899 protein-coding genes, 18 tRNA genes, 3 rRNA genes, 9 pseudogenes and 1 CRISPR repeat array (2 of these 930 only partly in view) are annotated in these 904,867 nt (G+C 65.7%); of the genes and pseudogenes, 408 read left to right on the plus strand and 521 right to left on the minus strand.

From position 1 onward, the window contains the following. The 3 genes from VA613_RS06850 to VA613_RS06860 all read right to left on the minus strand — a co-directional run. A protein-coding gene (locus tag VA613_RS06850) for an EAL domain-containing protein (protein WP_324781117.1) crosses the window boundary here: on the minus strand, nt 1–2,589 show its 5' portion. 660 nt of this gene lie to the left of the window's left edge; the window shows 2,589 of its 3,249 coding nt (coding positions 1–2,589); the start codon lies at nt 2,587–2,589; the stop codon falls past the left edge of the window. A gap of 67 nt (nt 2,590–2,656) precedes the next feature. Further along, nucleotides 2,657–6,064, minus strand: coding sequence for a PAS domain-containing protein (locus tag VA613_RS06855; RefSeq protein WP_324781118.1), 3,408 nt, complete (start codon nt 6,062–6,064; stop codon nt 2,657–2,659). A gap of 28 nt (nt 6,065–6,092) precedes the next feature. Then, nucleotides 6,093–6,674: a response regulator gene (locus VA613_RS06860; protein ID WP_324781119.1), complete on the minus strand. Its 582-nt coding sequence runs from the start codon at nt 6,672–6,674 to the stop codon at nt 6,093–6,095. A gap of 248 nt (nt 6,675–6,922) precedes the next feature. Between VA613_RS06860 and VA613_RS06865 the strand changes: the two genes are divergently transcribed. Then, nucleotides 6,923–8,617 carry a methyl-accepting chemotaxis protein gene (locus VA613_RS06865; protein ID WP_324781120.1) on the plus strand — a complete coding sequence of 565 codons (1,695 nt, stop codon included), beginning with the start codon at nt 6,923–6,925 and terminating at the stop codon, nt 8,615–8,617. A 162-nt stretch (nt 8,618–8,779) separates the two neighbouring features. After that, nucleotides 8,780–10,738, plus strand: a complete 1,959-nt coding sequence (locus tag VA613_RS06870; protein ID WP_324781121.1) for a PAS domain S-box protein — start codon at nt 8,780–8,782, stop codon at nt 10,736–10,738. A gap of 214 nt (nt 10,739–10,952) precedes the next feature. Here the strand turns inward: VA613_RS06870 and VA613_RS06875 are convergent, their stop codons facing one another. Continuing rightward, complete coding sequence (locus VA613_RS06875; protein WP_324781122.1) at nt 10,953–11,819, minus strand: metal-dependent hydrolase; 867 nt, start codon at nt 11,817–11,819, stop codon at nt 10,953–10,955. 383 nt (nt 11,820–12,202) lie between these two features. Between VA613_RS06875 and dsrA the strand changes: the two genes are divergently transcribed. Both dsrA and VA613_RS06885 read left to right on the plus strand, forming a co-directional pair. Beyond that, nucleotides 12,203–13,507, plus strand: a complete 1,305-nt coding sequence (gene dsrA / locus VA613_RS06880) for a dissimilatory-type sulfite reductase subunit alpha (RefSeq protein WP_324781123.1) — start codon at nt 12,203–12,205, stop codon at nt 13,505–13,507. A 108-nt stretch (nt 13,508–13,615) separates the two neighbouring features. Beyond that, entirely contained in the window at nt 13,616–14,191 is a 576-nt protein-coding gene (locus VA613_RS06885; RefSeq protein ID WP_324781124.1) for a type I restriction enzyme subunit R domain-containing protein, read from the plus strand. Between the two features lie 786 nt (nt 14,192–14,977). Here VA613_RS06885 and VA613_RS06890 read toward each other — a convergent pair. Genes VA613_RS06890 through VA613_RS06905 form a run of 4 tightly spaced genes read right to left on the minus strand, consistent with a single transcriptional unit; the run spans nt 14,978 to nt 22,098 of the window. Beyond that, complete coding sequence (locus VA613_RS06890) at nt 14,978–18,169, minus strand: type I restriction endonuclease subunit R (protein WP_324781125.1); 3,192 nt, start codon at nt 18,167–18,169, stop codon at nt 14,978–14,980. Continuing rightward, a complete protein-coding gene (locus VA613_RS06895; RefSeq protein WP_324781126.1) occupies nt 18,166–19,113 on the minus strand; it encodes a DUF4268 domain-containing protein in 948 nt (315 codons plus the stop codon). The genes VA613_RS06890 and VA613_RS06895 overlap by 4 nt, the downstream gene beginning before the upstream one ends. Then, complete coding sequence (locus VA613_RS06900; protein ID WP_324781127.1) at nt 19,110–20,522, minus strand: restriction endonuclease subunit S; 1,413 nt, start codon at nt 20,520–20,522, stop codon at nt 19,110–19,112. The genes VA613_RS06895 and VA613_RS06900 overlap by 4 nt, the downstream gene beginning before the upstream one ends. Continuing rightward, the gene (locus VA613_RS06905; RefSeq protein ID WP_324781128.1) at nt 20,512–22,098 is read right to left on the minus strand and encodes a class I SAM-dependent DNA methyltransferase; all 1,587 of its coding nucleotides are present in this window, start codon (nt 22,096–22,098) and stop codon (nt 20,512–20,514) included. The genes VA613_RS06900 and VA613_RS06905 overlap by 11 nt, the downstream gene beginning before the upstream one ends. Before the next feature lie 346 nt (nt 22,099–22,444). Between VA613_RS06905 and VA613_RS06910 the strand changes: the two genes are divergently transcribed. From VA613_RS06910 to VA613_RS14955, 9 genes are all read left to right on the plus strand, one after another. Further along, complete coding sequence (locus VA613_RS06910) at nt 22,445–23,095, plus strand: PDDEXK family nuclease (protein ID WP_324781129.1); 651 nt, start codon at nt 22,445–22,447, stop codon at nt 23,093–23,095. After that, nucleotides 23,083–23,757 carry a hypothetical protein gene (locus tag VA613_RS06915; RefSeq protein ID WP_324781130.1) on the plus strand — a complete coding sequence of 225 codons (675 nt, stop codon included), beginning with the start codon at nt 23,083–23,085 and terminating at the stop codon, nt 23,755–23,757. Before VA613_RS06910 ends, VA613_RS06915 begins: the two co-directional genes overlap by 13 nt. Further along, the gene (locus VA613_RS06920; RefSeq protein ID WP_324781131.1) at nt 23,717–25,057 is read left to right on the plus strand and encodes a Mu transposase C-terminal domain-containing protein; all 1,341 of its coding nucleotides are present in this window, start codon (nt 23,717–23,719) and stop codon (nt 25,055–25,057) included. Before VA613_RS06915 ends, VA613_RS06920 begins: the two co-directional genes overlap by 41 nt. Before the next feature lies 1 nt (nt 25,058). Next, the gene (locus VA613_RS06925) at nt 25,059–26,069 is read left to right on the plus strand and encodes a TniB family NTP-binding protein (protein WP_324781132.1); all 1,011 of its coding nucleotides are present in this window, start codon (nt 25,059–25,061) and stop codon (nt 26,067–26,069) included. Between the two features lies 1 nt (nt 26,070). Further along, nucleotides 26,071–27,588: a TniQ family protein gene (locus VA613_RS06930; RefSeq protein WP_324781133.1), complete on the plus strand. Its 1,518-nt coding sequence runs from the start codon at nt 26,071–26,073 to the stop codon at nt 27,586–27,588. Then, complete coding sequence (locus VA613_RS06935) at nt 27,585–28,478, plus strand: plasmid mobilization protein (protein ID WP_324781134.1); 894 nt, start codon at nt 27,585–27,587, stop codon at nt 28,476–28,478. The genes VA613_RS06930 and VA613_RS06935 overlap by 4 nt, the downstream gene beginning before the upstream one ends. Nucleotides 28,479–28,550: 72 nt before the next feature. Then, nucleotides 28,551–29,000 carry a hypothetical protein gene (locus tag VA613_RS06940; protein WP_324781135.1) on the plus strand — a complete coding sequence of 150 codons (450 nt, stop codon included), beginning with the start codon at nt 28,551–28,553 and terminating at the stop codon, nt 28,998–29,000. 129 nt (nt 29,001–29,129) lie between these two features. Further along, a complete protein-coding gene (locus tag VA613_RS06945) occupies nt 29,130–29,897 on the plus strand; it encodes a metallophosphoesterase (RefSeq protein ID WP_324781136.1) in 768 nt (255 codons plus the stop codon). A gap of 211 nt (nt 29,898–30,108) precedes the next feature. Next, complete coding sequence (locus tag VA613_RS14955) at nt 30,109–30,819, plus strand: dsDNA nuclease domain-containing protein (RefSeq protein ID WP_407702882.1); 711 nt, start codon at nt 30,109–30,111, stop codon at nt 30,817–30,819. On the opposite strand, the pseudogene VA613_RS06950 reads toward VA613_RS14955, so the two are convergent. Further along, a pseudogene (locus VA613_RS06950) lies at nt 30,793–31,380 on the minus strand (nucleotidyl transferase AbiEii/AbiGii toxin family protein); the annotation flags it as partial. The gene VA613_RS14955 and the pseudogene VA613_RS06950 overlap by 27 nt on opposite strands. After that, nucleotides 31,373–32,131: a type IV toxin-antitoxin system AbiEi family antitoxin domain-containing protein gene (locus VA613_RS06955; protein ID WP_324781137.1), complete on the minus strand. Its 759-nt coding sequence runs from the start codon at nt 32,129–32,131 to the stop codon at nt 31,373–31,375. The pseudogene VA613_RS06950 and the gene VA613_RS06955, both read right to left, overlap by 8 nt. Nucleotides 32,132–32,366: 235 nt before the next feature. On the opposite strand from VA613_RS06955, the gene VA613_RS06960 reads away from it, so the two are divergent. Then, nucleotides 32,367–33,221 carry an arsenite methyltransferase gene (locus VA613_RS06960; protein ID WP_324781227.1) on the plus strand — a complete coding sequence of 285 codons (855 nt, stop codon included), beginning with the start codon at nt 32,367–32,369 and terminating at the stop codon, nt 33,219–33,221. A gap of 54 nt (nt 33,222–33,275) precedes the next feature. Beyond that, nucleotides 33,276–33,767 carry a DUF2703 domain-containing protein gene (locus VA613_RS06965; RefSeq protein WP_324781138.1) on the plus strand — a complete coding sequence of 164 codons (492 nt, stop codon included), beginning with the start codon at nt 33,276–33,278 and terminating at the stop codon, nt 33,765–33,767. Nucleotides 33,768–34,456: 689 nt separating this feature from the next. Here VA613_RS06965 and VA613_RS06970 read toward each other — a convergent pair. Genes VA613_RS06970 through VA613_RS06990 form a run of 5 tightly spaced genes read right to left on the minus strand, consistent with a single transcriptional unit; the run spans nt 34,457 to nt 38,376 of the window. Then, a complete protein-coding gene (locus VA613_RS06970; RefSeq protein ID WP_324781139.1) occupies nt 34,457–35,761 on the minus strand; it encodes a sensor histidine kinase in 1,305 nt (434 codons plus the stop codon). Next, the gene (locus tag VA613_RS06975) at nt 35,758–36,420 is read right to left on the minus strand and encodes a response regulator transcription factor (RefSeq protein WP_324781140.1); all 663 of its coding nucleotides are present in this window, start codon (nt 36,418–36,420) and stop codon (nt 35,758–35,760) included. The genes VA613_RS06970 and VA613_RS06975 overlap by 4 nt, the downstream gene beginning before the upstream one ends. A gap of 28 nt (nt 36,421–36,448) precedes the next feature. Then, entirely contained in the window at nt 36,449–37,207 is a 759-nt protein-coding gene (locus tag VA613_RS06980; RefSeq protein ID WP_324781141.1) for a COG4705 family protein, read from the minus strand. Continuing rightward, entirely contained in the window at nt 37,204–37,989 is a 786-nt protein-coding gene (locus tag VA613_RS06985) for a COG4705 family protein (protein ID WP_324781142.1), read from the minus strand. Before VA613_RS06985 ends, VA613_RS06980 begins: the two co-directional genes overlap by 4 nt. Before the next feature lie 51 nt (nt 37,990–38,040). Then, nucleotides 38,041–38,376: a PepSY domain-containing protein gene (locus VA613_RS06990; RefSeq protein ID WP_324781143.1), complete on the minus strand. Its 336-nt coding sequence runs from the start codon at nt 38,374–38,376 to the stop codon at nt 38,041–38,043. Between the two features lie 428 nt (nt 38,377–38,804). Here VA613_RS06990 and VA613_RS06995 point away from each other — a divergent pair, with 428 nt between their 5' ends. The 6 genes from VA613_RS06995 (at nt 38,805) to VA613_RS07020 (ending at nt 44,301) form a co-directional block, all read left to right on the plus strand. Next, complete coding sequence (locus VA613_RS06995) at nt 38,805–39,044, plus strand: hypothetical protein (protein WP_324781144.1); 240 nt, start codon at nt 38,805–38,807, stop codon at nt 39,042–39,044. A gap of 82 nt (nt 39,045–39,126) precedes the next feature. Next, complete coding sequence (locus tag VA613_RS07000) at nt 39,127–40,041, plus strand: ABC transporter ATP-binding protein (protein ID WP_324781145.1); 915 nt, start codon at nt 39,127–39,129, stop codon at nt 40,039–40,041. After that, nucleotides 40,038–40,790, plus strand: a complete 753-nt coding sequence (locus VA613_RS07005) for an ABC transporter permease (RefSeq protein WP_324781146.1) — start codon at nt 40,038–40,040, stop codon at nt 40,788–40,790. Before VA613_RS07000 ends, VA613_RS07005 begins: the two co-directional genes overlap by 4 nt. Nucleotides 40,791–40,799: 9 nt before the next feature. After that, nucleotides 40,800–41,360, plus strand: a complete 561-nt coding sequence (locus VA613_RS07010) for a COG1361 family protein (protein WP_324781147.1) — start codon at nt 40,800–40,802, stop codon at nt 41,358–41,360. Between the two features lie 97 nt (nt 41,361–41,457). After that, a complete protein-coding gene (locus VA613_RS07015; RefSeq protein WP_324781148.1) occupies nt 41,458–42,054 on the plus strand; it encodes an undecaprenyl-diphosphatase in 597 nt (198 codons plus the stop codon). Nucleotides 42,055–42,264: 210 nt separating this feature from the next. Next, complete coding sequence (locus VA613_RS07020) at nt 42,265–44,301, plus strand: bifunctional DedA family/phosphatase PAP2 family protein (protein ID WP_324781149.1); 2,037 nt, start codon at nt 42,265–42,267, stop codon at nt 44,299–44,301. A gap of 270 nt (nt 44,302–44,571) precedes the next feature. Here the strand turns inward: VA613_RS07020 and VA613_RS07025 are convergent, their stop codons facing one another. The 3 genes from VA613_RS07025 to VA613_RS07035 all read right to left on the minus strand — a co-directional run bounded on the left by VA613_RS07025 (nt 44,572) and on the right by VA613_RS07035 (nt 48,251). Further along, on the minus strand, nt 44,572–45,558 hold the full coding sequence (locus VA613_RS07025) for a CBASS cGAMP-activated phospholipase (protein ID WP_324781150.1): 987 nt from the start codon (nt 45,556–45,558) through the stop codon (nt 44,572–44,574). 12 nt (nt 45,559–45,570) lie between these two features. Continuing rightward, nucleotides 45,571–47,091, minus strand: a complete 1,521-nt coding sequence (locus tag VA613_RS07030) for a nucleotidyltransferase (protein ID WP_324781151.1) — start codon at nt 47,089–47,091, stop codon at nt 45,571–45,573. A 1,025-nt stretch (nt 47,092–48,116) separates the two neighbouring features. Next, on the minus strand, nt 48,117–48,251 hold the full coding sequence (locus VA613_RS07035) for a type I restriction enzyme endonuclease domain-containing protein (protein WP_324781152.1): 135 nt from the start codon (nt 48,249–48,251) through the stop codon (nt 48,117–48,119). Between the two features lie 342 nt (nt 48,252–48,593). Between VA613_RS07035 and VA613_RS07040 the strand changes: the two genes are divergently transcribed. Then, nucleotides 48,594–48,932, plus strand: coding sequence for a BON domain-containing protein (locus VA613_RS07040; protein WP_324781153.1), 339 nt, complete (start codon nt 48,594–48,596; stop codon nt 48,930–48,932). Between the two features lie 62 nt (nt 48,933–48,994). Then, complete coding sequence (locus VA613_RS07045; RefSeq protein ID WP_324781154.1) at nt 48,995–49,399, plus strand: hypothetical protein; 405 nt, start codon at nt 48,995–48,997, stop codon at nt 49,397–49,399. A gap of 156 nt (nt 49,400–49,555) precedes the next feature. Here the strand turns inward: VA613_RS07045 and VA613_RS07050 are convergent, their stop codons facing one another. The 3 genes from VA613_RS07050 to VA613_RS07060 form a co-directional block, all read right to left on the minus strand. Continuing rightward, a complete protein-coding gene (locus VA613_RS07050) occupies nt 49,556–49,990 on the minus strand; it encodes a YfeK family protein (RefSeq protein ID WP_324781155.1) in 435 nt (144 codons plus the stop codon). Then, nucleotides 49,987–51,702: a phospholipase D family protein gene (locus VA613_RS07055; protein ID WP_324781156.1), complete on the minus strand. Its 1,716-nt coding sequence runs from the start codon at nt 51,700–51,702 to the stop codon at nt 49,987–49,989. The genes VA613_RS07050 and VA613_RS07055 overlap by 4 nt, the downstream gene beginning before the upstream one ends. 92 nt (nt 51,703–51,794) lie before the next feature. Further along, on the minus strand, nt 51,795–52,010 hold the full coding sequence (locus tag VA613_RS07060) for a CsbD family protein (protein ID WP_324781157.1): 216 nt from the start codon (nt 52,008–52,010) through the stop codon (nt 51,795–51,797). Between the two features lie 523 nt (nt 52,011–52,533). On the opposite strand from VA613_RS07060, the gene VA613_RS07065 reads away from it, so the two are divergent. From VA613_RS07065 to VA613_RS07075, 3 genes are all read left to right on the plus strand, one after another. After that, entirely contained in the window at nt 52,534–52,692 is a 159-nt protein-coding gene (locus VA613_RS07065; RefSeq protein ID WP_324781158.1) for a DUF1328 family protein, read from the plus strand. A 94-nt stretch (nt 52,693–52,786) separates the two neighbouring features. Next, entirely contained in the window at nt 52,787–53,425 is a 639-nt protein-coding gene (locus tag VA613_RS07070) for a response regulator transcription factor (RefSeq protein WP_324781159.1), read from the plus strand. Nucleotides 53,426–53,493: 68 nt separating this feature from the next. Beyond that, entirely contained in the window at nt 53,494–53,916 is a 423-nt protein-coding gene (locus tag VA613_RS07075) for a response regulator (protein WP_324781160.1), read from the plus strand. Between the two features lies 1 nt (nt 53,917). On the opposite strand, the gene VA613_RS07080 is transcribed toward VA613_RS07075, so the two are convergent. Further along, complete coding sequence (locus tag VA613_RS07080) at nt 53,918–55,303, minus strand: CHASE3 domain-containing protein (protein WP_324781161.1); 1,386 nt, start codon at nt 55,301–55,303, stop codon at nt 53,918–53,920. A gap of 337 nt (nt 55,304–55,640) precedes the next feature. Between VA613_RS07080 and VA613_RS07085 the strand changes: the two genes are divergently transcribed. Further along, nucleotides 55,641–56,216 (plus strand): ferritin-like domain-containing protein, encoded by a 576-nt coding sequence (locus tag VA613_RS07085; protein WP_324781162.1) that lies wholly within the window; start codon nt 55,641–55,643, stop codon nt 56,214–56,216. A gap of 196 nt (nt 56,217–56,412) precedes the next feature. Here VA613_RS07085 and VA613_RS07090 read toward each other — a convergent pair whose 3' ends face one another. Both VA613_RS07090 and VA613_RS07095 read right to left on the minus strand, forming a co-directional pair. Then, nucleotides 56,413–57,057 carry a DUF1109 domain-containing protein gene (locus VA613_RS07090; protein WP_324781163.1) on the minus strand — a complete coding sequence of 215 codons (645 nt, stop codon included), beginning with the start codon at nt 57,055–57,057 and terminating at the stop codon, nt 56,413–56,415. Next, nucleotides 57,054–57,617, minus strand: coding sequence for a sigma-70 family RNA polymerase sigma factor (locus tag VA613_RS07095; protein ID WP_324781164.1), 564 nt, complete (start codon nt 57,615–57,617; stop codon nt 57,054–57,056). Before VA613_RS07095 ends, VA613_RS07090 begins: the two co-directional genes overlap by 4 nt. A 181-nt stretch (nt 57,618–57,798) precedes the next feature. Between VA613_RS07095 and VA613_RS07100 the strand changes: the two genes are divergently transcribed. From VA613_RS07100 to VA613_RS07120, 5 genes are all read left to right on the plus strand, one after another. Then, complete coding sequence (locus tag VA613_RS07100) at nt 57,799–58,467, plus strand: cytochrome b/b6 domain-containing protein (RefSeq protein WP_324781165.1); 669 nt, start codon at nt 57,799–57,801, stop codon at nt 58,465–58,467. Between the two features lie 10 nt (nt 58,468–58,477). Continuing rightward, nucleotides 58,478–59,245, plus strand: a complete 768-nt coding sequence (locus tag VA613_RS07105) for a molybdopterin-dependent oxidoreductase (RefSeq protein ID WP_324781166.1) — start codon at nt 58,478–58,480, stop codon at nt 59,243–59,245. Between the two features lie 76 nt (nt 59,246–59,321). Continuing rightward, complete coding sequence (locus tag VA613_RS07110) at nt 59,322–59,573, plus strand: pentapeptide MXKDX repeat protein (RefSeq protein ID WP_324781167.1); 252 nt, start codon at nt 59,322–59,324, stop codon at nt 59,571–59,573. 93 nt (nt 59,574–59,666) lie between these two features. After that, nucleotides 59,667–60,344, plus strand: a complete 678-nt coding sequence (gene msrA / locus VA613_RS07115; RefSeq protein WP_324781168.1) for a peptide-methionine (S)-S-oxide reductase MsrA — start codon at nt 59,667–59,669, stop codon at nt 60,342–60,344. A 265-nt stretch (nt 60,345–60,609) separates the two neighbouring features. Further along, on the plus strand, nt 60,610–61,788 hold the full coding sequence (locus tag VA613_RS07120; protein WP_324781169.1) for an MFS transporter: 1,179 nt from the start codon (nt 60,610–60,612) through the stop codon (nt 61,786–61,788). Between the two features lie 261 nt (nt 61,789–62,049). Here VA613_RS07120 and VA613_RS14960 read toward each other — a convergent pair. Continuing rightward, nucleotides 62,050–62,658 (minus strand): annotated as a pseudogene (locus VA613_RS14960) (phospholipase D-like domain-containing protein); the annotation flags it as partial. A 68-nt stretch (nt 62,659–62,726) separates the two neighbouring features. Beyond that, a complete protein-coding gene (locus VA613_RS07130; RefSeq protein ID WP_324781157.1) occupies nt 62,727–62,942 on the minus strand; it encodes a CsbD family protein in 216 nt (71 codons plus the stop codon). Nucleotides 62,943–63,465: 523 nt separating this feature from the next. On the opposite strand from VA613_RS07130, the gene VA613_RS07135 reads away from it, so the two are divergent. The 3 genes from VA613_RS07135 to VA613_RS07145 all read left to right on the plus strand — a co-directional run bounded on the left by VA613_RS07135 (nt 63,466) and on the right by VA613_RS07145 (nt 64,848). Continuing rightward, entirely contained in the window at nt 63,466–63,624 is a 159-nt protein-coding gene (locus VA613_RS07135) for a DUF1328 family protein (RefSeq protein ID WP_324781158.1), read from the plus strand. 94 nt (nt 63,625–63,718) lie between these two features. Next, complete coding sequence (locus VA613_RS07140) at nt 63,719–64,357, plus strand: response regulator transcription factor (RefSeq protein WP_324781159.1); 639 nt, start codon at nt 63,719–63,721, stop codon at nt 64,355–64,357. A gap of 68 nt (nt 64,358–64,425) precedes the next feature. Beyond that, on the plus strand, nt 64,426–64,848 hold the full coding sequence (locus tag VA613_RS07145; protein WP_324781160.1) for a response regulator: 423 nt from the start codon (nt 64,426–64,428) through the stop codon (nt 64,846–64,848). A gap of 1 nt (nt 64,849) precedes the next feature. On the opposite strand, the gene VA613_RS07150 is transcribed toward VA613_RS07145, so the two are convergent. Further along, a complete protein-coding gene (locus VA613_RS07150) occupies nt 64,850–66,235 on the minus strand; it encodes a CHASE3 domain-containing protein (RefSeq protein ID WP_324781161.1) in 1,386 nt (461 codons plus the stop codon). Nucleotides 66,236–66,572: 337 nt separating this feature from the next. Here VA613_RS07150 and VA613_RS07155 point away from each other — a divergent pair, with 337 nt between their 5' ends. Next, on the plus strand, nt 66,573–67,148 hold the full coding sequence (locus tag VA613_RS07155; protein WP_324781162.1) for a ferritin-like domain-containing protein: 576 nt from the start codon (nt 66,573–66,575) through the stop codon (nt 67,146–67,148). A gap of 196 nt (nt 67,149–67,344) precedes the next feature. Here the strand turns inward: VA613_RS07155 and VA613_RS07160 are convergent, their stop codons facing one another. Both VA613_RS07160 and VA613_RS07165 read right to left on the minus strand, forming a co-directional pair. Then, nucleotides 67,345–67,989 (minus strand): DUF1109 domain-containing protein, encoded by a 645-nt coding sequence (locus tag VA613_RS07160; protein WP_324781163.1) that lies wholly within the window; start codon nt 67,987–67,989, stop codon nt 67,345–67,347. Beyond that, the gene (locus VA613_RS07165) at nt 67,986–68,549 is read right to left on the minus strand and encodes a sigma-70 family RNA polymerase sigma factor (protein ID WP_324781164.1); all 564 of its coding nucleotides are present in this window, start codon (nt 68,547–68,549) and stop codon (nt 67,986–67,988) included. The genes VA613_RS07160 and VA613_RS07165 overlap by 4 nt, the downstream gene beginning before the upstream one ends. Before the next feature lie 181 nt (nt 68,550–68,730). On the opposite strand from VA613_RS07165, the gene VA613_RS07170 reads away from it, so the two are divergent. The 6 genes from VA613_RS07170 to VA613_RS07195 all read left to right on the plus strand — a co-directional run bounded on the left by VA613_RS07170 (nt 68,731) and on the right by VA613_RS07195 (nt 74,496). Then, the gene (locus VA613_RS07170; RefSeq protein ID WP_324781165.1) at nt 68,731–69,399 is read left to right on the plus strand and encodes a cytochrome b/b6 domain-containing protein; all 669 of its coding nucleotides are present in this window, start codon (nt 68,731–68,733) and stop codon (nt 69,397–69,399) included. Nucleotides 69,400–69,409: 10 nt separating this feature from the next. Then, nucleotides 69,410–70,177 (plus strand): molybdopterin-dependent oxidoreductase, encoded by a 768-nt coding sequence (locus VA613_RS07175; RefSeq protein WP_324781166.1) that lies wholly within the window; start codon nt 69,410–69,412, stop codon nt 70,175–70,177. A 76-nt stretch (nt 70,178–70,253) separates the two neighbouring features. Next, nucleotides 70,254–70,505 (plus strand): pentapeptide MXKDX repeat protein, encoded by a 252-nt coding sequence (locus tag VA613_RS07180; protein WP_324781167.1) that lies wholly within the window; start codon nt 70,254–70,256, stop codon nt 70,503–70,505. Nucleotides 70,506–70,598: 93 nt separating this feature from the next. Further along, complete coding sequence (gene msrA / locus VA613_RS07185; protein WP_324781168.1) at nt 70,599–71,276, plus strand: peptide-methionine (S)-S-oxide reductase MsrA; 678 nt, start codon at nt 70,599–70,601, stop codon at nt 71,274–71,276. 265 nt (nt 71,277–71,541) lie between these two features. Next, on the plus strand, nt 71,542–72,720 hold the full coding sequence (locus VA613_RS07190; protein ID WP_324781169.1) for an MFS transporter: 1,179 nt from the start codon (nt 71,542–71,544) through the stop codon (nt 72,718–72,720). A 654-nt stretch (nt 72,721–73,374) separates the two neighbouring features. Beyond that, entirely contained in the window at nt 73,375–74,496 is a 1,122-nt protein-coding gene (locus tag VA613_RS07195) for a PEP-CTERM sorting domain-containing protein (protein ID WP_324781171.1), read from the plus strand. A 175-nt stretch (nt 74,497–74,671) separates the two neighbouring features. Here the strand turns inward: VA613_RS07195 and VA613_RS07200 are convergent, their stop codons facing one another. Next, entirely contained in the window at nt 74,672–75,955 is a 1,284-nt protein-coding gene (locus VA613_RS07200; protein ID WP_324781172.1) for a sigma-54 interaction domain-containing protein, read from the minus strand. A gap of 174 nt (nt 75,956–76,129) precedes the next feature. On the opposite strand from VA613_RS07200, the gene cydP reads away from it, so the two are divergent. The 5 genes from cydP to VA613_RS07225 are packed head-to-tail and all read left to right on the plus strand — an operon-like array spanning nt 76,130 to nt 79,535. After that, nucleotides 76,130–76,345 carry a cytochrome oxidase putative small subunit CydP gene (cydP, locus tag VA613_RS07205; RefSeq protein ID WP_324781173.1) on the plus strand — a complete coding sequence of 72 codons (216 nt, stop codon included), beginning with the start codon at nt 76,130–76,132 and terminating at the stop codon, nt 76,343–76,345. After that, a complete protein-coding gene (locus VA613_RS07210) occupies nt 76,335–77,927 on the plus strand; it encodes a cytochrome ubiquinol oxidase subunit I (RefSeq protein ID WP_324781174.1) in 1,593 nt (530 codons plus the stop codon). Before cydP ends, VA613_RS07210 begins: the two co-directional genes overlap by 11 nt. Before the next feature lie 9 nt (nt 77,928–77,936). Next, nucleotides 77,937–79,073, plus strand: a complete 1,137-nt coding sequence (cydB, locus tag VA613_RS07215; protein ID WP_324781175.1) for a cytochrome d ubiquinol oxidase subunit II — start codon at nt 77,937–77,939, stop codon at nt 79,071–79,073. A gap of 11 nt (nt 79,074–79,084) precedes the next feature. Further along, the gene (gene cydX / locus VA613_RS07220; protein WP_324781176.1) at nt 79,085–79,222 is read left to right on the plus strand and encodes a cytochrome bd-I oxidase subunit CydX; all 138 of its coding nucleotides are present in this window, start codon (nt 79,085–79,087) and stop codon (nt 79,220–79,222) included. Between the two features lie 19 nt (nt 79,223–79,241). Further along, the gene (locus tag VA613_RS07225) at nt 79,242–79,535 is read left to right on the plus strand and encodes a cyd operon YbgE family protein (protein ID WP_324781177.1); all 294 of its coding nucleotides are present in this window, start codon (nt 79,242–79,244) and stop codon (nt 79,533–79,535) included. A gap of 71 nt (nt 79,536–79,606) precedes the next feature. Here the strand turns inward: VA613_RS07225 and VA613_RS07230 are convergent, their stop codons facing one another. The 14 genes and pseudogenes from VA613_RS07230 to lexA all read right to left on the minus strand — a co-directional run bounded on the left by VA613_RS07230 (nt 79,607) and on the right by lexA (nt 94,087). Continuing rightward, the gene (locus tag VA613_RS07230) at nt 79,607–81,718 is read right to left on the minus strand and encodes an ATP-dependent helicase (RefSeq protein WP_324781178.1); all 2,112 of its coding nucleotides are present in this window, start codon (nt 81,716–81,718) and stop codon (nt 79,607–79,609) included. 43 nt (nt 81,719–81,761) lie between these two features. Next, entirely contained in the window at nt 81,762–82,415 is a 654-nt protein-coding gene (locus tag VA613_RS07235) for an SOS response-associated peptidase (protein ID WP_324781179.1), read from the minus strand. Nucleotides 82,416–82,479: 64 nt separating this feature from the next. Further along, complete coding sequence (locus tag VA613_RS07240; protein ID WP_324781180.1) at nt 82,480–83,031, minus strand: pyridoxamine 5'-phosphate oxidase family protein; 552 nt, start codon at nt 83,029–83,031, stop codon at nt 82,480–82,482. Between the two features lie 45 nt (nt 83,032–83,076). Beyond that, the gene (locus tag VA613_RS07245) at nt 83,077–83,661 is read right to left on the minus strand and encodes a TMEM175 family protein (RefSeq protein ID WP_324781181.1); all 585 of its coding nucleotides are present in this window, start codon (nt 83,659–83,661) and stop codon (nt 83,077–83,079) included. Between the two features lie 81 nt (nt 83,662–83,742). Then, entirely contained in the window at nt 83,743–84,246 is a 504-nt protein-coding gene (locus VA613_RS07250; RefSeq protein ID WP_324781182.1) for a DUF2059 domain-containing protein, read from the minus strand. Nucleotides 84,247–84,420: 174 nt separating this feature from the next. Continuing rightward, nucleotides 84,421–85,593: a L,D-transpeptidase family protein gene (locus VA613_RS07255; RefSeq protein WP_324781183.1), complete on the minus strand. Its 1,173-nt coding sequence runs from the start codon at nt 85,591–85,593 to the stop codon at nt 84,421–84,423. Nucleotides 85,594–85,763: 170 nt separating this feature from the next. Then, a complete protein-coding gene (locus VA613_RS14965) occupies nt 85,764–86,594 on the minus strand; it encodes a helix-hairpin-helix domain-containing protein (RefSeq protein ID WP_407702883.1) in 831 nt (276 codons plus the stop codon). A 196-nt stretch (nt 86,595–86,790) separates the two neighbouring features. Continuing rightward, nucleotides 86,791–87,021 (minus strand): annotated as a pseudogene (locus tag VA613_RS14970) (hypothetical protein); the annotation flags it as partial. After that, nucleotides 87,003–89,351 (minus strand): annotated as a pseudogene (locus VA613_RS07260) (error-prone DNA polymerase); the annotation flags it as partial. The pseudogenes VA613_RS14970 and VA613_RS07260, both read right to left, overlap by 19 nt. 95 nt (nt 89,352–89,446) lie before the next feature. Then, entirely contained in the window at nt 89,447–89,875 is a 429-nt protein-coding gene (locus tag VA613_RS07265; RefSeq protein WP_324781185.1) for an endonuclease domain-containing protein, read from the minus strand. Nucleotides 89,876–90,165: 290 nt separating this feature from the next. Then, nucleotides 90,166–91,569, minus strand: a complete 1,404-nt coding sequence (locus tag VA613_RS07270) for a Y-family DNA polymerase (RefSeq protein WP_324781186.1) — start codon at nt 91,567–91,569, stop codon at nt 90,166–90,168. 200 nt (nt 91,570–91,769) lie between these two features. Further along, nucleotides 91,770–92,447, minus strand: a complete 678-nt coding sequence (imuA, locus tag VA613_RS07275) for a translesion DNA synthesis-associated protein ImuA (RefSeq protein WP_324781187.1) — start codon at nt 92,445–92,447, stop codon at nt 91,770–91,772. Between the two features lie 25 nt (nt 92,448–92,472). Beyond that, nucleotides 92,473–93,444 carry a virulence protein RhuM/Fic/DOC family protein gene (locus VA613_RS07280; protein WP_324781188.1) on the minus strand — a complete coding sequence of 324 codons (972 nt, stop codon included), beginning with the start codon at nt 93,442–93,444 and terminating at the stop codon, nt 92,473–92,475. Nucleotides 93,445–93,484: 40 nt separating this feature from the next. Next, a complete protein-coding gene (gene lexA / locus VA613_RS07285; protein WP_324781189.1) occupies nt 93,485–94,087 on the minus strand; it encodes a transcriptional repressor LexA in 603 nt (200 codons plus the stop codon). A 122-nt stretch (nt 94,088–94,209) separates the two neighbouring features. On the opposite strand from lexA, the gene VA613_RS07290 reads away from it, so the two are divergent. Continuing rightward, the gene (locus VA613_RS07290; RefSeq protein ID WP_324781190.1) at nt 94,210–94,464 is read left to right on the plus strand and encodes a hypothetical protein; all 255 of its coding nucleotides are present in this window, start codon (nt 94,210–94,212) and stop codon (nt 94,462–94,464) included. Between the two features lie 17 nt (nt 94,465–94,481). Here the strand turns inward: VA613_RS07290 and VA613_RS07295 are convergent, their stop codons facing one another. Continuing rightward, nucleotides 94,482–94,745: a cytochrome c gene (locus VA613_RS07295; protein WP_324781191.1), complete on the minus strand. Its 264-nt coding sequence runs from the start codon at nt 94,743–94,745 to the stop codon at nt 94,482–94,484. Between the two features lie 1,119 nt (nt 94,746–95,864). Between VA613_RS07295 and VA613_RS07300 the strand changes: the two genes are divergently transcribed. Beyond that, a complete protein-coding gene (locus VA613_RS07300) occupies nt 95,865–97,526 on the plus strand; it encodes a hypothetical protein (protein WP_324781192.1) in 1,662 nt (553 codons plus the stop codon). A 518-nt stretch (nt 97,527–98,044) separates the two neighbouring features. On the opposite strand, the gene VA613_RS07305 is transcribed toward VA613_RS07300, so the two are convergent. The 5 genes from VA613_RS07305 to sohB all read right to left on the minus strand — a co-directional run bounded on the left by VA613_RS07305 (nt 98,045) and on the right by sohB (nt 104,449). Then, complete coding sequence (locus VA613_RS07305; RefSeq protein WP_324781193.1) at nt 98,045–98,773, minus strand: hypothetical protein; 729 nt, start codon at nt 98,771–98,773, stop codon at nt 98,045–98,047. Between the two features lie 9 nt (nt 98,774–98,782). After that, complete coding sequence (locus tag VA613_RS07310; RefSeq protein WP_324781194.1) at nt 98,783–99,619, minus strand: restriction endonuclease; 837 nt, start codon at nt 99,617–99,619, stop codon at nt 98,783–98,785. A 44-nt stretch (nt 99,620–99,663) separates the two neighbouring features. After that, the gene (locus tag VA613_RS07315; RefSeq protein WP_324781195.1) at nt 99,664–100,281 is read right to left on the minus strand and encodes a hypothetical protein; all 618 of its coding nucleotides are present in this window, start codon (nt 100,279–100,281) and stop codon (nt 99,664–99,666) included. Next, nucleotides 100,278–103,376, minus strand: coding sequence for a type ISP restriction/modification enzyme (locus VA613_RS07320; RefSeq protein ID WP_324781196.1), 3,099 nt, complete (start codon nt 103,374–103,376; stop codon nt 100,278–100,280). Before VA613_RS07320 ends, VA613_RS07315 begins: the two co-directional genes overlap by 4 nt. Before the next feature lie 71 nt (nt 103,377–103,447). Beyond that, nucleotides 103,448–104,449, minus strand: coding sequence for a protease SohB (gene sohB, locus VA613_RS07325; protein WP_324778447.1), 1,002 nt, complete (start codon nt 104,447–104,449; stop codon nt 103,448–103,450). Between the two features lie 147 nt (nt 104,450–104,596). Between sohB and VA613_RS07330 the strand changes: the two genes are divergently transcribed. The 5 genes from VA613_RS07330 to VA613_RS07350 all read left to right on the plus strand — a co-directional run bounded on the left by VA613_RS07330 (nt 104,597) and on the right by VA613_RS07350 (nt 109,379). Continuing rightward, the gene (locus tag VA613_RS07330; RefSeq protein ID WP_324778448.1) at nt 104,597–105,055 is read left to right on the plus strand and encodes a (2Fe-2S)-binding protein; all 459 of its coding nucleotides are present in this window, start codon (nt 104,597–104,599) and stop codon (nt 105,053–105,055) included. A gap of 10 nt (nt 105,056–105,065) precedes the next feature. After that, on the plus strand, nt 105,066–107,267 hold the full coding sequence (locus tag VA613_RS07335; protein WP_324778449.1) for a xanthine dehydrogenase family protein molybdopterin-binding subunit: 2,202 nt from the start codon (nt 105,066–105,068) through the stop codon (nt 107,265–107,267). A gap of 2 nt (nt 107,268–107,269) precedes the next feature. Continuing rightward, nucleotides 107,270–108,274: an XdhC family protein gene (locus tag VA613_RS07340; RefSeq protein WP_324778450.1), complete on the plus strand. Its 1,005-nt coding sequence runs from the start codon at nt 107,270–107,272 to the stop codon at nt 108,272–108,274. Between the two features lie 2 nt (nt 108,275–108,276). Beyond that, nucleotides 108,277–108,888, plus strand: coding sequence for a nucleotidyltransferase family protein (locus VA613_RS07345; RefSeq protein WP_324778451.1), 612 nt, complete (start codon nt 108,277–108,279; stop codon nt 108,886–108,888). Nucleotides 108,889–109,040: 152 nt separating this feature from the next. Continuing rightward, nucleotides 109,041–109,379 carry an Lpp/OprI family alanine-zipper lipoprotein gene (locus VA613_RS07350; RefSeq protein WP_324778452.1) on the plus strand — a complete coding sequence of 113 codons (339 nt, stop codon included), beginning with the start codon at nt 109,041–109,043 and terminating at the stop codon, nt 109,377–109,379. 98 nt (nt 109,380–109,477) lie between these two features. On the opposite strand, the gene VA613_RS07355 is transcribed toward VA613_RS07350, so the two are convergent. Beyond that, nucleotides 109,478–110,044: a L,D-transpeptidase family protein gene (locus VA613_RS07355; RefSeq protein ID WP_324778453.1), complete on the minus strand. Its 567-nt coding sequence runs from the start codon at nt 110,042–110,044 to the stop codon at nt 109,478–109,480. Between the two features lie 9 nt (nt 110,045–110,053). Between VA613_RS07355 and VA613_RS07360 the strand changes: the two genes are divergently transcribed. From VA613_RS07360 to VA613_RS07395, 8 genes are all read left to right on the plus strand, one after another. Next, nucleotides 110,054–111,169 (plus strand): L,D-transpeptidase family protein, encoded by a 1,116-nt coding sequence (locus tag VA613_RS07360; RefSeq protein ID WP_324778454.1) that lies wholly within the window; start codon nt 110,054–110,056, stop codon nt 111,167–111,169. Nucleotides 111,170–111,285: 116 nt separating this feature from the next. Beyond that, a complete protein-coding gene (locus VA613_RS07365) occupies nt 111,286–111,507 on the plus strand; it encodes a hypothetical protein (RefSeq protein WP_324778455.1) in 222 nt (73 codons plus the stop codon). A 56-nt stretch (nt 111,508–111,563) separates the two neighbouring features. Continuing rightward, nucleotides 111,564–111,767 (plus strand): hypothetical protein, encoded by a 204-nt coding sequence (locus tag VA613_RS07370; RefSeq protein WP_324778456.1) that lies wholly within the window; start codon nt 111,564–111,566, stop codon nt 111,765–111,767. A gap of 16 nt (nt 111,768–111,783) precedes the next feature. Continuing rightward, nucleotides 111,784–112,338 carry a lipocalin family protein gene (locus VA613_RS07375; RefSeq protein ID WP_324778457.1) on the plus strand — a complete coding sequence of 185 codons (555 nt, stop codon included), beginning with the start codon at nt 111,784–111,786 and terminating at the stop codon, nt 112,336–112,338. A 13-nt stretch (nt 112,339–112,351) separates the two neighbouring features. After that, on the plus strand, nt 112,352–112,867 hold the full coding sequence (locus VA613_RS07380; RefSeq protein WP_324778458.1) for an O-acetyl-ADP-ribose deacetylase: 516 nt from the start codon (nt 112,352–112,354) through the stop codon (nt 112,865–112,867). Between the two features lie 42 nt (nt 112,868–112,909). After that, on the plus strand, nt 112,910–113,983 hold the full coding sequence (locus VA613_RS07385) for an FUSC family protein (RefSeq protein WP_324778459.1): 1,074 nt from the start codon (nt 112,910–112,912) through the stop codon (nt 113,981–113,983). An 11-nt stretch (nt 113,984–113,994) separates the two neighbouring features. After that, nucleotides 113,995–114,621, plus strand: a complete 627-nt coding sequence (locus tag VA613_RS07390) for an esterase/lipase family protein (protein WP_324778460.1) — start codon at nt 113,995–113,997, stop codon at nt 114,619–114,621. 98 nt (nt 114,622–114,719) lie between these two features. Further along, entirely contained in the window at nt 114,720–115,064 is a 345-nt protein-coding gene (locus VA613_RS07395) for a hypothetical protein (protein ID WP_324778461.1), read from the plus strand. Nucleotides 115,065–115,074: 10 nt separating this feature from the next. Here VA613_RS07395 and VA613_RS07400 read toward each other — a convergent pair whose 3' ends face one another. The 18 genes from VA613_RS07400 to VA613_RS07485 all read right to left on the minus strand — a co-directional run bounded on the left by VA613_RS07400 (nt 115,075) and on the right by VA613_RS07485 (nt 134,678). Further along, nucleotides 115,075–115,728 carry a sensor histidine kinase gene (locus VA613_RS07400; protein WP_324778462.1) on the minus strand — a complete coding sequence of 218 codons (654 nt, stop codon included), beginning with the start codon at nt 115,726–115,728 and terminating at the stop codon, nt 115,075–115,077. Beyond that, a complete protein-coding gene (locus tag VA613_RS07405; RefSeq protein WP_324778463.1) occupies nt 115,725–117,389 on the minus strand; it encodes a response regulator in 1,665 nt (554 codons plus the stop codon). Before VA613_RS07405 ends, VA613_RS07400 begins: the two co-directional genes overlap by 4 nt. 136 nt (nt 117,390–117,525) lie before the next feature. Further along, a complete protein-coding gene (locus VA613_RS07410) occupies nt 117,526–118,335 on the minus strand; it encodes an ABC transporter ATP-binding protein (protein WP_324778464.1) in 810 nt (269 codons plus the stop codon). Further along, a complete protein-coding gene (sucB, locus tag VA613_RS07415; protein WP_324778465.1) occupies nt 118,328–119,455 on the minus strand; it encodes a dihydrolipoyllysine-residue succinyltransferase in 1,128 nt (375 codons plus the stop codon). The genes VA613_RS07410 and sucB overlap by 8 nt, the downstream gene beginning before the upstream one ends. Continuing rightward, complete coding sequence (locus VA613_RS07420) at nt 119,445–122,141, minus strand: 2-oxoglutarate dehydrogenase E1 component (RefSeq protein WP_324778466.1); 2,697 nt, start codon at nt 122,139–122,141, stop codon at nt 119,445–119,447. The genes sucB and VA613_RS07420 overlap by 11 nt, the downstream gene beginning before the upstream one ends. Before the next feature lie 21 nt (nt 122,142–122,162). Next, a complete protein-coding gene (gltA, locus tag VA613_RS07425) occupies nt 122,163–123,458 on the minus strand; it encodes a citrate synthase (RefSeq protein ID WP_324778467.1) in 1,296 nt (431 codons plus the stop codon). Then, nucleotides 123,455–123,826, minus strand: coding sequence for an FAD assembly factor SdhE (locus VA613_RS07430; protein WP_324778468.1), 372 nt, complete (start codon nt 123,824–123,826; stop codon nt 123,455–123,457). The genes gltA and VA613_RS07430 overlap by 4 nt, the downstream gene beginning before the upstream one ends. Next, a complete protein-coding gene (locus tag VA613_RS07435) occupies nt 123,750–124,445 on the minus strand; it encodes a succinate dehydrogenase iron-sulfur subunit (RefSeq protein WP_324778469.1) in 696 nt (231 codons plus the stop codon). Before VA613_RS07435 ends, VA613_RS07430 begins: the two co-directional genes overlap by 77 nt. Next, complete coding sequence (sdhA, locus tag VA613_RS07440; protein ID WP_324778470.1) at nt 124,445–126,214, minus strand: succinate dehydrogenase flavoprotein subunit; 1,770 nt, start codon at nt 126,212–126,214, stop codon at nt 124,445–124,447. The genes VA613_RS07435 and sdhA overlap by 1 nt, the downstream gene beginning before the upstream one ends. A gap of 43 nt (nt 126,215–126,257) precedes the next feature. Continuing rightward, nucleotides 126,258–127,103, minus strand: coding sequence for an alpha/beta hydrolase (locus tag VA613_RS07445; protein WP_324778471.1), 846 nt, complete (start codon nt 127,101–127,103; stop codon nt 126,258–126,260). A gap of 34 nt (nt 127,104–127,137) precedes the next feature. Further along, the gene (gene sdhD / locus VA613_RS07450) at nt 127,138–127,476 is read right to left on the minus strand and encodes a succinate dehydrogenase, hydrophobic membrane anchor protein (RefSeq protein WP_324778472.1); all 339 of its coding nucleotides are present in this window, start codon (nt 127,474–127,476) and stop codon (nt 127,138–127,140) included. Then, nucleotides 127,473–127,853, minus strand: a complete 381-nt coding sequence (sdhC, locus tag VA613_RS07455; protein WP_324778473.1) for a succinate dehydrogenase, cytochrome b556 subunit — start codon at nt 127,851–127,853, stop codon at nt 127,473–127,475. The genes sdhD and sdhC overlap by 4 nt, the downstream gene beginning before the upstream one ends. Nucleotides 127,854–127,872: 19 nt before the next feature. Further along, nucleotides 127,873–129,117 (minus strand): malic enzyme-like NAD(P)-binding protein, encoded by a 1,245-nt coding sequence (locus VA613_RS07460; RefSeq protein WP_324778474.1) that lies wholly within the window; start codon nt 129,115–129,117, stop codon nt 127,873–127,875. Nucleotides 129,118–129,195: 78 nt separating this feature from the next. Continuing rightward, nucleotides 129,196–129,906 (minus strand): RNA polymerase sigma factor FliA, encoded by a 711-nt coding sequence (locus tag VA613_RS07465; protein ID WP_324778475.1) that lies wholly within the window; start codon nt 129,904–129,906, stop codon nt 129,196–129,198. 24 nt (nt 129,907–129,930) lie between these two features. Beyond that, on the minus strand, nt 129,931–130,569 hold the full coding sequence (locus tag VA613_RS07470) for a P-loop NTPase family protein (protein ID WP_324778476.1): 639 nt from the start codon (nt 130,567–130,569) through the stop codon (nt 129,931–129,933). Next, nucleotides 130,562–131,698, minus strand: coding sequence for a flagellar biosynthesis protein FlhF (gene flhF / locus VA613_RS07475; protein ID WP_324778477.1), 1,137 nt, complete (start codon nt 131,696–131,698; stop codon nt 130,562–130,564). Before flhF ends, VA613_RS07470 begins: the two co-directional genes overlap by 8 nt. After that, complete coding sequence (gene flhA / locus VA613_RS07480; RefSeq protein WP_324781228.1) at nt 131,695–133,752, minus strand: flagellar biosynthesis protein FlhA; 2,058 nt, start codon at nt 133,750–133,752, stop codon at nt 131,695–131,697. The genes flhF and flhA overlap by 4 nt, the downstream gene beginning before the upstream one ends. 20 nt (nt 133,753–133,772) lie before the next feature. Next, nucleotides 133,773–134,678 (minus strand): EscU/YscU/HrcU family type III secretion system export apparatus switch protein, encoded by a 906-nt coding sequence (locus tag VA613_RS07485; protein ID WP_324778478.1) that lies wholly within the window; start codon nt 134,676–134,678, stop codon nt 133,773–133,775. A gap of 191 nt (nt 134,679–134,869) precedes the next feature. Between VA613_RS07485 and VA613_RS07490 the strand changes: the two genes are divergently transcribed. Further along, on the plus strand, nt 134,870–135,463 hold the full coding sequence (locus tag VA613_RS07490; protein WP_324778479.1) for an outer membrane beta-barrel protein: 594 nt from the start codon (nt 134,870–134,872) through the stop codon (nt 135,461–135,463). A gap of 66 nt (nt 135,464–135,529) precedes the next feature. Here VA613_RS07490 and iscX read toward each other — a convergent pair whose 3' ends face one another. From iscX to VA613_RS07545, 11 genes are all read right to left on the minus strand, one after another. Beyond that, nucleotides 135,530–135,724, minus strand: coding sequence for a Fe-S cluster assembly protein IscX (iscX, locus tag VA613_RS07495; protein ID WP_456129300.1), 195 nt, complete (start codon nt 135,722–135,724; stop codon nt 135,530–135,532). Nucleotide 135,725: 1 nt separating this feature from the next. Beyond that, complete coding sequence (gene fdx / locus VA613_RS07500) at nt 135,726–136,064, minus strand: ISC system 2Fe-2S type ferredoxin (RefSeq protein WP_324778480.1); 339 nt, start codon at nt 136,062–136,064, stop codon at nt 135,726–135,728. A gap of 5 nt (nt 136,065–136,069) precedes the next feature. Continuing rightward, complete coding sequence (locus VA613_RS07505; RefSeq protein WP_324778481.1) at nt 136,070–136,852, minus strand: DUF3050 domain-containing protein; 783 nt, start codon at nt 136,850–136,852, stop codon at nt 136,070–136,072. A gap of 16 nt (nt 136,853–136,868) precedes the next feature. Further along, nucleotides 136,869–138,731: a Fe-S protein assembly chaperone HscA gene (gene hscA / locus VA613_RS07510; RefSeq protein WP_324778482.1), complete on the minus strand. Its 1,863-nt coding sequence runs from the start codon at nt 138,729–138,731 to the stop codon at nt 136,869–136,871. 3 nt (nt 138,732–138,734) lie between these two features. Continuing rightward, nucleotides 138,735–139,262 (minus strand): Fe-S protein assembly co-chaperone HscB, encoded by a 528-nt coding sequence (gene hscB / locus VA613_RS07515; RefSeq protein ID WP_324778483.1) that lies wholly within the window; start codon nt 139,260–139,262, stop codon nt 138,735–138,737. Between the two features lie 115 nt (nt 139,263–139,377). Further along, the gene (gene iscA, locus VA613_RS07520; RefSeq protein WP_324778484.1) at nt 139,378–139,701 is read right to left on the minus strand and encodes an iron-sulfur cluster assembly protein IscA; all 324 of its coding nucleotides are present in this window, start codon (nt 139,699–139,701) and stop codon (nt 139,378–139,380) included. 3 nt (nt 139,702–139,704) lie between these two features. Continuing rightward, nucleotides 139,705–140,091: a Fe-S cluster assembly scaffold IscU gene (gene iscU, locus VA613_RS07525; RefSeq protein ID WP_324778485.1), complete on the minus strand. Its 387-nt coding sequence runs from the start codon at nt 140,089–140,091 to the stop codon at nt 139,705–139,707. 21 nt (nt 140,092–140,112) lie between these two features. Beyond that, nucleotides 140,113–141,321: an IscS subfamily cysteine desulfurase gene (locus VA613_RS07530; RefSeq protein ID WP_324778486.1), complete on the minus strand. Its 1,209-nt coding sequence runs from the start codon at nt 141,319–141,321 to the stop codon at nt 140,113–140,115. Between the two features lie 22 nt (nt 141,322–141,343). Then, a complete protein-coding gene (iscR, locus tag VA613_RS07535) occupies nt 141,344–141,805 on the minus strand; it encodes a Fe-S cluster assembly transcriptional regulator IscR (RefSeq protein WP_324778487.1) in 462 nt (153 codons plus the stop codon). A 76-nt stretch (nt 141,806–141,881) separates the two neighbouring features. After that, nucleotides 141,882–142,640, minus strand: a complete 759-nt coding sequence (cysE, locus tag VA613_RS07540) for a serine O-acetyltransferase (RefSeq protein ID WP_324778488.1) — start codon at nt 142,638–142,640, stop codon at nt 141,882–141,884. Nucleotides 142,641–142,678: 38 nt separating this feature from the next. Next, nucleotides 142,679–143,443: an RNA methyltransferase gene (locus tag VA613_RS07545; RefSeq protein ID WP_324778489.1), complete on the minus strand. Its 765-nt coding sequence runs from the start codon at nt 143,441–143,443 to the stop codon at nt 142,679–142,681. A gap of 44 nt (nt 143,444–143,487) precedes the next feature. On the opposite strand from VA613_RS07545, the gene VA613_RS07550 reads away from it, so the two are divergent. Genes VA613_RS07550 through VA613_RS07560 form a run of 3 tightly spaced genes read left to right on the plus strand, consistent with a single transcriptional unit; the run spans nt 143,488 to nt 147,138 of the window. Further along, nucleotides 143,488–144,294, plus strand: coding sequence for an inositol monophosphatase family protein (locus tag VA613_RS07550; RefSeq protein WP_324778490.1), 807 nt, complete (start codon nt 143,488–143,490; stop codon nt 144,292–144,294). 19 nt (nt 144,295–144,313) lie between these two features. Then, a complete protein-coding gene (mutS, locus tag VA613_RS07555; RefSeq protein WP_324778491.1) occupies nt 144,314–146,872 on the plus strand; it encodes a DNA mismatch repair protein MutS in 2,559 nt (852 codons plus the stop codon). Then, the gene (locus VA613_RS07560) at nt 146,869–147,138 is read left to right on the plus strand and encodes an AF1514 family protein (RefSeq protein WP_324778492.1); all 270 of its coding nucleotides are present in this window, start codon (nt 146,869–146,871) and stop codon (nt 147,136–147,138) included. Before mutS ends, VA613_RS07560 begins: the two co-directional genes overlap by 4 nt. On the opposite strand, the gene VA613_RS07565 is transcribed toward VA613_RS07560, so the two are convergent. The 27 genes from VA613_RS07565 to VA613_RS07695 form a co-directional block, all read right to left on the minus strand. After that, a complete protein-coding gene (locus VA613_RS07565; RefSeq protein ID WP_324778493.1) occupies nt 147,135–147,356 on the minus strand; it encodes an RNA-binding S4 domain-containing protein in 222 nt (73 codons plus the stop codon). The genes VA613_RS07560 and VA613_RS07565 overlap by 4 nt on opposite strands. Before the next feature lie 5 nt (nt 147,357–147,361). Then, the gene (locus VA613_RS07570) at nt 147,362–147,664 is read right to left on the minus strand and encodes a DUF2818 family protein (protein WP_324778494.1); all 303 of its coding nucleotides are present in this window, start codon (nt 147,662–147,664) and stop codon (nt 147,362–147,364) included. Nucleotides 147,665–147,733: 69 nt separating this feature from the next. Further along, nucleotides 147,734–149,179 (minus strand): NADH-quinone oxidoreductase subunit NuoN, encoded by a 1,446-nt coding sequence (gene nuoN, locus VA613_RS07575; RefSeq protein WP_324778495.1) that lies wholly within the window; start codon nt 149,177–149,179, stop codon nt 147,734–147,736. A gap of 9 nt (nt 149,180–149,188) precedes the next feature. Further along, nucleotides 149,189–150,673, minus strand: a complete 1,485-nt coding sequence (locus tag VA613_RS07580; RefSeq protein WP_324778496.1) for an NADH-quinone oxidoreductase subunit M — start codon at nt 150,671–150,673, stop codon at nt 149,189–149,191. Between the two features lie 10 nt (nt 150,674–150,683). Continuing rightward, a complete protein-coding gene (nuoL, locus tag VA613_RS07585) occupies nt 150,684–152,675 on the minus strand; it encodes an NADH-quinone oxidoreductase subunit L (RefSeq protein ID WP_324778497.1) in 1,992 nt (663 codons plus the stop codon). Between the two features lie 3 nt (nt 152,676–152,678). After that, nucleotides 152,679–152,984 (minus strand): NADH-quinone oxidoreductase subunit NuoK, encoded by a 306-nt coding sequence (gene nuoK / locus VA613_RS07590; protein WP_324778498.1) that lies wholly within the window; start codon nt 152,982–152,984, stop codon nt 152,679–152,681. Next, on the minus strand, nt 152,981–153,619 hold the full coding sequence (locus VA613_RS07595; protein WP_324778499.1) for an NADH-quinone oxidoreductase subunit J: 639 nt from the start codon (nt 153,617–153,619) through the stop codon (nt 152,981–152,983). The genes nuoK and VA613_RS07595 overlap by 4 nt, the downstream gene beginning before the upstream one ends. Before the next feature lie 154 nt (nt 153,620–153,773). After that, the gene (gene nuoI / locus VA613_RS07600) at nt 153,774–154,262 is read right to left on the minus strand and encodes an NADH-quinone oxidoreductase subunit NuoI (RefSeq protein WP_324778500.1); all 489 of its coding nucleotides are present in this window, start codon (nt 154,260–154,262) and stop codon (nt 153,774–153,776) included. 7 nt (nt 154,263–154,269) lie between these two features. Then, on the minus strand, nt 154,270–155,271 hold the full coding sequence (gene nuoH / locus VA613_RS07605; protein ID WP_324778501.1) for an NADH-quinone oxidoreductase subunit NuoH: 1,002 nt from the start codon (nt 155,269–155,271) through the stop codon (nt 154,270–154,272). A gap of 14 nt (nt 155,272–155,285) precedes the next feature. Further along, on the minus strand, nt 155,286–157,640 hold the full coding sequence (gene nuoG / locus VA613_RS07610) for an NADH-quinone oxidoreductase subunit NuoG (protein ID WP_324778502.1): 2,355 nt from the start codon (nt 157,638–157,640) through the stop codon (nt 155,286–155,288). A 4-nt stretch (nt 157,641–157,644) separates the two neighbouring features. Further along, nucleotides 157,645–158,925 (minus strand): NADH-quinone oxidoreductase subunit NuoF, encoded by a 1,281-nt coding sequence (gene nuoF, locus VA613_RS07615; RefSeq protein ID WP_324778503.1) that lies wholly within the window; start codon nt 158,923–158,925, stop codon nt 157,645–157,647. After that, nucleotides 158,922–159,395 (minus strand): NADH-quinone oxidoreductase subunit NuoE, encoded by a 474-nt coding sequence (gene nuoE / locus VA613_RS07620; protein WP_324778504.1) that lies wholly within the window; start codon nt 159,393–159,395, stop codon nt 158,922–158,924. The genes nuoF and nuoE overlap by 4 nt, the downstream gene beginning before the upstream one ends. After that, nucleotides 159,395–160,648, minus strand: coding sequence for an NADH-quinone oxidoreductase subunit D (locus VA613_RS07625; RefSeq protein WP_324778505.1), 1,254 nt, complete (start codon nt 160,646–160,648; stop codon nt 159,395–159,397). Before VA613_RS07625 ends, nuoE begins: the two co-directional genes overlap by 1 nt. Beyond that, entirely contained in the window at nt 160,648–161,247 is a 600-nt protein-coding gene (locus VA613_RS07630; protein WP_324778506.1) for an NADH-quinone oxidoreductase subunit C, read from the minus strand. Before VA613_RS07630 ends, VA613_RS07625 begins: the two co-directional genes overlap by 1 nt. A 6-nt stretch (nt 161,248–161,253) precedes the next feature. After that, entirely contained in the window at nt 161,254–161,730 is a 477-nt protein-coding gene (locus tag VA613_RS07635) for a NuoB/complex I 20 kDa subunit family protein (protein ID WP_324778507.1), read from the minus strand. Nucleotides 161,731–161,734: 4 nt separating this feature from the next. Continuing rightward, the gene (locus VA613_RS07640) at nt 161,735–162,091 is read right to left on the minus strand and encodes an NADH-quinone oxidoreductase subunit A (protein ID WP_324778508.1); all 357 of its coding nucleotides are present in this window, start codon (nt 162,089–162,091) and stop codon (nt 161,735–161,737) included. A 155-nt stretch (nt 162,092–162,246) separates the two neighbouring features. Then, nucleotides 162,247–162,331, minus strand: a tRNA-Leu gene (locus tag VA613_RS07645). 33 nt (nt 162,332–162,364) lie between these two features. Beyond that, complete coding sequence (gene secG / locus VA613_RS07650) at nt 162,365–162,715, minus strand: preprotein translocase subunit SecG (protein WP_324778509.1); 351 nt, start codon at nt 162,713–162,715, stop codon at nt 162,365–162,367. Between the two features lie 24 nt (nt 162,716–162,739). After that, nucleotides 162,740–163,486 carry a triose-phosphate isomerase gene (gene tpiA, locus VA613_RS07655; RefSeq protein ID WP_324778510.1) on the minus strand — a complete coding sequence of 249 codons (747 nt, stop codon included), beginning with the start codon at nt 163,484–163,486 and terminating at the stop codon, nt 162,740–162,742. A gap of 64 nt (nt 163,487–163,550) precedes the next feature. Next, nucleotides 163,551–164,333 carry a phosphate ABC transporter ATP-binding protein PstB gene (gene pstB, locus VA613_RS07660; RefSeq protein WP_324778511.1) on the minus strand — a complete coding sequence of 261 codons (783 nt, stop codon included), beginning with the start codon at nt 164,331–164,333 and terminating at the stop codon, nt 163,551–163,553. 18 nt (nt 164,334–164,351) lie between these two features. Further along, entirely contained in the window at nt 164,352–165,197 is an 846-nt protein-coding gene (gene pstA / locus VA613_RS07665; protein ID WP_324778512.1) for a phosphate ABC transporter permease PstA, read from the minus strand. A 5-nt stretch (nt 165,198–165,202) separates the two neighbouring features. After that, a complete protein-coding gene (gene pstC / locus VA613_RS07670) occupies nt 165,203–166,180 on the minus strand; it encodes a phosphate ABC transporter permease subunit PstC (RefSeq protein ID WP_324778513.1) in 978 nt (325 codons plus the stop codon). Between the two features lie 125 nt (nt 166,181–166,305). Beyond that, nucleotides 166,306–167,325 carry a phosphate ABC transporter substrate-binding protein PstS gene (pstS, locus tag VA613_RS07675; protein ID WP_324778514.1) on the minus strand — a complete coding sequence of 340 codons (1,020 nt, stop codon included), beginning with the start codon at nt 167,323–167,325 and terminating at the stop codon, nt 166,306–166,308. A gap of 89 nt (nt 167,326–167,414) precedes the next feature. Further along, nucleotides 167,415–168,779 carry a phosphoglucosamine mutase gene (glmM, locus tag VA613_RS07680; RefSeq protein WP_324778515.1) on the minus strand — a complete coding sequence of 455 codons (1,365 nt, stop codon included), beginning with the start codon at nt 168,777–168,779 and terminating at the stop codon, nt 167,415–167,417. Further along, nucleotides 168,769–169,608, minus strand: a complete 840-nt coding sequence (folP, locus tag VA613_RS07685) for a dihydropteroate synthase (protein WP_324778516.1) — start codon at nt 169,606–169,608, stop codon at nt 168,769–168,771. The genes glmM and folP overlap by 11 nt, the downstream gene beginning before the upstream one ends. Before the next feature lie 55 nt (nt 169,609–169,663). Then, nucleotides 169,664–171,556, minus strand: coding sequence for an ATP-dependent zinc metalloprotease FtsH (gene ftsH / locus VA613_RS07690; protein WP_324778517.1), 1,893 nt, complete (start codon nt 171,554–171,556; stop codon nt 169,664–169,666). 66 nt (nt 171,557–171,622) lie between these two features. Continuing rightward, nucleotides 171,623–172,291, minus strand: a complete 669-nt coding sequence (locus VA613_RS07695; protein ID WP_324778518.1) for an RlmE family RNA methyltransferase — start codon at nt 172,289–172,291, stop codon at nt 171,623–171,625. A gap of 40 nt (nt 172,292–172,331) precedes the next feature. Here VA613_RS07695 and VA613_RS07700 point away from each other — a divergent pair, with 40 nt between their 5' ends. Then, nucleotides 172,332–172,628 carry a YhbY family RNA-binding protein gene (locus VA613_RS07700; protein WP_324778519.1) on the plus strand — a complete coding sequence of 99 codons (297 nt, stop codon included), beginning with the start codon at nt 172,332–172,334 and terminating at the stop codon, nt 172,626–172,628. Between the two features lie 17 nt (nt 172,629–172,645). On the opposite strand, the gene VA613_RS07705 is transcribed toward VA613_RS07700, so the two are convergent. The 7 genes from VA613_RS07705 to bamE all read right to left on the minus strand — a co-directional run bounded on the left by VA613_RS07705 (nt 172,646) and on the right by bamE (nt 180,346). Then, nucleotides 172,646–173,104: a DUF4149 domain-containing protein gene (locus VA613_RS07705; RefSeq protein WP_324778520.1), complete on the minus strand. Its 459-nt coding sequence runs from the start codon at nt 173,102–173,104 to the stop codon at nt 172,646–172,648. Between the two features lies 1 nt (nt 173,105). Then, nucleotides 173,106–173,582 carry a transcription elongation factor GreA gene (gene greA, locus VA613_RS07710; protein WP_324778521.1) on the minus strand — a complete coding sequence of 159 codons (477 nt, stop codon included), beginning with the start codon at nt 173,580–173,582 and terminating at the stop codon, nt 173,106–173,108. A 17-nt stretch (nt 173,583–173,599) separates the two neighbouring features. After that, complete coding sequence (carB, locus tag VA613_RS07715; RefSeq protein WP_324778522.1) at nt 173,600–176,806, minus strand: carbamoyl-phosphate synthase large subunit; 3,207 nt, start codon at nt 176,804–176,806, stop codon at nt 173,600–173,602. A 2-nt stretch (nt 176,807–176,808) separates the two neighbouring features. After that, entirely contained in the window at nt 176,809–177,948 is a 1,140-nt protein-coding gene (carA, locus tag VA613_RS07720; RefSeq protein ID WP_324778523.1) for a glutamine-hydrolyzing carbamoyl-phosphate synthase small subunit, read from the minus strand. Nucleotides 177,949–178,079: 131 nt separating this feature from the next. Then, a complete protein-coding gene (locus VA613_RS07725; RefSeq protein WP_324778524.1) occupies nt 178,080–178,334 on the minus strand; it encodes a glutaredoxin domain-containing protein in 255 nt (84 codons plus the stop codon). Between the two features lie 27 nt (nt 178,335–178,361). After that, nucleotides 178,362–179,165 carry a 4-hydroxy-tetrahydrodipicolinate reductase gene (gene dapB / locus VA613_RS07730; protein ID WP_324778525.1) on the minus strand — a complete coding sequence of 268 codons (804 nt, stop codon included), beginning with the start codon at nt 179,163–179,165 and terminating at the stop codon, nt 178,362–178,364. Then, nucleotides 179,162–180,346, minus strand: coding sequence for an outer membrane protein assembly factor BamE domain-containing protein (gene bamE, locus VA613_RS07735; protein ID WP_324778526.1), 1,185 nt, complete (start codon nt 180,344–180,346; stop codon nt 179,162–179,164). The genes dapB and bamE overlap by 4 nt, the downstream gene beginning before the upstream one ends. A 79-nt stretch (nt 180,347–180,425) precedes the next feature. On the opposite strand from bamE, the gene fur reads away from it, so the two are divergent. Beyond that, a complete protein-coding gene (gene fur / locus VA613_RS07740; RefSeq protein WP_324778527.1) occupies nt 180,426–180,875 on the plus strand; it encodes a ferric iron uptake transcriptional regulator in 450 nt (149 codons plus the stop codon). Here the strand turns inward: fur and VA613_RS07745 are convergent. From VA613_RS07745 to VA613_RS07765, 5 genes are read right to left on the minus strand one after another with little or no spacing between them, the layout of a single operon-like run. Then, the gene (locus tag VA613_RS07745; protein ID WP_324778528.1) at nt 180,863–181,726 is read right to left on the minus strand and encodes a cobalamin-binding protein; all 864 of its coding nucleotides are present in this window, start codon (nt 181,724–181,726) and stop codon (nt 180,863–180,865) included. The genes fur and VA613_RS07745 overlap by 13 nt on opposite strands. Next, on the minus strand, nt 181,723–182,316 hold the full coding sequence (locus VA613_RS07750) for a histidine phosphatase family protein (RefSeq protein WP_324778529.1): 594 nt from the start codon (nt 182,314–182,316) through the stop codon (nt 181,723–181,725). Before VA613_RS07750 ends, VA613_RS07745 begins: the two co-directional genes overlap by 4 nt. Continuing rightward, nucleotides 182,313–183,434 (minus strand): glutamate 5-kinase, encoded by a 1,122-nt coding sequence (proB, locus tag VA613_RS07755; protein ID WP_324778530.1) that lies wholly within the window; start codon nt 183,432–183,434, stop codon nt 182,313–182,315. The genes VA613_RS07750 and proB overlap by 4 nt, the downstream gene beginning before the upstream one ends. Then, a complete protein-coding gene (locus VA613_RS07760; RefSeq protein WP_324778531.1) occupies nt 183,434–183,931 on the minus strand; it encodes a CNP1-like family protein in 498 nt (165 codons plus the stop codon). Before VA613_RS07760 ends, proB begins: the two co-directional genes overlap by 1 nt. Nucleotides 183,932–183,990: 59 nt before the next feature. Then, nucleotides 183,991–184,578 carry an NAD(P)H-dependent oxidoreductase gene (locus VA613_RS07765; protein ID WP_324778532.1) on the minus strand — a complete coding sequence of 196 codons (588 nt, stop codon included), beginning with the start codon at nt 184,576–184,578 and terminating at the stop codon, nt 183,991–183,993. A 108-nt stretch (nt 184,579–184,686) separates the two neighbouring features. Here VA613_RS07765 and VA613_RS07770 point away from each other — a divergent pair, with 108 nt between their 5' ends. Then, nucleotides 184,687–185,586: a cation diffusion facilitator family transporter gene (locus VA613_RS07770; protein WP_324778533.1), complete on the plus strand. Its 900-nt coding sequence runs from the start codon at nt 184,687–184,689 to the stop codon at nt 185,584–185,586. Between the two features lie 10 nt (nt 185,587–185,596). On the opposite strand, the gene VA613_RS07775 is transcribed toward VA613_RS07770, so the two are convergent. From VA613_RS07775 to VA613_RS07805, 7 genes are all read right to left on the minus strand, one after another. Further along, nucleotides 185,597–185,971: a DUF2784 domain-containing protein gene (locus VA613_RS07775; protein WP_324778534.1), complete on the minus strand. Its 375-nt coding sequence runs from the start codon at nt 185,969–185,971 to the stop codon at nt 185,597–185,599. Next, nucleotides 185,968–188,538: a cation-translocating P-type ATPase gene (locus VA613_RS07780; protein WP_324778535.1), complete on the minus strand. Its 2,571-nt coding sequence runs from the start codon at nt 188,536–188,538 to the stop codon at nt 185,968–185,970. Before VA613_RS07780 ends, VA613_RS07775 begins: the two co-directional genes overlap by 4 nt. A 63-nt stretch (nt 188,539–188,601) precedes the next feature. After that, nucleotides 188,602–189,459, minus strand: coding sequence for a pirin family protein (locus VA613_RS07785; protein ID WP_324778536.1), 858 nt, complete (start codon nt 189,457–189,459; stop codon nt 188,602–188,604). A 57-nt stretch (nt 189,460–189,516) separates the two neighbouring features. Continuing rightward, entirely contained in the window at nt 189,517–190,722 is a 1,206-nt protein-coding gene (locus tag VA613_RS07790) for a cyclopropane-fatty-acyl-phospholipid synthase family protein (protein ID WP_324778537.1), read from the minus strand. Nucleotides 190,723–190,797: 75 nt separating this feature from the next. Next, entirely contained in the window at nt 190,798–191,382 is a 585-nt protein-coding gene (locus VA613_RS07795; protein ID WP_324778538.1) for a DUF3501 family protein, read from the minus strand. Nucleotides 191,383–191,405: 23 nt separating this feature from the next. Continuing rightward, nucleotides 191,406–192,737, minus strand: coding sequence for a heterodisulfide reductase-related iron-sulfur binding cluster (locus VA613_RS07800; protein ID WP_324778539.1), 1,332 nt, complete (start codon nt 192,735–192,737; stop codon nt 191,406–191,408). A gap of 78 nt (nt 192,738–192,815) precedes the next feature. Beyond that, nucleotides 192,816–193,235 (minus strand): rubrerythrin family protein, encoded by a 420-nt coding sequence (locus tag VA613_RS07805; protein ID WP_324778540.1) that lies wholly within the window; start codon nt 193,233–193,235, stop codon nt 192,816–192,818. Nucleotides 193,236–193,441: 206 nt separating this feature from the next. Between VA613_RS07805 and msrB the strand changes: the two genes are divergently transcribed. The 3 genes from msrB to VA613_RS07820 all read left to right on the plus strand — a co-directional run bounded on the left by msrB (nt 193,442) and on the right by VA613_RS07820 (nt 195,570). Then, a complete protein-coding gene (gene msrB, locus VA613_RS07810) occupies nt 193,442–193,843 on the plus strand; it encodes a peptide-methionine (R)-S-oxide reductase MsrB (RefSeq protein WP_324778541.1) in 402 nt (133 codons plus the stop codon). 3 nt (nt 193,844–193,846) lie between these two features. After that, nucleotides 193,847–194,551 (plus strand): ferredoxin--NADP reductase, encoded by a 705-nt coding sequence (locus tag VA613_RS07815; protein WP_324778542.1) that lies wholly within the window; start codon nt 193,847–193,849, stop codon nt 194,549–194,551. A gap of 80 nt (nt 194,552–194,631) precedes the next feature. Further along, complete coding sequence (locus VA613_RS07820) at nt 194,632–195,570, plus strand: MBL fold metallo-hydrolase (protein ID WP_324778543.1); 939 nt, start codon at nt 194,632–194,634, stop codon at nt 195,568–195,570. A gap of 34 nt (nt 195,571–195,604) precedes the next feature. On the opposite strand, the gene VA613_RS07825 is transcribed toward VA613_RS07820, so the two are convergent. From VA613_RS07825 to VA613_RS07910, 18 genes are all read right to left on the minus strand, one after another. After that, on the minus strand, nt 195,605–195,949 hold the full coding sequence (locus VA613_RS07825; RefSeq protein WP_324778544.1) for a DUF3301 domain-containing protein: 345 nt from the start codon (nt 195,947–195,949) through the stop codon (nt 195,605–195,607). Then, complete coding sequence (locus VA613_RS07830) at nt 195,946–197,340, minus strand: DEAD/DEAH box helicase (RefSeq protein ID WP_324778545.1); 1,395 nt, start codon at nt 197,338–197,340, stop codon at nt 195,946–195,948. Before VA613_RS07830 ends, VA613_RS07825 begins: the two co-directional genes overlap by 4 nt. Nucleotides 197,341–197,352: 12 nt before the next feature. Further along, nucleotides 197,353–198,111 (minus strand): MBL fold metallo-hydrolase, encoded by a 759-nt coding sequence (locus tag VA613_RS07835; RefSeq protein ID WP_324778546.1) that lies wholly within the window; start codon nt 198,109–198,111, stop codon nt 197,353–197,355. A gap of 16 nt (nt 198,112–198,127) precedes the next feature. Continuing rightward, entirely contained in the window at nt 198,128–199,228 is a 1,101-nt protein-coding gene (bamC, locus tag VA613_RS07840; RefSeq protein ID WP_324778547.1) for an outer membrane protein assembly factor BamC, read from the minus strand. A 53-nt stretch (nt 199,229–199,281) separates the two neighbouring features. Next, a complete protein-coding gene (dapA, locus tag VA613_RS07845; RefSeq protein ID WP_324778548.1) occupies nt 199,282–200,172 on the minus strand; it encodes a 4-hydroxy-tetrahydrodipicolinate synthase in 891 nt (296 codons plus the stop codon). A gap of 114 nt (nt 200,173–200,286) precedes the next feature. Next, entirely contained in the window at nt 200,287–201,681 is a 1,395-nt protein-coding gene (zwf, locus tag VA613_RS07850) for a glucose-6-phosphate dehydrogenase (protein WP_324778549.1), read from the minus strand. A 52-nt stretch (nt 201,682–201,733) separates the two neighbouring features. After that, nucleotides 201,734–202,477 carry a flagellar biosynthetic protein FliR gene (locus VA613_RS07855; RefSeq protein ID WP_324778550.1) on the minus strand — a complete coding sequence of 248 codons (744 nt, stop codon included), beginning with the start codon at nt 202,475–202,477 and terminating at the stop codon, nt 201,734–201,736. Between the two features lie 7 nt (nt 202,478–202,484). Beyond that, the gene (gene fliQ / locus VA613_RS07860) at nt 202,485–202,739 is read right to left on the minus strand and encodes a flagellar biosynthesis protein FliQ (protein WP_324778551.1); all 255 of its coding nucleotides are present in this window, start codon (nt 202,737–202,739) and stop codon (nt 202,485–202,487) included. Nucleotides 202,740–202,830: 91 nt separating this feature from the next. Beyond that, entirely contained in the window at nt 202,831–203,559 is a 729-nt protein-coding gene (gene fliP, locus VA613_RS07865) for a flagellar type III secretion system pore protein FliP (protein WP_324778552.1), read from the minus strand. Continuing rightward, entirely contained in the window at nt 203,556–203,891 is a 336-nt protein-coding gene (gene fliO, locus VA613_RS07870; RefSeq protein ID WP_324778553.1) for a flagellar biosynthetic protein FliO, read from the minus strand. Before fliO ends, fliP begins: the two co-directional genes overlap by 4 nt. Then, nucleotides 203,884–204,339 carry a hypothetical protein gene (locus VA613_RS07875; RefSeq protein WP_324778554.1) on the minus strand — a complete coding sequence of 152 codons (456 nt, stop codon included), beginning with the start codon at nt 204,337–204,339 and terminating at the stop codon, nt 203,884–203,886. The genes fliO and VA613_RS07875 overlap by 8 nt, the downstream gene beginning before the upstream one ends. Beyond that, nucleotides 204,339–204,785 (minus strand): flagellar export protein FliJ, encoded by a 447-nt coding sequence (locus VA613_RS07880; RefSeq protein WP_324778555.1) that lies wholly within the window; start codon nt 204,783–204,785, stop codon nt 204,339–204,341. Before VA613_RS07880 ends, VA613_RS07875 begins: the two co-directional genes overlap by 1 nt. Further along, nucleotides 204,782–206,176, minus strand: coding sequence for a flagellar protein export ATPase FliI (gene fliI, locus VA613_RS07885; RefSeq protein WP_324781230.1), 1,395 nt, complete (start codon nt 206,174–206,176; stop codon nt 204,782–204,784). The genes VA613_RS07880 and fliI overlap by 4 nt, the downstream gene beginning before the upstream one ends. Further along, on the minus strand, nt 206,176–206,787 hold the full coding sequence (locus VA613_RS07890; RefSeq protein WP_324778556.1) for a flagellar assembly protein FliH: 612 nt from the start codon (nt 206,785–206,787) through the stop codon (nt 206,176–206,178). Before VA613_RS07890 ends, fliI begins: the two co-directional genes overlap by 1 nt. Then, a complete protein-coding gene (locus VA613_RS07895; RefSeq protein WP_324778557.1) occupies nt 206,784–207,752 on the minus strand; it encodes a FliG C-terminal domain-containing protein in 969 nt (322 codons plus the stop codon). The genes VA613_RS07890 and VA613_RS07895 overlap by 4 nt, the downstream gene beginning before the upstream one ends. After that, the gene (gene fliF / locus VA613_RS07900) at nt 207,749–209,080 is read right to left on the minus strand and encodes a flagellar basal-body MS-ring/collar protein FliF (protein ID WP_324778558.1); all 1,332 of its coding nucleotides are present in this window, start codon (nt 209,078–209,080) and stop codon (nt 207,749–207,751) included. The genes VA613_RS07895 and fliF overlap by 4 nt, the downstream gene beginning before the upstream one ends. A 128-nt stretch (nt 209,081–209,208) precedes the next feature. Next, complete coding sequence (locus tag VA613_RS07905; protein WP_324778559.1) at nt 209,209–209,661, minus strand: SixA phosphatase family protein; 453 nt, start codon at nt 209,659–209,661, stop codon at nt 209,209–209,211. 40 nt (nt 209,662–209,701) lie between these two features. Then, on the minus strand, nt 209,702–211,237 hold the full coding sequence (locus VA613_RS07910) for a CYTH and CHAD domain-containing protein (RefSeq protein ID WP_324778560.1): 1,536 nt from the start codon (nt 211,235–211,237) through the stop codon (nt 209,702–209,704). Between the two features lie 66 nt (nt 211,238–211,303). Between VA613_RS07910 and ppk1 the strand changes: the two genes are divergently transcribed. Continuing rightward, on the plus strand, nt 211,304–213,373 hold the full coding sequence (ppk1, locus tag VA613_RS07915; RefSeq protein WP_324778561.1) for a polyphosphate kinase 1: 2,070 nt from the start codon (nt 211,304–211,306) through the stop codon (nt 213,371–213,373). 45 nt (nt 213,374–213,418) lie between these two features. Here ppk1 and VA613_RS07920 read toward each other — a convergent pair whose 3' ends face one another. Next, nucleotides 213,419–214,378 (minus strand): hypothetical protein, encoded by a 960-nt coding sequence (locus VA613_RS07920; protein WP_324778562.1) that lies wholly within the window; start codon nt 214,376–214,378, stop codon nt 213,419–213,421. A 134-nt stretch (nt 214,379–214,512) separates the two neighbouring features. On the opposite strand from VA613_RS07920, the gene VA613_RS07925 reads away from it, so the two are divergent. From VA613_RS07925 to VA613_RS07970, 10 genes are all read left to right on the plus strand, one after another. Next, a complete protein-coding gene (locus VA613_RS07925; protein WP_324778563.1) occupies nt 214,513–215,412 on the plus strand; it encodes a UDP-2,3-diacylglucosamine diphosphatase in 900 nt (299 codons plus the stop codon). Next, complete coding sequence (locus VA613_RS07930; RefSeq protein ID WP_324778564.1) at nt 215,409–216,434, plus strand: glycosyltransferase family 4 protein; 1,026 nt, start codon at nt 215,409–215,411, stop codon at nt 216,432–216,434. Before VA613_RS07925 ends, VA613_RS07930 begins: the two co-directional genes overlap by 4 nt. 88 nt (nt 216,435–216,522) lie before the next feature. Beyond that, nucleotides 216,523–218,421: a molecular chaperone HtpG gene (gene htpG / locus VA613_RS07935; protein ID WP_324778565.1), complete on the plus strand. Its 1,899-nt coding sequence runs from the start codon at nt 216,523–216,525 to the stop codon at nt 218,419–218,421. Between the two features lie 275 nt (nt 218,422–218,696). After that, nucleotides 218,697–219,332, plus strand: coding sequence for a hypothetical protein (locus tag VA613_RS07940; protein WP_324778566.1), 636 nt, complete (start codon nt 218,697–218,699; stop codon nt 219,330–219,332). A 59-nt stretch (nt 219,333–219,391) separates the two neighbouring features. Further along, entirely contained in the window at nt 219,392–220,651 is a 1,260-nt protein-coding gene (locus VA613_RS07945; protein ID WP_324778567.1) for a hypothetical protein, read from the plus strand. 140 nt (nt 220,652–220,791) lie between these two features. Beyond that, the gene (locus VA613_RS07950; protein WP_324778568.1) at nt 220,792–221,388 is read left to right on the plus strand and encodes a hypothetical protein; all 597 of its coding nucleotides are present in this window, start codon (nt 220,792–220,794) and stop codon (nt 221,386–221,388) included. A 188-nt stretch (nt 221,389–221,576) separates the two neighbouring features. Beyond that, on the plus strand, nt 221,577–222,323 hold the full coding sequence (locus VA613_RS07955; RefSeq protein WP_324778569.1) for an SAM-dependent methyltransferase: 747 nt from the start codon (nt 221,577–221,579) through the stop codon (nt 222,321–222,323). 417 nt (nt 222,324–222,740) lie between these two features. Then, nucleotides 222,741–223,631 carry a TauD/TfdA family dioxygenase gene (locus VA613_RS07960; RefSeq protein ID WP_324778570.1) on the plus strand — a complete coding sequence of 297 codons (891 nt, stop codon included), beginning with the start codon at nt 222,741–222,743 and terminating at the stop codon, nt 223,629–223,631. A 145-nt stretch (nt 223,632–223,776) separates the two neighbouring features. Continuing rightward, entirely contained in the window at nt 223,777–224,325 is a 549-nt protein-coding gene (locus VA613_RS07965) for a cytochrome b (RefSeq protein WP_324778571.1), read from the plus strand. A gap of 132 nt (nt 224,326–224,457) precedes the next feature. Continuing rightward, a complete protein-coding gene (locus VA613_RS07970) occupies nt 224,458–224,838 on the plus strand; it encodes a hypothetical protein (RefSeq protein ID WP_324778572.1) in 381 nt (126 codons plus the stop codon). A 20-nt stretch (nt 224,839–224,858) separates the two neighbouring features. On the opposite strand, the gene VA613_RS07975 is transcribed toward VA613_RS07970, so the two are convergent. Next, nucleotides 224,859–225,056: a hypothetical protein gene (locus VA613_RS07975; protein ID WP_324778573.1), complete on the minus strand. Its 198-nt coding sequence runs from the start codon at nt 225,054–225,056 to the stop codon at nt 224,859–224,861. 227 nt (nt 225,057–225,283) lie between these two features. Here VA613_RS07975 and VA613_RS07980 point away from each other — a divergent pair, with 227 nt between their 5' ends. From VA613_RS07980 to VA613_RS08000, 5 genes are all read left to right on the plus strand, one after another. Continuing rightward, nucleotides 225,284–225,787 carry a DNA-deoxyinosine glycosylase gene (locus tag VA613_RS07980; RefSeq protein ID WP_324778574.1) on the plus strand — a complete coding sequence of 168 codons (504 nt, stop codon included), beginning with the start codon at nt 225,284–225,286 and terminating at the stop codon, nt 225,785–225,787. 134 nt (nt 225,788–225,921) lie between these two features. Next, nucleotides 225,922–227,058 carry a GGDEF domain-containing protein gene (locus VA613_RS07985; protein WP_324778575.1) on the plus strand — a complete coding sequence of 379 codons (1,137 nt, stop codon included), beginning with the start codon at nt 225,922–225,924 and terminating at the stop codon, nt 227,056–227,058. Between the two features lie 66 nt (nt 227,059–227,124). After that, the gene (locus VA613_RS07990) at nt 227,125–227,775 is read left to right on the plus strand and encodes a class I SAM-dependent methyltransferase (protein WP_324778576.1); all 651 of its coding nucleotides are present in this window, start codon (nt 227,125–227,127) and stop codon (nt 227,773–227,775) included. 121 nt (nt 227,776–227,896) lie between these two features. After that, nucleotides 227,897–228,967 carry a GGDEF domain-containing protein gene (locus VA613_RS07995; protein ID WP_324778577.1) on the plus strand — a complete coding sequence of 357 codons (1,071 nt, stop codon included), beginning with the start codon at nt 227,897–227,899 and terminating at the stop codon, nt 228,965–228,967. A gap of 110 nt (nt 228,968–229,077) precedes the next feature. Beyond that, complete coding sequence (locus tag VA613_RS08000) at nt 229,078–229,494, plus strand: hypothetical protein (RefSeq protein WP_324778578.1); 417 nt, start codon at nt 229,078–229,080, stop codon at nt 229,492–229,494. 46 nt (nt 229,495–229,540) lie between these two features. Here the strand turns inward: VA613_RS08000 and VA613_RS08005 are convergent, their stop codons facing one another. After that, nucleotides 229,541–232,009: an EAL domain-containing protein gene (locus VA613_RS08005; protein WP_324778579.1), complete on the minus strand. Its 2,469-nt coding sequence runs from the start codon at nt 232,007–232,009 to the stop codon at nt 229,541–229,543. Further along, nucleotides 232,006–232,392, minus strand: a complete 387-nt coding sequence (locus VA613_RS08010; protein ID WP_324778580.1) for a hypothetical protein — start codon at nt 232,390–232,392, stop codon at nt 232,006–232,008. Before VA613_RS08010 ends, VA613_RS08005 begins: the two co-directional genes overlap by 4 nt. A gap of 224 nt (nt 232,393–232,616) precedes the next feature. Here VA613_RS08010 and VA613_RS08015 point away from each other — a divergent pair, with 224 nt between their 5' ends. Further along, nucleotides 232,617–232,892, plus strand: coding sequence for a cupin domain-containing protein (locus VA613_RS08015; protein ID WP_324778581.1), 276 nt, complete (start codon nt 232,617–232,619; stop codon nt 232,890–232,892). A gap of 25 nt (nt 232,893–232,917) precedes the next feature. Next, complete coding sequence (locus VA613_RS08020) at nt 232,918–233,709, plus strand: glutathione S-transferase family protein (protein WP_324778582.1); 792 nt, start codon at nt 232,918–232,920, stop codon at nt 233,707–233,709. Nucleotides 233,710–233,724: 15 nt separating this feature from the next. On the opposite strand, the gene rtcA is transcribed toward VA613_RS08020, so the two are convergent. The 6 genes from rtcA to VA613_RS08050 form a co-directional block, all read right to left on the minus strand. Next, on the minus strand, nt 233,725–234,765 hold the full coding sequence (gene rtcA / locus VA613_RS08025; protein ID WP_324778583.1) for an RNA 3'-terminal phosphate cyclase: 1,041 nt from the start codon (nt 234,763–234,765) through the stop codon (nt 233,725–233,727). An 86-nt stretch (nt 234,766–234,851) separates the two neighbouring features. Next, nucleotides 234,852–236,024, minus strand: coding sequence for a cyclopropane fatty acyl phospholipid synthase (gene cfa / locus VA613_RS08030; protein ID WP_324778584.1), 1,173 nt, complete (start codon nt 236,022–236,024; stop codon nt 234,852–234,854). A gap of 206 nt (nt 236,025–236,230) precedes the next feature. Next, nucleotides 236,231–237,715, minus strand: coding sequence for an exopolyphosphatase (gene ppx, locus VA613_RS08035; RefSeq protein ID WP_324778585.1), 1,485 nt, complete (start codon nt 237,713–237,715; stop codon nt 236,231–236,233). Next, the gene (locus VA613_RS08040) at nt 237,712–238,950 is read right to left on the minus strand and encodes a nucleoside recognition domain-containing protein (RefSeq protein WP_324778586.1); all 1,239 of its coding nucleotides are present in this window, start codon (nt 238,948–238,950) and stop codon (nt 237,712–237,714) included. Before VA613_RS08040 ends, ppx begins: the two co-directional genes overlap by 4 nt. A gap of 6 nt (nt 238,951–238,956) precedes the next feature. Continuing rightward, nucleotides 238,957–239,874 carry a CobD/CbiB family protein gene (locus tag VA613_RS08045; protein WP_324778587.1) on the minus strand — a complete coding sequence of 306 codons (918 nt, stop codon included), beginning with the start codon at nt 239,872–239,874 and terminating at the stop codon, nt 238,957–238,959. Beyond that, nucleotides 239,874–240,401, minus strand: coding sequence for a hypothetical protein (locus VA613_RS08050; RefSeq protein WP_324778588.1), 528 nt, complete (start codon nt 240,399–240,401; stop codon nt 239,874–239,876). The genes VA613_RS08045 and VA613_RS08050 overlap by 1 nt, the downstream gene beginning before the upstream one ends. Nucleotides 240,402–240,623: 222 nt before the next feature. On the opposite strand from VA613_RS08050, the gene VA613_RS08055 reads away from it, so the two are divergent. The 3 genes from VA613_RS08055 (at nt 240,624) to VA613_RS08065 (ending at nt 246,854) form a co-directional block, all read left to right on the plus strand. Next, entirely contained in the window at nt 240,624–244,232 is a 3,609-nt protein-coding gene (locus tag VA613_RS08055; RefSeq protein WP_324778589.1) for a bifunctional diguanylate cyclase/phosphodiesterase, read from the plus strand. Then, entirely contained in the window at nt 244,229–245,176 is a 948-nt protein-coding gene (locus VA613_RS08060) for an MBL fold metallo-hydrolase (RefSeq protein WP_324778590.1), read from the plus strand. Before VA613_RS08055 ends, VA613_RS08060 begins: the two co-directional genes overlap by 4 nt. Nucleotides 245,177–245,249: 73 nt before the next feature. Continuing rightward, nucleotides 245,250–246,854, plus strand: coding sequence for a GGDEF domain-containing protein (locus VA613_RS08065; RefSeq protein ID WP_324778591.1), 1,605 nt, complete (start codon nt 245,250–245,252; stop codon nt 246,852–246,854). Nucleotides 246,855–246,875: 21 nt separating this feature from the next. On the opposite strand, the gene VA613_RS08070 is transcribed toward VA613_RS08065, so the two are convergent. The 4 genes from VA613_RS08070 to VA613_RS08085 all read right to left on the minus strand — a co-directional run bounded on the left by VA613_RS08070 (nt 246,876) and on the right by VA613_RS08085 (nt 248,838). Continuing rightward, nucleotides 246,876–247,625 carry a sulfite exporter TauE/SafE family protein gene (locus VA613_RS08070; RefSeq protein ID WP_324778592.1) on the minus strand — a complete coding sequence of 250 codons (750 nt, stop codon included), beginning with the start codon at nt 247,623–247,625 and terminating at the stop codon, nt 246,876–246,878. Nucleotides 247,626–247,633: 8 nt separating this feature from the next. Next, entirely contained in the window at nt 247,634–247,945 is a 312-nt protein-coding gene (locus VA613_RS08075; RefSeq protein WP_324778593.1) for a DUF190 domain-containing protein, read from the minus strand. Beyond that, on the minus strand, nt 247,942–248,316 hold the full coding sequence (crcB, locus tag VA613_RS08080; RefSeq protein ID WP_324778594.1) for a fluoride efflux transporter CrcB: 375 nt from the start codon (nt 248,314–248,316) through the stop codon (nt 247,942–247,944). Before crcB ends, VA613_RS08075 begins: the two co-directional genes overlap by 4 nt. A gap of 63 nt (nt 248,317–248,379) precedes the next feature. Next, complete coding sequence (locus tag VA613_RS08085) at nt 248,380–248,838, minus strand: DUF302 domain-containing protein (RefSeq protein ID WP_324778595.1); 459 nt, start codon at nt 248,836–248,838, stop codon at nt 248,380–248,382. A gap of 79 nt (nt 248,839–248,917) precedes the next feature. Here VA613_RS08085 and VA613_RS08090 point away from each other — a divergent pair, with 79 nt between their 5' ends. Beyond that, nucleotides 248,918–249,274: a winged helix-turn-helix domain-containing protein gene (locus VA613_RS08090; protein WP_324778596.1), complete on the plus strand. Its 357-nt coding sequence runs from the start codon at nt 248,918–248,920 to the stop codon at nt 249,272–249,274. Here VA613_RS08090 and VA613_RS08095 read toward each other — a convergent pair. Both VA613_RS08095 and VA613_RS08100 read right to left on the minus strand, forming a co-directional pair. Then, complete coding sequence (locus VA613_RS08095) at nt 249,271–250,635, minus strand: sigma-54-dependent transcriptional regulator (protein ID WP_324778597.1); 1,365 nt, start codon at nt 250,633–250,635, stop codon at nt 249,271–249,273. The genes VA613_RS08090 and VA613_RS08095 overlap by 4 nt on opposite strands. After that, nucleotides 250,632–252,143, minus strand: a complete 1,512-nt coding sequence (locus VA613_RS08100; protein ID WP_324778598.1) for a sensor histidine kinase — start codon at nt 252,141–252,143, stop codon at nt 250,632–250,634. Before VA613_RS08100 ends, VA613_RS08095 begins: the two co-directional genes overlap by 4 nt. A gap of 277 nt (nt 252,144–252,420) precedes the next feature. Here VA613_RS08100 and VA613_RS08105 point away from each other — a divergent pair, with 277 nt between their 5' ends. Further along, nucleotides 252,421–252,606, plus strand: a complete 186-nt coding sequence (locus tag VA613_RS08105) for a hypothetical protein (protein WP_324778599.1) — start codon at nt 252,421–252,423, stop codon at nt 252,604–252,606. 45 nt (nt 252,607–252,651) lie between these two features. Further along, nucleotides 252,652–253,398 (plus strand): DUF599 domain-containing protein, encoded by a 747-nt coding sequence (locus tag VA613_RS08110; protein ID WP_324778600.1) that lies wholly within the window; start codon nt 252,652–252,654, stop codon nt 253,396–253,398. A gap of 56 nt (nt 253,399–253,454) precedes the next feature. On the opposite strand, the gene VA613_RS08115 is transcribed toward VA613_RS08110, so the two are convergent. From VA613_RS08115 to mobB, 7 genes are all read right to left on the minus strand, one after another. Further along, the gene (locus tag VA613_RS08115; RefSeq protein ID WP_407702832.1) at nt 253,455–255,428 is read right to left on the minus strand and encodes a peptidase U32 family protein; all 1,974 of its coding nucleotides are present in this window, start codon (nt 255,426–255,428) and stop codon (nt 253,455–253,457) included. A 10-nt stretch (nt 255,429–255,438) separates the two neighbouring features. Next, nucleotides 255,439–256,038: a YceI family protein gene (locus tag VA613_RS08120; protein WP_324778602.1), complete on the minus strand. Its 600-nt coding sequence runs from the start codon at nt 256,036–256,038 to the stop codon at nt 255,439–255,441. 423 nt (nt 256,039–256,461) lie between these two features. Further along, nucleotides 256,462–256,998 carry a cytochrome b gene (locus VA613_RS08125; RefSeq protein ID WP_324778603.1) on the minus strand — a complete coding sequence of 179 codons (537 nt, stop codon included), beginning with the start codon at nt 256,996–256,998 and terminating at the stop codon, nt 256,462–256,464. Nucleotides 256,999–257,143: 145 nt separating this feature from the next. After that, on the minus strand, nt 257,144–257,599 hold the full coding sequence (moaE, locus tag VA613_RS08130; protein WP_324778604.1) for a molybdopterin synthase catalytic subunit MoaE: 456 nt from the start codon (nt 257,597–257,599) through the stop codon (nt 257,144–257,146). 4 nt (nt 257,600–257,603) lie between these two features. Beyond that, nucleotides 257,604–257,855: a molybdopterin converting factor subunit 1 gene (gene moaD / locus VA613_RS08135; RefSeq protein ID WP_324778605.1), complete on the minus strand. Its 252-nt coding sequence runs from the start codon at nt 257,853–257,855 to the stop codon at nt 257,604–257,606. Then, entirely contained in the window at nt 257,852–259,045 is a 1,194-nt protein-coding gene (locus VA613_RS08140; protein WP_324778606.1) for a molybdopterin molybdotransferase MoeA, read from the minus strand. The genes moaD and VA613_RS08140 overlap by 4 nt, the downstream gene beginning before the upstream one ends. After that, nucleotides 259,020–259,520, minus strand: a complete 501-nt coding sequence (mobB, locus tag VA613_RS08145; protein ID WP_324778607.1) for a molybdopterin-guanine dinucleotide biosynthesis protein B — start codon at nt 259,518–259,520, stop codon at nt 259,020–259,022. Before mobB ends, VA613_RS08140 begins: the two co-directional genes overlap by 26 nt. Before the next feature lie 71 nt (nt 259,521–259,591). Between mobB and moaA the strand changes: the two genes are divergently transcribed. Continuing rightward, a complete protein-coding gene (moaA, locus tag VA613_RS08150; RefSeq protein ID WP_324778608.1) occupies nt 259,592–260,593 on the plus strand; it encodes a GTP 3',8-cyclase MoaA in 1,002 nt (333 codons plus the stop codon). 4 nt (nt 260,594–260,597) lie between these two features. On the opposite strand, the gene senA is transcribed toward moaA, so the two are convergent. Continuing rightward, nucleotides 260,598–261,752: a selenoneine synthase SenA gene (gene senA / locus VA613_RS08155; protein WP_324778609.1), complete on the minus strand. Its 1,155-nt coding sequence runs from the start codon at nt 261,750–261,752 to the stop codon at nt 260,598–260,600. 63 nt (nt 261,753–261,815) lie between these two features. Here senA and selD point away from each other — a divergent pair, with 63 nt between their 5' ends. After that, nucleotides 261,816–262,889: a selenide, water dikinase SelD gene (selD, locus tag VA613_RS08160; RefSeq protein ID WP_324778610.1), complete on the plus strand. Its 1,074-nt coding sequence runs from the start codon at nt 261,816–261,818 to the stop codon at nt 262,887–262,889. Continuing rightward, nucleotides 262,890–263,831 (plus strand): L-histidine N(alpha)-methyltransferase, encoded by a 942-nt coding sequence (gene egtD / locus VA613_RS08165; protein ID WP_324778611.1) that lies wholly within the window; start codon nt 262,890–262,892, stop codon nt 263,829–263,831. On the opposite strand, the gene VA613_RS08170 is transcribed toward egtD, so the two are convergent. Next, entirely contained in the window at nt 263,828–265,198 is a 1,371-nt protein-coding gene (locus VA613_RS08170; RefSeq protein WP_324778612.1) for an HD-GYP domain-containing protein, read from the minus strand. The two genes, egtD and VA613_RS08170, sit on opposite strands and share 4 nt — an antisense overlap. 161 nt (nt 265,199–265,359) lie before the next feature. Here VA613_RS08170 and VA613_RS08175 point away from each other — a divergent pair, with 161 nt between their 5' ends. The 5 genes and pseudogenes from VA613_RS08175 (at nt 265,360) to VA613_RS08195 (ending at nt 268,881) form a co-directional block, all read left to right on the plus strand. Beyond that, on the plus strand, nt 265,360–266,826 hold the full coding sequence (locus tag VA613_RS08175) for a protein adenylyltransferase SelO (RefSeq protein ID WP_324778613.1): 1,467 nt from the start codon (nt 265,360–265,362) through the stop codon (nt 266,824–266,826). Further along, entirely contained in the window at nt 266,823–267,545 is a 723-nt protein-coding gene (locus tag VA613_RS08180) for a hypothetical protein (RefSeq protein WP_324778614.1), read from the plus strand. The genes VA613_RS08175 and VA613_RS08180 overlap by 4 nt, the downstream gene beginning before the upstream one ends. Before the next feature lie 2 nt (nt 267,546–267,547). Continuing rightward, nucleotides 267,548–267,646: pseudogene (locus VA613_RS08185) on the plus strand (transcriptional regulator domain-containing protein); the annotation flags it as partial. A gap of 180 nt (nt 267,647–267,826) precedes the next feature. Further along, a complete protein-coding gene (locus VA613_RS08190) occupies nt 267,827–268,231 on the plus strand; it encodes a hypothetical protein (RefSeq protein ID WP_324781265.1) in 405 nt (134 codons plus the stop codon). A gap of 101 nt (nt 268,232–268,332) precedes the next feature. Beyond that, nucleotides 268,333–268,881: a hypothetical protein gene (locus tag VA613_RS08195; protein ID WP_324778615.1), complete on the plus strand. Its 549-nt coding sequence runs from the start codon at nt 268,333–268,335 to the stop codon at nt 268,879–268,881. Nucleotides 268,882–268,985: 104 nt separating this feature from the next. Here VA613_RS08195 and VA613_RS08200 read toward each other — a convergent pair whose 3' ends face one another. The 15 genes from VA613_RS08200 to VA613_RS08270 all read right to left on the minus strand — a co-directional run bounded on the left by VA613_RS08200 (nt 268,986) and on the right by VA613_RS08270 (nt 281,700). After that, a complete protein-coding gene (locus tag VA613_RS08200; RefSeq protein WP_324778616.1) occupies nt 268,986–269,570 on the minus strand; it encodes a superoxide dismutase in 585 nt (194 codons plus the stop codon). Between the two features lie 133 nt (nt 269,571–269,703). Further along, a tRNA-Pro gene (locus tag VA613_RS08205) sits at nt 269,704–269,780 on the minus strand. 81 nt (nt 269,781–269,861) lie between these two features. Next, nucleotides 269,862–270,239 (minus strand): MerR family transcriptional regulator, encoded by a 378-nt coding sequence (locus VA613_RS08210; protein WP_324778617.1) that lies wholly within the window; start codon nt 270,237–270,239, stop codon nt 269,862–269,864. Next, nucleotides 270,217–270,528, minus strand: coding sequence for an integration host factor subunit alpha (locus VA613_RS08215; RefSeq protein WP_324778618.1), 312 nt, complete (start codon nt 270,526–270,528; stop codon nt 270,217–270,219). Before VA613_RS08215 ends, VA613_RS08210 begins: the two co-directional genes overlap by 23 nt. Nucleotides 270,529–270,593: 65 nt before the next feature. Next, on the minus strand, nt 270,594–272,939 hold the full coding sequence (gene pheT, locus VA613_RS08220) for a phenylalanine--tRNA ligase subunit beta (RefSeq protein WP_324778619.1): 2,346 nt from the start codon (nt 272,937–272,939) through the stop codon (nt 270,594–270,596). Between the two features lie 16 nt (nt 272,940–272,955). After that, nucleotides 272,956–273,975: a phenylalanine--tRNA ligase subunit alpha gene (gene pheS / locus VA613_RS08225; RefSeq protein WP_324778620.1), complete on the minus strand. Its 1,020-nt coding sequence runs from the start codon at nt 273,973–273,975 to the stop codon at nt 272,956–272,958. A 159-nt stretch (nt 273,976–274,134) separates the two neighbouring features. Beyond that, nucleotides 274,135–274,494 carry a 50S ribosomal protein L20 gene (gene rplT / locus VA613_RS08230; RefSeq protein WP_324778621.1) on the minus strand — a complete coding sequence of 120 codons (360 nt, stop codon included), beginning with the start codon at nt 274,492–274,494 and terminating at the stop codon, nt 274,135–274,137. Nucleotides 274,495–274,506: 12 nt separating this feature from the next. After that, the gene (gene rpmI / locus VA613_RS08235) at nt 274,507–274,704 is read right to left on the minus strand and encodes a 50S ribosomal protein L35 (protein ID WP_011311521.1); all 198 of its coding nucleotides are present in this window, start codon (nt 274,702–274,704) and stop codon (nt 274,507–274,509) included. Nucleotides 274,705–274,829: 125 nt separating this feature from the next. Continuing rightward, nucleotides 274,830–275,405 carry a translation initiation factor IF-3 gene (gene infC / locus VA613_RS08240; protein WP_456129301.1) on the minus strand — a complete coding sequence of 192 codons (576 nt, stop codon included), beginning with the start codon at nt 275,403–275,405 and terminating at the stop codon, nt 274,830–274,832. A gap of 52 nt (nt 275,406–275,457) precedes the next feature. Next, nucleotides 275,458–277,371 carry a threonine--tRNA ligase gene (gene thrS, locus VA613_RS08245; RefSeq protein WP_324778622.1) on the minus strand — a complete coding sequence of 638 codons (1,914 nt, stop codon included), beginning with the start codon at nt 277,369–277,371 and terminating at the stop codon, nt 275,458–275,460. Nucleotides 277,372–277,550: 179 nt separating this feature from the next. Next, a tRNA-Val gene (locus VA613_RS08250) sits at nt 277,551–277,627 on the minus strand. An 85-nt stretch (nt 277,628–277,712) separates the two neighbouring features. Further along, nucleotides 277,713–278,270: an RNA 2',3'-cyclic phosphodiesterase gene (gene thpR, locus VA613_RS08255; RefSeq protein WP_324778623.1), complete on the minus strand. Its 558-nt coding sequence runs from the start codon at nt 278,268–278,270 to the stop codon at nt 277,713–277,715. Continuing rightward, nucleotides 278,263–278,745 (minus strand): 2-C-methyl-D-erythritol 2,4-cyclodiphosphate synthase, encoded by a 483-nt coding sequence (ispF, locus tag VA613_RS08260; protein ID WP_324778624.1) that lies wholly within the window; start codon nt 278,743–278,745, stop codon nt 278,263–278,265. Before ispF ends, thpR begins: the two co-directional genes overlap by 8 nt. Beyond that, complete coding sequence (ispD, locus tag VA613_RS08265; protein WP_324778625.1) at nt 278,738–279,430, minus strand: 2-C-methyl-D-erythritol 4-phosphate cytidylyltransferase; 693 nt, start codon at nt 279,428–279,430, stop codon at nt 278,738–278,740. Before ispD ends, ispF begins: the two co-directional genes overlap by 8 nt. After that, a complete protein-coding gene (locus VA613_RS08270; RefSeq protein WP_324778626.1) occupies nt 279,427–281,700 on the minus strand; it encodes a DNA translocase FtsK in 2,274 nt (757 codons plus the stop codon). Before VA613_RS08270 ends, ispD begins: the two co-directional genes overlap by 4 nt. 189 nt (nt 281,701–281,889) lie before the next feature. On the opposite strand from VA613_RS08270, the gene trxB reads away from it, so the two are divergent. From trxB to VA613_RS08285, 3 genes are read left to right on the plus strand one after another with little or no spacing between them, the layout of a single operon-like run. Further along, nucleotides 281,890–282,849 carry a thioredoxin-disulfide reductase gene (gene trxB / locus VA613_RS08275; protein WP_324778627.1) on the plus strand — a complete coding sequence of 320 codons (960 nt, stop codon included), beginning with the start codon at nt 281,890–281,892 and terminating at the stop codon, nt 282,847–282,849. 8 nt (nt 282,850–282,857) lie between these two features. Beyond that, nucleotides 282,858–283,517, plus strand: a complete 660-nt coding sequence (locus tag VA613_RS08280) for a Smr/MutS family protein (RefSeq protein ID WP_324778628.1) — start codon at nt 282,858–282,860, stop codon at nt 283,515–283,517. A 20-nt stretch (nt 283,518–283,537) separates the two neighbouring features. After that, nucleotides 283,538–283,993, plus strand: a complete 456-nt coding sequence (locus VA613_RS08285; RefSeq protein WP_324778629.1) for a peroxiredoxin — start codon at nt 283,538–283,540, stop codon at nt 283,991–283,993. 269 nt (nt 283,994–284,262) lie between these two features. On the opposite strand, the gene VA613_RS08290 is transcribed toward VA613_RS08285, so the two are convergent. Next, nucleotides 284,263–286,230 (minus strand): ATP-dependent DNA helicase, encoded by a 1,968-nt coding sequence (locus tag VA613_RS08290; protein WP_324778630.1) that lies wholly within the window; start codon nt 286,228–286,230, stop codon nt 284,263–284,265. 119 nt (nt 286,231–286,349) lie between these two features. On the opposite strand from VA613_RS08290, the gene VA613_RS08295 reads away from it, so the two are divergent. Both VA613_RS08295 and VA613_RS08300 read left to right on the plus strand, forming a co-directional pair. Further along, on the plus strand, nt 286,350–287,201 hold the full coding sequence (locus tag VA613_RS08295; protein ID WP_324778631.1) for an alpha/beta hydrolase: 852 nt from the start codon (nt 286,350–286,352) through the stop codon (nt 287,199–287,201). After that, nucleotides 287,198–289,468, plus strand: a complete 2,271-nt coding sequence (locus VA613_RS08300; RefSeq protein WP_324778632.1) for a putative bifunctional diguanylate cyclase/phosphodiesterase — start codon at nt 287,198–287,200, stop codon at nt 289,466–289,468. The genes VA613_RS08295 and VA613_RS08300 overlap by 4 nt, the downstream gene beginning before the upstream one ends. 7 nt (nt 289,469–289,475) lie before the next feature. On the opposite strand, the gene VA613_RS08305 is transcribed toward VA613_RS08300, so the two are convergent. Continuing rightward, a complete protein-coding gene (locus tag VA613_RS08305) occupies nt 289,476–291,155 on the minus strand; it encodes an ABC1 kinase family protein (protein ID WP_324778633.1) in 1,680 nt (559 codons plus the stop codon). An 82-nt stretch (nt 291,156–291,237) separates the two neighbouring features. After that, a complete protein-coding gene (locus VA613_RS08310; protein WP_324778634.1) occupies nt 291,238–291,924 on the minus strand; it encodes a DUF6781 family protein in 687 nt (228 codons plus the stop codon). A gap of 77 nt (nt 291,925–292,001) precedes the next feature. On the opposite strand from VA613_RS08310, the gene VA613_RS08315 reads away from it, so the two are divergent. From VA613_RS08315 to VA613_RS08330, 4 genes are all read left to right on the plus strand, one after another. After that, nucleotides 292,002–292,487: a C40 family peptidase gene (locus tag VA613_RS08315; protein WP_324778635.1), complete on the plus strand. Its 486-nt coding sequence runs from the start codon at nt 292,002–292,004 to the stop codon at nt 292,485–292,487. A gap of 75 nt (nt 292,488–292,562) precedes the next feature. Beyond that, nucleotides 292,563–295,103 carry an ATP-binding protein gene (locus tag VA613_RS08320; RefSeq protein WP_324778636.1) on the plus strand — a complete coding sequence of 847 codons (2,541 nt, stop codon included), beginning with the start codon at nt 292,563–292,565 and terminating at the stop codon, nt 295,101–295,103. 49 nt (nt 295,104–295,152) lie between these two features. Further along, the gene (locus VA613_RS08325) at nt 295,153–295,857 is read left to right on the plus strand and encodes a DUF302 domain-containing protein (RefSeq protein ID WP_324778637.1); all 705 of its coding nucleotides are present in this window, start codon (nt 295,153–295,155) and stop codon (nt 295,855–295,857) included. A 50-nt stretch (nt 295,858–295,907) separates the two neighbouring features. Continuing rightward, nucleotides 295,908–297,008 carry a hypothetical protein gene (locus VA613_RS08330; protein ID WP_324778638.1) on the plus strand — a complete coding sequence of 367 codons (1,101 nt, stop codon included), beginning with the start codon at nt 295,908–295,910 and terminating at the stop codon, nt 297,006–297,008. Here VA613_RS08330 and VA613_RS08335 read toward each other — a convergent pair. From VA613_RS08335 to VA613_RS08350, 4 genes are read right to left on the minus strand one after another with little or no spacing between them, the layout of a single operon-like run. Next, complete coding sequence (locus VA613_RS08335; RefSeq protein ID WP_324778639.1) at nt 296,998–297,762, minus strand: 3',5'-cyclic-nucleotide phosphodiesterase; 765 nt, start codon at nt 297,760–297,762, stop codon at nt 296,998–297,000. The genes VA613_RS08330 and VA613_RS08335 overlap by 11 nt on opposite strands. 1 nt (nt 297,763) lies before the next feature. After that, on the minus strand, nt 297,764–299,980 hold the full coding sequence (locus VA613_RS08340; protein ID WP_324778640.1) for a CHASE2 domain-containing protein: 2,217 nt from the start codon (nt 299,978–299,980) through the stop codon (nt 297,764–297,766). Next, entirely contained in the window at nt 299,977–300,891 is a 915-nt protein-coding gene (locus tag VA613_RS08345; RefSeq protein ID WP_324778641.1) for a M48 family metallopeptidase, read from the minus strand. The genes VA613_RS08340 and VA613_RS08345 overlap by 4 nt, the downstream gene beginning before the upstream one ends. Beyond that, the gene (locus tag VA613_RS08350; RefSeq protein ID WP_324778642.1) at nt 300,888–301,418 is read right to left on the minus strand and encodes an SH3 domain-containing protein; all 531 of its coding nucleotides are present in this window, start codon (nt 301,416–301,418) and stop codon (nt 300,888–300,890) included. The genes VA613_RS08345 and VA613_RS08350 overlap by 4 nt, the downstream gene beginning before the upstream one ends. Before the next feature lie 99 nt (nt 301,419–301,517). On the opposite strand from VA613_RS08350, the gene VA613_RS08355 reads away from it, so the two are divergent. The 5 genes from VA613_RS08355 to VA613_RS08375 all read left to right on the plus strand — a co-directional run bounded on the left by VA613_RS08355 (nt 301,518) and on the right by VA613_RS08375 (nt 304,999). Next, nucleotides 301,518–302,312, plus strand: a complete 795-nt coding sequence (locus tag VA613_RS08355; protein WP_324778643.1) for an MlaE family ABC transporter permease — start codon at nt 301,518–301,520, stop codon at nt 302,310–302,312. Between the two features lie 26 nt (nt 302,313–302,338). Further along, a complete protein-coding gene (locus VA613_RS08360) occupies nt 302,339–302,746 on the plus strand; it encodes a P-loop NTPase family protein (RefSeq protein ID WP_324778644.1) in 408 nt (135 codons plus the stop codon). Then, entirely contained in the window at nt 302,743–303,669 is a 927-nt protein-coding gene (locus VA613_RS08365) for an MlaD family protein (RefSeq protein ID WP_324778645.1), read from the plus strand. Before VA613_RS08360 ends, VA613_RS08365 begins: the two co-directional genes overlap by 4 nt. After that, the gene (locus tag VA613_RS08370) at nt 303,666–304,337 is read left to right on the plus strand and encodes a hypothetical protein (RefSeq protein WP_324778646.1); all 672 of its coding nucleotides are present in this window, start codon (nt 303,666–303,668) and stop codon (nt 304,335–304,337) included. The genes VA613_RS08365 and VA613_RS08370 overlap by 4 nt, the downstream gene beginning before the upstream one ends. 152 nt (nt 304,338–304,489) lie before the next feature. Beyond that, nucleotides 304,490–304,999, plus strand: a complete 510-nt coding sequence (locus VA613_RS08375) for an SCP2 sterol-binding domain-containing protein (protein WP_324778647.1) — start codon at nt 304,490–304,492, stop codon at nt 304,997–304,999. A 67-nt stretch (nt 305,000–305,066) separates the two neighbouring features. Here VA613_RS08375 and VA613_RS08380 read toward each other — a convergent pair whose 3' ends face one another. Beyond that, a complete protein-coding gene (locus VA613_RS08380) occupies nt 305,067–305,552 on the minus strand; it encodes an FKBP-type peptidyl-prolyl cis-trans isomerase (RefSeq protein WP_324778648.1) in 486 nt (161 codons plus the stop codon). 108 nt (nt 305,553–305,660) lie between these two features. On the opposite strand from VA613_RS08380, the gene pgi (VA613_RS08385) reads away from it, so the two are divergent. After that, the gene (gene pgi, locus VA613_RS08385) at nt 305,661–307,313 is read left to right on the plus strand and encodes a glucose-6-phosphate isomerase (protein WP_324778649.1); all 1,653 of its coding nucleotides are present in this window, start codon (nt 305,661–305,663) and stop codon (nt 307,311–307,313) included. Here the strand turns inward: pgi (VA613_RS08385) and VA613_RS08390 are convergent. Continuing rightward, nucleotides 307,303–308,745, minus strand: a complete 1,443-nt coding sequence (locus tag VA613_RS08390; protein WP_324778650.1) for a DUF4139 domain-containing protein — start codon at nt 308,743–308,745, stop codon at nt 307,303–307,305. The two genes, pgi (VA613_RS08385) and VA613_RS08390, sit on opposite strands and share 11 nt — an antisense overlap. A gap of 102 nt (nt 308,746–308,847) precedes the next feature. On the opposite strand from VA613_RS08390, the gene VA613_RS08395 reads away from it, so the two are divergent. The 9 genes from VA613_RS08395 (at nt 308,848) to VA613_RS08435 (ending at nt 316,025) form a co-directional block, all read left to right on the plus strand. Beyond that, on the plus strand, nt 308,848–310,140 hold the full coding sequence (locus VA613_RS08395) for an EAL and HDOD domain-containing protein (RefSeq protein WP_324778651.1): 1,293 nt from the start codon (nt 308,848–308,850) through the stop codon (nt 310,138–310,140). A 35-nt stretch (nt 310,141–310,175) separates the two neighbouring features. Continuing rightward, the gene (locus VA613_RS08400; RefSeq protein ID WP_324778652.1) at nt 310,176–310,952 is read left to right on the plus strand and encodes a 3'-5' exonuclease; all 777 of its coding nucleotides are present in this window, start codon (nt 310,176–310,178) and stop codon (nt 310,950–310,952) included. Then, nucleotides 310,949–312,247, plus strand: a complete 1,299-nt coding sequence (rlmD, locus tag VA613_RS08405) for a 23S rRNA (uracil(1939)-C(5))-methyltransferase RlmD (protein ID WP_324778653.1) — start codon at nt 310,949–310,951, stop codon at nt 312,245–312,247. Before VA613_RS08400 ends, rlmD begins: the two co-directional genes overlap by 4 nt. Nucleotides 312,248–312,299: 52 nt before the next feature. Further along, on the plus strand, nt 312,300–313,529 hold the full coding sequence (locus tag VA613_RS08410; RefSeq protein WP_324778654.1) for an aspartate kinase: 1,230 nt from the start codon (nt 312,300–312,302) through the stop codon (nt 313,527–313,529). A gap of 54 nt (nt 313,530–313,583) precedes the next feature. Continuing rightward, a tRNA-Ser gene (locus tag VA613_RS08415) sits at nt 313,584–313,677 on the plus strand. A gap of 69 nt (nt 313,678–313,746) precedes the next feature. Further along, nucleotides 313,747–313,823: transfer RNA gene (locus tag VA613_RS08420), tRNA-Arg, on the plus strand. Between the two features lie 202 nt (nt 313,824–314,025). Beyond that, nucleotides 314,026–314,769, plus strand: coding sequence for a hypothetical protein (locus VA613_RS08425; protein WP_324778656.1), 744 nt, complete (start codon nt 314,026–314,028; stop codon nt 314,767–314,769). A 276-nt stretch (nt 314,770–315,045) separates the two neighbouring features. Continuing rightward, nucleotides 315,046–315,390: a DUF4156 domain-containing protein gene (locus VA613_RS08430; protein WP_324778658.1), complete on the plus strand. Its 345-nt coding sequence runs from the start codon at nt 315,046–315,048 to the stop codon at nt 315,388–315,390. A gap of 83 nt (nt 315,391–315,473) precedes the next feature. After that, a complete protein-coding gene (locus tag VA613_RS08435) occupies nt 315,474–316,025 on the plus strand; it encodes a thermonuclease family protein (RefSeq protein ID WP_324778659.1) in 552 nt (183 codons plus the stop codon). Between the two features lie 54 nt (nt 316,026–316,079). On the opposite strand, the gene VA613_RS08440 is transcribed toward VA613_RS08435, so the two are convergent. Beyond that, nucleotides 316,080–316,631 (minus strand): metallophosphoesterase family protein, encoded by a 552-nt coding sequence (locus tag VA613_RS08440; protein WP_324778660.1) that lies wholly within the window; start codon nt 316,629–316,631, stop codon nt 316,080–316,082. 131 nt (nt 316,632–316,762) lie between these two features. Further along, nucleotides 316,763–317,311, minus strand: coding sequence for an inorganic diphosphatase (ppa, locus tag VA613_RS08445; RefSeq protein WP_324778661.1), 549 nt, complete (start codon nt 317,309–317,311; stop codon nt 316,763–316,765). Nucleotides 317,312–317,432: 121 nt separating this feature from the next. On the opposite strand from ppa, the gene mfd reads away from it, so the two are divergent. The 4 genes from mfd to VA613_RS08465 all read left to right on the plus strand — a co-directional run bounded on the left by mfd (nt 317,433) and on the right by VA613_RS08465 (nt 322,414). Further along, complete coding sequence (gene mfd / locus VA613_RS08450) at nt 317,433–320,855, plus strand: transcription-repair coupling factor (RefSeq protein ID WP_324778662.1); 3,423 nt, start codon at nt 317,433–317,435, stop codon at nt 320,853–320,855. A gap of 9 nt (nt 320,856–320,864) precedes the next feature. Then, nucleotides 320,865–321,701: a phosphoserine phosphatase SerB gene (serB, locus tag VA613_RS08455; RefSeq protein WP_324778663.1), complete on the plus strand. Its 837-nt coding sequence runs from the start codon at nt 320,865–320,867 to the stop codon at nt 321,699–321,701. 96 nt (nt 321,702–321,797) lie between these two features. After that, nucleotides 321,798–322,106, plus strand: coding sequence for a flagellar biosynthesis anti-sigma factor FlgM (gene flgM / locus VA613_RS08460; RefSeq protein WP_324778664.1), 309 nt, complete (start codon nt 321,798–321,800; stop codon nt 322,104–322,106). 98 nt (nt 322,107–322,204) lie between these two features. After that, on the plus strand, nt 322,205–322,414 hold the full coding sequence (locus tag VA613_RS08465; protein WP_324778665.1) for a heavy-metal-associated domain-containing protein: 210 nt from the start codon (nt 322,205–322,207) through the stop codon (nt 322,412–322,414). A 10-nt stretch (nt 322,415–322,424) separates the two neighbouring features. Here the strand turns inward: VA613_RS08465 and VA613_RS08470 are convergent, their stop codons facing one another. The 5 genes from VA613_RS08470 to VA613_RS08490 are packed head-to-tail and all read right to left on the minus strand — an operon-like array spanning nt 322,425 to nt 327,357. Further along, the gene (locus tag VA613_RS08470; RefSeq protein WP_324778666.1) at nt 322,425–324,518 is read right to left on the minus strand and encodes an EAL domain-containing protein; all 2,094 of its coding nucleotides are present in this window, start codon (nt 324,516–324,518) and stop codon (nt 322,425–322,427) included. Beyond that, entirely contained in the window at nt 324,518–325,420 is a 903-nt protein-coding gene (locus tag VA613_RS08475) for an ABC transporter substrate-binding protein (RefSeq protein ID WP_324778667.1), read from the minus strand. The genes VA613_RS08470 and VA613_RS08475 overlap by 1 nt, the downstream gene beginning before the upstream one ends. A 50-nt stretch (nt 325,421–325,470) precedes the next feature. Next, nucleotides 325,471–326,175, minus strand: coding sequence for a DNA polymerase III subunit epsilon (gene dnaQ / locus VA613_RS08480; protein WP_324778668.1), 705 nt, complete (start codon nt 326,173–326,175; stop codon nt 325,471–325,473). Between the two features lie 8 nt (nt 326,176–326,183). Next, nucleotides 326,184–326,630, minus strand: coding sequence for a ribonuclease HI (rnhA, locus tag VA613_RS08485; RefSeq protein WP_324778669.1), 447 nt, complete (start codon nt 326,628–326,630; stop codon nt 326,184–326,186). Then, entirely contained in the window at nt 326,620–327,357 is a 738-nt protein-coding gene (locus tag VA613_RS08490) for a class I SAM-dependent methyltransferase (RefSeq protein ID WP_324778670.1), read from the minus strand. The genes rnhA and VA613_RS08490 overlap by 11 nt, the downstream gene beginning before the upstream one ends. Nucleotides 327,358–327,387: 30 nt before the next feature. Here VA613_RS08490 and gloB point away from each other — a divergent pair, with 30 nt between their 5' ends. Both gloB and VA613_RS08500 read left to right on the plus strand, forming a co-directional pair. After that, entirely contained in the window at nt 327,388–328,158 is a 771-nt protein-coding gene (gloB, locus tag VA613_RS08495) for a hydroxyacylglutathione hydrolase (RefSeq protein ID WP_324778671.1), read from the plus strand. 54 nt (nt 328,159–328,212) lie between these two features. Continuing rightward, on the plus strand, nt 328,213–329,784 hold the full coding sequence (locus VA613_RS08500; RefSeq protein WP_324778672.1) for a lytic transglycosylase: 1,572 nt from the start codon (nt 328,213–328,215) through the stop codon (nt 329,782–329,784). Between the two features lie 12 nt (nt 329,785–329,796). Here VA613_RS08500 and VA613_RS08505 read toward each other — a convergent pair whose 3' ends face one another. The 5 genes from VA613_RS08505 to VA613_RS08525 are packed head-to-tail and all read right to left on the minus strand — an operon-like array spanning nt 329,797 to nt 336,524. Next, the gene (locus VA613_RS08505; RefSeq protein ID WP_324778673.1) at nt 329,797–329,994 is read right to left on the minus strand and encodes a hypothetical protein; all 198 of its coding nucleotides are present in this window, start codon (nt 329,992–329,994) and stop codon (nt 329,797–329,799) included. A gap of 23 nt (nt 329,995–330,017) precedes the next feature. After that, a complete protein-coding gene (locus tag VA613_RS08510) occupies nt 330,018–331,982 on the minus strand; it encodes an ABC transporter ATP-binding protein (protein ID WP_324778674.1) in 1,965 nt (654 codons plus the stop codon). Continuing rightward, nucleotides 331,979–333,385 carry an ABC transporter permease gene (locus tag VA613_RS08515; protein WP_324778675.1) on the minus strand — a complete coding sequence of 469 codons (1,407 nt, stop codon included), beginning with the start codon at nt 333,383–333,385 and terminating at the stop codon, nt 331,979–331,981. Before VA613_RS08515 ends, VA613_RS08510 begins: the two co-directional genes overlap by 4 nt. Continuing rightward, entirely contained in the window at nt 333,382–334,359 is a 978-nt protein-coding gene (locus tag VA613_RS08520) for an ABC transporter permease (protein WP_324778676.1), read from the minus strand. Before VA613_RS08520 ends, VA613_RS08515 begins: the two co-directional genes overlap by 4 nt. Further along, nucleotides 334,359–336,524 (minus strand): ABC transporter substrate-binding protein, encoded by a 2,166-nt coding sequence (locus tag VA613_RS08525; protein ID WP_324778677.1) that lies wholly within the window; start codon nt 336,522–336,524, stop codon nt 334,359–334,361. Before VA613_RS08525 ends, VA613_RS08520 begins: the two co-directional genes overlap by 1 nt. A 74-nt stretch (nt 336,525–336,598) precedes the next feature. Between VA613_RS08525 and fabI the strand changes: the two genes are divergently transcribed. Further along, entirely contained in the window at nt 336,599–337,381 is a 783-nt protein-coding gene (gene fabI / locus VA613_RS08530) for an enoyl-ACP reductase FabI (RefSeq protein WP_324778678.1), read from the plus strand. Between the two features lie 63 nt (nt 337,382–337,444). On the opposite strand, the gene VA613_RS08535 is transcribed toward fabI, so the two are convergent. The 9 genes from VA613_RS08535 to VA613_RS08575 all read right to left on the minus strand — a co-directional run bounded on the left by VA613_RS08535 (nt 337,445) and on the right by VA613_RS08575 (nt 346,087). Next, nucleotides 337,445–339,337 (minus strand): SurA N-terminal domain-containing protein, encoded by a 1,893-nt coding sequence (locus tag VA613_RS08535; RefSeq protein WP_324778679.1) that lies wholly within the window; start codon nt 339,335–339,337, stop codon nt 337,445–337,447. Nucleotides 339,338–339,489: 152 nt separating this feature from the next. Continuing rightward, a tRNA-Asp gene (locus tag VA613_RS08540) sits at nt 339,490–339,566 on the minus strand. Nucleotides 339,567–339,619: 53 nt separating this feature from the next. Then, nucleotides 339,620–339,695, minus strand: a tRNA-Val gene (locus tag VA613_RS08545). 62 nt (nt 339,696–339,757) lie between these two features. Continuing rightward, the gene (locus VA613_RS08550) at nt 339,758–340,030 is read right to left on the minus strand and encodes an HU family DNA-binding protein (RefSeq protein ID WP_296641944.1); all 273 of its coding nucleotides are present in this window, start codon (nt 340,028–340,030) and stop codon (nt 339,758–339,760) included. Between the two features lie 148 nt (nt 340,031–340,178). Further along, complete coding sequence (gene lon, locus VA613_RS08555; RefSeq protein ID WP_324778680.1) at nt 340,179–342,593, minus strand: endopeptidase La; 2,415 nt, start codon at nt 342,591–342,593, stop codon at nt 340,179–340,181. A gap of 116 nt (nt 342,594–342,709) precedes the next feature. Continuing rightward, nucleotides 342,710–343,984, minus strand: a complete 1,275-nt coding sequence (clpX, locus tag VA613_RS08560) for an ATP-dependent Clp protease ATP-binding subunit ClpX (protein WP_324778681.1) — start codon at nt 343,982–343,984, stop codon at nt 342,710–342,712. Nucleotides 343,985–344,007: 23 nt separating this feature from the next. Then, a complete protein-coding gene (gene clpP / locus VA613_RS08565) occupies nt 344,008–344,646 on the minus strand; it encodes an ATP-dependent Clp endopeptidase proteolytic subunit ClpP (RefSeq protein WP_324778682.1) in 639 nt (212 codons plus the stop codon). Then, entirely contained in the window at nt 344,646–345,944 is a 1,299-nt protein-coding gene (tig, locus tag VA613_RS08570; protein WP_324778683.1) for a trigger factor, read from the minus strand. The genes clpP and tig overlap by 1 nt, the downstream gene beginning before the upstream one ends. A gap of 58 nt (nt 345,945–346,002) precedes the next feature. Further along, nucleotides 346,003–346,087 (minus strand) — tRNA-Leu (locus tag VA613_RS08575). A 109-nt stretch (nt 346,088–346,196) separates the two neighbouring features. On the opposite strand from VA613_RS08575, the gene hpnC reads away from it, so the two are divergent. From hpnC to VA613_RS08600, 5 genes are read left to right on the plus strand one after another with little or no spacing between them, the layout of a single operon-like run. Further along, the gene (gene hpnC / locus VA613_RS08580; protein WP_324778684.1) at nt 346,197–347,009 is read left to right on the plus strand and encodes a squalene synthase HpnC; all 813 of its coding nucleotides are present in this window, start codon (nt 346,197–346,199) and stop codon (nt 347,007–347,009) included. A 1-nt stretch (nt 347,010) separates the two neighbouring features. Further along, nucleotides 347,011–347,856 (plus strand): presqualene diphosphate synthase HpnD, encoded by an 846-nt coding sequence (hpnD, locus tag VA613_RS08585; RefSeq protein WP_324778685.1) that lies wholly within the window; start codon nt 347,011–347,013, stop codon nt 347,854–347,856. Next, a complete protein-coding gene (gene hpnE, locus VA613_RS08590; protein ID WP_324778686.1) occupies nt 347,853–349,121 on the plus strand; it encodes a hydroxysqualene dehydroxylase HpnE in 1,269 nt (422 codons plus the stop codon). The genes hpnD and hpnE overlap by 4 nt, the downstream gene beginning before the upstream one ends. Further along, complete coding sequence (locus tag VA613_RS08595) at nt 349,118–349,861, plus strand: SDR family NAD(P)-dependent oxidoreductase (RefSeq protein ID WP_324778687.1); 744 nt, start codon at nt 349,118–349,120, stop codon at nt 349,859–349,861. The genes hpnE and VA613_RS08595 overlap by 4 nt, the downstream gene beginning before the upstream one ends. A gap of 13 nt (nt 349,862–349,874) precedes the next feature. Further along, entirely contained in the window at nt 349,875–351,122 is a 1,248-nt protein-coding gene (locus VA613_RS08600) for a serine/threonine-protein kinase (RefSeq protein WP_324778688.1), read from the plus strand. A gap of 6 nt (nt 351,123–351,128) precedes the next feature. Here VA613_RS08600 and VA613_RS08605 read toward each other — a convergent pair whose 3' ends face one another. From VA613_RS08605 to hisD, 13 genes are all read right to left on the minus strand, one after another. Next, nucleotides 351,129–352,331: an ammonium transporter gene (locus tag VA613_RS08605; protein ID WP_324778689.1), complete on the minus strand. Its 1,203-nt coding sequence runs from the start codon at nt 352,329–352,331 to the stop codon at nt 351,129–351,131. Between the two features lie 149 nt (nt 352,332–352,480). Then, nucleotides 352,481–353,305, minus strand: coding sequence for a twin-arginine translocase subunit TatC (gene tatC, locus VA613_RS08610; protein WP_324778690.1), 825 nt, complete (start codon nt 353,303–353,305; stop codon nt 352,481–352,483). Next, nucleotides 353,302–353,790, minus strand: a complete 489-nt coding sequence (tatB, locus tag VA613_RS08615) for a Sec-independent protein translocase protein TatB (RefSeq protein WP_324778691.1) — start codon at nt 353,788–353,790, stop codon at nt 353,302–353,304. The genes tatC and tatB overlap by 4 nt, the downstream gene beginning before the upstream one ends. A 79-nt stretch (nt 353,791–353,869) precedes the next feature. Beyond that, on the minus strand, nt 353,870–354,082 hold the full coding sequence (gene tatA, locus VA613_RS08620; protein ID WP_324778692.1) for a Sec-independent protein translocase subunit TatA: 213 nt from the start codon (nt 354,080–354,082) through the stop codon (nt 353,870–353,872). 18 nt (nt 354,083–354,100) lie between these two features. Beyond that, the gene (locus VA613_RS08625; protein ID WP_324778693.1) at nt 354,101–354,439 is read right to left on the minus strand and encodes a histidine triad nucleotide-binding protein; all 339 of its coding nucleotides are present in this window, start codon (nt 354,437–354,439) and stop codon (nt 354,101–354,103) included. Further along, on the minus strand, nt 354,432–354,749 hold the full coding sequence (locus VA613_RS08630) for a phosphoribosyl-ATP diphosphatase (RefSeq protein ID WP_324778694.1): 318 nt from the start codon (nt 354,747–354,749) through the stop codon (nt 354,432–354,434). Before VA613_RS08630 ends, VA613_RS08625 begins: the two co-directional genes overlap by 8 nt. Beyond that, a complete protein-coding gene (hisI, locus tag VA613_RS08635) occupies nt 354,746–355,129 on the minus strand; it encodes a phosphoribosyl-AMP cyclohydrolase (RefSeq protein WP_324778695.1) in 384 nt (127 codons plus the stop codon). Before hisI ends, VA613_RS08630 begins: the two co-directional genes overlap by 4 nt. Next, complete coding sequence (gene hisF / locus VA613_RS08640; RefSeq protein ID WP_324778696.1) at nt 355,126–355,881, minus strand: imidazole glycerol phosphate synthase subunit HisF; 756 nt, start codon at nt 355,879–355,881, stop codon at nt 355,126–355,128. The genes hisI and hisF overlap by 4 nt, the downstream gene beginning before the upstream one ends. Before the next feature lie 18 nt (nt 355,882–355,899). After that, the gene (gene hisA / locus VA613_RS08645) at nt 355,900–356,655 is read right to left on the minus strand and encodes a 1-(5-phosphoribosyl)-5-[(5-phosphoribosylamino)methylideneamino]imidazole-4-carboxamide isomerase (RefSeq protein WP_324778697.1); all 756 of its coding nucleotides are present in this window, start codon (nt 356,653–356,655) and stop codon (nt 355,900–355,902) included. 18 nt (nt 356,656–356,673) lie between these two features. Further along, entirely contained in the window at nt 356,674–357,360 is a 687-nt protein-coding gene (gene hisH / locus VA613_RS08650; RefSeq protein ID WP_324778698.1) for an imidazole glycerol phosphate synthase subunit HisH, read from the minus strand. A gap of 28 nt (nt 357,361–357,388) precedes the next feature. Next, the gene (hisB, locus tag VA613_RS08655) at nt 357,389–357,976 is read right to left on the minus strand and encodes an imidazoleglycerol-phosphate dehydratase HisB (RefSeq protein ID WP_324778699.1); all 588 of its coding nucleotides are present in this window, start codon (nt 357,974–357,976) and stop codon (nt 357,389–357,391) included. 50 nt (nt 357,977–358,026) lie between these two features. After that, on the minus strand, nt 358,027–359,085 hold the full coding sequence (gene hisC, locus VA613_RS08660; RefSeq protein ID WP_324778700.1) for a histidinol-phosphate transaminase: 1,059 nt from the start codon (nt 359,083–359,085) through the stop codon (nt 358,027–358,029). Between the two features lie 10 nt (nt 359,086–359,095). Beyond that, nucleotides 359,096–360,400 carry a histidinol dehydrogenase gene (hisD, locus tag VA613_RS08665; RefSeq protein WP_324778701.1) on the minus strand — a complete coding sequence of 435 codons (1,305 nt, stop codon included), beginning with the start codon at nt 360,398–360,400 and terminating at the stop codon, nt 359,096–359,098. Nucleotides 360,401–360,552: 152 nt separating this feature from the next. Between hisD and VA613_RS08670 the strand changes: the two genes are divergently transcribed. Together VA613_RS08670 and VA613_RS08675 are read left to right on the plus strand one after the other, a co-directional pair. Beyond that, nucleotides 360,553–360,963 (plus strand): Fur family transcriptional regulator, encoded by a 411-nt coding sequence (locus VA613_RS08670; RefSeq protein ID WP_324778702.1) that lies wholly within the window; start codon nt 360,553–360,555, stop codon nt 360,961–360,963. Between the two features lie 16 nt (nt 360,964–360,979). Next, nucleotides 360,980–361,288, plus strand: coding sequence for a putative signal transducing protein (locus VA613_RS08675; protein WP_324778703.1), 309 nt, complete (start codon nt 360,980–360,982; stop codon nt 361,286–361,288). A gap of 12 nt (nt 361,289–361,300) precedes the next feature. Here VA613_RS08675 and VA613_RS08680 read toward each other — a convergent pair whose 3' ends face one another. Both VA613_RS08680 and VA613_RS08685 read right to left on the minus strand, forming a co-directional pair. Then, entirely contained in the window at nt 361,301–361,669 is a 369-nt protein-coding gene (locus tag VA613_RS08680) for a hypothetical protein (RefSeq protein ID WP_324778704.1), read from the minus strand. Further along, nucleotides 361,669–362,613, minus strand: a complete 945-nt coding sequence (locus VA613_RS08685) for a LysR family transcriptional regulator (protein ID WP_324778705.1) — start codon at nt 362,611–362,613, stop codon at nt 361,669–361,671. The genes VA613_RS08680 and VA613_RS08685 overlap by 1 nt, the downstream gene beginning before the upstream one ends. A gap of 159 nt (nt 362,614–362,772) precedes the next feature. Between VA613_RS08685 and lplT the strand changes: the two genes are divergently transcribed. Beyond that, nucleotides 362,773–363,990 (plus strand): lysophospholipid transporter LplT, encoded by a 1,218-nt coding sequence (lplT, locus tag VA613_RS08690; RefSeq protein WP_324778706.1) that lies wholly within the window; start codon nt 362,773–362,775, stop codon nt 363,988–363,990. Between the two features lie 6 nt (nt 363,991–363,996). On the opposite strand, the gene VA613_RS08695 is transcribed toward lplT, so the two are convergent. From VA613_RS08695 to VA613_RS08755, 13 genes are all read right to left on the minus strand, one after another. Next, entirely contained in the window at nt 363,997–366,240 is a 2,244-nt protein-coding gene (locus VA613_RS08695; protein ID WP_324778707.1) for a putative bifunctional diguanylate cyclase/phosphodiesterase, read from the minus strand. After that, the gene (locus VA613_RS08700; protein ID WP_324778708.1) at nt 366,237–367,100 is read right to left on the minus strand and encodes an alpha/beta hydrolase; all 864 of its coding nucleotides are present in this window, start codon (nt 367,098–367,100) and stop codon (nt 366,237–366,239) included. Before VA613_RS08700 ends, VA613_RS08695 begins: the two co-directional genes overlap by 4 nt. Nucleotides 367,101–367,212: 112 nt before the next feature. Beyond that, nucleotides 367,213–368,142 (minus strand): SPFH domain-containing protein, encoded by a 930-nt coding sequence (locus VA613_RS08705; protein WP_324778709.1) that lies wholly within the window; start codon nt 368,140–368,142, stop codon nt 367,213–367,215. Then, nucleotides 368,143–368,574, minus strand: a complete 432-nt coding sequence (locus tag VA613_RS08710) for an NfeD family protein (RefSeq protein WP_324778710.1) — start codon at nt 368,572–368,574, stop codon at nt 368,143–368,145. It abuts the gene before it with no gap. A gap of 1 nt (nt 368,575) precedes the next feature. Next, nucleotides 368,576–369,082 (minus strand): TPM domain-containing protein, encoded by a 507-nt coding sequence (locus VA613_RS08715; protein ID WP_324778711.1) that lies wholly within the window; start codon nt 369,080–369,082, stop codon nt 368,576–368,578. After that, complete coding sequence (locus VA613_RS08720; protein ID WP_324778712.1) at nt 369,076–369,927, minus strand: TPM domain-containing protein; 852 nt, start codon at nt 369,925–369,927, stop codon at nt 369,076–369,078. Before VA613_RS08720 ends, VA613_RS08715 begins: the two co-directional genes overlap by 7 nt. Nucleotides 369,928–369,933: 6 nt before the next feature. Then, nucleotides 369,934–370,551 carry a LemA family protein gene (locus VA613_RS08725; RefSeq protein WP_324778713.1) on the minus strand — a complete coding sequence of 206 codons (618 nt, stop codon included), beginning with the start codon at nt 370,549–370,551 and terminating at the stop codon, nt 369,934–369,936. Nucleotides 370,552–370,612: 61 nt separating this feature from the next. Further along, complete coding sequence (locus VA613_RS08730) at nt 370,613–371,095, minus strand: metallophosphoesterase family protein (RefSeq protein WP_324778714.1); 483 nt, start codon at nt 371,093–371,095, stop codon at nt 370,613–370,615. A 10-nt stretch (nt 371,096–371,105) separates the two neighbouring features. Further along, the gene (locus VA613_RS08735) at nt 371,106–372,161 is read right to left on the minus strand and encodes a class I SAM-dependent methyltransferase (protein ID WP_324778715.1); all 1,056 of its coding nucleotides are present in this window, start codon (nt 372,159–372,161) and stop codon (nt 371,106–371,108) included. A 15-nt stretch (nt 372,162–372,176) separates the two neighbouring features. Further along, nucleotides 372,177–372,839: a uracil-DNA glycosylase gene (locus VA613_RS08740; protein WP_324778716.1), complete on the minus strand. Its 663-nt coding sequence runs from the start codon at nt 372,837–372,839 to the stop codon at nt 372,177–372,179. Then, on the minus strand, nt 372,833–373,300 hold the full coding sequence (gene rimI, locus VA613_RS08745; RefSeq protein WP_324778717.1) for a ribosomal protein S18-alanine N-acetyltransferase: 468 nt from the start codon (nt 373,298–373,300) through the stop codon (nt 372,833–372,835). Before rimI ends, VA613_RS08740 begins: the two co-directional genes overlap by 7 nt. Further along, on the minus strand, nt 373,297–373,986 hold the full coding sequence (gene tsaB / locus VA613_RS08750) for a tRNA (adenosine(37)-N6)-threonylcarbamoyltransferase complex dimerization subunit type 1 TsaB (RefSeq protein WP_324778718.1): 690 nt from the start codon (nt 373,984–373,986) through the stop codon (nt 373,297–373,299). Before tsaB ends, rimI begins: the two co-directional genes overlap by 4 nt. Before the next feature lie 66 nt (nt 373,987–374,052). After that, a complete protein-coding gene (locus tag VA613_RS08755; protein WP_324778719.1) occupies nt 374,053–374,451 on the minus strand; it encodes an HIRAN domain-containing protein in 399 nt (132 codons plus the stop codon). Between the two features lie 175 nt (nt 374,452–374,626). Between VA613_RS08755 and VA613_RS08760 the strand changes: the two genes are divergently transcribed. The 6 genes from VA613_RS08760 (at nt 374,627) to VA613_RS08785 (ending at nt 381,108) form a co-directional block, all read left to right on the plus strand. Further along, nucleotides 374,627–376,027, plus strand: a complete 1,401-nt coding sequence (locus VA613_RS08760) for a PhoH family protein (protein ID WP_324778720.1) — start codon at nt 374,627–374,629, stop codon at nt 376,025–376,027. 25 nt (nt 376,028–376,052) lie between these two features. Beyond that, nucleotides 376,053–376,814 (plus strand): DUF4197 domain-containing protein, encoded by a 762-nt coding sequence (locus tag VA613_RS08765; protein ID WP_324778721.1) that lies wholly within the window; start codon nt 376,053–376,055, stop codon nt 376,812–376,814. Next, nucleotides 376,811–377,329, plus strand: coding sequence for a hypothetical protein (locus tag VA613_RS08770; RefSeq protein ID WP_324778722.1), 519 nt, complete (start codon nt 376,811–376,813; stop codon nt 377,327–377,329). Before VA613_RS08765 ends, VA613_RS08770 begins: the two co-directional genes overlap by 4 nt. A gap of 166 nt (nt 377,330–377,495) precedes the next feature. Beyond that, nucleotides 377,496–378,608, plus strand: coding sequence for a YeeE/YedE family protein (locus VA613_RS08775; RefSeq protein ID WP_324778723.1), 1,113 nt, complete (start codon nt 377,496–377,498; stop codon nt 378,606–378,608). A 6-nt stretch (nt 378,609–378,614) separates the two neighbouring features. Continuing rightward, entirely contained in the window at nt 378,615–378,854 is a 240-nt protein-coding gene (locus VA613_RS08780; RefSeq protein ID WP_324778724.1) for a sulfurtransferase TusA family protein, read from the plus strand. 16 nt (nt 378,855–378,870) lie between these two features. Next, a complete protein-coding gene (locus VA613_RS08785) occupies nt 378,871–381,108 on the plus strand; it encodes a putative bifunctional diguanylate cyclase/phosphodiesterase (protein WP_324778725.1) in 2,238 nt (745 codons plus the stop codon). Here VA613_RS08785 and VA613_RS08790 read toward each other — a convergent pair. From VA613_RS08790 to VA613_RS08800, 3 genes are all read right to left on the minus strand, one after another. Next, a complete protein-coding gene (locus VA613_RS08790) occupies nt 381,092–382,621 on the minus strand; it encodes a class I SAM-dependent methyltransferase (protein WP_324778726.1) in 1,530 nt (509 codons plus the stop codon). The two genes, VA613_RS08785 and VA613_RS08790, sit on opposite strands and share 17 nt — an antisense overlap. Before the next feature lie 215 nt (nt 382,622–382,836). Further along, nucleotides 382,837–384,273, minus strand: a complete 1,437-nt coding sequence (locus VA613_RS08795; RefSeq protein WP_324778727.1) for a DEAD/DEAH box helicase — start codon at nt 384,271–384,273, stop codon at nt 382,837–382,839. A gap of 143 nt (nt 384,274–384,416) precedes the next feature. Then, nucleotides 384,417–384,491, minus strand: a tRNA-Val gene (locus tag VA613_RS08800). Nucleotides 384,492–384,603: 112 nt separating this feature from the next. Between VA613_RS08800 and gltX the strand changes: the two genes are divergently transcribed. Together gltX and VA613_RS08810 are read left to right on the plus strand one after the other, a co-directional pair. Continuing rightward, a complete protein-coding gene (gene gltX / locus VA613_RS08805) occupies nt 384,604–385,992 on the plus strand; it encodes a glutamate--tRNA ligase (protein ID WP_324778728.1) in 1,389 nt (462 codons plus the stop codon). A gap of 47 nt (nt 385,993–386,039) precedes the next feature. Next, nucleotides 386,040–386,115, plus strand: a tRNA-Thr gene (locus VA613_RS08810). Between the two features lie 37 nt (nt 386,116–386,152). On the opposite strand, the gene VA613_RS08815 is transcribed toward VA613_RS08810, so the two are convergent. The 16 genes from VA613_RS08815 to VA613_RS08890 form a co-directional block, all read right to left on the minus strand. Beyond that, the gene (locus VA613_RS08815) at nt 386,153–390,013 is read right to left on the minus strand and encodes a DUF1631 family protein (protein WP_324778729.1); all 3,861 of its coding nucleotides are present in this window, start codon (nt 390,011–390,013) and stop codon (nt 386,153–386,155) included. 135 nt (nt 390,014–390,148) lie between these two features. Then, on the minus strand, nt 390,149–391,045 hold the full coding sequence (locus VA613_RS08820; RefSeq protein ID WP_324778730.1) for a universal stress protein: 897 nt from the start codon (nt 391,043–391,045) through the stop codon (nt 390,149–390,151). A gap of 75 nt (nt 391,046–391,120) precedes the next feature. Beyond that, nucleotides 391,121–392,221: an ACR3 family arsenite efflux transporter gene (gene arsB / locus VA613_RS08825; protein ID WP_324778731.1), complete on the minus strand. Its 1,101-nt coding sequence runs from the start codon at nt 392,219–392,221 to the stop codon at nt 391,121–391,123. Nucleotides 392,222–392,258: 37 nt separating this feature from the next. Further along, nucleotides 392,259–392,684 carry an arsenate reductase ArsC gene (locus tag VA613_RS08830; protein WP_324778732.1) on the minus strand — a complete coding sequence of 142 codons (426 nt, stop codon included), beginning with the start codon at nt 392,682–392,684 and terminating at the stop codon, nt 392,259–392,261. Nucleotides 392,685–392,714: 30 nt separating this feature from the next. Next, nucleotides 392,715–393,182, minus strand: a complete 468-nt coding sequence (locus VA613_RS08835; RefSeq protein ID WP_324778733.1) for an ArsI/CadI family heavy metal resistance metalloenzyme — start codon at nt 393,180–393,182, stop codon at nt 392,715–392,717. Beyond that, nucleotides 393,179–393,517, minus strand: coding sequence for an ArsR/SmtB family transcription factor (locus VA613_RS08840; RefSeq protein ID WP_324778734.1), 339 nt, complete (start codon nt 393,515–393,517; stop codon nt 393,179–393,181). Before VA613_RS08840 ends, VA613_RS08835 begins: the two co-directional genes overlap by 4 nt. Before the next feature lie 92 nt (nt 393,518–393,609). Next, the gene (locus tag VA613_RS08845; protein ID WP_324778735.1) at nt 393,610–395,259 is read right to left on the minus strand and encodes an NAD(P)/FAD-dependent oxidoreductase; all 1,650 of its coding nucleotides are present in this window, start codon (nt 395,257–395,259) and stop codon (nt 393,610–393,612) included. Continuing rightward, nucleotides 395,243–396,508, minus strand: a complete 1,266-nt coding sequence (locus VA613_RS08850; protein ID WP_324778736.1) for a TIGR03862 family flavoprotein — start codon at nt 396,506–396,508, stop codon at nt 395,243–395,245. The genes VA613_RS08845 and VA613_RS08850 overlap by 17 nt, the downstream gene beginning before the upstream one ends. Nucleotides 396,509–396,642: 134 nt before the next feature. Continuing rightward, nucleotides 396,643–397,308, minus strand: coding sequence for a hypothetical protein (locus tag VA613_RS08855; protein ID WP_296653333.1), 666 nt, complete (start codon nt 397,306–397,308; stop codon nt 396,643–396,645). Further along, nucleotides 397,305–400,268: an HsdM family class I SAM-dependent methyltransferase gene (locus VA613_RS08860; protein ID WP_296653335.1), complete on the minus strand. Its 2,964-nt coding sequence runs from the start codon at nt 400,266–400,268 to the stop codon at nt 397,305–397,307. The genes VA613_RS08855 and VA613_RS08860 overlap by 4 nt, the downstream gene beginning before the upstream one ends. Further along, on the minus strand, nt 400,265–400,738 hold the full coding sequence (locus VA613_RS08865) for a MerR family transcriptional regulator (RefSeq protein WP_296653336.1): 474 nt from the start codon (nt 400,736–400,738) through the stop codon (nt 400,265–400,267). Before VA613_RS08865 ends, VA613_RS08860 begins: the two co-directional genes overlap by 4 nt. Nucleotides 400,739–401,064: 326 nt before the next feature. After that, a complete protein-coding gene (locus VA613_RS08870; protein ID WP_296653339.1) occupies nt 401,065–404,574 on the minus strand; it encodes a DEAD/DEAH box helicase in 3,510 nt (1,169 codons plus the stop codon). Further along, complete coding sequence (locus tag VA613_RS08875; RefSeq protein WP_296653341.1) at nt 404,558–405,337, minus strand: Hachiman antiphage defense system protein HamA; 780 nt, start codon at nt 405,335–405,337, stop codon at nt 404,558–404,560. Before VA613_RS08875 ends, VA613_RS08870 begins: the two co-directional genes overlap by 17 nt. Before the next feature lie 120 nt (nt 405,338–405,457). Continuing rightward, nucleotides 405,458–406,354 carry an antitoxin gene (locus VA613_RS08880; RefSeq protein ID WP_296653343.1) on the minus strand — a complete coding sequence of 299 codons (897 nt, stop codon included), beginning with the start codon at nt 406,352–406,354 and terminating at the stop codon, nt 405,458–405,460. After that, on the minus strand, nt 406,354–407,433 hold the full coding sequence (locus VA613_RS08885) for a type IV toxin-antitoxin system AbiEi family antitoxin (protein ID WP_296653347.1): 1,080 nt from the start codon (nt 407,431–407,433) through the stop codon (nt 406,354–406,356). Before VA613_RS08885 ends, VA613_RS08880 begins: the two co-directional genes overlap by 1 nt. 163 nt (nt 407,434–407,596) lie before the next feature. Then, complete coding sequence (locus VA613_RS08890; protein ID WP_296653350.1) at nt 407,597–408,007, minus strand: C40 family peptidase; 411 nt, start codon at nt 408,005–408,007, stop codon at nt 407,597–407,599. Between VA613_RS08890 and VA613_RS08895 the strand changes: the two genes are divergently transcribed. The 3 genes from VA613_RS08895 to VA613_RS08905 all read left to right on the plus strand — a co-directional run bounded on the left by VA613_RS08895 (nt 407,984) and on the right by VA613_RS08905 (nt 411,084). After that, nucleotides 407,984–408,412, plus strand: coding sequence for a helix-turn-helix domain-containing protein (locus VA613_RS08895; protein WP_296653352.1), 429 nt, complete (start codon nt 407,984–407,986; stop codon nt 408,410–408,412). The two genes, VA613_RS08890 and VA613_RS08895, sit on opposite strands and share 24 nt — an antisense overlap. Nucleotides 408,413–408,441: 29 nt before the next feature. After that, nucleotides 408,442–409,737: a hypothetical protein gene (locus VA613_RS08900; RefSeq protein WP_296653356.1), complete on the plus strand. Its 1,296-nt coding sequence runs from the start codon at nt 408,442–408,444 to the stop codon at nt 409,735–409,737. A gap of 69 nt (nt 409,738–409,806) precedes the next feature. Beyond that, entirely contained in the window at nt 409,807–411,084 is a 1,278-nt protein-coding gene (locus VA613_RS08905; RefSeq protein WP_296653359.1) for a hypothetical protein, read from the plus strand. 49 nt (nt 411,085–411,133) lie between these two features. On the opposite strand, the gene VA613_RS08910 is transcribed toward VA613_RS08905, so the two are convergent. From VA613_RS08910 to VA613_RS08920, 3 genes are read right to left on the minus strand one after another with little or no spacing between them, the layout of a single operon-like run. Continuing rightward, complete coding sequence (locus tag VA613_RS08910; protein ID WP_296653361.1) at nt 411,134–411,382, minus strand: hypothetical protein; 249 nt, start codon at nt 411,380–411,382, stop codon at nt 411,134–411,136. A 19-nt stretch (nt 411,383–411,401) separates the two neighbouring features. Further along, nucleotides 411,402–412,613 (minus strand): XRE family transcriptional regulator, encoded by a 1,212-nt coding sequence (locus VA613_RS08915; RefSeq protein WP_296653364.1) that lies wholly within the window; start codon nt 412,611–412,613, stop codon nt 411,402–411,404. After that, nucleotides 412,610–413,260 carry a hypothetical protein gene (locus VA613_RS08920; RefSeq protein WP_296653369.1) on the minus strand — a complete coding sequence of 217 codons (651 nt, stop codon included), beginning with the start codon at nt 413,258–413,260 and terminating at the stop codon, nt 412,610–412,612. Before VA613_RS08920 ends, VA613_RS08915 begins: the two co-directional genes overlap by 4 nt. A 355-nt stretch (nt 413,261–413,615) precedes the next feature. On the opposite strand from VA613_RS08920, the gene VA613_RS08925 reads away from it, so the two are divergent. The 22 genes from VA613_RS08925 to VA613_RS09030 all read left to right on the plus strand — a co-directional run bounded on the left by VA613_RS08925 (nt 413,616) and on the right by VA613_RS09030 (nt 433,336). After that, nucleotides 413,616–413,978: a JAB domain-containing protein gene (locus VA613_RS08925; protein WP_324778737.1), complete on the plus strand. Its 363-nt coding sequence runs from the start codon at nt 413,616–413,618 to the stop codon at nt 413,976–413,978. A gap of 193 nt (nt 413,979–414,171) precedes the next feature. Continuing rightward, nucleotides 414,172–415,425, plus strand: a complete 1,254-nt coding sequence (locus VA613_RS08930; protein ID WP_324781232.1) for a tyrosine-type recombinase/integrase — start codon at nt 414,172–414,174, stop codon at nt 415,423–415,425. 2 nt (nt 415,426–415,427) lie between these two features. Further along, nucleotides 415,428–416,792 (plus strand): PDDEXK nuclease domain-containing protein, encoded by a 1,365-nt coding sequence (locus VA613_RS08935; RefSeq protein WP_324778738.1) that lies wholly within the window; start codon nt 415,428–415,430, stop codon nt 416,790–416,792. A 232-nt stretch (nt 416,793–417,024) separates the two neighbouring features. Beyond that, nucleotides 417,025–417,231, plus strand: coding sequence for a hypothetical protein (locus VA613_RS08940; RefSeq protein WP_324778739.1), 207 nt, complete (start codon nt 417,025–417,027; stop codon nt 417,229–417,231). 215 nt (nt 417,232–417,446) lie between these two features. Then, on the plus strand, nt 417,447–418,403 hold the full coding sequence (locus VA613_RS08945; RefSeq protein ID WP_324778740.1) for an ArdC family protein: 957 nt from the start codon (nt 417,447–417,449) through the stop codon (nt 418,401–418,403). Next, nucleotides 418,400–418,771, plus strand: a complete 372-nt coding sequence (locus tag VA613_RS08950) for a DUF2958 domain-containing protein (protein WP_324778741.1) — start codon at nt 418,400–418,402, stop codon at nt 418,769–418,771. The genes VA613_RS08945 and VA613_RS08950 overlap by 4 nt, the downstream gene beginning before the upstream one ends. Then, nucleotides 418,768–419,550: a hypothetical protein gene (locus VA613_RS08955; RefSeq protein ID WP_324778742.1), complete on the plus strand. Its 783-nt coding sequence runs from the start codon at nt 418,768–418,770 to the stop codon at nt 419,548–419,550. Before VA613_RS08950 ends, VA613_RS08955 begins: the two co-directional genes overlap by 4 nt. Before the next feature lie 185 nt (nt 419,551–419,735). Further along, nucleotides 419,736–421,871 carry a ParB/RepB/Spo0J family partition protein gene (locus VA613_RS08960; protein ID WP_324778743.1) on the plus strand — a complete coding sequence of 712 codons (2,136 nt, stop codon included), beginning with the start codon at nt 419,736–419,738 and terminating at the stop codon, nt 421,869–421,871. Between the two features lie 99 nt (nt 421,872–421,970). After that, nucleotides 421,971–422,450: a DUF6878 family protein gene (locus VA613_RS08965; RefSeq protein ID WP_324778744.1), complete on the plus strand. Its 480-nt coding sequence runs from the start codon at nt 421,971–421,973 to the stop codon at nt 422,448–422,450. Nucleotides 422,451–422,460: 10 nt separating this feature from the next. Continuing rightward, on the plus strand, nt 422,461–422,874 hold the full coding sequence (locus VA613_RS08970) for a DUF6915 family protein (protein ID WP_407702836.1): 414 nt from the start codon (nt 422,461–422,463) through the stop codon (nt 422,872–422,874). Between the two features lie 10 nt (nt 422,875–422,884). Then, entirely contained in the window at nt 422,885–423,112 is a 228-nt protein-coding gene (locus VA613_RS08975) for a hypothetical protein (RefSeq protein ID WP_324778746.1), read from the plus strand. Nucleotides 423,113–423,182: 70 nt separating this feature from the next. Further along, a complete protein-coding gene (locus tag VA613_RS08980) occupies nt 423,183–423,581 on the plus strand; it encodes a hypothetical protein (protein WP_324778747.1) in 399 nt (132 codons plus the stop codon). Nucleotides 423,582–423,649: 68 nt separating this feature from the next. Further along, entirely contained in the window at nt 423,650–424,204 is a 555-nt protein-coding gene (locus tag VA613_RS08985; protein ID WP_324778748.1) for a hypothetical protein, read from the plus strand. 87 nt (nt 424,205–424,291) lie between these two features. Next, nucleotides 424,292–424,663 carry a hypothetical protein gene (locus VA613_RS08990; protein ID WP_324778749.1) on the plus strand — a complete coding sequence of 124 codons (372 nt, stop codon included), beginning with the start codon at nt 424,292–424,294 and terminating at the stop codon, nt 424,661–424,663. Next, nucleotides 424,656–425,129, plus strand: a complete 474-nt coding sequence (locus VA613_RS08995) for a hypothetical protein (protein WP_324778750.1) — start codon at nt 424,656–424,658, stop codon at nt 425,127–425,129. The genes VA613_RS08990 and VA613_RS08995 overlap by 8 nt, the downstream gene beginning before the upstream one ends. Further along, entirely contained in the window at nt 425,126–425,398 is a 273-nt protein-coding gene (locus VA613_RS09000) for a hypothetical protein (RefSeq protein ID WP_324778751.1), read from the plus strand. The genes VA613_RS08995 and VA613_RS09000 overlap by 4 nt, the downstream gene beginning before the upstream one ends. A gap of 68 nt (nt 425,399–425,466) precedes the next feature. After that, on the plus strand, nt 425,467–425,892 hold the full coding sequence (locus tag VA613_RS09005; RefSeq protein WP_324778752.1) for a hypothetical protein: 426 nt from the start codon (nt 425,467–425,469) through the stop codon (nt 425,890–425,892). Further along, nucleotides 425,889–426,131 carry a DUF6117 family protein gene (locus tag VA613_RS09010; protein ID WP_324778753.1) on the plus strand — a complete coding sequence of 81 codons (243 nt, stop codon included), beginning with the start codon at nt 425,889–425,891 and terminating at the stop codon, nt 426,129–426,131. The genes VA613_RS09005 and VA613_RS09010 overlap by 4 nt, the downstream gene beginning before the upstream one ends. Nucleotides 426,132–426,276: 145 nt before the next feature. Next, nucleotides 426,277–426,585 (plus strand): DUF4326 domain-containing protein, encoded by a 309-nt coding sequence (locus VA613_RS09015; protein ID WP_324778754.1) that lies wholly within the window; start codon nt 426,277–426,279, stop codon nt 426,583–426,585. A 170-nt stretch (nt 426,586–426,755) separates the two neighbouring features. Beyond that, complete coding sequence (locus VA613_RS09020) at nt 426,756–431,021, plus strand: strawberry notch-like NTP hydrolase domain-containing protein (protein WP_324778755.1); 4,266 nt, start codon at nt 426,756–426,758, stop codon at nt 431,019–431,021. Next, nucleotides 431,021–432,085, plus strand: a complete 1,065-nt coding sequence (locus tag VA613_RS09025; protein WP_324781233.1) for a DUF7146 domain-containing protein — start codon at nt 431,021–431,023, stop codon at nt 432,083–432,085. Before VA613_RS09020 ends, VA613_RS09025 begins: the two co-directional genes overlap by 1 nt. A gap of 279 nt (nt 432,086–432,364) precedes the next feature. Beyond that, entirely contained in the window at nt 432,365–433,336 is a 972-nt protein-coding gene (locus VA613_RS09030; protein WP_324778756.1) for a DUF2493 domain-containing protein, read from the plus strand. A gap of 24 nt (nt 433,337–433,360) precedes the next feature. Here VA613_RS09030 and VA613_RS09035 read toward each other — a convergent pair whose 3' ends face one another. After that, nucleotides 433,361–434,059: a DUF4336 domain-containing protein gene (locus VA613_RS09035; RefSeq protein ID WP_324778757.1), complete on the minus strand. Its 699-nt coding sequence runs from the start codon at nt 434,057–434,059 to the stop codon at nt 433,361–433,363. Between the two features lie 343 nt (nt 434,060–434,402). On the opposite strand from VA613_RS09035, the gene VA613_RS09040 reads away from it, so the two are divergent. Both VA613_RS09040 and VA613_RS09045 read left to right on the plus strand, forming a co-directional pair. Continuing rightward, the gene (locus VA613_RS09040) at nt 434,403–434,885 is read left to right on the plus strand and encodes a hypothetical protein (RefSeq protein ID WP_324778758.1); all 483 of its coding nucleotides are present in this window, start codon (nt 434,403–434,405) and stop codon (nt 434,883–434,885) included. Nucleotides 434,886–435,435: 550 nt separating this feature from the next. Further along, nucleotides 435,436–435,756, plus strand: coding sequence for a DUF736 domain-containing protein (locus VA613_RS09045; protein ID WP_324778759.1), 321 nt, complete (start codon nt 435,436–435,438; stop codon nt 435,754–435,756). Between the two features lie 262 nt (nt 435,757–436,018). Here VA613_RS09045 and VA613_RS09050 read toward each other — a convergent pair whose 3' ends face one another. From VA613_RS09050 to VA613_RS15010, 3 genes are all read right to left on the minus strand, one after another. Further along, nucleotides 436,019–437,266 carry an MFS transporter gene (locus tag VA613_RS09050; RefSeq protein ID WP_324778760.1) on the minus strand — a complete coding sequence of 416 codons (1,248 nt, stop codon included), beginning with the start codon at nt 437,264–437,266 and terminating at the stop codon, nt 436,019–436,021. Nucleotides 437,267–437,288: 22 nt separating this feature from the next. Next, nucleotides 437,289–437,624: a Chromate resistance protein ChrB gene (locus tag VA613_RS09055; protein WP_324778761.1), complete on the minus strand. Its 336-nt coding sequence runs from the start codon at nt 437,622–437,624 to the stop codon at nt 437,289–437,291. A 190-nt stretch (nt 437,625–437,814) separates the two neighbouring features. Beyond that, nucleotides 437,815–438,045, minus strand: coding sequence for a hypothetical protein (locus VA613_RS15010; protein WP_324778762.1), 231 nt, complete (start codon nt 438,043–438,045; stop codon nt 437,815–437,817). 102 nt (nt 438,046–438,147) lie between these two features. Here VA613_RS15010 and VA613_RS14980 point away from each other — a divergent pair, with 102 nt between their 5' ends. From VA613_RS14980 to VA613_RS09180, 25 genes are all read left to right on the plus strand, one after another. Then, nucleotides 438,148–438,426, plus strand: coding sequence for a DNA -binding domain-containing protein (locus VA613_RS14980; protein ID WP_407702838.1), 279 nt, complete (start codon nt 438,148–438,150; stop codon nt 438,424–438,426). Between the two features lie 118 nt (nt 438,427–438,544). Further along, nucleotides 438,545–438,850 carry a transcriptional regulator domain-containing protein gene (locus tag VA613_RS14985; protein WP_349259174.1) on the plus strand — a complete coding sequence of 102 codons (306 nt, stop codon included), beginning with the start codon at nt 438,545–438,547 and terminating at the stop codon, nt 438,848–438,850. After that, nucleotides 438,807–439,316 (plus strand): DUF2285 domain-containing protein, encoded by a 510-nt coding sequence (locus VA613_RS09070; RefSeq protein WP_324778764.1) that lies wholly within the window; start codon nt 438,807–438,809, stop codon nt 439,314–439,316. Before VA613_RS14985 ends, VA613_RS09070 begins: the two co-directional genes overlap by 44 nt. 132 nt (nt 439,317–439,448) lie before the next feature. Beyond that, nucleotides 439,449–439,733 carry a helix-turn-helix transcriptional regulator gene (locus VA613_RS09075; RefSeq protein WP_324778765.1) on the plus strand — a complete coding sequence of 95 codons (285 nt, stop codon included), beginning with the start codon at nt 439,449–439,451 and terminating at the stop codon, nt 439,731–439,733. Further along, on the plus strand, nt 439,705–440,796 hold the full coding sequence (locus VA613_RS09080) for a replication initiator protein A (RefSeq protein ID WP_456129302.1): 1,092 nt from the start codon (nt 439,705–439,707) through the stop codon (nt 440,794–440,796). Before VA613_RS09075 ends, VA613_RS09080 begins: the two co-directional genes overlap by 29 nt. Then, nucleotides 440,793–441,431 carry a ParA family partition ATPase gene (gene parA, locus VA613_RS09085; RefSeq protein WP_324778766.1) on the plus strand — a complete coding sequence of 213 codons (639 nt, stop codon included), beginning with the start codon at nt 440,793–440,795 and terminating at the stop codon, nt 441,429–441,431. Before VA613_RS09080 ends, parA (VA613_RS09085) begins: the two co-directional genes overlap by 4 nt. Beyond that, nucleotides 441,428–441,682, plus strand: coding sequence for a chromosome partitioning protein ParB (locus tag VA613_RS09090; protein WP_324778767.1), 255 nt, complete (start codon nt 441,428–441,430; stop codon nt 441,680–441,682). The genes parA (VA613_RS09085) and VA613_RS09090 overlap by 4 nt, the downstream gene beginning before the upstream one ends. Further along, nucleotides 441,679–442,188: a DUF2840 domain-containing protein gene (locus VA613_RS09095; protein WP_324778768.1), complete on the plus strand. Its 510-nt coding sequence runs from the start codon at nt 441,679–441,681 to the stop codon at nt 442,186–442,188. The genes VA613_RS09090 and VA613_RS09095 overlap by 4 nt, the downstream gene beginning before the upstream one ends. Further along, on the plus strand, nt 442,185–442,697 hold the full coding sequence (locus VA613_RS09100) for a S26 family signal peptidase (protein ID WP_324778769.1): 513 nt from the start codon (nt 442,185–442,187) through the stop codon (nt 442,695–442,697). The genes VA613_RS09095 and VA613_RS09100 overlap by 4 nt, the downstream gene beginning before the upstream one ends. A 211-nt stretch (nt 442,698–442,908) precedes the next feature. After that, the gene (locus VA613_RS09105; RefSeq protein ID WP_324778770.1) at nt 442,909–443,526 is read left to right on the plus strand and encodes a lytic transglycosylase domain-containing protein; all 618 of its coding nucleotides are present in this window, start codon (nt 442,909–442,911) and stop codon (nt 443,524–443,526) included. Continuing rightward, nucleotides 443,523–443,777: a hypothetical protein gene (locus VA613_RS09110; protein WP_324778771.1), complete on the plus strand. Its 255-nt coding sequence runs from the start codon at nt 443,523–443,525 to the stop codon at nt 443,775–443,777. Before VA613_RS09105 ends, VA613_RS09110 begins: the two co-directional genes overlap by 4 nt. Then, nucleotides 443,774–445,525 carry a relaxase/mobilization nuclease domain-containing protein gene (locus VA613_RS09115; protein ID WP_324778772.1) on the plus strand — a complete coding sequence of 584 codons (1,752 nt, stop codon included), beginning with the start codon at nt 443,774–443,776 and terminating at the stop codon, nt 445,523–445,525. Before VA613_RS09110 ends, VA613_RS09115 begins: the two co-directional genes overlap by 4 nt. Nucleotides 445,526–445,634: 109 nt before the next feature. Next, complete coding sequence (locus tag VA613_RS09120) at nt 445,635–447,617, plus strand: conjugal transfer protein TraG (protein WP_324778773.1); 1,983 nt, start codon at nt 445,635–445,637, stop codon at nt 447,615–447,617. Between the two features lie 2 nt (nt 447,618–447,619). Further along, nucleotides 447,620–448,057, plus strand: coding sequence for a ribbon-helix-helix domain-containing protein (locus VA613_RS09125; protein WP_324778774.1), 438 nt, complete (start codon nt 447,620–447,622; stop codon nt 448,055–448,057). A gap of 139 nt (nt 448,058–448,196) precedes the next feature. Next, nucleotides 448,197–449,162 carry a P-type conjugative transfer ATPase TrbB gene (trbB, locus tag VA613_RS09130; protein ID WP_456129303.1) on the plus strand — a complete coding sequence of 322 codons (966 nt, stop codon included), beginning with the start codon at nt 448,197–448,199 and terminating at the stop codon, nt 449,160–449,162. Further along, nucleotides 449,162–449,485: a TrbC/VirB2 family protein gene (locus VA613_RS09135; RefSeq protein ID WP_324778775.1), complete on the plus strand. Its 324-nt coding sequence runs from the start codon at nt 449,162–449,164 to the stop codon at nt 449,483–449,485. Before trbB (VA613_RS09130) ends, VA613_RS09135 begins: the two co-directional genes overlap by 1 nt. Continuing rightward, entirely contained in the window at nt 449,485–449,754 is a 270-nt protein-coding gene (locus tag VA613_RS09140; RefSeq protein ID WP_324778776.1) for a VirB3 family type IV secretion system protein, read from the plus strand. Before VA613_RS09135 ends, VA613_RS09140 begins: the two co-directional genes overlap by 1 nt. A gap of 10 nt (nt 449,755–449,764) precedes the next feature. Then, nucleotides 449,765–452,197, plus strand: a complete 2,433-nt coding sequence (gene trbE, locus VA613_RS09145) for a conjugal transfer protein TrbE (protein ID WP_324778777.1) — start codon at nt 449,765–449,767, stop codon at nt 452,195–452,197. Further along, the gene (gene trbJ, locus VA613_RS09150; protein WP_324778778.1) at nt 452,194–452,940 is read left to right on the plus strand and encodes a P-type conjugative transfer protein TrbJ; all 747 of its coding nucleotides are present in this window, start codon (nt 452,194–452,196) and stop codon (nt 452,938–452,940) included. Before trbE (VA613_RS09145) ends, trbJ (VA613_RS09150) begins: the two co-directional genes overlap by 4 nt. Next, nucleotides 452,940–453,248: a putative entry exclusion protein TrbK-alt gene (gene trbK-alt / locus VA613_RS09155; protein ID WP_324778779.1), complete on the plus strand. Its 309-nt coding sequence runs from the start codon at nt 452,940–452,942 to the stop codon at nt 453,246–453,248. Before trbJ (VA613_RS09150) ends, trbK-alt begins: the two co-directional genes overlap by 1 nt. A 5-nt stretch (nt 453,249–453,253) precedes the next feature. After that, nucleotides 453,254–454,519, plus strand: a complete 1,266-nt coding sequence (gene trbL, locus VA613_RS09160; RefSeq protein ID WP_324778780.1) for a P-type conjugative transfer protein TrbL — start codon at nt 453,254–453,256, stop codon at nt 454,517–454,519. Nucleotides 454,520–454,522: 3 nt separating this feature from the next. Further along, nucleotides 454,523–455,203, plus strand: coding sequence for a conjugal transfer protein TrbF (gene trbF / locus VA613_RS09165; RefSeq protein WP_324778781.1), 681 nt, complete (start codon nt 454,523–454,525; stop codon nt 455,201–455,203). Then, entirely contained in the window at nt 455,203–456,192 is a 990-nt protein-coding gene (trbG, locus tag VA613_RS09170) for a P-type conjugative transfer protein TrbG (protein WP_324778782.1), read from the plus strand. The genes trbF (VA613_RS09165) and trbG (VA613_RS09170) overlap by 1 nt, the downstream gene beginning before the upstream one ends. After that, nucleotides 456,189–457,361: a TrbI/VirB10 family protein gene (locus VA613_RS09175; protein WP_324778783.1), complete on the plus strand. Its 1,173-nt coding sequence runs from the start codon at nt 456,189–456,191 to the stop codon at nt 457,359–457,361. The genes trbG (VA613_RS09170) and VA613_RS09175 overlap by 4 nt, the downstream gene beginning before the upstream one ends. 9 nt (nt 457,362–457,370) lie before the next feature. Then, complete coding sequence (locus VA613_RS09180; protein WP_324778784.1) at nt 457,371–457,604, plus strand: DUF2274 domain-containing protein; 234 nt, start codon at nt 457,371–457,373, stop codon at nt 457,602–457,604. Here VA613_RS09180 and VA613_RS09185 read toward each other — a convergent pair. The 4 genes from VA613_RS09185 to VA613_RS09200 all read right to left on the minus strand — a co-directional run bounded on the left by VA613_RS09185 (nt 457,572) and on the right by VA613_RS09200 (nt 463,537). Continuing rightward, nucleotides 457,572–458,474: a LysR family transcriptional regulator gene (locus VA613_RS09185; RefSeq protein WP_324778785.1), complete on the minus strand. Its 903-nt coding sequence runs from the start codon at nt 458,472–458,474 to the stop codon at nt 457,572–457,574. The two genes, VA613_RS09180 and VA613_RS09185, sit on opposite strands and share 33 nt — an antisense overlap. A gap of 247 nt (nt 458,475–458,721) precedes the next feature. After that, on the minus strand, nt 458,722–461,859 hold the full coding sequence (locus VA613_RS09190; RefSeq protein WP_324778786.1) for an efflux RND transporter permease subunit: 3,138 nt from the start codon (nt 461,857–461,859) through the stop codon (nt 458,722–458,724). Next, complete coding sequence (locus tag VA613_RS09195) at nt 461,856–463,091, minus strand: efflux RND transporter periplasmic adaptor subunit (RefSeq protein WP_324778787.1); 1,236 nt, start codon at nt 463,089–463,091, stop codon at nt 461,856–461,858. Before VA613_RS09195 ends, VA613_RS09190 begins: the two co-directional genes overlap by 4 nt. A 14-nt stretch (nt 463,092–463,105) precedes the next feature. After that, entirely contained in the window at nt 463,106–463,537 is a 432-nt protein-coding gene (locus VA613_RS09200; protein ID WP_324778788.1) for a cupin domain-containing protein, read from the minus strand. 444 nt (nt 463,538–463,981) lie between these two features. Here VA613_RS09200 and VA613_RS09205 point away from each other — a divergent pair, with 444 nt between their 5' ends. Further along, complete coding sequence (locus VA613_RS09205; protein WP_324778789.1) at nt 463,982–464,968, plus strand: LysR substrate-binding domain-containing protein; 987 nt, start codon at nt 463,982–463,984, stop codon at nt 464,966–464,968. 169 nt (nt 464,969–465,137) lie between these two features. Here the strand turns inward: VA613_RS09205 and VA613_RS09210 are convergent, their stop codons facing one another. Then, the gene (locus VA613_RS09210; RefSeq protein WP_324778790.1) at nt 465,138–465,437 is read right to left on the minus strand and encodes a hypothetical protein; all 300 of its coding nucleotides are present in this window, start codon (nt 465,435–465,437) and stop codon (nt 465,138–465,140) included. Between the two features lie 405 nt (nt 465,438–465,842). On the opposite strand from VA613_RS09210, the gene VA613_RS09215 reads away from it, so the two are divergent. Beyond that, the gene (locus tag VA613_RS09215; RefSeq protein WP_324778791.1) at nt 465,843–466,073 is read left to right on the plus strand and encodes a helix-turn-helix domain-containing protein; all 231 of its coding nucleotides are present in this window, start codon (nt 465,843–465,845) and stop codon (nt 466,071–466,073) included. A 157-nt stretch (nt 466,074–466,230) separates the two neighbouring features. Here the strand turns inward: VA613_RS09215 and VA613_RS09220 are convergent, their stop codons facing one another. Genes VA613_RS09220 through VA613_RS09240 form a run of 5 tightly spaced genes read right to left on the minus strand, consistent with a single transcriptional unit; the run spans nt 466,231 to nt 469,778 of the window. After that, nucleotides 466,231–466,743, minus strand: coding sequence for a hypothetical protein (locus tag VA613_RS09220; RefSeq protein WP_324778792.1), 513 nt, complete (start codon nt 466,741–466,743; stop codon nt 466,231–466,233). 47 nt (nt 466,744–466,790) lie between these two features. After that, nucleotides 466,791–467,435, minus strand: a complete 645-nt coding sequence (locus VA613_RS09225) for a hypothetical protein (RefSeq protein WP_324778793.1) — start codon at nt 467,433–467,435, stop codon at nt 466,791–466,793. Nucleotides 467,436–467,478: 43 nt separating this feature from the next. Next, nucleotides 467,479–468,891, minus strand: coding sequence for an exonuclease domain-containing protein (locus tag VA613_RS09230; RefSeq protein ID WP_324778794.1), 1,413 nt, complete (start codon nt 468,889–468,891; stop codon nt 467,479–467,481). Between the two features lie 15 nt (nt 468,892–468,906). Continuing rightward, a complete protein-coding gene (locus VA613_RS09235) occupies nt 468,907–469,428 on the minus strand; it encodes an ImmA/IrrE family metallo-endopeptidase (RefSeq protein ID WP_324778795.1) in 522 nt (173 codons plus the stop codon). Next, nucleotides 469,425–469,778: a helix-turn-helix domain-containing protein gene (locus VA613_RS09240; protein WP_324778796.1), complete on the minus strand. Its 354-nt coding sequence runs from the start codon at nt 469,776–469,778 to the stop codon at nt 469,425–469,427. Before VA613_RS09240 ends, VA613_RS09235 begins: the two co-directional genes overlap by 4 nt. 159 nt (nt 469,779–469,937) lie before the next feature. On the opposite strand from VA613_RS09240, the gene VA613_RS09245 reads away from it, so the two are divergent. From VA613_RS09245 to VA613_RS09285, 9 genes are all read left to right on the plus strand, one after another. Continuing rightward, nucleotides 469,938–470,861, plus strand: a complete 924-nt coding sequence (locus VA613_RS09245) for an AAA family ATPase (RefSeq protein ID WP_324778797.1) — start codon at nt 469,938–469,940, stop codon at nt 470,859–470,861. Continuing rightward, on the plus strand, nt 470,858–471,334 hold the full coding sequence (locus VA613_RS09250) for a hypothetical protein (protein WP_324778798.1): 477 nt from the start codon (nt 470,858–470,860) through the stop codon (nt 471,332–471,334). Before VA613_RS09245 ends, VA613_RS09250 begins: the two co-directional genes overlap by 4 nt. Then, the gene (locus VA613_RS09255) at nt 471,331–471,831 is read left to right on the plus strand and encodes a hypothetical protein (protein WP_009338224.1); all 501 of its coding nucleotides are present in this window, start codon (nt 471,331–471,333) and stop codon (nt 471,829–471,831) included. Before VA613_RS09250 ends, VA613_RS09255 begins: the two co-directional genes overlap by 4 nt. Beyond that, nucleotides 471,831–472,727, plus strand: coding sequence for a CBASS oligonucleotide cyclase (locus tag VA613_RS09260; protein ID WP_324778799.1), 897 nt, complete (start codon nt 471,831–471,833; stop codon nt 472,725–472,727). Before VA613_RS09255 ends, VA613_RS09260 begins: the two co-directional genes overlap by 1 nt. A 32-nt stretch (nt 472,728–472,759) precedes the next feature. Next, nucleotides 472,760–473,485 carry a CBASS effector endonuclease NucC gene (gene nucC, locus VA613_RS09265; RefSeq protein WP_324778800.1) on the plus strand — a complete coding sequence of 242 codons (726 nt, stop codon included), beginning with the start codon at nt 472,760–472,762 and terminating at the stop codon, nt 473,483–473,485. A gap of 54 nt (nt 473,486–473,539) precedes the next feature. Next, entirely contained in the window at nt 473,540–474,598 is a 1,059-nt protein-coding gene (locus VA613_RS09270; RefSeq protein WP_324778801.1) for a hypothetical protein, read from the plus strand. Between the two features lie 459 nt (nt 474,599–475,057). Beyond that, nucleotides 475,058–475,786, plus strand: coding sequence for a type IV toxin-antitoxin system AbiEi family antitoxin domain-containing protein (locus tag VA613_RS09275; protein ID WP_324778802.1), 729 nt, complete (start codon nt 475,058–475,060; stop codon nt 475,784–475,786). After that, nucleotides 475,783–477,240, plus strand: coding sequence for a nucleotidyl transferase AbiEii/AbiGii toxin family protein (locus tag VA613_RS09280; protein ID WP_324778803.1), 1,458 nt, complete (start codon nt 475,783–475,785; stop codon nt 477,238–477,240). The genes VA613_RS09275 and VA613_RS09280 overlap by 4 nt, the downstream gene beginning before the upstream one ends. A gap of 40 nt (nt 477,241–477,280) precedes the next feature. Continuing rightward, nucleotides 477,281–480,703: a DEAD/DEAH box helicase gene (locus VA613_RS09285; RefSeq protein ID WP_324778804.1), complete on the plus strand. Its 3,423-nt coding sequence runs from the start codon at nt 477,281–477,283 to the stop codon at nt 480,701–480,703. Nucleotides 480,704–480,811: 108 nt separating this feature from the next. Here the strand turns inward: VA613_RS09285 and VA613_RS09290 are convergent, their stop codons facing one another. After that, nucleotides 480,812–481,318, minus strand: coding sequence for a hypothetical protein (locus VA613_RS09290; protein WP_324778805.1), 507 nt, complete (start codon nt 481,316–481,318; stop codon nt 480,812–480,814). 5 nt (nt 481,319–481,323) lie between these two features. Beyond that, nucleotides 481,324–482,274 (minus strand): toll/interleukin-1 receptor domain-containing protein, encoded by a 951-nt coding sequence (locus tag VA613_RS09295; protein WP_324778806.1) that lies wholly within the window; start codon nt 482,272–482,274, stop codon nt 481,324–481,326. A gap of 594 nt (nt 482,275–482,868) precedes the next feature. On the opposite strand from VA613_RS09295, the pseudogene VA613_RS09300 reads away from it, so the two are divergent. The 4 genes and pseudogenes from VA613_RS09300 to VA613_RS09315 form a co-directional block, all read left to right on the plus strand. Further along, a pseudogene (locus VA613_RS09300) lies at nt 482,869–483,027 on the plus strand (JAB domain-containing protein); the annotation flags it as partial. Between the two features lie 567 nt (nt 483,028–483,594). After that, complete coding sequence (locus tag VA613_RS09305; protein WP_296653374.1) at nt 483,595–484,422, plus strand: DUF932 domain-containing protein; 828 nt, start codon at nt 483,595–483,597, stop codon at nt 484,420–484,422. Nucleotides 484,423–485,161: 739 nt separating this feature from the next. Beyond that, the gene (locus VA613_RS09310; protein WP_296767730.1) at nt 485,162–485,467 is read left to right on the plus strand and encodes a DUF736 domain-containing protein; all 306 of its coding nucleotides are present in this window, start codon (nt 485,162–485,164) and stop codon (nt 485,465–485,467) included. Nucleotides 485,468–485,985: 518 nt separating this feature from the next. Beyond that, the gene (locus VA613_RS09315; protein WP_296767732.1) at nt 485,986–486,333 is read left to right on the plus strand and encodes a DUF2958 domain-containing protein; all 348 of its coding nucleotides are present in this window, start codon (nt 485,986–485,988) and stop codon (nt 486,331–486,333) included. A 42-nt stretch (nt 486,334–486,375) separates the two neighbouring features. On the opposite strand, the gene VA613_RS09320 is transcribed toward VA613_RS09315, so the two are convergent. Next, the gene (locus tag VA613_RS09320; RefSeq protein WP_296661606.1) at nt 486,376–486,663 is read right to left on the minus strand and encodes a helix-turn-helix domain-containing protein; all 288 of its coding nucleotides are present in this window, start codon (nt 486,661–486,663) and stop codon (nt 486,376–486,378) included. Between the two features lie 303 nt (nt 486,664–486,966). Here VA613_RS09320 and VA613_RS09325 point away from each other — a divergent pair, with 303 nt between their 5' ends. The 9 genes from VA613_RS09325 to VA613_RS09365 all read left to right on the plus strand — a co-directional run bounded on the left by VA613_RS09325 (nt 486,967) and on the right by VA613_RS09365 (nt 494,037). Beyond that, complete coding sequence (locus tag VA613_RS09325) at nt 486,967–487,314, plus strand: DUF2958 domain-containing protein (RefSeq protein ID WP_296767733.1); 348 nt, start codon at nt 486,967–486,969, stop codon at nt 487,312–487,314. Between the two features lie 212 nt (nt 487,315–487,526). Continuing rightward, the gene (locus VA613_RS09330; RefSeq protein WP_296767735.1) at nt 487,527–488,300 is read left to right on the plus strand and encodes a DUF2285 domain-containing protein; all 774 of its coding nucleotides are present in this window, start codon (nt 487,527–487,529) and stop codon (nt 488,298–488,300) included. 107 nt (nt 488,301–488,407) lie between these two features. Further along, entirely contained in the window at nt 488,408–488,707 is a 300-nt protein-coding gene (locus VA613_RS09335; protein WP_296661603.1) for a helix-turn-helix domain-containing protein, read from the plus strand. A gap of 21 nt (nt 488,708–488,728) precedes the next feature. Further along, on the plus strand, nt 488,729–489,622 hold the full coding sequence (locus VA613_RS09340; protein WP_296661602.1) for a replication initiator protein A: 894 nt from the start codon (nt 488,729–488,731) through the stop codon (nt 489,620–489,622). Nucleotides 489,623–489,827: 205 nt separating this feature from the next. After that, a complete protein-coding gene (parA, locus tag VA613_RS09345; RefSeq protein WP_296661601.1) occupies nt 489,828–490,466 on the plus strand; it encodes a ParA family partition ATPase in 639 nt (212 codons plus the stop codon). Then, on the plus strand, nt 490,463–490,708 hold the full coding sequence (locus VA613_RS09350; RefSeq protein ID WP_296661600.1) for a chromosome partitioning protein ParB: 246 nt from the start codon (nt 490,463–490,465) through the stop codon (nt 490,706–490,708). The genes parA (VA613_RS09345) and VA613_RS09350 overlap by 4 nt, the downstream gene beginning before the upstream one ends. Beyond that, complete coding sequence (locus tag VA613_RS09355; protein WP_296661599.1) at nt 490,705–491,238, plus strand: DUF2840 domain-containing protein; 534 nt, start codon at nt 490,705–490,707, stop codon at nt 491,236–491,238. Before VA613_RS09350 ends, VA613_RS09355 begins: the two co-directional genes overlap by 4 nt. Next, nucleotides 491,235–491,759 carry a S26 family signal peptidase gene (locus VA613_RS09360; protein WP_296661598.1) on the plus strand — a complete coding sequence of 175 codons (525 nt, stop codon included), beginning with the start codon at nt 491,235–491,237 and terminating at the stop codon, nt 491,757–491,759. The genes VA613_RS09355 and VA613_RS09360 overlap by 4 nt, the downstream gene beginning before the upstream one ends. Before the next feature lie 319 nt (nt 491,760–492,078). After that, nucleotides 492,079–494,037: a relaxase/mobilization nuclease and DUF3363 domain-containing protein gene (locus tag VA613_RS09365; RefSeq protein ID WP_296661597.1), complete on the plus strand. Its 1,959-nt coding sequence runs from the start codon at nt 492,079–492,081 to the stop codon at nt 494,035–494,037. A gap of 5 nt (nt 494,038–494,042) precedes the next feature. On the opposite strand, the gene VA613_RS09370 is transcribed toward VA613_RS09365, so the two are convergent. After that, on the minus strand, nt 494,043–494,270 hold the full coding sequence (locus VA613_RS09370) for a hypothetical protein (RefSeq protein WP_296661596.1): 228 nt from the start codon (nt 494,268–494,270) through the stop codon (nt 494,043–494,045). Nucleotides 494,271–494,347: 77 nt separating this feature from the next. On the opposite strand from VA613_RS09370, the pseudogene VA613_RS14990 reads away from it, so the two are divergent. Beyond that, nucleotides 494,348–494,497, plus strand: a pseudogene (locus VA613_RS14990) (IS3 family transposase); the annotation flags it as partial. Between the two features lie 34 nt (nt 494,498–494,531). Here VA613_RS14990 and VA613_RS09375 read toward each other — a convergent pair. Continuing rightward, nucleotides 494,532–495,947 (minus strand): aminotransferase-like domain-containing protein, encoded by a 1,416-nt coding sequence (locus VA613_RS09375; RefSeq protein WP_296661595.1) that lies wholly within the window; start codon nt 495,945–495,947, stop codon nt 494,532–494,534. A gap of 181 nt (nt 495,948–496,128) precedes the next feature. On the opposite strand from VA613_RS09375, the gene VA613_RS09380 reads away from it, so the two are divergent. The 22 genes from VA613_RS09380 to VA613_RS09485 all read left to right on the plus strand — a co-directional run bounded on the left by VA613_RS09380 (nt 496,129) and on the right by VA613_RS09485 (nt 521,416). Next, entirely contained in the window at nt 496,129–497,064 is a 936-nt protein-coding gene (locus tag VA613_RS09380; protein WP_296661594.1) for a phytanoyl-CoA dioxygenase family protein, read from the plus strand. A 179-nt stretch (nt 497,065–497,243) separates the two neighbouring features. Then, nucleotides 497,244–498,251, plus strand: a complete 1,008-nt coding sequence (locus tag VA613_RS09385) for an SGNH/GDSL hydrolase family protein (RefSeq protein ID WP_296661593.1) — start codon at nt 497,244–497,246, stop codon at nt 498,249–498,251. A 168-nt stretch (nt 498,252–498,419) separates the two neighbouring features. After that, nucleotides 498,420–499,901: an MFS transporter gene (locus VA613_RS09390; RefSeq protein WP_296661592.1), complete on the plus strand. Its 1,482-nt coding sequence runs from the start codon at nt 498,420–498,422 to the stop codon at nt 499,899–499,901. 36 nt (nt 499,902–499,937) lie between these two features. Beyond that, the gene (locus VA613_RS09395; RefSeq protein ID WP_296661591.1) at nt 499,938–502,067 is read left to right on the plus strand and encodes an iron-containing redox enzyme family protein; all 2,130 of its coding nucleotides are present in this window, start codon (nt 499,938–499,940) and stop codon (nt 502,065–502,067) included. Continuing rightward, the gene (locus tag VA613_RS09400) at nt 502,060–503,880 is read left to right on the plus strand and encodes a carbamoyltransferase family protein (RefSeq protein WP_296661590.1); all 1,821 of its coding nucleotides are present in this window, start codon (nt 502,060–502,062) and stop codon (nt 503,878–503,880) included. Before VA613_RS09395 ends, VA613_RS09400 begins: the two co-directional genes overlap by 8 nt. Before the next feature lie 294 nt (nt 503,881–504,174). Then, a complete protein-coding gene (locus VA613_RS09405; protein ID WP_296661589.1) occupies nt 504,175–505,857 on the plus strand; it encodes a tannase/feruloyl esterase family alpha/beta hydrolase in 1,683 nt (560 codons plus the stop codon). Nucleotides 505,858–505,978: 121 nt separating this feature from the next. Beyond that, a complete protein-coding gene (gene ilvA, locus VA613_RS09410) occupies nt 505,979–507,499 on the plus strand; it encodes a threonine ammonia-lyase, biosynthetic (protein ID WP_296767737.1) in 1,521 nt (506 codons plus the stop codon). 265 nt (nt 507,500–507,764) lie between these two features. Next, a complete protein-coding gene (locus VA613_RS09415) occupies nt 507,765–508,670 on the plus strand; it encodes a LysR family transcriptional regulator (RefSeq protein ID WP_296661587.1) in 906 nt (301 codons plus the stop codon). A gap of 41 nt (nt 508,671–508,711) precedes the next feature. Next, nucleotides 508,712–508,954, plus strand: coding sequence for an EexN family lipoprotein (locus tag VA613_RS09420; RefSeq protein ID WP_296661586.1), 243 nt, complete (start codon nt 508,712–508,714; stop codon nt 508,952–508,954). Nucleotides 508,955–509,244: 290 nt separating this feature from the next. Further along, the gene (locus VA613_RS09425) at nt 509,245–511,236 is read left to right on the plus strand and encodes a conjugal transfer protein TraG (RefSeq protein WP_296767738.1); all 1,992 of its coding nucleotides are present in this window, start codon (nt 509,245–509,247) and stop codon (nt 511,234–511,236) included. Continuing rightward, nucleotides 511,233–511,721 (plus strand): CopG family transcriptional regulator, encoded by a 489-nt coding sequence (locus VA613_RS09430; protein WP_296767740.1) that lies wholly within the window; start codon nt 511,233–511,235, stop codon nt 511,719–511,721. The genes VA613_RS09425 and VA613_RS09430 overlap by 4 nt, the downstream gene beginning before the upstream one ends. Beyond that, nucleotides 511,718–512,734, plus strand: coding sequence for a P-type conjugative transfer ATPase TrbB (gene trbB, locus VA613_RS09435; protein ID WP_324778807.1), 1,017 nt, complete (start codon nt 511,718–511,720; stop codon nt 512,732–512,734). Before VA613_RS09430 ends, trbB (VA613_RS09435) begins: the two co-directional genes overlap by 4 nt. Further along, on the plus strand, nt 512,731–513,063 hold the full coding sequence (locus tag VA613_RS09440; RefSeq protein ID WP_296767741.1) for a TrbC/VirB2 family protein: 333 nt from the start codon (nt 512,731–512,733) through the stop codon (nt 513,061–513,063). Before trbB (VA613_RS09435) ends, VA613_RS09440 begins: the two co-directional genes overlap by 4 nt. An 11-nt stretch (nt 513,064–513,074) precedes the next feature. After that, nucleotides 513,075–513,359, plus strand: coding sequence for a VirB3 family type IV secretion system protein (locus tag VA613_RS09445; protein ID WP_296657476.1), 285 nt, complete (start codon nt 513,075–513,077; stop codon nt 513,357–513,359). A 10-nt stretch (nt 513,360–513,369) separates the two neighbouring features. Next, the gene (gene trbE, locus VA613_RS09450) at nt 513,370–515,808 is read left to right on the plus strand and encodes a conjugal transfer protein TrbE (RefSeq protein ID WP_296657465.1); all 2,439 of its coding nucleotides are present in this window, start codon (nt 513,370–513,372) and stop codon (nt 515,806–515,808) included. Continuing rightward, nucleotides 515,805–516,533: a P-type conjugative transfer protein TrbJ gene (gene trbJ, locus VA613_RS09455; RefSeq protein ID WP_324778808.1), complete on the plus strand. Its 729-nt coding sequence runs from the start codon at nt 515,805–515,807 to the stop codon at nt 516,531–516,533. The genes trbE (VA613_RS09450) and trbJ (VA613_RS09455) overlap by 4 nt, the downstream gene beginning before the upstream one ends. Nucleotides 516,534–516,542: 9 nt before the next feature. Further along, a complete protein-coding gene (locus tag VA613_RS09460) occupies nt 516,543–516,806 on the plus strand; it encodes an EexN family lipoprotein (RefSeq protein ID WP_296657458.1) in 264 nt (87 codons plus the stop codon). 3 nt (nt 516,807–516,809) lie between these two features. Continuing rightward, nucleotides 516,810–518,171, plus strand: a complete 1,362-nt coding sequence (gene trbL, locus VA613_RS09465) for a P-type conjugative transfer protein TrbL (protein WP_296657455.1) — start codon at nt 516,810–516,812, stop codon at nt 518,169–518,171. A gap of 26 nt (nt 518,172–518,197) precedes the next feature. Then, nucleotides 518,198–518,905 carry a conjugal transfer protein TrbF gene (trbF, locus tag VA613_RS09470; protein ID WP_296657449.1) on the plus strand — a complete coding sequence of 236 codons (708 nt, stop codon included), beginning with the start codon at nt 518,198–518,200 and terminating at the stop codon, nt 518,903–518,905. After that, a complete protein-coding gene (gene trbG / locus VA613_RS09475) occupies nt 518,902–519,915 on the plus strand; it encodes a P-type conjugative transfer protein TrbG (RefSeq protein WP_296657446.1) in 1,014 nt (337 codons plus the stop codon). Before trbF (VA613_RS09470) ends, trbG (VA613_RS09475) begins: the two co-directional genes overlap by 4 nt. 2 nt (nt 519,916–519,917) lie before the next feature. Beyond that, nucleotides 519,918–521,192 carry a TrbI/VirB10 family protein gene (locus VA613_RS09480; protein ID WP_296657442.1) on the plus strand — a complete coding sequence of 425 codons (1,275 nt, stop codon included), beginning with the start codon at nt 519,918–519,920 and terminating at the stop codon, nt 521,190–521,192. Continuing rightward, nucleotides 521,189–521,416 (plus strand): DUF2274 domain-containing protein, encoded by a 228-nt coding sequence (locus tag VA613_RS09485; RefSeq protein WP_296657440.1) that lies wholly within the window; start codon nt 521,189–521,191, stop codon nt 521,414–521,416. The genes VA613_RS09480 and VA613_RS09485 overlap by 4 nt, the downstream gene beginning before the upstream one ends. Nucleotides 521,417–521,774: 358 nt before the next feature. Here VA613_RS09485 and VA613_RS09490 read toward each other — a convergent pair whose 3' ends face one another. The 11 genes from VA613_RS09490 to VA613_RS09540 form a co-directional block, all read right to left on the minus strand. Continuing rightward, nucleotides 521,775–522,257, minus strand: a complete 483-nt coding sequence (locus VA613_RS09490) for a YHS domain-containing protein (RefSeq protein ID WP_296657435.1) — start codon at nt 522,255–522,257, stop codon at nt 521,775–521,777. Then, nucleotides 522,241–524,370: a copper-translocating P-type ATPase gene (locus tag VA613_RS09495; RefSeq protein ID WP_296657433.1), complete on the minus strand. Its 2,130-nt coding sequence runs from the start codon at nt 524,368–524,370 to the stop codon at nt 522,241–522,243. The genes VA613_RS09490 and VA613_RS09495 overlap by 17 nt, the downstream gene beginning before the upstream one ends. A gap of 53 nt (nt 524,371–524,423) precedes the next feature. Then, nucleotides 524,424–524,813, minus strand: a complete 390-nt coding sequence (locus VA613_RS09500; RefSeq protein ID WP_324778809.1) for a hypothetical protein — start codon at nt 524,811–524,813, stop codon at nt 524,424–524,426. 95 nt (nt 524,814–524,908) lie between these two features. Continuing rightward, nucleotides 524,909–525,595 carry a Spy/CpxP family protein refolding chaperone gene (locus VA613_RS09505; protein WP_324778810.1) on the minus strand — a complete coding sequence of 229 codons (687 nt, stop codon included), beginning with the start codon at nt 525,593–525,595 and terminating at the stop codon, nt 524,909–524,911. A 17-nt stretch (nt 525,596–525,612) separates the two neighbouring features. Further along, nucleotides 525,613–525,852, minus strand: a complete 240-nt coding sequence (locus tag VA613_RS09510) for an SHOCT domain-containing protein (RefSeq protein ID WP_296657422.1) — start codon at nt 525,850–525,852, stop codon at nt 525,613–525,615. A gap of 97 nt (nt 525,853–525,949) precedes the next feature. Then, the gene (locus tag VA613_RS09515; RefSeq protein ID WP_296657420.1) at nt 525,950–526,687 is read right to left on the minus strand and encodes a Spy/CpxP family protein refolding chaperone; all 738 of its coding nucleotides are present in this window, start codon (nt 526,685–526,687) and stop codon (nt 525,950–525,952) included. 81 nt (nt 526,688–526,768) lie between these two features. Next, a complete protein-coding gene (locus VA613_RS09520; protein WP_296657417.1) occupies nt 526,769–527,752 on the minus strand; it encodes a YncE family protein in 984 nt (327 codons plus the stop codon). After that, nucleotides 527,749–528,120: a c-type cytochrome gene (locus VA613_RS09525; protein WP_324778811.1), complete on the minus strand. Its 372-nt coding sequence runs from the start codon at nt 528,118–528,120 to the stop codon at nt 527,749–527,751. The genes VA613_RS09520 and VA613_RS09525 overlap by 4 nt, the downstream gene beginning before the upstream one ends. A gap of 27 nt (nt 528,121–528,147) precedes the next feature. After that, a complete protein-coding gene (locus VA613_RS09530; protein WP_296657411.1) occupies nt 528,148–528,375 on the minus strand; it encodes a thioredoxin domain-containing protein in 228 nt (75 codons plus the stop codon). Nucleotides 528,376–528,438: 63 nt separating this feature from the next. Continuing rightward, the gene (locus tag VA613_RS09535) at nt 528,439–528,885 is read right to left on the minus strand and encodes a hypothetical protein (protein ID WP_296657409.1); all 447 of its coding nucleotides are present in this window, start codon (nt 528,883–528,885) and stop codon (nt 528,439–528,441) included. 28 nt (nt 528,886–528,913) lie between these two features. Continuing rightward, the gene (locus VA613_RS09540; protein ID WP_324778812.1) at nt 528,914–529,354 is read right to left on the minus strand and encodes a DUF411 domain-containing protein; all 441 of its coding nucleotides are present in this window, start codon (nt 529,352–529,354) and stop codon (nt 528,914–528,916) included. A gap of 285 nt (nt 529,355–529,639) precedes the next feature. Here VA613_RS09540 and VA613_RS09545 point away from each other — a divergent pair, with 285 nt between their 5' ends. The 4 genes from VA613_RS09545 to VA613_RS09560 all read left to right on the plus strand — a co-directional run bounded on the left by VA613_RS09545 (nt 529,640) and on the right by VA613_RS09560 (nt 535,910). Then, a complete protein-coding gene (locus VA613_RS09545) occupies nt 529,640–529,879 on the plus strand; it encodes a hypothetical protein (protein WP_296657407.1) in 240 nt (79 codons plus the stop codon). A gap of 117 nt (nt 529,880–529,996) precedes the next feature. Beyond that, nucleotides 529,997–531,286 carry a TolC family protein gene (locus tag VA613_RS09550; protein WP_296657404.1) on the plus strand — a complete coding sequence of 430 codons (1,290 nt, stop codon included), beginning with the start codon at nt 529,997–529,999 and terminating at the stop codon, nt 531,284–531,286. Continuing rightward, nucleotides 531,283–532,773, plus strand: a complete 1,491-nt coding sequence (locus VA613_RS09555) for an efflux RND transporter periplasmic adaptor subunit (protein ID WP_296657400.1) — start codon at nt 531,283–531,285, stop codon at nt 532,771–532,773. The genes VA613_RS09550 and VA613_RS09555 overlap by 4 nt, the downstream gene beginning before the upstream one ends. Then, nucleotides 532,770–535,910 (plus strand): efflux RND transporter permease subunit, encoded by a 3,141-nt coding sequence (locus tag VA613_RS09560; RefSeq protein WP_296657397.1) that lies wholly within the window; start codon nt 532,770–532,772, stop codon nt 535,908–535,910. Before VA613_RS09555 ends, VA613_RS09560 begins: the two co-directional genes overlap by 4 nt. Nucleotides 535,911–536,192: 282 nt before the next feature. On the opposite strand, the gene VA613_RS09565 is transcribed toward VA613_RS09560, so the two are convergent. From VA613_RS09565 to VA613_RS09580, 4 genes are all read right to left on the minus strand, one after another. After that, nucleotides 536,193–536,834: a c-type cytochrome gene (locus tag VA613_RS09565; RefSeq protein WP_296657396.1), complete on the minus strand. Its 642-nt coding sequence runs from the start codon at nt 536,832–536,834 to the stop codon at nt 536,193–536,195. A gap of 243 nt (nt 536,835–537,077) precedes the next feature. Next, nucleotides 537,078–537,440: a copper-binding protein gene (locus VA613_RS09570; protein WP_296657393.1), complete on the minus strand. Its 363-nt coding sequence runs from the start codon at nt 537,438–537,440 to the stop codon at nt 537,078–537,080. A 149-nt stretch (nt 537,441–537,589) separates the two neighbouring features. After that, on the minus strand, nt 537,590–538,597 hold the full coding sequence (locus tag VA613_RS09575; RefSeq protein WP_296817779.1) for a copper resistance protein B: 1,008 nt from the start codon (nt 538,595–538,597) through the stop codon (nt 537,590–537,592). A gap of 30 nt (nt 538,598–538,627) precedes the next feature. Further along, complete coding sequence (locus tag VA613_RS09580; RefSeq protein WP_296657387.1) at nt 538,628–540,313, minus strand: copper resistance system multicopper oxidase; 1,686 nt, start codon at nt 540,311–540,313, stop codon at nt 538,628–538,630. A 169-nt stretch (nt 540,314–540,482) separates the two neighbouring features. Here VA613_RS09580 and VA613_RS09585 point away from each other — a divergent pair, with 169 nt between their 5' ends. Next, the gene (locus VA613_RS09585) at nt 540,483–541,175 is read left to right on the plus strand and encodes a heavy metal response regulator transcription factor (protein ID WP_296657384.1); all 693 of its coding nucleotides are present in this window, start codon (nt 540,483–540,485) and stop codon (nt 541,173–541,175) included. Further along, nucleotides 541,172–542,557, plus strand: coding sequence for a heavy metal sensor histidine kinase (locus VA613_RS09590; RefSeq protein ID WP_296657382.1), 1,386 nt, complete (start codon nt 541,172–541,174; stop codon nt 542,555–542,557). The genes VA613_RS09585 and VA613_RS09590 overlap by 4 nt, the downstream gene beginning before the upstream one ends. 652 nt (nt 542,558–543,209) lie before the next feature. Here the strand turns inward: VA613_RS09590 and VA613_RS09595 are convergent. Then, a complete protein-coding gene (locus tag VA613_RS09595) occupies nt 543,210–544,058 on the minus strand; it encodes an undecaprenyl-diphosphate phosphatase (protein WP_324778813.1) in 849 nt (282 codons plus the stop codon). Nucleotides 544,059–544,273: 215 nt separating this feature from the next. Between VA613_RS09595 and VA613_RS09600 the strand changes: the two genes are divergently transcribed. The 11 genes from VA613_RS09600 to VA613_RS09650 all read left to right on the plus strand — a co-directional run bounded on the left by VA613_RS09600 (nt 544,274) and on the right by VA613_RS09650 (nt 555,342). Next, the gene (locus tag VA613_RS09600) at nt 544,274–544,675 is read left to right on the plus strand and encodes an ArsR/SmtB family transcription factor (RefSeq protein ID WP_296657377.1); all 402 of its coding nucleotides are present in this window, start codon (nt 544,274–544,276) and stop codon (nt 544,673–544,675) included. Between the two features lie 44 nt (nt 544,676–544,719). After that, nucleotides 544,720–546,591 (plus strand): heavy metal translocating P-type ATPase, encoded by a 1,872-nt coding sequence (locus VA613_RS09605; RefSeq protein WP_296657375.1) that lies wholly within the window; start codon nt 544,720–544,722, stop codon nt 546,589–546,591. A gap of 33 nt (nt 546,592–546,624) precedes the next feature. Continuing rightward, nucleotides 546,625–547,020 (plus strand): DUF302 domain-containing protein, encoded by a 396-nt coding sequence (locus VA613_RS09610; RefSeq protein ID WP_296768661.1) that lies wholly within the window; start codon nt 546,625–546,627, stop codon nt 547,018–547,020. A 13-nt stretch (nt 547,021–547,033) separates the two neighbouring features. Next, nucleotides 547,034–547,708: a hypothetical protein gene (locus tag VA613_RS09615; RefSeq protein ID WP_296844414.1), complete on the plus strand. Its 675-nt coding sequence runs from the start codon at nt 547,034–547,036 to the stop codon at nt 547,706–547,708. 36 nt (nt 547,709–547,744) lie between these two features. After that, on the plus strand, nt 547,745–547,987 hold the full coding sequence (locus tag VA613_RS09620) for an SHOCT domain-containing protein (protein ID WP_296768656.1): 243 nt from the start codon (nt 547,745–547,747) through the stop codon (nt 547,985–547,987). Nucleotides 547,988–548,042: 55 nt separating this feature from the next. Then, nucleotides 548,043–548,666, plus strand: a complete 624-nt coding sequence (locus VA613_RS09625; protein ID WP_296768654.1) for a Spy/CpxP family protein refolding chaperone — start codon at nt 548,043–548,045, stop codon at nt 548,664–548,666. 169 nt (nt 548,667–548,835) lie between these two features. Further along, the gene (locus tag VA613_RS09630) at nt 548,836–549,195 is read left to right on the plus strand and encodes a hypothetical protein (RefSeq protein WP_296768651.1); all 360 of its coding nucleotides are present in this window, start codon (nt 548,836–548,838) and stop codon (nt 549,193–549,195) included. A gap of 82 nt (nt 549,196–549,277) precedes the next feature. After that, nucleotides 549,278–550,588 (plus strand): TolC family protein, encoded by a 1,311-nt coding sequence (locus VA613_RS09635; protein ID WP_296657353.1) that lies wholly within the window; start codon nt 549,278–549,280, stop codon nt 550,586–550,588. A 32-nt stretch (nt 550,589–550,620) separates the two neighbouring features. After that, the gene (locus VA613_RS09640; RefSeq protein ID WP_296657350.1) at nt 550,621–551,850 is read left to right on the plus strand and encodes an efflux RND transporter periplasmic adaptor subunit; all 1,230 of its coding nucleotides are present in this window, start codon (nt 550,621–550,623) and stop codon (nt 551,848–551,850) included. Between the two features lie 10 nt (nt 551,851–551,860). Continuing rightward, nucleotides 551,861–554,947: an efflux RND transporter permease subunit gene (locus VA613_RS09645; RefSeq protein WP_296657348.1), complete on the plus strand. Its 3,087-nt coding sequence runs from the start codon at nt 551,861–551,863 to the stop codon at nt 554,945–554,947. Between the two features lie 56 nt (nt 554,948–555,003). Further along, nucleotides 555,004–555,342 carry a P-II family nitrogen regulator gene (locus tag VA613_RS09650; protein WP_296657343.1) on the plus strand — a complete coding sequence of 113 codons (339 nt, stop codon included), beginning with the start codon at nt 555,004–555,006 and terminating at the stop codon, nt 555,340–555,342. 80 nt (nt 555,343–555,422) lie between these two features. On the opposite strand, the gene VA613_RS15015 is transcribed toward VA613_RS09650, so the two are convergent. Continuing rightward, nucleotides 555,423–555,797, minus strand: a complete 375-nt coding sequence (locus VA613_RS15015) for a hypothetical protein (RefSeq protein ID WP_296768649.1) — start codon at nt 555,795–555,797, stop codon at nt 555,423–555,425. Here VA613_RS15015 and VA613_RS09660 point away from each other — a divergent pair. Then, nucleotides 555,796–558,129: a heavy metal translocating P-type ATPase gene (locus tag VA613_RS09660; protein WP_296657336.1), complete on the plus strand. Its 2,334-nt coding sequence runs from the start codon at nt 555,796–555,798 to the stop codon at nt 558,127–558,129. The genes VA613_RS15015 and VA613_RS09660 overlap by 2 nt on opposite strands. Nucleotides 558,130–558,150: 21 nt before the next feature. On the opposite strand, the gene VA613_RS09665 is transcribed toward VA613_RS09660, so the two are convergent. From VA613_RS09665 to VA613_RS15000, 9 genes are all read right to left on the minus strand, one after another. Next, complete coding sequence (locus VA613_RS09665; protein WP_296657332.1) at nt 558,151–559,554, minus strand: 4Fe-4S binding protein; 1,404 nt, start codon at nt 559,552–559,554, stop codon at nt 558,151–558,153. Then, nucleotides 559,551–560,366 carry an FTR1 family iron permease gene (locus VA613_RS09670; RefSeq protein WP_296657330.1) on the minus strand — a complete coding sequence of 272 codons (816 nt, stop codon included), beginning with the start codon at nt 560,364–560,366 and terminating at the stop codon, nt 559,551–559,553. The genes VA613_RS09665 and VA613_RS09670 overlap by 4 nt, the downstream gene beginning before the upstream one ends. Nucleotides 560,367–560,378: 12 nt before the next feature. Continuing rightward, nucleotides 560,379–560,738, minus strand: a complete 360-nt coding sequence (locus VA613_RS09675) for a cupredoxin domain-containing protein (RefSeq protein WP_296657328.1) — start codon at nt 560,736–560,738, stop codon at nt 560,379–560,381. A gap of 18 nt (nt 560,739–560,756) precedes the next feature. After that, a complete protein-coding gene (locus tag VA613_RS09680; RefSeq protein WP_296657325.1) occupies nt 560,757–562,298 on the minus strand; it encodes a carbohydrate porin in 1,542 nt (513 codons plus the stop codon). Nucleotides 562,299–562,318: 20 nt separating this feature from the next. Continuing rightward, a complete protein-coding gene (locus VA613_RS09685; protein ID WP_296657321.1) occupies nt 562,319–562,864 on the minus strand; it encodes an iron transporter in 546 nt (181 codons plus the stop codon). Between the two features lie 80 nt (nt 562,865–562,944). Then, entirely contained in the window at nt 562,945–563,199 is a 255-nt protein-coding gene (gene hemP / locus VA613_RS09690; RefSeq protein WP_324778814.1) for a hemin uptake protein HemP, read from the minus strand. A gap of 196 nt (nt 563,200–563,395) precedes the next feature. Beyond that, on the minus strand, nt 563,396–563,659 hold the full coding sequence (locus VA613_RS09695) for a hypothetical protein (RefSeq protein WP_296657319.1): 264 nt from the start codon (nt 563,657–563,659) through the stop codon (nt 563,396–563,398). Nucleotides 563,660–563,676: 17 nt separating this feature from the next. Then, nucleotides 563,677–564,033, minus strand: a complete 357-nt coding sequence (locus VA613_RS09700) for a helix-turn-helix transcriptional regulator (protein ID WP_324778815.1) — start codon at nt 564,031–564,033, stop codon at nt 563,677–563,679. A 102-nt stretch (nt 564,034–564,135) separates the two neighbouring features. Beyond that, entirely contained in the window at nt 564,136–564,315 is a 180-nt protein-coding gene (locus VA613_RS15000; RefSeq protein WP_363154076.1) for an ATP-binding protein, read from the minus strand. A gap of 211 nt (nt 564,316–564,526) precedes the next feature. Between VA613_RS15000 and VA613_RS09705 the strand changes: the two genes are divergently transcribed. After that, on the plus strand, nt 564,527–564,898 hold the full coding sequence (locus tag VA613_RS09705) for a helix-turn-helix transcriptional regulator (protein ID WP_296657316.1): 372 nt from the start codon (nt 564,527–564,529) through the stop codon (nt 564,896–564,898). On the opposite strand, the gene VA613_RS09710 is transcribed toward VA613_RS09705, so the two are convergent. The 3 genes from VA613_RS09710 to guaB all read right to left on the minus strand — a co-directional run bounded on the left by VA613_RS09710 (nt 564,876) and on the right by guaB (nt 569,564). Then, the gene (locus VA613_RS09710) at nt 564,876–566,132 is read right to left on the minus strand and encodes a tyrosine-type recombinase/integrase (protein ID WP_296651350.1); all 1,257 of its coding nucleotides are present in this window, start codon (nt 566,130–566,132) and stop codon (nt 564,876–564,878) included. The genes VA613_RS09705 and VA613_RS09710 overlap by 23 nt on opposite strands. A 296-nt stretch (nt 566,133–566,428) precedes the next feature. Next, the gene (guaA, locus tag VA613_RS09715; RefSeq protein ID WP_324778816.1) at nt 566,429–567,991 is read right to left on the minus strand and encodes a glutamine-hydrolyzing GMP synthase; all 1,563 of its coding nucleotides are present in this window, start codon (nt 567,989–567,991) and stop codon (nt 566,429–566,431) included. A gap of 112 nt (nt 567,992–568,103) precedes the next feature. Further along, nucleotides 568,104–569,564: an IMP dehydrogenase gene (gene guaB / locus VA613_RS09720; RefSeq protein WP_324778817.1), complete on the minus strand. Its 1,461-nt coding sequence runs from the start codon at nt 569,562–569,564 to the stop codon at nt 568,104–568,106. A gap of 243 nt (nt 569,565–569,807) precedes the next feature. On the opposite strand from guaB, the gene VA613_RS09725 reads away from it, so the two are divergent. Continuing rightward, on the plus strand, nt 569,808–570,146 hold the full coding sequence (locus tag VA613_RS09725) for a hypothetical protein (protein ID WP_324778818.1): 339 nt from the start codon (nt 569,808–569,810) through the stop codon (nt 570,144–570,146). Between the two features lie 58 nt (nt 570,147–570,204). After that, the gene (locus VA613_RS09730; protein ID WP_324778819.1) at nt 570,205–570,627 is read left to right on the plus strand and encodes a DUF4124 domain-containing protein; all 423 of its coding nucleotides are present in this window, start codon (nt 570,205–570,207) and stop codon (nt 570,625–570,627) included. A gap of 39 nt (nt 570,628–570,666) precedes the next feature. On the opposite strand, the gene VA613_RS09735 is transcribed toward VA613_RS09730, so the two are convergent. Beyond that, the gene (locus tag VA613_RS09735) at nt 570,667–571,017 is read right to left on the minus strand and encodes an RnfH family protein (protein ID WP_324778820.1); all 351 of its coding nucleotides are present in this window, start codon (nt 571,015–571,017) and stop codon (nt 570,667–570,669) included. Next, a complete protein-coding gene (locus VA613_RS09740) occupies nt 571,014–571,448 on the minus strand; it encodes a type II toxin-antitoxin system RatA family toxin (protein ID WP_324778821.1) in 435 nt (144 codons plus the stop codon). The genes VA613_RS09735 and VA613_RS09740 overlap by 4 nt, the downstream gene beginning before the upstream one ends. 50 nt (nt 571,449–571,498) lie before the next feature. Between VA613_RS09740 and smpB the strand changes: the two genes are divergently transcribed. From smpB to mnmH, 3 genes are all read left to right on the plus strand, one after another. Then, a complete protein-coding gene (smpB, locus tag VA613_RS09745) occupies nt 571,499–571,942 on the plus strand; it encodes an SsrA-binding protein SmpB (protein ID WP_324778822.1) in 444 nt (147 codons plus the stop codon). A gap of 126 nt (nt 571,943–572,068) precedes the next feature. Beyond that, nucleotides 572,069–572,242: a hypothetical protein gene (locus VA613_RS09750; protein WP_324778823.1), complete on the plus strand. Its 174-nt coding sequence runs from the start codon at nt 572,069–572,071 to the stop codon at nt 572,240–572,242. Between the two features lie 156 nt (nt 572,243–572,398). Beyond that, nucleotides 572,399–573,436, plus strand: coding sequence for a tRNA 2-selenouridine(34) synthase MnmH (gene mnmH / locus VA613_RS09755; protein WP_324778824.1), 1,038 nt, complete (start codon nt 572,399–572,401; stop codon nt 573,434–573,436). Here mnmH and VA613_RS09760 read toward each other — a convergent pair. Genes VA613_RS09760 through VA613_RS09790 form a run of 7 tightly spaced genes read right to left on the minus strand, consistent with a single transcriptional unit; the run spans nt 573,433 to nt 581,637 of the window. Beyond that, complete coding sequence (locus VA613_RS09760; RefSeq protein WP_324778825.1) at nt 573,433–573,840, minus strand: hypothetical protein; 408 nt, start codon at nt 573,838–573,840, stop codon at nt 573,433–573,435. The two genes, mnmH and VA613_RS09760, sit on opposite strands and share 4 nt — an antisense overlap. Nucleotides 573,841–573,842: 2 nt before the next feature. Continuing rightward, nucleotides 573,843–574,721 carry a Dyp-type peroxidase gene (locus VA613_RS09765; RefSeq protein WP_324778826.1) on the minus strand — a complete coding sequence of 293 codons (879 nt, stop codon included), beginning with the start codon at nt 574,719–574,721 and terminating at the stop codon, nt 573,843–573,845. Nucleotides 574,722–574,766: 45 nt separating this feature from the next. Continuing rightward, nucleotides 574,767–576,908: a RelA/SpoT family protein gene (locus VA613_RS09770; protein ID WP_324778827.1), complete on the minus strand. Its 2,142-nt coding sequence runs from the start codon at nt 576,906–576,908 to the stop codon at nt 574,767–574,769. Next, nucleotides 576,901–579,243: a DNA internalization-related competence protein ComEC/Rec2 gene (locus VA613_RS09775; protein WP_324778828.1), complete on the minus strand. Its 2,343-nt coding sequence runs from the start codon at nt 579,241–579,243 to the stop codon at nt 576,901–576,903. The genes VA613_RS09770 and VA613_RS09775 overlap by 8 nt, the downstream gene beginning before the upstream one ends. A 12-nt stretch (nt 579,244–579,255) precedes the next feature. After that, entirely contained in the window at nt 579,256–579,936 is a 681-nt protein-coding gene (gene lolD, locus VA613_RS09780) for a lipoprotein-releasing ABC transporter ATP-binding protein LolD (protein WP_324778829.1), read from the minus strand. Then, nucleotides 579,929–581,173: a lipoprotein-releasing ABC transporter permease subunit gene (locus VA613_RS09785; RefSeq protein WP_324778830.1), complete on the minus strand. Its 1,245-nt coding sequence runs from the start codon at nt 581,171–581,173 to the stop codon at nt 579,929–579,931. Before VA613_RS09785 ends, lolD begins: the two co-directional genes overlap by 8 nt. Nucleotides 581,174–581,217: 44 nt before the next feature. Continuing rightward, nucleotides 581,218–581,637: a secondary thiamine-phosphate synthase enzyme YjbQ gene (locus VA613_RS09790; RefSeq protein ID WP_324778831.1), complete on the minus strand. Its 420-nt coding sequence runs from the start codon at nt 581,635–581,637 to the stop codon at nt 581,218–581,220. Between the two features lie 32 nt (nt 581,638–581,669). On the opposite strand from VA613_RS09790, the gene VA613_RS09795 reads away from it, so the two are divergent. Then, nucleotides 581,670–582,668 carry a hypothetical protein gene (locus VA613_RS09795; RefSeq protein ID WP_324778832.1) on the plus strand — a complete coding sequence of 333 codons (999 nt, stop codon included), beginning with the start codon at nt 581,670–581,672 and terminating at the stop codon, nt 582,666–582,668. A 13-nt stretch (nt 582,669–582,681) separates the two neighbouring features. On the opposite strand, the gene rimO is transcribed toward VA613_RS09795, so the two are convergent. After that, on the minus strand, nt 582,682–584,013 hold the full coding sequence (gene rimO, locus VA613_RS09800; protein ID WP_324778833.1) for a 30S ribosomal protein S12 methylthiotransferase RimO: 1,332 nt from the start codon (nt 584,011–584,013) through the stop codon (nt 582,682–582,684). Nucleotides 584,014–584,040: 27 nt separating this feature from the next. On the opposite strand from rimO, the gene VA613_RS09805 reads away from it, so the two are divergent. After that, nucleotides 584,041–584,259, plus strand: coding sequence for a hypothetical protein (locus VA613_RS09805; RefSeq protein ID WP_324778834.1), 219 nt, complete (start codon nt 584,041–584,043; stop codon nt 584,257–584,259). Here the strand turns inward: VA613_RS09805 and VA613_RS09810 are convergent. From VA613_RS09810 to VA613_RS09845, 8 genes are all read right to left on the minus strand, one after another. Then, nucleotides 584,197–584,973: a ZIP family metal transporter gene (locus tag VA613_RS09810; protein ID WP_324778835.1), complete on the minus strand. Its 777-nt coding sequence runs from the start codon at nt 584,971–584,973 to the stop codon at nt 584,197–584,199. The genes VA613_RS09805 and VA613_RS09810 overlap by 63 nt on opposite strands. A 202-nt stretch (nt 584,974–585,175) precedes the next feature. Then, nucleotides 585,176–585,448: a ComEA family DNA-binding protein gene (locus tag VA613_RS09815; protein WP_324778836.1), complete on the minus strand. Its 273-nt coding sequence runs from the start codon at nt 585,446–585,448 to the stop codon at nt 585,176–585,178. 292 nt (nt 585,449–585,740) lie between these two features. Then, nucleotides 585,741–585,854: ribosomal RNA gene (rrf, locus tag VA613_RS09820) — 5S ribosomal RNA — on the minus strand. 147 nt (nt 585,855–586,001) lie between these two features. Continuing rightward, nucleotides 586,002–588,995 (minus strand): 23S ribosomal RNA (locus VA613_RS09825). A gap of 320 nt (nt 588,996–589,315) precedes the next feature. After that, nucleotides 589,316–589,391, minus strand: a tRNA-Ala gene (locus VA613_RS09830). 131 nt (nt 589,392–589,522) lie between these two features. Next, nucleotides 589,523–589,599, minus strand: a tRNA-Ile gene (locus VA613_RS09835). A 48-nt stretch (nt 589,600–589,647) separates the two neighbouring features. Continuing rightward, a 16S ribosomal RNA gene (locus VA613_RS09840) occupies nt 589,648–591,182 on the minus strand. The 16S, 23S and 5S rRNA genes sit together here with 3 tRNA genes alongside, the layout of an rRNA operon. 244 nt (nt 591,183–591,426) lie before the next feature. Next, nucleotides 591,427–591,503 (minus strand) — tRNA-Met (locus VA613_RS09845). Between the two features lie 284 nt (nt 591,504–591,787). Between VA613_RS09845 and VA613_RS09850 the strand changes: the two genes are divergently transcribed. The 4 genes from VA613_RS09850 (at nt 591,788) to VA613_RS09865 (ending at nt 594,854) form a co-directional block, all read left to right on the plus strand. Beyond that, nucleotides 591,788–592,975, plus strand: a complete 1,188-nt coding sequence (locus VA613_RS09850) for an iron-containing alcohol dehydrogenase (protein ID WP_324778837.1) — start codon at nt 591,788–591,790, stop codon at nt 592,973–592,975. A gap of 67 nt (nt 592,976–593,042) precedes the next feature. Next, nucleotides 593,043–593,615, plus strand: coding sequence for a LemA family protein (locus VA613_RS09855; RefSeq protein WP_324778838.1), 573 nt, complete (start codon nt 593,043–593,045; stop codon nt 593,613–593,615). Then, on the plus strand, nt 593,615–594,523 hold the full coding sequence (locus tag VA613_RS09860) for a hypothetical protein (RefSeq protein ID WP_324778839.1): 909 nt from the start codon (nt 593,615–593,617) through the stop codon (nt 594,521–594,523). The genes VA613_RS09855 and VA613_RS09860 overlap by 1 nt, the downstream gene beginning before the upstream one ends. Nucleotides 594,524–594,578: 55 nt before the next feature. After that, nucleotides 594,579–594,854 (plus strand): hypothetical protein, encoded by a 276-nt coding sequence (locus VA613_RS09865; protein ID WP_324778840.1) that lies wholly within the window; start codon nt 594,579–594,581, stop codon nt 594,852–594,854. Nucleotides 594,855–594,863: 9 nt separating this feature from the next. On the opposite strand, the gene VA613_RS09870 is transcribed toward VA613_RS09865, so the two are convergent. Together VA613_RS09870 and VA613_RS09875 are read right to left on the minus strand one after the other, a co-directional pair. Further along, entirely contained in the window at nt 594,864–595,268 is a 405-nt protein-coding gene (locus tag VA613_RS09870; RefSeq protein WP_324778841.1) for a hypothetical protein, read from the minus strand. A 12-nt stretch (nt 595,269–595,280) separates the two neighbouring features. Beyond that, nucleotides 595,281–596,741, minus strand: coding sequence for a 2Fe-2S iron-sulfur cluster-binding protein (locus VA613_RS09875; RefSeq protein WP_324778842.1), 1,461 nt, complete (start codon nt 596,739–596,741; stop codon nt 595,281–595,283). A 103-nt stretch (nt 596,742–596,844) separates the two neighbouring features. Between VA613_RS09875 and recJ the strand changes: the two genes are divergently transcribed. Together recJ and VA613_RS09885 are read left to right on the plus strand one after the other, a co-directional pair. Continuing rightward, a complete protein-coding gene (gene recJ / locus VA613_RS09880) occupies nt 596,845–598,545 on the plus strand; it encodes a single-stranded-DNA-specific exonuclease RecJ (RefSeq protein WP_324778843.1) in 1,701 nt (566 codons plus the stop codon). A 66-nt stretch (nt 598,546–598,611) separates the two neighbouring features. Further along, entirely contained in the window at nt 598,612–599,205 is a 594-nt protein-coding gene (locus VA613_RS09885) for a rhomboid family intramembrane serine protease (protein WP_324778844.1), read from the plus strand. Between the two features lie 112 nt (nt 599,206–599,317). Here VA613_RS09885 and galE read toward each other — a convergent pair whose 3' ends face one another. From galE to VA613_RS10040, 31 genes and pseudogenes are all read right to left on the minus strand, one after another. Beyond that, nucleotides 599,318–600,328, minus strand: coding sequence for a UDP-glucose 4-epimerase GalE (galE, locus tag VA613_RS09890; protein ID WP_324778845.1), 1,011 nt, complete (start codon nt 600,326–600,328; stop codon nt 599,318–599,320). Between the two features lie 19 nt (nt 600,329–600,347). Beyond that, the gene (rfbD, locus tag VA613_RS09895) at nt 600,348–601,244 is read right to left on the minus strand and encodes a dTDP-4-dehydrorhamnose reductase (protein ID WP_324778846.1); all 897 of its coding nucleotides are present in this window, start codon (nt 601,242–601,244) and stop codon (nt 600,348–600,350) included. Beyond that, entirely contained in the window at nt 601,241–601,783 is a 543-nt protein-coding gene (rfbC, locus tag VA613_RS09900) for a dTDP-4-dehydrorhamnose 3,5-epimerase (RefSeq protein ID WP_324778847.1), read from the minus strand. Before rfbC ends, rfbD begins: the two co-directional genes overlap by 4 nt. A gap of 65 nt (nt 601,784–601,848) precedes the next feature. After that, nucleotides 601,849–602,766, minus strand: coding sequence for a glucose-1-phosphate thymidylyltransferase RfbA (rfbA, locus tag VA613_RS09905; RefSeq protein WP_324778848.1), 918 nt, complete (start codon nt 602,764–602,766; stop codon nt 601,849–601,851). Between the two features lie 2 nt (nt 602,767–602,768). Then, nucleotides 602,769–603,131: a four helix bundle protein gene (locus VA613_RS09910; RefSeq protein WP_324778849.1), complete on the minus strand. Its 363-nt coding sequence runs from the start codon at nt 603,129–603,131 to the stop codon at nt 602,769–602,771. Further along, nucleotides 603,121–604,200: a dTDP-glucose 4,6-dehydratase gene (rfbB, locus tag VA613_RS09915; RefSeq protein ID WP_324778850.1), complete on the minus strand. Its 1,080-nt coding sequence runs from the start codon at nt 604,198–604,200 to the stop codon at nt 603,121–603,123. The genes VA613_RS09910 and rfbB overlap by 11 nt, the downstream gene beginning before the upstream one ends. A 56-nt stretch (nt 604,201–604,256) precedes the next feature. After that, nucleotides 604,257–605,237 carry a GDP-L-fucose synthase family protein gene (locus VA613_RS09920; protein WP_324778851.1) on the minus strand — a complete coding sequence of 327 codons (981 nt, stop codon included), beginning with the start codon at nt 605,235–605,237 and terminating at the stop codon, nt 604,257–604,259. 80 nt (nt 605,238–605,317) lie between these two features. Continuing rightward, on the minus strand, nt 605,318–606,442 hold the full coding sequence (gene gmd / locus VA613_RS09925; RefSeq protein WP_324778853.1) for a GDP-mannose 4,6-dehydratase: 1,125 nt from the start codon (nt 606,440–606,442) through the stop codon (nt 605,318–605,320). A 93-nt stretch (nt 606,443–606,535) separates the two neighbouring features. After that, complete coding sequence (locus tag VA613_RS09930) at nt 606,536–607,636, minus strand: DUF1972 domain-containing protein (protein ID WP_324778854.1); 1,101 nt, start codon at nt 607,634–607,636, stop codon at nt 606,536–606,538. After that, a complete protein-coding gene (locus VA613_RS09935) occupies nt 607,633–608,634 on the minus strand; it encodes a sulfotransferase family protein (RefSeq protein WP_324778855.1) in 1,002 nt (333 codons plus the stop codon). The genes VA613_RS09930 and VA613_RS09935 overlap by 4 nt, the downstream gene beginning before the upstream one ends. After that, nucleotides 608,635–609,270 carry a serine acetyltransferase gene (locus tag VA613_RS09940; protein ID WP_324778856.1) on the minus strand — a complete coding sequence of 212 codons (636 nt, stop codon included), beginning with the start codon at nt 609,268–609,270 and terminating at the stop codon, nt 608,635–608,637. Then, the gene (locus tag VA613_RS09945; RefSeq protein WP_324778857.1) at nt 609,245–610,522 is read right to left on the minus strand and encodes a glycosyltransferase family 4 protein; all 1,278 of its coding nucleotides are present in this window, start codon (nt 610,520–610,522) and stop codon (nt 609,245–609,247) included. Before VA613_RS09945 ends, VA613_RS09940 begins: the two co-directional genes overlap by 26 nt. 13 nt (nt 610,523–610,535) lie before the next feature. Beyond that, a complete protein-coding gene (locus VA613_RS09950; RefSeq protein ID WP_324778858.1) occupies nt 610,536–611,495 on the minus strand; it encodes a beta-1,6-N-acetylglucosaminyltransferase in 960 nt (319 codons plus the stop codon). Nucleotides 611,496–611,517: 22 nt separating this feature from the next. Beyond that, entirely contained in the window at nt 611,518–613,050 is a 1,533-nt protein-coding gene (locus VA613_RS09955; RefSeq protein WP_324778859.1) for a lipopolysaccharide biosynthesis protein, read from the minus strand. Beyond that, a complete protein-coding gene (locus VA613_RS09960) occupies nt 613,047–614,210 on the minus strand; it encodes a glycosyltransferase family 4 protein (RefSeq protein ID WP_324778860.1) in 1,164 nt (387 codons plus the stop codon). Before VA613_RS09960 ends, VA613_RS09955 begins: the two co-directional genes overlap by 4 nt. A gap of 67 nt (nt 614,211–614,277) precedes the next feature. Then, nucleotides 614,278–615,759, minus strand: coding sequence for a hypothetical protein (locus tag VA613_RS09965; protein WP_324778861.1), 1,482 nt, complete (start codon nt 615,757–615,759; stop codon nt 614,278–614,280). An 85-nt stretch (nt 615,760–615,844) separates the two neighbouring features. Beyond that, nucleotides 615,845–617,341 (minus strand): hypothetical protein, encoded by a 1,497-nt coding sequence (locus tag VA613_RS09970; RefSeq protein ID WP_324778862.1) that lies wholly within the window; start codon nt 617,339–617,341, stop codon nt 615,845–615,847. Nucleotides 617,342–617,472: 131 nt separating this feature from the next. Further along, nucleotides 617,473–618,168 (minus strand): exosortase-associated protein EpsI, B-type, encoded by a 696-nt coding sequence (gene epsI / locus VA613_RS09975; RefSeq protein ID WP_324778863.1) that lies wholly within the window; start codon nt 618,166–618,168, stop codon nt 617,473–617,475. A 24-nt stretch (nt 618,169–618,192) separates the two neighbouring features. After that, on the minus strand, nt 618,193–619,092 hold the full coding sequence (xrtB, locus tag VA613_RS09980; RefSeq protein WP_324778864.1) for an exosortase B: 900 nt from the start codon (nt 619,090–619,092) through the stop codon (nt 618,193–618,195). A 4-nt stretch (nt 619,093–619,096) separates the two neighbouring features. Continuing rightward, on the minus strand, nt 619,097–619,987 hold the full coding sequence (gene epsG / locus VA613_RS09985; protein ID WP_324778866.1) for a chain length determinant protein tyrosine kinase EpsG: 891 nt from the start codon (nt 619,985–619,987) through the stop codon (nt 619,097–619,099). A gap of 43 nt (nt 619,988–620,030) precedes the next feature. Beyond that, on the minus strand, nt 620,031–621,419 hold the full coding sequence (epsF, locus tag VA613_RS09990) for a chain length determinant protein EpsF (RefSeq protein ID WP_324778867.1): 1,389 nt from the start codon (nt 621,417–621,419) through the stop codon (nt 620,031–620,033). Between the two features lie 10 nt (nt 621,420–621,429). After that, the gene (epsE, locus tag VA613_RS09995) at nt 621,430–622,224 is read right to left on the minus strand and encodes a polysaccharide export protein EpsE (RefSeq protein ID WP_324778868.1); all 795 of its coding nucleotides are present in this window, start codon (nt 622,222–622,224) and stop codon (nt 621,430–621,432) included. A 271-nt stretch (nt 622,225–622,495) separates the two neighbouring features. Next, nucleotides 622,496–623,752 carry an XrtB/PEP-CTERM-associated polysaccharide biosynthesis outer membrane protein EpsL gene (gene epsL, locus VA613_RS10000; protein WP_324778869.1) on the minus strand — a complete coding sequence of 419 codons (1,257 nt, stop codon included), beginning with the start codon at nt 623,750–623,752 and terminating at the stop codon, nt 622,496–622,498. Further along, nucleotides 623,749–624,408, minus strand: a complete 660-nt coding sequence (locus VA613_RS10005; RefSeq protein ID WP_324778870.1) for a CAAX prenyl protease-related protein — start codon at nt 624,406–624,408, stop codon at nt 623,749–623,751. The genes epsL and VA613_RS10005 overlap by 4 nt, the downstream gene beginning before the upstream one ends. Nucleotides 624,409–624,524: 116 nt before the next feature. Beyond that, entirely contained in the window at nt 624,525–625,493 is a 969-nt protein-coding gene (locus VA613_RS10010; RefSeq protein ID WP_324778871.1) for an EpsD family peptidyl-prolyl cis-trans isomerase, read from the minus strand. 295 nt (nt 625,494–625,788) lie between these two features. Beyond that, a complete protein-coding gene (locus VA613_RS10015) occupies nt 625,789–627,804 on the minus strand; it encodes an outer membrane protein transport protein (RefSeq protein WP_324778872.1) in 2,016 nt (671 codons plus the stop codon). A gap of 408 nt (nt 627,805–628,212) precedes the next feature. Continuing rightward, nucleotides 628,213–628,914: a PEP-CTERM sorting domain-containing protein gene (locus tag VA613_RS10020; RefSeq protein ID WP_324778873.1), complete on the minus strand. Its 702-nt coding sequence runs from the start codon at nt 628,912–628,914 to the stop codon at nt 628,213–628,215. A 905-nt stretch (nt 628,915–629,819) separates the two neighbouring features. Continuing rightward, a pseudogene (locus tag VA613_RS10025) lies at nt 629,820–630,179 on the minus strand (sugar transferase); the annotation flags it as partial. A gap of 268 nt (nt 630,180–630,447) precedes the next feature. Next, nucleotides 630,448–631,830 (minus strand): undecaprenyl-phosphate glucose phosphotransferase, encoded by a 1,383-nt coding sequence (locus VA613_RS10030; protein ID WP_324778874.1) that lies wholly within the window; start codon nt 631,828–631,830, stop codon nt 630,448–630,450. A 237-nt stretch (nt 631,831–632,067) separates the two neighbouring features. Then, nucleotides 632,068–632,757 (minus strand): PEP-CTERM sorting domain-containing protein, encoded by a 690-nt coding sequence (locus VA613_RS10035; protein ID WP_324778875.1) that lies wholly within the window; start codon nt 632,755–632,757, stop codon nt 632,068–632,070. Between the two features lie 67 nt (nt 632,758–632,824). Continuing rightward, the gene (locus tag VA613_RS10040; RefSeq protein WP_324778876.1) at nt 632,825–633,538 is read right to left on the minus strand and encodes a PEP-CTERM sorting domain-containing protein; all 714 of its coding nucleotides are present in this window, start codon (nt 633,536–633,538) and stop codon (nt 632,825–632,827) included. 253 nt (nt 633,539–633,791) lie between these two features. Here VA613_RS10040 and VA613_RS10045 point away from each other — a divergent pair, with 253 nt between their 5' ends. The 4 genes from VA613_RS10045 (at nt 633,792) to VA613_RS10060 (ending at nt 638,121) form a co-directional block, all read left to right on the plus strand. Beyond that, nucleotides 633,792–634,019, plus strand: a complete 228-nt coding sequence (locus VA613_RS10045; protein WP_324778877.1) for a PP0621 family protein — start codon at nt 633,792–633,794, stop codon at nt 634,017–634,019. Then, nucleotides 634,016–635,596 (plus strand): two-component system sensor histidine kinase NtrB, encoded by a 1,581-nt coding sequence (locus tag VA613_RS10050; protein ID WP_324778878.1) that lies wholly within the window; start codon nt 634,016–634,018, stop codon nt 635,594–635,596. Before VA613_RS10045 ends, VA613_RS10050 begins: the two co-directional genes overlap by 4 nt. Continuing rightward, nucleotides 635,596–636,912, plus strand: a complete 1,317-nt coding sequence (locus VA613_RS10055; protein ID WP_324778879.1) for a sigma-54-dependent transcriptional regulator — start codon at nt 635,596–635,598, stop codon at nt 636,910–636,912. The genes VA613_RS10050 and VA613_RS10055 overlap by 1 nt, the downstream gene beginning before the upstream one ends. 312 nt (nt 636,913–637,224) lie before the next feature. Beyond that, a complete protein-coding gene (locus tag VA613_RS10060) occupies nt 637,225–638,121 on the plus strand; it encodes a PEP-CTERM sorting domain-containing protein (RefSeq protein WP_324778880.1) in 897 nt (298 codons plus the stop codon). A 68-nt stretch (nt 638,122–638,189) separates the two neighbouring features. Here VA613_RS10060 and VA613_RS10065 read toward each other — a convergent pair. The 6 genes from VA613_RS10065 to petA form a co-directional block, all read right to left on the minus strand. Further along, nucleotides 638,190–638,265 (minus strand) — tRNA-Thr (locus VA613_RS10065). Between the two features lie 42 nt (nt 638,266–638,307). Continuing rightward, nucleotides 638,308–638,709: a ClpXP protease specificity-enhancing factor gene (locus tag VA613_RS10070; RefSeq protein ID WP_324778881.1), complete on the minus strand. Its 402-nt coding sequence runs from the start codon at nt 638,707–638,709 to the stop codon at nt 638,308–638,310. 13 nt (nt 638,710–638,722) lie between these two features. Continuing rightward, nucleotides 638,723–639,322, minus strand: a complete 600-nt coding sequence (locus tag VA613_RS10075; protein ID WP_324778882.1) for a glutathione S-transferase N-terminal domain-containing protein — start codon at nt 639,320–639,322, stop codon at nt 638,723–638,725. Between the two features lie 101 nt (nt 639,323–639,423). Further along, the gene (locus tag VA613_RS10080; RefSeq protein ID WP_324778883.1) at nt 639,424–640,149 is read right to left on the minus strand and encodes a cytochrome c1; all 726 of its coding nucleotides are present in this window, start codon (nt 640,147–640,149) and stop codon (nt 639,424–639,426) included. A gap of 2 nt (nt 640,150–640,151) precedes the next feature. Continuing rightward, entirely contained in the window at nt 640,152–641,384 is a 1,233-nt protein-coding gene (locus tag VA613_RS10085; RefSeq protein ID WP_324778884.1) for a cytochrome b, read from the minus strand. A gap of 3 nt (nt 641,385–641,387) precedes the next feature. Next, nucleotides 641,388–641,993, minus strand: coding sequence for a ubiquinol-cytochrome c reductase iron-sulfur subunit (gene petA / locus VA613_RS10090; RefSeq protein WP_324778885.1), 606 nt, complete (start codon nt 641,991–641,993; stop codon nt 641,388–641,390). A gap of 154 nt (nt 641,994–642,147) precedes the next feature. On the opposite strand from petA, the gene VA613_RS10095 reads away from it, so the two are divergent. Further along, nucleotides 642,148–643,332: a Do family serine endopeptidase gene (locus tag VA613_RS10095; RefSeq protein ID WP_324778886.1), complete on the plus strand. Its 1,185-nt coding sequence runs from the start codon at nt 642,148–642,150 to the stop codon at nt 643,330–643,332. A gap of 67 nt (nt 643,333–643,399) precedes the next feature. Here the strand turns inward: VA613_RS10095 and VA613_RS10100 are convergent, their stop codons facing one another. Both VA613_RS10100 and VA613_RS10105 read right to left on the minus strand, forming a co-directional pair. Further along, nucleotides 643,400–644,131: a hypothetical protein gene (locus VA613_RS10100; RefSeq protein ID WP_324778887.1), complete on the minus strand. Its 732-nt coding sequence runs from the start codon at nt 644,129–644,131 to the stop codon at nt 643,400–643,402. Continuing rightward, nucleotides 644,128–644,679, minus strand: coding sequence for an RNA polymerase sigma factor (locus VA613_RS10105; protein ID WP_324778888.1), 552 nt, complete (start codon nt 644,677–644,679; stop codon nt 644,128–644,130). The genes VA613_RS10100 and VA613_RS10105 overlap by 4 nt, the downstream gene beginning before the upstream one ends. A 136-nt stretch (nt 644,680–644,815) precedes the next feature. Between VA613_RS10105 and VA613_RS10110 the strand changes: the two genes are divergently transcribed. From VA613_RS10110 to VA613_RS10125, 4 genes are all read left to right on the plus strand, one after another. Further along, nucleotides 644,816–645,274 carry a DsrE family protein gene (locus VA613_RS10110; RefSeq protein WP_324778889.1) on the plus strand — a complete coding sequence of 153 codons (459 nt, stop codon included), beginning with the start codon at nt 644,816–644,818 and terminating at the stop codon, nt 645,272–645,274. Between the two features lie 148 nt (nt 645,275–645,422). Beyond that, entirely contained in the window at nt 645,423–645,869 is a 447-nt protein-coding gene (locus tag VA613_RS10115; protein ID WP_324778890.1) for a DsrE family protein, read from the plus strand. A gap of 62 nt (nt 645,870–645,931) precedes the next feature. Next, nucleotides 645,932–647,290 carry a porin gene (locus VA613_RS10120; protein WP_324778891.1) on the plus strand — a complete coding sequence of 453 codons (1,359 nt, stop codon included), beginning with the start codon at nt 645,932–645,934 and terminating at the stop codon, nt 647,288–647,290. Nucleotides 647,291–647,519: 229 nt separating this feature from the next. Further along, nucleotides 647,520–647,939: a PEGA domain-containing protein gene (locus VA613_RS10125; RefSeq protein ID WP_324778892.1), complete on the plus strand. Its 420-nt coding sequence runs from the start codon at nt 647,520–647,522 to the stop codon at nt 647,937–647,939. Nucleotides 647,940–648,030: 91 nt separating this feature from the next. Here the strand turns inward: VA613_RS10125 and orn are convergent, their stop codons facing one another. Next, complete coding sequence (orn, locus tag VA613_RS10130; RefSeq protein WP_324778893.1) at nt 648,031–648,579, minus strand: oligoribonuclease; 549 nt, start codon at nt 648,577–648,579, stop codon at nt 648,031–648,033. A gap of 112 nt (nt 648,580–648,691) precedes the next feature. Here orn and VA613_RS10135 point away from each other — a divergent pair, with 112 nt between their 5' ends. The 5 genes from VA613_RS10135 to VA613_RS10155 all read left to right on the plus strand — a co-directional run bounded on the left by VA613_RS10135 (nt 648,692) and on the right by VA613_RS10155 (nt 651,280). Next, nucleotides 648,692–649,000 (plus strand): cytochrome c, encoded by a 309-nt coding sequence (locus VA613_RS10135; RefSeq protein WP_324778894.1) that lies wholly within the window; start codon nt 648,692–648,694, stop codon nt 648,998–649,000. Nucleotides 649,001–649,010: 10 nt separating this feature from the next. Beyond that, nucleotides 649,011–649,352 carry a 4a-hydroxytetrahydrobiopterin dehydratase gene (locus VA613_RS10140; protein WP_324778895.1) on the plus strand — a complete coding sequence of 114 codons (342 nt, stop codon included), beginning with the start codon at nt 649,011–649,013 and terminating at the stop codon, nt 649,350–649,352. Nucleotides 649,353–649,490: 138 nt separating this feature from the next. Beyond that, entirely contained in the window at nt 649,491–649,865 is a 375-nt protein-coding gene (locus VA613_RS10145; protein ID WP_324778896.1) for a CZB domain-containing protein, read from the plus strand. A gap of 101 nt (nt 649,866–649,966) precedes the next feature. Then, a complete protein-coding gene (gene rsgA / locus VA613_RS10150) occupies nt 649,967–650,740 on the plus strand; it encodes a ribosome small subunit-dependent GTPase A (protein ID WP_324778897.1) in 774 nt (257 codons plus the stop codon). A 30-nt stretch (nt 650,741–650,770) separates the two neighbouring features. Then, on the plus strand, nt 650,771–651,280 hold the full coding sequence (locus VA613_RS10155) for a DsrE family protein (RefSeq protein WP_324778898.1): 510 nt from the start codon (nt 650,771–650,773) through the stop codon (nt 651,278–651,280). Between the two features lie 112 nt (nt 651,281–651,392). Here the strand turns inward: VA613_RS10155 and VA613_RS10160 are convergent, their stop codons facing one another. The 10 genes from VA613_RS10160 to VA613_RS10205 all read right to left on the minus strand — a co-directional run bounded on the left by VA613_RS10160 (nt 651,393) and on the right by VA613_RS10205 (nt 658,168). Next, nucleotides 651,393–651,827, minus strand: coding sequence for a CBS domain-containing protein (locus tag VA613_RS10160; protein ID WP_324778899.1), 435 nt, complete (start codon nt 651,825–651,827; stop codon nt 651,393–651,395). A 69-nt stretch (nt 651,828–651,896) separates the two neighbouring features. Then, on the minus strand, nt 651,897–652,442 hold the full coding sequence (locus VA613_RS10165) for a DJ-1 family glyoxalase III (protein ID WP_324778900.1): 546 nt from the start codon (nt 652,440–652,442) through the stop codon (nt 651,897–651,899). A 43-nt stretch (nt 652,443–652,485) separates the two neighbouring features. Beyond that, nucleotides 652,486–652,971: a YajQ family cyclic di-GMP-binding protein gene (locus VA613_RS10170; RefSeq protein ID WP_324778901.1), complete on the minus strand. Its 486-nt coding sequence runs from the start codon at nt 652,969–652,971 to the stop codon at nt 652,486–652,488. 127 nt (nt 652,972–653,098) lie between these two features. After that, complete coding sequence (locus tag VA613_RS10175; protein ID WP_324778902.1) at nt 653,099–653,671, minus strand: hypothetical protein; 573 nt, start codon at nt 653,669–653,671, stop codon at nt 653,099–653,101. Between the two features lie 12 nt (nt 653,672–653,683). Beyond that, nucleotides 653,684–653,998 carry a pyrimidine/purine nucleoside phosphorylase gene (gene ppnP / locus VA613_RS10180; RefSeq protein WP_324778903.1) on the minus strand — a complete coding sequence of 105 codons (315 nt, stop codon included), beginning with the start codon at nt 653,996–653,998 and terminating at the stop codon, nt 653,684–653,686. 2 nt (nt 653,999–654,000) lie between these two features. Next, complete coding sequence (locus tag VA613_RS10185) at nt 654,001–655,230, minus strand: argininosuccinate synthase (RefSeq protein WP_324778904.1); 1,230 nt, start codon at nt 655,228–655,230, stop codon at nt 654,001–654,003. A 12-nt stretch (nt 655,231–655,242) separates the two neighbouring features. After that, complete coding sequence (locus VA613_RS10190) at nt 655,243–655,482, minus strand: DUF2283 domain-containing protein (protein WP_324778905.1); 240 nt, start codon at nt 655,480–655,482, stop codon at nt 655,243–655,245. Beyond that, on the minus strand, nt 655,479–656,396 hold the full coding sequence (argF, locus tag VA613_RS10195) for an ornithine carbamoyltransferase (protein ID WP_324778906.1): 918 nt from the start codon (nt 656,394–656,396) through the stop codon (nt 655,479–655,481). The genes VA613_RS10190 and argF overlap by 4 nt, the downstream gene beginning before the upstream one ends. Further along, nucleotides 656,396–657,577, minus strand: coding sequence for an acetylornithine transaminase (locus tag VA613_RS10200; RefSeq protein ID WP_324778907.1), 1,182 nt, complete (start codon nt 657,575–657,577; stop codon nt 656,396–656,398). Before VA613_RS10200 ends, argF begins: the two co-directional genes overlap by 1 nt. A gap of 87 nt (nt 657,578–657,664) precedes the next feature. Beyond that, nucleotides 657,665–658,168: a urate hydroxylase PuuD gene (locus VA613_RS10205; RefSeq protein ID WP_324778908.1), complete on the minus strand. Its 504-nt coding sequence runs from the start codon at nt 658,166–658,168 to the stop codon at nt 657,665–657,667. 266 nt (nt 658,169–658,434) lie between these two features. On the opposite strand from VA613_RS10205, the gene VA613_RS10210 reads away from it, so the two are divergent. Then, nucleotides 658,435–658,716, plus strand: coding sequence for a DUF3579 domain-containing protein (locus VA613_RS10210; RefSeq protein ID WP_324778909.1), 282 nt, complete (start codon nt 658,435–658,437; stop codon nt 658,714–658,716). A gap of 85 nt (nt 658,717–658,801) precedes the next feature. On the opposite strand, the gene rpsT is transcribed toward VA613_RS10210, so the two are convergent. Then, a complete protein-coding gene (rpsT, locus tag VA613_RS10215) occupies nt 658,802–659,065 on the minus strand; it encodes a 30S ribosomal protein S20 (RefSeq protein WP_324778910.1) in 264 nt (87 codons plus the stop codon). Between the two features lie 193 nt (nt 659,066–659,258). Here rpsT and murJ point away from each other — a divergent pair, with 193 nt between their 5' ends. From murJ to VA613_RS10250, 7 genes are all read left to right on the plus strand, one after another. Beyond that, nucleotides 659,259–660,797: a murein biosynthesis integral membrane protein MurJ gene (gene murJ, locus VA613_RS10220; RefSeq protein ID WP_324778911.1), complete on the plus strand. Its 1,539-nt coding sequence runs from the start codon at nt 659,259–659,261 to the stop codon at nt 660,795–660,797. 58 nt (nt 660,798–660,855) lie between these two features. Then, nucleotides 660,856–661,788: a bifunctional riboflavin kinase/FAD synthetase gene (locus VA613_RS10225; RefSeq protein WP_324778912.1), complete on the plus strand. Its 933-nt coding sequence runs from the start codon at nt 660,856–660,858 to the stop codon at nt 661,786–661,788. Beyond that, the gene (gene ileS / locus VA613_RS10230; protein WP_324778913.1) at nt 661,781–664,639 is read left to right on the plus strand and encodes an isoleucine--tRNA ligase; all 2,859 of its coding nucleotides are present in this window, start codon (nt 661,781–661,783) and stop codon (nt 664,637–664,639) included. Before VA613_RS10225 ends, ileS begins: the two co-directional genes overlap by 8 nt. Then, nucleotides 664,632–665,120 carry a signal peptidase II gene (lspA, locus tag VA613_RS10235; protein WP_407702840.1) on the plus strand — a complete coding sequence of 163 codons (489 nt, stop codon included), beginning with the start codon at nt 664,632–664,634 and terminating at the stop codon, nt 665,118–665,120. The genes ileS and lspA overlap by 8 nt, the downstream gene beginning before the upstream one ends. Further along, nucleotides 665,117–665,599 carry an FKBP-type peptidyl-prolyl cis-trans isomerase gene (locus VA613_RS10240; protein ID WP_324778914.1) on the plus strand — a complete coding sequence of 161 codons (483 nt, stop codon included), beginning with the start codon at nt 665,117–665,119 and terminating at the stop codon, nt 665,597–665,599. The genes lspA and VA613_RS10240 overlap by 4 nt, the downstream gene beginning before the upstream one ends. Nucleotides 665,600–665,632: 33 nt before the next feature. Further along, a complete protein-coding gene (ispH, locus tag VA613_RS10245) occupies nt 665,633–666,559 on the plus strand; it encodes a 4-hydroxy-3-methylbut-2-enyl diphosphate reductase (RefSeq protein ID WP_324778915.1) in 927 nt (308 codons plus the stop codon). A gap of 246 nt (nt 666,560–666,805) precedes the next feature. Continuing rightward, on the plus strand, nt 666,806–666,976 hold the full coding sequence (locus VA613_RS10250) for a PEP-CTERM sorting domain-containing protein (RefSeq protein WP_324778916.1): 171 nt from the start codon (nt 666,806–666,808) through the stop codon (nt 666,974–666,976). A gap of 38 nt (nt 666,977–667,014) precedes the next feature. Here VA613_RS10250 and VA613_RS10255 read toward each other — a convergent pair whose 3' ends face one another. The 8 genes from VA613_RS10255 to VA613_RS10290 form a co-directional block, all read right to left on the minus strand. After that, nucleotides 667,015–667,446, minus strand: a complete 432-nt coding sequence (locus tag VA613_RS10255; protein WP_324778917.1) for a type IV pilin protein — start codon at nt 667,444–667,446, stop codon at nt 667,015–667,017. A gap of 16 nt (nt 667,447–667,462) precedes the next feature. After that, nucleotides 667,463–667,801, minus strand: a complete 339-nt coding sequence (locus tag VA613_RS10260; protein WP_324778918.1) for a hypothetical protein — start codon at nt 667,799–667,801, stop codon at nt 667,463–667,465. Between the two features lie 9 nt (nt 667,802–667,810). Beyond that, the gene (locus VA613_RS10265) at nt 667,811–671,206 is read right to left on the minus strand and encodes a pilus assembly protein (protein WP_324778919.1); all 3,396 of its coding nucleotides are present in this window, start codon (nt 671,204–671,206) and stop codon (nt 667,811–667,813) included. Between the two features lie 16 nt (nt 671,207–671,222). Next, a complete protein-coding gene (locus tag VA613_RS10270; RefSeq protein ID WP_324778920.1) occupies nt 671,223–671,804 on the minus strand; it encodes a pilus assembly PilX family protein in 582 nt (193 codons plus the stop codon). 3 nt (nt 671,805–671,807) lie between these two features. Beyond that, nucleotides 671,808–672,797: a PilW family protein gene (locus VA613_RS10275; protein WP_324778921.1), complete on the minus strand. Its 990-nt coding sequence runs from the start codon at nt 672,795–672,797 to the stop codon at nt 671,808–671,810. Further along, nucleotides 672,794–673,249 carry a type IV pilus modification protein PilV gene (pilV, locus tag VA613_RS10280; protein ID WP_324778922.1) on the minus strand — a complete coding sequence of 152 codons (456 nt, stop codon included), beginning with the start codon at nt 673,247–673,249 and terminating at the stop codon, nt 672,794–672,796. Before pilV ends, VA613_RS10275 begins: the two co-directional genes overlap by 4 nt. Nucleotides 673,250–673,257: 8 nt before the next feature. After that, entirely contained in the window at nt 673,258–673,767 is a 510-nt protein-coding gene (locus VA613_RS10285; protein WP_324778923.1) for a GspH/FimT family pseudopilin, read from the minus strand. Between the two features lie 176 nt (nt 673,768–673,943). Then, nucleotides 673,944–674,468, minus strand: a complete 525-nt coding sequence (locus VA613_RS10290) for a GspH/FimT family pseudopilin (RefSeq protein WP_324778924.1) — start codon at nt 674,466–674,468, stop codon at nt 673,944–673,946. An 89-nt stretch (nt 674,469–674,557) separates the two neighbouring features. Between VA613_RS10290 and thiO the strand changes: the two genes are divergently transcribed. The 3 genes from thiO to VA613_RS10305 all read left to right on the plus strand — a co-directional run bounded on the left by thiO (nt 674,558) and on the right by VA613_RS10305 (nt 677,840). Further along, nucleotides 674,558–675,661, plus strand: a complete 1,104-nt coding sequence (gene thiO, locus VA613_RS10295) for a glycine oxidase ThiO (RefSeq protein ID WP_324778925.1) — start codon at nt 674,558–674,560, stop codon at nt 675,659–675,661. Nucleotides 675,662–675,798: 137 nt separating this feature from the next. Beyond that, nucleotides 675,799–676,728 (plus strand): mitochondrial fission ELM1 family protein, encoded by a 930-nt coding sequence (locus VA613_RS10300; protein WP_324778926.1) that lies wholly within the window; start codon nt 675,799–675,801, stop codon nt 676,726–676,728. Next, nucleotides 676,698–677,840 (plus strand): glycosyltransferase family 4 protein, encoded by a 1,143-nt coding sequence (locus tag VA613_RS10305; protein WP_324778927.1) that lies wholly within the window; start codon nt 676,698–676,700, stop codon nt 677,838–677,840. Before VA613_RS10300 ends, VA613_RS10305 begins: the two co-directional genes overlap by 31 nt. Nucleotides 677,841–677,843: 3 nt before the next feature. Here VA613_RS10305 and VA613_RS10310 read toward each other — a convergent pair whose 3' ends face one another. The 17 genes from VA613_RS10310 to gmd (VA613_RS10390) form a co-directional block, all read right to left on the minus strand. Beyond that, the gene (locus tag VA613_RS10310) at nt 677,844–678,908 is read right to left on the minus strand and encodes a glycosyltransferase family 10 domain-containing protein (RefSeq protein ID WP_324778928.1); all 1,065 of its coding nucleotides are present in this window, start codon (nt 678,906–678,908) and stop codon (nt 677,844–677,846) included. An 8-nt stretch (nt 678,909–678,916) separates the two neighbouring features. Continuing rightward, nucleotides 678,917–679,993, minus strand: coding sequence for a glycosyltransferase family 9 protein (locus VA613_RS10315; RefSeq protein WP_324778929.1), 1,077 nt, complete (start codon nt 679,991–679,993; stop codon nt 678,917–678,919). Nucleotides 679,994–680,131: 138 nt separating this feature from the next. Next, the gene (locus VA613_RS10320; protein ID WP_324778930.1) at nt 680,132–681,979 is read right to left on the minus strand and encodes a polysaccharide biosynthesis protein; all 1,848 of its coding nucleotides are present in this window, start codon (nt 681,977–681,979) and stop codon (nt 680,132–680,134) included. Next, on the minus strand, nt 681,969–682,928 hold the full coding sequence (locus tag VA613_RS10325; protein ID WP_324778931.1) for an MraY family glycosyltransferase: 960 nt from the start codon (nt 682,926–682,928) through the stop codon (nt 681,969–681,971). Before VA613_RS10325 ends, VA613_RS10320 begins: the two co-directional genes overlap by 11 nt. Then, the gene (locus VA613_RS10330; RefSeq protein WP_407702841.1) at nt 682,925–683,848 is read right to left on the minus strand and encodes a UDP-glucose 4-epimerase family protein; all 924 of its coding nucleotides are present in this window, start codon (nt 683,846–683,848) and stop codon (nt 682,925–682,927) included. Before VA613_RS10330 ends, VA613_RS10325 begins: the two co-directional genes overlap by 4 nt. Beyond that, nucleotides 683,845–684,594: a glycosyltransferase family 2 protein gene (locus VA613_RS10335; RefSeq protein WP_324778933.1), complete on the minus strand. Its 750-nt coding sequence runs from the start codon at nt 684,592–684,594 to the stop codon at nt 683,845–683,847. Before VA613_RS10335 ends, VA613_RS10330 begins: the two co-directional genes overlap by 4 nt. Further along, on the minus strand, nt 684,591–685,397 hold the full coding sequence (locus VA613_RS10340; protein WP_324778934.1) for a glycosyltransferase family 2 protein: 807 nt from the start codon (nt 685,395–685,397) through the stop codon (nt 684,591–684,593). Before VA613_RS10340 ends, VA613_RS10335 begins: the two co-directional genes overlap by 4 nt. Next, nucleotides 685,394–686,122 (minus strand): FkbM family methyltransferase, encoded by a 729-nt coding sequence (locus tag VA613_RS10345; protein ID WP_324778935.1) that lies wholly within the window; start codon nt 686,120–686,122, stop codon nt 685,394–685,396. The genes VA613_RS10340 and VA613_RS10345 overlap by 4 nt, the downstream gene beginning before the upstream one ends. 25 nt (nt 686,123–686,147) lie before the next feature. Beyond that, entirely contained in the window at nt 686,148–687,119 is a 972-nt protein-coding gene (locus tag VA613_RS10350; RefSeq protein ID WP_324778936.1) for a GDP-mannose 4,6-dehydratase, read from the minus strand. Between the two features lie 12 nt (nt 687,120–687,131). Beyond that, a complete protein-coding gene (locus VA613_RS10355) occupies nt 687,132–688,253 on the minus strand; it encodes a glycosyltransferase family 4 protein (RefSeq protein WP_324778937.1) in 1,122 nt (373 codons plus the stop codon). Between the two features lie 20 nt (nt 688,254–688,273). Then, a complete protein-coding gene (locus tag VA613_RS10360; protein ID WP_324781237.1) occupies nt 688,274–689,071 on the minus strand; it encodes a class I SAM-dependent methyltransferase in 798 nt (265 codons plus the stop codon). Between the two features lie 20 nt (nt 689,072–689,091). After that, a complete protein-coding gene (locus VA613_RS10365) occupies nt 689,092–690,009 on the minus strand; it encodes a glycosyltransferase family 2 protein (RefSeq protein WP_324778938.1) in 918 nt (305 codons plus the stop codon). After that, entirely contained in the window at nt 690,002–690,940 is a 939-nt protein-coding gene (locus tag VA613_RS10370) for a UDP-glucuronic acid decarboxylase family protein (RefSeq protein WP_324778939.1), read from the minus strand. Before VA613_RS10370 ends, VA613_RS10365 begins: the two co-directional genes overlap by 8 nt. A gap of 133 nt (nt 690,941–691,073) precedes the next feature. Continuing rightward, on the minus strand, nt 691,074–692,318 hold the full coding sequence (locus VA613_RS10375; protein WP_324778940.1) for a protoporphyrinogen/coproporphyrinogen oxidase: 1,245 nt from the start codon (nt 692,316–692,318) through the stop codon (nt 691,074–691,076). Then, nucleotides 692,315–693,238: a hypothetical protein gene (locus tag VA613_RS10380; RefSeq protein ID WP_324778941.1), complete on the minus strand. Its 924-nt coding sequence runs from the start codon at nt 693,236–693,238 to the stop codon at nt 692,315–692,317. Before VA613_RS10380 ends, VA613_RS10375 begins: the two co-directional genes overlap by 4 nt. Then, the gene (locus tag VA613_RS10385; RefSeq protein ID WP_324778942.1) at nt 693,214–694,563 is read right to left on the minus strand and encodes a flippase; all 1,350 of its coding nucleotides are present in this window, start codon (nt 694,561–694,563) and stop codon (nt 693,214–693,216) included. Before VA613_RS10385 ends, VA613_RS10380 begins: the two co-directional genes overlap by 25 nt. 272 nt (nt 694,564–694,835) lie before the next feature. Then, nucleotides 694,836–695,954, minus strand: coding sequence for a GDP-mannose 4,6-dehydratase (gmd, locus tag VA613_RS10390; RefSeq protein WP_324778943.1), 1,119 nt, complete (start codon nt 695,952–695,954; stop codon nt 694,836–694,838). A 335-nt stretch (nt 695,955–696,289) separates the two neighbouring features. On the opposite strand from gmd (VA613_RS10390), the gene VA613_RS10395 reads away from it, so the two are divergent. Genes VA613_RS10395 through VA613_RS10410 form a run of 4 tightly spaced genes read left to right on the plus strand, consistent with a single transcriptional unit; the run spans nt 696,290 to nt 700,342 of the window. Beyond that, the gene (locus VA613_RS10395; protein ID WP_324781238.1) at nt 696,290–697,321 is read left to right on the plus strand and encodes a class I SAM-dependent methyltransferase; all 1,032 of its coding nucleotides are present in this window, start codon (nt 696,290–696,292) and stop codon (nt 697,319–697,321) included. Then, nucleotides 697,297–698,223: a glycosyltransferase family protein gene (locus VA613_RS10400; protein WP_324778944.1), complete on the plus strand. Its 927-nt coding sequence runs from the start codon at nt 697,297–697,299 to the stop codon at nt 698,221–698,223. The genes VA613_RS10395 and VA613_RS10400 overlap by 25 nt, the downstream gene beginning before the upstream one ends. Continuing rightward, on the plus strand, nt 698,160–699,197 hold the full coding sequence (locus VA613_RS10405; protein ID WP_324778945.1) for a CgeB family protein: 1,038 nt from the start codon (nt 698,160–698,162) through the stop codon (nt 699,195–699,197). Before VA613_RS10400 ends, VA613_RS10405 begins: the two co-directional genes overlap by 64 nt. Further along, entirely contained in the window at nt 699,194–700,342 is a 1,149-nt protein-coding gene (locus VA613_RS10410) for an O-antigen ligase family protein (RefSeq protein WP_324778946.1), read from the plus strand. The genes VA613_RS10405 and VA613_RS10410 overlap by 4 nt, the downstream gene beginning before the upstream one ends. A 6-nt stretch (nt 700,343–700,348) precedes the next feature. Here the strand turns inward: VA613_RS10410 and asnB are convergent, their stop codons facing one another. The 14 genes from asnB to cysS form a co-directional block, all read right to left on the minus strand. Further along, nucleotides 700,349–702,163: an asparagine synthase (glutamine-hydrolyzing) gene (gene asnB, locus VA613_RS10415; RefSeq protein ID WP_324778947.1), complete on the minus strand. Its 1,815-nt coding sequence runs from the start codon at nt 702,161–702,163 to the stop codon at nt 700,349–700,351. A 49-nt stretch (nt 702,164–702,212) separates the two neighbouring features. Then, nucleotides 702,213–702,866, minus strand: coding sequence for an ATP phosphoribosyltransferase (hisG, locus tag VA613_RS10420; protein WP_324778948.1), 654 nt, complete (start codon nt 702,864–702,866; stop codon nt 702,213–702,215). 183 nt (nt 702,867–703,049) lie between these two features. Beyond that, nucleotides 703,050–704,303, minus strand: coding sequence for a UDP-N-acetylglucosamine 1-carboxyvinyltransferase (gene murA / locus VA613_RS10425; protein WP_324778949.1), 1,254 nt, complete (start codon nt 704,301–704,303; stop codon nt 703,050–703,052). Between the two features lie 6 nt (nt 704,304–704,309). Next, nucleotides 704,310–704,546, minus strand: coding sequence for a BolA family protein (locus tag VA613_RS10430; RefSeq protein ID WP_324778950.1), 237 nt, complete (start codon nt 704,544–704,546; stop codon nt 704,310–704,312). Nucleotides 704,547–704,595: 49 nt separating this feature from the next. Next, complete coding sequence (locus tag VA613_RS10435; protein WP_324778951.1) at nt 704,596–705,351, minus strand: ABC transporter permease; 756 nt, start codon at nt 705,349–705,351, stop codon at nt 704,596–704,598. Continuing rightward, a complete protein-coding gene (locus tag VA613_RS10440; protein ID WP_324778952.1) occupies nt 705,348–706,256 on the minus strand; it encodes an ABC transporter ATP-binding protein in 909 nt (302 codons plus the stop codon). The genes VA613_RS10435 and VA613_RS10440 overlap by 4 nt, the downstream gene beginning before the upstream one ends. Beyond that, on the minus strand, nt 706,253–706,531 hold the full coding sequence (locus VA613_RS10445; RefSeq protein WP_324778953.1) for an STAS domain-containing protein: 279 nt from the start codon (nt 706,529–706,531) through the stop codon (nt 706,253–706,255). Before VA613_RS10445 ends, VA613_RS10440 begins: the two co-directional genes overlap by 4 nt. Further along, nucleotides 706,528–707,160, minus strand: coding sequence for an MlaC/ttg2D family ABC transporter substrate-binding protein (locus VA613_RS10450; RefSeq protein WP_324778954.1), 633 nt, complete (start codon nt 707,158–707,160; stop codon nt 706,528–706,530). Before VA613_RS10450 ends, VA613_RS10445 begins: the two co-directional genes overlap by 4 nt. 65 nt (nt 707,161–707,225) lie before the next feature. Beyond that, a complete protein-coding gene (locus VA613_RS10455) occupies nt 707,226–708,587 on the minus strand; it encodes a TolC family protein (RefSeq protein WP_324778955.1) in 1,362 nt (453 codons plus the stop codon). Further along, entirely contained in the window at nt 708,584–709,051 is a 468-nt protein-coding gene (gene mlaD, locus VA613_RS10460; RefSeq protein ID WP_324778956.1) for an outer membrane lipid asymmetry maintenance protein MlaD, read from the minus strand. The genes VA613_RS10455 and mlaD overlap by 4 nt, the downstream gene beginning before the upstream one ends. 3 nt (nt 709,052–709,054) lie before the next feature. Next, nucleotides 709,055–709,843: a lipid asymmetry maintenance ABC transporter permease subunit MlaE gene (mlaE, locus tag VA613_RS10465; protein WP_324778957.1), complete on the minus strand. Its 789-nt coding sequence runs from the start codon at nt 709,841–709,843 to the stop codon at nt 709,055–709,057. Beyond that, entirely contained in the window at nt 709,836–710,648 is an 813-nt protein-coding gene (locus tag VA613_RS10470) for an ABC transporter ATP-binding protein (RefSeq protein ID WP_324778958.1), read from the minus strand. The genes mlaE and VA613_RS10470 overlap by 8 nt, the downstream gene beginning before the upstream one ends. Before the next feature lie 135 nt (nt 710,649–710,783). Next, nucleotides 710,784–711,239: a DUF72 domain-containing protein gene (locus VA613_RS10475; protein WP_324778959.1), complete on the minus strand. Its 456-nt coding sequence runs from the start codon at nt 711,237–711,239 to the stop codon at nt 710,784–710,786. Between the two features lie 15 nt (nt 711,240–711,254). Beyond that, nucleotides 711,255–712,622 carry a cysteine--tRNA ligase gene (gene cysS, locus VA613_RS10480; protein ID WP_324778960.1) on the minus strand — a complete coding sequence of 456 codons (1,368 nt, stop codon included), beginning with the start codon at nt 712,620–712,622 and terminating at the stop codon, nt 711,255–711,257. A gap of 115 nt (nt 712,623–712,737) precedes the next feature. Here cysS and VA613_RS10485 point away from each other — a divergent pair, with 115 nt between their 5' ends. From VA613_RS10485 to VA613_RS10495, 3 genes are read left to right on the plus strand one after another with little or no spacing between them, the layout of a single operon-like run. Further along, complete coding sequence (locus VA613_RS10485) at nt 712,738–713,271, plus strand: tetratricopeptide repeat protein (RefSeq protein WP_324778961.1); 534 nt, start codon at nt 712,738–712,740, stop codon at nt 713,269–713,271. Between the two features lie 49 nt (nt 713,272–713,320). After that, nucleotides 713,321–713,812: a peptidylprolyl isomerase gene (locus tag VA613_RS10490; RefSeq protein WP_324778962.1), complete on the plus strand. Its 492-nt coding sequence runs from the start codon at nt 713,321–713,323 to the stop codon at nt 713,810–713,812. Nucleotides 713,813–713,816: 4 nt separating this feature from the next. Then, the gene (locus VA613_RS10495) at nt 713,817–714,566 is read left to right on the plus strand and encodes a UDP-2,3-diacylglucosamine diphosphatase (RefSeq protein ID WP_324778963.1); all 750 of its coding nucleotides are present in this window, start codon (nt 713,817–713,819) and stop codon (nt 714,564–714,566) included. Here VA613_RS10495 and VA613_RS10500 read toward each other — a convergent pair. From VA613_RS10500 to VA613_RS10600, 21 genes are all read right to left on the minus strand, one after another. Continuing rightward, entirely contained in the window at nt 714,561–715,229 is a 669-nt protein-coding gene (locus VA613_RS10500) for a hypothetical protein (protein ID WP_324778964.1), read from the minus strand. The two genes, VA613_RS10495 and VA613_RS10500, sit on opposite strands and share 6 nt — an antisense overlap. After that, nucleotides 715,226–716,398, minus strand: coding sequence for an O-succinylhomoserine sulfhydrylase (locus VA613_RS10505; protein WP_324778965.1), 1,173 nt, complete (start codon nt 716,396–716,398; stop codon nt 715,226–715,228). Before VA613_RS10505 ends, VA613_RS10500 begins: the two co-directional genes overlap by 4 nt. 141 nt (nt 716,399–716,539) lie before the next feature. After that, on the minus strand, nt 716,540–718,060 hold the full coding sequence (gene purF / locus VA613_RS10510) for an amidophosphoribosyltransferase (protein ID WP_324778966.1): 1,521 nt from the start codon (nt 718,058–718,060) through the stop codon (nt 716,540–716,542). A gap of 21 nt (nt 718,061–718,081) precedes the next feature. Continuing rightward, nucleotides 718,082–718,573 carry a CvpA family protein gene (locus VA613_RS10515; RefSeq protein ID WP_324778967.1) on the minus strand — a complete coding sequence of 164 codons (492 nt, stop codon included), beginning with the start codon at nt 718,571–718,573 and terminating at the stop codon, nt 718,082–718,084. Then, entirely contained in the window at nt 718,570–719,256 is a 687-nt protein-coding gene (locus tag VA613_RS10520; RefSeq protein WP_324778968.1) for an SPOR domain-containing protein, read from the minus strand. The genes VA613_RS10515 and VA613_RS10520 overlap by 4 nt, the downstream gene beginning before the upstream one ends. Then, nucleotides 719,237–720,511, minus strand: coding sequence for a bifunctional tetrahydrofolate synthase/dihydrofolate synthase (folC, locus tag VA613_RS10525; protein ID WP_324778969.1), 1,275 nt, complete (start codon nt 720,509–720,511; stop codon nt 719,237–719,239). The genes VA613_RS10520 and folC overlap by 20 nt, the downstream gene beginning before the upstream one ends. Before the next feature lie 76 nt (nt 720,512–720,587). After that, a complete protein-coding gene (gene accD / locus VA613_RS10530; protein ID WP_324778970.1) occupies nt 720,588–721,454 on the minus strand; it encodes an acetyl-CoA carboxylase, carboxyltransferase subunit beta in 867 nt (288 codons plus the stop codon). Nucleotides 721,455–721,533: 79 nt separating this feature from the next. Continuing rightward, nucleotides 721,534–722,340 (minus strand): tryptophan synthase subunit alpha, encoded by an 807-nt coding sequence (gene trpA / locus VA613_RS10535; protein WP_324778971.1) that lies wholly within the window; start codon nt 722,338–722,340, stop codon nt 721,534–721,536. A 31-nt stretch (nt 722,341–722,371) separates the two neighbouring features. After that, entirely contained in the window at nt 722,372–723,571 is a 1,200-nt protein-coding gene (trpB, locus tag VA613_RS10540) for a tryptophan synthase subunit beta (protein ID WP_324778972.1), read from the minus strand. Then, nucleotides 723,568–724,185, minus strand: a complete 618-nt coding sequence (locus VA613_RS10545; protein WP_324778973.1) for a phosphoribosylanthranilate isomerase — start codon at nt 724,183–724,185, stop codon at nt 723,568–723,570. Before VA613_RS10545 ends, trpB begins: the two co-directional genes overlap by 4 nt. After that, nucleotides 724,182–724,964: a tRNA pseudouridine(38-40) synthase TruA gene (gene truA / locus VA613_RS10550; RefSeq protein ID WP_324781239.1), complete on the minus strand. Its 783-nt coding sequence runs from the start codon at nt 724,962–724,964 to the stop codon at nt 724,182–724,184. Before truA ends, VA613_RS10545 begins: the two co-directional genes overlap by 4 nt. Next, nucleotides 724,961–725,473 carry a hypothetical protein gene (locus tag VA613_RS10555; protein ID WP_324778974.1) on the minus strand — a complete coding sequence of 171 codons (513 nt, stop codon included), beginning with the start codon at nt 725,471–725,473 and terminating at the stop codon, nt 724,961–724,963. Before VA613_RS10555 ends, truA begins: the two co-directional genes overlap by 4 nt. 100 nt (nt 725,474–725,573) lie before the next feature. Continuing rightward, nucleotides 725,574–728,006, minus strand: coding sequence for a FimV/HubP family polar landmark protein (locus tag VA613_RS10560; RefSeq protein WP_324778975.1), 2,433 nt, complete (start codon nt 728,004–728,006; stop codon nt 725,574–725,576). 131 nt (nt 728,007–728,137) lie between these two features. Continuing rightward, on the minus strand, nt 728,138–729,250 hold the full coding sequence (gene asd, locus VA613_RS10565) for an aspartate-semialdehyde dehydrogenase (RefSeq protein WP_324778976.1): 1,113 nt from the start codon (nt 729,248–729,250) through the stop codon (nt 728,138–728,140). A 136-nt stretch (nt 729,251–729,386) separates the two neighbouring features. Continuing rightward, nucleotides 729,387–730,463: a 3-isopropylmalate dehydrogenase gene (gene leuB, locus VA613_RS10570; protein ID WP_324778977.1), complete on the minus strand. Its 1,077-nt coding sequence runs from the start codon at nt 730,461–730,463 to the stop codon at nt 729,387–729,389. Between the two features lie 74 nt (nt 730,464–730,537). Next, on the minus strand, nt 730,538–731,176 hold the full coding sequence (gene leuD, locus VA613_RS10575) for a 3-isopropylmalate dehydratase small subunit (RefSeq protein WP_324778978.1): 639 nt from the start codon (nt 731,174–731,176) through the stop codon (nt 730,538–730,540). A 13-nt stretch (nt 731,177–731,189) separates the two neighbouring features. After that, nucleotides 731,190–731,504: a hypothetical protein gene (locus VA613_RS10580; RefSeq protein ID WP_324778979.1), complete on the minus strand. Its 315-nt coding sequence runs from the start codon at nt 731,502–731,504 to the stop codon at nt 731,190–731,192. 11 nt (nt 731,505–731,515) lie between these two features. Beyond that, on the minus strand, nt 731,516–732,919 hold the full coding sequence (gene leuC / locus VA613_RS10585) for a 3-isopropylmalate dehydratase large subunit (RefSeq protein WP_324778980.1): 1,404 nt from the start codon (nt 732,917–732,919) through the stop codon (nt 731,516–731,518). 35 nt (nt 732,920–732,954) lie between these two features. Continuing rightward, a complete protein-coding gene (locus VA613_RS10590) occupies nt 732,955–734,118 on the minus strand; it encodes an MFS transporter (RefSeq protein ID WP_324778981.1) in 1,164 nt (387 codons plus the stop codon). 122 nt (nt 734,119–734,240) lie between these two features. Continuing rightward, nucleotides 734,241–734,441 (minus strand): dodecin family protein, encoded by a 201-nt coding sequence (locus tag VA613_RS10595; RefSeq protein WP_324778982.1) that lies wholly within the window; start codon nt 734,439–734,441, stop codon nt 734,241–734,243. Nucleotides 734,442–734,527: 86 nt separating this feature from the next. Further along, nucleotides 734,528–735,064 (minus strand): flavin reductase family protein, encoded by a 537-nt coding sequence (locus VA613_RS10600; protein ID WP_324778983.1) that lies wholly within the window; start codon nt 735,062–735,064, stop codon nt 734,528–734,530. A gap of 181 nt (nt 735,065–735,245) precedes the next feature. On the opposite strand from VA613_RS10600, the gene VA613_RS10605 reads away from it, so the two are divergent. The 5 genes from VA613_RS10605 to VA613_RS10625 all read left to right on the plus strand — a co-directional run bounded on the left by VA613_RS10605 (nt 735,246) and on the right by VA613_RS10625 (nt 738,868). Further along, nucleotides 735,246–735,503: a hypothetical protein gene (locus VA613_RS10605; protein ID WP_324778984.1), complete on the plus strand. Its 258-nt coding sequence runs from the start codon at nt 735,246–735,248 to the stop codon at nt 735,501–735,503. Nucleotides 735,504–735,662: 159 nt separating this feature from the next. Then, on the plus strand, nt 735,663–736,034 hold the full coding sequence (locus tag VA613_RS10610) for a TusE/DsrC/DsvC family sulfur relay protein (protein ID WP_324778985.1): 372 nt from the start codon (nt 735,663–735,665) through the stop codon (nt 736,032–736,034). 184 nt (nt 736,035–736,218) lie between these two features. Beyond that, on the plus strand, nt 736,219–737,133 hold the full coding sequence (locus VA613_RS10615) for a hypothetical protein (protein ID WP_324778986.1): 915 nt from the start codon (nt 736,219–736,221) through the stop codon (nt 737,131–737,133). Between the two features lie 152 nt (nt 737,134–737,285). Further along, nucleotides 737,286–738,035, plus strand: coding sequence for a GGDEF domain-containing protein (locus VA613_RS10620; RefSeq protein ID WP_324778987.1), 750 nt, complete (start codon nt 737,286–737,288; stop codon nt 738,033–738,035). After that, the gene (locus VA613_RS10625; RefSeq protein WP_324778988.1) at nt 738,032–738,868 is read left to right on the plus strand and encodes a MinD/ParA family protein; all 837 of its coding nucleotides are present in this window, start codon (nt 738,032–738,034) and stop codon (nt 738,866–738,868) included. Before VA613_RS10620 ends, VA613_RS10625 begins: the two co-directional genes overlap by 4 nt. A 12-nt stretch (nt 738,869–738,880) precedes the next feature. Here the strand turns inward: VA613_RS10625 and VA613_RS10630 are convergent, their stop codons facing one another. The 6 genes from VA613_RS10630 to VA613_RS10655 form a co-directional block, all read right to left on the minus strand. Then, entirely contained in the window at nt 738,881–739,708 is an 828-nt protein-coding gene (locus tag VA613_RS10630) for an HDOD domain-containing protein (RefSeq protein WP_407702842.1), read from the minus strand. Nucleotides 739,709–739,867: 159 nt separating this feature from the next. Then, nucleotides 739,868–740,122 (minus strand): hypothetical protein, encoded by a 255-nt coding sequence (locus tag VA613_RS10635; RefSeq protein WP_324778990.1) that lies wholly within the window; start codon nt 740,120–740,122, stop codon nt 739,868–739,870. A gap of 52 nt (nt 740,123–740,174) precedes the next feature. Further along, on the minus strand, nt 740,175–741,512 hold the full coding sequence (locus tag VA613_RS10640; RefSeq protein WP_324778991.1) for a chloride channel protein: 1,338 nt from the start codon (nt 741,510–741,512) through the stop codon (nt 740,175–740,177). Between the two features lie 71 nt (nt 741,513–741,583). Further along, nucleotides 741,584–742,519, minus strand: a complete 936-nt coding sequence (locus VA613_RS10645; protein WP_324778992.1) for a PDC sensor domain-containing protein — start codon at nt 742,517–742,519, stop codon at nt 741,584–741,586. Between the two features lie 88 nt (nt 742,520–742,607). After that, nucleotides 742,608–745,178, minus strand: coding sequence for a cyanophycin synthetase (gene cphA, locus VA613_RS10650; RefSeq protein ID WP_324778993.1), 2,571 nt, complete (start codon nt 745,176–745,178; stop codon nt 742,608–742,610). A 57-nt stretch (nt 745,179–745,235) separates the two neighbouring features. Next, nucleotides 745,236–747,422: a cyanophycin synthetase gene (locus tag VA613_RS10655; protein WP_324778994.1), complete on the minus strand. Its 2,187-nt coding sequence runs from the start codon at nt 747,420–747,422 to the stop codon at nt 745,236–745,238. 271 nt (nt 747,423–747,693) lie between these two features. Here VA613_RS10655 and VA613_RS10660 point away from each other — a divergent pair, with 271 nt between their 5' ends. Genes VA613_RS10660 through VA613_RS10670 form a run of 3 tightly spaced genes read left to right on the plus strand, consistent with a single transcriptional unit; the run spans nt 747,694 to nt 751,812 of the window. Continuing rightward, nucleotides 747,694–749,994 carry a cyanophycin metabolism-associated ABC transporter gene (locus VA613_RS10660; RefSeq protein ID WP_324778995.1) on the plus strand — a complete coding sequence of 767 codons (2,301 nt, stop codon included), beginning with the start codon at nt 747,694–747,696 and terminating at the stop codon, nt 749,992–749,994. Beyond that, nucleotides 749,991–750,452: a cyanophycin metabolism-associated DUF1854 family protein gene (locus VA613_RS10665; RefSeq protein WP_324778996.1), complete on the plus strand. Its 462-nt coding sequence runs from the start codon at nt 749,991–749,993 to the stop codon at nt 750,450–750,452. Before VA613_RS10660 ends, VA613_RS10665 begins: the two co-directional genes overlap by 4 nt. Nucleotides 750,453–750,468: 16 nt before the next feature. After that, on the plus strand, nt 750,469–751,812 hold the full coding sequence (locus VA613_RS10670) for a hypothetical protein (protein WP_324778997.1): 1,344 nt from the start codon (nt 750,469–750,471) through the stop codon (nt 751,810–751,812). Between the two features lie 27 nt (nt 751,813–751,839). Here the strand turns inward: VA613_RS10670 and VA613_RS10675 are convergent, their stop codons facing one another. Beyond that, on the minus strand, nt 751,840–752,301 hold the full coding sequence (locus VA613_RS10675; RefSeq protein WP_324778998.1) for a DUF3465 domain-containing protein: 462 nt from the start codon (nt 752,299–752,301) through the stop codon (nt 751,840–751,842). A gap of 12 nt (nt 752,302–752,313) precedes the next feature. On the opposite strand from VA613_RS10675, the gene VA613_RS10680 reads away from it, so the two are divergent. Both VA613_RS10680 and VA613_RS10685 read left to right on the plus strand, forming a co-directional pair. Next, nucleotides 752,314–752,643 carry a hypothetical protein gene (locus tag VA613_RS10680; RefSeq protein ID WP_324778999.1) on the plus strand — a complete coding sequence of 110 codons (330 nt, stop codon included), beginning with the start codon at nt 752,314–752,316 and terminating at the stop codon, nt 752,641–752,643. After that, on the plus strand, nt 752,640–752,969 hold the full coding sequence (locus VA613_RS10685) for a hypothetical protein (protein WP_324779000.1): 330 nt from the start codon (nt 752,640–752,642) through the stop codon (nt 752,967–752,969). The genes VA613_RS10680 and VA613_RS10685 overlap by 4 nt, the downstream gene beginning before the upstream one ends. Before the next feature lie 4 nt (nt 752,970–752,973). Here the strand turns inward: VA613_RS10685 and VA613_RS10690 are convergent, their stop codons facing one another. The 4 genes from VA613_RS10690 to VA613_RS10705 all read right to left on the minus strand — a co-directional run bounded on the left by VA613_RS10690 (nt 752,974) and on the right by VA613_RS10705 (nt 756,860). Continuing rightward, nucleotides 752,974–753,675, minus strand: coding sequence for a DUF2238 domain-containing protein (locus VA613_RS10690; protein WP_324779001.1), 702 nt, complete (start codon nt 753,673–753,675; stop codon nt 752,974–752,976). Between the two features lie 14 nt (nt 753,676–753,689). Then, a complete protein-coding gene (locus VA613_RS10695; RefSeq protein ID WP_324779002.1) occupies nt 753,690–755,558 on the minus strand; it encodes a DUF3857 domain-containing transglutaminase family protein in 1,869 nt (622 codons plus the stop codon). A gap of 150 nt (nt 755,559–755,708) precedes the next feature. Continuing rightward, nucleotides 755,709–756,233, minus strand: a complete 525-nt coding sequence (locus VA613_RS10700; protein WP_324779003.1) for a DsrE family protein — start codon at nt 756,231–756,233, stop codon at nt 755,709–755,711. A gap of 120 nt (nt 756,234–756,353) precedes the next feature. Beyond that, entirely contained in the window at nt 756,354–756,860 is a 507-nt protein-coding gene (locus VA613_RS10705; protein WP_324779004.1) for a Spy/CpxP family protein refolding chaperone, read from the minus strand. A 226-nt stretch (nt 756,861–757,086) separates the two neighbouring features. Between VA613_RS10705 and VA613_RS10710 the strand changes: the two genes are divergently transcribed. Further along, entirely contained in the window at nt 757,087–757,380 is a 294-nt protein-coding gene (locus VA613_RS10710) for a hypothetical protein (protein WP_324779005.1), read from the plus strand. A 13-nt stretch (nt 757,381–757,393) separates the two neighbouring features. Here VA613_RS10710 and VA613_RS10715 read toward each other — a convergent pair whose 3' ends face one another. Then, nucleotides 757,394–758,326: a flagellar brake protein gene (locus tag VA613_RS10715; protein WP_324779006.1), complete on the minus strand. Its 933-nt coding sequence runs from the start codon at nt 758,324–758,326 to the stop codon at nt 757,394–757,396. A gap of 143 nt (nt 758,327–758,469) precedes the next feature. After that, entirely contained in the window at nt 758,470–759,507 is a 1,038-nt protein-coding gene (locus VA613_RS10720; protein WP_324779007.1) for an aldo/keto reductase, read from the minus strand. A 165-nt stretch (nt 759,508–759,672) separates the two neighbouring features. Between VA613_RS10720 and VA613_RS10725 the strand changes: the two genes are divergently transcribed. Further along, nucleotides 759,673–760,899 carry an EAL and HDOD domain-containing protein gene (locus VA613_RS10725; protein WP_324779008.1) on the plus strand — a complete coding sequence of 409 codons (1,227 nt, stop codon included), beginning with the start codon at nt 759,673–759,675 and terminating at the stop codon, nt 760,897–760,899. Between the two features lie 93 nt (nt 760,900–760,992). Continuing rightward, a pseudogene (locus tag VA613_RS10730) lies at nt 760,993–761,328 on the plus strand (nitroreductase family protein); the annotation flags it as partial. Here the strand turns inward: VA613_RS10730 and VA613_RS10735 are convergent. Beyond that, nucleotides 761,270–761,935, minus strand: a complete 666-nt coding sequence (locus VA613_RS10735) for a ferredoxin reductase domain-containing protein (protein ID WP_324779009.1) — start codon at nt 761,933–761,935, stop codon at nt 761,270–761,272. The pseudogene VA613_RS10730 and the gene VA613_RS10735 sit on opposite strands and share 59 nt — an antisense overlap. 195 nt (nt 761,936–762,130) lie before the next feature. Here VA613_RS10735 and VA613_RS10740 point away from each other — a divergent pair, with 195 nt between their 5' ends. Beyond that, nucleotides 762,131–764,491: a Tex family protein gene (locus VA613_RS10740; RefSeq protein ID WP_324779010.1), complete on the plus strand. Its 2,361-nt coding sequence runs from the start codon at nt 762,131–762,133 to the stop codon at nt 764,489–764,491. Between the two features lie 64 nt (nt 764,492–764,555). Here the strand turns inward: VA613_RS10740 and VA613_RS10745 are convergent, their stop codons facing one another. Continuing rightward, a complete protein-coding gene (locus tag VA613_RS10745) occupies nt 764,556–764,807 on the minus strand; it encodes a GlsB/YeaQ/YmgE family stress response membrane protein (protein WP_324779011.1) in 252 nt (83 codons plus the stop codon). Then, on the minus strand, nt 764,804–764,938 hold the full coding sequence (locus VA613_RS10750) for a hypothetical protein (protein ID WP_324779012.1): 135 nt from the start codon (nt 764,936–764,938) through the stop codon (nt 764,804–764,806). Before VA613_RS10750 ends, VA613_RS10745 begins: the two co-directional genes overlap by 4 nt. A gap of 210 nt (nt 764,939–765,148) precedes the next feature. Here VA613_RS10750 and VA613_RS10755 point away from each other — a divergent pair, with 210 nt between their 5' ends. Next, nucleotides 765,149–766,009 (plus strand): secretin N-terminal domain-containing protein, encoded by an 861-nt coding sequence (locus VA613_RS10755; protein ID WP_324779013.1) that lies wholly within the window; start codon nt 765,149–765,151, stop codon nt 766,007–766,009. A 75-nt stretch (nt 766,010–766,084) separates the two neighbouring features. Here VA613_RS10755 and VA613_RS10760 read toward each other — a convergent pair whose 3' ends face one another. The 4 genes from VA613_RS10760 to VA613_RS10775 form a co-directional block, all read right to left on the minus strand. Continuing rightward, entirely contained in the window at nt 766,085–767,122 is a 1,038-nt protein-coding gene (locus VA613_RS10760) for an RNA methyltransferase (protein WP_324779014.1), read from the minus strand. Between the two features lie 82 nt (nt 767,123–767,204). After that, the gene (locus tag VA613_RS10765) at nt 767,205–767,498 is read right to left on the minus strand and encodes a type II toxin-antitoxin system RelE/ParE family toxin (RefSeq protein ID WP_324779015.1); all 294 of its coding nucleotides are present in this window, start codon (nt 767,496–767,498) and stop codon (nt 767,205–767,207) included. A 4-nt stretch (nt 767,499–767,502) separates the two neighbouring features. After that, nucleotides 767,503–767,781 (minus strand): CopG family ribbon-helix-helix protein, encoded by a 279-nt coding sequence (locus VA613_RS10770; protein WP_324779016.1) that lies wholly within the window; start codon nt 767,779–767,781, stop codon nt 767,503–767,505. 93 nt (nt 767,782–767,874) lie between these two features. Next, complete coding sequence (locus VA613_RS10775; RefSeq protein WP_324779017.1) at nt 767,875–768,783, minus strand: GGDEF domain-containing protein; 909 nt, start codon at nt 768,781–768,783, stop codon at nt 767,875–767,877. 318 nt (nt 768,784–769,101) lie between these two features. Here VA613_RS10775 and VA613_RS10780 point away from each other — a divergent pair, with 318 nt between their 5' ends. Further along, nucleotides 769,102–769,308 carry a cold-shock protein gene (locus VA613_RS10780; protein WP_324779018.1) on the plus strand — a complete coding sequence of 69 codons (207 nt, stop codon included), beginning with the start codon at nt 769,102–769,104 and terminating at the stop codon, nt 769,306–769,308. Between the two features lie 139 nt (nt 769,309–769,447). Beyond that, the gene (gene infA, locus VA613_RS10785) at nt 769,448–769,711 is read left to right on the plus strand and encodes a translation initiation factor IF-1 (protein WP_324779019.1); all 264 of its coding nucleotides are present in this window, start codon (nt 769,448–769,450) and stop codon (nt 769,709–769,711) included. A gap of 60 nt (nt 769,712–769,771) precedes the next feature. On the opposite strand, the gene VA613_RS10790 is transcribed toward infA, so the two are convergent. Continuing rightward, nucleotides 769,772–770,671 (minus strand): NYN domain-containing protein, encoded by a 900-nt coding sequence (locus VA613_RS10790; protein WP_324779020.1) that lies wholly within the window; start codon nt 770,669–770,671, stop codon nt 769,772–769,774. A gap of 147 nt (nt 770,672–770,818) precedes the next feature. On the opposite strand from VA613_RS10790, the gene VA613_RS10795 reads away from it, so the two are divergent. Next, the gene (locus tag VA613_RS10795) at nt 770,819–771,187 is read left to right on the plus strand and encodes a hypothetical protein (RefSeq protein WP_324779021.1); all 369 of its coding nucleotides are present in this window, start codon (nt 770,819–770,821) and stop codon (nt 771,185–771,187) included. Nucleotides 771,188–771,279: 92 nt separating this feature from the next. On the opposite strand, the gene VA613_RS10800 is transcribed toward VA613_RS10795, so the two are convergent. Next, a complete protein-coding gene (locus tag VA613_RS10800; RefSeq protein ID WP_324779022.1) occupies nt 771,280–771,792 on the minus strand; it encodes a hypothetical protein in 513 nt (170 codons plus the stop codon). A 450-nt stretch (nt 771,793–772,242) separates the two neighbouring features. Between VA613_RS10800 and VA613_RS10805 the strand changes: the two genes are divergently transcribed. The 5 genes from VA613_RS10805 to VA613_RS10825 all read left to right on the plus strand — a co-directional run bounded on the left by VA613_RS10805 (nt 772,243) and on the right by VA613_RS10825 (nt 774,794). After that, on the plus strand, nt 772,243–772,599 hold the full coding sequence (locus VA613_RS10805; RefSeq protein ID WP_324779023.1) for a hypothetical protein: 357 nt from the start codon (nt 772,243–772,245) through the stop codon (nt 772,597–772,599). A gap of 103 nt (nt 772,600–772,702) precedes the next feature. Next, nucleotides 772,703–773,047 carry a hypothetical protein gene (locus tag VA613_RS10810; RefSeq protein WP_324779024.1) on the plus strand — a complete coding sequence of 115 codons (345 nt, stop codon included), beginning with the start codon at nt 772,703–772,705 and terminating at the stop codon, nt 773,045–773,047. A 3-nt stretch (nt 773,048–773,050) separates the two neighbouring features. After that, nucleotides 773,051–773,461: a hypothetical protein gene (locus VA613_RS10815; RefSeq protein ID WP_324779025.1), complete on the plus strand. Its 411-nt coding sequence runs from the start codon at nt 773,051–773,053 to the stop codon at nt 773,459–773,461. Between the two features lie 153 nt (nt 773,462–773,614). After that, nucleotides 773,615–774,526, plus strand: coding sequence for a DMT family transporter (locus VA613_RS10820; protein ID WP_324779026.1), 912 nt, complete (start codon nt 773,615–773,617; stop codon nt 774,524–774,526). A gap of 22 nt (nt 774,527–774,548) precedes the next feature. Continuing rightward, on the plus strand, nt 774,549–774,794 hold the full coding sequence (locus VA613_RS10825; RefSeq protein ID WP_324779027.1) for a DUF3820 family protein: 246 nt from the start codon (nt 774,549–774,551) through the stop codon (nt 774,792–774,794). On the opposite strand, the gene VA613_RS10830 is transcribed toward VA613_RS10825, so the two are convergent. Next, on the minus strand, nt 774,748–775,254 hold the full coding sequence (locus VA613_RS10830; protein WP_324779028.1) for a DUF2339 domain-containing protein: 507 nt from the start codon (nt 775,252–775,254) through the stop codon (nt 774,748–774,750). The genes VA613_RS10825 and VA613_RS10830 overlap by 47 nt on opposite strands. Before the next feature lie 266 nt (nt 775,255–775,520). On the opposite strand from VA613_RS10830, the gene VA613_RS10835 reads away from it, so the two are divergent. The 3 genes from VA613_RS10835 (at nt 775,521) to VA613_RS10845 (ending at nt 777,921) form a co-directional block, all read left to right on the plus strand. After that, a complete protein-coding gene (locus tag VA613_RS10835) occupies nt 775,521–776,012 on the plus strand; it encodes a hypothetical protein (RefSeq protein WP_324779029.1) in 492 nt (163 codons plus the stop codon). Nucleotides 776,013–776,063: 51 nt separating this feature from the next. Then, a complete protein-coding gene (locus VA613_RS10840) occupies nt 776,064–777,251 on the plus strand; it encodes a thioredoxin fold domain-containing protein (protein ID WP_324779030.1) in 1,188 nt (395 codons plus the stop codon). Between the two features lie 148 nt (nt 777,252–777,399). After that, a complete protein-coding gene (locus VA613_RS10845) occupies nt 777,400–777,921 on the plus strand; it encodes a lysozyme inhibitor LprI family protein (RefSeq protein WP_324779031.1) in 522 nt (173 codons plus the stop codon). 69 nt (nt 777,922–777,990) lie between these two features. Here VA613_RS10845 and VA613_RS10850 read toward each other — a convergent pair whose 3' ends face one another. Both VA613_RS10850 and VA613_RS10855 read right to left on the minus strand, forming a co-directional pair. Then, nucleotides 777,991–778,347, minus strand: coding sequence for a nuclear transport factor 2 family protein (locus VA613_RS10850; protein ID WP_324779032.1), 357 nt, complete (start codon nt 778,345–778,347; stop codon nt 777,991–777,993). 38 nt (nt 778,348–778,385) lie between these two features. Beyond that, a complete protein-coding gene (locus tag VA613_RS10855; RefSeq protein WP_324779033.1) occupies nt 778,386–779,147 on the minus strand; it encodes a methyltransferase family protein in 762 nt (253 codons plus the stop codon). Between the two features lie 114 nt (nt 779,148–779,261). Here VA613_RS10855 and VA613_RS10860 point away from each other — a divergent pair, with 114 nt between their 5' ends. After that, the gene (locus tag VA613_RS10860) at nt 779,262–779,966 is read left to right on the plus strand and encodes a winged helix-turn-helix transcriptional regulator (protein ID WP_324779034.1); all 705 of its coding nucleotides are present in this window, start codon (nt 779,262–779,264) and stop codon (nt 779,964–779,966) included. 11 nt (nt 779,967–779,977) lie between these two features. Then, a complete protein-coding gene (locus VA613_RS10865) occupies nt 779,978–780,346 on the plus strand; it encodes a YciI family protein (RefSeq protein ID WP_324779035.1) in 369 nt (122 codons plus the stop codon). Nucleotides 780,347–780,415: 69 nt separating this feature from the next. Here VA613_RS10865 and VA613_RS10870 read toward each other — a convergent pair whose 3' ends face one another. From VA613_RS10870 to VA613_RS10895, 6 genes are all read right to left on the minus strand, one after another. Next, nucleotides 780,416–781,060 (minus strand): cupin domain-containing protein, encoded by a 645-nt coding sequence (locus VA613_RS10870; RefSeq protein ID WP_324779036.1) that lies wholly within the window; start codon nt 781,058–781,060, stop codon nt 780,416–780,418. Between the two features lie 58 nt (nt 781,061–781,118). Beyond that, the gene (locus VA613_RS10875) at nt 781,119–781,790 is read right to left on the minus strand and encodes a hypothetical protein (protein WP_324779037.1); all 672 of its coding nucleotides are present in this window, start codon (nt 781,788–781,790) and stop codon (nt 781,119–781,121) included. Between the two features lie 174 nt (nt 781,791–781,964). Beyond that, entirely contained in the window at nt 781,965–782,675 is a 711-nt protein-coding gene (locus VA613_RS10880) for an NYN domain-containing protein (RefSeq protein ID WP_324779038.1), read from the minus strand. Between the two features lie 225 nt (nt 782,676–782,900). Beyond that, nucleotides 782,901–783,368, minus strand: coding sequence for a hypothetical protein (locus VA613_RS10885; protein WP_324779039.1), 468 nt, complete (start codon nt 783,366–783,368; stop codon nt 782,901–782,903). Between the two features lie 112 nt (nt 783,369–783,480). Then, nucleotides 783,481–784,620, minus strand: coding sequence for a ribonucleotide-diphosphate reductase subunit beta (locus tag VA613_RS10890; RefSeq protein ID WP_324779040.1), 1,140 nt, complete (start codon nt 784,618–784,620; stop codon nt 783,481–783,483). A gap of 532 nt (nt 784,621–785,152) precedes the next feature. Then, on the minus strand, nt 785,153–788,056 hold the full coding sequence (locus VA613_RS10895) for a ribonucleoside-diphosphate reductase subunit alpha (RefSeq protein WP_324779041.1): 2,904 nt from the start codon (nt 788,054–788,056) through the stop codon (nt 785,153–785,155). 489 nt (nt 788,057–788,545) lie between these two features. Here VA613_RS10895 and purU point away from each other — a divergent pair, with 489 nt between their 5' ends. From purU to VA613_RS10910, 3 genes are all read left to right on the plus strand, one after another. Beyond that, nucleotides 788,546–789,400 (plus strand): formyltetrahydrofolate deformylase, encoded by an 855-nt coding sequence (purU, locus tag VA613_RS10900; RefSeq protein WP_324779042.1) that lies wholly within the window; start codon nt 788,546–788,548, stop codon nt 789,398–789,400. Between the two features lie 74 nt (nt 789,401–789,474). Continuing rightward, on the plus strand, nt 789,475–790,065 hold the full coding sequence (gene wrbA / locus VA613_RS10905) for an NAD(P)H:quinone oxidoreductase (protein ID WP_324779043.1): 591 nt from the start codon (nt 789,475–789,477) through the stop codon (nt 790,063–790,065). Then, complete coding sequence (locus VA613_RS10910) at nt 790,062–790,406, plus strand: DUF2069 domain-containing protein (RefSeq protein ID WP_324779044.1); 345 nt, start codon at nt 790,062–790,064, stop codon at nt 790,404–790,406. The genes wrbA and VA613_RS10910 overlap by 4 nt, the downstream gene beginning before the upstream one ends. 12 nt (nt 790,407–790,418) lie before the next feature. Here VA613_RS10910 and VA613_RS10915 read toward each other — a convergent pair whose 3' ends face one another. The 10 genes from VA613_RS10915 to VA613_RS10960 all read right to left on the minus strand — a co-directional run bounded on the left by VA613_RS10915 (nt 790,419) and on the right by VA613_RS10960 (nt 799,484). After that, nucleotides 790,419–791,348 carry a DMT family transporter gene (locus VA613_RS10915; RefSeq protein ID WP_324779045.1) on the minus strand — a complete coding sequence of 310 codons (930 nt, stop codon included), beginning with the start codon at nt 791,346–791,348 and terminating at the stop codon, nt 790,419–790,421. Between the two features lie 285 nt (nt 791,349–791,633). Further along, nucleotides 791,634–793,169, minus strand: coding sequence for a 2-isopropylmalate synthase (locus VA613_RS10920; RefSeq protein ID WP_324779046.1), 1,536 nt, complete (start codon nt 793,167–793,169; stop codon nt 791,634–791,636). A 216-nt stretch (nt 793,170–793,385) separates the two neighbouring features. Continuing rightward, nucleotides 793,386–794,180: a CDP-diacylglycerol--serine O-phosphatidyltransferase gene (pssA, locus tag VA613_RS10925; RefSeq protein ID WP_324779047.1), complete on the minus strand. Its 795-nt coding sequence runs from the start codon at nt 794,178–794,180 to the stop codon at nt 793,386–793,388. A gap of 27 nt (nt 794,181–794,207) precedes the next feature. Continuing rightward, complete coding sequence (locus tag VA613_RS10930) at nt 794,208–794,834, minus strand: phosphatidylserine decarboxylase (RefSeq protein WP_324779048.1); 627 nt, start codon at nt 794,832–794,834, stop codon at nt 794,208–794,210. 81 nt (nt 794,835–794,915) lie between these two features. Continuing rightward, nucleotides 794,916–795,932, minus strand: coding sequence for a ketol-acid reductoisomerase (gene ilvC / locus VA613_RS10935; RefSeq protein ID WP_324779049.1), 1,017 nt, complete (start codon nt 795,930–795,932; stop codon nt 794,916–794,918). A gap of 20 nt (nt 795,933–795,952) precedes the next feature. Continuing rightward, complete coding sequence (gene ilvN, locus VA613_RS10940; protein ID WP_324779050.1) at nt 795,953–796,459, minus strand: acetolactate synthase small subunit; 507 nt, start codon at nt 796,457–796,459, stop codon at nt 795,953–795,955. Further along, nucleotides 796,459–798,171 carry an acetolactate synthase 3 catalytic subunit gene (locus tag VA613_RS10945; RefSeq protein WP_324779051.1) on the minus strand — a complete coding sequence of 571 codons (1,713 nt, stop codon included), beginning with the start codon at nt 798,169–798,171 and terminating at the stop codon, nt 796,459–796,461. The genes ilvN and VA613_RS10945 overlap by 1 nt, the downstream gene beginning before the upstream one ends. Before the next feature lie 189 nt (nt 798,172–798,360). Continuing rightward, nucleotides 798,361–798,696: a DUF2173 family protein gene (locus tag VA613_RS10950; protein ID WP_324779052.1), complete on the minus strand. Its 336-nt coding sequence runs from the start codon at nt 798,694–798,696 to the stop codon at nt 798,361–798,363. Between the two features lie 9 nt (nt 798,697–798,705). Continuing rightward, entirely contained in the window at nt 798,706–799,044 is a 339-nt protein-coding gene (locus VA613_RS10955) for a DUF2173 family protein (RefSeq protein ID WP_324779053.1), read from the minus strand. Between the two features lie 35 nt (nt 799,045–799,079). Continuing rightward, nucleotides 799,080–799,484, minus strand: a complete 405-nt coding sequence (locus VA613_RS10960) for a DUF2173 family protein (protein ID WP_324779054.1) — start codon at nt 799,482–799,484, stop codon at nt 799,080–799,082. An 84-nt stretch (nt 799,485–799,568) separates the two neighbouring features. Here VA613_RS10960 and VA613_RS10965 point away from each other — a divergent pair, with 84 nt between their 5' ends. The 7 genes from VA613_RS10965 (at nt 799,569) to VA613_RS10995 (ending at nt 802,798) form a co-directional block, all read left to right on the plus strand. Next, the gene (locus VA613_RS10965; protein WP_324779055.1) at nt 799,569–800,006 is read left to right on the plus strand and encodes an RDD family protein; all 438 of its coding nucleotides are present in this window, start codon (nt 799,569–799,571) and stop codon (nt 800,004–800,006) included. Nucleotides 800,007–800,009: 3 nt separating this feature from the next. Next, nucleotides 800,010–800,435 (plus strand): DUF6231 family protein, encoded by a 426-nt coding sequence (locus tag VA613_RS10970; protein ID WP_324779056.1) that lies wholly within the window; start codon nt 800,010–800,012, stop codon nt 800,433–800,435. A 91-nt stretch (nt 800,436–800,526) separates the two neighbouring features. Further along, nucleotides 800,527–800,946: an SseB family protein gene (locus VA613_RS10975; RefSeq protein ID WP_324779057.1), complete on the plus strand. Its 420-nt coding sequence runs from the start codon at nt 800,527–800,529 to the stop codon at nt 800,944–800,946. Nucleotides 800,947–800,961: 15 nt separating this feature from the next. After that, the gene (locus VA613_RS10980) at nt 800,962–802,344 is read left to right on the plus strand and encodes an FAD-binding oxidoreductase (RefSeq protein WP_324779058.1); all 1,383 of its coding nucleotides are present in this window, start codon (nt 800,962–800,964) and stop codon (nt 802,342–802,344) included. Between the two features lie 58 nt (nt 802,345–802,402). Next, nucleotides 802,403–802,478: transfer RNA gene (locus VA613_RS10985), tRNA-Ala, on the plus strand. A 16-nt stretch (nt 802,479–802,494) separates the two neighbouring features. Further along, a complete protein-coding gene (locus tag VA613_RS10990) occupies nt 802,495–802,680 on the plus strand; it encodes a hypothetical protein (protein WP_324779059.1) in 186 nt (61 codons plus the stop codon). 42 nt (nt 802,681–802,722) lie between these two features. Then, nucleotides 802,723–802,798 (plus strand) — tRNA-Glu (locus VA613_RS10995). 197 nt (nt 802,799–802,995) lie between these two features. Here VA613_RS10995 and VA613_RS11000 read toward each other — a convergent pair. Further along, a tRNA-Arg gene (locus tag VA613_RS11000) sits at nt 802,996–803,071 on the minus strand. Between the two features lie 91 nt (nt 803,072–803,162). Between VA613_RS11000 and VA613_RS11005 the strand changes: the two genes are divergently transcribed. Together VA613_RS11005 and VA613_RS11010 are read left to right on the plus strand one after the other, a co-directional pair. Then, nucleotides 803,163–803,723, plus strand: coding sequence for a peroxiredoxin (locus VA613_RS11005; protein ID WP_324779060.1), 561 nt, complete (start codon nt 803,163–803,165; stop codon nt 803,721–803,723). Between the two features lie 43 nt (nt 803,724–803,766). Beyond that, nucleotides 803,767–804,972 (plus strand): diguanylate cyclase domain-containing protein, encoded by a 1,206-nt coding sequence (locus tag VA613_RS11010; protein ID WP_324779061.1) that lies wholly within the window; start codon nt 803,767–803,769, stop codon nt 804,970–804,972. 6 nt (nt 804,973–804,978) lie between these two features. Here the strand turns inward: VA613_RS11010 and VA613_RS11015 are convergent, their stop codons facing one another. From VA613_RS11015 to VA613_RS11025, 3 genes are read right to left on the minus strand one after another with little or no spacing between them, the layout of a single operon-like run. Then, entirely contained in the window at nt 804,979–805,554 is a 576-nt protein-coding gene (locus tag VA613_RS11015; RefSeq protein WP_324779062.1) for a CDP-alcohol phosphatidyltransferase family protein, read from the minus strand. A gap of 13 nt (nt 805,555–805,567) precedes the next feature. Continuing rightward, the gene (hrpA, locus tag VA613_RS11020; protein WP_324779063.1) at nt 805,568–809,362 is read right to left on the minus strand and encodes an ATP-dependent RNA helicase HrpA; all 3,795 of its coding nucleotides are present in this window, start codon (nt 809,360–809,362) and stop codon (nt 805,568–805,570) included. Nucleotides 809,363–809,404: 42 nt separating this feature from the next. After that, nucleotides 809,405–810,088, minus strand: coding sequence for an energy-coupling factor ABC transporter permease (locus VA613_RS11025; protein ID WP_324779064.1), 684 nt, complete (start codon nt 810,086–810,088; stop codon nt 809,405–809,407). 51 nt (nt 810,089–810,139) lie between these two features. Here VA613_RS11025 and VA613_RS11030 point away from each other — a divergent pair, with 51 nt between their 5' ends. Genes VA613_RS11030 through VA613_RS11040 form a run of 3 tightly spaced genes read left to right on the plus strand, consistent with a single transcriptional unit; the run spans nt 810,140 to nt 812,551 of the window. Continuing rightward, entirely contained in the window at nt 810,140–810,823 is a 684-nt protein-coding gene (locus VA613_RS11030; protein WP_324779065.1) for a YecA/YgfB family protein, read from the plus strand. A 34-nt stretch (nt 810,824–810,857) separates the two neighbouring features. Further along, on the plus strand, nt 810,858–811,544 hold the full coding sequence (locus tag VA613_RS11035) for a histidinol-phosphatase (protein WP_324779066.1): 687 nt from the start codon (nt 810,858–810,860) through the stop codon (nt 811,542–811,544). After that, nucleotides 811,544–812,551 carry a PDC sensor domain-containing protein gene (locus tag VA613_RS11040; protein ID WP_324779067.1) on the plus strand — a complete coding sequence of 336 codons (1,008 nt, stop codon included), beginning with the start codon at nt 811,544–811,546 and terminating at the stop codon, nt 812,549–812,551. Before VA613_RS11035 ends, VA613_RS11040 begins: the two co-directional genes overlap by 1 nt. A gap of 48 nt (nt 812,552–812,599) precedes the next feature. Here VA613_RS11040 and VA613_RS11045 read toward each other — a convergent pair whose 3' ends face one another. Beyond that, the gene (locus VA613_RS11045; protein WP_324779068.1) at nt 812,600–813,070 is read right to left on the minus strand and encodes an RrF2 family transcriptional regulator; all 471 of its coding nucleotides are present in this window, start codon (nt 813,068–813,070) and stop codon (nt 812,600–812,602) included. 240 nt (nt 813,071–813,310) lie between these two features. Between VA613_RS11045 and VA613_RS11050 the strand changes: the two genes are divergently transcribed. The 11 genes from VA613_RS11050 to VA613_RS11100 all read left to right on the plus strand — a co-directional run bounded on the left by VA613_RS11050 (nt 813,311) and on the right by VA613_RS11100 (nt 824,322). Then, the gene (locus tag VA613_RS11050; RefSeq protein ID WP_324779069.1) at nt 813,311–815,596 is read left to right on the plus strand and encodes a nitric-oxide reductase large subunit; all 2,286 of its coding nucleotides are present in this window, start codon (nt 813,311–813,313) and stop codon (nt 815,594–815,596) included. 187 nt (nt 815,597–815,783) lie between these two features. After that, nucleotides 815,784–816,359 (plus strand): electron transport complex subunit RsxA, encoded by a 576-nt coding sequence (gene rsxA / locus VA613_RS11055; protein WP_324779070.1) that lies wholly within the window; start codon nt 815,784–815,786, stop codon nt 816,357–816,359. Beyond that, nucleotides 816,359–816,922 carry an electron transport complex subunit RsxB gene (gene rsxB / locus VA613_RS11060; protein ID WP_324779071.1) on the plus strand — a complete coding sequence of 188 codons (564 nt, stop codon included), beginning with the start codon at nt 816,359–816,361 and terminating at the stop codon, nt 816,920–816,922. Before rsxA ends, rsxB begins: the two co-directional genes overlap by 1 nt. Further along, complete coding sequence (rsxC, locus tag VA613_RS11065) at nt 816,919–818,595, plus strand: electron transport complex subunit RsxC (protein ID WP_324779072.1); 1,677 nt, start codon at nt 816,919–816,921, stop codon at nt 818,593–818,595. The genes rsxB and rsxC overlap by 4 nt, the downstream gene beginning before the upstream one ends. Continuing rightward, nucleotides 818,595–819,617 carry an RnfABCDGE type electron transport complex subunit D gene (locus tag VA613_RS11070; protein ID WP_324779073.1) on the plus strand — a complete coding sequence of 341 codons (1,023 nt, stop codon included), beginning with the start codon at nt 818,595–818,597 and terminating at the stop codon, nt 819,615–819,617. The genes rsxC and VA613_RS11070 overlap by 1 nt, the downstream gene beginning before the upstream one ends. Continuing rightward, the gene (gene rsxG / locus VA613_RS11075; RefSeq protein ID WP_324779074.1) at nt 819,614–820,267 is read left to right on the plus strand and encodes an electron transport complex subunit RsxG; all 654 of its coding nucleotides are present in this window, start codon (nt 819,614–819,616) and stop codon (nt 820,265–820,267) included. The genes VA613_RS11070 and rsxG overlap by 4 nt, the downstream gene beginning before the upstream one ends. Then, entirely contained in the window at nt 820,264–820,947 is a 684-nt protein-coding gene (locus VA613_RS11080) for an electron transport complex subunit E (protein ID WP_324779075.1), read from the plus strand. The genes rsxG and VA613_RS11080 overlap by 4 nt, the downstream gene beginning before the upstream one ends. Then, entirely contained in the window at nt 820,944–821,096 is a 153-nt protein-coding gene (locus VA613_RS11085; RefSeq protein ID WP_324779076.1) for a hypothetical protein, read from the plus strand. Before VA613_RS11080 ends, VA613_RS11085 begins: the two co-directional genes overlap by 4 nt. Before the next feature lie 7 nt (nt 821,097–821,103). Next, a complete protein-coding gene (gene nth, locus VA613_RS11090) occupies nt 821,104–821,793 on the plus strand; it encodes an endonuclease III (protein ID WP_324779077.1) in 690 nt (229 codons plus the stop codon). Next, the gene (locus tag VA613_RS11095; RefSeq protein ID WP_324779078.1) at nt 821,793–822,227 is read left to right on the plus strand and encodes a DUF1841 family protein; all 435 of its coding nucleotides are present in this window, start codon (nt 821,793–821,795) and stop codon (nt 822,225–822,227) included. The genes nth and VA613_RS11095 overlap by 1 nt, the downstream gene beginning before the upstream one ends. Before the next feature lie 193 nt (nt 822,228–822,420). After that, nucleotides 822,421–824,322 (plus strand): diguanylate cyclase, encoded by a 1,902-nt coding sequence (locus tag VA613_RS11100; RefSeq protein ID WP_324779079.1) that lies wholly within the window; start codon nt 822,421–822,423, stop codon nt 824,320–824,322. Nucleotides 824,323–824,340: 18 nt separating this feature from the next. On the opposite strand, the gene VA613_RS11105 is transcribed toward VA613_RS11100, so the two are convergent. Beyond that, nucleotides 824,341–827,019 (minus strand): bifunctional acetate--CoA ligase family protein/GNAT family N-acetyltransferase, encoded by a 2,679-nt coding sequence (locus VA613_RS11105; RefSeq protein ID WP_324779080.1) that lies wholly within the window; start codon nt 827,017–827,019, stop codon nt 824,341–824,343. Between the two features lie 104 nt (nt 827,020–827,123). On the opposite strand from VA613_RS11105, the gene VA613_RS11110 reads away from it, so the two are divergent. After that, complete coding sequence (locus VA613_RS11110; RefSeq protein ID WP_324779081.1) at nt 827,124–828,047, plus strand: histone deacetylase family protein; 924 nt, start codon at nt 827,124–827,126, stop codon at nt 828,045–828,047. A gap of 62 nt (nt 828,048–828,109) precedes the next feature. On the opposite strand, the gene VA613_RS11115 is transcribed toward VA613_RS11110, so the two are convergent. Together VA613_RS11115 and VA613_RS11120 are read right to left on the minus strand one after the other, a co-directional pair. Continuing rightward, on the minus strand, nt 828,110–828,433 hold the full coding sequence (locus VA613_RS11115) for a c-type cytochrome (protein WP_324779082.1): 324 nt from the start codon (nt 828,431–828,433) through the stop codon (nt 828,110–828,112). A gap of 14 nt (nt 828,434–828,447) precedes the next feature. Beyond that, entirely contained in the window at nt 828,448–828,783 is a 336-nt protein-coding gene (locus VA613_RS11120; RefSeq protein ID WP_324781240.1) for a c-type cytochrome, read from the minus strand. Between the two features lie 170 nt (nt 828,784–828,953). On the opposite strand from VA613_RS11120, the gene VA613_RS11125 reads away from it, so the two are divergent. Then, nucleotides 828,954–830,756, plus strand: coding sequence for a SulP family inorganic anion transporter (locus VA613_RS11125; protein WP_324779083.1), 1,803 nt, complete (start codon nt 828,954–828,956; stop codon nt 830,754–830,756). Here the strand turns inward: VA613_RS11125 and VA613_RS11130 are convergent. Genes VA613_RS11130 through VA613_RS11140 form a run of 3 tightly spaced genes read right to left on the minus strand, consistent with a single transcriptional unit; the run spans nt 830,753 to nt 833,787 of the window. Continuing rightward, complete coding sequence (locus VA613_RS11130; RefSeq protein WP_324779084.1) at nt 830,753–831,256, minus strand: thermonuclease family protein; 504 nt, start codon at nt 831,254–831,256, stop codon at nt 830,753–830,755. The genes VA613_RS11125 and VA613_RS11130 overlap by 4 nt on opposite strands. Further along, nucleotides 831,253–832,908: a DNA repair protein RecN gene (gene recN / locus VA613_RS11135; protein WP_324779085.1), complete on the minus strand. Its 1,656-nt coding sequence runs from the start codon at nt 832,906–832,908 to the stop codon at nt 831,253–831,255. The genes VA613_RS11130 and recN overlap by 4 nt, the downstream gene beginning before the upstream one ends. Nucleotides 832,909–832,914: 6 nt before the next feature. Beyond that, nucleotides 832,915–833,787, minus strand: a complete 873-nt coding sequence (locus tag VA613_RS11140) for an NAD kinase (RefSeq protein ID WP_324779086.1) — start codon at nt 833,785–833,787, stop codon at nt 832,915–832,917. Between the two features lie 119 nt (nt 833,788–833,906). Between VA613_RS11140 and hrcA the strand changes: the two genes are divergently transcribed. The 3 genes from hrcA (at nt 833,907) to VA613_RS11155 (ending at nt 836,512) form a co-directional block, all read left to right on the plus strand. Beyond that, nucleotides 833,907–834,923: a heat-inducible transcriptional repressor HrcA gene (gene hrcA / locus VA613_RS11145; protein WP_324779087.1), complete on the plus strand. Its 1,017-nt coding sequence runs from the start codon at nt 833,907–833,909 to the stop codon at nt 834,921–834,923. After that, nucleotides 834,924–836,027, plus strand: a complete 1,104-nt coding sequence (gene hemH / locus VA613_RS11150; protein ID WP_324779088.1) for a ferrochelatase — start codon at nt 834,924–834,926, stop codon at nt 836,025–836,027. Between the two features lie 176 nt (nt 836,028–836,203). Next, nucleotides 836,204–836,512 carry a hypothetical protein gene (locus VA613_RS11155; RefSeq protein ID WP_324779089.1) on the plus strand — a complete coding sequence of 103 codons (309 nt, stop codon included), beginning with the start codon at nt 836,204–836,206 and terminating at the stop codon, nt 836,510–836,512. Nucleotides 836,513–836,628: 116 nt separating this feature from the next. Here the strand turns inward: VA613_RS11155 and VA613_RS11160 are convergent, their stop codons facing one another. The 7 genes from VA613_RS11160 to aat form a co-directional block, all read right to left on the minus strand. After that, a complete protein-coding gene (locus tag VA613_RS11160; protein WP_324779090.1) occupies nt 836,629–836,967 on the minus strand; it encodes a zinc ribbon domain-containing protein YjdM in 339 nt (112 codons plus the stop codon). Nucleotides 836,968–837,157: 190 nt separating this feature from the next. After that, entirely contained in the window at nt 837,158–837,400 is a 243-nt protein-coding gene (locus VA613_RS11165; protein ID WP_324779091.1) for a hypothetical protein, read from the minus strand. Nucleotides 837,401–837,479: 79 nt separating this feature from the next. Then, complete coding sequence (locus VA613_RS11170; RefSeq protein WP_324779092.1) at nt 837,480–837,980, minus strand: dihydrofolate reductase; 501 nt, start codon at nt 837,978–837,980, stop codon at nt 837,480–837,482. Continuing rightward, nucleotides 837,977–838,771, minus strand: coding sequence for a thymidylate synthase (locus VA613_RS11175; RefSeq protein WP_324779093.1), 795 nt, complete (start codon nt 838,769–838,771; stop codon nt 837,977–837,979). The genes VA613_RS11170 and VA613_RS11175 overlap by 4 nt, the downstream gene beginning before the upstream one ends. Before the next feature lie 12 nt (nt 838,772–838,783). Continuing rightward, nucleotides 838,784–839,626: a hypothetical protein gene (locus tag VA613_RS11180; protein ID WP_324779094.1), complete on the minus strand. Its 843-nt coding sequence runs from the start codon at nt 839,624–839,626 to the stop codon at nt 838,784–838,786. Next, the gene (locus tag VA613_RS11185) at nt 839,623–840,345 is read right to left on the minus strand and encodes an arginyltransferase (protein WP_324779095.1); all 723 of its coding nucleotides are present in this window, start codon (nt 840,343–840,345) and stop codon (nt 839,623–839,625) included. The genes VA613_RS11180 and VA613_RS11185 overlap by 4 nt, the downstream gene beginning before the upstream one ends. Beyond that, nucleotides 840,345–841,031, minus strand: coding sequence for a leucyl/phenylalanyl-tRNA--protein transferase (gene aat / locus VA613_RS11190; RefSeq protein WP_324779096.1), 687 nt, complete (start codon nt 841,029–841,031; stop codon nt 840,345–840,347). Before aat ends, VA613_RS11185 begins: the two co-directional genes overlap by 1 nt. A 428-nt stretch (nt 841,032–841,459) precedes the next feature. Between aat and VA613_RS11195 the strand changes: the two genes are divergently transcribed. The 13 genes from VA613_RS11195 (at nt 841,460) to VA613_RS11255 (ending at nt 854,706) form a co-directional block, all read left to right on the plus strand. Continuing rightward, nucleotides 841,460–843,964: a heavy metal translocating P-type ATPase gene (locus tag VA613_RS11195; protein WP_324779097.1), complete on the plus strand. Its 2,505-nt coding sequence runs from the start codon at nt 841,460–841,462 to the stop codon at nt 843,962–843,964. A gap of 5 nt (nt 843,965–843,969) precedes the next feature. Next, nucleotides 843,970–844,143 carry a cbb3-type cytochrome oxidase assembly protein CcoS gene (ccoS, locus tag VA613_RS11200; protein ID WP_324779098.1) on the plus strand — a complete coding sequence of 58 codons (174 nt, stop codon included), beginning with the start codon at nt 843,970–843,972 and terminating at the stop codon, nt 844,141–844,143. Between the two features lie 49 nt (nt 844,144–844,192). After that, a complete protein-coding gene (locus VA613_RS11205) occupies nt 844,193–844,819 on the plus strand; it encodes a DsbA family protein (protein WP_324779099.1) in 627 nt (208 codons plus the stop codon). A gap of 50 nt (nt 844,820–844,869) precedes the next feature. Then, nucleotides 844,870–845,544, plus strand: a complete 675-nt coding sequence (locus tag VA613_RS11210; RefSeq protein ID WP_324779100.1) for a peptidylprolyl isomerase — start codon at nt 844,870–844,872, stop codon at nt 845,542–845,544. 62 nt (nt 845,545–845,606) lie between these two features. After that, nucleotides 845,607–846,467 carry a FecCD family ABC transporter permease gene (locus tag VA613_RS11215; protein ID WP_324779101.1) on the plus strand — a complete coding sequence of 287 codons (861 nt, stop codon included), beginning with the start codon at nt 845,607–845,609 and terminating at the stop codon, nt 846,465–846,467. Then, nucleotides 846,464–847,198 (plus strand): ABC transporter ATP-binding protein, encoded by a 735-nt coding sequence (locus VA613_RS11220; RefSeq protein WP_324779102.1) that lies wholly within the window; start codon nt 846,464–846,466, stop codon nt 847,196–847,198. The genes VA613_RS11215 and VA613_RS11220 overlap by 4 nt, the downstream gene beginning before the upstream one ends. A gap of 41 nt (nt 847,199–847,239) precedes the next feature. After that, nucleotides 847,240–848,595, plus strand: a complete 1,356-nt coding sequence (gene pcnB, locus VA613_RS11225) for a polynucleotide adenylyltransferase PcnB (protein WP_324779103.1) — start codon at nt 847,240–847,242, stop codon at nt 848,593–848,595. Beyond that, nucleotides 848,592–849,098 carry a 2-amino-4-hydroxy-6-hydroxymethyldihydropteridine diphosphokinase gene (folK, locus tag VA613_RS11230; protein ID WP_324779104.1) on the plus strand — a complete coding sequence of 169 codons (507 nt, stop codon included), beginning with the start codon at nt 848,592–848,594 and terminating at the stop codon, nt 849,096–849,098. The genes pcnB and folK overlap by 4 nt, the downstream gene beginning before the upstream one ends. Further along, the gene (locus tag VA613_RS11235; protein WP_324779105.1) at nt 849,095–849,736 is read left to right on the plus strand and encodes a deoxynucleoside kinase; all 642 of its coding nucleotides are present in this window, start codon (nt 849,095–849,097) and stop codon (nt 849,734–849,736) included. The genes folK and VA613_RS11235 overlap by 4 nt, the downstream gene beginning before the upstream one ends. A 1-nt stretch (nt 849,737) precedes the next feature. Further along, nucleotides 849,738–850,526 carry a 3-methyl-2-oxobutanoate hydroxymethyltransferase gene (gene panB, locus VA613_RS11240; RefSeq protein ID WP_324779106.1) on the plus strand — a complete coding sequence of 263 codons (789 nt, stop codon included), beginning with the start codon at nt 849,738–849,740 and terminating at the stop codon, nt 850,524–850,526. 214 nt (nt 850,527–850,740) lie between these two features. Then, the gene (gene panC / locus VA613_RS11245) at nt 850,741–851,586 is read left to right on the plus strand and encodes a pantoate--beta-alanine ligase (protein ID WP_324779107.1); all 846 of its coding nucleotides are present in this window, start codon (nt 850,741–850,743) and stop codon (nt 851,584–851,586) included. Nucleotides 851,587–851,664: 78 nt separating this feature from the next. Next, a complete protein-coding gene (panD, locus tag VA613_RS11250; protein WP_324779108.1) occupies nt 851,665–852,045 on the plus strand; it encodes an aspartate 1-decarboxylase in 381 nt (126 codons plus the stop codon). Nucleotides 852,046–852,195: 150 nt separating this feature from the next. Beyond that, nucleotides 852,196–854,706 (plus strand): sensor domain-containing protein, encoded by a 2,511-nt coding sequence (locus tag VA613_RS11255; protein WP_324779109.1) that lies wholly within the window; start codon nt 852,196–852,198, stop codon nt 854,704–854,706. A gap of 113 nt (nt 854,707–854,819) precedes the next feature. On the opposite strand, the gene VA613_RS11260 is transcribed toward VA613_RS11255, so the two are convergent. From VA613_RS11260 to pgi (VA613_RS11295), 8 genes are read right to left on the minus strand one after another with little or no spacing between them, the layout of a single operon-like run. Next, complete coding sequence (locus tag VA613_RS11260) at nt 854,820–857,291, minus strand: glycogen/starch/alpha-glucan phosphorylase (RefSeq protein WP_324779110.1); 2,472 nt, start codon at nt 857,289–857,291, stop codon at nt 854,820–854,822. Between the two features lie 17 nt (nt 857,292–857,308). Beyond that, nucleotides 857,309–858,781, minus strand: coding sequence for a glycogen synthase GlgA (glgA, locus tag VA613_RS11265; RefSeq protein WP_324779111.1), 1,473 nt, complete (start codon nt 858,779–858,781; stop codon nt 857,309–857,311). Nucleotides 858,782–858,815: 34 nt separating this feature from the next. Continuing rightward, nucleotides 858,816–860,972 carry a 1,4-alpha-glucan branching protein GlgB gene (glgB, locus tag VA613_RS11270; protein ID WP_324781241.1) on the minus strand — a complete coding sequence of 719 codons (2,157 nt, stop codon included), beginning with the start codon at nt 860,970–860,972 and terminating at the stop codon, nt 858,816–858,818. Nucleotides 860,973–861,028: 56 nt separating this feature from the next. After that, nucleotides 861,029–862,381, minus strand: coding sequence for a 4-alpha-glucanotransferase (gene malQ / locus VA613_RS11275; RefSeq protein ID WP_324779112.1), 1,353 nt, complete (start codon nt 862,379–862,381; stop codon nt 861,029–861,031). 49 nt (nt 862,382–862,430) lie between these two features. Beyond that, a complete protein-coding gene (locus tag VA613_RS11280) occupies nt 862,431–864,149 on the minus strand; it encodes a glycoside hydrolase family 57 protein (protein ID WP_324779113.1) in 1,719 nt (572 codons plus the stop codon). Next, complete coding sequence (glgC, locus tag VA613_RS11285) at nt 864,142–865,461, minus strand: glucose-1-phosphate adenylyltransferase (RefSeq protein ID WP_324779114.1); 1,320 nt, start codon at nt 865,459–865,461, stop codon at nt 864,142–864,144. Before glgC ends, VA613_RS11280 begins: the two co-directional genes overlap by 8 nt. A 28-nt stretch (nt 865,462–865,489) precedes the next feature. Further along, complete coding sequence (locus VA613_RS11290; RefSeq protein WP_324779115.1) at nt 865,490–866,485, minus strand: glucokinase; 996 nt, start codon at nt 866,483–866,485, stop codon at nt 865,490–865,492. 8 nt (nt 866,486–866,493) lie between these two features. Then, the gene (gene pgi / locus VA613_RS11295; protein WP_324781242.1) at nt 866,494–868,164 is read right to left on the minus strand and encodes a glucose-6-phosphate isomerase; all 1,671 of its coding nucleotides are present in this window, start codon (nt 868,162–868,164) and stop codon (nt 866,494–866,496) included. A gap of 386 nt (nt 868,165–868,550) precedes the next feature. Here pgi (VA613_RS11295) and VA613_RS11300 point away from each other — a divergent pair, with 386 nt between their 5' ends. From VA613_RS11300 to VA613_RS11325, 6 genes are all read left to right on the plus strand, one after another. Continuing rightward, nucleotides 868,551–869,534, plus strand: a complete 984-nt coding sequence (locus VA613_RS11300; RefSeq protein WP_324779116.1) for an NAD-dependent epimerase/dehydratase family protein — start codon at nt 868,551–868,553, stop codon at nt 869,532–869,534. 22 nt (nt 869,535–869,556) lie between these two features. Beyond that, nucleotides 869,557–870,948 carry a glycosyltransferase family 2 protein gene (locus tag VA613_RS11305; RefSeq protein ID WP_324779117.1) on the plus strand — a complete coding sequence of 464 codons (1,392 nt, stop codon included), beginning with the start codon at nt 869,557–869,559 and terminating at the stop codon, nt 870,946–870,948. Continuing rightward, nucleotides 870,945–873,266, plus strand: a complete 2,322-nt coding sequence (locus VA613_RS11310) for a tetratricopeptide repeat protein (protein ID WP_324779118.1) — start codon at nt 870,945–870,947, stop codon at nt 873,264–873,266. Before VA613_RS11305 ends, VA613_RS11310 begins: the two co-directional genes overlap by 4 nt. Nucleotides 873,267–873,300: 34 nt before the next feature. Next, nucleotides 873,301–874,248, plus strand: coding sequence for a polysaccharide deacetylase family protein (locus VA613_RS11315; RefSeq protein ID WP_324779119.1), 948 nt, complete (start codon nt 873,301–873,303; stop codon nt 874,246–874,248). Nucleotide 874,249: 1 nt separating this feature from the next. Next, entirely contained in the window at nt 874,250–875,305 is a 1,056-nt protein-coding gene (locus VA613_RS11320) for an endo-1,4-beta-xylanase (RefSeq protein ID WP_324779121.1), read from the plus strand. Between the two features lie 540 nt (nt 875,306–875,845). Continuing rightward, nucleotides 875,846–876,412, plus strand: coding sequence for a TonB family protein (locus VA613_RS11325; protein WP_324779122.1), 567 nt, complete (start codon nt 875,846–875,848; stop codon nt 876,410–876,412). A 146-nt stretch (nt 876,413–876,558) separates the two neighbouring features. Here the strand turns inward: VA613_RS11325 and VA613_RS11330 are convergent. Beyond that, nucleotides 876,559–876,645 (minus strand) — tRNA-Leu (locus VA613_RS11330). A gap of 245 nt (nt 876,646–876,890) precedes the next feature. Between VA613_RS11330 and cas9 the strand changes: the two genes are divergently transcribed. From cas9 to VA613_RS11410, 16 genes are all read left to right on the plus strand, one after another. Then, entirely contained in the window at nt 876,891–880,286 is a 3,396-nt protein-coding gene (gene cas9, locus VA613_RS11335) for a type II CRISPR RNA-guided endonuclease Cas9 (protein ID WP_324779123.1), read from the plus strand. Further along, complete coding sequence (cas1, locus tag VA613_RS11340) at nt 880,273–881,181, plus strand: type II CRISPR-associated endonuclease Cas1 (protein ID WP_324779124.1); 909 nt, start codon at nt 880,273–880,275, stop codon at nt 881,179–881,181. Before cas9 ends, cas1 begins: the two co-directional genes overlap by 14 nt. A 13-nt stretch (nt 881,182–881,194) precedes the next feature. Beyond that, nucleotides 881,195–881,503 (plus strand): CRISPR-associated endonuclease Cas2, encoded by a 309-nt coding sequence (gene cas2 / locus VA613_RS11345; RefSeq protein WP_324779125.1) that lies wholly within the window; start codon nt 881,195–881,197, stop codon nt 881,501–881,503. Between the two features lie 63 nt (nt 881,504–881,566). Next, a CRISPR array of direct repeats spans nt 881,567–882,064; the repeat unit is 36 nt; unit sequence ATTGTAGCTTTCCGGGGTGAGAGAGGGAGCTACAAC. Nucleotides 882,065–882,155: 91 nt separating this feature from the next. Continuing rightward, complete coding sequence (gene queA, locus VA613_RS11350; RefSeq protein ID WP_324779126.1) at nt 882,156–883,190, plus strand: tRNA preQ1(34) S-adenosylmethionine ribosyltransferase-isomerase QueA; 1,035 nt, start codon at nt 882,156–882,158, stop codon at nt 883,188–883,190. A 135-nt stretch (nt 883,191–883,325) separates the two neighbouring features. Continuing rightward, the gene (tgt, locus tag VA613_RS11355; RefSeq protein WP_324779127.1) at nt 883,326–884,429 is read left to right on the plus strand and encodes a tRNA guanosine(34) transglycosylase Tgt; all 1,104 of its coding nucleotides are present in this window, start codon (nt 883,326–883,328) and stop codon (nt 884,427–884,429) included. A gap of 46 nt (nt 884,430–884,475) precedes the next feature. Continuing rightward, nucleotides 884,476–884,793 carry a preprotein translocase subunit YajC gene (gene yajC, locus VA613_RS11360; RefSeq protein WP_324779128.1) on the plus strand — a complete coding sequence of 106 codons (318 nt, stop codon included), beginning with the start codon at nt 884,476–884,478 and terminating at the stop codon, nt 884,791–884,793. A gap of 65 nt (nt 884,794–884,858) precedes the next feature. Next, a complete protein-coding gene (gene secD / locus VA613_RS11365; protein WP_324779129.1) occupies nt 884,859–886,673 on the plus strand; it encodes a protein translocase subunit SecD in 1,815 nt (604 codons plus the stop codon). A gap of 10 nt (nt 886,674–886,683) precedes the next feature. Continuing rightward, nucleotides 886,684–887,616 (plus strand): protein translocase subunit SecF, encoded by a 933-nt coding sequence (gene secF / locus VA613_RS11370; protein ID WP_324779130.1) that lies wholly within the window; start codon nt 886,684–886,686, stop codon nt 887,614–887,616. 84 nt (nt 887,617–887,700) lie between these two features. Further along, nucleotides 887,701–888,297, plus strand: a complete 597-nt coding sequence (locus VA613_RS11375; protein WP_324779131.1) for a DedA family protein — start codon at nt 887,701–887,703, stop codon at nt 888,295–888,297. A 138-nt stretch (nt 888,298–888,435) separates the two neighbouring features. Next, nucleotides 888,436–889,908, plus strand: a complete 1,473-nt coding sequence (locus VA613_RS11380; protein ID WP_324779132.1) for an ATP-binding protein — start codon at nt 888,436–888,438, stop codon at nt 889,906–889,908. After that, the gene (locus tag VA613_RS11385; RefSeq protein ID WP_324779133.1) at nt 889,905–890,594 is read left to right on the plus strand and encodes a response regulator; all 690 of its coding nucleotides are present in this window, start codon (nt 889,905–889,907) and stop codon (nt 890,592–890,594) included. The genes VA613_RS11380 and VA613_RS11385 overlap by 4 nt, the downstream gene beginning before the upstream one ends. An 18-nt stretch (nt 890,595–890,612) precedes the next feature. Continuing rightward, entirely contained in the window at nt 890,613–891,464 is an 852-nt protein-coding gene (locus VA613_RS11390; RefSeq protein WP_324779134.1) for an electron transfer flavoprotein subunit beta/FixA family protein, read from the plus strand. A 17-nt stretch (nt 891,465–891,481) separates the two neighbouring features. Further along, on the plus strand, nt 891,482–892,573 hold the full coding sequence (locus VA613_RS11395) for an electron transfer flavoprotein subunit alpha/FixB family protein (RefSeq protein ID WP_324779135.1): 1,092 nt from the start codon (nt 891,482–891,484) through the stop codon (nt 892,571–892,573). Next, complete coding sequence (locus VA613_RS11400; protein WP_324779136.1) at nt 892,570–893,871, plus strand: FAD-dependent oxidoreductase; 1,302 nt, start codon at nt 892,570–892,572, stop codon at nt 893,869–893,871. The genes VA613_RS11395 and VA613_RS11400 overlap by 4 nt, the downstream gene beginning before the upstream one ends. Before the next feature lie 10 nt (nt 893,872–893,881). Next, nucleotides 893,882–894,181, plus strand: a complete 300-nt coding sequence (locus VA613_RS11405; RefSeq protein WP_324779137.1) for a ferredoxin family protein — start codon at nt 893,882–893,884, stop codon at nt 894,179–894,181. A 22-nt stretch (nt 894,182–894,203) separates the two neighbouring features. Beyond that, entirely contained in the window at nt 894,204–896,078 is a 1,875-nt protein-coding gene (locus tag VA613_RS11410) for a potassium transporter Kup (protein ID WP_324779138.1), read from the plus strand. A gap of 57 nt (nt 896,079–896,135) precedes the next feature. On the opposite strand, the gene VA613_RS11415 is transcribed toward VA613_RS11410, so the two are convergent. The 10 genes from VA613_RS11415 to VA613_RS11460 form a co-directional block, all read right to left on the minus strand. Further along, nucleotides 896,136–897,410 (minus strand): HD-GYP domain-containing protein, encoded by a 1,275-nt coding sequence (locus tag VA613_RS11415; RefSeq protein ID WP_324779139.1) that lies wholly within the window; start codon nt 897,408–897,410, stop codon nt 896,136–896,138. 24 nt (nt 897,411–897,434) lie between these two features. Further along, nucleotides 897,435–898,163 carry a pyridoxine 5'-phosphate synthase gene (gene pdxJ, locus VA613_RS11420; RefSeq protein WP_324779140.1) on the minus strand — a complete coding sequence of 243 codons (729 nt, stop codon included), beginning with the start codon at nt 898,161–898,163 and terminating at the stop codon, nt 897,435–897,437. Further along, nucleotides 898,160–898,909, minus strand: coding sequence for a DNA repair protein RecO (gene recO, locus VA613_RS11425; RefSeq protein WP_324779141.1), 750 nt, complete (start codon nt 898,907–898,909; stop codon nt 898,160–898,162). Before recO ends, pdxJ begins: the two co-directional genes overlap by 4 nt. A 126-nt stretch (nt 898,910–899,035) precedes the next feature. After that, on the minus strand, nt 899,036–899,920 hold the full coding sequence (era, locus tag VA613_RS11430; RefSeq protein ID WP_324779142.1) for a GTPase Era: 885 nt from the start codon (nt 899,918–899,920) through the stop codon (nt 899,036–899,038). Next, the gene (gene rnc / locus VA613_RS11435) at nt 899,917–900,597 is read right to left on the minus strand and encodes a ribonuclease III (protein ID WP_324779143.1); all 681 of its coding nucleotides are present in this window, start codon (nt 900,595–900,597) and stop codon (nt 899,917–899,919) included. The genes era and rnc overlap by 4 nt, the downstream gene beginning before the upstream one ends. Next, on the minus strand, nt 900,590–900,991 hold the full coding sequence (locus VA613_RS11440) for a DUF4845 domain-containing protein (RefSeq protein ID WP_324779144.1): 402 nt from the start codon (nt 900,989–900,991) through the stop codon (nt 900,590–900,592). Before VA613_RS11440 ends, rnc begins: the two co-directional genes overlap by 8 nt. 9 nt (nt 900,992–901,000) lie before the next feature. Next, entirely contained in the window at nt 901,001–901,810 is an 810-nt protein-coding gene (gene lepB, locus VA613_RS11445; RefSeq protein ID WP_324779145.1) for a signal peptidase I, read from the minus strand. Nucleotides 901,811–901,828: 18 nt separating this feature from the next. Continuing rightward, nucleotides 901,829–903,628 (minus strand): translation elongation factor 4, encoded by a 1,800-nt coding sequence (lepA, locus tag VA613_RS11450; protein ID WP_324779146.1) that lies wholly within the window; start codon nt 903,626–903,628, stop codon nt 901,829–901,831. A gap of 64 nt (nt 903,629–903,692) precedes the next feature. Next, the gene (locus tag VA613_RS11455; protein ID WP_324779147.1) at nt 903,693–903,938 is read right to left on the minus strand and encodes a glutaredoxin family protein; all 246 of its coding nucleotides are present in this window, start codon (nt 903,936–903,938) and stop codon (nt 903,693–903,695) included. Next, nucleotides 903,931–904,867, minus strand: the 3' portion of a protein-coding gene (locus VA613_RS11460) for a DegQ family serine endoprotease (protein ID WP_324779148.1). Its footprint extends 452 nt past the window's final position; the window shows 937 of its 1,389 coding nt (coding positions 453–1,389); its start codon lies off the right edge, out of view; it ends in the stop codon at nt 903,931–903,933. Before VA613_RS11460 ends, VA613_RS11455 begins: the two co-directional genes overlap by 8 nt.

The raw sequence follows: 904,867 nt of genomic DNA on the forward strand, positions 1-904,867 counted from the left end.
GTCCGGCAGAAGGATGCCCTGGCCCGGGTGCGCCCAGCGTGCCAGCGCCTCGACCCCGACGGGCTCGAGGCTGTGCGCGTCGACCTTCGGCTGGAACCAGACCGTGAATTCGTCACGGGCGATCCCTTCGCGGATCGACTGCGGCAAGACTTCCTGCGGAGCCGCGCTGCGCCGCCGGCGGGCGCGATGTTCGGTCGAACGGGTGAGCAGTGCGCTCAGCTGCGCGGCCGTCACCGGCTTGCGCACCTGCCCGAGCACCCGCAGCCCCTGCAGGTCGGCCAGCTTGCCGGCCGTGTTCAACACCTTTTCGTCCGCACCGCTCATCAGGATCACGCCGCCCAGGAAGCCGGTGCGGCCGAACTGGCGCAACAGTTCGACGCCGTCCATGGACGGCATGCTGAGGTCGCAGACGAGCGCTTCCAGCCGGCCATTCCGCTCGGCGAGAAGCCGCAGCGCGTCATGGCCGTTGTCCGCCGTGAGGACGTCCATGAAGCCCAGGCCGCGGAGCATCGAGGACATTTGCCGGAGCACGACTGGGTCATCATCGACGACGAGCACCCCGCCGTGCGCCGCGAGCGAGGGGGCCGCCGTTGCCGCGCCGGCGGGGCGGTCGCCCGCCAGCCGGGCGCGGGCGGACTCGACCTCGCCGAGCGCCGTGCGCAGCGCGGCGAGAGGCGCCTCGAGGTCGCCCACGGACACGCTTCCCGCTGCGGCCTCGAGCGCGGCGGCGAGCTGCGCGTAGCGCAGCGCGCCGACGGTGCGGGCCGATGACTTCTGCTTGTGCATCTCCTTCGCGATCTCCGCACCCGTGGCGCCCGCGGCGAGACGCTCGAGGCCGCTCGCGGCGGAGCGGAGGAAGGTGGCGACCAGCTCGCGCGCGTGCGCCTCGTTCGTTTCGCCCAGGATGTCGTGCAGGCTGCCGAGATCGAGAATCGCATAGGGCGGCGCGGGGAGCGCCGGCGGTGTTGCCGGCGCCGCCGCCCCGAGCCAGGGTTCCAGCTTGACGCGAAGGGTCTCCAATGTCACCGGCTTGACCAGCGTGTCGTCCATCCCCGCATCGTCGCATTGCCTCAGTTCAGCGGCGTGGTCTGCGGCGGTGATGCAGACGATCGGCGTCCGTCGCGTGCCTGCCGCCTCGCGCTCGCGAACGGCGCGCGCGAGCGCGAGGCCGTCCAGCACGGGCATGTTGAGGTCGGCAAGGATCAGGTCGTAGTCGCCGCCGCTCCAGGCTTCCAGGGCGGCGGCGCCGTCGCCGACGATGTCCGCCTCGTAGCCGAGGGTGGCAAGCTGCATGCGCAGCAGGGTCTGGTTGGGCGGGTAATCCTCGGCGACCAGCACGCGCCTGCGCAGTCCCGTCGCTTGCCGGGCCGGCGGCGCGTGGGAGGCAGGCGCCTCGGCGGCTGCCGCGACCGGAAGCTCGACCCAGAAGGTGCTGCCGTGCTCCGGCGTGCTGTCGAGGCCGATGCGGCCCGCCATCGCCTCGACGAGCCGGCGCGCGATGACGAGGCCAAGCCCGGCCCCGTCGATGGGACCTCTTTCGGCGCCGAGGCGATTGAAGGGTTCGAACAGGTGCGCGATCGCATCGGGGGCGATCCCCGGTCCCTCGTCGACCACCGAAAAGCGGACGCGGTCGTCGCCCAGGGTGCGGCACGCGAGCGTGACGTCGCCGCCCGCGCGACCGTACTTGATCGCATTCGCCACCAGCTGGTTGAGCGCCTGCGGGAGGGCATGGCGGTCGGCCGCGACCTTGCAGCGCTCGCAGGCGTTGTCGCAGTGCAGCGGCGATTTCCTGAAGCGGGCGACGGGGGCGTTCGCCTCCAGGCATGCCTCGAGCACCTCGGCCGGCACGAGCGGTTCGATCTTCAGGTCGAGACGGCCCGACTCGATCCCGGCGAGTTCCAGCATCGCGTTCATTTGCGCAAGAAGCCCGGCACCCGCCTGCCGGATCTCCTCCGCACTCGCGACCACGGCTTCGGGCAGCCCGGGCTGCATCGCGACGAGCTGCGCATGGCCGAGTATCGCGTTCAGCGGCGTGCGCAACTCATGGCTCATGCTGGCGAGAAACAGCGACTTTGCGCGGTCGGCCGCTGCGGCATCGCCCCGGGCCTTGACCAGCGCGCGGGCATCCGCCTCGCTTTCGAGCGCGTGGTGCAGGCTGCGGGCAAAACGGGGGAGGAGCGGCGCCAGCAGGCTCCGGATCGCGGCGGGCTGGGCAGGTCGCTCGCCAAACAGCAGAAGCAGGTGGCCCAGCCCGGGCAAGGCGAAGGCCAGGGCAGGGGGGCGGATGGCCTCGCCGGGGAGCATGACGGGAACGGCTTCGCCATCCCCCTCCAGCAGGCCGGACGGCCAGTCCACGGTCTTGCCCTCGAGTGCCTGCAGGGCCGGCAAGCCGCTGGCGGCATACACCTGCGACGCAAACCCTTCACCCGCCGCGGCAGGCGCAGACTCCCGCAGTACCGCAGCCCCCTCGCTGCCGGCATGGACCAGCAGCCGCTGCAGCAGCGCGACCGCCAGCGCGTGCGGCCGCGTTTCGCCCGCCATCGCCAGGGCGAGATCGCAGAGCGCGGCAACGGTCGGGTCGGGGTTCATCGCGTCTCCGGCAGGGGTTTGCCGGCGTTGCGGCCGGTCGATTCGAGGCAGGTCCACACGCTTGTCGTCATGGCCGGGCGGAGGCGTCGACGACCAGCGTGTCGATCACGTTGAACAGCGTGGGAATGTCGATGGGCTTCGTGACATAGGCATCGAAACCGGCCTCGAGGCCGCGCTTCTCCTCGCCTTTCATGGCATTGGCGGTGACGGCGACGACCGGCACGCCGGCGGTGGTCGGCTCCGCCCGCAGGGCCTCGAGGGCCGCGTAGCCGTCCATGCCGGGCAGGTTGATGTCCATCATGATCAGGGCCGGCCGCTCCGCGCGCGCCAGCTGGATGCCGATTTCGGCCGTATGCGCCATGCGCAGCGCCAGATGCTTGCGCGCAGCGAAGATCCGCTCCATCAGATGCTGGTTCATCGGGTTGTCCTCGATATAGAGCACATAGGCGCGCGTCGCCGGCCCGGCAGTCGCGTCGGCCAGGGGCGCCGTCGCGGCAGCGGGCGCGGCGGCGGTGGTGACCGGAAGCGTCACCCAGAACGTGCTGCCCCGGCCTTCGGTGCTCTCGAAGCCGATGCTGCCGCCCATCGCCTCGACGATGCGGCGGGTGATCACCAGGCCGATGCCGCTGCCCTCGACCTGGCCGCGCTCGGCGCCGAGGCGGTCGAACGCCGTGAACATGCGCGCCTGCTTGTCGGCAGGAATGCCCGGGCCGTCATCGGCGATCGCGATGCGCGTCGCGCCCCGCTCGGCATGGCAGCCGATGCGCACTGCGCCGGCCGGACGGTTGTACTTGATCGCGTTGGAGAGCAGGTTGATCAATACCTGCTGCAACCGGGTGCTGTCGGCGACGACCGTGCTGCCGCAGCCATCGCCGCCCGCGTCGACCAGCTGGATGCCGCGGTCGCGGGCGATCGGCGCGACCATCGCCAGGCTGTCCGTCACGACGTCCTGCACGCGCACCGGCGCCAGCAACAGCTCGAGCTTGCCTGCCTCGATGCGGGCAAGGTCGATGAGATCGTTGACCAGCGACAGCAGATGCTGGCCGGCGCGTTCGATCTCCTGGGCGTAATCCTTGCTCTGCGGCGGCAGCTTGGGGTCCATGGCGAACAGCTGGGCAAAGCCGAGAATGGAGTTGAGCGGCGTGCGCAGCTCGTGGCTCATGCTGGCCAGAAATTCGCTCTTGGCGCGGCTGGCGGCTTCGGCAGCCTCCTTCGCCTGCTGCATGCCCTGTTCCGCCTGCTTGAGCTCGGTCACGTCCTGCACCGTGCCCGAGAGCTGCAGCAGCTCGCCGCTCGCGCCGACCCGGGCCTGCGCGAGCTCGTGGACGTAGCGCACCTCGCCGTCCGGCCGGATGATGCGGTGCACCACGTCGTGCACGCCGGTTTCGGCTGCGCGCCGCTCGCTGGCGCGGATGAGCTCCCAGTCGTCCGGATGGACCGCGCGCGTGAAGGCGTCGATGCTCGGGGTGAAGCGCGCCGGGTCGAGGCCGAAGATGCGGTAGATCTCGTCGGACCACTGCAGCGCCCCCGTGACCAGATCGGCTGTCCAGTGTCCGAGCTTGGCGAGGCTCTGCGCCTCTTCCAGCCGCATGCGGCTTTCTTCCAGGGCGATCTCGATGCGCTTGCGCTCGGTGACGTCCTGCACCACCCCCAGCATGTGCAGCGGATTGCCGTCCGCGTCGCGCACCACGTCGCCGCGCTCGAGCAGCCAGCGGACCTCGCCGCTCGGCCACACGACACGGTGCTCGATGTCGTACTCCCTGCCGAGTTCGACGCAGGCGCTCACGGCACCGGACACCCGCAGCCGGTCTTCCGGATGCACGGCTGCGAGGAAGTTCTCGTAGGTGGTCGCGAGGCTCCCCTCGGGATGGCCAAACAGCGGGGCGATGCGCTCGGACCAGTAGAGGTCGCCGGTCTCGATGTTCCAGTCCCAGGTACCGATGTTGGCGTACGCCTGGCTGCGCGCCAGGCGCTGCTCGGCCTCCTTGACGCGGGTAATGTCGGTACGGATGGAAATGTACTGGTAGGGATGCCCGTCGTCGTCGAGGAACGGGACGATCGTGGTTTCCACCCAGTAGTGGCTGCCGTCCTTGCGACGGTTGCAGAGCTCGCCGTGCCAGATCAGGCCGCGCGTGATCGTCTGCCACAGATCCACATAGAGTGCGTCGGCATGCATGCCCGACTTGACGATGCGGTGATTCTGCCCGAGCAGCTCGTGGCGGCCGTAGCCGCTCGCCTCGCAGAAGCGGTCGTTCGCGTAGAGGATATTGCCCGCGGTATCGGTGATGCTGACGATCGCATGCGCATCGAGCGCATGCTGGTGGCGCTCGCGTTCGTACAGCGTGGCGCGCAGGGCCTCGACCTGCTCCTGCGTCTGCCGGTAGCGCTTCGCGCAGACCGACACGGCGGCCGTCAGGCGGCGCGCGTCCGCCGGCTTCGCGAGCAGGTACTCGGCACCGTGTTCCAGCGCGAAACGGTCCGGGCTGGCGGCGGCCGACAGGTAGACGACGGGAACGAGGTCGTGACGCCCGTCGGCGCGCAGCATGGCGGCCAGCTCGGGACCGCTGCATTGCGGCATGTCCATGTCGATCAGCAGCACCTCCGCGGCAAACCCGCACAGCAGATCGGGGACCTCGAGCGGGTTCTCCGTCTCGCATACCTCCATGCCGGCCCGGCGCAGGGCCTGCGATTGTGCGGCGAGTTCCGCGGGGTCGTCGTCGACGACCAGCACCCGGTACGGGCGCGTCGATCCGAGTTTTTCAAGGCTGGCCAGGCAGTGCAGCAGTGCGTCGCGGCGGGTCGGCGTGGTCAGGTAGTGCGTCGCACCGGCACGACAGGCGGCGAGCCGGGCTGCGACGTCGGCACGCGCCGACAGGAACACGAGGGGCGCGTCCGGACAATGCTGCGCCCGCAGGTCCGCGACCGGCCTGGCCGCCGCGCAGTCGTCGTCGAACGACCCCAGGTCGAGGATCAGCGCGGCCGGCCTGTCCGCAGCCCAGCCCGCTGCGGCCAACTCGGCGGGCCGGCTGAATACGACCACGCGGTAGCCGGCTTCTTCCAGCGTCCCGCGCAGCCAGAGCGATCGATCCGGGTCGCCGCTCACCACGGCGATCTGGACCGGCAGGCGGGCCTCGGGCGGCAGCATGTAGCCGAGCGCGGGACTTTCCGCAGCGGCCTCGAGCCTCGCCAGCGCCTTGTGCAGGGCGAAGAGTCTGGGATCGTCCGGCCGCCCGTCGGGCGGCAGGCTGGCGGCGACGGCTTCCAGCCTGCGGGCGGCGGCCGATACCTCCGTCAGCCGGTGCACGCCTGCGGCGCCGACCAGGCTGTGCGCGGCGCGGGCCAGCATGGCGCCGGCCCCTCTTTCGCCGCGCCCGATCTTCTCCACGTACTGCTCCAGCATGTCGATGCGCGCGGGCAGCAGGGTGATGAATTCGTTGCGCAGACGGGCGAGGGAGGCCTCGATCGAAATGGGCATGGGCGTTCTGTCGCGGAATGCGCAGGCGTCAGCGCGTCGCCTGTCGAAGGGTCCGCTCGACGATGTGCCGCAGCACACCGAGCGGGGCCGGCTTGGAATACACCGGGATGCTCGCTGGAAGACCGCCGTGGGCGTCGATTTCGGCGGCGCTCAGGGCGGTCACCACGACGATCGCGGGGGCGCCCTCCGTGATCTGCGTCAGCCGCCGGATCATCTCGAAACCGTCCATGCCGGGCATGACGAGGTCGGCGATCACCAGCTGCGGGGCATATTTGCCGAACATGACCAGCCCGTCGAAGCCGTCCTGCGCCAGGTGCAGGGTGGCGGCAAGCTTCCATTCGGCGAATTTGATGCGGTAGAGCTCGCGCAGGACAGGTTCGTCCTCGACGATGAGGACGCTGTGGGCGGGCGCCGCGTGCCCCTCGGCCGCCCGTTGGCCCGCCAGCATCGCGTCGACCGCGTCGCTCGGGATGCGGCGATGGCCGCCGGCGGTTTTCCAGGCCGACAGCACCCCCGACTCGACCCAGAGCTGGATGGTCGTGAGCGACACCCCGATTTTCCGGGCGGCCTCGCGGGTGGTGTAGTAGGTAGCGCGCTTGGGTTCAGACATGATTCAGGCTGGATTTTTAACACTTCTCTGGACGGAGGTCGATTGCGCGCACGCGGAGGTGTCCGAAAAACGACAATGAATCCTTAGCGGAAATTATTTTTAATACTTTTGTTAAAGTTAATACATTTTCGTACCGATAGGGCTGGTACACAGCGAGCGCACGCGCCCGGGGCCCGGGCCGATCTGCCGCAGAAGCCCGGCGCCTCGCGAAATGCCAGAACGACCATAACCAGGGAGAGTCACCCGCGATGCGCAACAATCTGCCGGTCACGAATGTCGAGTACATCCTCGAGGACAGCGAGACGATCGTGTCCAAGACCGATCGCCATGGCAACATCACCTACGTCAACCAGGACTTCATCAACATCAGCGGCTTCAGCGAGGAAGAACTGCTGGGCGCGCCGCAGAACATCGTGCGCCATCCCGACATGCCGGTCGAGGCCTTCGCCGACTTCTGGCACACGCTGAAGGCCGGCAAGGCGTGGACGGGGCTGGTGAAAAACCGCTGCAAGAACGGCGACCACTACTGGGTCGAGGCCAACGCCGCCCCCCTGATCGAAAACGGCCAGATCGTCGGCTACACCTCGATCCGCACCAAGCCGAGCCGCGACGCCGTGCAGGCCGCCGAGGCCGCCTACCGGGCCGTCAAGGGCGGCGACAAGTCGCTGAAGATCCGCGAAGGCAACGCCGTCCGCCCGTCCTTCCTCGAGCGTTGCTGCCTCGATGCCATGAGCCGCCTGTCGCTGGCATCGATCCTGCGGATGGCGACGGTCTCGATGGTCATCCTGTTCGCCATCGTCGGCGTGCTCGGCTGGCTGCTGGCGGACGAGGCCGGCCACGGGCTGGCCGGTTGGCTCGAGGTCGTCGCCCTCGTCGGCATGCCGCTCGCCGTCCTCTTCGGCTACGCGTGCCACCGCATGGTCGTCGTGCCGCTGGCCCGTGCGCGCCATGACATCGACCGCATGAGTTCTGGCGACCTGACGGGCCGCATCCACGCCAGCGGCACCGGCGAGGTCCAAAGCATGATGCAGGCGCTGCGCATCCTGCAGATCAACATCAAGCTGCTGGTCGGGCAGATCAAGCAGAGCACGGACATCGTCAACGCCGGCGCCAGCGAAATCGCCTCGGGCAACGCCGACCTGTCGTCGCGTACCGAATCGCAGGCCTCGAGCCTGGAAGAGACCGCGAGCTCGATGGAAGAGCTGACCAGCACCGTCAGGCAGAACGCGGAGAACGCGCAGACGGCCAACCAGCTCGTCGTGTCCACGGCCGACGTGGCCGTCAAGGGCGGCGACGTCGTGCACCAGGTCGTCGACACCATGGCCTCGATCAAGGAGAGCTCGAAGAAGATCGCCGACATCATCGGCGTCATCGACGGCATCGCCTTCCAGACCAACATCCTCGCGCTCAACGCCGCGGTCGAGGCCGCGCGTGCCGGCGAGCAGGGGCGCGGCTTTGCCGTCGTCGCCAGCGAGGTGCGCAGCCTCGCGCAGCGCAGCGCGAGCGCCGCCAAGGAGATCAAGACCCTGATCGAGGACTCCGTCGGCAAGGTCGACGCCGGCAGCACGCTCGCCGACCAGGCCGGCGTCGCGATGAACGAAATCGTCACCTCGGTCAAGCGCGTCGCCGCGATCATGGCCGAGATCGCCTCCGCGAGCCACGAACAGAGTGACGGCATCGAGCAGGTCAACCAGGCCGTCGGGCAGATGGACGAGATCACCCAGCAGAATGCCGCGCTGGTCGAGGAGGCCGCTGCAGCATCCGAAACCATGCAGATGCAGGCCCGCAAGCTCGCGGAACTGGTCGACGTCTTCCGGCTGGTGGATGGCGTGGCGCCGCTGCAGGCGATGCAGCCGGCTCGCCGCGCGGGCACCGTGATTGCCCTTCCCAAGGCACGGGCGGATCGCGTTCAGCCGGCACGGCTTGCCGCGAAGCGCAGGTAAGCGGCGCGCCGGACAGGGCCGAGCGGCGGGCCGTCGCGACCGGCGATGAGCCGAGCATTCCGGCATCGTCCACAGTAGAATCGCGTTATCGACGCCTCACCCAGGATTCACCGTACGCACGGCCACGCCGTCCCGTCCTTCTGCGCCCCCACCGCCGCCCGCATGCGCAACCCATTCACAGGTGACGCCCCTGCTGCCTTCCACAGTCTGATCGAGGCGGCCCCGTATCCGCTTTTCGTGGCCGACCCGGCCGCGAGTTTCCGCTTCGTCTACGCGAACCCCGCCGCTGCCGAGCGCTTCGGGCATCCGGCCGCACGGCTGCTCGGCATGACGCTTGCCGAATGCGCGACCGACTTCGGCGCGGAGCAGGTCGATGCGCTGCAGCGCGAGGGTCACGTCGTTTTCACCACCCTGGCCCGGCTTCGGGGCTGCGAATGCATCCAGTGCGAAATCCGCATGACCGCCGTGGAAATCGGCGGCGAGACATACATCGCCGGCGTCCTTCATGACGTCACGCAGCAGAGCAGGGCCGAGCAGGCGCTGCAACGCAGCGAAGCCCAGCTGCGCACCCTGATCGAGACGCTGCCGGACCTGGTCTGGCTCAAGGATCCGGAGGGCGTCTACCTGACGTGCAACCAGCGGTTCGAGCGCTTCTTCGGCGCGACGCGGGACGCGATCGTCGGCAGGACCGACTACGACTTCGTCGATCGTGGGCTGGCGGACTTCTTCCGCGAGAAGGACAGGCTCGCCATCGCAAGCGACCGCCCGAGCGTGAACGAGGAGGAGATCACCTACGCGGACGACGGCCACCGCGAATATCTCGAGACCATCAAGACCCCCATGTACGGGCCGCAGGGCGAGCTGATCGGCGTCCTCGGAATCGCCCGTGACATCACCCGGCGCAAGGAACTCGAGGCCGCGCTCAAGGAACGATTCGAGGTCTACCAGACGGCCATCAACACGCCGGCACTCGGGTTCTGGCTGGTCGACACCCAGGGCGCACTGCTCGAAGTCAACGATGCCTACGTCGGGCAGTCGGGCTACAGCCGCGACGAGCTGCTCCGCATGCGCATTCCCGACGTCGAGGCAGTGGAAACGCCGGAGGACACCGCGGCCCATATCGAGGCGATCAGGCAAGTCGGCTATGGCCGCTTCGAGACGATGCACCGCCGGAAGGATGGCTCGCTCTGGCCGGTCGAGGTGATCGTCACCTTTTCCGGAATCCAGGGCGGCCGCATCTTCGTTTTCCTCGAGGACATCACCGAGCGCAGGCGCGCCAAGGAGGCGCTCGAACGCGCCAACGAGGCGCTGGAAGCACGGGTTGCGCTGCGCACCGCCGAACTGTCGATCGCCAAGGAGGAGGCCGAGCGGGCCAGCCGCGCCAAGTCCGAGTTCCTGTCGACGATGAGCCACGAACTTCGCACGCCCCTGAACGCCGTGCTCGGCTACAGCCAGCTGATGCAGATGCAGCCCGATACGAACCCGTCGCAGCGCGAGAACCTCGGCGAGATCCTCAAGGCGGGGCGGCATCTGCTCGAACTGATCAACCAGGTGCTCGATCTTGCCAGGATCGAATCCGGCCGCGCCGATTTCGTGATCGAAAACGTCGACTGCCGCGCGCTCGTCGAAACCTGTCTCGGGCTGATCGCACCGCTCGCGCAGGCACGGCACGTCGGAATCCTGCTGCAGCCCGATGCGCTGCCCACCGAGCTCTTCGTCCGCGCCGACTCGCTGCGCGTGCGCCAGGTCTTGCTCAACCTGATGAGCAACGCCGTCAAGTACAACAAGGAACATGGCGAGGTCAGGATCAGGCTGGAGGCGGACGATGCCGCGATCCGTTTCCAGGTCGAGGATACCGGCGTGGGCATTCCGCGCGCCCGGCACGCCGAGCTGTTCCAGCCCTTCAACCGTATCGAGGCACGCAACAGCAACGTCGAGGGGGCCGGCATCGGCCTCGTCATCAGCCGCACCCTGGTCGAGGCCATGGGCGGACGAATCGGCTTCGAGAGCCAGGTCGGCGTGGGCAGCACCTTCTGGATCGAGCTCCCGCGCGCCGAGCTCGCCGATGCCGAGGCTGGGACGTCGCCGGGCACGGCGAGGCAGGACATCGAAAACACATGAGGCCTGTCCGCGACGAGACAGGCCGTGGCCTGCGCGCTTCGACTGCGTGCGGCGGATTTCCTGCCTCCCGGGACGGCATGCGCCGGCGGGCTCGAAGCCGTTCTTCCGAATGCCTTGCGGGGAGCGGGATTTAGGTCCGCTCAGGCCGGAAGGGCCGAGGCGGACGGCGGGGAAGGGGACCCCGGCGCTGCCGTGAATCCCCTCGGCAGGCGAATTACTTCACCCGTCTGGCGCCCTTGAACTCGATGGTCGTGCCCGGCTTCATCACGAGGGCGTCGATGTGCGCCTTCCCGACCGCCTTCGCCCAGCCACCCGGATTCTGGGTCAGGATGGGGAAGGTGCCGTAATGCTGCGGGATGGCGAGCTTCACGCCGACGGCCCTGGCGGCCTGCGCGGCCATGTCGGGTTCCATGCCGAAGTGGCCGCCGACGTTGATGAGGCCGACGTCCGGATGGTACTGCTCGCGGATCAGCTTCATGTCGCTGAAGTAGGCGGTGTCGCCGGTGTCGTAAATCGTCGGGCCGTCCTTGATCATCAGCACGAATCCCCCGGGGTTGCCGCCGTAGACCATGTCGGGCGCGTTGGGGCCGGCATGCGGGTCCTGCATGCCGCTCGAATGGATCGCCGGCACCATCGCGACCGTCACCTCGCCGTCGGCGATCCTGATCTCGCCGCCGATGTTCATCAGCGTGTCGAAGCCCATCTGCTCCTTCGGATAGCCGAGCAGCTTGGCCATGTTGCTGCCGAGCTCGAAGTTCGTCACCAGCCTGGCGCCGGTCTTCTTCGCCAGTGCGACCGAATCGCCCACATGGTCGAAGTGGCCGTGGGTGATCAGGATGTAGTCGGCCTTGTCGATCCCGGCGAGCGCATCCTTGTCCTTGCCGGCGGCCGGATTCATCGGATTGTTGAGCCACGGGTCGAGGTACAGCACCTTGCCCTTGGGGGTGACGATGCGGAAGGCGGCGTGGCCGAACCACGTGAGCTGCGTGACGCCGTCGGCCGCGAATGTGGGAACGGTGCCGGCGAGGGTGAGGGCGAGCGAGGCAAAGAAACCGCTCAGGATGGCAAGCATGCGGCGCATGGGGTGCTCCTTGTTGGTGTTGGGAATTCGTATGGTCGTTCGTGAAACGGAGTCAGGATAGCCCAGGCGCCAAGCGGCTGCCACGCCCCAGGGCCGCCCGCCTTCCGTCTGGGCGAATCCGGGGGTGGGGGAGAGGTCGCGTCGCGCCGCATAAATCGGAATATTCGATTGATTCGACCAATAAATATCGTTTGTTAAATAGGTAGTTCAAACCTATCTTTTGATCTGATCGCTCGTCGGCAGACGCGATTCGATGCGGCGGGCACGATCGGCCGCGCGGATCCGCGACATCCTCGCCCGGGGCTGTCCACGCGGGCAGCGGGCAGCGCGCAACGGCCGAGCATTCGAGCACCCCCGAATCATCACCGCCAAAGGAGGGCGACATGAGCAAACGGAAGTTCGACACCCCCAACCTCGACGAGCTCGAGCATGGCCCATGGCCGAGCTTCGTGACCGGCCTCAAGCGCCTGGCCAAAGAGAGCCCGATGATGAACGACCTGCTGGGCCAGCTTGAAACGTCCTACCAGCACATGAAGGGCTACTGGAAGGGCGGCACGGTCGGTGTGTTCGGCTACGGCGGCGGCGTGATCCCGCGCTTCACCGAGCTGAAGGACGAGAACGGCAAGCCCGTGTTCCCCGAGGCGGCCGAATTCCACACCCTGCGCATCCAGCCGCCCCCCGGCATGCACTACACCTCCGACCTCTTGCGCAAGATGTGCGACGCATGGCAGGAAACGGGAGGTTCGGGTCTGATCGCGTTCCACGGGCAGTCGGGCGACATCATGCTCCAGGGCGCTCGAACGGAGGATGTGCAGCGCGCCTTCGACAAATTCAACGAGATGGGCTTCGACCTCGGCGGTGCCGGCCCCTCGCTGCGCACCTCGATGTCCTGCGTCGGCGCCGCCCGCTGCGAACATTCCTGCTTCGATGAGGCGAAGGCCCTGCGCACCGTCATCAACAACAACATCGACGACATGCACCGGCCGTCGCTGCCGTACAAGTTCAAGTTCAAGTTCTCCGGCTGCCCGAACGACTGCGTGAACGCCATCATGCGCTCGGACCTCGCGACGATCGGCACCTGGCGCGACAACATCCGCGTCGACGAGAAGCTGGTGCAAGACTACATGAAGGCCCACGGCGAGGAAGATCTCGTCAACGACGTGGTGACGAAGTGCCCGACCAAGGCCATCACACTCGTTTCCACCGCCAAGTTCCAGCCCAGCGAGCACGTCTCCGCCGCCGACCTCGGCAACGGCAAGACGATGTGCATCGACAACAAGAACTGCGTCCGCTGCATGCACTGCCTGAACGTCATCCCCGGCGGCCTGCGGACCGGCGTGGACAAGGGCGTGACCATCCTGGTGGGGGGCAAGGGCGTGCTGAAGATCGGCGCGACCATGGGCACGGTCGTGATTCCGTTCATGAAGCTCGAGACCGACGAGGACTTCGAGAAGCTGAACGAACTGGGGCGCAACGTGATCGACTTCTTCGCCGAGAACGCGCTGGAGCACGAGCGTACCGGCGAGATGATCGACCGCATCGGCCTGACCAACTTCCTCGAAGGCGTGGATCTTCCGGTCGACCCCAACATGATCAACCAGCCGCGCATGAACCCGTTCTTCCGTTCCGACGACTGGGACGAGCAGGTCGAGAAGTGGCTGGAGTACAAGGCCAGCAAGACCGCCTGAGCCGGCCGCCCGAGGCGTTCGGCCGCCACCGGGGTGCGCCTTCCGGCGCTGGCGGCCGACGCGGGGCCGGGCCATCACACGCCGAGCACGCGCCTGCGGAGGCGACGCATGCCGCGGCGGGCCCACGGGTCGGCGTCGGACAAGGCGCTGCTGATGCCGCATATCTATCCCAAGGAAGTCCGCAAGCGCCTGGAAACACGCTTCAAGAACCCAGTCGACCCGTTCAAGCTGGTCATCGTGCGCGACATGTGGCTGACGGGCTTCGACGCGCCGTGCCTGCACACGATGTACGTGGACAAGCCGATGCGCGGACACAACCTGATGCAGGCCATCGCCCGCGTGAACCGTGTGTTCAAGGACAAGCCGGGCGGATTGGTCGTGGATTACATCGGCATCGCCAATGAGCTGACGGCCGCCTTGGCGGACTACACGCAGGCCAAGGGCCGCGGCAAACCGACCATCGACGCCCGCGAGGCGCTGGCCGTGCTGCAAGAGCAGATGGATGTGCTCCACGACATGCTGCATGGTGTGGAACACGGGGATTTCCGGACCAAGGCCTGGCAGCTTCTGCCGGCCGTGGCCAACCACGTGCTCGGTCTGGACGACGGCAAGAAACGGTTCGCCGACACGGTGCTGGCCGCCAGCAAGGCCTTCGCGCTGTGCTGCACGCTGGACGAGGCTTAACACTAACGCTGACGACCAAGCTGGCAGAAAAGGCCAATGGGCCGCTTGTACTTAAACCGTTGGGTCGGGTGGTAGTCAATTGGGTTCATCAACTAGTCAGTTGGGTTCGGCTGCTAGTCACACCAGCGGCACGGATTGCCTCTTCCCGTTATCGACTTCGCATAATGTATATTATGTTAAATCTTATTGTTTCGCGGAGCGGCCCTTGCCTTGCTGCTGTCGCTCCCACGAAATTCGAGTAACACCCCCTGAAATTCTGGTAACGGAATCCGCGCCATCCCTTCTGGCCGGGTCTGCCCGAAACTCATGGTCGGCCGCTACCGACCCCGGCGCTAAGCACGCAAAGTCTGAGGAGCGTACGGCTGTCCCATGGCGTGAAAGACTCGAAGCGCAGCAAGCGCATCGTCAGCCGCGTATTGGAGTTGGTTAGGCCGAAGCTTCCCGGACAGCCCAGTCGACGGTCACCGACTTGCGCAGGCTTGGCCCGCACGGTTTCCCGGATAGCCCGGTCGACGGTCAGTCACTGACTTACTCAGGCTTTGGACTAGCTCGACCGCAATCTTCTTTGTATGTCTCAACGCCCAAACCGCGAACCGCGGCTACATTAGAAGCCATGGGCTACTTCTTAGCCCTCAAAGTCTTTTTCTTAATCAACCGAGAAACTTATCAGTTTCTTATCATTATTCTTATCACTTTCTTATCACTCAGCGCCCGGCCAAACACCGCTCCGCCTCGTCGCGACGGACTATTGACTACGGGGACCAGGGAGTTCGGTTCGGAATAGCTTCATGCGACCACCCATTCAGCCGACAGTGACTCCGCCTGTTTCAATACTGTCTCAGTCGCTTCTTCCTGCTTGTCCGGCGGATACTTGTAGCGCTTGAGCAGCGTCTTAACCATCACGCGCAGCCTGGCCCGGACAGTTTCCCGGACAGCCCAGTCAACCGTCACCGACTTGCGCAGGCTTTGGACTAACTCGACCGCAATCTTCTTTAATGTCTCGTCACCCAAACCACGGACTGCGGATTCATTAGTGGCCAAGGCGTCGTAGAACGCCATTTCGTCGTGGTTCAGCCCCAGGGCCTCGCCGCGCTGGGCGGCTTCCTGGAACTTCTTGGCCATCTCGATGAGCTCCTCGATGACCTGGGCGGTCTCGATGGCCCGGTTGCGGTAGCGCGTCAGGCTCTGCTGCAGGAGCTCGGAAAACTTGGCCTCCTGCACCACGTTGGTCTTGAAGCGCGACTTGATTTCGCCCTTGAGCAGCCGCTCCAGAAGTTCCACGGCCAGGTTGCGCTCCTTCATGTGGCGCACGTCTTCAAGGAACTCGTCGGACAGCACGCCGATATCCGGGCGTTTGAGGCCAGCCGCCGTAAAGATGTCGATGACCTCATCACTCACCACGGCCCGGCTGATGATTTGCCGAAGCGCGTGTTCCTTCTGCTCGTCCGTCAGTTTCTTGTCGGTCCCGCCGTGCTTGGTCAGCGCGGCTTTCACCGCCTGCAGGAAGGCCAATTCGTCACGGTGACCCAGGGCCTCGTCCAAGGTGCAGCACAGCGCGAACGCCTTGCTGGCGGCCAGCACCGTGTCGGCGAAGCACTTCTTGCCGTCGTCCAAGCCGAGCACGTGGTTGGCCACGGCCGGCAGGAGTTGCCAGGCCTTGGCCCGGAAGTCGCCGTACTCCACGCCGTGCAGCATGTCGTGGAGCACGTCCATCTGCTCCTGCAGCACGGCCAGCGCCTCGCGGGCGTCGATGGTCGGCTTGCCGCGGCCCTTGGCCCGGGTGTAGTCCGCCAGCGCGGCCTTGAGCTCGTTGGCGATGCCGATGTAATCCACGACCAATCCGCCGGGCTTGTCCTTGAACACCCGGTTCACCCTGGCGATGGCTTGCATCAAATTGTGGCCGCGCATCGGCTTGTCGACGTACATCGTGTGCAGGCATGGCGCGTCGAAGCCCGTGAGCCACATGTCGCGGACGATAACGAGCTTGAACGGGTCGGCCGGGTTCTTGAACCGGGTTTCCAGCCGCTTGCGGACGTCCTTGGGATAGATGTGCGGCTTCAGCAGCGCCTTGTCAGAGGCCGAGCCGGTCATCACCACCTTGATGGCGCCCTGGGCCGGGTCGTCGCTGTGCCACTCCGGGCGCAGCGCGACGATGGCGTCATATAGGTGTACACAGATGTCGCGGCTCATCGCCACGACCATGGCCTTGCCGTCCATGGCGGCGAGCCGGCTCTCGAAGTGGGCCACGATGTCCGCCGCCACCTTCTGGATGCGCGGCGGCGCACCCACCAGCTGCTCCAGCGCCGCCCAGCGCCGCAGCTTGGCCACCTTGGCGGCGTCGCCCTCCTCGTCCTCGGTGAGCTCGTCGACTTCGCTGTCGAGCAGCGTCACGTCCGCTTCCTTCAGCTCCAGCTTGGCCAAGCGGCTCTCGTAGTAGATGGGCACGGTGGCGCCGTCCTTGACCGCCTGCTCGATATCGTAGATGTGGACGTAGTCGCCGAACACCGCGCGCGTGTCGCGGTCGTCCAGCGAGACCGGCGTGCCGGTGAAGGCGACGAAGGTCGCGCCGGGCAACGCGTTGCGCAAGTGCTGGGCGTAACCGTAGCGCACGGCGCTGCTGCCGGTCGCCAGCACCGAAGTGGTTGTTCCGGCCTCGGCAGCCAACAGCACGGTGGCATCATTGGCGGCCGTGGGCCTGCCCTCCCCTCCGGCCAGCCGTGCCTCGAAGCCATACTGGCTGCGGTGCGCCTCGTCGCAGATGACCACGATGTTGCGGCGGTCGGAGAGCACGGGGAACATGTCCTCGTCCTCGCCGGGCGTGAACTTCTGGATAGTGGTGAAGACGATGCCGCCCGACGGCCGGTTGGCCAAGAGCCGACGCAGGTCCGGGCGCGTGTCGGCCTGCACGGGCGTTTCGCGCAGCATCTCGCTCGCCCCCGCGAAGACGCCGAACAGCTGGTTATCGAGGTCGTTGCGGTCGGTCACCACGACCAAGGTCGGGTTACCCATGCCGGGGTGGGCCATCAAGGCGCCCGCCAGGCAGGTCATCTCGATGCTCTTGCCGGCGCCCTGGGTATGCCACACCACCCCGCCTTTGCGGTTGCCGCCGGGTGCCGAGGCCTTCAGCACGCTCTGCACCACGGCGCGCACGGCGTGGAACTGGTGGTAGCCCGCCACCTTCTTGATGAGCTGGCCGTCGTCCTCGAACAGGATGAAGTGGCGCAGGTACTCCAGCAGCAGGTCGCGCTGGAACAGCCCATGCACCAGCGTTTCGAGCTCGCGCATCGCCCCCAGCGGGTCGGTGGTCACGCCATCGATGGTGCGCCAGGCCATGAACCGCTCGCGGTCGCTGGTCAGCGAACCCATGCGCGCCTGGATGCCGTCGGAAATCACCTGCAGCGCGTTGGCGTGGAACAGGTCGGGGATATCCTGCTGGTAGGCCTGCAGCTGGTTCCAAGCCGCCCAGATGTCGGCTTCCTCGTCGCCGGGGTTCTTCAACTCGACGACGACCAGCGGCAGGCCGTTCACGAAAAGCACCACATCGGGGCGGCGCGTGAGCGCGGGGCCTTGCACCGAGAACTGGTTCACCGCCAGCCAGTCGTTGGCCGCCACATCGGCAAAGTCCAGCAGCCGCACACGGTCGCCGCGCGTGTCGCCATCCTTTTGGAATTCCACCGGCACGCCGTCGACCAGCCATCGGTGCAGCTGGCGGTTGGCGCTGACCAAGGCCGGCACATTGGGGCTGAGCACGCGGCGGAGCGCGTCGTCGCGGGCGCCGGCCGGGATGTGCGGATTCAGGCGGGCAATGGCGTCGGCGAGTCGGTGCCGCAGCGCCACGTCACGGTAGCTGTCGCGCTCGGTGCCGGGGGTCTTGGCGTCAGGCGGCGAGATGTCGGGGCCGTGGGCGACCGACCAGCCGAGGCCGGCCAGCCATTCCAGCATGGCCTGTTCGACGTCGTCCTCGCTGATGCCGTTCACGGCAGTTCCCGTACCAGTGGACGGAACACGCCGTCGAGCTTGGCGCCTACGTCTGCGAGCCATGACATGTAGCTGGGCCATTGCGCCTCATCGTCCAGTGGCGACTCCGGCCGGAATACAGCGATGCGACAGGCATGGCTCTCCGGCAGCTCTTGCCATTCCAGCGGAAAACCAAGCCGCTGCTCTATGTCGGTGCGGTGCTGCAGCAACTGCTGAAAGTACTGCTTCGATTGCTCATGGGAGATATACACTTCCATGCCCAATCGCGCTTCGCGGGAGTTCACCGTGGCCGCCATCTTGAAGCCGGCGCGTCCAATCTTGATGTTCAGCCAGTGCTGGGCGCGTGGTTTCTGCGGCTTCAAAGGTGAGTTGCGAGGCTCAAGGTAGGCCAGAAAATCCGTCCAGAAGCGAAGCTGCAGCTGCTTGGTCGGGGTTGCCGTTGAGGCTGCGCGGGCGATTTCGCGGCCCGATTTGCTCCAGTCGTTCGGCTTGACGACAACATTGAAGCTCGGCGCCATCGGGGAATCGGCGATGCGCCACAGCTCGACTTCCACCGCGAAGAAGTTCAGGTCGCCCGTCGTGTTCTGGTTCAGGAACTCCAGCGCCGCCACATGCTCGGCTCTAAAGGATTCGGCCACCCACACAACTTTCTTCGCTCCCACGCCGGCGGCGTAGGTGATGATTTGGCCGAGATGCGTGTGGTTGGTCTTCTCCAGCTGGTTCTCGATGATGATTTCGCCGTCATCGTCGGAGCACAGGATGTCCACCTTGAAGTCGCCCACGGGGTGCTCGGTTGCCACAAGCTCCATTTCCGCCAGGCCCAGCGCCTCAGCGAGGAGCTGCAGGTTTTCGTCCTGCGCGAGCCAGGGGGTGAACTCGCCTGCCTCGTGCTTCCAGGCGGCGCGCAGGGATACGCGTTCAAGTCGGGCAAGGTTGGGCTTCATGCGAGAGCGTCCTCCAGTTGTTCTTGGGCTTCGGGCAGGCGAAGCTTGCCGGAGATGAGGCGGGGAAGCAGCGTGTCGCGTGTCTCCGTGAGCGAGCGTGATTGCAGACCGTTTGCCAAGATACGTTCGAACAGCGGGCGCGTCAGCGCGTCAAACGCCTTGATGATTTCTGATGGCGGGTTGCAAACAAGCACTGAATTGAGCGTATCCCGGGTGATGGTGTCGAACACGCCGCCGTGTGCCAGACGCTTCAGGTCCTCCACCAATCTCTGCGCAGCCAAGTATGTAGTGGTTTCGCCTCCACTAGCTCGGGGTCTCAAGCCGTAGCAAGACTGGTTCATTGCCATCTCGACCCCAGTAAGTGCTAGTTTTCCAACTGTCCCCCGTGCAGAGATGATGGTGGTCCACATCGGGAGGATTCGCGTGGACGAGTTATCGACGCCCAATTTCGTGACGGACTTTTCTGTTGCCACGGTGAAAACCTGCCCGGCTGCTGGCGCATCCACGACTGAAAACCACGGGATATCGCCGTCCCAGTACTCCGGGACGCTTGTCTTGGGGGTGCCGCCACCAACGATATCCACTGTTTCGGAGAATGGGAGAACGGACCACCCCTTCGGAATCAACCCCAGCGCCGATTCCTCGAACTCGGCGGGGAAAAGCGCTGCCATGGCGGCGTCCATGCCTTCGGGTTTGCCGCCGGCCTGCTTGGCGCGCACCGGGTCGAAGTCGATGAACCAGCTCTTGAACAGGGCCTGGGCGATGGATTCGAGCGTAGTGTTGGTTTGGCGCAGGAGGTTGATGCGGTCGTCGAGCGCACCAAGAATGTCGGCGATACTGACCTGAACCTCCCGTGGTGGCAGAGCGATATGGAACGCCTTAACCTCAGGAAAGTAGATGGTCTGGTGCGTGGTTCCCGAGGCAAAACGCAGAAAACTACGGCGCTCCCCAAGCAAGACGTATTTCAGGTACCGATAGTCAAGGTCTGGGCCGCACACCCAATTTACAAAATCTTGGCTTGTGGCCATGGGCACACCCATGACGACAACATACCCAACCGATGCAGTGCGGGAGAGGCATACCGTATTCGCCGGCAGGACGCGGGCAGACGAGTTGCGGATTCCGAGTTCATTTGTGTACTGCGCTGTCTCGTATATGGTGCCGCCGTGATTTCCAGTGGCATCACGAATGCCGACCCATGGAACCGAGCCGCCCCAGTATTCGGGGTGTCGCCGACTTGGCGTGTGGCCGGTTTCTAACCTGGCAAGGTCGGTAAGCAAGCGCCACTCCCAGCCGACGGGTAATGGCGAATTGGGGTTGCCAACGGAGATGGCAATGTCGCCGGGAATGACACCGGTTGTTGCAGCTCGCCCGCCTGTGCGAGATTCCAGCGGCCGGTCAGACCGCATACCCCATGCCCCCCAGCTTCTCCCGAATCACCGCATCCAGCTCCACCCCCTTGGCCATCTGCTCGGCGAGTTGTGCGGTCAGCCGCTCCATCTTTTCGTTGAAGGCCTCGTCGTCGTCTTCGGCTGCCTCGGCGCCGACGTAGCGGCCAGGCGTAAGCACATGGCCGTGTTCGGCGATTTCGGCCAGCTTCACGGCGCGGCAGAAGCCGGGCACGTCGGCATACGGTTCGTCCGCGCCATCCTCGCCGTCGGCACGCCAGCGGTGGACTGTGGCGGCGATGCGCGCCACGTCCTCGTCGTCGAACACGCGGTTGACCCGGGTTTCCATCCGGCCGAGCTTGCGGGCGTCGATGAAGAGGACTTCGCCGCGGCGGTCGCGTCCCTTTTTGGCGCCCGGCGCGGGCGCGCCGGACTTGTCACGGGCCAGGAACCACAGGCAGGCGGGAATCTGGGTGTTGAAGAAGAGCTGGGGAGGCAGCGCGACCATGACGTCGACGACGTCGGCCTCGACCATGGCCTTGCGGATGGTGCCCTCGTTGTTCTGGTTGGACGACATGCTGCCGTTGGCGAGCACGACGCCGGCCTGCCCGCGCGGGCTGAGGTGATGCAGGATGTGCTGCAGCCAGGCGTAGTTGGCGTTGCCGGTCGGAGGTGCGCCGTAAGCCCAGCGCTTGTCCTCTAGCAGACGCTCGCCGCCCCAGTCACTGATGTTGAACGGGGGGTTGGCCAGGACGTAGTCGGCCTTGAGGTCGGGGTGCTGGTCGCGGTGGAAGGTGTCGGCGGGCTCCTTGCCGAGATCGGCCGCGAAGCCGCGGATGGCGAGGTTCATCGCCACCAGGCGCCAGGTGGTGGGGTTGGCTTCCTGGCCGTAGATGCTGATGTCGTCCACCTTGCCTCCGTGGGCCTCGATGAACTTCTCGCTCTGCACGAACATGCCGCCCGAGCCGCAGGCGGGGTCGTAGACCCGGCCCTGGTGCGGCGCCAGCACCTCGACCAGCACCTTGACCACCGAGGCCGGCGTGTAGAACTGGCCGCCCTTCTTGCCCTCGGCGCTGGCGAACTGGCCGAGGAAGTATTCGTAGACCTCGCCGAGCAGGTCCTTGGCGTGGTGGCCGACGCCGAAGCCGATGGTCGAAATCAGGTCGACCAGCTCGCCGAGCTTGCCGGGTTCGAGCTGGGTGCGGCCGAAGCGCTTGTCCAGGATGCCCTTCAGACGCGGGTTGTCGGCCTCGATGGCTTCCAGCGCGGCATCGATGCGCACGCCGATGTCGGCCTGCTTGGCCTGGGCGCGGATGGCCTCCCAGCGGGCCTGCGCCGGCACCCAGAAGGTGTTGACCATGGTGTAGTAGTCCCGCTCCTCCAGCGCCTCGGCGTGGTCGGCAGCATCGGGCAGGTAGAGCTCGCTGGCCTCGTCGGCGAAGGCGGCCTGCAGTTCATCGCGGCGCTCGTCGAACGCATCGCTGATGTATTTGAGGAAGATGAGGCCGAGCACGATGTGCTTGTACTCGGCGGCGTCCATGCTGGAGCGCAGCTTGTCGGCGGCGGCCCAGAGGGTTTTCTTGAGATCCTGGTTCACGTGCTGTTCTTGTCTTCTTATGTGTGCATCGGGGCAAGCTTACTGCACCGTGGCGCCATTGAGCACGGCGCCGATGAAAACCGATGCCAATTCTGTTGTGGATAGCGTCTGCAAGCGAGAGCCACACTGATCCGCGCGCTCATGCACATATGCGGCCGAAACCCGCCACGCTTGTGCCAGGACCACGTGTCAAGGCATTAAACGTGCGACTATATTGACACGTTTATTACTTACGAATCAATGGCTTATTGCATTTTCATCAGAGCTTACGTATAAACCAAACTTTAATGTTCGGATGTGCAGAGATGGTTAGCAAGAAGCGTCGAGTTGCAGAAATGGCCGCCTGATGGCCAGAAAACTCTATAGCCCGACCCGGACGATTTCCAACCGCGGGGAACATCCCAGGTTCATCGGTCAATTCCCGTGCGCGAAGGCCGAAGCCTCGCATCTGGTCTTCGACTCCCTGAGTGCGCTGTATTGCGGCATCTACCTCGAGTGGCTGCCAAACGTGGTCAGCATGGCCTTCGAGCCGCACGAGTTCACATTCGAAGCGGAAGCCGGCTTGCCCGAGCTGAGGTGCCACCCGGACTATGAGGCCATCCTCGACACCGGGGAAATCGAGTTCTATGAGGCAAAGTATTCACGGGATGGCCTGAGAGACGTAGAACGGGAGAAGCTTGCGCTGACCGCGGCCCACTTCGAGCGGCGCGGGATTCCCTACAAAGTGATCTACCGCGAAGATCTCGAGGCTGACGGCCTCATCGACACGATCATTCTGCTCCGGCACTACGGGCTGATGCAGTATCCCGAGGGCGCCGTCGAAGCGGCTGCACAGCGTCTGGCCCAGGGGCAGGAGGCGCCGCTCGAGGGGTGGCGCACCCGTGCCGCCGCCGCGGGCGTGCCAACCGGGCTCCTTTATCACCTGTTGTATCACCAGCGTTTGCCGCTGGTATACCGGCGTCTGCTTCCCGTGGAGCTGCAGCCATGTCGCGTCTGATCTGCATGGACATCAGGCCCGGCCGGCTCATTGCTATCCAAGGCGTCAGGCACCATGTCCAGCACGTTCAGCCCGGCGGTCCTTTGCTCACCCTCAAGCCGGAAGCAGGCGGCGACGCCATAGAGATGCCCCGCTCCGAACTGGCGGCACTGCTGGTTATCGAGGAGGCCGAGATGCTCGACGAGCTCGAGGATCCCGACGCGGACGACGTGCGGAAAGTGACCAACCTGTCTTTTCAGCCGGTGAACCGCATCATCGATTGGCATGGCAAGGTTTTCCTGCTGCGCCAAATGATGCCGCATGCCAGCAGCTCGCCCAGAACTGCAGTGTTTCGGGCCGCTTTCGAGCGTGCCAAGGCCGAGCTGGAAAGCTGGCATCGTGCCATCGGGTTGGTTAACGCCAAGACTTGGGCATGCCGGACCATCTACAACGATCTGAGGCGCTGGAGGTCCTTTCGCTACGCCCTATCCACCGTGCAGCGCAAAGGAGTTGAATACTGCCCCTGGAGTCAGCGGCCCGACCTATATGTAAAGGCAGAAGAGGTGTTGCTGGAGTTGGTCAAGGCGAACCCGACACTCAGCCTCGCTTCCCTGCGAGAGAAAGCGAACAAGCGTCTTGGTCATGAATTGCCTGAAGATCCGGGGCCTGCTCGTGACAACTAAGACGCCAGTCCAAGTTTCGTATGAGTTCGTTCGGCAGAACCTCCAGGGCGTCGACAAGTTCGAGCAGAAGTTGCGACTCTTGGGCGCGCTCCACGCCATCCAGGACGAGCGTCAGATCGGCCGGCTGCATACCTATTACCCAGGCCAGAGGACGGAGCTCGACTACACGAAGTACGGAGTCTGGCTGTTTCCCAATGAGAACTGGAACGAGCCCCTCTTCTACTACACGGGGACGGGGATCGATCACGCGTCCAAGGCAATCAAGGGGTTCACGATTACCGTCGACCCCTCTGCGCGGGATGCCGTGAGGCTGTACCGCAACTGTGTGCTGCCGAAAGCCCTCTGGCTGCCGCCGTCATTGCACCACCACGCCCAGGGCTGGGATGTGTTCGGGATCGAGGTCTATGTGGCGGTCGACAACGCCACCGACCTGACGGCAAACGCCATCATTCTGATGTTCTTCATCAACGGTGTCATCGTGCTCCGGATGCCGCCACGGCGCGGCGACCTTAAAGGCACGGTCGAGCGAACCCAGCAAACCATCGAGACGAGAGTCGTATCCAGCATGCCAGGCTATGTGTCGAAGAAGTACACTGGCCTGGACCCGCGATACAAGAAGATCCGGGATCGGGCAAAAGCCAAGGCGAACATGACGGTCGCCGATTTCCAGGCTCGGCTCGTCGAGGGCATTCAGGAGCACAATCATGCCCGCCACCCAGACTTCAAGAAGCCGCGCATTCAGGTCTGGCGCGATGGCCAGGAGCAGGCTCCGCTGGTGCTCCCCACCGGCCGGCTGCAGCTCAGAACGACCTTTGCACTAACCTACGAAGCGACCCTGACCCGCGAAGGGGTGCAGGCGGAAACGCTGATGTTCAACAGCCCCGAACTGCACGCCGTATATCGGGTACATACCGGCGAAAAGGTGCACGTCAAGGTTGATCCCGACGACGTCCGCTCGGTGCTCGTGTTCGTGCCACAGCTCAACGAACCGGTCGAAGCCTTCCTCTCCACCTTCGATCTCGATTTTCCGATGTCGCTGGAGCTCATTCGCGTGGTGCTGAAGCGCCTGGAGGAACGCTACACAGGCAATGAGGTGTGGAGGGAGGAGATCGGCTTCCATCTCTTGGACGAGTTGCAGCGCGTCCAGTCCGGACCCATGACGCGGACCCCTGGCAAGACCAAGCGTTCCGACGCCCAAGCCGCCACGCACGCCGTGGCCTTGCCCACTGTCACGCCGCAGCAGGTGCATACCAGCACCAATGTCAGCCTGAGCGATCTGCTGAAGGGCAGCAAAATCTGAAATGGGGCTATACGACTACAAGATGCCGTTTCAGCAGCGCCTGCTCGACGAGGTCGAGATGGCCCTGGAAGAAATCAGGGCAGGCGGCAACAGCCACGGCATTCTGCTCATGGGGGCATCTGGTACCGGCAAGTCCCATGCGCTCGACCTGGTGGTCGGGCGCTACGGCGCTCAGAGGCAGGAAGGGTACCAGCGCATCACGACGTGCTGTCGCGTCTCATCCGCCGCCAAAGCCGATGCGCCTTCGACCGCGGCCGGAGTGCTTGCCCAACTCGGCAAGCCTGTGTCGACTTCAAGCGGCAGCACCAAGCTGAGTGAGCTCGAGTTGTCCATGCATGCAGCCATGAGGGCCCACAAGGTCCTGATCCTGATACTTGAGGAGTTCCATAACGCCCTCCTCTCGAACTCACCCCTGTTCCGTGGTCAAACGGCGAGGATGCTCAAGAACATCTGGAACCAGGCCCCGCTGGAAAGCGCTGACGGATGGGCCATTCCCGACACCCTCCGTGGGGATTATCGGCTGCTCATCATCGTCTCGGGCACAGATGCGCTCAGGAATCCTTTTGACGCCGACAAGGAGTTGGGAAGCCGCTTCAGCTGCGTAATCGAGACAGAACAGCCGAGATTTTTTCCGCTCGAATCCTTCAAGGAATTTCGGCTCGTCTTCAAGAGCCTCGCAGAGCGGTACGGACTCGCGGATAGCCTGGACGCCAACGACGATGATGTCGTCGCCAGGTTCCTGATCGCCTGTGGAGCCCATTACCGGAAACTCGAAAAGCTGCTGCAGAGGATCGCGACGCTTTCCCGCCGGCATCCTGAACAAAATCTGTCGCTAGAAATTCTGGCTACGGCATACGACCAAGTGGGAGATAACAGCCACCTGACAGGGAATCCCTTCCGGTGGACCAGCGAGGAAGTCACTGCCTATGTGATGAGGGCAATGGCAATGCCAAAGATCACGGCCCTCACCAAGAACGAGAAGCCCAAGGGCGGCCGGAGCAAAAAAGGCTGATATGGATCTTCCCCCCAACTGGATACCCGGCTGTTATCGCAACCTGCCAATCGGGGCCGGAAATTCCTTCCCCGGTTACCTGCTTCACTTGGCGCAAGAGAACGGCTATGCCGGCATCCAGCCGCTGCTTCGTGCCACCGGCCTCTGGGCCAGCAAGAACGGCTATTCCTTCAAGCTGAGAGCCCGGCCGGAACTGCTCGCCGCCATCGGCCGCATGGCCGTCGGCGACCCGCACCACCTCGACAGCCATGGCGCAAAGGAACTGAAGGGACAGACTTACCTGTTCCATAACGTCCTCGTCGACGGCGACGCGCTCCTGCCGGAGCGGATGCAGGTTTGCCCGCAATGCCTCATCGAGGACGGTTTTGTTAAAGAGGAGCTTGAATTTGGACCGGTAACGGCCTGCAGCAGGCACCATTCCAGGCTGATTGACGCCTGCCCGGCATGCGGACACCCCCTCAGGTGGACTCGGACGAGCCTGATGCATTGCGGCAAATGCGGGACTGACCTGCGGTTGCTGCCAGGCGAGACGGTCGACCCGGAAGTCTGCGAGGTCGCGGAGGACTTTGCCGCGCTGGCACCATTTCGGGTAGCCGGGCACAACGGTGAGGTGCTCACCGTGGAGTGGGACATCATGTTCAGGATTTTCAAAGCCCTGGCGCTGCCCGGCTCGGCCGTCGCGGCCGGCAAGTGGCCGAAGAAGCTGGTTCAGTTGCTGCCCGTGCACGAGCGGCACGCCATCGCCGAGCAGTTGGCGCGGGTCAGACGGAACGGCACCTACTTCCTCGCCGGGGTGCGGTGGAACGCGCTTCCGGCGCTGGCTCCTTTGACGGCCGTGCCGCGTCCCCACGTCCCCGAGCGCTGCGCGATGCATGTGCTGACCGAGGCCTGGCTCCCGGACGAACTGGCCGAGGCGATCTGCTCACCGGAGCGCCCCCTGCCGCCCGAGCTATCCGGCGCAGAGCTGTTTCAGGGGCGCCCGCCTACTCTGCGCACCCAGGAAGAGGTCCTGGCTTTCCTGGCCACCGACCTGGGCACGTTTGACGGGCTGCTGGCACGCGAGATCCTGACCCTGCCCACCGACGAGGACTACGGTTACGACATCGATGAGGTGCTGGCTGCCCAGACCTTTCTTTACAAGGGCTTGCTGACGCTTCCGGAGCTGTCTTCGATCGTCGGCGTGCCGCTGGACTGGGACGACCTGACGCACTCCACGCTGATCCGCCCCTGGAACCCCCGCAACCGGGCCGACATGCGGGTGGCAGTCGACGACCTGCTGGTCATCCAGAAGCGCCTGACGGAGAACTGGGCGCCCGGCTTTGATGCTGAACAACGCGTGCGGCTGGGCGATCTTGCCGGGAGGGCCGCGCGGCCTTTCCAGGTGGTGTCGGAGGTCGTCGTCCGGGCTTGCCGCGGAGAGGTGCGGGGTTTTGGGTGGGCGAGCCCGTTTGACTGGGCCAGCATCGTGATCATGGAGCATGATGCCAAGGGGTTGGGGCTGACCGGGGCTATGCCATGACAAGAACGAGCAAGCCAATCACCGTGCATGTCACAGCCAAGGAAAAAAGGCATATCGCCAGAATGGCAAAGGATGCCGGCACTTCGCTGGAGGACTTCATAAGACGAGCCGCGACGTCTTATACCCCTATCCCGCCAGATGAAGCGGCGATTCTGGAAAGGATGACAGACCTGCTGAACCAGTCCACCGCCCGGGCCGATGCGGCGATTGACGATGCGCTGGCCTGCGTTGATGCGTCGAACATCCGTATTTGCGCACTGGAAAATCGGGAGACGTCTGGGCCTCACGAGCACAAGTTAGTCCTGAAAGTGAACCTGCCGGCCGGCATGGATCCGGCCGTTGCCGAGTCGCTCAAGCCCAGGATCGAGCAAACCCTTGAGTTGCTGACGTTGGCAAAGCAGTCGGCGGCGATCGAGCATGCAGACCGGATTGCCCGACTGCTTCTCGGGAAGATCGAGCCCAATACTGGGCTCGTGGAGGCACGCCTTGCTCGGCTGAACACCGTCCGGGAAATCCTCGAGCAAGGTGAGTGGCTGACGGCCGAGCAGCTAAATGCCCTGCAGCCGAATCCGCCGACGCAAAGAAACCAGCCCGCCAGTGACTGGAAGCACCGCGGCCTCATCTTCGCGGTGAACCATGGCGGGCAGGACTACTTCGCGCGTTATCAGTTCGACGAGGCCTACCAGCCCCTGCCGATCATCCGGGAAATCCTGCGTGAATTCGGAACCGTCGCGGACACCTGGGAGATAGCAGCCTGGTTCCAGTTTCCGAATGGCTGGATCAGCAGGCCTGGCACTGCCGGGGAGCCGATGGCTCCCAAGGACGCCCTTGACCAGCGCGATGCGCTGCTGCACGCCGTATCCGAACGCCACAAAAACTATGTGGCATGACATGTGGCCAGCCGCCCCGGGCCTGCGCATTTTGAATCATCACCGTCCGACAACCCTAACTTAGGATTAAGAATGCTGAAGGTCAGACTAGTACTTGTCCCAGGTGGACGGGGCCCGGAGCGCCAACTGGGTGAACTGCACATCAGCAACGTGCGCTGGGGGGATGCCACACCAGATTACGACTGCGTCCTGTACGCCGATGACCTTCCGGGATCGATCCGCTCAACCGTTCGTCGCTACCCCCGTTGGAGCGCGACCGTCTGGGATCTCGTCGGCCGTGCGATTGCGTCCGCACTCAGCGGGCGGGAGCGGTTGCCGCGTCGGCCCGATCCGCTCAATGTCCCGATATGCCGTGATGGGAACGTTTCCTACGTGCGAATGAGCGACATACCGCAACCTGCACGTGCCAATTTTGACCAATGGATGACCGGAAGCTCGGTGCCGGTGATCGAAGGGGAAACCGAGTGCGCGTATGCATGGGATTGGCTGCGATTCATCGGCGAAAACCGGAGGAAGCGATGATCCCCCCTGGCGCCATGCGCGGCGCGGTCACCCGCCCGAATCCATCCCCATGGAGCCAGCTCGAAAGCGGCGATTACGAGTGTGCGCCTTACAGGGGTTCCTTCCCGCACAGACCACCGGCGAAGTCATATGGTCTTCTTTAAGAGCTATCCGCCCAATACGCATGGTGCCGATTTCGTGGTCGGGGATCTGCACGGGCACGGCGCGGAGCTTCTTGATGCGCTTGAGCGGCTCGGCTTTGACCGATCACGCGACCGGCTTTTCTGCACCGGTGACCTGATCGATCGGGGACCCGATTCATTCGGCACACTCAAGCTGATCACGGAGCCGTGGTTCTACTTTGTCCGGGGTAATCACGAAGATGACCTGCCGCTCTTCCTGGAGTACCAGTACGCCGCACCGTACGGGGAAGCCGCTGCCCGGGAAACGGGGCAGGACTGGATTTACAGGCTCAGCGAAGAGGATCTCGCCTATCTGCGGGCGGTACTGCTCCCGAAGATCCAGGACGCCCCTCTGGTGCTGCGCGTCGAGGGCGAGTCGGGTTTTTGGATGGCGCATGCAGATCGAGGGGTTTTCGGCAGCTATGGCGACCCGCTGCCCTTGGTGGACGATGCGAGGCTCCCGTTCGTAACGGATGACAACCAGATGGAAGCCTTGCTTTGGAGCAGGCGGCTACTGAGGCAGGTCCCGCGCCAGGAGCTGACCGACCGGGGCGCATACCTGGCTGTGCCGGGCATGGAGTGGGAAACCGGTGTTGGACTTACGTTTGCCGGCCACTCCTATGTCCAGAAGCCTGTCCTGCACCGGTCGCATTTCTTCCTGGACACAGGTGCCGGCACGACGCCGCGCGGGAGGTTGACGGTTCTACGGGCGCAAGATCAAGAACTCCGCCCGTAATTACCTGCGATGCTAACCCTGATACCCGTATGTTCCCAACGAATCCAAAATGCGTGGATAATCCGATCCCCAAGGGGGAAACCACAAGACGATGGGAAGCAGCAACATCGAAGAGGTGTTTCGCGTTGCCAGCGACAAGGACTTGGCCGAGACTGGCGGAGGCCACAACCAGAAGGGTGTGGACTTCCAGCGGGCGTGGGCGCTCTCCCGAATGTTCGAGCTCGAAGAAAGTGGGGCTGATGATTTCTTGATCCTCTTCGAGGCCGTCCAGGATGTCGCCGAGCTAGACTCCGCAACGGATCCCTCTTCCATCCGCATCTACCAGGTCAAGAAGAAGGACCGCGGCGAGTGGGAGTGGAGCAACCTGACCCGCCTGGCTGCCCCGGCGAAGAAGATGCGGACAGCCAAGACTGCCGACGAGATCAAAGACAGCCCTATCGGCAAGCTTTACTCTGCAGTGCTCGCCCTCAAGAGCCTGAAAAGCTCCGGGGTGTTTCTCTCCAACGCCGGCTGCAACCTGCCGCTCGCAAACGGCGACAACGCTGCCACCTCGGTCTCATGCGATCTATCCCAGCTTGAAGCCGGACACCTCTCCCTGCTCAAAGCTGGGCTCGAATCCCTGCATGAGGCTGGAGCATCCCTCGTCAACCTCGAGCTGATCCGCGTCGAGAAGGTCCCTATCCATCCCGACTCACCCGTAACCCATCTCGTAGGCGTCGCTGTCGCATTCCTCAACAAGCACAGCCAGCGCCACGCAGGGCAAGCTAAGTCCCTTGTCGACGCCCTGCTCGCCGAGGTCGGCCCGCTTGGCGCCAAGACCGACTCGTGCTCGAACTTCGACGAACTCCGTAGGCAAAGAGGATATTCGCGTGGGCAGTTTGCCGAACAGGACTTCATGCGGTGGCCGGTTGTGCCCAGCTAGGTAGAGCACGAAGCACTCGACAATGCCGTCGCCAAGGCCGCCCGATTCATAGAGCTGCCAAACATCGAACAGGTCGCGAGGGTGTTGTCGATCCAGTGCCGCCACCAGCTTGCCCGCATACAGCTCGTCACGCGCAAGAATCGGCGCCTCGAACTCGACACCGAACAGGTCGCTGGTCTCGGCAGTCAGCGGCTTGCTTTCGACCGGCAACACCGTGCCGCGGAAGACCGCGTTCACTTCGATCTTGACCTGACTGACCTCGTTCTCGACGATCAGCTTGGTGTCGCCGAGATCCTTTCTGCGAACGAGGCGTGCCTGCATGCCGAGCGGCGCGACCCGCTGTGCGATGGCGGCCAGTTCGCCATTGATTGCATTCAGCGCCTCCTCGCGCTGTACTTGCCAAGGGTGATACACCACGTCGATGTCCACCGACAGGCGGGGCATGTTCTGCACGAACAGGTTGATCGCCGTGCCGCCTTTCATCGCGAAGATGTTATTGGCGAAGACCTCGGGCGCGACGGCCAGCAGCAGGCGTACGGTATCGGCGTAGTTCTTATCCATGCTGGTTCAGGCTCAACAAGGAGCCGTCGGCGAGCCGGCTCATCCAGCGCTTTTTGCTGCCTGTGCGCAGGGGATGCCGCGCCAGCAGCTCATCGACGTCCACCACCCCGGTCTCGCGCGCCCAGGTGAGGAACAGCCGCACGGTCTTCACACTCGTACAGCAGGACAGCAGATGGCCCAGCAGTTCCTTGCGGGGCGAGCGCAAACCGTCGAAGAGATTGCGCGCCTCTTCCAGGCTTTGCTTGGTTCCGGCTTCGTACAGCATTTCCAGCACTGCGCGTTCGGAAATCGCCACGTGCAATCCTTCGGGCAAACCTGGAGGCGTGACCAAAGTCTTGCTGGCTAGCGTGGCATCTGGCCAATCGAACAGGCTGGCGTGGACGTAGCGTGCCGGAAAGCGCGACAAGAACCAGGCCGGAAGTGCGAAGCGGGTACCCCCCCACAACACCTGAGTGTCGCGGCTACCCACGTTGTGCCGCACACCCTGCAGTGCGAGTGCGCTCTTGCCACCGACGTGCAGGCCGGGCACGCGCTGCTGCAGGAACTTCAGCGCACCGTAAACCCCGAAATTGTCGTTGGGGAAGGCATACACGCCCTGAGCCAAGCGTACGAGCCAGCCCCCCTCCGCATAACGTGCGGCGAGCTGTGGCGATACCCCAAGCGACGCTAGGGTGGCTAAGTCGAATGGTGCTCCACGGGGAAGGTCCGCCTGCAGCCGCTTGATTACCTGGTGACGAGATTTTACATCCATCTTTTAATAATGTCACAAAATCCAATCACGAGCTAGCCCGCCGACAGAACATTGGCGCTAAAAATAGCCTCATCGGCTACTTCCAAAACAAAATCTAAGCAGGACGTCGCCAGGATGCTCTTGACCGAGAAAGACTCACCGCACGCATGCGAGTGCCGGCTTGCTGACCGCCACCTGGCTTGGACTTCCAGCACCACTCGACGACGTCGTCGGCCACCCCCCGAAGTTGACGTTGATGCAGGCCACCGCTGGGCGCAGGGCTGTGCCTACAAATCACGATGAGCATCGCCAAAACGTGAGGGAGGCATACGCCCAGGTCGCAAAGGCCAATAATGAGGGGAAAAGCAGCGGCTGTGCCACGAGTTGCTGCGGCACTAGCGACGATAGCGCTATCAACACGCTCATCTCCACGCGTCTCGGCTACAGCCAAGCTGACCTTGCAATGGCGCCCGCAGGGGCGGATATGGGCCTCGGTTGCGGCAACCCCAAGGCCATTGCCGCGCTCAAGCCGGGTGAAACGGTCGTCGACCTGGGCTCGGGCGGCGGTTTCGACTGCTTCCTTGCTGTTCGCGAGGTAGGCAGCAGCGGCCATGTGATTGGCGTCGACATGACCCCGGACATGGTGTCCAAAGCACGCGCGAACGCCGTGAAGGGGCAGTATGGAAACGTGGAGTTCCGTTTTGGCGAGATCGAACACCTGCCCATCGCGGACGGTGTCGCCGATGTTGTGATTTCCAACTGCGTCATCAACCTGTCGCCCAACAAGCCGCAGGTCTTCCGCGACGCCTTCCGCGTGCTCAAGCCGGGGGGGCGGCTGGCGATCTCCGACGTGGTCGCAACCGTTGAGCTCCCCGAAGAGATGCGCAATGACGCAGGGCTCATCGCCGGGTGCATGGGCAACGCCTCGCTCATCGAGGATCTGGAAGAGATGATGCGCGACGCGGGATTCGAGCAGATCCGCATCCAGCCGAAGGGCGAGTCGAAGGAATTCATCAAGGACTGGGCGCCGGGGCAGAACGTCACAGACTTTGTCGTCTCTGCCACGATTGAGGCGGTCAAGCAGGGTTCGTGTTGTGGCGGTTGCTGCTAGGTCATTCCCGGGCACGCCTGGGATGGTCGCTGCACTAATCGACAGGAGAGCGAGATGAAGCCGATGCCTATCGTGTGGAAGCGTTTCGTCAAGGGCGGAGCCACCTGTGTCCGCTGTGAGGAAACGAGCCGCGAACTCGAAGCGGCGGTGACCAAGCTCGCCGCTGCGCTGCGGCCATTGGGAATCGATCCCGTGCTCGAAACGAAGGAGCTCGACGAAGCTGCGTTCAAGGCCGATACCTCGGAGTCCAACCGGGTGTGGATCGCTGGCAAAACCATCGAGGAGTGGCTCGGCGCTGCCGTTGGCATGAGCCGTTGCTGCTCGGTGTGCGGCGACTCGGAGTGCCGAACGCTAGAAGTCGGCGGGCGTACCTACGAGACGACTCCGGAAGAGCAGTTCATCAAAGCCGGGTTGATGGCGGCCAGCGAGATGATCGTATCGGCATCGCCACCGCACAAAGCCGCGGCATCCTGCTGCGGCACTACCTCGGAAACGCCACCTTGCCCGCCAACTTCGGGGGCAGCCAAGGGTGGTTGTTGCGGCTGACCAGCCTGCCCGCAGTAGCACGCAATGTCCAAACCCGTGCCGGATTCCGCGGGCGTCAGAACGCCCTGAAAGAAAGTGACTCGCCCCCGCGGCTTTCCGGAGCGAGACCTGACATATGGCGCGGTCAGCCTGACCCGCCGCTTTGGCCGAGAACCGGACGTCGGTGCGACCACCATACTAGCCACGCGTTGTCGTTCATTGTCGTAAAAACGACAATGAACGACAACGCAGCAAGTCCGGGATTGCCTATGAGCTAGCCTTGGGGAGCTGCCGTTCAGCTTGAGTGTCTATTCAACGACTGGTGTGCCGCGCATAGCCGACCTCCGGCAGCTCTGGCCGAGGAACCGACCTTGGCCTGTTCAATTCCGACCGGCTGATTATCGGCCGAAGCGGCCGGTGGCATTGGCATAGTTGAACGGCTGATGTTGTGCCCTGAACGGACGCTGGGGATCCCGCCGAAAGAGCACCACGCGTTTGGGCGACTGGCGGGCTTGTCAGGCGCAGTGGACTGATGGGGTGGCTAAACGACCCCTTGGACCGAGGGCGCGACGGCGAGGCAGCTCAACCTGATGGGCTGGTCATATGGTGAAGCCGGTGCTCAGTTGGATGCGCTCTAATCCGCCGCCAGGCGAACGAAAATTGCCGACGAATCCTCGGTCAACCCAGCCACCGCGGGACATGCAAACTGCCTAGCCGCTTGGTTCAAGAGGCTGCGCGTAGCAAAACACGAGCCCCGTCCGGTCCTTGCGGTTCCTCAACATCACCGTTCCCCCCAGCCGGACCGCGGCCTCCCGCGCAATCGCCAGGCCAAGGCCGCTGCCTTCCCCGTCGTTAGATAAACGATGGAATGCATCGAAGGCGTGCTGCAGCGCGGCCTCCGTAATGCCCGGGCCGGTGTCGACCACCTCGATCAAGGCCTGGTCGCCATCGCGTCGCAGGCGGAGCGTCACCTCGCCGCCACGCGACGTGTACTTGAGAGCGTTTTCCAGCGCATTGCGGACGATCAGGCCAAGCGCCCGCGGATCGGACCGCATCGACTTTAATCCGGCGTCCTCTATGCCCAGATCGATTCCCCGGGCCTCTGCCACGGGATGGAACTCGGCGATCAGTTCGCGTGCGAATGCCTGCACATCTACGTCGGTCCATGCTGCTTCGCTGGCCTGGAGCCGCGCCAGGTCAAGCAGTTGCACCGTCAGCCTGCGGGCACGCTCGATTCCCGCCTGGAGGGGGACCAGGCGCTCGCGCATGTCGGCCGGCGACGTTGCCTGGGCGAGGTTCTGCGCCTGGAGCGAGAGCGCCGTGAGCGGCGTGCGCAGCTCATGCGCGGCATCGGCAACGAACCGGCGCTGCTCGGCGATCATCGCGTCGACGCGCGCAAGGAGCCGGTTGATGGCGTCGACAAAAGGCGCGATTTCGCCCGGCAGATCATGCCGGGGCAGCAACGTCGGGCGTTCGGCCGCCTGCTGGTCGAGTTCCTCTGCAAGCCGCAGGATGGGCGCGAATTCGCCGCGCACGATGAACGCGATCAGCCCGATCAGCAGCGGCAGCAGCAGCAACAGCGGGATCAGCGTGCGCAGCGCGCTGTTGAGAGCGATCTCATTGCGGCTGTCGGTCGCTTGCGCGACGACAAGGCGGTTGCCCGTTCCCGTGTCACGGACGAACACCCGCATGGCTTCCTGCCCGTCACTTCCGGCGAGCGTGCGAAAGCCCGGTGCGATGTCCGGCGGCAACCACGCCGGGCGCGGCCCGCCGGGAAGACGGACCACGCGGATTCTCGATTCGGGGTCTTCGACGGCCTTGCTGGCAGCATCGAGCTGCCGGATTTCGGATGGGCCGCCGGCGCTCAGCGCGGCGATCTGCCGTAGTGCATCGTCCTGGAATTCCTGCGCTTCGGCGTAAGCGAAATAGAACGCCACCGCGGTCGCAATCACGCCGCAAGCCAGCACGGCCCCGGCCAGCATCTTCGACAGGTGGCGCTGCAGCGAGCGGTTCACGATGCCTTGTCCACCCGCCAGCCGGCGCCGCGCACGTTCTTGATCACGTCCTGGCCGAGCTTGCGGCGCACGCCGTGGATCAGGAAATCCACGGCATTGCTCTCGACCTCCTCGTTCCAGCCGTAGATCCGTTCTTCCAGCTCGGCCCGGGTCAGAATCGCGCCGGGCCGCAGCAGCAGGGCCTGCAGGAGCGCAAACTCGCGGGCGCTGAGCGTCACCGTCCGGTCACCGCAGGTCGCCTCGCGGGTGGCCGGATCGAGGCTGATACGGCCGTTGCCGAGAATCGGCGCCGCCTGGCCGCCCTGGCGGCGGATCACGGCGCGCATGCGCGCGAGCAGTTCGTTGACGTCGAACGGCTTGACCAGATAATCGTCGGCGCCCAGATCGAGTCCCTGGATGCGGTCGTCGACGCTGTCGCGCGCAGTGACGATGATGACGGGCAGGGTGCGGTCCGCCTCGCGCAGGCGGCGCAGCACCTCCAGGCCATCGCGCTCCGGTAGTCCGAGATCGAGCAGGACGGCCTGATGCTCGGCCGCCTCGAGGACACGCGATGCCGACTTGCCGTCACGCACCCAGTCGACGGCGTAGGCGGCGTCCTTCAATGCCGTGGAAACCGCCTCGCCGATCATGGGATCGTCTTCAACCAGCAAAATACGCATGCCCGCCTTTCCCGTTGGTCCGCATCCCTCAGTGGCTCAGCCGTGCCGGACGTTGCCGGAACAGGGCGACGGAGAGGGCGATGGCTGCAAGCAGTACCGCAGAGGCGGCGAAACGGCTCAGGTCCAGTCCGCCGGCCTGGATCGGCTTGTCCAGGAAATCGCCGACCACGGCGCCCAACGGACGGGTCAGGATGAACGCCGCCCAGAACAGGACGGTGTGAGATATCTTCGTCCTGTAGTAAGCCGCAGCGACCAGCGCCAGCAAAACGCCAAACACGATCGCGCCGCCTTCGTAGCCGAGCCCGGCAGTGTCCGCCGTCCAGTCGCCGAGCGCGGTGCCCAGCGTCTGCGAGAACATGATCGTCACCCAGTAAAACAGCTCGGACTTCGGCGAACCCACAGTATTGATCGAAACGGAACCGAGGGTACGGTACCACACCGCCAGCGAGCCTATGAGCAGGCTGAACAGCAGCGCAACGCCGCCGGTGTAGCCGATGCCTAGCGAACGGTCGGCGAAATCGGCCAGCGTGGTGCCTACCGTTGTCGTTGCGATGATGGTGGTCCAGTAGACCACGGGATGGAACTGCTTCGCCCGGATCTGGACGATCACCGCCGCGAGGAAGATGCCGGCAAACACGACGGTGCTGAGCAGGTAGCCCAGGTGCATCGACATGGACAGCGTATCGCCGCCCGTTTCGCCGAGCGTGGTGGCGAGGATCTTGATGATCCAGAAGCCGAGGGTGACTTCCGGTACCTTGGTCAGGACTTCTTCGGTCTTGATGCTCATTGTGCAATCCTTTTTTCGGTCGAATCCTTGCGGGTCAGGGTCAGATAAACCACCAGGGTGGTGATGGCAGCAAGAAAGAGCATGCTGGTCTGCGCCGTGCCCAGCCCTAGTCCGCCGTTGTTCGCCGGCTGTGACAGGTAGTCGCCGCACGAGGCGCCAAGCGGCCGAGTCAGAATGTAGGCGATCCAGAACGCCAGCACGGCATTGGCCTTGAAGGCGTAGTAGGCGAAGGTCACTGCCGCGATCATGCCGCCGAACATCAGCGCCGAATTGGCATAGCCGAAATTCATACGCTCCGCGACCAGGTCGCCCGCCGCCGTCCCGAGTGCGAACGTGAAGAGGATCGCTGCCCAATAATAGAGTTCCCGGCCGCGCGTGTAGATGGTGTGGATCGACAGCGTCTGCTCCTTGGCGTACCAGACAGCGAAGGTCGCCATCAGGGCCAGGCTGAAGGCCGCGGTGGTGACCTCGAGCGGAATGCCGAAGTTGTCGGTGAGGTTGTCGGTGATGAGCGTCCCGACGACGCTGATCAGGACGACCGTCAGCCAGTACAGCCAGGGCACGTAGCGCCTGGCGCGCAGCTGGGCGGCCAGTGAAATCGCCAACAGACCGGCCATCACCACGGATGTCCAGCTCAGGCCGAAATTGAGGTTGAAGTTCAGAAAATCGGCGGCGGTCTCGCCGACCGTGGTGGCCAGGATCTTGATGATCCAGAAAAACAGAATGGCCTCGGGAACCTTGTTGAGCAGGTCCTGCCTTGCGGCCGTCCTCGTGTTGTTCATATGCGCGCTCCCCGGAAATGGAAAAAGGCCGGAGCCAGGCTCCGACCGGGTTCAGTCTTCGTGGTCGCCGTCGCCGTCATGATCGACAGTATCGGCCGTCGCCTCGATAACCTTGCCGTTTCCGGCATCCACCTTCACGTCCGTCACCGAGGTGCCATTCACGACTTCGACCTCGAATACTCCCTGTCCTTTGTGGCGCTCGTACTCGGCACGCGAGGCCTTGCCCCCTACATGCTGTTCGGCTGCGCTGACAGCCTGCTGCAGGCTGATTCCTGCGTTCAAAATCGCCAGTGCGTCGTTTCCCGAGGATTTGGCCGCGACGGCAGTGCCAACGACGGCTGCGGTGGAGAAGGCGGCAAGCGCCGCCAGATAGGCTTTGCGTTTCACGATGATCGCTCCTTGAACACGCGGACATTCGCGCGAGGGTCAAGATAGCGATCGAGAATTAGGCGACAGTTAGCCGGTGCAATTTCCCAGTGTGATGCGCCAACGCGGCTTGGCTCGATGCACGATGACGTTGCGGCCGACGTTCTGCTTGTCCTCGCAGTGTTCCAGATGCCCGGAACTTGTCGGGATGAACCGCGCCACCCGGGCCGCCTTGGTATTGACCGGCCGTTCGGACCGACGACGCGACGTCCGCCAATTTTGCCCCAGTGGCGCTCGTCTGGGCCTCATCCGTGCAGCGATCGCTCGGAATACTGGCGCCTACCCCTTACCCGAATCGGGATTCTGGCTGGCCTAATTCTGGCCTAACTTTTAATCGATACGCTTCCAACTGCGCGAATGTCCGCGTGCCTTTTGCGAAAGGATTCGAGATGAACACCAGATTTCTGCTTCCCCTCCTAGCCGGATGCCTCGCGGTTTCGGGCTTGCCCGCGTTTGCCGCGAACGCCGCGGCGCCGTCCGGCGAGCCTGCGGTGGCGGCCAAACACCAGCCGGTGCGCCACACAAAGGAAACCAAGAAGGCCGAAAAGAAAGAAGAACGCTCGGAAAACAAGAAGGAAGAGCGCAAGGAAACGCGAGCCCAGGAGAAAAAGGAGGAAATGAAGAAGTAGCAGGGCGGCAGGACCCGGGCACGTGCCTGGGTCCGCGCGCCTGCTTCGTGAGTCTCTCCGACCAGACCGAAGGGGAACAGCGATGTTGATCGAGATCGATAGACTGGAGTTGTCACTGCACCACCGCCGCATCCTCGCCGGCGTGAACCTGCACATGCAACCCGGGGACATCTATGGGCTCCTGGGCCCGAACGGGGCGGGCAAGAGCACGACCATGTCCGTGTTGAACGGCCTGCGGCGGGCGTCCTCTGGCAGCGTCTCCGTACTGGGCATGGACCCATGGACGCAGCGCCGGGATGTGCATCGTCAGATCGGCGTGCTTCCCGAGCAGGCGGGCTTCTATGACTGGATGAGCGCGCAGGACTATCTGCTGTGGTTTGCCGAGCTCTATGGCCGTGCGCTTGCCGCAGGCGAGATCGCGTCGCATCTGGCGCAGGTCGGTCTGGATGCGAAGAATGCGGACCCCATCGGCACTTATTCGCGCGGCATGAAACAACGTCTCGGGCTGGCACGCGCGCTGCTCAATCGCCCCAAGCTTCTGGTGCTCGACGAACCGACGAACGGCCTCGATCCCCGCGGGCGACGCGAAATTCACGATATGCTCCTTGGACTGGCGCGGGAAAACGGCGTGGGCGTTCTCCTGTGCACTCATCTTCTCGACGATGTCGATCGCCTCTGCACGCGCATCGGCGTTCTTAATCAGGGCAAGACCGTGGTCGAAGGCAGCCTGTCCGAACTGCTGGCGAGCCGGCAGGCGGCTTTGCGCTACCGTTTGCGTCTCCTCGCGCCGCCGCCCCGAACCGAGTTTGCGTCTGGAATCCGAGTCGTTGCCCAAGAGGGCCAGTGGTGGCATCTGGATATCGGATCCGGAGTGTCGCCGCAGGACGCGTGGCGAGAACTCCTCGGTGCCGGCTGGGCCGTCAGCGAAATCCACAGGGAAGGCGGCGGTCTGGAGGATCTTTATCTCAACCTGACGACGACGGAGGCTGCAGCATGACAAGCATTGGTCTGATCGCACGCAAGGAAAGCGGAGAGTTGCTCAAGAGCGGACGCGGGCTGGCCTGGCTGCTGGCCTTGAGCGTAATCCTCTCCGTCTTCAGCCTACTCTTCGTCAGTAACACCGAACTGAGCCTGCTGGACAACGCGCAGGTGGTGTACATGGTCATGGGGACCATCACGGCCTTGGGCGCTTTGCTGGCGGTGGTGCTGGGCAGCGATGCCATTGCCGGTGAAAAAGAGCGCGGCAGCCTCGTGCCCCTGTTGCTGACGCCGGTTTCCACCGGAGACATCGTGTTCGGCAAGATGGGTGGGCAGGTGGTGGCCTGGGTCGTGACCTATGCTCTCAGCCTGCCCTATTTGTGGGCGGTCGGCAGCAGCGGCCAGAACCTTGTGGAGGCCGTCGTGTACCTCGCACTCTTGGGTACGCCTGTCGTGCTTGGCTTCGGATTCTTCTCGCTCGGCCTGTCGGCGCGCTTCGGCAACGTGCGGGCCGCCCTGATCACCGCCTTGATCGCCCTCATGCTCCTCGCCAGTCCTCTGCTTCTCGGGCCGGGCCTGCGACAAAGTGCGATCGGCAAGGCGTTCGACGCGGTCAATCCGTTCTCGGCGGCGGTCAACAGCTTCGACAGCGTGGTCATCGATTCCCAGCCATTCTCCATGCAGCTGGGCCGGTTCGCCGTCACGCTGATCTGGCTGGGACTGACCCTGTGGTTCGCGGGGCGCAGCGTGCGCACAGTCGAAATCTAGGAGGCCGTGATGAAACGAATCTCGCTTTGGCTTTTTGCGTGCCTGCTGACGCTCGGCACCGCAAGCGCGTGGGCGGTGGAACAACCTATGGACATCAGTCTGTCGGCAGATCCCTCCAACCCGGCGACGCCGCAGATGGGGGACCACATGAACTTCGTGAGCGTCATCCGCAACAACAGCAGCGCACCGGCGCAGGGAATCGTGGCCTGGATCAGCTTGGTCCAGGTCGACCCGGGCCACGAGCAGCCCGTCGATCTGGAAGACTGGAGCGCTCACAAGGCGGTGACGCGGGCCTCGCTCGCGCCAGGTGAGCAGATCACCGTGCCATGGCCGATGCGCCTGATCCAGGCGGGCGACTATCGGGTCGTGATCAGCGCCGTCGAACGCAATACGCCGCACATCATCACCAGCCCCTTCCTCGACTTTCATGTGAAGCGCAAGCCGGTGGTCGAGTCCAAGCGCGTCCTGCCCGTCGCGTTCGGGGTGCCCGGCCTGCTCGGCCTGGCGATGCTATGGCGCCTGCGGCGGCGTTGGAGTGTGAGTCAGATGTTGAACCGAAGGGGCAAGTGACCGTCGCCCATGCGGAACGAAATGGCGTCGATGAGTCGACTGCGGGAACGGGTTTGGCGAGGGGAGTCAGGCTACAAGAATTGGAATGGGAATGCCGATGGAGCATCTGAGTCAAGCGATCTTTTTGCTACTGAACGCGGGCCCGCACGCCTCGCCCAGGACAGTAGACGTTGCGCGCCTGCTCGCGGAGGATGTGATCTGGCTGGTGCCGCTGGGTCTCGTGCTCGGCTGGCTGCGCGGCTCCACGGCAGCGAGGGAAGCGCTGCTCAGTGCGACTGCCGCCGGCTTGACGGGGCTGCTCCTTAACCAAATCATTGGCTTGGCGTGGTACCACCCGCGGCCGTTTGAAGCCGGCATTGGACGGACCTTGATTCAGCATGTCCAGGACAGCTCGTTCCCGAGCGATCACCTGACCCTGATCTGGGCCGTCGCAACCAACCTCGCGCTGCACCAACAGACAAGGTTGGCGGGCTGGAGCCTTGCCCTGCTCGGCCTTCCGGTGGCCTGGGCGCGTATCTACCTTGGCGTGCATTTTCCGGCGGACATGCTGGGCGCCTCGGTTGTTGGCCTGTTCAGCGCGGGCTTGATGCGCCGCCTCGACGCGCGATTCGCCGAGCCCTTGGCCAGACGCCTGCAACCGCTTTACCGGATGGTGTGTGCGAGCCTGATCCGCCGCGGCTGGGCGCGGGAATGAACACGCGGATCAGAGGCGGCCCCGGGAATGCGATGGCTGCTTGCCGAAGAGGATTCGTCGATCGAGGAGGCGGTTTCCGTCACGCCACATGATGCGGCGTACCCTGTCGCCTCGATCAAGGACCGCCGGCCGGCAACCCCGTGCACCCGCCCAAGTAGAATGCCGACTCCTTGATCTCCTTCTTCCTTCCATGATCGCGACGGAGAGTCTGTGACGAACATCGTCCTGGACCTGGTTCATTGGACGGGGAGCCACCCCACGCTTGCCGGACTGCTGGTGGCCCTGGTTGCCTGTGCAGAGTCTTTGGCATTCATCGGACTGCTCGTCCCCGGCGCCATCGTGATGCTGGGTGCAGGTGCGCTCGTGGGCGTCGGCGCGCTGCCGTTTTGGAGCACGCTGTGTTGGGCCGTCGGGGGCGCGATCGTCGGCGACGGCGTGAGCTACTGGATTGGGCACCGCTATTCGCGCCGATTCACGCGCCTTCGCTTCGTTCGCGGCCATCCGGAGTTGCTGGAACGTGGCGAGGCGTTCTTCAGGCGCCACGGGGGCAAGAGCATCATGCTGGCGCGCTTCGTCGGGCCCGTTAGACCTGTCGTGCCCGTCGTAGCCGGGATGCTGGGTATGTCGCCAGGGCGCTTTTATGCCTATAACGCGCTCTCGGCACTCGCCTGGGCGCCGGCCCATTTGATCCCGGGAATGGCTTTCGGCGCCTCGCTCGCGCTGGCCGGCCAGGTTGCGGGCCGGCTGACTCTTGGGCTAAGTGCGCTTCTCGCGTTCGTCTGGATCGTCATGTGGGGCGCGCGTTCGCTTTACCGGTGGGTTGCGCCCCACGCCAACGGCTGGGCGGCCAAGGCGATGAACTGGAGCCAAGGCCATCCTCGCCTGGCCTGGCTGGTCGGCGATCTGCTGGATCCGGAACGCCCGGTTTCTCGCCCGTTGCTGGCATGGCTCGCGCTTTTGATCGGCTCGGGCTGGTTGTTCTTTGGCGTCCTCGAAGACGTCGTGGGCCTGGACCCCTTGGTCTACGCGGGCCAATCCTTGTTTCACCTCTTGCAGGGGCTGCGCACGCCCGCTGGCGACTTGATCATGACGGCCCTGACCGAGATGGGAGACGCTGCCGTGGTCATCCCGGTCCTTCTCGCAGTGCTCGCCTGGCTAGCGTGGAAACGTGTGTGGCGCGATGCACGGTACTGGCTGGCCGCCGCTGGATTCGGTGCGCTCGCGGTCGTTTCGCTGAAGATGACGCTGCACTTTCCCCGGCCTGTCGCTCTCTATACCGGAACGGACGCTTACAGTTTTCCGAGCGGTCATACCACGCTGAGTACGGTGATCTATGGCTTCCTGGCGGTGCTGAGTGCCCGCAGCCTGTCGGCGCGCACGCGCTGGATTCCTTACGCGTTGGCGGTCATGCTGGTCAGCGGAATCGCGTTCTCGCGCCTTTACCTTGGTGCGCATTGGCTGGCCGACGTCATTGCGGGAATCGGACTGGGGACAGCGTGGGTTGCTGTGCTGGCGATTGCCCGCGGACGCCATGCCGGAAGCGATGCCCCCATTCCGTGGCTGCCGGTCGTCGGCCTCGTGGCGTTTCTCACTGCAGCAACTTGGCACATTCACGATCGGCTTGCGGCGGACCTCGACCGCTACGTTGTGAAGGTCGCGGCTGAGCACATCAGCGAACAGGCTTGGTGGGACTCGGGGTCGCAAGTGCCCGCGTATCGCCTGGACCTGCAAGGCGAAATGGCGCAACCATTGAACATCCAGTGGGCGGGACGCCTGGATGTCTTGAAGCAGGCGCTTTCCTCGCAGGGGTGGCACGTGCCGCTGCTGCTTTCTCCGCGCGCCGCCCTGCAATGGCTCTTGCCCCATGCTCCCATTGATCGGCTTCCCGTGCTGCCACAACTTCATGATGGCCGTTCCGAGGCGCTGGTCATGGTCCATGCCGGCGACCCCAGGCTGCGTCCGGGTGAGCAGCTCATTCTGCGCGTGTGGCCGACCGCGGCATCGCTTGAACCCTCTGGCGCACCCTTATGGGTCGGCACCGTCGCGTGGCAGCGCATCGCGCGGCTCCCCCTGATAGGTTTTCCCGGCACGACCGACCGCTACAGCGAAGCGCTCGCGATGCTGCGACCTACCGTCACCGAGTTTCGTGAGCGGATCGTGACGCGAAACGTCGGGATGGCGGAAGAAGTCGAGGAGAATGGTCGCAACTGGAATGGAGACACGTTGCTCATCGCTGCCGGGCCATGAGTTCTTGACCAGGATCTAGAAGCTTCCTATTTGCCTCCGGCGTCGCTGCGCAGCGAGTCCAGCAGGACACAAGCGTTCAACGCCGGACGAACCGGTGAGCGCGGCCTTTGTCGTGAATCCAGTCGCGCTCGGAGCAGCCATTCGCGAGATTCTTGGAGACGACCGTCCGGTTACCTACCTATAGCGGGCGGCCCCGGCTCTGGGCGCAGCTGGCAGCTTTGGCCGAAGACCTGACATATGCGTCATGAGAACAAATTGCGATCACGCTCTTCAAGCCGCCTCTGATCTCTCCGGAGACGGCGGCCTCTGCGCCCAAGCCCCGATTGCTGGCAGGGGTGTGAACGGCGCTGCAACTTCCCTGAAAAACCGCTCTAGCTTGGGCCGGGCCTCTCTCGCCTCTGACTCGCCAAGCCCCCTGAGCCTGGATATGCCGCGTGCGTTGTCCAGCTCGAAGGTCCCGGCTGCGACCTGCGGTGCGATGCGGTTGATCTGATCGTGCCCTCCGAGAAGGACCGCCGCGGTGCCCTGTGCGCCAGAGGACTGCCCCGCGCTCACAACATCTAGCAGCTTTGCTGCCCAGGAGAGCTTGCCCGCCGCCAACCACCCGTCACCGTTCAGCTTCATGGGCGAGGCCGTGCAGCTGAGGCTAAGCATGTGCACGTCTCGTGGATTCCACCCCAGGATGCCGACCGCCTCAACGGCAGCGACACCCGCGGGATCGTTCGCCCAGATGCCCCCATCGATGAGCGCCGTGCCACCGGGAAGCTTGTGGGTCGGAAGAAACGTTGGAGCCGCGGACGTGGCCAGCGCGACGTCGACCATGTCACGCTTCCTGTCTTCCTGGAACCGTTCATGATGGGCGGTTTTGAAGATGTACACCTTTCCCGTCTCAAGGTTCTGGGACGGGATAACCAGGCGCGTCACGCTGTCGCCAAGCTTGCGGTCGCCGAACTGGGCCAGCAGGGCCGCTTTGAGCCCGTCCGCAGAGTGCTTTCGAGTTAAAAAGTGCTTGGCCCTGGCAGCCAAGCCGTTATTGGCGAAGAGGCCTGGCCCATACTTTTCGTAGAACTCCAGGATCTCCCGGGCCCGGTAACCGGCCCCGAGTGCCAACGCGATGATCCCGCCCGTGGACGTGCCCGCTATGAGGTCGAAGTAGCTTCCGATGGGCTCCGGCAGGTCTTCCTCGAGCTTTGCCAGGAATGCTGCCGGGAACACGCCCTTGATTCCGCCACCATCGATCGAGAGGATTTTTCTCAAAGCGCCACCTGCTCAGCCGATGTTCACGATATATGCGCCACTGCGGGCGACGAGGTAGCCGTCCTTCACGATGAAGCACTCGATAGTGTGCGAGCCGGCATACAACGTGGCTTCCTGATGCGTAATGGCGCCTCTCTCCACTGTTCCAGCATCAAACCCGCCGCGCAGGCCACCCGAGACCGCAGCGGCCTCAGGGCCCTCATTCACGACCTGCCAGAACACCTGGTACGGTGCCGGCACGTCGGTCTTGGCCTTGAAGGTCAGCTTGGCATGCTTGGGCAGGTCCGGACCGTTAGACCTGAAGCGCTCACGCCGATACCCGTTCCGGACAATCCACGCTTCTTGGAGGGAGACAGTGCCTTGCCTGACCTGCGGCCAAGGCGCTTGCTGCTTGTGCCGGGCCCAAAACGCGCTGATGTCCCGGCCGAACGGCAGCCTGGGGACGGCGCCGCCATTCGATTTTGCAGCCGTCGCAACGCTGCTGCCTAGCAGCCTGGCCGCCACTGTGGCCAACCCGTCGCGACCAGTATGGGCTGCCAGTTCCGCGAAGTCGGCCTGGGCTTGGGCGAGCCACCGGTAGAACATCGTTTTGCGCCGGGGGTACTTTTGCCAGCGGTCGGCAAAGTTTTCAGACGGGTCCGAAGGGTTGGCGATCCACGTGACACCCGCTCGGTCCTCGATGTGGCTGGCCATCCTGTCGAGAATTGCCAATACGGCGTGCCCCACGTGCGCTTCGTTGTTATAAGAAAGACCAGCCAGCGTTGTGATGATGATCGAGATCGGCTTGTCATCCGGGTCGTCGGCGAACATGATGTCGCGGTGCCGCTTCAGGATTTGGACAGCCTGCTGCAGCGGGGTTTTGACCTTGTAATCGGGGATATCCTCGACATTCGCCCTGATGTTCAGGGCCATACCTTCCCGGCGGGACTTGAAGCTCTCCGTCATGCGACTGCGGAACCAGTTCGTGTACCCCTTTGGATTGCTGCGCGGCCAATCCCTGCTGACGTCAAGGTATCGCGGGTGCTCGTTGTCCGTGATGGCGATCGCGGTCTGTACCCACCGGGGATCTGCCTCGGTGTCCCCCAGGAGCCCAAGCATCCGCGCACCATCCGGAAGAGCGGGCAAGGCGTCCAGGTGGAACTGGGCGTCGTCAGCATATTCGAGCGTCCAACACCGCCTCCCCTCGGACATGCCCTTCTTCATCCCGTGCGCTTCGGCATACAACTGGATCTCGTACCCGAATCGCTCCTTGAGGTCCTGCTGGCTCAACGTGTCCATACTAAGGCCGAGTTCACAGACGAGATCAATGTCGTAGTGTTCCTCGCCATTCACCGGGCGGATGGGCGTGCCCAGCCGAAACGAGCCCTGGACGTACACGTCCGGCGAGAAGTCCTTCAGCGTCGACGCATCCCGCCCCAGCCAGTTGGCTACTGATAGGTAGCGATCCTCGGCCTGTTCGTACCGGCCGGGGGGAACGTCAAGTTCCGCCGCAAGGCGTTCAAGATAATCTGCGGCTTGCGCCGACAGCTGCACTCGTGTTGTCTCTCTAATTGTCATCGCAACCTTTCCGGGGTAGCCCCCTTGAGCCCAGTCGGAAACGAATGGGCAGACAGTCCTGCCGCCGGCGGCAGGGCATCCGTTGTTCGAAAAGATGGGATGGCAGGCCGAAGCCTGCCATCGCCCTGTTTAGGGCTTCTTAGGCTTAGGGTTCATGGGAACCCGCACCTTCTCGGTTTCGGTGGTCTTGGGGTGGGTCTTAGCGTAACGTTCGGTTACGAATTGACCGGTCCCGGAATCCCGATTCACCGTTTTCGTGCTCGTTTTACGAACCATGATGGCTCCTTTACACGGGTGGACGAAATGGGGAACGGGACATTCGGCACGATATTTGCGCTATTGACGCCGCTGAACTAGCCGACGTACATTGCGCTCGCGTTTTGGGCCTCAGGTCCACCAGGCTCCCGGGCGGCGGTAACCGCTCGGGAGCCTACCCCGCCTCCTTGAAATACAACATCTAGTGCCGAATTTCGAAGTTGCCACCAATTCTAGTGGCTTGCCCAGCCGCGTCAACCCGATAATTTATAAAAAGTAAAGCGGTTAATAAAATTTACTGATAACAATGGGTTGCGCGGCCACTGTGCTCAATATTTGAGCATGCATCCTTGCCGCACTAACCACTTATCCGTCGGAAACCCGCTGCACGTCTCACAAGCTGAAGCCTGCCGGAGAGCCGTCCCTCGTCGTGACGCGTGGAAATCTTGCCCCACGCTGCCGATCGCTTCCGCTCCACAGGTGCCGCAGACACCGGTAGCCGTTACCAGAATTTTTCGGCGCAAGGTTCATGCGTCGATAAACACATGTGGCTATCTATTTGATTGCATGAAGTTTCTGGCAGAAAAACGACCGATCGAGGCTGGGGCGAGCGAAACTGCGATAAGTCATTGATTCTAAAGACACCGTGTTACTCGAATTTCGTGGTAGCGACAGCTGCTGCCGCTTCCCCGAAATTCGAGTAACGCCCCGTCACCCGTTTCAGGGCTACCAGGATCAGGCTGCCGCTAAACCGCCACCCATTCAGCCGACAGTGACTCGGCCTGCTTCAGAACCGTCTCCGTCGCTTTTTCCTGCTTGTCCGGCGGATACTTGTAGCGCTTGAGCAGCGTCTTCACCATGACACGCAGTTTGGCCCGCATGGTTTGCTCTTGGCGCTCCGCAGGAGCGTTACCAGAATTTTGCGGGACGACCTTTCTTCCCTGTTTAAAAATGGACGTTATCTGATTGAAAAACATGGCTTTAGTTGACGAGACGGGCCGCGTCTTGGCGAGCACGCGCCTATGAATCTAACTCCCTGATTTCATTGGGATGCTGTCACTCGAATTTCGTGGGAGAGACAGCGGCTGCCGCTTCCCCGAAAGGCCAGTGCTCCCACGCATCACAAAGCGGCCAGCACCTACACGTTTGTCAGTTCAGGCTTACATAAGCCATCCGGCCTGTAGAGCATCATGCAAGCTCCCATTTCGTTAAAGGAGACCATCATGAAAGCCATCAACACCCGTATCGCCGCCGGCATCCTGACTTCGTGTTTCGTTCTCGCGCCCATGGTGAGCCACGCTGCCGACGGCGACACCGACCGCTCGCATCCCGTGACCTACGTCAAGGATTCCGTGATCACCTCGAAGATCAAGGCGAAGCTGGCCCTGGAGCACATGGGCAGCCTGGTGCAGATCAATGTCGACTCCGACGCGCATGGGGTTGTCACGCTGAGCGGCTACACCCGCACCGAAGCGCAGCGTGAACGCGCGATTCAGATTGCCAAGAGCACCGAAGGCGTAACCAAGGTGAACAGCACCTTGACGGTGAAGAAGGACGATTGATTACCCTTCACATTGCCAATCGGGCCCGGGCCTTCCAGCCCGGCCTTATCTGGAGGAACGCCATGAGACGAGTCTTTCTGGCAGCGGCGCTGGCCGCGTCCGCGATGTCGGGGGCGTCCGTGTCGTCCGCGGACGTGGGTCTGTCGGTCGATGTGGGCGAGCCGGGTTTCTACGGGCGCATCAGCATCGGGGATTACCCTCGCCCCGAGGTCATCTACAGCCGTCCCATCTACTTCGAGCGCGAAGCGATCGAGCGCCCGCCGGTCTATTTGCACGTTCCACCCGGCTACGAGAGGCATTGGCGCTCGCATTGCCATGAATTTCGCGCCTGCGGCGAACGCGTCTATTTCGTCCGGGATGACTGGTATGAGCATGAATATGCGCCCCGATATCGCGAACGGCATCATCGTCACCACGACCATGAGCACTTCGATCATCGTCGTCACGAGGGGCATGGCCATGGGTAAAGACCGGCCTGCGTTTGCTGGTTGAGCGTCATCCCGTTTGCGGACGCGCGCCGATCACTCGGCCCTTCGCAACGATCTCGACGATCCCGCATCGGGCTGCCTGGTGCGGGATCATCATTTCGGCAAGCCTTCCCCGCCCGATCGTGCGGCTGGCACTCAGTGCTCAGGTGGATACGGTGTATCTAGCTGAATCGAGGGCCGCGCTCGAGGCTTTTCCCCGCTCCGCATCGTCCGTTCGCGATGCAATTCCCCGAGAAGCCAGGCAGCGCTTGTCTGCTCGGGCGCGCCAGGGCATTTCACCCGGTATGGCCGCCCGCTCAGGCTGCTTTTCGTTGCGGCGAGCGCGATGAAATCCTCGGTTGAATGGATCTCCTGGCGCGCGGAGAAGTAGAGGAACTTGCCACGCACGTGATCTTCGGCTGTCCTGGCGTCGTGCCAGCTCCCATTGCGATAGAACCGGCAATCCGAACGCCCGATGTAAGCGAGCAAGGAGTCGATTTCGGCGGAGGTCTCCGGCCCCGGTGAGGCAGCGAAGACGGCATGGGAGAGCGCAAGCAGCGTCATGGGGAACAGCCAGGCAAGCTTGATCATAATTCACCATCCAGTGGAAGCTGCGACAGGGCTTTTACCTCGAATCGCTGGCACGGGCTTCGCGCAGGTTCCTCCGCGTAGTCGACCATCTTTCCGCCGACGCGCGTTCGCCAGACAAGGTGCCCGGAATCGCCCGACAAGATCAGACGATAGGCGTTTTCGGGTTGCGTCATCGCGTTGAAGCGCGCTGCGACTTGATGCGCCAGTTCCGGGCTGTCGATGATGAGGCCGATTTCGGTATTCAGGTGCATGGAGCGCTGGTCGAAATTCATCGACCCGATGAAGACCGATTTCTGATCGAACACGAGCAATTTGGCGTGGAGGGAGAAATTGCCGGCATCGGCGATCACGCGCTTCTCGCCGCTGCCGCGCGTACTTCCGAGCAGGGCGCGCGTCTCATACAGTTCGATGCCCTCCTCCAGCAAGGGAATGCGGTAATGCATGTAGCCGGCTTGCGCAGGGAGCACGGTGCTGGATTCGAGCGAGGTCGTCAGGATGCGAACGCGAACACGGCGCGCACGCAGGATCCTGAATAATTTCATGCCATCTTCGCCAGGAACCAGGTAGGGCGTGATCATCAACAGCTCGTGCTGCGTTTTGGAGGCCTCGTCGAAAACCGACGGGAACATCAACTTGCCGACCATGTTGCCGCGCTCCAGGTCCTTCTTGTCGGGGCTGTCATAGAGCAGCTTCGCCCGGGCCCACACGAGAGGCAGACGGCCGGACAGGATGCCGTTCAAGGGCTCCCCGCTCGCGATGCGCGTGACGTAATCCACGCCTTCATCCTTCAGCGCTTCGCGATGTGCGGCGAGCTTTCTCCGATGCGTCGCCAATTCCTTTCGCTCGTCGACGCGTTCCTGGGACTTCTCACCCGCCGCTTCGATCCGATCGTCCGCCAGGTCGTCAGGTTCTCCCGCGGCCTGGGCCTCGGGATCGACCTTGAGTGCCTGCTGCGGGATGGAGAGCGGGTTGTTCCAGAACCGGTCGAAACTGCTGGATAGCTGCTGCACGATGGGGCCGGCGGCAAAGACGTCGTCATCGGCATACTGGCCGTCAGGGTCGATCTGGAAATACATGTCACCGATGTTTCGCCCGCCGACCAGGGCGATCGCGTTGTCCGCAACGAACAGCTTGTTGTGCATGCGATAGTCCAGGCGGTCGGCATTGAACATGAACTCGAGGCCGCGGAAAAACCGCGCGGTCCCTCGGTAGCGGAAGGGGTTGTAATAGCGAATCTGGATGTTCGGGTGCGCCTCGAGCGCCGCGATCTGTTCGTCTCCATCCAGCGTTTCCCCATCATCGATCAGGAGACGGACGCGGACGCCGCGATCCGCGGCATGAAGGATGGCGTCGGTAAGCAGCTTGCCGGTCTGATCGGCATGGAAAGCGAAATACTGGAGATCCAGCGTGCGTTGCGCCGCCTGGATGATCTGCATGCGAATCAGGAACCCGTCCTCGCCTGCCGAGAGAATGTAAAAGCCCGATTGGCCCGGATGGGCATGCGCTGCGGCTGCGAAATGCCGGCCAAAGCGGGTTGCGTCAGGATGGCCGAATGCGGTCGAGGCCTGGCGCGGATAATCCGCACCCGGCGGCAAGCTGCTGCATGCCCCCAGCAAGGACAAGAGCGCCAGCATCGCCAGCCGCCGGCTGGCAGTCTGGGAAGGCAGGCGCAATGCGCGTGCCCGATACTCCGTCTCGATGCGGGTGCCCAATACGGCGCGCCTCGTGGTTTGCATCGTTGTCCTGGGCGGGCAAGCAGGAAAGTGCCCGGCGCATCGCCGGGCACTGCCGTCGCGTGGTGACCTTACTTGAACCAATCGTCGCTCGCCTTGCGTTCCCACGATGCGAGCTGGCGCTCGGCTTCATCCTTGGCGATGCCGTAGCGCTCCTCGAGCTTGCCGAGCAGCTGATCGCGGCGGCCATTGACGACATCGATGTCATTGTCGGTAAGCTCGCCCCACTGCGCCTTGACACGCCCCTTGAGCTGCTTCCAGCTGCCTTCGATACGTTCCCAGTTCATTTCCGTCTCCTAGAAAGATCATGGTTGACCGAGATGACAAGGCATCGCGGCCTTGTCCCCTTCTCGCCCGGCGCCATCGAGGCGCGAGGCCCGTCCGCCGATGCGATTACGGCGCAGGCGAAACGGCTCACGCCGCGAAGGCGCTCGCCTCGCCAGGCGGATGCCCGATGGCGATGGTTTGACTCTAGGTGAACGAGCGGGCAGTCCGTATCAGCCGATTCCCTCGGCCGGTGTAGGAATGCGCTGAGCCGCCGGCCGGCGGTCGCGGCGAGCCTGCACCATGCGCCTGCCGGCGGAAGCATGTAGGAATCGTCTGACACGCTATTGGGACTGGGCTTATATCGCGCGTCCGCTGGCCGACATACGCTTCATTGCAGGCTGTCGCTTGATGCGGCCGATCGTTGACGGATCGGCGGACACTGGCGGCCCACGGCTACGGGAAACGGACTCGCAGTCGCAACCGGTGGCCCGAGGCCTGGCAGGACAAGGCCTGGGTCAGCATAAACGGATAGGAGTGCTTATCATGCTGCACTACACACTGGTATTTTTCATTATCGCCATCATCGCCGCCGCACTGGGGTTTGGCGGCATCGCCGCGGGTGCCGCGGGGATTGCCAAGATCCTGTTCTTTGTCTTCCTGATCATGGCCTTGGTAAGCTTCGTCATGAGCCTGGGGCGATGAGCGACGACATGGGGAAGCGGATCGTTCGGGCAAGCGACGCTGTGCGGCCCGCGATCAGCCAGGATATCAACACCGATTTTTGCGAGAGGCAAAATTGCTGCACGTAGGGATAGTCGACGACCACCAGATCGTGCGTGCCGGCTTCCGGGAGCTGCTTGGCGACACGGCCGACATGCAGATCTGCCTTGAGGCAGCCGATGGCGACGAGGCACTGGAAAAGCTGCGCGCCACGGCTTGCGATGTATTGCTGCTGGATATTTCCCTGCCCGGCAAGAGCGGCGTGGATGTATTGCGCGCGGTGAGGCAGCGCTACCCCGACATGAGGGTCTTGATCCTCAGCGGGTTTCCCGAGGAAAGCTACGCGCTGGCCATGATACGCAATGGGGCAAACGGCTACCTGCACAAGGACTGCGACCAGGCCGAACTGCTGAAGGCGATACGCTCCGTGGCCAACGGACGCAAGTACGTCTCCGCCAATACGGCCGAATTGCTCGCGGACGAACTCAGCGGGAACCGGCCGGAAGCGCCGCATGCCGCATTGTCCGAGCGGGAACTCCAGGTGTTCCTGCGCCTGGCCAAGGGGCGGTCGGTTTCGGACATCGCCGAGCAATTGCACCTGAGCGTGAAAACCATCAGTACCTACCGATCGCGATTGATAGAAAAGCTGGAGGTGTCCAGCAATGCGGAACTTGCCGCTTATGCCATTCGGCACGGCCTGATCACGGATGAATGAGACATGGCTGGTGCGCTTGGGTCACGCGCAAACGAGTTGATACGATCCAACCGACAGGGGCCTGGACGATGACATGCAGTGAGCATCCGGACAATCTGAAAGTCCTCCTGATCGAAGACTCACCGCTGCTGCGGCAGGTGTTGAGCGGCATGATCGAGGATATCGACGGCGTCGAAATCTGCGGTTATGCCGAGGACGAGCAGCATGCCCTGGACATTCTCGAAACGCAGCCCATCGATCTTGCCATTGTCGACATCGAGCTCAAGCAGGGAAGCGGCATCGGCGTGCTCAAGACCCTGGGCGCCAATCCGGAACGCTACGGCACGCCGCATACCGTCATCCTGTCGAACCATTCGCACCCCGCCATGCGCAAGCGTTGCGAGAGCCTGGGCATCGACGCCTTCTTCGACAAGTCGCTTCAGATGAATCAGTTGATCGGCTACGTCCAGGACGCCGTTGCGAGGCGCAGCAACCCCTCCCCTGCCCCCTGATTCAGCCCGGCATCGGCGCCTCGACTTCGATGCAGGTCCCGACGCCGGGGCTCGACGTGATTGTCAGCTTGCCTGCCAGCATGTGCGCACGATGCTGCATGCCCGCCAGACCATGCCGGGCGAGTTGAGGCGAGGACGGGTCGAATCCCACGCCATCGTCCTTCACGCGCAGCCGGATCGTCCTGCCGGCCACGCCCAGCGAGAGGTCGACGCGCTTGGCGCGGGCGTATTTCCGGATATTCGTGAGGGATTCCTGCACGATGCGGAACAAGGCCAGCGATACGTGCTCCGGCAAATCGAGGTCGCCCTCGTGCAGGTCGGTATGAACCTCGATTTCGTCGCACCGGGCCACCTCGTCCGCCATGACCTGCAAGGCGGCGACCAGGCCCAGCTCATACAGCAGCGCAGGGCGCAAGTCGTTGGTGATGCGGCGCTTCAGGGCGATGCCGCTCCCCAGCGTGTCCTGGAGTCGAGTCAATCGTTCCGCCAGCCGTTGCTTCAGGTCTTCGGGCAGCTTGCGCTCGAGCCAGTTCGCTTCAAGCTTGGCGGCCGTCAACAGAGCGCCCAACTCATCGTGCAACTCCCGGGCAAGACGAAATCGTTCCGCTTCCTGCGCATTGGTCAGATAGGTCGCGAGCTCCTTCAATTGCCGCGTGCGGGTATCGACCTGCGCTTCCAGGCTCTCTCTTTCTTCGTGCAGCATCCGGGTGATCTGGTCGCGCAGCCTTTGCTCCCGCAATGATGCAAAGAACAAGGTTACGAGCAGGGCCAGCGACATGGCGGACAGGCCGACCGTCACGGTGCCGCTCTGCCGGTACAGCGCCATGGAGCGGTCGATCGATTTCTGGCCGCTCTGGCTTGACCGAATTCTCAGTATCTCAACCTGCTTGCGGAAGGCATCCATGGTCTCCTTGCCCTCCTGGATCAGCTGCGGATTGGCCGCGCCCTTCAGATCGACAAAGGCCCCGACTTCCTGCAGCAAGGTAATTTCCCGCCGAGCCAGCTTGACGAGCTGGTCGGCGGCCTGGTTATCGCCCCGCTGGCTTTCGCTGCCCTGCTTCACTTGTTCCATCAGCAACGGCAGCTTCGCCATGGCGGACCGATACGGGACGAGATAACTCTTGTCGCCGGTGAGCTGATAACCGCGTATGCCCGTCTCGGCATCCACTATCAGCCTCAGCAATTCGTCGATGCGCTGAATCCGCTGATCGTATTGCGCCAGGTGATTGAGCGCATGCAGTCCCAGCGAGAACTGCAGGTAGCTGATGACCAGCATGCCGATGATGGCCGCGCTGCCAATCGCCAGAAAGACGTGCGGCCAATGCCGCGGGCGCAAGAGGCTGAACCGGGAAAACGTGCGCGTTAAGTAATCTTTCCCTGAAGCCATCGGAAACTCCGCAAAAGACCCCCTGAAAGCACACGAAGGAATCGTCCGACAAATCTATCCGCCTGGCCTGACAGACCGGATCGGGGCGGGGCTCTACCATGAGTACGACTCGACGCAACGCAAGCTTCGGCGTCCGGCAAGTCATGCACCAAACGGCTGGCTGCGGGAATACGGCGCGACGCGTGTCGATTATAGCCAAGCCGTTTTGGCGCGGGCGCGCATGTCCGGGCATTGCGCGGCGCCGTCGCAAGCCGATTCCGGCGACCGCCGACAGGCGTCTCGCTCATTGGCGGATCGCCGGACGGAATGTATGCGCTCGATCACACAGGAGATACATATGACTGCTACCGCCACAGGACGAAAATCCAGCCGCCGCAAGGACGCCGTCGACCCATCCGACTTCCTGACCGACGTGAAGACACTGCGCGAACGTGCACGCAGGCACATCGCAGAGGGGGCCGTGACGACCGACTACCGGCTGGATCCGGTCGTCGCGGTCAGGCTCCTGAACGACGCACTTGCGACCGAGCTGATTTGCACGCTACGCTACCGTCAGCACGCGTTCGTCGCCAAGGGCATCAATTCGGAGCCCATCGCCCAGGAATTCCTGGCGCACTCCAACGAGGAGCTGGCGCATGCGGATCAGATTGCCAGGCGCATCGTCCAGCTCGGCGGCTCGCCCGACATGCAGCCCGGGGACCTGACCGACAAGAGCCACGCCGAATATGTGACCTGCGACACGCTGAAGGAGATGATCCGCGAGAACCTGGTGGCCGAGCGGATCGCCATCGAAAGCTATCGCGAACTGGTGAGCTTCTTCGGTGACCGCGACCCAACGACCCGCGTCATGCTGGAGGGCATCCTGGCGATGGAAGAGCAGCACGCGGACGAATTGTCGGATCTTCTGGATTGATGCGTGCGCGGATCCTTCCGCTGATCTCTTGCGCATGAAGGAGTCGATGCCCTTGCCGGGTCCGCACGACGTGCTCCTCGTTTCGGGTGACGCCGACGACCCTCTCCGTGCTCGACCATTCCAAGGGTTGCGGCCACGCCGATCTCGTCACCTGCCAGATGCCGCGCCGGCGCAGCCGGGGCCCTCCCCTTCCACGCTACCAGCGCAACGCGCGGCGCCCGACCAGGGCACCGGCGGCAGCGGGGATCAGCATGCCGAGCAGGTACCACGTGCCGATGAACGGCGCCGCCATCTCCGGACAATGCAGGCAGTAGACCAGCCCACCGACCGCGCCCGACAGAAGCCCTGCGGCGGCGCCTGCGAGCGGGAGGCGCGTCGGCGCGAGCTCGCGCATGGCCCACAGCGTCGCCGCGAACACCGGTGCCGACAGCATGGCGATGAGGAACGGACAGACGGCCCACGTCTCCCCGAGCACCAGATCCATCCGGGCTGCGGGTTCCGCGCGGGCCAGCACGACGGCCGCCAGCGCCCACATCGCAAGCACCGGCACGGCAAGCGCGACCCCCAGCCGGGCACCGATCCGCGCGCCCGGCTGCGACAGCCTCGCGACGGCGCGCAGGCTCGCCGCGGCAAGCGAAGCGACATAGGCGATCTTGGCCCAGAACATCGGCAGCCGGACCGCCTCGCCGAGGTCCGGGCGCACGCCGAGCAGGCCGAGCATCAGCGCGCCCGCCGCGACCGCACCCACGACAATGGCGGCGGCGTATCGGCGCGCCGCGACATGGCGCGGCACGGGCCCCTCCCCCCGCGCCAGCAGCAGAACGAGGTCGTCGGTCTTCATGCTTTTCTCCGAACCAAGGCGGCCAGCGCCTTCATGCCGCGGTGCACCCCGACCTTGACGGCCGACTCGGACATCCCCGTGAGCCGGGCCGCTTCGGCGACGGACAAGCCTTCCAGCTTCGTATGCACGATCGGCAGCCGCTGCCGGTCCGGCAACTGGTCGAGCAGCTTGCCGAGGTCCCGGCGCGCCTCGGCAGACTCGTTTTCGGGCGCGGCAAAGAAATCCGCCTCGTCATCGATCGGGTCCGTCAGCGCCTCGTGGCCCGCGCGCCGGCGCAGCAGATCGGCCAGCTTGTACTTCGCGATGGCATGCACCCAGGCGGTCAGCGGCCGGCTGGCGTCGTAGGTGTGGCGCACGTTGTGAATGGCGAGCAAGGTTTCCTGCACGAGATCTTCCACTTCTTCCGGCAAGCGGGTGAGGCGCCTTCGGAAATAGGCGCGCAGATGTCCGCTCAATTCCGCGAGGAAGGCGCGGTAGGCGTCGGCATCGCCTCCGAGGCCGCGCACCAGCAGGCCCTTGAGCCGGCCCTCGGTAGCGTTCATCTGCCCTTTGTCTGTCATTCGTCGTGTGGGGAAGCTTGGTTACAGGCGCGCCGGATCCGGCTGCCAGCCCGGGAACGCGAGGAATTGTGCCACGGCTTGTAACCGTCGGCCGGCTCGGCACGAACTAGCCCTCATGACGCCGCAACCGAACTGCCACCCGCCGATGCGGAGCCGCCTGCCGAACCGAGGAGCGATGGAAATGACATCCTGCAGATCCGCCCCGACCGCCACCCTGGCGGCGGACCCGCTGCCGAATCGACCGGGGACACCGCCGGCGGGCGACGGCCGCGCCATCCACCCGCGCTGGCTGCGCATCGCCCACTGGCTCAACACGCTTGCGGTGATCGTCATGGTGACGAGCGGCTGGCGCATCTACAACGCGTCGCCACTGTTCGGATTCAGCTTCGCCGAGGGGCTCACGCTCGGCGGCTGGCTTGCCGGCGCGCTGCAGTGGCACTTCGCCGCGATGTGGCTGCTGGGCGCGAACGGCCTCGCCTACCTGCTGCTCACCGCCGGCAGCGGTCGCTTGTGGCAACGCTTCCTTCCGGTGTCGCCGCGCGCCGTCCTGGACGACCTGCGCGACGCTTTGCACGGGCGCCTGTCGCATGCGGACCCCCGCCGCTACAACAGCCTGCAGCGCCTCGCTTACCTGTTCGTGATGCTCGACAGCGCGGTGCTGGTCGCGTCGGGCCTGGTGCTGTGGAAGTCCGTCCAGTTCCCGTTGCTGCGCGAACTGCTCGGCGGATACGAGACCGCGCGCTACGTGCATTTCTTCGCCATGACCGCACTGGCCGGCTTCGTCGTGGTTCACCTGGTCATGGTGGCGCTGGTGCCGCGCACCCTCCGCGCCATGACGCTTGGCCGCTGAGGAGACGCGCATGAGCAAGCGAATCATTCCGGTCGATGGCGATGCGCTGACGAAGGAGGCGCTCAGCCGGCTCGATCAGCCGGCCCGCCGTCTGTTTCTGCGGCGTGCCCTGACGCTCGGCGGACTCTCCCTGCTGAGTGGCTGCGCGATCACCGACGAGCCGAGCGCCGAGAAGGCGCTGGCGAAGATCTCGCGCTTCAACGACAGGGTCCAGGCGTGGCTGTTCGACCCCAACCGCCTCGCCCCCACCTATCCGGAATCCATGATCGCCCGGCCGTTTCCGTTCAACGCCTACTACGACGAGGCGCAGGTGCCGGACGTGGACGCCGGGCGCTTCCGGCTGGAAGTCAGCGGCCTGGTGGCCGACAGGCATGCCTGGAGCCTTCCGGAACTCCATGCGCTACCGCAGGCCGACCAGATCACGCGGCACATCTGCGTCGAAGGCTGGAGCGCGATCGGCCGATGGGGAGGCGTGCCCTTCTCGCTCTTCCTGCGCCGGGTGGGCGCGGACCTGACCGCGAAGTACGTCGGCTTCAAGTGCGCCGACGACTACTACACGAGCATCGACATGCCGACCGCGCTCCACCCGCAGACGCTGCTCGCACTGACCTTCGACGGGCAGACGCTGCCGCGTCGCTACGGCTTTCCGATGAAGCTGCGCATGCCGACCAAGCTGGGCTACAAGAATCCCAAGCACATCCAGGCGATCTTCGTCACCAATACCTACCCCGGGGGCTACTGGGAAGACCAGGGGTACAACTGGTTCGGCGGCAGCTGAGTTCGCCTCGGTTGCCCTGAAACATGGCATCTCTGCCAGATCTTCGTAAATCCACCTCAACCAAAAGGAGTTCACCATGAGCAAGATGATCGCCACCCTGATGTGCCTGGGCCTGTTCGCCGCCGGCGGCAGTGCCATCGCCGCCGACAGCATGGGCAGGGACGGCATGTCCCAGGGCACCATGGCCAAGGACGGCATGCAGAAGGACGGGATGGGCAAACCCGGCATGCAGAAGAAGGACATGAAGAAGAACGGCATGGCCAAGGAAACGATGGGCCACGACGCGATGTCCAAGGATTCGATGGGCAAGGACGGCATGAAGCCCTAGATCGCCGCTGGCCGGCCGCGTGCCTCCGCACGCAGCCGGCCGTCGTGATCCGGACCGCACGCATGCGGTCCGGCCGAATCAAGGAGACCGCTGATGAATCGATTGCTCACCGCGGTGGCCGTGCCGGCCCTCGTGCTCGCACTGGGCTGTTCGCGCGCCTCGACCGCCACCCCCCTGCCCGACCCCGCCGTCGACATTCCGCTGGCCGCGGCCTCCGGCAGCCGGACCGCCGTCCTTGCCGGCGGATGCTTCTGGGGCATGGAAGGCGTGTTCGAGCATGTCCGCGGCGTCACCCGCGTCGAATCCGGCTACGCCGGCGGCAGCGCGAACACCGCTACGTACGGCCAGGTCAGCAGCGGCCGCACCGGCCACGCCGAGTCGGTGCGCATCGCCTACGACCCGGCGCGCATCACGTATGGCCAGCTGCTGAAGGTGTTCTTCTCGGTCGCGCACGACCCGACCGAGCGGAACCGCCAGGGACCCGACACCGGCACGCAGTACCGCTCCGCCATTTTCTACACCGACGCCGCCCAGAAGCGGGTCGCCGACGATTACATCGCCCAGCTGCAGAAGGGCGATGCCTTCCCGCGCCCGATCGCGACGCAGGTCGCGCGCCTGCCCGCCTTCTATCCAGCCGAGGCCCACCACCAGCATTACCTGGTCGAGCACCCGGAGCAGCCCTACATCGTCATCAACGACCTGCCGAAAATCGCCGCGCTGAAGCGGCTGCTTCCCTCGCTGTACGTCGATCGCCCCGCCGGCATCCCCTGATCACCTTGGACGAGGCTGCCCCTCGCGGGCGGACAAGGGGAACGACGAAGCGCCGCGTGCGGCGCAACGCTGGGCTCGCGCAGCGGCACGCCTCGAAATATTCTGAGGAATGCATCACAAGCTGCTGAATCAACGCAGTTCCTGCAACCGCCGGCATTGGCCCTAGAATGGAAGGCTTCCCGGGAACCGACCCTTCATTTTCACTTGCCATCGATGCGCGGCTGCTTCGCCCCCTCCCGTTCACGTCCGCCCGACGTGGCCCGCCATGCTTGACGGATTGCGCGCCCTCCCGCGCACCGTGTGGCTGCTCGGACTGGTGAGCCTTTTCAACGACACCACCAGCGAGCTGGTCTACCCGCTGGTGCCCCTGTTTCTCGCCTCCGTGCTGATGGCCGGCCCAAGGGCACTCGGCATCATCGAGGGCATCGCCGAGGCGACGGCGAGCCTGCTCAAGCTCTTTTCGGGAATCCTCGTCGACCGGCACGGCCGCGCCAAGGGCTGGGTGCTCGCCGGCTACGGGCTTGCGGCACTGTCGCGTCCGCTGTTCTACGTCGCCGGCAGCTGGCCCGTCGTGCTCGCGCTGCGCTTCGCCGACCGCGTCGGCAAGGGCCTGCGCACCTCCCCGCGCGACGCCCTGCTCGCCGGCGCCGCCGGCGAATCGCGGCGCGGCCTCGCGTTCGGCGTGCACCGCGCGATGGACAACGCCGGCGCGGTGATCGGCCCGCTCATCGCCGCCTGGCTGCTGGCCGAAGGCATGGCGCTGCGCGAGGTGTTCCTGTGGGCGATCGTGCCGGGCATCGCGACGCTCGCGCTCGCCCTCGCGATCCGCGAGCCGGCCGCGCCGACGCCGCGACCGTGCGCGGCCTTCTCGTGGACGCTGGCCGGCTTCCCGCCGGCGTTCCGCCGCTATCTCGTCGTTCTCGCGCTGTTCACGCTCGGCAACTCGTCGAACATGTTCCTGCTGCTGCGCGCGAAGGAGCTCGGCCTTCCCGAATACCAGGTGCCCCTGCTGTGGGCGCTGACCTCGGCCGTCGCGATGATCTTCTCGACGCCGCTCTCGGCGCTGTCCGACCGCCTCGGGCGCACGCGCCTGATCCTGGGCGGCTGGATCGTCTACGGGCTGTTCTACCTCGGACTCGGCCTCGACCGCTTCCACCCGCTGCTGCTGTGGCCGCTGTTCGCCTGCTACGGCCTCTTCCTCGCCGCCACCGAAGGCGCCGAAAAGGCGCTCGTCGCCGACCTTGCGCCGTCGGACCGGCTCGGCACCGCCTACGGCTGGTTCAACCTCACCGCAGGCGTGATGCTGCTGCCCGCCTCGCTGCTCTTCGGCCTGATCTACCAGCAGGCCGGTGCGCCCGCTGCGTTCGCCTTTTCCGCGGGCTGCGCGCTGGCCGCGGCGGCCCTGCTGCCTGGCTGGGCGCTGCGGCGGTGGGGTGAGGCTTGAGACCAAGCGTGCTGAGTGCAGCCTTACGTTGCTTCCCGACGTCGGGGAAACGGCCACAAGCCAACCTCCCCACCGCCCAGATAGCAGTCGCTTGAATGTCTGGAACCCCTTCTCGGGCAGCCTCTCTTGTTTTTGTTTCTGGCCCGGCACCGCAGCCAGTCGAAACCGGTTCTCGGCATACTGGCCGTCAGGGTCGATCTGGAAATACATGTCACCGATGTTTCGCCCGCCGACCAGGGCGATCGCGTTGTCCGCAACGAACAGCTTGTTGTGCATGCGATAGTCCAGGCGGTCGGCATTGAACATGAACTCGAGGCCGCGGAAAAACCGCGCGGTCCCTCGGTAGCGGAAGGGGTTGTAATAGCGAATCTGGATGTTCGGGTGCGCCTCGAGCGCCGCGATCTGTTCGTCTCCATCCAGCGTTTCCCCATCATCGATCAGGAGACGGACGCGGACGCCGCGATCCGCGGCATGAAGGATGGCGTCGGTAAGCAGCTTGCCGGTCTGATCGGCATGGAAAGCGAAATACTGGAGATCCAGCGTGCGTTGCGCCGCCTGGATGATCTGCATGCGAATCAGGAACCCGTCCTCGCCTGCCGAGAGAATGTAAAAGCCCGATTGGCCCGGATGGGCATGCGCTGCGGCTGCGAAATGCCGGCCAAAGCGGGTTGCGTCAGGATGGCCGAATGCGGTCGAGGCCTGGCGCGGATAATCCGCACCCGGCGGCAAGCTGCTGCATGCCCCCAGCAAGGACAAGAGCGCCAGCATCGCCAGCCGCCGGCTGGCAGTCTGGGAAGGCAGGCGCAATGCGCGTGCCCGATACTCCGTCTCGATGCGGGTGCCCAATACGGCGCGCCTCGTGGTTTGCATCGTTGTCCTGGGCGGGCAAGCAGGAAAGTGCCCGGCGCATCGCCGGGCACTGCCGTCGCGTGGTGACCTTACTTGAACCAATCGTCGCTCGCCTTGCGTTCCCACGATGCGAGCTGGCGCTCGGCTTCATCCTTGGCGATGCCGTAGCGCTCCTCGAGCTTGCCGAGCAGCTGATCGCGGCGGCCATTGACGACATCGATGTCATTGTCGGTAAGCTCGCCCCACTGCGCCTTGACACGCCCCTTGAGCTGCTTCCAGCTGCCTTCGATACGTTCCCAGTTCATTTCCGTCTCCTAGAAAGATCATGGTTGACCGAGATGACAAGGCATCGCGGCCTTGTCCCCTTCTCGCCCGGCGCCATCGAGGCGCGAGGCCCGTCCGCCGATGCGATTACGGCGCAGGCGAAACGGCTCACGCCGCGAAGGCGCTCGCCTCGCCAGGCGGATGCCCGATGGCGATGGTTTGACTCTAGGTGAACGAGCGGGCAGTCCGTATCAGCCGATTCCCTCGGCCGGTGTAGGAATGCGCTGAGCCGCCGGCCGGCGGTCGCGGCGAGCCTGCACCATGCGCCTGCCGGCGGAAGCATGTAGGAATCGTCTGACACGCTATTGGGACTGGGCTTATATCGCGCGTCCGCTGGCCGACATACGCTTCATTGCAGGCTGTCGCTTGATGCGGCCGATCGTTGACGGATCGGCGGACACTGGCGGCCCACGGCTACGGGAAACGGACTCGCAGTCGCAACCGGTGGCCCGAGGCCTGGCAGGACAAGGCCTGGGTCAGCATAAACGGATAGGAGTGCTTATCATGCTGCACTACACACTGGTATTTTTCATTATCGCCATCATCGCCGCCGCACTGGGGTTTGGCGGCATCGCCGCGGGTGCCGCGGGGATTGCCAAGATCCTGTTCTTTGTCTTCCTGATCATGGCCTTGGTAAGCTTCGTCATGAGCCTGGGGCGATGAGCGACGACATGGGGAAGCGGATCGTTCGGGCAAGCGACGCTGTGCGGCCCGCGATCAGCCAGGATATCAACACCGATTTTTGCGAGAGGCAAAATTGCTGCACGTAGGGATAGTCGACGACCACCAGATCGTGCGTGCCGGCTTCCGGGAGCTGCTTGGCGACACGGCCGACATGCAGATCTGCCTTGAGGCAGCCGATGGCGACGAGGCACTGGAAAAGCTGCGCGCCACGGCTTGCGATGTATTGCTGCTGGATATTTCCCTGCCCGGCAAGAGCGGCGTGGATGTATTGCGCGCGGTGAGGCAGCGCTACCCCGACATGAGGGTCTTGATCCTCAGCGGGTTTCCCGAGGAAAGCTACGCGCTGGCCATGATACGCAATGGGGCAAACGGCTACCTGCACAAGGACTGCGACCAGGCCGAACTGCTGAAGGCGATACGCTCCGTGGCCAACGGACGCAAGTACGTCTCCGCCAATACGGCCGAATTGCTCGCGGACGAACTCAGCGGGAACCGGCCGGAAGCGCCGCATGCCGCATTGTCCGAGCGGGAACTCCAGGTGTTCCTGCGCCTGGCCAAGGGGCGGTCGGTTTCGGACATCGCCGAGCAATTGCACCTGAGCGTGAAAACCATCAGTACCTACCGATCGCGATTGATAGAAAAGCTGGAGGTGTCCAGCAATGCGGAACTTGCCGCTTATGCCATTCGGCACGGCCTGATCACGGATGAATGAGACATGGCTGGTGCGCTTGGGTCACGCGCAAACGAGTTGATACGATCCAACCGACAGGGGCCTGGACGATGACATGCAGTGAGCATCCGGACAATCTGAAAGTCCTCCTGATCGAAGACTCACCGCTGCTGCGGCAGGTGTTGAGCGGCATGATCGAGGATATCGACGGCGTCGAAATCTGCGGTTATGCCGAGGACGAGCAGCATGCCCTGGACATTCTCGAAACGCAGCCCATCGATCTTGCCATTGTCGACATCGAGCTCAAGCAGGGAAGCGGCATCGGCGTGCTCAAGACCCTGGGCGCCAATCCGGAACGCTACGGCACGCCGCATACCGTCATCCTGTCGAACCATTCGCACCCCGCCATGCGCAAGCGTTGCGAGAGCCTGGGCATCGACGCCTTCTTCGACAAGTCGCTTCAGATGAATCAGTTGATCGGCTACGTCCAGGACGCCGTTGCGAGGCGCAGCAACCCCTCCCCTGCCCCCTGATTCAGCCCGGCATCGGCGCCTCGACTTCGATGCAGGTCCCGACGCCGGGGCTCGACGTGATTGTCAGCTTGCCTGCCAGCATGTGCGCACGATGCTGCATGCCCGCCAGACCATGCCGGGCGAGTTGAGGCGAGGACGGGTCGAATCCCACGCCATCGTCCTTCACGCGCAGCCGGATCGTCCTGCCGGCCACGCCCAGCGAGAGGTCGACGCGCTTGGCGCGGGCGTATTTCCGGATATTCGTGAGGGATTCCTGCACGATGCGGAACAAGGCCAGCGATACGTGCTCCGGCAAATCGAGGTCGCCCTCGTGCAGGTCGGTATGAACCTCGATTTCGTCGCACCGGGCCACCTCGTCCGCCATGACCTGCAAGGCGGCGACCAGGCCCAGCTCATACAGCAGCGCAGGGCGCAAGTCGTTGGTGATGCGGCGCTTCAGGGCGATGCCGCTCCCCAGCGTGTCCTGGAGTCGAGTCAATCGTTCCGCCAGCCGTTGCTTCAGGTCTTCGGGCAGCTTGCGCTCGAGCCAGTTCGCTTCAAGCTTGGCGGCCGTCAACAGAGCGCCCAACTCATCGTGCAACTCCCGGGCAAGACGAAATCGTTCCGCTTCCTGCGCATTGGTCAGATAGGTCGCGAGCTCCTTCAATTGCCGCGTGCGGGTATCGACCTGCGCTTCCAGGCTCTCTCTTTCTTCGTGCAGCATCCGGGTGATCTGGTCGCGCAGCCTTTGCTCCCGCAATGATGCAAAGAACAAGGTTACGAGCAGGGCCAGCGACATGGCGGACAGGCCGACCGTCACGGTGCCGCTCTGCCGGTACAGCGCCATGGAGCGGTCGATCGATTTCTGGCCGCTCTGGCTTGACCGAATTCTCAGTATCTCAACCTGCTTGCGGAAGGCATCCATGGTCTCCTTGCCCTCCTGGATCAGCTGCGGATTGGCCGCGCCCTTCAGATCGACAAAGGCCCCGACTTCCTGCAGCAAGGTAATTTCCCGCCGAGCCAGCTTGACGAGCTGGTCGGCGGCCTGGTTATCGCCCCGCTGGCTTTCGCTGCCCTGCTTCACTTGTTCCATCAGCAACGGCAGCTTCGCCATGGCGGACCGATACGGGACGAGATAACTCTTGTCGCCGGTGAGCTGATAACCGCGTATGCCCGTCTCGGCATCCACTATCAGCCTCAGCAATTCGTCGATGCGCTGAATCCGCTGATCGTATTGCGCCAGGTGATTGAGCGCATGCAGTCCCAGCGAGAACTGCAGGTAGCTGATGACCAGCATGCCGATGATGGCCGCGCTGCCAATCGCCAGAAAGACGTGCGGCCAATGCCGCGGGCGCAAGAGGCTGAACCGGGAAAACGTGCGCGTTAAGTAATCTTTCCCTGAAGCCATCGGAAACTCCGCAAAAGACCCCCTGAAAGCACACGAAGGAATCGTCCGACAAATCTATCCGCCTGGCCTGACAGACCGGATCGGGGCGGGGCTCTACCATGAGTACGACTCGACGCAACGCAAGCTTCGGCGTCCGGCAAGTCATGCACCAAACGGCTGGCTGCGGGAATACGGCGCGACGCGTGTCGATTATAGCCAAGCCGTTTTGGCGCGGGCGCGCATGTCCGGGCATTGCGCGGCGCCGTCGCAAGCCGATTCCGGCGACCGCCGACAGGCGTCTCGCTCATTGGCGGATCGCCGGACGGAATGTATGCGCTCGATCACACAGGAGATACATATGACTGCTACCGCCACAGGACGAAAATCCAGCCGCCGCAAGGACGCCGTCGACCCATCCGACTTCCTGACCGACGTGAAGACACTGCGCGAACGTGCACGCAGGCACATCGCAGAGGGGGCCGTGACGACCGACTACCGGCTGGATCCGGTCGTCGCGGTCAGGCTCCTGAACGACGCACTTGCGACCGAGCTGATTTGCACGCTACGCTACCGTCAGCACGCGTTCGTCGCCAAGGGCATCAATTCGGAGCCCATCGCCCAGGAATTCCTGGCGCACTCCAACGAGGAGCTGGCGCATGCGGATCAGATTGCCAGGCGCATCGTCCAGCTCGGCGGCTCGCCCGACATGCAGCCCGGGGACCTGACCGACAAGAGCCACGCCGAATATGTGACCTGCGACACGCTGAAGGAGATGATCCGCGAGAACCTGGTGGCCGAGCGGATCGCCATCGAAAGCTATCGCGAACTGGTGAGCTTCTTCGGTGACCGCGACCCAACGACCCGCGTCATGCTGGAGGGCATCCTGGCGATGGAAGAGCAGCACGCGGACGAATTGTCGGATCTTCTGGATTGATGCGTGCGCGGATCCTTCCGCTGATCTCTTGCGCATGAAGGAGTCGATGCCCTTGCCGGGTCCGCACGACGTGCTCCTCGTTTCGGGTGACGCCGACGACCCTCTCCGTGCTCGACCATTCCAAGGGTTGCGGCCACGCCGATCTCGTCACCTGCCAGATGCCGCGCCGGCGCAGCCGGGGCCCTCCCCTTCCACGCTACCAGCGCAACGCGCGGCGCCCGACCAGGGCACCGGCGGCAGCGGGGATCAGCATGCCGAGCAGGTACCACGTGCCGATGAACGGCGCCGCCATCTCCGGACAATGCAGGCAGTAGACCAGCCCACCGACCGCGCCCGACAGAAGCCCTGCGGCGGCGCCTGCGAGCGGGAGGCGCGTCGGCGCGAGCTCGCGCATGGCCCACAGCGTCGCCGCGAACACCGGTGCCGACAGCATGGCGATGAGGAACGGACAGACGGCCCACGTCTCCCCGAGCACCAGATCCATCCGGGCTGCGGGTTCCGCGCGGGCCAGCACGACGGCCGCCAGCGCCCACATCGCAAGCACCGGCACGGCAAGCGCGACCCCCAGCCGGGCACCGATCCGCGCGCCCGGCTGCGACAGCCTCGCGACGGCGCGCAGGCTCGCCGCGGCAAGCGAAGCGACATAGGCGATCTTGGCCCAGAACATCGGCAGCCGGACCGCCTCGCCGAGGTCCGGGCGCACGCCGAGCAGGCCGAGCATCAGCGCGCCCGCCGCGACCGCACCCACGACAATGGCGGCGGCGTATCGGCGCGCCGCGACATGGCGCGGCACGGGCCCCTCCCCCCGCGCCAGCAGCAGAACGAGGTCGTCGGTCTTCATGCTTTTCTCCGAACCAAGGCGGCCAGCGCCTTCATGCCGCGGTGCACCCCGACCTTGACGGCCGACTCGGACATCCCCGTGAGCCGGGCCGCTTCGGCGACGGACAAGCCTTCCAGCTTCGTATGCACGATCGGCAGCCGCTGCCGGTCCGGCAACTGGTCGAGCAGCTTGCCGAGGTCCCGGCGCGCCTCGGCAGACTCGTTTTCGGGCGCGGCAAAGAAATCCGCCTCGTCATCGATCGGGTCCGTCAGCGCCTCGTGGCCCGCGCGCCGGCGCAGCAGATCGGCCAGCTTGTACTTCGCGATGGCATGCACCCAGGCGGTCAGCGGCCGGCTGGCGTCGTAGGTGTGGCGCACGTTGTGAATGGCGAGCAAGGTTTCCTGCACGAGATCTTCCACTTCTTCCGGCAAGCGGGTGAGGCGCCTTCGGAAATAGGCGCGCAGATGTCCGCTCAATTCCGCGAGGAAGGCGCGGTAGGCGTCGGCATCGCCTCCGAGGCCGCGCACCAGCAGGCCCTTGAGCCGGCCCTCGGTAGCGTTCATCTGCCCTTTGTCTGTCATTCGTCGTGTGGGGAAGCTTGGTTACAGGCGCGCCGGATCCGGCTGCCAGCCCGGGAACGCGAGGAATTGTGCCACGGCTTGTAACCGTCGGCCGGCTCGGCACGAACTAGCCCTCATGACGCCGCAACCGAACTGCCACCCGCCGATGCGGAGCCGCCTGCCGAACCGAGGAGCGATGGAAATGACATCCTGCAGATCCGCCCCGACCGCCACCCTGGCGGCGGACCCGCTGCCGAATCGACCGGGGACACCGCCGGCGGGCGACGGCCGCGCCATCCACCCGCGCTGGCTGCGCATCGCCCACTGGCTCAACACGCTTGCGGTGATCGTCATGGTGACGAGCGGCTGGCGCATCTACAACGCGTCGCCACTGTTCGGATTCAGCTTCGCCGAGGGGCTCACGCTCGGCGGCTGGCTTGCCGGCGCGCTGCAGTGGCACTTCGCCGCGATGTGGCTGCTGGGCGCGAACGGCCTCGCCTACCTGCTGCTCACCGCCGGCAGCGGTCGCTTGTGGCAACGCTTCCTTCCGGTGTCGCCGCGCGCCGTCCTGGACGACCTGCGCGACGCTTTGCACGGGCGCCTGTCGCATGCGGACCCCCGCCGCTACAACAGCCTGCAGCGCCTCGCTTACCTGTTCGTGATGCTCGACAGCGCGGTGCTGGTCGCGTCGGGCCTGGTGCTGTGGAAGTCCGTCCAGTTCCCGTTGCTGCGCGAACTGCTCGGCGGATACGAGACCGCGCGCTACGTGCATTTCTTCGCCATGACCGCACTGGCCGGCTTCGTCGTGGTTCACCTGGTCATGGTGGCGCTGGTGCCGCGCACCCTCCGCGCCATGACGCTTGGCCGCTGAGGAGACGCGCATGAGCAAGCGAATCATTCCGGTCGATGGCGATGCGCTGACGAAGGAGGCGCTCAGCCGGCTCGATCAGCCGGCCCGCCGTCTGTTTCTGCGGCGTGCCCTGACGCTCGGCGGACTCTCCCTGCTGAGTGGCTGCGCGATCACCGACGAGCCGAGCGCCGAGAAGGCGCTGGCGAAGATCTCGCGCTTCAACGACAGGGTCCAGGCGTGGCTGTTCGACCCCAACCGCCTCGCCCCCACCTATCCGGAATCCATGATCGCCCGGCCGTTTCCGTTCAACGCCTACTACGACGAGGCGCAGGTGCCGGACGTGGACGCCGGGCGCTTCCGGCTGGAAGTCAGCGGCCTGGTGGCCGACAGGCATGCCTGGAGCCTTCCGGAACTCCATGCGCTACCGCAGGCCGACCAGATCACGCGGCACATCTGCGTCGAAGGCTGGAGCGCGATCGGCCGATGGGGAGGCGTGCCCTTCTCGCTCTTCCTGCGCCGGGTGGGCGCGGACCTGACCGCGAAGTACGTCGGCTTCAAGTGCGCCGACGACTACTACACGAGCATCGACATGCCGACCGCGCTCCACCCGCAGACGCTGCTCGCACTGACCTTCGACGGGCAGACGCTGCCGCGTCGCTACGGCTTTCCGATGAAGCTGCGCATGCCGACCAAGCTGGGCTACAAGAATCCCAAGCACATCCAGGCGATCTTCGTCACCAATACCTACCCCGGGGGCTACTGGGAAGACCAGGGGTACAACTGGTTCGGCGGCAGCTGAGTTCGCCTCGGTTGCCCTGAAACATGGCATCTCTGCCAGATCTTCGTAAATCCACCTCAACCAAAAGGAGTTCACCATGAGCAAGATGATCGCCACCCTGATGTGCCTGGGCCTGTTCGCCGCCGGCGGCAGTGCCATCGCCGCCGACAGCATGGGCAGGGACGGCATGTCCCAGGGCACCATGGCCAAGGACGGCATGCAGAAGGACGGGATGGGCAAACCCGGCATGCAGAAGAAGGACATGAAGAAGAACGGCATGGCCAAGGAAACGATGGGCCACGACGCGATGTCCAAGGATTCGATGGGCAAGGACGGCATGAAGCCCTAGATCGCCGCTGGCCGGCCGCGTGCCTCCGCACGCAGCCGGCCGTCGTGATCCGGACCGCACGCATGCGGTCCGGCCGAATCAAGGAGACCGCTGATGAATCGATTGCTCACCGCGGTGGCCGTGCCGGCCCTCGTGCTCGCACTGGGCTGTTCGCGCGCCTCGACCGCCACCCCCCTGCCCGACCCCGCCGTCGACATTCCGCTGGCCGCGGCCTCCGGCAGCCGGACCGCCGTCCTTGCCGGCGGATGCTTCTGGGGCATGGAAGGCGTGTTCGAGCATGTCCGCGGCGTCACCCGCGTCGAATCCGGCTACGCCGGCGGCAGCGCGAACACCGCTACGTACGGCCAGGTCAGCAGCGGCCGCACCGGCCACGCCGAGTCGGTGCGCATCGCCTACGACCCGGCGCGCATCACGTATGGCCAGCTGCTGAAGGTGTTCTTCTCGGTCGCGCACGACCCGACCGAGCGGAACCGCCAGGGACCCGACACCGGCACGCAGTACCGCTCCGCCATTTTCTACACCGACGCCGCCCAGAAGCGGGTCGCCGACGATTACATCGCCCAGCTGCAGAAGGGCGATGCCTTCCCGCGCCCGATCGCGACGCAGGTCGCGCGCCTGCCCGCCTTCTATCCAGCCGAGGCCCACCACCAGCATTACCTGGTCGAGCACCCGGAGCAGCCCTACATCGTCATCAACGACCTGCCGAAAATCGCCGCGCTGAAGCGGCTGCTTCCCTCGCTGTACGTCGATCGCCCCGCCGGCATCCCCTGATCACCTTGGACGAGGCTGCCCCTCGCGGGCGGACAAGGGGAACGACGAAGCGCCGCGTGCGGCGCAACGCTGGGCTCGCGCAGCGGCACGCCTCGAAATATTCTGAGGAATGCATCACAAGCTGCTGAATCAACGCAGTTCCTGCAACCGCCGGCATTGGCCCTAGAATGGAAGGCTTCCCGGGAACCGACCCTTCATTTTCACTTGCCATCGATGCGCGGCTGCTTCGCCCCCTCCCGTTCACGTCCGCCCGACGTGGCCCGCCATGCTTGACGGATTGCGCGCCCTCCCGCGCACCGTGTGGCTGCTCGGACTGGTGAGCCTTTTCAACGACACCACCAGCGAGCTGGTCTACCCGCTGGTGCCCCTGTTTCTCGCCTCCGTGCTGATGGCCGGCCCAAGGGCACTCGGCATCATCGAGGGCATCGCCGAGGCGACGGCGAGCCTGCTCAAGCTCTTTTCGGGAATCCTCGTCGACCGGCACGGCCGCGCCAAGGGCTGGGTGCTCGCCGGCTACGGGCTTGCGGCACTGTCGCGTCCGCTGTTCTACGTCGCCGGCAGCTGGCCCGTCGTGCTCGCGCTGCGCTTCGCCGACCGCGTCGGCAAGGGCCTGCGCACCTCCCCGCGCGACGCCCTGCTCGCCGGCGCCGCCGGCGAATCGCGGCGCGGCCTCGCGTTCGGCGTGCACCGCGCGATGGACAACGCCGGCGCGGTGATCGGCCCGCTCATCGCCGCCTGGCTGCTGGCCGAAGGCATGGCGCTGCGCGAGGTGTTCCTGTGGGCGATCGTGCCGGGCATCGCGACGCTCGCGCTCGCCCTCGCGATCCGCGAGCCGGCCGCGCCGACGCCGCGACCGTGCGCGGCCTTCTCGTGGACGCTGGCCGGCTTCCCGCCGGCGTTCCGCCGCTATCTCGTCGTTCTCGCGCTGTTCACGCTCGGCAACTCGTCGAACATGTTCCTGCTGCTGCGCGCGAAGGAGCTCGGCCTTCCCGAATACCAGGTGCCCCTGCTGTGGGCGCTGACCTCGGCCGTCGCGATGATCTTCTCGACGCCGCTCTCGGCGCTGTCCGACCGCCTCGGGCGCACGCGCCTGATCCTGGGCGGCTGGATCGTCTACGGGCTGTTCTACCTCGGACTCGGCCTCGACCGCTTCCACCCGCTGCTGCTGTGGCCGCTGTTCGCCTGCTACGGCCTCTTCCTCGCCGCCACCGAAGGCGCCGAAAAGGCGCTCGTCGCCGACCTTGCGCCGTCGGACCGGCTCGGCACCGCCTACGGCTGGTTCAACCTCACCGCAGGCGTGATGCTGCTGCCCGCCTCGCTGCTCTTCGGCCTGATCTACCAGCAGGCCGGTGCGCCCGCTGCGTTCGCCTTTTCCGCGGGCTGCGCGCTGGCCGCGGCGGCCCTGCTGCCTGGCTGGGCGCTGCGGCGGTGGGGTGAGGCTTGAGACCAAGCGTGCTGAGTGCAGCCTTACGTTGCTTCCCGACGTCGGGGAAACGGCCACAAGCCAACCTCCCCACCGCCCAGATAGCAGTCGCTTGAATGTCTGGAACCCCTTCTCGGGCAGCCTCTCTTGTTTTTGTTTCTGGCCCGGCACCGCAGCCAGTCGAACCGGTTCTTGTCGGAAAACTTTACAAGCGGTCAGGCCCGCCTGAAAGCAAGCTTTTGATTATTTATAGGAAGGTTCCCGCGGCATGAAAACTGCTTTGCCAAACGAAGCGAATGAAGTCTGCATATTTAGCAAACAAAGCCGACCCATTCGTTCCGAGCATGCAGAGATTTGATAACCAAAATAACTGACAACAAAACTATCAAGACCGTACAACGGCGCATGAAATCAGAGCATATCTGATCACAGCAGTAGGAGGTTGTACATGGAAATTCGGCACACCCCATTGGACGGCAACGCCTACCCCTTGCAGGACTTAGTGTCCACATTGTTCCCTCTTTCTTGTCTTTCCCTTGTCATTCGACGGACAACAAATCGCGTCCACTCGGCCCGGTTCATTCGGCCGTAGCTATCAGATTCAAGCATGATGTTTTCGGATGAGCCGTAAGCGTTCTGCACAACACGTAACAATACCAATTGGAGGAACCAAACATGACTCGCCACACGCTGTACGCCAGCCTGCTGCTGGCATTCGGCTTGATTGCTTCTACCACGGCCCATGCGCTGTCCTATACAGCGCAGGACCTCGGCGCGTTGAATGTAACGTTTCCCTATAGTTATGCTTTAGGCATTAACGCCAGCGGACAGGTGGTGGGTACTTCCACTGCGCCTTCCCTTAACAACCATGCCTTCATCACGGGCGCCAACGGCGTGGGCATGACCGACCTCGGCACGCTGGGGGGATCGAGTAGTGTTGCCATTGGCATCAACTCCAGCGGACAGGTGGTGGGGACTTCGGATTTCTCTGGCGGTGGACAACATGCCTTCATCACGGGCGCCAACGGCGTGGGCATGACCGACCTCGGCACGCTGGGGGGAACGAAAAGCCGGGCCAATGGCATCAACACCAGCGGCCAGGTTGCGGGATATTCTCTAATCAGTGGCGGCTATACACATGCCTTCATCACCGGAGCCAACGGCGTGGGCATGACCGACCTCGGCACGCTGGGGGGGACGTATAGCGAAGCCGCTGGTATCAACGACAACGGCCAGGTGGTGGGGACTGCCACGACCACGGGCGATGCGGCTCAGCATGCCTTCATCACGGGTGCCAACGGCGTGGGCAAGACCGATCTAGGGACGCTGGGGGGAACGAGTAGCGTTGCCACTGGCATCAACGCCAGCGGCCAAGTGGCGGGGTTTGCGCAAACATCGGGCAATACTGCTTGGCGTGCCTTCGTCACCGGCGCCAACGGGGTGGGCATGGGCGACCTCGGCTCGCTGGGGGGAACGGAAAGCTATGCCTTCGGCATCAACGCCAGCGGCCAGGTGGTAGGTTATTCCACACTCTTGGGTAATTCCGTTCAACATGCCTTCTTGTATGACAGTGGCGCCCTGTTCGATCTCAACAGCCTGGTGACACTCGCAGACGGGGTCTATTTAATGGAAGCAAAGGGCATCAACGATTCCGGACAAATCATTGCCTACAGCAATGAAGGTCGTGCCTATCTATTGACCGTGGCCGTTCCCGAACCCGGCAGCTATGCCTTGATGTTGTCGGGGCTGGGGCTAGTCGGGTATGTGGTGCGCAGAAAGAAACTGAACGCTGCGTGATTGCAGCACACACCCTGCAACCCCGCTTCGGCGGGGTTTGTTATTTCTGGCGTCTGCTTTGAAGTTTATTGCCGACGCCTCTAAAGCGCGTGCGGGAAGGACTGCTGTGGGTCGATAGCCGCCCTCCACCGCCAACACGGCGCCGGGACCGACGACGGTCCCATTTTTTCCGCTCCTACCCGGCCAGCTTCCGATACAAGGTTCGCTCGCTGATGCCCAGTTGCCGGGCCAGCGATTTGCGGTCGCCGCCGTGCTGCGCCAGCGCCCACTGCAGGTAGCGGCGCTCGGCGACGTCGAGCGGCACGATGCCGTCGACGCCTGGCATGCCGTTCGTGGCGTCGCCCGCGAGCTCGCGCGGAAAATGCTCCGGCAGCAGCGTGTCGCCATCGGCCATCAGCAGCGCGCGCTCGAGGAGATTGCGAAGTTCGCGGATATTGCCGGGATAGTCCCAGGCGAGCAGGTTCGACTTCGCGGCCTCGCTCAGGGCGCGCGGCCGCCCCGGCGACAGCCGCGCGAGCAGGGTTTCGGCCAGCAGCACGATGTCGTCGCGCCGCTCGCGCAGCGCGGGCAGGGGGATCGGGAACACGCTCAGCCGGTAATAGAGGTCGCGGCGGAACGCGCCCGCCTCGACCATGGCCTTGAGGTCGCGATGGGTCGCCGCGATGAGGCGGAAATCGCTGCGCATCGTGTCGACGCCGCCGACCCGGCGGAAGGTGCCGGTCTCGAGCAGGCGCAAGAGCTTGACCTGCATCGCAAGCGGAATGTCGCCGACCTCGTCGAGGAACAGCGTGCCGCCCGACGCCGCTTCGACCAGGCCAGGCTTGCGCTGGGTGGCGCCGGTGAACGCGCCCTTCTCGTAGCCGAACAGCTCGCTCTCGAACAGCGTTTCGGTGAGGCCCGAGCATTCGACGACGACGAAGGGGCCCTGCCCGCGCCCGCTCTGCTGGTGGATCGCCTGCGCGACCAGTTCCTTGCCGGTGCCCGATTCGCCGAGCAGCAGCGCGGTGGTGGGCGCGGGTGCCACGCGCCGCACCAGTTCGAGCATGCGGTTGAACGCCGGCGACTTGCCGACCAGTCCGCTTTCGGCGGGAAAGCTGCTCGCCTCGCGCACCGTCAGCATGCGCTCGACGAAGTATTCGATCCGGCCGGATGCGCCCGTGATCGGGGTCAGTTCGACGTCGACATGTTCCTCGCCGCGCGGCGTGTGGTGCAGGTGCAGCACGCGGCGCGGTTCGCCGCTCGCCCGGCTGGCCGACAGCGGGCACGACTCGCCGCACTCGTCGCATGGCTGCCGGTAGCCGTGCGACACGGCATAGCAGAACTGCCCGACGACGTCGCGGCCGCCGGCGTAATGGCGGCGGTAGGCGGCGTTGGCGGCGACGATCCGGTAATCCGCCCCCATCACGATCTGCGCATCGGGATGCTCCTCGAGAAAACTGATCAGTTCGTTCAGCGGCATTGGGGCGGGCCTGTCATATTTGACAGCTCACCTTAGCGCGTTTTGCCAGTTTTGGCATATCTGTGGGCCTGCAGCCCTGGCCTCCATGGACTATCCTGTTGAAATCACTGGACAACTTTGTCCGCCACGCGGGGCCCGGAGCTGGCACGGGCCTTGCGGACGTCCGGAGTGCACATGAAGAAGCCCCTGCCTGCCTTCCTGCGACATCCGCTCGCCCGCGAAATCGGGCTGGCGCTCCTTGTCAAACTGATCCTGATCGCCGCGATCTTCTACGCCTTCTTCGGCGGCCCCGCCGTGCCGACCGACGCCGACAGCGTCGCCGCGCGCCTGGTTGGGCCGGAAGTCGCCGCCCCCTCATCGTCCACCTCCGGGAGTGACCATGCCCACTGAAGAACTCGTCGACCTCTCGCGGCTGCAATTCGCGGTCACCGCGCTGTATCACTTCCTGTTCGTGCCGCTGACGCTGGGGCTGGCCTTCATCCTGGTGATCATGGAACTGACCTACGTCATCACCGACCGCCCCGTCTACAAGGATATGGTGCGCTTCTGGGGCAAGCTGTTCGGCATCAACTTCGCGCTCGGGGTGACCACCGGCATCACCATGGAATTCCAGTTCGGCACCAACTGGGCCTACTACTCGCACTACGTCGGCGACATCTTCGGCGCGCCGCTGGCGATCGAGGGGCTGATGGCCTTCTTCCTCGAGTCGACCTTCATCGGCCTGTTCTTCTTCGGCTGGGACCGCCTCAACAAGTGGCAGCACCTGATGGTGACGATCCTGATGGCGGTCGGCTCCAACCTCTCGGCGCTGTGGATCCTGATCGCCAACGGCTGGATGCAGAACCCGGTCGGCGCGACCTTCTCGTGGGTCACGATGCGCATGGAGATGAGCGACTTCTGGTCGATCATCTTCAACCCGGTGGCGCAGGCCAAGTTCGTGCACACGGTCTCGGCCGGCTACGTCACCGCCTCGCTGTTCGTGCTCGGCATTTCCAGCTGGTACCTGCTGAAGGGCCGCGACATCGAGTTCGCGCGCCGCTCGTTCCGCATCGCCGCGGGCTTCGGCTTCGCTTCCGCGCTGTCGGTCATCGTGCTGGGCGACGAATCGGGCTACACCGTCGGCGAGGCGCAGCAGACCAAGATGGCGGCAATCGAGGCGGTGTGGGAGACCGAGCCGGCGCCGGCCGCCTTCACCGTGTTCGCGCTGCCCAACCAGCAGGCCGAGCGCAACGACTACCAGCTGCAGATTCCCTACGTGCTGGGCCTGATCGGCACCCGCTCGATCAGCCAGACGCTGCCCGGCATCAAGGAGATCAAGGAACGCAACCGCGAGCGCATCGAGGACGGCATCAAGGCCGTGGTCGCGCTGGAACGGCTGCGCCGGAACCATGACGACGCGGACGCCCGCGCCACGTTCGAGGCGCATCAGGGCGACCTCGGCTTCGGGCTGCTGCTGAAGAAATACACCGCCGACGTCGCGCAGGCCACGCCCGAGATGATCCAGCAGGCCGTCGACGACACCATCCCGCGCGTCGCGCCCCTGTTCTGGAGCTTCCGCTTCATGGTGGCGCTCGGCTTCCTCTTCCTCGCACTGTTCACGCTCGCGCTGTTCTACTCGGTCAAGGGAAGCTTCCTCGAGAAGAAATGGCTGCTGCGCTGGGCGATGTGGTTCATCCCCATGCCGTGGATCGCCGCCGAGCTCGGCTGGGTGGTCGCCGAGTACGGCCGCCAGCCCTGGACGATCTACGGCGTGCTGCCCACGCAGATATCGGTGTCGAACCTCACGCCCGCCAGCATCTACGGCTCGCTCGCCGGCTTCGTCGGCTTCTACACCCTGCTGCTGATCGTCGAAATGGTTCTGATGATCAAGTACGCGCGCCAGGGCCCGTCCAGCCTCGGCACCGGCAAGTACCACGGCGAGAAGGCGGGCGGCGGCGCCGTGCCCGCAGGCGCACCGGCACAGCAGATCTAAGGAGCTGACATGGACTACGAAACCCTCAAACTGATCTGGTGGCTGCTCATCGGCGTGCTGCTCGTCGGCTTCGCCGTCATGGACGGCCACGACATGGGCATGGGTGTGCTGCTGCCCTTCGTCGGCAGGAACGACCTCGAACGGCGCGCCCTGATCAACACCGTCGCGCCGCACTGGGACGGCAACCAGGTCTGGTTCATCACCGCCGGCGGCGCGATCTTCGCGGCCTGGCCGCTGGTCTACGCGACCGCGTTCTCCGGCTTCTACTGGGCGATGATGGCCGCGCTGTGGGCGCTGTTCTTCCGCCCGGTCGGCTTCGACTACCGCTCGAAGATCCAGAACGCGGCCTGGCGCAGCACCTGGGACTGGGGGCTGTTCATCGGCGGCGCGGTGCCGCCGATCATCTTCGGCGTCGCCTTCGGCAACCTGCTGCAGGGCGTGCCCTTCCATTTCAACGACTACCTGATGTCGACCTACACCGGCAGCTTCTGGGCGCTGCTCAACCCGTTCGCCCTGCTGGCGGGCGTGGTGAGCCTGGCGATGATCACCACCCAGGGCGCGAACTACCTGATGATGCGCACCGAGGGCAACCTCTACCGCCGCGTGCGTGGCGCCAGCCAGGTCTTCGCCGCGCTGACCATCGTCACCTTCGCGCTCGCCGGGGTGTGGGTCGCGAAGGGCATCGACGGCTACGTCATCACCAGCGCGGTCGACCCCAACGCGCTGCCGGACCCGCTGGCCAAGACGGTGGAAATCGCGACCGGCGCCTGGATGCGCAACTATGCGCAACACGGCTGGGCGATGTGGGTTCCCGTCGTCGCCTTTGCCGCGCTCGCGGCCAGCCTGGCGTTCGCGCGCCTCAACAAGGCCGGCGCCGCATTCTGGTCGTCGTCGTTGGCATGCGCCGGCATCATCGGCACCGCCGGCGTGTCGATGTTCCCCTTCGTCATGCCGTCGTCGAGCGACCCGCGCTCGAGCCTGACGGTGTACGACGCGGTGTCCTCGCATCTCACCCTCGGCCTGATGCTCGGCGCCACCGTGATCTTCATGCCGCTGATCATCTTCTACACCGCGTGGGCCTACAAGGTGATGTGGGGCAAGGTCACCACCGAATACATCGCCGCCAACGACAAGTCGGTCTACTGAAAGGAACCGCCATGTGGTATTTCGCCTGGATCCTCGGTGTCACCATGGCCGTGCTGCTGGCCTCGATCAACGCGATGATGTGCGATGCCCGCGAATGCCCGCCCGACGCCGCACGCGACGCCCCCAGGGACGATGCGCGCCGGGGTTGAGCCGCTCGCGGCCCCGTCCGTGCCGAAGCAGCCTGTGCTCGAACGCGGCTGGGCGCGCGCAATTTCGCTTGGCTGCGCGCTCGCGCTGATGCTCCTCGTCACGCTGTTCCCGCGCGGGCTGACCGCCGCGGACGGCGCCCCTGCCGGCCACGGCCTGCTCATGCTGATCATGTGGGGCCTGTCGGCGGGATTCGTCCACGGCGTCGGCTTCGTCCCCCGCAACCCCGCGCTGCGCCTCGTGCTCGGCCCGCTCGCCGCGTGGCTCGGGATGGGCGCCGGCTTCGCCGTCTATGTGCGGCATCTGCTGGGATAAGCGCGCGTCACGTGCAGTGATCCATCCTCTCGCGCGCCATCCGCGCGTGCGTCAATCATCCCCCCGCGCGCTCAGTTCCACATCGCCTTCATCTTCGACAGCACCTCGACGACCTCGGGCGGCGGCGGGCTCGCCGCAGGCGCGGCGGGCGCCTCCGGCCACGCGCGGCTGTCGAACAGCGCCGCCATGCCGGGCGGAATGAAGCGCGTGCGCCCCGCATAGACGTGGCGGTCGCCGTAGCCCGTCTGCTGCGTGACGTAGAAGCGCTGCGGCACCACGATCTGCAGGTGGTCCTTGGCGCGCGTCATCGCGACGTACAGCAGGCGCCGCTCCTCCTCGATCTCCTGCGGCGTGCCGGTCGCCAGGTCGGACGGGATGCAGCCGTCGACCGCGTTCAGCAGCGTCACCGCCTTCCACTCCTGCCCCTTGGCCGAATGGATCGTCGACAGGATCAGGTAGTCCTCGTCGCGCAGCGGTACCCCGGCCTCGTCGCTGGTAGCGTCGGGCGGGTCGAGCGTGAGCTCGGTGAGGAAACGCTGGCGCGACGGATAGGTGCGTGCGATCTGCGCGAGCTGGGCGAGGTCGCCCTCGCGCACGGCGGCGTCCTCGTACAGGCGTTCGAGGTGCGCGCCATACCAGCCCGCGATCGTCTCGAATTCGGCCGGCCACGGCACCTCGCGCCCGTGCAGCGCCTCGACCAGCGCGAGGAAATCCTGCCATGCCGGCGCCGCCGCCGCGGGCACGCGCGCCTCGCGCAGTGCCATCGCCACGTCCTGCACCGAGGCGACCTGGTCGAGCACCTGCGCCGCGGTCTTCGGCCCGACGCCGGACATCAGCTGCAGCATGCGGAAGCCGGCGACGCGGTCGCGCGGATTCTCGATCCAGCGCAGCACCGCGAGCACGTCCTTGACGTGCGCGGCCTCGAGGAACTTGAGCCCGCCGAATTTCACGAAGGGAATGTTGCGCCGGACGAGCTCGATCTCCATCGCCGCGCTGTGGTGCGCGGCGCGGAACAGCACCGCCTGCTGCTTCAGCGCGATGCCGGTTTCGCGCCGCGCCAGCACCTGCTCGACCACGAAGGCCGCCTGGTCCGCCTCGTCGCGCACGCTGACGAGCTGCGGCCGCTCGGCGGATTCGCGCTCGCTCCACAGCGCCTTGACGTAGCCCTCGGTGGCGCGCGCGATCACGCCGTTGGCGGCGGCGAGGATCGGCTGCGTCGAACGGTAGTTGCGCTCGAGCGTGACGATGCGCGCGGGCGGCGCGAACTGCCCGGGGAAGTCGAGGATGTTGCGCACCGTCGCGCCGCGGAACGCGTAGATCGACTGCGCGTCGTCGCCGACCACGGTCACGCCGGCGCCGTCGGGCTTCAGCGCGCGCACGATGCTCGCCTGCAGCGCGTTGGTGTCCTGGTACTCGTCGACCAGGACGTGGCGGAAGCGCGCGCCGATTTCGGCCGCCAGCGCCGGCGCCTCGACCATGTGCGACCAGTAGAGCAGCAGGTCGTCGTAGTCGAGCACGTGCTGCGCCTGCTTCGCCTCGACGTAGGCGCGGAACAGGCGCTTGAGCTCGTCCTCGAAGTCGGCGCACCACGGATAGCGCTGCGCGAGCACGTCGGCGAGCGGCGCCAGCGTGTTGACCGCCGCCGAGTAGATCGCGAGGCAGGTCTGCTTGCGCGGAAAGCGCTTGCCGGTGTCGGCGAGCCCGAGTTCGTGCCGCACCAGGTTCATCAGGTCGGCCGAGTCCTCGCGGTCGTGGATCGTGAACGCGGGGTCGAGCCCGATGCGCGGCGCGTATTCGCGCAGCAGGCGCGCGCCGATGCTGTGGAAGGTGCCGGCCCACGCGAGCTCCGCGCCGGCCAGCTGCGGCCGGCCGGCGGCGACCTGGCGCACGATGCGCTCGACGCGCCGCGCCATCTCGTCGGCCGCGCGGCGCGAGAAGGTGAGCAGCAGGATGTGGCCGGGATCGGCGCCTCTGGCGACGAGGTGCGCGACGCGGTGCGCCAGCACGTTGGTCTTGCCCGAGCCCGCGCCGGCGATCACGAGCAAGGGGCCGGGAACGGCGCCCGCGCCCACGCCCACGCCGTGCTCGACGGCGGCGCGCTGCTCGGGGTTGAGACGGGTCAAATAGGCGTGCGGGTCGGCGTCGGATCCGACGCCGGGAACGGGGTCTGCTACGGTCTGCATGCTGTATTTTTATACAGCATCGAGGCGAGGGCAAGCTGCCGCGTCAGCCCAGCTCGATCGGCTCCAGGCAGGCCGGCACGTCGTTGCGCGCATTGCTGACCAGCGGGCTCACCGGGTAGGCGCGCAGCGCCTCCGGCGGCACGGCGGCGGGCAGTTCCGTCGACCCGGCCGACAGCCACGCATCGTAGTCGGCCGGCGCCACGATCAGCGGCATGCGGTCGTGCAGGTCGGCGACCGGCCCAGTGGCTTCGACCGTGACGATCGTGCAGCTTTCGACCACGTCCCCGTCGGGCGCGGTCCAGTGCTCCCACAGGCCGGCCATGCCGAACGGGCCGTCGTCGCGAAGGCGGACGCAGAAGGGCTGCTTGCGTCCGGCGATCGGCTTCCATTCATAGAACGCGTCCGCCGGGACGAGGCAGTGGCGGCGCCGATAGGCGCTGCGGAACGCGGGCTTGTCGCCGAGCGACTCGCCGCGCGCATTGATGAGCTTCATCCCGATGCTCGCGTCCTTCGCCCACGACGGGATCAGCCCCCAGCGGACGAAGGCCAGCGCCCTGCCCGCCTCCGTCTCGCGCACGATCGGAACCGTCTGGCTCGGGGCGATGTTGTAGTGCGGCGGGAAATCCGGCGTCCACAGCAGGCGGAAGCGCTCGGCGATCACCGCGGGAGAGGAAGTCAGGGCGTAGCGGCCGCACATCGTTTCAGTCTAGTGGGAAACGCCGCGGCTCCAGCTCGCGGAACGGCGTCGCGCCGCCAGCACGCTAGCCGGAATCTCCGACGATGCCGGTCGGGATGCCGTCGATGCTGACCCGGTTCTTCTGTTCCCAGTACTGGCGAATGCCCGCCTCGCCCTTGGCACGTGCCCAGTCGTTCAACGCTTCGCGGTCGCCCGCGTAGTCGAAGTACGGCACGCCCATCCCGCAGGACGTCTGCACCAGGTCGACGGCGACGTCGAAGATCTGGCGGGATCCGGGCAGCGGCTTGAACAAGGCCTGCAGTTCGGGCCAGTCCGGGTCCGCCGGGTGGACGGCCCGGGCGGCTCCGTACAGCCGCAGGATCAGCGGCTTGCCCTCGAAGGCGCAGAACATCACCGTCATGCGCGGGTTCAGCTGCACGTGCGCCGAGGTCTCGTTGCCGCTGCCGGTGACGTTGAGCCAGACCACGCGCCGGGGGCCGAGCACGGCGAGCGAATCCATCCCCTTGGGCGAGACGTTGACCCGGCTCGTCTCGGTCGCGGTGCCGACGAAGAAGAGCTTCTGCCGACGGATGAAGTCGATGTGGTTTTGCGAAAGCTCGGAATACTGCTGACCCATGCGAGGCTCCGTGGAAAAATCACGCAATGCGCGCGAATCGGGAAATCAGGACGCGCCGTCGTGGATCGCCCGCTCGATGCGCCGGTCCGGCACCAGCCAGATCAGCGCCACGAGGACGTAGATCGCCTGCGCCAGCCAGTGCGCGACGAACGAGAGTCCGATCGCCGTCACGTAGAAGACGGGCGACAGCTTGCCCTTCCAGTCGGTTCCGATCGCGCGCCGCACCGCCGACTCCGGGCCATCGGTCGCGATGATGCAGCGCTGAAGCACGTAGTAGGCGATCGCCGCCATCAGCAGCACGAAGCCGTAGGCGGCCGACGGCAGCGGCGCGAAATGGTTCTCGCCCATCCAGCCGGTGGCGAAGGGAAACAGCGACAGCCAGAACAGCAGGTTCAGGTTCGCCCACAGCACGCTGCCGGACACGCGCCGCGCGGCGTGCAGCAGATGGTGGTGGTTGTTCCAGTAGATGCCGACGTAGAGGAAGCTGAGGACGTAGCTCATGAGGCTCGGCATCAGCGGCACGAGCGCGTCGAAGTCGGTGCCGTGCGGCACCTTCAGCTCCAGCACCATGATGGTGATGATGATGGCGAGCACGCCGTCGCTGAACGCCTCGAGCCGCGCCTTTCCCATTGCCGTCCTTTCCGGGGTCGACGACCGTGCGCCCGCTGCCCGCTGCAACCGCGCGGCGCGCGGTGCGCAGGGCGGCGGGCCTCACAGCGTGATCGATTCCTTCTGGAAGCGGGCCTCGACCCGGCGCGCGATTTCGGGACCCATCGACTGGCCCCATTTCTGGCCGGCCGCCATGCTTTCCTGGAGCACCGAGGGCAGCGTGCTGATGACCTTGCGCCCGAGGTCCGTCGCGTAGAACTGGTTCAGGCCCTTCAGGTCCTCGGTCGTGAAATGCGCCGCGTAGATCCGGATCATGGTTTCCTTCAGCTCGGGCATGTGCTCGCCCACCACTGCGTTGACCTCCTCGGGCAGGACGTCGAGCGCCTTCTGGGGAACCTGGGCATGGGTGGCGCGCAGCGCGTGGGTGAGCTGCGCAACCATCACCCTGGAAAACTGCTGCCCCAGACGGAGGGCGCCGGTCGTCTGCAGCAGCTTCTCGATCTCGGCCCGCTTGTCGGCGGCGACGTCCTGCGCCCGCGCCAGGCTGGCCGACACGCCCAGCAGCGCTGCCACGACGAGCGCCACGATCCGGATGTGCGTTTTCATTGTTCTCTCCCTCCTTCGACGATGAATTTCGCAGGCCCTGGCGAGGATTCGCGAGCCCCCCTGTCCCGATGTTCGTTTGATATTGGAGACGGCCCATTCTTGCCTGTCCGCCCCGGATCGACAAGCCCGCCGCGCGGCGCGACGAACGGCGCCTCCGCACGGCCGTGTCCCGCATCAATGCGCTTCGGCCTGCTTCATGCGCGCGTCGATCGCGCGTTGCCCGTTCATCCCTCCGTCCCAGGTCGCATTCCGCGGCAGGGTGTTGGCGACCCGCGGCGCGTCCGCCAGATAGCGCTCCAGCGTGAGGCTGCCGATCGAGACGGGCACGGCGACGGCGCGCGGCTTCTGCATGATCTCCGCGACCAGCGCCTCGTTGACCGCGACGTTCGGGCGGGCGCCGGGCCGGGCCCGCATCAGCTTGCGCACGAACGCGGCGCGCTGTGCCTCGCCCTGCGGCGCTTTGCGCGTGTCGTCCTCGAGCACCGGGAAGGCCTGCATCACCAGCGCATCGCCGCGCCAGCCGAGCAGAACCGGCTGATTGACGACGGTGACCGGCGTGCCGACCGGCACGGCCTCGTACATGCCGACGATGTCCTCCGGGTACATGCGCAGGCAGCCATGCGTGCCGCGCAGGCCGATGCTCGGCGGCTTGTCGGTGCCGTGGATCGCGTATTCGGGCCAGCCCAGCCGCAGCACATGCGTGCCCATCGGATTGTCCGGTCCCGGCGGCACCACCTTGGGCAGCGGGTCGCCGTCGGCCGCGTGCTCCTTGCGGATCGCGGGCGTCGGAATCCACGCCGGGGCCTCGGTCTTCGACACCACCCGGGTGCTGCCTTCCGGCGTTCGCCAGCCCACGCGGCCGATGCCGATCGGATGCGTGATCACCTGCTGCCGCTCGCCGGGCTTCGCTTTCGGGAAATAGAACAGGCGCATCGCCGCCAGATTGATCACAATGCCCTCCCGCTTCGCGTCCGGCAGCACGAACGCGGTCGGAACGACGACCTCGGTGCCCGCGCCGGGCACCCATGGATCGACGCCGGGGTTGGCGTCGACGATTTCCTCGTAGCCGACGTTGAAGCGGCGGGCGATATCCGAGAGCGTGTCGTCGGCGTTCGCCTTGACCACCTGCACGGTGCCGACGACGTCGTCGCCGGGCGCGATCGTGAAGGCGTCCGTCGCGACCGGCACCGGCAGCGCCGCCGCGCCGTGCGGATTCGCGCTCGCCGCCGGCCCGCCGAGCGACTGGCACCCCGCGAGCGCGGCCAGCCCCGCCAGCAGCCCGCAGCGGAGCAGCGACGACGGCCGGCGCAGCGCCGCCTGCAGCGCATCGATCCAGCGTGTCTTCATGACGAGACTCCTTTCCGCTTCGGGTTGAGGAGGCGAACCGCCGGCCGCCCCCATCGGCGGGTTCCATTGTCCGCTCCCGCGCGATGCATGGAAAGCCATCGCGCGCCGCGCTTTTCACGATTCGAAAACGCGTCGAATCCGATCCGGCGCAGCCGGCCATGCGTCCGCATCTAATGAAAGTCCCGCGAATGCGTCATCAAGTTCCCGAGGAGCGGCGTCAGGTCCCGCAGGTGGCCGGCGACCAGATGCGTGACCTCGCCCTGCCGCTCCAGCGTGCCGTACACCGCCAGCAGGCGCGCGCCGAGCAGCTCGCGGCGCTGCCGCTCGGCGAGGTCGCGCCAGACGACGACGTTGACGTGGCCGGTCTCGTCCTCCAGCGTAAGGAAGGTGACGCCGCTCGCCGTGCCGGGTCGCTGGCGGTTGAGGACGAGGCCGGCGGCGCGCGCGAGACGGCCGTGCGGCAGCTGCCTCAGCTCTTCGGCGGTGAGCAGGCGATCGTGCCGCAGGCGCTCGCGCAGCAGCGCGAGCGGATGGCGACCGAGCGACAGGCCGAGGCTGGCGTAGTCGGCGACGAGATCCTGGCCTTCGGTCAAAGGGAACAGATCGGGCTGCGGCTCCTGCGCGCGCGCCATGGCGAGCGGGCTGGCCCGCTCGATGCCGGCCACGTCCCAGTACGCCTTGCGCCGGTGGCCGGCCAGGCGGGCGAGCGCGCCGGCGGCGGCGAGGCACTTGAGGTCGCGCGGGTCGAGCCCGCCGCGGGTCGCGAGATCGTCGACGCTGTCGAAGGGTCGCTGCGCGCGCGCCGCGATCAGGCGCGCCGCGCCTTCGAGCGAGAAGCCGCTGACCATGCGCAGGCCGAGGCGGAGGGCGGGCGGGTGAGGCACATTCACCCCTCTCCCGCTCGCGAGACAGCGAAAGGGTCGCTGTGCAGCAGCGGGGTACCCATCGGCGTACTCCTTGCGGGTAGAGGGGCCGGGGGAGAGGGCAAGCGGAGCGCTCATGGCAGCCCCCTCTCCCCGACCCTCTCCCCGGAGGGGAGAGGGAGCGTGCTCTGGCGGAGCGTGTTCTGGCGAGGCGCGTTCTGGCGAGGCGCGTTCTGGCGAGGCGTGCTCTGGCGAGGCGTGTTCTGGCGAGGCGCGTTCTGGCGAGGCGTGTTCTGGCGAGGCGCGTTCTGGCGAGGCGTGCTCTGGAGAAGCGTGCTCTGGAGAAGCGTGTTCTGGCGAGGCGCGTTCTGGCGAGGCGCGTTCTGGCGAGGCGTGGGCTTCGGAGAGGTGGCGCGGCGCTTTCTCCCCTCGCCCCGCCTGCGGGGAGAGGGGCCGGGGGAGAGGGGCGGCGGGTATTGATCCGGCTGCCGGATTCGCGCCTGCCCCCTTTCCCCTCCGGGGAGAGGGCCAGGGAGAGGGGGTGGGTTCCAGCGTGCAATCCCACTCGCTTTCCAGCACGTCGACCGGCCGCACCTCGACGCCGTGGCGGCGTGCGTCCTGCACGATCTGGGCGGGGGCGTAGAAGCCCATCGGCTGGCTGTTCAGCAGCGCGCAGGCGAAGGCCGCCGGCTCGTGGCACTTGAGCCAGGCCGACACGTAGACCAGCAGCGCGAAGCTCGCGGCGTGCGACTCGGGAAAGCCGTATTCGCCGAAGCCCTGGATCTGCATGAAGATCTGCCGCGCGAAGTCCTCCTGATAGCCGCGCTCGCGCATGCCGTCGATGAGGCGGCGCTCGAAGTGCTCCAGCCCGCCCTTCCTGCGCCACGCCGCCATCGAGCGGCGCAGCTTGTCGGCCTCGCCCGGCGTGAAGCCGGCGGCGACGACGGCGAGCTGCATCACCTGCTCCTGGAAGATCGGCACGCCCAGCGTCCTTTCGAGCACGCCGCGCACCGCCTCGCTCGGATACGTGACCGGCTCGGTGCCTTCGCGCCGGCGCAGGTAGGGATGCACCATGCCGCCCTGGATCGGTCCGGGTCGCACGATCGCGACCTCGATCACCAGGTCGTAGAAGCGGCGCGGCCTCATGCGCGGCAGCATCGCCATCTGCGCGCGCGACTCGATCTGGAACACGCCCAGCGTGTCGGCGTGGCCGATCAGGTCGTAGACGGCCGGGTCCTCGGACGGCACGTCGCTCATCGCGAACGGACGCCCGCGCACACTGCCCACGAGGTCGAGCGCGCGGCGGATCGCCGAGAGCATGCCGAGCGCGAGCACGTCGATCTTCAGGAGCCCCAGCGCGTCGAGGTCGTCCTTGTCCCACTGGATGATCGTGCGCTCGGGCATCGCCGCGTTCTCGATCGGCACCAGCTGCGAGAGCTGGCCGCGCGCGATGACGAAGCCGCCGACGTGCTGCGACAGGTGGCGCGGAAAGCCGACCAGTTCGTCGACCAGACGGATCAGCAGCGCGACTTTTCTATTGGCCGGATCGAAGCCTGCTTCCACCAGACGATCGGGCTTGATCCTGCGGCCGTCCCACCACGCCATCGACTTCGCCAGGCGGTCGACCTGCTCGAGATCGAAGCCGAGCGCCTTGCCGACGTCGCGCATCGCACTGCGCGGGCGGTAGCTGATCACCGTCGCGGCGAGCGCGGCGCGGTCGCGGCCGTATTTTGCGTAGAGGTACTGGATCACCTCCTCGCGCCGCTCGTGCTCGAAGTCGACGTCGATGTCGGGCGGCTCGTTGCGCTCGCGCGAGATGAAGCGCTCAAACAGCATCTCCATGCACGCCGGGTTCACCTCGGTGATCCCCAGCGCGTAGCACACCGACGAGTTCGCCGCCGAGCCGCGCCCCTGGCACAGGATGCCGCGCGAACGGGCGAAGCGCACGATGTCGTGCACGGTGAGGAAGTACGGCTCGTAATGCAGCTCCTCGATCAGCGCGAGTTCATGCTCGATTTGCGCGCGCACCTTGTCCGGCGTGCCGTCAGGGAAGCGCCGCAGGAGCCCCGCCTCGGTCAGACCGCGCAGGTGCGAGATCGCGGTCTCGCCGGGCGGTACCAGCTCCTCGGGGTATTCGTAGCGCAGTTCGTCGAGCGAGAACGTGCAGCGCGCCGCGACCGACAAAGTTTCATCCAGCAGCGGCTGCGGATAGAGCTGGGCGAGGTCATTGGGCGTGCGCAGATGCCGCTCGCCGTTGGGATGCAGCGCGTCGCCCGCGTCGGCCACCGGCACGCCGAGGCGGATCGCGGCGAGCGTGTCCTGCATCGCGCGGCGCTCGGGTACGTGCATGTGGACATCGCCCGCGGCCACGAGCGGCAGGCCGGCCGCCTGGGACAGTTCGGTCGCCGCGGCGAGGCGCTCGGCGTCGTCGGGTGCGCGGAACAGCTCCACCGCGAGCCAGGCGCGGCCGGCAAAGCGGCTGGCGATTGCCTGCGCGTGCTGAAGCGAAGGCAGCGGATCGGCGAGCAGCAAGGCAAGGCAACCGGGCACGCCGCCGGCCAGGTCGGCCAGCGCAAGCCGGTAGCTGCCCTTGGTCGCGCTGCGCCGCCCGCGCGTGATGAGCGCGGAGAGATGGCCGTAGCCCGCGCGGTCGGTCGCCAGCAGCACCACGCGCGGCCCGTCGTCGAGCCGGATCTCGCTGCCGACGATGAGCTTCATCCCGCATTCCTTCGCCGCCACGTGGGCGCGCACGACGCCCGCGAGCGAGCATTCGTCGGTGAGCGCGAGCGCCGCGTAGCCGAGCGCATGCGCGCGTTCGACCAGTTCCTCCGGGTGCGACGCGCCGCGCAGGAAGCTGAAGTTGGAGAGGCAGTGGAGTTCGGCGTAGGGTGGCATGGCGGGATTTGTCGTTCATCCCCTCTCCCCACCGGGGAGAGGGTCAAGGAGAGGGGGCGCATCACGAAAACGCGTGGCACATCGTGCCCTCTCCCCTACCCCTCTCCCGCAAGCGGGAGAGGGGATGCTTGGTAGCCAGTTCCTCCGGGCGTAATCCGCCCCTTCTCACCTTGGGAAGATGATTCGATGACACAACGCATCCGCTCCAGCACCGCTTCCATCTCCTGCATCACCTCGTGATTCCAGAAGCGCAGCACCGTGTACCCCTGGCTGCGCAGCCAGGCGTCGCGCTGCCGGTCGTAGCTCGACTGCCCGGCATGCTGGCCGCCGTCGAGTTCGACGATCAAGCGCCGCTCCCAGCAGATGAAATCGACGATGTAGCGACCGACAGGCTTCTGCCGCTTGAATTTCAGGCCCATGAAGCGATGCGCGCGCAGGTGGTACCAGAGGCGCGCTTCGGCTTCGGTCTGGTGGGTGCGCAGGGACTTGGCTTTTGTCAGGGTGGATGATTCTGGCTTTGTCATCGTTCGTCCTCTCTCCTGCTTATTGCCCTCTCCCCTACCCCTCCACCCGCAAGGAGTACGCCGGCGGGTGCCCCGCTGCTGCGCAGCGACCCATCCGCTGTCCCACAAGCGGGAGAGGGGGTGGTTGCAAACGCCGCCACCAATCATGGAAGCAGCATCTCCATGCCACCCCTCTCCCACGAGTGGGAGAGGGGTGTTGTAGGGTGAGCCAACTCCCGCAAGTGGTAGAGGCACGTCCGTCCCCTCTCCCGCTTGCGGGAGAGGGCTAGGGAGAGGGCCGACTTTCGCCATCACGCAAACACCCCATGCACATACCACTCGCCGCTGCCGCGGTCGCAATACACCCACAGCTGCGCGCCGCTGCGGTCTTCCGCGACGTAGTAGTCGCGCGCGACGTCGCTGCCGTCCCACCAGCCGCTTTCGATGCGCTCGGGGCCGGACTTCAATTTGAGCCGGCCGTCGTGGCAGGGCTGCGGATTGGGCAGGAGCCACAGCGGGCGATGGCGGTTGGCGGCGGCCGCGCCGCGCGGGACCTGGGCCGGACGCCAGGCGCGCTCGGGGCGGTGGTCGGCGGCGGTCTCGATGCCGTAGACCGCGTCCGCACCGAGGCGGATGCGCAGGCGCTCCAGCAGCAGGTCGCCGTCGGCTTCGCTGGTCTTTGTCTGGAACAGGTCGCTGTTCGATCCCGCCAGCGGCAGCACGCGCGGCGCGCGCAGCACGATCGTGTGCACCGACGCCGGCAGGCGGGTGCGGCCGAGCGTCTCGCGCAAGAGGAGCTGCATGCGCCCGGCGTCGCGCACCGGCTTGACGAAGCCGAGCTTGACGACGGTGGGGTCGCGCCGCTCGTGGCGACAGGCGAGTTCCATTTCCTGCACGCCGGCCTGGCGCAGCGCGAGGAAACCCTCCAGTTCCGGCAGCAGGCGGCGCGCGGCGAACAGCAGCGCTTCGGCGGCGTGCACCGGCGCGAGCAGTTCCAGCGAACGCTCGAAGCTTGCCGGCGGCTCGAAGAACGCACGCGCCTCGGGCAGCCGGCCGAGCGCATGGTCGAGCTCGTCGACCAGCGCCTGGCCGAAGCGCCGCGCGGTGCCTGCGCGCGGCAAGCGCAGGCAGTCGCCGAACGTCGACGCGCCGACCTTCTCCAGCCCCTCGACCACCGCCGGCGGCTGGTCGAGCAGGGCGACCGGCAGCGCGGCGAGCACCTGCTCGAGCCGCGTGGGCTCGCGGATCGCCTTCTCGATCCCGGCCTTCGCCAAGAGCCAAGCGCCGTGCGACGACGGCGCGCAGGCCATGCTCGCCGCATAGCCCATGTCGCCGAGGCCTTGACGTGCTTGCCTGAGGAGGTTGGCCAGTCCACGATGCAGCCGCAGGCAGCGGCTGATTTCGAGCAGCAGCCCGTCAGGCGGCACGAGGCTGACCGACGGCGTGAAGCGCCCCGCCCACGCGGCGAGCCCCTCGAGCGCAGCCGCTTCGGACAGGGGATCGCGCCGGCGCACGATGAGGCCCTCTGCGAGTGCCTGCGCCGCGGGCGCCGCCATGCCGGCGTGCACGCCGCAGGATTCGGCGGGCTCGTTGCAGGCGACGATGCGGGTGCGGCCGCCCTCCTTCTCGACGACCGCCAGCGGACTCGCCTCGGCCGCGCCGCGGATGAAGACTTCGAGGGACAGCGAATGGAAGTGGAGCGCGAGCCACAGCATGACGACAAACCCGCAGAGTGTTACTTCAGGAAATGGCTTGCCGCGTGGAAATGCCGAGCGCGTTGATTTTGCGGTTCGACAGGCTCACCGCGAACGGACCGAACAGCCTGCCGTTCGTCCTGAGCCTGTCGAAGGACAAATCTGTCGAGGAACCTGTTCAGCGCGCGATACATTGCAGTACTCGCCTGAGCAAAAGCCGATCAGGCCTGCACCAGCGACAGCACCGGCGCCGTCCGTCGCGGGCGCCGCGCCGCACCCGCCTGCGGCAGCGCCACGACCACCGGCTGGCTCACCGGACCGCCGCGGCGCTTGAGGATGTGCACCGCGAGCCCGTCGGCGGCCGGTTCGAGCAGCAGGCGCAGCGCGGCGGGCGAGCGCTCGTGCGCGGCGCGTGCGTGGCGGAACAGCACGCCCCAGGCGTGGCCCGTTTCGGCCGCCAGCTGCAGGCGGCGCATGCGGCGCTCGTCGGGCGCGCGCAGCCACGCCAGCAATGCCCCGCAGGCACCCGAGCGCAGCGCCTGCTCGGCCGTCCACCAGGCGTCGGCCTCGGTCGGCGGCTTCGCCACCACCAGGCGTTTCAGATCGATGCCGGCGGCCGCGAGCGCCGCGGCATACGGCACGTAGGGCGGCGCCACCCAGGCGAGCCAGCCGTCCGTCTCCGGCAGCTGCGCCAGCGCCGGCATCAAGAGCCGCAGCTCGCCGATGCCCTGGCGCGCGAGCAGCAGCTCGGTCAGCGCCCCGCGCGGCCAGCCGCCGCCCGGCAGCAGCGCGTCGAGCGCGGCGAAGCCGGTCGGCAGCGCGGCCTCGGCCGTCTGCGCGCGCCGGTCGCCGCGCCAGATGCCGGGGTGCTGCAGCACCGATTCGAGGGAAGGATTCACGAACAGCTCCGTTGCGCCAGACCGGTCACGAATTGCGCCGATTGATCAGGTTCACTACCACCCGCGTCAGCACGCCTTTCTCGTCCGGCCGGCTCTCGGCAATCAGCAGCGTCATCGCCACCAGCGCGTTGTCGGCGATGCGCTTGCCGCCATCGGCGCGGTAGAGCGCCTGGTTCTTCTGCAGGAACCACAGGAACAGCGCGGCCGCGATACGCTTGTTGCCGTCGACGAAGTGATGGTTCTTCACCAGGAAATACAGCAGGTGCGCCGCCTTTTCTTCCAGGCTGGGGTAGACCTCCTGCCCGTCGAAGGTCTGCATCACGGCCGACAGCGAGCCTTCCAGTCCGTCGTCCTTTTCCCGGCCGAACAAAGAGGAAGCGCCGAAGCGCTCGCCCATGCGCGCGATGACCTGGCGCGCTTCATCCAGCACCAGCGCCGCCACCGGACCAGGTGACACTTCGCCCAGGCGCACCCGCTGGTGATCGTAGTCATCCAGCACCTCCAGCGCGTAGGCGTAGTCCGCCACGACCTCGAGCAGCGCGCTCGCCTCGTCGCCGCTCAGCGTGCGCCGATGTGCCACGTCGGCAACCAGACGCACCGCCTGGTTGAGTTCCTTCAAGCGCTGCGCGTGCACGGTGTAGCCCTGCACCAGATGCTGGCGCAGCACGTTGGTGGCCCAGATGCGGAACTGGGTGCCGCGCAGGGAGTTCACGCGGTAGCCGACCGAGATGATCGCGTCCAGGTTGAAGTATTCGACCTGATAGGTTTTTCCGTCAGCGGCAGTTGTTGCATTTTTTGCAACAACTGCCGAGCGTTCCAGTTCTCCCTCCTTGAAGACATTACGGAGGTGGCGCGAGATCACGGACTTGTCCCGCTCGAACAAGTCAGCAAGCTGGTTAAGCGAAAGCCAAACCGACTCCCGCTCCAGCCGCACGTCCAGCGCCGGGCCACCGTCGGCCGCCCGGTACAAAACGATTTCACCCAGCCCAGTGCCCATCGTGGTGCCTCCAGGTCAAATCTTCCCGCTCAAGCCCGGCTCACAGGCTCTTGCCGTTGCGGATGACGCCGACTGCGATGCCCTCGATCACCAGTTCCTGGCGCGTGAGGTCGACCTCGATCGGCTCGAAGTCGGGGTTTTCCGGGAGGAGCTGCACGGTGTGGCCGCGCTTCCTGAAGCGCTTGACCGTGACCTCGTCGCCGAGCCGCGCCACCACCACCTGCCCGGCGCGGGCGTCGGCGCTGCGGTGCACCGCGAGCAGGTCGCCGTCGAGGATGCCGGCGTCCTTCATGCTCATGCCGCGCACCTTCAGCAGGTAGTCCGCGCGCGGCGAGAACATCGCGGCGTCGAGCTGGTAGTGCCGCTCGATGTTCTCCTGCGCCAGGATCGGGCTGCCCGCGGCCACCTGGCCGACCACCGCCAGCCCGCCGCCGCCCTTCAGGCGGATGCCGCGCGAGGTGCCCGGCACCAGTTCCAGCACGCCCTTCTTCGCCAGCACCTTGAGATGCGCCTCGGCCGCGTTGGGTGAACTGAAGCCGAAGCGCTCCGCGATTTCCGCGCGCGTCGGCGGCAGGCCGGTGGTCTCGATCCACTCGCGGATCAGGTTCAGGATTTCTTCCTGGCGGGGCGTCAGGTCTCGCATGGCTTCCTCCGGATACTGTATGCATTTACAGCTGTATGCGTATACAGTATAAATACCAAAACCGGAAAACGCCAATGCGAATGTGCGGGCTCCGGTTCATCGCATACGCACCAGGAGAAGCCATGATGAAGCTCGGAAAGATCAGCCCCCTCGCCTTCAGCCGCATGAAGCAGCGCGGGATTTCCATCGACGCCCTGAACGACCTGCTCGCCCGCGGCCAGGTCGAACGGCAGCTCGACGGCGCACAGGTGATCTACCTCGACAGCCCCGTCCCCGGGCCGACCTGGGTCCACCGCCCGCAGCCCCGGCTCTATGCGGTCGTGGATGCGGCCGGCGAGGTGCTGACCGTGGAGAAGCGGGTGCGGCTCAGAAGCTGAGCCGCCCCATCGGCCGGTTACTGCGACGGCCTCGCGGCCGCGAGATAGGCCGCGATGTCATTTACCTCGGCCTCGCTCAACCGGAAACGGTGCGCCCGCACCGACCTGCTCGCCAGCACGGCAGGCAGCTCCGCCAGCGGCGTCCGCATGTCCGCCGCGCCGTTGCGATGGCAGCGGCTGCAGTTGGCCTCGAACAGCGTCTTGCCGCGCATCGCGTCCTGTGCACCCGCCGGGAGTGCGAAGCCGGCACACATCATCAACAGCAGAAAGCGCATCGTCATCGGGCGTCCTTGTCAGTCATGCGGATGCTTTCAATCTAGCCGCCCGCGCGGCCGGGCGCCACGGCACGGGACCGTCCGGGTTCGCCGCGCAGGCGGGTACTATTAGGCCTTTGCTTCGAACCACGCGCACGTGCTGCCCCAGTGTCGATGAACATTCCGGCGAATGCATTCCCCGCCCAGCCTTCCGCACCTGAAAAGCCCTTGACGGAAGCCGCCACCGCGGCCCTGCGGGACTGCATCGCGCGCCACGCGGCCGCGATCCCCGCGCTGGCCGAAATCGGCGGGCAGCTGCGGCGCGTGCTGGATCCTGCGGCCAGCCGGCTCCTACACCCCGCACCCTCTCCCCAGCCCTCTCCCTCCGAGGGAGAGGGGGCATCTTGTGATGGACTGGCCCCTCTCCCCAGCCCTCTCCCACAAGTGGGAGAGGGGGCATGCTGTGGCGAACTGCTCCCCGCTCCATCCCCTCTCCCCGCCGGGGAGAGGGCCAGGGAGAGGGGGAACGCTCGCACCGCACAACCGTCCGCCACCACTGCTGCCGCACCCTCTCCCCAGCCCTCTCCCTCCGAGGGAGAGGGGGCATCTTGTGATGGACTGTCCCCAACCCCATCCACTCTCCCCGCCGGGGAGAGAGCCAGGGAGAGGGGAGACGCTCGCACCGCACAACCGTCCGCCACCACTGCTGCCGTACCCTCTCCCCAACCCTCTCCCTTGGAGGGAGAGGGGGTATCTTTTGACGGCCTGTCCCCAACCCAATCCCCTCTCCCCTCCGGGGAGAGGGCCAGGGAGAGGGGGAACGCTCGCACCGCGCAACCGTCCGCCACCACTGCTGCCGTACCCTCTCCCCAACCCTCTCCCTTGGAGGGAGAGGGGGTATCTTTTGACGGCCTGTCCCCAACCCAATCCCCTCTCCCCGCCGGGGAGAGGGCCAGGGAGAGGGGGAACGCTCGCGCCGCACAACCGTCCGCCACCACTGCTGCCGCACCCTCTCCCCAACCCTCTCCCTTGGAGGGAGAGGGGCCATATACGCGAAAGGGGACTCCCTCCGAGGGAGAGGGCGTAACAGCACTCGACGCCCTCATCGCCCTCTACGAACCCTGCTATCCCCTGCTGGAACAGGCGATGTGGTCGGGCGCGGCGGACTTCCATGCATTGCTGGCGAGCTACCAGGCGCTGTTCCGCGAGCAGGAAGCGCTGATCCGGCAACGCGGCCACGACGACCGCCATCGTTTCATCCTCGCCATCCCGGTGGCGGATCGCCCGCCCCACCTGAAGGCCTGCCTCGAAAGCCTCTACCAGGTCTGCACGCTGTTCGGCTACGGCGGCCAGACCGCCGGCACATGGGACCGCATCACCGTCGTCGTCAGCGAGGACAGCCGAGACGCGGCCAACATCCGCCGCCATCAGGCGCTGGTCGAGGAATACCGGCAGAAGGGCCTCCAGGTCGTCCACTTCGGGCTCGACGAGCAGTACGACCTGCTGCACGCCCTGCCCGCGCCGCAGCGCGAACGGCTCGGCCATCTGCTCACCACCCAGCCGCGCGAACACTTCTCGCGCAAGGGCCAGGCCGCCAACCGCAACCTCTGCTATTTGAAATTCCTGCAGCTCACCGAGGACCGCGACAACACGCTCTACTACCTCGTCGACAGCGACGAGAGCCTGTGCGTCAACCGGCAGACCGCAGCCGGCGAGGAAGTCGTCCATGCGCTGCCCTACTTCCACGCCATCGACCGCATCTTCCGCAGCACCGACACGCTCATGCTCACCGGCAAGATGGTCGGCGACCCGCCCGTGTCGCCGTCGGTGATGGCGGCGAATTTCCTCGACGACGTCACCGCCTTCTTCACCCGCCTGGCCGGCCTGCGCGGCGACGCGGCCTGCAGCTTCCACGGCCTGCCGGCGGAGCAGCCGGGCGACGCCGCGTATCACGACCTGGCGAAGCTGTTCGGGTTCGAGAACCAGCCGGCGACCTTCGCGTATTCGTGCCGCCTGCACGGCGCGCACGACCACCGCGCCTGCCTCGCCGACTTCGCCGCCCGGCTCGACGCCTTCTTCTTCGGCGAGCACCTCACGCGCAGGACCTGGTTCGGCTACGGCAAGGGGTTCACCGAGTTGAGCCCCGCGCGCACGGTCTACCCCGGCAACACCATCGTCAACTACGCAGGGCTCAAGTACATCATCCCCTTCGGGCATTTGCGTTTGAGGATGTCCGGCCCCACCGCCGGCCGGCTGATCGCCGCCGAGATCGGGCCGCGCTTCGCCTCGGCCAACCTGCCCAACCTGCACCGCCGCACCACCGAGGCCGGGTTCGCCGACGACTTCCGCCCCGGCGTCGAACTTGCCCGCCAGGGCATCGACCTCTCCGACGAATTCGAGCGCCAGTTCTTCGGCGACCTGATGCTGTTTTCCACGGAGGAACTGGTCAGGCGCGCCGACGTGAACCGGCCGTTTGCAAAAGATTTGATCGAGGCCGTCGTCGGCGCGAAGGAGACCGAACTGCTCGCGCTCTACCAGCAGAAGCACGACGCCATCGTCGAGAAGAACCGGCAGCTGCAACGCCTCGTCTTCGAGGCCGGCCACTGGTGGCTCAGTGCAGCGCCGCTCGCCGAGGCGCTGCAGCAGGTGCGCGCCTTCATCGACAACATCGACCGCAACTTCGGCGAGCACGCCCCGGCCTGGCGCCAGATCCAGTCCGCCGCGCACCGCGCCGAACGCAAGCAGCAGATCGTCGAGGCCTTGATGGACTACCGCGCCGAGCGCGATGCGTGGGACAGCCTGTTCTGAAGTGGTAGCGCCCCCTCTCCCCGGAGGGGCGAGGGCGCCATGCAGCCGCAGCACTCCCCTCTATCTCCCCTCTCCCGCTTGCGGGAGAGGGGCCGGGGGAGAGGGCCGGGTGACACGCCAGGGTCAGAGCGAGGTTCAGGTTTCACCCTCTCCCCAACCCTCTCCCTCAAGGGAGAGGGAGTGTTCCGCCGCCACAGCACTCCCCTTTCCCACTCGTGGGACAGCGAAAGGGTCGCTGCAGAGCAGCGGGGTACCCATCGGCGTACTTCTTAGCACTCCCCTCTCCCGCTTGCGGGAGAGGGGTCGGGGGGAGAGGGCCGCTTGGTTCGCCCGAGGACAGTACCGAGCCCGGGCCTGCCACCCTCTCCCCAACCCTCTCCCTCAAGGGAGAGGGAGTGTTCCGCCGCCCCAGCGACTCCCCTTCCTCTCAAGGTACAGCGAGCCAGCGACCACGGCACTCCCCTCTCCCGCTTGCGGGAGAGGGGTTGGGGGAGAGGGCCCGGTGGAGAAGCCCACCCCTAAACCGTCACAGACCCCCGCGCGCGCGCCACCATCTCCTCCCGGCACATCCGATAAGCCTCCCGCGCCTCGTCCAGCGCCGCCTGCGGAATCGCGATATGCGAATAATCGCTGCGCCCCCTGTCGATGCCCCCGCTGCGCATCCGCTCCGACGTATCGCCCCTGCGCGCCCGCCCCGTCTGGCTGAACACCTCATACCGCTCGCTCAAGGGCGAATCCAGCGCCAGCCATGCCGTCAGCCTGGGCAGCAGCCGCTCCGGCGCGCGCTGCCACAGCTCCGCATCGAAATAGAAATAAGGCCAATCGCTTGTGCGGCAAAACCCCGCCAGCGCGCGCACGCGCTCGACGTAATACTTCGCCGCCTCCACCGGCGACGCATACAGATCCGGGTCCGGCTTCTGCGCAAACAGATGCACGATGCTGCGGATCGTGTGCGCCGGTTCCGCCAGCGAAACCAGGATCTTGATGTCGGCACGCCCCAGCCGCTCGGGCTTCAGCACATAGTCGTTGTGCAGCAGCTTGTCGAACAGGTAGCGGCTGTTCGGCTTGAGCGCATCGCCCTGCCGGTACAGCTCAAGCTGCCGGTCCAGCGCGGATGCGTCCTCATAGCTGAGGTGCATCTCGTAGTAGCCGTTGATCTGCGGGTGCGAGCCGAGGATGTGCCCTGCCAGACTCGTGTAGGCACGCATGTGGCTCAGCAGGAAGATTCGGGCATAGTAATCAGACAAGGCATCGCCTCAGGCCGCCCGCGTGCCCTTGCAGTCCGGATAGCGCGTGCATCCCCAGAATTCCTGCCCCGCGTTGGCCCCCCGCTTGGCCTTGCGCTTCACCATCCGGCTCTGGCATTCCGGGCAGAATGGCGCGCCGGTCGTCATCACGCTGAGCGGGTCGCGGAAAAACTTGGGCGGCGGCTTCACCCCGGCGATCAGCGCGTGCAGCGCCTTGCCGTCCATCAGCTCGATGTTCCGGCCCTTGGCAAACGCGCGCGCCTCGTCGGTGAACACGCCGGACGTCACCACGAACCCGCCCGTGGCCCCCCGGGCCGCCATCACCCCGTAGAGCTCGCGCACGATGTTCACGCCCACCTTGACCGCGCGCCACTGCTTGCACTGCGCGAGAAAGGTCTCGCCCTGCTTCTTCAGCACCAGATCGATGCCGCCGTCGGCCCCGCCGCCGCCCTTCTCGGCCACCGAATAGCCCTTGCGGCGAAAGGCCTCGCCCACCACCGACTCGAACTGCCGCCAGCTCATGGCGTTGAGCGCACCCGCGTCGGGGCTCGCCGCCACCTGCTCATGCAAGGCGCGCCGCCTGTAACGGCCATACGCCGACACCGCCGCACCGACGAGGAACGCCAGGGGCAGCAGGTACTGGCCGAACACGGCGAGCGACTGAAAAGCCGCACTGACGGCGGATTTCCCCATCTGGCCGGGCTGGGCGACGATCGTCACGTCCGTGCTCGCCACGTTGTGCAGCCAGAGATACGCGGCAATCGCGAGCGCCACGCCGGCCCACCAGGGCAGCTTGCTGGTGAGTTCGATGATGCCTTCAACGAGAGAGTGCTTCAGTCGCGCCAAGTGATCCTCCTTTGCCTGCGTTTGAGTCCGCCATCCCCCACCACTCAGCGGCGCATCGTCGCCTTGATGTCGAAGAAGGTTGGGCTGCTTCCGAAAGTAGCTAGGCCGACAATACTGGCGTGCAAGGAAAACTGCACCGAGTTCCTCGACGGATAAAGGGCGAGCGTGCCGGAATAGCGCCGGTTGTAAGCCGTATAGCGGCAACCGGCCAGGGTCACATCCAGTGTCAGCATGTTCGGCGTCAGATAGGGCGCCGCCACGCCCAGCAGCGTGCAGCCGTTCTCGGGACTCGCGCCCTGAACCTTGCCGGCCTTGTCCACCTGGACCACGAGCGGCACCACCCCATGCGCCTCGGCCACCGGCTGGCCCTTCACCGCCGCCTGGTATTGGGCCTGCCCGCGCCAGACCCCGTAAGGCGTCGTGTAATCGAGCGTGATCGAAGCGGCGGATTTGCCGCCAGGGCCGGCGGCAGCGGCATTCTGGCCTGACGCGCCCGGCAGCGTCGGCGCATCACAGGGTTTGTCGGTGTAGACCGTCTTGCCGTTGACGCTGCAGCGGTAGAACGGCTCATCGGCGCTCGCGGACGCCAACGACAGAGCGCCGATCACCGCGCACGCCAACACCATGCTGCGGCGAATCCGGCGGGAGAGGCGCGCGTTCATCGCGCGGCCTCCTGCATCTGCCGCGTGATCTCGACCGTCCGCACGCTCACCGTCGTCACGCGCATCAACAGGTCGATCACCTTGTCCTTGTAAGCAGCGAAGCGGTAGCTGTCGAATTTCTCGCGGATGGTCGGGTCCTTGGGTTTCTTTTCCTTGTACTGGTCGAGTATCCATTCCAGCGCCGAGCGGTTGCCGAGCTTGTAGTCCCAGGCTTCGGGCGGAATGTCGGACAGCGTGGTTTCGCTGTCGAGCTGGATGCGGCCGGCGTCCTTGTCGGCCTTGAGCATCGCCTTGGGCGACTGGCCGGCGGCGCGGGCCTTCTCGTCGGGGATGTCGGTGCGCGTCAGCGCCCAGGGTTCGACGGCCTCGTAGCCGATATGCAGGTCCATCAGCGCCCTGCCCCAGTCGGCCCAGCGCCAGAAGCCGGGGTAGAAGGGGATGCGGGGGAATTCGCGCTTCAGGTTCTGCGCGTACTTCTCGCGGTAGACGGGATCGTGCAGCACCGCGTAGCAGTAGTGGAAAATCGCCTCCTTCGTGATCTTGCGGGCGAGTTTGCCTGTGCCGGTTTCGGGCTTGTAGTGTTCTTTGAATTTGTTTAAGCCCCAGTCTGTTACGTTCTCGATCCGCTGGCCCCCCTCATACCTGTACAAGGGAAGCCCGGACGCAGCGGCAGCTGCGCCAACAAAGTGATAATCGAATACGTTTTCGCACACCAACGCCATGAATGGCTTCTGTGAACCGGCGTCGGTAAAGGCTATTACTCGGTTAGGCGCGTTGCCGTGCTCACCAAACAGTTTGGTCTGCTGATACTGCACTTCAATCAGGCGACCATTGAAGTGCAATGCCTTCTTTATGAAAGGCCGGTATGTGCAGCAAACAACGGTACCCTGTGTGCGCTGATATTGAACTCCGGCGGCAAGATCGCTCTTAACCGCGCGTGTCCACTTAATCTCGTACGTCAGTTCAGAAGCATCCAACGCCTTCTTTCGGTCCTTTGCTCGCTGAACATCGAGGTTGTAGATATCAATTAAAAACGCAGTTTTCGCACGAACCTCTGCCTCGTTCTCTCCGTACACCCACTCGTCGCGACTAGTAGATACGCCGAGCGAGAAGACTTTGAAAATAGCCCTTTCCTGTGACGACTTCGAGGCGAGCTTTGCTTCTTTGGTGATCAACGGCAACAGATCGGTGAAATCATTACTGGCCAGATTGACCCAGTTATGCTTTGCGTCCGGCACCACCTCGTCGAACGCCACGTCGCGGATGCGAGCGTTGTGCAAGAAGGTTAGTTTTTCCTCGGCCGTCTCCATCTCCGGCCGCCGCGCGTAGAAAATCCGGCAGCCCTTCTGCTTGGCGCGCTTGACCATGAAGCTGATGGCGACGCCGGTCTGGATGCCGAACACGTTGTGGGTCGTGCCGGATAGTTTCGGATTCGCGCGCACGTCGCCGCCGAGGTCGACGATGCGGATTTCGTTGAACTCCTTGGCGGCGATGGCGCGGAAGCCGTCGAAGGTGCGGCTGTCGATGAAGCTGCGGTTGGTGATGAAGGCGAGCACGCCGTTTTCGTCCAGCCGGTCGGCCGCCCAGCGGAAGAAGCGCGAATACATGTCGTAGACCTTGGTCTTCTGCGCGGTGCTGGCGGCGATGTAGGTGTCCTTGATGCGCTTGTCGATCTCGGGGTATTCGCGGTTCTTGTTGTTCTCGTTCTCGTTGAGCTGGTTGGCGTTGTAGGGCGGGTTGCCGATGATGACGCTGATGCGGCGGCTGTTCTGGATGCGGATGCGCTTGACGTTGTCGTCCGACACCGAGCCGAACAGGTCGTCCATGTGGCCGGCGTGCTTGCGCAGCGCGTAGGTGTTGTCGAGCGTGTCGACGAAGCACAGGCCGTGGAATTCCTGGTATTCGCCCATGACCTGCGCATAGGTCGCCTCGATGTTCAGGTTGGCGACGTAGTACGGCAGGATCGCGACTTCGTTGGCATGCAGTTCGTGCCGGTACTTGTGCCTGAGCTTGGCGGGCTGGCCGCGGAAGTGCTCGATCAGTTCGCAAACGAAGGTGCCGGTGCCGGTGGCCGGGTCGAGGATGTGCACGTCCTTGTCGACGAGGCTGCGCTTGAAATGGTGCTCGCACAGCCAGTCGGCGCTTTCGATCATGAAGCGTACGATTTCGTTGGGCGTGTACACCACGCCCAGGCGGTCGGCGGCCTTGGGGTTGTAGACCTTGTAGAAGTTCTCGTAGATGGCCTTGAGGAAGGCCTGTTTCTCGTGGTGGGTGTCGATCTCGGCGGCGGCCTTGCGGATGGCGCCGTAATACGCGGCCAGGCCCTTGAGCGTCTGGTGCTTGGTGTTGCCGGTGAAAAAGGTCGCTTCGAGCTTGTGCAGCGCGCAGGCGATGTTGTTGTCCTCGTGGTAGTTGGTGCCGGGGAACACCGCCTGGAACACCTCGCCGGTGAGGATGTGCTGGATCAGCATTTCGCGCACGTCGGCTTCGGTGAGATTCGGGTTGATCGCTTCCTGCGCGTGCTTGAGGAAGTCTTCCGATGCGGTGCGGAAGGCGGCTTGCGTCTTCAGCGACGCCTCGATCATCGCCCGCAGCGATTCGAGCACGGCCGGCAGGTCCACCTTGAATTGCTCGACGGCCTTGCGGAAGGCTTCGATCTCCGGGCGCTCGTAGCCGAAGAAGAGCTTGAGCAGCTTTTCCAGTTGCACCACGTCCTCGACGCCGCAGCGCATGACTTCCTCGCCGTGCTGGATCAGCACCACCTGCTTGGAGTCGTCGAAAAGGATGTTGGTCTTGGGATAGCCGCGCTTGAACTTGTGGGCGATCTCGGCGTCGAGGTCGTCCTTCTCGTCCTTGGCTTCCCAGTAGCCGAAGGGCACGCGCAGCGTGTGGAGCAAGGCGCCGTCGACATAGCGGCGCTCCTTGGTCCTGGTTTCGAGTTCGTATTCGGGGATGAAGGTAAGATCGAGCGAGCGGCCCCAGGCCTTGAGCAAATCCTTGAACGCCTCGCGCACCACGGATTCGCGGTGCGTGCCGGATACCTTCTTCAGCGTGGCGAGTTCGCCGAGGTATTTGTTGATCAGCAGCTGGCTCAATGCCGCTCCCCCCGTATGTGTTATCGGGAGGATTTTCGCACAGCTCGCCGGCCCGCCGCCTTACGGGCCGATCACCCCAGCGGCGAAGGCGGCTGCCAAATCCCGTCCCAAGCCGCCTGCGCCGACATCCTCACCCGCTCCGGCAGCGTCATCTTGCGCTGGTAGCTCACCTGCAGCACCCTGCCCCCCTGGCAGGCGCGGCGGATGACCTCGTCGCTGGTGCCGAGTTCGTCGACCAGGCCCAGCTCCCGCGCCCGGCTGCCGAGCCAGGCTTCGCCGGTGCCGACGGTGTCCATGTCGAGGTGGGCGCGGCGCTCGTGCACGAAGGCGCGGAAGCGTGCGTGGATGTCCTCCAGTTCCTCGCGCAGCTTGGCGCGGCCGGCTTCGGTGTTCTCGCCGAACACGGTGACGGTGCGCTTGAACTGGCCGGCGGTGAACTGCTCCCAGTCGATGTCGCGCGCCTGCAGCCAGCGGTGGAAGTTGGGGATCTGCGCGATGACGCCGATGGAGCCGACCAGCGCAAAGGGTGAAGCGACGATCGTGTCTGCGGTGGCGGCCATGAGGTAGCCGCCGCTGGCGGCGACGGTGTCGACCATCACGGTGAGCGGCAGCCTGGCGTCGCGCAGGCGCAGCAGCTGGGCGGCGGCGAGGCCGTAGCGGTTGACCATGCCGCCGGGGCTCTCCAGCCGCAGCAGCACGTCGTCGCCCGGCCGGGCGACCTGCAGGATCGCGGTGATCTCCTCGCGCAGCGCGACGAAGGCGGAGGCGCGGATGTCGCCCTTGAAGTCGATGAGGTAGCTGCACGGCCCGGCCTCCCCCTGCTGGCGCGCCTTGCGTTCGGCCTTGCGCTGCTTCTGCAGGGCCTTGAGGCCCTTCTTCGACAGCCGCAGCGCCTCGATGCGGTCGCCGGCGGCCTCCAGCTGGCGGTTGACGTCGACCACCTGGATGGCGCCGGGGTGCCTGGCCTTGCGGCGCGACAGGAAGCCGAGCCCGGCGACGAGCGCGAGGGCGGCCAGCACGAGGGTGGCGGCTTCGGCGAGAAACAGCGCGTAGTGCGAGGCGAAACTGTTCATCTGGCGGCCTGTCGAAGTGGCGGATCGAACGCGAGTCTAACCCAGCCGCAAACCGGCCGGCAGGCCAGCATCGGCCTGAAACAAACGCGGCGCATGATCTAGAATCGATTGGATACCGACGACGCATCTTTCCCGAGGAGCCCGCCCATGATCACCCTGAACGTGAACGGCACGCCGCATCAGCTCGACGTCGCCCCCGACACGCCGCTGCTGTGGGCGCTGCGCGACACGCTGCATCTCACCGGCACCAAGTACGGCTGCGGCGAGGCCCTGTGCGGCGCCTGCACGGTGCACGTCGACGGCTCGCCGACGCGCGCGTGCTCGGTCCCGGTGTCGGCCGTGGCCGGCCGCAAGATCACGACCATCGAGGCGGTCGACAGGAACCGCGTCGGCAAGGCGGTGCAGGATGCCTGGCGCAAGCTCGACGTGGTGCAGTGCGGCTACTGCCAGTCGGGCCAGATCATGAGCGCGGTGGCGCTGTTGAGCCAGAACCGCAAGCCCACCGACGCCGACATCGACAACGCGATGTCGGGCAACCTGTGCCGCTGCGCGACCTACATCCGCATCCGCGCGGCGATCCACGAAGCCGCCAGGGCCCTGGCCTAGGAGACGCGCCATGACGACGATCGAAAACCTCAGCCGCCGCCGTTTCATGCAGGGCGGCGCCGGACTCACGCTCGGCTTCTGCCTGCCTGCGCTGGCCGCCCCGGCAGCCGGCCCGGGCAAGGCGGGCGCCGGCGTGGTCGCGCCGATCACGTTCGAGCCCAATGCCTTCCTGCGCATCGGCCCCGACAACAGCGTGACCGTGATCTCCAAGCACCTGGAAATGGGCCAGGGCACCTACACGGGGCTGGCGACGATCCTCGCCGACGAGCTCGACGCCAACTGGAAGACCGTGCGCGTCGAGGGCGCGCCGGCCGACGCCAGCCGCTACAACAACCTGTTCTGGGGCAAGGCGCAGGGCACCGGCGGCAGCACCGCGATCGCCAATTCGTGGGAGCAGCTGCGCCGCGCCGGCGCCGCCGGCCGCGCCATGCTGGTCGCCGCCGCGGCGAAGCAGTGGAACGTGCCGGCCGCCGAGATCGCGGTGCGCGACGGCGTGGTGAGCCATGCGAAGTCGAAGCGCCGCGCGACGTTCGGCCAGCTCGCCGATGCGGCGGCCAAGGAGCCGGTGCCGACGCACGTCACGCTCAAGGACCCGAAGGATTTCCGCCTGATCGGCAAGCAGGTCAAGCGCAAGGACAGCTTCGACAAGACCAACGGCCAGGCGCGCTTCACCCAGGACGTGCAGCTGCCGGGCATGCTGGTCGCCGTGGTGACGCACCCGCCGCGCTTCGGCGCCAGGGTCAAATCCTTCGACGCCGGCCGCGCCAAGGCGGTCAAGGGCGTGGTCGACGTGGTGCAGATCCCGCAGGGCGTCGCCGTGCTCGCCACCGACACCTGGAGCGCCAAGAAGGGCCGCGACGCGCTGGCGGTGAGCTGGGACGAGAGCGGCGCCTTCAAGCTCGGCAGCGAGGAACTCTTCGCGCGCTACCGCGAGATGGCGAAGAAGCCCGGCCTCGTGGCGCACCAGAACGGCGACGCCGAGCGCGCCTTCGGCCAGGCGGCCAAGGTCGTGCGCGCGAGCTACGACTTCCCCTACCTGGCGCACGCGCCGATGGAGCCGCTCAACTGCGTGATCCATCTGCACGACGGCGGCTGCGAGGTGTGGAACGGCGAGCAGAGCCAGACCGGCGACCAGTACGCGCTGGCGCGCTTCTTCGGCATCAAGCCGGAGCGGGTCACGATCCACATGCTCTACGCCGGCGGCAGCTTCGGCCGCCGCGCCTCCAAGGATTCCGACTACGTACTCGAGGCCGCCCACATCGTCAAGGCGATCGGCGGCCGCGCGCCGGTGAAGCTGGTGTGGATGCGCGAGGACGACATGCGCGCCGGCTACTACCGGCCGCTGTTCCACCACGCGCTCGAGGCCGCGATCGACGGCAACGGCAAGCTCGTGGGCTGGCGCCATCGGCTGGTCGGCCAGTCGATCATGGCGGGCTCGCCCTTCGCCGCCGGCATGATCAAGGACGGCATCGACCTCGTCTCGGTCGAGGGCGCGGCCAACCTGCCCTATGCGATTCCCAACATGACGGTCGACCTGCACACGCCCGAGGACATCCCGGTGCCGGTGCTGTGGTGGCGCTCGGTCGGCTCGTCGCACACGGCGTATTCGACCGAGACCTTCGTCGACCAGGTGGCGACGGCGATCGGCCGCGACCCGGTGGCCTTCCGCGTCGAACTGCTCGCCGGGCATCCGCGCCACGCCGGCGTGCTGCTGCTCGCCGCCGAGAAGGCCGGCTGGGGCACGCCGCTCAAGCCGGGCAAGGCCGGTGAGCGGCGCGGCCGCGGCGTCGCGGTGCACGAGTCGTTCAATTCCTATGTCGCCGAGGTGGCCGAGGTGACCGTGGCCCGCGACGGTGCCATCCGGGTCGACCGCATGGTCTGCGCGGTCGACTGCGGCATCGCGGTCAACCCGGACGTCGTGCGCGCGCAGGTCGAGGGCGCGGTCGGCTTCGCGCTGTCGGCCGCGCTGCGCGGCGAGATCACGCTCGACGCGGGCCGCGTCGTGCAGGGCAACTTCGACACCTACCCGCCGCTGCGCATCGCCGAGATGCCCGTGGTCGAGGTGCACATCGTGCCCTCCGGCGCGGCGCCGACCGGCATCGGCGAGCCCGGCGTGCCGCCTGCCGCGCCGGCGGTGGCCAACGCCATCGCCGCCGCCACCGGCAAGCGCCTGACGCGCATGCCCTTCAACCCCGCCGAGCTGGCCGCCTGAGCATGGACAGCCAGGACAGCCAGGTGCTCGGCGCGGTGCGCCGCTGGGCGCAGGCGGGACACCGCTTCGCGCTCGTCACCGTGGCGCGCACCTGGGGCTCGGCGCCGCGCCCGCCCGGCGCCTGGATGGCGCTGCGCGACGACGGCCAGGTGCAGGGCTCGGTGTCGGGCGGCTGCATCGAGGACGACCTGATCGCCCGCATGGCCGCCGGCGAATTCCGCGGCACCCGGCCCTTCGTCCAGCGCTACGGCGTCACCGTCGACGAGGCGCGCCGCTTCGGCCTGCCCTGCGGCGGCACGCTCGAACTCGTGATCGAGCCGGCGCCCGACGCGGCCGCGCTCGACGAGCTCGCGCGCCGCACCGCCGCCGGCGAGCTGGCGCTGCGCACGGTCGACCTCGACCGCGGCACCGTGGCGATCCGCGACGGCTGCCGCAGCGATGCGCTCGCCTGGGACGGCCGCCGGCTCACCACGCTGCATGGCCCGGCGTGGCGGCTGCTGATCATCGGCGCCGGCCAGATCTCGCGCATCCTCGCGTCGATGGCGCAGGCGCTCGACTACCAGGTGTGGGTGTGCGACCCGCGCGTCGAGTACAGCGGCGGCTGGGACGTGGCGGGCGCGACGCTGCTGCCGGGCATGCCCGACAACGCCGTCGTCGACCTCGATCTCGACCCGCGCAGCGCGGTCGTGGCGCTGACGCACGACCCCAAGCTCGACGACATGGCGCTGCTGGAGGCGCTGAAGTCGCCCGCCTTCTACGTCGGCGCGCTCGGCTCGCGCGCCAACAGCGCGCGCCGGCGCGAACGGCTGCGCCAGCATTTCGACCTGTCGGACGCCGAGGTGGCGCGCCTGCACGGGCCGGTGGGCCTGCCGATCGGCAGCCGCACGCCGCCGGAAATCGCCGTGTCGATCCTGGCCGAGATGACGGCCGCCAAGAACGGCGTGCCCGCCGCCGCCCCCGCAACCGAGGCGCCCGCGGCCGATCGCGCGGGCTGCCGGGTCGACTGAGCATGGAAGCGACCGCCCCCCTCGTCGGCATCCTGCTGGCCGCCGGCAGCGGCAGCCGCTTCGGCAGCGACAAACTGCTGCATCCGCTGCCCGACGCGCTGCCGATGGCCATCGCCGCCGCGCGCCGCCTGCGCCCGGCCTGCGACCGTGCGGTGGCCGTGGTGCGCCCCGACGGCGGCCGGCTGGCGGAATGGCTGGTCGACGAAGGCTACGAGGTGGTGACGCGTGCCGCGGTGCGCGACGGCATGGGCCACAGCCTCGCCGCAGGCGTCGGCGCGGCGGCCGATGCGGCGGGCTGGCTCGTCGCGCTGGCCGACATGCCTTTCATCGATCCGGCGAGCCACGCGCGGGTCGCGCAGGCGCTGCGCGGGGGCGCCCGCATCGTGGTGCCCGAGTACCGGGGCCGGAACGGGCATCCGGTCGGTTTCGCGCGCGAATGGGGCAGCCGGCTCGCGGCCCTCGCGGGCGACCAGGGCGCGCGGCGCATCGTGGCGGCGTTTCCGGAGGCGGTCGTGCGCTGCGCGCTGGACGATCCCGGCATCGTCCGCGACGTCGACCGCCCGGCCGACCTGTGCGAGCGGACATGGGAGCACAATGCGGCGCATCCGGGCTGAACCGCTGGCCAGGGAACCAAAATCCGATTTACATTTCTACAGCAGCATCAGGGTTATCGGGCAACCCGCATCCAGACGGGCCGTCCGAGGTAGTGTCGGACCATGGCTTACACCCATGGCAATTCTGGAAACATCACACTCAGGAGAAGAAAATGATGCAAGCACGCTCGTTCAAGACCCAGTCCATCCTGGCAGCCTCGCTGGTTGCCCTCGCCATGCTGGGTGGCTGCGCCACCACCGATGCGATGACCAAGGCCCAGAGCACCGCCGACCAGGCGATGTCGAAGGCCGACGCCGCCGCCACCACCGCCAATTCCGCCAAGGCCGATGCGGCGCAGGCTTCGCAGAAGGCCGACCAGGCCAACGCGACCGCCAACAGCGCCAAGTCCACCGCCGACGAAGCCAAGTCGACCGCCGACGCCGCCAAGGCCGAAGTCGACAAGCTGGCCGAGAAGATCGACCGCATGTTCAAGAAGACGATGCAGAAGTGATGTCGCCGGTGCCGGGGAAGCCAGCCGTCCCGCTTCCCGGCGCCGTCCCCCGGCAGGACGCGCTTCGGCGCCCTGCCGTCTATCGCCCCCGCCGCACGCTAGCGCACCACCACCCGCGTGCCGATGCGGATCCAGCGCCCGAGCCGCCGCATGTCGCGATTGGTGAGCGCGATGCAGCCGTCGGTCCAGTTGACCGCCTGCTGGACGTCCGGATCGCCCCGGCCGACCCCGTGTATCCCCAGCTGCCCCCCGAGCGCGGTGTTCTGCGGTGGCACGCGATGACGCTGCCGCGCGGCCATGATGGCGTCGAACTCGGCCCCGTCGATGGTGCCCTCGAGATAGGCCAGGCGGGCGACGGCCGCCGACGGGTAGTCGAGCCCGTAGAAGATGCCGAAGCGGCTCTCGCGGTCGACCCAGGAGACACGGAAGGTGCCACGCGGCGTGGTTTCGTCGCCACGCCGATGCGCGTCCGCCACCCCGCCGCTGCCGATCGAAATGTTCCGGAAGCGCGCGAGAACCCGGTTTTCGGGGGAGAATACGGTCAGGGTCAGCGCCCCGGTGTCGACCAGGATCCACGCGGCGCCGTCGCCGGCCCGCGCGACGGCGGGACACACCGCGACGACCACCGCGAGCAAGGCGACCCACCCCTGCAAGACCATCCTCATGAACAGCCGATGAAGCACAAGCCCTTTCTTCCCCGCGCGAGCGCGTGGGCACGTCCGATCCACGGTTTGCATGTCTGTTTGCTGCTGCTCCTGTGCGTTGCCCTGCCGGGGCGGGCGGCGACCTTTACGCTGCCGACCGACGGCAGCACCGTCGTCGGCCACCTCCAGGTGGTGACGGCCGATTCCCGCAACACCCTGCTCGACATCGCGCGCCATTATGACCTCGGCTACGACGACATCACGCTCGCCAATCCCGACGTGTCGATCTGGGTGCCCGGCGAGGGCACGCGCATCGTGGTGCCGACCGAGTTCATCCTGCCGCCGCGCCCCTGGGTAGGCATCGTGGTGAACATCCCGCAGCGGCGACTCTACTATTTCCCCCGCCACAAGGCCAAGGAGAAGGCGACGGTGGTGACGGTTCCGCTCGGCATCGCCCGCCCCGGCTGGCCGACGCCGCTGGGCTCGACGAAGATCGTCGCCAAGGAGAAGGACCCGTCCTGGGTCGTTCCGAAGAGCATCCAGGCGGAGCACCGCAGCCAGGGCGAGGCCAACTTCCCCGACTACTTCCCGCCCGGCCCCAACAACCCGATGGGCATGCTCGCGCTCGAAACCGGCTTTCCGGCAATCTTCATCCACGGCACCAACCGTCCCTGGGGCGTGGGCATGCAGGTGAGCCACGGCTGCATGCACCTCTATCCCGAGCACGCGGTCGAACTGTTCTCGCGCGTGCCGGTCGGGACGCCGGTGCGGATCATCAACGATCCGGTGATGGTGGGCGAGCGCGACCACCAGCTCTACCTCAGCGTATCCGCGCCGGTGAACGAGTATCCCGGCGACCAGGAAAGCCTGATGGTGCGGGCGATCGACGCCGTCTATGCGTTCAGGAAGCAGGCGAACACGGCGGAGATCGACTGGGACCGCGCGCGCGAAGCCGTGAAGGCGCAGCGCGTCCTGCCGGTGCCGGTCAGCGTCGGCGCACCGACGCTCGACGAGATCCTCGCCTCGCTCAAGCCCGAGCCCTATGCGTTCGAGCCCTACGGCATCGAGGCCAACGACGCCTTGCCGCCCGGCGCGCCGCGCCCGCCTGCCGCTGCAGGCAGCCCGGAGCCCGCCGCGGCGCCCTGAGCACGCGATGAACGATTCGCCGGAACCGGATCGCCCCGGGCCGGTCCATACCGGTGCCGGCGCCCCGGTGCCCCGTTCCGGGGCGACGACGCGGCGGCCACGACCAAGGAGACTGCATGCGCATGGCCGGCCACTCGCCGTCTGGAAGCTACTCGGAGGGCACGCCTCGCCACACCTGCCCGGCATGCAAGAGACACGGGCTCGTCCGCATCCGCCGGCGCTTCATCGACCGCCTGATCGGCCTTTTCGTGCGCCAGCGCCGCTATCGCTGCACCCATCCCGCATGCCTGTGGGAGGGCAACCTGCGGGAGAAGCGCCGCACGCAGCACCTCGCCTAGGCGCGCAGCACGGCCGGCGATAGCCGCACACCTCGTTCGGATTGGGAGACCTTCGCGTGGATACGTCGTCGCTGTTGTGGGGACTGCTGTTCGGCTCGATCGGACTGGGATTCTTCCTGTACGGCAAGCGCCAGCAGGCCTTCGTGCCGCTGTTGTCCGGCCTCGCCTTGATGGTCTTCCCGTATTTCGTCTCGAGCACGCTCGCGCTCGTCCTGATCGGCGCCGCGCTGGTGGCGCTGCCGTGGCTCGTGCGCGCCTGAAGGAGAAGGACGCGCCGTGTCTCGGCCCCGACCGATCCCGCAGGCCAGGAAGTTTCAACGCTGGGCCGCCCTCGCGCTCGTCGCCCTTGCCGCCTGCGCGCCCGTGCGCACCCCGCTGCCGACGGTGCCGGCGGTCGACCTCGCGCGCTACGCCGGTCGCTGGTATGAAATCGCGCGCCTGCCCAACCGCTTCCAGGCGATGTGCGCCTCCGACACCCAGGCGACCTACCGGCCGGCGGGCGAAGACGTGACCGTGCTCAACCAGTGCCGCACCGCGAGCGGCGAAGTCGAACGCGCGCAGGGCATCGCGCACGTGGTGCCGGGGAGCGGCGGCGCCAAGCTGCGCGTGAGCTTCTTCCGCCCCTTCTACGGCGACTACTGGGTCCTGGCGCTCGACCCGGATTACCGCTGGGTGCTGGTCGGCGAGCCGAGCCGGAAGTATGCCTGGGTGCTGGCGCGCCAGCCGGCGCTGCCGCCCGCGGCGCTCGACGCCCTGCTCGCACGCGCCGCCGCGCTCGGCTTCGACCGCCACGCCTTCATCCGGACGCCGCAATCCGGCGCCGCACGCTGAGCCGGACGCCCGCATGTCCACCCGGCTGCGCGCGCTCCAGGCCGACATCACGACGCTCGACGTCGACGCCATCGTCAATGCGGCCAACCCCACGCTGCTGGGCGGCGGCGGCGTCGACGGCGCGATCCACCGCGCCGCCGGACCGCAGCTGCTGGACGCGTGCCGCACGCTCGGCGGCTGCGCGACGGGCGACGCCAAGCTGACGCCGGGCTACCGCCTGCCGGCGCGCTTCGTGATCCATACCGTCGGCCCGGTCTGGCACGGCGGCGATCGGGGCGAACCCGATCTCCTGGCGTCGTGCTACCGCCGCGCGATCGAAGTCGCCGCCGAACACGGCGTCCGCACGCTGGCTTTTCCGGCGATCAGCACGGGCGTCTACGGCTATCCGTTCGAACCCGCCGCGCGCATCGCCGTCGCCACGGTCCGCGCCGCGACGCAGGCCGCGACCGCGCTCGACGAAGTCATTTTCTGCTGCCATACCGCCGCCGCGCTGGCGACCTACGAGACGCTGCTCGGCGCGCGCGCCTGACGCGCGGCGTCATCCCGCCGCGAATGGCGGTATGCTCCGCCCATGCGAGCGAACCCGCACGAGCCCTCCTTCGGCCGCCGCCTGTGGCTGCACGCGCTGTCGCTGCTGGCCTGGAAGCCGGCGACGCGGCCCTGGCATTTTCCGGTGCTCGCCTCGCTCTGCGTCGGCATTCCGGCACTGACGGGCGTGGCCGTCGGCCGCTTCGATGCCGGCGTGCTGGGGAGCATCGGCGGTCTGGTCATCCTCTACATGCCGCACACGCCGGTGCCGCACCGGATGGTGACGCTGGCCGTCAGCGCGCTCGGCCTCACCGCCTGCTTCGCGCTCGGCGTCGCTACCGGCTTCAATCCCTATCTCTCCGCTGCCACGCTCGGTCTGGTGACGGCCCTGGTGACGCTGGTCACCCGCTACTTCGCGCTGCCGCCGCCGGGAAGCTTCTTCTTCGTGCTGGTGACGGCCGTGGCCGGCACCCTGCCCTTCGACCCGGCGGCGCTGCCGGCGCACGTCGGCCTGTTCGTGCTGGGCGCCATCCAGGCCTGCCTGCTGGCGTTCTTCTACAGCCTGCTGGCCGGCAACCGGGCCCCCGCCGCGCCGCCGCATCGGCCACCCGCGCAGCCGGTCGCCGCACTCGTGCCGGACGTGGCGGTGATCGGCGCCTTCGTCGGCGGCTCGCTGCTGCTGGCGCAGTCGCTGGGCCTGCACAATCCGTACTGGGTGCCGATCTCGTGCGCGGCGATCATGCAGGGCGCGACCTTCCGCGCCGTGTGGCACCGCCAGGTCCACCGCATCGCCGGCACCGCGATCGGCATGGGCCTCACCTGGCTCATCTTCTCGCTGCCGTTCAACGCCTGGGGGCTGGTCGCCGTCATCATGGCGCTCAACTTCCTGGTCGAGTTCCTCGTCGTGCGCCACTACGGCCTCGCCGTCATCTTCATCACGCCGCTGACGGTGCTGCTCGCCGAGGCGTCGGCGATGAACGCCTCGCCCGACCAGCTGGTGCTGGCGCGCATGCTCGACATCGTGCTCGGCAGCGTGATCGGCTTCGTCGGCGGCGGCGTGCTGCATCACCCCGAGCTGCTGCGTGCGCTCGGCCTGCGCCGGCCGCGCGCGGAATAGCCGCGGCGACGATGGACCTGATCCTGATCCACGGCCTGGGCAGGACGCCGCTGTCGCTGCTGCGCCTGCGCCGCCACCTGCGCCGCGCCGGCCATCGCGCGCTGCTGTTCGGCTATTCGCCCACCTTCGAGACCCTGCACGGCGCGACGGCGCGCCTGCTGCGCCGCGTCGAACACCGGATTGGCGGCCGGCGCTACGCACTGGTCGGCCATTCGCTCGGCACCGTGCTGATCCGCCACGCGCTCCGCGGCCTTGCAAGCCATCCGCCCGCCGCCTGCTTCTTTCTCGCCCCGCCGCTCGTCGCGTGCCGGGCGGCGAAATTCTTCACGCGCTTTCGCGCCTTCCGGCTCGCGACCGGCGAGATGGGCCGCCTGCTCGCGGACGACGCGTTCATGGAAGACCTGCCGATGCCGCCCGGCCCGCTGCGGATCTATGCGGGAACCGCCGGGCCGCGCGCCGCGTGGCTGCCGTTCGGCGACGCGCCCAACGACGGCATCCTGAGCGTGGCGGAAGCGACCCGCGACCGACAGGCGCAGGTGCTGCAGGTGCCGGCGCTGCACACCTTCATCATGAATGCGCCGCAGGTCCGCGCGGACATCCTCGCCACGCTGGCGCGGCTCGAGGCGGTGCCAGCGTAGACGAATCGTTCGGCTGGATTTCCGCGCGCGCTCGCCCATAATGGGGATTCGCCCCCGTCCGCATAGCCGCCGGCCCGATGCCGGCACAGGAGTCCGCCATGATCCGCCTGCCGCAAGCCCTGAACGCCTGGGACACCCCGAACTTCCGCGACGTCGCCAAGCAGGAAATCACGCAGCTCGACGCCGGACTGCTGCCGCTGCAGCAGGGGCTGTCGTCCAGCAGCCACGTCACCGAAAGCCCGTTCCATCCGGTGATCCTCGCCAGCCACGCCGATGCCGACCGGATCTCCGTCAAGGCCGGCATCTTCTACACGGGCATCATCGCCGGCTGCAGCTGCGCCGACGATCCCACCCCGATCGACGAGCAGACCGAATACTGCATCGTGCGGTTCGACATCGACCGCACGACCGGCGACGCCACGGTGACGCTGCTGAACGAATAGCGCCGCCCGCTCAGGGCAGCAGAAGCTCGAACGCCGCGCCGCCTTCGTTGGACAGGCGCAGCGCGCCGCACCGGCCGTGGTTGTCGTGGCTCTGGGCGATCAGGCGCGCGAACTGCAGGCCGAGGCCGGTGCCGCTGCCGCGGATCGCGGTGCCGGCGGCGACGCTGTCGAGCACGTGCTGCGGATAGCCGGACGAGTCATCGGCCACCCGGAGCGCGAGGAACCCATCCCGCATGGCGGCTTCGATGCGGATGGCGCTACCCGCATAGCGCAGCGCGTTGTGGACGGCGTTGATCAGCGCCATGTTCACCAGGTCGCGATCGAAGAACCACAGGACGGGCACCTCGTCGGCAACGGCCGACTCGACGCGCAACCGCCCGCGTGCCAGCGCCCGCGTCTGCTCGGCGAGCTCGTGCACCAGGTCGTGCGGCGAGCAGGCGTCGATCATCGGATGGATCGGGCCGTTGGCCGCCTTGTAGATCAGCAGCGCCTGGTTCAACCGGTCGATCACCCCCTGGCACAGCAGGCGCGCCTCGTCGAGCGCGCCGTCGTGCGCCGGTTCGCCGTTGGGCGGAACGCCCTCGATGCTCATCGACAGCAGGCCGAGGCTGTTCTTCAGCTCGTGGATCAGCGCCGCGTAGAAGTCGCTGCCGGCGAAACTCATGCGGCGGACTTCCTGCGGATGCCGAAGCGGTTCTCCAGCTCCCGCATCTGCAGCCGCAGGCCGGCGATGCGGGCGTGCCCCGGCGCCTGCCGCTCGGCCTCGGCGAGGTAGGCGCGCGCGCTCTCGAGCATGCCTTCGTCCATGCCGACCTGGTCGAGATACTTGAGGATCACCCACACCGCGTTCATGATGATGCGCGGGTTGAAGGGCGCCTCGCCGCAGGCGGTCAGCAGCTTGTCGACGGCGCCGCGGAAGTCGCCGCGCTGGGCCAGCACGACGCCCTCGTTGTTGAGCTGGCGCACGTCGCCGGTGGCGGCGGACAGCACGCCGGCCCCGGCATCCGGCCGCCCGGCGTCGTCGTAGATGCGCCGCGCCTTGGCGAGCAGCGCGTCACTGTCGTGGGCGTTGCGCGCGACCTCGCCGACGATGGCATCGGCTTCGTCGTTGCGGCCGAGCGTCATGCAGGTCCCCGCGAGGTCCAGCATCAGCTGGGCATCGCCGCGCGCCCCGGCGGCGCGCAGGCGGGAGGCCTCGTCGAGCGCCTTCGCCGCGTCCTGCAGCGCGCCGTCGCGGGCATGCACCATGCTTTCGGTGACCGCCATCACGAGCTGTCCTTCGGGGCTCGCCTGCAGCGCGCTCTTGTTCCGCTTCAGGGTCTCGGCGGCGGCCTTGGCGTCCCCCTGCTCCAGCTGCACCCGGCACAGGTTGCCGTAATCGGCGGGGGTCACGAAGATGGAATGGCGCCCCTTCTCCAGCGCCTGGGCGTAGGCGGCACGCGCGGTGTCGAGATCGCCGTTGGCATGGGCGACCTCGCCCAGCTTCTGCTGTCGCCGCACCGTCTTGCCCGAGATCGCCACGCCCTGCTCGAGCGCCGCCTGCGCCGCCTCCGCGTTCTTCTGCGCCAGGCAGACATCCGACAGCAGGTCGTAGGCGGAGACCATCTCCGGCGCGTCATCGAGAACGTCGCGCAGCTCTCCCTCGGCCGCCTCGTCCTTGTTCTGCAGGTGCAGCGCACGCGCCAGGCCCAGCCGGGCCCAGGGGATGGCGCGCATGTTGATGACCTGCTGGTAGAGCGCCTCCGCCTCGTCGAAACGTCCCGCGGCGACCAGCAGCTCGCCCTTGAAGCGCATGGCGTCGACCGCGTATTTCGGCGTGGCGCGCATCAGCGCGTCGCAGCCGGCGATCGCGGCGTCCAGTTCCTGCGCCTCGAACTGCCGGTAGATCTCGCGGAAGGCACGCTTGCGCAGCAGGATGCCCTCGAGGCGGCTGCGCAGCACTTCGGCGCTGAACGGCTTGATCATGTAGTCGTCCGGCGCCAGCTCGGCGGTGGCGACGACCTTCTCGTAATACGACTCGGCGGTCACCATCATGAACACCGTCTCGAGCGCGATGAGGTGGCTGTGGCGCAGCTCCTCGAGCAGCTGCTGCCCGTCGCGCCCCTCCCCGAGGTTGAAGTCGCAGAGGATGAAATCGCAGTCGCGGTGCTTGATCTGGAAGATGGCCTCGGCGGCGTTCGCCGCCATCTGGATCTTGGTGATGCCGAAGTTCGCCAGGGTGAGCCGCAGCGCGTTGCGCATGCCGGGCGAATCGTCGACCACCAGCGCGCGCAGGGCGGCGTAGTCGATGGGAGGGTGGCCGGCGCTCGCCGGTTTGAGACTCATGGTCGAAGAAGATGCCGGTTTGTCAGTCGCGCCAGATGGGTGGCCGGTCGCCATCCGAAACAAGGGTTGACTGAGGTAACGGCAGTTTTTGCGGGAACTGAACCGCGCTGGACGCGGCGCGAGGCGCCGGAACGGCTCAGCGGCCGCGCGGGCCGAGCTCGAGTTCCTGGGGATAGGGCCGGCTCGGGTACTGGAAGGCGACGGGGCCGTCCGGCTGCGCATGGACGAACTGGCGCACGAAGGGGTCGTCGGACGTCTGCATGGCGGCCGCCTCGCCTTCGGCCACCACGACGCCGTCGTGCAGGAAATACACGTAGTCGGCGACCTTGAGCGATTCGGAGACGTCGTAGGTGACGACGATCGAGGTCAGGCCGAGGGCGTCGTTGAGGCGCCGGATCAGGTTGGCGATGGTGTTGAGCGAGATCGGGTCGAGGCCGGCGAAGGGCTCGTCGTACATGATCAGCATGGGGTCGAGCGCGATCGCCCGCGCCAGCGCCACGCGCCGCTCCATGCCGCCGGAGAGCTCGCTGGTCCGCAGCCCGTGCGCGCCGCGCAGCCCGACGGCGTGGAGCTTCATCAGCACCAGGTCGTGGATCACGTCTTCCGGCAGGTCGGTGTGCTCGCGCATCGGATAGGCGATGTTGTCGAATACGGAAAGGTCGCTGAACAGCCCGCTGACCTGGAACATCATCCCCATCTTGCGCCGCAGCGCATAGAGCGCCTTGTTGTCGAGCGTGTGCACGACCTGGCCGTCGACCGCGACACTGCCGCGCGCCGGCACGAGCTGGCCGCCGACGTGGCGCAGCAGCGTGGTCTTGCCGCAGCCGCTGACGCCGAGGATGGCGACCACCTTGCCGCGCGGGATCGCCAGATCGACGCCGCGCAGCACGGCCCGGTCGCCGTAGGCGAAATGCAGGTCGCGGATCTCGACCAGCGCGTCACCCATGCGCGGGGTCCTCAATCAGGGCCTCGGGCGACTCCAGCGCGGCCTTGACCGCGGCCAGGAACTGCACCGCGTCGCGGCCGTCGATCAGGCGATGGTCGTAGGTCAGCGCGAGATACATCATCGGCCGGATCACCACCTGGCCGTTTTCGGCGACGGGACGCTCCTGGATCGCGTGCATGCCGAGGATCGCGGACTGCGGCGGGTTGAGGATGGGGGTCGAAAGCAGCGAGCCGAACACGCCGCCGTTGGTGATCGAGAACGTGCCGCCGGCGAGCTCCTCGAGGGTGAGCTTCGCCTCGCGCGCGCGCCTGGCGAAATCGGCGATCGCGGCCTCGATCTGGGCCGGCGACAGCGTCTGCGCGCGGCGCAGGATCGGCACGACCAGGCCGCGCGGGCTGGAGATCGCGATGCCGATGTCGGCGTCGGCGTGCCAGACGATGTCGGTGCCGTCGATCGCGGCGTTGACGACCGGGAACTGCTCGAGCGCCTTGCACACCGCCCGCACGAAGAACGACATGTAGCCGAGCTTGACGCCGTGCTTCACCTCGAACTCGGCCTTGAAGCGCTGGCGCAGCTCGTTCACCGGCTGCATGTTCACCTCGTTGAAGGTGGTCAGCATGGCGGCCGCATGCTGCGCCGCGACCAGGCGTTCGGCGACGCGCTGGCGCAGGCGCGACATCGGCTCGCGCCGGCTCTGCGGCGGAATGGCCTGCGCCGCACCCGCTTCCGCGACCGGAAGCGGGATGCCGCCGCGCGGCGGCGCCGGTTCTGCGACGGGAAGCGGGGCGACCGGTTTCGATGCGGATGCGACGGCGGGCGGGATCGCCGGCTGGGCGACCGGCGGCGCGGCAGGTGCGGCCGCCGGCGCGATCGCGACGCCCTCGCCGGTCTCGATCACCGCGACCACCTCGTCCGCCTTGACGACGGCTCCCTCCGGCTGCCGGATTTCGACCAGCGTGCCCGAGGCCATCGCGGGGATTTCCAGGATCACCTTGTCGGTCTCGAGGTCGACCAGGGTCTCGTCGCGCGCGACCGCCTCGCCGACCTGCTTGCGCCACGGCAGCAGGGTGCCGCTGGCGACCGAATCGGACAGCTGCGGAACGCGCACTTCAATTTTCATACGGGGTCTCCAGGGCGTCGCCGATCAGCGCCTCGAGCTCGGCGCGGTGACGCGACACGTAGCCGGAGGCAGGAGCCGCGGCGGCGGGCCGGCCGGCGTAGTGGAAACGGTGGCCGGCCGGCGCGCAATGATTGAGGTGGTGCAGGGTCTGGAACCACGCGCCCTGGTTCATCGGCTCTTCCTGCGCCCACACGAAGGTGGCGGCATGCGGATAGCCGTTGAGGGTCTCGCGGAGCGCATCCTCGGGGAACGGGTAGAGCTGTTCGACGCGCGCGATCGCCACGCCGTCGAGGCCACGGGCGGCGCGCGCCGCCTCGAGGTCGAACCACACCCGCCCGCTGCACAGCACCACGCGCGTCGCCTGCTGCGGGGCGCGGGGGTCGTCGATCACCGGGCTGAAGGCGCCGCTGCTGAGGTCCGCGAGCGAGGACGTCGAGGCCGGATGCCGCAGCAGGCTCTTCGGGCTCATGATCACCAGCGGCTTCCTCGTCGGGCGCACGATCTGGCGCCGCAGCAGATGGAACAGCTGCGCCGGCAGGGTCGGGACGCAGACCTGGATGTTGTCCTGGGCGCACAGCTGCAGGAAACGCTCGAGCCGCGCCGACGAATGCTCCGGCCCCTGCCCCTCGAAGCCGTGCGGGAGCAGCAGGACCAGGCCGCACAGACGGCCCCACTTGGCCTCGCCGCTGGTGATGAACTGGTCGATCACGACCTGGGCGCCGTTGACGAAATCGCCGAACTGCGCTTCCCACACCACCAGGGTGTCGGGCGCCGCCGTGGCGTAGCCGTATTCGAACGCGAGCACGGCTTCTTCCGACAGCAGCGAATCGATGATGGTGAAATCGCCCTGGCGGTCGTGCAGGTGCTCGAGCGGGACGTAGACGCCGCTCTGCCGGCGTTCGCGCTTCTGGTCGTGCCAGACCGCGTGACGATGGAAGAAGGTGCCGCGCGCCGAATCCTGGCCCGAGATGCGCACGTTGTGGCCGGCGTCGAGCAGGCTGGCGTAGGCCAGCGTCTCGGCGTAGCCCCAGTCGACCGGAAGCTCGCCCGCCCGCATCCTGCGGCGGTCGTCGAGGACCTTCTGCACGCGCGGGTGGAGTTCGATCTCGTGGGCCAGCGTGGTGATGCGTTCGCCGAGGAAATCGAGCCGCGCAGCCGGCACCGCGGTCGGCACCTCCGGCACGGCCTTGCCGCGGAAGCGGCCCCAGTTCATCCCGTAGGTTTCCTTGAAGTCGGTCTCGAGCGGCGGACGCAAGGGCTCGCCATGCTCCAGCCGTGTGCGGCAGGCATCGACCAGGTCGTCGACCTGGGCCTGCGTCAGCACGCCCTCCTCGACCAGGCGCTGCGCATACAGCACACGTGCGCTCGGGTGCGCATTGATGCGGCGGTACATCAGCGGCTGCGTGGCGAGCGGTTCGTCCTGTTCGTTGTGGCCATGGCGGCGATAGCAGACCAGGTCGATGAAGACGTTCTTGTGGAAGGTGTAGCGGAAATCGACCGCTGTCTGCACCGCGAACGCGACCGCCTCGGGGTCGTCGCCGTTGACGTGCAGCACCGGTGCCTCGACCATCTTGGCGACGTCGGTGCAGTAGAGCGTCGAGCGCACGTCGCGCGGATCCGAGGTGGTGAAGCCGATCTGGTTGTTGATGACGATGTGGATCGCGCCGCCGTTGCGGAAGCCGCGCGTCTGCGACATGTTGAGGCTTTCCATCACCACGCCCTGCCCCGACAGCGCGGCGTCGCCGTGCAGGATCACCGGCACCACCTCGTAGCCGAGCACGTCGCCGCGACGGTCCTGGCGCGCGCGCACCGATCCGCGCACGACCGGATGCACGATTTCGAGGTGCGACGGATTGAACGCCAGCGCCAGGTGGACCGGGCCGTAGGGCGTGGCGACGTCGGTGGAAAATCCCTGGTGGTACTTGACGTCGCCCGACAGCGGCGTGTCGGGGTCGCCGTTCGCCGGCTCCTCGTAGAGGCTGTCCACCGCGCGTCCCATGATGTTGACCAGCACGTTGATGCGCCCGCGGTGCGCCATGCCCATCACGACTTCCTTGGCGCCGTGGCGCGCGCAGCGGCTGATCACCTGGTCGAGCAGCGGGATCAGGCTTTCGCCGCCTTCGAGCGAGAAGCGCTTCTGGCCGACGTGGCGGGTGTGCAGGAATTTCTCCAGCGTCTCGGCATCGGTCAGGCGCTTGAGCAGCTGCTTCTTCAGATCGGCCGACACGCCGAAGCGGCCCTGCGCGGCCTCGATGCGCTCCTGCAGCCAGCGCTTGCGCGCGACGTCGGTGATGTGCATGTACTCGACGCCGACGTGGCCGCAGTATGCGCTGCGCAGGCGGCGCAGGACGTCGGCGAGCGTGGTGCGGCCGACGCCGAACAGCGAGCCGGTGTCGAACTCGCGCGCAAGGTCGGCCTCGGTCAGCCCGTAGTGCTCGGGATCGAGCTCGGGCGTGGGCGGCGGCTCGAAGCGCTGCAGCGGATCGAGCTCCGCCTTGCGCACGCCCAGGTAGCGATAGGCGTTGATGAGCCGCAGCACCGCGATCTGCGCCGCGTCGGAACCCGCCGCGGCCCCCGGCACCGGCTGCGCCAGCCAGGACGCCAGCGCCTCGTCGGAGAACTGCTCCAGGTAGGCGACGTTGCCGCCATGCAGCGGCGAGGTCGGGAGCCAGTCGGGCGCGCTCATGCCTTGGCTATGCGCGGGGGCTCACGCCCCGCGCCGGTCGAGCGGAACGAAGTCGCGCCGCGTGTGCCCGGTGTAGAGCTGGCGCGGCCGGCCGATCTTGTGCGCGGGGTCGGACAGCATCTCGTGCCATTGCGCGACCCAGCCGGCGGTGCGCGCCATCGCGAACAGCGCGGTGAACATGCTGGTCGGGATGCCCATGGCGCGGAAGATGATGCCGGAATAGAAATCGACGTTGGGATAGAGCTTGCGCTCGATGAAGTACTCGTCCTCCAGCGCGATGCGCTCGAGCTCGAGGGCGATCTTGAACTGCGGGTCGTCGCGCAGGCCGAGCTCGTCGAGCACCTCGTAGCAGGTGTGGCGGATGATGGAGGCGCGCGGATCCATGTTCTTGTAGACGCGATGGCCGAAGCCCATCAGCCGGAACGGGTCGGACTTGTCCTTGGCGCGGCGGATGAATTCCGGGATCTTGGAGACGTGGTCCATCTCCTCCAGCATGCGCAGCACCGCCTCGTTGGCGCCGCCGTGCAGCGGCCCCCACAGCGAGGCCATGCCGCTCGCGATGCAGGCGTAGGGGTTGGCGCCGCTGGAGCCGGCCAGGCGCACGGTCGAGGTCGAGGCGTTCTGCTCGTGGTCCGCGTGCAGGATGAAGATGCGGTCGAGCGCGCGCGCCAGCACCGGGTTCGGCGCGTAGTCCTCGCACGGCGTCGCGAACATCATGTGCATGAAGTTCTCGGCGTAGGTCAGCCGGTTCTGCGGATAGACGAAGGGCTGGCCCTCGTTGAACTTGTAGGCCCACGCCGCGACGGTCGGGATCTTCGCGATCAGGCGGTGCGCGACGATTTCGCGGTGCGCCGGATTGAAGTTGTCGAGCCCGGCATGATAGAAGGCCGACATCGCGCCGGTGACGCCGATCATCACCGCCATCGGATGCGCGCTGCGGCGGAAGCCGCGGAACACGTTCTCCATCTGGTCGTGCAGCAGCGAATGGTGGCGGATCGACTGCACGAAGGCCTGCTTCTGTTCGGCCGTCGGCAGCTCGCCGTGCAGCAGCAGGTAGCTGACCTCCATGTAGTCCGACTGGTAGGCCAGCTGGTCGATCGGGTAGCCGCGGTAGTACAGCAGGCCCTGGTCGCCGTCGATGTAGGTGATCGCCGAGGTGCAGCTCGAGGTCGCGGTGAAGCCGGGGTCGTGCGTGAAATAGCCGTGGGCGCCGAGCGAACGGATGTCGATCACCGGCTTGCCGTAGGTGCCCTCCTCGATCGGCAGTTCGATCGATGGGCTGCCGTCGCTGAACGTGAGGGTGACGGTTTTTTTCATCTTGCTTCTCGAAAATGTTGCAGGCGTCGAACGAGCGCGTCGAGGTCCGCATCGCCCGCAGGCGACCGACCTTGCAGCCGGTCCAGGATCTCCATGTCCGGCAGGTCCAGCAGCCGCTCGAGCGCGGCCGTCTCGTGAGGTTGAAGTGTAGCGCGGTGCGCGGCCCAAAAGCCACCCAGCCAGCAATCCAGCTCCAGCAGGCCGCGTCGGCAGCGCCACCTGATTCGATCGGGTTGGGGTCCGTCTTCACCCCCGCTCCCGCTCGCGGGAGAGGGCCGGGGAGAGGGCCTGTCAGACACGGCGCTTGACCAGCAGCGACTTGATGCGCCCGATCGCCTCGGTCGGATTGAGCCCTTTCGGGCAGGCATCGACGCAGTTCATGATGCCGCGGCAGCGGTACAGCCGGTACGGATCCTCGAGATTGTCGAGGCGCGCGGACATCGCCTCGTCGCGGCTGTCGGCGATGAAGCGCCAGGCCTGCAGCAGGCCGGCCGGGCCGACGAACTTCTCGGGATTCCACCAGAACGACGGGCAGGACGTGGTGCAGCACGCGCACAGGATGCACTCGTAGGCGCCGTCGAGCAGCGCGCGGTCCTCGGGGCTCTGCAGGCGCTCGACCTCGGGTTCGGGCGCCTCGTTGACCAGCCAGGGCTTGATCGAGCGGTACTGGCGGTAGAACGGCTCCATGTCGACGACGAGGTCGCGGATCACCGGCAGCCCCGGCAGCGGCCGCACCTCGATCGGCTGCTTGAGCTCGCCGAGCGGGGTGATGCAGGCGAGGCGGTTGCGGCCGTTGACGTTGACCGCGTCCGAACCGCACACGCCTTCGCGGCACGAGCGGCGCAGCGACAGCGTCTCGTCCTGCGCCTTGATCGCGATCAGCGCGTCGAGCAGCATCTTGCCGGCCGGATCGATGTCGAGCTCGACGTCCTGCATGCGCGGCTCGGCGTCGGTTTCCGGATTGAAGCGGTAGAGGCGGAACTTCATCAGTACACCCGTTCCTTCGGCCGGATCGACTCCACCGTCAGCGGCTTCAGCCGCACCGGCTTGGTGTCGATCTGGTCGCCTTCGCGCGAATACAGCGTATGCCGCAGCCAGTTGTCGTCGTCGCGCTGCGGGAAGTCCTCGCGCGTGTGGGCGCCGCGGCTCTCGGTGCGCGCCAGCGCCGAGACCAGCGTCGCGCGCGCGACGCCGACGAGGTTCTCCAGTTCGAGCGCCTCGATGCGCGCGGTGTTGAAGACGCGACTGGTGTCCGTGAGCCCGGCGTGGGCGAGGCGGGCTTCGAGTTCGTCGAGCTTCGCGAGTCCCTCGCGCAGCACGGCCTCGGTGCGGAACACGCCGCAATGCGTCTGCATGGCCCGCCGCAGGTCGTCGCTGATCGCCGCGACGCGCTCGCTGCCCGGGCGTTCCCAGCGCGCCAGGCGGGCGCGGCTGGCGTCGGCGGCCTCCGCCGGCAGCGGCCGCGGATAGGGGTTGTCGCGCAGGGTGTCGAGCATGTGGCGGCCGGCGGCACGACCGAACACGACGAGATCGAGCAGCGAGTTGCCGCCCAGGCGGTTGGCGCCGTGTACGGACACGCACGCGCATTCGCCGACCGCGTAGAGGCCCGGCACCGGTTCCTCCGGCCCGAAGCGCGCCGGTGCGACGACCTGGCCGTGCAGGTTGGTGGGGATGCCGCCCATCATGTAGTGCGCGGTCGGTGCGACCGGGATCGGCTTCTCGGCCGGATCGACGCCGGCGAAGCGGATGGCGAGCTCGCGGATGCCGGGCAATTTCTGCGCGATGGCGGCCTCGCCCAGGTGGTCGAGCTTGAGATGGACATAATCGCCGCCGCCTTGATTGGAGGCAGCCCCGCAGCCGCGCCCCTCGGCGATCTCGATCGCGATCGCGCGCGCCACGACGTCGCGCCCGGCGAGGTCCTTCGCATGCGGCGCATAGCGTTCCATGAAGCGCTCGCCGTCCTTGTTCAGGAGATAACCGCCCTCGCCGCGCACGCCCTCGGTGATGAGGCAGCCGACGCCGGCAATGCCGGTCGGGTGGAACTGCCAGAACTCCATGTCCTGCAGCGGCAGCCCGGCGCGCAGCACCATGCCGAGCCCGTCGCCGGTGTTGATCATGGCGTTGCTGGTGTTGCCGAACACGCGCCCGGCGCCGCCGGTGGCGAGCAGCGTTGCGCGCGCCTCGATCAGCAGCGGCTCGCCGGTCTCGATGCTCATCGCCGTCACGCCGAGGCAATAGCCTTCGGCGTCGCGCACCAGGTCGAGCGCGAAGTACTCGTCGAAGAACTGCGTGCGGTGCTTGATGTTCTGCTGGTAGAGCGTGTGCAAGAGCGCGTGCCCGGTGCGGTCGGCGGCGGCGCAGGTGCGCGTCGCCTGGTCGCCGCCGAAATGCTTCGACTGGCCGCCGAACGGCCGCTGGTAGATCCTGCCGTCGTCCAGCCGCGAGAACGGCAGGCCCATGTGCTCCAGCTCGTACACGGCCGAGGCCGCCTCGCGACACATGAACTCGATCGCGTCCTGGTCGCCGAGCCAGTCGCCGCCCTTGACCGTGTCGTACATGTGCCATTCCCAGCGGTCGTCGTCGACGTTGGCGAGCGCGGCGGTGATGCCGCCCTGCGCCGACACGGTGTGCGAACGGGTCGGGAAGACCTTCGACACCACCGCGACCTTGTAGTCGGAGCGCGCGAGCTGCAGCGCCGCACGCAGGCCGGCGCCGCCGCCGCCGATGATGAGCGCGTCGAAGCGGCGCGTGTTCATCGCCCCGCCTGCCCGGCCGTCGCGCGATCGATCGCCGGCGAAGTCATGGCGCGCCCAGCGTGCCCAGCCACGCCGTCAGCGGCTCGGCGGCGTGCTCGAGCATGTCGACATGGCCGCCGGGCAGTTCCAGATACGTGCTGCGGTCGTTCGCCGGCAGGCGCTCGAACAGGGCACGGCGGTTGTAGGGAAGCGGATCGCGCTCGCCGACCGCCCAGAAAACCGGCTGGCGGATCTGCCCCAGGGCAGCGTGCGTGCCTGGAAACGTCGCGGCGTCATGGTAGGAGAGCAGCACGGCCGGCGTCGCGATCAGCGTATCGGTGAACGTGCGGTTGGCCTTGCCGACATTGGTGACGGAGAAGCGCGCCGTCTCGTCGCCTCGCCCTTCGGCCAGCATCTGCTTCGCCTGCGCGACGGCCGGCGCCACGGCGTCCTGGCTCTTTCGCGCGAGGTCGATCATGCCGGCGGGCGCCAGCATGAAGCGCCCCACCACGGCGGTGGGCGGGTCCGCAGGCCGGTACAGGATCGCGGCCATGCCGCCGTAGCTGTGGCCGCCGACCACGACCCTGCCGCCCGATTGCGCTGCGAGCGCCACCGCGGCGTCGACGACCTCCATCGCCTGCGCGAGCGTGCCGGTCCAGTGTTCGCCGGCCCACGGCATGCGCGGCGCGACGACCGCATAGCCGGCAGCGTTGAGTTTCGCGTACAGGGCCTGGTAGTCCGGCTTGTCGGGGTCGGAGCCCTTGCCATGGATGAAGACCAGGGCGAGGCCCTTGCCGGGTTCGCCGTACAGGCTGGCCTGGGTGGTCAGGCCGGACGGCGTGCTCAGGCTCGCCGCCCACGACGTCGCCGTGCACAGGCAGGCGAGCAGGATCAGGAGTCGTTGCAGCATGCTTTCCTCCCCGATTCGATACGAACGCGGCGCCTCATGGCCACAGCGCCATCAGCAGCACGATCTCGCTCGCGGCGAGCGTGACGATCACCGCGAGATAAAGCGCGAGCCGCAGCCACACCGGATGGACGTAGTCCATGAAGATGTCGCGCATGCCGACCCAGGCGTGCAGCGCGAGCGCCGTCATCGTCAGCAGCAGCAGCGCGCGCACCCACAGCGGTGCGAACAGGGCCCGCCAGCCGGGGAAATCGACCGGCAGCGCGCCCAGCAGACGGACGGCCAGCGCCGGCACGGCCAGCGCGAGCAGCACCGCCGTCGCCCGCTGCACGAGCCAGGTTCCGGTGCCGGTATGCGATCCGGTGGCCGACTTCATGCGAACAGCCTCGCCGCCGCGACAAGCGTCACCAGGCCGGACGCCGCGATCACCGCGAGGCTGGTCCGGCGCGCCTGCGCGAGCGCCGTGCCCCGGTGCACGTCGAGCCCCAGATGCCGCAGGCCGGCGAACAGGTGGTGGCTGAACGCCCACACGAGCACGAGCAGAACGAGCCGCGCGAACGGGTGCGCGAGCGCATCGGCCATCCGGCCGAAGGCGGCCTCATCCGTCAGCGAAACGGACAGCGCCCACGTGCCGAGCGGCACCGCCAGGAACAGCAGCGCGCCGGACACCCGATGCAGGATCGACACCCAGCCCGGCAGCGGCAGGTGGATGCGCAGCAGATCGAGATGGACGGGGCGTGCGACGGGCTTCACGGCACGTTGCGGAATCGGCTCAGGCCCGCCGGGTCTTTTTCGCGCCCGCCCGGGCCGGCTTCTTCGCGGCGGCCTTCGCCACCGCCTGCGGCACGCGCTGCGCGAGGCGCGGGTCGAAAGGCTTGGGCAGGATGTAGTCGGGACCGAACTTGAGCTGCTTCAGCTTGTAGGCCTTCAGCACCGAGGCCGGCACCCGTTCGCGCGCCAGCTCGGCCAGCGCATGCACCGCGGCGATCAGCATGTCCTGGGTGATCTCGCGGGCGCGCGCGTCGAGTGCGCCGCGGAAGATGAAGGGGAAGCCGAGCACGTTGTTGACCTGGTTCGGGTAGTCCGAGCGTCCGGTCGCCATGACGAGGTCGCTGCGCGCGGCCTTCGCCTTCTCCGGGAGGATCTCGGGGTTGGGATTGGCGAGTGCAAAGACGACCGGCTTGTCGGCCATGCTCTTCACCATCGCCGGGCTCACCAGGTTGGCGCCGGAGACGCCGACGAAGACGTCGGCACCGGCCATCGCCTCCTCGAGCGTGCGCAGCCTGGTCTGGCGCGCATACGCCTTCTTGAAGGCATTGAGGTCGGTGCGGCCCTTGTGCACCACGCCCTTCGAGTCGACCAGCAGGATGTTCGACTTCTTCGCGCCCATCGCGACCAGCAGATTCAGCGAGGCGATGCCCGCCGCGCCGGCACCCAGGCAAACGATCTTCGCCGTCTCCAGCGACTTGCCCTGCACATGGAGCGCGTTGATCAGGCCGGCGCAGATGATCGTCGCCGTGCCGTGCTGGTCGTCGTGGAACACCGGAATGTCGAGCTTCTTCTTCAGCGCGGCCTCGATCTCGAAGCAGTGCGGCGCGGCGATGTCCTCGAGGTTGATTCCTCCAAAAGTCGGGGCGATTGCCTCGACCACCTTGATGAAGTCCTGCGGCGATTTCGCGTTGACCTCGATGTCGTAGACGTCGATGCCGGCGAATTGCTTGAACAGCACGCCCTTGCCTTCCATCACCGGCTTGGCGGCAAGCGGGCCGCGGTCGCCGAGGCCGAGGATGGCGGTGCCGTCGGTGATGACCGCGACGAGGTTGCCCTTGTTGGTGTAGTCGTAGGCCTTGGCAGGATTCTTCGCGATTTCCAGCACCGGCTGCGCGACGCCGGGCGTGTAGGCGAGCGAGAGATCGGCCTGGGTGGAACACGGCTTGGACGACTCGACCGAAAGCTTGCCGGGCTTCGGCAGGCGGTGATAGTCGAGGGCTTTCTTCTTGAGGGCGGCTTGGCTCATGGACAGACGGGCGAGCGGATTGAACAAGCTCGCATTATCGCGGATTTGTCCGCCCTTGGCCCGTCATCGGGCCTGTTCCTAGTCCTTCCAGATCTTGAGCTGGGCGCGCAGCCGCGCGACGGCCTGCGAATGCAGCTGGCAGACGCGCGATTCGGACACGCCGAGCACCGCGCCGATCTCCTTCAGGTTCATGTCCTGCTCGTAGTACATGCCCATCATGCTGCGCTCGCGCTCGGGCAGATGGTGGATCGCCGCGATCAGGCTCGCGCGGAAGCCCTCGTCCTCCAGCACCGCCAGCGGGTCGCTGGCGCCGTCGACGAGGTAGCGCTCGAGGAAGCTGGCGCTGTCCTCGTCCGAAAAATCCTCGTAGTACAGCAGCTGCGAGCACTTCACGTCGCCCAGCATCGCCTGGTACTGCTCGATCGGCATGCCGAGCTCGGCGGAAATTTCCTGCTCGGACGGCGATTTGCCGTTGCGCTGCTCCAGGCGGTGGATGGCCGCCTCGATCTGGCGCGATTTCTGCCGCACGTGGCGCGGCAGCCAGTCGGCCTCGCGCAGTTCGTCGAGCATCGCGCCGCGGATGCGCTGGGTGGCATAGGACTCGAACTGCGCGCCCTGGGTGCCGTCGAAGCGGGCGACGGCGTCCATCAGGCCGATCAGCCCGACCTGGATCAGGTCGTCGACTTCGACGCTGGCGGGCAGGCGCGCCATCATGTGGTACGCGATGCGCTTGACCAGCGGCGCATACTTCGTGACTTGTTCGTCTTGCGACGAGGGTTTACCGGCCATGTTTCAGGTGTTTCCTGTTCTTGTTCAGCGAGCGCTCGCGCTCGTCTCCTCGCCCGCCATTCTAACGGCAAGCGCGGCAAATGCATCATCCTCCTGCGCCGCGCTGTAGACCCGTTCCTGCACGCGTTCGCCGAGGAAATGGCCGCATGCGGCGCGCACCCGCTCGCATGCCGCCGCGTCCCCCAGCAGTCCGATCGGGCCCCCGGCGCCGACATGCGCCAGCGACTTCACGATGCCGTAGGCCCGGAACAGCGAAGCATGGGCCGCGTGCACCTCGATGATCACGGCGCCGGGGGCGGCCGGCAGCGATGGCGCGCCGGCTGCCTCGTCGGTGTCGAACAGCACCGTGTCATAGCCTTGCAGCGCGGCATGCCGCATGACTTCGTCCGCGCGCGCGCCGGGCGCGTGCCATCCCTCGCCGCCGGCCAGCGGAATCGTCTGCAGCCGGCCGCGGGCGAGCTGCTGGCGCCAGTCGAACAGCGGACGTGCGGGGGCATCGCCGAAGAGGCGGGCGCCGGCATCGACGACCAGCGTATGCCGGCCGCGCTCCCGCAGCGCGCGCGCCAGCCGGATGACGCATTCGGCGGCGTCCGAGTAGACGAGGAGATGACGCGCCTGCTGCGCAGTGCTGCGTCGACGCAGTCCGGCGGCCTGGTCAGCCACCGTGCGGGCCGCTCATGGCGCGGCGCTCGGCACGTTCCGCCTCGACGCCGGCAAACAGGGGCCAGTCCTCGGCCTCCAGCGCGTAGGGCGTCACGAGCTGGCCGCCTTTGAGCGCGCGATCGATCAGATAGGCGGCGCTCGGCGCGTGCAGGTCCTCCGGAACCCGCTGGCCGCCGGCAACATAGGCCAGCGGCAGCCGGTGGCGGATCAGGCCGTCCAGCGCCGCCCCCGGCTGCGGTGTCTCGTCGAGCTTGGTGAGGATGCAGGCCGCGGCACCCGCGCCGAAGGTCGCCACGGCCTGCTCGATCGCCGCGCCCTGCTGGTTGGCGGCGATCACCGCGATGCGGCTCACGCCGGATGCGTCGAGCGCCTGCCCCGCGCGGGCACGCGGGTCGGCCGGGGCGAATCCGGCGGTATCGACCAGGACCAGCCGCGTGGCAGCGAGTCCGGCCAGCGCCTGCCGCAGCTGCGCGGCGTCCTCGCAAACATGGAAGGAAACGCCGAGGAGTTCGGCATAGATCTGCAGTTGCGCCGCCGCCCCGACGCGGTGCGCGTCGGCCGCCACCAGCGCGACCTGCGCCGCCCCGTGGCGCTCGACGCCGCGCGCCGCGAGCTTGGCAAGCGTCGTGGTCTTGCCTGCCCCCGTCGATCCCACCAGCGCGTAGCGTCCGCCGCCGGCCAGCATGTCGTCCTCACGCCCCTGCACCGGAAGATTGCGGATCAGCACCTGGCGCAGCCAGCGCTGCGCCGCGGCGGCGTCGAGCCCGCGCGGCAGGCGGGCGGCAAGCGTGCGCGCCAGCGCACTGCCGAATCCCGCCGCGAACAGCGACTGCAACAGCGCGACCCGCACCGGATCGCGCCGCCGCGCCGTGCCCCAGGCAAAACCCGCCAGCTGGTTCTGCAGCAGGCCGCGCAGGCGTGCCAGCTCCTGCAGGATGCGCGAACTGCCGCCCGCCTCGCTCGCGGATTCCGGCGCCGGGACTGCCAGCTCGGCGTAGGCGCTGGCCAGCAGTTCGACGCCCTGCGGATGCGGCCGCGTCGACAACACCACGGCGTCGTCGCCGAGTTCCCGCCGGACCCGGTCGAGGCCTTCGCGCGCGTTCGCCGCGACGATGCGCTTGACGCTCATTGGCCAGGCTCCAGCGTCAACTCCGTGCTCACCTGCACCACCTTGTCGGCGGGCACCTCCGCGTAGGCGATCACCGACAGCCTGGGCACGGCGCGGCGCAGCAGGCGCGACAGCACCGCCCGCAGTCCGGGCGAAGTCAGCAGCACCGGCGGATACCCTGCCGCCTCCTGCTCGGCCACGGCCCGCTCGCCGGCATCCGCAAGCGCGTCGAGCGTGGCCGGCGACAGCAGCGCCTCGCCCTCGTCACCCATCTCGTTCAGCAGGCTCGTCTCGGCGGCCGGGGACAGCCCGATCACGTGCAGGGTGCCGCTGCCCTCGAACAGGCGGTCGACGATGCTGCGCCCCAGCGCGGCGCGCACGGTTTCCACCAGATCGTCGATCGCCTGGCTCTTCGGCGCCCGCGCAGCGAGCGTTTCGAACAGCGTCCGGCTGTCGCGGATCGAGACGTTCTCGGCGATGAGCTGCTGCAGCACGGCCTGCACGCTGGTCAGCGGCAGATGGCGCGGCGTGACGTCCTCGACGAGGCCCGGATGGCTGCGCGCCAGCGTGTCGAGCAGCTGCTGCACCTCGGTGCGCCCCAGCAGCTCCGGCGCGTGCTGGCGGAAGACCGCCTCGACCTGGCGCGCGATCAGTTCGTCGAGCTGGAACACCACGAAACCGCGCAGCTCGGCTTCCTCGGTCCGGCCCGCATCGATCCATACGCCGGGAAGAGCGGTCAGCGGATCCGCTCCGGGCGTACCGTCGATCCGTCCGAGCACCTCCCCCATGTCGACCGCGAGCACCTGCCCGCCCGGCAGTTCGCCATGCCCGACGTCGACGCCCTTGAGCGTGATGCGGTAGGCGTTCGGCTTGAGTTCGAGGTTGTCGCGCACGCGGATCAGCGGCACCACCAGCCCCATGTCGGTGGCGAAGCGACGCCGTGCCTCGGTGATCCTGTTCAAAGCCGCCCCGCCCTGGTTGCGGTCGACCAGCGGAATCAGCCGATAGCCGACCTCGAGCGCAAGCACGTCCACCGGCGGGATATCCGCCCAGGTGACGTCCACCGGCATGCTGTCCGCTTCGTTCACCTCCTCCGGCTCGACGTCGAAGAAGGCAGCGGTGCGCTGGCGCCGCAGCAGCAGGAAGCCGACGCCGGCCAGCACCGCGCCGATGGTGAGGAAGGCGAGGTGCGGCGTGCCGGGAATAATCCCCAGCGTGCCCAGCACGGCGGCGGCGACGTAGAGGGTCTGCGGACGGCCGAAGACCTGGCTGGAAAACTCGCGCGACAGGTCCTGCTCGCTCGATGCCCGGCTGACCACGATGCCCGCCGCCGTCGAGATGACCAGCGCGGGGATCTGCGTCACGAGGCCGTCGCCGACGGTCAGGAGCGCGTAGCGGCCGAGCGCCTCGCCGACGCCGAGATTGTGCTGCAGCAGGCCGACTGCGACGCCGCCGATCAGGTTGACGACGAGAATGATCATGCCGGCGACGGCATCGCCGCGCACGAACTTGGAGGCGCCGTCCATCGCCCCGTAGAAGTCTGCCTCGCGGCCGATCTCGCCGCGCCGCGCGCGCGCTTCGGATTCGTTGATGAAGCCGGCGTTGAGGTCGGCGTCGACGGCAAGCTGCTTGCCCGGCATCGAATCCAGCGTGAAGCGCGCCGCGACCTCGGCGATGCGTCCGGCGCCCTTGGTGATGACGACGAAGTTGATGATCACGAGGATCGTGAACACCACGAAGCCGACGGCGATGTTGCCGCCGACCAGGAAATTGCCGAAGGACTCGATCACCTTGCCGGCCGCATCCGGCCCGGTGTGGCCCTGCATCAGGATGATGCGGGTCGACGCGACGTTGAGCGACAGCCTCAGCAAGGTCGTCAGCAGCAGCACCGTGGGAAACACGGAAAAGTCCAGCGGGCGCCGCGCGTTCAGGCTCACCAGCAGGACGATCATCGCGAGCGCGATGTTCAGCGTGAACAGCACGTCGAGCATGAAGGTGGGCAGCGGCAGCACCATCATCGCCAGGATCAGCAGCACGAGGCCGGGCACCGCGAGGCGGTTCGCCGGCAAGCCCATCACCATCACGCCCTGCGCGCTCACCCGATCACCTCGTCAATCGCATTGGGCCTAGCGTTCGCCCCCGCGCCCGCAAGCGGGAGAGGGTTGGGGAGAGGGCTCGCATTGGGCCTGGCGTTCGCCCCCTCGCCCGCCTGCGGGAGAGGGTTGGGGAGAGGGCCCGCATTGGGTCTGGCATTCGCCCCCTGCCCCGCCTCCTGCTGGCGGCCGCGCATCTGCGCCCGGACTTCCGGATTGACCTCGGCCTCGCGGGCCTCCGCGAGCACCTCCTGCCACGTCATCGCATGCCGGCGCAGGTAGCGCCACCAGCGCCAGCCGGCATCGAGCGCCGCCGCCAGCGCGAGCGCCGCCGCCAGCACCAGCACCCCGCGCCCGATCCAGGCTGCGGTCCGCTCGAGCGCGACGCCGGGTTCGCTTCCGGCCAGGCTTTGCACGCCCGGCCAGCCGCTTGCCAGCGCCCAGCCGACCGCCCCGGCGGCGAGCGCGAGCTTGAGCAGTGTGAGCGTTCCATCGAACAGGGATTCCGGCGAGAACAGGCGCGCGACCGCCCGCAACGGCTCGATCCGCGTGAAGTCGGCGCGCGTCGCATGCGGCGCGAACACCCAGCCCGACAGCAGGACGGGGGCGACCAGCGCGGACACGCCGATGGCAGCCAGCACCGGCGCCAGGGCGAACAGGGTGGCCCAGGCCGCGTCGAGAAACGCCGGCGACAGGGGCTGCGCCGCGTGGAGGAAGGCCGCTTCGGTCAGCGCCTGCAGTGCGGCCAGCAGGCGCGGGGCTCCCCAACTCAGGCCGGCCAGTGCCGCCAGCAGAACGAGCCACGCCGTCAGCTCGCCGGAACGCGGCACGTCGCCGGCGCTGCGCGCCTCGTGGAGGCGCCGCGCGCTTGCCGGTTCGGTACGGGAAAGATCGGTCTCCTCGGCCATGGTCCTCTCGTGTTTCGGAGCAGTCTAGCACGAGCGGGAACGGCTTTTGCGTGGCGGCGAAGCGGGGGCGCCGGCTACCTAAATCCGGCAAAATCCATTACCCTGACGCTTGCCGAATCGGACCGCCCGTTCGGGGCCGCAGACAAGCCGGCAATCAACACAATAAATCATCTCTGGAGGAGCAACCCATCATGCGCACCATGCGTCTCGCGGCCGCCGCAGCGGCCGCCCTGTCCCTGTCCAATCCTGCGTCGGCCGGATTTTTCGATTTCACCCTGAGCCCTTACGTCGGCGCCAGTGCGGGCCGGGCCACGGCCGACGTCACGTGCCCTGCCGGAACCGCGTGCGACGACTCCGACACCGCCTGGAAGGTCTATGGCGGCCTCGAAGTCAACGAATTCATCTCGATGGAAGTCGGCTACCTCGACCTTGGCAAGGTGGGCTACACCGGCGCCAAGACCGGAACGCGCGAAACCAACGGCATGATGCTCCAGCTCGTCGGGACGTATGCGCTCAACCCCGATTTCACCCTGATGGCCCGTGGCGGCATGAACATCCTGAATACCGAGGTCAACGGGACGATCGCCGGCACGGCGAACGGCAACACCGGCGACACCGACGTCGTCTGGTCGCTGGGGCTCGGCGCGCAGTACAACGTGACCCAGTCGGTGGGACTGCGCGTCGAGTGGGAGCGCTATTTCAACACCGGCAGCCCGGCCGCCAACGGCGGCACCGGCGAAGCGGACGACGACCTGCTCTCCGCCGGCGTCGTGTTCAAGTTCTGAGCGCGAACGCATCCGAAGAAAAAAGGGGGCCGAGGCCCCCTTTTTTCGTCTGGGCGCACCGTTCCGTCAGCTGACCTCGTCGATCCACGCCATCTGGATCGCTTCCAGGATCTTCTCGCCGGAATGGTTGGGATCGTCGTCGAAGTCGGGCAATTCCATCACCCAGCTATGCAGGTCCGTGAAGCGGATCGTCCGGGGATCGATCTCGGGATGCGCCTCCGCGAGTTCGATGGCGATGTCGAGGGTATCGGTCCACTTCATCTCAATGTCCTTCCTTGACCATGTTGATGGTGTACTTGGGTATCTCGATGACCAGGTCCGCCTTCGCGACGCGCGCCTGACACGACAGGCGCGATTGCGGCTCGAGGCCCCATGCCTTGTCGAGCAGGTCGTCCTCCTCTTCGGTCGACGGTTCGAGCGAGCCGAACCCCTCGCGAACGATGACGTGGCAGGTCGTGCAGGCGCAGGATTTCTCGCAGGCGTGCTCGATCTCGACACCGTTGGCGAGCAGCGTGTCGCAGATGGTGTCGCCGGGCTTGGCTTCGATGACGGTGCCCTCGGGGCAGAGTTCGACGTGGGGCAGTACGATCAGTTGGGGCATCGGCTTCAGGCCACCAGGGCCGCTCGGGGTTGTTGACTCGGCAGGGCGGCGAGCACGCCGTCCCAGAATTTCAATCGCGCATCGACCGCGGCCGCGGCCGCCGCCTCGGCTTCGCGCCACTTGCCGGCATCCTCGCCGCACAGCGCAGCCAGCAGCCGCAGCGACAGGGGCGCGTGGAAGTCCTCGTCCAGATGAACGTGGCGGTTGAGATAGTAATGGAAGCTCGGCGCCTGCGCCTCGGTCACCGCCATGCGCGCCAGGAACGCGCGAAACATCGACGGGATGACGTGCTCGCGTCCGAGTGCCAGTGCGGCGGCGACCGCATGCGGCTTGCCGCTGTCGATGAAGCCGAAGGTCGTGCGGGTGAAGGCGGCGGCCGGCGCAGGCACCAGGCCCGATGCCAGGGCGGCATCGATGCCCTGCCCGCCCGCGAGCTCGACGAAACGCGCCGGCGTATCGGCGTCGGCGCCGATCTCGCGCATCGCGGCGAGATACAGCATGAAATGGCTGGTGAAACCCTCGTGCCCCGGCAGCGCGACGTCGGTCTCCTCTTCCAGCACCAGCTCGTTGATGAAGCGCTGCACCGACGCGTCACCGCGCGGCGTCCACGGCCAGCGCGCCGGCGCCACCGTGTGCTGCAGGTACTTGATCAGCGACATGAAGTCCCACACCGAATAGACGTGGTGCTGCATGAACACGCGCAGGTCGTCCAGCGTCCGGACGGCCGCGTAGATCGGGTGCGCTTCGAGCCTCACCCGCAGGGTTTCGATGAATGCGTCGTTCAACATCCTGGATACAAAGTGCTCAGCCGAAGGTTTCCAGCTTCTGCCCCGCCATCGCACGGCGCACGTTGCGGTCCATGCGGCGCTGGGCAAACTCGGTGGTGGCGGCATTGAGGGCCTCGATGCCGCGCTTGATGGCCTGGTGATCGGTGCCGGCGATCAGCTTTTCAAGACCGGCGATGCTCGCTTCGATCGCCGCGGTTTCGTCGGCGCTCAGCAGCGTGCCGTCCTCGGCCAGCGCCGCGCGCGTCGCCGCGATCAGGCCCTGCGCGTCGACGATCTGCTCGTTCAGCGCACGCGCGAACATGTCGTCCTTCGCATGGGTGAAGGCATCCTTCAGCATGCGCGTGATCTCCTCGTCGCCAAGGCCGTACGAGGGCTTGACCTGCACGCTGGCCTCGACGCCGCTGCTCTGCTCGCGCGCCGACACCGACAAGAGGCCGTCGGCATCGACCTGGAACGTCACGCGGATGCGCGCCGCCCCCGCCACCATCGGCGGGATGCCGCGCAGTTCGAAGCGCGCCAGCGAGCGGCAGTCGGCGGCGAGTTCGCGCTCGCCCTGCAGCACGTGGATGCTCATCGCCGTCTGGCCGTCCTTGAAGGTGGTGAAGTCCTGCGCGCGCGCGGTCGGTATGGTGGTGTTGCGCGGAATCACCTTCTCGGTGAGCCCGCCCATGGTCTCGAGGCCGAGCGACAGCGGAATGACGTCGAGCAGCAGCCAGTCGTCGCCGGCGCGGTTGCCCGCCAGCACATCCGCCTGCGTTGCGGCACCGAGGGCGACGACCTTGTCGGGGTCGAGGTTGGTCAGCGGGGTCTGCCTGAAGAAATCGGCGACGGCCTGGCGGATGCACGGCATGCGGGTCGAGCCCCCCACCATCACCACCCCCTTGACGTCGTCGACCGACAGGCCGGCGTCGCGCAGCGCCTTGCGGGTCGGGGCCAGCGTCTTGCCGACGAGGCTCGCCGTCATCGCGTTGAACTCTGCTTGCGTCAGCGTGGCGTCCATCATCTCGCCGGTCGACAGCACCGCGGTGACGCGTACTTCGCGGTGCTCGGTCAATGCCTCCTTGGCGTCGCGCGCCTTGGTCAGCAGGAGCCGCGCATCGCCAGCCGAAAGCGGGGCGAAGCGGCCCTGCTCGAGCATCCAGCAGAACACGCGCTGGTCGAAGTCGTCGCCGCCGAGCGCCGAGTCGCCATGGGTCGCCAGCACCTCGAACACGCCCTTGGAGAGCCTGAGGATGGAAATGTCGAAGGTACCGCCGCCGAGGTCGTACACGGCATAAATGCCTTCGGAGGCATTGTCGAGCCCATAGGCGATCGCCGCGGCCGTCGGCTCGTTGAGGAGGCGCAGCACGTTGAGGCCGGCGAGCTGGGCCGCATCCTTGGTGGCCTGGCGCTGGGCGTCGTCGAAGTAGGCGGGCACGGTGATCACCGCGCCGACCAGTTCGCCGCCGAGCGCCACCTCGGCGCGCTGGCGCAGCACCTTGAGGATCTCGGCCGAGACCTCGACCGGGCTCTTCACGCCCGCCGCCGTCTTCAGTTGCACCATGCCGGGCGCATCGACGAAGCGGTAGGGCAGGCTCGCGATGTCGTCGATGTCGGCGAGGCCGCGGCCCATGAAGCGCTTCACGGAGACGATGGTGTTGTGCGGGTCTGCGTTCTGCGCCGACTGCGCGCCGTGGCCGGCGTCGACGCGGCCGTCGGCGTGGTAGCGCACCACCGAAGGCAGCAGCGAATGTCCCGCGTCGTCGTCGAGGACGACCGCGAGACCCGAGCGCACGGTGGCCACGAGCGAGTTGGTCGTGCCCAGGTCGATCCCCACCGCCAGCCGGTGCTGGTGGGGTGCGGTGGACATGCCGGGTTCGGAAATCTGCAGCAGGGCCATGTCTTAGCTTTCGAGTTCTTCGTATACATCGCCGACCTCGGCGATGAGTTTGTCCATGAAACGCAGCTGGCGAACGGCCTCGGTGGCCGCGGCGTAATCATGTGTCCGGTCGAGCAGCGCGCCCAGTTCGGCCTCGATGCGGCGGTGCGCGGCGCGCAGGTCGTCCGACAGCGCGTCGAGCGCGTCGACATCCCGCCGGGCGCGCGCCTCGTCGATCGCCTCGCGCCACTCCATCTGCTGCATCAGGAACGCCGGCGCCATCTGGGTGTTGCCCGCATGGAGCGCATCGATGCCCTGCAGGCTCAGCAGATACACGCCGCGGTTCACCGGGTGCCTGAGCGTCTGGTAGGCCTCGTTCACCTGCGTTGCCCACTGCATCGCGACGCGCTGCTCGGCATCCGGCTGCGCTGCGAAGCGGTCCGGATGCACGGCATTCTGCAGTTCGCGGTAGGCCGCGTCGAGCTTGTCCCGGTCGAGCGCATAGGCCGTCGGCAGGCCGAACAGTTCGAAATGGGTGCGGGTGAAATCCATACCAAGGGGGCCAGGCGCCAGGGCCAGGATCGGGGACGTGCGCTTCGCGTCTTCAATGGGCGCGGCTGGGGCCGCACCTAGCCTAGCCCCTGGATCCTGATCCCGGCTCCTACCGTCAAACGTTGAATGACTCGCCGCAGCCGCACGCGTCCTTCACGTTCGGGTTGTTGAACTTGAAACCCTCGTTCAGGCCTTCGCGCGCGTAGTCGAGCTCGGTGCCGTCGATGTAGGGCAGGCTCTTGGGATCGACGAAGACCGTGACGCCGTGGCTGGTGAACACTTCGTCGCCATCCGGCACCTCGTCGGCGAACTCCAGCTTGTAGGCCATGCCGGAGCAGCCGCTGGTGCGCACGCCGAGACGGATGCCGACGCCCTTGCCGCGCTTGGCGAGGAAGCTGGTGACGTGTTGCGCGGCGCGTTCGGACAAGGTGACAGCCATGATTTACTCCAGGCCCTTCTTCTGCTTGTAGTCGGCGACCGCCGCCTTGATCGCGTCTTCGGCGAGGATCGAGCAGTGGATCTTCACCGGCGGCAGCGCCAGTTCCTCGGCAATCGCGGTGTTCTTGATCTCCATTGCCTGGTCGAGCGTCTTGCCCTTGACCCATTCGGTCACCAGCGAGGAAGACGCGATGGCGGAGCCGCAGCCGTAGGTCTTGAACTTGGCATCCTCGATGCGGCCATCGGCTCCCACCTTGATCTGCAGCTTCATGACGTCGCCGCAGGCGGGCGCGCCGACCATGCCGGTGCCGATGCCCTCTTCTTCCTTGGCGAAGGAGCCGACGTTGCGGGGATTCTCGTAATGGTCGAGTACTTTTTCGCTGTAGGACATGTGCGTTCTCCTTGCTTCAAATCAATGTGCAGCCCACTGCACGGTATTCAGGTCGATGCCGTCCTTGAACATCTCCCACAGCGGGGAGAGTTCGCGCAGCTTGCCGATCTTCTCGTGCAGAAGCTTGATCGCGTAGTCGACTTCCGCCTCGGTGGTGAAGCGGCCGATCGAGAAGCGGATCGAGCTGTGCGCCAGTTCGTCGCTGCGGCCCAGCGCACGCAGCACGTAGGACGGCTCGAGGCTGGCCGAGGTGCAGGCGGAACCCGACGACACGGCGAGGTCCTTGATCGCCATGATCAGGGATTCGCCTTCGACGAAGTTGAAGCTGACGTTGAGGTTGTGCGGCACGCGCCGCTCCATGTCGCCGTTGACATGCACTTCCTCGATGCCCTTGAGGCCGTTGTAGAGGCGGTCGCGCAGCATGCGGATGCGCTCGTTTTCCGCCGCCATCTCTTCGCGGGCGATGCGGAAGGCCTCGCCCATGCCGACGATCTGGTGCGTCGCCAGGGTGCCCGAGCGCATGCCGCGCTCGTGGCCGCCGCCGTGCATCTGCGCCTCGAGGCGGATGCGCGGCTTGCGGCGCACGTAGAGGGCGCCGATGCCCTTGGGGCCGTAGGTCTTGTGCGCCGAGAACGACATCAGGTCCACCGGCAGCGTCTTCAGGTCGATCGGCATCTTGCCGGTGGCCTGGGCGGCGTCGACGTGGAAGACCACGCCCTTCTCCCGGCAGATCCTGCCGATCGCCTCGATGTCCTGGATGACGCCGATCTCGTTGTTGACCGCCATCACCGAGGCCATCACCGTATCGGGGCGGATCGCGGCGCGGAATTCGTCGAGGTCGATGAGGCCGTTTTCCTTGACGCCCAGATAGGTCGCCTCGAAGCCCTGGCGCTCCATCTCGCGCACGGTGTCGAGCACGGCCTTGTGTTCGGTCTTCACGGTGATGATGTGCTTGCCCTTGGTGGCGGCGTAAAAGTGGCCGGCGCCCTTGATGGCGAGGTTGTTCGATTCGGTCGCGCCCGAGGTGAAGACGATTTCCTTGGGGTCGGCGCCGACCAGCGCGGCGATGTGGCCGCGCGCTTCTTCCACGGCCGCTTCGGCTTCCCAGCCGAAGGGGTGCGAGCGCGAGGCGGGGTTGCCGAAATGCTCGGTCAGGTAGGGAATCATTTTCTCGGCCACGCGCGGGTCGACCGGGGTGGTGGCGGAGTAATCGAAATAAATGGTCTTCATCGTTTTGCCCTGATTGAATCGTTCAAGCGACCAGCGACACCTTCGATGCGCGCCGGTCCTGCAGCACCTTTTCCTTGCACTCGTCCTGCTTGGCCACCAAGGAAGCCAGCGTGACGTTGTCCAGGTAGTCGTAGATGTGGGCATTCAGGCCCACCCACAGGTCATGGGTCAGGCAGCGGTGCTCGTCGTGGCAGTTTTCCTTGCCGCCGCACTGGGTGGCGTCGATCGGCTCGTCGACCGCGCGGATGATGTCCGCCACGCTGACGTCGTCGAGCGGCTTGGCGAGGTAGTAGCCGCCGCCAGGTCCGCGCACGCTCTCGACCAGTTCATGGCGGCGCAGGCGGCTGAAAAGCTGCTCGAGATAGGACAGGGAAATGTCCTGGCGCTCGCTGATGCCGGCCAGCGTCACCGGATTCTTGCCGCCGCGCAGCGCCAGGTCGAGCATGGCGGTGACGGCAAATCGACCCTTGGTCGTCAATCTCATGACTGGTTCTCCTGAAATTTCGCCCGAACTATAAAATTCCCGAGCATTTCAGTCAACTATTACTTACCTTACTGAATTAGTCAACTATTTTGTTCAGATAGTTCGGATCGAAATCGTCGGGCCGGTCCTGTGCGGCCGGCACCTCGGCGCCAAGCTTCTGCAGCTGCGCCAGGATCAGGTCGAGCCGATGGTCGATGTGCGCCGAATGGTCGATCAGGCCGTGGATCGCCTTGACCATCGGATCGTTCATGTCGGCCGAGATGGCGTAGGCCGAGAAGCCGAGCTTTTCCGCCTGCTTGTTGCGCTGCTTCTCGGCCGCGCTGTCGAGGATGCGCGCGGGAATGCCGACTGCCGTCGCGTCGTCGGGGACGTCCTTGACCACCACGGCGTTCGAACCGACCCGTGCATTGGCGCCGACGGTGATCGGCCCGAGAATCTTGGCCCCCGCCCCGACGACCACCCCGTTCTTCAGCGTCGGGTGCCGCTTGCCCTTGTTCCACGAGGTGCCGCCCAGCGTCACGCCGTGATAGAGGGTGCAGTCGTCCCCGATCTCGGCCGTCTCGCCGACGACCACGCCCATGCCGTGGTCGATGAAGACGCGGCGGCCGATGGTCGCGCCGGGATGGATCTCGATCCCGGTGAGCCAGCGTCCGACGTGCGACGTGAAGCGCGCCAGCCATTTCCACTGCAGGCGCCACAGCTTGTTCGCCAGCCGATGGATCACCATCGCATGGAAGCCGGGATACGTCGTCACGACCTCGAAGGTCGAGCGCGCCGCCGGGTCGCGGTCGAACACGACTGCGATGTCTTCCTTGAGTTGGCTGAAGAGGCTCATGCGGGGAGGATGGCGTTTCCGAGTATATTAGTCAACCATTATGGACGGTGGGTTCCGCTCCGGGCCGCGGCAGCCTTGGCCTCCTGCGCCGCGGTCAGGATGCCGCGCAGGATGTTCACTTCCTCCCTGGCAAGCCGGGTGCGCGAAAACAGCCGCCGCAGCTTCAGCATCAGCTTGCCGGGCGAGCCGGGGTTGAGGAATTCCAGCTCGGCGAGCGCCGTCTCCAGATGCGCATAGAACTTCTCGATCTCGTCGCCGGTCGCGCCCTCGACCTCCGGCTGCGGCCAGCGCTCCCTGCCGTGCCAGGCCTGGCGGATCTCGTAGCACAGCACCTGCACGGCCGCCGCGAGGTTGAGCGAGCTGTAATCGGGGTTGGCCGATATCGTGACCAGCCCCTGGCACAAACTCAGTTCCTCGTTCGAGAGCCCGCTGGTCTCGTTGCCGAACACCAGCGCCACCGGTGCCGCCTGTGCCTCGCCCAGCAGCCTTTCCGCCGCTTCGGGGGGCGTCAACACTTCGGCGACGATGTCGCGCCGACGCGCGGACACCCCCAGCGCCAGCACGGTGTCGGCGAGCGCCTCGTCCAGCGTTGCGCAGACCCGCGCGTTCGCCAGCACGTCGGTCGCCCCTGAGGCCATCGCATCGGCCTGGCTGTTGGGAAAGACCGCGGGATCGACCAGATAGAGTTGCGACAGCCCCATCGTCTTCATCGCCCGTGCGGCAGCGCCGATATTGCCCGGATGGCTGGTGCGTGCCAGCACCACGCGGATAGCGGCGAGAAGTTTCGGGTCTGGTGCTGTCATCAAGTAAAATGCCGGCTTCGTTCTTTGAAGCCCGTGTACTCCCAATGCATCCCATGCTCAATACGGCGGTGAAAGCCGCACGCAAGGCGGGGGCGATCATCAATCGCGCCTCGCTCGACCTCGACCAACTCACCGTCCGCAGCAAGCAGGATCGCGATTACGTCAGCGAGGTCGACCAGATGGCCGAACGCGCCATCATCGAAACGCTGCTCGACGCCTATCCGAACCACGGGATTCTAGCAGAGGAGTCCGGCGCGGCCGACGCCCGAAACGGCGAGGACTACCAGTGGATCATCGATCCGCTCGACGGCACGACCAACTTCCTGCACGGCCTGCCGCAGTACTCGGTTTCGATCGCGCTGAAGCACAAGGGCCAGATCACCCAGGCCGTCGTGTTCGACCCCGCGCGCAACGAGCTCTTCACCGCCAGCCGCGGCCGCGGCGCCACCCTCAACGACCGCCGCATCCGCGCCAGCAAGCGCAGCAAGCTGTCCGAATGCCTGATCGGCACCGGGTTCCCGTTCCGCGAATTCGACTTCGCCGAGGCCTACATCAACATGTTCCGCGACATGATGAAGGCCACCTCGGGACTGCGCCGCCCCGGCTCCGCCGCGCTCGACCTCGCCTGGGTCGCATGCGGCCGCTACGACGGCTTCTGGGAGATGCGCCTGAACCCGTGGGACCTCGCCGCCGGCAGCCTGATCGCGCAGGAGGCCGGCGCGCTGGTCGGCAACTTCATGGGCAACGAAGGCTTTCTCGAATCCGGCAACATCGTCGCCGGCAACCCCAAGGTGTTCGCACAGATGCTGCAGATCCTTGCGCCGCACCTGCCGCCGGAACTCAAGGTCTGATCCCGCACCTCGCACAGCAATGACGACCGCCAGGGAGGCCGCCGGCCACACGCCGATGATGCAGCAGTACCTCGGCATCAAGGCGCAGCATCCCGACATGCTGCTGTTCTACCGCATGGGCGACTTCTACGAGCTGTTCCATGAGGATGCCGAGAAAGCCGCACGACTCCTCAATATCACGCTGACCACGCGCGGCGCCTCGGCCGGCATGCCGATCAAAATGGCTGGCGTGCCCTACCACAGCGCCGAGCAGTACCTGGCCCGCCTGCTGAAGCTGGGCGAATCGGTGGTGATCGCCGAGCAGGTCGGCGATCCCGCCGCCTCGAAAGGCCCGGTCGAGCGCCAGGTCACGCGCATCGTCACCCCCGGCACGCTGACCGACTCGGGCCTGCTGGACGAGACGCGCGATACACTCATCCTCGCGATCGCGCCGGGTGCCGATACGCTCGGCCTGGCCTGGATCAATCTCGCTGCCGGCCGCTTCCAGGTCAGCGAGATCGCCCCTGCCGCGCTGACTGCCCTGCTCTCCCGCGTGCGCCCGGCGGAAATCCTGGCCCCGGACGACTTCGCGCTCGACGCGCCCTGCGCGGTGCGCCGCCTGGCGCCGTGGCAGTTCGACTCGGCCAGCGCGCAGGCCCGGCTCGCGCAGCAGTTCGGCAGCCGCGACCTCGCCGGCTTCGGCGTCGCCGACCTGCCGCTCGCCATCGCGGCCGCCGGCGCCCTGCTCGACTACATCCAGGCCACGCAGCGCACCGCGCTGCCCCACATTCAATCCATCCGCGCCGAGCGCGACGGCGAGTTCGTCCAGCTCGACGCCGCCACCCGGCGCAACCTCGAGCTCACCGAGACCCTGCGCGGCGAGCCGGCGCCGACGCTGCAGTCGGTGCTCGACACCACCGCCACCGGCATGGGCACGCGACTCTTGCGCCACTGGCTGCACCACCCGCTGCGCGACCGCGACATCCTGAGCGGGCGGCGCGACGCCATCGGGGTGCTCGCCGACACGCCCGACAGCGCCGCCGCGATCAGCCGCGCGCTGAGGGGCTGCGCCGACGTCGAGCGCATCGGCGGCCGCATCGCCCTCCGCAACGCCCGCCCGCGCGACCTCTCCGGCCTGCGCGACACGCTCGCGCTGCTGCCCGAGCTCGCCGCCGTCCTGCCTGACGACCGCGCGCGCCTGCGCGCGCTGCGCGACGCACTTGCCGCCCGTCCCGACCTGCACGCCCTGCTCGCCCGCGCGGTCCAGCCCGAGCCCGCCAGCGTCTTGCGCGAAGGCGGCGTCATCGCCGACGGCTTCGACGCCGAGCTCGACGAGCTGCGCGCGCTGACACGCGACGCCGGCGCCTTCCTGCTGGAGCTGGAAGCGCGCGAGCGCGCACGCAGCGGCATCGGCAATTTGAAAGTCGAGTACAACAAGGTGCACGGCTTCTATATCGAGGTCAGCCGCGCGCAGGCGGACAAGGTGCCGGACGACTACCGCCGCCGGCAGACACTGAAGAACGCCGAGCGCTACATCACGCCCGAACTGAAAGCCTTCGAGGACAAGGCGCTGTCGGCGCAGGAACGTGCGCTGGCCCGCGAAAAACTGCTGTTCGACGGGCTGCTCGACACGCTGACGCCACACGTCCCCGACCTGCTGGCGATCGCCGCCGCGCTCGCCGAGATCGACGTGCTGGCGAGCCAGGCCGAGCGCGTCGGCACGCTGAAGCTGTGCGCGCCCGACTACACGAGCGAGCCCGGCATCGTCATCCGCGGCGGCCGCCATCCGGTGGTCGAGGCCCAGGTCGAGCACTTCATCGCCAACGACGTCACGCTCAACCGCACCCGGCAGATGCTGCTCATCACCGGCCCCAACATGGGCGGCAAGTCGACCTACATGCGCCAGGTCGCGCTGATCACGCTGATGGCATGCTGCGGCCTGTGGGTGCCCGCAACGTCGGCGAGGATCGGCGACATCGACCAGATCTTCACCCGCATCGGCGCCTCGGACGACCTCGCCGGCGGACGCTCGACCTTCATGGTCGAGATGACCGAGACCGCCCACATCCTGCACAACGCCAGTGCCAACAGTCTCGTATTGCTCGACGAGATCGGCCGCGGCACCTCGACCTTCGACGGTCTCGCGCTGGCGTGGGCGGTGGCGCGCCATCTGGTGACCGCGACGCGTGCGTTCACGCTGTTCGCCACCCATTATTTCGAGCTGACCCAGCTGGCGCAGGAGTTCCGCCAACTCGCCAACGTCCACCTCGACGCCAAGGAACACGGCACCGACCTGGTGTTCCTGCACGCGGTCGAGGAAGGACCGGCCTCGCAGAGCTACGGCATTCAGGTGGCGCGGCTGGCCGGCGTCCCGAGCCCGGTGATCCATGCCGCGCGCCGCCACCTGCGCGAACTGGAAGACGCGCAGCTGCAGCCCGGCCCCCAGGGCGACCTGTTCGCCGCACACCTGCCCAACGACGAGCCGCCGCCGCATCCTGCGCTCGACCAGCTGCGCGAGCTCGACCCCGATACGCTCACGCCGAAGGCGGCGCTGGACATGCTCTATGCCTTGAAGGCGCTCACGGATACGGCGCCATGAAGACGCTCCGTCTGGACGCCGCCGAACTCGGCATCGACTTCAACGCCGCGCTGAAGCTGGCGACGGCGATCGCCGTGCAGCATCTGGGGGAAGAAACGATGTTGCTGAGCTGGTACGACCGCGAACGCGATCTCGAATCCCCGGCCGGGGTGAGCGAATGCCACGAGGGCTGCGCCACCAAGGGGTCGTGGGACTACGCGCTGAACCGTGGCGCACGGCTGGCGGTGGAATTCGATGCCGGCCGGTTCTTCTTCTGCTTTCTCTAGGGCGCGGCCAGCACCCGGACGATCCGCCCCTGGCAGGCGACGGTCTGCCCGGCGCGTATCTTGGCAGTCTTGCGGCTTTCCGGACGCCCGTCGACCGTGACCTCGCCGTGGGCAATCATCATCTTGCCCTGCCCGCCGCTGTCCGCGAGTCCGGCGAGCTTGAGCAGGTCGCACAGCGCGACGTGATCGCCGCGCAACCGAAATTCGAGCGCGTCCATGGCGGTCAGGCGCCGCGCTTGCGCCAGAGATAGCGGTAGACGAAGCCCGGATAGGCAAACACCAGGAACAGCGCGGCGGTAATCGCGTAGAACTCCCATCCCTGGCGCTGGATGTCGCCCTGGCTACCTTCGAGCAGCCGGCCGATGCCGCCGACCACAAAATAGAGCAGCGTCAGTTCAAGCAGCCGCCAGGCGAAATTCTTGCCGCCGGCCCCGGGCCGGACCACGAAAAAGGTGCGTTCCACGAGGAACGGCAGGTTGGCGGCGACAAACGCCAGGATCAGCAGCAGAGTGGTCGAGAAGTTCACGGTGGGTCCGAAAGCGAGGTAACGCCGGAGCAGACCCGCTCCGGCGCGGTTTGGTTCACAAATCCCGGGTCAGAAGGATGCGCCGACGGCGTGGATGCACACGGCCATCAAGGGCTGCGGCAGGATTCCCAGCGCGAGAATCGCCAGTCCGTTCGCGGACATCATGATACGCGCATCGGGGCTCGCGACGATGGGCGAGGTGTCGAGCGGCGCATCGAAATACATCAGTTTGACGACGCGCAGATAATAGAACGCGCCGATCAGGGAGAACAGCACCGCGGCGACCGCAAGCCACACGTAGTCGATGGCCACGACGGCCTGCAGCACGGTAAGCTTGGCGTAGAAGCCGACCGTAGGCGGCACCCCCGCCATCGAGAACATCAGCAGCAGCATCATGAAGGCCAGCCACGGGCTGCGGCGGTTGAGCCCCTTGAAGTCCTCGAGGCGGTCCGCCTCGAACCCGGCCCGCGACAGCAGCAGGATCATGCCGAATCCGCCCAGCGTCATCAAGGTGTACGAAAGCACGTAGAACATCGCGCCGCTGTACCCGCTCTGCGAGCCGGACAGGATGCCGAGCAGCATGAAACCCATGTGCGAGATGGTCGAGTAGGCCAGCATACGCTTGAGGTTGGTCTGCGCGATGGCCGCGATGTTGCCGACCGCCATCGACAGGACGGCCAGGATCACCAGCATGTCGCGCCAGTCCGCCACCTGCGATTCCAGCCCCTGCCCGAGGATACGCACGACGAAAGCGAAGGCGGCGATCTTGGGAGCCGATCCGATGAACAGCGTCATGGCGGTCGGGGCGCCGTGATAGACATCGGGCACCCACATGTGGAACGGGACCGCGCCGAGCTTGAAGGCAAGTCCCGCAATGATGAAGACGATGCCGAACACGAGCGGGATGCGCAGGTCCGTGCCGTCCTGCAGCGCGATCGCGATATCCCCGAGGCCGAGCGACCCGGTGACGCCGTAGACCATCGACATGCCGTAAAGCAGCATGCCCGAGGCGAGCGCGCCAAGCACGAAATACTTCATCGCCGCCTCGGTCGCCACGCTCGAGTCGCGCTGCAGCGCCACCATGGCATAGAGGGAGAGCGAGAGGAGTTCGAGGCCCAGATACAGGGTGAGGAAGTGTCCGGCCGACACCATCACCATCATGCCGAGCAGGGCAAACAGAACGAGCGCGAAGAACTCGCCGCGGTAAAGTCCCCGGGCGCGCAGGTACTCGCGCGAATACACCAGGGCCATTGCTACGGTCAGGTAAAGGAAGAGGTTCAGCACACCCGCCAGGGGATCGTCGATGACCAGGCCATCTAATCCGAGCACCGGGAATGACGAGAAGCGGAGCACGGTCAGAAACGCCGCCCCAGCGAGGGTGGCAAGCGAGACCGCATAGGCGAGATAGCGCTTGGTGTCATCGACCGCGGCGTCGACCACCAGGATCAGCGAAACCATGGCCAGCACGAAAATCTCGGGAAAGGCCGGAGCGAATTGCAGGATGGCGTGGCGCATCTGGGAACCTTAAGGCAGTTTGCTCTGGGCGACGTGCGCCAGCAGGTCGACGACCGACGCGTGCATCACGTCGGTGAACGGCTTGGGATAAAGGCCCATGGCCAGCACGCACAGCGCCAGCGTCGCGAGCAGCAGGATTTCCCGGGCGTTCACGTCCTTCATCTCCTCGACGCGAGGGCTCGCGACGGCTCCGAACACGACGCGCTTGTACATCCACAGGGTGTATGCCGCGCCGGTGATCAGCGAGGTGGCGGCGACGAACGCGAACCAGAAGTTCACCTGGGTCGAGGCCATGATGACCATGAATTCGCCGACGAAGCCGCTGGTCGCGGGCAGGCCCGAGTTGGCCATCGCGAACAGCATGAAGAACGCGGCGAACACCGGCATCCTGTTGACGAGTCCGCCGTAGTCCTTGATCTGGCGGGAATGCAGACGGTCGTACATGACGCCGATGCAGAGGAACAGCGCCGCGGAGACGAAGCCGTGCGAGATCATCTGCACCAGTCCGCCCTCCCAGCCGAGCGGGTTGAACAGGAAGAAGCCGAGGGTGACGAAGCCCATGTGGGCGATCGACGAATAGGCGATGAGCTTCTTCATGTCCGCCTGCACCAGCGCGACGAGGCCGATATAGGCCACCGCGATCAGCGACAGGGCGATCACCAGCCAGGCGAGTTCGTGCGCGGCGTCCGGCACGATCGGCAGGATGAAGCGCAGGAAGCCGTAGGCGCCGACTTTCAGGGTGATCGCCGCCAGCACGACCGAGCCGCCCGTCGGCGCCTCGACGTGGGCATCCGGCAGCCAGGTATGCACCGGCCACATCGGCACCTTGACGCCGAAGGCCAGCAGGAAGGCGAAGAACATCAGCGTCTGCGCGGTCATGCCGAGCGTCGTCCGGTGCCAGGTCTGGATGTCGAAGCTGCCGCCCGACTGGTAGTAGAGGTAGATGAACGACACCAGCATCAACAGCGAACCGAGCAGCGTGTAGAGGAAGAACTTGAACGCGGCATACACCCGGTTCGGCCCGCCCCAGATGCCGACGATCAGGTACAGCGGGATCAGCATGCCCTCGAAGAAGACATAGAACAGGATGCCATCGAGCGCGGCGAACGCGCCGTTAATGAGTCCCGACATGATGAGGAAGGCGGCCATGTACTGCGCGACCTTGTCCTGGATCACTTCCCAGCCCGCGATCACCACGAGCACGGTGACGAAGCTGTTGAGCAGGATCAGGGGCATCGAGATGCCGTCGACGCCCAGGTGGTAGGACACGTTGAATGCGGGAATCCATGCGCGCTGCTCGACGAACTGCATGGCGGCGGTACCCGTATCGAAGCCGGTCGCGAGCGGGATGGCGACGATCAGGCCAAGCAGCGAACCGGCGAGGGCCAGCCAGCGTGCCAGCGCGGCGTTGCGGTCGGAGCCGGTGGCCAGAACGATGGCACCGGCCACGATCGGGATCCAGATGACGAGGGAAAGGAGAGCCTGTCCGAACATGGTTGTCGTTCTAGTTGAGCCGCGCGAACCAGGTCACCAGGGCAAACACCCCGATCAGCATGGCGAAGGCGTAGTGATAGATGTAACCCGACTGGAAGGCCTTGACCAGCCGGGAAAACCGTTCGACAAGCCGCGCCGAGCCATTGACGATCCAGCCGTCGATCACGCCCTGGTCGCCGTGCCGCCACAACCCGCTTCCGAGCATGCGTGCACCGCCGGCGAAGAGCCAGCTGTAGAGTTCGTCGAACCAGTACTTGTTCACCAGCAAGCGGTAGATGAAGCGGAAGCGCTGCGCCAGCGCCGCGGGAATGTCGGGGCGCCGCAGATAGAAGAACGCCGCCAGTCCGACGCCCGCGGCAGCCAGCCAGAAAGGCAGCGTCGTCAGGGCATGCAGGCCCATCGCCATCGCGCCGCCGAAATCCCGGTTGAGCTCCGTCATGACGGGATGGCGGTCGGCGACGTAGATCGCCTTGCCGAAGAAATCGCCGAACAGCATGGGCTCGACGGTCATGTAGCCGATCGCCAGCGACGGCAGGGCCAGCGCCAGCAAGGGTCCGGTGACGACCCACGGCGTCTCCTGCGGCGCCGCACCATGGCCATGATGGTCGTCCGGCTCGTTGCCGTGCGCGTGACCCTGGCGGAAGCGCTCCTTGCCGTGGAACACCAGGAAGTACATCCGGAAGGAATAGAACGCCGTGACGAACACGCCGGCGAGCACGGCGAAATACGCGAAGCCCGCCCCCGGCAGGTGCGACAGCTTCGCCGCCTCGATGATGTTCTCCTTGGAATAGAAGCCCGACAGGAAGGGCGTGCCGATCAGCGCGAGCGAGCCGATCAGCGAGGTGATCCAGGTGATCGGCATGTATTTCCTCAGGCCGCCCATGTAGCGGATGTCCTGGTTGTGGTGCATCGCGATGATGACGGAGCCGGCGGCGAGAAACAGCAGCGCCTTGAAGAAGGCGTGCGTCATCAGGTGGAACACCGCGACCGAATAGGCCGACGCGCCCAGTGCCACGGTCATGTAGCCGAGCTGCGACAGGGTCGAATAGGCCACCACCCGCTTGATGTCGTTCTGCACCATGCCGAGGAAGCCCATGAACAGCGCGGTGATCGCGCCGATCACCATGACGACGCTGAGCGCGGTGTCCGAAAGCTCGTACAGGGGCGACATGCGCGCCACCATGAAGATGCCGGCCGTCACCATGGTCGCGGCGTGGATCAGCGCGGAGATCGGCGTCGGACCTTCCATCGAGTCGGGCAGCCAGACGTGCAGCGGGAACTGCGCGGACTTGCCCATCGCGCCGACGAACAACAGCAGGGCGATCACCGTCATCAGGCTCCACGGCGAGCCCGGCAAAATCGTGATGGTTTCGCCGGCGAGCGCGGGTGCCTTGGCGAACACGGTCGCGTAGTCGAGCGAGCCGAAATACGCGAGCACGAGGCCGATGCCGAGGATGAAGCCGAAATCGCCGACGCGGTTGACGAGGAAGGCCTTCAGGTTCGCGTAGATCGCGCTTTCCTTGGTGTACCAGAAGCCGATCAGCAGGTAGGAGACGAGCCCGACCGCCTCCCACCCGAAGAACAGCTGCAGGAAGTTGTTGCTCATCACCAGCATCAGCATCGAGAAGGTGAACAGCGAGATGTAGGAAAAGAAGCGCTGGTAGCCCGGATCGTCGTGCATGTAGCCGATCGTGTACACATGCACCATCAGCGAGACGAAGGTCACGACCAGCATCATCATCGCGGTCAGCGCGTCGATCAGGAAGCCGACCTCGAAATGCAGCTTGCCCAGCGCCATCCACGTATAGACGGTGCCGTTGAACGTGTGGCCCGCGAGCACGTCCTGGAAGACGAGGACCGATGCGACGAACGCCGCCGCCACGCCGGCGATGGTGACGAGGTGGGCGCCGGTGCGGCCGACCAGCCGTCCGAGCAGGCCCGCGACGATGGCGCCGGCCAGGGGCGCCAGAGGCACGACGAGATAGAGCGTCTGCATGTCCATGCGTCAGCCTTTCAGATGGTCGAGGTCATCGACGTTGATCGTGCGCAGGTTGCGGAACAGCACCACGAGGATCGCCAGGCCGATTGCCGACTCCGCCGCGGCGACGGTCAGGATGAAGAAGACGAAGATCTGGCCGTGGATGTCGGCCAGGTAATGCGAGAACGCCACGAAGTTCATGTCGACCGCGAGCAGCATCAGTTCGATCGCCATCAGGAGGATGATCACGTTCTTGCGGTTGAGGAAAATTCCCAGGACGCTGATGGCGAACAGGATGCCGCCCAGGATCAGGTAATGCGACAGCGAGATCATGCACCCTCCTCCCCGGAATCCGGAACGCTGGCCGCCGGCCCCTTTTCGGCCGGCATCTTGACGATGCGCAGGCGCTCGTTGCGCGAGACCTTCACCTGCTGCGCCGGATCGAGATACTTGCTGTCCTTGCGGCGCCGCAAGGTCAGCGCGATCGCCGCGACAATGGCCACGAGCAGGATGACGGCCGCCAGTTCGAACGCATAGGCGTATTCGGTGTACAGCACCCGCCCGAGTTCCTTGGTGTTGCTGTAACCGGCCGGATGCGGCGACGGCGCGCCGATCACCTCGAGCCCGAAATGGCGCCTGCCAAGGATCAGGGCCATTTCGATCACGAGCAGGACGGCGACGAAGCCGGCGAGCGGCAGGTAGTCCCAGAATCCCTCCCGCAGTTTCTCCAGATTGATGTCGAGCATCATCACCACGAAGAGGAACAGCACCATCACCGCGCCTACATAGACCAGTACCAGCGTGATCGCGAGGAACTCGGCCTCGAGCAGCATCCAGAGGGCCGCCGCGGTGAAGAAGGCGAGCACCAGATAGAGCGCGGCGTGCACCGGGTTGCGCGCGGTGATGACGCGCAATCCGGCGAAGATCAGGATGGCGGAGAATAGGTAGAAGATCGCGGTCGTATACATAGGGGTCAGGGGCTAGGAATGAGGGGCACGGGGCGTGAATCCAGCTTCCGCGCCCATGCTCGAAATCATCCGCTCGCCTACCTCCCGTTTCATTCGTGTTCGTCGTTTCAACATGAAGCGCGCATCGCGCGCCATCCCTGGCCCCTAACGGCCATCACCGATACTTCGCATCCTGCGCCCGATCCTTTGCGATCTGCTCTTCATAGCGATCCCCGATCGCCAGCAGCATGGGCTTGGTGTAATAGAGATCGCCCCGCTTCTCGCCGTGGTATTCGAGGATGCGCGTCTCGACGATCGAGTCGACCGGACACGATTCCTCGCAGAATCCGCAGAAGATGCATTTGGTCAGATCGATGTCGTACCGGGTCGTCCGCCGCGTGCCGTCGACGCGCTGTTCGGACTCGATCGTGATCGCGAGCGCCGGGCACACTGCCTCGCACAGCTTGCAGGCGATGCAGCGCTCCTCGCCGTTGGGATAGCGACGCAGCGCATGCAGGCCGCGGAAACGCGGGCTCTGCGGGGTTTTTTCCTCGGGAAACTGCACGGTGATCTTGCGCGCGAACAGGTGGCGGCCGGTCAGCATCATGCCGCGCACGAGTTCGACCAGAAGCAGGCTGCCGAAGAACTGGGTGATCCGTTTCATGGCGCGTTCAGTGGAAGAGATGCCCGTACGACGTCTGCATCATCGCGCCGATGAATACGATCCAGACGAGGGTGATGGGGATGAACACCTTCCAGCCCAGGCGCATGATCTGGTCATAGCGATAGCGCGGGAAGGTGGCGCGGAACCACAGGAACAGGAACAGCACGAAGCCGGTCTTGAGCAGCCACCAGACGATGCCGTCGGGCAGGAAGGGCAACGGCGACAGCCAGCCGCCGAGGAACATCAGGGTGGCAAGCGCGGACACCAGGATCATGTTGGCGTACTCCGCGAGGAAGAACACCGCGAACGCCATGCCCGAATACTCGACGTGGAAACCGGCGACGATCTCCGATTCCCCTTCCGCAACGTCGAACGGCGCGCGGTTGGTCTCGGCCACCCCGGCGATGAGATAGACGAGGAACAGCGGAAACAGCGGGATGAAATACCAGTGCCAGAAGCCGCCCGCCTGCCCCCGCACGATCTCCACGAGATTGAGCGACTGGGCCGCCATCAGCACGCCCACCAGCGCGAACCCCATGGCGATCTCGTAGGAGACGATCTGTGCCGCCGAACGCATGGCGCCGAGGAAGGCATACTTCGAGTTCGAGGCCCAGCCGGCGATGATGACGCCGTAGACGCCCATCGAGGTGATCGCCATCACGTAGAGCAGGCCGGCGTCGATGTTGGCGAGCACCAGCGTATCGGTGAAGGGAATCACCGCCCACGCCGCCAGCGCCGGGGCAATGGCGAGGATGGGCCCAAGGATGAACAGCCCGCGGCTGGCCCCCGAGGGGATGATGATTTCCTTCATCAGCAGCTTGACCGCGTCCGCGATCGGCTGCAGCAGTCCCTGGAATCCCACCCGATTGGGACCGATACGCACCTGCATCCAGCCGATGATCTTGCGCTCGGCGTAGGTCAGATAGGCGACGCCCAGCATCAGCGGCACCACCAGTGCGATGATCTTGATCAGCGTCCAGACGACGGTCTGAATCGCGGCCCAGTCCATGCCCAGGCCCTCCATCAGGCCGGCTCCGCCGTGATCGGGCCGAACATCGGCCCCAGCCCCGCCGTCAGCGGATGACCGCTCGGCACGCGGATGCAGTTGTCGGGCAGGAGGTCGTCACGCTGCACCTTCAGCGTCAGCGCCGACGCGGTCTGCCGCACCGAGACGCGGCCATTTTCCGCAAGCCCCAGCTTCGCGATCAGCCGGCTGTGCATGCGCGCGACCGGCAGCGCGGCGTCCAGCGTCAGTTGCAGCGACGGCGAACGGCGGACCACGGCGTCGGTCTGGTAGATCGGCACCTCGGCGACGCGCTCGAGGCCGTCGTGCGGCTGCGGCGGCGTCAACGCCGTGGCGTCGACCTCGTTGTTGAGGAAGGCCTGCACGCTGCCCGTCGGCGTCTCGCCCAGCGCCTCGCGCAGCACTTCCTGGGAGTCGTTGTGGTCGAAGCCGGCCAGGCCCAGCAGGTTGCCCAGCACGCGCAGCACCTTCCAGGCCGGACGCGTCTCGCCGAGCGGCTTCACCACGGCGGAAAAGCTCTGCACCCGGCCTTCGGTGTTGACGAAGGTGCCCGAAGTCTCGGTCCACGGCGCAATCGGCAGCAGCACGTCGGCGTAGTCGAGCGACTTGCCCTTGTAGGGCGACATCACCACGACGAAGTCGGCGGCGTTGATGCTCGCCATCGCGGTCACCGGGTCGTGCGTATCGAGCTCCGCCTCCACCCCCAGAAGCAGGTAGGCCGACAGTGGCCGCGCCAGCATCTGCTGCGCGTTCAGCCCGCGTATCGCCGGCTGGCCGAGCGCGCCGCGATGCGGCACCGCCCCCACCGCCGACGCGCCGACGCTGTTGGCCGCCTCGCCCAGCACGCCGAAGCTCGCGCCGGCGAGTTTCGCGACTTCCTGCGCGAGCGCATGGATCTGCGCGTAGGTCGGATGGTGCTGTGCCATGTTGCCGAGGAAGACGGCGCGGGTCTCGCCGCCGGAAATGCTGGCGGCCATCTTCTTCGCGATGTCGTCGGCGACGCCGTGCGCGGCGATCGCCGGCACCGGCACGGCCTTCAGTTCGGCCAGTGCGACGCACACGCCAGCCAGCGCCGCGGCGAGCTGCGACGGCGCGACGATGCGCTTGGCGTGCACCTTGCCGAGAAATTCGTCCTCGGCCGCGTTGATCAGGTTGAGCTCGCCGTACCAGCGCACCGATTCGCGGATGCGGTGCGCCATCAGCGGGTGATCCTTGCGCAGGTTCGAGCCGACCACCAGCATGCGGTTCAGGCGCGACATGTAGGTGACCGGCATGCCGAGCCAGAAGCCGCCGCGCGCCTTGTCGTCGAGGCTGAAGTCGGACCAGCGCAGGCGATGGTCGACGTTGCCGCTCCCCATGCCGCGCATCAGCTTCTGCAGCAGGTAGAGCTCCTCCGCCGGGCGGTAGGGCGTCGACAGCGCGCCGATCCGGTCCGGGGCAATCGCCTTCAGCCGCTCGGCGACATGTTCGAGTGCCTGCTGCCACGTCGTCTCGACCCACTGGCCGTCATGCTTGACCATCGGCTGCGCGAGTCGCTCGGCGGTATTGAGGCCCTCGTAGGAGAAGCGGTCGCGATCGGCGAGCCAGCACTCGTTGACGTCCTCGTTCTCGCGCGGCACGACGCGCATCACCTTGTTTCCCTTGACGTGGACCTCGAGGTTGGAGCCCAGGCTGTCGTGCGGGCTGATCGACGGCCGCCGCGACAGTTCCCAGCTGCGCGCGGTGTAGCGGAAGGGCTTGCTGGTCAGCGCGCCCACCGGGCACAGATCGATGACGTTGCCGGAGATCTCGGACGCGACCTGGGTTTCCAGGAAGGGCATCACCTCGGTGTGCTCGCCGCGCCCGGCCATGCCGAGTTCCATGATGCCGGCGATCTCCTGCCCGAAGCGCACGCAGCGGCTGCAGTGGATGCAGCGCGTCATGTCGGTCGCGATCAGCGGCCCGAGGTTCTTCTCGATCACCACGCGCTTCACTTCCTGATAGCGCGACGCCGAGCCGCCGTAGCCGACGGCAAGATCCTGCAATGTGCACTCGCCGCCCTGGTCGCAGATCGGACAGTCGAGCGGATGATTGATCAGCAGGAACTCCATCACCGCCTTCTGCGCATTGATCGCGTATTCGGAGCGGGTATGGACCTTCATCCCGTCGGTGACCGGCGTCGCGCAGGCCGGCAGCGGCTTCGGCGCCTTCTCCACCTGCACGAGACACATGCGGCAGTTGGCTGCGATGGACAGCTTCTTGTGGTAGCAGAAATGCGGGATCGTGATGCCGAGCTGGTTGGCGGCGTCCATGATGGTCTTGCCGCTCTCGACCTGGAGCGACTTGCCGTCGATTTCGATGTTCAGGGTCGCCATCCGGTTACACCATGCAGCGCTTGTGTTCGACGTGGTACGCGAACTCGTTGCCGAAATGTTTGAGAAAGCTCTGCACCGGCATCGCCGCGGCGTCGCCCAGTGCGCAGATGGTGTGGCCGCCGATGTGGCTCGCCACGCTGTTGAGCAGCTCGAGGTCTTCCGGCCTGCCCTCCCCGTGCTCGATCCGGTGGATGATGCGGTACATCCAGCCGGTTCCCTCGCGGCACGGCGTGCACTGGCCGCACGATTCCTCGAAGTAGAAGTACGACAGCCGCTCGAGCGCACGCACCATGCACACCGTCTCGTCCATCACGATCACCGCGCCGGAACCGAGCATCGAACCTGCCTTGGCGATGGAGTCGAAATCCATGGTGCAGTCCATCATGACGCTGCCGGGCAGCACGGGCGCCGACGAACCGCCCGGAATCACGGCCTTGAGCTTGTGGCCGTTGCGCACCCCGCCCGCCATGTCCAGCAGTTCGGAGAATGGCGTACCGAGCGGCACCTCGTAGTTGCCCGGCTTGTTGACATGGCCCGAGACCGAGAACAGCTTGGGCCCGCCGTTGTTCGGCTTGCCGAGCTCGAGGAAGGCCTGGCCACCGTGCTGCACGATCCAGGGCACCGAAGCCAGCGTCTCGGTGTTGTTGATCGTGGTCGGCTTGCCGTAGAGGCCGAAGCTTGCCGGGAAAGGCGGCTTGAAGCGCGGCTGCCCCTTCTTGCCCTCGATCGATTCGAGCAGCGCGGTCTCCTCGCCGCAGATGTAGGCGCCATAGCCGTGGTGCGCGTGCAGCTGGAAGCTGAAGTCGGTGCCGAAGAGATGGTCGCCGAGGTAGCCCGCCTCACGCGCCTCCGCGAGCGCGCGCTCGAAGACCTCGTAGATCTCGAAGATCTCGCCATGGATGTAGTTGTAGCCCACCTTCGCGCCCAGCACGTAGCCGGCGATCGCCATGCCCTCGATCAGCTGGTGCGGGTTGTAGCGCAGGATGTCGCGGTCCTTGAACGTGCCCGGCTCGCCCTCGTCGCTGTTGCAGACGATGTACTTGTCGCCGGGGAAGGCGCGCGGCATGAAGCTCCACTTGAGTCCGGTCGGGAAGCCCGCGCCGCCGCGCCCGCGCAGGGCGCTGGTCTTCAGCTCGGCGATGATGGCGTCGCCCGGGACCTGCTCGGTGACGACGCGGCGCAGTGCCTGATAGCCGCCATTCGCGACATAGGTCGCCAGCGACGCCGGGTCGTCGAGCGCCTGGGTCCAGCTGCAGACCTGGTGGGTGGGCGTCAGCAGGCTCATTCCATCTTGTCCAGCAACTCGTCCACCTTCTCGGGCGTGAGATGGGTATGCATCTTGTGGTTGTTGTGCAGGCACATCGGCGCATCGCCGCAGGCGCCCATGCACTCGCCCTCCCTCAGCGTGTAGCGGCCGTCCTCGGTGGTCTCCCCGAAGCCGATGCCGAGCTTCTGCTTCAGATGTTCGGCGATCTCGTTCGCCCCCATCAGCACGCACGGCAGGTTGGTGCACACGGTAATCTTGTGACGACCACCCGGCCGGGTATCGTACATGTTGTAGAAGGTCGCGACCTCGTAGGCGGCGATCGCCGGCATCTCGAGATACTCGGCGACGAACTCGATCAGCTCGGGTCTGAGCCAGCCCTGCTCGGCCTGCGCGATGCGCAGCGCGCTCATCACGGCCGACTGCTTCTGGCCGGCGGGATACTTGGCGACTTCGGCGTCGATCGCCGCGAGCGATTCCTGTGACAGCATCAGCGGTCGATCTCCCCGAAAACGATGTCCTGCGTACCGATGATGGCGACGACGTCGGCGATCATGTGGCCGCGCGACATCTCGTCGAGCGCGGCAAGATGAGCGTAGCCCGGCGCGCGGATCTTCAGACGATACGGCTTGTTGGCGCCATCCGACACCAGGTAGATGCCGAACTCGCCCTTGGGATGTTCCACCGCCGCGTAGGCTTCGCCGGCCGGCACGTGCATGCCCTCGGTGAAGAGCTTGAAATGGTGGATCAGTTCTTCCATGTTCTGCTTCATCGACAGGCGGTCGGGCGGCGCCACCTTGTGATTGTCGACGATGACTGGGCCCGAGTTCCTGCGCAGCCAGTCGACGCACTGCTTGACGATGCGGTTGGACTGCCGCATTTCCTCGATCCGAACCAGATAGCGGTCGTAGCAGTCGCCGTTGGTGCCGACCGGTATGTCGAAGTCCATGCGGTCGTAGACCTCGTAGGGCTGCTTTTTCCTGAGGTCCCATTCGACGCCGGAACCACGCAGCATGGGACCGGTGAAGCCGAGCGCCTTGGCGCGCTCGGGCGAAACGACGCCGATACCGACGGTGCGCTGCTTCCAGATGCGGTTGTCGGTGAGCAGCGTCTCGTACTCGTCGACGTAGGTCGGGAAACGCTGGGTGAAGTCCTCGATGAAGTCGAGCAGCGAACCCTGGCGGTTGGCGTTCATCGACTTCAGCGTGGCCTCGTTGCGGGTGTGCTGCGCCGCATACTGCGGCATCGTGTCGGGCAGGTCGCGGTAGACGCCACCGGGACGATAGTAGGCCGCATGCATGCGCGCGCCCGACACCGCCTCGTAGCAGTCCATCAGGTCCTCGCGCTCGCGGAAGGCGTAGAGGAAGACCGTCATCGCGCCGACGTCGAGTGCGTGCGCGCCGAGCCACAGCAGGTGGTTGAGGATGCGCGTGATCTCGTCGAACATCACGCGGATGTACTGCGCCCGCTCCGGCACCTCGATGCCGAGCAGCTTCTCGATCGCCATCACGTAGGCATGTTCGTTGACCATCATCGACACGTAGTCGAGGCGGTCCATGTAGGGCACCGACTGGATGAAGGTCTTGTGCTCGGCAAGCTTCTCGGTCGCGCGGTGCAACAGGCCGATGTGCGGGTCCGCGCGCTGGATCACCTCGCCGTCGAGTTCCAGCACCAGGCGCAGCACGCCATGCGCGGCCGGATGCTGCGGGCCGAAGTTCATCGTGTAATTGCGGATCTCGGCCATCAGCGTCCTTCCCCGTAGCTTTCGTCCCGCACGATGCGCGGGGTGATCTCGCGCGGCTCGATCGACACCGGCTGGTAGATCACGCGTTGCTGCGTCGGGTCGTAGCGCATCTCGACGTGGCCGGACAGCGGAAAATCCTTGCGGAACGGATGGCCGATGAAGCCGTAGTCGGTCAGGATACGGCGCAGGTCCGGATGCCCCTCGAACACGATGCCGAAGAGATCGAACGCCTCCCGCTCGTACCAGTTGGCGGAGGGCCAGAGCTCCGTCACCGACGCCACCACCGGCAGATCGTCGTCAGGGCAGAAAGCCCGCACGCGCACGCGCTGGTTGTGCGCAATCGAAAGCAGATGCACGACGACCGCGAAACGGGACCCTTCCCACGCACCGTCGCCATAGTCGGCGTAGTCCATCCCGCACAGGTCGAGCAGTTGTTCGAAGCGGCAGTCTGGATGGTCGCGCAGCGTGCGCATCGCCGATGCGTACGCTTCGGCCTTGACGACCAGCGTCACTTCGCCCAGCCGGACGAACGCGTGGACAAGCGCCTCGCCAAGCAGCGTTTCCAGCGACGACAAGAGGGATTCCACGGACTGCGGCATGAGCGTTCAGCGGGCGATGGTGTTGGTTCGCTTGATCTTGTTCTGCAGCTGGATGATGCCGAACAGCAGGGCCTCCGCGGTCGGCGGGCAGCCGGGAACGTAGATGTCGACGGGCACGATGCGGTCGCAGCCGCGCACCACCGAGTAGGAATAATGGTAATAGCCGCCGCCGTTGGCGCACGAGCCCATCGAGATCACCCAGCGCGGCTCCGCCATCTGGTCGTAAACCTTGCGCAGGGCCGGCGCCATCTTGTTGCATAGCGTGCCCGCAACGATCATGACGTCCGACTGGCGCGGGCTCGGACGAAACACGATGCCGAAGCGATCGAGATCGTAGCGCGACGCACCGGCCTGCATCATCTCGACGGCGCAGCATGCCAGGCCGAACGTCATCGGCCACATCGAGCCGGTGCGCATGTAATTGATGAGCTGATCGGCCTTGGTCGTGACGAATCCCTGCTCGAGGACACCTTCAATGCTCATGCCGTCATTCCCACTCGAGCGCACCCTTCATCCACTCGTAGATGAACCCGACGACGAGGATGCCCAGGAACACGAGCATGGCGATGAAACCCGCGAGGCCGATCTCCTCGAGCACGATCGCCCACGGAAACAGGAACGCGATCTCGAGATCGAACAGGATGAACAGAATGGCGACCAGGTAGTAGCGCACATCGAACCGCATGCGCGCATCCTCGAATGCCTCGAAGCCGCACTCGTAGGGAGAGAGCTTTTCGCTGTCGGGGCGATGCGGCGCCAGAATTCCCCCTGCAACGATCGGCCCGATGCCGAAAGCCAAGCCAACCAGAATGAACAGCAGAATGGGGAGGTAGTTCTCCAGCACCGGGGCCTCCGACTTTGCCTGTGCCAGGCGTTTAATTGTGAGTCGAGTGTATTAGTGCGGAGCGCCGCCTGTCAAGGCGAAAAAGCGGTATTTTTGTCTTATTAATCAGTGACTTATTCAATAGCTAACACTAATGAATCAATCAGGAAATTTGATGGTGCCGACGGCGAGACTCGAACTCGCACGACCTAGGTCACTACCCCCTCAAGATAGCGTGTCTACCAATTCCACCACGTCGGCCATTGGGCTTGCGCCCGGATGGGTACTTCAGAGTTACTTCGGGATCTCTCCCGCTTTCGAGCCCGGCCCTTGGGCCGGGACTTGCGCCGGTGCTGCAGGCTGCGCTGCAGGTGCCGGCACCGCCGCACGCTCAAGCACGCTCGTCGGCTTGTGCTGCTGGAGCCCGAAATAGGCCAGTCCCAGGCTGGTCAGGAAAAACAGCCCTGCCAGCACGGCCGTGCTGCGGCTCAGGAAATTGGCCGAACCGCTCGCCCCGAACAGGCTGCCTGCCGAACCGCTGCCGAATGCCGCACCCATGTCCGCCCCCTTGCCATGCTGCAGCAGCACCAGCGCAATCAGCGCGATGGCAACGAGAACGTGAACGATCCAGACCAGAGTTTCCATGAGTTGATGCTTGCGGGGCAATGCCTATCGAGCGGCTGCGCGGCAGATGGCGATGAACTCGTCGGCAACCAGGGAGGCCCCGCCGATCAGTCCGCCATCGATATCCGGCTGAGCCATCAATTCTGCCGCATTCGCGGCTTTTACGCTACCCCCGTATTGAATGACGAGGCCATCGGCGACGGCACCGTCGAGCGCTGCGATCTTGCCACGGATGAATGCATGCACGGCCTGCGCCTGCTCCGGGGTTGCCGTCTTGCCGGTGCCGATCGCCCAGACCGGCTCGTAGGCCACCACGGCCTTGCCCAGCGACCCCACGCCGGCGGCCTGGATCACGGCGTCGAGCTGGCGCGCGACGACGGCTTCGGTCACGCCGGATTCGCGCTCCTGCAGCGATTCGCCGACGCACAGGATCGGCGTCAGGCCGGCCGCCTGTGCCGCCATGTATTTCTTCGCCACGATCTCGTCGCGCTCGCCGTACAGGCTGCGGCGCTCGGAGTGCCCGACGATGACGTACTTGCAGCCGAAATCGAGCAGCATCGCGGCCGACACCTCGCCGGTGAACGCACCCTTGGGTTGCTCGGACAGATTCTGCGCACCCCAGGCGATCGACGAGCCCGCAAGCGCGGCCTGCGCCTGCGCAAGATAGGGGAACGGCACGCACACGGCGGCCTCGATTCCGGCGAGGGCGGGTTTGATGGCGGCCAGCAGCGCGGCATTTTCTGCGAGGCTGCCGTGCATTTTCCAGTTACCGGCTACGAGCTTCTTGCGCATGGGAGTCTGCCAAAGAAAAGTGCGCGATAGTAAGCGCTGAGCGCGCCCCGGTCAACCGCTGCGGTCAGCCGAAGCGCCCCGTGATGTAGTCTTCGGTCTGCTTCTTGGCGGGCCGCATGAAGATGGTGCCGGTCTCGTTGAACTCGACCAGCTCGCCCATGTACATGAATGCCGTGTAGTCGGAGATCCGCGCGGCCTGCTGCATGTTGTGCGTGACGATGGCGATGGTGTAGTCGCTCTTCAATTCGTTGATGAGCTCCTCGACCTTGGCAGTGGAAATCGGGTCGAGCGCCGAGGTCGGCTCGTCGAGCAGGACGATTTCCGGCTTCACCGCCACGGCCCGGGCGATGCACAGGCGCTGCTGCTGGCCGCCCGAGAGCGACAGGCCGCTCTTGTTCAGCTTGTCCTTCACTTCGCCCCACAGCGCGGCCTTCTTCAAGGCCCATTCGACGCGGTCGTCCATCGCGCTCTTCGACATGCGCTCGTAGAGCCGGACGCCGAAGGCGATGTTTTCGTAGATCGTCATCGGGAAAGGCGTCGGCTTCTGGAACACCATGCCGATCTTGGCTCGCACGAGGTTCACGTCCTGGCTCTTGTCGAGCAGGTTCTTGCCATGGAACAGGATCTCGCCCTCGGCACGCTGCCCCGGATAGAGGTCGTACATGCGGTTGAAGGTGCGCAGCAATGTCGATTTGCCGCAACCCGACGGGCCGATGAAGGCGGTCACCTTCTTGTGGGCAATGTCGAGATTGACCTTGCTGAGGCCCTTGAATTCCCCGTAGTAGAAGTCCAGGTTGCGGACTTGCAGTGCGACGTTCTCGCCGGGTGGCAGGGTTCGTTCAGACATCAGATCGCTCCGGAGAAATTAACGTTTGTCCTTGTTGCGGAAGACGACACGCACGCCGACATTGACCGCGAGCACCAGAAAGGCGATCAGCAGCGCCCCGCCCCAGGCCAGGTTGACCCAGTTGTCGAACGGGCTCAGCGCGAACTGGTAGATCACGACCGGCAGGTTGGCCATGGGCTTGGCCATGTTTGTGCTGAAGAACTGGTTGTTCAGCGCGGTGAACAGCAGGGGGGCCGTTTCACCCGTAATGCGCGCCATCGCCAGCAGGACGCCGGTCACCACACCGGATTTGACCGCCCGCAACGTGACCTTCAGCGACACCTGCCAGCGCGGCGCACCGACGGCGAAGGCCGCTTCGCGGAGGCTGGTCGGCACCAGCTTCAGCATGTTCTCGGTGGTCCGCACCACGACGGGGATCGCGATCAGCGACAGGGCCAGCGATCCCGCCCAGCCGGAGAAGCCGCCCGTCGTCGCGACAAACAGGGCGTAGACGAAGAGGCCGATGACGATCGACGGCGCGGACAGCATGATGTCCGTCATGAAGCGGGTGAGGGACGCGAACTTCGACACGCGGCCGAATTCGGCGAGATAGATGCCCGCCAGAATGCCGACCGGCGTGGAAATCAGCATCGAGAACAGCAGGATGAGACCGCTGCCGACGATGGCGTTGCGCAGTCCGCCGCCGTCCGAACTCGGTGCCGGGGTGTCCTGGGTGAAGAGATCCCAGCTCAGCACGGCAAAGCCCTTCGAGAACAGCGTCCACAGGATCCACAGCAATGCCACCAGCCCCACGCTCATGGCGAGCATGGAAAGCGTGATGCCGATGCGGTTCCGCCAGAGCCGACGGGTATAGAGACTCATCATGTCGTTTACAGCCCTTCGGAACCCATGCTGCGGCTGATGAGCCAGCGCGAAATCGCAAGCACGACGAAGGTGATGACGAACAGCACCAGGCCCAACGCGAACAGCGACGAAATGTGCAGGCCCGGGTCGGCTTCGCCGAATTCGTTCGCCAGCGTCGACGCGATCGACGTGCCTGGCGCAAACAGGCTGCCGGTGATGCGGTTGGCGTTGCCGATCACGAAGGTGACCGCCATCGTCTCGCCCAGGGCCCGCCCCAGGCCCAGCATGATGCCACCGATGACGCCGACGCGCGTGTAGGGCAGGACGATGTTGCGCACCACTTCCCACGTCGTGCAGCCGACGCCGTAGGCGGATTCCTTGAGCACGTGCGGCACGGTCTCGAACACATCCCGCATGACGGAGGCGATGAAGGGAATGATCATCAGCGCAAGAACGATGCTGGCTGCGAGAATGCCGACGCCGATGGGCGGGCCGGCGAACCATCCGCCGATGACCGGTACTTCGCCCAGCCATTCCTGAAGAGGCGGCTGCACATGCTCGGAAAACAGTGGCGCGAAGACGAACAGGCCCCAGATGCCGTAGACGATCGAAGGGATGCCGGCCAGCAGTTCGATCGCCGTTCCGAGGGGCCGGCGCAGCCACAGCGGGCAGGTCTCCGTGAGGAACAGGGCGATGCCGAAGCTGATCGGCACCGCCATCAGCAACGCCAGCACCGACGTGACGACGGTGCCGTAGATGGCCGCCAGCGCGCCGAACTGGTCGTCCGGCACGCTCCACACGTTGGTCCAGAGGAAAGCCGGTCCGAAGGTCTTGAGGCTGGGCCAGGCCTCGATCCCCAGCGACACGAGGATTCCGGCCAGCGCCGCGAGCACGACGAACGCGAAGAGCTGCGTGGAATGATGAAAGAACATGTCCTGCAACCGGAATTTTCGGACCTGCCTTGCATGCAGGTCGATTCCGGAAGGTGCGCTGGGCTCGCTCACAATGGGATGCCTATGGGTTCGGTTCTTGATATCTGCTGAAACAGCCGCAGGAACGGCAGCCGCTTTAGCAGAAAGCCGGGGCAGCATGCTGCCCCGGCCGACATCGGTTCAACGGATCTGCGGTCTTACTTGATGTTCTTCATTTCCGCTTCGACCATCTTCACGACGGTGGACGGCAACGCCACATAGCCCAGTTCAGCCGCTTCTTTCTGGCCGTTGTTGAGCGACCAGGTGAAGAAGTCGACGATGGCCTTCTGCCTGGCGGCATCGGCACCCTTCTCGTAGGCCAGCACGTAGGTCGCCGTGGTGATCGGCCACGCGTTCTTCGCCGACTGGTCGAGCAGGTCCGGCGCCATGCCGCGGACCTTGAAGTTCGCACCGGCAGCGGCGTCGGCGACCGACTTCTGGCTCGGAACGATGAAGCTGCCGGCACGGTTCTTCAGCGCCACGAACTTCATGTTGTTCTTCACCGCATCGGAGAAGTCGACATAGCCGATCGTGCCCTTGATCTTCTCGACGTTGGCGGCGACGCCCGGGTTGCCCTTGCCGCCGATCGAGTTGGCGGGCCAGTTCACGGTGTTGCCTGCGCCGACTTCACGCATGAACGCGGCGGACTGCTTGGCGAGGTAATTGCTGAATGCGTAGGTCGTACCGGAGCCGTCGGAGCGGTTCGCCACGGTGATCGCCAGGCTGGGCAGCTTCAGGCCGGGGTTGAGCTTGACGATGGCCGGGTCGTTCCACTTGGTGATCGCGCCACGGAAGATGTCGGCAGCGGTGACGCCGTCCAGCTTCAGTTGACCGGACTGTACGCCGGGAACGTTGAGGACGATGGTGACGCCGCCCATCACGGTCGGGAACTGCACCAGGTGCGCGGCGTCCAGATCGGCCTCGCTGAGCGGTGCATCGCTGCCCGCGAAATCGACGGTCCTGGCCTTGATCTGCTTGACACCGCCCGACGAGCCGATGCCCTGGTAGTTGACCTTCGCGCCGGTCTTGGCCTGGTAGCCTTCGGCCCACTTGGTATAGATGGCATAAGCGAAGGTGGAGCCCGCGCCGGTGATGTCGGCGGCCAGCGCGCTGACCGAGAAAGCCAGACCCATGGCGGCGGCCAGGGAGCCCTTGGCCAGTTTGTTCAGTGCAAGCATGTGAATCTCCGGTAGTTTTGACTGTGCCGCATAGGCGACGCAGGCATACTAACGGGCGAATATTACAGAACTATTTCAGCCCGGGGAAATCATCCGCCGGACGCCGCCGCCCTCACGGCAGCGGCGATGGATTCGGCCGTTTCCCTGACCAGCGCGGCGTCGCGGCCTTCCACCATCACGCGGATCAAGGGCTCGGTGCCCGACGCGCGCAGCACGATCCGCCCGCTGCCATTCAGCACCGCCTCGGCGCTCGCCACCGAGGCGTCGACCGCGGGCGCGTCACCAAGCTTGAAGCCCTTGGCCACGGGCACGTTGATCATCATCTGCGGATAGATTTCGAGGTCGGCGGTGAAGCTCTCCAGCGTCTCGCCGGTCGCGCGCAGGGCATGCAGCACCTGGAGCGCCGAGACGATGCCGTCGCCCGTGGTGTGCTTGTCGAGGCACAGGATGTGGCCCGACGTTTCCCCGCCCAGCGTCCAGCCGTTGGCGTGCAGCCGCTCCAGCACGTAGCGGTCGCCGACCTTGGCGCGCTCGAACGGAACATGGAGGCGCGCCAGCGCGTGCTCGGTACCCAGATTCGTCATGAGGGTGCCGACCACCCCGCCCTTCATGCCGCCGGATTGGACGCGGTGACGCGCGATGACGTAGACGAGCTGGTCGCCGTCGTAGATGCGCCCACTGGCATCGGCCATCATCAGGCGATCGCCGTCGCCGTCGAGGGCGATTCCCAGGTCGGCCTGGTGCGCACGCACCGCGTCGGACAGCGCCTGCGTATGCGTCGCGCCACATGCCTCGTTGATGTTGAAGCCGTTCGGGTCCTTGCCGATGGCGATCACCTCGGCACCCAGTTCATGCAGCACGTGCGGCGCGATGTGATAGGTGGCGCCGTGCGCGCAGTCGACCACGATGCGCAGCCCGCGCAGGTCGAGATGGTTGGGATAGGTGCTTTTGCAGAATTCGATGTAGCGCGCCGCGGCATCCTCGATCCGCCGCGCGCGGCCGAGCTGGCGTGCCTCGACGGTGCGAATGGGCTGCTCCAGCAGCGCCTCGATCGCCTCCTCGACGCTGTCGGGAAGCTTCTGGCCGCTGGCGGAGAAGAACTTGATGCCGTTGTCCTCGAAGGGATTGTGCGACGCGGAGATCACCACCCCGGCCTGCAGCCGCAGCGCGCGCGTCAGATAGGCGACCGCCGGCGTCGGCATCGGGCCCGTCATCAGCACGTTCACGCCTGCGGCCGTGAAGCCGGCTTCCAGCGCCGCCTCGAGCATGTACCCGGAGATCCGCGTGTCCTTGCCGATCAGCACGGTGGGATGCTGGTTGGGCGGCAGGCTGCCGCGGTCGGCCACGAGCACCTGCCCGGCCGCATAGCCGAGGCGCATGACGAACTCAGGCGTGATGGGCGATTCGCCCACCCGGCCCCGCACGCCGTCGGTACCGAAATATTTACGTCCCATCCCTGTATTCCTCCACTGCATTCCAGACCGCCAGCGCGTCGCGCATGGCGGCCACATTGTGCACCCGGAGCAGCCGTGCCCCTTTCGCGACGGCGATCAGGTGGGCCGCCACCCCGGCAAATTCGCGTTCGTCCACGTCACGTCCGGTCAGCATGCCCAGCATCGACTTGCGCGACAGGCCGGCCAGCACCGGCAGCCCGATCGCGGCAAGCTGCTCGAATCGCCGCAGCAGCGCCAGGTTGTGCTGCAGGGTCTTGCCGAATCCGAAGCCGGGATCGATCACCAGCCGTTCGCGCGCAATGCCGGCTGCAAGGCAGGCATCGACCCGCTCTTGCAGGAAATCCCTCACTTCCGCGACGACATCGACGTAATGCGGCGCCTCCTGCATGTGCTGCGGCTCGCCCTGCATGTGCATGAGGCAGACCGCCACGCCGGATGCCGCCACGGCGTCGAGCGCGTCCCGTGCCCGCAGCGCCGCGACGTCGTTCACCATGGCGGCGCCCGCCGCAAACGCCGCACGCATCACCTCCGGCTTCCGGGTATCGACCGACACAAGGCAATGCTCGCGGGCGAGCGCCTCGACGACCGGCAGCACACGCCGCATCTCCTCGGCCACGGAAACGGCTGCGGAGCCCGCGCGGGTCGATTCGCCGCCGACGTCGAGGATATCGGCTCCGGCTTCGCGGAGCTTGAGCGCATGAACGATCGCCGCCTGCGCGTCGGGCAGGCGTCCCCCGTCCGAGAACGAGTCGGGCGTGACATTGACGATGCCCATGATGCGCGGGCGGGAGAGCGACAGGCGGTGGGAGCCGGCGTGGAGGACGGACATGAAAAAAAGAGGGGCCAAAGCCCCTCTATTGTAGCGGGTAAGCTCGGAACGCCGCTCAGGCTTCCTGGGCCGGCTGCGCCGTCGGCGCCGGTGCGCTGGGCTTGTCGCCGCCGCCGGAAGGCGGCTGCGGCGTGGCCGAGGGCTTCGGCGGACGAACCGGCAGCCCGGCCATGATGTCGGCAATCTGCTCGGCGTCGATGGTCTCGTACTCGAGCAGCGCCGCGGTCATTGCCTCGACCTTGGTACGGTTGTCGGTGAGGATCTTCTTCGCGAGCGCATACTGCTCGTCGAGGATGCGACGGATCTCCGCATCGACCTTCTGCATCGTCGCCTCGCTCATGTTCTTGTGCGTGGTCACCGAGCGGCCGAGAAAGACCTCGCCCTCGTTCTCGCCGTAGACCATGGGGCCGAGCGCCTCGGACATGCCGTAGCGCGTCACCATGTCGCGCGCGATGCTGGTCGCGCGCTCGAAGTCGTTGGAGGCGCCGGTCGAAACGCTGCCGACGAAGATCTCCTCCGCTACGCGGCCGCCGAACAGCATACTGATCTGGGCCAGCATCTGGTCCTTGTACAGGCTGAAGCGATCCTGCTCCGGCAGCGACATCGTCACGCCGAGGGCGCGGCCGCGCGGGATCACGGTCACCTTGTGCACCGGGTCGCAGCCCGGCAAGCTCATTCCGATGACGGCGTGGCCGGACTCGTGGTAGGCGGTCTTCTTCTTGTCCTCGGGCGTGATCACCATGGACTTGCGCTCGGCCCCCATCAGGATCTTGTCCTTGGCCTTCTCGAAGTCGTCCATGTCGACGAGGCGCTTGCTGCTCCGCGCCGCGAACAGCGCCGCCTCGTTGACCAGGTTGGCGAGGTCGGCGCCGGACATGCCGGGAGTCCCGCGTGCCAGGATGTCGGCGCGCACGTCGGGCGCGACCGGCACCTTGCGCATGTGCACCAGCAGGATCTGCTCGCGGCCGCGGATGTCGGGCAGGCCCACGACGACCTGGCGGTCGAAGCGGCCCGGGCGCAGCAGCGCCGGGTCGAGCACGTCGGGGCGGTTGGTCGCGGCGATGACAATGACGCCGGCGTTCGCCTCGAAGCCGTCCATTTCGACCAGCAGCTGGTTGAGCGTCTGCTCGCGCTCGTCGTTGCCGCCGCCGAGGCCGGCACCGCGCTGGCGGCCGACCGCGTCGATCTCGTCGATGAAGATGATGCAGGGGGAGTTCTTCTTCGCCTGCTCGAACATGTCGCGCACCCGCGCGGCACCGACGCCGACGAACATCTCGACGAAGTCGGAACCGGAGATGCTGAAGAACGGAACCTTCGCTTCACCGGCGATCGAACGTGCCAGCAGGGTCTTGCCGGTGCCCGGCGGGCCGACCATCAGCACGCCGCGCGGGATGCGGCCGCCGAGTTTCTGGAACTTGGACGGGTCCTTGAGGAATTCGACCAGTTCGGCGACGTCCTCCTTCGCCTCGTCGCAGCCGGCGACGTCGGCGAAGGTCACGGGATTCGCGTTCTCGTCAAGCAGCCGCGCACGGCTCTTGCCGAACGAGAAGGCGCCGCCGCGGCCGCCGCCCTGCATCTGGCGCATGAAGAAGATCCACACGCCGATCAGCAGCAGCATCGGGAACCAGGAAATGAACAGGCTCATCAGGAAGGACGGCTGCTCTTCCGGCTTGGCCTCGACCGACACGCCGTTCTTCAGGAGATCGGACACCATCCAGGGATCGTTCGGCGCATAGCTCGTGAAGCGCTGGCCGTCGGTCCGCTCGCCCCGCAGGACGTTGCCCTCGATCACCACCTTGGCGATCTGCTGCTGCCGCACTTCCTCGATGAATTGCGAGTACGGCATCTGCGACTGCGCGGCCCGCTGGGTACCGAACTGGTTGAACACCGTCATCAGGATCACCGCGATGATCAGCCAGATGGCGATGTTCTTGGACAAATTGTTCACGATTGCTCCTTGGTGCCGCGTCCAGCACGATTAATACGACGCCCTGCGTTTAGACTCATTCTAAACCTAGTCCTGCGGACTTGCCACCGAATCCCGCGCCCCCGCTTCCAGCGGGCGGCGCCCCAGCAGGTAGACCTCGGTACTGCGGTCGCGCGACGCGTCCGGCTTGCGGATCAGCACCTGCTCGAACGCCTCGCGCATCTGCCGCCGAAATGCCTCGAAACCGACGCCCTGAAACACTTTGACGAGAAATGCACCGTCCGGTTTCAGCCATTTCACCGCAAATTCGAGCGCCAACTCGCACAGTTCATAGTGGCGCGCCTGATCGCGAAGCATCACGCCACTGATATTGGGGGCCATATCGCTTAATACAAGGTCAACCCGCCCATTTTGCAAGCGTTCCTCCAGCCACGCCAGGGCCGCGATGTCGCTGAAATCGCCCTCCAGGCTCTCGACGCCCGCCAGCGGCGCCACTGGCAGCAGGTCGATCGCGAGCACGCGCCCCTGCCGCTTCATCCTCTGCACCGCCACCTGGCACCAGCTGCCCGGTGCAGCGCCGAGGTCCACCACCGTCATTCCCGGGCGCAGCAGGTGGTCGCGCTGGTCGATCTCCAGCAGCTTGTAGGCGGCACGCGAGCGGTAGCCGTCGACCTGCGCCCGCTTGACGTAGGGATCGGTCACGTGCTCGTGCATCCAGGCCTTGCCCGATTTGGTTCGCTTCGGCTTATGCACCATCTCTATCGGCTACAATCCGCCCTCGATTGAAGGAATACGCATGAAATCACTCACCCCCGCCCAGCGGCAATACCTCAAGGGACTGGCGCACAGCCGCCAGCCGGTGGTCATGATCGGGAGCAACGGCCTGACGCCGGCCGTCCTGAAGGAAATCGAGCGCGGCCTCGCCGCCCACGAACTGATCAAGATCAAGGCTGCCAGCGACGAGGCGGATACGCGTCGGGCCTGGCTCGAGGAAATCTGCACGGCAACCGGCGCAGCGCCGGTGCAGCAGATCGGCAAGATATTGGTGATTTATCGCGCTGCCGCGAAGCCGGCGATCATCCTGCCCGCTTGAAGCGGCACACGGGGCGTTTATCGCGCCAGCCCCGAGCGCCAGACCAGGAGCAGCCCGAGCGCGCTCTGGATCAGGTAAAGAATGCTGGAAACGCCATGCCAGTGCGCAAAGCGGTCGGCGAACACGCTCTGCATCACCGCGTGGGGCATGGCTTGATCCTTCAGGCTTTGCAGGATCGGCTGGATCCAGAAATGGCCGGCGAGCGTCAGCAGCAGCATCAGCGCCACTGCCCAGAAGAACAGGGTTTTCATCGCCGCGGCGCCGTCGCGGACGATCCGGTAGAGGAGCAGATAGACGGCCGCGGCGATGCCGATCCACGCCATCACTCCAAACAGCTTGCCCGCCAGCATCCCGGCCAGCTGCTTGTCGCCCAGGGAAGCGAACAGCACCGGTGCGGCGACATAGCCGATCGCCCACATGCCGCCGATCCACAGCACCAGCAGCCCGCCGGCCAGCCCGTCCCAGAAGCGCCGCATCCTACTTGTACAGCACGTCCAGCACTTCGTACTGGCGCACGCCGCCCGGCGCCTGCACGTCGACGCTGTCGCCGGTGTACTTGCCGATCAGCGCGCGGGCGATGGGCGAAGATACGGAAATCTTGCCCTGCTTGATGTCCGCCTCGTCGTCGCCGACGATCTGGTAGGTCACCACGTCGCCGGATTCCGCATCCTCGAGTTCGACGGTGGCGCCGAACACGATGCGCCCGTCGGCATCGACCGTGGCCGGATCGATGATCTGCGCGTTCGACAGCTTGCCCTCCAGCTCGGCGATGCGCCCTTCGATGAAGCCCTGCTTTTCCTTGGCCGCATCGTACTCGGCGTTTTCCGACAAGTCGCCCTGCGCACGCGCCTCGGCGATCGCCTGGATCACGGCGGGCCGCTCCACGCTTTTGAGATGTTGCAGTTCGAGGCGCAGCTTTTCGGCACCGACGACGGTGAGAGGAACCTTGTTCACAACCTTACCTTTAGAGTTCAGTGCAGGCGCTTGTGCAGCGTCTGCAGGGAATACACCTTGAGTTCATTGCCGTGCTGCATGCCCATGCACGCGGCACGCGCACCCGCCAGCGTGGTGAAGTAGACTACCCGGCGCGCCAGCGCCTCGGCGCGGATGGCATAGGAATCCTTGACCGCCTTCTTGTCTTCCACGACGTTGACGATGAAGTCGATGTCGCCGTTCTTGATCATGTCGACGATGTGCGGCCGGCCTTCCATGACCTTGTTGACGATGGCCACCGGAATGCCGGCGGACTCGATCGTGTGCGCGGTGCCGCGGGTGGCGACCACGTTGAAGCCCAGATCGTGCAGCATCTGTGCCACTTCGATCACCGCGGCACGGTCACCCGAGCGCACGCTGACGAAGGCGCGCCCGCCCGGTTTCGGCAGCTCGGAGCTCGACGCCAGCTGCGACTTGACGAAGGCCTCGCCGAAATTGTCACCGACGCCCATGACCTCGCCGGTCGATTTCATCTCGGGTCCGAGGATGGTGTCGACGCCGGGGAACTTGCGGAACGGGAACACCGCCTCCTTGACCGAGTAATACGGCGGGATGATCTCCTTCTCGAAGCCCTGCGACTTCAGCGAGATGCCGGCCATCGCGCGCGCGGCGATCTTCGCCAGCGGCGCACCGATCGCCTTGGAGACATAGGGCACGGTGCGCGACGCGCGGGGGTTCACCTCGAGCACGTAGACGGTGTCGCCCTGGATCGCGAACTGCACGTTCATCAGGCCGCAGACCTTGAGCGCCTTCGCCATCGCCACCGTCTGGCGGCGCAGCTCGTCCTGAACGTCCTTCGACAGGCTGTACGGCGGCAGCGAGCACGCGGAGTCGCCCGAGTGCACCCCGGCCTGCTCGATGTGCTGCATGATGCCGCCGATCACGACCTGCTCGCCGTCGGAGAGCGCATCCACATCGACCTCGATGGCGTCGTTGAGGAAGCGGTCGAGCAGCACCGGCGACTTGTTGGAGACCTTGACCGCCTCGGTCATGTAGCGGACGAGGTCGGCTTCCTCGCGCACGATTTCCATTGCGCGGCCGCCCAGCACGTAGGACGGGCGAACCACCAGGGGGTAACCGATTTCGGCGGCCATGCGCAGCGCGCTCTCAGGGGTACGCGCGGTCCGGTTGGGCGGCTGCTTCAAGCCGAGGTCGTGCAGCATCTGCTGGAAGCGCTCGCGGTCTTCGGCGGCGTCGATCATGTCGGGGCTGGTGCCGATGATGGGCACGCCATTGCGTTCCAGATCGCGCGCCAGCTTCAACGGGGTCTGGCCGCCGTACTGCACGATCACGCCGAAGGGCTTCTCGATGCGCACGATCTCCAGCACGTCTTCCAGCGTCAGCGGCTCGAAGTACAGACGGTCGGAGGTGTCGTAGTCGGTCGACACGGTCTCCGGGTTGCAGTTGACCATGATGGTCTCGAAGCCGTTCTCGCGCAGCGCCAGCGCCGCGTGCACGCAGCAATAGTCGAACTCGATGCCCTGGCCGATGCGGTTCGGCCCGCCGCCCAGCACCATGACCTTCTTCGCGTCGCTCGGGTGCGCCTCGCACTCTTCCTCGTAGGTCGAGTACATGTAGGCGGTCTGCGTGGCGAACTCCGCGGCGCAGGTATCGACGCGCTTGTAGACCGGATGCAGCGCCAGTTCGTGGCGGCGAGCACGCACCGCGTGCTGGTCGGTGTCGAGCAGCCTGGCCAGGCGGCGATCGGAGAAGCCGGCGCGCTTCAGCTCGCGCAACTCGTCACGGCCAAGATCCTTCAGCGCGCGCCCGGCGAGCGACGTTTCCATCTCGATCAGGCGCTGGATCTGGTCGAGGAACCACGGGTCGATCTTCGACACCGCATGCACTTCCTCCAGGCTCATGCCGACACGGAAGGCGTCGCCGACGTACCAGATCCGCTCCGGTCCCGGCGACATCAGCTCGGCCTCGATCTCCTCGCGGTCGGCCGTCTTCGGATCAAAGCCGTCGGCGCCGACTTCCAGCCCGCGCAGCGCCTTCTGCAGCGATTCCTGGAAGCTGCGGCCCATCGCCATCACTTCGCCCACCGACTTCATCTGCGTGGTCAGGCGATCGTCGGCCTGCGGGAATTTCTCGAACGCGAAGCGCGGCACCTTGGTGACGACGTAATCGATCGACGGCTCGAAGGAAGCCGGGGTCGCGCCGCCGGTAATGTCGTTCTGCAGTTCGTCGAGGGTGTAGCCCACTGCGAGCTTCGCCGCAACCTTGGCGATCGGGAAGCCGGTCGCCTTCGACGCCAGCGCCGACGAACGCGACACGCGCGGGTTCATCTCGATCACCACCATGCGGCCGTCGGCCGGGTTGATCGAGAACTGCACGTTGGAACCGCCGGTGTCGACGCCGATCTCGCGCAGCACCGCGAGGCTGGCGTTGCGCATGATCTGGTATTCCTTGTCGGTCAGCGTCTGCGCCGGCGCGACGGTAATCGAGTCGCCGGTGTGCACGCCCATCGGGTCGAAGTTCTCGATCGAGCAGACGATGATGCAGTTGTCCTTGCGATCGCGCACGACCTCCATCTCATACTCTTTCCAGCCGAGCAGCGATTCCTCGATCAGCAGCTCGTGCGTCGGCGACGCCTCGAGGCCGCGCTCGCAGATGGCGACGAATTCATCCTTGTTGTAGGCGATGCCGCCGCCCGATCCGCCCATGGTGAAGGAGGGCCGGATGATGGTCGGGAAGCCGAGCGCGGCCTGCACCTGCAGCGCCTCCTCCATGCTGTGGGCGATCGACGAGCGCGCCGAGCCGAGGCCCAGCTTGGTCATCGCCGCCTTGAACTTCTCGCGGTCCTCGGCCTTGTCGATCGCCTCCTTGGAGGCACCGATCATCTCGACGCCGTACTTTTCCAGCACGCCGTGCCGGGCGAGGTCGAGCGCGCAGTTCAGCGCGGTCTGCCCGCCCATGGTCGGCAGCAGCGCGTCGGGGCGCTCCTGCTCGATGATCTTCTCGACCACCTGCCAGGAGATCGGCTCGATGTAGGTGACGTCGGCCATGTCCGGGTCGGTCATGATCGTCGCCGGGTTGCTGTTGACGAGGATGACCTTGTAGCCCTCCTCGCGCAGCGCCTTGCAGGCCTGCGCGCCGGAGTAGTCGAATTCGCACGCCTGCCCGATGACGATGGGGCCGGCGCCGATGATGAGGATGCTATGAATGTCTGTGCGCTTGGGCATGATCAGGGCGCCTTGGCGTGGTCAGCCATCAGCTGGATGAATCGGTCGAACAAATAACCCACGTCGTGCGGACCCGGGCTCGCCTCGGGATGGCCCTGGAAGCTGAACGCCGGTGCGTCGGTGCGGGCGATGCCCTGCAGCGAGCCGTCGAACAGCGAGACGTGCGTCGAGCGCAGGTTGGCGGGCAGCGTCCCCGCATCGACGGCGAAGCCGTGGTTCTGGCTGGTGATGGCGACGCGTCCGCTGTCGAGATCCTTGACCGGATGGTTGGCGCCGTGATGGCCGAACTTCATCTTGATGGTCTTCGCGCCGGACGCCAGCGCCAGCAGCTGGTGGCCGAGACAGATGCCGAAGAGCGGAATCTTCGCCGCCACGAACTGCTCGATCGCACGGATCGCGTAATCGCACGGCTCGGGATCGCCGGGACCATTGGAAAGGAAGACGCCATCGGGCTTGAGCGCCAGCGCCTGCTCCGCGGTGGCTGTCGCCGGCAGCACGGTCAGGCGGCAGCCCCGCTCGGCCAGCATGCGCAGGATATTGCGCTTGACGCCATAGTCGAACGCGACGACATGAAAGCGCGGCGCGGTCTGCTTGCCGTAGCCGGTGCCGAGCTTCCATTCGGTCTCGGTCCACTCGTAGGCGGCCGGCGCCGTCACCACCTTGGCCAGATCCATGCCGGCCAGCCCTGGGAACGCACGCGCAGCCTCGAGCGCCTTCGCCTCGTCGGCCGCGCCCGCCATGATGCAGCCGGCCTGCGTGCCCTTTTCGCGCAGGATGCGGGTCAGGCGACGGGTGTCGATGTCGGCGATGGCGACGATGTTCTCGCCCTTGAGGTAGTCGGAGAGCGACTGGCCGGCGCGGAAGTTGGAATGCAGCCGCGGCAGGTCGCGCACGACCAGGCCGGCGGCGTGGATGCACCCCGCCTCGACGTCCTCGGCGTTGACGCCGGTGTTGCCGATGTGGGGATAGGTCAGGGTGACGATCTGCCGCGAATACGAGGGGTCGGTGAGGATCTCCTGGTATCCCGTGAGCGCGGTATTGAAAACCACCTCGCCGGTCGTGATGCCGTCGGCACCGATCGAGCGGCCGCGAAACACCGAGCCGTCAGCTAGAACCAGGATGGCGGGTTGGGCAGAGGACAAGGAACACTCCGAAAGGCAGGTGACAAAATTCAGGCGAGTCGCTCGCGCGAACCCGCCTGAATTTGAATGCCCGCATTGTAGCCGATCCGGGAGGCGGCTTCAATGCTTGCCACCGCCTCCGCGCGCCCTTTTCAGGGCTGCAAATGGTCCAGCCCGCCGTCCATGTCGAGTTCGGTCAGCTCGGTGAAGCCGCCGATGCATTTGCCGTCGACGACGATCTGCGGCACGGTGCGGGCGCCGTTCGTAACCACGGCGAATTCCTTCATCGCCTCGCGGTCGAGGTCGATGCGGACCTCGTCGTAGCCGATGCCGCGCTTGTCGAGGAAGGCCTTGGCCTTGACGCAGATGGGACAGGTGCCGGTGCTGTAGACCTTGACGGCGTTCATGATGGTTTCCTGGTCGATGCGGTTAGGTTATTTCAGATTGAGCACGTCGCGCATGTCGTAGAGACCCGGTGCCCTGCCCTGCAGCCACTTGGCTGCGCGCAGCGCGCCCTGCGCGAAGGTGGCGCGGCTGCTCGCCTTGTGGGTCAGCTCGACGCGCTCGCCGATGCCGGCGAACAAGAGCGTATGGTCGCCGACGATGTCGCCGCCGCGCACGGTGGCGAAGCCGATCGTCTTCGGGTCGCGCTCGCCGGTCACGCCCTCGCGGCCGTACACGGCGCAGCTCGCGAGATCACGGTCGATCGCGCGCGCGACCGCCTGCCCGAGGCCGAGCGCGGTGCCGGACGGCGCGTCGACCTTGTGGCGGTGGTGCGCCTCGATGATCTCGATGTCGTAGCCGTCCTCCAGCACGCGGGCGGCGACCTCGGCCAGCTTCATCAGCAGGTTCACGCCGACGCTCATGTTCGGCGCGAAGACGACGGGAATCCGCTGCGCCGCCGCCGCGATGCGGGCCTTGCCCGCTTCATCGAAGCCCGTGGTGCCGATCACCAGCGGCACTTTCCCGGCGACGCAGGCGTCGAGGTAGCCGAAGGTCGCCTCGGGGCGGGTGAAGTCGATCAGCGCCCGAGCGCCCGCGAGCGCCGCGGCCGGCTGGTCGGTCACACTGACGCCGCTGGCGGCCCCCCAGGCGGCGCCCGCATCCTGCCCCACCAGCGGGCTGCCGGGCCGATCGATGGCGGCGGCCAGCGCGCAGTCCGCGTCGGCGGCCACCGCCTCGAGCAGGGCGCGCCCCATGCGTCCGGACACGCCCGCGATCGCGATCCGCACGCTCACGGCCGGCCCTCCGTCGGCACGTCCAGCACCTTCTCCTCGGTGATCAGCCAGCGGCCATCGCGCTCGACCATGCGCAACTGCTTGCGCACGACGTCGTGGTAGCGGGCCGAGCGGTAGGCCTGCCTGAAGGTCACCGTGGCCGTGCCGTCGTCGCCCTTCTCGACCGTCGGCGCATCGATTTTCACCTCGATGCGACCGGCCGCCGCCAGCGCCTGCCGCTTGCGCGCGGCCCAGGCATCGCGACTGGCGCCGCCCTCGGGGACGAAACTCGCATCGTAGGCCGCCAGATAGGCGGCGACATCTCGGTGCCGCCAGGCATCCGCCCAGGCGTTCACGGCGTTCAGCACCGGATCACCGGCCGACGGTGCCGACGGCTGCGCCTCCGGAAACGAGGGCATGGCGTCCGGCTTGAGCTGCGTGACGTCCGTTTCCGGCTTCAGGCTCAATTCGGGCGGGGTGCGCGGGTCGACGTAGGGCGGCGCCTCCGCCGGACTCGGCAGCGGCGCGACGACGCTCGTCTGCGCCGCGGTCGGCGCGGCGGCCGGTTCGGCTTTCACCGGCTCGTTCGCCGTCGCCGGGACGGCCTGCGCGGCAGGTGCGGCGGTCACCGGTTCCACGGACGCGCTCGTCGCGGCCGCAGGAGGCACCGGCTCCGCCTTGGCGGGCTCCGGTTGCGCGGCCAGCGCCGTCGCCGCGGGTGCCGGCGCTGACGCCACCGGCGCCGTCTGGACGATTGGTTCGGCAGGACGCGCCGCTTCGGCGGGGGGCGTTCCGGTTGCCGCCGCGACAGCCGGTTCCGCTACGGCCCCGGCGGCGGCAGGCGCGGCTTGCGGCGCGACGGGCGGCGCCGAGTGCAGGACCTGTTCGGGCACGTCGCCCTCGATGCGCGCCAGCGTGTCACCGTCGAAGTAAAGCGTGATGTGCTTCTGTTCGGTCAGGTTCCCGGCCTTGTAGAAGAGGTAGACGTAATCCCAGCGGTCCGTGCGGAAGGGGTCGACGACCAGCGGCGTGCCCAGCAGGAAGCGGACTTGCGAGCGATTCAGGCCGAGCTTCAGGCGGGCGACGTTTTCCTGGTCGAGCGCATTGCCCTGCTGCACGTCGATGCGGTGCGGGGCGACATGGAAGCTGGAGCATCCCGCGAGCAGGCTCAAAAGCAGGGCAGAAGACAGGACACGACGCATGGCCAGGAAACCGGAAAGGTTGGGGCGGTTGGAAAAAAACGTATCATAACGTATTCGCGTTCCCGTTCTGGAGCCCCCGTTGAGCAATCCGTCCGATCTCAAGAGCATCGGTCTCAAAGCCACCCTGCCCCGCCTGAAAATCCTCGACCTGTTCGAGCAGAGCAGCAAGCGGCACATGACCGCCGAAGAGGTCTATCGGCTTCTGTCCGACGAAGGCCAGGACATCGGCCTCGCCACGGTCTATCGCGTCCTGACGCAGTTCGAGCAGGCCGGGCTGCTGATCCGCCACCATTTCGACAGCGACAAGGCGGTGTTCGAGCTCAACCAGGGCGACCATCACGACCACCTCGTGTGCCTCCAGTGCGGCAAGGTCGAGGAATTCGTCGACAGCGAGATCGAGAAGCGCCAGCACCGCATCGCCAAGGAGCGCGGCTTCGCAATCCGCGATCACTCGCTGCAGATCTACGCCGACTGCGTCAAGGAAAACTGCCCCAACCGCAAAGCGGGTGACCCGCGTCAGCGGGGATAAGGTTCAAGTGCTGCGCACAGGGCGGCAACACCGTCGGCCAGGCGCGGCGTCAGGCGATGCAGGCGGTCGGCATCGATCCTCACGAAGGCCTGCTTCTGCACCGCCGGCAGGCGGGCAAACCGCTTCCATGCCCATCGCACGTCCGGCGCGTCGCTGCCGCTCGCGATGACGTCGGGTGCGCGTGCCAGCACGGCCTCGCGCGAGACCACCGGCGCGAGCGCCGCGACGTCGGCAAAGACGTTGCGGGCGCCGCACAGCGCCAGCGCATCACTGATCCAGTGCGTGCCGCCGACCGTGATCAGCGGCCGATCCCATAACTCGTAGAAGACTTTCACCGGCGTCCTGCCCGCACGCGCTGCGCGGAGCGCGTCGATCCGTGCGGTATACGCCGCGGCCGCCGCCTGGGCCATTTCGACATGACCGCTCGCCTGCCCCAGCAGCCGCAGCAACCGCGCCACATCGTCGAGCCGGGTCGCGCGGGTATGCAGGACGGGGACCCCCAGCGTTTCCAGGCGATGAATGTCCACGGCCCGATTGCCATCCACCCAGACCACGACCAGATCAGGCTTCAGCGCCAGCACACGCTCGAAGTTGACGCGTGTGGCGTCGCCCACGCGCGGCAGCGTCCGCGCCGCCGGCGGATAGTCGCTGGCGCTGTCCACGCCCGCCAGCTGAGCACCGGCGCCGGCCGCGAACAGGAGCTCCGTGAGATGCGGCGCCAGCGAGACGATGCGTCGCGGCGTCCGGGGCAGATCGACGACGCGCCCGACGTCGTCGACCAGGCGGATCGCCGCCGACTGCGCCGGCAGCGCGAGCGCGAAGCACAGGCAGAGAAGCGCGCGGCGGATCACCGCTCGACGCGCGAGCTGCCGTGAAAGACCAGGCTGGCGCGGCCATCGTCGAAGCGCAGCCGCGTCAGCGTGGCGGTCGCCACTTCGATGCGGTAGGCGTTTTCCAGCGGGAGCTGCAGCGCCCAGCCGAGCGCCATCCGCATGACGCCGGCATGCCCCACCAGCAGGATGTGCTCGCCGGTGAAGCGGCGGAGCAGGTCGTCCAGCGCCGCGGCGACGCGCGCGTGGAAATCGGCGAGCGGCTCGGCACCCGCCGGCCGGGCGTTGACCGGGTCAGCCTTGAAACGGGCCAGCGTGCCGGGGGCCTCGGCCTCGATCTCGGCGGCCGACTTGCCCTCCCACACCCCGAAACCGACTTCCTTCAGGCGCTCATCGAAGGCGAGCGGCAGTCCATGGCGCGACGCGAGTGTCTCGGCAAACGCGCGGCAGCGCAGGAGCGGCGAGGACACGATGCGCGACCACGGGGCGTGCTCGCCCACCGCGGCGTGCATCTGTGCCCATCCCTTCTCCGAGAGCGGATCGTCGACCTGGCCCCGATAGCGGCGCCCGCCGACGGGTTCGCCGTGGCGCATCAGGTCGAGCGTCGTCACCCCAGCACCACCAGATTGTCGCGGTGGATCAGCTCGGGCTCGTCCATGTAGCCGAGCTCGGACTCGATCGCGGATGATGGCTTGCCGGCGATGCGGCGCGCCTCGCTGGCGCTGTAGTTGGTCAGTCCACGGGCGACTTCGCGGCCCGCATCGTCGACGACGGCGACGACTTCGCCGCGCTCGAATTCGCCGGTGATGCCCTTCACGCCGACCGGCAGCAGGCTCTTGCCGTCCTCGCGCAGGGCGCGCACGGCACCCGCATCGAGCACTACGCCGCCGCGCAGCTGCAAGTGGTCGGCCAGCCATTGCCGGCGGGCGGCGAGCGGCGCCTGGCGCGCCACCAGCTGGCTGCCGATTGACTCGCCAGCGGCCAGCCGTAGCAGCACGCGTTCTTCGCGCCCGCTGCAGATGATGGTATGCGCGCCGCTGCGTGCTGCGCGCTTGGCGGCGAGGATCTTCGTCAGCATGCCGCCGGTGCCGACGCTGCTGCCGGCGCCGCCGGCCATGCGCTCGAGCTCGGGGTCGCCGGCGTGGGCGTCCATCACCAGCGTCGCATCGGGATTCTTCCGCGGATCGGCCGTATACAGGCCGGGCTGGTCGGTCAGGATGATCAGGCAGTCGGCTTCGATCAGGTTGGTCACCAGCGCGCCGAGCGTGTCGTTGTCGCCGAGGCGGATCTCGTCGGTCGCGACCGTGTCGTTCTCGTTGATGATCGGCACCACGCGCAGCTCGAGCAGCGTACGCAGGGTCGAACGGGCGTTGAGGTAGCGCGTGCGGTCCGCCAGGTCCTCGTGGGTCAGCAGCACCTGCGCGGCGTGCAGGCCGTGGGTGCGGAAGATCGACTCGTAGGCCTGCACCAGGCCCATCTGACCGACCGCGGCCGCGGCCTGCAGCTCGTTGACCGCCTTCGGCCGCTTCTTCCAGCCCAGCCGCGCGATGCCCTCGGCGATCGCGCCCGACGAAACCAGTACCACCTCCTTGCCCTGGGCGGACAGCGCGGCGATCTGCTCGGCCCAGCGCGACAGCGCGGCGTGATCGAGCCCGCGCCCCTCGGCCGTGACCAGGCTGGAGCCGACCTTGACGACGATCCGGCGCGCGTGCTTCACGACGGACTGCATCAGCGCGCCCCGCGCCGCAAGCTGTTCACGGCCTGCTTGGCGTCGCGGACGGTGATGCCGCCGGGACAGAAATGGTCTTCGTAAAGCGCCTTCCGATAGGACAGCAGCGAGCGCATGCGGATCGGCTCCCAGCCGGCATTGCGCGCCTTCGACCAGGTCCCGTCCGGATGGCCGTAGGCATACAGGCGGCGCTCGCCGGTTTCGCAGCGGATGCCCTCGTAGGAGACGTTGGTCGCCCCGCCCGCGGCCTTGACCACGACCGTGTAGCGCACGACCTGGTCGGCCCCGACGCTGATCGAATCGGCGTCGACGAAGAAGCGGTTGCTCGTCGCCGACGACACGTTGAACGGCAGCAGGTTCGCGTCCTTCGGGTAGGGCGGCAGCTTGGCCGCCACCTCGGACCAGGGCTTGTCGTCGGAAAAGTCGTGTTCGATGTCGATCCACGCCGCGTGGGCGGCGAGCGGGAGGCACAGGAGCAAGGCGGGCAGGAGTCTCATGCCCGGCATTTTATTGGTTCGCCCGCGCGCTGTCTGCAGGAAAAGTGGCCGGCCGCGTGTCAGCCAAGGGGCTTGCGCACGCGCTCGGGCGCCGCATGCCGGCATGGCCCGGCCGCGATGACCAGCGCCGGCGTCTCGCCGGGCGGCAGGTCGAGGGCGGCGGCGAGCGCCACCTCGTCGAAGCCGCCGATCGGGCAGCTTCCCAGCCCCATGTGCGCGGCCTGCAACAGCATGTGCGCCGCGGCGAAATTGCACTGCCCGACGGCCCAGGCGCCGATCGAATCGGGGTGATGGAACGCACGGTAGGCCGCATGGATCGGCGCCGGATCCTGCCCGCGCGCCTCGGCGGCGAGGCGGTCCCGCACGTAGTCGGCGGCCGGATCGAGCGCGGCGACCAGCGCGATGATCACGACCAGCGCGGGGGCGGTCTGCGCCGCCGGCTGGTCGAAGCAGGCGCGGGCCACCGCGCCGCGCCGCGCGACGCCGGTCACCGCGATGAAGCGCCAGGGCTCGAGGCCGAACGACGAAGGCGCCAGCCGTCCCGCCTCGAGCAGCAGGCGCAACTGTTCCGCAGTCGGCGGCCGGCCGGCGTCGAAATCGCGGCAGGCGTAGCGTTGCCGGATGGCTTCGTTGAGCGTGGGCATCATGGAATCGGCCTCGGGAAGATGCCTTCACCATAGCTTATCGGGCAGCGTGCGAGGCGACGCGGCGCCTGCGATACAATCCCGGGCGACCCGTCGATCAACCCTTCCGAGATGCTCCCTCCCGCCCTCAAACGCTACGCCTGGCTCTCCATCGCCGCCGCCCTCGCCACCATCGTGCTCAAGGGCGTCGCCTGGTGGCTCACCGGCTCGGTCGGCCTGCTGTCGGACGCGCTCGAATCCTTCGTCAACCTGGCCGGGGCCATGATGGCGCTGGCAATGCTCTCCCTCGCCGCGCTGCCCGCCGACGACAACCACGCGCACGGGCACGGCAAGGCGGAATACTTCTCCAGCGCGTTCGAAGGCTTCTTGATCCTCCTTGCCGCGAGCGGCATCGCCTATGCGGCGATCGAGCGCCTGCTGGCGCCCCAGCCGCTCGAGGCGGTCGGCATCGGCCTCGCGGTATCGGTCGCGGCGTCGGTCATCAACCTGCTCACCGGGCGCGTTCTGCTGAACGTCGGCCGCAAGTACAAGTCGATCACGCTGGAAGCCGACGCCCATCATCTGCTCACCGACGTCTGGACCTCGGTCGGCGTCATCGTCGGCGTCGGCCTGGTCTGGGCGACCGGCTGGCTGTGGCTCGATCCGGTGATCGCGCTGGCGGTCGCGCTCAACATCGTGTGGACCGGCTGGCAGCTGCTGCAACGCTCGGCGGCCGGCCTGATGGACGTCTCGCTGCCGGAAGAGGATGTCCGCGCGATCGAGGGCATCCTCGATCGCTATCGCCAGGACGGGCTGGAGTTCCACGCGCTGCGCACCCGCCAGGCGGGCACCCGCGCCTTCGTCTCCTTCCATCTGCTGGTGCCCGGGGCCTGGACCGTCCAGCACGGGCACGACTGGTCGGAACGCATCGAGGCCGACATCCGCGCAGCGATCGAGCACGCCCACATCACCACCCACCTCGAACCGAAGGAGGATCCGGTCTCGCTGGAGGACCAGCACCTCGACCGCTGAGACCAGCGGCTCAGGACCGCCTGCGCCGCCGCGCGTGCCAGACCCAGGCATAGGCAGCGAGATTGACGAGCACCACGATGACGCCCAGCGCCTGCTGGATGGCCGGCGTCAGGTGTTCGGGGTAGATGAGCGGAAGCAGGTAGCGCTCGACGAAGCCGCCGCCATAGGCACTGCCGCCGCCCAGCACGCGCAGACGGTTTTCCAGCGGCGTCAGCGGGCAGATCACGCCGCTGAACTCGACGAACGCGCCCCACGCCGCAGCCGGCAGATGCACCCAGGCCACGCGCGGCCAGCGACCGAGCAGAAAGCCGCCGGCCATGACGAATACGATGAAGAGCAGGTGCAGCACCACCAGGGCATCGGCCGCCAGCAGCGCCATGCTCATCTTCGACCGCCCCTAGCACGGCGCACCCACTTGAACAGTTCGAACCACGCAACCCCGATGCCGCCGGCCGCCAGCACCAGCAGCAGGTCGTCGACGTGGAGGACGCCGAAGCCGAACACATCTCGCAGCCACGGCACATAAAGCGCACAGCCGAGAAACGCGAGCGTGCCGGCGACCACCCGCCAGAGCGCCACGTTCGGGACGCGCAGCGATTGGCGCAAGGCCGTCGACCACGAGCGGTTCACCAGGATCAGCCACAGGTTGCCGGCCACCAGCGTGGCGAAGGTCAGCGCGCGCGCCGTGTCGGCGCCCTCCCCGCGCTGCAGCGCAAAGGCATACATGGCAGCAACCGCCAGAAACACCGTCGCCCCCTGCAGCAGCGACAGCAGCAGCGTGGGCAGGCTGAACAGCGGCACGTCGGGGCGCCTCGGCGGCCGCTGCATGCTGCCCGCCTCCTCGGGTTCGCCCTCGAAGACGATGGAGCACGCAGGATCGATGACGAGTTCCAGGAAGACGATGTGGACCGGCGCCAGCACCAGCGGCAGCCCGAACAGCAGCGGCAGCAGTGCCATCCCCGCGATCGGCACGTGCACGGCCAGAATGTAGGCCATCGCCTTGTGCAGGTTGGCGAAGATGCGGCGGCCGAGGCGGATCGCGTCGACGATGGCGGAAAAATCGTCATCGAGCAGGACGAGCGATGCCGCTTCGCGGGCGACGTCGGTGCCGCGCCCGCCCATGGCGATGCCGATGTGCGCCGCCTTCAGCGCGGGCGCGTCGTTGACCCCGTCTCCGGTCATCGCCACGACCTCCCCGTTGGCCTTGAAGGCCTCGACCAGGCGCAGCTTCTGCTCCGGCATCACGCGCGCGAAGACGTGGGTCGCCCGCAGGCGCTCCTGCAAGGCCGCGTCGTCGAGCCTGCCGATATCGGCGCCGGTGAGGATGCCGCCGGCGAGATCGATGCCGGCTTCGCGCGCGACCGCCTCGGCAGTGCCGGGGTAATCGCCGGTGATCATCGCGACCCGTACGCCAGCCTGGCGCGCGAGCCGGATCGACTCCGGCACGCGCGCGCGCACCCGGTCGGTCAGCGCGATCATGCCGAGAAAGACGAACGGAAAATCGTGCTGGATCGGCGGCAGGCGGGTGCCGGCGAAGGTCGCCCTGGCGACCGCCAGCACGCGCAGGCCCTGCTTGGCGAGCCGGTCGACCTGTTCCGCAAGCGCCGCCGTATCGGCCGCCGAGAAATGGCAGAGATCGGCGATCGCTTCCGGCGCCCCCTTCGCGGCCACCACGAACTCGTCGCGGCGGGTGGCCTGCCAGCCGTGCGACATCGCCAGCATCTCGCGGCTCAGCGGATAGTGCTGGACCAGTGTCCAGTCGTCGTGCAGGTGCTCGGTCCCGGCAAGATAACGGTCGGCGAGGCGGCGGAACGCCCTCTCCATCGGATCGAAGGGGTCCGACAGGCTGGCGAGCACGCTGAATTCGACCAGTTCGTGGAAACACTCGGGCAGCTCGCCGCCCTCGCCGTCGTCGACCCGGAAGGTTCCGTCGCGCGTCAGCAATTGTGCGACGGCCATGCGGTTTTCGGTGATCGTGCCGGTCTTGTCCGCGCACAGTACGGTGGCGGCCCCCAGCGTCTCGAGTGCCGGAATGCGCCGTGTCAGGACGCGGCTCCGCGAGATGCGCCACGCGCCGAGCGCGAGGAAGACCGTCAGCACGACCAGGAATTCCTGCGGCAGCAGCGAGATCGCGAGCGTGATCCCCGCCAGCAGGGCATCGAGCCAGCCGCCGCGCGTCAGGCCATAGAGGACGACGACCGCGCCGCACAGCACCGCGCCGAGCAGCGCGAACAGCCACATCAGCGCCCGCACCTGGCGCTGCATGGGGCTCGGCCCGGGGCGCAGCGCCTCGAGGGAGGTGCCGATCCGGCCCATCTCGGTACGCGGCCCGGTGGCGGTCACGCGGGCGATGCCCTGCCCCTGCACCACCAGCGTGCCGGAATACACCATCGGCGTATCGTCGCCACCGGGCCGCGGCGGCGGCGGCGCCGCGGCGCAGGGGGCCTTGCGCACCGGAACGGCTTCGCCGGTGAGCAGCGATTCGTCGATCTGCAGGCCGTTGCCCATCAACAGCAGCGCATCCGCCGGCACCCGGTCGCCCTCGGCGAGGAAGACGATGTCGTCCCGCACGACCTCGTGCCCGGCGATGCGCTGCTTCTCGCCGTCGCGCACCACCAGCGCGCGCGGGCTGCTGAGATCGCGCAGCGCCTGCAGCACGCGCTCGGTCTTGCGCGACTGGTAGAGCGTGATGCCCATCACCACGCAGACGAAGAACAGCAGCAGCAGCGCCTCGTGCAGGTCGCCCAGTACCAGGTAGATCGCGGTCGCGGCGAGCAGCAGCAGAAACATCGGCTCGCGGACGACTTCGAGCACGAGGCGCGCGATGCCATGTGCGTCGGCTTCGGGCAGCGCGTTCGGCCCATCCTGGGCCATGCGCTCCCGTACCTGGGCGGCCGTCAGCCCCCGGAAATCCGGCGTGTCACAGGACGGTGCGGCGGTGGGCGGGCTCACCCCGCCATCCTACGCCGCGCCCGCCGTTTCCGGAACGCGCGCGCGGGGGCAGGTTCGCGGGGCTCAACGGCCGGTCAGCGTGGCTTTCGCCTGCACCAGGCGGCCCGCCCGATAGTCGGCCAGCGCCTGTTCGATCTCCTCGCGGCTCGTCATCACGAAGGGGCCGTACTGCACGACCGGCTCGCCGAGCGGACGCCCCGCGACGAGGATGAAGCGCGCGCCCGCGGCGCCCGCCGTCAACTCGACCGTGTCACCCGGGCCCAGGACCGCGAGCGTGTGGGCGGGGAGCGCCTCGCCCGCGAGATGCGCGTCGCCTTCGAAGACGTAGGCGAAGGCGTTGCGTGCATCGTCGAGCGGATGGCGAAACCGGGCGGATGGCGGCAGGCCGACGTCGAGATAGAGGACGTCCGTCGCCGGATCGTCGATTACGCCGCGCTGGCCGCCGAACGTGCCCGCCAGCAGGCGCACGCGGGCGCCGTCCAGCGCGAGTTCCGGAATCGCCGACGCGGAAAATTCCTGGTAGGCCGGCGCCGACATCTTCTCCCGGGCGGGGAGATTGATCCAGAGCTGGAAGCCCCGCATCAGGCCGTCGTTCTGCTTGGGCATCTCCGAGTGGATGACGCCGCTGGCCGCCTTCATCCATTGCACGCCGCCGGCCTTGAGGTCGCCGCGGTTGCCCATGCTGTCGCGGTGCTCCATGTGGCCGTCGAGCATGTAGGTGAAGGTGATGAAGCCGCGGTGCGGATGATCGGGGAAGCCGGCGATGTACTCGTCCGGCTGGTCGCTGCCGAAATGGTCCAGCATCAGGAAGGGGTCGAGATGGCGCAGCGCGGGCGTGCCGATGCTGCGATGCACGGTCACGCCGGCCCCCTCGCTCACTTCGAGGGCCGGAACACGCTGGCGGATGGGGCGTGGGGTCATGGCGGGCTCCTTGGGCCACGCACGATCGCGCAGCCGCGAACGGCGGCGCGGCCGCGCTCAGCGGTAGATGAAGTCCCGCGTGTAGGGATAGTTCGGCTGGCTGCCGTGCACGCCCTTGCCGGCCAGCACCTGCCAGAGTTCCATCCAGCCGTGGTCGAAGGCGTAGGCCGAGCCCGCCATGTAGATCCGCCAGATGCGGTATTTCTGCTCGCCGATCAGGCGGCGCGCCTCGTCGGCACGCTGTTCCAGCCGGCCGACCCAGTGCCACAGCGTCCGCCCGTAGTGGGGACGCAGGTTTTCGCTGTCGAGGCACTCGAGTCCGCTGTGCGCGGCCGCGCGCAGGACTTCCGACGCATGAACCAGCTCGCCGCCGGGGAAGACGTAGTCGTCGATGAACTCCGAGATGCCGCTGCCCAGGCCGCCGGATTCGGTCGCCGCCGAGGTGATGCCGTGGTTCAGCACGAGCCCGCCCGGCTTGAGCAGGCTCATGATCTTGTCGAAATAGGTTGCGAGGTTCGCCCGCCCGACATGCTCGAACATGCCGACGCTGGCGATCTTGTCGTAGGCACCGGTCTCCGGGACGTCGCGGTAGTCCATCCTGCGCACCTCGACCCGGCCGGCAAGGCCGCGCGCGGCGATCTGCCCGGAAACATAGGCATGCTGGTCATCGGACAGCGTGATGCCGACGGCCTGCACGCCGTAGCGTTCGGCGGCGTGCAGCAGCAGGCCGCCCCAGCCGCAGCCGATGTCGAGAAAGCGCTCGCCGGGCTTGAGGTCGAGCTTGCGGCAGATGTGATCGAGCTTGGCCTCCTGGGCGGCGTCGAGGCTCATGTCGGGCGACCTGAAGTAGGCGCAGGAATAGACGCGCCGCGCGTCGAGCCAGAGACCGTAGAAGTCGTTGGAGACGTCGTAGTGGTACTGGATGTTGCGGCGGTCGGTGCTGCGGGTGTGGCGCCACCATTTCCAGCGGTCCGCGGACGGCTTCGGCTTCGCATGGGCCGCGTTGCACAAACGGTCGCCCAGGGCCAGGATGTCGCGGATGTTGCCGTCGAGATCGAGGTCGCCCTCGACATAGGCCCGCGCCAGTGCACCCATGCTGGGCGCGGCCATCGCCTTGAGGCTTGCGGCCTGGCGCAGCTTCACGCGCACGGCCGCGGCATCGCGCCTTCCCAGCTGCTGGCCGTTCCACAATTCGACCACGAGCGGAAGATCCGCGCCTTCCACCCGTCGCCGCACCTGATTCACCAACATCTGATCCAGCATCGCGCCCTCCTCTCAGGCCATGTCCCTGCTACCGCATTACTGCACCCATTCAATGTAAGTAAATAAAACCGTGTTTCAAGCCAGATCGACCACCAGCGCCGCCCGAACGTTCTCCGGCAGCGTGAACGACTCCACGGTGTAGGCCGACAGGTCGATGCCCATGCGGATCGCAGCGCCCGACTTGGCGGCGGCGATCGAGGTGGCATCGAGCTCGAAGCGCAGGAAGTGCACCGAGGACGTCTTCTCCTCGTTTTCGCGCTCGAGATCCTCGTCGGCGATGGCATACACGCGCGGCTGGTCGGCGACCTGCACCCACACGCGGTCCTCGATGCCCTTCAGCCTGGCGAGCGCCGCCTTGCGCTCGTCCGGGTCGGAGTACTGGATCATCATGGTCGCCTTCCAGTTGGTGCCGTCCGGAACCAGCGGATTGTAGGCGTCGAGTTCGTCCTGGATGCCCGCCTCCTCGAAGGTGCGTTCGGCGCGCAGCATCTCCTGGATCTGGTAGCGCATGGTCTTCTCGTCCTCGAAAATCAGCGTGACGTGCCCGCCCAGTTCGACCATGCGCGTCTTCTTGTGCGCGATGATTTCGGCGCGCATCGTTGGGCGCACCTTGGCATAGCCCTCGAGGGTCAGCAGGCTGTCACGGGTGATCTGCGGCATGGGTTTCTCCTTGTAGCGTTGATTCATTCGAGGCCATAGGCGATGCGCAGCAGCGTGATCGGGTGCTGCTTCTGCGCGGTGGCGGCTTCGCCCATGCCCTGCAGGATGTGACGCGCGGCGATCGCGCAGTCGGAACTCACGTAGTCGGGTTGCGGCTCGGCCATCTGGCGGAACACCGGCTTGCCGATCTTCATCGACTTGTCGAAGAACTCGGTCTTGACGCCCCAGGTGCCGTCGTGGCCCGAGCAGCGCTCGACCAGCGTCACCTCGGCACCGGCCATCTGCAGCGCGTCGCGCGTCTTGTTGCCGATATTCTGCACGCGCTGGTGGCAGGGCACGTGGTAGGCGACCTTGCCGAGCGGCGACTTGAAGTCGGTCTTCAGCAGGCCGTCGGCGCTGCGCGCCATCAGGTATTCGAACGGGTCCCACATCGCCTCCTTAACCGCCTGCACGTCGGCGTCGTGCGGGAACATCAGCGGCAGTTCCTGCTTGTACATCAGCGTGCAGGACGGCACCGGCGTGAGGATCGCGTAGCCCTCGCGCGCCAGTTTCGCCAGATGCGGGATGTTGGTTTCCTTCAGCCGCGCCACGGCATCGAGGTCGCCCAGCTCGAGCTTGGGCATGCCGCAGCACGCCTCCTTCTCCACCAGCACGTGCGGGATCTCGTTGTGCGTCAGCAGCTTGATGAGGTCGTGGCCGATGCCGGGCTCGTTGTAGTTGACATAGCAGGTCGAGTAGATCGCCACCTTGCCGGGCGTCTTCTCGCCGGCCTTCACCGGGAAGTCGCTGCGCGGCTTCGCGGTGGAACGGAATTTCGCGCTGTCGTATTCGGGCAGCCTGCGGTCGGGATGGATCTTGAGCACGCCGTCGACGATCTTGCGGATCGGCTTGCTCTTCAGGCTGGCGTTGACCGCCTGCACCACCACCGGGATCGAGGCGAGCTTGCCCATCGCGTCGGTGCTCGACAGGAGCTTGTCGCGGAAGGTCGTCCCGCCCTTCCGGAACTTGATCGCCTTGGCGCGCAGCATCGTGTGCGGGAAATCGAGGTTCCACGGATGCGGCGGCACGTAGGGGCACTTCGTCATGTAGCAGAGGTCGCACAGGTAGCACTCGTCGACCACCTTCCAGTAGTCGGACTTGGCGACGCCGTCGACTTCCATGGTCGAGGACTCGTCGACCAGGTCGAACAGGGTCGGGAACGCGGTGCACAGCGAGACGCAGCGGCGGCAGCCGTGGCAGATGTCGAAGATCCGCTCGAGCTCGTGGTTGAGCTTGTCCTCGCTGTAGAAATCCGGGTTGGTCCAATCAAGCGGATGACGGGTGGGGGCTTCGAGGCTGCCTTCGCGGGTGCTCATGCGAACTCCAGTTGGTCTTATGAAAATCAGGGGCAAAAAAAGCGGGCCGTGGCCGACCCGCTTTCGGCACGGGCGGAATTACGAGCCCAGGCTGTCCAGGGTCTTCTGGAACTTGTTGGCGTGCGAGCGCTCGGCCTTGGCCAGGGTCTCGAACCAGTCGGCGATCTCGTCGAAGCCTTCGGCACGCGCATCCTTGGCCATGCCCGGGTACATGTCGGTGTACTCGTGGGTTTCGCCGGCGATGGCGGTCTTCAGGTTGTCGGCGGTGGGTCCGAAGGCCATGCCGGTGGCAGGGTCGCCGCACTTTTCCAGGTATTCCAGGTGGCCGTGGGCGTGGCCGGTCTCGCCTTCGGCGGTGGAGCGGAAGACGGCGGCAACGTCGTTGTAGCCTTCGACGTCGGCCTTGGCTGCGAAGTAGAGGTAGCGGCGGTTGGCCTGCGATTCGCCTGCGAACGCGGCCTTCAGATGTTCTTCGGTTTTCGAACCTTTGAGTTGCATAACCTGATCTCCTTGGTTTACATAGACATGCTTTGCAGCACTGAAATTTTCACCCTGTCTGGCGCGCCCGACCCCTTATGTATAGCAGGCCGGGCCGTGGATGAAATCCGGTTTTTAGACTAAGTCTAATACCTGAACGAAGATTAAACCGGCTGCGATGACGCTGTCAACCTCGTTGTACACTCACGACTCATCGGAGAACCGCCATGAGCTTTGACAAGACGAAGACCGACGCCGAGTGGCGCGCCGAACTCAGCCCCGAGCAATACCGCATCCTGCGCGAGCACGGCACCGAGCGTGCCTTCACCGGCGAGTACTGGGACCACCACGAGGCGGGCGAATACCGCTGCGCCGCGTGCGGCGAGCAGTTGTTCTCGTCCGATACCAAATTCGATTCCGGCACCGGCTGGCCGAGCTTCTACCAGCCCGTGAATCCCGCCGCGGTGGCGGAAAAGCGCGATAGCAGCCACGGCATGGTCCGCGTGGAGGCACTGTGCCACCGCTGCGGCTCGCACCTGGGCCACGTCTTCCCCGACGGCCCGGCGCCCACCGGGCTGCGCTACTGCATCAATTCGGCCGCGCTCACGTTCCGCAAAAAACAGGACTGAACCTTGCATATCTTCGACGCCCGCATTGCGGCGATCACGGCCGCCACGCCCAGCATTCGCGTCCTGCGCCTGACGATATCCGATCCCGCCTTCCGCTTCCTGCCCGGCCAGTGGGTCGATCTCAGCGTCGACGCCGACGGCACGACCTGGACCTCGGGCTACTCGATCACCACCTCGCCGATCCACCGCGGCGAGATCGAACTGGCGATCAAGGCGAGCGGGCGGCACCCGCTCTCACGCTGGGTGCACGAGCGCGCAGCGGTCGGCGACCGCGTGCGCGTGAGCCAGGGCCAGGGGCCGTTCGTCTACCTGCCCGAGATGAGTGACAACGTCGTGCTGATCGGCGGCGGCGTCGGCATCACCCCCCTGCTTTCGATCTTCCGCCACGTGCGCGACGCCGGCCTGCCCACCCGGGCGCATCTGGTGTACAGCGTATCGGACAGCCGCGAAATCCTGTTCCGCGACGAACTGGATGCCGCGGCGCGCACGCACCCGAACCTGCACGTCAGCGTCACCGTCACGCAGCCCGATCCGGCCTGGCACGGCCTGACCGGGCGCATCGATCCGGTCAAGCTGCATGCGCTCGACGCGCCGGACGACACCCTCTACTACCTGTGCGGCCCCCGGGGCATGGTCGAGGACCTGAGCGTCCTGCTGCATGAACTCGGCGTGCCGATGAGCCGCATCATTTTCGAGAAATGGTGGTAGGCCGGACTGGTTCGATTCGGCTATTCAAGCATTCCCCCGGCTCGTGTAAGGTTAAGCGCGTTTCCTGTTCGGAGAACCCCATGCGCATCATTGCCCTCCTCGCCACCCTTGTCCTCAGCAGCGCGGCCCTCGCCGGCCCCGACGACGTCGTGCGGCCCTATCCGGCCGAGCAGGTCAGCCCCGGCGTCTACGTCATCCACGGCCCGCAGGGCGTGCCGTCGCGCGAAAACCAGAGCTTCATGAATAATCCGGCGTGGGTCGTCACCGACGACGGCGTCGTCGTGATCGACCCGGGCTCCAGCGTGCAGGCCGGCCGCATGGTCGTCGAGCAACTGCGCAAGACGACGCAGAAGCCGGTCACCCACGTGTTCAACACCCACGTCCACGGCGACCATTGGCTCGGCAACCAGGCGATCCTGGACGCGTGGCCGAAGGCGACCCTGATCGCGCATCCCGACATGATCAAGCAGGCGCACGACGGCGCCGGCGCGTTCTGGATCAAGCTGATGTCGGACATGACCGGCGGCTACACCGACGGCACCCGCGCGGAGATTCCCACGATCGCGGCGGCCGACGGCCAGGAATTCCGCATCGGCGGCAAGATCTTCCGCATCCATTCCTCGACCGACGCCCACAGCAAGACCGACCTCATGATCGAGCTGCCGCAGGACCGCATCCTCTTCACCGCCGACAACGTGCTCGACCATCAGGTGATGAACCTGCGCGACGGCACCTTCAAGGGCGTCCTGAAGGCCACCGACCGTGCGCTCGCCCTGAATGCCCGCCTCTACGTCCCCGGCCACGGCCGCACCGGCGACCGCACCTTCGTCGAGGACCAGAAGGTCTGGTTCGAGACGCTGGTCTCCGAAGTGCGTCGCATGTACGACGAAGGCAAGAGCGATTACGAAATGAAGCCCGTGATCGCCGAGAAACTGAAGGCGTTCCGTGACTGGCCGGAGTGGGACACCAACCTCGGCCAGCAGATCAGCCTGGCGATCCTCGAAATCGAACAGGAATAAACAGGAGTCGCCGCCGATGCGCGGCGGCTTGCGTTCAGTCGCGCAGCCGGGTCACGCCGGCCAGCGCACCGGGCTGCCAGTCACGGTCCAGGCTCACCCACTCGGCGTGGTCGCCGAGCATGCGGACGACGCCGGGGCGGCGGTTGTCCCCCGTGTCGGAAAACTCGAAACGGTAGTCGCGCCGGAACTGCAGCTGCCCGTCGCCGTTGCGCGCCAGGCGGATGCGGCCGAGCGCCACGCTGTCGTCGAGGAACTGCACGCCGGCGTCACGGCAGGCGCGGCGACCGACGGCCACCGCCTGCTCCCGCACCTGCAGCCCCGCATACCAGTACCAGCCGAGCGCGCCGAGGGCGGCGAGCAGCAGGATCTCGCCACTCACTGGCCGGCGGAATCGGGCTTGACCGGACTGCGGAACAGCGCCGCGACCTGCTTCTTCGGCGCCGGGCGCGTCAGCGCCGGTGCGCTTTCGCTGCGCGGCGCTTCGCTCGGAACATAGGGCGCGTCGAACAGCGCATCGCGCGGCGCCGCTGGCCTGGCGCGCGGTGCGCGGCGTTCCCGATCCCGCTCCCGCTCGCCATGGCGTTCGGACCGGGGCGGACGCGAGTCGTAGGCCGGCACGTCCGCCGCGCCGGGCTCGAAGCCCGGCACGATCACCGCCTCGACCGTGCTGCCGATCAGCTTCTCGATGTCCTTGAGGTAGCGCGTCTCCGCCTCGCTGACCAGCGAGATCGCTTCGCCGCTGGCCCCCGCGCGTCCGGTGCGGCCGATGCGGTGGACATAGTCCTCGGCGTTGTGCGGCAGGTCGTAGTTGACGACATAGGGCAGCGCCTCGATGTCGATGCCACGCGCGGCGACATCGGTGGCGACCAGCACGCGGATGCTGCCCGCCTTGAATGCGTCGAGCGCCTTGATGCGCTCCTGCTGCGTCTTGTCGCCGTGGATCGCGTCAGCATGGATGCCGGCCTTGTTGAGCTCGTTGGAGAGGCGGTTGCAGCCGAGCTTGGTGCCGGTGAACACCAGCACCTGTCGAAGATCACGGCTCTTGATCAGATGTGCCAGCAGCTGCCGCTTGCGCTCCTGGTGCACCGGGTGCACCACCTGCGTGACGGTCACCGCCGTGACGTTGCGCGCCACCTCGATGAAGGTCGGATTGTTGAGGATGCTGTCGGCGAGCTTGCGGATCTCTTCCGGAAACGTCGCCGAGAACATCATGTTCACCCGCTGCGCGGGCAAGAGCGCGACGATGCGCTTGAGATCGGGCATGAAGCCCATGTCGAGCATGCGGTCGGCCTCGTCGAGCACCAGCGTGTTGACCTGGGTCAGCATCAGCGTCTTGTTCTGCACGTGGTCGAGCAGGCGGCCGGGCGTGGCGACGAGGATCTCGACGCCGGTCTTCAGGATCGGGATCTGGGTATTGATGTTGACTCCGCCGTACACCACCAGCGAGCGCAGCGGAACGTGCTTGGTGTAGGCCTGGATGGCTTCCTCGACCTGGATCGCGAGTTCCCGCGTGGGGGTGAGGATCAGCGCGCGGATCGGATGCTTGGCCGGCGAGGTGCTGGTGTTGGCGAAAGGCAACAGGCGCTGGATCAGCGGCAACGCAAAGGCCGCGGTCTTGCCGGTGCCGGTCTGCGCCGCGCCGAGGATGTCGCCCCCCTGCAAGGCGCGCGGAATAACCTGCGCCTGAATCGGTGTCGGCGAAGCGTAGCCCATCTCGTCGAGGGCACGCAGGATGTCGGGCGCCAGCCCGAGTTCAGCAAAGGTCGTCAAAACGCTGTCCAGTCAAATCTCGATCCAGTCAAACCCTGCCGCCTGGCAGGCCACCGGGACGTCGGCGTCGGCGCAGTCCAGCGCCTGCGCGAGCGCCCGCCGCGCCAGCGCAGCGGTATTGTTCGTCTTCGACACATGCGCCGCCATCACGCATCGCAGTTTGGCGTGCTTCAGCCTCGCCAGCAAGGCCGCCGCCTGGCCGTTCTCCAGATGGCCGAAGCGCCCGCCCACCCGGCGCTTGAGGCTCGCCGGATAAGGCCCGTTCTCCAGCATCGCCGCGTCGTGGTTGCACTCGAGCACCAGCGCGTCGACGCCGGCCAGCATCGCCTCGATATGCGGCGTGCTGCAGCCGGTGTCGGTCAGGACGCCGAGCCGGCGATCGCCGTCGCCGAAAACATACTGCACCGGCTCGCGGGCGTCATGCGGCACCGGATACGGCTGGATCTCGAGGTCGCCCACCGCGAACGGCGCATGGCTGTCGATCACCTGCACCGGCACGCCATCGAGATCCTGCGCCATTGCGCACGTCCCGGCGGTGAGCCAGACCGGCAGCCGATGCTTGCGCGCGAGCCGCCCCACCCCGCCGATGTGGTCGCTGTGCTCGTGCGTGACCACGATGCCCGCCAGCTCGTCCGGCCGAAGGCCCAGGCGCGCCAGCCGCGCCACGCTGTCGGCCAGCCCGAACCCGCAGTCCATCAGTACCCGCGTGCCGCCGGCCTCGACGACGAGGCCGTTGCCCTCGCTGCCGCTGCCGAGGCTGGCGAAGCGCATCAGGCCGGCACCCGCATCACTTCAATTCTTTGTAGAGCAGATTGAGGATGCGGTTGCGCGTCTTCTCGTCCGCGGGCTTGCCCTCGGCGGCCGTGACGCTGACCTCGCTCTTCTCGCCCGTCTCGCTGACCACGACCTGCAACTGCGGCGAGGCCTTCGGCTTCTTGCTGCGCCAGAAGGCGAACTTGGCGAGGATGCCGTCGTCGCGCTTGCTGGCGTTGTCGGCGTCGGGATCGATGTAGCGCACGTAGTAGATGCCCTTGGAGCGGTCGCGGTCCTCGACGGCGAAGCCGACGCGGTCCAGCGCGAGGCCGACGCGACGCCAGGCACGGTCGAAGGCTTCGTCCATCTGCAGCACCGGTGCACCGGCCTGCTGGACGAGGTGCGCCTGCTCGGGCGCCTGCTTCTGCGCCAGCAGGGCATCGGCGCGGCTCTTCTCGACGCCGAAGCGCAGCATCAGCCGGCGCAGCATCTCCGCCTCGAGTTCGGGATCGGGGTCGCGCGGCTCCCACACGGTCTTGTCCTTGCCTTCGGTGGCGTAGACCTCCTTCATGCCGCGATGGCTGATGTAGATTTCGGTGCCGTCCTTGCCGGTCTCGATGCGGGTGCGGAACTTGTCGCGCTCGGGCGTGGAATAGAGGCCGTCGATCACCTTGCCGATGGTGCGGCGGATGATGTCCTGCGGAATCTTGGCGCGGTTCTCCGCCCAGTCCGTTTCCATGATGCCGGTCTCGGGCGACTCCAGGTTGATGATGAAGCCGTTCTCCTGCCAGAAGTCCTTGATGACCGGCCACACCTGCTGCGGCGTCGCGTTCACCACCAGCCAGCGCTGGCTGCCGGCGCGCACGATGCGGACCTTGTCTTCGGTCGGCAGCAGTGTCTGTGCCCCGGCCGGCTCCGTCTTGCGCTCGGCGCTGTAGGCCGACAGGGTGGCGGTTCCGCCGCCCTGGGCATCCGGGATCGCGTAGCGGTTGTCCGCCGTCGGCGCCACCAGGTCCGGCGGCACTTCCAGCGTCGGCGCCTTCTGCGCCGATTTGTAGTCGATCTTCTTGGTTTCCATGATGCCGCAGCCCGACACGGCCACGCTAACCATCAGAAACAGGGGCAATAAACGCATAAGGGGTCCTAAGTGGATGGTTTACATCAAACCGGCCGACGCATCGCGCGGCGCTAAATCAGCCTGGCGTGGCGCAGCGCGTCACGCACGGTGTCGTGCAGGCCGGCAGACAGCGGCGTCAGCGGCAGGCGCATGCCCGACGGGATCAGGCCAAGCTCGGCGCACGCCCACTTGACCGGTATCGGGTTGGCCTCGACGAACAGCTTGCTGTGCAGCGGCAGCAGCAGGTTGTTGATCTCGCGGGCCCGCGCCAGGTTCCCGTCGAACGCCGCCGCGCACATCTCGTGCATCAGCTTCGGGGCGACGTTGGCGGTGACCGAGATGACGCCGTGCCCGCCGAGCAGCATGAACGGCAGGCCGGAGGCGTCGTCACCGCTGTAGAGCATGAAATCCTTCGGTGCGCGGCGCAGCAGGTCGGCGGCGCGCTCCATGTTGCCGGTGGCGTCCTTGATGCCGGCGATGCCGGGCACCTGGGCCAGCCGCAGCGCGGTGTCGTTGGACAGGTCGGCGACCGTGCGGCCGGGCACGTTGTAGAGGATCAGCGGCAGGTCGACCGACTCGGCGATCTTCTTGTAGTGCTGGTAGAGCCCTTCCTGGGTCGGCTTGTTGTAGTACGGCACGACCGACAGGCCGGCCGCCGCGCCCGCCGCCTTCGCGCATTCGGTGAGCTCGATCGCCTCGGCCGTGGAATTCGCGCCGGTGCCCGCGACCACCGGCACGCGCCCCGCCGCCTGTTCGACGGTGGTGCGGATCAGCAGGCAATGTTCATCGTAGCTGACCGTCGGCGATTCGCCCGTGGTGCCGACGATGACGATGCCGTCCGTCCCCTGCGCGATGTGCCAGTCGACGAGCTTGCGCAGCGCGTCGAGATCGAGCGCCCCGTCGTCCCCCATGGGGGTGACGATCGCAACCAGGCTGCCGGTGAGCGTATTCATGTCTGCCATACTGGGTCCGCCGCGTGTGCTCCAAACAGGCGCCGGCCTGGCCGGCGCTGCAATGTCAAATGCAGCATTCTAATCGATCTCGCGGGTCTGGTCGTGTCCCGCCGCGCGGCCGGCTCACCGCTGCGGCGGACGCGGATTGTGCCAGCGACCGCCCGCCAGCAGCAGGTCCGCCTCCGGCGGCCCCCAGGTGCCGCGCTCATAGCCGCACACTGGATCGCTGTGCGAAAGCACCGGCTCGACCACGCGCCAGGCCGCCTCGACCGCGTCCTGGCGCGCGAACAGCATCGCCTCGCCGTCCATGGCGTCGCCAAGCAGGCGCTCGTAGGCGCTCATTTCGTCCGGGTGGCTGTTGCAGACGTAGAGCTCGACCGGGCGGCCGACCATGCGATCGCCGACATTCTTGGTGCGGGCGCCGAGCGCGATCGAGACCGTCGGCGACAGCCGCATGCGCAGGTAGTTGGGAGCCAGCGGCCCGGATTCGGACAGCGCGAACACGCGCTGCGGCGGCAGCTGGAATTCGGCGCGCAGTTCGGTGGTGGTGATCGGCAGGTGCTTGCCGGTGCGCACGATGAAGGGCACGCCGGCCCAGCGCCAGGTGTCGATGAAAAAGCGCACTGCGGCAAAGGTTTCGGTATCGGAGCCGCGCCCCACACCCTCCTCGCCCCGATAGCCGTCGTACTGCCCGCGCACCACGTCACCCGGCGCCAGCGGGCGGATCGCCTTCAGGAGCTTGGCCTGCTCGTCGCGCACCGCCTCGGCACTCGTGCCGAGCGGCGGTTCCATCGCCAGCAACGCGAGAATCTGCAGCAGATGGTTCTGCAGCACGTCGCGGATCGCGCCGACCGAATCGTAGAAGCGCCCACGCCCCGCGACGCCGAAATCCTCCGACATGGTGATCTGCACCTGGCGGATATGGTTGCGGTTCCAGATCGGCTCGAGGAAGGAGTTGGCGAAGCGAAAATACAGAATGTTCTGCACCGCCTCCTTGCCGAGGTAGTGGTCGATGCGGAAGATGTCCGATTCGGGCAGCGCCTCGTGCAGCGTGGCGTTCAGCAAACGCGCCGACTCGAGGTCGCGCCCAAAGGGTTTTTCCACGACCACGCGTGCGCCGCGCGTGCAGTCGGCCGCCTGCAGGCCGCGCACCACCACGGAGAACATCGCCGGCGGGATGGCGAAGTAATGCAGGGGGCGCTGCCGTCGGTCGAGCGCGCGGCGCAACGCGGCAAAGGTCTCGGGATCCTCATAGTCGCCGTTGATGTAGGTGATCAGGCTCGCGAGATTGCGGAACAGGGCCTCGTCCACGCTGCCGCCGAACTCGCGGATACCCGCGTGCGCGTGCTCGCGCAGGCGGTCGAGATCCCACCCCGGCGTATGCGCAACACAGATCACCGGCGGCAGGGTGCGGCCGTGCCGCAGCATGTCGTGCAAGGCCGGAAAGATCTTGCGCCGCGCCAGATCGCCGGTGGCACCGAACAGCACCAAGGCATCGGATTGCATGTCATCCGTCATTTTTGCTCCCCCTCCGTCGATTGCGCGCGGACGGCGCCGCGCCCGCACGCCCCTAGCTGAGCCGTCCGAGCCAATCCGCCAGCTGCGCGACGCCCGCGCTCACGCCCTGGATCAGGAGCGGCACCGCCCATATCCACGCGACCATCAGCCCCAGCGCCGCGACGCCCAGCCCGATCGAGAACATGTTCAGGCCGGGCGTGGTGCGCGCCACGATGCCGAAGGCCAGCTGGATCAGCAGCGCGAGCGCCAGCATCGGCAGCGCGAGCTGCACGCCGGTGACGAACAGCCAGCTGCCCGCCTCGCCCAGCGCACGCAGGTCGGCACCGCCCGGCAGGGCCGCGACGGGCATGGCGGCAAAACTGTCGCGCAAGGCATGCACCACGAGCAGATGGCCGCTCGCGCCGAGAAAGGCCATCGCCGCGAGCCAGCCGGCGAGTGCGCGCCAGGCGGCGTCCGTGACCGTCGCCTGCTCCGCGGTGAGATTGAGGAGGCCGGCAGTCGCGGTGTGCCCGCTCCAGGTCAGCGCCGCCGCCACCGCGGCGAACACCAGCCAGACGCAGAGCGCGACCGCGGCGCCCCAGCCGAACTCGAGGCCCAGCCCCAGGAGGCCCGGCACGGAAAAGGGACGCACGGCGCCCACTGCGAGCCCGGGCGCGAGCGCAGCGGCGAGCACCGCCGCGAGGAACAGCCGCAGCTTCAACGGCAGGCGCCCCACCAGCGGGTCGAACACCGCCCAGCCGGCAACCCGGGCAAAGGCGAACAGCCACACCGACGCGCTCGCCTCGCTCAGCGGCATGGCTGCCTCATTCGACGAGGCCCGGGAAACCCGTCAGCAGGGTGCGCGCGAACTCCAGCAGCTGTCCGCCCATCCAGCCGCCCAGCAGCACCAGCACGAGCAGCACGACGATGAGCTTGGGGACGAAGGACAGGGTCGGCTCGAGGATCTGCGTGGCGGCCTGGAACAGGCTGACGAGGAAGGCGGTGACCAGCCCCGCGAGCAGCAGCGGCGCCGCGAGCAGGATCACCAGCCAGAGCGCGTCGCGGGCGAGGTCTTCCATCAAAGCTCTCCTCGCGCAGCGAAACCTTGTCCCCCTCCCCCATTCGGGGCGAGGGTGGGGAGAGGGGGACGGCCAGGGTTCGCCATGGCCATCAGAAACTGCCGATCAGCGAACCGACCAGCAGGTGCCAGCCGTCGACGGTGACGAACAGCAGCAGCTTCAGCGGCAGCGAAACCAGCTGCGGCGGCATCATGACCATACCCAGCGCGGTCATCACGGCCGCCACGACCAGGTCGATCACCAGGAAGGGCAGCACGACCATGAAGCCGATCTGGAAGGCCGTCTTGAGTTCGCTGGTCAGGAAGGCCGGCGCCAGCGCAGCGAGCGGCACCGTCTCGACGCGCTTGGGATCGATGCGCTTGTCGTCTTCGGTGAAGAGGCCGAGGTCCTCGGCGCGCGTCTGCCGCAGCATGAAGGCCTTGAGCGGCGCCGCGGCGCGTTCGGCGGCCGCCTCGAAGCCCAGCGTACCGGCCAGATAGGGCTGGTAGGCGTCGGCGTTGATCGCCTTCAGGGCGGGCGACATCACGAAAATCGTCAGCAGCAGCGCGAGCCCGGTCAGCACCAGGTTCGGCGGCGCGGTCGGGCTGCCGAGCCCCTGGCGCAGCAGGAACAGCACCACCGCGATCCGCGTGAAGGCGGTGAAGGCCAGCAGCAGCGCCGGCAGGAAAGGGAACAGCAGCAGCCAGGGCAGGCTGGCGCCGGGTACGCCGATCACCTGGCCGCCGGCGCCGGGCGTCACGGCGAGCAGGGGCACGCTGGCGTCGCCGGCCCAGGCCGGCGCGCCCAGCGCCAGCGCGAGGAGGAAAACAAGCGCCTTCATCGCATGCGCTCCGCACCGCCGTCCGGCTTCGGCCGGGTGTGCAGCAGCCGCACGTTGCCGCCGCCCACGCCGAGCAGCAGCCAGGTGTCGTCGACCTCGACCACGACGACGCGTTCGCGCGCGCCGACCGCCGTGGTCCCCACCACCTTGACCACGCCCTGGGCGCCGGCGCCCGGCAGGTAGCGCCGCACCAGCCAGGCGACCGCGACAAAGCCGCCGAGGATCAGCACGAGGCTGAGCAGCACCGTCGCCATGCCCGCCGCCGGGCTCGTCGCCGCGAGCGCCCAGGATGGAACCAGCAGGAGCCCCCCTGCCCCCCAGAATCTAGCCATGCCGGATGACCTCCCGCGCCCAGCGCGTCATGTCGTCGGTGGAAGACGGCAGCTGCACGACCAGCCCCGCCTCGGTGGAATCGGCCGCGATGCGCCACGCGAGCACGGGCGGCAACGTGCCCTGCGCCGGCGCATCGAGCCAGCACTCGGCCAGCGCGGCATCCAGCGTGCGGATGCAGGTGCCGGGCACGAAGGGCGCCGCGCCGGCCACGCGGCGCCCACCCAGGCGGCGCGTCAGCCACAGCGCGCTCAAGGCCGGATCGGGGTGCCACGCGGGATGCGCCGGGGCCGCTGCGGGCGCGGGCGCCACGCAGGCCTCCAGCCGGACGGGCAGCTGCAGCCGTGCGCTCAGGATGGCGGCGAGCCTGCGCGTCAGGCGCTCGGAGAGGCCGTCGCCCGGCGCGGTGAGGAAGGCGACTTCCGCCGGCGTGAGCCCGTGCAGCGCCATCAGCGTCCCCCGCCCTCGCGCCGATGCGTCAGCTCGACCAGCTCGTCGTGGTCGCGCTGCTCGAGACGCCTCTGCTGAACCGCGGCATGAGCCCGGTGGCGCTGTTCCAGCAGACGCAGCGCCTTCACCCGCTGTTCGCTCTGCAGCCACTCGGCCAGCCGGGCCTGCCATTCGCGATGCGCGGCGTCGATGGCGGCCTGCGCCGCCAGCATGTCTTCGGCCTGCGCGCACTGCAGCCGATGGGTTTCCCGCAGCTGCGCGGCCGGCACGCCGCCGCGCAGCTCGCCCGCCAGCTGCACGATGCGTGCGTCGCGCAGCGCGCGCAGCTGCACCTGATGGCCGCGCGCACGCAGCCACATGCCGTGGGCGAGCTTGACGGCGCGCGCCAGCGCTTCGCTGCGCCGTTCGGCGAGCTGCAGCACGCGCGCCAGCGCGAACGGCTTCATCCGAGCACCTCCTCGAGGCCGGCGCGCGCCTCGTCCAGCGTCGAGTGCTCGCGCATGCCCTGCATCAGGTACTGCTGCATGCGCGGATAAAGCCGCACGCCCTCGTCGAGCACCACGTCGGCGCCGGGGACGTAGGCGCCGACGGCGAGCAGGTCGCGGCTGCGCATGTAGCGCGAATAGAGATACTTGAAGCGGCGCGTCCGCTCCAGCGCCTCGTCGGACAGCAGGTCGGGCTGCGCCCGGCTGATCGAGGCCTCGATGTCGATCGCGGGATAATGGCCCGCGTCGGCGAGATCGCGGGAGAGGACGATGTGGCCATCGAGGATCGCGCGCGCCGCGTCGGCGATCGGATCCTGCTGGTCGTCGCCTTCCATCAGCACGGTGAAGAACGCGGTGATCGATCCGCTGCCGCTGCGGCCGTTGCCGGCACGCTCGGCGAGCTGCGGCAGCTTGGCGAACACCGACGGCGGATAGCCCTTGGTCGCAGGCGGCTCGCCGATCGCCAGCGCCACCTCGCGCTGCGCCATGGCGTAGCGGGTGAGCGAATCCATGATCAGCAGCACATGCTTGCCCTGGTCGCGGAAATACTCGGCGATCGACATCGCGTATGCCGCGCCGTTCAGCCGCATCAGCGGCGGATGGTCGGCAGGCGCCGCCACCACCACGGCGCGGGCCATGCCCTCGGCGCCGAGGATGCGCTCGATGAATTCCTTCACCTCGCGGCCGCGCTCGCCGATCAGCCCCACCACCACCACGTCGGCCTCGGTCATCCGCGCCATCATGCCGAGCAGCACGCTTTTTCCGACGCCGGAGCCGGCAAACAGGCCGAGGCGCTGGCCGCGTCCGACCGTCAGGAGGCCGTTCAGCGCGCGCACGCCGACGTCGAGCGTCTGGCGAATCGGCGCGCGCTCGAGCGGGTTGATCGGACGGCTGTAGAGCGGCACGCGGCGTTCCAGCGACAAGGGTCCGAGGCCGTCGAGCGGCCGTCCGGCGCCGTCGAGCACGCGCCCCAGCAGGCTGTCGCCGACCGGCACCTGGCGCACCCGGTCCTGGGCCCGGCGGCGCGGGATGTAGCGCATGCCGGGGCGCGGCGGCTGCGCCGCCATCGGATTGTCCGGCACCACCCGCGCCCCCGGCATCACGCCATAGATGTCGGTGGCCGGCATGATGAACAGGCGGTCGCCGGAAAAGCCCGCGACCTCGGCCTCGATGCTCTGGCCGCCGGGGATGTGGATGTGGCACTGGCTGCCGACCGGCAGGCGCAGGCCCACTGCTTCCATGACCAGGCCCGACACCCGCGTGAGCCGCCCGCTGGACGCGATCGGCGTCGCCCAGCTGACCGCCCGTCGGCAGTCGGCCAGGTATTCGCGCAGGCGCACGATGCGGTCCATCACTCGAGCCAGCCCTGGTTGCTGCCGAGCATCTGCACCACCTGCCGCCAGCGCGCCGGCAGGGTGGCGTCGAGGTCGCCCTGCGAGGTTTCGATCAGGCAGCCGCCGCGCACGATGCGCACGTCCTCGACGATGCGCAGGCGGTTCTTGTCGAGCACCTGGTCGAGGTGCGGGCGCACCAGCGCGGCGTCGTCGGGATGCAGCAGCAGACGGGCCTCGCGGGTCGTCTCGGCCATCTGCTTCAGCGCCAGGTTGATGACGTCGAGGATGCGCTCCGGGCGCACGGCGAGTTCGCCCGCCACCACCTGGCGCGCGACGTCGAGCGCCAGTTCCAGCACCATGTCGGCGAGCCGGAAATCGAGGTTGTCGAGGGTCGAGGAGAAGCTCTCGGCGAGCTGCTTCATGCGGCTGCATGCCTGCTCGCCCTCGGTGCGCCCCGCCGCCATGCCTTCGGCATAGCCCTCCGCGCGCGCCGCTTCGCGCAGGGCCGCGAGCTCGGCCTCGGGGTCCGGCACGGCCGGTGCGTCGCCGTTCGCCACCGCCAGCTCGACCACCTCCCATTGCTCGAACGCCGTCCGGTCGTCGCGCGTGCCGTCGTCGCGTGTGCTCATGCCGCCTCCTCATCCGGGAACAGGATCGCGCCCTCGGCGGCGAGCCGCCGCAAGGTCGCGCCGGCCTCGTCCTGCGCCGCCTGGATGGCGGTCACCGGCACGGCGCCGAGCGTGTCCAGGTCGGTCCGCATGCGCTGCGCCGCGGTCGGGCTCATGACTGCCGTCAGCGCGTCCAGCACGCGGCCATCGCTGCCTTTCAGCGCATGCAGCAGCGTACGCGCGCCGATGTTGCGCAGGAAGGTCTTGCGGCTGGCCTCGGGCAGGCGTGCGAGGTCCTCGAACCCCAGGTTGCGCGCACGCAGGCGCGCCGCCAGGTCGGCATCGTTGCGGTCGAGCTGCACCAGCGCGGCCGCCGCGCTGCCTTCGCTCATCTGTCCCAGCAGGCTCGCCACCGCCGCCTCGCCCTGCGGCGCCGCGGCGGCCGCTTCCAGCCCCGCCAGCCAGTCGTCGAGTTCGGCCAGCATGTCGGCGCTCGGCGTCTCGCTGTGCGCGAGGCTCAGCAGCGTGTCGGCGCGCGTCGGCCCGGGCAGCAGTTCCAGCACCGCCGCGGCGACGTCGCGCGGCAGCTGCCCCGCCACCACCGCGATCAGCTGCGGCGCCTGCCCGTCGAGCAGGCCGGCGATCTCGGCCGGCTCGCGCCATGCCAGCTTCTCGAGCGCCTGCGCGCCGGGCGCGCCGAGGCGCTGCAGGATGGCCTGCGCCCGTTCCGGCTGGAACGCCTGCTTCAGCGCGTCGTCGAGAAAACGGCCGGTGTCGGCGGCGAATCCGGTCTGCTCCGCGGCCTCGGCCGCGTAGTCGCGCAGGATCGCACGCACGCGCTCGCGCGGCAGCACGCCCACTTCGCGCATCGCGGCGCCGATGCGACTGATCTCGAGCGGGCTCAGGTAGCGGAACACGGCGGCGGTCGCTTCCTCGCCGAGGGCGAGCAGCAGGGCGGCCGCCTTGTCGATGCCGGGCTGGCTCATGCGCGCATCCACAACTTGATGACGTCGGCGGTCACCCGCGGGTTGGCGAGCACCTGGCTGCGGGCGGCGGCCAGTTCGTCGTCGAGATCGTCGCGCTGCGGCGCCTCGACCGCGGGCGGGCGGCGGGTGCGCTGCCACACGGCCAGCACGATCAGCAGCAGCACGGCGGCTCCTGCCGCCGGCGCCCACAGCGGCCATGCGGGCGAAGCCTGCGGCACGGCGGGCGACGGCAGCCGCGGAATCGGCCGCGGCGCGGGCGCCGCCGGCGGCGCCGCGGACGGCTGTGCGGTCGCGGCAACCGGCAGCGCATAGACATTCAGGGTGTCGCCGCGCGCCGGCTGCAGGTCGAGCGCCTCGCGCGCAAGCTGGCCGGCGCGCGCGAGTTCATCGGCACCGGCCTCGAATCCCAGGATCACGATCGCGCTCACGCGCCGCACGCGGCCTTCCGGCGTATGCGTGGTGCGCACCGTTTTCTCCAGCGGCCGCGCCTGCCCAGCGACAACGACGGTGCGCATCCGCTCCTCGGTCTGCTGCACGTCGGTGTCGTCGAGCGTGGCCGTCACCTGGACGTTGACCCGGTCCTTGCCGAGCCAGGGCGTGAGCACCGCGAGCACCCGCCGCGCCAGGTCCTGCTCGACCGCCAGCCGCCGCGACTGCACCACCTCCGGCGCGCCGCCGCCAAGCAGGACGCCGTGCGGATCGAGCACCTGCACGTCGGCGCGCTTCATGCGCGGCACGCTCGCCGCGACCAGGGTCTGGATCGTCGCCACCTGGTCGGCCGAGAGCCGTGCGCCGGGGCGCAGCCGCACCAGCACCGCGGCGGTCGCCGCCGGCGCGTCGCGCAGGAAAGGCGAGACCTTCGGCAAGGCGAGATGCACGCGCGCCAGCTCGATGGCGTCGAGCGACTGGATCGAACGCGCGAGGTCGATCTCGAGCGCATGCTGGTAACGCTGCTGCTCTTCGAGCGACGAGGCGCCGAAGCGCGGCGCGCGCTCGACCGCATCCTGCGCATCGGCATCCGAGCGCGGCAGCCCGCGCGCCGCGAGGCGGTAGCGGGCGACGTGCAGTTCCTCGGCCGGCACCTCGATGCTGCCGTCGCGCGCCGACAGGCGATAGGGGATGTCGAGCTGGTCGAGCGCGGCGATGACCTCGCCTCCCGCCCGGTCGGACAGGTGGGCGTAGAGGACGCGGTAGACCGGAGGATTGAACCAGACGTAGGCCGCCGCCAGCCCGGCGAACGGCAGCAGCACCAGCAGGGCCAGCATGACGCGGCGCCAGGGGCTCGCTTCGGCGATCAGGTCGCGCAGGCCGCTCAGCCAGCCCGGCACGGGACGCACCTCGTCTGTCCGGCCGGGTCCGGCCGCATCGCTTCACGCGGGATGATTTGGATACTCACGCGGCGATTATATTGAACCGGCGCGCAAATGGCTGCATGCCGCTGCGCCGGGGAACGGCACTAGAGCCAGTCCGGCGTCGCCACCGCGCGCAGCACGACCTGCAGCTGCCCGCCCCGTTCGCGGCCCTGGAACCACCAGATCGCGCCCTTCTTCACCGCGAGGTCGCCGCGCTGGCCGGCGAGCAGCTGCATCGCCACCTGCCCCAGCGTCGGCTGGTGGCCGACGACGAGCACCGGGTGCACGCCATCGGGCCAGCCGGCCGCGGCGAGCACCTCGTCCGCGCGCGCGCCCGGCGCCACCGCCGGCGACTCCGTGTAGTCGCGGCCCAGCGCCTGCGCCGTCTGCAGCGCGCGCGCCGCCGGACTGACCAGGATGCGGATGTCCTCGGGCAAGCGCGGATTGAGCCAGTCCGCCACCCGCGCCGCCAGCTTGCGGCCCTTTTCGGTGAGCTCGCGGCCGAGGTCGGGAACGCCGTCCTCCGCCTCCGCATGCCGCCACAAAATCAGATCCATCCGCTTCTCCTCGCAATATCGGTCGACATGGGACGTCCTTCTACCACCACGGTTTCAGCGCCAGGAAGTCGCGCAGGTGTCCGGCGCCGGCGTCATCGACCACGCCCACCTCCCGCGCGGCCAGCCAGCCCAGCGCGAAGTCGCGCATCGGTCCGGGCCCGGTCGCGTGTGCGGCCAGCAGCGCCCGCGCGATGCACACGTCGTTCGCGCAGCCCAGGCTGTCCTGCGCGTCGCGCAGCACGGCAAGATAGCGCATCTGGCGCTTCGGCCGCTCGACGAACAGCGACTGGAAGAACTCGGCGGCGTAGCGCTGGCGCTTGATCGCGATGCGCAGCGCATGCCGTTCCGCAGGCTCCAGCGCGGCGAACCGCCGCGCGTCACGGGCGACGCGACGATGACCGCGCCTCAGGGCAAGACGGGCCCAGTCGTCGAGTCGCGCACCTTGCGCGAAGCGCTGCGCCTCACGCGCCTCGGCCCGCCAGCCCTGCCGCTGCAGCCAGCGCTGCATCGCCAGCAGCCACGCGCCCGGCTGCGCCTCCGCGAGCGCCGCACGCATCGCCGCATGCACGGCCGCGCGCCGCGCCTCGAGCGCCGCCATCCCCGCCTGCCACGCCGCCGCGTCAGGACAATGTGGCGCGATCGCCGGCAGGGTCTCGGCGCACAGCACGTCCCAGTCGCGCGCCGGCCCCAGCGCGGTGGCGAGCGCCCGCAATCCCGCCGTCAATTCGTCCGGCAATGCGCACACGCGGCGGAACAGCCGCAGCGCCGCGCGCAGCCGCCGCAGCGCCACGCGTGCCTGATGCACATACTCGATGTCGTCAAGCGCCGTGGGCCCGGCATCGAACAGCGCCGGCAGATTCCCCTGGAACTGCGCGAGGCAGTCCTGCACGATCGCGGCGAAGCCTGCCTCCACGCTGATCTCCGCATCGAGCTCGATCGGCGCGGACTTGACCGGGGCCGCAGCCAGCCCGTGCGCCAGCCGCACGCCGCGCTCGGCCTTGCTGACGTCGAACGGCAGGCAGCCGAAGTCGCCCGCCCAGTCGAGCGCCAGCGCAAACAGCGCGTCGGCCTGCCCCGACTTCAATTCGAGCTCGATCTCGCACAGCGGCTGGCGGCGCCCGCCCGCAACGACCTCGCCGACGTCGAGTGCGACTTCGATCTGCGCGCCGGCGCGGCTCCGCACGAGCCAGGCGGTGCGATGGAAGCGCGTCTCGAACACGGGGACGACGCACCCGCGCAGCGCCTCCGGCACGAACGCCCGCGCCTCGGCGGGGAAGCGGCCCCAGTCGAGCGTGCCGCCGGTCACGGCGATTTCGTATTCGATCCGCCGCGACAGCCCGCCGCTGCGCTCGCCCTCGGTCTTCAGCGTCTGCAGCCAGCGCCGCCCCGAACGCCGCACCCGCAGTGCGACGCCGCGGGCACTCAGGGCGAAGTCCGGGGTGTCGAAGTAGCGCGTGACGAGCTCCTGCTCAAGCGGCTCGGCGCGCCGCCGCGCCATGCGCTTCAGGAACGCGCCGACCTGCGCCGGCGGCAGCGCGAGCTTGAGTTCGACTTCCTGCGGATGCGCACCGGTCATTTAAGTGTCATATTGCAAATTGGACGCCCGCTTATTATCGAGGAGACCCATACGAATACCAGAAAGATGAGCCCCCCCGTCCCCGACACCCTGCTCAACCGCGAACTCGGCATCCTCGAATTCCAGCGCCGCGTGCTGGCGCAGGCCGAGGATCCCAGGGTGCCGCTGCTGGAGCGGCTCCGATTCCTCTGCATCTTCGCCTCCAACCTGGACGAGTTCTTCGAGGTGCGCGTGGCCGGCCTCAAGGAGCAGATCCGCGCCAGTTCGACCCAGCGCTCGCCCGACGGCATGACGCCGCGCCAGCAGTTCCGCGCCGTCGCCGAGACGGCGCACGCGCTGGTCGCCCGGCAGTATGCGCTGTTCAACGAGGCGATCATCCCGGCGCTCGCCGAGCAGGGCATCCACTTCATCCGCCGCACGCGCTGGAGCGAGGCGCAGGCGGCGTGGATCCGCGACTATTTCTTCCGCGAGCTGATGCCGGTGCTGACGCCGGTGGGGCTCGACCCGTCGCATCCGTTTCCGCGCGTGCTCAACAAGAGCCTCAACTTCGCCGTCGAGCTCTCCGGCCGCGACGCCTTCGGCCGCAATTCCGGCGCCGCCGTGGTGCAGGCGCCGCGTGCGCTGCCGCGCGTCATCCGCATGCCGGAGGAGATCGCCGGCTGCGAATACGGCTTCGTCTTCCTGTCGTCGATCCTGCACGCCCACGTCGGCGAGCTCTTCACCGGCATGGCGGTGCAGGGCTGCTACCAGTTCCGCGTCACCCGCAACTCCGACCTCTTCGTCGACGACGAGGAGACCAAGAACCTGCGCCAGGCGCTGCAGGGCGAACTGCCGCAGCGCAACTTCGGCGCCGCGGTCCGGCTCGAGGTCGCCGACAACTGCTCGCCGGCCATGGCCGCCTTCCTGCTCGAGCAGTTCGAGCTCGACGCCGAGGACCTCTACCAGGAACGCGGCCCGGTGAACCTGGTGCGCCTGATGCAGGTGCCCGACTGGGTCGACCGCCCCGACCTCAAGTTCGCGCCCTTCCTTCCGTCGCTGCCCGCACGGCTGGCCAAGGACGAGGACATCTTCGCGCAGATCCGCAAGGGCGACATCCTGCTGCACCACCCCTTCGAATCCTTCCAGCCGGTGATCGATTTCATCGAGCAGGCCGCCGCCGACCCCCACGTCGTCGCCATCCGCCAGACCGTCTACCGCACGGGCACCGACTCGCAGCTGATGCAGGCGCTGATCCGCGCCGCGCAGTCGGGCAAGGAAGTCACCGTCGTGGTCGAGCTGCTGGCGCGCTTCGACGAGGAGGCCAACATCAACTGGGCGGCGAAGCTGGAGGAGGTCGGCGCGCATGTCGTCTACGGCGTCGTCGGCCACAAGACCCACGCCAAGCTCGCGCTGGTGATCCGCCGCGAGGAAGGCGCGCTCAAGCGCTATGCGCATCTGGGCACCGGCAACTACCACGCCCGCACCGCACGCCTCTACACCGACTTCGGCCTGCTGACCTGCGACGACGCCGTCACCGCCGACGTCGGCAGCCTGTTCACCCAGATCACCGGCCTCGGCAAGGCCGGCAAGCTGAAGCGCCTGTGGCAATCGCCCTTCACGCTGCACAGCGAAGTCGTCGCCGCGATCAAGCACGAGGCCGAGCTCGCCGCCGCCGGCAAGCCCGCCGCGATCATCGCCAAGATGAACGCGCTGCTCGAGCCGCAGGTCATCGCCGCGCTCTACGCCGCCAGCCAGGCCGGCGTGAAGATCGACCTCGTCGTGCGCGGCGTCTGCGCGTTGAGGCCCGGCATTCCCGGGCTCTCCGAGCACATCCGCGTGCGCTCGGTGGTCGGCCGCTTCCTCGAGCACACGCGCATCTTCTACTTCAGGAACGGCGGCGACGAAAAGGTCTACCTCTCGTCCGCAGACTGGATGGACCGCAACTTCTTCCGCCGCATCGAGACCGGCTTCCCGATCCTCAACCCCAAACTCAGGAAGCGCGTCATCGCCGAAGGCCTCAAGCCCTACCTGCGCGACAACGTCCAGGCCTGGGAGATGCAGCCAGACGGCAGTTATCGCCGGCGCGCCAAGCGCGGCGCCAAGGCCTACTGCGCGCAGAGCGAACTGCTGGCGCTGCTGGGCAAGCCGAAGAAATAGGCGCCCGGCGGCGCGGACCGGGCGCGGTGCGAATCGGACGGCGGCTCAGTTGCCGCCCGGGTCCCCCACGCCTCGGCGCGTGCCCTGCCCATCGTCTTTCCGCCGTTCCGTGTTGCCGGAAGGCTGGCCGTTCTTTCGTGCGTCGGCGCCGCCCGGCCGCTGCCCGTCGTCCGCCTTGCGCCCACGCCCCTGCGACGGCGGACGGCCCGTGGTCGCGCCGCGGTCGGGCAACTGCTCCGCCCCCCGTCCGGGAGGCTGCCCACGGTCATCCCGGTCGGCCGGCTGCTGCGGGCGGCCTTGCGGCATCTCGCGCACGCGCTCCGGCGGGGCCGCCGGCCTCGGCAAGGGCTGCGGCACGGCGGAAGGCGGCCCCGAGCGGTCGCGTTCGCGGCCGTAATCCGGCGGCGTCCCGCGCTCCTGCACCCGTCCGTCCGCCGGCGGCGTCTGGCGCTCGCGGCCGTAGGCGGGCGACTGCGGGCGTTCGGGCTCACGGCCAGACGCCGGCGGCAGCGGCCGCGGCGCGTTGTCGTAGCGCGGCTGCGGAAGGGCTTGCGGTTCGCGCCCGGTGCGGCCGGCGTCGCGCGGCCTCACGACGCCCTGATACGAGAACCGGCTGCGCTCCTGCACCGGCAGCGGACGCGCCCGACGGTCGTCGTCGACGTAGAGCGGCACGTCGTTGACGTAGACGATGCGCGACAGCCGGTAGCCGTCGCGCACGTCGTCGTCGTGGCCGAAGCGCGGCGGCAGCGAGCGGGCCCACCCCGACTGGCGGAAATGGCTGCGCAGGTGCGGCGGGACCGGATGCGCGCGGCGATCGTCGTCGACATACCAGGGCTCGCCGTCGATGTAGACGATCTGGACGTAGAAGTAGCCGCCGTAGGCGTCGGTATCGCGATAGACCGGGTAGCCCGGCCCGTATGCCCCCTCGTCGCCCCAGTCCGGGCCTACGGCGCAGCCGGCCAGCGTCGCGAGCCCGGCGGCAATCAAGACGTGACGCAGATTCATGCAGGTCTCCTGTCGGCAGATGTCCTTGACTGCCCAATCCTGCGTGCAAATCCGCGCCCTGCCAAGTCCGCGGCGTCAACGAAACGTCACGCGCCTGCCATACGCGCTTCACATGCGCGTGGCTTCATGGCGCCATGCTGAATCGCGTCACCACCCTTTTCCGCGAACGCACGGCCAGCCCGCCGCAGCCGGCAACCGGCTGTGTGGCGCCGGTCGCCGGCGTGCCCGACGAGCCGCTCCCCGCGACCGCTCCGCGCCACTACCGCACGCTGTGGATTTCCGACGTGCACCTCGGCACGGCCGGCTGCCAGGCCCGCTACCTGCTCGACTTCCTGAAGCACAACGAATCGGACACGCTGTACCTGGTCGGCGACATCATCGACGGCTGGCAGCTGCGCCACGGCTGGTACTGGCCGCAGTCGCACAACGACGTGGTGCAGAAGCTGCTCCGCAAGGCGCGCAAGGGCACGCGGGTGATCTACGTGCCGGGCAACCACGACTCCATGGCGCGCCAGTTCATGGGGCTGGCCTTCGGCGACATCGAGGTGGCCGACGAAGTGATCCACGTCACCGCCGACGGCCGGCGCTTCCTCGTCACCCACGGCGACCTGTTCGACGGCGTGATGCAGCACGCGCGCTGGCTCGCCTACCTGGGCGACACCGGCTACACGCTGATCCTGGCCCTCAACCGCTGGTTCAACGGCATGCGCACGCGCATGGGCTACCCGTACTGGTCGCTGTCGCAGTATCTGAAGCACAAGGTCAAGAACGCGGTCAGCTTCATTACCGCCTTCGAGAAGGTGATGGCCGACGAGGCGCGCCGGCGCGGCTGCGACGGCGTCATCTGCGGCCACATCCACAAGGCGGAGATCCGCCCCATCGACGAGCTGCTGTACTGCAACGACGGCGACTGGGTGGAGAGCCTGACCGCGCTCGCCGAGCACGCCGACGGCCGCCTCGAAGTGATCCACTGGACCGCCTGCCTGTCGGAACCAGCCGCCCACCGCAAGACCCGCACACTGGAGACCGCATGAAAGTGATGATCGTGACCGACGCCTGGTCGCCCCAGGTCAACGGCGTCGTCCGCACCCTGCGCACCACGCGCCGCGAACTCGAGGCGATGGGCCACGCGGTCGACATCCTGTCGCCGCAGGAATTCCGCACCCTGCCCTGCCCCACCTATCCCGACATCCGCCTCTCGATCCTCGCCGGCGCGGCGGTGCGCCGGCGCATCCGCGATTACGCGCCGGATGCGCTGCACATCGCCACCGAGGGGCCGCTCGGCTTGGCCGCGCGCCGCCATGCGCTGCGCACCGGGATGCCGTTCACCACCGCCTACCACACCCGTTTCCCCGAATACGTCAGGGCACGGACCGGCATCCCGCTGGCCTGGACCTATCGCTTCCTGCGCTGGTTCCACGCCCCCGCGCGGGCCGTCATGGCGCCCACGCCGACGGTCAAGGCCGACCTCGAGGCGTTCGGCTTCGACAACGTCGTGCTGTGGACCCGCGGCGTCGACCTCGACGTGTTCCGCATGCAGCCGTCGCATCGGCTCGACACCGCGCGACCGATCTTCCTCTACGTCGGCCGCGTCGCCGTCGAGAAGAACGTCGAGGCCTTCCTGGAGCTCGACCTGCCCGGCTCGAAATGGGTGGTCGGCGACGGCCCGGCGCTGGCCGGCCTGCGCGCCCGCTTTCCCGACGCGCACTACCTCGGCGTGCTGCAGCAGCCGGAACTGGCCGAGGTCTACGCCGCCGCCGACGTGTTCGTCTTCCCGAGCCGCACCGACACCTTCGGGCTGGTGCTGCTCGAGGCCATGGCCTGCGGCCTGCCCGTCGCCGCCTACCCGGTCACCGGCCCCCTCGACGTCCTCGGCGATTCCGCCGCCGGCGCGATGCGCGATGACCTGCGCGAGGCCTGCCTGGCCGCGCTCGACATCGACCGCGGCACCGCGCGCGCCCACGCCGAGCAGTTCTCCTGGCGCGCCGCCACCGAGCAATTCGTCGCGCACCTGCATCCGGTGGCTGCGCCGGAAGCCGCCCCGGCGGCCGCGTAACGCCATCTTCCCCGGGGCGGGGCTTGAAACCCTCCGCCCCGCCCCCATCTCCCCGCCACCTTTGTGCGTAGTCATGGGAGATCAAGGCATGTCCGCCACCACCAAAGAAACCCTGGGCTTCCAGGCCGAAGTCAAACAGCTGCTGCAGCTGATGATCCATTCCTTGTATTCCAACAAGGACATTTTCCTGCGCGAACTCATTTCCAACGCCTCCGACGCCGCCGACAAGCTGCGCTTCGAAGGGCTGTCGGATTCCGCGCTGTTCGAGAACGACCCCGACCTCAAGATCCGCATCGCCTTCGACCGCGAGGCGCGCACGCTGACGATCAGCGACAACGGCATCGGCATGAGCCGGCAGGAGGTCATCGACCACATCGGCACGATTGCAAAATCCGGCACCCGCGAATTCTTCAGCCAGCTGTCCGGCGACCAGAAGAAGGACGCCGCGCTGATCGGCCAGTTCGGTGTCGGCTTCTACTCCGCCTTCATCGTCGCCGACCGCGTCACGCTCACCACCCGCCGCGCCGGCCTCACTTCCGAGCACGGCGTGCGCTGGGAATCCGCTGGCGCCGGCGACTACACGCTGGAAACCGTCGAGAAGCCCGCGCGCGGCACCGAGATCGTGCTGCATCTGCGAGAAGGCGAGGACGAGTTCCTCTCCGACTGGAAGATCAAGTCGGTCATCCGCACCTATTCCGACCACATCACGCTGCCGATCGTGATGAAGAAGACGGAATGGAAGGACGGCGTCGAAGTCCCCACCGACGAGGACGAGACCGTCAACAAGGCCTCCGCGCTGTGGGCGCGCGCCAAGAAGGACGTGACCGAGGACGAGTACAAGGAGTTCTACAAGCACGTCGCCCACGACTTCGAGCCGCCGCTCGCCTGGTCGCACAACCGCGTCGAGGGCAAGCAGGAATACATCTCGCTGCTTTATGTCCCGTCGCACGCGCCGTTCGACCTGTGGGACCGCGAGAAGCGGCATGGCATCAAGCTGTACGTGCGCCGCGTCTTCATCATGGACGACGCCGAGCAGCTGATGCCGCAATACCTGCGCTTCGTCCGCGGCGTCATCGACTCGTCTGACCTGCCGCTCAACGTCTCGCGCGAGATCCTGCAGTCGAGCCGCGACATCGACGCCATCAAGAATGGCTCGGTGAAGAAGGTGCTGGGCATGCTCGAAGACATGGCCGACAACCAGCCCGAGCAGTACGCCACGTTCTGGAAGGCCTTCGGCAAGGTGCTGAAGGAAGGCCCGGGCGAGGACCATGCCAACCGCGAGAAGATCGCCGCCCTGCTCCGCTTCGCCTCCACCCACACCGACACGGATGCCCAGGTCGTCTCGCTCAAGGACTACGTCGGCCGCATGAAGGAAGGCCAGAGCGCGATCTACTACATCACCGCCGACAGCTTCGCCGCCGCTCAGCACAGCCCGCACCTCGAAATCTTCCGCAAGAAAGGCATCGAGGTCCTGCTGCTGTCCGACCGCGTCGACGAATGGCTGACCGGCAACCTCGCCGAGTTCGAAGGCAAACCGCTGAAGTCCGTCGCCAAGGGCGGCCTCGATCTGGGCGAACTCGAAGACGAAGCCGAAAAGACCGCGCAGAAGGAAGCCGAGGAGTCGATGAAGCCCCTGGTCGAGCGCATCAAGACCACGCTCGGCGAGCGCGTCAAGGACGTCCGCGTCACCCACCGCCTCACCGACTCGCCCGCCTGCCTCGTCACCGGCGAAGGCGACATGAGCGCCAACCTCGAACGCCTGCTCAAGGCCGCCGGCCAGGCCGCGCCCACCGTCAAGCCCACGCTGGAGATCAACCCTGCCCATGCCCTGGTCACACGCCTCAACAGCGAATCCGACGAAGATCGCTTCAAAGACTGGGCGAATCTGCTGTTCGAGCAGGCGCTGCTGGCAGAAGGCGGTCAGCTCGACGATCCGGCGAGCTTCGTGCGGCGGTTGAATGGGTTGCTGGCGATGTTGCCGAGTTGAAGGTAACAGGCCGTTCGTGTTGAGCTTGTCGAAACACGAATGACCGCATGTGTTGGATCAAGCGCGACTGAGCAATCAGCCGCGCTTATTTGGTTGCTTAGGCCCAGTCGCAAAGTTGCGCGCTCACCCGAATGCTGCAATCCTAAGTCCTATCCAACATGCACTCGGTTGTGCGCAGGGGTAAAAGGGAGATAGGTGTGCTTGCCTAGGCAAACGTCATCACCTCAATAAAATGAGCCGGTAGAAATTTCTACTGCGGAATTTGAGGCACCAACATGAATTGGCTCGCTGATTTTCTTCAACCAACTACTGCAACAATTATCTGGGCATACATGCTTTATCGATTAGGCTTGTTTGCTGTAGGCAAGTTCGAGTCAGCCATTGGGAAAGCTGTCGATCGTTTGAGAAAGTTCGGATCCGCAGAGTTTGACCCCAGTCCCCAGCAGCCGGGTTCAGATGAGGGCCTCCTTCTAACAGCGAACACCCCACCAGCCGAGCTGCCACCACCGAACTCTCTTGTCGGGCGTTTCGAAACATCTATTCGTGAGTGGCTGCAGAAGGTTCCTCCAGCTGAACATGAGGCGCAACTTGTTCGCTCACTCAGTGGATGGCAAATCGGCTGGCATTTTGAAACAGTAAATTTTTCAATCCTCGGCAGCCAATTGGCAGTTCTACAGGCCGTAAATACACAAGCACTAAACCTCACTCAGGTTCGGGGTTTTTACGACCAATCTGCGCGAACCTTCCCCGACTATTACCGGAATTACGCGTTCGAGCCATGGCTCGCATGGCTTGCAGACGCCGCAAAGGGGGTGTCGGTAGAAGGCGATGTTGTTTCAATAACCGAGGACGGTCGCGAATTTCTCAAGTACATCATCGGACGCGGTTATTCACTTACTCGATTTGGCTAGTTGCGAGTAACAAATGAGGCCAGTTCAGCCTGGCCCCTTTAACCCTTGCTTTAGCGCTGATGATGAAAGAGAAACGGTCTTATCCAGTACCAACTCACTCGATCCCGTGGTTGCAGCTCTCTGCCCACGTTGCGGATCTTATCGAACTACAGTCATTCTTCGAATCTCGAGGGATATCGACTAATAACACTCGAATAGATCGGTACAAGAAATACCTTGAGCAAGCCACGTCTGGTAACCCAATCAACGAAGCCCATATTTTTAAAAACATTTCCGATACTCGATTTCAAAGTGACCTTGATTGGAAGCTCTATGTTCTGAGAGAGGTCCACGAACTGATGTGGATCCTAAAGGGTCTCAAGGTGCATATTCCAAAGGGCGTGGACGATAAACTCAGAAAAATTATTGGTGGAAGCGACTTTGCTGCCTTAGATACCCACACAGAGTCGCGAAATACCCAGTTCGAGCTAAGAATAGCGAGCTACTTCTGTCAAGCTGGATGCGAAGTCGACCTGTCAACCGGCACCGATGTAATTGCAACAACCGCGAAACACGCGTTCTATTTAGAGTGCAAGAGAATTGCTAGTTCGAATAATTTTCGACAAAACCTGATAAAAGCCCGGAATCAATTGATCGAGCGAATGCCGCGCAGGCATGACAACAAAAAGACATACGGTTTCATCGCAGCAGATGTGACGAAAGTTGCATTTGCTCACAATGGCCTTACCTTTGGTCTGACCAATGATCATGCAAGAGACGTTGTCCAGGACAAGCTGATAAAGATCGGTGACTCAACGATGGACATGCCGATGTTTAGCGGCTGTCGTAACTTGCTTTACTGCTGGCTGCAGATTCATATTCCATCACTGATAACGCATCCACCGACAACGGCAACGAGATTCTCATCGTACGGAATTCCAACTTCAAACCTAGATCGACGGTCCCGACAGGCACTCGGAATATTTGAAGCGATTATTACCACGTTAGGGAATCGTCCTGACGCCAGAGAGATCCCCCCAGAAAAACTGATTCGGAGAACGACGGTATCTCTTCCAGCTGGAGCCATCTTCTGGTTTGAAGAGCAGTTGTTGGAAGCGTTCTTAGAAGGCAGCGACAACTACAGCAAGACTAGTGACGAAGTGATCGCAGGGCTTACTTTTGACGGAGTCGAACACGAATTCACATTAATGGATTTCGAAATGCTGGCTGCGGACATGCCAATATCCGAGCGTCAACGACTCGCTTCCAGTCCGGACAGCACACGCCTGGAACTCATCATGAAAATGTATATACAACGATACCCATTTGAGAACGCCTAAGATCTCGGCGAAATCTTGAGCGGACGAAATTAACAGATTAGATAAATCGAAAGGGTCAGGCTCGAATATCTCTAGTCACCTTACTAACTAGCGACATGCATGCCTAGCTCCCTACACTTCCTTTTTGTCTCCCAAAACACATGACTGCGCGGCCCGATATTAGCGACTCGCTCATTCACTTCACTCGCGGTGCGGACTGGGGTGAGGCGCTCGCCAAACTCATTGAGATCTCGAACTCTGGCGTCATCCTTGGAGGAAATGGTTTCATCAAAGGCGGATACCGATGCGTTTGCCTAACAGAGGCACCACTCCCTGCAGTTGCTGACCAGCTATTGAACGATGGTTCTTTCACAAGGTACTCCCCGTTCGGAATTCTATTGCCCAAGAAACACATATTCGACCATGGCGGTCGGCCGGTGATCTACCAGACGGACGACGAGTTTGAACAGCTCCGGGAAGCCGCGCGCTGGCGTCATGTCCGCTACGAGCCAACCGCTGAACCGCCTATAGACTTCACGTGGGAAAGGGAGTGGCGCGTGCAGTGCGCCGCCCTCCCTATCTCGCCTGCTGAAGCAGTGCTAGTTCTGCCTGACTCTGAGTGGCTAAACCACTTCCAGGCTGCTTGGAACGCAGACCAAGAAATTGAATTGGAGTCTTACACTACAATTCTTGACCACTTAGTCCTGGAGCAAATGAAGCAGCCTTTCCCATGGCGAGTTGTTTGCCTCACGCAATGACGCCTAACCAAACTAGGATTAAAAGAAATAATTAAAGGGACCAGGCTCGAATACTCGACCAGCGTCGAGGTCTTGCATTAACACATCCGCCCACCTGAAAACCGCGGGGCAAGAAAACTGTGCGGCACGTCCTGCAATGCAACGCTAATGCGGCCGGGTGAACCATCACGCTGAGGAGGCTATCCACCGTGGACATCCCTCGAATATTCAACGTCACCGAAAGCGCGCACCGCATCCACAACCCGTTCACGCCCGAAAAGCTCGCCACGCTCGGCGCGGCGCTGCGTCTGGAAACGGGGACCCGGGTGCTCGACCTCGGCAGCGGTTCGGGCGAGATGCTGTGCACCTGGGCACGCGATCACGGCGTCGTCGGCACCGGCATCGACCTGAGCCAGCTGTTCACCGAACAGGCGAAACGCCGGGCTGAAGAACTCGGTGTCGCCGACCAGGTCGCGTTCATCCACGGCGATGCGACGGGCTACGTCTCCGACCAGAAGGCCGGGGTGGCTGCCTGTGTCGGCGCCTCGTGGATCGGTGGAGGTGTCGCGGGCACGATCGCGCTTCTGGCGCAGAGCCTTGGCCCGGGAGGGATCATCCTCATCGGCGAGCCCTACTGGCGGCAGATGCCGCCGACGGAAGACGTTGCCAGGGGGTGCCTTGCCGGCTCGATCTCCGACTTCCTCGGGCTTCCGGAACTGCTCGCGTCTTTCGGCGGCCTCGGCTACGACGTGGTGGAAATGGTTCTGGCAGACCAGGACAGCTGGGACCGGTACGAGGCGGCCAAGTGGCTGACCATGCGCCGATGGCTCGAAGCCAACCCCGACGACGAATTGGCGAAAGAGGTGCGAGCCCAGCTGACGTCGGAGCCCGCGCGCTATGCCGCCTACACGCGTGAATACCTGGGCTGGGGCGCGTTCGCGCTGATGGCGCGGTGATGTGGGATGACTCGGCGCCCTGAGCCGCGCCAATTAAAGGGGTCAGCTTTGCGAACGACGCGGCCGCCAGCACATGGAACCACGTGTCTTCGCCGGCAATACGCTCATGCTCGAGGCGGTCGAACGGAATCTGCTCGACCGACCAGGCGCGAGGCGCAACGGAGGCTGCGTGTGAATCCGGCATATCAACTCGCCGCCTGTTGTTCCTGATCCGACTCGTTTCGGCGGCTGCGGTTCACGGGCACGGACCGAACGCCTGTTTCCGCATGAACGTGCGCGGAGCAGCGCAACTGCGGCCGGGCCTTTGCTGCACGTCTTGCCTTAGGGCGTGGACTTGAAGCCGCACGCTCGGATTTTTCTCGAATTCCGTATACGATATTCCGCTCCCAATATCCCAGACCAAGCGAGGCACGAATCATGAAACAGTGGCACGCGAGATATCCCAAACGGTTCGATCTGGCCTCGGATGACGACTATCTGAAGTGGCGGGACGAGAAGCTGGCAGCCTACCCGGGGAACGTCGGCGACCTCGTCGTCGAACTGGGCGACATGACCGCCATCCAGCCCGCCGAGCGGACCAAGATCCTGGAAACCGTGGAACGGGCCAACATGTGCGTCTTCACGGCGGGGGCCGCCGAACTGGACATGGCCTCCCTGCTGGCTCTGGGACGGCAGCTCGGCGTTACACGCACCGACAAGTCCGCCCGTCATCCGCAGTCCGACGAGTTGACCGATTCGGGCATCCTGAACCACGCGATCCCCTTCTCCACCCGGCACTGCAACTGGCATACCGACGCGACGTATTACGGCTCTGACAATCCGATCGAGGCGCTGTTTCTCCTGTGCAAGCGCCCCGCGCTGGAAGGCGGGAGCAACAAGGTGCTGGATCACGAGATGCTTTACATCCATCTCCGGGACAAGGCGCCCGACGCCCTCGATGTCCTGATGAACAGGGATTGCTTCAACTACCGGAATCCGGCGACGGGTGAGGTCGACGCGCAGCGGGGCGGAAAAGTCTTCTGGACCAATGCCGACGGCCATTTGTGCCACCGGTTCTCCTTCCGCAAGACGGACATGGCCTGGTCCGGCGAGCGCGACGTCGCCGCCGCCAGGGACGTTCTGGAATCCCTGATCTCGAACGAGTCGGCGCATGTCATCGAGGGCCGCCTCGAATCGGGGATGGGCCTGATTTCGAACAACGTCCTGCATACGCGCGAGCGGCTCGTCGACAGCGACGACGCGGCGAAGAAGCGGCTGCTCTTCCGCGCGCGTTTCCACGACCGGGTCAACCCCGGCTATCCGGGCTGAGCAGGCGGCGGCGCGGCGCCCCTCCGCTTAAGGAAGCGTTAAGCATCGCGCGCGATGCTGCCGTCAGCCGCCTCCCGGTCTTGCCCGAAGGCGGACGACGAGCCGTCCGCGCTGGGCCGGCCCCGACTGTCGAAAGGATAGGAACATGAACCTCGAACCCGCTGCGCAGCGCTACGGCGCCTTCATGATCGGCATTCACTGGCTGATGCTGCTGTTGTTCGTTGGCGTGTACGGCGCGATCGAACTGCACGAGATATTCGCAAAAGGCAGCGACGCGCGGGAACTCATGAAGACGTGGCACTTCATGCTCGGCCTGCTGGTGTTCATGCTGGTCTGGGTGAGGCTGACGGCCCGCCTCTCGCGGCCTGCGCCCGCCATCCAGCCCCGCCCCCCGGCGCTCCAGGAGCGCGCCGCGAAGCTGCTGCATCTGGCGCTGTACGCATTCATGATCGGCATGCCGCTCGCTGGATGGCTCACGCTCAGCGCCGCGGGAAAGCCGATCCCGTTCTTCGGCCTCGAACTGCCGGCCCTGGTCGGTGAAAACAAGGCGCTTGCCAAGCAGCTCGAGGAACTGCACGAAACCGTCGGAACGATAGGCTATTTCCTGATCGGCCTGCACGCGGCCGCCGCGCTGTACCATCATTACATCGCACGCGACAATACGCTGACCCGCATGCTACCGAGACGCGCCTAGGCTGTCGTCACCGGTTGCTTCGCGTATAGTTTCCGGGTGCCGCCGGATGATCGGGCCGGCAATTACGCCGCGCTATTCCGGCGTCCCTGCCCTTCGGAACCGCAACCGCTCACACGACACACGCTTCGCCGCATGAGAACGCTCTATTCCCTGATCGAATCCCCCTTCCACCCCGACCTCGGCGCGCTGTACCAGAAGCTCGGCATCACGGCCGAGCGCTTCACCTCGGCGCGCAACCTGCACCGGGCGCTGCAGAAGCAGGTGCCCGACTTCTTCGTCGGCGAGTTCATCTACGGCTGGGGCAACAACTACGCCGGCGCGAACGTCTCGAACCTGGACGTGACGATCCGCACGCTGCAATCCCGGGCGCCGAAGGCGAAGATCATCGTGCTCATGCATCCGCGCGAAGCGGACCACATCGGCAAGCTGCTGGAACTGTTTCCCGTCCACGCCGTGCTGACCTACCCCGTGAGCGAGCAGGCGATGCAGGCTGCCCTGCAGGACGAAGCCTAAGCCCGGTCGAGCGCCGGGCGTCAGCGCCCCGCGGCTCCGGACGCGCCACCGGACGCGTCGGCCGGGTTGATCGGCACGGCCAGGTCGCCCGGGAACTTGCGTCCGTCCAGCGCGACGAATGCGCCATCCGGGGCCAGCCAGCCGTACACCAGCCAGGGCGCGTTGCTCTTCAGCACCTGCCCTCCCGAGAAGGCAATGTAATGGGTCGGAGATTTCATGTTTCACCTTTTTTCCGGCGCGCAGAAGCGACTGGCGCGGGCGGGACAGCGGGTGCGCCCGGTTTATAAAACATTCATGCCAAGGGTATCTTTTGGCGAAACATGAAACAAACGAAATTTATCTGCCTTTCGTATCGAATATGGCGATATCTGTAGCCGGAGGCCCGGCGCGCGGTCACGCGCCGTCGTGCGGGCCGCGCGGATGCGCCGCGATCATCCCCTGAGCGATGCACGCCCGAGGTTTCCCGCCCATCGCCGATGCGCACGCGCGCATCCTGATCCTCGGCAGCCTGCCGGGCCAGGTCTCGCTGCGGCAGCGGCAGTACTACGCGCAGCCGCACAACGCCTTCTGGCGGATCATGGGCGCCCTGTTCGGCGCCGGCCCCGAGCTGCCCTACCCGGAACGCACGCAACGTCTGCTGGGACACGGCATCGCGCTGTGGGACGTTTGCGCCGCCGCGCAGCGGCCCGGCAGCCTCGATGCCGCCATCGTCCACGCGAGCGTGGTGCCGAACGACCTCGCCGCCTTTCTCGCCAGCCATCCGCACATCGCGCTGATCGGCTTCAACGGCGGCAAGGCAGCCGAGCTCTACCGCCACCTGGTGCTGCCCGGCCTGCCGCAAACGCTGCGTGCGATCCCCTGCGCGACCCTGCCCTCGACCAGCCCGGCGCATGCCGCGATGCCGTTCGAGGAAAAGCGGGCGCGCTGGGCGGCGGCGCTGCGGGCATGACCCTGCAGCCGGCTCACCCGCTTGCCGGCCCGCCGCGACGATGCCTGCGCGCCTCCCGCAAAACCAAGGATAATCGCGCTGCCCGCGACCGCCGTTACGCAGTCTCCACGGGCAAACCACAACGCGGTTGAACCATGAATGCTGCCCTGCTGATCCTTGTCGTGTCGTGTTGCGTGGCGCTCGCCATGAGCGGCATCCTGTTCATCATCGCGCGCACCTACCCGAAGAGCGTGCAGGGGCTGGACCAGTGGACGCTGGCGACGCTGGCAATGGCCGCGAGCCTCGGCCTCTTCGTCGCACGCGACCTCGTTCCGGACGCGTTCAGCATCGTGCTCGCCAACGTGCTGGTGCTGGGCGGCTTCATGCTGATGAACGCCGGCACGCAGGCGTTCTGCGGCGTGAAGGCGGGTGCCCGCACGGGATGGCGAGTGCTGTTCGTCGCCGTCTATGCCGCGCTGTTCGTCTGGCTCACCTACGTGCAGCCGGATATCCGCCTGCGGGTGGCGGCGCACAGCGCGTTCACGCTCGTCGTGATCCTGGACCAGCTCGGCCTGGCGCTCAAGGCGCTGCCGCGTACTGCGGGCCGCACCCTGCTGGTGCTCGCGCTGGCGATCCTGGCCGGCGTGCGGATCGTGCGCCTCGGCGGGCTGGTGCTGGGCATCGACCACCCGACGGGGCCGTTCGACGCGTCGATGCCGAACCTGTTCTTCGTGGCGCTCCCCGCCGTCATGCTCCCGCTCGCCACGATCAGCCTGATCATGCTCGCCACGGAAAAGCTGCGCCGGGACCTGGAATTCAGCAGCCGCTACGACGACCTGACCCAGTGCCTCAACAAGAAGGCGGCGATGCAGGAACTGCATCGCGAGATCGCGCGGGCGCGCCGCTTCGGCAGCCGGCTCGCGGTCATGCTGGTCGACCTCGACCACTTCAAGGCGATCAACGACAGCCGCGGCCATCTCGAAGGCGACCGCGTGCTGGTCGAGTTCGCGCGGACCGCGAAGACGCTCCTGCGCGAAGCGGACCTGCTCACCCGCTTCGGCGGCGACGAATTCCTCGTGGTGCTGCCCGGCACCGACCAGCAGCAGGCCGCGCGCGTCGCGCAGCGGTTTCACGAGGCGGCCCGCGACAGCGCGCCGGTCGGCTGGACGGTCAGCATCGGCATCGCCGAATGGCACGACGCGGACGACACCGTTGCCGACCTGTTGACGCGGGCGGACAACGCCCTATATAAATCGAAGGCGCTTGGCCGCAACCAGACGCAGGCCGGCTGAGCCCGCCGGCGACGGCCGTTCGCCTTCCCCGTATCCGCGCCTGCAGGCGCCTTTCCAGGCATCGTCATGACTTCCACGCAAACCACCCGACTCGACGCGGCGCATTTCGACGCCAAGGCCCGCCAATGGGACGACAACCCGGTGTTCCGCGAGCGCGGACTCAAGATCGCCGAGGCCATCCGCGCGAGCGTGCCGCTTTCGCCGCGCATGCGCGCCCTCGACTACGGCTGCGGCACGGGCCTGCTGTCGTTCCCGCTCAAGGACGAACTCGGCGCGATCCTGCTGGCGGACAGTTCGGCCGGCATGCTCGAGGTCGTGGCCGAGAAGATCGCCGCGCAGGGCGCGACGAACATGACGCCGGCCAAGCTCGACCTGCTTGCCGACCCGCCGCCGGCCGGGCGCTTCGATCTGGTCTACACGTCGATGACGCTGCACCACGTGCCCGACACCGACCGCATCCTGCGCGTCTTCCACGACCTGCTGCAGCCGGGCGGCTACCTGTGCATCGCCGACCTCGACCGGGAGGACGGCAGCTTCCACGGGATCGAGGTCGACGTGCACCACGGCTTCGACCGCGCGGACCTGGCCCGGCGCGCGGCCGGCGCGGGCTTCGCCGAGGTCGGCTTCCAGACCGTTTTCAGCATCGCCAAGGAACATGCCGGCGGCACGCGCGATTACCCGGTGTTCCTGATGACCGCGCGGCGGGAAGGCGCATGAATGCCATGAATACCATTGTTGATGGAATGGTCTTGGATGCACGCCCATAAACGGAATTTCTGGCCAGACGTAGTATATTTCGTCCACTCTTTATGGCCGTCCCCTGCGCAAGACCGCATCGATGACCTCACCGGCGCACCTCCGATACCTGGATCTGATCACCCATAGCGTGTGGGCGGCGCTCGCCCTGCACGTCGCATTCGGCGTCTTCTTCGCGCTGACCGGTTTCCGCGACCTCGCCCTCTTCAACGCCGGCAGCGTGGCGCTGTATGCCCTGCTCGCGTTCCAGCTTCGCCGGGGCCGCTTCACCGTGACGCTGCTGCTGACGACGGTCGAGGTGATCCTGCACGCCCGCCTCGCGCTGTCGGCACTGGGCTTCGAGAGCGGCTTCCAGTACTACGTGTTCGCGCTGATTCCGGCGGCCTTCTTCCATCCGCACTGGCGCCTGCCGGCCAAGCTGGTCTACCTGGCCGGCATCGCCGCAGCCTACGCCACGCTTGACCTGTCTCCCGTCACGCAAGCGGGCGCGGCGCCCCTGAGCCCGGATACCCTGCTCTGGGTGCGCACGTTCAACACCTTCGCCGCGTTCGGCTTCGTCGCCTACGTGACCGGCTTCTATTCATCGGTGGCGCGGCAGGCGGAGAACGAGCTGGCGCAGCTCGCCACGCTGGACCCGCTGACCGGCCTCTACAACCGGCGCCACATGCTGGGCATGGTCGAACTGGAACTGGCGCGGCTGGAGCGCAGCGGCAAGCCCGCCACCCTGCTCATGGCGGACATCGACAATTTCAAGGGCATCAACGACCAGCATGGCCACGAGTGCGGCGACCTCGCGCTGAAGCAGATCGCGCGTTGCCTGCGCACCGTCATGCGCCGCCAGGACCACATCGCGCGCTGGGGCGGCGAGGAGTTCCTGCTGCTGCTTCCGGAGACCGATCTCGAGGGCGCACGCGTGCTCGCCGACAAGCTGCGCGCGCGCCTCGCCGGCAAGCCGCTGAACTGGAACGACGCGAGCCTGACCTTCACCCTGACGGCCGCGATCGCCCAGCTGCAGCCCGGGGACGACTTCCTCGCGGCGCTGTCGGCGGTCGACGGCGGCCTGCTCCAGGGCAAGCGGGAAGGCAAGGATTGCGTGGTGACGGTGAGCGCCCTCGGCGAGCCGACGGGACCGCAGGTCGCCCGCGCCGCCTGACCGCCCGGGCGCGTCACGCCCGCCGCCGGAGGGGCCGACGCACTTGCCCGTGTCGCCGCGACGGCGTCTAATCCGGGAAAGCCCCGCGACGGGGCGAAGAGGATTTCCGGATGAGTTTCGAGTACATGTTTTTCGACGAGGCGCTGCGTGACCGCTTCGTGCAGTTCGCGTCGGCGCGCGGCGTCGCCAGCACGGTGCGGCCCGACGTGATCACGGGGTTCGTCGTCGAGTTGCCGGACGGCCTGGACGACACCGAGCAGGACGTCTTCGAGGCCGAGTACGACGCGCTGATGGACGAGCAGATGCGGCTCGCCGAAGGGGATGCGGAACTGGTCAGCCACGCGGTCGCCGGCGTCACCGTCACGCTCAGCGACGGGACGACGCGCGCCATCCGCATTCCGCCTCCGATCGCGCGGCGCCTGTTCGAGCATTTCACGGCCGAGGAGGTGCACGAGATCGCCACCGCCATCGCCCTCAGCGTCGAGCACCCGATCGACGGTCCGCTTTGCCGCAAGCCTCCCCGATAGGCGCCGAACCGCTCGCCGCCGGGATCGCCCCGTCGGCGCGTGCGGCTCACGGTGCCGACGCGGAACGCACCCGGCCGGCAGTGCGCGCCGCCTGGTCCTCGGCGGCGGGACTGAGCAGGGCCTCGGGCTTGTGGATGCCGTACCCCTGCGCGAAATCGACGCCGAGCTCCTCGAGCTTCGCCAGGATGGCGCCGTTCTCGACGAATTCGGCAATGATGCGGATGCCCATGACATGGCCGATCCGGTTGATGGACTCGACCATGGCGAAATCGACGGGGTCGAGCGCCATGTCCTTGACGAAGGCACCGTCGATCTTCAGGTAGTCGACGTCCAGGTTCTTCAGGTAGGAATAGGACGACATCCCGCTGCCGAAGTCGTCGAGCGCGAAGGTGCATCCACGCGCCTTCAGCACCGCGATGAATTCGCGCGCTCGGCCGATGTTCGCGATCGCTGCCGTTTCGGTGACCTCGAAGCAGACCCGCTCGGCCGGCACGCCGGTGCGGACCAGCTCGTCCACCACGAACTGCAGGAAATTGCCGTCGCCGAGCGATTGCCCCGACAGGTTGATCGAGAAGCACTGGCGCTGCCTGCTCGGCGTCAGCGGATGGGCCGCCAGCCACTCGAGCGCGTTCGTCACCACCCAGCGGTCGATCTTCGCCATGAGGTGGTAGCGCTCCGCCGCGGGGATGAAGGCCATCGGCGGAACGATCGAGCCGTTCTCGTCCCGCATGCGCAGCAGGATCTCCGCATGCGCCGTGCCTTCGCCGCCCGCGACGGCGACGATGTTCTGCCGATAGAGCAGCAGGCGATTCTCCTGCATGGCCTTGTGGATGCGCGCGACCCATTGCATCTCGCCGTAGCGCTCGCCGCCCCCTTTGTCTCCCCGGAACACCTCGACGCGGCTGCGCCCTTCGTCCTTGGCCACGTAGCACGCCGCATCCGCCGCGCTCAGGACCGCCGCCGAATTCTCGCTCGAGTCGTTGATCTCCACGAGACCGATACTGACGCCGATGGGGAAGATCTTGTCCTTCCACACGAAGCGGAAGTCCGCGACGCTCTGGCACAGGGATTCGGCGATCTGCTCGCCGCGCTCGAGGTCGCAGCCTTCCAGCAGCACGCCGAACTCGTCGCCGCCCAGGCGCGCGAGGGTGTCGCTGTTGCGCACCTTGTGGCCCAGCAGGTTCCCCAGCTGCGCGAGCAGCTGGTCTCCCGCGACGTGGCCGCAGGTGTCGTTGACCACCTTGAACTGGTCGAGGTCGAGGTAAAGCAGCACATGCCGCTTGCCTTCCCGCTGGGCGCTTTCCAGCGCGGCGTCGAGCCTGTGCTCGAATTCGCGCCGGTTGGCGAGCCCCGTCAGCGAGTCGTGGCTCGCCTGGTGGGAGAGCTGATGCGCGAGCTTGCGCGCCTGGCTCACGTCCTGGCACACCATCACCGCCCCGATCACGTCCCCCGCGTCGTTGCGCATGGGGGCCGCGGAGGCCTCGATCGCGACCACGGTGCCATCCCTGCGCCGCAGGGCGGCGGGGCCGCGTACCCCTTCCACGCTGTTGTTGGCGAGGCAGTCCGGTACCGGATTGCGCGCGGCCTGCCCGCTTTCCTCGTGCACCAGGTGAATCACGTCCTCGAGCGGCAGGCCGCGTGCCGCCAGGTTGGCCCAGCCGGTCAGGCGTTCGGCGACCGGGTTCAGGTACTGAACCTCGGTGGCCGAGTTGGTGGTGATGACGGCATCGGTGATGGACTGCAGGGTGACCTCGGCCCGCTCCTTCTCCCCGAACAGCTCGGCTTCCGAGCGGGTCGCCCGCTCCAGCGCGCGGCGCAGGTCCGCCTGCTGCTGCTCGATGGAATCGAGCGCGCGGTTGATGAACTTGGCCAGAAAGCCGAATTCGTCGCCGCGCGTCTCGTCGAAGCGCACCTCGCGGCTGCCGCCGGAGAAGCGCTTCGCGGTCGCGACCATGCCGAAGAAGGGCCGGGACAGCATGCGCTGCAGGATCTGCTGCAGGATCAGGCCGAACGCCAGCACCAGCAGGCCGATCGAGATCAGGACGTTCTTGCGGTACTCCGAAATCGTCTTCGTCCGGCTCGGAAACAGCACGGTGAGCTGCATCGCCCCATCCGTCGATACGCCCTGCCGGCCGTGAATCCGCAGCGACTCGGATACCGCTTCCTGATCGCCGTTCCGGCGGCCGATCCGCACCACGTCGGCGCCCACCCTGAGCTCGAGCGCTTCGAAATGAAGACCGGCGCCGAGCGTGCCGACGACCCGCTCCAGTTCGGCACGGGAGCGGCCCGGCTCCGCCAGCGCGAGGCCCCCCTCCTCGATGCGCTCGGTCAGCGCGAGGGCCAGCAGGCGCGCTTCGCTGAGATTGCGCGCGCCGAGATCGCTCTCCCGCCCCTTCAGCACGACCACCGCGATGAGCAGTCCGACCAGCACCATGCCCCAGAACACGATGCCGGTAATCTTCGCCGGCAGGCGGGACGCGAGAATCTCGGTGTCGCCGCCGCTGCCGTCCGTCACCGGCACCCGGCCCATTTGACGCCGATCAGCACGGGACAGACGCCGCTCACGCCGGCGCCGAAGATCGCAAAGCCCATGAACCAGGGGAAGAACCACAGCCGGTCGTAGAAGAACGCGTAGGTGACGAGCAGCATCAGGGCGACGATCAGCCGCCAGGCTCGCTCCGCCTCGAATCCCAGCCGGACGGTGCTCCGGAAGGGCGCCAGGTCGCACTCCGACTGGATGCGTCCCCGCAGCCTGTTCAGCAGCACGGGCAGGCGCAAGTTGCTGAGGCCCTCGAAGAACAGCATGGCGATGATGAAATACATCAGGTAGGGCAGCTCGAAATACAGCGCCACCAGCAGCAGCGCGCCGAGCATCAGCCGGTAAAGTCGATCACTCATGTCTCTCTCCGCGTCACATTTGTTGTTTGTTGTGGGCGCCCGCGTCGCTCGCGGCACGGGTGCCATGCCGTGCCCCGGCCTTGACGCATGCATGGCGGGAACACGGGTATATTTCGGCCATTTTGCGCAATTCTGAAGCGGGCGGGCGTTCGCCGCCCGATGCGGGGTCCACGCCGTGTCCGCTACAATGCGGGCTTCTCGTCCTGCACCGCCGGAGGGCCATCATGACCGGGATCATCGTCGACGCCGCCCCCGGCGCCCGCCGCCTCGCCGCGCTGGGCGTCGACCGCTGGCCCCTGTGGGAGACGGGCGTGGCGGAATTTCCCTGGACCTACGCGGAGACGGAAACCAGCTACATCCTGGAGGGCCGGGTGGTGGTGACGCCGCAGGGCGGCGAGCCCGTCGCGCTGGCCGCCGGCCAGCTGGCGACCTTCCCCGCCGGCCTCGCCTGTACCTGGAAGGTGATCGAGCCCCTGCGCAAGCGCTACCGCTTCGGCTGAACCGCCCGCCCCGCAGGCCTCCGCCATGACGCGCCCGATCCTCTATCACATCCCCGTCTGCCCGTTCAGCCAGCGCCTGGAAATCCTGCTGGAGCTGAAGGGGCTGCGCGACGCGGTCGACTTCCGCGTGATCGACATCACCGTCCCGCGTCCCGACTGGCTCCTGCAGAGGACGCGCGGCACCACCGCGCTGCCCGTCCTGGAAACGGCCGACGGACACATCGTCAAGGAAAGCCTCGTCATCATGCAGTACTTCGAGGACGTCATGCCGGCGCCGGCCATCGTGCAGCGCGACCCGTGGCGGCATGCGGTGGAGAACATGCTGACGCGGCTCGAAGGCGACTTCTGCACCCAGGGCTATGCGTGGGTGATGAACCAGGACCTCGAGCGCCGCGACGCGCTGCGCGAAGGCATGCTGGCGCAGTACGCGCTGCTCGACGATTTTCTGCTGGCGCATGCGCCGGAGGGCCCCTTCCTCTTCGAGGACTTCGGCTGGGCGGAGGCCGTGTTCACGCCGTTCTTCCAGCGCTTCTGGTTCCTCGAATACTACGAGGGCTTCACGCTCCCCGATGCGCCACGCTACGCGCGCGTGCGCCGCTGGATCGACGCCTGCCTTGCGCATCCGGCGGCCCGGCAGGTGACGAAGGAACAGATCGTCAAGCTCTACTACGACTACGCCAAGGGCGCCGGCAACGGTGCACTGCCGCCCGGGCGCAGCCGCTCCTCGTTCGCCTTCGTTCCCGACTGGCGCGCCCGCCCCTGGCCGCCGCGCGACAAGTACGCCCACAGCGCGAGCGACGCTGAACTGGGCCTCTGAGCGCGCCCTGCGTTTTCAGCGGCGCCCTGCCGTTCCCTCGATGCGAACGCGCCCCGGCGCGTCGAGGCCACCTTCGATCTCGACCGCGACCGGAAGAAAGCGGCCGAGCAGTTCTGCCTGGGTGAGAAGATGCCTGCTGATGCGGCTGACGGACAGCTCCGAGCGTCCAGGCACGAAGGCAAGCGGCAGCAGCAGCTGATCGGCCAGCCAGGCGTCGATCGCGCCGCCGGAGTCGATGTCGGCGCGCAGCTCGGCGACGGCTTCGTCGGCCACCTGTTCCGCCGGCTTGTGCCGCGCACCGAGCGCCGAGGCGCAGCAGCGCCCGCCTTCGAATTCCGCCTGCAGCACGATGAAGGTACCGGGCGAGGCCGCGGCCACCTCGTCCACCGCGATCTCGACCGGCACCGCGAGGTCCAGCAGCCGCTCGAGCGCCCGCTCGCGCTGCCGTTCGGCGATGGAGCGGTCGAGGCGGCCCACGGCGGACAGGCCGCGGACGCGCAACAGCCGCCCGCGCCGGGTGAAGCGCAGCGGCACGCGCGGCCGCGCCGGCGCGATGTCCGCATGCAGCACGCCGCCGCCGCGCGGATAGAAGCCGGCACGCCCGAGGCGGCAGGCGATGTGGTAGCCGGCCTCGGCCAGCGCCGGCAGCCATTGCCATTGCAGGTAGTGGAAGCACGGGCTCCAGGGCACGTGGGTGCCGCCGGTGAGGACGAGGCGCGAAGGACCGTCGGCGAAGCTGAGCGGCAGGCAGAGCGTCTGCAGCAGCAGGCTGGCCGAGCCCGCGGTGCCGATGTCGAAGTCGTAGCGGCCGCTTTGCAGGCCGGCGGGCTCGAAGCGCAGCGTCTGCGCGTCGAGCGCCGCGCCCTCGACCCGGGCCCCGCTGATGCGCGCCGCGGCCTCGACCGCCTTGAGGTGCTGCGGCCGCAACCCCGGCTGCGGCCGGTTGGCGCGGATGCGGGTGAGCTGAATGGACTTGCCGGTGATGACCGAAAGCGCAAGCGCGCTGCGCAGGATCTGGCCGCCGCCTTCGCCGAACGATGCGTCGATCTCCACCATGGCTACCCTGACAAGCCGGGCGAACGCGCCCTCCCGTTCATGCTAGCCGACGCGCGGCCGCCCCGCCCGGCCGCACCCGGCGCAGGCTAGCGCACGGAGCGGTAGACCGCGCTCCGCTCGCGCTTGCTGAGCACCAGCTGCCAGAGCTGCCCCTGGCGGGCCCGGAAGAAACCGGCGCAGCTCAGCAGGTAGTACTTCCACATGCGGTAGAAGCGCTTGCCGTAGCGGGCCTCGAGGAAGGGCCAGGCGGTCTGGAAGTTCTCCCACCAGGCCATCAGCGTGCGGTCGTAGTCCTGGCCGAAGTTGTGCCAGTCCTCGATCAGGAAGCGATTCTCGACCGCCGCGGCGATCTCCCGTGCCGACGGCAGCTTGCCGTTGGGGAAGATGTACTTGTCGATCCAGGCGTCGGTCTTGGGCGACGTCACGGCGTTGCCGATGGTGTGCAGCAGGAACAGTCCGTCGTCCTTGAGCACGCGGTCGACGGTGTCGAAATAGACGGCGTAGTTCTTGGGGCCGACGTGCTCGAACATGCCGACCGACACGACCTTGTCGAAGCGCGCGTCGAGGTCGCGGTAGTCCATCAGCTCGATCGACACCGGCAGCCCCGCGCAGCGCTCCTGGGCGAGCTTCTGCTGCTCCTTCGAGACGGTGATGCCGACCACCTCGACGCGGTAGTGCTCGGCCGCGAAGCGCGCCAGCCCGCCCCAGCCGCAGCCGATCTCCAGCAGGCGCTCGCCCGGCCGCAGCTCGAGCTTGCGGCAGATCATGTCGAGCTTTTTCTGCTGCGCGTCGCGCAGCCCGGCGGCATCGTCCCAGTAGGCGCAGGAATAGCTCATGGTGGGGTCGAGCATGGACTCGAACACGTCGTTGCCGATGTCGTAGTGCTGCTCCCCCACCTGGAAGGCACGCCGGCTGGACTGCAGGTTGAACAGGCTGTGGCGCAGTATCTCGCCCAGCAGACGTGCCCGCGCCCAGCCGCCGATGCGTTCGTCGGCATCGACGGCGAGCAGGCGATGGAAGAATTCGTCCAGTCGTTCGCACTCCCAGAGGCCGTCCATGTAGGCTTCGCCCAGTCCGAGCGAGCCCTGGGTCAGGATGCGCCGATAGACCTCGTCGTCGAACACCTGGATGTCCCAGGGCGCGTCGCCGTTGATCGTGATGCCGGCCTCGGCCGCCAGGTCGCGGATGACCGCGGGTGCCTCCTGCTCGGCGGGGCTGCGCCCCACGGGCTCCAAAGCCAGGCTGTCTTCCGTTTCCATCGAGACGATCCCCCTTCCATGAAGTCGCGAAAGGGCCAGAATATGTATTTGAAATACTTTTAACAAACGAAGTTTTCAGGTCTTTGCCATCGTACTTATCGATAGTTGTATATAGATTCGATCTGGAAATCGAATAGGGATGCGCAGCGGCGGCGGCCCGACCGGAAAACGCGAGGCGACGTCCTGCGGTGGCGGGGCGGCCGGACTCAGGCGCCGGCGTGGTCGATCGCGTATTTCACGCCGACCGCCTGCCAGTGGGCCGCTTCCTCCTCCAGTGCACGCTGGGTGAGCGGATGGGCCTGCAGCCACCCGGCAGGCAGGGCAAGGCAGACGCGCTTGCTGCCGGCCTCGACGTGCAGTTCCGGCAGGCGCGGCTCGGCGCGGCTGCGGCAGAGGATCACCGCCTGGCGCAGCAGCCACACGAGCAGGCGATCGTGTTCCGAGACGGTGCCGCCGGCGAAGGCCGGCAGCTTGGCGAGTGCGCCGCGCTGCGCCCGGGCGAGCAAGGCCAGCCGCGCCTGCTCGGTGCGCGAGAAGCCGGGCATGTCGGCGTTTTCCAGGATGTAGCCGGAATGGCGGTGATAGCCGCCGTGCGAGACCATGAGCCCGATCTCGTGCAGGCGCGCGGCCCAGCCGAGCAGGCGTGCGTCGTGCTCGTCGCCGCCGGCCGCCTGCAGCAGCGCCAGCGCGACGCGACTGACGCGCGCGGCCTGCTGGCCATCGATGTGGTAGCGGCGCGTGAATTCGTCGACCGTCGCCTCGCGCATGTCGTGCTGGTGGAAGCGCCCCAGCAGGTCGTAGAGGATGCCCTCGCGCATGGCGGTGTCGGCGACGTCCATCTGCTCGATGGCGAGTTCGGCGAACACACCCGCCATGATGGCGAAGCCGCCGGCGATGACCGGGCGGCGCTCGCGCGACAGGCCCGGCAGGTCGAGCGCGTCGACGTGGCCGGTCTTGAGCATCTGGCTGCGCAGGCGGGCAAGGCCGTCGGCGGTGATGCCGCGCGCCGACCAGCCGCACTGCTCGAGGATTTCGCGCAGCGCGCGCGCGGTGCCGGAGGACCCCACCGCCTGCTGCCAGTTGTCGCGCGAGAATTCCCGCGCGATGCGCTCGACCTCGACGCGCGCCGCCGTTTCGGCCGCCTTCAGCGCGGCCTTCTCGATCCGGCCTTCCGGGAAATAGTGCTGCGAGTAGTGCACGCAGCCCATGTGCAGGCTCTCGCGCTCGTGCGGCTTGAGGCCGTGGCCGATGATGAACTCGGTGGAACCGCCGCCGATGTCGACGACCAGCCGGCGATCCGGCGAAGCCGGCAGGGAGTGCGCGACGCCGAGGTAGATCAGCCGCGCTTCCTCGCGCCCGGCGACGATCTCGATAGGATGGCCGAGTGCGGCCTCGGCCTTGCGAATGAAGGCGTCGGCGTTCTTGGCGACGCGCAGCGCCGAGGTGCCGACGCAGCGGACCGCCTCCGGCGCGAGGCCGCGCAGGCGCTCGCCGAAGCGCTGCAGGCAGGCGAGCGCGCGCTCCTGGGCGGCGTCGTCGAGGCGCTTGTCGACCCCGAGCCCGCCGGCCAGCCGCACCGTTTCCTTCAGGCTGTCGAGCGGATAGAGCTGGTCGCCGGCGACCCGCGCCACTTCGAGGCGGAAGGAGTTGGAGCCGAGGTCGACGGCGGCGAGCGTGTCGTACGTTTTCATGCGGCTTGGCCAAAGAAGAGATAGGCCATGGCGATCGCGGCGAGGATGCCGGCGAGATCGGCGGCAAGGCCGCACGCGACCGCGTGGCGCACGCGCTTGATGCCGACCGCGCCGAAGTAGACGGCCAGCACGTAGAACGTCGTCTCGGTGCTGCCCTGCACGATCGAGGCGAGCCGCCCCGCGAACGAGTCGGCGCCGTGCGCCTGCATGGTGTCGATCATCATCGCGCGCGCGCCGCTGCCCGAGAAGGGCTTCATCAGCGCGGTCGGCAGCGCGTCCACCCAGCGCGCGTCGAAGCCCATCGCCTGCACGGCGCCGCGGATGCCGTCCATCAGCAGGTCGAGCGCGCCGCTCGCGCGGAACACGCCGATCGCCACCAGCATCGCGACCAGATAGGGAATGATCGTGACCGCGGTCTGGAAGCCTTCCTTGGCACCCTCGACGAAGGCCTCGTACGCATTGACCCGGCGCCACGCCGCCATCAGCAGGAACAGCACGATGATGCCGGTCAGCAGCACGTTGCTGAGGATGGACGACTGCCGCGCCATCTCGGCCGCGTCGAGGTGGGAGAAGTAGGCGACCAGGCCGCCGATCAGCGCAGTGGCGCCGCCGAGATAGGCGAGCGTCACGCGGTTCCACAGGTGCAGGCGCTGGAACAGGCCGGTGACCAGCAACCCGGTCAGCGTGCCGACGTAGGTCGTGATCAGCAGCGGCACGAAGACGTCGGTGGGGTCCGCGGCGCCGAGCTGCGCCCGGAAGGTGAAGATGGTGACCGGCAGCAGGGTGACCGAGGCGGTGTTGATGACGAGGAAGAGGATCTGCGCGTCGCTCGCCGTGTCGGACGAGGGATTGAGCTTCTGCAGTTCCCGCATCGCCTTGATGCCGAGCGGCGTCGCCGCGTTGTCGAGGCCCAGCATGTTGGCCCCCATGTTCATCGTCATCGCGCCGAGCGCCGGATGGTTGGGCGGGACGTCGGGAAACAGGCGGCGGAACAGCGGCGCAAGCCCGCGGGTCAGCACGTCCAGCATGCCGGCGCGCTCGCCGACCTTCATCACGCCGAGCCACAGCGCCATCACGCCGGTGAGGCCCAGCGCAATCTCGAACGCCGTCCTGCTGCTGTCGAACAGCGCCTTGACCAGCGCCGCGAACACCGCGGCGTCGCCGAACGCGACGAGCTTGAACAGCGCGATCAGGAAGGCGACCAGGAAGAAGCCGACCCAGAGCGCGTTGAGCATGCGGCCTTAGGCGACCCAGCCGGCGATGACGACCAGCAGCCCGGCGACCAGCCAGATCACCAGGCCGCGCCAGATCATGCTCACCGCGCTGTCGATGCAGTCGGCGTCGGGGGCTTGCCCGGTGCCGAGTTCGGGGCGCCAGACGCTCTCGCCGCCGACCGTGACGCTCTGCCCCAGCTTGATCCCCATGGCGCCGGCACCGGCCGCCAGCACCACGCCCTCCTCGTCTTCCGGCCAGTTCGCCGCCTGGGTGCGCCAGCAGTAGGTGGCATCCTCGAAGTTGCCGGCGATCGCGTAGGTCAGCGCGGTCAGGCGCGCGGGCACCCAGTTGATGAGGTGGAAGATGCGCTGCGCGCAGAGGCCGAAGCGGCCGCGCGAGTCGACCCAGCGCCGCGTGAGGATCGAGGCGGCGCGGAACAGCACCGCGCCGACCGGGCCGAGCGGCAGCAGGAGCACGAACCAGAACAGCACGCCGAACATCTGGCGGTGGCTGGCCGCCATCAGCTGCTCGATGGCGACGCGCGCGATCTCGTCGGCACTGAACTGGCCGGCATCGCCGCCGCGCCAGGATTCGAGCTGCGCACGGGCCGCGTCGAGGTCGCCCGTCCGCACGAACTGCGCGATGCGCTCGGCGTCGTCGGCGAAATACTTGAAGCCGAGCGTCAGGTACAGCACGGCCACGTTCCACGCCCAGCCGAGCAGCGGGCTGATCGCGTTGAGCAGGAAGAACACCAGTCCGACCGCGACCAGCACCGGCGCCACTGCCAGCATCCACGCGATCGCGCCGTGGCTGAACTCGCCGGCGTTCAGCTTGCCTTCGAGCCAGTGGATGAACGCCGCGTAGCGCCGGTAGTGCGGCAGCGGCTGCCGCAACGGGCGGACATGCTCGAGCACGATCGCGGCGAGGACCGAGAAGAACGCCATCAGCGGTTCATTTCCAGCGTGAACACGCCGATGCGGCCGACCTGGCCGGCGGGCCGGTAGAGTTCGACCGTCGGCATGACGAGATCCTTGCCGAGCGGCTTCAGCGTGTCGGCCAGCGCCTGGTAGGCCTTGGACGGCGCCAGCAGCACCGCCGCCTGCACCCGCGCCGCGTAGACCGGGCGCCGCTCGATGCGGCCTTCCTTGAGCCCCGGCGGGACCGGTGCGCCGTCGGCGAGGACGTAGCCAAGCTGGGCGCGCACCGTGCCATGGCTGGCACGCGGGTCGGTCAGGATCACGCTGATGGTGTCGCCGGCGGCCACGCGGGCCTCGGTGAACTTGTCGAGCACCGCGCGCTGCGACTTGCGCATGTTGCTGATCGGCCCCTCGTAGTCGAGATACGCGTAGCGGTAGGGTCCGGCCACGGTTTCGCTCACTTCGACCGTGTTGAACCCGCCCCACCACCAGAACACGGCCAGGATCGGGAAGACGAACGCCAGCAGAAACGCCGGCCACTGTTTCTTGAACACGGAAAAACCCCCTTCATCCAACGCGAGAAGATACCACAGGCCCGCCCGGCGCCCCAGGCGCAGGGCGCCGCGGCGGGCGTCGCTTCAAGTTTTGCTGCGGAATGGCCGTATAAAGGACGCATTCGCCGCCGAGTCCGCCCCACATGTCCGCTTTGACCGGTTTTTCCTGCCCGTTGCGAGACCGCCGCCCGTTCGGGGACGGCATGCCCGCGCCCGCAAGCCATGACCAGCGCTGACGGCTTCGACCTCCCCCGCTCCTCCGAATCGGACGCCCGCGGCGACCGGGTGGCGCGGCAACACCTCGCCCTGCTCGAGGCCAGCGTCGCCCGGCTCAACGACATCGTCCTCATTACCGAGGCCGATCCCTGCGACGAGCCCGGCCCGCGCATCGTGTTCGTCAACGACGCCTTCGAGCGGATCACGGGCTATCGGCGCGAGGAGGTCCTCGGGCGTTCGCCGCGCTTCCTGCAGGGTCCGCTGACCGACCGGCGCGAGCTCGACCGCATCCGGGCCGCGATCGCGAAGCACGAGCCGGTTCACAGCGAACTCATCAACTACACCAAGGCCGGCACGCCGGTCTGGCTCGAGCTCGACATCGTCCCGGTCGCCGACGCCGGCGGCCGCACCACGCACTTCGTGGCGGTGCAGCGCGACATCACCGAGCGCAAGCGCGTCATCCAGGCGCTCCACGCCAGCGAGGAGCGCTTCAAGAGCGTGGCCCGCGTCACCTCGGACACGATCTGGGACTGGGACCTGGCAACCGATCGCCTCTGGTGGAGCGAGGGCCTGCAGGGCACCTTCGGCCACGCGCCCGCGGACCTGCCGCCCGACAGCCGCGGCTGGACCGAGCAGCTTCACCCCGACGACCGCGAACGCGTGCTGCAGAACGTCCGCCATGCGATCGACGGCGGCGGCGAGAGCTGGGCGTCCGAATATCGCTTCCGCCGCAAGGATGGCCGCTATGCCTACGTGCTCGACCGCGGTTCGGTGATCCGCGACGAGACCGGACGCGCGATCCGCATGGTGGGGGGGATGACCGATCTCACCAGCCGCAACGAGGCCGAGCTCGAGCTCGCGCGCCTCAACCGTGCGCTGCGCGTGCGCAGCGCCTGCGACGAGGCGGTGGTTCATGCCACCGACGAGCAGGCCCTGCTGAACGACATCTGCCGCATCGCCGTCAACGTCGGCGGCTACCGCATGGCGTGGGTCGGCTACGTGCAGGACGACGACGCCCAGTCGGTCCGGCCCGTGGCCCACGCCGGCAGGGGCGCCGGCGAGTACCTCGAGGGGATCCAACTCAGCCGCTTGCCCGCCACGCCGGCCGGCCGCGGCCCGGTCGGGCGCGCGCTGCGCAGCCACGAGGTGATCGTGATCGAGGATCTGGAACGCGAGCCCGGCTTCGAGCCCTGGCTGGATGCCGCACTGCGCCAGGGCTACCGCAGCCTGGTGACGCTGCCGCTGCACGACGCCGAGCGGACCTACGGCGTCTTCGCCCTGTTCGCGCCCGACGTGAGCCACATCAGCCCCGACGAGGTGCGCCTGCTGCAGGAACTCACCGACGACCTCGCCTACGCCATCGCGACGCTGCGCGCCCGCCTCGAGCAGGACCGCATCCAGGCCGCCGTGCTGAAGATCGCCGCCGGCGTTTCCGTGGCGTCCGGAAGTGCCTTCTTCGAGGAACTGGTCGGCAGGATGACCGAGGCGCTCGGTGCCGATGCCGGCTTCATCGCGCGCATCCAGCCCGGGGAGCCCCCCTCGGCGCGTACCGAGGTCGCCTACGTCGAAGGCCGCCTGATCCCCAATTTCGAATATCCGCTGGCCGGGACGCCCTGCGCGCATCTTGCCGAGTCGCGCAGCTACGTGATTCCCGCGCAGGCCGGCGAGCGCTTCCCGTGCACGGCCGGGCTCTGCACGCGCGGCGCGCAAGCCTACGTCGGGCACCGCCTCGACAATTCGGCCGGCGAACCGATCGGCCAGCTGTTCGTCCTGTTCAGTCACCCCCTCAGGGACACGGCCTTCATCACGTCGACGCTGCAGATCTTCGCCACCCGGGTCGCATCCGAGCTCGAACGCCAGACCACCGACGCCCGCCTCCGGCAGCAGGCATCGCTGCTCGACAAGGCGCAGGACGCGATCATGGTGCGCGACCTCGACCACGTCGTCCGTTACTGGAACAAGGGCGCCGAGCGTTTGTACGGCTGGACCCACGACGAAGTGCTTGGCCGCTCGACCGAGGCGCTGCTGTACAGCGATCCCGCGGCCTTCCGCGAGAACACCGTCAAGGTGCTCGAGCACGGCGAGTGGAGCGGCGAGATCACCCAGCACCGCAAGGACGGGAGCACGCTCATCGTCGAGGCGCACTGGACCCTGCTGCGCGACGACCAGCAGCGGCCGGAAGCGATCCTCGCGATCAACACCGACATCACCGAGCGCAAGGCCGCCGAGCGCGAAATCCAGTATCTCGCGTTCTACGACCACCTCACCGGCCTGCCCAACCGCCAGCTGCTGCGCGACCGCCTGCAGCACGCCCTCGCGGTCGAGGCGCGCAGCCAGCAGGTCGGTGCCTTGCTCTTCATCGACGTCGACAATTTCAAGACGCTCAACGACACCCTGGGCCACGCCATCGGCGATCTCTTCCTGCAGCAGCTCGCCGGCCGCCTGCAGGCCTGCCTGCGCAAGGGCGACACGCTGGCGCGCCTGGGCGGCGACGAATTCGTCATCGTGCTGGAGAACCTGGCGGCCGCGCCGCGCGACGCCGCCACGCTCGCGACCGCGGTCGGGGAAAAGATCCTCGCGGGCTTCGCGACGCCTTTCCAGCTGGCCGACTACGTCCACCACTGCACGGCCAGCATCGGCATCACGCTCTTCAACGACCAGCCGGCCACGCAGGACGAACTGCTGCAGCGCGCCGACCTGGCGATGTACCAGGCCAAGGCGCAGGGCCGCAACACCCTCCGCTTCTTCGACCCCGCGATGCAGGCCGTGGTCGCCGCGCGCGCGGAGCTCGAGGCGGAGCTGCGCGGCGCGCTGGCCCGGCATGCCTTCGAGCTCCATTACCAGGCGCAGGTCGACAGCCTGGGCCGCCTGTGCGGCGCCGAGGCGCTGCTGCGCTGGCATCACCCCGAACGCGGCTGGATCCCGCCCATCTCCTTCATTCCCCTCGCCGAGGAGACCGGGCTGATCCTGCCGATCGGCCTCGGCGTGCTCGAATCGGCCTGCATGCAGCTCGTCGCGTGGGCGACGCTGCCGCACATGGCCGGCCTCAGCGTGGCGGTGAACGTGAGCGCGCGCCAGTTCCGCCAGGCGGATTTCGTCGACCAGGTGCTGCAGGTGATCGACCGCACCGGCGCCAACCCGCACCGCCTGAAGCTGGAGCTGACCGAGAGCCTGCTGGTCGACAACATGGAGGAAACCATCGTCAAGATGCGCGCGCTGAAGGCGCGCGGCATCGGCTTCTCGCTCGACGACTTCGGTACCGGTTATTCCTCGCTCGCGTACCTGAAGCAGCTGCCGCTCGACGAAATCAAGATCGACCAATCGTTCGTCCGCGACGTCCTCACCGATCCCAACGACGCCTCGATCGCGCACAGCATTCTGGCCCTCGGCCAGGGGCTGAACCTCGCCGTGGTCGCCGAAGGCGTCGAAACCGCGGAGCAGCATGCCTTCCTCGCCAAGCACGGCTGCGATGCCTATCAGGGCTATCTGTTCAACAAGCCTCAACCGGCGTCCATCTTCGAGGCGTGGGCGCGCAGCCACCAGGGCTGCGCCGCAGCCGCCCGGCATCCGGCTTCCATCGCCCCGCCTGCCGCCACGAGGAGCGTGTCGCCATGATTCGCCGGTTGTTCGCGCTGCTCCTCGTCTGCCTGCTGCCGGCCGCCCATGCGTCCGACGTCGTCACCGTGCCGATGAAGGCCGTGCGTGTCGGCGCGCACAGCTACTTCGTGCAGGGGCTGCCCGGTGCGGCATCCAGCGAGAACCAGGGCTTCATGTCCAACGCCGGCTTCGTCGTCACGCGCGACGGCGTCGTCGTCTTCGACGCACTCGCGTCGCCGCCGCTGGCAGAAAAAATGCTCGGCCTGATCCGCGCCGTCACCCGCCAGCCGATCCGGCGCGTGATCGTCAGCCATTACCACGCCGACCATTTCTACGGCCTGCAGGTGTTCAAGGCGCAGGGCGCCGAAATCTGGGCCCATCGCGCCGCCGAAGGGGCGACGCGGACCGAAGAGGCGGCGGCTCGACTGGCCCAGCGGAAGGAGGCCCTGTTCCCCTGGGTCGACGACCAGACCCGCCTGCTCGAGGCCGATCATTTCATCGACGGCGACACCGACTTCGAGATGGGCGGCCTGCACTTCGCGCTGCGCCATGTCGGGCCGGCCCATTCGCGCGAGGACCTGGCGATGCTGGTGCGCGAAGATGGCGTCCTCTACGCCGGCGACATCGTGTTCCGCGGCCGCGTGCCCTTCGTCGGCGACGCCGACAGCCGCGCGTGGATCGCCGCGCTCGACAAGCTGATCGCCTTCCGCCCGAAGGTGCTGGTCCCCGGCCACGGCGCCGCCTCGCGCACGCCGGCCGCCGATCTCGCCTTCACCCGCACCTACCTGAGCGACCTGCGCACCTGGATGGGCGAGGCCGCCCGCAACCTGGTTCCGTTCGACGAGGCCTACGCGAAGACCGACTGGTCGAAATACCGCGGCCTTCCCGCGTTCGACGAAGCCAACCGGGTGAATGCCTACAACCAGTATCTGCGCCTGGAGGCGGAAGGAACCGGCGACTAGACTCCGCACCGGCCGCGCCGCATGCGTGCGGCGCCCCTGCCGACCGACTCCCGCAACGCCTCCAGACACCTTCATGCTCTGCCCGCCCGAAGAACTCCTGCAGAAGAACCAGGCCCTGTCGACGACCTGGCAGCGCTACCAGGCGCTTCCGAGCTTCGAAAGCTTCGTCGAGCTCGCCGTGTCCATCAACAGCTTCACCGAATTCCTGATCGACAAGGGCGTCACCGCGCTGCACCATGCCAGCCACCAGCTGGAGCAGGTCACGCTGGCGCTGTTCAACAAGGACGTCGGCCACCCGCTGCCGCAGGCCGCGCTCGACGACCTGAACGAGCGCCTGCGTGCGCTGACGCGCATGACCCACGCGCATGCCTCGGCCACCGCCGGGCTCGTCGAGCGCGAGCAGGATCTGCATCACGCCGCGTCCCAGGCGGTGCGGCTCGGGCAGATCTGGGTGATCACCGACGCGCCGGCCGCATGGAACAGCCTGCAGACCCAGCTCGGGTATTTCGGCCTGGCGGCCGGGTTCATTCCATGGGAAACCGCGATACCGGACAGCGCGGACGTGTCGCCGCTGCTGCTGCTCGACATGGGCACGCTGCACGAGAGCGCATGGCGCCCGCGCATCCAGGCCTTGCGGCAGCGCTTCCAGATGGGGCAGCTGATCGGGCTCGGCGTGCGCTCCGATTTCGAGCAGCTGCACGAGGTGCTCGGCGGTGGCTGCGACAGCTGCCTGCTGGAAGGCACGCCGCCGCACGCGATCATCGAACGCATCATGGAGCTGAACGAGCGCCACGAGCAGGAGGCGTTTCGCGTGCTGATCGTGGAGGATTCCAAGACGGCGAGCCATCTGATCCGGCGCACGCTGGCGGAGAACCAGATCGTCTCGGAGATCGTCAACGATCCGCGCCAGACGCTGACCGCGCTGAAGCAGTTCAACCCCGACCTGATCCTGATGGACATGTACATGCCGAACTGCACCGGCGTCGAGGTTGCGCGCATCATCCGCCAGCACAACGAATTCCTCAGCATGCCGATCGTCTACCTGTCGGGCGAAACCAACGTCGCGCTGCAGGTCGACGCCATGCGACTCGGCGGCGACCATTTCCTCACCAAGCCGTTCAACCCGGTGTTCCTGAACACGATCGTGCGGAGCAAGATCGAGCGCTACCGCGCGCTGCGCCGCAGCATGTACCACGACAGCCTGACCGGCCTGCTCAACCATTCGAGCGGCAAGAACACGCTCGACATGATGCTTTCGGGCATCGCGCACGAGGGCGGCTTCCTGTCGGTGGTCATGATGGACATCGACCACTTCAAGCAGGTCAACGACAGCTACGGCCACCCCGTCGGCGACCAGGTCATCCGCAGCCTCTCCTGGCTCCTGAAGCAGCGCCTGCGCCGGCACGACATCCTGTGCCGCTACGGCGGCGAGGAATTCCTCGTCGGCCTGCCCCACACCGACGCCGAGGAGGCGTTCGCCATCATGGACCGGGTGCGCCAGGATTTCGCGAAGATCCGCCATCCCTATCGCGACACGCACTTCCACGCGACGAGCAGCGCGGGCATCGCCACCTATCCCCTCCACCAGACCGGCGACGCGCTGATCAAGGCTGCCGACGCGGCGCTCTACCGCGCCAAGCACGGCGGGCGCAACCGCATCCAGGTCGACGCCGACTAGCGGCGTCCCCCTTGCGCGGCCTCAGCCGAAGATCAGCTTGAGGCCGATCAGGATCGTCACGGTCTCGAATGCGCGCTTGATCCAGAGATTGCCCTTGCGGAGGGCGAGGTGGCTGCCCAGGTAGCCGCCGAGGATCGAGCCCGCGAGGAGTGCGGGCATCCAGCCCCACGCCACGGTCCCGAGCACCCCGAGCACCAGCGCCCCGGTTCCGTTCCATACCAGGCCGCACAGGATCAGGGTGTAGGCGACGGCCCGGGTGTAGTCGAGGCCGAACCAGCGGATCAGCCAGACCGTGAGGAAGAGGCCCGTTCCGCTGGTGATCGAGCCGTTCAGGAAGCCGACCGCGAACAGCCCCGCCATGCCGCCCCACAGGCCGGCGCCGTGCCAGTTGCGCGGCGCGTGCTCCATGCCGAGCCGGGGCTTGAGCACCGAATAGAGCCCGAGGCCCAGCGTCAGCGCGCCCAGCGCCAGCGTGGCGGCGCGTTCGGGAATCTGCAGGATCGTCGCCGCGCCGAGCACGACGCCGGGCAGGCCTGCCCCCAGGATGATCAGCGACATGCGGCGCTCGAGATGCGACGCCTTCAGATGCCGGAGCGTCGCACCCAGGCCCAGCGCCACGCTCGCCACCTTGTGCGTGGCGAGCGCGATGCCGAACGGCAGCCCCAGGAAAATCAGCATCGGGAACTGGATCAGGCCGGCGCCGCCGCCCGAGAGCGCCGAGAAGAAGTTGGCCGCCAGCGAGGCGGCGAACAGGACCAGCTGGTCGAACACGCCTGCTGTCAGCGCGTGACGCCGAGTTCGGCCGGCATTTTCGCGTAGACGAGCTTGAGGCCGGCCTCGCCCAGCGTCTTCAGCAGGCGGTCCGCCATCGCCTCCTCGACGAAGAACTCGACCGCAACCGGAAGTTCGCCCGCCAGTTCGAAGAAGCCGGCGTCGTGGCGGCCGTGGCGGCCAAATCCCGCCAGTGCCGCATAGGCCGACCCGCCCGCGATGCCGAGCCCCTGCGCCGCGTCGAGCAGCCATTCATAGGTGAGCCTGCCGTGATGCCGGCTGGCCTCCGAAACGAACACCCGCAGGCAGACGACGTTCATTTGAAGAACCTCATGGTGTAGAAGCCCAGGCCCGTCGCCAGGAAGGAGCCGGCCATGTGGGTCAGAGCGATCAGGCCGCCGGTCAGCCAGAGGCCGCGCATCAGCGTGGTGACGACCTCGGCCGAAAAAGTGGAGAACGTGGTCAGCCCGCCGAGCAGGCCGGTGATCAGGAACAGCCGCGCTTCCGGCGGCAGGCCGGGATGCTCGCCGAACCACGCGATCGACACGCCGATCACGTAGCCACCGATCAGGTTGGCAGCCAGGGTGCCGAGCGGCATCGCCGGAAAGGCCGGGTTCAGCCACAGCCCCAGGCCCCAGCGCAGCCACGCGCCGATGGCCGCCCCCAGGCCAATGGCGAGGAAGGCGATCATGCAAGGCAGTGGGCGACGGTCAACATGCGCGCATTCTAGCCGACCGCGCCGCCGCCCGGGCGCTTACATCGCGTCCCGGATGATCCCGGTCAGCAGGGTCTCCACGTCGCCGAGCACCTTGTCCAGCGCCGGGTTGCCGGTCGGCGCGGGCTTGCGATACGAGATGTAGACGTTCTTGTCGTTCGGCAGCGTGTAGACGGAAATGATGTAGGGGCACATCACCATCGCGCGCGCATCGGCTTCCATCATCTCGCGCGAAAGCTTCGCGCTGCAGAATTCGAACTGCTCGCCATTGACGTAGACCTGCCGGGTCATGCCGAGGTCCTTGCCGGTGCGCTCGAGCATTTCGGCGATCTTGTTGGTGTGGTTGATCTTCAGGCCCTGGCCTTCGATGGATGCGGCGACCTGGTCGCGCACGTCCTGGAATTCGCCCTGCGCCTTGAATATCACGGCGAAGTCGTCCGCCGCGACGGCGGACAAGGGCAGGCACAGCAGGGCACACATCGCGAAAAAACGTCTCATGGCGCGCTCCCAAAACCGAATGCATCAATTGTCGGCCTCGCGCGCCCGATCCGCAATGGTCGTTTGCTACACTCGCCGGATGAACGCGCAACTCAAGGCAGACGGCCGTTTCTGGCTCACCCTCGACGGCAGGAATTTCCTCGGACGCGGTCGCGTCGAGCTGTTGCAGCACATCCGCGAAACCGGCTCGATCTCGAAGGCGGCGAAGGCGATGAAGATGAGCTACAAGGCGGCCTGGGATGCCGTCGACGCAATGAACGTCGCGTGGGGCGTGCCGCTCGTCGCGAGCGGCCCGGCCGGCAGCCGGCTGACGCCCGATGCCGAAGCGCTCGTCGCGGCGTTCCGGAAGGCCGAGGCCCGGCACGCCGCGTTCCTGGAGAAGCTTGCGCGGGAGCTGCCCGGCCGCACCGGCCGAGACGCGCCGGCAACGCGCTAGCGCGAGGGCTTCTCGCCACGCTGGGCCTTCAGCTTGCGCCACAGCGAGGCCCGATTGATGCCGAGGATCTGCGCAGCGGCGGTCTGGTTGCCCCGCACCTCCTCCAGCACGCGCCGGATGTAGCTCTGCTCCTGCTCCTCCAGCGTGGGCAGGCGTCCCGCGATGCGGCTGATTTCCGCACCGCCGCGCTTCTGCAGCGCCGCGGGCAGGTGCTCGACCGCGATGGCGTCGCCCTGCGCCATCGCGGTGCCGCGCTCGATCAGGTTCTCGAGCTCGCGCACGTTGCCGGGGAACGGGTAGTCAGCCAGCACCGCCAGCACCTCGGGCTCGATCCGCGTCACCGGCTTGTTCATCCGCTCGGCGAACTTGCGCAGGAAGTGCTGGGCCAGCAGCGGAATGTCCCCCTTGCGCTGCGCCAGCGGCGGGATGGCGAGATTGACCACGTTGAGGCGGAAATACAGGTCCTCGCGGAAGCTGCCGTTCTTCACCGCCTCGGCGACGTCACGATTGGTCGCCGCGAGCACGCGCACGTCGCACTTGACCGGCCGCGTGCCGCCCACCCGCAGCACCTCCTTCTCCTGCAGCACGCGCAGCAGCTTGACCTGCATCGACGGCGCCATTTCGGTCACCTCGTCGAGGAACAGCGTGCCGCCGGCGCTCACTTCGATGAGGCCCTTTTTCAGCGTCGTGGCGCCGGTGAACGCGCCCTTTTCGTGGCCGAACAGCTCGTTGGCCAGCAGCTGTTCGCTGAACGCGCCGCAGTTGATGGCGACATAGGGCCCGTCGGCGCGGGTGCTGTGCCGGTGCAGGTACTTGGCGAACAACTCCTTGCCGGTGCCGCTCTCGCCGGTGATGAGCACGCTGCAGTCGGTCGGCGCGATCTGCCGTGCCATCTCCAGCAGCCGCTGCATCTCGACGTCCTGCGTGACGATGCCTTCGCCGTCGCGATAGCGCACGACCTCGCGCCGCAGCTCGTCGTTCTCGCGGCGCAGGCGGACCTTCTCCAGCGCCTCGGCGACCACCTTGCGCACCTCGTCGAGGCGGAACGGCTTGGCAATGTAGTAGAAGGCACCATGCTTCAGCGCCTGCACCGCGGATTCGGCCGTGGCAAAGCCGGTGATGAAGATCACCTCGGCGCCGGGCTGCGCATCACGGCTCTTCTTCAGCACGTCCATGCCGTCGACCCCCTCCATGCGGAGATCGGTCAGCACCACGTCGAACGGCTGGGATTCCAGCAGCGACACCGCGGTCGCCCCGCTCTGGGTCGCGGTGACCTGATAGCCCGCCTTTTCCATCACATGCTGGAGATTGCGCAGCGCGATCTCCTCGTCGTCCACGATCAGCAGTCGTGCCTCCATCATTGCGCTCCCTTTTCTCCGGCGGCTGCGTGCGGGCCGCCCGTTTCCTCGTGCGGCAGCCGGATGCAGAACGTGGCTCCCTCCCCGGGCGCGCTGCGGACGGCGATGCAGCCACCATGCTCGTCGATGATCTCGTACACCACGAACAGCCCCAGCCCCATGCCGTGTCCGACTTCCTTGGTGGTGAAGAAGGGGTCGAATATGCGCGACAGGATGTCCGGCGCGATGCCCGGTCCGTTGTCGGCGACGGTGATCTCGACCGCCTCGCCCTCCATGTCGCAGCCCACGCCCAGCGCCGTCCCCGGCGGCGGACCGCTGACCCGCCGGACCTCCGCGGAAATGAGGATCTGGCCGTCCGGCCCGAGCCCCTCCAGGGCGTTGCGGATGAGGTTGACGAACACCTGCTGCAGGCGCTGGGCGTCGGCCTGCACGCTCAGGTCATCGGGAATGGTGAGGCGCACGACCGACTTCGCCGATACCTCGCCGCGCACGAAGCCGACGGTCTGCGCGACCAGCGGCTTGAGCAGGACCGGCGCCTTGCGGAACGCCCGTTCACGCGAGAAGTCCAGCAGCGAGCGGACGATGTTCCGCGCGCGTTCGGTCTGCTGGTCGATCTGGGCCAGGTACATCTTCTGCGTGGCGACGTCGCTCTCACCGACTTCCTCCTGCAGGATCTGGCAGGACGTCGAGATGTTGGAGAGCGGGTTGTTCAGCTCGTGGGCCACGCCGGACAGCATGGTGCCGAGCGACGCCAGGCGCTCCGAGCGCATGAGCGACTTCTGCCGCATGTCGAGCTCCTTCAGCATGTGGTTGAAGGCGGCGATGATCGACAGGATCTCGCGGTCGTTCGACGGCGCCGACAGCGTCTCGCGGCGACTGGCGCTGATCGCCGCCACGCTCGCCTCCATTTCCTTCAGCGGCTGGACCACCCGCAGCGACAGGGCCCGGCCGATGACGACGATGAGGACGGCCATGGCCACGATGACGCCGAGCAGCAGGGTGCGGAACGAAGCCAGCGTCGTCTGGATCTGGCGCCGCTCCGACCGCGCCACGTCTTCCGCGATCGCGACCACCTCCTGTCCCAGGCCGCGCACCCGCGGCTCGAGCACGGCGGCCGGCTGCGCGGCGACGGCATACGCGGACATCTGGCCCTGATAGGCGTCGAGCAGCGCGCCGAGCTGGTCCAGGCGCGCGGGCGGAACGATCGCCGTGAAGTCGGCCCGGTTGGCCGTCAACAATGCCTGGGCGAGCTTGAGGTATGCGCCGTTTTCCTCCAGGTCCGCGGCCTGGTGGTGGAGGAAATAGTTGCGCTCGAAGCGGCGGATCTCCAGCGCCGTATTGAACAGGTCGGTGGCGCGCTGCCCCAGCACGACCCGCGCCTCGAGCGTGCGCAGTTCCCCGACAAAAAACAGCGAGGCGACGAGAATGATCGCCGCCACCGCGTAGTAGCCAAGGGTGATCTTTCCGCGCAGGGAATGGCGCAGCAGCGCGCCCCGAAGCGAAGGCATCATGGAACTCCCTCCCCACCGTGTCGCAGACGGCTCAAGTATAGTTGCAAGATGCAACGATATCCATGCATGTGTAACACTCATGAAACATACGGACATTTATTCTTCTATTACAAACAGTTAACCAATAATACGAACACCACACCTGTTGCACCACGCAACATTACAATGTGAGGCTCGCCAGAAAGAATCAAACATTATCTTTACATAACAGTACGTTATGTATCTGGCACGCATTATGCGTATCAAGGGGCAATCCCACCCAAGAGATGAGCCCACCATGAACGTCATTCGCAAAATCCTCAACGGCCTGTCCTTCGCCAACGTCAACAACCTCGGTGAATTCCGCGCCGTGATGCGCCGGATCGAGCAGCCGCAGGGCGCGATGCAGGATGCGACCCGCAAGGCGTCCACCGACGCAATGGCCGCCGCAACGGAGTTCCACCACGCGCAGGGCGCGCTGTAAGTGCGCCTTGCAGGCGCTGTGCTGGATTGCTGAGAGACCGAGAGGATGGAATTGCTTACCGAGTTTGAAACCGATGTCGTCGCGTTCATCATCAGCGCTGCCTGCGTCGCGCTGTATTACGTGTTCCTCAACATGAAGGTCCGGGACAACCCGACCTACAGCATCCACGGCGTGAACGCCCTGGCACGCAGGCTGTGGGTCGAGCACATCATGCGCAGCAATTCCGCCAAGGACATCATGGCCGTGCAGACGCTGCGCAACTTCATCATGGCCCCCTCCCTCATGGCCTCCACGGCGGGGCTGCTGATCATCGGCACGCTGACCCTGTCCGGCCAGGCGGAAAACATCTCGCACAGCTGGCATGTGCTCAGCATCGGCGGATCGCATGCGACCCAGCTGTGGATCCTGAAGGTCATGCTGCTGCTGGTCGATTTCATCGTCGCCTTCTTCGCCTTCGCCATGTCCGTGCGCCTTGCCAATCACGTGCTCTTCATGGTGAACGTCCCTGAGCACGGCACCCATCACGCGCTTTCCCCCCGTGCGGTCGCCCACCGCCTGAACCGGGCCGGCAACATGTTCGCGATCGGCATGCGGGCCTTCTTCTTCGCCATCCCGCTGGTGTTCTGGCTGTTCGGCCCCTACTTCCTGCTGATTTCGTCGATCGGACTGGTGCTTGCCCTGCACCGGCTCGACCGCAGCGAATGCGAAGAAGTCCGCATGTCGGGCGGAGAACCGGCTGCGGCAGCCCAGGGCGCGCCCGTGCTCTCGATGCACGCCAAGCACGCCAAGTAATCCGATTTGCGTCGCGCGGGGCATGCGTTCGGCAGCCCCGCTCGACGCCGCCCCGATCAGGGGCGCGTCCTGTAGAAGGTCAGCGGCACGCCGCTTTTCGCGACGGCCGGCTTCAATTTCCCCATCACGTGCATTTCGCAGCGCTTGCAGTCGAAGCGCAGCGTGAGCTTCTCGCTGCCGTTGACGAGCGCGAGCGGCGCCGCGCGCACCGTCCCCTGCACGCCGGTGACGCCCTTTGCCTGCTTCGGGCACAGGCTCAACGAGTAGCGCACGCAGTGCTTCGTGATCATCAGCGACGCCTCGCCGGTCTCCTCGTGGCTCTCGTACGCGGCGGCGATCATCTTGACGCCGTGCTTGGCGTAGAAGTCGCGCGCCCTGTGGTTGTACACGTTGGCGAGGTAGCTGAGGCTGTCTTCCGGATAGGCCGCCGGCGGATCGACCGGCTGCGCCCGCGGCGGCCGTGCATAGGCCCGGGCCCTGGCCGTCTCCAGCGCGGCGACGGCGTCGCGCCGCAAGGCGTTGACGAAGGAAGCCGGCAGGAACCAGGGCTGGGCAAGGTCGAGCCCGATGTCCATCGCCTCGAAGACGGTCGTGCCGAGCTTGCCGAGATGGTCGCGCAGCGTCGCCTCGGCACGGGCGGCGTCCTTCGCCGCTTCCTTGCCGTGCGCCGCCGTCACGGTCGCGCTGACACCATCCGCGTCGGTCAGGGTCAGCGCGAAGCCGTCCGCGGTCTCGGCCAGCCGCAGCCACACGCCGATGCGGCGCTCGGCCGACGGTTTCTCCAGCATGCGCAGCCAGGCCATGTCGCGGTTGCGGTTGACCTGGGTTCCCACACGTAGATCCTTGAAGCTCGCCAGCGGATCCCTGGGGAACACGCGCCACCTGCCCTCGCCGGTTCTTTCGGCGCGGTTGATCGCCAGTCCCGCGAGTTCCTTCTGCAGCGTGTAGTAGCAGAGACCGTCGCCGTTGTTGAGCGCGGCCTCGGGCGAATCGGTTTCGAGCTCGACCCATTTGTCGCCGAGCCTCGTCACGTGGCCGATCGGCAGCCCGGGGTTCTTCGGCGTGTCGAAGGCGCCGATGTCGATCTTGCGGCCACCGACGAAGTAGTCGGTGAACTCGCGGTTGAAGTTCTGGTTGGGGTCGGGGGTGAAGGCAAACGTGGTACGACCGCTGGAGCTGCGGGCGAACTCCGGGCGGCGCTCGATCAGCCCGTCGAGCAGCCTGCGGTAGTGGGCGGTGATGTTCTTCACGTAGCCCATGTCCTTGTAGCGCCCCTCGATCTTGAAGCTGCGGATGCCGGCGTCGACGAGCGCCTCCAGATTGGCGCTCTGGTTGTTGTCCTTCATCGACAGCACGTGCTTGTCGTGCGCGACGATGCGCCCCTCCAGGTCGGTGACCTGGTACGGCAGGCGGCAGGCCTGCGAGCAGTCGCCGCGGTTGGCGCTGCGTCCGGTGTGGGCGTGGCTGATGTAGCACTGCCCGCTGTAGGCGACGCACAGCGCGCCGTGGACGAAGAATTCGAGCACGGTCTCGGGCCGCAGGGCGGCGCGGATCGCGGCGATCTGCGCGAGGTCAAGCTCGCGCGCCAGCACGATCTGGGAGAGGCCCGCGTCCTGCAGGAAGCGGGCCTTCTCCGGTGTCCTGATGTCGCACTGGGTGCTGGCATGCAGCTGGATCGGCGGCAGGTCGAGCTCCAGCAGCCCCATGTCCTGGATGATCAGCGCATCGACGCCGGCCTCGTACAGCTGCCAGATCTGCCGGCGCGCAGGCTCCAGTTCGTCGTCGGCGAGGATGGTGTTGAGCGTCGCGAAAATGCGCGCGTTGAAGCGGTGCGCGTGCGCGACCAGCCGCGCGATGTCGGCGATGTCGTTGGCCGCCGCGGCGCGCGCGCCGAACGACGGCCCGCCGATGTACACCGCGTCGGCGCCGTGGTTGACGGCTTCGATGCCGATGTCGGCGTCGCGCGCGGGCGCGAGCAGTTCGAGATGATGGGGTTCCAAGGAAGGCGTTTCCGACCAGCAAAACGCCATTTTAGTCCGTTTACCGCATCGGGTCGCGGCTCGCCACCTGCAGGTAGGAATGCGCCCTGACTGCCTTGAATGCCAGATGCAGCGTGATGTCGTTGCTGACCAGCAAGGGGTACTTGCCCATGTTGAAATCCGAGCGCCGGATCGTGACCGTCGCCTGGGCGCCGCAGGCTTCGGCCTGCACCGCCGGATCCTGCATGCACTGGAACCGGCTGACGGCCAGGGTCACGGGCCGCGTCACGCCCTTGATCGTGAGATCCCCGGCCAGGCTCGAGCGGTCGCCGTTCAGGGTCATCTTCGTCGACCTGAACGTGATCACCGGGTAGTTGGCGGTGTCGAAGAAATCGGCCGCCTGCATCTGCGCATCCAGCAGCGGCTGGCCGGTGTTGACCGAGGTGGCGTCGATGGTGACCTCCGCCCGGCCCGATCCTTCGGCGCGGTCGAACACGACCGTTCCGCTGACCCGTTCGAAACGGTTCGTCTGCGTCGCGCCCCCGAGGTAGCGATAACTGAATTCCGAAGCCGTGCGGCTCCCGTCGATGACGTAGGTTTCTGGCGCGGCTTGGGCAGCGGCACACGCAAGCAGCGCGGTGGACATGACAAAACGCTTCATCCGATGCTCCTTTCGGCGAACACCCTGATTCATTCGTCTGGCCGCGGTGCGGCCTGGCCACCTCCTCCTTCCCGCTGGTCGTATTTTTTCCGGGAAGCAGGATCACGCGTTGCAACCGCCGTGCCGGCGGCGCAGTGCAAACAAAACCCTGTAAAAACATAGCGTTGCAATTGTCGTGCGGGCACGATGATTGCCTCTCCAGCGGGACGCGCTGATGGAAACCCGACACGCTGCGGAAAAACGGAACGCCCCCAGGTGGGGCAGACGCCCGCGGCCGCCTCCGGAGACGGGGGCAAACCGAGGCGAGGCGGGGCAGCCGGTCGGGGCCGGGATGGCCGCGCCGTGCTTGAAAGCCCTGCGGGCGCACGGCGGGTGCGCCCGCAGGGGTCAGGGCAGCCCGTCAGGCCGCCGGAATTCGGGCAGTCAGCCGCGCAGGCTCATGCGCTGCAGGAAAGGCTGGCGCTCGATGAAGTGATGCTTGAGCGCGCCGGCGACGTGGAGGACGACCAGAGCCAGCATCGTGTAGTTCAGCGCCTCGTGCAGCTCGCCCAGTTGCTCGCCCAGCGCCTTGTCCTTGCCGATCAGGTCGGGCAGCGGCAGCACGCCGAACCACACGGTCTGCACGCCTTTCGCCGAGCTCATCAGCCAGCCGGACACCGGGATCACGAGGATCAGCACATACAGCAGGCCGTGCGTGACGGCGCTCAGGCGACGCTCCCAGCCGGTGATGGCCGCGGGCAACGGCGGCGCCTCGTGCGTGAGCCGCCAGACCAGGCGCAGGGCGGCCAGCATCGCGACCGTGACGCCGATCCATTTGTGATAGCTGACGAGCTTGAGCTTGGTGGGCGACAGCGGCAGGTCGGCCATGTAGAGACCCAGCGGAAACGCCACGAAGATCAGCAGGGCCACCAGCCAGTGCAGGACGATGGCGGGGGTCGAGTAGCGCGGGACAGCAGTCATGTCGTCTGGTTTCCTTTTCGATTGGCGTGTCACGGGATGGCAGCCCGGCGCATCCGCCGGGCGCGCAAGAAGCGACGCGGCCATCATACCCGGGCTCGCCCGCGCCCCGCGCCACACCCCCGGATTGTTCGGCGCGGAAGGCCGCTCAGGGCTCGCCCCAGCGCGCGGCCGCCGCATCGTCGCTGGCCCGCGCCTCCACCCAGCGCTCGCCCTGCGGCGTTTCTTCCTTCTTCCAGAACGGGGCGCGCGTCTTCAGCGCGTCCATCAGGTACTCGCACGCGGCAAAGGCGTCGCCGCGATGGCTGCTCGCCACGGCCACCAGCACGATGGGATCGCCCGGCAGCAGCCGCCCCACGCGGTGGATCAGCGTCACGTCGAGCAGCGCCCAGCGCGCGCGCGCCTCGTCGAGCAGCGCGTTCAGCGCCTTCTCGGTCATCCCGGGATAATGCTCGAGCGTCATCGCGGTGACGCCGGCCCCGTCGTTCATGTCGCGCGCCAGGCCGACGAAGCTGGCGATGGCGCCAATGTCGGTACGACCTTGCCGCATCGCGTCGACCTCGGCGCCGAGGTCGAAAACCGCCGTCTGGACACGGATCTTCATCGCGTCAGCCTCCGGTCACCGGCGGGAAGATCGCGACCTCGGCGTGGTCGGGCACGGCGGCGTCGAGGGCGACGAGATCCTGATTCACCGCGACGCGGAACGGCCGACCCGTTCCGAGTTCCTCCTCCCAGACACCGCCGCGCGCGCGCAGCGCGGCGACCAGGTCCGCAACCGTGCGTCCGGACCAGTCGAGCGTCTCCTCCGCGAGACCGAGGCGCTCGCGCAGGCGGGCGAAATACAGGACGCGCAGGCTCATGCCAGCAGCTCCGCGAAGGGAATGAAGCGTACCCAGTCGCCGGGGCGCACCGTGCCGCCGATCTCGACGTCGACGAGGCCGTCTGCCCAGGCGCACGAAGTCAGCACGCCCGAGCTCTGGTTCGGAAACAGCGCCAGCCTGCCGTTCGGCTGCAGCCGCGCGCGCAGGAACTCGCGCCGCGTGCCCGGCTTCGGCCATGCAAAGTCCGCCTGCGCGGCGAATGCACGGTACAGCACGTCCGCCGCGCCCATGCGCTTCAGCAGGAAGGGGCGCACGAACAGGCCGAAGGTGACGAAGGCCGACACGGGATTGCCGGGCAGGCCGATGAAGTCCGTGTCGCCGACGCGCCCGTAGACCAGCGGCTTGCCCGGCTTCATGGCGACCTTCCACATTTCCACGCGGCCGAGCTTTTCCACCGCCGCCTTGACGTAGTCGGCCTCGCCGACCGAGACGCCGCCGCTGGTGATGACCACGTCGGCGACGCTGGCCGCGCCCTCGAGCGCCGCTTCGGTCGCCTCCAGCGTGTCCGGCACGATGCCGAGGTCGATCAGTTCGCAGCCGAGCGCGTTGACGAGGCCGGTCAGCGTATAGCGGTTGGAGTTGTAGATCTGTCCCGGCTGCAGCGGCGTTCCCGGCGTCACCAGCTCGTCCCCGGTGAAGAAGCACGCGACCTTGAGCCTGCGGAACACCGGCAGCTCGGCCAGGCCGACCGAGGCCGCAAGGCCCATCTCGGCGGCGCCGAGGCGCGTTCCGGCCGCGAGAACCTGCGTGCCCCGCTCGATGTCTTCGCCGGCGCGGCGGATGTTCTCGCCGGGATGCGGCTGGGCGTGGATGACCACCCCGTCGTCCGCTTCTGCGCAATATTCCTGCATCAGTACCGCATCGGCCCCCGGGGGAACGGGGGCACCGGTGAAGATGCGCGCCGCCGTGCCCGCGGCGAGCGGCTCGCCGACGGCGCCGGCGAGAATGCGCTGCGAGACCGGCAGCCGGACGCCGGCCGCGGGCACGTCGGCGACGCGCACGGCGTAGCCGTCCATCGCGCTGTTGTCCGCCGGCGGCACGGTGATCGCGGACGTCTGCGGCGCGGCGAGGACGCGGCCCAGCGCCTGCGCGACCGGCACGTTCTCGGTGGCGGTCACGCCGTGTGCACGTTCGAGCAGGGCGTCAAGCAGTTCGGTGGCTGTAAGCATGTTCGAGGATGAAATCGCTGAGTGGGGAAATCGCATCGAGGTCGATGCGCGGAAAACCGTCGGGCGGCGGGACGTCGGACGCCACCGCCAGGATGTGCGGATCGCCGGGATACAGCCAGGGCTTGCCGGTCGCGGCGCGGTGCACCTCGAGCCTGGGGATCGGCTCGCGCTTGTAGCCCTCGACCAGCACCAGATCGCACGGCGGCAGCTGGGCCAGCAGCGCGTCCAGCCGCGGTGGCGTGTCACGATGCTCGGTCAGCACTGCGGTCCGGTGATCCGAGGCCAGCAGCACGGCCGCCGCGCCGGCCTCGCGCGCGCGCCAGCTGTCCTTGCCGGGGCGATCGATGTCGAAGTCGTGGTGGGTGTGCTTGATCACCGCGACGCTGAGGCCGCACGCGCGAAGTTGCGGCAGCACGCGCTCGATCAGCGTCGTCTTGCCGCTGCCGCTGTAGCCGGCGATCCCGAACACCCTCATGTCTGCATTGCCAGTTCGACCGAATGTGGTTATATTTTTTCATATATAACTCGTTCCTGCCAAGCGCCATCATGAACGCAGCCGTACCGTCCGCCTCGCATGGCCTGGTCGACCAGTTCGGCCGCCGCATCGACTACGTGCGGCTGTCGGTGACCGACCGCTGCGACCTGCGCTGCAGCTACTGCATGCCGGAAGGCTTCAAGGGTTTCGAGGAACCCGCGCACTGGCTCGACTTCGACGAAATCGAGCGGCTGATCGGCGCTTTCGCGCGCCTGGGCGTGCGCCGCGTCCGCCTCACCGGCGGCGAGCCGCTGCTGCGGCGCAACATTGCGGAACTGGCCGCGCGCATCGCCGCCCTGCCCGGCATCGAGGATCTCTCGCTCTCGACCAACGCCACCCAGCTCGACCGCCACGCGCATGCGCTGAAGGCCGCCGGCGTGACACGGCTCAATGTCAGCCTCGATTCGCTGCAGCAGGCACGCGTGGAGCGCATCAATGGCCGCGACGTGCTGGCCAAGGTCATGGCCGGGCTGGCCGCCGCCGAGGGCGCCGGCTTCGCGCCGATCAAGCTGAACATGGTCGCGCTCGCCGGCACCAACGACGACGAGATCGACGAAATGGTCGCCTTCTGCATGGCGCGCGGCTTCGTCCTGCGCCTGATCGAGACAATGCCGATGGGCGACACCGGCCGCAACGCCGAATACCTCGACCTGCAGCCGGTGAAGGAACGCCTGCGCGCGCAGTTCGGGCTGGTCGAAACGACCCTGCCCGGCGCCGGCCCCGCGCGCTACCTCGGCACGCCCGACGGCCGCTTCAACGTCGGCTTCATCACCCCGATCTCGCAGCATTTCTGCGCCACCTGCAACCGCGTGCGGGTAGCGGTCGACGGCACGGCGTACATGTGCCTCGGACAGGACGAGCGGTTCGAATTCCGCCCGCTGCTGCGCAGCGGCTGCAGCGACGCCGAACTCGACGCCGCGATCCTCGATGCGATCAACCTCAAGCCCGAGCGTCACGAGTTCCGCGAAGCGCCGGCCAAGATCCTGCGCTTCATGTCGATGACCGGCGGCTGAGCCGCTATGCGCCGACGGTGCGGAAACCCGCGAACGGGTCGCGCCGGTCGGGCAGGTAGAAATTGCGGAAGCCCGGGCGCCGCAGCGCCGCATCGGTCACCGGCCCACCGCCGCGCAGCTCACCATGGGTGTGGAACCACGGCTGCGAATAGTCGCGGTACGGGTCGGGACTGAAGCCCGGATAGGGCGCGAACGGCTCGCGCAGCCACTCCCACGCCATGCCCCAGCGGAAATCCGGGTGCCCCGCGGCGCGCAGCCACTCCCCCGCCGCCGGCAGGCGCCGGCCCTGCCATGCCGCGTAGGCCTCGGCCTCGTGGCGATTCACGTGCAGCATCGGAAGGCTTGCGTCGAGCGCATCCCAGCGGTCGAAGCGGCGCACCTGCCAGCCGCCGGCGTGCGGCCTCCAGTAGAGCGGATGCCCGGCCGCGGCGGCACATCGCCAGGCCCAGCCCTCCTCGCTCCACAGCGCGCGCGCCGCGTAGGCGCCGGCCTCGACGAACGCCCCAAAATCAGTCTCGGTGACCGGCCGCGCGTCGATGTCGAACGCGGCGACCGGCACCATATGGCGCCATTTCTCGTTGTCGAAGATAAAGCCGGCGTCGGCGCCGCTGCCGAGCGCGACCGCGCCATCCGCGAATGCCAGCCGCTGCGCGGCCCCCGCGACGCGCGGGCACGGCGCCGCCGGCACCGGGTAGCCCAGATTCTGGAACGCCATCCACCACGCCTCGATGTGCATCAGCTCGTGATACAGGCTCAGCTCGGCGAAATACGCGGCAGCGTTGTCGAACGCCCCATGCAGCCGCGCGGCCACGGCGTCGGCGACCTGCCCGGCGTAGGCGTCGACCTCGGCGGGTGCCAGCAGCGGCAGGTCCCAGCGGGTGTCGTGCGGCACGGCGGAGGAATCGTAGAGGCGGTCGGATTCGGCGACGAAGCTCGGCGTGCGGCTGCCGTCGGTGCGCTCGCGCAGGCACCAGCGCTCCTGGAACCAGACGATGTGGCCGTATTCCCACAGCGGCGGGTTCAGATGCGCCGCGCGCGGCCCGAGCCAGCCGCCCTCGGGCAGGCAGTCGATCAGCGCGCGCAGGCGGCCGCGCGCCTCGCCGAGGCGCGCGAGCAACTGGTCCGCGGTGCAGGCGCTGATGGGACGATCGGGATTCATGTTGTATAAAGCACTGTAGCCCACGCACGTCCGGGCGCCCAATTCAACGAGACCCGCCAGACCATGAACGACCTCCATCCCCCCGCCGAACCCATCCGCCTGACCGCGTTCTCCCACGGCGGCGGCTGCGGCTGCAAGATCGCGCCCGCGGTGCTGCAGGACATCCTCGCCGACACGCCCTTCTACTCGCATCTGGGAGCGGCCTATCCCGATCTGCTCGTCGGTATCGAGCACGGCGACGACGCCGCCGTCTACAAGCTCAACGACGGGCAGGCGATCGTGGCGACGACCGATTTCTTCATGCCCATCGTCGACGACCCCTTCGACTTCGGCCGCATCGCCGCGACCAACGCCCTCTCCGACGTCTACGCGATGGGCGGCAAGCCGCTGTTCGCGCTCGCCATCGTCGGCATGCCGATCGGCAAGCTGCCGAACGACGTGATCCGCCAGATCCTCGCCGGCGGCGAATCGGTGTGCCGCGCCGCCGGCATCCCGATTGCCGGCGGCCACTCGATCGACGCCCCGGAGCCGATCTACGGGCTCGTCGGCATCGGCGTCGTCGATCCGCGCAAGGTCAAGCAGAACGCCGGCGGCCAGGCCGGCGACTGCCTCATCCTCGGCAAGCCGCTCGGCGTCGGCATCTACAGCGCCGCGCTGAAGAAAGGCCTGCTGAGCGCCGAGCAGTACGCGGCGATGATCGCCGCCACCACGCAGCTCAACACCGCCGGTGCGGATCTGGCCGACACGGCCGGCGTCCACGCGATGACCGACATCACCGGCTTCGGCCTGCTCGGGCATCTGCTGGAGATCACGCGCGCCTCCAAGGTGTCGGCTCGCGTCGAAATGAGCCTGATGCCCGTGTTGCCGGGCGCGGCCGCGCTCGCCCAGGCCGGCCACGTCACCGGCGCGAGCCAGCGCAACTGGGCGAGCTACGGCGGCGAAGTACAGTTCGCCGACGGCGTCGCCGACTGGCAGCGAGCCCTGCTGACCGACCCGCAGACCAGCGGTGGCCTGCTGGTGAGCTGCGCACCGGACGCGAAGTCCGCCGTGCTCGACGTGTTCCGCCGCCACGGTTTCGCCGACGCGGCCGAAATCGGCCGCCTGCAGCCGGGCCGCCACGTGGCGGTCGCCGCCTGAGTGGCGTTCACCTTCCAGGACTTTCCCAACGCGCGCGACGACCTGCGCGCGGACGTCCTCGCAGGGCTCGCCGCCCACCCCAGGACCATTCCGCCGAAATACTTCTACGACGACGCGGGCTGCCGCCTCTTCGAGGCGATCTGCACGCAGCCGGAATACGCCCTCTGCCGCACCGAGCAGGCGCTGATGCACGCCCGCCTGGCGGACATCGCCGCGGCGATCGGCGAGATCGAATGCATCGTCGAGCCCGGCGCCGGCGACTGCAGCAAGGTGCGCCTGCTGCTCGACGCACTGCGGCCGACCCGCGTCGTGCTCATCGACATCGCCGGCGCCCCGCTTGCCGCGGCGGCGCAGGCGCTGGCGAGCGACTATCCGGCGGTGGACGTGAACGCGCTGGCGATGGACTTTCTGCGTGACCTCGAATCCGCCGGGCCCTGGCTGTCGGCAGGCGAGCGGCTGGTCTACTACCCCGGCTCGAGCATCGGCAATTTTCCGCCTGCGGCGGCCAGCGACCTGCTCACGCGCTTCCGCCACCTCGCCGGTCCCGCGGGCCGCCTGCTGATCGGCTTCGACCTCAAGAAGGATCCGGCCCTGCTGCACGCCGCCTACAACGATGCCGCCGGCGTCACCGCCGCGTTCAACCTCAATCTGCTCACGCGGCTCAACCGCGAACTCGACGCCGACTTCGACCCCGCAAGCTTCCGCCATTACGCGTTCTACAACCCCGTCGCGGGCCGCGTCGAGATGCACCTCGTCAGCCTCCGCCCGCAGGACGTGAACGTCGCGGGGACGCGGTTCCACTTCGCGGAGGGCGAGACGCTCCACACCGAGCACTCGTACAAGTACCGCAGCGACGAGTTCGCGGCGCTCGCCCGCGCCGCCGGCTGGCAGCCGGCCGGCGAATGGCTCCAGGACGGCTTCGCCGTCCAGCTCTACCGCTAGAAGCCGAGCTCCGGCAACGCCTGCTTCAGCGCGTCGAGGCAGGTTCCGTCGACGGCAGCCCCGCGTTCCTTCTCCATCATCGCGATCGCGTCGTCGACCGGGATCGGCCCGCGGTACGGGCGCTCGGCCGTGATCGCATCGAAGATGTCGGCCACCGTGATGATGCGCGTTTCGAAGGGAATCGCGTCGGCGGCGAGGCCGCGTGGATAGCCCTTGCCGTCGAGCCGCTCGTGGTGGGCCGCGGCGACGAAGGCCAGCTCGGAAAAGATGTCGAGCCGCGCCAGGATCTGCTCGGAATAGGCGGCATGCGCCTTGACCTGCTCCCACTCGTCCGGCTCCAGCCGCCCCGGCTTGTCGAGCACGCCGTTGCTGACGCCGAGCTTGCCGATATCGTGCAGCAGCGCACCGCGCCGCAGCCAGCGCACCCGGCCCCGCGGCAGGCCGAGCCGCGTGGCGACCGCTTCAGTGTAGGCGGCCACGCGCGTGCTGTGGCCGTAGGTGTAGTGGCTCTTCGCGTCGACGACCTGCGCGAAGGCCTCGGCAATGGTGTCGAGGCGATCCTCGTCGATACGGACCGCCTTCGACGCCGGCTCGATCGCCGCGATGCGCTGCTGCAGGCCGGCATCGCCGAGCCCCTCCCAGAAGCCCGGCAGGCGCTCGGCGGCGAGGAAGGCGTCGACGACCGCCGGATCGAACCACGATCCGGCGCGCCCGCGCACCTCCCGTATCGCGTGCTCCCGGCCGGCAGCCGAATGGAACACCTCGGCGACCTGCGCCAGGAGCGCGATGCGCGATGCGAGCGGAATGGCCGCGCCGGCCAGTCGCGCCGGCTTGCCGTGGCCGCTCCAGTGCTCGTCCAGGCAGCGGATGCCGGCGGCCACCTGCTCGTCGAAGCCGAGCTGCAGCGAGATGTTGGCGCCGCGCTCGCAGCGCGTGGTGATGAGCTCGGTGGCGAACTCCTCGCCGTTCTGCGCGAGATTGAGGATCCGGCTGACGCGCTCGTGCAGCGAGCGGCCGACGCCGACATGGGACAGCACGAAGCGCCCGAGACGCAGCATGCTGTCGGTGTCGACCTGCTTGAAGTCACGCTTCACCCGGCGGTCGTCGGTGCCGTATAGCTCGAACAGCCGCGCAGCGTTGCTGCTGCAGCCGGCATCCTTCAGCAGCAGCGTGTAGTAAAGGTGCGACAAGGCCTCGCTGTCCATGCCCAGTTGCTGCCCGACCTGCATGCCGATCCAGCAGCAGCGCAGGCCGTGGCCCGCCGGCAGGCCTTCGGTGAGGTCGAGCGCGTAACTCAGCGCGCCGATGATCGCGGACAGCGACAGTTCGCGCTGGTCCGTGGCGGAGGTCATGTCGAGCGGACTCATGGCAGCCTTTCTGCAAGCGTCTACCCGGCTTATCGGCACGCCGCGGCGCCACTCAACCGTGCGCACATCGTGGTCTTTTCCCTGCCACGGCATGCCGGCTTCCGGCTTAACCCTGCTGCCGCACGGGTCGCGCCGGGCCGCCGAGCCCGTAGAATTTCCGCATGGCCACCCTTGAATCGCTCGCCTTCGACAACGGTTTCGCCCGCCTGCCCGAGACCTACTACTCACGCGTCTGCCCGACACCGGTCCCGGACCCCTACCTCGTCTGCTACAGCCCGGAGGCGCTGGCGCTGCTCGATCTCGACGCCGCCGAGATCAAGCGGCGGGAGACGATCGAAACACTCGCCGGCAACCGCCTGCTGCCGGGCATGGAGGCGCTCGCCGCGCTCTACGCCGGCCACCAGTTCGGCCACTACGTGCCGCAGCTCGGCGACGGCCGCGCGATCCTGCTGGGCGAAGTGAAGAATGCCGCGGGCGAAGGCTGGGAGATGCAGCTCAAGGGCGCCGGCCGCACGCCCTACTCCCGCGGCGGCGACGGCCGCGCCGTGCTGCGCTCGAGCATCCGCGAATTCCTCTGCTCGGAAGCGATGCACGCGCTCGGCATCCCCACCACGCGCGCGCTCGCCATCGTCGGCAGCGACCATCCGGTCTACCGCGAGGACGAGGAAACCGCGGCGCTCGTCACGCGACTGGCGCCGAGCTTCGTGCGCTTCGGGTCCTTTGAAGTTTTTTATTACCGCAACCAGGTCGAGTCGATCAAACACCTGGCCGACTACGTCATCGCGCGCTACTACCCGGAGCTGAAGGATCTTGCCGACCCCTACCCCGAATTCCTGCGCCAGGTGAGCCTGCGCACGGCCGACCTGATGGCGCAGTGGCAGGCGGTCGGCTTCTCGCACGGCGTGATGAACACCGACAACATGTCGATCCTCGGCCTCACGCTCGACTACGGCCCGTTCGGCTTCCTCGACGCCTTCGACCCCGGCTTCGTCTGCAACCATTCCGACACCGGCGGCCGCTACGCCTTCGACCAGCAGCCCGACGTCGCCGCGTGGAACCTGACCAAGCTCGCGCAGGCGCTGGTGCCGCTGATGTCGGTCGAGGCCGCCTCGCAGGCGATCGGCGAGTATCCGCAGGCCTTCGGCCGCGCCTACCTCGAACGCATGGCCGCGAAGTTCGGCCTCGCGCCCGGCGAAGACACCGTGTCCTTGATCATGGACGCGCTGCAGCTGCTGGCGCAGAACCGCGTCGACTACACGATCCTCATGCGCCGGCTGTGCGCGTTCGACAGCACCACGGGAGCCATCAACGCGCCGCTGCGCGACCTGTTCCTCGACCGCACGGCGTTCGACGCCTGGGCCGCCCGCTACGCCGCCGCGCTGCGTCAGCAGGGCTCGGGCGACGCCGAACGCGGCGCGGCCATGCGCCGCCTCAACCCGAAGTACATCCTGCGCAACCATCTGGCGGAGATCGCCATCCGGCAGGCGGCCGATCACCGCGACTACAGCGAAGTCGACCGCCTGCACCGCCTGCTCGCGCGGCCGTTCGACGAGCAGCCGGCGTTCGAATCCTACGCCGCCGAGCCGCCCGACTGGGCGAGGAAGATTGAGGTAAGCTGCTCTTCGTGAACCGTGCCGCTGCCCCGATCGCCTGCATGCTGACCTGCGCGCTGCTCGCCGCGTGCAGCGGCCCGCCGATCGAGCGCCGCGACGGCAGCAGCAGCGCGCGCAGCTTCAGTCTCAAGGAACTCGCCAAGCGCGACATCGACAGCGTCGTCGAGATCCAGCAGCAGGCCCTCGTCGCCACGCTGCGCACGCTCACCCTCAAGCTCTACCGCCGCAATCCCGCCGAATGGCGCAAGTCCGGCTTCGCCAGCGCCGATGCCGCAACCGAGGCGCTCTTCACGCCCCTGCTCGACTGGCCGCAGTCGCGCGACAAGGACCTCGACTGGCGCGCCAGCCTGCGCGACGCCTGGCGCGAGGATTACACCGGCGACCGCGTCCACGCGCTGATGCAGGGCCTGCTCGTCATGCAGATGGCGGCGTTCGGCCATCGCACCGAGTTCTACGCGCTCTCGGAGATCGACGCGCAGAAGCTCTACAACGCCGCCCGCAACACCGAGGCGATCGCCTGGAAGCTCGCCAACGCCAGACGGCCGGGCGGCGAGCCGCTGCTGTTGTCGAACGGCATCGACGCCGGCGGCACGCCCAATCTCAGCTTCGAGCGCGAGTTCGGCAAGCTGATCGGCATCGGGGATGCCCTCGCGCGCGTCGTCGAGGACAAGGACAACCGCGCGATCCGCTTCGGCGTCGTCAACGTCGCCAGCATGATGTTCCTGCCGATCTGACCATAACCGCCGACGCCTACGCCTATTGCGCCGGCCTCACGCGCGACCAGTGGGCGTGGGAATTCCTGCGCCGCAACCCCGACTACCGGCGCGACTACGCAGCCTTCATCACGATCTGGCGCGCGCTCGAAGCCGACTACGGCGCGCCGCCGAATCGCGATTTTTCCAAATGGAAGCTCGACCCACGCGCCTACGGCCCGCTGCCCGGCGACGCCGAACTCGCCGCGCCCGCGGGCGCGCTGTGCACCGTCGACGACGACCGCGTGTTGCTCGAGTGCTGGATGGGCGCGAAATGGGGCTTCTACAAGTTCCCGCTCGACCCGGATCACGTCGCCCCTTCCCCGGACGAACTGTCGTGGCGCCCGCCACCGCAGGTCGACGGCGAGGTCGAAGCCGCCTACCGCGTCGACCTCACGTTCGACCTCTCCCTGCCCCTGCCGCCGCAGCTCGAAGCCGCAAAATTCCGCCTCGTCAGCCGCGCCGCCGAGCTGCGGCGGCAGGGCCTGGCAGCGCCAAAGACCGTGGCAAACCAGCGCGCGCGCTGGATTGCGATGCTGCGGCTGCTCGATGGCAATGCAGCGTCGGATGTCGAGAGTGCAATACTGCTGGATGAAGCGCGGGCACTGGTGGCAGGCGGCTATCGCGAGATGTTGCGGCTGGCGGACCTGGACTCGGGCACGAAATGAAAGGCTGCGCCGATTTCAAACAGAGGCACGCCAGCTTTTTCATGATGTAATACAAAAATCGACGTGAGCGGCATAACTCAAATATCACACCACGTTCCGCTATGGCCTCACCTTCCTTACACGAGATTGCTAGTGCTATTGCTGCAGTAGTGAGCGCAATCGGCGGAGCTTTTGCCGCAGTAGCGGCTTTCCGCTCAGCTGACGCTGCTCGTGATGCTGCGCGTTCGGCAGACGATGCAAACCGCCGCGCAATTCTTAGAGAGGTTTCGGCTGTTGCTGCTTCGATATTGGGAGCAGTACTTGGAGTTAAGTCGCGAGCTGCTGAATTAATCAGCGAATATCAATCTGCGGAAATATTCTCGGGTTCAAGGGAACACTCTGGCCTGCGAGAACTTCAAAAAAACACTCGAGAGCTTCAAGAGAAAGCAGAGTCTTTTGTTGCAGACGCGGGGCTTTTCGCAAATGGCGCAACGCAACTCGCGGCATCACCTGCTGAAGATATTGACCGCGTGCTAGTTCGTTTAAGTGGAAACCTGCAACTAATCCAGACGATCCGTGATGAACTCGATCGGAAACATGCGGCGATTTCTAGTCAGAACTCGCAGCATCGGAAAGTTGCCCTTCAATCGATGGCGCCGCGTAATGCTTAATGCTGAAAGAGGCAGACGCTTCCGCGCTACCAACAAAACAAAACCGGGGCACACAGCCCCGGTTTTCATTTCGCCTCGGAAGCGCAGGGCTTCCTCAAAGCACCTCAGGCGAAATTCGCTTCCGCAAACTTCCAGTTCACCAGGTTGTTGAGGAAGGTCTCGACGAACTTGGGGCGCAGGTTGCGGTAGTCGATGTAGTAGGCGTGCTCCCACACGTCGACGCACAGCAGGGCCTTGTCGCCGGTGGTCAGCGGGGTGCCGGCGGCGCCCATGTTGACGATGTCGACGGAGCCGTCGGCCTTCTTCACGAGCCAGGTCCAGCCGGACCCGAAGTTGCCCACGGCGCTGGTCTGGAAGGCCTTCTTGAATTCGTCGAGCGAGCCCCACTTCTTGTTGATGGCGTCGGCCAGGGCGCCGGAGGGCGCACCGCCGCCGTTGGGGGTCAGGCAGTTCCAGAAGAAGGTGTGGTTCCACACCTGCGCGGCGTTGTTGTAGACGCCGCCGGCCGGCGCGCTCTTGACGATGTCCTCGAGCGATTTGTTCTCGAAGGCGGTGCCCTTGATCAGGTTGTTGAGGTTGGTCACGTAGGCCTGGTGGTGCTTGGCGTAGTGGTATTCGAAGGTCTCCTTGGACATGTGCGGCTGGAGCGCATCCATGGCGAAGGGCAGTGCGGGCAAGGTGTGTTCCATAACTCTCTCCTGATATGAACAAACGATAAATATAGTGCCTGTACCGGATATTGCAGATGTCGCAACGGCAACAGGGTTTCTGTCGCTGCAAAGAAAAAGGGCCGGCATAACCGACCCTGATTCTTTGATTTGTTGGTCGGGGCGAGAAGATTCGAACTTCCGACCCCCTGCACCCCATGCAGGTGCGCTACCAGGCTGCGCTACGCCCCGACGAAGCCCAAGATTCTAACAGAGGAGCCACGCCCGGCGGAAGCCCTTCGGTGCCTGTTCGCGCTATTTTTCGTCTGCGCGCTAACCGAGTATTTTCAGGATCGCGGCGATTTCCGCGCGCAGCTTGCCGACGTCGAGCGCGCTCGCAGGGGTGGCTGCCGGGGCAGCCTCCTCGGAAGCGGGTGCCGATTCGGCGTCGTGCTCGAGGCGCTGGCGCGCGCCGCTGATCGTGAAGCCCTCCTCGTACAGCAATTCGCGGATGCGGCGGATCAGCAGGACTTCATGGTGCTGGTAGTAGCGGCGGTTGCCGCGCCGCTTGACCGGGCGCAGCTGGGTGAATTCCTGCTCCCAGTAGCGCAGCACGTGCGGCTTGACCGCGCAGAGCTCGGAGACCTCACCGATGGTGAAGTAGCGCTTGGCCGGAATCGGCGGCAGTTCACTCCGCGCTGGGCGTTCCAACTTGGGCGCCTTCAACCTGGGACTTGAGCTTCTGGCTCGCGTGGAACGTGACCACGCGGCGCGCGGAGATCGGCATTTCCTCGCCGGTCTTGGGATTTCGGCCCGGGCGTTGGGGCTTTTCGCGGCACTGGAAGTTGCCGAAGCCGGACAGCTTGACGATGTCGCCCTTTTCGAGCGCCAAGCGGATTTCGTCGAAGAACGACTCGACGACGTCCTTCGCCTCGCGCTTGTTCAAACCTACTTTTTCGAACAGCAGTTCGGCCAGATCAGCTTTGGTCAGGGTGCTCATGGTCGTATTGGCAGGAATGGCTTATGGGAACTGCGTCATGCACGCGCCCTATATAGGGTTATTGCTCAGGCACGCAGACTGGCATTGCACTGACGAAGCGCGGCATCGACCAGTTTCTGCACTGCATCTTCCACTTCCTGATCCGTCAATGTGCGTTCAGTATCTTGCATAACTACCCGGATTGCAAGGCTTTTTTGGTTTTCCGGCACGCCCTTTCCGCGGTATTCGTCGAACACGTCGATGGTGCGCACCCAGCTTGCCGCGGCCTCGCGCAGGACGTCGACCAGCTCGCCCGCCGGCGTGTGCGCATCCAGCACGAACGCGAGGTCGCGCCGCACTTGCGGGAAGCGCGACAGCCCGCCATGGCGCGGCAGCGCACGGCGGGTGACGGCCTCGCTGTCGAGCTCGAACAGCACCGGCGCCGCCGGCAGGTCGAATGCCTGCACCAGACGCGGGTGCAGCGTGCCGACCCAGCCGACGGCGCGGCCGCCCGCGCACACCTCGGCGCATTGGCCCGGATGCAGCGCGGGATGAGCGCCGCGACGCACGTCGAGCGCACGGCCGAACAGGCGTTCGAGATCGCCCTTCACGTCGAAGAAATCGACGCGGCGCGCCTTCGTGCCCCACTGCTCCGGCGCGGCGTCGCCGTAGGCCAGGCCGCCGAGCTTCAGCGGCTGCGCGTCGAGCGATGCGTAGACGCGGCCCAGCTCGAAGACGCGCACGCGATCCTGCTGGCGATTCAGGTTGTGGCGCAGCGTCTCGATCAACCCGCCCCACAGCGTGGTGCGCATCGCGGAGAGCTGGCTGGCGATCGGGTTGGCGAGCGGCAGCGGGCATGCCGCGGGGTCGAGCGCGGTCTCCCACGCCGGGTCGACGAAGCTGTAGGTGACGACTTCCTGATAGTCGAGATCGACCAGCGTCTGCCGCAGCGCATCCTCCGCGACCACCTTCTCGTCCTGCGGCAGCATGCGCGACGGCGCCGCCGGCGGCTGCGCGGGGATGTTGTCGTAGCCGAACAGGCGCACCGCCTCCTCGATCAGGTCCTCCTCGATCGCGAGGTCAAAGCGGAAGCTCGGCGGGGTGACGATCAGATTGTCGTCGCGGCGCTCGACTGCCGCGCCCAGCGCCGCCAGGCCCGCCGCCACCTGGCCGGCGTCGAGCTCGACGCCGGCGACGCGCGTGAGGCGCGCCAGGCGCAGGGTGATCGGCTCGCGCTTCGGCAGGTCGGCCACGGCTTCGGTGACGGGTCCGGGCTGGCCGCCGCAGATGTCGACGAGCAACTGCGTCGCGCGCTCCATCGCCTGGCGGGTGGCGCCGAAGTCGACGCCGCGCTCGAAGCGGTGCGAGGAATCGGTCGACAGGCCGAGCCGGCGGGCACGGCCGGCGATCGCCGCCGGCGCGAAGAACGCGGCCTCCAGCATGAGGTCGACGGTGAATTTCTCGACGCTGGTCGGCTGCCCGCCCATGATGCCGGCGAGCGCGACCGGGCCGGTGGCGTCGGCGATCACCAGCATGTCGGGCGCGAGCTCGGCGGTCTGGCCGTTCAGCAATTCGAGCGTCTCGCCGGCGCGCGCCAGGCGCACCTCGATGCCGCCGTCGAGGCGCGACAATGCGAAGGCATGCATCGGCTGGCCGAGTTCGAGCAGCACGTAATTGGTGATGTCGACCGGCGCGAGCAAGGGGCGGATGCCGCTGCGCTCCAGGCGTTCGGCCATCCAGCGCGGCGTCTGCGCCTGCGCGTCGATGCCGCGCACCACGCGGGCGAGATAGCGCGGACAGGCGTCGGGAGCCGCGACCTGCACGGCGACCGTGTCGCCGATCGTCGGCGCGACCTCGGCGATCTGCGGCAGATGCACCGGCGCGCCGGTGATCGCACCGATCTCGCGCGCGAGGCCGGCGAGCGACAGGCAGTCGGCGCGGTTGGGCGTGAGCTTCAACGTGATCAGGGTGTCGTCGAGGCTGAGCCAGCTGCGGAAATCCTCGCCCACGGGTGCGTCGTCCGGCAGCACCATCAAGCCGTCGGCGGCGCCTTCCAGGCCCAGCTCCTTGGTCGAGCACAGCATGCCGAAGGACTCGACGCCGCGCACCTTGGCGACCTTGATCTCGATGCCGGGCAGCTTCGCCCCCGGGCGGGCGCACGGCACCTTGAGGCCGGCCGCGGCATTGGGTGCACCGCACACGATGGTGACCGGCGCGGCCTCGCCGACGTCGACCTGGCAGACACGCAGGCGGTCGGCGTCGGGATGCTTCTCGGCCGAGAGGATCTCGGCCACCACGACGTTGTTGAACGGCGGCGCGGCCGGGGCCAGCGCCTCGACCTCGAGCCCCGCCATGGTCACGGCGTGGGCGAGCTGGGCGGTATCGAGCGCAGGGTTGACCAGGCTGCGCAGCCAGGCTTCGGAGAATTGCATGATCTAGGCGCCCTGATTAATTGAATTGCTTGAGGAAACGCAGGTCGTTCTCGAAGAACAGCCGGAGGTCATCCACGCCGTAGCGCAGCATCGCCAGTCGCTCGACGCCGAGGCCGAAGGCGAAGCCGACGAAGCGCTCGGTGTCGATGTTCACGTGGCGGAACACGTTGGGATGCACCATGCCGCAACCGAGCACTTCCAGCCAGCCGGTATGCGAGCACACCCGGCAGCCCTCGCCGCCGCACATCACGCAGCCGATGTCCATCTCGGCGGACGGTTCGGTGAACGGGAAGAACGAGGGGCGGAAGCGCACCGGCAGGTCGTCGCGCTCGAAGAAGTTGCGCATGAAATCGGCCAGCACGCCCTTGAGGTCGGCGAACGACACGTTCTCGTCGACCCACAGGCCCTCGACCTGGTGGAACATCGGCGTATGCGTCACGTCGGAGTCGCAGCGGTACACCCGGCCCGGCGCGACGATGCGCATCGGCGGCTGGTGGGTCTGCATGTAGCGCACCTGCACCGGCGAGGTGTGGGTGCGCAGCAGCTCGCCGCCCTGCAGGTAGAAGGTGTCGTGCATCGCGCGCGCCGGATGGTCTTCCGGGATGTTGAGCGCGGTGAAGTTGTAGAAGTCGGTTTCGATCTCGGGGCCGGTCGCGACCTCGAAGCCGATCGAATGGAACAGTGCCTGGATGCGCGCGAGCGTCTTCGACACCGGATGCAGGCCGCCGCGCGCGAGCCCGCGGCCAGGCAGCGTCACGTCGAGCGTCTCGGCCGCCAGCTGGCGGTCGAGCTCCGCCTGCTGCAAGGCCTCGCGGCGATCCTTCAGCGCCGCCTCGACGGCCTGCTTGGCCTCGTTGATGCGGGCGCCGGCGGTCTTGCGCTCCTCGGCCGGCATCGCGCCGAGGCTTTTCAGCAGTTCGGTGAGCTGGCCGCTTTTGCCCAGGTAGACCGCCTTGACCTGCTCCAGGGCCGGCAGGTCGGCGCAGCCCGGGATGGCGGCAAGGGCTTCGGCGACGATTTCGTTCGGATTGCGCATAGTTGGATAGCGATCGAATTTATCCGCGGAGGACACGATGGACACGAAGATGAACCGATTGAGCTTCGCGTTTCTTCGCGTCCTTCGCGGACAAACTGGTTTTCAAATTCCACCAACAAAAAAAGGCCTTGCGGCCTTTTCTTGTTGCTCCGGTGCCGCTTATGCAGCGAGCTTGGCCTTGACCTGATCGACGATCTTGGCGAAGGCATCCTTGTCGAAGATCGCGATGTCGGACAGCACCTTGCGGTCCAGCGCGATCTCGGCACGGTTCAGCCCGTTCATGAACACGCTGTAGGTCAGGCCGTGCGAGCGGGCCGCCGCGTTGATACGGGCGATCCACAGGGCACGGAACTGGCGCTTGCGCTGACGGCGGTCGCGGTAGGCATACTGGCCCGCCTTCATCACCGCCTCGTTGGCGATGCGGAAGACGTTCTTGCGGCGGCCGCGATAGCCCTTGGCGGCGTCGAGGATCTTCTTGTGGCTGGCGCGGGCGGTTACGCCCCGTTTGACGCGTGGCATGCTTTCTCTCCTTTATGCGTAGGGCAACATGCGCGCAACCGCTTTGTGGTTGCTGGCATTGACGGTTTCCATGCCGCGCAACTGGCGCTTACGCTTGGTGCTCTTCTTGGTGAGAATGTGGCGCATGAACGCGTGCGAGCGCTTGAAACCGCCGCCGCCCAGCGCGCGGAACCGCTTGGCGGCGCCGCTCTTGCTCTTCATCTTAGGCATGATGCTTCCTTCGTTTATCTCATGCGGCCAGGTGACCCCGCGACGCGGAATGCTTCAACTACCCGACTGCACGTATGGTGGCGTTGTTTGGCCCGGGGGCCGGAGACACGCCTGTCTCGCAAACCTTACTTCTTCTTCGGCGCCAGCATCATCACGAGCTGGCGGCCTTCCATCTTGGGAAACTGCTCGACCACCGCGAGTTCGGCGAGGTCGGCCGACACGCGCTTCAGCTGTTCCATGCCGATTTCCTGGTGGGCCATTTCGCGGCCGCGAAAACGCAGGGTCACCTTGGTCTTGTCGCCGTCCTCGAGGAAGCGGATCAGGTTGCGCAGCTTGATCTGGTAGTCGCCCTCGTCCGTTCCCGGACGGAACTTCACTTCCTTGATCTGGACCTGCTTCTGCTTGAGCTTGGCCTCGTGCTGCTTCTTGCTTTCCTGGTACTTGAACTTGCCGTAGTCCATGATCTTGCACACGGGCGGCTGTGCCGTCGGTGCAATTTCCACCAGGTCCAGGTCTGCGTCTTCCGCCTGGCGCAGCGCATCGTAGAGTTTCACGATGCCGAGCTGCTCGCCTTCGGTACCGACCAAACGCACTTCGGGCGCCGTAATTTCGCCGTTGATGCGTGTCTGCTTCTTTTCTGTCGCGATGAGCCGTTCTCCAAATCCAAAACCCGGCGCGGGGCGCCCGGGCAAAAAGGTCAAACAACAAACAAAGAAGGCGCGGGATTCATCCCGGCGCCTTGTTTGACCGCGCTTACTGGCGCGCCAGCGTTTCCGCTTTCACGCGCGCAATGAAGTCTTCCAAACCGAGCTGCCCCAGGTCCTGGTTGCCGCGGGCGCGCACTGCGGCCGCACCGGCTTCCATTTCCTTGTCGCCGACGACGACCAGATAAGGCAGCTTCTGCAAGCTATGTTCTCGAATTTTATAGGTAATTTTGTTATTGCTCAAGTCCGATGCCGCGCGGATGCCGGCTGCGCGCAGTGCCTGGGTCACCTGCTGCGCATAGGCCTCCTGGCGCTCGCTGATGTTCATCACCATGACCTGCACCGGCGCCAGCCACAGCGGGAAGTTACCGGCGTGGTGCTCGATCAGGATGCCGATGAAGCGCTCCATCGAGCCGAGGATGGCGCGGTGCAGCATGACCGGGATCTTGCGGCTGTTGTCCTCGGCGACGAACTCGGCGCCGAGGCGCACCGGCAGGTTGAAGTCGAGCTGGATCGTGCCGCACTGCCACAGGCGGCCGAGCGTGTCCTTGAGCGTGAACTCGATCTTGGGGCCATAGAATGCGCCTTCGCCCGGCTGCAGGTCGAAGGGCAGATTGTTCTTCTCGAGCGCGGCGGCGAGCGCGGCCTCGGCGCGGTCCCAGCTCTCGTCCGAGCCGACGCGCTTCTCCGGCCGGGTGGAGAGCTTGACCAGCACGTCGTGGAAGCCGAAGTCGGCGTAGACCTTCTGCAGCATCACGATGAAATCCGCCACCTCCTGCTCGACCTGCTCTTCCATGCAGAAGATGTGGGCGTCGTCCTGCGTGAAGCCGCGCACGCGCATGATGCCGTGCAGCGCGCCCGAGGGCTCGTTGCGATGGCAGGAGCCGAATTCGGCCAGGCGCAGCGGCAGCTCGCGGTAGGAATGCAGGCCGCTGTTGAAGATCTGCACGTGGCCCGGGCAGTTCATCGGTTTCACCGCGTAGTCGCGGTTCTCCGACGCCGTCGTGAACATGTTGTCGCGGTAGTTGTCCCAGTGGCCCGACTTCTCCCAAAGCGTGCGGTCCATCACCGCCGGGGTGCGCACTTCCTGGTAGCCGTATTCGACGAACTTCTGCCGCATGTACTGCTCGATCTGCTGCCACACGATCCAGCCCTTGGGATGCCAGAAAACCATGCCCGGCGCCTCGTCCTGCATGTGCAGGAGGTCGAGCTGCTTCGCCAACCGGCGGTGGTCGCGCTTCTCGGCCTCTTCCAGCCGGTGCAGGTAGGCCTCGAGGTCCTCCTTCTTCGCCCACGCGGTGCCATAGATGCGCTGCAGCATCGCGTTCTTCGAATCGCCGCGCCAGTAGGCGCCGGCCAGCTTCATCAGCTTGAACGCGCGCGGCAGCTTGCCGGTGGAGGGAAGATGCGGGCCACGGCAGACGTCGAACCACTCGCCCTGGCGGTAGATCGAGAGCTCCTCGCCCTTGGGAATCACCTCGTCGATGATCTGCACCTTGTAGGTTTCGCCGAGTTCGGCAAACACCCTCATCGCCTCCTCGCGCTCCCACACCTCGCGCTGGATCGGCAGGTCGCGCTTGACGATCTCGTCCATGCGCTTCTCGATCTTCTCCAGGTCTTCCGGGGTGAAGGGCGTAGCGCGCGCGAAGTCGTAGTAGAAGCCGTCCTCGATCGCCGGGCCGATCGTCACCTGGGTGCCCGGATAGAGTTCCTGCACCGCCTGCGCCATCACGTGGGCCGCGTCATGGCGGATCAGGTCGAGCGCCTCGGCATCCTTGGCGGTAACGATGGCGAGCTGCACGTCGCGGTCGATCAGGTGGCTGGTGTCGACCAGCTTGCCGTCGACCTTGCCGGCGAGCGCGGCCTTGGCAAGACCGGCACCGATGCTCGCCGCGACCTGCGCGACCGTGACGGGGCCCTCGAATGGGCGGACCGAACCATCGGGAAGCGTGACGTTGACCATATTCTTTTCAGTCTCCGGAAACGAAAAAAGCGCGGACCGGCCGCGCTTTTCGGGTACTACAGGTTGGAAGATTGCAGATGTCTGCGAACAGCTGTGCGCCGGGTTTTATCCTTTGACAGCCTTGCTAGTTCGCGGTGACATTTCGCAACCCCCAGAGGTCATCCCGACCCAATGAATATTGGTAGGCGCGATTGGACTCGAACCAACGACCCCCACCATGTCAAGGTGGTGCTCTAACCAGCTGAGCTACGCGCCTAAAGAGGTGCGCATTCTATACAGGACGGCCGCCCCCGGCAACTGTTATTTGCGTTTCGCCGGACTGACGCGTTCGCCGCCCGCGATCAGGCCAGCGGCCAGCGCCGGAGCACCTCGTAATGCGCACCTTCGGGGTCGGTGACGGAGCGCACCAGCACGAAGTCCGCGACGGACCAGCGCACCGGCTCGCAGTTCGGCACGTCGCCACCGCGTGAATTGCGCAGCAAGGTCACGTGCGGAACGTGCGGGCGCGGGTCGACGGAAAAATCGCTCGCCCGCAGCGCGGCGTTCAGCGCCTCGACCAGTTCGACATGCTGCGTCGGGGTCTGGCTGGCGCCCAGCCAGCCGATGCGGTTGTGCCGCCAGTAGCCGGCCTGGTCGAGGACCAGCTCGAAGCGCCCGGCGGCGACGGCGTCGCCGCAGGCGAGGAGCGCGTCCAGCTGGCCGGTCGGCGTGCTGCCGAGAAAAGCGAGCGTGATGTGCAGCGTGTCGGCCCGCGTGCGCCGGCCACCCCAGTGCTGGTGCAGCCATTTCCCCGCACGGTTGAGCGCGTCGCGCGTGACCTCGTCCGGCCACAGGGCGAAGAAAAGCCGCAGCGTCTCGCGGCGTTCGGGTGGCGGCGCGCCCGGTTCGGGCTCAGCCACGCTCGATCAGGCACACGGCCTCGGCCGCGATGCCTTCCCCGCGCCCGGTAAAGCCGAGTTTCTCGGTGGTGGTCGCCTTGACGTTGACGCGGTCGAACGCAATGCCGAGATCGTCGGCGATGTGCGCGGTCATGCGGGCGATGTGCGGCGCCATCCTGGGTGCCTGCGCGATGATCGTGGCGTCGACGTTGGCGGCCTGCCAGCCCCGTTCGCGCAGCTGTTCGGCCACGCGCCGCAGCAGGATGCGGCTGTCGATGCCCGCGAACGCCATGTCGGTGTCGGGGAAATGGCGACCGATGTCGCCCAGCCCGGCGGCGCCGAGCAGCGCGTCGCAGATGGCATGCAGCAGCACGTCGGCATCCGAATGACCGGCCAGCCCCCGCTCGTAGGGAATCTCGACGCCCCCGACGATGAGCTTGCGGTTCGCGGCGAACGCGTGCACGTCGAAGCCGTGCCCGACTCGGATGTCAGCCATTCAGGTGCTCCAGGATGAGGCTCGCCAGGCGCAGGTCCTGGGGATAGGTCACTTTGAGGTTGCGGCTGTCGCATTCGACCAGGCGCGGGCGCAGGCCGAGCTGCTCGATCGCGGACGCCTCGTCGGTCATGTCGGCGCCGGCCTGCCGCAGCGCGTCGCGCAGCTGCGCGTGGCGGAACATCTGCGGAGTCTGCGCCTGCCACAGGCCGGCGCGCGGCACCGTCGCCGCCACCCGCGATTCGCTGTCGGCACGCTTGAGCGTGTCGGCGACCGGCACCGCCAGCAGGCCGCCGACCGGATCGTGTGCCGCGCTGTCGATGAGGCGGCCGAGCGCCCCGGCCGGCAGGCAGGGCCGTGCCGCGTCGTGCACCAGCACCCAATCGTCGGCGCCGCACCAGCCGGCGATCGCCTCCAGTCCGTTCAGCACGGTCTCCGCGCGGGTCGCTCCGCCGCAGCGCAGCACCTGCAGCCGTTCTCCCCACGACGACCAGTCGCAGGTCTCCCACCATTCATCGCCCGGCGACAGCACGACGACCAGGCGGTCGACGCGGCTGTCGCGCGCGAGCGCGGCCAGTGCATGCGCGATCACGGGTCGGCCGTTCAGCTCGAGATATTGCTTGGGGCGGGCGCTGCCCATGCGCGATCCGCTGCCGGCGGCCGGGACGAGGGCGTGGAAGCGGCTCATGACTCGCCGCTGGGCGCGAGGACGTCGCGGTTGCCGTTCGACTGCATCGCCGAGACGAGGCCCGCCCGCTCCATGTCCTCGATCATGCGCGCGGCGCGGTTGTAGCCGATGCGCAGCTGGCGCTGCACCGACGAAATCGAGGCGCGGCGCGACTTCAGCACGTAGGCCACCGCCTGGTCATAGAGCGGGTCGGCTTCCGCGCCGGGCTCGCCGAATTCCCCGCCCTCGCCGTCCTCCTCCGGCGACTCGAGCACGCCTTCGACATAGTCGGGCTCGCCCAGCGACTTCAGGTAGTCGACGACGCGATGCACCTCGTTGTCCGACACGAAGGCACCGTGCACGCGCTGCGGCAGGCCGGTGCCGGGCGGCAGGTAGAGCATGTCGCCCTGTCCGAGGAGCGCCTCGGCGCCCATCTGGTCGAGGATCGTGCGCGAGTCGATCTTGGACGACACCTGGAACGCGATGCGCGTCGGAATGTTCGCCTTGATGAGGCCGGTGATGACGTCGACCGACGGCCGCTGCGTGGCGAGGATCAGGTGGATGCCGGCCGCGCGGGCCTTCTGGGCGAGCCGCGCGATCAGCTCCTCGACCTTCTTGCCGACGACCATCATCAGGTCGGCCAGCTCGTCGATCACCACCACGATCGTCGGCAGCGTCTCGAGCGGCTCGGGATTGTCCGGGGTCAGGCTGAACGGATGGGTCAGCGGCGTGCCGGCCTTCTTCGCGTCGCGCACCTTCTGGTTGTAGCCTGCGAGATTGCGCACGCCGACCGCCGACATCAGCTTGTAGCGGCGCTCCATCTCGGCGACGCACCAGTTGAGCGCGCTCGCCGCCTGCTTCATGTCGGTGACGACCGGCGCCAGCAGGTGCGGAATGCCTTCGTAGATGGAAAGCTCGAGCATCTTGGGGTCGACCATGATCATGCGCACGGTCGACGGGTCGGACTTGTACACCAGCGACAGGATCATCGCGTTGACGCCGACCGACTTGCCCGAGCCGGTGGTGCCGGCGACCAGCAGATGCGGCATCTTGCCGAGATCGGCAACCATCGGGTTGCCGGCGATGTCCTTGCCGAGCGTGACGGTGAGCGGGCTCGCGCTGTCGTGGTAGGCCTTGGATCCGAGGATCTCGGACAGCCGCACGATCTGCCGCTTGGGGTTCGGAATCTCCAGCCCCATCGTGTGCTTGCCGGGGATCGCCTCGACCACGCGGATGCTGATCACCGACAGCGTGCGCGCGAGATCCTTCGCCAGGTTGACGATCTGGCTGCCCTTGACCCCGGTCGCGGGCTCGATCTCGTAACGGGTGATCACCGGGCCGGGCGACGCCGACACCACCTTCACTTCCACGCCGAACTCGGCGAGCTTGCGCTCGATCATCAGCGAGGTGAACTCCAGTGCCTCCGGGCTCGCCGTCTCCACCGCCTCGTCGGCGGGATCGAGCAGGTGCAGCGGCGGCAGCGGCGAATCCGGCAGATCGGAGAACAGCGGTGCCTGCTTTTCGGTGACGGCGCGCTCGGATTGCGGCACGGCCTTCACCACCGGCTCGATACGGATCGGCGGCGCCTCGACGCGCTTCTTCTTTTCCACCGTGAGCTTCGCCTCGCGCTTCTGAACGGCCATCTCGCCCAGCTTGCGGTCGCGGCGCGCCTGCCAGGTGTCGATCGCCTTCCACCAGGACCATTCCACGGCGGCACCGGTACGCTCGGCCATGGTCAGCCACGACGTGCCGGTGAACAGGCTGAAGCCGACCGCCATCATCAGCAGCAGCACCAGCGACCCGCCGGTGAAGCCGAGCAGCGTCCCCGCCGCCGCGCCGACCGCGGCGCCAAGCGCGCCGCCGTGCGCGTCCGGCAGCGTCACGGCCCAGTGCCAGGTGCGCAGCCATTCGATGCCGCCGCTCCCCACCAGCAGCAGCGCGAAGCCGCCCAGCCGGACCCAGCGCTGGCGGCCGCTCGCCAGCGGCGCTTCCTCGAGATGCCGGAAGGTGTGGACGACGTAGGCGGCGGCGAGCACCACCCACCACCATGCCGACATGCCGAACAGCAGCAGCAGCAGGTCGGAGAGCCAGGCGCCGAACCGCCCGCCGAAATTGTGCAGTGCCCCGCCGTCGCCCGTCGTGCTGAAGCCCGGGTCCGCCGCGTTGTGGGTCAGCAGGATGGCGGTCAGAAACAGCGCGGCACAGCCGACCAGCAAGGCACGGGCTTCACCCAGCAGGCGCTGCATGCGGGGCGACAAGGGCGTCGAGGAACGGGAAGCGGGTCGCGCCATGGAAATCCGGGGAGCAAAAGTGGTCCGATTATCCCGGATAATCCACGGGGAGGCGAGACAGGGCAGCGAACCGCGTCGGGCGGGGGTTTGCCCGTCGGTTCGGGATGAATACCGGGCCGGCAGCATGGAAATGCGGCCGCCAGGATTGGTTAGAATAGTGGCCCTTTCCCCTCAGCCGACTACAGAGCCATGAGCACCGCACATCACAAACTGATCATCCTCGGTTCCGGCCCCGCCGGATATTCCGCCGCGGTCTACGCCGCGCGCGCCAATCTCTCGCCCGTCGTGATCACCGGCATGCAGCAGGGTGGCCAGCTGATGACCACCACCGATGTCGACAACTGGCCTGGCGACGTCGACGGCGTGCAGGGTCCCGAGCTGATGGATCGCCTGCAGCGCCACGCCGAGCGCTTCAACACCGAGATCATCTTCGACCAGATCCACACCGCCAAGCTGACCGAGAGGCCCTTCACGCTGATCGGCGATTCCGGCACCTATACCTGCGATGCGCTCATCATCGCCACCGGCGCCTCGGCCATGTACCTCGGCCTGCCCTCCGAACAGGCCTTCATGGGCAAGGGCGTGTCGGGCTGCGCCACCTGCGACGGCTTCTTCTACAAGGGCCAGGACGTGGCGGTCATCGGCGGCGGCAATACCGCGGTCGAGGAAGCGCTGTATCTGGCCAACATCGCGAAGCACGTCACCCTGGTGCACCGCCGCGACAGCTTCAAGGCCGAGAAGATCATGGTCGACCACCTGATGGAGAAGGTGAAGGAAGGCAAGATCACGCTCGCGCTCGACAGCACGCTGGACGAAGTGCTGGGCGACAAGACCGGCGTGACCGGCATGCGCATCAAGAGCACCAAGGACGGCACGACCCGCGACATCGCGCTCACCGGCATCTTCATCGCCATCGGCCACAAGCCCAACACCGGCATCTTCGAGGGCCAGCTCGAGCTCGAAGGCGGCTACATCGTCACCCGCTCGGGCCGCGCCGGCAACGCCACCGCGACCAGCATCGAGGGCGTGTTCGCCGCCGGCGACGTGCAGGATCACATCTACAAGCAGGCCGTCACCAGCGCCGGCACGGGGTGCATGGCCGCGCTCGACGCCGAGCGCTACCTCGACGCGCTGGGCAAGACCAAGTGATCTGAGCCATGAAGCGCAGCCGCAGCGCGCTCGCGCCTGCCTCGTTCGAGGCGCTGGCGCGCGTGCGCCGCACGCTGCGCGAGGCGGCCGCGCAGCCCGCCGCATCGCACGCGCCGCCACACAAACCGCACCCGCCTGTCGACGGTCCGCTGCTGTTCCGCCGCGCCGTCGCCGACGCGATTCCCCTGCCGCCGTCCGGCCGCGCCGAGCTTGCACGCCCGCGCCCCCAACCCGTCGCGCGGCAGCGGCGCGCCGACGAGCGGCAGGTGCTGGTCGACGTGCTCGCCGACCCGTGGGACTGGGAGGCCGCCGTCTCCACCGGCGAGGAGCTCTTCTTCGCCCGTCCCGGCGTGCCCACTGCAGCCGTCCGCAAGCTCCGGCGCGGCGGCTGGGTCATCCGCGGCGAACTCGACCTGCACGGCCACACGGGGGAAGAGGCGCGCATCGCGCTGGCGACCTTTCTCAACCGCTGCATGATCGAGGACCGCCGCTGCGTGCGCATCATCCACGGCAAGGGACTCGGCTCGAAGAACCGCCTTCCGGTGCTGAAAAACAAGGTGCGCCACTGGCTGATGCAGCGCGAGGACGTGCTCGCCTTCTGCCAGGCGCGCGCCGTCGACGGCGGCAGCGGTGCCGTCATCGTGCTGCTGAAATCCTCAACCCGTTAACAAGAAAAGAAAGGCCCGCCATGAGCGAACCCGTCATCACCGATTTCGAACTGCCGTCGACCGGCAACACCACCTTCAAGCTTTCCGCCCAGCGCGGCAAGAACGTCGTCGTGTATTTCTATCCCAAGGACAACACCTCCGGCTGCACGCTCGAAGGCCAGGAATTCCGCGACCTTTACCCCGACTTCGGCAAGGCGAACACGATCGTCGTCGGCGTCTCGCGCGACAGCCTGAAGTCACACGAAGGCTTCAAGGCTGCCCACGGCTTTCCCTTCGAACTGCTCGCCGACACCGACGAGACGGCTTGCGAACTGTTCAAGGTGATGAAGCTGAAGAACATGTACGGCAAGCAGGTGCGCGGCATCGAGCGCAGCACCTTCGTGTTCGACAAGGACGGGAAGCTGGTGAAAAGCTGGCGCGGCCTGAAGGCGCCGGGACATGCGGCCGAGGTGCTGGCGTTCGTGCAGACGCTTTGAGCGTTGGCTTAACCACCGTTCGCCCTGAGCCTGTCGAAGGGCCTGCCCCCGCACCGTTCGCGCTGAGCCTGTCGAAGCGCCTGCCCCCGCACCGTTCGCGCTGAGCTTGTCGAAGCGCTGTCAACAGTAGTGAAGGATTTCGCGGGACTGCTGACCGTTGGCCGGGCTGCCCCCGGCCAACGGTCAGTGGTTCTGAGAAGAATCCGACTATGCCAACGGCGCTTCGACAAGCTCAGCGCGAACGGTGCTCAAGCAAACCGCCGTGCGCCCTATTTCCCCCCAGCGGGCGCAGCCACCCGCCCCTTCCGCTCCGCCGCAAAGAACCGCTCCACCACCTCCAGCTTCCTCGTCCGCGTCATCGCCGGCAGCGCATTCAGCAACAAGCGCCCATACGGCTTGTCCGCCAGCCGGGTGTCGCAGATCATCAAGACGCCGCGGTCGGTCTCGGTGCGGATCAGCCGCCCGGCGCCCTGTTTGAGCGTGATCGCGGCATGCGGCAGCTGGTAGTCCATGAAGGGCTTGCCGCCGCTCTTCTCCAGATGCGCGATGCGCGCGGCGACGACGGGGTCATCCGGCGGCTGGAACGGCAGCTTGTCGATGATGACCACCGACAGCGCATCGCCGGGCACGTCGACGCCTTCCCAGAAGCTCTGGCTGCCGAGCAGCACGGCGTTGCCGGCCTGCTGGAAGCGGGCGAGCAGCTCGTTCTTCGGCGCCTCGCCCTGCACCAGAAGCGGGTAGTCCCAGCCGCGGAACTTGAACGCGGCTTCGAGCAGGTCGCGGGCCTTGTCGAGCGCACGCAGGCTGGTGAAGAGGATGAAGGCGCGGCCCCGGCTGATTTCCAGCACCGGCAGCGCGGCATTCACGACCGCCTCGGTGAATTCGGGCGTGTTGGGCGCGGGCAGCCCCTGCGGCACGTAGAGCACGCCCTGGCGCGGGTAGTCGAAGGGGCTGTCGACGCAGAGCGTGGCGGCCTCCTCGATGCCGAGCCGCGTCTTCAGGTGGGTGAAGTCGCCGCCTACCGCAAGCGTGGCCGAGGTCAGGACCCACGCCTGCGCGCGCTCGGTGAGCTTGGCGCCGAACATCGCGCCGACCGACAGCGGCGTGGCGTGCAGCAGCAGCGAGCTTGGCGTCGTTTCGAGCCAGCGCACGCGCGGATGGTCGGGTTCGTCGTCGCGCTGCCAGCTGGCCAGTGTCGCCTGCACGTTCTGGGCGCGCTCGAAGCAGTTCTTCAGGTCGGCGTCGCGCTCGGCCTGCGTCTCCAGCAGCTTCGCCAGGTCGTCGAGCGCCGCGCGCATGTGCTTCAGGGCATCCGGCCATTTTTCGTAGCGCGCCAGGTCCGCCGCGGTCGCCTTGAGCGGATTCTGCGGGAACACCAGGCGCAGGTCGCGCGCGGCTCTGGCCAGGTCCTCGGCGGCGCGGCGCAAGGCCGGGAAGTCGCCCGCCTTCACCGCCGCGACGCGCTTGCTGTCACCGGCCAGATCGAGCAACTGTCCGACCGACACCGTCTCGCCGAAAAACTGCGCCGCAGTCTCGGCAAGCTGGTGCGCCTCGTCGAGGACCACGGTGTTGCACGCGGGCAGCAACTCGGCGACCCCTTCGTCCTTCAGCCACAGGTCGGCGAAGAACAGGTGATGGTTGACCACGACGACCTCGGCGTCGAGCGCGTTCTTGCGCGCCTGCATCACGAAGCAGTCCTTGAAGTGGCTGCACTCGCTGCCGAGACAGGTGTCGCGGCTCGATACCGCGTAATGCCAGGCGTTGGCGTCCTCGGGAATCCCCTCGGCTTCGGCACGATCGCCGCTCGAGCTGGTCTCGGCGAAGCGCGCGATCTTCTGCAGCCAGGCCGCGTCGTCGCGCTGGGTGAAGCGGCCGTCGGCGAGGTTGCGCTGCAGGTGATGGTGACAGACGTAATTGGCGCGCCCCTTCAGCAGCGCGACCTTGACCGGCGACTTCAGGGCGCGGCGCGCCGCCGGCAGGTCGCGGTGGAAGAGCTGGTCCTGCAGCGCCTTGGTTCCGGTCGAGATGACGACCTTGCCGCCCGAGAGCAGCGCCGGAATCAGGTAGGCCAGGGTCTTGCCGGTGCCGGTGCCCGCCTCGGCGAGCAGCACCTGCCTGTCCGCGACCGCCCGTTCGACCGCCTCGGCCATGGCCAGCTGCTGCGGCCGCGCGCGCCAGCCCGGCAAGGCCGCGGCGCACGGCCCCTCAGGCGAGAAGAGGTGTTTCAGGTCGACCATGTCCAGGCTGCATCCGGGCGGCAGTGTAACATCCGGGCTGGCGCGGCGCCGTCGTTCCGGCTTCAGTTTCGCCCCGATGCTGCCGTTAGGAAATTGGACCTTGCCCCCCTGCTTTCGTCATGCGCCTCCTCCTGCTCACCCTGCTGCTGTCGGTATTGCCGGTCACCACCCACGCAGCCATCGTCCGGCAGGACATGCGGCCGGGGATTCCCGCGACGGCCGAATACCTGATCGGCGAGCGCAGCAAGCCCGCCGTGCTGCTGCTGCACGGTTTCCTGCAGACCCGCGAGTTCGCCACCGTCGCCACGCTGTCACGAAGCCTCCAGGATGCGGGCTACACCGTCCTGCTGCCGACGCTCAGCCTCAACATTCCGAACCGCTCGCAAAGCCTCGCGTGCGAGGCGGTGCACAAGCACAGCCTGGACGATGACCTGGCGGAGATCGACCGCTGGGTGAGCTGGCTGAAGATGCACGGCCAGCGCAACATCGTGCTGGTCGGGCACAGTTTCGGCAGCCTGCAGCTGCTGATGTACCTGAATAGCCACCCGGACCCTGCCATCAAGGGCTATATCGGCGCATCGCTGATCGAGGCCCAGGTGCCTGTCCCCCGCGCGGACCTGATTTCCGGGCTCGAGGCCGCGATCGCCGCCGGACAGCACCGACTCGTGACCGGTTCGCTCTCCTTCTGCCGGCACTATGCCTCCACGCCGGAGGGGCTGCTGTCCTACGTACGCATCGACCAGCCGCGGCTGCTGGCTGCCCTGAAGCAGGCGCCGGTCCGCACCCTGCTCATCATGGGCGACGGCGACACCATCATCGGGCGCGGCTGGCTGAAAGCCCTGCAGCACATCCGGACGCCGATGGTCATCGTCCGCGGCGCAAGCCATTTCATGGACGGCGAGCACGAGTTCGACCTGCAGGACAACGTGCTCGCATTTCTCGCCACGCTGTCGCAGGCACCCGCCCGATGAAGTGGCCCGGCACCCTCTCCATCAAGCAGATCGCGCTCGGCTTCATCACCGGCCTGATGGTGCTGGTGAGCCTGATCGGAGGTTTCGCCGCCTACCAGACGCGCGCGGTCACCCGCAGCCTGGAATTGCACGACGAGAACGCGGCCTACGCCGAACTCAAGGCCGCGGCCCAGCGCCTGCTGAGCCAGGCCGAGAAGCAGGCCGCCAGCCTGGCCGACTGGGACGAGACCCGGCAGCAGCTGGTCCTGCCCGAGTACTACAGCTACTGGCGCGACCAGCGGGTCTACGAAAGCGGCATGCTGTCGGGACGTTACGTCCGGGCCGCGCTGTATACGACTGCCGGCCTGCCGCTGGGCCCGGCTCCGGCCAACGTCCACCTGCCGGCGCGACTGCCGTTCCGGCTGCCGCTGAAGGCGCCCACAAGCTGGCTGGCCGGAGAATCCGGCGGGCCGGTGCTGTATCGCGTCTTCCCCATCTTCATCGAGGCACGGCAGCCGACGCCGCTCGGCTACGGGCTGATCCGGCTGGAGTTCATGCCCGCGCTGCGGCACCAGACCTTTCAGTTCACCGATGTCGCCAGCGTCGCCCTGACGCTCAAGCCCGGCGAAACCTTGCGTGCGGACGCGCTGCCGGCAAGGCTGACGTTCCGCGCGCTTCCGGATCCCGACCGCCTGCGCTTCCAGACCATCCTGTCCCGCACGCTGCTGGCCTTCCTCGTGCTGCTGCTGGCGACGGCGCTGATCGGCTTCGTCGCCTACAGCCGCCTGCTCGTGCGTCCGCTGCGACGGCTTTCCGCGGATATCGATGCCATGCAGCAGGGGCGCTTCAGCCCGGATCACATACGCGCGCAAGGCATGCGCATCAGCGAGCTCGAGAACGTCCGTCGCTCGCTGTACGACTACCAGCTGCAGCTGCGCGCGCTGCACGGTTCGCTGGAAAGCCAGAATCGCGAGTTCCATTCCCAGGCGCGCCGGGACGCACTCACCGGCTGCCACAATCGGCGCGCCTACGAGGAGGACTGGGAAAGCTTCCGCGAGGAGGTCCGGAAGACGCCGCAGGATGTTGCCTACCTGCTGTTCGATTGCGACCGCTTCAAGGCAATCAACGACACCTACGGCCACGCCAAGGGCGACCGCGTGCTGACCATCATCGCCAGCGCGCTGGTGATGGCGCTGCGCGCCAACGACCGGCTGTACCGCCTGGGCGGCGACGAATTCGCCACCTTCCTGTCGCGCGCCACGCCCGCGCAGGCCAAGCAGATCGCGCAGCGCTGCCAGAACCTTCTCGACGCCGCCGCCTTCAGCGATCTCGGGATCAACGAGCCGGTCGGCATCAGCATCGGCATCGCGTTCTGCGGGGCGGACGCGCTGAATCAGGTCGACGAGCTGCCCAAGCAGGCCGACATCGCCATGTATACGGCCAAGCAACCGGGCCGCAACCGCATCGCGGTCTACGGCGAGGATACCGAGCGCGCCTCGCAAACGCTGGTCGCCAGCCGCGAGACCAGCGCGCTGTTCCAGGCGCTGGCCGCCCCGGGCATGATCGAGATGCACTATCAGTCCGTCCACGCCCTGCCCGGCCGCCAGGTCGCCTATTACGAAGCCCTGGCGCGGATCCGCTACCACGGCGACCTGATCATGCCGTCGGCCTTCCTGCCGGTCGTCAACAGCCGGCGGCTCGAGGCCGAGTTCGATCGCGCCGTGCTGCGGCAGGTCGACGCCGACCTTGCCTCGCAGCAGCTGGCGCCGGGCGTCGGCCTGTCGATCAATCTGTCGGCGCAGAGCATTTCGCATCCGGAAGTCGTCTCGCAACTGCTGGAGCTGTCGCGGCACAACGCCCGCCACCCCCTGATGCTCGAAATCACCGAGACCTCGCTCATCACGCAGATGGTCGAGGTAAGCACCTATCTCGACCTGCTGCGCACGGTGCGCTACCGCATCGCAATGGACGATTTCGGAACCGGCTACTCCCCGCTGCGCTACCTGGTCGACCTCCCCGTCGACGTGGTCAAGTTCGACATATCGCTGGTGAACAAGCTGGCCCAGGACAACCGCGCCGGCCGCGTGGTGGCCGATTTCGCGCGCATGATGATCGACGCCGGCTACTCGCTGGTGGCCGAAGGCGTCGAGAGCGATGCCATTCTGGAAAAGGTCGAAGCGCTCGGCATCGCGCATGTGCAGGGCTACCTGCTCAGCCGGCCGCTCCCGCTGGCGGAAGCCGCCGCCCGCCTCGCCGGCCAGGACACCGGCGCACCCTGCACCGCGTGAGCGGGCGTCAGTGCTTGCCCGACCGCCAGATCGAGAAGATGATCCAGAGGCTGTTCAGGAACGCGATCATGAACCCCAGCAGGCCGAAGAAGGGCAGCCCGAACAGCTGAGGCCCGCCTTTCACCGTCATGATGATGCTGGAGCCGACGACGAGCGACGCGGTCAGGATGCCCATCGTCAGCCGGTTGCTGGCACGGTCGAGCTGCTGCCCGAAGTGATCCAGCCGCTTCAGGTCGAGATCGACGCGGACCCGCCCGCGCCGCACGTCCCTCAGCAGATGGCGCAGGTCGCGCGGCAGGTCGGCGAGGACTTCGAGCGTCTCCCGCACGCTCTTGCGCCCCCGCGCCAGCAGGGCCTGCGGCGTATAGCGCTGCTGGATGACGCGCTCGACGAAGGGCGTCACGTGGTCGATCATGTGGAATTCCGGATCGAGCTGCTGCCCCAGGCCTTCGAGCGTGATCAGCGTCTTGAAGAGCAGCGTCAGGTCCGCCGGGAGGACCAGGTTGTTGTCCCGCATCAAGGCCGTGATGTCGTTCAGCAGCGCACCGATCTTGACGTCCTTGAGCTGCAGGTCGTCGTAGCTCTGCAGCAGCTCCGCCACGTCGTACGCCAGCCGGTCCTCGTCGCCCACCGTATCGCCGCTCCAGTCGAGCAGCACCTGCAGCAGCGCCTGCTCGTCCTTGCGCGTCAGCGCGTGCAGCAGGTCGACGATCTGGTTGCGGCGGCGATGGGTGAGCATCCCGACCATGCCGAAGTCGATCATGCCGATGCGGTTGTCCGGCAGGAACAGCACGTTGCCGGGATGCGGGTCGGCATGGAAGTAGCCGTGCTCCAGCACCATGCGCAGCACGGCGTCGGCGCCGCGCGCCGCCAGCAGCTTCGGATCGAGGCCCTGCGCGCGCAGCTTGTCGGGCGCCACGCCGGTGACGCCGTCGATCTCCTCCTGCACGTTGACGCGGTCGTTGGTGAATTCCCAATAGACGCGGGGAATCTTGACCAGGGGTTCGCTGGCGAAGTGGCGGGCGAACTGGTCGATGTTGCGGGCCTCCTTCACGAGGTCGAGCTCGCGGTTCAGCGAGCGGCGGAACTGCGACACGATCTGCACCGGACCGTAGCGCCGCGAATCCGGCACCTCGCTCTCGAGCAGGCGGGCGGCATGCTCCATGATGCGCAGGTCGGCGCGGATCACGTTCTCGATGCCAGGACGGCGGGCCTTGACGACGACGCGCGTGCCGTCCTTGAGGCGCGCGCGATGCACCTGCGCGATCGACGCCGCCGCAAGCGGAACCGCCTCGAACTCGGCGAACACCGCCGCTGGTTCGCCGCCGAACGCGGCCACGAGGTCGGCGTGCAGGCTCTCGTAGGGCACCGCAGGAACGTGGCTGTGAAGCTTCTCGAATTCCGCGATCCAGTGCGGCGGAAACATGTCGACGCGCGTCGACAGCACCTGCCCGAGCTTGACGAAGGTCGGGCCCAGTTCCTCCAGCGCGCGCCGGATGCGGACCGGCGCCTCCAGCTGGCTGATTTCGCTGGTGCTTTGCCAGTGCAGCACCCGACCCGCACGCTCGAGCACGCCGCTGATCCCCAGCAGGCGCACCAGGTCGCCCCAGCCGTAGCGGATCATCACCGTGGCGATTTCATGCAGGCGCGGCAGGTCGCGCATGACCGAGATGGTTTCCCAGAGCATCGTGGATTCTTGGAATCAGGAATTCCGAGAGTCTAGCCGAAGCGGCGCGCCGGCAGCATGTCCGCGGCCGGAAGGAGGAAGATCAGTGGCGAAGGCGTTCGCTCTGGCGCTTGAGGGCATCGGACAAGGCGTCCAGGATGCCGCTCGCCACCTGGGACAGCCGCTCGGTCGCCGCACCGGCCGACTCGCCCAGCCCCGCGCGTCCGGCGGCGCCGCTCGCCTTGACGCCGCTCGCCAGGCGCTGCAGCGCCTCGCGCACCTGTTCGCCGGTGCGGGTGCCGCTGTGCTTCAGATGATCGCTGAGGTGGCCGAGCTCTTCCTTGAGCTTGCCGCCCGACTGGCTGGCCGTCTGCCTGAGCGTGTCGACGATCTGCGTCTCGAGATCGCGCAGTTGCTCGAGGCTTGCCTTCAGCTCGTTGTCCTTGAATGCCCGCCCCTGCTCGACGGCCTCCTTCAGCGTGTAGGACGCCGCCTGCGCCGCGCTGCCCACCGCCTCGTCCAGGCCGGAAACGGCCTGCCTGAGACCCTCCTTGATCTCGCCGCCGCGCGCGCTCAGGCCGTCGCCCACGCCGGACGCGATCGCCTCGACGAGCGCGCGGATATCGTTGAGCGCCACACGCCGCTCGTGCAACGCACGCGCCGTCAGGTCGCGCACCCGCTCATGCAGGTCGGGCGCCGTCGCCGCCGCGGCCGCTTCCTCGCGCAATTGCGCCAGCTGGGCATTTTCAGGGATACTGGACTCGGAAACTGGGGGGTGCGCATCGCTCATGGTTTTTCCTCCTCGAAATCAAGATTGATGCCGTTTTGGCCGTCATTTCACTCCAACTATAGAGCAGATTGCTATCGATGAAGCCCGCCCTGCTGTGCTCGATGCTGGCCGTGCTGCTGGGACAGCCGGCCCAGGCCGCGCCGTCCGTCGACGTCTCGATGTACGCCGTGAGCCTCGTCGGCAGCCCCTATCGGCTGGGCGGAAGCACGCCCGACAGCGGCCTCGACTGCAGCGGCTTCGTCGACCACGTCTACGAGCAGGTCGCCGGCATCAGGCTGCCGCGCGACAGCCTGGCGATCAGCGAAGCGACGCAGCCGCTCGACCCCGCCGACCTTCAGCCCGGCGACCTGGTCTTCTTCAATACGCTCCACCGCGCCTACTCGCATGTCGGCATCTACCTGGGCGAGGATCGCTTCGTCCATGCGACGAGCAGCCGCACCGGCTCGGTCATGGTGTCGAGCCTCGCCGCGCCCTACTGGCGCGCGCACTTCGACGGCGCCCGCCGGGTCGTCCTGCCGCAAGGCGCAGCGCCGGACACCGCCGCCGTCGAAGCGTCGCGTTGAGCCCCGTCGCAGCACCGCCCGCCGCGGGAACCCCCGCCCGCGCGCAACGATGAATCCGGCCAACCCGCCCAAGTCATGATGACCAGTCCTCCCTCGCCCTTGCGCAGCCTGTTGTTCAACGTCGGGCTCGGCTTCGCGGCTGCCCTGCTGCTGATGCTCGCGGTCATCGGCCTGGGCGTCACCCAGATGGCCTACCTGAACGACGAACTGGAAAACGTCGTGTCGGTCAACAACGTCAAGACCCAGCTCGCCTCCCACATGCGCGACACCCTGCGCGACCGGGCGATGCTGATGCACGACATCGTGGTGACGATCGACCCGTGGGAAAAGGATGCGATGTTCCTGCGCTTCCAGGAATACGGCGAACGCTACGCGAAGGATCGCGCCCAGCTGCTCGCGATGCTGAGCACGCCGGAGGAAAAGCGGCTGATGTCCGAGCTCGACGCCATCACGCTCAGCAACCAGCCGGTCATGTTCGACGTGGTCGAAGCCGCGCTCGAGGACAACAACTACGGCGCGCTGACGCTGCTCCAGAAGGAGGCGATCCCGCTCCAGAACCGGCTGGTCGAGGCGCTCGACAACATGACGAACCTGCAGCGGCGGAACAACGAAAATGCGCTGCGCAAGACGTTCACCGCCTATCAGGCAACGCGCAACCTGATGCTGGTGCTGGGGGTGTCGGCCACCGCGCTCGCGGTGCTGGTCGCGCTCCTCGTCGTCCGCCGCATGCTGACCCAGACGCGCCAGCTGGAAGCGGAAAGGAAGAAATACCGGACCCTGTTCGAAACCAATTCGGACGCCGTCGTCATCCTCGACGAGCAGGGCTTCACCGACTGCAATCCCGCGACGCTCACGCTGTTCGGAATGGATTCGGTCGCCGGCTTTCTCGAAACGCCCATTTCGCGCCTCGGGGTGCGCCTCCAGAGCAACGGCATGACGTCCGCCGACCATGCCGACCAAGCGATCGCGCAGGCGCGCCGGCAAGGACATGCGGTCATGGAGTGGCTGGGACGGCGCCAGGACGGCACCGTGTTCACCGCCGAAATCGCGCTCCACGCGATGGAGCTGGACGGCAGGCAGGTGATCCAGGCCATCATGCGCGACGTCTCGGAGCGGCGTGCCGCCGAGGCCGCCAAGGAGGCGGCGCGCGAAGCCGCCGTGCAGATGGCACGCGCCAAGTCCGAATTCGTCGCCAACGTGAGCCACGAGATCCGCACCCCGATGCACGGCATCCTGGGCATGAGCGGCCTGCTGCTGAAGACGCCGCTCGACGGCCGGCAGCGCGAATACGCCGCCACGCTGAAGAGCTCGGCCGAGAGCCTGCTGACCATCATCAACGACATCCTCGACTTCTCCAAGATCGAGGCGGGCAAGCTCTCGATCGAGTCGGTCGCCTTCTCGCCCGCGACCCTGCTGGAAGGCGTGGTCGCCCTGTTCCAGGCCCGCGCGCTGGAGAAGAACCTGCATCTGGTGCTCGCCCACGCCGATCCGGTGCCCGCGGCCCTGCTCGGCGATCCGGTCCGCATCCGGCAGATCCTGCTCAATCTCGTCGACAACGCGATCAAGTTCACCCACCAGGGCGCGGTCGAGCTCGCCGCGCGCTTCGAACCGGCCGACGGTGTCGTCGAATGCCGCTTCAGCGTGCGCGACAGCGGCATCGGGATGAGTCGGGACGTGCAGGACCGCCTGTTCCAGGCCTTCTCGCAGGCCGACTCGTCGACGACCCGCCGCTACGGCGGGACCGGCCTGGGGCTCGCGGTATCGAGCCAGCTGGCGACCCTGATGGGCGGCCAGCTGACGGTGGAAAGCGCCCCTGGACAGGGCAGCCGCTTCACGCTGTCGCTGCGGCTTCCCGTGACCGACCTGCCCCTGGCCGATTTGCCGGCACAAGCCGCGGTTCAATTGCGCGGGCGCATCCTGATGGTGGAAGACCATCCGGTCAACCAGAAGGTCCTCTCCCACCAGCTGGGCGAGATGGGGCTGCAATACGTGGTGGCCGCCAGCGGGGCCGAGGCGCTGGACCGGCTGTCGAAGGAAGCCTTCGATCTCGTGCTGATGGACTGGCAGATGCCCGTGATGGACGGGCTCGAGGCAACCGAGCGCATCCGGCGGCTGGCCTCCGACGCGCGCAACATCCCGATCATCGCGCTGACGGCCAACGCGAACGCCGGCTTCCGCGACGCGTGCCTGGCGGCCGGCGCGAACGATTACCTGAGCAAGCCGTATACCGACGCCGCGCTGGCTGCGCTCCTCATGCAGTGGCTGCCGGAATCCGCACCGGCGGCCGATGCGCGCCCGCTGTTCGACCAAGCGGAGCTGCTTGCACGTTACCCAGGCAATCCCCAGCTGGTAAAGGAGCTGGAGGCGGTCTTCGTTTCGACGACCGAGGCGAGCCTGGCGACGCTCAAGGCCGCCATCGCGCTGCGCCAGGACGACGTCTGCCGCAAGGAAGCGCATGCGCTGAAGGGCGCGGCGGCGAGCGTGATGGCGACCCCGGTCCAGGAGTCTGCGGCGCGCATCGAAGCGCATCTGCAGGCGGGCGACTTCGCCGCGGCGACCGCCGAGCGGGACGCCCTGGATGCACGTTTCCGTGCCTATGCCGATTCCTCACGTTGACTCGGCGGGAACGGCGCGTAGGATTAAAATGGATTTCTGGAGCTTTGCCATGATGCGCCTCTCTGCCTTTGCCATTGCCGCCCTGTGCGCCATGCCGGTGCTCGCCGCCGAGCCACCGGCAGCCGCTGCGTCGCCGGCGGCGGATGGCTGGATCAACGCCACGCCGACGCCGTACGGCCCGCTGCTGATCCAGCAGGCCCCCCCGCCGCCCCACCGCGACTACCAGATGAACCGGGTGCTGACGCCGGAGGAGAAGAAGCGCTGGTTCGACATGGCGATGCCGGGTATCGCCAGCCTGATGCAGATGGACGCGCGCGAGGCGATGAACTACTTCGCCGTCAAGTACAAGGTCCGCCCCGGGCTGTCCTTCGACCAGGTGGTCGAATCGATGATGCTGCGCGCCAACCGGGACAATCTGAAGCTGGTGGGCTCGAACCTGATCTGGAAGGAATTCCGCGCCACGCTGCACGACGAAACGGCGCCGCGCGTCGAGGTTTACAGCTTCTGCGACATCGCCGTCGGCCGCGAACTCATGAAGCTCGTCCCCGAAATCGTCGTCTTCCTGCCCTGCCGCATCGCCGTGATGGAGGATGCCGACAAGAATATCTGGGTGCTCACGCTGGACTGGGACGCCACCTGGCTCGACCAGGCCGGCCGGCAGACGGGCATCACGCCGGAATTGCGCAAGGGAGTGATGGAAATTCGCGACAAGCTCGACGACGTGATGCGCGCCGCGGCCAACGGCGAGCTATAAATCCGAGCCTCACCCCGAAAAAAAACCTGAATGACGCCGGCGGCGGCGGGATGGCACCATACGCCATCGTCCCCGCTGCGCCGCGCCGCATGCCACTGCCGACCTCTCCCTTCGCCTCGCTCGACAGGCTACAGCAGGATTTCGCCGACGGGCTGGCCGCCATGCTGGCCCGCCATCGCGGCCTGGGCGTCTATATCCTCGCGCTGGCGAACGCCGCCTACGACCGTGATCTATGGACACGGCTTGCGCCCGCCCTGGCGGCGCGCCACGCCGAACTTGCCGATGCGCTCGCCGAGTCCCTGCGCGGGGGGCGGACGCCCGCCGAGCCGGACGACGACGTCATGGTCTTCCTCAAGCTGAACCTGATCGGCTTCGACCGCCTCGGCCGCATGGAAAGCCGTCGCGCCGGCCCCTGGCACGTGATGTTCAACCCGATCCGCGCCCTGCGCCCGCCGCGCATCAGCGGCCAGACGTTCGCGGGCCTGCTGCACCCCTTCGATCGCGCGGGCTTCCACTTCAACAAACCCTTCCTCGCCCGCGAAATGCTGTGGGAGGGCACGCTTGCCGGCAAGCCGGCGCGCCTCCTCTACAACAAGTTTCCGTTCGCCCGCCTGCACGGGCTGCTGGTGCCCGAGCCGGCGCGCGAGCTTCCGCAATATCTGACCCCCGAACTGCATGGCTGGGCCTGGCATCTGTGCGCCCACGCCGGCACCCCGGGCCTCTGCCTGGGCTACAACAGCGCGGGGGCGGGTGCCTCGGTCAACCACCTGCATTTCCAGAGCTTCGTCCAGAGCGACGCGCTGCCGGCGCAGGACCCGCGATTCACCCACAACGGCGGCGACGTCCCCTACCCGCTGCCCTGCCGGCGCTTCACCCAGCCCGCGGACGCCTGGATCGAACTCGACCGCCTGCACGAGGACGGTACGCCCTACAACGCCATCTACAGCCGCAACTGCCTCCACCTGATCGCGCGTCTGCCGCACGACAGCGGCGCACTCGAGCCTGACTGCCGCGGCTACGGCTGGAGCGAGATGGCGGGCGCGGTCACGCTGTTCAGCCGGCCGGCCTTCGAGGCGCTCGCGGCCGGCGCGTTCGAGGCATCCCTGGCGACGTTTGCGCCGGTGCCCCTGGCCGCCTCCGCTAGAGCGTAATCACCTGTCCCTGCATCAGCGCCTCGACGCCCCAGCCGGGCGCCGCCGTGCGCACCTCGTTCATGATCGCCGCCTCGTTGCCCGGCTTGAGATGGGTGATCCACACTTCCGGCGCGACACGCAGCGCCTGCAGTTCGGCCGCCAGCGACTCCGGCCAGTGATGCTTCGCCAGGATGGCGATGTCCTTCAGTTCGTTCTCGAACGAGGTCTCGATGATCAGATGGCGCAAGTCCGGAATGGCGTTGAGCGCAGCAATGAGGGCATCGCTGTGCCCGGTGTCGCCGCTGAACGCAAGGCTGCCCGCCGCCGTCGCCACGTGGTAGCCGCAGGCCGGCACGACGTGATGCGCCGGCAGCGGCCGGAAGACACGGCCATCGAGCGTCAGCGCCCCGTCCGCTGCCAGTGCCTCGAAGCGCAGCCACGGCGCCTCCGCGTTCGGGATCCTGCGGAAATCCGGCCACAGCTTCCAGTTGAACAGGTGCTCGGAAAGCACCTCCAGCACTTCGGGCAGCGCATGCACCGTCACCGGCGCGCCGCGCAGGTCGCCGACGCTGTCGAGCAGCAGGGGCAGGCCGAGCACGTGGTCGAGGTGCGCGTGGGTCAGGAAGACGTGGTCGATCTTCACCAGCTGCTCGAAATCGAGCGCAGTGAGGCCGCTGCCGGCGTCGATCAGCACGTCGTCGTCGACCAGCAGGCAGGTCGTCTGGCGGCCGCTGCCGATGCCGCCGCTGCAGCCCAATACGGTCAGTTTCATGCTATTTCGTCGTGTAGACGAACACCCCGTCCCACCCTGCCGGCGGCGGTTGTGTCCGGAAGTGCGCGATGCGCTCAAGGTAGATATCGTACAACGCCCGCGGGGCACGGCGGTTGAGCGCCCGCAGCGCCGCCTCGGCGGCATCCCAGTCCTGCTTCTGGTAGGCGGCGAACGCGGCCGCGAACGCAGCCGCGTCCTCGCGCACCGCTTCGGCGAGCGTGGCCATGGGCCCGAGTGGCTCGTAGATCGCGACCGGCGTCTCCTTGCCCTTGACGCGGACGACGTCGACTTTCATGAAGGCATGCACCGGGTCGGCGTCGACCGTCGGCTGGGTGACGAGGATGCCGACGCCATATTGCTTCGTGATGCCTTCGAGGCGCGAGCCGAGGTTCACCGCGTCGCCCATCACCGTGTACGACATGCGGAATTCCGAACCCATGTTGCCGACGCTCATGCGGCCGGTGTTGACGCCGATGCCGATCTTCAGCTCGGGCCAGCCGCGCGCGGCGAACTCGCGGTTCAGCTGCGGCAGCGCGGCCTGCATCGCGAGCGCGGTAGCGACCGCGCGGGTGGCGTGGTCGGCGAGGTCGACCGGCGCGTTCCAGAAGGCCATGATGGCGTCGCCGATGTACTTGTCGATGGTGCCGCGCTGCTCCTGGACGATGCGCGTCATCGTCGACAGGTAGGCGTTCAGCACCTCGGCGAGCTCGGTCGGCGGCAGCTTCTCGGAAAAATTCGTGAAGCCGCGGATATCGGAGAACAGCACGGTCATGTCGCGCGACTGTCCTTCCATGGTGTAGTGCCCGGGGTCGCGGCTCATTTCGTCCGCCAGCTCCGGCGGCACGTACTGCCCGAACAGCCGGGTGATCTGGCGCTTGCTGCGTGTCGCCGCAAAGAAGCCATACGCGGTGTTGAGTCCGTACAGCCCGAAGACCGCAAGCATCGGAGCCGCCATCGGCACCACCCAGGACTTCGACCACGCCGCGGCGTAGGCCGCCAGCAGCAGCGCGAGCAGGGCGACCGTCGCGAGCAGGCCGACGATCGGCCCGACGCGCAGCAATACCAGCGTCAGCAGCGTGCCGAGCACGAGCACCGCCAGCAGCCGCGCATCGCGTGCCCACGGCGGGGTGCTGCGGGTGGTGCCGTCGAGCATGCCCGCGATCAGATGGGCGTGGATCTCGACGCCGGGGAAGGCGTTGGAAAACGGCGTCACGCGCAGATCGGCGAGCCCCGGCGCGGTCGAGCCGACGAGCACGATGCGGTTTTCCAGCTGCGCCGGCGCCACCTTGCCCGCCAGCACCTGCGCGGCCGAAACATACGGGAACGGCGCGCCGGCGCGGTACGGCACGTACACGCTGCCGTCGCCGCTCAGCGGCACGCGGATGCCGCCGACCTCGATCCACGGCGTCCGAAACGCACGACCGAGCAGCGACTCGCGCTCGACGCCGGCGCGCACCGCATCGCCGCCGAATGCGACCCGCAAGGTCGACGGCGCCAGCGCCAGGTAGTAGCCGGCGCCGAAGGGACTCAGCAGCGGCATCCGGCGCGCCGTGCCGTCCGGATCGGCGCGCATGTTGAAGAAGCCGGCACCTTCGGCGGCGCGCTGGAAGGCTGCCAGGTTGGCGCCATAGCCGGTCGGCGCCGGCAGTCCGGGGCGCAGCGGCGCGAACGCATCGGCGGGCAGTGCGGGGGCCGGCAGGGTGCCGGTCCGTTCGGTGCCGTAGCCCTGCGGCAGGAAGTAGTAGCCGAGCGACACCGGTCTACCGGCCAGGCTTTGGGCAAAGCGCGCGTCGAAGTCGAGGCGCGGCGCGAGCCGTCCGAAGGCTGCCTGGAATTCGCGGTTCCCTGCAAGATCGCGCCGTGCCAGCCGCCGGAGCGCATCGAGACCGGAGCTCGTGTCGGGCTCGGCGAACACCACGTCGAACCCCACCGCCGCGACGCCGTAGCGGTCGAACAGCTGGTTCATCAGGGCACTCATGGTGTCGCGGCTCCAGGGCCAGCGTCCGACCGCTTTCAGGCTCGCCTCGTCGATGTCGAGGATGGCCACGCGATCGTCGCTGCCGCCGGGCGCCGTGCGCTTGAGCCAGGCGTCATACAGCCAGGCCTCCGCCCGCTGCAGCGGCGCGATGTCGATGGCGCCGGCGACATGCGCCGCGACCAGCATGACCAGCAGCGCAGACAGCCCCGCCTGCACCAGCCGGGACGAAACGCGTCTCACCGGATGCGGTAGAAGCGGCCCGCCACGTCCTTGCCGTGGACGTCATCGAGACGGCTGCCGACGGCTTCGCCGAGCGCTGCCAGCCGGTCGGCCGGCAACGGATGCGTCTTGAACAGGAGACTGGTCCGGCTGTCCTTGGGCGGCAGGCCGGCAAGGTCCTGCAAGACGTCGGGCAGCCCCCAGGGGTCGTAGCCGGCGCGCGCGGCGAGCACGATGCCGAGGCGGTCGGCTTCGAACTCGGCGTTCTTGTCGAGGCTGCGCGCCATGATCTCGGCGCCGTTGCCGATGAGGTTCTGCACCACCTGGTCGCTGCCCTTCGCCTTGCTGCTCGCCGCCTGTCCGAGGGCGCCGATCAGGCTGGACTGCTTGAGCACCTTGAGGTGATGCTTCTTCGTCACGTGGGCGATTTCATGCGCCAGCACGCCGGCGAGTTCCGCCTCGTTGTCGAGGCGGCGGTACAAGCCCTTGGTGACGAAGACGTAGCCGCCCGGCGCGGCGAACGCGTTGATGTCCTCGGTGTCGAGCACGCCGAAGTGCCAGGTGATGTCCTTGCGTCCGCTCTGCAGGGCAACCCACTCGCCGACCTGGTTGACGTAGCGCTGCAGCCTGTCGTCGTGCACCAGCGGCACGGCACCCAGCAGGTTGCCCGCGATCTGCCTGCCGATGCGCGTCTCCTCCTCGGGCGAGTAATCGCCGAACAGCGCGAAGCCGAGCTGCCCCGCGTCGATCTTCTGCTTGGCGGGCGGCTGGGTGGCGGCGCTCTGCGCGGCATCGGGTGCCGTCTGCGCCGGCTTCTTCTTGTTCAGTTCCTGGTTGATGCCTTCCTCGAGCAGCTTGCCGAAATCGAACGCCGCCGCCGTCCCGCTAACAGCCACCAGTGCGGCGGCCAGAATCATCGGTCCGAATTTCATTCGTTGCCTCCCCACGGCGAACTCGATTGTGCCGGCTGCGGCGCGGGCAGCTCCCCGACCTTGGCCGTCTTCAGTCCCGCCTGCGCCGCGAAGCTGCGGGCGGCGGCAGGCGTTTCCTGCCACGCAGCCAGCCGCGCCAGCTCTTCGGCGTTGAATTTCGCCTGCTTCAGATCCTCGTCGTCGAGGCCGCGCAGGCCTGCCACGGCCACCACCCGGCTGGGGTCGGACTTCCTCGTCGCGGCGCCCACCACGTCGCCGAGGCCGGCGCCGCCGAGCCCGCCCGCCCCCGCACGCACCGAGAGCAGCCGGATCCAGCCCGTCGAACGGCCGGCACTCACGCGCAGCCAGCCCCCCTGCTTGGCGAGGATATTCACGCTGGTTCCCTTGGCGACGCTGCCCGCGAGCGGGGAGGCCGCATTGGGCTGGCTGTAGAGCTTGTCGTTGCGCAGGACCGTGCCGGGGGCCGCAAGCGCGGACGCAGCCGCGCCGAGCGCGAGCACCGCGACCAGAGTCTTGAATCGTTTCATCGTGTGTCGTCTCCTTCTGTCGGCGAAACTGTAGGCCCTGCCCTGCGGCCGCGCAAGCGCGCCGTGGCACGGGACCGATGATGGCGTTAAGATGCCGCGATGACTCTGCTCGCGACATCGATCGAATCGCTCGGCGCCAAGGTCGTCGGCTGGTTCACCGTCGGCTACGGCATGTTCGCCTTCCTGGCCCGGGCCGCGCTGCTGCTGCTGGATCGCTCGACCTGGAACCGCGCCACCTTCGACGTCGTGGTGAAGCAGGTCTACTTTACCGCCGTGCAGATCCTGCATGTGTTCCTCGGCTACGCGCTGGTCATCTCCTGGCTCCTCATCAGCATCATCCTCTCCACCGCGCGCGACTTCGGCCTCACCGAATTCGCCAGCGAGATGACGATCCGCACGCTGGTGCTGGAACTGCTGCCCTTCCTGACCGCGCTGTTCGTCGCCCTGCGCTCCGGCAGCGCGATCAACACCGAGGTCGCGCTGATGCAGGTCAACAACGAGTTGGATGCACTGGCGCACTGCAAGGTTCCGCCGCTGCAGTTCGAGTTCCTGCCGCGCCTGATCGGCGGCGTCGTCTCGGTCGTCACCCTGTCCGGGCTGGCCGGCCTGCTGGCCCTGCTGATCGGCTACCTTGCGATCTACGGAACCAACGTCGCCGGCTTCGAACCCTATACCGCGACCATCGCGAAGATCTTCGACTTCCGGATCATGGCGGGGCTGCTCGTGAAATGCGCGCTGTTCGGGCTGGCCGTCACGCTGATCCCGGTCACCGCGGGGCTGGAGACGCCGAAGAAGCTCTTCATGGTGCCGGTCTCGGTGCTGCGCGGCATGATGCGGGTGTTTTTCGCCATCGTGGCGATCGAGGTGGTGTCATTAGCGCTCAAATACGTCTGATCGCATTCGACGACCGCGCCAGCCTGATGGCGGAGGTCGCGGCCCTGCCGGACGACGTCGCGCGCGTGGCGCTCGACCTGCCGTTGCGGGCCAACCTGTCGGCGCTCGACAACATCGCGCTGATCCCGATCTACCAGCGCCATTCCGGCGTCGAGGAATCGAACCGGCAGGCGGAGCTGCTGCTGGAGCAACTCGGACATGCCGACATCGCGGCGCTGCGCGACCCGGACATGACGCCGGCCCAGCGCTTCGCCGCCAAGCTGGCGCGCGCGCTGATCCTCAGGCGGCCGCGCCTGGTCATCGACCGCCCCGGGGCCATGCTCTACGATGTGCCGTATCCGGCTTTCATCCGGGAACTCGCCGCACAGGCCGGGATGACGGGCACCTGGGAGATTTTCGACTTCCGCTGGAACCAGCCACTCTACGAAGCATGAACAAACTGCATTTCAAGGTCGGGCTGTTCGCCGTCGCCTCGCTGCTGCTGGCCGCCACATTCATCGTCTACCTGCTGCACGCGCGCGGCTTCTTCGAGAAGACCTTCCACCTGCAGCTGGCGGCGTCCAGCGCGGACGGCGTCGCGCCGGGCGTTCCCGTGGTGTTTTCCGGCATCGAGATCGGCCGCGTCACCACGCTGGGCCTGAACGATAACGGCGGCATCGTCATCCAGACCGAGTTCTCCGCGCGCAATGCGAAGTGGCTCAAGGAAAACAGCAGCTTCACGCTCGACAAGCCCATCGTCGGCGGCGCCAAGATCCGCGTGGATTCGCCCGACCTCGGCGCGCCCGCCCTGCCCGATCACGCCACCATGCTGCTGCTGAGTTCCGACATCACCAAGGAGCTTCCGGGGCTGGTCGAGCGCGTGCAGGCGATTCTCGCCAACCTCGAGCGCCTGACCCGCAAGGACGGTGAACTCGACGCCACGCTGGCCAATGCGAAGACGGTGACGGGGCGCATGACCGGCGAGTACGGCATGCTAGAGGGCCTGCTCGGCAGCCCGGAAAAGGCGCGCACGGTCACGGACTCGCTCGCGCAGACCCGCGCCCTCATGACCCGGCTCGACAGCATGGCCGCCAAGACCGACCAGTGGCTGTTCGCAAACCAGGGCGTGGCCGAACAGACGCGCGAATCGCTGTCGCAGATCCGCCAGCTGCTGGCCGACGCCCAGTCGAGCCTGAAGAAGGCCGATACCGTCATGGCGAATGCCGTGGCCATTTCCGCCAACGTCAAGGACGGCACCCAGGACCTCGCCCGCCTGCGCACCGAAATCGACGACGCCGTGCGCAAGGCGAACGCGCTCGTCAACGAGATCAACAGGAAATGGCCCTTTGCCCGCGAACCCGAGGTGAAGCTGCCGTGAGAGCCCTGCTCGCTGTCGCTTCCCTGCTCCTGGCCGCCTGCGGGACCGGCGGCCCGCCGCCGCCGGACTGGAAGAGCGATGCCGCCGATCTGGTCGAGCGCTACCAGAAGCACGCCCTGCTGGGCGAGAACACCCTCGCCGAGCGCTACTTCCAGCAGGCGGTCGCCGCGACCGGAGGCGCGGGCCGCATCGGCGAGACCGCCCGCCTGTGGCTGGTGCACTGCGCCACCCGCCGCGCCATGCTGATCGACGATGCCTGCACGGAGTACGCGGAGCTTGCCGCCGCCGCCCCCGACGCGGCCGACGACGCCTACTTCCGCTTCCTGACCCTGCGGTGGCAAGGACTCGACCCCGCCCGGCTGCCGCCCCAGCATCGCGAACTGCTGCGCGCACCGCCGGATGCGCGCAACCTGGCCCTCGATGCGGTCACCGATCCGCTCGCGCGCCTGCTGGACGCCAGCCTGCTGGTCATGCGCGGCGAAGCCGACCGCGCCACCCTGTCGCTCGCCACGGAAACGGCATCGGCCCAGGGCTGGCGCCAGCCCCTGCTGACCTACCTGAAGCTCCAACGGAGGCAGGCCGATGCCAGCGGCGACGCCACCGCCCGGGCCCGGCTCGACCGGCGCATCCGGCTGGTGGAAGAGGCCCTGTCGGCGGCAGCCCGATAACGGCGGCGCCGGGCGCCACGCCCCGTCCCGGCGAACGGACGTGCAGGCTCATTGACAAGCCCGCACGCGATGATTACCGTGCTGCCTCGGAGATCAAATTCTTCGCAAAAAACAAGCTGTAACCCCGCATATTCAAATAGGAGGAGTGCCCCATGAAATACGCTTCGATCGCGCTGGCCGCCCTGGCCGCATTTGCATCTGCCGCCCACGCTGCGCCGGCCATGATGTCCCCCGAGTGGACCGCCCAGGCGTGCGACGCCTGGAACAAGGATGCCACGCTGGCCAACGGCCTCGGCGAAAAGTGGATCAAGAACGACAAGGGCCGCGGCTACAAGATCATCCACCTCTACCGCACCGACTGCGGCGAAGCGACCCAGACCGAACTGAAGATCGTGGCCAAGGAAGGCAAGGCCATCTGCGTCTACGGCGGCGCGGTGCAGAACCCGCGGATGGACTACGCCGTCGACTACACGATGCACGCCACCACCGATCGCTGGGACGAAATGGGCGCCGGCGAGTATGGCCCGATGAAGGCCATGATGTTCGGCCGCCTCAAGTTCACCGGCCCGAAGATGGAAGCGATGAGCGTGATGGGCCCGTTCGAGGCCTTCCTCCGCCTGCCGGGCAAGATCCCCGGCGACAAGGCCTGCCCCGCCAAGTAAGCCGCGCACTGCATGAAAAAGCCGGGATCGCTCCCGGCTTTTTTGTTGCCTCGGCGCGTTGCGTGCTTCAGTGCAGCGTCGTCGGCACCGGGTCGAGCGGCCGGCCATTGCGGATTTCCTCGGGGGTGGCATCGCGGATATCCGTGACGTTCACCAGGCAGGTCACGCTCTGCCCTGCCAGCGAGGGATTGCCATCCACGGTCACCTTGCCGTCCTCGATCTTGGTGACATAGAAAGGCTTGGTCTCGCCCGCCTCGTTCTCGAACAGGACCTCGGCGCCGACGCGGCGGAATTGCGGCGGCACGTTCTCGATGTCGTCGACGAACACCAGGCTCTCGTCGCGCTCGCCGTAGCCTTCCTCGGGCGACAGGGCGATCTCGACGCGGTCACCCACCTTGCAGCCCGCCACCGCGGCCTCGATTGCCGGCAGGATGCCGCTGTTGGCGCCGTGCACGTAGCCGACCGGGATGTCGTGCTGCTCGACGACCATGCCGCGCGCGTCGAGGATGGAGTAGGTGATGTATACGAGTTTGTTACGCGTCACGGTGGTCATGCTGTCTGATCCTGATTCTTCGAAGAAGGCACCGCGCCCGCCATCAAGCCTGCGCCGGTCCCGTCCGCTTATGATACCTTCGAAGCCCGTGCCACACACCGTTTGCCCATGAAACCGCTCAAGCACCTGCCTGCCTGGAAGACGCTGGAACAGCATCACAAGGCCATGCGCGATTTCGACATGCGTGCCGCGTTCCGCGAGGACGCCCAGCGCTTCGACAACCTCTCCCTGCGCTGCGGCAACCTGCTGCTCGACTTCTCGAAGAATCGCGTCACCACCGAGACGATGCAGCACCTGATGCAGCTGGCACGCGAGTCGGACCTGGAAGCGATGCGCGCGGCGATGTGCCGTGGCGAGCGCATCAACTTCACCGAGAAGCGCGCGGTCCTGCACGTCGCCCTGCGCGCCCCGGTGCGCCCGCCGCTGGTCGTCGAGGGCGTCGACGTGGAGGCCGGGGTGGCCAAGGTGCTGGGCCGCATGCAGCACTTCGTCGAGTCCATCCACAACGGCAGCTGGCTCGGCCATACCGGCAAGCCGATCCGTGACGTGGTGAACATCGGCATCGGCGGCTCCGACCTCGGCCCGGCGATGGTGTGCCATGCGCTCGACCACTACGCGGTGGAAAACCTGCGCGTGCACTTCGTCTCCAACCTCGATCCCGCGCATCTGGCGAGCACGCTGAAGTCGCTCGATCCCGAGACCACGCTCTTCATCGTCGCCTCGAAGACCTTCACCACGCTGGAGACGCTCGCCAACGCCAACTCGGCCAAGGCCTGGCTGCTCGCCGCGCTGCGCGCGCCGGCCGCGGTGGCGCGCCATTTCGTCGCGCTGTCGACGAACCAGCCGGCAGTCGAGGCCTTCGGCATCGACCCGGACAACATGTTCATCTTCTGGGACTGGGTCGGCGGCCGCTATTCGCTGTGGTCGGCGATCGGCCTGTCGATCGCGCTGCAGATCGGCTGGGGCAACTTCCAGGCGCTGCTCGCCGGCGCGCACGCGATGGACGTGCATTTCAAGGAAGCGCCGCTGGAAGCCAACATGCCGGTGATCCTCGGCATGCTCGGCATCTGGTACGCCAACTTCTGGGGTACCGACACCTACGGCGTGTTCCCCTACGACCAGCGCCTGCGCCTGCTGGTGCCCTTCCTGCAGCAGCTCGACATGGAGTCGAACGGCAAGAACGTCAACCGCGCCAACAAGCTGGTCAACTACAACACCGGTCCGATCGTCTGGGGTGCGCCGGGCACCAACGGCCAGCACGCCTTCTTCGAGCTGGTCCACCAGGGCACGCGGCTGATCCCGACCGATTTCCTGGTCGCCGCGGTCAACCACACACCGCTCGCCGACCAGCACGAATGGCTGCTCGCCAACTGCCTGGCGCAGACCGAGGCGCTGCTGAAGGGCAAGTCGCGCGCCGTCATCGAGGCCGAGCTGATCGCGCAGGGCATGAGCCGCGAGGAAGCGAAGGCGCTCGCGCCGCACAAGGTCTTCCCCGGCAACCGTCCCAGCAACACCCTGCTCTACCAGAAGCTCGACCCGCATACGCTGGGCATGCTGATCGCACTCTACGAGCACAAGGTGTTCGTGCAGGGCGTGATCTGGCAGATCAACAGCTTCGACCAGTGGGGCGTCGAGCTCGGCAAGCAGCTGGCGCCGCCGATCCGCGCCGCGCTGAGTTCGGTACGTGTGATCGGCGAGCACGACGGCTCGACGCTCGGCCTGATTGCCGACATCCGCCGGCGGCGCGGGCTCAGTACGTGACGCGTACCCGATAGGTCAGCGTGGCGCTGCCCTCCGCGGGTACAGGTACCGTCCACTCGGCCGTCCCGGACGCGACCTTGGCGTGCGGTCGCGACTCCGAAACCATGACCCAGTCGCCTGGCACCGGCTCGCGCACCGTGACCGTCACCGCTTCGGTCTTGGCATTCTTCAGCACGATCTCGTAGGCCGACTCGAACGCGTTGTCGTTCCGGCCGCTTCCCGCAAGCCTCCGGAAATCGGTCTGTTTCCTGATTGCGGTCACGTCGAAGGCCGCGCCCAGCTTCAGGCGCACGGTCGCGTTCTTCGGCGCATGGCCGATGCGGTCCTCGCCGACGAACTGCGCATGGCCCTCCCGGTCTCGCTTGTAGACCCGGACCACGCCGCCGGGCAAGGGCCTGCCCAGGCCCTTGCCCTGGTTGTCGAACTCGATGAAGACGCCCACCCTGGCCGGCTCGCCGACGCCGCCACGCGGCGCGGCGTAGTAGTCGCTGCCGCCCTCCAGCAGGAACTGCTTACGAACCGGCACCCGCTCGGCCGTCATCAGCGCGACCTGCTTGGTCTGGTTGTTGGCCAGCGACGTCGCGCCGGGCAGCGTGTAAAGGTGGTACTCGAACAGCGCTTCCTGCGCCGCGCCGGCTTCGTCCGCGGCTTTCGCCGCCACTGTCGCCATCGCACGCGGAAGCGGACGCCCCTCGCGCACCCGATTGACCTCGCCGGCCACGAGCTGAACGCGGGCGTCCGGGTAGTCCGCGCCGCTCTGGTTCGTGAGGGTCACCCAGCCATCGAGCACGAGACGGTCCTCGGCGGCATTCAACCGCGCGACGTAATCCGCGCGCCACGTCAGCCCGCCGGTAAGGTACGAGAGCTCGAGTTCCTGCGGCCCTGCGGCCGCATCGAGGAGCGAAACGCGCAGCGTGGGCGCGGCGTGCAGCGTGTCGGGCACGCCGGGGAACGCGAGCCGCCCGGGCACGCCGGCCTCGACCCGGTCGGCGTAGCGGAGCACGACGCCGCCGGTGGTCGACAGCACGGTCGCCTTTTCGCGGGTTTCCGCGCCGCTGGACGGATTCACCGTGATCACCGTGACCTCGCGCCCGACGTAGGCGTCGAGCAGCGTTTGCGGCGTCAGCGCCTCGAATTCGAACTGCTGTTCGTGCACCCGCCATGCCGTGGCATTCGAGATGCCGCGCAGTTGCGCCGTTTCGGGCTGCATCTGCGCCGCCACGTCGCGCCAGACCAACTGGCTCGCGCCCCGGGCAAGCCCGATCCGCCGCGTATCCCCGACCAGTGCGACATTGTCGGCATAGAGGGTCACGGCCATGCTGCGGCGGTCGGCTGCCGTGCTCACGACCGCGTCACGCGATGCCGCCCAGGCGCCCTGCCCGACGAGCGCCAGGCTCGCAAGCAGGGCGCTGGCCAAGATGCCTTTCATCATTCGAACCTCCCCGGACGTTTCGACAGGCTGCCATGATGACCGAAGCAGGCGAAAAATGCTGGGGAGCGCTAGAATGACGCCACGGAGCACGCAGCAAACGACATGACCTCAGACGACCCCCATCCCTCGCGCATCGTCGGCGGCGGCATCAATACCAGCGAATACGAACAGCCCGTGGTCGTCACGCAGATGCTGGGAATCGACAGCAATGCGCCGGTCCGCGAAGAGGCGCTGCGGGCGCGCTTTCTGTCGTTCGATCCCCTGTTCGACGCCGGCTCCAGCCTGGTCGCCCACCAGCTGGTCCTGCGCGGCCGTTCGACCCCGGCCGACGCGCCGCCGGAAATCCTGCGGATGGAGGAAGACATGCTGCTGACCGGCCTGTATTCCCTCGCCCAGGACGGTCTCACCGGCAAGCTGCCGCTCCTGATCAAGATCGGCTCGAGCGTGCTGTTCAGCGACATTCCGCAGCAGCTCGACCACCCGCGGCTGATCTGGTGCGTCGCCATCGACAACGAGCAGCAGCTTGCGCGCGCGCTCGCCCTGCAGGATGCCGGGCTGACGTTCTGCGTCACGCTCAACCGCAGCAACCCCGTCGTCTACGACAGCGCGTCGGCGTGGCCGTATCTGTCATGCCATGCCGACGAGCGGCCGCCGGCGGGCGCGCGCCATCTGGTCGTGGAAGGGGTGCGCCACGGAGATGCGCAGATACGCTGGCCGAACGATGCCTGGTTCCGCGGCAGCTACTTCTCGGGCGACACCCAGCCCGCGTCCGTCAGCCCGGAACACGCGGTGCAACTTGACTTGCTGGCGCTGGCGCTGCGCGAGTCGGTGGAAACGCTGGTGCAGTTCTTCCGCCTGAACCCCGACATGTCGCCGCGCCTGCTCGCCATCGCCAACTCCCGGGTCGGCGGCCTCAGTCGCCCCGCCGAATCCACCGCGCACGCGCTCATCATGCTGGGGCCGCAGCGCGCGAGCCGGGTGGCGGCGCTGCTCGCGCTGGCCGGCAAGCAGCCCAGCGAGACGTCCCGGCACTACGCCATAACCGCGCTCACGCGTGCCCTTTTCATGGGCAAGCTCACCCGCCTTGGCGCGCCCGCCGAGAGCGCCGCAGCGGCGTTCCAGGTTGGCCTGCTCTCGACCGCCGCGCCCGCGCTGTCGCTGCCGGTGGAAAAGCTGATTCGCAAGCTGGGGCTCTCGGCCACCACGGCGCGCGCCCTCAGCGCGCATCCGTCGCCCGAGGGCGCCATGCTGCAGATGACCCACGCCTGCGAGAACAACGATGTCGACGCGCTCGCCGCGTACGCGGAGAAGCTGGACATCCCCCTGCACCAGATTTCCGTCGCCTACCTCGACGCACTGATCGCCGCTTCGGAACTCGACGCCGCCCTGCAGTGACGGCGTAAAATGGCGGTTTTTGCCGTCTCCGTGCCATGCAGCCCACCCTGGTCTTCGACATTGAAACCATCCCGGATCTCGCCGGGTTCGCCGCCGTCAACGGCATCGCCGAAACGGCGCTGCCGCAGGCCGAACTCGCCGAAATGGCGCTGCTCGCGCGCCGCCAGAAGACCGGCAGCGACTTCATGCCGCATCACCTGCACCGCATCGTCGCCATCTCCTGCGTGCTCCGGAGCGGCGACCAGCTCAAGGTCTGGTCGCTCGGCGAGCCCGGCTGCAGCGAGGCCGAGCTGATCCAGCGCTTCTACGACGGCATCGAGCGCTACACCCCGCAGCTGGTGTCGTGGAACGGCGGCGGCTTCGACCTGCCGGTACTGCATTACCGCAGTCTGATCCACGGCGTCACCGCTGCGCGCTACTGGGACTGGGGCGACGACGACAAGGAGTTCAAGTGGAACAACTACCTGTCGCGCTACCACACCCGCCATCTCGACCTGATGGACGTGCTCGCCATGTACCAGCCGCGTGCCAACGCGCCGCTCGATGACATGGCGAAGCTGTGCGGCTTCCCCGGCAAGCTGGGGATGGACGGCTCGAAGGTGCTGGAAGCGTTCCAGGCCGGCCAGATCGACGCCATCCGCAACTACTGCGAGACCGACGTCATGAACACGTGGCTCGTCTACCTGCGCTTCCAGAAGATGCGCGGCACGCTGACCGACGCCGCCTACGCTGCCGAGATCGAACTCGCGCGCAGCACCGTCGCGTCCCACCCGGTCCCGCACTGGCAGGAATTCCTGGCGGCCTGGAAATGAGCCTGGTCGTCGACATCCTCTCCCTCGACCACGAGGGCCACGGCGTCGCACGCCTCGACGGCAAGGTCACCTTCGTCGACGGCGCGCTGGCCGGCGAGCGCGCGGAAATCGCGATCTATCGCAAGCACGCCAAGTACAACTCGGCCAATGCGGTCGCGATTCTCGCGGCGAGCGCGCAGCGCGCAGAACCGCGTTGCCGCTATTTCGGCCGCTGCGGCGGCTGCTCGATGCAGCATCTCGAACCGAGCGCCCAGGTCGCGGCCAAGCAGCGCGTGCTGGAGGAAAACCTCGCGCGCATCGGCAAGGTGAAACCCGACGTCATCCTGCGTCCGCTGCACGGCCCGACCTGGGGCTACCGCCACCGCGCGCGGCTCTCGGTGCGGCGCGTCGACAAGAAGGGCGGCGTGCTGGTCGGCTTCCACGAGAAGCGCTCGAGCTTCATCGCCGACATGAACCAGTGCGAAGTGCTGACGCCGGCCGTGTCGGCGCTGATCCGGCCGCTGCGCGCGCTGATCACCGAGCTCTCGAATTCCGACCGCATTCCGCAGATCGAGATCGCGGTCGGCGAGCACGTCACCGTGCTGGTGTTCCGCCTGCTCGAACCGTGGACCGACGACGATGCCGCGAGGGTGCGCACCTTCGCCGACGCGCATGGCGTTCAGGTCTGGGAACAGAGGAAGGGGCCCGAGACGGCACGCCCGTTCTGGCCCGACATCGCGCCCGAGCTTGCCTACAGCCTGCCCGAATTCGGCCTCGTCATGCCGTTCCGGCCGACCGAATTCACCCAGGTCAACGCCGCGATCAACCGCGCGCTGGTGAGCCGCGCGCTGCGTCTGCTCGATCCGCAGCCAGGGGAGCGCATCGCGGACCTGTTCTGCGGTCTGGGCAACTTCACCCTGCCGATCGCCCGCAGCGGGGCCGAGGTGCTCGGCATCGAGGGCAGCGCCGAGCTCGTCGCCCGCGCGCGCGAGAACGCCCTGCGCAACGGGCTGCCCAACGCGCGATTCGAGGTCGACAACCTGTTCGAGATGACGCCGGAGAAATTCGCCGCGCTCGGCGATCTCGACAAGCTGCTGATCGACCCGCCGCGCTCGGGCGCGATCGAGGTCGTGAAGTCGCTGCCGGAAGCCGGCGCGCCCCGGCGCATCGTCTACGTCTCCTGCGACCCCGCGACGCTGGCGCGCGACGCCGAGGTGCTGGTCCACGTCAAGGGCTACCGGCTGCGCGCCGCGGGGGTCGCCAACATGTTTCCGCACACGGCCCACGTCGAGTCGATCGCGCTTTTCGAGCGGTAATCCCTTAAAATCCCCGGTTTCAGTCCCTAGCCCCTAGTTCCTAGCCCATAACATGGCCCTCATCGTACAAAAATACGGCGGCACCTCGGTCGCCAACGTCGAACGCATCCGCGCGGTCGCGGAGCGCGTCGCCAAATTCAAGATGCTCGGCCATCAGGTCGTCGTCGTGCTCTCCGCCATGTCGGGCGAGACCAACCGCCTGATCGGCCTGGCGAAGGAAATCCAGGCGCAGCCCGACCCGCGCGAGCTCGACATGCTGGTATCGACCGGCGAACAGGTCACCATCGCGCTGCTGGCGATGGCCCTGAAGGACCTGGGTCTCAAGGCGAAGAGCTACACGGGCAGCCAGGTTCGCATCCTGACCGACAACGCCTTCACCAAGGCGCGCATCCTCAGCATCGACGAAGCCAACATGCGGCGCGACCTCGATTCCGGCCACGTCGTCGTGGTCGCCGGCTTCCAGGGCGTCGACGCCGACGGCAACATCACCACGCTGGGGCGCGGCGGCTCCGACACCACCGGGGTGGCGCTTGCCGCGGCGCTCACGGCCGACGAATGCCAGATCTACACCGACGTGGACGGCGTCTACACCACCGACCCGCGCATCGTGCCCGAGGCGCGCCGCCTGAAGACCATCACCTTCGAGGAGATGCTGGAGATGGCGAGCCTCGGCTCCAAGGTGCTGCAGATCCGCTCGGTCGAGTTCGCCGGCAAGTACAAGGTCAAACTGCGGGTGCTGTCCAGCTTTCAGGACGAAGGCGACGGCACGCTCATCACATTCGAGGAAAACGACAGCATGGAACAACCCGTCATCTCCGGCATCGCCTTCAACCGCGACGAAGCGAAAATCACCGTGGTCGGCGTGCCCGACCAGCCCGGCGTGGCTTACAAGATCCTCGGCCCGGTCGCCGACGCCAACATCGACGTCGACATGATCGTGCAGAACGTCGGCCATGCGAACACCACCGACTTCACCTTCACCGTCCATCGCAACGACTTCAGCAAGGCCCTCGACATCGTGAAGGCCCACGCCACCGCCATTGGCGCGCGCGAGGTCACCGGCGACGACAGGATCGCCAAGGTCTCGATCGTCGGCGTCGGCATGCGCTCCCACGTCGGCGTGGCACGCAAGATGTTCGAGACCCTGTCGAAGGAGAACATCAACCTGCAGATGATCTCGACCTCCGAGATCAAGATCTCCGTCGTCGTCGAGGACAAGTACATGGAACTCGCGGTGCGCGCGCTGCACCAGGCGTTCGAACTCGACAAGGCCAGCGCCTGAAGCCCGTTCCGGGTGGCTTTCCGCCGCGCATTCCGATACAATGCGCGGCGGTTCGGAGACGTGGCCGAGAGGTTGAAGGTACTCCCCTGCTAAGGGAGCATACGGGCTTAAACCTGTATCGAGGGTTCGAATCCCTCCGTCTCCGCCAAATTCTGATCGCAGGCAGATGACATCTGTCCAAGATCGCCAAAACTGCGTATAATGCGCAACCTTCTAAGCGCCCGTAGCTCAGCTGGATAGAGTACTTGGCTACGAACCAAGGGGTCAGGAGTTCGAATCTCTTCGGGCGCGCCAAACACGACAAGGGGCCGGCTTATGCCGGCCCCTTGTCACGTCCGGCACCCACGCCAACCGCACCCCCTTTCCCAGGCGCGACGCCCCGCCTCGCAAAAATAAGCGTTGCCAAGCTGACATAATGTCAGTAATAATGATTCTCATTTGAATCATAAGGGAGTGCAACAGAATGAATCCACGAGCGCTTGCCCGCCGACTGGCGATGATGGCCATGTTGGGCGTCGTGCCGCCGGGCGCCCACGCCGCGCCGGATGAAATCCAGGTCTATACGGAAGAGATGGACGACCCGGGAGCGTTCGGCCTGGAACTGCACGTCAATTACGTCCCCGACGGCAAGCGCGAACCGAGCTATCCGGGCGAAATGCTGTCCAATCACCGGCTGCAGGTCACGCCCGAGTTTTCCTACGGCGTGACCAAGAGCCTGGAAGCCGGGCTCTACCTCCCCGTCGCGATGAGCGGCGACGGCGAGCTTTACGCAAACGGCCTGCGCCTGCGCCTGAAATACATCGCCCCGCGCGCCGAAGACGCGCACTTCTTCTGGGGGATGAACGTCGAGCTGGGGTATTCCTCGCACCGGGTTTCGGAAAGCGCGATGGCGCTCGAACTGCGGCCGATCATCGGGTACCGCGACGAGCGCTGGCTGCTCAGCTTCAACCCGATTCTCGATACGGACCTGTCCACCAACGTCAGCCGGAAGTCCAACTTCGAGCCGGCGTTGAAAGTGACGCACAGCGTCATTCCCGGCATCCGCGCCGGGTTCGAATACTATGGCGAATACGGACCGATCGACCGCCTCCTGCCCGCGCCGGGCCTCACCCATACCCTCTATGGCGTGATGGACGTGGACTTGAACGGCCTGGACGTCAACTTCGGCATCGGGCACGGACTGCAGAACGCGGAGGATCAATGGATCGCGAAAGCGATCATCGCGTTTCCCTTCAAATGACGCGGCGAGGCCGGGAATTCCCGATGCCACGTGATGGCCGCGGATTGTTGCCGCAGTCCATCGCCCGCTGCTGCGCGAGTCGGCACGCGATCGGAAGCTCGCCTTCAGCACGGCTCCGGGAAAAGCTTCGATTCCGTCGCGGGCGTTTTGTTCTACACTGCTTAGCCTCATCGGATCCCGTCCGGACGCACCGACTGCCTCAGGCCGGCGCGGACAGACGCATCGGCATCCGCGCGAAAATTTTGGGTGGATCTGCGAATGGAAGCTGAACGAAGCATGGGTGCATCTGACCGAACCCTCACCGGAAGACATCTTGTCGCGCTGCTGTTCCCCCTCGTATTGGGCGGCTGTGCAAGCAATCTGATCGAGGTGCGGAAGGGATCCGAACAGGTCGCCGTTGCCGAGGCGAACGCCGTGGATCAATGCAAGCGGGTGGGAACGACGACGGTCAGCGTGCTCGCCGAAGTCGGCTTCATCAGTCGCGGCGTCGCCAACGTCGATGCCAACCTGCTGCAACTGGCACGCAACGAGGCGGTGAGCCAGGGCGGGGACACGATCGTGCCGGGCGCCCGTCCCGAGATCGGCAAGCGCACGTTTGCGATCTACAAATGCCGCCCCTGAAGGCGGCATGGACCCGCGCCCTGATTGGCGCCGCGGCCGAGCTGCATCGTTGACCCGAACGCAGCTTGATTCCGGGAAGAACCATGCAGCCGGCAGTCGGGGCGCCGACCGGCCGCTTTGCCATCGAGTCGAATGACGGGGAGTTCGCGATGAGAACAATCGGCCTGCTTTTCCTTCTGGCCTCGCTGCCGGCCGCTGCAGAATCGGAAATCTCGGGAACGGCCCACGTCATCGACGGCAACACGATCGAGATCGGCGCACACGGGCATGCGGCTGTGCTGCGCCTGGCGGGCATCGCGGCGCCGGAGGCGGGGCAGCCGGGCGCCGACGACGCCGCAGCCTTTCTCGAGCAATACGCGGAATCGGAACCCGTGCACTGCACACTCGACGGCGCCCAATACCGGGACCACGCACTGGCCACGTGCTACCTGGCCGGGCGCGATATCGCCGCCGCCCTCGTCAGGGCCGGACTTGCGCGCGATTGCCCCGCCTTCTCGAATGGCAGGTATTGGGCGATCGAACGGCCCGAGGCGCAGAAGCTTCCGCTGCCGAGGGACTGCGAAGGCGGCGAATCGTCGAGGCAGGTACAAGTCCCCACCCTCTCTTCGCCTCGACGCTCGACGCGTCGTCAATAGCCGGGCACCGCGCCTGCAAGACGCGACCGCTTCAACCAGCAACAGGCCCTGCTGTCAGACGTGCGGCGTGACAGGTGGCAGAACCGATGCAGGCGCCGCTTCGACGGTGACGATCTCGAACTGCATCGAGGCGAGGTCGGCCATGATGTAGGTAGGCGGCGCGCCGACGCCGCCGACGGTGCCCGGGTTGATCAGCCAGGTGTGGCCGCCCCTGACGTTGGCGACCTGGGAAATGCTCGACTTGTGGTCGTGCCCGCAGCAGACGAGGTCATAGTCGCCCGTGCACGCCAGCGCGTGCGCATAGTGCGGGTAGTGCACCAGGAACAGGTTGCGGTCGGCCAGGGTGAAGGCCGCGTCCTGGCCGTGGTAGCGGATCACGCTGTTGGGCTCGGCGGCGAGCCGCGTCATGTTGTAGAGGTCGCCGGTGTTGTTGCCGTGGATCACGTGCACCGGCAGCTCATACTTTTGCAGCACGCGCAGCGTGGTCGGCGCGACCACGTCGCCGCAGTGCAACACCGCCTCCGCCCCGTGCGCCTTGGCGTGCTCGACCGCCGCACCGAGCAGGCGGCGGTTATCGTGGGAGTCGGAGAGGATGCAGACTTTCATGTGTTTGCTCTAGGTGTTAGGGGCCAGGAGCTAGGAATTAGGGGCCTTGTGCGGCTTCGCCGCATTTCATGAATTCACGAGGCGCGGCGAAGCCGCTCATCCCCTAGTCCCTGAATCCTAGCCCCTAGATCCTAGAAAGCAGGCTTGTCCGCGGCGTTGCGGTAGCGCTCGACCCCGGCGAGGATTTCGGCGCGGGCTTCCTCGACGCCAGTCCAGCCCTCGACCTTGACCCATTTGCCCTTCTCGAGATCCTTGTAGTGCTCGAAGAAGTGGGCGATCTGCTGCAGCAGCAGAGGCTGCAGGTCTTCCGGCTTGTCGACGCCCTTGTACAGGCCGCACAGCTTGTCCACGGGCACCGCCAGCAGCTTGGCGTCGACGCCGGCTTCGTCGGTCATTTTCAGCATGCCCACGGGGCGGCAGCGCACCACCACGCCGGTGATCAACGGAATCGGGGTGATGACCAGCACGTCGACCGGGTCGCCGTCCTCCGACAGGGTGTGCGGGATGTAGCCGTAGTTGCAGGGATAGTGCATCGCGGTCGACATGAAGCGGTCGACGAACATGGCGCCCGACTCCTTGTCCACTTCGTACTTGATCGGTTCGCCGTGGGCGGGAATTTCGATGATGACATTGAAGTCGTCCGGCAGGTTGCGGCCGGAGCTGACGCGATCGAGGCTCATAGCAATTCGGGGATCAAAACGGAAAGCCGGCCATTATACCTGTGCTCCCCACCCCACGCGCCGCCCCGGACGCCGCCCGGGTGCGCCGGCCCGCCGTTTCTAGGATAATTCGACTTTTTGCATGTTGTTTTCCCCCGCCACCCCCTCCTCCGGCGACCGGCAGTCCGGGCTTGCCGGCGCCGCCGACGCGCTCTATCTGGCCGAACTGGCGCGCGGCGCCGCGCCGCTGGCGGTGGTGTGCGCAAGCGCGTGGGATGCCAACCGTCTCGCCGAGGAGCTGCGCTGGTTCGATCCCGGCCTTCGGGTGTGCGCCTTCCCGGACTGGGAGACCCTGCCCTACGATGCCTTCTCGCCGCATCCCGACCTGATTTCCGAGCGGCTCGCGACGCTCTACCAGATTTCGCGGGGCGAGTTCGACATCGCCGTCGTCGCGCTGTCCACCGCGCTCTACCGGCTGGCGCCACCATCCTTCCTCGCCGCCCATACCTTCTTCCTCAAGCAGAAGGACCGCCTCGACGAAGCCGCCTTCCGCGCGCAAATGGCGCTCGGCGGCTACGCCCACGTGAGCCAGGTCTACGCGCCGGGCGAGTTTTCGTTCCGCGGCGGGCTGATCGACCTCTTCCCGATGGGCAGCGCGGTGCCCTACCGCATCGACCTGTTCGACAACGAGATCGAGACGATCCGTGCCTTCGACGTCGACACGCAGCGCAGCATCTACCCGGTGAACGAGGTGCGGCTGCTGCCGGCACGCGAGTTCCCGCTCGACGAGGCCGGCATCACGCGCTTCCGCCAGAATTTCCGCGAGCGTTTCGAGGGCGACCCCTCGAAGTCGAAGCTTTACAAGGATGTCAGCAACGGCCTCGCACCGGCCGGCATCGAGTACTACCTGCCGCTGTTCTTCGAAGAAACGGCGACGCTGTTCGACTATCTGCCGAAAGCCACCCGGCTGGTCGCCCACGGCGCGCTCGACCCCGCCGGCCAGGCCTTCTGGGCCGACGCGCAAGGCCGCCATCGTCTGCTGTCCGGCGACAAGGACCGCCCGCTGCTGCCGCCGGCCGACCTGTTCCTGCCGACGGATGCGTTCTTCGTCCTTGCCAAGAGCTACGACCGGCTCGAGGTCCAGCAGACCGGCGAGGGACTGGCCCGCCCGGTGCCGCCGATCGCCGTCGACCGCCGCGAGGCGCACCCGGTAGCCAAGCTCCAGTCCTTCGTCGACGGCTTCGCCGGCAAGGTCTTGATCATCGCCCCCTCGGCCGGGCGCCGCGAGACGCTGCACGAATACCTCGCCGAGCATGGCCTCGACGCCCGGCTCGTCGACAGCTGGGCCGACGCGCTGCCAAGCGGCGAGCGCATCCTGCCGAGCCGCGTTCTATTGACCCACGGCCCGCTCGCCGAAGGCTTCGTCACCACCGACGGCACCCTCGCCGTCGTCACCGAGACCGAGCTCTACGCGATCCCGCCGAAGACGCGGCGCGCGCGCGAGGCCCGCGCCACGCAGATCGACAGCCTGCTGCGCGATCTCTCCGAACTCAAGCCCGGCGATCCCGTGGTGCACGCCCAGTACGGCGTCGGCCAGTACCTCGGCCTCGTCAGCATGGACCTCGGCGACGGCGACACCGAATTCCTGCAGCTCGAATACGCCAAGGGCGACAAGCTCTACGTGCCGGTCGCCAACCTGCACCTGATCTCGCGCTATTCCGGCGCAGGCGAAGGCGAGGTCGCCTTGCACCGCCTCGGCACCGACCAGTGGGACAAGGCGCGCCGCCGCGCCATGCAGGCGGCGCGCGATACCGCTGCCGAGCTGCTGAACCTGTACGCGCTGCGCGCGGCACGCGAGGGGCATGCGTTCAAGTTCTCGCCGCACGACTACGAGGCCTTCGCCGAAGGCTTCGGCTTCGAGGAAACACCCGACCAGGCCGCGGCAATCGCCGCGGTCATGGCCGACATGCAGTCGGGCAGGCCGATGGACCGCCTGGTGTGCGGCGACGTCGGCTTCGGCAAGACCGAGGTCGCACTGCGCGCCGCCTTCATGGCAGTGATGGGCGGCTACCAGGTCGCGGTGCTGGTGCCGACCACGCTTCTCGCCGAGCAGCACTTCAACAACTTCTCCGACCGCTTTTCCCAATGGCCGGTCAAGCTCGCCGAGCTGTCGCGCTTCAGGACGGCGAAGGAGCAGGCGGCGGCGCTCGAGGCCTTGAAGGATGGCAGGATCGACATCGTCATCGGCACCCACCGGCTGATCCAGAAGGACGTCAAGTTCGCCCGCCTGGGTCTCGTCATCCTCGACGAGGAGCACCGCTTCGGCGTGCGGCAGAAGGAGCAGCTGAAGGCGCTGCGCGCCGAGGTCGACGTGCTGACGCTGACCGCGACGCCGATCCCGCGCACGCTGGCGATGTCGCTCGAGGGCATCCGCGACTTCTCGGTCATCGCCACGGCGCCGCAGAAGCGGCTCGCGGTGAAGACTTTCGTTCAGCCCTTCTCAGGCGGTCTGATCCGCGAGGCCGTGCTGCGGGAACTCAAGCGCGGCGGCCAGGTGTACTTCCTGCACAACGAGGTCAGCACCATCGAGAACATGCGCGAGCGGCTGGAGAAGCTGCTCCCCGAAGCACGCATCCGCGTCGGCCACGGGCAGATGAGCGAACGCGAGCTTGAGCAGGTGATGCGGGACTTCTACCAGCAGCGCTACGACATCCTCCTGTGCACCACCATCATCGAGACCGGCATCGACATCCCGACCGCCAACACCATCCTCATCAACCGCGCCGACAAGTTCGGCCTGGCACAGCTGCACCAGCTGCGCGGCCGCGTCGGCCGCTCGCACCACCAGGCCTTCGCCTACCTGCTGGTCGAGGAGGACCGCACGCTGACGCCGCAGGCGAAGAAGCGGCTGGAAGCCATTCAATTGATGGAGGAGCTGGGCTCCGGCTTCCACCTCGCCCGCCACGACCTCGAGATCCGCGGCGCTGGCGAAGTGCTCGGCGAGAAACAGAGCGGCGAGATCCTCGAGGTCGGCTTCTCGCTCTACAACGACATGCTGGCCGACGCCGTGGCGAGCCTGAAGGCTGGGAAGGAGCCCGACATGAGCCAGCCGCTCGGCGTCGTCTCCGAAATCAACCTGCACCTGCCCGCCCTGCTGCCGGCCGACTACTGTCCCGACGTGCACGAGCGGCTGGTGCTGTACAAGCGGCTCGCCAACGCCCACACGGCGGAGGACCTTACCCTGCTGCAGGAGGAACTGATCGACCGCTACGGCGCCCTGCCCGACCCGGCACGCGCGCTCCTCGACACCCACCGCCTGCGGCTCGCCGCCAGGCCGCTGGGCATCCTCAAGGTCGACGCGACCGGCGACAGCATCCTGCTGCAGTTCGTGCCGCAGCCGCCGATCGACCCCGGCCGCATCATCGAGCTCATCCAGACCCGACGCGACATCAAGCTCGCGGGCGAGAACCGCCTGCGCTGGCAGGTCGCTTCTTCGCGGAGCGCCGGCGCGGCGGTCGAAGCGCGCGCGGCCAATGTGATTACCCTGTTCAACTTGTTGAAGTAAGCGATTGAAATGAATCTTATTGTCCAAGGGAACGACATCCCCACGCCGCACCTCAAGGCGCTTGCCAAGCTGACCGGCGCCGCCGCGATCGAAGCGGTGTCGCGCACCGCGTTCCGGCTGGTGGCCGCGAACGACGGGCCGCGCGCCGAAGTCGCGGCGTTCTGCGAAGCGAACGCCCTGGACCACGGCTGGGTGCCGGCCGAGCGCCGCATCCGCGACTTCGGCCTGCTGGTGATGGATATGGATTCGACCCTGATCACCATCGAGTGCATCGACGAAATCGCCGACATGCAAGGGCTGAAGCCACAGGTTGCGGCGATCACCGAGGCGGCGATGCGCGGCGAGATCGATTTCGCCGAAAGCCTGCGCCGGCGCGTGTCGCTGCTGGAGGGGCTCGACCAGTCGGCCCTGCAGCGCGTTTACGACGAACGTCTGCAGCTCTCGCCGGGGGCCGAGTTCCTGCTGGCCGCGGCGCGCGCCGCGGGCATCCGGACCCTGCTGGTATCGGGCGGCTTCACCTTCTTCACCGAACGGCTGAAGCCGCGGCTGGGGCTGGACTTCACCGCGGCCAACACCCTCGAGGTGGCCGGAGGCCGGTTGACCGGCCGCGTCCTCGGCACTATCGTCGACGCGCAGGGCAAGGCGGACTGGCTCAACCGCGTGCGCGAGCAGCTTGGCCTGCGCCCGGAGCAGGTCATCGCCATGGGCGACGGCGCCAACGACCTCAAGATGATGGCGCAAGCCGGCATCAGCATCGCCTACCGGGCCAAGCCGGTGGTCAGGACACAGGCGAGCTATGCACTGAACCATGTCGGCCTCGACGGGGTCATTCCACTGCTCGGCTGAGCCGGCGCAACGGGCTAAAGAATGCGCGCGGGATGCCGATAAACCATTAAGCCCAGAAAGCGTCAAGAACTCGAACAACCGCGACCAGGATTCCCCGTGAAAATCGACAAGCGCATCACCCCTCCCGCCTCCGCCAAAGTCTCCTCCGCCAAGGGCAAGGGGGCGGGCAAAGCGTCCGCTCCCGCCGCCGGCGGCGGCGATTCCTTGACGCTGACCGAATCGAGCTCCCGCATCCGCACCCTGGAGTCGCAGTTGGCCTCGGTCGACGTGACCGATGCCGGCAAGGTCGAGTCGGTCAAGGCTGCGCTCGCCAATGGCACCTTCGCCGTCGACGCGGAGGTGGTGGCCGACCGCCTGATCGACCACACCAAGGAGGCCCTGCGCAAGCGCCCGCGCAAGAAGTAAGGTTTTTCCGAGCATACCCGAGGCCCGCGGCTCATGCCCGCGGGCTTTTGTTTTTCAGCTGGAATAGAATTGGGGCTGAAACGAGCGAGGTGCCCCAAATGAGCGAAATCGTCCTTACCGTAACCGGCATGACCTGCGGCGGCTGCGTCAACAGCGTGCATCGCGTGCTGACCGCGCTGCCCGGCGTGCAGCACGCCGACGTCACCCTGACGCCCGGACAGGCGCGCGTGACCTACGATCCCGCCCGGGTCGACCGGGCCGCGATGGCGAAGGCCATCGTCGACGCCGGCTTCGGCGTAGGCGACTGAGGCCTCGGCCTCAGGGCTCCTGGCAGAGGGCCTCCAATGGCTGCGGCTGATGAATGCCGCTGCCCTGGACATAGTCCACGCCGATCTCGCGCAACAGGGCCAGAACCTGGTCCGACTCGACATACTCGGCCACGGTCTTCAGTCCCATCTGGTGACCGATCCGGTGAATCGCGTCGACCATCGAGCGGTCGACGGGATTGACCGCGATATCCCGCACGAACGCGCCATCGATCTTGAGGTAGTCGACCTTCAGATTCTTCAGGTAGGTGAAGGATGACAGTCCGCTGCCGAAATCGTCCAGCGCGAAGCGGCAGCCGAATGCCCGCATGGCCTCGATGAACTCGTTGACGACGGCCAGGTTGCCGATCGCCGCCGTCTCGGTGATCTCGAAGCACAGATGGGGTCCCAGCGCCGGATTGTCTTCCAGGCTCGTCAGCAGCATGCGGCGGAATGCCGGGTCCTTCAGCGACGCGCCCGACAGGTTGACGGCAAACAGGCAGTTCCGTTCGCGCCTTGCCGCCAGATAGCGCCGACACAGGCGCAGCGTCTCCTCGATCACCCAGCTGTCCAGCGCGGGCATGATGGAATAGCGCTCGGCGGCAGGAATGAACGCCATCGGCAGGATCTCGCCGCCGTCTTCGTCGATCATCCGCAGCAGCAGTTCCACGTGGCGCACCGCCTCCGCGGCGCCGTCGGCGCGGCGGATGTCCTGCCACGACAGACGCAGCCGCTGTTCCTCGAGTGCCCGCTGGATGCGCGTCACCCACTGCATCTCGCCACGATGGCGGGCAAGATCGGAGTCGCGGCTCTCGTACACGTGAATCTGGTTGCGGCCGTGGTCCTTCGCCACGTAGCACGCCGCATCGGCGGCCGACATCAGGCTCGCCGCCGTGCCGCTTTCCGCGTTGATCGCCACCATGCCGACGCTCATGCCGACCGAAAAGATGCGGTCGCCCCATTTGAAGCGGAAGCGCTGCACTTCGGCCCGGAAGACGTCCGCCACCTCGAGCGCGTCGGCGAGGCTGCAGTTCTCCAGCAGCAGCGCGAATTCGTCGCCGCCCAGCCGGGCCAGGGTGTCCCGCTCGCGCAGGTTGCTCTTCAGGAGCAGCGCCAGCTGGCGCAGCAGCTCGTCGCCTGCCGCGTGGCCGCAGGAATCGTTGATCACCTTGAACTGGTCGAGGTCCATGTAGCAGAGCGCATGCTCGCGCCCCTGCTGCAGCGCCGACAGCAGCGTGCGCTCGAGGCGCTGCTCGAATTCGCGGCGATTGATGAGCCCGGTGAGTGCGTCGTGGCTGGCCTGGTAGACCAGCCGGGCCGTGGCGCGGTCGATCTTTTCCTGCATCTGGTCCTGCATCGTCTGCAGGTGGGCCGCCATATGGTTGACGCCGCGCTGCAGCACGCCCAGTTCGGCCTGTCCGGTCGCCTCCACGCGCTCGTCGAGATGGCCTTCGCCGATGCGGCTCACCGTATGGGTCAGCGCGAGGATCGGACGGGTGATCTGGCGCCCGATGCGCCAGGCCAGGGTGAGGCTGACGCCGAGGCCGGCCAGCAGGACGGCCAGGCTGCGCACGATCGCCTCGCGCTGGCTGCGGATCGTCGCGCTGCGCGACACGTCCAGGCCGACCCAGCCGAGCAGGTGGCTCTGCGAAGCCGGCCTTTCCACGGTGGCCCCCGCCGGATTGAAGTCGTCGACCGCCACCTCGGTGCGGGTGATCGGTGCGTAGTACACCAGGCGATCGGGGTATTCGGCCTGATAGATGCGGTCGGCCGGCATCCCTGCCTCCTGCGGGTTGGTCCACGTTCCGAGCCCGACCTGTGCCAGCCAGCGGCCGTCGCTGGCGAAGACCGCCACCCCCCGCACGTCAGGCTCGATGGCGGCCTTCTCGAGCAGGTTCTGCAGCACCTCGACGTTGCCGGACGCGACGCCGTATTCCGTCGCCGGCGCCAGCTGGCGCGCGATCGCGATGGCCCGGGTGTGCAGCGACTGGTCGAGGTCGTCGATCTTGCCCCTGATGAGCAGGAACATCAGCAGGATGCCGATGATCGCCACGGGCACCATGGCCAGGCCGATGACGCGTCCGCGTATCCCCAGCGACTTCGCCATCAGCCCCCTCCCCCCAAACTTTTCTCCAGTTCAGCCACGGAAGGCAGCGCGATCCCGAGCGAGCGTGCCACCTGCTCGTTGATCGAAATGCTGAAGTACGCCGGATAGGCCGGGGGCGGCAGATGCACGCTGCCGCCCTGCAGGGCCGCGCTCACCCATTCGGCCGCCTGGCGGCCGATCTGCGCCGGACTCGAGTGCAGCGACAGCAGCGCGCCCGCACGCGTGAGCGAGCGCGAATAGCCCAATACCGGATCGCGGTAGCGGTAGGACGTCAGGAACAGGCTTTGCGCCGTGTTGCGGTTGAAAATCTGCGGATCGGGGAGCGCCAGCAGGAGATCGGCATCCGCGAGCACCGATTCCAGCGGCACGATCAGGCGCTCGTCCCGCCCCACCGTGGCGTACACCAGGCCGATACGCTGCGCCCGCAGCGCCCCCTCGAGCTCCGCCACCACGCCGCTTTGCTCCGTGCCCAGCAGCACCCCCACCTTGCGCACGTCGGGGAAGGCCAGCCGGATCAGCAGCGCCTGGCGTTCGAAGGGCTGATCGAGATAGATGGCGGACACCGAGCGCCGCGCCCCTGCCGCGAGAAGGCTGCGCCCCGCCCGCAGATACCAGGCCCGCGGCACCAAAATCGCAAGCACCGGCGGCCGATCCGGCAACGCGGCCAGGGACTCGGCCGCGCGGACGCCGACCGCCACGGCCAGCCGCGCGTCGCCGAGCGCGGCCGGCGTCAAGGCATCGGCGTAAAGCCGCACGGCGTCGTGAGGCGTATCGTCGAGATACGCCCGCATCACCTGATACACCTCCTGATAGGGCCCCGAGTCCTCGCTCAGCACCACGGCCACGCGTGCGGCCCAGGCGTGCATCGACGCGAGCAGCAGGCCGGCGCAGATCAGCCCCATGCTGGCGATCCGCCGGAAAGCCGCGCATCCGGTCCGCCCACGGAAAGCGGTCAATTGGCCTCCTGCTCCTCAGCCCACAGGCAAGCGCCCTTGCTTTCCTTGGCGATCGCGTGCAGCAGGCTCGCGTGCGCCGCCAGTTCCTCCGGGCTCGCGCGCCGCACGACGGGGCGGGGGCGCACGCGAGCGGCGTCGCGCTCAGTCTCCGTGCCGCGCGCTTCGAGCCCGATCGACAGGCTTTCCTGGCCACGTGTCAGCGCCAGATACACGGCTGCAAGCAGTTCGCAGTCGAGCAGCGCGCCGTGCAGCGTGCGCGCGGTGTTGTCGACGCCGTAGCGCTTGCAGAGTGCGTCGAGGTTGTTGCGCTGGCCCGGATGCAGCGCCTTCGCCATCGCCAGCGTGTCGGTCACGCCCTCGCACCAGTTGGACAGCTGCGGCATGTCCAGCAGGCGCAGCTCCATGTTGAGAAAGCCGACGTCGAACGGGGCATTGTGGATGATCAGCTCGGCCCCACGGATGAAGTCGACGAACTCCTGCGCGATGTCCGCGAAGCGTGGCTTGTCCTGGAGAAAGTCGCTGGTGATGCCGTGCACCTGCATCGCGCCGGCGTCGATCTCGCGGTCCGGATTGACATAGCGGTGCAGGTGGTTGCCGGTGAGCCGGCGGTTGACCATCTCGACCGCCGCCACTTCGATGATGCGATGCCCCTGGTTGGGATCGAGACCGGTGGTCTCGGTATCCAGAATGATTTGCCGCATGTTCCGTATCAGTGTCGGTGCGCCTGCAGCACACCCTGGTTGGCAAGCTGGTCGGCGCGTTCGTTTTCCGGGTGGCCGGCATGGCCGCGCACCCATATCCATTCGATGCGGTGCTGCTGCGCAAGCGCATCCAGCCGCTCCCACAGATCCTGGTTCTTCACCGGCTTGCCGTCGGCCGTGCGCCAATTGCGCCGCTTCCAGCCCGGCAGCCATTCGCTGATGCCCTTCTGCACGTACTGGGAATCCGTGTGGACCTCGACCGTCGACGGCCGCTTCAGCAGCTCCAGCGCGCGGATGACCGCGGTCATTTCCATGCGATTGTTGGTGGTGTTGGGCTCGCCGCCATGGATTTCCTTGCGGTGCCCGCCCGCCACCAGCAGCGCGCCCCAGCCGCCCGCCCCCGGGTTGCCCTTGCAGGCGCCATCGCTGTAGATGTAAATGGTGTCAGCGCTCACGATGCATGCGATAGTGCTTGAGGTTGATGACCTTGGCCGCGGGCGACAGCAGGCGCTGCGTCACCGGCGTGGTCCATTGCGGCTGGATGATGTTCATGCCCTGCACGCGCTTCACCGCCTGCAGGAAATAGACGCCGCCGCCCATGGCCCACCAGCGGTCGCCAGCCGGCTCCATGAAGCGCAGGCGCCGCAGCCAGTTCTCGCGATTGACCGGCGGCCGATAGCAGCACATGCTGCCGGCCGCCACCTCGAGCCCCAGCAGCACCATCCAGTCCTTCACCCGCGAGATATTCAGGAAATTGCCGTTCCACGGATAGCCGCGCTCGCCGCCCTGCAGCTTGCGCGCGAGCCCCCACAGGCTGCGCGGGTTGAAGCCGGCCATCACCAGACGGCCTTCCGGCCGCAGCACCCGCTCGGCCTCGCGCAGCACCTGGTGCGGATTGGCGCTGAATTCCAGCACGTGCGGCAGCAGCAGCAGGTCGAGCGACTGGCTCTCGAACGGCAGGAACATCGGGTCTGCCCGCACGTTCCCCGGCGCCTCGACGGCACAGGTCACGCGCAGCGGAATCCGGCTGTTGCGCAGGAAGTCGATCTGCGGCAGCCCGACCTGCACCGCGTTGAAGCCGAACACGTCGGACACCGCGTGGTCGAAGTAGCGGCGCTCGCGAAACACCAGGTGGCGCCCCAGGGGCGTCTCGAACCATTCAGCGTTCAGCTTGGATAACATAGCCCGACCTCCTGTCCGTCCGTTCCCACCATGTTGACACTGATTCCCCTGCCCGCGTTCGACGACAACTACATCTGGGCGTGGCACGACGGCCGCCACGCCATCGCCGTCGACCCCGGCGATCCCGCGCCGCTGATCGCGTTTCTCGACGCCAGCGGGCTGAGCCTGACCGCAGTGCTGATCACCCACCACCACCGCGACCATACTGGCGGCAACGTCCTGCTGCGTCAACGCTACGGCTGTGCCATCCATGCACCCGACAACCCGCGCATTCCCGGCGTCACCCATGTCGTGCGCGGCGGCGATTCGATCGAGCTCACCGAGCCGCCGCTGCGCCTGCGCGTACTCGCGACACCCGGCCATACCCTCGACCATGTGAGCTACCTCGGAGAGGGCGTCCTGTTCTGCGGCGACACCGTGTTCGGATGCGGCTGCGGCAAGCTGTTCGAAGGCGACGCGGAAACGATGACGGCCAGCCTCGAGGCCATACTCGCCTTGCCGGATGCTACCCGAGTCTGCTGCGCGCATGAATACACCCTGAGCAATATCGCGTTCGCGAAAACGGTGGATGGTGCCAATCCGGCACTGCTCGCACGGGAAAGCGCCGACGGGGCATTGCGCGCACGGAATGCGCCGACGCTTCCCTCGACCCTTGCGCTCGAGAAGGCGACCAACCCGTTTCTGCGTTTCCACGAACCGGAGATGAAGGCCTTCGCCAGCCGCTATCTCAAGCGGCCGGATCCGACCCCCGCCGAGGTGTTCGGCGCGATCCGCGCCGCCAAGGACGCCTGGGACGGTTGACCATCCCCGCGCATCCCCTTAGCATGACGGGGTTATTGAGTACGGGAGACCGTCTTGCCCGGAATCAACAAGGCCCCGTGCCGGTTCCCGCTGCTGAGCCTGGCCATCCTTGCCGTCCTCTCCATTCAGCCGATTCATGCGGCGGCCGGCGATGCCGGCATCCGAACCCTGCAATGGAACGATGACGGCGCCGGTGCCGACCCTGCGCCGAGCGCCGACGCCGGTGACGCCGATGTCTGGCAGCGGATCCGCAACGGCTTCAAGATCGACGACGACGCCAGCGAGAACCCCCTGGTTTCGATGCATGAAGCCTGGTATGCGGCGCGGCCGGACTACGTCCGGCGCATGATCGAGCGTTCGCGCCGCTACCTCTTCCACATCGTCCAGGAGGTCGACCGGCGCGCCATGCCGATGGAAATCGCCCTGCTGCCGATGGTCGAAAGTGCATTCAATCCGACCGCGGAATCGCCGGCTGCCGCCTCCGGGATCTGGCAGTTCATGCCCGCGACCGCGCGCCTCTACGGACTCAAGCAGGACAACTGGTACGACGGCCGGCGCGACGTGACGGCAGCCACCGAGGCGGCGCTCGATTATCTGGGCAAGCTCTATCTCGACTTCGGCGACTGGGAACTCGCGCTCGCGGCCTACAACTGCGGCGAGGGCTGCGTCACCCGCGCGATCGAGAAGAATGTCCAGCAAGGCCTGCCGACCGACTACGCGAGCCTGCCGCTGCCCGCCGAGACCCGGAACTACGTCCCGAAGCTGCTCGCGATCAAGGATCTGGTGAACAACCCCGACCGCTACGGAATCGCCATCGACACGCTGCCCAATCAGCCCTACTTCAAGCAGGTCACGGTGCGTGCGAGCATGGACATCCGTTCGGCCGCGCGCCTGGCAGGCATGAGCAGCGACGATTTCATCGCGCTGAATCCCGCGTTTCCCCGCAAGCTGATCCGCTCCGACGCGCCGGTGAACCTGCTGGTTCCGGTCGACAAGACCGACACCTTCCAGCGCAATCTCGAAACGGGAAGCTGGGACTCCTGGCAGCCTTACAGGGCGCACAAGGGCGATCGCCCGCAGACCATCGCCGAGCGCTTCGATGTCAGCGTCGCACGCCTCGAGGAACTCAACCCATTCCACCTGAAGCGCGGCCGCCTGGTGCGCGACCAGGTCATCCTCGTGCCCGTGCGCAAGCGCGGCACGAACGCCGCGCAAGACGACGCGCCCGTGGCACCGGCGCCACCGGCCGCCCCGCGCCAGGCGCGGATCGACGTGCAGCAGGGCGACACCCTGTTCAGCCTCGCCCGCCGCTACGGCGTGACGGTGGCCGATCTCGACGCCGCCAACCCCGGGCTCAACGGCCGCCTCCAGGCCGGACAGCGTCTGCGCCTGCCGGACGGCGCCGCACCGGCCTCGGATGCGCCGGCAATCCGGCATGCCAGCCTCGCCGCGCCCGTCGACACGTCCTCGCGGCCGTCGCGCTACACCGTGCGGCACGGCGACACCCTGAGCGCCATCGCCGATCGGTTCGACGCCAGCGTCGCGGACCTCAAGGCGTGGAACCCGGGCTTCAGGAAGCACAGCCGCATCCGCGCCGGTCAGACGCTCGTCGTGCGGCGCCCCTGATCCGCTGCGGCCTCAGTCCGAGGCCGGCGGCTCGCCCGACTTATCCGACATCAGCAGCGCCATCCCCGCTGCCGCCAGCACCATCCACAGCACCACGGCCCAGATGCCGAGCGCCTCGGACAATTGCCCCATGAAGAACAAGGCGAGCATGGCGATCGCGAGGATGCCGTTGCCGAGCCAGAAATTCCGGCTGTGTCTTTCGTTGTTCAATCGATGCTCCGTCTTGAAGACATTCAAAGCGTGCCCGCCACCCAGTGGCAGCGCACCCAGTGTCCGCCGCCGAGAACGGTCGGCTCGGGGTAGCGGACCCGGCACGCGGCGCCCGCATGCGGGCAGCGCGGATGGAAGTGGCAGCCGCCCGGTGGCGCGAGCGGGGACGGCTGGTCACCCTCGAGCCGCATGATCGCCGGCCGGGGCGTCGGACCGATGTGCGGGACGGCGCTCACCAGCGCCTGCGCGTAGGGGTGGCGCGGCGTGCGCAGCAGCGCCCCGGCCGGCCCCTGCTCGACGATGCGACCGAGATACATGACCGCCACGTCGTGCGCCAGATAGTCGACCACGGCGAGATTGTGCGTGATGAAGAGATAGGCGAGGCCCAGCTCGTCCTGCAGGTCCTTCAGCAGGTTGAGGATCTGCGCCTGCACCGACACGTCGAGCGCGCTGGTGGGTTCGTCGCAGACCACCAGCCGGGGCGACACCGCCAGCGCGCGCGCAATGGCGATGCGCTGGCGCTGGCCGCCGGAAAACGCGTGCGGATAGCGCGCGCCGGCGTCATCCGGCAAGCCGACTTGACGCAGCAGCCTTTCCACCGCGTCGCGCCGCTCGGCAGCGGCCCCGACGCCGAGGGCGTCCATGCCCTCGAGCAGGATGTCCGCGACCCGCATGCGCGGATTCAGCGAACTAAACGGGTCCTGGAAGACCATCTGCGCCTGCCGCCGCAGCGAGGCCGCATTGCTCGCGCTGACGGCTTCGCCCGCCAGGGCCACCCGCCCCGCGGTGGGCTCGATCAGCCGCAGCAGCGCCTTGCCCACCGTCGTCTTGCCGCAGCCCGATTCGCCGACCAATGCGAGCGTGCGGCCCGCGTGGATCGACAGCGCCACGTCGTCGACGGCGCGCACGTGGCCGACGGTGCGCTGGATCAGGCCGCGCCGCACGGGAAAGTGAACCTTCAGCCCCTCGACTTCCAGCAGGGGCTGCGGGGAAGCCACCGCCCGCAGGGACGGGATCGGCACCGGCACACGCCCCTGCGGCAGGGAGCCTGCCAGATGACAGCGCACGCGCAGCCCGGCGTGTTCCTGCCAGTCCGGCGCCTCGGTGCGGCAGCGGGCCACGGCAAAGGGACAGCGCGGCGCGAAGCGGCAGCCGGCGAGCGAGCCGTCGAGCCGCGGCACCTGGCCCGCGATCGTCGCCAGCCGGCCGCCTTCGCCGGGACGCGGCAAGGCTTCGAACAGCATGCGACTGTAGGGATGCTGAGGCGCGCTGAAATAGTCGTCCCGCCTGCCCTCCTCAACCAGTTCGCCGGCATACATTACGCCGACGCGGTCGGCGTTCTCCGCGACCACGCCGAGGTCGTGGGTGATCAGCAGCATCCCCATGCGCCGTTCGACGCGCAGGCGACGCAGCAGGTCGAGCACCTGCGCCTGGATCGTCACGTCGAGCGCCGTCGTCGGCTCGTCGGCGATCAGCAGCTCCGGTTCCCCCGCCAGCGCCATCGCGATCATGATCCGCTGGCGCAGGCCGCCGGAGAGCTCGAACGGATAGGCGTCGAGCCGCCGTGCCGCATCGGGCACGCCCACGGCGTCGAGCAGTTCACGCGCCGCGTCGCGCCCCGCGCGCCCGCCGACCCGCCGATGCAGCGCGAGCGCCTCGCCGATCTGCGCGCCGACCTTGACGACGGGATTCAGCGCGAGCATCGGTTCCTGGAAGATCATCGCCATCCGCCCGCCGCGCACGCGCCGCATGTCGCGCTCGGCCAGCGCCCGGATATCCGTCTCGCCGAGCCGCATCGCGCCCGAGGCAATGCGCCCGCCGTCCGGAAGCAGGCGCATCAGCGACAGTGCCGTCATCGACTTGCCGCATCCCGACTCGCCCAGCAAGGCGTAGGTTTCGCCGGCGGCGACGTGGAAGGACACGCCGTCGACGACGCGCGTGGCGCCGATGTCGGTGACCAGGCGGTCGACCTGCAGCAGCGGCTTCACCGCCGGCCCTCCAGACGGGGATCGAAGGCGTCGCGCACGCCGTCCGCGAACAGGTTGGCCGCCAGCACCAGCGCGAACATGAGCGTGAAGGCGGCGCCGAGCTGCCACCAGACGACGGGCTCGCGGGCAAGCTCGAGACGCGCGCCGTTGATCATGTTGCCCCAGCTGTACATGGTGGGGTCGACGCCCACGCCGACATAGGACAGCACCGCCTCGGCCAGCACCAGGCCCGAAAAGTCGAGGACGATCGAGATCAGAACCAGGTGGAACACGTTGGGGAAAATGTGGCGGGAAAGGATGCGCACGTGCGATACGCCGAAAGCCCGCGCGGCTTCGACGTAGTCGAGGGTGCGCAGCTTGAGCGCCTCGCCGCGCAGCAGGCGCGCCAGGCCCGTCCAGCTCGTCATGCCCATGATCAGGCAGAGCGCCAGCAGGCGGACGTCGGCGCGCGCCGCCGCGGTGTCGAACACGCCCGGATGCGCTTCGATGGCAACCTGCACGATGAGGATCGCGGCGGCGATCAGGAGCACGCCGGGGATCGAGTTCAGCACCGTGTAGACGTACTGGATCACGTCGTCGATCCAGCCGCGAAAGTACCCCGCCGCGATGCCGAGCCCGATCGCGAGCGGGAGCGTGACGAGCGTGGTGAGCGTGCCGATCATGAGGCCGGTGCGGATGCTCTTGAGGCTGATATAGAGCACGTCCTGTCCCACCTTGTCGGTGCCGAAGACGTGGTAGCCCATCGCCAGCTGGTGCGTCACCGCCCCCAGCGCGAGGAGCAGCGCACCCGTCAGCACCAGCGTCCGCGCAGGCCAGCCGAGCACCCCCGTCTTCCAGGCGCGCAACCAGGCCCGCCCCCCCATCCGACGCCGGCGCGCCCCCCACGCTGCCAGCAGCGCGAACAGCAGCAGGCTCGCCAAGCCCCCCTCGACAAGGCCCACGACAACCCGGCGCACGATGTCCGGCACGCGATCGGCTGCGTCGGTGAGGTGCGCGCCGCCGTACCGGAGGCGCGGATAATCCCGCACGGTGACGCCGCCGCGGTCGACGAACTCCTTCGAATAGAGCTGCATCGCCAGCGGCGCGGAGTAGGTCTTTTCCTGCTGGGTCCGCAGGCGCCCCACCAGCGCGTCGAACACGGACAGCACCTCGACCGAGTATTGCGGCTTGCCGGCCGGGCTGTCGTCCAGCTGCGCGCGGTAATGCAGCGAATCGAGCAGGCCGATGCATACGAACACGGCAAGCACCAGCGCGGCGGCCATGGCCATGGGGCGCCGCGCAACCGCGGCCCATGGCGCGCGCAGATGAGGCTGGCACCGGATGAACCAGGCGAGCGCCAGCAGTGCCGCCACGAGCGCGAAGATCAGCGCATCGGTCCAGAGGACGACGGGCTGGACGCTCATTGCAGCCGCACCCGCGGGTCCACCCAGGAATACGAGATGTCGGTCAGGACGAGGCCGACGATGTAGAGCACCGAGCCCAGGAACACCATCGCGCGCACCACGGCGAAGTCCTGCGCCTGGATCGCGTCGATGGTGTAGCTGCCGAGCCCGGGAATGCCGAAGAAGGACTCGGTGATGAGGCTGCCCATGAAGAGGAGCGGCAGCACCACCACCGCGCCGGTCAGGATCGGGATCATCCCGTTCTTCAGCACGTGGCGGAACAGCACGCGCGCTTCGCCGAGGCCCTTGGCGCGCGCCGTGCGCACGTAGTCCTTGCCGATCTCCTCGAGGAAGATGGTGCGATACCAGCGTGCGCCGCTGCCCAGGCCCGACGCCACGCTCACCAGCACCGGCAGCAGGATGAAGCGCAAGCCGTCGATGCCGCCGGCGAAGCCCGAGATCGGCAGCAGGTTCCACAGCTTGGCAATGAAGTATTGCCCCGCGATGATGTAGAACAGCCCCGAGATCGACATCAGGACCACGCACAGGACCACCCCCCACAGATCGAGGTAGGAGGCGCGGAAGAACACCATCAGCAGCGCAAAGGTGATGTTGACCATCAGCCCGATCACGAAGACCGGCAGCGCGATCGCCAGACTCGGCCCCATGCGCGTCCTGATCTCGCTGGCGATGTCGCGGCCGTCGTCGCCCTTGCCGAACTGGAACGCGAACATCGCCGCCGAATGCCTGAAGAAGATCGTGTCGGTGAACCGCGCACTGCCCGTTGCCCGTTCGTTCAGCAGCAGGGGCTTGTCGTAGCCGTGCTCGACCTTCCAGCGCGCGATCGCCTCCGGCGTCACGTGCTTCACCCCGAGCTGCAGCCGGGCCATGTCGTCCGGCGTGTTGACGACGAAGAACAGCGTGAACGTCAGCAGGTTCACGCCGATCAGGATCGGGATCGCGTACAGCACGCGGCGAAAAATATATGCAAGCATCAGGCACGCTTCCTTTCGTGCCGTCGCCAGGCGATCGCCGCCGGCGCGACCGCCAGCACCAGGCCGCCCAGCAGCAGCCCGAGCGGCCACAGCACCGGGCGGTTCCACTCGGCACGGCGGCGCGCCCGAACTTGCGGGTCGATGCGGAGGTACTTGAGCGTGTTGTTCGCCATCAGGTTGGGCTTGACGTTGTGCACCCAGCCGTGGCGCAGGCCGAACGACTTCGGATAGTAGGCGAAGATCCACGGCGCGTCGCGCCGCACGATGGCCAGCATGTCGTCGATCACGCGCTGGCGCGCGGGGCCGTTGTCCATGTCCTTCATGCGCTCGAACAGGCGGTCGAACTCGGGATTCTCGTAGTTGGCCGCATTCTCGCCGCCGCTCGCGACCTTGCCGTTCGGGCCGTAAAGCAGGAAGAAGAAGTTCTCCGGATCGGGGTAATCGGCATTCCAGCCCCACTCGAACAGCTGCGCATTGCCCTTGCGCATCTTGTCCTGGAAGCGGTTGTAGTCGGTGCCGCGCACGACGAGCTGCACGTTGAGCTTGTCGAGCTGCTTCTTCATCCAGTCGAGCCGCGACTTCGCGTCGGGGCCGCTCGCCATGGTGTCGAAATACAGCACCAGCGGCGCGCCCGTCCGGGCATCGCGGCCGTTCGGGTAGCCCGCCTCCGCGAGCAGCTTCTTCGCCACCTCGATCGGACGCCGCACGATGCGGCCATCGCGCGCCTCGTAGACGTAGGGGTTGAGCCCTGCGACGCCGTCGACATAGCCGAACAGCCCGGGCGGGATCGGCCCCTGCGCCGGGATGCCGCGGCCGTTGAGGAAGATCGAGATGAACTCGTCGTAGTCGAACGCGATCGAGATCGCCTGCCGCAGCTTGCGGCGGTCCTCGCCGAGGCCGCCGACGACCGGATCGAGCATGTTGAAGCCCACGTACCAGACCGACGCGGCGACGGTGGTGACCAGATGGATGTCCTTCCCGCGCATGGCCGCCGTGAGCTGCGGATCGCCGCCGGCGGAAAATTTCACGGCCTGGTCGAAGCTGTCGGAACTGATGCCGGACGTGTCGTAATAGCCCTGGAGAAATTTGCTCCAGTAGGGGATGGTCTCCTTCTCCAGGCTGAACACCGCCTCGTCGACCAGCGGCAGCGGCTTGCCGGCATCCGCGAGCAGCCCATTGCGGCGGTCCTGCGGCTCGCCCTCGGCCGGGTAGGCCTCGCCGTGGAAATAGGGATTGCGCTTCAGCACCATGCGGCGATTCGGGTCGTTCTCGGCGAGATAGAACGGGCCCGTCCCGACCGGCTGCCAGTCGAGCGTCAGGTTCCTGTCGGCCATTCCGGGCTGCGCGTAGAAGGCCTCGGCTTCCCACGGGACCGGCGCGAAGAACGGCATCGCCAGCCAGTAGACGAACTGCGGGTACTTCCCCTTGACGTGGATGCGGTAGGTGTAGCGGTCGACCGCCTCGGCACCCGCGAGGGGAAACGCGTTCAGGTCGAGCGGCGCATCCGGGTGGGCGCGCGAGGCCTGCTCGAGCGCCTCGCCGAGCGCCTTCAGGCCGACGATGTGCTCGGCCATCAGGCCGAAGATCGGCGAGCTCAGCCGCGGATTGGCAAGCCGCTTGATCTGGTAGACATAGTCGGCGGCGACGAGTTCGCGGGTACCGGCATGCCGGAAATCGCCGAGCCGCGTCTTGCCCGCGAGCGCGGCCGCATCGAGCCCGAGATAGCGATGACGCCCGGCGGCGTCGCGCGCGAAGGCGGGATGCGGCTGATAGCGGATGCCGGGCCGAATGCGGATTTCGTACACGCTCTCGGCGATCGCCGCGGACGGCGCGTCGTCGGGAAGCGGCGTGCCTGCGGCGTCGACATAGCGCGGGTGCGGCACCGCTTCCGCGGTCAGCGGAACCAGCGTGTAGGGACGTTTCAGGAAGTGATACTGCAGCGGCGGCTCGTAGATCTGCGCCGTGAACTCCGCCTCGTTCGAGCTGTAGGAACGCGCCGGATCGAGATGCTTGGGACGCTCCGGGAAGGCGCTGTACAGGACGTTGGCATTCGCCTTGCCGTCGGGATAGGGATTGTTCCACTCGCCGGAGCACCCGGCCAGCAGGCCCAGCGCCGCCGCCGCCAGCAGCCCCAGCCCCCGGAAAATCGCCCCCATGCGCACCATGGCGCCAGTGTACCCAAGCCCGCCACCAACGTCAGCCGTTATAATCCGGGGCTGCTCAACTCTTCGAGACCATCATGGGATTTCTTGCAGGAAAACGCTTGCTCATCACCGGCGTCATTTCCAACCGTTCGATTGCGTACGGCATCGCGGGTGCGTGCAAACGCGAAGGTGCCGAGCTGGCTTTCACCTACCAGAATGACCGCATCAAGGACCGTGTCGTCGAGTTTGCCCAGGAGTTCGGCTCGGACCTGGTGTTCCCCTGCGACGTCGCCAGCGACGAGGAAATCGATGCGCTATTCGCGGAACTCGGCAAGCACTGGGACGGGTTCGACGGCTTGGTGCACTCGATCGCGTTTGCGCCGAAATCGGCGCTGTCCGGCGACTATCTCGCCTCGGTCACCCGCGAGAACTTCCGCGTCGCGCACGACATCAGCTCCTACAGCTTCGCCGCGCTGGCCAAGGCCGCCCTGCCGCTGATGGAAGGCCGCAAGGCCGCGCTGCTGACGCTGTCCTACCTCGGCGCCATCCGCACTGCACCGAACTACAACGTCATGGGCCTGGCCAAGGCAAGCCTCGAATCGAACGTCTACTACATGGCGCAAAGCCTCGGTCCGAAGGGAATCCGCGTCAACGCCGTGTCGGCCGGCCCGATCAAGACGCTCGCCGCCAGCGGCATCGCCAACTTCGGCGACAAGCTCGACCTCGTCGCCAAGAACGCGCCGCTGCGCCGGAACGTGACGATCGAGGAAGTCGGCAACGCCGCCGCGTTCCTGCTCTCGGACCTCGCGTCCGGCATCACCGGCGAGATCACCTACGTCGACGCCGGCTTCAACACCACGGCCGGCGGATCCGAATAAGCTGCATCGCCCACAGGAAAAAACGCGCCGTGAAGGCGCGTTTTTCATGGGTCTGCGATCGGCTTATTGCCCCTCGATCGCGTTGGGCTTGATCTTCACTTTTTCCGCAGCCGTCACGAGTGCGAGCATCGCCTTCATGTCGGTGCGCTGCAGGGCCTGCGCCAGGCCGGCATTGACCGATGCCAGCAGGCGCGGATCCGGGGACGTGTCGACGACGCGGCTGACCCGGACAATGCGATAGCTGCCGTCGGGCCGCGCCACCCCCGTGTAGGCGGGAAGCTTGTCGGTATTGGCGCGGAACACCGCTTTCAGCATGGCATCGTCGAGCTCGACCGTCGGCTGCCGCCCCACCACCTTGAACGCCGACCAGTTGAGGCCCGACTCATTGCCCTGCTCCAAGGCCTTCACGGTCGCCTCGCCCTTCTGCGCCAGCAGCTTGGCACTCTGCTCGGCGCGCAGCCTGGCCTCGATCGTCGCCGCCACCTCGGCAAGCGGCCGCAGGCGTGCCGGGCGATGGTCGATCACGCGCGCCGCCACCAGCATGCCGGGCTGCACCTCGATCGCGTCGGTGTTCTGGCGCGACTTGATCGAATCGGCGCTGAACAGCGCGCTCGCGAGCGCAGCCCGGTTGAACGGCGCCGGCGCAGTCTTGGCCGTCATCCAGTCGGTCTGGCGAATCGTGAGCTTGGCCGCATTGGCAGCGGGCTGCAGCGACTGGGCGTTCTCATAGACGAGATTGCTGAAGTTGTCGGCCAGGTCCGCGAATGCCTTCTGCGCCCGCTCCTTGCGGATCGCGTCGAGCACCTCGGCGCGCACCTCGCCCAGCGGCAATTCCTTGGCGGGCTGGATGCCGTCGAGGCGGATGATGTGATAGCCGAAGTCCGTTTCGACAGGACCGCGGATTTCGTTCGGCTTCATGCCGAACACGGCCTCTTCGAACGGCTTGACCATCATGCCGCGGCCGAAGCTGCCGAGGCTGCCGCCCTGCGCGGCAGAGCCCGGATCCTGTGATTCCGTGCGGGCGAGTTCCGCAAAGCGCTCAGGCGACTTCTGCAGGATCTGCATCAGCTCGGTCGCCTTGGCCTTGGCCTTGGCGCGGGTGGCCGCGTCGGCGTTCTTGTCCACCGCGATGAGGATATGGCTCGCGCTGCGCTGCTCGGGCTGCGCGAACTTCGCCGCATTCGCGCGGTAGTAATCAGCCACGTCCTGGTCGCTCACGCTAATGCCCGCGGCGACGCTGGCCATGTCGAGCACCAGGTATTCCGCACGGATCTGTTCGGGCTCGGTGAATTCGGCCTTGTGTGCCGCATAGTCGCGCTCGATGTCGGCCTGCGTGACCTTCACCTCCGACGCCACGCTGGCAGGTGCCAGATCCGCCCAGGAGATTTCGCGTTGCTGCGAAAGCAGGCGTGCAATCTGCGTCAGCGACGTCGCCGAGGAGAACGCGGCAAGCGTCGCCGGGCTGGTCACCACATCCAGCATGAAGCCCTGACGCAGCTCGTTTTCGAAGGCTGCCGGCGTGCGGCCATTCTGCCGCAGCACGGCCTCGTAACGCTGCTGCGAGAACTTCCCGTTTTCTTGGAACGCGGGGATCTGGGCCACCACGGACGCGACATAGGCGTCAGGCGCCGCAATCCCGCTGTCGCGGGCCTCCAGCAGCAAGGCCTTGCGCTCGATCAGGCTGTCCAGCACCTGCTTCCGGAACTCGACCGTCTGCGCCACGGCCGGATCGAACGCCGGCCCCATCGCTTCCCGCATGCGATCCGTCTGCCCCTGGATCTCGCGCGCCAGTTCCTCGCGCGAAATTCCCACGTCGCCCACCTCGGCGACGACGTTGCCCCCCCGGCCGCCCTTCAGGTAGGAGTCCACGCCAAAGAGCGCGAACGTGATTGCAATCAAGGCCAGAATGACTTTGGCCAGCCAACCCTGGGCATGCTTGCGGATTGCTTCGAGCACGGTGTCTTACTCCGAAAAATCGTCAACGCGGATTTTCGCGCACTTTGCGCTTGCCGTCTCGCGCTTGCGCAATTTAATTCAGCCGGTCGGCCGACCGATCGCGGCGCGATCAGGAATGAAAAAAGGCGAACTTGCGTTCGCCTTTTTGGTGTTGGCGGAGTGGACGGGACTCGAACCCGCGACCCCCGGCGTGACAGGCCGGTATTCTAACCAACTGAACTACCACTCCCAGATGCTGCCCAAACTTGCTGCTGAAACTCGACTGCCTTTGGCTGACCCTGCTGGTGGGTGCTGAGGGGATCGAACCCCCGACATTCGCCTTGTAAGGGCGACGCTCTACCAGCTGAGCTAAGCACCCGACAAAGACCAAAATTCTACATCATTCCTTTCGATCCTGCCAAGTGCGACGTGCATTTTTTCTTAGTTGATGGCGTCCTTCAGGCCCTTGCCGGCGCGGAACTTCGGAACCTTCGCGGCCTTGATCTTGATCGTCGCGCCGGTGCGCGGATTGCGGCCGGTGCGTGCCGCGCGCTTGCCCACGTAGAAGCTGCCAAAGCCCACCAGCGTCACCATGTCGCCCTTCTTGAGGGCCTTCTTCACTGCCTCGACCGTTGCATCCAGCGCGCGCCCGGCGGCCGCCTTGGAGATGTCAGCCGAGTCGGCAATGGCATCGATCAGTTCGGATTTGTTCACGTGTTGTCCCCTTCACTCAAGTGGCACAGGAAAACCCTGTGGGCACTTTTATAGCAACGCGCAAAACCTTGTGTCAAGCGGTTTTCCGGGCGATGGGCAAAAAAATCCCGCGTCTGGCGCGGGATTCCGGGGAGTGGTCAAAAAGTACTCAGTGCTTGAGCGCAGCCTGTGCGTTTTCCTCGTCTTCAGGCACGGCGATTGCCGCGGCTTCCGATTCGGGTTCGTCAGGCAGGGGCTCCGGTGCATGCTCGAGCGCGAGCTCGAGCACCTCGTCGATCCACTTCACCGGATGGATGTCGAGCTTGTTCTTGATGTTGTCCGGAATCTCGGTGAGATCCTTGACGTTCTCCTGCGGGATCAGCACGGTCTTGATGCCGCCGCGATGCGCCGCCAGCAGCTTCTCCTTGAGGCCGCCGATCGGCAGCACTTCGCCGCGCAGCGTGATCTCGCCGGTCATCGCCACGTCCGCCCGCACCGGGATGCCGGTCAGGATGGATACCATGGAGGTGCAGATCGCGATGCCCGCCGACGGACCGTCCTTGGGCGTCGCACCCTCCGGCAGGTGGATGTGGATGTCGCGCTTCTGGTAGAAGTCCTCGAGGATGCCGAGCTTGCGCGAGCGCGAACGCACCACCGACAGCGCGGCCTGGATCGACTCCTGCATCACTTCGCCGAGCTTGCCGGTGGTGGTCATCTTGCCGCGACCGGGCAGCGAGACGGCCTCGATGGTCAGCAGTTCGCCGCCGACCTCGGTCCACGCGAGGCCGGTCACCTGGCCGACCTGGTTGTTCTTCTCGGCGATGCCGAAGCTGAAGCGGCGCACGCCAAGATACTTGTCGAGATTGCGCGACGTGACCGAGATCTTGCCTTTCTGCTTCTTCAGCAGCAGCGCCTTGACTGCCTTGCGGCAGATCTTGGAAATCTCGCGCTCGAGGCTGCGGACGCCCGCCTCGCGCGTGTAGTAACGCACGATGTCGCGCAGCGCCGATTCGGCGATCGCCAGCTCCCCTTCCTTGATGCCGTTGACCTTGAGCTGCTTCGGCACCAGGTAGCGCTCGGCGATGTTGATCTTCTCGTCCTCGGTGTAGCCCGACAGACGGATCACTTCCATGCGGTCCAGCAGCGGCGCCGGCAGGTTGAGCGAGTTGGCCGTCGCCACGAACATCACGTCGGACAGGTCGTACTCGACCTCGATGTAGTGGTCCTGGAAGGTGTGGTTCTGCTCGGGATCGAGCACCTCGAGCAGCGCCGCGGACGGGTCGCCGCGGAAGTCCTGTCCCATCTTGTCGACTTCGTCGAGCAGGAAAAGCGGGTTCTTCACGCCGATCTTGGTCAGGCTCTGCAGGATCTTGCCCGGCATCGAGCCGATGTAGGTGCGGCGGTGACCCCGAATTTCCGACTCGTCACGCACGCCGCCGAGCGCCATGCGCACGAACTTGCGGTTGGTCGCGCGCGCGATCGACTGGCCGAGCGAGGTCTTGCCGACGCCGGGCGGGCCGACCAGGCACAGGATCGGCGCCTTCACCTTGTCGACGCGCTGTTGCACGGCGAGGTATTCGAGGATGCGTTCCTTGACCTTGTCGAGGCCGTAGTGATCCTGGTCGAGCACCTTCTCGGCTTTGGCCAAGTCCTTGCTGATCTTGGTCTTCTTCTTCCAGGGCAGGCCGACCATCGCCTCGATGTAGCTGCGGATCACCGTGGCTTCGGCCGACATCGGTGACATCATGCGCAGCTTCTTCAGTTCGCCGAGCGCCTTGGCCTCGGCTTCCTTCGACATGCTGGCGCTCTTGATGCGCTTCTCGAGCTCTTCGAGCTCGGCGCCTTCCTCGATGTCGCCGAGTTCCTTCTGGATCGCCTTGACCTGCTCGTTCAGGTAGTACTCGCGCTGGCTCTTCTCCATCTGCCGCTTGACGCGGCCGCGGATGCGCTTTTCGACCTGCAGGATGTCGAGTTCGCCCTCCAGCAGGCCGAGCAGGTGCTCGAGGCGCTTGTTGACCGGAATCATCTCGAGCACCTCCTGCTTCTGCTCGAGCTTGAGCGGCAGGTGGGCGACGATGGTGTCGGCGAGCCGCCCGCCCTCGTCGATGCCCGACAGCGAGGTCAGGATTTCCGGCGGAATCTTCTTGTTCAGCTTGACGTACTGGTCGAACTGGGTCAGCAGCGCGCGGCGCATGGCCTCGACCTCGACCAGGTCCTCGCCCTCGGCAGGCAGGATTTCGGCGCGGGCCGCCAGATGCGTGCCGGCATCGGTGACTTCCAGCACGCGCGCGCGCTGATTCCCCTCGACCAGCACCTTGACCGTGCCGTCGGGCAATTTCAGCATCTGCAGCACGGTCGCCACGCTGCCGGTGGCGTAGAGGTCCTCCGGCGTGGGGTCGTCCTGCGCGGCGGTCTTCTGCGCCACCAGCAGGATGCTCTTGCCGGATTCCATCGAGGTTTCCAGCGCCTTGATCGATTTGGGGCGCCCGACGAACAGCGGGATCACCATGTGGGGAAAGACCACCACGTCTCTAAGCGGCAACAGTGGCAGGTCGATCTGTTCCTTGGAGATGTTGTCGCTCATGATTGTGTCCTGGTAAGGGTTGGAGAGTGGACGCGCGGCATCGCGCCGCGCTTATCCGCAGGTGGGGGACATCGGTTGGAATTCAAGGGGGCTGATAGGTTCCATCAGCCTCGGCTTCACGCGCCGGCGGCCAGCGGCTGGTCGCCCTGTTCGGAGTAGATCAGCAAGGGTTTGCCGTCGCCGTTGATCAGGTGGTCGTCGACCACCACCTTGCTGACGCCCTTCAGCGAGGGCAGGTCGTACATGGTGTCGAGCAGCGCATGCTCGATGATCGAGCGCAGGCCGCGCGCGCCGGTACGGCGCGCCAGCGCGCGCTTGGCGATGGCCTTGAGGGCCTCGTCGCGGAACTCGAGCTCGACGCCTTCCATCTTGAACAGCTTGGCGAACTGCTTCGTCAGCGCGTTCTTCGGTTCGGTCAGGATTTGCACCAGGGCGGTTTCATCGAGCTCGTCGAGCGTCGCAACGACCGGCAAACGACCGACAAATTCAGGGATCAGGCCGTATTTGATGAGATCTTCCGGTTCGACCTGATGCAGCAGTTCGGCGTCCCGCTTGGTCTCGTCGACGTTCTTCACCTGCGCGCCGAAGCCGATGCCGCCCTTCTCGGTGCGGCCGCGGATGACCTTCTCCAGCCCGCTGAACGCACCGCCGCAGATGAACAGGATGTTGCTGGTGTCGACCTGCACGAACTCCTGGTTCGGATGCTTGCGGCCACCCTGCGGCGGCACCGAGGCGGTGGTGCCCTCGATCAGCTTCAGCAGGGCCTGCTGCACGCCTTCACCCGACACGTCGCGGGTGATCGACGGGTTGTCGGATTTGCGCGAGATCTTGTCGATCTCGTCGATGTAGACAATGCCCTGCTTGGCCTTGTCGACGTCGTAGTCGCACTTCTGCAAGAGCTTCTGGATGATGTTCTCGACGTCCTCGCCGACGTAGCCGGCTTCGGTGAGCGTGGTCGCGTCGGCGATCACGAAGGGCACGTTCAGGAGGCGCGCCAGCGTCTGGGCGAGCAGGGTCTTGCCGGAGCCGGTCGGGCCGATCAGCAGGATGTTGCTCTTCGCCAGCTCGACGTCACCGGTGTTGCCGGTATTGCTGCGCAGGCGCTTGTAGTGGTTGTACACCGCCACCGCCAGCGCCTTCTTCGCCTGGCCCTGCCCGATCACGTACTGGTCCAGGATGCCGCTGATCTCGTGCGGGGTCGGCAGGTCGGAGCCGCCGCCCTTCTGGCTGTCGGCCTGCTGGATTTCCTCGCGGATGATGTCGTTGCAGAGCTCGACGCATTCGTCGCAGATGAATACCGACGGCCCGGCAATCAGCTTGCGCACCTCGTGCTGGCTCTTGCCGCAGAAGGAGCAGTAGAGAAGTTTGTCGCCCGAGCCTTTGTCTGCCATGCCAGTTCCTTGTTACCTGTTGCTTAGTTGCCCGCTTCGACGCGGCTGGTCAGCACCTTGTCGACCAGGCCGTACTTCACGGACTCGTCCGCGCTCATGAAGTTGTCGCGGTCGGTGTCGCGCTCGATGGCCTCGATGCTCTGGCCGGTATGCTTGGCCAGCATCTCGTTGAGGCGCGCTTTCAAATATAGGATTTCCTTGGCGTGAATCTCGATGTCCGACGCCTGCCCCTGGAATCCGCCCAGCGGCTGGTGGATCATCACGCGCGAATTGGGCAGGCAGTAGCGCTTGCCCTTGGCGCCGGCCGTCAGCAGGAAGGCGCCCATGCTGGCAGCCTGGCCGATGCACAGGGTCGACACGTCCGGCTTGATGAACTGCATGGTGTCGTAGATCGCCAGGCCGGCGGAAACCGATCCACCCGGCGAGTTGATGTAGAAATAGATGTCCTTGTCGGGATTTTCCGACTCGAGGAACAGCATCTGGGCAACCACGAGGTTGGCCGTCGCATCGTTCACGGGGCCGACCAGGAAAATCACCCGCTCCTTGAGCAGTCGCGAGTAGATGTCGTAGGCGCGCTCGCCCCGGCCGCTCTGCTCGACGACCATGGGCACCAGCCCCAACCCCTGGGGCTCGAAGGAATTGCGTTCAAAATCAATGCGCATCAGGCACGTCCCATCAATTCTTCAAACGAGGTTGCAACGTCTTCCACTTGGGCCTGACCTGCAACCCATGCTACCACATTCTCTTCCAGCGCCAGGGACTCGATCTCCTGCATCCGTTCCGGGCTCTGGTAGTACCACTGGACCACCTGTTCGGGCTCCTCGTAGCTCTGTGCCTGGTCCTGGATCAGCGCGCGGATCTGGTCGGGCTGCGCGGCAAGCTTGTTCGCCTGCACGATCTCGGCGAGGATCAGCCCCAGGCGGACGCGGCGCTCGGCCTGTCCAGTAAACATATCGGCAGTCAGCTTCATCGTCTGAACCCCGCGCGACTGCATGTCCGCTTCGGTCATCTTCAGCAGGCGCTCGGCTTCCATCGCGACCAGGCTCTGCGGCAGGCCCAGCGTGCTCTTCTCGAGGAGGAGATCCATCACCTGCTCCTTCAGCTTGGACTGCACGCGACGCTTCGCTTCGCGCTCGAGGTTGGTCTTCACCTCCGCCTTGAGCTTCTCGACATCGCCATCCTCGACCCCGAGCGCCTTGGCGAACTCGGCGTCGAGCGCCGGCAGCACGGGGGCCTGGACGTCCTTGACCTGCACCTCGAAGTGGGCCGCCTTGCCGGCCAGCTCCTTCGCCGCGTAGTCGGCCGGGAAGGTCAGGTCGAAGCCCTTGCTGTCGCCCGCCTTGAGGCCGACCAGGCTCTGCTCGAAGTCCTTGAGCAGGCGGCCTTCGCCGATCACGGCAGCGAAGTCCTCGCCCTTGCCGCCCTCGAACGCCGCACCGTCGACCGTCCCCTGGTAGTCGAAGCGCACCAGGTCGCCCTCGGCAGCGGCGCGATCGGCGGGTTCGAAGCTGCGGCGCTGCTTGCGCAGCACCTCAAGCGTCTTGACCACGTCGTCGTCCGTCAAGTTCACCACCGGACGGCTGATCTTGCTGGCGCCGAGGTCGTCTATCTTCACCTCGGGATAGACCTCGAAGCTCGCGCTGAAGGTCATTTCGGCCGCATCCGCCGTCCCCGCCTTCGGTTCGAAACGCGGGTAGCCCGCGATCCTCAGCTGGTGGGCCTGAACGGCCTCGCCAAAGCGGGCCTGCAAGGCCTCGGCCAGCACCTCCTGACGCACGCCGGCGCCATGCTGGCGCGCGACTGCGGCGAGGGGCGCCTTGCCCGGGCGGAAGCCATCCATCTTGACGCTGCGTGCCAGGCGCTTGAGACGGCTCTGCACTTCGGTTTCCACCTGGCCCATGGGCACGCTGATGTCCAGGCGACGGACCAGTCCTTCGACAACTTCAAGATTTGCTTGCATCAAAATACTTCCTGGCTATTTGATCGGGATGATTGATTGGATGAACAGCATCAAGCGATGGTGCGTAAGGGGGGACTCGAACCCCCACGCCTTGCGGCGCTGGAACCTAAATCCAGTGCGTCTACCAATTCCGCCACTCACGCGGCTTGGCCGCAAAACCTGCAACGAAGAAGTGTAATATAATCAAGATGATGCTGTCATCCAAGCCCGCCCGGCATCCCGCCTAAGTCATTATTCCCATTCCGTTTTTTATTGCCGGTGCCGGTCGATCACTACGAAAACTTCCCTGTCGCCTCCTGGCTGCTGCCCAGGCGGCTGCGCCGTCCGGTCGAGGCGATCTACCGGTTTGCGCGCAGCGCCGACGACCTCGCGGACGAGGGCGACGCGCCGCCCGCCCAGCGGTTGGCGGAACTCGCCGCCTACGACCAGGCGCTCGACCGCATCGAACGCGGCGAGACACCGGATGACCCGGTGTTCGGCCCCCTTGCGGAGGCAATCCGCGAATACGCCATCCCGCTCGCGCCGTTTCGCGACCTGCTCTCCGCCTTCGCGCAGGACGTGGGAAAAAACCGCTATGCGGACTTCGGCGAGGTCATGGATTACTGTCGCCGCTCGGCGAATCCGGTCGGGCGCCTGATGCTGCACCTGTACGGCGACCGCGACCCCCGCCACCTGGCGTATTCGGATGCGATCTGCAGCAGCCTGCAACTCATCAATTTCCTGCAGGACATCGCCGTCGACTACCGCAAGAACCGCATCTACCTGCCGCAGGACGAACTTGCCGCGCACCACGTCAGCGAAGCGCAGATCGCCACGGGCGACACCCGCGGGCTGTGGCACATGATGATGCACAAGCAGATCGAACGGGCGCGCAAGCTGCTGCAGGCCGGCGCGCCGCTCGGCCGCGCGCTGCACGGCCGCATCGGACTGGAGATCCGGGTGACGATCCGCGGCGGCGAAGCGATCCTGCGGAAGCTGCACGCCGACCCTGCGTGCGTGTTCCACGCGCGCCCGGTGCTCACCCCGAAGGATTGGCTCTTCATGCTCGCGCGCGGGCTGCACTGAAATGGACGTCCACCAGTATTGCCAGGAACGCGCCGCCGCGAGCGGATCGAGCTTCTATTACAGCTTTCTCTTCCTGCCGCCGGACGCGCGACGCGCGATCACCGCGTTCTATGCGCTGTGCCGCGAACTCGACGACGTGGTCGACGAATGCCGCGAGCGCCAGGTCGCCCTCGCCAAGCTCGACTGGTGGCGCGCCGAGATCGCGCGCCTGGCCGCGGGCGCGCCGGAGCACCCTGCCACACGCGCCCTCGCCGACACGCCGCAGGGCCGGGCCATCCCCGCTGCCCTGCTGCTCGAGATCGTCGACGGCATGGCGATGGATCTCGACCATGCGCGCTACCCCGACTTCAAGTCGCTGCGCCTCTACTGCCACCGGGTCGCCGGCATCGTCGGCGAGATCGCCGCATCGATCTTCGAGGGCGGGCGAAGCGTGCATGACCGCGAGGTCCGCCGCTATGCACACGAACTCGGCCTCGCCTTCCAGCTGACCAACATCATCCGCGACGTCGGCGAGGACGCACGGCGCGGCCGCATCTATCTGCCGCAGGACGAACTGGCGCGTTTCGGCGTGGCGGAAGCCGATCTCCTGAACGGCCGCGACACGCCGGCGTTCCAGGCGCTGATGCAGTTCCAGTACGAGCGCGCGAGCGCGCATTACGACGCCGCGCTCGCCCGGCTGCCCGCCGCCGCACGCCGCGCCCAGCGCCCGGGCCTGGTGATGGCGGCGATCTATCGCACCCTGCTGGACGAGATCCGGCACGACGCGTTTCCCGTGCTGCGCGCACGCGTCTCGCTCACGCCGCTGCGCAAGCTGTGGCTCGCCAGCAGGACCTGGCTGTTCCCGTGACGGCGAAGGTCGCGGTCGTCGGCGGGGGCTGGGCCGGCTGCGCCGCCGCGCTGACCCTGGCGGAGGCCGGCGTGGCGGTGACCCTCTACGAAGCCGGCCGCACGCTGGGCGGCCGCGCGCGCGCAGTCGGGCTCGACGGCGAGACGCTCGACAATGGCCAGCACATCCTGCTGGGCGCGTACCGCCAGACGCTCGAACTGATCGAGCGCGTGCAGCCCGCCGCGACCCCATCCCCGCTGTGGCGGCTGCCGCTCACGTTGGAGCAACCGCCGGATTTCCGCCTCGCCTGCCCGCGCCTGCCCGCCCCCCTGCACCTTGCCGCCGGGCTGCTCGGCGCGCGTGGCCTGCGCTGGGGCGAAAAGCTGGCCGCGGCACGCTGGGTGCACGCGCTGCTTGGCGACAGGACGCCGCTCGCCGGCAGCGTCAGCCAGCTCACGCGCGCCCAGCCCGAATCGCTCAACCGTCTCCTCTGGCACCCGCTCTGCGTCTCCGCGCTCAACACGCCGCCGGAGCGCGCCAGTGCCGAGGTTTTCCGCGACGTCATCCACGCGGCGTTTGGCGGCCGTAGCGCGGACAGCGACCTGCTGCTGCCGCGGCGCGACCTCAGCGCCGTGTTCCCCGAGCCCGCCGCGGCACGGGTAGAGGCGCTGGGAGGCACGGTACACCGGGCCACCCGCGTGACCGCCGTCGACGCCGCGCCCGCAGGCGTCACGCTGGTCACGCCTCGCGCAACCGCCACCTTCAGCCATGCGATCCTTGCCGTCGCCCCCCAGCACCTCGGCGCGCTGATCGCGCGAATCCCCGCGCTCGAGGCGGCAAGCGACGCAGCGGCGGCCTTCGACTACCTGCCCATCGCCACGGCCTACATCCGTTACGACGCCGATTTCCGCCTGGCTCGGCCGCTCCTTGCACTGGCCGATGGCCCCGCCCAGTTCGTGTTCGACCGCGGTCGAAGCCACGGCCAGGCCGGGCTGCTGGCGTTCGTCGCCAGCGCCGCGGCGACGCTGCCGGCCGACTGGCTCGACCAGGCCGAGGGCCAGCTGCGGCGGATCGTCGACCCTGGCCCCGCGCGCTGGCGGCGTCGCATCGTCGAAAAGCAGGCAACCTACGCCTGCGTCCCCGCGATGACGCGCCCCCCGGTTCAGACGCCGCACCCGCGCCTCTTCCTCGCCGGCGATTACACCGCCGGGCCGTATCCCGCGACGCTCGAAAGTGCCACCTCGAGCGGAGTACAATCGGCCGCCTTACTTCTCGAAGCGCTATGAAAAACTATCTTCCCCGCCCCGATCTGCTCGCTGACCGCGTCGTCCTCGTGACCGGCGCCAGTTCCGGCCTCGGCCGCGCCGCCAGCCTGGCGTTCGCGCGCCATGGCGCCACCGTCGCCCTGCTCGCACGCGACGAAGCGCGGCTCGAGGCCGTGTACGACGAAATCGTTGCCGCCGGCGGCCCCGAGCCGGCGATGTTCCCGTACGACCTCGCCGCCGCCGACGACCGCAGCATGGAGACGCTGGCCGGCACGATCCGCCACCATCTGCAGCGGCTCGACGGCCTGCTGCACAGCGCGCACCAGTTCTACAGCCTCACGCCGCTCCACCTGCAGACGCTCGACCAATGGCAGGCGCTGATGCGGGTCAACCTGATCGCACCGTTCGCGCTGACCCGGGCCTGCCTGCCCCTGCTGCAGGACTCGCCGGACGCCTCGGTGGTGTTCACCGGCGAAACCCACGGGCATCGCCCCGCTGCCTACTGGGGCGGCTACGCCGTGGCGAAATCCGCGCTGGAGACGCTCACCCGCGTCTGGGCGGACGAGTTCAGCTCGAACGGGAATCTGCGCTTCAACACGCTGATTCCCGGACAGGTTGCCACCACGCTGCGCGGACGCACGCACCCCGGCCTGTCGCCCGAGACCCTGCCCAGCGTCGACGACCTGATGCCCTGCTACCTGTACCTGATGGGCGCGGACAGCCGCGAGGTTCGGGGACAGGTCGTGGAATGCCAGGCCTGAGATCCGTCCGGCCATGAAGATCGGCCGCTACGAAATACTCGACGAAATCGGTGAAGGCGCAATGGGCGCCGTTTTCCGGGCCCACGATCCGCTGATCGAACGCACGGTCGCCATCAAGACCGTACCCATCGCGCAGTTGCGCAAGGAGGCGCCCGACGCGGAATCGCGCTTCCTGCGCGAAGCGCAAAGCGCGGGGCGCCTGTCCCACCCCAACATCGTGACGATCTACGACGTCGGCGAAGCCGACGCGGTCGCCTATATCGCCATGGAATATCTGCGCGGCGCGACGCTGCGCGAAATCATGGACAAGGGCCCGATGCCGCTGGACCTTGCGCTCGACACGGCCCTGCAGATGGCCGAGGCACTCGCATTCGCGCACGAGCACGGCGTGATACACCGCGACGTCAAGCCGGCCAATGTCGTCATCACCGGCCAGAGCGGGCGCATCAAGCTCACCGATTTCGGCATCGCCCATGTCGTCAACAGCGACCAGACCCAGGCCGGTCAGATGCTTGGCTCGCCGCGCTACATGTCGCCGGAGCAGGCGATGGGACGCGAAGTGGAGGGACGCTCCGACATCTTTTCGCTCGGCGCGGTACTGTACGAGATGCTCACCGGCCACTATGCCTTCGACGGCGACAGCCTGCCGACGATCATCTACCGTGTCGTCAACGACACGCCGGTCGCCGCCTCCGCGCTGCGACCGCAGCTGCCCGCTGCGCTCGGCGAGCTGCTCGGCCGCATGCTGAGCAAGCAGCCCGAGGCCCGGCCGGACGCCCGCGCCGTCGTCGGCGCCCTCCGGTCGCTGGCTTTGGCGACCCCGCCCGCCACGGCCGCCCCGTCGCACCGTGACGAAATAACGCGGCCCTTGCGCGTCCTCGCGTTCGGCATCCCGCTCGCCGTCTTCCTCCTGATTGGGCTCGGCATCATCGTGATCGAGCACTTCCTGCCGTCGCCGACGCCCTCGGCGCCCCCCGCGGCCCCGCGCGCGACGGGGGGCACGGCCGGTACGCCCGCCGCATCAGGTCCCGAAGTGCGCCCGTCCGGCGAAGCGCCCGGCCCGCCCGAGGCGGCGAAGCGCGAATCCGACCCCTACCTCGCGGGGCTCGACAAGAAGCTGGTCGAACTGCGCATCAAGCGCACGATGCTGCTGCTGAAATACACCCGGCAACACCCCGACGTGGTCCAGGTCGACCGCGAAATCGAGCGGCTGCGGGCGGAACGCCGCAGGCACCTGAAGCAGCTGGAAAAGAAAGGCTGAACGCGCCTACCAGTTGGTCTCGCGTTCGGCGGTGGCGGACACCTTGTGGATGCTGAGGTCGGCACCGTTGTACTCCTCTTCGGGGTCAAGCCGCAGGCCGACGAAACGCTTCAGCAGCCCGTACACGACGAAGCTGCCGCCCGCCGCGATGACGAGGCCGCCCAAGGTGCCGACAACTTGCGCGGCCAGGCTCACCCCGCCGATCCCACCGAGCGCCCTGGCGCCGAAGATGCCGGCCGCAATGCCGCCCCACGCCCCGCACAGACCGTGAAGCGGCCAGACCCCGAGCACGTCGTCGATCTTCCACTTGTTCTGCGTGACCATGAACATCCACACGAACAGCGTCCCGGCAATCGCGCCGGTCGCCAGCGCACCGAGCGGATGCATCAGGTCGGAGCCCGCACACACGGCGACCAGCCCGGCCAAGGGACCGTTGTGGATGAAGCCCGGGTCGTTGCGCCCGATCACCAGCGCGGCCAGCGTGCCGCCCACCATCGCCATCAGCGAATTGACGGCCACCAGGCCCGACACCGCCTCGATCATCTGCGCCGACATCACGTTGAAGCCGAACCAGCCCACGGTCAGGATCCAGGCGCCCAGCGCCAGGAACGGAATGTTCGAGGGCGGATGGGCGGACATCAGGCCATCCCGCGTATAGCGCCCCCGGCGCGCGCCGAGCAGCAGGACCGCGGGGAGGGCGATCCATCCGCCCACCGCATGCACCACGACGGAGCCGGCAAAATCGTGGAACCTGGCGCCGGTCATGCCCGCAAGCCATTCCTGGATGCCGTAGTTGCCGTTCCATACGATCCCCTCGTAGAAGGGATACACCAGGCCGACCAGCATGAAGGTCGCGGCGAGCTGCGGGTTGAAGCGCGCGCGCTCGGCGATGCCGCCCGAGACGATGGCGGGGATCGCGGCCGCAAAGGTGAGCAGGAAGAAGAACTTGACCAGCGCATAGCCATTGTGGGCGGAAAGGGTCTGCGCGCCGGTGAAGAAATTGACGCCGTAGGCGATGCTGTAGCCGATGAAGAAATAGGCGATGGTGGAAACCGAGAAGTCGGTGAGGATCTTCACCAGCGCATTGACTTGGTTCTTCTTGCGAACCGTGCCGAGCTCCAGGAACGCGAACCCCGCATGCATGGCGAGCACCATGATGCCGCCCAGCAAGACGAACAATACGTCACTGCCTGATTTCAACGCTTCCATCCCTTGCCTCCGAGCAAACGTCGCCTTGTCAAAGCAAACAACGTTCCATCGCGGCAAGTCCTTGATTCGCGGAGCAAGGCTGGTGCATCAGGCTGGCGCGCCGCACCATGGCGGTGCATGCGCCGGGGTGGGCGCACCGCCTCAGTGCATCATTTGGCTTCGCCGTTGCCTATGCTGCCCTGCTCGGCCTCGATGCGATCGAATTCGTGGTCCATGTCCGCATCGCTCATGGGGACATAGTCGGCCGCGGTTGCGGGTACCGGCTTGGTGATGGCCGCCGCCACGAGGATCCCCAACTCATACAAGAGCCAGAGCGGCGTCGCCAGCATGAATTGCGAAACCACGTCGGGCGGGGTGAAGATCGCGCCGACGACGAAGGCGCCGACGATGACGTAGGGGCGGATCTCGCGCAACTTGGCGACCGACACCATGCCCATCTTCACCAGCAGCACGACCGCGATGGGGACCTCGAACGTGATTCCGAACGCCATGAACATGGTCAGCACGAAGTCGAGATATTTGCCGATGTCGGTCATCATCGCCACGCCAGCCGGAGTGACGCTGACGATGAAGTGAAAAACCAGCGGAAAGACGAGGAAATAGGCAAAGGACATTCCCGTCAGGAAGAGAATCACGCTCGCGACCACGAGCGGCACGGCAAAGCGCTTTTCATGCTGGTAGAGGCCAGGCGCGACGAATGCCCACGCCTGGTAGAAGACCCACGGCAACGTGATCAGGAAGGCCGCCATCAGCGTGACCTTCATCGGCACGAAGAACGGCGTGGTGATCTCGGTGGCGATCATCTGCCCGCCCTTCGGCAATGCCGCCAGCAAGGGGCTCGCGAGCAGGCCATAGATGTCCTTCGCCCAGGGGAACAGGCAGATGAAGACGACGACGACGGCTGCCACGGCGCGCAGCAGCCGGTCGCGCATTTCGATCAGGTGCGAGATGAAGGATTCTTCGACTTCGCTCATGCGGGCTTGTCCGTGGCCTGGCTGCGGGCTACCTCGCCGGTGCCGTGCGGCGTGCGGCCGGCATTCTGATCGGGTTCATCCAGCGGCAGGCACTGCTGGAGCGTCTGCGGGGGCGCCGCAATTTGCGGCTCGCCGCCGCCGGGCGGCAGCTCGGCCTCCCCTGGCGTTTCGCTTGATGCGTGCTCCGTCACCGCAGCCTTCACGGAGGCGAATTCGTCGCGGAGATAGTCGTCGACCACCGTCGCCTGCTGCTGGACGCCCGACGCCGCCGACTCGATCGACTCCTTGAAGCTCTGGCCGGCGCGACGGAGCTCGTCGAGTTCGACCTCGCGGCTGATGTCCGCCTTCACCGTCGAGACGTAGCGCTGCAGACGGCCGTAGAGATGCCCGGCCGTGCGGGCCACCTTGGGTAGCCGCTCGGGGCCGATGACGATCAGCGCGACGACGCCGATGACGACCAGTTCAGAAAATCCGATATCGAACATAGGAAGGGCGCACGGAAATGCCGGGCCGGCGAGGCAGACGCAGGATGCCCGAGGCGCCCTCGCCGCTCCGCCCGTCCCGTCAGGACTGCTGCTTGTCCTTCACCTCGGCATCGATGGTATGCCCGCCTTCGCTCTTTTCGTTGAGCTTCGGCGTGTCTTCCCGCATGCCTTCCTTGAATCCCTTGACCGCGCCGCCAAGGTCGCTGCCGATGTTGCGCAGCTTCTTGGTGCCGAAAATCATCATCACGATGACCAGGACGATCAGCCAATGCCAGATGCTAAAGCTGCCCATGTTGATTCTCCTCTTGCGTTAACTGCGGCGCACGGGGTCGCCGCCGCCAAATACGTGGATGTGGACGTGGAATACTTCCTGCCCGCCGCCCCGCCCGGTGTTGATGAGGGTCTTGAACCCGCTGTCCAGCCCCTGCTCCTTTGCCAGGCGCGGCGCCAGCAGGAGCATCCTGCCCAGCAGCCGTTCATGCTCGGGCGCACAGTCCGCCAGCGAGGCCACATGCGCCTTCGGGATAATCAGGAAGTGTACGCGCGCGAACGGGTGGATGTCGTGGAACGCGAGCACTTCGTCATCTTCGTAGACCTTGCTGCTCGGGATCTCTCCGGCGACGATCTTGCAGAAAATGCAGTCACTCATTTCGATTCGCCTTCTCGACCAGTCCGGACAGTCCCTCGCGACGGGCCAGCTCGTTCAGCACGTCAGCCGGCTTCAGACCTTTGTGCGCCAGCAGCACACAGGTATGAAACCACAAATCGGCGACTTCGTAGATGATCTTTTCGGCCTGCCCGTCCTTGGCCGCCATCACGGTTTCGGTCGCCTCCTCGCCGATCTTCTTCAGGATCGCGTCGGTGCCCTTGGCGTACAGCTTCGCCACGTAGGAACTGTCGGGCGAGGCCTGCTTGCGCGCTTCCAGCGTCTCGGCGAGGCGGTCGAGGATGTCGCTCATTTGTAGATCTCGTCGGGATGCTTCAGCACCGGCGCGGTCGTCACCCAGCGCCCGTTCTCGAGCTTCTGGAAGAAGCACGAGCGGCGCCCGGTATGGCAGGCGATGCCGCCCACCTGCTCGATCTTCAAGAGCACCACGTCGCTGTCGCAGTCGAGGCGGATTTCGCTCACATTCTGGAAATGCCCCGACTCCTCGCCCTTGCGCCATAGCTTGCCGCGTGAACGCGAGAAATAGACGCCGCGCCCGGTGCGCGCCGTTTCTTCGAGCGCCTCACGGTTCATCCACGCCACCATCAGGATTTCACCCGTGGCGGCATCCTGCGCGATGGCCGGGACGAGTCCCTGCGCATCCCACTTCACGGCGTCGAGCCATTCGCTCACAGGCGCACCTCGATGCCGTGCTGCTTCATGTATTTCTTCGCCTCGTCGATGCCGTATTCGCCGAAGTGGAAGATGCTCGCGGCGAGCACCGCGTCCGCGCGGCCCTCCTTCACCCCGTCGACGAGGTGCTGCAGGTTGCCGACGCCGCCACTGGCGATGATCGGGATGTCGACCGCGTCGGAAATCGCGCGCGTCAGTTCGAGGTCGAAGCCGCTCTTGGTGCCGTCGCGGTCCATCGAGGTCAGCAGCAGTTCCCCCGCGCCGAGGCGTTCCATCTTCTTCGCCCATTCGATCGCGTCGAGACCGGTCGCCTTGCGGCCGCCGTGGGTGAACACCTCCCACTGGTCGCCGACGCGCTTGGCGTCGATCGCGACCACGATGCATTGGCTGCCGTAGCGGTCGGACGCGTCCTTCACCAGCTGCGGGTTGACGACAGCCGAGGTGTTGATGCTGACCTTGTCGGCACCGGCGTTGAGCAGGCGCTGCACATCGCCGACCGCCCGCACGCCGCCGCCGACCGTGAGCGGGATGAAGACCTCGGACGCGACCGCCTCGATGATGTGCAGGATCAGGTCGCGGTTGTCGGAACTGGCGGTGATGTCGAGGAAGGTCAGCTCGTCGGCGCCGGCCTCGTTGTAGCGGCGCGCGATCTCGACCGGATCGCCGGCGTCCTTCAGTTCGACGAAGTTGACGCCCTTGACGACGCGACCGTTGGTCACATCGAGGCAGGGGATGATGCGTTTTGCGAGCATGGTCGCCTTCAGTTCAGATCAGACGCCGAACACGCCGCCCGCCAGCTCGTCGGCGAGCTTCTGCGCCGCGGCGAAATCGAGCGTGCCCTGGTAGATGGCGCGACCGGTGATCGCGCCGATGATGCCGTCCTTGGCCACCGCGGATAGCGCACGGACGTCGTCGAGGTTGGTGACGCCGCCGCTGGCGATAACCGGGATCGACAGCGCCTGCGCCAGACGCTGGGTGGCCTCGACGTTGACGCCGGTGAGCATGCCGTCGCGGCCGATGTCGGTGTAGATGACGGCCTCGACGCCATACCCTTCGAAGCGCTTGGCCAGATCGATGACGTCATGGCCGGTGAGCTTGGACCAGCCCTCGACGGCGACCTTGCCGTCCTTGGCGTCGAGCCCGACCATGACGTGGCCGGGAAAGGCGTCGCAGGCCTCGTGCAGGAAGCCGGGGTTCTTCACGGCGGCAGTGCCGATGATGACGTAGCGCACGCCGTCGTCGAGGTAGCGCTCGATGGTGGCGAGGTCGCGGATGCCGCCGCCGAGCTGCACCGGCATTTCGTCGCCCACCGCGTCGACGATGGAACGGATCGCCGCATCGTTGACCGGCTTGCCGGCGAACGCGCCGTTCAGGTCGACCAGGTGCAGGCGCCGTGCGCCCTGCGCCTTCCAGTGGCGCGCGGTGGCGGCGGGGTCCTCGGAGAACACCGTGGCCTTGGCCATTTCGCCCTGTTCCAGGCGCACGCAGTGGCCGTCTTTGAGGTCGATAGCGGGGATGATCAGCATGGTCGTACGAAAGCAGGATTAGGCGCAGGCTGCGCCGGACATATCGCAGGCGGAGGCATGCTCGCCCGGATTCCAGGTGACGAAATTGCCCAGCAGGGCCAGCCCGGCGTTCTGGCTCTTTTCCGGATGGAACTGGACGGCGAAGATGTTGCCCGACGCCACGGCGCAGGTGAACGGAAACGGGTAGTGGGAGAAGCCGGCGATCACGTCGGGCGCGGTCGGCTGCACGAAGTAGCTGTGGACGAAGTAGAAGCGCTCGCCCTCTTCGATGCCCACCCACAGCGGATGCGGCATCGCCTGGTGGACGTTGTTCCAGCCCATGTGCGGCACCTTGAGCTTGCCGCCCTTGTCGTCGTGCATCGCCTCCTGCGGAAAGCGCTGGACCGTGCCCTGCAGGATGCCGAGGCAGGCGGTGTCGCCTTCCTCGCTGTGCTCGAACAGCACCTGCATGCCCATGCAGATGCCGAGGAAGGGCTTGCTCCGGGCGGCGTCGACGATGACCTGGCGCAGCCCGCGCGCGTCGATTTCGCGCATGCAGTCCGGTGCGGCGCCCTGCCCCGGGAATACCACGCGGCCGGCCCCGGCGATCACGGCCGGGTCGGACGTGACGACGGCGCTCGCCGACGGCGCGACGTGCTCGATGGCCTTGGACACCGAGCGCAGGTTGCCCATGCCGTAGTCGATGACGGCGATATCGACGCTCACCGCACTCCCTCCATGATCCGCGTTGCGATCATAGTGCACCCTTGGTGGAGGGCAGCACGTCGCCCATGCGCGGGTCGGCTTCCACCGCCATGCGCAGCGCGCGGCCGAAGGCCTTGAAGATGGTCTCGGCCTGGTGGTGGGCGTTGATGCCGCGCAGGTTGTCGATGTGCAGCGTCACCGCGGCGTGGTTGACGAAGCCGCGGAAGAATTCGAGGAAGAGGTCGACGTCGAACTCGCCGATGCGCGCGCGGGTGTAGTCGACGTGGTACTCGAGGCCGGGGCGGCCGGAGAGGTCGATCACCACGCGCGACAGCGCCTCGTCGAGCGGCACGTAGGCGTGGCCGTAGCGGCGGATGCCCTTCTTGTCGCCGAGCGCCTTGGCGAAGGCCTGCCCCAGCGTAATCCCGGTGTCCTCGACGGTGTGGTGGGCGTCGATGTGAAGATCACCCTCAGCCGTGATGTCGAGGTCGATCAGGCCGTGGCGCGCGATCTGGTCGAGCATGTGGTCGAGGAAGGGCACGCCGGTCGCGAGTTTCGCCGACCCCGTGCCGTCGAGGTTGAGGCTGACCGTGATCCGGGTTTCGAGGGTGTTGCGGCTGACTTGGGCGGTACGCATGACGTCGTATCGTGAGACGGTAAAGGGATTCTAGCAGGCCGGTGTCTTTTTCAGCACAGGGCTTTCAAGGCGGCCACCAGCGCGTCGCACTGCGCGTCCGTACCGACCGTGACGCGCAGGAAGGGCGCGATGCGGGCCGGGTTGCGGAAATGGCGCACGATGATGCTGCGGTCGCGCAGTGCGGCGGCCAGCGCCGCCCCGTCTTGCGCCGGATGACGCGCGAAGATGAAGTTGGCGCCCGAGGGCAGCACCTCGAAGCCGAGCGCCTCCATTTCCTCGACCAGGCGCGTGCGCGTCCGCACGACCTTCGCGCAGATGGATTCGAAATACGCGCGGTCTTCGATCGACGCCAGCGCGCCGGCCTGCGCGAAGCGGTCGAGCGGGTAGGAATTGAAGCTGTCCTTGACGCGGTTCAATGCCTCGACGAGATGCGGCTGGCCGATCGCATAGCCGACTCGCAGCCCGGCGAGCGCATGCGACTTCGACAGCGTGCGCGTCACCAGGAGCTGCGGATAACGCGCAACCAGGCCCACCGCCGAGTCACCACCGAAATCGATGTAGGCCTCGTCGATCACCACCACCGAGTCCGGATTGCCCGCAAGCAGGCGCTCGATCTCGCCGAGCGCGAGCAGGCGCCCGGTCGGCGCATTCGGGTTGGGGAAGATGATGCCGCCGTTGGGCGTCAGGTAGTCGTCGACCCGGATCTCGAACGACTCGGTCAGCGGAACTGCGCGGTGCCCGATCTCGTACAGTCCGCAGTAGACGGGGTAGAAGCTGTAGGTGATGTCGGGAAACAGGATCGCCCGCTCGTGCTTCAGCAGCGCCATGAAGGCGTGCGCGAGCACCTCATCGGAGCCGTTGCCGACGAACACCTGCTCGGGCGTCACGCCGTGGTAGGCGGCGATGCCCGCGCGCAGGCGGTCCGAATTGGGGTCCGGGTACAGGCGCAGCGTGTCCGCGGCCTCGGCGCGCACCGCCTCGATCACCTTCGGGCTCGGGCCGTAGGGATTCTCGTTGGTGTTGAGCTTGACCAGGTTCGCGAGCTTGGGCTGCTCGCCCGGCACGTAGGGCGTGAGGCCGTGGACCACGGCGCTCCAGTATCGGCTCATGCGCAGCGGCTCACTTGTGCGTCAGGCGGTATTCGGCGGAGCGCGCGTGCGCCTGCAGGCCCTCGCCGTAGGCGAGCGTGGCGGCGATCCGCCCCAGCGTCTGCGCGCCGGCCGCGGAGACCTGGATCAGGCTGCTGCGCTTCTGGAAGTCGTAGACGCCAAGCGGCGACGAGAAGCGGGCCGTGCGCGAGGTCGGCAGCACGTGGTTCGGGCCGGCGCAGTAGTCGCCCAGCGCCTCGCAGGTGTGCTTGCCCATGAAGATCGCGCCGGCGTGGCGCAGCTTGGGCAGCAGCGCCTCGGGGTCTGCCACCGACACTTCCAGGTGCTCGGGGGCGATGGTGTTGCAGATCGCCGCTGCGTCGTCGAGGTCGCGCGTCCTGATCAGTGCACCGCGATTGGTGAGCGAGGTGCGGATCACCTCGCTGCGCGGCATCTCGTCGATCAGCTTGTCGATCGCCGCCGCGACGGCGTCGAGATAGGCCGCGTCGGGCGACAGCAGGATCGACTGCGCCAGTTCGTCGTGCTCGGCCTGCGAGAACAGGTCCATCGCCACCCACTCGGCCGGCGTGCTGCCGTCGGCGATGACAAGGATCTCGGATGGCCCGGCGATCATGTCGATGCCGACGGTGCCGAACACGCGGCGCTTGGCCGCGGCGACGTAGGCATTGCCGGGGCCGACGATCTTGTCGACCTGCGGCACCGTCGCGGTGCCGTAGGCCAGCGCCGCGACGGCCTGCGCGCCGCCGATGGTGAATACGCGGTCGACGCCGGCGATCGCCGCCGCGGCGAGCACCAACTGATTCTTCTCGCCGCCCGGCGTCGGCACCACCATGATGAGTTCGCCGACGCCGGCGACCTTGGCCGGGATCGCGTTCATCAGCACCGAGGACGGGTAGGCCGCCTTGCCGCCGGGCACGTAGAGGCCGACCCGGTCGAGCGGGGTGACCTGCTGGCCCAGCACGGTGCCGTCGTCCTCGGTATAGGTCCACGAGCCCTGCACCTGCTTCTCGTGATAGCGCCGCACCCGCTCGGCGGCCGCCTCGAGCGCCGCGCGTGTTTCCGCTGGCAGGCCATCGAGCGCAGCCCTGAGCTCGGCGGCACCGAGTTCCAGGCTTGCCAGCGAGGCGGCCGGCAGCCGGTCGAAGCGTTCGGTGTATTCGAGCACGGCGGCATCGCCGCGCGTCTTCACGTCGTGCAGGATGGCCGCGACCGTCTGTTCGATGGACGCGTCGACGGCGTCGTCGAACTGCAACAGGCGGGTGAGGCGAGCCTGGAAATCAGGCTGCTCGCTATCGAGGCGGGTGAGCGTAACCACGGGTTTCCTGCAAAAAAAGCTGGATTCAAGGGACAGGTTCGAATTGTACCGGCTTTTGACGTTTTCCCGCGCCTGTGCAAGGGCTTGGAGGCCGGTTTCATACCTGTTCCGGATGTTAGACAAAGTCCAGATTGCTGATTATCATAAAGCGCATGCATTACACGCGCGACAACATGGCCAGCCTGCTGCGCAGCCACGACATCAATCCGACCCACCAGCGGATCGAGATCGCGCACGCACTGTTCTCGCGCCAGGAGCACCTCTCGGCCGACCAGGTCATGGCGATCGTCAACACGCGCCATTCGGAAACCTCCAAGGCGACCGTGTACAACACGCTCAAGCTCTTCCTCGAGAAGGGTCTGGTGCGCGAAGTCATCGTCGACCCCAGCAAGGTGTTCTTCGACCCCAATACCAGCCCGCACCACCATCTCTACGAGGTCGACACCGGCCACCTGTCGGACATCGACGCCGAGCACGTGCAGATCAGCGGACTGCCGCCGCTTCCCGAGGGCATGGTGACCGAAGGGATCGACCTCATCGTGCGCGTTCGCCGCAAGGCCTGATTCCCGCCACCCGTCGATGACACGGGTCCATGTCGCCCCCACGCTGCTCGACGCCCAACTGGCCGTCGACGCCCTGTCGAGCCTGGGCATTGCGAGCCGCATCCTCAATGCCCACGCCGCCGGCGCGCTGGGCGAACTGCCGTTCGCGCAGGCACAACCCGAAGTCTGGGTCGACGACGACGCATTGGCCACACGCGCCAGCGCGGTGCTGGCCGCCCTTCGCGCGGTACCGACGGGTCCTGAAAGAGTCTGCGCCCGCTGCGGCGAGCCGAACCCGGGGAATTTTCTCAGCTGCTGGCACTGCGGGCAGGCGCTGCCCGACTGAGTCGCCGCCCGGTCAGGGCAATAGCAGATCCTTGTTCAGCGCCTCGAGATGCCGCTGGTACTGGCGGGCAAAGATCCGCTCCAGCTCGTCGATCGCCTCGACCGCGGCGACGCCGTGAACCAGGTGGCGCGTCATCTGCGCCGAGGCTTCGTGGAAGATCTCGTTGCGCTCCAGCATCGGATACGTCTGCATCAGGCGCTGGATCGCCTTGACGACGTTTTCCTCCGCGGGGCGGGGAATCGACAGCGGCTCGGCCGGCGGCGCCGCCGCGGTTTCGGCGTTCTCCTTGCCGGCGAGGAACTCCGCGTAGTCGAGCAAGGCCTGCTGCCGGGCCGCGGACAGCGAACGGAATATCTGGACGAGCCGCTTGCTTTCCCGCATCAGCGGCCGCGCCCCTTGTGCGAGCGCTTCACCGGGGCGGATTCGATGCCGCACTGCTGGAACTTGCTCTCGACGAAGCTGATGAAGGCATCGAGCAGCTTGCTGCGGAATTTCTCCGGCGCATAGACCATCGACAGCTCCCGCGTGAGGCGGGGATGCAGGGGGACGGCGACCAGCGTGCCGAGCTGGATCTCCTTGGTCACGGTGGAGGCGGACATGATGGCGACGCCCAGTCCTGCCTCGACCGCGCCCTTGATCGCCTCACGGCTGCCCAGCTCCATCTCGATATGGAGGTCGTCGGGATTGACCCCGTTGCTCTTGAAGAAGTCGTCGACCACCTCGCGCGTGCCGGACCCGTGTTCACGCGACACGTAGGGCTGCTCGACGATGTCGCGTGCGCCGACGGTCGAACGCGAGGCCAGCGCGTGCTGCGGCGAGCAGATCATGACCAGCTCGTCCTCGCAGCAGGCCAGCGTGGTCAGGTGGGGATTGTGCGACGGCGCCTCGATCAGGCCGACATCGAGCGAATGGTCGGCCACCTTCGCCGCCACGGTCTCGGAGTTGGCGACGGTCAACCGCGCCTGGACCTGCGGGAAACGCTCCTTGAATTCGCCGAGGATGCGCGGCAGCTGGTATTCGGCAATCGTCGTCGAGGCCCCGATCATCAGGGGGCCGGTCACCTGCCCGGTCAGCTCGCCGACGCGCGCCTCCATCTCCCCCGTCATCGCAAGAATGCGCTCGGCATAGCCCAGCACCAGATCGCCCGCCGGCGTCAGCGAAATCTTGCCGTGGCTGCGCTCGAACAGCCGCGTATTGAAATGCTCCTCAAGCTGCTTGACCTGGAACGTCACCGCCGGCTGCGTCATGTAGAGAATATCCGCGGCTTTGGTGAAGCTGAGCTGCTTGGCGACGGTGTAGAATACTTGAAGTCTGCGGTCGGCCATTAAGTCCCGCCCCTGGGTCAGAAAAGATTTTTATTCAACCACAAACCCGTCCGTGTTGAAAACCTCCCATCACGATCACGCCGCAGTTTCCGGGCCCGCGGGCATACGGCGCCGGCCGCCTGCGATGGCATTGCGCCGGCCCTAGCCCCGTCTCGTTCCTTGAATCGCGCGTTTTACACCATCCTGCTGGCGCAGTTCCTGTCCGCGTTGGCGGACAACGCCCTGCTGTTCGCCGCGATCGGCCTGCTGGTCTTCTTTGCGGCGCCCGAGTGGTATTCGCCGCTGCTGCAGACGGTTTTCGTCATCGCCTACATCGTGCTGGCGCCATTGGTCGGCCCGTTTGCCGATGCACTGCCCAAGGGTCGGGTCATGCTCGTCGCCAACACGGTCAAGTTCGTCGGTTGCCTCGCCATGCTGGGCGGGCTGCACCCGCTGCTGGCGTACGCGGTCGTCGGCATCGGCGCAGCCATGTACTCGCCGGCCAAGTATGGAATCCTCACCGAGCTGCTGCCGCCTGAGCGGCTGGTCGTCGCCAACAGCTGGATGGAAGGAACGACGGTCGCGGCCATCGTGCTCGGCGCCATCATCGGCGGCGCGCTCATCAACCCCCATCTGGCCGAGGAGATCCTCGTCTGGATCGAATTGAAGAACGTGCTGATCGCGCCCAAGTTCGCCATCGTGGCGATCACGAGCCTGTACCTGGGCGCCGCGCTGATCAACCTGCTGATCCCGCGCCTGCCCATCGACCACACGCTGCCGAACAAGTCGCCGCTCTACATCCTGCATGACTTCGGCCACAGCTTCCGGCTGCTGTGGCGCGATCCGCTCGGCCAGGTCTCGCTCGCCGTGACCACCCTGTTCTGGGGCGTCGGCGCCACACTGCGCCTGCTCATCATCGCGTGGGCGGCGCTGAACCTGAAGTACGGGCTCGATCAGGCGACCCAGATGACCGCCGCGTCCGCGCTCGGCATCGCCATCGGCTCGGTCCTCGCCGGCAAGTTCGTTCGCCTGCAGCGCGCCATCAGCGTGCTGCCCGCCGGCATCCTGCTCGGCTTCGTGCCGATCGCGCTGATCTGGGTGCAAAGCGTGGTTCCCGCGGTGTTGCTGCTCACGCTAGCCGGAGTGCTGGCAGGCTATTTCGTGGTGCCGATGAATGCCCTGCTGCAGCATCGCGGGCACCTGCTGATGGGCGCGGGGCACTCGATCGCGCAGCAGAATTTCAACGAGAACATCAGCATCCTGATGCTGACCGGCGCCTACGCACTGATGGTGCGGGCCGACTGGCACATCCACACCATCATCTGGGTATTCGGCCTCTTCATCAGCGCGGTGATGACCGCGATCTGGCTCAAACACCGCAACGACGTGGTGCACTGAAACCGCTCAGGCCGGCAGCGGCGCGGGGCGGCCGATATGGAACCCCTGGGCATGCGAGAAGCCGAGCGTGGTCACCCGCTGCAGCAGGGCTTCCGTTTCGATGCCCTCGGCCACCAGCCGGTAGCCCGCGTCCTTGATCATGCGCGCGAGGTCCTCGACGAAGAGGGCCTGCCGCCCGCTTTCCTCCAGACTGCGTACCATCGAGATATCGAATTTCACCAGGTCGACCGGCATGCTCGCAAGGTAGCGCAGCGAGGAATAGCCGCTGCCGAAATCGTCGAGCGCGATGGTGAAGCCCTCCTTGCGCAGCCGGTTGAGGTTGGCGGACGCCTGGGCGATCTGGGTGATGAGCGACGTTTCCGTCACTTCCAGCACCAGCTTGTAGGCGGACAGCAAGGGCGCATACTGCATCAGCTTGTCGTTGACGCGGGCGTTGACGATGCCCGGGCCGGACACGTTGAGGGACACCCCCGCGCCGGCGGGAATGCGCCCGCCCTCGAGGTCGCGCCGCACACGTTCCAGAACCGCCAGGTCGAACTCGGTCTCGAGGCCGCGCAATTCGACCACCGGGAAGATGCTGCCCGGCATGATGAGGCCGTATCCGCCGCGGATGCGCACCAGCGCCTCGTAGTACTCGATCCGCGAGGTCTGCAGCGACAGCACCGGCTGGTAGTGCATTTCCAGCCGGTCGGGATCGGCCATCGCCTCGTAGATCGCGCTGGTCTCGGCGTTGGACACCAGCGCGTCCTGGCCGGCGCCCATCTCCGGCGTATAGACCGCGATCTTGCCCTGCCCCGGACGCTTCGCATAGTACATGGCGAGATCGGCCTGACGGTGCAGCAGCTTGAGCGCATCGTCCGCGGCATCGGCCAGATGGGCGATGCCGACGCTGATGCGCACCGGCTCCTTGACGCCGTAAAGCGCGAAGTCGTGATGCCTGACCTGCTCGACGCAGCGCTCCGCCACCTGGCGGGCACGCTCGACGTCGGTATCGAACAGCACCGTGGCGAACTCGTCTCCGCCCAGGCGATAGAGGCGGTCGCCGGTGCGCAGCGCACCGTGCAGCGACTGCGCCAGTCCCTGCAGCACCTGGTCGCCCGCCTGGTGGCCGTAGGTATCGTTGATGGCCTTGAAGTGGTCGCAGTCGAACAGCAGGAAGGCAACCTCAACGCCCGCGCCATGCTGCGCCCGGCGCCCGGCGTTCCAGTCGTCGTCGAAGGCGCGGCGGTTGAAGATGCCGGTCAGTGGATCCCGATGCGCCAGCGTCCACAGTTCCTGGTTCTTGCCCTCCAGGCTGACGTGCATGTCGTCGAGCTGACGCTGGTAGTCGTTGAGCGACTGGCGCACCTTTTCGAGTTCGGCCACGGCCACCACCCCGCGGTAGGACTCGTCGAGCATCTCGCCGTGGCCGTGGCCCATCGCCTCGATGTGATCGGCCAGGCGCCGCAGCGGCTTGGTGACGACGGATACCAGCGCCAGGTAGCCGATCAGCGAAATGACCGCGATGACGGCACCGATTTCGTAGAACGAGCGTGCGACGAGTCCCGCCAGCGCACGCGTTTCCGGGTTGGGAACGGACCGGAACTGCAGGGACGTGGCGACGGCATGCAGCGGGATGCGCTCGCCCTCGCGTGCCGCCACGCGGATGCTCGCCAGATCGAGGTAGCGAAACTTGCGCTGCTGCGCGATGTGACGCAGGAGATCGAACTTGAATCCGGCATAGCCGATGAGGCGGGTGCGTCCGGCATCCTGGTAGAACGGATAGAAGAAGTAAAGATGGTCGTGGCCGTACTCGTGCCCGAGGAACGGCTGCAGGTTGCCGGGGTCGATCGACCCCGGCATGACGGCCTCCCCTGCGCTGGACGCCGGCAGCTTGCGTCCGCTGGCGTCATAGAGGTCGACGGCGTCGAGCGTGTCGGGCAGCATCCCCGCGGAGAGCGCCCGGGCGCTGCGCCAGTATGCGTAGTAGGCCGGGTTCTCCAGCTGCTGCCGCGCCTCGTCCCACTGCATCAAGGCCTCTGCGGCGCCCTTCGCCTCGCCGTCCAGCCGCGCGAGCATCTCGGCCAGTTCCTGGCGCGCCAGCCGCTGGTCGGACAGCGCAATCTGTTCCTTGAGCCTGGAGACGTCGTGGAAGACGAAGATCGCCAGCGCGCCCAGGGCTGCCACCAGCACGCACAGCAGCAGCAATGCGTACCGGGCGATCGGGCGGGGCAAACGCAATGCACGCCGCAGCGTCGAGACCACGCTCATTGCTCTGCCATGGCTCGCAGCACGGCGTCCTGCAGGTCGAATTCGTACTGGTTGTCGAAGAAATGCGTCGCCCCGGGGACGACGCGGACGTCGATGCCCCGCGCGGTCAGCGCATCGACCCAGTCCGGCCCCATGCGCTCGTCCTTGCCCCCCATGATCGCGGTGGCGGGAACCGGCGCCTTCGCCAATGCATCGAGCACGGTCCGCCGGCTGAACGTCATATAGGAGAGCAGTGCCGCGGGCGGGCCGACGTATTTCCGGCAATACCCGAGTTCGACCTCGGCCAGCGAAGCGTCGTTGCGCGCAACGCGCGCCTTCAGCGCCCTCGCCTGCGCGGCACGCTGCCGCGCGTCCTGCTTCACTTCGACGTCGGTGAGGCTGACCATCAGCAGCCGCTTCACCGCCGGCGACGGCGCGCGTCCGAGATAAGCGAGCAGCTGGAGATTGCCGAAGCTGTGGCCGACGAGGACGATGCGCGGATAGCCCTTGCGGACCAGCCAGTTCACCCAGTATCCGACTTCGGCCACATCGTCATCCAGCGTATGGAGGTGGAGCGCTTCGCATGCGAGGCTGCGATTGCGCCGGGAAATCCCCAGGGACAGCGTCGGCGCCAGCACCGTATAGCCCGCCGAGGACAGCGCCCCGGTGATGCTCTCGATGGTCGGAAACGTGCGGGTCTGCATGAATCCGTGCAGCACCAGCACGGCAGGCCGGTCGCGCCTGCCCGCCTGGAAGTCGGCGCTGGCGAGCTTGCCGGACGGCAGGCTGGCCTCGACGACGCTGCCGAGGCTGGCCTGCGCCGCAGGCATGGAGAGTGCCCAGACGAGGGCGATCAGGGGCAAAGCAGGCAGTCGGCTCATGGATTCTGCGCGGCAGGCAGGATTTCGGATCGTCACAGACAATCGGCCGCGGAACGGCAAGCCGCATGGCACATCCCTACCACCCCTGCCCTTGCGGCAGGATGGCCCGTCCTCAGGCAGGCTCCGTGCCCGCGCCGCCCTGCGCTTTCACCACGCTCATCGCCCCCGCGATCAGCGAACTGAGATCGGCCATGTTCGACGGGACGATCAGCGTGTTGCCGGTCTTGGCGATGCCGGAGAAGGCCTCGACGTACTTCTCCGCCACCTTGAGGTTCACCGCCTGCACGCCGCCCGGCTTTTCGATCGCGATCGCCACGCGGGCGATGGCCTCGGCGTTGGCCACGGCGATGGCCTTGATGGCTTCCGCCTCGCCCAGCGCGCGGTTGATGGCAGCCTGCTTCTCGCCCTCGGACTGCTGGATGGCGGCTTCGCGCTCGCCGGTGGCGAGGTTGATCTGTTCCTGCATGCGACCTTCGGATGAGGCGATCAGCGCGCGCTTCTCGCGCTCGGCGGTGATCTGCCGCTGCATGGCGAGCAGGATGTCCTTCGGCGGGGTCAGGTCCTTGATCTCGTAGCGCAGCACCTTGACGCCCCAGTTCGTCGAGGCCTCGTTCAGCGCCATCACCACGCCGCGGTTGATCTCCTCGCGCTCCTCGAAGGTGCGGTCCATCTCCATGCGCCCGATCAGCGAGCGCAGCGTGGTCTGCGCCAGCTGCGAAATCGCGGAGATGTAGTCGCTTGACCCGTACGACGCCATCTTCGGGTCCGTCACCTGGAAGTACAGGATGCCGTCGACCGCCAGCTGCGTGTTGTCGCGCGTGATGCAGACCTGGCTCGGCACGTCGAGCGGGATCTCCTTCAGCGAATGCTTGTACGCGACGTTGTCGATGAACGGGATGACCAGGTTGAGACCCGGCACCAGGACCGCGTGGAACTTGCCGAGGCGTTCGACGACCCAGGCGTTCTGCTGCGGCACCACGCGGACGCCCTTGGCGACGACGATGGCAATGACGATGAGGATGACCAGTGCGACGACGTCCATCTAATTTTTCTCCTCCTGTTGGAATGCGTTACCGAGTATCAGGGTGTTGCCTCTGACGGCGCGAATGACCAGCGGACGTGCGCCGTCGACGCCGGCCGACTCGGCCTCGGCGTCCCACAACGCGCCGCGATAGATCACCTGCCCGCGGCCAGCCTGCCAGGATTCGACGCGCACCGCCTGGCCGATGTCCATGTCCTGCACGCTCGCCTCCGGATGCTCCGTGCTGCGCCGCCAGCGGCGCAGCGCCAGCGTGCCGGCCACGGCGATCACCGCGGCCGTCAGCAGCTGCGCGACGGTGCCGGCGCCGAACCATGCCGCGACGCCCGCCGCTGCCGCCGCGATGCCGTAGACGAGCAGATAGAAGGTGCCGCTGGTCAGTTCTATGCCGACCAGCACGGCAGCCAGGATCCACCACCCCATGTATGCCTGCATGTCATCTCCCCACGATCACCGGACGATCCGGCAGCTCGTCGACATTATGGCCGGACGGCGGAAAATGTGCCGCCAGCAGGGCGCTGATCTGGCCGATGCCCTCCAGCGCGCCGTGCGCGAACTCGCCCCGCCGGAAATGCGCTTCCATCGCCCGCGCCACGCCTTCCCAGGCAGACGCCTCCACCCGTGCGGCAATGCCGCGGTCCGCGACGATCTCGATATCGCGGTCGGCGAGCAGCAGATAGACCAGCACGCCGCTGTTGTGCGCGGTGTCCCACACGCGCAGGCTGGAGAACATGTGGATCGCCCGCTCGCGCCCGCTCATGCCCCTGAGCGCGAGGCTCAGGGGCAGGCTGTTCTCGATGGCGAAGCGGATCTCGCCGCCATGATGCTTTTCCGACGCGCGGATCGCCGCCTCGATCGCGTCGAGCGTCGCGCGCGGAAACGCGCGCCGCCACGCCCACGGCGGCCTGAACAGATGCCTGAACACGCGCCTGGGATTCACCATGAGCCCGATGCGCCTCCGCCGCCGAAGCCGCCTCCGCCACCGCCCCAGGAGCCACCTCCGCCGAACCCGCCGCCCCCCCACGAACCGCCCCCGCTCGACCAGCCGCCGCCGCGGCGCGCCCCGCCCGCCACGCCGACGAACACGAACACGGCGATGAATAGCAGCAGTGGCGTAAGCCCCAGCAGGAAGGCGCCCACGACGCCGCTGCCGAGGGCCGCGACGCCGCCGGCGACCGGCCGGCTCATCAGCAGGGAAAGCAGCCAGCCCGCGATCAAGCCCCCGACCACCAGCAGGACGAATCCGCTGTCGTCGCCGCCGTTGCCGCTGTCAGCCGGCGCAGGCGCCGGCAGCGCCTCGCCCTCGATCAGCCGCATCAACTGCTGCACGCCCGCCTCGATGCCGCCGTAGAAATCCCCCGCCCGGAAATGCGGCGTGATGGTCTCGGCGATCACCCGCTTGGCGATCGCGTCGGGGATCGCGCCCTCCAGGCCGTAGCCGACTTCCAGACGCAGCGTGCGGTCGTTCTTTGCCACGATCAGGATCACGCCGTCGTCGATCTTCCTGCGTCCGATCTTCCAGGCGTCGGCCACCCGGATGCCGAACTGGGCGATGTCCTCCGGCTGCGTGGTGGGAACGATGAGGATCGCGATCTGGCTCCCCTTCCTGGCCTCGAACGCGCTCAGTTCGGCTTCGAGCGCGTCGATCTGGGTCGCACTCAGGGTGGCCGTCTGGTCCGTCACATGGCGCGCGAGCACCGGCACCGCGACCTGCGCCCAGGCAGGCAGCAGAAACAGCCACAGGAAGAAGCCGAGCAGCGCGCGCGCCCGGGGCGGGAGCCTAGGCAAGCCGGGTCAGCGTGCGGAACCCGACGGGGCGGCCGGCGCCGGCGTGCCGAAATCGACCTTTGGCGGCGCGGCGATCGCCTTCTCGTTTTCCAGCGTGAAGGTCGGCTTGACCTTGAAGCCGAACACCATCGCCGTCAGGTTGGACGGGAACGAACGCACGGTGACGTTGTACGTCTTCACCGCCGCGATGTAGCGGTTGCGCGCGACCGTGATGCGGTTCTCGGTACCCTCGAGCTGGGCCTGGAGGTCGCGGAACAGGCCGTCCGCCTTCAGCTGGGGATAGTTCTCCGACACCGCGAGCAGGCGGGAGATCGCCCCGGTGAGTTCGCCCTGCGCGGCAATGAACTTCTGGAACGCCGCCGCGTCGTTGATCAGCTCGGGCGTCGCCTGGATCGCGCCGACCCGGGCGCGCGCCTCGGTGACGCTCGTCAGCACGTCCTTCTCGTGGGCGGCGTAGCCCTTCACCACGTTGACCAGGTTCGGCACCAGATCCGCGCGGCGCTGGTACTGGTTCAGCACCTCGGCCCAGCTCGCCTTGATGTCCTCGTCCGTCTGCTGCAGCGTGTTGTAGCCGCAGCCCGACAGGGCCAGCGCCATGAACGCCATCACCAACCATTTCAGCATGTCACGCTCCTCGTTCGGGTGAGTGATGCGGCCCCGCATTTGCCTGAACCGCCCTGGGGCCTTACCGCAACAGTGTAACCGGCTCCGCCTCGACGCGGCCGTCTTCGATCCACAGGCGGGCGACGCTGACCGGCAGCCTGAAGCGGCGCGGCCCCGCGCTGCCCGGGTTGACGAACAGCACGCCGTCGCGGGTCTCGATGTGGGGGCGGTGCGAATGCCCCGACACGACCACGTTCACGCCGGCCGCGGCGGGATCGATCGCGAGCTCGCCGAGGATGTGCAGGACATGGATGCGCACGCCGTCGAATTCGATGTCGGCCGTACAGGGAATGGCGGCGGCCCAGGCCGCGCGATCGTTGTTGCCCCGCACCACGGTCAGCGGCGCGATCCGCGCCAGCGCGTCGAGCACGTCGCGCGGCGCGCCGCTGCGCGAGCCGATGTCTCCGGCGTGGATGATGCGTGCGCAGTCGGCAAGCGCCGCGGCGGCTTCGGGCCGCAGGAGGCCGTGGGTGTCGGAAATCAGTCCGATCGGCGCGCGCGCCATGGCGCTCGGCTCAGGGCGCCACGCCCCAGGTCGCGAACAACGGGTCCGACTCGGGCAGGCGGTCGGCATAGCGGTCGTCCCTGGGCCGCTTGAGCCCGCGCTCGACGTAGGTTTCCACCTTCCGGAAACCCGCCTTCTTGATCAGCATGCCGACCCAGGCCATGCGTTCCATCGGGTGCAGCTCGGTCCACAGCTTGATCACCTTGGGCGGGAAATAGCGGTGCGACAGCGTGACCACGAACATGCCGCCCGGCCGCAGCACGCGCCTCGCCTCGGCGACGATCTTGTGCGGCTGCGTCAGGTACTCGAACGACACCGTGCACACCACCGCGTCGAAGCTCGCGTCGGCAAACGGCAGCACCGGATCCGCGTTGATGTCCTTCACGATGCGCTCGGCGAGCTGCGGATTGTCCTCCAGCTCCTCGGCATTGAGCCCCAGCCCCACTGCCGAATTGACTGTGTCGGGCAGATGCGAGCGCCAGCCCGCCATCAGGTCGAGCACCCGCGCGTTCTCGGGCAGCACCGTGCGATACAGGGCCTGGATGCGGCGCGCGCACACGGCGTCGACGTGGGTGACCTTGCGCGCGACCGAGTAGAACTGGGTGTCGGGAAGCTCGTCCTCGCGGCTGAACGAATCGGTGCCTTCGAAGTCGGTCGGCGTCTGCATCTGCGTTTCCATGCCGCTCCATTCCAGGAGCTGGCCGACCGTGCCCACCGGCTCCGTCGAGATGTCGCTCTTGCCGCTGTCGATGCTGAAGATGCGGCCCTGCAGCGGATGACTGAAGTTGGCGACGAAGCTGGCTTCGCCGACCTTCATCACGCGGAACATCGGTCCGGGCGCGTCGTCGGCGTGCAGGAGCTGCGACGGATAGAAGCGCCCCATCCTGAGCGGCGCGATGTCGCTGCGGAAGACCTCGTTCGGCACCTCGTGCTCGATCTTCGGGCCCACGTCCATCTGTGCGTCGACCGGCGGCGTGTCGCCCGGCATCCAGATCACCACCTGGTGGCGGCCGAGGTCGGAGAAGTAGTTGACGCGGAAGCGCAGCGCGGAATGCAGGAGTTTCATTGCGGATTTCGGAAGTCAGGATTCGGTTGTCAGGGAGGCGTAGGTACGGCGCGCCAGGCAGAGGTCTTCCCACGCGCGCGCCTTGTCGGGCAGATTGCGCAGCAGGTAGGCAGGATGATAGGTCACGACCAGGGGGATGCCCTGAAAGCAGTGCACGCGCCCGCGCAGGCGCCCGATCGCCTCGTCGGTCTGCAGCAGCGTCTGCGCGGCGAAGCGTCCGAGCGCGACGATGATCTTCGGACGGATCAGTGCGATCTGGTTCAGAAGATAAGGCATGCAGGCGGCGATCTCGTCAGGCTCCGGATTGCGGTTGCCCGGCGGGCGGGATTTCAGCACGTTCGCAATGTAGACGTTCTGGCCGCGCCGCAGGCCGATGGACGCCAGCATGGCGTCGAGCAGCTTGCCCGCCTGGCCGACGAAGGGCTCGCCCTGGCGATCCTCGTCGGCGCCCGGCGCCTCGCCCAGGATCAGCCAGTCGGCATCGCGGTCACCGACGCCGAGCACGCCCTGCGTGCGCGTCGCGTAAAGCTTGCACTTCGTGCAGTGCGCGACGGCGTCGGCGAGCTGGTCCCAGTCCAGCAGCGGCCTGGCGTCCGGAGTGGGCGCCGCCGGCGCGGCGCGCAGCCGCCACACCGGCCCGATGCCGAGTTCGCCGAAGACGTCGTCGCGGCTCAGCACGCCAGCTCCTTCTTCATGATCAGCGCATCCTCGCGCCCGCCGCGCGCAGGATAGTAGCCACGGCGCACCGCCAGATCGACGAAGCCGCTGCCGTGGTACAGCCCGATCGCCGCGTCATTCGATATCCGCACTTCGAGGAACATGCTGCTGGCCTTGTGGTCGCACGCCCGCGCCAGGCAGTGCTCGAGCAGGTCGCGCCCGAGGCCGTGACGGCGCCAGCTCGGCGCGATGGTCAAGTTGAGCAGGTGGGCCTCGCCCGCCGCCGCCATCATCACGTAGTAGCCGATGATCTCGCCTCCGGCCTCGCGCACCCACATGCTGTAGCCGGCCTGCAGCGAGTCCGCGAAATTGCCCTGGCTCCAGGGATACTCGTAGCTCGCCAGCTCGATGCGGTGGATGCGCGGCAGGTCCGCCTCCGCCATCGGCCGCAGCCGATGCTCGATCTCGAAGACGGCACTCATGCCGGCTGCCTCGCACGCCGCTCGTCCACCGTCAGCGCCACCTTGTCGCGCAGGTAGACCGGCGCCGCGAGCGCGGCGTCGACGCCTTCGCCGCGCTCGAAAGAACGGGCCGCGAGCGGCGCCATTGCGGCGGCGTCGGGCACCAGGGCATCGTCGATGCGGAGCAGCTGCGCCGCCAGGCGCGGCCGCAGGGCATCCCCCAGCGCGCGGAAGCCGTTCCCGGCGCCGACCCAGTCGCCGCCGACAGGCACCGCGACCGTCTCCGGCAGCGCCAGTGCGGGCTCGACGACCGTTCGCCAGCCGTCGGCGCCACGCTCGTAGCCCGCCCAGTAGACCTCGGCCATGCGCGCATCGAGCACCGTCAGCACGCGCTCGGCCCCGGCCTGCTCGGCGATCGACATCAGCGTGGATACGGCGACCACCGGCAGGTCGGCGCCGAATGCGAGGCCTTGCGTCACCGCGCACGCGATGCGCAGGCCGGTGAACGAGCCGGGGCCCGCGCCGTAGCCGATCCCGTCGAGCTGGCGCAGTCCGGTTCCCGTCTCATGCAACAGCTCGTCGACCATCGGCAGCAGCAGGCTGCTGTGCCGCTGCTCGGCCAGCACGCGGCGAGCGACGATGCGTCCGTCCAGCCAGAGCGCGGCCGAGCACCATTCGGTCGAGGTATCGAGAACAAGGAGCTTCATCGTTGCGATTTTACCGGTTGTGCCGCAGGTTCCGCTCGGATTCCGGCCATGGGGCCGGCGACGTGCTCAACGCGGGGGCCGAGGGATCGGGTCGACCGGAACGAGAATTTCGAAACGGACCCGCGACCACGGATCGCGCCCCTCGCTCAGGCGCACGATGCGTGCCTCGAGCACTTCGCCGCGGTCCAGCAGGCGCGCCACGTCGGCATTCTCGCGGCGCGGCACGTAGCCGATCTGCTGTCCGTGCCACTCCACGCGCACGGCCTTGGGGTCGTGCGGATTGTGCGGCTCGCGCACCAGCGTGAGCACGTCGCCCTCGCGCAGCTGCGGCCAGAGCGTCCTGCCGGCGTGATACTGGAACCCCGCCAGCGGCGAATCCTGCAGCAGGATGTGCGCGGCGACCTGCGCGTGAATGGGCGTCGCCCACAGCGCGGACAGGCACAGCGCCACCATGCGATGAAGCATTCGGAGCATTCCGGTTCCCGGGCAACAATCGGTCATTCTACTGAGAAATCCGCCGTCCGGTCCGCGCTACCGGAAGGGGTGCCCGAGGATTTTTTTGTTTGCCCTTCGCGGTGGACAAGCCGGCTTCCGCTTGAGGTAGGATGAAGCCGTCCTCATCCGCCACCGCGATCACGCCATGCCGAGAAAGAAAGCTGCCGCCCAGACCAAGCTGTTCGTCCTGGATACCAACGTGCTGATGCACGACCCCACCAGCCTGTACCGCTTCGAGGAGCACGACGTCTACGTGCCGATCGCAACGCTGGAGGAGCTCGACCAGCACAAGAAGGGCATGACCGAGGTCTCGCGCAACGCCCGCCAGGCGAGCCGCTTCATCGACGAAATCGTCAGCCAGCTCGACAACATCGAGGAAGGCGTGCCGCTCGCGCCGCACAGCCACAACGCCGCCACCGGCCGCCTGTTCCTGCAGACGCAGGCCATCGGCGGCGACATTCCGCTCAGCCTGCCGACCTCCAAGGTCGACAACCAGATCCTCGGCGTGGTCCTGTTCCTGTCGCGCCACTACCCGAAGCGCCAGGTCATCATGGTGTCGAAGGACATCAACATGCGCATCAAGGCCCGCGCGCTCGGGCTGCCGGCGGAAGACTACTTCAACGACAAGGTGCTCGAAGACACCGACCTCCTGTATGCCGGCCAGCGCGAGCTCCCTGCCGACTTCTGGGACACGCACGGCAAGGGCATGGAGTCGTGGCAGGCCAACGGCCACACCTTCTATCGCGTCAAGGGGCCGCAGGCGCCGAGCTTCCTGCCCAACGAATTCGTCTTCCAGGAAGGCGCCGCCCCGCTGTACGCGAAGGTCCTGAAGGTCGAGGGCCGCACGGCCGAGATGGTCACGATCAAGGACTACACCCACCACAAGAATGCCGTATGGGGCATCACGGCACGCAACCGCGAGCAGAACTTCGCGCTCAACGTGCTGATGGACCCCGAGATCGACTTCGTCACCCTGCTCGGCCAGGCCGGCACCGGCAAGACCCTGCTGACGCTGGCCGCCGGCCTCGCGCAGGTCCTCGACAAGAAGCTCTACAACGAGATCATCATGACCCGCGTCACCGTTCCGGTGGGCGAGGACATCGGCTTCCTGCCGGGTACCGAGGAGGAGAAGATGACGCCGTGGATGGGCGCGCTGGAGGACAACCTCGACGTCTTGAACAAGAGCGACGACGAGGCCGGCGACTGGGGACGCGCGGCGACGCAGGACCTGATCCGCAGCCGGATCAAGGTGAAGTCGCTGAACTTCATGCGCGGCCGCACCTTCCTCAACAAGTTCCTCATCATCGACGAGGCGCAGAACCTGACGCCCAAGCAGATGAAGACGCTGATCACGCGCGCCGGCCCCGGCACCAAGGTGGTCTGCCTCGGCAACATCTCGCAGATCGACACGCCCTATCTCACCGAAGGCAGCTCCGGCCTCACCTACGTGGTCGACCACTTCAAGGGCTGGCCGCACAACGGCCACGTCACGCTGCAGCGGGGTGAACGTTCGCGTCTGGCGGACTATGCTGCAGAGGTGTTGTGATTCCCACTTCCGAAGGAGACGCACCATGGCCGTTCCCGTCGCAAAGTGCGCGCTGATCCTGGCTGCGGGACTCGCGCTCGCGCTGCCCGCCCATGCCTTCGACCTGGGTGACGTGCTGAAGGGCGTGATCACCCCGCCCCGCAGCGCGCCCGCGACCAGCGGCGTCGACACGCTCTCGACGAAGGAGATCGACGCCGGCCTGAAGGAGGCGCTGACCCGCGGCGCCGAGACCGCGGTCGCCCAGCTCGGGCAGAAGGACGGCTTCTTCGGCAACCCTCAGCTGAAAATCCCGCTGCCGCCCAGCCTGCAGAAGGCCGAAAAGGCCATGCGCCTGCTCGGCATGGGCAAGCAGGCCGATGAACTGGTACTGTCGATGAACCGTGCCGCCGAAGCCGCGGTGCCGCAGGCGAAGACCCTGCTGGTCGACGCGGTGAAGCAGATGACGCTGGAGGACGCCCGCGGCATTCTGACCGGAGGCAAGACCTCGGCGACCGATTTCTTCCGCCGCAAGACCGAGGGCACGCTGACCGAGCGCTTCGCCCCCATCGTCAAGGCGACCACGGACAAGGTCGGCCTGGCGCGCCAGTACAACCAGTACGCCGGCGCGGCCGCGCAATTCAACCTGATCGACAAGAAGGAAGCGAGCGTGGACCAGTACGTCACGCAGCAGGCGCTCGACCGCCTCTACACCGTGATCGGCGAGAAGGAAGCTGCGCTCCGCGCCAATCCCATGCAGGCCGGCAGCGCGCTGCTGAAGAAGGTCTTCGGCGCCGTCAGCGGCCAATGAGCGCCATCCGACGCGGCCCGCGCGCGACGTGGCGCATGCTGAGCCTGCTGGGCGGCCTGCTGCTCGCCCTGCCCGCCCCGGCCTGGCAGGTCGGCGAGTTCCGCAACGGCATGAGCCGCGCCGAAGTCGAGCGGTCGCTCGGCACCTGGAATTTCGACAAGGTCGTGGCGGCCGGCAACGATGGCCTGTTCGCCTACGACCTGCCGACCAACCCGGCCGGCCGCCGCTTCCTGTTCTCGTTCTGCAACGACAAGCTGGTCGCCTTCGAGCAGGAAGTCGAGCCGAGCTTCCGCCACTTCGTCGTCATCGCGTCCAATTACGCGAACCTGTACGGCAATCCGCTGCAGGTCATCCCCTATTCCAGCGTCATCGCCAGCGGCGAAAAGAACCTGCTCGCCATGTTCTGGCGCAAGGGTTCGGACTACGTGGGCGTGAAGTACGTGCTCTACCCGGCCAGCGAGGAGCTCTCGATGACCTGGCAGATCAGCAACAACTGCTGGCAGGCACCGCGCTGAGCGGCAGCGCGCCCGCGCCACGCCGTTGGCGGCGCGGCGAAGGGACGGCTACACTTTTCCGGGAAAACGGCCGTTAAGGCGTCAGGCACCATGCCTGGCCCCGGAGGGACCTCATGAACACCGTCATCGACTGCTTGAGCACCCGGCCGCGCCCGCGGCGCTTGTCATGGATCCGGGCTACCCGCTGATCCTCGCCAGTTCGCTGGTCATCGGCGTCATCGCCGGGATCGTCATGCATCGCGCCGACTTCTGCGTCACGGCGTCGTTTCGCGACATGTTCCTGTTCCGGGACTTTTTCCTGATGCGCCAGATGGTCCTGGTCGTCGTCGTCAGCATGGCCCTGTTCGAGTTCGGCCGCCTCAGCGGCCTGATCGCGGCGCAGCCCTTTCCGCTGCTCGGGACGCCTTCGCTGGCCAATGCCATCGGCGGCTTCATTTTCGGCATCGGCATGGTGCTGGCCGGCGGCTGCGTCACCGGCACCCTCTACAAGCTCGGGAGCGGCAGCGCCGCGAGCGGCCTGGCCTTCGTCGGCATGCTGGCCGGCTCCGCCGCCTACGCCGAAATCCATCCGCAGTGGAGTGCGTTTGCCCGAGCCACGGCCCTCGCCCGGGACGTCGTCACGGTGCCGCAATGGCTCGGCCTCTCCCCGTCCGCCCTCTTGCTTCCGATCGCGCTGGCCGGGGCCGCCTGGCTGGCGCGCGAATTCCGCGCCGGCCGGATGCAGCGGCCCGGCTTCGCCGTCGGCCATCTCGCCCCGTGGCGGGCGGCCGTCGTGCTCGCCCTGCTCGGCTTCGCCTCCTATGTCCTGATCGGCATGCCCATGGGCATCACGACCGCCTACACCAAGCTCGGCGCGAATATCGAGGCGCTGTTCGCGCCGGGCCATGTCAGCCACCTTGCCTATTTCGCGCTGCAGCCGCTGGACTACACCCCACCCTTCGCCGACCACGCCGTCCAGGGCGGCCCCGGCCCCCGGTTCGATGCCATCGGCGCCATCCAGTACCCGCTGATCCTCGGCATTGCCGGGGGCGCCATGGCGTCGGCGATGCAGCTCGGCGAATGGCGCCTGCACTGGCGGCTGCCGCCGCGCCAGTTCGTCTCCGCCCTCGCCGGCGGACTGCTGATCGGGCTGGCCGCGCGCATGGTTCCCTCGTGCAATCTCTGGCATCTGTGGGGCGGCCTGCCCATCCTTGCGCTGCAGAGCCTGCTGTTCCTCGCGGGCCTGTTGCCTGGCACCTGGGCCGGCAGCCGCCTGCTCGCCCGATTCGTGATACGGTAGCGCCCCATGCAGACCATCGACATCGACATTCGAGGCCAGATCTGCCCCTCCTGCCTGCTGCTGACGCTCAAGGAGGTCAACCAGAACAGCAGCGCGATCCGCGAGGGAAACGCTGAAATCGTCGTGACGACCGACGACCGCCAGGCCACGGCGACCATCCCCGCCACCGTGGGCCGCATGGGATTCCGCACCGAGGTCACCCGCCTGGACGCTGCCTACCGGATCCGCGTTTTCGGCGGCGACTGAGGAAAGCCGAGACCCGATGCCGAGCGAGAAGGACGCCCTCCGCTACATCCGCGCCAAGGTCGACCAATTGCTGGCGGTCATCGGGACCCTGCCGTTGCGCCCCGAGGAGCTCGACGACGACATGCTGATCGAGCTCGACCCCATCGGCATCGTCGCGGACTCCTTCACGCAGGTGATCGCCCACCTCAATACGACGAACCATCGGCTCGATCTCGCGACACGCGAGATCCGCGCCATCTTCGACACCCTGGGCGCGGCGGTCCTCGTCCTCGACCTCCACAACCGCATCGAAGACTGCAACCGCCAGGCCCTCGACTGGCTGTTCGACGGCGCCGCGCGGGACCGGATCATCGGCCGTCCGGCCGCCGACATGGCCCCCCTGGCCGGCATGCTGGCGGCGATCGGCGAAGCCGCGAATGAGCTGCCGCGCATCGTCGCGATCGGTGCACGGGATCTCCAGCTGGTCTCCTCGCGCATCCTTGACGAAACGGGCAGCCACGCGAAGACCGTCGTGCTGTTCACCGACATCACCCAGCAGAAGGAAAACGCGCGCCATCTGGAGCTCTATGCCAGGATCTTCAGCGACGTCGGCGAAGGCATCCTGATCACCGACGCCGACAACCGCATCGTCGAGGTCAACGCCGCGGTCAGCCGCATCACCGGCTTCCCGCGGGACGAACTGATCGGCACCTCGCCCGCGATCCTCAAATCCGGCCTGCACGAGCCGGCCTTCTACGAGGCCATGTGGCACGCGCTGCGGCAGACGGGCCGCTGGCACGGCGAGACCCTCAACCGCGCCCGCGACGGCCGCATCGTCCCGGTGCTGCAGACGATCAGCGAAGTCCGCGATGCCGACGGCGCGCTGACGCACCACATCTCGGTCATGACCGACATTTCGTCGATCAAGGAAACGCAGAGCCGGCTCGACTTCCTCGCCCATCACGACGCCTTGACCGAGCTGCCGAACCGCCTGCTGTTCGGCGACCGGCTGCAGCACCTCATCGCGCGTGCCGTGCGCAACGGCGACGCCGTGGCCCTCCTCTTCATCGATCTCGACCACTTCAAGAACATCAACGACAGCCTCGGCCACCACGTCGGGGACCAGCTGCTGGTCGAGGCGGCCCAGCGGCTCCGCAGCCTGGTGCGGCGCTCGGATACGCTGGCGCGGCTGGGCGGGGACGAGTTCGTCGTCCTGATGGAGGACCAGGCTTCGCACGCGGCTGCCGTCAGCCTGGCCGACAAGATCGTGACCGCCTTCAAGCAGCCCTTCCAGGTCGGCGGCATCGACCTGCACGTCCGCTGCAGCATCGGGATCACGCTCTATCCCGAGGATGGCGCCGACGCGATCACGCTGCTGAAGAACGCGGATACCGCCATGTATCGCGCCAAGGATGCGGGACGCGACGGCCACGTGCGCTACAACGCGGAGCTGTCGGCGGCCGCCCGCAGCAGGATCGAGCTCGACAGGGCCCTGCGCGCCGCGGTGCAAGACGGCGGCTTCGCGCTCCACTACCAGCCCATCGTGGACATCGCGCACGGCCGGGTCATTGCATGCGAAGCGCTGATCCGCTGGCCGGGCGGGCCGGCCGGCGCCCGGACGCCCGACGTCTTCATCCCGCTCGCGGAGGAAAACCGCCTGATCGTGCCGCTCGGCGAATGGATCCTGCGCGAGGCCCTGGCGAGCATGCGCACCTGGCGCAGCAACGGACTCAAGCTCGATTACATCTCGGTCAACATCTCCGCGGTGCAGCTCGCGCAGCCCGACTTCGCCGACCGGGTCATCGCACTGCTGCAGGAAAGCGGCCTGCCGGGCCAGCGGCTGCAGATCGAGCTGACCGAAAACGTGCTGCTGCGTGACATCGAACTATGCGGATGGGTGCTGAGCCAGCTGCGCGAGCACGGCATCCGCGTCGCCATCGACGACTTCGGCACGGGCTATTCCTCGCTCAGCTACCTGAAGCAGTTGCCGATCGACAATCTCAAGATCGATCGCTCGTTCGTGCGCGACATCCCGACCGACGCCAACGACTGCGCGATCGCCACCGCCATCATCGCGCTGGCCAGTTCACTGGGCCTCGATGCGATTGCCGAAGGCATCGAAACCTCCGTCCAGCAGACGTATCTGGCGCAGATCGGCTGCACCAAGGTGCAAGGCTTCCTTCACTCGGAACCGGTCGCTGCCGACGCCTTCGCCGCCTTCGCCTCCCGCCTCCAGCAAGCCCACCCCGACGACGGCATCAAGGCTCTCGGCTAGGCGGCGAGCCGTCCTGCAGCAGGCCCTGGCGCGCGAACAGCCAGAGCTGTCGCCACATCGCTTCCAGCAGCCGCTCCGGCGCCGGCACGCTCCCCGCCTGCGCAAGCGCGGCTCGCATGAGGTCGAGCAGTTGATCGATCGTCCGGCTGCCGTCGAGGGCGGCGAGCAGGGCGCGGCCCGGCACGTCGAGATCGAGCGCCACATGGCGCGCGCCGCTCACCACCCATCCGGGCGTCCCCGCCTGCTGTCGCGCCAGCGCATGCGCGCACGGGCGTTTGGGCGGCGCATGCCCCGTGGGGCCTTCCCACACCGTCGGCATCACGCCGTGCGCCATCGCCAGCGCGAAAAGGGCGTCGCCGAACGCGGCTGCGTCGGCCGGCGGCTCCGCACCGTATTCCTGCAGCAGCGCACGCGCGGCTGCCAGCAGCTCAGCGTAGGCGATCGCCTGCGGATAGCGCGCCGCCAGCACCATCACGGCCGCCTTCAGGAGCGGTTCCCCGACCCGGAAGGCGTTGCCGGCCGGATTGACGAACGCCTGTTCGATAGCGTCCTCCAGATCGATTTCCTCGTCGCTGCGCAGGTCGGCGCAGAACGCCAGCGTGCCCAGGGCCCTGGCCTGCGGCGGATGGGCGCAGGCCGCATCGGCGCGCGCGATGAGGGCACGGCGAAAGCGCGTGCCGAAAGCGTCGTCGAGCGCGCACTCGGCATCGATCCAGCGCCCTGTCATGCCCTCGGGGGCCAGCCCCCAGGCATCCTCGAGCTCGACCACCGCGTTGCGGGGCCCGGCTTCGCCGACGTAACGCAGACCGTGCGCGTCGAGCTGCGTCGCGAAATCGGAAAACCCGATCGGTGCGTTGAACTCCGCGAGGTATTCGTGGAACAGATAGGAGGGCGCCGCACCTTTCAGATAGGCGATCTCCTTCAGCAGCAGCGGATCGCGCCATTCCGCCTGCAGGTCGTCGAGTACGCGCAGCGCCCGGGCGTAGCGCGCCGGCGCCGGCAGGCCCGCCGCCGTGCGCTCGACGAGGGCGGCGCGTAGCGGCAGCAGGGGCGTCCAGCCGGCCGCGACATTGAAGCTGACATAGGCGAGGCCCCGCGGCACCAGGTGGCGGCGGCAGACGTCGAGCAGTGCGGCCTGCACCGCAGGCGGCACCCACGAAAACACGCCGTGCGCAATGATGTAGTCGAACTCGCCGAGATCGGCGGGCAGCGCGGCCAGATCGCCGTGCAGGATACGGACATTGGCAAGCCCCAGGCTGCGGATGAACGCAGCGCCGGCCTCGGCCTGCACGCGTGACAACTCGACGCCGACGCACTCGCAATCGGGCCAGCGCCAGGCCAGCGGGATCAGGTTGCCGCCCTGGGCGCAGCCCAGTTCGAGGATGCGCGCGCGGCGCGGATCGGGCGACTCGAAGCCATGCAGCCGCGCGATGGCCGCCAGGAAATCCGGCTGGGTTTCCGGCAGCGGCAGGCTGTCGTAGGGCAGTTCGTCGTAGCTGGCGAGGGTGACCATGGCACGAATTGTGCCGCATCGCGCGGAAATGAGTGGTGAGTGGTGAGTGGTGAGTGGTGAGTGGTGAGTGGTGAGTGGTGAGTGGTGAGTGGTGAGTGGTGAGTGGTGAGTGGTGAGTGGTGAGTGGTGAGTGGTGAGTGGTGAGCGGTGAGCGGTGAGCGGTGAGCGGTGAGCGGTGATGGCTACCGCTTACCCTTGACTCCTTCCCCTCACCTTCAATGCCCGCGCGACCCCGGCTTGGAGGAGAACAGCGCGGCCTGCGGACGCGGCTTGCGCGGCTGCGCGGGGTGATTCGCCCCGGCGCGGTCGGGCGCTGGCCTGGCCGCCGGCTTGGCACCGCCCGCGGGCTTGCCCTGCGGCGCACGCCCCGAGGCGTTGCGGCTGCCGGGCTGCGCCGGCCTGGACGGCTGCCCTTGGCGCGGGCCATTGTTCTGGCGCGGCGCGCCACGTCCCTGCGGCGGGCGCGGCGGGCGTTCGTCGGACATCAGGTCGGCCTTGGCTGGCGGCACGAAGCCGGGTTCGATCTCGACGCGGACGATCGAACGCTTGATCAGCTTCTCGATGTCGCGCAGGTAGCCCATTTCCTCGTCGTCCACCAGCGACAGCGCCGAGCCCGTGGCCCCGGCGCGGCCGGTGCGGCCGATGCGGTGGACGTAATCCTCCGGCACGTTGGGCAGCTCGAAGTTGACCACCTGCGGCAGCTGGTCGATGTCGATGCCGCGCGCGGCGATGTCGGTCGCCACCAGCACGCGCACGCTGCCATCCTTGAAGCTCGCCAGCGCCTTGGTGCGCGCGGACTGGCTCTTGTTGCCGTGGATCGCGGCGGCGGTGATGCCGTCCTTGATCAGTTTCTCGGCGAGCTTGTTGGCGCCGTGCTTGGTGCGGGTGAACACCAGCACCTGCTGCCAGTCGTGGTGCTTGATCAGGTGCGCCAGCAGGTCGCGCTTGTGCGCCTGCGGCACGCGGTGCATCGACTGCTCGACCACTTCCACCGTGGTGTTGCGGCGTGCGACCTCGACGCTCTTCGGGTTGTGCAGCAGACCGTTGGCGAGCGTGCGGATCTCGTCGGAGAAGGTTGCCGAGAACAGCAGGTTCTGCCGCGTTTTTGGCAGCACGGCGAGCACCTTCTTGATGTCGCGGATGAAGCCCATGTCGAGCATGCGGTCGGCTTCGTCGAGCACGAGGATCTCGACGCCGGACAGGTCGACCGTCTTCTGCCCGACGTGATCGAGCAGGCGGCCCGGCGTGGCGACCAGGATGTCGACGCGCGACTTCAGCGCCTTGAACTGCGGATTGATGTTGACGCCGCCGAACATCACCATCGAGGTGAGCGACAGGTACTTGCCATAGGTCTTGACCGATTCCTCGACCTGCGCGGCGAGTTCGCGTGTCGGCACCAGGATCAGGCAGCGCGGACGGCCGGGCTTAGGCGCCTGCGCAGCGCGCGTCGACAGATGGTGCAGGATCGGCAGGGTGAAGCCGGCTGTCTTGCCGGTGCCGGTCTGCGCCGCGGCGAGCAGGTCGCCACCTTGCAGCACCTGCGGAATCGCCTGCGCCTGGATCGGGGTGGGCGTGGTGTAGCCGGCGTCGGCAATGGCACGCAGGATGGGGTCGGCCAGCGCGAGGCCGGCAAAGGTGTTTTCAACAGTCATGGGGTTTCCTGCGACGGCCCGTTGCACTGGCGGCAACACCAATCGAGGCAGACGGAGATGATCGCGAGATCGCTGCAAAAACCCGCAACGATTGGTGGAAGCGGGCTGCCCGGCATGAAGTTCCGGACGGGACGTATTCGGGATGGTGGGCAGTACAAGGTTCGAACTTGTGACCCCTGCCGTGTGAAGGCAGTGCTCTACCGCTGAGCTAACTGCCCCCGAGGGCTGCGGTAACGACAGCGGCGCGAATTAAACCACAGGCACGCGGGCGAGGTCAATTTCACGGGCCGCAATCCAGTAAAATAGAGCCTTTTTCGCTCGGCCCCGTTCATGATCCGCACCCGCTTCGCCCCCTCCCCCACCGGCTACCTGCACATCGGCGGCGCCCGCACCGCGCTGTTCTCGTGGGCGTTCGCGCGGCATCACGGCGGCCAGTTCATCCTGCGCATCGAGGACACCGACATCGCGCGCTCGACCCCGGAGGCGGTGCAGGCGATCCTCGACGGCATGGCCTGGCTCGACCTCAGCCACGACGAAGGCCCGTTCTACCAGACCAAGCGCCTGTACCGCTACAAGGAAGTGATCGAGCAGATGCTCGCCGCTGGCCAGGCCTATTACTGCTACTGCAGCCCGGAAGAACTCGACGCGATGCGCGAGGCGCAGCGCGCACGCGGCGAAAAACCGCGCTACGACGGCCGCTGGCGCCCCGAGTCGGGCAAGGAACTGCCGGTGCCGCCGTCCGGCGTGCAGCCGGTGGTGCGCTTCCGCAACCCGACCGAGGGCACGGTGGCGTGGAAAGACCTGGTCAAGGGCACGATCGAGTTTTCGAATGCGGAGCTCGACGACCTCATCATCGCGCGCGCCGACGGGACGCCGACCTACAACTTCTGCGTCGTGGTCGACGACTGGGACATGAAGATCACCCACGTCATCCGCGGCGACGACCACGTCAACAACACCCCGCGCCAGATCAACATCCTCAAGGCGCTCGGCGCGACCATCCCGCAGTACGCCCATCTTTCGATGATCCTCGGCGACGACGGCACCAAGCTCTCGAAGCGTCACGGCGCGGTGTCGGTGATGCAGTACGCCGACGACGGCTACCTGCCGGAGGCGGTCGTCAACTACCTCGCGCGGCTCGGCTGGTCGCATGGCGACGCCGAACTGTTCAGCCGCGAGCAGTTCGTGCAGTGGTTCGACCTCGACCACATCACGCCTTCGGCGGCGCAGTTCAACACGGAGAAGCTGCGCTGGCTCAACCAGCAGTACATCAAGGCGGCCGACGACGCGCGGCTGGCGGACCTGGCGCGCCCCTTCCTGATCCGCAACGGCGCCGCGCTGGACGACGGCCCCGACCTCGTGGCCGTGGTCGCGCTGGTCAAGGAGCGCGCCGCGACGATCGAGGAGCTCGCCGACGCCGCCACCCTGTTCTACCGCACGCTGCACCCGACGCCCGAACTGCTGGCGCAGCACGTCACGCCCGAAGTGCTGCCGGCGCTGGCCGATCTCGTATCCCGCCTCGAAGCCCTGACCTGGGAACGCAGCGCCATCAGTGCCGCGTTCAAGGAAACGCTCGCGGCGCACGGCCTCAAGATGCCCAAGCTGGCGATGCCGGTGCGCGTGCTGGTGACGGGCGAGCCGCAGACGCCGGCGATCGACGCGACGCTGGAGCTGATCGGCAGGGAGAAGGTGATTGCCCGCCTGAGAGCGGCCTTGTAAGGGCGCCACAAGCGCATTCGAATTCGCTATAATGCGCGCTGTTTTTCGCCGGCGTAGCTCAGTTGGTAGAGCAGCGCATTCGTAATGCGAAGGTCGTCAGTTCGATTCCGATCGCCGGCACCAGTTGTAGGAAAAACGCCGCTCTCCGAGCGGCGTTTTTTTATGGCTGCAGCGAGCGGGCCTGCGGCAGCAGCGCATCGAGGCGGCAAGGCTTGTGGACGGCATAGCCCTGGGCATAGTCGACGCCGAGCTCGCGCAGCGCCTGGAGGATCATCGGCGATTCGACGTATTCGGCGACGGTGCGCAGGCCGAGCGAATGCCCGACGTCGTTCATGGATTTCACCATCGCGTAGTCCGCCGGGTTCTCCAGCATGTCCTGCACGAAGCTGCCGTCGATCTTGAGCGCGTCGGTGCGCAGGTTCTTCAGGTGCGCATAGGACGTGAAGCCGCTGCCGAAGTCGTCCAGCGAGAACTTGCAGCCGTAGCGCCGCACTTCGCGGATGAATTCCTGCGCGGCGCCATAGCTGCCGATGGCTGCGGTTTCCGTGATCTCGAAGGTGAGCTTGTCCGCCGGGAGCCGGCTGTCGTTCAGCGCCTTGCGCAGGAAAGCCACGACCTCCGGATGGTTCAGCGAGGTGGCGGACAGGTTGATGGCGAAGCCGCCGAGCGCATCGAAATGTGGCCGATGCGCCCCGATCCATTCGAATACGTTGCGCATGACCCAGATGTCGATCTCGTGTGCGCGCTGCAATCGCTCGGCAGCCGGGATGAAATGCATCGGGTCGACCGCGATCCCCGGCTCGCCCTCGATCCCGAGCAGGATCTCGTAGTACGGCGCGAGACCGGCATCGTCCGCGATCGGGCGCACCTGCTGGCAGCGCAGGTGCAGCCCGCCGCCCTTGAGGAAGGTGTCGATCCGCCCGGCCCAGTCCATGAGGGATTCCTGGGACTGCACCAGCTTGCCGGCCTGCTCGTAGACCTGCATGCGATTGCGCCCGAGCGCCTTGGCGGTGAGGCACGCGGAGTCGGCGCGGCGCACCGCCTCGACGGCGCTCAGACTGGCGGGAGAATACTCGGCGATGCCGACATTGAAGCCGAGGCTGTAGCGGTGTGGTCCATGGTCGAACGGATGATCCTTGAGATCCTCCAGCAGCCGCTCGATCGCCTGGCAGCCGTCGGCACGCCTGCAATCCGGCAGCAGCAGCGCCAGCGTGTCGTCGCGGAATGCGGCGACGACCGCGTCGGGCCCGACAAGGGACCGCACCTTCTCGGCCAGCACGCGCGACAGCGCCTCGGCCGCCTCGACGCCGCAGGTGTTGGTGATCATGCGGAACTGGTCGAACTCGACGATGCCGACGGCGTGCACCTGCCCGTCGTCCGCGGGCACGGCGAGCTGCTCGAGGCGCTGCAGGAAACCCCTGCGATTGAGCAGTCCCGTGACCGGGTCGAGCATCGCCTGCTGCACCAGATGCCGGTAGGTTTCGTCGAACAGCGACTGCTCGGAGCGTTCGATCAGCGGCAGATCCAGATCCTTGCCCGGCTTGGCCTCGCCGCCCTGGATCCGTCGCGACAATTCCGCGAGGGTGAACTCGCGCTTCTCGGTGGCGGATCGGTTGGCGAAGGCACACCCGAAGGGCGGCTGGCTGACCCAGATGAGTTGCATCGGCACCGGGCTGCCGTCCAGGGCGATTTCCCACCAGGTTCCGACGCGCAGGCCGTCGACCAAGGGGGGGCTTCGCACCTCATCCGGCGGGGCATGCAGGCGGCCTGGCGGGATGCGGATCTGCCCCGCGGCACCCGCGGCCGGATTGGACAGCTTATCCGCCAGCTCCCCGGCAAACGCCGTCGCCAGGGCGGTGTCGACGTTGACGGCCGCCAGGCCCTGCTCGATCGCGTCGAGCAGGGCCTGACGTACCGTCGCAGGGGCGGGATCCCCGCCGTCCGCCGCAAGCAAGGCGAAGAGTCGGTCGAGCACCGCCAGCGCCGCCTGCACGGCCGGCCCCTGCAAACCTTCGCGCATCTCCAGCAGCACCAGGTGCTGGCGCCAGCCGGCGTCGAGAAGACGCAGCAGGGCGGCGGGCACGGTCTTCCCCGCCAGCCGCGCTTCCAGCGCCTCGTTGACGCGCAGGCGGGCCATGCGGACGCGCTCGCGGCCCTCGCTCGCCTCCTGCAGGCGCGCGACGCGGGTCCTGCGGATCTGCAGAATCGGCGGCAGCACCTTGTCGAGGCTGTCCCGAACGGCCTCGAACACGCCCGGATCCGCATCGGCGCGGCTGCAGATGCGGTCGACCAGCAGATAGAGGAAGCGCTGCAGCTTGGGATCGAAGAAGCGGCCCTTGTCGTCCGCCGCAGCAGCGAATTGCTCGATGCGATCGAGCACCTGGCGGGCAGGATGGTCGGGCATCGACGGAAAGCGCGCATCCTGCAGCGCCAGCTTGAGCAGCGGGCGCTCGAGGCGCTTGATCAGCGCGTCGAGGTCCGAACTCGGCACGAGGTCCTCGCGGGCGCGCTGGAACAGTCCCGACGCGGTCTCCAGAACCCGGCGATGTGCCGGCGCAACGGCCCGCGCACCGTCGGGCGCCACGATGCCGGACCGGATCAGGTTCTGCAGCGAAACGGCCGCCGAACCGTCCGTCCCCGCCTGGCTCGTCGCGGGCAGGCCGTCCAGGGCCCCCAGCAGGTCCGCCAGGCTGGCATGCGGAGCGGCCGGCGCAGAAGCTCCGCCCGTCTGACGATCCGCCCGTCCCGCAGCCTGTTGCAGGCGATCGACGACGTGCAGCAAGGGCGCGTCCGGGGTGGCGCGCGGCACCCGCCCCGCCGGCGCCGGGCGCGGCGACGCAGGCGCGAGCGCCGCCAGAATGCGGTCGAGGCTGTAGTCGGCCGGCTCGCCCGCCGGCGCCGTGGCGCCGGCGCCCTGCCCATACAGGCTGTTCAACGCATCCGCGACGCCCGCGAGGTCGGCGGCGGCACGATCCGCCCGGCCTGCATCGGGTGTCGGCGCAGGCGCCCGCTCGTTCGGCGGCACGGCGACCGGTTCCACCGACGCGACGGTCTCGTTGAGCTGCCGGTAGAGCGCCGGACCATGGCGGACCAGCGCCTCCCCAAGCGCCTTGTAGAGCACGTTCCGCATCGGATTGGAGAAATCCAGCGCCTGGATCGCGCCCTGGAACGTGCGGCCGATCACTTCCGGCCCGAACGGATTGTTCCTGCGATCGACGGCGACGCCCGCGAGCCGGCTGTAGCGGCGTTCGAAGCCATCGAGCTGCACGGCCAGCTCGGTCTCGACCGGACGGATGACCGCCGACAGGTTGAGCCAGTCCTCGAACTCCGCCTCTTCGACCAGGGCAAGGCGCGGCTTGCCTTCGGCGCCGCGCGGATCGTGCTCCACGGGCTCGACATGCTGAACGCGCTCGCGCAGGGTGTCGAAGAAGCCGCTCTCGATGCGGCCGCGCTCGCGGGCCAGTTCCTCGGCACCGTATTCGTAGCGGGAGCGCTCGAGGAAGGTGAACTGCTCCTGGCCGGCTTCCCTGAGGTGCTCGCCGGCCTCTTGGAACACGTCCTGCATCACGGCGTCGAGGAATCCCCGCAGATGGCTGGTGCAGGCCTGCTTCATGACCTCGGCGTCGCGGGAGTCCAACGCGCTGGCCGGCGCGCGCGCGGCCGCCCTACCAGGCGGTCCGCCCGCCAGACGAAGCGCGCGCAGCGCGCCTTCCGGCATCGCCGGAACGAAGATGCCGACGCCGACGGACGAGGCGTGCGCGACGCGGCCATCGCAGCGGTAGACGACCGTGTTTCCCGCCGCGAAGCTCACCTGGACCGGTGTGCCGGCCAGCGCCTGGAGGGCTTCATCCGGCGTCTGACCGCCCGGGAAGACGAGGTAGAGCCCGGTCAGGCAATAGTCGCGGATCTCGGCAGAGATGGCCGAGCCTTCGCCGAACCGCACGTGCGCCGACTGCGCGGTCGGCTGCCGCGCGTAGCGGCGCTTTTCCCGCCCGCCGGCTTCGATAGGAGCAAGGCCCATGTGATGCTGAGTGTTCAAGTGGCGTGACCGTACCGGGACGACCCCCTTATCCGCAAGTAACGGCGGATATCCGGCGCGCTGCAGGGCTGGCGTGGAAAAAAATCGCGGGGAGCCCAGGGGGCAACGGCCGCCGCGCTACGCCCCGCCGAGGCCGATGAGGAGCACGTCGCAGGGCGCGGCGAACGCCACGTCCTTGCTGACGCTGCCCAGCATCCAGTCCTGCAGTCCGCCGCCATGGCCGTGCCGTCCCAACACGACAAGATCGGCGTGGCAATCCTCGATGCACTGGCAGATGGCGGCCGGCGAAAATCCAGGCTGCACCCGTCGGGCGACGGATGCGCCGTGCTCCACATGCGCCAGCAAGGTGTCCAGCTGCGTTTCGGCATCACCGCGCAGCCGGTTGAGCCAGACGGTGACGTCCGCCTGGTTGCGCTTCGCCCGGCGCAGGCGCTGTTCCACCTCGCTGCCGAGGACATGCAGCGCCAAGACCGGTGCGCCGTCGGCCAGCCGAAGCGCATGCTCGACCACGGCCGCGGAAACGGGCGAGAAGTCGACCGCCGCCAGCACCTGCTGGTAGGGCGTGTCCGCGGCACGCCGGACGAGCAGGACGGGGCAGGCCGCGAGCCGCAGCAGGCGGGAGGCAGTCGAGCCCAGGAAGAGGTCCATCAGCGTGTTCTCGCCGCGTGCCCCGGCGACGACGAGATCGGCGGCCACCTCCTGCGCGTAGGCGGCGATTTCGGCATGGGCGCGCCCGAGCCGTGTGGTGGCCTGGGCGCGGATGCCCCATTCGTCGGCGAGGCGGGCCGCCAGCGCCTCCAGGCGCGTCTGCTCGGCTTGCTGCAATTCCTGGTCGTAGTGGCCGAACTCGTCCGGGGCCATCGTCAGGCCCGGGTAGAGGTCGAGCGGGCGCACGACATTCAGCAGGTGCAGTTCGGCCTTGTGCGCCTGTGCGACCCGCGCGGCGCGCTGCACGGCCCGTTCGGCCGTGGCGGAAAAGTCCGTTGCGACGACGATGCAGCGAAGCGGGCCCATGGCAGTCTCCGGGTTGGCACGATGTGCAACACTCATGATAGACAGCGCGCCCGTCCCCGGGGGCGCTTGCCGATCTCAGCGCCGGGCGCCGGCCTGGCTGCGCGCGGCCAGGCCGGCCTCGTACCACGCCTTGCTGCGATTCGCCAGTTTCACCACCACCAGCATCACCGGCACCTCGATCAGCACGCCGACCACGGTGGCGAGTGCCGCGCCCGACTCGAAGCCGAACAGCGCGATCGCCGCCGCCACTGCCAGCTCGAAGAAGTTCGACGCGCCGATCAGCGCGGAGGGACAGGCGACGCTGTGCTTCTCGCCCGCTTTCCGGTTCAGCCAGAAGGCGAGCCCGGAGTTGAAGAACACCTGGATCAGGATGGGTACGGCAAGCAGCGCGATGACCCGCGGCTGCACGAGGATCTGCTCGCCCTGGAAGGCGAACAGCAGCACCAGCGTGGCGAGCAACGCGAGGATGGACAGGTGGCCCAGTCTCGCGAGCGTGGCGTCGAACGCCGCCTGCCCGCGCCTGAGCAAGGTCTTGCGCCACACCTGCGCGAGGATCACCGGAATCACGATGTACAGCAGCACCGAGAGAAACAGTGTGTCCCACGGCACCACGATCGCCGAGAGCCCCAGCAGCAGGCCGACGATGGGCGCGAAGGCGAAAATCATGATGGCGTCGTTCAGCGCCACCTGCGACAGCGTGAAATAGGGGTCGCCGCCGGTGAGCCGGCTCCACACGAAGACCATCGCCGTGCACGGCGCGGCCGCGAGCAGGATGAGGCCGGCGACGTAGCTGTCGAGCTGCCCGGCCGGCAACCAGGGCGCGAACAGGTGCCGGATGAAGAGCCACGCCAGCAGCGCCATCGAGAAGGGCTTGACCGCCCAGTTGACGAAGAGCGTGACGCCGATGCCCTTCCAGTGCGCCTTCACCTGGTGCAGCGCGCCGAAGTCGATCTTCATCAGCATGGGGACGATCATCACCCAGATCAGCAGGCCGACCGGGAGGTTCACCTGCGCCACTTCCATGCGCCCGAGCGCCTGGAACGGCGCGGGGAACAGCTGGCCCAGCGCGACGCCGGCGACGATGCACAGCGCGACCCACAGCGTGAGCCCGCGCTCGAACGCGCTCATCGGCGCACCTGCCGCCACCTTGGCCGTGACTTCACACTGTGCGCTCATCAAGCGAACGCCAGCAAGCTTGACGCGTCCATTCCGGTCAGGCGGCGGCCTTGAGGCCGAGTTTCTCGCGCACCGCCGCGACCAGGCGCGTACGGATGTCGTCGCGCACGGCGAGAAAACTCTGCAGCGGTTCGCCGTGCGGATCGTGGAACGGCAGGTGGATCGACGGAATCGGCCTGGGGAAGACCGGGCAGGCTTCCTTGGCGTTGTCGCACACGGTCACGACGAGATCGATATCTTCGCTCATCACCGCGTCGATGTCCTTCGGGTGCAGGCCCTCGGTGTCGAGGCCCGCGGCTTTCAGGGCGGCGATCGCGCCATCGGCGACCTTGGGCTGCGGCCGGGTGCCGGCGGACAGCGCGCGCACCTGGCCGGCGAGGTCATGGTTCAGCAGCACCTCGGCCATCTGCGAGCGGCAGGAATTGCCGGTGCACAGCACCAGCACGGTGTAGGGTGTGTTCACGTTATGCCCTTGCAGGTGGGAAGATTCAAATCAGCAGCAGCCCGAGGACGCCTTGCCCTTGACCGGAATGCAACTCGACACCTTGGCCACCGGCTCGGGCACGCAGCACTCGCCCTCTGCCTGGCCGCCGAACACCGGGATGCTGTCGAGCGTGTGGTAGGTCTCCCAGGCGATGCCGGTGGGGTCGGTCGCCCAGTACTTGTCGGATTTCGCGTAGCAGCAGGCAGTGCCCATTTCCTCGACCACTTCGCCTTCCAGCTTTTGCAGGCGGGCGTTCATTTCGGCGAGTTCCTTGGTCGATTCGACCTGCACGCCCAGGTGATTGAGGCCGGCCGGCGCGCCGCGTGCCGAGATCGCGAAGTTGACGCGCGGATCGTCGAGCATCCATTTCGCGTAGTCGGGCTTGAGCACGGTCGGCTCGGCGGCGAACATCGTCGAATAGAACTTGACGCTGGCGGCGAGGTCGTCGACCGCGACGTGGACGTGCAGGCGTTTCATGTTGACTCCTTGTCGGTTGCACAAGCCGGTGTATGGACCGGCGAGCAGGGATTGCCGCCGCAGCAGTTTTCGGTGAGAAAACCGAGCAGCGCGTTCATGGTGTCGAAGTTCGCCGTGTAGATGACGAAGCGCCCGGCCGGCTGCGCCTCCACCAGGCCGGCGTGCGCCAGCTCCTTCAAGTGGAAGGACAGCGAGGACGGCGCGATACCCGTCAGTTCGCCGATTTTTCCCGCGGCGAGCCCCGCAGGACCGGCCTGGACCAGGGTGCGGAAGATCGCCAGGCGGGAATCCTGGGCGAGCGCGGCAAGCGCGGCGACGGCGGCTCTTGTTTCCATGTTTAAAACAATATTGAAATGTTAAGGCAAAAGCAAATGAAACTTTTGTGAAGCCACCCCTTGCGATCCGGACGAACGCGGTGGACGCCGGCTCAGTAGTCGCAGCCCGGCCCGGCGCGCCCGCCCGACTGGGCCGCCTCCAGCCCCAGCACGTCGCGCGCGACCGCCTCGGCGACCTTGATGCCGTCGACCCCAGCCGACAGGATGCCGCCGGCGTAGCCCGCGCCCTCGCCCGCCGGATACAGGCCCTTGACGTTCAGGCTCTGGAAATCGTCGCCGCGCGTGATGCGCACCGGCGACGAGGTGCGCGTCTCAACGCCGGTGAGCACAGCGTCCTTCATTGCGAAACCCTGGATCTGCTTGTCGAAGGCCGGCAGCGCCTCGCGGATCGCCTCGATCGCAAACGGCGGCAGTGCGGTCGCGAGGTCGGTCAGATGCACGCCCGGCTTGTAAGACGGTTCGACGCTGCCCAATTCCGTGGACGGCTTGCCTGCGAGGAAGTCGCCGACCAGCTGCCCCGGCGCCTGATAGTCGCCGCCGCCGAGCACGAAGGCGCGCGCTTCGAGTTCGCGCTGCAGCCGGATGCCGGCGAGCGGATCGTCGCCGGGGAAATCCGCCGGCGTGATGCCGACGACGATGCCGGCGTTGGCGTTGCGCTCGTTGCGCGAATACTGGCTCATGCCGTTGGTCACGACTCGCCCCGGCTCCGAGGTCGCCGCCACGACGGTGCCGCCGGGACACATGCAGAAGCTGTAGACCGTGCGCCCGTTCTTGGCGTGATGCACCAGCTTGTAGTCGGCCGCACCGAGCAGCGGATTGCCGGCGTTCGGCCCCAGCCGCGCGCGGTCGATCAGCGACTGCGGGTGCTCGATGCGGAAGCCGATCGAGAACGGCTTGGCCTCCAGGTGCACGCCGCGTGCATGCAGCATCTCGAAGGTGTCGCGCGCGCTATGGCCGAGCGCGAGCACGACGTGGCGGCTCTTCAAGGTCTCGCCGCTGGCGAGCACGACCCCGGCGACCCGGCCGTCCTCGATCAGCACATCGGTCACGCGCTGCTCGAAGCGGATCTCGCCGCCCAGCTGCTCGATCTCGTGGCGCATGGCCTCGACCATGGACACGAGGCGGAAGGTGCCGATGTGCGGCTTCGACACATACAGGATCTCTTCCGGTGCGCCCGCCTTGACGAACTCGGTCAGGACCTTGCGCCCGAGATGGCGCGGGTCCTTGATCTGGCTGTAGAGCTTGCCGTCGGAGAAGGTGCCCGCTCCACCCTCGCCGAACTGCACGTTGGACTCGGGGTTGACCACCTTCTTGCGCCACAGCCCCCAGGTGTCCTGGGTGCGCTCGCGCACCGCCTTGCCGCGCTCGAGCACGATGGGCTTGAATCCCATCTGGGCGAGGACAAGCGCGGCGAAGATGCCGCAGGGGCCGAAGCCGACGACGAGCGGACGCTCATCGAGGCTGTCCGGCGCGTGGCCGACGAAGCGGTAGTCCATGTCCGGCGACGGCCTCACATGCGCATCGTTGCGGAATTTCTTCAGCAGCGCCGCCTCGTTCGCCACCTCGACGTCGACCGTGTACACGAGCAGCAGCGCGTGCTTCTTGCGTGCGTCATAGGCACGCTTGAAGATGCGGACGGCGAGCAGGGCGTCGTCGCGGACCCCGAGGCGCTGCAGGATCGCCGCACGCAAGGCCTCGGGCGGATGGTCGAGCGGCAGCTTGATTTCAGTCAGTCGCAGCATGGTGTATCTTCAGGTAGTTCAGCGCCCCCTGTCCCGCGGCACGCCCGCTGGCGAAGCAGGCGGTGAGCAGGTAGCCGCCGGTCGGCGCCTCCCAGTCGAGCATCTCGCCGGCAACGAACACGCCGGGCAGCGCGCGCAGCATGAGGCTCGCATCCAGCGCCTCGAAGCGCACGCCGCCGGCGCTGCTGATCGCTTCTTCGATCGGCCGCGCGGCAACGAGCGTGAGCGGCAGCGATTTTATCGCGTGGGCGAGCTGTGCCGGATCATTCAGCGCCGCCTTCGAGAGGATTTCGTGCAGCAGCGCGACCTTCGCACCCTTCAGCCCGGTACGGCTCTGCAGGTGGCTCGCCAGCGAGCGCGAACCGCGCGGATGCGACACCTCCGCGACGACCCGCTCCAGCGTCCTGTCCGGCAGGAGGTCGAGTTCGAGCATGACCGCGCCCTGCGCCGCGATGGTGTCGCGCAGCGGGGCAGACAATGCATAGACCAGGCTGCCCTCGATGCCGGTATCCGACAGCATCAGCTCGCCCTTCCGCTCCTGCAGGCGCCCGGACGCATCGGTGAAGCGCAGCGCAACGGTCTTCAGCGGCTGGCCGGCAAAGCGGGTTCGCAAATGTTCGCTCCAGCCGCCCGCGACGTCGAAGCCGCAGTTGGACGGCACCAGCGGCGCGATGTCGACACCGCGCTCGGCGAGCACCGGCACCCAGGCGGCATCGGAGCCCAGCTTCGGCCAGCTGGCGCCGCCGAGCGCGAGCACCACCGCATCGGCGTTCAGGGCCCGCTCGCCCGCGGGCGTGGCGAAGCACAGCGCACCCGCCGCATTCCATCCCAGCCAGCGATGGCGCACGTGAAAGCGCACGCCGGCTTCGCGCAGGCGGTGCAGCCAGCCGCGCAGCAGCGGCGCGGCTTTCATCCCGGTGGGGAACACACGGCCCGACGAGCCGACGCAGGTCTCGATGCCGAGACCGTGGATCCAGTCACGCAACGCGGCTGGAGGAAAAGCCTCGAGCAACGCGCGGAGGGCCGCGATGCGCCCGCCGTAGCGCGCGACGAAGGACTCAAGGGGTTCGGAGTGCGTGATGTTCATCCCGCCGATGCCCGCCAGCAGGAACTTGCGGCCGACGGAGGGCATGGCGTCGTAGACATCGACCTCGGCGCCGCCCTGCGCGAGGACTTCGGCCGCCATCAGACCGGCGGGGCCGGCACCGATGACGGCGACGCGCTTCCCTACCCGATCATTCCCACTCAATTGTTTCAGAGGCCTTAAAACCCTCATGGGCACTAGCTTTCGTTGCTCTTATCATCACACTTTACCGTCACTTATACCGTCAAAAAATAAACCCTTGCTGGCATGAGGGATGGTCATGTCCAACCAAGTCCGGCTTAGCCTCCCGCCACGTTAGCCACTCCGAGCAACGTATGGTGCAAGCCAATCGGATCAGACGGCTTTACACGCGTATGTCGGCTGAACCAGGTGTTGGTGTCAACTATCACAGTCGACTCAAGGTGGTCCCCTGTTCGAGAGACTCGTGTCAGATATGCATTGATGCCTGCAGCTGCCTCTCTCGCCGTACCAGAGAGGACGTAGCCGACCATGAATCCAACAGCATGGTTTTCACCATATTTTCCGCTGGCGAACCTGTCGATACCTTCGACGACGTACTCACGGCATAGATGCCTGTCTGAGCCCGCGATCCGCTTGCATTCAATAATCGCATGAGGATCATGCTCCTGGGTACGCAAGAAAACTTCGATCATCATTAACGGAATGTCGGTACGCCCGTCCGGCAACACCACAGTGCTTTTTGATCGAGATTCGGTGCCGGGCAGCACAATAAGCTTCCATGAAGAGTTCTTCAGCGCATTGCGCATCCCGTCGCGCAGGCGTTCTGTCATGAGCACCTCGCCAGCGTCGGTATTCACATCTACGGCTGTATCCGCTTGCTGCCAACCCGCATTGACCGTTAGCAGAATTGCGGCAACAACCTCGGGCGCCAACTCGATGAACTCTCTGCCGAGTGCAGGAGGAGTCTCATACGGAATCCTCAAACGTCGCCCCCTAAGAAGCTCTCCGCGACGACCGTATCGGCATCCTCCAGAGCTGCAACGCGCATCCAGTGACGTCGAGCTGCCGGTTTGATAATCACCAGCTCATTGCGTCCGTGAACGCGTAGCTCTCGCTCGGCGCTGAGGGCGGTCGCAATCTTTACTTTCAAGCGCTGACCAATTCGCGTAAGCATGTCGTGTAATTCGCCTTGAGGGTTCACTAAACTTATAGTCGCCTCGCCTGGCCCGTCTTCCACGACAAAGCGCACGACGCGCAGGGCCGCCCCCCTCGGTAGATCCATCACTTCGGCGCGCATGTGCCGCTTATTGCGGGCCGAGAACCAACCATTCATTACAGACAGGAAAGTCTGGGCATACGCCACCATTTCGGATCTACTATCCGACGGGACTACGGAGGCCTCACGACCATCCTCCCACTGCCATCCAGCGCGCAGAAGCCCATCTAGAACGACAACGCGGTCAGCGTCACTAAGCTCGTAGAGATCGAAGACTGCCTCATCCACGGCGTTCCACTCTTGTGCGCCAATCTCCTGCTTTCGCAGCACCTTCTCCAAGTCCAGCAAGCGCCGTCCAGCCGGAGACTTTGCGGAGGCACGCAAATCAGGAACCGGCAGAAACCCGACATCGCGCATCAACAACTTTCGCTTATAGATACCGAATTCGGAGGCCGTCAAGCCGAAGAACCACGATGCGAGCGCGGAACTCAAGATTGCAGCGAGCAGATGCGCCGATTGCTTGTGGCTCGAAGGTAATGACGCAGCGAAGAAAGAATCCGTAAACACAACATCACGATTGGCGACCGCAACCAAAGCTCGCGGGTGCCCTACCACCATCTCTTTGACGATCAACAAGGGGGCTCGGTACGTGTCACGTGAGCGTGGCCACTGAGCCGACGATTGGTCGTATATCGGCAAATTGTTGGGAATATGGAAGTGCTGCATGTCGTTGGTCTGCAGGAATTCCAGGCCCTTCATTTCGCTCGCGTCACGCGTCTGCTTCGCTGGCTTGCCTTGAGTCAATCCATCACTGAACTTAGTATCAAGCAACGCGAACTGGTCACTCAGACTTTGGTGTGTCGATGTCAATTCCGCCAGTAGCAAGAGATCACGGCGGCGGCCTACGGCAGCAGCCTTCAACTTGAGCGGCTGCCTCTCGATCTCCTCCAGGCTCAACTCGATGACATCGCTTGGGGCCACCTCGAACGAATGGGTTCTGGCACCGCTGGGCGTCCAGGGAATCTGAACGACCGTCACCTGATCTGCTCTCTGCTTCGGGCGGTGACGCGCAAAGAGCACCACAGCTGGCATCGTTGCGGTTGCGAAGAGCCAACTGCACAAATTGGACAGGTTAACCAGTGTGACGGGGGCCAACGCGCGCATGAGGTGCAGAGCCGCCGCCATGCCTGTACCGCTGCGGCTAAAAAACGGTGTTGCGCTGAGAATGACGCCGAAGCGAGTCTGGTCATGCGCGAACTCTGTCGCCCGCAACACGAAGTCCAAACCTTCCCCCCGCGGCTGCGCAGGGACGCCCGCAGTTCTAGTCTTGCGCCGTACTTCAGTTCCTGCCTGACCTTTGAAGCTCCAAGGCGGATTGCCTACGATCAAATCGAATTGCTTTAAGCCGGTGGGCGTCGTTAATACGGCCTTTCCATCAGCATGACGTTCTACGCTCCGAGCGTCGCCAATAAGCAACGTCTTGCCAATCAGAGGCCGGAACTTCAGAGACTGCGGCGGCTGGGGATCGGGGTCCAGTTCAAGCGCAGCCAAGTACAAACTGAATGCTGCCACGCGAATGGCAGCTTCGCTGATGTCTACCCCATACACTTGTTCATACAACGTTGAGCGGATTACTTCCCGAGTAGGTGGCTGTCCCTCGGTACGTAGATAGACCAAGCGCCGCAACGCCTCGACCAGGAAAACGCCAGATCCGCAAGTCAAATCTAGTACAGACTCCTGTCCCGACAGTCCATCCATTACCTCATCGAGGACCAAGGAAACGACGGACAGTCGCGTGTAGTGCACGCCGTTTCGTAACGCCTCGGTGCGTTGCCCGCCTATGCCTGGTTCGGCATGCGCGAACTGTTCGTAGATCGAGCTAATCAGTTCAACGGGAATCACATCGAACTGATAAGGAAAGAAATTGAGCTGGCCGCTTTGAGGATCAACCGCTTCCAGGAACTCAGCGACGCGCTTCAAATGATGGGTGGCCGGCGTCGTCTCCACCGACGAAGGGGGGAACATGTCGCCATTGAAGGTCTGAGCCAACCAGGCAAACAGCTGTGCTGTCGCAGACCTGTCCCGCAGGATCGCCGGTAAGACCGTATACCCACACGCCCTTTTCAGACGTGTGGCACTGACAATTTGCCGATCGATCAGGTACTGGGTAAAGATCACCCGCCCGATCAAGGCCTGAGCCGCACTTCGTGCCAATTTTCCATCGACGAGATCGTGCTCAAGAGAAGCAAGGTCGGACAGAAGCCTCTGATCAACACTGGTCTTGCGATCGACGGTTGGCACCTGTGTCCAGAATTGACCCGTCTCGATCGCCAATCGGCCGGCCAGCTCGTCCAACTGCTGAAGAGACTTCTCAATGTTTTCGAAGCGACGGATCAAGTGCCTCTGCGCATCGCCATCCTTCACAGGCGCGCCAAAACCGTTGTACAGGTCGATGCGTTGCGGAGAAATAACCCACAGCAACGGCGCGAACCCTTCATTCCACACTTCTCGCCGCCACTGGCTGACTAAATCCTCGGAAGGCACACTCTGCTCGAACTTGAAATAGATGGTCAGCGACGATGCGCTACGCCAGAGCGCGTCGGGAGTGAAGACGCGGCCACGCCGTGACGACTGCGCCTCGGCGCCAAGCCGAAGTCCGGCTGCGGGCTGACCGTCCGGTAAGTAGCCAGTTGCCGCGAGTACCTGTTCGAGCGTTGCACTGTTCACGCCCTGCTCCTGATGGCTTCAGGCGGAAAAGGTAATGCTACTTGGCTTGGTACCAGCATGACAGGCAGCATATGCTGCTGAAGTCGCGCGATCAGCGGGGTGAGCGGGATAGCAAAGGCCGGTTGAGCCCCGGCACCAACGCTCCAAGTCCCCAATTCATGAAAACTGGCCCCAGTCGCTGTAACGAGCACAACGCCACCATCCAGTACTTGGGCACTGGCGTCAGCCAGCAGCCTGAACAGCGCATCCACGCCGGAACTCACCGTGCCAATATGGACACCTAGCGACCTCACCAGTTCGTTTGTGACGGCCAAACCCAGCAAGTCGGCAAAACTGAAGCGTGCCGCTTTCCCTGTCTTGGTTGCCAAGTACGGAACAGTCTTCCGCCAATGCCGCACCGTCTCTACAGACACGCCAGTAAGGGCGCGCATCTGATCCTGAGTGTACTGAATGGCTATGATTGTAGGCATTTCCGTTGTCGACAACTAGAAAACCTGTGTATTCTTGCATATGAAGCAGTTACCCGCAACGAGAATCAAGGCGGCTGCCGTATCCGCCGCCTCTGCCTGCAATAGGCACGGCTAGGTTTGCAACGGTGGGCGACGGAGCTGCCACGTCCCCAAGTAAGACATGACATGATCGGATCGGGAACCCGTCACTCGCTTGCGCAGTTCCTAGAACTTCAGGAACCTTCCGTTTGGCGACCGACCACCACTGCCCGTATGGCAGTTCACCGTCTTCACCTCACGACCACTAGCTTTCACCAGGTACGTCCGCAAGTTGTTCTTCGCGCATGTTAGGCGCCAGACAGGTCGTCAGGCCCAAGATATGCGAGTTCGATCTTGCTCACATCTTGAGAAACTTGAGCGCGCACTAGACCCGCCCTTCCGGGATTAAGCGCGGCCTGCACTGTGCCCAGCGGCGTACCATCAGCCGAGAGCACGCTGGGCTGACCGGCCCAGTGATGGATATGGACGGGCGTGTCGGGCGGCGGCGGGACGCCAAACCATGTCACGGCTGCCCTGTACCGACGATCCGCCCAGGTTCGGCTGTCGCGCGGGTTGAAGCTTTGCGCGAACTCCGTCCACATCGCCTTTGTCTCTGGGGTCGGCCAATCGGGCTGTGCGCTCCATGCGGCGACGGCTTCAGAACTGAGCCACTGCCGAAGCTCCTGGCCCGTCCGGAAGGTTGCACCGGTGTCGATGACGGCCTTGATAGCGCCGAGCCTTGAACTATACCCCGCCTGAATGAGGATGGACGCGGAGCGGTTTAACGTTCCGGTTTCCACGGCAGGCACTGCCAAACCGAGCTCATAGACATCGAGTGGAAAATCATCGATGGTGTCGCCGTTGGCGGCCGCACGAACGCGAAGAGCCTCCATTGCCCACGGCAGACGATAGACGAGTCCACCTTCAATGAACTGCAGTGTCTCCGACTCTAGACCGGCAGCGATGCCGAAGAGAGGCTGGCCGAGAAGCCAAGCGCGGACGATGTCGCGCCAATTGGCCGGCATGGGATCAGGCGTGAAGGGATAGAAGGCGAAGACGCGTTCGGCGATAGCCGTAATCGTGGCGATCGCCTCCTCGGCATCGTCATTCAGGATGGCTCCATTGGCCTGAATCAGAAGAAGGTTGGCGTCCGCTGCGATGGCGTCCAGCGCCTGTCCGGTTTCCAACCCGACGCCAGCCAGGAAATAGCCTCGGCGGCTCGCGGCGGTCGATTGATTCCAGATAAGCCGACTGCGCGAAGCAAGGCCCGCCTTAAGAACCTGCTGTACCTGCTCGTTCTGCCTCAGAAGTCGGCGGTGCCAGAGAGATGATTGCAGGATATCGTCCAGCGCGGCCTCGATCCCATCGTCCGGAATATCATTTTCGCCGATGAGGCTGAGGACAGCCGTGTCGAGCGTTGCGACGTGCCGTTCCCAATTCGCAAGGGCGCGCTCACGGTCCTCGGGCTTCTCGTTCGCGACCTCAGGGAAGGTCCACTCTGTAGCGTTGTTCGCGACATACTCGATGAGCTGGTTCAGGTCTCCACCGATGTGAGCGTTCATCCGGGACAGCAGCGCCGCGACTAGCTGCACCAGCCCGCTCTCCATGTTGCGCGCACCGAGATCGTTTATGAGCGATTCCCAGTTTCTCCGCTTCTTTGCAATTTCGTCGAACATCGGGAAGAGTACGATGCCTTCCACATCGACATAGGCCCGTCCGGCCCGTCCAATCACGTTCTTGAACTCGGATATCTCAATCCGTTCGCCGGCGCGATGGAGGGAATGCATAACCACGGCCGTAGCCGACAGGTTGAGACCTTGCGCTAGAGTCGGTGACGAAATGGTGACCTTGAGAACGTTGTCGCGCAGCAGGCTCTCGACCTCCTTGCGGTAGGCTGTTGGCAAGGCGCCATGGTGCAGCGCCACACCGAGGCGCAGGCATTTGAGGATGGCGCTATCCGGCCCGAGCCATTCCTCGCCAAGCGCAATCGCGGTGTTGAGCACAGCAGTATCTGCCTCCAGCAACGAGCGCAACGCGCCGCGCCCATGAAGATCGACGATCACTCCAGCAAACGGCTCGACGCTGCGCCGTTCCGGGCAGAAGATAAGGACTGTTTGCCCATCCTCGACAAGCCGCCAAGCCGTTGCCAGGCAGAGCTCGCGCTGATCGCACGGGAATAGCTTAGTTCGACGACGCTTGGGCGGCACCCAGGTCGGCGGCGCCGATCCGGTGAGGAACCGCTGGACCCAGGGCCGTTCTTCGCCAACGCGCAGATTCAGGCGCGCAGTAGGCGATGCCCAAACTACCTCGCCGAACCGCAGCCGCGTCGGACGCCAGTCGTGCTTTATCAGGCCGCCCGGATGGTCGCGGCGCAGCCATCCAGCGAAGTCATCGAGCTGGTCGCCGTCGGGGAGAATCGCCGATAGGCACACGATTCGCCGTTCATGCGCATCCGCACGACGAAGAAGCCTCTGGATTTGCACCTCGTAGCGGACCTCGCGCTCGTTGAGGCCGATCATGTGACCCTCGTCGAAGACGAGCAGGCCGACGTCATCGAGAAGGGATGGATCATTGCGAAGCGCAAAGTCGAGCTTCTCCGGCGTCGCGACAACGATATCGCGCTCGCGGATCGCGTCCTCATCGAAGCCGCTAACCCCGATGCTGCCGTAGAGTGCGGAGACCGTCTTCCCAAGCGGGCCGAAGGTCCGCTGCAGCGTCGTTTCGGTCTGGGCGGACAGCGCGCGCAGCGGCGTGACAAAGACCACTCGCTTTCCGCTGGCCAGACAGCGCAAGATGCATAGTTCGGCGATACGTGTTTTGCCGGCACTGGTGGGCAGCGAGACAACCAGATCATCCGACCGGTCAACCGCGCGGATAGCCGCCTCGATCTGAGAAGGCCACAGATCCACCTCGGCTTTAGAGCGCTGCTGCAACAGGGCGATGAAAAGCTCGCGAAGTCGAGGCCAGTCGGCCGCCTCGCCACCCACTGGTTGGAGCGGCACCCTTTCATGGAAAGTGCTCGACCAGAGGTCAGAAAGAAGGTGGATGGCGATGCGATACACCCACCATTGCGGAAGCATGTTCATCTCGCTACAGATGGAAAGCCCCGTACGGAGTCGCTCCAGCGCTTGGTCAAGCAGCGGTTGCTCGCCACGTTCGAGCGCGATCAGGAATAGAGCCATCGCCGACATAAAGGTGTCGACTAGCGCTGTATCCAAGCCTTCGAAGAGAAAATCGTTGCCATCCGTCAATTCAGCCGCCGCCTCGATTTGATTGAGGCTGGCTTGAATTCCCGCCGCGATTCGCGCGTCGCTGCCTTTGCCGGAGGCGCGGAAGTCAAGCACGCTGGCGCGAAGTTCGCGAAAGTTCCGCCGCATCAATAACGCAAGAACCCGTTCGGTTGGCGCGAAATTCTCATCGGCTTCGACGAGCGTCAGCAGCGAGAAAGCGCGAGCCGAGAGATGCGCGAGATGATAGCTCGCCGCTGCCATGATGAAGTGGAAGTCGCGATCCACCTCCTCGCGATTGCCTTTTGCGATCACCGCCTCAAGGGCGGCGGCGGCCTGCTCAAAGGCAGTTCGCGCCAGCGCGGCCTCCCCACCGAGTTCACGCAGGCGAAGGCCCAACCCGAAAAGGGCGTACCCATAAGAATGCAGGTCAAAGCTGAGCTGCGGCGCAAAGGCCGGGGCATCTGGCGGGAGAACCCCGTCACGCCAGATGATCGCTCGCGCCTGACCGCGCGCTAGGAGGCGGCCGCGAAAACCAGCCGTTGCCGCTTCGGCGATGCCTACTGCGATTGCCTCAGGCGTTGTTGGCATCGGCGATTACTCGATCATAGACTGCGCCGATAAAGGCGGCGTGCCCCTCGACGCGCAGGCCGACCCCCCACTGATTGATTGGTCCAGGGTAGGCCTGAAGAGAAGCGGTTAGCATGGCGTCCGGCGCGTTGCCGGAAAAGGTGAAAAGCAGATGCCGGACATTTTGCAGCGGGATGCCGTGCTTCAGCAGCGCATCATCGATCGCGTCGGCGAGCGGTAGATTATTTAGTTCGAGAAGTCGGGCCGAAATGAAGGATAGCGCGTGCGCGGATGGCAGTCCGCCATCCTTGTCCAGGCCGGCCCGCGCCTCCGTGAGGACTTGGGCGGTGAGCGTGACGCGGCTCTTGGCTTCCGTCTTCAAGAAATGAAGGCGTTGGGTTTGGGCATCCAGAAGGATGCCTATCACGTCGTCGCCGCGCATCGCCATATTGCGATGGTCTTTCCAGCGCAGGCGCTTGATCGGGGCGCGATAGCCGCCGCTATGCGCATCGATCCATTCCGTGGCGTAGATTTCGCCAAGGTCGCCGGAACGGATCGCCTTCGTTGTTGGGAGCATGCCCTGGATCAACGCTGCCGCAGCCGGCTTGCCGAGACGCGCGAGAGCGCGCGCCACCTGCTCTTCTGACGCATAGTGCCCTGGCACAATGGCCGCGGTCGCCTGGACCCCCGTTGAGAGGCTTGCCGCCTGTCCGGTCATCACTCTGCGGAAGTGGTTCCCGACCGCCTCGTCGACTGAAACGCACCAATCGTTGAACTGCACCACGCTTTTTCTCCCGGTCAGCGAGAAAAGAGATCGCGGACACGAGCTACGGGCGAGCCGGTTTCAGGAGCTCGGCGATGCTTGTTAATGCCGACGAATATCTCTTTGATCATCACACAGTCCCTATCCGATCCGTCCGAGAAGTTGCTCGATCACGTCGCTTGCCTCGCGCTGCCGCAACGCCCTCGCCTCGCGCAGTTCGGGTTCGTCGCCTTCGCCAAGCTCAAACTTCGCGACCGACACAGGACCATCCTTGCGGTAGCCTTCGGTCTTGTCGTCCTGCGCAAAACGGTCGCGCAGGATTGACAGAGAAGCCTTGACCACGTCGCCGTGCTTACCTGCCAGCTCCTTGCGGAAGGCCTCGGCGACGGCTTTCGCCCCCTCGGGTGCATGTTCAATGCAATAGATCAGGTCGTGCGCGTCCTTGCGCTCGAAGCGCTGGTCGAACGCGAACGACTTCAGGCAGGTGAAGCTGACCAGGTTGGCATGCTTGATCTGCTCCGTGGCGATGCCGTTGCCACCGAGCAGTTCGGCTTGGATCTCGGTAACTTGGTGAAGGTCGAAGACGATGGACGAATGAGGAATGTTCAGTGCCGAGATCGTGCCTTCGGTCGGCAACGGCTGTACCCTGCCGCCGGCGATGTCCGGCGCATCCGCCAGCAGTTCCAGCACCATCAGCGCACCGTGTTCCGTGCGGGTCTGCCAACGCCAGGAGAGCTTTGTCCTGGCGCTGTTTTCGGCCCGCTCGAAGCCCATCTTCTTGAGGTTATCCTCAAGCGTGTGATACGCCTCGGTATCGGCCAGGATTTGCAGGTCAATCACGATGTCGACATCGAGCGTGCCCGCATGTGCTGGCACCACCGGCGGCCTGGCCGCGACCAAGTACCTCGGAGTGAGACCGCCGACTAGGTAGACGGAGTCCTTCCAAGGCCCGAGCCCGCGCAGCAGCGTCACGAGAACGCGTTCGCAGTCGAGCGTGTACTGATCGCTGTAGCCATCGAGCGTCGCGGGTTTGGCCATTAGAAACCTAGCCTTTCTCGACGCAGGTGCTCCGCCATCTCTTTGGTCCGGCCCTCGCCGCGCAACAAATCGAGATAAACCTGAATGGGACTCGCCAGCCAAACACCGCCGACTTGCTGGCGGAACAACAGTTCTCCCGCCGATTTCGTCTCGATGACCGCGAGGTTCGCCCCTTCATTGACGACGCGTGCATCCAGTTCGGCCATCGCCGTGTCGGCCCCAGCGCCGGGTAATAACCGGGTCCGCACCTGTGAGATACCGGATAGAAAGGGGGCATAGCGCTGTGCGGCGGCTTCGTGGCTCACAGCGTAACTGACCTGATACGCATCGAAGACCTGGCCGAGCCGCTCGATCAGGGCATCGAACTTTAGGCCTGGCACGTAGTAGCGACGTAGTGCCGGTACGCGCTGCGTGGCAAGCTGCTTGGCCCAGGCGTCGAGCAATGCACCGGGTTCACGAAGATGGCGTTCCTTGCTCGGCCCCTGCCCACGCGATACCAGCCAGTCGAACCGCTCCAGCTCACCCAGCACATCGGAAGCGGTTGACGGCGCCACCTGTGCCTTCTCGGCCACCTCGGTGACACCGAACCATTCCTCGTGATTGATCAAAAGCGCATGCAGCACTTGGGCGCGCCGCCCTGAAAACAACGACCGCACCGATTTTTCCAAGGTCTTCGGAGGTGGCTTGTCGATGAAGACGAAGGCGCCGGAGGCCGGTAAGAATAGGCTTCCGCCGCTGTCGTAATAGCCGATACGCTCGGCCCTGAGCAGTTCCTTCGCCCCAGGCGAAAGGGATTCGGCAATGAGCAGGTACTGTGCGTCGGCATATTGGCCGTGGTGCAGCGACTTGAATTGCCACAACACCTGGCGCACATCTCGGGGGTAAACCGTCTTCTTTACTTCGACCAGCAAGACGATCGACTTGCCGGCGACGTGCAGATCGATCTTGGCGTCGAGTCGGTCGGCGGCCTGCACAGCGGGTTCCAGTGAATCCAACTCGGCATGCGCGTCCGGCAGCTCCCGGAGTGATTCCAGGAACTGCTCGATCATGGCTTGTTCGGCAGCGTGCGATTCGATCATGGCCAGCCATTATTCCCTGTACAGCGAATAATGCAACAATACCGAATATTCGACAAGAAAGCAATATTCGCTGACCAGCGAATTTGCCATGCGAGTACCGCTCTCGGGTTTCACAAAATCAAGTCGTTCTTGCCGTCGGTCTCCCGCTCATGGCCTTTGCGCATCAGGCGCGTGCTGCGAAAACCAGAAGACTAAACACGCTCCCCAAGAACGCCCATTGTCGCAACTGAGGACTTTCGATCGGCAACCCGTGCGCATAATGAGCGAAGTGCTCACAGTTGAAACCGGCCCACGAATATTTCTGCCCTCGCTTCAACCGGGCACGGTGCATGACGATGGCCGGCGGAAGCGACCCTGGATAGCCATCGATCCTCACTTGGCGTCCTTGCGCAAATGCGTGGAACGCCTGTTCCACAAAGCCCTGCTCTTGGGCCGAAAATGCTAGAACACCTCTCTCGCCCTCGATATGGTGATCACTGAGTAACCCCACATGGTCGTACCAACCATGGCGTACACGAATGACCGTACCGGCAGGAAGTCCCCAGATGTCTTGCTGATTATTGGTGTGGATCATGATATCCTCTCGTTAAACATATTTGCATTAAACGCATACATGCGCAAGGAGTCAATCCCCCATCCACGGCCGGTTGTTACCTACCCCTCCCTGGTGGGTAAGATACTCGCGCAGCAGCGCGAGATTCGTGGCATCAAGCAAGGCGCCATCGCGGAGGCGCTTGGCCTATCACAATCGGCCTATTCGAGGCTGGAGTCCGGCGAATCAGTACTCAATCTGTCGCAGTTGCGTAACATCAGCACACAACTACACCTTCAACCTGCGCAAGTTCTGAGCTTGGCAGATCAATACGAAACACAATTGAGCTTGCAAGGAGTTGCCGTCATCGCCGAGAAGCCCGACAACCCTGCGGCCGTCGCCATAGGCTTGGGCCTGCTCGCAGCCCTTCTATTGGGCAGCAGATAGCGAGATGCGAGCGAGAAGGCAGTTCGACTATGGATGAAGCGGTCGTCGTCTTTTCCCGAAAAGGTCTCTTTCAAACACGCATCACCGCGCGCGAGGTCCGTAGCCGCGAGCACGCCCGTAAACTATGGCCCTTGGTCGCGCCTGGTGCCATCCATCAGATGGTGACCTGGGTAAGCCCCTCCTTCGAAAACGACAAGCTACGTAGGCGCTCCCACTTCCGCCAACTACCCGCAGAGAAGACCTACGACATCAAGACGCAGTTCGAAGAAGAAGAAACCAGCCGGCAGCACGCCGTACATGAGAGTCCCGAACACCGGCGCGCGAAGGAGTTGATCGCCGCCGAGTTGGCGCGCCGGCTTGCGGCTGGTCTTGCGATGCCGTGGGCGTTCAAGGACGCCGAGGCATCGGACTATCCCTTAGAGGGCAATCTGCTGCTCGGCGCCGATCAGGTCGTTACCGAACACACACTGAATACACCCTTCGGTAGTCGGTTTCGTCTCGACATCGCGGTACTCGGGCCGCCGATCCAGACCGAGCCCATGGTGCTCGGTGGTGTTGAAATCGAACTAGGACACGCCTTCGACGGGCGAAAAGCCCTGATCGGCAAATCACTGGGCTTTGCACTCATTTCCATCGACATTACCGAGATGACGGTGGACGACATCAATGCGCAGTGGGCCGAACAGGCATTGACCGCTACAACGCGCAGCCACGAGCAGGGCCGCCGACAAACTTACATCTACCTCCACGATCTTCTATATCCGCTTTACGCCCAGTTGCCGACGTTTCTAGACAGGGAACAACGGCACCAGTACCTGATGTTTGCAGACGATGCCACCTTGCGCAAGCTGATGAACTGGATGAAGCTACTAGCGAAGACACTGGACTACCCAAGCGGCTCGGTAGCCGTCGCCATCGTCAACGGCAAGAGCGAACAGTCGCGCAAGATGCTGGAGCATGCGGGCCAGGTGGTCGGCCCCGATTGGGAACAGTTCAACAACCATCAATGCCTGCGTCTGACCGTCCCGCGCCCTAAGAGCCCCGCAGACCTGCAGGCCCATCGCTTTCACATGACGATGGCACGGCTACTGTTGTCGCACGCCGATGCGCTTGTGGGTTACAAATACCGCAATGGCGTGGACAACGACCATCCCGAGGACGATGTCTGGGTCGCGCATCGCTGGATTGCCGACCAGAAAATTCATACGCAGCACCGCGTATTACCCAAACGCCTGGCCGAACCGATCAATCGATTGATGAAGGTAGTTTCCGACCTGCAGCGCAGCCATGACAGCGGCGGTACTTCTATTGCGGAGATTGGTTAACCGATGCCTAGCTCTCAAGACCGAACATGGCTCGACGCGCTACGGCAGCACGTGCAGACAAAGCCTTGCGTGATTCTTCGCCTGGACGAGAACGACAGCGGTCAGCTCCATGCCTCGCGGCGTGGACTGAACGAGTTCACGCTGGCGCGCGCACATGAACTGTGTGCCGACATCAAGACGCCCACGATCTGCCTGATTTTTGGGAAACTCTCCGAATGGGCCACCCCTGAAAAGATCGAACACTTTGCCTACATCGGTCTTGTCAGTTCACGCAGTCCGGTCACCACGCTGGAGACGCGCATCAAGATCAAGCGTGCGGTCAGCATGGCGCCCGATACGGAGCAAGCCGTGTCAGCGCTGCTCAATGGCACAACCCATGCGACACAACTGCAAAAGAAATTGCGGTCTTCAGCGGATGTACTCGTGCTATCGCCAAAGCTGAGCGGCGCTCTAATTGATGCGCTCGTGGCAATTTCGGCGAACCAAGGGCCGATTCGCGCGGTGGCCGAATCCCTCACAGCACCCAAGCGCTACGCTAATTTCGCTGCCGTGCAAGAGGATGCTGTGCAGACCGCACTCAAAGCGTTCGGCTTGGCAGCCAGCGACCGTGCCAGTCGTATTGATTTGGTCGAATCGCAATCCACGGCGCTGGCGCGCGTACCTCTGATGGAAGACTCAGTGATCGAACATGATGCACGCGCTGTCCCTGGCTATACGCTCTCGGTGAGCCATATCACCGGGCGCGCCTTGTTTGAGAAAGGTGCCGACAAACTTGAAGTATTCACCGCCAACCGACGTGACCTGGAGCATGTCTTCGGCGTGGATCTCATCTACCTCAACCTCACGAAGAAAAACATCGTGATGGTGCAGTACAAGATGCTGGAGCCGAATGGACGCTTGGGCGAACCCACCGACTGGCTCTACCGTCCCGACTCGAAGATGGCCGATGAGGTGCGGCGCATGCACGCCTTCGCCGCCACACACGCGGCGGGACCACTCGAATACCGTTTGAATCCCGCCGTGTTTTACCTGAAGTTCGTGCGGCGCAATGGCAGTTTGGCCAACGGCAGCATCATCACGCCAATTGATCACTATGAACGCCTGTTGCAGGACCCATCCTGCAAAGGACCGCACGGGGCATTTCGGATCAGCTACAACACACTCGGTGGCCGCTACATCCGTCAGGGCGCGTTTCTCGATCTCATTCAATCGGGTTATATAGGCGCGTACGCCGACACAACCGCAGCGCTCGTCACTTTGGTCGAGGCTGTTCTGAGTGGCGATCGAGCAGTAGTCGCGGCCGTTCAATCATCACGGCATGGCCCCGACGAAGCGATTGCCCATTAGGGAAGCGTACAGGCAAACGCTCAACATACTCGGCTGCGCCGCACGAAAATCAGCGAGCCTTGTTCGACTGACTCAGAACTGACGCAGCCAGTTCCTTCGTTTCGTCTGCATAGTGCTTACTGGCAAGCACTTTTGCAGCCAGGTCTTCCATCTCCGCCCCGGTCTGTTTGCTACCGTTGCGCTGCGCAAGCGCCGACGCTGCGAGGCTCTTGGCTGTCTGGGAGGCGCGCTCATTTTGCAAGGTCTCCGCCGCCAGCGTAGCGATGCGAGAAGACGTTTGCTTTGTGTTTTTCGACATGTCGATCTCCTGTGGTGAATCAAGCTTTGGGAGGGGACCGGAACGGCAGCACCGTACTACTATCCATCGCCGGTCGATCCCCGGAACTCACTGGCGCACTGCGCATGCGTGCAAGCTGAACTACCTTGCCCTTGCCTTGGAAATAACCTTCCGGTAGCCCGGCCAGTGACTCGATGTCATGTGCAGCCAACCCGATATGCCTGGGAATTGCATCCATCGGCATGACGTTCTCATCGACCAACAAATCGATGGTACGGTGCAGCAGACGCGGCCGCTCTGGTGACCTATCACCATCGCCTGGCTCGGATTTGGCACCCCAGCGCGCGGAGCGCCGCTTGAACAGTGACTGAGCACCCTCTTCGTCCAAAATCTTCAATGCACGAAGTCGCATTACGATCGCACCGACAGAAACACCCCAGCGGCGCTTCAACAGCAACAAATCATCCAGCGTGACAGGCATGCGTACTTCGGTGGCAAACGTTTCAGCCGGCAGGAGAAACGCGCCCGCGAATCGGTGCGCTTGCTGTTCCAACTGCTTGTGGCGATCACGCTCAGTCGGTCGCGGAATGTGTCGATGAAGAACCAAATGACCAAGTTCATGGGCCAGATCGAAACGGCTGCGATACCCGTTATCCTTATCAGCGGAGAGCAACACAAAAGGACGATCAAGCACCTCACTCCACGCCGACAAACCTTCGATTTGCGCGATGCCAGTCTCTTCACGGATCAGAACGACACCGGCGCCCTCAACCGCAAGTGCAAGATCCTGAACAGCCGATCGACCAAGCCGCCATAGATCGCGGCACTCACTAGCTGCAAGTTCGATTTCCTCTGACGTAATCTCTTCCGGATCAGAAAACAGTCGGCTGGGCAAATTCAGAACCGGATAGTCGACGAACTCTGACAGAGCTACAGCAATGTCTTGTCCCCATTCCAATCGGGCCTCAAGCATCGCGCGGGCAGCAACATGCGCAGATGCGTTGCTGCGAAACAATGGCAATGAGACCTTTGGTGTCGGCGGGCGGGTAAACCATTCCGGTGTGACATTGACGACGCTTGCAAGACGCTCCAATGCGTCGCGCTCAGGCGCTTGGGTACCTGCACGCCACTTGCTAACTGTTGCTGGCGAAACTCCTACAAGCGACGCCAGTTGCACTTGGCTCAGGCGGCGCGCGGCCAGTATCTGGCTGAGACGACCCCTCTGGAAGCCTTGAATGCCGCCACGGCTCATGGCGAAGTTCCACCCGTACCTTGCTTCCCGATATTTTTCTTCAACTTCGGCGTTGCGAGGTCGTCCTGAATCGCGGGCTTCTGTTCGTAGCGTTGCACAAAGACATCGATCTGTTCGCGAAATAGCCAACCGCGCATGTATCGATCAGGCACAGCGACCTGGATGGAAACCGGCGACTCAGGCCGATATTGCAGCGACCCTGGGAAGCAAGCCACAAAGAATGCCACCGCCTCAGATGGCGGTGTGTAAGCTTCAAATAATTCCGGCTGGACCAAAGGCTCGATTGCCTTGTTTGCCAGCGACAGTTGTTTACGGGTATGGCTCCGCCGCCCGTTAATCCAGAATCCTTCAGGGATATTGAATCTGGCTAACGTAAAGATGCCAGTCCGTCCTGTCACAATGCCATTGCCCCGAATCGCACTCGGCGAAGCATCTCCAACGATAAGCGCTCGCTGGAAGGACTCATTCATGTGGAAATGCCGCATTTGACCGACAACGTGCGGTAGATGGCCATCATCCATCCCCTTGGCAGAGGCATAGGCACGCTGCGCGCCCGCGGACAAGGCCTCATCAATTCCCATTATCAAGCTGCGTGGGATGTTTCGTACCAGCAAGTCAGGAATCGAATCTTTAGGGGTGATAGTCATATGAACGGCCCGAGGCTGATTTCGCTTAAGAGGAATATACACCAATTAAATTTCGTTTAAAAGTGGTAAACGGCTGCTCCGTTTCGATGCCTGTTCAATACACCGGCTACTGGACTGAAAAAACCTATATCACTTCTCTACGTCTCGGCGTACCGCCGTCGGGCTCGCGGGCTTGCTGCACCCCACGCTTCGTGCCGAATCGTGGCCATTCGGCTTTGATCCCTGACGCCTCCGGCCCTTGAGGGCCTGCGCGCTGCGCTTGCCAACGGCAAAGGGGGCGGTGTGTGGTGGCGGTCTTGCTGTTCCCTTCAACGTACCACGTCGTTCTCGCCCTCAAGGGCTGCGCGTCCGCCCTGTGGTTGGCCGCTGGCGTCACCGTCCGGCCCAGGCCGACGAGGTGCTGCAGGCGGCACTGCGGGTGCTGACCGCTCAGATGCGCGGCAGCGAGGCGCTAAGTTCACCGCAGATGGTGCGCGACTTCCTGCGGATCAAGCTTGGGACGCTGGAGCACGAGGTGTTCGCGGTCATCCATCTGGATGCGCAGAACCGCGTCATCGACTACGTCGAGATGTTCCGCGGCACGGTGAGCCAGACATCGCTGTATCCGCGCGAAGTGGTCAAGGAGTCGCTAGCGCGCAACTCGGCGGCGCTGATCCTGGTGCACAACCATCCCACTCGACCCTTTTCTATCACACTCGATCACGCTCCTTCCTATTGAATCACTTGGATTTTATGACTTGTCGTAGGGCCGGACGCTATGGCATATTGGGGTCGGTTTTGAGGGGGATCAGTCGCCCTTGTGACCCCAGTCGCCGACCCCTACTACCCGTCTGGCGACCCCACCTGAGAGCCGATGGGAGAGCCCAGTGCCAAGCCTTACTGATGGAGAGATACGCCGAGCCTTGAAGCAGGTGGAACAGACCGGCAAACAGCTCAGCCTAGTCGATGGCGAGGGTCATGGCACCGGCCGTCTGGTCCTGGTCATGAAGCCGATGCCCACACGGGTCACCGCGGACTGGATGGCGCAGCAGTGGCGCGATCAGAAGCGCCTCAAGAAGAAGCTGGGCTCGTATCCGTCGATGTCACTCAGCAAGGCGCGCGAAATTTTCACCCGCGACTTCGCAGACATGATCCAGAAAGGTCGCAGCATCAAAATCGCCGGCGATACGCGTCCCGGCACCGTAGCCGATCTCTTCGAAGCCTATGTTGCTCACCTGAAGGCTTCAGAAAAATCGTCGTGGAAGGAAGCGGAAAAGGGCCTCAACAAAATTGCCGACACGCTTGGCCGCAACCGCCCGGCACGGGACATCGAGCCCGACGAGGTCACGGATATCATTCGGCCGATCTATGAACGCGGCAAGCGCTCGATGGCCGATCACGTCCGCAGCTACATCCGATCCGCCTATAGCTGGGGCTTGAAGTCCGAGCACGACTACCGCACCGCGTCGCAACGGCGCTTCCGCCTAGTCTACAACCCGGCGGCCGGCATTCCCACTGAGCCCAAGAAGGTCGGAACCCGCTGGCTGGACGAAGAGGAGTTCTTGCGCCTCTATCGCTGGCTCGAATGCCCCGACGCGCCGGTCCACCCGCCCTACACCCGGGCCGTCCGCATCCTCATGCTGACCGGACAGCGGGTCGAGGAGATCGCGCGCCTCCATATCGACCAGTGGGACGCGAAGGAGCGGATCGTCGACTGGTCAAAAACCAAGAACGGTAAGCCCCACGCCATTCCCGTCCCCGACATCGCGGCCGAATTGATCGAGTCGATCAAGCCCAACGCCCATGGCTGGTTTTTCCCTTCCGCGACCGATCCGACCAAGCCGGTCAGCCACGGCACGCTTTACTCATTCATGTGGCGTCAGCGCGAACGCGAAGTAATCCCCGTCGTGACAAATCGCGATCTTCGCAGGACCTGGAAGACGCTCGCCGGCCAAGCCGGCCTTTCGAAGGAAATTCGCGACCGCATACAGAATCACACGCTGCAGGACGTCAGCTCGAAGAGCTACGATCGCTGGAGCTACATGCCGGAGAAGCGGGCCGCCATGAAAAAGTGGAATGCGTTCGTGCAAGCGATGCTGAGCAAGAAGCGTTCCAAGCTGACGAAAAAGAAGCATGCGCCCAACGTCTATGATGCCGCAGCCGAAACCACGCAGCAAGCTGCCTGACAGTGGAAAGCAAGCGTTCCAGACCGGCGCCGTCGAAAAAGGGCAAAACCCGCTCACTGGAGGCCCCGCTCGTCACGACCTCAGCGAGCGTACAGGGGTATGCGGAACTCGTGACCGAATTGAAGCAGCGCATCACCGAAGCGCGGCTTCGTGCAGCGCTTTCGGTCAATCGCGAGCTTGTGCTTCTCTATTGGGGGATCGGCCGAGACATTCTCTCCCGTCAGGCGAACGAGGGCTGGGGCACGAAGGTTATCGACCGGCTCGCGGTCGACCTCGGGCGAGCCTTCCCAGAGATGACGGGTTTATCCGCCCGAAATCTCAAATATATGCGAGCGTTCGCAGAGGCCTGGCCCGACCTCGAATTTGTGCAACAGGTTGTTGCACTATTGCCTTGGGGTCACAATGTTCGCCTGCTCGATGCCGTAAAGGCGGCGCCAGAGCGTGCTTGGTACGCGCGCCAAGCGATCGAAAACGGTTGGAGTCGCAACGTCCTTATCCATCAGATCGAAAGCGGCCTGTTCACCCGCCAGGGCAATGCCCTCACGAATTTCACCCGCACACTTCCCGCAGCACAATCCGAGCTTGCTCAGCAGATTCTCAAAGACCCCTACAGCTTCGACTTCCTGTCGTTGGGGCCGGAAATGCTGGAGCGCGATCTCGAGCAGGGATTGATCGAGCATCTACGCGCACTGATCCTCGAGCTTGGCAAGGGATTCGCGTTCGTTGGCAGCCAATATCATCTCGAGGTCGCCGACCAGGACTATTACCTCGACCTCCTTTTTTATCATCTGCGACTGCGCTGTTTCGTGGTGATCGAACTCAAGATCGAGGACTTCAAGCCTGAATTCGCCGGGAAGATGAATTTCTATCTGTCGGCCGTCGATGACCAGCTACGGCATAAGGACGATCAGCCGACCATCGGGATCATCCTTTGCAAAGGCCGCAACGAAGTAGTGGTCGAATATTCACTTCGCGACACCACCAAACCAATGGGTATCGCCCAATACAAAGTCTCAACCTCACTCCCCTCTCGACTCCAGCGGGATCTTCCAACGATCGAGGAGCTTGGACGGGAATTTCCGCTGATGTCCGTGGTCAAGCTGCGCATCGAGATCGAACGCGCGCTTCGACACTTCGCTGCGGCCAAGGGCTTCGCGCCAACCCGTCCAATCGGAATCGGCCCGATGTTGCAGGATCTCCAACGGCGCGGTCTCGCACCGCCAAGCACTGGCGCGTTCGTAGAGGCGCTGCGCGTCATGAACGAAGCGTCTCACGGCGTCGACGTTGACTCAGATGCGGCCGAACATGCCGTCTCCATCGGCACAGCGTTTCTCGCGGAGCTCACCGACCACAACCGCGATGCGTGAATGGAGATTGCTCGCCGATCTCAGTCCATGCTCCTGTTGAATGTCTCTTGGCCGATCAAGGGCAGATCCACGGCATCATGAAATTCCGCGGTTTCGGAATCATTGACGTTTTTCGGCCAACATAATGCCATCTCGCGATGGCGCTCTTATTGATGTTTTTGGCCCCCCGAGGATGTTGTCACTTGGCACCTTACGCTAAACTCCACCACTGTACGAAGGCGGAGGTGCGAAGATGACCGAAATCACACTTTCAGCCACGCCGAAGGGCAATGGCTATCAGGCGACAGTAAACTTCCCAGGTGGCGTTTCCATAAGCTCGGCGGAAACGTATCCGACGATTGCTGAAACCATGACCGCCGCCGCCCTAAAGCTGCTCGACGTGCCAGAGCGGCTGAAGGCCCTGGATCAACCCGAAAGGGCGCCAACAGCAAGCGTCTAACCAGCCTGTTAGACGGCAAAGGCTTCCCGCAGATAATCGTTCTTCATGGTCATGGGGGAATGCCTTCCCCCTGGCCGGCGCCAACGTCGCCGGCACACCCCCTTCTGCGGGGAGATCCCCGCAACGCCCCCGTAGAGTGAGAGTGCGGACCGGGTTTTCCGTGACGGGTTGAGGACTGGAGGAGAGGCCTCCGGCGCCCGTCGCGGAGAACCGCGATGTCCAGACACACTGCTCATGCGCGCGCCGGCGCGGACCGGGCGAACCTCTATGACGAGATCACCAACAAGATCATTACGGAGCTGGAGGCTGGGCGCGTGCCTTGGGTCCAGCCTTGGGGGACCGCGGCGGCGAAGGCGCCACTCGCCTTGCCGCACAACGCCTCGACCCGCCGGCAGTACTCTGGGATCAACGTGCTGATCCTCTGGGGGTCGGTGATCGAGCACGGCTTCTCGGCTCAGAGCTGGCTGACCTTCCGCCAAGCGCTTTCGCTTGGCGGCAATGTGCGCAAAGGCGAGCACGGCACCACCGTCGTCTTTGCCGATCGCTTTGTGCCCGATGATGAGAAAAAGCGGGCGCGAGAGGTGGGTGAAGAAGCTCAGGCGATCCCGTTCTTGAAGCGCTTCACCGTCTTCAACCTCGCGCAATGCGAAGGCCTTCCCGAGGATCTCGCCGCCGTCGCACCGCCACCCGAGCCCGGGCTGATCGAACCCACCGTCGAAGCGCTGATCAAAGCGACGGCGATCAACTTCCGCATCGGCGGTAGTCGCGCCTTTTACGCGCCCGACGCGGACTACGTGCAGGTCCCGCCGCCGCAAGCCTATTTCGAGGCGATCAATTGGCATCGAACGGCTCTGCACGAACTCGGTCATGCGAGCGGCCATGTTTCGCGGCTCAACCGCGATCTTTCCGGTTCGTTCGGCTCGAAGAAGTACGCCTTCGAGGAATTGATCGCTGAGATGAACGCGGCGTTCTGCTGCGCCTCGCTCGGCATCGTACCGACCGTGCGCCATGCCGACTACATCGGCTCATGGCTCGAGGTGCTGCGCGAAGACAATCGCGCGATTGTTCGTGCCGCGTCGCAGGCGAGCAAGGCCGCCGATTATCTGCTCGGCTTCCTGCCGGAGCATCAGAAGGCAGCCTCGGAACACTCCAGCGACCGGAGGGCGGCATGATCCTCCTGACCCCGGACTTGCGCGAGCGTCTGCTCACCAACGGCCACCGCAGCGGCCTCGACCATGTGCCTGTCGTAAAGTTCTTCAATCCTTTGGGCATCGGCACCTGGCTCGCCACTGAGCTCGATCCTGACGGCGACACGCTGTTCGGTCTCGCCGATCTTGGCGACCCCGAACTGGGATCGTTCAGCCTCGCGGAGATGACGTCGCTGCGCTTGCCGTTCGGCATGGGCATCGAACGTGACATTCTGTTCGACGGCCTGTTCCCGCTCTCGGTCTATGCCGAGGCGGCGCGACAGGCGGGCAGCATCGTGTGCAGCGAGCGTCTGTTGCGCGCGGCCGCGGCGGCGTTGCGGGGAGAGCGATGATGCGCTTCCGCCGCTGGCCACGGCCGACCCCGTTCGAGGACACCACGCGCAAGCGTGCTGCCCTCTCTCGCAAGCAGCGCCTCGAACGAGAGGCGCTGCCCCTCTTCTCCGATCAAATCGCCGTCGAGCAGCCGGCCGTCGATGCGGTCATGCACGAACGCGCCATCGATTGGATGGACGCGCAGCGCGCGCGCCGCAGAGACCGCGCGGCCCGCTGGCGTGACGTGCGCTGGCGTCTATTCGCGCTGGATGGCGCATTGCGAGCGAAAGTCCGTCGTCTTTGGCGGAACTGTCCCTATCCGGCGGACCCATCATATTTCGCCGATCTCTTGCACCAGATCGAACGCGGCCGCATCGATCCGGAGCGGCCGCCCTGGGTCTTTCACCAAGAAATATCCGCACGGACCACGCCGAACCCAAGGCACTTCGACGAAGCGTTTCGCAAAATCGGTGCGCGCAAGGTCGGGGGCGGACCGAAGACCACGGCCGCCGACGAACTGCTGTTCTGCGGCAATCTCGGCTCGGGGATGCTGTTTCTGCGCTCACGGGTTCGGCTCATCGACCCGAACGAGAGCTTCTACACCTGCTCCAATCACCGCCTGCGTGACTCTCACGTCGGGCGCGCGGGTCACTGGGTCGATATCGAAGTGCGCGGCGAATGCTCCGATGACGATCCCGCTCTGATCGAGCGCCTGGCGCGCGACGCCGATGCGCGGCCCGTCGTCGTCCGCCACGTCGCGGTGCTCGCGCGACGCGGCGGCGAGAACCCGCGGGCCTGACAGACCGATCGTCATCGCCCCGATCCGCGCGGTGGAAGGCCGTCACGCAAAGCCTGATCCCCGTAAAGGCGTAGTCCCAGGTGTGCGGTTCTGCGGTCGCCTAGAGGAAGAGGGCTGCGCCGGTCTTCGTGACGGGTTGAAAGCCGAGAGAGAGTCTCCCGGCGCCCGTCGCGGAGTATATCCCGATGGCCAGTGCCGTTCAGAAGATCACCCTCAGCGCCTCGCGCGACATTCCCCTCAACAAGCTCATCCTCTCCCAGTCGAACGTCCGGCGCGTGAAGGCCGGTGTCTCGATCGAGGACCTCGCAGCCGACATCGCCCGCCGCGGCTGCCTGCTCCAGAGCCTCAATGTCCGGCCCGTGCTCGACACCGATGGCGCCGAGACCGGCATGTTCGAGGTGCCCGCCGGCGGCCGCCGCTTCCAGGCCCTGCAGCTTCTCGTCAAGCAGAAGCGCTTGACCAAGACTGCCCCGATCCCTTGCGTCGTCCGCGATCCCTCAACCGAGATTCTCGCCGAGGACGATTCGCTCGCTGAGAACGTCCAGCGCGTGCCGCTGCATCCGCTCGACCAGTTCCGGGCTTTCCAGACCCTGCGCGAGAAGGGTTTGTCGGATGAAGACATCGCCGCCGCCTATTTCGTCGGCGTGAACGTCGTCAAGCAGCGGCTCCGCCTCGCCGCGGTCTCCGGGAAGCTGCTCGACGTCTATGCCGAGGATGGCATCTCGCTCGAACAGCTCATGGCGTTCACCGTGACGACCGATCACACGCGCCAGGAGCAGGTCTGGGACGCGCTTCAGCGTTCCTATAGCCAGGAGCCGTATCAGATTCGCCGCATGCTGACGGAGAAGACGGTCCGCGCCTCCGACAAGCGCGTGCTGTTCGTCGGCATCGACGCCTACGAGAGCGCCGGAGGCATCGTGATGCGCGATCTCTTTCAGCAGGACGACGGCGGCTGGCTGGAGGATGTCGGCCTTCTCGAAACCCTGGTCACCCAGAAGCTGAAGGCCGATGCGGAGACCATCGCGGCCGAGGGCTGGAAGTGGATCGCTGTGGGAAGCGAATTTCCCTATGGCCATGACCACGGCTTGCGCCAGCTCGACGGCGTGCCGGCCGATCTCACCGACGAGGAGCGGGCCACGCGCGAGGCGCTGCGCACCGAGTACGACCAGCTCGAGGCGCAATATCAGGATGCCGACGAGTTGCCCGACGAGGTGGACCAGCGGCTCGGCGAAATCGAAACCGCGCTCGAGGCGTTCGAGACCCAGCCGCAGATCTTCGATCCGGCCGACATCGCCCGTGCCGGCGTTTTCGTGAGCATCGACCACGACGGTCAGCTCTTGGTCGATCGCGGCTATGTCCGTCCCGAGGACGAGGCGCCGGTCATCGAACCCGACCAGGAAGGCGACGCGTCCTCCGTCGAGCAAGCTGGGACTGACACCGCCACGCCGTCAGTTCAACGCGCCATCATCACCATCGGCGGCCAATCCGAGCCGGAGGATGACGACGATGATGTTGTGAAGCCATTGCCGGATCGGCTGGTCAGCGAGCTGACTGCCTACCGCACACTGGCGCTGCGGGATGCCGTGGCGAACAACCCGCATGTCGCGATGACGGCGCTGCTGCACAAGCTCTGCCTCGACACCTTCCAGCACACGGCAGCGGGCAATTGCCTCGAAGCATCGGTGCGGCAGGTGTATTTCTCGATCCAGTCTGCCGACCTCAAGGACAGCCCGTCCGCCAAAGCGGTCGCGGAACGGCACGACGCCTGGAAGGCCGACATGCCGAAGGACGAGGCTGCGCTGTGGGATTGGCTCGCCGCACTCGACGACGCCAGCCGGGGCGCATTGCTGGCGCACTGCGTCTCCTTCGGCGTCAACGCCCTCTATGAAAAGGGCGACCGCTACGGCGGCCCCGGCGTCTCCGTTCACGGCGTCCAGCGCCGTCTCGTCCAGGCCGACCGGCTCGCGCGCGCCGTCGGGCTCGACATGGTCGATGCGGGCTGGCGGCCGACGGTCGACAACTATCTCGGCCGGGTCACCAAGCCTCGCATCCTGGAAGCGGTGCGGGAGGCGAAGGGCGAGCAATCGGCGCAGCTCATCGATCATCTGAAGAAGGCGGACATGGCGAAGGAGGCCGAACGGCTGCTCGACGGCACCGGCTGGCTGCCCGAGCCGCTCCGGGGTTCCGAGGCGATGGGCACCGACGCGACTGATGCCGACGCAGACGGCGACGAGGAAGCATTGCCCGCCTTTCTCGCCGACGACGAGGACGGCGCCAGCGAGGACGAGGCCGACGAGCCGGCCGTGATCGCTGCCGAGTAACGACCACGAGCGGGGCGGCACGAGCCGTCCCGCTCATCTCCCTGTCCACCTCACTCCGCCCGGCCATCGCGCCGGGCGCTTCCGTTTCAGGAGGATTCCATGACCAGCACGTCCGACATCACGCCCGAACCCAATCCGCCACTCTCGGACTGGGAGCTGAAATCTCAGACCCACGCCAAGCTCGAAACCGAGGTGTTCAAACAGAACAAGGCGGCACTCCTTAATGCACTGGCCTTGGCTGGCATCACCGCTGTCATCGTCAGCTTTGACGGCTACGGCGATTCCGGCCAGATCGAGAATGTCGAGGTCCGGATCGGTGACGATGAGGCTCGTATGCCCGCCGGCACGATCGAAGTCGGCGAGGCCCTATGGGGCGAGGTCGAATTGAAGCGCTCTGCGGTCAACATCAGCGCCGCCGTCGAGAGCCTCGCCTATGACGTTCTCGAACAGACCCATTCGGGCTGGGAGGACAATGACGGTGCTTATGGCGACATCGTCTTCGACGTAGCCGAGCGGACGATCACGCTCGATTACAACGAGCGCTACACCGCATCCGAAAACTACACCCACACATTCTGAGGAGGCTGCAATGGGACATTGCTATCACCATGCCCTCTCTTCGGTGAAGAAGTGGGGCGGTGCCGCGGAGGACTACCTGCCGCTGCACCAATGGTTCGACGAGTCGAAGGCGATCACCGCCGACTTCCGGCATCGGGCGCTGCGGCATCATGCCGAGGGCATCTTCATGCTGGAACGCTTCTTCGGCCCCGTGATCACCATCTCTACCGGCCGCCAGGTGCCGGTGCGCCTGATCGGCGAACAGCACGTCATCGAAGATCTCGGCTTCATCCCGAGTTTCGCCGATTGGGTCCGCTGCATCCGCCCGCAACCTTGGATGGGCCGCGCGCAACCGATCCACAAGCTGGTCGATCCGTTCGCGGTGACATCCGACGATCACGAACCCGCCACTGCGCCTTCGGTGCGGCGCACCGCTCAAGCGTGAGGAGGACGTCATGAAGATTCAAGCCATCCTCGAATTCGACCTTGAGGACGAAGACGGCCACACCATTGCGGATCGCCGCGAATATGTCTGGGCCGCCGAAGCGACCGACGACGCCATTCGCTCGCGCCTCATGGGTGCGGGCTTCCTCGACGCCGACACCCTGATCGGAACCTACACGCTCAACGTCCGTGTCGTCGACGGCGAGATCGACGATCCCGAGCCGTCTGAACGGTCCTAGCCCCAACCACTCTCAATCCGCTCGCAAAAGCCCGGTCACGCCGGGCTTTCTGCATTTCAAGGAGGTCATCATGGCCACATTCACCATCGAAACCACCTACCGGCTGCCGGTCTTCCGGCAGCGCAGCTACGAAGCTGACACCCTCGCAGCCGCCTGTCGTCTCGCCATCGAAGACGACGACTGGTCGGATCAGAAGGAAGATTACGAATCCTCCGGCGAGACCTATGTCACCGGCGTATGGCCTGGTGACACACAGCCCTACAGCGTGCCGCCGCTGGCGATCCCCGCACAGTTCGGCGAGAGCCTCCAACGCAAGTCCGAGCACTTCGAGGTTCTGCTTGGGCTCCTCAAAGTCTTCGCCCACGCGCCCGAAGGTGGCCCGGCCGACGCTCAGTATTGGCGTGAGCGTGCTGACGCGGCGATCGCAAAAGCCGAAGCCATCCTCGCAGACGCGAGAGACCCTGACTGACTGCACCCTCCAAATCCCTTCCACCCGCCCGGCCCTCGCGCCGGGTTTGTTGTTTCTGGAGACACCCCATGGCCGACTACTTCGAACAAACCGTGATCCAGCAGACCATTCCCGATGCGGACATGACGCCGCTCGAACGGCTGCTTTTGTTGCGCATCTTCGGCTGCGAGCGCGATCACGATGGCTGGTACTTCTTCGCCGAGGAAAGCCCCTCGACCATGATCTTTGCGACGCGCGCCGAGCTTGAAGCGGCGCTCGGTGCTGCACCAGACCCCGACAGCACCGCGCATCGTCATGTCGTCGAGCAGCTCGCCGAGCTTGACCCCCACGACACAGAGGTCGAGCTCGACCTGAGCGGCACGTCCTGGGAATTCTTCTTTCAGGACATCGTCAAGCGCTCGAAGACACTGCGCTATCTCAGCGTCGTCGCGGCCTTCACCTGCAGCAAGATGCGCCCGGATGGTTTCGGCGGCATGGCGATCCTCATCACGCCGGACACGATCATCGGCAAATCGACCAACGATCTCATCGAGGACTTTCTCGCCGAAGCTGGCCTCGATGACTCGGATGAGGCTGGCCCGAAGCGATCCCATCCAACGCCGCCGCCCGACCAGGGAGAGTGAGAGGCAGGCCGAGACGCGGGTGAGCCCAGAGGTCGGAGGAGAGCGCGGCCCTGGGCTTGCCCGCGATCCGCTCCCGGAGTCCCGACCATGTCCAAGACCATAGCCGCCTTCGATTTCCGGCGCCGTGTCTGCTACGACGCACCGGCGAAGCGCGCGTTTCACAGCCACGCCTGCCGCCAGCTCAAGCGGGTTGCCGCCGCCCTCGGTCTGTCGCCCGGCGCTTACGATCTGCGCTCCAACCAGGGCGGCATCGCTGTTTCCGGCGAAGTCACACTGCACGCCGACCGCCTCTATGTGCAGGCCTGCCAGCCGGCCGCCGGCCACGACACCGGCGTCCTCTTCCGTACCTGCCAGGGACGGAAGGACTACCACGGCGGTCCCAACAACTTCGCCTCCCTCGACCTTCTCAATCGTCCGCAGGACCTCGCGGCCCGGATTCGGGAGGTATGCCGTGTTTGATCGTCTCAAAGCAGCATGCCCGCGTGTCGCCGACCGCATCGCCCATCGGTGGTTTCGCGCCCGCTATCACTTGGCGCGTCTCTCGCGCGCCTGGGCGTATTTCCGCGATCGTCTCGACGCAGACGAGGCTCAGCGGATCATGCTCGATTGCGAGTATCCGGCCGGCTGGCATCCGCTTCTCGTGCTGACCGTCGAGGACGCGCTCGAACAGGCGCGCGAGATCTTCGCCGATCACCCGGACCTGCCGCGTCTCATCAACGACGGCTGCGCGCGCGTCGCCAGCAAATGGGAGTCCTACAACGACGAGCTCTATGAGGCTCGGCGCTGGGCGACCGACCTTGCTGCTGACTACGCCGTCGCAGAAGGCGTCATCCTCACACGCCTCGAAGCCGTCGGCGATCACGCGGCGTCCGACACCGAGGGCGACGATCACACAGCGGTTTCGAAGGAGGGAGGCGCGCCATGACCGAGTACATCGTCAAGATCGGCTTCTGGCTGCGCGCCTATGACGGCCTCACCGTCGACGCCGAATCGGATGCCGACGCCATCGACAAGGCCAAGGCCGCCGCAAAGCGCGCGATGGAGTCGGGCGCCCATCCTGAACACATCGACATCGAGGAACGGCGAGAAGGCGTGATTGCTTTCATCGACCGCGTTGCCCCGGATGGCCGCCATCCCGTGATCGAGGACGTCGAATTCGACGACGACCGCATTCACGACGGCCCAACCGGCTGATCTCCCAATCACCGCAATTCCAGAAAGCCCGGCCTTCGCGCCGGGCTTCGTCGTTTCAGGAGGCCATCATGGCTGATTTCTTCACGCACTTCTCATGCGTGCTCGATGTCGACACACCCGACAACGCGGCGCGCGCCCTCGACCTCTACAATACGCTGATGGAGGAGAACGCGCAGGAAGACCCACCTGCGGACGCCTTTCTTCTTTCCATACAGCCCGAGCATGGTGGAAGCCGGCTCTGGATCCATGATGACGTCACCGGCGATCCGCAAACGGTCATCACGTTTGTCCTTCGGTGTGCGGAAGCCTTCGACCTTAAGGGCCGCTGGGGCTTCCAATGGGCCAACACATGCTCGCGGCCGCGCATCGACGCCTTCGGTGGCGGCGCCCATGTTCTCGATCTCGCAACCCGTAAGACGATCGCTTGGACCGACACAAGCGGCTGGCTCGCCCGGACCTTGTCATCCGGCCGGGGAAAGCGAGGCCCGCGATGAGCATTCCCGATCACGCGCGCGCCAACTTTCAGACGCTGCTCCGTGCCGCAGCCGACGGTAACCTCGCTCTTATGGAATGCGCCGATGCTGCGACCGGCGAGACCCGCTACGTCATCTGCGCTGTCGGGCGCGACAGCACGGATTTCCTGTTCGCACCCTTCGGCCACCTGGCCGACGGCAATCCCTACGACGCCTATGTACCGCCGGCTCCAACCCTGCCGGACGAGCAAGCCTCCTGACGCCCTCGCGCCGTGACTTGTCTGGACGCGGCAGCCCTCCGGTCAACGGGCAAGCCGTTCCCGCATCGTGCGCGATGCGTGACCGCCGGGCTTTGACCGCATCCGGTCGCCAGTCCGCCGCAACGGGATCAGGAGGCGATCGGTCATGTGCAGGGTTCTCAACAAGCATCACGCCGGCGTGCCGGCGGGCGCCGTCTATATCGGGCGCGGTTCGAAGTGGGGCAATCCGTTCCGGATCGGCCCGGACGGCGACCGCGCCGCTGTCATCGCGAAGTACGAGCGCTGGCTCGCCGATCAGCATCATCTCTTGCGCGCACTCGACGAGCTTCGCGGTTGCGACTTGGTCTGCTTCTGCACACCGCGGCCGTGCCACGGCGATCTGTTGCTGCGGCTCGCGAACGCGACGCGCGAGGCGCGGATCGCGTGGTGGCGCGGCGTGAAGGCAGCCGCGTGACGAGAGGGAGAGGCGGGCCGGGACGGGTTTGAGCCGGTGCGGTCCAGAGAGAGCGCCGGCCGGCTCGCCCGTGTCCCGCTCTCCCGAGGTCCCTTCTCATGTCGCATCCTTCTGCCGCTGCGGCCGCACCAGCAGCCGAACCGATCCCGTGCGCCCGCACGGATGCTCCCGTGCCACGCCTTGCCGAGGCCGCGCGGCTTCTTCTCCCCCATCTCGAGCAGGGACACCGCGTCGACGCCGCCGTCCTGCGCGCCGCGATGGAGCAGGCCTTCGGCGCTTCCGACACGTCCGGCGCGTGGGACTGGAAGACCGCCTATGACGCCTGCGAGGCGGCGACGGTCCTGTTTCTCCGCAAATACGGCAAGCCGCTTTTCCGCAAGGCCGGCTCCATGGCTGCGACGCTGCCTCAGCTCGCGAAGGTCGCGAGCCTTCTTCCCACCCATACACGGCGGTCCGAGGAGAGCCAGGCGCTTCAGCAATTCTCGACGCCGATCCCGCTCGGCCTCGCCGCGCTATGCGCCTCTGCCATAGCGCCCGGCGACCGCGTGCTGGAGCCGTCAGCCGGCACCGGCCTCCTGGCCATTCTCGCGGAGACCGCCGGCGGCGCGCTCGTCCTTAACGAGCTGGCCGAGACCCAGGCCGATCTGCTCGCCCACCTCTTTCCCGATCTTTACGTGACGCGCTTCGACGCGGCGCAGATCGACGATCACCTCGATCGCGCGATCACGCCGACCGTGGTGTTGATGAACCCACCGTTCTCGGCGATGGCGAACGTGAGCGGCAGGATGGCCGATGCCGCCTATCGCCATGTCGCTTCGGCGCTGGCGCGTCTCGCCGACGGCGGCAGGCTTGTCGCGATCACCGGCGCGAACTTCGGCCCCGAGACGCCATCCTGGCGCGATGCCTTCGCCCGCCTGCAGGAGCGCGGCACCGTCGTCTTCACCGCGGCGATCGACGGATCGGTCTATGCCAAGCACGGCACGACCGTCGAGACGCGCGTTACCGTGATCGATAAGGCGCCCGCGTCCGATCCGGCGCAGTTTCCCGCGTCCGCCGGGATCGCGCCGGACGTCGCCACGCTGGTCGGCTGGATCGCCGAACATGTCCCGCCGCGTCGCCCAGTCGCCGGACTGCTCGCTGCGCCGGGCGCCGGCAATGTCGCCACGCCTCGAACCGTTCGCGGCTATCTCGCGCGCGCTGCCTCGCGGCAGCAGGCAACAGCGATTGCCGAGCCCGAGGGCGTCGAGTTGTCTTATGAGACCGTCGAATGGACACCGCCCGAGGGCGTCCGTCTCACGGACGCGCTTTATGAAGAATACGGATTGCAGTCGATCCGTATTCCTGGCTCTCTGGGGCATCCGACCAAGCTCGTGCAGTCGGCGGCGATGGCGTCGGTCGCGCCGCCCAAGCCCTCCTATCGTCCGCATCTCCCCACAGCTATTGTCAGCGACGGCCTGCTGTCCGACGCGCAGCTTGAAAGCATCATCTATGCCGGCGAAGCGCATACGGACTTTCTGGCGGGCGCATGGAGTGTCGATGAGACCTTCGATCTCGTCACCGCCGCGCGCGACGACGCTGAGAGCGCCGTACGCTTCCGTCGCGGCTGGTTTCTCGGCGACGGCACCGGCGCGGGCAAGGGCCGCCAGGTCGCCGGCATCCTGCTCGACAACTGGCTGAAGGGCCGCCGTCGCGCCTTGTGGATCAGCAAGTCCGACAAGCTGATCGAGGACGCGCAGCGCGACTGGTCGGCCCTCGGCATGGAGCGACTGCTGGTTACGCCGCTCTCGCGCTTCCGCCAAGGCACGCCGATCCGCCTCGCGGAAGGCATCCTATTTACGACCTATGCCACGCTGCGCACCGATGAGCGCGGCGAGAAGCTTTCGCGCGTCCGGCAGATCGTCGAATGGTTGGGCTCCGACTTCGATGGAGTGATCATTTTCGACGAGAGCCATGCGATGCAGAACGCCGTCGGTGGCAAGGGCGAGCGTGGCGACCAGGCGCCGTCGCAACAGGGACGCGCAGGCTTGCGTCTTCAGCACGCCCTGCCGAACGCCCGCATCGTCTATGTCTCGGCGACGGGCGCCACGACCGTCCACAACCTCGCTTACGCCCAGCGCCTCGGGCTGTGCGGCGGCGAGGACTTTCCGTTCGCCACGCGCGCCGAATTCGTCGAGGCGATCGAGGATGGCGGCGTCGCGGCGATGGAAGTGCTGGCGCGCGACCTCAAGGCGCTCGGCCTCTATGCAGCGCGTTCGCTGTCCTACGAGGGTGTCGAGTACGAACTGGTCGAACACCGGCTCACGCCCGAACAGATCCGCATCTACGACGCCTATGCGGGCGCGTTCTCGATCATCCATAACAATCTCGACGCCGCAATGCAGGCGGCCAACATCACCGGCGAGACGGGCACGCTGAACGCCCAGGCCAAGGCCGCCGCGCGCTCGGCCTTCGAGAGCGCCAAGCAGCGCTTCTTCGGCCATCTGCTCACGTCGATGAAGACGCCGTCGCTCATCGGCGCGATCGAGCGCGATCTCGACGCCGGCCACGCCGCCGTCATCCAGATCGTCTCGACGGGCGAAGCCTTGATGGAGCGCCGGCTCGCGGAAATCCCAACCGAGGACTGGGGCGACGTCCAGGTCGATATCACGCCGCGCGAGTACGTGCTCGATTACCTCGCCCATTCCTTTCCGGTGCAGCTCTACGAGCCGTTCACCGACTCGGAAGGCAATCTCTCGTCGCGGCCGGTCTATCGCGACGGCCAGCCGGTCGAGAGCCGCGAAGCCGTCGCGCGTCGTGACCGCCTGATCGAGAAGCTCGCCTCGCTTCCGCCCGTGCCCGGCGCGCTCGACCAGATCGTCCAGCGCTTCGGCACCGACATCGTCGCCGAAGTCACCGGCCGATCGCGCCGCGTGATCCGCAAGGGCGACCGCCTGATGGTCGAGAACCGTGCGGCGTCGGCAAACCTAGCCGAGACCGCCGCTTTCATGGATGACACCAAGCGCATCCTCGTCTTCAGCGACGCCGGCGGCACCGGACGGAGCTATCACGCCGAGCTGTCGGCGCGGAATCGCAGGCTGCGTGTTCATTATCTCCTTGAGCCCGGATGGAAGGCGGACGCCGCCATCCAGGGCCTGGGCCGCACGAACCGCACCAACCAGGCGCAGCCGCCGCTGTTCCGGCCGATTGCGACCGACGTGAAGGCGGAGAAGCGCTTTCTCTCCACCATCGCGCGCCGCCTCGACACGCTGGGCGCCATCACGCGCGGCCAGCGCCAAACCGGCGGCCAGGGGTTATTCAGACCCGAGGATAATCTCGAAAGCCACTACGGCCGCGATGCACTCCGCCAGCTCTACATGTTGCTGGTGCGCGGCAAGGTCGAAGGCTGCTCGCTTCAGACCTTCGAGGCGTCGACCGGACTGAAGCTGATGGATGCCAACGGTATCAAGGACGAGCTGCCGCCGATCACGACCTTCCTCAACAGAATGCTGGCGCTGACTATCGACTTGCAGAACGTGCTCTTCACCGCGTTCGAGCAATTGCTCACCGCCCGCATCGAGGGCGCGATCGCATCCGGCACTTACGACGCCGGACTGGAGACGTTGCGCGCCGAGAGCTTCGTCGTCGCCGACCGAAGCGTCATCTATAGCCATCCGGCCACGGGCGCGGAGACCCGGCTGCTCACCATCACCGAACGCCGCCGCAACCAGCCCGTGACGCTGGACGAGGCGCTCGATCGTCTCTCCGATCCGCGCGCGGCCCTGCTCGTCAATGAGCGGTCGGGCAGAGCCGCCGTTCAAGTCCCGGCGCCGAGCCTCATGCTCGACGACGGCGAGATCGAACGCCGCGTCCGTCTGGTCCGGCCGATGGAACATCACAGTCTTCCGCTGAAGGTGATGGCGGAAAGCCATTGGGCCGAAGCCGATCGTAAGAGCTTCGCCTCGGCCTGGCAGACCGAACTCGGCGAAGTGCCCGAATTCACCGACAGCACCATCCATGTCGTTGCGGGCTTGCTCCTGCCGATCTGGAAGCGGCTGCCGAACGAGTCGACGCGCGTCTATCGGCTTCAGACCGATGCCGGCGAGCGCATCATCGGCCGCAAGGTCTCGCCCGCCTGGGTCGCGACCGCCCTCGCAGCCGGCGCTCCGACATTGACGCCTGACACCGCCTTCGCCGCCCTCATGGACGGCCGGACCGTCCTCGATCTCGCCGAAGGCCTCCAGCTCCGTCGCGTGCGGGTCATGGGCGCCAACCGCATTGAACTGTCGGGCTTCAACGACACGATGCGCGACCGGCTGAAAGCCTACGGCCTCTTCCACGAGATCATCTCCTGGAAACTGCGCATGTTCGTTCCGACCGACGCGAGCGGGATCGCGATACTGGCGAAGGTGCTCGACCGCTATCCGGTCGAGCGCGTCGGCGAGCGCGAGGCCGCGTGATGCCGCGCGATGCTTCCGACCTGGCACACCGTCTCGCGCGCGACGCCGAGACGGTATGCCGTCACTATCTCTCCAACGGCCGTCGTGAAGGCCGCTACTGGCTCGTCGGCGATGCCCGCAACACGCCGGGCCGGTCGATGTACGTGCGCTTGAAGGAGTCGCCGAAAGGGCCGGCCGGCAAGTGGACCGACGCCGCGACCGGCGAGCATGGCGATCTGCTCGATGTCATCCGCGAAAGCTGCGGCCTCATCGACTTCCATGACGTCGCCGACGAAGCACGCCGCTTCCTGAGCCTGCCTCATCCCGAGCCGTCGTCCGATCGTCCGCGCGCCCGGACACCCAATGCACCGACCGGCTCGCCGGAGGCGGCACGGCGATTGTTCGCCATGTCGCAGCCGCCAATGCGCACTCTCGTCGAGACGTATCTCCGTAATCGCGGCATTACGCCTTTGCACGAAGACGGCGCATTGCGATTCCATCCGCGCTGCTATTACCGGCCTGACGAGGATTCGCCGACCGAGACTTGGCCCGCGATGATCGCCCGTGTCACCGATCTCGATGGGCGCATCACCGGCGCGCACCGCACCTGGCTCGACCCCGATGGCTTCCATCCTGTCCGTCTCGGCAAGGCGCCGATCGACACGCCGCGACGGGCGATGGGCGACCTTCTCGGCAACGCCGTGCGTTTCGGTGTGGCCAATGATGTGCTCGCGGCCGGCGAAGGCATCGAGACCATGCTGTCGTTGCGCTGCGTGCTGCCAACCCTGCCGATGGCCGCCGCTCTCTCGGCCAATCACCTCGCCGCTCTCTTGCTCCCGGCGACTCTGCGCCGGCTCTATATTGCGCGCGACAACGATGCGGCCGGCGACGGGGCGGCGATTGCTCTGACCGAGCGCGCCCAATCGGCCGGTATCGAGGCGATCACCTGGTCGCCCCGGCGTGGCGACTTCAACGAGGATCTCCGCGGCTTCGGCCTCGACGCACTTCAGGCAGCCTTGCGGGTCGAACTCATCCCACAGGACGTCGCCCGCTTCCTGCTGATGGCGACGGCCGAGACGGGGTGAAGCACGGCGGTTCGAGCGTCGTCACTGTCGGTCGAGGCGAGGCCCCAAGAGCCGGATAGAGTCCGCGCCCTGGCCTTCTAGAGGGCGATCGGACCAGAAGCGCCCCGGTCCGGCAACCTCGTGGCCCGGCTATTTTCCGTCGGCGGCAGAGCCGCCTTTACATCGCGAGACAAAATAGCCGGCCCCCTTCGGTCCTCCGCTGCGCTTCGGCCGCGGCGCAAGAGCGCCGCGGTGCAGGCCCGTTCCGCTCCCGGTCCAGTGATCGCCACGAAGGCCGCGATGGGCGCGGCCGATCCGGCAAAGGACCTCACTATGACGACCGACCACGACGACACCGAATTCGAACCGCCGCACAACTCATCCCCGACCGATCATGTCCTCAACGAGCTTCAGCTCTATGGCTACCGTCCCTTTCAGGACGAACCCGACCCAAGGCCGCTTCCCGAAGGCAATGCCGTGGCCGGAGCCGTCGCCGACATCATCGACGCCCTCGTCTCGACCCTGAGCGACACGCGCCTCGAACCGGACCTCGAGGATTTGCTCTGGTCCACCGTCAATCTCTTTCACCGCGCCGTCGACCGCATTGAGCGCGAGCTTGACGACAATGAGCAGGCGCAGCGGCGCAGTCAGCGCGAACAGAACGGCTCGGAGGTGAAATCCGTCGAACTCGAACGGCTGACGGCAGAGGGCATCACGCTGACCGAGCGCCGCAACAGCATGGAGCTCTTTCGCGACCAGGCCGCCGAACATTTCGAGGTTCACACTGGCTCACCCTGGCGTCCCCGCTCGGGATCGCTGGTCAACCACCGCGCGCTCACGGCCGCGATGATCGACAGCCGCGACTTCCTGGCTGCGAAGCGACGGGCCGAAACCGAGGTGATGCTGCCACCTGGGCCGAAGATCGCCCTCACCGGCGGACTCGACTTCAATGACCATCGCCTGATCTGGGATCGGCTCGACAAGGTCCACGCCAAGCATCCCGACATGGTGCTGCTGCACGGTGGCTCACCGAAAGGCGCCGAACTCATCGCCGCCAAATGGGCGAGCAACCGCAAGGTGCCGCAGATCGCCTTCAAGCCCGATTGGACGAAGCACGCCAAGGCCGCACCATTCAAGCGCAACGACGCGCTACTGGCGGTGCTGCCGATCGGCGTCCTCCACTTCCCGGGCACCGGCATCCAGGACAACCTCGCCGACAAGGCGAAGAAGCTCGGCATCCCGGTCTGGAAGCATGGCGAGGGCGGCGCGTGAGCGCCGCCTTCGCTAAATTTCGATTTAGGCTCCAAGCCATCTGAACGACTTGGTTAGAAACGCTTGGTCGATGGCGCCCGGTCTCTCGCCATGTGCCACAATCAGGTTTCGGCACTTCCAGCCCAGCACCTTGTCGCGCGCCCGACGCGCAGGCGCGCGGTTGATAAATGACCATCGCCATTCCCGCGGCGCGCAGGCCTGTTCTTGAGTCAGGCCATCCAGACGCGCCAGGAAACTGTACCAACCCCAATGCTTTCGGAGGAACGCGTCGCTGAATGTTTGGATCAGGTCGGCGACGATTACCGTGGCCGACGGACGATGAAGAAACACGATCTCGTCCATAGCGAAGGAGCCACGAAACCATGCCTGATCGATGTCGGGGAGCCACTCGGACGGCGGATCATCCTGCAGCGCTCCATAGAACTCGAGGTCGGGGCGCTTCTTGATCGTCGATCGTGGTCCCCATAGTTGCGCGCCAGGAAAGGCTGCTTTCCACTCCTTCAGATAGAGGTGGTGGAGCTTGTTCGGGCTTACGAGGTGACGAACCGGACCAAGCTGACTCACCTCAGCGCGCAAGACCGCAGTCAGCTTGACCGGGGACCAAACCCACAGGTCGCCGTTTTCGAGCCGGATGATCGCCGAACGTGTCGGATAGGGAACGCCAAAAAAGCGCACGTTCTGCCCCTCTGCAACCCATAGGGCGTCGTGCGTCCGTTCAAGCATTTCCCCACCCTCGGTCCGAGCAAATGAGTTCCACCGAGACGAAAATCGCGCCGAAATCGGTGTGGATGCCGCGCTGGTCTAGCCGTTGCTGATCGTGCATCAAGCACCTCCTGCGCCAGGGGGTACGACGGCCTTATTCTGCCGACAGCCGAGTGAAGCGCTACCCGCCCCATAGGATCTCCCATGACCGGAGGGGGTCGCTGGAAGGTTCCCGGATAATGAGGGGCGGCTGCCGGCGGGGTTGGCTCTCCCATTTTGGCCCGTCTTCCGCTATACTTCGAGCCGCGCCGTGGTGGTGGTGGAAGGCGCGACCGTCACATCTTTTGTCACGGAGGTTACCACCATGCTCGTCATCGGACTCATTCTTAGTATCTTCGGGATCGGCCTGTTCTGCTGGCTGATTTTCGCGCTCGCCGTTTATGCGCTGCCTTTCTTCGTCGGGCTCACCGCCGGCATGGCTGCGTTTCATGACGGCGCAGGCGTCCTCGGCGCGCTTCTCATCGGAGTTGTCGTCGGCGCTTTGACGCTCGGCATCGGCCAGATCGCCTTCGCACTTGTGAAGCCGATCCCTCTGCGCGCCGCCATCGCCGCAGCCTTCGCCATTCCCGCTGCGATCGCCGGCTACCACGCCGTCCTCGGGCTCTCCCAGATCGGCGTTCCGTCGCTGTTTTGGCGGGAGACCTTCGCATGGATTGGCGCCATCGTCATCGGCTGCACGGCCTGGGCGCGCATGACGGTCTTGGCCGAACCCCTTCCGCTGCGGCCGGGCGCGGCGAGTGCGGATGAATCGCAGCCGGCTCTTACGGCCGCAACACGCGAAGGCTGAATCACACCGCCGCCCTCGTCCTCAAACGACGCTGCTCACGATCCGGCGTCATAGGGGTGTCGATATTGCGAGCGAGAACGAACGTCACGGCCCATCAGCGTGTAACGATCCGCACCGCCGATCTCCCTGCGCCACCTAGAGGCGACTGAACACGCTCAGTCGCGGCAATTCCGCAGCAAGCGATCCCGCCTTTTTCTACGCTATGGCTTCTTTCTCTACGCCTGAACTCGCCGACATCTTGTGCGGCACAACCGACATCCGCCACGACTTCTCCCGAGGATGCTGTTCAGAGCACGGACGCACCTGGCCTCTTGATGGCCTGATCTGGCCGAAGACCGGCTGCGCCTCGATCGCCTGAGCCGCAACGCCGTCGGCTCGACTTTCTTCCCCTGGGCTAAAGCCCATTCCTCGCGAGGCAAGAAAGTCTCACCGCCGTCATCCTCCGCTGCGCTCCGGCCCGCGAGCGGGTGCGTCGTCGATCGTCCCCGGCCTGTCGATCGCCATCGAGGCCGCGGTGGTCGCGGGCTCGAAAACAGCAAGGAGAAGTGACATGGCTAACATCGGTTCTTTCAAGAAGGTCGGCAGCGACTTCCAGGGCGAGATCGTCACCCTGAGCGTGCAGACCAAGGGCGTCCGCATTGTCGCCGAGAACAACCGCTCCAACGAGAACGCCCCCAGCCACCGCGTCTATGTGGGGCGGGCGGAAATCGGGGCGGCGTGGTCGAAGCGCTCCGAAGAGGGCCGCGACTATCTCTCGCTCAAGCTCGACGACCCTTCCTTCAACGCCCCGATCTACGCGAACCTGTTCGACGACGAGGACGGCGAAGGCTACACCCTCATCTGGTCGCGGCCGCGCAAGAACGGCGACTGAGACCTCCGCAGCAACCCCGCCCGGCCGCGCCGGGCGGGGCTTTCGCGTATCGAGCCAAACTGCCGAAGCGCGGGTGTACCAACGCCACGAGTTCGACCGGATCCGAAGAAGACCTCAAGGCGCTGTCATCGGTAAAGGCATAAGCCTTAGTGCCGCCCGCGTGAATCAATCCGCAAAATTCGCGATCACGTCTATGTTAATGAGGCCAACGCAGCATAGCTCAAACATTCGACAAGTGCGCGAGCCGCCTTGAGTAGGACACTCACCTCATATCCGATGGATTTTCTGCTATTTCATTTGTCATCGCAGGCGACGATTCGACCAGTCGCCTACGAGCCAGGATCAATACGACAAGGGCGAGGATGGCTAAACCTGCACCAACAAAGAAGGTTCTACTCGGGCCATGCATGTCCCAAAACACCCCGGCGATCACACTGGCGCAGAGCTGAGCCAGTCCGGAGATAAGATTGAACATACCAAATGCAGTCCCCCTGCGATCGGGGGGCGCCGTATCGGCGACCAACGCCGCGAATAGACCTTGGGTGAAACCCATGTGGAGCCCCCACAGGAATACGCCGATTACGAGTTCGGCCACACTTGAGGTTCGAGCCAACACAAGGTCGGCGACGATTATCATGCAGAGGCCCAAGCCGAGCACTGTCGAGCGGGGCAGTCGGTCGGAGAGCGCTCCGACGGGATAGGCCGAGAGGGCATAAGCGACATTCATCACGACCAACACGGCCGGCACCAAGGTCAATGGCAGACCAATGGACCGGGCGCGCAGCACTAGAAAAGCCTCGCTGAACCGTGCGAGGGAGAAGATCGCGCCTATGGCAATCACCGACCAGCATGCGGCACCGAGGGTGCCGAGATTGCTGAAGCCACCGGACCGGGCTCGTCTCTTGCTTGGCTGTGGCTCATGTACCGCAACCAGGATCAGTGCGACAGCCCCAAGCGCCGGCACGACGGCGACCCAAAAGACCACCGTGAAGTGGTTGTTAGTTAGCCACATCAATCCGATTGCGACGAGCGGGCCCAGAACAGCCCCCACAGTATCGAGCGATTGTCTGAGACCGAAGCTTGCGCCGCGAAGGTGCGAGGCGCTGAGATCCGCTACCAGCGCATCGCGCGGAGCGCCGCGGATGCCCTTGCCCAGGCGGTCGACGAAGCGTGCGACCATGAGCCAGCCGACGGCGGAGGCAAGCGGGAAAATCGGCTTCGCGCAAGCCGATAGGCAATAGCCGAGCACCGCAAGAGCCTTGCGCCTGCCAAGCCTGTCGCTGAGCGCGCCAGAGAAGATCCTTGTGATTTGACCGGTCGCCTCGGCGATGCCCTCGATGACGCCGACGGTAAGTGCTGACGTGCCGAGTACCGCCACGAGATACATGGGCAGGAGCGCGTGTATTATTTCGGACGAAAAATCCATGAACATCGAGACGAAGCCGAGCGCCCACACTCCGGCGGGAATGGCACGCCAGCCGCTCGTACGGTCGATGGGGCGGATTGCCACCGCCTCCACTCCTGGAACTGTGTCACTGATTCTCGCCATGAGCCTCGAAAACCTGCTGCGCATAAATGTCGAGAATCCCCTCGCAGGCTTTCAGACGCGCAGCAGCCTCCTCGGCCTGCGTCCCACCGTAGAAGTTAAACTTGCGGATCTTGTCGAGCCAACTCTGAAGCCTCTTGAGATCAGTGCCGTCTTTCTCACATTCGGCACAAGTGAACTTGTTGATGGGCCATCTTTTGGCAATCTCGGCCTCGAAATCCGCGCACCGGCCGATAATCTCCCGGTATTGCACCTCTCGATCCCTCTTGTATCGGGCGAAGACCTTGTTTTCCTGAGCTCGATCGAGCGCAATTGCCTCCAAGATCACTGCCCGCCACCCGGTGACGTCGTTTCCAGGCAGGGGCACCTCCGAGACCCGAATCAGCCCAGGCGACTCTTCGGTCCGCCGACCCTGACAGATGCAGATTCTGAGCCATCAGACGCGTTGCGCCAACGTAAAACGACTATTATAGTCGTATTTCTGGTGCGCGTAGGTCGTCTGTCGGAGGTGATCATGAATGATCACCGGCCGACAAGTTCGGGCCGCGCGAGCCTTGCTGAATTGGAAGCAGGAGATGCTCGCCGAGAAAGCCCTGGTGGCGCTGACCGCCCTGAAGCGCTTGGAGTCCGAAAGGCAGCTCCAGGTTCATGAGGGTACGCGCGACCAAGTTCGCCGTGTTCTGGAAGCCGCCGGGATCCTGTTTGTGGAATCTGACCGCGGCCGTGGCGTCATGCTCCTCCATGAGGCTGAGCCGGCAACGCGACCAGCGAGAAGACCGGCAACCTTGAAGCGATGAGGCCAGTTTGTGTTAAGGTTTAGGAAACCGTATCGCTGAGGAGCTTTGATGGAGTCGCTACCCTTCGAGCCACAGGTGGAGGATATCGCCCCAACCGCCGCCATCCTCACCGGCTACGATGAGCGACATGCAATCACCTATCTCCGCCTGCTCGACGCTGAAGCTGATGGCGCGGATTGGAGAGAGGTTGCGAAAATCGTCCTGCATATCGATCCGATGCAGGAACATGATCGCGCCCGGCGCGCTTGGGAAAGCCACCTCGCCCGCGCTCGGTGGATGACTGAGAGAGGCTACCACCACCTTCTCCGGGGAGGCGCACCCCACTGAGTTCCGTGCAGGTTTGGCAACATGTGATGCGAATCCTGGGCGTATCGGAACACTACCAGAGCGTGCATCCTCCGATCGGGGCCGTGGATACGGCTTCTGGTGAGAGGAGACCTTTCCCATGGCTCGCGCCGATTGGCGGTCGGCGAGCGCGTATGAGGACCTGCGGCCGCTCGACGCGCCTGCCTTCGCCTATGAATTTCTACTGCGGAACCCCGACTTTCTGAGCGACCACGCGCGCCTGGCTCAGAGCAGCCGAAAGAGAACACTCGATGCCGCCGACGCCGAGGCGTTCGCCCGGCGCTGGGGGGTGCGATTTCAAGCGAGATTTAGATCCCGCGCGACACGACGCCGTTCTCTGGACAGCCCAGACGCTCCCGAGCGTGGTGACCCTAACCAAAGCCCCGGACGGCCTCGTCGATCCTAAATTTGGCCTCGACTCACCCAGCCTCCAATCCATTCTCGCTGTTGAAGATGAAGATCAAGTCGTCGAGCTCCGTGGCGCGCGCCTGCGGCTTCATCGCGAAGATAAGGAAGGCGGCTCCGTCGCCGTCCTCCTGCCGCTCGACCAACTATTCGACATACGAGTCGCTGCCGCGCTCCGCCTGTGGCGTGGCCTCACCGGACGGACACCGGGCCCCAACCTCGGCATCCTCACACCCGAGCGGCGCGGGCGGCTCATCCTCGCGCTGCGCGCGCTGGATGGCCGGCTTGAGCGCGCGACGTACCCGGAGATTGCCGCCGTTTTGTTCGACGTCGAATCCATCTCCAAGCGCGACTGGATCTCGCATGAGCTGCGGGATCAGACCGGCCGGATCGTCCGGCTCGGATTCAAGATGATGAGAGGCGGCTACAGGCAGCTTCTCGTCTATCCCTATCGACGCCGCATCTGACGTCCGCCGCCGCTCGGGTGCGCTTTCACCAGCCGGTGACATCGCACTATTTGGGCCCGCGCCCCTCCGCCACCGTGGCCGCCAATAGCCGCCGTCCTCCGACGGCAGCCCTGACGATCACGGAGGTATCCGATGTCCACCACTCTCGCGGGCTTCCCGCAACGCTATCTACGCACGCCCGAAGCCGCGCGCTTCGTCGGCCTCTCCATCCGCACACTCGAAAAGCATCGCATCTACGGCACCGGCCCCCGCTATTCGAAGCTCGGCGGGCGCGTCGTCTACCGCGTCGAAGACCTGCAGGAATGGGTCGACGCGGCCGCGAAGGCGTCGACGTCCGATCCGGGTAAAGCCGTCGTCCTGCCGGCCCGCCGCCACTCGGCCGCGGAACTTGAGCAAGCCCGTCACCCACGCCGCTGACAGCCCGATGTCGTCGCGCCACCGCACACGATCTGAACGCGAGCAGCTCGAACTGTTTCGAGCGCTGCCCGGCGACCTCGCACCGCGCGACGCGCAAGACCTCATGGCTTATCCGTTCTTCTCCCTCGCCAAGACGCACCGCATCACGCCGATTGACTACAGGACAGGCGAGATCGCTATCCGCGTGGAAGCCGTGCCGGAACATGGCATGGCGACCATCTGGGACGGCGACATCCTGATCTGGGCCGCCTCCCAAATTGTCCAGGCCCGCGACACCGGACTGCGCACATCGCGTCTGATGGCCGCCACGCCTTACGAGATTCTGACCTTCATCGGCCGCGGCGACAGCGCGCGCGACTACCATCGCCTCAAGGCGGCGCTCGACCGCCTGCAATCCACCACCGTCGCCACCACGCTGCGGCAAACGAACGAACGCCGCGCGCACCGCTTCTCCTGGATCAACGAATGGACCGAACGCGCCGACGCGCATGGGCGCGCCGACGGCATCGATCTCATCGTCCCAGACTGGTTCTACAAAGCCGTTCTCGACGACGCGCTCGTGCTCACCATCGACCGCGAATATTTCAAGCTCACGGGCGGTCTTGAGCGCTGGCTTTATCGCATCGTGCGCAAGCACGCTGGCAGACAGCGTGCAGGCTGGCGGTTCGATTTTCGTCACCTCTACGACAAGTCGGCAAGCCTTTCGCCGTTCAAGCGCTTTGCATTCGAGTTGCGCGACATTGCGCGTCGTCAGCCGCTTCCCGGCTACCGACTCGACGTCGAGCACGATCGTAGCGGACACGAACTTCTCGCCTTTGCTCCTGCTCGGTCGTCCACAGGGGGCTGTGGACAAGCTGTGGAATCCCTCGTGCCATCGGGAACCGCCGCTCCCGTGCCATCAGGAACCGCGGTCCCGTGCCATCAGGAACCGGAAACCGCGTTTTCTCCGGAAGAGTCCGTCGCTTACGGAACGCCTAACTTAGATTCTAACAGAAAAGAATCTAACGATTCTGCTGTTTGCGATCCGTCTGCGCGGTGCAAAACCGAAGGCGGCGCGTCATGATCGTCGCGCTCCTCAACCAGAAGGGCGACGTCGGCAAGACCACGCTCGCCCTGCATCTCGCCGGTCACTGGGCCCGTCAAGGAAAGCGTGTGACCGTGATCGACGCCGATCCCCAAGGGACAGCGCTCGACTGGTCCGAGCAGCGTGCGCGATGCCGCTTCGAGCGCCTATTCGGCGTCATCGGCCTCGCTCGCGATACGCTCCACCGGGAAGCACCCGAGCTCGCCCGCGATGCTGACCACGTCGTCGTCGACGCGCCGCCGCGCATCGCGGCCTTGCTGCGCTCGGCGTTGCTCGCGGCGGACATCGTTCTCGTGCCAGTGCAGCCGTCACCTCTCGATGGCTGGAGTTCCGCGGAAATGCTTGCCCTCATCGCCGAGGCGCGCATCTTTCGTCCCGCGCTTGTCGCGCGGTTCGTGCTGAACCGTTGTCCCGCGCGCACGATCATCGTCCGCGACACGGCGCAGAGCCTGGTGGATCACGATCCGCCGGCTCTCACCGCCCGCATCAGCCAACGCGTGATCTTTGCCAACGCCGCGCGCACCGGGCAGCTCGTCTTCGAGCAAAGGAGCTGCGGCGCCTCGGCAGGCGAAGTCGCGGCGTTCGCCGCCGAAACCGAAAGGCTCGCGCCATGACGGCGCGGCGCTCGAATGGCGGTTTCGCATCCAGACCGCGCGACGAGCACGCTTGGATCAAGACGCGCGATCCCGGCATCGGCGCACCGCCGGCGAGCGATCTCTACACCGCGCGTCTCACCGTGGACATCACGCCCGCCCTTCGCGGCCGCATCAAGATCGCGGCCTTCCAGCGCGGCGAAACCGTCGCCGACATGCTGCGCGCGCTGCTCGCGCGCGAATTCCCCGACATCGATGGAGGCAAGTCATGAGATTTGAACCCGACCTTGCGCGCGCACCAAGACCGCACGCCGCGCCATTGCTCACCCGCGTCGAGTTGACGTGGCTCGAGGGCCGCATCGAACACTGGATCCGCTTCGGCCGCGACTGCGGCGAGACGATCCTCGATCGCAGGCGTCGCGTCCTCTCGTTCGCGCCGGGAAACGTGTTTGCGTTCGTGCGCTGGGCATCCAACGACTTCGGCACGATCATCTCGCGCATCGATATCGTTCAATCGGTCACGCATGGCGTCGCCTACCAGACGCTTCCCTTCGTCCGCCCGGGTGGCGACATCCTGCTGCGCATCAGCGGCTGGCCGAAAGTCGAGCGTGTCCTGAAGGCGATCGACTCGGTCGAGGCGCTTGGCATCGAGGCCGCCGATGCCGCACCGGATCACTGGCGGCACATCCATAATCGCCTCTCTGCCGGATACGAGCCGCGCTCCTACAGCCGCGATCAGCACCGTGCCTGGCTTCTGCGGCGCGGGCTCGCGTCATGACGCGGTTCGGCTGGACCATCGCAACCTATGTTGCAGCCCTTGGCGCGACCGCATCGGTGTTCTTGCACCCGCTTCCGCGACTCATCTGGAACGCCAGTGCGAGCGTGCCGATCGGCCTCTATGCCATCCATCCCGCGCGCACGCTCGACCTCACGGAGCTTGTCGTCGTCCACCCTCCGAACGACCTTGCGCGATTCCTCTCCGAGCGGCGCTACCTGCCCGAGGGCGTGCCGATGCTGAAGCGCGTGCTCGCGCTTCCTGGTCAGACGGTCTGTCGGGATCAACGCACGATCACCGTCGATGGCGTTGCGATGGGACAGGCGCTCGAACGCGATACCCACGGTCGACCGCTGCCCGCCTGGCACGGATGTCAACGCATCCCCGAAGGCCAGGTCTTCCTGATGAACTGGCAATCCGAAGACTCCCTCGACGGCCGCTATTTCGGGCTGCTCTCCCGCACCACGATCGTCGGCCGCGCCGATCCCCTCTGGACGCGAGAGGGCGATTGACATGCCGCGTCGCTGCTTGCCCCTTGTCGTCTTGGCGCGGCGGGCCCACCGCGCCCCTTCCTCCTTACCGGCACGCCATCGCTCAGAACCGTCCTTCGCCCGAATTCTGAGCGTCACGTTCATCGCCGTCTGTCTGTCGGCGGAGATGTTCGCAGCTTGGACACCCGCCTGCGCCCAGTCCGCGCCAGGACGCCCCATCACGCGCATCGCCGTGACATCCCGCTTCGAGGCGTTCGTGGCCGAGGCCTCGCATCGTTTCGGCATTCCGGCGGCGTGGATACGCGCCGTCATGCACGCAGAGAGCTTCGGCGAGGTGCGCGCGATCTCACCCAAAGGTGCGATGGGCCTGATGCAGATCATGCCCGAGACATGGGCTGCACTGCGTCGGCGCTACGCTCTCGGCGTCGATCCATACGATGCGCACGACAACATCATGGCGGGTGCGGCCTACCTGCGAGAGCTGCACGACCGCTATGGAATTCCCGGCTTCCTCGCGGCCTACAACGCCGGTCCCGCACGCTGGGAAGATCACCTGGCCACCGGACGTCCGCTGCCGGCCGAGACGCGCGCCTACCTTACGAGGCTCGCGCCAATCGTTGGTGGCAGCGCGATCGACGACACGGCATTGCTCGCATCCATCGTGCGTTCCTGGACACAAGCATCGTTATTTCCCGAACAGCGGTCCGACGCGCCCAGCGACAAAACGACGGCAGCCCAACCGCGCGGATCGACGAGGGCTGGCATCAGCCCAGCGCAGGATTGGACGGGGCTTGCTCCGCAGTCTGACGGCCTCTTCGTCGCCCTGTCGTCTGCAGGACGATCGCAATGAGCGATCGTCGTTGGACCAGGGTGAAGGACCGTTCGATCGAAGGATTGCGAGGAGCGGAGCATCGGCGCAGGCAACCCACCAACGGACGGCAAGGGAAAAGGCCGGCCTTCGGCGCGGCTTATGTGGTTGGTTGGATTGAACAATTTGCCCATATCCTCGAAGCATCCTGCTGGCGCTTCCATCGATTTGTCCAACGAAATCAATCCTCGAAGCGCCGTCGCGCCGCCGAATCCTTGGATTTCGGCCGATGACGACGCGCGACGACGACCTCCGCGTCCGGCCCGGGCGCATCCAGCATGGCAACCGCGGCGGCAAACGTCCGCAGACCTTCGTCGGCGAGGTAATGCGGGCCGCGAAGAAGGCGGGGCATGTCGGCAACAGCTTTCGTTCCAGCCAGGGCCGGAGCCGCTCCCGGTTTGGCCGCGGCCGCCGCGCCGCGGTTTCGATCCGGCTACGCTCGAATGCCCGCCGAGTCGTGACGAAGGCGCGCGTCGTGCGCCACCAGGGCACGCGGTTTCGCTCGGCGCCTCTGCCCAAGCACATCGCCTATCTGAAGCGCGACGGTGTCACGAGAGATGGGCTGCCCGCGCGGATGTTCGATGCGACCGGCGACGAAGCCGACGAAGGCGCCTTCGCGGAACGCTGCAAGGATGACCGGCACCATTTCCGCTTCATCGTCTCACCCGAAGACGCGGCCGACATCGGCGACCTCAAGACATTCACGCGCGAGCTCGTCGCCGACATGGAAAGGGACCTTGGCACCCGGCTCGACTGGGTCGCGGTCGATCATTGGAACACTGACAATCCACACGTCCATCTGCTGATCCGTGGCCGGGCCGATGACGGCGAGGACCTCGTCATCAGCCGCGAATACATCAGCCGGGGCATCCGCGACCGCGCCGCCGAGCGGATCACGCTCGAGTTCGGCCCGCGCACCGAACAACAAATTCAGACCGCGCTGGAGCGCGAGGTGAACGCTGAGCGCTGGACCAGCCTCGATCGGGCGCTGCGCGACATCTCCGACGAGAGTGGAGGCGTCGCCGATCTTCGGCCGGGCCCAAACGCCGAGGATCCGGAGTTGCGTCGCTTGTTGCTCGGCCGGGCGGCCAAGCTTGAACGCCTGGGGCTTGCCGATCGGGTCGGACCTGGGTGCTGGATCTTGAAGCCCGGCCTCGACGGGACGCTGCGCCAGCTCGGCGTTCGCGGCGACATCATCAAGACAATGCACCAGGCGATGAGCCGGGATGGGGCGGAGCCTGACGTGAGCCGGTTCGCGCTGCATGGCGAGGAGCCCGCCGACCCGGTGCTGGGCAAGCTCGTCCAGCGGGGCTTGGACGACGAGCTCAAAGGCACCGCCTATGTCGTCGTCGCCGGCGTCGATGGCCGCACGCATCACCTGCGGTTCGGCGATCTGGAATTCACCGGCGATGCGGCGCCCGGCGCCATCGTCGAGGCGCGCGCTTATGACGATCCCAACGGTCGGCGGCGCTTGTCGCTCGCCACCCGCTCGGACCTCTCGATTTCTGAACAGGTCACCGCCTCAGGGGCGACATGGCTTGATCGGCAGCTTCTCGCGAAAGACCCTCCGCTCAGTGGCGGCGGTTTCGGCGCTGAGGTACGCGCGGCGATGGAGGCCCGCGTCGACCACTTGGTCGAAGAAGGTCTCGCACGACGGCAGGGCCAGCGCATCGTGTTCGCCCGCGATCTCCTCGCCACGCTGCAGCGACGCGAGCTTGAAGAGGCCGCAGCCAAGCTTTCCGCGGACACCCACCTCGCGTATCAGCCCGCTGCTGAAGGCGAACGCGTTGCCGGTGTCTATCGCGAGCGGGTCACGCTCGCCTCCGGGCGGTTCGCCATGATCGATGACGGGTTGGGCTTCCAGCTTGTGCCGTGGCGCCCGGCGCTGGAGAAGGACCTCGGGCGCGAGGTCCGCGGCGTCATGGCGCCTGGCGGACGAGTCGATTGGGACCTGGGCCGGAAGCGGGGGCTGGGCCTGTGAAGGCGTGCGCGCGGTTCATCCGATTTCTGGCCCAGCGTGTCCGGCCGTTTGATCCCGCACAGTTCATGCTTGCCTCAAACACGCGTCGCCGCGCTGGTGTGGCGTCACCATGAACCCGACCAAGATTCTCTGGCTCCAAATCCTCGTGGTCTGCTCGACCGTGCTCGGCTTCGTCTGGGCGGCGACCGAATGGACAGCCTGGCAACTCGCCTTCCAGCCGCAACTTGGCAGCCCCTGGTTCTCGCTCTTCGGATGGCCGGTCTACTTCCCGCCAGCTTTCTTTTGGTGGTGGTTCGCGTTCGACGCCTACGCGCACGAGATTTTTGTGACCGGCGGGTTCATCGCCGGCGCCGGTGGAATCGCCGCATTCATTGTCGCCGTCGCCATGTCCGTGTGGCGGGCGCGAGAGGTGAAAAGAGCTACGACCTACGGCTCTGCCCGCTGGGCAAACGAACGGGAGATCCGCAAAGCCGGGCTCCTTCACCCCGACGGCGTATTGCTGGGTCGATGGCACGCCGCCTATCTGCGCCATCATGGGCCCGAGCATGTGCTGTGCTTCGCCCCGACCAGGAGCGGCAAGGGCGTGGGTCTCGTCGTTCCAACCTTGCTGACGTGGCCGGGCTCGGCGATCGTGCATGACATCAAAGGCGAGAACTGGATGCTCACCGCCGGTTGGCGCGCGCGGTTCGGCCGCGTGGTCCTCTTCGACCCGACCAACGTCCAGAGCAGCGCCTACAATCCGTTGCTCGAGGTTCGCCGGGGCGAGTGGGAGGTCAGGGACGTCCAGAATATCGCGGATGTGCTGGTCGACCCGGAGGGCGCGCTCGAGAAACGCAACCACTGGGAAAAGACCAGCCACTCGCTGCTCGTGGGAACCATCCTGCATGTTCTCTACGCCGAGAAGGACAAGACCCTCGCCGGCGTCGCCAACTTCCTCTCTGATCCCAAGCGCCCGATCGAGAAGACCCTTCGGGCGATGATGACAACGCCGCATCTGGGGCCGAAGGGAGTTCATCCCGTGGTCGCCAGCGCGGCACGCGAGCTGCTCAACAAGAGCGAGAACGAGCGCAGCGGCGTGTTGTCGACGGCGATGTCGTTCCTCGGCCTGTATCGAGATCCCGTCGTCGCCGCCGTCACGCGGCGCTGCGACTGGCGCATCCGGGATCTCGTCGAGGCCGATCACCCCGTCACGCTCTACCTGGTCGTGCCGCCCTCCGACATCAGCCGCACCAAGCCGCTTGTGCGTTTGATCCTGAATCAGATCGGGCGGCGCCTGACCGAAGAGCTGGAGAACAAGCGCCGGCGGCACCGCCTCTTGCTGATGCTGGACGAGTTCCCCGCGCTTGGCCGCCTCGACTTCTTCGAGTCGGCGCTCGCCTTCATGGCGGGCTACGGGCTCAAAAGCTTCCTGATCGCCCAGAGCCTGAACCAGATCGAGAAGGCCTACGGCCAGAATAATTCCATCCTCGACAACTGCCACGTCAGGGTTTCGTTCGCCACGAACGATGAACGCACCGCCAAGCGCGTGTCCGATGCCCTTGGCATGGCGACGGAAATTCGGGCGATGAAGAACTATGCGGGCAGCCGGCTCAGCCCGTGGCTCGGACACCTGATGATCTCCCGGCAGGAGACGGCCCGACCGCTCCTGACACCTGGCGAGATCATGCAGCTCCCGCCCGACGACGAGATCGTCATGATTTCCGGGAGCGCGCCGGTCCGGGCGAAGAAGGTTCGCTACTACGAAGATTCCGAGCTGGCTGGGCGTATCCTTCCACCGCCTCCCTTCTCGACCCAGGGAACACGGCCAGCGCCCGGCGTCCCGGCAACCACGCCGGACGACGCTTGGGCTGGCGCCGTAGCGGCGCCTTCGCCGTCCTCCGACACGGAAGACCCGGACAATGCGGGCATACGCAGGGAGCCTGAACTCCCCGAACATGAAGAGATCGTGCCCGAGCCGAGAAAGCCGGTTCAAGAATTCGAGCCGATCGAGGATGAGCCGGACGATGACGCACAACGCCAGCGCCTCATGCAACGCAACTTCGGCAACGCGCGGCAAATCTCGCTCGACACGGATGATGACATGCGGATGTAGCCGTGCGCACCAAGCACACTTTTCGTCTACCGCCCGATCTGGCTTCAAAGCTCGCGGACTACGCCGCACGCAAGCGCGTCCCGCAGGCCTTGATCGTTGAAGCGGCGCTCGCCTCCTACCTCTCGCCCGATGCCGCCGACCGCCTTGAGGCCGCGCTCGCGCGACGCCTCGACCGGATGACGCGCGACATGGAGCGTATCGAGCGGCATGTCACGATCTCGAACGAAGCCTTGGCGGTGTTCGTCCGTTTCTGGCTGATCAGCACACCGCCGCTTCCCGACACGGCGCTCGCCGCTGCGCAGACAAAGGGCCGGGAACGCTATGAGGGCTACATCGAGGCACTCGGTCGCCGACTCTCGCGCGGCCGCAAGCTCGCGGACGAAGTGATTCGCGACATGCCGCCACAATCCGAAGAGCCAGAAGATAACAGGTCAGAATAGCGAGCGTCCTTCTCGCTTGTCTTTCTATCCCAGAGCCCTCTCGCACATTCATCGTTGTTGCGGAGTCCCAGTTCCGGCTCTTTCTACTCAACCCCGCTGACATCTGCGCCTCCACGTGAGGCCAACTTGCGGGGTTCTTGTGACGACGATCTCCCTCCGGTCTGAAGTCTTCGCCCGCGGCGCGCGTATGCTGCGCACGGCGCTCGGCCCGGCGATCGCCGGCTATCTGGAAGATCCGAGCGTCGTCGAGGTGATGCTCAATCCCGACGGGCGGCTCTGGATCGATCGCCTGTCGGGCGGCCTCGAGGACACCGGCCATCGCGTCACGCCAGCGGACGCCGAACGCATCGTGCGCCTGGTGGCGCACCATGTCGGCGTCGAGGTCCACGCCGGTAGCCCACGCGTCTCGGCGGAATTGCCGGAAAGCGGGGAGCGCTTCGAGGGTCTGGTGCCGCCCGTGGTGGCCGCGCCGTGCTTCGCCATCCGGCGGCCGGCCGTCGCCGTCTTCACCCTCGGCGACTACGTCCAGGCCGGGATCATGTCGGCGAGCCAAGCCGAGTTGCTTCGCGTGGCGGTCCGCGAGCGGAAGAATGTCCTGGTCGCCGGCGGAACCAGCACCGGCAAGACGACGCTGGTCAACGCGATCCTCGCGGAAGTCGCCAAGACCGGCGACCGCATCGTGCTGATCGAAGATACGCGCGAGCTGCAATGCGCCGCGCCGAACCTCGTCGCGCTGCGCACGAAAGATGGCGCAGCCTCGCTCTCGGATCTGGTCCGCTCATCGCTCCGCCTGCGGCCCGATCGCATCCCGATCGGCGAGGTCCGCGGCGCCGAAGCGTTGGACTTGCTCAAGGCTTGGGGCACCGGACATCCCGGGGGCGTGGGCACGCTGCACGCGGGGTCCGCCATCGGCGCGCTGCGCCGGCTCGAACAGCTCATCCAGGAAGCCGTCGTCACCGTCCCGCGCGCGCTGATCGCCGAAACGATCGACCTCATCGCGGTCCTCGCCGGCCGCGGCTCCGCGCGCCGGCTCGCCGAGCTCGCGGTGGTGAAGGGCCTCTCGCCCACCGGCGACTACGTCCTCACCCCCGCAGGAGAACCGTGATGCTCATCAAGCATGCCCGCCGTGCGTTCGCCACGGCATCCGCCTTCGTCTTCGTCGCCCTCGCGACCGCGCCAGCCTACGCCGCGGGCTCGAACATGCCGTGGGAGCAGCCGCTCAACCAGATCCTGGAGAGCATCCAGGGGCCGGTGGCGAAGGTCGTGTCAGTGATCATCATCATCGTCACCGGCCTGACGCTCGCCTTCGGCGAGACGAGCGGCGGCTTCCGGCGGCTCATCCAGATCGTGTTCGGTCTGAGCATCGCCTTCGCGGCGTCGAGCTTCTTCCTGACCTTCTTTCAGTTCGGCGGCGGAGTCACCGTGTGATGGAGCAGGATGACGCCATCACCGGCTTCTACGCGCCGGTTCACCGTTCGCTGACCGAGCCAATCCTGCTGGGCGGCGCCCCGCGTGCCGTCGCGATCGTCAACGGCACGCTCGCCGCGGCGATCGGGCTCGGCCTTCGTCTTTGGATCGTTGGCGGCCTGATCTGGCTCATCGGCCATATCGCAGCCGTCTGGGCCGCGAAACGCGACGCCGCCTTCGTCGACGTCGTGCGCCGGCACCTGCGCTACCCGCAGCATCTGGTCTCGTGAGGTTCGGGCAATGATGAACCTCGCTGAATATCGCCGCCGTAGCCAGAGCCTCGCCGACTTCCTGCCCTGGGCAGCATTAGTCGCCAAGGGCGTCATCCTCAACAAAGACGGCTCGTTTCAGCGCACCGCGCGCTTTCGCGGCCCCGACCTCGATTCCTCGACGCCGGCCGAGCTGGTCGCGATCACCTCGCGTCTCAACAACGCGCTGCGCCGTCTCGGCTCCGGCTGGGCCGTCTTCATCGAAGCCCAGCGCGTGCCCGCGCACAACTATCCGCTCAGCCAGTTTCCTGATCCGGTCTCCGATCTGGTCGATGCCGAGCGTCGCGCCCAGTTCGAGGAAGAGGGCGCGCATTTTGAAAGCGGCTATTTCCTCACGTTGCTCTGGCTGCCGCCTGCCGACGACGCCGCCCGCGCGGAAGCCTGGCTCTATGAGAACCGGGCGCATGGCGGCGCCGACTGGCGCGCCGCTCTGGAAGGCTTCGTCGACCGCACCGACCGCGTCTTGGCGCTCCTCGAAGGTTTCATGCCCGAGGCGGATTGGCTCGATGATCGCGAGACGCTGACCTACTTGCACTCCTGCATCTCGACCCGGCGCCAGCACGTCCGCGTGCCCGAGACACCGATGTATCTCGACGCCATCCTCGTCGATGAGGATCTGACAGGCGGACTCGAGCCGCGCCTTGGCCGCGCCCATCTGCGCACCCTCACCATCATGGGATTCCCGTCGCAGACCTGGCCAGGTCTGCTCGACGACCTCAATCGCCTGGCATTCTCCTATCGCTGGGCGACGCGCGCCATCTGCCTCGACAAGACCGACGCCGCGAAGCTGCTCGGAAAAATTCGCCGCCAATGGTTCGCCAAGCGCAAGAGCATCATGGCGATCTTGAAGGAGGTGATGACCAACGAGGCGTCGGTGTTGATGGACTCCGACGCCGCCAACAAGGCGCTCGATGCCGACGCCGCCCTGCAGGAACTCGGCACCGACCTTGTCGGCGAGGCCTACGTCACCGCCACAATCACCGTCTGGAACGACGATCCGCGTATCGCCGAAGAGCGGCTGCGTCTGGTCGAGAAGGCGATCCAGGGACGCGACTTCACCTGCATGCGCGAAAGCGTCAACGCCATCGAGGCCTGGCTCGGGTCATTGCCAGGCCATGTCTACGCCAATGTCCGGCAGCCTCCGGTCTCGACGCGCAATCTCGCGCACATGATGCCGTTCTCGGCGGTCTGGGCAGGACCGGAGCGGGATGAGCATTTCCAGGCGCCGCCACTGTTCTTCGCCAAGACGGAGGGCTCCACACCTTTCCGCCTTAGCCTCCACGTCGGCGATGTCGGCCACACCTTGATCGTTGGGCCCACTGGCGCCGGCAAGAGCGTGTTGCTCGCACTCATGGCTCTGCAATTCCGGCGATACGCCGGCGCGCAGGTCTTCGCGTTCGACTTCGGCGGCAGCATCCGGGCCGCCGCGCTGGCGATGGGCGGGGATTGGCATGATCTCGGCGGGGCCCTCTCAGACAGCGCCGCCGAGCCCGTCGCGCTCCAGCCTCTGGCGCGTGTCGATGATCCCGGCGAACGCGCCTGGGCCGCGGAATGGGTGGCGGCGTTGCTCGCCCGCGAGTCCGTCACCGTCACCCCAGAACTGAAGGAACATCTATGGTCGGCTCTGACCTCCCTTGCGTCCGCGCCAGTTCAGGAGCGGACGATCACCGGCCTTTCGGTGCTCCTGCAATCGAATGCGCTGAAGCAGGCGATCCAGCCCTACACGGTCGCCGGACCCTGGGGGCGGCTGCTCGACGCCGAGATCGAGCGGCTCGGCGAGGCGGAGGTCCAAGCCTTCGAGACGGAGGGCCTGATTGGCGCTGGCGCCGCTCCCGCGGTCCTCTCCTATCTATTTCATCGCATCGAGGACCGCTTCGACGGCCGCCCCACCTTGCTCATTGTCGACGAGGGTTGGCTCGCCCTCGACGATCCCGGCTTCGCCGGGCAATTGAGAGAGTGGCTGAAGACGCTTCGCAAGAAGAATGCGAGCGTCATCTTCGCTACCCAGTCGCTTGCCGACATCGACGGCAGCGCGATCGCACCGGCGATCATCGAGAGCTGCCCGACCCGCATCCTGCTTCCGAACGAGCGCGCGCTCGAACCCCAGATCGCGACCATCTATCAGCGCTTTGGCCTCAATGATCGCCAGATCGAGATCCTGAGCCGAGCGACGCCGAAGCGGGAATATTACTGCCAGTCGCGTCGCGGCAATCGCCTGTTCGAGCTCGGATTGTCCGAGGTCGCGCTCGCCTTCACCGCCGCTTCCGCGAAATCCGACCAGACCGCCATCGAAGAGCTTCTCGCCGAGCATGGTCGCGACGGCTTCGCCGTCGCGTGGCTGCGCCGAAAGGAGCTCGATTGGGCGGCCGACATGCTGACCCGCAGCCAGGAGACCACGTCATGATCCGTCACCGTTTGCGCACCTTGCTCATCGCCGGCGCCGCTGTTCTCACCATTGCGACTGTCGCCGGCGGCCCGGCACGCGCGCAGTGGATCGTGTTCGATCCAACCAACTACGCACAGAACATCCTGACCGCGGCGCGGGAGCTTCAGCAGGTCAACAATGAAATCCAGATGCTGGAGAACCAGGCGACGTCGCTGATCAATCAGGCACGCAATCTCGCCAGCCTGCCGTATTCATCGCTCGCTCAGCTTCAGCAGCAGATCACCCAGACGCAACAGCTTCTCGCGCAGGCGCAGCGCATCGCCTACAGCGTCTCGACCATCGATCAGGCGTTCACGCAAACCTATCCCCAGGCCTACGCGACCGGAACATCCTCCCAGCACCTTCTGTCCGATGCCCAAACCCGGTGGCAGAACGCGCTCGCCGGATTCCAGGACACGATGCGCGTACAGGCCGGGGTCGTCACCAACCTCAACACCACGCGCACCCAGATCAACGCCCTGGTGTCATCCAGCCAGTCGGCGACAGGCGCGCTGCAGGCGGCGCAGTCGGGCAACCAGCTCGTGGCGCTCCAGACCACCCAGCTTGCCGACCTGACCGCTCTGATGGCCTCGATCGCACGCGCGCAAAGTCTCGAGGCGGCACGGACACTTGAAACGCAGGCCCAGGCCCAAGCACAGACCGACAACTTCCTGAATTACGGGCCCGGCTATCAGGCCGGCTCGGCGCAGATGTTCCACTGATGCGCCGCCGCCCTCTCAATCTACCGGCGATCACGCGCGCGGCCGGCTTTGTGTTTGTGGCCGTCGTGATCGTTGTCGCCGCCCTGCATTTCCGCACGCCGACATCACACCGCCTCGATCCGCGCGCCGAGGCCGGACCGAGCACCGATCTGCTCGCAGAAGAACTCAAGCGGTGCCAGCTCATCGCCGACCAGGCGAAAGACGATCCCGCGTGCGAAACGGCCTGGGCTGAAAACCGCCGACGCTTCTTTACTTACGCGCCCGCGTCCGCCCCGACGCCCGCGGCTCCGAAGAACGCAGGCAGGTAGGCATCATGGGCGGCACGGGTGTCATCGACAATTTCCTGGGGACGTTCACCCAGTACATCGATTCCGGCTTCGGGCTGGTTCAAGGCGATGTGCGCTGGCTTGCCAGCGTCCTCATCGCTATCGACATCACGCTTGCAGGGCTGTTTTGGGCAATGGCGCCGGACGAGGACGTGCTCGCGCGCCTGATCAGAAAGACACTCTACATCGGGCTCTTCGCCTTCATCATCGGCAACTACAACAACCTCGCGCAGATCATCTACAACAGCTTTGCGGGCCTCGGCATCAAGGCCGGCGGCGGCACCATGACCGCCGCGCAGCTTTTGCAGCCAGGCAAGATCGCCGAGGTCGGCATCGACGCCGGCAAGCCGATCCTCACGGCCATCTCCGGCATGATGGGCTTCACCAGCGTCTTCGCCAACCTGGTGCAGATCATCATCCTGCTGGTCGCGTGGCTGATCGTCGTCATCAGCTTCTTCGTGATGGCGATCCAGCTTTTCGTGAGCTTGATCGAGTTCAAGCTGACGACCCTGGCGGGCTTCGTTCTCGTCCCCTTCGGACTGTTCGGCCGGACGGCCTTCCTCGCCGAACGCGTGCTCGGCAATGTCGTGTCGAGCGGAATCAAGATTCTCGTGCTCGCCGTTATCATCGGCATCGGCTCGACCATCTTCAGTCAGTTCACCAGCGGCTTCAACAACCCCCCGACGATCTCCGACGCGCTCACCCTCATCCTTGCGGCGTTGTCGCTGCTTGGCCTCACCATCTTTGGTCCCGGTATCGCGAACGGTTTGATCGCCGGCGGGCCGCAGCTTGGCGCCGGTGCGGCCGTCGGCACTGGACTCGCCGCAGCGGGCATTGGCGCCGCCGGAATCGCTGCGACAGCGGGCGGCGTCGCCGCCGCTGGAGGCGCCATCGCCGGCACGGCGCGCGCCGGGGCCGCCGTCGCTGGCGGCGCCAGCGCGGCCTATCGTGCGGGTGGCGCAATGGGCGTCGCGCAGGCTGCCGGATCTGTCGCCATGAGCCCGCTTCGGCGCGCGGCAGCCAGCCTGCAGGAAAGCTTCGCTTCCGGCGAACGCGCCGTGATGCGCGGCGGTGCTCGTCCTGCGTCGTCCGGCGGCGGCACATCCGGCGGCTCCGACAGCGCGCCTGCCTGGGCGCAGCGCATGAAGCGAAGTCAGACCATCAATCGCGGCGTCAGCGCCGCCGACCACGCAATCCGCTCCGGCGACCGGCCGAGCGGTGGGCACCAGGTCGACCTATCAGACGGGGAGTAGTTCATGTTCCGACGATCGACCGTGCGCTATGGCAAGACGCCGGAAGCCGAAACCCCGTATCAACGGGCGGGCCAGGTCTGGGATGAGCGGATCGGCTCCGCGCGTGTGCAGGCGAAGAATTGGCGTCTCGCCTTCTTCGGAGCACTCGTTCTCAGCGGCGGGCTTGCTGGCGGCCTTGTGTGGCAATCCGCGCGCGGCACCATCACGCCTTGGGTCGTGCAGGTCGACAAGCTCGGCCAGACCCAGGCTGTCGCGCCGGCCACAGCGGACTATCAGCCAACCGATCCTCAGATCGCGTGGCATCTGGCGCGCTTCATCCAGGAAGTGCGCAGCATCCCCGCTGATCCGATCGTGCTGCGTCAGAATTGGCTCGATGCCTACAACTACGTCACCGACAAGGGCGCGCTGGCGCTCAACGACTACGCGCGGACCAACGATCCTTTTTCCAAGGTCGGCAAGAACCAGGTCTCCGTCGACGTCGCCAGTGTCATCCGCGCCTCCGATGACAGCTTCCGTGTGGAATGGGTCGAGCGCCACTACGTCGATGATGCGCTCGCGTCGACCGAACGCTGGAGCGCCATCCTTACCATCGTCCTGCAGACGCCGACCGACGCCGATCGGCTCAAGAAGAATCCGCTCGGCGTGTACGTCCATGCCCTCAATTGGTCAAAGGAGCTCGGCTGATGCGCCCGATCGCCCTCTCAACGGTGTTGCTGACATCCCTGTCCCTCGGCGCTTGCGCCACGACCTGGAAGCCTCCGGAAATCAGCTACGACAACACGCCGAAACCCGCCGTGCTGCAGGCTGAGCCCCCACAGCCGGTCAAGATCGTCGAACTGCCAAAGCTGTTGCCCCTGCCGGGCCAACTCAAGCCGCTTCCCGGCAACAAGAAGTCACCACTGGAGCCCGTCGATCCACACGCGCGCGTCGACCAAGCCAACGGCGCAGCGCGTGTCCAGCCAACGCGCGCCGGCTATCTCAACGCCATCCAGGTCTATCCCTTCTCGGACGGCGCGCTGTATCAAGTCTATGCCGCGCCAGGCGAAATTACCGACATCGCGCTGGAGCCGGGCGAGCAGTTGACCGGATCGGGGCCAGTCGCCGCGGGAGACACCGTGCGGTGGATCATCGGCGACACGGAAAGCGGCGCGGGACCGGCGAAGCGTGTCCATATCCTCGTAAAGCCCACCCGCCCAGATCTCATCACCAATCTCATCATCAACACCGATCGCCGCACCTACCATCTCGAGCTGCACTCCGATGACAAGACGTACATGGCGTCGGTTTCCTGGGCCTATGCGCAGGACCAGCTCATCGCGCTCCGCCAGCAGAATGCCGCCGCCGAAGCGGCGGCGCCTGTCGCCACCGGCGTCGACATCAACGCGCTCAATTTCCGTTACCGCATCGAGGGCGACAATCCGCCGTGGCGTCCGCTTCGCGCCTTTGACGACGGCAGACAGGTCTTCATCGAATTCCCGACCGGCATCTCCCAGGGTGAGCTCCCGCCGCTATGGGTCATCGGCGCGGAAGGCGATGGCCAACTCGTGAACTACCGGGTCCGCGGCAATCACATGATCGTCGATCGTCTGTTCGCCGCGGCTGAACTCAAGCTCGGCGGCAAGCATCAGGAGATCGTTCGTATCGTCCGCACCGACGGAAGGCCGCGGCCGTGACAGACGAAGCCCGAAACGAGGAGCGGCCAGCCGAGGCCGAGCGTCCGCCCGAAGAGATGCGGCTGCGCGCCGGGCGGCCGCCCGTGACGCGCCTGTCCCGCAAGGTCCTGCTCGGCGTGGGCGCGGCCGCCGCCATCGGCGTCGGTGGGGCCCTCCTTTTTGCCCTGAAACCTCAACACCACACTTCAGGGACCGAACTCTTCAACACGAACAACCGCAACACACCCGACGGGCTGGCGAACCTTCCCCGCGACTACACGGGACTCCCGAAGCCCGTGCCGCAGCTGGGGCCGCCGCTGCCCGGCGATCTCGGCAAACCCATCCTCAACGCCGGCGCGCCCGCACCTGGAATGCCGATGCCCGGTCCGAGTCCCGAAGAGCAACGACTTGCTCAAGAGATGGAAGCAGCGCGGACCAGCCATCTGTTCGCCACGACAAATGTCGCGGCAGGCTCGGTGACGCCTTCACCGACCGCCGGACAACCGACGCCGACGTCAGCGAACGCGTCATCCGACCTCACGTCGCAGGATCACAAGCTCGCCTTCCTCAACGGCAACATCGATCGCCGTACCACCAGTCCCGACCGTGTCCAGCCGCTGGCGAGCCCTTACGTGCTGCAGGCCGGCGCCGTGATCCCGGCGTCCTTGATCACCGGCTTGCGCTCCGATCTGCCGGGCCAAGTGACCGCCCAAGTGACCGAGGATGTCTACGACAGTCCGACTGGCAAGATCCTGCTGATCCCGCAAGGCTCACGCCTCGTTGGCCAGTACGATGCTCAGATCGCGTTCGGCCAGTCGCGTGCCTTGCTCGTCTGGAACCGGCTCATCATGCCGAACGGCCGATCGATCGTGCTGGAGCGCCAACCTGGCGCTGACACCGAAGGCTACGCTGGCCTTGAGGACGAGGTCGATAACCATTGGGGCATGCTGTTCAAGGCCGCTCTTCTTTCGACTGTCCTGAGCGTTGGAACGGAGGTCGGCATGAGCGGCAACAATAATGGCTCGCTTGCCGAAGCAATCCAACAGGGGATGTCGCAAAGCATTAACCAGACTGGACAGCAAGTGGTTAGCCGCTCGCTCAACATTCAGCCGACGATCACGATCCGGCCTGGTTTCCCGGTTCGTGTGATGGTTACCCACGATCTAGTCCTCGAACCGTACGGAGCATGAAGAAACAACATGGCAAAGCTCAAGCTCGCTGCAATCGAAGAGATCAAGCCAGTCAAACTCACAGTCGAGTTGCCCGCGTCAGTGCACCGCGATCTCCTTGCCTACGGAGCAGTGCTTGTGCGTGAAACCGATCATGCTGCAATCGAACCCGAGAAGCTCGTAGCTCCGATGTTGGCGCGATTCATGGCAACGGACCGGGTTTTCGCGAAATTACGAAGAAGCTTGTCGCAGAAGGTGCCGTGAGCGCGATTCATCGCGCATAAAGGAGAGGAAGCGGCCGAGGACAGCGTCTTCCGCATCTGGAATCCAGGCGAGTTCAACCTGAAGCCAGGCATCTTCCTCATCGATTGGCCGGTAAACGACTCCCGGAAATACGACTTCAGACTGGCTCACCGTCGCTAGGGTAACTCCCAAACCCGCGCCTACGAGCGCGAACACGCTTTGCTTGCTCGCCGCATGCATGTGAAACTTAACGCCGCTTCCGAGGAATGCGGCATAGAACTCCCGGGCAGACTGACTTTCATCCCATCCCTGAACCAGGAATATTTCGTCACGTAACACATCCCAGTCGACCGCCCTGCGCCCGGAAAGAGGGTGCCCCTGCGGCAGCGCCGCGACTATGCGTTCGCGGTAAAGGGGCTCGGACGTTGCATGTGGCCATAGGGTATGGCTGGTCATCAGGGCGGCATCGAGCCGACGCTCCGCCAGCGCGACTTGGATGTCACGCTCGTTCATCTCGAATATCGTTAGAAGCACATCGGGGTGCATCTCTCGCCACCTTGAAAGCAAAGTCCGCATGGGCTCGCCAATAGGCGGCATACGCACGCCAAGCCGAACCTTCCCGACCTTTCCCGTACCGTTCTGGTGTCCCGACGTCATGACGGCATCGATATCGGCGAGTGCGCGCCGGACAAACATCAGCACCGCCTGGCCGCCCGTCGTGAGACGTATTCCGAAACGGCCTCGCTCAAAGAGCGTTAAGCCGAGCTCTTCCTCCACACGTCCGATCCGGCGACTGATGGTGGAGGAGTTCAATCCAAGCGCTTTGGCGGCGCGGGCGAAGGTTCCTGCGTCCGCTGATGCCGTCAGATATCTAAGGTCACGGATTTCCATTGCCGCCACGCCAGGCGTACTCGGACATGGAGATCAAGATTTCGAGTCGCCCCTCAAATCCTTTATTAGTCGATCGTCTCAGGCACACACTGGACACTATGACGTTTCGCGTAAGATACCGCGGCAGGATAAATGGCGCGATGCGACAGCAGAGTGTTGCGAGGTCATCGGACCCCTTCACGAACGGCATACATACGCTCGTCACAATTGACTCCATTCATGACTATGCCGCCAGCAGGCAATGTTCTCACTTCCTCTTCGCGGCCAATATATTTTCAGATCCATCGACTTTGGTTGGTTGCTTTTGCCTTAGCCAGATTTGGAATCTATCGAGATACAGATAGATTACCGGCGTCGTATAGAGTGTGAGCAACTGACTGAGTGCCAGCCCCCCAATCATCGCGTAGCCGAGCGGCTGACGTAATTCCGAGCCCGTGCCATTGCCGAGCGCGAGCGGAACTCCGGCAAGCAAAGCCGCCCCCGTCGTCATCAGGATGGGGCGGAAGCGCAAGAGGCATGCTTCGCGAATGGCCTGAACCGGTGGAAGGTGACGGTCACGCTCGGCAACAATGGCAAAGTCGACCAGCATGATGCCGTTCTTCTTGACGATTCCGATCAACAGGATGATTGCGATGATGCCTATCACCGACAGATCTATGTGCCCCATCCACAACGCAAGTAACGCACCAACACCGGCCGATGGTAATGTCGAAAGAATCGTCAGAGGATGAATGAAACTCTCATACAGCACACCGAGGATGATATAGACGACTACGAGCGCCGCGATGATCAGCACAGGCATACTCGACAACGATGTCTGGAACGCTTGCGCATTGCCCTGGAATGCACCAGTCACTGTGCCGGGCATGTTGATCTCCTGCGCCGCCTGGCTGATTGCGTTGACAGCCTGGCCAAGCGCGACGCCTGGACGGAGATTGAACGACAGGGTAACCGCGGGAAACTGACCCTGATGTGTCACCGACAGCGACCCGACCTTGGCCGAATCAACTCTCACGAGCGCGGAAAGCGGCACCGCAGCGCCTGTCAGCGGCGATTTCACATAGATGCGGTCGAGTGATGCAAGCGTGCGCTGCAGTGCCGGGGTGATTTCAAGAACGATCGGGTATGTATTGAGCTGGGTGAAGTACTGCGTGATCTGCCGCTGGCCGTAGGCATCGTTTAGCGTGTCGTCGATCGTCTGCGGCGAAATGCCAAAGCGTGAAGCTTGGTCCCGGTTGATGTCGACCGTGAGCAGCGGCGCGTCGGCGAGAAGGTCTGTGGCTACGTCCGCGAGCTGGGGCAGCGTGCGCATTTTCTGAAGCATCTTCTGTGACCATGTGGTCAGCTCGCCCACATCGGCACTCTGCAACGTATATTGAAAACTGCCGCGCGAAGATCGGCCGCCTACGGTGATGTCCTGAGTTGCCGACAAAGAAAGATTGACGCCCTGGACCTTTGCGATCTTCGGCCTCAACCGGTCGATAATCTGGGAAGCCGTGAGCGTGCGCTCGTCGCGCGGCTTGAGAACGATATAAAATCGAGCGGTATTCGCTGTCTGTGCAAAACCATTTCCGCCGGTGCTACCCGTCCATGAGGCAATCCCCTCAACGCCGGGATCCTTGAGGACGACCTCTCCGACGACACGTTCGAGACGCTTCATCTCCTCGGGCGAGACCTCCTGCGCCGCCTCCGCCAGGCCGCCGATCAGGCCGGTGTCCTGAATCGGAAAAAAGCCTTTGGGGATCTGGATGGCCATGACGACGGCCAACACAACCGTAGCGAAGAACACGCAGAGGGTGACCGCCTGATGACGCAGCACGATGTCGAGCGTGTGCCGATAGCCGGACTGCATCGTGTCGAAGCAAGTTTCGAGGGTGCGATAGAGGCGGCCATGATCCTCTGATGCCTCCCGCCGCATGAAGCGCGAGCACAGCATCGGGGCGAGCGTGAGCGATACCAAAGCTGAGACCGCAATCGCCGCGGTCACGGTTAGAGCGAACTCTCGAAATAATCGGCCGACAATCCCACCCATAAGCAAGAGCGGGATGAAAACGGCGATCAGCGACACGCTGATCGAAAGCACGGTAAAGGCGATCTCTCGCGAGCCGTTAAGCGCGGCTTCAAAGGGCGGCACGCCACTTTCGATATGACGGTAGATGTTTTCGACGACCACGATAGCGTCGTCGACCACGAAGCCGACGGCTATGGTCAGCGCCATCAGTGACAAATTGTCAAGACTGAAGCCGAGCACATACATGGCCGCAAACGATCCGAGCAGCGCGAGCACAATCGTGAAACCCGGAATCAGCGTCGCCCACAAATTGCGTAGGAATAGCAGGACCACCATCACGACGAGGCCGACAGTCAGGCCAAGCGTAAACTCGACATCGCGCACCGAAGCGCGGATGGTGGTCGTTCGGTCGAGAACAGTATGGATTGTGATCGCTGGCGGAATATCGGCCGCGAGACGTGGCAGTTGGGCCTTGATCCGGTCTACGGTGTCGATGACATTGGCGCCGGGCTGCTTATAGACTGTAAGAAGGATCGCGGGTTTATTGTTGTCATAGGCGGCTGCAGTTCGATCGGACGCCGCGGAGACCGCCTCGCCGACGTCGCGCACTCTGACCGGAGCGCCATTACGATAGGCGAGCACGACGTCATCGAATTGTTTTGCCTCGGTGATCTGGTCGTTGGCTGCGATCGTGAAGCTCATTTTGCCCGTATCGAGCGTGCCTTTGGCGGCATCGGTCGTGGCGTTGGCGAGGACTGGCCGTATGTCCTCAAGGGTCAACCCGCGCGAAGCGAGCTTTGCCGGATCGACTTGAACACGGATCGCTGGCTTCTGCTCACCGCCGAGCGACACCTGGGCGACACCCGGTACTTGCGAGATCTTTTGGGCGAGATAATTGTCGGCATATTCGTTGACGCTGGTGAGCGGGATTGTATCGGAGCTCGCCGAGAGGACGAGGATGGGGGCGTCGGCCGGGTTCAGCTTCTTGTAGGTCGGCGGCGTCGTCATCGATCGCGGCAACCTGTTGCTTGCGGCGTTGATCGCCGCCTGCACGTCCTGCGCCGCCGAGTCGATATTGCGATCAAGATCGAACTGGATTGTGATAGATGTCGCGCCCAGCGCGCTGAGCGACGTCATCTGGGTAACGCCCGCGATCTGCCCGAGCTGGCGCTCGAGCGGCGCCGCAACCGATGAAGCCATCGTGTCGGCGCTCGCTCCGGCAAGCGTTGCGGTGACTTGAACGGTCGGGAAATCGACCTGCGGCAGCGGGGCGACCGGCAGGAGCGGGAACGCGGCAATGCCCAGGAGCGCCAAAGCCGCCATCAGCAGTGCCGTTGCGACCGGTCGTGCGATGAATGGCGCGGAGAGATTCACCTGGCACCCTCGGACGTTGGTGACCGGGGTGACGTGCCCCTTACCTGTACCCGAGCATCGCGCTTCAGCTTGAATTGTCCGTCCGTCACGACGCGTTCGCCGTCCCTAAGGCCCGAAGTGACCACCGTCAGATCGCCAGATGTCGGCCCCACCTCGATCGGCCGGGGTTCAGCCGTGTCTTTCGACGTCACGATCCACGCGAACAAGCCCTGCGGGCCCCGCTGGACTGCGGTCGATGGAATGACGAGAGCATCGCTGAGCGTCTTGAGTGACAAGCGTGCATTAACAAATTCGCCCGGCCACAGCCTTTCGTCGTCATTAGGGAAGATGGCCTTCAGACGCATGGTGTCGGTAGCGGGATCGATTGCATCGTCGATAAGGAGGAGTTTCCCCGCGCTCAGTGCGCGGCGGTTGTTTTGGTCGAAAGCCGTCACCACGACAGGACCATGGGCTAAGGCGCTGCGTACATCATCGAGAAACCGTGCTGGCAGTGTGAACAGCACGGCGGACGGGCGGATCCGCATCAGGATGACGATCGGTTGTGCATCGGACACATGCACCACGTTTCCAGGATCGATCGAGCGAATGCCAATTCGCCCGTCGCTTGGCGCCCTGATCGAGGTGTAGTCGAGTTGTGTCTGTGCGGTGTCGATCGCAGCTTCATCGGCGGCAATGGACGCCTTCAGTTGATCGACCGTTGCCTGCTGGTGATCGACAGTCTGCCGCGCTATGGAATCACTCAGCGCCAACGTCTTGTACCGCGTAAGATCTTTCTCGGCGGAAACGAGCAACGCAGCGTCCTGGGCTTTTTTCCCCCGGGCCTGGTCAAGCGCAGCCTTGAACAAGCGCGGGTCTATCTTGGCCAGTACGTCGCCCTTTTTGACATCCTGGCCTTCGGTGAACAGCACGTCCTGCAGTGTGCCATCGACCTGGGGACGAATACCCACAGTCAATGAAGCCTGTACGGCGCCAAGACCGGTCAGCTCGACGGGCACGTTCTGTCGAGTCGCGACGGAAACGCTTACCGGTACAGATGGGCGTGTGGTCGGCTGAATCTTGGTTCGCGGCGACAAAAGCCAGTGGGTCGCAATGCCAACTACAATAAGTGCAACACTCGCAGAAATCAGAAAAATAGCACGCCGGCGCCTGACTGCGTTATGCTCAGTCTCGTTGACCGATGTTTCGTTAGAATGTGCCGGTTCTACCGGGCCCTGATCTTTTTGATCGCTCAAGCTCTCCGGAGACCTCACTTCTTTATCGGTTCGGGGATAGAACGACCCTTACCCTTTTCCGCTACGATGAACTCCAGAAAACGGAGATGATCCGTGGTGCTTGGATTCCAGTGGGAATGGATCGTGCCGGCGGGAACAAACAAACTCTCACCGGCATGGAGCGTTACCGGCGGCTTCCCATCTTCCTGCCAAACACCTGTCCCTGACACGACATAGAACGTGATCGCAGCCGGATGGAGATGCCGCGGGTTGATCCCACCCGGAGCGTATTCCGTCTCGTAGACTGCGACCTCCAAATTTTTCGTGCCGGGTATTACGGTCTGCAGCAGCGGAGCATGCGGTATCACGCCATGCTTTTCTTGGCTTACAGCCGGACTCGCCTGAAGCATGCACAGGACTCCTATCGCCGCAGCGCTGATCGTTATGAGATTCGATATCTTCATCATTTGACGTTTTCCCGGACGCTGACTCGGTGAAGCACGGTATTGAGCAGGGCTATCGTTGATCGTTGCACTGATGGTTGGCCGAACTGCGAGTAGTCACGCGGAACGTATCTTGGTGGTGTCCATAACTATCTGACCGTCCGACCATCCCAGCATTTGGGTTTGGCTCATCGTCGGGCCGTACTGGTGAAGCCGACTGTGCTCCAGCCGAGAGTGCCACCAATCATGCCAAGGCCAGTCCCACCCGTGGTTCATTGGCCCTCGCGGCACCCATCCCGTAACGACGGCGAGCAAGCCAGCGGCTACTAGCAAGGCGACGGTGGCTGCGATGCCCAGAGCAATCTTACGCATAGAAATTCTCATCCTTGCGGAATAGAATATCGCGGATAAACTTGCGTGGCAAACGCAAATTTCTCGCGGTTAGCCCAACTTGAATTTGGGGTATTAATGACTCGCCAGATGCCCTCCTTGAACGGATTGCGAGCCTTCGAGGCGGCTGGACGGCATGGCAGCTTCAAGGCAGCAGCGGAGGAGCTGAATGTCACTCAAACGGCGGTGAGCCACATGGTGCGGCTCTTGGAAAAACACCTCGGGTTCGCGCTCTTCCGCCGTCATGCCAATAGGCTCGAGCTCACCGATCAGGGCCGGGCGTTCCAGCCCGGCCTGACCGAAGCCTTCGATGCGATCGCCCGGCTCTCTGAGCAAGTGGGCTCGATGCAGGCCGGCCCGGTGCTCACCGTCGGGGTCGCGCCGACGCTCGCTTTACACTGGCTAATTCCGCGCTTAACGAGCTTCAATCGCGACCATCCCAACATCGAGGTACGCGTCGCTACCGGCGGTGCAATGCTTCCGCTGCGGGACGATTGGACATGTACTGTACGTCGCGGCGCGGGCAGTTGGCCTGGCTATATTGCCGAAGAGCTATTCCCATCAACGCTGGTGCCAGTCTGCACGCCGGCAATAGCAGCAAGCTTGCTGCACCCCCGCGATCTCCACACGGCAACCCTGATCGTCGTCTCCCACTTGCGCGAGCAATGGACCTGGTGGTTCGAAGCGGCAGGCCTGAGCGCGCCGATACAGCCAGCTAATGAGGTATCGTTCGAGAGTTCTGTGATGGCAATTCAGGCCGTCCTCGATGGAGTAGGAGTCGCTGTGGCGCAACTTCCCTATGTCAGTGATGCGCTGACAGCGGGCCGTCTGGTCACCCCATTTCCGATCATTGATCAGAAATACGAAGGCTGGTATCTGGCCTACAGGCCGATACGCGAGAAGGACCCGGCGCTATTGGCCTTCCGCAACTGGCTGCATGGCGAAGCTGAGTCGCAACGTCAGGTACATAAGAGATTGGGTCTGACGCGACCGCTTATGCGCAGCGGAACTCCAAAGTCCCGCTCACCGACCATCGTGACACCGCGCAAAAGTCAGAAGAAATAGTGCTAACCAATGCCATGTATGAGATGGGCTGCGGACCCCAAACCGTCCGACGCGCGGCGAGTTGGACCTGACGATCAAGTTCCCGTCCCGGCGGTCGATCCCCCTGGGCCGTTTGCGGTCGCCCGAAGCACTGATGCTAATCGGTGGATACTGGTGTCAGGTCGCTTGTTCAGCCGATCTGTTTTCTGCCGACCCCGATGCGGCGGATCACGCTCGCCGGCGCCACGAAATCGAAATCGGAGATCGCCTGATTCCTAGCGATGACCTGACCTGTTACCTTAATTGATTTTCCTTCGGTGCCCGGTTTCAGGCTCAGGCCATGCGCCTCTGGGTGATCGACCTTGCACCATACGAGGCTGTAACCCGGGCTGTCCTCAGTGACGATATTCTCGTCGACCGTGATCGTACCGCAGGGCTTAGAAAGCTGGATATCGTGCGTGTGGACAAGCCTCCGGTAAGTCGGTCTCATCGCTCCCATGCTGCACCAAGCGAGAGACGGTGGCCGTCGAGTTCTCAAAATCTCTGTTTTATTGAGAGATGGTGCGGGGCGGGCGGAATCGAACCGACACACTGTCACCAGAACTGGATTTTGAATCCTGCCCACACAAGCGCGCAACTAATCGAGCCCGCTAAACGGCGGCGGCGACAGACTGTCCGATTTCTAACCCATGGCAGCCTGCAGGCCGCCGTCCGATTAGAACGACTTTTCAGCCGTGGCGGCTCGCCGCATCCTACAGATGTGCGTCATCGTGATGAAGCGGTGCGAACTCTCCACTAATGTGATCGATTCCTCTGAGAGCCTACGCCTCGCGATCGATGAGCACAGTTGCTCGTGCGTCCCCGATGGTGGACGCCGCGTCCGATGGAGGTGTACGTGACCGAAAATAAATTTCTCACCACCGAGGAGGTTTCCGAACGCTATCGCGGTGAAATTTCTGTCGGCACGCTTCGTAACTGGCGTGCACAGCGCATCGGGCCACCATTCCTCAAAATCGGCAAGTCGGTGCTGTACCCCGTGCAGACTCTCGATGAGTGGGATAGAAAGAACCTCGTGGTCTGCCGTGCGTCGCAGAGACTTAATGTGGTGGACAATGAGGGAGAGTGACCATCATGGTCGATCATGGATTATCGATCCCAAATCCATACCCCAATGACTCCTGATGATCAAAAAAAGCTCGTGCGTTCAAATCGTTAGATCATGATCGAAGACTGGTGCACAACTATCCCTCTCCGCACCCGTCTTCACGCTCAGTCACGCACCATCATTCCCGATTAGTGATCGAGCGTGAATTTGATACTTTCGAATCTTCGGTCAATACCAATGCCCAGGAGGCTTCTGCGCGTTGGAGGTCGGCGGTTACATCGCGGACCCCAGGCACCGACCAGATGGCATCGCGAAGCAGGAACCGCCAACTGTTGGTTCGCTCTACACGCTTTGCCAACTCCACAACGCGGACGTGCGGGATCAGCGCAGCCTTAAGAACTCGATAGTCCTCTTGGAACAGAACGGCGGCAAGCACATCAAAAGCCTGCGTCGGCAAATCGCGAAGCGCCCCGAGTTGTCGCGAGTTATTATGCGACGTCAGGCGTCGTCCCTTGATCTGATATCGCACCTCTGCGGCATCTGTGGCGTCGGCATCGCGCATCGAGTTCGGCGCCTGCTTCCACCCGAAGGCACGACAAAACAGATGCTCGGCAAGATCGCCGACGGGATTATTCGAACTTCGAATGACGCCGCGCCGCCGCAGTTCCTCTGATACCGCAGCGTGCATCACGAGCAGCTCAGGCGGCGTTAGATTTCTCAGATCTCGCAAAGATTCACCTAGTGCTCGCGCGGCTCATACATCTCATCCGGATATGGAAGTCTGCCGTTGATCGACCGGAGGAGTACGAGATAGCTGCGCACGGCCTTCTGAAATTCGATCCCGTCGCCAATCGATCGGTCTTTGAATGCGTGAATCGCGTTTCGACGTTGCTGCACGAGCTCGACAAGCGCATCGCCTTCGGCGCCGAGCAGCTCTTTCGTTTTGCAATAATTGCGCAACTTCTCCAGGCCGAGTCCGTCCGGGGCGTGTGCCACCTGCTTTGCGTTATCGTAGGCGTTCGCCTTCTTGAGATTGTCGATGTCGTCCTTGTAGGTCTCATACCAGACCGACAGAAGCGTCTTAATCGTGCCCTCGACGAGACTTCCCAGATTGGCCCAAGCCAGGATGAGTTCCGCCGGCGTGAGCGCGTTGGGCGGTTCACGCATCCAGAGCCTAAGCGATCCCGACAATGAGGCTTGCCAATCGAGCCGCGACTTTCCGAGCAGGCCGGCAGCAGCGACAGGAGCCCAGCCATCGCTCTTTGACCAGAACTTAGCGATGCCCTCGTTCAAGCTCACGATCCGATCGACCACTTCCGCCATGGCCATCGCATCAATTGATTTTGGAGCAACCTTTTTGACGAAGCCCGGCGATGCGGTCATTTCTCTTCCCTCGCGCGCCAGGCCGGCTGGGCCGTCAGCGTATCTAGATGGCGAACTGCTTCGCCCGAAAATCGGTGACCCGCGCGATCCGACCGACAAGATATGAGCGGTAGTCCGCGAGCAGTCCTCCCGCATCGGATCCGTCATCACTTGGCGTTTCGTCAATCGCACGGAGGGCCTGTTCGAGAGTTAGGCCGCCGGCCTCAGCATCAACCAAACGACCACTTAGGGCGCGCTCAAGTTCAAGCCTGAGAACTTCCGGTAGAACCGAACGTGCCTCGAAGTACAGCAAACGAAGCCCGAAAAACCGCAGGCGTTCATCATCGAGACTTTGAACAATCGGCAATCTGTCGGCCCAATCCGCGTCATGAAATTCGATCATGCGGGCTTCATCTTGCGGACCAGGAAATCCGTCATAGAGGCGCTCCTCGGCATGTCTCGAAGGAATGCGAGGTTCGCGTGTTGAAGTGTAAGATGAGACAAGCCGGGCGCAGAGCGCCGGATCATCCTTCACTCGGCGTGCTCGCGTTTCAATAGCGTCAATATCGAGGCCATCCAGCATCACCCCCGGCGCGTCATAGAGAGCCGTCAATGTTGGCGCTGCGTTGATCCGAAGCCGGCGAACCGGACAGGGCTTCTGAGCCAGCTCAGTTCGAAGCTCATCCTCTGTCATCGCTGCAAAGCGATCCACATCACTGTTTAGGCTCAAACAAAAGCGGCCATTGGCTTGATCTGGATCTCGCCCAATGCACACCACAGGCGCGTGATATGCCTGATTGGCAAAGAACTCCGTGAGCATGAATCCATCTTCCGCTTCGACGAAGTCGGCGACGGTCGCTTTCTTTGAAAAGCGTACGAAGCGCTGCCAGAGCTCTGACGACCGCTGATGCACGAGGCGACAAAGTTCGAGCGTGGTGATGACGTCGGAGAGAGCATCATGAGCCTGTTCCTGAACGACGCCGTTAGCGAGCGCCAATTGTTCAAGGCGAAAGATCGGTCGCCCCTCTGGACCAATTGGAACGTTGAGACATGCTGGCGACACGGCGGCTGCGGCCATAACCAGCCCCCACACGTCCGCACGGCTGTTGTTGTGGTTGCTCGTGAGATAGGCGGGATGAAGCGTTTGAAACAACGCGTGCCGCAACATCTCCTCGTCGAAACGCATCGAGTTGTAGCCTAGAAAGATCGAAGGGGACCACGAGAGCAGCTTCTGCCGGATCGCTCTGACCATGTCGTAATGGGACGGAAGACTCGAATCCAAGAGCCTTCCGATCGGCAGGCCATTGGTGCGCAGTGCTGCCGGATGGGGCAGCACATGTGGCAGAAGACGCGAGCGTACCTCGAAGCGGTCAATCTCATTCAAATTCGCGTCGGTGCGTATGGCCGCGAAGTGCACGATCTGGTCGAAGCCGTGCTTCAGGCCAGTTGTCTCGGTGTCGAAGAAGACGAAGCTCAACGGGCCCGCCTATTCCTAGAAGCGTCCTGCCAATCGATATCGCATCGCCGCAGCGCTTACGCGGAATTTGCGGGCAAGCGCTTCGATCCCAGCGTCATCTTCGATATCCAATCCGCCCGCATCCAGCGCGCTCAGGAGGAATTCGCTCGGCATCAGCAGTTCCGACGCGAATGCGTTGGCCTCAATCTCCAGCGGATCGATGCCCTGCGAAGAGACGTCATCACGCAGAAGCACACGAAATCCCTTATCGACGTGAACCGCCTTCCCAATCTCCTGGGCGTGCAACTCATGGTGTCCGAGCTCGTGTGCCGCCGAGAATCGTTGACGATTGGGATGGTGCAGCGCGTTCACGCCGATGATGCCGACTCCGTCCTTGATGTAGGCCATCCCGGAGAGGTCTTCCTCTAGCGGAGCGTATTGGAGGACGATGTTTCTGGCTTTGATGATGCGCTCGACCGGAACTGGCACCCCCTTTACGCCAAAGGCCCGCAAGATCGCGCGAGCCGCCTCCCGAGCTCGTTCGGGATTCGCCGTCATGACCCAGCCTTTGCGCCGCCGCGTTGCGCGAGCGCGCTAGCAATCAGATCGGTGATTTGGGCTTTACCGCGTGCGGTTACAGTTTCGTCTGACAGGATCATATCCAAGTCCTCCTGGGTCGATGGTTTTGGTTGCGCCGGCAGCAGGTCTGAGACCTTGGAGAACTCGAGCGCCGACGCCAGTCGATAGACGTGGTGCAGCAGTACGTTCTGACGACCGCTCTCGATGTTGGCGATCGAGGCGCGCGAGATGCCCACTCGGGCAGCTAGCGTAGCCTGGGTAAGGTTCAGCCCCTTCCGCCGCGTGGCTACCGCCTGCCCGAAAGCCTTATAGATCGCTTCGTCCGACATGCGGGATGATTGCTACGCGCGAATCTGAATGTCAATATCACAAACACTTGTGCTTAATGCACACATCGCACTGTGCTTGTTGACAGCATCGGTTTCTTCTGGAATCCATGCTGGGTCGGCGAGCGGGTTCAGTCGGCGACAAACAAAGGATCGTCGACGATGCAGAAGCTGGCTGCGGTGCAAAGTGAGGATTTCAATCGACCAAAGGGGATCCAGCGATCACGCCGGCTTCCCGATCCGGCGCTCGGCGCCCTGTGGGACTCAATTATCCTGGAAGAACGTCTGAAAGCTCAGCTCCTCTCCCAAGCGATGCTGAACTTCACGATGCGCGGCAAGGTCGATCGTAGCGTCATACCGCTGCACGGCGTGATCCTTCTCGTCGGACCCCCGGGTACAGGAAAAACCTCTCTTGCCCGTGGACTGGCACATCGCACCGCCGAATCCTTCCAGGGCGGCGGGTTCCGTCTCCTCGAGGTCGAGCCGCACGCGCTGACCAGTTCGGCGATGGGCAAAACCCAGCGCGCGGTCTCGGAATTGTTTTCGCAGTCGATCGCAGAGTCAGCCGCGGCCGGTCCGACCATCGTTCTCCTCGACGAGGTTGAGACGCTCGCGGCTGACAGATCGAAGATGAGCCTTGAGGCCAACCCGATCGACATCCATCGCGCAACTGATGCCGTGCTGGTTCAGCTCGACGCTCTCGCCGAGCAGCATCCGAACCTGCTGTTTCTCGCCACCAGCAATTTTCCTCAAGCGGTGGATGCGGCCTTCACGTCGCGGTGCGACCTTGTCGTGCATGTGCCCCTGCCGGACCGCGAAGCCTGCGCGCGCATCCTAAAGGACTGCCTCACGGGGTTGGGCAAGACCTATCCGGCCATCGCGAGGTTGGCGACCAGCGCGAATTTTGACCGCTGCGCCGCGGAGTGCGTGGGGCTCGACGGGCGCGCCATCCGCAAGATGGTCGCCAACGCTCTCGCCAGCACGCCTCAGACCGCGATGAACCCAGACCGGGTAACCGCCGAAGATCTGCTGGCGGCGGCGCGCGCCGCCAAGGCGGGACGCTTGTCGGGAGGCAAAGTCCCGTGAGCACAGTCGCCAGCCGCACCTTCAAGAGTACGCCCGAACGTGACGCCGGTCGAACCTGGACGGCGATCGTCGATCTGCTGACTCAGGGGAAAGCCAGTGAGGCGCGGACCGAGCTTCTGGCCGTCGCCGGCGTCGCGGCAAGCATCATAGCTGATCAAGCACCCAAGGAGGCAGCCATCACGGTGACCTGCGACGGTCCTCGGACACGCATCTATTGTCTCTATGACGATGACGCGGTCGAAGGCTCCGACGCGAACGAGGACGCCCTTGGCTTCGATCCGTTGAAGGGAGATTGGCGCGTCTCGCTTCCGTGTCTCGCGGACGACCTTGCCTGGGTCCAGGGCGCCTTGAAGAAACATAGCACCCGCATCACGGCGCGCGATCTTGGCGCCGCTGTGTCTGCCGCGGATGAAGCCGCAACAACGAAATCCCAGGCGCTTGTCTTCGATCCGAAGGGATTTCTCGGCTCATGACCAACGTCGCCGTCAACACCTACACGCATTCCGTCACCTATGTGGCCGACAACATCCTGAAAAGCCTGAAGGACATCATTCGCCTCAGCGGCCTCGATCCATCGGAATTTGTCGGTGACTGGGCCACGCATATGCGTGGCGTCCAGACGTGGCTGAACACCGGCGATCTCGAGACTGTAGAGCTTGAGATTTATGACCCCAAAACCGACGCGCTCATTTTTCGCTGGGACATCGAGATCTCCTATGGATGGTCGGGCGGAGACGGCAGCTTTTGGACGGACACCGACCAGCTCCGATACGCGATCCGAAAGGCCGGCCTGGCTCCAAGCGAAGCGCGCTACCGGTTTCTTTTGCAAACGAAGCCCGGGCGGCCCGATGTGATCGGATGGAGTAAGACGAGCGGGCGCTCAACGGACGGGATGATCCGCCAGAGCCTGGGCACAACGATCGAGCATAGCGGCCTCGGCGCGAGAACATCCTATCTGAGGAGAGCCTGATGCTGACGATTGATGAAGCCTTTCGGAAATTCAAAAGCCGCCTCGAGCTGAACGACAGAGAGCAGGCGAACGCTTCGGCACGTCAGACCGAGGTGCGAGACTATCTCGATACCAAGTTCAAAATCGACCGGAGCTTTTTGACTGGCTCATACGCACGCTGGACCAAGACGAAGCCGTTGAAGGATGTCGATATCTTCTTCGTCCTGAAAACATCTGAGGATCACTATCGCTCGAAAGCGCCATCGATTGTTCTGACCGATTTTCACAACGCGCTGGCCGAAAAATATGGTGACAAGGCCAAGAAGCAGAACCGCTCGATCAATGTGGACTTTGGGGTGAAAGCCGACGCCGAGGACAATACCGACTATCGCCTCATCAGCGTCGACGTCGTCCCGGCTTTCGACAAAGATGATGACTTCGAGATTCCCGACAATGAGGTGGGAAAGTGGATCGAGACCAATCCGAAGGTCCACGCTGAAAAGGCCACGGCCGCGCATCAAGCCTATTCCAGCGAGTGGAAGGGATTGGTGCGGATGGTCAAATACTGGAACAACAACCCCAAGCATGGCGAAAAGCCGGTAAAGCCCTCCTTCCTCCTCGAGGTCATGGCGCTGCAGTGCCTCCATGGCGGTTGGGGCGGCAGCTTCGATCGCGAGATGCAAGCGTTCTTCGCGACGCTTGCCGACCGGATTTTCGATGAATGGCCCGATCCCGCCGGCCTCGGCCCGGCTGTCAGCAATGGGATGGATTCGGCACGCAAGACTCGGGCACGCGACCTTCTGCGCGCGGCGGAGCGGGAAGCGACGCTCGCGATCGATCATGTTCGCCGTGGCCGAAATGGCGAGGCGCTCCGAGCCTGGCGCGAGCTATTCGGCCCCAAATTTCCGTTGTCCTGACGAGCGCCCGCCAACTCCTGTAAAGGTCTTCGATGTCAGAATGGTCCCTGTCTCAGCTTCTCTCGTCGCTGCACGAAGATATTCAGCAGCGTCTGGCGACCGTGCGGAAGACGTTCAGCCATCCTGGCACCAAGGGTGACGCCAGCGAGAACGTCTGGATCAGCTTGCTGGAGACCTACCTGCCCAAGCGCTACCAAGCGGCGAAGGCGCATGTCGTGGACAGTCTCGGAAATTTTAGCCAGCAGATCGACGTCGTCGTCTTCGATCGCCAGTATTCACCCTTCATCTTCACCTATGAAAACGAGACAATCATTCCCGCTGAAAGCGTCTACGCTGTCTTTGAGGCCAAGCAGACTGCGGACGCCGCTCTCGTCGCTTACGCACAGGAGAAGGTCGCCAGCGTCCGGCGTTTGCACCGTACGAGTCTTCCCATTCCCTACGCGAAAGGCGTTTATCCGGCCAAGCCGCTGATTCCGATCCTGGGAGGCCTCTTGACGTTCGAGAGTGAATGGAGCCCGGCGCTCGGGCCGTCATTTGAAAAGGCGCTAATCGCTGAGGTTGATGACGGGCGGCTCGATCTTGGCTGCGTCGCATCGCACGGCCATTTCTTCTTCGACCAAACCGCTGCCCGCTATATGTTCGTGAACGAGAACAAGCCGGCGACGGCGTTCTTGTTCAAACTAATTTCACAGCTTCAGTTCAGTGGGACCGTCCCGATGATCGACGTAGAGGCCTACGGCCAATGGCTGACAAAATAACCCTCAGGCAAGGCTAGATGGCAGTGCGTTCGCCCCGAGCAAAGAAGAAGCTTAGTGCAGAACAAAGAGCAAAATCAGCCTGACAATGGTGTGCCTATCGCCGAAGCCGACGAGCCACCTGTCGAAACTCTCCCTCCAAACTGCTCCGTCAACATTCGCGGCTGGGAGGACGACAACGAAGCTCAGGCACGAGAGTTTGGCGAGGGCGTGATGTCGCTCGCGAAGGAGCTATCGCGCTATCTCGATCTAAGCCGCCTGAAATCGATCATCATCGGTTGGGACTATGCTGAGGCGCTTGCGAGTGTCGATCGCGGAGACGGCATCCCGCCAGCAGCGCCGACGGCAAACGAGTATGGGCAGGGTGGCGCCATGGCTGTCCATGTGGTCCACAACGACGAGATCTGGAGTGTCGTCGTGATCTGGACCGGGTTGGTGCGCCAGCTAAACGAGACGGATCACCCGGAGCATAAGCTGGCTCTCCAAACCTTCGTCCATGAGTTGGTTCACGTTGACGATTTGCGGTTGTTTACTCGAACCTATCCCGATGGCTGGCGAGCGGCGAAACCCAGGAATGGGAGAGATGCCAACCTTCAGCCGATCGTAAACCCCTGCCAATCCGAATACTCTGCACAACGTCGCGCTGCTTGGGCGGCACCCGAACACGGCCTCGATCTCCTCGACATGCTAGGTGAGGCGATGAAAGACGTAGATGACCAAATTCGGTCCGCACGTCTGAGCTACCGCCTGCATGGAGAAATGGAGAAGTACTGGCCTGTCGTGGTTGAGCGGTTGACGTTTCTATTCCAAGCAATCGGATATGGCCTCGGTCACGCCGATTGGGTTGAGGCGAATGCCGACGATCATCCCGAACTTGCAGCTCGCTACCGCGCCAAGCTCGAGGAGCTCGCCGGTTATCCTTCCGGATGGATGCTTGACGCTTGCCGAGACGCAGTCCAACCATTCTTCGATCTCAAGGAATGGATCGATCAGGAAATCTATGATCCGTTGATCGAGGTGTTGGAACGGCTTCTTAACCAGAACGGAATGTACACGCGTGCGCATGGCGACGGAATCTATGTCGACATGCCCTACACCGGGGTCCACGATCTTTAGACGGTCGAGACACTGAGCCTGACCCGGCTGCCGGACCGGTCAGCGTCGGTGAAGACGCGCAGCTTGTGCGGGTGCTATCCGCAGCTGGCGAAGTGATTCGCATCTGTCTTGACCGCACTGGCCGGGAATTCGTCGCGCCCAAGGTCGGATGTTCTGGCCAACCTCCTCGACTAGGGCGCCGCATATCTCTGGGAGACACCGCCCTAATGCGCCACTTGGGGCTGAGCTCGCCATTTTCGCCGCTGTGGCTCTAGGCTGGTTCATAGATTGGCGATAATTAGCGATTCCTGCGAATTAGCGGCAGCAGAGCAATGGACTTCCCGAGCCGCTTCTGTTATCTTATACGCTGAAATTCGCACTTTATGCTAAATGTCGCATATGGAACAAGATTCTCCCCGTCTCCCTCAAGGTCGTGCACAGCTGGTCCGTGTCCTGTCCGCGGCGAGGGACGTAATTCACGTGGATGACGTTGTCACCACTCTGCAACTCGACCGCATCGCGGCCGCCCAGCGTCTTTCGCGCTGGACCGAGCAAGGTTGGCTGAGACGCGTCGGTCGGGGAGCCTATGTCGCCGCTTCGATCGACACGATGGGGTCCGATCGCGTTCTCGACGATCCCTGGGTGCTCGTGCCCGCGCTCTTCGCGCCTGCATATATAGGCGGGCGCACAGCCGCCGAGCATTGGGATCTCACAGAGCAAATCTTCAAAGACATCGTCGTGATGACGGCTCAGGCCGTGCGACAGAAGCGACAGGAGCGGCACGGCGCGCTGTTCTCGCTGAAGCACATCGATGAGCGGAAGCTCTTTGGCACGAAGAGTGTCTGGCGACATCAGACCCGCGTGCCCGTCTCCGACGTGCACCGCACTGTCATCGATATGCTGGACGACCCCGCGGTCGGCGGCGGCATCCAGCATGTAGCGGATTGCCTTGCTGCCTATCTGCGACGTGCCGATCGCAACAACGAAAAGGTCATCGAGTACGCGGTGCGTCTCGGCAACGGCGCCATCTTTAAACGCCTCGGTTTTCTGGCCGAGCGCTTGTCCGACGATGCCGAGCTCGCCCGTCTTTGCGAAAACCATCTGAGCGGCGGCCATGCGAAGCTCGACCCTGCCCAGGATGGATCGCATGTGGTGACAAAGTGGCGGCTGCGCGTGCCCCAACGCTGGGCTCGCGAGGAAACGACATGATCGATAAGCGTGAAATCCTCGCGATCTCCCAGCAGACGTCCCTAACGCCACACGTCGTCGAGAAGGACTATGTCCTCGGATGGATGCTCGCGGGCATCTACAGCCACGAAGACCTCGCGGAAAGTTGGGTGTTCAAAGGCGGCACCTGCCTGAAGAAGTGTTTCTTCGAGACCTACCGCTTCTCCGAGGACCTCGACTTCACGCTTACAAAGCCGGAGCACCTCGACGCCGACTTTCTGAAGAACGCATTTTCTGAGATCGGCGAGTGGATTTACGAACAGACCGGCATCGAGATTCCAGCCGACAAGCAGGAATTCGAAATCTATCAGAACCCGCGCGGCCAAATCTCGTGCCAGGGAAAGATCAGCTACAAGGGGCCCGTCTCATCGACCCACGGTCTTCCGCGGATCAAGCTCGACCTGACAGCGGACGAGCGTGTCGTTCTGCCGCCCGTCCAAGCACAGATTTTTCACCCCTACAGCGACGCTCCAGAGGATGGCATTCACGTCCTGGCCTACGACTACATAGAGGCGTTCGCCGAAAAATTCCGGGCTCTCGCCGAGCGAACGCGTCCTCGGGACCTTTACGACGTGGTGAATCTGTACCGAAACAGCGAGGCGCGCCCGGAGCCGCGGCGCTTCATGGAAGTTCTGCGCGCCAAATGCGAATTCAAGGGCATCGGCATTCCGAGCATAGCTGACCTTGAGCCTCACCGTGGGGATCTTGAGGCCGGCTGGACCCACATGCTGGAACACCAGCTCCCGGCGCTTCTACCAGTTGCGACTTTTTGGGACGCGCTCCCAGAGATCTTCGCCTGGCTCCAAGGCGCTATTCCGCAACCCCTCGCGGCGATGCCCGTCGGCGCCGGTGATACACTCATCCGCGAGCGCATCGTCGGCCTGCCCGCCGGCGGCCGCGGGCAAAACTATATCGAGATGATCCGCTTCGCAGCGGCCAACCGTCTCCTCGTTGAAATCGATTATCGCGATAAGCAGGGCAACCGCTCAACGAGAGCAATCGAGGCTTACTCGCTTCGCCGCTCGCAGGCGGGAGACGTGTTGCTCATGGCCGTGCGTGCGGACAATGGCCAACCGCGCAGCTATCTGGTCAATAGCATTCTTGGGGTGAACGCCACTCAGACGTCATTCTCGCCGCGATATCCCATCGAACTCACGCCGTCTGGCCCCCAGACCATTCCGCACACCGCGAGCTCGGGTTCAGGAAGTGTGTTCGGACTGGGCCGTTCACCCATTCGGCGCTCGCCTGTACGCCGACCGGTCCGAAGCACGAGTTTCGGGGCGGCAAGCGGTCCAACCTACGTTTTCAAATGTACCGTCTGTGGAAAGACCTTCAATAAGAAGAGCTATGACGCGACGTTGAACAAGCACAAAAACAATCGAACGGGCTACGAATGTTACGGCACGTTCGGAGCCTTCGTGAGAACGAAATACTAGCGAGACCGCGGTCAATAGCTGAGGAGACAAACCTGGCGACATGGGCGCAAGCGAGACGAAGAACGATCCGCTCTTCAAAAGAAGATTCGACAGGGGGGATATGAGCAAGGATTATCTCGAGGACATTAGCCGGGTCTCATTGAGGACCGCGGAGATAACCGATGCCGATGCCTATGCGCGGACGATGGCCAGCCTCGAGCAACAGGCCTTTTGGTCCGGTCGCGGCAAAGTCCGCAAACTTTGGCCACACCAGCGTACGGCGATCGCACTCGCTGCGGCGTACGTCTGCTCAGACAAAACGCTGGACGTAGGTGGCACCGAAGCGGCGCTGATAAAGATGCCGACAGGGACCGGTAAGTCGGGCGTCGTGGCCAGTATCGCACGTTGCCTTCCAACTATACGGCGCGTTCTCGTACTCACTCCTAGGACAGCATTGGCAGATCAGCTCAGGAGCGACGTCGCCGAGCGATTCTGGGGCAACATGGGCTACGAGGTTCAACCTCCTCAGACGTGGTCCGATGCTTCGATCGAGCTCGCCCAGGTCGAGCTTCTGCTCCCCAATGTCCAGCAGCTAAAGCACCTGATGCAATTGCCCGTTGGCGAGCGGATGGTGCTCGTTGGAACACTTCAAGCCCTTGACCAAATCCGAACCAAGCGCGACGAACTTGACCGCAAATCCCGACGCGGACGGCCTCTGACGGTTGAGGAACTTGAAACTCAGGACATCACTGGGCGGATGATGTCTTGGCTAAAGGGATTCGACCTCGTTGTAGTCGATGAAGGCCATTACGAGCCCGCCCCCTCTTGGAGTCGAAGCGTCCGAGAACTTAAACGCCCCACCATCTTGCTCAGCGCGACACCGTTCCGAAATGACTACAAACTCTTCCAGGTGAAGGGCCGCTTTGTCTTCAACTACCCCTTTCAAGCCGCGCGCGACGAAAACATCGTACGCGCGGTAGAGATGGTCGAGATCGTCGCGGGTAAGCGTCGGAGGCAACGCGAGAAGGCGAGCGACAAGGACAACATCACGCCCACTCGCCTGACGCGAGAAGATCGCAGCGCTGTCGACGACTTCGTCGCGGGCCTGAAATCTCAGCTGCCGCCTTTGCTGAAAGCGTCAAACGTCGTCCGACCGAAGGTGATTGTGCGGGCCGGCTCGTTTGAGATTTTGGAGCTGCTTCAGACCAAACTCGAAAAAGCATTCGGCGAGGCGCCCGTGCTTATCCATGATCGGGTGGAAGGCAACGTCGCCGAACAGCAGCGCCGCCGCTACAACAATGTCGCCCGAGCGCGTACGAAGGACTCCGACGCCACCTATTGGCTACATCAGAGCAAATTGCTGGAAGGCATCGACGAGCCGACTTACGTTGCGGTAGCAATCTTCGATCCGTTCACCAACGCTCGACAGCTCGTACAGCAAGTCGGGCGCGTCCTAAGATCGACTGATCCGACCCGAATGGCGCGACAGACCGCCCATGTCCTACTCCCCAGCGGACTGTTCACAGCGGCACAACTGGAGTGGGCGCGCTACTTGGAATTCGAAGCGTACGCGGCGACAGGTCTTGGCGGCATTGTCCCGAGCGAGGCTTACCTCCCAGAGAAGATCGTCGGCGCAATGCCAGAGATGCAGTACGTGGATGGGCGATTCCGGCATCGGCTGCCCGACTCTGTGTCTGTCGGGGCAGACGACATTGTCGTACCGCGCCGGGCGGCCGTCTTCGAGACCGAAGACGCGTTCGACCTCGGCATCGCCAGCACCGAAATTCTCGAAAGCATTCTGGCCAGCAACCGCTTTGTCGTCCGACCGATCGATGGGCTGCCCCCAGATGTGTTGGGCTGGACCTTCTTCACGGTCGACGAGAGCCCCTACCTCTCTAATCACTTTATTACCGAGTGGCGGTTTGGGGTCGCACTGGCCGCACGTGTGCGCAATCACCTCTTCGTCTTCGATTCCGATGGCCTGACCTTTAGTCCGTCGCGCGTCGGTGCCGCCCGACCGGGAGAGGGCAGCATGACCCGGCTGCTTCCCGCGAACTCGACAATCACCCAGGTTTCAGCGAACTCGCTCGACATGTCCGATCGGGCGATCCGGTCTCTTACCCAAAGGACGCGGTCCTTTGCCGAGACGTTCACCGACTTGCTCGATCCGATGCTCCGCCCCACAACGGTTACGGGGTATGTCGGAGGATCAGGTCGTTACATCGGCATCGTCCGTGCGAAGGTGGCCGACGCCACCGATGAGAACGTCTCCATCACCGATTTCATGGCCTGGGCACGAGAGATCGAAGTCCAGCTCACCGACAAAAATGCTTCACCCAACTCCGTCTTCCTGCGGTACGCGACGCGCGTCACGCCTGATCGCGATAAGGCCGAGAAGCCGGTAAACATTTTGCTCGACCTGACCGAGGAAGCTCTGCGCGAGTTCGGGCTTCGCGGTGGCGGGGACCGCGCTAGTCCGCCAGACGGCGTATTAGCATATGAAGATCTGTGTGCCGACATCGAGAACAATAAGTTCTCGATCAAGGGTTTGGATGGCGTAGATGTTGCCTGCTCGATCCGGTTCAATCCTGAAACATTGCGATATGCGATCAGCAGCAAGGCGCTGAACGAGCGCCATCCTCCGCTTGCAACATCTCGAGCCAATCGCGCAATTGCGCTGACGGAACGGATCAACACTTCCCAGGCATTCCGGGTGCTCACCTCACAGGACGGCGTCGTTTACATGTATGGCGAGTTTCTGAAGGCGCGCGATGTGCTAAGCGCAACGGGGACTGTACTGCCGCTAGAATGCGCCGTAGCCATTCCCGAACTTCGCGACACCAAGAGTGAAAAGGGCGAGAACTTTTTCTCGAAACCCGCCACGTGGGCGAAGTCATCCGTCTTCGGCTTGGTCAAGTCATACTGTGCCAATCCAGGCACCGGTGGCGCGAATGACCTGGAGCGAGCCCTCAGAGGCTTCGATCTCGTCCTGCTCGATGATGATTCCTCGGAGCTTGGCGATTTCATCGCAATTGGAGAACGGCGCCTCGCAATCGTCCATGCTAAGGCGAGTAGTAAGCTGAGCGTCGGTGGCGTCACCAAGCTCGAAGCGGTCGGTCGCCAGTCGGCCGCCTCACTCGCGTTCTGCTCGACAATGGCGCAGGTCGACGGGATTGAAAATGACCGTTGGAAACGTCCTACACAATTCAACGCCAAGACGGTGGTCCTGCCGCGAATTTTTCGAAATGAAAAGAACGTACCCGAGAACGATGTCGCGGCTACGGTCAGAGCAGCCCTCACGAATCCGAGCTACGACCGCGAGGTCTGGATTGTCGCAGGCCGCCTATTGGATGTGGAGAAAACTCGCGACCGAGCCCGCAAGAAGGCGCTGACAAACCGCGATCGACAGCTATTAATGTTTCTGGAAAGCCTCGGGACCGCTTGCGGGCGGGCGAACGCGAGGTTGAGAATCTTCGGACACTAGTCCGAGCTGCCCGTGCCGCCGCCGCCTCTTGTAATCGGGGTCCGCCGGCTCCCAAAGGCGCATCCATTTGTGCAACAGGCCGTTGCACAAACCACCGGCTCAAACAGTCTAGGGAAGCGGATACTTCAGGATCGACCGCGGCGGATGATTTGCAGCCAACACGGCAATCTCCCAGCTATTGGTAAAGGCAGCCGAGCCAGGGAGGCGCCCCTCGACAATCGCACCTGTCTTTACGTCGACGAAGCATGCGAAATAGTGCTGGGGTGAATGACCTCCGTTCGTGCAGATGTAGACGTTCTCATCCGCGATGGCGAGGCAAACAGGTGTGCGGCTCGGCCCTGTTGGGGACCACGCAGCAGGATCTAGCGACGGCAAAATCGAAAAGCTCTTGCCGAAAGACAAGACCGTCACGAGCTGCCAGGGAACGAGAAAGGATTCCGCAACATCCTGAATAAATGAGGGCCCGAGAAGGACCATGGTGCTTCGATCGCCAGTCGCCGGTTGCTGGGTTTTCAAAGCGTAAAATGTCTGCCGCCCATCCATATAGATAAAGAGATCACCAGCCTCGAGCTGTTCAAATCGGGTGGTTCGGGCAGCCGGAACGATCTCCATCAAGCCAATTACCTTTCAAGCGGCGCTACGAAGCGCCGCCACAAATAGTCCGCGGCTTGCTCCCGGCTCATCTGCTTCAGATCAAACTGTCTTTCGAGTTGGCCGAACCCCATTCCCATCAGTGAAGTTATATACAACTCACCTTGGGTGTCGGAGACCGTCAGGATCTCGTTGCAGGCGTTGGATCCGTGATGCCACTGTCCTTCGGCATACGAAATGCCGTCGCTAGAATGTAGGCCTCCTAGCCAAATCCGGCAGCGGCATGCGCTCTTTCCACGCAAAAACACCTCCGCCATGAACTCCGTCGCGGTGTTAGGCTGAAAATCACATTCCACGGCGTCGTCTTGCTGCGCGAGTTGATCGAGCGCCCTCTGAAAGTGATCCTTGATCACCTCGAATGCCTGTCTGCTGAACCGCCGCTTGTCAGCGTCGGTCGGCGACCGCTTCAAGTTGGGAACGTAGGGTGCGGGGCCCACTCCACTCGGACCGGCCACCCCGGGAAAGGCTTTATGGGACCGGCCGGCTCCAGCCCCCGGAAAGGTCGGTCGTTGCGCGGGCTTCGCGCGCTTTGCATCAAGCCCATTCAGAAGCAGCCCCCGCGCAGTGCTCTCGTCGTCTCCTACCAGGGAAATATGGACGACAGAGCTCAATAGCCCCGGAGGCTGACATTGCCGCACCATCACCGGCACCAATTTGCGTTTGAGCCCCTGGGGATCCTGGGCGAACGAAGCGGCCCATTCGGGGGAGGCGAATTGAGATTTCAGGTAGTCGGGCGACAGGACCATGATCGTGCGGTCGGCTTCGGTTGCCGCCCTTTGCATTTCGAGGACAAAGTTGCTGCCTGGCCGAAAGTCCCAGGCTTGGATCACGACCGTGAAGCCTTCCTCCTCGAGGACGAAGCCGATCCATTCGGCCCAGGCCTTGTCGGCAGAGGTGTAGCTTACGAAGAAATCCGCCATGCACCGATCCACATCCCATGACCGTGACTCTGCACGGGCCTCTGTACAAATAGCAGGTCCACCCATTATCCATCCACCCGCCAACTGGAACGGACTCGAACCGAGGAGCTTACCGTGAACCCGGTCAGCACAGGACACTGCGGACCATGCGCAAGCCAAGGCGTGGCAGGGTCCCGTCGGAGGAAGAGGGCCGATGGTCAAGCATTATGCATTTCGTCGATCTTCGAATTCGCCCTCCTGCCCATTCGCGCTGCCCTATGCCATTTCTGTTTCTCACGCCTGCGGAAGTCTACGAGCGTTATCGAGGAGTGATTAGCCTAGGCACGTTGCGCAATTGGCGGATGATGAAAACCGGGCCGTCCTTCTTGAAGCTCGGACGCGCTGTCTTGTACCCTCTCGCCGAGTTGGAAGCATGGGATCGGAAGAACCTCGTGATCTGCCGTGCTGCAAAAGTCCCGAGCAGGAACGAACGAGAGGCAGCGGGATGATCACGAACAGTCAACATCCACCGCCTCCAATCTCCGGCCCCAACGGAACCGCCTTCTCAAGAAAGAACAATAAAATCAATTGGCTATGAGCGGCAGTGGTTTGATGCACAACCATCCGTCGGGTGTGGCGGAACCCTCACGCGCCGACGAGATGCTGACACAGACGCTGAAGTCTGCGCTGGCGCTGGTGGACGTTCGGGTGCTGGATCACCTGATCGTCGCCGGTAGCGCCATCCTGTCGTTTGCCGAACGTGGGCTGTTGTAGCTCTGGGGGCATCGCCCCCTTTTTTGCTGTGTCCTCGTTTGGCGAAAAAGCTGCGCGCTGCGCTTGCCTCCAGGGGTCGGCTGACGCCCACCCCGCCGCGCAGGCTTGGCGCCCCAAAAGACCGCCGAACAGGCGGCGCCTGATCGGCCTGTGCACGATGCTGTTTTCGCGCTGCGCGCTTTGTCCACTCCCATTAAGGCGTGCCTGTGGCACGCAGCGGCGCTCGCCGCGCGGCGTTGGTCCGTCGCTCATCTGGCCGTAGGCCGGTCATCCGTCTTTCCCTCTCCTTCATCACCAACCCCGCGACCGTAGCCAGCGGTGCCTGTCCGTCAAGGCGCGCAGGGCCGTGTCCTCGCTGCGCTGCGGGCCGCACCACCCTGCGCATTCCTCCTTGACCGCCAGACCCTCGCTGACCCGGTTGTTCGCGGGCGATGAACTCAGGAAAGACGGCGGCAATGGCGACCAGCCCAGGTCACTGCGCCGAACCCACCAAAGCCAACACCGGGCTCCGAATCTTGGAATCCGGTCAGCTTGGAAACCACAACCTGTAACCACTGGAGAAATACCATGCAACTCAGTTCCCGTTTCGCAAACGCTACACCCATCTTACGCGCCGACCATCCGTTATCGGATGATCAGATTCGCAGCGCAGCCCCTTCCATCTTCGCGGAGGAAAAGCACCAGAGCCGATCCGACCGCTACACATACATCCCGACCGGCGAGGTATTGGGTGCCCTGCGCAAGGAAGGCTTCCAGCCGTTCATGGTGTGCCAGACGCGCGTGCGCGATAACGACAAGCGCGAACACACCAAGCACATGCTGCGATTGCGCCACGCAGCGCAGATCAACGGCGCAGAGGCCAACGAAATCATTTTGCTGAACTCGCACGACGGCACCAGCAGCTATCAGATGCTGGCGGGAATGTTCCGTTTCGTATGCAGCAATGGGCTGGTGTGCGGCGACACCGTGGCCGACCTGCGCATCCCGCACAAGGGCGACGTGATCGGCCAGGTGATCGAAGGTGCCTACGATGTGCTGGAGGGGTTCGAACTGGTGCGGGAACGTCGGGAAGATATGGCCGCCATCACGCTCAACCTCGGAGAATCAGAGGCATTTGCCCGCGCTGCGTTGTCGCTGAAATACGATGACCCGGTCAAGCCTGCGCCCATCACGGAAACACAATTGCTGCGGCCTCGACGCCGGGACGACGACCGGCCCGACCTGTGGAGCACGTTCAACCGCGTGCAGGAAAATCTGGTGCGGGGTGGCCTGTCCACACGCACGGCCAACGGACGCAGGAACCGCACCCGCGCCATCCAGGGCATAGACCAGAACGTCAAGGTCAACCGGGCGCTGTGGATACTGGCCGAAGAGATGAAGCGGCTCAAAGGCTGACATCCGAGGGGGCTTTGCCCCATCACTTCGGTACAACGCAACGGCGGAGGCATACAACGCCGCCGCGCCGCCCGGCCTTGTCAGTCCGGGCGGCGCGGCAACAGTCGGAAAGCGACTGCCCGATGGCGAAATGACTTTAGCCATCCCTGTTTTTGTTCATCCGTCCAATTAGTTCGCCATGCTTTTGGTTGAGCAATCCGAATATCCCGTAGAAATTTTCCTGGCGTTTCCCGGCCGCGCCGGGTTGTGCAATCACGCGCCTTACCCGACGCTGGCGGGCAGCCTGCCATAAACAACGGAGGCTCACCGACAAGCCGTCCACCATGCCGAGACCTAACCACGCCGCGATCGATCACGCCCGCGCCAATGCGCGAGGAGCTTTCATCCTTGGTGATTCGGAACTTACCTTGCCTGCGATGGGGTGCGTGCCGGCGACGCTTCTGTGCAGGGATGCCGGAGCCATGCTGCCTTTCGGTGAGGATCACACCCAACGGCGGCCTTGGCTTGTCGTGAATCCTGGCGAGGCACCGGCTGCGCCTCGGGCTTCATGGCTGCAACCGTCCGGCTCAACAAATTTCCCCGGCACTGCGTGCCTTCCTCGCGAAACAAATTTCTTGTTCCTACCGGTCCTCCACTGCGTTGCGGCCGCTGCGCGATGCAGCCCGCCCGTACCTCGCCCTTCGGATCACCGACAAGGCCGCGATGGGCGCGACCTTGCACCACCAAAAGGAGATTCATCATGGCAAACATCGGCACCTTCACCGCACAGAACGACAGCTTCACCGGCACGGTTCGCACCCTGACGCTCAACGTCAAGGTCAAATTCATTCCGAACGCCAAGGAAAGCGAGAACGCCCCGGACTACCGCATCGTCGCCGGCAACTTCGAGATCGGCGCGGCATGGAAGAAAATCAGCAAGGCGGAGCGGCCCTACCTGTCGGCGACCCTCGACGATCCGTCGTTTCCGGCGACCATCTATGCCCGCCTGGTCGAAGGCGAGGACGGCGCGCACAACCTGATCTGGTCGCGTAGCAAGGGCGACTGATCATCACTCCATTCGCGCCCCGCCAAGCGGCGGGGCGCTTTCGAGTTCAGCATCCGCGTTGGACGCATTTCTGTAAAAGCGTAATTGCGGCTTCGTGCATCGGCGGCAAGCCGCTTTCACGACTTTGCGATTTCGTGGAACTCAGTCAATGCGCTGAGCCGGCTTTGTGCATCCGTTGTTTTACAGGAAATCGGTTTCGATATTTTAAGGGATCGAAATTCCGTGCGTCCCCCGGCTGATGCCGGGGCGCGCTGTCGTGCTGCGCATCGAGCCACCCTTGGCGTCTCGCCCCTTCGGCTTCCATCACTGACGCCTGCGCGCTTCGCTTGCTGTAGCGGGCAACAGTTGGGGGCTGGCTTGCTGTTCCCTTCACCTTATCACAGCGTTCTCGCCGCCAAGGTCTGCGCGTGCCTTGCACGCTGGCGTCCTGCGGCCGTCTACAACCCTGACTGCTGCGCTGCGCCGTGCTTGTCGCGGTTCCGGGCAATCCCGCCCTGAATCCTTCCAAGGAGAAGACCATGACGAAGCTCATCACCGACGAACAACGCGCACAACTTTTGGCCAACGGCCGGCAGTCCCTCGACAACGACGACTTCGACCCACCGCCCGTGGTCAAGCTGTTCACCCCCGACGCGGACGCGACCTGGCTGCTCACCGAGATCGACCCGGATGACCACGACCATGCCTTCGGGCTCTGCGACCTGGGGCACGGCTTCCCGGAACTGGGCTATGTGAGCTTGGCCGAACTACAATCCGTACGCGGCCGACTCGGGCTTCCGGTCGAGCGGGATCTGCACTTTACAGCCTCGAAGCCGATCAGTGCGTATGCGCGCGAAGCGCGGCTCGCGGAGCGCATCGTGACGTAGTCGTCACGCGGGCGCTGCCGCTTGGCAGCGCCCTTTTCTCGCCTATTTGTCCTTTTCGGCCTGGAGGGCAGCCAGTTCGCGCCGCACGCGCTCGATGAGCTTGTCCACCCCCTTGCTGTCGCCGCCATAGGCCAGCGTCAGCAGCGTGAGTGGATGCACGTCCATGACCTCGCACAGCTCGGCGACCTTGCTCAAGGTCGGGCTTTTCAGGCCGCGTTCGAGCGAACTCATGTACGTGCGGCTCGACACGTCCGAGAAAGCTTCCTGGCTGAGGCCACGGGCTTTTCTGACCATCTTGAGCGCCGCAGGAAATGAGTTCTTCGATGTCATCAAATCGTTTCTTGTAAAACGACGATGACACCTGATGGCGCCCTATAGGGCTACAATCTATAGTGTTCATTTGACAATCTTCCCTGCTGGAACTTGCCACGGGTGTGTCTATGCTGAAAACCGTTTTTGCTGAAATCATAGGTTCCGTGCCTACGCATTCGCCGATTCGTGCATCCACGGATTCGGTGGAATACGCTTTGGCGACTTGGCGCAGAAGCGCATTTTCACAGTCACGCTTTGGCGCATCAGCACGTTTGCGCAAAACCAACGCCCGTTGATCGTGGCCACTTGCGCGCAGCGACCATGAAACCACTCATCACCGACGAACAACGCGCCCAACTGCTGGACAACGGCGCCGCCGCCGCGCGCGGCGAGAAGCGCGACCCGTTGCCGGTCGTCAAGCTGTTCACTCTGGACGCGCACGCGACCTGGCTTTTGACCGAACTCGATCCCGGCGATGGCGACACCGCTTTCGGCCTGATCGACCTCGGGATGGGCACGCCGGAACTCGGCCACGTTCAGCTCTCTGTCCTGGAAAGCATTCGCGGGCCACGAAATCTGGCCGTCGCACGCGATCTGCATTTCACGCCAAGGCGACGGCTGTCTGAATACGCTCGGCTGGCTCGGGCCGACGGATCGATCAACGATTGATCGACCCCCGATGGCCCGTCGCTGACGGGCCACACCGTGCGATGCCACAACGGTTCGCATTGCGTCTTCTTGGGTCTGGGTCCAGACCTTTTTTGCATTGATCGCCACTCAGTACAGCAACGGCGCAATGCAGTCGCAAATAGTGCGAATGCCCGGCCCATTGTCGGCCACCTTGTCGATTGATTTCCTTCCATCCGAAAGGAGGTTTCGCCATGGCCGATTCGAGCGCCGTTCACTGGCATCCAAGCGCTGCATACCTGTACGTCCTGCATCTGGACGGACCCGCGCTGGCTTGGGAGTATCTGCGGCGCAACCCGGAATACCGGCGCGTCTGGCAACGCCACCGACGACGCCCTCAGTACGAGGCTCATCGCTGGTGCTTGCGCCTGCTGGAAGACCCCACGCGCGATGCGCGCGACGCGCACCCCGACTGGTTCCCTGATCCCTCCTCGGTAGTCCAGGTCTATCCGGATGCCGATCCCACTGATGATGCGCTGCCGTTCCACCTCTGGCACTTCCCCGGCCGCAAGCACCTGACGCACGACGGCAAGCGCCTGGTGCTGACCACCCAGCTCGTCGACCGCAAGCTGCGCATGGCGATATCGCCCGCACTGGAAGACGGCATGCCTTATGCCTATGCCGTCCGCGCCGGTCGCCAGCTTCGCGAGCACTGGCGCGCAATCGAAGCCGATCTGGCAATGCTAGACGCCGACAACGCGCACCACAGCGCGATCGCCACGGACAGACCTGGCCGCACGGCCATGCTCCACATGCGCACCCTGCAGGCGCTTGATGGCACGCTGGCCGGTGCGTCGCAGCGCGGCGTGGCCGAAGTGTTGTTCGGCATCACCGCCGTCGCCGAGCGCTGGTATGACGACAGCGATCTGCGCGCCCAGGTTCGCCGCCTCATCCGACGGGGTCAGACGCTCATGGGTGGCGGCTACCGTCACCTGCTACAACCCGGCGGCACCACACCGGGACGTTAGCACGCTGTCGCAAAACGTCCCTGCGCAGCACGCCTGGCTTTCCCGAGACTGCTTCCATCCGGCGGCGATTGCTTCGTCGGCGATCTTGACCGATGGAGCCCCTTGCCATGAGACCCGCACCGTTACGGCCGTATCCCGTACCCGCTACCACCCAGCAGCCTGCCCAGACCACGCAGTCTGCGCGCTACCTGACTAACAACGAAGCCGCCGAATTCCTGCGGCTGTCGCCGCGCACGCTGGAGAAGCAGCGCGTCATCGGCGGCGGGCCGCGCTTTCGCAAATTCGGCCGGCGCGTGATGTATGCCATCACCGACCTCGAAGCGTGGGCCGACGCGCGCAGCTTCGAGATGACCTCCGATCCGCAGTACACCGAACAACACGCCGCGCGCCGCCCCGGCTCGCGCTGATCGGCGTGGACACCGTTACTGATGACCATCGGGCGCGATCCGCGGCGCGAGCAGCTCGAACTGTTCCATGCCTTCTCGGGCGAACTGCCGGCGCGCGACGCGCAGGACCTGATGGCCTACCCGTTCTTCTCGCTGGCCAAGAGCAAGCGCACGGTGCCAATCGACTTTCGCACCGGCAGCGTGACGGTGCGGGTCGAAGGCACGGCCGAACATGGCCTGGCGACGATATGGGATGCCGACATTCTGATCTGGGCCGCGAGCCAGATCGTCGAGGCGCGCGATGCGGGCATTCGCTCGTCACGGCTGATGGCGGCCACACCCTACGAAATCCTGCGCTTCATCGGCCGCGGCACGTCGCTGCGCGACTACCAGCGCCTCAAGGCGGCGCTGGATCGCTTGCAGTCCACCAGCGTAGCCACGTCGATCCGTCAGCACAATGCTCGGCGTCTGCATCGCTTCTCGTGGATCAACGAGTGGAAGGAGCGCGCCGACGGCCAGGGCCGGCCGCTGGGCATCGAGCTGATCCTGCCGGACTGGTTCTACGCCGGTGTGCTCGAAGAGAGCCTGGTATTGACCATCGACGCCAACTACTTCCGCCTGACCGGCGGCATCGAGCGTTGGCTGTACCGCCTGGTGCGCAAGCACGGCGGCTGGCAGCGCGATGGCTGGCGCTTCGATTTTCCGCAGCTGCACCGAAAATCCGGCAGCCTGGCGCGCTTCACCGACTTCGCCTACGACCTGCGCCGCATCGCGGCGCGTCAGCCTTTGCCGGGCTACACGCTCGCCATCCTGCGGCCGAGGCATGGGCCGGAAGTGTTGAGCTTCCGCGCCGTGCCGTCCACGGCACCGCTGCGCCCCGGCGGCAGCTTTGGTGCCAGCCAGGGTGTCATCAGCGTGCCTGTGGAAAAACGGTGAATCCGCTCGTGCTATCAGGAGTAGAAATCCTCGTGCTATCAGGCGCAGCGCTGTCGTGCTATCAGGAGTACGAACAGGCCGCAAAGTATTGTGTGGTGCTGGTCTCGGCGCCTCTTAACTTAGTTTCTAACTTTGAATCTATAAAACTAACGATAAAAAGACCCTGCGCGCTGTGGATAAATCGGCGCGCGAAAGGCAGCGCATCATGATTATCGCGCTGCTCAACCAGAAAGGCGGGGTCGGCAAAACGACGCTCGCCACGCACCTCGCGGGTGAGCTGGCCATGCAAGGCAGCTCAGTGATCCTGATCGATGCCGATCCGCAAGGTTCGGCACTCGATTGGACCCAGCGCCGCAGTCAGAACGGTTTGCCAAGATTGTTCAGCGCCGTAGGTCTGGCACGGGAAACCTTGCATCAGGAAGCGCCAGAACTCGCCAGGCGCTGCGATCACATCGTCATGGATGGCCCACCCCGAATTGCCGCCCTCGCGCGCTCCGCGCTGCTCGCGGCGGACCTGGTGCTGATTCCCGTTCAGCCAAGTCCCTACGACGTATGGGCCAGCGCCGAGATGGTGTCGCTGATTCGCGAAGCGCAGGTGTTCCGGCCAGCGCTGCGCGCGACCTTCGTCATCAACCGGCGTGTCAGCACCACAGTGATCGGGCGCGAGGCACGCAATGCGCTCACCGATCAACCATTGCCATCGCTGTTGTCGGAAGTTCGCCAGCGTATCGTGTTCGCCGACAGCGTGGCCAGCGGTCAGCTCGCTCGCGAACTCGACGCAGAAAGCAATGCCGCGCGCGAGATCGCGGCGCTCGCCGCTGAAGTATTGAGGATGGCGCCATGAAGAATGGGAAACGCGTCGCCATCGGTGCGCGTCCGCCAGCCAATCCGCAGGCCGACGCCTGGGTGCGCCAGGGCGATGGTGCAGACATCGGAAAAACCGATCTCTACACCGCCCGCTTGACCCTCGACGTGACGCCGGCGCTGCGCGCCCGCATCAAGATCGAGGCCTTCACACGCGGCCTCACTGTGGCAGAAATGCTGCGTGCACTGCTAGAAGATGAATTCCCGGAGAAGCCGCAATGAACGCGGTCCAACAGGCCGCGAGCGAGAGCCTTCCCACACCGCGCACCGTGCTATCGAGCGTTGCGAACGACACGCCACTGACACGCGTGTCGCTGGCTTTCGTCGAACACCGGACCAACCTCTACCTGCGCTTCGGTCATCCGCTGCGCGAGCTGCGACTGGACCGCTGGCGGCGCAGCGCGATCTTCACACCGGCGGCTGTGTTCTGCCGCGTACGCTGGGAGTCCAACGACTATGGTACGACGCGCTGGCAGCTCATGATTTTGCAGGCCTGCTCACCGCTCGATGACATTCAGCGCATCGCAGGAATCCGACCGGGCGCGCGTCTGCTGCTGCGCGCCGAAGGCGAACAGCACGTGCAGTCAGTGCTGCCACAGATCGACGCCATCGAAACGCTCGGCATCGATCCGGCAGCGGTGTCGCCCGCGTACTGGCGCACGTTGGGCAACCGGCTGACTGCGCGCCTGCCACTGCCGGTCTACACCGCAGAACGGCACGCGGCCTACCTCGCGGGCGAGGTGTTGCGATGAACACTCGCGTCCATCGCTGGGCCGTCGTACTATTCACCGTCCTTGGCATCGCTGCGCTCGCCTGGCCGTCCGACCATGCGCCCGTTGCGCGCCTCGTCTACAACCCGAGTGACAGCGTGCCACGCGGCTGGTACCGCATCAGCCCGCCCGACTCGCTGCACGTCGACAGCATCGTGCTCGCCCGGCTTCCGGCAGACGCCGCCGCGCTGGCTGCGCAGCGCGGCTACCTGCCCGAGCGCATCCCGCTGCTCAAGCGCATCGGCGCGATGTCGCCGCAGCAGGTGTGCATCGAGAAGCACATCGTTCGCATCGACGACGTGGCGGTCGCTGGCGTCCATAGCGTCGATGGGCGTGGCCGTCCACTGTCAGCCTGGCAGCAGTGCCGACCGCTTCGCGACGGCGAGCTGTTCCTGCTCAGCGCAACCAATCCGGCGTCATTCGACAGCCGCTACTTCGGTCCCATTGCTGTCTCCGCCGTGATCGGCAGCGCGCAGCCGTTATGGACGTGGGACACGCCATGAACGTGCAGCGCGGCATGCCGTTCTTCGTGCAGCCCCACTGCACATCGCTTGCGTCACAGCCTGCGGTTGCGGTGCTTCACCCGTGCAGACCATCGCAGCCCGCCCGTCGAGGCCGGTCGCGCCAGCGATCGGAAAAGACGGAGGGCAAGATAAAAGGACGCGGCACCCGGCCGCTTGAAAACCTTGTCTGCACATGGGAGTGGCGCGGCACGCGCCAAGGGGCAGCGGCGTGCCGCGAGAGTGCGCAATGCCGCACCGGCATTGGCGAAGGCGCGTGCTTCACTCGCTGGACTGCGCCGATCTTGGATGGAGACACCACATGAGCAATCAAGACGACGACCGTTTCCGGGCGCGACCTAGTGCGCCGAGACAGCGCGGCGATGCCTTCATCAACAAGGTGATGCGGCAGACCAACAAGGCCGGCGCCGAACTCGGCAAGACGGTCGGCAAAGTCGGCCATCGGCCCGGTTCCCGGCTGGGGCGCGGCCATGTCGCGGCCCGCTTCGCCGGGGCCTCGCTCACGCCAAGCGCCCGTCGCGTGATGATCAAGGCGCGACTGGTCAATCTGGCCAAGGCTGGGCCGCGTTCGACCACCGCGCACCTGCGCTACATCGAACGCGAAGGGGTGGATAGCCAAAGCGGGCCGGGCCATGCCTACGGCCCGACAACCGACGCGGCGGACACCGCCGCTTTCGAGGAACACGGGCGCGAGGATCGGCACCATTTCCGCTTCATCGTCTCGCCGGAAGACGCGGAACAGCTCGACGACCTGCGCACCTACACCCGGCATCTGATGGCACGTCTGGAGGCCGACCTGGGCACGCGGCTGGACTGGGTGGCGGTGGATCACTGGAACACCGACAACCCGCACACGCACGTCGTCCTGCGCGGGAAGGACGACGTAGGCAAAGATCTCATCATTTCCCGCGACTACATCGCCGAGGGGATGCGTCGGCGGGCGTCAGAGCTGGCGACCGAATGGCTGGGGCCGCGTACCGAGCTGGAGATCCAGTGCGCCATGCAGCGCGAAGTCGATCAGGAGCGGTGGACGGGATTGGACCGCACCTTGCAACGCTTGGCCGTAGATGGTTTTGTGCGTTCGGAGAAGCTGGCCGAGCCGCGGCTGCAACGCCAGCGGCAAATGCTGATCGGCCGCCTGCAGCATTTGCAGCGCATGGGCCTGGCGAGCGTGCAGCAGCCTGGGACATGGACTATCCACCCAGACGCCGAATCCACACTACGGACCATGGGCGAGCGTGGCGACATCATCCGCACCATGCAGCGCGCCATGAGCGGCCGGCAGCGCGATCTGGCCGTGTTCCAGCCCAGCGAAGATGGCCGCTCCATCGTCGGTCGCGTTGTCGGCAAGGGGTTGGCGGACGAGCTGCATGACAAAGGCTATCTGATCGTCGATGGCACGGACGGCAAGGCATACTACGTTGGGCTACCGACGCGATCGGAGCTGGAGCATTATCCGACCGGCGCCGTGGTGGAGGTGAAAGGCTCGACCGACGTGCGTGCGGCCGACCGGAACATCATCGGACTGGCCGTCGATGGCGTGTACCGCACCGATCATCATTTGGCCGTCTCACAAGGTCAGGCCACGCCCGACCGTGATCCGCGTGAGGTGGTAGCGGCGCATGTGCGGAGGCTCGAAGCTCTGCGCCGCGCCGGCATTGTGGAGCGCGAAGCCGAAGGCGTCTGGCGTGTGCCCAATGATTTGGCCGAACGCGGCCGTCAGTACGATGTGCAGCGCCTGGGCGGCAGCGTCGCGGTAGAGCTGAAATCGCACCTGCCGATTGAGCGGCAGGCCCGCATCATCGGTGCGACTTGGCTGGACCAGCAATTGATCGGCGGTGGCAAGGGGTTCGGGGACCTGGGCTTTGGCGGCGAGGCCAAGCAGGCGATGCAGCAGCGCGCCGACTTCCTGGCCGAACAGGGATTGGCCGAGCGGCACGGGCAGCGCGTGATCCTCGCCCGGAACCTGCTGGGCACGCTGCGCAAGCGGGAACTGACGCAGGCAGCTAAGGACATTACCGCCGAAACAGGCCTGGAGCATCGGCCGGTGTCCGAAGGGCAACCCGTGGTGGGCATCTACCGGCGCAACGTTACGCTCGCCAGTGGGCGCTATGCGATGCTCGATGACGGCTTGGGGTTCAGCCTGGTTCCGTGGAAGCCGTCTATCGAGCAACGGTTGGGGCAACAGATCGCCGCAACGGTGCGCGGCGGCGGAGTATCGTGGCAGATTGGGCGACATCGTGGTGCATCCATTTGCTGATACGCTCATGCGGTTTCGGTTTTTGGCTTCAGCAGCATGGTCTGCGTCAGCGCTATTTCAGGTGCTCGTATGTTCGCGAACTCGATCAGCAGTCCACCGCGTGATGACCGCCCATTCACTAACACTCCCATATGTTCCACAGCCGCACCATGGAAGCGTCGTTCCTCGAGGCCCTCGGCGAAACGGTGGAGCCGCTCATCGACGACGGCAACTAGCTGCGCTTTCGCGTGCATCAATGCATGGTGGCATTGGTGCCGTACCGTATGAGCCGTCAACAAGGGCCGCAAACAGGGTGCGCAGGATATCTTTGGTAGCGTCTGTGATCGATGTGTACGTCAGGCGCATCGTGGGGGCGGAACAGTCACTCCATGCGAACGGACTTCGCCCTAGACATCTTGGAGCAAGCACTCTACAACTAGCAACCAGAACATTCGATGCCCTGGTGCACCATAGCGACAGGCGACTGCACCTTGGACTCTATCCCCCCTCCCCTCTTAGGGCTTGAGCAAAGCTGCAGTCTCGAAGAACGTTCGTGCACGCGGATCGCCAGAAAATGCAACGTTGATGCGAATCCAGGGGCATTCTTCGGAATGCGGTCGAAAATACTTGCCGGGCGCGATTGTCACTCCGAGCGGCGCGCCACACTCAACCAAGCGAGCGGAATCAGCAATATGGGGCAGGCGTGCCCAGATAAACGTACCGCCGCCAGACTTCTCGAATACTTCCCAGCCACAGCCTTCTAGCACCTGAATCGTTGATCCCATCGCGCATTGAATCCGCAGTCGTAGTTTCTCTAGATACTTTCGGTACGTGCCGCGTTCGAGCATCGTGGCCACGACCGCTTCGGAAAAGCGCGAGTTTCCAAGACTCGTCAGCATCTTGATGTCGGCTAGGTCCTTGATAATTGTGGACGAGGCGAGCACGTAGCCGACCCGCAACGAAGACGAAAGGGTTTTCGATAGCCCGCCTATGTAGATGACGTGCTCAAGCTGATCGAGTGTCGCGAGACGTTCGGTCGGCGTCGCCTGGTAGTCGGCGTAAATGTCATCTTCAACTATCGTTATTCCGTTCTCGCGTGCCATCTCCAGCAGGCGGAAAGCGACCTGCGGTGAGACGGTCGTACCCGTCGGGTTGTGAAACACCGTGTTGATGAAGAAAAGCTTGGGGCGATGCCTTTTCAACTGCGCTTGCAGAACATCGAGGTCCGGTCCGGTGTGTGTGCGAGGAATCCCAACAAGATTGACTCCATGCAGCTTGAGCAGACCGTATAGGCTGTAGTAGCCCGGGTCCTCCACGAACATCGTGTCACCCGGCTTGAGGATGTAACGAATCAGCAGATCAAGAGCTTGGCTGGCACCTTGGGTTAGCAAAATCTGCGAGGGCTGCGCCTCGATACCCAACTGTGCAACACGGTGTAGAAGATGCGCGCACAGTGCGGAAGAACCGCGTTGCGTCGCGTAATCGACTAGATTCGTACTCTCTACACGCGACACATGGCGGATCGCTCTTCCGAGACCCTCCTTATCGCGCCATGCGTCCGGGATGAATCCGCTACCAAGTTTTAGCGAGTCGCTGGGGTGGTTGAGCTGTTCGAGGATGTGTTCCGATTCGTCCTCGGCGCGGCGTGGATCTGCAAGACCCAGTGCCGCAGCTGCATGCTGCTTGCGATGGTTTGCCACGTAAAACCCGGAGCCGGGCCGAGATTCGATGTAGCCGAGTGCGACCAAGCGATCATAAGCATCAATTACTGGGTAACGGCTGACGCCCTGATCGGTTGCGAACTGCCGAATCGACGGCAGCTTCACACCAGAACTGGCCACGCCACGCTGTAACCATCGAACGATGCCGTCGACAATCTGATCAGTAAGCGGAATACCGCTGCTGCGGTCAAGCTCGATGTCGACCTTCACGCTAAATACTCTTTGAGGACGGCACGGACCAGGGCATTGGAAGTGTTTCTTTTTTCGGCTGAACAGTACTGACAAAAATACCACGAACCGTACATGTTCGCACCATTGCGGCGCACCAATAATTGCTGCCAATCGATGCCGCTGCTTGACGACTTTTTCTGAGTACCGTGGGGACGAAAATATGATCGACGTAAGTAAGAGGAACCAATATTTGTGTAATCTGCAGGAATATAAAGAAAATGGTTTCACAATTTTCAGAAACGTCATCGATCCAGACCTTCTCTCCGAAGCGAGGGAACATTTCCTCTGGCTTCGCAAAAGGTTTCCCGAGTTTCGCCCTGAACACCTTCATCATCCGCTAATGCGGGATGATGCGTTCTGGGTTCGCCTGGTCACAGACGAGCGCCTGCTCGATATCGCCGAACTCATCCTCGGTTCGGATCTTGCCTGCTTCACCGCTCACTACATCTGCAAGCCCCCGCTCGACGGCCATGCTGTTCTTTGGCATCAAGACGGCGCTTACTGGAACCTGTCTCCAATGGAGGCAACCTCGTTGTGGCTGGCGATCGATGAAAGCACGACCGAAAACGGCTGCCTCCGCGTCATCCCTGGTTCTCACAAGCTGCCCCTGCAAAAGTTAGTGCTGAGAAGGGATACACCCAACTTACTCATGACCTCGATGGAAGACAAACACGTCGACGTCCACAATGCAGTCGACATCGAACTGCAGCCCGGGGATGTGTCGGTGCATCACCCCTATATCATCCATGGATCGGAGGCAAACCGATCGTCAAAACGTCGGTGCGGCCTCGATATGGCGTACATCAACACCTCGACGACCATCGCGAACGAGGCACTCTATCTAAACCCCATCCTGGTTCGTGGCGCTTCCGTCACGGGCGTCAACAAATATCGCGCCTGGCCTTCGTTCAATGCGAACACCTCAATACCATTCAACGGCTGGGAGACGTGGACACGCAAGAGCCAAGACATCAATGCGAGACATCCTGAGTTCGTGCCGGCGCGGCACGACGATGAACCGGTACAGGAGATGGTCAGACGAATGCTGGCACGGATCGAAAGCGGGACCATGAAGGAGCTGCGCCCCGAGCCCTAGCCGTTGCTGCCGCAATTTGGCCAAAGAGATTCACCAACTGTGAATGCTTCTTCCAGCCATAGGGCTGCGGGCGGGAAAGCGCCTCCTTTCGTGACCACCACGCCGGCTTTTCGAGCCGCGCATGTTGGGCGTCTTCATATTTAACGGGCTTTTGATTTGGCCCCTGAAAAGGTCCACCGATGTCTGCAGTTTCCGAACTCACGCCACAAATGCAGGGCTATGTCGGCGAATTCATGGACCCGGACAACCTCGGCTGGTTGCCATACGTCATGTATTTCCACCCGACCAATTTCAGGACGGATATAGTGTCCACGGATGACTCCGGATTTCGGTACAGCGAAGCCCGCAACGCTCGATACTCCGCCACGACGCTAAACACAGAGGATCCGGTTCGTCTGCTCGTGGGCAGCTCCACTGTGTTCGGCACTGGGGCCACCGCCGATCGGCATACCCTCTCATCGCGGCTCACGGAAAACGATCCCCGGCCGGAGCGGTGGATAAACTTCGGCGGGCGCGCTTTCAACTCCATGCAGGAGCTCTTCCAGTTTCTGCTCTATCGCCACCGGCTGCCGCCCGTGAAGGAAGTCGTTATTTTCTCCGGGCTCAATGATCTCGTGCTGTCCGGGCTTCCATCGAATTTGCGTGGAGAGCACGGCGGGTTTTTCTTCAGCCAACAGTTCTTCGATCGCCTGACCGGTACCCGGGCGACCGGCCTGCCGTGGTTCAAAAAGGGCGGTCAGCGCGCAATGTCAGGGACTGTCCTCCCGGTCGACGAGCAGGTCATCTACACCTCCGACTTAATCTTACGGCATTTGAACTCGTGGCGAATGCTATGCGACGCGCTGGGTGCCCGACTGACCTATGTGCTTCAGCCCCTAGCAAACTGGGTTCGTCCCACCGGCTCTGTCGAGGAGCAGGCCATCTTCGCCGAGCTCGATACCCAAGGCTCGTTCCGAGAGACATACCGAGACGTTTGCTCTGTAGAGACTCATCGCCTGTTCAGTGAACACCTGCAGCTAGGCATGAAAGAAATGGGGGTCAGGTTCATCAACTTTACATCAGTGCTGGCGCAAGCCGCTCGACCTGATCAGTGGCTCTTTGTCGATCGCATTCACCTTACTGACGAGGGCTCTGACGTGGTGGCAAAACTTCTTCTCCGTGAATTGAATCAAGGAAATCTGACATGAAAACCATATGGCGTTCTTTTCTTCGGCTTTTGGGGATCGAGAGCAAAAAAAGCGACAAGCGGAAGGACGCTTCAATTTACCCCATGTTTTGAGACAGCCGTTACGCATCGATTCAAAAACGGAGCCTCGTGATCTATCTGGGCCCCGCTAAAGGGAAACATACTGAACGTGAAGGCGAACGATGACCTCATCGACCAAATCGACCACTGGCCCGCCATGTCGGCGTTAGGGCGTCGGCGGCCGTCAATGACATGGACGGTGACCGCCACGGGACTCGGGTTCGCGGTCGTGCAACTTGACGTGACCATCGTAAATGTCGCGCTCAAACAACTCGGCGTGGCTCTCGACAGCCCTCTTGACGGGCTGCAATGGGTCGTGGATGCCTACACTCTGGCGTTCGCCGTGCTGTTGCTGTCGGCTGGTACCGTGGCCGACCGCTTCGGCGCCAAACGGGCCTACCTGATCGGCTTCGCCGTATTCGGTCTGGGATCGTCTGCGTGCGGCATGGCAACCTCGGTTGCTCAATTGGTTGCCGCTCGAGCGGTACAGGGGTTAGGCGCCGCGCTGCTGGTCCCGCCTTCACTCGCTTTGCTCAACCATGCCTGCGCCCACGACCGAAAGCTGCGCGCGCGCGCCATAGCCTTGTGGACGGCCGCCGGGAGCGGGTCGATTGCTGTGGGCCCTGTGGTCGGCGGCATCCTGCTTGATAGCTTCGGATGGCGAAGCATATTTCTCGCGAACCTGCCGCTATGCGCTCTGGGCATCGGCATGACCTGGCGTCTTACGGAGACGCTGCGCACAACCCGCCCGCTCGATCTTCCAGGCCAGCTGTTGGCCGTGCTGGCGTTGACCAGCCTTTGTGGGGCCACGATCGAGGCAGGGGCGCAAGGATGGGGGCATCCGGCCGTACTGAGCGGCTTCTGCCTCGCGTTCGCCAGTGCGGTGTCCTTCGTGTTCGTCGAAGCGCGGGCAACGCATCCCATGTTGCCGCTGCGTTTCTTCCGCCTGCCGCATTTTAGTCAGGCCGTGCTGCTAGGTATGGCGGTGAATCTTACCTATTACGGCCTCGTGTTCGTCTTGAGCCTTTATCTGCAGCACGTCAGGAGCTACAGCGTCATGCAGGCCGGCCTTGCGTTCGTTCCACTGACTGCGACATCTGTCATTGCCAACCTCGTCAGCGGCTGGCTGAACAGCCGCTTTGGTGCACGGTTGCCAATGCTGCTCGGCTGCGCGCTGGGGGCTTTCGGCTACGGTCTCCTAGTGCGGCTCGACGCCGGAAGCTCCTATCTGTCAATGATCGTGCCGTTTCTGCTAATTCCCGGCGGAGCGGCGCTCGTGGTACCGGCGATGACAGCGACCATCTTATCCAGCGTAGAACCGACGTGGTCAGGCACAGCATCAGCGGTGCTCAACGCTGCGCGTCAAGCCGCGGGCGCGATCGGCGTGGCGGTGTTTGGAAGCCTCATCGCAGGCGGCGACGATCACATCGTCCCCGGGCTCCGCATTGCCGCGTCCGCCTCGGTCATCCTGCTCGCATCCGCCTGGATCATGGTCTGGCAGGGTATTCGTCGTGAGTATGGCTCGGACCCTTCCGCCTCCATTGGCGGCGCTACGAACGGCCAAACCGGACCCCAGCGGGGTCGGCCGTGAACTCCCTCAAAAACCTTTGTTAACGGTATTGCACAAATGTGGCGGGACATCTACACACTGAGCCTGAACCCCGAACTGTTTGTCGAATCGAGCAACCTTCGGGACCTGATCGATCGCACGGGTTTGGGGAACTTTGAGACCGGTCCAACCAGGGCGAGCCACGACGTCGATGCCCTGTGCGATGTGCTCACTGGCAGGGCCCGCGACAGCGAGGTCTTGCTTAGGGCGACGGTCGAGTCAATGTGCGATGACGACCGGACGAAGCGCGCGATCCATTGCACGATTGCCCACAGCGCTCCCCTTGCGTCTGTGCTTGGCCGATGGTTACAGGGGCTGAGCCGCCCGGGCAATTTCGAGGACGACGTCCAACTGAAATCACTGGCGTTGCTCGCGGACGATGTGGGCGTCGGCCTGGCCGAAATGTCGAGGACAGACGGTTTCCGCCATCTTGCCCGAAAGGCCGGCCTCGTAACCGCAGCAGGCCGCCCCCACGACATCGCGGCAGACCGGGAACTCAGCGATGGTGTCTTTCGGTTTCCGGCCATCATGCTCGCGCTGAGCCGTTGCAGCGAAGCGTTCGAACCGGAGATCGCCGGCGTCGATTATGCGCTGCGCACGATCGGATTGTTGCCAGTCTGGCGTGTCCTCGCTCATCACCTTCCCGGGCCCCATTGGAGGCGCCTGAATTTATCCGCGTCCCAAACTGACGCTCTGCCGTCTGGACATACGCCGCTCTCCCTCTCGCGCCACATTCTCGATTATCACGCCTCTCGAAGGGAACGGCGGGCGCGTGTCATGGAAGGGATACTGTGGGTGATCAATGCCGTGACGGCAGACACGGATGACTTTGTCGCTGCCCTCAAACACGTAGACGACCCAACGCTTGCAATGGAGAGGCTAATACAGGGGCGTGCACGCGAGGCGGCCATCTACCATCAGGGGTTCGATCTCGAGGGCAAGCCGCTGAGCCAGTGGTTTACTGAGGCGATCGAAGATCCGCGTCCGCTGATCGATGCAATCGCGAGAAGCCGCCTGATCCGACGCGGCGACCCGGAGCGCAGTCCCCTGCTCGGTTCCCTACTCTCGTCGCAAGGCCGCATGTTTCGAATTTTCGAGCCCGACGACATCGCGGTGATTCGGCGATGGATCTTGTCTTTGGTGCCGGCACCATCTTCGATCAAACCAGCGTCGCCGTTGGCGATAACGCCTGTGCACCAACAGTCCATCAAATGTGGCGATCTCATGCTCGGTGCGGTGCCCTCCAATATTCGGGAGGCCTACCATCTTCTGCAGGGACGCGCGCTACCGCCGAGGACGCGTCGCTTCGCGCTGGAATACGCCCAGTTCTGGCTGGGCGCTGCACGCAGGTCCATTGGGTTGTCAAAACGTTCCCTGCCGGAGACGTGGCAACACGGCCTCCTCAGGGCGTGGCTTCTCGACACCCATGCGTCACACGACGAGGCCTTTCAACGGACGAAAACGCAATCGATGCCAAGTCGCGAGCAGCTCGTGGAAGAGACAGTGCAGTTGGCTCCGCTGACCTTGATCGATGGCGCCTGGCTGCAAGGCTTCAGCGAGGTGGATTACGCGTCGGATAGGGTTGGTTCTCCGCTCTTCCGCATCTTTTGGGACGAGCTAGGTAACGGCAACCTGTCCATCAACCATCCACGGATTTATCGCGCCCTGCTGTTATCGATGGACATCGATCTTCCGCCGACGGGGTCGCCACAATTTCCATACGACCCACGTTTGCGTAGCGAGTCTCTGAGGCTCCCTGTCTTCTGGCTGTGTCTGGGAAAACTACCCGTCACACTTCGGCCAGAAATACTCGGCCTCAATCTGGCAATGGAGCTTTCCGGGGTGGGTGGCAGCTACCGGTCGGCGCGCCAAATCTTGAAGCACTACGGTTTTTCGACGCAGTTCGTCGATATGCACAACACGATCGACAACGTCTCTACCGGCCACTCTGCATGGGCGGCGGATGCTATCGACGCCCATATGGCGCTTGCGTCGCAATTCGTTGACCCGGATGAGGAATGGGAACGTATCCGCGCTGGATTCGAAGCCCTGTCCCCTGTTACGGGTCGCAGTAGCGAACTCGATTTCTTCAAACAACAGAAGCGCCCTTGGCGAGCCATGGTAGCGCGGGAGCCCTCATATGTCTAAAGCCCATCTCGGAGTCTCCGCCTATTATCACGACAGTGCCGCCGCATTGATCGTGGATGGTGTTCCCGTCGCCGCCGCCCAGGAGGAGCGCTTCACACGCAAGCGTCACGACAGTGCATTTCCAAGGAATGCCATACGCTATTGCCTCGAAGCCACGGGCTTGCAGCTTTCGGACCTTGCTTCGATCACTTACTACGAACAGTCGGAAGTAAAGTTCCGGCGAATGCTGTCCTCATTCGCGAGCGCCGGTCCCGGTGGTTTTCGCACGTTTACCCGGGTTCTCCCAAAATGGCTCCAGTGGAAGCGCCGCGTCCTGCTGACCGTGGACCGTGAGCTAGATCAGCTAGGCCTTGGGCGAGGGCCGCGCGCGATCGCCATTCCGCATCACCGTTCACACGCTGCCTCGGCGTTCTTCGCGTCGCCATTCAACCAAGCCGCGGTTGTCTGTATCGACGGCGTCGGAGAATGGCAAACTACGACGGTCTGGCGCGGCGACCATGACCAGCTCGAACTCGTAGATTCGATCTCATATCCGCATTCGCTGGGACTGTTGTACTCCGCCTTCACTGAATTCTGCGGATTCAAAGTGGACTCTGGCGAATACAAGCTCATGGGGCTCGCGCCCTACGGGGAGCCGCGCTACGCGAGCCTCATTGTCGACCAGATTGTGCGCCTTCGCGACGACGGCTCATTTTCACTAAATCTGGACTGCTTCGAGTTCCTGCGCGGACACCGTATGACGGGGCCGGCCTTCGAACGCCTGTTCGACGGCCCCGCCCGATCGCCCGAAGCACCGCTAACTCAGCGGGAATGCGACCTTGCGGCTTCGATACAGGTCGTTACGGATCAAGCAGTTCTAGGGCTCGTCAAGGCGGCCAAGACGATGACCGGTATGTCCAATCTCTGCCTCGCTGGGGGCGTCGCACTGAATTGCGTCTCCAACGGCGGTATCGATCGGTCCGGACTCTTCAAGAGGCTATGGGTACAGCCAGCCGCAGGGGATGCCGGGTGCGCTCTCGGCGCGGCGCTAGACACGTCGATCAGACTGGATGGCCGCCCTCCGGTGAATAGCGACGACGCGATGAGTGGCGCCTATCTCGGGCCTCAGTTCTCCGATGAGGCCATCGTCGCCTTTCTGGAATCACACGGGCATCGCTATGTGCAACTTCCGGAAGCCCCGTTGCTCGACACAGTCGTCTCGGCACTGGACGCCGGAAAGGTGGTGGGGTGGTTTCAGGGAAGAATGGAGTTCGGCCCCCGCGCCCTTGGCGCTCGCTCAATCCTTGGCGATCCGAGGAACGCCAACATGCAGCGAACCATGAATCTCAAGATCAAATACCGGGAATCGTTTCGTCCATTCGCTCCGTCCGTGCTGAAGGAAGATTCGCACGCCTATTTTTCGATGGAGAACGAGAGCCCCTACATGCTGGTCGTGGCTCCGGTGACTGCTGCCATTCGAGAAGAAGGCGCACCGCGCCGCTCACTGGGTTGCATCAATGACATCCGATCGGACCTTCCTGCCATCACGCACGTCGACTTCTCGGCGCGCGTGCAAACGGTGACTGAATCCCGCAATAGCCGCTATGCCCGCCTTCTCAAGGCGTTCCGCGCACGTACAGGCTGCTCCGTGCTGGTGAACACGTCGTTCAACGTACGGGGCGAGCCCATTGTGTGCACACCCGAGGAGGCATTTCGCTGTTTCATGCGCACCGAGATCGATGTTCTGGTGCTCGGCTCCTGCGTCTTATTTAAATCCGAGCAGGGCGCCTTGTCCGAGACGACCGACTGGCGCGCAGAAATTCCCCTCGACTAGACGATGGAGGCCATACGACATGCATCGAGTGATCACACTACTTCTGTTTAGCTTTGTTCTTCTCCCCGTCTGGGCGTGGCGGCGGCTGGCCGGGAGCTCGCGTTTCGGTCGACGGTTTCATGCCCGCGACTCGACCTGGGATCGGCAAGCGATCTCGCGCGTTCTTCCAGCCAATACACAAACGGGGAAAGACCGTCGCCATGGGAACGCAACGTCAAACGTCCAGCCCTTTTCGGTTCGATGCGACGCGCGAGGCGTGAGTCATCCGATGGCACCGGGCGCGCAAACACATAAATGAAAATGGGGAAAAACGGCATGTTTAGCAGTATCACAAAACGACCGACGCGTTGGTCACTAGCACCGTGGACGGCTATCGTTCTCAATCTGGCCGCACATTGCATGCCAGCGACGGCAGGCGAATCGCCAACAGCGCGCTGCGCAAAGCTGCGTCAGGCCGCTATACCCGACACACGAATCGAGCTCGCTCATACCTTGCCGTCCCGCACCCGTTTTACAAACGTGGATGGAAGCATCACTACGACCCAGGTGTCCTTATGCCGTGTTGTGGCGACAGTATCGACTGAGCCAAAGCAGAAACTCGGCATCGAAGTGTGGATGCCACTGGACTGGAACGGTCGTTTGCTTGGGGCCGGCAAGAGCGGATTCGGCGGCTTTATCGACTACCGTGCATTAACAACAGGGACAGGGCGCGGCTTTGCCACGGTAAGTGGAGACACGGGATATAAAGGGAGTGGATCTGGAGAGCCGGGAAAGCGCCTCGATTGGGCTGCCGATCCAACCTCTCTGAGCAACTGGGCCCATCTCTCCGTTCATTCGATGACAGTCGCAGCCAAGGCAATCATGAATGCCTACTACGGCCGTGGCCCGGAGTACTCCTACTTCAGCGGTTGCGGCGGCGTCGAAGCGATGCAGGAGGTCCAGAACTTTTCGTCAGATTACGACGGGGTCGACGCTCGGTCGCCTGGCATTTACTACGGCCAATTGATGGAGAGCTTTTTGTGGGGCGCCATGCTTCCCGCGCGTCAACCTGATGCCCGGTTGACGAAGGATGCGCTTGCCCTGCTCAATCGCGCGGCATTGAGAAGTTGCGGTGGAACACCAGGACTCGAGAACGGCTTTCTCGACGATCCTTCTCAATGTCATTTCGATCCAGCTCAATTGCAATGCAAGGGTAGGGACGACGGCAGCGGGTGCCTGAGCGCAAAACAGGTGGAGGAGGCCAAGCGGCTCTATTCCCCCGTTCGAAACTCCGTGACCGGGGAGGTGATCTACCCAGGTTTTGCGCCTGGTAGCGAAAGCGGCTGGGAGGCGATTCAAAGCCATCTCGCGGTCTACTACGCTCAACCTTTGCTGGCCAGCGCGGTGTTCGGAAATCCGGAGTGGGACTGGACGACGTTCGACTTTGGCGCGGACGCGTCGCGGGTCGATAAAGGCCTCTCGTCAATCGTCAATGCTACGAACCCCGATATCTCAGCTTTCACCGCACGTGGCGGAAAGCTGATCATAACGCAGGGATGGGCCGATGCCACGAATGCCCCGACCCGCCCGATCGACTATTTCAATGCCGTCGCGGCGCGTAAAGGTGGCGTAGCCAAGGCCCAGCAGTCTCTGCTTTTAGTCATGGTGCCCGGCATGGGGCATTGCGGCTTCGGACCAGGACCAACAACGCTGGGCGGCTCCTCCCCTCCCACACAATATAGCCCTGACCGCGACGTGATCAGTGCCCTGCAGGCCTGGGTCGAGCACGGCAAGAGGCCCACGCACTTCGTCGCCACAAAATATGCCGATGACAGGCCGGAGGCAGGTGTCCGCTTCGAACGCCCGGCGTGCGTTTATCCAGCGTCTCTGCACTATAACGGCGCGGGAGACCGACGTCTCGCCAGCAGTTTCGAGTGTGTTCCGCCAGCTGAGCAGGTCAGAACATCGACGAACTTATCTCCCGTTCCTGGTGGCTGAACAGAACCAATGTGTTGGGAGCAGCGCGAGCACGTCGTCCTCAAACGTACGCAAGGAAAACACCGTGAATCTATGTCTAGTTCCAATTGATTCGCCAGTTCGACCAGAACTGGAACAACCATTGAGCCAGAACGACTACGTAAAGAAGATCCTCACGGCACGGGTCTACGACGTCGCTGTCGAGACCAGCCTCGACTCAGCGCGCAATCTCTCGGCGCGCGTCGGCAATTCCGTGTTGCTCAAGCGCGAGGACAACCAGCCTGTCTTCTCTTTCAAGCTTCGAGGGGCGTACAACAAGATGGTGCACATGCCGCTGGACGTGCTAGCGCGCGGAGTCATCACCGCCTCGGCGGGGAATCATGCCCAAGGGGTCGCCTATGCGGCAGCCCGCCTCAACGTCGCTGCCACTATCGTCGTGCCGGTCACGACTCCACGCGTCAAAATCGATGCTGTGCGGCTGCACGGAGGGCCGACGGTCGAGATCATCCAAGCTGGGGAGTCATACAGCGACGCCTATGCGTACGCGGCGAAACTGCAAGAGCGGCGTGGATTAACCTTTGTTCATCCTTTCGATGATCCAGAGGTGATCGCTGGGCAGGGTACGGTGGCCATGGAAATTCTCCGACAGCACCAAGGGCCGATTCACACGATCTTCGTACCGATCGGCGGCGGGGGACTGGCAGCGGGCGTGGCGACCTACGTAAAAGCCGTGCGCCCCGGAATCAAAGTGATCGGCGTACAGACCGTTGATTCCAGCGCTATGGCGCGTTCGATGGCTACCGGGCATCGTGTAGCATTGACGGAAGTCGGCCTGTTCTCGGACAGCACGGCGGTCAAGCTAGTCGGAGCAGAAACGTACCGTTTGTGCACGGCCTATCTCGATGAAGTGATCACTGTCGATACCGACGCGCTGTGTGCGGCGATCAAAGACGTGTTCCTAGACACGCGCAGCGTGCTTGAGCCTGCGGGCGCGCTAAGCGTGGCCGGCATGAAGCGATACGCGGAGCGTGAGGGCCTTGTGGGAGAGACACTCATTGCGATTACCTCCGGCGCCAACATGAACTTCGATCGCTTGCGCTTCGTCGCCGAACGCGCGGAGGTCGGGGAAGAGCGCGAGGCACTGTTCGCAGTGACGATACCAGAGGCGCGCGGTAGCTTCAGACACATGTGCGAACTAATCGGCGCGCGCAACGTAACCGAGTTCAATTACCGTATCGCCGATGAATCTACCGCTCATGTTTTCGTTGGTGTGCAGATTTCCCAGCGCGGCGAATCGGCCGAGATCGCCCGGACGTTTAGAGAACATGGTTTCGCGGCCATCGATCTAACCGGCGACGAACTTGCCAAGCTGCATGTACGCTACATGATCGGTGGCCGTTCACCGCTTGCGGAGAATGAGCGCCTGTTTCGCTTGGAGTTTCCGGAGCGGCCGGGCGCGCTGATGAAGTTCCTTTCGACATTGGCGACAAACTGGAACATCAGCTTGTTCCACTACCGACACCATGGTGCCGATTCCGGCTCGATCCTGGTCGGCTTGCAGGTGCCGCAAACCGACCAAGCGGAATTTGGCCATTTTCTCGGGGCGCTCGGCTACCCATTATTGGAGGAGAGCCAGAATACGGTGTACCGTTTGTTCCTTTAAGGAGACACTGATCTATGCACACGGGTGTGGTTTGGATAAGGAAAGATTCAGGCCATCAGACCGAGTGAAACCGACACGTAGGTCCCTGCGCTTCAGCCGCAATTGTCCCAAGCCATTGAATGCATTGCCACAATGCGATTTTTAAATCAGTGTTTCCCCGAGCGCCAGGGATGAGCAAATCATGGGCGCTTGGAAGACAATCCCTAGTCCCACCATCGATGGCATTCAGCCGTTTGCCTTGATGTAGCTGGAACGGATCCTAGCCTTGGAGCTGCGACACCTCCGCTATTTTGTTGCCGTGGCCGAAGAACTCCACTTCGCCCGCGCGGCCGAACGTCTGCACATCGAGCAGTCGCCGCTCTCGCGCGCTATCAAGGAACTGGAACACGCCCTGAGCGCTCAGTTGTTCGAGCGTACCACACGCAGCACCCGCCTGACTTGGGCTGGGCAGGTTTTTCTGGAGGATGTCCGGCGCGTCTTCATAACAATTGATCAAGCCAAGGCGAGCGTCAAAGCGGCCGCCACCGGCTATCGCGGCATTCTGCGTATCGCGCTGTCTGATAACGTCGCTCAGCCACGGCTTGCCGCAGTACTAGCCCAATGCCGGGAAGAAGAACCGGAGGTGGAAATCCGCCTGTTTGAAAAACCGCTCTCGCAGCAGGTGAAGGGCTTGCGCAGTGGTTTGTACGACGCGGGTTTCGCGCAGTTCGACGATGTGGGTCAAGGCATCATCGCCGAGCCGGTATGGAGCGACGCGCTCGTCGTCGCCGTTCCCGCACGTCATCCGCTGCTGGCGCACAAACGCATCCCACTGGAAGAAGTGTTGCGATATCCCCTGGTGCTGTGCCAGCCGGAAAGCTGCGAAGGCTACTGCCGGCAAATCGAGGGCGTATTGCGTGCCGCGAATACGCAACCCATCGTGGCGGAGCATGTTGCCACCCTCGATTTGATGATAACACTGGTGGCTGCGGGCTACGGCCTGGGCTTGGCCAGCGCCTCGCACCTCCCCGTATGCCGCCACCAGGAAGTCGTCGCGCGCCCATTGGCCGGGCGCTCGCCGAGGCTGACCACTTACTTGCTGCGGCCCGACGTGGATCCATCCGACCAGTTGAGTCGTTTTATCGACCGAGCCAATCCGGCCAAACCACTGGCACGCGACAACCCAACATGACGCGCCGGGTTTCATCGTGCCAAAGCCTGGGAGGACAAAAGATGAAGCACATAATAATTATTACAGCCGCCGCACTCACCGCATGCGGGCAGCCCGTCCCCACGGATACCGCCGAATCGCTGGTCGCCAATCCGGAACGGCTCAAGGAGGTGCGGCGTCTGTGCAAGGAGGACCACTCAAAGATGGGCGATGCCACTTGCAACGCCGCGGCCGAGGCCTTCCGCCGACGTTTCATGGGTGACGGCAAAGGCAAGTACACACCGCAGCCAGCTCCGCAAGACTGACCCGCGATCGCGCCGCCGCATCCCGTCTCGATCGGAAGAATCCGATAGAGACGAGTTCGTGCGCCTGCTCGTTGGCATCCGAATGTATTTTTCCGGAGGACCGCCATACACGCCGAAACGCGCTGCCCTTTGCCACTGACCCATCGATTTCTACGGTGCATGAAATCTTGTTTTCTCCGTCTCCGCTATCCCGATAACGGTCTTTGACCGGCACTGATTCGACACCCAATCTGACGCATGCGGCACGTGCTTGTCCGCGTCTTGTTTGGAGTGCGCTTCAGGAGGTCGTGATGCAGGGAACCAGTGTGCTGTTCGGTCAGATCCTGGCGGTGTTCGGGATCGTGATCGCGGGAACCTGGGGTGCCACCCAGTGGACCGCCGCGCAACTGGGCTACCAGCTACGCCTTGGTGCGCCGTGGTTCGACCTGCTGGGAACGCCCGTCTATCACCCATGGCGGCTGTTCGAATGGTGGTACTTCTTCGACGCCTATGCGCCCGACATTTTCCTGCGCGGCGGTGCCATCGCGGCGTGCAGCGGCTTCGCCGGCGCCATTGCGGCCATCGCCATGTCGGTGTGGCGCGCACGGCAATCCAAGCTGGTCACGACCTACGGTTCGGCACGCTGGGCACTCCCCGCTGAAATCCAGCGTTCCGGCCTGACCGAACCCGTCGGGGTTTTCCTCGGCCGCAAGGACGGCGACTACCTTCGCCATGAAGGCCCCGAGCATGTGATGGCCTTCGCGCCCACCCGCTCCGGCAAGGGTGTAGGCCTGGTCATCCCCACCCTGCTCTCCTGGCCCGGCTCTACCGTCATCCACGACATCAAGGGCGAAAACTGGAACTTGACCGCCGGCTGGCGCTCGCGCTTCTCGCACTGCCTGCTGTTCAACCCGACCGATGCGAAATCGGCCGCCTACAACCCGCTGCTCGAAGTGCGGCGCGGCATGCACGAAGTACGCGACGTGCAGAACATCGCCGACATCCTGGTCGACCCAGAAGGTGCGCTTGAGCGGCGCAACCACTGGGAGAAAACCTCGCATGCCCTGCTGGTCGGCGCGATCCTGCATGTGCTCTACGCCAGCGAGGACAAGACGCTGCGCGGCGTCGCCAACTTCCTGTCCGATCCGGCCTCACCCTTCGAGCTGACGCTGCATCGGATGATGACCACAACCCATCTCGGCGATGCACCGCATCCCGTGGTCGCATCAGCCGCACGCGAGGTGCTCAACAAGAGCGACAACGAACGCTCGGGCGTGCTGTCCACTGCGATGAGTTTCCTCGGCCTGTACCGCGATCCCACGGTAGCCGAAGTGACCTCACGCTGCGACTGGCGTATCGCCGACCTGATCGATGCCGATCATCCGGTGTCGCTGTACCTGGTGGTGCCACCCTCGGACATCAGCCGCACCAAGCCGTTGATCCGGCTGATCCTCAACCAGATCGGACGGCGCCTCACCGAATCGCTCGACGGCAGCGATGGCATCGCCCGCCGCCACACGTTGCTGCTGATGCTGGACGAGTTTCCTGCGCTGGGTCGGCTGGATTTCTTCGAGTCGGCGCTGGCCTTCATGGCGGGCTACGGCCTGCGCGCCTTCCTGATCGCGCAGTCGCTCAACCAGATCGACAAGGCCTACGGGCAGAACCATTCTATCCTCGACAACTGCCACGTACGCATCACGTTCGCCACCAACGACGAACGCACCGCCAAGCGCATTTCGGAAGCCTTGGGCACCGCCACCGAACTGCGTGCACAGCGCAACTACGCGGGCCACCGGCTGGCACCGTGGCTCGGTCACCTGATGGTATCGCGGCAGGAAACCGCACGGCCGCTGCTCACGCCCGGCGAAGTCATGCAGTTGCCGCCCGATGACGAGGTGGTGATGGTGTCCGGCCATCCCCCGATCAAGGCCCAGAAAATTCGCTACTACCTGGATGCGAATTTCAAGACGCGCATCCAGGCGCCACCCCAACTTGCGCTGGGTCACTATGCCGATGGTCCGGCGCCACGGTCCGACGACTGGAGCGGACGGGCTATCCCCGACGCACCGATTCCTGGTCTGATCTTCCCCGCACACGGTGAGGCCATCGACGACGGTGGTCACCAGCAGCAGCCGGAACTGGCCGAAGTCTCGGTCACACCGGAGCCCGAACACGCGGCAGACGATCTGATTCTCCTCGATGACGACGACCTGCCGCTGCCCTTGCCCGCCCAGCTCGATCCGCGCCTGCAACGTACGGCGCGGCTGGCGGCGCTGGATCCTGACGACGGGATCGCGCTATGAGCCGCACCCGCCTGAACCTCTTCATCGAACCCGAGCACGCCAGGCGGCTCGACGAACTGGCGACCATGAAGGGCTTGTCCAAGTCATCGATCGTCGCCGCCGCGCTGGCTTCGTTCCTGTCACCGGATTCCGGCGACCAGCGCGAGGCCGCCATCGCCAAACGGCTGGACCGGCTGTCGCGCCAGCTGGACAAACTGGAACGCGACCAGAACATCCTGATCGAGACGCTGGCGCTGTATGTACGCTACTTCCTCATTGTCAGCACGCCGGTGCCGGAAGCGCATCAGGAAGCGGCACGCGCCCAGGGCCGTGCGCGCTTCGAGCAGTTCATCGAACAGCTCGGCCGGCACCTGCTGCGCGGACGCAGCCTGGTCAAGGATGTGGTCGAGGAAATCCAGCCCGATCAGAGCCAGCTCTTCACCCACGACAAAACCAACCCGAGCGAAGCGCCTGCCGACGACGAATCAGGAGCAGTCCCATCATGAGCTGCGTACTGCGTGATCATGACGTGTCGGTCTCGCTGGCGCAGGAGCGTCGCGTGCGCATGCTGCGCACGGCCATGGGGCCAGACATCGCCAGGGCTTTGGATGACCCCGACGTAGTGGAGGTCATGCTGAACCCGGACGGTTTGCTGTGGGTGGACCGGCTGGGCAGCGGCCGCGAACCGCTGGGCATCCGCCTCACCCCGACCGATGGCGAACGCATCATCCGCCTGGTCGCAGCGCATGTGTGCGCCGAAGTGCATGCGGGCAAGCCGCTGCTGTCAGCCGAGTTGCCGGAGACGGGCGAACGTTTCGAGGGTGCGCTGCCACCGGTGACGCCGGGGCCGGTCTTCGCGATGCGTAAGCGCGCGGTCGGCCTGATCCGGCTCGACGCCTACGTGGCCGACGGCATCCTGACAAACGTTCAGGCCGCATTCCTGCGCACCGCGGTGCGCGAACGCCAGAACATCCTGATCACAGGCGGCACCAGCACCGGAAAGACGACGCTGGCGAACGCCCTGCTCGACGAAATCGCCGCCATCGGTGACCGCGTGATCGTGCTGGAGGACACGGTGGAGCTGCAATGCACGGCACGCGACCACGTCCCGCTGCGCACCCGCGCGGGTGTCGTGACCATGGCCGAGCTGGTGCGCTCGACGCTGCGGCTGCGCCCGGACCGCATCGTCGTCGGTGAAGTGCGCGGCGCCGAAGCGCTGGACCTGCTCAAGGCATGGGGCACCGGCCATCCAGGCGGCATCGCCACCGTCCATGCCGGTTCCACCGCAGGCGCGCTGCTGCGGCTGGAACAGCTGATTCTCGAAGTCGCGGTGACGCCACCGCGTGCGCTGATCGCGGAAGCGGTCAACGTCATCGTCTACATCGCCGGACGCGGCCATGCACGCCGCGTGCAGGAAATCGCCTGTGTCACCGGCTTCGACAGTCACGGCTACCAGCTCAGTAGCGAGCTGATGCCGTTCTTCCCATCCCTTTCCTCAACCCCTGGAGAACCGTCATGACGACTTCACGTATTTCCGTAAAACCTGCCTTGCAGTTCGTAGCCCTCGCCGCATTGTTGCTGGCCATCGCCATTCCCGCACACGCCGCAGGCTCGAACATGCCATGGGAAGCGCCGTTGCAATCCCTGCTGGACTCGATCCAGGGGCCGGTGGCCAGGATCATCGCGGTGATCATCATCATTACCACCGGCTTGACGCTGGCGTTCGGCGACACCAGCGGAGGCTTTCGCAAGCTGGTGCAGATCGTGTTCGGCCTGTCGATCGCGTTCGCCGCATCGTCGTTCTTCCTGACCTTCTTCAGCTTCACGGGTGGAGCGGTGATCGCATGAACGCGGCTGGCATGAATGCGCCAACCACTAATACAGCGAGCTTCGCGAATGGCTTCGAGATTCCGCTGCATCGCTCGCTGACCGAACCGATTCTGCTGGGTGGCGCGCCGCGCACCGTGGCGATTGCCAACGGCACGCTGGCCGCGGCCGTTGGGCTCGGGCTGCAACTCTGGTTGCCCGGCATGGTGCTGTGGATCGTCGGGCACTCGCTGGCCGTGTGGGGCGCGCGAGTGGATGCGCAGTTCATGGCGGTCTTCGCTCGGCACATCAAGCACCGGCAGTTGCTGGACGTGTGAGGACGACCCCATGATGCACCTCGCCGAATACCGCAAGCGCCCCGCGTTACTGGCCGACTGGCTGCCCTGGGCCGGACTGGTCGCGCCCGGCGTCGTGTTGAACAAGGATGGTTCGTTTCAGCGCACGGCACGCTTTCGCGGGCCGGATCTGGACAGCGCGACACAGGGCGAACTGGTCGCGACCTCGGCGCGGCTGAACAATGCGCTGCGCCGGCTTGGTTCGGGCTGGGCACTGTTCGTCGAGGCCGATCGGCGCGAAGCGGCGGACTATCCGGATTCCACGTTCCCCGAGCCACTGTCCTGGCTGGTCGATGAAGAGCGCCGCGCCGCGTTCGAGGAGGCCGATAGCCACTTCGAGAGCGCGTACCACCTGACGCTGCTGTACCTGCCACCCGAGGAATCGACGGCCCGCGCCGCGAAGCTGCTGTACGAGAACAGCAAGGTCGAAGGCGTGGATTGGCGCGAGCGGCTGGAGGGCTTCGTGTCGGAGACCGAACGCGTCTTCGGCCTGCTTGAAGGGGTGATGCCGGAGATCGCCTGGCTCGACGATGGTCAGACCCTGACCTACCTGCATGCCTGCGTATCCACCCGTCGGCATCCGGTGGCGGTGCCCGAGGTGCCGATGCACCTTGATGCGCTGCTGGCCGATGAGCCATTGACGGGTGGCCTCGCACCGATGCTCGGGAGCCAACATCTGCGCGTGGTGTCAGTGCGTGGCTTCCCGACCTCGACCTGGCCGGGTCTGCTCGACGACCTCAACCGCTTGGGCTTTGCCTACCGCTGGAGCACACGCTTTTTGTGCCTCGACAAGGCCGAGGCCGAGCGCGAGTTGGGACGCTTGCGCCGCCAGTGGTTCGCCAAGCGCAAGAACATCATGGCGCTGCTGCGCGAGACCATCTTTCAGCAGGAGAGCCAGCTGGTCGATTCCGATGCGTCGAACAAGGCGTCCGATGCCGATGCCGCTTTGCAGGAACTGGGCAGCGATCAGGTTTCGTTCGGCTACGTCACGGCCACCGTCACCGTGCTCGACTCCGACGCGACCGCTGCCGACGAGAAGCTGCGCGCGGTGGAGCGAACCATTCAGGGCCGTGGCTTCGTGACGATCCCCGAGACCTTGAATGCGGTCGATGCCTGGCTGTCATCGATTCCGGGACACGCCTATGCCAACGTGCGCCAGCCCATCGTCTCGACCCTGAACCTCGCGCACATGATGCCGGTCTCCGCCGTGTGGGCCGGGCAGGAGCGTAATGCGCACCTCGACGGCCCGCCGCTGATCGTGACGCGCACCGATGGCGCGACGCCGTTCCGGCTGGTCACGCACATCGGCGACGTCGGCAACACGCTGGTGGTCGGCCCCATCGGCATGGGCAAATCGGTGTTGCTCGCGACGCTGGCCTTGCAGTTCCGCCGCTATGCCGGATCGCGCATCTTCGCCTTCGACATGGGGCGTTCGATTCGCGCCACCGTGCTGGGGCTCGGCGGCGAGCACTACGACCTGGGCGCGGACGGCGCCATCGCCTTCCAGCCGCTGGCCCGCATCGACCAGGACAGCTACCGGGCGTGGGCGGCCGAGTGGATCCAGGGCCTGTTGATTCACGAAGGCGTGGTTGTCGGGCCGGACGAGAAGGAGTCCGTATGGTCGTCGCTGAACAGTCTCGCCAGCGCGCCGCTCGATCAGCGCACGCTGACCGGATTATCCGTACTGCTGCAATCGAACGCACTGCGCCAAGCGCTGCAACCCTATGTGCTGGGTGGCGCGCACGGCAAGCTACTCGATGCCGATCATGACCGGCTCGGTTTCGCCGACGTGCAAGCGTACGAGATGGAAGAACTGATGCACAGCAAGGCGGCATCGCTGGCGGTACTGCGCTACCTGTTCGCGCGCTTCGAGGAACGCCTCGACGGTGCCCCGACATTGTTGATCCTCGACGAGGCCTGGCTGTTCCTCGACGACCCGGTGTTCGCCGCGCGCATCCGCCAGTGGCTGAAAACGCTGCGCAAGAAGAACGTGTCGGTGATCTTCGCGACGCAGTCGCTGGCGGACATCAAGGATTCCAGCATTGCGCCCGCCATTATCGAGAGCTGCGTGAACCGCATCTTCCTGCCCAATCCGCAGGCGACCGAGCCGCAGATTCGCGTCATCTACGAAGGCTTCGGCCTCAATGCGCGGCAGATCGAGATCGTGGCGCAGGCCCAGCCCAAGCGCGATTACTACTACCAGTCACGACTCGGCAATCGGGTCTTCGATCTGGGGCTCGGGCCGGTGACGCTGGCGTTTGCCGGTGCGGCTAGACCTGAGGACCAGCGCGACATCGACGCCGTTTCCGCGTCGGTGCCGCCTGCGGACTTCGCCGCCGCCTGGCTGCGCCATCGCGGCCTAGCCTGGGCCGCCGACCTGATCCCGTCGTTCCCGTTCGTCCCGTCCGTTCCCAAGGAGAATCCGTCATGAAAAAAACCCTGCTTGCCATCACCGCCGCCATTCTCATGACCGTGATGCCCGCAGCACAGGCGCAATGGGTGGTGATCGATCCGGCCAATCTCGTGCAGAACATCCTGACCGCCGCCCGTACTCTGCAACAGATCAACAACCAGATCCAGCAGCTGCAGAACGAAGCGCAAATGCTGACCAATCAGGCGAGGAACCTGACCAGTCTCCCCTTCAGCGCGCTCAATCAACTGCAATCTGCGCTGTCCGCGACGAACCAGTTGCTGCAGCAGGCGCAGGGGCCGTCATTGAACCTGACGCAGATGGAGACCCAGTTCGCGCAGCTCTATCCCGCTGCCTACACCGCATCGACCCCGGCAAACCAGATGGCGCTCGACGCCAGCCAGCATTGGCAGAACGCACTGGAGGCACTGCGTACCGCGGCCGAGGTGCAGTCGCAGTCGGTACAGAACTTCGCTTCCGACGAGCAGACCTTGAGCGACCTCGTGAACAACAGCCAGTCGGCGGTGGGCGCCTTGCAGGCCACCCAAGCGACGAACCAGTTACTGGCCCTGCAGGCCCGGCAGGCGATCCAGGCGCAACAACTCCAGCTTACGCAAGACCGCGCCGTCGCCCTCGAACAGGCGCGTCAGGTCGCGGTGCATGCGCGTGCCGCCGAGGTACGCAACCGCTTCCATGGCACCGGCACACCTTATACGCCATCTCCCGTCAACTTCTACGGCAACTGAGGAACTCATATGAAAACCATCCTGACCACCCTCGCCTGCACCCTGCTGCTCGCCGCGTGCAACAAGCCGGCACCGACCGACACCGTTGAATCGCTGCTGGCGAACCCTGCGCGCCTGAAGGAAGTCCACGCGCAGTGCAAGGCCGACCACGACAAGGTGGGGGACGCCCTGTGCAACAAGGCGAGTGAGGCCACGCGGCGGCGCTTCATGGGCAGCGGCACGCCATACACGCCAACGCCACCGGCTGCACCCGCTTCTGCACCGAAAGACTGAGTCATGAACAACCTGTCGGTCATCGACCATTTCCTCGATGTCTTCTCGCACTACATCGACTCGGGTTTCGGCCTGCTGCATGGCGAGGTGGCGTTCCTCACCGCCACGCTGGTGGTGATCGACATGACGCTGGCGGGGCTGTTCTGGGCGATGGGCGGCGAAGACGTGATCGGCAGGCTGATCAAGAAGACGCTCTATGTCGGCGCCTTCGCCTTCATCATCGGCAACTTCAACAATCTGGCAGGCATCCTGTTCAATTCGTTTGCCGGACTCGGGATGGTGGCGTCGGGTTCCACGCTGAGCCAGGCACAGTTTCTGCATCCGGGCCACCTGGCCAAGGTCGGCGTCGATGCGGCGCAACCGATCATGGCGCAGATCAGCAACCTTACCGGCTTCCCCGAGGTGTTCGCGAACCTCGATGTCATCTCGGTGCTGTTTCTCGCCTGGCTGGTGGTGATCGTGAGCTTCTTCGTGCTCGCGGTGCAGCTCTTCGTCACGCTGATCGAATTCAAGCTGACCACACTCGCGGGCTTCGTGCTGGTGCCGTTCGCGTTGTGGAACAAGACCGCGTTCCTCGCCGAACGGGTGCTGGGCAATGTGGTGTCGTCTGGCATCAAGGTACTGGTGCTGGCGGTGATCGTCGGCATCGGCACCGGACTGTTTGCACAGTTTCAGACACCGCCCGGCACCGCGCCCTCGATCGACCTGGCGCTGACCATCATGCTCGCTTCGCTGGCGATGCTGGGACTCGGGATCTTCGGGCCGGGGATTGCGACGGGTCTTGTTTCAGGCGCACCGCAGCTCGGCGCCGGTGCGGCGGCCGGCACGGCGCTGGGTGCGGCGGGTCTGGCGGTGGCCGGGGGTGCGGCTATTGCCACCGGGGGTGCGGCGGTAGCGGCCGGTGCACGCATGGTGCCGGGTGCGACACGCGCCGCCATCGGCGGAGCGGCATCGGCCGGACGTGCAAGCAGCGCGATGGCCAGCGGCGCGAAGTCTGCCTACCAGACGGGTGCTGCGGCTTCCGGGTCGGGTGGTGTTCGTGCCGCAGGGGCTGGCCTCGCCAATGTGGCCAGGAGCGGTGCTGGTGCGGTCGGCCAGCGCGTCGCAGCCGGTGCAAAAGCGGTCAAGGACCGCGTGGCGAACTTCGTCGCGGAGGCCGCTGCGCCTGCGGCGGCAGACAGTGCTATCGAATCGGCCGATACGGCCGCAGCCAGCCCCCCTGCGGCAGAGCCTGCCTGGGCCAGCCGAATGCGGCGCAAACAGCAAGTGAGCCATGCAGCCACCACGGCGGCACACACCCTGCGCTCAGGCGATCACGGCGGCGGCGGCGCCAGCCCGAGCCTGCGCGACGATTCGAACCCTTGAAGATCAACTCTAACGGAGATCAGTCCATGCGATTCAAACGACCGCAGGTGCGCTACTCGGACACGCCCGAGCCCGTCACCCCCTATCAGGCCGCCGCGCAGGTTTGGGACCAGCGCATCGGCAGTGCGCGCGTGCAGGCGAAAAACTGGCGGCTGATGGCCTTCGGCTGCCTGTCGCTCGCCTTGCTGATGGCGGGCGGGCTGGTGTGGCGTTCGGCGCAGTCCATCGTCACGCCCTATGTGGTCGAAGTGGCCACCGGCGGTCAGGTGCGTGCAGTCGGCGAAGCGGCCACGCCGTACAAGCCGAACGACGCGCAGATCGCCTACCACCTGGCGCGCTTCCTCACCGACGTGCGCTCGCTGTCGATCGACCCCATCGTGGTGCGGCAGAACTGGCTCGAAGCCTACACCTACACCACGGATACAGGCGCGGCCACGCTGAACGACTATGCACGCAGCAACGATCCGTTCGCGCGCGTAGGACAGGCCTCGACAGCAGTGGAGATCACCAGCGTGGTGCGCGCCAGCCCGTCGTCGTTCCAGGTGCGCTGGATCGAGCGCACCTATGTGAATGGTTCGCTCTCTGGCACCGAGCGCTGGACGGCTGTGCTGTCCATCGTGCTGCAACCGCCGCGCACCGAAGCGCAGCTGCGCAAGAACCCGCTGGGCATTTATGTCAACGGCCTGTCCTGGAGCCGTGAATACGACGCAACCGAAGGAACCCCACATCCATGAAAACCCCAATCCGTCATTCCCTATTGCCACTGATCCTGAGTGCCACCCTGGCAACTCTCACCGGCTGCGCCACGCACGGCAAACCGCCGCCGGACATCACGCTGGACGACCCCATCGCGGCGCACGCGCTGCCGGAGCCGCCCAAGCCCATCGAGGTGGTCGAAGTACCCAAACCCCTGCCGCTACCCGGGCAGTTGAAACCTTTGGGTAATACGCCCGAGGACAAGCCGGTCGCCGAACCACCCGACGGGAAGGCCGATGTGGCGCGCGCCAACGACGAAGCGCGCGTGCCACCGAGCCGAGAGGGCTACATCAACGCGATCCAGGTCTGGCCCTACAGCGATGGCGCGCTGTATCAGCTCTATACGAGTCCCGGTCGTGTCACCGTCATCACCTTGCAGCAGGGCGAGGAACTGGTGACCGTTTCGGCCGGCGACACGGTGCGCTGGATCGTGGGCGACACGACCAGCGGCGCAGGTGCCAGTCTGCGCGTGAACATACTCGTGAAGCCCACGCGCGTCGGCTTGAAGACCAATCTGGTCATCACCACCAACCGCCGTACCTACCTGCTCGAACTGTCGTCGACGCCGCAGGCGTGGATGGCCTCCGTCTCGTGGGATTACCCGAAGGACCGCATGCTGGCGTTACAGAAACGGGCGCAGATGGCCCAAGCGGCGGCGCCGGTGGACTCGGGCTTGTCGCTGCAACAGATCAGGTTCCGCTACGCGATCACCGGCGACAGTCCGCCGTGGAAACCGCTGCGTGCGTTCGATGATGGCGAGCGCGTCTATATCCAGTTCCCCGCCGGCATCGCGCAGGGCGAGCTGCCGCCGCTGTTCGTGATCGGGCAGCAGGGCGATGGCCAGCTCGTCAACTACCGCTTCCGTTCTCCCTACTACGTGGTGGATCGGCTGTTCGGTGCGGCTGAGTTGCGGCTGGGCACGGACAAGGCCGCTGTGGTGCGCATCGAGCGCACCGATGGCGTGGTCAGCACGGCGCGGAGTCATTGAACATGAGCACGCCAGCCACGCCACAATCTCCACCCGACGGGACGAATAAGGTCGACCCGGACACCTTGAGTTTGCGCGCGCCGCCGCGTCCGGTCACGCGGCTCAACCGGCGCATGCTGGTCGTGCTCGCGGGAACACTGGGCGCGATCATCCTGGGGGCTACGCTATGGTCCTTGCAACCGCACCAACGTGATCGCAATCACGCCACCGAGCTGTACAACGTGGATCGCGTCGCGCATACCGATCACCTCGACCAGTTGCCAACGGACTATTCCAAGCTGCCGCTCCCACCAAAACTAGCACCTGTATTGGGCGAGCCGTTGCCGGGTGACCTGGGGCCCGCCATCGTGCATGCGCAGCACAATGCCAACACCGGCGGGTACACCCATCCCGCGCAGTCCGGGCACATGGCGCAGCCAGGCGATGCCGAGGAGGCAGCACGCGCTGCCGTGTTCTTTCGGAGCAGCAGTGCGGTGAAGGCATCACCGTCGCCCACTGCGAGTATGGCCATGCCCGAGTCCGTCTCGGGCAATCAGCCGTTCAATCCGATGGCAGCGGTATCCACACAGCCTGCCGATCCGACGGCGGTGCAGAACCAGCAGGCGCATAAACAGGCCTTCGTCGCCAATGAGGGCGACAGTGTCACCGGCAATTCGGCCAGCCTGCACCCCCCGTCCTCGCCCTACCAGGTGATGGCGGGCACCATTATTCCGGCGGCGCTGGTGACGGGGATCAATTCCGACCTGCCGGGGCAGGTCATCGCCAATGTGACGGAAGCGGTCTACGATACGGCTACGGGTCGTTTCCTGCTGATTCCGCAGGGCTCGCGGCTGATCGGCCGCTACGACAGTCAGGTTTCATTCGGTCAGCGGCGCGTGCTGCTAGTGTGGACGCGGCTGATCCTGCCCGATACTTCGTCGATTTCGCTCGACCGATTGCCCGGCATCGACCCGGCGGGCTATGCCGGGCTGGAGGATGGCGTCGATTGGCATTGGGATCGCATCCTTGCAGGTGCGGCGTTGTCCACGCTGCTTGGAGTCGGTGCCGAGCTGGCAGCACCCAGCAACAACGGCGGCACCGGTAGCGTCACCATCGCCGTTCGCCAGAGCGCGCAGGACACCGTGAACCAGGTCGGCCAGGAAGTCACCAAACGCAACGTGAGTATCCAGCCGACGCTCACCATCCGGCCCGGTTTCCCGGTGCGGGTCATGGTGAACAAGGATCTGATCCTGCGGCCGTACCAGCCGCTGTTCTTCCAGAGGGGAGCGTCGCAATGACTGAGTCCACCAGCAAGCTGCTGCGGCTGGGGCCGCTGCCGAAGACCGAGACGGTAAAGATGACCATCATCTTGAGCGTGGTGTTGAAGACAGAGCTGGAGCGCTACGCCGCGCTGCATGCTCAGACCTATGGCGAGCCGGTTGAGGTTGCGACATTGATCCCGCATATGCTTGAAGCGTTCATGTCGCGGGATCGGGGATTCAGGAAGTCCAGGAAGGAGTGATTCACAGCGACACCGCACAGGCACGATCGGGATACGCCCACCTACGCTTGGGTGAGTTTTCGATAGATCCCGGGAAGGTCACCATCACAGTATCGCATTTACATCGGCCGTTGCGACGCAGCCAGCAACTGCCCGGCTGATGGAGAAAACATGTATAGAGCAGATCAAAGTCTGCTGGCTTTCGAGGCGATGCATAGGCCCGGAATGCCTACTGAACCCGGGGTAGTCCACTTCAGCCTTCTGGCTCTAGGGTGGACGGGCCGACTCCTGCCTCCCTGCTTTGACGCAGACAATCTTCGTACCGAGTCTCCCTGCCTACAGTTGGTGTTAGGGCCAAGACGTCGGCACACAACGCAGTCTAGTGATGCCCTCGATGCGGCGTGACTTCCAGATTGCCTGCCTCACATTCCTCAACGTAATGGACAAAGCCGCGCTGCAAACGCTCTGCCCATCCTGTTCCGAGCAGCCCCCCGACTTCTCCGATGCGCGCTTCAATCTGTTCGGCGGTCGCCTGCAACAAGTCATAGGTGATGGAAAGGGTGTCGCCAGTAACTTCCATGGACTGGATGCCCATCATAGCACCCAACTCTTTGGCAAGGATGGCCACCTCCTCATCGGTCAACGGCTGTTCCAGGCGGAAACGCCGTTGCTTGATGACTTCAAGGCCCTTCTGTTTGGGTGCCTGCTTGCCTGGAACACCGATATAAAGATGCGGGTTCGCCTTGAACCGATCCTGACACTGCTGCGAGCAGAAGGCGTAATGGATGCCCAAATGCTCCATGGCAAAGGAATCCCGGCTGACTTGCATACCGCAGACAGGGTCTTCAATGGTGTCGTCCATGCTGTCCTCCTGTGTATCCGTCATGCTCCGCTACGGAAGGGACCATGCCGCCGCGCCCCAGCAGCTTGGCATTGATCGCCACGATGACCGTGCTGGCCGACATGAACACCGCCCCCACTGCCGGGGTCATCAGCAGCCCCCAATAGGCCGCGACCCCGGCTGCAAGCGGGATTGCAAAGGTGTTGTAACCGGTGGCCCAGATCAGGTTCTGGATCATCTTGCCGTAGGTTTTGCGCGAGAGCCCGAGAATCGCCGCGACATCCTGCGGATTGTTGCTCACCAGCACGATGTCGGCCGCCTCGATGGCCACATCGGTGCCCGCGCCGATCGCAACGCCGAGATCCGATTCCACCAGCGCCGGCGCATCGTTCACGCCGTCACCGACCATCGCCACGGTGAGGCCGCGCGCCTTCACTTCGCGGATTTTCAGCGCCTTCTGTTCCGGCAGCACTTCGGCGAAGAAATCGTCCAGGCCCAGCTGCTTCGAAACCGTTTGCGCCACAGCTTGCGAATCGCCGGTGAGCATCATGCATTGGATGCCCATGGCCTTGAGTTGCGCAATGGCGGCTTTCGATTCCGGACGCACCACGTCGGCCAGGCCAAACACGGCGGCGGCAGCGCCGTCTACCAGCAGGAAGATGGTGGTCTTGCCCTCGGCGGCCAATGCCTCCAGCCTGGGATGTGCCACCCGGATGCCTTGTTCCCGCAGATAGCCGGGGCTCACCACTTTCACGTCCCGGCCTTCGACCGTGGCTTGCGCACCCCGGCCCGTCAGGTTGGTGAAATTGTCCGCCTGCGGCCACTCCACCTGACGCTCCTTCGCCATGCGCACGATACCCGTTGCAATGGGGTGCTCCGACTGGTTCTCCAGTGCGGCCGCCAAGCGCAGGCAGGCGGCCTCGTCCAGAGTGCCCAGCGGCACGATGTCGCTTACCCCGAAACGCCCTTCGGTCAAGGTGCCGGTCTTGTCGAACACCACGGCGCCCAGATTGCGGGCCCGCTCGAACGCCGCACGGTCGCGGATAAGCAAGCCGTGGGATGCGGCCATGCTGGTGCTCACCGCGACGACGAGCGGCACGGCGAGTCCAAGAGCATGGGGGCAGGCGATCACCATCACGGTGACGGCGCGTTCCATGGCAAAAGCGAAATCCCGTCCCAGCGCCAGCCACACGAACAGCGTGGCGAAGCCGCCACCGAGGGCGATGGCGGTCAACCACACCGCGGCACGATTGGCCAGGTCCTGAGTACGCGAGCGCGACTCCTGAGCCCGACTCACCATGTCCATCACCTGTGCCAGATAAGTCTGCCCGCCGGTTTTCTTGACTTCTAGGGTAATCGCGCCTTCGCCGTTGACTGAACCGCCGATGGCCTCGGCTCCCTCGCCTTTTTCCACCGGTTTCGATTCCCCGGTGAGCATGGATTCGTCCAGACTGGTCTGGCCAGAAATGATGATGCCGTCGGTCGGCACCCGTTCGCCCGGCTTCACCAAGAGCCTGTCGCCGGGCGTGATGTCGTCGACTGAAACATCCTCTGTGTTTCCATCCGCTTGCAGGCGGTGCGCCTCGGATGGCAGCAGCCGCACCAGCGCCTCGAGTGCGCCGGAAGCCCCCAGTACCGACTTCATCTCGATCCAGTGGCCAAGCAGCATGATGTCGATCAGGGTGGCCAGCTCCCAGTAGAAGCCCATGCCGGACAGGCCGAAGGTGACGGCGCTGGAGTAAAAGTACGCGGCACTGATCGCCACCGCGATCAGCGTCATCATGCCGGGCTGGCGCTTCCTGAGTTCTTCTCCGAACCCCTTCAGGAACGGCCATCCCCCATAGAAAAACACGATGCTGGAGAAACCGAACAGAACATAGGCGTCGCCGCGAAAAGCAAGCGGTGCCGCCAAACCGAGCATGCCCCACAGGCCCGGCGACAGGGCCAGGATCGGCAACGTGAGGAGCAGGGAAATCCAGAAGCGCTTTCTGAAATCGGCCACCATGTGGGCGTGGTGGTCATGATGCGCGCCGTGCGCTGCTGGATTGCCGTGCATGCCGGCCGCATGTTCGCCATGCGCAGGATGCGCATGCGCCATGCCAGGTGCATGACGATGATCGGCTTGTCCTTCCATGAAGGCTCCTTCTCATCTACCCAACGGGATAGGCCTCTGCTTAGGCATTCTGTTCATCCTATCTTGCCTGCGTCGCGGCTGCTGCCGGATGCCGCAGGGGGGCGGTTGCAGCATGCGCCTCCTTGGGAATGGGCGTTGGCGCGGGCGTTTCCATCCAGAAAGCGATACCACGCCGACTTCAGTCGCCACCAGGAACCGGATGCATGTGAGATGCCGGCCTTGTCGAGCAATGTCTCGATATCCCGAATGTCGAGATGCGAGGCCGCGTAGGAAATCCGTAGATGGCCGCGCCGGTCGATATGTGCATCAAGAATTGAATCGAGCGCGGTAAGCTGACGGACAGCATCCTGCAGTTTCTCCGTGGCAACTGGCACGAGCGGGATTTTTCGAGAGACGTCGAATGGCCCCTTGTCCGCCTGTCCCTTTTCCCGAGTCTCACTCATGTTGTGTTCCCGGCATGCCTACTGACATGGCGCCAAACGAGAATGTCCCGGCACACAGAGAATGTGCCTGCGTTCCGGTTATCCAAGGCAGCATGTTAATTTGCTCCCATCCATCCATAACCGCGCCAGGCACGCGCCATTTCCTGGCGCTGGCTATCGGTCAGCAGGCCATCGATTTTCTGCTGCATGTCGAGCATCGCATCCATTTGCTGGCGCTGCAGGTCAAACAAGGCCCGCGAAGCGGTGCGAATCGCATTCCAGTCCCGCTTGTCTGCCGTATAGAGTCCATTGAGCCGGGCCTGCGTTTCCCAACCCTGCTGCATGAGGCCGCGATTGCGCGCCTCCGACTCGGTCTGCAGTTGGCCAATCTTCTGCACTTGTTCAGACGTCAGGTCAGGAGGAGCCCAAGGCATCATGGTGTAACTTCCAGCCATGCCAGGCCCCATACCCGCGCCCATCCATGGCATGCCACCGCCATACTGGCCCATCATCCATGGCCCGTATCCGCCACCTGTCCCTGGCTGCATTCCATACCCCGATCCACCCATCATTCCGGGACCCATGCCATACCAGGCTTGAGCACCGTCCGCCCGATAAGCATCGCCCCATGCGCCCATACGGCCCCAGCCATGCCACGGCCCGTAGCCCATGCCGCCGGGGCTATAGCCAAACGCGAAGAATCCCGTAACGACGACGAGAATCACCCACAAGGCGATCCAGAATCCATTCTTACGATTCATTCCTTTACTCTCCAAAACACGTTTCACAGCCGCAGCATTCATGCCCCCGGGCTTCCTCGCTACTGGCTCAAGTCGCGCTTCCTCTTCTGAAACTCCTGTTCGTCGATCTCTCCGCGCGCATAGCGTTCCTTGAGGAGATCCAGCGCTTTGCTCTCACCACCGCTCCGGCCACCCGTCCCGAAGGATGTGGCCAGCCATTTCACCAGCACGACAATGCCGGCGATGATGAGTACCCACCACAGGATCATGAAAATCCCGCCGAATCCGAAACCGCCTGTCATGCCATAACCGCCCATCATTGGTGTTCTCCTGTACTCACATCCGACCATTTTCGGTTTTGCCGACCGCCAGTGCGACCGGCAAAACCGGGTTTCTGTTGCGCCAATTGCAATACGCTCAGTAACCCATCATGCCCCCACCAAAGCCACGGCGCATTTGCGCCTTCTGCTCTTTGGTCAAGACGGCGGCGGCTTTATTCCCGGCTTCAATTCGTGCTTCCAGCGCCTGGCGCTGCACGTCCGCGAGTTTGCCGTAGGCCTTGCCGATCGCCGCCGGGTCGCGATTCTCCGCATCGAACAAATCACCCAGCTTTTCCTGCGCTTCCCACATCTGACGCATGAGCGAGCGCTGCTTCTTCATCGATTCGGTCTGAATCTTCTCCAGTTGGGCGGTCTGCGTATCGCTCAGATCGAGCGTAGCCATCGGCCCCATTCCTCCGGCCCAGCCAGCCATCATGCCCGGCCCCATGCCATAGCCCATGCCGCCACCCATCATGCCGGGGCCATATCCGCTCATGCCCGGCCCCATGTCGCCCCCCATCATGCCCATGGGGCATCCCCCGCCCATCATGTTCATCATTCCGCCCATCATGCCCATGGGCCCCATGCCATAGCCCGGGCCCATGCCCCCACCCATCATCCCGGGCCCGTAGCCTCCGCCTCCCATCATGCCCATACCACCACGCGGCCCGTACCCTGGCATCGAACCGGGCATGGCGCTTCCCTGTGCCTGACCTTGCATCATCATTTGTTGATTGGGCATCGTAGGCTCCGCCGCCGAGGCGGACACTGCTGTTCCCATCAATGCGAAGGCAACGATGGAAGATGCCAGTAGGGTTTTCATGGATTTGTTCATTTACAGCTCCTGTTCATTCAACTTGCTGTTGGAAAAAACGACTGAACTTCTCTGCAGGCCAGAATGCGCCCTGACTGCATATCACCTGATTACCGCAATCTGGTGACCTTCTCCGGCTGGCAACCGGATCGTGTCCGTGACGGTGAACGTCTTCTGGTCCACCACCCAGATGATTGGCGCCTTGCCGCTGGAGACATACACTTTTCCGGTTCCCGGAATCTTGTCGAGATGGTAGGGCTCAGGAGAAAGCGTCAGGACGCGCTGTTCGCCGGTTTGGGTGTCGAGGGCCACCAGCTTGTCATCCGAGCGGCTGCTGATGAAAAGCGTTTTTCCGTCGTCACCGATGTCCAAACCGTGTACTCGCTTCCCGATCTTGTAGGTCGCCTCGACTTTGCCTTCCTTGACCGACACAACGGAAACCGTACCGGCACGGTCGTTGGAGACGTAGATCGTTTTTTCGTCGGGGGAAAAGACCAGATGCTCCGGCGTCGGCCCGGCTTCAAGTGAACGAGTCACCTCCCACTTGCTGAGGTCGATCTCGCTGAGCGTTCCGTTGCCGCTGTTGCTCACATAGGCGCGTTTTCCGTCCTTCGTCACCAGCGTGTAATTCGGCGAGGGGCCGGTCTTGATGGTCTTGTAAACCTTGTTGTTGATCACGTCGACGACGCTGATTCCACCGCGCGTCGGATGCGTGGAAATCACATATTTGCCGTCAGGCGTCACGGCTTCATGGTGAGTCCAACCAGACACCGGAATCTCGGCCATGACATGGCCGTGCTCGGGATGAATCACATACAGTTTGCTGTTGGGCGTATCCGATGGCGCGCCTGCGGGGACCGGGGTCTCCTTCAGGCTTCCCGCCACCAGATAGTCGCCGTCGGGCGTCGCCACCAGCCCATGCGGATTCTCCACCCCGGAATAGCTGCGGATGATCTTGTCGTTTGCCGCATCAACGGCGATCACTTGATTGGCCGAGCCTAATGGAATGTAGGCAGTCGGCGCGGCCATGGCGAATGTCCCGCAACCAAGACACAGCAGCGCCAGAACAAGTTTCTTTGCGTTCATTGGGTCTTTCTCCTTGTTTGCGGGTCTTGCTGAAACTCATGACGCATGTACTTCAGGACGGCCTTCAAATCCGCGTCGGTCAAGGCGGGATTACCGCCCTTTGGAGGCATGACCATGGATGAGCCGGGCGTCTGGAAACCGTCAGCCATCCGCCCGAGAAGGATTGCATCGTCTTGCGATAGAAGCCCGGTTTTTCCGGTCAAGTCCGGGACGCCTGGGAGACCTCCGGTCCCATCGCTGCCATGGCAGGCGATGCACGTTCCGTTGTAGACCAGTTGACCATGGTGAAGATCGCTGGCGGTTGCTGAAAGACTGACAAGTGCTGCGCAAATCAGACAGTGGCGGACCTTATCCATGGAATCTCGCATCGCCCAGCCTCCTTGGTGATCGACCGATCAGACCCTGTTGAAGAATTGCCGTAATTCAAGTGGTGTGGGTTGCCCCCGAAAAACGACCTCGTCGTTCACGAGGAGGTTCGGCGAATGTCGAATGCTGTGGGTTACGACCACGCCAGGGTGCTCCTCGACAAACAGCACCTCGAATGGAATGCCCAGCTCATCGAGTTCGTGCTGCAAACTCAGGCGGTGACTGCAACTCTTGGTCGCAACAATCTTGACGTCCATGAAAATCTCCTCCTTCATGCAAACTTCGAGCTGAACACGCCGAATTTCTCGATACCGAGCCCGTCAATGCTTGACTGGCGCCTCGCCGCGAAACCTGCGCTGGACCTGCAGGGCAGTGAGGCCGTCTTGTCGTCCTTGCTCGTTGTAAAGCACGTCGATGACCACCCCCTTGCTGTCGAACTCCAGGGTATAGGTGCGCACACCATTCCCCGGCTCGGTTTCATAGACGGTGTGCTTTTGCTTTGTCGGGTGCTCGTAAGTCCGGGCGTCTTTGATCCCCACCTCGTACACCCAGCCTTCCTTGCCGTTGGGCAGGATCACGGTATGGATCGCCTTGCCGTGGTGGCTGAAGGCAGCCTGTTTGGTGATGAGGCCAAGTGGATAGGCCCGCAGTACCGTCTCGGGATCCGACTGAACGGTGAAGCTTGGGGGCATGGATAGCTGCCCGGCCATGGCGGTGGTCACCATCGCCACGGTCGATGTCAGCAGCATGTTCAGGACAGGTTTCACGATCGATCTCCTGCATGTCACGGCGGGTTCAGTAACGGGTATAGGTCTGGGTGGTGCCATCCAGGTTTACGAGCAGAACGTCGTAGTGATCCTTGCGGTTGCCCTGCTCCATGCCAGGCGAACCCATGGGCATGGCGGGCACCACCAAGCCGCGGGCCGTGGGCTTTTCTTTCAGCAGGCGCCTGACGTCCCTGGCCGGTACGTGGCCTTCCACCAGATAGCCGTTGACCTCGGCAGTGTGGCAAGAACCGTAGCCATACGGCACGCCGAGCCGGTATTTCTGCTGCACTACGTCGTTGGTGTCGTGGCTGCGTACGGTGAATCCGTTGGCTCTCATGTGGTCCACCCATTTGCCGCAACAGCCGCACGAGGGGCTCTTGTAAACATCCACTATGGGGGCCTCGGAGGCAGCCAGCGCCGAGGTCGCGAAGCTCCCGATCAGAAGGAATTGGAGAAATGCAGTCTTCACACGGACCCCTTGCCTGAGAATGACTGCAGTATGGAAGACGGTTGCCTACACCAGCCTGACTTACGGATTACAAATTTGTCACCCTCGCGTCATGTCGCATGGCTTAATAATAGATTCTTACCAACGGACCAAATATTGCTTGCGTGGCAGAGCGGTTCACATTAGATTTCAGCCATGCGCCTAATTCGGACATTTCTATTCATTTTGCTTTCTGTTGCGCTTCCCATTCAGGGATACGCGAACTTGGCGCTTCCCAAGAGGCATTGTCCGATGGAGTCCGCCACGATGAATATGACGGATGCGGGTGCAATGCACGATTGCTGCAACGACGCAAAAACCGCTGCAAAAACCGGTAAGCCCTGCAAGCCTGCCCAACCCTGCCAATCGATGGGACAGTTTTTCCCGATTATGGAACAGGGAGTTTTACCCCAGAACCCAGCGTCTTCCGTTCGTTTCCCGCGCTTTGCGGACATCACGTTTTCCTTTGATCCTGCCGCCACCTGGCGGCCACCCACCCAACTCTGATTTCTTGTGCCGAGTGCTGCGCTGCGTCTGTTTGATCAGACGTCAGTGCGGATATCTGGCGCCATCAAGCCTGATTTGGCCTGCTTGATGTGCGCTGTCGCGTAAGGAGTTGGAAACATGCGTATTTCCCAATCAGCCGACCGCTTGAGTCGGTTCCCGTTGTGCTGCGTGACTACGCTGCTGGGGCTGGCGAGCCTCGTCAGCACGGCGTTCGCCGAGCCGCTCTCTTTCAATGCCGCACTGGCGTTGGCCGTGCGGGAAACACCCACGCTCCGGGCAGAATCAGCGCAGGTCGATGCTGCCCGGCAAGCGGCCATTCCAGCTGGCGAGTTGCCCGATCCCAAACTGACCTTGGGGCTCGATAACGTACCCGTCGAGGGCGTTGATCGTTTCAGCCTGTCCAGCGAACCGATGACCATGCAACGCATCGGCGTCATGCAGGAATTTCCCAATAATGCCAAGCGCGGCGCACGCGTTGAAGTTGCGCGTGGGCGGATTGCGCTGAGCGAAGCGCAAATCCGCATTACCCGCCTCACCGTGTTGCGGGAAACGGCGGCAGCATGGATTGCGCGCGATACGGTCGAACACCAGCTCGCGTTCATCGATGGGCTGTACGGCGAGAACCGCCTGTTCGATGCTGCGGTGCGTGCACGCATAGCCGGGGGCAAGGGCAGTGCGATGGAGGCAGTGTCTGCGCGCCAGGAGGCTGCAATGATCGACGCGCGGCGAGATGAACTCGTCGCGCGCCGCCAGCAATCCATCGCTGCGCTCAAACGCTGGGTAGGCCCACGCGCGGATGCGCCACTGGAGGGCGCCGCGCCCGACTGGCCAATCGCCCATGATGCGCTGGCCCATGCGCTGCACCGGCATCCGGAACTGGCGATATTTGATCCCAAGGCACAAGTGCTGGACGCCGAAGTAGCCGAAGCTCGCGCGGACAAGAAGCCGGACTGGGCGCTGGAGCTGGCGTACCAGAAGCGCGGCGCGCAATTCGGCGACATGGCCACTGTGCAGGTGAGTTTTGATCTGCCGGTGTTTGCCGCCACCCGGCAGGACCCGAAAATTGCTGCCAGGCTTGCCGAACGAGAAGGACTCGACGCCGAACGCGAAGCGGTGATGCGCGAACATGCGTCGATGCTGGAAGCGGATTTTGCCGAGTACCAGCGCCTCGACAAGGCCGTCAGGCGACAGCGCGAGGTGTTGCTGCCGCTGGCCGGCGAGAAAGTGAATCTGGCTTTGGCTGACTGGCGCGGTGGCAAAGGCGAACTCGTCAATCTGGTGATGGCGCGGCGCGAACGCATTGATGCCGAACTCATGGCCATCGCGCTCGAAGGCGAGCGCAAGGAGGTGGCTGCCCGCCTTCATTACGCCTATGGCGAACCCACTTTGTCCGGAGAAAAACAATGAGCCGCCAAACGATTAATAAAACAGCGCTGGTTCTCTTCACCGTGATTGCGCTGCTCGCCGTTGGCGCGGCGGCTGGCTTGTGGTGGGAAAGAAACCATGTGCCGGCGGACGAGAAGGTTATGCCTGCCACCGCAGCGAAAGACGGCCGCAGCGTGCTGTACTGGTACGACCCGATGGTTCCCACGCAAAAATTCGACAAGCCCGGCAAGTCGCCCTTCATGGACATGCAACTAGTGCCGAAATATGCCGACGAAGGCGGCGATGCCTCGACCGTGAAGATCGATCCGGGTGTGGCGCAGAACCTTGGCGTTCGCCTGGCCACGGTCACGCGCGCCCCGCTGGATTTGAACGTGGTGGCGACCGGAATTGTCAACTTCAACGAGCGCGATATTGCCATCGTGCAAGCGCGCACAGGTGGATTCGTGGAACGCGTGGCCAGACTGGCACCCAATGATGTGGTCGGATCCGGTGCCTTCATCGCCGAACTGCTGGTGCCGGAATGGGCTGCGTTGCAACAGGAGTATCTGGCGCTCAAGGCCGTGGGCGACGCGCCGCTGGAAGATGCGGCGCGCGAGCGAATGCTGCTGGGCGGCATGCCCGAAAGTCTGATACGGGCAGTGGTTCAAACCGGCAAGGTCAGAAATCGCATATCGATCACCGCCCCGCGTGCCGGCGTGATCCAGACGCTCGACGTGCGCCCCGGCATGACGCTGATGGCGGGACAGACGCTGGCACGCGTCAACGGCATCAGCACGGTGTGGCTCGATGTGTCGGTGCCGGAAGCCCAGGCCGGGGCCGTTCTGATCGGGCAATCCGCCGAAGCAAAATTTGCCGCCTTTCCGGGCAAGCCGGTACAGGGTCGTGTCACTGCGTTATTGCCGACATTGAACGATGCCGCGCGTGCGCTCAGGGTTCGGGTTGAACTACCCAACAAGGACGGACGCCTGCGGCCGGGCTTGACGGCCCAGGTCAGCCTCAAAGGAGCGGTCGGCGAATCGGCGCTGCTAGTGCCGACCGAAGCGGTGATCCGCACCGGACGCCGCGCGCTGGTCATCGTGGCCGAAGCAGAAGGACGCTATCGCCCGGTCGAGGTCGTCCTTGGCCCCGAGTCCGGTACCGACACGGTGATTGTGTCCGGTCTCGGCGAAGGCCAGAAAATCGTCGCCAGCGGCCAGTTTCTGATTGATTCAGAAGCGAGTCTGCAGGGGATTATCTCAAGCACTTCCGAGTCGGCCGAAGCGATGCCGGCACCGGTTGCGCTACACGAAGCCGATGCCGTCATCAAGGAATTGTCCGGCACGAGCGTGACGCTCGCGCACGGCCCCTTCAAGACGCTATCGATGCCCGGCATGACCATGGCGTTCCCGCTTGCCAATCCCCAACTCGCCAAGGGTCTGAAGGTGGGGGATCGGGTGCGCGTCGGCGTGCGCCAGACCGACGACGGGCTGGTCGTCGAACGCATCGAGCGGGCAGGAGGCGGGCAATGATCGCCAAGCTGATTCGCTGGTCGGTTGCCAATCGCATTCTGGTGCTGCTGGGCACGCTGTTCCTCACCGCCTGGGGAATCTGGTCGGTCAAGACGACGCCGGTCGATGCCTTGCCCGATCTCTCCGACGTGCAGGTCATCATCCGCACCAGTTATCCCGGCCAGGCGCCGCAGATCGTGGAGAACCAGGTCACCTACCCGCTGGCCACCACCATGCTGTCGGTGCCGGGAGCCAAGACGGTGCGCGGTTTCTCCTTCTTCGGCGACAGCTTCGTCTATGTGCTGTTCGAGGACGGTACCGACCTGTACTGGGCGCGTTCGCGCGTGCTGGAATACCTCAACCAGATCCAGTCGCGCTTGCCGGCCACGGCCCGCTCGAGCCTGGGCCCGGACGCCACCGGCGTGGGGTGGATCTACGAATACGCGCTCGTCGACAAGACCGGGCGCCATGATCTGGCACAGCTGCGCGCCTTGCAGGACTGGTTCCTGAAATTCGAGCTCAAGGCCCTGCCGAACGTGGCCGAAGTGGCCACGGTGGGCGGCATGGTCAAGCAGTATCAGGTCGTGCTCGATCCGGTGAAGCTTGCCGCCTTCGGCATCACGCAAGCCGAAGTAAAGGACGCCATCGGCAAGGCGAATCAGGAGAGCGGCGGGTCGGTGCTGACGCTCGGCGAAGCCGAGCTGATGGTGCGCGCCAGCGGCTACCTCAAATCGCTCGCCGACTTCCGGGCCATCCCGCTCAGGCTGGCGAACGGCGTGCCGGTCCTGCTCGGCGACGTGGCGACCATCCAACTGGGGCCGGAAATGCGGCGCGGCATCGCGGAGCTGGATGGCCAGGGCGAAACGGTGGGCGGCGTGGTCATTCTGCGCAGCGGCAAGAATGCGCGCGAAACCCTCGCGGCGGTGCACGCCAAGCTGGAACAGCTCAAGGCCAGCCTGCCGAAGGGCGTGGAAATCGTCACGACCTACGACCGCAGCAAGCTGATCGACCGCGCGGTGGAAAACCTCAGCCACAAACTCATCGAAGAATTCATCGTCGTCGCGCTGGTATGCGCGCTGTTCCTGTGGCATGTGCGCTCGTCGCTGGTGGCCATCGTCTCGTTGCCGCTGGGCGTGCTGACGGCGTTCATCGCCATGCGCTACCAGGGCGTGAACGCGAACATCATGTCGCTGGGCGGCATCGCGATCGCCATCGGCGCGATGGTGGATGCGGCCATCGTCATGATCGAAAACGCCCACAAGCATGTCGAGGCGTGGAAGCGAGAACATCCCGGCCAGTCTCTCCAGGGCGAAGCGCACTGGCGGGTCATGACCGAGTCCGCCGTCGAGGTCGGCCCCGCACTGTTCTTCTCGCTTCTGATCATCACCATTTCCTTCGTGCCGGTGTTCATGCTGGAAGCGCAGGAGGGCCGGCTGTTCGGTCCCCTCGCGATCACCAAGACCTATTCCATGGCCGCGGCCGCTGGTTTGTCGGTGACGCTGATTCCCGTGCTGATGGGTTACTGGATACGCGGCAAGGTCCCGGATGAAGCGCGTAATCCGCTCAATCGCTGGCTCATCGGCGCCTATCGGCCGCTGCTGGATGCGGTGCTGGCGCGGCCGAAGACGACGCTCGCGGTGGCCGCGTTGCTGTTCATCACCGCGGCGTGGCCGATCAGCCGGCTCGGCGGCGAATTTCTGCCGCCGCTGGACGAAGGCGATCTGCTCTATATGCCGTCGGCATTGCCGGGGCTGTCGGCGCAGAAAGCCAGCGAACTGTTGCAGCAGACGGACCGCCTGATCAAGACCGTGCCCGAAGTGGCGCATGTCTTCGGCAAGGCCGGCCGCGCCGAAACCGCCACCGACCCGGCGCCGCTGGAGATGTTCGAGACCACGATCCAGTTCAAGCCGCGCGATCAATGGCGGCCGGGCATGACCCCGGACAAGCTGGTCGAGGAACTGGATCGCGCGGTCAAGGTGCCCGGGCTCGCCAACATCTGGATTCCGCCCATCCGCAACCGCATCGACATGCTCGCCACCGGCATCAAGAGCCCGATCGGCGTCAAGATCTCGGGCAGCAATCTGGCGGACATCGACCGTATCGCGCAGCAGGTCGAACAGGTTGCCAAGACGGTACCCGGCGTCTCATCCGCGCTGGCCGAGCGGCTCACCGGCGGCCGCTACGTCGATGTCGATATCGATCGCGCTGCGGCCGCCCGCTACGGCCTCAACATCGCCGACGTGCAAGCGGTCGTGTCCGGGCTCGTCGGCGGCGAGAACATCGGCGAGACGGTCGAGGGGCTGGCGCGCTACCCCATCAACCTGCGTTACCCGCGCGAATGGCGCGATACCGTCGAGCGGCTGTCGCAGCTCCCGATCGTGACCCCGCTGGGCAGCCAGATCACGCTGGGCATGGTGGCGCGGGTCGCAGTGTCGGATGGCCCGCCCATGCTCAAGAGCGAGAACGCCCGCCCCTCGGGCTGGGTGTATGTGGATGTGCGCGGCCGCGACCTGGCTTCGGTGGTGGCGGACCTGCGTGCCGCCGTGGCGCGCGCGGTCAAGCTCGAACCCGGCATGAGCCTGGCCTATTCGGGGCAGTTTGAGTTCATGGAACGGGCCAATGCGCGGCTGGAGCTGGTCGTGCCGGCCACGCTGCTCATCATCTTCGTGCTGCTGTATCTCACCTTCAGGCGCTTCGACGAAGCCTTGCTCATCATGGTCACGCTGCCCTTCGCGCTCACCGGCGGGGTGTGGTTCCTGTACCTGCTCGGCTACAACCTGTCGGTCGCCACCGGCGTCGGGTTCATTGCGCTGGCCGGCGTATCGGCCGAGTTCGGCGTGATCATGCTGCTGTACCTGAAGCAGGCCTGGCACAGGCGAATCACCGACGGCAACGAGACCGAGGCGACCCTGATCGACGCCATCCGCGAGGGGGCTGTCCTGCGCGTGCGGCCCAAGGCCATGACGGTGGCGGTCATCATTGCCGGCCTCATGCCAATTTTGATGGGCAGCGGCACCGGCAGCGAAATCATGAGCCGCATCGCCGCGCCCATGGTGGGCGGCATGATTACTGCGCCACTGCTGTCCCTTTTCGTGATTCCGGCTGCGTACCGGCTGATGCGGCGCCGCAACTTTGCGAACAAATCTGTATTTCCTTAGCGTGCCCCTGAAAAAGTCCGTAATCGTCATTCCGGCGTACGCCGGAATCCAGTCAAATCAAACAACTGGAACCCGGCCTTCACCCATAAAGGGTAGGCAGTGGTTGTAAACAGCTAAAGCTGTAACAACCACGCACCGCCGGGGTGACGACTTATTCAGGGCTTCCTTAGGGAGACGCTGATTTATTCGGTTATCGCGAGGAGCGAAGTGACGTGGCGATCCAGAGGCCATTGATTAGTGCTTAGAACGTGTTGCCGTGGCCGCGATTCTGAATATTCAGAATCAGTGTTCGTGACTGGCAGCATGTGCGTGTTCATGGCTGTCTTCATTTCCCGCCGATGGAATGTGCGCGCTATCAACGTGCCTGTCTTCCGCAGGAGACAGCCCGCCATGCGAATGGCCTTCACTCGACTCAACTAGCGCAACATATTGCTCTGCTGAGAGCGTGGGCATTTTCTGAATGAAAGCCACTATGTCCCAGACAGCTTCGTCCTCGATCCCGCCCTTGGACCAGGCCGGCATACCGGATGCCTTGATGCCGTGTTTGATGATCCAGAAGTGGCGCGCGGCCATATCTGCAGCCCCCTCGTCTTCATGGCGTGTCAGGTCGGGAGGTTGCGGATACAAACCCATTCGAATTTCAGAATCGGCCTTACCAGGCGCTAGATGGCACTCCGCACACATGGCAGCGTAATTTCCCGCTCCACGGCGAACGCGCTCCGTGTCGGCCAGGTTACCAGGTACCGCAAGATCACGCGCATGGCGATCGATGGAGCGTTCGCGTGCCGTCTCGATCATGTGATACACGAACCGGCTGTGCGGCCTATCAGCCGCCACATCGAACAAGCCGGAATAAACGGCCGCAGCGCCGAGTGCTACGCCAATCGCCAGCGTGGTCAGCGCCCCCATCAAAAAACGTTTCATCTGGTTTCTCCTCTGAAACCACGTAAAAAAACCGCCGAAAATGGGTTCATCGGCGGGGACAACTCGCTGTATACACCTCGAAGGAGAATTTAGCCTGTGTCCATCCCCCGTCGTATCTCGCTTGCCGGGATAGTCAATCGAACTAGAAACGCACGCGGGCAACCCGGCACGTCACGCCCGTCCTCTCGCCGTCGGCGCGAGCCAGATCGGCCGCGGCCAAACAACGGGTTCGGCGACGTCCACTCACTTGGCCATCTTTTCCATGCGTGTGATTTCCAGTCCCGTAGCGCCCTTCTCCAGCTCGAAGCGCACCTTGTCGCCGGCGGCGATGCCCTCCAGCACCGCCTTGTCCTTGACGCGGAAGAACATGGTCATCGGTGGCCAGTCCAGCGCCGGAATGGCCTCATGGCTGATCTTGACCTTGCCCTGTTCCGGACGGGTCTGCTGCACCACGCCAATAGCGGACACGGTCGATGTCTCCGCGGTGTCTGCAGCGGCGAGATGGATGGGCGCAACCGCGCCGTCCGGTACGGCATGCGCGATTCCCACCACGCCCGTTCCAACAATTCCGAACAGGCCTAACCCAAGTATGCTTTTCTTGATCATGATTGTGTTTCCTCTTTATGTTGCGTTGCTGAAACCGGCTCGCGCATTACCTCACGTTTACCTCGATACTGCCCTTGATGCCTGGCCACATAATGACCGGGCATCAAGCAAGCAAATTCCCCGTGCCGGCCCGGGTGAACAATCGAAAGTCAAAACCAGAAGCGCAGTCCCGCGACAAGCTGCGTATTCTGGGTGTCTTCACCTGCGGCACGTACGAAATCCGCCGTCCCCCCGAACTTACGCGCCCATTCGACTCCGACATAGGGAGCAATCTGACGCGTGAATTCATAACGCAGACGCAGTCCGGCGGTGGCGTCGGAGAGGCCACTACCGATCTCTCTCGCCGTGTCCTGCTTTCCATACAGATTCATTTCGACGCGCGGCTGCAAGATGAGCTTTTGCGTCAGCAGCAGTTCATACTCCGCGCCCAAGCGCAGCGAAGTCCGTCCGCCGTTTCCCGCATAGGCGGTTGCATCGACGTTGAACCAGTAGGGCGCCAGCCCCTGAATGCCGAACGCCAGCCAGCCACGGTCCGGCCCCACACCACTGTCCCAGCGCGCGCCGAGTTGCGTATCCCAGAACGTGGCCACCGCATGCCCCCAGAGCGCTTCGGTGCGGGCATCCTGCAGACGGCCCCGCGCTACGTCGCCCTCGGCCTTGAGCACCAGGCGATCGTAATCGCGGCCAAACCAGGCCTGCGCGTCATAGGCCGTTGAGTCGCCATTGTCGGTATAGACACGCTCCAGTCGATCGATCAGCAATGCGCCGAAGTTGTGTTCATCAGCCATGCGCAGCTCACGCGGGCCAGGACGTGCATAGGGCCCCGACTCAAGCGTATAGCCGCCGGAATAGGCGTGCGGGTCGCGTGCGTCGACTGGCGCCGGGCCACCCTGCATGTCCATCGAACCGGAGTCCATACTGCCGCCGGAACTCATATTGCTCATGTCCTGCCCCATGTCCTGCGCCGGGCCCGACATGTCGCCCTGCCCCATTCCCGTCATGGTGCCGTGATCCATCTTGCCCTGGGCCATGCCTGGCATCGCCTCCGTCCCTCCGGCTGCCATTCCCTGGGCTCCCGGGTCTTGTGCCCAGGCGGGCGAGATCCCCAATGCCAACATCGCGGCAAGGGCAATAGTCTTGATCTGCTTGTTCACCATCGTATGTCCTCTGATTTTCATTTGCCGGGCTTACGCCACCACCACTTCACGGAACATGCCGGCATCCATATGCAGGAGCAGGTGGCAATGCCAGGCCCACCGGCCCAGGGCGTCGGCGGTGACAAGGAAGCTCACGCGCTGAGCCGGCTGTACGGCAATGGTGTGCTTGCGCACCTGGAAGCGCCCGTCAGGGCTTTCCAACTCGCTCCACATGCCGTGCAGGTGCATGGGATGGGTCATCATGGTGTCGTTGACGAATACCACGCGCAGGCGCTCGTTGTGACGGAAGTGCACAGGTGTCGATCTGCCAAATTCGACTCCGTCGATCGACCACGTGTAACGCTCCATGTTGCCGGTGAGATGCAGTTCGATCTCGCGCTCGGCACCCCGCGGATCAAGGGGCCCGCCGACCGTGTGCAGGTCGGCATAGGTCAGGACGCGACGGCCGTTGTCGCGCAGGCCCACGCCCGGGTCGTCGAGGTCGGTGCGGGGCGTGTCCACGCGCATGTCCACGCTCGGGCCGTATTCAGTCCTGGCATGGTGCGCGCGCGCCACGCCAGTCATGTCGCCCATCATGTCCTCCATTTCAAGCGGCTGCGGTTTGTCCAGCGCGGGCACCGCCGCCGCCATGCCGGCACGCGGCGCCAGCGTGGCGCGCGCGTAGCCGGTACGGTCCATCGACTGGGCGAAGATCGTGTAGGCCTCATCCTTTGGCGTGACGATCACGTCGTAGGTTTCGGCCACACCGATGCGAATCTCATCCACCGTCACCGGATCGACGTCCTGGCCGTCGGCCTGGACCACAGTCATCTTGAGCCCCGGTATGCGAACGTCGAAGAAGGTCATCGCACCACTGTTGACGAAGCGCAGCCGCACTGTTTCGCCTGGACGGAACAGCCCGGTCCAGTTGCCAGCCGGAGTCGTGCCGTTCATCAGATAGGTGTAGGTATAGCCTGAGACGTCGGCGAGATCGGTCGGACTCATGCGCATCTGGTTCCACATGCGACGCTTGTCGAGCGCGGTCGACAGTCCCACCCTGGCGACGTCGCGGAAGAAGTCGACCACCGTGGGTTGGTTGAAGTTGTAGTAGTCGCTCTGCGTCTTGAGCTTGGCAAAGACCCGCATCGGGTCTTCGTCGGTCCAGTCCGACAACTGCACCACATAGTCACGATCGGCACGGATCGTCTCGCCGCCAGCCGGCTCAATGACGATGGTGCCATACAGGCCGGTCTGTTCCTGAAAACCGGAATGCGAGTGGTACCAGTAGGTGCCGGTCTGCTGCACCTTGAAGCGATAGGTGAAGGTTTCCCCTGGGGCAATGCCTTTGTAGCTGATGCCCGGCACACCGTCCATTTGAAATGGCAGGAGGATGCCGTGCCAGTGGATGGAGCTGGCAACCGGGAGCCGGTTGGTAACCCGAATGGTCACGGTATCTCCCTCCCGCCAGCGCAGCGTGGGCGCGGGAAGCGAACCATTGATGGTGGTGGCGATGCGCTGTGCGCCGGTGAAATTGACCGGCGTTTCCGCAATCGTGAGATCAAATTCCGTGCCGCCGAGTACCGGAGCGCCACCTGTCGTGGTACCGACCGTGCCTGCCCAGGCCGGCTTGATGATCGCCGGCAGGCCGAGCAGGATGCCCCCCGCAGCAAGTCCCTGAACGAATCGGCGGCGCGGCAAATCCGGAACCGACAGGTAATGTGAGGCAAGAGGTTTCATGTAGGGCTGCTCTCCATTCTGAAATAAGGTTTTGCCCATCCAGGCAATGCCCGCATATTGCAGGCACGCGCCCAACATCAAACTGACAGATAAATTACAAATCTGTAATGCGCTCCACGCAGTGTGTGAGCTGTGGCAGGATGCTTGCATCCGCCCGGACGCCCCATCCATGAAAATACTCATCGTCGAAGACGAACCCAAAACAGGTGATTACCTGAAGCAAGGCCTCACCGAGGCGGGCTTCGTTACGGATCTGGCTCGCGATGGATGGGAGGGGCTGGAACTCGCACAAATTGGCCACTACGACCTGTTGATCCTGGATGTGATGCTTCCCGGTCTCAATGGCTGGCAGGTGCTCGAAGGTGTGCGCCGCGCCGGGGTTGAAATGCCGGTGCTGTTCCTGACCGCGCGCGACCAGGTTGAGGACCGGGTCAAGGGGCTGGAATTGGGGGCCGACGATTATCTGGTGAAACCCTTTGCCTTTTCCGAACTGCTGGCCCGGGTACGCAGCCTGGTACGACGGGGACATTCCAGCCTGGAATCCACCGTCCTCAAGGCGGCCGATTTGGAACTGGATTTGCTGCGACGGCGCGCCATGCGGGCAGGCAACAAGATCGAACTCACGGCCAAGGAATTTGCTTTGCTCGAATTGTTCCTGCGCCGACAGGGTGAGGTGTTGCCGCGCAGCCTGATTGCGTCACAGGTCTGGGATATGAACTTTGACTCCGACACCAATGTGATCGATGTCGCTGTGCGCCGGCTGCGTGTCAAGATCGACGAGGGTTTCGATCACAAGCTCATCCATACCGTGCGCGGGATGGGCTACGTGCTGGAGCCTCCCCAGGAAGGCAACACCGCATGAAAACCTTGTCACTGACCACGCGTATCAGCCTGCTTTTTGCCGCTGCAGCCTCCCTGGTATTGTTGACAACAGGGTTCTTCTTGACGCAAGTGGTGGAACGCCATCTCAAGGAAGAGGATCGGGTCGAACTCACGGGCAAGCTGGAACTCATCCAGAATTTGTTCAAACATGCCTATAGCCAGAAGCGCTTAGACCTACTGCCTCGGCAACTGGACGACGCGTTGGTCGGACACCCGGGTCTTGCGGTGGTCGTGACGGATGCGGCGGGAGGAATCTGGTTCGCTACGTCGGGGACTGATTTCCCGCGCCCGCTGTTGCAAGACTGCCAAATCCAGTCCAAAGGCTGTGCGCCAGGCGCTCTGCAGGAATGGGCACAGGCGGGGAGAAGTTTCCGCAGCATGGCTGTGACGATCAGCGCTGGCGGCGACACGCACTACACCGTGGTCGTGGCGCAGGACATCGAGCACCATGAGCGCTTCATGAACAAGTTCAAGTCGGTCTTGGCCATTGCCATCACCCTGGCCACTTTCGCCACAGCCGGCCTGGGCTGGATAGCCACCCGATGGGGACTTGCCCCCTTGCGCGAGGTCACCGACATGGTGGCGGGCGTTTCCGCCGAGCGCCTGTCGGATCGTCTGCCGACTACAGGCTTGCCTACTGAACTCAAGCCTCTTGCGACCGCGTTTAACGCCATGCTGACTCGCCTGGATGACTCCTTCCGACGCCTCAGCGAGTTTTCTGCCAACATCGCACACGAACTGCGCACCCCCATCTCTAATCTGATGACCCAGACACAGGTGGCACTCTCCAGCGCACGCGGCAAGGATGAGTACAAGGAAATTCTTTATTCCAGCCTGGAGGAATATGAACGCATGGCCCAGATGGTCGGCGACATGCTCTACCTTGCCCAGACCGACAACCGCCTTATCAAACCGGGCGTGGAAAAGGTAAATCTGGCCAATGAGACACAGGACCTGTTTGACTATTTCGAGGCTTGGGCAGAAGAACGCGCTGTTTCGCTGACCCAGACAGGGTCTGCTACCGCCTCCGGCGATCGGCTGATGTTACGACGCGCGCTCAGTAACCTAATATCGAACGCCATACGGCACACTCCGCCCGGGCAAACCATGCGGGTGTTCTTACAAAGCGACGCGGATAAAGCCATCTTATCCGTCGAGAACCCCGGCACGAAAATCCCGGAAGAGCACCTGCCAAGACTGTTCGACCGCTTCTACCGCGTCGACCCTTCGCGTCAACGCAAGGGCGATGGCGCCGGCCTGGGCCTGGCAATTGTCAAATCCATCGTTAGCGCGCATGGCGGCTCAATTTCCGTCACCTCCACCAACGAAGCGACGCGGTTTCGTATCACTTTACCTACGTGATGGAACGATGCAAATGTCCGCTTCTTGTCAGAGGACCATTAGGCCACATTTCACAAAGCGGACATCGGCTATCCGTTTATGGTTACAAGACGGCAATTTCAGAACGCTTTCTGGGCGCGGCCTTGCGCCAACTGACGGCGAGGAACGCTTGGCATAATTTCGCTTGTGATCTGAACTGCGATGTCACGCACAGCGGTCGGTTATGAGCCGCATCACTCTGCAGCAGATCTTGGTGTATCCCCGGCCATACTGACCTGCCGGTGTGAAGTCCTATCCTTTTGCTTTGTGAACGCCAGCCAAGCTCCATCGTTATCGTCCACCTTGCTCGTAGTGTCCAACCTTATAGCTTGGTGATTATGCAAAGTTCACAATGGACTACTCCATCCTCTGCGCATCGGCGTTTCCAGTTCGTTATCACATTTCACTTTGCATAATCGGCCCTAGCTGTCGGTGGCATCATGCTGTAATCGGGTCTGCTTCGCAGTCGTACACCAGCCGTTGACCAGGAATCCAGCTGTGCGGCTGACCAGTTCGACACCCTCCAGATCACTGTTAGTTTATTGGGCTGGCGGCTGCCCTACCTCGAACCAAGAAGGTTGTTCTTACTGGGTTGAGTTTCGTTTGATGGCCGCATCAGAATCGCTGGCAAGATTTACCCCACCCAAAGCACCGCCAGGGAGGCCAACAGGCAGTAGGCGCCAAAAAAATGCCAACGGCCCTGTTCCAGCCAGCGCGACAGCCAGCGTAGCGCCACCAATCCCGCCAGGAAGCTCAATACCATGCCGATCAAACTCGGGCCAACGAGTTGCATGAGCCCGCCTGCATGCACGGCCATGGCAGCGCCCTGCGCCTGGTAAAGTCGATACGCTTCCTTGACGATCACTGCGGGGGTCAGCACCACCGCCAGCGCGAAACTGAACTCTTCTGCTCGTCGGCGGCCTACGCCCAAGGCGAAGCCGGTCGAGATGGTGGCGCCCGAACGGGAGAAGCCCCGAAACGGCAGACACAGGCCCTGCACTGCGCCGATCCATGCCGCGCTGCGCAGCGACAAATCATCATTGTCCGTGCGCTCGGGGAAACGCGACGATACGATGATCAGCACACCGGCTGCGGCCAGCGCGGCAGCCATCAACCTGGCGTTGCCAAACAGATGTTCAATTTCAAATCCGGGCACGTTGCCAGCGACCACGTGCTTGATCAGTTGCAGCAGGGCCAGTCCCACTGCACCGGTCGCTATCGTCGCGACCACTACACGAAGCGCGTTGGTGCGAAATGCCTGGGCTGAAGAAAAGTAAGTGGTATGCCAGGACTTCCAGAAGTAGACGATGACCGCGAACATCGTGCCGGTATGCAGCATCACCAGCAACAGCGTCATCTCTGGCACGGTGGGGTCCAGCCCCATCAACTTCTCGGCCACGATCACATGAGCCGAACTCGAGACCGGCAAGAGTTCTGCCGCACCCTGAACAATGGCGAGGATCAATATCTGTAGTAAGTCCATACAGGGGATTCCTAATGATTGAGTGGGGGTGTATCGGCCGTTGATCGATGGGATACCCCCGAATTCTTGTTGCCTTAGTTGTCGCCACTGGTTCGAACGGAAGACCACATGGGTGGACGTGTTCGCAGTACTCGTAAGCGCCGGTTATAAGTCGATCGTTCACAGTATCTAAATCCTATTTTGAACTGTATGCATACATGCATTATCATGCATCTATGCATACAGTTCAGGTAAAACCCCAGGAAATATTTCAGGCACTCGCCGATCCGACCAGAGTCCGGATCGTCCGGCTATTGGCCGAGACAGACGAGGAGGCCTGCCTTTGCGAATTGGTGGATAGTCTCCTGGAGCCCCAGTACAAGCTCTCGCGCCACGTTAAGGTGCTGCGGCAGGCGGGTTTGCTGTCTGCGGTAAAGGAAGGCCGCTGGGTCTATCACCGACTGGTTGAGGGCATCCCCTATCTCGACCGCTTATATGAGGCGCTCCAGGTGCTGCCGGACGTCGATGGGGGCTTTGCTCGCGATGTCGAGCGCTTCCGCCAGCGAATGTGCCTGCGGGAAGACGGCCGCTGCCGCATCGGCATCCAGACGCCCGAACTGGCGGCGGGAGGCGAGTGATGGCGTGCTCGTGTTCCGCGTCTCTGTCTGCGCCTGGAATGGCAATGCCGCCGCCGTGGAAAAACCCGCAGGTCGTGACGTCGTCCACTGCCGGCGTTCTGCTCGCGCTGGGCTTTATTGGAGGCTACCTGGGGCTGCCCCACGCCGCCGCAGTCCTGCTATATGTGGCTGCGGTCCTTATCGGTGGTTATTACTTCGGCCGCGAGGCGCTCGAGGAACTGGTCAAGGAGCGCGAAGTCGGCATCGAACTGCTGATGTCCGTCGCGGCCCTTGTCGCCGGCGTGATGGGACAGTGGCTGGAAGCCGCCACGCTGGTTTTCCTGTATTCGATCTCCGAGGCGGCGGAGGGTTACACCGCGGAGCGCACGCGTCATGCCGTGCGCGCGCTGATGGACTTGGCGCCGAAGACCGCCTTGGTGCGCCGGGACGGCCGGGAGTCGCGCATCCCCGTCGAACAGTTACGGGTGGAAGATACCTTCATCGTCCTGCCGGGCGAGTCGGTTGCCACCGACGGCGACGTGATCGACGGCCATTCCGCGGTCAACCAGGCGCCGGTGACGGGAGAATCGGTTCCCGTGGAGAAATCCCCGGGCGGCAAGGTATTCGCGGCCAGCATCAACGGGGAAGGCGCTCTGACGGTGCGCGCGACCAAGGCGTTCGCGGACAACACCCTCTCCCGCATCATCCACCTCGTGGAAGCGGCGCAAGCCAGCAAGGGGCGCAGCCAGCGCTTCATCGAGCGCTTCGGCAAGCGCTACAGCCCCGCCGTGCTGGCAGTTGGCGTGGCTATCGCCCTCCTGCCGCCGCTCTTTGGCTTGCCCTGGGCGGAATGGCTGACCCGCGCCACCGTTTTCGTCGTGGCCGCGGCGCCCTGCGCCCTGGTGATCTCGATCCCGATCACCCTGGTCGCGGCCCTGGGCACCGCTGGCCGCAACGGCCTGCTCATCAAGGGTGGCGTCCATCTGGAGAATCTGGCCCGGGTGAAGGTCGTGGCGCTCGACAAGACGGGCACGCTCACCATCGGCCGCCCGGAGGTCACTGACGTGCGCGTGTTCTGGGGGCACGGCGAGCGTGAGGTGCTGGAGACCGCCGCGGCCCTGGAATCACGCTCGCAGCATCCCTTGGCTCAGGCCATCGTGCGCCGCGCCCACGCGGCTGGCCTCGAACCGGTGCACGCCGAGGATTTCCGCTCCCTAACGGGCGCCGGTGCCCAAGGGTTAGTGGGCGGTCGGCGGTTCTACATTGGCAGCCCCAAACTATTCGCCAACCTGGCTGTTCCGCTTGCCGACGCGATGGACCAGGTTCAACGCCTGCAAAGCCAGGGCAAGACCGTGGTGATGCTCGGGACCGATTCTTCAATCCAGGCCTTGTTCGCAATCAGCGACCCGTTGCGCCCCGAGGCGGCAAGCGCCATCGCCGAACTGAAGCGCGCCGGGATCGAGCGGGTGGTGATGCTGACCGGCGACAATCCGCTTGCCGCCGCCGCCATTGCCGAACAGGTGGGTGTGGACGAGGTGCACGCCGAGCTCACTCCCGAGGACAAGACGCGCAAGGTCGCCGAACTGGAGGCCCGCTACGGCAAGGTGTTGATGGTGGGCGACGGGGTGAACGACGCACCGGCGCTCGCCGCCGCCCACGTGGGCGTCGCCATGGGGGCCGCCGGCACCGATGTCGCCCTGGAAACGGCCGATGTGGCCCTCATGAGCGACAACTTGGCGCGCCTGCCCTACCTCATCCGCTTCAGCCGCCGCACCTGGGGTGTGGTGCTGCAAAACCTGGCGCTGTCCGTGGTGGTGATCGGCTCGCTCATCGCCGGCGCGGTGAGCGGTTATTTCACCCTGCCGGTCGCGGTCCTCGCGCACGAGATCAGCGAGTTCGTGGTGATCGCAAGCGGCCTGCGCATGCTCAGGACCTGAACTGTTCTTGTTTTTTCACTAAGGAGTAAACGCATGAGCACCACCCAGTACGGTTTTGGCAAGACAGTCGCCTCGTCGTTCGACGCAGCAATCGAGAAGGTCATCCAGGAACTGCAGAAGGAAGGCTTCGGCGTGCTCACGGACATCGACGTGGCGGCGACCCTGAAGAAGAAGCTCAATCAGGATATGCCGCCCTACCGAATCCTCGGCGCGTGCAATCCGCCGCTGGCGCACCGGGCGCTCGTCGCCGAGCCCTCGATCGGCCTCCTGCTGCCCTGTAACGTGGTGGTGCGCCAGGACGATGCGGGCAAGGTGCAGGTGGAATTCATGGATCCAAACGCAGTGCTGGATCTGGTGAACAAGGCGGAAGTGCATCAATTGGCCGGCGAGGTTAGGCAAAAGCTGGAGCGGGTCATGCAGGCCCTGTAAGAGTGAAGACATCATGCAGATAGGCAAAGGGGCTTCGATCCTGGCGCTGGGCGCAGCCGTTGCGGCGTGCCTGGCTGCCCCGATTGCGGCATCCGCAGGCGAGCTTGCTTCCAGCGAACCGACGATCCTGGCTGGTGGGATGGGGATGATGGGTGGAATGGGCATGCACCGGAACATGATGCAACGGATGATGGGGGGCACGCTGCCTCCCGGGATGGACCCCGCCCGCCTGCCCGAGTCCGATTCGTCAGGGGCGCGCCTGCTGCAGCAGTTCTGCATGCAATGTCACAACCTGCCGAGTCCAGGCCTGCATACCGCCTCGGAATGGCCCCAGGTGCTGGGCCGGATGAACATGCGCATGCAGATGATGGGAGGGATGATGGGCGTTGCGGCTCCCGATCCGGTGCAGTTGGAGATCCTGCTGGGATATTTGCAGAGGCATGCCCAGAAGCCCATCGATGCAGGCGAATTTCCGGACCTGAACACACGGGAGGGTCGGGCATTTAGCGCGACGTGCGTCCAATGCCACGCGCTGCCGGATCCGCGGCAACACATCGCGCGGGAGTGGCCGGCGGTGGTCGGCCGGATGCGCAGCAACATGACCGCGATGGGGAAAATCGTCCCGGACGAGACGACGACTAACGAGATCGTCGATTTTTTGCAGCGGCACAGCGCGGACCAAAAATAGCGTGTGCGGCGGAACCAAGCTCTGGAGATCTGCACGATGTGGGAATACGGCATGGGTTGGGGATGGGGGTGGTTCGGCATGATTCTGTTTTGGCTGGTGCCGATCCTGCTCATCGCGCTGGGGCTCAAATATTTTTTCGGGGACGGTATCCGTCGTCCGAACCCGGGCGCCCGCGATGGCAGGCAAGGAGCGCTGGACGTGCTGGAAGAACGATATGCTCGGGGAGAAATCGATCGCGAGGAATTTATCGAGAAACGCGACGACTTGAAGCGTGGCTAGGTGCCCATGCTTGCGTGGGCGTTACGTGTCACTGGATCACCGAAGGAGAAACAGCATGAAAAAGATCGTGTTGGCTGGACTAACAGTGCTTTCGCTCACGGCCCCCGCGGCTTTTGCGCAGCAAGCGCTATACCCTTGCCAGGGCTATGGGTGCGGAATGATGATGGGTCCTGGAATGATGGGTGGCTATGGCATGGGTCCTGGAATGATGGGTGGCTATGGCATGGGACCCGGAATGATGGGCGGCTATGGCATGGGTCCTGGAATGATGGGCGGCTATGGCATGGGACCCGGAATGATGGGTGGCTATGGCATGGGTCCTGGAATGATGGGTGGCTATGGATATGGAGGTCCTTATTCCGGGGGACCCGACCTGACGAAGGAGCAGGCTGAAAAGATCGACAAGATTCGCGACGATCTCGCCAAAAAAGAAGCGCCCCTGATGCAGCAGATTTTCGAGGAAAGACGAAAGCTGCAGGACATGTATTCCTCCGGCGCGGACCCCGCCGCGCTCGACCAGGCGTACCGGAAAACCACCGACCTCGAGCGTCAGGTCTTCAATGCCCGGGCCGATGCGCAGAAACGGATGAACGCCGTTCTGACCAAGGAACAGCGGGAAAGGATGCAGCGCATGCAGCGCGGCTACGGTTACGGCCACGACATGTGGGATTGGGATTAAGCCAGGGCGCCTTGGACGGTCCGGGTGTTGAAGGGTTGGTCCCCTACCTCACCCGGATCGCGCATCACTTAAACGAGGATGCCATAAGAGTGCCAAGCTATTCCCCTACGCCACAGTGGGCAATCAAGAAAACAGCCACACAAAGAACGCAAGCAGATAAGATAGCAACATGCATCCCGCAGCCGCACGCCGACTCCTGTATTTCCTGCTGGTCACCTTGCTGATCAATGCGGCCGGCTGGACGTTCAACCGCGCCGCGGTGGCCGATGCGTTTTTCGCCGGGCAAGAAACCGGCCCGGCGGAGATGATGCAGCCATCCCTGCAAGCGGGCCATGGTCATGGCGAGTTTCCTAAAGCCAAGGCGGTATGTACCCACTGGTGCCACGAAGTGGGGCATTTCCTCGGGCTGTTCGGCCAGGCGCCAAGCTTGTCTTCAGAGCCCGTCGAAGGCTACTCCTCCCACAACTCCCGGTTCATTCCCGAACCTGCCCACGAAGGCCTTTTCCGGCCGCCGCGACTCATCTCCTAGTTTCCAAACGCATTGATTTTTGTGTTGCGAAGACGCATCCGCCTTCGGCTGGGTGTCGTGTTCGCCTTGGAAAGGAATGAGCATGAGGTTTTCATTTTTATGCCGCAACGCCCGGAGCGGGTTGCGGCCGGTGTGCCGTGCAGCCGCGGCATCGTTGGTCTGGTTTTTATTGTCCCCCGTCGCGTTTGCAGACCCCGCGGCATTGACCCTGGAGGGTGCGTGGCAGCGCGCCGAGGAGGCCAACCCGACGCTGCGCGCGGCCCAGGCCGCCATCCCCGCAGCAGAAGGCGAGCTGCGCGATGCGCGCGCGCCGCTGTGGAACAACCCGCAGGTCTCCGTGGAGCGGCGCCGCAAGGAAGTCCCGCAGGTTTCGAATCCCACCCAAGTCAACCGCGAGTGGAACGTAGGGCTCGCCCAGACCTTCGAAATCGCGGGCCAGCAAGGCGACCGGCGGGCCGCAGCCGAGCAATCGCTGGCCGCGACCCGGCAGGTGATCGCGGAAACCCGGCGGCAGGTGCGCGCCGAAGTGGAGAGTCGTTTCGTGCGGGTGCTGAGCCTGCAGTCGCGCATCCAGACCGAGGAGTCGACGCTCAACCTCATCGAAGACGCCGCCAAAGCCGTCGGCAAGCGGGTCGCAGCGGGAGAGGACAGCCGGCTCGACGGCAACCTCGCCCGCGTGGAAGCGGAACGGGCGCGCAACCAAGTGGCGCTGCTGCATGAGCAACTCGTCCAGGCGCGCGCGGAGCTGGCCGCTTTGCTGCAACTGCCACCTGATGAGCTGCCGCAGGTACAGGGCGCCCTTGATCCGGCCGCCGTCCCCTACTCCCTGGAAGACCTGCTGAACGCTGCTGCAGGCCGGCCCGTCCTGCAGGCGCTAGGCCATCGGGAACAGGCGGCGAAGAGCCGCCTCGACCTTGAGCGCGCGACACGCTACCCGGACGTCACGGTTGGACTCAGCACCGGGCGGGAGGGGCCATTCGATGCCCGCGAAAAGATCGTCGGCTTGAGTGCTTCCCTGCCGCTTCCCCTGTTCCGCCGGAACGCGGGCGGCATCGGGCGGGCGACCACGGAACTCACCCAGACCCGGATCGAGCGCGAAGCCACGAACCGCGACGTGCGCGCCCAGGTAATCGCCCTGTGGGAACGATTCACCAACCTCAAAGTACGGGTAGATCGGCTCAAGGAATCGGTGCTGCCCAGCCTGCAGGAAAACCGGCGTCTCTCCGCCATTTCCTTTCGCGCAGGCGAAATCGGCCTGCTGCAACTGTTACTGGTCAACCGCCAGGTGCTGGACGGGCAGCGCGACCTGCTCGACGCCCGCACCGACTTGCGCCTGACCCAAGTGGCGCTGGAGGCGGCGGCGGGCTGGCAGTCCACGCCCGCCACGCGCTGAACAAGACATTCAAGAATTCAGGAACTCATGACATGGAAAACTCACACAGCCAACAAAGACGCGGCCTGAAACAACTGGCATCGCTGCTCCTGGCCGGCAGCCTGTCGGCAACTTTACTTGCAGGGTGCGGCGACAAACCGGCACCGGAGAAAAACGTCTCCGGAAAAACGGAACCCGCAAACCAGGGCGCGCAAGAATCCCCGTCAGAAAAACCGGGAGAAAAATCCGCCGGGAAACTGCTCGATCTGAGTGACGCGGAGATCCATCAAGCGGGCATCAAGGTACAGAAACTGGAGCTCCAGGAAAAGGCCGACCAGATCGTGGTCACCGCCACCATCCAGGCCAACCAGGACAGGCTTGCTCGTGTTGCCCCGCGGGTGCCGGGTCGCATCATCAAGGTGAATGCCAGCCTGGGCAACCGGGTGAAACCGGGCCAGGCACTGGCGATGCTCGACAGCATCGATTTGGGCGAGGCGCGCTCGGCCTATCTGCAGGCGGCGAGCGAGGCGGCGGTGGCGCAGGCCGGCTTCGCGCGCGCCCAGCGGCTGAATGCCGACAGCATCATCCCCGAGAAGGACTATCTGCGCGCCCGCGCCGAGCACGAAAAAGCACGGGCCGCATTGCGTGCCGCCGCCGACAGGCTGCGCATGATGGGCGTCAACCCGGAAAACCTCTCCGGTTCCGTCTTCCCGCTTACCGCGCCCTTCGCCGGCACGATCATCGAGAAGAAAGCGGTACTCGGCGAACTCGCCCCGCCCGACCAGTCGCTGTTTACCGTGGCCGACCTTTCCACGCTGTGGATCGAGGCCGACCTGTTCGAGAAAGATCTGGCCAAGATCAGGCCGGGCATGCAGGCGAGCGTCACCGTATCGGCCTATCCGGGCGAGGTATTCAAAGGCCGCCTCACCTATATCAGCAGCGTGGTGGACAAGGACAGCCGCACCGTGAAGGCACGGGTGGAGGTACCGAATCCTGACGGCCGCCTCAAGCCTGAAATGTTCGCGACGGCCGCGATCCAGACCGGCTCGGGCGCGAAAGCGCTGCTGCTGCCGGAGGATGCGGTGCTGCTGGTGCAAGGCCAGCCGACCGTATTCGTGGCCGAAAATGGCGGCTTCGTGCCGCGCGCAGTGGAAGTTGGCGAGCGCATCCAGGGCCGGATCGTAATCAGGTCCGGTGTCGCGGCTGGCGAGTCGGTCGTGACCAGCGGCGCCTACGCGCTCAAAGCCCGTCTGCTCAAGTCGCAAATCGGCGACGCGGATTGAGGGGGCGGCCATGTTGAACAAAATTGTCGATCTCTCCCTGCGCTACAAGGTACTGGTGCTGGTGGCCTTTCTGCTGGTGGTGATGCTGGGCGTGAAGGCCTGGCGCGAAGTGCCGGTGGACGCCTTCCCCGACGTGACGCCGGTGCAGGTGAACATCTACACGGAGGCGCCTGGGCTGGCGGCCGAGGATGTGGAGAAGCTGCTCACCTTTCCGGTGGAAGGCGTGATGGCCGGTCTGCCGGGGGTGGAGGAAATCCGCTCGGTGTCGCTGTTCGGGTTGTCCTATGTCAGCGTGTATTTCAAGGACGACGTGGACATCTATTTCGCCCGCCGTCTGGTAAGCGAGAAGCTGCAGGAAGCCAAGGGCCGCATCCCGGAAGGCTACGGCGAACCGGTGCTGGGCGCCAACAGTTCCGGCCTGGGCCAGGTGTTCTGGTACACCGTCGAATCGGCCGACAAGAAACTTTCCGGGATGGACCTGCGCACCCTGCAGGACTGGAGCGTGCGGCTGGTGCTGCGCACCGCGCCCGGGGTGGACGATGTGACGTCCTGGGGCGGCGACGAGAAGCAGTACCAGGTGCTGATCGATCCGCGACGGCTGATCAAGTACGGGCTGACCTTCAAGGAAGTGATGGAGTCCCTGACCGCCAACAACCGTCAGGTGGGCGGGCAATACGTCGACCTGGGCCAGGAGCAGTATCTGGTGCGCGGACTGGGTCTGGTGGCCAACACCCAGGACATCGGCAGCATCGTCGTTGCCGAAAGGGAAGGCACGCCCGTCTATGTGCGCGACGTGGCCGAGGTCAAGGAAGCGCCTTCATTGCGCAGTGGCGCGGTCACCAAGGATGGTGGTGAAGTCGTGCTCGGCATGGCCCTGCAGCGCATCGGCGAGAACGCCAAGAACGTGGTGGACGCTGTCAAAGAGAAACTCAAGACCGTGCAGCAGGCCCTGCCCGCGGGGGTGACGATCAATCCGATCTACGACCGCACCGAACTGGTGGAGAAGGCGGTCAAGACCGCCGAGAGCGCCCTCGTCGAAGGCTCCATCCTGGTGGCGATCATCCTGTTCCTGTTCCTGGGCGAGGTGCGCTCCGCGATCGTGGTGATCCTGGCGCTGCCGCTGGCGATGCTGATCAGCTTCATCCTGATGCAGCAATGGGGGCTGTCGGCCAACCTGATGTCGCTCGCCGGGCTGGCGGTGGGCATCGGCATGATGGTGGACGGCGCCGTGGTGATGGTGGAAAACGGCTTCCGCCTGCTCTCCCACAAGGTCGGGCAGACGGTCAACAAGACCCACGTGATCCTGGAAGCGGCGCGCGAAGTGATCAACCCCACCGCCTTCGCCATCCTCATCATCATCGTGGTGTTCCTGCCGCTGTTTTCCTTGACCGGGCTGGAGGGCAAGCTGTTCAAACCCATGGCGCTCACCATCACCTTCGCCATGATCGGCTCGCTGGTGCTCACCATGACTTTGGTGCCTGTTCTCAGTTCGCTGATCCTCAAGCCCAAGGAGGAGAAGGACACCTTCGTGGTGCGCTGGGCCAAGCAGCTTTATCTCCCGCTGCTGGACTGGGCGCTGGAGAATAAGCGCAAGGTCATTGGCGGCGCGGCAGCCCTGTTGATCGGAACGTTCGCGCTGTTTCCCTTCCTCGGCAAGGAGTTCATGCCAACCCTGCAGGAAGGCGGCATCATGTTCCGCGTCACCAGTATCCCGTCCACCTCGCTGGACGAGTCGATCCGCATCTCCGAAGGTATCGAAACCGCGCTCAAGCGTTTCCCGGAGGTGAAATCGGCCGTCGCCATGATCGGGCGCGCGGAGAAAGGCGAAACTGCAGACGTCAACTACATGGAAATCCTGGTCGACCTCAAGCCGCGCGAGCAATGGCCTGAGCCGATTTCCTTTCCCGAGTTGACGCAGGAGATGCAGGCAGCGCTGGAGAAGCGGGTGCCGACCGCCGTCATCGCCGCCACGCAGCCGATCCAGATGCGCGTCGAGGAGCTCATTTCCGGGGTGCGCGCCACGCTGGCGCTGAAACTCTATGGCGAGGACCTGGCCACGCTGGACCGGCTGTCCGCCGAGCTCAAATCCACCCTGGAAAAAGTGCCCGGCGTGGCCGATTTGGCGCTGGAAGCCAACAAGGGCAAGCCGCAGATGGTGATAAAGGTCAACCGCGAAGCGGCGGCGCGCCTGGGGCTCAACGCCGACGACATCCTGGAGGTGGTGCAGGCCGGCATCGGCGGCAAGGCCGTGTCCACCCTGATCGACGGCGTCAAGCGCTTCGACATCCAGGTCTGGCTCGCGCCCGATTTCCGCAACAGCGTGGAAGCCATCGGCAACATCCCGATCCGCACCCGCGCGGGCGCGCTGGTGCCGTTGTCCGCAGTGGCCACGGTGGAACTGGACGAAGGCTATTCCTTCGTGCGGCGCGAGCAGTTGCAACGCTATGCCGTGATCCAGATGGACGTCAAAGGACGCGACGTGGACAGCTTCGTGAAGGAGGCGCAGGCGCGCATCCAACGCGAAGTGAAGATGCCGGCCGGCTACTGGGTCGAGTGGGGCGGCGCCTTCGAGAACCAGCAGCGCGCCATGGCCAAACTGGCCGTGATCGTGCCGCTTACCATCGGGCTGATCTTCATCCTGCTCTACACCGCGTTCAATTCGCTCACCTACGCCACGCTCATCATCGCCAACGTGCCGTTCGCCACCATCGGCGGTGTGATCGGGCTGTTCGTCACCGGGCAGTACTTGTCGGTGCCCTCGGCGATCGGCTTCATCGCGGTGTTCGGGGTGGCGATGCTGAACGGCATCGTGCTGGTGTCCTTCCTCAACGACCAGCGACGACAGGGACTCTCAATCAGAGAAGCTGTCAAGCAAGGCGCCGCACTGCGTCTGCGGCCGGTGCTGATGACAGCCTCCATCGCCATCTTCGGCCTGGTGCCGATGCTGCTGTCCAGCGGCGTCGGCGCGGAGACCCAGCGGCCGCTGGCGACGGTGGTGGTGGGCGGGCTGTTCACCTCGACCGCGCTGACCCTGCTGTTGCTGCCGTTGATGTACGAATGGGTGGAACAACGCCGCGAACGCAAACAAGCAAAGTAAACCGGAAACGTGCGGCCTGAAGAGGCCGCACGCAATCATCAGACAGGAGAAAACGCATGAAAGAAATCAAGGCCTACGTCCACAACCACCGTATCGGCGACGTGATTCGCGCCCTCAAGGACTCGGGGCTATGCAATGCGAACGCCGGTTGCCGCAATCTTACCGTCATCCCGGTGCAAAGCCTGCTGAAGGCGGTGGACGCAAGGGAGCAGCACTACTCCATCGAACTGGCCGAAGAGGTCATTTACGAATCCAAGCTGGAACTGATCTGTGAAGACCATCAGGTGGACGAACTGGTGGGCATCATCGCGCGCACCGCCCGCACTGGCCAGGCCGATCCGGGGTGGATATTCGTGATCGACGTTGTCAGGGCAATCCCTGTCGCGGCAATGTAATGAGCGAACCTGGTTTCCGGTCATGGCCTGTGCCCACGTCCTGAACCCGGAAAGCGATATCGAATTTCTATCTCAATCAACTAATGAAGGAGTAAATCATGGGATTCCTTGAACGCATGCTCGGTAATTTGATAGGAGGCCATCACGGCGGCTACCGGGGCGGCCATCACGGCGGTTCCAGGCATGGGGGCTTTGGGGGTGATCCAGGCTATCCGCAGGGCACAGGCCCAGGCGGCGGCAATGCGGGCAATCCCTGCCCAAAGTGCGGCAGCGCCAATGCGAACGATGCGCGCTTCTGCCGGCAATGCGGCGCTTCCCTGGCGGCCGCCGAATGTTCCGGTTGCGGCGCGGAACTCGCAGCCGATGCCAGGTTCTGCGGCCAGTGCGGCAAACTCCGGCAGTAACGCAGCACATATCCCGCTGTGGATCGTTTGATTCTTGAGGAGCGGCGACATGGCCGAAAAACTTGAACTGGAGCTGTCCCTGGTCTTGCCGGAAATTCCTGACGAGCGCGACGCCTGCGTGGGGCGGCTGACCAATTTACTGCAAGCCGAGGGCCTGGAAAAAGTACACTTGGTCCATGAAGACGGCGGCGCCCGCCTGTGCCTGCACTACGACCCGCAGCAGTTCAGCGTGGGTCGGGTACGCGAACTGGCGCAGGCGTCCGGCGCGAAGATCAGTGACCGGTTTCGCCACGAGAGCCTGCGCATCGACGGCATGGATTGCCCCACCTGCGCTGTCGTGATCGAGCATGCCTTGCAACGCACGGACGGCGTGCTGGAGGCTTCGGTGAGCTACGCCGCCGAACGCCTGCGGCTGGAATTCGACAGCGAGAAAATTGCGCGCCCGGCGATCGTCCGGCGCATCCAGGCGCTCGGCTATGCCGTGCTGGAGGAGACAGGCCATGAGGCCGGTTGGTTCGTCGAGCATCGCGAGCTGATCTTCAGCTGCGTAGCCGGCCTGTTGTTGCTGGCCGGCTGGCTCACGGGTCTCGCCGGTGCACCGCACACGCTCTCGCTCGGGCTGTTGCTGGGTGCCTACGCGGCGGGCGGCTTCTACACCCTGCGCGACGCCTGGCAGAGCATGAAGAGCCGCAGCTTCGATATCGACATCCTGATGATCGTCGCGGCAGCCGGAGCGGCGGCGCTCGGTGCCTGGGAAGAAGGCGCGCTGCTGCTGTTCCTGTTCAGTCTGGGGCACGCCTTGGAGCACATGGCCATGGACCGTGCCCGCAAGGCCATCGAGGCACTGGCGAAGCTCGCGCCCAAGACCGCCATCGTGCAGCGGGACGGTGCGGAGGCCGAAGTGCGGGTCGAAGCGCTGCTGCGTGGCGACCGGGTAGTCGTCAAACCCGGGCAGCGCATTCCCGCCGACGGCCAGGTGGCCTCGGGCAACTCGGCGGTGGACCAGTCCCCGGTCACCGGCGAATCCATGCCGGTGGACAAGCAGCCGGGCGACAAGGTGTTCGCCGGCACGGTCAACGGCGAGGGTGCGCTTGTGGTCGAGGTGACCCGACTGGCGCGCGAGAGCACGCTGGCGCGCATGGTCACGATGGTGGCCGAGGCGCAGACGCAGAAATCCCCCACCCAGCGCTTCACCGACCGCTTCGAGCGCATCTTCGTGCCATTGGTGCTGGCGGGCGCCGCGCTGCTCATCGTGCTGCCGCCGCTGTTCGGCTTCCCCTTCGCCGAATCGTTTTACCGCGCCATGGCGGTGCTGGTGGCGGCGTCCCCCTGCGCGCTGGCCATCGCCACCCCGTCGGCGGTGCTGTCCGGCATCGCCCGCGCCGCGGCCGGCGGCGTGCTGATCAAGGGCGGCGCCCATCTGGAAAATCTCGGCGTGCTGACGGCCGTCGCCTTCGACAAGACCGGCACCTTGACCATCGGCAAGCCCAAGGTGACCGACGTCGTCGCCGTCAGCGGGAGCGCGGATGAATTGCTGAAAATCGCCGCCGCCGTGGAAAGCCGCAGCGCCCATCCGCTGGCGCAGGCGGTGGTGACGGAGGCGAAGCGGCGGGGTTTGAGTTGGGGCGAAGCCGGCGAGGTCGAAGCCGTGACCGGAAAAGGATTACGCGCCGAATTCGACGGAAAAAAGGTGATCGTCGGCAACGCCGGGTTGTTCGACGGAGAACCCATCCCCGGGGTGATTCTTCAGCATGTCGAACGTCTCGGCACCAAAGGCAAAACCATCATGCTAATCCAGGCCGACGGTCAGTTCCTCGGCATCGTAGCCTTGGCCGACACGCCGCGCCCAGGCGTGCGCGAGGTCCTGGCGCGCCTGCACCGGATCGGCGTCCGCAAGACCATCATGCTCACCGGTGACAACGAAAGCGTAGGCCGGGCCATCGCCGATGCGGTGGGTCTGGACGAAGTGCACGCAGGACTGCTGCCGGAAGACAAGGTCACGGCCATGGAGGAACTCGGGCAGCGCTACGGGCGGGTAGCCATGGTCGGCGACGGGGTCAACGACGCCCCGGCCATGGCACGCGCCACGGTCGGCATCGCCATGGGCGGCGCCGGCACCGACGTGGCGCTGGAAACCGCAGACGTGGCGCTGATGGCCGACGATCTCTCCAGGCTGCCCTTCGCCGTGGCCCTGAGCCGCGCATCGCGGCGCATCATCCGGCAGAACCTGTTCGTCTCGCTGGGCGTGGTGGCGCTGCTGATTCCCGCCACCCTGTTCGGCTGGGCCGGGATTGGTTTGGCGGTACTGATCCATGAGGGATCGACCATCGTCGTGGTGATCAATGCCTTGCGTCTGTTGGCCTACGAGGATCAGGCGGATTGATTCGTTGATGCCCGTCGGCGATCACCAGACGAAAAACTGCGTGCTCCAAGCGGCAAGCGGAAAAGCTGCGGCCACCAATATTCCCAACGCGCCCGCGGCGCCGTTACGCTTCGCCAGACGCCATGCAAGATTCGCACTCCAGATGGCGGAGAGCACCAGCAGCGCCATACGCGCGTCATTGGCCCAAGGCAGGATCACCCTTTCGCCAGCCAGCTGGGAGGTTGTAAGCTGGCTCAAGCCCACGAAAACGCTCGTCCCGGCGAACGGGATGAGTGCATGGGCTAGCCGCTGCCAAGGCACTCCAGTCAGCATGCCGGCCAGCTTGAGCCAGCCCCACACCCAGCCGCCGACGACGAGCGTTTCGGCGGCGATGTAGGCGAGCAGGATGCCGCCGTCCAGCCAGGTGAAGACGTCGTTCGCCTCCGGGTAGTAGGTGAACAGCCACCAGTGTCCTGCCTCGTTGAGCGGCCACCAGACCTCGTGGTCTACCAGCCACCCTGCCGCAGCCTGTTTCGCGGCCACCAGCCAGGGAGAAGCGCTCCACTGGAAGGCTCCGAGCGCCACGCCCAGCATGCCGAAGACCAGCAAGCGCGCAGGCCAATCGTTCATCTCCCTGGCCTTGTTTCCGGGGACGCTGGGATGGCCGAGTATTTCGGCATTGGGCGAACGCAGGGCGAGTTGCACCGCGTTCCGTTCCCCGGCGCAGCGGCCGCACGCATGGCAGGCCGAGGCGCTTTCCATGCGCCGGATGTTGATCAGCGGGGCGCAGTTGATAACATGCTGGCGGCTGGTGCGATGGCCGGCAGGCGCCGCGTCCCAGGCGGATTGATCGACCTTGAAGTGGACGGGTGCGATCTTCGCCAACAGGCCGAACACGCCGGAAACGGGGCACAGATGCTTGCACCAGACCCGTTTCTCGCGTCCCCAGATCAGCCCCACGGCAATGGCCGCGATGGTCGAGCCGCCCAGGATAAGCAGGGCGGGCTTCGGGTATTCGTAAACGCTGGTCATCTGCCCGAACACGGTGGTCATGACGAAGGCCACGAACGGCCACCCTCCCCACTTCATCCAGCGCGGGATGCCGCGCCCCAGGCCGAACCGGGAAACCCACTCGGTAAGCGCACCCTCCGGGCACAACACTCCGCACCACACCCGGCCCAGTGCCATGATGGAAAGAATGACGAAGGGCCACCAGATGCCCCAGAACGCGAACTGCGCGAAGCGGGTCAGGTTGTTCCAGATATGGGCCTGGTCCGGCGGCAGGGGCAGAAAAGCCGGCACGGCCACCAGCATGAGATAGCCCAGCACCACGAGCCATTGCGCAACGATGATGGCGTTGCGGTAGCGTCGCATGGCGAGCCCCAGACGGGCGAGCCGGCCGGTGCCGGGGCCAGAGGCCGCGATTTGCCCTGTCGCTGCATTCATGCCTTGCGCCTCATCGGTTTCAATTTGAGTAGCACGCCAAGGGCAAGTGCCCAGTAGACCGCGAGCAATGCGTAGGCCATGCCCGATGGCGCCGCCCGGTAACCGGTGAAGGCGGCCACGAGCCCGCCTGCCCGGGTACTGTCGTCCAGCAGGAATGCCGTGTTCCACAGCGGATCTGCCAGCGGCGGCAGCGCTTCCAGCCCGACGAGTTTTTCCGCACCGTCCACCAGCAGCGCCCCGCCAAGCAGCAGGAGCATCACTTCCGTGACGCGGAAAAAGGCGCGCCACGAAACAAACCGGCTGCCGCGGGAAAGCAGCCAATAGGCAGCCAAGGCGAGCAGGAAACCGGTCGCGCTACCCAGGGCAATGTCGGCATTCGCGCTGCCCTTGACCGCGCCGTAGAGGAACACCACCGTCTCCGCGCCTTCGCGTCCCACCGCCACCGCAGCCAGGACCGCAATGCCCAGCCAGTTGGCCCGATCGGCGGCACTTTCCATGCCGGCTTCCAGTTCCTTTTTCAGACCGGCGCCGTGGCGGCGCATCCACCAGACCATCTGGAAAATTAGGCCACAGGCGACGAGCGGCATGACAGCCTGAAACCATTCGAGCGCATTTGCCGACACCCACGACTGGATGTCCATGATCGTTACGGCTAGGAACAGGGCAAGCCCCAGGCCTGCCGCGATTCCGCCCCACAGCCAGGGAAAGCCGGCGCGGGCGTCGGGACGGGCGCTGAGCCATCCGTGCAGAATGCCGATCACCAGCATCGCTTCGATGGTTTCCCGCCAGACGATGAAAAGCGCATTACCCATATGCCACTCCTTTTATTTCACGACGATGCGGCTACGTCCGGTGTCGGGATGGAATTCGTCAAAAAAGTCATACTCGCCGGGCTTCAACGGGGCGATCACCACAAAGGATTCGGCGCCAGGCGCGAGTACCTTCTCTTTCCTCAGTTGCAGGCTCTCGAACTCGATCGCGTCGCGTCCTTCATTGCGCACCACAATCTTGAAGCGCACCCCGGCAGGCACGTTAAGGATGTTGGGGATCAGCCGCCCGTTCTTGGCCACCACGGTATAGGCGGGCAATTCCGCCGCGCCCGCTTGCGCAGGTGCGAGCAGAAAAACCGCCGCCGCGAGGGCGGCGGAAACGAGGCCAACGAACGCAGAAAAACGCAATGTCATGCTGTTCACGTGATGCCCTTAATATGAAAGTTGAGCACGCAATCCCAGCACCATGGCGTTGCTGGCGGCCGGGTTGGCGCCCATTCTCCAAACGTACTGAAAATCGGGGGAAAGCTCGAACTGGTTAGTGATGTGGTAGCGATAGTAGATTTCAGCCACCCTTTCCGCGCCGCTGGGGGTGAAGTTGATATTGTCGGTGAAGGTGGAGGCATCGGCCGGGTTATCGTTGCCAAGCAGATCCCGGGTGCCGCCGGCAGCATGGTAATCGTCGCTCGCCTGCAGCCAGCCAGCGGCCACCCCGATGGCGTCGGCGCCCCGATCCCAGTAGGAACCGTTGAACTCGGCTCCCAAGGTGAGGGCGCGGTCGAAGGGCACCTTGCCCTTGGCCATCTGGCCGTAACGTCCGAACAGGGTCACGCCGTCGCCCAAACGCTGGTCGGCGGAAATGCCCCAGCCGCCTTGCGATGCGGTGGAGCCGTCTAGCTCCGTGCCCTGCCCCTGTTGCCAGGCATACAGGCGGTAGTTGCCGGTCAGGCCGTCGAAGAACCTGAGCGAGGTCTCCGCCTGGGCCATGATCAGCGGGGATGAAAAGAAACGCTGGTAATTGGCGCCCACGCCGGTGCCGAACACGCCAAGGGACACGCGCCAGGTTTGGGGCTTGCGGGTCTCGTTCAGATAAGAAGCCACGAAGCCCGGCTGGAAGCCGTTGGCATCCACGCCGACCTGTCTGCCCGCGTCCAGCAGCGGGTTGTGCACGAAAATGGAATTCAGGAACTGGCGGCTTTCGTCGTTGGCACCGGCATTCCGGTCGAAGAAGCCGAAGATATCCATCTTGCCGAAGGTGAGCTCAAGGGTTTCGCGGGAGCGCGGCTTGAAGCCGCCAAAAGGCAGCGGGATAGCGGCCTGGTACCAGGCCTGGCCGAGAATCGCCACGGAGTCGTCCGGGCTGGCGCCGCTGGCGCGGAATGCCACGGCATTGGGCGCGCTGGCAAAGGCGCCCAGGTTGGCGAAGGGGCTATTGAGACCCAGCCCTTGGCCCATGCGGAAATGGGCGAATATCTTTTGATCCACGTTGCCGAAGGGCTCCAGCGGCAGTTCGGCGGTGACATCGGCACGATAGTTGAGCTGGCTGTTGCCGTCAGCGGTACCCTTGGGCAGGCCGGATGGCATCTGCGCCACGGTGGTCAGGCTCGCCCCGACTTTCAGCCCTTCCAGGCCTTCGGTTCGCTTGACCGCTTTCCTGGTTTCCAGCACGTCCTTCTCCGCCGCCTTCAGACGCGAGGTCAGATCGGGTTCATACTGGCTGATCTCGTCGCTATCCAGCGCCTTGTTCACTTGTTCCTGGGCCTGTTCCAGGGATTGCACACGCTTCTCGATGTCGGCTGGCACCTTGGCAGCGTGGTCGGCCTGGATTTGCTTCTCCAGTTCGGCATTGCGTTTTTCGAGATTATCCAGGCGCTCGTTGAGCTTCTGGATAAGCTTCGTCAAGTCGGCCTCCGAAGAGGCGGCATGGGCCGGCAGCGCGGCAAACAGCGCAGCGGCGAGCGCCAAAGGTTTCATGGCAAAAGAATGCGACACGCTTAGTACCCGCCCTTCTTGCCGATGCCGACATAGGTGAAGTCGTACTCCACCTCGAAGGGCCTGAACCAGGGGCGCACGCCAGTAAGGCGGTCGATGTGGCGACCGAAATGCGAACCGGCAGAAGGCGGATAGATGGTGTACTTGACATGATATTTGCCCGGCCCCATGAGCTTCACGTTGTCGCCGTAATGCGGGCCGTCGTTGGCCACCATGGGCATGAAATCGCCGCTGATTTTTTCGTTACCGCCCTGCTTGGTGACTTCGTACTTGACCGTCAAATAGGGCATCCATGCACCTTCGTCAAAGCCGTTGGGGTTGTTGGCCAGGGCATGGATGTCAGCTTCCAGGTGCACGTCGGAATCCTTGGCCGGGCGCATCATGCCTTCCGGTTCCATTTCGACTGGTTGCAGATAGACGGCGCCGAGTTCCATTCCATTGCGCTGCTGAGGCGTGCCGATCGGGTATTCCACGGCCAGGGCGGTCGCCGGGAGGATGGCCGTCAATGCAGCCAGAGCAATGGGGGCAACGAGGTTACGAAAATGCATGGGGTTTCTCCCTATTCCAAGGTTCAGTAAACGTTGGCTTGCTACAGGGGTAAGAGAAACCCGTTGGCTGGCTGATCGGATTATTTCGTCAGAATTAGTTTGCCGTGGCGTGTGATCCTTAGGACATAGCGCTCGTTGTCATGCTCGATCACCAATGCGCGCGATCCCTGGAACAACATCTCCGAAGAGATGGACTCCGGCTGTCGGTCCGCCTTGCTTTGGCTAGATTCTGGCGCGCTTTGTGTGATGCGACTATTCTGCATCAGTAAACTATAACAGGAATGATTCGTGTTTGCAACAATAGGCATGTGAAGTTTGAGATAGCGATCAAACATGATGTGCGCGATGGAGGTGAAGAAGACAAAGGCTCTGGAGATCCCGGAGCAGACCGAGAGCCAGATAGACTCCGTGAAGGACTTCGTACGGCCGCATTCCGGCAAGATGCCGTATGCATCTATTCAGCCATTAACGGCTGCCTGGCAATAGGAACGACGACGCGAAGCCGCGTGTCCGGGAAAGCGCCGAATATACTCAAGACTGGGACGGCAACGTCGCTCCCATCACCGGCATGTCATAGGTGGAAAGGACATAGAACTCGCTGTGGTGGATTTCGACCGGCTCCGGATCATCAGTGAAGAAAAGCGAGGCGGCGGCCTCGCGCTCGTCAAGGCGATCGCGCACGCCCATGGCGGAAGACTGGAACTGACCGATACGCCTGGAGGTCGGCTGGCCGTACGGCTCAGCCTGCCTCTCACCTGAACCCAGGAGTTGGCGGTCTGCCTTCTGGGCTGACATTCGGAATGCTGCCCTTTTCATTTTTGTACCAGTTTGTCCATCACCAAGCTATGGACCATGCGGGCCACAATCTTCCTTTCCGCCGCAGACAGCTTATGAAAATCCACCAAGAAGTCATGCTCGAATTTCGAGCGGGTAGAGGATGGCTTGGTGTGACCATTCCCGAAGGTGAGCCACTCGGGCGATTCCCCAAGAGTTTTTGACATTTGAAGCAGTGTGGAATGGCGTAATGACTTGATCTTTCCGTTTTCAAGGTTGCACAGCAGAGACGGAGAAACACCACATCGCCTGGCGAGTTCGGCTTGGCTCAGTCCTGCGCGAATCCTGGCGTCTTTGATTCGGTTAGCGAGCGCCATATCCTTCCGAATCGCCATGGTCTTCCTTTCTATATATAGCGTCAGCATGAGTCCTGTGGCAATACTTAGGTTTTCGCTTGCCGATAAACAGGATTCTTTATTTTTGGGGGGCGCGCACGACTAGATAGGGGACAGACGTTGACGGTAGACAAAAACCAATCCCGTCCTGTCCGACCGATCTTCAAGTCTGACGGTTCCACCCAGACGTTCGGCGATATTACGCACAATTGCCAGACCCAGGCCGCTTCCGCCATCATGGCTCCCGGGCACACGGTAATGTTCGTGTTCGCATGGCCTCATAACATATGGCTTCAAATCACATCGCTATAGATTTTTACAAGGTCTCGCCGAACAGCCAAGGCCCAAAAGGTTTAAGGTGCCTATCCATGGAATTGCGTAGTCGTACGCCCTGCTTCGCCGCAGCTGGTTGTTGATCGTGGCTTCGATAGTCAGCATATGTCTGTGAAACATCGTAACGCTTCAGTCGCTACCTTTTACCCTGGACTCGACCATGAATGACAACCCATCACAGCGAGCAACCGTTCACGAGCGTACCGTGCATGACGATTGTCGCGCCGAGGACGACAAGTTACCGCATCTACCGCCCAAAAACCCTCTTCGCCTCCGACGCACCATTCGACGCACTGAGTTGCGTCAAATGGTGCCGCTGGCCGACACGACAATCTACGATATGGAGAGACACGGAGAATTTCCGCGCCGCTTCAATCTGACGGCGCGCTGCGTGGTGTGGGACCTGGCCGAGGTGGAGGCCTGGATAGCCGCGCGGCGGCAGGCCTCAGACTCTGATCAACTGAAGCGGGCGCCCTCGCCCGATGTACGCCAACGCAAGCGTCGCCCTGTCAAAGCAAGGCCTGCGTCGTGAGCACCTTCATCGATGGCGGCAGCAAGGTCGGAGTGTGCGACTTGCCTGCGGTCCACGCGTCAATCATGTCGGCCCATTCCTGCAGCATGTGACGCCGCTGCTCGGCATATTCAGCCTTGTTGTAGACGCCTCGCGACGAGCGACCGTCTTCGTGTGCTAGGCACTTCTCGATCCAGTCGCTGTTGAAGCCGAGCTCGTTGAGGATGGTCGAACCCGTGCGCCGCAGGTCGTGCACGGTGAAGAGTTCCAGCGGCAGGCTGTTCGTTTTCGCGCGTTCGACTATTAGTTGCGTAACCCGGTTGAGTGTGGCGTTGGACATGCATTTGTCAGCGTCGTAGCGCGACGGAATCAGGTAGCGCGAACCGCCGGCACAGGTGCGCAGGGCGACCATGATATCGAGCGCCTGCTGCGACAAGTAGATGTTATGGGCTTTGGACGCTTTCATGCGTTCCTTCGGGATGCTCCATAGCGCCTTCTCAAAATCCACCTCGTCCCACGTCGCGTGGATCAACTCGCTCTTGCGCACCAGGGTGAGCAGAATCAGCCGCAGGCCGAGCTTGATGGTGGGGTACGACGCGACATGCTCCATCTGGGACAGCATGATGCGAATCTCGCTCGGCGACAGCGCGCGGTCCTTCGGAACGAAGGTGGCGATCGACGACGGGCCAACGTCGTCGGCGGGGTTGGCCACCTTCTCGCCATGCAGAATGGCAAAGCCATAGACCTGTTTAACGATATCGCGGACGTGGATCGCCGTGGCCGGCGCCCCCCTGCCCTTGACCTTGTTGCACAGCCCACGCAGGTCGTCGGCCGTAATCTCGGTCAGCAGCCGATTCTGGAAAACCGGCAGGATGTCGCGATCGAGGATGCTCTTGCGCATGGATCGCGTGCTGTCGGCCATGCGCGCCTCGGCGGCCCACCTGGCGGTAAATTCGCCGAAGGTCTTGGCCTCAGCAAGCCGGCGCTTCTGGCGCTGCTTCTCCTGCGAAGGCGACCGCCCTTCAACCACGGCACGCCTGGCCTCCAGGCAGCGCTCACGCGCCCTGGCCAGCGACAAGCCATCTGGCCCGTAGCGGCCGATCGTCAGAGTTTCGCGGCGCCCATTGAGGCGATAGTCGTAACGGAAGGTGACGGTGCCGACCGGTGAGACAGTCACGTACATGCCGTCCCGGTCGGCCACCTTGTATTGAGCGCTCTTGGGCTTGAGGTTCTTCAGTGCGGTATCGGTGAGCATCGGTGTTCTCCCTTGTGCGCAACGGTTTTACCGTCACAAACATTCAGAATGACAACCCGCCCGTAACCCGCATGAAATCTAGCTTTTCGCTTGATTTTTTACCGTCATGCGCCAAAACGGCTTGACGGTAGAAATTCTAATCCTTAGAGACCGCTTTTGGCTACCGTCAGATTGACCGACACTTTGCTCTGGTTACCAGCAATCGTTACCGATAGATGTCGTGACATATACTTATAATAATCAATAAGTTAATACAACTTCCCGATAGTCGCCGATAGCCCGTGAAGAAGCCTGGATTATTCCCACTCGATGGTAGCGGGCGGCTTGCCACTGATGTCATAGACGACGCGATTCAGCCCGCGGACTTCGTTGATGATGCGATTGGAGACCTTGCCGAGCAGGGTGTAGGGCAGCTCGGCCCAGTGGGCGGTCATGAAGTCGCTGGTGACGACGGCACGCAGCGCGACGACATAGTCATACGTCCGACCGTCGCCCATGACCCCGACGCTCTTCACCGGCAGGAACACGGCGAAGGCCTGGCTGGTTTTCTCGTACCAGCCGGCGGCGCGCAGCTCCTCGATGAAGATGGCATCGGCCCTTCTGAGCAGGTCGGCGTATTCGCGCTTCACCTCGCCGAGGATGCGCACGCCGAGGCCCGGGCCCGGGAAGGGATGGCGATAGACCATGTCGTGCGGCAGGCCGAGCGCGATGCCGAGCTCGCGCACCTCGTCCTTGAAGAGTTCGCGCAAGGGCTCCAGCAGCTTCAGGTGCAGCGTCTCGGGCAGGCCGCCGACGTTGTGGTGGCTCTTGATGGTGTGCGCCTTCTTGGTCTTGGCGCTGGCCGATTCGATGACGTCGGGATAGATCGTGCCCTGCGCCAGCCACTTGGCCTTGGGCAGCTTCTCGGCCTCTTCCTGGAACACGTGGACGAACTCGCGGCCGATGATCTTGCGTTTCTGCTCGGGGTCGGTGACGCCAGTCAGCTCCTTCATGAAGCGCTCGGACGCATCGACGTGGATGACCTTGACGCCGAGGTTCTTCGCGAACGTCTCCATCACCTGCTCCGCCTCGTTCAGGCGCAAGAGGCCGTTGTCGACGAACACGCAGGTCAGCTGGTCGCCGATCGCGCGATGCAGCAGCGCCGCGACGACCGAGGAATCGACCCCACCAGAGAGGCCCAGGATCACTTCGTCGCTGCCGACTTCGGAGCGCACCTTGCCGATCGCCTCGTCTACGTAGTCGGGCATGTTCCAGTCGGAGCCGCAGCCGCAGATGTCGTGCACGAAGCGGTTGAGAATGTGCTTGCCCTGCAGCGTGTGGGTGACCTCGGGGTGGAACTGTACGCCGTAGAAGCGGCGCGCCTCGTCGGCCATCGCGGCGATCGGTGTGGCGGCATTGCTCGCCATCACCTTGAAGCCCTCCGGCAGCGCGGTGACCTTGTCGCCGTGGCTCATCCACACGTCGAGCAGGCCGTGCCCCTCGTCGTTGACGCGGTCCTGGATGTCGCGCAGCAGCGCGGTATGGCCGCGCGCGCGGATCTCCGCGTAGCCGAACTCGCGCTTGGCCGCGCTCTCCACCTGGCCGCCGAGTTGCGCCGCCATGGTCTGCATGCCGTAGCAGATGCCGAGCACCGGCACGCCCAGCGCGAACACGACGTCGGGCGCCCGCGGCGTCTCCTCCTCGTACACCGAACTGGGGCCGCCGGAGAGGACGATGCCCTGCGGCGCGAAATCGCGGATGAACTGTTCGGTGACGTCGTTGGGATGCAGCTCGCAGTAGACGCCGGCCTCGCGCACGCGGCGCGCGATCAGCTGGGTGTACTGGGAACCGAAGTCGAGGATGAGGATTTTCTGGTGCATGTTTCTAGGGGCTAGGGGCTGGGATTTAGGGGCTAGGGGTCGGGGGGGCGGAAAAAAGAAAGCCACGCGTCAGCGTGACTTTCCCTAATCCCTAGCCCCTAACTCCCAGAGCCTACTCAACACGGTAATTCGGCGCTTCCTTGGTGATCTGCACGTCGTGCACGTGCGATTCGCGGATGCCCGCACCGGTGATCTCGACGAATTCGGCCTTGGCGTGCATCTCGGCGATGGTGGCGACGCCGAGATAGCCCATGCTGGAGCGCAGGCCGCCCATCATCTGATGGATCACGCCGAGCACGCTGCCCTTGTAGGGCACGCGGCCCTCGATGCCTTCCGGCACCAGCTTCTCGGCGCTCTTCTCGTTGTCCTGGAAATAGCGGTCGGAAGATCCCTGCTGCATCGCGCCCAGGGAGCCCATGCCGCGATACGACTTGTAAGAACGTCCCTGGAACAGCTCGACCTCGCCGGGCGCTTCCTCGGTGCCGGCCAGCAGGCCGCCGAGCATCACGCAGTTCGCGCCGGCAGCGAGGGCCTTGGCGATGTCGCCGGAATAGCGGATGCCGCCGTCGGCGATCACGCCGACGCCGCTGCCCGCCAGTGCATCGGCGACGTTGGCCACGGCGCTGATCTGCGGCACGCCGACGCCGGCGACCATGCGGGTGGTGCAGATCGAGCCGGGGCCGATGCCGACCTTGACCGCGTCGGCGCCGTGCTCGACCAGTGCCGCGGCCGCGGCGGCGGTGGCGATGTTGCCGCCGATGACCTGGACATCGGGATAGGTGTCTTTGACCCATTTGACGCGATCGAGCACGCCCTTGGAGTGGCCGTGCGCGGTATCGACGACGACGACATCGACGCCCGCTGCGACCAGCGCCGCGACGCGCTCCTCGGTGCCCTCACCCGTGCCGACGGCGGCGCCGACGCGCAGTCGGCCCATCGCGTCCTTGCACGCCATGGGATGCTCGCTCGACTTCTGGATGTCCTTGACGGTGATCAGCCCGCGCAGCTCGAAGGCATCGTTGACGACCAGCACGCGCTCGAGCCGGTGCTTGTGCAGAAGCGCCATCGCCTCGTCGCGGTTGGCGCCTTCCTTCACCGTCACCAGCCGCTCCTTCGGCGTCATGATGTTGGCGACCGGCTGGTCGAGGCTGGTTTCGAAGCGCAGGTCGCGGTTGGTGACGATGCCGACCACCTTGCCGTTCTCGATCACCGGCAGGCCGGAAATGCGCTTGGCGCGGGTGATCTCGAGAACCTGACGCACCGTCATCTGCGGCGCGATGGTGATGGGGTCCTTGACCACGCCGGACTCGAAGCGCTTGACGGCCGAAACCTGCGCGGCCTGCATCTCGGCATTCATGTTCTTGTGGATGATGCCGATGCCGCCTTCCTGTGCCAGGGCGATCGCCAGGCGCGCCTCGGTCACCGTGTCCATGGCGGCGGACAGCAGGGGCAGGTTCAGGGTGATCGAGCGGGTCAGCTGCGTGGCCAGGCTGACTTCGCGGGGGAGGATGGAGGAATGGGCGGGGACGAGCAGAACGTCGTCGAACGTCAGCGCTTTTTGCAGAACACGCATGGGCTTTCCTTAACGCAAAGCGGAATTATACGCGGGCGCGCCACCCCGCACAAACGGCCGAATGGGCGCGGTCGGACGGGCGCGACTTCGCATGCCGCATTGGTCGTAATCTACTAACCATCAAGGCGGCCCGGGCGGTTGACTCGCTCAGGCGATGCGGCTAACTTTGCTCCAGGCCTTCACCTGCCGGGATCACCGGCTCCAACGCCGCCTGAATGCCACACAACCCGAGGAGATAAAACAATGTCCAAAGCTTTGCTCGCCCTGACTTCCATCGCTCTGCTGGGTCTGTCCGCCTGCGCCGATCTCCAGTCCACCAAGCCCGCCGAGGCCCAGCCGGCGAAGCCGACCATCAGCGCCGAAGCCCAGAGCGCCCTCAGCGCCGCACAGGCCGACGTCAAGACCGCCAAGTCCAAGAATGCGCTGTGGACCACCGCGGACAATGCCCTGAAAGCCGCCGAAACCGCTGCCGAGAAGGGAGACAGCGCAACGGTGCTGAAGGATGCGAAGGTCGCGAGCGACCAGGCCCACAAGGGCCTCGCCCAGCTCAACTATCCGCTGCTCAAGGTCGGTGGTGACTGAGCAGGTGTCGCGCCCGTTCGATCAAGCCTTCCGGATGCACGCCGGAAGGCTTTTGTTTTTGAGTGCCATCGCGCTGGCTCCCCACGCGCACGCCGACCTGTACAAATGGACCGACGCGCGCGGCAACGTGCATTACGGCGACCAAGCGCCGGCCGGCCAGGCCCGGATCATCCACACCCCGGCAGCCGGGCAGTCCGCCATCACCTCCCAGGCACGGCAATCGCTCGACGCCCAGGAGCAGGCCTTCCAGAAACGTCGCCAGGCGGCGGCGGATGCACGTGCCAAGGCCGACAAGGAAGCCGAACAGACGCGCATGCGGCGCGAGAATTGCGCCAAGGCCCGCAGCAACCTCAGCGCGCTGCAGAACAGCCCGCGCGTCTATTCCACCGATGCCGCCGGGCAGCGAAGCTACATGGACGATGCCGCGCGCGAACGCGCAACGGCCGACAGCCAGAAGGCCGTCGCGGACTTCTGCAAATAATCCGCCCCGCCGGCGGGCGACAGTCGAGCCTGGCGCGAATCAGGCCGCTTCGTCCGGGTCGGCGGATTTCGCGGCGGGGGCGTCGCCGCCCCCCTTCTTCATGACCTTGCCTTCCTCCGCGCGCTTGCGGCGGACTTCCTTGGGGTCGGCAATCAGCGGCCGATAGATCTCGACGCGGTCCTTGTCGCGCAGCTTCTCGTCCAGCTTGACCAGCTTGCTGAAGATCCCGACCTTGTTGCGGGCGAGATCGATCTCGGGATGGTCCTCGAGCACACCCGACCGGCGGATCGCCTCTTCCACCGTCGCGCCCTCGGCGAGGCGCACGCGCAGCAGGGGCTGCTGATGCGGCAGGGCGTAAATCACTTCGACATCGATCGTGGCGGCATTCATGCGGCATATACCTCGTCTGCGCGACGCACGAAGGCATCGACGAAAGTATTGGTGATATGGCTGAAGACGGGCGCGAGGACCGTCTCCAGCATCCGGCTGGAGAAGACGTACTGAAGCCGGAACTCGACCTTGCAGGCATCCTCCCCGAGCGGAAGGAACGTCCAGTCGCCCTCCAGATGGGAAAACGGGCCATCCCGCAGGCGAATTCGCATTTCGCGCGGATAGGTCTTGGTGTTTTCCGTCGTGAAGCTCTGGCGGATGCCCATGTAGGCGATATGGATCGTCGCCACCGTGCACTGCGCGTCGCGCAACTTCAGCTCGGTGCCGCCGCACCAGGGCAGGAAATCGGGGTAGTCCTCGACCCTGTCCACCAGTTCGAACATCCGTTCGGGAGGATGGGCGACCAGCACACTTTTTTCCACACGCGCCATGGGTGCCTGAAGCCTTGTAAAATCGAGAATTGTACGCAAGCCCGTCCGCCATGAGCATCGTCGACAACAAAAAAGCCTTTCACGACTATTTCATCGAGGAACGATTCGAGGCCGGCCTCGTGCTCGAGGGGTGGGAAGTGAAGGCGATCCGCGCCGGCCGGGTGCAGTTGAAGGAATCGTACGTCGTCGTGAAGAACGGGGCGGTCTTCCTGATCGGCTGCCACATCAGCCCGCTGTCCACCGCGTCCACGCACATCCACCCCGATCCGACGCGCTCGCGCAAGCTCCTGCTCCATGCGGCGGAAATCAACAAGCTGATCGGCAAGACCGAGCGCGCGGGCTACACGCTGGTGCCGCTCGACCTCCACTATTCCAAGGGCCGCATCAAGCTCGAGATCGGCCTTGCCAAGGGCAAGAAGCAGCACGACAAGCGCGCCGCCGAGAAGGAACGCGAATGGCAGCGCGAAAAGCAGCGCCTGCTCCGCGCAGGTTGATGCGCGGATGCGGCGCCGCGCCGACCAACGGATCGAATGACCCGCCTATCGGTCGCTTTTTCCTTGCACGGCTGTCGACTTTTCGACTAGAATTGTCAACATATCGACAGCCAAGGACACCATCCCATGTCGGCTCTCCCGATCTATCAGGTCGAATTCATCCCCCTCGAACGTCGCCTGGGCGACCGGCGCGTTGCGCCGCGCAATGCCGCCCTGCCCGCCGGTGTCACGGCCGATCGGCGCAAACAGCCGAGCCGCCGCGCCGAAGACCGCAAGACCGCGACGCTGAAGGCTATCTGACGGCGGGATTTGCTTCCGCCTGCCGGCCAACTTTCCTGGCCGCGCGCTTTTCTTTTCCCCGAACACCGGTCCGCCTTTGCAGCCCACGCGGCCTCCGTGTGACAATGGCGGGCCTGTAGACCGTCATTCCCGTTTTTTCCGAAAGCCGAGCCCAGAGTGCCCGTCACCGTCGCGGACCTCCCCGCCTTCAACGACATCATCGACGTCCGTTCCCCCGGCGAATTTGCGGAAGACCATATCCCCGGCGCCCGCAACCTCCCGGTGCTCGATGACGCCGAGCGCGAACGCGTCGGCACGCTGTACAAGCAGATGTCGTCGTTCGAGGCCAAGAAAGTCGGGGCCGCGCTGGTATCCCGCAACATCGCCCGGCACCTCGACACCTGGTTCGCCGACAAGCCGAAGTCGTATCGCCCGCTGGTCTATTGCTGGCGCGGCGGCAGCCGCAGCGGATCCCTGACGCACGTGCTGCAGCAGGTCGGCTTTGCCGCCGTGCAGCTCGATGGCGGCTACAAGGCCTACCGTCGTCACGTCGTCGCCGAACTCGAGCGTCTGCCGGCGCGCTTCACCTATCGCGTCGTCTGCGGGCCCACCGGCAGCGGCAAGAGCCGCCTGCTGCAGGCGCTCGCCGCCGCGGGCGCGCAGGTACTCGACCTGGAAGCCCTGGCGGCCCACCGCGGTTCCCTGCTCGGCGCCCTGCCCGGCCAGGAACAGCCGTCGCAGAAATATTTCGAGAGCGGAATCTGGTTCGCGCTCAGCCGTTTCGACCCCGCGCGCCCCGTCTACGTCGAATCGGAAAGCAAGAAGATCGGCTCGCGGCGCGTCCCCGAAACGCTGATCGCGGCGATGCGCGCCAGCGCGTGCCTGCGGCTGGAGGTCCCGCTCGCCGCGCGGGTGCGGCTGTTGAGCGAAGACTACATGCACTTTCTCGATGATCCCGAGACGATCTGTCGCCAGCTCGCCTATCTCGCGCCGCTGCGCGGGAACGAAACCGTCGCCGCATGGCAGGCGCTCGCACGCCGCCGGGCGTGGCCCGAGCTCGTCACCGCGCTGCTCGAGCAGCACTACGACCCGACCTACCTCAAGTCGCTGACCCAGAACTACGCCGCCAAGGCGGACGACCGCAGCCTCCGCGCCGACGACCTGTCGGCCGACGGCGTGCGCCGACTGGCCGCCGCGATCCTCGACGTCGCCTAGAGCAGCTTGCCCAGCACGAAGCCGATCACGATGCCGATGAGCAAGGCGATCGTGAGCCCGCGATAGGTCAGCACATCCTTCGAATAGCCGCGCCGGATGGCAACGTAGGACACCAGATAACCGACGGCGTTGAGCAGCCAGATGAAGCCGATGGACAGCGCCTTGACAACGAACGGGCCGACGACCGGTACTAGGCCGATGACACCGAGCAGCCAGGCGAAGGCGTTGGAAAGCAGGCCGATGGCGAGAACGCCCACGGCGATCACGCTGCGGTCGACATTGAATCGAAATCCGAGCCAGACGAGGCCGCCAATCGCGGCCCACAGCGGCAGCATCACCTTCCAGTTGCGCCACCAGGGCAGCTGCGATCGCGCTTCTTCCGGCGCCCCCGCCGCTGCGGCCACGTTCAGAGCCCCAGCGCCCGCAGGTCGATGCCCGACGTGCCGACCGGAGGGCACCAGTAATAGCCCCCCGTCACGGGACGGGTAAACGTGAACAGCGCGTCGCTGATGCCGTCGTCGTAGCCGGTCATGCGGCGCAGCTGCGCCTCGAAGGCGTCGAAGGACTCGCCGAAGGCGAGGAAGACCAGGCCGGCGTCGGCCCCCGCCGTCCAGGGCATCGAACGGCGCACCACGAAGGCCTCGGGGTCGAAGTCCTCCTGTGCGGTGCGCTTGACGTGGGCCGACTCCGGCGCATCGTCGAGCTCCTCGTTGCTGTCGCGTTCGCGGCCAATACAATTGTCCTGCGCGTCGCGCGGCATTGCGCCGAACGCGGCGAAGTCGTGCAGCCATTGCTGCACCGCGGCGTAGCTGGAGCCGTCGATGCCTGCACCCTGGCCCTGTGCGAGGGCCGCCGCCACGGCCGCTTCATCCTTGGGATTTTCGGTGCCGTCCTCGTAGCCGGTCAGATCGCGGCTGTCGCGGTGGCGAAAGCTGTCGATCGCCTGCGCCAGGGTGAAGGCCGGCGCGGCCAGGGCCTGCAAGCGGTGGCCCTGCAGCAGCAAATCGCCCGGCTCGGTGCCGCGCAGCCAGAGCCACAGCGCATGCTGCGTCACCGGAATCGCGGGCCTCGCTTGAGCCAGTTCGGGAAACCCGCGCAGCCCGGGCACCGGCGTGCCAAGCGCGTCGGCCACACCATGGCCGATGCCCATCACCGCCGTCCGGCCATCGCATGCTGCGGCCAGTGCCTGCAATGCAGCCCGGGAATCGGCGGCGGGCTGGAGATCGAAGAACAGGTGGCGGGCGTGGTCCGGGATCGGCTCGAGGATGGCGCTTTGCGGCTTCATGGCGGTCCAGGTCGTTCGGAAGAAGCACACACGATAAACGAAAATTCAGGCGCGCCGCACCTCGATCACGTTCTGCACATGCTGCAGGCGGGCCAGCAGGCGGGACAGCTGCTGCAGCTCCTTCACCCGCACCGTCAGCTGCATGTGCGCATATTCGCCGCGGCTGTCGGTGTTGACGCGCAGGACGTCGAGCCTGTCCTTGGCGATGACGTCCGAGACGTCGCGCAGCAGGCCCTGGCGGTCGAATGCCTTGAGGCGGATCTCCACCTCGAATGCGGCATTCGCATCCAGCACCCATTCCGCTGGCATCACGCGTGCCGGATTGGCGCGTTTCAGCGACGCGCAGTCGGCGCGGTGCACGGTGAGGCCACGCCCGACCGTGGTGTAGGCCGCGATCGCATCCGGCGGCCGCGGCTTGCAGCAGCGCGCCAGCGTCAGCGGCACGTCGCCGAGGCCCGGGATCGTGACCGGATTGCCCGATTTCGGGCGCGCACGCGGCTTCGCCGTCGGCACGAGCGCGGGAACCGGCTTGCCGGGCTCCTGCAGCGCCTGCACCAGGTCGCGCTGGCCGACGTCGCCGCGACCGAGCGCGGCGAGGAACTCGTCGACCTTGGCGAACTTGAGCCGCTGCGCCAGCTTTTCCTGATTCGCCTCGACGATGCCGAGGCGCTTGAGTTCCTTTTCGAGCAGGCTGCGCCCGAGGCCGACCTGCTCGCCGACGTCGCGCTGGCGGAACCAGGTGCGCACCTTGGAACGTGCCCGGTGCGTCGCCAGGTAGCCGAGCGCGGGGTTGAGCCAGTCGCGGCTCGGCGCGCCCTCCTTCACGGTCACGATTTCCACGCGCTGCCCGTTGTCGAGCACGGTGTTGAGCGGCACCATCGCGCCGTCGACCTTGGCGCCGCGGCAGCGGTGGCCAAGGTCGGTATGCAGCGCGTAGGCGAAATCCACCGGCGTGGCGCCGCGGTCGAGCGCCACCACCCGCCCCTGCGGCGTCAGCACGTAGACCTGGTCCTGGAACAGCTCGGTCTTGAACTGCTCGGTGAATTCGCTGCTGTCGGCGACGTCGTCCTTCCACTCGAGGATGCGCCGCAGCCACGCGATCTTCTCCTCGTACTGCGCGTCCTGCCGGCCGCCCTCCTTGTAGCGCCAGTGCGCGGCGACGCCGAGCTCGGCGTGGCGGTGCATGTCGAAGGTGCGGATCTGCACTTCGAGCGCACGGTCCTCAGGGCCGATCACCGCCGTGTGCAGCGAGCGGTAGTCGTTGCTCTTGGGCTGCGAGATGTAGTCGTCGAATTCGCCGGGGATCGGTTGCCACAGGTTGTGCACCAGGCCCAGCACCGTGTAGCAGTCGATCTCGTGCTTGACCAGCACGCGCACCGCGCGGATATCGTAGAGCTGCTCGAACGTCAGCCGCTTCCTGCGCATCTTGTTGACGATGCTGGCGATGTGCTTGGGCCGCCCCGTCACCTCGGCCTCGATGCCGTGCAGCGCGAGCTCCGCCTGCAGGCGTTCGATGACGCCCTTGATGTAGGCCTCGCGGTCGCCGCGCTTCTCGTCAAGCTGCCTGGCGATGGTCTTGTAGGTGTCCGGCTCGAGGTAGCGGAACGCCCAATCCTCCATCTCCCACTTGATCTGCCAGACCCCGAGGCGGTTCGCCAGCGGCGCGAAGAGTTCGCGCGCCTGGTGCCCGAGCGTCTCGCGCGTCGCGTCGTCCTGGGTGGCGGCGCAGCGCAGCGCATGGGTCCGCTCGGCGAGCTTCACGAGCACGACACGGATGTCCTCGACCATCGCCAGCACCATCTGGCGCAGCGCCTCCAGCTGCGCGTGGGGATCGAGCCGCTTGTCGGTGGCGCTGGCGGCGAGCGTCTCGATGCGCGCCATCGCCGCCACCCCGCGCGCCAGCCGGGCGGCGGTGCCGAATTCGGCGTCGACTTCCGGCGCATCGCCCAGGCAGGCATGGAGCAGCGCCGCAGCGACAGCATCCGCGCCGACCCGCAGTTCGGCGACGATCAGTGCGGTGCCGACGCTGTGCGCGAACGTCGCGCACTCGCCCAGCCGCTCATGGGCGTAGGCGAGGGCGCGCCAAGGTAGGTCGTTCTCCGCCACCGGCAGCGCGCGCGCGAGCGCCTGCCGCGCCGATTCGAGATCGGTGGCCTCATGACAACGGGGGCGGACGGCTTCATTCATCGGACATGTCGGACTGCCAGTAACGGCGGTGGGCAGGACGATATTCTGACGCCACCACCCCGGCTTCACCAAACGTCAGCCGGATGAGCCCGGCCGCATCGCTGCGCAGAATGCGGGAATCGACGTCGCGGAAGCGTGCGACGACCTGCGGATGCGGATGCCCGAACCGGTTGCGGTAGCCGACGGTGAAGATCCCGTATTGCGGATGGACGCGCGCCACGAATTCGGGCAGCGACGAGGTGCGGCTGCCGTGGTGCCCCGCGACCAGCGCGGTCGACGCCAGGTCCGCGCCCGACTCCAGCAGCTCGAGCTCACCGCGCCGCTCGGCGTCCCCCGTGATCATCAGGCTTTGCCCGCCGCGGCTGACTTTCAGCACGCAGCTGTAATCGTTGTCGCGCCGGCCGGCTTCCGCATAGGCGGCACCGGACGGGTTGAGGATCTCGAAGCCGACCCCGTCCCACTGCCAGCGCTGGCCGCGTTCGCAATGCAAGGGCGACGGCGCGGCATCCAGCAGCGGGCTGCTCGCGGGCAGGCCATGCAGCAGCCAGCCCGCCGGAATGTCGCGCAACACCGATCGAAGGCCGCCGCTGTGGTCGTTGTCGTCGTGCGAGACGATGATCCCCGACAAGGCGCCGACACCCGTCGCGCGCAGATAGGGCGCGACGATGCGCTCGCCGGCGTCGCTCTCGGCGAACGCCGGCCCGGTGTCGTAAAGCAGCGCATGCTGCGCGGTGCGGACCAGGACGGCGGTTCCCTGGCCGACGTCGATCACGTCGGCCTCGAAGCTGCCGGGGGCGATGCTCGCCCGCGGCGGAAACAGCAGCGGCAGCCACAGCAGCGCGCCCATCGCCCGCGCCGGAAAGCCGCGCGGCAGCAGCAGCCACAGCGTCCCGGCGAGCGCAAGCAGGAGGGGCCACCCCTCCGGTGCAGGCCGCGTCGCCACGGCCCACGGCAGCGTGCTGGCCCACGCCAGCGCCTGCCCGAGCCAGCCCATCAGCGCCGCCGCAGCATGCCATAGCGGCGGCGCGATCACCCCCAGCAAGGCCAGCGGCGTCACCAGCCAGCTGACGACCGGGATGGCGACCGCATTGGCGAGCGGCGACACGATCGACACCTGCTGGAACAGGAGCAGCAGGGCCGGCGCCAGCGCCAGCGTGACGGCGCCCTGCACCGTCACCCACGCACGCAGCTTGCCGCCCTGCCCGACCCGTCCGAAGCTCGCCCACACGATGGCGGCCATCGCGCCGAACGACAGCCAGAAGCCGGCCGACAGCACCGCCCACGGGTCGATCACGAGCACGACGAACACGGCCCACGCAAGTGCCGAGAACGGCCGCGTTTGGCGGCGCGACCAGAACGCCAGCGCAAGCACCCCGAGCATGAACAGCGTGCGCTGCGCCGGCACCTGAAAGCCGGCGAGCGCGGCATACGCCGCCGCGGACGCCACGGCGGCAAGCAGCCCCGCCTGCCGCGCCGGCAACCGCTCCGCGGCACGCGGCACGCGCCGCCAGACGAAGGCCAGCCCCCAGCCGGCCAGCGTCGCGATCATGGTGACGTGCAGCCCGGAAATCGACAGCAGGTGGTTGACGCCGGTCCGCGTGAACGCGCGCCACTGGTCATGCGGGATGCCGCGCTGATCGCCGATCACCAGGGCGGTGATCACGCCGGCGTAGGACGCCTCCCCGAGCGTGGCGAAGATCCGCTCGCGAATCGCGGCACGCGCTGCCGCAAGCCATGCCGCCGGCGTCGCCGCGCGTGCGTCGAGGCGCTGCGGGGCAGGCTGCTCGCGCACGTAGCCCGAGGCGGCGATATCCCGCTCCAGCATCCAGGCTTCGAGATCGAATCCATGCGGATTGTGCGTGCCATGTGGGCGCTTGAGGCGCACCGTGAACCGCCATCGCTCGCCTGCGTGCACGGTCGGCAGCCGCGCCCCGCCGCGCGGCCAGTAGCGCGCCAGCTGGATGCGGTGAAGGCCGGGGCCGCGCGGCGTCAGGACCTGCTCGACGTCGAGCACGAAGCGCTCGCCCCGTGCGTCCGTCTGCGGCAAGTCGCTCACCACGCCGACCACGGCGAGGTCCACGCCCTGCCAGCTGGCTGGCAGGCGGTGCGCCAGACGCACATCGGCGCGCCACGCCGCCCACGCGAATCCGAGCGCGACGCCCAGCAGCATCACCGCCAGCCGGCGCAGGACTTCGGAAACCGGATGGACAGTGCGCGGCACCCACAGCACCACCGAAAGCAGCGGCAGCAGCCAGAACCAGCGTGCCGCGGGGAGCGCCGCCTGTTGCTGCAGCAGCCATACGCCGAAACAGAACGCGATGAGTGTCGACCGCATCGCGCCGGATGCTCAGCCCGCCTGCAGGACCCCGTCCACCAGCCGGATCTGCCGATCCATGCGCGCCGCGAGCTCGGCATCGTGGGTCACCACGACAAGGCTGGTGTGTTGCCTGAAGTTGAGCGTGCGCATCAGGTCGAACACGGCATCGGCCGTGTGCCGGTCGAGATTGCCGGTCGGCTCGTCGGCCAGGATGCAGGCCGGCCGCGTCACGAGCGCGCGGGCGATGGCGACGCGCTGCCGCTCGCCGCCGGACAGCTCGCCGGGACGGTGAGCCAGGCGATGCCCGAGTCCCACTTCCTCCAGCACCTCTTTCGCACGCGCGATCGCCAGCCCGCGCTCGACGCGGCGAATGATCAGCGGCATGGCCGCGTTCTCCAGCGCGGAAAACTCGGGCAGCAGGTGATGGAACTGATAGACGAAGCCCAGCGCCGTGTTGCGCAACGCGCAGCGCGCCGATTCGGACAGGGCGAAGGGATTGTGCCCCAACAGTTCGACCGTGCCGCGCGTCGGCGTGTCGAGCCCGCCGAGCAGGTGCAGAAGCGTGCTCTTGCCCGATCCGGAGGCGCCGACGATGGCAACCGATTCCCCGGCACGGACTTCGAGATCGACGCCTACCAGGACCGGGACGTCGGTCTTGCCCTGGCGGAAGGTCTTGCCCAATCCGCCGCAGCGCAGCACCACTTCACTCATAGCGCAGCGCCTCCGCCGGGTTGATGCGCGAGGCCCGCCAGCTCGGATAGAGCGTCGCCAGCAGGCTGATCGCGAGCGACACCCCGGCGATGATGCCGACGTCGCTCCAGACCAGCTTGGAAGGCAGCTTGCTGATGTAGTACACGTCGGCCGGGAACAGGTCCATGCCGAACAGGCGCTCGATCATCGGCACGACCGTCTCGACGTTGAGCGCCAGCAGCACGCCGCTCACCACCCCCAGCAGCGTGCCGAACACGCCGATGAACGCGCCCTGGACGATGAAGATGCTCATGATCGACGACGGCTTGGCGCCCAGCGTGCGCAGGATCGCAATGTCGGACTGCTTGTCGGTGACGGCCATGACCAGCGTGGACACGATGTTGAACGCCGCGACCGCGACGATCAGCAGCAGGATCAGGAACATCATGCGCTTTTCGATCGCGACGGCACGGAAGAAGTTGGCGTGGCTTTCCGTCCAGTCCGTCAGGTAGTACTGGCCGGTCATCGTGCGCGCCAGCTCGCGTGTCACGAACGGTGCGCGGAACAGGTCGTCGAGCTTCAGCCGCACGCCCGAGACGTCGTCGCCGAGCCGCAGCAGCTTTTGCGCATCCTGCAGCTGGATCAGCGCGAGGCCGGAATCGTATTCGAACATGCCGGCCTCGAAGATGCCGGTGACGGTGAACTGCTTGACGCGGGGCATGACGCCCGCCGGCGTGATGTTGCCCTGCGGCGTCAGCAGGACCACCTTGTCACCGGGAACGACGTCGAGCGCGCGCGCCAGTTCCGCGCCGAGGATGATGCCGAATTCACCGGGCTTGAGGTCGGTGAGCCGCCCCGCCTTCATGTGCGTCCCGAAATCGGCGACCTGGTTCTCCAGGTCCGGCAGCACGCCACGGATGATCGCGCCGCGCACCCGATCGCCGTTGGCCAGCATGCCCTGGGCGTTGACATAGGGCGCGCCGGCCAGCACCTCCTTGTTGCGCCTGGCCTGCGCGATGACATCGCGCCAGTCGGACAGCCGGTCGGCGGGCCCGCTGATCTCCAGATGCGAGGCGACGCCCAGGATGCGCGCACGCAGCTCGTCCTGGAACCCGTTCATGACCGAGAGCACGACGATCAGCGCCATCACGCCGAGCGCGATGCCCGCCATGGAGACGATCGAGATGAAGGAGATGAAATGGTTGCGGCGCTTGGCGTGGGTATAGCGCAGGCCGATCTGGAGTTCGAAGGGAAGCAAAACGTCGCTCGCAGTCTCAATTTCGCGAGTATGCCACAGCCGCCCTACTCGCCCATCAGGTGCAGGACGACGCTGCGCGTCTGGGGCGCGCGCCGGTGTTCGAACACGTAGATCCCCTGCCAGGTGCCGAGGAGCGGCGCGCCATCCGTGACGGGAATCGCCAGCTGCGTCTGGGTCAGCGCTGCACGCACGTGCGCGGGCATGTCGTCGGCGCCTTCGAGGACATGTTCGTAGAGCGGGTCGCCCTCCGGCACCAGCCGTGACAGGAACCGCTCGAGGTCGGCCTGCACGGTCGGATCGTAGTTCTCCTGGATCAGCAGGCTCGCCGAAGTGTGACGGATGTAGAGCGTGAGGAGCCCCTGCCGCACACCGCTTGCGCGCACCCATTCACGCACGCCTGGGGTGAAGGCATATAGGCCCTTGCCTCGGGTCGGCACCGTGATTTCGTGGAAGCACTGTCGCATGGCCGCCATTTTAGCTTTGCTACACTCGTCGCATGCTGTTCCTGATTCCCCATCTATTCCCCTCGCCGCGCATGCTGGAGGCCGCCGCACAGGATCTGCACCTGCCCGCCCTGCAAACGCTCCTGGTACGCGGCCGCCGGGCCGCCTGCCTGGACGAGGGTGTCGAAGCCGCGCTGTGCGAGGCGCTGGGCGTGCAACGCCAGCAGGACTGGCCGATCGCGCCGATCAGCGTGCAGCAGGATGGCGGCGCCGCCGAAGGGGCCTACTGGCTGCGGGCCGACCCGGTTCACCTGCGCCTGATGCGGGACCGCGTCGTGCTGGCAGACAGCGGCGACCCCGCCTTGACGCAGCAGGAGGCGAACGCGCTCGCCGCGTCGATTGCCGAACATTTCGGCGACGCCTTCCGTCCGCTCCCGCTCCGTCCGATGCGCTGGTATCTGCGGCTCGACCAGCCGCCACGCCTGTCCACGACGCCGCCATCGGTCGCGACGGGACTCGACATCGACCCGCTGCTGCCGCGCGGTGACGACGCCATGCGTTATCGCGCGCTGCTGAACGAAGTCCAGATGCTACTGCACGGCCATCCGGTCAACGAGGCACGCGAAGCGCGCGGCGCGCTGCCCGTCAACTCGCTTTGGCTGTGGGGGGGCGGCACCATGCCCGCAAGACCGTCGGAGCGCACCACGCTGTACTGCCGCGACGAGGGCAGCCGGGCGATCGGCGCCTATTGCGGCACGACGTTGCGGGAGCTGCCCGATCGTTGCGATCGCCGCATGCTCGACTCGGCAAGCGTGATCGTCCTGGACGCGCTCACGCCGGCGGGACAGTGCGGCGAGCCTTACGGCTGGAGGGAGGCGCTGCGCACGCTCGAATCGGACTGGTTCGCGCCCCTGCGCGACGTCCTGCGCACGTCGGGTGCGGCCGCAGTCCGCTTGGCCGACCCGATCAGCGGCCGCGCGCTGCTTCTCGATCGCGCCGCCGTCTGGAAAATCTGGCGGCGACCACGCAAGCTCGCCGCGCTGTTACGTTAGCGGCGCACGCGGCTCAGACCGGCGTCGCCCACAGGTCGTGCTCGTCGGCCTCGTCGACGCGCACCTTGAGGCGCGTACCCGGCTTGAGGCCGAACTTGCCTTCCAGATACACGACGCCGTCGATCTCCGGCGCGTCGGCATGGCTGCGCGCCAGCGTGCCGACCTCGTCCTCCTCATCGACCATGACTTCGATGGTCCTCCCGATCTTGGCGTCCAGCCTCGCTGCCGAGATCTCCGCCTGCGTCTCCATGAAGCGCTCCAGGCGTTCCTCCTTGAGTTCTTCCGGTATGGCGCCGGGCAGTTCGTTGGCTGCCGCGCCCTCGACCGGCGAATACTTGAAGCAGCCAACGCGGTCGAGTTGCGCCGCCTTCAGAAAATCGAGCAGTTCCTCGAACTCCGCGTCGGTCTCGCCGGGAAAGCCGACGATGAAGGTCGAGCGCAGGGTGAGATCAGGCACGGCACGGCGCCACGCCTGGATGCGGTCGAGCGTCTTCTCGACGGCACCGGGCCGCTTCATCAGCTTGAGGATGCGGGGGCTCGCGTGCTGCAGGGGAATGTCCAGATAGGGCAGGACAATCCCGTCGGCCATCAGGGGGATGACGTCGTCGACGTTCGGATAGGGATACACGTAGTGCAACCGCACCCAGGCACCGAGGCTGCCGAGCGCACCCGCCAGTTCCGTCATGCGCGTCTTCAGCGGGCGTCCGCCCCAGAAGCCGGGGCGGTACTTGACGTCGACGCCGTAGGCACTGGTGTCCTGCGACACCACGAGCAGTTCCTGCACGCCTGCGCCGACCAGCTTTTCCGCCTCGTTCATGACCTCCCCGATCGGCCGGCTCACCAGATCGCCGCGCATCGACGGGATGATGCAGAACGTGCAGCGATGGTTGCAGCCTTCGGAAATCTTCAGGTAGGCATAGTGCCGCGGCGTGAGCTTGATGCCGCCCGGCGGGATCAGGTCCTCGAAGGGGTCGTGCGGTTTCGGCAACGCGCCGTGCACGGCCTCCATCACCTCCTCGAGCGCGTGCGGGCCGGATACCGCGAGCACCTTCGGATGCGCCTCGCGCACCACGTCGCCCTTGGCACCGAGGCAGCCGGTCACGATCACCTTGCCGTTCTCCTCCAGCGCCTCGCCGATCGCCTCGAGCGACTCCTGCACCGCCGCATCGATGAAGCCGCAGGTGTTGACCACGACCACGTCGGCATCGTCGTAGCTGCCGACGATTCCATATCCCTCGGCCCGCAGCTGCGTGAGGATGCGCTCGGAATCCACCGTTGCCTTCGGGCAGCCGAGGGAAACGAACCCAACGGTCGGCGTGCGTCCGCGCTTTGCTTTGGTTACCATGTTGTTGAATCCTGATGGAGCAGTGAGATGTACATCGTAGCGATCGGCTGGGCCTATGTAATCCTGATGATGGCGATCACGGCCAGCAGCATCGGCAAGGGCCTTGCCATCCTGGTTTTCCTGGGTATCCTGCCGTTGATGCTGTTCACTTACGTCGTCGGCGGACCGCGCCGGCGGCAACGCTCAGCGGCCCTCGCCGATCAGGATACCGGCGACGGCAACGGTCGCGACGCCCAGGCCGATTAGCACCAGCTGCTGCAGCGTCGCGCGAATTTCCGCGCGCTTGTGCAGGCCCGGAATCAGGTCGGACAGGGCGACATAAAGCATGCTCGCGCCGGCGAGGCCCAACAGCACCGGCGTCCACCCCTGCAGCTTCGACAACGCGAAATACCCCACCAGGGCGCCCAGCACCGTCGCCACGCCCGTCAGGACGTTGAGTGCCAGTGCCTGGCCACGCGTGTAGCCCGAATGCAGCAGAATCAGGAAGTCGCCGATTTCCTGCGGGATCTCGTGCGCGATGATCGCCAGCGCCGTGATCACGCCCAGACGGAAGTCGACCAGAAACGCGCCTGCGATGATGATGCCGTCGACGAAGTTGTGGAAGGTGTCGCCCACCGTGATCATCAGGCCGGACCGCCCGTGGTCGTGCCCATGATCATGCGCGACGTGCGCTTCGCACCCCTCGTCGTGACAGTGTCGCCACAGCACCAGTTTCTCGAGCAGGAAGAACAGCAGGATGCCGCCGAGCAGGGCCTGCGCAACCGTCTTGACGTCGCCACCCATCTCCACCGCTTCCGGCAGCACCTCGAGCAGCGCAGCGCCCAGCAGCGCGCCGATGGCGTAGCTCACCAGAACCGGCACCCAACTCGGACGCGCAGAAAACGCGATCAAGGCCGCGAGCACCAGGCTCAGCACACTGCCCGCGACAGTTGCGCCCAGAATGGCTGCAAGGGTAGACATGAAAAACGCACGGCCCCGATAAAGGGACGCATTATACCGTCGGGAGCGCCCCGACCGCAGGACAGAATTGCTGGCACGGTCATCAAAGCGTGCAAAGCGCCCTCTGCGCGCACCCTTCCGAAGCGCCGACCGCGCCGAAAAGCAGCACCGGCGTAGCCGGCACGGTCCGGAGCCGCCTGGGCGCCGGACCCGCTTCACCGCTTTACTTGCCGGCCTTTTCCGGACCCACCGTCAGTTCGCCCTTCAGCTTCGCGACGCTGGCACTGCCAAATCCCTTGACGTTGTCGAGTTCGTCGACGTTCTTGAATTTCCCGTGCTCTTTGCGATAGCTGATGATCGCCTGCGCCTTGGCCGGACCCAGCCCCTTGACCGACTCGAGTTCGGACTGCGTCGCGGTATTGAGATCGACAGCGGCGAATGCCGGAGAAGCGAAAAGTCCTGCGACGAGCAGACCGATAGACAGCACATTCTTCATGATTCCTCCCTTTTTAAAGTGTTTGAGATAGGGCAGATGCCCATCGACACCTTACCCGTGGCACCCAAGGGAGGCCATACAACTTTAGTCGTAGGGCGGGCGCTTCCGGCTGATTCTTAAGGAGAAATATTTTCCATCGAGGGCGCCCGTCCGACGGCCGGACGGCTTCCCCATCTCGCCGCCCGGACCGGAGCTCGGCGCCGCATTTTTCCTGATCGCAATAAAAAAACCCCCTCTTTGCGGGAGGGGGTTTTTGTATCCGGGAGCTTGTGTGCTCCCGGAGGGGTAAGGAGTCTGACGATGACCTACTTTCACAGGCGAGCTGCCTACTATCATTGGCGCGGGAGCGTTTCACCGTCCTGTTCGGGATGGGAAGGGGTGGTTCCACTCTGCTATGGTCGTCAGACAAAGGGGTGGGGATCAAGGCTTGTGGTCTTGACCCCGCATTCGGTTTGTCTGGGGTGCTGTCTTAGTCACGCCTTGCGGCGTGCTTGGAAGAAGGTGTTGGGTTGAGACTGTATCAGCACACACACTGCATGCTTCTCAAAATTATAGGATCAAGCCTCACGGGCAATTAGTACGGGTTAGCTTAACGCATTACTGCGCTTCCACACCCCGCCTATCAACGTTGTGGTCTTCAACGACCCTTTAGGGAGATCGAGTCTCCAGGGAAGACTTATCTTCAGGCAAGTTTCACGCTTAGATGCTTTCAGCGTTTATCTCTTCCGTGCTTAGCTACCCGGCGATACGACTGGCGTCATAACCGGTACACCAGAGGCACGTCCACTCCGGTCCTCTCGTACTAGGAGCAGCCCCCGTCAATCTTCCAACGCCCACGGCAGATAGGGACCAAACTGTCTCACGACGTTTTAAACCCAGCTCACGTACCACTTTAAATGGCGAACAGCCATACCCTTGGGACCGGCTACAGCCCCAGGATGTGATGAGCCGACATCGAGGTGCCAAACTCCCCCGTCGATATGAACTCTTGGGAGGAATCAGCCTGTTATCCCCAGAGTACCTTTTATCCGTTGAGCGATGGCCCTTCCATACAGAACCACCGGATCACTATGACCTGCTTTCGCACCTGCTCGACGTGTCAGTCTCGCAGTCAAGCCTTCTTTTGCCATTGCACTATCAGTACGATGTCCGACCGTACCTAGAAGACCTTCGTACTCCTCCGTTACACTTTGGGAGGAGACCGCCCCAGTCAAACTGCCCACCATGCACGGTCCCCGACCCCGATAAGGGGCCCAGGTTAGAACCGCAACGACACCAGGCTGGTATTTCAACGTCGCCTCCACGAGAACTAGCGTCCTCGCTTCACAGGCTCCCAGCTATCCTACACAAGTCCCGTCACAGTCCAATGCAAAGCTACAGTAAAGGTTCATGGGGTCTTTCCGTCTAGCCGCGGGGAGATTGCATCTTCACAAACATTTCAACTTCGCTGAGTCTCGGGTGGAGACAGTGTGGCCATCGTTACGCCATTCGTGCGGGTCGGAACTTACCCGACAAGGAATTTCGCTACCTTAGGACCGTTATAGTTACGGCCGCCGTTTACCGGGGCTTCGATCAAGAGCTTGCACCCCATCAATTAACCTTCCGGCACCGGGCAGGCGTCACACCCTATACGTCCACTTTCGTGTTTGCAGAGTGCTGTGTTTTTATTAAACAGTCGCAGCCACCTTTTCACTGCAACCCCTTACCGCTTCGCATGTAAAACACTACACGTTATCGGGGCGTACCTTATCCCGAAGTTACGGTACCAATTTGCCGAGTTCCTTCACCCGAGTTCTCTCAAGCGCCTTAGAATTCTCATCCTACCCACCTGTGTCGGTTTGCGGTACGGTTCTCGTTTACCTGAAGCTTAGTGGCTTTTCCTGGAAGCTTGGTATCAGTGACTTCGCTCTCAATGAGAGACCGTCATCGTGTCTCGGCATTAACCCCCCGGATTTGCCTAAGGGATCTGCCTACGCACTTAAACCGGGACATCCAACACCCGGCCCACCTAACCTTCTCCGTCCCCACATCGCAGTAAACGAAAGTACGGGAATCTTGACCCGTTTCCCATCAGCTACGCATCTCTGCCTCACCTTAGGGGCCGACTCACCCTGCGCCGATGAACGTTGCGCAGGAAACCTTGGGTTTTCGGCGAGGGGGCCTTTCACCCCCTTTATCGCTACTCATGTCAGCATTCGCACTTCTGATATCTCCAGCATCCCTTACAGGACACCTTCGCAGACTTACAGAACGCTCCTCTACCATATGCACAGAGTGCATATCCGCAGCTTCGGTTACGTGCTTAGCCCCGTTACATCTTCCGCGCAGGACGACTCGACTAGTGAGCTATTACGCTTTCTTTAAAGGATGGCTGCTTCTAAGCCAACTTCCTAGCTGTCTATGCCTTCCCACATCGTTTTCCACTTAGCACGTCATTTGGGACCTTAGCTGGCGGTCTGGGTTGTTTCCCTCTCGACACCGGACGTTAGCACCCGATGTCTGTCTCCCATGCTCGCACTTCACGGTATTCGGAGTTTGCTATGCCGCAGTAAGTCGCAATGACCCCCACTAACATTACAGTGCTCTACCCCCGTGAGTGATACATGAGGCGCTACCTAAATAGCTTTCGAGGAGAACCAGCTATCTCCGGATTTGTTTAGCCTTTCACCCCTATCCACAGCTCATCCCCTAGTTTTTCAACACTAGTGGGTTCGGACCTCCAGTGCGTGTTACCGCACCTTCATCCTGGCCATGGATAGATCATCCGGTTTCGGGTCTACGCCCAGCTACTATGCGCCCTATTAAGACTCGCTTTCGCTTCGCCTCCCCTATTCGGTTAAGCTCGCAACTGAACGTAAGTCGCTGACCCATTATACAAAAGGTACGCAGTCACCCCTCCTTTAATGGCCCTCACCCTATCTGGGATAAGCGGCTATTTCACTCCTTCTTACTATCTTTTGTGATCGCCACTGCGTGTCGATCACAAAGACCAGAAGGCCATTAAAGGAGGGGCTCCCACTGTTTGTATGCATGCGGTTTCAGGATCTATTTCACTCCCCTCCCGGGGTTCTTTTCGCCTTTCCCTCACGGTACTGGTTCACTATCGGTCGACTACGAGTATTTAGCCTTGGAGGATGGTCCCCCCATGTTCAGACAGGATTTCACGTGTCCCGCCCTACTTGTCTCATGCCTAGTTCCACACTCTCGCTTTCGCGTACGGGGCTATCACCCACTATGGCCAGACTTTCCAGACTGTTCCACTAACGAGAATGCTAAATCATGAAGGCTCTTCCCAATTCGCTCGCCACTACTATGGGAATCTCGGTTGATTTCTTTTCCTGCAGCTACTTAGATGTTTCAGTTCACTGCGTTCGCTCTACCCTGCCTATGTATTCAGCAGGGAGTACCCTTGCGGGTGGGTTCCCCCATTCGGAAATGCCCGGATCAAAGCTTCATTGCCAGCTCCCCGAGCCTTATCGCAGGCTTGCGCGTCCTTCATCGCCTGTAGTCGCCAAGGCATCCACCACATGCACTTAGTCGCTTGACCCTATAATTTTGAGGACCGGTCTCCCGATCTTCGCATTACAGGTGTGTTTGCTTTCCCTGCACCCGGCTCGGCATCAGGCCCGCCCGGTTTAACCCAGGTGGAACCTAATATTCCGGATACAGGGTCGATACAATTTCAACCCATGTTGATGCATTCATCACAAATGCATCACCTTCTTCCAAATTGTTAAAGAACAGCCGTTACCGCGTAAGCGGTAAGCGGTGAACAGTCAGCGCACATCCGCTCACTTCCCACTGCTTACAACTCACCACCACTCACCACTTACCGCTCACCACTTACTGCCTACCACTCACCCAAGATGGTGGAGGATGACGGGATCGAACCGACGACCCCCTGCTTGCAAAGCAGGTGCTCTCCCAGCTGAGCTAATCCCCCATTAAGCTTCGATAACCGGCGCATTGCTTCGTTGCTCACCGTCTTGTGTGCACCAGCACACGGCGACGATTCGCGCCTCGCACTGCTTGGTTCTCAAACCTTAATGAACCAAGCCCCGCCAGTTTTAAACCTGGTGGGCCTGGCTGGATTTGAACCAGCGACCCCACGCTTATCAAGCGTGTGCTCTAACCAACTGAGCTACAAGCCCGGTCAAACAACAACCGATAGGTGTGAGTGTTGATGCAGCGTTCTCTAGAAAGGAGGTGATCCAGCCGCAGGTTCCCCTACGGCTACCTTGTTACGACTTCACCCCAGTCATGAAACCCACCGTGGTAAGCGCCCCCCTTGCGGTTAGGCTACCTACTTCTGGCAGATTCCACTCCCATGGTGTGACGGGCGGTGTGTACAAGACCCGGGAACGTATTCACCGCGACATGCTGATCCGCGATTACTAGCGATTCCGACTTCATGCTCTCGAGTTGCAGAGAACAATCCGGACTACGATCGGCTTTCTGGGATTGGCTCCACCTCGCGGCTTGGCAACCCTCTGTACCGACCATTGTATGACGTGTGAAGCCCTACCCATAAGGGCCATGAGGACTTGACGTCATCCCCACCTTCCTCCGGTTTGTCACCGGCAGTCTCATTAGAGTGCCCTTGCGTAGCAACTAATGATAAGGGTTGCGCTCGTTGCGGGACTTAACCCAACATCTCACGACACGAGCTGACGACAGCCATGCAGCACCTGTGTGCAGGTTCCCTTTCGGGCACCAATCCATCTCTGGAAAGTTCCTGCCATGTCAAGGGTAGGTAAGGTTTTTCGCGTTGCATCGAATTAATCCACATCATCCACCGCTTGTGCGGGTCCCCGTCAATTCCTTTGAGTTTTAATCTTGCGACCGTACTCCCCAGGCGGTCAACTTCACGCGTTAGCTTCGTTACTAAGGGATTTCACTCCCCCAACAACCAGTTGACATCGTTTAGGGCGTGGACTACCAGGGTATCTAATCCTGTTTGCTACCCACGCTTTCGTACATGAGCGTCAGTGTCATCCCAGGGGGCTGCCTTCGCCATCGGTGTTCCTCCACATCCCTACGCATTTCACTGCTACACGTGGAATTCCACCCCCCTCTGACGCACTCTAGACTGCCAGTTCAAAACGCCATTCCCAGGTTAAGCCCGGGGATTTCACGTCTTGCTTAACAATCCGCCTGCGCACGCTTTACGCCCAGTAATTCCGATTAACGCTCGCACCCTACGTATTACCGCGGCTGCTGGCACGTAGTTAGCCGGTGCTTCTTCTGCTGGTACCGTCAGTAGCGCGCTATGTTAGAGCGCACCGTTTCGTTCCAGCTGAAAGAGCTTTACAACCCGAAGGCCTTCTTCACTCACGCGGAATGGCTGGATCAGGGTTGCCCCCATTGTCCAAAATTCCCCACTGCTGCCTCCCGTAGGAGTCTGGGCCGTGTCTCAGTCCCAGTGTGGCGGATCATCCTCTCAGACCCGCTACTGATCGTCGCCTTGGTGGGCCTTTACCCCACCAACTAGCTAATCAGACGTCGGCCGCTCGAATAACGTGAGGCCTTGCGGTCCCCCACTTTCCCCCTCAGGGCGTATGCGGTATTAGCACAACTTTCGCTGCGTTATCCCCCATTACTCGGTACGTTCCGACGCATTACTCACCCGTTCGCCACTCGCCACCAGGTGCAAGCACCCGTGCTGCCGTTCGACTTGCATGTGTAAAGCATTCCGCCAGCGTTCAATCTGAGCCAGGATCAAACTCTTCAGTTCAATCTCTGCAATTACTTCAATACTTCAATCGCTCAACTCAAATGAATTACTTCATTTCAGTGTGAGCATCTATGCTAGTCGCCACCCCGGCCTGAACCAGGATAGCTGCCGCATCAACACCCACACCTATCGGCTGTAAATTGTTAAAGATCAATCGATTAGCACCGCAACTTCCAACCCGGCGCCGCTTCGAGAGGTGCGCATTCTACAGATCAGACAGAACACGTCAACTACTATTTCGAAATGGTTGCGGGGGCAGGATTTGAACCTACGACCTTCGGGTTATGAGCCCGACGAGCTGCCAGACTGCTCCACCCCGCGCCTGTCGCAAAAGCTGCGTCAATCGAGAAGTGAGACTATAGCAAAGCCGGTTCGCGCCCGTCAACACCAAAACGCTCGCGCTCGCTCGAGGGGGCGTCGCAAGGGCCGGAAGAAAGCTTCCTTACGACACGTTAGCGCGCCGACAAGCGCGGATGGCCGCGCCGCTTCGTTCAGGGCGGCCGGCGTGCCTGTCCTGCGCGAGATCCGGGGTCGTATGCGCGATGGCGCGCCCGAGCGGCGCCAACCCGCTAATATCGGGAACTCCAGAACAAGGAAGCGGTGCCATGCAGATTTCTGATTTTTCGGTCGCGCGCCTCCCCCGCATCGAGTTCGCCGCGGGTGCGGTCGCCAAGCTCCCCGCCATCGCACGCACTTACGGCTCCCTCGCCCTGCTGGTCACGGGCGGGGCATCGCTGAAGCACGGGCCGCTTTGGTCGGCCCTGACCGCCGGACTGGCCGAGCGAGGCATCAGCTGGCTGCACCTGTCGGTCCCGGGGGAGCCTTCCCCGCAGATGGTCGACGAGGCCGTACGCTCGCTGAGGGGCGAGACCATCGATGTCGTCCTCGGCATCGGCGGCGGCAGTGCGCTGGATGCCGCCAAGGCAATCGCCGGTCTTCTCAGGCCAGGCAATTCGGTCATGGACCACCTCGAGGGGGTCGGTCCGGAACTGCCGTACCAGGGACCGGCAACGCCTTTCATCGCGGTGCCGACGACTGCCGGCACAGGGTCGGAAGCGACCAAGAACGCGGTGTTGAGTGTCCAGGGGGCCGAGGGTTTCAAGAAGTCCTTCCGCGACGACAAGCTGGTCGCCGAGGTTGCGCTGGTCGACCCGGACCTCCTCGCGACCTGTCCGCCCTCGGTCATCGCGGCGAACGGCATGGATGCCCTGACGCAGCTGCTCGAATCCTACGTCTCCGCCCGGGCGGCGCCGTTCACCGACTCGCTCGCCTGGGGCGGCATGAAGGCCGCTCGGGACGGCCTGCTCGCCCTCCATGCCGACCCGGGCGACGCGACGGCGCGCGCGCGCATGGCCTACGCCGCGCTGGTGTCCGGAATCACGCTGGCCCAGGTCGGGCTCGGGTCGGTGCACGGTCTCGCGGCGCCGCTGGGCGCCTTCTTCCCGATTCCGCACGGGGTGGCTTGCGGCACGCTGGTCGCGACCGCCACACGGGTCAACATCGACGCCCTCCGTGCCCGCACCCCCGCGCATCCGGCGCTGGAGAAATATGCGCAGATCGGTCGCCTATTGAGCCGGCGCGGCGACCTCGACCAGGCCACCGCGCACGCCGCCCTGGTCGACACGCTCGACGGCTGGACGCGCGCGCTCGCGCTGCCGACGCTCGCGCATTACGGCGTCACCCTGGCGGACATTTCGCGCATCGTCGCCAACAGCCGAGGCAGCAGCATGAAGACCAACCCGGTGCATCTGGCAGACCACGAAATCGCCTCGATCGTCGCCGCCCGCATTTAGCGGCACCGCTCAAGTCCAGGCGCCGCCGTCCGCTATCTTCTGCGGCTTCATCCTGTGGAATACGCTCATGTCCGGTCTGCTGGCTTTCTTCATCGTCCTCGCCATCCCGGCGATTTATGCGATCTTCGTCTTCAACCAGCTCGTCTCGCTCAAGCATAACGTCGGCAAGGCCTGGTCGAACATCGACATCCTGCTGAAGCAGCGCCACGACGAACTGCCCAAGCTCGTCGAGACCTGCAAGCAGTACATGCAGTTCGAGCAGGAGACGCTCGAAAAGGTGATGCGCGCGCGCAGCCAGGTCGCCAGCGCACGCGAGACGCAGAACATCGCCGCGCTGGGCGAAGCCGAGAATGCGCTGCGCGTCGGCCTCGGCAACCTGTTTGCGGTGGCCGAGGCCTACCCCGAGCTGAAGTCCAACGAAACCTTCCTGCATCTGCAGGGGCGCATCACCGGCCTCGAGAACGCGATCGCCGACCGCCGCGAGTTCTACAACGACTCCGTCAACGTCAACAACGTGCGGGTCGAGCAGTTCCCCGACACGCTCGTCGCCCGCCTGTTCGGCTTCCGGCAGTTTCCGCTCCTGCGGTTCGCCGCCGCCGAGAAGCGCGACGTCGACCTCGGGCAGCTCTTCGCACGCTGATGTTCACGCCCGACCGCACGGCCGAGTGGCGTCACGACTACGCCAACTTCGCGCTCGGCGGCGGCAATCTGCTGCTCCTGCTGCTGGGGCTGAAACTGCAGTCCGCGATCGGCTGGAACGTCAGCGTGGCGCTGGTCGGACTGACGAGCTTCTGGGCGTGGTTCGCCAACCTCAAGCGCTACCGCACGGTGGCGGACACGCCCACGTCGCGCGTCGCCTCGGCCCCGCAAGGCTATGTGGAACTCGCCGGCCACGGCCGGCAGCCGCCCGGGGAGGGCCTGGTGAGCCCCGTCAGCGGCCTGCCGTGCCTGTGGTATCGCTACCGGATCGAGCGCAAGAACGGCGACCGCTGGGAACAGGTCGAATCCGGCGTCTCGCACGACACCTTCGGCATGAGCGACGGCAGCGGCAGCGTGCTGGTCGATCCGGAAGGCGCGGAAATCCTTACCTCGCACAAGCAGGTGCTCCATCAGGACGGCTTTCGCAAGACCGAATGGACCCTGATCGAGGGCGAGCCGCTCTACGTCATCGGCGAGCACGTCACGCTCGGCGGCCCCAACGCCGTGCTCGACAAGAACGCCGACCTCGCCGCGCTGCTGGCGGAATGGAAGGCCGACAAGACGGCGCTGCTCGCGCGCTTCGATCAGAACCGCGACGGCGAAATCGACCTCGACGAGTGGGAGCGCGTGCGCCAGACGGCCTCCGACGAAGTCGACCGCGCCCACCTCGATATCCGCCTGAAGGACCCGATCCACCTGATCCGCAAGCCGGCGCAGGGCCGCCCCTACCTGATCGCGAACCGCGAAACCACGGCGGTCGTTCGGCACTACCGGCTATGGAGCTGGCTGCACCTCGGTCTGACGATGTCGGCTGTGATCGGGCTGGTGCTGATCGGAAGCACGGCCTGATCCCGCTTGCCCCGCCTGTCTTCCCGCCCTATATTGCGGACATGGAGGACGCATCATGAAACAGCCCATACCCGAAACACCCGCCGACTACGACCACACGCGCATCATCGAGCGGCCGGATGGCTTCTACTGGACCGATGCGGCAACCGGCGAGGAATACGGCCCGTTCGCGACCCTGCTCGAGGCGGTCCAGGATATGGAATACAACGCCGACAGCGACTACGAGCCCGGTGAAACGATCGAGGAGGCGGAGGACGAGATCGGCATCTCCGACTGGATCGACCCCGACACCGGCGAGCCCGGCGAGGAATCCCACCGCCCGCCCGACTGAGCGCGGGCTTCAGTGCCGCGGCGCTCTGCCCGCCACGGCTTCGGCCGCCCGCGCATCGCGCTCGAACACGTTGTCACGATAGGGATTGCCGCCCCGCAGCCAGGCGAGCAGCCCGGCCAAGGGATACAAGACCAGCAGCAACAGGCCCCATCGCTCGAACTGCCGCACATGCGCACGCTCGTGCGCACGCGTCGCCGTCAGCGCGGCAAGCGACACCCCCAGCACGACATGCCCGAGCGTCAGCGCTGCCACCGCTCCGCTGAACGGAAAACCGCGCGCGAGGAGCCAGGCCGGCCAGCCACCTGCGACTTCCAGCACGCCCCCCACCCGCCGCAGCGTACCGCCGCTTGCGCGCGCCGCGAGCGCGATCAGAAGGCCCAGCAGCGTTGCCGGCGAGGCCCAGACGTAGCGCACCAGCCGCAGCATTCAGCCATCCTGCGCCCCCGCGAACCAGCGCGCCTCGTGCAGTCCCGCGTCCACGAAACGCCGGCGCGCCTGCTCGAGCTGCGCGCCGGTTCCGGCGGCATAAACGTCGAAGCGGTGCAGGTCCGGGTAGTCCTGCGCGATACCCCCGAGCAAGGCGTCGAGATCCGCGGCCGGCGCGTGCGGCAGATAGCTGAAATTGTCCAGCGCATCGGCCCAGGCCCGGCACAGGTTGTCCTGGTAGTGCCCGGCTTCGTCGGCCACCCAGTGCAGATCCATCGATTCGGCGAGCTCCAGTGACATCGCGTGCTGCACCAGGCTCTTGATCGGCGCGAAGCCGGCGCCGAAGGCGAGAAAGATGACCGGGCGCGGCGAATCCTCGTCGAGCGCGAATTCCCCGAACGGTCCTTCGACCCCCACCGTGTCGCCCGCCCGCAGTGTGCCGAACACGGCGCTGGCGAACGCATCGTCCGTGCGATGCGGGATCTGCACCTCGATGTGGCGGTCCTCGCACGGACAACTGGCGATCGCGTAGCGGCCGCGCATGCCGTCGAAGGCAAGCTCCACGCTTTGCCCGCCCAGGTAGCGCAATCGCTGGCTGCGCGGCGCGAGGATGTGCAGCGCCGCGATGTGCGGGTTGAACACCTCGACCGACTTCACCTTGGCGGCCAGTTTCTGCACGGGAATGTCGCGCGCGCCCGCCACGTTGGCCTCGACGACGACGTCGTTGACGGGCGCGTACGCACACAGCAGGATCACGCCGGCCTCCTTGTCGGCGTCCTTGAGGACGTAGTCGTGGGCGTGGACCTTCTTCACCTCGCCCGACACGACCCTGGCTTTGCACTCGCCGCAGTTGCCGTTGCTGCACCCGTAGTTGAGCGAGACGCCGTTGCGCAGCGCGGCTTCGAGCAGCGTGTCGTTGCCTTCCACGAAGAACTCGTGGCCGCTGGGCAGGATCGTGACGTGGGCCGACATGATTTTGAGTATCCTTTCCTTTGCAATCACCGCTTGGGCCTGCGCCGCCTCTGCCGGCACTTCGGCCAGGTTGCGCAGCAGGAATGCGCGCACGCTGTGCAGGGCATGATGGGTTTCGGCGCTTGCGTCTTCGTCGATTTCCTCGATCTTCTCGTCGAGCCAGGCCAGCACGTTGCCATAGTGCATCAGCAGCGCCTTGGCCGCGGCATAGTCGTCGCCGAGTTCGGTGAGGCGCGCGGCAAGGACGGCCTTGTCCGGCAGCGCGCGTTCGAGCACCCGCTTGGCGAACGCCTTCTCCTTGATTTCCGTGACGCGGCGGAACTCGGCATCGTCGTCCCACTTCACCTCGGGAAACGCGCGCAGCAGCTCGTCGAGCTCGACCATGCCGTCGAACGTCGCCAGGGAACCGCTGCGGATCATTTCCTGCAGCGCATGGCGCGGCTGTCCGACCAGCCTCGCCACGCGTGAAAGCGGGATCAGATGACTCATGGGTTCATCGTACTCCGTCCGCGCAGCCGACAGAACCCGCAATTCAACACATTCTGAATTCCTGATCTGCGCACCGGCGGCGCGCTGCCACTACAATCGCGCCATGCCGTCGATCGTCACCCGCCCCTGCCCCGCCGATGCCCGTTCCGCGCTCGAGGCCGCCGGCCTCGCGCCGGCCTGGGCACGGCTGTATGCCGCGCGCGGCGTCAGCCACCCCGACGAAGTCGCCCACCGCCTGCCGCAGCTGTTGCCACCTGCCGGCCTGCTGCACGGCGAGCGCGCTGCGGCCCTGCTCGCCGATGCCATCCGCGACCGCAAGCGCCTCCTGATCGTCGCCGACTACGACGCCGATGGGGCGACGGCGTGCGCGGTCGGCGTGCGCGGCCTGCGCATGCTCGGCGCCCGCGTCGATTATCTGGTGCCCAACCGGCTCGAACACGGCTACGGCCTGAGCCCGGCGATCGTCGAGCTCGCGGCCGCACGGCAGCCCGACCTGCTGGTGACCGTCGACAACGGCATCGCGGCCGTCGCGGGCGTGGCTGCGGCGAATGCGCGCGGCATCCCGGTGCTCGTCACCGATCATCACCTGCCCGGCGACGCCCTGCCGGACGCCGCCTGCATCGTCAATCCCAACCAGCCGGGGTGCAGCTTCGGCTCGAAAAATCTGGCCGGCGTCGGCGTGATGTTCTACGTGCTGCTCGCGCTGCGTGCGGAACTGCGCCGGCGCGGCGCCTACGCCGATCGTCCCGAACCCGACCTGCGCGCGCTGCTTGATCTGGTGGCGCTCGGCACCGTCGCCGACGTCGTCAAGCTCGACGCCAACAACCGCACCCTCGTCGCCCAGGGCCTCGCGCGCATGCGCGCCGGCAAGGCCTGCGCCGGCGTCAATGCACTGTTCCGCGCCGCTGGTCGCGACCCCGCCCGCGCGACAGTGTTCGATCTCGGCTTCATGCTCGGACCGCGGCTCAACGCCGCCGGGCGCATCGACGACATGGCGCTCGGGATCGAATGCCTGCTGGCCGACGACCCGGCCTCCGCGCAACGGCTCGCGCAGGAACTCGATGCGCTCAACCGCGCGCGGCGCGACGTCGAGGGCGACATGCTGGAGGAGGCGCTCGCCATCCTCGCGAATTTTGACCCGAGCGACAGCCACAGCCTCACCGCCTTCCAGCCGGACTGGCACGCCGGCGTGATCGGCATCCTGGCGTCACGGCTCAAGGACAAGTTCCACCGCCCCACGATCGTCTTCGCGCAAAGCGACAGCGGCGAACTCAAGGGCTCGGGCCGCTCGATCCCCGGGCTGCACCTGCGCGACGCCCTCGACCTCGTCGACAAGCGCCATCCCGGCCTAATCCTTAAGTTCGGCGGCCACGCCATGGCGGCCGGCCTCAGCATTGCCGGCGGCCGCCACGACGATTTCAGCCGCGCTTTCGAGGCGGTCGTGCGCGAGCTCATCGACCCGGCCGACCTCGAGGGCATGATCGAGACCGATGGCGAACTGGCGCTGGAGGAGCACTGCTACGAACTGGCCGAACAGCTCGACCACGCGGTCTGGGGACAGGGCTTCCCCGCGCCGCTGTTCACGGCCACCTTCGACGTCGTGGCGCAGCGCATCGTCGGTGAAAAGCACCTCAAGCTCAGGCTGGAACGCGAGGGGGCGTCGTTCGAGGCCATGCGCTTCTTCCACCCCGATCCGCTGCCCGAGCGCATTCGCGCGGTCTACGCGCTGATGCCCAACGAATTCAATGGCCAGCGTGCGCTGCAGCTGAAGCTGCAGCATTGGGAGCCGGCGGAGCGCGCCTGACCGGCGTCCCCTTGCCGCGAGCCGACCGAATCGGATACCTTGAAGACTGATACCGAAGCTGCCAGCATGCCGCCGATCACCTTCGCCCTCATCCTGCTGAATGTTCTCGTCTACGCGCTCGAACTGGCGACCGGCCCGGACATCATCCGCGTGTTCGGCCTGTGGCCGCCCGGCTCGGGCGGCGTCTTCCATCTCTGGCAGCTCGTCACCTACAGCTTCCTGCACGGCTCGCTCATGCACCTGGGCTTCAACATGTTCGCCGTGTGGATGTTCGGCGCCGCGCTGGAGACGCGCTGGAACGACCTGCGCTATCTGCTGACCTACCTCCTCAGCGTCGTCGTTGCCGCGATGACGCAGATCGTCGTGAGCGGCTTCTTCCTGCACAGCAGCATGGCCGTCATCGGCGCCTCCGGCGGCGTGTTCGGCCTGCTGCTCGCGTATGCGCTCTATTTTCCGCGCAGCTCGATCACGATCGTCTTCCTGCCCTTCATCCGGATTCCCGCACGCACCTTCGTGCTCGGCTACGGCATCGTCGAACTGCTGCTCGGCCTCACCAACACCGATGCCGGGGTCGCCCACTTCGCCCACCTCGGCGGGCTGTTCGGCGGCTGGCTGGGGGTGCAGTATTTTCGCGGCCGCGGCGTGTTCGGCCAGCGCTAGCCTTGCTGGCGACCATCCCGCCCAGGCCCGCCTCGCGCCCCGTTCCGCCCGGCAGACGCCCGGAGCCGCGGCGCCAATCCGGTCGCCGCGACGCGCCCTGCCTCCGGCATTCTCAGGCGTAGCCCTGCGGGTTCCGTTCCTGCCAGCGCCATGCGTCGGCGCACATGCGCGGCAGGTCGTACTGCGCGCGCCAGCCGAGCTCCCGCGCGGCGAGGCCGGGGTCGGCCCAGCACTGCGCGACGTCGCCGGCGCGGCGCGCGACGATCTCATAGGGAACGCGCTTCCCGCTCGCCGCCTCGAACGCGCGCACCATGTCGAGCACGCTCACTCCGCGCCCGGTGCCGAGATTCCACGTCCCCACGCCGTGCAGCTGCGGCAGGCGGTCCAGTGCAGCCACATGCCCGCGTGCGAGATCGACGACGTGGATGTAGTCGCGCACCCCCGTGCCGTCGGGCGTCGGATAGTCGCCGCCGAAGACGTTGAGATGCGGCCGCCGGCCCACCGCCACCTGCGCCACGTAGGGCATCAGGTTGTTGGGGATGCCGCGCGGATCCTCGCCGATCAGCCCCGACTCGTGCGCGCCCACCGGATTGAAGTAGCGCAGCAGCGCGACCTTCCAGCCCGCATCGGCGTGCGCGATATCGCGCAGCATCTCCTCGATGACGAGCTTGGAGCGCCCGTAGGGATTCGTCGCCGACAGCGGGAAATCCTCGGTGATCGGCACCGTCGCCGGATCGCCGTAGACCGTCGCCGACGACGAGAAGACCACCGCCTTCACGCCGGCCGCCGCCATCTCCTCGAACAGCGCGATGCTGCCGCCGATGTTGTTGTCGTAGTAGAGCAGCGGCTTTTCGACCGATTCGCCCACCGCCTTCAGCCCGGCGAAATGCACCACCGCATCGATGCGGTGATCGGCGAACAGCCGCCGCAGCGCGGCACGGTCGCGGATGTCGCCTTCGACGAAGGCCACCGGCCGGCCGGCGATCTGCGCGACACGCTCGAGCGACGTTGGGCTGCTGTTCGAGAGGTTGTCGTACACGACCACTTCATGCCCGGCCGCCAGGCATTCCACTGCGGTGTGCGAGCCGATGTAGCCCGCGCCGCCCGTCAAAAGTACCTTCACCCCTGTTTCCTCCTTGTTGTCATTCGCGGGCCAGGCACAGCGCCAGCGCCGCGCGCCAGTCCTGCAGCCGCACGCCGAAGGTACGCTCCAGCTTGCCGTTGTCGAGGCGCGAATTGAGCGGGCGCCGGGCCGGCGTCGGATAGTCGCTGCTCGGGATCGGCACCAGCCGGCTCGGCACCCAGGTCTCGTCGAATTCGTCGAGCGCCTGGATCGCCTCGGCGAAGCCATGCCACGACGTCTCGCCGGCGTTGGTCATGTGGTACACGCCCCAGGGCACGGCTGCGGCGAAACCGTTCGCCGGCGACACGATCTGGCCCAGCACCAGCGCCGTCGCTTCGGCGAGGTCGCGGCACCACGTCGGCGCGCCGATCTGGTCGGCGACGATCTTCAGTTCCGGACGCTCGCGCATCAGGCGACGCATGGTCAGCAGGAAATTGCTGCCGCGCGCCCCGTACACCCAGGACGTGCGGAAGACCAGATGGCGGCAGCCCGTGGCCGCGATCGCGCGCTCGCCTGCGAGCTTGGTCGCTCCGTAAACGTTGAGCGGGCCACAGGCGCCGTCCTCGCGCCAGGGGGTGTCGCCGCCGCCGTCGAACACGTAGTCGGTCGAATAGTGCACGAGCAGCGCGCCGCGCCGCGCCGCCTCCTCGGCCAGCACGCCGGGGGCCACGGCGTTCACCGCGTGCGCGCGCTCGGCATCGCCCTCGGCCTTGTCGACCGCGGTGTAGGCCGCAGGATTGACGATGACGTCGGGCGCAAGCTCGCGCACTGTCCGGCGCACCGCGTCGACGTCGGCAAGGTTCAGCGCGCTCGAATCCAGCGCCACGATCTCGCCCAAGGGGCTCAGCGTGCGCCGCAGCTCCCAGCCGACCTGGCCGCGCGCGCCGGTGAGGAGGATGCGGCGAGCGGGCGTCAAACGTAGACCTCCGCGTCCGCCAGCAGCGGCAGCACCTGGTCCTTGGCCGACAGCGTCGGCGCGCCTTCGAGCGGCCACTGCACGCCGATCTGGGGATCGTCCCAGCGGATGCCGCGGTCCCACTGCGGCGCATAATAGGCCGTGGTCTTGTAGAGAAAATCGGCGCTGTCGGAAAGCACCAGGAAGCCATGCGCGAAGCCCGGCGGGATCCACATCATGCGCCGGTTCTCGGCCGAGAGCTCATAGCCGACCCATTGGCCGAAATGCGGCGACGACCGGCGCACATCCACGGCGACGTCGAACACGCTGCCGCTCGCCACGCGCACCAGCTTGCCCTGCGGCTCGTTCAGCTGGTAATGCAGCCCGCGCAGCACGCCCTTCGCCGAGCGCGAATGGTTGTCCTGAACGAAATCGAGATCGAGGCCGAGCTCGGCGAAGGTCCGGCGGTTCCAGCTTTCGAGAAAGAAGCCGCGCGCGTCGCCGAAGACCTTGGGCTCGAGGAGGAGGACACCGGGGAGGGAGGTTTCGATTGCGTTCATGTATTGGTGGGCGGGGAGCGGGGAGCGGTTCCGCTTACTGCTTACCGCTTCCCGCTCACCTTCCTTCAAAAAAGCCTTTCGTTGAGCATGTTCAGCAGGTACTGTCCGTACGCGTTCTTCTTCAGCGGCTCGGCGAGCTTTGCCACCTGCTCCGCCGTGATGTAGCCCTGGCGGTAGGCGATCTCCTCGGGGCAGGCGATCTTCAGGCCTTGCCGCTTCTCGATCGTCTCGATGAAGAGCGAGGCTTCCAGCATCGACTCGTGGGTGCCGGTGTCGAGCCAGGCATGGCCGCGGCCCATGATCGAAACATTGAGCGCGTCTGCCTCGAGATAATGCCGGTTGACGTCGGTGATCTCGAGCTCGCCGCGCGGCGACGGCTTGAGATTGCGCGCGATGTCCACCACCTGGTTGTCGTAGAAATAGAGTCCGGTGACCGCGTAGTGCGACTTCGGCTGGGCGGGCTTTTCCTCCAGGCTGATCGCCTTGCCGGCCGCGTCGAATTCGACGACGCCGTAGCGCTCCGGATCGTTGACACGGTAGGCGAACACCGTGGCGCCGGCCTCCCGCGCGCTCGCCTCGCCCAGGTCGTTCGCCATGTCGTGGCCGTAGAAGATGTTGTCGCCAAGCACCAGCGCACTCGGCCCGTTCCCGACGAAATCCGCACCGATGACGAAGGCCTGTGCGAGCCCCTCGGGCTTCGGCTGCACCGCATACTGCAGGTCGAGCCCCCACCGCTCGCCGTCGCCCAGCAGCTGCTCGAAGCGCGGCGTATCCTGCGGCGTCGAGATGATCAGGATGTCCCGGATCCCCGCGAGCATCAGCGTGGTCAGCGGATGGTAGATCATCGGCTTGTCGTAGATCGGCAGCAGCTGCTTGGATACGGCGAGCGTCGCCGGATAGAGGCGGGTGCCGGAGCCGCCGGCGAGGATGATTCCTTTGCGGTGAGCGGGGAGCGGGGAGCGGGGAGCGGTTTGGGGGTGCATGGTTATTCGGTTTCTTTCATTTTCTTGTGCAGGCCAAATACAAGCTTGCTGGTTCGTTCGATCAAAGGCTCAACCAGGCTCTTGTCTGATTGGGCATATCCGAGCCGAATAGCGATTTGATATTGGGTATCCAGTTCGCTGAGCGAGCCACGGGCAATACTGAGAAACCGGGCAAACTCCCGGCTTCCATCCCGGGCAGCGCCCTCGGCCAGATTACTCGGAATGGAAACCGCGGCACGCCGCATCTGAGACACCAATCCATACTGTTCCTGCACTGGAAAAGTCGCGGTGATTCGATAAACGGCCTCGACCAACTCCATGGCACTTTTCCATGCATCAAGCCGTTCGTGGGGTTTACCGCTCACCGCTTACCGCTCCCCGCTCACCATACTGCACATCCACCCACTTCCGATATTCGCCGCTGGCGACGTGCTCGACCCACGCCATGTTGTCGAGATACCAGCGCACCGTCTTGCGGATGCCGCTCTCGAAGGTCTCGTCCGGCTTCCAGCCCAGTTCGCGATGGATCTTGCCCGCGTCGATCGCATAGCGGCGGTCGTGGCCGGGGCGATCCTTCACGTAGGTGACCAGACGCTCGTGCGGCCCCGCCGGGTCCGGACGCATTTCGTCGAGCAGCGCGCACACGGTCCTCACGATCTCGATGTTGGGCATCTCGTTCCAGCCGCCGACGTTGTAGGTCTCGCCGATCTTGCCCTTTTCGAGCACCGTTCGGATCGCCGAACAGTGGTCGGTGACGTACAGCCAGTCGCGCACGTTCATGCCGTCGCCGTAGATCGGCAGCGGCTTGCCGCGGGTCGCGTTGAGGATCATCAGCGGGATGAGCTTCTCGGGGAACTGGTAGGGACCGTAGTTGTTCGAGCAGTTCGTCGTCAGCACCGGCAGCCCGTAAGTATGGTGGTAGGCGCGCACCAGATGGTCGGATGACGCCTTGCTCGCCGAATACGGGCTGTTGGGCGCGAACGGCGTCGTCTCGGTGAAGGGCACATCGTCCGGCCCCAGCGAGCCGTAGACCTCGTCGGTCGACACGTGGAGGAAACGGAACACCGCCTTATCGGCTTCCGGCAGGCCCATCCAGTGGCCGCGCGTCTCCTCGAGCAGATGAAAGGTGCCGACGACGTTGGTCTGGATGAAGTCCTCCGGGCCGTGGATCGAGCGGTCGACATGGGACTCGGCGGCGAAGTTGACGATCGCGCGCGGCCGGTGCTCGGCGAGCAGCTTGCCGACCAGTTCGCGGTCGCCGATGTCGCCCTGCACGAACAGGTGACGCGCATCGCCCTGCAGGCTCGCAAGGTTCTCCAGGTTGCCCGCGTAGGTCAGCTTGTCGAGGTTGAGCACCGGCTCGTCGCTCGCGCGCAGCCAGTCGAGAATGAAATTCGCGCCGATGAAACCGGCGCCGCCGGTGACCAGTATCACGTGTGGACCCCCATCCCTTTTGTATGTTTCTTGATCAAGCGTTCCGATTGGTTTCCTCAGACGGTGCGCTCGCCGCGGTCGAGAAAATCCGCATAGGCCTGCTCGATGCCCTGTGCGAAGCGCATTTTCGCCTGCCACCCCATCGCGTTCAGCCGCCCCACATCCATCAGCTTGCGCGGCGTACCGTCGGGCTTGGTCGAATCGAACTCGATTGCTCCCTCATATCCCACAGCCTGCTTCACCGCCTCGGCGAGCTCTCGGATCGTGATGTCGTGGCCCACGCCTATGTTAATGAGCGGCGCGAGACCGTCGTTGCGGTCCTGCCCGAGGAGCGGCACAAATTTCTCATCCGGGAGGTTCATCAGATGGACGCAGGCGTCAGCCATGTCGTCGCTGTAGAGGAATTCGCGGCGCGGCGTGCCGGTGCCCCACACGGTCACGCTCGGCGCTTTGGCGAGTTTCGCCTCATGGAAGCGGCGGATCAGCGCGGGGATGACGTGAGAGTTCTCCGGGTGGTAGTTGTCGCCGGGCCCGTACAGGTTGGTCGGCATGACGGCGAGATACTGGGTCTTGTACTGCCGGTTGTACGCCCAGCACATTTCGATGCCGGCGATCTTGGCCAGCGCGTAGGGCCGGTTGGTCGGCTCGAGCTCGCTGGTCAGCAGATGCTCTTCCTTCATCGGCTGCGGCGCGAGCTTGGGATAGATGCAGCTCGAGCCGAGGAACAGGAGGCGCTTGACGTCGTTCTTCCAGGCCGCGTGGATGATGTTGGTCTGGATGGCGAGGTTGTCGCGGATGAATTCGGCAGGATAGGCGTTGTTGGCGTGGATGCCGCCGACCTTGGCCGCGGCGAGGAACACGTAGTCCGGTTTCTCGAGTTCGAAGAAGGCTTCGACTTCGGCCTGGCTGGTGAGGTCGAGTTGCGCGTGGGTGCGGGTGACGAAGTTCTCGTAGCCCTTGGCCTGCAGGTTGCGCATCAGCGCGGACCCTACCAGCCCACGGTGCCCAGCCACATAAATTTTCGAATCGGATTTCAAGTTACAACCTCGCACAGACTGCCCTTCGACGGGCTCAGGGCGAACGGGCTACTGGCCAAACCCTCGCCACCATTCCTTCCTTACTCGTGGTAATCCATGGCCTTGTAGCCATGCTTCTTGACGAGTTCGTCGCGCTCGGCGGCCTTCAAGTCCTCGCGCACCATCTCGGACACCAGTTCGTCGAACGTGATCTTCGGCGTCCAGCCGAGTTTCTGCTTGGCCTTGGCGGGATCGCCCAGCAGCGTCTCGACTTCGGTGGGGCGGAAGTAGCGGGGGTCGACCGCGACGATGCACTTGTCGCCCTCTCCCCCGGCCCCTCTCCCGCCCGCGGGCGAGGGGTGGACGAGGTAGCCTTTCTCATCGACGCCCTGCCCTTCCCAGCGGATCTCCATGCCGAGCTCCTTGGCGGCGGCGTTGACGAAGTCGCGGACCGAGTACTGGACGCCGGTGGCGATCACGAAGTCTTCCGGCTTTTCCTGCTGCAGCATGAGCCACTGCATTTCGACGTAGTCCTTGGCGTGGCCCCAGTCTCGCTTGGCGTCGAGGTTGCCGAGGAAGAGGCAATCCTGTAGCCCGAGCTTGATGCGGGCCAGGGCGCGGGTGATCTTGCGGGTGACGAAGGTTTCGCCGCGGATGGGGCTCTCGTGGTTGAAGAGGATGCCGTTGCAGGCATACATGCCGTAGGCTTCGCGGTAGTTGACAGTGATCCAGTAGGCGTAGAGCTTGGCGCAGGCGTAGGGGCTCCTGGGGTAGAAGGGGGTGGTTTCCTTCTGCGGGATTTCCTGGACGAGGCCGAAGAGTTCGCTGGTACTGGCCTGGTAGAAGCGGGTTTGCTTTTCCAGGCCGAGGATGCGGATGGCCTCCAGGATGCGCAGGGCGCCGAGGGCGTCGGAGTTGGCGGTGTATTCGGGTTCTTCGAAGCTGACGGCCACATGCGACTGGGCAGCGAGGTTGTAGATTTCGTCGGGCTGCACCTGCTGGATGATGCGGATGAGGCTGGAGGAGTCGGTGAGGTCGCCGTGGTGCAGGATGAAGCGGCGGCCCGTCTCGTGCGGGTCCTGGTACAGGTGGTCGATGCGGTCGGTGTTGAACAGCGAGGTGCGGCGCTTGATGCCGTGCACTTCGTAGCCCTTGCCCAGCAGAAATTCGGCGAGGTAGGCGCCGTCCTGGCCGGTGACGCCGGTGATGAGGGCTTTTTTGGTCATGTTCCTGAACTCAAACTATTGCGTAATCCGGGATTGTCTTATTTTTCATGCTCGGCTGTCATGTTTTTGCCGGTTAGTCCAACCTGATGGCAGCTAAACCCAGTCCTTCAGCAATGTTTCGTAATCCCCAAGTATCTTTTCCCAGGTGAACTCGGCAGCATGGCGCGCCCGGCTTTCGGCCTGGAGCTGCGCCAATTGCACTCCATCATCCAGCAGGGTCTCAATCCGCTGCGCACATCCGTCCTCATCGCGGAAAAACACGCCCCCGCCCCCCGCCACCCAGCGGTTATAGGGATTGTCGTGCGCCAGCACCGCATTGCCCGCACCCAGCGCCTCCACCAGCGAAGGATTCGTTCCGCCCACCTGATGCCCATGCACATAAAACCGGGCATGGAAGCGCAGCGCCTGCACCACCGCCTTGTCGTAGATCGCGCCGGGAAAAATCACCTCGCCGGACGCCGCTTCCTTCACCGCACGCTGATAGGCATGGCCTGGATCATACTTGCCGAGCACCACCAGCTTGCAGCCGCGCGGCTTGCGCGACCACGCCCGCACCACCTCCAGAATCGAGTTCTCCGGCTCGGCGCGCGCTATCAAAATGGCGTAAGCGCCCGGCTCCAGCCCATAAGGCGCAATCAACCCGGCATCAGCGGCATCCACCCGATCCGAGCCATAGGGAATCATGGTGACCTTGCTTTGCGACACCCGAGTGGCCAGATGCTTCTTGATCTCCGGATGGTCCGCCACCAGGTGGTTGCCCAGCCAGCAGCCCGCCCAATCGTTCAGCCAGAACCACGTCCTGGCCACCTTGCCCCACTTCTGGCGCCGCCACTCCACGCCATCCATGTTGATGACGTTCTTCTGCCCCTTCAGCCGATACAGCGCGCAGAACACCGCCGTGTTGTAGCCCAGGGTCAGCACCAGTCCCTTTTCGCCTGCCGCGTGCACGGTGGATTTCCAGTCGAAAACAATGGTCCCCGCTGCGCCCGTCGTGGCCACCGGCATGCGCACCCGCCGCACCCCGCGCCACTCGTCCTCGAACACCGGCCCTTCGCCATCTTCCTGGCAATACACCGTCACCTGCCAGCCATGCTCGACCAGATACGGCGCCAAATGCTCGGCAAATGTCTCGAAGCCGCCATGCGCGGCAGGCACCCCGCGCGTGCCGAGGATACGGATATGTCTTGTCGTCACGGCGTGTCGTATCCCAGTCTTGTCATCGTGTCGCGGAACAGCGCATCCACTGCCGGATGCAGTTCCGGCCAGCCCTTGGCCGGGTTGTCGTAAAGCCGCTTCTTCGCGTATTCCGCCACCCGCGGATCCGGCTCCAGATCGCATCGCTGTTGCAGGCGCACCAGCTCTCCCGCCGGATCGGCCAGCAGCGTCTCGTAGGCCACCCTGATCACCGCATCTGCGTGGCGCTGTTCCTGCTCCAGCCCCTCGCGCATGGTCACGATCCATTCCAGCGCGGCCCGGTTGGCGTGGTCGAGATCAGCCGTCGCCAGCGGCCACACCGATTCATAAGCCGAGTCACCGAGAATCAGCTGCTCGCGCAGGTAATGCCACTTGATGTCGTTGCGCCCCCACCAGTCGTCGGTATGCTCGCCGGATTTCACGCCCAGCCGCTCCGACCATTTGACCACCGATGGCACCGCATCTGCCCCGCTGCGCGTGATGAAGACGAACTTCGCATCGGGAAACAGTGCTCGGACATAGCCCACCCGGAAAATCAATTCCGGGTACTTGTCCACCACCCGGGACGAACCGGTCAGCGTCAGATAGCGCGAAAACAGCCGGCGCGCCCGCAGGCCCATGGCAGACGTGGCATCCGTCGCACCCATGCGGAACCGTGCACCCGAATCCGAGTAGTTGCCGTTGATGTCCTGACGCGGATCGATCACATGCCACAGCGCCTTCGGCTCGTTCAGATAGCCAACCTGCTCATGCAGCGAAAGCAGGATGCCCAGAATCGTAGTGCCCGAACGGCCAAGCCCGGTGATGAACACCGGACGATCCACCACCGGCTCGCCGGGCAACGCCGCCAAGGTATTCAGCCAGGCGAACACCAGCGGGTTGATATAGCGCCCCTTGGTCGTCAGCGGGCGCCCTTCATAAAAACCATAACTTGCAAGGCGCCGTACCAACCTGCCTATTCCATAGCTCGCGTACTGGCGATCAACCTGGGCAACCATTTACAAGCCGCTTTCAAACGAAGTCGCACTGCCATTGATAGGCGCAGGATTCATTACGTCTGCAATACAATTGTCCTTCACGATCGCAGCAGGGTTGCCGCTAACGACCGAGTTCGGCATTACGCTTTCAGTAACGAATGCTCCACCCGCAACACGGCTACCGCGACCAATTGTCACGCCCCCAACAATAATGGCGTGAGGTCCAACCCATACCTCGTCCTCTAATTGTGGATATTCGGTCATCCGCGCACCTTCTTGCGAAATACGGTCACGCCGGCCAAGGGTCACCCCATTAAATAGCGTGACGTTTGCTCCGATACGAGCCTTAGGATTGACGACCAAGCCCCAACCGTGCGTGATGGCCAGACCAGGGCCCACTTGAGTTTTCCAAGAAAGATCGATTGCGGCGTGATGAGTAGCTATCCCATGAAATATTTTGAAGAGCGGGAGAAGAACTCGTATGCCGCCCCGAGAACTCGCGGCTAATTGGCATAACCGCATTGTAACGATCACCCGAAAATTTCTCTTGGTCAGTGCACCTGTTATGAGGCGTCGCCAACTGAACAGGCCATACTGGCGAAACGTGTCGGCTTTCAAAGCCCCCCATGCATTAACGTGATCGATTTGCGCAATCATCCCCTCTCCCCCCCTCGTCCGGCCCGTCCAATTTCACTCCCAGGCTGGCATACAAGGCCAGCATCTCTCTCAGGTAGCGCTCTGCCGTATACGTCCGCGCAACATATTCCCGCGCCGTCTTCCCCATTTCCGCGACAACACTATCCGGCATCTCCGCAAACTTGCGCAGCAAGTCCGCCAGTTCATCCACCTTGCCACTCTCGAATAGCGCCCCCGTCTCACCCTCGCGCACCATTTCCGGAATGCCGCCGATGCGCGCTCCAATTACCGGCTTGCCGCTGCCATAGGCTTCCAGCACGCTCATTGGTGCGTTCTCGTACCACTCCGACGGCAGCACGATCGCGCGCGCCTCGCGCACCCACTTCCACAACGGCTCGCCGCTCACAAAGCCGAGGAACTCGATATCACCGCCCACCTCGGCCGCCAGGGCCTTCAGCGCATCGCCTTCCGGCCCGGTGCCGGCAATACGCAGCTTCACTTTCGCCTGTGCCGCTGCACGGATCAGGGTGGCCACCCCCTTCTCCATCGCCAGGCGGCCGAAATAGAAAAAGTAATCGCCCGGCTCGTAGCAGGCCGTATAGGCAGCGGCATCCACATAGTTCGGGATATAGGCCAGCTGCTGTTCCGGCCACCCCCATTCCATCAGCTTCCGCTTGTAGAACTGGCTGGGCGCCACCACCCTGTCCAGATTGCGCCGGTAAAGCCCCAGCGATTTGTGCACCGCCGACTCCACCATGATCAACGCGCTCACCGGCAGCGAATCACGAATGCAGCGGTTGGCAACCACATGCAACAAATTGCCGGAGCGGCATTTCTCGCACACGCCGCCGCGATTCAGCATCTTGTAGGCCGGGCAGGCCAGCTTCAGGTCGTGCGCGGTCATCACGGTGGGTATGCCACGCTGCTTCAGTTCCACCAGCACCGAGGGCGACAAATGATGATAGATGCAGTGGGCATGCGCCACGTCGGCGGGAAACTCATCGAGCAGCGCAGCGATCTTGCGTTTGGCCTCGCTCGAATAGATTACCTTCCCCGCCATCGCCAGCTTGTCCAGCATCCCGTACTCATGGCCGAACTCGATCTCGTCGGCAAAAAATCGGCTCCATGGCGAAGCCTCGTTCTTCGGATGATGCATGGTCATCACCGCCGTGTCCCAGCCTCGGGCGCGGAACATGGCATCGTGCTCCACAAACACCACGTCCGAACCGCCGCGGCGATAGTTGTAAGTATTGAGTGAAAGCAGTCTGGACATTGTGGGATATCCGTCAGGCGCAACGGCGGATCATGTCGATACGGAGTGGGTGCCCAGGTTCTTTTGGAAACTTGCGCGCAAAATATTTACCGGACGAGATCAGCCGATCAAGATCGCCGCTTTCCAGAAAAGCCGGGCCGCGCTGACCTGCCGCCGCATCGAAAGTATTAATCAGGTGATTGGATTTCTGAATATTCAGCGGCCGCATGTTGACGATGACGGAGTGAAAAAAGAATTCGTCCGGGCCGTACATCGTCTTGAAGTGGGCAAAGGCTTCTGCGTGCTCGCGAACCCATTCGAGCACTCCGTGACAGACTGCCCGCGAACAGCCGAACCATTGGCTACCCGCGTGGCATTCAAAATCTCTGCCGAAGGGATGGGAGAAACCTCGACCACGGGCAGCCAGTTGCAGCACAAGCTGCTGGGGATCGAAAAGGGCGGCGCGGCACGCATTTTTGTCGCGTTCCGTGTGGACCGCCAAACCGGCAATTTCCTGATACTCAGCGTCCCTACGCTCACGCCAATACTTCAGTCGCCGCAACAACTTGTGACGCATCGTGTCCTTGGCTGCGAATGCCCGATAACCATGACTCATCATGACGGCCGGGACATCCCGCAGGGAAACATGATCGATGTTGGCATCCGGTCGAACGGTTGCAAGATAATCGACAAACTCCTCGACAGGCCGAACAGGCAAACAGGTGTCGCTGAGAAGCTGGAAATAATCGAACTCCCCTCTGGCAATGGCAGTTTCCATCAGGCGTAACGTTGCCTCGACAAGCGACCACCCTCCCCAGCCAGTTGTCACGTAATCCTCAATAACATGCACATCGTCACCCGAGACATGAAAATCGGGCTGCTTGCTGAAATCGTGATGAATGATCACCGTGTGGCCGGGGCCAATCGCATCGATGATTTGCTGGATGGCTGCGGCAGTATTGTTGGAAGAGAGGATTCCGAAGGCTATGCGCATATCAATTCCGGATAAGCATTGGTCAGGCGGCAACGGTTACCTGGCCGCGCGGCTTGGCCAGCAGTTGCCTGAACTGGGCAATCTCGTCACGATGGAATACGCCAAGCAGGTACCCCAGCACAGGGTATATCAGTGCCGCGATCAGCCCGGACAACCACCAAACCAGGACCTGCGCCAAGGCAAAGGCAACACCGCCGCCCACGATAAACACCAACGCTGCACGCCCCACGATGTTGGATGAGTATGAATAACCCAATTTACGCAGATACCACTTGATCAACAGATTGCTGACCACCAAACCCGTCAAGCTGGCCAACGGAATGGCATAGGCGCCAATGTAGCCGGTTAACGCAATAGCCATGATGACCGAAGAAGACAAAAGCAGATTGCTGAAAATCAATATCTCGTAATGCTCTACAACCTGCAGAGCCAGATCAAGCAAGCTCCGCTGGGTCTCCATCACCAGGACAACCAGCATCAGCAAAATCAATCTGCCCGCCTCGTGGCCATATTGCCCGCCGGTCACAAAACCAAGCCCATCCTCGCCCGCAGCCAGCACCACGACGCCGAGCCAGCCGATCAGCATAAAATTCACCCGGAACACGATGTCCAGCACGTGATCGACCCGGGAAAACTCCGCACTCTCGGTAAAACGTGCGACCAACACAGGCCGCAACAGCCCTGCAAAGAATTGGGCCGGCATATAGCGGCGCACCATCTCAGCGACCGATTGCGCCAAGCCAAACGCAGCCGTGGACACCGCCGCCAAATAGCCGCCCGCAACAATACGGCTCACCGAGCTGGTACCCGGCAGGATAGCCAGATGCTGCAAATAGGACATGACAGAAAAGCGGATCAGCCGCTTGGCATTGCGCGACCACCATGCCGCGAAACTCTCCTCGCCCGGCTGCGGTGCCGCAGCACCCAGCACACGAATGACGCCAGAGGCCAGGAGAAGCAGGCACACCAACTCAGTCGCCAATTCAATAAGAATGAGATTTTTCAACGTCAGCGCGTGGAAGGAAACCACCCACAACAGCATGACCAATCGTATGAACGATGAGAGCACAAAGGCCCCCTGTCCCATCTTCTGATGCAAGGTGGATTCGAGCAACTGAAACAGGAATTGATTCGTGGCACGCAACCACACCACGCCCAGATATATCTGAAAAATCGCGACCCAGCCTGCCGCGTTAAAGAACGCCGCCAGATAAGGCGCATACGCATGAGCGATTCCGACCGCCAGGCTTAATGCAGCCAGCCTCACGCAGAAAGTGGATATCACCAACCCTCTGAAAGCCCGATTCGCATGCTGCGCATACAGTTCAGGCACATAACGCTGCACGGTATGTGCGAGGCCCAATCCCGCCAATGCAGAGAGAATTTCCACAAACCCCAGCAACACGCTGTAGACGGCGAATTCCGGCACAGACAGTTCGCGCACCAGCAGCAGCAGGATCACGACACCCGTCAACGCAGACAAGCCCTTGCCGAACAGGAAGTGGACTACCCCTTTGCGGACGCGTTCGCGACCATAACGGGCATGCGTGTTCACGCTTCTCCGCCCAGCAATTCCAGATAGCGCGCATGAACCTGCGCCGCCAGCTTGTCATAGGTGCGGTTGGCGGCCACCCACGCAGGACCCCGCGAGCCCATGGCCCGCGCCTTCTCCGGGTTCTCCAGCAGTTCACAGATCGCGTCGGCGAACGACTCCACCCCCCAGGGCACACACAGCCCGGCGCCGCTTTCGGCGAGGATGGCAGCCTGCTCGGGATGGTCGTTCGCCACCAGTGGACGCCCAAGCGCCATGTACTCCACCAGTTTGGTGGGCGAACCTGCGTTCAAAACCGGCGAAGGGTAGATCGGTGACACGCAAACTTCTGCGCTGGCCGCATGGCGCCAGGCCTCCTCCATCGGCACGAAGCCCGTGAAGGTCACTGCATCCGTCAACCCGAGCCGCTGCGTCAGTGCTTCCAGTTCAGCGCGTTCAGCGGGGGAATCGCCTGCCCCCACCATGAAGAGATGGGCGCGGGCATTGCGTTGCCGCACCAGACGGAAGGCCTCGATGATCTGATCCATGCGCCGCACCCGCGCAAGGGTGCCCACATACACCACTTTGCCCGATTGCACGCCCTCGCCTGCATGGGTTGCGACCCAGTCGAGCAGGTGCGGCGGCACACCCATAGGCACCGGGGTCATCTTCGCTACGGGCACGCCGTAGCGGGCCACGTCGCGCAGCATCTGCTCGCTCTGCACAAACACATGATCGGCAACCGCCATCACAAAACGATAGAGGTAGAACCATGAAAGGCGGCCACGCAACCAATACACGACCCGCCCTGGCCCGCGCCTGCCCGCAGCCATCTCGATCAGATGTTCCGGGAAAGGATAGGATGACCAGAAGACAAACCGCGAACCGCGCAAGCGAGCTGCCACCCAACCTAGAAAGGCAAACAGGTAGCGCCGGTCGCGCACCTGGACGATATCGAAACGCTTGCCGAACAGGAGGCTCAGGAACAGCCCGACCTCACACACGTATTGCGCGATCCTGTTGACAGCTTTGCCCGCCCCCCCTGCGACGGGTAGGCGCAACGGCAGATGAACCTCTTGCCCGCCATACCCGGTCTGCAAGCAGGGGCCGGCCCGGTCGCGGCGCATGCTCCACATGACCTCGACTCCGTGCGCCTGCATTTGCCGAACGAACAGTTCTTCCACGTCGAGTCGCCAAGGGGGATAGAAATCTGGAACCGCAAAAAACAAACGGGGCATGCGGGGTAGGTTCCTAGTGATCGATCGAGAGGGCCGACACCGAATTGGCCGGCAAACTCACCCAAGCTTCACCGGATGCGTCGAAATGCAACGTCACAGCTGTGGCTCGGGGCAGCAGGCGCTGGCCATTCAACGCATTGTTCGCGTTCGGGTTCGCGTCGGCGAGCGACACTTGGCGCGCGCTGGGCGTTCTTCCAGCTAGCTGCCGCACCGCCAATTTGAGCTGCACAGCTTTGCCGGACCGGTTGACGGCCCACAGCGCAAACTTGTCCCGCGCGGCATTACTCATCAGGCTGGCACGGATGTCATAGCCGCCTGCATACTCGCTGTCGTTGCGGCTGGCGGTGCGTGTTTCCAGAACCTGGTCGAGCATGCCCTCGCGCAAGACGCGCAGCGCCCAATAGACCGCGCTGGGTTTGAGGCCCGCGCCGGTGCGATGGAACAAGGGCCAGGGGCCACCGACGCCCGCCAGACTGTGCAGAAACTGGCCTTCCACGCCCGGCGTCTGGCTGAGCGCGATGACCATGTCCGCCACCGACAGGGCGCCTTCCAGGTTGCTGGTCGAACCCCAGTTTTGCTTCCAGTCCGGGTCGCTGGTCTTGCCTGCGGGCCAGCGCGCGTGCTCGGTGAGCCAGAGGGTGGCGGGGCGACCGCTGCCCGCCTGCACGGCGGCCGCGCTGGCGCACAAATGCTTGAGCCGATGGGGAACGGGCGGCCCGCCAGGCGGGCCATCGTAGTAAAGATGCAGGGCCTGATCCGGCAACAGACTCGCCAGGGCACGGCTGGTCTCCGTGTTGTAGCTCTTGGCCGACGTCCAGCGCTGGGCATCGTAATCCTCCAGCAGGTTGACAAAGCGGGCTGCGGGGTCTGCCGACCTGATGGCACGCGCGATTTCGAGGGCGCGTGCCGAATATCTTTCAGGCGGCCACTGATACTGGCCGCGGTCGAGTTCATTTCCCAGTTCCCAGCGCAACACGTTCGCATTGGCCTGGCGGGCAGCAGTTGCCCACTGGGCCGCCTGGCTGGAAAGGACAGTAGCTGGCTCCTCGCTGCCGAAATCGCCATAGAGGTTGGCGACCAGCCAGGCCTGGCCCCCTACGGCCTTCAGGAAATTCAGGTATTCGTTGAATCCAAAACGGGTTGCCAGCGGGCCTTTCCAGTCCACGGCACGGCGCAATGGGCGGGATGCCTGGGGGCCGACGCTCGCGCGCCAGTCGAAGTAGTTGGCCACGGTACCGCCGGGGTAGCGATAGACCGCCCCCGGAAACGCTTGCAGTGCCGAGATCACGGCGGGGTTGACCTTCTGGGCCTGGTTGTCCCAAAGGTCTTCCTGGAAGCCGACCCACTCCAGGCTGAAGCCAAAGAACTGGGGTTTCAGCTGTTTGATGACACGATCGGACACTGCCACATGGTATTCGGCTGCCGGCGCCACCTGGACGTTGGGCGGACAGGCAGCGTCTCCCATGCCCATGAAGGCATGGGCTGCGTTCGCCAATACTGACAAGACTAGAGCAGCAACGATGCGGCCTCTGCTCACGGCACCGGGAGAGTTGGGTGACTTGCGGTCACACGCAGCAGAACTAGGCTGGCCCATATTTTCGGTACAGCCAAGCCAGATACCCCAGCAGGGATACGAATACGATCTGGAACCCAAGTATCTGAAGAACCGACAACTCATAGAACAGATAGAACGTGAATATTGCGATGGCTGCCTGAATCGCTATGAGGTCTGCGCGTACAAGAGGGTCCGTTACAGACCTGATCAGCCGGCCGGCCGTTCGCCAAGCCAAGAGGCTCGTCAACAGGAACAAACCGAAGCCGAATAGCCCCGTTTCCCACAACAAGGTCGAGGCCGCAGTTAGCCCGATCCCATATCTCTCATAACGCATCCCGATGTGGCCAGGTGCCAACGTAGCGCCCGACTGCGCGCTCCCCACCCCATTGCCAAACACCATGGAAATCGGATCCTGCATATCCTGTTTTTCAGCCCAGAAAGTCAGGACCGTTGTGCGGTTGAGCAGGCTGTTACCGTAACCGCGGTCGTAAACGTTGTAGTCCAGTATGTCCGCAACCTGCTGATCCAGGCTTTTCTTTGAAAGGCTCGAGTAAGCGTAGCCTGCCGCAATGGTGAAAACCGCTCCCATGGCAAGTGCAGCCAGAGCGTAATGCGGGCGGGCAATCATTTCCCGCCGGTAAAGCACCAGAAACATGAGCGGCAAAAGGATCACGACAACCTTGGTTTCGCCTAGGAAGAGTGGCGCGATGACCAGCGGTGCCAACAGGAAGAGACGCGCTGCTGACAGCTGCTTTTCTTTTTTCCGGGCCAGCAGAAATCCCAAGACAATGATCAGAAAGGTGGCCATTTCTGCACTGGCGCCACCAGCGTAGAGGTACGACCCGAAGGTGCCGGCAACCACATCGATAGGCACCAGACCCGGCATGGAACTAGCATATCCCTCGCGGAGGGGAACCAGTTTAATGAGCTCATAGACCGCGAAGGGCAATTGCACCAATGCCGCCACCAGAAGAAATCCGCGCCATCTACGAATATCACGCTCATCAATACTGAGCCAGCACAGAGCAAACATCAGCCCCCACATCTGGAAATAACGCTTAAAACCGCTGAGGAATTCGCCGGCACCGTGCCACTGGGCCAGACTGCCGACAACAACGAAAAACAAGAAGATCAGGGCAGCCCAGATAAAGGCAGGCGTATTGCGAGCAACTCCCGGCACGCCAATCAATTTGAACAACGCACTCGCCAAAAGGACAAAGCCCAGAATGGATATTCCCCAAACAGCCTTGGTGGCGATGAAATCCACCCAGATAGGCAAGACGCCGGCAACAAGCAAGCCCATCGACAGGATCAGCCAGATATTCCACCCCGGCCTCACCACTAAAAGCGCGCCAACAATCAGCCCAACAGAGAGGGCTACAAGAATAATGTTCGCCGATACGGCGATCAGACCGAAAAATATGGCCAACAGAATGGTCACACCTGCGATTCCCAGAATTAACGGTAATCCGAGCGATCCAGAGACCGATGGGGAACGGGGAATGTAAAGAGTGCTGGCCATAAAGCGTGCTTTCTACCTTGATGTACGTTTCCCGGATGATCCCGGGTATACGCCGCCCCAAAAGCGATAATCCCGCGTTGTAGCGCCGGAGGTGAAAACTCTATTGGTCATGGAATTCAGTTCTTAGTGGCTCAACTGGCCGCAGCTGGATGGCCGATGATGCGTACCCTGCCATCGGAGGTGAGTGCTCCCAACAGGGCACGTGAGAAATCATCTTGCATGCGATAGGCTGCGGCATCATCAGCCTGAATGCTTGAAACACGGAACAGCAGGCCATCGGGAATCTTGCCTGTCAGACCATATTTCAATTGCTGGATTTTCCATTTCAGGCTTTTGACGGTAGCAACTTCGTCACCCACCGTTGTCCAGTAGGTGATCGGCTCATGACGCAGCCCTTGCGTTGCGACCAAACGCCTGACCGGAATGGTGCCATTGCCGGTAGAAAACTCATCGTCAACGTTTCGTAGTATCTGGAATCCCTGCGCGGGATAACAAACCTCAGGCTTGTGCACTGCCATGCTCTCGCGCTGGTCCCCGCCATACGCGATCGACAGCATGATGCGCTCGCCCTGCGAATTCACATAGGTGCGAGTCAGCGTCTGCTTGTAAATCGACTTGATCTCCGCCTCTTGCTCAGGATTGGCGATGATGGGCCTAATTGTTTCGTCGATCTTCCAGTCGCCGAATGCTTTTGGAATTAGCACCTCCAGATCAAGTTTAGGCTCGCTATTGATGATTTTCTGGGTGGGTTTGAGCGCCAGCGCCATGCCTGCAGCGGCAAACATGAACAAGCCGATGATCAGGTGCTTGAAGCTGATGAGTTTCATGTCTTGACTCCAGGGGCCCGGCGATCAGGGCCGCGTCTGTGCACGCGGACGGTCTGGGAAGATGAAGCCCAACACCCAGTCCAGCACAAACAAAAACAGCAGACCGATGATAAACAGCATGATGCCGGCAAAGCCATGCAGGAAGCCCTGCCCTGCTTCATCGCCCAGATGATAGGTAATCAACACCAGCACCATCACGCGCACGATGTTGGCGGCAAATGCGATCGGCAGGATGGCGGCCATGATGATGAGGTTGCGCGCGACGCTGGTGCGCTGCATCAGATACAGGTACAACAAACCCATGGCCGACAGGCTGAACATGGAATGCAGGCCCGAACAGGCGTCGGCCACCAGCAACTGGTAGGGACCCACGGTGAGCGTGACGCCGCTGCGCGCGATGGGATAGCCTGCCGCATACAGGACGTTTTCGGCGATGATCGAAATATATTGCTTGAGCGGGCCGGTGGCGGCATCGACGACAAAACCCGGCAGTGGAATCATGAACACCAGGAAGAACAGCGCAAACCACAAGGCGCGGGCGGCCCTGGTGCCTACCGTAATGAGCAGCGCTCCAAGGATGACCGGGATCTGGGAGCCGATCTCGAATATCAGGATGTCCTGCGAACGCCCCAATGCATACGCAAGCAAGCCGAAAGCAAGCAGTGCCCAACCGATTGCCATTTCGCCGCGCGTCGGCGGTTTGCAGTTGTCGGCCACGAACACGGCGCGCTTCTGCCAGACCAGGAACAGGGCGACCACCAGCACGATGGGACCGTGCGCTTGCTCTTCTGTATTCCAGATGCCGTGCGCCAGAGTCCAGTAGGTGGGCACATACAGCACCAGCAGACCGAGCACCACAGGCCACCAGGTTTTGAGCGGGGCGAGCGCGTCGAGAATGGGCGCGCGCGAGGCAAGCGTATTCATCACATCAATCCAGGACGACAGCACCGACCACTTGCGCACCGGTGAAGAGGATTTTTTCTTTCAACTCGGCTAGCGGAGCCAAGCGGCTGACGTTGCGGCGAGTAGCGATCAGCATGCCCCCGGCGCGATCGGCAACCACCTGGAAGTCCGAAGTGAGCTGCGACGGAGCAGTATCCAGCAGGATGATGTCGTAGCTGGTTTCCAGGCCGGACAAGAGCGCGCCGAAAGCCGGGCGTGCCAGCAATTCGGCTGGATTGGGCGGCGGCGAGCCGGCGGGCAGAACGGCCAGCGTATGGAAGGGTTTGACCGAGTGCACCTGCAGCGAAGGCACACGGTCGGCCAGGATGTCGGAAAGCCCCATGCCGTTCCCCAGATGGAATATCTCCTGCTGGCGCGGCTGCCGCATGTTGGTATCGATCAGCAGCACCTTGCGGTTCATCTGAGCAAACAGCACGGCCAGGTTGGCGGCCAGGTAGCTTGCGCCTTCATCGGCGCTTGTACTGCCGACTGCCAGGGTTTTGCGTCCCTCGTTGAACCAGCGCAGCAACAGTTCGGAACGCACGGTGCGCAGTGCTTCGGCTTCCTTGCTGTAGGGGGCGGTGGCCGCGGTGAGTTCGGGATTGAGGCTGGCCTCGGCTGCGGGAATGTAGGGGTATTCAAATTGCTGCGACAGCGCTTGCTGGATGTCGGCCTCGGTCACCAGACCGAGCTTTTGCGCGGCCTCGCCGAAGCGCAGGTTCTGTTCCTGTTGCAACTTGAGCACACGCTCCATGTCCTGCGGCTTGAGCTTGCCGGCATCCTGCAGCAGCTTGCCGATGTTGGCTTCAGCCCGGATGCTGGTTGCAGCCGCTTCGACGATGCTGCCCTGTTCGCTGACACTGGTAATTGAATTCATGTGAACCTCGGCTTATCCGGTGTGGTATCTGGTTCGCTGGCGATCAAGCCATGGCGGGGCGGTTGCGACGGAACATGCGGTGCAGGGCTTCCAGGCGGCGACCTTTCTTGGTGACCTCTGCCAGCACCGGAATATCCAGCCCGGTGGCGAGGTCCTGTCCGGAACGCACGCGCCGATCCAGCAACTCGACCAAAAATCCGATACCCACGCCCAGCATAGTGCCCAGGAACAGCGACAGCAGGATGTTCAGGAATACTTTCGGCTTGGAAGGCTTGGTGGGGGCAACGGCCGGATTCAACACGGCAATGTCGGTCTGCGTGGACTGGGCTTCCATGCGGCTCTGGCCATAGCGCTGCAGGGCGGAATCGTATATCTGTTGGGCGTTTTGCACATCGCGCGCCAGCAAGGAGGCCTCTTCGCGCTGCTGCTTGAGTGCCAGGACAGTGGCCTTTTGCTTGGCGAATGCGGTGCTCAACTCGTTGTAGCGTTGTTTTGCAGCGCCAGCCGTTGCGCCCACGCCGCGCGTCGCGAGGTTGAGTTCGTTGGCGAGCCTGGTCTTGTAGCTGTTCACCTCGGCCAGAGTGCGCTGGTAATCGGGGTGGTTCACCCCCACACGCTTGGCGAGGTCGGCCAGTTTGCCTTCGCCCTGCGAGACCTGCGCCTTGAGGCCTTGCACCACGGGGTTATTGATCACTTCCGGCAGGCTGGCGCTGTCGCGCGTACGCGAGCCGGCATCGAAGGCCGCCGATTGCGCGGCGACCATCTGGCTGGCCAGATCGCCCATACGTCGGGTCTCCACGTCCAGTCTTTCGTCGGATTCGACTATGCCCTTTTCGCGTTGGTAAGCAGTGAGCTTTTGCTGTGCATCATCGAGTTTCTGGCGTAACTCGATAATTTGCTGATCGAACCAGGCGGCGGTCAGTTTGGCCGGCGCCAAGCGCAGGTCAATACTGGTCTCGATGTACGCCTTGGCAAAAGCGTTAGCAATCGCTGCCGAGAATCGCGGATCGGAGCCAGAAAACGCGACAGAAATCACGTTGGATTCGCGTGAGGGTTCCACACTGAGGTTCTTCAGAAGCAGGTCGGCCAGCCATTGATTGATGTCGCCGTTGCCTTTGGTCGCCTCCATGAACTGCTCGTGTGTGCCGGGGCTATCCGCCAGCTTCAGTTCGCGCACCACTTTTTGCGCGACATTCGCACTCTGGATAACGTCGACCTGCGTCGCCATGTAGCCGGGAAACATCTGCGACGGCATCAACTGACCTGTTAGAGGATCCTTGCTTTTAGAGTCGATGATCAGCGCAGTGGTGGCGGTGTATTGCTTGGGCAGCAACAGACTGACCGCCGTGGTGACGGCAACGGTCAGCAACAGCACACTGAGGATGATCGCCTTGCGCGCATTCAGAATCAGCAGGAATTGAGTGAAGTTCATTGCGGGTTCCTTAGAACAGGCTTTCCTTGACGTAGATCACGTCGTCTTTTTGGACCGGGTCGCCCAACTGGGCGTCCATTTCCTGCATCGTCCCCTTCGCATCGCGGCGCAGGATCTTGATGCCACGCTGAGTGCCGCGCTGGGTGAGTCCGCCGCCCAGCGACAGCGCCTGCACTACACTCATGTTCCGCTCCAGGCGGAACGCGCCAGGGCGCTGAACTTCACCGTAGATGTAGAACATCGGTTGGCGTGCCACGTTGATAATGTCGCCGTCCTGGATCAGTTCGTTGCTGGCTTCGCCGCCCGGCTTGAACAGGGCGACCATGTCGATGTCGTGGTAGGTGGTCTTGCCGTCGCGCGTGCGCACCAAAGTGACGGTATCTGCGCCGTCGATGATGATGCCGCCGGCCAGTGCCAGCGCATCGGTCACCCGGCTGATTTTTTCCAGCGTGTATTGCCCGGGCCTGTTGACACGGCCCAGCACCGAAATGTGCTGGCTGCGGTATTGCACCACGTTGAGGGTGACAAAGGGTTTGATGATGAAACCACCCTTGCCAAGCCGTTCCGCAATTTCGGTCTCGCCCTGGGCGGGGGTGATGCCCGCCATCTTGACGTCACCAATCAGCGGGAAAGTGATGGTGCCGGTCTCGCTCACGCGCGCATCGGTGGTGAGATCGGGCTGCCCGTATACGGTGATGTGCAGCACATCGCCCGTTCCCATGAGGTAATCGCTATCCGCGCTCCACGCGGGTGCTGCCAGCAGCAACGCGCAAAGCATCAACACACTACGCCACAACCTGATCATTGCTCTCTCCAATCGGCGGCCGCTCCAATAGCCAGCTGCTGTCCTGCCTGAATTATTTTCTTTGCAGACCATCGGCTTCTTGGCTGATGGCCATGTGAACTACGCTCAACCTACTGTCTTAAATCCTGCTGCCTGTGAAACAGTAGCCCAGTCCGGGGCAACGCAACTGGCGGCCATTCTAACCTTGTCCATGGTTCAAATCGCCCACTCGGCTTCAAGCATTGCTGGAATGCAAAACCCATACCCGCAACCACCTGACGATGATAGCCCCTTAGAAATCGGCCCTTACGTTGGCAAACACCATGTGAAATTTGTAATCCTCGACAGATTTGTTGGAATCCCGCCGCCCTGCGCTGACGCCGACGTCCACCGACACAGCCTGGATCGGCATATAACTGACCGAAAGCGATTCGCCAAAGGTGTCGTCGTTGCGTTGCAATTGTGTTGTTCCCGGATCGCCTTTGAAATCGCGGTTTTCGAAAGTCACGCCGGCATTCAGGCGCCATTTTTCGCGCATCAGCCACACGCCATTCAGGCTCGCGCCTTTCTTCAGCACCGAACTGGCGTTGATATCCTGCGCACCACCCAGTTCCTGGTAGACGGAGAAGCTAAGCAGCGTCTTGCCGGTAGCGTACCAGTCGCCCGATAGGCGACCGATGAAGCCGCTGAAATTGGGGCGCTGCTTGGTTTGCGGCACATAATAGTTGTAACTCCCCCGCAGGACGTTTTCGTACTGGCGATCGACCCACCCCGCCTGCCCGTGCAGTTTCAGCTTGCCGGAAACAGACCAGTCGCCGAGCAGATTGTATTCAGTCTGCCTGTAGCTGTTGTCCGCTACTTCGGCAGGAATGACAGGGAAAGGAGGGAAGGGAAAAATGAAGGCTTGCAGAACTTGTGCGATGGGATATTCAGCGTCGACCCTTCTCACCTGCGCGCGCAGGGTACTGCCCTTGGGCGTGCGGTAGGTCAACGTAACATCGCGCGCCTGCTGCTGAACATCCTGCGAAGCCAGCGAAGGGGCGCTATTAGTGTAGTCCGCATCATCGATGCCCCCGCCGATCCGCCAGCGCGGGTGGAACTCCCAGTCGGCGCGGCCGAAGCGGCGCTTGCGCGTGACCAGGTTATTGACCTGTCCGACACTGTCAAAATTGCTCTGGCTGAGCGATTCGGATGCGCCCAGATTGCCGCTCAGCCGGTTTCCCAAGTGCCAGTTCCAGATGCCCTTGTAGTCATTGCCGTCGGAATCGAACATCGAATTGCGGTCGTAGCGAACGCGGGTTTTGGTCACATTGGCGACGACTTCCTGCCGCCCCGGTTTCCAGTCGACGTTCAGCCCGGCGCTCAGGACACTGTAGCGGTCCGGGCGCGGCGTGCCGGGGCTTTCGGTGTCGGCCAGGCGAAACAGGTTGCTGTCGTAGAACCAGCCGTAGGACACGAACGGGCGGAAGGTATCGCCCTCCTTCGCGTGGGCGGGCGTGGCAAGCGCCACGCCGAGCGCCATCCCCACAAGCGACAGCGCACGCTTCACCAGAAACTCCAGTGTCCCGTGGCCACCACATACGCACCCAGCGCACCGTTGGTGACGCCATGCGCAATGATCGGCGCCCACAGATTGCGGGTGCGGATATACAGCCAGCCATACGCCAGCCCGGCGACCAGGCCAGCCAGCCACTGCACGTGCTCGACGGCAAATAGCGCACTGGCGATGAGCAGCGCCTTGAAACCGATCCGTGCAGGGTCCAGCGCCAGGAAATCGGTCTGTTGCACCCAGCGCTGCAGAAAGGAGCGCCAGAATAGCTCTTCCATGACGGGCACCACCAGCACGGCGCCGGCAATGCGAAACACTACCAGCAGCCAATCGATGTTGCCGGACGCGTCGGTGGGATTGTAGCCCTTGCCCGCTTCGCCCAACAGCATCCACCCTGCATCGAGGTTGACCCACAGCACCAGCACAATCAAGCCGACCACCAGTGACAGCAGCAGATGCTTCAGCGGCAGGCCATATGATTTGAGCTCGGTGTAATGGCGCCACAGCACCGCCAGCGCCAGCGCGACCAATCCGGCTTTCACCGGATACAGCCAGCGCACATCGAAGCCGGGCGCCCAGCCCTGCAACAGACCTTCCAGTGCAAGCAGGACGATATACAGCCCGAACGGCAGGCTGCGAACGAATATGGGAGACATGGACACGTGTCGAAAAACGCAAGAAGCAAGGCTCAAGAAGCAAGAGCCAAGACAGGCGAGCGAATCCTCCCGCTCACGAACACCCTGTCTCTTGTATCTTGCCCCTTGCTCCTTGCTTACTTCAGGCCGGAAACGCCCTTGCTGATCGCATCGGCATCAGCGGCGGGTGCGGCGGCATCCTTGGCCGGAGCTGCAGGCGCGGTTGCGGCGGGCTGCTCGGCGGGGGCTGTCGCCTCCTTGCCCGCATCGGCAAACTCGCCCACGTATTCGATCTTTGCGGCGGCCTTCAGGCTGTCCAGTTCGGCTTTGGCTGCCTTCTGGCGCGCCTCGTTTTGCAGCAGGCGCGCAATGGCCGGCTTGGCCTGCTCCAGCGTCACCGGCTGCAGCTGCGAATCGGCCAACACAATCACCGTCATGCCTTCAGGCGTGTTCACGATCATGGCCTGGCCGTCCGGCATCTCCGACAGCTTCGCCACCATCGGCAGCGGCAACTGCTCGGCCGGCTTCACGACCTGCGAGGCCTGGGCCGGGTATTTCTCGGTCTTCAGCCAGTCGACAAACTCGTTGAGCGACTTGGAGGCCCGCAACTGGGCGCCAATCGCCTCCAGCTTGTCCTTGGGCGCCTTGATCGCGAGTTCCTGCAGACGATAAATCTTGCGCTTGGTGAATAGCTCCGGATGCTTATTGAAGTAATCGGAGATCTCTGCATCGGTCGGCTCCGCCGGCGTGCCCAGCTTGCGGCTCATGTAGGTCTCGGCCATGATCTGGCGGCGCGCCGCATCGAGCGCCTGCACCACCGTGGGATCACGATCCAGTTTCTCGGACTGCGCCTTCTGCGCCAGAACTTCCTGGTCCACCAGATTGCGCACCACCTGCAACGAAGCCGCCTTGGACTGATCCTTGTCGAGATTGGGAATACGCTGCAGTGCGAAGTTCACCTGCGACACCGTTAGTTCGGTGCCGTTGACCTTGGCCGCCACCTGGGTCGGCTTTTCCTCTTTTGCTGCCCCGTCCTTCTTGTCACCGCAACCTACGATCAGCGCAGCGATCAGCAACGGGAGATACAGCCTCTTCAAACCTTGCATGTTTGTCGTCCTCTTCATCCAGATTATTGGAAATTATGTGGTACGAATGTTACACGATGCATGCTGTCGGTGATGAATGCGGGTGCACTAATACACATCTAAATGAGTGAAAAAATTTGAATGCGACGTTTACGCTTTTTTATGCTGGCATAGCAAAAGACTTACCGTAACCACGATAGAAAAAGGTGGCACCCTTTTGCCGCGGCTTGTCCAAACCTTGAGATTGTTATTGTAAAAAATAAGAGGGCGCAATCGCCCTCTTGTCATCCAGACCGACCCAAAAAAGCTGATCGGCTTAGAACTTGACCGCCAAGCCTGCCGTCATCAAATCGATATCCAGGTTGTCGAATTTGTAGCGCTCTACTTCGGCCCGCAGGTCTACGTTATCAATAAGCGCGTAACTTGCACCCAAACCATAGAACACGTCGTAGCCATCGGTCCCCTTGGTTTTAGATGCTGTTTTTCCGGTTGCAGTCGCGGAGATGGTTTTCAAATTCGAGCTCCAGCTACTTGCGCCTACTTTGGCAAACACAGAAACGCGCTTGGTCACAGGAAGCGTACCCACCGCCGCCAGCGTCCAAGCGTCGTTTTCGGCGGTCGTGTAAACAGTTCTGGCGGGCCCCGTCAAAGTACCGTAGGCCTTGTTATCGTTGAAATCGACAAAACCGCCTTCCACGCCAAAATACTTACTGAACTGATACCCTCCAAACACTTTGAAACCCAAGCTCCTCTTGTCCGCCGAGGCCGGTGAAGACGAACCGAAAGATGAATTCACAAAATCCGTGGAGTATCGTTCCCAGTCATTATTTTTTGACTGCCCGATTCCAAATCCCATATAAATTCCAGTCGGGTCCAGCGCATCCATCGGGGCATCGCCGTATTCAGTCTTGCCAGGATCAAGCACCCAGCCCAGAGTCACCCCAAAAATATTCTGGTGCATGTCGATCGTGGCCGCACCAACGATGTTCTGTTGCAGCGGCGACCGCTGGGGATTCGACGGAACGTACATATACGCCCCAGTGATTTCGAGTTCCTCGCTCGCTTTGTAGGTAAAACCCAACGAATAATGCTCTTCGGTGTTGGCAGGCGCCAGCGTGGCAAAGGTCAATTGATCATCAGGGATTGGGTTCTTGCCATAGTTATATCCAGCCCGAACCTGTAGCCGCTGATTCACGCCGTACTGCACGCCCAGCTTGTAAATTGTTTGATCCTTGAAACCGAAGCCCATGCCATTGTCATTCCCCAGCTCTTTGGATTTATCAAGATGGGAAGGCAGACCTTGCAGGTTTGTAGCACTTGTCGTTCCAGGGAATGTGCCCGGCCCACGATTGCCGAGAGCAGCAATATCGGAAAACTTTACATGCAGCACATCGACAGCAAGCACCAGATTCTTGATGGGTTTGATCGCGAGACCAATGCCATAACTTTCCGGAAGGTCGAAATCACCCTGCTGGGCAAACAGACCCCGGTATTTGTCGAATTTGGTCATGTAAGTCCGCGAATTGTAGACTAGGCCCACGGTGAGCTTATTATCCAGAAACTCGCCCAGATAACCTAACTTGACCCCAGCGCCATAGGCATAATCGAAACCCTGGTTGGTGACATGGGCAGGGTCTGATGTGATCGTGGTGACCCCGGATGGCGCCGTATCGTCAAATGCAGCGAAAGCGTCAAGACCAAACGCCCGGAAGCGGCTGGCCGCAAACGCCAGCGACGCCCCAACAGAATGGTTGTCATTGATCCTGTAGGCCACGGTAACGGGCGCTTGCAGGATCATCAAGTCCACCCCAAGCTTCTTGTCTGCGGACGGCGTGTCAACCGTTCCCGTTTCCCAGGAAAAGAAGTTGTACGGATATGAAGTCCCGCCACCGCCGTAAGGCACAAAGGCCATCCCGACATGCAGTTGCTCGGTCAGTGGCATCGTCATGCCCATTTCTGGCATCACATAGTACTTGTTATCGCTTTCGGAACATCCATCGAAGCCCAAACTCGTGAACCATGAAGGATAAAATGTCCCCACCCCAGGAATAGTGACCGAACGGATCAGCCCTGTGCCGGTACCCGTACAGGCATGCCGTTCGGCGTTGAAGATACCGACCCCGATGTCCGCACGCATGCCGGTATTGACAATGTTGGCCGGGTTCGCCGCCTGCGAAAGCGAATCACGGCCATAGGCGATGCCGACGCCCCCCATGCCAACCGCACGATAGCCGAACCCCGGCATGAGGGGGCCGTTCGTGGCCTGAGCCGGCTCATACGTCAGAATCAGGGCGGCAGTCAGTGCTGCCAGGCGAAATGCGGAATGCTTCACAAAATTCTCCTCCAAGTTACTCATTCTTGTTAATGCAACCGATACCTCAATGGTGCCATTAACTCTTTATATAGGGGGGCATGACACTTACGCCTGCTTACCCTTTGTTTCTGCCTGGATGGTAACCCAAAGACGAGTTGCCAAACCCAAGAAAAATCCATCCATTGTCCAATTCATTTATTCAGCCATCATGGCAGCACCAACATCCCTGTTTAGCCATGGTTTCTTGGCCCAGCTGGGCACATAACATCGGCACCCCGCTACCACGAATGCGACTCGTAATGCCAGCGAGCCGCGAGGACACCAGCGAATGCGCGGGTCACCCGGCGGGAGATAATTCAAAAAAACAGGGGCTTTCGCCCCTGTTTGTTCATCAGCCCTTAAGTTACCAAGGCCACGTTACTATGCTCAGATCGTAGCTTTGCGACGACGCACGGCGAAACCGACCAGACCAAGGCCAGCCAGCATCATGCCGTAGGTGGACGCCTCCGGAACGGCCTGCGTCACGGTGCCCTCCATGTGCAACTGGTAGAACACCCCCGGGAAGGCGGGCGAATCAGACGGGACCGACGCCGAATAATCCAGAGTGTAGGCGTGATCATACACCCCATCCCAGACAAAGGTAGCGGCAGCACCGGCTCCCATGTTGATGTACGGGACGTTGTTCCAAGCAACTGCCCAACCGCTCATGTCAAGGCCTGCTTCAGTACTACCGGTAACACCGGCTGCGTTCGTGACGAAGTTGGTGCCCGCCGAGCTGAAGAAGCCCCAAGTGTCAACAATCGGGCCCGCCGAACCTACAGTGCTGAGACCATTGCCATAGGGGCCGGCAACGCTGCTTTGACCAATCACGAGTCCGGGCGAATTGGCCGCAGACAAGGCGGTCTTTTCGTTTTGCTCAATGCCATTATTATTGGTATCCATACCGAACCAGGAGCCGGAATAGCCAGTCAGAAAGTTGCCAACACCAGGAATATTCGTATAAATAGGTGCGCCAGCAGTAATGGTCAGCGTATCGCCATTGTTAACAGCAGTAGCATGAGCGCTCATCGCACCCATGACGCCGACACTGCCGATTGCCAAGGTAAACATGGTTTTCTTGAAGTTCATTTTATAAATCTCCTCGTGTAGAAAGTATCGATCGAAACAACACCTACATCCTCCTGCCACACGGTGCGCAACATCCGGCACCGAACAAATCCCTTCGCGGCGACTCTCACCTAGCAATGGCCGTTCCAGCTATGCGCGAGATTTACTTATGGGCTTACATATCAAGCATTTAAGGATTGAATTTGGTTCCTTCGAGCAAAAAGAATAGTAGGTTAGGACCATCCGTGTAAAAAAAACCGACAAATTCAACCATCCAAGGCCGGTCAGGATGGCTCATCCAGGCCGGCACCCAAGCTCTATCGCGTGCGCCGAGTCATATAGTCATTTCAGAACAGTTGCTTAACCCAATTCCGTACAAAGCTGGCAATGTGTAAAATTTATCGACAATACATATACAATTAGTATTATTAATGTTGCTATAAGCTGCGTTTTGGCCCGCGAGCGCGGCCCACGGGCCCTTCTGTTTGCCCGGTCCTGCGCCGCTGCTGCCTGGCTGACATTGCATCGAGCTGCCCGAAAATCGTCGACCGGACCGTTCGAAACACACGGGCAAGCGACAAGAAGGAATTCCGTTCACGTTAGCCGCTGAATACCGTAAGGTTTGGCCATTAACGGCGCCTGGCCCTCGAAGCGTTCCGTCCGAACAGGGTAGCCGTCCACAATACGCGAGCCCCGTTTGGCGGCATGCGTCCGTGGACGCGTACGATTCCCAATTTAAATCAAACCTGATTGCCCAGGAGCAAACGGCTATTGCGCCCGTGACAGCCTTCAAAGCCTGCCTGCAGGATTACCTTGCATGCCCCGGAAGGTCATGCCCGTACAGGCTAATTCTGCAGACCAGCCCACGTGAGTCTAGCTGCCCCTATCTTGCAGGCGGCGTCTTAACGCTCAGTAAACTTCCTGTCTCACCAGACAACCGCAAGGGTCTTGCCGATGATCATCAGATCGAACCGCCGCAACCCGTTGCGCAGGGTGTCGATGTCGTACTGGACACGAGCACGCATCTTGTCGAGCGTCTCGGTTTCGCCGCGCAGGCCGTTGACCTGGGCCCAGCCGGTGATGCCCGGCTTGACCTTGTGGCGCAGCATGGTGCCCTTGATGAGCTTGCGGTACTGCTCGTTGTGGGCGACGGCGTGGGGACGCGGGCCGACGACGCTCATGCGGCCCTGCAGGACGTTGATGAACTGCGGCAGTTCGTCGAGCGAGGTACGACGGATGAAGGCGCCGAAAGGGGTGATGCGGGAGTCGCCGCGCCCAGCCTGCTTATGATATCGCCATCTCGCACACGCGCGTGGAGCGGAATTTGTGCCGGTGGACCGACAGGGTCGGGTAGCCGGGCCTCGTTGCCCGTCTGCCGCCTGGGCTGCGCCCACCCTACTCCGACCGGCATTACCGGAACGACGGATGAAGGCCCCAGCATGGTGGGCAGAACTCCACACACATTTGCGACCCGCCCTTCGACAAGCCTGCCCCGAGCGTAGTCGAAGGGTTTCAGGGCGAGGCGAACGCGCAGGGGACAACGCGCCTTGAATCTCAGTAGGCGTTCTGGTCCCGCCAGACGACGGCGAGGGTCTTGCCGATGATCATGAGGTCGAAGCCGAGCGACCAGTTGCGCATGTAGTCGATGTCGTACTGGACGCGGGCGCGCATCTTGTCGAGGGTCTCGGTCTCGCCTCTCAGGCCGTTGACCTGTGCCCAGCCGGTGATGCCGGGCTTGACCTTGTGGCGCAGCATGTAGCCCTTGATGAGCTTGCGGTACTGCTCGTTGTGGGCGACGGCGTGGGGGCGCGGGCCGACGACGCTCATGCGCCCCTGCAGCACGTTGATGAACTGCGGCAGCTCGTCGAGCGAGGTGCGGCGGATGAAGGCGCCGAAGCGGGTGATGCGCGGGTCGGCGCGGCCGGCCTGCTTGATGACATCGCCATCGTCGCAGACTTTCATCGAGCGGAACTTGTAGACGAGGATTTCCTGGCCGTCGAGGCCGTAGCGGCGCTGCTTGAAGATGATCGGGCCCGGCGACGACAGCTTGACGCCGATGGCCAGCACCAGCAGGACCGGCCAGATCAGCAGCAGGATGAGGCTGGCGATGACGATGTCGCTGATGCGCTTGCCGATGCCGGACACGCCGAGCGTGGGCGACTCGGTCAGCGCCACCACGGGCATGCCGTGGATGTGATCGACGCGCGCCTGGATAAGGTCGGAGACGAAGATGTCCGGCACGAAGTAGACCGAGGCGGTGGTGTCGCGCAGGGCGTCGAGCAGGCTCATCGTGCGCGGCTGCGAGGCCATGGGCAGGGTGATGTAGACGAGGTCGATGCCATTGCGGTTGACGTAGGCAGGGATGTCGGCGAGCTTGCCGAGCAGTTTCTGGGGATCGGTGAGCTCGGTCCGTTCGATCGCGCGGTCGTCGAAGAAGCCGACGACGTCGACGCCGAGCGCGCTGTCATTGGCGAAGCGGCCGCGCAGCTCCGTTCCCAGGTGCCCCGCCCCGACGATGAGCGCACGGCGGCGCCCGCCTTCGAGCAGCAGCAGGCGGGGCAGGATCCTGCGGACGACGCGGTGCGCGACGAACATGGCGACGGGCGTGACGAGCATCCAGGCCATGACGAGGTCGGGCGGGAACCAGTCGAGGTAGCCGGTCGAGTAGCCGAACAGCAGGATCAGCCCCGACAGGAAGAACCAGGGCATGACGACTTCGTTCCAGAACGCGCGCAGGGTGACTTCGGGCCACTTGCCGGGGAAGGTCAGGGTGAAGACAATGAGGGCGAGAATCGGGTACGGGCCGTTGAAGTCCTCGCCGAAATAGAGCGTGCAACCAATCAGCACCAGCACGGCCACGAAGGGGTCGAGCAGGATCTTGGTCAGCGATACGACGGAAAGCTGCTGCCGGAACAGCCACTGGTTGTGGTTCGTCATCACTCCATCCGCATCGCGCGCTGCGGTTTGTTGTGGCCTTGGGCAGGCGCGTTATCGGTTTCCTCACGCACGGCGCGTGCGCGCGTCGGCGGATTATGCAGCATAAATCCTCCGCCGGGGGTTCACGTCTATACGGCACCGCTACCCGCAACTTGAGGCAACGCGACACCCAGCGCCGGCACGCGGCAAAAAAAATGCGGCCCCCGTCCGGGAGCCGCATCCGTGCGCCGGACCCTGTCAGACTGCCGGACTGGCGCGGCGTGTCATGAAGCCGACCACGGCGAGGCCGGCGAGCAACATCGCATAGGTGTCGGCTTCGGGGACGGGCGTGGCGATGGCGGCCACGCCCACCTGGTTCTTCCAGATCTGCCCGGCGCCGCCGGCAAACAGCTGGTTGGAAATCGTCAGGCTGACGCTCTGGACGAGGCCGTCCGCCCCGCCCCAGCCCGTGCCCGGCAAGGTGAGGCCCGACTGCGACGTCCAGTTGCCGTTGATGCCGGTGCCGGTGACGCCCAGGGGTGCACTGGGCGCGATCGGGGTGGAGAGCTTGTTGGCGGTCGTGCCCTCGATGTCGAGGGCGCTGAACGCCCCCCCGAGGTAGACGGTGTCGCTCGACGTGGGCCGGGTGTAGCCGCCATTCTCGTTCAGGGTGAAGGCCGACAGCAGGTAACCCGACTTGGCGGTGACCGTGACGTTGACCGCCTGGGTCGCCGGCGTCGTGCCCGTCGCCAGGAAGCCGCCGGTCGCAGGCGTGAAGACCAGGTCGTCTCCCACCAGCGAGGCGGTGCCGAATTTGCCCAGCGTGGTTTCGTCGAAGGTGTAGCTGACCTGGGTGCCGGTCAGCGTCGTCATGGCGAACGCGTGGCCGCTCAGCGCGGCTGCGCCCATCCCCAGCGCGACAAGCGCGGCTTTGATGTTGCTCCTCATTGTTGCTCCTCCTGCCTCTTTGGTTATTTGCCCGGGCGCTCCGCGGCCCGGTTGCTGCGGTGATGCATCACGCCTTGCGTGAATCTTCGATACGCTTCTTCAGCGGCCCGCCCAGGGGCCGGCGCCCCGCCAGCAGCGCGGCGAGCACGCCGCCGAACAGCAGCGCCCCGGTCGAGGGTTCGGGAACCGACTGCGCCTGGGTCATGATCCTGAAGCCGACGTAGTTCTTCTCGATGTAGCCCAGCCCGCCCGCCGAAGGGTCGACGCCGACCTGGTCGCCGAGGCTCACGAGCAGGCTCTGCGGCGAACCGAGCCCCGTCGGCGAGATCAGCCCGGAGAGCGCCCAGTTGGCGGTTCCCCCCGCGACGTCGAGCGGCGACCCCGGCGTCAGATTCAGCGTACCGGAGTCGGATGTTGCGCTGTTCGTCGCCTGCACGACGGCCGCCGCGCTGGCCGATCCGCCGTCGGACAGGAAGTAGTTGCCCCATTCGCTGAAGGCCAGGCCCGCGAAGGCATAGCCGGAATCGACGGCGACGGTGAACTGGAGCGAGGCCTTGGTGGCGGCCGACGCGCCGGCGCCGAAGGCGTTGAACGCGGTAGGCTGGAAATACAGCGTGTCGAGCGAACCGGACAAGGCACCCGAACCGAACAGCGGGCTCACCAGCGCCTCGTCGTAGGTGACGGTGAAATGGTCGCCGTTGAGCGTGATGATCGCCGCCTGTGCGGCACTCGCCGCAGCCAGCAGCGAGATGCCGGAGAATACTTGACGAAGCGTAAGCATGTTTGTCGTTGTCGAACCGCGTGAATGCACTGCCTGCCTGACTAGCAATTCGCGCACCCGGAAACTGTCGAATACCCGACATGCGGTAAGTCGTTGTTTTATCCGTGTTTTTATATTCATGACGCGCACTGCGCAATTTCGGCCGGGCGAGGTGTAAAAAAAACCGACAGGTTCGGGTGCCCGACCGGCGGGCGGGCAGCGCCGGCGCGGGGCGGCACCATGCTATGCTGAGCGCCCTTTCGGGAGGATTGGCGTGATCAAGTTTCTGCTGCTGATTGTGATCGGGGTCGTGGCCTGGTGGATCTTTCGCGACTACCAGCGCTCGCTGTCCGGCAAGGCGCCTCCCCCGCCCCGCGCACGCGCCGCCGAGGACATGGTGAAGTGCGCCCAGTGCGGGGTCAACCTGCCGCGCAGCGAAGCCATCTACTCGGGCGGCGAGTTCTACTGCACCCCGGAGCACCAGCAACTCGGCAAGAAATGAACGCCCCGGCAGCCGCCCTGCCGCGCCCGCCGTCGCCGGGCTATTTCGCCTCGCACTGGCGCAGCCTCGACTACTTCAACCTGTACCGGCTGACGCTGGCGGTCGCGCTGGTGTTCAGCGGCCTGCTGTTCGGCGGCTCCGACCTGTTCCGCGCCGGCGAGGGCGAGCGCTTCCAGGGCTACGCGTACACCTATCTCGTCATCGCGGCGCTGTTCGTGCTGGGCATCCGCGCACGCTGGCCGGGATTCCAGATCCAGCTGACGGCGCACATCGCCACCGACATCGTCGTCGTCATGCTGCTGATGACGACGAGTTCGCAGCTGGCGGGCGGGATGGGCCTGTTGCTCGCGATTTCCGTCGCCTCCGGCGGGCTGGTCGGCAGCGGCCGGCTGACCCTGCTGTATGCGGCGATGGCGTCGATCGCGGTGCTGCTGCAGCACGGCTTCAGCATTCTCGGCGGACGCGAGGTCGCCGACAGCTTCTTCCAGGTCGGCCTGCTGTGCGCGGGCTACTTCGCCATCGGCCTCCTCGCGCACGCGCTGACGCAGCGCGCGCTGCGCTCGGAGCGGCTGGCGCAGCAGCAGTCGGACGAGCTGGCGCTGCTCAACCGCATCAACGCGCTCGCGATCGAGAACTCGCCCGACGGCCTGCTGGCGGTGCGCGGCGACGGCGTCGTGCGCCACGCCAGCCCGCGCGCGCTGGCGCTCTTGGGCGTGACGACGCCGGTGGTGCCGGGCACCACCCGGCTGGCGGACTGCGCGCCCGACCTGGCACGGCTGGCCGAACAGGTGCGCCCGGGCACGGAGGCCAGTCTCACCGCCCCGGCCGCGCAATTGCGCGTGCGCTGCATCCCGCTGGCCACGCCGGACGACAGCCGCGTGCTGGTGCTGGAAGACCAGACCCAGGCGGCGCAGGCGGCGCAGCGACTGAAGCTCGCCGCACTCGGCCGGCTGACGGCCAACATCGCGCACGAAATCCGCAATCCCTTGTCGGCCATCAGCCACGCGGCCCAGCTGCTGCGCGAGGAAGCGCACGATCCCGCCGGCACGCGGCTGGCCGGCATCATCGAGAACAACGCCCGCCGCCTGGACCGGCTGGTGGAGGAGGTGCTGACGCTCAACCGGCGCGACCGCCTCAATCCCGCGACCTTCGACGCCGCGGCGCTCGCGGGGTTGGTCGACGAGCTGCGCCAAGCTGAAGAAATCCCCGCGGACGCCGTCATTGTCAGCATGCCCGACACCCTGCGTTTCCAGTTCGACCCCGACCACCTGCGCCAGATCGTGTGGAACCTGATGCGCAATGCCTGGCGCTACAGCCGCAAGCAGCCGGGCAGCCTGCATGTCAGCGCGCAAACCTCCGGCGACACGGTCCAGATCGACCTCGCCGACGACGGCCCCGGGCTGGCGGCGGAGCACCTGGGCAAGCTGTTCGAGCCCTTCTTCACGACCGACGCACAGGGCACCGGGCTGGGCCTCTTCCTCGCGCGCGAACTCGCCGAGGCCAATCGTGCCCGGCTCGCCTACGTGCCCGGCACGGGCGGCGCGCGCTTCCGCCTGAGCCTGGGAGGAAGCGACTGATGGCGAAGATTCCGCGCATCCTGCTGGTCGACGACGAGCCCGACCTGCTCGACCTGATGGAGCTGACGCTGGTGAAGATGGGGCTCGAGACCGACCGGGCGGCGAGCGTGGCCGAGGCCCAGGCCCGCCTGGCGCAGACGCGCTACGACCTGTGCCTCACCGACATGCGGCTGGGCGACGGCGAGGGCCTGCAGGTGATCGAGGCCGCCAGCACGCTGGCCACGCCGGTGCCGGTGGCCGTCATCACCGCCTACGGCAATGCGGGCAACGCGGTCGCGGCGCTGAAATCCGGCGCGTTCGACTACCTCGCCAAGCCGGTCGCGCTCGACCAGCTGCGCACGCTGGTCAAGTCCGCGCTGAAGATTCCCGAGGCGGCGCAGGTCGAAGACGCCACGCGCGACCTGATCGGCGCGTCGGCCGCGATGCAGGATATCCGCGCGCGCATCGCCAAGCTCGCGCGCACCCAGGCGCCGGTCCACATCGCCGGCGAATCGGGCAGCGGCAAGGAGCTCGCGGCCCGGCTGATCCACCGCCTCGGCAGCCGCGCCGACAAGCCCTTCGTCGCGGTGAACTGCGGCGCGATTCCCGAGACGCTGATGGAAAGCGAGTTCTTCGGCTACCGCAAGGGCGCCTTCACCGGCGCCGACGCCGACCGCGACGGCTTCTTCCAGGCGGCCCACGGCGGCACGCTGTTTCTCGACGAGGTCGCCGACCTGCCGCTGTCGATGCAGGTGAAGCTGCTGCGCGTGCTGCAGGAGAAGAAGGTCCGCAAGGTCGGCGCCACGAGCGAGGAGCCGGTCGACGTGCGCATCGTCAGCGCAACGCACCAGAACCTGTCGGCGCTGGTCGAGGCCGGCCGCTTCCGCCAGGACCTCTACTACCGCCTGAACGTGATCGAGCTCGTGATGCCGAGCCTGCGCGACCGCACCGAGGACATCCCGCAGCTCGCGCGCGCCCTGCTCGATCGCCTGGGCGGCGCCGACGTGGCGCTCGACCGCGACGCCGAACAGGCGCTCCGCGCCTATGCCTTCCCCGGCAACGTGCGCGAGCTCGAAAACACGCTCGAGCGCGCGCTGGCCCTGTGCGAGGGCGGGCACGTCACGGCGGCCGACCTCAACCTCGCGCCGGCGCTGCCGCCGACGGCCGCCGCGCCGGGGAGCAAGTATCCGCTGCAGGACTACCTCGACCAGACCGAGCGCGCCGCCATCCTCGAGGCGCTGGAGCAGACGCGCTACAACAAGACCGCCGCCGCCCGCCTCCTCGGCGTGACCTTCCGCAGCCTGCGCTACCGGCTGGAGCGGCTCGGCATCGAGTAAGTAGGCGGCCCCGCACGTACGCCCGACCTGCGCCTGAGCGTTTCCGTCCGCCGCGCCCGTTCCGTTCGCTTCCTCCCGTGGCCAACGGCCGACCCCGTGTGCAAGCGTCGGAAAACTTTACACCGGGCGCGCAAGCGCCCCGGCCCACCTCGCGCGCCCCCATGAATGGCACGCCTTTCAGCCATCGCGCCCCTCCTGGCACATTCCATGCTACTCAAAGCGCCGGCTGCCCACGATACCGACAAGACGCGGCAACACAACAAAGCGCCCAGCCTTGCTTCAAACAAGTGAATTCACCCAAGGAGGAGCCCCATGAGTTCTCGTGTCACCACGCGTGCGCCTGTGCGCCGGTCGTGTATGCTGGCCTTATGTTCGCTGATCGCTGCAGGCGGCGCTCACGCGACGTCGCCCATCCTCTCGACCTCCAATGTCGTCACCAATAGCAGCAACCTGGGGGGAATGACCACGACGTCCGGCCCGGACGTCACGACCAGCTTCGCGTATACAACGATAAGCAATTACGTCTCGGCAACCACCAGCACGTTGACGAGCGAAGTCCAGATCGCCCCGACCACCACCACGGCCGGCCTGGCTTACGACTACGAAACCCTGACGACCACGGCCACCTGGGACCAGACCACCTGGCATCGGGATGATTTGTCGATCCATGTCAGCTCGTCCGGAACCAACAAGTCCGGGGACAAGTGGATTCAGCTGACCGGCAGCGTCCAATCGACGGTCAACACGTCCCTGGCGTTCAGCCTGTCCGCGTCGGGTGCCTTCAACGCCATCACCACGCCGCTGGGGTCGAGCGCCCCACTCCTGGCTTCGTTCTACTTCGGAAGCACGGCGCCGTCTTCCCTTTCGGCGACGACAACGACCAGCCTGATCGATTCGACCTACAGCACCTACAGCTCGACGTACGATACGGTGACCACCTTCCAGCTCCTCGCCGGAGTTTCACAGAATTTTGTCGCCTATGTCTACGCTCCCGACAATGTCTCCATCAGCGACTTCAACCTGTACGCACAGACTGACTACTACGATCCGGTCGTGACGTCCATGACGGATACCTCTGTCGGACCGAAGACCCTGATCGGTGCGCACACCCTCGCCCCCGTCCCGGAGCCCGCAAGCTATGCGATGATGGCCGTCGGCTTGACCCTCGTCGGCGCCGCCGCGCGCAGGCGGAGCCGGATGCCGGCCTGATCGGCGCAAGCGCACTGCCCCCATGCAAAAAGGCCAGTCTGAAGACTGGCCTTTTTGCATGGATCACATGGTGCCGCTTGTCGGATTCGAACTGACGACCTACCGCTTACAAGGCGGTTGCTCTACCAACTGAGCTAAAGCGGCGACGGCCGACATTATAGCCATGCCGCATGCGGCTTCGACGGATTACTTGACGACCTTCAGCGACGGCCGCCCCTTCGGTGGCGCCGGCGGCTCGCCGGGTGCCGGCGGCGGCGTCTGCTCGGGGCCGGGGGCCTCGGTCGGCTCGAAGTGCATGCCCTGGCCGTTCTCGCGCGCGAAGATCGCCGCGACGCGGTCGACCGGGATGGCGATCTCGTGCGACACCCCGCCGAAGCGGGCGGAGAACTGGATCCAGTCGTTGTCGAGCGTGAGGTTGCGCGTCGCGGCGGCGCCGATGTTGAGCACGATCTGGCCGTCCTTGACGTAGCCGGGCGGCACGCGGGTGCGTGCGTCGACCGCGACGAGCAGCTGCGGCGTCAGCCCCGAATCGCTGCACCACTCGTAGAGCGCGCGGATCAGGTAGGGCTTGGTCGAGATTTCGGCCACGGTCCGCCCTGCCTTACTTGCGCAGCGCCTTCTCGGTGGGCGTGAGCGCGTTGATGAACGCGGGCCGGCTGAACAGGCGCTCGCGGTACTTCAGCACCGGCGCGGCGACCTTCGGCAGTTCGATGCCGTAGTGCTCGAGGCGCCACAGCAGCGGGGCAATGGCCACGTCGAGCATGGAAAACTCGTCGTTCATCAGGTATTTCTGCCGGGTGAGGATGGGCGTCAGCTGCGAGAGGCTGTCGCGGATCTCCTGGCGCGCCTTGTCGGATGCCTTGCTGAGGCTGTGCTCGAGCGTGTTGACGTGGCTGAACAGGTCGTGCTCGAAGTTGAACAGCACCAGACGGGCGCGCGCGCGCATGACGGGATCCGGCGGCATCAGCTGCGGATGCGGAAAGCGCTCGTCGATGTATTCGTTGATGATGTTCGATTCGGTGAGGACGAGGTCGCGCTCGACGAGCACGGGCATCTTGCCGCTGGGGCTGATGCTGGCGATTTCTTCCGGCTTGTTGTGCATGTCGACATCGATGATCTCGAAGTCCATGTCCTTTTCGTACAGGACGATGCGGCAGCGGTGGCTGTAGGGGTCGGTGCTGCCGGAATACAGGGTCATCATGGCGGGGGGCTCCCTATCGTGTTCCAGGTGTTGCTTCTGTTAAGGCATAAAACGCCAACAGCCGGACACTGTCCGGCTGTTGGCGAACGGCGTGGCCGGGTTCAGTGGACGTCTTTCCAGTACTCTTTCTTCAGGTAATAGGCCACCACGAAGAAGAACGCCAAGAATGCCAGCACGATCAGGCCGACTTTCTTGCGTTCGAGCTGGGCCGGCTCGCCCATCCAGGTCAGGTAGTTGACCAGGTCGCCGACCATGGCGTCGTACTCGGCCAGCGTGACGCTGCCCGGCTTGGCCAGTTCGAGGCGCTCGATCACTTCATGATCGCCTTCCTTCTTCCGGACCGGGACCATCTCGCCCTGCAGGCTCCACAGGACGTGCGGCATCGCGACCTTGTCGAACACCACGTTGTTCCAGCCGGTGGGACGGGAATCGTCGCGGTAGAAGCTGCGCAGGTAGGTGTACAGCCAGTCGGAGCCGCGCGCACGGGCAACGACGCTCAGGTCGGGCGGCGCCGAGCCGAACCACAGCTTGGCTTCCTTCTTGTTCATGCCGACGGTCATGGTCTCGCCCGGCTTCTCGGCGGCGAACATCAGGTTGTCCTTGATCTGCTCCTCGGTCAGGCCGAGGTCTTCCATGCGCGCGTAACGCATGGCGGACGCGCTGTGGCAGTTCAGGCAGTAGTTGACGAAGATGCGGGCGCCGCGCTGCAGGGACTCGTGATCGGACAGGTTGACCGGCGCCTTGTCGAGAGGCGGCCCTTCCTCGGAGGCAAACGCGATGACGGGCACCGCAACCAGCAGCAACAGAAATTTTTTCAAGCGTTTCATTTTTAGCCAGTCACCCTTTCCGGTTCCGGTTTGGTTTTGTCAATCGCGGTATACCAAGGCATCAACAGGAAGAACAAGAAATAGATCACCGAGAACGTCTGGGCAATGATCGTGGCCACCGGGGACGGCGGCAGCAGGCCGAGATAACCCAGGCCGACGAACGCCACGATGAACAGGGCCAGCGCGATCTTGTAGATCGGGCCGCGATAGCGGATCGACTTCACCTTGCCGCGGTCGAGCCAGGGCAGGAAGAACATCAGCACGATCGACAGGCCCATCGCGACGACGCCGGGGAACTGCGAACCGAACATCGGCGGCACGGCGCGGAGGATCGCGTAGAACGGGGTGAAGTACCACAGCGGCGCGATGTGCGGCGGGGTCTTCAGCGGGTCGGCCGGGATGAAGTTGTTGGCTTCGAGGAAGTAGCCGCCCATCGTCGGACCGAAGAACACGATCGCCGAGAAGACCATCAGGAAGACGATCACGCCGACGATGTCCTTCACCGTGTAGTAGGGATGGAACGGAATGCCGTCGAGCGGGATGCCATTGGCGTCCTTCTTCTTCTTGATCTCGATGCCGTCGGGGTTGTTGGAGCCGACTTCGTGCAGCGCGACCAGGTGCACCGCGACCAGGGCGATCAGCACCAGCGGCAGCGCGATGACGTGGAACGCGAAGAAGCGGTTGAGCGTCGCGTCGGAAATGACGTAGTCGCCGCGAATCCAGATCGACAGGTCTTCACCGATGAAGGGCACGGCAGCGAACAGGTTGACGATCACCTGCGCACCCCAGAAGGACATCTGGCCCCAGGGCAGCAGGTAGCCCAGGAAGGCCTCGGCCATCAGCGCGAGATAGATCAGCACGCCGAAGATCCAGATCAGCTCGCGCGGCTTGCGGTAGGAACCGTACATCAGGCCGCGGAACATGTGCAGGTAGACGACGACGAAGAACATCGAGGCGCCGGTGGAGTGCATGTAGCGGATCAGCCAGCCCCAGTCGACGTCGCGCATGATGTACTCGACGGAACCGAAGGCGAGCTCCGAGTCCGGCTTGTAGTTCATGGTGAGGAAGATGCCGGTGACGATCTGCATCACCAGCACGAGCAGCGCCAGCGAGCCGAAGAAGTACCAGAAGTTGAAGTTCTTGGGCGCGTAGTACTCGGAGAGGTGCGCCTTGTAGGTGGAGGTGAGGGGGAAGCGGTCGTCGATCCATCCCACCAGCTTTTGCAGGGCAGACATTTATTAAGCTCCTTTTTTGTCCACACCGATCAGCAATTTGGTCTCGCTGAGGTATTGATGAGGCGGGATAAGCAGGTTGATCGGCGCCGGCACGTTCTTGAACACGCGGGCAGCCAGGTCGAAGCGCGAGCCGTGGCAGGGGCAGAGGAAGCCGCCCGGCCAGTCCGCGCCCAGGTCGGCGGCGCCGACTTCCTTGCGGTAGGTCGGCGAGCAGCCGAGGTGGGTGCAGATGCCCACCGCCACCAGGAACTCGGGCTTGATCGAGCGGGTCGCATTCTTGCAGTACGGGGGCTGCTGCGGCTGCTCGCTGTTGGGGTCGACCAGCTTGTCGTCGTGCTTGCCGAGCAGGTCGAGCATTTCCTTGGTGCGGTTGACGATCCACACGGGCTTGCCGCGCCATTCCGCGGTCAGCAGCATGCCGGGCTCGACCTTGCTGATGTCGACTTCCACCGGTGCGCCCGCCGCTTTCGCGCGCGCGCTCGGCAGCATGCTCATCACCAGCGGCACGGCCACGCCCGCCACTGCGACCCCGCCAACGGCGCTGGTCGCGGCGATCAGGAATTTTCGTTTACGTGTGTCCACTTTTTGCCCTTCGGCTTCCTGGCTCATGTTTCCCTAACCTGAACGTGTTGCGATAAAACCGGCATTCTAACCAAATTGCCGCCCCGACCGGAAGCCTGTTGTGGGCATGGCGCAACGCCCGGCGGCGCTGGGCTATAATCTGCGGGCCGCAAGTCACGGCAAGTCTCTGAATTTAATCAAAATGCAAATTCGCAAATTCTGGCTGCTGTTCGCCCAGACCACGACGGTGGCGCTGGGGGTGCTGTTCATCGTCGCGCTGTTCAAGCCCGAACTGCTGCACTGGCAGCCGCAGGGGGCCAGCCTCACGATCAACCAGGCGACCCAGCCGGTCGTCCGCGCGCCCACCCCGGTGGAATCGTTCGCGCCCGCGGCGCAGAAGGTGATCCCCGCGGTGGTCAACGTCTTCACGCAGCAGAAGGTCAGCAGCCCCGCCCACCCTGCCCTGCAGGATCCGATCTTCCGCTACTTCTTCGGCGACCGCGTCGACCCGCGCCCGCGCGAGGTGTCCAACCTCGGGTCCGGGGTGATCGTCAGCCCCAACGGCTACATCCTCACCAACGAGCATGTCGTCGAGGCCGCCGACCAGATCGAGGTCGCACTGTCCGACGGCAAGACCGTCCCCGCACGCGTGGTCGGCGCGGATCCGGAAACCGATCTCGCGGTGCTGAAAATCGACGCCACCAACCTTCCCGCCATCACCTTCGCCGAAGCGGACAGCCTCAAGGTCGGCGACTGGGTGCTGGCGGTGGGCAACCCCTTCGGCGTCGGCCAGACCGTCACCGCCGGCATCGTCAGCGCGCTCGGCCGCACGCATCTCGGCATCAACACCTTCGAGAACTTCATCCAGACCGACGCCGCGATTAACCCCGGCAACTCGGGCGGCGCGCTGGTCGACGCGACGGGCAACCTGGTCGGCATCAACAGCGCGATCTATTCCCGCACCGGCGGATCGCAGGGCATCGGCTTCGCCATTCCGGTCAGCATCGCGCGCCAGGTCATGGAGCAGATCATCAAGACCGGCAGCGTGACGCGCGGCTGGGTCGGCGTCGAGGTCCAGGACCTCAGCCCCGAGCTCGCGGAATCGTTCAGCCTGAAGAATGCACAGGGTGCGCTGATCGCCGGCGTCCTCAAGGGCGGCCCGGCCGACGCTGGCGGCGTGCGGCCGGGCGATGTGCTGCTCGCGGTGAACGGCCGCGCGGTGTCGGACTCGGCGTCGCTGCTCAACCTGATCGCCGCACTGAAGCCCGGCGCCAGCGCGGACCTGACCGTGGCACGCAAACAACAGTCGCTGGATCTCAAGGTCCAGGTCGGCCGCCGTCCCATCCAGCGGACGGTCGAGCAGCCCCAGGAACCCGAGGCCAACTGAGCGCAAGCAGCCCGGCGACGACGCGCGCGCAGGGCACCGGCGCGCGGCACCGGGGCGGCGTCGCTGCTCAGACGCGGATGTAGGTCCAGCCCTGCTGCAGGCGGGTCACGATCTCGCCGATGGCGGTCGGTGTCGTCTGCGCGGCGCGGAGCAGTTTCACGTCCTGGCCTTCGCTGCGAAAGCGCGCGACGGACTGGCCGCACGCCACCCATTGCAGGTTGGGGTGACGCGCCTTCATCTGCGCGATGCGTGCCGCATAGGGATTGTGGTCCGCGCGCAGCAGGTCGATTCCCTGGCTGTTGACGATCACCTCGAGCTGCATCGTCCTTCCCCGCTGCCGCGCTGCGTCGAGCAGGCCTTCCGCCTGGTCGAGCAGCGCCTCCATCTTGCCGGGCGTGCCGCTGTCGAGGTGCAGCAGGATCCGGTCCGGATCGGCCTGCTGCTTGAGGCTGACCGCGTGAAAATTCGCGCCGGGCACGACCGGCCCGGTGGCGATGAGCGCGCCTCCCGCGCCCCGCAACGCCCAGCCGGTCGCGAGGCCGGCGAGCAGCACGAGGCAGCCGAACGCACAACGCTGGACAAACTTCCGGGACGGCAGCGCACCTGTCTTCCGTCCCGCAGCGGCGGGCGGCTCGGTGTAGGCGAGGCGAACCATGGTTTGCAGGCTGCGCAGGGCGCACACCCGCTGCGCAAGCGCCTTGTCTTCGCGCATCCGCGCGATCAGGGCCTCGCTCTCGGCAACGTCGAGTTCGCCATCGACGAAGGCATTCAGGGTTTCATCCGAAACGGCGGGATTCATTTCACTCTCCTCAGCACGGGCTGCACGCCCGGCTGCTGCATCGCAGCATCCAGCAAATTCTTCAAGCTCGCGCGCGCGCGCGACAGCCGGCTCATCACCGTGCCGACCGGAATATCGAGAATTTCGGCGACCTCAGCGTAGCCGAACTCCTCCAGATCGACCAGGGTCAGCACCTGGCGCTGCCCGAGCGGCAGGCGCGCCACCGCCGCGCGAACGGAAGCGATGACCTGCTCGCGATTGCAACGCGCCTCGGGCGTGTCGGCATGGCATGCCAGCTCATCCTGCCAGTCCTCCACGTCCTCGAAATCGCGTCGGCTGCGCAACTGGTCGAGCCAGCAGCGGTTCATGATCGCCACCAGCCACCCCTTCATCGCCGCCGCCTCGCGCAGCTGGCTGCGGCGCGCCCAGGCCTTGGAAAGGGTTTCCTGCACCAGGTCGTCGGCGAGCGCCTCGTCGTGGCACCAGGCGTAGGCGATGCGGTAGAGCACCGGGCGCAATGCCTCGATGTCGGTGCGCAGGCCGAACAACAGACGGGTTATCAAGCTCATGCTCCAGAGACGGGACTCATGGTTCATTTATTCCACAAGAATCAGCCCGGGAAAATGGAATAAGCGTCCCAGATAAATCGTCTTTATCTCCAGAGCCGCATCGAACGGCTCGCCACAACAACCCCGGAGACCATCCATGAAACACACCCTGACCCACATTGCCCCGCTTGTCGCCGCCCTGATGCTGGGCGCAGCACCGGCGGCCCACGCCGCGCCCGCAGGTGCAGCCGCACAGGCGGAGGCGCCGGTGAAAGTCGTGTACCACATCAACGACGCATCGGTGGCCACCGCCGCGCTGCACAACGTGAACAACGAGCTCAATGCCGCGCCCAATACCAAGGTCGTCGTGGTCGCACACGGCAAGGGCATCGACTTCCTGCTCAACGACGCCAAGGACGGCAAGGGCAACGCCTATGAACCGGAGGTCGCGGCCCTGAAGGCGCGCGGCGTCAGCTTCCGCGTCTGTCACAACACGCTGCAGAGCCGCCACCTGAACGACGACGCCGTGATCATGGAAGCCGAGGTGGTGCCGTCCGGCGTCGCCGAGGTCGCACGCCTCCAGGCGAAGGAGGGCTATGTGTACATAAAGCCCTGATCGCCACACCACAAGAACCATACCGCCCGGATTCGGGCGGCTGATCAACCACCAGGGGGAGGCATGCACGTGCTCGCACGTGCAGGGGGGGTCTTTTTGTCTCCGCTTGGGATGAATGCCACGGATCGCATCCGTGCGGAGACAAGACATGCTGAAACTCGTTCGAACCTTCTTCCTCACCCTTGCGTCGCTGCTGCTCGTCACGGCCACGTCTCCCGCGCTCGCGGCGGACGCCAGCATGGCCGACTACAAGTACGTGCTCCACATCAGCGACATGGATCCGTCCAAGCAGGATCTCATCCTGAACAACGCACGCAACCTGCTCGACGCCTACCCGCCGGGCGATGTCGACGTGGAGATCGTCGCCTACGGGCCGGGGCTGCGCCTGCTGTTCGCCGACAACGTCAACGCCAAGCGCGTCGAATCGCTCGCCATGAGCGGGGTGCGCTTCTCGGCCTGCGGCAACACGCTGAAGGGCATGACCCAGCAACTCGGCTACGCGCCCAAGCTGAATCCGGCGGCCAAGGTCGTCCCGGGCGGCATCGTCCGCATCGGCGAGCTGGTCAAGCAGGGATACATCTACGTCAGGCCCTGACCCCGGCCTCTCACGCCACCGAACAACTCGAATCCAAACCACGCTCAAGGAGACATGGAACAATGAAAAGACTGAACACGTTCAAGTACAGCGTGCTGGGTGCGGCCTGCACCCTGGCGCTCGCCGGCAGCGGCCCGGCTCATGCAATCAACTGGCTGATGCTGCAGGGCACCGAACCTGTCGGGGCCAGCGCGCGCGCCAACGTCTGGGGCTTTGTCCAGGCCGACTACCAGAAGGACTTCAGCGACCCCAATACGGCCGGCCAGTACGTCCCGCCGAAGATGCTCGGCCCCGACCTCGAGTCCCAGTCCGGCTTCAACATCAGCCGGGCGCGCATCGGGGTGCGCGGCACCGGCTTCCCGATCGACAGCCACATCAACTACTTCCTGCTGCTGGAAATGGGCAACAACGGCATCACGTCGGGGAACGGCGCGTTCGCCAAGCTGACCGACGCGAGCGTCACCCTGAACTACATTCCGGGCGCACGCATCCGCGCCGGCCTGTTCAAGACCCCTGGCGCCGAGGAAGCGCTGCAGGGCATCCAGACCTTCGACTACATCAATTTCTCCGAGCCCGCCAACCAGCTCCTGCTGGAACGCTTCCCCCAGCGCGCCTACACGGCCAACGTCGGCCCGTACACGGAAACCCAGCTGCAAAGCGGTTCCAGCCTGAACGGCTTCACCGGCCCGGTGGGCGCCTTCCGCGACGTCGGCGCACAGGTCTTCGACGCCTTCGACGTCGGCCACGACTGGGAAGTATCGTACGCGGCCATGATCGGCAACGGCAACGGCATCGAGTTCAGCAACTACGATGGACAGTACGACAAGTACCTCTACCTGTCCGCCGAGAAGAAATACGGCGGCGCGGGGCCGCGCGCCGAAGGGATGAAGTTCTTCGCCTGGGGCCAGTGGGGCAAGCGCCTGCTGGACAACACGAACGACAGCGTGGCCAACCCGAAGCTGTATGACCGGAACCGTGCCGGCCTGGGGATGACCTACAGGAAGAACCCCTTCCGCCTCACGGCCGAGTACATCACGGCCGACGGCATGATCTTCGAGGGACCGGACAAACCGAGCTTCTATTTCGCGAACCCCGCCAACACCACCGGCGTCAACAACGGCGCGGACGGCAAAGGCAGCGGCTGGTACGTGGAAGGCGGCTGGCACATCCCGAAGACCAAGTTCGAGCTCGATGCGCGCTACGACACCGTGGATCTGCTGAAGGGACGCAACGACGAACACACGTTCTCGAAGTGGACGCTGGGCGCGCAGTACCACCTCAACCCGAAAACGCGGCTCACGCTCAACTACGAGATCCGCAACTTCGAGTGCACGGCCAACACCCCGCAGTGCGTCAACGCCAACAAGAACCTGAGCGGCGTCGGCAACAAGATCGGCCTGCAGGTGACGGCCATCTTCTAAACGCGCATGCAACGCCTCTGCAGAGGTCTCCTGCTCCCCCGCCCGGCTCCGGGTGGGGTTTTTTTTGCGCCGCCGGCGCTCAGCCCAGCCGAAGTGCCCGGATCGCCCCATGGCCGGGCCACTTCGATGCCCTCATTCAGAAAGGAACGCAATGCACGCCCCCCACCCTGCCAGGATCAGCTGGCTGCTGCCCCTCGTAGCCGCGGCCGCCCTCTCGGGATGCGCCGCAATGGACGCCAGCAACGCAAAGGCGGGCCATATCCGCATCACCTCCGACCCGGCCGGCGCGACCGCCTATGCGGACGGCGCGGCGCTCGGCGCGACGCCGATCGAAATCAATCCCGCCGATCACTTCCGCTCGGGTTTCGTGGGGTTGTCGTATCGCTATTACGGCACGCTCACGCTCAAGAAGGCCGGCTGCGAGCCCTGGTCGACCGACGTCAATGACTCGATCCTGTCGCGGGACGTCCGCGCCAGGCTGAAATGCGACCCGAATTACCGGCCCGACGCGCCTGCTGCGGCCAAGCCCGGCTCGACGTCCGGGGATCCGACGGAGCGCCTGGAGCGCATCGAGGCCCTGCACGAGAAGGGCCTGATCAGCGACGAGGAGTACAACCGGCTGCGTACCCGCATCCTCGACCAGCTTTGATGGCCTTTCCGCCCCGGAGCGGGCGATGCGGGTGCGGGGCATGCCGCACGGCCATGCAGGGTCAGGGGCGTTCCGGGAACGCCCCTTCTTTTCATTCGCCGCGGATGAAATGCTCGCGGTAGTAGCGGAGCTCGTCGATCGACTCGTAGATGTCCGCCAGCGCCTCGTGCTTGTTCGACTTCTTGAACGCCTCAGACAGCCCGGGCCGCCAGCGCTTGGCGAGTTCCTTCAGGGTGCTGACGTCGAGATTGCGGTAATGGAAGAAGGCTTCGAGTTGCGGCATGTAGCGCGCCAGGAAGCGGCGGTCCTGGCAGATCGAATTGCCGCACATCGGCGACGTGCGCGGCGGGACGTGCTGCCTCACGAACTCGAGCATCTGCGCCTCGGCCTCGGCCTCGTCGAGCTGCGACGCCCTGACGCGGTCGATCAGCCCGGATTTGCCGTGCGTGCCCTTGTTCCATGCGTCCATCGCGTTCATCACCTCGTCCGGCTGGTGGACCACCAGCACCGGCCCCTCGGCGACGGTGTTGAGGTCGGCATCGGTGACGACGATGGCGAGCTCGATGATGCGGTCGGTGTCCGGCGACAGGCCGGTCATTTCCATGTCGAGCCAGAGGAGATGCGTGGGATTCAGGGGCATATCGGCGTTCCTTCGAAAAACAGTCCGCCATTTTCGCACACGACGCGTCCGGCGCTGGCGCAATCGCGGGCCTGTGGCGATAATGTGCGGATCGTCCCGTCAGGAGATCCGCATGAACACCTTGACCGCTTTCACCTGCCTGGCGCTCCTGGCCGGCAGCGCCCAGGCCGCGCCCTTCGCCAAGGGCGACCCCGTGAAGGGCAAGGCCCTGCATGACAAGGCCTGCATCAGCTGCCATGCCAGCATGTTCGGTGGCGACGGCAGCGAGATCTACACGCGCCCCGACCGCAAGATCAAGAACGCGCAGCAGCTCGCCGCGCGCATTGCCGCGTGCAACGCCAATACCGGGGCCGGCTGGTTCCCGGAGGACGAAGTGCACGTCGGTGCCTATCTCAATCAGCAGTACTACAAGTTCAAGTAAGGAAGTCCCCATGACCACCGTTGTCGAAGAACTCGTCCGCAAGAAATGCGCGCCCTGCGAAGGCGGCGTCGCGCCGCTGACCGATGCCCAGATCGCCCCGCTCCTGAAGGGCCTGACCGGCTGGCAGCGCGACGGCATCAAGATCGCCAAGGAGTACAAGTTCAAGGACCACTACCAGGCGCAGGCCTTCGCCAATGCCGTGATGTGGGTGTCGCACCGCGAAGACCACCATCCCTTCCTGATCGTCGGCTACAACACGGTCCGGGTCGAGTACTGGACGCACGCGATCGGGGGGCTGTCGGAGAACGATTTCATCTGCGCCGCCAAGGTCGATGCGCTCCTCGACATCTGAGCCGGGGGAGCGGGTCCGGGACGAGGCGGTCTGAGGGTCGCGCCTCCGGGGTTCGCCGCATGATCGCGCCGCGCTCAAGTCCCCGCCGGTTTCGGCCGATTTCCCTTACGACACGGTTGGCCTGAGGCAGATTCGAGCATGAACTGGATGGAGATCATCGGCGCCCATGTGATGTGGAAGCAGCGCCTGACCGCGTTCATCGCGGGCAGCAGCACGGAAACCCTGGATCCGGAGGCGATCCGCACCGACGATCGCTGCGCGTTGGGCAAGTGGATCTACGGGGCCGGCCGCGCGATGGCCGACCTGCCGCGCTACGAGGAGGTGCGGGCCCTGCACGCCCAGTTCCACCAGAATGCCGCGGAGGTCGTCGCGCTGCATCTCGCCGGCAAGACCGACGAAGCCGAGAAGCTGCTGCAGGGCGACTACTCCAAGCTGTCCGAAAAACTCAAGCACCGCCTGATCGGCCTGTCCCAGCAGGTCAAGGCGGCCGCCGAAGGAACGCCGCGATTCTGAACACCGGCACGGGACAGGTCGTCGCGGCCTTCAGCCGCCGCTTCATCGTCGAGACCGCGGATGGCGAGCTGCCCTGCCAGGTCAAGGGCCGCCATCTGCACGTGGTGTGCGGCGACCGCGTCACCGTCCGGCGCGACGGCAAGGCCGGCGTGATCGAGGCGGTCCTGCCGCGCACCAGCCTGCTCTACCGTTCCGACGCCTTCAAGACCAAGGCCATCGCGGCCAACGTCACCCAGCTCGCCGTGGTCGTCGCGGCCCGCCCGAGCTTCTCGCTGGAACTGGTTCAGCGCTGCATTCTCGCCGCCGAGGAGCAGGGCATCTCCAGCCTGCTGGTCCTCAACAAGGCCGACCTGCCGGAAACGCCGGCGGCACACGCGCGCCTGGCGCTGCTCACCCGGATCGGCTACCCGCTGGTCGCGCTGTCGGCGCTGGCGGACGTGTCGCCGCTGCGCCCGGCACTGCATGGCCACACCACGCTCCTGATCGGACAGTCCGGGATGGGCAAGTCGACCCTCGTCAACACCCTGTTTCCGGATGCCGGCATGGCGACGGCCGAGTATTCCGAGGCGCTCGACAGCGGGCGCCATACCACCACCCATACCCGCCTCCACCGGCTGGACGCGGAGTCGGCGGTGATCGATTCGCCGGGGCTGCAGGAATTCGCGCTGCAGCATCTGGATGCCGGCGCGCTGGCGCACGCCTTCGTCGAATTCCGCCCCTATCTCGGGCAATGCCGCTTCCGCGACTGCCGCCACGAGTCCGAGCCGGGCTGCCGGATCCGGGAAGCGGTGCAGGCGGGCGAGATCGATTCGTCGCGACTCCAGCTTTTCCAGGCCCTGCGCCGCCTGCAGCAGGCCGCCGCCCAGCGCCTATAAAAAAGCAACCAGGCCGTCGGGGAGACCGTCATGAAGCGCGTGCTGTTCCTGTTGACGATGTTATGGCTCGGCCTGGGCCCGTCGGCGCACGCGGGCGGCACATGGGTCGCGACCCCCTACACGCCGGTCAAGGCCGTCTTCGAGTTCTATCTGGACGACCCCCGGAAAATCGGCAGCGCGCTCTACTGGGTTCGCTCGCTGATGAATCCGCTGATGGAGGCACCCTACGACTACGCGCCGGAGGACCTGGACATCGTCGTCGTGATCCACGGCAACGAAATCGTGACGCTGGCGAAAAAGAACGAGGCGCGGTATCAGGAGGTGGTCGACCGCATGCGCTATTACGCGAGCCTGGGCGTGAAGTTCAAGGTCTGCGGGCAGGCCGCCGCCGATTTCGGCTACCGCGTCGAGGACTTCCAGGACTTCGTCGAGGTCGTGCCCAACGCGATCACCGAACTGGCGTACTGGCAGCAGCGGGGCCATGCCCTGATCGTGCCGAAGGTCCTGGAAAAGACCTTCGACATCGAGACGATCCGTTGATCGGTTTGGGCCGGGCCGGAGGCCCCGACGTTCGCCCCCTCCCCCTTGAGGGGGCGGGTTGGGGAGCGGGTCTGGGAGAGGGCCGGCCGGGGCCTCAAGCGCTGGACCGGCCTTACTCCGGCCAGTGCTTGATGTAGCGCTTGAGCAGGCTGTTCTCGAAGTTCGCTTCCTTGAGGCAGGCGCGCGCCACGTCGTGGAAGGAAATGATGCCGAGCAAGCTGTTGCCGTCGAGAATCGGCAGGTGGCCGATGTGCGACTTGGTCATGACGTCGCGCGCATAGTCGATCGAATCGTCGGCGTTGGCGACGACCGGATCGGTCACCATGATGGTGCTGACCTGCGCATCCTTGAGGTCGCAGCCCTGCGCGACCATGCCCTTGACGACATCGCGCTCGGTCAGCAGGCCGACCATCTGGCCCTCCTTCAGCACGACCAGCGAGCCGACCCCCAGGCCCACCAGCTTGGTGACCGCGCTCTCGACCGTGTCGGTCGGCGCGATGCTGTGGATGGCGTCGCTCTTGAGGGTAAGAATTTCGCGTATCTGCATGCGGGTCTCCCGTTGCGCTTTGGTATGGCTATGGGCCCAATGATACCGAACAATGGCAGGCCGCAGCGGCTACGGCCTGACCAGGCCGGCTTCGACCTGCTGCCGCTTGCCGGCCCCCGCCAGCACCTCCACCAGCGCCAGCGCGAAGTCCATCGCCGTGCCCGGGCCGCGCGAGGTCAGCACGCTGCCGTCCTGTACCACCGCTTCGGCGCGCACCCGGACCCCGGGCAGGCCGTCGAGGAAGCCCGGATAGCTGGTCGCCTGCCGGCCATCGAGCACGCCCGCCTCGGCGAGCACCATGGGCGCGGCGCAGATCGCGGCGGTGTACCTGCCGGCCGCCGCCATCTCCTGCAAGAGCCGGATGATGCGCGGGTCGTCCTTGAGATGGGCGGCGCCCGGCATGCCGCCCGGCAGCACGACCATGTCGTAGTCGTCCTGCAGGGCAACGTCGAGCGTGACGTCGGGAACCAGCTGGACGCCGCGGCTCGCGCTGACGATGCCCGGCTTCAATCCGGCGGTCGTCACCTCGATGCCGGCACGGCGCAAGAGATCGATGATGGTGACGGCTTCGAGCTCCTCGCAGCCGTCCGCCAGGGGAACCAGGACCTTGGCCATGTTCGCCTCCTCGTCAACAGAGTTGGGAATGCGCGGCCGGAAATCAGTCGCGGAAATTCTGGAACTGCAGCGGGAAATCGGTGATGGTCTTCTTCACCAGCGCGATCGCCTCCTGCAGGGTGTCGCGCTTGGCGCCCGAGACGCGCACGCTGTCGCCCTGGATGCTGGCCTGCACCTTGAGCTTGCTGTCCTTGACGCACTTGACGATCTTCTTCGCCAGTTCGGTCTCGACGCCGGTCTTCACCGTCACGCTGCGCTTGACCTTGTTGCCGGACACCTTCTCGACGTTGCCGATATCGAGGCACTTGACGTCGACGCCGCGCTTGGAAAGCTTCTGCGCCAGGATGTCCTGCACCTGGTCGAGCTGGAATTCGGTGTCGGCGTAGACCGTCAGCACATACTCGGCCTGCTCGACGCGGGCGTCGGACCCCTTGAAGTCGAAACGGGTCGAGACTTCCTTGTTGACCTGGTCGACCGCGTTGCGGACTTCCTGTTTGTCGACCTCGGACACGATGTCAAAACTCGGCATGTTGCTGCTCCCTTTCCAATTTCCCCTCTCCCCACCCTCTCACCCGCGAGGAGGATGCCGGTGGGTCCCCGCCGCTTCGCAGCGCCCCTTCCGCAGCCCGCAAGCGGGCGAGAGGCCCAGCGCGTCGCTACGCGACGTCGAACCTGAACGACTGCACCGGCAGTCCCGACTCGTCGTGGAACTCGGCTGCCGCCATCACCCCCAGCCGCGCGATCGCCTCGGCGTCGAGCGAGGGCGCGCGATAGGCCGCGTACATCGCGCCCAGCGCGTAGGAACTGCCGCTGCCGTAGGCGTAGAACTTCGAGAACTCCTGCACGGTGCGGTGCGCCGCCACGCCGAAGATGCCGTGGCGATTGGCGATCAGCACGTCCATGCGCGACGATTCGAGATCCTCTTCCTTGTCCTCGCCGGTCTGCAGGTAATACTGTTCCTTCAGCGTCCCGTGCATTGTGTTCCACACGCTGAAGATGCTGGCCACCGAATCGAGCGGCGGCGTCTCCTCCAGCGAGGCGAAATAGTCGGCCAGGATCAGCTTGAACGTCGCCGACCCCGTGATCGCGACGTAGCTGTCGCCGACGCGGATGATCTTCTCGTGGTTCGCCACGTAGTCGGCCGACTCCTTGCCGCCGCCCCACTTCGTCAACGTGTCGGCGGCGATTGCGATGCGGCCTTCCTTCCGGACGACGGTGACGGTGGTCATGGCCTGCTGCGATCAGCCGAAGTGGCAGACGTAGTGGTACGGATCGCCCATCACCTCGATGTCGAAGCTCGAGTTGGCGGGCACGTCGAAGGACTCGCCGGCATGGTAGGTCTTCCACTCGGTTTCGCCGGCCAGCCGCACGCGGCAGGAGCCGGCGACGCCTTCCATGATCTCCGGCGCACCGGTGTTGAAGGTGAGCGTGGACGGCAGGATCACGCCGACCGACTTCCGCGTGCCGTCGGGAAACTGCACGGTGTGGGAGACGCACTTGCCGTCGAAATAGACGTTGGCCTTCTTGACCACGCTGATGTTGTCGAACATGGACATGCTTATTTTCTCCGTGCGTCGAGTTTGGCGGCGATGCGCATGCGCAGCGCGTTGAGCTTGATGAAGCCGCCCGCGTCCTTCTGGTCGTAGGCGCCGGCGTCGTCCTCGAACGTGGCGATGGTCGAGTCGAACAACGAATCGGTCTTCGAATCGCGGCCGACGACGATGACGTTGCCCTTGTAGAGCTTGAGCCGCACCGTGCCGTTGACGTGCTGCTGGGTGTGGTCGATCAGCACCTGCAGCGCCTTCCGTTCCGGGCTCCACCAGTAGCCGTTGTAGATCAGGCTGGCGTAGCGCGGCATCAGGTCGTCTTTCAGATGCGCGACCTCGCGGTCGAGCGTGATCGACTCGATCGCGCGGTGCGCCTTCAGCAGGATGGTGCCGCCGGGGGTTTCGTAGCAGCCGCGCGACTTCATGCCGACGTAGCGGTTTTCGACCAGGTCGAGGCGGCCGATGCCGTGCTTGCCGCCGAGTTCGTTGAGCTTGGCAAGCACTTCGTGGGCGCGCATGGCCTGGCCGTTGATCGCGACGACGTCGCCCTTGGCATAGGTCAGTTCGAGGTATTCGGCCGCATCGGGCGCCTTCTCCGGCGACACGGTCCAGCGCCACATGTCCTCCTCGGCCTCGGCATTGGGGTCCTCCAGATGGCGACCTTCGTAGGAGATGTGCAGCAGGTTGGCATCCATCGAATACGGCGAGCCGCCCTGGCGGTGCTTCATGTCGATGGGGATGCCGTGCGACTCGGCGTAGGCGAGCAGTTTTTCACGCGACAGCAGGTCCCACTCGCGCCAGGGCGCGATCACCTTGACGTCGGGCTTCAGCGCGTAGGCACCGAGCTCGAAGCGCACCTGGTCGTTGCCCTTGCCGGTGGCGCCGTGGCAGATGGCATCGGCGCCGGTGGCGTTGACGATCTCGATCAGGCGCTTGGCGATCAACGGACGCGCGATCGAGGTGCCGAGCAGGTACTCGCCCTCGTACACGGTGTTGGCGCGGAACATCGGGAACACGAAGTCGCGCACGAATTCCTCGCGCAGGTCGTCGATGTAGATCGACTCGGGCTTGATGCCGAACTTCAGCGCCTTCTGACGCGCCGGTTCGAGTTCCTCGCCCTGGCCGAGGTCGGCGGTGAAGGTCACCACTTCACATTGGTACGTGTCCTGCAGCCATTTCAGGATGACCGAGGTGTCGAGGCCGCCGGAATAGGCCAGCACAACTTTCTTGATGTCGCTCATGATGCTCGATGGTTAATGGGTGGAGCCGGATTGGTTCTTGTCGATGACCTCGACCTGGCCGGGGAAGCCGCCGATCTTCAGGATGTCGAGGTTGGTGGCGAGGCTCGCCTTCTCGATCTCGATGCCGACGACGCGGCCGTCCTCCGAAAGGTTCAGCACGATGCCCTCGTGCGCTTCCCACGCCTGCGCGGGATTCTCGGGGCTGATTTCGACATAGAGCGAATCCATGTCCTTGAAGTAGGCGATGTTCATGATTCGATTTTTCCAAGCAGTAGATATTCCATCAGGGCCTTCTGCACGTGCAGGCGGTTCTCGGCCTCGTCCCACACCACCGACTGCGGGCCGTCGATCACCTCGGCGGTGACTTCCTCGCCGCGGTGCGCGGGCAGGCAGTGCATGAAGACTGCGTCGGGCCTGGCGACCTTCATCATGTCGGCGTCGACCTGCCAGTCGGCGAAGGCCTTCATCCGCTCCTCGTTCTCCGCCTCCCAGCCCATGCTGGTCCAGACGTCGGTGGTGACGAGATCTGCGCCGCGGCAGGCGTCCATCGGGTCGGCGAAGCTCTCGAAGTGGTCGGTGCCGTAGAGGTTGGCGCGCTCGGGCTCGACCTCGTAGCCGGGCGGGGTCGACACATGCACGTTGAAGTCGAGCACCTCGGCCGCCTGCAGCCAGGTGTTGCACATATTGTTGGAGTCGCCGATCCACGCCACGGTCCTGCCCTGGATCGAGCCGCGATGCTCGATGAAGGTGAAGATGTCGGCGAGGATCTGGCAGGGGTGGTATTCGTTGGTCAGGCCGTTGATCACCGGCACGCGCGAGTGCGAGGCGAAGCGCTCGATGATCTCCTGCTCGAAGGTGCGAATCATCACGATGTCGACCATGCGCGAGATCACCTCGCCGGCGTCCTCGACCGGCTCGCCGCGCCCGAGCTGGGTATCGCGCGTATTGAGGTAGATCGCCGAGCCGCCGAGCTGGTGCATGCCGGCCTCGAACGACAGCCGCGTGCGGGTCGAGCTTTTCTCGAAGATCATCGCCAGCGTGCGGTCGACCAGCGGATGGTAGGGCTGGTAGCGCTTGAAGCGCGACTTGATCACGCGCGCGCGGTCGAACAGGTAAAGGTGTTCGTCGCGCGTGAGATCCTTGAATTGCAGGAAATGCTTGATCATCACGCCGCCTGCTGCAGGTAGTTCCTGACGATCCCCGACACGGCCGCGACCAGCGCGTCGACCTCGGCCGCGCCGTAGATCAGCGGTGGCACCAGGCGGATCACCGTGTCGGAGGTGACGTTGATCAGCACGCCGGCGTCGCGCGCCACGGCCACCAGCTCGCCGCACGGGCGGTCGAGCTCGACGCCGATCATCATGCCCTCGCCGCGGATGTCGACGACGCCGTGCACGCCGGCGAGCGCGTCGCGCAGCCCGGCGCGGATCGCCTCGCCGCGCAGCTTCACGTTATCCAGCAGGCGTTCCTCCTCGATCGCTTCGAGCGTCGCCAGCGCGGCGGCGCAGGCGAGCGGGTTGCCGCCGAAGGTCGAGCCGTGGTTGCCCGGCTGGAACACCTCGGCCGCCGCGCCGCGCGCGAGGCAGGCGCCGATCGGCACGCCCGAGCCGAGGCCCTTCGCCAGTGCCATCACGTCGGGCATCACGCCGGCATGCTGGAAGCCGAACCAGGTGCCGGTGCGGCCGATGCCGGTCTGGACTTCGTCGAGCATCAGCAGCCAGCCGTGCTGGTCGCAGATCCTGCGCAGCTCGGCGAGGATGTCGGCGGGCATGATGTTGATGCCGCCCTCGCCCTGCACCACCTCGACCAGCACCGCGACGACGCTCTTGTTGTGCTCGGCGACATGGCGGATCGCCTCGAGGTCGTTGAACGGCACCCGCGCAAAGCCCGACAACAGCGGCTCGAAGCCGGCCTGGATCTTGCGGCTGCCGGTCGCTGTCAGCGTCGCCATGGTGCGGCCGTGGAAGGCCTTCTCCATCACGATGATGGTCGGCACCTCGATGCCCTTGTTGTGGCCGTACAGGCGTGCCAGCTTGATCGCCGCCTCGTTGGCCTCGCAGCCGGAGTTGCAGAAGAACGCGCGGTCCATGCCCGACAGCTCGCACAGCTTGTCGGCCAGCTGTTCCTGGCGCAGGACGCGATACAGGTTGGACGAATGGATCAGCGACGCGGCCTGATCGGTAATGGCCTTTACCAGCTTGGGATGGGCGTGGCCCAGTCCGTTCACCGCCACGCCGGCCACGGCATCGAGGTAGCGCTTGCCGGATTCGTCCCACAGGTAAGCCCCTTCGCCGCGCACGAAGGCAACCGGCTGGCGTGCGTAGGTGTTCATCAAATGTGTCGTCATGGCAGTCCTCGGCAGCACCTTCAAAGTGCTGTTCTTAAAATGAAATACGGCGGCCTAGGCCGCCGTATTCGGCATGCAGCGCCTTGATTATAGGCCGAAAAGCGCCGAATGAGACATCCCGTTGGCCATGAAGAAAAGCATCGGGATCGACAGCATCGTATTGGTGCGCGACGCCAGGAACGCCACCCGGCGCGCCTTGTTCTTCTCGTCGTCGGACGCGGGCACCATGCCGAGGATCTTCTTCTGGTTCGGCCAGATCAGGAACCAGACGTTGAACAGCATGATGGTGCCGAGCCAGGCGCCGATACCGATCGGTCCCATGCCGTTGCGCAGCAGGAAGGCGTCGGTGAAGTGCGGCCCCAGCAATGCCGCGCCGGCGATCCAGGTCAGCACGGCCGCCCAGCGGAAGAACAGCAGCGCGCGCGGTGCCACATGCTTGGTGATGCCGGCGGCCGTGCCGTCGGCGGCGGCGTTCTTCAGCGCGGCGACCTGGACGAAATTGAAGTAGTACAGCAGGCCGATCCACATGATGCCCGCCATGAAGTGAATCCAGCGCGCCAGGGCCGAAACGACAACCACGTTGCTTTCCATTGTGCCCCCTCAGCCCAGAAAATTTCGCGTAAAGACATACAAGACGGCGGTCAGGACGACGCCGGCGATCACGGTGCCCCACAGCGAATCCAGCGGGTTTTTCACGATTCCTCCTTGCTTGTCGATATCATTGTCGGGCTTCCCCGCCGGGGAAACCCCGCGCCAGTATCTTCAAAACGCCGCCCGCCCGCAAGTTCGCCTGCCCTGTGCCGAGCGGCCTGCATGCTAAAATCAAGCCATTCCTTACGCCGCCGCCCACCCACTCCATGGATGACGCCACTGCCCACGCCGCCTTCATCATTCGCGGCATGACCACCAAGGGGACGCGGTTCCGGCCGAGCGACTGGGCCGACCGTCTCGCCGGTGCCTTCGCGGTCGTCGACCCCAACAACCGGATGAGCTATTCTCCGTACGTGCAGCCGATCACGCTGGACGGCATCCGCTGCGTGGCAGTGGACAAGAAGCTCAAGGAGAGCGATCCGACCGCCTACCGCTTCCTGCAGGCGTTCGCGCAGAGCAACGAACTGCAGACGGACAACGCCGACTGAAACCCCGCGGTCGGCCATAAAAAAACGCCGCAATTCGCGGCGTTTTCTGTTTCCGGCTCGATCACCGAGCCGGGAGTTCACGTGCTCAGGCCATGCCCTTGACGGCGAGCGAAAGGCGGCTCTTGTGGCGCGCGGCCTTGTTCTTGTGGATGATCTGCTTGTCGGCGATGCTGTCGATCACGCTCATGGACGCCTGGAAGACGGCCTGGGCAGCTGCCTTGTCGCCGGCCTCAATGGCCTTGCGGACCTTCTTGATCGCGGTGCGCAGCTCCGAGCGCTGGCTCATGTTGTGGTCGCGCTGTGCGGATGCCTGACGGGCACGTTTGCGGGCCTGGGCGGAGTTCGCCATATATTCTGCTCCTGTAGGCCCTGCACGAGGTGCAGGGCGAATTGATCCGAGTCACCCCGGCGTCGAGGACGGGGCCGATTCACCAAAGCCCGCGATTGTACGGGACAAGGGAACAAAAAATCAAGTCCGTTGCAGGCGGAGTTGCGATGCGGTCGCGCGGCCCGCACAATGCGCGCAAAACCCGGCCGCCCCCATGAACCTTCTCAAAGCCCTCGCTGCGGTCAGCAGCATGACCCTGCTCTCCCGCATCCTGGGTTTCGCGCGCGACACGATCGTCGCCCGCGTGTTCGGCGCCGGCCTGGCGACCGACGCCTTCTTCGTCGCCTTCAAGATCCCCAACCTGCTGCGGCGGCTTTTCGCGGAGGGCGCGTTTTCGCAGGCCTTCGTCCCCATCCTCGCGGAATACAAGAATCGCCAGGGACACGACGCCACGCAGCTGCTGGTCAGCCAGGTGGGCTCGGCGCTGACGCTGGCGCTGGTGGCGGTCGCCCTGCTCGGCATCGTCGGCGCCCCGTGGGTCGCCTATGTCAGCGCACCGGGCTTCCGTGCCGACCCCGAAAAATTTGCGCTGACCGTGACGCTGCTGCGCATCACCTTCCCCTACATCGTCTTCATTTCGCTGGTCGCGCTGGCGGCAGGCATCCTGAACACCTACAGCAAGTTTTCGGTACCGGCGTTCGCGCCGGTGCTGCTCAACGTCGCGATGATCGTCGCGGCGCTCGGACTGGCGCCCTACTTCGACCCCCCGGTGCTGGCGCTCGGCTGGGGCGTCGCGCTCGGCGGCGTGCTGCAACTGGCGTGGATGCTGCCGCATCTGGCGAAGATCGACATCCTGCCGCGCCCCACGCGCCACTTCAACGACCCCGGTGTCAAGCGCATCCTGCGGCTGATGGCGCCGGCCACGCTCGGCGTCTCGGTGGCCCAGATCAGCCTGCTGATCAACACGATCTTCGCCTCCTTCCTCGCCACCGGCAGCGTGTCGTGGCTGTATTACGCCGACCGCCTGATGGAGTTTCCCACCGGCATGCTCGGGGTGGCGCTCGGCACCATCCTGCTGCCGAGCCTCGCCAAGCATTATGCCGACGACTCGCCGGTCGAGTATTCCAGGCTGCTGGACTGGGGCCTGCGCCTCACCTTGCTGCTGGCCTTGCCGTCGGCCGCCGCGCTCGCCGTGCTGGCCGTGCCGCTCATCACCACGCTGTTCCGCTACGGCGCGTTCGGCGCGCACGACGTCAGCATGACCCAGCACGCGCTGGTAGCCTACAGCCTCGGGCTGGTCGGCCTGATCCTCGTCAAGGTGCTGGCCCCCGGCTTCTACGCGCGGCAGAACATCCGCACGCCGGTCAAGGTCGCCATCCTGACGCTGGTCGCCACCCAGCTGATGAACCTCGCCTTCATCTTCCCGCTGGGCCATGCCGGGCTGGCGCTGGCGATCGGGCTGGGTGCCTGCCTCAATGCCGCGCTGCTGCTGCATCTGCTGAAGAAACACCGGGTGTACCAGCCGCAGCCGGGATGGACGGGCTATCTGATGCGCGTCGCACTGGCGGTCTCCCTGATGGCAGCCCTGCTCTATTTCGCCATGGGAGACACGCAATGGTGGCTGGCCGCCCGCGCCTACGAGCGGCTGGCGCGGCTGGCACTGCTGGTCGGCGGCGGAATCGCGGTCTATTTCGGCACGCTGGGGCTGATGGGCTTCCGGCCCCGCCAGTTCGTCCGCCGGGCAGCCGAATAAGTCGCTGAATCGGCTAGAATTAGGCCTTTTCGCGCCGGTTCTCCCTCTGCTTCACGCCATGCGCATCACCCACGGTTTTCGCCCGCTCGGCACGCCCCATGCGGTCACGATCGGCAATTTCGACGGCCTCCACCTGGGCCACCAGGCCATGCTCGCACGCCTGCTGGACGTGGCGCGCACGCGCGGCCTGCCGAGCTGCGTGCTGAGCTTCGAGCCGCATCCGCGCGAATTCTTCGCGCCGGAGCAGGCGCCGGCACGCCTCTCGACGCTGCGCGAGAAGGCCGAATGCCTGCAGCGGCTGGGCGTCGACCGTTTCCACGTGTTCCGCTTCGATCGCGCGTTCTCCTCGCTGAGCGCCGAGTCCTTCATCGAACAGGTGCTCGGCCGCACGCTGCAGGCCAAATACGTCCTCGTCGGCGACGATTTCCGTTACGGCGCCCGGCGCGCGGGCGACTTCGCCCTGCTGCAGCAGGCAGGCACCGCGCTTGGCTTCGACGCCGAGTTCCTGCCGACCGTGGAAATCGCCGGCGAGCGCGCCTCGTCGACCGCGGTGCGGCAGGCGCTCGCCGCCGGCGAGCTCGCGCACGCCGCGCGCCTGCTGGGCCGGCCCTACAGCATCTCCGGGCGCGTCGTGCATGGCGACAAGCTCGGCCGCGACATCGGCTTCCCCACGGCCAACATCCAGCTCAAGCACAATCGCCCGCCGCTGATCGGCATCTTCGCGGTCGAACTCTGCGGCTTGAACGGCGAACCGCTGCCCGGGGTGGCGAGCCTCGGCAAGCGGCCCACCGTCAAGGGCGCGGACGCCGTGCCCGTGCTCGAAGTACACCTGTTCGATTTCGGCGCCGACATCTACGGCCGCCGGGTGCGCGTGGATTTCCTGCACAAGCTGCGCGACGAAGAAAAATATCCCGACCTCGACGCACTCGTCGCGCAGATCCGCCGCGACGTCGACAACGCCAAAACCTTTTTGAAGCAACGTCATGCCTGACTACGCCAAGCCCGATTACAAGAGCACGCTCAACCTGCCCGACACCCCGTTCCCGATGCGCGGCGACCTCGCCAAGCGCGAGCCCGGCTGGGTCAAGGCCTGGCAGGAGAAGAAGCGCTACGAGGCGATCCGCAAGGCCGCGGCGGGCCGGCCCAAGTTCATCCTGCACGACGGCCCGCCCTACGCCAACGGCGACATCCACATCGGCCACGCGGTCAACAAGATCCTCAAGGACATCATCGTCAAATCGAAAACCTTGAGCGGCTTCGACGCGCCCTACGTGCCGGGCTGGGACTGCCATGGCCTGCCGATCGAGCTGCAGGTCGAGAAAACCCACGGCAAGAATATCGATGCGGCGACGTTCCGTGAGCTGTGCCGCGCCTACGCGGCGGAGCAGATCGAGCGCCAGAAGGCCGACTTCATCCGCCTCGGCGTGCTGGGCGACTGGGAGAATCCCTATCGCACGATGGACTTCTCGTTCGAGGCCGAGCAGCTGCGCGTGCTGGGGCAGATCCAGCAGGCGGGCTATCTTTACCAGGGCGCGAAGCCCGTGCACTGGTGCGTCGACTGCGGCTCGGCGCTCGCCGAGGCCGAGGTCGAGTACGAGGACAAGACGTCGCCGGCGATCGATGTCGGCTTCACCGTGGCCGACCCCGCCGATCTCGCGCGCCGTTTTGATCTCGCTGCGGTCGACCAGCCGGTCCAGCTCGTCATCTGGACGACGACGCCCTGGACGCTGCCCGCCAACCAGGCCGTCTCGCTGCATCCTGAATTCCAGTACGCGCTGGTGCGCACGAGCAAGGGCCTGCTGATCCTGGCGGAGAGCCTGCGCGAGGCCGCGCTCGCACGCTACGGTTTGAGCGAAGCCGCCGAAGTCGTCGCGCACACCACCGGCCAGGCGCTCGAAGGCGTGCTGCTGTGGCACCCCTTCCAGGAACGCCAGGTACCGGTGATCGTCGGCGACCACGTGACCGCCGACGCCGGCACCGGCGCCGTGCACACCGCGCCCGGCCACGGCCTCGACGACTACGTCGTCGGCAGCCGCTACGGCTTGAAAGTCGACAACCCCGTCGGCGACGACGGCCGCTTCTACGCCAGCGTGCCGCTGGTCGGCGGCATGAGCATCTGGCAGGCCAACCCGCTGATCGTCGAGACGCTGCAAGCGAATGGCAGCCTGCTCGCACACGAGAAGCTGCTGCACAGCTACCCGCACTGCTGGCGCCACAAGACGCCGATCATCTTCCGCGCGACGCGGCAGTGGTTCATCGGCATGGAGAGCGGAGAGCGGGGAGCGGAGAGCGGGAAGCGGAAAACCCTGCGCGAGCAGGCGATGGCGGCGGTCGACGCCACGCAGTTCTTCCCGCACTGGGGCCGCGCGCGGCTCGAGGCGATGATCCGGAACCGCCCCGACTGGTGCGTCTCGCGCCAGCGCAACTGGGGCGTGCCGATGCCCTTCTTCACCCACAAGGAGACCGGCGAACTGCACCCCAGGACGCCGGAGCTGCTGGAAATCGTCGCCCAGCGCGTCGAGCAGCAGGGCATCGAGGCCTGGTTCGCGCTCGACCCGGCCGAGCTCCTCGGCGACGACGCCGCGCACTACGACAAGACCGGCCACACGCTCGACGTCTGGTTCGATTCCGGCGTCACCCACGCCTGCGTGCTGAAGCGCCGCCCCGAGCTCGCGCATCCGGCCGACCTCTACCTCGAAGGCTCGGACCAGCACCGCGGCTGGTTCCAGTCCTCGCTCCTGACCGGCTGCGCGACCGACGGCCGCGCGCCCTATGACGCGCTGCTGACCCACGGCTTCGTCGTCGACGGCAAGGGCCACAAGATGAGCAAGTCGAAGGGCAACGTCGTCGCGCCGCAGAAGGTCATGGACCAGTACGGCGCCGACATCCTGCGGCTGTGGGTCGCGACCACCGACTACTCCGGCGAGCTGTCGATCTCGGACGAGATCCTGAAGCGCGTCGTCGAGAGCTACCGCCGCATCCGCAACACCCTGAAATTCCTGCTCGCCAACCTGTCCGACTTCGACCCCAAGGCGCATGCGCTGCCGATCGAGGACTGGCTGGAGATCGATCGCTACGCGCTGGCACTCGCCCGCCAATTGCAGGGCGAGCTGCAGGCCCACTACGACGCCTACGAATTCCACTTCATCGTGCAGAAGCTGCAATCCTTCTGCTCCGAGGATCTCGGCGGCTTCTACCTCGACATCCTGAAGGACCGCCTCTATACCAGCGGCGCCGACAGCCGCGCGCGGCGCGCCGCGCAGAACGCGCTCTACCATCTCACGCACGCACTGGTGCGCTGGATGGCGCCGATCCTGTCGTTCACCGGCGAGGAGGTGTGGGAGCAGCTGGCCGCCCCCTCCCCAACCCTCCCCCGCCCCGCGGGCGCGGGAGCGAACGCTGGGCCCACACCAGTTGACGATTCGGTCTTCCTGCACACCTGGCATGCGCTGCCGGAACAGGCCGGCGAAGAAGCGCTCCTCGAGCGCTGGACCCGCATCCGCGCCGTGCGCGCGATGGTGTCGAAGGAACTCGAGACCCTTCGCGTTGCCGGCGGCATCGGTTCGTCGCTGCAGGCAGAGGTCACGCTGCACGCCAGCCCCGATACCTACGCCCTGCTCGCGCCGCTCGGCGACGATCTGCGCTTCGTGCTGATCACGTCGCAGGCGCGCGTTGTCCCGGCCAACGCCGACCGCGTCGAAGTCGCGCCGAGTACGTCGCAGAAATGCGACCGCTGCTGGCACTATCGCGCCGACGTCGATGCCCACCCCGAGCATCCCGGGCTGTGCGGACGCTGCGTCTCCAACCTCCATGGCACCGGCGAGGTGCGCAAGCATGCGTGATTTCTTCAGCCCGGCGATGCGCAAATGGCTCGGCCTCGCCGTCGCCGTCATCGTCGCCGACCACCTGACCAAATTCTGGGTGTCGTCGGCGCTCGACTACCAGCAAGCCATCCCGGTGCTGCCCTTCTTCTCGCTGGTGCTCGTGCACAACACGGGCGCCGCATTCAGCTTCCTGGCCGATGCCGGCGGCTGGCAGCGCTGGTTCTTCATCGCTGTCGGCATCGTCGCCACCGTGGTGATCATGCGCCTGCTGAAGCGCCATGCCGAGGACGGTCGCATGGCCGTCGCACTCGCCCTGGTGCTCGGCGGCGCGCTCGGCAACGTCATCGACCGCGTCGTGCTCGGCCACGTGATCGACTTCCTCTATTTCCACTACCGCAGCTTCGCGTGGCCGGCCTTCAACGTCGCCGACTCTGCGATCACCATCGGCGCTGCCCTGCTGGTCTGGGACAGCCTGCACAGAAAGCCGGGCACGCGATGACGATACGCACGGTCGCCCGCGGCGACACGCTCGAGCTGCGCTACGCGCTGCGCCCGCGCGGCGGCGAGGACATCGTCTCGAACTTCGACGATGCGGCGCCGGAGACGATCACGCTGGGCGACGGCACGCTCGCCCCGACGCTGGAAGAATGGCTGGTCGACCTCGTTCCGGGCGAGCGCCACGTCTTCCTGCTGGAACCCTGGCAGGCGTTCGGCCTCAGCCAGCCCGAGCTGGTCCAGACGCTGCGGAAAGCCGACCTGCCGGACGACATGGAATTCGCGGTCGACACGCTCGTCGAATTCTCGATGCCGAACGGCCAGACGCTCGCCGGGCGCATCCTCGAAATCGGCGACGACACGGTCAAGGTCGATTTCAACCACCCGCTCGCCGACCTCTCGATCGAATTCGAAGTCGAGGTCGAGCGCATCCTTGCCGCCGCCGAACCCACCGCGGGGACGTCCCACGCCGGTCACGCCTGACGCTTCGCCCGCCCTGCCGAAACTGGAATGCCCATGACACCCACCATTCTGCTTGCCAACCCGCGCGGCTTCTGCGCCGGCGTCGACCGCGCCATCGCCATCGTCGAGCGCGCGCTGGAGAAATTCGGCGCACCGATCTACGTCCGCCACGAAGTCGTCCACAACACCTTCGTCGTCAACGACCTCAAGGCGAAGGGCGCGATCTTCGTCGAGGAACTGTGCGAGGTGCCCGCCGGCGCAACCGTCATCTTCAGTGCCCACGGTGTCTCGCAGGCGGTGCGCCTGGAGGCCGCCGCGCGTGGGCTGAACGTGTTCGACGCGACCTGTCCGCTGGTGACCAAGGTGCACGTCGAGGTCAGCAAGATGCGCGACAAGGGCTTCGAGATCGTGATGATCGGCCACAAGGGCCACCCCGAGGTCGAGGGTACGCTGGGCCAGTCGGCCAGCGGCATGTATCTCGTCGAGACGCCCGAGGATGTTGCCGCCTTGCAGGTGTCCGATCCCGACAGGCTCGCCTACGTCACCCAGACCACGCTCTCGGTCGACGACGCCGCCCGCGTGGTCGCCGCCCTGCGCGCGCGCTTCCCCGCCATCGTCGGCCCCAAGAAGGACGATATCTGCTACGCCACGCAGAACCGCCAGGACGCGGTCAAGGCGCTGGCGCCGCAATGCGACGTCGTGATCGTGGTGGGATCGCCGACCAGTTCGAACTCGAACCGGCTGCGCGAAGTGGCCGAGAACCTGGGGGTGCCGGCATACATGGTCGACAACGCGGGCGAGATCCAGCCCGAATGGATCGCCGGCAAGCAGCATATCGGCGTGACGGCGGGCGCGTCGGCGCCCGAGGTCCTGGTGCAGGACGTCATCGCCGTGCTCGCTCGCTCCGGCGCGGCTGAAGTGACCCACCTCCAGGGCGCGCAAGAGAACGTCGGCTTTCCGCTGCCGAAAGGCCTGGCCTGAGGCCGGACTGAACCCGCACCGAGGAAGGCGCGCGTCGGATTCCTTTACATGCCGCCTGGGCCGCTCGCGCCCACGCACCCAGCCCGCCCGTCCCAGGCAAAAAAAAGCTTCCGATTCAAGGCTCTTTCCCACCCACCCCATTCCAGGCCCGAAACCTGCTTGGAATGCGGTCGGCACGCGACCCGCGCCGGATCGTCGCCAGCCAAGCTATCAGCCTCATACCAATCTGGAGAACAGGGAACCACCATGCGCACCATTCTGGGCATCATTCTCGCCACTGCCGCCGTTCAGGCGTTTGCCATCACCGTCAATGTCCCGCCGGCATCGGTTCCGGAGCCGGGCGCGCTGTCGTTGCTCGGGATCGGCGCCGCCGCCGGCGCGCTGATCTTCGCGAAGAACCGCAACAAGAAGAAGTAAGGCCGGTTCCGGGCGCCCCGCGCCCGGAACGGAAGGAATCAGCTGCGCCAGCAGTCGGCCACGGTCCCCGTGCCCGACTCGGTGCGTGTGCCCGTCTGGTCGATCGTCAGCGTGCCGCACTGCGGGTCGCTGAAAGTCCCCGTCGGCGTGGCCTGAATCACGTAGCCGGTCGCCGTCAGGTTCGCGTTGGGCAGGGTGATGTTGTAATCGGCCGGGCCGTTCTTGGGGGATTGGGCTTGCGGGCCGGTCAGTGTTGCACCGACGTAGGTGCCATTGGTCGTGAAGTAGCGTTCCATGAACTGTGCGTCTTCCGTCATGATCGCCTGGGCGTCGGCACGCTTGGCGCGCCGTACGTGGTCAACGTAACTCGGGTAGCCGACCGCGGCCAGGATCCCGATGATCATCACGACAACGAGAAGCTCGATCAGCGTGACGCCCGACTGGAAAGGAAAATTCCGGTACTTGTTCATTTAGGCTTGCTCCCGACTATCGTGTCTGCACGCTGATGCTCGTCAGCAACGACGGCTGGCGCTCCCCTTGGGACGCCGCCTGGAACTGAACACGATCCCCCACGCGGAGATCGCTGATCGTGCTGCGCTTGCCGTTCACCGTCACCACGGTCGTCAGCGGGTTGTACGCGTAGGTCACGCCGCCGATCACGAGCTTGCTGGCGCCGGCGTAAATCGCGTCGACGGTCCCACCCTGGCGAACCGGTGCCGTCGACACGGTGCGGCTTGTCTCCGGCCCACCGTCGATCCGCATCATGGCCTGGACCGGCCCGGCGCACACGAGGGCAGTTAGAACGAGTATCGCGATCTGTTTCATTTCTCCCCCTTACTGGAAAATCTGGCGCCAGCTCGAGCGGCTCTGGATGGGCGGCAGCGAATTCAGCACGTTTTCCAGTGAGGAATTCGTCGTCGCGTTCTTCTGGCTCATGCTGGTCCACTTATTCATGGACCCGCCGCCCGGGCCGCCCGGGTTTTTCTGCATGCGCACTGCGCTCGGAATCGACGACTTCGCGACGCCCGACGGATAGGAGCCTGACGTGCCGAGATTGTCGGCCGTCGTGACGACGCCGTCGCCGTCCACGTCGAACGTCGGCCCGCCCAGCGCCGCACCCGTCGTCGCGTCCAGTTCCATCAGCCAGCCGGTTCCGCCGCCCGAGCATGCCGCGGCATTCGGGATCATCGTCGTGAACAGGATGCGGTTGGAATACAGCGACGGGTCGCTCACCACCCGCTCGCCCGAGGCAGGAAGGTCCATGTACCAACCGCGCTGGGTGCCGCTTCCTGCCGGGCTATCCCAGTTGATCGTGTTGCTGCTCGACGTGCGGTAGGTCGTACCGTCCACCGTCGTGCTCGTCGTAATCGTCTGCGGCTGCAAATCGCTGCGGGTCGAGACCGTCGAGAAGGCCGAGGAGAAGCGATCCCACACCGAGTAGAACGTCTGCGTGCCAGTCGTCGAGATGTCGCTGCTCTCCAGGTATTTGCCGGTGCCGAAGAACAGCTGGTAGCCGTCGCCGCTGAATTGCCGCGTGACCTCGATCGCGCTGGTGATGGGCTGGGCGTTGCCGCCGGCATCCTTCGCAATGAACAACTTGGTCGCGCTCCAGCCGTTGGTGTTCGAGGCGCACACGCCCTGATTGTTGGCGTTGCAGAGGTCGAACTTCCAGACGTTGCCCTGCAGATCGCCAGCGTAGGCGACGTCGGCCGTGCCGTCGGCGTTGGTATCGATGAGCGTCGGCGCAGCGAGAGTGTTCGGGGTCGTCGACGACCCGACACTGGTGGAAAGCTTCTTGATGAGTGCGCCGGTTCCTATATCGACAATATAAAGCGCCGCGACGCCGGTCGTGCTGTTGTAGCCATTGCTGAAAACTGCGGCCCATGCACCCGTGTTCAGCTTGACGATGCTCGGCTGACCGTACACGTAACCGAGATCGGAATCGGTGTACTCCCACCTGACGAGCGACGCGGCATTGGCCTCACTGAAGTTGGCAGGATTGGTCACGTCGAGTGCATACACGCTGCGCCCCCCGCCACCAAGGCCGGCAACGAGCGTCGTGTGCCACGCACCCGAGTAGAAGGTGTCGACAACGGTCGGCGAGCCATCGACGTAGTAGCGATGGCTATAGTTGGGGGAAGTCAGCTGCGCCAGATTCGCGAAGACGCCGTTCGGCACGAAGGCGAGCTTTTCCTGCCCGGTCGCGGCATCGAACGCGTGCAGCATGCCGTCGTTGGCGCCGACATAGATCATCGGCGTGCGCGAGTTGTACGTCTGACGGAAGCTGTAGTAGCTCGCCGATTCGAGATTGTCGGGGTAATCGAATGTGGGCGGTCCAACGTAGGCCGGCGCCGAGTTGACGATATCTCCCAGTACGGAGATCAGGCGCGGCCGGAAGCCGCTGAGGCCGGTCTGCCCGCGCAGGTAGTTGAGTCGGTTGGCACCGGTGTCGGCCGGGTTGCTCGCGTCGAGGCTGGGATTGCTCGTCAGCGCGGTCGACTGGCTGGCGTCGAGCTCGGTCGCGGTCGGGCTCGACGGATTGGCCGGCCAGCGGAACGGGATGCCCGCGCCCGTGCTGGGCTTGTAGGTGATGATCTTCCGGCCACTATTGTAATTCTGGCCGTTGAGCACGGACCCGGCCTGCCACGCCGTCGTGGTGACCGCGCCCGTGGTGGCATCGGTATTGTAGGCGATCATGTCGCCCGACCAGTCGGCGGAGTTGAACTGCCCCTGGTAGATCTTGCCGCCCGCCACCACCGAGCCGGAGGTCATCGCCACCGCTGCCGCAGCGCCGGATTGCGCGATGATGCTGCTGAAGATGCTGTTGAACGTCGTGTTCAGCGTGGCAAGGTTGTTGGCGTAGTAGGCCGAGCTCGTGCCCCCGGCGCTGGCCATCTGGTCGAGCGGATTCGGCGGGTTGGCGATGAAATAGTTGTTGGTGAATTCGGGCAGCGCAAAGCCGATCACGTAGGTCTTGACCGGGCGTGAACCGGAATTCAGGTTGCCAACGGCCGTGACTGCATTCGCGACCTCGCTGGCCGAGTAGGGTTCGCCCGTCTGATAGGTGACGCTGCCACCCGTGGCGGTGACGCTGGGCAGGCCCGTGGTCAGGAAAACCGCGAAATCCTTGTTGCAGGATGTGGGCGGCGCGCTTTGCGGTCCCCCCTGAGAAGATCCGAAGTTCGTCGTGGCGCCGTTGTAGTAATCCTTCGCCGTCATGAAGGTGCCCGTGATCGGCGTCAGGCCGGCGTTGATCAATGGCGCATTGGGATTGTTCCAGGTGTTGCCGCCCGAAATGCTCGTGGGGTTGTCGTTCCACGTTCCCGAACCGCTGCGCGTCGGTACGGCCTCGGTTGCGAGCTTGACGTTGAGCTTGGACGCCTGCGTCGTGTCGAGATTCGCGATCGGAATATGCAGATAGCCCTTGCCCGGGCTGGAATTGGCGAACCAGGTCGGTCCAGAGTCGGTCGAGGCCAGCCGCTGCCCCCAGTCGTCAATGGCCTGCGCATAGTCGCTGTCAGTCGGGCCGAAGTTGTATGTACCCAGGGAGGAGCCATAGCCGTCCCCGCCGGAGCCGGGCGCAGCGTCGGATATGCCGGTCTTGGTCCCGTAGCAGGCATATTTGGTGTAATTGCCCGGGAAGCTCTGATAACTGCTTCCGCCCGTGCCGGTTCCGTAACAGAACGTGCTACCCTGCGGGCCCGACGTGTAATAGGGAAGGTTGACGTTGTAGTAGATGCAGTCAACTGTGGTGCCGCCCGACGTCGTGCAGGCGCCCGACGCATTCGGGCTTGTCGGGTTCGGGATCTTGTATTTCTTGTGGGTCGCGCTGTCGCGCGCGCCGGTCCAGTTCGGGTCGTAATTGGCCGGATCGTAGCTGACGTCGTACGGGCTTTGATTCAGCCACGCATGGGCGACGCTGCTCTGCTGGAACGCCATCAGGCCCATGTTGATCTGGCCCGTATAGTTCGTGACCAGCGTGCGGGCGGCCGTGCGGGCGATTTCCGAGCGGCTGGTCGGGTCGGCGCTCCCGACGGCGAGACCCGTAGGATCCTCATCCATGGAATTCGAGTTGGCAAAGATCAGCAGCACGTTGGCTTTCGCGCCCGAGGTCACGAACAGCGGCACCTGGCTCAGGCTGAGCTGCGCGGCGTTTGCCGCGCTGCAATAACCCGCGCCGAGTCCCGCCGCAAGGGCGAGAGAGAGGGGGGTGCGGATGAAGATCTTCATGAGAGCTCCCTGCGGATCAATAGATCACGGTGGCCTGGACCATGGCCTGGGTCTGGCCAGTCATGCCCCAGCCCACGGCCGTGATGCGATAAGGCGTCAGTTGCGCGCCCGAGGTGTTACCCTTGCCGATCGTGGCCGTGGACCCGAATGCCGGCACCGTTCCCGGGAGCAGTTCAATGATGTAGCGCGGCTGTTGCGGCAGTGCAGGCCCCGATCCACTGAAGTTCAGTGTGCCGTTGTACGCCGCGGTCTTGGTCGAGGTCCATTGGTTGTTGGCCGTCAGCGCCGTCCACACCGGGGTCACGGGATCGTTCAGGCAATAGCCGTTCGAACACCCTGCAACAAAGAGCGCGGGTTGTGTCGACACGGTGGGAAGCTTCTTCATCGCATCGCGGATGCCCGCTTCCGCGGCTTCGAACGCCACATCCTGGTCACGCGCGTTGCCCGCCATGCGTTCCTCGAGCGAGGTCGCCTTGATCGCCGACAGTGAGATGAGCGTCAGCACGACGAGGAAGATCAGGCCGGTGATCAGCGCGGCGCCGCGTTGGGTGACGGAAGTCTGGATGTGCATGGCCTGTATGCCCTTGAGGGTATTCATCGCCTACATCGGCGGGATGCGGTTGCGCACCCCCACCGTCGCCGAGTAGACCTGATAGAGCCTGCGATCCGGCGCGTTGAAGGTACCGTTGTTGAACGTGGCCGACTGCGTAGCGGTCGAGATGTTGTCGTCCGGGCTGCGCATCAGCAGGTTCAGGGTCACGCTGACGACCTGCGGCCAGTTCGTGGGCGCACTGCTGTAGCTGTCCACCGCACCGTCGCCGTTGGTATCGAGCCCGTAGCGGATCTGCATGTCCCACACGTTCTCGACCAGTTCCTCGGCGCTGCCGGTGACGCCCACTCGATAGAGGGCACGATTACCGGCGGGGTTGGTACCGATGAAGTAGGAGTACTGGTTCACCCGCATCACGAAGGCGTCGGGCCCATAAGTGCCCACGCGGTTGCCGGTGTTGGAGCTGTTCGCATGGGCGATCGTAACGGTCGTACCGGACCCCGTCGATACCGTCGTCGCGCGGAACACGTCGGCGTTCACGCAATTGGTGACCACGAGCACGTCGCCGGCCTGGAAGCCGTCTGGATTGCTGCCGATCTGGATGTTGGAATTCTGCGGAACAAGGTTGCCGGTGAGGTTGACCCCAGAGCTCCAGGCCGCCATGATCGAAAGCACGTCACCCGCCGCCCTCGCGACTGTGCTCGGGTTGGTCCAGCCCGTACCGTTGTCGTAGCCGATCAGAGCGTTGCCCGCACCCATCTGGGGAATAGGCGGGTTGGCGATGGTGTTGACCCGGGTCGACTGGATGTTGCCGCAACCGAGATAGCCAGCCATGCGGATATCGCGACTCATCATGTCGAGCGCGTAGCGCGCGTTTTCCTGCATGCGCGAAAGATTGTCGGTGGTGCGGAAGGCGCCGCGGCTGCCGATATACAAATAGCCGATTCCCCCCAACAGGATGAGCCCGAGGGTCATGGCGATGAGGATCTCGACCAGGCCGAAGCCCGATTGCCCGCGTGCAGGTTTCGACATCGGCTTCATAGTTGTGTTTCCACCCTGAACGTCTTGGCCGCTTGGTTTGCCGCGCTCCCGCTATCAACCAGACCACGGCTGTCATTCCACTGGACGACGATCGTCGCCACACGCGTTGCCGCGTCTACGGCGACCGAGCCATCCCCGGCAGGGAGCACGCACGCGAGCTGGTTCTTCCAGGCGGCGATGTCCTGCTGCGGAACCGTCCCCGTCGGCACGGCCGTCGAGCACGCTCCTGGCGTTCCAATCGCCGTGGCGTAGTTTCCCGTCACCGCGGCAGCGCGATTCGCGCGCATGCGGTCGACGATGTCGTAGGCCATCCAGGTCGCCTGGGTGCGATGACTGGCGCTGAGATTGTTGCGCATGCTGGACGTCATCAAGCCGGCCAGGCCGAGCAGGCCGACGGCCAGCACCAGCATTGCGACCAGAATTTCGAGCAGGGTGAATCCCGACTGTTTCATGGGCATCCTCATGGGCAGGCGACGCTGGAAACCCGCGTGCGTCCGGTACGTTCGATCTGGATCGCCCGCCCCTGGACCTGGGCGGGGCTGGGCGGGCAGAGCGTGAGGGTCGTGCTCGCCGTGGTGGCGGTCGTGGCGATCGTTGTCCGGCCGGTCGACGTGAAGGCAACTTGCGTGGCGACATCCGTCCCGCCGGTCAGCGTACTGGAACCGCCGAGCGCCTGCTGCACCCGGAGGCGGTTCCCGGACGCGTCCTGGACAATCCAGCCCTGGTTCCAGGTGCCGGTGCAGCTGGTGCCGTTGCTGCTCGCGCAGACCGTCACATTGACAGCGCGCTTGACGGCCTCGCTGCGCGCGATATTGATCGCCGTAATCAGGTCGTTGGCCTGCGACGCCATGCGGTTATTCATCACGAACCGCTGGAAATTGGGAACGGCGACCGTCACCAGGATGGCCGCGACGGCCAGCGTGACCAGCAGTTCGATCAGGGTGAAGCCGCGCTTCGAGGCGTCGATCATGGCGTTTTCAAGGTCTCGTTTCACACTGCCACCTTAATAAAGGCGGCGCGACGAAGTCCAATTCCGGAAGACGAGTGGCGGGATTGGGCTCATGAACGGCCCGCCTTCCCTGTCCATCACCGGAAATCCGCCACTGCTAACGTCCGAAAGCCGGCCAAACTTGAGCCGGCCAGCGCTCAACAGCTGCCCGATTGCAGCCTCGGACGCCCCGTGTGGTTGATGATGATGTCGCGGCGGTCGCCATCCGCGCAGATCTGCAGCGTGCCGTTGGGCAGCCCGCCCGAGCCCTGGCTGGTGCCGTCGGGCCGATAGCTGATGTAGTGGCCGTAGGTCGCATTGGCGGTGATACTGACCGTTCGATGCGAATGCGCCTGGGCGCGCAGCACCTGGTCATTGACGTCGATCACGCCGTGCGCCCCCCCGTCGACGAACACCAGCCAGCCCTCGTGCCAGCCTGCGGCGGCGTCACATGCCGGTACGGCGCTTTCGGCGTCGGCAGTCTTGCATACCGTGACCCGCGTGCCCCGCTTGATGGCCTCCGACCGCGCCAGCTGCAACGCGGTCAGGAGGTCGTTCGTGATGGCCGCCAGCCGGCTTGCCCGAGCCAGATAGGCATAGCCTGGAAGCGCAATCGCCAATAAAATCGCCCCTACCGCCAGCCCGACCAGCAGTTCCACCAGTGTGAATCCGCGCCGTTGCATCGTCCCCTCCCCCTTCTTCTTGTGCGGGTCTGGCAGCTTGCCATGCCGGGCAGGGGGCAGCCATACAACTTTAGTCGTAGGACCGTGCCATGCCGAGGGCTGACGCCCCGCCGGCCAAGCCGTCGGTTGTCGTGCTCGGCGCGGGCGTGTCCGGCCTCAGTGTTGCGCTCGCGCTGCTGAAGCGTGGCGATACCGTGACGGTGCTCGAGCGTGGGGAAGCGGGCGCTGAATCCTCGTGGGCGGGGGGCGGCATCCTCTCGCCGCTGCTGCCCTGGAATTACCCGGATGCCCTGACGGCACTCGCACTGCGTTCGATGGCGGCCTACCCGGACTGGGTGGCGGACATCGAGGCACGTGCCGGCCGCAGCACCGAGTACACGCGCAGCGGCATGCGGGTGCTCGGCGAGCCTCACCCCGAGACGGCCGTCGCCTGGTGCCGGGCACATGGGCTTGCGGCGATGCCTCGCCACGACGAGGCGGGCGACGCCGTGTGGTTGCCCGAGATCGCCCAGGTACGCAATCCGCGGCTGGTCAGCGCATTGCGCGACGCGGTCGTCGGTCTGGGCGGCACGCTTCGCACCCACGAGTCGGCCACGGCCGTCGTCACCCGGGCCGCCAAGGTCGAGGCGGTCCACACCGCGAACGCGGACTACGCGGCGGACCGGTTCGTCGTGGCAACCGGTGCCTGGGCCGGCATTCCGCTGCCCGGGCTGCCCGCGGTGCCGAACATCCGTCCGATTCGCGGCCAGATGCTGCTGTTCCAGCTGTCTCCCGGTGCGCTCGACACGATCCTGTATCGCCGCGGCCTGTACCTGATCCCGAGGCGCGACGGCCACGTGCTGGTCGGCAGCACGCTGGAGGATGTCGGCTTCGACAAGGCGACCGATGCCGCCACCCGCGCGCGCCTGCATGCGGAAGCCGCGGAGCTGCTGCCCGTGCTGCGCTCGCTGCAGCCGGTGCGGCATTGGGCCGGGCTGCGCCCGGGCGCGCCGGACAACATTCCGGTCATCGACCGCCATCCGGACTTCGACAACGTGTTCGTCAATGTCGGGCATTACCGCTATGGCGTGACTTTGGCGCCGGCGTCGGCCGAGCTGCTCGCCGACCTGCTGGAAGGCCGCGCGCCCGCGCTCGACCCCGCCCCCTATCGCTGGCAGGCCGCGCTGCAGAGAAGCTGGCCGCAAGGGCAATGAACGGGGCGAATGCGTTACACTGCAGCGAAAAATGAAGGGGCCGGCCGACGCGCCCGTGCATCCGCGCATGAACCTTTCCGCTCTGAACACACACGGCGCTTTCCCCGCTCCGGCATACGACACGACGGGGGCGCCCCGTGCCTGAGACCGCCGGCCCCGTGCTCTCCGTGTGGGTCATCAGCGACGCCAAGCCGGGCCACCTCAACCAGTCGCTGGGCCTGGCCGAGGCGCTGGCGCGCGCCGCGCCGAGTACGGTTCACACCCTGCCCGCCCTGCCGGCCTGGCGCGCCTGGCTCGCCCTGCTGCTGAAGCGTGCGCCGGGCGGCGATCTTCCCTCCCCCGACCTGATCATCGGCGCCGGCCACGCCACCCACCTGACCCTCCTGGCCGCGCGCCGCGCCCGCGGCGGACGCACCGTGGTGCTGATGAAGCCCAGCCTGCCGCGGCGCTGGTTCGACCTGTGCATCCTGCCCGCGCACGACGGCATCGCCGCGGACCGCCGCACGCTGGTGACCGAGGGCGCACTCAATCGCGTCCGTCCCGCGGCGGAGCACGATCCGCAATGCGGCCTCCTGCTGATCGGCGGCCCGTCGCCGCACTTCGAGTGGGACGCAGACGCGCTCCACCTGCAGCTGCGCAGCATTCTCGCCCGCACGCCGGAGACGCGCTGGGTCCTGACCACGTCGCGCCGAACGCCCGCCGATTTCGCGGCGGGCGTGCCGCCGGCGCCGAATCTGGCCATCGTCCCGCACACGGAGACGGCGCCCGACTGGCTCCCGGCGCAACTGGCGCGCTGCGGCAACGTATGGGTCACGCCGGACAGTGCCTCGATGGTGTTCGAGGCGCTGTCCGCAGGTGCCGCCGTCGGCGTCTTCGACCTGCCCGTCAAGCCGAGAAGCCGCATCGGCCAGGCCATCGCACGGCTGGCCGACACGCGGCGCGTCACCCGCTTCGCGCGCTGGTGCGCCCATGGCGCGCTTCACCCGAATCTGCATCCGCTGGCGGAGGCGGACCGTTGTGCAACCTGGATCCTCGAATGGCTGAAGAACGAAACAAGAAGAAGCTGACCGTCCTGCAATTGCTGCCTGCCATGGAGTCAGGCGGGGTCGAGCGCGGCGTGCTCGAGGTGGCCCACGCCCTGGTTGAGCACGGGCATCGTGCACTGGTGATCTCGGAAGGCGGCCGGCTGGTCGCGCGCCTGGCGGAATGCGGGGCCGAGCACGTCGCCTGGCCGATCGGACGGAAGACCCTGCGAACGCTGCTGCTGGTGCGCAGGCTGCGCCGGTTCCTGACCGAACAGCGCGTCGACATCGTCCACGCCCGCTCGCGGGTTCCCGCCTGGATCGCCTGGCTGGCCTGGCGCGGCATGGCCCCCGCCACCCGTCCGCGCTTCGTCACGACCGTGCACGGCCTCTACAGCGTCAACCGGTACAGCCGCATCATGACGCGGGGCGAACGGGTCATCGCCGTCTCCGAGACGGTTCGCGACTACATCCTGCGCGAATACCCCGACACGCCGCCCGCTCGCATCGAGGTCATCCCGCGCGGCGTGGACGGCCGCTTCTACCCGCACGGATGGAAGCCCGATCCGGCGTGGCAGCAGCGGTTCCTCGAACAGTTTCCCCATGCGGTGGGCAAGCAGCTGGTCACCCTGCCGGGGCGCATCACGCGGCTCAAGGGGCACGAGGACTTCATCGAGCTCGTCGGGCGGATGAAGCGGCGCGGCCTGCCCGTGCACGGTCTCATCGTCGGCGGCGCGGCGGCGTCCAAGCAACGGTATTGGCGCAAGCTGCACTGCCGCGTACGCAGCATGGGGCTGGACGCCGACATCAGCTTCACCGGCCAGCGCGACGACCTGAAGAACATCCTGGCGATCTCCAACCTGGTCCTGTCCCTGTCCTCGCAGCCGGAATCCTTCGGGCGAACCACGCTCGAAGCCTTGCGGCTCGGCGTGCCGACCGCAGGCTACGACCACGGCGGCGTCGGCGAGATCCTGCGCGCCGTCTATCCCGCAGGCCTGCTGCCGTGCGGCCGCATCGACGAAGCCTGCCAGCGCATCGCCCGGCTGCTGCAGCAGCACGAGCCCGTTCCGGCGGGCGACTTCTTCCCGCTGCGCACGATGCTGGACCGGACCCTCGCCCTGTACGAAGCGCTGGCGGACGCGCCCCGGCGCTGCTGAGCGTCAGGAGCGTCCGCTGATCGCCGCCGGCAGGTGCAGCAGGCGGCCGCGCACCTTGCCGTAGAAGTCGCGCAACGCCACGGCAGGGCTCGACAGCCGCAGGGCACGGCGCGACAGCATCGCCTCATCCGGGTCGGCTTTCGCGTCGGCGCGATGCAGACGCGCGATCTCCCGCGCCGCCACGGCGAACAGGTTGTATTCGTACAGGATGCGCCGCCGCGCCTCGACCAGAGCCGGCAGGCGCTTCTCGTATTCGTTGCCGGCGATCGCGCTGCGGATGATTTTGAGCGCCGCCGCGGGATCGCGGATGTCGATGCGGATGAAGCTCTCGGCGGGGAAATAGTCCTCCGCGTTCGGGCAACCGTAATAAAACGGCAGCGACAGTCCGATGAAGGGATCGGCCAGCTTCTCGGTCCAGTGATGCACCCCGATGAAATTCTCGATCGCGACGTGGTAGCGATAGTCGCGCAGGCAGTCGGCCTTGTCGTCGAGCGGGCGCGCAGTCTGGCGGCCGAAGGTGTCGAGTTCGGGCATGTGCTCGACCAGCCAGCGCATGAAGCGGGCGCGGTGGTGGTGCAGCGTGTGGCGCATCGCCTTCGGCGAATACACCATCGACACGTCGCGGGTCTTGTCGAGGGGAGGCTCGCCGGCGATGCGGTCGAAGGGCAGCACCTCGCGCCCCATCCCGTAGAACCAGTGCAGTGCCGGCTGGGAAAAGATCCGCCGCGGGTGGGGCAAGGCCCATTCGGGCTGGCTGGTCAGCACTGCGCCGAACTGGCGCGCGAAGCTGTTGCCGTAGATCTTCACCGAAGACGGCTCGCAGGTCACCAGCAGCGTATGTTCGCGCGGGCACGCCAGCTCCTCGCGCGTGGTCTTCTTCGGCTCGCCGGGACGCTCCGGCAGGTCGTCGTAGACCAGCAGCCAGTCGTAGTCGCGCGCATCGCGCTCGAAGGTGAATTCGCATTCGCCCCAGACCGGCTCGTTGTGCGGAAACTGGTGCATCCAGATGGCGGCCGGCAGGCTGCTCAGCATCTTCACGCGCAGGCGGCGGGGTTCGCGTTCGCTCATGGCACCTCTCAGAAACTGCGCAGCCCTTCGGGCCAGTCGTGCCCCGGCCCGAGCTCGCCGGCAGCCAATGCGGGGAAGTTCGCTGCCACCCATTCCGGCGTGATCGCCCTCATGCACGCCTGCTGCTCGGGGTTCGCGCACACTTTCGCATAGCAGTTGCGGCACGGCAGCTGCGCCTGCACCGCCACCGCGGCCGTGCCGATCGGCTTGACCCGGCGCGGGTCGGTCGGCCCGCACAACACCAGCAGCGGGCGCCCGGCGGCCGAGGCGAAGTGCGCGGTGCCGGTGTCGTTGCCGATGATGGCGATCGCGCCTGCGCACATCGGCGCGATGTCGAGCAGCTGCAGCCGGCCGTTGAGGTTCACCACCCAGTCCCCCGCCTCGGCGATCTCCGCGCAGTCGTCCACTTCGTCGGGGCCGCCGATCACGGCGATCTTCGCCACGCCCCGTGCGTGCAGCAACCGCGCGAGCTCGGCGAAGCGCGCCGCGCCCCAGCGCTTGAGCGGGTGCGCGGCCGCGGCGCCCGGCAGCAGCACGACATAGCGGTCGTCCACGAGGCCGTGCTGCTGGCGCAGCGATTCCACCACGGCCAGCCGCTCGGGCGCCGGATACAGCACCGGATGCATGGTCTGCGTGGGAATGCCGATCGCCTGCAGCACCGACTGCATCATCGGCATCGCGTGGGCCTGGGGATCGCGCACGGCAGGCTGGTGCGTGTAGGGGAAGCCGCCGCGGTTGCCGACGCGGATGCGCGGCGCGCCTCCGGTGAGCCAAAGCAGCGCGAGCAGGAAGCGCGAGTGGTCCGATCGCTGCAGGTCGATCACCAGGTCGTAGCGCCCGGCGCGAACCTTCTTCATCCACGCGAGGCTGTTTTTCCACCGATGGGTCTTGCTGCGCACGTCGATCGCCCACACCTCGGCGAAGCGCGGGTCGTGGGCGAACAGGCCCGTGCAGTTCGGCTGCGTGTTGAGGTGGATCTCGGCGAGCGGCAGCGCGCGGGCGATGTCCTCCATGAGCGCGGTCGCGATGACGACGTCGCCGAGCGCGCTCCACTTGATGACGAGGACGCGGCGAATCCGGGACAAATAATCCGTTCGTGTTGAGTCGTGAGCTTGTCGAACGATCGAAACATGAACGGGCTCCTGGCCTTCGACAAGCCTGTCCTGAGCCACGTCGAAGGGCTCAGGCCGAACGGTGGTTGGTTTCAATCCGTTCTTGCCCATTTATACCGATTCCGGCTTGTATTCCGGCACCCAGGCCTGCAACTGCCGCTTCACCGCCGCCTCGTCGGGCAGGCCCTGCTGCGCCAGCCACGCCATGCATTCGTCACACCAGCCGGCGTCGGCCGCGCGCGCCTTCGCGACCCGCAGTTTGGGATGGGGCGTTGGCAGCGTGGATTCGTCGTCCGCCAACAGCTCCTCGTAGAGCTTCTCGCCGGGGCGCAGGCCGGTGTACTCGATGCGGATGCGGTCCTCGTCCGCCCCGGACAGACGGATCATCATTTTCGCCAGCTCGGCGATCTTCACCGGCTCGCCCATGTCGAGCACGAAGATCTCGCCGCCCTCGCCCATCAGGCCGGCCTGCAGCACCAGCTGGGCGGCCTCGGGGATCGACATGAAGTAGCGCGTGATCTCGGGGTGCGTCACCGTGACCGGGCCGCCTGCCTCGATCTGCTTCTGGAACTTGGGGATCACGCTGCCGGACGAGCCCAGCACGTTGCCGAAGCGCACCGAGACGAAGCGCGTGCCGCCCGGCCCGTGATCGTCCTGGCGCCGCTGCATCGACTGGCACATCATTTCGGCGAGGCGCTTGGTCGCCCCCATCACGTTGGTCGGATTGACCGCCTTGTCGGTCGAGATCATGACGAACTTGGCGACGCCGTGCGCCTGCGCCGCGGCGGCGACCACGCGCGTGCCGAGCACGTTGTTGCGCACCGCCTCCCAGGCGTTGGCGTTCTCCATCAGCGGCACGTGCTTGTAGGCGGCGGCGTGGAACACGACGGCCGGCTTCTGCCCGGCCATGACCCGATCGACCCACGCGGCATTCTTGACGTCGCCGATCACCGGCGCGATCGCGAGATTCGGGAAGCGCTGCGGCAGCTCCTGCTCCATCGCGTAGAGGGCCAGCTCGGACTGCTCGAACAGGACCAGCCGCGCCGGCTCGAAGCGCGCGATCTGGCGGCACAGCTCGGAGCCGATCGAACCGCCGGCGCCCGTCACCATCACGACCTTGCCGGTGAGCAGCCGGTGCAGTCCGCTGTCGTCGAGCTGCACCGGATCGCGCCCGAGCAGGTCGTCGAGCTCGATGGGGCGCAGGCTGGAGACCGACACGCGGCCCGCCACCAGGTCCTCGAGCGAGGGGATCGTCATCACGTTGAGACCGGCCTCCGCGCAGGCCTGCGTGATGCGCTTGCGCACCACGTGCGCCGCCGACGGCAGCGCAAGCACGACGTCGTCGACGCCCATCTTCTGCGCCCAGGTCGCCACCTCGTCGAGCCCACCGAGCACCGGCAGGCCCTGCACCAGCCGGCCCTGCTTGTCGCGGCTGTCGTCGAGCAGTCCCACCACGTGGAAGCCTGCCGGGTTGCGCGCGAGCTCGCGCAGCAGGAAATCCGCCGCCGACCCGGCCCCCGCCACCAGCACTGGCTTGCTGGCGGGATGCAGCATGCTGGCGATGCGGTGTTCCTTCCACGCGCGGTAGGCCAGGCGGCTGCCGCCCATCACCATCACCAGCAGCAGCGGGTCGAGAATCAGCACCGAACGGGGCACCACCGCATGGATTCGGAACAGCACGAGAACCAGCGGAATCAGCAGCGCCGCGATGCCCACCGCGAGCACGATGCGCTTGAGGTCCGGCAGGCTGGCGAAGCGCCAGATGCCGCGGTAGAGGCCGAAGCGCCAGAACACCGCCGCCTGCAGCGGCACCACCCAGGCGAGCGTGGACACCGCCGCCGCCTGGAACCCGGGCGGCACGGCCAGGTTGAAGCGCAACCAGTAGGCGCCGAGCCACGCCAGGGCCGCCACCAGCACGTCGTGCAGGATGATGATGGCGGTGCGGTAACTAAGGTTCATGGCGGAGGCGACGCCAGCGAAGATCGATCACGAGGAAGAGCGTCAGGTAGATCACGGCCGACAGTATAAGCACCCACGCGGCGTGCGGTGGCGATGCGCGCAAGACGAGCGCCAGCGCCGCCATCGCCAGCATCAGCGCGTATGCCCCCAGAGCCAGCTGGCGGTGCGTCGCACCGAGCAGCACGACGCGCTGATAGTAATGCGAACGGTGCGCCTGCCAGATCTTCTCACCGCGCAATGCACGCCGCACCAGCGTGACGCTGGCATCGGCGACGAAGGGCGAGAACACGAGCAGCGGAAACAGCCATGGCCATACGCCGGTCATCGCCCCGCGGATGCCGAGCGTCGCCGCGAGAAAGCCGAGCGGAATCGAGCCGGCATCGCCCATGAACAGGCGCGCCGACGGAAAATTGAAGCGCAGGAAGGCCAGCGCCGCCGCTGCGATCGCCGCGCAGAATGCCGCCAGCCCCGGCGCATGGCCCAGCCATGCCGCGACCGACAGCGTGCCGAAGCCGATCACCGCCATGCCGCCGGCCAGCCCGTTCGCGCCGTCCATGAAGTTGTAAAGATTGGTCATCCACACCACGGCCAGCGTACTGACCAGCAGCGCCCAGCCGGTGAGTCCGAGCGCGAACAGGCAACCGGCGGCCGCGACAAAATGGGCCAGAAAACGCACCCGCACCGGCAGGCCGCGCGCGTCGTCGAGCAGCGACACCGCCGCCAGCGCGAACGCGCCCAGCAGCACCGGCAGCAGCGCGGTGTCGGCCAGCCACGCGCCCGCCACAGCGATCCCAGCCATGATGCCGAGCCCGCCAATGCGCGGCGTCGGCGTCGCGTGCAGCGAGCGGGCGTTGGGGTGGTCCATGGGCAGCACGTGACGGCGCCTCAGCAGTCCCGCGAGCACCAGCCAGCAGACCACGAAGGCGAGCACGGGAACGAGCGCACTCATCGCGCAGCCACCGTCGCGGCGAGCCCGGCTTCCATCGTGTAGGGTGGCGTCCAGCCGAGGCGCGCGCGAATGGCCGCGCTGTCGACATGAAGCGAGCCCGTCAGGCGCGCAACGGCCGCCCGCTTGCCGAGCAGCGCGCCGGCGAACGCGAGCACGCCCACCGGAACCGGCAGCAGGCGCGCGGGTCGTCCCATGGCCCGCCCAATCGCGCGGACAAGTTCCGGCGTCGAAACCGGCCGGCCATCATCGAGCAGGAAGGTCTGCCCGGCCGCCGCCGGATGTTCGAGGCAGATCCGGATCGCGTCGACGAAATTGCCGAGGTAGAGCAGGCTGCGGCGGTTACGGATCGCACCCAGCGGCAGCGGCCAGCCGCGCGCCACGGTATCGAGCAGGTGCCGGAAATTGGCCTTCACGCCCGGCCCGTACACGAGCGGCGGCCGCAGGACGACGACCTCGAGACCGGTCTCGCGCGCGATCTGCTGCAACCCCTGTTCGGCCTCCCACTTCGAGATCGCGTAGTCATCCTCGGGCGCCGGCGGATCCGTCTCCCGATAGGGGGCGTCGCGCCCTTCGCCGTTGACCTTGACGCTGCTGACGAAGACGAAGCGCTTCACCCCTGCCTGCGCCGCCTGGCGGGCGAGATTGAGCGTGGCCACCGTGTTGGTCGCGCGGTAGAGCGCCAGGGGATCGTCAGATATTTCGTCCATCACGTGGACGCGCGCGGCGAGATGGACGATGGCATCGCAGCCTGCGAGCGCGGCGCGCCAGTCGGTCGCCGCGTCGATTTCGCCGACAGCGACGTCGCCAGCGCGACGCGCACCGCGTCGCAGCACCCGAACCGTGCCGTATGCATTTGCTTCGAGATCTTCACAGAGCGCCCGGCCGACGAAGCCACTGGCTCCCGTCACGAGCACCCTCATTTGCGGAAGTACTCGAGGAACTTGGCCGGGTATTTGGAAAGAATTTTCAGCATGTTCGTCGGTATGCCATTTTCTTTGCAGGCGCGCAGAACCTCCCTGTTCAGAAGCATCGTGTTACGCCATCCCCCCGTGCTGACGCCGCCGACACGCATCTTAACCAGCACTTCCGGAAGATAGCGGTATCGCAAATCCGGCCGCCGGAACACGCGCGCGACAAACTCGAAATCGCCCGCAATGCGGTAATCGGGCTTGAACGGCCCCACGTTCTGAAACACCTCGCGCCTCACGAACAAGGCCGGATGCGCCGGCATCCACCCCCATGCGATGCGATCGGGTCGAAAGCGCGCTGACGAATAACGCCTCACCATCCGCTCCGGCCTCTCGGGACGGTAGAACGCCACGTCGCCGAAAAGCGCCTCCAGATGATGACGCTCCATGGTCTCCCCTACCTTGGCCAGCACGTCGGCGTCCGCGTAGACGTCATCCGAGTTGAGAAACCCGATGACGTCCCCCGATGCCGCGCGAACGCCCTTGTTCATCGCGTCGTAGATACCGTGGTCGGGCTCCGATATGACCTGCGCGAGGTGACGGCGATACGCCTCCAGTATATCCATCGTTCCGTCGGTCGATGCCCCATCCACGACGATATGCTCAACCGCCGCGCCACGCTGCCTGACGACCGACTGAAGCGTCCTCTCGATGGTCTGCTCGCTGTTGAAACAAACGGTGATGATCGACAGCTTCACTCCTGCGCCTCCATTGCTCGACGCTTCATGCCGCGCAGCACATAGGAAACATGACCATCGCGCAAGGTGAGCAGCATGCGCCTTGCCAGATAGAAGCGCTTCTTCCAGCGCGGCACCTCGTGGCCACCGCGGATCCAGCGATATTCCTCCTCGAATCGTTTGGGGTGCATGCTGGTCTTGGTACCCGCGTGCATTCGGAGCCCCCCCAGGATTCCCGTCACGTGCTGCACGCGCTCGGTTTCGCGCAACGCCCGCAGAAACCACTCGTAGTCAAAGCCATAGTGCAAGGACTCGTTCATCCATCCGATCCGGTTATGCAGGGTCCGGCGCCAGAACGCCGCCTGGTTGGTCAGCACCATTCCTTCCGCGCGCACCGAGTCGTACGTCGGCCGGACGTACCGCATTTCGCGCAGGCATTTATCTCGAGCGTCGATGAGGTTGACGTCGCCGATGATCAGATCGGTTTTCAGATGGCGATTCGCGGCGAGCGCAACTTCCTTGAAAGCGCCCGGATAGTAGATGTCATCCGAATTCTGCCAGGCAACCCATTCGCCCGTTGCCCGCTTGAGGCCCTTGTTGATCGCGTGCGCCTGCCCCCGGTCCGACTCGCTGCACCAGTAAGTCAGGAACCTCTTGTACTTTCGGATGACGTCGACGCTGCCGTCGGTCGACCCGCCATCGATGACGATGTACTCAAGGTTTGGATAATGCTGCTCCAAAACCGACAGGATCGTCCGTTCCAGGAACGCCGCCTGGTTGAAACTGGGGGTGATGACCGAGATGCGTGGAAAGCGCGTACTCATTGCCTGAAGAACAAACCATCCAGCTGCATGGTTCGCCCGTTTGCAGGGTCGACAAATGCAGGCTGCACGGACCAGAGCACGAAGCCCTCGCCTTCAAGGCGCCGAATGCAGTCCTGCCAAAGATGCTGCCCCTCATACAAGGGAAGAAGCGACAATTCCATCTGGACGCCTCGCACGCTGCCGAGCGTTGCGGCAGCCCCATCGAGAACCTGCCATTCATACCCCTGGGTGTCGATCTTCAGGAATGGGGCTCGGGAACCGGCGAGATACTGGCCAGCGACGCCGTCCACGGTCGTCATCGGCGCCGTTTCCTGCCCGACATACGCCGACCCCGGCGCGGCGTTGCTGTGCGGCTCAAGCATCGGAAGAACGGAACTGCTGACCGAATTCGCAGAAATATTGATTTCGATTTCGCCTTCGTATGCCCCTAATGCGCAACGCGAGTGAACGGTCCACTTCTGGTCATGGCGGCTCCGCTGCGCGAGCTGCGCATGGGCCTGCGTGATTGGCTCGAACGAGACGATCCGGCCTTTGTAACCGCCCGCACGCAGATCAGTACCGTACTGCCCCGTATTTGCGCCGACATCAAGTACCAGATCGATCTCGAATGCGTTCATTGCCGCGATCAGGCGCGCCAACGGAGACGATGCCGGATGAAAGCGGTGGGCCTCCACTCCGAGAGCGTTCAACGCTCTCTTGATGCGATCTTTCTGAGAACCGAGCATCACCCGTCCCTTTGTACGTGCACGATCAAATCACCGTTCCATCGGCCTCAAGCTCGTGCCGGACCATCTCGCCGACGACGTCCCGCATCTTCTTCTGGGCTGTCCAGGCCAGGATCCGGCGCGCCTTGTCGGCATTGCCGCAGTTGTAGCGAATCTCCGACGGCCGAAAGAGCTTCGGATCCTGAACCACGTGCTCGCGCCAATCGAGGCCAATCTCGGCAAAGGCGGCAGCGACGAATTCTTCGAGAGAATTCGACTCACCGGTTGCGATCACGAAGTCCTCCGGTCGATCCGTCTGCAGCATGCGCCACATCGCATCAACGTATTCGGGGCTCCAGCCCCAGTCCCGCTGGATTCCCATATCGCCGAGCGTCAGCTTTTCGGTCGCTCCCCTGGAAATCCGCACCGCCGCCCGGACGATCTTCCGGGTCACGAAGCGGGTCGGGCGCAAAGGGGACTCGTGATTGAACAGAATGCCGGTACAGGCAAACAGCCCGTAGGCAGACCTGTAATTGTCCACCAGCCAGTGCGCCGTCGATTTCGCGACCGCATATGGACTGCGTGGATGGAAGTGCGCATTTTCGTCAGCCGCCCCGGCCCCGATGTCGCCAAAACATTCACTCGAGCCCGCGTTGTAGAACCGGACCTTCGCGCCAAGAAAGCGGATGACCTCAAGAAGATTGAGCGTGCCCGTGGCGATGCTTTCGAGCGTCTCCGCAGGCTGGTCGAACGAGAGGCCGACCGAGCTCTGGCCCGCCAGGTTATAGATTTCGTCCGGTGCGCTTTGCGTGATCGCCTGCAGCACGCTTCTGAAATCGTTGGTCGCCATCGATACCGTCCTGACGCGATCGAGTATCCCCAGGCGCGCCAGGTTGGCGAATGAAGACGCCTGCGCGTCGCGCGACGTGCCCCAGACCTCGTAGCCCTTATCGAGAAGCAGCCGTGCCAGATAGGCCCCATCCTGCCCCGAGATCCCGCAAATCAATGCCCGTCGCATGTTCGTTCTGCCTCAAGCCAGCCTTCTGTAGACATCCAGCGTTTCCGCAGCACATCGGTCCCATGAGAAGTGGCCAAGGCGCGCGCGCCCCTTCTCGACGAGGGTCCTGCGATGCGCATCGGATCCCACCACGCGCTCGATCGCTTCGCGCATCGAATCCACGTCGGCCGGATCGAAATATTCCCCTCCGTCCCCCACCACCTCGGGGATGGAACTCGTATTCCCGCATACCACGGGGCAATCATGGGCCATCGCTTCCAGCGGCGGAATGCCAAAGCCTTCATAGAGGGACGGATAGACAAACGCGCTGGCATGCTCGTAAAGGCGGGCCAGCAGGTCGTCGTCCCCGCCCATCTGTTGCACCCGTCCCTCGGACAGACCGTGTGCGGCCATCACCCCCACCTCCTCCTCGGTAAACGGCCCGCCGCCAAAGCAGATCAATTTGAAGCCTGTCCGAAGCTGTCGAGACGATGCGTATGTCTTCAGAAGGCCGAGAAAGTTCTTGTATCCACGTCGATTCCCGACGTAAAGGAGATAGGGCTCGCTGACAAGCCGCCCCTGTTCCGCGGCGGCAGCGGGCCCTCCCTTCATGAGGTCAAATCCCAGATGGATGACCGACGTCTTTTCCGGAGCCAATCCCACGATCTCGATGAGATCGCGCCGAGTCGATTCGGATATGCAAATGACATGATCCGCACGCTTGGCGGCTGCGGCCTTGTGCCTCGCAGTCTTGTCGCCAAGCGGATAATCGTCCGGGAAGCGTTCGTGAATCATGTCATAGACGGTCAGCACGCGCCGCGCCCGCCGCGGCCCCAGAGCATACGCAAAGAAGTATGTCTCGTGCACGATGTCAGGCGAGTTCGCACGCAGCATGAGATCACCGATGGCCATGCCGGCAGCACGGAAGAACAGGCGCGCATAGACCGACTTGAAGCGGTCGGTCCGGGGCCCGCGAAATCCCTTTACCAGGCCGGGCGGCAGGTGCCGCAAGTAGGCATTGACGTAGAGGGGCGCCATGATCGACACGTCGACCCCCGGCTCGCCTGCAAGGCGGCTGGCGAGCTCGCAGAAATAACGCGACACCCCCCCGTAGACTTGACCGCAGAAGATCTGCGGATCGTAGGCGATTTTCATGTTCTCAATGCCACGTCCAATCAGCCAATTCTCTGCAACATGAGCTGATGGTCGCTCATCGTCTTTGACCCGAGCGCCCTGCGCACGAATAGCGGGGCGATTCGGGAAACCCAGCGCCCCGTCACGACGCGCAGCAGTCGCTCGTTGATCCGCTGCGCCGACAGGATGTGAATTCCATTGGCACTGGAAAAATGAAGGCCCATCTTCTCGGCCAGCGTTTCCAGGGTCCGATGCTTGAAGAAGCCGATGTGCTGACCTGTCGCGAAGGTGTAATACCACCAGGCGTCGGGCCGTGGGGGGTCGCCTTCATAAAGCTCGGTCGTGAAGATCAGAGTGCGTGCGCCAGAAAGTTTCAGTGTCTCGGCGACAAATGCGACGGGATCGGTCAAGTGCTCAAATACTTCGATCGCGGTAACCGCGTTGCACGGACCGTCCTCCTGCCTATATTCAAACCCTGGCACGAGGACATTGCTGCAGTACTTGTCGGCCCAATAAAAATCGAAACCGAAGTCGCGCATGAGACGGGTCAGCATGCCATAGCCGCCGGCGGCGTCCAGGTAACGCCCCTGCCCCCGCTCTCCCAAGGCCAAGTAAAGCACCCCGGCTAGCTTGCACGCGACGGCGAAATTTCTCGCCACCAGCCCTGTGTCGGCCGCAGCAATAGCGCTTGAGTATGCCTCCTCCAGCCAATGCGGATCGCGCGCGCGCAGGAACCCGCATGCGCCGCATACTTCGTAATCGGCTTGGTATTTGCCGAGGACTTCTGCCGAAAAGCAGTGCGTCATCGAACCAGAGCAAACCGGGCAGCCGCCGTCCACCTTCAAATAGTCTCCGACTGTCACCTGAAAAACCCGGCAAGTTTGTTTCGCAGCCGCCTTGCCAGTGGCACGCGAAAACATTTCTTTTCGCTGAAAGCGTCAGCTTGCGTGTTTCTGATCATTCCGACCGGATGCTTCAGGGGAAAATCGAGCGGAAAGGTCTGGAGATTCGCCAGCTCGCTGACGCCGGTCGTGTGCGTTGCGTTTGCGTCGAATCCAATATTGGAGATCAGGTTTGTGGCCGGCAGGATAGTCGACCTGCCCTCCCGCCAGTTGGCATACACCCATTGGTAATCCCACGTATCGATTCCGCCCTGATAGACACGTTCAAAGACCTTGCGCCAGAACCTTGCCTCCCGCGTGTTCCCCAGCATGTCGGGCAGCCACCCCTCGTCCCGGACGCGCGGCCACGTCGCCATGGCCACATCGTAGCTGCCGGCCCATCGGTCACGCCAGGTAGCCCACCCCCAGATATGGACGTACTTGGAGAAGTAGTAGCTGTCGTCGTTGCGGCGGCGACCGAACTGGAAATTATCGCCGCTGATCATCCCCACGCGCTGGTCGTGCCGATAGCGCTCAAGCAGCTCCTGGCAGTACCTGAAGAACGTCGGGTCTGGCAAGCAATCGTCTTCGAGAATGATCGCTTCCTCGACCTGCTCGAACACCCAGTCGATCCCGCTGGAGACGCGCCGCTTGCACCCCAGGTTCACGTCCGAGAAATTCGTCAGGACCTCGCAATCCCAATCCACCCGTTCGATGATCGACCGGGTTGCAGCGCATTTCTCCGCCTCCCCTCTTCGGTTCTCGCGCGGCCCGTCTGCCACGACGAGAAGCTTGGGCGGTCTCGCCTTTGCGATTTCGGCGAAGACGCGCTCGGCCGTGTCAGGGCGATTGAAGATAATGAAGGCAACGGGCGTCTGTAGCTTCCAGTCAGACATTCAAGGTCTTCCGGAAATAGGCAACGGTTTCCTTCAGTCCATCTTCCAGGGAAACCTTCGGCTCCCAGCCGAGATTCTCTCGCGCAAGGCTGATATCCGGCTGTCGCTGCTTGGGGTCGTCCGTCGGGAGCGGATGGAAAGCGAGTTTCGACTTGCTGCCCGTCAATCTCAGCACGCGCTCGGCAAGCTCGAGCATCGTGAACTCGCCAGGGTTTCCCATGTTGACCGGCCCGGTAAAGCCGTCGTCGCTGTTCATCATGCGGACGAAACCTTCGATCATGTCGTCGACATAACAGAAGGAGCGGGTCTGCTGGCCGTCGCCGTAGATCGTGATGTCTTCTCCCTTCAGCGCCTGAACGATGAAGTTGCTGACCACGCGTCCGTCGTTAGGATGCATCCGGGGGCCATAAGTATTGAATATCCGCACGACCTTGATATCCAGTCCGTGCTGCCGGTAGTAGTCAAAGAACAGCGTCTCGGCACAACGCTTTCCTTCGTCATAACACGCCCGTGGTCCGATCGGATTCACCCGCCCCCAGTAGCTTTCCTGCTGCGGATGTATTTCGGGATCGCCATATACTTCGCTCGTCGAGGCCTGAAAAATCCGCGCCTTCACGCGCTTCGCGAGTCCGAGCATGTTGATCGCACCGTGGACACTGGTCTTGGTCGTCTGCACGGGGTCGAACTGATAATGGATCGGGCTCGCAGGACACGCCAGGTTGAAGATCCGGTCGACCTCGACGTACAAGGGAAAGGTGACGTCATGCCGCATCAGCTCGAAGTAGGGCTCCCCGATCAAATGCGCGATGTTCTGTTTGCTGCCGGTGAAGAAATTGTCGACACATAGAACGTCGGCGCCATCCTTGATGAGCCGATCGCACAGGTGCGAGCCCAAGAACCCACCACCACCAGTGACCAGAGTTTTTATCACGGAATTTATTCCTCAAGAGTGTTCGAAATTGATCATTACGGGCACCGGCAAGGCTCGCCTTCCGCCCGCCGCAGAGCAAGAACGCGAGAAAGGGATAGAGCCCTGCCGACGATATCTGGCCTCTCACGTCCTCTCATGAGGCGTCATTTTCAGGCGCCATATCCCCCAAACGAGCCGCGAGCTGCATCGCCTTCTCGATGCAGATATCCATGTTGTAATACTCCCATTCGCCAAACCTTCCGAGCGTGTGGATGCCGACGTTAGTCAAGTAGGCCTTAATCTTCTTGACTGACTCTGAATAGTTTTCATCGAAAACGACGTAGGCATGATCAGAAACATGGAAGTCGACAGCCCTTTTCAAATATCCGAACTGCTTTCCCTCTGCCTCCAGAAGTTCACGAGGCTGGTCACCAACCGCCTCGGTAATCGTATAGCCCAACCTTGGCCGCAAGAAATTCCCGATATGGATATGCCTGTGAAACACCGTGGACGATTCAGGAAAATACGTCCAGGTCGCCTCAACCTCCTCTGACTCCCACAGAACGTTGCTGACCTTGTTGTATCGAAGCAGTCCCGCGGCCGCCTTAACGTCGCTGGGGCTATCTGCAATGAGAAAAGGGATCAAATTCAGGGGGGCCGTACTGATGATTGCGTCAACGCGCCGGTCCCCATTCACCCGCCACCCTCCTCCCGGTGCCTTCTCCAGCTGGCTTACTTCATAGCCGCGAAAAATCTCTAATCCCTCCGCCATCGCATCCAAGAATGCGTTTTGCGTGTTGGCCTCCGGATAATAAAAATATGCATGCGGCATTTCGTCTTTCTCGGAGGAGATCAGCCCATTAAAAAAGTTCTGCTTGTTCGGCTGTGGAAGTTTCCCGTCAACCCAGTCCGGACTCATCATGGAAGGATGCCTGCCCCAAATCTTTGCGTTGTATGGAATGAAATATTCTTCCGCCAGGGAGTCACCGAACTTGATTCGGAACCATTCTTCTAGATTCGCCGCCGGACGGTCACTCGTGGATAAAAAATCCCTCGTCATTCGAAAAGCCAATTCCCGGTCGAATTCTGCAATCTGCCGCATAGAGAATTCGATTGGATAGTCAATCAGGTGGCCTCTGAACGAAATCTTCGCGATTCGCTCGACAGGATGCCAATTCTTTTTTGGCAATACCTGATGGACAAACTCCATGACCTTCGAATTCTTTGAGTTCAGGCAATGCCCACCGGTAACGTGGTAAGGAACACCGTCCACCATCCGGGCGGCCGCGATTCCACCAATGAACTCGTTGCGCTCGTAGATTTCTACTTCATGGTGCCTGGCCAGCATTCTTCCCGCCGCCAAGCCCGACACACCTGCACCGATAATCCCAATTCTCATTCCGCGACCTTTTTGATTAGTCCCTTGAGGGCCCCAGGCAACCGCCGAGATAGCTTACGAAGTCCAGCATCCTTGACATAGCGCATAAGGTCGCGCGCGAACATTAAATAGAATGCGCGCTTGTTCTTGAGGACGGAAAATTGCAGGTCGCAATACGTCAAATCCAACAACTCGTGAGACAGATCATGGTCAGCGATGAACTGCGTCAAGGGAACCTTGTTCCTTCTCCAGCATTCCGCAAGCCACCGATTTGTCTCTTCCCCCACGACTCGGTCATTTTCGATTTTGGATATGTTGGCGGTGCCGAACAAATTGATCCTCGGCCCTTTGTTGAGAATTGCCAACCCAACAAGAAAGTGCTCGAAAATCCCCCAATCGGTAAACCTGTATTTTTTTATTGCGTCGACATTCCGCCCGCTCTGGAAGATCTGGCCATCCATGACCACAAGATCGATCCCTGACCGTAGGGAGGCAGGCACAGCCCGCGCGGCGCCCCAATCCTCAACATCACGATATGTTAGATGAGGATGCGAAATTGCAAAAAAATTATCGGTTCGATTTCTTACGAGTTCCTCAAAGAAATTCGGTTCGAGCAGAATATCGCACGTCGTCCATACAACGATGGTGCGTTCGTCACACTTGGAGGCCTCGCTGACCGCATTCAGCAGAACGTCTGTGAGCGAAAACCTGTACCCGCTGACGGGGCCGCTCGAATAGAAACTGGCGTCAATCGGGTATGCCGAGACCTCTCTTTCCACGAACTTTTCATTGAAGACCGTTACGACCATCCTCCAGTTTTTGTAGGTCTGATTCCGCAGGCTCTCAATAAAGAGCCGCTGGATCTTCTCGTTCTCGGATCCATTGAAATCACGAAAAGTTACCGCTACGAGGATCTTTAGGCCTCTATCTGCTTGCGCCATTTCAGAACACCGAAAAAGTTAAGGCCGCGGAAGAACACGTACAGCAGAGGTCGCGTTCGTTTGAGAATGAGCAGCACAAGAAGCGTCGTTATGGCCTGTGCAGAGAGAGTCGCCAGCGCTGCACCTGCAATGCCATATCGCGGAATTAGAACCAGATTCATCGCGATGTTTATCAAAGCTGCGATCAGCGTCAGTAAAAAAGAGTACCTAGGAAGATTCTCTACGAGCAGCCATTTCGATGTAAGCACCCCAAAAAACACGAACAGTGAGGCCCACATGTGGATGGCGAGCGTCGAGCCAGCTCCGGCAAACGAGATGCCAAAAAGCATCGTGATTATCCGTTCGCTTGTGAAGCTCGTGAACAGCGCAATCGCGATTGCGGTCCATGAAAGCACGGCAGACAACCTCCGCAGCCTTTCCTGGTACAGAGAATCACTAATTCGCCGCGCATTCACAATTGCTGGAAAAAGAGAGTTACAGATTACGACAGGCACAAAGTACCAAGCCTCGGAAAGGCGCACTGCAGCCGAATACAGGCCGACCTCACGCTCCCCAAGCATTTCTTTAATCATAACCTGATCTATTCGCATATAGAGACTGACCGCGATTCCGGACAAAATCAGTGGCCAGCTTGTCCTTAACATCGCCGCGGCTTTTCTTTGATCAAAAAACCTGAAGAGACTCCCGACCTTCTGCTGCCTATAGGCAATCCACAGGGTTACGCCTAGAAAAATCTGGTCAACCAAACTTGTAAGGACGAACCAAAACAGTTCCGCTTGAACCGCGATAAGATAAAGCTTCAAGAAAGATGACGCGGCAAGCTGGGCCAGCTTGCAAATCGATGCATATCGTGAAAGGACCTTAGACTGAAAATAGAAATCTACGGCGTCGAACGCTTGAAACAGGAGCCCAGCCGCGATTATAAGAATATAGAGATTTAGCTGGGCCCCATTCCCGGTGAATCTAAGGGATAGAGCAATCAATGCGAGACTCAGAAGGGCACCAACTGCCTTAAGCCAGAAAGCGGTCCCGACATACGCGCCAGACTCGTTCGGATGGGTAACAAGATCGCGCACCACGACCCCATCTAAGCCCAACTTGGCAATTGCCCCGAACAGCGCCACAAATGCCACCGCGTAGCTGAAAACGCCAAATTCAGCCGGCCCTAAATAGCGGGCCACATAAATTCCGACGAAAAGGCCCGCAACTATGCGCGCAACTTGTTCTGCAAATAACCAGGAGGTATTGGCAAGATAACGTCGAAAGCCTTGGTGGCTCCCCATGCGCGCGCGTTGCTCGCTTAGAAAGGATTTCAGGTTGCGCACAGGTCTCTCAAGAAGCCCGATGCATGCCGTAGATAATGAGGAAAAAGGCGGCTGAAAGGGTGAGCGCCGCTCTTGGGGCTTAGGTTAGGGGTCAATTTTGCGGGCTCACGTTTCGTATCGAAATATCTCGGGAAACACACGCATTATCGTGCGCTCGGGTGTCGTCCACCTCGGCGATCGGTCGTCCGTTCCAAACTCTGAGCGTAGCCGCGCTAGGAAGGGCACCATAACAACGCCTATCGACCGATGGCCAGTCTGATCCTTGCCCCCCGTTACTCGTGATAGTCCATGGCCTTGTAGCCATGCTTCTTGACGAGTTCGTCGCGTTCGGCAGCCTTGAGGTCCTCGCGCACCATCTCGGCAACGAGTTCGTCGAAGCTGATCTTCGGCGTCCAGCCGAGCTTTTCCTTGGCCTTGCTCGGGTCGCCGAGCAGGGTCTCGACTTCGGTGGGACGGAAGTAGCGCGGGTCGACGGCGACGATGCAGCGGCCCTCTCCCCCTGCCCCTCCCCCACTCGCGGGTGAGGGGTGAACAAGGTAGCCCTTCTCGTCGACGCCCTGCCCTTCCCACCGGATGTCCATGCCGAGTTCCCTGGCGGCGGCGTTGACGAAGTCGCGCACGCTGTACTGGACGCCGGTGGCGATGACGAAGTCTTCGGGATGGTCCTGCTGGAGCATGAGCCACTGCATTTCGACGTAGTCACGGGCATGGCCCCAGTCGCGCTTGGCGTCGAGGTTGCCGAGGAAGAGGCAATCCTGTAGCCCGAGCTTGATGCGGGCCAGGGCGCGGGTGATCTTGCGGGTGACGAAGGTTTCGCCGCGGATCGGGCTTTCGTGGTTGAAGAGGATGCCGTTGCAGGCATACATGCCGTAGGCTTCGCGGTAGTTGACGGTGATCCAGTAGGCGTAGAGCTTGGCGACGGCGTACGGGCTGCGCGGGTAGAAGGGGGTGGTCTCCTTCTGGGGGATTTCCTGGACGAGGCCGAAGAGCTCGCTGGTGGAGGCCTGGTAGAAGCGGGTCTGCTTTTCGAGGCCGAGGATGCGGATGGCTTCGAGGATGCGCAGGGCGCCCAAGGCGTCGGAGTTGGCGGTGTATTCGGGTTCTTCGAAGCTGACGGCGACGTGGCTCTGGGCGGCGAGGTTGTAGATCTCGTCGGGCCGGACCTGCTGGATGATGCGGATGAGGCTGGACGAATCAGTGAGGTCGCCGTGGTGCAGGATGAAGCGGCGCGATTTCTCGTGCGGGTCCTGGTACAGGTGGTCGATGCGGTCGGTGTTGAACAGCGAGGTGCGGCGCTTGATGCCGTGCACTTCGTAGCCTTTGCCCAGCAAAAACTCGGCGAGGTAGGCGCCGTCCTGGCCGGTGACGCCGGTGATGAGGGCTTTTTTCATTGGAAAGACCATTAACAAGTAAAAAGTTGCACTGCCTCTTGGCAGAACATTTTCCCGGGCTAAGGGCCAGCCCCCAGTGGGATACATGCGGCACATGGACATCCGTCCATCGGAACTCCATGTTCAGCCTTCGAAGTGCCTAGATTATATCGTCCATCGCATGCAGCCCTCCCTGCACTTTTCCCACCTTGCAGGCGTCGCTGATGTCCCGGTGCCTGAGCCCACGTTCAACTGGCAGGTTTACAATTGCGGGCTCGACAAATATGGGCCGGCGGCGATGCCGTCTTCTCATCGGCCAAACAACCTGAACCCCTGCTTGCGCAGGCGTGAACACCATGTCGGATCATCCGGAACTGCCTCCGCCCACCGAGAACCAGATGGAAAGCCATCTAGAGTTAGAGGAGATTCCACTGTGCCTGCTGTGTCGCTCGCAGGGCACGGTGTTGCATGAAGGACTGACCGATCGTCTCTACGGGGTACCGGGCCAATGGCGGATCCGGCAATGCCAGTCAGACGCGTGCGGCCTCCTGTGGCTCGACCCTCGCCCTACGCCACGGGATATCGGCAAGGCCTACGCCGATTACTTCACCCACGACAGCTCTTCGCACCCCCGGCCACGCACGGATTTCCTTTCGCGCGCCGCCGAGCTTCGCGGGCGCCTCCTGCGCAAGCTGTGGCAATCGAGCTCGGGCCAGAAAAAGGCGCGCCGTGCCGGCGACCTCATGTACCTGGACGACATCAAGCCGGGGCGCCTGCTCGAAATCGGGTGCGGCAACGGTCGCCGTCTCGCGCAATTTCGCGACCGCGGCTGGCGGGCTGAAGGCCAGGAGGTCGATGCCCAGGCAGCACGATACGCGCGCGACCGTCTCGGGCTGACCATCCATGAAGGCCCCGTCACCGACCTCAAGCTTGCAGCCGACTCCTACGACGCGATCGTTCTGAGCCACGTGATCGAGCACGTTCACGATCCCGTCGGGCTGCTTGCGGAGGCGCACCGCCTGCTCAGGCCCGGCGGAGTGCTTTCGGTGACGACCCCCAACGCGCTGGGGCTCGGCCATCGGACGTTTGGCACAAACTGGTATGGACTTGACGCCCCCCGGCACCTTTTCCTCTTCTCGTCACGCACCCTCGCGGCCGTCGCCCGAAAGAGCGGATTCGGCACAGTACGGACGTGGACGACGGCCGCCCATGCAGCTACGTTCTCGACCCCCAGCCTGGCCATCCAGACACACGGCCGTGTCGACATGGCCGCCCGGCCGGACGTCGCCAGGCTGCTGGCCGGCACCGCCTTTCAGTTGTGGGCCCAGCAATACCTGAAATTCGATCCGGACTCGGGCGAAGAATGCGTGCTGCGGGCAACGAAGTGACATTGGCCCCCCCGGCAGACACCGGGCGACTCTGCGCCGTCGTCGTCAGCTACTTTCCCGACGACGGATTGCCGTCGAGGGTTGCCCGGATTGCGGCGCAGGCCGGCAAGGTCTTCTTGGTCGACAACGCCACCACCGGGCCGGCCATCGGCGCGATCGAAGCCGCAGCGCATCAGGCCAACGTCGTGCTTCTGCGCAACGCGAACAACCGCGGCGTGGCCGGCGGACTCAACGCCGGTCTCGACGCAGCCCTGCGCGAGGGGTTCGCATGCGCGATCCTATTCGACCAGAACAGCGACCCGGACCCGGCGCTGGCCTCCACGCTCCTTGCCCTGTGGCGCGATTTGGCGGCATCCGATCGCCCCGCACTGCTGGGCACCAATTACATCGACCGCCACCGCGATCGCCCCGCCCTGCACTGCGCCGATGGGGAGCAAGTCGCCGCACAGACGGCCGTCATCATCTCCGGCACGCTGCTCTCACTCGAAGCCTATAAGGCCATCGGCCCCTTCCGGGAAGAATTCTTCATGGATCTGGTCGACACGGACTTCTGCCATCGCGCGAGGAACCTCGGCTACGGTGTCTACGCTTCCTGCGAGCCCCTGATGCAGCACGCCGTGGGGCATGCCACCTCGCGCAGCATTCTCGGCCATCGGATATGGGTAAGCAATCATCCGGCGTGGCGGCGCTACCTGATGGTTCGCAACAGCCTGATCCTGCAGGCCGAGGCCGGCCAGTCCGGTGCGGGTTGGCTGTTGCGTACTTTCGCGAAGCAGCTCAGGAAAAGCCTTCACGTGCTGCTGTACGAGAAGGATGGGCTCGCCAAGGTACGCGCCATGTGGCGCGGATTCCGCGACGGCATCCGCCGGGACACGCGATGCAAGCCGTGGGAGCCTTCGTGAAGCCGCGCATTCTGCTGGTCGGAAAAACCCGGAGCCTGGTCCAATGGCTCGAGGATGCCCGCGATGGCTTCGAAGACGCCGGCACGGTATCGCGCCTGTTCGCGCTGAACGGCAACACGCCCGTGGCGGCGATGCGCGCGCGCATCGCAAAGCTGCGGGGGCAATCCGCACTCACCGCTTATCTCGCACGCCAGCTCGATGCGGCGTTGGGCACCTTTCCGCCGCAACTCGTGCTGTTCATGTCGGCCTACTGGGCGCAGCCGGCGCTGGCGGACGTCGTGCGCATGCATGGGATCCCGCTGGCGGGCTGGGTCGGCGACCGTTTCGACGCTTCTGCGGGCATCATGGCTAGCCGCCTGGATCGCGTGTACTACACCGACAGCGGATTTCTCGCCGAAGCACGGCAGTTCGGCTTTCCGGACAACGGATGCTATCTTCCGCATGCAGCCAATGCCCGGCTGTTTCGCCCCGGCAATGCGGAACGAACTAACCGCATCGTCTTCGTCGCCGTTCCGACGCAGCACCGGCTTGAGCTTCTGCGGCAGGTCGAAACACCGATCGCCGTCTATGGACGCCGCTGGGGCGCCCTCGGGCCATCGCATCACGAAATTCACGACGGCTGGCTCGCGCGCAAGCGGCTGCCGCGCCTGTATCAGGGAAGCCTGGCCGTGCTCAACATGTGCAACGAACTCAACGTGTTCGAAGGACTCAACCAGCGCAGTTTCGAGCCGGCAGCATGCGGCACCCCCGTTCTGCATGACGCGCTCGCCGATCTCGATCGGTGCTTCGAGCCGGGAAAGGAAGTCCTGGTGTTCCACAACAGTGAAGAACTGCAGGATCTCTGCATGCGCGTCCGGCGAGACCCTGCGCTTGCCCAACGCATCGGTGCCGCTGCGCTGTCCCGGGTGCAGTCCCAGCACACCTGCGCGCATCGCGCAAGAACGATCCTGCGCGATTTCGGACTGACATCATGAAAACGGACGTACTCAAGATTGAAGCAAACCATGCGACGGACGCGCTGGCGGTCCTGCTGACGGCGCTCGCCCTTTTTGCCATTCAGTTGCCCAAATACGGAACCGTTCTCCTGCTGCCGGCCCTTCTGCTCGCCTGGTTCCAGCGGTCCACGTTCCACATCGCGCCCGAGCTGAAGCGTATCGCGGTGCTGTTCGCCCTGTATGTCGCCGCGTTCTCGGTGATCTCGACCGACCCCTCCCGTTCGGCCAAGGGCGCCTACGACATCCTGCGGGGGGTGCTCGTCTTTCTTCCCGCACTCTGGCTCGGCACCCGGCTGAGCAGCGGCACTCCGCAAACACCCGCCTTGCTCGTCGGCCTCGCGTTCAGCGTGGTCAATTTCGCATTCCCGGTATTTGACGGCAGCCAGGCGTTCTACGGCTACTACGACAACCCGAACAACGTTGCCGTCGCCCTCACCGCCCACCTGTTTCTGGTAGCCATGCTTTTCCCCTCGCGGATGGCGTCCCACCGGGCGTGGCGCCTGCTCGCCTTCGCCATTGCCTTCGGCAGTCTGCTCGTTCTGCTCGTGCTGGCGAATTCGCGCGGTTCATGGCTCGGCGTCGCGGCCGCGTTTTCCTGGATCGTTCTGCTGCAGGCACACATCGGCCGACGCACCCGGATCGCGCTGGTGCTCGCCGCCGGCGCGGCCGTTCTGGTCCTCATATCTGCAGTCGACGTCAAGGGGTTCGGCTACGGGACGGTGGGGGCGCGCCTGGTGATCTGGAAGGGGCTCTGGTCGCTGACGGTGGCCCATCACCCCTGGTTCGGCTATGGCATCAACTACGTGAAGGATCTGCTCGTCGCGTCGGGGCTCCCTACGCTGACCGCACACAACGTCGTCCTCGAAATCTTCGTCTCGACCGGCGTCGTAGGCTTGACGGCGTTTCTCGCCATCGCCTACCGCCTGGCTGCCTTTCTTTTTCGACAGAACTATGCGCGCGGGCCGGTGCTGTATGCCGGAATCGGCGGGCTGACCGCGTTCCTGGTCATGGGCCAGTTCGACCTGAAGTTCGCCAGCTTCAAGTTCATCGCGATGGTCTCGTGCTTCCTCGGCCTGATCTACTCCCAAAGGCTTCCCCCGGCGGACGCGAATCGCGGTTCCTGACCGGGGTCACCCGCCCAGCAACGACAAGGGATCGACCTGGTCGGCCGGCTTCTCGGCGTCGGCCTCGATATGGATGCGATGCCATATCGCAAAGTTGAGCATCGCCCACAGCGCGGTGCTGTGCTTCGCACCCTGCTGCTGGGCGAGCAGCAGCCTGCGCACTTCCACCGGCTCGAACCAGGCGCGGATGCCCGCCGCGCGGGGCAGCACATCGAGCAGCTTCTGCAGCCGCTCGCCGCGCAGCCAGTCATCCACCGGAACGGTGAAGCCCTTCTTGCGCGACCACAGATGGTCGCGCGGCAGGTAGCGCTCGCCCCACAGGCGCAGGAAGCGCTTGCCGGTGCGCCCTTCGATCTTGCAGGCGTCCGGCAGCCCGAGTCCGAATTCGACGACGCGATGGTCGAGGAACGGCACGCGGCCCTCGATCCCCCACGCCATCAGCATGCGGTCGGCCTTGACGAGCAGGTCGTCCGGCAGCCAGGTCCCGATGTCGACGTACTGCATGCGCTGCAGGCGCGACCAGGTTTCCGGCGTGCGCTGCCAGGCGTCGCGGAATGGCTCCCGCCAGCGCGTCACGGCCTGCGCGAGTGGCGACTGGAACACCGCCGAGGGCACGCGATCGAAAATGCCGCGGGTGCGGAAGCCGCCGCTGCCGGGCGCGCGCAGTGCGGCCAGGGTGCGTCGGAGCCACGGCGCGCGGTAGCGCCCGTAGCCGGCGAAGACCTCGTCGCCCCCCTCGCCCGAGAACACGACCTTCAGTTCCCGGCCGGCGTGCTCGGCGAGCATCGACACCGGCAGATTCGCATAGTCGGCAGTCAGATCGTCCGCGGCCCACACGCTGCGCGGCAGGCAGTTGAGCATGGCGTCGGCGCTGACCTCGAACACGCTGTGGCGGGTATGGAACTGCTCGGCGATGCGACGCGCGGCGTCGAGCTCGTTGTGCACCGAGCTGCCGGGAAAGCCGACCGAGAAGGTGCGCAGCGGCTCCGCGACCCGCTGCGCCAGGAGCGCCGCCAGCAGCGAGGAGTCGACCCCGCCGGAAAGAAACAGCCCGAGCGGCACGTCGGCGCGCATGTGGATATCCATGACGTCGCGCATCAGGACATCGAAGCGCTCGAGCGCGTCGTCGAGCTTCACGTCGAGCGGCGCGACCTGAAGCGGCGACCAGTAGGCATGCAGTTCGATTTTCAGCGTGCGCGTGTCGACGCGCGCGAGATGGCCGGGCAGCAGTTTCGCCACGCCCGCGACCAGGGTCCGCGGTCCGGTCGTGAAGTTGCTCTGCAGGAACTGCGCAAGCCCGTCCGGATCGACCGCAGGTTTGCGCAGCCAGGGCCGCAACGCCTTGATCTCGGAAGCGAACGCCAGCCCGCGCCCGTCGTGGCAGTAAACCAGCGGCTTGATGCCGAGGCGGTCGCGCGCCAGGATCACTTCGCCGCGGCGTGCGTCGTGCAGCGCGAAGGCGAACATCCCCTGCAGGCGATCGAGGCAGGCGGTCCCCCAGGCTTCGTAGCCATGCAGGATCGTCTCGCAGTCCGAATGCGTGGCGAAGCGGTGGCCGAGCGCTTCGAGCTCGGCGCGCAGTTCCCGGTAGTTGTAGATTTCGCCGTTGGCGACGAGCGCGAGGCTGCGATCCTCGTTGTATAGCGGCTGCGCGCCGCCTTCGAGGTCGATGATGGCGAGTCGCGTATGCACCAGCCCGACGTTGCCGGCGACGTGTCGCCCCTGGCCGTCCGGCCCGCGGTGCGCGAGGCGCCGGGCCATGCCGTCGAGCAGCTCGGGCTCGACCGCATCGACCGTCACGACGCCCGCGATGCCGCACATGGCCTAGGGTCCCTCGCGCCGGTTTTGTTTGCCGCAGGAACGGTGCGCGTCAGCGGGACGCGACGGCGGACGCGAATGCATCGATCACCGGCTGGATCAGGGCGCGCTTGAGCTTCAGCGCGGCCTGGTTCACCACCAGGCGCGAGCTGATGTCGCTGATGTGTTCCACTGCAACGAGGCCGTTCGCCTTGAGCGTGCCGCCGGTCGAGACGAGGTCGACGATGACGTCAGACAACCCGACGAGCGGCGCGAGTTCCATCGAACCGTACAGCTTGATGAGGTCGATGTGCACGCCCTTGCTGGCGAAATGGTCGCGCGCCGCATTGACGTACTTGGTGGCGACGCGGATGCGCGCGCCCTGCTTCACCGTTCCCGCATAGTCGTACCCTTCGCGCACCGCGACCATCATGCGGCACTTGGCGATCTGCAGGTCGAGCGGCTGGTAGAGGCCACTGCCGCCATGCTCGTTGAGCACATCCTTGCCGGCGATGCCGAGGTCGGCGGCGCCGTATTGCACATAGGTCGGCACGTCGCTCGCGCGCACGATGATGAGGCGCACGTCGTCGCGGTTCGTGCCGATGATGAGCTTGCGCGAGGACTCCGGATTCTCGGTCGGCGTGATGCCGGCCGCCGCCAGCAGCGGCAGCGTTTCCTCGAAGATGCGGCCCTTGGAGAGGGCGAGCGTGATGCCGGTGGTGCTCATGGTTATCGCGATTTCCTAATTCACAGGCGCTGACAACAATCCGTTCGCGCTGAGCCTGTCGAAGCGCTGCCTGGATCGCAAAGGGGCTTCGACAAGCTCAGCCCGAACGGCTTTGAGGCGTTCGGCAGGACCGGTCCTGAGCGAATCGAAGGGCGCAGCCCGAACGGTTGCCAGGATGCCCATTCAATGCACCCGCTTGATCCGCGCGCCCAGCTGGGTGAGCTTCTCCTCGATGCGCTCGTAGCCGCGGTCGAGGTGGTAGATGCGCTCGATGGTGGTCTCGCCCGCCGCGACCAGCCCGGCGAGCACCAGGCAGGCCGAGGCGCGCAGGTCGGTCGCCATGACGGTGGCGCCGTCGAGGCGCGGGACCCCGCGCACCAGTGCGGTATGCCCGGACACCTCGATGTTGGCGCCGAGCCGGCGCAGTTCCTGCACGTGCATGAAGCGGTTCTCGAAGATCGTCTCGGTGACACTGGCCGCGCCCTCGGCGACGGTGTTGAGCGCCATGAACTGCGCCTGCATGTCGGTCGGGAAAGCCGGGTGCGGCGCGGTGCGCACATCGACCGCCTGCAGCTTGCCGTCCGATTCGATCTCGATCCAGTCATCGCCCACGCTCACCCGGGCGCCCGCCTCGCGCAGCTTGGCGATCACCGCATCGAGCGTGTCGGGCTGCGTATGTGTCGTGCGCACGCGGCCGCCGGTCATCGCGGCGGCGACGAGGAAGGTGCCGGTCTCGATGCGGTCGGCCATCACCGAATAGTCGGCGCCGTGCAGCCGGTCGACGCCGTGGACGGTGATGACGTCGCTGCCCGCGCCCTCGATCTTCGCCCCCATGGCAATCAGGCAGCGCGCCAGGTCGACGACCTCGGGCTCGCGCGCGGCGTTCTCCAGCACGGTCGTGCCTTCGGCCAGCGCGGCGGCCATCATCAGGTTCTCGGTGCCGGTCACGGTCACCACGTCCATCATGATGCGCGCGCCCTTGAGGCGCTTGCAGCGCGCGTGGATGTAGCCGTGCTCGATGGCGATGTCGGCACCCATCGCCTGCAGGCCCTTGATGTGCAGGTCGACCGGGCGCGAGCCGATCGCGCAGCCGCCCGGCAGGGAGACGCGCGCCTCGCCGAAGCGTGCCAGCGTCGGCCCCAGCACGAGGATCGCGGCGCGCATGGTCTTCACCATCTCGTAGGGCGCTTCCTTGTGCGGAATCGATTCGCCGGAGAGCGTGACCTGGTTGCGGTCGTCGAGCGTGACGCGCACGCCCATGTGGCCGAGCAGCGCCAGCATCGTGCTGATGTCCTTGAGGTGCGGCACGTTGCCGAGCTTCAGCGGTTCGGCGGTGAGCAGGCTCGCCGTCAGGATCGGCAGCGCGGCATTCTTGGCGCCCGAAATGCGGACGTCGCCGGCAAGCGGGTTGCCGCCGTGGATGAGCAGGGAATCCATGAAGGCCTAGCGCTTGGCCCAGTCGTCGGGCGTATAGGTCTTCATCGACAGCGCGTGGATCTGCGCATGCATGCGGGTACCGAGCGCGTCGTAGACCAGGCGGTGCTGCTGGATCATGTTCTTGCCGGTGAAGGCGGCGCTGACGATCACCGCCTGGAAATGCTGGCCGTCGCCGTCCAGTTCGATGTAGTCGCAGGGCAGCTTCTCGGTGATCCAGCCTTTGATGTCGTCGGGGGTAACCATGGGTTCGTTGCCTCGCTTGATTCGATGCGCCCCCATGAGCCGGGAGGCGCTAGTGCCTGAGTTTGTAGCCGCTTCGCAGAAGCGCCAGAGTGAGGGCGGATATTGCCACAAAGCAGGCCCCGGCGACCAGCAGGCCGAGCCCGGGGTCGGTATCGGACTGGCCGACGAAGGCATAGCGGAAGCCGTCGATCAGGTAGAACACGGGATTCACGCGCGACACGGCCTGCCAGAACGGCGGCAGCGAATGGATCGAGTAGAAGACCCCGGAGAGGAAGGTCAGCGGCAGGATCAGGAAGTTCTGGAAGGCCGCCAGCTGGTCGTATTTCTCCGCCCAGATGCCGGCGATGATGCCGACCGCTGCCATGATCGCGCAGGCCAGCAGCGCATACGCCAGCATCCAGAGCGGATGCGGCAGCTGGAACGGCGCGTACCACAGCGTCACCGCCCACACGCCGAGGCCCACAATCAGGCCGCGGATCACCGCCGCGCCTAGGTAGGCGAGGAAGAACTCCAGGTAGGACAGCGGCGGCAGCAGCACGAAGACGATGTTGCCCTGCATCTTCGACTGGATGAGGCTGGACGAGCTGTTCGAGAACGCGTTCTGCAGCATGCTCATCATGACCAGGCCCGGCACCAGGAAGCTGGTGTAGGACACGCCGGGATAGACCTGGACGTGCGCCTCCAGCACGTGCGAGAAGATCAGCAGGTAGAGCAGCGCCGTCACCACCGGGGCGACGACGGTCTGCACCACCACCTTCCAGAAGCGCAGCAGCTCCTTGTGGAACAGCGCCGATAACCCGCTCATGTCCGTTTCATGATGTCGGTGAAGACATCCTCCAGATCCGGCTCCTGCAGGTGCATCTCGAGCACGCGGATGCCGCCGCCGCGCAGGTCGGCGAGCAGCGCCTCGAGCTCGGCGTAGTCGCCGAAATTGATTCGCCAGCAGCCGTCGGCGTCACGCGCGAGGCGCCCCTGCCAGGCGGCCGGGATGCTTTCGGCATCGAGCCGCAGCTGCGCGCAGTGCTCGTTGGTCAGCTGCAGCAGGTTGCGCGTCGTATCGCAGGCGACGATGCGGCCGCTCTTCAGCATCGCGATGCGGCCGCACAGGGCCTCGGCCTCCTCGAGGTAGTGCGTGGTCAGCAGGACGGTGTGCCCCTCACCGTTGAGGCGGCTGATGAATTCCCACAGCGAACGGCGCAGGTCGACGTCGACGCCGGCGGTCGGCTCGTCGAGCACGATGACCGGCGGCTTGTGCACCAGCGCCTGCGCCACCAGCAGGCGGCGCTTCATGCCGCCGGACAGGCTCTGCGTGTTCTTGTCAGCGTGCCGGGCCAGGTCGAGGTGATGCATGATCTCGTCGATCCAGGCCTCGTTGTGCCTGAGACCGAAATAGCCGGACTGGATGCGCAGCGTCTCGCGCACGTTGAAGAAGGGATCGTAGACGAGTTCCTGCGGCACCACGCCGAGCGCGCGGCGCGCCTGGCGGTAGTCGCGCACCACGTCGTGCCCCATGACCGCGGCCTGCCCCGCGTCGGCGCGCGTCAGCCCGGCGAGGATGGAAATGAGCGTCGTCTTGCCGGCGCCGTTGGGCCCGAGGAGGCCGAAGAACTCGCCTTGCCGTATATCGAGCGAGACGCCGTCGAGCGCCTGGGTGGTGCGGAAGCGCTTGCGCAGGTCGCCGATGTGAATCGCGGGCGTCGCCTCGCTCATGCCGGCAACAGGTCGGCCACGCCGTAGAGTTCGGCGAGCGTGGTGAAGCTCGGCGGCAGGCCGGTGCAGCTCAGCGTGCGGCCGGCCTGGCTTGCCTGTCGCATGGCACTGAAGATCAGCGCCAGCGCCGCCGAGTCGACGGCCTCCACCGCGCCGAAGTCGAGCGTCGACACGCCCTTCGCGAGGTGGGGCTGAAGCGCCCGCAGCAGGTTCCCGACGCTGTCGACCGTCACCGCGCCGGCGATGCGGCAGGTCGCTTCGTCACACGCGATCACGAGCCGGAGCGGGCCGCCGGCGCGGGGGCCACATGAGCAGACTTGTCCGCCAGCGTCTTGATCAGGCCGTCGATGCCGCTCTGGCGGATGGTGGCGGCGAACGAGGTGCGATAGTTGGTGACCAGGCTGACGCCGTCGATGGTGACGTCGTAGACCTTCCAGCCGAAGCTGGTCTGGTACATGCTGTAATCGATCGGAATCGGCTGCCCGCCCGGCTGGATGATCTGGGAGCGCACCGTCACGTCCGTGTCGCCCGGCTTCATCGCCAGGGGCTTGAATTCGACGCTCTGGTTGGTGAACGCCGTCAGCGAGGCGGAGTAGGTCCGCACCAGCAGGTTGCGGAACTCGGTGACGAGCGCCTGCTTCTGCTTGGCGGTCGCGCGCGGCCAGTGCTTGCCGACCGCCAGCTGCGTCATGCGGTTGAAGTCGAAATTCGGCAGGATCTTGGCCTCCACGAGCTGGTAGACCTTGCTCATGTCGCCGCCGCGGATGTCCTTGTCCTTCTTGAGGATGGCAAGCACCTCCTGCGTGGTGGTCCGCGCCAGCACATCGGGCGGCGTGTCCGCCGCCTGCGCCGGGGCCGCGGCGACGCCCAGCATCGCAAGTAGCAGAAGAAGGATACGCAACATAACTGGATTCCTGTCTGAAAGAAGGGAGGTGCGGGGCCCGCGGCCAGCGGGCAGCCACCGGTTTCCTATTTGAGTTGACCCGTCAGCCGCGCCAGCTGCGCGACGTTCATGTTGTAGTCGTTCATCGTCCGCAGGTATTCGGTCTGCACGAGAACGTAGTTCTTGATCGCCTCGGCGACCTTGTCGGCACTTTGCAGACCCGCCGAGAAGTCGGCCAGCGACGCGACCATCCAGCGACGTGCCGCCGTCGCGCCGTCGCCCAGTTCGCGCTGGGCGTTGTAGTTGGCCTGCGCGTTGGCATAGGCCTCGCCGACTTCGAAGGGAATCCCCGCCACCGCGAACGCCTTCTTGTGGTTGAGCGCCTCCAGTTCGGCCTGGGCCTGATCGACGCGCGCCTGGCTGGCGCCGAACACGGTATCCCACTTCACGCCGACCACCGGGGTGAGGCCGGCGTTGTTGAAGGGGTCGTAGACGTAGGGGTTGTCGAGGCGGTCGCGCTGCGAGGCATAGTTGAGCTGCCCGACCACGCCGGCGTATACGTCGGGCATGCGGTCGGCCTTCTTGGCGGCCACCAGCGCGCGGCGTGCGCGCAGGCCGGCCTCGAGCTCCTGCATTTCGGGGCGCTCCTGCAGCGCCTTCGCCTGGAGCTCGTCCAGGTCGACCTGCGGGAAGGGCAGCGGGGCGATATGCTCGTCGGCGACGCTCAGCTCGCCCTTGAGGCCGACGCCGGTCAGAACCTTGAGGCCGTCGAGGCTGATCTTCTCGATTGCACGCGCCTGGTTCACGTACTTGGCGAGGAGCCCGCGGGCGGTCTGCAGCGCATACAGGTCGGACTGCCTGGACTCGCCGCTTTCCGCCTTGAGATTGCGCTCGACCGAGCCGATGGCGTCGTTCAGGCGTGTCTGCATGTCCTCCAGGAAAACGCGGGTGTCACGCGCCGTGAGATAGCCGTAATAGGCGCGCTTGGTGTCGTATACGGTAGCGGTGCGCGCCTGCCTGACCTCGCCCTGCTTGACGTCGACGTTGCCTTGCGCGGCATCGCCATAGTGCTCGATCTTGCCGAAGGTGAAGAGCGGCTTGACCAGCGCGAAGTCGAGATGGGTCCAGTCGGACACGCCGTGGAGCGTGTCGCCGTCGCTGCGGGGCGTGACGCCGGAATAGGCGCCGTTCTGGTAGAAGCCGCCCTCCACCTTCGGTGCCAGGCCGATGAAGGCGTTGGCGCTGAGCCGCCAGCCGGCGTTGCCCTGCACTTCCTTCACCATGGCGCGTGCGGCTTCGACGACCTGCTCGCGCTCCTTGATGCGCGGATCGGCGGCGAGGCTCATCTCGACGGCCTGCTGCAGGTTGACGGTGTCGGCGCGGCCGGGCAGGGCCGTCAGCAGCATGCCGGCGGCCAAAAGAGTGCGGGTCAGTGCGTTGAGAGTCATTTGGGTGCTCCTTCTTGAGCCTTGCCGTACAAGAATTGGCCGATCAGGTTTTCCAGCACCACGGCATCCTGCGTGATCGTGATGCGGTCATGGTCCTTCAGCATCGTGCCATCCCCTCCCGGCTCCAGGGCGACATACTGCTCGCCCAGCAGCCCGGAGGTCATGATGGCCGCGGAGGTGTCCTTGGGGAAAGCATAACGCTTGTCCAGCCGGAGCGTGACCGCGGCCTGATAGTCCTTGTTGTCGAAGCGGATGTCGGCCACGCGTCCGACGACCACCCCGGCGCTTTTCACCGGCGCGCGCGGCTTCAAGCCGCCGATGTTCTCGAAGCGCGCCACCACCTCGTAGCTGTCGGTTGCGTTTACGGTGCTCATGCTGCCGACCTTGAGCGCCAGGAACAGCAGCGCGACGATGCCCGCGACGACGAAGAGGCCTACCCACAAATCCAGTATGGTCTTGTTCATTTGTCAGTTCAGTCCCCGGAACATGAATGCGGTCAACACGAAATCCAGCGCCAGCACGACCAGGCTGGACGTCACCACGGTCCGCGTGGTGGCGCCGGACACGCCTTCGGCGGTCGGGGGCGCATCATACCCTTCGAACAGCGCGATGGTGGTGACCGCGACGGCGAACACCACGCTCTTGATGACGCCGTTGAGGATGTCCTGGTCGAAATCGACCGAGCTCTGCATCTGCGACCAGAACGTGCCCTCGTCGACGCCGATCAGCTGCACCCCGACGAGGTAGCCGCCGAAGATGCCGAGCGCCGAGAACAGCGCGGCCAGCAGCGGCATCGAGATCACCCCTGCCCAGAAGCGCGGGGCGACCACGCGGGCGATCGGGTCGACGGCCATCATCTCCATCGCCGACAACTGCTCGGTCGCCTTCATCAGGCCGATTTCCGCGGTGATCGCGGATCCGGCCCGGCTGGCGAACAGGAGGCCCGCCAGCACCGGCCCCAGCTCGCGCACCAGCGACAGCGCCACCAGCGTGCCCAGCGCCGATTCCGAGCCGTAGCGCTGCAGCGTCTCGTAGCCCTGCAGGCCGAGCACCATGCCGACGAACAGCCCCGACACCACGATGATGATGAGCGAGAGCACGCCGGTGAAGTAGATCTCGCGCACCGTGAGCCCGAAGCGGCGGAACGCCGTGCCCGAATGCAGCAGCGTCGCCAGGAAGAAGCGCGCGGCGAAGCCGATGCGCCAGACACCCTGGATCGTGCGATGCCCCAGATTTTCAATCGCCTGCCTAAGCATGCAGCGCTCCCAGCTGAAGATCCTCGACGTAGGGCGGCGCAGGATAATGGAACGGCACCGGCCCGTCGGATTCGCCGTGCACGAACTGGTGCACGTACGGCAGTCCGGAGGCGCGGATCTCGTCCGCGCTGCCCTCGGCCACGATCACGCCCTCCGAGACGAAATACACATAATCGACGATCTTCAGCGATTCCTGCACGTCGTGGGTGACCACCAGCGAAGTCAGCCCCAGCGTGTCGGTCAGGCGCCGGATCAGGTTGCCGGTCACGCCCAGCGAGATGGGGTCGAGGCCGGCGAACGGCTCGTCGTACATCACCAACATGGGATCGAGCGCGATCGCGCGGGCAAGCGCCACGCGGCGCGCCATCCCGCCGGAGAGTTCGGCCGGCATCAGCCGCGCGGCGCCGCGCAGCCCGACCGCGTGCAGCTTCATCAGCACGAGGTCGCGGATCGCGTCTTCCGGCAGGTCGGTGTGCTCGCGTAGCTGGAACGCGACATTGTCGAACACCGACATGTCGGTGAACAGCGCGCCGAACTGGAACAGCATCCCCATCCTGCGGCGCAGGCGGTACAGGCCGGCGCGATCGAGTTCGCCGAGCGTCTCGCCCGCCACGCGCACCGTGCCTTCGCGCGCCCTCACCTGGCCGCCGATGAGGCGCAGCAGCGTGGTCTTGCCGCACCCGCTGCTCCCCATGATGGCGACGACCTGCCCCCGCTTCGCGGTCAGGTTGATGCCCTTCAGGACCGGCCGGGCGCCGTAGCCGAACACCGCGTCCCGGATTTCGACCAGATTGTCGTTCTGCAAGTAGCCAGCCTTTATTGTTTCCGAGCCGCCATGATGGCCGCCCGCCCCCGGCCCCGCCGGTAGACCGAGTAGTCTATGCATGCGCCTCGGCGCATGCAAGCGCGGGCGCGGCCTGCCGGGCAGCCGGCGCCCCATTCAGTAGCCCATCACCTGCGCCAGCGTCTTCGCCTCGTCCATGCGTCCGAGGTCGCCGCTGCTGCTGAGCACGAAGAGCGGCGCGCCGGTCGCCGCCTGCTGCGTGATGCGGGCGGCCAGCGCGCGCAGGTCGGGGCGCACGTCCAGCCACCACACGTGTTCGGCCGCCCAGGCCGGCGTGGCCAGCAGGACGCGCTCCGACACCGGTTGGGCATGCTCGCCGCCGCCGGGTTCCAGCAGAAAGCAGAATCCGTCCAGCGTGTCGTCGAGCCACCGCGCCCAGGTCGCCGCGGACGCGGCCTGCCAGACCGCCGCGGGCAGGTAGACGGCCTGGAACTGCGTGTTGTAATAGGACAACATCCAGTCGTCGGGCAAGTCCTCGGGATAGAAGCGCCCGCGCCATTCCGGATGCGCCCAGCCGACGGCACCGACCCGCACCAGCGCCGGATAACTCATCGCGGACCCCGCCCCTCAGGCACGACGCCAGGTGGTTCCGCCGGGACCGTCTTCGAGCACGATCCCGGCGGCGGTCAGGGCGTCGCGGATGCGGTCCGACTCGGCGAAGTCCTTCGCCTTGCGCGCCGCCTGGCGGGCCGCGATCAGGGCTTCGATCTCGGCTTCGGACAAGCCACCAGCGGCGCTTCCTCCCTGCAGGAACTCGGCGGCGTCGCGCTGCAGCAGGCCGAGCACGCCCCCAAGGCTGCGCAGCGCCGGCGCCGCGCCGGCATCGCCGCGGTTGGCCTCGCCCGCGAGCTCGAACAGCACGGCCAGTGCCTCGGGCGTGTTGAAGTCGTCGTCCATCGCGGCGCGGAAGCGCTGCGCCGCAGGCTGATCCCAGTCGGGCGCGGCGCCGGTGGCGGGGACGCCCTTCAGCGCCGTGTAGAGCCGGGTCAGCGCGACCTTGGCGTCGTCGAGATGGGCGTCCGAATAATTCAGCGGGCTGCGGTAGTGCGCGCGCAGGATGAAGAAGCGCACGACCTCCGGGTCGTATTTCTCGAGCACCTCGCGGATGGTGAAGAAGTTGCCGAGCGACTTCGACATCTTCTCGTTGTCGACCCGCACGAAGCCGTTGTGCAGCCAGTAGTTGACGAAGGTGCAGCCGTGCGCGCCCTCGGACTGGGCGATCTCGTTCTCGTGATGCGGGAACTGCAGGTCCTGGCCGCCGCCATGGATGTCGAAATGCCGTCCGAGCAGCTCGGCGCTCATCGCCGAGCACTCGATGTGCCAGCCGGGGCGGCCCGGCCCCCACGGCGACTCCCACGCCGGCTCGCCCGGCTTGGCGGCCTTCCACAGCACGAAATCCATCGGGTCGCGCTTGTTCGGATCGACCTCGACGCGCTCGCCGGCACGCAGTTCGTCGAGGCTCTTGCCCGACAGGCGGCCGTATTGCGGAAAGCCGCGCACGCTGTAGTAGACGTCGCCGTTGGGCGCCGGGTAGGCCAGGCCGTTGGCGATCAGCTGCCCGATCATGGCGAGCATCTGCGCGACGTAGCGGGTGGCGCGCGGCTCGTGGTCGGGCGGCAGCACGCCGAGCGCGCGTTCGTCCTCGTGCATCGCGGCGATAAAGCGCTCCGTCAGCGCGGCCGGCGTCTCGCCGTTCTCGTGCGCCCGCCTGATGATCTTGTCGTCGATGTCGGTGATGTTGCGCACGTAGTCGACCCGGTAGCCGCTGGCGCGCAGCCAGCGCGCGACCATGTCGAACACCACGAATACGCGCGCATGGCCCAGGTGACAGAGGTCGTACACGGTCATGCCGCAGACGTACATGCGGACGACGCCGGGCGTGAGCGGGACGAATTCTTCCTTGGTGCGCGTGAGCGAGTTGGTGATGTGCAGCATGATGCGAGCGGATCGGGGGCAAATATCTGGCGCGGACTGAAGCGGCGCACCGACTGTCTCAGGCGGGTCGATGTTGTTAGAATGCCGGCTTCCCTAGATGATCCGAGCATATCACATGGCCCTGTCACGTTTCCTTGCCGCCGCCGTCGTCAGCGTCGTGCTCGTCAGCGTTCCCGCGCTGGGCGACGAGATCCAGGACATCAACCTGCAGTTCCGCAAGGGCGAACTCGCCGCCGCGCTCGATCACGCCAACCGCTACCTGGCCAAGAACCCGAAGGATGCTCAGGCGCGCTTCCTGAAGGGCCTGATCCTCGCCGACCTCGGCAAGACCAACGATGCGATCGAGGTGCTCAGCGCCCTGACCGGCGACTACCCGGAACTGCCCGAACCCTACAACAACCTGGCGGTGCTGTACGCCGCGCAAGGGAAATACGAAGCGGCCCGCAACGCGCTCGAGATGGCGATCCGCACGCATCCGGACTACGCCACGGCACACGAGAACCTCGGCGACATCTATGCCAAGATGGCGGCGATCGAATACGACAAGGTGCAGACCCTCGACGCCAAGAACACCACGGCGCCGGCCAAGCTCAAGCTGATCCGGAACCTGCTCGGCGGCCAGGCCATCAAGTCCGCGCCGAAGAAATGAGGCCGCGCTCCGCCGGCCACCCTCCCCGTCAACCTTCCTAGGACACTCCATGGTCAAGCTGCATACGAATCACGGCACCATCACCCTCGAACTCGACGCCGAGAAAGCGCCGAAGACGGTGGAAAACTTCCTGCAGTACGTGCGCGACGGCTTCTACGACGGCACGATCTTCCACCGCGTGATCGACGGCTTCATGATCCAGGGCGGCGGCATGGAGCCTGGCATGACGCAGAAGGCGACCCGCGCGCCCGTCGAGAACGAGGCATCCAACGGCCTCAAGAACGAGGCCTACACCATCGCGATGGCACGCACCCCCAACCCCAATTCGGCGACTGCGCAGTTCTTCATCAACGTCGCCAACAACAGCTTCCTCAATTTCACCGCACCGACGCCGCAGGGCTACGGCTATGCCGTGTTCGGCAAGGTGGTCGAGGGCATGGACGTGGTCGACGCGATCAGGAAGGTCAAGACCGGCAACCGCGCCGGCCATCAGGATGTGCCGCTCGAGGACATCGTGATCACCAAGGCCGAGATCGTCTGACGCGGTGAGCGCGGCTGCCCAAGCAGGCGCAGGTCGCACCTTCTTCGTTGCCGACCTGCACCTGACCGACGAACGCCCGGCTGCGACCGGGCGTTTTTTTCGCTTTCTCGAGGAGGAGGCGGCGGGCGCGGACGCGCTCTACATCCTCGGCGACCTGTTCGAAGCCTGGATCGGCGACGACCACGACGAGCAGGTGGCCGCCGAGACGGCACGCCGGCTCCGGGCACGGGTCGAGGCCGGCACCCCGGTCTACTTCATGCACGGCAACCGCGACTTCATGCTCGCCGAGCGCTACGCCGCGCGCGCGGGCATGACGCTGCTCGCCGATCCGACCCGCGTCGACCTGTACGGCGTGCCGACGCTGCTGATGCACGGCGACACGCTTTGCACCGACGACCTCGCCTACCAGGATTTCCGCCGCAGGGTGCGCCACCCGCTGACGCGCGCGCTGCTGCGCCGCCTGCCCCGCTGGCTCCGCCGGCGCCTGGCGCGCCAGGCGCGCGCCGGCAGCGAAGCCGCCAAGGCGCAGAAGGCCGCCGCGATCATGGACGTGAACCCGGCGGAAGTCGAACGGGTGCTGCGCGAACAACGGGTCGGCCGCCTGATCCACGGCCATACCCATCGCCCCGGACAGCACGTGCACCCGATCGACGACCGCGCCTGCGAGCGCTGGGTCGTGCCGGACTGGTATGCCCGCTGGGGCTACGTCGTCTGCGATGCGGGCGGCTGCGCGCTCAGGGTCGACGATTTATGACGGCGCGTCGATCTGCGCCATTCCTTCCGGGACGCGGAACAGCGCGGGATCGAGCGGCTCGCGGCCTTCGTGCTCGAGCCGGCGCGTACGTCCGGTGAAGTCGCGTTCTTCCAGCGGCAGGCCGAGGCGGAGCGTCGTCCCCGACTCCCACACGTGGTTCGCCAGATCGCAGTCATGCTGCAGGTCGGGCGGCGTCGCCTTCCATACCCGGTACTGCGTCGCCGCGAGCACCGCCTTCAACTCGCCCATCGCGCGAGCCGCGTCCATGGCGTACCGGGCCGCGATGCCTTCGCTGCAGACGAGCCCCTTGAGCGTGAGCGTGTAGCGGCGGCCGCCGCGCACCGGCTCGCCGGCGTCGATCCGCGCATCCCAGTCGGCAGGCTTCGGCGGCAACAGGCCGGGCGCGAACACCATCGCCAGCCGGCTTTCGTGCATGACGTTGATCGCGACGTGCCGGCGCCGGTCCAGCAGCGTGAAGTCGCCGGCGTCCTCCCCGCTGTCCATGCGCAGGAAATCCGGCGTCACCAGGATGCGCGTCGGATAGGGCGGGCCGCCCGGATCCTGGTCGACGTATTGCAGCACGATCATGTCGGCGGCCTGCGCCCCGCCCGCGGCAGCCAGCCATGCGACCCCCTGCAGGAAGTGCGCCCAGAGCGGCCTCAATTCGCCAGCCCCCGCGCCAGATCGGCCTCGATGTCCGCGACCGCTTCCAGGCCCACCGCGATGCGCACCAGGCCGTCCCCGATGCCCGCGGCCGCACGCTGCTCGGGCGTCATGCGGCTGTGCGTGGTCGTCGCCGGATGCGTGATGGTGGTCTTGGTATCGCCGAGGTTGGCCGTGATCGACAGCAGCTTCGTCGCATCGATCAGCTTCCACGCCGCCGGCTGGCCCCCCCTCAGCTCGAATGCGACGATGCCGCCGCCGGTCTTCTGCTGCGCCATCGCCAGGTCGTGCTGCGGATGCGAGGGCAGCCCGGGGTAGAGCACGCGCGCGACCTGCGGCTGCGCTTCCAGCCATTGCGCCAGCGCCAGCGCGTTCCGCGAATGCGCGTCCATGCGCAGCGACAGCGTTTCCATCCCCTTCAGGATCACCCAGGCGTTGAACGCGGAGAGCGTCGGCCCGGCGGTGCGCAGGAAGGTGTAGACCCCCTCCATCAGCGCCTGGCTGCCGAGCACCGCCCCGCCCAGCACCCTGCCCTGCCCGTCGAGATACTTGGTCGCCGAATGGATCACGATGTCGGCACCGAGTTCGAGCGGCTTCTGCAGCGCCGGCGAACAGAAGCAGTTGTCGACCGCGAGCCACGCACCCGCCTCGTGCGCGATGGCGGCGAGGGCGCGAATGTCGCTGACTTCGGTCAGCGGATTGGACGGCGACTCGACGAAGAAGAGCTTCGTGTTCGGCCTGACCGCCGCACGCCACTCGGCCGGGTCGGTCGGCGACACGTAGGTCGTCTCGATGCCGAAGCGGCCGAGGATGTTGGAAAAGAGCTGCACGGTCGAGCCGAAGATCGAGCGCGACGCGACGACGTGCTCGCCCGCCTTCATCAGGCCCATCACGGTGGCCAGGATCGCCGCCATGCCCGACGCGAACGCCACGCAGCGCTCGGCGCCTTCGAGCGCGGCCAGCCGCGCCTCCATCATCTGCACCGTCGGGTTGGTGAAGCGGGCGTAGATCGGGCCCGCCTGTTCGCCCTTGAAGCGCGCCGCCGCCTCGGCCGCGCTGCCGAAGACGAAGCTGGAAGTGAGGAACATCGCCTCCGAGTGTTCGTTGAACTGGCTGCGCACGGTGCCGGCGCGCACCGCCAGCGTTTCGATGTCGTATTCGTCGTTCATCCCGGTCTCCAAAAGCAAAAACCCCGAACGGCTTTCGCGGTTCGGGGTTCCCCTGGACGCTTTAGCCGCATTTATCAAGCGCCCGCAAGCTGTGGTTCAAATCGGCGCTGGTGTCACTCTAAGCCGGGCAACGGGCGCGGGTCAAGCCCCCGTCGCCAGGTTGAGGTCGAGCTGCTGGGTCGACAGCGCCGACGGCGGCGGCGTCTCGCCATTGCGCACCGCCTCGACGTAGGCGAGATACTCCGGCGTGACGTCGCCGGTGATGTAGCGGCCGTCGAAGCACGAGGTATCGAAGTCGAGGATGGCCGGATTGCCCGCACGCACCGCCGCCACCATGGCGTCGAGGTCCTGGTAGATCAGCGCGTCGCAGCCGATTTCGCGCGCGATCTCCTCGTCGCTGCGGCCGTTGGCGATCAGCTCGTTGCGCGTCGGCATGTCGATGCCGTAGACGTTGGAGAAGCGCACCGGCGGCGAGGCCGAGGCGAAATACACCTGGGCGGCGCCGGCGTCGCGCGCCATCTGCACGATCTCGCGGCTGGTCGTGCCGCGCACGATGGAGTCGTCGACCAGCAGCACGTTGCGGCCCTTGAACTCCTCGCCGATGGCGTTGAGCTTCTGCCGCACCGACTTCTTGCGCAGCGCCTGGCCGGGCATGATGAAGGTGCGGCCGATGTAGCGGTTCTTGATGAAGCCCTCGCGGTACGGCACGTCGAGGCGGTTCGCCAGCTGCAGCGCGGACGGGCGGCTGGTGTCGGGGATCGGGATCACCACGTCGATCCTCAGATGCGCGAATTCGCGCTCGATCTTCTCCGCCAGCGACACGCCCATCGCCAGCCGCGTGCTGTAGACCGAGACGCCGTCCATCACCGAATCCGGGCGCGCCAGGTAGACATATTCGAAGATGCACGGGTTGAGCACCGCATGGTCGCTGCAGACGCGGCTGTGCAGCGTGCGCTGGTAATCGATGAACACGGCCTCGCCCGGTGCGACGTCGCGCAGCAGCCGGAACCCCAGCGTATCGATTGCCACGCTCTCCGAGGCGATGATGTATTCGTGCGGCGTCACCTGCTCGTTGACGCCGATCACCAGCGGGCGGATGCCGTGCGGATCGCGGAACGCCAGGAGACCGTAGCCGGCGATGAAGGCCACCACCGCATAGGCGCCCCTGCAGCGCGCGTGCACGCCCGCGACCGCGCCGAAGATCGTGTCCAGGCTCAGCTGGCGTCCTTCGGCGCGCACCTGCAGTTCGTGCGCGAGCACGTTCAGCAGCACCTCGGAGTCGGAGTTCGTGTTGACGTGGCGCAGGTCGGTGCGGAACAGCGACTCCTTCAGCTCCTGCGTATTGGTGAGGTTGCCGTTGTGGCCCAGCACGATGCCGTAGGGCGAATTGACGTAGAACGGCTGCGACTCGGCGGACGACGACGCGCTGCCCGCGGTCGGATAGCGCACGTGCGCCACGCCCATGTCGCCGAGCAGGTTGCGCATGTCGCGCGTGCGGAAGACGTCCCGCGCAAGCCCCTGCCCCTTGTGCATGTGAAAGCGGTTTCCCTCCGCGGTCACGATGCCGGCCGCATCCTGGCCGCGATGCTGCAGCACCATCAGCCCGTCATAGAGCAGCTGGTTGACCGCCGTATTGGCGACGACTCCGATTACCCCGCACATGCTGTGCACCCATCCATAAAATTACTCAAAGCGAATGTATTTCGCGACGTCGGCCGGCACCAGCGGCAAGGCACGCTGGGCCATCGCCTGCAGGCTGCCCGACACGCGGGCGTGCTTCCAGAAGTCCGTCCGCGGCAAGGACGTCAGGCCGGCGGCCAGGGTCAGGCCGACCAGGATCACCAGCCCCTTGGCCAGCCCGAGCACCCCGCCCAGCACCGTGTCGGCGCCACCCAGTCCCGCCGCCTTCACCAGCGAGGCGAAGAGATGCCCGAGCAGCAGGACCGCGATCAGGACGACCAGAAAGATCACCGCGAAGGCCGCGAAATAGCGGATGCCCGGGCTCTCGATTCCCACCGGCAGCAGCGGTGCCGCGACGACCGCGCCCCACTTGCCCAGCACGAATGCGAGGAACCATGCCGCCAGCGAGAACAGCGTGTCGACCATGCCGCGCATCAGGCCGCGCACGACCGCCAGCACCAGCACCAGCAAGACGATGAGATCGAGCGCGCTCATCGCGCGACCACCTGGCCGGCCAGGCCGTTCTCGGCGAGCCGGCCGGCGGCGGCGACCGCCGCCTCGCGCGTCGCATAGGGTCCGACGCGCACGCGCGTGAGGCTGCCGACGGTGTCCGTATAGACAGGCACACCGGCGAGCGCGGCGCGTGCCTTGAGTTCGCGCGCCTTGGCGCCGTCGGAAAGCGCCGCCAGCTGCACGACGAACGCGCCAGCGTGCGCCGCCGCCTCGCGGGCAGCCGGCTCGGCAGGCTTCGGTACGGGCTTGGCTGCGTCGGACCCGGCGGGTTCGTGGCTGGCCGGCTTGGCGGTCTCGCGGGCGGGTTTGGCGCTCTCGCGCGCGGACTTGGCGATTTCGCGAGCGGACTTCGCCGCGTCCTCACCGGCCTTGGCCGTGTCGTGCGTCGGCAGGGGTCTGGGCACCGGCGCGACGGGTTCGGGGCGCACCGCGGGCGTCGGCGCGGCAGCGGCGTCGACGCGGGGCGGCTGCGCTGCCGCCTCTGCAGACGGCCCGGGCGCTGCAGGCGCGGCGGTCATGCGGACCGCCAGCGTGCTCGTCGGGGGCGGCTCGTCTTCCAGCATCAGCGGCAGCAGGATCACCGCCACCAGGGTCAGCGCGACTGCCCCGATCAGGCGGCGCCTGGCGAGGCGTTTGAGGTCATTTTCACTGCTGGGTGGCGGCATGATCGAGCACGGCGGCAACGGTGTAGAACGAACCGAAGACGAGAATTCTATCATCTTCGCGCGCGGCGCCCCGCGCCTCCGCGAGCGCCCGCCACACATCCGGCTGCACGCTCACTTCGGCCGCGCCGGTCGCGTCGCGCACGATCGCGGCGAGCGTGGCGGCGTCCCGCGCGCGTGGCGAATCCGGCGTGCACGCCCACCAGGCGTCGATCGCGTCGCGCAGGGCTGCCACCACGCCTGCGGCGTCCTTGTCGGCCAGCATGCCGACGACGGCGAGCGTGCGCCCCTTGGCCGGCTGTTCGCGCAAGGCGGCGGCGAGCGCGCGCGCGGCCTCCGGATTGTGCGCCACGTCGAGGATCACCTCCGGTGCGCACGCGACGCGCTGAAAGCGGCCGGCGACGCGCGCCTCCGCCAGCCCCGCGCGAATCGCCGCCTCGCCGACCGGCAGGCGCGCGGCCAGCGCCTCGAGCGCGGCCAGCGCGGCCGCCGCGTTGCGCAGCTGGAAGGGCCCGGGCATGGCCGGCAGCGGCAACGCCGGCCAGGTCGCGTCGACACCCTCGTAGCGCCAGCGTCCGCCCTCGCGGCGGGCGGCGAACTCGCGCCCGTAGCAGCGCAGGCCGGCGCCGATCCGCCCGGCCTGTTCCAGCAGGCTTGCCGGCGGCACCGGATCGGCGCAGATGGCAGGCCGTCCCGCGCGGTAGATGCCGGCCTTCTCGAAACCGATTTGCTCGCGGGTATCGCCGAGGTATTCGATGTGGTCGAGGTCGACGCTGGTCACGATCGCGGCGTCGGCGTCGAAGACGTTCACCGCGTCAAGGCGGCCGCCGAGTCCGACCTCGAGGATCGCGACGTCGACGCCAGCATCGATGAACTGCAGCATGGCGCCCAGCGTACCGAACTCGAAATACGTCAGCGACGTGTCGCCGCGTGCCACGTCGATCCGTTCGAATGCGGCGACCAGGTCGGCGTCGTCCGCCTCGCGCCCCGCAATCCGCACGCGCTCGTTGTAGCGCAGCAAGTGCGGCGACGTGTAGAGCCCGGTCCGGTAACCGGCCGCGCCGAGCACCGCTTCGAGATAGGCGCAGGTCGACCCCTTGCCGTTGGTGCCGCCGACGACGATCAGCGGAAAGGCGGGCGCGAGCCCGAGCGCATCCTTGACCCGGCGCACGCGGTCGAGGCCCAGCTCGATCGTGCTCGGGTGCAGCTGCTCCAGACGCGCCAGCCAGGCGTCCAGAGCGGATGGGGTATCGGCCACGTTTTTCCTCAAGCGCGAAGGGCAGCCGGTTGCCCCGCTGCCCTTCGTGTTCCGATCGCGTTTCCGGACAACGGGGTCAGGCGGCCAGCGCAGGGCGCCCCATCATCATCGCCAGCGTGGCGGCGAGTTCGTCGCGCATCCGGCGGCGATCGATGATGCGGTCGATGGCGCCCTTCTCCTGCAGGAACTCGGCGCGCTGGAAGCCTTCCGGCAGCGTCTCGCGCACCGTCTGCTCGATCACGCGCGGGCCGGCGAAGCCGATCAGCGCGTTGGGCTCGGCGACGATGAGGTCGCCGAGCATGGCGAAGCTCGCCGAGACGCCGCCCATGGTGGGATCGGTCAGCACCGACACGAACGGCAGCCGATGACGCGAGAGCTGGGTCAGCGCAGCGGAGGTCTTGGCCATCTGCATCAGCGAGAAGAGACCTTCCTGCATGCGCGCGCCGCCGCTGGCGGAGAAGCACACGAAGGCGGAATTCGATTCGATCGCGGCCTCGACGCCAAGGGCGAAGCGTTCGCCGACGACCGAGCCCATCGAACCGCCCATGAATTTGAACTCGAACGCCGCCGCGACCACCGGCACCGCCTTGACGGTGCCGCCGATCACGACCAGGGCGTCGGTCTCCGAGGTGCCCGCCTGCGCTTCCTTGAGGCGCTCCGGATATTTCTTGCTGTCCTTGAACTTCAACGGGTCGAGCGGGGTGATGTGGGCGCCGATCTCGTGCTGGCCTTCCGCATCGAGCAGCATCGACAGGCGGCGACGTGCGCCGATGCGATGATGGTGGCCGCACTTGGGGCACACCTCGAGGTTGCTCTCGAGATCGGCGCGATACAGCACCTCGTTGCAGGCCGGGCACTTCGACCACAACCCCTCGGGCACCGTCTTCGAGGCCTGGGCACGCCGCTTGATCTTCGGCGGCAGGATTTTCTGGAACCAGCTCATAGAAATTGTCCTAGCTCTGTCCGCCTCTCCCGCGACGGGAAAGGGCAGGGAGAGGGTGGAACGCACCCCCGACGTTCATTCACTTGCTTGCCGCATCGACGCCGCGGCGCAGGTCGGCCAGCAGATGCCTGACCCGGTTGGCGCATTCGCCTTCGGGCGCACTTTCGATCTCGCCGACGATGCGGCTGCCGACCACGACGGCATCGGCGAGGCGCGCCACCGCCTCGGCGGTCGCAGCGTCGCGGATGCCGAAGCCGACGCCCACCGGCAGGCTGCAATGCGCGCGCACCATCGCGATCCTGCGCGCGACCTCGTCGGTGTCGAGGTTGGCCGATCCGGTCACGCCCTTCAGCGAGACGTAGTAGATGAAGCCGCCGGCGACGGCCGCCACCTGCTCGATGCGCGATTCGGGCGTGGTCGGCGACAGCAGGAAGATCGGGTCGAGACCATGCGCCTTGAACACGTCGGCCACGCCCGCGGACTCCTCGGGCGGGATGTCGACGGTCAGCACGCCGTCGACGCCAGCCGCGCTCGCCGCCTGCGCGAAGGCTTCGTAGCCCATGTGCTCGACCGGGTTGGCGTAGCCCATCAGCACCACGGGCGTGGTCGTGTTGGATTTGCGGAATTCCGCCACCATCGCCAGCACGTCCTTCAAGCCGACCTTGTTGGCGAGTGCGCGCTCGGATGCGCGCTGGATCACCGGCCCGTCGGCCATCGGGTCGGAGAACGGCACGCCGAGCTCGATGATGTCGGCACCGGATTCGACCAGCGCGTGCATCAGCGGCACGGTGAGGCCCTTGCCGGGGTCGCCCGCGGTGATGAAGGGGATCAGGGCTTTCTTGTTCTGCGCCTTGAGGGCGGTGAAGGTCTGGCCGATACGGCTCATGATGAGGTCTCTGGAATCGTGGCGGACCCGCTTACAGCGCGATCCCCAGGAGCTTGGCCACGGTGTTGATGTCCTTGTCGCCCCGCCCCGAGAGGTTGACCAGGATCGCCTGGTCCTTCTGCATGGTCGGCGCGAGCTTCTTCGCCTGCGCGACGGCATGGCTCGATTCGAGCGCGGGGATGATGCCCTCGTACCGGCACAGGTCCTGGAAGGCCGCGAGCGCCTCGTCGTCGTTGATCGCGACGTACTCGGCGCGGCCGGCGTCCTTGAGGTAGCTGTGCTCGGGCCCGACGCCGGGGTAGTCGAGGCCGGCCGAGATCGAGTGGGTCTCGATGATCTGGCCGTTCTCGTCCTGCATCAGGTAGCTGCGAAAGCCGTGCAGCACGCCCGGCGTGCCGGCATTCAGCGGCGCCGCGTGCTTGCCGCTTGCCACCCCCGAGCCGCCCGCCTCGACGCCGATCAGGCGCACGTTCTCGTACGGGATGTAGGGGTGGAAGATGCCGATGGCGTTGGAGCCGCCACCGACGCAGGCGACGACCGCGTCGGGCTGGCGGCCGGTCAGCTCGGGCATCTGGACGATGGCCTCGCGGCCGATCACGCACTGGAAGTCGCGCACCAGCATCGGGTACGGGTGCGGTCCGGCGGCCGTGCCGAGGATGTAGAAGGTCGATTCGACGTTCGTGACCCAGTCGCGCATCGCCTCGTTCAGCGCATCCTTCAGCGTCTTCGAGCCCGACGAGACCGGCACCACCGTGGCGCCGAGGAGCTTCATGCGGAACACGTTGGGCGCCTGACGCGCGACGTCCTCGGCGCCCATGTAGACGACGCATTCCATGCCGTAGCGCGCGGCAACGGTCGCCGAGGCGACGCCGTGCTGGCCGGCGCCGGTCTCGGCGATGACACGCTTCTTGCCCATGCGGCGGGCGAGCAGCGCCTGGCCGATGGTGTTGTTGATCTTGTGCGCGCCGGTGTGGTTGAGGTCCTCGCGCTTGAGGAAGATCTGCGCGCCGCCATAGGCTTCGGACAGGCGCTTGGCATGGTAGACGGGGCTGGGCCGGCCGACGTAGTGCTTGAGCTCGTATTCGAACTCGGCGATGAAGGCGGGATCGTTGCGCGCACGGTCGTATTCGACGCGCAGCTCTTCCAGGGCCGCCATCAGGGTTTCGGCGACGAAGATGCCGCCGTAGGGACCGAAGTGGCCGCGGGAATCGGGAAGATCAGTCAGCTTCATGATGCTTTCGCTCGTGCAATGAATTGCGCTACCTTCAGCGCGTCCTTGATGCCCTTCGAGGCCTCCACGCCGGACGATACGTCGACCGCCCACGGCCGCACCGTGCGCACCGCCTCGGCAACGTTGCCGGGGTCGAGCCCGCCCGAGAGGATGACCGGCAGCGGCAGTTCGCGCGGGATCAGGCTCCAGTCGAAACGCTCGCCGGTACCGCCCGGCACGCCGGGGACGAAGGCATCGAGCAGCAGGCCGCGCGCGGCCTCGAAGTCAGCCGCGCATTTTAGCAAATCCGTGTCCGGATTGACCCGGATCGCCTTGAGGTAAGGCCGGCCGTGGCGCGCACAGTCTGCCGGCGTCTCGTCGCCATGGAACTGCAGCAGGTCGAGCGGCGCGACCTGCAGCACCGCTTCGACGAAGGCCGGGTCGGCATCGACGAACAGGCCGACCGATTGCACGAAGGGCGGCATCTCGCGCAGCAGCGCGGCCGCGGCCGCGGCCGACACGTGGCGCGGACTCTTGTCGTAGAACACGAAGCCGAGCGCGTCCGCGCCCGCCGCGCAGGCGGCATGCAGGTCCTCGGTGCGGGTGATGCCGCAGATCTTTACGCGCACGCTCATGTTGCGAAGGGCCACCGGTCGGAGCCTTCCGGCAGGGCAAAGTGCGCAGGATACCGGATGTGCGTGAGATAAAGCCCTGCCGCGTCGAAGGTCGGCGCCGCACGGGTGCGGTCGCGGCTCGCCCGCAGTTCGGCCATCCATTCCGGTGGCCGCACCCCGGCGCCGACCTGGATCAGGCTGCCCATCAGGTTGCGCACCATGTGATGCAGGAAGCCGTCGGCCTGGAAGTCGCACAGCAGATAATCGCCGCGCCGCTCGACGTGGGCGCGGCGCAATTCCTTGACCGGCGATTTCGCCTGGCATTCGGCGGCGCGGAAGGCGGAAAAGTCGTGCCGGCCGATCAGGTGCAGCGCCGCGCGGTTCATCGCGTCGGCGTCCAGCGGGCGGTGATGCCAGCCGACCAGCCCGTGGTTGAGCGCCGGACGCACGGGATGGTTCAGCAGCACATAGCGGTAGCCCCGCTGCGTGGCCGCGAAGCGCGCGTGGAAATCCTCGCCGACCTCGCGCGCCCACAGCACCGCCACGCCGGCCGGCAGGTGGCTGTTGACGCCGCGCACCCAGGCGCTGAGCGGGCGTTCCACCGACACGTCGAAATGCGCCACCTGGAAGGCTGCGTGCACGCCGGTGTCGGTGCGTCCGGCCGCGGTGACGACCGTCCGGTCGCCGGCGATCGCCGCCACCGCCGCTTCCAGCGCATCCTGCACGCCGCAGCCCTGGGGCTGCGATTGCCAGCCGCAGAAGCCCGCGCCGCAATATTCCAGCCCCACCGCGATTCTCATACCCATGCCAGCACGGCCCACACTCCGATCAAGGCCGCCAGTATGACGGCGCTGTCGCAGGCTCGCCAGCGTTCGGTCGCGAGCGTGTAGGTCGCCGGCATCGCCGCCTCCGGCAGCGGCGCGCGCAGCGCGTCCAGCCAGCGGGCGGGCTTGGGCGCATGCTCGACGTAGTCCAGCGTCAGGCCCAGACGGACCGCGAAGGCACGGCGGTCGAAGCCGATCCACGCGAGCGGCCGCGCCAGCCCGTAGAGGCCGTAGATCAGCCGCGCGCGCGCGGTGGTGGCGAGCAGCACCGCCAGCCCGGCGAGCATCAGCGCCAGGCGCGCCACGCGAAGCCCGCCCTGGGCGAGGCCTTCGATCGTCGGGCTCGCCCACTCCAGCGGCGGCCACAGCGGCGTGCCGGGCAGCGTGTAGGCGTAGGTGAGGAGCAGCACCGCCATCAGCCAGCGGGTGCGCCGCAGCAGCCGCCAGGTTTCCTGGCGAACGGGCGCAAACAGAAAGGCCGCCACGAATGCGGCGGCCAGGAAAGGAAGCTGCGACGGGACAGCGCGCTCAACCGCCACTGCCCACCCGCACCACACGAGGATGCGGGCAGCCGGGTGTGGACAGTCAGCCAAGCGCGCTCAACATCCCCTGGGCATCGGATTTCTGCTTCTGGCTGCCCTCCGCGAGCACCTCGTTGAGAATCTCGCGCGCGCCTTCCTTGTCGCCCATTTCCACGTAGGCGCGGGCGAGATCGAGCTTGGTGCCCACTTCGTCGAGTTCGAGTTCGCTGTCGCCGGACTCGCCGAGGTCGAGATCCAGCCCGCTGAAGTCGAACTTGCTGTCCGGGCCGTTGTCGTCTTCCAGCCCAAGGTCGAGCTTCAGGGTGTCGTCCTCCACCGGAGGCAGGTCGAGGTCGGGCAGGTCGAAGTTCAGGCCCTGCGTATCCATTTCCACATAGCCTGCGGCAGGCGCCTCGGGGGCCTTCTCCGGCTCGGCCGCGGCGTCGAAATTGAGGCCATGCCCGGCGGACTCGAACTCGAGCGGCGCCGTGTCGGCCACCGGCTCCGGCTCGGCTGCGGGCTCGGCTTCCGCCACCGGCGCAGCCTCGACAACCGGCTCCGCCGCAGCGGGTTCGCTCGCAAAGGCCACCGCACCGCCAGCCACTGCCGCCGTCGCGGCCACGGTCGCAGCCGGCGACGCGCCGGCCTGGACGCCGCCGTACAGCGGGTTGGTCGGATCGATGCTGCGGCCCATCTCGCAGGCCTTGTCCCACAGCGGGCTCTCCTTCGTGCCGAGGGCGGCATAGAGTTCCCCTGCAACCGACTCGAACGCGCTCGTGTTGCGGCGCGCCGCATAGATTTCCAGCAGCTTGACGCGAATCTCGTGCCGGTCCGGATTCTTGCCGATCGCTTCCTTGAGGATCTCCTCGGCCTGGGCGTCGCGGCCGTAGGCCATGTAGACCTCGGCTTCGGCGATCGGGTCGACGTCGTGGGTGTCGATGGTGCCCAGCCCCGCCTGGCTGAAGTCGGTCAGGAAGGACGTGTCGCCGGTATTCACGGCCCCCCCCGATGCCGCGCCGATGACCGTGTTCGGGCGCACGTCGCCGCCGGTCATGATGCTGTCGTCGAGTCCGGTGTTCGCGGGCTTGCGGCGGCGACCGCCGGCCATCATCCACCAGAGCACGCCGCCCAGGCCCAGCGCAGCGACGCCGCCGCCCCAATAGAGCGGGTCGGCGAGCAAGGGGTCGTACCAGTTCGTGGACGGCTCCGGGGCGGCCGGCGGCGCGCTCACCCCCGGGGTCGCCGGCGCCGGCACTGGCTTGGCAACCGTCGGTGCCGGAGCCGGCTTGGGCGCAGGTGCAGCGGCGGCCGGCTTGGGCGGCGCCGGGGGCGCGGCGGCGGCAGGTTCGGCCTGAGCCTTTTCCTTCATCGCGACCAGCTTCTGCATGTCCTGGACCTGCTTTTCCAGGGCCGCGACGCGCTGCTGCGATTCCTGCAGCGCTTTCTCGCGCGCGGTCGCGTCTTCTTCCTGGGCGCGCAGCTTCTCCTGGAGCGCGCGCGCGGCGTCGGTCCCCGCGCCACCGGCAGCAGCCGGCGCACCCTTCGACAGCTTCAGCACATCCTTCTGCGCCTCGGGCGCCGGCTTCGCGTGGTCTTCCACCTTGGGCGTGATCTTGCCGCTCGCAGCCTGGCCGGGCGCGGCCTTGGCTGCGGGGGCGGCGCTCACCGCAGCCGCGAGGCGCTGCCGGTAGGCGCGCCAGTCTTCCGCTTGCAGCCGGAGTTCGTGCACCGCGTCGGTCTGCGGAATGGCCGCCAGTTTCTCGGACGACGGCACGGCCAGGGTCTTGCCGGCCTTGAGGCGGTTCATGTTGCCGTCGAACGACTGGGTATTGTCACGGTACAGCCCCACCAGGGTCTGCTCCAGGCTCACCCCTTCCGGACGGACGCGGTGGGCGATGGCGGCCAGCGTATCGCCGCGCTTGACGGTGATGTGGTCGGGGGCGGCGCCGCTCGGCGCAGGCTTGGCGGCCGGCGCGGCCGCAGCGGCTTTGGGCGCGGCCGCTGCCGGCGCAGCCGGGCTCGGCTGTGCCGCTGGTTTCGCGCCGATCGCCGGGGCGGCGACAGCGGGCGCGGGCGCCACGGTCTGCTTGGCGGCCATGCCCGGCGGATCGAGCAGCACCGTGTATTCTCGCACCAGCCGACCGGCGCCCCAGTTCAGTTCGACCAGCATGTCGATGAAGGGATCGTTGACCGGACCGCTCGAGGTGACCTTCAGAACGGCCTTGCCGCTCGGCTTTTTCTCGACCGAAAAACGCAGGGTGGAGAGCACGGGAGCGAATTCGACATGCGCATCGCGGAACGCCTGGCCCGATGCCAGGCTGGCCGACAGGCTGTCGAGCTCGGCCTTGTCGGCGGCGAACACCTCGATTTCCGCCGTCAGCGGCTGCCCCAGCGCCGAACTGACCGACAGCTTGCCCAGCCCGGCGGCGTGCCCCATCAGCGGCATGGCGATCAAGCCGGCAGCCACCAGGTGGGTGGTGAAGCGCTTCAATTTCATCCCGTATCTCCCTAATCCCCCCGCGCGGCGGGGCTGTTGAATCCTTGACGCCACTATTGACGGCTCGGCAGGCGCAATCTTTAGTGCAACAATCGCACCAGACCACGCAGCCCGGCCGACGCGCCCGCGGTTCAGGCTTCGAGCAGGATGCGCAGCATGCGGCGCAGGGGTTCGGCGGCACCCCACAGCAGTTGGTCGCCGACGGTGAATGCGGTGAGATACTGGGGACCCATGTTGAGCTTGCGCATGCGGCCGATCGGCACGGTCAGCGTGCCCGTCACGGCCGCCGGCGTGAGCTCGCGCATGGAGATCTCGCGGTCGTTCGGCACCACCTTGACCCACTGGTTGTGCGCGGCGATCAGGCTGTGGATGTCCTCGAGCGGCACGTCCCGGGTCAGTTTGATGGTGAGCGCCTGCGAGTGGCAGCGCATCGCGCCGACGCGCACGCAGAGGCCGTCGATCGGAATCGGACTGCCGGTCCTGCCCATAATCTTGTTCGCCTCGACCTGCGCCTTCCACTCTTCCTTCGACTGCCCGGATTCGAGCGCAACGTCGATCCACGGGATCAGGTTGCCGGCCAGCGGCACCGGCCAGGCCTCGGTCGGATAACGGTCGGAACGGATGAAATCGGCCACTTTCCTGTCGATCTCGAGGATGGCGGACGCCGGATCCTCGAGCAGCGTCTTCACCTCGCCATGCACCGCGCCCATCTGCTGGATCAGTTCGCGCATGTTGCGCGCGCCGGCGCCGGAGGCCGCCTGGTAGGTCATCGGCGATACCCACTCGACCAGGCCCGCGTCGAACAGCCCGCCCATCGCCATCAGCATCAGCGACACCGTGCAGTTGCCGCCGACATAGGTCTTGACACCGCCGGCGATGCCGTCCTGGATCACCTTCTTGTTGACCGGATCGAGGATGATGATCGCCTCGTCCTTCATCCTGAGCGCCGAGGCGGCGTCGATCCAGTAGCCGTTCCAGCCGGCGGCGCGCAGCTTGGGATAGACCTCCTTCGTGTAATCGCCGCCCTGGCAACTGATGAGGGTGTCGCAGGCCTTCAGTTCGTCGATGCTGTTGGCATCCTTCAGCGGCGGCACGTCGCGGCCGATGTCCGGCCCCTTGCCGCCGACGTTCGACGTCGTGAAGAACACCGGGTCGATGTGGTCGAAATCGCGCTCTTCCTTCATGCGCCCCATCAGCACGGAACCCACCATGCCGCGCCAGCCGATCAAGCCTACTTTCATCATTTCGTTTCTCCTTTGTGAGGGGCTAGGGGCCAGGATTTAGGGGCGAGGGAACGAGCGGCCTTCGGGCCGCGTTATCCGAGTATTGCGCGGGCACAGCCCGCTCCAACCCTAACGCCTAGTCCCTGGTTCCTAAATCCTAGAGCGCCGCGACCACCGCATCGCCCATCTCGCTGCACGACACCTTGCGCGTGCCCTCGGTCCATATGTCGCCGGTGCGCAAGCCCTGCGCGATCACCTTCTTGACCGCGTTCTCGATGCGGTCGGCGGTCGCGAGGTCGGCGAAGGTGTAGCGGTACATCATCGCCGCCGAAAGGATGGTCGCCAGCGGATTCGCCAGGTTCCTGCCGGCGATGTCGGGCGCGGAGCCGTGGATCGGCTCGTACATGCCCTTGTCGTGCGCATCCAGGGACGCCGACGGCAGCATGCCGATCGAGCCCGACAGCATCGAGGCGGCGTCCGACAGGATGTCGCCGAAGATGTTGCCGGTCACGATGGTGTCGAACTGCTTCGGCGCGCGGATCAGCTGCATCGCCGCGTTGTCGACGTACATGTGCGAGAGCTCGACCTCCGGGTAGTCCTTCGACACCTCGATCATCACTTCCTTCCACAGCTCGGAACATTCGAGCACGTTGGCCTTCTCGACCGAGCACAGCTTCCTGCCGCGCTTCATCGCGATGCCGAACGCGACGTGCGCGACGCGGCGCACTTCCGACTCCGAATACAGCATTGTGTTGAAGCCGACGCGTTCGCTCCCCCCCGTTGGGCTCGGCCGCACCTCGATGCCGCGCGGCTGGCCGAAATAGACGTCGCCGGTCAGCTCGCGCACGATCATGATATCGAGGCCGGAGACCACTTCAGGCTTCAGCGACGAGGCGCCCGCGAGTTCCGGGTACAGCAGCGCCGGCCGCAGGTTGGCGAACAGGTTCAGCTCCTTGCGGATGCGCAAGAGGCCGCGCTCGGGGCGCAGCGGGCGGTCGAGCGTGTCGTACTGCGGGCCGCCGACGGCGCCGAGCAGCACCGCGTCGGCTTCGCGCGCGAGCGTCAGCGTCGCCTCCGGCAGCGGATCGCCCGCCGCGTCGTAGCCGGCACCGCCGATCGGCGCGGTCTCCATTTCGAGTTTCGCGCCGTCGGCCCTGAGGGCCTCCAGCACCTTCACCGCCTGCGCGACGATTTCGGGACCAATGCCGTCACCCGGCAAGACTGCAATCTTCATGTTCTCAAACCATTCTTTTTCATTTGGGGTGCGGCAAGGTCCGTCCGTCCAGTCCCTTCGCGCTCACCCCTTGATCACGCAAACAGCCACGGCGCCTCGACCCGGCGCCGCTCTTCATAGGCCTTGATCTTGTCGGCCTGCAGCAAGGTCAGGCCGATGTCGTCGAGCCCGTTCAGCAGGCGATGCTTGCGCCCGCCGTCGACTTCGAATTTCAGCGCTTCGCCGCCCGGCGTCGTCACGGTCTGCTTGTCGAGGTCGATGTTGAGGCGATAGCCCTCACTCGCGTCGCATTCGCGGAACAGACGGTCGACCACCACCGCGTCGAGCACGATGGGGAGGATGCCGTTCTTGAAGCAGTTGTTGTAGAAGATGTCGGCGAAGCTCGGCGCGATGATCGCGCGGATGCCATAGTCTTCCAGCGCCCACGGCGCATGTTCGCGGCTCGATCCGCAGCCGAAGTTGTCGCGCGCCAGCAGCACGCTGGCGCCCCGGTAACGCGGAAAATTCAGGACGAACTCCGGATTCGGCTTGCGGCTGGCGGGATCCATGCCCGGTTCGCCGTGGTCGAGATAGCGCCACTCGTCGAAAAGATTCGGGCCGAAGCCGGCACGCTTGATCGATTTCAGGAACTGCTTGGGGATGATCGCGTCGGTGTCGACGTTGGCGCGGTCCAGCGGCACGACCAGTCCGTCCAGCACGGTGAATTTCTGCATTGCTTGCCTTTCCCTACTTCCTGTCGCCCGAGTCGACTTTCTCTTCGACCCACTCGCCCGCCTTCTGCAGGCCCTTGCCGGTCGCCTCGGCGCCCTTCTTCACGCCGCGCTCGGTCGCCTCGGCGGCGCGCTTCACGCCGCGTTCGGTGGCTTCGACGGCTTTCGTGACGCCGCGGCCGGTCGCGGCGGCACCCTTCTCGATGCCGTGCGCGGCGGCCTCGCCGCCTTGCTTGATGCCGTTGCCGACCTTTTGCGCGACGCCCTCGTCCGCACAGGCGAACTGCGCGCCCAGACAGCCCAGCAGAACCAGCATGAAAACCTTCTTCATCGACTGTCTCCTTACAACTTGCGAACGTCCACGAAATGCCCGGTGACGGCGGCCGCGGCGGCCATCGCCGGGCTGACCAGATGGGTCCGCCCGCCCTGCCCCTGGCGCCCCTCGAAGTTGCGGTTCGACGTCGACGCACAGCGCTCGCCCGGCTCCAGCCGGTCCGCGTTCATCGCCAGGCACATCGAGCAGCCCGGCTCGCGCCATTCGAAACCCGCCTCGACGAAGATCCGGTCCAGGCCCTCGGCCTCGGCCTGCCGCTTCACCAGTCCCGAGCCGGGCACCACCATCGCCAGCTTGACGTTGGGGGCGACCTTGCGGCCCCTGGCCACCGCGGCCGCTTCGCGCAGGTCCTCGATCCGCGAATTGGTGCACGAGCCGATGAAGACCTTGTCGACCGCGATCTCGGCGATCGGCGTGCCGGCGGCAAGGCCCATGTATTCGAGCGCACGCGTCCAGTCGTGGCGCTTGACCTCGCTCGGCGCGTCGGCCGGATTAGGCACACGGCCGCCGATGGTCGTCACCATCTCGGGCGACGTGCCCCAGGTGACCTCCGGCTCGATCGCGGCGGCGTCCAGTTCGACCACGCGGTCGAATTTCGCGTCGGCGTCCGAATGCAGCGTGTTCCACCACGCCACGGCCTTGTCCCAGGCGTCGCCGTTGGGTGCATAGGGACGGCCCTGCACGTAGTCGATCGTGGTCTGGTCGACCGCGACCATGCCGGCGCGCGCGCCCGCCTCGATCGCCATGTTGCACAGCGTCATGCGGCCTTCCATCGACAGCGCCCGGATCGCCGAGCCGCCGAACTCGATCGCGTAGCCGGTTCCGCCGGCGGTGCCGATCTCGCCGATGACCGCGAGGGCGATGTCCTTCGCGGTCACGCCGCGCCCCAGCACGCCGTCGACCCTGACCAGCATGGTCTTCGAAGGTTTCTGCCAGAGGCACTGGGTCGCCAGCACGTGCTCGACCTCGGAGGTGCCGATGCCGAACGCCAGCGCACCGAAGGCACCGTGCGTCGAGGTGTGCGAGTCGCCGCACACGACCGTCATGCCCGGCAGGGTCAGCCCCTCCTCGGGCCCGATCACGTGGACGATGCCCTGGCGGACGTCGTTCATCCCGAATTCGGTGATGCCGAATTCGGCGCAGTTGGCGTCGAGCGTCTCGACCTGCAGGCGCGACACGGGGTCGGCGATACCCTGCGAGCGGTCGGTCGTCGGCACGTTGTGGTCGGGCACCGCGATCGCGGCGTCGGTGCGGCGCGGCTTGCGGCCGGCGAGCTTCAGCCCCTCGAACGCCTGCGGGCTGGTGACTTCGTGCACCAGGTGGCGGTCGATGTACAGCAGGGTGGTGCCGTCGGGTTCGACGTGGACGACGTGGGCATCCCACAATTTCTGGAACAGGGTCTGGCCGGGCATACGAGCAGGCATAAGGGAGCGAAAGGTCAATTATTTCATAGCTTGGAGGGGGCAGGCACGGATTTTGTTTTCCCCCACGCGGCGTAGACGAGCCAGGCCAGCGCCGCACTCCCGGCAGCGAACGTGAAGGTCCAGGCCGGCCCCGGCGTCTCCCAGCTCAGGCCGCTCGCCAGCCCGCCGATGGTGCCGCCGACGCCGTAGGACAGGCTGGTGTAGAGCGCCTGGCCCCGGGCCTGGTGGCGGCCGCGGAAGTGATGATGGATCAGCGCCACGGCGGCGGCATGGTAGGTCCCGAAGGTGAAGGCATGCAGCGTCTGCGCGCCCCACACCAGCCAGGGCGACTCGACCCCCCAGGCGATCAGCAGGAAGCGCACGACGGCCAGCGCAAAGCTCGCCAGGATCAGCCGGCGCGCCGTCACGCGCGCGAAGATGCGCGGGATGACGAGGAAGATGCCGATCTCGCAGATGACGCCGAGCGCCCACAGCCAGCCGACCGTCGACTTGTCGTAGCCGTGGTCGACCAGATAGATGGAATAGAAGGTGTAGTAAGGACCGTGCGTGACCGCCATCAACAGGCACGCGACGAGCAGCGACGCCACCTCGGGCCGCTTCACGACCTCCCAGATCGAGTGGGGGTCGTTCGCATGGGCGAGGATGTCCGCCTCGGGGATCACCCGCGCGAACGCCGCGATGCCGAGCATCACGGCCAGCACCGCCCAGGGCAGCCAGCCGATCGACACCTGGTCGAAGGCATAGCCCAGCCCCACCACCATGACGATGAAGCCGATCGACCCCCACAGGCGGATGCGGCCGTAGGCGTCGGTGCGGTCGCCCAGGTGCGACAGCGTCATCGCCTCGACCAGCGGCAGGGAGGCACTCCAGAAGAAGCTCAGCGCCGCCATCACGACGAACAGCCACCAGAAGCCGCTGCCGAGAAACACGCCGGCGAATGCCAGCACGCTGCCGAGCGCTGCCAGCTGCACGATCGCCGTGCGGCGGCCGGAGCGGTCGGCGATGTGTCCCCAGATGTTCGGCGCGAAGATGCGCATCACCTGCAGCAGCGACATCAGCACCCCGATCTGGAAGGCGTCGAAGGCCAGCGAGCGCAGATACAGCCCCCAGAACGGCGACATCGCGCCGACGAAGGCGAAGTAGAAGAAATAGAAACCGGACAGGCGCCAGTAGGGGACGTTGGACATGAACTCGGGTGGCCGCGGGAGCGGCGCGCTGCGCAGCGCGCATTATGCGTCCCGGGCCGGGTGGCTGAAAGCGCCCGCCCTCATTCCACCAGCGCCACCGGCGTGCGGCGGCCCGGACAGGCTTATTTCAGGACGAAGGTCAGCTTCATCCGCACCGTGTATTCGGCGATCTTGCCCTTCTTCACCTTGACGCTCTGGTCCATGACCCACGCGCCGGTGACGTTTTCCAGCGTCGCGGACGCCTTGGCGACGCCCTGCTTGATCGCGTCGTCGAAGCTCTTCTCGGAACCTGCCGTGATCTCGATGGTTTTTGCGATGCTCATGATGTCTCCTTCCGCTTGAACAGCCTGTTCCCGTATTCCGGCCGTCGCCCGGGGCCGGGAAGCCCGGGCGCAGCGCGCGACGGCCGCTATTTCATGTTGGAGCGCAGCCGGAGCGTCTCGCCGTCGACGGTGAACACGCCGTTGCCGCGATGGTGCAGCGTCTGCGGCTGCTTGATGGCCGTGTCGACCCACGCCTTGACGACCTCCAGGATGAAGAAGTTGTAGCGGTTCACCAGCCGCGTATCGGCCACCCGGCATTCGAGGTTCGCGTAGCATTCCTCAATCAGCGGCGCGCCGATCTCGGCGGCGTCGACCGGCGTCAGGCCGAAGCGGGCAAACTTGTCGACCTTGAGGCCCGAGCAGTTGCCGACGCCGACGACCTGCTTCGCCAGTTCGCGCGTGGGAATGTTGATGGCGCACTCCTTCGTCGCCCGCAGCGTCTCGAACGAGGCGTTGCGCCCGCTGATGACACAGCCGACGAGCGGCGGCTCGAATTCCATCATGGTGTGCCACGACATGGTCATGACGTTGGCGCGTCCCTTGCGGGCCGTGGTCACCAGCACCACCGGGCCGGGTTCCAGCAGGCCGTAGACCTTGGAGAGCGGATACGATCGTTTCGCCATGGCGAAGCTCCTTGCGCGGGACGCACACTCTCAGCTTAGTCGCTCACGCGCGCCTGACACAGACTGTCACAATCCGGAACGGTCGCGACACACCCCCGCCACACGCGCTCCCTACGATGCGTCCATCCCATGCACGCCGACGGCTGCTTGCGGATCTTTCAATCTGAAAAAGGAGTGACTCATGAAGCAAACCGCACACGCCCTGATCCTCGCCTCCCTGGCCGCCCTCGCCTCCGGCTCCGCGCTGGCCGACCACAACAGCCCCATGGGCGCCGGCTGGGCCAACATGCCGAATGACATCCACAACATCCAGATCGAGGACGACCTCAGCGGGACCGACTTCGCGGACGTCGTCAGCCAGGGGGCCGGCGCCGACACGGTGAACCGCTATCTCGACACGACCACGACCGTGTCGTCCGGGTCGGGCAGCAGCCGCTGACCGGCCGGGGGCCCTGCGCCTCCGCAAGCGTGCTAACGGGTCGCGCCCCCAGGGGCGCGACCCTGCCTGCATGACGCGAGGCGACCCAAACTCGCCTTGTATCCCGGCGCGTGCTGACCTAGGGTAAGGATATTCCTTGTAGTCACGAAGGAGATGACCATGCTGCACGTTTCGACCGACATCAATCAACTGATCCGCGAGCCCGTTGTCGACCCCGATTTTCCGCACGCGCCGCTCGACTGGGCGCGCGCCGACGCGGAACGGATCGCCCGCGAGGAAGGACTGAAGCTGACCAACGAACACTGGAACGTGATTCGCGCGTTGCAGCAGTACTACGTCCACCACGCCGACGACACCGTCATCAATCTGCGCGATCTGCACGACGCACTGGACGAGCGTTTCCACCAAGAAGGCGGACTCAAGTACCTGTACACGCTGTTCCCCGGCGGCCCGATCGCCCAGAGCTGCCGCCTCGCCGGACTGAAGGCGCCCTTCATCGCCAGCGACCGCAGCTTCGGCAGCGTCGCCTAGTCCTGTCCGTCCCTGACCGCCCTGCCTGGCGCCCGTCAGGCAGGGCGTTTTCGCGCCTGCGATTCCGTGCGCGAACCAATTCCGCCTTCTTCCTTCAAACACTCCGGTGTGCCGTTGTTTTTTCGATGCGGCACGCTGCATCATCAACAACGCCTCGCCCCTTGCGGGAGGCAAAAGGAGGACCATGGAGCGCCATCCCCACCTGATCGGCCTCGCCCACACGGTGCGACACATTCTTGGCCACGTCGGCGTCACCCTGCTGGCTGTCGGCATCGCGTTCTCGCTGCCCATGCTGGCGAAATACATCCTGTTCACCTGGTGGCCCATGGTGGAAGACGATTCTCAATTGCTGCTGATCAACGAGATCATCTTCGCCGCCGTCCTGGTGCTGTTGTTCAACTTCTTTCTCAGCGCCCGCCAAGGGCGGCTCAGCCAACGGATGAACCAGCTGGCCTCGCTGATTCACGTCCGCGAGGGCGGTGCACATGGGCATCGCAGCGACCGCCAGCTCATCGAGCGGATCACCGGTGCGCGCGACGTATCCGTGCTGTCGATCACCGGTTACGACACCTTCGTGGCCGATCAGCGCAAGCTGCACGACGTCATCGACCAGTGCTACGAGCTGCGGGTGATGCTGATGAATCCCTACGGCCCGGGTGCGATGCGACGCATGCAGTCGTTCGGAGACCCGGCGTCGCTGCTGGAACGCCACGCCGAGGAAACGGCCGCCGCGATCGCCCGGCTCTCGCGCCTGGCGGCCGCGGGCAAGCAGGTCATGCTGAAGTTCTATGACGAGCCGCCGTTCTGGAGCCTGATCGTGACCGGCGAGCACGTATGGGTACAGTACTGCCACGACGGCCAGCGCCTCGATGCGCAACCGGAATACGTGTTCGCCCTCGACAAGGAGCGGCCCACGCACGGACTGTTCTCGGCCTTTTACGTGCACTTCCTGAACCAGTGGAGTGCGCGCCACCCGGAGTACGACTTCGCCACCCGCGAGCTCGTCTACCGCGACCATCATGGCAACGAAGCGAGGCGCGTGCCGTTTCCGCCGTCGTCGGCGGAATACGAGGCGCCGCGGCTGGCGATGGCGGGTTGACGCCACCGCGCTGGCGCGGCCCGTGCGCTTGATCAATCGCGCGATTGCTCACATACTTGCGCCCATAATCGGTGCAGGGTCCCGTTTCCGCCCCGCGCCGGCACATGACGGCAGGTACCGGACTCCCTGTGGCCTCACTGACTTCCTCCCCGATGATCGACCTGCACGCGCTCAGGCTGGACGACGCCCGCGCGCTGCTCGAGCATGCGGGCCAGGACGGGGAGCGGGAAGCCGGGGAATCCGCTGCCGCCTACCTGCAGCGGATGATCGACGGTCTGTGCGAGCTCTCGCTCAGGGATCCGCTGACGGGACTCGGTAATCGCAGGCATTTCCTCGCCACGCTGGAGCGCGCCATCGAGGTGGTCGCACGATCGGGCGAATCGATCCTGCTGCTGCTGCTGGACATCGACCACTTCAAGCAGATCAACGACACCCACGGCCATCTGGCCGGCGACCAGGTGCTGCAGGCAGTCGCCGCCTGCCTGGCGCACTGCGTGCGGCCGATGGACACCGTGGTGCGCTACGGCGGCGAGGAGTTCGCGATGATCCTGCCCAACTGCCGCCCGACCTGCGGCCGCACCGTGGCCGAACGCGTGCGCCGCGCGGTCGAGTCGCTCTCGATCGCCGTGACGCCGCTGGTCACGCTGAAAGTCACGATCAGCATCGGCGGCGCCTATGCACCCGAATGGGTGCGCTCGACGACCGACCTGTGGATCGAGCGCGCCGACATGCAGCTCTACCGCGCGAAGGCCGACGGGCGCAACCAGGCATTTCTCGACCTGCCGCACGAGATTTCGGTCAGTGCCGAGGAAAAAGGCCTGCTTTTCAGCCATTTCGCCGGCGACGCGGCGCCGACCGATGAGGCCGCCGACCCCGCCATCCAACCCCGGGTGAACGCATGACCGATCTGCTCGCTCCCGTCGCCGACGCCCCCGACACGACCGCGCTGCCGCTGCGCCCCCTAGGCAAGGTCGTCGCCGTCACCAGTGGCAAGGGCGGCGTCGGCAAGACCTTCGTCTCCGCCAACCTCGCCGCCGCGCTGGCCAAGCGCGGCCACAAGGTCCTGGTGCTCGATGCCGATCTCGGCCTCGCCAACCTCGACGTGGTGCTCAACCTCTATCCCAAGCTCACGCTCCATGACGTCCTCACCGGCAAGGCGCGGCTGGAGGAGGCCATCCTGCCGGCGCCGGGCGGCTTCTCCGTCCTGCTGGCAGGCTCCGGCATGGTCGAATATTCCCGCCTCACGCCCGAGGTTCGCGACGAGTTCCTGCGCATCGTGAGCGGGCTGGTGCCGCACTACGACATCGTGCTGCTCGACACCGGCGCCGGCATCTCCGACGTGGTGCTGTTCGCCGTCTCGCTTGCCTCCGAGGTGCTGATGGTCGCCACCCCGGAGCCGACCTCGCTCACCGACGCCTACGCGACCATCAAGGTGCTGGCAGGCCAGCAGCAGCGGCAGACCGTGCGCATCGTCGTCAACCAGGCGCCCCGCCCGGGCGCCGGCTTGCCGATCACCCAGCAGCTGCAGCAGGTCCTCGACCGCTTCGTCGCGACCGCCTCCGGCAAGCCGCCGCGACTGGTTCACATGGGCGACATCCCGGTCGACCCCGCGGTGCGCGAGGCGGTGATGCGGCGCAAGCTGCTGATGCAGCTCTCCCCCGGCTGTCCCGCCGGCCAGGCCATTTCGCAACTGGCCAGCCGCCTCGAACAGAGCGTGATGCCGCGGCTCGCCTAGCGCAGTCGCGCCTCAGCCAACCGCGGGGCCGGCCTTGACGAGGGCCATCACCTTCGCCACGTCCATGTGAAGCAGGGCGGCGATGTCCTCGAAGTCGTCCGGCAGCGCGGCGTCGTCCCAGCCGTGCGCCGAATGCCGCGCCAGGTTGACCGCCAGCGTGATGGTGCGCACGCGGCTGGTATGGCGATGCGCCGGATCGGCGAGATTGACCAGCAGTTCGGGCAGGCCCCATGCGACGGTCAGTTCGCGCTGCAGGTCGGCCAGAGGGAAGCCCAGCACCTGCTGCTGTGCGTCGGCGCTGCGCAGCGCGGCATCGGCGGCCTGCATGCGCTCGATCTCGATCATCCGCGCCGGACTGAAGCACCACATCAGCATCTCCGCGACATGCGTGAGCAGGGCCGACACCTGCACTTCCTCCGCATGAAGGTCGTGCTGGCGCAGGGCCCAGTCGAAAGCGTAGTACGCCGCGCGCTGCGCCCGCCGGACGGTGTGGAGCAGGCGCACCAGCGCGCCGCGCTGACCGGTCAGCAGGGTTTCGACCAGCGGCATCGCGGGCACGTCGCGGAAGAAGGCATCGAGCCCCATCATCAGCAGCGCCTGCTTGACGTCGACCAGTTCGTAGCTCTGGTTGCGGTGCTTGTGCGTCTGCATGTAGCGCAGCAGCTTGAGCGTCATCAGCGGGTCGTCGGTCACGACGTCGGCGACGCTGCGCGCGTTGAACTGCTTCTCGTCGTCCTGCAGGCGCGCCAGGGTGCGCGCCGTGTGCTGCAGCACCGGAATGTCGGCACGCCCGAGGAACGCGAGCCAATCCGCGAGGCCTTCCGGTTGCTGAAGCATCATTCCTCCTGTGCCCGGGCCGGTTCATGACTGCGGGGCCGCCGCCGGCACGGCCGGGCGCGTGTCGCGGAGAGGGCCCGACTCGTACCCGACCGACCCGGGTCCCCTACGGGATGTATCGGCCGCCCCTGCCTGGGCTTGAGCGCAAGCCGGCGGCGCGCCCTACTTCAGGTTGCTCGATGAGAACAGCAGGACCTGGCCGCCGAGGAAATTGACGTGCACGCTGCGCTCGCCGTCGCGCCAGTCGCAGCTGCGCACGCCCATCACGTCGTCGCAGCGGTCGGGCGGGCCGATCAGCCGGGTGACGTCGTCGTAGGACATCCCCACGCTGATCTGGTTGTAGTGTTCCAGGGTGAGCTTGCTGCACCCGATCAGCGCCAGCAACAGTCCCAGCAGCAAGGTCGTGCGAAGGTTCATCGAGCGCTCCGGAAGGGGACGAAGGAAGGCGTGGCCGGCGGCCTCGCCAGGGTCACGTGGTCGAGGCGGGCCGCACCCGCGCCAGGTAGTTGTTCGCCAGCGCCTTGTACAGGGGCCGCGGGCACACGATGCGGGACGCCGCGGTCGCGAGCAGCGTGGCGAGCATCAGCGGCACGACCATCGCGTGGTTGTCGGTCATCTCCATCACGATGACGAAGGCCGTGATCGGCGCCTGCACCACGCCGGCGAAATAGGCCGCCATGCCGATCACGATCAGCGGCCCCGTATTGGCCTCCCCGAGCAGGCCCGCCACGGTGTGGCCGATGCCGGCGCCGGCCGACAGGCTCGGCGCGAACAGGCCGCCCGGGATGCCGCTGACGAAGGACACGAAGGTCGCCAGCATCTTCCACAGGCCGTATCCCGCAGACACCTCGCCCGAGCCTTCGATCAAGTGCTTCGCCTCGGCATAGCCGCTGCCGTAGACCGCGCTCCCGGACGCAAGGCCGGTCAGCGCCAGCGCGAGTCCGCAGACGGCGGCGAAGGCGACCGGGTGTTCCCGCATGAAGGCGCCGGCGCGGCCCGGCAGACCATGCGCGGAGACGGCCAGCAGCAGCCGGCTGAACCCGCCGCCCAGCAGCCCGCCGGCGAGGCCGCACAGCAGCACGCCGAGCCAGGCCGACGTCCCGGCGAGGGTCTCGTGGGTCGCGCCGAAGTAGGTGTAGTTGCCCTGCACGTAGACCGCCGCCAGGCCCGCGATGATGACCGCGGTGACCAGCGTGCCGCTCGAGCGCTCCTCGAACGAGCGCGCCATCTCCTCGATCGCGAACACGACGCCGGCGAGCGGCGTGTTGAAGGCTGCCGCCACGCCGGCGCCGCCCCCCGCGACGATGAGGCCGCGCTCGAGCAGATGGCGGGGGAAACGGATCAGCCAGCGCAGGTTGTAGAGCAGCGCCGCCCCCACCTGCACGGTGGGGCCTTCGCGCCCCACGCTCGCCCCGCCCGCCACGCTCAGGCAGGTCAGCACCATCTTGGCCGCCGCCAGGCGCAGCGACAGCACCGTGTCGCGCGGGCCGCCCTCGTCCATGCGGATCGCGGCGATCGTCTGCGGGATGCCGCTGCCTTCCGCCCCCTTGAAGTAGCGCTGGGTGAGGGCCGCCACCGCCGCCAGCGTCAGGGGCGTCACCAGCAGGGGCAGCCACGGCGATACCGCCAGGATCTTGCGGAACACCACGTGCGCGAAGTCGCTGCTCAGCGCGAACCCCGTCGCCGCCAGGCCGACGACGACCGCGCCGCCCCAGAACAGCATGTGGCGCACCCACAGGCGCAACGAAAGCAGGCCGACGCGATGGCGTCGCTGGACATAGGGGAAACGGGATGGGCGCCAGCTCATGATGCCCCGATGATACCCGCGTGCCGCCCGACCTGTCGCGCGAGCCGCCTCGGCCGCACCTTTGCGCCCGCTCAGAACCAGAAGCTCGCGTCCTTCTGCAGGAACTCGGCGTGCGGCATGTAGTGCGAGCCGTCGCACGAGAACGTCGCGCTCACCATGCCGTTGAACAGGTTGATCGAGGCGACGCGCAGGTAGATCGTCGGATCGGTGAGGCGCAGCACGCTCAGCATGGACAGGATCCGCGCGATGGCCTGCTGCGGGATCGCCGCGTCGGCCGGGTAGGCGCGCGGCGGATACACGAGGCAGATGTCGGGGTCGCTCAAGGCCTCGTGGTCCAGCAGGCGATAGCGGAAGGGGTCGTCCACCGTCCAGATCGTCGCCACGCTGCTGGAGAAATGGACCTGGCACTGGAACACGCCGCGCAGCGTGAGCAATTCCTCCAGGATCGACAGCGCCTGCTCCAGATTGCGATCCAGCGGGCTCTCGACCCGGCACTGCTGGAACACCGTGCCGCGGATCGCCGGGTCGCCCTTCACCTGGCGCCAATCCTCCGGTTCATCGTAGAGCGCCGCCAGCACCGGCAGGTTGCGCAGATCGAAGTTGGCGCCGACGTAGCCCAGCGTCCCGCCGCCCCGCGTCACCGCCTGAAGCGCGGTCAGCGACGGCCGGTGATCCTTCTGGCCGATGTAGGCGTCCGAAAGCAGAAAGCCCCAGACGGGCACGGGCTCCTTCATGTAGGGCCGCTGCGAGCGGTCGCTGCCGAACTGGCCCGGAATGAGGCCGGTCGGAGCCACGCTGTTGCTGACCTGGATGCCGTCGGTACCGACGCAATAGAGCAGCGAGCAATGCGGCACGCTGGCCGCGTGCGCCCGCAGCACGTCATCGAGCGCATCGCATTGCCCCCACGCCGGCGCGCAGCCTTCCGCCAGGCGGGCGAGCGGCGCGCGCAGCATGCGCGCCAGCGCCTCGCGCTGCAGGTAGATGCTGTCCTTCCACGAGACATTCATGGGCCTGCCGACGATCCTCCGGTCGCGCACAACCGGTGATTGGATGGAAAACGCCGCCCGGAGTTCAACCGCGCCGGCGAGTACGGGATCAGGCCTCGGCGATGCGCCGTTCGATGTGGGCCAGGGCCGCCTCGACCTGGTCGACGAGGATCAGGCACAGGTCGCCCGCCTCGAGGCGGGCCAGCGCGGTGTCGATGGCGAGGAACTCGCCGGTGATCTTCTCGACCGCGCGGGTGCGCGCCGCGCCGCGCAGCCCTTCTTCCAGCAGCGCGACCACCTCGCCTTCGGCGCGGCCGCGCTGGCACTGGTCCTGATACAGCACCGCCTCGTCGAAGGCGGCGCCGAGGATGCGCGTCTGCTCGCGGATGTCCTCGTCGCGCCGGTCGCCGGCGCCGCTGATGACGACGACCCGGCGCCTGGCGGGCATGGCCTCGACCGCGGTAACCAGCGCACGAATGGCGTCCGGATTGTGCCCATAATCGGCAATGAGCGTCGCGCCGCGGTATGCGAAGCGGTTGAAGCGCCCGGGGGTGGTATGCGCATCGCTGTCGAAGCTGCGCAGGCCCGTGCGGATCACGTCCCAGTCGATCTCCAGCGCCCAGGCGGCGGCGACGGCGGCCATGACGTTCTCGATCTGGAAGCCGATCAGCCCGTCGCCGGTAAGCGGAATCTCCGCCAGCGGCAGGCGCGTCTCGGCCTCGCCCCACGACGCGGCGATGCAGTCGCCATCCCGATACACGACGCGCTTGCCCTGGGCGCGCTGGGCCGCGATGATCGGCTGATGCTGCTCGCAGGCGAAGAAGATCACCGTGCCCGGGCAGTGCACCGCCATGTCGACCACTTTCTGATCGCAGGCGTTGAGCACGGCGACGCCGTCGGGGGCGACGTTCTGCACCACGACCTGCTTCAGCACCGCGAGGTCCTCCGCCGTGGTGATGAAGTTGAGGCCAAGGTGGTCGCCGACGCCGATGTTCGTCACCACCGCGACCTTGCAGCGGTCGAACGCGAGCCCCTCGCGCAGCAGGCCGCCGCGCGCGGTTTCCAGCACCGCCGCGTCGACGTCCGGGTGCAGCAGGACGTTGCGTGCGCTCTTCGGGCCGCTGCAGTCGCCGGTATCGATGCGGCGTCCCTCGACGTAGACGCCGTCGGTCGCGGTCATGCCGACGCGCTTGCCGGCGAGCGCGAGGAAATGCGCGATCAGGCGTACCGTCGTGGTCTTGCCGTTGGTACCGGTCACGGCGACGACGGGGATCCGCCCATCCTCGCCCGCCGGGAAGATCGCCGAGACGATGGCCTCGCCCACCGGCTGGCCCTTGCCATAGGACGGCGCCAGATGCATGCGCAGGCCCGGCGCCGCGTTGACCTCGACGATCCCGCCGCCCTGCTCCTCGAGCGGCTTGTGCACGGTCATCGCGACGACGTCGACACCGCAGATGTCCAGCCCGATCATCTGCGCCGCCTCGACCGCACGCGCCGCCACCTCCGGATGGACGTCGTCGGTGACGTCGGTGGCGGTTCCCCCGGTGCTGAGGTTCGCGTTGTTGCGCAGGATGACGCGCTCGCCCATGGCGGGCACGGTCTCGGGCGTGTAGCGGTCCACCGCCAGGCGCGCGATCGCGATGTCGTCGAGGCGGATGCGCGTCAGCGAGGTGGCGTGCCCCTCGCCGCGGCGCGGGTCGCTGTTGATCTGGTCGACCAGCTCGCGCACCGTATGCACGCCGTCGCCGATCACGTGCGGCGGCTCGCGGCGCGCGGCGGCGATCAGCTGGCTGCCGACCACCAGCAGCCGGTGGTCGTGGCCGGGAATGAAGCTCTCGACCAGCACTTCCTCGCTGATCGCGGCGGCGGCACCATATACGGCCATGAAATGCTCGCGGGTCAGGATGTTGACGGTGACGCCCTTGCCCTGGTTGCCGTCGCGCGGCTTGACCACCACCGGCAGTCCGATCTCGCACGCCGCCGCCCAGCCCGCCTCGGCGTCGGTCACGACGCGCCCGCGCGGCACCGGCACGCCCGCGGCCTCGAGCAGCTTCTTGGTGAGCTCCTTGTCCTGCGCGATCGCCTCGGAGATGGCGCTGGTGCGGTCGGTCTCCGCCGCCTGGATGCGGCGCTGGCGGCTCCCCCAGCCGAACTGGACGAGACTGCTCTCGGCCAGCCGGCGGACCGGGATGCCGCGCGCGAGCGCGGCCTGCACGATCGCGCCGGTGCTGGGGCCGAGGCGGATGTCCTCGTCGAGTTCGCGCAGCCGCGCCAGCGCGCCTTCCAGGTCGAACGGCGCGTCATCGCGTGCGGCGCGGCACAGCGATTCGGCGAGTTCGAGCGCCAGCCGCCCGACCGCCTCCTCGCTGTACTCGAAGACGGCCTGGTAGGTGCCGGGCTCCACGGTCGGCGCGGTCACGCAGAAGCTGACCGGACAGCCGGCCTGCGCCTGCAGGCCGAGCGCGGCGAAGGCCAGCACGTGCGCCACCGAGATGTCGTCCTCGAAGCCGATCGGCCGCATCGACCCGATCTCCGGGAAGCGCGCCCGCAGGCGTTCCTCGAAGCCGCCGAGCGAGCCGATCCGCGTCTCGTCGGCGGTGCAGTTGACCAGCGCCTCGATGGCCGTGTGCCGGCTCCAGAGGTTGGGGCCGCGCAGTGCCCGGATCCGTGAAATTTCCATGAACGCGTGTTCCTGTGGGGTCTTCGGCGGCACCGTCGCGCCGCCGCGTGGTGTTCCTTAGTGAGGGACCGCGAGCGCCGTGACCGGCCGTGACACGCAGGTTTCGACGCCGGCGCGGATCAGTTCGAGCGGGATGCCCAGGGCCCGTGCCACGCCCAGGGCCGCCAGCACGTGCAGCGGCTGCAGCGGCGGTTCGCCGGTTCGCGCCGGCAACGCCGCCAGGTCGAAGACCGGCGTTTCGCTGTCGCCGGCCGCGACCACGAAGCGGCCGTCGCGCAGGATCACCGCCGAGCCCCCGCGCGCCCGGTGCGCGGCAATCACGGGCAGGTCCGGCTCCAGCGCGTAGAACACGACGGCGCCGTCGCACAGTTCGGCAAGCTCGGCCACGGCCGGGTCCGCCGCATGCAGCACGGCCGCGCCGTCGGGCAGCACGACGTCGACCTGGGTGCGCATCACGGTGTGCATCTGCCCGGGTTCGCGGATGTAGTACTCGGCGAGCGACGCCTCCATCCGCATATCGGTCACCACGCCGACCAGGCAGCGATCGTAGGCGTAGCCCTCGGCGAGGATGGCGCGCGCATCGTGCTCGAACACCGCCGCGTCCAGCCCGCGATTCATCAGAAGCTGCTGGCCCGTTCGCCAGTCCGCGCAGTTGCCCGCGCGGACCAGCCGCTGGCCGACGTAGAGGCCGTCGCGGCTGGCAAGCCCGGTGCGCTTGCCGGTGCAGGTGATCAGCTGGCTGACCAGATGCGCGATGGCGGTCGTCCCGTCCGAACCGCTGATGCCGACGAGCGGAATGCGGCCGGTCTCGCCATGGGGAAACAGGTGGTCGGCGATGGCCTGGCCCACCGGGCGGGGCGTCCCGGCCGCGGGCTTGAGATGCATCAGCAGCCCCGGCCCGGCGTTGACCTCGACGATGGCACCGCCCTGCTCGTCGAGCGGACGGGCGATATCCGCGGCGACCAGGTCGATGCCGGCGATGTCGAGCCCCACGACCCGCGCGGCACGCGTCGCCGTTTCGGCCACGCTCGGATGCAGCCGGTCGGTGACGTCGAACGCGACGTTGCCGTTGCGCTGGACCAGCACGCGCTGCCCGGCAGCCGGGACGCCATCCGGCGCGAAGCCCTGGCGCGCCAGTTCGAGGCCGATCGCCGGTTCTTCGTCGAGCGAGATGCGGTTGAGCGGATAGTCTTCGGCCTCGCCGCGACGGGGATCGGTATTGAGCTGGCTGTCGATCAGCTCGACCACGGTCGAGCGCCCGTCGCCGGTGACCCACACGGCCTCGCCGCGTGCGGCCGCGACGACGCGCGAACCGACCACCAGCAGGCGATGCTCGTTACCCGGCACGTAGCGCTCGACAATGACCTCGCTGCCCTCCGGCAGCGCCAGCCGGTAGGCTTCCTCGACATCCTCGCGCGTGGTGAGGTCGAGCGAGACGCCGCGACCATGGTTGCCGTCGACCGGCTTGACCGCCACCGGCAGCCCGATGTCCTGCGCCGCCTCCCACGCGTCCTCCGGGCTTTCGACCACGCGGCCCTCCGGCACCGGCACGCCGCACGACGCCAGCAGCCGCTTGGTGAGGTCCTTGTCGCCCGCGATGCCCTCGGCGATCGCGCCCGTGAGATCGGTCTCCGCGGTCCAGATGCGGCGCTGCCGCGCGCCGTAGCCGAGCTGGACGAGATTGCCCTCGGTCAGGCGGATGGACGGAATGTGGCGTTCGGCGGCGCCATCGACGATGCAGGCCGTGCTCGGACCGAGGCAGCGCCGGTCGGCCAGTTCGCGCAGTCGTTCGATGGTGCCGGCGACGTCGAAGGGGAGGTCGTCGATCGCAGCCAGCAGCAGATCGCGCGCCGCCAGCAGGCAGGCGCGCCCGACCGCTTCGTGGCGGGTGCGTACCGCCACCTTGTAGACGCCCCGCTCGCCGGCTTCGCGCGCCTTGCCGAAGCCGACCTTCATGCCGGCGAGGTTCTGCAGTTCGATCGCCAGATGTTCGAGGATGTGCGCCGCCCAGGTGCCCTCGCGCAGCCGCTGCAGGAAGCCGCCGCGCTCGCCGACGCCGCAGCGATGCTCGACGAGGCCGGGAAGCCAGGCGGTCAGGCGCTCGTAGAGGCCGGGAAGGGTGTTGGAAGGGGCGTCCTCGAGGTCGCCGATGTCGACCCAGGCTTCGAGGACCGGCCGGTAGGTCCAGATGTTCGGCCCGCCCAGATAGGTGACGCGCAGAAATTTGATGGTGTGGCTGCTCATGTCGCTGGCGGCAGGGCCTTACGGAGAGATAGAGGTCAATCTAGTCTATTTATGGATTGCGGTTCGGGGCATTGTCTTGGCAATGGATCCTCTCCCTTTGTGAAGATCGCGTTACACGAAACCACACCGCACAGCATACAATAAACGCCGCCTCGGCGTGGCGGCCAGCGGCATCGGAATTGCCTCGAAATGCCCCGCCCATGGCCAAAACGCTTGCTCGGGCCCGTGCCGTCAAGGCCGATCCGGGAGCACCCCATAACTCATGACCCCCATGCCCACTCCACAACCCGGCCCCTCCGCGAACGTGCCCGACGCCTGGCGAGCCGCGCTCGGCCCGCAGCTGGAACCGGGCGAACAGGTCCTGGCGACGCTGGAGCTCGACCTCGACCCGCGCTTGGCCTTTGCCGCCGGGCTGGTGGTGCTGACGTCCGGGCGGCTGCTGGCGCGGACGCCGGGACGCGAAGGCTGGGAGGCGTGGCCGCTCGAAGCGGGCCTCGCCCTGCAGCATCGCGACCATGGCGGCGTCGGCACGCTGGAACTGCACGACGCCCGCGCGCGCCTCGCCGCGTGGCGCTTCACCCTCGCCCACAACGTCTCGGCCGTGCGGCTGCACGACCGCTTCGCGGAACAGCTCGCCGCGCACCTGGCAGGTACGCCCACCGCGCCGCGCGAGGAGCTCGCCTGCCCGACCTGCGGCGCGCCGCTGGAACCCGAGCAGGAGGAATGCCCGGTCTGCAGCCGCGAACTGCGCGAGGCGCCGTCGACCTGGACGCTGCTCCGCCTGTGGCGGTTTGCCCGCCCCTACAAGCATCCGCTGCTGGCGGGCTTCGTGCTGACGCTGGCGTCCACCGGCGCCACGCTGGTGCCGCCCTACCTGACCATCCCGCTGATGGACGAGGTGCTGATTCCCTACGGGCAGGGCCATCCGATCGACACCGGGCTGGTGGCGCTGCTGCTCGCCGGCCTGCTTGCGTCAGCCGTGGTCGCGTGGGGCCTCGGCTGGGCGCGCACCTACATCCTCGCGCTGGTGAGCGAGCGCATCGGCGCCGACCTCCGCACCACGACCTACGAGCACCTGCTGCAGCTCTCGCTCGAATACTTCGGCGGCAAGCGCACCGGCGACCTGATGGCGCGCATCGGCTCCGAGACCGACCGCATCAACGTCTTCCTGTCGCTGCACCTGCTCGACTTCGCCACCGACGTGCTGATGATCGCGATGACGGCGGCGATCCTGTTCTCGATCAACCCGGCCCTGGCGCTCGTCACCCTGCTGCCGCTGCCCTTCATCGCCTGGATGATCCACGTCGTGCGCGACCGCCTGCGCACCGGCTTCGAGAAGATCGACCGTGTCTGGTCCGAAGTCACCAACGTGCTCGCCGACACCATTCCCGGCATCCGCGTCGTCAAGGCCTTCGCGCAGGAAGCGCGCGAGGCGCAGCGCTTCCGCGAGGCCAACCGCCACAACCTCGCGGTCAACGACCGTCTCAACAGGACCTGGTCACTGTTCTCGCCCACCGTCTCGCTGCTGACCGAGATCGGCCTGCTGGTGGTCTGGGCCTTCGGCATCTGGCAGGTCGCGCACGACGAGATCACGGTCGGCGTGCTGACCGCCTTCCTCGCCTACATCAGCCGCTTCTACACGCGGCTCGACTCGATGAGCCGCATCGTGTCGGTGACGCAGAAGGCGGCCGCCGGCGCCAAGCGCATCTTCGACATCCTCGACCACGTCTCCAGCGTGCCCGAGCCGGCCCGGCCGGTGCACCTGCCCCGGATCGAGGGTGGCATCGAGATCCGCGACGCGTCCTTCCGCTACGGCAACCGCGGCGTGATCCGCGGCCTCGACCTCGCCATCCGGCCCGGCGAGATGATCGGCCTGGTCGGCCACAGCGGCTCGGGCAAGAGCACGCTGGTCAACCTGATCTGCCGCTTCTACGACGTCAGCGAAGGCGCGATCCGCGTCGACGGCGTCGACATCCGCTCGCTGCCGGTTGCGGACTACCGGCGCAACATCGGCCTCGTGCTGCAGGAGCCTTTCCTGTTTTTCGGCACCATTGCCGAGAACATCGCCTACGGCAGGCCCGGTGCCGGCCGCGCCGAGATCGTCGCCGCCGCGCGCGCGGCGCATGCCCACGAATTCATCCTGCGCCTGCCGCAGGGCTACGACTCGCTGGTCGGCGAACGCGGCCAGGGCCTCTCGGGCGGCGAGCGCCAGCGCATCTCGATCGCGCGTGCGCTGCTGATCGACCCACGCATCCTGATCCTCGACGAGGCCACCTCGTCGGTCGACACCGAGACCGAGAAGGAAATCCAGAAGGCGCTCGACAACCTCGTGCGCGGCCGCACCACGATCGCGATCGCGCACCGCCTGTCGACGCTGCGACGCGCCGACCGGCTGGTCGTGATGGACCGCGGCCGCATCGTCGAGGTCGGCAACCACGACGACCTGATGGCGCGCGAAGGCCACTACTACCGGCTCTACCAGGCGCAGGCGCGCAACGTCGACACCGACCTCGACGAGCAGCCCGTCGCCGGCACCGAAGCCCGGCCCCCCGTGAAGAGCGAAGCGCCATGACCCCGATCGAGCTCACCCGCGATGCGCATGGACGCCTGCAGCTGACCACCGCCGACGGCGGCGTGCATGCCGTCGTCCCGGTGCGCGCCTTCCCCATCGCCGCGCCGGACGAAGGCATCGCGCTGGTCGGCGGAGACGGCCACGAGCTGGCCTGGATCGAGCGCCTCGCCAACCTGCCCGATGCGACGCGCCGGCTGGTCGAGGAGGAACTCGCCAGCCGCGAATTCATTCCCGAGATCCGCCGCCTGCGGCAGGTCTCGACCTTCGCGCTGCCCAGCACCTGGGAGGTCGAGACCGACCGCGGCGACACCCGCTTCGTCCTCAAGGGCGAAGAAGACATCCGCCGCCTCGGCGCCACGACTCTGCTGATCGGCGACAGCCACGGCGTCCAGTACCTGGTCCGCGACCTCACGCGGCTCGACAAGACCAGCCGCCGCCTGCTCGACCGTTTCATGTAATTCCCGAGAGACCACCATGACGCTCCCCCCCGCTGCCGGCGGCATCCTGATCCGCGCCGACAACCCTGCCGCCCTTGCCGCCGCGTGCCGCGACGGCCTCGCCTGGCTCGCCGCAGCGGGCCTCGATCGTCAGGTGGAGGTTTCTGAAGAAGGCCTCGCGGTGCGCTTCCGGCTGCAAGCAGACGCCGCGCGCGCCTGGGCGCCGGACTTCGACACCACCGGACTGTGCGAACGCATGGGACTCGATCCCGAGGGCAGCACCGCCGACCTCGACCGCGAAATCCTCGCCGCGATGCTGCTCGGGCCGGTCGCGTTCGAATTCCCCAGCGTCGACGAGGCGCGCTCGGCCGTCCACATCCGCCGCAACATCGTGCAGGCGGCGCGGCGCACCGCGCTCGACTTCCACACCACCGAGGCCGAGCGCCCGGCGGACTACTGGACCTACGTCGAAGGCAAGGGCTTCACGATCCTGCCGGGACGCTCGCTGACCGAGGGCCTGGTCAAGGCGACCCAGCCCGAGGTGTCGGGTCAGCTCTACGCCTTCTCGTGCTATCGCGCGACCGAGTACGTGATCCTGCTCGCCATCGCGCAGGAGCTGGCGGCCGTCAACGCCGAGCTGCTGGCGCGCCTGCAGCGTCAATGGGAAGCGCGCCCCATCATGTCGGGGCAGTTCCACGACGTCTTCCTGCACGAATACGGCTCGATGGAGTCGCCGCTGCCGCCGAAGTACTACGTGCCCGGCGACCGCCTGTGGTTCCGCAATCCGGACGCGCGCTCGGCCGACGTCACCGGCTACGAGGGCTCGTGGGTGTTCTATCTGGGCCGCGGTCTCTTCACCAATTTCTGGAAGCGCGACCAGCCTTTCACCCTCGCGGCGAAATGCCTCGAGATCTACCACTGGCGCGACGGCGCCTATGTCGACGCCAGCGGCGAAATGCAGATGGACGAGACCGTCGTCGAGGCACGCGTGCGCGCCACGCAGAACGATCCGGTGGAACGCGAGCGCATCCTCGAACGCATGCTGCGGCTGCGCGATCCGAAGGGCGTCTACGCGGAAGGGGGCTGCATCGACACCTCGCGCGAGTATCCGCGCTGCGTCCGCCCCGGCACCGCCGACATCCGCCTGCCCGAGCCACGGGTCGCGGCCCTGTGGCGCCAGATCCGGGATCGCGTCCGCGCGCAGGCCCGCCTGAAGCTCGCAGCGTGCCTCGGCCTGCCGCTGCTGATGCCGACCCACCACGCGGCGGCCGCCCACTCGATCGCCGACGAGCTCCGCCATGCGACGCCGGCCGCGCAGGTCGTCGAGGTCGAAGCCCAACTCGCGGGCTGGCTCGACGCGCTCGGCGTCCGCCGCCCCTGAGACGACCCGGCCGGCCGACGGCGGGCGCTACTGGTAGACCCGGCCATCGTGCCGGAGCCAGCCATCGGGATGGCGGCCATGCGGATCGCGATGGGTCCAGTGGATCACGCCGCCCTTCGGGTTCCATTCGTATTCGCCGTAGAACGCGACCGTGTCGCCGACACGCAAGGCATCGAGGCGCGGCGCGAGGTCGATGTTGTGCGCCACCAGTACGGTGCGCCCGGAAGCGAGCCGCAGGATGAAGCGCTGGTGCCGGCTGCCGTCGCGGTCGTCGCGCAGCATCCTCGCCACCGTTCCCTCGCCCGCCACCTGAACCCGGCTCAGGCGTTGCGTGAACGCCCTGTCGAGAACGGCGTCGCCCTCGGCTGCGGAGGTGGACGGGCCGGGCGTGACGGGCGTGGGTTCGGAGCGTGGCAGCGTGCCAGCGCCTGGCGCCCAGGCGAAATAGGCCGCCGCCGCCAGCGCCGCCAGCAGCAGGAATCTGTTCATGGCCGGTCCGGGTTGATCATCGGGGCGTCCGCGCCGTGCGGACAGCGCGGCATCCTGCCACAAAAAAAAGCCCAGGGCGCGGCCGGACGCAGGCACCGCCGTACCGTCGCCGGCTCCGGACAGGGAAATCGCCGATTTTTCAAAGGATTGCGCAAGACCGGTCGCATGCTGTCGCCGCCCGGCGACGCCGACGTCCGACTCGACACCGGCTGCAAAGAGGTCAACCTATTGATAACAAAGAGCAATTCAGACATGGCACAGCCTGTGCTGTACGTGGGGTGGCATGCGATGCGCATGCCGGACTTTCAATCCTCGAACTCAACCCAAGGAGCATTTCCATGAAGCAAAACATGCCTTCGATTTCCCGCAAGCTGCTGTCCCTGATCACGGCCGGCGCCGCGAGCGCCGTTGTCGCCGGCACCGCCCTGGCGGCAGGCGCGGGTATCGGCGTCAACGCCGACGTCGGCGCGGGCGCCCAGGCGGGCGGCGCGGCCGACGCCCACATGAGCACCACCGGCAGTGCAAACGGCAATGCCCAGTGGCAGGATGGATCGACCCGGGGCGCCGACCGTGCCGCCGAGCGCATGAACGCGCAAGGCGCCGCGGCGGGTGGCGCCGCAGCCGATGCGGCTGCGGCGGGCAGCCTGCACGGCAAGGGCAAGCGCTGAGCCGCTATTCCTTCCGTACGCGCCGCTTTGCGAGCATTGCCCGCAAGGCCTGCTCGCCGAGCGGCTCGTCGTCGGGCTCGATCCTGAGACTGGCGCGCAGTTCGCTGCCGAACGCCGGATCCCAGCGCCAGTTGATCAGCGCGACGACGACAAGGCTGATGGCCGCGCCGACCGTCGCCAGCGCCATGTCCTTCTGCGCGTCCCACACATCGCCCTGCGCCCCCAGGAACGCCAGGCCCGCCGCCGGGTCGACGCGGGACGCCACCAGCCATTCGATGATCTCGTAGGCGCCCGAGAAGGCCACCACGAGCTCGAACGGAAACCAGTACGCCCACACGCCCCGCACCTTCGCCACGCGCATGAACATCTCGCGCAGCGGATACGCCAGCAGAAGGCCGAAGCTGAAGTGCACCAGCCGGTCGTACAGGTTGCGCGCGGCGCCGAACCAGTGCTGCAGGGTGTAGCCGAACGGAACCGCGGCGTAGGTGTAATGGGAGCCCACCACGTGCATCAGCATGAACGTTGTCAGCAACGTGTAGGACAGATTGGACAAGCGGAAATAGCGTCCGCTCAGCAGGATCAGCGGCACGAAGATGAAGACCAGGTAGTTTTCCAGCAGCCAGTCGTGCGGGAACAGCGGCGAAATCGCCGCCCAGGTCCAGACTGCGATGAACAGCAGCAGCAGGAAGGCGTGGTAACGCGTCATGCAGCGCACCTTGCCTATTGGTACAGCACCTGTGCCTTGACGTTCTTCGCGGCCTGAATCGCGAAGCGCTTGTAGGCTGCCGACATCTGCGGCGGGCAGATGTTGCCGGGGGTGCGGTCTTCAAAGGTCCGCTTCACCGTCAGCGTCTGCCCCTTCAGGCGGTACTCGGCCCGGTACGCCAGAAAATCGTTTTCAAGCTGCATGTCGTCCGGAATCGACAGGATCCGCATGTTCTCCGGCAGTTCGTAGGCATATTCCTCGACCGAGATACCGCTCCAGCAAACCGTATCGACCGTATCCTCCGGTGCGGTCGCCGCCGCCAGGTAGAACTGGACGGGGGCCTCGGTGCTGAAAAGCGGAAATATGCGGAACGCACCGGGGCCCGGCAGCTGCACCAGATCCTTCAGCGCGAAATCGACCTGGTAGTGGTAGCTGTCGAGCAACGCCTTGGGGTCGTCGAGGCGGGCCTTGCCACTGCCGATGTAGCCCATGTTGCGGAACACTCCTTCGACGACCTCATCCAAACGATCCTTGGGCATCTCGCGCAGTGCAGCACGCGTGCTGGCGGCAAACATCCCGCTCAGGCTCACGTCGATTTTCCCCGTGGCCTTGCCGTCAGCATCGATCCGGACCGTGGTCTTCATGGTTTGCCGGTTGCTTCCGACCGGCGGAACAGGCGTGCGCAAGCCCTCCCTGAAATGGTCCACCAGCAGTGCCTGCTTGCCGATGTCCGACGCGGGAAGCATGCCGAAGGGTGTGCTCGGCGACGTGGCATCCGCAAACATGTCGAGCACCGGCAGGTAATTGATCACATGATTGACGCTCGCCACGACCGGAATCTTGGGCAGGCGATAGAGCGCACCCGCATTGACGAGGGCCTGCGTGCTCTCGATCCCCCTTGCGGCAAGCAGCGCCTGCAGCAAGGTCGCGTGATCCTTGCAGTCGCCCATCCGATTGTCGAGGATGAACGTGAGATCGTGCGGCACCACAGCGCCGACGCCGATGCAGTTGCCGGCATAGGAAATGTTCGTCGCCACCCAGTCGTACAGCGCCCTCGCCTCTTCGCGGGGCGTCTCGTGTCCCCGTGCAATCTCGTCGGCAAGCTTCTGCACCCGATCGCTGACGACGGCCTTCGGGCGCGCCCGCGTCCCGTAGGCCGCAGCGATCTCCGCGTATGACCGGAACGTCGAATAGGCGAAGCCCGGCTCCTGCTCGACGTCATACACGGACCAGTCCTGGCGCGTGCTGCGCGCAGCGTGCTTGTTCGAATACGACCATTGCAGCCTCAGACGCCCATCCTTCTCGCTACGGTGCTCCGCCATCTGGCGCGCCTCGTACTGTGCCCACAGCGAGACGGGTGCGTCGATCGTGACCTGGACGTCATCGTAAGCAAGCTGCCTGGGGAACGCGTTCATCACGGAGAACTGCCCTGGGAACATGGGCTGGAGTTGGGTCAGGCGGTAAGCAAGCGCGACCGAGTCGCCCACGCCCACCTCCGGAAACACGACCGTGAGCGTCGCGATGTCAGAAAAAACCGGTGCGTCCTTGTCGCGGCCGCTGTTCGCTTCGAGCTGATAATTCGTTTTCGGCACCTCGATCCTTCGTCCGTTCGCCTTCAGCGTGTAGGCGTGAAGAATCTCGACTTTCTGAATGCCGGCGCTGTAGGAAATGCGCTGGCTCTTGGCGCCTTCGATCGCGCGAGTCTGCAGCACCTTCGTCGTCCAGTCATGCGTTTCCACATGGGACGCGTCAGCGTTGAGATGGTAATCGGCGTAATAGTGGGTGATGCGGCTGTCCAGCTCGGGTTCGCCGCTGGCGGCCGCCCCTGCGCGGAAACTGGCGGCCAGCAAGGCCGCGCACACGAACACGGATCGTTTCAGCATCTCCTCCCCCTCTCTTGTTGTATGGATGGTGGGCTGCGCAAGCGCAGTGCGCGAAGTATGCCAGAATGCACCTGCGCGCCTGTAGGCGTCATGGCAAGTCCCGCAGCGACCAGCGGGGCGCCGCCGATATCACCATGCTCGCTGGCAGGCTCAGAACCCGCCGATATACGCGTAGCCGTCGTTCTGCAGCTTGACCAGGCGCGTGTAGCCGTCGTGCACGATGGTCACGCCCGGCAGCACGTCGTCGGCGGTCCAGCCCTTCGATTTCATGACGCTGTGGCAGATCTCGACGCTCACGCCGAGCCCCAGCAGATCCTGCACGATCTTCGCGTTCAGGTTGACCGCGAAGGGATCGTCGACGACGTCGCGGTAGGTGCTGTCGATGAGCAGGTACTGCGCCGCCTCGCCGTGCATCACGAGATGGATGTCGAGCTGCTTCGGCGCGACGCCCTGCTTGCGATATGCCTCGATCAGCCCGCGTGCGTAGAACAGCCCCTTGCTGATGCCCGCCGCGACGTCGGCCGAATGGATGTCGTACACGACCTTGTAGTGCGCATGCGGGTCGACCGTCACCAGCGTGCGGGTCGACAACGAGGGTTCAAGCTCCTGCGCGGACGCAGCGCCCGCCAGCCCGAACAGGCACAGCGCCGCGCAGGCGATGCGGATGACATTCATGACGTTCCTCCGGTTGCGATGATCGATGGCTCATTTTCGATGATCGCATGCCGGCGCAAAAAAAGTGGGCGGTTTCCCGCCCACCTCGCGATGCCGATCGATCGGGCAGGACCCGGATGCTCAGGACATCTGGTGGCCGAAGCGATGGTCACGTGCGCGCAGGTGCAGCGTTTCCGCGTCGAACACGTGCTGCTGCTCCGCATTCAGCTGCGCATAGAAGGCCCGGGTCGCCGCCGCGCGTTCCGCCAGCTGCGCGCGGCGGCGATCCGCCATCGCCTGCATGCGATCGAGCCGTTCCGGCGTGCTCAGCTTTTCCCATTGCCCGCGCATCGCCTGGCGGTCGACGGCGTGGTGGTGCGTGGCCGGCTGCGTCGATGCGACGTACGCATTCCACGCCGCTTCCTGCCCGGGTGCAAGCTTGAGCTTCTCCTTCAGCGCAGCGAGACGGGCGCTTCGCTTGGCCGTCCATGCGGTGCGGGCGTCGGGCCCATGCCGCGCTTCGCAGCGCGGCGTGTCGCCGCCGCGCTCCGCCGACACGGCGTAGGCCGACGCTGCCAGAATGCCGCCGACGGCAAGCAGGCCGACGGCCGCCGCGCGCTTCGCAAGGGTGCTGGGATTCGATTTCATGGCGATCTCCTATCGGGATATGCGGGGGAACTGTCGTACCAGCCGGCACGGCATGTAAGGCATTCTCGGCAGGCCACGTAACTGCCGGATTTCCGGTCCGGGGAGAAATGTAACCATTTGTATCGGGCGAGCGGACGCGCGGGCGGAGCGCCTATAAAAGAAGCGAGGCGGATCGCGCGGGTCGCCCGTGCCGCTCCGCGTTCCGCTATCCGACCAGGAGAGAGCCATGAGCCCGAAACGCCCGCTGTCGATCGCCACGCTTCTCGCCGCGCTGCTTTCGGGGTGCGTCGTCACCCCCGCGCACGGCCCCGGTTACGTAGTGGCGCCCGCGCTGCCGCTGGTAGTGGAGCTCGGCGTCGAGCCCTACTACTTCCACGACGGCTTCTACTATTACTACCACGAACGCGATCACCGCTGGAGCTACGCGCGCGACCGCGCGGGTCCATGGCGAGATCTGCCGCACGACCGCTACCCGCGGGAGATCCGCTATCGCGATCGCGACCACGACCGCCGCAACTGACCGGCCGCGCGACTCAGCCGCGGCGCAGCTGCATGCGGTAGACCAGCGCCATGATCGCGAGGTTGGCCGACTTGGGCAGTTCCCTGAACTGCAGCCCCATGCTGTGAACCGGCTTGCCCTTCTCGGTGCGCGACTCGGCGCAGCGCATCACCGCATCGGCGGCGATCTCCTCGACGAGGTCGTCGCCCATCCGGATGCTGAAGCCGACGACGAAATGGGCGTTCGGCCGGCAGGCCATGGGAGCCGGCAGCACGAGCTTGGCGCCGCCCACGCTCAGGTCCTTGATGACGACGTCGACCGCGCGACCGCTTTCCGGGTCCTGCAGCGTGGCAGGCAGGTCGACCGGCGCGCGCAGCGCCTTGCGGATCTTCGTCGCGTACACGAGCTTGGGATATTCCAGGTGCAGATGCGGCATCGGCTGGATGTGCGACACGAGCACGCGCGTGCGGAAGCTGTACAGGCTCGTGCCGGAGAACGTCTTGGCGTTGAACAGCGTACCGTCCTTGACCAGCATCGGCTTGCCGGAAACCAGCGGGGTCGCGACGACGATGGCGCGGTTCTTCAGGTAGCCGATCAGCACGGCGGGCCGGTCGTCCGCCACGACCTCGAGGGCCGGGTGCAGCTGCAGGATCTCGCCCGGCTGCATCGCGAGATCGTCGAAGGGAACGGGATCGCCCGGCAGCCGCGACTTGCCGTCGTCCTCGCTCGGCCCCAGGCCGCCCGGCGGAATCACGACGCCCGAACCGGAGTCGGTCCGCCGGGCGTCTGCGCCGCCCCGGCGGAACAGGCCGCGCGCGACCATGGAATCGATCTGTCCCTGGCTGGCCGGGGCCACGCCCTCATTGAGCATCAGCGTGCCGCTCGCGTCGTAGACGGCCCACGACAAGGGCCGCCCGACCGCGATCTCGGACGCGTGCACGGGAATGATGTTGTGCGGATTGCTCATGGGCATCGCACCGCGATGGTGTCGTCGTTCTCCGTTGTTCGGCCGTGCGATGGCCGTTTTGGTGTTCTCCTTGCTTAACGGCTGATTTGATCGGATTTGTAGGGCGCAGGCGCAGAAATTCCTGCTCCGGGCGGTGCGGCACCTCAGGGTGCCGGATTGGGATATCGCAGATGGATGCGTTCGACCTCCGCCAGCACCTCCTCGGTCAGCGCGACGCGGGCTGCATCCAGGTTCTCCCTCAGCTGCGCCAGCGAGGTGGCGCCGATGAGGGTGCTCGCCACGCACCAGCGCGCGTAGACGAATCCGAGGGCGAGGGCCACGGGACTGAGCCCGTGGCGCCGTGCCAGCTCGGCGTAGGCGGCGACGGCGGCGGCCGTGTTCGGCTTGCCGTAGCGCGCCGCGAAGCCAGGAAACTGCGTGACCCGCCCGGCGGCCTGAGGATCGCGCAGGTATTTCCCCGACAGCAGCCCAAAGCCGAGCGGCGAATACGCGAGCAGGCTGAGGTTTTCGCGGTAGCCGATCTCGGAGAGGCCGCCCTCCCAGCTGCGGTTGAGCAGGCTGTAGGCGTTCTGCACCGACACCGGGCGCGGCACCCCCAGCGCGTCGGCCAGGCGCAGCACCGTCATCACGCCCCACGGCGTCTCGTTGGACAGCCCCCAGTGGCGCACCTTGCCGGCGCGGATGAAATCCCCCAGCGCCGCCAGGGTCTCCTGCAGCGGCACCGTCTCGCGCTCGCGCGACGGATCGAAGTGGACGCCGCCGAAGACCGGCACGTTGCGGTCCGGCCAGTGCAGCTGGTAGAGGTCGACGTAGTCGGTCTGAAGGCGCCGCAGCGACCCCTCGAGCGCACGCGCGAGGTTCGCGCGATCGAAGTCGAGCCGGCCCTCGCGGATCCAGTCGAGCGTGCGCCCGGGGCCGGTCACCTTGGTCGCGACGACGATGCGGTCACGTGCCTGGCGCTTCAGCCAGCTGCCGACGTAGCGTTCGGTCAGGCCGGTCGTCTCGGCCCGCGCCGGAACGGGATACATCTCGGCGGTGTCGAAAAAGTCGATGCCCGCATCCCGCGCGTAGTCGAGCTGTGAATGCGCCTCGGCCTCGCTGTTCTGCTCGCCGAAGGTCATGGTGCCGAGGCCGATCGCGGTGACGGACAGGTCGCTGTTTCCAAGCACGGCTCGCTTCATTGCAGATTGCCCTCAAGTTTCAGGTTTGCGCATCGATAACACTCTAGCCGGGCAGGCGTCATCGACGCCTCCGGGCCACGCTGTCCGACCCCCGCGAACGCCATCGGTTCACGCGATGCGCGGCGGCCGGACCGGACAATACGAACAACCCTTCCGAGGACCCCGATGGGCAAGGAAACCTTTCTCGCGCGGCAGCCCATCGTCGACGCGAAGCACCGACTGCTCGCCTACGAACTCCTGTTCCGGCAGTCGATGGCGTCCGTCTCGGCGCAGATCTCGAGCCCGCTGCAGGCGGGCGTCGAGGTGATCGGCAACACGCTCTGCCTCGGCCCCGACTGGCTGCTGCAAGGCAAGCTCGCCTTCATCAATCTCGACGAAGCCACGCTGATGAGCGACTTCGTCACCCTGCTGCCGCCCAGCCGCGTCGTCTACGAAATCCTCGAGACGGTGCAGGTGACCCCGGTCCTGGTCGCCCGCATCCAGGAACTCCGGCAGCTGGGCTACCGCTTCGCGCTGGACGATTTCGTCTGCCTCGACGAGTACCGCCCGCTGCTGCCCCTGGTCGACTTCGTGAAGCTCGACGTGCTCGAGCAGCATCCCGAGAAGACCGTCGAGATCATCGCCCACCTGCAGCGCCAATTCAGCGGCCACTTCATCGCCGAGAAGGTCGAGACGCGCGAGATGTTCGAGCTCTGCCGCCGCTGCGGCATCGAATACTTCCAGGGCTATTACTTCGCGCGCCCCGAGAACCTCGCCAACAAGCCCATCCAGCCGGGCCAGCTGGCCGTGCTCGAGCTGATGGACACCGTGCGCAGGAGCGAGGATCTCGGCGAGATCGAGGAACCGCTGCGCCGCAACGCCGCGCTTACCCTGCGCGTGCTGCGCTTCGCCAATTCCGCCCATGCCGGGCTTGGCCAGCCCGTCCACACGGTGCGGCAGGCGCTCGCCCTGACCGGCCTCAACACACTCTACCGCTGGCTCGCCCTGCTGCTCGTCACGGCCAACCCCGCACCCGGCAACGCGGTCCTCGCCCGCACCGCCGTCGCACGCGGTCGCCTGTGCGAGCTGCTGGGCCGGAACCGCGTCGACCGCGCGGCGCAGGACGAGCTCTTCATGACGGGACTGTTCTCGCTTGCCGAACCGCTGATGGAAGTTGCCCTCGCCCGCGTGCTCGATCTGCTGCCGATGCCGCAGCCGGTCGTGCAGGCCCTGCTCGAGCGCGACGGCCCCTACTCGCCCTTCCTCGCGCTGACCGAGGCCTCCGAGCACCGCGACTTCGAAGCGATCGCCTGCCACGCCCGCGCGATCGGCTGCAGCCCCGAGGAAGTCAACCTCGCCCAGCTGCAGGCGCTGGCCTGGGCCGAGGAAATGGCCCACGAGGCCGGCGCGTAGGGTTCGTCCGCGGGCGCCTGCCCGGCGGGATTTTCCGGCTCGGCGCCGCGCGCATCAAACTCACGTCCCCCGCCATCCCGCCGCGCCGCATGGGCGCGCGCCGTGTTCGACTGGCGCTGCCACCAGGCCTGCATCGCGCCGGCCAACATGATGACCGCCGCCGCGATGATCGGCATCGGCCCCTGCCCGATCGAGGGCTTCAGCCACGACAATGCGGAGGCCGTGCGGAACGAGGCCGGCCTGCGGGAAGGCGGCCGCTTCGGCCTCGCCGTGATGGTCGCGTTCGGCTACCGCGCCAACCGGCAGCCGGCGAAGACGCGGCAGGCGCTGGATGTGGTGCGCAGGATCTGGGGATTCGCCCGGCGCCCTGTCAGCGCTCGAACACGAGGCTTTCGGAACGCGCCCCGAGCTGCGTCAGCGCGCCGTTGACCGCGTCCATGAACGGGGGCGGCCCGCACACGTAGAAGCGCTGGTCGAAGTCGCCGACCGTCTCTTCGAGGAAGGCCCGGTCGACCCGGCGATGCACGTATCCCGGCGCCGCGACGCCGGTGGACAGCAACAGGCAGCGCTCCCCCAGCAGATGGCGCAGCTCCTTCTCGCAGATCACGTCGCGCGGCGACTTGCTGGAGAAGATCAGCGTCTGCTTCGCGAGCTCCCTTCGCCGCGCAAGGTCGCGCAGGATCGCCAGGAAGGGCGTGATGCCGGCACCCCCGGCGATGAACACGCCGGGACCCTCGTAGCGGATGGTGCCGAACGGTTCCGACATCAGCAGCTTCGCGCCGGGCTCCAGCGCGTGCAGCGCCTGGGTGACGCCGGCGTGGTCCGCGTAGCCCTTGATCGTGAACTCCAGCACGCGGTCGTCGGCCAGCCCGGTCGGCGTGAACGGCCGGCCCTGCTTGGCGAGGCCGGGGCGATCGATCGCCAGCTCGACGCCCTGCCCCGGCACGGCGGCAAACCCCGGCGGCTTGCTGACGATGAAGCGCTTCACGTCGTGGGTGACGAACTGACTCATGAGCAGGTTGACGTTGTGGTTCATGACTTGAATCTCCGCTGGACGGCAGCTTCCAGCTTAGACGTCCGGACGGCCGCAGCAAAAAAAGACTCAGTATCCGCGCGGGTTTGGCGCCCTCCGCGAGCGGCTGGCGTCCATTCCCTGCGCCGGCTTGGCATAATCCGGTCCTTTGCCTTGCACCGGACGACCGTGCCCCCGCGGCTGCCTCGAGAAACAACCATGCTGCCTTCCATCGAACACCGCCTCGCCGCCGAGCTCGCGGCCAAGCCCGCCCAGATCGCCGCCGCCGTCGCGCTGCTGGACGAGGGCGCGACCGTGCCCTTCATCGCCCGCTACCGCAAGGAAGCGACCGGCGGGCTTGACGACGTCCAGCTGCGCCTGCTGGAGGAGCGCCTGCGCTACCTGCGCGAACTGGAGGCGCGCCGCACCGCGATCATCGAATCGATCACCGAGCAGAACAAGATGACGCCGGAACTGCTGCAGGCGATCTCGCTCGCCCCCGACAAGGCCCAGCTCGAAGACCTCTATCTGCCCTACAAGCCGAAGCGCCGCACCAAGGCGCAGATCGCGCTGGAAGCCGGCCTCGAGCCGCTGGCCGACGCGCTGCTCGCCGACCCCACGCTGAGCCCCGAAGCGGAGGCGGCGACGTACCTGTGCGGGCCCTTCACCACAGCCGACGGCGACAACCCCGGCGTCCCCGACGCCAAGGCCGCGCTCGACGGCGCGCGCCAGATCCTCACCGAACGCTTCGCCGAGGATGCGGGCCTCCTGCAGGCGCTGCGCGAGTATGTGCAGGAGCACGGCGTCGTGCAGTCGAAGGTGATCGAAGGGAAAGAAACGGCGGCCGAGAAGTACGCCGACTACTTCGACTATGCGGAGTCGATCAACACGGTGCCGTCGCACCGCGCGCTGGCGGTCTTCCGCGGCCGCCGCGAGGAGATGCTCGACGTGCGCCTGCGCCTCGACAGCGAAGAGGAGAAGCCGGGCTGGAGCGCGCCGCACAACCCCTGTGAGAACCGCATCGCCGCCCGCTTCGGCATCCAGGACCAGGGGCGTCCGGCCGACCGCTGGCTGATGGACACCGTGCGCTGGACCTGGCGCGTCAAGGTGTCGATGCACCTGGAGACCGAGCTGATGGGCGCCTTGCGCACGCGCGCCGAGACCGAAGCGATCCAGGTATTCGCGCGCAACCTCAAGGACCTGCTGCTCGCCGCCCCCGCCGGGCCGCGCGTGACGATGGGACTCGACCCCGGCATCCGTACCGGCGTCAAGGTCGCCGTGGTCGACGAGACCGGCAAGGTCGTCGATACCGCCACGGTCTACCCGCACCAGCCGAGGAACGACTGGGACGGTTCGCTCCACACGCTGGCGAAGCTCGCCGAGAAGCACGGCGTGTCGCTGATCGCGATCGGCAACGGCACCGCCTCGCGCGAAACCGACAAGCTCGCGCGCGAGCTCATCAGGCAGCGCCCGGAACTGAAACTCACCAGCATCGTCGTTTCCGAGGCCGGCGCCTCGGTGTATTCGGCGTCCGAGTTCGCCTCCCGCGAGCTGCCCGAGCTCGACGTCTCGCTGCGCGGCGCCGTGTCGATCGCGCGCCGCCTGCAGGACCCGCTCGCCGAGCTGGTGAAGATCGACCCGAAGTCGATCGGCGTCGGGCAGTACCAGCACGACGTCAGCGAATTCCAGCTGGCGCGCTCGCTCGACGCCGTCGTCGAGGACTGCGTGAACGCGGTCGGCGTCGACGTCAACACGGCGTCGGTGCCGTTGCTCGCGCGCGTCTCGGGCTTGAGCAGCAGCGTCGCGCAGGCCATCGTTTCGCTGCGCGACGCCAAGGGCCGCTTCACCAGCCGCGCGCAGCTGCGCGACGTGCCGCGCCTGGGCGACAAGACCTTCGAGCAGGCGGCGGGCTTCCTGCGCATCATGGACGGCGACAACCCGCTCGACGCCTCCGCCGTCCACCCGGAGTCGTACCCGCTGGTCGAGCGCATCCTCGCCGACATCCGGCAGGACCTGAAATCGGTGATCGGCAACGGCGCGCTGCTGAAATCGCTCAAGCCGGCGAAATACACCGACGAACGCTTCGGCCTGCCGACCGTCACCGACATCCTCGGCGAGCTCGACAAGCCGGGCCGCGATCCGCGCCCCGAGTTCACCACGGCGAGCTTCAGGGAAGGCATCGAGACGCTCGCCGACCTCAGGCCCGACATGATCCTCGAAGGGGTCGTCACCAACGTCGCGGCGTTCGGCGCCTTCGTCGACATCGGCGTGCACCAGGACGGGCTGGTCCACATTTCCGCGCTGTCGGACAAATTCGTGAAAGACCCCCACAGCGTCGTCAAGGCCGGGCAGGTCGTGAAGGTGAAAGTGCTGGAAGTGGACGAGAAGCGGAAGCGCATCGCGCTGACGATGCGGCTCGCCGACAGTGCCGCGCAGGCAAGCAGGAAGCCTCAGGCGGGCGAACTCGCGCCGCGGGACACGCGCGGCCAGGGCAAGGCAGCCGATGGCAAACGAAATCGTGCGCCGGCCCGCGTGATGGACGGTGCGATGGCTGCCGCATTTGCGAAATTGAAGGGGTGAAGCAGCGGTGCAGGACGCCGCGATTCCATCCGGCGATCCTGCCAAAGCGCCGGCCCGCCTGGCGCTACTTGCGGAACACCCCGAGCTTGCCCAGGATGAAGATCAGCAGTGCGGCTCCGGCGAACGCGACGATGAAGCGCGCGATGCCGCCGACGGCAGCGAAGCCCAGCAGCCCGGCGATCCAGTAGCCCAGCATCGACCCCACCACCCCCACCACCACGTTGGCGATCCAGCCCATCTGGGCATCGGTCTTCATGGCGATGCTGGCCAGCCAGCCGACGATGCCGCCGATGATCAGCGAAACGATCCAGCTCACGTGCGATCTCCTTTCATGCGTCGAAGCCTTGCCCTGCGCCCGCATGGCGCCGCCGGACGCTCGTCCCGCGATCCGCCGACCATCTGCAGAATGTCGTCGAGCGGGTTGCCGTCGCCATCCAGATCGAGCATCGAGGCCAGACCCGACGCGGCATCCCGCTCGTCTTGTTTATAGCAGGCCGCGCGGCGGGGCCGGCGCGACTGCCGCCTCCGCCCCGGCAATCCGCCTGAGCGCGACCGCGTCCTTGCTTCGGGCGCACCGGTTCAATCAGAATGGGCGAGGCGCCCGCCGGTCGATGGCTTCGATCGGGCACCGGCGCCGCCAGACAAGGACCGATTGCCATGCACCGCATCCTCGCCATCCCGCTTTTCGTGCTGGCCGCCCTGCTCACCCCCGCCCATGCGGACGACGGCCTCGAAGTCATCAGCCTGCAGCACCGCAGCGTCGAGGACATGCTGCCTCTCCTGAGGCCGCTGCTCGAGCCCGGCGGCGTGTTGACCGGCGTGCACGGCCAGCTGATCCTGCGGGCCTCGCCGTCCAACCGTGCACAGATCAGGCAGGCCCTCGCCGCCCTCGACATCCCCTTGCGCCAATTGCGCATCACCGTCCGGCAAAGCCTGGAACGCGCCGTCGACACCCGCGAAGCCGAGTTGCACGGCCAGGTGGAAAGCGGCCCCGTCGAGCTGCGACTGCCGACCGGCGGACGGGGCGGCGTCCGCGTCGAGGCCGGCACCGCGGGAACGCGCATCGGCGCGCGTCTGGCAGACCGCACGGTGGAGCAGAACAGCCGCGTCACCCAGCAACTTCAAGTCACCGAAGGCAGCCAGGCCTACATCCGCGCGGGCATCAGCCGGCCGTTGGCCCGGCGCGAAACGATCCGGGGCCTCTACGGCCGCGAAGTGCGCGACAGCGTGGTCTACCAGGACATCGGCAGCGGCTTTCAGGTACAGCCTCGCCTCGTCGGCGATCGCGTCAGCCTGGACGTCACGCCGGTCCAGCAGGTCATTTCGGCGACGGACCCTCGCGTGGTCGCCGGGCAGCAGATGCACGTCACGCTCACCGGCAGGCTGGGCGAATGGATCGAGGTCGGCGGCGGCGAAACGGACGACGCGCAGCGCGACCGTGCCCTCGCCTACTCGCGTGCCACCGACACCCGGCAGGCCCAGCGCGTCTGGCTGAAAGTCGAACTGGTCGACGAGTGAGCGCAGGCCCGAAGCGCGGCAGCAGCGGCCTGGCGAAGACAAATCAGCCGGGCCCAGGCAGGCGCGGACGCCCCCTCAGAGCGGGCCGTGCAGCTTCGATGACTCGACGTCCAGTACGCGCGCCCGCAACTGGCCGCAGCCGCCCTCGACGTCCTGCCCCGCGGAGTGGCGGAGCTTGGTCAGCACGCCGCGCAGGTGGAGCGCGCGCGCCATCGCGGCGGCGCGCTCCCAGCTCGGGCGGCGGAAGCCGTCGCCCGAACCTCCCTCGACGCTGTTGTAGGGAATCAGGTTCATCACCGCGTACTTGCCGGCCAGCAGGCGTGCGATGCCTTCGAGCTCCGCCTCGCTGTCGTTGACGCCTTCGAGCAGCGTCCACTGGACCTGGATCGGATAGCCGCTGCGGCGCGCGTAGGCCTCGCCGAGTTCGACCAGTTCCTCCGGCGCGATGTCGGGCGCCTTCGGCAGCAGGCGGCGACGCAGCGCGTGATCGGTGGTGTGCAGCGAGAGCGCCAGCGCCGGCTTCACCTTCGATTGCGGGAGCCGCTCGAACACGCGCCTGTCGCCCACGGTCGAGAACACCAGGTTCTTGTGGCCGATGCCGCCCTCGATCCCCAGAAGCTCGATCGCCTCGAGCACGTTGTCGAGGTTGTGGGCCGGCTCGCCCATGCCCATGAACACCACCTTCTTCACCGGCCGCCGGCGCCTGGCCAGCACCACCTGGGCGACGATCTCCGCGCTCGTGAGCTGGCGCAAGAGGCCCGCGCGGCCGGTCATGCAGAACACGCAGCCCACCGCGCAGCCGACCTGCGTCGACACGCACACGCCGTCGCGCGGCAGCAGCACGCTCTCCACCGTCTGGCCGTCGGCCAGCCGCACCAGGAGGCGCGCCGAGCCGTCCTCGCCGGGGTGCTCGGAATGCACCCGCGCCAGGCCGCCCAGTTCGGCGAAGAGGCCGGGCAGCGCGTCACGCACCGCCAAGGGCAGGAAATCGTCAGCGCGCCGACGCTTGTTGTCGAGCGAACGCACCTGAACCCACGCCCGCAGCACGCGACCTTCGTGGCAGGGCGCGGCGCCGAGGTCGCGGAGACGTTGACGGAGTTGCGGGAGTCGCATGGCGGGCCGGATGGTAGCACGGGGACCGGGAGCCGCCCGGGGCACGGCGCCGTTCCAGCATTGCCGCTGGCTTTGCGCGATGTCAGCCATCGAATCCGCCCTCACGCTGATGACGCACGGCGAGCACGATCGCCACGTCGCGTTCGACATCGAATCTGTAAAGCGCCACGTAGCCTGTGCGCCCGCGCGAAATCAGCAGTTCACGGTAGCCGTGTTCCGCTGGCCGGCCGACGAGCGGATGCTCCTTGAGGATGCGCAGCCCGCCGAACAGCAACTGGGCCGTCGCCGCGGCGGCATCGGGGTCCGATTCGATCAGGAAGGCGGTGAGGCGCTCGACGTCCTGCAGGGCATGCGGCGCAAAGACAAGGCGCGCCACGGGCTCAGAGCTTGACGGCCTTGGGGCGCCTGGCGCGCTTGCCGGCGAGCGTGTCCTGCAGATAGCAGAACACCGCGTCGGCATCGTAGACAACGCCGTATTCGGCAACGTCCTGCTCCGCTCTCACCGCCGCGTCGACGAAGGCGCGCCGCCGCTCCGCCAGCGCGGTCTGCGCGGCCAGTGCGTCGACCATGAAGGCATGCGGCGTCTTGCCGGCATCGGCCGCAACGGCAGCGATGCGTTCCTTCAGATCGTCGGGGAGTTTGAGGGTGGTGGTCGACATCGGCTGTGCCTCGGCTGCAGGTGACACCAAGGTAGCACCCTGCGCCTGCAACGTCAATGCAAGGTTGGCCCCGCCACCTCCCGTTCAAGCCGGCTACTCGGCACCGGCATGCGCCCGCACCGCATTGCGGCCCGCCGCCTTGGCGTCGTACAGCGCCGCATCGGCCCGGCGCACGATGTCGTCGATGCCGGTGTCGCGCGGGTGGCAGCGGCACAGCCCCGCGCTCGTCGACAGACTGACGCTGCCGTCCGGCGTCTGGACGCGCACGCGATTCACTTCTTCGCGAATCTTCTCGGCCAGCACCATCGCCTCGTCGGGCGGCGTGGCCGGCAGCAGCACCCGGAATTCGTCGCCCCCCGCCCGGGCCAGGATGTCCTGCTCGCGCAGATTGGCCCGGACCGCCTGAACGAAGCTGCGCAGCGCTTCGTCGCCCGCCTCGTGGCCGAACGTGTCGTTGATCTGCTTGAAGCGGTCGAGGTCGAGCACCAGCAGCGAGAACGCCGCACCCGTGCGCTTGAAGCGCGCGAACTCCTGGTCGGCCAGTTCGTAGAAGGTGCGCAGGTTGACCGCACCGGTCAGGAAATCCTCCCGCGCCGCCAGGGCGAGTTCGTTCTCCAGGTTCTTGCGCGCGGTGATGTCGAGGATCACCCCCGAGATGCCGTCGGGTTCGCCGTCCGCGCGGTAGAACACCGACTTGTAGAAGATGACGTCGTGGACGTTGCCGTCGGCATAGCGCACGTTGGTCTCGTAGGTCTGCATCCCGCCGGCGGCCAGCAGCTCGCGGTCGGCGCGCTCGTAGATGGCGGCAAGCTCGGGCGGCGCGACGTCACGGACCGTCGCGCCGACGATCTTCGCGCGCGGCAGGCCGATATAGCTCTCGAACGCGCGGTTGCAGGCGATGTAGCGGCAGTCCGCGTCCTTGATGAAGATCGGACTCGGCAGCATGTCGATCGCGTTCTGGATCCGCCGGAGCATGTCCGGGTCGGTTTGCTCGTCTGTCAATTCCCCCACGCCTCCCCTTTTTTTCTTCCGCCTCGCGCGCAAACGCGGCGTCCGCCGCGCAACGCCGGCCTTCGCCATCGCGCCGGGGCGTCCGACGATTTTATCGCAGCGCCGCCGTCGCTTCGGCACTGCACACAAATTGTGCTTGCATGCGCGCGACAATCAGCGCATAGTCCGGTCAGCGACTTTCAAGTAGTCCTGTTGTTGTCTGGTTCTCTCCTGCGTCCTGCAGGTTTCTCCTTCATCACCTGCTGTCTTGACCGTCGTCCCCAATGGGGGCACGTCCCCCTGCATTCAATTTTTTCAGGATATACAGACATGGCAACAGGTACCGTGAAGTGGTTCAACGATTCCAAGGGCTTCGGCTTCATCACCCCGGAAAGCGGCGGCGATGATCTCTTCGCCCATTTCTCCGCGATCCAGGGCCAGGGCTTCAAGACCCTGACCGAAGGTCAGCGCGTCAGCTTCGACGTCACCGCCGGCCCCAAGGGCCAGCAGGCGTCGAACATCCGCGCCGCCGATTGAGCCGCCAGGCAGGCACGCCGTGCCTGCCGCGCGATCAAGGGTCGTCGCGCCGGGCCTGCGCCCGCTGCGCCGTCCCTCCGGAAAGCCCGGCACCTCGCCGGGCTTTTTCTTTTCATCGATTTCCCCCGGAGATGCCCTCATGGCAAAAGAAGAACTGCTGGAAATGCGCGGCGTGGTCAACGAAGTGCTGCCCGATTCCCGCTTCCGCGTCACCCTCGACAACGGCCACTGCCTCGTCGCCTACACGGCGGGGAAGATGCGCAAGCACCACATCCGCATCATCGCCGGCGACAAGGTTTCGCTCGAGATGTCGCCCTACGATCTCAGCAAGGGCCGCATCACCTTCCGCCACATCGAAGGCCGCAGCGGCCCCGCCCCCGCACAGCCGCGCCGCAAGCACTGATCCCACCCTGCCCGGCCATCGCGCCGCAACCGCCGCGGCTGCCCGGCTCCCGGCGATTCCTCATTCGCCCCGGGACGCCGGCAGGCTCACCAGGACGGCGCCGCCTTCCTTCTTGTCGACCACCAGCGCGCCCTTCCTGTGCGCGTCGTCGAGGATCTTGCCGAACGCGCCGTAGCCGTACTGCGACTCGCTGAAGCCCGGGTGGACCCGCTTGATCGTGCTCTTGATCAGCGAAGCCGACATCGCGCCCTCGCCGCCGCGCTCCGCGACCAGCTGCTCCAGCGTGCTCACCACGATGTCGATCGCGCGAGCCTTCCTGTCTTCCGGGCCCGGCTCGGCCGGCGCGGCCGCCTCGTCGGCCACCTGCGGCCGCCCCCGGCGCCGGCTGGCCGGGGCCTTGCCGGGCGCTTCGACCGCCGCGGCTTCCTTCGCCGCAGCCGGCTTCTCGGGCGCAGGCTTCTTCGCCGCCTTGCGCGGCGCCGGCTTCGCCTGCACCAGGTCCTCGTAGAAGATGAACTCGTCGCAGTTGGAAATCAGCAGCGACGACGCCGAACCGCGCACCCCGATGCCGATCACGCTCTTGCCGTTTTCCTTCAGCTTGGAAATCAGTGGCGAGAAATCGGAATCGCCGCTGATGATCACGAAGGCGTCGATGTGCGACTTCGTGTAGCAGAGGTCGAGCGCGTCGACCACCATGCGGATGTCCGCCGAGTTCTTGCCCGACTGCCGCAGGTGCGGGATCTCGATCAGCTCGAACGCCGCCTCGTGCAGGTCGCGCTTGTAGTCCTTGTAGCGGTCCCAGTCGCAGTAGGCCTTCTTCACCACGATGCTGCCCTTGAGCAGCAGCCGCTCGAGCACGGGGCGAATCTTGAAGTCGGGAAAGTTGCCTTCCCTGAGCCCGATCGCGACGTTCTCGAAATCGCAGAAGACGGCAAAATTGTGTGTCTCGGGTACGGCCATGGTCGGTTCCCCCTGATGTCCTGGCGTTCACTTTAGCCGCAAACGCCGGATTTCGGCGGCCGGCCGTGCAGACGCAGGGCCGGCCCCGCCGCGTTTGACCGGATAATGCGGGGAATCCACGCGCAACCCGACAGAGGAAAACCCGCCATGCCCTTCATCCGGATCTTCCCCCTGCAGGAAACCGAAGCCGTCCGGCCCGAGGACTTCGGCCGCGGCAACCCGGCGCGCTGCCACGCCGAGCGCCGCATCGACGCCCGCGAGATCTGGCTCGCCCTCGGCCAGATCGCCGCCTGGGAGGAATGCCCGCTCTACCTCATCTGCGCCGCCGAGCCCAACGGCCTGGTCAACGGCATCCGCATCCGCCTCGCCGACGGCGGCACGCTGGTGGTGCCGGACGATCCGGAGGACGAAGAACTGGGCTTTGCCGCCGCGCTGGAGCAGGCGGCCGGCGGGCGGATCGCGGAAATGGGCTACTCGCGCTATCTGGGCGAGTTGACGCGGGCGAAGCTGATTTGAGCGAATGCCTTCTCGGAAGCGGATGAAGAATCAATCGAGCGCGGCTCGTTTGATTCCGCCTTCATGCGCGCGCCGCCTGGGTGGCCAGCGACTCATGCAATGGCGGGCCGTCTCGTGGTGCGGAACGCCATGAACAGAAGGCCCGGCAAAACGAGCGAAAGCGTTGCGGGCGCCGGAACGGGAGACACGGCTGCAAAGCTTGCAGTCGTCGAGACGACCGACAGATCCGGCAACCCGAGGACCCTGTCGTCGGCATCGTAGATGAATCCGGACCCGGAACTGTAGAGGATGCCCGGCTGAAAACCGGCCGAGCCCAGCGGGTAATCGAGATACTGCAAATCAGCGAGCGAATGGGTAAACGCCGGGATGAACGAGTTGCCCGAGTAGGAGATTTGGTAGCCGGTAACCTCGCCCGCTGCGAAACTAATGTGCCCGTCGTGGTTGAGATCCTCTCCCTCGAAGAAGCCCGAGACCACCCCGCCCGGATACCACGGCGTCGACCCGATCCCCCATACGTACGGGCTGAAACTCCACCCCGGCTGATTGATTGAATACGTCATCGGCGCTGCGCCAGCGAAGCCGGGGGAAAAAGCCATCCAGGCCATGGCGACAAGTAGACCACGACACACGTGCATTATTTTCATACCTTCCTCCCCCCAGGGTATTCGTTCTGTCTTGTTCGAGTCGCTGCCGGCGATCGACAGCCACCGGCCGTCAAAAGCAAGAGCCGTTCCCCCAATTCGCGCAGCGCGCCAACTCCTTGTTGCGGTGAGGAAATTATTCGGGAGACGAGAGGGTCGCCCCTCGTATGTGTAAAGGATGTCGACACGGTTCATTGAGTCTGTGCCGGCCCGATTTGTTTCGGTGTTCGCACACCGCTCGGTGGCCGGGTCCTGCAAAGCAACATTCTCACGCCCCGTTTCATCGATTCATCTCGGAAGAACGTCACCTCGACACGGGCGAGGAACGCGGTCTTGCAAAACTGACCCGGACGGCTTGCGGCGGCGTGCCGCGGCCTTTAAGGTTGCATTGCCATCCTTGATCGGAGAACCCGCATGATCCTTGCCGCAATCCTCCTGTTCGGCCTGGCGGTGGCGCTGGGCCTATGGCTCGTCGTTCTGGGCGTGCGCCATCGACGCAGTTCGCGGCCCCTGGCGGCGGCGCACGCCGGCGTCGCCGTGCTCGGCCTCGGCCTGCTGGCGAAGCAGATCTCCGGCGGGCCTGTCCAGATGCTGGTCAACGACGCGGCGCTGCTGTTCGTGCTGGCCCTGTCGGGCGGGCTGGTGATGCTGGCCCTGCGCATCGGCAATCGCGAACATCGCTCGCCGCCCCCGATGATGGGCGTCGGCCTGCACGCGGCCATGGCGCTGTCGGCGCTGCTGCTCCTGGTGCTGGGGTACGCGCATCGCTGAGTCCTTCGGCGCTCGGCCATGCAGACCGGGGGCTGCCCCATTGTTGTTACTATTGGCACTGGCCAACGACCGTGTTTCTCAATTCACCGAAAAGGAGCGCAACGTGAACGCACGACAACTCATTGCCAGCCTGGGGCTCATGCTCGTCGCCGCAGTTCCTTCGACTGGTTTTGCACAGGGCAAGGCGGTGATCACGTCGCCCGCGGATGGCGCCACCCTGGACGGGATGAGCGAGAACCGCGTCGCCTACGAGGTGGTGTACGGCCCGCGCGGCGATCACGCCCACCTCTACGTCGACAACAAGGAGGTGGCGATATTGCGCAAGGCCAAGGGCAGCTACTTGCTGGAAACCCTGTCATCCGGCAAGCACAGTCTGTGCGTCAAGGTGGTGAACAAGGCCCACGTGCCCATCGGCATCGAGCAGTGCATCCAGGTCACGGTGGACTAGGCCGTGTCACCGGAAAACCTCGCCTATGCCCTGACCCAGGTGGTGCACAACTTCGGCGCCGTCGCCGTGCTGGGGGGCGCGGCATTCGCGCTGTGGCCCGCGCCCCGGCTCGAAGCCGGGCGCGCATTCGCCTGGCTGATCCTGGCTGCCTGGGCCGCGCAGCTTGCCAGCGGCGGCGTGTTCGGTCTCGTCAGCTACCACTACTACGGCGAGACGCCGGATCTGAGCAGCGTCGCCATGACGGCCCTGGTCGTCAAGATCACCGCGGCGGTCGCGGGCGTGCTGCTGTCCGCCCGCGTTCTCCTGCGCGGCCGGCAATGGCGCCCCGATGCGATGAAACGCACCTTCCAGGGCCTGGCTGCGCTGGGTGCGGTGGCGCTGACGGCTGCCGCCTTCCTGCGCTGGTTTTCCTGAATCGCCCGAGACGGATTGATCGGGCCGGCCCGATGAAATTCGAAGCGGATTCCCCCCCGTCGACAACGTCCCGCAAGGCCAGGCAGCGCCAGCCGGCGCAGCGCCGAGCGCTCGTTTCGCGGCCCGCGCGACAGGCCCGGTTCGGCCCCTCGCATGACCGCTGAAGCCCTCCCCGTTCCGGCCCACCGCCTCCAGTTGTTGAAGGGCTTCGCGGCTGCGGCCGCGGTCGTCGTGGTCTGGTCCGGGTTCAACATCGTCTCCCGGCTGGGCGGCCGCAGCCCGTTGACGCCCTACGACATGGCGGCCGCACGCTTCGTCTTCTCGGGGATCGTGTGCCTGCCGTTCGTGCTGGCCCGCTGGCGGCGCCTCCCGTGGCCGCGGCTGGCCGTGCTGGCCGCGTTCGGCGGCATGAGCTACGGGCTGTTCGTCTACGCGGGCTTTTCGCTGGCGCCGACCGCGCATGCGGGCATCCTGGTCAATGGCGGCATTCCCTTCGCGACGGCGTTGCTCGCCTGGCTCGTCCTCGGGCGCCGCCCCGGCATCCGCTCCGAGTTCGCCCTGCTGGTCGCCGGCCTGGGCATCGTGCTGATCGGCCTCCACAGCTTCGGCCAGTTTGCCGGGGCGCCCGCCCACCAATGGGTGGGAGACGTGTTCTTCCTGCTGGCCGCAACCTGCTATGCCTCGTTTGGCCTGTTGCTCAAGCACTGGCACGTCTCGCCCCTCGACGCGACGATCGGCATCGCGGTGATTTCGATGGCCTGCTACGCGCCGGTCTATCTCGCGTTCCTGCCCAAGGCCATCGCCACCGTTCCCCTGTCCTTCGTCCTGCTGCAAGGCGTCTATCAAGGCATCCTCGCGGCCTCGATTGCCGGCCTGCTGTTCGCCTACGCCATCCACAACATCGGACCGCAGCGCGCCACCCTCATGCTGGCCATGGTTCCCGGCATCTCGGCCGTCGCCGCCGTCCCCTTGCTGAAGGAATCCCTCGATGCCGTGACCATCGCCGGCGTCGTGCTGGTGACGGTCGGCGCGGCGCTAGGCGCGACGCATCAATCCGCAAGATGAGGATGAAGGAGACCGTTCAGTCATGAATCCGAGGGACCTGGAACTGCTGGTCACCCGGGAGATGCCATTTGGCATGCACAAGGGCCGAATCATTGCGGACCTGCCTGGCAACTACCTCAACTGGTTCGCGCGCAAAGGGTTCCCCCCGGGGGAAATTGGCCGCCTGCTGGCCCTGATGCAGGAAATCGATCACAACGGCCTGGCGGACATCCTCACCCCACTCAGGCAGCGAGCAAGCAAACCTCCCGGGCGCTCTGATCAAGCGTGATTTCAGACGGATGGCACGCCTCATCAGACGGGTCGTCGGCCTTGATTCGAGCCAGGCCCCTTTGATGCAGCTTCAGCCCCGCGCCGATCAGGCCCAGGCCCGACAGCACCGCCAACCCAAGCCGCCGCTCCGGCGTCAACCACCCCGCGTCGAGGGCCAGCCGGATCAGATGCGCCACCGCACGCACCGGCGCCGTCGCCCCGGCCCACCCGAGGATCTGCGTCACGGGGATCTCGCTGCGCTCGGACGGCATCGGCGCGGGAGCGTTGTACTGCGGGTCCATTACGCGGCGTGTCGGCGCCGGCGGCGTATAAGCCGGCGGCATCTCCCGTGCAGCGGCAGCGGGGATTTCAGCAGTCGCAGGCGCCGCCGCTTGCGTGGCCGGCATCGCCGGCAACAGGCGTTCGATGCGCTCCAGCCGCGCCTCGCCTTGCGCGAGGCGTTCCTCGAGGGTTTTCATGTGTCGCGCCTCCCTGTGTTTTCATCGTTGAGCGTTCGCGTTGGCCTTGGGTCAACGTTGCCTCTTGGCCCTACAGCCTGAGCTGACGGAGATTTAGCGGACACTCGCAAATGGCGACAATGGCCAGGGAGATATCAGATGGAAAAGTCACCTAAAGGATCGTGCTGACCGGACGTCAAACGCCGGCATCCATTTCGGATATCCAAAGGGAGGCGGGTCCAGTGCCCCCTGTTGTTCCGTTATTTCGTCAAAAAAGGGAGATTGTCATGAAAGCCATACATGGATTGTTTGCGGTGTCCTTGATCTGTCTTGCGACAGCATCTGCTCGAGCCGAGGACGTTGTGCAAGTGTCTTCGCTCATTCCCTATCAAGGCGACGATGTCGCGAATGAAGCCGTCCGCAAGGAATGCGACTGGAATACCACCATGCCGCGCTATCTGGCAGCGGAGTCCGATGGACGTGTGGTCGTAGCGGAGAAGGAATCCAACACGAATACCGGAAAAAGGCTGGTACTGGTTGCCACGCATCTCCACACGCTTGGCGGCGGAGGCTGGACGGGACCGAAGTGGCTCGTGCTGGAAGGAAAGCTCATGCAGGGGAATAAACTGCTGGGGAGCTTCGAAGTCAGGCGCCAGACGATTGGCGGCTCGTTTCGAGCTTGCTCGACATTGACGTCGCTTAGCGAGGAAATTTCAGATGACATCCTGGAATGGCTGAAAGAGCCGGGTCTGAATGCCAAATTGGGCGACGCCGGCTAGCCGGGCAGACCTTGGCAAAACCGGGGGAAAAACAAACAGGCCGATTCACCTATGATCGGAATGGCAGAATGCACAAGGACCCTGAGCTGCGGCGACCCGCCTCAACCCGGCGTCGCCGGTCGATTCAAGACCGTCGTTGACGGCAACCGGAATGGAGACCACATGATTCCACGTTCGACGCACGGACCCCATTTCCTGACGTGGTTCGCATGCATCCTGCTCCTGTTCACCTGCCTTGCTCACGCAGCGGAAAGGAAAGCAGGCGCTTTCCATGGCGCGGTCCAGACCGAATACCCAAGCTGGTTCAAGTCAAGCTTCCTCAACCTGCGGGAAGACATTGCAGAAGCCCAATCCAAAAACAAGCGCGTGATGCTCCTGTTCACGCAGGACGGCTGCCCCTACTGCCATGCCCTGGTCGAACGCAACCTTTCGCAAAAGGACATCGAAACCTACCTGCGGAAACACTTCGACGTGATTGCCATCAACATGTGGGGCGACCGCGAGGTCGTGGGGCTCGACAACCGGTCCATGACCGAGAAGCAGTTTGCCGCCCGCCTCAAGGTGCAATTCACCCCCACCATCCTGTTTTTCGACGAAGCCGGGCAAACCGTACTGCGGCTCAATGGCTACATCCCGCCCGCCCGCTTCATGACTGCGCTGCAGTTTGCGGCGCAGGGCGCGAAGGAATCCGACTACCTCGATTACCTCGCAGCGCACCAGCCGCCTGCCACGGGCAGCGAATTGATCGATGAACCCTTCTTCAGGAAGCCGCCCTTCAATCTCGTGCGCAAGGGCGGCAAGGACAGGCCGATCGCCGTGTTCTTCGAGCAGCGCGACTGCCCGGCATGCGCCGAATTGCACCACCGGATCCTGTCGGACAAGCAGACGCGCGGCATCATCGCCGGGTTCGATGCGATCCAGCTCAACATGTGGTCGGACACGCCGCTGATCACCCCGCAGGGCAAAGCCACCACGGCGCGCGCATGGGCCCGGGCGCTGGACATCAAATATGCGCCCTCGATCGTGCTGTTCGATGCGAAGGGCAAGGAGATCATCCGCTCCGAGGCCTATTTCAAGCTGTTCCACACCCAGGGCATTTTGACCTACGTGCTGAGCGGCGCGTATGAAACAGAGCCGAGCTTCCAGCGCTACCTGTCCGCCAAGTCGGAACACCTGCGCGAACAGGGCCAGGATGTGGACATCTGGCGCATGGGCGACGAGCCCGCGGGGAAAAAATAGACGCGCGCGAATTCACGCGAACGGCCCGTCCGGGCCGTTTTTTATGGGTAAGGCCAAGGCCCGTCGAACGGGTGGAATGATTTCGCGCCTGGCGCCTATAGTGATTCCAGAACGGCAGAAGTCTTTTTTCAGCATGAGGAGCATGCGCATGAGCCTTAAGGACCTCGACCCCAACATTCTCCTGATCTTGATCGGCTCCTTGTTCGTTCTGATCGGCGCGTCCGGAAAGATCTTCATCGAGAAGTTTTCGGTTGTCGTGGCGTCGGCCGGCTCGCGCATCCTCGTCGTCGTCATCGGCCTGGTCATGCTGGGGATCGGCGTCGTCGGCCCGGGCAAATTCTTCAGTGGTCAAATTGCCGGCCCGGCCGCGTCGAAACCCGTGCCGCAACCGGATTCCGCCCAGATCAGGCCGAGCTTCGACTGCGCACGCGTGACCAGCAAGGCGGAGCAGATGGTGTGCTCGTCGCAGGAACTGGCCGTTCTCGATCTCAGCGTCGCAAACGCGTACCGGGATGCCATGGCGCGCCTTCACACCGATTACGAGCGGCGACAGCTCAAGGCTGCCCAGCTCTTCTGGCTGCAGGAAGTCCGGGGCAAATGCCAGGATGCAGCGTGCTTGAAAGAAGCGTACGAGGTCAGGGAAAGGCAGTTGCGGGAGGCCAGTCACTGACATGAGAGGCCGTCCCACTGCCTCCTTGATCATCCGGGCCTGGCCCCTTTAGTTCCGTGCCTTGATTGTTCATTGAGCGCCAACATAGGCCGCGTAAGTCTGCTGGACGATCTTGCCGTCCTTGACCAGAAACGTGTCCGTTCCCAAGGGAATCAGCTCGCCGACACTCCATACGATATAACCCACCTCGCCATGCGCCTCCTGGGTGCGCATGCGAAAGATCTCGAGCGCCCGTTCGGGCAGATTGCCGAGGAAGGCTTCGAAGAAACGCCGGATTTCGTCGACGCCGCGGTAGACGCGATCCGGCGCATGCAGAACGGCGTGCTCGTCATAGTCGTCGGCGATGGCAGCGGCGCCCTGGTTGGTCATGAATGCATGAAGGTGACGGTTCATCACGCTCAGGGTCTGGTTGGTGGTGGTGTTCATGATCTTCTTCCTCACGGTTGGTGGTTGATGGAACGTGCTCAGTCGTCGAGGAGCGCTCGGAAGCGGCGCGCCCTTGACCGCCCGAACGGAATCAGCCTGGGCGTACTTCTCTGGTAAGCGCGGTAGCGCTCACCGAACTGCCGCACCAGATCCCGCTCTTCGTACAGAAGCCCGATCAGCACGTAGGCGGTCATCCCGCCGGCAAGCAGCAGGTGACTGCCGGTCATGGATGGGGTGGACCATATTCCGATCAGCACGCCGAGCTGCATCGGATGACGCACCCACCGGTAAAGCGCCGGTGCCTTGAATGCAACCGGCGTGTAGGGCAGGCCCCTGGCGTGCAGGTAGATCTGGCGCAGCCCGAACAGATCGGCATGACTGATGAGAAACGTGGTCAGCAGCACGAGCCCCCACCCGCCAAGCGCGATGCCGGTCAGCGTGCCCGCAAGCGGTCCGTCGTCGAGCTTCCACAGGTGCCCGGGCACGGGCTGCCAGAACGCGATGAGCATGCACAAGGCCAGAGTCGTTGCCACGAGATAGGTGCTGCGCTCGAGGTGCACGGGAACATGGCGCGTCAGCCAGCCCTTGAATCCCGGGCGTGCCATGATGCTGTGCTGCAGGCCGAAGCCGGCGATGAGGGCGAGGTCGACGAGCCAGGCCCATCCAGGCGAAGCCGTGCCGCCGCGGTCCACGTTGACCGGGGTCAGCACGCCCACGCTGAATCCGACGAAATAGAGCAAGGCCACGAAGCCCGCCAGATAGGCGCCCAGCCCATAGATCCAGTTCAGCAGCGTTTTCACGATGTCTCTCCTGTCAGCATTGAAGGAGTGTTCAATTTAGGGTGGGCGGCCTAGACTCTCTAGTGCGCAAACTGTAGTAAACGGCTACGCATTGCGTAGTGACCTGGAGGCGTCATGTTGAAATACGGCCAGTTTTGCCCCATCGCCAAAGCCAGCGAGGTGCTCGGTGAAAAATGGACGGTATTGATCGTGCGCGAGTTGCTGCTGGGCACGAAGCGCTTCAACGACTTTCAGCGGGCGTTGTCGCTGATCTCGCCGACGGTGCTCGCCAAGCGGCTGAAGACGCTGGAGGAGCAGGGCCTGGTGTTTCGCAAGGCCGTGGGCGGCGGACGCTCGAGCGAGTATCACCTCACCCCGGCCGGCCGCGAACTCTACCCGGTCATCGAAGAGCTGGCCGTGTGGGGCATGCGCTGGGCGCGCAAGCACATGGACGATTCGGAACTGGACGTCGAGCTGCTGATGTGGGATGTCCAGCGCCGCATCGACCGCGATGCCCTGCCGGGCGGACAGGCGGTGATTCGCTTCAGCTTTCCCGACTTGAAGCGCTATCGCGACTGGTGGGTGGTCGTCGACGAATCGGGCGCCGATCTGTGCACGAGCAACCCCGGCAAGGATATCGACCTGCACGTGGTGAGCGACCCGCGTACCCTGATCGAGGTGTGGATGGGCGATGCCACGCTCAGCGCTGCCACGTCGTCGGGCAAGCTCAAGCTGGTGGGCTCTGCACTGTACTCACGCACGATGAAGAACTGGTTCATGCTGAGCAACACGCGGGACATCATGCAGGCGCCGCATATCGCCAACCGCCAATACGATTGAGGAGTGCAACCATGAAATTCATGATGCTGATGATTCCGGCCGTGTACCAGGGCGGCAAGCCGGCGCCCGGCTTTGCGCCGGATCCGAAGAAGATGGAAGCAATGGGACGGTTCAACGAAGAAATGGGCAAGGCGATCAAGATCGAATCGCTCAACGGCCTGCATCCGCTGGCCGAGGGTGCGCGCGTATCGTTCGCCAATGGCAAGCCCGCCGTGACCGACGGACCGTCGATCGAAGCAAAAGACGTGTTGGGCGGCTACTGGCTGGTGGAAGCGCCGTCCAGGGAAGACGTGGTGAAGTGGGCGCAACGCTGCCCGGCGGACGAAGGCGACACCATCGAGATCCGGCAAGTCTTCGGGCCCGAGGATTTCGCGAAATAAGGCGCGGGCGCCGGAATAGATATGTGTTCTTGCGAGACCTGACCCCGCGGGTTCGCAAGGGGGGCCTCGTTACCCCGCACCCAGGTGCCCGACCTTGACGAAGATCGTGCACCCCTCGCGGCTGAACGGCTGGTGCCGGCTCATGTGCGGGCTGCGCAGCCAGCTGCCGGCCGGATAGCGGCCGAACTCGTCCTCGAACACGCCATCGAGCACGAGGATTTCCTCGCCGCCGAAATGCGCATGGCTCTGGAAAAACGTCTCCGGCTGCCAGCGCACCAGCGCCGTATGCTCGCCTGCATGCTCGTGCAAGGGCATCACCGCCAACCCCGGCACCAAACCGGGCAGCCATCGCATGGACGCCGTATCCAGCCGCACTACCGACGTATCTTCCGCGTCGAAAGCGAGGCGCTTGATGAACAGCACGCACCCCGTCTCACTGTGCAGGGACACATCCGACCCCGGCGGATTGCGCAGGTAGGCACCCGCCCCCCACACGCCGCGCGCATCCGTCAGCGTGCCATCGAGCACGAGGATTTCCTCACCCAGCGCGCCGCCCGGCGGGGCGAACACCGCCCCCGCCGGCGCCTGCACCAGGCTGGTCGTGCCCGTCGCCAGGCTGTCGAGCGGCTTGCAGGCGCCCTCGCCGTCCGCCGTGGCGAGCCAGGGCGCCGTCTGCGTCGCCACCACCACGCGCTCGTTCAGATCCGCATGCATGTCATTTTCACCATGATTAACAATCGCAGGGGTTATGGTGTCTGACCCCATTTATTGCTCAATCACCCACCGTAATTTCATATTCGATGTCTTGCACCATTCGTCCATAATCGGCAGTCGTGTTGTTGTATCGTCCGCCGAATTTGATCGTGTGCTTCCCCGTCTTTAGAGGCCGAATCAGTATCCAATAGCCATCAGAGGCTGACGGGTAGGCCCTGTAAGGCTTAACCGATTCCGGGACGCGTTCGAAAATATCAAAGCATTTGCTGCTGCGCGCCCGATAGCGCTTCGGGTCTTTCAACGACACACCGTCCACTTCCACGAACAAGTCGAGCGCCGTGTCATTGTTCATCGCAGCGCCCGCCTTGGCCTGATCACAGGTGTAGCCGTTGTTCGCTTCGCGCGGCCAATACGCCATATTGACCAACGGAAAGAACAAATAGGTATCCGAAGGGACCGTGCAGCTCCGTCGGATCTTGGATGAGCCAAATCCCCCTGCGAGAAACCAGACCTTGCCCTTCTGGCCGACTCCGCAATGCTCACCCGAACGATCTTGCACTGGATTGATTTCTGTCGGGCTGGACATTGCCCACTTCCACCAATCCGCCGACAACGCTTCGGCATCGCGACCTTTCAGTTTGAAACCCGGGGCCTGAAAATTGCCTGGCCCACTTGCACAAGCCAGCCCCGCTGCTGCCGCGATAACAAGAAACAGCAAAACTCGAAACATTCCCTCTCCCCTTTTTTTCCTAAATTTTCTGACAGATCAGTTCTGCCCCTATTGTTCGCCGGGCACACAATCCGAAGCTGCCCCTTTAATTCAGTTGGTTCATAAACAAATCGAGCCCGGCCCCTTTGATTCCTCGTTGTGCCCGTTTGAAACGCTGCTTGTCCCTAACTGTTCCTATTTGAGCCGAACGTAGAGATGAACGTTGGCGGAGCCATCACCAAGAGAAACTTCCTTAACCTCTAGGTAAGGCTGTTTGCGCACGAGCTCACCCAGCTTCTGGCAACCGTAGTTTCGCGGGTCAAACGCCGGGCTGTTCTTCACGATCATTGATCCAACACCGGCAAGGGCCGCCCACCCGTTGTCCCTGGCAGTCGCAGTAACTGCCGCACGGATCATTGGCTCCAGCGGCTCCGGGCCTGCATCGTCTTGGATGGGCGCCTGTTGCGGCCTCAGAATTTCTGTGTAAATGAACTTGTCACATGCGGCCACGAATGGTTGAGGTGTTTTCTTTTCCCCGAACCCATACACAGCGAGACCGGCTTCCCGAATGCGTGTAGCGAGACGCGTGAAATCACTGTCCGATGAAACCAGACAGAAGCCATGCAGGTCGCCTGCGTGGAGCAGGTCCATCGCATCGATGATGAGTGAAGCGTCGGTGGAATTCTTTCCCGTTGTATAGCTGAACTGCTGCATCGGCTGGATTGCCATTTTGTGTAGCACATCCTTCCAGCCTTTGAGGTTCGTCGTGGTCCAGTCCCCGTAGGCCCGCTTTACGCTTGCCGTGCCGTATCGCGACACTTCTGCGAGCAACTCATGGATGACAGAAGCCTGAGCGTTATCGGCATCGATAAGAACTGCAAGTTTGTCGCTGTTTGGGGACGCCATCTTCTTGTGTTTAGGTCGTAAATTTTATTGCGAACAAACCGTAGCCCATCACCGTTTGATGCAAAGGTAAAAACCGTGGTCTGTTCCCTATTGCACCTATTTCTTCGGCGGCTGCTTGGGTAGCGGTGGTGGCGGCGGTGGCGGAACTCTCGGATGGTCACTCCGATCTTTGGGGGGTAACGACGTTGTCGAGCTTTGCTGATTCTTTCTATGCATGATCACGCCTCATAAGGTAGTCAAATCGTATACACCGAAGCCAAGTCCGGCAAAGAAACAGGCAAATGAAAGCCAAGCGATTACATCAGCTAGGATGAAATAGCTCGACCGATCATTGTCCCTCGCTAGCACCTCGCCCCACTCAAGCTCATCCGCATAGAATTTCGAAATATCCATACGCCAGCCTGAAAAGAGCCAAGTCGCTCGGTAATAGGCAGTCGCATGTCCCAAACCCACAAGTACTAAACCCAACAAGAATGCCACTAGCATCCAATGGGCATGGGGAATTGGCGTTATGGTTTTGTATGCCCCCATAAAACTTAAGACTGCAACCGCACTCCCCGAATTTGTGAGCATCAGATATTTCCAGGCGGCCTCAGCCCGCCCAACGATTCTCTCTTGAAGTTGTGCCCAACGATTTTCCACATATGAAACGTAGTTGTTTCGTTGTTCACCTCCTATTTGAGAAAGTTTCATATGAGTAGTTTGTGTTGTTCCTAATTCGGTCGCTTATGCCCGGTCGTTACAAATTCTCAATCCCAGAAACAAAAGGCGCAGAGAACTGCGCCTTTTTCATCACTAAAGCCGGTCAATCCCAGCTCAATGCCCCGCCCGTCTGATACTCCGTGACGCGCGTCTCGAAGAAGTTCTTCTCCTTCTTCAGGTCGATCATCTCGGCCATCCAGGGGAAGGGGTTGGTGACGCCGGGGAAGAGCTCGTCCAGCCCGATCTGCTGGCAGCGGCGGTTGGCGATGAAGCGCAGGTATTCCTTGAACTGCGCGGAATTCAGGCCCAGCACGCCGCGCGGCATGGTGTCCTCGGCGTAGCGGAATTCGAGCTCGACGCCCTTCTGGATCAGGGTGCGGATCTCGGCCTTGAACTCGCTGGTCCAGAGGTGCGGGTTTTCCTGCTTGATGGTGTTGATGAGGTCGATGCCGAAGTTGCAGTGCATGGACTCGTCGCGCAGGATGTACTGGTACTGCTCGGCGGCGCCGGTCATCTTGTTCTGGCGGCCGAGCGCGAGGATTTGCACGAAGCCGACGTAGAAGAAGATGCCTTCCATGATGCAGGCGAAGACGATCAGCGACTTCAGCAGCTTCTGGTCGTTCTCGGGCGTGCCGGTCTTGAATTCGGGGTTGGTGAGCGTGTCGATGAAGGGGATCAGGAAATCGTCCTTGTCGCGGATGCTCTGGATCTCGTGATACGCATTGAAGATCTCCGACTCGTCGAGGCCCAGCGATTCGACGATGTACTGGTAGGCGTGGGTGTGGATCGCCTCCTCGAAGGCCTGGCGCAGCAGGTACTGGCGGCACTCGGGCGCGGTGATGTGGCGGTAGGTGCCGAGCACGATGTTGTTGGCAGCCAGCGAATCAGCGGTGACGAAGAAGCCGAGGTTGCGCTTGACGATGCGGCGCTCGTCCTCGGTCAGCGCGGTGGGGTCCTTCCACTGCGCGATGTCGCGGCTCATGTTCACTTCCTGCGGCATCCAGTGATTGGCGCAGCCGGCGAGGTATTTCTCCCACGCCCACTTGTACTTGAAGGGAACGAGCTGGTTCACGTCGGTGGCGCCGTTGATGACGCGCTTGTCGGCGGCACGGACGCGGGTCGTCGCGGCTGGCTGGGCGGCAGCAGGCGCGACGGGCGCAGCCCCGGCAGGCGCATACGCGGGCTCGGGCATGCGCGGCGCGAGTTGCGGGGCGGGCGTGAAGTCTTCTTCAAAGTTCAGCATCGTTGTTTTCTCCTTTGGTTACACCAAAGTGGGCTGGGCCCACACTGCTTATTCATCGGTTCGCGGGAGGGTTTGCCCTCTCCCCCGGCCCCTCTCCCGCAAGCGGGAGAGGGGAGTTCTGCTTTTGCCCTCTTCCGCATGTGGGAGAGGGAAGTTGAGCTTTGCCCTCTCCCCAGCCCCTCCCCCGCTTGCGGGGGAGGGGCTAAAACCCCCCCTCTGCGCCACCTCGACTGGATCGGGCCGGCGGGGGAATTCGGCGAGCACTGTCTGAGCCCGCAGGGCGAGTTGCGCAGCCGCCCCGGCGGATCGGTTCAGTCGAGGCCCGCCCCGGAGGGGTGGCGCAGCGGGGTCGCCTTTCTTTGGTTACCGGACGTCGTGCCTTGGCATGACGTCCCATCAAGCCAGCTTGGCGAGACAAAGAAAGTGACTAGCCGCCGGGCTACCCCCGGCCAACGGACCGTCGCACATCACGACCGCATCCATTGACCAGGTTCGCCTCTTCTTGGGTGCTGCTCCTCCTCCTACAACCTCGTTACTGGCAGGCCTCGCATTCCTCGAAGCCGGGGTCGCCCGGCCGCATGGTGCAGACCTTGCCTTCGATTTCCGGCACCGGCAGGTTGGCCGCCGCCGCATCGATCGCGCTCGGCGCGGCGCTCACGCCGCCGCCGACGTGCGCCGACACGGCGTTCAGCTCGCCGCCCTTGCCGGTGGATTTCTCCGCGCTGGTGGCGCCCAGCGTGCGCAGGTAGTACGTGGTCTTGAGACCGCGCAGCCACGCCAGCTTGTAGATGTCGTCGAGCTTCTTGCCGGACGCGCCCGCCATGTAGATGTTGAGGCTCTGCGCCTGGTCGATCCACTTCTGGCGGCGCGAGGCGCACTCGACCAGCCACTGCGGCTCCATCTCGAACGCGGTGGCGTAGAGCGCGCGGATGTCGGCCGGGATGCGGTCGATGCGGGCGAGGCTGCCGTCGAAATACTTGATGTCGGCGACCATGACCTCGTCCCACATGCCGAGCTTCTTCAGGTCGGCGACAAGGTACTTGTTGGCGACGGTGAATTCGCCCGAGAGGTTCGACTTCACGTAGAGGTTCTGGTAGGTCGGCTCGATCGACGCGGAGACGCCGACGATGTTGGCGATGGTCGCAGTCGGCGCGATCGCCAGGCAGTTCGAGTTGCGCATGCCGTACTGGGCGATGCGCTGGCGCAGCGCGTCCCAGTCGAGCGTGGCCGAGCTGTCGACTTCGAGGTAGCCGCCGCGCTCTTCCAGCAAAAGACGATTCGAGTCGTGCGGCAGGATGCCGCGGCTCCACAGGCTGCCCTCGTAGCTGGAGTAGCGGCCGCGCTCGGCGGCGAGCTCGGTGGACGCCCAGTAGGCGTAGTAGGCGACGGCTTCCATCGAGCGGTCGGCAAACTCGACGGCGTCGTTCGAGGCGTAGGCCACGCGCAGTTCCTGCAGCGCGTCCTGGAAGCCCATGATGCCGAGGCCGACCGGACGGTGCTTGAGGTTGGAGTTGCGCGCCTTGCCGACGGCGTAGTAGTTCACGTCGACCACGTTGTCGAGCATGCGCATCGCGGTGTGGATGGTGGTCTTGAGCTTGTCCAGATCCAGCTTGCCGTCCTTGAGGTGGTTCACCAGGTTGACCGAGCCGAGGTTGCAGACGGCGACTTCATGGTCGTTGGTGTTGAGCGTGATCTCGGTACACAGGTTGGACGAGTGCACGACGCCGACGTGCTGCTGCGGGCTGCGGATGTTGCACGGGTCCTTGAAGGTGATCCAGGGGTGGCCGGTCTCGAACAGCATCGACAGCATCTTGCGCCACAGCTGCACGGCGGGGATGCGCTTGTAGAGCTTGATCTCGCCGCGGTCGGCCTTGCGCTCGTATTCACAATACGCTTCAGCGAACTTGCGGCCGTAGAGGTCGTGCAGGTCGGGCACGTCGTTGGGCGAGAACAGCGTCCAGTCGCCGCCTTCCATCACGCGCTGCATGAACAGGTCGGGAATCCAGTTCGCGGTGTTCATGTCGTGGGTGCGGCGGCGGTCGTCGCCGGTGTTCTTCCGGAGGTCGAGGAACTCCTCGATGTCGAGGTGCCAGGTCTCGAGGTAGGCGCACACCGCGCCCTTGCGCTTGCCGCCCTGGTTCACCGCGACGGCGGTGTCGTTGACGACCTTGAGGAAGGGCACGACGCCCTGCGACTTGCCGTTGGTGCCCTTGATGCGGGCGCCCATGGCGCGCACCGGGGTCCAGTCGTTGCCGAGGCCGCCGGCGTACTTCTGCAGCATCGCGTTTTCCTTGATCGCCTGGTAGATGCCGTCGAGGTCGTCGGTGACCGTCGTCAGGTAGCAGGACGACAGCTGGCTGTGGCGGGTGCCGGAGTTGAACAGCGTCGGCGTGGACGACATGAAGTCGAAGCTCGACAGCACCTGGTAGAACTCGATCGCGCGCGCCTCGCGGTCGATCTCGTTGATCGCGAGGCCCATGGCGACGCGCATGAAGAAGGCCTGCGGCAGCTCGATGCGGGATTCCTCGATGTGCAGGAAGTAGCGGTCGTACAGGGTCTGCAGGCCGAGGTAGCCGAACTGGTAGTCGCGGCCGGCGTCGAGCAGCTTGCCGAGGCGCGCGAGGTCGTACTGGGCGAGGCGCTCGTCCAGCAGCTCGGCGTCGATGCCCTTCTTGATGAAGGCGGGGAAGTAGTCGGCGTAGCGCTCGCCCATCTGCGCCTGGGTGACGGCCTCGCCCAGCACCTCGTGGCGGATCGAGTTGAGCAGCAGGCGCGCGGTGACGTAGGAATAGGCCGGGTCCTGCTCGATCATCGAGCGGGCGGCGAGCACCAGCGCCTTTTCGACTTCGGCCATCGGCACGCCGTCGTAGAGGTCGCGGAGCACGGTGTGCATGATCGGCTCGGCCTTGACGTTGTCGCCGAGGCCGGTGCAGGCGTCGGCGACCAGCGCAGCGAGGCGCGCGGTGTCGAGCGGCTTCTTCTGGCCGTCCTCGACCACGTGCAGCGTCGCTTCGGGCACGCCGGCGGCCTTCTGGGCGGCACGCTCCTGCGCGCGCTTCTCGCGGTAGAGCACGTAGGCGCGGGCGACTTCGTGCTCGCCCGAGCGCATCAGCGCGAGCTCGACCTGGTCCTGCACGTCCTCGATGTGGAAGGTGCCGCCATTGGGCTGGCGCCGCATCAGCGCGTTGACCACCTGGCCGGTGATGCTCTCGACCAGTTCGCGGATGCGCGCCGAGGCCGCGGCCTGCCCGCCCTGCACCGCGATGAAGGCCTTGGTCACGGCGATGGCGATCTTGTTCGGCGCGAAGCCGACCACTGCGCCGTTGCGGCGGATGATCTTGTAGTCGGCGTAGCGCGTGTCGATCACCGCCGCGTCGGCAGCTTCGAGGGGCGGAAGAGGGGGGGCAGCAACGGTTTCGGTGGCGACATTCAGCATCGATGGGGCTCCTTGGTGGGTGTTCGTGGATCGGGCGCCGGCCGGTGTTCACACCTTATGCACAGCTTGCCCAACCCCCGCCAACAGGTTTATTCACAACATATTGTGGTCTTGGCGCGGGCCGGATACAAATTCTAGGTGGCACACCTGGCATGTCAACCCGGTTCCGAAATGTTCGGGAATTTTTTCTCACAGCCGGAAAAATCCCGCGGCAAATCAAGGTCGTCAGGCGGGTCCATGCCCAAATTTTGAACAGCCCCCCGCAGCCGCGCGGCCTGGCAGGCCGAAACGCCCCCGCCAGCCCCATGAATGCGTCGACGATTCAGATTATTAGTAAAAACAGATATTTGGCGGGCTGCGCAAACTCTGCTGAAACTTTGCGCGCCGCCCCGTCCGGCGCCGGCCGCCGCCATGCCCATGCGATGGACAGGGGCAACTTTGGTTATGATTGGGGCAAACGACACCAACCCGGGCCCACCGGAAACCGCCATGCGCCACACTGCCGTCCTGCTGATCTCCTGTCCCGACCAGAAGGGACTGGTCGCCGCCATCGCCGACTTCCTGCTGGCGCACGACGCCAACATCCTGCACGCCGACCAGCACCAGGACGCCGAGCTGAAGCTGTTCCTGATGCGGGTGGAATGGGACCTGGCCGGCTTCGACCTCGACCTGGCCGACTTCGGCGCCGCCTTCGCGCCGATCGCCGAGCGCTTCGGGATGAGCTGGCGGCTCGCCGAATCGAGCCGCAAGCCGCGCATGGCGGTGTTCGTCTCCAAGTTCGACCACTGCCTGGCCGACCTCCTGTACCGCTACCAGAGCGGCGAACTGCACTGCGAGCTGCCGATCATCCTCAGCAACCACGAGGACACGCGCTGGCTGGCCGAGGCCTACCGGGTGCCCTACCAGCACCTGGCGGTCAGCAAGGACACCAAGCACGAGGCGGAGCAGGTGCAGCTGGCGATCCTGCGCAACCAGAAGATCGATTTCATCGTGCTGGCGCGCTACATGCAGGTGCTGTCGCCGGAATTCATCCGCCACTACCCCAACCGCATCCTCAACATCCACCACTCCTTCCTGCCGGCGTTCCACGGCGCCAAGCCCTACCACCGGGCGTTCGAGCGCGGCGTCAAGCTGATCGGCGCGACCGCGCACTACGTCACCGAGACGCTCGACGACGGCCCGATCATCGAGCAGGACGTGGCGCGCATCTCGCACCGCGACAGCCTCGACGACCTGATCAAGAAGGGCGCCGACCTCGAGAAGGTGGTGCTGTCGCGCGCGGTAAAATGGCACCTCGACAACCGGGTGCTGGTCTACGCCAACAAGACCGTCGTGTTCGACTGACCCCCGCCGCCTGCGCCCGCCCCCGGCCCGCGCGGGCGGGATCGGTTTCCTCCCTTTTTCGCAGGCCCCTATCGATGACCGAGATTCTTGTCCTCTACTACAGCGTCGGCGGCAGCGTGCGCGACATGGCGCACCTCGTCGCGCGCGGCGTCAACCAGGTCGCTGGCGCATCCGCGCGGCTGCGCACGGTCCCCCCGGTGGCGCCGCGCACCCAGGTGGCCGAGCCGCCGGTGCCCGACACCGGTGCCCCCTACGCCGAACTCGCCGACCTCGAGCAGTGCGCCGGTCTCGCGCTCGGCTCGCCGACCCGCTTCGGCAACATGGCCGCGGCGCTGAAGTATTTCCTCGACGGCACCGGCGCGCTGTGGGCGAAAGGCACGCTCGTCGGCAAGCCCGCCGCGGTGTTCACCTCGACCGCCAGCCTGCACGGCGGCCAGGAGACGACGCTGACGAGCATGATGCTGCCGCTGCTGCACCACGGCATGCTGATCCTCGGCCTGCCCTACACGCTGCCCGAGGTCAACGACACCGCCAGCGGCGGCACGCCCTACGGCGCCAGCCACTGGGCCGGCCCCGCCGACGACCGCCCGCTTACCGACGCCGAGCGCACGCTGTGCATCGCGCTCGGCAAGCGGCTCGCCGAAACCGCGGTGAAGCTCGCATGAAAACCCTGCAATACATCGCGAGCGCGAGCCTGATCGCGCTGATCTTCCTCTGCGTGGCCTGGGAGCTGTGGCTGGCGCCGCTGCGCCCCGGCGGCTCGTGGCTGGTGCTGAAGGCCCTGCCCTTGCTGGCGCCGCTGATGGGCATCCTGAAGGGACGCCGCTATACCTACCAATGGGCGCCGATGCTGGTGCTCGCCTACTTCACCGAAGGGGTGGCGCGCGCCTGGTCGGACAAGGGCGCATCGGCGTGGCTCGCCGGCGGCGAGGTCGCGCTGTCGGTGGTGTTCTTCTTCGCCGCGATCTACTACGCGAAGTTCAGCGCGCCGTCGCGCCAGGCCTGACGCGCCGCCCCCTCATGCGGGGGCGCGGCGGCTGTGGGCGCTGACGATCAGCACGCCGGCGAGCACGAGCGCCGAGCCGGCGATCTGTACCGACGACAGCCGTTCGTGCAGGAACGCGTACGCCATGACCAGCGTGGCGATCGGCCCGACGGAACCGATCAGCGACGTGCTGCCGGAACCGATGCGGCGGATGGCGTGCGACAGCAGGAACACCGGCAGCAGCGTGGAAAAGACCGCCATCGCCAGTGCGAGTCCGTAGACCCGCCCCGGCACGTCGAGCGCGCCGAGCGGATGGGTGGCGGCGAACTGCAGCAGGCTGGCGGCGGTCGCCACGATCATCGCGTAGGCGGTGAAGCGCGCCGCGCCGATCCGCGCGATCGCGTGGCCCGCGCCGACCAGGTAGACCGAATAGGACACGGTGCTTGCGAACACCAGCGAGGCCCCCAGCACGGCCCCGTGCGGCATCGCTCCCGCGTCGTGGACGAAGGCCAGCGCGATCCCCGCATAGCAGACCGCCATCGCCGCGATGACCGGCCGCGCGATGGCACGCCGCGTGAGCAGCGCCGACAGGATCACCGTCAGCGTCGGGTAGAGGAACAGGATGAGCCGTTCCAGGCCTGCCGAGACGTACTGCAGCCCGAGGAAGTCGAGAAAGCTCGACAGGTAGTAGCCGATCAGACCCAGGACGAGCACGAGCATCCGGTCGCGCGTGCCGAGCGGCTCGGCATGCTGGCGCCGGGCCCACAGCGCCACGCCGATGAAGAACGGCACCGAGAACGCCATCCGCAGGGCGAGCAGCGTCGCCGCATCGACACGGTCGAGGTAGGCTAGCTTGACGAGGATGGCCTTGGCCGAAAAGCCGACCGCCGCGAGCAGCGCGAAGAGGATGCCGACGAGCGCATCCTGATTGAACAAGCCGGTTTGTTGTGCCTGGTTTGCCATGAGCGAAGACCCTTGTATGGCGCTACGGCGGGTCGTCGGCAAACGGGAGGCGATGCGGTCAGACCCGCAGTGCCCCGTGATGAAAAATCAGGTTAAAAGAGGAGCGGACTGCGGCAAGGGGGCGTCCCCCACCACAGTCGTTTGGCGAAGCAGCGTGTGAAAGCGATGGCGTGTTGCGCGTTCATAAGCTCGGAGCCTACCAGACATTCAGGTCTGGTCAACCGGACCTTGGCCCACTCATTCCGGCGCATCCGGCACCCCGACGGGCGCCGGATGCCAGCCGGCTCACACCTGCGGGTGCGCGCGCTCGCGCTTGCTGTGCAGCTTGTTGAGCGCGTGCAGGTAGGCCTTGGCGGAGGCGACGACGATGTCGGTGTCGGCGCCCTGCCCGTTCACCACGCGCCCGTCGTGCGCCAGCCGCACGGTCACTTCGCCCTGGGCGTCGGTGCCGCTGGTGATGTTGTTGACCGAGTACAGCAGCAGGTTGGCGCCGCTGTTGACCTCGGACTCGAGCGCCTTGAAGGCGGCGTCGACCGGACCCGAACCCACGCCCACGGCCTGCTTCTCGACGCCCTCGTCGGTGAACACCATCCGGGCGCGCGGCACCTCGCCGGTCTCGGAGCAGACCTTCAGCGACACCAGCTTGTAGCGCTCGTGCTCGGCGGCGTAGCCCTCGTCGGAGACCAGCGCCTGCAGGTCCTCGTCGAAGATCTCGCGCTTCTTGTCGGCGAGGTCCTTGAAGCGGGCGAACGCGGTGTTGAGCGCTTCCTCGGTCTCAAGCACGATGCCGAGCTCGGCGAGCTTGCTCTTGAACGCGGCGCGCCCGGAGAGCTTGCCCAGGGTGAGACGGTTGGCGTTCCAGCCGACGTCTTCGGCCCGCATGATTTCGTAGGTCTCGCGGTGCTTCAGCACGCCGTCCTGGTGGATGCCGGACTCGTGGGCGAAGGCGTTGGCGCCGACGATGGCCTTGTTCGGCTGCACCGGGTAGCCGGTGATGGTCGAGACGAGCTTGGACGCCGGCACGATCTGCGTGGCGTCGATGCGGGTGTCGCAGTGGAACACGTCCTTGCGCGTGCGCACCGCCATCACGATTTCCTCGAGCGAGGCGTTGCCGGCGCGCTCGCCGAGGCCATTGATGGTGCACTCGACCTGGCGCGCGCCGTTCATCACCGCGGCGAGCGAATTGGCGACCGCCATGCCGAGGTCGTTGTGGCAGTGGGTCGACCAGATCACCTTGCCCGAACCGGGTACGCGCTCGATGAGCGCCTTCATGCGCTCGCCCCACAGCGCGGGGATCGAGTAGCCGACAGTGTCGGGCACGTTGATGGTCCTGGCGCCGGCCTTGATCACCTCGTCGAAGATGCGCACCAGGAAATCCATGTCGGAGCGCACCGCGTCCTCGGCGGAGAACTCGACGTCGTCGGTGTATTCGAGCGCCAGCTTCACTGCCTTGACCGCGGCCTCGACGACCTGGTCGGGCTGCATGCGCAGCTTCTTCTCCATGTGGATCGGGCTGGTGGCGATGAAGGTGTGGATGCGGCCGGACTTCGCCGGCGCGATGGCGCCGCCGGCGGCGCGGATGTCGCGCTCGTTGGCGCGCGCCAGCGAGCAGATCGTCGATTCCTGGATCGCCTCGGCGATGGCCTTGATCGCCTCGGCGTCGCCGGGGCTGGCGGCGGCGAAGCCGGCCTCGATGATGTCGACGCCGAGCTTCTCGAGCTGGCGTGCGATGCGCAGCTTCTCGTCCCGGGTCATCGAGGCGCCGGGGCTCTGCTCGCCGTCGCGCAAGGTGGTGTCGAAAATGTACAAACGGTCGTTCATGGTGGGCTCCATGGTGGGTCGGCGGCGCCTTCAGGGCGCGCGATGCCGACGCATTATATCGGTCTGCCGCAAGCGGCTCGCGGCGCGGGGGTACTGCTCGGGGGGAGGGGGGTCAGTGTGCGCGCGCGACGCGCAGCAGCAGGCTGCCGAACAGGAGGCTCGACAGGCAGAGGAGGAAGGAGGGCTGCGACCAATTAGACATGGTCTAAATTCTATCTATTTTCCTTCGTCCCGCAAGGGGGTGGCCGGAGCCGGCACCTTCCTGCGCCGCACACGCCGTTGCAGCGCGTCGACGTAGCCGGAAAGCCCGTAGAGCAGGAAGGCGCCGAACAGCACCTCCGGCGGGCTGGTCGAGACGAGGATGAACACCAGCACCACGAGCAGCACGACGAAGAACGGCACGCTCTTCCTGAGGTTGATCTCCTTGCCGCTGTAGTAGCGCAGGTTGCTCACCATGGTGAGCCCGCCGAACAGCGCGATCGCCGCCGCCAGCCAGCGCACGTCGTGGCCGTCGACGCCGTACGACACCATGACCCATACGAAGCCCGCGACGAGCGCGGCGGCCGAGGGGCTCGGCAGGCCCTGGAAGAAGCGCTTGTCGGTGACGACGTCGATCTGCGTGTTGAAGCGCGCCAGCCGCAGCGCGGCGCCGGAACAGTAGACGAAGGCCGCGATCCAGCCGAACTTGCCGAGGTCCTGCAGCGCGAACTCGTAGATCACCAGCGCCGGCGCGACACCGAACGAGACCATGTCGGAGAGGCTGTCGTACTCGGCGCCGAACGCGCTCTGCGTATGCGTCATGCGCGCGACGCGGCCGTCGAGTCCGTCGAGCACCATGGCGATGAAGATCGCCACCGCCGACAGCTCGAAGCGCCCGTTCATCGCCTGCACGACGGCGTAGAAGCCCGCGAACAGCGCACCGGTGGTGAACAGGTTGGGCAGCAGGTAGATGCCGCGATCGCGCATCCGCGAGCGCTTCGATTCGGTCTTGCGGTGATGGAAGTCCAGCATGGCGCGTCTAGGCCGTGTCAACACCCGTTACCAGCGAGCCAGTATGGTACGCCCGCCGCTGACCTTCTGGCCAATCGAGACTTCCGGCCGCGCGGTCGTCGGCAGGTAGACGTCGACGCGCGAGCCGAAGCGGATGAAGCCGTAGCGCTGGCCGCGCGTGAGCGCGTCGCCCGTGCGCACGTAGCACAGGATGCGGCGCGCGATCAGGCCGGCGATCTGCACGCACGTAACGTCGCCGCGCGGCGTGGCGATATGGAGGGCGTTGCGCTCGTTCTCGGTGGAGGCCTTGTCGAGATCGGCGTTGACGAAGCTGCCGGGCGTGTACCACACGCCCTTCACTTGGCCGTCGACCGGGCTCTTGTTCGAATGCACGTTGAACACGTTCATGAACACGCTGATCTTCAGCGCATCGCGCTTCAGGTATTCGTCGCGGACTTTCTCGACCGCGACGATGCGGCCGTCGGCCGGCGCGATCACCGCGTCCGCATCGGCGGGCGGCACGCGCGCCGGGTCGCGGAAGAACTGCAGCGCAAACAGCGCCCAGATCCAGAACGGGATCGACCACCAGCCGACGAGCCAGGTTGCGACGAGCGCGGCCGCGAACGCGGCCAGGAGAACCAGCCAGCCTTCGCGGGCGATGAGGGGGTGTGTCATAAATTCGGTGAGCAGGGAGGCGAAAGGGGTGAGGCGCAGGGACGCGCGCCCCCGCAGACCTCACCCCTGTCCGTGAGCCGATCAGTTCTTCGACTGGTCGACCAGCTTGTTGGCCTTGATCCAGGGCATCATGTCGCGCAGCTTGGCGCCGGTCACCTCGATCGAATGCTCGGCATTGAGGCGGCGGCGGGCGGTCATCGACGGGTAGTTGGTCTTGCCTTCCTGGATGAACATCTTGGCGTATTCGCCGGTCTGGATGCGCTTCAGGGCGGCGCGCATGGCGGCGCGCGACTGCTCGTTGATGACCTCGGGGCCGGTGACGTACTCGCCATACTCGGCGTTGTTCGAGATCGAGTAGTTCATGTTGGCGATGCCGCCCTCGTACATCAGGTCGACGATCAGCTTCAGCTCGTGCAGGCACTCGAAGTAGGCCATCTCGGGGGCGTAGCCGGCCTCGGTCAGCGTCTCGAAGCCCATCTTCACCAGCTCGACGGCGCCGCCGCACAGCACGGCCTGCTCGCCGAACAGGTCGGTCTCGGTCTCCTCGCGGAAGGAGGTCTCGATCACGCCGCCCTTGGTGCCGCCGTTGGCGCAGGCGTAGGCCAGCGCGATGTCACGCGCCTTCTTCGACTTGTCCTGGTAGATCGCGATCAGCGAGGGCACGCCGCCGCCACGCTTGTACTCGGAGCGAACGGTATGGCCGGGGCCCTTGGGCGCGACCATGATCACGTCGAGGTCGGCGCGCGGCACGATCTGGTTGTAGTGGATGTTGAAGCCGTGGGCGAAGGCGAGCGTGGCGCCCTTCTTGATGTTCGGCTCGATCTCGCCGTAGTAGACGCCCGGCTGCTGCTCGTCCGGCACCAGGATCATGACGACGTCGGCGTCCTTCACGGCCGCGCCGACTTCCTTCACGGTGAGGCCGGCCTTCTTGGCCTTGTCCCACGAGGCGCCGCCCTTGCGCAGGCCGACGGTGACCTTCACGCCGGAATCGGTCAGGTTGGCGGCGTGGGCGTGGCCCTGCGAGCCGTAGCCGACGATGGTGACCTTCTTCTTCTTGATGAGGGAGAGGTCGGCGTCCTTGTCGTAATAAACTTTCATGGCAGTTCCTAGTGTGAAAATCAGGCTTTGAGACTGCGCTCGCCGCGGCCGATGCCGGACGCGCCCGTGCGCACGGTTTCGATGATGAAGGCGGGGTCGATCGCCTCCAGGAAGGCATCGAGCTTGGAACCGGTGCCGGTCAGCTCGATGGTGTAGGTGGCGTCGGTGACGTCGATGATGCGGCCGCGGAAGATGTCGGCGGTGCGCTTCATCTCCTCGCGCCCGGAACCGACCGCCTTCACCTTGACCAGCATGAGCTCGCGCTCGATGTGGCGGCCTTCGGTGAGGTCCATCACCTTGATCACGTCGACCAGCTTGTTGAGCTGCTTGGTGATCTGCTCGATGATGTCCTCGGAGCCGACGGTGACGATGGTCATGCGCGACAGCGTCGCGTCCTCGGTCGGCGCCACGGTGAGCGACTCGATGTTGTAGGCACGCGCGGAAAACAGCCCGGCGACGCGCGACAGCGCGCCGGCCTCGTTTTCCATCAGCAGCGAAATGATGTGGCGGTGATTGTTGTTGCTCATCACAGCTCCTCCGCGAGGATCATCTCGGACAGGCCCTTGCCGCCCTCGACCATCGGGAAGACGTTCTCGGTCTGGTCGGTCTGGAAGTCCATGAACACCAGCCGCTCCTTGAGCGCGGGGGAGAACGCCTCCTTCAGCGCGCCCTCGACGTCCTCGGGCTTGTCGATGCGCATGCCGATGTGGCCGTACGACTCGGCCATCTTCACGAAGTCGGGCAGCGATTCCATGTAGGACTCGGCGTAGCGGCTGCCGTAGAAGAACTCCTGCCACTGCCGCACCATGCCCATGTAGCGGTTGTTGAGCATGACGACCTTGACCGGGATGCGGTACTGTTTGCAGGTCGACAGCTCCTGGATGTTCATCTGGATGCTCGACTCGCCGGTGATGCAGGCGACCTGCGCCTCGGGGTGCGCGAGCTGCACGCCCATCGCGTACGGCAGGCCGACGCCCATGGTGCCGAGGCCGCCGGAATTGATCCAGCGGCGCGGCTGGTCGAACTTGTAGTACTGCGCCGCCCACATCTGGTGCTGGCCGACGTCGGAGGTGACGAAGGCGTCGCCCTTGGTCACTTCCCACAGCTTCTCGACCACATACTGCGGCTTGATGATGGCGCTCTGCCTGTTGTACTTGAGACAGTTCTTCGAGCGCCACAGCTCGATCTGGGTCCACCAGGCGTTGAGCGCGGCGGTGTCGGGCCTGTCCTTGGCCTGCTTCAGCAGCGCCAGCATCTCGCTCAGGACGTTCGTGACGTCGCCGACGATGGGCACGTCGACCTTGACGCGCTTGGAGATCGACGAGGGGTCGATGTCGACATGGATGATGCGGCGCTGCTCGCGCGCGAAATGCGCCGGGTTGCCGATCACGCGGTCATCGAAACGCGCGCCGACGGCCAGCAGCACGTCGCAATGCTGCATCGCCATGTTGGCTTCGTAGGTGCCGTGCATGCCGAGCATGCCGAGGTTCTGCCGGTCGGTCGCGGGATAGCCGCCCAGCCCCATCAGCGTGTTGGTGACGGGAAAGCCCAGCATGCGGGTGAGTTCGGTCAGCACACCGGCGGCATCGCCGAGCACCACGCCGCCGCCGGCGTAGATCATCGGCCGCTTGGCCTCGAGCAGCATCTGGACGGCGCGCTTCAACTGGCCGCTGTGCCCCTTCACCACCGGGTTGTACGAGCGCATCTCGACGGTCGCCGGATATTCGAAGTCGGTCACGTGGTAGGTGACGTCCTTGGGTACGTCGACCACCACCGGTCCCGGACGGCCGGTGGCGGCGATGTGGAAGGCCTTCTTCATCGTCGCGGCGAGGTCCTTGACGTCCTTGACGAGGAAGTTGTGCTTGACGCAGGGGCGCGTGATGCCGACGGTGTCGACTTCCTGGAAGGCGTCCAGGCCGATCGCCGGGGTCGGCACCTGGCCCGTGACGACGACGATGGGCACCGAGTCCATGTAGGCGGTCGCGATGCCGGTCACGGCGTTGGTCGCGCCCGGACCCGAGGTCACCAGCGCCACGCCGACGCGGCCGGTGGCGCGCGCATAGGCGTCGGCGGCATGCACCGCGGCCTGCTCGTGGCGCACCAGCACGTGCTTGAACTTGTTCTGCTTGAAGATTTCGTCGTAGATGTTGAGCACGGCCCCGCCGGGATAGCCGAACACGAACTCGACCCCCTCTTCGGCCAGGCAACGTACGACGATCTCGGCGCCGGTGGCTTCCATAAACTGGCAAAAAATCAATTCGTTGGTGAACCCGTGAGGGTAATCGTTTTGCCACGTGGCGGTCAAGAAATCGCCCCATGGCAACGAAATGCGCCGGGGACGCCGCGACCGCAACAAAAAACCCCTCCTGGCGGAGGGGTCCGGATCGTGCGTCAGGCGCCGGGCGGGCGAGCCGTCACCGGCGCCGGCTCATTCGTGCGCGGCCTCGCGCAGCGCCTGCATGATCTCGTTGAGCGAGCCCTTCGCGTTCTCGAACATGCAGACCATGTTGCCGGCGCTGCACACCGTCATCGTGTCGCCCTGCACGATCCACCCCTGCGAGGGCGACCAGCCGCGCATCTGCGAAAACAGCGAAAGCAGATCGGTGTTGCCGGAGACCATGCGGCGATACCACTGGGCGAACTTCGCCAGGCGCGCCATGAGGTCGGCCGGCAGCAGGCCCTCGGCATCCATGATCACGCCGTCGTCACGAAAGCGGCATACGGCCGTCACGCCGTCGAGCACCAGAATTTTCTTGAGTGGCATACGCGCTCCTCAGGCCGACTGCAGGGCGTTGAAGGTGGCCTCGTAATTGGCGTCACGGTTCTTGACGACGACGCCGGCGTTGCCGTTGACCACGACCGACCATTCGAGCCCCACCACCGAGAAACCCTTGAGCGGCTGGAAGCCGCTCTGGCCCGTGAGCGCTTCCCAGCCGCGCGCCTCCATCGCCGCGATCGCCTGGTTGGCGACGCACGAGCGCGTCAGCAGGTCGAGCACCTGCGGCGTCAGTTCGGTCCCTTCGCGCAGCATGTGCGCCTGCAACTCCCCTCGATCCGTATAGGTGAACGCCGCGAGCGTGCCCGGCAAGTCCATCAGCTTCTGCAGATCCATCTCTCTCTCCCCCTGGTAATGATTGGTGTCAGGACTCAGTACAGCGCTTCCTTGGTGTCGCCTCCAAGCCGGGCATACAGATTGGCGAGCAAATCGTCCTGCACGTCGCCGACCTTGGCGCGCATGATGGTCATGACGTCGTTCAGCAGTTCGTCACGATTCTCGATGAAGGAAAAATAATTGCCGACCGCGCACACCGTCACCTTGTCGCCGCGCACGATCCAGCCCTGCACGGGCCGGCAGCCGCAGTTCTCGGCGAAGGAATCGAAGATCTCGGACTGCATGTTGACCGACAGGGTATTGGCGCGGCAGAGGATCGACGCCATGCGCGCGAATTCGTCGGTCAAGGCGCCCTGGTAGGAGAAGCGGTCGCCCCGGTACGCATATTCGCCGGCTGCAATAACACCAGGAATGGCCATGAGTTGCTTTACGATGTGCATCGAGCCCCCTCCTTGATCTTGATTTTGATTTTGTATGCGGTGCGCTGTGGCAAAGTGTCGCACCGTTTTCAATATAGAACCACCATGCAAGACAAAGCAATAGGCCTCCAGTCGGCCTCTTTCCTGACGCGAATCGCCTCGATGGTGTACGAGCTGCTGCTGGTCGCGGCCGTCCTGTTCGTCGCCACGCTGCCCTTTCTCTACCTCGTCGGCAGCGCCGAGAGCGGGTGGCGCCACCTGGTCTTCCAGCTGTACCTGACCGGCGTGCTGTTCGCCTACTTCAGCGCCTTCTGGATGCGCAGCGGCCAGACGCTCGCGATGAAGACGTGGCGCATCCGGCTGGTGTGCCGGGACGGCGGCCCCGTCACCCTGACGCGGTCGGCGCTGCGCTTCGCCGTCGCCCTGGCGGGCCTGCTGCTGGGCGGCGTCGGTTTCTGGTGGGGGCTGTTCGACCGCGACCGCCAGTTCCTGCACGACCGCATCGCCGGCACCCGGCTGGTGCGCGTCCCGCGCAAGGCCTGAGGCATGACCTGGCGCGAGCATCTGGAGGCGCGCCTGCAGGCAAGCCGGCCCGCCCGCGTCTGCGCACTGGACGCGGCCGCCCGCGCGTTGGCCGCCGTGGCGCTGCCGGGGGTCGCCATCGACGACGCCGCGACAGCGCCGGCGCCCTGCGCCCTGGCACTCGGCGTCGATGCGCTGGACGGCCTCGACGCGGCGCAGGCCGAGCAGCTGCTGAGCCGCGTCCGCCTCTATACCGCACCACACGTCCTGGTCGTCGCGCGGCCGGGCTGCGCGCTCGACGAAGCCGCCTTCCGCGCGCTCGGCTTCACGCTGGCCGCGACCGACGCGGCCGGCGTGCGCGTGCACGAGTACGACATCGAGACCTACAAGAGCGTGCCGGACTGGCTCAATTCCCGCTTCTGGGCGCACCCCGAGCGCTGGGAACCCTGAGGCCGACGGCGATTCCAACCGCCAGCGCGCCGCATCGCGCAAGCGCCCCCCTTGCGGTACACTGGCCTTCACCGCGCCACGCCCGACCATCATGACTTTCGTCCCCCACAACGCCCTTGAAGAACAGCTCGCCGCCGTGCACGCCGGCACGCTCGATCCCGAGACCTTCGTGCTGGGCCTGCTCGACCAGCAGCTGTTCATGCCGGTGCGCGACGAAAAGGACGCCATCCAGGGCTTCCAGCGCTCGACCCAGGCCGAGCCGCTGATCATCGAGGACGAGGACGGCGAGCGCGTGCTGGTGATGTTCACCAGCCCGGAACGCGCCAAGCCGATCGTCGCGCAGTTCCCCGGCTTTTCCGGCGGCCTCCTCACCGAGTTTTCCTGGCTGCTGCGCCGCCTCGGCGGCGGCGTGCCGATCGCGCTGAATCCGGGCTGGGACGTCGGCATGGATTTCGATGCCGAGACGGTCGCCCAGCTGATCGCGCAGCTGCCGCCCGAACACGCGGCCTGACGCCGCCGAGCCTCGATGCTTCCCAAGCGCGCCCTCGCCGCCTTCCGCTCCGCCCTCGGCGCCGATCGCGTGTTCGACGACGCCGCCACGCGCGCGCTCTACGCGAGCGACGAGACGCCGCGCCGTGTCGATCCCGACGCCGTGCTGTTCCCCGCCTCCCACGACCAGGTCGCCGCGCTGATGCGCGTCGCGTTCGAACACCGCGTCGCGGTGACGCCGCGCGGGGCGGGTTCCGGCAACGTCGGCGGCGCGCTGCCCGCCCCCGGCAGCGTCGTCGTCAGCTTCGAATGCATGCGGCGGGTGCTCGAGTTCAACCCCGTCGACCGCCTCGTCGTCGTCGAGCCCGGCGTCGTCACCCGCGACATCGACCACCTCGCGCGCGAGGCCGGCCTTTTCTATCCGCCCGATCCCGGCAGCGGCGACTACTGCCGCATCGGCGGCAACCTCGCGATGAATGCCGCAGGTCCGCGCGCCGTCAAGTACGGCGTGACGCGCGACTACGCCCTCGGCCTGCGCGCCGTGACCGGCCGCGGCGAGGAAATCCGCACCGGCTGCCGCACCACCAAGGGCGTCACCGGCTACGATCTCACCCGCCTGCTGGTCGGCTCCGGCGGCACGCTTGCGCTGATCACGGAAGCGACCCTGAAGCTGCTGCCCGCACCGGAGAGCGTCGCAACCCTGCGCGTGTGCTTCGCCGACACCCGCACGGCACTCGATGCCGTCGCCCGCGTCATGCGCCAGGCCGTCATGCCGAGCGCACTCGAATTCATGGATCAGCGCGCCATCGACGCCATCCGGCCGACCGGCACGGCCGACGACCTGCCGGTGGGAACGCGGGCGCTGCTGATGGTCGAGGCCGACGGCACCGCTGCCGAGCTGCCGCGCCAGATCGCGGCCCTCGAAGCCGCGCTCGACGGCCCCGGCCTGCTCGAGGCGAAGAGCGGCTTCGAGCGTGACGCCATCGCGCGCCTGTGGGCCGCGCGCAAGTCGCTGTCGCACGCGGTCAAGCAGATCGCGCCGCTGAAGATCAACGAGGACGTCGTCGTCCCGGTCTCCCGGCTGGCCGACTTCGTCGATTTCCTCGACCACACCGCGCGTGCACAGCGGCTCGCCGTCGTCTCGTTCGGGCATGCCGGCAACGGCAACCTGCACGTCAACCTGATGGTGCATCCCGACGACGCCGACGAAATGGCGCGCGCGCAGCGCGCGCTCGAAGCGATCATGCAGCAGGTGCTCGCGCTCGGCGGAACGCTGTCGGGCGAGCACGGCATCGGCACCGAGAAGCGCCGCTTCGTGCCGCAGGAAATCGACGCCGTCACGCTCGAGCTGATGCGCGCGATCAAGCGTCAATTCGACCCGCACGGACTCCTCAACCCCGGCAAGATTTTTCCCGACTAAAAATTGCCGGGAAGGCTTTACAAGCTCGAAAGCCATCTATAGAATGCGCGGCTTCGTTGGGGGTATAGCTCAGCTGGGAGAGCGCTTGCATGGCATGCAAGAGGTCAGCGGTTCGATCCCGCTTACCTCCACCAACTAACTGGAAGTACGATGCACAAACTGGGCGTCATCACCACCTTGGCGGGGTTGATCCTGAGTGTCGTCGGACTGGTTGTTGGATTCTGGGAAATGCTGCGTAGCAGCGGGAACAGCATGGCTTGGCTGTCGCTGGTCCCCCTGGGATTCGTCGGCCTGATGGTCGGCGTTACCCTGACACAGCTTTTCACGAAGCGATAGCGACGCAAGTCGATTGAGTTGACGGGTCAAACCGTCGTCCGGGTCCCCATCGTCTAGAGGCCTAGGACACCGCCCTTTCACGGCGATAACCGGGGTTCGAATCCCCGTGGGGACGCCACCTTACTCCCCGTAAGGTGCATGAAAATCCAGCCCGTTCCGGGTTGCGATTCCAAATACGTATCCGATCAAGGCGAAACAGGCAACGGGCCGCGATGCCTGGCTTTCGTTCGTGCGTTGTGCGCGAGGCGGCGCCGATCGCGCCGGTAGACGGCAACCCGCATTGCATCGGGCAACGAGATGAAGCGTGGTGCCGGGTGGCGCCCCGAAGACGAATCGAACGTCCGACCTACCCCTTAGGAGGGGGTTGCTCTATCCACTGAGCTACCGGGGCGTGGCGCGCATTCTACCGAATGCCGCACCGATTCACGAGTGATCGTTCCTCGACGCCGCACGCCGTCTATGATGGTGTTCAGGAGACCTTCATGGCGAAAATCATAATGGGAGGGCTGGCGATCCTGCTCGTGGCAGCGAGCGCCGCCATGTGGATGCTGCGGCCGGGATCGCAGCGGCCGGAAGGCAGCGCTGCACCGGACTTCGCGCTGCCGGACCAGGCCGGGCGCATCCACCGGCTGCGCGACTATGCCGGACGTTGGCTGGTGCTGTATTTCTATCCCAGGGACGACACGCCCGGATGCACCCGCGAGGCGTGCCGTTTCCGCGATGACATCGGCACCCTGGGATCGCTCCACGCGGCACTGGTCGGCGTCAGCGTCGACGATTCGCGCTCGCACGCCGCGTTCGCCCGCAAGTACGCGCTGCCCTTCCCCCTGCTGTCCGACCCGGACGGGCGGACCGCCGCCGCGTATGGAAGCCTGCTGAATCTAGGATTGATCCGCTTCGCACGACGCCATACGTTCATCGTCGCACCCGACGGGCGTATCGCGGCCCGCTTCGATCGCGTCGACCCGGCCCGGCACGCTGGGGAAGTCGCTGCCGTGCTGCGCCGCCTGCAAGGCGCCGCGACGGCTCAACTTCGGCCTTAAGTCGACCGTATACATGACTGTTGCCCCGCAGGAGCGCCATCTGATGCACAGGGGACTTTCGTTTCTCAGTGGAGTCGCGTTTGTTGCGCTGATCGCGCTGATCTGCGGCCTGCTGTTCAACAGCCTGTACCAGCTCCGCGCACTCGGCGAGCAACTCAACATCGTGGTCGAGCACCACAACCGCAAGATCGACCTCATCACCCAGACCCAGGTGGCCGCGCATATCCGCGCCGACAGTCTCTATCGCATGGTGCTGGCCGACGACCCGTTCGAACGCGACCCCCATTTCCTGGAGTTCAACCGCGCCGCCTTCCTGGTCGGCCAAGGCCGCAACGCCCTGCGGGCGCTCGGGTTGACGCCCGCCGAGCAGCGCGATTTCGACGCCCAGACGCAGCTGGTGAGTCACATTCAGGCCGTCCAGGAACACGTGGTCGACCTCCTGTACGACGGCCACCGGACGCAAGCCCGGGAGGCACTCGCGCGCGACGCGATCCCGCTGCAGGAAGCATTCAACGCGCAGCTGGCCGACATGCGCAACGCCTACCAGCGCGCCAACCTAGCCGCCCAGCGCGCCGCGCAGCAGACCTACCGGCAGGCCTACCTCCTCACCGTGATCTTTGGCGCGGCCGCGATCACGCTGGCCTTGCTGATCGCGTGGCACACGATCCGCAAGATCAGCCAGAAGTCGCGGCAACTGCGCGATCAGATGGCCGCGCTCGAGCAGTCGCGCGCCGCGTTGCGCGAGGAGGCCACCCACGACGCCCTGACCGGGCTCGCGAACCGCCGGCTGTTCTACGACCGGCTGCAGCAGGCGATCCGCCATTCGCTGCGCTACGGCGGCAAGGTCGGCATCCTCTATGTCGACATGGATCGCTTCAAGGACATCAACGACCAACACGGCCATCACATCGGCGATGCGGTGCTGATGGAAGTGGCGCAGCGCCTGCGGGAGTGCGTGCGCGAGTCGGACTCCGTCGCACGGCTGGGGGGCGACGAGTTCGTGGTGCTGCTCGAGGGCGTGCAGGATCGCCAGGACTGCCTCGCGGCCGCCCTCAAGATCGAGCAAAGCCTCGCGCGGACCACGCGCTTCGGCGACCTGCATCTCGAGATCGACGCCTCGATCGGCCAGGCGCTCTACCCCGACGACGGCGATGACGAGGATGCCCTGATCCGCGCCGCCGACGCCGCCATGTATCGGGTCAAATCCGGCTGCGAGTCGGAGCGGCAGTGCTCGCTGCCGTTCCAGTAAGCCGGCTCAGCGCGCCTTGAGCCGCAGCGCCTCGCGCGCGCGGCGCGCCTTCGCGCTCCAGATCCAGACGTACTGCAGGCCCGAGCCCACGGCGATGGCGAAGACGGCGACGAACACGTATTGCAGCCAGTCGCCGAGCGCCAGCACGCCGGCAAGGCCGCCCAGCACCAGGGCCAACAGCGTGAATTCGGCGAACATGTGCGTCTTGCCCAGCCAGGTCGGATGAATCTCCAGGTGACCTGCCAGCCCGCGGTAGCTCAAGGCGCCCAGGACGATGACCGTATCGCGTAGCAGGATCGCCGCCGTCACCCACAGCGGGATCGCCCCGCCCTGCGTCAGCATCACCAGCGTCACGATGCCGAGCGCCTTGTCGGCGACGGTGTCGAGCGCGGCACCGAGCGGCGTCATCTGGTCGAGCCAGCGCGCAAGAAAGCCGTCGATGCCGTCCGACACCGCGGCAGCGAGGAACAGCCAGCACGCCGCCACCCAGCGCTGCTCCACGATCAGCCAGGCGACGAGCGGCACGGCTGCTATCCGCAGCAGGGTGATGACGTTGGGCAGGTTCAGGACGCGCGCGCTCATGCCGTGAGCCTACTCAAGCCAGCGGCTGCCTGGCAAGCTCGTCCCACAGCTTGTCGAGGCGCTTGACCGACACCGGGTAGGGCGTCTTCAGCTCCTGTGCGAACAGCGAAATCCGCAGCTCCTCGAGGTGCCAGCGGAATTCGTCGAGCGCCGCCGGCACGGCGCCCTTCACCTGCGCGCGTCGTACCGCGTATTTGTTCTGCAGCGTGAGCACTCCGGCCATGCCTCGCGCGTCGCGCTGCTCGGCCGCCGGCAGTTTTTCCAGCCGCTTGAGGATACCGCGCAGGTATCGTGGCAGGTCCTTCAGATGCGCCCACGGCGTCGCGGTGATGAAGTCCTTCGACACCAGCGCCGCCAGATGCGCGGCCTCGTCGCGCATCACGCCGGGAAACTGCGGCTTGGCAGCGAGCCGCGCGGCGACCTGGGCGTGCAGGTCGAGGATCTCGGCGATGTCGCGCAGCAGCGCCTGCTTCACCACCGCAATGCGCGGCTTGGCGCGCTCCTTCTGCTTCTCGAATTCCCTCTGGCTGCGCGGCACGTCGTCGTCGCCCAGCAGCGCACGCGCGGCGATCGCGTCCAGCACTTCGGCGCGCAACTGCTCGGCGCTGCCGAATGCGCGGTACTTCAGTGCCAGCGCGGTCTCCCGCGACAGGTCCTTGTCGAGCTGCTTGAACTGGGCCGCGAGCGCGAGCCGCAGCAGGCGCACCACGCCGCGCCGCGTTTCCGCCTCGGCCGCGGCGGCATCGTCGAGCAGGCGCAGGTCGACCGTCTCGCCGTTGTCGACGAGCGCCGGATGGCCGACCAGCTCGCGCCCGGCGCGCCTGAATTTCACCTGCTCCGGCAGGTCGCCGAACGTCCACTCGGTCAGCCCGGCGCGCTCGAAGGGGTTGTCCTCGGCCCCGCCGCCGTAGGTGATGCGCGCCGTGCCGCCGAGCTGCCGGCGCAGGGCGGCGAGATCGCGGCCGCTGGCGAGTTCCTCGCCGCTGTCGTCGACGACGCTCACGTTCATCTTCAGATGCGCGGGCAACTCGCCCTTCCACTCGTCCGGATGAACGTCGGCACCGCTCTTGCGCCGGATGAAGCGGGTAAGCGCCTCGGTCAGCGGCGCCTCGCCCGGCTTCGCCACCGAGAGGAAGGCGGTGACCGTGTCGGGCAGCGGGATCAGCGGGCGGCGCTTGTCCTTCGGCAGGTTCTTCAGGAGCGCGGTGAGCTTCTCCCGGATCAGGCCCGGCACCAGCCAGTCGACCTGCGCCGGCTCGATGCGGTTGAGCAGATACAACGGCAGGCGCAGCGTCACGCCATCGAGCGGATGGCCCGGCTCGAAACGGTATTTGAGCTTGCACGTCACGCCGTCGACCTGCATGGCCTCGGGGAACAGCGTGTGGTCGGCGCCGAGTCCCTCGCCAAGAATGTCCTCGCGCTGCAGGAACAGGATTCTGGGGTCGGCGGTTTCGGCCTCGGCGCGCCAGCTCTCGAACGCCGCTCCATTGTGGAGATCGGCCGGAATGCGCGCGTCGAACACGCGGAAGATGCGCTCCTCGTCGAGCCACACGCCCGACTTGCGCGCCTTGTGCTCGAGGTCCTCGATTTCCTTGATCAATGCCCGGTTGTGCGCATGCCACGCGGCGCGCGTGTCGTAGTCGCCCGCGACCAGCGCGCCGCGGATGAACAGCTCACGCGACAGCGCCGGGTCGATCGGCCCGTAGTGGATCTTGCGCCGCGGCACCAGGGTGATGCCATACAGGCTCACGCGCTCGAACGCGGCCACGCGCGCGCCGTCCTTCTCCCAGTGCGGCTCGATGTACATGCGCGTCAGCAGATGGCGGCCCGCCGCCTCGATCCATTCGGGGCGCACCTCGGCGACGGTGCGCGCGAGCAGACGGCCGGTGTCGGTCAGTTCGGCCGCCATGATCCACTTGGGCCCCTTCTTCGCCAGCGCCGAGCCGGGGTGGATCGACAGCTTGATGCCGCGTGCGCCCTGGTAGTTGCCCTCGCCCGGCTTCGGCCGCCCCTTCGCTTCGTCCGACTTGAAGCCGATATTGCCGAGCAGGCCGGTGAGCAGGGCCTGATGGATGGCGTCGTAGCCGGCGTCCTTCTCGTTCTCGCGCAGGCCGAGCTCGGCGACCTGGGCATGGAGCTGGCCGTGGATGTCGCGCCATTCGCGCATGCGCCGCGGCGACAGGAAGTGGTCCTGCAGCAGCGTCTGCAGCTGGCGGTTGGTCTTCTTGTGCTTCAGCTGCTCGTCGTACCACTTCCACAGCTTGAGCCAACCCATGAAGTCGGAACGCTCGTCGGCGAACAATTTGTGCTTCTCGTCGGCGGCCTGCGCGCGCTCCATCGGGCGGTCGCGCGGATCCTGCACCGACAGGGCGCTGGCGATGACGAGCACCTCGCGCACGCAGCGCTGCTGCTCGGCCGCCAGCAGCATGCGCGCGATGCGCGGATCGAGCGGCAGCTTCGCCAGCTGGCGGCCGATCCTGGTCAGGTGCCCCTGCTCGTCGAGCGCGTGCAGTTCCGCGAGCAGCTGATAGCCGTCGCTGACGAGCCGGTGGCCCGGCGGATCGATGAAGGGAAAGCCGACGACATCGCCAAGATTCAGCGACTTCATTCTCAGGATGACGCCGGCCAATGAGGAACGCAGCAGCTCGGGGTCGGTGAAGCGCGGCCGGTTGGCGAAGTCCGCCTCGTCGTAGAGGCGGATGCACACGCCGTCGGCCACGCGGCCGCAGCGGCCGGCGCGCTGGTTGGCCGAGGCCTGCGAGATCTTCTCGACCAGCAGCTGCTCGACCTTGTTGCGCGCCGAATAGCGCTTCACGCGCGCGGTGCCGGGGTCGATCACGTAGCGGATGCCCGGCACGGTGAGCGAGGTTTCGGCGACGTTGGTGGCGAGCACGATGCGCCGCAGCGCCGAAGTCGGCTTGAAGATCGCGTCCTGCTCGGCGACCGACAGCCGCGAGAACAGCGGCAGGATCTCGGTGCCCGGCGGATGGTGCTTGCGCAAGGCCTCGGCGGTGTCGCGGATCTCGCGCTCGCCCGGCAGGAAGACCAGCGTGTCGCCGGGGCCGAGCCGCGCCAGCTCGTCGGTGGCGTCGAGAATGGCGGCAGTCAGATCGCCTTGGGCGTCACGTTTGCTCCCTCCCCCGCTGCGGGGGGAGGGTTGGGGAGAGGGCTTACGTGCCTCTGGGTCGTCGTCGCGCTCGATCGGGCGCCAGCGGATCTCGACCGGATAGGTCCGCCCGGATACCTCGATCACCGGCGCGTCGCCGAAGTGCCTCGAGAACCGCTCGGCGTCGATGGTGGCGGAGGTGATGACCACGCGCAGGTCGCTTCGCTTGTCCAGCAGCGTCTTCAGGTAACCGAGCAGGAAGTCGATGTTGAGGCTGCGCTCGTGCGCCTCGTCGATGATGATCGTGTCGTAGCGCGAGAGCAGCGGATCGCCCTGGCTTTCGGCGAGCAGGATGCCGTCGGTCATCACCTTGATCGCGGTGTCCTCGCGCACCTTGTCGGTGAAGCGCACCTTGTAGCCGACCAGCCCGCCGAGTTCGGAGCCCAGCTCCTGCGCGATGCGCGCGGCCACCGAGCGGGCGGCGATGCGGCGCGGCTGGGTGCAGCCGATGAGCCTACCGGCGCGGCCCGGCCCGGATTCCCGCAGCGCCTCCAGGCACATCTTGGGAATCTGCGTGGTCTTGCCCGAACCGGTCTCGCCGCACAGGATCAGGACGCGGTTCCGCCTCAGCGCGGCGAGGATGTCGTCGCGGCGGGCGGCGACCGGCAGGTCGGGATAGGCGATGGAAGGCGTGGCAGTCAAGATTCGGGGCAGTGCGGATCGCGCGAACGCGGACGGGACGGCTTATTTGTCGCGGATGTAGCGGGCGTCATCGAAGGTTTCCAGCCAGGCCGGACGGTAGACCGCCATCACCGTCACCGCCATGCCGGTCGAGAAGGCTTCGGCCCAGCCGAGCAGCACGGTTGCGTAGGGCGTGTACTGGGTCAGCAGGTAATCGAGCGAGTAGACCCCCGCGACCGCCATCAGGGCGGTGGTCACGAGGCCGACCGCGACCACCGACAGCGCCGCGCCGAAGAAGCCGTTGCCCAGCACGTAGATGAAGAAGTGGTTGGGCAGGCGCCGCTCGATGAAGCGGCACACGCCCCAGCTGACTGCCGCCGGCAGCGCCGCCATCAGCAGCACGTCGACACCCAGCGGCGCCCAGCTCGCCCGTCCGAACGCCGCGTTCACGACCAGCACCAGCGCGCCGGCGAAGGTGGCGCGCCAGAAGCCGAACATCAGCGTCAGCGCGGCGAGGCCATAGAGATGGAACGCCAGTCCCGGCTTGACGCCGGTGCGGATCTGCCAGAGGCCCAGCACGACGACCGTCGCACCGAGGAAGAGGTTGAGCCAGTCGGCCTCGCCGAGGCGCCGCCAGTCGCCCGACTGCAGCCAGCGCCAGGCCAGGAAGGCGACGCCGAGCCAGCCGGCGAGGTGAAAGGATTCGGGCAGCAATGATGCGGAGAAGCCGAGCGCGGTAGAATTCATGTGCCGATTTTACGCGAAGCGCAGCCTGCGCTCCCTCTTCGAGTCCCAGCCATGTCCGCCCGCCCCGTTTCCCCTTCCGCCAGCACCCCGCTCAGCGACGCCGAGATCGACGAGCTGGCCGACCTCGTCGACCTCATCGACGAACGCACCGACGTGCCCGTCTCGCTCGAAGGTCTCGACGGCTTCCTGCTCGCGCTGGCGTGCAGCCCGCGCACGATTCCGCCCGCGGAGTTCTTCCCGGTGCTGCTGGAGCGCGCCGACGGCATCGACGCGGTGTTCGAGGACGAGGCGGACGCGGCCCGCTTCCTGGCCCTGTTCGAGCGCCGCCGCGGCGAGATCGCACGCGCGCTGGCCGCACCGATCGAGAATCTCGCCGATCCACGGGCGCTGTCGCCGCTGATCATGGACTGGCAGGGCCTGCTGGCCGACCTGCCGCCGGCCGAGGCACGACGCCTGGAGGACGCAGGCATCCCGCCCTACGCCCAGCTCTGGGCCGGCGGCTTCCTGCTCGCGGTCGAGCACTGGGAGAGCGAATGGGAACTCCCCGCCGGCAGCAAGGATGAGGCCTTCGTCGATGAAATGCTCGACCCCTTCTACATCCTCGCCGCGCCGCTCGACGAACTCAGCACCGAAGAGCGCGCGGTGCGCCGCGAGGACCACGTCGCCCTCGCCGTCTGGGGTGCCTACGAACTGCGCGAATTCTGGCTCGACCGCGGCCAGGGCGTGCGCGCGTGAACGACTGTAACCTGAACCCTGTAAGCTTGAGCCGATGAAACTCGTTCTCTTCGACCTCGACAATACCCTGCTGGCCGGCGACTCCGATTACGAGTGGGGCCAGTTCCTCATTGCCAAGGGCGCGGTCGACGGCGCGCACTACGAAGCCAAGAACCGGGCGTTCTACGAGGACTACAAGGCGGGGCGCCTCGACATCTACGCCTTCCTCGCATTTGCGCTGCGCCCGCTCGCGACCCACAGCCGCCAGCAGCTCGACGCCTGGCACGCGGAATACATGGAGACGCGCATCCGGCCGATGATCACGCAGGCGGCGCGCGACCTCGTGAACCGGCATCTGAACGAGGCCGATCTCGTCGCCGTCATCACGGCGACCAACAGCTTCGTCACCGGGCCGATCGCGAAGGAATTCGGCATCCCGCACCTGATCGCGACCGACCCCGAGGAAATCGACGGCCATTTCACCGGCGAGGTCGCGGGCACGCCGTGCTTCCGCGAGGGCAAGGTCGTGCGGCTCGAACACTTCCTCGAGGCGCATGGCACCCGGCTCGACTGCCTCGACACCAGCTGGTTCTACAGCGACTCGCACAACGACCTGCCGCTGCTCGAGAAAGTCCGCCATCCGGTCGCCGTCGACCCCGACCCGACGCTGCGCGCGCACGCCGAGGCGCAGCACTGGCCGGTGATCTCGCTGCGCGAAGCGGGCGCTCGGGAGCAACGCTGATGCCGATCCTCGCACCGAACCGCGTGCCCAGGGCGACGCCCTCGACGCTGGCCGAAAGCGTCGCGCAGCAGCGCGAAGCGCTTGCCAACCTGCTGCGCGAGCCGCTTGCGCTGGCGGCGCAGGCGTGCAGCCGGGCGTGGCCGAGCCGCGCCGGCCTGAACGCGGCGCTGACCCACGCAATGCGTGATCTGCCGGCGTGCAAGTACCTGTACGCGCTCGACACCCGCGCGATGCAGCTGTCGGACAACATCAGCCACGCGGGCCTGATCGAGACCGACTACGGGCGCGACCGCTCCGACCGTCCCTACATGAACGAGGCCGTGCCGAACCAGGGCTTCCTGCTGTCGCAGGCCTACATCAGCCTGCGCGCCAAGCGGCCGTCGCTGACCGCGATCCAGATCGTCCGCGACGACGACGGCCACGTGCTCGGCTTCGTCGGCGCCGACTTCGACCTGCGCGACCTGCCGCTCACCGGCAAGCTGTACGAGGAGCCGACCTACTGGCGGCAGATCAAGGGCGACCCGGCGATCCGCGGCGCGGTGTTCCACCAGACCCGCAGCGACAGCCAGCTGGACCTCCAGCTCGACACGGTGCTCGGCGTGATGGAGGAGCTGATGAGCGATCGCGGCGTGTTCCACGGCAAGCTGCATTTCTCCAGCAGCCGTGCGACCATCTGGCTGGTCGACGACCCCTACCGCTACCGCCTGCTCGACATCGAGGCGCTGACCGATCCCGACACCTGCCTCAGCTATCCGCGCCGCCCCTATCCGGCGGACGCCGTCGTGCCCAAGGAAAAGATTCGCCCGGTGCTCGAGGCGCTGCGCGGCCTGCGCTTCATGGACGAGACCTTCTACCTGCGCGCGGGCTCGCTCAACATCTTCAACGGCATGGTCGGGCTGACCTTCTCGTGCGACGGCTCGCACTACCTGCCGTGGGACGAGTTCCTCTCCAAGGGCTACGATTTCTGGGCGCCCGACAACCCGACGGGGCTCAGCTGCCCGGTCTGACCCTCGCCCGAAAGGGCGACGGCGCGGGGGGGCGCGCCGGCGCGGACGTCACGCCGCCTTCTTGTCCTTCTTGACGGCGGCATGCATGCGGACGGGAGCCGTCTTCGCGCCGGCGCGTCCGCCCTTCATCAAGCCAGCCAGCGTCACCTGGTCGAGGACGTCCAGGTAGGCGGTCGTCGCGGTCTGCAGCACATCCTTGAGCGCACACGCCGGCGAGTACAGGCAATGGTTGCCCGACGGGTCGAAGCATTCGGCCATGTGGAAATCGGTCTCGGTCAGGCGTACCACCCGGCCGATATTGATGTCCTCCGGCTCGTGATTGAGCCGAAGTCCGCCGTTGCGGCCGCGCACCGTCTCCACCATGCCGGAGAGCCCCAACTGGTAGACCACCTTCATCAAATGGTTCTTCGAAATGCCGTGCGCATCGGCGATCTCCGAAATCGTGACCAGGCGGTCGCGATGGGCGGCGAGATACATCAGCGTGCGCAGCGCGTAGTCGGTGTAGGCAGTCAGTCTCATGGCGTCGTCATCCTTGGCGGACGCGGGTCGCCGGCGGCGAGTCGCGTCCGCGGAAAATCATGTACACATTATATGTATTTCCGGCGGCATGCCGGGCCGGGGCCCGGCATGCCGCCCCCCATTGATACCAAACAATGCGATCTGAAGATATTTTTTTCTTGCATCTTTTTATCATGCATATAGAATACTGCTTTAGTACCGCCCTTTTCGCAGACCACCTTCGCAAGAAAGGAATTCGTCATGAACGCCACACGCAAGCTCTGGACCTGGCTGGCAATCATTTGCGTGCTGTCCTTCGCCGCACTCGGCTGGATAGGCACGGAGATCTACCTCAAGGCTCCGCCGATCCCCAAGAAAGTCGTCAGCGCAAGCGGCGACGTCATCTTCACCGCCGACCAGATCCAGCAGGGGCAGCAGGCCTGGCTGTCGGCCGGCGGGCAGCAGATGGGCACCGTCTGGGGCCACGGCAGCTATCTCGCCCCCGACTGGTCGGCGGACTGGCTGCACCGGGAGGCGCTGGCCCTGCGCGAGTCATGGGCGCAGCGCGAGTTCGGCAAATCGTTCGCCCGGCTCGACGCGGGCCAGCAGGGACAGCTGGACGGCCTGCTGAAGACCGAGATGCGGCGCAACACCTACAACGCCGACAGCGGCACCGTCACGCTGTCTGACGACCGCGCGGCGGCCGTGCGTGAGGTCGCGTCGCATTATGCGGGGCTGTTCGGCAACGACGCCTCGCTGGACGGCCTGCGCAAGCAATATGCGATGGCGAGCGATTCGCTGCGCCGGCCGGCCGACCGCCAGGCGCTCACCGCCTTCTTCTTCTGGTCGGCCTGGGCCGCCGCCACCGACCGCCCCGGCGAGACGGACCTGAGCTACACCAGCAACTGGCCGCACGAGCCGCTGATCGGCAACACGCCGACCGCGACCACCGGCATCTGGTCGATCGCCAGCGTCATCCTGATGATCGGCGCGATCGCCGGCATGATCCTCTTCCATTCGCGCCACCAGGAGGAGGGCGATCCCACGCCGCCCAAGGCCGATCCGCTGATCGAGCTGAAGCCGACGCCGTCGATGAAGGCCACGCGGAAATACTTCATGGTCGTGATCGGGCTGATCCTGGCCCAGGTCGGCATGGGCATCCTCACCGCGCACTACTCGGTCGAGGGCAACAGCTTCTTCGGCATTCCGCTCGGCAACATCCTGCCATGGACAATCAGCCGAACGATCCATACCCAGTTCGCCGTACTGTGGATCGCCACCGCGTGGCTCGCCACCGGCCTCTACATCGCGCCCGCGATCTCAGGCCACGAGCCGAAATACCAGAAGCTCGGCGTCGACGTGCTGTTCTATGCCCTGCTGTTCATCGTCGTCGGTTCGACCGTGACCGGCTGGATCGGCTCGCTCGAGAACATCGGCACCGATTTCAGCTTCTGGCTCGGCAACCAGGGCCTCGAGTTCACCAGCATGGGCCGCGTCTGGCAGATCCTGCTGTTCATCGGCCTGCTGTTCTGGGCGACGCTGCTCGGACGCGGCCTCTGGCCGGCGCTGCGCAAGCCGTCTGAAAGCCGCGGCCTGATCGCCATGGTCTTCCTCGCCGCGGTGTGCATCGGCGGCTTCTATGCGACCTCGCTGACCTGGGGCCAGCATACCCACTACTCGATGATCGAGTACTGGCGCTGGTGGCTGGTCCACCTGTGGGTCGAGGGCTTCTTCGAAGTCTTCGCCACCGCCGTCATCGCCCTGCTGTTCACGCGCCTCGGCCTGATCCGCGCGGCCTCCGCCAACAGCGCGATCGTGCTGGAGACCATCGTGTTCCTGTTCGGCGGCATCCTCGGCACGCTGCACCACCTCTACTTCACCGGAACGCCGACCATGGTGATCGCGGTCGGCGCCATGTTCTCCGCGCTGGAAGTGGTCCCGCTCGCCATGATCGGCACCGAGGCGTATCGCAACTACAAGCGCTCGCAGGCGGCGCCGTGGGTGCAGTCGTACAAGTGGGCGATCCTCAGCTTCATCGCCGTCGGCTTCTGGAACGTGGTCGGCGCCGGGCTGCTCGGGTTCTCGATCAACACGCCCATCGCGCTCTACTACATGCAGGGCATGAACATGACGGCCGCCCATGGCCACGCCGCCCTGTTCGGCGTCTACGGCATGCTCGGCATCGGCCTCATGCTGTTCTGCCTGCGCGGACTGAGCGATCGGCTGGCCTGGTCCGACGCGCTGCTGAAGCCCATGTTCTGGCTGCTCAACATCGGCCTCGCCATGATGGTCTTCATGTCGCTGGTGCCCGCCGGGCTGTACCAGGCCTGGGCCAGCGTCAGCCACGGCGTGTGGTTCGCGCGTTCGCCCGAAGTGGTCCACTCGGCGCTGATGGAAGGCTTCGTCTGGCTGCGCGTTCCCGGCGACGTGGTGTTCTCCATCGGGGTGCTGTTCCTGGTGCTGTTCGCGATCCGCCTGCGGACCAGCGGCCGGCGTGCCCGCCCGGAAACCACCTTCGCCGCCGCAGCGCAGCCGTCCAGGCCGTAAACGGCGCGTGATCCCTGCCTGCCACCCGCGGGCACCCGCGGCCCGCCTCGAGCGGGCCGCGCCCGTTGCGGCGGCGGCCCGCGACGACGCCCTGCGACCGCCCGGCTTCTCGCAAAATATGTCGCCCGGTGCTTGAATCCACGGCCGTGCGCGGCGGATAATGCCGCATTCGGACAGGCTGCCTGCTTTGGAAACCTACATCCTCATCCTCATTTCCACGGTGTTCGTGAACAACATCGTGATGGCCAAGATTCTCGGCCTGTGCCCGTTCATGGGCGTATCGAAGAAGCTCGAAACCGCCATCGGCATGGGCCTGGCGACCACCTTCGTGCTGACGCTGGCCTCCGGCGCCAGCTACCTCGTCAACGAATACCTGCTCGGCCCCGAGCTGTTCTACCTGCGCACGCTGTCCTTCATCGTCGTGATCGCGGGCATCGTGCAGTTCACCGAGATGTTCATCCACAAGACCAGCCCGGTGCTGTACCAGGTGCTCGGCATCTACCTGCCGCTCATCACGACCAACTGCGCGGTGCTCGGCATTCCGCTCCTCAACGTGCAGCAGCACCACGGCTTCGTCGAGTCGCTGTTCTTCGGCGCCGGCGGCGCCATCGGCTTCACCCTCGTGCTGATCCTGTTCGCCGGCATCCGCGAGCGGATCGAGACCTGCGACGTGCCGTCCCCGTTCAGGGGCACCAGCATCGCGATGATCACCGCCGGCCTGATGTCGCTGGCCTTCATGGGCTTCTCGGGTCTGGTCAAATAATGCTGGCTGCGCTCGGGGTGATGGTCCTGCTGGCCGTGGCGATCGGCCTGGTGCTGGGCTGGTCGGCGATCCGCTTCAAGGTCGAAGGCAACCCGCTGGCCGACAAGATCGACGCCATCCTGCCGCAGACGCAGTGCGGGCAGTGCGGCTTTCCCGGCTGCCGGCCCTACGCCGAGGCGATCGCCAAGGGCGAGGCCGACATCAACCAGTGCCCGCCCGGCGGCGAGGAAGGCGTGAAGAAGCTCGCCGAACTCCTCGGCGTCGAACCGAAGCCGCTCGACGAGGCGCACGGCACGCCCAAGCCCAAGTCGGTCGCCTTCATCGACGAGAACAGCTGCATCGGCTGCACGCTGTGCATCCAGGCCTGCCCGGTCGACGCGATCTCCGGCGCGGCCAAGCAGATGCACACCATCGTCGCGTCCGAATGCACCGGCTGCGAGCTCTGCCTGCCGCCCTGCCCGGTCGACTGCATCACCATGGTGCCGATCGCCGAGGACCTGCCGCACTGGAAATGGAAGCACCCCGTGGTGATGATGAAGCAGGTCGACGGGGGGCGCGGATGAGCCGCGAGCTGTTCCGGTTCAGGGGCGGCGTCCATCCGCCCGAGCACAAGGCCGAATCCAATTCGCGCCCGATCCACCCCGCCCCGCTGCCGAGGAAGCTGGTGATCCCGCTGCGCCAGCACATCGGCAATCCGGCCAAGCCGGTCGTCGAAGTGGGACAGCACGTGCTCAAGGGCCAGTTGATCGGCGCCCCGGACGGCGCGATTTCCTGCGCGGTCCACGCCTCGAGCTCGGGCACGGTGACCGCCATCGACGTGCAGCCGGTTCCCCACGTCTCCGGCCTGCCCGATCTCTGCATCACCATCGAGACTGACGGCCGCGATGAATGGATCGCGCACGCGCCCCTCGATCCGCACGCCGATCCCGCAACGCTGCGGATGCGCCTGCGCGACATGGGCATCGCCGGCCTGGGCGGCGCGGTGTTCCCGGCCGACGTCAAGCTCGATCCCGGGCCGACGCAGCATTGCCCCACGCTGATCGTCAACGGCGGCGAATGCGAGCCGTGGATCACCTGCGACGACGTGCTGATGCGGCATCGCGCCGACGACATCCTGCAGGGCGTCGCCGTGATGCGTCATCTGCTGGGCAGCACCGAGGTCCTCGTCGGCATCGAGGACAACAAGCCCGAAGCCCTCGCCGCAATGAAGGCCGCCGCCGCGAAGATGGCGTTTCCCGTGGAGATCGTCGCGGTGCCGGCGCGCTACCCCGGCGGCGGAGCCAAGCAGATGATCGAGACGCTGACCGGCAGGCAGGTGCCGTCGGGCAAGCTCTCCACCGACATCGGCGTCCAGGTGTTCAACGTCGGCACCGCCTACGCGCTCGCGCGCGCCGTGCTGCATGGCGAGCCGCTGATCTCGCGCCTCGTCACCGTCACCGGCCACGTGCTGCGCCCGCAGAACTTCGAGGTGCTGATCGGCACGCCGCTGCACACGCTGATCACGCTCGCGGGCGACCGCGAGGGCACGACGGGCGTGCTGATGGGCGGCCCGATGATGGGCGTGCCGATGCCGAGCCTCGACGTTCCCGTGGTGAAGGCGACCAACTGCCTCCTCGTCAAGTCGAAGGAGCTGTTCCCGCCGCTGCCCAAGGCGCTGCCGTGCATCCGCTGCACCCGCTGCGCCGACGCCTGTCCCGCCTCGCTGCAGCCGCAGGAGCTGTTCCGCTTCGCCAAGGCGGGCGACTTCGGCCGCGCGCAGGAGTACCACCTGTTCGACTGCATCGAGTGCGGCTGCTGCAGCTACGTGTGTCCCAGCCACATTCCGCTGGTCGACTACTATCGCTACGCCAAGGCCGAGATCTGGGCCCGCGAGAAGGACAAGCGCGCGTCCGACGTCGCGCGCGAGCGCCACGAGTTCCGCCTGTTCCGCATCGAACGCGAAAAGAAGGAAAAGGCCGAGAAGCTCGCCGCCAAGGCGCAGGCCAAGCGCGCCGAGCTCGCCACCGAGCCCGAGGCCGCGGGCGCGGGCGCCGCACCGACCGAGGCCGACGCCAAGAAGGCGCTGATCGCGGCGGCGCTGGCACGGGCGCAGGCGAAAAAGAGCGAGACGGCGCCGAAGAACGTCGACGACCTGACGCCCGAACAGTTGCGGCAGATCGACGAAATCGAGGCGCGCCGGGCTAAAATCCGCGAGCTCGCGCGCCAGCCGCTCGAATCCGACGAGAAGAAACCCTGATGCCCTCCCCGTTCATACTCGATCGCAGCAGCGTCACCCAGGTCATGGCCTGGGTGCTGGCCGCCCTGGTGCCTGGCATCGTGACCTACGTCTGGCTGTTCGGCCCCGGCATCCTCGTCACGCTCGCGCTCGCGACCGCGACCGCGCTGGCCGCCGAGGCGGCGATGCTGAAGGCGCGCGGCTATCCGCTGAAGCCCTTCCTGACGGATCTGTCGGCGGTCGTCACGGCCTGGCTGCTCGCGCTTTCGCTGCCCTCGCTCGCGCCGTGGTGGCTGATCGTCACCGGCACGCTGTTCGCCATCGTGGTGGCGAAGCACCTGTACGGCGGCCTCGGCCAGAACATCTTCAACCCGGCGATGGTCGGCTACGCCGTGCTGATCGTCTCCTTCCCGGTGCAGATGACGCACTGGGCGGGCCCGCTCGAACTGACGTCGGCGCACCTGAGCCTGGCGCAGAGCGCGACGGCGATCTTCGGCGGCGCGCCGAAAGCCACGCTCGACGCCGTCACCATGGCGACGCCGCTGGACACGCTGCGGACGGGGCTGCTGCAGCAGCTGACGGTCGACGAGGTGATGACGAAACCGATCTTCGGCCACTACGGCGGTACCGGCTTCGAATGGCTCGCCGTGGCCTTCCTCGCCGGCGGCCTCGCGCTATGGGCGCTGCGCATCATCGGCTGGCAGGTGCCGCTGGCCTTCCTCGCCGGCGTCTGGCTCACTGCCGGCTTCCTGCATTTCTACGACGCCGGGCGCTACGGCGCGCCATGGTTCCACCTGTTCGCCCCTTCGGTGATGCTCGGCGCCTTCTTCATCGCCACCGACCCGGTGACCGGCGCGACCACGCCGCGCGGCAAGCTGGTCTTCGGCCTCGGCGCCGGTTTTCTCACCATGGCCATCCGCACCTGGGGCGGTTTTCCAGACGGGGTCGCCTTCGCCATCCTGCTGATGAACGTCGCCGCGCCGCTGATCGACCAGTACACCCAGCCGCGCGTCTACGGCGGGGGCACGGAGGCGCGCAAGTGACGCTCGGCGGCGCCGGCGGCAATGCCCTGCGCACCGGCGGGATCCTGCTGGTTTTCGCGATCCTCGGCACCGCCCTGCTCGCGCTCACCCATGCGCGCACCGAGCCCATCATCACCCGCAGCCAGCAGGCCGAGAAGCTCGCGCTGATCGAGCAGGTGCTGCCCCAGACGCTCTACGACAACGATCTCCTGGCGAGCCAGCAGAGCGTGCCGCCGGACGACCTGCTGGGAACGCGCCAGCCCTCCGACCTGTGGGTCGCGCAACGCGCAGGCCGCTTCAGCGGCGTCGTGCTGGAGGCGGTCGCCCCCGACGGCTACGCGGGCGACATCGCGCTACTGATCGGCATCGACGCCGACGGCGCCGTCACCGGCGTGCGGGTCACCGCCCACCGCGAGACGCCGGGCCTGGGCGACTACATCGACCGCGCCAAGAGCCCGTGGATCGACCAGTTCGTCGGCCGCTCCCTCGCCCATCCCGAGCCCAGGCACTGGAAGGTCGCCAAGGACGGCGGCACCTTCGACGCGCGTGCGGGCGCGACCATCACGCCGCGCGCCGTGGTGAAGGCCGTCAGGAACGCGCTCGAGTATTTCGCGCGGCACCGTGCCGCGTTGGCCGCCCCGCCCGCCGCACCGAAGGAGGACCCCGCATGATCACGATGAGCGAAATCCGCAGCCTGTTCCACAACGGCCTCATCAAGCAGAACACCGGCCTCGTCCAGCTGCTGGGCCTGTGCCCCTTGCTGGCCATCAGCAGCAGCGTGATCAACGGGCTGTCGCTCGGCCTGGCGACGACGCTCGTCATGGCCGCCTCCAGCGGCGCCGTGTCGGGCGTGCGCAATTTCGTCCCCAACGAGATCCGCATCCCGGTGTTCGTCCTCATCATCGCCGCGCTGGTGACGGTGATCGACCTGGCGATGAACGCCTTCGTGCATCCGCTCTATCTGGTGCTGGGCATCTTCATCCCGCTCATCACCACCAACTGCATCGTGCTGGCGCGCGCCGACGCGTTCGCTGCCAAGAACCATCCGCTGCACAGCGTGGTCGATGCCGTCGCGATGGGGCTGGGCCTGACGCTGGTCCTCGTGGTGCTGGGCGCCATGCGCGAAATTGCCGGCAAGGGCACGCTGTTTTCCGGCATCGACCTCGCGTTCGGCGCGGTTGCCAAGGGCTGGGTGCTGCACGTCCTGCCCGGCTATCACGGCTTCCTGCTGGCGATCCTGCCGCCGGGCGCATTTCTCGGGCTGGGCCTCCTGATCGCCGCGAACAACTGGCGCAAGGCGCGTGCCGAACGGCGTGCCCGGGCGGCCACGGCAGCCCCGGCCCTGGCGTGAAGCCGCCGCTGAAGAAGCGCGTCCCCAAGCCGCGCAACCCTTACGTCGCGCCGGCCCTGCAGCGCAAGGCCGGCGCGCACGAAGCGACGCCGGGCGCCCGCCGCGCCGCCGAGAAGCGCGCATTGCAGAAACGCCTGGCCGAGCAGTAGGCTGCCGATGAACGCCGCCAAGCGCCGCGAAATCTTCAGCCGCTTCCGCGCGGCCAATCCCCATCCCACGACCGAGCTCGAATACCGCACGCCCTTCGAGCTGCTGGTGGCCGTGGTGCTGTCGGCGCAGTCGACCGACAAGGGCGTGAACCTGGCGACGCGCAGGCTGTTCCCCGTGGCCAACACGCCCGACGCGATCCACGCGCTCGGGGAAGCGGGCCTGGCCGCGTACATCAGGACCCTCGGCCTCTACAAGAGCAAGGCCAGGCACCTGATCGCGACCTGCAGGCTGCTGAGCGAGCGGCACGGCGGCGAGGTGCCGGCGGAACGGGCCGCGCTCGAGGCGCTGCCGGGGGTGGGCCGCAAGACCGCCAACGTCATCCTCAACACGGCGTTCGGCCAGCCGACCATGGCGGTCGACACGCACATCTTCCGCGTCGCCAACCGCATCGGCCTGGCCCCCGGCAAGACCGTGCTGGAAGTGGAGAAGAAGCTGCTCAAGCTCGTGCCCGAGGAATTCCGCGTCGACGCCCACCACTGGCTGATCCTGCACGGGCGCTACGTCTGCCAGGCGCGCAAGCCGAAGTGCGGCGAGTGCATCATCGCGGACCTGTGCGAATACAAGGACAAGACCTGGCCGGCGCCGGCGGACGGGGCGAAGGACAAGCGCCGCGCCGGGCGCGCCCAGACCGATTGATGTTCAACCCGAGCCGCGACCAGGTCCGCCAGTTCTTCTTCGACGTGTGGACCAAGTACCATGCCGGCCAGCCGCTGGCAGGCGCCGAGCAGCCCGCGCTGGAGGCCGTGCTGGCGCACCCCGAATACCACGCCATCCTGGACCATCCCGAACGCTACCGCTCGCGTGACTACCTGCCGGAGGCCGGTGAAACGAATCCCTTCCTGCATCTGTCGATGCACCTCGCCCTCAGCGAGCAGCTGGCGATCGACCAGCCGCCGGGGGTACGCGACCGTTACCGGCAGCTGCTCGACCAGCTCGGCGACGCGATGCGCGCGCAGCATGCGGCGATGGACTGCCTCGCCGAAATGATCTGGCAGGCCCAGCGCCACCGGACCGATTTCGATTCCGGCGCCTACCTGGCCTGCCTCGATCGCCGCCTGGGACGGACCTGACGCCAATTTCCTGGCCGCCACGGGGTAAATTTCGTCGAAATCCTGACGATAATCTCTTTGTCGGCGACGCAAGCCGGGCCAGCCGGGCACTCCGGCCAGCCGCCTCCTTCGCCAAGCGCTCCGCCCCCGATGGACCTGCCTTCAGGCCTGGCCGACCGGGATTTGGCCCACTCGAACACAAGCAGGTTGATCCATGACACCCCAGGTAGAGCAACTCAAGATCAGCGGCCAGCTTCCCACGCCGCGCGGGGTGGCCCTGGCAATCCTCGAACTGTCGCGCCGCGACAACACGACGCTCGGGGAAATCGCCCATGTGGTGCAGACCGACCCCGCCCTCTCGGGACGCCTGATCAAGCTCGCCAACGCCGTATCCTGCATCACCCGCCCGGTGGTGTCGGTGCAGGAAGCCGTCGTGCGCCAGGGCATGGCGACCGTGCGCCATCTGGCACTCGGCTTCTCGCTGCTCGACCAGTACCGCAAGGGCGCCTGCGACGCCTTCGACTACCAGGGCTACTGGTCGCATTCGCTGCTCATGGCCCTGACCATGCAGGCACTGGGGCAGCGCATCCGCGTCGCCGCGGCGGACGAACTGTTCGTCTGCGGCCTGCTGGCGCAGGTCGGCCAGCTCGCGCTGGCGACGGCCTATCCCGACGATTATTCGGCCGTGCTCAAGGCCCACCATGACGCCCCCGACCAGCCGCTCGTCCTGCATGAGCGCAACCGCCTGGAAACCGACCACGGCGAGCTGGGCATCGTCATGATGGGCGACTGGGGCATTCCCCGCTTCTTCACCGACCCGCTCGCGCACTACGAAGACCCGGCACATGCCGGCTTTCCGCACGACTCGCGCGCCAACAGCCTGCTGCTGATGCTGCGCCTGTCGCACCGCCTGGCCGACTTCGCGCTGGCCGGAACGGCGGCCCAGCCCGATCTGGCCCGCCAGTGGGTCGAACAGGCTGCTGCGCTCGACATCGCACCCGAGCAGGCCGGCGCCTTCATCGACGAAGTACTGGCAAGCTGGCACGAATGGGGCGGGCTGCTGAAGATTCCGGCGGCCGCGCTGCCGCCGTTCGCCGAGATCTACCACGGCCACAACGACGCCGAGGACGCGGAAGCGGAAAGCGAACCGCCGCTGCGCATCATGGTGGCGGACGGCAATGCCTTCACCCGTCGCAAGACGATGGCCCTCCTGGTGGAGGACAGCAGCCACACCGTATATCCCGCCGACAACGGCAATACCGCGCTGGCGCTGGCGATGGAAGTGCTGCCCCACGTCATCCTCGCGCGCTACGACCTGCCGCTGCTGGACGGCCAGGAGCTGTGCCAGGCGCTGCGCGCCACCGACGAAGGCCGCCGCATGCACATCGTGCTGATGACCGACGAACACAACGAGGACCAGCTGAGCCGTGCCTACGAGGCCGGCGCCGATGGCTACGCCCCCACCACCCTCAGCGCCAAGGGTCTGCGCACCCGCCTGCGCGCTGCACAGCGCACCGTGCAGCTGCAGGCGGCGTGGGAGAAGGACCGCACCCAGCTGCGCCAGATCGCGGCCGAGCTCGCGGTCGCCAACCGCCGCCTTGCCAACGCCGCGCTGACCGACCTGCTGACCGGGCTGCCCAACCGCCGCTCCGCGATGGACCAGCTGGAACAGGCGTGGAGCGCGGCGACGCGCTCCGGCCTGCCGCTCTCGGTGATGGTGATCGACATCGACCACTTCAAGACCATCAACGACACCTACGGCCACGCCGCCGGCGACGCGGTGCTGCGCGAGGCCGCCGAGGCGCTGCGCACGTCCGCGCGGCGCGAGGACAGCGTCTGCCGCATCGGCGGCGAGGAATTCCTGGTCATCTGTCCCAACACCGATCTCGACGCCGCCATGTACTCGGCCGAACGCCTGCGCGCCACGCTCAGCAGCCGCACCATTGCCGTCGGCGAAACGACCAAGAAAATCACGGCCAGCATCGGCGTGGCGATGCGCGAGCCCGGCACGGCCGACATCGACGCCCTGGTCAGCGCCGCCGACAAGGCGCTCTACGCGGCGAAGCAGGGCGGGCGCAACCGCACCCGCACGCTGCAACGGTCGCACCCGCTCTGACGGGCCGGGTTTCTCCCGCTACAGCGCGCGAACGATCCGCCGCACCGAGTCGTCCTCGGGATGCGGCTCGACGCGGAAGCCCAGCGCCTCGACCAGCTTCAGCATCGGCCGGTTGCTTCTCAGCACCTCGCCCTCCATCGCCTCCAGGCCCTTGCTGCGCGCGACGTCCATCAGCACGTCCATGAGCTTGTGGCCGATCCCCTGCTTCTGCCAGGCATCGCCCACCACCAGCGCGAACTCGCAGGATCGGCCGTCCGGGTTGATCGAATAGCGCGCGACCCCGAGTTCCACCTCGCGCCCGTCGAGCTCGGCCAGCGCCAGGAGCGCCATCTCGCGCGAGTAGTCGATCTGGGTCAGGCGCGCCAGCATCACCGGCGTCAGCTCGCGTACCGCATCCATGAAGCGGAAATACTTGGTTTCCGCCGACAGGCCGCGCACGAAGGCCTGCGTGAGCTCGGCATCCTCGGGGCGGATCGGACGGATGACGACGTTCTCCCCGCCCGGCAGCTGCCAGCGGCTGACCAGATGCGCCGGATACGGATGGATCGCCATGTGCCCGTAGCGCTCGGCGGTCGGCACGCGCGGCGCGATGACGATGCGCGCATCCAGCGCCAGCGCGCCGCGTTCGTCGACCAGCAGCGGGTTGATGTCGAGCTCGGCGAGCCAGGGCAGTTCGCAGACCATCTCCGAGAGGCGCAGCAGCACGTTCTCCAGCGCGTCCATGTCCGCCGGCGGCCGGTTGCGGAACGGCCCCAGCAGCGTCGCGATGCGGGTGCGCCGGATCAGGTCGCGCGCGAGATAGCGGTTGAGCGGCGGCAGCGTCACCGCGCGGTCCTGGAAGGCCTCGACATCGACGCCGCCGGCGCCGAACACGATCACCGGCCCCAGCACCGGATCCGAGGTCACGCCGAGCAGCACCTCGCGCGCATGCGGACGCGCCACCATCGGTTCGATGACGACGCCGTCGAGCGTGGCCTCCGGACGCAGGCGGCGCACCTCGGCGAGCATCTCGCCGAACGCGGCGCGCACCGCCTGCCCGCTGGAGAGCCCCAGCCGCACGCCGTTGACGTCGGACTTGTGCGTGATGTCGGGCGAGTTGATCTTCATCGCGACCGGAAAACCCATCTGCTGGGCGAGCAGCATCGCCTCGGTGGGGTCGCGCGCGATCAGCGTCTGCGCCACCGGGATGCGGAACGCCGACAGCAGCGCCTTCGATTCCACCTCGTTGAGCAGGTGCCGCCCGTGCGCCAGCGCGCCCTCGATGATGAGCCGCGCGCCCTCGACGTCCGGCTCGGCCTGCTGCGACAGCGGACCCGGCGTCTGCATCAGCTGGCGCTGGTTCTCGTAGAAGGCCGAGAGGAAGGAGAACACCTCGACCGCCGGCTCCGGCGTCGTGAAATACGGGATGCCCGCCTGCTTGAACAGCGCCCGCCCCTCGCGCACCTGCCCGTCGCCCATCCAGCACGTCAGCACCGGCTTGGCCGCCCCCTGCGCCACCTCGACCACGGCCGCGGCGACCTCGGTCGGACGCGTCATCGCCTGCGGCGTCAGCATCACCAGCACGCCGTCGACGTTGCCGTCCTGCAGGCAGGCTTCGACCGTCGCCCGGTAGCGCGCCGCGGTGGCATCGCCGATGATGTCGAGCGGATTGGCGCGCGACCAGTTGTCCGGCAGCACGGCGTCGAGCGCGGCGATCGTGTCCGGCGACAGCTCGGCCATGCGCACGCCGAGGTCGACCGCGAGATCGGTCGCCATCACGCCCGGGCCGCCGCCGTTGGTGACGATGGCAAGGCGGTTGCCCGACGGCTGGATGTGCGTCGCCAGCGCGCGCGCCGACGCGAACAGCTGCAGGATGGTGTTCACCCGCACCACGCCCGCGCGCCGTACCAGCGCGTCGAACACCGCGTCGGAGCCGACCAGCGCGCCGGTGTGGGAGGCGACTGCGCGCGAGCCCGCGGCGTGGCGTCCGACCTTGACCATGACGACGGGCTTGAAGCGCGCCGTCGCGCGCAGTGCGCTCATGAAGCGGCGCGCGTCGCGGATGCCCTCGATGTAGAGCAGGATGCCCTTGGTGCGGGTGTCGTAGGCGAGGTAGTCGAGGATCTCGCCGAAGTCGAGGTCGGCCGACGCGCCGGTCGAGATCACGCTGGAAAAGCCGATGCCGTTGGTTTCCGCCCAGTCCAGCATCGCCGTGCACAGCGCGCCCGACTGCGACACCAGCGCCAGGTCGCCGGCCAGCGTGGCGCCCTGGCTGAAGGTCGCATTGAGGCCGATCGCGGGCCGCTGGATGCCGAGGCAGTTGGGACCGATGAAGCGGATGCCGTATTGGTGCGCGACCGCGCTCAGCGCGTCTTCCAGCGCGGCGCCCTTTGCGCCGACCTCGCGGAAGCCGGCCGACAGCACGATGGCATGGCGGATGCCGCGCTGCCCGCATTCCTCGAGGATGCGCACCACCGTGGCCGCGGGCGTGGCGATCAGCGCCAGCTCGGGGATGGCCGGCAGCTCGGCCGCGCTGGCGTAGCAGCGCTCGCCGAACACCGTTTCGTGCTTGGGGTTGACCGGATAGACGGTGCCCTGGAAACCGGCCTGATGCAGGTTGCGGAACAGCGTGCCTGCCACGGATTCCTCGCGCTCGCTCGCGCCGAAGACCGCCACCGAACGGGGGTTGAACAGGGGATGCAGATAATGCTGGGGCATGGCTTGGCTGACGGCAGGTGCGCTCGAGCGACCTATCCTAGGCCATCCCCGGTTACAGCGCCATCCGGCCGGGCTATAGTGCGCCCATCCGCCGACTGTCGAACATGCATACCGCCTATCTCACCCACCCCAGCTATCTCCGGCACGACATGGGCCCCTGGCATCCCGAGAGCCCGGCGCGGCTGCGCGCCATCGACGACCGCCTGCACGCCGCCCACCTGTTCGACCACCTGCTGCACGTGGAGGCACCGGCGGCCACGCGCGAGCAGCTGCTGCGTGTCCACGACGCCGCCTACGTCGACGCGATCGAGGCGGCCGCGCCGGCGGCGGGGCTCCACATGCTCGACCCCGACACCAGCATGGGACCGCACACGCTGGAAGCCGCCTACCATGCGGCCGGCGGCGCCGTGAGGGCGGTGGACCTGGTGCTCGGCGGCGAGGCCGCCAACGCCTTCGTCGCCTGCCGTCCGCCGGGTCATCACGCCACGCGCAACCAGGCGATGGGCTTCTGCATCTTCAACAACGTCGCGGTGGCCGCCGCCCATGCGCTCGCCGCCCACGGCCTCGAGCGCGTCGCGATCGTCGACTTCGACGTCCATCACGGCAACGGCACCGAGGACATCTTCCGCGACGAGCCGCGCGTGATGCTCTGCTCGACCTTCCAGCACCCCTTCTATCCGTTCCGCGGTGCCGACACCGTCAGCCCGCACATCGTCAACGTGCCGCTGCCGGCAGGCACCGCGGGAAGCGGCTACCGCGAAGCGTTCAGTATGCGCATCGTGCCCCGGCTCGAGGCCTTCCGCCCCCAGCTCGTGCTGTGCTCGGCGGGCTTCGACGGCCACCGCGAAGACGAGATGGCGCAGTTCGGCCTGGTCGAGGCCGACTACGTCTGGATCACCGAGCAGGTGATGGACGTCGCCGCGCGCCACGCCGAAGGCCGCATCGTCTCGGTGCTCGAAGGCGGCTACGACCTCAGCGCGCTGGGACGCAGCGTCGCCGCGCACATCAAGGCGCTGGCGGCGCTGTAGGCCGGAGGAAAGAAAAAGGGCGCCGCCCCCGGCAGCGCCCTTCGCGTTTCCGGCCGTGATGTTCAGTACTTCAGCGTCAGGCCCTTCTGCTCGGAAAAATAGGTGGCAAGGTCGTCGATGTCGGTGGCCGACAGGGTCTTCGCCTGCGCGCCCATGATCGGGTTGGTGCGCTTGCCGGCCTGGTATTCGTGCAGGGCCTGAACCAGGTAATCACGGTGCTGGCCGGCGAGTCGGGGAAAGCTCGTCACGGTGCTGTTGCCGTCCGGGCCGTGGCAGCCGGCGCAGGTGGTCGACTTGGCCTTGCCGGCGTCGTAGTTTCCTTCGGCATGGAGCGGGAGCGAAACGGCGAGCGCAACGGTCGCGGCGATGAGAAGCATTGTTTTCATGTTGTTGTCTCCCCTCAATTGGCCGGACCGCTGTAGGACGACTCGTAGTAGGCGGCGAGATCCTCCATGTCCTGCTCGGACAGGCTGCTCGCGATGCTCTTCATGCCGGGATGGTTGCGTTCGCCATCCTTGTAGGCTTTGAGCGCAGCTACGATATAATCCGCATGTTGTCCGCCGAGCTTGGGGACGCTGTAAACGCTGGGATAAACCGTACGCCAGCCGGGAATGCCATGACAACCGGCGCACATCGAGGTCTTGAGTTGCCCGGCCTTGGGGTCGCCCGTCGCCTGAACCGGCGCGGCCAACACCAGCAGCACGGACGCCGACAGCGTCATCGTGGTGAGTTTCATCATCCTCGCTCTCTCTCTCTTTGGTTGATTGTCGTTGGGTCCCCGTCTGACGCAGGGCTCGCGCTCGATTATAAGACCGGAGCGCCCGGACGACGGCCGCTGGCGGCCCAAATAATCCTTTTATACCAAAGGCTTATAACATTATTCACTAATATGCTTCTGGAGCTTGCGTGATCGACCTCAAGGCCTGCCCCCTCTGGCTTTACCGCCTGTTGCCCTTCCTCCGCTGGTGGCCCAGCGTCAATTCGGACACCCTCAAGGCCGACGCGGTCGCCGCCCTCACCGGCGCGATGGTGGTGCTGCCGCAAGCGGTGGCGTTCGCCACGATCGCCGGCCTGCCGCCCGAATACGGCCTCTATGCCGCGATGGTGCCCGCCGTCATCGGTGCGCTGTGGGGGTCCAGCTGGCATCTGGTGTCGGGACCGACGACCGCGATCTCGATCGTCGTCTTCGCCTCGATCAGCCCGCTCGCCGAGCCGAGCAGCGCCCACTACATCGGCCTCGTCCTCACGCTGACCCTGCTGACGGGCCTGATCCAGCTGGGAATGGGTGTGGCGCGGCTGGGGGTGCTGGTCAACTTCATCTCCCACACGGTCATCATCGGCTTCACCGCGGGCGCCGCGCTGCTCATCGCGTCCAGCCAGATCAAGAACTTCTTCGGCCTCGCCATTCCGCGCGGCGCGCATTTCCATGAAGTGCTGATTCATTTCGGCACCCACATCCTGGACATCAACCTGTGGGTGATGGTCGTCGGCATCGCCACGCTCGCCTCGGGCATCCTCGCGCGACGCTATCTCAAGAAACTGCCGTACATGATCGTCGCGATGGTGGTGGGCAGCCTGGTGGCGGCGTTCCTGAACGCACGCTACGGCGTCGAGCAGACCGGCATCAAGACCGTCGGCGCGCTGGTCGCCTCGTTCCCGCCGTTCTCCGTCCCCGAGTTCTCGCTGGCGGCGATCAAGCAGACCCTCTTCCCGGCGACGATCATCGCGATCCTGGCGCTGACGGAGGCGGTCGCGATCGCGCGCTCCGTCGCGATCAAATCCGACCAGCGCATCGACAGCAACCAGGAGTTCATCGGCCAGGGCCTGTCGAACATCGCCGGCAGCTTCTTCTCGGGCTACGCCTCGAGCGGATCGTTCAACCGCAGCGGCGTGAACTATGCCTCGGGCGCCAAGACGCCGCTCGCCGCGGCGCTGTCGGCCGTGTTCCTGCTGCTGATCGTGATGCTCGTCGCGCCGCTGGCGGCCTACCTGCCGGTGCCGGCGATGGCGGCGATCCTGTTCATCGTCGCCTACGGCCTGATCGACTTCCACCACATGGGCGAGATCATCAAGCGCCACAAGCGCGAGCGCATCGTGCTGGCCATCACCTTCATCGGCACGCTCGTGGATCTGGAGAAAGGCATCTTCCTCGGCATCCTGGTGTCGCTGATGTTCTATCTCTATCGGACCTCGCGCCCGTCGATCCGGCAGCTGGTTCCGCTCGCCTCCGAGGCCGACAACCCGCGCCGCAAGTTCATCGAGGCCGACAGCGAATCGCCGACCTGCCCGCAGATGGCCGTCCTGAGCGTCGAAGGCTCGATCTTCTTCGGCGCGGTCGAGTACGTGCAGCAGCAGTTCCGCAACATCGACGAGACCAATCCGCAGAAGAAGCACCTGCTGCTGACCTCGCGCGCGATCGGCTTCGTCGACCTCGCCGGCGCCGAGCTGCTCGCCAAGGAAGCGGCGCGCCGGCGCAAGATGGGCGGCGGCCTCTACCTGGTCGGCGTGCAGCCGGACCTGACCGAGATGCTGCACCGCAGCAAGCAGGTCGACACCGTCGGCGCCGACCAGATCTTCCAGCACAAGGGCGACGCGCTGCGCGCGGTCTACCCGCGCCTCGACAACGAGATCTGCCGGACCTGCACCGCCCGGATCTTCCACGAGTGCAACGTGGCGCTGCCCGACGGCACGCCGCGCGCTTCGGCCTAGTCGTTATCCTTCGCACGCGCCCGCCGCCATACCCACGGCGGCACCGGCGCAGCGTCCTGCCACAGACCCCGGCGCGCCGTGCGTGCCTCGCGCTGGACCGTCCGGAGGGCGGCCCCGCGGCGCGAACGCGCCGTCGCCCACGCAAGCCCGCGCCGCACCAGTTCGGTCTCGACCGCGCGGCCGTCCCGACACAGCCGCGCGATGGTGCGGCCATAGACGTCGGTCGCGACCGTCTCCACCTCCACGTGTCGCTTCAGCACACGCGCCTCCAGCGCGCGCGTCGCCGCGTCCCCGAAGGGCTGGTCCCTTTCCGGCGCGTCGACGTCGGCCAGGCGAAGCTTCAGGAAGGCCCGTCCCGCGGGATCGACGTGATCGGGCCTGAACAGCACGGTATCGCCGTCGATCACGACGATGACCACACCATGCAACGTGTCCGCCGTTGCGGAGCCGGCGAGCACCCAGACGAGCGCCGCCAGCCACGGCGCAAGTCCCCGCCTCACCCGGCGAGCATCTCGGCGGCGTGCTGCCGCGTGGTCGCGGTGATCCTGAGGCCGCCCAGCATGCGCGCGATCTCCTCGACGCGCGCGGCCTCGTCGAGCACCTCGATGTTGGACGAGACGACGCCGCCGCTGGCCTGCTTGGACACGCGCAGGTGCTGCGTGCCACGGGCCGCGACCTGCGGCAGGTGGGTGATGACGAGCACCTGCCGGCGCTCGCCGAGCCTGGCCAGCCGCCGCCCGACCGCCTCGGCGACGCTGCCGCCGATGCCGACGTCGACCTCGTCGAAGATCAGCGTCGGCACGCCCGCCACGCCCGACAGCGCGGTCTGGATCGCCAGGCTGATGCGCGACAGCTCGCCGCCCGACGCGACTTTCGCGAGCGGCCCCGGCGGCAGGCCGGGATGGCTGGCGACGAGGAAAGCCACGTCCTCGAGCCCATGCGCGCGCGGCTCGCTGGCGGGATGGAGCTGGACGTCGAGCTGCCCGCCGGCCAGCGCCAGTTCGTGCATCGCGGCGGTGACCTGCTTCGACAGCGCGGCGGCCGCCTTGCGGCGCTGCGCCGAAAGCGCCCTGGCCTGGGACTGGTACTGCGCCTGCGCGGCGTCCTCCGCCGCCTGCAAGGCCTCGAGGTCGTCGCTCGCCGCGAGCGCGGCCAGCCGTGCCTCGAACTGTTCCAGCAGCCCGGCCAGCGCCTCGGGCTGGACCCGCTGCTTGCGCGCCAGGCGGTGCATGTCGGCGAGGCGCCGGTCGAGTTCGGCAAGGCGCTCGGGGTCGAGGCTGAGATGGCTCGCATAGCGGCGCAGCGCATGCACGGCCTCGGCGACGTCGGCGCTGGCCGCATCGAGCAGCGCCGCCACGTCCGTTAGGCCGTCGTCGACCGCCAGCATGGCATCGAGCCGCGCACGCAGCTCGCCGAGCCGGCTCGACACCGCCGCCTCGCTCTCGTCGAGCCCATCGATCAGCGCCTGGCTGCCCTCGAGCAGCGTCGTGACGTGCGCCAGCCGCGCATGCTCGGCCTGGATCTCGCCCCAACGCCCGAGGTCGTCGCCGAGCGCCCGCAGTTCTTCGACGACGAGCGTGAGCCCTTCGCGCTCGATCTGTCGCGCCTGCCCGTGGGCCGCCGCGTCGAGCCGCCGCTGCCGGGCGGCCTGCCACGCACGCCAGGCCGCCGCAACCGTCTCGGCCTGCTGCTGGGCGCCGGCGTAGGCATCGAGCACCTCGCGCTGCGCCTGCTGCCGCAGCAAGGCGTGGTGCGCATGCTGGCCATGGATGTCGAGCAGGAAGTCGGCAGCCTCCTTGAGCTGCGCCAGCGTCGCGGCGCTGCCGTTGATGAAGGCGCGTGAGCGGCCACCGGCATCGATCACGCGGCGCAGGATCAGCGTGCCCTCGTCCGCCGCGAAGCCTGCCGCGTCGAGCCAGGCCACAAGCTGCGGCAACCGGTCGAGCGCGAACTCGGCCGCGATTTCGGCGCGCGCGGCCCCCTGCCGCACGACGCCGCCCTCGGCGCGGTCGCCGAGCGCCAGCGCCAAGGCGTCGATCAGGATGGATTTGCCGGCCCCGGTTTCCCCGGTGAGCACCGTGAGGCCGGGCGCGAAGTCAAGCTCGACCGACTCGACCAGCAGGTAGTTGCGGATGGACAGATGGGCCAGCACGGGTGCTCAGAGCTTCTTGCCCCAGTGCAGCTTCTGCCGCAAGGTGTCGTAGTAGCTGTAGGAATGCGGGTGCAGCAGCGTGACCGGGCGGCTCGCGCGGGTGATCCAGACGTGGTCGCCGCTCTTGAGGTCGAAATAGCTCTGGCCGTCGAAATGCACGCGCGCATCGTCCGCATAGGTCAGGTGGATCTCGATGCGCGAATGGCTGCTGACGACGATGGGACGCGCGGACAGCGTATGCGGGCAGATCGGCACCAGCGCCACCGCCTCCAGCGTCGGGTGCACGATGGGACCGCCGGCGGAGAGCGCGTACGCGGTCGTGCCCGTCGGGCTGGTCACGACCAGGCCGTCCGCCCGCTGGCTGTAGACGAACTCGCTGTTGATCGCGATCTCGAGGTCGATGAGTCGGCCCGAGCCGCCCTTGCCCACCACCACGTCGTTGAATGCCGTGGACTCGAACACCGCCTCGCCGCCGCGGCGGATCAGGCCGTTCAGCAGGATGCGCTCTTCCGCCACGTATTGCCCGCTGAGTATCTCCGCCAGCGCGTCGTACATGTCCTCCACGGTGATGTCCGTGAGAAAGCCCAGCCGCCCCTGGTTGATTCCGATCAGCGGCGCGCCGTGCGGCGCGAGCTCCCGCGCGATCGACAGCATGGTGCCGTCGCCGCCCAGCACCACCACCACGTCGCATTCCGTCGCCAGCTGATGCAGGTTGCGAGTCGGAAAGTCGCGGATGCCCAGATGGTCGGCGCTCTGGCAGGCCAGCAGGACCTCGTGGCCGCGCCGCCGCAGGAACTCCCCCAAGGCGCGTGCGGACTCGCCCATGCACAGGTTGTCGTATTTGCCGACGAGGCCGACCGTATGGAAAGGGGTTTGCATGAGGGGCGATTATATAGGGGGAGCGGTGAACGGTAAGCAGGGAGCGGACTGACAGGCTCCCCGCTCCCCGCTCCCCGCTCCCCGCTCCCCGCTCCCCGCTCCCGGAATATAATCGCTGAATGCTCAACGACCGCGCCCGCATCCTGCTGAAAACCCTCGTGGAACGCTACATCAGCGAGGGCGAACCCGTGGGCTCGCGCACCCTGTCCAAGCATGCCGGCCTCGACCTGTCACCCGCCAGCATCCGCAACATCATGGCCGACCTCGAGGAAATGGGCTTCGTCACCAGCCCGCACACCTCGGCGGGCCGCGTGCCGACGCCGCGCGGCTACCGCTTCTTCGTCGACACGCTGCTGACCGTGCGGCCGCTCGACCGCGTCGCCGTCAGCCAGCTCGAGACGCAGCTCGCGCCGTCCGACCCGCAGCGCCTCATCACCGCGGCATCCACGCTGCTGTCCGACCTCAGCCAGTTCGCCGGGCTGGTGATGACGCCGCGGCGCAGCCCGGCCTTCCGCCAGGTCGAGTTCCTGCGGCTGTCGGAAAAGCGCATCCTGCTGATCATCGTAACCATGGAAGGCGAAGTCGAGAACCGGGTCATCCTGACCGAACAGCCCTACAGCGCCTCGGCGCTCACCGAGGCCGCCAACTACTTCAACCAGAACTTCGCGGGCTTCAGCTTCGACCAGGTGCGGACCAGGCTGCGCGACGAGCTCGGCCGCATGCGCGACGACATCACGCGCCTGATGAGCGCGGCGGTCGACGCCGGCAGCCAGGCGCTCGACGCCAGCCAGGAAAACGTCGTGGTCGCCGGCAGCCGCAAGCTCCTCGACGTCGAGGAATTGTCCAGCAACATGGGCAACCTGCGCCGCCTGTTCGACGCCTTCGAGCAGAAGACCGGCCTGCTGCGCCTGCTCGACCAGTCGCGCAACGCCGCCGGCGTGCAGATCTTCATCGGCGGCGAATCCGAGCTGCTGCCGCTCGACGAATGCAGCCTCGTCACGGCGCCCTACTCGGTCGACGGCCAGGTCGTCGGCACGCTGGGCGTCGTCGGTCCCACGCGGATGGCCTACGAACGCGTGGTGCCGATCGTCGACGTCACCGCCAAAATCCTGTCCAGCGCCCTGTCGCATCACTGAATGAAATACGCCAACGAGCCGGAATACACCCACGGGCAAGCGGCGCGCACCGGCATCCTGCTAGTCAACCTCGGCACGCCGGAGGCGCCGACCGCCAGGGCATTGCGCCCCTACCTCCGGGAGTTCCTGTCCGACCCGCGCGTCGTCGAGATTCCGCGCCCGATCTGGTGGCTCATACTCAACGGCATCATCCTCAACACGCGGCCGAAGAAATCCGCCGAGAAGTACGCGTCGATCTGGACGGCCGAGGGCTCGCCGCTCAAGGTGCACACCGAGAAGCAGGCGAAGCTGCTGAAGGGCTGGCTGGGCGAGAAAATCGCCTCGCCCTTCGTCGTCGAGTACGCGATGCGCTACGGCACGCCCGCGATCCCCGCCACGCTGGAGAAGATGAAGGCAGCCGGCTGCGACCGCATCCTGATCCTGCCGGCGTATCCGCAATACGCCGCGTCGAGCACCGCGACCGCCTTCGACGCCGCATTCGACTGGCTCAAGCACGTCCGCAACCAGCCGGCGCTGCGCACGGTCAAGCACTACCACGATCATCCCGCCTACATCCGGGCGCTCGCCGCCAACATCCGCGACGCCTGGCAGATGCACGGCCGCCCCGACGTGCTGCTGATGAGCTTCCACGGCGTGCCGCGCTACACGCTCGACAAGGGCGACCCCTACCACTGCGAGTGCCGGAAGACCGGCCGCCTGCTGGCCGAGGCGCTGGGGCTGGAACCCGCCCAGTATCGCCTCACCTTCCAGTCGCGCTTCGGCCGCGCCGAGTGGATCCAGCCCTACACCGACAAGACCCTCGAGGAACTCGGCCGTGCCGGCGTCGGCCGCGTCGACGTCGTCGCGCCGGGCTTCACCGCCGACTGCCTCGAAACCCTGGAAGAGCTGGCGATGGAAGGTCGTGCCACCTTCCTCGCCGCCGGCGGCAAGGCCTTCCACTACATCCCCGCACTCAACGAGCATCCCCGATGGATCGACGCGCTCGGCGAGATCGCGCTGGCCAACCTCGGCGGTTGGGTCGACGAGAGCCGGGATCGCGACGCCGACGAAGCCGCGCGCCGGGCCAGCCGGAGCCGTGCGCTGGCGCTGGGCGCGCGCAGCTGACGGGCTTCATCAGAAGCAAAGGCTTGCCGACGGGGCTGGTGCCCCGTTTTTTTTTGCCTCGCCGATTCCCTCCGGGCGCCGGCGGCGAAGGTGGACCCGAAACCCGACTTGTAGTCGGAAGCGTCACCGACTAGCTTTCAATCATCACGCCAAACGGCCGTTCCCGGAGGTTTCCCATGATCGACACGCCGCATGTGGATCGCCTGGTCCAGCAACACATCCTCGAACACGAGATGCGCCTGAAGCAGGTGGACACCCTGCTCGAACGCGCCCGGCAGCTCGTTCCCGACGCCGCCGGCGACGCGGCGAAACAGCTCGCGACCGCGAAGGCGGAGCGCGACAGACTGGCCGGTCGCGTGGAGGAATACAAGCAGCTTCCCGCGGCGCAGTGGTCCGAAGCGGAATTCGAGAACAAGGGCCCCATGATCGTGTGGGACACGCTGGCCCAGCAACTGGAGAAGCTGGTCGAGCGTCTGGAACACTAGGCCCGACGCCTCGCGAGGCACGCCGAAGCCACGCCGGCCCGAGCGGCGCGCGACGGCCATGGAAAAACGGGGCGCGGCCCCGTTGCGTCGCTGACGCCAGATGGAAGTCGGGCGCCCTACGCCTTCTTCACGAACTCCGACTTCAGCTGCATCGCGCCGACGCCGTCGATCCTGCAGTCGATGTCGTGATCGCCTTCGACCAGGCGGATGTTCTTCACCTTGGTCCCCACCTTCACGACCAGTGACGCCCCCTTGACCTTCAGGTCCTTGATCACCGTGACCGTGTCGCCGTCCGCCAGCACGTTGCCGTTGGCGTCGCGCACGACACGGACTTCATCGGTGGCCGCCGCCGAATCCTTCGACCATTCGTGCGCGCATTCCGGGCACACGTACATGGCACCGTCCTCGTACGTGAATTCCGAACCGCACTGGGGGCATTTGGGCAGACCGCTCATGCTGCGCCCCTTTGCGTGGTTGGGCTGCTGTCTTTCATCTTCATTTTTTCCTCGAACTGCTCAACATGGCTGGTTTCAAACAGGTTCCAAGAGGAACACGTCGATCCGAAGCCCGATCAGGAGGGCCGCCCGACGTTCGTCATGTCCGCATTCGGAACACTTCGCGACGACCCTCACAATTGTTCGACATTCACGCCATCTTGTCCGCATCCAGCGCGTCATTCCAGATGTCGTAGGGCCCCTTCGGCCGCGGGACCAGCGTCAGCAGCAGGGACAAGTCCGAATAGACATCCGGTGGAAAGCCCTGGCGGCCGCCGCGGGTGTCCACCAGCAAACCCTGCAGCTGGTCGAAGCAGGTGGACGCTCCCCAGAACGCCGCGATCTCGTGGGCCAGACGCGGAAAATGTTCCTCGAGCGGGCTCAGGTCGGACATGGATCTTCTCCCTTTCGATTGACGCAAAATCATCGGATGGGGCTGAGCGGCGGCAATCGGCAAACCACGCGGCTTCCGCCTATCCCCGCTCGTACACCACGAAATCGAAGCGCAGCGTATCCCCCTTCTTGCCGAGGTGGGATTCGCGCGAGACTTCCCGAAACGCGCTGCGGTCGTAATCGGGAAACCAGGCGTCGCCCGCCGGCGCGATGTCCACCTCGGTCAGATACAGCCGGTCGGCGAGCGGAATGGCCTGGGCGTAGAGCTCGGCGCCGCCGATGAAGAAGATCTCGTCGGCCTTGCCGCACAGCGCGATGGCGGCGGGAATGGAGTCGGCCACGAGGCATCCTTCGGGCCGGTAATCGGCGTTGCGCGTGATGACCACGTTGGTGCGCCCGGGCAGCGGGCGGCCGAGCGACTCGAAGGTCTTGCGGCCCATCAGGATCGGATGGTCGAGCGTCAGCGCCTTGAAATGGGCGAGGTCCTCCGGCAGGCGCCAGGGCAGCCGGTTCTCGATTCCGATGACGCGATTCTTCGCGAGCGCGGCGATGACGCTGATGCGCGGCTTCTGCACGTTCATACCGCCACCGGCGCCTTGATCGCGGGATGCGGGTCGTAGCCCTCGAGCGTGAAGTCCTCGAAGCGGAAGCCGAAGATGTCCTTGACGTCGGGGTTCAGCTTCATCGTCGGCAAGGCGCGCGGCGCGCGGGACAGCTGCTCGCGCGCCTGGTCGAGGTGGTTGAGGTAGAGGTGGGCATCGCCCAGCGTGTGGACGAAGTCGCCGGGTTTCAGCCCCGTCACCTGTGCCATCATCAGGGTCAGCAGCGCATAGCTCGCGATGTTGAACGGCACGCCGAGAAAGATGTCGGCGCTGCGCTGGTACAGCTGGCAGCTCAATCTGCCGTCGGCGACGTAGAACTGGAAGAAGGCGTGGCACGGCGCCAGCGCCATCCTGTCGAGGTCGGCGACGTTCCACGCCGAGACGATGATGCGGCGCGAGTCGGGGTTGGTCCTGAGCGTCTTCACCACTTCGCCGATCTGGTCGATTGTGCCGCCGTCGCGCCCGGGCCAGCTGCGCCACTGGTAGCCGTAGACCGGGCCGAGGTCGCCGTTTTCGTCGGCCCACTCGTCCCAGATCGAGACGCCGTTTTCCTTCAGGTAGCGGATATTGGTGTCGCCCTTGAGGAACCACAGGAGCTCGTGGATGATCGAGCGCAGATGGCATTTCTTGGTGGTGACGAGCGGGAAGCCCTCGGCGAGGTTGTAGCGCATCTGCCAGCCGAACACCGAGAGGGTGCCGGTGCCGGTGCGGTCGTCTTTGCGGGTGCCGTGCTCGAGCACGTGGCGCATCAGGTCGAGGTAGGGTTTCATGTCGAGGACGGATCAGGGGTGTGCGGGCGCGGCCAGAATGCGCCCATTATCGTCGAATCCGGCACCGGCCTGAACGCCGTCGTAGAAGGCGGCCAGGCGGGCCGCGGGGGACTCGCCGTAGATGTCCCAGAACGCGATCTCGAAATCGGCATTGTCCTGCACCGCCAGCGCCAGGCGGCGGAAGCGCGCCTCGTCCTGCGCCTTCAGCCAGCCGACCAGCAGCATCGACTCGCGGTAGAACTCGAAGATGCCCAGCTTGAAGGCGCCGGCGCGGTGGCGCCGGTCGGGGACATCGCGCAGGCCGAGGTCGATGCGCCGGCCGGCGCGGATCGCGGCGACCGCCTGCGCGTCGGTCGCGTATTCGGCGCCGCCGCCGTCGGCCGTCAGCGTCGCCCAGCCTTCGTGGAACCAGACCGGAACGGTGCTGTTGTAGTGGCCGATGCGCTGCCCCAGATGCAGGTGCGCGAGCTCGTGCGTCAGCAGTGCAGGCAGGCGGCTCCTTTCAGGGCCGTCGAGATTGGGCGACAGGATCAGGCGGTTGTCCGGGATGACGGCGGCGGACAGCCGCGGCGTCATCACGTAGCGGTTGAAGCAGTCCGCGGTGCCGCAGACATAGATGCGCGGCGGATGGAGAAACGGCAGGTAGTGCGCGGCCTCGACCTTCGCGATCGCCTCCGGCAGCGCGGCGGCGACGCGCGCGCCGTAGGCTTCGAATCCCGGTTCCACCCGGACCCGCGCATCGCTCGCGAGCGCCACGAAGCCGTCGACCGGCTGCAGCGCGCGCGGGTCGCTGACGGTGAGTGCGCAACCCGGCAGGATCGCCGCCAGGGCGGCGACCCGCAGCCAGGCCTTCATGCGTCGAGGACCTCCCAGCGGCCGTCGACCAGCCCCTCGAGCGGCGGATACTGCTTCTTGTACGCCATCTTGCGGCTCTCGGCGATCCAGTAGCCGAGATAGAGATAGGGGAGCTCCAGCCGCTTCGCCAGCTCGATCTGCCACAGCACGCCGTATACGCCGAGGCTCTGCTGCTCGCGCGCCGGGTCGAAAAACGTGTAGACGGCGGACACGCCGTCGTCGACCTGGTCGATCAGCGACACCATGACCAGGTCGTCGCCGTCGCGGAATTCGACCAGCACCGAGTCGACGTTGGACGACAGCAGGAACTGCGTGTACTGGTCGGGGCCGTCGCGGTCCATGCCGCCGCCGGCATGGCGGCTGCCGAGATAGGCGCGGTAGAGCGCATAGTGCTCGTCCCGGAAATCGAGCGGCAGGAAGCGCGCGGCGAGATGGCCGTTGCGCTTGAGGCAGCGGCGCTGGGTGCGGCTGGGCGAAAAGCGTCCGACGTCGACGCGAACCGGCACGCAGGCGTGGCATTGCTCGCAGTGGGGGCGGTAGGTGAACTGGCCGCTGCGGCGGAAGCCGGCCCGGATCAGGGCGCTGTAGGCGCGGCTGTCGATCAGGTGGGTCGGCGTCGCGACCTGCGAGCGCGCCCGCCGGTCGGACAGATAACTGCAGTCGTAATGCGCCGTCAGGTAGAACTGGATGCGCTGGAACGGTGGTTCGGTCGGATGCATTACTCGGTGAAGCTCCACGGCCCGGGCTGATGCGGCAAGTTTACCAATTCCGCCACCCGTGCCGTGAATGCCGCGCGCGGCAGGGTGCGGGCGCCCAGGCTGGCGAGGTGCGCCGTCTCCATCTGGCAGTCGATGAGCCCGAAGCCCCAGCGCTCGAGCTGGCGCGCGAGGTGCACCAGCGCGACCTTGGAGGCGTCCGGTTCGCGGCTGAACATCGATTCGCCGTAGAACATGCGCCCGATCGCCACGCCATACAGGCCGCCGACGAGACGGCCGTCGCGCCAGGTTTCGACCGCGTGGGCGTAGCCGGCCGCGTGCAGCCGGGTGTAGGCCGCGATCATCGCCGGCGAAATCCAGGTGCCGCCGGCACCGGGGCGCGGCGCGGCGCAGGCCCGCATGACCTCGACGAAGGCGGTGTCGACGCGCACCTCGAAGCCGCCGTTGCGGATGCGCTTGGCGAGCGAACGGGTGACGCGCACCTCGCCCGGGACCAGCACCATGCGCGGGTCGGGACTCCACCACAGGATCGGCTCGCCCGGGTTGAACCACGGGAAGATGCCGTGGCGATAGGCCTCCAGCAGGCGCTCCAGCGAGAGGTCGCCGCCCATCGCCAAGAGGCCGTTGGGCTCGGCAAGCGCGGTCTCGACCGGCGGAAAACCGAGGGGATTGTCGACGCGTCCGCTCATGCCGTCATGGTAGCGGAATCCTCCCGGACGCGAGCGGGCTTGCCTCCCGAAGCCGCTTGCATTAGGATATGCGCATCTTCAATGCTGCTATCTGACGATCCGGCGGAGGCAAGCGGGGGCCGAGTGCCGCGCGCTTCTATAATGGCCGGCTCGACAACTGGCGGGAACCACGCTCGCGGGCGAGGCTCCATGCCACGGACACAGCAGTGACGAAGAATGGCAACAGCATACGCAACGTTCAAACCAGCCGGAGTGACGCACGGGCCACAAGCCTTGGCGTCGTGCCTGCCGACCAGGGCGCCTACCCCGCGCCCTGGACAGGCGGCGACCGAAATGACGTCTGAACACAAGCCGTACCAAACGCTCGCGGCCCGCCCGACCTCTCTCCCGGGCGCACCCCTCCCGGGCGTTCTCCTGCGGGGCGTTTCGTGAGTTCCTCTCCTACGCTCACGGACGCCCCTTCTTTTTCGGGCTGCTTCCACTGCGGCCTGCCGGTGCCCGAGGGCGCCCACTATCCGGTGACGTTCCAGGGCGAAACCCGCGAGGCATGCTGCCGCGGCTGCCAGGCGGTGGCGCAGACCATCATCGACAGCGGCCAGGGCGCCTACTACCTCCACCGCACCGCGCTGCCGGCGACGCCGCAGCAGGCCGAATCCGAACTCGCGCAGCTCGGGCTCTACGACCTGCCCGAGATCCAGGAGAGCTTCGTGCGCGTCGAGGCGGAGAACGTCCGCGAGGCCGCACTGATCCTCGAGAACATCGTCTGCGCGGCCTGCATCTGGCTGAACGAGCGCCACATCGCGGCGCTGCCCGGCGTGCTGTCGGTCGAGATCAACTACGCGACGCGACGCGCGCGGGTGCGCTGGGACAACAGCCGCATCCAGCTGTCGGCGATCCTGAAAGCGGTTTCCGACATCGGCTACATCGCCCACCCCTTCGACCCGGGCCGCTCCGACGACGTCTACCGGCGCGAGCGCAACACCGCGATCAAGCGGCTCGCCATCGCCGGCCTCGGCATGATGCAGGTGATGATGTACGCCCTGCCGGGCTACACCGCCACCGACATGAGCGCCGACATCCGGCTGCTGATGCGCTGGGCGAGCCTGATTCTCACCATCCCGGTGGTGGTGTATTCGGCCTGGCCCTTCTTCATCGGCGCCTGGCGCGACCTCAGGCGCCGCACCCTCGGCATGGACGTGCCGGTCGCGCTCGGCATCGCGACTGCATTCGTCGCCAGCGTCTACGCGACGTTCTCGGGCCACGGCGAGGTGTACTTCGACTCGGTCAACATGTTCGTCTTCCTGCTGCTGACCGGGCGCTTCCTGGAAATGAACGCGCGCCGCCGCGCCGGCGCGGCGGTCGAGGAACTGGTGAAGCTCATCCCCGCGGCCACCACGCGCCTGCCCCGCTGGCCGGAAGGCGACGAGGAGCAGGTTCCGGTGGCGCGGCTGACGGTGGGCGACCATGTGCTGGTCCGCCCCGGCGAGACGCTGCCGGCCGACGGCGTGGTCGTCGACGGCGACAGCGCGGTAAGCGAAGCAATGCTCACCGGCGAATCGATGCCGCTGTCGAAGGGCCGCGGCGCGCGTGTGGTCGGCGGCAGCCTCAACCAGGCCAGCCCGCTGGTCGTGCGCGTCGACAAGCTCGGCGCCGACACGCGGCTGGCCTCGATCGTCCGCCTGCTCGACCGCGCGCAGAGCGAGAAGCCGCGCATCGGCCAGCTGGCCGACCGCGCCGCCGCGTGGTTCGTCGGCCTGCTGCTGCTGATCACCGTCGGCGTCGGCCTTGCCTGGTATGCGATCGACCCGGCCAGGGTGCTGTGGATCGTCGTGTCCATCCTCGTCATCACCTGCCCCTGCGCGCTCGGGCTCGCCACGCCGGCGGCACTGACCACCGCGACCGGGCGGCTGACGCGGCTCGGCCTCCTGACCACGCGCGGCCATGCGCTGGAAACGCTGGCGCGGGCGACCGACCTGGTGTTCGACAAGACCGGAACGCTCACGCTCGGCCGCCTCGCGGTCCGCCGCGTGGTCCCGCTCGGCGGCCGCAGCGCGGACGAAGTCGGCGCGATCGCCGCCGCGCTCGAGGCCGGCTCCGAGCATCCGATCGCACGCGCGCTGCGCGATGCCTGCCCGGCCCCCTCGCGCTCCGCCAGCGACATCCGCAATACCCCGGGGCTCGGCGTCGAGGGCCGCATCGGCGGCCATGCCTACCGCCTCGGCACGCCGCGCTTCGTCGCGGCCGGCGACGCGCCGCCGGAGCGTGATTCCGCAGGTTCGCCAAGCGGATACGAGAGCTGGGTCGCCCTCGCCGAGGACGACGTTCCCATCGCGTGGTTTGCGCTGGCCGACACGCCGCGCGCCGATGCGGCCGCCGCGCTCGACGCGCTCAAGCGGCAGGGGCTGCGCCTGCACCTGCTGTCGGGCGACGCCGCGCCGGCCGTCGAGGCCATCGCGCAGCAGCTCGGCATCGGTGCTTGGCGCGCCGCCGCCATGCCGGAGGACAAGCTCGCCTACGTCAAGCAGTTGCAGGCCGAAGACCGCATCGTCGCCATGGTCGGCGACGGCATCAACGATGCTCCCGTGCTCGCCGGCGCGCAAGTGTCGATCGCCATGGGCGAAGGTGCCGACGTGGCGCAGGCGGCGGCGGACATGGTCATGCTCGGCAGCCGCCTCGCCACCCTGGCCGACGGCGTCGCGCTGGCCCGCAAGACGCAGCGCATCATCCGCGAAAACCTCGGCTGGGCGCTGGCCTACAACCTCGTCGCGATCCCGGCGGCGGCCCTCGGCCACGTCACGCCCTGGCTCGCCGGCATCGGCATGTCGGCGAGTTCGCTGCTGGTGGTGCTGAACGCGCTGCGGCTCGCCGACTTCAAGTCCGCACCGGCACCGGCCCCGGTGCCGTCCGGCACGCCGCTCCCCGCACGGCGCTGACCCTTATGGATATCCTCGTCCTGCTCATCCCGCTCAGCCTCGTCCTCGTCGGCGTCATCGCCTGGGTGCTGCTGTGGGCCGCCAGAAGCGGCCAGTTCGACGATCTCGAAGGCCCGGCGCACAGCGTCATCATGGACGACGACACGCCGCCGCCTCCGGACGACGCACCCAAACCGTAAGCGCATCGCCTATGCTGGGAGCTTTCCGTTCCAGGAGGCTGCCGCCGGAATGAGCCCGCCCATCCTCTGGTATTTCGCCGACCCGATGTGCTCGTGGTGCTGGGGGTTCACCCCGGTCATCGAAGCCGTGCGGGACGCCTACCGCGAGCGCATGAAGATCGCGCTGGTGCTCGGCGGCCTGCGTCACGACACGACGCCGATGTCGCCCGCGCAGCGCGACGAGATCCTGCATCACTGGCACGCCGTCCAGGCCCGCACCGGCCAGCCGTTCCGCTTCGACGGCGCCTTGCCTCCGGGCTTCGTCTACGACACCGAACCGGCCTGTCGTGCCGTCGCAACCGTCGCGGGGTTCAACCCCTCGCTGACGTTTCCGATGTTCAAGGCGATCCAGACGGCGTTCTACGCGCAGGGCCGCGACGTCACGCAACCCGACGTGCTGGCCGACGTGGCGGCGGAGACCGGCGTGAGCCGTGGCGCCTTCCGGAGCGCATTCGACGGCGAGGCGGCACGCCACCGGACCCAGGCGCATTTCCGCCACGCACGCCAGGCCGGCGTGCGCGGCTTCCCCACGCTGATCGTGCAGCACGACGCGAAGCTGGACACCCTCAGCCAGGGCTGCGAGTCGCTGGAGTCGGTGCGCGCGGCGATCGACGCCACCCTGCCGTCTGCTGCGTGATTCGCCCGGAGGCCGCTAGAATCGCTGCTTCGCCTTCCGGAGCCCTGTCGATGATCCGCGTGTCCCTGCTCTCGATCCCCCTGTTCCTCGCCGCGATCGTGTTCGGCATGTCCGGCTGCGGCGCCGGCGAGCCCGGCAAGCAGACCGTCTCGACCGCGCCGGCACCAGGCCAGCCGCCCAATCCGCGCGTGCTGATCGAGACCAGCCAGGGCGACATCACGGTCGAGCTGTTCCCCCGCAACGCCCCCAAGAGCGTCGCCAATTTCCTCGGCTACGTGAAGCGCGGCTTCTACGACGGCACGATCTTCCATCGCGTCATCCCCGGCTTCATGATCCAGGGCGGCGGCATGACCGCGGACCTGGCCGAAAAACCGCGGGGCGCCCCGATCCCGAACGAAGCCGACAACGGCCTCAGGAACCTGCGCGGCACGCTGGCGATGGCACGCATGGCCGATCCCGGTTCGGCGTCCTCGCAGTTCTTCATCAACGTCGCGGACAATCGCTTCCTCGACCATCACGGCAAGAGCGACGACACCTGGGGCTATGCCGTGTTCGGCCAGGTCACGAGCGGCATGGACGTGGTCGACGCGATCGTCGCCGTCCCGCGCGGCAGCCGCGGCCCCTACGACGACGTGCCGAACGCGCCCGTGGTCATGAAGCGCGTCAGCGTGCTGCCCGCGGCGGCCGCCGTTCGACCCGAACCGGTCGAAGGCGCCAAGCCCTGAACGCCCCCGCCAGACTGCTGCTGCTCGCCCTCGCCGCCGCGCTGGCGGTCGCGCTGGGCCTGATGGCCGGCGCGCTGCCAGCGGACCGCGCACTGGCGCTCGAGATCCTCACCGAACTGCGCGGTCCGCGCGTCGGCGTGGCCTTCGCCTGCGGCGGCTTGCTGGCGCTGGCGGGCGCGCTGATGCAGACGCTGTTCCGCAACCCGCTCGCCGAACCGTACCTGCTCGGCGTTTCCGGCGGCGCCGGCCTGCTTGCGCTGTTCGGCATGGCCGCCGGCCTCGCCTGGCCGTGGATCCCGGTGCTGGCGCTGGCCGGCAGCCTGCTGGCCCTGGGCCTTGCCGCCGCGCTCGGCGGCCGCCTGCTGGCGCGCGACCATACGCCGCTGCTGCTCGCCGGGGTCATGCTGGCGGCAGGATTCGGCGCGCTGATCGCGCTGGTGCTCGCGATCGCGCCGGCGGAACGCCTGCCCGGCATGCTGTACTTCCTGATGGGCGATCTCGCCTGGAGCGGCAATGCCGCGCTGCCTCTGGCGGCCTTGCTGGTCGCGGTGGCGGCGGCGCTGGCCGTGGCGCGCCGGCTCGACGTGCTGCAGCTGTCGCCGCTGAAAGCGGCCTCGCTCGGCGTACCCGTGGCGCCGACCCGCTGGATGCTGTTCGGCCTCGCCGGCGCCTGCACGGCGCTGGTCGTGGCGCAGGCCGGCAGCATCGGCTTCGTCGGCCTGATGGTGCCGCACGCGCTGCGCCGGCTCGGCTTCGCGGGTCACCGCGTCCTGCTGCCCGCCGCCGCCCTCGCCGGCGGCAGCCTGCTGGTGCTCGCCGACGCGCTGGCGCGGACGGTGATGGCCCCGCGCGAACTGCCCGTCGGCGTCCTCACCGCGCTGCTGGGGGTCCCGGTCATGCTGTGGCTGCTGCGCCGCCGATGAGTCTTGCCGCGTCGTCCCTCACCCTCACGGCCGGCGCCCGCACGCTGGTCGACTCGCTCGATCTCGCGCTCGATGCGGGCGAGGTCGTCGGCATCCTCGGCGCCAACGGCGCCGGCAAGTCGACCCTGGTCAGCGTGATGGCCGGGCTCGCCGCGCCCGCACGAGGCGAGGTCAGGCTCGATGGCCTGGCGCTCGACCGCCTCGCGCCGCTCACCCGCGCGCAGCACATCGGCCTGCTGCCGCAGGGCGACGAGGGCGACTTCTTCGGCAGCGTCGCCGAGTTCGTCGCACTGGGCCGTCACCCGTTCGGATCGGCGCCCTTCGACTGCGCCCCGCATCTCGCCCGGTGGGAACTCGCCGACCTTGCCGGCCGTGCCTTCGCCACCCTGTCCGGCGGCGAGCGCCAGCGCGCGCGGCTCGCCCAGCTGGCCGCGCAGCAGCCGCGCTTCGCGCTGCTGGACGAACCGCTTACCCATCTCGACCCCGCACACCAGGCCCGCCTGCTGGCGTGGGCGCGTACCCAGGCCGACGCCGGCGGCACGGTCGTGCTGACGTTGCACGACCCCAACTGGGCGGCCTGCCATTGCGACCGCCTGCTGTTCCTATACGGCGACGGCCGCTGGCGGCTGGGTACGCCCGCCGAGCTGCTGACACCGGCTGCGCTGGAGGCGCTGTACGGCCCCGGCACGGCGGCGCTGTGGCGGCAGGGCAAGCAGGACCAGCCTGTATAATCGCGCTTTAGGTTTTCGACATCCCCGCCCTCGCGCATCCCATGATCCGCCGCATCATCAGCAAAGTCTTCGGCCGCAAGTCACGCGCCGCCTCCAAGGGCGCGCAAATCCTGCCGCTCGCCGCGCACGGCATCCGCCGCGACCAGCTCGACGACTGTGCGCTCAAGGTCTGCGAGACGCTCGCGGCCTCGGGATTCAAGGGCTATGTGGTGGGCGGCGCGGTACGCGACCTCCTGCTCGGCACGACGCCCAAGGATTTCGACGTCGCCACCGACGCCACCCCCGAGCAGGTGCGCAAGCTGTTCCGCCGCTCACGCATCATCGGCCGCCGCTTCCAGATCGTGCACGTGATGTGCGGTCGCGAAACCATCGAGGTGACGACCTTCCGCGCCAACGGCCAGAAGGAGGCCGAGGACGAGGACGAGCGTCCCACCGACGAGCACGGCCGGCTGCTGTCCGACAACGTGTTCGGCAGCATGGAGGACGACGCGGCGCGCCGCGACTTCACCATCAACGCGCTCTACTACGACCCCGCGCGCGAGGAAGTCCACGACTACTTCGGCGGCGTCGACGACTGCAGGAAGCGCGTGCTGCGCATGATCGGCGACCCCGAGACACGCTTCCGCGAGGACCCGGTGCGCATGCTGCGCGCCGCGCGCTTCGCCGCCAAGCTCGACTTCCACATCGACGAGGCGACGCGCCGGCCCGTCGCCACGCTGGCGCCGCTGCTGGCCAACATTCCGCGCGCGCGCATCTTCGACGAGGCGCTCAAGCTGCTGTTGTCCGGACATGCGCTGCGCGGGGTGCACCAGCTGCGCGCCGAGGGCCTGCACCACGGCATGCTGCCGCTGCTCGACACCATCCTCGACGACCCGACGGGCGAGCGCTTCATCACCGCGGCGCTGAAAAGCACCGACGAGCGCATCCAGTCGGACCGCCCGTCTTCGCCGGCCTTCCTGTTCGGCACGCTGTTGTGGCCGCAGGTGGTCAAGCGCTGGCGCGATCTCGAAGCCGCCGGCGAGAAGCCGCAGCCGGCCCTGTTCCTGGCGATGGACGAAGTGCTCGACGCGCAGCGCAGCCAGCTTGCCATTCCGCGCCGCTACGACGGCATGATGAAGGAAATCTGGGGATTGCAGCCGCGCTTCGAGCAGCGCGGCGGCCAGCGCCCCTTCCGCCTGCTGGAGCATCCGCGCTTCCGCGCCGCCTACGACTTCCTGCTGCTGCGCGCCGAGTCCGGCGAAGTGCCGGCGGAGCTCGGCGACTGGTGGACGCGCTTCCAGGACGCGGACGAGGACACCCGCGCCGGCATGCTGATCGCCGACAGCGGCCCGAAGCCGCGCCGCCGCCGCAAGCGCAGGAAGCCGGGCGAGGGCGACGGCGAGGCGCACCCGGCATGAGCGTGATCGCCACCATCGGCCTCGGCGCCAACCTCAACGACCCCGCGGCGCAGGTGGAATACGCACTCGCGGAGCTCGGCCGCCTGCCCGGCACCCGCCTCGTCGCGCGCTCCGGCCTGTACGCTTCGGCGCCCGTGGGCTACGTCGACCAGCCCGATTTCATCAACGCGGTCGCGCAGGTGGAGACCACGCTCGCGCCGCGTGCGCTGCTCGCCGCGCTGCTCGACATCGAGCACCGCCACGGACGCGAGCGCAGCTTCCGCAATGCCCCGCGCACGCTCGACCTCGACCTGCTGCTCTACGGCGCGGCGCAGTTCCACGAGGACGGCCTCACGCTGCCGCATCCGCGCATGCACGAGCGCGCCTTCGTGCTGCTGCCGCTGCTCGAGATCGATCCCGACACCGTCATCCCCGGACGCGGCCGTGCCGCCGACCGGCTGCCCGCCTGCTCCGGGCAAGGCGTGACGCTCCTTCCCCTCCCTGCCGCCGCAGTCAACGCATGAGTCTCGACCGTTACCGCTACCTCGTCGTCGAAGGGCCGATCGGCGCCGGCAAGACCAGCCTCACCCACAAGCTGGCCGAACGCATGGGCGCCGAGACGCTGCTGGAAAACGCCGCCGACAACCCCTTCCTGCCGCGCTTCTACCAGGAGCCCAGGCGCTATGCGCTGCCGACGCAGCTGCACTTCCTGTTCGACCGCGCGCGCCAGCTGCGCGATCTCGCGCAGGGCGACCTGTTCCGTGCCGGCACCGTCTCGGATTTCCTGATCGACAAGGACATGCTGTTCGCGCGCATGAATCTCGACGACGACGAGTTCGAGCTGTACCAGAAGGTCTACGCCGACCTCGCGCCGCAGGCGCCGACGCCCGACCTCGTGATCTACCTGCAGGCGCCGGTCGACGCGCTGCAGGAGCGCGTCAAGCGCCGCGGCATCGAGTTCGAGCAGGGCATGGACGCGGGCTACCTGCAGCGCCTGGCCAACAGCTACAGCGAGTTCTTCCACCGCTACGAGGCCGCGCCGCTGCTGATCGTCAACACCACGAACCTCAATTTCGCCGAGAACGCCGCCGACTTCGAGCTGCTGCTCGAACGCGTCGAGAAGATGCGCGGCCCGCGCGAGTTCTTCAGCCGCGCCGCCTGAGATGCGCGTGAACCTGTCCACCCTCAGGTCGATGCGCACGAACGGCGAGAAGATCGCCGTGCTGACCTGCTACGACGCCAGCTTCGCGCGCGTCCTCGACGCCGCCGGCGTCGACGTGCTGCTGGTCGGCGACTCGCTCGGCATGGTGGTGCAGGGCCACGCGTCGACCCTGCCGGTGAAGCTCGCCGAGATGAGCTACCACACGCGCTGCGTCGCCGCCGGGGCCGAACGCGCCTTCATCGTCGCCGACCTGCCCTTCGGCAGCTACCAGCCTTCGCCCGCGCATGCATTCTCCGCCGCCGCACGCCTGATGGCCGCCGGTGCGCACATGGTGAAGCTGGAAGGCGGCGCCGTCATGGTCGACACCGTCGCCTTCCTCACCGGGCGCGGCATCCCCGTATGCGCGCACGTGGGCCTGCTGCCGCAGTCGGTCAACCAGCTCGGCGGCTACAAGGTGCAGGGGCGCGACGAGGCCGCCGCCGCGCAGCTGATCGCCGATGCGCGCGCGCTCGAGGCTGCCGGCGCCGGCCTCGTCGTGCTCGAGATGGTGCCCGCCACGCTGGCGAAGGCCGTCACCGAGGCGCTGACGATCCCCACCATCGGCATCGGCGCCGGCCCGGACTGCTCCGGACAGGTGCTGGTGCTGTACGACATGCTCGGCCTCTATCCGCGCGCGCCGAAATTCTCGAAGAACTTCCTCGCCGGCCAGGACGGCATCGAGGGCGCGGTGCGCGCCTACGTTGCGGCGGTGAAGAACGGCAGCTTCCCTACGGCCGCAGAATCATTCTGAGTTGATGCTCGCGAAAGCGATTCACAAGACGGAAAGGAGAAACGGGGAAACCCGAGCGGGTGGGAATGCCGTTCACCCGTTCGACAGGCTCACGACGCGGCCTGAGCTTGTCGAAGGGCATCTCCAAGCGGGAGCAGGGCTTCGACAAGCTCAGCCCGAACGGCGGACTTGCTCCACGCTTCTTCCCGCCCTCCCGTCTTCCTCGTAGATAGGTATGAAGCTCGTCCACACCGCCGTCGACCTGCGCGCCGCACTCGCCGGTGCCCGCGACACGGCCTTCGTCCCCACCATGGGCAACCTGCATGCCGGCCATCTCGCCCTGGTCGAGCGCGCGAAGCAGCTCGGCCAGCCGGTGGTCGCAAGCATCTTCGTCAACCCGCTGCAATTCGGCGCCGGCGAAGACTTCGAGCGCTATCCGCGCACGCTCGCCGCCGACTGCGAGAAGCTCGCCGCCGCCGGCTGCGACCTGGTGTTCGCGCCCGAGGTCGCCGAGATGTACCCGCAGCCGCAGACCTATGCCGTGGCGGTGCCGGACCGCATCGCGAACGACCTCTGCGGCGCCTTCCGCCCCGGCCACTTCAATGGCGTGGCGACCGTGGTGCTGAAGCTCTTCAACCTGGTGCAGCCGCGCGTCGCGGTGTTCGGCAAGAAGGATTACCAGCAGCTGCAGGTGATCCGCGACCTGGTGCGGCAGTTCAACCTGCCGGTCGGGATCGAGGGCGTCGACACCCTGCGCGAGGGTGACGGCCTGGCGATGAGCTCGCGCAACGGCTACCTGTCGCAGGCCGAGCGCCTGCAGGCGCCGCAGCTGCAGCGCGAGCTCGCCGCGACCGTCGCCGCCGTGCAGGCCGGCGAGCGCAATTTCGCCGCACTCTGCCGCACGGCTGCCCGCCACCTCGCCATGGCCGGCTGGCGCGTCGATTACGTCGAGCTGCGCGACGCCGCGACGCTGGCCGCGCCGACGCCCGACAGCCGCCGCCTCGTGGTGCTGGGCGCGGCCTGGCTCGGCGCCACGCGCCTCATCGACAACCTCGACTTCGCCCTCGACGCCGCCGGCTGAGGCCGGGAACACCCTTTCGGGAAGCGGGTCAAAAAACGTATAATGTTCGTCCTTTTTTGTGATTGAGAGGGCACCGTCATGCAAAGAACGATGCTCAAGTCCAAGCTGCACCGGGCGACCGTCACGCATTCCGAGCTGCATTACGAAGGCTCCTGCGCGATCGACGAAACCCTGCTGGACGCGGCCAACATCCACGAGTACGAGCAGATCCAGATCTACAACGTCACCAACGGCGAGCGCTTCACCACCTACGCCATCCGTGCCGCGCGCGATTCGGGGATTATCTCGGTGAACGGCGCCGCCGCGCACAAGGCGAATCCGGGCGACCTCGTCATCATCGCCACCTACGCGACCTACAACGAGATCGAACTGGCGCGCTACGCGCCCGAACTGGTGTACGTGGACGCGGACAACCGCATCATGGACACGCGCCACGAGATTCCGGTCCAGGCGGCCTGAATCCCGGAAAGCAAGACACGAAAGGCCGGGCCCGCCCCGGCCTTTCGTCTTTCTGCAGCGCACGACGGCAGCTTGAGCCGTTGACTTGCCCGTCGATAGAATCCACGATAGCCGAAGGGGATAGACCATCATCAGGGACGGCACAAGGACATGGCCGGAAGCACGCCGAACGAGCGAACATCGAGCGAAGCCGAAGCGCGCTATCGCGCACTTTTCGACTCGATGGACGAAGCCGTTGCGGTCAATGAGGCCGTATTTGACGCTCACGGGGAACTCGTCGATTGCATAGTCCTCGATGTGAATCCGGCCTTCGAGGTGCATGCGCCCTACCAAGCGGCTGAAACGGTCGGGCAGCGCGTGACCCGGCTCGGCTGGGTGAGTCCCGAGCGCCTTCGCTCATGGGGCCGCGCTCACGTCTCGGCAGCGCAGCCCGCACGCTTCGAATACTTCCACAAGCCGAGCGGACGCTGGTTTTCGGTGCTTGTCACGCCGATCGTCGACGGCCGTTTCTTCACCATTTTCAGCAACGTCACCGAACGCAAACGGGTGGAGGCCGACTTGCTCGACAGCGAGACGCTGTTGAGTTCGCTCATCGCGACCATGAGCGAAGGTGTGGTCATGGAGGACGCGGACGCGCGGATTCTCGCCTGCAACCCCGCGGCCGAGCGGATCCTGGGGCTCACCGCCGAGCAGATCATGGGGCGGAGCTCGTTCGATCCACGCTGGCGGGCCGTGCACGAGGACGGCACGCCGTTCCGCGGGGAAGACCATCCGACCGTGACCACCCTGCGTACCGGCGAGCCTCAGCATGACGTGACCATGGGCGTGCACAAGCCCGACGGCAACCTGACCTGGATCTCCACCAATTCGCAGCCGATTTACCACCCGGGCGACGACGGACTGAAAGGGGTGGTGGCGTCGTTTCACGACATCACTGCGCGCAAGCGGGTCGAAGAGGAACTGCGTCGCAAACAGGCGATGCTGGCGCGGACGGAGAACATCGCGCATATCGGAAGCTGGGAATGGCATGTGGACACCGACACGGTCACCTGGTCGGACGAACTGTTCCGCATCTTCCAGCTCGCCCCCGGCGACGGGGCGCCGTCATTTGCCGAACAGTCGCGACTCTACCATCCGGAGGACACGGAACGGCTGAGAGCCCTGGTGGACGATGCCGTCAGGTCGGGTACGCCCTATGAGATCGAGTTACGGGTGATCCGCAAGGACGGCGAGATGCGCGTCTGCCTTGCCCGGGCCGTGGCCGAGATGGGCCCCGACGGACGCGCCCGCTATCTCGTTGGCTCGCTGCAGGACATCACCGAGCGCAAGCGGTCGGAAGAGGCCATTCATCAACTCGCCTTCTACGATCCGCTGACGGGGTTGCCGAACCGCCGCATGCTTCAGGACCGGCTGCACACGGCCATCGTGGACAGCGCGCGCAGCGGCCGGTTCGGCGCCTTGCTCATGCTCGATCTGGATCATTTCAAGACGATCAACGATACGGGCGGCCATCCCCTCGGCGATCACCTGCTGCAGGACGTCGCGCACCGCCTCCGACGCGGCCTGCGTGAAGGCGACGCAGTCGCCCGCCTCGGCGGCGACGAGTTCGTCGTGATCCTGGAGGAACTTGGCGGCCAGTCGGAAGAGGCTGCCATTCAAGCCAGGACCATCGCCGAGAAGATCCGGCTCGACTTGTCACAACCGTATTCGCTGCAAGGAAAGGAGTGCCACTCCACGGTCAGCATCGGCATCAGCCTGTTCCAGGCGGGCTCGGAAAACATCCAAGACCTGCTCCAGCAGGGGGACCTGGCCTTGTACAAGGCCAAGGCCGCGGGACGCAACACCACCAGCTTCTACGAACCGGCGATGCAGGCTGCCCTGGAGCAGCGTTTCTCCCTGGAAGCCGATCTGCGTCAGGCGCTCAAGCTTCACCAGCTTCAGCTCTACCACCAGATCCAGGTCGACGTGACCGGCCGCCCGTTCGGTGCCGAAGCGCTGCTCCGTTGGCAGCATCCGGAACGCGGCTTCGTTACCCCGGATCATTTCATCCCCCTGGCCGAGGAGAGCGGGCTGATCCTGCCGATCGGTCTGTGGGTATTGGAAACCGCCTGCGCGCAACTCAAGGCATGGGCGGGCAACCCGGCGACCTGCGACCTCACCTTGGCCGTGAACGTCAGCGCGCGGCAGTTCCGCCAGGCGGACTTCGTGGCGGCGGTCGAAAGCATCATCCAGGCGAGCGGCGCATGCCCTTCCCGGCTCAAGCTGGAGCTGACCGAAAGCGTCGCCATGGACGATTTCGAAGACTCCGTGACGAAAATGAATGCCTTGCGGTTGCTGGGCGTGCATTTTTCGATGGACGACTTCGGGACCGGGCATTCGTCACTGTCCAACCTGAAGCGCCTGCCGCTGAGCCAGGTCAAGATCGACCGCTCGTTCGTGCGCGATATCGCCAGCGATCCTAATGATGCGGCGATCGTGAACACCATCATCGCCATGGGCCGGACCATGGGGTTGCAGGTCATCGCAGAGGGCGTGGAGACCGAAGAGCAGCAAGACTTCCTCAGGCGGCATCACTGCGACGCGTTCCAGGGATATCTGATTGGCCGGCCGGTCCCGGCCGACGAACTCGAAAAGCAGATCGACGCATTCGCACGCCGCTGATCGGGGATGCCGTGCAGCCGCCTGCGGCCGCCGTCACACGTCGTCGCCAGCCTCGCGCCGAAGCGGCATCCCTGCGCGCCGCAGCGTGAAAGCCTCCCGCTGCGACTGCCCTCCTATTTCAGTTTCCAGATCTCCGCGTTGTACTCCTGCATCGTGCGGTCGGTCGAGAAGTAGCCGCTCGATGCGGTATTGAGGATGCTCATGCGCGTCCAGTGAGCCGGGGCCTGCCATGCCTGCGCGACGCGCTCCTGCGCATCGACGTAGCTGCGGAAGTCGGCCAGCACCATCCAGGGATCGTGCGGGCTCAACAGGGCATCGATGACCGGGTCGAAGATCCCCGGCTCGCAGAGGTTGAAATGCCCCGAACGCAGCAGATCGAGCACGTCGCGCAGGTCGGAATCCTGCTCGACGTAGCGCTGCGGCTGGTAGCGCGGGCGCAGCGCCTCGACCTCCTCGGCCTTCAGGCCGAACAGGAAGAAGTTGTCCGCGCCGACGGCATCGAGAATCTCGATGTTGGCCCCGTCGTAGGTGCCGATGGTGACGGCGCCGTTCATCATGAACTTCATGTTGCCGGTGCCGGACGCTTCCTTGCCGGCGGTCGAGATCTGCTCCGACAGATCGGTCGCCGGCGCGATGATCTCCATGCTGGTGACGCGATAGTTGGGCAGGAAGGCGACCTTGAGGCGCCCGTCGACGTCGGGGTCGCTGTTGACGACGTCGGCCACGCTGTTGACGAGCTTGATGATGCGCTTGGCCATCGCATAGCCGGGTGCGGCCTTGCCACCGATCAGCACGCAGCGGTCGATCCAGCCGTCGAGCCGGCCGCGGTTGATGCGGTTGTAGAGGTGGATCACGTGCAGCACGTTGAGCAGCTGCCGCTTGTACTCGTGGATGCGCTTCACCTGCACGTCGAACAGCGCGTCCGGGCTGAATTCCACCCCGCACTCGGCCTTGACCAGCGCGGCGAGGCGTTCCTTGTTCGCGCGCTTCACCGCGCGCCACCGGGCCTGGAATGCCGGGGTGTCGGCGAGCGGCTTCAATTTCTCCACCTGCGCGAGGTCCGCCACCCAGCCTTCGCCGAGCTGCTCGCCGATCAGGGCCGTCATGCCTGGATTGGCGTGCGCGACCCAGCGGCGCGGGGTGACGCCGTTGGTCTTGTTGTTGAACTTCTCCGGCCACAGCTCGACGAAGTCGCGGAACAGGCCTTCCTGCAGCAGGCGCGAATGCAGCGCGGCCACCCCGTTCACCGAAAAGCTGCCGACGATGGCGAGCCACGCCATGCGCACCTGCCGCACCGGCTCCTCCTCGATGATCGACATGCGCCGGCGGCGTTCGATATCGCCCGGCCACTTGACCGCCACCTCGCGCAGGAAGTGCGCATTGATCTCGTAGATGATCTCCAGCGGCCGCGGCAGCAGGCGCTCGAACAGCGCCACCGGCCACTTCTCGAGCGCCTCGGGCAGCAGCGTGTGATTGGTGTAGGCCATGCACTTCGACGTGACCGCCCAGGCCGCGTCCCACGGCATGATCTCCTGATCGAGCAGCAGGCGCATCAGTTCCGCCACCGCGATGGTCGGGTGCGTGTCGTTCATCTGGAACACGTTGTGCTCGGCGAACGTCGACAGGTCGCTGTTGCCCGCCGCACGCCACTGGCGCAGCGCGTCCTGCAGGCTTGCCGAGGCGAGGAAGTACTGCTGCCGCAGGCGCAGTTCCTTGCCGTTCTCGCTGCTGTCGTTGGGATACAGCACCATCGAGATGTGCTCGGCGTGGTTCTTCGCCTGCACGGCTTCCGAATAGCTGCCGGCGTTGAACTCCTCCAGGTCGAACTCGTCGGTGGAGGCGGCCTTCCAGAGACGCAGCGTGTTGACCACGTGGTTGCGATAGCCGGAGATCGGCATGTCGTAGGGGATCGCCAGCACGTCGCTGGTGTTCGCCCAGCGCGCGCGGGGACGCCCTTCCTTGTCGTGGAAATGCTCGGTGTGGCCGCCGAAGGGCACGCGGCAGGTGAATTCGGAGCGCTCGACTTCCCACGGATTGCCGTCGCGCAGCCAGTGGTCGGGATCCTCGACCTGATAGCCGTTCTCGATGTGCTGGTGGAACATGCCGTACTGGTAATGCAGCCCGTAGCCCATCACCGGCAGGTCGAGCGTCGCGCAGCTGTCCATGAAGCAGGCGGCGAGGCGCCCGAGGCCGCCGTTGCCGAGACCGGCATCCGGCTCCAGTTCGGCGACTTCTTCCAGCGTCTGGCCGAAGCGGTGCATCGCCTCGCGCGTCGCCTCGTCGAGCCCGAGGTTGAGCACATGATTGGCAAGCGCACGTCCGATCAGGAATTCGAGGGACAGGTAATAGCCGCGCCGGCGCCCCGGCCGGTCGCGCGCGGCGTAGGTGTTCATCCAGTCGGCCATCATATGATCGCGCAGCGTCCACGCCAGCGCCTTGTACGTATACACCGGCGGGCAGTTGCGCATGATGCGCCCGAGGTGGTAATGCTGATAGCGCTGGATGTCGTGCACGATCGCCGCACCCGTCGCGGGCAACGGCTTCAGGGCGACGGCATGGGGCGCCGAAGTGGACTCGTCTTGCATGGGGCCTCCCGTTCGGATCATTGGGAATACAGGGCAAGGTAATGGTCGGCGCTGACCGACCAGTCGAAGGACTGGCGCATCCCCGTCTGCTGCAGCTGCCTCCAGCGCGCCGGCTCGCGATACAAGGAGAGCGCTCGACGGATTGCCGCAAGGAAGGCGTCCGCCTCGGGCAGGTCGAACACAAAGCCGGTTGCCTTCCCCTCCGCCAGGGCCGCCTCGTCCGCGTCGACGACGGTGTCGGCGAGTCCGCCCGTCCTGTACACGACCGGCGGCGTGCCGTAGCGCAGGCTGTACATCTGGTTGAGCCCGCACGGCTCGAAGCGCGAGGGCATGAGGAAAAGGTCGGCGCCGGCCTCGATGCGATGCGCCAGCGGCTCGTCGTAGCCGATCGCGACGAACACGCGGTCCGGATGCTGCCTGGCCAGGCGCGCGAGCTTCTGCTCGTAGGCCGCCTGCCCGCTGCCGAGCAGGACGAAGCGCGCGTCGCTTTCCGCGAGCAGCACGGGGATCGCCGCCAGCACCCAGTCGATGCCCTTCTGCTCGACCAGCCGCCCCACCAGCCCGAGCAGCGGCGCTTGCAGCATGGCGTCATCGACATGCGCGCCGAGCTGCTCGAGCAGCGCCTGCTTGTTGCGGCGCTTGCCGGGCAGGATGCGGCCGGCCGAATAATGCGCCGGCAGGTGCGGATCGCGGGCCGGGTCCCAGAGCCGGGTGTCGATGCCGTTGAGGATGCCATGGAGCTTGTAGCGCCGCGACAGCAGCAGGCCGTCGAGGCCGTAGCCGAACGGCGGCGTGCAGATCTCCTCCGCGTAGGTCGGGCTCACGGTCGTCACCGCATCCGCGTAGACAATGCCCGCCTTCAGCATCGACAGCCCGCCGTGGAACTCCACGCCTTCGGGCGACCACCAGTGTCCGGGCAGCTGCAGCCGCACGAAATCGCCGTGCGGAAAATAGCCGCCGTAGGCGAGATTGTGGATCGTGAAGACCGTGCGCGGGCGCCCCGGCTGGTCGGCGAGGAAGGCCGCGACCAGGCCGGTCTGCCAGTCGTGGGCGTGTACCACCGCGGGCTGCCAGCCGAGTTCCAGCGCGTCCTGCGCGAGCAGCGCCGCGACCCGCGCGAACACGGCATAGCGCTCGGCGTTGTCGGGCCAGTCGCGGCCATCCGCGTCGACGTAGGGATTGCCGGGACGGTCGAACAGCGCAGGGCAGTCGACGATCCACAGCGGGAAGGCGTACTCGGGGTGGCGCGTCTCCAGCACGCGCGCGCTGACCATGCCGTCGGCACCGCGCACGTCGAGCCAGCCGAGAATGCGCACCGCGTCGAGCTGGCGCAGCAGCGCACGGTAGCCCGGCAGCACCAGGCGGATGTCCGCACCGCGCGCCTTGAGGGCATGCGGCAGGCTGTACACCACGTCGCCGAGGCCGCCGGTCTTCACCAGCGGATAGGCCTCGCTCGCCACGAACAGGATTTTCTTCGCTCCGCGCTTCATTGTTCTTTTTCCATCGCTATTGTCCTGGCCTGGGTTAGCCGCAGGGCCTGAGGAAGATCGCACCGAGCGGCGGGATCGTCACCTCGAGCGACTGCTCGAACCCCATCCACGGCCGGCGCTGGGGGTCGAGCGGCCGGCCGTTGCCGAGGTTGCTGCCGCCGTAGAACATCGAATCGGTATTCAGCACCTCGCACCACGCCGCCGCCGAAGGCACGCCGATTCGGTAGCCGCTGCGCGGCACCGGCGTGAAGTTGAGCACCACCGCCATCGCCGGCGTACCGTCGGGTCCCTGGCGCACCAGGCTCAGCACCGACTGGTCGGCGTCGTGGCAATCGATCCAGCGAAAGCCGCGCGGCTCGAAATCGAAGGCGTGCAGCGCCGGCTCGCTGCGATAGAGCCGGTTGAGATCGCGCAGCAGCGTGCGGATGCCGTCATGATCGGGGAAACCGAGCAGCAGCCAGTCGAGCTGGCCGGCCTCCTGCCATTCGTTCCACTGGCCGAATTCGCCGCCCATGAACAGCAGCTTCTTGCCCGGGTGCGCATACTGCCACGCGTAGAACAGGCGCAGGTTGGCGAAGCGCTGCCAGGCGTCGCCCGGCATCTTGTCGAGCAGGCTCTTCTTCAGGTGCACGACCTCGTCGTGCGACAGCGGCAGCACGAAGTTCTCGGTCCACGCGTACATCTGGCTGAAGGTCAGCTGGTTGTGCTGGTACTTGCGGTAGACCGGGTCCTTCTCGATGTAGTCGAGGCTGTCGTTCATCCAGCCCATGTTCCACTTCATCGAGAATCCCAGGCCGCCGAGCTCGACCGGGCGCGACACGGCGGGCCAGGCGGTCGACTCCTCGGCGATCGTGAGCACGCCCGGGAAGCGGCCGTGCACCTCGACGTTCATCTCGTGCAGGAAGTGGATCGCGTCGAGATTCTCGCGCCCGCCGTACTGGTTCGGAACCCACTCGCCCGGATTGCGCGAGTAGTCGAGGTAGAGCATCGAGGCGACCGCGTCGACGCGGAGGCCGTCGATGTGGAATTCCTCGATCCAGTACAGCGCGTTGGCGACAAGGAAGTTGCGCACCTCGTTGCGGCCGAAGTCGAAGATCAGCGTGCCCCAATCCTGGTGCTCGCCGCGGCGCGGGTCGGCGTGCTCGTAGACCGCTTCGCCGGTGAAGCGGGCCAGCGCGAAGTCGTCCTTCGGGAAGTGCGCCGGCACCCAGTCGAGCAGCACGCCGAGGCCGGCCTGGTGGCAGGCGTCGACGAAGGCGCGGAAGTCGTGCGGCGAGCCGAAGCGCGCGGTCGGTGCGTAGTAGCCCGACACCTGGTAGCCCCACGAGGCGTCGAGCGGATGCTCCGCCACCGGCAGAAGCTCGATGTGGGTGTAGCCGAGGTCGAGCACGTAGGGAATCAGCTCCGCCGCCAGCTCGCCCCAGGTGTAGAAGCTGCCGTCGGCATGCCTGCGCCAGGATCCGGCATGGACCTCGTAGATGCTGACCGGGCTGTGCTGCCAGTCGAAGCGCGCCCGTGCCTCCATCCAGCCGTCGTCCTGCCACGCGTACGCCGCGTCGTCGGGCACGCGGCTCGTCGTTTCGGGCCGCAGGAACATCTGCCGCGCATAGGGGTCCGTCTTCGTCACCAGCTGGCCCCGGCTGCCGAGGATCTCGTACTTGTAGGCATGCCCCGCCTCGAGGCCGGGGATGAACAGTTCCCACACCCCGGAGGCGCCGCGGCAGCGCATCGGGTGGCGCCGCCCGTCCCAGTCGTTGAAGTCTCCGACCACGCTGACGCGCTGCACCGCAGGCGCCCAAACGGCGAACAGGGTGCCGGTGACGCCGTCGATGGTCCTGACGCGCGCACCGAGCACCTTCCATATGTTGAAATGGCGCCCTTCGCCGAACAGATGCAGGTCCACCTCGCCGACCTGCGGCGCGAAGGTGTAGGGGCAGCGCATCGCGTGCCATGCGCCGCGCACCTTGTCCTGCCAGCGCAGCAGCGGGTGCGGCCCGAGCGCGCTGTCGTCCGCCAGCGCCAGTTCGAAGCAATCGGTTCCGGCGAGGCGCGCGAAGCGCGCGCCGCCGGCCTGCAGTTCCACCGCCTCCGCGGCCGGCAGGAATACCCGCAGCAGGACGCCGCCGTCGGGCTGCGGATGCCGTCCCAGCACCTCGAACGGGTCGTGATGGGTGCCCGTCTGCACACGCATGAGCGGCGGGCTGATGGCCGGCAGCCGCGCGCCGTTCGGCGCGCGCGGATCGACATTCAGGGCTTGGGCGGAGTCTTGCATCGATCGGCTTTCTGTAGTTGTTGCAACAGGCGGGGCGCCACGTCGGGCGCCAGCGCATCCCATTCGAAGCGCCAGGTCCAGTTGCCGTTCTCCGTCCCGGGCGTGTTCATGCGCGCCTCGCTGCCCAGGCGGAGCACATCCTGCAGCGGCAGCACGGCCAGCGCAGCACGGCTCTCCAGCACGACGCCGATCATCGCGTCGGGCACTGCATCGGGGTCCGAGACGCCCAGCTGCCGCATGACTTCGTTCCGTGCCGGCTCGGGCAGCGTGCGCCACCAGCCCAGCGTCGTGTCGTTGTCGTGGGTCCCGGTGTAATAGACGGAGTCGACGTGCACATTATCCGGCTTGTGGGGATTGTCCGCATGCGCGTCGAAGGCGAACTGCAGGACGGCCATGCCGGGCAGGCCGAACCGGTGGCGCAGCGCCGTGACGTCCGGCGTGATGATGCCGAGGTCCTCGGCGACGAGCGCCAGGTCGCCGAGCTCGTCGGCGATCGCCTGCAGCAAAGCGGCGCCCGGCGCCTCCACCCAGCGTCCGTGGACCGCCGTCGCCTCGTCGGCTGGGATCGCCCACGCCGCGACCAGGCCGCGGAAATGATCGATGCGGACGAGATCGAACCATTCGAAGTGGGCGCGCAGGCGGGCGCGCCACCAGGCGAAGCCGTCGGCCTGCATCGCGTCCCAGTCGTAATGGGGGTTGCCCCAGCGCTGGCCGGTTTCGGAGAAATAATCGGGCGGCACGCCCGCCACGACGGTCGGATGCCCCTCCGGGTCGAGCAGGAACAGATGGCGCTGTGCCCAGACGTCGGCGCTGTCGTGCGCGACGAAGATCGGCATGTCGCCGAACAGCCGGATGCCGCGTGCAGCGGCCGCCGTTCGGATCGCCCGGCCCTGCATCGCGGTGCGGTACTGCTCGGCCTTCACGTCGTACAGCCGGTCGGCATGGCGGATGTCGAATTCGGCCAGTTTCGCCGGGTCGCGATCGCGCAGCGCCTGCGGCCAGTCGGTCCACGGCGCGCCGCCCTGGAGGTGCTTGATCACGATGAAGCGGGCGTAGTCGTCGAGCCAGTGGCGCTGGGCGCGGCACCAGCCGACGAAGCCGCGCATGTCGGCGCGTGCGCCGGGGAAGAGGGCCGGATTGACGGCGAAGGCGGAGGCGCACTGGTAGGGGGACAGTCCGGTCAGCGGAATGCCGAGCGGCAGCATCTGCCAGACGCCGATTCCGGCTGCCTGCAGGAAAGCGAGCCAGCGCTCGACGTCTTCGCGCGCACACGAGGGCAGCGACGTGGGATGCAGCAGAATCCCGGCGCAGCGGATGTCGAGGTTCATGCGGGCGCCCCATGCCTGCGCACGTCGTGCGTCGCTCGAGCCCCGTGCATCAGGCGTTCCGGCGCATGGTGCCGGCATTCTCCGCCCAGCCGCCGCCGCTCGACAGCGGCACGTCGAGCAGCGCGGGCGGCGCGACGCCCAGCAGGCGATACAGTTCGCGCAGCTGGGTACGGTAGAGCTGCTCGAAGTCGCTGACGCTGCGGGCCGGGTTGTAGTCGCCGAACCACCAGAACCAGTCCGATCCTTCGCAAACGGCGAGCTGGCGGGTGGCGAGCGCAAGCTGGTCGGGGCCGAGCTTCTTCGCCGCCACCACGCTGTCGTACGCGTGCTTCGCCGCAACCAGGTAGTCCCAGCCGCGGTTCTTGTCGTCGGCGCCGATCCAGGTCGAGAAGCTGCCGTACACCCAGCTTCCGGCGGCGAGCCGCTTCAAGGGCACGGCAGGCAGCGACGTCGCCAGCTCCGCAAAGGTCCCGACCTTGAGCGTGGCGTGCCCCGCCAGCGCGTTGTAGAGGCCGTCGAGGAAGAAATGACCGTTGTCGGGGTAGTACTCCCAGGCATTCTCGCCGTCGAGAATGACCGAGACGACATGGCGGTTCGCCTCCTTGCCGAAGAACGCCGCGATGTTCTCCAGATGCTGGACGAAGTCGCCGACCGCATCGTCGGCGTGCCAGTCGCTGTACTTGAAGCCGATGAGATCCGACAGTCCGTCGTCGCGGAAGAACAGGCGGGTCGTGTGGCCGTCGACGTGCGACGGCGAGAACAGCGTGCGCTTGTTCTGCAAGGCCTCGTCCGGACAGCCCGACTTGGCACAGCTGTTGCGCCAGACGCCCTCGCCCGACGCCGTCCACGCGAAGCCCATGGCGTCGAGCTGCGCGAGCGCATCCTCGCTCACCCCGCCCTCGGAGAGCCATACGCCCGCGGGCTTGCGCCCGAAGTAATGCTCGAACACGGCGGCGCCGTGCTCCAGGTGCCAGCGCGACCGCTCGGCCCCTCCCGGGTAGGCAGGCGCTTCGGGAGCGGGGGCATCCGGAAGCGCGTCGCGCAGGTTGGCGAAGTCGTTCAGCAGGGGAACGATGGGATGGCCGTAGGGCGTCATCGACAGCTCGACCTGGCCGCGTTCGGCCAGCGCGCGATAGCGCGGGATCAGCCCGGCCATGCAGTGCTGCATCAGGTGCAGCAGCTCGTGGCGATCCGCCGAGGAGTAGCCGCCTTCCTGCGCCGTCAGGCGCTTCGCGAGCGGCAGCTGCCTGAGCGAATGACCGAGCCAGGCCAGGTGGTACCAGGTCAGCAGATCGAGGAAATACTGCTCCGACAGATAGCCCGGCAGCTCCTTCAGATCATCGCGGACCGGCGTCTCGCCGCCGGCGCCGACCATGTCCAGCAGGTGGCGGAACGGCGGATGGGGATCGATCATGCGCGGGCCGTGGCAGCGCTGGCAGTCCTGGATGATGCGTATCCGGCCCGCACGATCCGACGGGATGCGCTCGATGCCGGACAGCAGGTTGAGCAGATGATCCTGGGTCGGCTTGCCGTGCTTGAGCAGCGCGTCGAGCTGGCGCGCGTAGTCGTCGAGCTGCTCCAGCAGCACCGGCGCGAAGTTCACCACCGCGCGCATGTCGGGGTGCCGCTCGAGGTGCGCCGCCATGTCGCTGTAGTCCTTGATGCCGTGCAGGTACACCCAGGGCAGGTGATAGGCCCCTTTCAGCCCCTCGCGGTAATACGGCTGGTGCATGTGCCAGCACAGCACCACGTTCAGCGACTTAGCCATCGAACTCGTCCTGCCAGTGGGCGTAGAGGTTCTGCCCGAGCATGGCGGGCGTCACCAGCACGATGCCCTCCGGCGTGACGTGGAAGCGCTTGGCATCCTCGGCCAGGTTCTCGCCGATCACCGTCCCGTCGGGGATGACCGTCCCCTTGTCGACGATCGCCCGGCTGAGGCGGCAATTGCGGCCGATGGTGACCTTCGGCAGGATCACGCTGTCCTTGATCAGGCTGTAGCTCTCGACCGTGGTGGCGAAGAACAGCACGGACCGCTTGACGCGCGCGCCCGACAGGATGCAGCCGCCGGCGATCAGGGAGTCGATCGCCTCGCCGCGGCGCCCCTCGTCGTCGAACACGAACTTCGCCGGCGGGTATTGCGGCTGGTAGGTCCAGATCGGCCAGTCGCGGTTGTACAGATTGAGCTCGGGCTCGACCGAGCACAGCTCCATGTTGGTCTGCCAGTAGGAAAACAGCGTGCCCACGTCGCGCCAGTAGGCAGGCTCGCCATCCCGGTTGCGGAACGGATACGCCATCGCGCGCGCCTCGCCGATCTTGGACGGGATGATGTCCTTGCCGAAGTCGTGCGAAGAATGCGTGTCGCTGGCGTCGTCGATCAGCGTCTTGTATAGGAAGTCCTTGGAGAAGACGTAGATGCCCATCGACACCAGCGCGGTGTCCGGCCTCCCGGGGATGCAGTCGGGGTGCCTGGGCTTCTCCGAGAAATGCGTGATGCGCATGTGCTCGTCGACCGACATGACGCCGAATGCGCTCGCCTCCGACACCGGCACCTCGATGCTGCCGACGGTGAAGTCCGCGCCGGTCTGCACGTGGTACAACAGCATCTCCGAATAGTCCATCGTGTAGACGTGGTCGCCGCCCAGCACCAGCACGTACTCGGGATGGTGGCGCTGCATGATGTCGATGTTCTGGAACAGCGCGTCGGCGGTGCCCTGGTACCACTCCTTCTTGTGGGTGCGCTGCTGCGCGGGCAGGATTTCGACGAACTCGCCGATCTCGGCGCGCATGAAGCCCCAGGCGCGCTGCAGGTGCCGGATCAGCGAATGCGACTTGTACTGCGTCAGCACGCCGATGCGGCGGATGCCGGAATTGACGCAGTTCGACAGCGGGAAATCGATGATGCGGTACTTGCCGCCGATCGGGACCGCCGGCTTGGCTCGCCACGCCGTCAGGTCCTTGAGCCGCGAGCCTTCGCCGCCCGCGAGCACGAGCGCAAGCGTCTTGCGCGTGAGATCGGTGACGGTCTTGGGTTCGGTGTAGTAGCGGTAAAGGCGTCCCTGTTCGGCCTTCGATAATGTCATGCGGCGCTCCTCCTTGTTGCGTCCTTGTTCATCGACTCGCTGAGTGCCCCCACGCGTCGGATGGCGATTGCGCGAGCGCCAGCGCGCCCGCCACCCCCAGTCGCCCGGTGGTGACCAGAAAAACCGGCGTCTCTTCGACCGCGGCCCGCATCCGCCCTTTGGCGACGGCCGCTGCCATGAAGCGCGGCGAGCGCAGCCGCGCCTGCAGATGCACGCTCACGCCGCCGGCGATATAGAGGCCGCCCTGCGGCCGGTACATCAGCGCGACGTTGCCGATCCATGCGCCGTAGAGATCGACGAACAGGTCGAGCGCCGCTGCGGCCGCCCCGTCGCCCGCCTCCGCCCGCGCGACGAGAGCCGCGCCGTCGACCGGGGTGTCCGCCAAGGGCAGACCGCGCTCGACGCAGCAGAAACGGTGCAGGTCGTTCATCGCCGAGCCCGAGACGGCGCGCTCCCACGACACGTGACCGTAGGCCCGCCGCAAATGTTCCAGCAGCCGCGCCTGAACCGTATCGGCCGGCGCAAAATCGATGTGGCCGCCCTCCGAGGCGAAGCCGCGGTAGCGCCCCGCGGCATCGGGCAGCATGAAGGCGAGCCCGAGGCCGGTCCCTGCACCGGTGACCGCACGCACCCCTCCCGGTTGCACCGGCACCGGGTTGAGCGCGACGACGTCGTCCGCGCCCAGGGTCGCCACGCCGGCGGCGGCCGCCTGGAAGTCGTTGACGAAGCACACCTGCCGCAGCCCCAGCGCGGCCTGCAGCGCATCGGCGTCGACGGTCCAGTCGAGATTGGTGAGCCGTACCCGGCGCGCGTGCAGCGGGCCCGGCAACGCCAGGACCAGCGTGTCCGGCAACGCATGCCGGCCGGCATCGCCGACGAACTGCCGCACCAGCGCCTCGGCTGACGCGAAGGCCGCGCTCGGGTAGATCTTCTCGAACTGCAGCGTCGCCGTGCCTCCCGCTTCGCCCGCCGCCCATGCCAGCCAGCTCTTGGTTCCGCCGATATCGCCCGCGATCCACTCCATCTTTCTAACTATAGGCCAGGGTGCGGCTGGCTCAGGCGCCGGCAATAGTCGATGAGGGCGTTGGTCGAGGCGTCGTGGCCGCCCGCCGGGACGTCGGCGTGCAGTTCGGTCAGGATGCGGCTGGCCAGCTGCTTGCCGAGCTCGACCCCCCACTGGTCGTAGGAATCCAGGTTCCAGATCACGCCCTGCACGAAGATCTTGTGCTCGTAGAGCGCGACCAGCATGCCGAGGGCGTGGGGCGCGAGCTGGGTCAGGACGATCGCATTGGACGGGTGGTTGCCTTCGAACACCTGGTAAGGCGAGGCCTGGCCGGTCTGCGCGCGGGTTTCCTCCAGCGTGCGGCCCCGCATCAGCGCCTCGGTCTGGGCGAGAAAGTTGGCGATCAGGATGTCGTGATGCGCCTGCATGTCGGGCGTGTGCGGCGCAAGCGAGATGATGAAATCGGCCGGTATCAGCCGCGTGCCCTGGTGCAGCAGCTGGTAGAACGCGTGCTGGCCGTTGATTCCGGTGGCGCCCCAGACGATCTGGCCGGTCGGATAGTCGACGACGTGGCCGTCGCGGTCGACCGACTTGCCGTTCGATTCCATGTCGGCCTGCTCCAGATAGGCCGGCAGGCTCCGGAGGTAATGGTCGTAGGGCAGGATGGCATGCGATTCGGCGCCGAAGAAGTTGTTGTACCAGACACCCAGCAGGGCAAGGACGACGGGCATGTTCCTGTCGAGCGGCGCATGGCGGAAGTGCTCGTCCATCTCGTGCGCGCCTTCGAGCAGTTCGACGAAGCGCTCGCCGCCGACCGCCAGCACGATCGACAATCCGATCGCCGACCACAGCGAATAGCGTCCGCCGACCCAGTCCCAGAATTCGAACATGTTGCCCGGATCGATGCCGAAGGCGACGACGGCGTCGCGGTTGGTCGACACCGCGACGAAATGCTTCGCGATGTGCTTCTCCGCCTGCGACTGCGCCAGGAACCATTCGCGTGCAGTGTGCGCGTTCGTCATCGTTTCCTGGGTCGCGAAGGTCTTCGACGACACGACGAACAGCGTCGTCTCCGGATTGAGCGTTTCGAGCGTCTCCTTCACGTGGGCGCCGTCGACGTTGGATAGGAAATGCACCTTGAGGCGCGGATGGCGGTAGGGCTTCAGGGCCTGGTAGACCATCTGCGGCCCGAGGTCCGAGCCGCCGATGCCGATGTTGACGACGTCGGTGATGCGCTCGCCCGTGTAGCCGCGCCAGACGCCGCTGCGCACCTGCTCGGCGAACGCGCCCATGCGCCCGATCACCGCGTTCACCTTCGGCATCACATCCTCGCCGTCGACGATGACCGGGCGGTTGCTGCGATTGCGCAGCGCGACGTGCAGCACGGCCCGGTTCTCGGTGTGATTGATCTTCTCGCCGGCGAACATGCGCTCGCGCCAGCCGGCGACGTCGGCCTCCTGCGCGAGCTGCAGCAGCAGCCTCATCGTCTCGTCGATGATGCGGTTTTTCGAGTAATCGAGCAGCACCTCGCCGACCTGCAGCGAAAACCGCTCGAACCGGCGCGGATCGGCCGCGAACAGCTCGCGCATGTGCACGCCCGCAATCTGCGCCTGGTGCGCCTTCAGCTGCCTGCACACCGGGCGGTGCAGCGAGCCGTGACTCTCATCCTGCTGCGCTTGCGCGCGTGCCGACGGTGCCATCATCGTTTCTCCAGGGACTGCCGGGCCATGCCGCATTGTCGTTCGATCGACACCAAGCAACGGCCATGCCATTGACCAAAATAACGGGCTCTTCCGTTAACCATAGGCAAAATTGGTGATGCTCCGATGACACGTCCTCATCTTGGATGGGATTCGGCCGATAAATTCCCCGGCCGATGCCACAAAACGGTTCAACGATGCCCCGGAATCGTGCCGTCCGACTGGTACAGTCCTTGCAGATTACCCGTCGGGCACGGCGGCGACCGAACGATCGCCGGAATCGAAACGGCAAGCGCTTGTTTTCATTGGGGCGCGAAACCGGACGGGCGCGCCGCCCTGTTCATCATTCGGCAGCGGCCGGCGAAATATCGGAAGAGGTACAGGACATGCATGTTTTGATCACGGGCGGCGCAGGCTTCATCGGCTCGCACCTGGCGGACCACCACCTGGCGCGCGGCGACCAGGTTTACGTCGTGGACAACCTCAGCACCGGATCGCTCGCGAACGTCGCCGCGTTTCGCGGCCACCCCGGCTTCCGCTTCGCCGAGGCCGACATCCTCCACTGGAACGGGCTCGGCGAGGCCGTGGCCTGGGCCGACCGCATCTATCACATGGCGGCGGTCGTCGGCGTGAAGAAGGTGCTGGAAGATCCCGTCGCCGTGATGTCGACCAACATGACCGGCACCGAGCGCGTCCTGCGCGCCATCCACCATGGCGGCTGGAACCCGCAGGTCATCATCGCCTCGACGTCGGAGGTCTACGGCTTCAACCCGCAGAGCAGCTTTGCCGAAAGCGACTACATCGTGCTGCCGTCGGCCGGCCGGCTGCGCTGGGCCTACGCCGTCACCAAGCTGGCCGACGAGTTTCTCGCCTTCTCCTACGCGCGCAAGTACGGCCTCCATATCGTGGTCGCGCGCCTGTTCAACACCATCGGCCCCAACCAGGTCGGCCACTACGGCATGGTCGTGCCGCGCTTCGTCCGCCAGGCCGTCGACGGCGATCCGCTCACCGTCTACGGCGAAGGCACCCAGACGCGCTCGTTCTGCGACGTGCGCGACACCGTGGTCGCGCTGGACCAGCTCGCCGGGTGCCCCGAGGCCTGGGGCGAGGTGGTGAACGTCGGCAACGACCAGGAAATCTCGATCCGCGCGCTCGCCGAGCTCATCGTGCAGCGCGCGCGCAGCACCTCGCCGCTGCATTTCGTGTCCTACAAGGACGCCTACGGCGAGGAATTCGAGGATGTCACCCACCGCCGCCCGGTGCTCAACAAGCTGCGCGCACTGACCGGATTCAGCCCCGAATGGACCCTCACCCGCACGCTGGAAGACTTGATCGAACGCGAACGCGCCAAAATCCGGCGCGTGGCGTAAACGTCACCTAGAATAGGCCGCCATGGCAACCACTCCGTATTTCATTCTCAGCCCGAACACGGTGCTGAGCCTCATCGGCCTCGCCCACGGGCCGGACAAGACCCTCCCCAACCCCGCAGAAGACTGGCGCGAAGCCACCGTCGACGTCGTCATTCCGGCCTTCAACGAGGAAAGCAACATTCCCCTCTGCCTGGCCGCGCTGGCCCGCCAGACCCGCAAGCCGACGCGCATCATCCTCGTCGACGACGGCAGCAGCGACCGCACCGTCGAATACGCCCAGACCTTCTGCGATCTCAACGGCATCGACCTGATCACCATCCGGCGCGCCCGGTCGATCGGCAAGACGCCGACGCTGAAGCGCCAATCGCGCGAATTCGACTCCGACGTCCAGTTCATCCTCGACGGCGACACCGTGCTCGAGTCGGAGAACTACATCGACCGCGTGGTCGAGGAACTCTACAAGGGCGCCGGGATCGCCAGCGCCTGCGGCACCGTGCTGCCCCTGCGCGACCGCGACCGCCGCGCGATGCTGAAGGCCGAGCCCCTGCAGACCTTCCTGCGCTCCCACCCCGAGGCGACCATCTACCCCAAGGTGGGCTGGTTCCATCACCTGCAGCGCGGCGTCACCGACATGTATCGCGACGTGCTGTACTATTTCCTGCAGAAATTCGTGTACCTGGGGCAGGTGACCTTCTTCGGCAGCATCCTCAATCCGGTGGGCTGCGCGGTCGCCTACCGCCGCGACGTGCTGAAGACCATCGTGTTCGACCGCTACGAGCCCCTGCTCGGCGACGACCTCACCAACTCGGAGGACATCTTCATCGGCTTCGCGATGAACGACAACGGCTACCGCAACATCCAGCTCACCGACGTCTACGCCCGCTCGCAGGAGCCGGAGGTCGGCCGCGTGCCGGGGCAGATCTACCTGTGGTCGTCGTCCTTCCTGCAAAGCTGCTACTACTTCGACGAGCTGATGCGCAGCCCGTTCAAGGCGTTCAAGCGCTACCGGCACAAGAAGCAGGAAGCCTCCACGCGGACCGGCGGCGGTGCCGACAAGCGCGTCCATTTCGAGCAGTACCGCCAGCCGTTCGGCGCGGACTACACGCGCAAGTACGGCCGCCCCATCGGCTGGGTGCTGTTCATGTCGGCCTTCGAGAAGGTGGCCTTTCCGACCGTGCTGCTGATCATGATCATGCTGCAGCTGTGGGAGCCGCTCGCGATCACGCTGGCGGCGGAAACGGCGGTCGGCACCGCCATCCTGGTCACCGTCGCCAAAGGCCACCGCCTCGAATACTTCCTCAAGAGCCTGCTCGTGATGCCGCTGCGCTACGCCGTGCTGCTGTTCGATCTCGTCACCATCGGCCGCTTCGCCGCCGATCTCTGGATCTTCCGCAACCGCAGGTGGCGCAAATGAGGCAATCCTGGCTGTTCCCCCTCGTGCTCGCCGCCAGTGCACCGCTCGCTGCGCTGGCCCAGTCGGTTCCCGACGCCGGCCTGCACGCCGAGATGCAGGGCCACTGGAGCGAAGCGGTCGACGTCTACGCCCAGGCGCTGAAGGCCAACCCCGCGCAGGCGAATCTCTGGGAGCGCATCGCCGACATCCGCGCCACCCGTCTGAAGATGCCGGAAGCCGCCGCCGACGCCCTGCGCGAGGCGACCCGCTACGCGCCCGATGACGCGCGCCTGCACTACAAGCTTTCGCAGGCGTACGCCGCGATCCAGAAGGGACCGAGCGCGCTCACCGCCATCAGCCGGGCCGTCGAGCTCGATCCGGGCAACCCGACCTACCTGCGCGCGCGCGGCGAGATCGCGCTGTGGACCGGCTACTACCTCGTGGCCGGCGACAGCTTCGAGCGGATTCTCGCGGCCTCGCCGCGCGACGCCGACGCGCTGCTCGGTCTCGCCCGCGCCAGCGCGCGCGGCGGCAAGAAGGACGCCGCCGTGCCGCGCTACCGTGCCTATCTCGCCGAGCGCCCCCAGGACAAGGACGCCATGCTCGAATACATGGAGCTCGAGGCGGAGCGCGGCAACACGCAGGCGGTGCAGGAATACGACGGGATCTATCGCCAGCGCTTCGGCGCCGGCAAGGACTACTGGCTGCGCATGGCCGACATCTACGCGCTCGCCAACGATCCGGCCGCTTCTTCGGCGGCGCTGAAGGAGGCGAGCCGCCTCGCCCCGCAGGACGCCGCCCTGTTCCATCGCCTGGCGCAGAGCTATCCGACCGAAAAGGACGCGAAGGCGTCGGCGGCGGCGATCGAGCGCGCCGTCGAACTCGACCCGAAGAACCTCGAATATCTGCGCACCCGCGCCGACCTCGCGTCCTGGCGCGGCGACTACGCCATGGCACTCGACAGCTACCGGCGCATCCTCGCCCTCGCGCCGGACGATCCCGGCGCCCGCCTCGGCATCGCCCGCGTGCAGTACTGGCGCAGCGCGCTGGGCGAGTCCGCCTGCGCCTACCGCGACTACCTCGCGCGGCAGCCCGGCGTCGCCGCGGCGTGGATGGAATACATCGTCGTCGTCACCGAAATGGGCGACTACGCGCGCGCGACGGAACTGCTGGAGGATTACCGCACGCGCTTCGGCGACAACGTCGCGTACCGCAAGCAGAAGGCGCGCGTGCTGGCCTGGGCCGAGCGCCCCACCGCCGCGCTCGGCGAAGTCGCCGAGCTCGACCGCACGCTGCGCGACGACTACGAACTCGACTACACCCGCACCATCGCCCTGCACTACGCCCATCGGCCACGCGAGGCGCTGGCCAGCCTTGCCGCGGTCGCACGGCTGCGCCCGAACGACAAGGAGACGCTCGATCTCGCCCGTTTCGTGCGCACGCCCCTGCGCTCCAACGCAACGATCGACTTCGGCTACCACGCCGGCTCCGACGACGTCAGCATCCGCCACGCCGGCGTGCGCGGCGAGTATGTCATCAACCCGGAAACGCGTCTCTTCGGCGGCGCCGACCACCAGTGGCTCCATGCCGACGCCGGCAGCGGCTACGAAAAGCCCGACGGCGGTACCTCGCTCGGCTACAACCGCGCCTGGCTCGGCATCCAGCATCGCGTGTCCCCCCAACTCTCGCTCGATGCGCAAGCCGGAGGCGGCAGCGCGGAAGGCGACAGCCGCTTCATCTACGAAGTCGGCGCCGACCTGCAGCCGGGCGACACGCTCGCGATGCGGCTGTCGCGCCGGCAGGATCTGTTCGCCGTCTCGCCGCGCGCCGCCAAGCTCGGCATCGAACGGCGCGCCAATACGCTCGACGCCACCTGGACGCCCGACCTGCGCTGGACCGTGCCGGGACGCCTGGGCTACGACACGCTGTCCGACGGCAACACGCGCTGGGAGGCCGAGCTTGCGCCGCGCCGCGCCGTCCTGCGCAGCCAGCGCCTGAATCTCGACCTGGGCGTGAGCGGCCGCTGGTTCGGCTTCGACGACGACCCGGGGCACGGCTACTACGCCCCCTCGCTCTACCAGCGCTATGCGCTGACCGCCTTCACCTACTGGAAGATCAGCGACGATGACGGCGTGAGCGTGGCCTTCAGCTACGGACCCTACAAGGACAACACGATGGGCGGCTTCCGTGCCGGCGGCGACATCGTCGCCGAGGGCTTCTTCGGCCTCTACCGCGACTGGTTCCTCGACGTGAAGGCCGGCGTGTCGCGCTACGGCGGCGGCGCCACCGCGGGCTACCGTTCGGCGCTGTTCGAGGTCAGTCTGACGCGCCGCTTCTGAGGCCCCCTGCGGCATCGGCGCCCCGCTCTCCCGCATGATCCGCCGCCTGCTTGGCCTCCTCCTGCTGCTGCCGCGCCTGGCCGCCGCGGCCGCGCCGCAGCCGGCGGTGGCCTTCACCTTCGACGATCTCCCCTACGCCGCGGTGGTGTCGGACGACGATGCCACGCTCGGCAGCATGACCGCGCATCTCGTGCAGCGGCTGCGGGCCGCGCAGGTGCCGGTGGTGGGCTTCGTCAACGAAGGCAAGCTCTACCGCGACGGCGAGCCGGATCCCGCACGGGTCGCACTGCTGCGCACCTGGCTCGACGCCGGCTTCGAACTCGGCAACCACACCTATTCGCATCCCTCGCTCGACCAGGTGCCGCTCGAGGCCTTCGAGGCCGACGTGCTTCGCGGCGAAGCCGTCACGCGCCCGCTGACGCAGGCGGCCGGCCGCACCCTGCGCTGGTTCCGCCATCCCTTCCTGCACGAAGGCACGACGCCGGACGTGCGCACCGCCTTCGCCCGCTTCCTCGCCGAACACGGCTATCGCGTCGCGCCGGTGACGGTCAACAGTGCCGAATGGGTGTTCGCCGCGGCCTACGCGAACGCGCTTGCGCAGGGTGACGCCGACGCCGCCGGCCACATCGCCGCGGCCTACGTACCCTACATGCAGACGGCGTTCGCGCAGGCCGAGCAGCTCGCGCTCGACCTGTTCGGCCGCCCGATCCCGCAGGTCGTCGTGCTGCACGCCAACCAGCTCAATGCCGACCATGTCTACACGCTCGTCGCCATGCTGCGGCAGCGCGGCTACCGCTTCGTCTCGCTGGACGACGCGCTGGCCGACCCCGTCTACGCGACGCCGCCGGGCGTCACCGGCGTCGAGGGCGAATCCTGGCTCGAAGGCTGGGCGCGCCAGGCCGGGCTGCGCCCCCCGGCGCTGCCGCCGCTGCCCGGGCTGGTGCGGCAGTGGGCGGGCCGTGCCGCCTACGGCGCCAACTGAGATGAGACTCGGACGCAGCCTCGCCTTGATCGTATTCGCGCTGACGCTTGCCGCGACCTCGTCCGCCCCGGCCGCCACGCTGCGCAGTCTCGCGCCCGCCGCCGGCATCCGGGTCGGCGCGGCGGTCGACGTCGAGGCCCTGGAGGCCGATCCGGCCTATGCCCGCCTGCTGGCGCGCGAATTCAACCTCGTGACGCCGGAGAACGCGATGAAATTCGCCGTCGTCCAGCCCGAGCGCGACCGCTACGATTTCACCCAGGCCGACGCCCTGGTCGCGTTCGCCGAAGCGCACGGGATGCAGGTGAACGGCCACGTGCTGGTCTGGGACCGGCAGTTGCCCGATTGGCTGACCCAAGGCGGGTTCAGCCGCGACGAGCTGATGGCCATCCTGCGCGAGCACATCCGCACGCTCGTCACGCGCTACCGCGGACGCGTCGCCTCGTGGGATGTCGCCGCCGAGGCGGTCGGCGAGGACGGCAAACTGCGCGACACGTTCTGGTCGCACGGCATCGGCCCCGACTACCTGGCGCTGGCCTTCCGCTGGGCGCACGAGGCCGATCCACAGGCACGCCTGCGCTACAACGACTACGGCGGCGAGGGCGCCGGCGCCAAATCCGACGGCATCTACCGGCTCGTCGCCGATTTGCGCCAGCAGGACGTGCCGATCGACGCCGTCGGCCTGCAGATGCACGTCGGCCTCGACGACGCCCCGCGCGCCGACGACGTGCGGATCAACATGAAGCGCCTGGCGGCGCTCGGGCTGCAGACCGACATCACCGAGATGGACGTGATGCTTCCGCTGCCCGCACGCGGCACCGCCTTGCGCCGGCAGGCGCGGGTGTATGGCGCCATGCTGCAGGCCTGCCTCGCCGTGCCGCAGTGCCGCAGCTTCTCGACCTGGGGCGCGAGCGACGCACACTCCTGGATCCCCGAATATTTTCCGGGCCAGGGCGCGGCCCTGCTGTTCGCGGCCGACGGCCGCCCGAAGCCTGCCTGCGAAAGCGTCCGCGGCGTGCTCCGGCGCGCCGGGGCAGACAAACGCCGCCGGGTGGAATAAAGCGCCTATTCAGCTTGAAGGCGGAAGACGGCACACTCGCCTGCGCCCGTCCTTCACCATCATGCGAAACCCCGCCAAGAGACGACGCCTCCGGCGCCCCCCGGGGGGCAGCTTCCTCGTCCGCAACATGCGGCACCGCCGGCTCACGCCCGGCCTCCTGATCCACCGCGACCACCGCGAGTTCCGCGCGACAGGCCACGGCGCGTCGGACGCCCCCGGAGACTAGGCGTGGAAGCAGGCTTCATGCCCCAGGGCCGGCGAGGCTTCCTCGTGGCCCTTGCGCTGTCATTGACGCTTCACGCCGGCCTCGTGGCAGGATGGAGGGCCCACGCGCCGCCACCGCCCGCCCCGATGGCAACGTCCTCGGCCCCTTTGCAGATCAGCTTCGCGGCGGCGCCCCATCCGAAGACGCACGCCGAGACCGACCACGCGAAACCCCGCCCCACGCGAATCGCAGCCACGCCCCCGGATGCGGCGAAGAACCGAAACGCCCCGGTCGCGGATTCCGCTCCGCCCGCAGCGGAGGCGCCATCGGCCTCGATGCCGGCGCCGCCGGCGCCGACCGCGGAGGAATGGAAGCTCGCCTCCACCTACACGCTCAAGAACAGCAAGCGTTACCGCTACACCTGGGCGCAGCAGGTCCGGAGCATGATGGGAACGGCGGTGGAAGGACCGCAGCAGGGCATGGTCCGGCTCCATATCGAGATCGCGCCCGACGGCAGGCTCGCCAAGGCGGACGTGCTGTGGTCGACCTCGGAGACTGCGGAGAAGCTTGCCCTGCAGGCCATCCGGTCGCTGCCGCCGCTGCCGCCGACCCCGACCGGCAAGCCGCTGGTTTTCGACAAGACCATCGCGTTCATGCCCTACGAGACCGGCTGGCCGCCCGTCTACAAATACGACTGCATCCCGGACCCGCCGTCCTTCCATAACCGCTTCGCGCAGAACGGCGCGGCGACCCGGGCCACCCCGCGCGAGCCTGCCGAGGGCGATGCCTCCGGGACCGACTGCTCGCCCGACGACACCGCGGATTCCATCGAGGCGGAAGAGAAGGACATGCAGCGCCAGTTCAAGGAATGGGGCGCGGGGCGCTTGAACGGGGTGGAGTGATCCTGGCCCGGGTTTCCGGGCCCCGAACGCGGATCGAGAACCTCTCGGGTGGGCAGCGCGACCGACCAGTCGCCATGCCCGTGATGAAACACGCACGCCGAGGCTCGGCGATGCGAACACGTCAGGTCTTGAGGAGAGTTGTGTCCTGGTGCCGGGAGGGGGACTCGAACCCCCACACCCTCACGGGCGGCGGATTTTGAATCCGCTGCGTCTACCGATTCCGCCATCCCGGCCGGGGGCCGGGCACGCATGCGACCGGCGACAGAAGCCGGGCATTATCGCCGAACCGCGCCAACGCTGGCAAGGCGAAACGCGCTCGTCATCATGTGCTTGGCAGCATCGAACCGAATACTATAAAAAAGACCCGAGGAACGCCTCGGGTCTTGGGTTCGGTTCATCCCTTTCGGGATAACCTTATTGCAGCAACGGCTCTCACCCCGGAAAGCTACAACGGAAAAGAATATACAGGGAGGCAGCGGTGGAAGACAACACCCGGAATTTGACTTTTGGTTTCGATATCGGGATCGCCTCGGTCGGCTGGGCTGTCCTTGCCCCAAACCGGATCGTGTCTCTTGGGGTGCGCGCATTCGACAAGGCTGAAACCGCCAAGGAAGGCGAACCCCTGAATCTTGCACGGCGGTCTGCCCGATTGATGCGCCGACGCCTGTATCGCCGCGCGTGGCGTCAAACCAAGGTCGCACGCCTGCTCAAACGTGAAGGCTTGATTGCGGACATCGAACTGTTACGCGGGCAGCGCCCGGCACCGATATCGCCATGGCAACTGCGCGTGGAAGGGCTCGACCGCCTGCTCGCTCCCGATGAGTGGGCGCGTGTGTTGTACCACCTGTGCAAGCACCGGGGCTTCCATTGGATCAGCCGCGCCGAAGAAAGAAAGGCAGGCGAAGACGCCAAGGGTGAAGGCGGGAAGGTAAAGAAGGGGCTCGCCGCCACCGCCAGCCTGATGCGCGATAAAGACTATCGAACCGCGGCGGAAATGCTGCTCAAAGAGTTCCCCGATGGTCCGCAACGCAACAAGCAGGGCGATTACGGGAAAGCATTGTCGCGCGTTCTGCTCGCCGACGAAGTGCATCTTCTGTTTGAATGCCAGCACACATTCGGCAACCCGCACACCAGCGATGATCTTCGGACGGCCATTTTAGGAAATGGCGACCGCAAAAGTGGTCTGTTCTGGTTACAGAAACCCGCGCTGTCTGGAGACAACCTGCTCAGAATGCTCGGGCGTTGCACGTTCGAGAAAGCCGAGTTCCGCGCACCCAAGGCCAGCTTCACTTCCGAGCGGCATGTCTGGCTCACCCGGCTCAACAACTTGCGTATCGTGACCAACGGTATAACGCGTCCGCTCAACGAACAGGAACGGCAGATCGCGCTGCCTCTCCCGTACAACCAGGCTGGCGATCTCACCCATAAGCAATTGCGCGCCGCCATGACCAAGGGTGGCTTGTGGGACGAGACGTATCGCTTCGCCAGATTTTCTTACGCGCAGACAGCGGACGGAAAAGTCAAAGACCCGGAAAGCGCTGTGCTGGTCAAGCTCCCCGCCTGGCAGGAGTTGCGCAAACAGATGAAGGATAGGGGGCTGGAGACCGAATGGCAAAGCCTGACAGGTGCCGCCCAATCCGGAAACCCTGACGTGCTGGACCGCATCGCCTGGGTGCTGTCCGTCTACAAGGACGATACGGAAGTCGAACGGGAGCTTCGCGCGCTTGGCCTGCCGGGTGGGCAAGCGATGATCGATGCACTTTCGGAAATTCGCTTCGACAAGTTCAGCAATCTCTCGCTCAAGGCCTTGCGCCTGATCGTGCCCCATATGGAAGCAGGCATGCGCTATGACGAAGCCTGTGAAGCAGCCGGCTACCACCACAGCCAGCTGTTCAAGACGGGAGAAGGCGAAGAACGCTACCTGCCCCCGTTCTATTCGGGCCGAGACAAACATGGGCGCATGCTGTTCAACGATGAACTCGACATCCCGCGCAATCCGGTGGTGCTGCGCGCCCTCAATCAGGCACGCAAGGTAATGAATGCTCTGATCCGCAAATACGGATCACCCGCGTCAGTACACATTGAGATGGCACGCGACTTGTCCAAGCCATTTGACGACCGCAGGGATATCAAGAAAGAGCAGGACGAATACCAGAGGCGTAACCGCGAAGACAAAGCGCGCTTCGCCGAGCATTACGGCCAGATGCCCAAAGGCCAGGAATTCGACAAGTGGCGGCTGTACCGGGAGCAACAAGGGAAGTGCGCCTATTCCATCGAGCCGATTGACCTGAACCGATTACTCGAACCAGGATATGTCGAGATCGACCACGCCCTGCCTTATTCACGCAGCTTCGATGACAGCAAGAACAACAAGGTTCTGGTGCTCGCGAAGGAAAACCGGGACAAGGGCAACGCCACGCCCTATGAATATCTGGATGGCGAGAACAACAGCGAGCGCTGGCAACGTTTCGTCGCCTATGTCGAGGGCAACAAGGCCTACCGGCTCGCCAAGCGAACCCGACTCTTGCGCAAGAACTTCGGTACGGAAGAAGCCCGTGATTTCCGGGAGCGCAACCTCAACGATACCCGTTACATCAGCAGGTTCTTCAAAAACTACGTCGAGCGTTACCTGAAGCTGGCGGATGGGAGCGAATCGAAGCGGTGCGTCGTGCTGTCCGGCCAACTCACCGCTTTCCTGCGTGCGCGTTGGGGTTTGTTGAAAATCCGAACCGACAGCGACCGGCATCACGCGCTGGACGCCGTCGTGGTCGCGGCCTGCAGCCACGGCATGGTCAAGCGCTTGTCGGACTATTCGCGCCGCAAGGAGCTCGAAGCGGTGCGCGATGGATTCATCGATCTCGAAACCGGCGAGATCGTGAACCACGCCATGTACAAGCAATTGAAGGAACACTTCCCCGACCCCTGGCCGGGTTTCCGCCACGAACTGGAAGCGCGCTTGTTCATCGACAACCCTGTGCAATTGCGCGCCGCTGTCGAGGGCCTTGGAAGTTATCCGGCAGATGAACTGGAACCCCTAAAACCGCTGTTCGTCTCGCGCGCGCCGCAGCGTCGCAACGGCGGCGCCGCACACAAGGACACCATCTACGCCCAGCCCAAACGACTCAAAATTCAAGGCGGCGTCACGCAGAAAATCCCGCTCGCCAGCCTGACGCTGAAGGATCTTGACACGCTTGTCGAACCACACCGAAACGGGAAACTGTATGCAGCCATCCGTGAACGACTCGAGGCGCATGGCGGCAAGGGTGACAAAGCCTTCCCCGCAGGCAACCCGCTGCGCAAGCCGGATCGGGGCGGCAACCCGAATGGTCCGATTGTTCGTTCCGTCACCAAGGTCATCGACAAACAATCCGGCATACCCGTGCGCGGAGGCCTCGCCAAGAACGACAGCATGTTGCGCGTAGACGTGTTCACTAAGGATGGCAAGTTCCATCTGGTTCCCGTCTATGTCCATCACAAGGTGAAAGGATTACCGAATCGGGCAATCGTGGCCTTCAAGGACGAAGCGGAATGGACTGTGATCGACGACGGGTTTAATTTCTGCTTCTCGCTGCACCCGAATGACTTCGTGAAGGTCACGCAGCGCTCCGGTGAAAACATCTGCGGGTATTACAGAGGCTGCCACAGCGGCACGGGTGCAATAAATGTCGCCCTGCATGATCGATATGCATTCGGCGAAAAGACCACCAGTCTCGCATTCAGTAAAAAAAGCCCCGGCAAGCCAATTCCTAACGACAAGCTCGGTTTGATAGAGGGGATTGGGGTAAAACTCGCTGCGAACATCGAGAAATTTCATATCGATGTACTCGGTAATCTCTATCCCGCCCCGCCGGAGATGAGGCGTGACCTGGCGTAGCGTGATGATTTCGCGCCCCGCCAATCTGCGGCGGGACAAATTTGCCCTGCTCATCGAGCAGGAAGACGATGCGCGTGTTCCATTCGAGGATATCGCCGTCATCGTCCTCAACCACCGCGAGATCACGCTGTCGCACTCTGTATTGTCGGCCTGCGGCGAATACGGCATCGGCCTCTTTTCCATAGGCCCGACTCACCACCCGAACGGCGTCTTCCTGCCCTTCCTTTCCCACAGCCGCGCAACGCGCGTGCTGCGTCTGCAGCTCGCACTAGGCAAACCGGCCGCCAAGCGCGCCTGGCAAACCATCATTCAGTCCAAGATTCAGAATCAGGCGAAATGTCTCGAACGCTTGGGCAAGCCCGGGACAGAACGCCTGGAATCACTGGCCCGCCGCGTGCGTTCGGGCGATCCGGACAATCTCGAATCCCAGGCAAGCGCGGCCTATTTCCGTGCCTTATATGGCAACGACTTTCATCGCGGCCAACCGCGCTGGATCAATGCCGCGATGGACTATGGATATGCCGTATTCCGTGCCGCGATTGCGCGCGGGCTTGTCGCACACGGGTTTTTGCCCGCGTTAGGTCTGTTCCACGCCAGTGAGCAGAACGCGTTCAATCTGGCTGATGATCTAATCGAACCGTATCGGCCACTGGTTGACCTGCATGTGACCGAGCATAGTTTTGGACATGATGTAGATGACTTGCAGCCCGCCGACAAAGTCGCGCTGGTCAATCTTCTGAATGTGGACATGGCCATGCCACGCGGAACGACGTCCGCGTTGACTTCCATCGAACAGGCGGTCGAGTCCTTGGCGCGGCTTTATGAAGGAGGTAGCGCCGAGTTGCTGGAGTTGCCCCGCCTCATCGGTCTGGCGCTGCACCAGTATGAGTGCTGAGACGAGGCGATTCATGCGGATGCTGGTGTTCTTCGATCTGCCAGTCGTCACCAGAGCAGAACGGCGCGCCTACACCGTCTTCCGTCGTTTCCTTCTCAACGATGGCTACGACATGATCCAGTTTTCCGTCTATGGGCGCATTCTCAATGGCACCGACGCGGAGACCAAACACATGAAACGTCTCGTGGACAACCTGCCGCCTGCAGGATCCGTGCGCGTGCTGACTGTGACCGAGAAGCAGTTTGCAAGCATGAAACTCCTGGTCGGCTTGCCGCTGTTTCAGGAAAAAACCGTCAACGCCCAGCAGATCTTGCTGTTCTGACCAGAAAAAAATAACCCACAAACCCGCTCAAAACCAGGCGCTGAGCGGGTCTGTGGGCGGGGTATTGTAGCTTTCCGGGGTGAGAGAGGGAGCTACAACGCCGATCGCCGGCACCACCCCGTTTATACGATTGTAGCTTTCCGGGGTGAGAGAGGGAGCTACAACGTGCATGCAGGCCATGAGCCAGCTCGCATGATTGTAGCTTTCCGGGGTGAGAGAGGGAGCTACAACTGGCACGACACTGCAGCAAGCAAAGCGGATATTGTAGCTTTCCGGGGTGAGAGAGGGAGCTACAACATGGCGCGTCATTTGACTACAGCCCCTCTGATTGTAGCTTTCCGGGGTGAGAGAGGGAGCTACAACCGCCCGAGACCGGCTACTACATCGCGGCGAATTGTAGCTTTCCGGGGTGAGAGAGGGAGCTACAACTGTTGGCGCTGCAGCAGTCCGTTGCCGGATATTGTAGCTTTCCGGGGTGAGAGAGGGAGCTACAACATTTTCGGCTCCTTGGTTGACGCGGCGGCTATTGTAGCTTTCCGGGGTGAGAGAGGGAGCTACAACCTGCTCGATGAGGCGAAACCCACGCCCCATCGAGCAGGTTGAGCCCCTTGCGGGGCGGTCTATAAATAGGCGCCCGCTATAATCGCGTCCCATGCGTGTCGCCGATTTCGACTTCGACCTCCCCCCCGACCTGATCGCCCAGTTCCCGCCCGCCGAGCGCGGCGGCAGCCGGCTGCTGCACGTCGACGCGGCAGGTGCCTTGCACGACCGCATGTTTCGCGACCTGCCCGCGCTGCTGCGCCCGGACGACCTGCTGGTCATGAACGACACGCGCGTCATCAAGGCGCGCCTGTTCGGCCACAAGGACTCCGGCGGCAAGGTGGAACTGCTGGTGGAGCGGGTCACCGGCGAATTCGAGGTGCTGGCCTTCATCCGCGCCAGCCACGCACCGAAGCCGGGTTCGCGCATCGACCTCGCCGACGACGAGGCGGTCGAGGTGCTGGCGCGGCAGGACGACCTCACCCGCCTGCGCTTTGCGCGGCCGGTGCTCGAGGTGCTCGACCGCCTCGGCCGCCTGCCGCTGCCGCCCTACATCGAGCACACGCCGACGGCCGACGACGAGGCGCGCTACCAGACCGTTTATGCCAATGAACCGGGAGCGGTCGCGGCGCCGACCGCGGGCCTCCACTTCGACGAGGCGATGTTGGCGACGCTGCGCAAGCAGGGCATCCGCACGGCGCAGATCACGTTGCACGTCGGCGCCGGCACCTTCCAGCCGGTGCGCGTCGAGCACGTCGCCGACCACCGCATGCACAGCGAGCGCTATACGATCCCGCAGGCGACGGCCGATGCGATCGACGAGACGCATGCCCGCGGCGGCCGCGTCGTCGCGGTCGGCACGACCAGCCTGCGCGCGCTCGAAGCGGCGGCGCAATCGGGCAAGCTGCACGCCGGCTCGGGCGAGACCGACATCTTCATCACGCCGGGCTACGCGTTCAGGGCCGTCGACGCGCTGATCACCAACTTCCATCTGCCGAAGTCCACGCTGCTGATGCTGGTCTCCGCCTTCGCCGGCGTCGACACGATCCGCGCCGCGTATGCCCACGCCATCAGGGAACGCTACCGCTTCTTCAGCTACGGCGACGCGATGTTCTTAGAAAAAACACACGACGATCTATCCCAATAACATGACAACGAATACGAGACCGTTCGGGCTGAGCCTGTCGAAGCCCCATCGCGGTGCATACAGCGCTTCGACAAGCTCAGCGCGAACGGATTGTTGTCGTGACCTTTGGAAGACCCAACAGCGATCTCCTTCTCCATGAAATTCAACCTCCTCGCCACCGACGGCGGCGCCCGCCGCGGCCAGCTCCACCTCGCGCACGGCACGGTGCAGACGCCGGTGTTCATGCCCGTCGGCACCTACGGTACGGTGAAGGCGATGTCGCCCGCCGAGATCACCGACATCGGCTTCGAGATGGTGCTGTCGAACACCTTCCACCTGTGGCTGCGGCCGGGACTCGAGGTGATCGAGGCGCACGGCGGCCTGCATCGCTTCATGGGCTGGGACAAGCCCATCCTCACCGACTCGGGCGGCTTCCAGGTGTTCAGCCTCGGCAAGCTCAGGAAGATCACCGAGGACGGCGTGAAATTCGCCTCGCCGGTGAACGGCGACAAGCTCTTCCTCACGCCCGAGATCTCGATGCAGATCCAGCGCACGCTGAATTCCGACATCGTCATGATCTTCGACGAGTGCACCCCCTACCCCGCGACCGAGCGCGCGGCCGCCGACTCGATGCGGCTGTCGCTGCGCTGGGCGGCCCGCTCGAAGGCGGCGCACGCCGGCAACCCGAACGCGCTTTACGGCATCGTGCAGGGCGGCATGTACGAGACGCTGCGCGACGAATCGGCACGCGAGCTCGTCGCGATGGACTTCGACGGCTACGCGATCGGCGGGCTGTCGGTCGGCGAGCCGAAGGAGGACATGACGCGCATCCTCGCCCATACGGCACCGCAGCTGCCGGTCGACAAGCCGCGCTACCTGATGGGCGTCGGCACGCCGTCCGACCTGGTCGCCGCGGTCGCGCAGGGCATCGACCAGTTCGACTGCGTGCTGCCGACGCGCAACGCCCGCCACGGCATCCTGTTCACCCGGCGCGGCGAGCTGCGCATCCGCAACGCGCGCTGGAAGCTCGACACGGCGCCGATCGACGACGAATGCGACTGCCACACCTGCCGGCATTTTTCCCGTGCCTACGTCCACCACCTGATCCGCGCCGGCGAGATCCTCGGCGCGCGGCTCGCCACGATCCACAACCTGCACTACTACCACCGCCTGATGGCCGGGATGCGCGCGGCGATCGAGGCCGGCCGCTTCGCCGACTTCGCGGCCGGCTTTCACGAGATGCAGGCACGCGGGTGGTAGAATCGTCCGGATTTGACTGACCTGCCCTGTTTCGGAGCGTTTGACCATGATTTCGCTTGCCTACGCGCAAACCGCCGCCCCCGCCACGCCGGGTTTCGAGCAATTCCTTCCGCTCGTCATCATTTTCGTGCTGTTCTGGCTGATGCTGATCCGTCCGCAGATGAAGCGCGCCAAGGAGCAGAAGAAGATGCTGTCGGAGCTGGCCAAGGGCGACGAAGTCGTCACGGGCGCCGGCCAGGTCGGCAAGATCGTCAAGATCGGCGAGCAGTACATTTCGCTGGAGATCGCCGACGGCGTGGTCACCCACGTGCAGAAGCAGTCGATCCAGACCCTGCTGCCAAAAGGCACGATCAAGGGCCTGTAAACGCACGGGCGGGGAGACTTCGATCCCGCGTCCTGCATCCCGCATCCTGACCCCCGTCCCCTGACATGAACCGTTTCCCGCTCTGGAAATACGTGCTCATCGGCATCACGCTGGTGATCGCCTTCCTGTACACCCTGCCCAACTTCTTCGGCGAAGTCCCGGCGGTGCAGGTGTCGCCCGTGCGCACCACCGAAAAGGCCGACACCGCCCTGCTCGGCCGCGTCGAGTCCGCGCTGAAATCAGCGGGTCTGGGCTACCAGGGCGTCGAACTGGCGGGCAACAGCATCAAGGTGCGGGTGGCCAGCACCGACCTGCAGATCAAGGCGAAGGACACGCTGCAGGGTGCCCTCGGCGACGGCTACACGGTCGCGCTCAACCTGGTGTCGGCGTCGCCCGAGTGGCTGTCGTCGATCCATGCGCTGCCGATGTATCTCGGCCTCGACCTGCGCGGCGGCGTCCACTTCCTGCTCGAGGTCGACATGAAGGCGGCGCTGGAGAAGGCGGCGATCCGCTACCAGAACGACTTCCGCACCGAGCTGCGCGGCGACAAGATCCGCTACGGCGCCATCACCCGCCAGGGCGACGCCGTCACCGTCCATTTCGCCACCCGCGACCAGCGCGACGCCGCCCTCAACAAGCTTGCCAACGTCTTCGGCGACCTCGCCTTCACCCCCGAGGACCAGGCCGACGGCTTCACCCTCGCGGCCCGCCTCAAGCCGCAGGCCCAGACCAAGGTGCAGGAATTCGCGCTGCAGCAGAACATCACCACGCTGCGCAACCGCGTCAACGAGCTCGGCGTCGCCGAGCCGGTGATCCAGCAGCAGGGCGCGAGCCGCGTCGTCGTGCAGCTGCCGGGCGTGCAGGACACCGCGAAGGCGAAGGACATCCTCGGGCGCACCGCGACGCTGGAGATCCGCATGGTCGACGAGCAGGCCGATCCGACCGCGATCCAGCAGGGCCAGGCGCCGTTCGGCGACGACATCGTGCCGCTGCGCGGCGGCGGCAAGATCGCCGTCAAGAAGGACGTCGTGCTGACCGGCGACTCGATCACCGACGCCGCCCCCGGCTTCGAGAGCACCAGCGGCCAGGCCGCCGTCCACGTCAACCTGGATGGCAAGGGCGCGCGCATCTTCAAGGACGTGACGCGCGAGAACGTCGGCAAGCGCATGGCGATCCTGCTGATCGAGAAGAACGTCGCCGAGGCGATCACCGCGCCGGTGATCCGCGAGGAGATCGGCGGCGGACGCGTGCAGATCACCGGCATGGAGACCGCGCAGGAGGCCTCCGACGTCGCCCTGCTGCTGCGTGCGGGCGCGCTCGCCGCGCCGATGCAGATCGTCGAGGAACGCACCGTCGGCCCCAGCATGGGTGCCGAGAACATCCGCAAGGGCTTCCACTCGAACCTCTGGGGCTTCCTCGCCGTGACGCTGTTCATGGTGATCTACTACCGCGTGTTCGGCCTGTTTTCGTCGATCGCGCTCGCAATCAACGGCTTCCTGCTGATCGCGCTGCTGTCGATGCTGCAGGCGACGCTGACGCTGCCCGGCCTCGCCGGCATCGCGCTCACGCTGGGCATGGCGATCGACGCCAACGTGCTGATCAACGAGCGCATCCGCGAGGAGCTGCGCAACGGCGCGACGCCGCAGGCGGCGATCCACGCCGGCTACGACCGCGCCTGGGGCACCATCCTCGACTCCAACCTGACCACGCTGATCGCCGGCGTCGCGCTGTTCTGGCTGGGCTCCGGCCCGGTGCGCGGCTTCGCCGTGGTGCTGTGCCTGGGCATCCTCACCTCCATGTTCAGCGCCGTCACGGTGTCGCGCGCCATGGTCAACCTCACCTACGGCCGCAAGCCGCGCCTGGCCAAAGTCTCGATCTAAGGATCCGCTCATGCTGGAATTCTTTCCGTTCAAGAGAACCATCCCCTTCATGAGCTGGGGGAAGGTGACCACCATGATTTCGCTCGTCACCTTCCTGTTCGCGGTCTGGGCGCTTTGGGAAAAGGGCCTCAACCTCGGCGTCGATTTCACCGGCGGCACCGTGATGGAAGTGCACACCAGCCAGCCCGCCGACCTGCCGGCGATCCGCGCCGCGCTCGAGAAGACCGGCCTGCCCGAGGTGTCGGTGCAGACCTTCGGCACCAGCCGCGACGTCCTGATCCGCCTGCCCAACAAGGGCGAGGCCAACGCCTCCGAGACCAGCAACCGGGTAATGGCCGCGCTGACCCCGGGCAACCCTGCGATCGAGCTGAAGCGCGTCGACTTCGTCGGCCCGCAGGTCGGCAAGGAGCTCTACGACAACGGTGCGCTGGCGCTGCTGGTCGTCGCCTTCGGCATCATGGCCTACCTGGCGATCCGCTTCGAGTGGCGCTTCGCGCTCGCCGGCATGCTCGCCAACCTGCACGACATCGTGATCATCCTCGGCATGTTCGCCTTCTTCCAGTGGGAATTCACGCTGACGGTCCTCGCCGGCGTGCTCGCGATCCTCGGCTACTCGGTGAACGAGTCGGTGGTGGTGTTCGACCGGATCCGCGAGAACATCCGCAAGATGCGCGGCGCGACCGTCCCGCACATCATCGACGACGCGATCACCCGCACCATGAGCCGCACCATCATCACCCACGGCTCGACCCAGATCATGGTGCTGTCGATGCTGTTCTTCGGCGGTGAGGCGCTGCACAACTTCGCCCTGGCGCTGACCATCGGCATCCTGTTCGGCATCTATTCGTCGGTCCTGGTGGCGTCGCCGCTGCTGCTGATGTTCGGCGTCAAGCGCGAGCACTTCATCAAGCCGGTCGAGAAGAAACAGGAAGCCGTCGTGTAAGCAGTGGGCCGGAAGCCGTGAGGCGGCAAGCGCACTGCCGCTCACGCCTCACCCCTCACCGCTCACCGCTCGCCGCTCGCCGCCATGCTGCAAAATTTCATCGCCTGGGTTCTCGCCACGGTCCACGACTGGGGCTACACCGGCATCTTCGTCCTGATGGCGCTGGAATCGACGGTGCTGCCCGTCCCCAGCGAGCTGGTGCTGATTCCGGCCGGCTATCTCGCGCACCAGGGGCACATGAGCTTCGGCATGATCATGCTGGCTTCGACGGCCGGATGTCTGGTGGGCGCCTCGATCAACTACTACGTTGCGCTGTGGGTCGGCCGCCCCTTCCTCGAGCGCTGGGGGCGCTATTTCTTCGTGCGCCCCGAACTGCTTCACAAGACCGACGCCTTCTTCGCCCGCCACGGCGCCGTATCCACGTTCACCGGCCGCCTGATTCCCGGCATCCGCCACCTGATCTCGATTCCCGCCGGACTCGCCCGCATGCGCCTGGCGGCGTTCGCGCTCTACACCTGCCTCGGCGCCGGCCTGTGGTCGCTGGTCCTCACCGTGTTCGGCTACCTCCTCGGCGGCAATGAAGCGCTGATCCGGGAATACCAGCATTTCATCACCGCGGGCGTCGTCGCCTTCGTCGCGCTCGTCATCGGCGGCTACGTCTGGTGGCAGCGGCGCCGCTGAGCCCGCGTTGACCTTCCCCTCGTGGCCCGTCAAAGCGGCCTCCTGACGCGCCACGGCGCCGTTTTTACAACTTTTTTATCCCGCCGCGGGTAGCATGACGCACCGACCCCCTGCGTCCGACTTTCACCTGTCCCGATCGTGCGTATCAAGTCATACGGACTTGGAATTCTTGCCTGCATCGCGCTCACGTTGCTGATCGCGCCTCTGCGGGCGGCCATCGACTTGTCCAACGTCGCCTTGTTCTACGTCCTGCTGGTGGTCGTCATGGCCGTCTGGTCCGGGCGCGGCCCGGCTGCCGTCACCGCCCTGCTGGCCTCGCTGGCATTTGCCTACGTCTTCGTTCCGCCTGCGTTCTCGCTCGCCATCACGCAGGCGCAGCATCTCATCACCGCGAGCATCATGCTGGGGGTCGCCCTGCTGGTTGGCCATCTGACATCGCGGCTGAAACGTCACGTCGAGCACGCGGAACTGCGCGAGCAGCACTCGCGCGCGCTCTACCTGCTGGCGAGCCAGCTGACCGCTGCCCGGACGCGCGCGGACGTGCTCGGGATCAGCGAGCATTTCCTCGCCACGCTGTTCCGCGTGGACGATCTGCGCATCCTCGCGCCGGGCGCGGCCGAGGCGTTGCCCGAGCCGCTCACGCCGGCCGGGCTGGCGGACATCGTTGCCAGCCGGAACCTGGCCATCCTTGCGGTTCCGAGCCGCGGGCGCACCCTCACGGCGGTGCCACTGCGCGTATCGAAGGGCCTGCAGGGCGTCCTCGTCTTCGCACTCGACGACGCGACGACCCTGACGGCCCAGGTACGCGAACTGCTGGAGACCATGGCATCGGTCGTGGCGGTCGCGCTGGAGCGCATCCATTACGCCGACCTCGCCCGCGCAACGGGCGTGCGGATGGCGTCCGAAAGCCTGCGCAACACGATTCTCTCCGCCCTTTCGCATGACCTGCGCACGCCGCTCACGGCGCTGGTCGGGATGGCGGATACGGTCGCCGAAGGTCGCACGGCCCACCCCGGGGACCAGCAGGCCATGATCGTCGCGATTCGCGACCAGGCCCTCACCATCAACCGCCTGGTGAGCAACCTGCTCGAAATGGCGCGCCTGCAATCGGGCGAGATCACGCTCAACAAGGCCTGGCAGCCGGTCGAGGAGGTCGTCGGTGCCAGCCTCCAGCAAATGCGGCTCCAGCTCGCGCAGCATCCGGTCAAGGTGGAGATCATGCCGGCGCTGCCACCGCTCGAATTCGACGCCGTGCTGATGGAGCGCGCGCTGTGCAACCTGCTGGAAAACGCGGCGAAATACAGCCCGCCCGAAAGCGAGATCACGCTGTCCGCGACGCAAGCTGGCAACTGGCTGGAAATCAGCGTATGCGATCGCGGCCCCGGCCTGCCCACTGCCGAGCAGGCCGAACTGTTCGGACTCTTCCGCCGCGGCCAGCGCGAATCGAACATCCCGGGCGTCGGACTCGGCCTCGCAATCGTCCGCAATATCGTCGAGGCGCATGGCGGCAGCGTCGACGCGACCGACCGCAGCGGCGGCGGGGCGTGCTTCAGCCTGCGCCTGCCGCTTGGCGAGCCGCCGCACGTGGCGGAACTGGAGGTCCCGGCATGAGCGAAGACGTCCGGATCCTGGTCGTCGAGGATGATCGCAACATCCGGCAATTCGTGGCCTCGGCGCTCGAGAGCGAGGGCTACCACGTGGCGGCGGCCGGCTCCTTGCGCCAGGCCGGCGTCGAGCTGGGTGCGCGATCGCCCGACCTGGTCATGCTCGACCTCGGCCTGCCCGACGGCGACGGCATCCCGTTCATCCGCGATTTTCGCGGCTGGTCGGCCGTGCCCATCCTGGTGCTCTCCGCCCGTTCGCTGGAGACCGACAAGGTCGCGGCGCTCGACGCCGGTGCGGACGACTACCTGAGCAAGCCCTTCGGCGTGTCGGAGTTGCTGGCGCGCGTGCGCGCCCTGCTGCGGCGCCGCGGCCACGGCAGCGAGCAGGAGCCGCCGCTGATCCGCTTCGGCGACTTCGAGATCGATTGTGTCAACCGCGCGGTCCGGCGCCGCGGCGAGGTGCTGCACCTGACCCAGATCGAATACCGCCTGCTGTTGTGCCTCGCCACCCACCCCGGCCGGGTGATGACGCACCGCCAGCTGCTCGCCCAGGTCTGGGGCGCCCAGGCGGTGGAAAGCCACCAGTACCTGCGCGTCTACGTCGGTCACCTGCGCCAGAAGATCGAGACCGACCCAACCCGGCCCCGCCACATCCTCACCGAAACCGGCGTCGGCTACCGTTTTCAACCCTGAGCCCCTCACCCCGTCATCATGCATATCGTCGTTTGCATCAAGCAGGTCCCCGACAGCGCGCACATCCGGGTGCACCCCGTCACCAACACGATCATGCGGCAGGGCGTGCCCGCGATCATCAATCCCTACGACCTGTTCGCGATCGAGGCGGCGCTGCGCCTGAAGGATCAGCTCGGTGGCCACGTCACCGTCATGAGCATGGGGCCGACCCAGGCCGAGCCGGCGCTGCGCAAGGCGATCTCGCTCGGCTGCGACGAGGCCATCCTGGTCACCGACCGCATCTTCGCCGGCGCCGACACGCTCGCCACGTCCTATGTACTGGCCAGCGCCATCCGCACGCTGGACCAGGAGCGGCCGGTCGACCTGGTGTTCACCGGCAAGCAGACGATCGACGGCGACACCGCCCAGGTCGGCCCCGGCATCGCCAAGCGCATGGACATGCAGCTGCTGACCTACGTGTCGCGCATCGTCGAGATCGATCCTGCCAAACGGCGCATCGTCGTCGAGCGCCGCGCCGAAGGCGGCGTACAGGTCCTCGAAACCGCGTTGCCCGCGCTGGTGACCATGCTCGAGGGAAGCAACGAGGTCCGCTTCGCGTCGACGCCCGACATGTTCCGGGCGGCGCGCGCGACCATCCGCCACTGGGACCGCACCGCCGCCGGCATCGAAGACATCAAGCAGGTCGGCCTCAAGGGCAGCCCGACCATCGTCAGCCGCGTCTTCGGCCCGACGCCGCGCGCCGAGAAGGCCAGGCTGATTCCGCTCGACCCGGCCGATCCGGACAGCGCTGCCACCGGCCTGCTCGAGCAGCTTCTCGCCGACATGCCGAAAGTCCGCAAGGAACTCGAGCAGCGCCGCTCGGCCCCGTAACCCCGCACTCAGCCGCCATGACCGCCACGCCCCCCGCCAAGCCGCTCAAGAAGCGCAAGATCAAACTCGACGAACACCTGCTCGCCTACCGCGGCGTCTGGGTCTTCATCGAGAACGAACGCGGACACGTCCATCCGGTGTCCTGGGAACTCATGGGCCAGGGACGCCAGCTCGCCGAGCAATTGCAGGTCGAGCTGTGCGCCGTGGTCATGGGGGCGCCCGGCGCGGAGCTCGACGCCCTCTGCGAATCCGCGTTCCACTATGGTGCCGACCGTTGCTACCGCGTCGCCAGCCCCGTGCTGCGGCATTACCGCAACGAACCCTTCACCCAGGCGCTGACCCGGCTTGTCAACGCGCACAAGCCGGAGATCCTGCTCCTGGGCGCCACGGCACTCGGCCGCGATCTCGCGGGCTCGGTGGCGACCACGCTGAAAACCGGCCTGACCGCCGACTGCACCGAACTGGCGATCGACCCGGAGGACCGCTGCCTCCTGTCCACCCGCCCCACCTTCGGCGGCAGCCTCTTGTGCACCATCGTCACGCTCAACTACCGGCCGCAGATGGCCACCGTGCGCCACCGCGTCATGCCGATGCCCGAGCCGCAGCCGGAGCGGCGCGGCCTGATCGTCGACTTCGACCCCGGCCTCGTCGAGGACCATGTCGTCACCCGCCTGCTCGAATTCCTGCCCGACTCGCAGGACAACACGCCGCACCTGCCCTACGCCGAGATCGTCGTCTCCGGCGGCAAGGGACTCGGCAAGGCGGAGAACTTCCGGCTGGTATGGGCGCTCGCCGGCGTGCTGGGCGCCGAGGTCGGTGCCACGCGCGCCGCGATCCACGCGGGCTGGATCAGCGCCGACCGCCAGGTCGGGCAGACCGGCAAGACGGTGCGCCCGGCGCTCTACATCGCGGCGGGTATCTCCGGCGCGATCCAGCACCGGGTCGGCATGGAGGCGTCGGACTGCATCGTCGCGATCAACAGCGACCCGAACGCGCCCATCTTCGATTTCGCGCATTACGGCATCGTGGGCGACTGCGTTCAGGTGCTGCCCGCGCTCACCCGCGCATTCGCCCGCCACCTCGGCAGACCGGTCAAGGAGGTCGCATGAGCGAGAAATTCGACGTCATCGTGGTCGGCGCGGGGCCGGCCGGCAACGCAGCCGCCTACACCCTCGCCAAGGCAGGCCTCAGCGTCCTGCAGATCGAACGCGGCGAATACCCGGGGTCGAAGAACGTGCAGGGCGCGATCCTGTACGCCGACGCGCTCGAGCGCCTGATCCCCGACTTCCGCGAAAGTGCGCCGCTGGAGCGCCACATCATCGAGCAGCGGATGTGGGTGCTCGACGCGGAATCGTACATTGGCGGCCATTACCGCTCCGCCGAGTTCGCCCGACCGCCCCACAACCGCTACACGATCATCCGGGCGCGCTTCGACAAGTGGTTCGCCGACCAGGTGCAGAAGGCCGGCGCGCTGCTGCTGTGCGAGACGACGGTGAAGGCGCTGCTGCGCGACGCGCAGGGCAGGGTCATCGGCGTCGAGGTCGAGCGTGATGAGGGCCGCATCTATGCCGACGCCGTGATCCTCGCCGACGGCGCAAATTCGCTCGTCGCGACGCGCGCAGGGCTGCGCGAGGACATCCGGCCGGAGCACGCCGCGCTGGCTGTGAAGGAGGTCATCTTCCTGCCCAAGGAAACGATCGACGCGCGCTTCAACCTGAAGGGCCAGGAAGGCGCAGTGATCGAGATGGTGGGCGGCATCACCCACGGCATGCTCGGCACCGGCTTCCTCTACACGAACAAGGACTCAATCTCGATCGGCATCGGCTGCATGCTGTCGGACCTCAAGCGCCAGCGCCTCTCGCCGGTGGAACTACTGGAAGGGATGAAGGCACATCCCGCGGTTGCGTCACTGATCGCCGAGGGCGAGCCACGCGAATATGCCGCGCACCTCATTCCCGAGGGGGGCTACGACGCGCTGCCGCAGTTGTATGGCGACGGCTGGATGCTGGTCGGCGATTCGGCCGGCTTCGTCAACGCCATGCACCGGGAAGGCTCGAATCTGGCGATGACGACCGGCCAGTTCGCGGCGGAGACGCTGATCGAACTCTTTCGCGAAAAGCAGCCGGCGACCGCGGCCAACCTGGCACGCTATCGCAGCCGGCTCGACGCCAGCTTCGTCATGAAGGACCTGAAGAAGTATCGCCGCCTGCCGGTGACGCTCGAGCGTCACCGGCAGTTCCTGACCGACTACCCGGCCCTGCTCAACCAGGCCGCCCACACCATGATCCGCGTCGATGGCGTGGACAAGCGCCGCAAGGAGAAGGAGATTCTCGAGGCCTTCCGCGAACGGCGCTCTCTGCTGGGCTTGCTGGGCGACGCCTTCCGCCTCTGGCGGGCCACCCGATAAGGAGAGTGCCATGACGCCCACCGTCCAGGCCCTGATCGAAAAGAAACTCTATCTCAACCGCTATCGCGTCGATGCCGGCCGACCGCACATCCGGATCAAGGACGCCGAAATCTGCGCGACCCGCTGCGAAGCCCAAGCATGCGTGGTGTGCTGCCCCGCCGGCTGCTGGAGCAGCGAATCAGGCCGGGTCAGCCTGATCACCGACGGCTGTCTCGAATGCGGCACCTGCCGTATCATCTGCGACCAGTTCAACAACGTCGACTGGGATTACCCGCGCGGCGGCTTCGGCATCCTGTATAAGTTCGGATGAGTCGTCGCGGACACTCACGGACATGAATGAGCCTCACCAGGCGCATCGCAACACCCGCGCGCTTGCCCTCGGCGCACTCGGCGTCGTCTTCGGCGACATCGGCACCAGCCCCCTCTACACGATGAAGGAGGTGTTCGGCGGGCACCACCTGATGCTGAGCCCCGACAATGTGCTGGGTATCCTCTCGCTGATCTTCTGGGAACTGATCCTGGTCGTGTCGGTGAAGTACGTCCTCATCATGATGCGGGCCGACAACAAGGGCGAAGGCGGCATCCTCGCCCTCCTCGCGCTGGTGCAGGGCCAGGCCCCGCTGGCCTCGCGCAGCCGCCTGCTGCTGATGTCTCTCGGCTTTCTCGGTGCATCGTTCTTCTTCGGCGACAGCCTGATCACCCCGGCGATCTCGGTGCTTTCCGCCGTCGAAGGCCTGCAGATCGGGGCACCCGCGCTGCATCCGTTCATCGAGCCGCTCGCGCTCGGCATCCTGGTCGGGCTGTTCGTCATCCAGCGCCAGGGCACCGCCGCCATCGGCACGCTGTTCGGCCCGCTCATGCTGATCTGGTTCGGCGTCCTCGGCCTGCTCGGCGCGCTCGGCATCGCGCGGCACCCCCAGGTGATCGAGGCGGTCCTGCCGATTCATGCCCTGCATTTCTTCGCCAGCCACGGCACCGCCAGCCTGCTCATCCTCGGCGCAGTGGTGCTGGCGATCACCGGCGCGGAAGCGCTTTACGCCGACATGGGCCACTTCGGCCGCCGTCCGATCCAGCGGGTCTGGTTCGCCTACGTCCTGCCGACCCTGGTGCTCAACTACTTCGGCCAGGGCGCGCTGCTGCTCGCCGAGCCCGGCGCCCTGCGCAACCCGTTTTACCTGCTCGCGCCGGGCTGGGCGCTCTATCCGATGATCGGCCTCGCCACCGCGGCAACCGTGATCGCCTCGCAGGCGGTCATCTCGGGCGCCTTCTCGGTGACGCGCCAGGTGATCCAGATGGGCTACGCACCGCGCCTGGTCATCCGCCACACCTCGGCGACCGAAGCGGGCCAGATCTACATTCCCTTCGTGAACTGGACGCTGGCAACCGGCATCGCGCTCCTGGTGCTCGGCTTCCGCAACTCGGGCAACCTGGCCGCCGCATACGGGATCGCCGTGACCGGCACCTTCGTCATCAGCACGCTGCTGGTGGGCATGGTCATGCGCGTGCGCTGGGATCTCGGCCCCACGCTGACGCTCGCCGGCGTGGCTGCCTTCCTCGTGATCGACCTTGCCTTCTTCGGCGCCAACGCGGCCAAGATCCCCGACGGCGGCTGGCTTCCGCTGCTCGTGGCGCTCGTGGTGTTCACGCTGCTCGTGACCTGGAAGCGGGGACGCGAGATCGTGCTGCAGCGCCTGCAGGAGAACGCACAGCCGCTCGCACCCTTCGTCGAGATGCTGCTCGCTTACCCACCGCTTCGGGTGCCCGGTACCGCCGTGTTCATGACCGCCGACGCGCGCGGCGCCCCCTCCGCGCTGCTGCACAACCTCAAGCACAACAAGGTGCTCCATGAACGCGTGGTGATCCTGAACGTGCGCTACGCCGAGGTGCCGTTCGTGCCGCCGGAACGCCGTCTGGAGATGACCCGGCTGGCCGAGGGCTTCTACCACGTCGTCATCCGCTACGGCTTCATGGACGACGTCGACATCCCCAGGGCCCTGGCGGAATGCCCCTGCGGCATGCAGTTCGAGCTGATGGACACGACCTTCTTCTTCAGCCGCGAGAACGTCATCCCCACCCGCGGCGAAGGCATGATGCTGTGGCGCGAACACCTGTTCGCGACGATGGCACGCAACGCGGCGAGCCCGATGACCTTCTTCCGGATTCCCGCCAACCGCGTCGTCGAGCTCGGCGCCCAGCTCGAAATCTGAGCGGGCCCTTTCGCGCCGTCCCCGCTGCATCGCCGGCGGTCCGCCGGCACGGGAGACTCAGGCGCCGCGGTTGCCGGCGAGCCCGTTTTCCGTGAAGTAGCTGATCCGCGTGCGCGGATCGAGATAGGCCAGCACGGCACGATCCAGCTCGGCCGGGCGCAGGGTCTTCGCGACGGAGACCTCGGGCGACTCCCGCAGATCCAGCCACAGGGCCTCCTCCTTGGGAACGTCGGGATCGTGGATCAGCAAGGAGGGATGCAGCAGCCGCCCCGGATTGACGCTCATGACCAGACCGATCCGGCCGTCGCTCAGCTGCACGACGCTCCCCGGCGGGTAGACCCCCATGCTGCGGACGAACAGCTGCAGCAGCACCGGATCGTATTTCGCCGGCTCTTTCTTGAACATGAAGGCGATTGCCTCGGCCGGCGTCATGGAGTCCGCGGGATTGGGCCGATTGCAATAGGTGTCGAAGGCGTTGGTGATGCCGGCGATGCGCGCAAGCCGGCCGATCTGGTCGCCCGCAAGTCCACGCGGATAACCGCTCCCGTCGAGCAGCTCGTGGTGCATGGCGATCACCTCCAGCGCGGCGGGCGGGAGGCCGGGCAGGTGCCGAGCCATGTCGACGCCGTAGGCGACGTGCTGCTGGTAGAAGCTCAGCTCGGCCTTCGTCCACGGCGCCTTGTTGAGCAGGATCTGGCTCGGGATCTTTTCACGACCGATGTCGTGCAGCAGCGTGCCGAGGCCGAGTGCACGCATCGCCTCGGCGTCCAGCTGCGCCTCCTTGCCCAGGATCAGCGCCAGCATCGTGACGTTGAGGGCATGGTAATACGCGTTCTCGTCGCCCGCCTTCGCGTTCACGAGGTGAAGGACGACATCCTTGTCGGCCAGCATCGCGTCCACCATGTCGGACACGAGCCCCTGCGCCTGCTGCATCGATTCGCCGGGCTTCGCGAAGAAATTGCGCAGCAACGACTTTACCGCGGACGCGCCGGCCGCGAACTGCCGTTCGCATCGGCCGAGCGCCTCGCGCTGGCGCGCCAGCTTCTCGCGCCGCGCGCGCTTCTCCGCCCACATCGCCTCCATCTCGGGATCGGGCTCGGCCGGCGGGGGCGGCGGCGCACCGGGCGCGGGCGGCGGCAGGGGCGGCACGTCGCTCCTCCTGGCGTCCCACAGCACGTGCGAAATGCCCAGCGCGCGCAGTTGCTGCACCTGCTTTTCGCTGCGGATCTTGAAGCTGCTGAACAGGAAGGGATGATCCATCCAGGATTCGATCCGGATATGCAGTCCCACCCGCAGCTGATCGACGCTGATGCGTTGTTCCCGTTCGCTCATCGGTCAAGTCAGAAGCCGGGCCGCTCAGCCGGCGGCTTCGGTCATCAGCCGCTTCATCTCTGCCACGGCATCCTGCCAGCCGACGAACAGCGCCTGCGCCACGATCGCGTGGCCGATGTTGAGTTCGTGGATGCCGGGCAGCGCGGCGATCGGCTGCACGTTGTGGTAGGTCAGGCCGTGTCCGGCGTTCACCGTCAGGCCGAGGCTGCGGCCGTAGGCGACGGCCATGCGGATGCGCTCGAACTCGGCGACGCGCTCGGCACCGGTCGCGGCGTCGGCATAGTGGCCGGTGTGGATCTCGACCACCGGCGCCCCCGCCGCGTGTGCGGCATCGAGCTGGGCGAAGTCGGCGTCGATGAAGAGCGAGACGCGGATGCCGGCATCCGCCAGCCGCTTGCAGGCGTCCGTCAGCCTGGGCAGCTGGTTCGCGACGTCGAGGCCGCCCTCGGTCGTGAGTTCCTCGCGCTTTTCCGGCACCAGGCAGACGTCCTGGGGTTTCGTTGCGATCGCGACGCCGAGCATTTCCTCGGTGACGGCCATCTCGAGGTTCATCTTGGTCTTCAGCACCTGGCGGAGGATGGCGACGTCGGCGTCCTGGATATGGCGGCGGTCTTCCCGGAGATGCAGGGTGATCGAGTCGGCGCCGGCGGTCTCCGCCACGAGCGCCGCCTCGACCGGACTGGGGTAGCGGGTCTTGCGCGCCTGGCGCAGCGTGGCGATGTGGTCGATGTTGACGCCGAGGAAGATGCTCATGGATTCAGGTCGGTGAGTTCGCGCAGCAGCTGGCGAGTATAAAGCGGCTTGGCGCCGAGCGTGTGGTTGATCAGCGTGCGCATCAGCGCCTTCGCCTCGACGAGCGTGGCCGGCCGCTCGAAGCGGTCGGCGGCAAGATCGAGCAGCGTCTGGCCGGACACCGGGCAGCCGGGCTGCCCGATCGCGTCCATGCCCCCCTGGGCGCGCAGCGCGCCCCGCTCGGGCTGGTAGACGTAGCGCGCCGCCGGGTCGACGGCGGCCCCGCTGTCGGCATCGACCTCGAACGTGGCGCCATAGCCGATCTCGGCGAGCAGGTTCTTCTCGAAGCGGCGCAGGATGCGCTCGAAATCCGCACTGCTCGCCTCGCCGGCCAGCAGTTCGAGCGTCTCGACGTAGCGGTCGTACAGGCGCTCGTGGGGGTCGCCGCGCGCCAGCAGCCGTAGCAGCAGCTCGTTGAGGTAGAAGCCGCACATCAGCGCGCGTCCCTGCGGCGCGATGAGGCCGCCCAGCCATTCGGCGCCATGCAGGGTCTTCATCTCCGCCTTGCCGAACCACGACAGCAGGAGCGGCGTGAAAGGCTGCATCAGGCCGCGCAGCGCCGACGCCGGCCGCCGTGCGCCGCGCGCGATCAGCGCGACGCGACCATGGCCGCGCGTGAAGACTTCCGCCACCACGCTGGTTTCCTTGAACGGATAGGTGTGGAGGACGAAGCCGGGCTCGTTGTCGATGCGGACGTCGCCGGACATGTCGAAACCCTTATCCGCGAAGCTCGCGCACGGGCGAAAAGCCGCTCAAGCCTCTGGGCGTGAGGCCGGTAGGCATTGCGCGATCACGTCGTTCCATCATCCCGCCGCGTGCCTTCGCTGGGAATCCTAATCGATCCCCAGCGTTTTCAGCATGCGCACATCGTCCGCCCAGCCGCCCTTCACCTTGACCCAGACCTCGAGATAGACCTTGCTGTCGAAGGCGCGCTCCATGTCCTGGCGCGCCTGGGTGGAGATCGTCTTCAGCTTCTCGCCGCCCTTGCCGATGACGATGGCCTTGTGGCTGTCGCGGTCGACCAGGATCGTCGCGAAGATGCGGCGCAGCTTGCCCTCTTCCTCGAACTTGTCGATGGTCACGGCGACCGCGTAGGGGATTTCCTCGCCGCACAGGCGGAACACCTTCTCGCGGATCAGCTCGGCGGCGAGCTGGCGCTCGGTCTGGTCGGTCACGTCGTCCTCGCCGAACAGCGGCGGGTTCTCGGGCAGATGCTTCTCGAGCGTCTTCAGCAGCTCCTCGAGATTGCTGCCCTGCTTGGCCGACACCGGCACGATCTCGGTGAACGCATGCGCCGCGGCGACCTCCTGCAGGTAGGCCATCAGGCCGGCGCGGTCCTTCGCATGGTCGATCTTGTTCACCACCAGGATCAGGGGACGGTCCTTCGGCAGGAGTTCCATGACCTGGCGGTCTTCGCGCGTCAGCCGCCCGGCCTCGACCAGCATCATCACCACGTCGGTGTCCGACAGCGTCTCGCGCACGCGCTTGTTCATCGCCCGGTTCATCGTGCTCGCGTGGCGCGTCTGGAAGCCCGGTGTGTCGACGAAGATGAACTGCGCCTCGTCGGTGGTGTGGATGCCCATCACGCGGTGGCGGGTCGTCTGCGCCTTCTTCGAGGTGATGCTGATCTTCTGCCCGACGATGCGGTTGAGCAGCGTCGACTTGCCGACGTTGGGGCGCCCGACGATGGCGATGAGGCCGCACTTGTACCCGCTCATTTCCGCACCTGGGCGCACGCCTGGCGCGCGGCCTCCTGCTCGGCGGCGCGGCGGCTCTTGCCGACGCCGCGCGTGCGCAACGCAGGCTTCGCGAGCACGCACTCGACGATGAAATCCTGGTCGTGCGCCTCGCCCTCGGTGCCGACCAGGCGGTATTCCGGCAGGGGCAGCCGGCGCGCCTGCAGCAATTCCTGAAGCTCCGTCTTGGGGTCCTTGCCCGACGCCTTCGGGTCGATGCGCGCCACCAGCGGATCGAACAGGCCGCGCACGACGCGTTGCGCCGCCTCGAAGCCGGCATCCAGGAAAACCGCCCCGAACAGCGACTCCAGCGCGTCGGCCAGGATCGAGGGCCGGCGGAAGCCGCCGCTCTTGAGCTCGCCCTCGCCGAGGCGCAGGCTGTCGCCAAGCCTCAGGTTCGTGGCGATCTCGGCGAGGGTTTCCTGGCGCACGAGATTGGCGCGCAGGCGCGACAGGCCGCCCTCGGGCAGATCGGGAAACGCGTCGTACAGCGCACGGGCGACGCTGCAGTTCAGCACCGAGTCGCCGAGGAACTCGAGGCGTTCGTTGTTGAGCGCGCCGAAACTGCGATGCGTCAGCGCCTGGGTCAGAAGGTCGGGACGGACGAAGGTATGGCCCAGCGCCCGTTGCAGACGCTGGTCGAGCAAGGCGTTATTCAACGTCGACGGGGGCCGCGTTGGGGTCGGAACTCGCATTGAAATCGACGACCAGGCTGACGTTGCCGAGCAGCTTGGTGCGGTAGGTGTAGTCGGCCGTGATCACGGGGACCGCACCGTGGCGATCGATGCTGAGGTCCTCGGGCTTGACGGCGGTGACATAACCCACCTGGGCGCGCTTGGCGAAGTCGAGGCGGATATCGGCGTTGCTCATGGATTTCAGCTCGGGCTCCTGCCCCATCGTGGCGAGGATCTTCTTCACCGAGAAGAATTCGATGTAGGCGGGGACCACCTTCATCGCAAGCATCGCCAGTGCAACCAGTACGATGGCGATGAACAGGAAGCCGATCATGGTCAGGCCGCGTTGTTGGGGGCGCATGGGGCGTACAGCGTGCATGTTCTCTCCTTATCGTATGGTCGTGCCGATGCGGTGGAAATCGTCGAAGTTCATCCAGACGAAGAAGGCCTTGCCGACGATGTTCCGGTCGGGAACGAAGCCCCAGTAACGGCTGTCGTTGCTCTCGTCGCGGTTGTCACCCATCATGAAGTACTTTCCGGCCGGAACCTTGCAGACGAAACCCTCGCCCTCGGCATTGTAGGAGCAGTTGTCGCGCGACGGAAAGTCCACCACCTGCGTCGGATAGACGGGGGGCTTGTCCGGCTCCACCATCATGGTGTGATTGGCGCCGTTTAGACGCTCCTTGTACACCGTCGCGGTGATGTAGTTGAGACCGTTGCCGACATAGCTGTAGGTCCCGCTGGCCGCGGCCGGGACGAGCTTGCCGTTGATGGTCAGCTTCTTGTCGCGGTATTCGACGATGTCGCCGGGCACGCCGATCACCCGCTTGATGTAGTCGAGGCTGGGGTCGCCCGGATAGCGGAACACCATGACGTCGCCCCGCTGGGGCTCGCCCACGCCGATGATCTTGCGGTCGATCACCGGCAGGCGGATGCCGTAGGCGAACTTGTTGACCAGGATGAAATCGCCGACCAGCAGCGTCGGCATCATCGACCCCGACGGGATCTTGAACGGCTCGACCAGGAAGGAGCGCAGCGCGAACACGACGAGGATCACCGGGAAGAAGCTCTTCGCGTACTCGACCAGCAGCGGCTCCTTCGCGTCCCTGTCGCGGCCACGCCTGAGGAACAGCACGTCGAGCAGCCAGATGGCGCCCGTGACCACCAGGGCGACGAAGAGTATGAGGGCGAAGTTCATGTCGGGGGGTCCGTTTTCCTATTTGTCGGAGACCTGGAGGATGGCGAGGAAGGCTTCCTGCGGGATTTCCACGTTGCCGACCTGCTTCATGCGGCGCTTGCCGGCCTTCTGCTTTTCCAGGAGCTTCTTCTTGCGCGTGATGTCGCCGCCGTAGCACTTGGCAAGCACGTTCTTGCGCATCGCCTTGACGTTCTCGCGCGCGATGATGTTGGCGCCGATCGCCGCCTGCACCGCGACGTCGAACATCTGGCGCGGGATCAGCTCGCGCATCTTGGCAGCCAGCTCGCGCCCGCGGTACACGCTGCTGGCACGGTGCACGATCAGAGACAGCGCATCGACCTTCTCGCTGTTGACGAGGATGTCGAGCTTGACCAGGTCGCCCGCGCGGAACTCCTTGAATTCGTAGTCGAGCGAGGCGTAGCCGCGGCTGGTCGATTTCAGCTTGTCGAAGAAGTCCATCACCACTTCGTTCATCGGCAGGTCGTAGCGCAGCATGACCTGCCTGCCGTGGTACTGCATGTCGAGCTGCACGCCGCGCTTCTGGTTGCACAGGGTGATGACGTTGCCGACGTACTCCTCGGGCACGAAGATCGTCGCGGTGATGATGGGCTCGCGGATTTCCTCGATCTTGGACGGCTCGGGCAGCTTGGAGGGGTTCTCGACGTTGATGATGGTGCCGTCCTTCTGCACCACCTCGTACACCACCGTCGGCGCGGTGGTGATGAGGTCCATGTCGTATTCGCGCTCGAGCCGCTCCTGCACGATGTCCATGTGCAGCAGGCCGAGGAAGCCGCAGCGGAAGCCGAATCCCAGCGCCTGGCTGACTTCCGGCTCGAACTGCAGCGCCGCATCGTTCAGCTGCAGCTTGGTCAGCGCGTCCCGCAGCGCCTCGAAGTCGTGCGACTCGACCGGGTACAGGCCGGCGAACACCTGCGACTGCACCTTCTTGAAGCCGGGCAGCGGCTCGGCGGCCGGGTTGTCGACCAGCGTCACGGTGTCGCCCACCTGCGCCGACTTCAGCTCCTTGATGCCGGCGATGACGAAGCCGACCTCGCCCGCCGACAGCTGCGGCTGGTCGACCGACTTGGGCGTGAAGACGCCGACGTGCTCGGTGAGGTACTGCGCGCCGGTCGCCATGAAGCGAATCTTGTCCTTCGGGCGCAGCACGCCGTCGACCACGCGCACCAGCATGACGACGCCGACGTAGTTGTCGAACCAGGAATCGATGATCAGCGCCTTCAGCGGCGCGCGCTCGTCGCCGCGCGGCGGCGGCACCTGCTTGACCACGACCTCGAGAATCTCCTCGATGCCGATGCCGGTCTTGGCCGAGGCGCGCACCGCATCGGTCGCATCGATGCCGACGATGTCCTCGATCTCGCCGGCGACGCGGTCGGGATCGGCTGCCGGCAGGTCGATCTTGTTCAATACCGGGATGACTTCGACGCCGAGGTCGATCGCGGTGTAGCAGTTGGCGACCGTCTGCGCCTCGACGCCCTGCGAGGCGTCGACCACCAGCAGTGCGCCCTCGCAGGCCGAGAGCGAGCGGCTGACTTCATAGGAGAAGTCGACATGGCCCGGCGTGTCGATCAGGTTGAGGCGATAGGTCTGGCCATCCTTGGCCTTGTAGGCGAGTGCGGCCGTCTGCGCCTTGATCGTGATGCCGCGCTCCTTCTCCAGATCCATCGAATCGAGCACCTGCGCCTCCATCTCGCGCTCGGACAGGCCGCCGCAATGCTGGATCAGGCGGTCGGCCAGCGTCGACTTGCCATGGTCGATGTGGGCGATGATGGAAAAGTTGCGGATCAGGTTCTGGGACACAGCAAAACGGGCACGTTTCCGTGCCCGGCTAGGGATGCGATAACACGCGAAATTTTAACGGATTTCAGGCGCGGGCGCGCAGCCATTCCCGCAATGCCGCCAGATTCAGTTCATGCCGGCAGATCTCGTGCTCGCCGTCGAACAGCAGGGGGACGTCCCAGCCGTATTGCGCACGCAACGCCGGGTCGCGGTCGACGTCGACCGCGTCAACCCGATGCGGGCTGCCCGCGAGCACGCCGGCGACGGCCGCCGCCATCTCCTCGCACAGCGGGCAGCCCGCCCGCGTGTAGAGCGTCAGCGTGCTAGCCACCGGAGATCTTCAGCGGCACGTAGAGGGAGCCGTTGCCGCGCCGCACCAGCAGCGCCACGCTCTTGCCCGCCGGGACGGCGGCGATCGCCTTGCGGAAGGCCTCGACGCTGCCGATCTTGACGTTGTTGACGGCGAGGATCACGTCGCCGGTCCGGATGCCGGCCCGTGCGGCATCGCCGGTGGCCTCCTCGACCAGTACCCCCTGCTCGACGTCGAGCGCGCGCCGCTGCTCCGGCGTCAGTTCGGACAGCGCGAGGCCGCCGCGCGAAAAGGACTTGCCGCCGGCGCTCGCCTGCTCGGCCTCGCTCGGCAGCGCCCCGAGCACGACCGTCACCTGCTGCTGCTTGCCCTTGCGCCAGATATCCAGCGGAATCCTGCTGCCGGGCTTGGCCATTCCGACCATGCGCGGGAGGTCGCTGGAGTTCTCCACCGCCTTGCCGTCGAATGCCAGGATCACGTCGGCCGGCTGCAAGCCCGCCTTGCTCGCGGGACTGTCGTCCTGGACCTGCGACACCAGGGCGCCGCGCGGCCGATCAAGGCCGAAGGAGTCGGCAAGGTCGGCGGTCACTTCCTGGATCACCACGCCGAGCCAGCCCCGCGCGATCTTGCCGCCGCTTTCCAGCTGCTTCGCCACCTCCATCGCGACGTCGATGGGAATCGCGAACGACACGCCCATATAGCCGCCGTTGCGGCTGTAGATCTGGGAATTGATGCCGACCACCTCGCCCTTCATGTTGAAGAGCGGCCCGCCCGAGTTGCCGGGATTGATCGGCACGTCGGTCTGGATGAAGGGGACGTAGGTCTCGGACGGCAGCGAGCGGCCCTTGGCGGACACGATGCCCGCCGTCACCGAGTTCTCGAAGCCGAACGGCGAACCGATGGCCGCCACGGCCTCGCCGACCCGCAGCTTGGTCGGATCGCCCAGCTTG

Source organism: Thiobacillus sp. SCUT-2, assembly GCF_035621355.1.
GTDB classification, from domain to species: Bacteria; Pseudomonadota; Gammaproteobacteria; order Burkholderiales; family Thiobacillaceae; genus Thiobacillus; species Thiobacillus sedimenti.

Coding starts and splice junctions, on each gene's coding strand:
- VA613_RS06855 (WP_324781118.1), bottom strand. CDS start 6,064: ATGCCCATTTCGATCGAGGCCTCCCTCGCCCGTCTGCGCAACGAATTC.
- VA613_RS06860 (WP_324781119.1), bottom strand. CDS start 6,674: ATGTCTGAACCCAAGCGCGCTACCTACTACACCACCCGCGAGGCCGCC.
- VA613_RS06865 (WP_324781120.1), top strand. CDS start 6,923: ATGCGCAACAATCTGCCGGTCACGAATGTCGAGTACATCCTCGAGGAC.
- VA613_RS06870 (WP_324781121.1), top strand. CDS start 8,780: ATGCGCAACCCATTCACAGGTGACGCCCCTGCTGCCTTCCACAGTCTG.
- VA613_RS06875 (WP_324781122.1), bottom strand. CDS start 11,819: ATGCGCCGCATGCTTGCCATCCTGAGCGGTTTCTTTGCCTCGCTCGCC.
- dsrA (WP_324781123.1), top strand. CDS start 12,203: ATGAGCAAACGGAAGTTCGACACCCCCAACCTCGACGAGCTCGAGCAT.
- VA613_RS06885 (WP_324781124.1), top strand. CDS start 13,616: ATGCCGCGGCGGGCCCACGGGTCGGCGTCGGACAAGGCGCTGCTGATG.
- VA613_RS06895 (WP_324781126.1), bottom strand. CDS start 19,113: ATGAAGCCCAACCTTGCCCGACTTGAACGCGTATCCCTGCGCGCCGCC.
- VA613_RS06900 (WP_324781127.1), bottom strand. CDS start 20,522: ATGCGGTCTGACCGGCCGCTGGAATCTCGCACAGGCGGGCGAGCTGCA.
- VA613_RS06910 (WP_324781129.1), top strand. CDS start 22,445: ATGGCCAGAAAACTCTATAGCCCGACCCGGACGATTTCCAACCGCGGG.
- VA613_RS06915 (WP_324781130.1), top strand. CDS start 23,083: ATGTCGCGTCTGATCTGCATGGACATCAGGCCCGGCCGGCTCATTGCT.
- VA613_RS06920 (WP_324781131.1), top strand. CDS start 23,717: ATGAATTGCCTGAAGATCCGGGGCCTGCTCGTGACAACTAAGACGCCA.
- VA613_RS06925 (WP_324781132.1), top strand. CDS start 25,059: ATGGGGCTATACGACTACAAGATGCCGTTTCAGCAGCGCCTGCTCGAC.
- VA613_RS06930 (WP_324781133.1), top strand. CDS start 26,071: ATGGATCTTCCCCCCAACTGGATACCCGGCTGTTATCGCAACCTGCCA.
- VA613_RS06935 (WP_324781134.1), top strand. CDS start 27,585: ATGACAAGAACGAGCAAGCCAATCACCGTGCATGTCACAGCCAAGGAA.
- VA613_RS06940 (WP_324781135.1), top strand. CDS start 28,551: ATGCTGAAGGTCAGACTAGTACTTGTCCCAGGTGGACGGGGCCCGGAG.
- VA613_RS06945 (WP_324781136.1), top strand. CDS start 29,130: ATGGTCTTCTTTAAGAGCTATCCGCCCAATACGCATGGTGCCGATTTC.
- VA613_RS14955 (WP_407702882.1), top strand. CDS start 30,109: ATGTTCGAGCTCGAAGAAAGTGGGGCTGATGATTTCTTGATCCTCTTC.
- VA613_RS06955 (WP_324781137.1), bottom strand. CDS start 32,131: ATGGATGTAAAATCTCGTCACCAGGTAATCAAGCGGCTGCAGGCGGAC.
- VA613_RS06960 (WP_324781227.1), top strand. CDS start 32,367: ATGCAGGCCACCGCTGGGCGCAGGGCTGTGCCTACAAATCACGATGAG.
- VA613_RS06965 (WP_324781138.1), top strand. CDS start 33,276: ATGAAGCCGATGCCTATCGTGTGGAAGCGTTTCGTCAAGGGCGGAGCC.
- VA613_RS06975 (WP_324781140.1), bottom strand. CDS start 36,420: ATGCGTATTTTGCTGGTTGAAGACGATCCCATGATCGGCGAGGCGGTT.
- VA613_RS06980 (WP_324781141.1), bottom strand. CDS start 37,207: ATGAGCATCAAGACCGAAGAAGTCCTGACCAAGGTACCGGAAGTCACC.
- VA613_RS06985 (WP_324781142.1), bottom strand. CDS start 37,989: ATGAACAACACGAGGACGGCCGCAAGGCAGGACCTGCTCAACAAGGTT.
- VA613_RS06995 (WP_324781144.1), top strand. CDS start 38,805: ATGAACACCAGATTTCTGCTTCCCCTCCTAGCCGGATGCCTCGCGGTT.
- VA613_RS07000 (WP_324781145.1), top strand. CDS start 39,127: ATGTTGATCGAGATCGATAGACTGGAGTTGTCACTGCACCACCGCCGC.
- VA613_RS07005 (WP_324781146.1), top strand. CDS start 40,038: ATGACAAGCATTGGTCTGATCGCACGCAAGGAAAGCGGAGAGTTGCTC.
- VA613_RS07010 (WP_324781147.1), top strand. CDS start 40,800: ATGAAACGAATCTCGCTTTGGCTTTTTGCGTGCCTGCTGACGCTCGGC.
- VA613_RS07015 (WP_324781148.1), top strand. CDS start 41,458: ATGGAGCATCTGAGTCAAGCGATCTTTTTGCTACTGAACGCGGGCCCG.
- VA613_RS07035 (WP_324781152.1), bottom strand. CDS start 48,251: ATGCGGGCCAAACTGCGTGTCATGGTGAAGACGCTGCTCAAGCGCTAC.
- VA613_RS07040 (WP_324781153.1), top strand. CDS start 48,594: ATGAAAGCCATCAACACCCGTATCGCCGCCGGCATCCTGACTTCGTGT.
- VA613_RS07045 (WP_324781154.1), top strand. CDS start 48,995: ATGAGACGAGTCTTTCTGGCAGCGGCGCTGGCCGCGTCCGCGATGTCG.
- VA613_RS07050 (WP_324781155.1), bottom strand. CDS start 49,990: ATGATCAAGCTTGCCTGGCTGTTCCCCATGACGCTGCTTGCGCTCTCC.
- VA613_RS07060 (WP_324781157.1), bottom strand. CDS start 52,010: ATGAACTGGGAACGTATCGAAGGCAGCTGGAAGCAGCTCAAGGGGCGT.
- VA613_RS07065 (WP_324781158.1), top strand. CDS start 52,534: ATGCTGCACTACACACTGGTATTTTTCATTATCGCCATCATCGCCGCC.
- VA613_RS07075 (WP_324781160.1), top strand. CDS start 53,494: ATGACATGCAGTGAGCATCCGGACAATCTGAAAGTCCTCCTGATCGAA.
- VA613_RS07080 (WP_324781161.1), bottom strand. CDS start 55,303: ATGGCTTCAGGGAAAGATTACTTAACGCGCACGTTTTCCCGGTTCAGC.
- VA613_RS07085 (WP_324781162.1), top strand. CDS start 55,641: ATGACTGCTACCGCCACAGGACGAAAATCCAGCCGCCGCAAGGACGCC.
- VA613_RS07090 (WP_324781163.1), bottom strand. CDS start 57,057: ATGAAGACCGACGACCTCGTTCTGCTGCTGGCGCGGGGGGAGGGGCCC.
- VA613_RS07095 (WP_324781164.1), bottom strand. CDS start 57,617: ATGACAGACAAAGGGCAGATGAACGCTACCGAGGGCCGGCTCAAGGGC.
- VA613_RS07100 (WP_324781165.1), top strand. CDS start 57,799: ATGACATCCTGCAGATCCGCCCCGACCGCCACCCTGGCGGCGGACCCG.
- VA613_RS07105 (WP_324781166.1), top strand. CDS start 58,478: ATGAGCAAGCGAATCATTCCGGTCGATGGCGATGCGCTGACGAAGGAG.
- VA613_RS07110 (WP_324781167.1), top strand. CDS start 59,322: ATGAGCAAGATGATCGCCACCCTGATGTGCCTGGGCCTGTTCGCCGCC.
- msrA (WP_324781168.1), top strand. CDS start 59,667: ATGAATCGATTGCTCACCGCGGTGGCCGTGCCGGCCCTCGTGCTCGCA.
- VA613_RS07120 (WP_324781169.1), top strand. CDS start 60,610: ATGCTTGACGGATTGCGCGCCCTCCCGCGCACCGTGTGGCTGCTCGGA.
- VA613_RS07130 (WP_324781157.1), bottom strand. CDS start 62,942: ATGAACTGGGAACGTATCGAAGGCAGCTGGAAGCAGCTCAAGGGGCGT.
- VA613_RS07135 (WP_324781158.1), top strand. CDS start 63,466: ATGCTGCACTACACACTGGTATTTTTCATTATCGCCATCATCGCCGCC.
- VA613_RS07145 (WP_324781160.1), top strand. CDS start 64,426: ATGACATGCAGTGAGCATCCGGACAATCTGAAAGTCCTCCTGATCGAA.
- VA613_RS07150 (WP_324781161.1), bottom strand. CDS start 66,235: ATGGCTTCAGGGAAAGATTACTTAACGCGCACGTTTTCCCGGTTCAGC.
- VA613_RS07155 (WP_324781162.1), top strand. CDS start 66,573: ATGACTGCTACCGCCACAGGACGAAAATCCAGCCGCCGCAAGGACGCC.
- VA613_RS07160 (WP_324781163.1), bottom strand. CDS start 67,989: ATGAAGACCGACGACCTCGTTCTGCTGCTGGCGCGGGGGGAGGGGCCC.
- VA613_RS07165 (WP_324781164.1), bottom strand. CDS start 68,549: ATGACAGACAAAGGGCAGATGAACGCTACCGAGGGCCGGCTCAAGGGC.
- VA613_RS07170 (WP_324781165.1), top strand. CDS start 68,731: ATGACATCCTGCAGATCCGCCCCGACCGCCACCCTGGCGGCGGACCCG.
- VA613_RS07175 (WP_324781166.1), top strand. CDS start 69,410: ATGAGCAAGCGAATCATTCCGGTCGATGGCGATGCGCTGACGAAGGAG.
- VA613_RS07180 (WP_324781167.1), top strand. CDS start 70,254: ATGAGCAAGATGATCGCCACCCTGATGTGCCTGGGCCTGTTCGCCGCC.
- msrA (WP_324781168.1), top strand. CDS start 70,599: ATGAATCGATTGCTCACCGCGGTGGCCGTGCCGGCCCTCGTGCTCGCA.
- VA613_RS07190 (WP_324781169.1), top strand. CDS start 71,542: ATGCTTGACGGATTGCGCGCCCTCCCGCGCACCGTGTGGCTGCTCGGA.
- VA613_RS07195 (WP_324781171.1), top strand. CDS start 73,375: ATGACTCGCCACACGCTGTACGCCAGCCTGCTGCTGGCATTCGGCTTG.
- VA613_RS07200 (WP_324781172.1), bottom strand. CDS start 75,955: ATGCCGCTGAACGAACTGATCAGTTTTCTCGAGGAGCATCCCGATGCG.
- cydP (WP_324781173.1), top strand. CDS start 76,130: ATGAAGAAGCCCCTGCCTGCCTTCCTGCGACATCCGCTCGCCCGCGAA.
- VA613_RS07210 (WP_324781174.1), top strand. CDS start 76,335: ATGCCCACTGAAGAACTCGTCGACCTCTCGCGGCTGCAATTCGCGGTC.
- cydB (WP_324781175.1), top strand. CDS start 77,937: ATGGACTACGAAACCCTCAAACTGATCTGGTGGCTGCTCATCGGCGTG.
- cydX (WP_324781176.1), top strand. CDS start 79,085: ATGTGGTATTTCGCCTGGATCCTCGGTGTCACCATGGCCGTGCTGCTG.
- VA613_RS07230 (WP_324781178.1), bottom strand. CDS start 81,718: ATGCAGACCGTAGCAGACCCCGTTCCCGGCGTCGGATCCGACGCCGAC.
- VA613_RS07235 (WP_324781179.1), bottom strand. CDS start 82,415: ATGTGCGGCCGCTACGCCCTGACTTCCTCTCCCGCGGTGATCGCCGAG.
- VA613_RS07240 (WP_324781180.1), bottom strand. CDS start 83,031: ATGGGTCAGCAGTATTCCGAGCTTTCGCAAAACCACATCGACTTCATC.
- VA613_RS07245 (WP_324781181.1), bottom strand. CDS start 83,661: ATGGGAAAGGCGCGGCTCGAGGCGTTCAGCGACGGCGTGCTCGCCATC.
- VA613_RS07250 (WP_324781182.1), bottom strand. CDS start 84,246: ATGAAAACGCACATCCGGATCGTGGCGCTCGTCGTGGCAGCGCTGCTG.
- VA613_RS07255 (WP_324781183.1), bottom strand. CDS start 85,593: ATGAAGACACGCTGGATCGATGCGCTGCAGGCGGCGCTGCGCCGGCCG.
- VA613_RS14965 (WP_407702883.1), bottom strand. CDS start 86,594: ATGAGCGCTCCGCTTGCCCTCTCCCCCGGCCCCTCTACCCGCAAGGAG.
- VA613_RS07265 (WP_324781185.1), bottom strand. CDS start 89,875: ATGACAAAGCCAGAATCATCCACCCTGACAAAAGCCAAGTCCCTGCGC.
- VA613_RS07270 (WP_324781186.1), bottom strand. CDS start 91,569: ATGCTGTGGCTCGCGCTCCACTTCCATTCGCTGTCCCTCGAAGTCTTC.
- VA613_RS07280 (WP_324781188.1), bottom strand. CDS start 93,444: ATGGGCACTGGGCTGGGTGAAATCGTTTTGTACCGGGCGGCCGACGGT.
- lexA (WP_324781189.1), bottom strand. CDS start 94,087: ATGCGAGACCTGACGCCCCGCCAGGAAGAAATCCTGAACCTGATCCGC.
- VA613_RS07290 (WP_324781190.1), top strand. CDS start 94,210: ATGATGAAGCTCGGAAAGATCAGCCCCCTCGCCTTCAGCCGCATGAAG.
- VA613_RS07295 (WP_324781191.1), bottom strand. CDS start 94,745: ATGACGATGCGCTTTCTGCTGTTGATGATGTGTGCCGGCTTCGCACTC.
- VA613_RS07300 (WP_324781192.1), top strand. CDS start 95,865: ATGTGGTCGGGCGCGGCGGACTTCCATGCATTGCTGGCGAGCTACCAG.
- VA613_RS07315 (WP_324781195.1), bottom strand. CDS start 100,281: ATGAACGCGCGCCTCTCCCGCCGGATTCGCCGCAGCATGGTGTTGGCG.
- sohB (WP_324778447.1), bottom strand. CDS start 104,449: ATGAACAGTTTCGCCTCGCACTACGCGCTGTTTCTCGCCGAAGCCGCC.
- VA613_RS07330 (WP_324778448.1), top strand. CDS start 104,597: ATGATCACCCTGAACGTGAACGGCACGCCGCATCAGCTCGACGTCGCC.
- VA613_RS07335 (WP_324778449.1), top strand. CDS start 105,066: ATGACGACGATCGAAAACCTCAGCCGCCGCCGTTTCATGCAGGGCGGC.
- VA613_RS07340 (WP_324778450.1), top strand. CDS start 107,270: ATGGACAGCCAGGACAGCCAGGTGCTCGGCGCGGTGCGCCGCTGGGCG.
- VA613_RS07345 (WP_324778451.1), top strand. CDS start 108,277: ATGGAAGCGACCGCCCCCCTCGTCGGCATCCTGCTGGCCGCCGGCAGC.
- VA613_RS07350 (WP_324778452.1), top strand. CDS start 109,041: ATGATGCAAGCACGCTCGTTCAAGACCCAGTCCATCCTGGCAGCCTCG.
- VA613_RS07355 (WP_324778453.1), bottom strand. CDS start 110,044: ATGAGGATGGTCTTGCAGGGGTGGGTCGCCTTGCTCGCGGTGGTCGTC.
- VA613_RS07360 (WP_324778454.1), top strand. CDS start 110,054: ATGAAGCACAAGCCCTTTCTTCCCCGCGCGAGCGCGTGGGCACGTCCG.
- VA613_RS07365 (WP_324778455.1), top strand. CDS start 111,286: ATGCGCATGGCCGGCCACTCGCCGTCTGGAAGCTACTCGGAGGGCACG.
- VA613_RS07380 (WP_324778458.1), top strand. CDS start 112,352: ATGTCCACCCGGCTGCGCGCGCTCCAGGCCGACATCACGACGCTCGAC.
- VA613_RS07385 (WP_324778459.1), top strand. CDS start 112,910: ATGCGAGCGAACCCGCACGAGCCCTCCTTCGGCCGCCGCCTGTGGCTG.
- VA613_RS07390 (WP_324778460.1), top strand. CDS start 113,995: ATGGACCTGATCCTGATCCACGGCCTGGGCAGGACGCCGCTGTCGCTG.
- VA613_RS07395 (WP_324778461.1), top strand. CDS start 114,720: ATGATCCGCCTGCCGCAAGCCCTGAACGCCTGGGACACCCCGAACTTC.
- VA613_RS07400 (WP_324778462.1), bottom strand. CDS start 115,728: ATGAGTTTCGCCGGCAGCGACTTCTACGCGGCGCTGATCCACGAGCTG.
- VA613_RS07405 (WP_324778463.1), bottom strand. CDS start 117,389: ATGAGTCTCAAACCGGCGAGCGCCGGCCACCCTCCCATCGACTACGCC.
- VA613_RS07410 (WP_324778464.1), bottom strand. CDS start 118,335: ATGGGTGACGCGCTGGTCGAGATCCGCGACCTGCATTTCGCCTACGGC.
- sucB (WP_324778465.1), bottom strand. CDS start 119,455: ATGAAAATTGAAGTGCGCGTTCCGCAGCTGTCCGATTCGGTCGCCAGC.
- VA613_RS07420 (WP_324778466.1), bottom strand. CDS start 122,141: ATGAGCGCGCCCGACTGGCTCCCGACCTCGCCGCTGCATGGCGGCAAC.
- gltA (WP_324778467.1), bottom strand. CDS start 123,458: ATGAAAAAAACCGTCACCCTCACGTTCAGCGACGGCAGCCCATCGATC.
- VA613_RS07430 (WP_324778468.1), bottom strand. CDS start 123,826: ATGCCTGCCCGAAAGGGCTCAATCCGACCGAGGCGATCGGGCGCATCA.
- VA613_RS07435 (WP_324778469.1), bottom strand. CDS start 124,445: ATGAAGTTCCGCCTCTACCGCTTCAATCCGGAAACCGACGCCGAGCCG.
- sdhA (WP_324778470.1), bottom strand. CDS start 126,214: ATGAACACGCGCCGCTTCGACGCGCTCATCATCGGCGGCGGCGGCGCC.
- VA613_RS07445 (WP_324778471.1), bottom strand. CDS start 127,103: ATGCTGCAACGACTCCTGATCCTGCTCGCCTGCCTGTGCACGGCGACG.
- sdhD (WP_324778472.1), bottom strand. CDS start 127,476: ATGAAGTCGGCCACCGGATCGCATACCGGCACCGGAACCTGGCTCGTG.
- VA613_RS07460 (WP_324778474.1), bottom strand. CDS start 129,117: ATGAGCCAAGCCGCCCTCAAGAAGAAAGCCCTCGACTATCACCGCCTG.
- VA613_RS07465 (WP_324778475.1), bottom strand. CDS start 129,906: ATGGCCGGTAAACCCTCGTCGCAAGACGAACAAGTCACGAAGTATGCG.
- flhF (WP_324778477.1), bottom strand. CDS start 131,698: ATGAGCGTCAAGCGCATCGTCGCGGCGAACGCGCGCGAAGGCCTCGAC.
- flhA (WP_324781228.1), bottom strand. CDS start 133,752: ATGGGCTTGCCGGCGAACCGCCTCGCGGTGCCCGGCCTCGTGCTGCTG.
- VA613_RS07485 (WP_324778478.1), bottom strand. CDS start 134,678: ATGGCCGAGGAGACCGATCTTTCCCGTACCGAACCGGCAAGCGCGCGG.
- VA613_RS07490 (WP_324778479.1), top strand. CDS start 134,870: ATGCGCACCATGCGTCTCGCGGCCGCCGCAGCGGCCGCCCTGTCCCTG.
- iscX (WP_456129300.1), bottom strand. CDS start 135,724: ATGAAGTGGACCGATACCCTCGACATCGCCATCGAACTCGCGGAGGCG.
- fdx (WP_324778480.1), bottom strand. CDS start 136,064: ATGCCCCAACTGATCGTACTGCCCCACGTCGAACTCTGCCCCGAGGGC.
- VA613_RS07505 (WP_324778481.1), bottom strand. CDS start 136,852: ATGTTGAACGACGCATTCATCGAAACCCTGCGGGTGAGGCTCGAAGCG.
- hscA (WP_324778482.1), bottom strand. CDS start 138,731: ATGGCCCTGCTGCAGATTTCCGAACCCGGCATGTCCACCGCACCCCAC.
- hscB (WP_324778483.1), bottom strand. CDS start 139,262: ATGGATTTCACCCGCACCCATTTCGAACTGTTCGGCCTGCCGACGGCC.
- iscA (WP_324778484.1), bottom strand. CDS start 139,701: ATGGCTGTCACCTTGTCCGAACGCGCCGCGCAACACGTCACCAGCTTC.
- iscU (WP_324778485.1), bottom strand. CDS start 140,091: ATGTCCTACAGCGAAAAAGTACTCGACCATTACGAGAATCCCCGCAAC.
- VA613_RS07530 (WP_324778486.1), bottom strand. CDS start 141,321: ATGAAGACCATTTATTTCGATTACTCCGCCACCACCCCGGTCGACCCG.
- iscR (WP_324778487.1), bottom strand. CDS start 141,805: ATGAGATTGACGACCAAGGGTCGATTTGCCGTCACCGCCATGCTCGAC.
- cysE (WP_324778488.1), bottom strand. CDS start 142,640: ATGAGCCTCTTCAGCCAACTCAAGGAAGACATCGCAGTCGTGTTCGAC.
- VA613_RS07545 (WP_324778489.1), bottom strand. CDS start 143,443: ATGACAGCACCAGACCCGAAACTTCTCGCCGCTATCCGCGTGGTGCTG.
- VA613_RS07550 (WP_324778490.1), top strand. CDS start 143,488: ATGCATCCCATGCTCAATACGGCGGTGAAAGCCGCACGCAAGGCGGGG.
- mutS (WP_324778491.1), top strand. CDS start 144,314: ATGACGACCGCCAGGGAGGCCGCCGGCCACACGCCGATGATGCAGCAG.
- VA613_RS07560 (WP_324778492.1), top strand. CDS start 146,869: ATGAAGACGCTCCGTCTGGACGCCGCCGAACTCGGCATCGACTTCAAC.
- VA613_RS07565 (WP_324778493.1), bottom strand. CDS start 147,356: ATGGACGCGCTCGAATTTCGGTTGCGCGGCGATCACGTCGCGCTGTGC.
- nuoN (WP_324778495.1), bottom strand. CDS start 149,179: ATGCGCCACGCCATCCTGCAATTCGCTCCGGCCTTTCCCGAGATTTTC.
- VA613_RS07580 (WP_324778496.1), bottom strand. CDS start 150,673: ATGTTCGGACAGGCTCTCCTTTCCCTCGTCATCTGGATCCCGATCGTG.
- nuoL (WP_324778497.1), bottom strand. CDS start 152,675: ATGGACATGCAGACGCTCTATCTCGTCGTGCCTCTGGCGCCCCTGGCC.
- nuoK (WP_324778498.1), bottom strand. CDS start 152,984: ATGATCTCGCTGTCGCATTACCTGATCCTGGGCGGCATCCTGTTCGCC.
- VA613_RS07595 (WP_324778499.1), bottom strand. CDS start 153,619: ATGTATACGACCGCGATCTTCTACCTATTCTCCGCCATCCTGATCTTC.
- nuoI (WP_324778500.1), bottom strand. CDS start 154,262: ATGAAACGGATCACCCAGTTCTTCGGCAGCCTGCTTCTGGTCGAACTC.
- nuoH (WP_324778501.1), bottom strand. CDS start 155,271: ATGGACTGGGCCGCGATTCAGACCGTCGTCTGGACGCTGATCAAGATC.
- nuoG (WP_324778502.1), bottom strand. CDS start 157,640: ATGGCGACCCTGAACATCGAAATCGACGGCAAGTCGCTCCAGGTCGAG.
- nuoF (WP_324778503.1), bottom strand. CDS start 158,925: ATGAGCCTGCTGACGCCCACCCACCAGGTCTGCAGCTGGACCCAGGCG.
- nuoE (WP_324778504.1), bottom strand. CDS start 159,395: ATGCTGTCACAGGAATCGCTCGCGGCGATCGACGCCGAAGTCGCCAAG.
- VA613_RS07625 (WP_324778505.1), bottom strand. CDS start 160,648: ATGGCCGAGATCCGCAATTACACGATGAACTTCGGCCCGCAGCATCCG.
- VA613_RS07630 (WP_324778506.1), bottom strand. CDS start 161,247: ATGCCGCAGTCCGTGGAATCCCTCTTGTCGTCGCTGGAAACGCTGCTT.
- VA613_RS07635 (WP_324778507.1), bottom strand. CDS start 161,730: ATGAGCATTGAAGGTGTCCTCGAGCAGGGATTCGTCACGACCAAGGCC.
- secG (WP_324778509.1), bottom strand. CDS start 162,715: ATGGAAACTCTGGTCTGGATCGTTCACGTTCTCGTTGCCATCGCGCTG.
- tpiA (WP_324778510.1), bottom strand. CDS start 163,486: ATGCGCAAGAAGCTCGTAGCCGGTAACTGGAAAATGCACGGCAGCCTC.
- pstB (WP_324778511.1), bottom strand. CDS start 164,333: ATGTCTGAACGAACCCTGCCACCCGGCGAGAACGTCGCACTGCAAGTC.
- pstA (WP_324778512.1), bottom strand. CDS start 165,197: ATGATGAGTCTCTATACCCGTCGGCTCTGGCGGAACCGCATCGGCATC.
- pstS (WP_324778514.1), bottom strand. CDS start 167,325: ATGCTTGCACTGAACAAACTGGCCAAGGGCTCCCTGGCCGCCGCCATG.
- glmM (WP_324778515.1), bottom strand. CDS start 168,779: ATGGGACGTAAATATTTCGGTACCGACGGCGTGCGGGGCCGGGTGGGC.
- folP (WP_324778516.1), bottom strand. CDS start 169,608: ATGTCCGTCCTCCACGCCGGCTCCCACCGCCTGTCGCTCTCCCGCCCG.
- VA613_RS07695 (WP_324778518.1), bottom strand. CDS start 172,291: ATGGTGCATAAGCCGAAGCGAACCAAATCGGGCAAGGCCTGGATGCAC.
- VA613_RS07700 (WP_324778519.1), top strand. CDS start 172,332: ATGAAATCACTCACCCCCGCCCAGCGGCAATACCTCAAGGGACTGGCG.
- VA613_RS07705 (WP_324778520.1), bottom strand. CDS start 173,104: ATGCGGCGCTTCTGGGACGGGCTGGCCGGCGGGCTGCTGGTGCTGTGG.
- carB (WP_324778522.1), bottom strand. CDS start 176,806: ATGCCCAAGCGCACAGACATTCATAGCATCCTCATCATCGGCGCCGGC.
- VA613_RS07725 (WP_324778524.1), bottom strand. CDS start 178,334: ATGAACGCCGTCAAGGTCTACAGCACCGGCACCTGTCCCATCTGCGTC.
- bamE (WP_324778526.1), bottom strand. CDS start 180,346: ATGCGTCGTGTCCTGTCTTCTGCCCTGCTTTTGAGCCTGCTCGCGGGA.
- proB (WP_324778530.1), bottom strand. CDS start 183,434: ATGCAGTCCGTCGTGAAGCACGCGCGCCGGATCGTCGTCAAGGTCGGC.
- VA613_RS07760 (WP_324778531.1), bottom strand. CDS start 183,931: ATGAGACTCCTGCCCGCCTTGCTCCTGTGCCTCCCGCTCGCCGCCCAC.
- VA613_RS07765 (WP_324778532.1), bottom strand. CDS start 184,578: ATGATGCCCACGCTCAACGAAGCCATCCGGCAACGCTACGCCTGCCGC.
- VA613_RS07770 (WP_324778533.1), top strand. CDS start 184,687: ATGCTCCCTCCCGCCCTCAAACGCTACGCCTGGCTCTCCATCGCCGCC.
- VA613_RS07775 (WP_324778534.1), bottom strand. CDS start 185,971: ATGAGCATGGCGCTGCTGGCGGCCGATGCCCTGGTGGTGCTGCACCTG.
- VA613_RS07785 (WP_324778536.1), bottom strand. CDS start 189,459: ATGACCCCACGCCCCATCCGCCAGCGTGTTCCGGCCCTCGAAGTGAGC.
- VA613_RS07790 (WP_324778537.1), bottom strand. CDS start 190,722: ATGCTGGATCAGATGTTGGTGAATCAGGTGCGGCGACGGGTGGAAGGC.
- VA613_RS07795 (WP_324778538.1), bottom strand. CDS start 191,382: ATGCCGCAGATCACCCGTGACAGCCTGCTGACCCTCGAGGGCTATGCC.
- VA613_RS07800 (WP_324778539.1), bottom strand. CDS start 192,737: ATGAGCACCCGCGAAGGCAGCCTCGAAGCCCCCACCCGTCATCCGCTT.
- VA613_RS07805 (WP_324778540.1), bottom strand. CDS start 193,235: ATGCAACTCAAAGGTTCGAAAACCGAAGAACATCTGAAGGCCGCGTTC.
- msrB (WP_324778541.1), top strand. CDS start 193,442: ATGAGCTTTGACAAGACGAAGACCGACGCCGAGTGGCGCGCCGAACTC.
- VA613_RS07820 (WP_324778543.1), top strand. CDS start 194,632: ATGCGCATCATTGCCCTCCTCGCCACCCTTGTCCTCAGCAGCGCGGCC.
- VA613_RS07835 (WP_324778546.1), bottom strand. CDS start 198,111: ATGCGCTTCGCCAGCCTCGGCAGCGGCAGCGAGGGCAACGGCCTCGTC.
- bamC (WP_324778547.1), bottom strand. CDS start 199,228: ATGCGTTTATTGCCCCTGTTTCTGATGGTTAGCGTGGCCGTGTCGGGC.
- dapA (WP_324778548.1), bottom strand. CDS start 200,172: ATGGCAGACATGAATACGCTCACCGGCAGCCTGGTTGCGATCGTCACC.
- zwf (WP_324778549.1), bottom strand. CDS start 201,681: ATGACGGATGACATGCAATCCGATGCCTTGGTGCTGTTCGGTGCCACC.
- VA613_RS07855 (WP_324778550.1), bottom strand. CDS start 202,477: ATGCCGCTGAGCGAGGCGAGCGCGTCGGTGTGGCTGTTCGCCTTTGCC.
- fliQ (WP_324778551.1), bottom strand. CDS start 202,739: ATGGAAGACCTCGCCCGCGACGCGCTCTGGCTGGTGATCCTGCTCGCG.
- fliP (WP_324778552.1), bottom strand. CDS start 203,559: ATGAAGGCGCTTGTTTTCCTCCTCGCGCTGGCGCTGGGCGCGCCGGCC.
- fliO (WP_324778553.1), bottom strand. CDS start 203,891: ATGGCTAGATTCTGGGGGGCAGGGGGGCTCCTGCTGGTTCCATCCTGG.
- VA613_RS07875 (WP_324778554.1), bottom strand. CDS start 204,339: ATGGCGCTGCACGGGCTCACGCCGGCGGAAGTCGCCTTCCTCACCGCG.
- VA613_RS07880 (WP_324778555.1), bottom strand. CDS start 204,785: ATGAAGCCGTTCGCGCTGGCGCGCGTGCTGCAGCTCGCCGAACGGCGC.
- fliI (WP_324781230.1), bottom strand. CDS start 206,176: ATGGACCGCATCGTGCGCCTGCGCGAATACCTGGCCGACTGCCGACGG.
- VA613_RS07890 (WP_324778556.1), bottom strand. CDS start 206,787: ATGAGCACACGCGACGACGGCACGCGCGACGACCGGACGGCGTTCGAG.
- VA613_RS07895 (WP_324778557.1), bottom strand. CDS start 207,752: ATGAGCCAGCCCGGCATCGACAAGGCGGCCGCCCTGCTGCTCGCCCTC.
- VA613_RS07905 (WP_324778559.1), bottom strand. CDS start 209,661: ATGGATCTGATTTTGTGGCGGCATGCGGAGGCGGAGGACGGCGTTCCC.
- VA613_RS07910 (WP_324778560.1), bottom strand. CDS start 211,237: ATGACCGGTGCGCATCCGCAGGAAGTCGAACTCAAGCTCGCGCTGCCG.
- ppk1 (WP_324778561.1), top strand. CDS start 211,304: ATGAGCCCCCCCGTCCCCGACACCCTGCTCAACCGCGAACTCGGCATC.
- VA613_RS07920 (WP_324778562.1), bottom strand. CDS start 214,378: ATGAATCTGCGTCACGTCTTGATTGCCGCCGGGCTCGCGACGCTGGCC.
- VA613_RS07925 (WP_324778563.1), top strand. CDS start 214,513: ATGCTGAATCGCGTCACCACCCTTTTCCGCGAACGCACGGCCAGCCCG.
- VA613_RS07930 (WP_324778564.1), top strand. CDS start 215,409: ATGAAAGTGATGATCGTGACCGACGCCTGGTCGCCCCAGGTCAACGGC.
- htpG (WP_324778565.1), top strand. CDS start 216,523: ATGTCCGCCACCACCAAAGAAACCCTGGGCTTCCAGGCCGAAGTCAAA.
- VA613_RS07940 (WP_324778566.1), top strand. CDS start 218,697: ATGAATTGGCTCGCTGATTTTCTTCAACCAACTACTGCAACAATTATC.
- VA613_RS07945 (WP_324778567.1), top strand. CDS start 219,392: ATGATGAAAGAGAAACGGTCTTATCCAGTACCAACTCACTCGATCCCG.
- VA613_RS07950 (WP_324778568.1), top strand. CDS start 220,792: ATGACTGCGCGGCCCGATATTAGCGACTCGCTCATTCACTTCACTCGC.
- VA613_RS07960 (WP_324778570.1), top strand. CDS start 222,741: ATGAAACAGTGGCACGCGAGATATCCCAAACGGTTCGATCTGGCCTCG.
- VA613_RS07965 (WP_324778571.1), top strand. CDS start 223,777: ATGAACCTCGAACCCGCTGCGCAGCGCTACGGCGCCTTCATGATCGGC.
- VA613_RS07970 (WP_324778572.1), top strand. CDS start 224,458: ATGAGAACGCTCTATTCCCTGATCGAATCCCCCTTCCACCCCGACCTC.
- VA613_RS07975 (WP_324778573.1), bottom strand. CDS start 225,056: ATGAAATCTCCGACCCATTACATTGCCTTCTCGGGAGGGCAGGTGCTG.
- VA613_RS07980 (WP_324778574.1), top strand. CDS start 225,284: ATGCACGCCCGAGGTTTCCCGCCCATCGCCGATGCGCACGCGCGCATC.
- VA613_RS07985 (WP_324778575.1), top strand. CDS start 225,922: ATGAATGCTGCCCTGCTGATCCTTGTCGTGTCGTGTTGCGTGGCGCTC.
- VA613_RS07990 (WP_324778576.1), top strand. CDS start 227,125: ATGACTTCCACGCAAACCACCCGACTCGACGCGGCGCATTTCGACGCC.
- VA613_RS07995 (WP_324778577.1), top strand. CDS start 227,897: ATGACCTCACCGGCGCACCTCCGATACCTGGATCTGATCACCCATAGC.
- VA613_RS08000 (WP_324778578.1), top strand. CDS start 229,078: ATGAGTTTCGAGTACATGTTTTTCGACGAGGCGCTGCGTGACCGCTTC.
- VA613_RS08010 (WP_324778580.1), bottom strand. CDS start 232,392: ATGAGTGATCGACTTTACCGGCTGATGCTCGGCGCGCTGCTGCTGGTG.
- VA613_RS08015 (WP_324778581.1), top strand. CDS start 232,617: ATGACCGGGATCATCGTCGACGCCGCCCCCGGCGCCCGCCGCCTCGCC.
- VA613_RS08020 (WP_324778582.1), top strand. CDS start 232,918: ATGACGCGCCCGATCCTCTATCACATCCCCGTCTGCCCGTTCAGCCAG.
- rtcA (WP_324778583.1), bottom strand. CDS start 234,765: ATGGTGGAGATCGACGCATCGTTCGGCGAAGGCGGCGGCCAGATCCTG.
- cfa (WP_324778584.1), bottom strand. CDS start 236,024: ATGGAAACGGAAGACAGCCTGGCTTTGGAGCCCGTGGGGCGCAGCCCC.
- ppx (WP_324778585.1), bottom strand. CDS start 237,715: ATGAAAACGTACGACACGCTCGCCGCCGTCGACCTCGGCTCCAACTCC.
- VA613_RS08040 (WP_324778586.1), bottom strand. CDS start 238,950: ATGCTCAACGCGCTCTGGGTCGGCTTCTTCCTGGTCGCCTTCCTGATC.
- VA613_RS08045 (WP_324778587.1), bottom strand. CDS start 239,874: ATGGCGTTCTTCTCGGTCCTCGCCGCGATCGTGCTCGAGCATGTCCGC.
- VA613_RS08055 (WP_324778589.1), top strand. CDS start 240,624: ATGACCAGCGCTGACGGCTTCGACCTCCCCCGCTCCTCCGAATCGGAC.
- VA613_RS08060 (WP_324778590.1), top strand. CDS start 244,229: ATGATTCGCCGGTTGTTCGCGCTGCTCCTCGTCTGCCTGCTGCCGGCC.
- VA613_RS08065 (WP_324778591.1), top strand. CDS start 245,250: ATGCTCTGCCCGCCCGAAGAACTCCTGCAGAAGAACCAGGCCCTGTCG.
- VA613_RS08075 (WP_324778593.1), bottom strand. CDS start 247,945: ATGAACGTCGTCTGCCTGCGGGTGTTCGTTTCGGAGGCCAGCCGGCAT.
- crcB (WP_324778594.1), bottom strand. CDS start 248,316: ATGATCGCCTTCCTCGCCATTGGCCTGGGGGCGGCCATCGGCGCGTGG.
- VA613_RS08085 (WP_324778595.1), bottom strand. CDS start 248,838: ATGAGACGTTTTTTCGCGATGTGTGCCCTGCTGTGCCTGCCCTTGTCC.
- VA613_RS08090 (WP_324778596.1), top strand. CDS start 248,918: ATGAACGCGCAACTCAAGGCAGACGGCCGTTTCTGGCTCACCCTCGAC.
- VA613_RS08095 (WP_324778597.1), bottom strand. CDS start 250,635: ATGATGGAGGCACGACTGCTGATCGTGGACGACGAGGAGATCGCGCTG.
- VA613_RS08100 (WP_324778598.1), bottom strand. CDS start 252,143: ATGATGCCTTCGCTTCGGGGCGCGCTGCTGCGCCATTCCCTGCGCGGA.
- VA613_RS08105 (WP_324778599.1), top strand. CDS start 252,421: ATGAACGTCATTCGCAAAATCCTCAACGGCCTGTCCTTCGCCAACGTC.
- VA613_RS08110 (WP_324778600.1), top strand. CDS start 252,652: ATGGAATTGCTTACCGAGTTTGAAACCGATGTCGTCGCGTTCATCATC.
- VA613_RS08115 (WP_407702832.1), bottom strand. CDS start 255,428: ATGGCGTTTTGCTGGTCGGAAACGCCTTCCTTGGAACCCCATCATCTC.
- VA613_RS08120 (WP_324778602.1), bottom strand. CDS start 256,038: ATGAAGCGTTTTGTCATGTCCACCGCGCTGCTTGCGTGTGCCGCTGCC.
- VA613_RS08125 (WP_324778603.1), bottom strand. CDS start 256,998: ATGACTGCTGTCCCGCGCTACTCGACCCCCGCCATCGTCCTGCACTGG.
- moaE (WP_324778604.1), bottom strand. CDS start 257,599: ATGAAGATCCGTGTCCAGACGGCGGTTTTCGACCTCGGCGCCGAGGTC.
- moaD (WP_324778605.1), bottom strand. CDS start 257,855: ATGAGCCTGCGCGTCCTGTATTTCGCCCGCCTGCGCGAGCGCCTCGGT.
- VA613_RS08140 (WP_324778606.1), bottom strand. CDS start 259,045: ATGCTTACAGCCACCGAACTGCTTGACGCCCTGCTCGAACGTGCACAC.
- mobB (WP_324778607.1), bottom strand. CDS start 259,520: ATGAGGGTGTTCGGGATCGCCGGCTACAGCGGCAGCGGCAAGACGACG.
- moaA (WP_324778608.1), top strand. CDS start 259,592: ATGAACGCAGCCGTACCGTCCGCCTCGCATGGCCTGGTCGACCAGTTC.
- senA (WP_324778609.1), bottom strand. CDS start 261,752: ATGAATCCCGATCGTCCCATCAGCGCCTGCACCGCGGACCAGTTGCTC.
- selD (WP_324778610.1), top strand. CDS start 261,816: ATGAACGACCTCCATCCCCCCGCCGAACCCATCCGCCTGACCGCGTTC.
- VA613_RS08170 (WP_324778612.1), bottom strand. CDS start 265,198: ATGAGTCCGCTCGACATGACCTCCGCCACGGACCAGCGCGAACTGTCG.
- VA613_RS08175 (WP_324778613.1), top strand. CDS start 265,360: ATGGCCACCCTTGAATCGCTCGCCTTCGACAACGGTTTCGCCCGCCTG.
- VA613_RS08190 (WP_324781265.1), top strand. CDS start 267,827: ATGGGCGCGAAATGGGGCTTCTACAAGTTCCCGCTCGACCCGGATCAC.
- VA613_RS08195 (WP_324778615.1), top strand. CDS start 268,333: ATGGCCTCACCTTCCTTACACGAGATTGCTAGTGCTATTGCTGCAGTA.
- VA613_RS08200 (WP_324778616.1), bottom strand. CDS start 269,570: ATGGAACACACCTTGCCCGCACTGCCCTTCGCCATGGATGCGCTCCAG.
- VA613_RS08215 (WP_324778618.1), bottom strand. CDS start 270,528: ATGAGCACCCTGACCAAAGCTGATCTGGCCGAACTGCTGTTCGAAAAA.
- pheT (WP_324778619.1), bottom strand. CDS start 272,939: ATGCAATTCTCCGAAGCCTGGCTGCGCAGCCTGGTCAACCCTGCGCTC.
- pheS (WP_324778620.1), bottom strand. CDS start 273,975: ATGCGCAATCCGAACGAAATCGTCGCCGAAGCCCTTGCCGCCATCCCG.
- rplT (WP_324778621.1), bottom strand. CDS start 274,494: ATGCCACGCGTCAAACGGGGCGTAACCGCCCGCGCCAGCCACAAGAAG.
- rpmI (WP_011311521.1), bottom strand. CDS start 274,704: ATGCCTAAGATGAAGAGCAAGAGCGGCGCCGCCAAGCGGTTCCGCGCG.
- thrS (WP_324778622.1), bottom strand. CDS start 277,371: ATGGTCAACGTCACGCTTCCCGATGGTTCGGTCCGCCCATTCGAGGGC.
- ispF (WP_324778624.1), bottom strand. CDS start 278,745: ATGGCTGACATCCGAGTCGGGCACGGCTTCGACGTGCACGCGTTCGCC.
- ispD (WP_324778625.1), bottom strand. CDS start 279,430: ATGAGCCGCTTCCACGCCCTCGTCCCGGCCGCCGGCAGCGGATCGCGC.
- VA613_RS08270 (WP_324778626.1), bottom strand. CDS start 281,700: ATGGCGCGACCCGCTTCCCGTTCCTCGACGCCCTTGTCGCCCCGCATG.
- trxB (WP_324778627.1), top strand. CDS start 281,890: ATGAGCACCGCACATCACAAACTGATCATCCTCGGTTCCGGCCCCGCC.
- VA613_RS08280 (WP_324778628.1), top strand. CDS start 282,858: ATGAAGCGCAGCCGCAGCGCGCTCGCGCCTGCCTCGTTCGAGGCGCTG.
- VA613_RS08285 (WP_324778629.1), top strand. CDS start 283,538: ATGAGCGAACCCGTCATCACCGATTTCGAACTGCCGTCGACCGGCAAC.
- VA613_RS08290 (WP_324778630.1), bottom strand. CDS start 286,230: ATGGTCGACCTGAAACACCTCTTCTCGCCTGAGGGGCCGTGCGCCGCG.
- VA613_RS08295 (WP_324778631.1), top strand. CDS start 286,350: ATGCGCCTCCTCCTGCTCACCCTGCTGCTGTCGGTATTGCCGGTCACC.
- VA613_RS08300 (WP_324778632.1), top strand. CDS start 287,198: ATGAAGTGGCCCGGCACCCTCTCCATCAAGCAGATCGCGCTCGGCTTC.
- VA613_RS08305 (WP_324778633.1), bottom strand. CDS start 291,155: ATGCTCTGGGAAACCATCTCGGTCATGCGCGACCTGCCGCGCCTGCAT.
- VA613_RS08310 (WP_324778634.1), bottom strand. CDS start 291,924: ATGAGCGATGCGCACCCCCCAGTTTCCGAGTCCAGTATCCCTGAAAAT.
- VA613_RS08315 (WP_324778635.1), top strand. CDS start 292,002: ATGAAGCCCGCCCTGCTGTGCTCGATGCTGGCCGTGCTGCTGGGACAG.
- VA613_RS08320 (WP_324778636.1), top strand. CDS start 292,563: ATGATGACCAGTCCTCCCTCGCCCTTGCGCAGCCTGTTGTTCAACGTC.
- VA613_RS08325 (WP_324778637.1), top strand. CDS start 295,153: ATGATGCGCCTCTCTGCCTTTGCCATTGCCGCCCTGTGCGCCATGCCG.
- VA613_RS08330 (WP_324778638.1), top strand. CDS start 295,908: ATGGCACCATACGCCATCGTCCCCGCTGCGCCGCGCCGCATGCCACTG.
- VA613_RS08335 (WP_324778639.1), bottom strand. CDS start 297,762: ATGAAACTGACCGTATTGGGCTGCAGCGGCGGCATCGGCAGCGGCCGC.
- VA613_RS08345 (WP_324778641.1), bottom strand. CDS start 300,891: ATGAAATTCGGACCGATGATTCTGGCCGCCGCACTGGTGGCTGTTAGC.
- VA613_RS08350 (WP_324778642.1), bottom strand. CDS start 301,418: ATGAAACGATTCAAGACTCTGGTCGCGGTGCTCGCGCTCGGCGCGGCT.
- VA613_RS08355 (WP_324778643.1), top strand. CDS start 301,518: ATGACTCTGCTCGCGACATCGATCGAATCGCTCGGCGCCAAGGTCGTC.
- VA613_RS08360 (WP_324778644.1), top strand. CDS start 302,339: ATGGCGGAGGTCGCGGCCCTGCCGGACGACGTCGCGCGCGTGGCGCTC.
- VA613_RS08365 (WP_324778645.1), top strand. CDS start 302,743: ATGAACAAACTGCATTTCAAGGTCGGGCTGTTCGCCGTCGCCTCGCTG.
- VA613_RS08375 (WP_324778647.1), top strand. CDS start 304,490: ATGAAATACGCTTCGATCGCGCTGGCCGCCCTGGCCGCATTTGCATCT.
- VA613_RS08380 (WP_324778648.1), bottom strand. CDS start 305,552: ATGACCACCGTGACGCGTAACAAACTCGTATACATCACCTACTCCATC.
- pgi (WP_324778649.1), top strand. CDS start 305,661: ATGAAACCGCTCAAGCACCTGCCTGCCTGGAAGACGCTGGAACAGCAT.
- VA613_RS08390 (WP_324778650.1), bottom strand. CDS start 308,745: ATGATGAAAGGCATCTTGGCCAGCGCCCTGCTTGCGAGCCTGGCGCTC.
- VA613_RS08395 (WP_324778651.1), top strand. CDS start 308,848: ATGACCTCAGACGACCCCCATCCCTCGCGCATCGTCGGCGGCGGCATC.
- VA613_RS08400 (WP_324778652.1), top strand. CDS start 310,176: ATGCAGCCCACCCTGGTCTTCGACATTGAAACCATCCCGGATCTCGCC.
- rlmD (WP_324778653.1), top strand. CDS start 310,949: ATGAGCCTGGTCGTCGACATCCTCTCCCTCGACCACGAGGGCCACGGC.
- VA613_RS08410 (WP_324778654.1), top strand. CDS start 312,300: ATGGCCCTCATCGTACAAAAATACGGCGGCACCTCGGTCGCCAACGTC.
- VA613_RS08425 (WP_324778656.1), top strand. CDS start 314,026: ATGATGGCCATGTTGGGCGTCGTGCCGCCGGGCGCCCACGCCGCGCCG.
- VA613_RS08430 (WP_324778658.1), top strand. CDS start 315,046: ATGGGTGCATCTGACCGAACCCTCACCGGAAGACATCTTGTCGCGCTG.
- VA613_RS08435 (WP_324778659.1), top strand. CDS start 315,474: ATGCAGCCGGCAGTCGGGGCGCCGACCGGCCGCTTTGCCATCGAGTCG.
- VA613_RS08440 (WP_324778660.1), bottom strand. CDS start 316,631: ATGAAAGTCTGCATCCTCTCCGACTCCCACGATAACCGCCGCCTGCTC.
- ppa (WP_324778661.1), bottom strand. CDS start 317,311: ATGAGCCTCGATCGCGTCAGCTCCGGCCGCAACCTGCCGGACGACTTC.
- mfd (WP_324778662.1), top strand. CDS start 317,433: ATGTTGTTTTCCCCCGCCACCCCCTCCTCCGGCGACCGGCAGTCCGGG.
- serB (WP_324778663.1), top strand. CDS start 320,865: ATGAATCTTATTGTCCAAGGGAACGACATCCCCACGCCGCACCTCAAG.
- VA613_RS08465 (WP_324778665.1), top strand. CDS start 322,205: ATGAGCGAAATCGTCCTTACCGTAACCGGCATGACCTGCGGCGGCTGC.
- VA613_RS08470 (WP_324778666.1), bottom strand. CDS start 324,518: ATGGCGAAGTCGCTGGGGATACGCGGACGCGTCATCGGCCTGGCCATG.
- VA613_RS08475 (WP_324778667.1), bottom strand. CDS start 325,420: ATGGGGCTGATCTGCGCCGGCCTGCTGCTCGCGTCGATGCACGCCTGG.
- dnaQ (WP_324778668.1), bottom strand. CDS start 326,175: ATGCGGCAAATCATTCTGGATACCGAGACCACCGGTCTCGATCCCAAC.
- VA613_RS08490 (WP_324778670.1), bottom strand. CDS start 327,357: ATGTTATCCAAGCTGAACGCTGAATGGTTCGAGACGCCCCTGGGGCGC.
- gloB (WP_324778671.1), top strand. CDS start 327,388: ATGTTGACACTGATTCCCCTGCCCGCGTTCGACGACAACTACATCTGG.
- VA613_RS08515 (WP_324778675.1), bottom strand. CDS start 333,385: ATGAGCGTCCAGCCCGTCGTCCTCTGGACCGATGCGCTGATCTTCGCG.
- VA613_RS08520 (WP_324778676.1), bottom strand. CDS start 334,359: ATGCTTGCATATATTTTTCGCCGCGTGCTGTACGCGATCCCGATCCTG.
- VA613_RS08525 (WP_324778677.1), bottom strand. CDS start 336,524: ATGGTGCGCATGGGGGCGATTTTCCGGGGGCTGGGGCTGCTGGCGGCG.
- fabI (WP_324778678.1), top strand. CDS start 336,599: ATGGGATTTCTTGCAGGAAAACGCTTGCTCATCACCGGCGTCATTTCC.
- lon (WP_324778680.1), bottom strand. CDS start 342,593: ATGAGCGACAACATCTCCAAGGAACAGATCGACCTGCCACTGTTGCCG.
- clpX (WP_324778681.1), bottom strand. CDS start 343,984: ATGGCAGACAAAGGCTCGGGCGACAAACTTCTCTACTGCTCCTTCTGC.
- clpP (WP_324778682.1), bottom strand. CDS start 344,646: ATGCGCATTGATTTTGAACGCAATTCCTTCGAGCCCCAGGGGTTGGGG.
- tig (WP_324778683.1), bottom strand. CDS start 345,944: ATGCAAGCAAATCTTGAAGTTGTCGAAGGACTGGTCCGTCGCCTGGAC.
- hpnD (WP_324778685.1), top strand. CDS start 347,011: ATGGACGTCCACCAGTATTGCCAGGAACGCGCCGCCGCGAGCGGATCG.
- VA613_RS08595 (WP_324778687.1), top strand. CDS start 349,118: ATGAAAAACTATCTTCCCCGCCCCGATCTGCTCGCTGACCGCGTCGTC.
- VA613_RS08600 (WP_324778688.1), top strand. CDS start 349,875: ATGAAGATCGGCCGCTACGAAATACTCGACGAAATCGGTGAAGGCGCA.
- VA613_RS08605 (WP_324778689.1), bottom strand. CDS start 352,331: ATGGAAGCGTTGAAATCAGGCAGTGACGTATTGTTCGTCTTGCTGGGC.
- tatC (WP_324778690.1), bottom strand. CDS start 353,305: ATGAGCGAAGTCGAAGAATCCTTCATCTCGCACCTGATCGAAATGCGC.
- tatB (WP_324778691.1), bottom strand. CDS start 353,790: ATGTTCGATATCGGATTTTCTGAACTGGTCGTCATCGGCGTCGTCGCG.
- tatA (WP_324778692.1), bottom strand. CDS start 354,082: ATGGGCAGCTTTAGCATCTGGCATTGGCTGATCGTCCTGGTCATCGTG.
- VA613_RS08625 (WP_324778693.1), bottom strand. CDS start 354,439: ATGAGTGACTGCATTTTCTGCAAGATCGTCGCCGGAGAGATCCCGAGC.
- VA613_RS08630 (WP_324778694.1), bottom strand. CDS start 354,749: ATGAGCGACATCCTCGACCGCCTCGCCGAGACGCTGGAAGCGCGCAAG.
- hisF (WP_324778696.1), bottom strand. CDS start 355,881: ATGCTCGCAAAACGCATCATCCCCTGCCTCGATGTGACCAACGGTCGC.
- hisA (WP_324778697.1), bottom strand. CDS start 356,655: ATGCTGATCATCCCCGCTATCGACCTCAAAGACGGCCACTGCGTGCGC.
- hisB (WP_324778699.1), bottom strand. CDS start 357,976: ATGCGTACCGCCCAAGTCAGCCGCAACACCCTCGAAACCCGGATCACG.
- hisC (WP_324778700.1), bottom strand. CDS start 359,085: ATGAGCCGATACTGGAGCGCCGTGGTCCACGGCCTCACGCCCTACGTG.
- VA613_RS08670 (WP_324778702.1), top strand. CDS start 360,553: ATGCATTACACGCGCGACAACATGGCCAGCCTGCTGCGCAGCCACGAC.
- VA613_RS08675 (WP_324778703.1), top strand. CDS start 360,980: ATGACACGGGTCCATGTCGCCCCCACGCTGCTCGACGCCCAACTGGCC.
- VA613_RS08680 (WP_324778704.1), bottom strand. CDS start 361,669: ATGCGGGAAAGCAAGCGGCTCGTCCAGATATTCCGTTCGCTGTCCGCG.
- VA613_RS08685 (WP_324778705.1), bottom strand. CDS start 362,613: ATGGCCGACCGCAGACTTCAAGTATTCTACACCGTCGCCAAGCAGCTC.
- VA613_RS08695 (WP_324778707.1), bottom strand. CDS start 366,240: ATGAGCGTGGTCTCGACGCTGCGGCGTGCATTGCGTTTGCCCCGCCCG.
- VA613_RS08700 (WP_324778708.1), bottom strand. CDS start 367,100: ATGAGCCGACTGCCTGCTTTGCCCCTGATCGCCCTCGTCTGGGCACTC.
- VA613_RS08705 (WP_324778709.1), bottom strand. CDS start 368,142: ATGGACGTCGTCGCACTGGTCATCCTCATCGTCATTGCCATCGTCGTC.
- VA613_RS08710 (WP_324778710.1), bottom strand. CDS start 368,574: ATGCAGGCATACATGGGGTGGTGGATCCTGGCTGCCGTGCTGGTCGGC.
- VA613_RS08715 (WP_324778711.1), bottom strand. CDS start 369,082: ATGGTGAATCCCAGGCGCGTGTTCAGGCATCTGTTCAGGCCGCCGTGG.
- VA613_RS08725 (WP_324778713.1), bottom strand. CDS start 370,551: ATGCTGAAATGGTTGGTGATGGCGTTCATGGCGCTGGCCCTGTCGGGC.
- VA613_RS08730 (WP_324778714.1), bottom strand. CDS start 371,095: ATGGCGCGCGCGCCGATCGGACTGATTTCCGACACCCACGGCCTCCTG.
- VA613_RS08735 (WP_324778715.1), bottom strand. CDS start 372,161: ATGAAACTCCTGCATTCCGCGCTGCGCTTCCGCGTCAACTACTTCTCC.
- rimI (WP_324778717.1), bottom strand. CDS start 373,300: ATGAGTGCCGTCTTCGAGATCGAGCATCGGCTGCGGCCGATGGCGGAG.
- tsaB (WP_324778718.1), bottom strand. CDS start 373,986: ATGAAGCTCCTTGTTCTCGATACCTCGACCGAATGGTGCTCGGCCGCG.
- VA613_RS08755 (WP_324778719.1), bottom strand. CDS start 374,451: ATGCTTCATCGCATGGTGGCGCTGTGCCTGTCCGCGCTGTGGGCGACG.
- VA613_RS08760 (WP_324778720.1), top strand. CDS start 374,627: ATGCCGAGAAAGAAAGCTGCCGCCCAGACCAAGCTGTTCGTCCTGGAT.
- VA613_RS08765 (WP_324778721.1), top strand. CDS start 376,053: ATGGCCGTTCCCGTCGCAAAGTGCGCGCTGATCCTGGCTGCGGGACTC.
- VA613_RS08770 (WP_324778722.1), top strand. CDS start 376,811: ATGAGCGCCATCCGACGCGGCCCGCGCGCGACGTGGCGCATGCTGAGC.
- VA613_RS08775 (WP_324778723.1), top strand. CDS start 377,496: ATGGATCCGGGCTACCCGCTGATCCTCGCCAGTTCGCTGGTCATCGGC.
- VA613_RS08780 (WP_324778724.1), top strand. CDS start 378,615: ATGCAGACCATCGACATCGACATTCGAGGCCAGATCTGCCCCTCCTGC.
- VA613_RS08785 (WP_324778725.1), top strand. CDS start 378,871: ATGCCGAGCGAGAAGGACGCCCTCCGCTACATCCGCGCCAAGGTCGAC.
- VA613_RS08790 (WP_324778726.1), bottom strand. CDS start 382,621: ATGGTCACCCTCGCCAGCTACGACGAACTGCCCTACGACAGCCTGCCG.
- VA613_RS08795 (WP_324778727.1), bottom strand. CDS start 384,273: ATGACTGTTGAAAACACCTTTGCCGGCCTCGCGCTGGCCGACCCCATC.
- gltX (WP_324778728.1), top strand. CDS start 384,604: ATGATCCGCACCCGCTTCGCCCCCTCCCCCACCGGCTACCTGCACATC.
- VA613_RS08815 (WP_324778729.1), bottom strand. CDS start 390,013: ATGGGCCTTGCTCCTATCGAAGCCGGCGGGCGGGAAAAGCGCCGCTAC.
- VA613_RS08820 (WP_324778730.1), bottom strand. CDS start 391,045: ATGGGCCCGCTTCGCTGCATCGTCGTCGCAACGGACTTTTCCGCCACG.
- arsB (WP_324778731.1), bottom strand. CDS start 392,221: ATGAGCGCACAGTGTGAAGTCACGGCCAAGGTGGCGGCAGGTGCGCCG.
- VA613_RS08835 (WP_324778733.1), bottom strand. CDS start 393,182: ATGAAACGCCTGCACGTCCACGTCGCGGTCGACGACCTCGCCGCCAGC.
- VA613_RS08840 (WP_324778734.1), bottom strand. CDS start 393,517: ATGGAAACAAGAGCCGCCGTCGCCGCGCTTGCCGCGCTCGCCCAGGAT.
- VA613_RS08845 (WP_324778735.1), bottom strand. CDS start 395,259: ATGCTGCGACTGACTGAAATCAAGCTGCCGCTCGACCATCCGCCCGAG.
- VA613_RS08865 (WP_296653336.1), bottom strand. CDS start 400,738: ATGCCTACAATCATAGCCATTCAGTACACTCAGGATCAGATGCGCGCC.
- VA613_RS08870 (WP_296653339.1), bottom strand. CDS start 404,574: ATGCCAACAACGCCTGAGGCAATCGCAGTAGGCATCGCCGAAGCGGCA.
- VA613_RS08880 (WP_296653343.1), bottom strand. CDS start 406,354: ATGGCCAAACCCGCGACGCTCGATGGCTACAGCGATCAGTACACGCTC.
- VA613_RS08885 (WP_296653347.1), bottom strand. CDS start 407,433: ATGATCGAATCGCACGCTGCCGAACAAGCCATGATCGAGCAGTTCCTG.
- VA613_RS08890 (WP_296653350.1), bottom strand. CDS start 408,007: ATGATCCACACCAATAATCAGCAAGACATCTGGGGACTTCCTGCCGGT.
- VA613_RS08900 (WP_296653356.1), top strand. CDS start 408,442: ATGGATGAAGCGGTCGTCGTCTTTTCCCGAAAAGGTCTCTTTCAAACA.
- VA613_RS08910 (WP_296653361.1), bottom strand. CDS start 411,382: ATGTCGAAAAACACAAAGCAAACGTCTTCTCGCATCGCTACGCTGGCG.
- VA613_RS08915 (WP_296653364.1), bottom strand. CDS start 412,613: ATGAGCCGTGGCGGCATTCAAGGCTTCCAGAGGGGTCGTCTCAGCCAG.
- VA613_RS08920 (WP_296653369.1), bottom strand. CDS start 413,260: ATGACTATCACCCCTAAAGATTCGATTCCTGACTTGCTGGTACGAAAC.
- VA613_RS08940 (WP_324778739.1), top strand. CDS start 417,025: ATGACCGAAATCACACTTTCAGCCACGCCGAAGGGCAATGGCTATCAG.
- VA613_RS08945 (WP_324778740.1), top strand. CDS start 417,447: ATGTCCAGACACACTGCTCATGCGCGCGCCGGCGCGGACCGGGCGAAC.
- VA613_RS08950 (WP_324778741.1), top strand. CDS start 418,400: ATGATCCTCCTGACCCCGGACTTGCGCGAGCGTCTGCTCACCAACGGC.
- VA613_RS08955 (WP_324778742.1), top strand. CDS start 418,768: ATGATGCGCTTCCGCCGCTGGCCACGGCCGACCCCGTTCGAGGACACC.
- VA613_RS08960 (WP_324778743.1), top strand. CDS start 419,736: ATGGCCAGTGCCGTTCAGAAGATCACCCTCAGCGCCTCGCGCGACATT.
- VA613_RS08965 (WP_324778744.1), top strand. CDS start 421,971: ATGACCAGCACGTCCGACATCACGCCCGAACCCAATCCGCCACTCTCG.
- VA613_RS08970 (WP_407702836.1), top strand. CDS start 422,461: ATGGGACATTGCTATCACCATGCCCTCTCTTCGGTGAAGAAGTGGGGC.
- VA613_RS08975 (WP_324778746.1), top strand. CDS start 422,885: ATGAAGATTCAAGCCATCCTCGAATTCGACCTTGAGGACGAAGACGGC.
- VA613_RS08980 (WP_324778747.1), top strand. CDS start 423,183: ATGGCCACATTCACCATCGAAACCACCTACCGGCTGCCGGTCTTCCGG.
- VA613_RS08985 (WP_324778748.1), top strand. CDS start 423,650: ATGGCCGACTACTTCGAACAAACCGTGATCCAGCAGACCATTCCCGAT.
- VA613_RS08990 (WP_324778749.1), top strand. CDS start 424,292: ATGTCCAAGACCATAGCCGCCTTCGATTTCCGGCGCCGTGTCTGCTAC.
- VA613_RS09000 (WP_324778751.1), top strand. CDS start 425,126: ATGACCGAGTACATCGTCAAGATCGGCTTCTGGCTGCGCGCCTATGAC.
- VA613_RS09005 (WP_324778752.1), top strand. CDS start 425,467: ATGGCTGATTTCTTCACGCACTTCTCATGCGTGCTCGATGTCGACACA.
- VA613_RS09010 (WP_324778753.1), top strand. CDS start 425,889: ATGAGCATTCCCGATCACGCGCGCGCCAACTTTCAGACGCTGCTCCGT.
- VA613_RS09015 (WP_324778754.1), top strand. CDS start 426,277: ATGTGCAGGGTTCTCAACAAGCATCACGCCGGCGTGCCGGCGGGCGCC.
- VA613_RS09025 (WP_324781233.1), top strand. CDS start 431,021: ATGCCGCGCGATGCTTCCGACCTGGCACACCGTCTCGCGCGCGACGCC.
- VA613_RS09030 (WP_324778756.1), top strand. CDS start 432,365: ATGGGCGCGGCCGATCCGGCAAAGGACCTCACTATGACGACCGACCAC.
- VA613_RS09035 (WP_324778757.1), bottom strand. CDS start 434,059: ATGCTTGAACGGACGCACGACGCCCTATGGGTTGCAGAGGGGCAGAAC.
- VA613_RS09040 (WP_324778758.1), top strand. CDS start 434,403: ATGCTCGTCATCGGACTCATTCTTAGTATCTTCGGGATCGGCCTGTTC.
- VA613_RS09045 (WP_324778759.1), top strand. CDS start 435,436: ATGGCTAACATCGGTTCTTTCAAGAAGGTCGGCAGCGACTTCCAGGGC.
- VA613_RS15010 (WP_324778762.1), bottom strand. CDS start 438,045: ATGGAGGAGCATGACGCCACGGCCGCGGTCAGATTCCACAAACAGGAT.
- VA613_RS14980 (WP_407702838.1), top strand. CDS start 438,148: ATGGAGTCGCTACCCTTCGAGCCACAGGTGGAGGATATCGCCCCAACC.
- VA613_RS14985 (WP_349259174.1), top strand. CDS start 438,545: ATGGCTCGCGCCGATTGGCGGTCGGCGAGCGCGTATGAGGACCTGCGG.
- VA613_RS09075 (WP_324778765.1), top strand. CDS start 439,449: ATGTCCACCACTCTCGCGGGCTTCCCGCAACGCTATCTACGCACGCCC.
- parA (WP_324778766.1), top strand. CDS start 440,793: ATGATCGTCGCGCTCCTCAACCAGAAGGGCGACGTCGGCAAGACCACG.
- VA613_RS09090 (WP_324778767.1), top strand. CDS start 441,428: ATGACGGCGCGGCGCTCGAATGGCGGTTTCGCATCCAGACCGCGCGAC.
- VA613_RS09095 (WP_324778768.1), top strand. CDS start 441,679: ATGAGATTTGAACCCGACCTTGCGCGCGCACCAAGACCGCACGCCGCG.
- VA613_RS09100 (WP_324778769.1), top strand. CDS start 442,185: ATGACGCGGTTCGGCTGGACCATCGCAACCTATGTTGCAGCCCTTGGC.
- VA613_RS09110 (WP_324778771.1), top strand. CDS start 443,523: ATGAGCGATCGTCGTTGGACCAGGGTGAAGGACCGTTCGATCGAAGGA.
- VA613_RS09115 (WP_324778772.1), top strand. CDS start 443,774: ATGACGACGCGCGACGACGACCTCCGCGTCCGGCCCGGGCGCATCCAG.
- VA613_RS09120 (WP_324778773.1), top strand. CDS start 445,635: ATGAACCCGACCAAGATTCTCTGGCTCCAAATCCTCGTGGTCTGCTCG.
- VA613_RS09135 (WP_324778775.1), top strand. CDS start 449,162: ATGCTCATCAAGCATGCCCGCCGTGCGTTCGCCACGGCATCCGCCTTC.
- VA613_RS09140 (WP_324778776.1), top strand. CDS start 449,485: ATGGAGCAGGATGACGCCATCACCGGCTTCTACGCGCCGGTTCACCGT.
- trbE (WP_324778777.1), top strand. CDS start 449,765: ATGATGAACCTCGCTGAATATCGCCGCCGTAGCCAGAGCCTCGCCGAC.
- trbJ (WP_324778778.1), top strand. CDS start 452,194: ATGATCCGTCACCGTTTGCGCACCTTGCTCATCGCCGGCGCCGCTGTT.
- trbK-alt (WP_324778779.1), top strand. CDS start 452,940: ATGCGCCGCCGCCCTCTCAATCTACCGGCGATCACGCGCGCGGCCGGC.
- trbL (WP_324778780.1), top strand. CDS start 453,254: ATGGGCGGCACGGGTGTCATCGACAATTTCCTGGGGACGTTCACCCAG.
- trbF (WP_324778781.1), top strand. CDS start 454,523: ATGTTCCGACGATCGACCGTGCGCTATGGCAAGACGCCGGAAGCCGAA.
- trbG (WP_324778782.1), top strand. CDS start 455,203: ATGCGCCCGATCGCCCTCTCAACGGTGTTGCTGACATCCCTGTCCCTC.
- VA613_RS09180 (WP_324778784.1), top strand. CDS start 457,371: ATGGCAAAGCTCAAGCTCGCTGCAATCGAAGAGATCAAGCCAGTCAAA.
- VA613_RS09185 (WP_324778785.1), bottom strand. CDS start 458,474: ATGGAAATCCGTGACCTTAGATATCTGACGGCATCAGCGGACGCAGGA.
- VA613_RS09200 (WP_324778788.1), bottom strand. CDS start 463,537: ATGATGAAGATATCGAATCTCATAACGATCAGCGCTGCGGCGATAGGA.
- VA613_RS09205 (WP_324778789.1), top strand. CDS start 463,982: ATGACTCGCCAGATGCCCTCCTTGAACGGATTGCGAGCCTTCGAGGCG.
- VA613_RS09210 (WP_324778790.1), bottom strand. CDS start 465,437: ATGAGACCGACTTACCGGAGGCTTGTCCACACGCACGATATCCAGCTT.
- VA613_RS09225 (WP_324778793.1), bottom strand. CDS start 467,435: ATGACCGCATCGCCGGGCTTCGTCAAAAAGGTTGCTCCAAAATCAATT.
- VA613_RS09235 (WP_324778795.1), bottom strand. CDS start 469,428: ATGACGGCGAATCCCGAACGAGCTCGGGAGGCGGCTCGCGCGATCTTG.
- VA613_RS09240 (WP_324778796.1), bottom strand. CDS start 469,778: ATGTCGGACGAAGCGATCTATAAGGCTTTCGGGCAGGCGGTAGCCACG.
- VA613_RS09245 (WP_324778797.1), top strand. CDS start 469,938: ATGCAGAAGCTGGCTGCGGTGCAAAGTGAGGATTTCAATCGACCAAAG.
- VA613_RS09255 (WP_009338224.1), top strand. CDS start 471,331: ATGACCAACGTCGCCGTCAACACCTACACGCATTCCGTCACCTATGTG.
- VA613_RS09260 (WP_324778799.1), top strand. CDS start 471,831: ATGCTGACGATTGATGAAGCCTTTCGGAAATTCAAAAGCCGCCTCGAG.
- nucC (WP_324778800.1), top strand. CDS start 472,760: ATGTCAGAATGGTCCCTGTCTCAGCTTCTCTCGTCGCTGCACGAAGAT.
- VA613_RS09280 (WP_324778803.1), top strand. CDS start 475,783: ATGATCGATAAGCGTGAAATCCTCGCGATCTCCCAGCAGACGTCCCTA.
- VA613_RS09285 (WP_324778804.1), top strand. CDS start 477,281: ATGGGCGCAAGCGAGACGAAGAACGATCCGCTCTTCAAAAGAAGATTC.
- VA613_RS09295 (WP_324778806.1), bottom strand. CDS start 482,274: ATGGCGGATTTCTTCGTAAGCTACACCTCTGCCGACAAGGCCTGGGCC.
- VA613_RS09305 (WP_296653374.1), top strand. CDS start 483,595: ATGCAACTCAGTTCCCGTTTCGCAAACGCTACACCCATCTTACGCGCC.
- VA613_RS09310 (WP_296767730.1), top strand. CDS start 485,162: ATGGCAAACATCGGCACCTTCACCGCACAGAACGACAGCTTCACCGGC.
- VA613_RS09315 (WP_296767732.1), top strand. CDS start 485,986: ATGACGAAGCTCATCACCGACGAACAACGCGCACAACTTTTGGCCAAC.
- VA613_RS09320 (WP_296661606.1), bottom strand. CDS start 486,663: ATGACATCGAAGAACTCATTTCCTGCGGCGCTCAAGATGGTCAGAAAA.
- VA613_RS09325 (WP_296767733.1), top strand. CDS start 486,967: ATGAAACCACTCATCACCGACGAACAACGCGCCCAACTGCTGGACAAC.
- VA613_RS09330 (WP_296767735.1), top strand. CDS start 487,527: ATGGCCGATTCGAGCGCCGTTCACTGGCATCCAAGCGCTGCATACCTG.
- VA613_RS09335 (WP_296661603.1), top strand. CDS start 488,408: ATGAGACCCGCACCGTTACGGCCGTATCCCGTACCCGCTACCACCCAG.
- VA613_RS09340 (WP_296661602.1), top strand. CDS start 488,729: ATGACCATCGGGCGCGATCCGCGGCGCGAGCAGCTCGAACTGTTCCAT.
- parA (WP_296661601.1), top strand. CDS start 489,828: ATGATTATCGCGCTGCTCAACCAGAAAGGCGGGGTCGGCAAAACGACG.
- VA613_RS09350 (WP_296661600.1), top strand. CDS start 490,463: ATGAAGAATGGGAAACGCGTCGCCATCGGTGCGCGTCCGCCAGCCAAT.
- VA613_RS09355 (WP_296661599.1), top strand. CDS start 490,705: ATGAACGCGGTCCAACAGGCCGCGAGCGAGAGCCTTCCCACACCGCGC.
- VA613_RS09360 (WP_296661598.1), top strand. CDS start 491,235: ATGAACACTCGCGTCCATCGCTGGGCCGTCGTACTATTCACCGTCCTT.
- VA613_RS09365 (WP_296661597.1), top strand. CDS start 492,079: ATGAGCAATCAAGACGACGACCGTTTCCGGGCGCGACCTAGTGCGCCG.
- VA613_RS09370 (WP_296661596.1), bottom strand. CDS start 494,270: ATGCACGCGAAAGCGCAGCTAGTTGCCGTCGTCGATGAGCGGCTCCAC.
- VA613_RS09380 (WP_296661594.1), top strand. CDS start 496,129: ATGATCGACGTAAGTAAGAGGAACCAATATTTGTGTAATCTGCAGGAA.
- VA613_RS09385 (WP_296661593.1), top strand. CDS start 497,244: ATGTCTGCAGTTTCCGAACTCACGCCACAAATGCAGGGCTATGTCGGC.
- VA613_RS09395 (WP_296661591.1), top strand. CDS start 499,938: ATGTGGCGGGACATCTACACACTGAGCCTGAACCCCGAACTGTTTGTC.
- VA613_RS09400 (WP_296661590.1), top strand. CDS start 502,060: ATGTCTAAAGCCCATCTCGGAGTCTCCGCCTATTATCACGACAGTGCC.
- VA613_RS09405 (WP_296661589.1), top strand. CDS start 504,175: ATGAAAATGGGGAAAAACGGCATGTTTAGCAGTATCACAAAACGACCG.
- VA613_RS09420 (WP_296661586.1), top strand. CDS start 508,712: ATGAAGCACATAATAATTATTACAGCCGCCGCACTCACCGCATGCGGG.
- VA613_RS09425 (WP_296767738.1), top strand. CDS start 509,245: ATGCAGGGAACCAGTGTGCTGTTCGGTCAGATCCTGGCGGTGTTCGGG.
- VA613_RS09430 (WP_296767740.1), top strand. CDS start 511,233: ATGAGCCGCACCCGCCTGAACCTCTTCATCGAACCCGAGCACGCCAGG.
- trbB (WP_324778807.1), top strand. CDS start 511,718: ATGAGCTGCGTACTGCGTGATCATGACGTGTCGGTCTCGCTGGCGCAG.
- VA613_RS09440 (WP_296767741.1), top strand. CDS start 512,731: ATGACGACTTCACGTATTTCCGTAAAACCTGCCTTGCAGTTCGTAGCC.
- VA613_RS09445 (WP_296657476.1), top strand. CDS start 513,075: ATGAATGCGCCAACCACTAATACAGCGAGCTTCGCGAATGGCTTCGAG.
- trbE (WP_296657465.1), top strand. CDS start 513,370: ATGATGCACCTCGCCGAATACCGCAAGCGCCCCGCGTTACTGGCCGAC.
- trbJ (WP_324778808.1), top strand. CDS start 515,805: ATGAAAAAAACCCTGCTTGCCATCACCGCCGCCATTCTCATGACCGTG.
- VA613_RS09460 (WP_296657458.1), top strand. CDS start 516,543: ATGAAAACCATCCTGACCACCCTCGCCTGCACCCTGCTGCTCGCCGCG.
- trbL (WP_296657455.1), top strand. CDS start 516,810: ATGAACAACCTGTCGGTCATCGACCATTTCCTCGATGTCTTCTCGCAC.
- trbF (WP_296657449.1), top strand. CDS start 518,198: ATGCGATTCAAACGACCGCAGGTGCGCTACTCGGACACGCCCGAGCCC.
- trbG (WP_296657446.1), top strand. CDS start 518,902: ATGAAAACCCCAATCCGTCATTCCCTATTGCCACTGATCCTGAGTGCC.
- VA613_RS09480 (WP_296657442.1), top strand. CDS start 519,918: ATGAGCACGCCAGCCACGCCACAATCTCCACCCGACGGGACGAATAAG.
- VA613_RS09485 (WP_296657440.1), top strand. CDS start 521,189: ATGACTGAGTCCACCAGCAAGCTGCTGCGGCTGGGGCCGCTGCCGAAG.
- VA613_RS09490 (WP_296657435.1), bottom strand. CDS start 522,257: ATGGACGACACCATTGAAGACCCTGTCTGCGGTATGCAAGTCAGCCGG.
- VA613_RS09495 (WP_296657433.1), bottom strand. CDS start 524,370: ATGGAAGGACAAGCCGATCATCGTCATGCACCTGGCATGGCGCATGCG.
- VA613_RS09500 (WP_324778809.1), bottom strand. CDS start 524,813: ATGAGTGAGACTCGGGAAAAGGGACAGGCGGACAAGGGGCCATTCGAC.
- VA613_RS09505 (WP_324778810.1), bottom strand. CDS start 525,595: ATGAATGCTGCGGCTGTGAAACGTGTTTTGGAGAGTAAAGGAATGAAT.
- VA613_RS09510 (WP_296657422.1), bottom strand. CDS start 525,852: ATGATGGGCGGTTATGGCATGACAGGCGGTTTCGGATTCGGCGGGATT.
- VA613_RS09515 (WP_296657420.1), bottom strand. CDS start 526,687: ATGAACAAATCCATGAAAACCCTACTGGCATCTTCCATCGTTGCCTTC.
- VA613_RS09520 (WP_296657417.1), bottom strand. CDS start 527,752: ATGAACGCAAAGAAACTTGTTCTGGCGCTGCTGTGTCTTGGTTGCGGG.
- VA613_RS09525 (WP_324778811.1), bottom strand. CDS start 528,120: ATGCGAGATTCCATGGATAAGGTCCGCCACTGTCTGATTTGCGCAGCA.
- VA613_RS09530 (WP_296657411.1), bottom strand. CDS start 528,375: ATGGACGTCAAGATTGTTGCGACCAAGAGTTGCAGTCACCGCCTGAGT.
- VA613_RS09545 (WP_296657407.1), top strand. CDS start 529,640: ATGAATATGACGGATGCGGGTGCAATGCACGATTGCTGCAACGACGCA.
- VA613_RS09550 (WP_296657404.1), top strand. CDS start 529,997: ATGCGTATTTCCCAATCAGCCGACCGCTTGAGTCGGTTCCCGTTGTGC.
- VA613_RS09555 (WP_296657400.1), top strand. CDS start 531,283: ATGAGCCGCCAAACGATTAATAAAACAGCGCTGGTTCTCTTCACCGTG.
- VA613_RS09560 (WP_296657397.1), top strand. CDS start 532,770: ATGATCGCCAAGCTGATTCGCTGGTCGGTTGCCAATCGCATTCTGGTG.
- VA613_RS09565 (WP_296657396.1), bottom strand. CDS start 536,834: ATGAAACGTTTTTTGATGGGGGCGCTGACCACGCTGGCGATTGGCGTA.
- VA613_RS09570 (WP_296657393.1), bottom strand. CDS start 537,440: ATGATCAAGAAAAGCATACTTGGGTTAGGCCTGTTCGGAATTGTTGGA.
- VA613_RS09575 (WP_296817779.1), bottom strand. CDS start 538,597: ATGGTGAACAAGCAGATCAAGACTATTGCCCTTGCCGCGATGTTGGCA.
- VA613_RS09580 (WP_296657387.1), bottom strand. CDS start 540,313: ATGAAACCTCTTGCCTCACATTACCTGTCGGTTCCGGATTTGCCGCGC.
- VA613_RS09585 (WP_296657384.1), top strand. CDS start 540,483: ATGAAAATACTCATCGTCGAAGACGAACCCAAAACAGGTGATTACCTG.
- VA613_RS09590 (WP_296657382.1), top strand. CDS start 541,172: ATGAAAACCTTGTCACTGACCACGCGTATCAGCCTGCTTTTTGCCGCT.
- VA613_RS09595 (WP_324778813.1), bottom strand. CDS start 544,058: ATGGACTTACTACAGATATTGATCCTCGCCATTGTTCAGGGTGCGGCA.
- VA613_RS09600 (WP_296657377.1), top strand. CDS start 544,274: ATGCATACAGTTCAGGTAAAACCCCAGGAAATATTTCAGGCACTCGCC.
- VA613_RS09605 (WP_296657375.1), top strand. CDS start 544,720: ATGCCGCCGCCGTGGAAAAACCCGCAGGTCGTGACGTCGTCCACTGCC.
- VA613_RS09610 (WP_296768661.1), top strand. CDS start 546,625: ATGAGCACCACCCAGTACGGTTTTGGCAAGACAGTCGCCTCGTCGTTC.
- VA613_RS09615 (WP_296844414.1), top strand. CDS start 547,034: ATGCAGATAGGCAAAGGGGCTTCGATCCTGGCGCTGGGCGCAGCCGTT.
- VA613_RS09620 (WP_296768656.1), top strand. CDS start 547,745: ATGTGGGAATACGGCATGGGTTGGGGATGGGGGTGGTTCGGCATGATT.
- VA613_RS09625 (WP_296768654.1), top strand. CDS start 548,043: ATGAAAAAGATCGTGTTGGCTGGACTAACAGTGCTTTCGCTCACGGCC.
- VA613_RS09630 (WP_296768651.1), top strand. CDS start 548,836: ATGCATCCCGCAGCCGCACGCCGACTCCTGTATTTCCTGCTGGTCACC.
- VA613_RS09635 (WP_296657353.1), top strand. CDS start 549,278: ATGAGGTTTTCATTTTTATGCCGCAACGCCCGGAGCGGGTTGCGGCCG.
- VA613_RS09640 (WP_296657350.1), top strand. CDS start 550,621: ATGGAAAACTCACACAGCCAACAAAGACGCGGCCTGAAACAACTGGCA.
- VA613_RS09645 (WP_296657348.1), top strand. CDS start 551,861: ATGTTGAACAAAATTGTCGATCTCTCCCTGCGCTACAAGGTACTGGTG.
- VA613_RS09650 (WP_296657343.1), top strand. CDS start 555,004: ATGAAAGAAATCAAGGCCTACGTCCACAACCACCGTATCGGCGACGTG.
- VA613_RS09660 (WP_296657336.1), top strand. CDS start 555,796: ATGGCCGAAAAACTTGAACTGGAGCTGTCCCTGGTCTTGCCGGAAATT.
- VA613_RS15015 (WP_296768649.1), bottom strand. CDS start 555,797: ATGTCGCCGCTCCTCAAGAATCAAACGATCCACAGCGGGATATGTGCT.
- VA613_RS09665 (WP_296657332.1), bottom strand. CDS start 559,554: ATGAATGCAGCGACAGGGCAAATCGCGGCCTCTGGCCCCGGCACCGGC.
- VA613_RS09670 (WP_296657330.1), bottom strand. CDS start 560,366: ATGGGTAATGCGCTTTTCATCGTCTGGCGGGAAACCATCGAAGCGATG.
- VA613_RS09675 (WP_296657328.1), bottom strand. CDS start 560,738: ATGACATTGCGTTTTTCTGCGTTCGTTGGCCTCGTTTCCGCCGCCCTC.
- VA613_RS09680 (WP_296657325.1), bottom strand. CDS start 562,298: ATGAAACCTTTGGCGCTCGCCGCTGCGCTGTTTGCCGCGCTGCCGGCC.
- VA613_RS09685 (WP_296657321.1), bottom strand. CDS start 562,864: ATGCATTTTCGTAACCTCGTTGCCCCCATTGCTCTGGCTGCATTGACG.
- hemP (WP_324778814.1), bottom strand. CDS start 563,199: ATGTTTGATCGCTATCTCAAACTTCACATGCCTATTGTTGCAAACACG.
- VA613_RS09695 (WP_296657319.1), bottom strand. CDS start 563,659: ATGTCAGCCCAGAAGGCAGACCGCCAACTCCTGGGTTCAGGTGAGAGG.
- VA613_RS09700 (WP_324778815.1), bottom strand. CDS start 564,033: ATGGCGATTCGGAAGGATATGGCGCTCGCTAACCGAATCAAAGACGCC.
- VA613_RS15000 (WP_363154076.1), bottom strand. CDS start 564,315: ATGAGGCCATGCGAACACGAACATTACCGTGTGCCCGGGAGCCATGAT.
- VA613_RS09705 (WP_296657316.1), top strand. CDS start 564,527: ATGAATGACAACCCATCACAGCGAGCAACCGTTCACGAGCGTACCGTG.
- VA613_RS09710 (WP_296651350.1), bottom strand. CDS start 566,132: ATGCTCACCGATACCGCACTGAAGAACCTCAAGCCCAAGAGCGCTCAA.
- guaA (WP_324778816.1), bottom strand. CDS start 567,991: ATGCACCAGAAAATCCTCATCCTCGACTTCGGTTCCCAGTACACCCAG.
- guaB (WP_324778817.1), bottom strand. CDS start 569,564: ATGCGTGTTCTGCAAAAAGCGCTGACGTTCGACGACGTTCTGCTCGTC.
- VA613_RS09725 (WP_324778818.1), top strand. CDS start 569,808: ATGTCCAAAGCTTTGCTCGCCCTGACTTCCATCGCTCTGCTGGGTCTG.
- VA613_RS09735 (WP_324778820.1), bottom strand. CDS start 571,017: ATGAATGCCGCCACGATCGATGTCGAAGTGATTTACGCCCTGCCGCAT.
- VA613_RS09740 (WP_324778821.1), bottom strand. CDS start 571,448: ATGGCGCGTGTGGAAAAAAGTGTGCTGGTCGCCCATCCTCCCGAACGG.
- smpB (WP_324778822.1), top strand. CDS start 571,499: ATGAGCATCGTCGACAACAAAAAAGCCTTTCACGACTATTTCATCGAG.
- VA613_RS09750 (WP_324778823.1), top strand. CDS start 572,069: ATGTCGGCTCTCCCGATCTATCAGGTCGAATTCATCCCCCTCGAACGT.
- VA613_RS09765 (WP_324778826.1), bottom strand. CDS start 574,721: ATGAAGCCGCAAAGCGCCATCCTCGAGCCGATCCCGGACCACGCCCGC.
- VA613_RS09770 (WP_324778827.1), bottom strand. CDS start 576,908: ATGAATGAAGCCGTCCGCCCCCGTTGTCATGAGGCCACCGATCTCGAA.
- VA613_RS09775 (WP_324778828.1), bottom strand. CDS start 579,243: ATGCGGTCGACACTCATCGCGTTCTGTTTCGGCGTATGGCTGCTGCAG.
- lolD (WP_324778829.1), bottom strand. CDS start 579,936: ATGAGTGAAGTGGTGCTGCGCTGCGGCGGATTGGGCAAGACCTTCCGC.
- VA613_RS09790 (WP_324778831.1), bottom strand. CDS start 581,637: ATGCGACAGTGCTTCCACGAAATCACGGTGCCGACCCGAGGCAAGGGC.
- VA613_RS09795 (WP_324778832.1), top strand. CDS start 581,670: ATGCTGTTCCTGATTCCCCATCTATTCCCCTCGCCGCGCATGCTGGAG.
- rimO (WP_324778833.1), bottom strand. CDS start 584,013: ATGGTAACCAAAGCAAAGCGCGGACGCACGCCGACCGTTGGGTTCGTT.
- VA613_RS09805 (WP_324778834.1), top strand. CDS start 584,041: ATGTACATCGTAGCGATCGGCTGGGCCTATGTAATCCTGATGATGGCG.
- VA613_RS09810 (WP_324778835.1), bottom strand. CDS start 584,973: ATGTCTACCCTTGCAGCCATTCTGGGCGCAACTGTCGCGGGCAGTGTG.
- VA613_RS09815 (WP_324778836.1), bottom strand. CDS start 585,448: ATGAAGAATGTGCTGTCTATCGGTCTGCTCGTCGCAGGACTTTTCGCT.
- VA613_RS09850 (WP_324778837.1), top strand. CDS start 591,788: ATGCAGATTTCTGATTTTTCGGTCGCGCGCCTCCCCCGCATCGAGTTC.
- VA613_RS09855 (WP_324778838.1), top strand. CDS start 593,043: ATGTCCGGTCTGCTGGCTTTCTTCATCGTCCTCGCCATCCCGGCGATT.
- VA613_RS09860 (WP_324778839.1), top strand. CDS start 593,615: ATGTTCACGCCCGACCGCACGGCCGAGTGGCGTCACGACTACGCCAAC.
- VA613_RS09865 (WP_324778840.1), top strand. CDS start 594,579: ATGAAACAGCCCATACCCGAAACACCCGCCGACTACGACCACACGCGC.
- VA613_RS09875 (WP_324778842.1), bottom strand. CDS start 596,741: ATGAGTCATCTGATCCCGCTTTCACGCGTGGCGAGGCTGGTCGGACAG.
- recJ (WP_324778843.1), top strand. CDS start 596,845: ATGCCGTCGATCGTCACCCGCCCCTGCCCCGCCGATGCCCGTTCCGCG.
- VA613_RS09885 (WP_324778844.1), top strand. CDS start 598,612: ATGCCGCCGATCACCTTCGCCCTCATCCTGCTGAATGTTCTCGTCTAC.
- rfbC (WP_324778847.1), bottom strand. CDS start 601,783: ATGAACGCAATCGAAACCTCCCTCCCCGGTGTCCTCCTCCTCGAGCCC.
- rfbA (WP_324778848.1), bottom strand. CDS start 602,766: ATGCACCCCCAAACCGCTCCCCGCTCCCCGCTCCCCGCTCACCGCAAA.
- gmd (WP_324778853.1), bottom strand. CDS start 606,442: ATGACCAAAAAAGCCCTCATCACCGGCGTCACCGGCCAGGACGGCGCC.
- VA613_RS09935 (WP_324778855.1), bottom strand. CDS start 608,634: ATGGTTGCCCAGGTTGATCGCCAGTACGCGAGCTATGGAATAGGCAGG.
- VA613_RS09940 (WP_324778856.1), bottom strand. CDS start 609,270: ATGATTGCGCAAATCGATCACGTTAATGCATGGGGGGCTTTGAAAGCC.
- VA613_RS09945 (WP_324778857.1), bottom strand. CDS start 610,522: ATGTCCAGACTGCTTTCACTCAATACTTACAACTATCGCCGCGGCGGT.
- VA613_RS09950 (WP_324778858.1), bottom strand. CDS start 611,495: ATGCGCATAGCCTTCGGAATCCTCTCTTCCAACAATACTGCCGCAGCC.
- VA613_RS09970 (WP_324778862.1), bottom strand. CDS start 617,341: ATGGCCAGCACTCTTTACATTCCCCGTTCCCCATCGGTCTCTGGATCG.
- epsI (WP_324778863.1), bottom strand. CDS start 618,168: ATGAAACTCATCAGCTTCAAGCACCTGATCATCGGCTTGTTCATGTTT.
- xrtB (WP_324778864.1), bottom strand. CDS start 619,092: ATGAATACGCTTGCCTCGCGCGCGCCCATTCTCGACGCGCTCGCCCCG.
- epsG (WP_324778866.1), bottom strand. CDS start 619,987: ATGAATTCAATTACCAGTGTCAGCGAACAGGGCAGCATCGTCGAAGCG.
- epsF (WP_324778867.1), bottom strand. CDS start 621,419: ATGAACTTCACTCAATTCCTGCTGATTCTGAATGCGCGCAAGGCGATC.
- epsE (WP_324778868.1), bottom strand. CDS start 622,224: ATGATCAGGTTGTGGCGTAGTGTGTTGATGCTTTGCGCGTTGCTGCTG.
- VA613_RS10005 (WP_324778870.1), bottom strand. CDS start 624,408: ATGTCTCCCATATTCGTTCGCAGCCTGCCGTTCGGGCTGTATATCGTC.
- VA613_RS10010 (WP_324778871.1), bottom strand. CDS start 625,493: ATGCAAGGTTTGAAGAGGCTGTATCTCCCGTTGCTGATCGCTGCGCTG.
- VA613_RS10020 (WP_324778873.1), bottom strand. CDS start 628,914: ATGAACTTCAAGAAAACCATGTTTACCTTGGCAATCGGCAGTGTCGGC.
- VA613_RS10030 (WP_324778874.1), bottom strand. CDS start 631,830: ATGACGAACCACAACCAGTGGCTGTTCCGGCAGCAGCTTTCCGTCGTA.
- VA613_RS10035 (WP_324778875.1), bottom strand. CDS start 632,757: ATGAGGAGCAACATCAAAGCCGCGCTTGTCGCGCTGGGGATGGGCGCA.
- VA613_RS10040 (WP_324778876.1), bottom strand. CDS start 633,538: ATGCTTACGCTTCGTCAAGTATTCTCCGGCATCTCGCTGCTGGCTGCG.
- VA613_RS10050 (WP_324778878.1), top strand. CDS start 634,016: ATGAACGCCCCGGCAGCCGCCCTGCCGCGCCCGCCGTCGCCGGGCTAT.
- VA613_RS10055 (WP_324778879.1), top strand. CDS start 635,596: ATGGCGAAGATTCCGCGCATCCTGCTGGTCGACGACGAGCCCGACCTG.
- VA613_RS10060 (WP_324778880.1), top strand. CDS start 637,225: ATGAGTTCTCGTGTCACCACGCGTGCGCCTGTGCGCCGGTCGTGTATG.
- VA613_RS10075 (WP_324778882.1), bottom strand. CDS start 639,322: ATGATGACCCTGTATTCCGGCAGCACCGACCCCTACAGCCACCGCTGC.
- VA613_RS10080 (WP_324778883.1), bottom strand. CDS start 640,149: ATGAAACGCTTGAAAAAATTTCTGTTGCTGCTGGTTGCGGTGCCCGTC.
- VA613_RS10085 (WP_324778884.1), bottom strand. CDS start 641,384: ATGTCTGCCCTGCAAAAGCTGGTGGGATGGATCGACGACCGCTTCCCC.
- petA (WP_324778885.1), bottom strand. CDS start 641,993: ATGAGCCAGGAAGCCGAAGGGCAAAAAGTGGACACACGTAAACGAAAA.
- VA613_RS10095 (WP_324778886.1), top strand. CDS start 642,148: ATGCAAATTCGCAAATTCTGGCTGCTGTTCGCCCAGACCACGACGGTG.
- VA613_RS10100 (WP_324778887.1), bottom strand. CDS start 644,131: ATGAATCCCGCCGTTTCGGATGAAACCCTGAATGCCTTCGTCGATGGC.
- VA613_RS10105 (WP_324778888.1), bottom strand. CDS start 644,679: ATGAGCTTGATAACCCGTCTGTTGTTCGGCCTGCGCACCGACATCGAG.
- VA613_RS10110 (WP_324778889.1), top strand. CDS start 644,816: ATGAAACACACCCTGACCCACATTGCCCCGCTTGTCGCCGCCCTGATG.
- VA613_RS10115 (WP_324778890.1), top strand. CDS start 645,423: ATGCTGAAACTCGTTCGAACCTTCTTCCTCACCCTTGCGTCGCTGCTG.
- VA613_RS10120 (WP_324778891.1), top strand. CDS start 645,932: ATGAAAAGACTGAACACGTTCAAGTACAGCGTGCTGGGTGCGGCCTGC.
- VA613_RS10125 (WP_324778892.1), top strand. CDS start 647,520: ATGGACGCCAGCAACGCAAAGGCGGGCCATATCCGCATCACCTCCGAC.
- orn (WP_324778893.1), bottom strand. CDS start 648,579: ATGCCCCTGAATCCCACGCATCTCCTCTGGCTCGACATGGAAATGACC.
- VA613_RS10135 (WP_324778894.1), top strand. CDS start 648,692: ATGAACACCTTGACCGCTTTCACCTGCCTGGCGCTCCTGGCCGGCAGC.
- VA613_RS10140 (WP_324778895.1), top strand. CDS start 649,011: ATGACCACCGTTGTCGAAGAACTCGTCCGCAAGAAATGCGCGCCCTGC.
- VA613_RS10145 (WP_324778896.1), top strand. CDS start 649,491: ATGAACTGGATGGAGATCATCGGCGCCCATGTGATGTGGAAGCAGCGC.
- VA613_RS10155 (WP_324778898.1), top strand. CDS start 650,771: ATGAAGCGCGTGCTGTTCCTGTTGACGATGTTATGGCTCGGCCTGGGC.
- VA613_RS10160 (WP_324778899.1), bottom strand. CDS start 651,827: ATGCAGATACGCGAAATTCTTACCCTCAAGAGCGACGCCATCCACAGC.
- VA613_RS10165 (WP_324778900.1), bottom strand. CDS start 652,442: ATGGCCAAGGTCCTGGTTCCCCTGGCGGACGGCTGCGAGGAGCTCGAA.
- VA613_RS10170 (WP_324778901.1), bottom strand. CDS start 652,971: ATGCCGAGTTTTGACATCGTGTCCGAGGTCGACAAACAGGAAGTCCGC.
- VA613_RS10175 (WP_324778902.1), bottom strand. CDS start 653,671: ATGACCACCGTCACCGTCGTCCGGAAGGAAGGCCGCATCGCAATCGCC.
- ppnP (WP_324778903.1), bottom strand. CDS start 653,998: ATGTCCATGTTCGACAACATCAGCGTGGTCAAGAAGGCCAACGTCTAT.
- VA613_RS10185 (WP_324778904.1), bottom strand. CDS start 655,230: ATGAGCGACATCAAGAAAGTTGTGCTGGCCTATTCCGGCGGCCTCGAC.
- VA613_RS10190 (WP_324778905.1), bottom strand. CDS start 655,482: ATGAACATCGCCTACTTCAAGGACATGGATTCGCTCTATGTCGAAATC.
- argF (WP_324778906.1), bottom strand. CDS start 656,396: ATGATCAAGCATTTCCTGCAATTCAAGGATCTCACGCGCGACGAACAC.
- VA613_RS10200 (WP_324778907.1), bottom strand. CDS start 657,577: ATGACGACACATTTGATGAACACCTACGCACGCCAGCCGGTTGCCTTC.
- VA613_RS10205 (WP_324778908.1), bottom strand. CDS start 658,168: ATGGAAAGCAACGTGGTTGTCGTTTCGGCCCTGGCGCGCTGGATTCAC.
- VA613_RS10210 (WP_324778909.1), top strand. CDS start 658,435: ATGGATGACGCCACTGCCCACGCCGCCTTCATCATTCGCGGCATGACC.
- rpsT (WP_324778910.1), bottom strand. CDS start 659,065: ATGGCGAACTCCGCCCAGGCCCGCAAACGTGCCCGTCAGGCATCCGCA.
- murJ (WP_324778911.1), top strand. CDS start 659,259: ATGAACCTTCTCAAAGCCCTCGCTGCGGTCAGCAGCATGACCCTGCTC.
- VA613_RS10225 (WP_324778912.1), top strand. CDS start 660,856: ATGCGCATCACCCACGGTTTTCGCCCGCTCGGCACGCCCCATGCGGTC.
- ileS (WP_324778913.1), top strand. CDS start 661,781: ATGCCTGACTACGCCAAGCCCGATTACAAGAGCACGCTCAACCTGCCC.
- lspA (WP_407702840.1), top strand. CDS start 664,632: ATGCGTGATTTCTTCAGCCCGGCGATGCGCAAATGGCTCGGCCTCGCC.
- VA613_RS10240 (WP_324778914.1), top strand. CDS start 665,117: ATGACGATACGCACGGTCGCCCGCGGCGACACGCTCGAGCTGCGCTAC.
- ispH (WP_324778915.1), top strand. CDS start 665,633: ATGACACCCACCATTCTGCTTGCCAACCCGCGCGGCTTCTGCGCCGGC.
- VA613_RS10250 (WP_324778916.1), top strand. CDS start 666,806: ATGCGCACCATTCTGGGCATCATTCTCGCCACTGCCGCCGTTCAGGCG.
- VA613_RS10255 (WP_324778917.1), bottom strand. CDS start 667,446: ATGAACAAGTACCGGAATTTTCCTTTCCAGTCGGGCGTCACGCTGATC.
- VA613_RS10260 (WP_324778918.1), bottom strand. CDS start 667,801: ATGAAACAGATCGCGATACTCGTTCTAACTGCCCTCGTGTGCGCCGGG.
- VA613_RS10265 (WP_324778919.1), bottom strand. CDS start 671,206: ATGAAGATCTTCATCCGCACCCCCCTCTCTCTCGCCCTTGCGGCGGGA.
- VA613_RS10270 (WP_324778920.1), bottom strand. CDS start 671,804: ATGAATACCCTCAAGGGCATACAGGCCATGCACATCCAGACTTCCGTC.
- VA613_RS10275 (WP_324778921.1), bottom strand. CDS start 672,797: ATGAAGCCGATGTCGAAACCTGCACGCGGGCAATCGGGCTTCGGCCTG.
- pilV (WP_324778922.1), bottom strand. CDS start 673,249: ATGAAACAGTCGGGATTCACCCTGCTCGAAATTCTGGTCGCAATGCTG.
- VA613_RS10285 (WP_324778923.1), bottom strand. CDS start 673,767: ATGATCGACGCCTCGAAGCGCGGCTTCACCCTGATCGAACTGCTGGTC.
- VA613_RS10290 (WP_324778924.1), bottom strand. CDS start 674,468: ATGCAACGGCGCGGATTCACACTGGTGGAACTGCTGGTCGGGCTGGCG.
- thiO (WP_324778925.1), top strand. CDS start 674,558: ATGCCGAGGGCTGACGCCCCGCCGGCCAAGCCGTCGGTTGTCGTGCTC.
- VA613_RS10305 (WP_324778927.1), top strand. CDS start 676,698: ATGGCTGAAGAACGAAACAAGAAGAAGCTGACCGTCCTGCAATTGCTG.
- VA613_RS10310 (WP_324778928.1), bottom strand. CDS start 678,908: ATGAGCGAACGCGAACCCCGCCGCCTGCGCGTGAAGATGCTGAGCAGC.
- VA613_RS10320 (WP_324778930.1), bottom strand. CDS start 681,979: ATGAACCTTAGTTACCGCACCGCCATCATCATCCTGCACGACGTGCTG.
- VA613_RS10325 (WP_324778931.1), bottom strand. CDS start 682,928: ATGAGTGCGCTCGTTCCCGTGCTCGCCTTCGTGGTCTGCTGGCTGGTG.
- VA613_RS10330 (WP_407702841.1), bottom strand. CDS start 683,848: ATGAGGGTGCTCGTGACGGGAGCCAGTGGCTTCGTCGGCCGGGCGCTC.
- VA613_RS10340 (WP_324778934.1), bottom strand. CDS start 685,397: ATGAGTACGCGCTTTCCACGCATCTCGGTCATCACCCCCAGTTTCAAC.
- VA613_RS10345 (WP_324778935.1), bottom strand. CDS start 686,122: ATGCTCGGTTCTCAGAAAGATCGCATCAAGAGAGCGTTGAACGCTCTC.
- VA613_RS10350 (WP_324778936.1), bottom strand. CDS start 687,119: ATGCGACGGGCATTGATTTGCGGGATCTCGGGGCAGGATGGGGCCTAT.
- VA613_RS10355 (WP_324778937.1), bottom strand. CDS start 688,253: ATGAAAATCGCCTACGATCCGCAGATCTTCTGCGGTCAAGTCTACGGG.
- VA613_RS10365 (WP_324778938.1), bottom strand. CDS start 690,009: ATGTCTGACTGGAAGCTACAGACGCCCGTTGCCTTCATTATCTTCAAT.
- VA613_RS10375 (WP_324778940.1), bottom strand. CDS start 692,318: ATGAGAATTGGGATTATCGGTGCAGGTGTGTCGGGCTTGGCGGCGGGA.
- VA613_RS10380 (WP_324778941.1), bottom strand. CDS start 693,238: ATGGCGCAAGCAGATAGAGGCCTAAAGATCCTCGTAGCGGTAACTTTT.
- gmd (WP_324778943.1), bottom strand. CDS start 695,954: ATGAAAAAAGCCCTCATCACCGGCGTCACCGGCCAGGACGGCGCCTAC.
- VA613_RS10395 (WP_324781238.1), top strand. CDS start 696,290: ATGTCGGATCATCCGGAACTGCCTCCGCCCACCGAGAACCAGATGGAA.
- VA613_RS10400 (WP_324778944.1), top strand. CDS start 697,297: ATGCGTGCTGCGGGCAACGAAGTGACATTGGCCCCCCCGGCAGACACC.
- VA613_RS10410 (WP_324778946.1), top strand. CDS start 699,194: ATGAAAACGGACGTACTCAAGATTGAAGCAAACCATGCGACGGACGCG.
- asnB (WP_324778947.1), bottom strand. CDS start 702,163: ATGTGCGGCATCGCGGGCGTCGTGACGGTCGATGCGGTCGAGCCCGAG.
- hisG (WP_324778948.1), bottom strand. CDS start 702,866: ATGAGCACCACCGGCATCACGCTCGCCCTCTCCAAGGGCCGCATCTTC.
- murA (WP_324778949.1), bottom strand. CDS start 704,303: ATGGATTCCCTGCTCATCCACGGCGGCAACCCGCTTGCCGGCGACGTC.
- VA613_RS10430 (WP_324778950.1), bottom strand. CDS start 704,546: ATGGTTACCCCCGACGACATCAAAGGCTGGATCACCGAGAAGCTGCCC.
- VA613_RS10435 (WP_324778951.1), bottom strand. CDS start 705,351: ATGAGCGGGTTATCGGCGCTGTTCCACAAGGAGCTGCTGCGCTTCTGG.
- VA613_RS10440 (WP_324778952.1), bottom strand. CDS start 706,256: ATGAGCGAGGCGACGCCCGCGATTCACATCGGCGACCTGCGCAAGCGC.
- VA613_RS10450 (WP_324778954.1), bottom strand. CDS start 707,160: ATGTTGCGTATCCTTCTTCTGCTACTTGCGATGCTGGGCGTCGCCGCG.
- VA613_RS10455 (WP_324778955.1), bottom strand. CDS start 708,587: ATGACTCTCAACGCACTGACCCGCACTCTTTTGGCCGCCGGCATGCTG.
- mlaD (WP_324778956.1), bottom strand. CDS start 709,051: ATGAACAAGACCATACTGGATTTGTGGGTAGGCCTCTTCGTCGTCGCG.
- mlaE (WP_324778957.1), bottom strand. CDS start 709,843: ATGCTTAGGCAGGCGATTGAAAATCTGGGGCATCGCACGATCCAGGGT.
- VA613_RS10475 (WP_324778959.1), bottom strand. CDS start 711,239: ATGAGTTATCCGGCGCTGGTGCGGGTCGGTGCCGTCGGCTGGGCGCAT.
- cysS (WP_324778960.1), bottom strand. CDS start 712,622: ATGCTGCACATCACCAACTCGCTCACGCGCACCAAGGAAGAATTCGTC.
- VA613_RS10485 (WP_324778961.1), top strand. CDS start 712,738: ATGGCCCTGTCACGTTTCCTTGCCGCCGCCGTCGTCAGCGTCGTGCTC.
- VA613_RS10490 (WP_324778962.1), top strand. CDS start 713,321: ATGGTCAAGCTGCATACGAATCACGGCACCATCACCCTCGAACTCGAC.
- VA613_RS10505 (WP_324778965.1), bottom strand. CDS start 716,398: ATGAACGACGAATACGACATCGAAACGCTGGCGGTGCGCGCCGGCACC.
- purF (WP_324778966.1), bottom strand. CDS start 718,060: ATGTGCGGGGTAATCGGAGTCGTCGCCAATACGGCGGTCAACCAGCTG.
- VA613_RS10515 (WP_324778967.1), bottom strand. CDS start 718,573: ATGAGCGCGCTCGATCTCATCGTCTTGCTGGTGCTGGTGCTGGCGGTC.
- VA613_RS10520 (WP_324778968.1), bottom strand. CDS start 719,256: ATGCCGCCACCCAGCAGTGAAAATGACCTCAAACGCCTCGCCAGGCGC.
- accD (WP_324778970.1), bottom strand. CDS start 721,454: ATGAGCTGGTTCCAGAAAATCCTGCCGCCGAAGATCAAGCGGCGTGCC.
- trpA (WP_324778971.1), bottom strand. CDS start 722,340: ATGAGCCGTATCGGCCAGACCTTCACCGCCCTCAAGGCGCAGAACAAG.
- trpB (WP_324778972.1), bottom strand. CDS start 723,571: ATGAAGCTGACTGATCTTCCCGATTCCCGCGGCCACTTCGGTCCCTAC.
- VA613_RS10545 (WP_324778973.1), bottom strand. CDS start 724,185: ATGAGCGTGCGCGTAAAGATCTGCGGCATCACCCGCACCGAGGACCTG.
- truA (WP_324781239.1), bottom strand. CDS start 724,964: ATGAGAATCGCGGTGGGGCTGGAATATTGCGGCGCGGGCTTCTGCGGC.
- VA613_RS10560 (WP_324778975.1), bottom strand. CDS start 728,006: ATGAAATTGAAGCGCTTCACCACCCACCTGGTGGCTGCCGGCTTGATC.
- asd (WP_324778976.1), bottom strand. CDS start 729,250: ATGATGAAAGTAGGCTTGATCGGCTGGCGCGGCATGGTGGGTTCCGTG.
- leuB (WP_324778977.1), bottom strand. CDS start 730,463: ATGAAGATTGCAGTCTTGCCGGGTGACGGCATTGGTCCCGAAATCGTC.
- leuD (WP_324778978.1), bottom strand. CDS start 731,176: ATGCAGAAATTCACCGTGCTGGACGGACTGGTCGTGCCGCTGGACCGC.
- VA613_RS10580 (WP_324778979.1), bottom strand. CDS start 731,504: ATGAAGAAGGTTTTCATGCTGGTTCTGCTGGGCTGTCTGGGCGCGCAG.
- leuC (WP_324778980.1), bottom strand. CDS start 732,919: ATGCCCGGCCAGACCCTGTTCCAGAAATTGTGGGATGCCCACGTCGTC.
- VA613_RS10590 (WP_324778981.1), bottom strand. CDS start 734,118: ATGTCCAACGTCCCCTACTGGCGCCTGTCCGGTTTCTATTTCTTCTAC.
- VA613_RS10595 (WP_324778982.1), bottom strand. CDS start 734,441: ATGAGCATCGCAAAAACCATCGAGATCACGGCAGGTTCCGAGAAGAGC.
- VA613_RS10600 (WP_324778983.1), bottom strand. CDS start 735,064: ATGGCGAAACGATCGTATCCGCTCTCCAAGGTCTACGGCCTGCTGGAA.
- VA613_RS10605 (WP_324778984.1), top strand. CDS start 735,246: ATGAAGCAAACCGCACACGCCCTGATCCTCGCCTCCCTGGCCGCCCTC.
- VA613_RS10610 (WP_324778985.1), top strand. CDS start 735,663: ATGCTGCACGTTTCGACCGACATCAATCAACTGATCCGCGAGCCCGTT.
- VA613_RS10615 (WP_324778986.1), top strand. CDS start 736,219: ATGGAGCGCCATCCCCACCTGATCGGCCTCGCCCACACGGTGCGACAC.
- VA613_RS10620 (WP_324778987.1), top strand. CDS start 737,286: ATGATCGACCTGCACGCGCTCAGGCTGGACGACGCCCGCGCGCTGCTC.
- VA613_RS10625 (WP_324778988.1), top strand. CDS start 738,032: ATGACCGATCTGCTCGCTCCCGTCGCCGACGCCCCCGACACGACCGCG.
- VA613_RS10630 (WP_407702842.1), bottom strand. CDS start 739,708: ATGATGCTTCAGCAACCGGAAGGCCTCGCGGATTGGCTCGCGTTCCTC.
- VA613_RS10635 (WP_324778990.1), bottom strand. CDS start 740,122: ATGAACCTTCGCACGACCTTGCTGCTGGGACTGTTGCTGGCGCTGATC.
- VA613_RS10640 (WP_324778991.1), bottom strand. CDS start 741,512: ATGAGCTGGCGCCCATCCCGTTTCCCCTATGTCCAGCGACGCCATCGC.
- VA613_RS10645 (WP_324778992.1), bottom strand. CDS start 742,519: ATGAATGTCTCGTGGAAGGACAGCATCTACCTGCAGCGCGAGGCGCTG.
- cphA (WP_324778993.1), bottom strand. CDS start 745,178: ATGGAAATTTCACGGATCCGGGCACTGCGCGGCCCCAACCTCTGGAGC.
- VA613_RS10655 (WP_324778994.1), bottom strand. CDS start 747,422: ATGAGCAGCCACACCATCAAATTTCTGCGCGTCACCTATCTGGGCGGG.
- VA613_RS10660 (WP_324778995.1), top strand. CDS start 747,694: ATGCCCACTCCACAACCCGGCCCCTCCGCGAACGTGCCCGACGCCTGG.
- VA613_RS10665 (WP_324778996.1), top strand. CDS start 749,991: ATGACCCCGATCGAGCTCACCCGCGATGCGCATGGACGCCTGCAGCTG.
- VA613_RS10670 (WP_324778997.1), top strand. CDS start 750,469: ATGACGCTCCCCCCCGCTGCCGGCGGCATCCTGATCCGCGCCGACAAC.
- VA613_RS10675 (WP_324778998.1), bottom strand. CDS start 752,301: ATGAACAGATTCCTGCTGCTGGCGGCGCTGGCGGCGGCGGCCTATTTC.
- VA613_RS10685 (WP_324779000.1), top strand. CDS start 752,640: ATGAAGCAAAACATGCCTTCGATTTCCCGCAAGCTGCTGTCCCTGATC.
- VA613_RS10690 (WP_324779001.1), bottom strand. CDS start 753,675: ATGACGCGTTACCACGCCTTCCTGCTGCTGCTGTTCATCGCAGTCTGG.
- VA613_RS10695 (WP_324779002.1), bottom strand. CDS start 755,558: ATGCTGAAACGATCCGTGTTCGTGTGCGCGGCCTTGCTGGCCGCCAGT.
- VA613_RS10700 (WP_324779003.1), bottom strand. CDS start 756,233: ATGAATGTCATCCGCATCGCCTGCGCGGCGCTGTGCCTGTTCGGGCTG.
- VA613_RS10705 (WP_324779004.1), bottom strand. CDS start 756,860: ATGAAATCGAATCCCAGCACCCTTGCGAAGCGCGCGGCGGCCGTCGGC.
- VA613_RS10710 (WP_324779005.1), top strand. CDS start 757,087: ATGAGCCCGAAACGCCCGCTGTCGATCGCCACGCTTCTCGCCGCGCTG.
- VA613_RS10715 (WP_324779006.1), bottom strand. CDS start 758,326: ATGAGCAATCCGCACAACATCATTCCCGTGCACGCGTCCGAGATCGCG.
- VA613_RS10720 (WP_324779007.1), bottom strand. CDS start 759,507: ATGAAGCGAGCCGTGCTTGGAAACAGCGACCTGTCCGTCACCGCGATC.
- VA613_RS10725 (WP_324779008.1), top strand. CDS start 759,673: ATGGGCAAGGAAACCTTTCTCGCGCGGCAGCCCATCGTCGACGCGAAG.
- VA613_RS10735 (WP_324779009.1), bottom strand. CDS start 761,935: ATGAACCACAACGTCAACCTGCTCATGAGTCAGTTCGTCACCCACGAC.
- VA613_RS10740 (WP_324779010.1), top strand. CDS start 762,131: ATGCTGCCTTCCATCGAACACCGCCTCGCCGCCGAGCTCGCGGCCAAG.
- VA613_RS10750 (WP_324779012.1), bottom strand. CDS start 764,938: ATGCTCGATCTGGATGGCGACGGCAACCCGCTCGACGACATTCTGCAG.
- VA613_RS10755 (WP_324779013.1), top strand. CDS start 765,149: ATGCACCGCATCCTCGCCATCCCGCTTTTCGTGCTGGCCGCCCTGCTC.
- VA613_RS10760 (WP_324779014.1), bottom strand. CDS start 767,122: ATGCGACTCCCGCAACTCCGTCAACGTCTCCGCGACCTCGGCGCCGCG.
- VA613_RS10770 (WP_324779016.1), bottom strand. CDS start 767,781: ATGTCGACCACCACCCTCAAACTCCCCGACGATCTGAAGGAACGCATC.
- VA613_RS10780 (WP_324779018.1), top strand. CDS start 769,102: ATGGCAACAGGTACCGTGAAGTGGTTCAACGATTCCAAGGGCTTCGGC.
- infA (WP_324779019.1), top strand. CDS start 769,448: ATGGCAAAAGAAGAACTGCTGGAAATGCGCGGCGTGGTCAACGAAGTG.
- VA613_RS10790 (WP_324779020.1), bottom strand. CDS start 770,671: ATGGCCGTACCCGAGACACACAATTTTGCCGTCTTCTGCGATTTCGAG.
- VA613_RS10795 (WP_324779021.1), top strand. CDS start 770,819: ATGCCCTTCATCCGGATCTTCCCCCTGCAGGAAACCGAAGCCGTCCGG.
- VA613_RS10800 (WP_324779022.1), bottom strand. CDS start 771,792: ATGGCCTGGATGGCTTTTTCCCCCGGCTTCGCTGGCGCAGCGCCGATG.
- VA613_RS10805 (WP_324779023.1), top strand. CDS start 772,243: ATGATCCTTGCCGCAATCCTCCTGTTCGGCCTGGCGGTGGCGCTGGGC.
- VA613_RS10820 (WP_324779026.1), top strand. CDS start 773,615: ATGACCGCTGAAGCCCTCCCCGTTCCGGCCCACCGCCTCCAGTTGTTG.
- VA613_RS10825 (WP_324779027.1), top strand. CDS start 774,549: ATGAATCCGAGGGACCTGGAACTGCTGGTCACCCGGGAGATGCCATTT.
- VA613_RS10830 (WP_324779028.1), bottom strand. CDS start 775,254: ATGAAAACCCTCGAGGAACGCCTCGCGCAAGGCGAGGCGCGGCTGGAG.
- VA613_RS10835 (WP_324779029.1), top strand. CDS start 775,521: ATGAAAGCCATACATGGATTGTTTGCGGTGTCCTTGATCTGTCTTGCG.
- VA613_RS10840 (WP_324779030.1), top strand. CDS start 776,064: ATGATCGGAATGGCAGAATGCACAAGGACCCTGAGCTGCGGCGACCCG.
- VA613_RS10845 (WP_324779031.1), top strand. CDS start 777,400: ATGAGCCTTAAGGACCTCGACCCCAACATTCTCCTGATCTTGATCGGC.
- VA613_RS10850 (WP_324779032.1), bottom strand. CDS start 778,347: ATGAACACCACCACCAACCAGACCCTGAGCGTGATGAACCGTCACCTT.
- VA613_RS10860 (WP_324779034.1), top strand. CDS start 779,262: ATGTTGAAATACGGCCAGTTTTGCCCCATCGCCAAAGCCAGCGAGGTG.
- VA613_RS10865 (WP_324779035.1), top strand. CDS start 779,978: ATGAAATTCATGATGCTGATGATTCCGGCCGTGTACCAGGGCGGCAAG.
- VA613_RS10870 (WP_324779036.1), bottom strand. CDS start 781,060: ATGCATGCGGATCTGAACGAGCGCGTGGTGGTGGCGACGCAGACGGCG.
- VA613_RS10875 (WP_324779037.1), bottom strand. CDS start 781,790: ATGTTTCGAGTTTTGCTGTTTCTTGTTATCGCGGCAGCAGCGGGGCTG.
- VA613_RS10880 (WP_324779038.1), bottom strand. CDS start 782,675: ATGGCGTCCCCAAACAGCGACAAACTTGCAGTTCTTATCGATGCCGAT.
- VA613_RS10885 (WP_324779039.1), bottom strand. CDS start 783,368: ATGAAACTTTCTCAAATAGGAGGTGAACAACGAAACAACTACGTTTCA.
- VA613_RS10890 (WP_324779040.1), bottom strand. CDS start 784,620: ATGCTGAACTTTGAAGAAGACTTCACGCCCGCCCCGCAACTCGCGCCG.
- VA613_RS10895 (WP_324779041.1), bottom strand. CDS start 788,056: ATGCTGAATGTCGCCACCGAAACCGTTGCTGCCCCCCCTCTTCCGCCC.
- purU (WP_324779042.1), top strand. CDS start 788,546: ATGCGCCACACTGCCGTCCTGCTGATCTCCTGTCCCGACCAGAAGGGA.
- wrbA (WP_324779043.1), top strand. CDS start 789,475: ATGACCGAGATTCTTGTCCTCTACTACAGCGTCGGCGGCAGCGTGCGC.
- VA613_RS10910 (WP_324779044.1), top strand. CDS start 790,062: ATGAAAACCCTGCAATACATCGCGAGCGCGAGCCTGATCGCGCTGATC.
- VA613_RS10915 (WP_324779045.1), bottom strand. CDS start 791,348: ATGGCAAACCAGGCACAACAAACCGGCTTGTTCAATCAGGATGCGCTC.
- VA613_RS10920 (WP_324779046.1), bottom strand. CDS start 793,169: ATGAACGACCGTTTGTACATTTTCGACACCACCTTGCGCGACGGCGAG.
- pssA (WP_324779047.1), bottom strand. CDS start 794,180: ATGCTGGACTTCCATCACCGCAAGACCGAATCGAAGCGCTCGCGGATG.
- VA613_RS10930 (WP_324779048.1), bottom strand. CDS start 794,834: ATGACACACCCCCTCATCGCCCGCGAAGGCTGGCTGGTTCTCCTGGCC.
- ilvC (WP_324779049.1), bottom strand. CDS start 795,932: ATGAAAGTTTATTACGACAAGGACGCCGACCTCTCCCTCATCAAGAAG.
- ilvN (WP_324779050.1), bottom strand. CDS start 796,459: ATGAGCAACAACAATCACCGCCACATCATTTCGCTGCTGATGGAAAAC.
- VA613_RS10945 (WP_324779051.1), bottom strand. CDS start 798,171: ATGGAAGCCACCGGCGCCGAGATCGTCGTACGTTGCCTGGCCGAAGAG.
- VA613_RS10950 (WP_324779052.1), bottom strand. CDS start 798,696: ATGCCACTCAAGAAAATTCTGGTGCTCGACGGCGTGACGGCCGTATGC.
- VA613_RS10955 (WP_324779053.1), bottom strand. CDS start 799,044: ATGGATCTGCAGAAGCTGATGGACTTGCCGGGCACGCTCGCGGCGTTC.
- VA613_RS10960 (WP_324779054.1), bottom strand. CDS start 799,484: ATGCACATCGTAAAGCAACTCATGGCCATTCCTGGTGTTATTGCAGCC.
- VA613_RS10965 (WP_324779055.1), top strand. CDS start 799,569: ATGCAAGACAAAGCAATAGGCCTCCAGTCGGCCTCTTTCCTGACGCGA.
- VA613_RS10970 (WP_324779056.1), top strand. CDS start 800,010: ATGACCTGGCGCGAGCATCTGGAGGCGCGCCTGCAGGCAAGCCGGCCC.
- VA613_RS10975 (WP_324779057.1), top strand. CDS start 800,527: ATGACTTTCGTCCCCCACAACGCCCTTGAAGAACAGCTCGCCGCCGTG.
- VA613_RS10980 (WP_324779058.1), top strand. CDS start 800,962: ATGCTTCCCAAGCGCGCCCTCGCCGCCTTCCGCTCCGCCCTCGGCGCC.
- VA613_RS10990 (WP_324779059.1), top strand. CDS start 802,495: ATGCACAAACTGGGCGTCATCACCACCTTGGCGGGGTTGATCCTGAGT.
- VA613_RS11005 (WP_324779060.1), top strand. CDS start 803,163: ATGGCGAAAATCATAATGGGAGGGCTGGCGATCCTGCTCGTGGCAGCG.
- VA613_RS11010 (WP_324779061.1), top strand. CDS start 803,767: ATGCACAGGGGACTTTCGTTTCTCAGTGGAGTCGCGTTTGTTGCGCTG.
- VA613_RS11015 (WP_324779062.1), bottom strand. CDS start 805,554: ATGAGCGCGCGCGTCCTGAACCTGCCCAACGTCATCACCCTGCTGCGG.
- VA613_RS11025 (WP_324779064.1), bottom strand. CDS start 810,088: ATGAATTCTACCGCGCTCGGCTTCTCCGCATCATTGCTGCCCGAATCC.
- VA613_RS11030 (WP_324779065.1), top strand. CDS start 810,140: ATGTCCGCCCGCCCCGTTTCCCCTTCCGCCAGCACCCCGCTCAGCGAC.
- VA613_RS11035 (WP_324779066.1), top strand. CDS start 810,858: ATGAAACTCGTTCTCTTCGACCTCGACAATACCCTGCTGGCCGGCGAC.
- VA613_RS11040 (WP_324779067.1), top strand. CDS start 811,544: ATGCCGATCCTCGCACCGAACCGCGTGCCCAGGGCGACGCCCTCGACG.
- VA613_RS11045 (WP_324779068.1), bottom strand. CDS start 813,070: ATGAGACTGACTGCCTACACCGACTACGCGCTGCGCACGCTGATGTAT.
- VA613_RS11050 (WP_324779069.1), top strand. CDS start 813,311: ATGAACGCCACACGCAAGCTCTGGACCTGGCTGGCAATCATTTGCGTG.
- rsxB (WP_324779071.1), top strand. CDS start 816,359: ATGCTGGCTGCGCTCGGGGTGATGGTCCTGCTGGCCGTGGCGATCGGC.
- rsxC (WP_324779072.1), top strand. CDS start 816,919: ATGAGCCGCGAGCTGTTCCGGTTCAGGGGCGGCGTCCATCCGCCCGAG.
- VA613_RS11070 (WP_324779073.1), top strand. CDS start 818,595: ATGCCCTCCCCGTTCATACTCGATCGCAGCAGCGTCACCCAGGTCATG.
- VA613_RS11080 (WP_324779075.1), top strand. CDS start 820,264: ATGATCACGATGAGCGAAATCCGCAGCCTGTTCCACAACGGCCTCATC.
- nth (WP_324779077.1), top strand. CDS start 821,104: ATGAACGCCGCCAAGCGCCGCGAAATCTTCAGCCGCTTCCGCGCGGCC.
- VA613_RS11095 (WP_324779078.1), top strand. CDS start 821,793: ATGTTCAACCCGAGCCGCGACCAGGTCCGCCAGTTCTTCTTCGACGTG.
- VA613_RS11100 (WP_324779079.1), top strand. CDS start 822,421: ATGACACCCCAGGTAGAGCAACTCAAGATCAGCGGCCAGCTTCCCACG.
- VA613_RS11105 (WP_324779080.1), bottom strand. CDS start 827,019: ATGCCCCAGCATTATCTGCATCCCCTGTTCAACCCCCGTTCGGTGGCG.
- VA613_RS11110 (WP_324779081.1), top strand. CDS start 827,124: ATGCATACCGCCTATCTCACCCACCCCAGCTATCTCCGGCACGACATG.
- VA613_RS11115 (WP_324779082.1), bottom strand. CDS start 828,433: ATGAAAACAATGCTTCTCATCGCCGCGACCGTTGCGCTCGCCGTTTCG.
- VA613_RS11120 (WP_324781240.1), bottom strand. CDS start 828,783: ATGAAACTCACCACGATGACGCTGTCGGCGTCCGTGCTGCTGGTGTTG.
- VA613_RS11140 (WP_324779086.1), bottom strand. CDS start 833,787: ATGCAAACCCCTTTCCATACGGTCGGCCTCGTCGGCAAATACGACAAC.
- hrcA (WP_324779087.1), top strand. CDS start 833,907: ATGCTCAACGACCGCGCCCGCATCCTGCTGAAAACCCTCGTGGAACGC.
- hemH (WP_324779088.1), top strand. CDS start 834,924: ATGAAATACGCCAACGAGCCGGAATACACCCACGGGCAAGCGGCGCGC.
- VA613_RS11155 (WP_324779089.1), top strand. CDS start 836,204: ATGATCGACACGCCGCATGTGGATCGCCTGGTCCAGCAACACATCCTC.
- VA613_RS11160 (WP_324779090.1), bottom strand. CDS start 836,967: ATGAGCGGTCTGCCCAAATGCCCCCAGTGCGGTTCGGAATTCACGTAC.
- VA613_RS11165 (WP_324779091.1), bottom strand. CDS start 837,400: ATGTCCGACCTGAGCCCGCTCGAGGAACATTTTCCGCGTCTGGCCCAC.
- VA613_RS11170 (WP_324779092.1), bottom strand. CDS start 837,980: ATGAACGTGCAGAAGCCGCGCATCAGCGTCATCGCCGCGCTCGCGAAG.
- VA613_RS11175 (WP_324779093.1), bottom strand. CDS start 838,771: ATGAAACCCTACCTCGACCTGATGCGCCACGTGCTCGAGCACGGCACC.
- VA613_RS11180 (WP_324779094.1), bottom strand. CDS start 839,626: ATGAAGGCCTGGCTGCGGGTCGCCGCCCTGGCGGCGATCCTGCCGGGT.
- VA613_RS11185 (WP_324779095.1), bottom strand. CDS start 840,345: ATGCATCCGACCGAACCACCGTTCCAGCGCATCCAGTTCTACCTGACG.
- aat (WP_324779096.1), bottom strand. CDS start 841,031: ATGAGCGGACGCGTCGACAATCCCCTCGGTTTTCCGCCGGTCGAGACC.
- ccoS (WP_324779098.1), top strand. CDS start 843,970: ATGGATATCCTCGTCCTGCTCATCCCGCTCAGCCTCGTCCTCGTCGGC.
- VA613_RS11205 (WP_324779099.1), top strand. CDS start 844,193: ATGAGCCCGCCCATCCTCTGGTATTTCGCCGACCCGATGTGCTCGTGG.
- VA613_RS11210 (WP_324779100.1), top strand. CDS start 844,870: ATGATCCGCGTGTCCCTGCTCTCGATCCCCCTGTTCCTCGCCGCGATC.
- VA613_RS11215 (WP_324779101.1), top strand. CDS start 845,607: ATGGCCGGCGCGCTGCCAGCGGACCGCGCACTGGCGCTCGAGATCCTC.
- VA613_RS11220 (WP_324779102.1), top strand. CDS start 846,464: ATGAGTCTTGCCGCGTCGTCCCTCACCCTCACGGCCGGCGCCCGCACG.
- pcnB (WP_324779103.1), top strand. CDS start 847,240: ATGATCCGCCGCATCATCAGCAAAGTCTTCGGCCGCAAGTCACGCGCC.
- folK (WP_324779104.1), top strand. CDS start 848,592: ATGAGCGTGATCGCCACCATCGGCCTCGGCGCCAACCTCAACGACCCC.
- VA613_RS11235 (WP_324779105.1), top strand. CDS start 849,095: ATGAGTCTCGACCGTTACCGCTACCTCGTCGTCGAAGGGCCGATCGGC.
- panB (WP_324779106.1), top strand. CDS start 849,738: ATGCGCGTGAACCTGTCCACCCTCAGGTCGATGCGCACGAACGGCGAG.
- panC (WP_324779107.1), top strand. CDS start 850,741: ATGAAGCTCGTCCACACCGCCGTCGACCTGCGCGCCGCACTCGCCGGT.
- panD (WP_324779108.1), top strand. CDS start 851,665: ATGCAAAGAACGATGCTCAAGTCCAAGCTGCACCGGGCGACCGTCACG.
- VA613_RS11255 (WP_324779109.1), top strand. CDS start 852,196: ATGGCCGGAAGCACGCCGAACGAGCGAACATCGAGCGAAGCCGAAGCG.
- VA613_RS11260 (WP_324779110.1), bottom strand. CDS start 857,291: ATGCAAGACGAGTCCACTTCGGCGCCCCATGCCGTCGCCCTGAAGCCG.
- glgA (WP_324779111.1), bottom strand. CDS start 858,781: ATGAAGCGCGGAGCGAAGAAAATCCTGTTCGTGGCGAGCGAGGCCTAT.
- glgB (WP_324781241.1), bottom strand. CDS start 860,972: ATGCGTGTGCAGACGGGCACCCATCACGACCCGTTCGAGGTGCTGGGA.
- malQ (WP_324779112.1), bottom strand. CDS start 862,381: ATGAACCTCGACATCCGCTGCGCCGGGATTCTGCTGCATCCCACGTCG.
- VA613_RS11280 (WP_324779113.1), bottom strand. CDS start 864,149: ATGGCTAAGTCGCTGAACGTGGTGCTGTGCTGGCACATGCACCAGCCG.
- glgC (WP_324779114.1), bottom strand. CDS start 865,461: ATGACATTATCGAAGGCCGAACAGGGACGCCTTTACCGCTACTACACC.
- VA613_RS11290 (WP_324779115.1), bottom strand. CDS start 866,485: ATGGAGTGGATCGCGGGCGATATCGGCGGAACCAAGAGCTGGCTGGCA.
- pgi (WP_324781242.1), bottom strand. CDS start 868,164: ATGGCACCGTCGGCACGCGCGCAAGCGCAGCAGGATGAGAGTCACGGC.
- VA613_RS11300 (WP_324779116.1), top strand. CDS start 868,551: ATGCATGTTTTGATCACGGGCGGCGCAGGCTTCATCGGCTCGCACCTG.
- VA613_RS11305 (WP_324779117.1), top strand. CDS start 869,557: ATGGCAACCACTCCGTATTTCATTCTCAGCCCGAACACGGTGCTGAGC.
- VA613_RS11310 (WP_324779118.1), top strand. CDS start 870,945: ATGAGGCAATCCTGGCTGTTCCCCCTCGTGCTCGCCGCCAGTGCACCG.
- VA613_RS11315 (WP_324779119.1), top strand. CDS start 873,301: ATGATCCGCCGCCTGCTTGGCCTCCTCCTGCTGCTGCCGCGCCTGGCC.
- VA613_RS11320 (WP_324779121.1), top strand. CDS start 874,250: ATGAGACTCGGACGCAGCCTCGCCTTGATCGTATTCGCGCTGACGCTT.
- VA613_RS11325 (WP_324779122.1), top strand. CDS start 875,846: ATGCCGGCGCCGCCGGCGCCGACCGCGGAGGAATGGAAGCTCGCCTCC.
- cas2 (WP_324779125.1), top strand. CDS start 881,195: ATGCGGATGCTGGTGTTCTTCGATCTGCCAGTCGTCACCAGAGCAGAA.
- queA (WP_324779126.1), top strand. CDS start 882,156: ATGCGTGTCGCCGATTTCGACTTCGACCTCCCCCCCGACCTGATCGCC.
- tgt (WP_324779127.1), top strand. CDS start 883,326: ATGAAATTCAACCTCCTCGCCACCGACGGCGGCGCCCGCCGCGGCCAG.
- yajC (WP_324779128.1), top strand. CDS start 884,476: ATGATTTCGCTTGCCTACGCGCAAACCGCCGCCCCCGCCACGCCGGGT.
- secD (WP_324779129.1), top strand. CDS start 884,859: ATGAACCGTTTCCCGCTCTGGAAATACGTGCTCATCGGCATCACGCTG.
- secF (WP_324779130.1), top strand. CDS start 886,684: ATGCTGGAATTCTTTCCGTTCAAGAGAACCATCCCCTTCATGAGCTGG.
- VA613_RS11375 (WP_324779131.1), top strand. CDS start 887,701: ATGCTGCAAAATTTCATCGCCTGGGTTCTCGCCACGGTCCACGACTGG.
- VA613_RS11385 (WP_324779133.1), top strand. CDS start 889,905: ATGAGCGAAGACGTCCGGATCCTGGTCGTCGAGGATGATCGCAACATC.
- VA613_RS11390 (WP_324779134.1), top strand. CDS start 890,613: ATGCATATCGTCGTTTGCATCAAGCAGGTCCCCGACAGCGCGCACATC.
- VA613_RS11395 (WP_324779135.1), top strand. CDS start 891,482: ATGACCGCCACGCCCCCCGCCAAGCCGCTCAAGAAGCGCAAGATCAAA.
- VA613_RS11400 (WP_324779136.1), top strand. CDS start 892,570: ATGAGCGAGAAATTCGACGTCATCGTGGTCGGCGCGGGGCCGGCCGGC.
- VA613_RS11405 (WP_324779137.1), top strand. CDS start 893,882: ATGACGCCCACCGTCCAGGCCCTGATCGAAAAGAAACTCTATCTCAAC.
- VA613_RS11410 (WP_324779138.1), top strand. CDS start 894,204: ATGAATGAGCCTCACCAGGCGCATCGCAACACCCGCGCGCTTGCCCTC.
- VA613_RS11415 (WP_324779139.1), bottom strand. CDS start 897,410: ATGAGCGAACGGGAACAACGCATCAGCGTCGATCAGCTGCGGGTGGGA.
- pdxJ (WP_324779140.1), bottom strand. CDS start 898,163: ATGAGCATCTTCCTCGGCGTCAACATCGACCACATCGCCACGCTGCGC.
- recO (WP_324779141.1), bottom strand. CDS start 898,909: ATGTCCGGCGACGTCCGCATCGACAACGAGCCCGGCTTCGTCCTCCAC.
- era (WP_324779142.1), bottom strand. CDS start 899,920: ATGAGCGGGTACAAGTGCGGCCTCATCGCCATCGTCGGGCGCCCCAAC.
- VA613_RS11440 (WP_324779144.1), bottom strand. CDS start 900,991: ATGCACGCTGTACGCCCCATGCGCCCCCAACAACGCGGCCTGACCATG.
- lepB (WP_324779145.1), bottom strand. CDS start 901,810: ATGAACTTCGCCCTCATACTCTTCGTCGCCCTGGTGGTCACGGGCGCC.